We start from the raw sequence: 917054 nt of genomic DNA, 5'->3' as shown, positions 1-917054 counted from the left end.
GCCGCGACCGCTGAGGACCAGCCCACCAGTGCCGACAACGATGTTGCTGACGGCATCAGGCGGAGTAATGTCCGGTGCGTCGAATTGCAGTGGGGTCGAGCTGTTGCCAGCGGCATCCACCAGACGGATGTCCAGTGCTTCGCCGTTCGCTTGAGCGGGTGAAAGGGTCAGGCTGAAGCTGCCATCTGCGCCCACCAGCCCGGTGCCAATCACGTTGCCGGCAGCATCGCGAACTTGAACGGTGGCGCCAGGCTCGCCGCGACCGGTGAGGGTCACGCCATCAGCCAGGGCCAGGTCAGTTGGCTGCGCAGGTGGCAGCAGGTCTTGGGAGGTGACCGAACCTGGCTGCGAAACATTGCCCGCGGCATCGGTCAGGGTGACTTGCAGGGTGCTGCCATCGATCACGGCAGGATCCAGGGTCAGCAGGAAGGTGCCATCTGCACCCACAGTGCCAGTCGCCAGCACATTGCCGTCGGCATCACGCACCTGAACCGTAGTCCCCGCTTCGCCTCGGCCAGTCAGTTGGTGGCCAGCGAGGCCGATCACCAAATCAACAGGCGCGTCAGGCGGTGTGATATCGCCGCCGTCGATATCCGGTGCGGTAACGGAGCTGGCGGTGGAGGTATTGCCAGCGCTATCGGTAGCCGTGGCTTGTAGAACCTCTCCATCAACCTGAGGCGGATCGAGATTAATGCTGAACACGCCAGTCGGGCCGACCAGAGCGCTGCCAAGTTCAGTGCCGTCGGCGGCGAGAATACGAACGGTGCTACCCGGTTCGGCGCGGCCGGTAACGACGGTGCCGTTGGCGCTGACGGCCAGTTCACTCGGTGCGGCTGGTGCAGTGATGTCTGGTGCCGTGATTTGTACAGGCAGGGATGACAGACCCGTGTCATCGATGGCGACGACATCCAACAACTCGCCGTTGGCTTGTGGTGGATTGAGTTCAATCGTGAAGGTGCCATCGGCACCGGCAATAGCGCTGCCGACCAGCGTCCCGTTGGCATCGTGCACTTCTACGCGGCTGCCCGCTGGTGCGGTACCGGTGAGGGTGGTGCCATCGGCATCGATGGCGAGATCGCTCGGGCTTGCAGGGGCTGTGGTCGTTGGTACGTCGTACTCAAGGGCAACCGAAGCGTTGCCGCTCGGGTCGGTCTGCACCAGGCTCAGGTGTTCGCCGGGTTGCGCTGCCGGGTCGAGATCGATCAGGAAGGTGCCATTGGCCAGGACGGTACCGGTACCGATCACATTGCCGTTGGCATCTCGCACTTCCACAGTGGCCCCGGCTTCGCCGCGACCACTGAGGACCAGCCCACCAGCGCCGACCACGATGTTGCTGACGGCATCAGGCGGAGTAATGTCCGGCGCGTCGAATTGCAGTGGTGCAGAGCTGTTGCCAGCGGCGTCCACCAGACGAATATCCAGCGCTTCGCCGTTCGCTTGAGCCGGGGAGAGCGTCAGGCTGAAGCTGCCATCTGCGCCCACCAGCCCGGTGCCAATCACGTTGCCCGCAGCGTCCCGCACTTGCACGGTGGCGCCAGGCTCGCCGCGACCGGTGAGGGTCACGCCATCGGCCAGGGCCAGGTCAGTCGGCTGCGCAGGTGGCACTAGGTCTTGCGAGGTGACCGAGCCCGGTTGCGAAACATTGCCCGCCGCATCGGTCAGGGTCACCTGCAGGGTGCTGCCATCAATCACGGCAGGGTCCAGCGTCAGCAGGAAGGTGCCATCTGCACCCACAGTGCCAGTGGCCAACACATTGCCGGCGGCATCACGCACCTGAACCGTAGTGCCCGCTTCGCCGCGGCCAGTCAGTTGGTGGCCAGCGAGACCGATCACCAAATCAACAGGCGCGTCAGGCGGTGTGGTATCGCCGCCGTCGATATCCGGTGCGGTGACGGAGCTGGCAACCGAAGTATTACCGGCAGCGTCAGTTGCGGTGGCCTGCAGTACTTCGCCATCAATCTGGGGCGGATCGAGGGTGATGCTGAATACGCCAGTCGGCCCGACCAGGGCGCTGCCCAGTTCAGTGCCATCGGCGGCGAGAATACGGACGGTGCTACCCGGTTCGGCACGGCCGGTGACAACGGTGCCGTTGGCGCTGACCGCCAGTTCACTCGGCGCGGCTGGTGCAGTGATGTCCGGCGCGTTGATTTGTGCGGGCAGAGAAGACAGGCCGGTGTCATCGATGGCGACGACATCCAACAACTCGCCGTTGGCTTGTGGTGGATTGAGTTCAATGGTGAAGGTGCCGTCGGCACCGGCAATGGCGCTGCCGACCAGTGTGCCGTTGGCATCATGGACCTCTACGCGGCTGCCCGCTGGCGCGGAACCGGTCAGGGTGGTGCCATCGGCATCGATGGCCAGGTCGCTTGGGCTGGCAGGGGCGGTGGTCGTTGGTACGTCGTACTCAAGGGCAACCGAAGCGTTGCCGCTCGGGTCGGTCTGCACCAGGCTCAGGTGTTCGCCCGGTTGCACAGCTGGATTGAGGTCGATCAGGAAGGTGCCGTTGGCCAAGACTGTGCCGGTACCAATCACATTGCCGTTGGCATCGCGGACTTCCACGGTGGCCCCGGCTTCGCCGCGCCCGCTGAGGGCCAGGCCACCAGCGCCGACCACGATATTGCTGACGGCATCAGGCGGAGTGATGTCCGGTGCATCGAATTGCAGTGGGGTCGAGCTGTTGCCTGCGGCATCCACCAGACGGATGTCCAGTGCTTCGCCATTCGCTTGGGCCGGGCTGAGCGTCAGGCTGAAAGTGCCATCTGCGTTGACCAGTCCGGTACCTATCACAGTGCCTGCGGCGTCGCGCACTTGAACCGTGGCGCCTGGTTCACCGCGACCAGTAAGGGTCACGCCTTCAACCAGGGCCAAATCAGTCGGTTGTGCTGGTGGCAGCAGGTCTTGGGAGGTGACCGAGCCAGGCTGCGAAACGTTACCCGCCGCATCGGTCAGGGTCACCTGCAGGGTGCTGCCATCAATCACAGCCGGGTCCAGCGTCAGCACAAAGGTGCCATCTGCACCCACAGTGCCAGTCGCCAGCACATTGCCGGCGGCATCACGCACCTGCACGGTGGTACCCGCTTCGCCACGGCCTGTCAGCTGGTGGCCAGCAAGGCCGACTACCAGATCCACAGGTGCATCCGGCGCCGTGGTATCCGGAGGCGTTTCAACATCCGGGGCCGTAATGCCAGCAGCCGGCGATGTATTGCCGGCTGCGTCCTGTGCGGTCACTTCCAATGCCTGGCCATCGGTCTGCGGTGGCTGCAAATTGATGCTGAACTGCCCGTCAGCACCCGCCACCGCGCTGCCCAGCAATACGCCACCCGCACCTCGCACCGCCACCGTCGAGCCGGGTTCGGCGCGGCCGGTGAGGGTGGTGCCCTGTTCGTTGATGGCAAGATCGGTCGGTGCCAGCGGTGCCGTTGCATCCGGGGCGGTGACGCTGCCGGGGGCCGAGACATTGCCCGCACCATCGGTCAGGGTGACTTCAAGGTTTTCGCTGTTGATCTGCGGGGGATTCAACGCAACGTTGAAGCTGCCATCGGCACCGACCGTGCCGCTGCCGATCAGGTTGCCCGCGCCGTCGCGAATATTCACCGTGCTGCCGGCTTCGCCGCGGCCCGTCAGGCGCAGGCCATCAGGGGACACCAGCAGGTCGATCGGCGTGGCCGGCGCCGTGGTGTCGCCTGGGTCCGAGCCACCACTGCTGCCACCGCTGCTGTTGTCGGCCGCCGCCGCCGCGCCGCCAATACCCAGCAGGCTGAGCCCGGCAATGGCCCAGGTCGGCATCGCGCTGCCCGCCACACCGATACCCGCGACCAGTTCATCCAGCGAGGCCACTTCGTCGAAAGTAAAGCCCGTAAAAGCCACCGCATCGTAGTTCGCATGCCACAGGGTGCCGTCCTCACCGACGAAGACGATGTCGCTGCCGACGCCGGCCTGATCCACGGCGAAGAAGTTGCCGATAGTGACCTTCTCGCCCGACTTCAGGGTGACGATCAGGTCTTGTCCGCGCTGGGTGACGGTTGCCACTTTATCGGGGGAAACCGGCATCTGCACGACGCCTGGCCCGTTGAGACTGACATTGCCCCAGGCACTCTGGGTGGCGACTGCGGATTGCTTATCGGCGACGACGATGTTGTCCATGGATGCTCCCTGCTGGTGTGCGGCTACACTGGCTCGGCTTCAGCGAACCAGGGCCGGCGCAACGTCAATGCAACGTGTTGCGCGCAGCCTCGACCATGACGGCCGTGATACCGGTGGTTAGGGAGATATAGCAGCCCAGCGAGAAGCAACCAGATGGCTTTCTGGGTTAATCCTTTTGTAGGTAAGCCTCAGCGAAGCCCCAGCCGACGCGCCAGCCGACTGAGGTTGGCGCGGTCCAGGCCGAGTTCGCGCGCGGCGGCGGCCCAGTTTTCCGCGTGCCTTTGCAGGCAGTTTTCGATCACTTGGCGTTGATAAAGGTCGACGGCTTCACGCAATCCGCCATCGGGCAGAGGCGCCTCCAGCAGGGGCGAGGGGGAGGGCAGCTGGCCCGATGGGGGAGCGGCGCGCAGGTCCAGGTCGATGGCCTCAAGGGTGAGGATGCGCGGCCGTTCCGGGTGCTGGCCGAGCGCCTTGAGCGCCGAGCGGCCGATCAGGTGTTCGAGCTCGCGCACGTTGCCCGGCCAGTCATAGGCGAGCAGTGCAGCTTGAGCGTCGCTGCTCAGGCGCAGGCTGTTCAGGCCCAGGCGCGAACGGTTCTGTTCGAGGAAGTACCCCGCCAATAGCAGCACATCGCGCCCACGTTCACGCAGCGGCGGAACGTGCAACGGGTACACGCTCAGGCGATGGTAGAAGTCGGCGCGGAAGTTGCCGTTGCGCACTTCTGCAGCCAGGTCGCGGTTGGTGGCTGCGATCAGGCGGACGTCGACCCGGTGTTCGCGGTCCGACCCCAGGCGTTGCAGCTGGCCACTTTGCAGCACACGCAGCAGCTTGGCCTGCACGGTCAATGGCAACTCGCCGACCTCATCAAGAAACAGCGTGCCACCATTGGCCAGCTCGAACTTGCCGAGGCGTTCGCCGTGGGCGCCGGTAAAGGCGCCGCGCACGTGGCCAAACAGCTCGCTTTCCACCAGGGTATCGGGCAAGGCCGCGCAGTTGAGGCTGACCAGCGGTTTGTCGGCACGGTTGCTGGCCTGGTGCAGGGCTTGGGCGACCAGCTCTTTGCCAACGCCGGTCTCGCCGGTGATCAGCACCGTCAACTCGCTGCCGCCGACCAGGCGTATCTCTTCCACCAGGCGCTTGTGTGCCGCACTCTGGCCAATCAGCTCCTTGTCCTGGGCACTGGCCTGGCGGTAGAGCTCGGCGCGATGGTGTTCGTCCTCTGCGCGCAGGGCCAGGTGCTCGATACGCTCGGCCACGGTCACCGTGGCGGCAGCCAGGCTGGCGAAAGCCTGTAGCGCATCCAGCTCAAGGCTCTGGAACTGCCCGGGGGTCAGCGCGTCCAGGGTCAGCAGGCCCCAAGGGCGCTCATCGACCATCAACGGGCAGCCCATGCAGTCATGCACTTCAAGCGTGGCATCCGGGGCGTTGACCAGGCCGTCATAGGGGTCAGGCAGGTCCGAGTCGCTGGCAAAGCGGGTGGGTTGTGGGCGGCTGAGGAGGATCTGGAAGCGCGGGTGCTCGCTGACCCGAAAGCGTCGGCCCAAGGTATCGGCACTCAGGCCGTCCACTGCCAGCGGCACCAGCCACTCACCGTCCAGGCGCAGCAGTGCGGCGGCGTCGCACGGCAACAGCCCGCGCATGGCCTGAAGCAAGCGGCGGTAGCGTTCCTGGTCGCTCAGGTCGCGGGACAAGTCGCTGACCAGGGGGAGGAGGGCGGTGAGCAGTGGCTTTGCAGTCATAGGGACTCCTTTTGGTCATTATGACTATACGCCCGAGCGAGTCGTTTTGACATGACACGCGTCAACGCCCTGATTTTGCTGGGTATAAAAGTTGGCACGAATGGTGAAATACCCAAGGCAATCATTCGAAGCCATAGGCTCAGGAGTCGTTGCAATGCTCACTGCCGAACAACGTGCAATCGTCAAAGCCACTGTCCCCCTGCTGGAAAGCGGCGGCGAAGCGCTGACCACTCACTTCTACAAGATGATGCTCAACGAGTACCCGCAAGTGCGTCCGCTGTTCAACCAGGCCCACCAGGCCAGCGGCGACCAGCCACGTGCGTTGGCCAACGGCGTGCTGATGTATGCCCGCCATATCGACCAGCTCGAACAACTCGGCGGCCTGGTCGGCCAGATCATCAACAAGCACGTGGCCTTGCAGATTCTGCCGGAGCACTACCCGATCGTGGGCAGCTGCCTGCTGCGCGCCATTGAAGAAGTGCTCGGCAAGGACATCGCCACCCCAGAGGTGATCGCGGCCTGGGGCGCCGCGTATGGCCAGCTGGCCGACATCCTCATCGGCGCTGAAGAAAGCCTCTATAAAGAGAAGGAGCAAGCCGCCGGCGGATGGCGTGGCACCCGCGAGTTCCGCCTGGTACGCCGCGAGCAGGAAAGCAGCGAGATCGTCTCGTTCTACTTCGCTCCGGTGGACGGCAAGCCAGTGCTCAAGGCCGAGCCAGGGCAGTACATCGGCCTGCAGTTGTTCATCGACGGCGCCGAGCAGCGTCGCAATTACTCGCTGTCGGCCCTGTGCGACGGCAATGAATACCGTATCAGCGTCAAGCGCGAAGCCGGTGGCAAGGTGTCCAACTACCTGCACGATGAACTGGTAGTGGGCCAGACCCTGCAGCTGTTCCCACCTGCAGGCGACTTTACCCTGGCCGCCAGCGACAAGCCGCTGGTGCTGATCAGTGGTGGTGTGGGGATCACCCCGACCCTGGCGATGTTGCAGGCGGCACTGCAGACCCCGCGTGAAGTGCATTTCATCCACTGTGCGCGTAACGGCGCTGTGCATGCCTTCCGTGATTGGGTCGACGGCCTGGCTGAGCGTCATCCACAGCTCAAGCGCTTCTACTGCTATGCCGAGCCGCAAGGCGGCGCTGCGGCCGATGCCGTGGGCCTGCTGAGCGAAGACCTGCTGGCCGAGTGGCTGCCACGTGAGCGTGACGTCGATGCCTACTTCCTGGGGCCCAAGGCCTTCATGGCGGCGGTCAAGCGCCAGCTGAAGGGCCTGGGTGTGCCGGAGCAGCAGAGCCGCTACGAGTTCTTCGGGCCAGCGGCAGCGCTGGAGTAAAATACCCAGCAGTCCTAGCTGTTGTAGGAGCAGCCTTGTGCTGCGAAGAGGCCGGTGATCTCAGAAGATGATCTGAGCCATCACCGGCCTCTTCGCAGCACAAGGCTGCTCCTACCTGCTTATATATCGGCCTCTTCGCATCACCAGGCTGCGCCACCTGCTTATATAAAGGAGAGATGAAACAGCCCGCCAAGCTTTCATCTTTAATCCTCCTTTAATCACGGTATCCTTCACTCCCAGGTGTCGAGGGGCTTGCCCCTGCGCGGCACCCGGGTAGCCGCTTTTTTGCCGTGTGACGTTGAACCGACGTCACAATGGCCGGTCTCAGCCATCTCGGATAGCCCTGCGCAGTGCTATCACGTTGCCCCCTCGGCACGCTAAAGGCCCTGCCCAGCGTGTAGAATCGCGCACAGGCAGGCGGACCACGCGGCCACTCTCCATCCAAGGAACCGGCAATGAACGAACAAACATCGCGCCTGAATCGGGAACGGCGCTTTCTGGTGCTGCTGGGGCTGATCTGCCTGTCGCTGATCGGTGGCGCCCTTTATATGCAGGTGGTATTGGGCGAGGCGCCTTGCCCGCTGTGCATCCTGCAGCGCTATGCCTTGCTGTTTATCGCCGTGTTCGCCTTCATCGCCGCCGCGATGCCGGGGCGGCGCAGCCTGACGGCCTTCGAAGGCCTGGTGGTACTCAGCGCCATCGGGGGAATCGTTGCGGCCGGCAACCATGTGTATATACTCGCCAACCCCATGGTCAGTTGCGGCATCGATACCCTGCAGCCGATCGTCGACGACCTGCCCCTGGCCAAGCTATGGCCGCTGGCATTCCAGGTCGACGGCTTCTGCAGCACGCCGTACCCACCGATCCTCGGTCTGTCGCTGGCGCAGTGGGCGCTGGTCGCATTTGTCCTGACGGCCATTCTGGTTCCGCTGGGCATCTACCGCAACCGACGTCAGGCTTAGACAAAAGTCCCGAATTGCATGAGGTCTTTTGCACGGCGTGAGATGCGCAGAAAGTTGCTCCCCGCTTGATCCAGATCAATCACAAAGCCTTGTAGAATGCGGCTTTGAGGGCTACCCGGCGGGGTGCGACAAACTGTCGCGAAGTTGATTCTTCGGGTCGCATTGTTACGTATTCTGTAAAAGACTGTTGCTCAATAAGTCATAGTCAAGGGTTGGCGACCTATCTACAATCGCCCCCAATTTCCGTTCGGCACTGCTTGCGAGTCGCAGGATTGAAGGAAGCCCCAGCGCTCCCTTTTGCTGACTTCGTCAAGTTTCGCCCAGCGGCGATACCGAGCGGACACCCCTCCGCGTTTTCCCGCACCAAATGGACTTGGTCTGAAGTACAGGCCTGTTGCCTACGAAACCATAAGCACCGCTAACACGCTTGAGCCAAGGTCCTGCAGTCGGACCCCAGGCAGGAGCGAGTACGGGCGCGAAATGCCGCACTTGGCAGGACGAAGTGTTGGCTACCAAAACACAAATTGCATTGAAGCAAGCTGATCTAGAGGTCGTGAGATGAGTAAAAAGCGTTACCCCAGACTGTTTGGCATATTGCCCTTTTTAGGCATGCTTTTACTCAGTGGGTGCAACTGGACCCTGCTCGACCCGAAAGGTCAGGTCGGCATTGAGCAAAAGAACCTCATCCTCATCGCTACCGGCCTGATGCTGCTGGTGGTGATCCCGGTCATCATCATGACCGTGGCGTTCGCCTGGAAGTACCGTGCTTCCAACAAGGCGGCCACCTACACCCCCGACTGGTCGCACTCGACCAAGATCGAGGCCGCGGTGTGGATCATCCCGATCATCATCATCATCGCCCTGGGTTATGTCACCTACAAGTCCACCCACAAGCTGGACCCGTATCGTCCGCTGGATTCCGACGTCAAGCCGATCCAGATCGACGTGGTCGCACTGGACTGGAAGTGGCTGTTCATCTACCCGGAGCAGGGCATCGCGACGGTTAACAAGATCAACTTCCCGGCTAACACCCCGGTCAACTTCCGCGTCACCTCCGACGCCGTGATGAACTCGTTCTTCATCCCGGGCCTGGGCGGCCAGATCTACGCCATGGCCGGCATGACCACCAAGCTGCACCTGATCGCCAACGAAAACGGCGAATTCGACGGTATCAGCGCCAACTACAGCGGCGCTGGCTTCACCGGCATGAAATTCAAGGCTACTGCAACTTCCCAGGAAGACTTCGACAAGTGGGTCGCCGAAGTGAAGCAGTCGCCGCTGAAACTGGGCAAAGCCGAGTACGAAGCTCTGGCCAAACCTAGCGAATACAACCCAGTCGCGCTGTACAGCGAGGCCCCGGCAGAGCTGTTCCAGTCCATCGTCGACAAGTACGAAGGCATGAACCGCGGCAAGCCGGTCCACGAAGAAGCAGGCAGCAAAGATCTGGCCACTACCAAGGGTGTGGAATCGAGTATGCAACCAGCTGCCGGTGCAGAGGAGTAAGAGATGTTCGGTAAACTAAGCCTGGAGGCGATACCCTATCACGAGCCGATAGTCATGGTGACGCTTGCCATGATCGCGCTCGGCGGTATCGCTGTCGTCGGTCTTATCACCTATTTCCGCAAGTGGACCTACTTGTGGAGCGAGTGGTTGACGACTGTCGACCACAAGAAAATCGGGGTGATGTACATCATCGTCGCGATGATCATGCTGCTGCGCGGCTTTGCCGACGCCATCATGATGCGTACCCAGCTGGCTGCGGCCACTGGCGGATCCGAAGGCTACCTGCCGCCTGAACACTATGACCAGATCTTCACCGCTCACGGTGTGATCATGATCATCTTCATGGCGATGCCGTTCTTCACCGGCCTGATGAACCTGGCCCTGCCTCTGCAGATCGGTGCACGTGACGTTGCCTTCCCGTTCCTGAACTCCCTGAGCTTCTACCTGCTGCTGGCAGGCGTGCTGCTGGTCAACATCTCCCTGGGCGTCGGCGAATTCGCCAAGACCGGTTGGGTTGCCTATCCGCCGCTCGCGGGTATTCAGTACAGCCCTGGCGTGGGTGTCGACTACTACATCTGGGCGCTACAGCTATCGGGCCTAGGTACGACGCTTACCGGTGTGAACTTCCTCGTCACCGTGATGAAGATGCGCGCACCTGGCATGAAACTGATGGACATGCCGATCTTCACCTGGACCTGCACCTGGGCCAACGTGCTGATCGTCGCTTCGTTCCCGATCCTGACTGCCGCACTCGCACTGCTGACTGTTGACCGTTATCTGGACTTCCACATTTTCACCAACGAGCTTGGTGGGAACCCGATGATGTACGTCAACCTGTTCTGGGCGTGGGGTCACCCTGAGGTTTACATCCTGATCCTGCCGGCCTTCGGCGTGTTCTCGGAAGTGACTTCGACGTTCTCTGGCAAGCGTCTGTTTGGCCACCACTCGATGATCTACGCATCGGGCGCAATCGCCATCCTGGGCTTTGCCGTATGGCTGCACCACTTCTTCACCATGGGTGCCGGCGCGAGCGTCAACACCTTCTTCGGCCTGGCGACGATGCTGATCTCCATTCCGACCGGTGTGAAACTGTTCAACTGGCTGTTCACCATGTACCAGGGCCGTGTGCGTTTCACCGCACCGATGCTGTGGACCCTGGGCTTCATGATCACCTTCTCCATCGGTGGCATGACTGGCGTACTGCTGGCCGTTCCAGGTGCTGACTTCGTTCTGCACAACAGCCTGTTCGTAATTGCTCACTTCCACAACGTGATCATCGGTGGCGCGGTATTCGGCTACATCGCCGGTTTCGCCTTCTGGTTCCCGAAAGCCTTTGGTTTCACCCTGAACGAGAAGTGGGGCAAAGCTGCCTTCTGGTTCTGGATCTCGGGCTTCTACGTTGCGTTCATGCCGCTGTACGCTCTGGGCTTCATGGGCATGACCCGTCGTCTGAACCACTCCGACAACCCGCTGTGGGAACCCTACCTGTACGTTGCCGTAGTCGGCGCCGTGCTGATCCTGTTCGGTATCGCTTGCCAGCTGATCCAGCTCTACGTTTCGGTCCGCGACCGCAACCAGAACCTGGACGTGACCGGCGACCCATGGGGCGGTCGTACTCTGGAATGGTCGACTTCGTCGCCACCTCCGTTCTACAACTTCGCCCACATGCCTGAGCAGGTTGGCCTGGATGCATGGCACGAAACCAAGGAAATCGGCGCTGCTTACAAGCCGGCAACCAAGTTCGACGCCATCCACATGCCGAGCAACACCGCTACCGGTTTGTTCATGGGCCTGTTCCTGACCGTCTTCGGCTTTGCCTTCATCTGGCACATCTGGTGGCTGGTAGGCGCGAGCCTGGTTGCAACCATCGCTGTCTTCGTTCGCCACGCTGCGCGTGACGACCAGGGCTACATGGTTCCGGCCGAAGAAGTGGCGCGCATCGAAGGCGAGCGTATGAAAGCGCTGGCCAAAGCAGGTGCTCTGCCTGCCGGCGCACGTGTCGAATCGTTTGAGCGGGTGTAATCAATGTCCAGTCAAGTAATCCACGGCGCTGCTCATGGTCACGACCATGGGCACGACGATCACCACCACGACTCGGGCCAGATGACCGTACTCGGTTTCTGGCTGTACCTGATGACCGACTGCATCCTGTTTGCGTCGCTCTTCGCTACCTACGCGGTGCTGTCCGGCAGTTTTGCCGGCGGCCCGTCGGGTCATGACATTTTCCAGCTCGACTTCGTAGCTGTTGAAACTGCCTTCCTGCTGCTGTCCTCGATCACCTTCGGCTTCGCCATGCTGAAGCTGTTCGATGGCAAGAAAGCAGGTGTACTGGGCTGGTTGGCTGTGACCTTCCTGTTCGGTGCCGGCTTCATCGCGATGGAAATCTACGAGTTCCATCACCTGATCGCTGAGGGCTTCGGCCCGCAGCGCAGTGGCTTCCTGTCGGCGTTCTTCGCGCTGGTCGGTACCCACGGTCTGCACGTGACTGCAGGTCTGATCTGGATGGCAATCCTGATGTATCAGATCAGCACCAAGGGCATTACCCCGACTGCCAAGACCCGCATGAGCTGCCTGAGCCTGTTCTGGCACTTCCTGGACGTGGTCTGGATCTGCGTATTCACCGTCGTCTACCTGCTGGGGGTTCTGTAATGGCTAACGCACACGACACTCATCACGAAGGTAATCACGGCAGCGTGAAGTCCTACATGATCGGCTTTGTACTGTCGATCATCCTGACCGCTATCCCGTTCGGCCTGGTGATGTACCCAAGCCTGCCGAAGAACCTGACCGTTCTGATCGTGGTCGCCATGGCTGTCATTCAGGTTGTAGTGCACCTCGTGTACTTCCTGCACATGGACCGCTCGAAAGAGCAGCGTTCCAACGTGTCGACGTTCCTGTTTACCACCATGGTAATTGCACTGCTGGTCGGCCTGTCGCTGTGGATCATGTTCAACATCCACATCGAAATGATGGCCAAGTGAGGTAAGACTGCATGTCCGTTAAGCACTTTATCCAAATCACCAAACCGGGGATCATTTTCGGTAACGTGCTTTCCGTGGCAGGCGGATTCTTCCTTGCCGCGAAGGGCCATGTAGACTTCGCCCTGTTCCTGGCGGTGGTGGTAGGTACTTCCCTGGTGGTGGCGTCCGGTTGCGTGTTCAACAACTGCATCGACCGCGACATCGACATCAAGATGGAACGTACCAAGAACCGCGTCATGGTCCAGGGCGGCATGTCGCTGCCCCTCGCGCTGATTTACGCCACCCTGCTTGGGGTGGCGGGTTTCAGCCTGCTGTATGTCCAGGCCAACCCACTGTCGGCGTTCTGTGCGCTGATCGGCTTCGTCGTCTACGTCGGTTTCTACAGCCTCTGGCTGAAGCGTAAATCGGTGCACGGCACCTTGGTCGGCAGCCTCTCGGGTGCCATGCCTCCGGTGATCGGCTACTGCGCCGTCAGCAACAGCTTCGACCTGGCTGCAGTGACCCTGCTGGTGATGTTCAGCCTGTGGCAGATGCCGCACAGCTTCGCGATCGCCATCTTCCGCTTCAAGGACTACAGCGCTGCCAACATTCCGGTTCTGCCGGTGGCTCGCGGTATTCTTGCTGCCAAGAAGCAGATCGTGCTGTACGTGCTGGCCTTCGTGCTCGCCACCCTGATGCTCACCCTCGGCGGTTACGCCGGCCTCAGCTACCTGGCCGTGGCAGCTGCCATGGGCCTGTACTGGCTGTACATGGCCTGGGGTGGCTACAAAGCCGAGGACGACAGCAAGTGGGCCCGCAAGGTGTTTGGCTTCTCTATCCTCACTGTCACTGCCCTGAGCGTGATGATGTCGGTGGACAGCCAGACTGCTGCGGACGTGCTGATGACCTACGCACGCTGATACCGCTGCCTGTTACACGAAAACCCCGGCCATGTGCCGGGGTTTTTTTTGGGTGTTCTCCTGTGCCGGCCTCTTCGCGGGTAAACCCGCTCCCACAGGTAATGTACAGATTTCGCATGTGGGTGCGATCCATGTGGGAGCGGGTTTACCCGCGAAGAGGCCAGCCCTGAAAACACAAAATTCTAATTTTCAAAAAATACATCTGAAAAATTCTAATAAAACAGGAAATTGACCTTTACAGATATCCTGTTTCGGCACTATCTTCTGATTCAGGCCGCCACATCGGCCAACGTCGCTCGGACGGTTCCGGGCGCTTACGTACTCAGAGGAAGCCATGGCCAACCCAGGTTCGCCGCGCCGCTTTGCGCGCATCGATCGTCTCCCCCCTTACGTCTTCAACATCACCGCCGAGCTCAAGATGGCTGCCCGCCGTCGTGGCGAAGACATCATCGACCTGAGCATGGGCAACCCCGATGGCGCGACCCCGCCGCACATCGTCGAGAAGCTGGTGCAGGTCGCCCAGCGTGAAGACACGCACGGCTACTCCACCTCCCGCGGCATCCCACGCCTGCGCCGGGCCATTTCCAACTGGTACAAGGAACGCTACGAGGTCGACATCGACCCGGAAAGCGAAGCCATCGTCACCATCGGTTCCAAGGAAGGCCTGGCTCACCTGATGCTCGCCACCCTCGACCAGGGGGACACAGTGCTGGTGCCCAACCCCAGCTACCCGATCCACATCTACGGTGCGGTGATCGCCGGCGCCCAGGTGCGTTCGGTGCCGCTGGTGCCGGGTGTGGACTTCTTCAATGAGCTTGAGCGGGCGATACGCGAATCGATCCCCAAGCCGAAGATGATGATTCTCGGCTTCCCGTCCAACCCGACCGCGCAGTGCGTGGAGCTGGACTTCTTCGAGCGCGTGGTCGCCCTGGCCAAGCAGTATGACGTGCTGGTGGTGCATGATCTGGCGTACGCCGACATCGTCTACGACGGCTGGAAAGCCCCGTCGATCATGCAGGTGCCGGGGGCCAAGGACATCGCGGTGGAGTTCTTCACGCTGTCCAAGAGCTACAACATGGCGGGCTGGCGTATCGGCTTCATGGTCGGCAACCCCGAGCTGGTCAACGCCCTGGCGCGCATCAAGAGCTACCACGACTACGGCACCTTCACGCCTTTGCAGGTGGCAGCCATTGCCGCGCTGGAAGGCGACCAACAGTGCGTGCGCGATATCGCCGAGCAGTACCGCCAGCGCCGCAACCTGTTGGTGAAGGGGTTGCACGAGCTGGGCTGGATGGTCGAGAACCCAAAGGCTTCGATGTACGTGTGGGCGAAGATTCCGCCAGAGTACGCGCACCTCGGGTCGCTGGAGTTTTCCAAGAAGCTGTTGGCTGAGGCCAAGGTGTGTGTGTCGCCGGGCATCGGCTTTGGTGACTACGGTGACGATCACGTGCGCTTTGCCCTGATCGAGAACCAGGACCGTATTCGCCAGGCGATTCGCGGCATCCGCCAGATGTTCAGGGCGGATGGTTTGACCCGCAAGTAAACAGCGAGGGGCCGCGTGGCGGCCCCTCGTTACATCAGCTGGGCTGGCCTTCCGACTGCCTGGCGATTATTCGCGCCACTACCTTCAGCACTCATTTTCCTGTTCGGGTATTCAAATGAGTGTATTCACAGCGTATTTCTGCGGCACTGGTTCCCATCGCTTCGATGCTGCCAACCCCAATTTCTGGAACGGCGAGCTGGTCTCGACATTGGCCGGCAACGATCAGGGGCGCGAGTTCGCCCACTGGATTGCGGTTGACGGGCCGGGCAGCGGCAACCTTCAGGATGACGAATTATTCGTTGAGCCAGGTGGCTACTTTAACTGGAGTGGTCAGTTGTTTGGCCGTGGTTGGGAAGAAAACGTGAGCCATGTGCTGAACGTGATCAAGGGTGAGAGCAGTTGGCAGCGCACCAAACTCACCGAGCAAGCGTACACAAGGCTGAAAGACGCAGGCGTGGAGATCCCGGATGCGTCCGCCACGGCTTCCTGGTTCTGGCGCACTTATGACTACGGCGATCGCCACCCGACCCCGCAGGCGCTGCAGGAACAGATCATCAAGATATTCCGCGAACCGTGCTTGCCCACCCAGGTCAACCTGGTGGGCTGGAGCCGCGGCGGTATCAGTTGCCATATGCTGGCCAATGCGATGGCTGAGGATCCGCTGCTGCGGGATATCCCAGTCAATATTTTTGCCATTGACCCGGTGCCGGGCACTGGCAACGTGCAGAGCAGGCGGGTCAAACTGGCCAGGAACGTCCATGAGTATGTGGGTTTCTATTCCCGGGATGAACGCTCCAATGGCTTTGCCTGTGTGATCCCGGCGGTCGAAAGCAACACGCGCATGTGCGTCTACCCAATGCCGGGCCGGCATGCCACTTTGGTGGGTAATGCATCGGCTGACGGGGCGAGCGACGGCAAGGTGCTGGTCGAGCCCGGGTTGATCGTGCGGCATTTCGCCGAAGTCTGCCTGACCCGTTGGGGTGTCGAACTGGACAAGTGCCTGGCGCTGGATGACAACCAACTGATGCAGCATCACTTGGCCATGGCGGCTGCCGATGAGCACTACCAGGCCATGCGCAGCCAGTCGTATACCGTCATCACCGAAGGCCAAAAAGACGACCGGCTGGTGCACTGCGGCGAAACCCGCACGCGCTTCAGCCAGGTGCGCAGCGACCGTTATGACCCTCGCGAAGGCCTTGGCCTGCAGCACTGGGATGCCAACACTTACAAGGCCCTGCGTTAGGCCGGGCAGGCGGGCAGCCGCTGTGCTGTTCGCCCATTTTTCGGGCCGTGGGGTTTGCCGGATCAGCGGCAATTTTTTTTGCATTCCCCCTCTATCCAGCCGGCCCCGGTTGGAATGAAAATGGCGCCGCGGGCCCAGCCCCGATAACAACAACCTTCCCTCCGTGGCCTCATGTCCGAATATAACCCTTGCCTTGACTGCGGCGCCTGCTGCGGGTACTTCCGTGTGTCCTTCTTCTGGGGCGAATGCCAGTCTGCCGGGGGCGTTGTGCCTGACGACCTGGTGGTGCAGATCAACCCTACACGGGTCGCGATGATCGGCACCGATGCCAAGCCTTGCCGCTGCGTCAGCCTTGCCGGCGAGATCGGCAAAGAGGTGGCGTGCACCATCTACGCCAACCGCTCGAGTCCTTGCCGGGAGTTCGATGCGTCGTGGGAGGGCGGGGTGCACAACCCGAGCTGTGACGATGCACGCGCGGCCTATGGCTTGCCGCCTTTGACCCCGCCTGGGGCCAACGAGCCGCATTGGCCGGATGATGATGGGGCTGAGGTGGCCTGACCTTTTTGGGTCGCCTGTGCCGGCCCTTTCGCGGGGCAAGCCCGCTCCCACAGGACCGTTGCAAGACCTGTGGGCGAAGCAAGTCACCGATCCTGTGGGAGCGGGCTTGCCCCGCGAAAGGGCCATCAGCTGTAAGAAGATTCTGAACTTGAAACCAAATGCTTCAGGTTGGCGGGTCTTGGGAATTATCCTACGACCTCTGTCGGATGCCGTCTGATATGCGGGGGAATACCACAGCGGTAACGTCACGGTTCGCCTGAAATGGCGAGCGGCCGTGAGAAGCTGCAGTTATCCCTCAGTAATGGCTTTCTGTCATGGCGGCCGTGCGCGTGCAGACTTAGGTCTGGCCGCGGGAGCCTGAGGACGCGGTCTTCTCACCTCGCGTACGGCTGCCACCCAATCTGTGAGAAGGACGAGGTGGTTGCTAATCCGATAGCTTCCTCAGGAATATCTTTATGAAGAAGATCGTCCCAGACCCACCCACTTTCCCAATCCCTTACATCTCGATAATCGCCGACCTCTCCCATGCAGAGGCAAGGTCCCAGGCAGCCAAGCTCATGGGCAGCCTTTCCCAAACCATCGAGCTTTACCTCAAAGCCGAAGACAGCCTGCAACGCAGCGCCCTCCTCGAAAACATGTCCGCCCTGACCGAATTGCTTCATGCGCTGTTCGCCCACATAAAGGCGCAGGAGGCAGTGGAATGAGCAATCACCTGAAAACCCACACCACCGCTGGCGTGGAGACGTTTCTCGAATTGTTCCGCATCGAACCGGGCATCCCCCTTGATCACGCGTTCGACGAATTGTCTGTGTTGCTGGGGTGCATACGCCACCTCAGCGAAGAGGCCGAGATGGAGGGCAACAAGGTTGCAGGCAGCGCTGCACGAATTCTCAGTGCCATGGCCAAAGCGCTGATCAATGACATGGAAATGGGGTTGAACCGGGGCGGTTGAGTGGTCGCGCAGATCGAGCGCCGCGCGGGCGGCGCTTCGCAGCACAAGGCTGCTCCTACACCTGTTGCGGGCCAATTATTCCTGAGCCATTTGCGCGCGCTCAATGTCGGGTCGAACTAACAAGGCGGTCCTGTACATATGGGACATGCCTCACTGGCCTGAAAAAATGTAGGAGCAGCCTTGTGCTGCGAAGCGCCGCGCGGGCGGCGCTCGATTTCCGCCCCAGCGCGAAACCCCTGCCAGACAACCGCTCACGCTCAAACACACGATAAAACCCAACGCATCCCCCAGCCGCCTCGCTTGACGTTAAACTGTCATCTCCCCAGCAATGGACAGGAGATCCGGCGTGACCCCACCCCGCAGTTTCCCCAGTGACCTCTGCCTCGACAGCCCCCGCCTGCAATTGCGCCCGATGCGCCATGGCGATGCCGCGCAATGGCTGGCGATCATGGCCGACCCCGAGGTCATGCGTTATTGGCACCATGCACCCTGGCAAGACCTCGCCGAGGCCGAAAGCGCCCTGGCCGCCGACCGTGAAGCCTATGCCAATGGCGACCAACTCAAGCTCGGCATGTACCGCCGTGACAACGGCGAACTCATCGGCATGGTCCAACTGTTCAACATCGATGACGTATCCCGCCGTGGCGAGATCGGCTATTGCCTGGCCAGCGCCGTACAGGGCAGGGGGTACATGGATGAGGCATTGACCTGCTTCATCGACTACCTCGCTCACACCCTGCACATGCGCCGCCTGGAGGGCGAGATCGACCCACGTAACCAAGGCTCGGCACGCACGCTCGAACGCCAGGGCTTCGTGCTCGAAGGCACCCTGCGGGCGCGCTGGTGCGTGGCCGGTGAGCTGTCCGACTCGGGCATCTATGGCCTGCTGCTGGAACCACCGGTTGCATAGTGTTATGGCGAACCTCGATTTTCATCGTCTGCTGGTCACCACGCTACCGGTGGTGAACCTGCGCGGCACTTACTAAACGCCTGGAAGCGGGGCAGGGCCTGGGTTATGGTCGCAGCCTGTCCCGTTTTCACCAGGTGTGCCCCTTTGCCCGTTTTCTACCTGAGCATCAGCCTGTTCCTGTACCTGCTCGCGCTGTTTTTCGATGGCGTGCTGATGAGTGGCGACCGCCACATGCCCGCCCTGCAGATGTTGCTGTACGGGCCATGGGGCATGCCCTTCGGGTTGTATCAATGGTTTGCCAATCCGCTGCTGGCCGTGGCGATTCTTGCCCATCGACGTTTCCGTCGGTTGGCCTTGGCGTGCGGTGTGGCGGCGTTGTATCTGGCGGCCAGCAGTTTCGGAATCGACCGCCTGCCAGACAGCCAAAGTTACGCGTTTCATGACCGCACCGGTTTTGGTGCAGGCTTTTATCTATGGCTCATTGCGATGGTGGTGTTTTGCGCGGGCCAGGCCTGGCATTGCTGGAAGGCCCGCAGCGCCGACGACATGCCCGGATGGCGCTGGCTCGATGTGGCCTTGATAGCGGCGTTGGGTGTCGCGTTGTATGCCGCGACGCAGATGCCGTCGTTGCGTTTCGAGCCGAACAAGGTGCTGATGCCGCCGGAACAGCCACAGACATTTTGATATCCACAGGGGGAATAGTCATGAACAGGTATCACCTGACGGGCCTGGCGCTGGCGTGTGTGCTGCCGCTGGCCATGGCCGAAGAAAATTCGCCGAGCTACGGCCAATGCATGGACAAGGCGTCCAGCACAGTGGCCATGAGCAGTTGCATCCAGGCCGAGACCCAGTTGCAGGACCAGCGCCTGAACCGGGTGTACAAACAGTTGATGGGCAAACTGGAGGCAGGGCAGCAGAAACGCCTGCGCGAAGTACAGCGCAAGTGGATCGCCTACCGTGATGACAACTGCACGTTCCACGTACAGGCCAGTGGCGGGACCCTGGCGCAGCTGGAAGGCGGCGTGTGCGTGATGGACATGACCCGGGACCGAGCGGCCGAGCTTGAGCGAGTACTCAGCCCGGGGCAGTGAGATGGGCGCACGTTTGTGTAGGAGCGGCCTTGCGTCGCGAAAGGGCCGCACAGCGGCCCCAGATTTCGGCGTCATAGGGCCGCTGTGCGGCCCTTTCGCGACGCAAGGCCGCTCCTACAGACGACGGTGGTGCAAGGTGTTTGGCAACTGGCTAAGCGGCCTCAGTGTTGCTGCCTTTGCGCGCGGGCCTTGAGGTATTCGCGCACCTCCACGGCATCCCCCGCAAACTCGATACGCTCAACCTTGGCATCTCGCTGATAGGCATACATCGGGTCGTAATACTCCTTCAGCAACCCTTCGATCCAGCCCCGGTGCAGCTCCACCGCGCCGCTGCGCTGTTGCTCATCCAGGGCTTGTTGCAGGATGGCGGACAAGCGTTGGCAGCGTTCACCACCCAGGCGCTTGTGGATATTGGCCATGCTCGACAGCATGCGTTCGGCAAACAGTCGGCGGCCCTCATCGTCGCCGTGCACATCGACGAACTCTGCGCTCAGGTTGACCACGTAATCGCGCAGGATACGTTCAACACGCTGCTCGAAACTGTCCTCCAGCCACACCAACGGGTACTGCTGCATGCCTTGGTACAACGCCAGCGGCACGGTACAGCTGCCGACGATACGGCCTTCATCTTCGAGCACGAACTGCTCGATGCCACGCGCGCGCTTTTTCAGCACATCGATGGCCAGCTTGTTTTCGAAGCCGATTTGCGCGGGCTGCGCGGTGGCACGCTTGCCGAAGCTGGAGCCACGGTGGTTGGCATGGCCTTCAAGGTCCAGCCCATTGCTCAACTGGTGCAGTACCTCTGTCTTGCCGGTGCCGGTGAGGCCGCCAATCAAAACGAAATCGCAGTGCGCCACGGCCTGCTCAGTGGTGTCCAGCAGGAAGGTGCGCATCGCTTTGTAGCCGCCCTTGACCCGCGGGTAGTCGATGCCCGCTTCCTCGCGCAGCCACTGTTGAACGATCAACGAACGCAGGCCACCGCGGAAACAGTACAGATAGCCCTCGGGATGCGCCTTGGCGAAGCTGGCCCAGGCGTGCAGGCGGTCGCGCTTGATCGCGCCGCTGACCAGTTGGTGGCCAAGCGTGATGGCGGCGGCCTGGCCTTGCTGTTTGTAGCAGGTGCCGACCTTCTGCCGCTCCTGGTCGTTCATCAGTGGCAGGTTGACGACGCCCGGGAAGGCACCCTTGGCGAATTCGATGGGCGCGCGCATGTCCATCATCGGCACGTCGTTCAAAAATAGCGGGCGAAAATCCGTGCAGTCGGGACGCATCAGATCACCTCGACCGCGTTGCTCTGTCGCTCACCCAGCGTGCCGATGGGCGACAGTTGCAGGCCCAGTTCGGCCGCCACGGCCAGAAACTGCGCGTCACCCTCAGGGCTGACCGCCACCAGCAGGCCACCGCTGGTCTGCGGATCGCACAGCAGGTGCTTCTGCTCATCGCTCAGGGCGCCGATCTTGTGGCCGTAGCTTTCGTAATTGCGCAAGGTGCCGCCCGGGATGCAGCCCTCGGCCAGGTAGTGATCGACACTTGGCAGGCGCGGTACTGCGGCGTAGTCCAGGTGCGCGGTGAGGCCGCTGCCGTCGGCCAGCTCCACCAGGTGGCCCAACAGGCCGAAGCCGGTGACGTCGGTCATCGCCCTCACACCTTCGAGCTTGCCGAAGCGGCTGCCGGGGGTGTTGAGGGTGCACATCCAGTCGCGCGCCAGGCCTTGGTCCTGCTCGCGCAGCTTGGCCTTTTTCTCGGCGGTGGTGAGGATGCCGATGCCCAGCGGTTTGGTCAGGTACAAGCGGCAACCGGCGGTGGCGGTGTCGTTGCGCTTGAGATGGCGCTTGCTGACCACGCCAGTGACGGCCAGGCCGAAGATCGGCTCCGGGGCGTCGATGGAGTGGCCGCCGGCCAGCGGGATGCCAGCTTCGGCGCAGACCGCACGCCCGCCGCGGATCACTTCGCGGGCGACTTCCGGCGGCAGCACGTTGACCGGCCAGCCGAGGATGGCGATGGCCATCAACGGGTCGCCGCCCATGGCGTAGATGTCACTGATGGCGTTGGTGGCGGCGATGCGGCCGAAGTCATACGGGTCATCGACGATCGGCATGAAGAAGTCGGTGGTCGAGACCACGCCGCGCTCTTCGTCCAGGGCGTACACGGCAGCGTCGTCGCGCGAAGCATTGCCGACCCAGAGGTTCGGGTCCAGGGCCTGGGCGCCGCTTTCGGCAAGGATTACGTCCAGTACCTTGGGGGAGATCTTGCAGCCACAACCGGCACCATGGCTGTACTGGGTCAGGCGGATTGGCTCGCTCATACGTACCTCAGCAGATCAAATTGTTGCGCGATTGTAGCAAAGCTGGCCATTGCGCCATGGGCACTTATACTTTTCACGGTCGGCACGGCTGCCGACCCTTTAGCTGCCAATGACCCGGAGATTGCCCATGCTCAAACGCCCTCTGGCGCTCGCCGCCGGCCTCGTGCTGTCCTGCTGTGCCGTTGTCGCCCAGGCTGCTGAAACCCTTCGGGTCAGTGCCATCCCCGACGAAGCGCCCACGGAGCTCCAGCGTAAATTCAAGCCGTTGGGGGAGTACCTGGCCAAGCAGCTGGGCATGGAGGTGAAGTTCGTGCCGGTCGCCGACTACCCGGCGGTGGTCGAGTCGCTGGCCTCCGACCGCCTCGACCTGGCGTGGCTGGGGGGGTTCACCTTTGTTCAGGTGCACTTGAAAGACCCGAACGCCACGCCGCTGGTGCAGCGTGAGCAGGACGCGCAATTCACGTCCAAGTTCATCACCGCCAACCCCAATGTGAAGAGCCTGGCCGACCTCAAGGGCAAGTCGTTCGCCTTCGGCTCCATCTCGTCCACCTCGGGCAGCCTGATGCCGCGTTACTTCATGCTCAAAGAGAACAACATCAAGCCTGAGGACTACTTCAGCCGTGTGGCCTACTCCGGCGCCCACGACGCCACCGCAGCCTGGGTGCAGGCCGGCAAGGTCGATGGCGGGGTGCTCAATGCCAGCGTCTGGCAAAAGCTGGTGGACGCCGGCAAGGTCGATACCAGCAAGGTGAAGGTGTTCGCCACTACCCCGACCTACTACGATTACAACTGGACCGTGCGCGGCAACATGGCGCCGGCACTCAAGGCGAAGATCAAACAGGCGTTCCTCGACCTGGACCCGGCCAACCCCGAGCACAAGGCGATCCTCGACCTGCAGGCTGCCAGCCGCTTTATCGAGACCAAGCCTGAGAACTACCAGGGCACCGAACAAGCCGCGCGTGAGGCCGGCCTGCTCAAGTGACGTCCGCTCCGGTGGCAATTCATCTGCACGATGCCAGCCTGCAGCATGGCCAGGTCCGCGCGCTCGACGCGATAAACCTGCGCGTGGAGCAGGGCGAGCGGGTCGCGATCATCGGCCCCTCTGGCGCTGGCAAGTCCAGCCTGCTACACCTGATGGCCACTGCTATCCAGCCCAGTGCCGGGCGCCTGGCGCTGTTCGGTGAACAGCCTTGGCAGTTGTCTGGCAGGGCGCGTCAGCGCTTGCGGGCACGGGTTGGCCTGGTGCATCAGGCACCGCCCTTGCCGCCGCGCCAGCGGGTTGTGACCGCAGTGCTGGCGGGGCGATTGGGGCAGTGGGGTATCGTGCGTGGCTTGTTCAACCTGCTGTACCCGACCGATGTGCCAGGCGTGCGCCAGGCATTGGCCGAGCTGGGGCTGGCTGACAAACTGTTCGTCCAGTGCGGGCAACTGTCTGGCGGCCAACTGCAACGGGTGGGCATTGCACGGGTGCTGTATCAACGCCCGGACTTGCTGCTGACCGATGAGCCCGTTTCGGCGATGGACCCGGTGCTGGCCGACCACAGCCTGGCATTGCTCAACCGCCACGCCCAGGCCAACGGTGTAACGCTGGTGGCCAGCCTGCATGCGGTCGAGCTGGCGCTGGCGCATTTTCCACGGGTGATCGGCATTCGTGAAGGGCAGGTGGTGTTCGACAGCCCGGCCGAGGCGGTCAGCCCGCAAATGCTCGATGCACTCTATGCCAACGAACACTTGGCTTCGCCTCCCTTGCAGGGCCCTGCAGCAGTGCTGACGGTACAGATCCCGCGATGCTGAAGGCCCATGCCCGCGACCCGGCTGCCCTGCCACGGTTGCTGCTGACCCTGCTTGCTGTGGCGGTGTTATGGCCGGGCCTGCAGTTGAGCGAGCTGAACCCCGGCGTGCTGTGGCAGGCCGAGAACCGTCAGCAGATCGCCAGCTTCACCCAGGCGTTCTGGCCGCCGGCGCACGATGCCGCCTTTTTGCAGTTGCTGTACGAAGCCACCTTGCAGACCCTCGCCGTGGCCACGGCCGGCATGACCCTGGCGCTGGTGCTGGCGGTACCTGCCAGCCTGCTGGCCAGCCGTGCCTTGTCGTTGCGCGCGGCCTCCCGAGGCGGGCGGGCTGGGTGGTGGTCGCGGGTGCTGCGGCTGCCGGTACGCGGGCTGCTGATCTTTCTGCGCAGCGTGCCAGAAATCGTCTGGGCCTTGCTGTTCGTGCGTGCCGTGGGGCTTGGGCCAACGGCGGGGGTGCTGGCCATCGCCATTACCTACAGCGGCATGCTTGGCAAGGTCTACGCCGAAATCTTCGAGTCGGTCGACCAACGCCCGGCCCATGCCCTATTGCAGGCCGGCAGTGGTCGGCTTATGGCCTTTTTCTACGGCATCCTGCCCAATGCGGTGTCGGAAGTGGTGTCGTACACGGTGTACCGCTGGGAATGCGCGGTGCGTGCCTCGGTGGTGATGGGGTTTGTCGGCGCTGGCGGGTTGGGGCAGCAGATCGACCTGTCGATGCGCATGTTTGCTGGCGCGGAGGTGGCAAGCATGCTGCTGACGTTTCTGTTGCTGGTATCGCTGGCTGACCTGCTCAGCCGCTTTCTGCGAGGAAGGCTGGCATGAACCGGGCGATCAACCTGCTGGTGCTCGGCGTGATCATCGCGGCGGTGGTGGCCTCGTTCGCCTACCTGGAGCTGGACCTGCACGCGCTGGTCGGTGATGGCGGGCTAGGGCAGATGGGCGAGTACGCGGGGCGCTTCCTGCACCCGGACGTGACCGTCGAGCATTTGCGCGCGGTCTGGCATGGCGCCTTGGAGACCTTGGCGATGTCGGGCCTGGGGACTTTGCTGGCGGTGGTGCTGGGGATGCTGCTGGCGTTACCTGCGGCGGGCCGCTTCGGCTGGCCGCTACAGGCTGCGGCGCGTGTACTGCTCAATGCCTTGCGGGCCATCCCGGAATTAGTCTGGGCGGCGCTCACCGTGCTGGCCGCAGGGCTTGGCCCGAATGCCGGGACCCTGGCCTTGGCGTTACATACCGCCGGCGTGCTCGGCCGCTTGTTTGCCGAGGCACTGGAAAACGCCCCGGCAGAGCCAGCGGCAGCCATTCGCTTGCAGGGTGGCAGCCAGGTGGCGGCATTCTGCTTTGGTACCTTGCCTAACCTGTGGCCGCAGTTGCTGGCTTACAGCCTGTACCGCTGGGAGAACAACATCCGCATGGCCAGCGTGTTGGGGTTTGTTGGGGCAGGTGGGTTGGGGCAGATGCTCTACACCACCTTGAGCCTGTTCCAGGAGGCGCAAGCCAGCACGGTGATCATCGCCATGCTGGTGCTGGTGTTGCTGGTGGATGCCTTGAGCGATCTGCTGCGCCAGCGCTATGTGCGCGCCTGACTGGGGCTGCAGGGCAGCCCGCGCACGCATCAGGTGGTCAGTTCGCCATGCTGCGCTTCCCGTTGCATCGACTCCAGGTTGCGCTCGATCGTCTCGCAGATGGTGTCCATCTGGATCTGGTGCTCGCTGAAGCGGAAGGGGCTTTGCAGGTCGGTGCCGATCCGCTCGATGGCCAGCAACATGAACCCCACCACCGTCGACGCCAGCGGTGTGAACCACTCCAGCGACTCGACCAGCCCCACCGGCACGATCAGGCAGAACAGCGTGATGAACAGCCGCGGAAAATACACATAAGGGTAGGGCAGCGGCGTATTGGCGATCCGCTCCATGCCGCCCTGGGCATTGGACAGGTCCACCAAGGTCGACTCCAGCCGCGCCAGGCGAATGCTGTCCAGGCGCCCGGCTTGGTATTCCCGCGCCAGCAGGGCTGCCGAGCCACTGAGGATGTCGTTGGCGAAGTTGTTCGAGCGGTTGCGCCGCTCGAACTCCGCCTGCGGGATGAACGCTATCAGTTCATCCGGGCAGCGGTCGCCCTTGAGGTGCGCAGCCAGGCAGTTCACATAGGCGATATGCCGGCGCAGCAAGGTGGCCTTGATCGGGTTCAGCCCGTCATCCGGGTCATCGATCAGCGTCAGCGTCTGCCGGGCAAAACTGCGCGAACTGTTGACCAGCGCACCCCACAACGTGCGCGCCTCCCACCAGCGGTTGTAGGCGCTGCTGTTGCGAAAGCTCACCAGCACCACCAGCGCCGAACCCAGTAAGGTCAACGGAATCAACGGCAGGGTGAACTTGCTGTTGAAGAACAGCATGAAATCGATGGTGACCAGCACATCCCAGATCAGCAGCCAGAACAGCGACCAGCCGATGTAACCGATGGTCTTCACCACCAAGCGGTACTTGCGGGCGATGATCTCTTTCACACGGGGTACCTCGAAACGCGGGGGATGCAGGATCGGACGTCGAGGGATGGGTATGGTTCGGGAGCTGATGTTGCAAGACATTTTTTTGGACGTGTTTGAAAGAAAAAACTGACTGAGGTATCAGACGCTCCTGAGTTCTCTTCGCAAAGGTGAAACGGCAAGGTAGACCGCTTCCATATCTCGCATGAATGTATCCAAAAGGATACAGAAAGTGGAAACCTTGGCGACTACAAAAGCGTTGGGGGCGGTGTAAGTGAGCTTCGCATCGACGTTTCTGCAGGTTATCGAGTCTATTTCACGCGTAAGGGAGCCAAAGTGATTTTTCTGCTGGTGGGCGGAGACAAATCTTCCCAGACCGCCGATATCCTCAAAGCGAGAAAGCTGGTGGAGGAGATGAAATGAGCGAAAAATTGATCCCTTTTGATATCGCCGACTTGCTTGACAGTGATGCAGCAATCAGCGAATACCTCAGCCAGGTGCTATCCGATGGCGATACAGATGAGATTATCCGGGCCATCGGTCATATCGCTCGGGCACGAGGAATGACACAAATCGCTGCACAGAGTGGGTTAGGTCGAGAAAGTCTCTATAAAGCACTTAGCCCAGGCGCTAAGCCCCGCTTTGATACAGTGCTTAAAGTCATACGTGCCCTAGGCGTGGAGCTTTTTGTTCAGCCCCATACGTCGTCGCATTAGATTTCGCAGGCTAGGCCAGTACCTGCCTCATCTGCACCAACGCCACTCGCTTCCCATCCGGCGCCTGGCGTTCTTCGATGCCGAACGGCACAAAACCGAGCTGTGGATAAAGCAGCAACCCCGCCGTGTTGTGATTGAAGCACGACACCCAAATCTCTCGCGCCGCAAACTGTTCGCGGGCTAGCTCGATCATGGCGGTTACCAGGTAGCTCGCCACCCCATGGCCGCGGGCAGCTGGCGCCACCACCACGTTGCCCAGGGCGCACACGCCGCTGTGCTCGGCTTTGTAGAAGTTGGCAAAGCCCAGCACCATGCCGCCGCCTTGCACTACCGTAGAGCCGCTGCGCTGGGCGATGGCGTCGGCCAATTGCACGGGGGTTAGGGGGTAGGTGGCTTTGGGGAACATGTAGAACAGTTCGTCCGGGCCCTGGGGGAAGCAGCAGATGGCGGGGATGTCGCTGGGTTGAACAGGGCGGTGGCTGAGGTGCATGGCAGGTCCTTTTGCAGTGCGTTGGCTGGCCGTTTGCGGCCAAGCCCCGCTCACAGGCTAGCACTGCCTCAGTAGGAGATCACCGCCGACTGCTCACGGCTTGGCCGCCACCGCCACAATCCCCTTGATCGCCGCAGGTGCATGAGGCTTGGCCTTGCGTGCCAGCAAGTACTGGAAGCGCCGCCATTCCTTGTCGATCTCGCTGTACGACATGAACACGCTGACACGCTCTTTATCAGCGAGGTCCGGGCGAGTGCGCGCATCGATTTCGTTCTTGGGGATGAACGCAATATTGATACCCACCACCTGGCCATCATCGGCGAACACTGGCCCGCCAGACATGCCCTTGACCATCGGGCCGTCGTGCAGCGAGTAGAAGACACTGCCCGGCGTACCTTCAAGGCGCACCAGCGACGGCAACGCATGGCCCTTGCCCTGTACAGGAATCATCAGGCTGTTGAAGCCGACCGCCGTCACCGACTCACCCGGTACGTATTGCCGCCAATGCGGCACCTCGCTGGCCTTATGCTTGAAGAACACCACATCGCCGAGGCCCTCATGGACCACGTTACGCAGGAAGGGGGTGTGTTTGGCGGTCACTGCGTAGTCTTCGTTCCACTGGATGGCGCTGGCCATCAGCAACAGCGGCAGCGGCGCACCTGAGGTGACCACGAAAGCCTGGCTGTAGACGGGATCGGAGACGTAGGACGTTGGCACTCCATTGCACCCACTCAGCAGCATCATTGCTGCCAGACAGGGCACGGTTGTTTTCATGTGTCACACAGTCGTGGAGAAATGGGGGCGCAAATATGGCTAAGAGCCATCATGCTGGCAATACTTTGTGCATATATCCGACGAGTGACATCTTAAGTAGGGGGGGATGGTAATGGCCAATAGATTCCCGGCATGGCTGCAGGGCTGACAGTCAGGCGTGCGGCGTCAATTTGGTGGGTGGGTTGGAGGCCGTGGTTTTGGTGCTTTTTTCAGTTGAGGTGAGCTGCGATGAGCTCAATTGAGCTGTATTTGAGCTGCATTGAGCTATATTGAGCTCTATTGAGCTGTATTCGGAGTTCCGATGACTTTGCCAAACAAAATTCTGAGTGCGCTGGAAGGCGAGCAAGCCCTGAGTTCTCGTAAGATTGCTGAGCTTCTGGGGCTCAGTTGGTCAACCGTCAAACGCCACCTTGATGTATTGATGGAGGCGGGGAAGATTCAGCGTGAGAGAGAAGGACGTACCGCCCGCTATCGGCTCGTACGCGCATCTGTGACCCGTCTCCAAAGCATTCCCGCACAAGTTATCGCTTCAGATCTGCCGTGGTCTTCCGAAAGTATTAACCTACGCAAATCCTTGCTGCTTCCACTGGCTATGGGTGACGTCGTCACGTATCAGCGAGATCTGGTCGATAGCTATCAGCCTAATCAAACCACGTGGCTATCTCCTGATCTAGCGGAAACTCTGGAGGTTGAAGGCAGAATGAAGGGGCAGCAGCCTGCCGGCACCTATGCCCGGAAAGTGCTGGAGCCCCTGCTGATCGATCTCTCCTGGTCTTCATCGCGTCTTGAAGGCAACCGCTACTCGCTGCTCGACACTGAGCGGTTGTTCAAAAGCGGTATAACCGATGGCGATCTGGATGCGGTGATGCTGCTCAATCATAAGGCAGCCATCGAGTTCATGATCGATGCGGTACCGGAGTATGGCCTCAACTCAGCGGTGATTCGCAACTTGCATGCCTTACTGATGCAGGATCTGCTAGCAGATAGCACTGCGTTGGGCAGTATTCGCCAGACCGTGGTGAACATCAGCGGCACCACCTATTTCCCCACCCAGGTTCCCACATTGCTGGAGGAGATGTTCGAGCAGATTCTCGACAAGGCCAGGCAAATCAAGAGCCCTATTGAGGCGGCGTTTTTCTTGTGGGTGAACCTGGCTTATCTGCAGCCGTTCGAGGATGGCAACAAACGCACCAGTCGACTGGCGGCGAATATCCCGTTGATGCTCTACAACTGCTCGCCATTATCGTTCCTGGATGTGACACCCCAGGACTATGCACTCGCCATGATGGGGGTTTACGAACAGCGCGACATGGCTATGGCAGTTGATCTGTTCGTCTGGGTTTATCGTAGATCCATCAAAAAGTATGGCGTCATGCTTGAAGCCATGGGTGTACCCGACCCCGTGCGTCTGCACTTTCGAGAGGTGCTGAACGAGGCAATCAATGCTGTGGTGCGCGACAGGCAGGCAGTAGGCGCAGTGGTTGCCGGGCTGTTGTTGTCGGAAAGCGAGAAGTTGCAGTTCGAACCGCTGTTGCAGGCAGAGCTGGATAGTCTGGCGCTGCATAACTGCGCCCGGTATCGGCTGGGCATGAGGCAGGTGCAAGCTTGGATCGAGGCGGGGCGGCCACGTTGAGTGGGCATTGCCCAAAAACCTTGCCTTTTTTGTCCTTCGGCGGCAGTTAGCTGACTCCACAGAAAATTACACAAACAGTAACTTTCTGTGGAGTGTGTTTCCTCTGACTTCAAGTCCGAGGCATAGCGCCATCCGCGGCAATCAATCCTTGCTGGCGTTGAGCTTGCGCAGTTCTTCATAGGTAGCCGACTGCACGAACCAGAAGCCGGATACGATGCACCAGCTCAGGCTGCCAACGACGAAAATGCCCAGGCCAGCGAGGAAGCCGCTGGTGAACATGGCGACCAGCGCAAAAAGCCAGATCACGGCGAGGGAGATGTAGAGGACCAGGTTGTTGACGCTGATGACGAAATCTTTCACTTGCAAATTCCTTGTTGAAATCTGGAGAACGGCGCCCATCCAAGGGCTAGCGAATGATATCACAATGCCTTCATTGGGCTGCCCGTGGAGGCCGTTCCGGGTGCTGTGGGGTTAAGGGGGGAACTGGGCGGGGGGGCTAAGATGTGTTTGCCGCGGCTTTAGTCGTGGATTTGAGATCGCGCGCCGCCCGCGCGGCGCTTCGCAGCACAAGGCTGCTCCTACATTTGTTTCGGGCCAGTCAAGTCTGTGCGGCCGGCGCGCGATTGCCTTGTTCGTGCAACTCGATATTGAGGGGGTCGCCAAGAGGGTCGCGCGACCATGCCCCAGGAATAATTGGCCCGAAACAGATGTAGGAGCAGCCTTGTGCTGCGAAGCGCCGCGCGGGCGGCGCTCGATCTTGAGAGCGCTGCAGATCGGAAGGCATGCGCCCGCTAGCCATAATTCAATGCCATGGCTCGAACCTGACGACGACCCCAAACAAAATCAAATACCGCGCTGCCAGCCAAAATCCAGGCGAAAAAAAACCGACCATAAGGTCGGTTTTTTCCGGATTTTGGTGCCCCGAGGGAGACTCGAACTCCCACTCCTTTCGAAAACGGATTTTGAATCCGCCGCGTCTACCAATTCCGCCATCAGGGCAGTGGCGCGCAGTATAGAGAGGTGCTTCTGGTCGGTCAATCGGGTTTCATGGTCAATTTTCACACATTGGGCTAAACTTCCCGGCCCTGCCGAACCGAACATCATCATGCGCGTCGCCGATTTTTCCTTCGAACTCCCCGATTCCCTGATCGCCCGCCACCCTTTGGCCGAGCGCCATGGCAGCCGTCTGCTGGTCCTCGATGGGCCGAGCGGCGCCTTGGTACATCAGCAATTCACCGACCTGCTCGACTATCTGCGCCCCGGCGACCTGATGGTGTTCAACAACACCCGGGTGATCCCGGCGCGGTTGTTCGGGCAGAAAGCCTCCGGCGGCAAGCTGGAAGTGCTGGTCGAACGTGTGCTCGACAGCCATCGGGTGCTGGCGCACGTACGCTCCAGCAAGGCACCCAAGGTCGGTGCGCAGATTCTCATCGATGGCGGTGGCGAGGCCGAAATGGCCGCGCGCCACGACACGCTATTCGAGCTGCGCTTCACCGAAGAGGTGCTGCCACTGCTTGAACGCGTCGGGCACATGCCGCTGCCACCCTACATCGACCGCCCCGACGAAGGCGCCGACCGTGAGCGTTACCAGACCGTCTACGCCGAGCGTGCCGGTGCTGTAGCCGCACCCACGGCCGGCCTGCACTTCGACGAAGCGCTGCTGGAAAAGATCGCCGCCAAGGGCGTGGAGCGGGCCTTCGTGACCCTGCACGTCGGCGCGGGCACCTTCCAGCCGGTGCGGGTTGACAAGATCGAAGACCACCACATGCATAAAGAGTGGCTCGAAGTGAGCCAGGATGTGGTGGATGCTGTCCAAGCCTGCCGTGCCCGTGGCGGGCGCGTGGTTGCCGTGGGCACCACCAGCGTGCGCTCGCTGGAAAGCGCTGCGCGCGATGGCGTGCTCAAGGCCTTCAGCGGCGATACCGATATTTTCATCTACCCAGGCCGCCCGTTCCATGTGGTCGACGCCCTGGTCACCAATTTCCACCTGCCGGAGTCCACGCTGCTGATGCTGGTCTCGGCCTTCGCCGGCTACCCCGAAACCATGGCTGCCTATGCGGCGGCGGTTCAAGAAGGGTACCGCTTCTTCAGTTACGGTGATGCCATGTTCATCACCCGCAATCCGGCGCCACGCGGGCCCGAGGATCAAGCATGAGTCGCACCTGTCGAATGTCCTTCGAACTGCTGGCCACCGACGGCAAGGCCCGTCGTGGTCGCATCACCTTCCCCCGTGGCACCGTGGAAACCCCGGCGTTCATGCCGGTCGGCACCTATGGCACGGTCAAAGGCATGCTGCCGCGCGACATCGAGGCCATCGGCGCCGAGATGATCCTTGGCAACACCTTCCACCTGTGGCTGCGCCCGGGTACCGAGGTGATCAAGAAGCACAACGGCCTGCACGACTTCATGCAATGGAAAGGCCCGATCCTCACTGACTCCGGTGGCTTCCAGGTATTCAGCCTGGGCGCGATGCGCAAGATCAAAGAGGAAGGCGTGACCTTCGCCTCGCCTGTCGATGGCTCCAAGGTGTTCATGGGCCCTGAAGAGTCCATGCAGGTTCAGCGTGACCTGGGCTCGGACGTGGTGATGATCTTCGACGAGTGCACGCCATACCCGGCCGAGCACGATGTGGCGCGCACCTCCATGGAGCTGTCGCTGCGTTGGGCCCAACGTTCGAAAAACGCCCACGCCGACAACACCGCGGCGCTGTTCGGCATCGTCCAGGGCGGCATGTACCAGGACCTGCGCATGCGCTCGCTGGAAGGCCTGGAAAACATCGGTTTCGACGGCCTGGCCATCGGCGGCCTGTCGGTGGGTGAGCCCAAGCACGAAATGATCAAGGTGCTGGATTACCTGCCAGATCAGATGCCCGCTGACAAACCTCGTTACCTTATGGGGGTAGGCAAACCGGAAGATCTCGTTGAGGGTGTGCGCCGCGGCGTCGACATGTTCGACTGCGTGATGCCGACGCGTAACGCGCGCAACGGCCATCTGTTCGTCGATACAGGGGTGATCAAGATCCGCAACGCGTTCCATCGCCACGATGAATCGCCGCTGGATCCGACCTGTGATTGCTACACCTGCATCAACTTCTCCCGCGCGTATCTCCACCACTTGGACAAATGCGGCGAAATGTTGAGCAGCATGCTGAATACCATCCACAACTTGCGCCATTACCAGCGCTTGATGGCCGGTTTACGCGAGGCTATTCAACAGGGTAAATTGGCCGCCTTTGTCGACGCCTTCTACGCCAAACGCGGGCTGCCTGTGCCGCCTTTGGGCTGACTGTCAGCACTAAAATATTAAAACTCAGTAATGGAGTGCCTCATGAGCTTTCTGATTCCCGCCGCTTACGCGGACGCAGCTGCACCAGCCGCCGGCCCAGCCGGTACCGGTTTTGAATGGATCTTCCTGGTCGGCTTCCTGGTCATCTTCTACCTGATGATCTGGCGTCCACAGGCCAAGCGCGCCAAAGAGCAGAAGAACCTGCTGGGCAACTTGCAGAAAGGTGACGAAGTTGTCACCAACGGCGGCATCGCCGGCAAAATCGTCAAAGTTACCGATGACTTCGTGGTGCTGGAAGTGTCCGACACCGTCGAGCTGAAGTTCCAGAAGGGCGCCATCGCCGCGACCCTGCCAAAAGGTACGCTCAAGGCTATCTGAGTTACCGGTTTTATTTTTCCAGTCGGGGCGCGCAACGCGCCCCGCGTCTTGAACGGGCGGCGTGATGCTGAACAAATACCCTCTGTGGAAATACGCACTGATCTTGCTGGTACTGGCGATCGGTTTTATTTATTCCGCTCCCAACCTCTACCCGGATGACCCGGCGGTGCAAGTCAGTGGTGCCAGTTCGGCGCTGCAGGTAAGCCAGGCCGACCTCGATCGCGTCACCAAGGCGCTGACCGATGCCGGTATTACCGTCAAGGGCGGCAGCCTGGGTGAGAAGGGCAGTGCGCTGATTCGCCTGACCAACCAGGAAGACCAGCTTCCAGCCAAGGATGTAGTGCGCAAGGCACTGGGCGATGATTACGTCGTGGCCCTGAACCTGGCACAGACCACTCCGCAATGGCTGCGCAACCTGGGTGCAAGCCCGATGAAACTGGGCCTGGACCTGTCCGGTGGTGTGCACTTCCTGTTGGAAGTGGACATGGACAAGGCCATGAGCGCCCGCATGAAGGTCTATGAAGGCGAGGTCAAAACCCTCCTGCGCAAAGAGCGCATCCGCTACCGCAGCCTGCCTCAGCAGGATGGCGGCATCATGCTGGGCTTCTCTGACGATGCAACCCGCGAGCAGGCACGTGCCCTGATCCGCAAGAATTTCAGTGATTTCGACCTGACCGCCACCGAGCGTAATGACCTCGCTGTGCTGCGTCTGGCGCTGACTCAGGCGAAAGTCGCCGAGATCCGCGAATACTCGATCAAGCAGAACCTGACCACCGTCCGCAACCGTGTCAACGAGCTGGGCGTGGCCGAGCCGCTGGTTCAGCGCCAAGGCGCCAACCGTATCGTGGTCGAGCTGCCAGGCGTGCAGGACACTGCCGAAGCCAAGCGTATCCTCGGCAAGACGGCCAACCTGGAGTTCCGCTTCGGTGCCGAGCCGGGTGCGTCCAAGGCGACCACCGAGGTCTTCGAGTTCCGTGAGGGCGGCCGTTCCGCCCCGGTCGAGCGTGGCCTGATCATCACCGGTGACCAGGTCACCGACGCCCAGGCCAGCTTCGACGAGCATGGCCGCCCGCAAGTGAACATCCGCCTGGATGGCCACGGCGGCGAGCTGATGAGCCGCGCCACGCGCAGCAACGTCGGCCGCAGCATGGCGGTGATCTTCATCGAGCAGAAGCCCGTCACTCGCTACGTCAAGCAGACGGTCGACGGCGTCGAGAAGGAAGTGCCGGTACAGAGCTTCCAGGAAGAGAAAAAGATCATCAGCCTGGCGACCATCCAGTCGCCACTGGGCAGCCAGTTCCGTATCACCGGCCTCAACGGCCAGGGCGAATCGTCCGAGCTGGCGCTGCTGCTGCGTGCCGGTGGTCTGGCCGCGCCGATGTACTTCGCTGAAGAACGTACCATTGGCCCAAGCCTGGGTGCGGACAACATCACCAAGGGTATCGATGCGTCGTTGTGGGGCATGCTGTTCGTCTCGCTGTTCATCATCGCCATCTACCGCGGCTTCGGCGTGATCGCCACGGTCGCCCTGGCGGGCAACATGGTGCTGCTGCTGGCGCTGATGTCGCTGCTGGGTGCAACCCTGACCCTGCCGGGTATTGCCGGTATCGTGTTGACCATGGGTATGGCGGTAGACGCCAACGTGCTGATCTTCTCGCGTATCCGTGAGGAGCTCAAAGCCGGCATGTCGGTGCAGCGCGCCATTCACGAAGGTTTCAACCGCGCCTATACCGCGATCATCGACGCCAACCTGACCAGCCTGCTGGTCGGCGGCATCCTGTTCGCCATGGGTACCGGCCCGGTCAAGGGCTTTGCGGTCACCATGTCCCTCGGGATTTTCACCTCGATGTTCACCGCCGTCATGGTGACCCGCGCTATGGTCAACCTGACCTGTGGCGGGCGTGACATCAAGAAGCTGTGGGTTTGAGGGAGCTGCGATGAAAACCATCAACTTCATGGGCGTGCGCAATGTCGCGTTCGCCATCACTGTGCTCCTCACCGTCCTGGCGTTGTTCAGCTGGTGGCAGAAGGGCCTGAACTTCGGCTTGGACTTCACCGGCGGTACGCTGATCGAGCTGACCTACGAGCGCCCGGCCGACCTCAAGGCGGTACGTGCCGAGCTGGTCGAGTCCGGTTTCCACGAGGCTGTGGTGCAGAGCTTCGGCGCTACCACCGACCTGCTGGTGCGTATGCCGGGCGATGACCCGCAGCTGGGCAGCAAGGTTGCCGAGGCGCTGCAGAAGGCCGGCGGCGACAACCCGGCTACGCTCAAGCGCGTCGAGTTCGTTGGCCCGCAGGTGGGTGAAGAGCTGCGTGACCAGGGTGGCATGGGCATGCTCCTGGCCCTGGGCGGCATCCTTATCTACCTGGCCTTCCGCTTCCAGTGGAAGTTCGCCGTGGGCGCGATCATCTCGCTGATCCACGACGTGGTGGTGACGCTGGGTATTCTGTCGTTCTTCCAGATCACCTTCGACCTGACGGTATTGGCGGCGGTGCTGGCGATCATCGGTTACTCGCTCAACGACACCATCGTCGTATTCGACCGGGTGCGTGAGAACTTCCGCGTGATGCGCAAGGCGTCGCTGATCGAGAACATCAACGTCTCGACCACCCAGACCCTGCTGCGTACCATCGCCACCTCGGTGTCGACCTTGCTGGCCATCGCTGCGCTGCTGTTCTTCGGTGGTGACAACCTGTTCGGCTTCTCGCTGGCACTGTTCATCGGCGTCATGGCCGGTACCTACTCGTCGATCTACATCGCCAACGTGGTACTGATCTGGCTGAACCTGAACAGCGAAGACCTGATTCCGCCAGCCAAGGCTGAGGGTGTGGACGAGCGTCCGTAAGGGCTTTTCCTACGCCGTTTGGCGAATCAAGAGGCGCGAGTATTGAACTCGCGCCTTTTTTTTTGCTCCAAGGCAGGGAGAAGGCGGGCCAAGTCCCGCGGGTATGATCAGGAGGTTCACGTGAATAAATCAATGCTGGTGGGTGCGGTGCTGGGTGCTGTCGGTGTAACTGCCGGAGGTGCTGTGGCGACCTACAGCTTGGTGAACAAAGGGCCTGAGTACGCCCAGGTCACCGACGTGCAGCCAATCAAGCAGCAAGTGAAGACGCCGCGTGAAGTCTGCAAGGACGTCACAGTGACGCGTCAGGCGCCGGTCAAGGACCAGCACCAGATCGCAGGTACGGTGGTGGGTGCGCTGGCCGGCGGCCTGCTGGGTAACCAGATCGGCGGCGGTACCGGCAAGAAGATCGCCACCGTGGCCGGTGCGGTCGGTGGTGGTTATGCCGGTAACAAGGTGCAGGAAGGCATGCAAGAGCGTGATACCTACACCACGACGCAAACCCGCTGCAACACAGTCCACGACATCAGCGACAAGGTCGTTGGGTATAACGTGAAGTACACCATTGGTGATCAGGTGGGGCAGGTGAAGATGGACCACGAGCCTGGCTCGACCATTCCCGTGGACAAGAATGGCAAGCTGATCCTCAGCGAGAATCAGGCCGGGCAGTGATCGCCATCTGCTGAAATCCGTTGTATCTGAAATCCCTTGTAGGAGCAGCCTTGTGCTGCGAAGAGGCCGGTGAAAACACCCTAGATCTACTGTGTTTTCACCGGCCTCTTCGCAGCACAAGGCTGCTCCTACAGTTGGCGCAGCTATATCACTGGGTGAGCCGCTAGCAGCTTGCGAAGCCTGACGCGGTCCGGCTTGCCGGTGGGGGTCAAGGGTATTCGCTCGAGTACTGTGACGTTGGCATTGATCCCCAGTCGGTCCAGCCCCCCGCTCAGCTCATTCAACCGCTCCTGGGCGTCAGCGATGTTGGCTTGCACCACCACCTGGGCGCGTCGACGATCGTGCTCGTCGACCAGTATCACCACCCGTTCGAATTTCATGGCCTGTGCAATCTGCGCTTCGAGGGCCGGTGCGAACTGGGTGCCTTGTTTCGTCAGCAGGGCATCGGTCGCACGCCCCATGGGCATCAGGCTGCCGTCGGCCAGGCGCCGGGCGATATCGCCGGTGGCGTAGGCTTGGTCCTCGCAGGGAATGGGGGGAGGTGGGAAGTACCCCGAGCCGCGGTGTGCGGAGCGCGCGATGATTTCGCCGACCTCCGGTTGCGCAGGGTCCAACGCTTTCAATGTGACCTCGACATCACCCACCGGGCGCATGCCGCAACCCACTTGCAACCCAGGCGCGAAGTTGGCCAGGACCATGCCAAATTCCGTCGAACCATAGATCCGCTTCAGGTGCACACCTAAGTGGCGTTCGCACTCCAGCACCACATGGTCATCCAGGTAGGCCCCACCACAGAACGGTTTGCTCAGTGCTGGCAGGCGAATGCCGCGGCTTTGCGCGGCCTGGGCCAGCGCCAGGTACTGTGACGGCAACGCGCTCATCACGCTGATGCGTTGTTCGTGCAGGGTTTGCAGGGTGTTCTCGACCTGGGTGGCATCGCCCAGGTACAGCGTGGCGCCCGTCAGCAAGGCCGGGAACACATGCAGGTCCACCGCATGCCCGCCATCGAGGGTGTGGATGCTCAAGTAGCGGGCGCTGGCATCGAGGCCGGCGCTATCGACCCAGTGCATGATTTCCCGGTACAGCCTGTCCTGGCGCCACAGTGCAAGTTTGGGAGCCCCGGTGCTGCCGGATGTTTCCTGCATACGCATCAAGCCGGCGCAGTCACGCCAGGCGGGTGTCTTGAGGTTGACGGGTGTCGGCGAGTGCAGGGTAAAGCCAGGGATGCCCAGGCCCGCCGGCACGATGCCGGCTTCGGTCACCAGCAGGGCGGCACCGACCTGGCCCAGGCGCATGGCGCGCTGGTGGATGCTGCTGGCCACGCTTACAGGGCAATGAATCAGCCCCAGGCTGGCCATGGCGAACAACAGTGCTACATAACCGCTACTGTTGCCCAGTTGGGTGGCAACCACGTCGCCTTCGCGCAGGCCTGCGGCGTGCAGCCTGGCGCGCAATTGATCGATATCATGCAGCAGTTCGCCGTAGCTGCGGGTCTTGCCATGGCTGTCGACGATCGCCGGGTGGTCGCGATGGCGTGCAACCATGCTGAAGAACTGTTGCTGGAACATGCAGGGGTCTCCTTGAGGGGCAGCCGAACTACAGCTTCAGGTGTCTTCCCTTGCCGTCCATGTGCAAAGCGGTGCAGCCTGCCGGATGCAGGCTGGTGCCACGCTAGTTAATAGGCTGCGCGCGGCGCCTGGTACCTCCCAGAACAGGGAGGTTGTGGTGCGCCTGGCAGTTTTATTACTGTCTTCGACCGCCTGCGTCGGGTGGGTAACTCGTCGGCAGGCACAATTCGCACGTTGATTTCAAAGTGCCACGTAACTATCTTATCGACCCACCTGAATGAGGGAGTCGATATTCCCTCGCGTGTCGTCTCGCCATGAGACCACCGTCAAACGGTGCCTACGAGGAAGGGAATGGCCCTACTGGTAATGGATGAGCTGCTGAAACTCGGCGAAATGGAGCGCTTTGAGGACTGGCTGGCTCACCTGAAAATCCTGACCCGCAAGCTGGGTTACTCGAACTTTTTGATCGGCCTCAAACCTGCCCCCACGGACGCTTGTCAGCAGGTGCTGATCTACAGTGATTACCCCGATGCCTGGCGTACGCGTTACGACGCCGAGTCTTACGCGGCAGTCGACCCGGTCGTTCAGCATTGCCTGAACGCCAACCGGCCACTGCTGTGGAACCGCGACAACTATCGGGGGCCCTCAGAGTCGGAGTTCTTCGAAGAAGCCGCAGCGCACGGGTTGCAGCAAGGGCTGGCGCTGCCCCTGCATGGCCCGCGGGGCGAGGCGGGCATGCTGTGCCTCAAGCCGGATGAGAGCGGCGAGCAGGCGACTGCTGCAATGATCCAGTCCTTGCCCATGGCAACCTTGCTGCGCGATTACGCGATGGAAGGGATGCTCAGGGCACGCATTGAATGCTCCGAACCCGTGCACCTGACCACCCGGGAGAAAGAGGTGCTGCAGTGGAGCGCGGCGGGCAAGACTACCTGGGAAATCTCGATGATCTTGTCGTGCACGACCTCGGCCATCGACTTCCACTTCAAGAACATCCGCCGCAAGTTCCAGGTCAGCTCACGCCAGATGGCGGTGCTCAAGGCCATCCAGCAGAAGTCGATCACGCCCTGAGTATCACTGTGGGCGTTGGGCCAGGTCGCTCTCCTCGAGCCGGCCGCTAAGGTACAGGCGCAGCAGAATGTACACCGGCGCAGGCACTTGGCTGGTGCATTCGATGCGGCTGGCACAGGCCTGGCTGATGCCAAAGCGCGACCAGAACTCGGTCTGGCTCTGCTTGAGGCCCAGGCGCAGGCTGATGGCTTGATGGGCGACCTCGCGTACGGCGGAGGTATTGAGTAGCTTCATCCGGAATCCATCCTGCAAAAGCCGAAAAATTAACAAGCCCGAGTAACTTCGGCCACCTCCCAAATTAGGTAGGATTTTATTTATTCAGCGTGAATATACCGTGGGCGGCAACTCCAACCCCTGCCGGTATTTGCCCCTATGCTTATCTCCATTGATCGCCGCACTAACATCGACCCACAAGCGCTGAATGCGATGCACAAACTTCGGGCGCGTATTTTCAAGGTTAAAAAGATGTGGGACATCCCACTGATCAACGACATGGAAATCGACGGGTATGATGCGCTCGACCCCTATTACATGATCATCAACCGCGATGACGAGGCGGGTTATGTGTGTGGCTGCTGGCGCATACTGCCGACGACCGGCCCTAACATGCTGGCGCACACCTTCCCAGAGCTGCTGCATGGGCACCCAGCGCCGTGCTCCGACGCGATCTGGGAGCTGAGCCGCTTCGCCATCGAGCTGCCAGACGGCAACCGGTTCGGCTTCTCCCAAGGCACCACGCAAGCGATTCACGCCATCGTCAACTACGCCATCAGTTGTGAGGTGAAACAGTTCGTCACCGTGACCACGGTGGGTGTGGAGAAGATGTTGATTCGCCTGGGCCTGGATATCAGTCGTTTCGGTCCGGCATTGCAAATTGGCGTTGAACGCGCGGTGGCACTGCGCATTGAATTGAATGATAAAACCACGGCGGCCTTGGAAGCGGCAATCAATAGCAACTGCCATTGAATAGACGCCGGGTGTATTCACGCTGACTTGCCATCAAGTTGTATGTCCCTTGCCATGCACAGCACACTTATAGCGCCCATAAAAAAAGCACCCCGAGGGGTGCTTTTCTAATACAGCCAGCGCTTAGCGCTTCATGCTCTCTGGCAGGTGCGGCTGAATAGCCGTCAATACTGCTTTGAAGCACTTGATGTTACCGGCGACGATGTGGCCTTTGTCGAGGAAGTCGTGGCCACCGTTGAAGTCGCTTACCAGGCCGCCTGCTTCTTGAATCAGCAGTACGCCTGCAGCCATGTCCCACTCGGCCAGGCCCGACTCCCAGAAGGCATCGAAGCGGCCGGCGGCGACGTAGGCGAGGTCCAGGCTGGCGGAACCTGCGCGGCGGATGCCGGCGGTCTGGCCAGTCAGGGCGCGGAACATGCCCAGGTAGTTGTCCAGGTCGGCCATTTGGTTGTCACGGAACGGGAAGCCGGTACCCAGCAGGGCGCCTTCCAGGCTGGTGCGCGAGCTGACGCGCAGGCGACGGCCATTGAGCTGGGCGCCGCGGCCACGGCTGGCGGTGAATTCTTCCTGGCGAACCGGGTCGAGTACCACGGCGTGCTCGAGGCGACCACGGTATTTGCAGGCGATGCTGACGGCGAAGTGAGGGATGCCGCGCAGGAAGTTGGTGGTGCCGTCCAGCGGATCGATGATCCACAGGTAGTCCTTGCCTTCTTCGCCGGTGCCCGCGTGCATGCCGGTCTCTTCACCCTGGATGGAGTGGTTCGGGTAGGCTTTGCGCAGGGCGTCGACGATTTTCTGCTCGGCGGCGCGATCGACTTCGGAAACGTAATCCTTGGCCTCTTTCTCATCGACCTTGATGCTATCCAGGCGTTCGATGGAGCGGAAAATCAGTTCACTGGCGCTGCGAGCGGCGCGCAGGGCGATATTCAGCATAGGCTGCATGGGCGGGTCACCTGGAGATGTTAAAGAAGAAAGCCGATCATTCTAGCAGAAATCTTTGACGGCAGAAGTGTCACATTTGCTTTCATGGCGTTACGTCCGTCGGTTCTGTAAGATCGAAGGCCCTGATATCAGCCTCTGAGAGCACAACACCGTGCTGCAAAATATTCGTGTTGTTCTGGTCAATACCAGCCACCCCGGCAACATCGGCGGCGCTGCACGTGCCATGAAAAACATGGGCTTGTCGCGCCTGGTGCTGGTGCAGCCGAAAGAGTTCCCTGCGGCCGAAGCCAGTGCACGTGCCTCCGGTGCCGACGATGTGCTGAGCAATGCCCAGGTCGTCGACAGCCTTGAGCAGGCGTTGGTCGGCTGTAACCTGGTCATGGGCACCAGTGCCCGCGAGCGCAGTATCCCTTGGCCGCTGATCGGCCCTCGCGAATGCGGGGCCAAGGCCGTGGAGCATGCGCTGGGCGGCGAGGAAATCGCCTTGGTGTTCGGGCGTGAACACGCCGGCCTGACCAACGAAGAACTGCAGCGATGTCACTTCCACGTGCACATTCCCTCGAACCCCGACTTCAGTTCGCTGAATCTGGCCGCCGCTGTCCAGGTGCTCTCTTATGAGGTGCGCATGGCTTGGCTGGCGGCCGAGGATGCACCGGCCAAAGTCGAGAAGGTCGACGCCAGCGAGCTGGCGACCATGGACGAAATGGAGCTGTTCTATGACCACCTGGAAAAGACCCTGGTGGACATCGGCTTCCTCGACCCCGAGAAGCCCAAGCACCTGATGGCGCGCCTGCGCCGGTTGTATGGGCGAAGCTCGGTCGAGCGTCCGGAAATGAGCATTTTGCGCGGCATCCTCACCGAGACCCAGAAAGTGGCTCGGGGCGAACCGCATAAAAGGAAGGGCTGACAGATGTTCGAACGTCTGCGTGAAGATATTCAAAGCGTATTCCACCGTGACCCCGCCGCGCGCAATGCCTTCGAGGTACTGACCTGCTACCCGGGCATGCACGCCATCTGGCTGCACCGGTTGGGTAATGCCTTGTGGAAACGTGATTTCAAATGGCTGGCCCGGCTGGTGTCGAACTTCGGCCGCTGGATGACCGGGATCGAGATCCACCCCGGCGCCACCATCGGCCGCCGCTTCTTCATTGACCACGGCATGGGCATTGTCATCGGCGAGACCGCTGAGATTGGCGACGATGTCACCCTTTACCAGGGCGTCACCCTGGGCGGCACCAGCTGGAACAAAGGCAAGCGCCACCCAACCCTGGAAAACGGCGTGGTGGTAGGGGCGGGGGCCAAGGTACTGGGGCCGTTCACTGTCGGCGCCGGGGCCAAGATCGGCTCCAATGCGGTGGTGACCAAGGCTGTGCCGGCAGGGGCGACTGCCGTCGGTATCCCGGGGCGTATTATCGTCAAGAGCGAAGAGACCGAAGTTGAAGCCCGGCGCAAAGCCATGGCCGAGAAGATCGGCTTCGATGCCTACGGCGTCAGTGGCGACATGCCTGACCCGGTCGCGCGTGCCATCGGCCAGATGCTCGACCACCTGCAGGCGGTCGATGAGCGCCTGGAGGGCATGTGCGGTGCGCTGACCAAGATGGGTAGCGACTACTGCGCCAAGGAGTTGCCGGCGCTGCCGGAAGATGACTTCACCGAAGTTGCCCAGGTCGCCCAGCGCGACACTCAGTCGCATTGATCGCGCCGCGCTGAAATCATAGTGACATACGGGGCGTGTACGCACGCCCCTCGTCTGCTACAATCGCGGCCGCCTCCCGATGCAAAACCCGACTAAAGCAGTAGGTCTTATAGTTGACTTAAATGCTCGGGAATCGCATACTCGCTCACATCCTGTAACTCCCGTGGTACCCAATAGCCATGCGACTGACTACCAAAGGCCGATACGCCGTGACAGCCATGCTTGACCTGGCGTTGCACGCGCAGCATGGGCCGGTGTCTTTGGCCGACATTTCCGAGCGCCAGGGCATTTCCCTCTCTTATCTGGAGCAGCTGTTCGCCAAGCTGCGCCGCAGCAGCCTGGTATCCAGTGTGCGCGGTCCAGGCGGTGGCTATCAGCTGTCGCGGGGCATGGAAACCATCCAGGTGGCCCAGGTCATCGACGCGGTCAACGAATCGGTCGATGCCACTCGTTGCCAAGGCCTTGGGGATTGCCATGCCGGTGACACCTGCCTGACCCACCACTTGTGGTGCGATCTCAGCCAGCAGATCCATGAATTCCTCAGCGGCATCAGCCTGGCCGACCTCGTCAAGCGCCGTGAGGTGCAGGAAGTCGCCCAGCGCCAGGACCTGCGTCGTGTCGCAGGCCGATCCGCCCAGTTGGACAAGATTGAGACGTCCGCCGTCGACTGACCGTTATGACAGCGACGAGCGACGCCACCGCCTGATAGGAGATATCCATGAAGTTGCCGATCTACCTCGATTACTCCGCGACCACCCCGGTCGATCCCCGTGTCGCCCAGAAGATGGCTGACTGCCTGCTGGTCGACGGGAACTTCGGTAACCCGGCTTCGCGCTCCCACGTATTTGGCTGGAAAGCCGAAGAAGCGGTCGAGAACGGTCGTCGCCAGGTCGCCGAGCTGATCAACGCCGATCCGCGCGAAATCGTCTGGACCAGCGGTGCCACCGAGTCCGACAACCTCGCACTCAAAGGTGTCGCGCACTTCTATCAGACCAAGGGCAAGCACATCATCACCTCCAAGATCGAGCACAAGGCGGTCCTGGATACCGCTCGCCAGCTCGAGCGTGAAGGTTTCGAAGTCACCTACCTTGAGCCAGGCGAAGACGGCATCGTCACCCCGGCCATGGTCGAAGCCGTGCTGCGCGACGACACCATTCTGGTCTCGCTGATGCACGTCAACAACGAAGTCGGCTCGATCAATGACATCGCCGCCATTGGTGAGCTGACCCGCGCCCGCGGCGTGCTGTTCCACGTCGATGCCGCCCAGTCGGCCGGCAAGGTCGAAATCGACCTGCAAAAACTGAAAGTCGACCTGATGTCGTTCTCGGCGCACAAGGTCTACGGCCCTAAAGGTATCGGCGCGCTGTACGTCAGCCGCAAGCCGCGTGTGCGTCTGGAAGCGATCATCCACGGTGGTGGCCATGAGCGCGGTATGCGTTCGGGCACCTTGCCGACTCACCAGATCGTCGGCATGGGCGAAGCCTTCGCCATTGCCAAGCAGGAAATGGCCAGCGAGAACGCTCGCATCAAGGCCCTGAGCGACCGCTTCTTCAAGCAGGTCTCGGACCTTGAAGAGCTGTACGTCAACGGCAGCCAGACTGCCCGCGTACCGCACAACCTGAACCTGAGCTTCAACTACGTCGAAGGCGAGTCGCTGCTGATGTCCCTGAAAGACATCGCCGTATCGTCGGGTTCGGCCTGTACCTCCGCTTCGCTCGAGCCGTCGTATGTACTGCGCGCTCTGGGCCGTAACGACGAGCTGGCGCACAGCTCGATCCGCTTCTCCTTCGGCCGCTTCACCACCGAAGAAGAAGTCGACTACGCCGCGCAGAAAGTCTGCGAGGCCGTTAACAAACTGCGTGAGCTGTCGCCGCTGTGGGACATGTACAAAGACGGCGTTGACATCTCCAAGATCGAGTGGGCCGCCCACTAAGCAGTCGCCGGCAAGAGCGGCTCCCTGATGAGGAAGGAATTGCACCATGGCATACAGTGAAAAGGTCATCGACCACTACGAAAACCCGCGCAACGTCGGCAAGATGAATGCCGAAGACCCGGACGTCGGTACCGGCATGGTCGGCGCGCCGGCCTGCGGTGACGTGATGCGCCTGCAGATCAAGGTCAACGAGCAGGGCGTCATCGAAGACGCCAAGTTCAAGACCTACGGCTGCGGTTCGGCTATCGCTTCCAGCTCCCTCGCCACCGAGTGGATGAAGGGTAAGACCCTGGACGAAGCCGAAACCATCAAGAACACCCAGCTGGCTGAAGAACTGGCGTTGCCGCCGGTCAAGATCCACTGCTCGGTACTCGCCGAGGATGCCATCAAGGCAGCCGTTCGCGATTACAAGCAGAAGAAAGGCTTGATCTAAGTCGCCTGTTGCGAGGTAAGGAGTTCTGATGGCTATCAGCATGACAGAAGCCGCCGCCAACCACGTGCGGCGTTCCCTGGAAGGGCGCGGCAAGGGTGAAGGCATTCGCCTGGCCGTACGCACCACCGGCTGCTCGGGCCTGGCCTATGTGCTGGAGTTCGTCGACGAAGTGGCGGGCGAAGACCAGGTATTCGAGAACCATGGCGTGAAGGTCATCATCGACCCGAAAAGCCTGGTGTACCTCGATGGCACCGAGCTCGACTTCGTCAAGGAAGGGTTGAACGAAGGCTTCAAGTTCAACAACCCCAACGTGCGCGGTGAGTGTGGCTGCGGCGAAAGCTTCAACGTCTGAGGCTGGCTGTGGGTACTCCTTGTCATTACGCTCTGTTTGATCTCCAGCCGTGCTTCCGGTTGGACCTCGACAAGCTGGCCACTCGCTACCGCGAGCTGGCCCGCGAGGTCCATCCTGACCGTTTTGCCGACGCTTCCGAGCGCGAGCAGCGGGTAGCCCTGGAGAAGTCCGCGGCCCTCAACGACGCCTACCAGACGCTGCGCAGTGCGCCGCGCCGAGCCCGCTACTTGCTGGCAATCGGTGGCCACGAAGTGCCCCAGGAAGTCACGGTCCATGACCCCGACTTCCTGCTGCAGCAGATGCAGTGGCGCGAAGAGCTCGAAGAGCTGCAGGACGAAGCCGACCTCGATGGTGTTGCCGTGTTCAAGAAGCGCCTCAAGGGTGCGCAGGACACGCTGAACGAGGATTTCGCCGCCTGCTGGGATGTGCCTGCCGAGCGCGAGAAGGCCGAACGCCTGATGCGCCGCATGCAGTTCCTCGACAAGCTCGCCCAAGAAGTGCGCCAACTGGAAGAGCGCCTCGACGATTAACCCGGCGTTGCCCGTGATGACGCCTAAGGTATTCAGATAAGCATGGCCCTACTGCAGATCGCCGAACCCGGTCAAAGCCCTCAGCCGCACCAGCGCCGCCTGGCGGTGGGTATCGACCTGGGTACCACCAATTCTCTGGTCGCTGCCGTTCGCAGCGGTCGCAGCGAGCCCCTGCCTGATGTGCAGGGTAATGTCATTTTGCCGTCTGCGGTGCGCTACCTCGAAGGGCGCAGCGAAGTCGGGCAGGCTGCGCGCGATGCCGCTTCCAGCGACCCTTTGAACACCGTGCTGTCGGTAAAGCGCCTGATGGGGCGCGGCCTGGCCGACGTCAAGCAGTTGGGCGAGCAGCTGCCGTACCGCTTCATTGGCGGTGAGTCGCACATGCCGTTCATCGATACCGTCCAAGGGCCGAAAAGCCCGGTGGAGGTGTCGGCCGACATCCTCAAGGTGCTGCGCGAACGCGCCGAGCAAACCCTCGGTGGCGACTTGGTGGGGGCGGTGATCACCGTGCCAGCCTATTTCGACGACGCCCAGCGCCAAGCGACCAAGGATGCCGCGCGCCTGGCTGGCCTCAATGTGTTGCGCCTGCTCAACGAGCCGACCGCAGCGGCCGTGGCCTATGGCCTGGACCAGAACGCCGAAGGCGTGGTGGCCATCTATGACCTGGGTGGCGGCACGTTCGATATCTCCATCCTGCGCCTGACGGCCGGCGTCTTCGAGGTCCTGGCCACCGGTGGCGACACCGCCCTGGGCGGCGATGATTTCGACCACGCGATTGCCGGTTGGATCATTGAACAGGCTGGGCTGTCTTCCGACCTCGACCCGGGTACCCAGCGCCAGTTGCTGCAGGCCGCCTGCGCCGCCAAGGAAGCCCTGACCGACGCCGACGTGGTCAGCGTCAGCCACGGTGCCTGGCAGGGTGAGCTCAGCCGGGCCGCCTTCGATGCCATGATCGAGCCGCTGATCGCTCGCAGCCTCAAAGCCTGCCGCCGCGCCGTGCGCGACAGCGGTGTCGAGCTGGAAGAAGTGGGTGCAGTGGTCATGGTCGGTGGTTCGACCCGCGTTCCACGTGTGCGTGACGCTGTTGGCACACTGTTCGGCCGTACCCCGTTGACCTCGATCGACCCTGATCAGGTGGTGGCCATCGGTGCTGCCATTCAGGCCGACACCCTGGCTGGCAACCGCCGCGAAGGTGGCGAGTTGCTGCTGCTCGACGTCATCCCGCTGTCCCTGGGCCTTGAGACCATGGGCGGGTTGATGGAGAAGGTGATCCCGCGCAACACCACCATTCCGGTGGCGCGTGCGCAAGAGTTCACCACCTATAAAGATGGCCAGTCGGCCATGATGATTCACGTCCTGCAAGGCGAGCGCGAGCTGATCAGCGACTGCCGCTCGCTGGCGCGCTTCGAGCTGCGCGGCATCCCGGCCATGGTCGCCGGTGCGGCGAAAATCCGCGTGACCTTCCAGGTCGATGCCGATGGCCTGCTCAGCGTCGCTGCTCGCGAACTGGGCTCGGGCGTCGAAGCCAGCATTCAGGTCAAGCCGTCCTACGGCCTGACCGACGGCGAGATCGCCCGCATGCTCAAAGATTCGTTCGAGCACGCAGGCAGCGACAAGCAGGCCCGTCAGCTGCGTGAACACCAGGTTGACGGTGAGCGCCTGCTCGAAGCGGTACAGGGCGCCCTGGACGCCGATGGCGAGCGCCTGCTCAGCAGCGAAGAGCGCGAAGCCATCGAATTCCAGATGCAAGAACTACGTGATTTGCTGACCGGCACCGATGGCCCCGCCATCGAGCAACAGACCAAGCGTCTGTCGCAGGTGACCGATGCATTTGCCGCCCGTCGCCTTGATTCGACGGTCAAAGCCGCACTGGCCGGGCGCAACCTGAATGAGATCGAGGAGTAACCGATGCCGCTGGTGACATTCCTGCCGCACGAGAAGTTTTGCCCGGAAGGGCTGACCGTGGAGGTCGAGCCTGGGACCAACATCCTGGAGCTGGCCCACGAGCATCACATCGAAATGGAAAGCGCTTGCGGTGGGGTCAAGGCCTGCACCACCTGTCACTGTATTGTTCGCAAAGGTTTCGACTCGCTGGAAGAAGCGGACGAGCTGGAAGAGGACATGCTGGACAAGGCCTGGGGCCTGGAAGCCCAGTCGCGCCTCGGCTGCCAGGTGGTCGTCGCCGACCAGGACCTGACCATCGAGATCCCCAAGTATTCGCTCAACCACGCTGCCGAAGCGCCCCACTGAGGATTTTTGCATGAGTCTGAAATGGGTTGATGTACTTGAGATCGCCATCCAGCTTGCAGAAAGCAAGCCGGACGTCGATCCTCGTTATGTGAATTTCGTCGATCTGCACCGCTGGGTGCTGGCATTGCCAGAGTTCAGCGACGATCCGTCACGCGGCGGTGAGAAAGTGCTCGAGGCCATCCAGGCGGCCTGGATTGATGAAGCCGACTAAGCGCGTCGCTGCAGGTTAGGCAATCCCCTGAAACCCGCGTATAATTCGCGGGTTTAATTTTTCGCAACACTCATATTTCTGGAGTTTTCCATGGCTGTTCAACGTACTTTCTCGATCATCAAGCCTGACGCAGTTGCCAAAAACGTCATCGGCAAGATCACCACTCGCTTCGAAGAAGCTGGCCTGAAAATCGTTGCCTCGAAAATCAAGCAACTGTCCAAAGCCGAAGCCGAAGGCTTCTACGCTGAGCACAGCGAGCGCGGCTTCTTCGGCGACCTGGTTGCCTTCATGACTTCCGGCCCGGTTGTTGTTCAGGTTCTGGAAGGCGAAAACGCCATCGCTCTGAACCGTGAGCTGATGGGCGCTACCAACCCTAAAGAAGCTGCTGCCGGCACCATCCGTGCTGACTTCGCCGAGTCGATCGACGCCAACGCCGTTCACGGTTCGGACTCCGAAGCTGCTGCTGCTCGCGAAATCGCTTACTTCTTCGCTGCTACCGAGGTAACCACTCGCTAAGCGAAAGCTTACGGGTGAGGGTGAATCCATGACGACATCTACTGGCAAAATCAACCTGTTGGGCCTGACCCAGCCGGAAATGGAACAATTCTTCGACTCTATAGGGGAGAAGCGCTTCCGTGCCGGCCAGGTGATGAAATGGATTCACCATTTTGGCGTCGATGATTTCGCCGCCATGACGAACGTCGGCAAGGCCTTGCGCGAAAAGCTCGAGGCTGTAGCCGAAATTCGCCCACCGGAAGTGGTCAGTGAAGACATTTCCGCCGACGGCACCCGTAAATGGGTGATCCGCGTTGCCTCTGGCAGCTGCGTCGAGACCGTCTACATTCCTACCGACGACCGCGGCACGCTGTGCGTATCGTCGCAAGCCGGCTGCGCCCTGGACTGCAGTTTCTGCTCCACCGGCAAGCAAGGCTTCAACAGCAACCTCACCGCCGCCGAAGTGATTGGCCAGGTGTGGCTTGCCAACAAATCTTTCGGGACCGTCCCGGCCAAAGTCGACCGCGCGATTACCAACGTGGTCATGATGGGCATGGGCGAGCCTTTGCTGAACTTCGACAATGTCATCGCCGCCATGAAGATCATGATGGATGATCTGGGCTATGGCATTTCCAAGCGTCGCGTCACCTTGTCCACCTCGGGCGTGGTGCCGATGATTGACGAACTGGCCAAGCACATCGACGTGTCGCTGGCCCTGTCGCTGCACGCGCCGAACGATGAGCTGCGTAACCAGCTGGTGCCGATCAACAAGAAGTACCCGCTGAAGGTATTGCTGGAGTCGTGCATGGGCTACATGGCCACCCTGGGTGGCAAGCGCGTGTTGACGGTCGAGTACACCCTGCTCAAGGACGTCAACGACCAGCCTGAACATGCCGCGCAGATGATCGAGCTGCTGCGCGACGTGCCCTGCAAGATCAACCTGATCCCGTTCAACCCGTTCCCGCATTCCGGTTACGAGCGGCCGAGCAACAACGCCATCCGCCGCTTCCAGGACCTGCTCCACCACGGTGGTTTCAACGTCACCACCCGTACCACCCGTGGCGAAGACATCGACGCCGCCTGTGGTCAGCTGGTCGGCCAGGTCAACGACCGTACCCGCCGCAGTGAGCGCTACATCGCCGTGCGCCAGCTCTCTGCCGACGCCGAGCTGCAAGACAGCGCCGCGCGCCACTGACCGAGAACTCGCCATGACCCTGCGCGCCGCGCTGTCGATCCTTGCGCTTTTGCTGCTGGCCGGCTGCGTGTCGGGCGGCGCGGGTGACCCGCTGGCCAGCCGCCAAGGGCGGCAAGAGGCGGGCAGGGCGTATGTGCAGTTGGGGCTTGGCTATTTGCAACAAGGCTTGACCGAACAGGCCAAGGCCCCGCTGGGCAAGGCGCTTGCCCTGGACGCCAGCGATGCCGGCGCGCATGCGGCGCTGGCGCTGGTGTTTCAGGCTGAAGGTGAGCCGGCCCTGGCCGAGCAGCACTTTCAAAAAGCCCTGCAGGCACGCCCTGGCGATACGCGAATTCGCAACAACTACGGCAGTTTCCTTTATGCTCAGGGGCGATTTGCCGAGGCCAAGCAGATGTTTCGCCTGGCCAGTGCCGATACCCTGTATCCTGAGCGCTCACGCGTGTACGAGAACCTTGGCTTGACCGCCCTGAAGCTCGAGCGTCGAGACCAGGCGCACGCCTATCTGCTCAAAGCGTTGCAACTCAACCCACGGCAACCCAAGGCGTTGCTGGAAATGGCTGAGTTGTCCTACGAAAACAGGCATTATGTGCCGTCCCTGGACTACTACGATCGTTTCAGCCAGTTGAGCGACCACGACGCCCGTAGCCTCCTGCTGGGCAGCCGCCTTGCCCGGGTGTTCGACGAGCAGGGCACATTGGCCAATTTGGGCCAGCAATTACAACGACTTTATCCCGGTACGCCGGAATATCAGCAATACCTGTCGGAGCAACGATGAACGCCGCGCATCCCGAAGTAGCCGTAGCGCCTGGCCAGAACCCCGGTGAGCTTTTGCGTCAGGCCCGTGAGAAGCGGGACTGGTCACAAGCCGAGGTGGCCCGCAAGCTCAACCTCACTGTCAGTTCGTTGAACCACGTTGAAACCGGCGCCTTCGACAAGTTGCCCGGGCACACGTTCGCCCGTGGCTATATCCGCGCCTACGCCAAACTGATGGACCTGGACCAAGCCACGCTGGTCGAGGCCTTCGACCGTTACACCGGCACCCACGCCAAAGGCAGCGAAGTGCATTCGCTGGGCCGCATCGAAGAGCCGGTACGCCTGTCGCACAACATCCTGCGCGGCGTCAGCCTGCTGCTGCTGGTGGCGGTAGTCGGTGGTGGCTTCGTGTGGTGGCAGGACCAAGGCAGCCTGCGTGGCAAGGACCTGGCCAAGATCGCCCTGGAGCACGTCGAAGTCGAGAGCGCCGACGGCACCACGCAGATTCACCCGCTGGACGAGCCTGAAGACCAGGCCGTGAGCGCCGGCCAGCAACCCGAGAGCGCCCCGTTGCCGCTGGAGCAGCCCGCAGGTGAACAGTCGGCCGCCGCTGCCGAGCAAGCACCCGCCAGCGCTGCGCAGCCCCCTGCGACAACCGTAACACCAGCCCCCGCTCAGCAGCCCCAAGCGGCCACCGCAGCCACTGCGCCAACGCCTGCGCCTGCTCCGGCAGCGCCGGCTGCCACCGCGCCCGTGGCTGCCGCGCCCGCTGCCACTGTGCCCGCCGCGCCCGTCGCAGTGCCGGCCGGTAGCGCCAGTGTCTCGATTCAGTTCAGCGCCAATTGCTGGACCCAAGTCAACGACGGCAATGGCAAGGTGCTGTTCAGCGGCGTCAAGCGCAAGGGCGACAACCTCGAGCTGACCGGCAAGCCGCCGTTCGCGGTACGCCTGGGCTTTGCCCGTGGCGCGCAGGTCAGCTACAACGGCCAGGCCGTCGATGTTGCTCCGTTTACAAGCGGCGAGACTGCTCGCCTGAAGTTGGGACAGTAAGTCATGCACGGCGAATCTCCGATCAAACGTCGCGAATCCCGCAAAATCTGGGTCGGCAATGTGCCGGTGGGTGGTGATGCGCCCATCGCGGTACAAAGCATGACCAACACCGACACCAACGATGTCGATGCCACCGTCGGGCAGATCCAGCGCCTGGTGGATGCCGGTGTCGACATCGTGCGTGTCTCGGTGCCAGACATGGACGCCGCCGAGGCCTTCGGCCGCATCAAGCAACGGGTCAGCGTGCCGCTGGTTGCCGACATTCACTTCGACTACAAGATCGCCTTGCGTGTGGCCGAACTGGGCGTCGACTGCCTGCGCATCAACCCGGGCAACATCGGCCGTGAAGACCGTGTGCGTGCCGTGGTCGATGCGGCCCGCGACCGCGGTATCCCGATCCGTATCGGCGTCAACGCAGGCTCCCTGGAAAAGGACCTGCAGAAGAAGTACGGCGAACCGACCCCAGCCGCGCTGGTCGAGTCGGCGCTGCGCCATGTCGAGCACCTGGACCGCCTGGACTTCCAAGACTTCAAAGTCAGCGTCAAGGCCTCCGACGTGTTCATGGCCGTCGAAGCCTACCGCCTGTTGGCCAAGCAGATCATCCAGCCCCTGCACCTGGGCATCACCGAAGCCGGTGGCCTGCGCTCGGGGACAGTGAAATCCGCCGTCGGCCTCGGTATGCTGCTGGCCGAAGGCATCGGCGATACCATTCGTATCTCGCTGGCTGCTGACCCGGTCGAGGAAGTGAAAGTCGGTTACGACATCCTCAAGTCGCTGCACCTGCGTTCGCGTGGCATCAACTTCATCGCCTGCCCAAGCTGCTCGCGGCAGAACTTCGATGTGGTCAAGACCATGAACGAGCTGGAAGGGCGCCTGGAAGACCTGTTGGTGCCGCTGGACGTCGCGGTGATCGGTTGCGTGGTCAACGGCCCCGGCGAAGCCAAGGAAGCCCACGTAGGGCTGACCGGCGGCACGCCGAACCTGATCTACATCGACGGCAAGCCGGCGCAGAAGCTGACCAATGACAACCTGGTCGATGAGCTCGAAAAACTCATCCGCCAGAAAGCGGCCGAAAAGGTCGAAGCCGACGCGGCGCTGATCGCCCGTGGCTGACACACAGAATTCGTAAGGACTTTTCGTGAGCAAATCGCTGCAAGCCATCCGTGGCATGAACGACATCCTGCCTGAACAGTCGCCACTGTGGCGCTACTTCGAGGGCACCGTGGCCGGCCTGCTGGACACCTACGGGTACAGCCAGATCCGCACGCCGATCGTCGAGTTCACCGAGCTGTTCAAGCGCTCCATCGGTGAAGTGACCGACATCGTCGAAAAAGAGATGTACACCTTCGAGGACCGCAACGGCGATTCGCTCACCCTGCGCCCCGAAGGCACTGCCGCCTGTGTGCGTGCCGTGCTGGAACATGGCATCACCGGCAACGGCCAGGTGCAGAAACTCTGGTACATCGGCCAGATGTTCCGCCACGAGCGCCCACAAAAGGGCCGCTACCGCCAGTTCCACCAGATCGGCGTAGAAGTGTTCAACCTTGACGGGCCGGACATCGACGCCGAGCTGATCATGCTGACCTGGCGCCTGTGGGGCCTGCTGGGCATCCAGGACGCGGTCAAGCTCGAGCTCAACAGCCTGGGTACCAGCGAAGCCCGTGCCCGCTACCGTGATGCGCTGGTCGAGTTCCTCTCGGCACGCCTCGAGCAGCTGGACGAAGACAGCCAGCGTCGCCTGAAGAGCAACCCGCTGCGCATCCTCGACAGCAAGGACCAGAACACCCAGGCGGTGCTGGTTGGCGCGCCGAAGCTCGAAGATTACCTGGACGAAGAATCCCGCGTGCACTTCGAGGGCCTCAAGGCCCGTCTGGAGGCTGCCGGTATCCCGTTCGTGATCAACACCAAGCTGGTGCGTGGCCTGGACTACTACAGCAAGACCGTGTTCGAGTGGGTCACCGACAAGCTCGGCGCCCAGGGCACTGTCTGCGCCGGTGGCCGCTACGACGGCCTGGTCGAGCAGATGGGCGGCAAGCCGACCACCGGCGTTGGTTTCGCCATGGGTATCGAGCGCCTGATTCTGCTGCTGGAGACCCTGGGCAAGGTGCCCGAGTCGATCAGCCGTCAGGTCGACGTCTACCTCTGCGCCTTCGGCGAACAGGCCGAGCTGGCTGGCCTGCGCCTGTCCGAACGCCTGCGTGATCGTCTGCCGGGCCTGCGCCTGGTGGTCAACGCCGGCGGTGGCAGCTTCAAGAGCCAGTTCAAGAAAGCCGACAAGAGCGGCGCGCTGTTCGCCCTGATTCTTGGCGACGACGAGCTGGCCCAGCAAGCGATCGGCTTCAAGCCCCTGCGTGGTCAGGGCGAACAACAGAACATTGCCTGGGATGCTCTGGCTGAGCACCTGGAAACCGCGGTCGCACAGGCGTAACGCGGTCCAACTAGCGAATAGGCGAAAAGGAGTATTGGGGTGTCGAGTACCGATGATGATGACCTGGCAGGGGTCAAGGACTGGTGGAACCGCAACGGCAAGCCGCTGCTGACGGGCGCGTTGCTGGCCGGTGTGGTGGTACTGGGCTGGAATACCTGGCACAAGTACCAGAACAACCAGTCGCAAGGTGCCTCGCAGCTGTACCAGGCTTTGCTTGAAACCAGCCTGACGCCGAGTGGCCAGCCTGACGCAACCAAGGTCGCGGAACTGGCCGGCAAGCTCAAGAGCGAGTTCGGTGGTACCGCCTACGCCCAGTACGGCAGCCTGTTCGTGGCCAAGGTCGCGGTCGAGAGCGGCAAGCTCGACGACGCCGCTGCCGAGCTCAAAGCTGTGTTGGACAAGCCAGCCGATGCCACCCTGGGCGAGATCTCGCGCCAGCGCCTGGCCCGGGTACTGGCTGCCCAGGACAAGGCCGAAGAGGCACTCAAGCTGCTCGACGGCGACGCCGACAAGGCGTTCCTGGCCAGCCGCGAAGAATTGAAGGGTGACCTGCTGGTGCAGCTGGGTCGCGCCGACGATGCTCACAGCGCTTATGAGAAAGCCAAGGCCTCGCTGTCGGATGAAGCAGCGGTCGGTGGCCTGCAACTGAAGCTGGATGACTTGGCCAAAGGGGACGCGTGACGTGATCGGTTGGAAACAAGCAGCAGTGCTGACCCTGGCCGTACTGGCCGCGGGTTGCAGCAGCAACAGCAAGAAGGAACTGCCCCCGGCCGAGCTGACCAAGTTCACCGAGGAAGTGGTACTGAAGAAGCAGTGGAGCCGCTCGATCGGTGACGGCCAGGGCGAGACGTACAACACCCTGGTACCGGCCATCGAAAACGACCGTATCTACGCCTCCGACGTCAACGGCGAAGTCTTCGCCCTCGACCGTATCACCGGCGACGTGGTGTGGAAAAAAGACCTGGACCTGCAAGTGTCGGGCGCTGTCGGCGTGGGTTACGGGCTGGTCATGCTCGGCACCCTCAAAGGCGAAGTCATCGCGCTGGACTCCAGCACCGGTGAAGAGCGCTGGCGTTCGCGCGTGACCAGTGAAGTGCTGGCACCGCCCGCCAACAACGGCGACGTGGTGGTAGTGCAGACCCAGGACGACCGCCTGATCGGCCTCGATGCCGCGACCGGCGACCGCCGCTGGATCTACGAAAACACCCCGGCCGTACTGACCCTGCGCGGCACCGGTGCACCGATCGCGACCAACCGCCTGGCGGTTGCCGGTCTGTCCACCGGTAAAGTGATCGCGGTGGATATCAACAACGGCGTGCCAGTGTGGGAGAGCCGTGTGGCCATCCCGCAGGGGCGTTCCGAGTTGGACCGCGTGGTAGATATCGACGGCGGCCTGCTGCTGTCCGGTGGTACCCTGTACGTCAGCACCTACCAGGGCCGCGTAGCGGGCCTGGACCTGGAAAGCGGCCGCGTGCTGTGGCAGCGTGATGCGTCCAGCTACGTGGGTGTCGCCCAGGGTTACGGTAACGTCTATGTCAGCGAAGCCTCGGGTACCGTTGAAAGCGTCGACGAGCGCTCTTCCAGCGCCCTGTGGACCAACGATTCCATGGCTCGCCGTCAGCTGTCGGCACCGGAAGTGTTCTCCAGCTACGTGGCTGTCGGGGACTTCGAGGGTTACCTGCACCTGCTCAGCCAGGTCGATGGTCGCTTCGTCGGCCGTGAACGAATCGACAGCGATGGCCTGCGCGCCCGGCCCCTGGTGGTCGGCGACACCATCTACGTCTTCGGCAACAGCGGCAAGCTCGAGGCACTGACCGTCCGCTGAAGCTAAGCTCAAGACCGCCAACGGTCTTGAGCCGCGGTGTAGGAAACGCCGCACAAACTCCGGCCGCTGCCTTGCAGCGGCCTTTGCATTTTCAAGAATTCAAGAGTGGAGAGCCGCATGGTTCCCGTAATCGCCCTGGTGGGACGGCCGAACGTCGGCAAATCCACCATGTTCAACCGCCTGACCAAGACCCGCGATGCCATCGTCGGTGACCTGTCGGGCCTGACCCGTGACCGCCAGTATGGTGATGCCTCCTGGCAGGGTCGTTCTTTCATCCTGATCGACACCGGCGGTATCACCGGTGACGAAGTGGGCATGGACGAGAAAATGGCCGAGCAGTCGCTCATGGCCATCGAAGAAGCCGACTATGTGCTGTTCCTGGTCGATGCCCGTGCGGGCATGACCGCAGCCGACCAGATGATTGCCGAGCACCTGCGCAAGCGGAACAAGTCGGCGATTCTGGTTGCCAACAAGATCGACAACATCGACCCCGACGTTGCGCGCGCCGAGTTCTCGCCGATGGGCATGGGCAACGCCATTCCGGTAGCGGGCTCCCAGGGCCGTGGTATCAACGCCCTGCTGGAAGCCGTGCTCGGCCACCTGCCGCGTGATGCCGAGGACGAAGCCCTCGACCAAGACGTTGCCGAAGGCGAGGAAGCCGCGCGCATTCCTGGCCCAAGCGAAAAAGATGGCATCAAGATCGCCATCATCGGCCGCCCGAACGTCGGCAAGTCGACCCTGGTCAACCGCATGCTCGGCGAAGAGCGCGTGGTGGTCTACGACGAGCCGGGCACCACCCGAGACAGTATCTACATCCCGTTCGAGCGCGATGGCGACAAGTACACCTTCATCGACACCGCCGGGGTGCGCAAGCGCGGCAAGATCCACGAGGAAGTCGAGAAGTTCTCGGTGGTCAAGACGCTGCAGGCGATCAAAGACGCCAACGTGGTCATCTTCGTCATGGATGCCCGCGAAGGTGTGGTCGACCACGACCTGAACCTGCTGGGCTTTGCCCTCGAGGCCGGCCGCGCCATCGTCATCGCCCTGAACAAGTGGGATGGCATGGAGCCGGGTGAGCGCGCCTACGTGAAGACCGAGCTGGAACGCCGGCTGTTCTTCGTCGATTTCGCCGACATCCACTTCATTTCCGCGCTTCACGGCACGGGCGTGGGCAACCTGTACAAGTCGGTACAGGCCGCGTTCACGTCGGCGGTCACCCGTTGGCCAACCAGCCGCCTGACGCAAATCCTCGAAGATGCGGTCAGCGAGCACCAGCCGCCGTTGGTCAATGGCCGCCGCATCAAGCTGCGTTATGCCCACCTGGGCGGTGCCAACCCGCCGCTGATCGTGATCCACGGCAACCAGACCGAGAGCATTCCCAAGTCGTACTCGCGTTACCTGGAAAACACCTACCGCCGCGTGCTGAAACTGGTCGGTACGCCGATCCGCATCGAGTACAAAGGTGGTGAGAACCCGTACGAGGGCAAGAAAAACACCCTCACCGATCGCCAGGTCAACAAGAAGCGCCGCTTGATGTCGCACCACAAGAAGGCCGAGAAGAAGCGCCGCGACAAGCGCTAAGCAACTCGAGATAACCGCACGGGCCGTCATACGGCCCGATTGCTCTCCTCCCTCCCAGACCTATCATTTCTGCCAGTTTCTGTTTTTAGGTGTTTAAGTACACTCCACTCATTGATGACATTGGGTTGTCTCAGTGTGGGAGAGCGCTATGAGAAGCACAGGGCATGAGCTTTTTTTCTACAAAGCTGGGAAACCTGCGAGCGTGCTAGGCGAGCAGCAGGCAACCACTTACTTGAGAGTGGATACAACGCTGCTGTCAGATTTGACTGGAGGTTCAGCCGCTTCACTATTGGCGGTTGAAAGTAGCGGCAGTGTCCTGCAGGACGGCCAATTAGATAATGCACAGGGTTTCAAATACACGCCTTATGGTCTAAGGTCTGCGGGTGATTCACGAGTGACTCGGGTGGGGTTTAATGGCGAGTACCTAATGCCTTCCCTTTCGGCGTACATGTTAGGTAATGGTTATCGCGCTTTTAACCCTGTGCTTATGCGCTTTCATTCACCCGATAGCTTTTCTCCGTTTCGAATTGTTAATGCCTATGCTTATTGTGGTGGTGATCCGATTAATAACTCGGATCCTGATGGGCATATGCTAAAAAAGCATCTCCTTAAGTATAAGGCGAATATTAAAGTTGTTAAGAACAACACAAGAGCATTTGATGTGGCTTTTAAAAGCGTAGCCGATTTGCCCACTAATATGCTTCTGTCGGATGCAGAGGCAGTAATAAAGCAGGCTCATAACCGAATTCAAAAGATCCATGCACAAGCCGAACAGTCCGTGGCGTGGATACTAAAGAAAACTGAGCCGCCTAATCCTAAGTATAGTGATAAGGTGAATCAAATGGTCGAAGTCTTGAGTGGGTTTGAGGACCGCTATACATCAGTTTTGAAACAAATGAACGATCTCGTTATACAGCGTTATGATGTATGGGCTGCCAGTGCAGCCAATCAAGTGGTGAAAAGAAAAATCCATGAGTTAACGGTTGATAGAATTACACTCATGCGAGGAGGAGAAGAAACTAGTAGAGGCGGCAGAACACTCGCCATGATTGAAAATGAACTCATTCGCCTTGAGAAACAGAAGGTTAACCCTGGCTCTTAATCCAAACTTGCCCACGCGCCCCATCAGGTGAATAAGGTGGGGCACGCAGCCTGTGGGCGCAGCTCATAGAAGACGTCTCTCCTACAGGCGCCTTGATCCAAAGCAATCCCCCTATTGTTTCAACCTTTTTCCTGACCGCTCGATCCGCTATGCTCGGACTCCACCCCGTGCCGGATAAACCCCAGGAAAGAGGGCTCCATGATCCGCAGCAAACTGCCGAATGTCGGCACGACCATCTTCACCACCATGTCCCAGCTCGCCGTGCAGACCGGTGCGCTCAACCTTTCCCAAGGCTTCCCCGACTTCAACGGCCCGCAGGCGTTGCTCGATGCAGTGGGCCGGCATGTGGCCGCCGGGCATAACCAGTACGCGCCAATGACTGGCCTGCCGGCCCTGCGCCAGCAGGTAGCGGCCAAGGTCGCACGGTTGTATGGCGCGCAGGTGGATGCCGATCACGAAGTGACCATCACCCCAGGTGCCACCGAGGCAATCTTTTGCGCCATTCAGGCGGTGATCCAGGCCGGTGACGAAGTCATCGTCTTCGACCCGTGCTATGACAGCTACGAGCCGTCGGTGGAGCTGGCCGGTGGCCGTTGTGTGCATGTGCAACTGAGCGACGGCGACTTCCGTATCGACTGGCAGCGGTTCAGCGATGCCCTCAGCCCGCGTACACGCATGGTCATCCTCAACTCGCCGCACAACCCCAGCGGCGCGCTGATCACCCGTGAAGACCTGGACCAGCTGGCGCAGCTGATCGCTGATCGCGATATCTACCTGGTCAGCGACGAAGTCTACGAGCACCTGGTGTATGACGGCGTACGCCACGCCAGCGTGCTGGCCCATGCCGAGCTCTATAGCCGTGCCTTCGTGGTCAGTTCGTTCGGCAAGACCTACCATGTGACCGGTTGGAAAACCGGCTACGTGATCGCCCCACCGGCCCTGAGCGCCGAGCTGCGCAAGGTGCACCAGTACGTCAATTTCTGCGGCGTCACGCCGTTGCAGTGCGCGCTGGCCGACTTCATGGCCGAGCACCCCGAGCACCTCGATGAACTGCCAGGCTTCTACCAGGCCAAGCGCGACCTGTTCTGCGATTTGCTCGAAGGTTCGCGCTTCAGTTTCCGCCGCACGGCCGGCACCTATTTCCAGCTGGTGGACTATTCGCAGATCCGCCCGGACCTGAACGATGTCGAGATGTCGTTGTGGCTGACCCGTGAGCACGGCGTGGCGACCATTCCGGTGTCGGTGTTCTACCAGCAACCCATCCCCGAGCAACGCCTGGTGCGCCTGTGCTTTGCCAAACGTGAGGAGACGCTGCGTCAGGCGGCGGAAAAACTATGCGCGATCTGAGTACACTGCCCGACCTGAAAATCGCCTTGGTGCAGACCACCCTGGCCTGGCACGACCGCGAGACCAATTATGCGCACTTCGAGGAACTGCTGAAACAAGTGGGTGAGGTGGACCTGGTGATCCTGCCAGAGATGTTCACCACCGGCTTCTCGATGGAGTCCGAAAGCCTGGCCGAGCCCGAGAACGGCCCGACCTACAAATGGCTCAAGGCCCAGGCGAAGAAGTACAACGCGGTGATCACCGGCAGCGTGATCATCCAGGCCGCCGATGGTAGCCACCGCAATCGCCTGCTGTGGGCGCGCCCGGACGGTGAGATCCTGCACTACGACAAGCGCCACCTGTTCCGCATGGCGGGCGAGCACAAGCATTACACCCCCGGTGAGCGTCAGGTGCAGTTCGAGATCAAGGGCTGGCGGGTGCGCCCGTTGATCTGCTACGACCTGCGCTTCCCGGTGTGGAGCCGTGATGCCCAGGACACCGACCTGTTGCTGTACACCGCCAACTGGCCGGCGGCGCGCCGCCAGCACTGGAACCGACTGCTGCCGGCGCGGGGCATCGAGAACCTGTGCTTTGTCGCGGCGGTGAACCGCGTGGGCACCGATGGCAAAGGCTTCGCCTATTCCGGTGACAGCCAGGTACTGGACTTCCAGGGCGAGAGCCTGCTCAGTGCTGGCGAAGCGGACGGGGTGTTCACGGTGGTGTTGAGAGCGGCGGAGCTGGCGGCATACCGGGCCAAGTTCCCGGCGAACCTGGATGCCGATACCTTCGAGCTGCACTAACAGCCTGCACTGGCCCTTTCGCAGCACAAGGCTGCTCCTACACGTTATGCGCTACACCTGTAGGAGCAGCCTTGTGCTGCGAAAGGGCCAGATGCCTTTACATCAATATCTGATCAGTACACATCCCGCCGATACCGCCCATCCTCGATCAGTTGCTGTACAACGGCTTCTCCAAGCATGCCCTTGAGCGCCGCATCAACGCCGGCCGCCATGCCCTGCAAGCTGCCGCAGACATACACACAGGCGCCATCCGCCACCCAGCGTTTGAACGCATCAGCCTGCTGCAGCAACACATCCTGCACATACACCTTCTCGGCCTGATCCCGCGAAAACGCCAGGTCCAGGCGTGCCAGGTCGCCGCTGTCGAGCCAGCCCTGCAGTTCATTGCCGCACAGCAGGTCATGCGCGCGGTTACGTTCACCGAACAGCAGCCAATTGCGTTGTTCGCCCGCGTTGACCCGCGCGCGCAGCAGGCTGCGCAGGCCAGCCAGGCCAGTACCGTTGCCGATCAGAATCATCGGCACCGGTGACTCGGGCAGGTGGAAGCCACTGTTGCGGCGCAGGCGCACGCTCAGCAGGCCATTCACCGGCAGGTACTCGGTCAGCCAACCAGACCCCAGCCCGAAATTGCCATCCGGGTGACGTTCCTGGCGCACGATCAATTCCAATACACCATCACTGGCGATCGAAGCGATGGAGTATTCACGCGTGCCGATCGGTACCAGCGCATCGACCAGCGCCTGTGCGTGCAAGCCCACTAGCTGATCGCGCCGGCTGGGCAACTGACGGCTGGCCAGCGCCTGGCCCAAGGTCTCGCTCAGGCCGTCGAGCTGCACGGGGGCGTTGGCATCCAGGCCCAGGCCGTCGAGGAAGGCGTCGACCCGCAGCTGAGCATTGCGCGGCAGGATTTCCACCAGGTCGCCGGCTTGCCAGCTGGCAGGCTCCTCGGGGCGCAGGCCGATCAGGTAGACCGGCAAGCCCTGGCTGCCCGGGTTCATCAACTCACGTTGCACCAGCGTCCAGTTGCCGAAACTCGGCGGCTGCCAGGCCGTAACCGGCTGGGCCCCCGTCAGCTGCGCCAGTGCCTGTTGCCATTGCTGCAGCGCCGCCTGGTCGGCGTTGTCCACCTCCACCGGGCTGAACGCTGTGCTGGCGCCGCGTTCACCCAACCAGGCCTGCAGGCGACGGGCAAAGCCGCAGAAGTGTGGGTATTGGCGGTCGCCCAGGGCGAGCACGGCATAGTGCAGGTTGTTCAACGCCCAGGGTTGGCCAAGCACCTTGCGCTCGAACGCGCGGGCGCTATCTGGCGCTTCGCCGTCGCCGAAGGTACTGACCACGAACAAGGCGCGGCGGGCCTGGCGCAGGTCATCCTCGCCCAGCTCGGCCAAGGCGCGGACTTGCACCGGCAGGCCAGCCGCCTGCAATTGCCCGGCACTTTGCCAAGCCAGCTGTTCGGCGAAGCCGCTCTGGCTGGCAAAGCCGATCAGCCAGCTGTCGCTGCCAGCCTGGGTGCTGTCGACGCCGCCTCGGGCAGCGCGAACCTGGCGTTTCTTGCGGCGGCGGTCAAGGTACAGCAGCCAGCCGGTGACGAAGAACAGCGGCATGGTCAGGCTGGCGAGGGTGACGATGATCCGGCCCGGCAAGCCGAAGTATTCGCCCACGTGCAGGGCGTAAACGCTCTGCAGCAACTGCGCCTTGAAGGATTTATCGGTGTAGCGGTCGTGGCTTTTCACCTGGCCGGTGGCCGGGTCGAGGACCAGCGTGTTGAACGCGCGCGGGTGCGCGGCATCGTCCAGCAGGTAGAACAGGTTGGCCGGCTGGCCACCCGCCGGTGGCAGGCGAAGGTTGTACATGGCCAGGCCCGGGCCTGCGGCCTCCTTGAGGTTGGCCCAGATGGCGTCGTAGTCGACCACCAGCGGCGGTGCGTTCTTGTCGACCTTCTGTGGCCCGTGGCGGCCACGGCCTTCGCCGCGTTTTTGCTGCTGGCCCGCTGCCGGCGCATCGGCCAGCAGCTTGTTCAGACCCTCGCGATACCATTCATAGGACCAGAACAGGCCGGTGAGGGCGAACAGCAGATAGAACAGCAGGCACCAGGTACCGGCCACGGCATGCAGGTCCCAGTTGAAGGCGCGGCCTTTCTTGGCCCACTCGAAGGTCAGCCAGACCCGCCAGTTGAGCGCCTTGCGCGGCCAGCGCAGGTACAGGCCGGAGAGGCAGAAGAAGATCAGCATCAGGGTGCAGGCACCGGTGATCTGCCGGCCGCTGTCGCCCATGGCCAGGAACCGGTGCAGGTTGAGCATCAGGTTGAAGAAGTCCTGCCCGGCCACTTCACCCTTGAGCTCGCCCGTGTACGGGTCGGCATAACGCAGCTCGCCACGGCGCTGGCCCGGCGGCGGGGTGAAGAAGATCCGCGCAGCATTGCCTTCGTGCAGGTCCACCCACAGCATCGCGACCTTGTCGCCTCGCGCGGCCTCGGCCCGCTGCACCAGTTCGGCGGGCGGCAACATGCCCTCGGGGCGTACTTCGACCTTCAGCACATCGGCATTGAAGGCCCGCAGCAGTTCTTCCTGAAACGACCAGATCGCCCCGGTGATGCCCATCAAGGCCAGCACCAGGCCAGCGGTGATGCCAAAGAACCAGTGCAATTGGAACAGCGTCTTCTTCACCACATCGATCACCTTGTGTAGCTGCCGCAAACTGCGCGGCGTGCATTATGCCTTGATACGCAAAAGCCCCGCTCAATGAACGGGGCAGGGGTGGGTGTTGTTTACCGGTTGTATGTAGCCTGTGCCGGCCTCTTCGCGGCTAAAGCCGCTCCCACAGGGACACCACGAAACTCGAGGTCAGTGGAATACCTGTGGGAGCGGCTTTAGCCGCGAAAGGGCCGGCACAGGCACAGCCCATTCAACAGATCAACCCAATCCCGACATCAGAAGTGAACGCTGGTGGTCAACAGAGCAGTCCGCCCAGCCGCCTGGTTGGCGAAGTGGGTGGAGAACGCCTTGTCGTAGTACACCTCGTTGGTCAGGTTCTGCACGTTCAGCTGCAGGTCGACGTTCTTGGTCAGCTTGTAGGCGGCCATGGCGTCGTAGCGCACGTAGCTGTCGACCATGGTGGTGTTGGCCACACTGCCGTACACGTCATCCACATAGAACGCGCCACCCCCGACGGTCAGCTTCGGCGTGATCGAGTACGTGGTCCACAGGCTGGCGCTGTTGTTTGGCGTGTTCGGCAGTTGGTTGCCATCGTTGGCCTTGCCCAGCGGGCCGCCATCGATCTGGCGCGCCTGCATGTAGGTGTAGCCGGCAAAGACCTGCCACTTGTCAGTGAGCTTGCCGCTGGCCGACAGCTCGATACCCTGCACGCGGGTTTCGCCGACGTTTTCGTAGGTGGTGGTGTCCACCTGAACGCGGGCGTTTTCCTTCTCGGTGCGGAACAGCGCGGCGGCCAGGGACAGGCGCTGGTCGAGCAGGTCCCACTTGGTGCCGATCTCGTAGTTGGTGGTTTCTTCCGGCTCCATGTCGCTGCTCAGCAGGTTGCCGGCGCGGTCGCTGGTGTTGCCCAGTGGGTTGCCTTCGGTGCCCTCGCCGAGCATCGCGCCGGGTGGCGTCGCGGAGGTGGCGTAGGAGACATAGATGCTGCCGTTTTCGGCCGGTTTCCAGACCAGGCCCAGTTGGCCGGTGATGAACTCGCTGGTATCACGGCCCTTGGAGGCCACGCCCTTGGCGTTGACCACGGTGGCGCCAGCGGCATCGTAGGTGCGATACTGGGTATCGAAGTGGTCGTAGCGCAGGCCCATGTTCAGCAGCCAGTCAGGCGTCAGCTCCAAGGTGTCGAAGACGTACAGAGCACGGGTGTTGCTCTTGGTGTCGGTGCCAGCGTAGTTGCGCGAGATCGCGCCATTCCACGGATCATCCGGGTTCGGATTGCTCAACGAAGTGCAGTTGTAGCCGCTGTTGGCGCCGATCAGGCTCGGGTTGCACGTCGAGGCAGTGGAGCCCCCCGTGTTGGTATCAACGGTGTACGACGAACGCTTGCTCTCTTCCCGGCTCAGTTCGATGCCGGTGGAGAAGCTGTTCTTCATCCCACCCAAATAGAACTCACCAAACAGGTCGGTCTGGTTGGTGGTGGTGGCGGTGTTGCCAACGCGGCTGTTGGCGCGGCGCCAGAGGCTGCCGTTGTTGACGTTGCCCTTGCTGTCGTCAGGCTGGGTCAGGATGTAGTCCTGCATGCTGTTGCCGTGACGCAGGGTGTTCTTGATGGTCAGCGCGTCGGTCAGGTCGTGCTCGATCGCGAAGGTGGCGATGTCGACGCGGCTCTTGCGGAAGTCGCGGCCGGTGAGGCCATAGAAGTTGTCGCTGTCACCACCATCGTACGGTTTGCTCGGGTGCGCCGAGGTACGGGCGCCGCTACCACCGGTAGGAATGGTGTACGGGATGCCGGAATCCGGCAGGTCGTCGCTTTCCAGGTGGTAGTAGTCGAGGTTGACGCGGGTCGGGGTGCCCAGGCCGAAAGCCAGGGACGGAGCGATGCCCCAGCGGTCGTAGTTGACCTTGTCGCGGCCGGCGACGTTGCTCTCGTGGGTCATCAAGTTGAGACGACCGGCCACTGTGTCGCTGAACTGGTAGTTGCCATCGAAGGTGTAGCGTTGGGTCTGGTCACTGCCCCAGGTCCAGGCGCCATCCAGCGAGTTGCCCAGGTGCGCGCGCTTGCTCACCAGGTTGATGGTGCCGCCCGCGGCGCCACGGCCGCCGATGGCCGAGTTAGGGCCCTTGGCCACTTCCACCGACTCGATGGCGAAGATCTCGCGGGTTTGCGCGCCGGTATCGCGTACGCCGTCCAGGTAGGTGTCGCCCTGGGCGTCGAAGCCGCGGATGAATGGCCGGTCACCTTGCGGGTTGCCGCCTTCACCGGCACCAAAGGTGATGCCAGGTACCGTGCGCAGGGCGTCCTGCAGGCTGAGGGCGTTGGTGTCCTTGATGACCTGTTGCGGGATCACCGTGACCGAGCGTGGGGTGTCTACCAGCGGCGCGGTGTACTTCTGCGATGAGGCCTTCTCGACCTTGTAGTCGGTGCTGGCTTGTTCGGCCTTGCCGTTGACGCTGGTGGCGTCAAGGGTGACAGCGTTGTTGGCGGCAGGCTCGGCAGCGTAGGCGGTCGAAGCAGTGATGGCGACGCCGATGGCGGTCACGATCAGGCGTGGTGAACTCACAGCAGATGGCACGTAGTGACGCATTGGTAAGGACCTTCCCCAAGGTGATAAGGCGGCGGATCTTAATGTAAGCAATTGTGACTAACAATTGAGAGTCGTTACCATTCGTGAAGAATTTACAATCTTTACAGTTTGCCCTTACGGTTTTCAGTGGCTGAAACGTCTTAAGCGGCGAATGGGGCTTGTAGTATGTAAAAGGGAATCAATATCATTGACGCCTTTACATTTGCCCAGGTGCCGCCGCCATGCTGCTTCACATACCCGGCCTGTTCGATGCCGACGAACTCACGCGTATCCGCGAGGCGCTGGAGCAGGCTGATTGGGCCGATGGCAAGGTCACTGCCGGGTATCAATCGGCCAAGGCCAAGCACAACCTGCAGTTGCCTGAAGGCCACCCGCTGGCGAAGGAGCTGGGCAGCGCGCTGATCGACCGCCTGTGGAACACGCCGCGCTTCATGTCAGCAGCGCTGCCGCACAAGGTGTTTCCACCGCTGATCAACTGCTACCGCGAAGGCGGCAACTTCGGCTTCCACATCGACAATGCGCTGCGCCAGCCCAAGGGCAGCCCGGAGCGCGTGCGTACCGACCTGTCCTCGACGCTGTTCCTCAGCGACCCGGACAGCTACGACGGCGGCGAACTGGTGATTCAGGACACTTACGGCGTGCAGCAGGTCAAGTTGGCAGCTGGCGACCTGGTGCTGTACCCCGGCACCAGCCTGCACAAGGTCAACCCGGTGACCCGCGGCCAGCGTTATGCGGCGTTTTTCTGGACGCAGAGCCTGGTGCGCGAGGACAGCCAGCGTGCGCTGCTGTTCGAGATGGACAATGCCATCCAGCAACTCACCGCCGATGTGCCCGATCACCCATCGCTGCTGCAGTTGACGGGGACTTACCACAACCTGCTGCGCCGCTGGGCTGAGGTCTGAACCGTGTCATACCCGTTGCGTCGTGAAGAAGTGGTGGATGTTGCAGGGCTCAAGGCCATGCTCGAAGACAGCCCCGGCAAGGCGGCCCAGGCGATCCTGGCAGCAGCGGGGGAGGGGGTGGTTGAGGCGCAGTTGCTGCTGGGGCAGATTCTGCTCGATGGGCGCGGTATCGAGCAGGATGTAGACCTGGCCCGGCGCTGGTTCGCCATTGCCACGGAGGGAGGCAGTGTCATGGCCTGCAACATGCTGGGGCGTTGCCTGGAGCATGGCTGGGGCGGTGAAGCCAGCCTGACGCAGGCGGCCATTCACTATGCCCGGGCGGCAGACGCCGGGCTGGACTGGGGCCTTTACAATTTGGGCAACCTGCTGGCCACCGGGCGCGGGGTGCCGGCCAATCAGGCTCAGGCCTTGGTCTGTTACGAGAAGGCCGCGCAGTTGGGGCATGCCAAGTCGATGAACCTGTACGGGCGTTACCTGGAGCAGGGCATTGCCACGGCGCCAAGCCCGGCGCGGGCGGTGCGCTGGTATCGGCGTTCGGCCGAGGCGGGGGACTTTCGCGGGATGTTCAGTTTGGCGATGGTGCTGGTCGAGCGGGGGCAACTGACTGAAGCCGGGCCTTGGCTGGAGCGGGCGCGGGTTGAGGGGAATGTGAATTTCTTGCGCAGTGCGGTGGCTACATTGCACGGGGCTGGGCCGTTGCTGGCGGGGTATGCAGCAGGGTATGCCGAGGAACTCGAACAGCGCGGGGAATGATGTCTAGACTGCTGGCCTCTTCGCGGGGCAAGCCCGCTCCCACAAGTTATCTATTGCCTGTGGCACATCAGGGTCCTGTGGGAGCGGGCTTGCCCCGCGAAGAGGCCAGCACTGACGCACACATGAAAACGGGGCCTTGCGGCCCCGTTGTTCATTACAGGTAGTAGGCCTTCAGCGGCGGGAAGCCGTTGAATTCCACCGCGCTGTAGCTGGTGGTGTAGGCACCGGTCGACAGCCAGTACAGGCGGTCACCGATCGCCAGGTTCAGCGGCAGGCCGTACTTGTAGTGCTCGTACATGATGTCGGCGCTGTCGCACGTCGGGCCGGCGATGACCACTTCTTCCATCTCGCCTTTCTTCTCGGTCCAGATCGGGAACTTGATGGACTCGTCCATGGTTTCGATCAGGCCGGAGAACTTGCCCACGTCGGTGTACACCCAGCGCTCGACCGCGGTGCGCGACTTGCGCGCCACCAGCACCACTTCGCTGACCAGGATGCCGGCGTTGGCGATCAGCGAACGGCCTGGCTCGAGGATGATTTCCGGCAGGTCGTCACCGAAGTCTTCCTTCAGGAAGCGGATGATTTCTTCGGCGTAGGTTTCGAGGCTGTTGGTACGGGTGATGTAGTTGGCCGGGAAGCCGCCACCCATGTTGATCAGCTTCAGTTCGATGCCGTCTTCTTCTTTCAGGCGTTCGAAGATCACCTTGACCTTGGCGATGGCAGCGTCCCAGACGCTGATGTCGCGCTGCTGCGATCCCACGTGGAAGGAAATGCCGTAGGGCACCAGGCCCAGGTCGCGGGCGAGGATCAGCAGGTCCATGGCCATGTCGGTCTGGCAGCCGAATTTGCGCGACAGCGGCCAGTCGGCAGTGGTCGAGCCTTCGGTGAGGATACGCACGTAAACCTTGGAGCCCGGTGCGGCCTTGGCGATGTTGCGCAGGTCGGCTTCCGAGTCGGTGGCATACAGGCGCACGCCCTTCTCGTAGAAGTAGCGGATGTCCTTGGACTTCTTGATGGTGTTGCCGTAGCTGATGCGGTCGGCGCTGACGCCACGGTCCATCACTTTGTCCAGCTCGTAGATCGAGGCGATGTCGAAGCTCGAACCTTTTTCTTTGAGCAGGTCGATGATCTCGACCGCCGGGTTGGCCTTGACCGCGTAGTAGACCTTGGCGAATTCGAAACCGGCGCGCAGGTCGTCATAGGCCTGGCTGATCATCTGGGTATCGATGAGTACGAACGGGGTTTCCTGCTTGTCGGCGAACGCCTTCATTTTCTGGAAGGTGTCACGCGCGAAATAGTCTTCGACCTGGATCGACATGCTCAGGGACTCCATGGGCAAACTGAAAAGATAAGTGGCTGCAAACTGAACGTCCTCCGTATCCCCACTTTGGTTCGCCTACTCAGTACTTGAGCCGGATGGATCGTTTCCAGCATGGACGTTCGGCGCGCACTTTAGGACGTGAAGAATGCAAGATCAACAGGCAATCCGGGCGTGTTCGTCGCGGATCGACGACCTGCCATTTGAATAACCGACTCATGTGACCGGCAGATGTTCCCCTGGGGTTCGCAAGCGTAAAAAATTGTGGAATAGACCGTGTTGTCCCTTTCGCGGGTAAACCCGCTCCCACAGGGATTACGCTATTCCTGTGGGAGCGGGTTTACCCGCGAAGGGGCCGGTGGTGTTCATATTTATGGCCACGATTTGCTGGCACTTCCGTCCATGAAATCCGCAAAAATTTTTTGTTACCGACTGGCGGATTTGCCGGTTTTGATGAGAAACATTACTATTCGCACCCTTGTCTGCCTCCCTGACGACCCCCACCGTGTCCGCACACAAAGGCTTCCTCGACCACTACCATGAGCTGATCGGCACCTGGACGCGCAAGCTGCGCAGTCGCCAGCAGGCCGAGGACCTCACGCACGATGCCTTCGTCAGGGTTCTGGAGAACCCCCGCGAGCAGGTCGAGCAGCCGCGCGCTTACCTGCACCAGACGGCGCGCAACATTGCGGTGGATGGTTTTCGCCGCGAGGATCGGCGCCAGGCGCTGGAAGTGTTCGATGAAAGCAGCACAAGCAGCAGCGGCGACCCCGAAGCCTATGTGCACGCCCTGGAGCTGGCCGACAGCGTCGAACGGGCGCTGGCCGAATTGCCCCTCAACTGCCGCCGGGTGTTCATCTGGCAGAAGCTCGAAGGCCTGACCCAGGCCGAGATCGCTCAGCGCATGGGCTTGAGCAAGAACATGGTCGAAAAGTATATGATCCGCACGCTCCGACACCTGCGTGAACACCTGGATGTGTCGGGATGATGAGTCAGGAGACCTCGATGAAACAGCACGGCACCGACACCGTCCGCGAGCAGGCGGCCGAATGGTTCGCCCGCGTGCAGGACGCGCCGCGGGATGCCGAGCTGCAGGCGCGCTTGCACACCTGGTTGGCAGTGGACCCGCGCCATCGCGATGAATTCGAGCAGCTTGCCAGCCTGTGGCGTGCCGCCGACTTCATTCCACGCCAGCGCCTCGAGGCGCTGTGCCAACCAGAGCCCGTGCATCAACTGCCACGGCGGCGCCTGGTACGCCAGGCACTGGCGGCCGGGGTGGCGGTGGTTGCCCTGGGGGTGGCCTGGAGTGGCTGGCAGTACCAGCGCCTCAACCACCAGGGCCAGCTGCAGACCGCCTTTGCCGAACGTCGGCAGGTCGAGTTGCCGGATGGGTCGCAGCTGACGCTGAACGGCGGCACGCAACTGCAGGTCGATTTCAGCGCCGGGCGTCGGCGCATCCAGCTGAATGCCGGCGAGGCCATGTTCATCGTGGCCCACGACAGCAGCCGGCCGTTTGTGGTCGACACCGCCCAAGGCAGCGTGACCGTCACCGGCACCCGCTTCGATGTGCGCCTGGACCCGGCCGCCACCCGTGTGGCGGTGGAGCAGGGTTCGGTGCGTGTGCAGGGCAAAGATGCCTCACAGGCGCAACTGACGGCCGGCCTGGGCGCGCATATAGATGCACAAGGCAAGGTGACGCCTCCCTTCGCGGTCAATACCGCTGCGCTCACCGCCTGGCGCCAGGGCAAGCTGGTGTTCGACAACGCCACCCTGGCCGAGGTGGTGGCCGAAGTGTCGCGCTACCGCACCGAGCCGCTGCGCGTTGCCCCCGGCAAGGTGGCGCAGTTGCGCCTGTCCAGCACCTTCAGCAGCGACGACACCGATGCCTTGTTGCGCGCCTTGCCGAGCATTCTGCCGGTGGCTATCAAAGCCCATGAAGACGGTTCTCGCGAAATAATCGCGAAATAGATTCAGGTTTTTTTCAGCCCGTTCGTCTTCCTCGCCAGCTGCAACTGCCAAGCATTTCCATTTGCATGCGGTTGGCGTTTATCCCGAACTTCAGGATGTCTTGACGACGTGAACAACAACAAGCCTTTCCCACGCGTGCGCGCCCTGGCGCTGGCCCTTGCGGTCAGTGCCGTGGCCGTCAACAGCCAGGCCGAGCAGGCCGGCACTGCCATTCAGATCCAGGCGCAACCGCTGGCTTCGGCGCTGAGCCAGCTGGGCCAACAAACCAACCTGCAGCTGTTCTACAGCCCGGAACTCGTGGCCGGTAAACAGGCCCCGGCAGTGTCCGGCAACCTGGCGCCGGTGCAGGCGCTGCAACAGTTGCTGCAAGGCAGCGGGCTGACGTTCGAGGTGTCGCAGGACACCGTGGTGGTCAAGCCACTGCCCACCACGCTCGACCTGGGCAGCGGTAGCCTGGAGCTGGCGCCCACCGACATCAAGGTTGTCGGCGACTGGTTGGGCGATGCTGACCAGGCCGTGGTCCAGAACCACCCAGGCGCGCGCACCGTGGTGCGGCGTGAGGCCATGGTGGAGAAGGGCGCGATGAACGTGCGCGACGTGCTGCGCGGTATCCCCGGCGTACAGGTGCAGGATTCCAACGGCACCGGTGGCAGCGACCTTTCACTGAACGTTGGCGTGCGCGGCCTGACCTCGCGTTTGTCACCACGCTCGACCGTGTTGATCGATGGCATCCCGGCTGCCTTCGCCCCCTATGGCCAGCCGCAGTTGTCGATGGCGCCGATCTCTTCGGGCAACCTCGACAGCATCGACGTGGTGCGCGGTGCCGGCTCTGTGCGCTATGGCCCGCAGAACGTCGGTGGGGTGATCAACTTCGTCACCCGGGCAATCCCGGAGCAGGCCTCGGCACAACTTTCCACCACCCTGGAAACCTCGCAGCACGGCGGCTGGAAGCACACCGAATCGGCCTTCGTCGGCGGCACCGCCGACAACGGCATGGGCGTTGCGCTGTTGTACACCGGGGTGAACGGCAACGGCTACCGCGAGAGCAACAACGGCAACGACATCGACGACGTCATCCTCAAGACCCACTGGGCGCCGACCGACGTCGACGAGTTCTGGCTCAACTTCCACTACTACGATGGCCGTGCCGACATGCCCGGTGGCCTGACCCAGGCTCAGTACGACAGCAACCCGTACCAGTCGCTGCGTGACTACGACTACTTTGCCGGCCGGCGCAAGGACGTGTCGTTCAAGTGGCAGCGCCAGCTCGACGACGCCACCCAGTTCGAAGTGCTGACCTACTACACCGACAGTTTTCGCGGCAGTGCCATCGCCTCGCGTGACATGAAGACCCTGTCCTCGTACCCGCGCAACTACCATACCTTCGCCATCGAGCCGCGGGTGTCGCGGATCTTCTTCGCCGGCCCGACCACCCAGGAAGTCAGTGTTGGCTATCGCTACCTGAAAGAAGCCATGCGCGAGCAGTCGACCCGCCTGGCGCTGATCGACAACGTACCGACGTCGACCCCGACCTCCGATGGCCACGTGTTCCAAGACCGCAGCGGCGGCACCGAAGCCAGCGCCTACTACATCGATGACAAGATCGACGTCGGCAACTGGACTATCACCCCGGGCGTGCGTTTCGAGCACATCAACACCGACTGGCGCGACCGCCCGGTGCTGGACGCCAACAACCGCCCGGTGGCGGAGAAAAAGCGCAGCATCACCAGCAACGAGCCGCTGCCGGCGCTGAGTGTGATGTACCACCTCTCCGATGCCTGGAAGGTGTTCGCCAACTACGAGACCTCGTTCGGCAGCTTGCAGTACTTCCAGCTGGGCCAAGGCGGCACCGGCAACAGCACGGCCAATGGCCTGGAGCCGGAAAAGGCCAAGACCTACGAGGTGGGTACGCGTTATGACAATGGCGGCTTCGCCGGTGAGCTGACAGCGTTCTACATCGACTTCGATGACGAGCTGCAGTACATCAGCAACGATGTCGGCTGGACCAACCTGGGCGCCACCAAGCACCAAGGGATCGAGGCGTCGGTGCGCTATGACCTGGCCGGGCTGGATGCACGGCTGGAGGGGCTGTCGGTCAATGGCGGCTATACCTATACCCGCGCGACCTACGAGGGGGAGATTCCTGGCTTCAAGGGCCGTGATCTGCCGTTCTATTCACGCCAGGTGGCCACTGCCGGCGTGCGTTACGCGGTCAACCACTGGACCTGGAACCTGGACGCCTACGCCCAATCCAAACAGCGCGCGCCGGGTACCGGTATCAATGCCGATGGCAGCTTCAATGGCGACTACATCACCGAGCCGAGCGCCGATGGGCAGTATGGCGACATTCCGGGCTACGTGACCTGGCATGCCCGCGGTGGGTACGACTTCGGGCCGAAGCTGTCCAACCTGACGCTGGCGGCGGGGGTGAAGAACCTGTTCGACAAGCAGTACTTCACCCGCTCCAGCGATAACAATGCGGGGATTTATGTGGGTGAGCCGCGGACGTTCTATGTGCAGGCCAGTGTAGGGTTCTGATGTAGCGTCGCCTGCTTCGCGGGTAAACCCGCTCCCACAGGAATTACGCAGGACCTGTGGGAGCGGGTTTACCCGCGAAGAGGCCAACTCATTTCTTCAGGAGACCACCGCCTCAGCCGGCGACACGATCGAAGTCTTCGCCCCCCGCGAGCGCCCCGAGCTCAGGTAAGCCGCAATCGACTCCTGCGTCACCTCGCCCAAAAACACCTGCTCGGCATCCAGCACCGGCAGCCACGCCCGATTGAACTCGTACATCCGTGACAGCAGGATGCGCAAGTGCTCATCGTGCGACGCCGTGGCGTTGAATTGGCGCAGGAAGTCGCCACAGGTCCCTTGCTGGCGGTGCATGTCGCGCCGGCGCACATAGCCCATCGCCTTGTTCTGCGCATCGGTCACTACCACATAGCGGCGGTCGTGCTCGTCCAGCAGCTCCAGCGCATCGCTCACCGGCGTCTCCGGGCTTACCGACGGTGCGTTGTCTGCCGCATCCTCGGCGCGCACCAGCAACAGGCGTTTCAATGTGCTGTCCTGGCCGACGAAGTTGCTGACAAAATCATCCACCGGGTGCGCCAGCAGGGTGTCCGGGTGGTCCAGCTGCAACAGCTTGCCGGCACGGAAGATGGCAATCTTGTCGCCCAGCTTGATCGCTTCGTCGATGTCATGGCTGACCATGATCACGGTCTTGTTCAGCGCCCGCTGCATCTCAAAGAACTCGTTCTGGATCATCTCGCGGTTGATCGGGTCGACCGCGCCGAACGGCTCGTCCATCAACAGCACCGGGGCCTCGGCCGCCAGGGCGCGGATCACGCCAATACGCTGCTGCTGGCCGCCGGACAGCTCGCGTGGGTAGCGCTGCAGGTACTGCTTGGGTTCGAGCTTGATCATGTGCATCAGCTCGCGGGCGCGGTCGTGGCACTTCTGCTTGTCCCAACCCAGCAGGCGCGGGACCACGGTGATGTTCTCTTCGATGGTCATGTTGGGGAACAGGCCGATCTGCTGGATCACGTAGCCGATGCGCCGGCGCAGGGTCACTTCGTCCAGCGCGCTGGTGTCTTCGCCATTGATGAACACTTGGCCCGAGGTGGGGGTGATCAGGCGGTTGATCATCTTCAGCGTGGTGCTCTTGCCGCAGCCCGAGGGGCCGAGGAACACGCAGATTTCGCCCTCGTTGACGGTGAGGTTGACCGCGTCGACGGCTTTGACGTCCTTGCCGTTGACGTTGAAGGTTTTGCTGAGGTTCTTGAGTTCGATCATGAGCGCAGTCCTTCTGGAGTCAGGGCACGTTGCAGGGTTTGCAGCAGCAGGTCGGCGATGATCGCCAGCAGGCTGACCAATACGGCGCCCACCAGCAGCATCGACATGTCGCTGCGGCTGATGGAGGTGAGGATGAGGACGCCCAGGCCGCCGGCACCGATGGTCGCGGCAATGGTCATCACGCCGATGTTCATCACCACGGCGGTGCGCACGCCGGCCAGGATCACCGGCACCGCGATGGGCAGCTCGACCATGCGCAAGCGCTGGCCGAAGGTCATGCCTATGCCGCGCGCGGCTTCACGGATGCCGGGCTCGACGTTGGTCAGCGCCAGGTAGGTGTTGCGCAGAATCGGCAGCAGTGAATAAAGGAACACGGCGGTGATCGCCGGCAGCGGGCCGAGGCCCTGGCCGAACTTGGAGTAGAACGGCAGCAGCAGGCCGAACAGGGCGATCGAGGGGATGGTCAGCAGCACCGTGGCACTGGCTTGCAGGGGGCCGGCGACGGCCGGGAAGCGAGTCATCAGGATGCCCAGTGGCACGCCGACGAGGATGGCCAGGCTGACGGCAATGCCGACCAACATGATGTGCTGCCAGGTCAATTGCAGGACCTGGGCCCAATCGAGGTGGGCGAAGGTGTCGAGCAGGCTCATGGCTGTACCTCCTTCAAGGGGTGTTCACGCAGGAAGGCTGCGGCCACGGCGGTCGGGTTCTGGTGTTCGACGTCGACCTTGGCGTTGAGCTGACGCATGGTGTCGTCGTCGAGCTGCTCGGCCAGCGGTTTGAGCAAGGCGGCCAGTTGCGGGTTGGCGTCGAGCACGGCTTTGCGTACGACAGGCGCAGCGGTGTAGTCAGGGAAATAGTGCTTGTCGTCTTCGAGCAACTTGAGGTCGAACGCGTTCAGGCGCCCGTCGGTGGTGTAGACCAGCCCGGCGAACACCTGGTTGTTGTGCATGGCGGTGTAAACCAGCCCCGCGTCCATCTGGCGGATGTTGGCCCTGCCGACTTGCAGGTCGTACATGGCTTTGAGGCCGACCAGGCCGTCCGGGCGATTGGCGAACTCGGTGTCCAGGGCTACCAGGTGGTTGCGTTTGCTTTCGTCACGTAGCACCTGGTTGAGGTCGCTGATCGTATTTACCTGCGGGTAGGCCTCGGCGACCTCTTTAGGCAGGCCAAGGGCATAGGTGTTGCTGAATTTCGACGGGGTCAGCCAGATCAGGTCTTTTTTTGCATCAAGCGCTTTGACCTTGGCGTAAGTGGCTTCGGCGTTTGGCATGCGTTCATCGATGTGGTTGTACGACACCAACGACACACCGGTGTACTCCCACATCAGGTCGAGCTGGCCGGTTTCCTGCGCCTGGCGTGCAATGCTGCTGCCAAGGCCGGTGGTCACGCGCACATCGAAGCCGTTGGCGCGCAGGTATTGGGCGGTGATTTCGGCAAGCACGGTCTGTTCGGTGAACACCCGCGCACCGATACGCACCAGCGGTTTGTCCGCTGCCTGGGCAACACCTGTAAACAGCAGGGCTGCGCCGAGCAGCAAGGCGATTCTCTTCTTCATACGTTCCCTCGTCTTATTGGGCCAGGCCACGTTCCAGCCAGCGCTTGCTGGAGAAGCTCACCAGGGCGTCGAGCAGCAATGCCAGCAGCGCCGTACACGCGGCGCCCAGCAGCAGCTGCGGCTGGTTGTTCAGGGCAATGCCAGGGAAAATCAGGCTGCCCAGGCTGTTGGCGCCAATCAGGAATGCCAGGGGTGCGGTGCCCACGTTCAGCGCCAGGGCTACACGCACACCGCCGACGATGATTGGCACGGCATTGGGCAGTTCCACCTGCCACAGTTGCTGGCGCGGGGTCATGCCGATGCCGGTGGCGGCTTCCTTGAGCGAGGCGGGGACGTTTTTCAGGCCTTCGTAAGTGTTGCGCACGATGGGCAGGAGGGAGGCGAGGAACAGCGCGAAGATCGCGGGCCCGGCGCCGATGCCCAGGATACTGAGCGCGATGGCCAGAACGGCCAGGGGGGGGATGGTGTTGCCAACGTTGAAGAACTGCATGAAGCGCTCGGCTTTGTCGACCCGGTGCGGTCGACTTAGCGCAATGCCAGCGGGGATGCCCACGGCCAACGCCGCCGCCATCGAAGCCAGCACCAGTATCAGGTGCGCTTGCAGGTAGAACCCAAGATCGTCGCGGTAACGCGCGATCGTGTCGATGCCGATCCAGTGGATCAGCAGGGCCAGGATGACGAGCACGGTGGCGCATCCCAACAGCCCTTTTCCGTAGCGTGTAGCCACAGGCGGACTCCTTGTGTTGTCGGCGAGCACACTCTTTTTTTGGCCGGCCATACCTGGCAGCGAGTGGTGTGTTCGCGAGTAGCAGCGTGAAGCAACCGAAGGCTGCGATCAGGCCATGAGCCGAACCCCGTCGGGCCCGAAAAAGCTGATGAAACCAGTCCCCAACCGAAGCGGGTTGCAGGGGAGTGGACGTCTCCGAGGGCGTAAAGGTTCCCATCTGAGGCGGCATTTGGCCAGTGTTAATCACTGGGAGAGGTGTTTTTTCATACGAGAAAACAACGTTATTCCTACGTAAAGGCGTTGGTTTACCTGCTATCAATCCAATTGTGCTGATGGACAAAATTCCCCTCTCGTTTCTTTCAATATTTACTTGAGGGAATATTCCTCTGGAGGTATTTTGTTGGCGTGGACGATCAGATTTTGTGAGGAGTTCATCAGCGATTTCGATGCGTTGGATGACAGCGTTCAGGAGCGAATGCTGGGTCACCTGCGGTTGCTGCAATCATCAGGGCCAGCGCTTGGGCGACCTCATGTCGATACATTGAATGGATCCCGATATCCGAACATGAAGGAGTTGAGATTCACTGGGCGCAATGCGGTCTGGCGGGTCGCATTTGCTTTTGATCCTGACCGTCAGGCAGTCATCCTGGTGGCAGGTGACAAGTGCGGTGTCGGGGAGCACAGGTTTTATCAGGGGTTGATCAAGCAAGCAGACGCTCGCTTTGAGAATCACCTGTCGAGAGGAGAGAAAGATGTCCAAGACACTTGATGAGGTCATCAACGGATTGTCCCCTGAACGCAGGGAGCGGGTGGAGCAGCTGGGGCGTCAATTGATTCGCGAAGAAATGACGCTTCAGGCATTGCGTAAACAGCTCGAATTCACTCAAGAAGGTTTGGCAGAGCGTCTGGACATTCGTCAGGGCAACATATCCAAGGTGGAGAAGCGCAGTGACATGTTGATTTCGACCCTGCGCAGTTATGTGGAAGCATTGGGTGGCACCCTGGAGCTCGTCGTTCATATGCCTGGCCGTCCACCTGTAACGCTTGACGGCTTTTGTGAGGATCAGGCAAAGCGCGCCTGATTGACCGTCATTGACCAACGGCGGGGATCAAATTTTGGTCCCCGCCCAACTTCAGGTATGATATCGCCCCTTTTTGAATCCCCCAGTCAGGCGATTTCCCATGACCAACCAGGCCGCCGAAGTCGCGAAGCGCCGCACTTTCGCCATTATTTCCCACCCCGACCTTACCCTTTAAGTCAGGCTGCGACAGGCCCTGCCATATTCTCAAATAATCTACTGATTTTATTTAAGAATCGTTGAGCACCCGCGACAATCAAAGACATCCGAAGACAGGCTGAGTCACGTGTTTTATGTACACAGCAGCGTACATAATCAGCCCTTCGGAACCCTTGAAAAATTATGTACGCGAAATCCGGGGAGGGCTCATGGCAATCTCGGATACCTGGCTCAAAGCCAACAGCGGCAAACCTCGTGCGATCCGGGAAGAGAAGGCCGACCGCGACGGTTTAAGCGTGCGCATCACGCCGAAGGGCAAAATCACCTTCCAGCTGCGTTTCCGCTACGACGCGCGTCCCTGCCGTCTTGATCTTGGCACCTATCCCCTGATGACACTCAAAGACGCACGCGCGGAATCACAGCGCCTGCGTGCCCAACTGGAGCAGGGACATGACCCCAGGGTGGTCAGGCAGCTGGAAAAGCAGGCCATCCTCCAGGCTGACTCCATTGAGTCCCTGTTCCGCCAGTGGTATGCGGCCTACTGCAAGGGCAACAAGAAGGGCCATTACGAAATCCTGCGCTCTTTCGAAATCCATGTGTTCCCCAAGATCGGCCATCTTCCGGCAGGCAAAGTTACCCTGCACGAATGGCTGGCTCTGCTGGAGCATCAGGCGAAGGTGAGACCCGGAATCGCCGACCGCATCCTGGTCAATGCCAAGCAGATGCTCAAATGGGGTGTGAAGCGCCAGCTCATCCCCAGCCATCCGCTCTCCGACATCAACGCCAAGGAAGACCTCCAAATCAGAAAGGTCGCAGGCTCTCGTTCCCTGTCCCCGGAAGAAATCAGACTCGTGTGGCAGGCCATCGAGCAATCACGCATGGCGACGAAGAACAAGATTTTCTTAAAGCTCTGCCTGATCTATGGCTGCCGCAACGGCGAGCTGCGCGTGAGTGAGAAGGGGCATTTTGATTTTAAGGCGATGGTCTGGACGGTGCCTCCTGCCAACCACAAATTGGGCAAGAACTCCGGGAAGGCGCTGCTGCGTCCCATCACTCCGGAGACCGAAATTCTGATCCAGCAGGCTATCGACTTGAGCAAGGGCAGTTCCTACCTGTTTACCAACAGTGGGACAGACGAACCGATGGGGACGGGGGCACCCCTGCAACTGCCATACAACATCATGCAGTGGCTGCGCCGACACGAGAAATACGAGATGGCGCACTGGTCAGTTCACGACCTGCGCAAGACCGCGCGGACGAATTTCTCGACGCTGACCGAGCCACACATCGCCGAAATCATGCTCGGGCACAAGCTGCCGGGCAGTTGGCAGGTCTACGACCAGTACGACTATCTGGCTGAACAGAAAGAGGCTTACAGCGCCTGGTGCAAGCGCCTGAGCAGCCTTATTTAACCATCTCTGGATAGCTATCCTTCTGGCATAGCGAGGCTACAGCTGGCAGTGAAGCGGTAAAATCGCGTGAAGCAAAAGAAGGATTCGAAAACGTCAGGACGACTACCAGATCCTGGCGTTTCGTATGTGCTGTTGAGCGCCATTCTTTCCTGCGAGAGGTGAAGATCATGGCGCGCATAGACCTTCTGAAAGTCGTTGCCTTTGGCAGTCTGCTGGGCTTTAGTGCCGTGACAGGTGCTGCCACGGACAATTCCAATTCCTATGCAGCAGAACGCGATCCGGAGGGCTTTTTGAAGGAGCCCAGCTGCGGCTTTCACACCAGCGTGAAAAAGTCTCTGGTGGTGTTCCTGGCCGAGGCTCCCACTGGCATCACAGCGGTCAATGATGCGTGGGATATGGAGATCTTTTCTGATCCGGCAGACGGTAGTTGGACGCTAGTCGGCAAGAGCAGAAATCCTGAAGAGCAATCCTCTCAATTATGTCGTCTCGCCAGAGGCCAGGCCAACACCCCATACGCACAGGAAGTCTGGTACAGAAAATACTTTGATAACACCCCCTGAGAGCAATAGTTACTGATAAATGTGTAATCAGGAGTTATATACATAAGGCTGCATAAGGCTGCATAAGGCTGCAATAAGGTTGTATGTTGAATTATGGATATGGCTTTTGGTTGCATTAAACCGTGATTGAATTGGCGCACCTTTCCCGCTCGCGTCGTTCCCAGCACGCCACTTCTTCGGCGTCCCAGAGATTGAAACTCCCGAAATGCTTCATGCAGGGTGCAGGGAATGGGTTCACGGCACGTCTCATGCGCCTAAACAGCGTCCGGCTTGAACAACGGAAGCGCTCGCAGAGAACCTGTGTGGAGTAGTAGGCAACCATGGGGCACCTCCATAGGGGGCATGGTTACAGCTTAAGAGGAGCCTATTCGTTGGCTTCCTCTCGGCTTCCTCTTGATCTCGAAGGGGCTTAAACGGACAGAGGCGGATCATGGTGTTGCCTGCTTAAAAATACACAACCATAGAATGTAAAAAATTAAGTAAAAATAAACCTCTTCGGTCTCATTATAAAATTATTGAGACCAATTTCATTTGTCGCCCATAAGAGATTTATAGGATGCAGATCATAATCAGAGGAGAGATGACCATCGCGCAATTGCGCCAAGCATTCTATGAAAAGCTCAAAGAGCTGGAGGAAGACTACAACGTAAAGCACTTTAAAAACGCCACCTTGTACGTAAATCCTGTCAATGAGTTTGGTGAAGAAGTCGTGCCGCGTAACAGGTGCGGCCAGTCGGTGAACAAGCTGCACAGCAACGGCCCGTATAAGAGCGCTGCCGACGACTACAAAATTTGACCATGCGTTTACTTCTCGCAAACACTGTGAAGGGGGATGAATGCGATCATGGTATTTCCTCGTTATGTGAATCTTGAGCAGGCCAGAAACGTACTTGCTGAAAATGGTATTGAGCTCAGCCACCGACAGCTCAAGCGGGCCGCCGATCCAGACGCTCACGGCAAACGCAAATTGCCGTTCTTTGTCGATCCTATCGACGGACGCCTGAAGATCGACAAAAATCTACTGGTCGAGATTTACAATACCTGCCAAGTTGAGGCTCAAAATGCTGCGCATATAACCCCTAAAAGAATAAAAGGAATATTTGACCGGAACAGCTAAGTACGCTAACCAGAATCATGTCCGACATTCGAAAAAGAACAGGTGCAAAAGGAACGACCTATCAGGTTCGTTATCTTCAGAAGAACGGTAAGTCCGGTTATAAGACTTTTCCCCGGCGAAAGGATGCGCAGCTATTCATCGAATCTCTGTCAACCCGCAAGCCGGAAGACTCCGAATTCAAGACCATGAATGCAGCCGTTCGGCTGTGGCTCGACGTCTGCCGCAATGAAGGCCGCGGCGGGCGTCCTCCGGTCAGTGCGTTCACCTATCAGCTCTACGAAGTCCGTGGCGACCTGATGTGTGAATATGATTGGGGGAAGGGGCCTCACGAGCTTAACAAGGCTGACGTGGTGAAATTCCGTTCGTGGCTGTTGCGCCGCACGAGCCGTTATATGGCCTCAAAAACATTGTTAAGTCTTCATTCTGTGGTCAAGGAACTGATCGACCGTGACATCCTGCTGCAAGACCCGGTGTCGGGCGTAACGATTCAGTTGGAGAATGAAGAGGTCGATATTCCGACGACGGGTGAAGTGAAGGCGATGCTTAAAGCGACCGATGACCTGGCCGCAGCCTCGGACAAGCGAACCGCCAAGGTATGGGAGATCTACAGACCGATGATCTGGCTAGCAGTCGGTTCTGGTATGCGTCCGCAAGAATACCTTGCGCTCCCACATCGTGATGTAATGAACAACGCTATCCGAGTCAGTCAAGCACTGAAAAAAACCGGTTATATCGGCAAGCCGAAGACGAAGTCTGGAATGCGCATTATCCCAATAGAGCCGCAAACCATGGATATCCTGCATTCGTTTATCGCCAAACGCGAAAAATGGAATCCAGATGATTTGATATTTGGCACACGTTCCAATACTCCGATTTCAACTCGCAATTACCGTCACGCCGCCTGGTTTTCGATGATGGAAAAAGCTGGATTGTTGCAGGAGGTCGAAGAAAATGGAAAGACATTTATCCGGCCCAAATATCACCCGTATGCCCTGCGGCACTATTATGCGTCGATGCTGATTGCCAACAATATTGCTATCACCAGAATCCAGAAGCTTATGGGTCATAAAGACCCTTCTATCACGCTCAATACCTATGCCCATCTCATGAAAAATACCGACGAAAGCGACGCTGATTTGGTTGGCGCAGCGGTCAGCCGGATGTATGTAAGCTGATTTTTGTGGCGAGTTTGTGGCGAGCGCATTACAAGTATCTGATATAGATAAATGTTTTGCCGCCTTCTAAGCAGGGGGTTGCAGGTTCGAGTCCTGCCGGGATCGCCATAGAAACCGTAAATAATATCTAGGGGTTAGTCTTCACAGGCTGACCCTTTTTTCTTTGAAAGTTCAATCCTTGCCACAAAATGCCACATGCTGAAACCCGCAGAAATCCGCCATTGTCCGCGACGGTCGTTTTGAATTTGTGGCGAGCTTGTGGCGAATGCACATCAACCGACCTCCACCGGGAGAGCCCAGAGGCCCCTTGCCGTGAGGGGCATGAAGCCCTGATTTCTCATTGGCCATTCCCCGATTTTCCTCTATTCTCTCAGTCGTCAAGACAGAGGCGGATGTGATGCCTGAAGAAATTATGACCCTGAAGGAAGTCGCGGAGTACCTCAAGCTCGCGGAGAAGACGGCCTATAGGCTGGCCGCCGATGGGAAGATTCCCGGCTTCAAGGTTGGGGGTAGCTGGCGGTTCAGAAAAGACGCTATAGAAAACTGGATCGATCAGCAGACTGAAAGCAGGCGGACGTGACCCAGGCTCTCATCGGATGGCTCCGGCGAAGCAGGCGTAGAGGCCAGACGGCACAAGCCAGTGATCGGATCAATTTAAAGATTTATATGGAACAAGTGTGACCAAGACTTCTTACCCAATAGTAGATCTCTTTGCAGGCCCTGGAGGGTTGGGAGAAGGCTTCTCCGCTCTTCACAACGGCAAAGGAGCATCATCCTTTCACAGCATTGTGTCCATAGAGCACAACGAGTTTGCTCATAAGACGCTTACGCTCCGACATTTCTTCCGCTCATTCGGGCGGGGTAAAGCTCCGCAGGAATATTATCAATACATCAGTGGCGAAATTCCAAAAGAGGAGCTCATAAAGAAGTATCCTGAGCAGTGGGGGAAAGCGGAAAAGTCAGCACTCTGTATTTCTCTGGGCGAAGAAAATCATGACATTGTTCAGAGTATTATTAACTCTCGACTGGGCAGCACGAAAAAGTGGGCGCTGATTGGAGGGCCGCCCTGCCAGGCATACTCTCTCGTCGGGCGTTCAAGAATGAGCGGTTCGCCTGACTTTGAAGACGATAAAAGACACTTCCTGTACCGGGAGTACCTGAAAATTATCGTCGATCACAAGCCGCCTGTATTTGTGATGGAAAATGTTAAGGGCCTGCTTTCCGCCAGCGTGAAAGGCGAGCCCGTAATTCAGAGAATCTTGCGCGATCTGACGCATCCAAAATCCGCCGTTGGCAAAAGCGACAATGGTCTTGCATATCGCCTTTACTCCTTGAGTGAAAAGGGTGAGTTCAGTATGGACGCTGATCCCGCTTCATTTCTCGTCAAGGCAGAAGAGTACGGCATCCCTCAGGCCAGGCACCGAGTTTTTATCATCGGCATTAGAAGCGATATAAAAGTTATACCCGGCATTCTGAGGCGGCGAGAGTCTCCAGGTGTCCGGGATATTATTGGTGGTCTGCCCCGTCTGAGAAGCGGCGTAACGAAGGACGTCGACAGCTCAGAACGCTGGCAGCAGATCATCAGGTCTGCAAGCGCTACGCCGTGGTACAGGATGTCCACCGGCTCAGACTACGCCCTTTCCGATATTATGGAAAAGTACATCTCTCCTGACTATCGTCTTCCATCTCAGAAGTTTTCGACACGATATTCACTGCCAGAGACATTGACCAACTGGTATGGCGATGAGCGACTGATAAGTCTGACGCACCATGACGCGCGTGCTCATATGAAAGATGACCTTTACCGGTATCTCTTTGCTGCCTCTTACGCCAAGAAATTCAAAGTTTCACCAGTTCTTGCCGACTTCCCAACTCTGCTTTTGCCTAAACACAAAAATGTAGCGGTAGGCGTCAGCGGGAAGATGTTTAATGACCGCTTCAGGGTTCAGCTGGCTGAAAAACCTTCGACAACCGTAACCTCCCATATATCGAAAGACGGGCATTATTTTATACATTATGACCCTGCCCAGTGCCGCAGCCTGACAGTGCGTGAAGCAGCCAGGTTGCAGACATTCCCGGACAACTACTTCTTTGAAGGTCCCAGAACTGAGCAGTACCATCAGGTTGGAAACGCCGTTCCGGCATACCTGGCTTTAAAAATTGCAATCATAGTAAGAGATGTTCTAGAAAGTATTAAGGACTGACAATGGCGGACCGGCTGAGCAGTCAGAGGCGGAGCTGGAACATGTCCCGTATCAAGTCCCGGGATACCACTCCGGAGCTGGCGGTGCGGAAAGTGCTGTATGGGATGGGGTATCGATACAGACTCCACAGCGCTGCCGTACCCGGAAAGCCCGACATTGTGCTGAAGCGATTCAGGGCTGCCATTTTCGTTCATGGCTGTTTCTGGCACAGGCATCCGGGCTGTAAATTTGCTTATGTTCCAAAATCCAGAGTGGAATTCTGGACGAAAAAATTTGAAGCAAATGTTCGCCGTGACGAAACAGTTAAGAAGCAGCTTTCAGATCTGGGATGGAAATCTCTCACCATCTGGGAGTGCGAAACAAAAAGCAGTGAAACAGTTGAGCACCTGCTGAGAGGATTTCTGGGTGAAAAAGGAACAAGCTCCGATAACTGAGCTGTCACCGGATGATTACGATGTTGCAGAGCCTGAGCCGTCAGCTCTCGTCGAGTCACTGAGGGCCTTCGGGTACAGCCTGCGTACTGCCGTCGCTGACCTTGTTGATAACTGCATTTCTGCATCAGCCAGGAACGTCTGGATCAGGTTCGAATGGGACGGTGCTCATTCCTTCATATCCATCCGGGACGATGGCAGTGGAATGACCGAGACCGAGCTGGTGGCGGCAATGAGGCCGGGCTCAAGAAGTCCTCTGGAGGACCGCGCGCCAGGCGATCTGGGCAGATTCGGTCTGGGACTCAAGACAGCGTCCTTCTCTCAGTGCAGGCGTCTGTCGGTTATCAGCAGGACGAAAGATGCTGCCCTGGTGGCCCGCTGCTGGGATCTTGATTACATCAACACTGCCGGAGAGTGGCGTCTCCTCAAAAAGGTCAATCAGCATCGGCTCACAGAGGCAGGGGAAGAGACAGGCCAGCAGGGGACAATTGTCCTGTGGGAAGAAATGGACCGGGTTACCGGGTCCGCACGTACTGACGACAAGAACGCCTATAACCGATTTCTGGAAGCCATTGAGGAGGTCAAAGAGCACCTTGCAATGGTATTTCACCGCTACCTGGAGAAGCGGGGCGGTATCAATATCTTCATCAATGGCCGCCAGATAGAGGCCTGGGACCCGTTCCTGCGGGGGGAGAGGGCAACGCAGGAGCTCCCTTCAGAAAAGCTTTTCTGCAAAGGTGCCCATCTCACCGTCACGCCTTACGTGCTTCCACATCAGTCAAAGCTGGCTCAGGAGAAGCACCGGGCTGCAGCAGGTCCGCAGGGATGGAATGCACAGCAGGGCTTCTACATCTATCGGAATGAACGTCTGCTCGTTCCTGGCGACTGGCTCGGCCTTGGTTTTCAGAAAGAAGAGCACAACAAGCTCGCAAGAATCCAGATCGACCTGCCCAACAACATGGACGATGAGTGGCAGATCGACGTAAAGAAATCTCGGGCCAGGCCACCGGGCTACCTTCGCGCTGATCTGAAAAGAATCGCAAAGCTGACGCGAGAGCAGGCCGTCCAGATCTATCGCCATCGAGGAAAGGTCATTGCCAGAAGGTCTTCCCAGGACCATGTATTCCTATGGCAGCAAAAGACCAGGCACGGAAAATATTTCTACGAGATAAACCGTGAGCATCCTCTTATTCAGTCTTCCCTCCGCGAAATCGGGACTGACAGGATCGAGCCCATTCTGCGCCTGCTGGAGGAGACCATCCCTGCGTCTCACATCATCATCACCAGTTCTGAAGAGCCAGACAAAATGAGCAGCCCGCTTGAGGGCGCAAAATACGCAGAAGTCAGACCTCTTCTGCAGAAGATTTACAGTTCATTTCAGAAGAATGGCTTCAGCCGGGACGAAATATTTGACCGTCTCGCAACGATGGAGCCATTCAGCCAGAACCCTGAGTTTATAGAAGCCTTTAGAGAAGAGCCCGAAGGAGGTATTTAGATGGATCAGTATGGATACGATGACGTCAAGTCAATGGTCATGAAAAGGCTTCGAAAAGAAGAAACCGTTACCTCTGAAAAAATTTCAAAAGAAATCAATGCACTCCTCGACGCTTTCGAAGCGGCGGGACTGGCTGAGGAAATCGACCGCAATCTGCTGTTCCGGGAGATTTCCAGCCAGGTCAGCGTATGGCAGCCTGATCCCTCTGTATTGCGTGACAAAAAACACAAGAACTGGCTTCCTGAACGCAAAACCGAGATCAGCTGGGGGTTCTGGAAGCGTTATCGCCAGTACCTGGAAGAAGAAAAAAACTGGTCTTCTGTTGTTACCGGGAAACTGGATCAGGTCACAGATGCGACCCTGGGTGACATTGGAAACCCGGCGCAGCCAGGTGCATGGGACCGACGCGGTATGGTTGTCGGGGATGTGCAGTCAGGCAAAACCGCAAACTATACAGGACTTATCTGTAAGGCCGTCGACGCCGGGTACAAGCTCATCATTGTGCTGGCTGGCATGACAAACGACCTGCGCAGCCAGACGCAGTCCCGCCTTGACGCTGAGTTCCTCGGTTTTGAGAGTGAACTTGGAAAGTTTCATGAGAATGGAAGCCGCATCGGCGTAGGAAAAATTGAAGATCACGGTCAACTGATTGTTCAGCCTCTTACATATAGTGCTCACGATGGTGACTTCAGGGCCAGGAAGGGGTCAAACTCCCAATTAGGAGGGAATCCTCTCCTTCTGGTCGTCAAGAAAAACACATCCGTTCTCAACCGCATACTGACATGGGTCGAGGGGCAGGGGCAGACTAATCCTGAAACGGGTGAGAAAATTGTTAACGGTATCCCTCTGCTGCTGCTTGATGATGAAGCCGATAACGCCTCCGTAAATACCAAAGATCCAGAAGAAAATCCTACGGCCATCAACCGGGCTATCAGGAAAATACTCAAGACGGTTTCTCAGAGTTCATACATTGGGTATACAGCTACACCTTTTGCTAATATTTTTATTCTGCCTCCCGATGAAGATAGTGATAAGTCAAAATATGGCGAGGATCTGTTCCCGCGAAACTTTATCTATTATATAAATCCACCAGATAACTATATCGGGGCGACAAAAGTTTTCGGGCTTTCAGAAAGCATCGACGGTCTCGCTCCCGTAGACAAAAGCCTTCCTCTTGTGATTCACGCCGAAGATGCGGAGCAGTATTTCCCTGCCAAACACAAAAAGCATCTTCCGGTAGGTGGCCTTCCTGCTTCAATGATTGAGGCAATCCGAACGTTCGTTCTGTCCTGTGCGGCCCGCCGTGTCAGGGAACAGAAGAATGTTCACAATACAATGCTGATTCATGTGACCAGATTCAACGACGTTCAGGAACAGGTTATCGGTCTGGTCAAAGATGAGCTTGTCAGTATCCAAAGAACCCTCGAATTCAACACAGGGCCGCAATGGAAGGAGCTTCTGACAGAGCTGGAGCAGCTCTGGGATAAAGATTTTGTTGTAAAAACTGCCTCTATCATAGAACTGACAGGTGATCCGCTGATAACGCCTATCCAGTGGAGCGAGGTAGCAAAGGAGCTCACAGAGGCTGCACTGAAAATCCAGGTCAGGGGGATCAATGGCCTGGCTGAAGGTGTTCTTGATTATGCGGAACATCCGAAGGGATTGAATGTTATCGCGGTCGGAGGAGACAAGCTGTCCCGAGGTCTTACTCTCGATGGGTTGAGTGTCAGCTACTATACCCGACCTTCAAAAAACTATGACACCCTGCTTCAGATGGGGCGCTGGTTTGGATACAGACCGGGGTATCTCGATTTGTGCCGTCTTTATACTACCGAGGAAATTGAAGGCTGGTATCAGCATATCGCGGTGGCGACAGAAGAACTTAAGCGCGAATTCAAGCTTATGGAACTCAGTAATCTTGATCCTGAGGCTTACGGTCTAAAGGTCAGAACACATGCCAACGGCCTGAGTATCACTGCCGCCAACAAAATCAGAAGCGGCAAAAAAATGCGGGTCACATTCGCCGACAGCCTGGCTCAGACGACTGTTTTTGATAAAAATCAAAATACACAGGAAAATAATTTCAAACACGTCGATGAATGGATTGGCGGGCTTGGGTCAGCCAGCGAGCAGAAGAATAACTACCTGTGGGATGACGTCAAACCAGATCAAATTCACAAATTCCTGGCTGGATTCAAGATTCACCCGTTCTCGCGGGGAGCTGACCCGGAACTCATCAGCAAGTACATTGAGAAGGTCAATGACTTTGGCGAACTGACAGACTGGACAGTTGTCCTGATATCCAGCGGCACCGCCAAAAACAGGCTTCCAATCGGCGGCCACCAGTCCGGGCTGATTGAACGTAAAGACGTTCAGCCAGATAAAGACCTTTACTGGCTGCAAAAAGCCAACATCATCAGCCCTCAGGATCAATACATAGATCTTACCAGCGATCAATTTGCCTCCGCTCTGGCGGCGACGGTTGATGCCAAAGCAAAAGGTGAAACAAGGCATAAGGGCGATTCTGGCGCACCCACTTCTCCTAGCGGCCCCTTCATTCGCCGGGCAAGAAGTCCTCAGCGTGGTCTCCTGCTGATTTATCCGCTGGACTCCAGCAAAGTGTTGCTGGAGGGGAAGAGGTTCACAGACATGCCCATCATTGGCATGGCCATGAGTTTTCCCGCCAGTAATAATAGAACTACCGTTGAGTATCAGGTCAATACCAAGTACTGGCTTGATCGCTATGGGGATGACGAAGACGATGTTTAAGGATCTATGGACTGACCTTGAAGCATCTGCGAGCCACAAGGCCGGACCAGGCACTGCTAAACGCCTGGTCGGTCTGGATGCCATATGCCCCATGTTTATCGGGGTTAAGGCTCCCGCAATGCTGCGTACCTTCATACTTGAGGTCCCAAGAGACAGCGCGCCACTGCCCGATATCATCCCCGTATCGCGGGGACTGCATTTCACGGTTCTGATCACGGGAGATGAAATACTCCCGGACCACGCGAGCCTGATACTTTCCTCTTCGGCTGTCGGGTACAACGAGATATTTGCCTCTATCGCGGAAGACCTTTACAGCAAGCTTCATTCTCTTGCCAGGAGGAAAGAGGTTATTGCAGGTTTTCTCACCCGTGTCCGACTCTGGCAGGTGTTCTTTGAAAAACAGGGCGATGACGGTCTCTCAGAGGAAGCGCAGCGCGGTCTGTACGGCGAGCTCCGATTCCTAAAAGACCATGTTTTCCCTTCTGCTGCCAGTCTGGAAAAGGCGGTGCTTGCGTGGACCGGTCCCAGAAGCAGGCAGCACGACTTTCAGTTTGGGTCTGCAGCTGTAGAAGTGAAAACCAGTGCTTCAAAACAGCATCAGAAACTTCAGATCGCAAGCGAGCAGCAGCTTGACGAGACAACTGTAGGGAAACTCTACCTGTATTACCTTTCGGTTGCTCTCATTGAGGGCGGGGCTGAGACGTTACCGGCTCTTGTTGATGGCATCAGAGCCAGCCTCTCACTCCAGTCGGGAGCTCTTTCAGAGTTTGATAATCTTCTGATCGAAGCAGGATATGTGGACTCGCACAGAGCGAAATACGATCCCACCGGTTATGCGGTAAGGGAATCTGCAGTTTTTCTGGTAGAGAACGATTTCCCAAGAATCCGTGAGAGTGATATTCGCCTGGGCGTCGGCGATGTGAAGTACTCGATCTCAGTTGCACAATGCAGAAGCCATGAAGTTCCCTTTTCAGAGCTTTCTGTAAAAATCGGGGAGGCCTGCTGATGGATGACAAGGACGGACTTAATTCATTCTGCGAGGGCCTGTTGCAGGAGGTTCTTGCAGGGGCCGGTGATGCGGAAGACGGTGGATTCAAGGTCGACCAGTTCACGCGCATGGTCGCGGATTATCTTATCGAAGCCGGTGAGGTCGAAGACGTAAACGTCTGCTTCTATAAGTCCCGGGGGATGCAGCTCAACGGCTACAACGTAAATCAGGACGAAGATTGTTTAGACATCTTTGTATCTGTGCTTAACCAGCAGACGCCCCCTGTTACGGTCACAAAGGCCCAGTGCGAAGCGGCTTTCAGGCAGGCGGAAACCTGCCTGCGCAAGGGGCTTACAGGGTTTCACAGCACCCTTGAAGAGTCGTCGGAAAGCTACGATGCCTTTCAGAGAATTCATGAGCTCAAGGACAGCCTTGTCAGCTGCAGAATTTTCCTGCTGACGGACGGGATCGTTAATCAGGACGCCTTCCATCCGGAAGAGGGCGGAGATATCTCGGTCACGCTGCATGTCTGGGACGCTGCACGCCTTTATCGCCTTGCGAGTTCCGGGAGGAGATACGAGCCGATTGAAATAAACTTCCCTGAAGAATTTGGCCAGAACATCCCCTGTCTTTCGCTGGCTGATCCCAAATCAGATTACAAAGGCTATCTCGCCGTCATCCCCGGAGAAATACTTGCAGGAATCTACGAAAAATATGGACCACGTCTGCTGGAGCGAAACGTCAGATCGTTCCTGCAGGCCAGGGGCAACGTCAATAAAGGGATCAGGAAAACTATCCTTGAGGAGCCTCATCGCTTCTTTGCCTACAATAACGGTGTTTCGGCAACCGCTGATGATATCGAGTTCGACGAAGAGAACGGGTACTCCATTTCAAAGATCCGCAATCTGCAGATCGTGAACGGCGGTCAGACCACTGCCTCTCTTTACTATACTGCCCGGAAAGACAAAGCTGATCTGCAGGGGATTTTTGTTCAGGCAAAAATATCTGTGATCCCTGAAGAACATCTTGAGCATATCGTTCCTCTAATCTCACGATTTGCCAACAGCCAGAACAAGGTTAACGATGCCGATTTCTACGCCAATGACCCATTCCATGTAGAAATCGAAGGTCTCTCCCGTACAGTCTGGGCTCCAGCCGTTGATGGCTCCAGCAGGCAGTCGAAATGGTTTTACGAGCGGGCAAGAGGGCAGTATCTCGACGCTAAGGCCAGAGAAGGCACGCCTGCCAGGAAACGCCAGTTCGATGCGATGTTCCCCACGCGTCAGAAATTTACAAAGACCGACCTGGCGAAATACGAAAACACCTGGATGCAGCTCCCCCACATTGTCAGTCTGGGAGCACAAAAGAACTTCAATGACTTCGCTATCAGACTGAAGGAACGTGGGCGCGTTGATGTTGATGCCCGATATTTCGAGCATCTGATTGCCAAGGCCATTATTTTCAGCAGGGCTGACCGCATCGTCCGTGATCAGAATTTTGGTGGGTATAAGGCAAACATTGTCACATATACAATCGCCTGGATATCCAACAATACATCCCAGCGAATTGACCTAGACAGCATCTGGAAAAATCAGGACATCTCAGTTGCGCTCCGTAATACAATTCGTGATGTATCCATGGCCATTCATCGTGTCATTGTCAGCCCTCCAAACGGCAAGAACGTGACAGAGTGGTGTAAACGCAAAGAGTGCTGGGAAAAAATTAAAGACCTGAAAATCAGTCCTGATCCTGCGCTGGTGCATGAGCTCATCGATGTATCCAGGAAGGTAAGCCAGGCGAATGGTAATCAGGGTGTAAGTGCTCCCAATCAGCACGAACAAAGCCTGATTGACCAGGTTGCAGCCGTACCGGCTGATATATGGTTCCAGATCTCCAAATGGTCAAAAGAAACTGACAACCTTCAGCCATGGCAGCGAAGTCTCGCTTTTTCGCTTGGTAAGCTGGTGAGCCGATCCGGTAACGTAAGTATCAAGCAGGCAAAGCATGGTGCGGTCATTCTGGAGGAAGTGCAGCGCCTTGGTTTCAGAGAACACAAAAACACTGGTACTGACGGAACGCAGTAATGAGTGCCACATGGCTTCAGGCCTAAACTGCAACAATAGAAGCGGCCCTTTCGGGGCCGCTTCCCGCTTCGAGGCATCAGGGGCGCATTCCTCTCGCGTTCATCACGCGCCGGATATTCGCCAGCGAGGCTACGGCATTGCGCTGTTCCTCGCCGGTCCGGTCGGTACGCGCCGCCGCATTGAACGCCTCGCGGTACAACGCGCGCAGTTCGCTCTCAGGTCTGGCGGCCAGTTCAAAAATCGTCAGCAGTTTCATCTTCTTTGCTCCTCTGCTTTTTTCGGCCACCCATCGCGGCCTCATGGCGCTTGCCCACGCATCAGGCAATGACCACGGCTGCATCCGTTCGGATCGCAACGGCAGAGAAGGAGTCATTCATGACTTGCAGCACCGACGTGACGATGCCTATGCGAAAGCCCATAGATCAGGACGCATGGAAGTGTGATGAAAGAAGACGAGGGGAGGAGAAGAGGAACAGTAAAGAACGCATCGAAATGGTGACGAGACTTAAGGCGAACCTGCTGTGCTTCGCGCTGCAGGCCGGGCTCTATCGCGCGTGCCCGCGCGACCAGGCCAATGAAGGGCAATTGTCCCGGCCATCCGGTGACGATCCCTTTCGCGAAAGAGAGCGCTAAGGGGCATCCGCCCCTGGCGCAACGCAAGGGTAAAGCTTCGCCCCGTTAAAGGGTTTCCCCGACCTTCCGCACCCATGAACAGCCATGGGTTTGTGCAGGCCGGGTGATTCCCCTCCCTTTACCGGCCCCGTTGCGTTTTGCCTCCCCGGTCTCGCCGACGGGCAGGGGTCATGTGCGGACCACACAGCACATGTACCCCAAGCCCTAAAGGAGAGCCCAAGCCATGACGACCACGCCCCGCATCTATGTTGCCGATCTCGCTGCCTATAACAGCGGCTACCTCCACGGCGTCTGGATTGACGCGAGCGAGGAGGTTGAGGACATACAGGAGCAGATCAACGCCATGCTGGCAGCTTCCCCCGTGCCGGATGCCGAGGAATACGCCATCCATGATTACGAAGGTTTCGGCGGCTACCAGCTTGGCGAATACGAAGGCATTGAAGCCGCCCACGACATCGCCTGTTTCATCGAGGAATTCCCAGCGTTCGGTGGCGCGCTGCTCGGACATTTCTCCAGCATCGAAGAAGCCCGCCGCGCTGCAGAAGAAGATTATTGCGGCAGCTATGAATCTCTCGCCGACTACGCGCAGCAGCTCACCGAAGAAGCCACCCAGATTCCAGAGTCACTGGCGTACTACATCAACTATGAAGCCATGGCCCGTGACATGGAGCTGGGCGGCGACGTGTTCACCCTTGAGACCGGCTACCGCGAAATCCATGTGTTCTGGAATCACTGATCGCAAGAAAAGAGCGCGCGGCCCTTCGGGCCGCGTCGCCTTGACTATGTTCGATGGCACCTTCATAAAGGTTGCTTTCTTTTGAGCCTGCTGCAGGAAGCAGGACCAATAAATTTTAAGGGCTAAAAATGAAAGTCGGCATCGACTTAAATGATCCAGGAGTTCAATTCGCCCTGGCGCTGGTGGGGCGGCAAGCGGCAATGGCTCTGGATCTGCCTCAGAGGGTAGAGTCAGCGGTACTGCCGATATACCACACTCTGAAAGGCAACAGACTGGATCAGACAGGTTCTGGGGTCGCCTTTCAGATTGGTGGTGAATACTTCGTGATGAGTGCGTCACATGTGTTCGATGATATTGGTACTCATCGTCTGTGTATGGCTGTTGCCAAAGGCGAGTTGCTTAGTCATTTTGCAGGCGATAGATTCAGCACGCCCAGGGGGAGTTCAGGGAACCACTCTGATGATCCTATCGATGCATCTGTGTTTCACATACAGTCTGAAGTGCCAGATGAGTTCAAGCGAATTGCGTTGACACTTGAAGATTTGGATTTAGAACAGCCTGATGACGTTGGGTGTGTCCATATGATCGCAGGTTTTCGCTCGAAGAAGTCTAATACGGCAGGAAATCAAGCTAATGCAAAAAGGGAATGCTTTCCGTCACGCGAGCTTGGTCAGGAAGATTATTTGAAGCTGGGCCTTGATCGTAAAACTCATATTGCTCTCGCATATGAAAACCAGATACTTATGGACGGCAGGTGGCAAACCTCTCCAAGCCCAAAGGGCATGAGTGGAGGGGCCCTGATCAAGGCCAAAGGAATACCGATGATCCTGCGGCCCGGTCTTTCCTTTAATGAAGAAAATGCGCGGCAGTTACTTAGCGGAATCACTATTGCTCAACGTCGTGAGCGTCGCGGGAAACCCGGAGCACTCATAGCCACAAGGATTGGTGCCCACCTTGGTTTGATACAGAACTATTTACCTGAAGTCTTCAAGGATACTGAGCTGGAATTTGCATTCCAAGGACCATAGGTGCGATTTACTGCGGCAAACACCGATCAACGGTCACGCTCGGGCTCGCGCCCATCGCGTGTCCGGGGAAGGCCGTTGAAGATAGATTTGATTTCATGCGGACTGCGTGTCCGCTCACGGCCAGGCGCGCTGTACTCCGCCTGCCGGAAGGAGGCTTTAAAAGCTATCACTCTTTCGCTATACGCATTATTGATGGCATTCAGCTCCCTCAGGTTCTGCGCCTCCACCACAAGGCGGGCGCGCTCCTCCAGCTGCTCTGATGTCAGCGCCTTGTGCCTCGCATAATCTGGCCTCAAATTCAGGCGGTTATGCTCCCGCAACACCCGTCTGCGGGCTTTTTCCATATCATCTTCGTATCTGTGCCGTTGTTCTTCCTTGCATGCTTGCAACTGGCGATCACGCTCTCTTTCCCATTCCGCGATCTGCTGTTTTCGGGCTTCCTCCTTGCCCTGTGCGGCATCGTTAAACGGCTCTTTTCTGCTCACGAGAACCACCTGCTGATTTTTCTGGACGGCGTTCAAAGCAATGTGGAATGGTCAATCAAGGGTGTTTTTTGCCAAGGAGGGTGCCATGGATGAAAACCTGCCTGTATCGCTGCGCCAGCTCGTTTCCGAACCGGATACCGCATGGATAGAACAGCAACTCCTCGCGCATGTGCGCGGCCTGGAGCGTCAGGGCCTGCCGCCCCGCACCATTGCACGGGCAATGGCGCGGGTATTGTTCGGATATTGCTCGGACCTGTACGACCGTTCCATCGGCAGCCGCCTGTGGATCAAGAAGTTCCTGCAGGAAACCGGACGCGACTTCATCCGGGAGGAAGAATTTACCAGCGACTGCGAAGAGCTCTTCGACCTGCAGGACAAATTCCTCAAAGACTCCGAGCCACACGGTACGGCCTGACCAGCGGATTACCTCCATTTCTTTGCCCGCTTGATGCAGTCTACGGCATCGTTGATCTGCTGCATGAACACATGATTGGGGAAGCCCTTATCCGGGTGCAGGATCGCTGCCAGCTCACGATATCGGGCTTTCAGCTGCGCCTTATCAAATGCCTGGTCTTCTGTGAAACCCAGTGCCGCCAGCGCCTGCTCATAGACGCTTTTCTCAGGCCCGGCTGGCCTGTCGTTTCTTTCTTTCGCGGGCTCCATATTCATGTACTGGCGCACAGCGGCATAGAACCTCTGAAGCGCCAGAAGACATGGCCGATACACGCGTAAGCACGTACCCCGGATCACGCCAAACACGACAAACGCACCAGCACAGATCAGGGACTTCACGAACAGCCCAAGTTGCGTTGTGCCTCGCATCATCTGCCGTAACGACCATCCGATGAAGATCAGCACCTGACGGATCAGCGCTTCCAGCAGCCAGAACATGAAGTTGATGATGATCCAGGCCAGGATCAGGAAGACGATGTCACTCGCCACAATTTTTGCGTAGTGCAGGACTGTCTCAATCATGGCTAAAGCCCTCCAGGGGAGTGATGCCAGTCGGCATCGACGTGCGGGTTGTCGCCCGCACCAAGACGTTTTGCTTCCTGCTCCAGCAGCCGGTCGCAGTACTGCAATCGTGCCACTACAGCTGCCGCCTGTTGCCTGCCGAATACAGTGAGCAGATCCACACGGTGCCCGCCATAAACCAGCACTACGTGGAAGGACTCTCCGTAATAAACAGGCATCTGCACGACCTGGCCACGCGCGGCAGCTTCGTGGGTATCCAGTTCGTTACTGCGCCGTTCACGCTCTGTGTGATCGTGCGGCAGCAGCGCGAAACGATGTTCCAGGCGGCGGTCGAAGCGTTCCCAGCCCAGTACGCGCCGCACCCTGATGGAATCCAGATTCAGTTCAATACGCGTGGTGGCCCGGAAGGATCTCCGAGCCACCAAGTGCAGCGCCCAGCCTCCAATGCATGCGCTGGCGAAAGCAGTCACCAGCACAGATAAATCCGGGTGCCGCCAGTCGGGCAGGCTCACCACGCTGGCTGCCAGTAGCCCAAGTCCCAGGGCGCTGCTGATCCCATCCGCGAGCTTTGCCCGAAACGGGGTGAGCTCACGCGGGATCACGCGGAACATCAGCCGACCGTCTTCATCGGTCGACTGAAGCGTGGAGGGGCGTCCCTCCAGGGGACTTTTCATCGGAGAGCGCATGGCGGCAGTCTCAGCTGATGGCGTTAGGCGCTACGCTGACATAGCGGCATCTGCTGCTTTCCTCGCGACTTCCTCGCGCCCCAGAGGGAAAGGGATATGGATGTTGATGTTGATGTTGATGAGGTCGCCTTCAACGATTGGCAGATAACAAAGCTGCGTTCGGCCTTACGCCGCTATCGCACGCTCAACAAACATGGCGGACGATTGCCGTCCTGGCGTCAGGTGCGCGATGACATCGCCAATTCAGATTCCAATCTTGAGAAATACGACGCTGACGACGCCGAACTGGCTTTTAAGGAAGAAGCCCTGCGCCGCTTCGCCGAAAATATCAGTAATGTCCTGAGCGTTGAGCGCCTGCGCGATGTTGCACGATTCCTTTTAGATGAAAAGCTGCTCACCCCCCAAGACTTGCAGGAAGAGCGGCAGGACCTGGCCGTCTTCCTCGCCATGCATGAATACTTCGCCAACGACTATGAAGGCGTATCTGATCTCGTATCGGCATTCTCCGGCTTGTTCACCTACCGCGTTACCAGTACGCCCGACGCCCCCGAAATCACCACCATCAGGCTGCACCTGATCCCCGATGCTTCCGGCAAATATGTGCGGGTCGAAGAGCTCGTGCAGACCGAGCAGGTCACCGAGCGCAACAACGCGCAAAGGCGTTACCCCCGCCGCCAGATCAAGGACAGCGAATTCATCAAAACAACCTCCCGGAAGGGCTTCGGGTTTCCGATCACGCGGCTCAACCTTCTTCATGTGTTTCTGGATGGCGTCACACCCGGTGACCGCATGACATACATTCAGGCGGGCGAACTGCATAACGGTTCCACGGCGAAGGGCTTCTTTCTCATGCGCAACGGGGTGGCGACAGGCCGGGATCAATGGGCACGGGATATCTATTACGAAGAACCCGTCATCCTGCCCCATATCTGCCGCTTCGATCCCGACCAGGGGCAGGAGGCATAGACATGGCCGAAGACAAGAAGAAACAGGACCAGCTGGTGCAGCTGCCCACCGCTGAAGCCCTGCGGGAGCTGTATGGATTCAAGCCAGCAGATTTCGTGAGGGCGATGTCACCGGAGGATTTGCGCTCCGTACCGCCGCCTGAACGCGATCCTGAGTTTGAGGCGGAGATTGAGAAAGTCAGGGAGCAGGAATTTATCCGCGAGGTGAAGGCCGGGAAGGTCAGCAGCGTGGAGCGCAGCATTCAGCTCGGCATCAACGTCAACGCCCAGGACAAATTCGGGATGACCGCGCTCCACTACGCAGCAGCGACTGGTTTTAGACCCTGTATCCGCCTGCTGGTGAACAGTGGCCAGTGCAATTACCTGCTTCAGGACAATAAGGGCCGTCTGGCATCTGAGCTCGCTTACGAATGGGGCAGGGATTACGCCGTGGGCCTGCTTCTGCAGAAGAAAGAGGCAAGGCAGGCGTATGAGGAGGGACGCCCATGAGGCGGCTATACTTAATGCATCGAGCCCGCTGGGCGCATAAATTCCTTGAGATTATTTTATGTTGATTAAAATGTTCGCCCCTTTAAAGTGCAGAGGTAATCATGAAGCGGACGGTATAGTTATGGATAATATTCTGCACAAAGAGATATTAACAAAGGCATTTTTTGTGGCCGGGGCGAATTCCCGGTTCAGAGACCAGAATGACCCCGTTGCTTTGAGTGCGGTCAAAGATGCTGAGGAATTCCTCGCTACATTACCAGCAGGTACTCCAAAACCGGATATTCACGCGGGAGCAACTTCCGACCCTGATAAGATCGTATCTTTCAGTTGGCTGGATTTTGGAACCGGCAGGATAAAGGGCGTCTACGTATCCTGCAAAGGTAATGGTCTCTATGATGCGGCCTGGGACAGTCAAGATGCCAGCGGAGGCTCTCAGTCATCCATAACACTCATTGATCTCGTGAAGCTGGATATCGCTCACAAGATTAAATCTATGAAAGCACAGGGCCCTATGCCCACGCCGACTATTCCTTAATCACAGTTATATGACTCCCACCAATTATTAAATGGGCCCTCCTTGGGGAGACTCATCCCATTGTGCTTTTTAATTGATCGCAAAACACTGCACATACAGCCAGAGCCACGAACATCGGCAACCTCCTTTGAGGTAAAATCTTTTGCTGCTCGCCTTGCCTTGATATGTTCTCTCTCACACTCTTTAGCCTCGCTTGAAAGCTGCTCTAACAGTTCTTTTGAAATCACCAGGAGTTCAATGACGGATTCTTTGATCCCCGGCTGACTCAACAGGTCCTTGTCTGATTGAGAGGCCGTGCCAAGAAAACGCTTGAGAGCCTCCTTCGGATTCAACTTGAATTTAAGCTCCAGAGCTCTGACTGACGCTGCAATGCTTAAGATCGACGACAGTACAGACATAGCATTGGGTAAGTGTTCGATCACCATGGTGACTCCCTCATTGTTCTTGTCCCCTCGGATCACAGCACACCCCAAGGCACTGCAATTAACCATAGCAGCGCGTGACAGATCCCGCGCCTCAAAGGTAAGGAGCCAACACGCCATCCTTCTGGTACCAGATCACCCGCTGCAACATCATCGGGTGACGCCCAGCCCACAGAATGAGCTGGCGCTTGAGCTGATCGTGGCGCGCGAAATGACGCCTGATTTCATCAGGGGTCAGCAGGTCGTGAAGTTCTATCGCTTCTGACCGTCCGGATATTCCCTTGCTCTGCTGATCCTGCGCGACCTCGCCCACGCGGGCGACTTCAACCTGTGTTCTGCCCAGCAGCTTGGAGATGTATTCCGTTGTCGCCAGATCGTTGTTGCCGAAGAACTGCATGATTCCGGCGTTGCCTGCGAAGGTTTCCCAGCGCTCACCATAGAGCGCCTTCCCCTGGCTCCAGTCCTGCAGGATGACCCAGAGCTTTACGCCAAATGAGGCAATGAGGCCCGAGGCGGTTTCCAGTTGCTTCATGTAACCCAGCACCGGAAATTCATCGAGGCAGGCCAGCACAGGGGCGGGCGGCACTGTCTTTTCCCTCTCCATAGCATCGAGCAACTGGTTCACGAATATCCGCATCCAGCGCCGGGCAATCTCGATGCGCGTCGCCGGGAAACAGAGATAGATGCTGACACCACCAGGCTTGTTCTTCAGTTCCGCCAGATCAAAATCATGTTCTTTCAAGACTTGGCGGAAGGCCGAGTAATCGAGAAACTTCGTATGCCGGTTGACCGTGGAGTGGACGCTGCTGAGCTCATTGCCGCGCTTGCCATAGAAGTCGAGCGCCGCCGCCATGAGAGAACTGCCAATATCCTCGGTTACTGGGTCGTCCATCAGCTCGTAGGCGTTGGCCATCATCTCCTCATAGAGAAGCGGCATAGATGGCCCTGACTCTTTATCCTCGTCATCGGCTGTTTCTTTCCACAATGCACGCTTAATCAGCTCCCGCACCGCGATCAGATGCCGTTTTTGATCGTGCTGAGGGTAGGTCGCCACATGGATAATCACGCCCTCGATAAAGTTCTTGGCGGATTCGTCCCAGTGAGGATCTTTCTGGTCTGCCGACTGCACGACAATTGACTCCGCAATCAGCGCCGCATCTTCCAGAAAGTTCGAGCTGCTGACGTCGAGAACACTCATCGGATTGAACGATGCTCTGTAGGGGAGAGTGTCTTTGCTGGAGACCCCGAAGGGGTCGACCACGTAGATTTTTTGTCCCAGGGTTGCCCGTCTGCTGGCGGTGATACTGGCAAGCTCCCCCTTGGGATCGGTCGCCAGGATGCTGCCGGGATAGAAGAAGAGGTTGCTGATAAGGCCGACCGATTTACCGGAGCGTGATCCTGCCACGGTCAGAATGTGGCGGTCATCTTCGATGCCAATCAGTTGCTCGCCCAGCGCGCCTATCAGCACTTTCTTTCCCGGCTGGCGCGGGTCATACGAGAGTATGCGGCTCTCGGCTATGTCTTCGAGCTTCATCCAGCGCGCCTGCGGTACTTTCTGCTCCCGCAAAGGGCGGGTGGAGTCGCCGCGCGGAACATCCCGCATGAATTCCTTGAAGAACTCGCTCATGGCATGGGCCTCGCCACAGATGTCCTAAAGAGCATGGCATACGTCTCTAATGCAGGCTTCCCCCCGGAGGCCTCGTGAGGGTCTCTTCAGGATGGATGGTGTGTGTTCAGGAGCGCTCTCTCGTTCTGGCGGCTGCCCTTATCCCAGCTCATAAGCCGATCCCTTAGCCACCGTGCGCCGATGCCTTGTCAGCATGTCAATGGGCGGCCCGCGCCAGGACTGCCCCTTGATCGGGCGTTGCCCTGGTGCAGGCCCCGTGTTGCCCATGACATGTCGGCGTCCGGATGGCTGTCAGGGGGCTTGTCGCTGGAATAAACCAGCCTCAAAGCAAAATCGAGGAGCATCATCATGAACACCAAATCCACCAATTCCGAATCCCGCAAACCCGGCTTCGTGGCCAAGACCCGCAAAGGTACAGGCGAGCAGGCAGTCTATGAACGCATCGGCGTCGCCTGGAAAAATGCCGATGGCTCGTTCTACATCAAGCTTGCGGGTACGCAGATCGTCTCCGACTTCATGCTCTATGAGATCGAAAGTACTGAAGCGCCTGCTGAATAAAAAGCTGCTTCATTACTACGCAGACGGGCCGAACAGGCCCGCCTTTCTTTTTTAATCGCTTGAAGTCCGTATCAGTCCGCCAGAGTCTTTATTGATCCTGCACACGAAAGCCCGTGCAGGTACATCGCTGTCTGCCGTGATCTGTTGCGGTCTGCTTTGATCTCAGGAGACTTATTTGTACCCATACGCACCATGCCGTGCTATGGAGCACCAGCACGTACATCCATTGAAAAGGAGAGGCCGCATCAGCGGCTCGCTCTTTTAGGAATTATTCATACCCCCAGCCATACACTGGTCTCATGGGCCAGCTTGCGAACGAAGTGAGCACAAGGTGTGCGTGGTAGTACCACGCCCACCTTGCGTGGGGACTTCCAGTCCCCCGCGATCCCCCCTGGGAATCCCTAGGCTTCAAAGTTCTTGTGGAACTTTGTCACCAAGGGATTAAGGCGCAACGTGTCGTCGTTGCATCGCGATCAGAGGAGACTTCGGCTCTCCCCTGAACCCCATCGAGCAAAGGGCACTTCGTAGCCCCTTGCGACCCTCGATTAAGGACTTTCGTGTCCTTAAAACCACGACCGGGTTTCGGCCCGGTGCAGACCAAAAGGAGAAGTCAGCTCTCCCTTTGGAATCCCATCGATCATCTGCGCTGGCGCTGACAGCGCGTGGAAACCGAGAGGAAAGAGGAACTGCCCTGGGCATATGTTGATGGCATGACCAGACGAACGAAAAAACGCCCTGCGCCGATCTCCTACCGCCCGCCCGAGCAGCTGCGCGAGGAGTTTCATTTGCGCGTGACGCACTCTGGCCAGTCGATCAACGCTTTCATCACCGAAGCCGTGTTCGGGCAGGCCATGCCCCGCGCCAGGCCCATTTCCTCGCTGGAGCGTAAGCTTGCCGCGATGCTGCTTTCGCAGGCTGCCCGGATCAATGACCGGCTGCAGGAGGCCTGCGGTGAACCTGATGAAGCTCACCTGGAGCAGTTGCTGCAGGAATGCCGCGATGAGCTCACGGAAATCCGCAGCTATCTCATGCTCGCGCTGGGGAGGGATGCATGATCCCTTTTGCCTCGCAGCGCGGCAGCGGTCAGGATCTTGCCACACACCTGCTGAACGCCTACGACAACGAGCTGGCGGAAGTGGCGCATCTGCGTGGTGCGATAGCCCATGATCTGCACGGTGCCTTCAAGGAATGGCAGGTGCAGGCCCAAACCCTGACCCGTTGTGAAAAGTATCTCTACAGCCTCTCGATCAACCCCGATCCCGCGCAGGGGCCGCTCACCCGCGATCAGTACATGGATTACATCCGCCGTGCAGAAGACACGCTGGGGCTGGGCGACCAGCCGCGCGCCATTGTCTTCCACATCAAGGATGGCCGTGAGCATTGCCATGTCGTCTGGTCGCGGATCGACGCTGACCATGAAAAGGCCGTCCACCTGGCCTTCGACCGTGACAAGCTGATGCGGGTGACCAGGGGCTTCGCCCGCGATCACGGGCTGAGCCTGCCTCCCGGCTACGAGAAGTCCCGCAATGTGGGGCAGCTCTCGCTTTACGAGCGGGCGCAGTTGCAGCGCACAGGGCTCTCGCTGGATGACCACAAACGGCAGGTCACCGAGGCTTGGCAGCAGAGCGATAATGCTCGCACGTTTGTTCACGCCTTGAGCGAACGCGGCTACATGCTTGCCACGGGCAACCGGCCCTATGTGCTGGTCGATCTCTACGGCAACGTGAACGCGCTGCCCCGGCTGATCGACGACAAATCCGTCCGCACCAAAGATATCCGCGCCTTCCTGGAAAAGGAGTTCCCACCTGATGCGCTGCCATCGGTGGAGGAGGCGCAGAAACTTGTGGCCGATCACCGCAAAGAGATCGAGCGCTCAGTGCGGGAGGAGAATTACGCCGACAAGCTTGCCGAGCTCAAGCACGCTCAAGCAGAGCGGCGGCACGTATTGGAGCAGCAGCGCGAGACCTTGAAATACCGGCAACATGCCTTGCGTCTGGCACAGCAGGCAAAGCATAGAGCCGAGCGGGATCGACTACGCGGGTGTCATCTTGCCCTGATGAGAAAAGTGCGCCAGGAGCGCTATGAGCACCGCCTCACCGGCCTCGCTGAATTCTTAGGCCGGGTCAGCGGCATGAATTTCCTGCGGCACAAGCTCCAGCATTATCAGGACACCAAACGCCTGCGCGCGTATCTCGATGACCGTGCCCAACTGAAAATCCGGCAATCCCAGGAGGCTGCCACGCTGGCGCTCCGGCTCAGGCTTCAGGGCGCGCATATCGAGCGTCAGTACCGGTCGCTCGAAAAGGTCGATAAGCGGGAGATCGCAGCCTTCATGCGCGACCAGCAATGCGCCCTGCGTATCCGCGCACGCGGGAAAGACGGTGTCATGCCGTCGCTGGCTCAGATTCTCCCAGGGCGCAGGCGCGCACCGGGCCGGGGGACAGTGCCCGATGTCATGGCTGCCTTCGAGCAGGCGCGCCATGCGCCGCGCAGCCCGTTCCCGGACGTGATGGCAGCGTTTGAGCGCGCCACTGTTGTATTCCGCCGGGAGAGACAGGGGCAGCGTGAAGGCGAGGGGCCGGAGAAACCCCGACCGCTAACACCTCCGCGCCACCGAAAGGGCCATGAGCCGGATCGGGAGCGGTAATAGCCCTCACATATTCTGGCTATCGCGAGATTGCTTCTACCCAGTGGTACTGGGTGCTATGAAGCAGCCGCCTGGTTGGCTTGTTCATCAGGGTATTGCGCCAGCGCAGAATGAGATATTCCTCAATTTCTGCCCGGCCCAGCTCAACCTGAATGTGGGAGAGGTGATAGTTCGCCGAAATCGTCCTCGCCAACTCAGCATAATCGGTCTCAGGGATTTCGTATTTCTGGGCAATTTTTCTGGTGAATGTGTGATTTATCGGCCTGGCAAGATCAGCCATGCGAAGGCGCAGGCTTGATGACTCACCAACATAAACAGGCGTTTGCGCCTGCCAGATCACATAAACACCAGCCTCTCTGGGCACCTGGGTGGCCCAGTTATTGGAAGACAGCGGTGCAACACGTAGTGCACTCTGGAGAGCTGCTTCGTATTCCTTCAGTGCATCCTTTACCACAACTGCCATTTCCATTCTAAAAGTTAAAAAACGCCAGTTTGATCGAACAACTATTACGCTTTATCCTGACGCGCTGCAATGTACTCATCGACGGGTTGAGGCAGTATCGCATCGTTAAGCCTTAGCACGGCTCTTAACAAATACTCTCGTATCCCTGAGCGTGATTTACTGTCTCTGGACTTATCAGCTGCTTCAGATAAATCCTCAAGGATTAGGGCGATTTTTTGACAGTCCTCTAGTAATCCGGTCTTCTCGTAAATAATATCGTCTATCACATGGTTTTTGTGAGGTTTGTTTTTTGGTGAGCAGGGGCATGTAGAGGTTCTTTCACCCTGAAAAAGCTGCTCGCTGCCCCATACAAAACGCTCATCCTGATAAGGGATCGAAATGCCATAGCGGTTTGTTGTCGGATACCATTCATGTTTTGGGTTTGTGCATGTCGCATATCTGGTGACGACATAGAGCCCAAATTCCTTCGCCAGAAGAACGTATTTATCAAGCAATGTTTCCAGGCGATTCTTTGTAACCCAGTTTGGCGTGGTGTCATCCCATCCCCAATATCCATTGGCATTTTCAACGCCGGAGATCACCTTCAGGATATCTTCTCTCAAGTTTACATAAAATTCGAACGCATCCATTCAATATCTCCCTTGAAATTGTAAGTAAGCTGTCAGTTCAGGTTATAACCAAAAGACCCTGAGAGCAGTGCGCGCTTCCAGTATTGCTCACGTTCGATGATGATCTTGTCATCCGTTTTCATGGAGCGGTATTCAAGTAGGGAGAACTGGAAGTTTCTGCGCGCGTAGTCCTTGCCCTCCAGCTTGATGATCTTGGTCAGCTCATCATTCCAGCCATGACCTGTACCGATATAGCAGGACCACCGGGACCAGATGCCAGAGTCGCCATAGGCTGAACCTACGTATTTTTTACCGTTACTTTTATCGGCAATCAGATAGACGCCCTTTACATTTTCGAGGGCAGATTTCCAGTCCGGCTTCTTTTGTACAAATATCGACTCCAGTACAGGGAAACTGTGCTCGATATTTTCATACCCGCAGAATGCTTCGCCGGTGTAGGGCTTCTCAAATATCTGCGAGAGCACCAGGCTGTCGAAATGCTTTTCGAGATAGAAAGCTCTGCCGCGCGAGCCGGGTCCGTGATACTCAATCAACAGCCTGCCGATATAGCTACTGTATTTATCCGTAAGCAAGACGATATTTTTGTTGGGCAGGCGTTCCACCACCTCAAAGATCCCGCCAAACAGCCATGTGCCAGGCCGATGGCGATATCTGATCAGGCTGAAGATGTAGCGCCTGCTGAAATCATCGCGGGCACCTTTCCATCCGTTCCAGCCTTTCCACTCGTCCCGATCCCGGACAAAGACGTCGAGCGGGTCCTCGTGCCCATTCCAGACTGCGAAATGAATTTTGTAATCCTTGATCGACTCAATGTCGATCAGACTTCCGATCTTAATTTCCATGCATCCCTCTGACGTCTCTCTCGCTCCGTTGACCCTTCCTACAGCCTTCCCCATGGCCCAGCAAGCTTGCGTTGAAGCACCTTCAGGTCAATGCCACAGGTGGCGATGTGGAGAAGGCGGTACTGCACTCTGGCACGCCGGAGATTCAGCTAAATGGCCTCTCGTGCATACGTCGCGCAAAGGCTCATGTCGTGGGCGTTTGGAGGTGCTTTTTGTTACAATGCGCGATTTCCTGCGCTGGCCTGTAGCAATTGGCCAAGGGCACCTTTTCAGCTGTGTACATAACAGCGTACACAATCGAGATCCAGAACGATGTCCGACAGCAAAATTGTCAACGAAGTCAACAGCCGACGCACGTTTGCCATCATCTCCCACCCCGACGCCGGTAAGACCACCATCACCGAGAAGCTCCTGCTGATGGGCAAGGCCATTGCCGTCGCCGGTACCGTGAAGTCGCGCAAGTCCGACCGCCACGCCACCTCCGACTGGATGGAAATGGAGAAGCAGCGCGGCATCTCGATCACCACCTCGGTGATGCAGTTCCCGTACCGCGAGCACATGATCAACCTGCTCGACACCCCCGGCCACGAAGACTTCTCGGAAGACACCTACCGCACCCTGACCGCAGTGGACTCGGCGCTGATGGTGCTCGACGGCGGTAAAGGTGTAGAGCCGCGCACCATCGCCCTGATGGACGTCTGCCGCCTGCGCGACACGCCCATCGTCAGCTTCATCAACAAACTCGACCGTGACATCCGCGACCCGATCGAACTGCTCGACGAGATCGAAGCCGTTCTGAAGATCAAGGCCGCGCCGATCACCTGGCCGATCGGTTGCTACCGCGATTTCAAGGGCGTGTACCACCTGGCCGGCGACTACATCATCGTCTACACCCCGGGCCACGGCCATGAGCGTACCGAGGTCAAGATCATCGAGAAGCTCGATTCCGATGAAGCCCGTGCGCACCTGGGTGACGAATATGATCGCTTCCTCGAGCAGCTTGAGCTGGTTCAGGGCGCTTGCCATGAATTCGATCAGGACGAGTTCATCAATGGCCAGCTGACGCCGGTGTTCTTCGGTACCGCACTGGGCAACTTCGGTGTCGACCATGTGCTCGACGCCGTTGTCGACTGGGCGCCGCGCCCGCTGGCCCGTGTGGCCCACGAGCGTACCGTGGAGCCGGTGGAAGAGAAGTTCACAGGCTTCGTGTTCAAGATCCAGGCGAACATGGACCCGAAACACCGCGACCGTATCGCCTTCATGCGCATCTGCTCGGGCAAGTACGAGAAGGGCATGAAAATGCGCCACGTGCGTACCGGCAAGGACCTGCGCATCGGTGACGCGTTGACCTTCTTCTCTTCCGAGCGCGAGCAGCTGGAAGAAGCCTTTGCTGGCGACATCATCGGCCTGCACAACCACGGCACCATCCAGATCGGCGACACCTTCACCGAAGGCGAGGCGCTGGGCTTCACCGGTATTCCGCACTTCGCTCCAGAGCTTTTCCGCCGTGTGCGCCTGAAAGACCCGCTCAAGTCCAAGCAGTTGCGTCAGGGCCTGCAGCAACTGGCCGAAGAGGGCGCGACCCAGGTGTTCTTCCCAGAACGCAGCAACGACATCATCCTCGGTGCGGTCGGTGTGCTGCAGTTCGACGTGGTCGCCAGCCGCCTGAAGGAAGAGTACAAGGTCGAGTGCGCCTACGAGCCGATCACTGTGTGGTCCGCGCGCTGGATCAGCTGTGACGACAAGAAGAAGCTCGAGGAATTCCAGACCAAGGCCATGGAGAACCTGGCCATCGACGGTGGCGGTCACCTGACCTACCTGGCGCCGACCCGGGTCAACCTGTCGCTGATGGAAGAGCGCTGGCCGGACGTCAAGTTCCGCGCTACCCGCGAACACCACTGACCCCAGGGCTGATCTAGCCCCCTGTAGGCGCAGCCTTGTGCTGCGAAGAGGCCGGTAATAACACCCACATAGGTGGTGGTTTCACCGGCCTCTTCGCAGCACAAGGCTGCTCCTACAAAAGCCATGCTAATTGCACCTGAGCTTTATCACTGCATGAAGCCTTCCATGAAGTCTGCGAGCGAGCTGGCCAGGCGCCGCCTCCAAGGCGCGCTGGCGGGGTTGGCGAGGGTTCGGTCCTCGTGCACGAAGCTTTGTATGATCGCGTTGTAGCCCAGCCAGCGGCAGGGCTCGGCCGGCCAGGTGGCCAGGCTCGACAGCGGACGGTTGTCGAGCACCCAGGGTTGTGCGGTCAGTGCGTTGTGCTGGTTGAGAATCAGCGCAGCCAGGGTGCGCCCGCCGAGGTTGGTGGCACCGACGCCTTCGCCGCCGTAGCCGCCGGCCAGGGCAATACCGCGTTGGCGGTCGCACAGCATGTGCGGGCGGAAGCGCCGGGCCATGCCCAGGTTGCCGCCCCAGGAATGGGTGATGCGCACATGCTTGAGCTGGGGGAACAGCTCGCTGAATAGGTAACGGCGCAGGTCAACTTCGGCATCGGTCAGGGTGAAGTCTTCGCGTAGCCGGCCACCGAAGCGGTAGCCGCCGCGGGCGCCGAACACCAGGCGATTGTCGGCCGTGCGCTGGCCATAGGTAACCTGGCGGCTGCTTTCGCTGAGCGCCTGGCCCTGGCTCAGGCCGATCTGCTCCCAGGTCGATTCCGGCAGTGGCTCGGTGGCCACCAGCAGGCTCTGCACTGGCAGTTGATGCTTGCCCAGCGGTGGCAGGCTGGCGGCGTAACCTTCCACAGCGGGCACCGTCCACTGGCAGCGGATGCGTGCCAGCGGGGTACGCACTTCACCCGGCTGCCAGTCGATGGCAGGGGTGTTCTCGTAAATCGGCACGCCGAGGTTTTCTACCGCCCGGGCCAGGCCGCGCGCCAGCTTGGCCGGCTGGATCGTTGCAGTGTGCGGGCTGTAGATCGCACCGTAGGCGTTGCTGACCCGCAACTGGGCGTCCAGCTGCTCGGGGCGCAGCCAGCGGTAGTCATCCTCGGTCATGCCCTGGCGATAGAGGTCGTCCAGGTAGGCGCGCAGGCTGCGCTCCTGCTCGGGGTAGCGGGCAGCGCAATATAGCACGCCACCTTTGCGGTAGTCGCAGTCGATGGCTTCGCGTTGCAGCACGGCGTGCACTTCATCGGGAATGCCGTGCAGCAGGTCGATGCTGGCACGGCGTTGTTGCGGCGACAGGCTGGCCAGCAGGCGGTCCTCGCCGAGCAGGTTGCCCATCAGCCAGCCGCCATTGCGCCCGGAGGCGCCGAAGCCGGCGATGTTGGCCTCGATCACCGCGATGTTCAGCTGTGGCGCCTGGCGCTTGAGGTAGTACGCGGTCCACAGGCCGGTATAACCGGCGCCGATGATGCACACGTCAACGTCGAGGTCATCGCGCAGTGCCGGGCGCGCGTGCAGCGGCTCGTCGAGCTGGTCCATCCACAGGCTGAGCGTGCGCAGGGGTTGCATCGGGTTCGGCTCCACATCGGTCAAGGTCTGTGGGCGATCCTAGTGCTGTCAGCCAGCGGCTGTCTTACGTGCGTGCACGCAGAGAAATTTGCTTGAGGTAGGCCTTGGGCGTGAGTCCGGTGTTTTCGCGGAAGCACTTGTAGAACGCCGACAGCGAATTGAAGCCCGCGCTGAATGCCAGATCGTCGATCGGAGCCTGGGCAGTGTCGTCGTCCAGGCTGGCCATCAGGTGCTGCAGGCGCGCCTGGTTGACGTAGCGGTAGAAGCTTTGGCCCAGCACCTGGTTGAGCAGGTAGGAGATCTGGTTGCGGCTGTAGCCGCTGGCATCGGCGACCTGTTGCAGGTCCAGTTCCGGGTCGAGGTAGGGGCGTTGACGCTGAAAGTAGTGCTCAAGGTCCTGGGCCATGGTCGACAGCTGGCGCGGCGAAAGCCCGAGGCGGCTGGTGGCCGGTCGCGGGCCGGCGTTGGTCAGGCCCTTACCCTGTTGTCGCACCAGCGTGGCGTATTCGTTGACCCGCCAGATCAGGCCATCCTTGACGGTGATGGCCTCGCTGGACTGGAACGCGACCAGGCCTTCGCCGCCTTGCACGGTGACTTGGTACTGGATGAAAGCTGTGCAGCCATCGACGCGAATACGGTCGCTGTGGACGATATCTTCACCCGCCTCACGTGGCAGGCTGGCGCGCACATAGTCGCGCAGGCCGTTGAAGCCGAGCACGCGGTTCTGGAAGAAGTCGTGGTACCGCACGTCTGGGTGATACAGCGCAATGACGCCGTCGAGGTCGCGGTGCTTCCAGCACAGGTGATAGCGCATCACGGTTTCGGCGGTGATGGGCGTCTGTTCGGGGCCGTCGGCAGGGGGGATAGAACGCATTGGCAAATAGTGCCGGGGGCAGTGGCGGTAGGCAAGCCAGTGGGCGCGGCCAGAAGACATTGCATAAACCCTGAGCCTGTACGAGCAAACCGGGTGTTTTGCACGACTCCAGGAAACGTGTTTGAGCTAACCCGTTGATTCGCTTGAAAGTCATTTTTTGACACATGTGGCACGGCCTCTGCACCGATCATCACGCGACTGGTCCCGATGCTCACAATAAAGGCGAAAAACCATGATCCCCTCTGCCGAATATCCGTATGTCGATTCCCAGAATCGTTCAGGCGTGTCCTGGGCGGCCATCTTCGCGGGTGCCGCTGCTGCTGCCGCGCTGTCTTTGATCCTTGTGGTGCTCGGTGCGGGGCTTGGCTTTGCCGCCACTTCGCCCTGGGCAGATGAAGGCGCCAGCGCCCAGACCTTGGGCGTGTCGGCGATCATCTGGTTGTTGTTGACGCAGATTCTCGCTTCAGGCCTGGGCGGCTATATCGCCGGCCGGCTGCGGGTGAAGTGGGCCAATCTGCATGGCGATGAAGTGTATTTCCGCGACACGGCCCATGGCTTCCTCGCCTGGGCAGTGGCCACGCTGGTTGCAGCCATGCTGATCGTTGGCACCGTCGGTGGTTTGGCCGGTGCGGGCGTGCAGGCCGGGGCGACGGCGGTTGGTGCGGCTGCGAGCATGGCGCCCAAGCCTGATGCCAATGGTTACTTCGTCGACAGCCTGTTCCGTAGCGACGGCCCGGCAGCGGTCAGCGACGATGCTGCCAACGGCGTAGCGGCGCGCATCCTGGCCAAGTCCATCGCGCAGGGTGGCACGCTGGCTGAAGGTGACCGCGCCTATCTCGCGCAATTGGTGGCCCAGCGTACCCGCTTGAGCCAGGCGGAAGCCGAAGCACGGGTAGATGAAGTGTACGCCCAAGTGCAGCAGGCCAAGGTGCAGGCAAAACAGGCGGCTGATACGGCGGCCAAAGTGGCGGCCTGGACGGCGCTGTGGACCTTCGTTGCGCTGCTCTGCGGTGCGTTCTTTGCCAGCCTGGCTGCGTTGTTCGGTGGCCGTCAGCGTGATCGCGTGCTGTGGCTGGAAGGGGAAGGCGTGGGCTACACGACCCATCGAAGCATTCAACGTTAAGGAAGGAGAAACAACATGCGCTCATTACTGCTGTGGATGCTTGGGGTACCGATTCCGGTGATCATCCTGATCGCGATATTCATGCATTGAGACAATGGGGCCGCTTTGCGGCCCTTCGCGGGGCAAGCCCGCTCCCACAGATCTCACACTGTTCTTGAGGGCAGTGTGATACCTGTGGGAGCGGGCTTGCCCCGCGAAGAATGTCACACCGACCTAGAGAAATTGCTCTGCATAATGGCAGGCGACTTGCCGGGTTCCCACTTGCCTGAAGGCCGGCACTTCAACAGCACACCGCTCCGTCGCATACGGGCAACGCTTGTGAAACGCGCAGCCATCCGGCGGGTTCAACGGGTTGGGTAATTCCCCCGCAATGCGAATCTTAGGCTTCAACGGGTCTGGATGAATCGCCGGCGTTGCCGACAGCAATGCCTGGGTATAAGGGTGCAGCGGCTTCTCGTAGATATCCGCCTTCGGCCCCATCTCCGCCGGCCGCCCCAGGTACATCACCAACACCTGATCCGCCACATGCCGCACCACCGCCAGGTTGTGCGAGATGAACACGTAAGCGGTGTTGAACTCCTTCTGCAGGTCCATGAACAGGTTCAGCACCTGTGCCTGGATCGACACGTCGAGTGCAGAGGTCGGCTCGTCCGCCACCAACACCTTGGGCTGCAGCATCATGGCCCGGGCCAGGGCGATACGTTGGCGCTGCCCCCCCGAAAACATGTGCGGGTAGCGCTGGTAGTGCTCGGGTCGCAGGCCGACCTGCTCCATCATCTTCTGCACTTTCTCGCGCCGCTCGGCCTTGCTCAGCGAGGTGTTGATCAGCAAAGGCTCGGCCAGTTGGTCGCCGATCTTCTGGCGCGGGTTCAGCGAGGCATACGGGCTTTGGAAGACCATCTGCACATCGCGGCGCAGTTGCTTGCGCTCGGCCTTGCTGGCGCCTGTGACCTCGGTGCCGGCGATCTGCAGCGAGCCGGAGGAGGGCTCTTCGATCAGGGTCAGGGCACGGGCCAGGGTCGATTTGCCACAGCCGGATTCACCGACCACAGCCAGGGTCTTGCCGGCCTCCAGCTCGAACGATACGCCATTGAGCGCACGCACCAGGGCATGGCCCTTGAACAGGCCGCGGGATACTTCGTAATGGCGAGTCAGCTCGCGGGCAGTAAGTACGACGGCCATCACGCCACCTCCTGGTTCAGCGGGTAGAAGCAACGCACCAGGCTGTGTGCCTGGGGGGCGAGGGGCGGGCGTTGTTGCCGGCAGTTGTCCTGCACATACGGGCAGCGCGGCGACAGCAGGCAACCTTGCGGCCGGTCGTAACGGCCAGGGACGATGCCGGGCAGGGTGGCCAGGCGCTCGGCGCCCAGGCTGTGCTCGGGGATCGCTGCCAGCAGGGCTTCGCTGTAGGGGTGGGCGGGGACGTCGAACAGCTCGGGCACCTGGCCCACTTCTACCGCTTGCCCGGCGTACATCACACACACGCGGCGGGCGGTTTCAGCCACTACGGCCAGGTCATGGGTAATGAGAATGAGCGCCATGTTGCGCTCTTTCTGCAGGTTGACCAGCAGCTCCATGATCTGCGCCTGGATGGTCACGTCGAGGGCGGTGGTAGGTTCGTCGGCGATCAGCAGCTTGGGTTCGCCGGCAATCGCCATGGCGATCGCCACGCGCTGGCTCATGCCGCCAGACAGCTGGTGCGGATACGCGTCCAGGCGGCTTTCCGCGGCGGGGATCTCGACCTTTTTCAACAGTTCCAGGGCCCGCTGGCGCGCAGCCTTGCCCTTCAGGCCCAGGTGCTGGCGCAGCACTTCTTCGATCTGGTAGCCCACGGTGAAACTCGGGTTGAGCGCGGTCATCGGGTCCTGGAAGACCATGGCGATGTCCTTGCCGACCACCTTGCGGCGCTGGCGGCCGCTGAGCTTGAGCATGTCGGTGCCGTTGAACGTCATGGTATCGGCGGTGATGCGCCCGGGGGCGTCGATCAGGCCCATCAGGGCCATCATGGTCACGGATTTGCCCGAGCCGGACTCGCCGACGATGGCCAGGATCTCACCGGCATCCACGGCCAGGTCCAGGCCGTCCACCACCGGTACTGCATGGGCGTCGCCGAAGCGCACATTGAGGTTGTTGATCTGCAACAGTGACATGGCGTTCTCCTCAGGCGGCGTTCTTGAGTTTCGGGTCCAGCGCATCGCGCAGTCCGTCGCCCATCAGGTTGATTGCCAGCACGCTGAGCAGAATGGTCACCCCCGGCAGGCTCACCACCCACCAGGCCCGCTCGATGTAGTCGCGGGCCGAGGCCAGCATGGTGCCCCACTCGGGGGTGGGCGGTTGCACGCCCAGGCCGAGGAAGCCCAGGGCCGCGGCGTCGAGGATCGCCGAGGAGAAACTCAAGGTGGCCTGCACGATCAGCGGCGCCATGCAGTTGGGCAGCACGGTGACGAACATCAGCCGCGGCAAGCTGGCACCGGCCAGGCGGGCGGCGGTGACGTAGTCGCGGTTGAGTTCGCCCATTACTGCGGCGCGGGTCAGGCGCACATAGGCAGGCAGCGAGACGATGGCGATGGCGATCACGGTGTTGATCAGGCCAGGGCCGAGGATGGCGACGATGGCCACGGCCAGCAGCAGCGAGGGCAGGGCCAGCATCACGTCCATCAGGCGCATGATCGAGGGGCCGAGGAAGTGCGGAAAGAAGCCGGCCAGCAGGCCCAGCAGAATCCCCGGGATCAGCGACATCACCACCGACGACAGGCCGATCAGCAATGAAAGCCGGGCGCCCTGGATCAAGCGCGACAGCAGGTCGCGGCCCAGTTCGTCGGTGCCGAGGATGAACTGCCAGGTACCGCCTTCGAGCCACACCGGCGGGGTCAGCAGGAAGTCGCGGTACTGCTCGCTCGGGTCATGCGGTGCGACCCAAGGGGCGAACAGGGCGCAGAACACCACCAGGCACATGAAGGCCAGGCCCATCACCGCGCCTTTGTTGCGCGAGAAGGCGTGCCAGAATTCCTTGTACGGCGAGGGGTAGAGCAGGCTTTGGTCCACCGGGCTGGCCGGTGCGACGGATTTTGCAATCGGGCTAGTCATGGCGAAGGCCTCAGCGCTGATGACGGATGCGTGGGTTGGCCAGGCCGTAGAGGATATCCACGACGAAGTTGACCAGAATCACCAGGCAGGCGATCAACAGGATGCCGTTCTGGACCACGGGGTAGTCACGGGCACCGATGGCTTCGATCAGCCATTTGCCGATGCCCGGCCAGGAAAAGATGGTTTCGGTGAGCACTGCGCCGGCCAGCAGTGTGCCGACTTGCAGGCCGAACACCGTGAGCACCGGGATCAGCGCGTTACGCAGGCCGTGCACGAACACCACGCGGGCAGGCGACAGGCCCTTGGCGCGGGCGGTGCGAATGTAGTCTTCGCGCAGTACTTCGAGCATTGACGAGCGGGTCATACGGGCAATCACCGCCAGCGGAATGGTGCCCAGCACGATGGCCGGCAGGATCAGGTGCATCACCGCATCCTTGAACGCGCCTTCTTCGTCGCTGAGCAGGGTGTCGATCAGCATGAAACCGGTTTTCGGCTCGATGTCGTAGAGCAGGTCGATGCGCCCGGACACCGGCGTCCAGCCCAGGCTGACCGAGAAGAACATGATCAGGATCAGGCCCCACCAGAAAATCGGCATGGAGTAGCCAGCGAGCGAGATGCCCATCACCCCATGATCGAACAGCGAGCCCCGCTTCAGTGCCGCGATCACCCCGGCCAGCAGGCCGACGATGCCGGCGAACAGCAGGGCGGCGAAGGCCAGCTCCAAGGTGGCGGGGAACAGGGTGAGGAATTCGGTCCACACGCTCTCGCGGGTACGCAGCGATTCGCCCAGGTCACCCTGGGCGAGCTTGCCCACATAGTCCAGGTACTGGACCGGCAGTGGCTTGTTCAGGCCCAGGCGCTCCATGGCCTGGGCGTGCATTTCGGGGTCGACCCTGCGCTCGCCCATCATCACTTCCACCGGGTCGCCGGGGATCAGGCGTATGAGCGCGAAGGTGAGCAAGGTGATACCGAAGAAGGTCGGGATCAGCAGGCCCAGGCGCCGGGCAATAAAACTCAACATTGTCGGGGTTACCTCTTCAGGCCAGGCGGCAGTCAGCACGCCACGGCAGTGCCGCCGGTCCCCATGTGGGCTGCCGGCGGTCGTTGTTTTTCTACTTCACCCGGGTGGTGGCGAAGTTGTTGTTGGTCAGAGGGTTGATCACGTAACCCTCCACGTTGTCACGCATGGCGGTAAACACCTTCGGGTGGGCCATGCTGATCCAGGGCTGGTCGTCATCGTACACCTTCAATGCCTCGCTATAGAGCCTTGCACGCGCGTCGTTATCGATCACCTCGCGGGCTTGGGTGATCAACGCCTGGAATTTCGAGTTGCACCAGCGCGCGTAGTTCTCGCCATTTTTCGCCGCCTCGCAGCTGAGCAGCGGGGTGAGGAAATTGTCTGGGTCGCCGTTGTCGCTGGCCCAGCCGGTGGACACCAGGTCGGCTTCGCCTTTTTTGGCCCGGCGCAGCATCTCGGCCCACTCCATGACGCGGATGTCGAGCTTGATGCCGACCTTGGCCAGGTCTGATTGCAACATCTCGGCCGACAGCCGCGGGTTGGGGTTGGTCGGGCCGCCGCCGTTGCGGGTGAACAGGGTGATGACCGTACCCTCCGGCACACCGGCCTCCTTGAGCAGCGCACGTGCCTTGTCCAGGTCGCGGGGTGGGTTTTTGTTGTCGCGGTTGAAGCCGATCATTGACGGCGGGTAGGGGTTGATAGCGACCAGGGCGTTGCCTTTGCCGAATAGCTGATCGACGTGGGACTGGCGGTCGAAGGCCATGTCGATGGCTTTGCGCACCCGCACATCACTGAGGTATTTGTGCTCGGTGTTCATGGCGATGTAGCCGGTAACCAGTGCTTCGGTGTTGGCGATCTTGAGCTTAGGGTCTGCCTTGATCGACGGCACGTCCTCGGGCTTGGGGTACAGCGCTACCTGGCATTCGTTGGCGCGCAGCTTCTGCAGGCGGACGTTGCTGTCGCTGGCGATGGCAAAGATCAGGGCATCGGCCGGTGGCTTGCCACGGAAGTAGTCTGGGTTGGCCTTGTAGCGGACCTGTGCGTCCTTGCTGTAGCGCTGGAAGATGAACGGGCCGGTGCCGATCGGCTTGCTGTTGAGGTCACCTGTCTTACCGGCCTTCAGCAACTGGTCGCCGTATTCGGCGGAGTAGATCGAGGTGAACCCCATGGCCATGTCACGCAGAAACGGTGCTTCCGGGCGGGTGAGGGTGATCACCACGGTGTGATCGTCAGTCTTGTCTACCGACTTGAGCAATTTGCCAAAGGCCATGCTTTCGAAATACGGGTAGCCGACGCTGGTCTTGTCGTGCCAGGGGTGTTGTGGGTCCAGTTGGCGGCGCAGGCTCCACAGCACGTCGTCGGCATTGAAGTCGCGGGTGGGCGTGAAGTAGTCGGTGGTGTGGAACTTCACCCCCTGGCGCAGGTGGAAGGTGTACGTCAGGCCATCAGCGGAGATGTCCCAGCGTTCCGCCAGTGCCGGCTGGATGTCGGTCGTCCCGGGGGTGAAATCGACCAGGCGGTTGAACAGGGTTTCGGACGAGGCATCGAACGTCACGGCCGTGGTGTACTGGACGACATCGAAGCCCTCGGGGCTGGCTTCGGTACACACCACCAGCGGCTTGGCCGCAAGCGGCGCGGCGCTGCCCAGGATGAGCGCTGCCAGGGCAGCGCGGAGCGGTAGCGATTTCATGAATACTCCCTGCAAGCTTTGATTCCAGCGTAGCCGCCACGGCCTGTTTTTTTCAGTGGGCGAAGCAGGCCGTGGCGTCATGGGTCAGAGGATGTTGAACGGAATGGTGGTCACCACGCGGAACTCGTCCAGGCTGCCATCGGCCTGGGCCTTGCTGGCGCGGTGTGCGGTATAGGTGGCGCGGATGCTGGTGTCTTTCAGCGGGCCGCTCTGCACCGCGTAGCTGGTGCCGATGCCCCACTCGTAGTGGGTCTCGCCGTCCATCCCCTTCACGTCATAGGCGGTGCCGCGGTAGTGCGTGCCGTCGATGCCCCAGCCGCGGGCGTTGTACAGGTTGAACTTCAGGCCCGGCACGCCGTAGGGCGCCATGTTCAGCACATAGGAAATCTGCAGGGATTTCTCGTTGGGGCCGTTGAAGTCCGAGAGCAGCGAGTTGGCCAGGTAGATGCCGTTGGTTTCGTGCAGGTAGTCGAAGTACTCGTTGCCGTTGACCTGCTGCCAGGCTGCCGAAAGGGTGTGGGCCTGGTGGGTCAGGCCAAGCGACAGGCTGTAGGTGTCGTTGTCGATCTCACCCATCTTCTTGCTGCCTTCGTCCACGGTCTTGTAGTAGTTCAGACCGGTGCTCAGGCTGAGTACGGCGCTGTCACCCAGCACGTGGTTGGCGCCGAAGTAGTACTGGTTCCAGAAGTCGTCGACCTTGGTGGCGTACAGGCTGGTGGTCAGGCTCTTGAACGGCTGGTAGTTGACCCCGGTGGTGCTGGCGCGGTCGGTCTCGACGCCAGCGGCGCCGTACTCGCTGCGGAACTTGCTGAGGCTTTGCTCGGTGCGCGGCGAGACGCGGTCGAAGGTGCCCAGGTCGAACGAGAGGTTGTCGAATTCGGCACTGTGCAGAAAGGCACCCTGGAAGCTCGATGGCAGGGCGCGGTTGCCGATGTAGGCGATCATCGGCGTGTCCACTGACTGGCGGCCGACGGTGAGTGTGGTGTTGGACACACGGGCTTTGATGTTGCCCAGGCCCAGTTTGCTCCACTGGCCAATGGGGTCGCCGTCGCTGTGGGTCAGCGTCCGGTTGTTGGGGCCGGCGATGGCCTCGCGGTCCTGTAGCAGGGCAACGGCGTTGTAGCCGGCCGCTTCAACGGCAAAGCCCACGGTACCTTGGGTAAAGCCCGAGCTGTAGTTGAGGATGGTGCCTTGCAGCCAGTTCTCGCGGCTGTGGGTGTCGTGGCGGGTGCCGTCGCTTTTGTAGTACTTCCACAACGGCCCGCGGGCGGCGCGCTCGCGGGCATACCAGTTGCGGGTAGAGCCAGACAGGCTCTGGCCGTCGACGAAGCCGGTCGCCTGGTCTTGCTCACTGCCTGTCTTGAGGGTGAGCGGGACGTAGTCCTGGCGCTGAGGGTCGGCTCCGACCACGGAGCAAAAGCTGCCGATGGTTAAGGCCAGTGCGGTTGAGGTGAATATTCTCAAGGTGAAAGCTCCCTTTCCTTTTTCTAGTTATTACCGGCCTTGTGAGCCGGGTTTTTTGCTGCGGTGTTGCCAGGTTTGCCTGGGGTTGCCGGGCTAATCAGGGGGAGAGGTGTTGCCTGCACTGACCTCTTCGTGGGGAACCTGTGGGAGCGGGTTTACCCGCGAAGAGGCCGGTGCAGGTTGAAAAATCAATCAACACTCACACCGGAAAAATCATTGCGGCCAAAGGGGCTGACCTTGAAGTCGGAAACCTTGACACTGATCGGCTGGTTCACCGTGGAATGCGCCACCGGGGTAATCGGCACCTGTTGCTTGAGCCGCTGCTGGGCCTGGCGGTAGAGGGCGGTGCGCTGGTCGCGGTCGGTCACCTGCTTGGCCTGCTTGACCAGGCTGTCGTACTGCGGGTCGCACCACAGGGAGTAGTTGTTGCTGCCGATGGCGTCGCAGTTGTAGAGGGTGCCGAGCCAGTTGTCGGGGTCGCCGTTGTCGCCGGTCCAGCCAATCAGGGCGATGTCGTGCTCGCCGCTTTTCATGCGCTTGAGGTACTCGCCCCATTCGTAGCTGACGATGCGCACCTTGAAGCCCAGCTTGTTCCAGTCGGCCTGGAGCATCTCGGCCATCAGCTTGGCGTTGGGGTTGTACGGGCGCTGTACCGGCATGGCCCATAGGGTGACTTCGGTGCCGTCCTTGACCCCGGCCTGCTTGAGCAGTTGCTTGGCTTTTTCCGGGTCGAAGGGGGCGTCCTTGAGGCTGTCGTCGTAAGACCATTGGGTGGGCGGCATGGCGTTCACCGCCCGTTGCCCGGAGTCCTGATACACCGCCTGCAGGATCGCCTGCTTGTTGACCGCCATGTCCATGGCCTGGCGCACTTCCAGGCGGTCGAAGGGCGGGTGCTGGGTGTTGTAGGCGATGTAGCCGAGGTTGAAGCCGGGCCGTTGCAGCACCTCGAGTGTCTTGTCGGCCTTGAGCGCCGGCAGGTCGGCCGGCCGAGGGTGCAAGGTGACCTGGCATTCGTTGCGGCGCAGCTTCTGGATGCGCACAGAAGGGTCGGTGTTGATCGAGAACACCAGGTTGTCGATCTTCACTTCGTCCGGTGCCCAATAGTCCTTGTTGCCCTTGAAGCGGATCTGCGCGTCCTTCTGGTAGCGCTGGAACACGAACGGCCCGGTGCCGATGGGTTGCTGGTTGATGTCGCTGGGGCGCCCGCGGGTCATCAACTGCTCGGCGTATTCGGCAGACAGGATGGACGCGAAGCTCATGGCAAGGTTCTGGATGAACGCGGCGTCGACCTTGTTCAGGGTGAACACCACGGTCAGCGGGCCGGCCTTCTCGATGCGGGCGATGTTCTTGTCCAGGCCCATGCTGACGAAGTAGGGGAACTCGGTGGGGTAGGCCAGCCGGAACGGGTGGCCCTTGTCGAGCATGCGGTTGAAGGTGAACAGCACGTCGTCGGCATTGAAGTCGCGGCCTGGGGTGAACGCCTTGTTGGCGTGGAACTTCACGCCCTCGCGCAGGTGGAAGGTGTAGCGCAGGCCATCCTCGGAGATGTCCCATTTGGTCGCCAGGGCCGGGTGCACGGCAGTGCCGCCGCGTTCGAATTCGACCAGGCGGTTGTAGATCGGCTCGGCGGCGTCGTTGTCGGTGGCGCTGGTGTACTGGGCGGTGTCGAAACCAGCCGGGCTGCCTTCAGAGCAGAACACCAGGTTTTTCGCGAGCAGGGCCGGGGATTGGCTCATCAGGCCCAGCGCGAGCAGGGTCGAAAGGGCGGTGGCATGGCGCATGGCAAGTCCTTGTTCGTCTGTTTCGCCGCCTCGGGGTACGAATGGCGGCAACAGGTTGCCTATCCCGCTGCGGGTAGCAGCAGGCAGGCGTGAGGGAGGTTGGCTGTGGTGGGGCAGGCACCCGCCGCGCGGCGGGTGCCGGGGGCTACCCTATTATTCGTCCACGCTGACGCCGTAGAAGGCATTCAGCGAGAACGGGCTGATCTTGAAGTCCTTCACCTTGACACTCATGGGCTGGTACACGGTGGAGTGGGCGATCGGGGTGATCGGCACCTGCTGCTTGAGGATGTGCTGCGCCTGTTGGTACAGCTCAGTGCGTTTGGCGGGGTCCGAGGTGGCTTTGGCCTGTTTGATCAGGTCGTCGTAGGGTTTGTAGCACCACTTGGAGAAGTTGTTGCCGTCGATCGCATCGCAGCCGTACAGGGTACCTAGCCAGTTGTCCGGGTCGCCGTTGTCGCCGCTCCAGCCGATCAGCATGGCGCCCTGTTCGCCGCCTTTGGAGCGCTTGATGTATTCGCCCCATTCATAGCTGACGATCTTCGCCTTGATGCCGATCTTGGCCCAGTCCGATTGCAGCATTTCGGCCATCAGCTTGGCATTGGGGTTGTACGGGCGTTGCACGGGCATGGCCCACAGGGTGATCTCGGTGCCCTCCGGGATGCCGGCTTGCTTGAGCAGCTGCTTGGCCTTTTCCGGGTCGTAGGGGGCGTCCTTGATGCTGTCGTCATAGGACCACTGGGTGGGTGGCATGCCGTTTACCGCCAGTTGGCCGGCACCCTGGTAAACCGATTCGATGATCTTTTTCTTGTCCACCGCCATGTCCAGTGCCTGACGCACTTCGAGCTTGGCCATGGGGTTGGGCACGCTGCTGCCTTTGATTTTGTCCATCACGTTGTAGGCGATGTAGCCGACGTTGAAGCCGGCCTGTTGCGGCATCTGCAGGTTCTTGTCGGCCTTGAGCGGCTGGATGTCGGCAGGACGCGGGAACAGCGTGACCTGGCACTCGCCTTTCTTGAGCTTCTGCATGCGCACCGAGGCATCGGTGGTGATGGCGAAGATCAGGTTGTCGAGCTTCACGTCCTCGGGTTTCCAGTAGTCCTTGTTGCCCTTGAAGCGGATTTGCGCGTCTTTCTGGTACTTGCTGAACACAAATGGGCCGGTGCCGATCGGTTTCTGGTTGAGGTCGGCAGCCTTGCCGCCTTTCAGCAACTGGTCGGCATACTCGGCCGACTGGATGGACGCGAAGCTCATCGCCAGGTTCTGGATGAACGCGGCGTCCACCTCGTTGAGGGTGAAGCGCACGGTGTGCTCGTCGACCTTCTCGAGCTTGGCGATGTTCTTGTCCATGCCCATGTCGGTGAAGTACGGGAATTCGGTGGGGTAGGCCTTACGGAACGGGTGGTTCTTGTCGAGCATGCGGTTGAACGTGAACAGCACGTCATCGGCATTGAATGTGCGGGTAGGCTTGAAGTAGTCGGTGGTGTGGAACTTGACCCCTTCGCGCAGGTGGAAGGTGTAGGTCTTGCCGTCGTCGGACACTTCCCATTTAGTCGCCAGGCCCGGGATCACAGCGGTACCGCCGCGTTCGAACTGGGTCAGGCGGTTGAACACGGTCTCGGCCGAGGCGTCGAAGTCGGTTCCCGTCGTGTATTGCCCTGGGTCGAAGCCAGCCGGGCTGCCTTCGGAGCAGAACACCAGGTTGGACGCTGCGTGGGCGAGCGGGGCGCCGGCCAGCAAACCTGCGCCTAGCAGGAACGGAATGACTGCGTGTTTGAGCATGGTGGCCTCATTGTTGTCATTTTTGATTGAGGTGGCCTCGTGAGCCGACCTGAGGATACTTATGCAGGGGCTGTTCCCAATGCAACACTCAGAAGGATAGTTGGCGCCAGAAAGGTGGTACGAGCGTACATGGATGTCGCATCAGTATAACTTTCGACGAAGTTGAACGTTTGCGCGGGCAAAATGATGGCAATTGCAGGATGTTTCGAGGGGGAGGGATATGTAAGCTGCACCTTAAAAGTGCGTAGGAAATGTCTTAAATTGCAGAATTGGGGCTGCGTTGCAGCCCATCGCGACGCAAGGCCGCTCCTACAGGTGCAGCACAAGCCTTAGGCTCTGCGCTGCCCCTGTGGGAGTCGGCTTGCCGGCGATTGGGCCGCAAGGCGGCCCCATTCAGATCAGGGCATCTGAACTTCGATCAAACCATCGGCATTCATGCTCACTTCGCTGGTACCCGCTTCGATATCCGGCGCCGGCGCCGCTTCGTCAGCGCCCATGGCTTTCATGGCCATCGGTGCGCTGCGCAGGTACGGGCGTGGGTAGCCGCTGCTGTTGAGGTTCAGGTTGACCACTTTGTAGCCCTTGCCACCCAGCGCCTCGGTGGCCAGCTGTGCGCGTGCCTTAAAGGCATTGACCGCGTCTTTGAGCAAATCATCTTCGCTGGCCTTGCGCGTGGCCGGGGCGATGGAGAAGTCCATGCCGCCCATTTTCAGGTCTTGCAGCAGGTCGGCGGTCAATTGCGACAGGGCTGGGAAGTTGGCACTTTCCAGGCGCAGCTCGGCGCGTTCACGCCAGCCGGTGATTTTCTGCCCTTTGCTGTCATAGACCGGGTAGCTGTTGCGGCTGCCCTGGCTGATCTTCACATCCTTGACCTGGCGAGACTGCTGCACAGCCTTGTTCATGGTCTCGGTGATCTCTTTGGCAAGTTTGCCCGGGTCGGTGTTCTGCGCTTCGCTGTAGAGGGTCACGACCATCAGGTCGCGTGGCACTTCCTTGCTGACTTCGGCACGCAGCGACACCTGGTTGAAGCGCGGCTCATCGGCCGCCAGCGCAGACAGGCTGGCGAGCAGGCCGCAAGACAGGATCAAGGCAGTGCCGCGACGAGGGATTTGCATGTAAGACTCCTTGGCAATAAAAGGGCGTGGGTGCTGGCTCTCCATTCCACGCATGGCCCATCAGACCGGGAACAGTGTAGTGGGTTCAAAAGTGCCATCATGAACCTGTGACAAAGTGTGGCGCTTTGCCGCATCGCTGCAGCGAGGCGCCCGGCTTCGGTATACTCCAGCCGATTTTCTGGAGCACTCATCAGGAGAGCTCATGCTCGCCGACGTACAACCGTTGTCCGCTACACGTCAGAACCTCTGGCGCCTGACTGTTATTCGCGTGCTGGTCCTGGCTGCCCAGGCAGGCTCCGTGGGCGTCGCCTACTGGACCGACCTGCTGCCCTTGCCGTGGTTTTCGCTGGCGGCGACGCTGGCCCTGTCGTCCATCCTGTGCGCCTTCACTGCGTTGCGCCTGCGCCTGTCGCTGCCGGTCACCGAAATGGAATATGCACTGCAGCTTGCCTGTGACCTGCTGATCCACAGTGCCTTGCTGTATTACTCCGGCGGTTCGACCAACCCGTTCGTTTCGTATTACCTGGTGCCGCTGGCCATTGCTGCGGTGACCTTGCCCTGGCTCTATTCGCTGATTCTTTCGGGCATTGCCCTGACGGCCTACAGCCTGCTGCTGGTGCAGTTCTACCCGCTGGAAGGGTTGCCGCTGGCGCGGGACAAGATGCAGGTCTACGGTATGTGGCTGAGCATTGCCCTGGCGGCAGCGGTCATCACCTTCTTTGCCGCGCGCATGGCCGAAGAACTCCGCCGCCAGGAACAACTGCGTTCCGAGCGCCGTGAGGAGAGCCTGCGCGATGAGCAGTTGCTGGCCGTGGCCACCCAGGCCGCTGGCGCTGCCCACGAACTGGGCACCCCGCTGGCGACGATGAGCGTGCTGCTCAACGAAATGCGCCAGGACCACCCCGACCCGCTGTTGCAGGAAGACCTGCAGATCCTTCAGGACCAGGTCAAACTGTGCAAGGAGACCTTGCAGCAACTGGTGCGTGCCGCCGAGGCCAACCGCCGCCTGGCGATGGTCGAGCAGGACGTTACCGCCTGGCTCGACGAAGCGCTCAACCGTTGGCACCTGATGCGGCCCGAGGCCAGCTACCGCTTCCAGCGCCTCAGGGATGGCCAGGTACCGCGCCTGACCCCACCACCGGACCTGACCCAGGCGCTGCTGAACCTGCTGAACAATGCAGCCGACGCGTGCCCGGACGATCTCGAGGTGCGCCTTGACTGGGACGCCCAGGACATTGTCATCAGTATCCGTGACCATGGCCCCGGTGTGCCCCCAGCGATCGCCGAGGCGATTGGCAAACCCTTTATTACCACCAAGGGCAAAGGCTTCGGCCTGGGCCTGTTCTTGAGCAAGGCCAGCGTGACGCGTGCGGGCGGTTCGGTGAAACTCTATAGTCATGAGCAGGGTGGCACCCTGACCGAATTGCGCCTGCCCCATGGCAAGCGAGGAGATGAATGATGAGTGACGAAACCCAGCTTGAAAGCGAAGAGCTGCCGCACCTGCTGCTGGTGGATGACGATGCCACCTTCACCCGGGTCATGGCGCGCGCCATGAGCCGTCGCGGGTTCCGCGTGAGCACTGCAGGCTCCGCCGAAGAAGGGCTGATCCTGGCCCAGCAGGACCTGCCAGACTACGCCACGCTGGACCTGAAGATGGAAGGCGACTCGGGGCTTGTGCTGCTGCCCAAGCTGCTGGAGCTGGACCCGGAAATGCGCGTGGTGATCCTGACGGGTTATTCCAGCATCGCCACCGCGGTGGAGGCGGTCAAGCGCGGCGCCTGCAACTACCTGTGCAAGCCGGCCGATGCCGACGATGTACTGGCTGCGTTGCTTTCCGAGCATGCCGACCTGGATGCCCTGGTGCCGGAAAACCCGATGTCGGTCGACCGCCTGCAGTGGGAGCACATCCAGCGTGTGCTGAACGAGCACGAGGGCAATATCTCGGCCACGGCGCGGGCGCTGGGCATGCACCGGCGGACCTTGCAGCGCAAACTGCAGAAGCGGCCGGTTCGGCGCTGAATCGGCGTTGACCCTTCGCGGGGCAAGCCCGCTCCCACAGGGACACCACTGAGCCCGAGAAGGGTGGGCACCTGTGGGAGCGGGCTTGCCCCGCGAAGGGGTCGCCACTGACAGAAATTGCCCTGTATCGCATCCCGATCCCCGCAACTCGCAGCCGTTGACGTATCATTAGCCCCCTAACGGCAACCCCTGCAGGATCGCTTGCGCATGCTCGCCCTTCTTATCCAGACGCTGAACATCACGGCACCGGTCTTCGCCATGCTGTTCATGGGCGTGCTGCTCAAACGCATCCACCTGATCGACGACAACTTCAACCGCGTCGCCTCACAGCTGGTGTTCAACGTCTGCATGCCGGCGCTGCTGTTCCTCGGCATCTACCACGCCGACCTGGCAACGGCGGTCAAACCGGGCGTGCTGCTGTATTTCGTCGCGGCCACCCTGGTTGGCTTTGGCGTGGCCTGGGGGCTGGCCATCTGGCGTTGCCCGCCAGCGGACCGCGGCATCTACACCCAAGGCGCGTTTCGCGGCAACAACGGCGTAATCGGCCTGGCCCTGGCCGCCAGCCTGTATGGCGACTACGGCATCTCGCTGGGCGCGGTGCTGGCAGGCCTGGTGATCCTCCTGTACAACTCGCTGTCGGCGGTGGTGCTGGCGGTGTACAGCCCGGACCTCAAGTCCGACCCGTGGAGCATCTGCAAGAACATCTTCAGCAACCCATTGATCATCAGTGTGCTGGTGGCAACGCCCATGGCCTATGGCCAGGTGCCGTTGCCCAACTGGTTGCTCACTTCAGGCGACTACCTGGCGCGGATGACCTTGCCGCTGGCATTGATGTGCATCGGTGGCACCCTGTCGCTGGCGGCGCTGCGTGACAGTGGCAGGCTGGCCATTGATGCCAGCCTGGTGAAGATGGTCTGGTTACCGCTGATCGGCACACTGGGTGCGTGGCTGTGCGGGTTCCGCGGTGCCGAGCTGGGCATCCTGTTCCTGTACATCGGCAGCCCGACGGCGGCAGCCAGCTATGTGATGGCGCGGGCGGCCAACGGCAACCATGAGTTGGCGGCTTCGATCATCGTGATCACTACGCTAATGGCGGCGATCACCACCAATATCGGTATTTTCATCTTGCAGTGGGGCGGATGGATCTAGATCCTTGACTGCAAATAACAGCAATAACACTGCCTCACTGAGCTAAAGGACACTTCATGCAAGACCAGAGCACGCCCGAGCGCTTGCAGCGCGGGCTGAAGAATCGCCATATCCAGCTGATCGCGCTGGGTGGGGCCATCGGCACCGGGCTGTTCCTGGGGATCGCCCAGACCATTCAACTGGCCGGCCCTTCCGTATTGCTGGGCTACGCCATCGCCGGCCTGATGGCTTTCTTCATCATGCGCCAGTTGGGCGAAATGGTGGTCGAAGAGCCGGTAGCCGGCAGCTTCAGCCACTTCGCCCACCAGTACTGGAGCGAGTTCGCAGGCTTCGTCTCGGGCTGGAACTACTGGGTGGTGTACGTGCTGGTGGGCATGGCCGAACTGACCGCCGTGGGCATCTATGTGCAGTACTGGTGGCCAGATTTCCCCACCTGGGCGACGGCGGCGATCTTCTTCGTGGCGATCAACCTCATCAACCTGACCCAAGTGAAGGTCTACGGCGAGATGGAGTTCTGGTTCGCCTTGGTCAAGGTAGTGGCCATCGTCAGCATGATTGGCTTTGGTGCCTGGCTGCTGAGCAGCGGCCACGGCGGCCCGGACGCCAGCGTGGCCAACCTGTGGCAATACGGCGGGTTCTTCCCGAATGGCGTTACTGGCCTGATCATGGCCTTGGCTGTGATCATGTTCTCTTTCGGTGGGCTGGAGCTGGTGGGTATCACCGCCGCCGAGGCAGATAACCCGCGCCAGAGCATCCCCAAGGCCACCAACCAGGTGGTCTACCGCATCCTGATTTTCTACATCGGCGCCCTGGCGGTGCTGTTGTCGCTGTACCCGTGGCAGAAGGTGGTGCAGGGGGGTAGCCCGTTCGTGATGATTTTCCATGAACTGGACAGCGACCTGGTGGCGACCATCCTCAATGTCGTGGTGCTGACGGCGGCGCTGTCGGTCTACAACAGCTGCGTCTACGCCAACAGCCGCATGCTGTTCGGCCTGGCCAGCCAGGGGGATGCGCCACGCCAGTTGCTCAAAGTCAGCCGCAGCGGTGTACCGCTGACAGCGCTGGGTGTTTCGGCGTTTGCCACGGGCATGTGCGTACTGATCAACTACCTGATGCCCGGTGAAGCCTTTGGCTTGCTGATGGCCCTGGCGGTGTCGGCGCTGGTGATCAACTGGGCGAGCATCAGCATCACCCACCTCAAATTCCGCAAAGCCAAGCTGGCGTCGGGTATTACTCCGTTCTACCAGAGCTGGGGGCACCCGGTTACCAATTACCTGTGCCTGGCGTTCATCGTGCTGATTCTGGTCGTGATGTACCTGACGCCGCCGATTCGCATCTCGGTGATGCTGATTCCCGGTTGGATTGCGGTGCTTTGGGTCGCGTTCCGGTTGAAGAAGGCCCGGCAGGGCTGAGGGCTTTCGGCGCCCTCCGCTGGCCTCAGTGCTGCCGCCGCCACGCACGTACGGTGGTGTACAGCAGCACCAAGGCCAGCACTGGCAAGACATAGAACAGCATGAGCCGCTCCAGGCGGCCGGCCAATGGCATGCCGGTGGTAAAGGCCACCACATGCAGCCCATAGGCCAGGTACAGGCAGAGAAACACCAGGCCTTCAGCGCGAGTGATCCGGTAGCCCGAATAGAATACCGGCAGGCTCAAGACGGCGACGCCCAGCATCACGGGCAGGTCGAAGGCCAGCGCGTTGGGTGAGATCGACAGCGGTTCAGGGGTGATCAGCGCGGTCAGGCCCAGCACTCCCAGCAGGTTGAACAGGTTGCTGCCGATCACCGTGCCAACGGCGATTTCCCGTTCGCCGCGAAGGGCGGCAATCATCGCGGCGGCCAGCTCTGGCAATGACGTGCAGACCGCGACCACGGTGAGGCCGATGATGCGTTCGGAAAGGCCCAGGTCAGTCGCCACCTCAACGGCGGCTTCCAGTAGCAAGTGGCCGGCCAGGCTCAGCAGGCCAAGGCCAAGCGCAATCTGCAGCAGCGTGCTTGACCAAAAGCGTGCACCACTGACCTTGATGTTGCTGGGCGCGGGGTAGGTGCGAGCGTAATGGCGTGATTGATGCCAGAGCATGACCAAGTAGCCCACCAGCGCCAGCAACAGCAGCAGGCCCTCCCCGCGGCCTAGGTAGCCATTGGCGGCCAGCGCATACACCAGCGCGCTGGCGACGATCATCAAGGGGATGTCCAGACGAACCAGTTGGCGTGAAACACGCAGCGGGATGATCAGCGCGGCCAGGCCAAGAATCACCAGTACGTTGAAGATGTTGCTGCCAATCACGCTGCCGACGGCGACATCCGGTGCGCCCTGGAAGGCGGCCTGTAGGCTTACCGTGAGCTGCGGTGCGGTGCTGCCGAAGGCCACCAGGCTCAGCCCGATGATCAGTGGGCGCACGTGCAGGCGCAGGGCCAGGCGCAGGGCCATGCGTACCAGCAGCTCGGCACCGCAGGCCAGCAGCAACAAGGCGACGCCCAGTTGCAGGAGGCTGAAGGTGGGAAGGGTGGCCAGGTCGAAAATGGTCAGGGCTCCAGTAGGGTCAGTTGCTCAGACCTTGTACCCGCACGCGCGCCGTTCCGCTACGGAGCATGCCGATTTTTTCTGCTGCAGCGCGTGACAGGTCGATCAGCCGGCCGCGTGTATGCGGGCCGCGGTCATTGATGCGCACCACCACGCTGCGTTGGTTGGCGAGGTTGGTGACCAGCACGCGGCTGCCGAACGGCAGGCTGCGGTGAGCGGCGGTAAGGCCGTGCTGGTTGAACGGTTCGCCACTGGCCGTGCGTTTGCCGTGGTGGCGCGAACCGTAATAGGAGGCGGTGCCGGTCTTGTCGTAGCCGCGGGGGTCGATATCGTGGCTGGCACAGCCGGCCAGCAGGGAGAACAAGGCGAGGGTGCCGAGGGATCGTTTTAGCAAGTCTGATGCTCCGGTGCTGCCATTGGGGCCGCTGTGCGGCCTTCGCGGGGCAAGCCCGCTCCCACAGGTATTTCAGTGGCTTCGAAACTGTGGAATACCTGTGGGAGCGGGCTTGCCCCGCGAACGAGGGCGTAGCCCTCGCCGCATTTTTCAGCTCACCCTTCGAGCTTGGCTTTGAGCAATTGGTTCACTTGCCCCGGGTTGGCCTTGCCCTTCGACGCCTTCATCGCCTGGCCGACGAAGAAGCCGAACATCTTGCCGCGCTTGGCCTCGTCGGCGGCGCGGTACTGTTCGACCTGTTCGGCATTGGCAGCCAGCATTTCGTCGAGCATCTTGTCGATCGCACCGGTGTCGGTGACCTGCTTCAGGCCCCGGCTCTCGATGATGCTGTCTGCATCGCCTTCACCGGCGGCCATGGCCTCGAACACGGTTTTGGCGATCTTGCCGCTGATGGTGTTGTCGCTGATACGCAGCAGCATGCCACCCAACTGCTCGGCGCTGACCGGCGCCTGGTCAATCTCGACGCCCAGCTTGTTCAGCAGGCTGCCCAGCTCGACCATGACCCAGTTGGCTGCCAGCTTGGCGTCGCCACCAATCTTCACCACTTGCTCGAAGTAGTCTGCCTGTTCGCGGCTCGATGCCAGCACGTTCGCGTCGTAGGCCGACAGGCCGTACTGGCTCTGGAAGCGCTCGACCTTCTGCGGCGGCAGCTCTGGCAGGCCGGCGCGGATGGTGTCGAGGAAGCTGTCCTCGATGACCACCGGCAGCAGGTCTGGGTCGGGGAAGTAACGGTAGTCGTTGGCTTCCTCCTTGCTGCGCATGGAGCGGGTCTCGTCCTTGTTCGGGTCGTACAGGCGGGTTTCCTGGATGACCTTGCCACCGTCTTCGATCAGGTCGATCTGGCGCTGGATCTCGCTGTTGATCGCACGTTCGATGAAGCGGAACGAGTTGACGTTCTTGATCTCGCAGCGGGTACCGAACTCGGCCTGGCCTTTTGGCCGGATCGACACGTTGCAGTCGCAGCGCAGCGAGCCTTCGGCCATGTTGCCGTCGCAGATGCCCAGGTAGCGCACCAGGGCGTGGATCGCCTTGACGTAGGCCACGGCTTCTTTGGCGCTACGCATGTCCGGCTCGGAAACGATTTCCAGCAGCGGCGTGCCGGCGCGGTTCAGGTCGATGCCGGTGGAGCCGCTGAAGTCTTCGTGCAGGCTCTTGCCGGCGTCTTCCTCCAGGTGCGCACGGGTCACGCCGATGCGCTTGATGGTGCCGTCTTCCAGGGCGATGTCCAGGTGGCCCTTGCCGACGATCGGCAGGTCCATCTGGCTGATCTGGTAGCCCTTGGGCAGGTCGGGGTAGAAGTAGTTCTTGCGCGCGAACACGTTGCGCTTGCCGATCTCGGCATCGATCGCCAGGCCGAACATGCACGCCATGCGCACGGCTTCCTGGTTCAGCACCGGCAGTACACCGGGCATGCCCAAGTCAACCAGGCTGGCCTGGGTGTTCGGCTCGGAGCCGAAGGTGGTGGCGCTGCCGGAGAAGATCTTCGACTGGGTGGCGAGCTGAGTATGAATTTCCAGCCCGATCACAACTTCCCATTGCATGTGTGAACTCCTCAGAAGCCGTTGGGGGCGCGGGTGTGCCAGTCGGTCACTTGCTGGTAGCGGTGCGCGACGTTGAGCAGGCGGCCTTCCTGGAAGTAGGGCGCCAGCAGTTGCACGCCGACCGGCAGGCCATCGACGAAGCCAGCCGGCATCGACAGGCCCGGCAGGCCCGCCAGGTTGGCGGTGATGGTGTAGACGTCTTCCAGGTAGGCGGCGACGGGGTCGCTGCTCTTGGCGCCGAGCTTCCAGGCCGGGTTCGGCGTGGTCGGGCCGAGGATCAGGTCAACACCTTCGAACGCGGCCATGAAGTCGTTCTTGATCAGGCGACGAATCTGCTGGGCTTTGACGTAGTAGGCGTCGTAGTAGCCGGCCGACAGGGCGTAGGTGCCCACCATGATGCGGCGCTGCACTTCGGCACCGAAGCCTTCGCCACGGGAACGCTTGTACAGGTCGGTCAGGTCTTTTGGCGCTTCGCAGCGGTAGCCGAAGCGCACGCCGTCGAAACGCGACAGGTTGGAGGATGCCTCAGCAGGCGCGATCACGTAGTACGCCGGGATGGCGTGCTGCATGTTTGGCAGGCTGATTTCCTTGACCACGGCGCCGAGCTTTTCCAGCTCCTTGACGCTGGCTTGCACCAGGTCAGCGATGCGCGGGTCCAGGCCTGCGCCGAAGTATTCCTTCGGCAGGCCGATGCGCAGGCCTTGCAGCGAAGCATTAAGGTTGGCGCTGTAGTCCGGCACCGGCTCTTCGATGCTGGTGGAATCCTTGGTATCGAAACCGGCCATGCCTTGCAGCAGCAGCGCGCAGTCTTCGGCCGTGCGGGCCAGCGGGCCGCCTTGGTCGAGGCTGGAGGCGTAAGCGATCATGCCCCAGCGCGAAACACGACCGTACGTCGGTTTCAGGCCAGTCAGGTTAGTCAGCGCTGCCGGCTGTCGGATCGAGCCGCCAGTGTCGGTGCCGGTGGTGGCCGGCAGCAGGCGCGCGGCGACTGCCGCAGCCGAGCCGCCCGACGAACCGCCCGGGACGTGCTCCAGGTTCCACGGGTTTTTCACCGGGCCGTAGTGGCTGGATTCGTTGGCCGAACCCATGGCGAATTCGTCCATGTTGGTCTTGCCCAGGGTGACCATGCCGGCTTCAGCCAGCTTGGCGACCACGGTGGCGTCGTACGGCGCCTTGAAGTTGTCGAGCATCTTCGAGCCGCAGCTGGTGCGTACGCCGTTGGTGCAGAACAGGTCCTTGTGGGCAATGGGCGCACCCAGCAGGGCGCCAGCCTCGCCAGCGGCGCGACGGGCGTCAGCGGCACGGGCCTGGCCCAGGGCCAGTTCCTCGGTGACGCTGATGAAGCTGTTGATTTGCGGGTCGAGCTGTTTGATGCGCGCCAGCAGGGCGCCCGTCAGCTCTTCGGAAGAAAACGACTTGTCGGCGAGTCCGCGGGCGATCTCGGCCAGGGTCAATTGGTGCATGGCAGGCTCTATCCCTTACTCGATGACTTTGGGAACCAGGTACAGACCGCTTTCGGTCGACGGTGCGATGGCCTGGTAGGCCTCGCGCTGGTTGCTTTCGGTGACCTGGTCGGGACGCAGTCGCTGGCTGGCCTCCAGGGGGTGGGCGAGGGGCTCGATGCCAGTGGTGTCGACCGCTTGCATCTGGTCGACCAGCCCGAGAATGCTGTTCAGTGCATCGGTAATGCGTGGCAGTTCGCCATCATTCAGCCCCAGACGGGCCAGATGGGCGATCTTTTCCACGTCGCAGCGTTCAAGCGCCATGGGGATCTCCAGGGGAAACAAAGAACGGAATTAGGGTCCGTGATGAGGAACATGTCGGCATTCTGGCGGTCATACGGCCGCGATCATCTGCTGGCGTGCTCGGAAAAACGACCAATTTAACATATTGGCTCCTTGCCCAAAATCCCTGCCATTGTTAGAGTTTGCCGCACTTTTTTACCCACGCTTTCCCCAGGGTCACTTTCCCATGTTCAAGAAACTGCGTGGCATGTTTTCCAGCGATCTTTCCATCGACCTGGGTACTGCCAACACCCTTATTTACGTGCGTGAGCGCGGTATCGTCCTGAATGAGCCCTCGGTTGTTGCCATCCGTACCCATGGCAATCAGAAAAGCGTCGTCGCCGTCGGTACCGAAGCCAAACGCATGCTGGGCCGTACGCCCGGCAACATTGCTGCCATTCGTCCGATGAAGGACGGCGTCATTGCCGACTTCAGCGTTTGTGAAAAAATGTTGCAGTATTTCATCAACAAGGTTCACGAGAACAGCTTCCTGCAGCCCAGCCCTCGCGTGCTGATCTGCGTGCCGTGCAAGTCGACCCAGGTAGAGCGCCGCGCGATTCGCGAGTCGGCCCTGGGTGCCGGTGCCCGTGAAGTGTTCCTGATCGAAGAGCCAATGGCCGCCGCCATCGGTGCCGGCCTTCCAGTCGAAGAAGCCCGTGGTTCGATGGTCGTCGATATCGGTGGTGGTACCACTGAAATCGCCCTGATCTCGTTGAACGGCGTGGTTTACGCCGAATCCGTCCGCGTCGGCGGCGACCGCTTCGACGAAGCCATCGTGACCTACGTGCGCCGCAACTACGGCAGCCTGATCGGCGAGTCCACCGCCGAGCGCATCAAGCAGGAAATCGGCACCGCCTACCCAGGTGGCGAAGTGCGCGAAGTCGATGTCCGCGGCCGTAACCTGGCCGAAGGCGTACCGCGTGCCTTCACCCTGAATTCCAACGAAGTGCTGGAAGCCCTGCAAGAATCCCTGGCGACCATCGTCCAGGCGGTCAAAAGCGCCCTGGAGCAATCGCCGCCGGAGCTGGCCTCCGACATCGCCGAGCGTGGCCTGGTGCTGACCGGTGGTGGCGCACTGCTGCGCGACCTCGACAAACTGCTGGCCCAGGAAACTGGCCTGCCGGTGATCGTCGCCGAGGACCCGCTGACCTGTGTCGCCCGTGGCGGCGGTCGCGCCCTGGAGATGATGGACAAGCACGCGATGGACCTGCTCTCCAGCGAGTGATGCTGCTCGCTGTTCCTGAGCGCCCGGTTTACAGGTAGCACGCACAGTGCTACCTGTATGCGCTGGGCTGGCGTCCGTCCGGGCGTCGTTTCCGTCAACCCGCAACCAGGCTGGTGCGTTGTCCCATGTCCAATGACCTCCTGAGTCGTCCACGAGGAACGGCCCATTAAACCGCTTTTCTCCAAGGGCCCTTCGCTGGGCGTTCGTCTGCTCGTATTGGTGGTGCTGTCGGTCGCGCTGATGGTGGTCGATGCGCGCTTTGCCGTGCTCAAACCCGTGCGCAGCCAGATGGGCCTGGTATTGATGGAGTCGTACTGGATCACCGATTTGCCGCAGCGTTTGTGGCAAGGCGTGGCAGGCCAGTTCGGCAGCCGTACCGAACTCATCGCGGAAAACGAAAAACTCAAGACCGAGGCCCTGCTGTTGCAGGGGCGCCTGCAGAAGCTGGCGGCCCTGACCGAGCAGAACGTGCGCTTGCGTGAACTGCTCAACTCATCCGCCCTGGTCAACGAAAAGGTTGAAGTGGCCGAGTTGATCGGCGTCGACCCCAACCCGTTCACGCACCGCATCCTGATCAACAAGGGCGAGCGCGATGGCGTGTTCCTCGGCCAGCCGGTGCTCGATGCCCGCGGCCTGATGGGCCAAGTGGTCGAGTTGATGCCCTACACCTCGCGGGTACTGTTGCTGACCGATACCACCCACAGCATTCCGGTGCAGGTCAACCGCAACGGCCTGCGCGCCATCGCCAGTGGCACCGGCAACCCGGAGCGCCTGGAGCTACGCCATGTGGCCGATACCGCCGACATCAAGGAAGGCGACCTGCTGGTCAGTTCCGGCATGGGCCAGCGCTTCCCGGCCGGTTACCCGGTGGCCACGGTCAACGAAGTGATTCACGACTCCGGCCAGCCGTTCGCCATCGTTCGCGCCATCCCTACCGCCGCACTCAACCGCAGCCGCTACATGCTGCTGGTGTTCAGCGACCGACGCAGCCCGGAGCAACGCGCCACTGACGCTGCGATCGCGCAGGAAGAGGCCGATCGCAAAGGCACGTCGGTCGGCGTCCAGCCTGGCGCCAATGGCGAGCAGGGCGCACCTGTTACTCCGGCGGCGACGCCTGCAGCACCTGCAGCCGCTACCCCGCAGCCCACCGCGGCCCCTGCAGCGCCCGCCACGCCTGCGGCAGCGCCCGCCCAACCTCGGAGGCAATGATGGCTGCATCACGCCGTAATAATGGCTGGGTCATCTGGTTGACGTTCGCCATCGGCCTGCTGCTCAGCGTTTCGCCGATGCCGCAGTTCATGGAAGTGTTCCGGCCTATGTGGCTGGCGCTGCTGGTGTCGTTCTGGACACTCGCGGTACCGAGCAAGGTCGGCATGACCACGGCCTTTGTGCTAGGGCTGGCCGAGGATGTGCTGTATGGCACCTTGCTGGGGCAGAACGCGCTGATCCTGACCTTGATCACCTTCCTGGTGCTGTCATTGCAACAGCGCCTGCGCATGTTCCCGATGTGGCAGCAGAGCCTGGTGATTCTGGTGATTTTCGGTATTGCCCAGTTGATCCAGCTGTGGCTCAGTGCCTTGACCGGTAACCGCCTGCCGACCTTGGCGCTGGTGTGGTCAGCGGTCATCAGTGCCTTGCTCTGGCCATGGATCAGCTTTGCCCTGCGCGACCTGCGCCGACGCTTGCGTATAAATTGACGGCGTTGCCGCGACTGACAGGGAGATGTCTACATGAACCCGCTTTACCTGGCCTCTGGCTCGCCACGTCGTCGTGAATTGCTGACCCAGATCGGCGTACCGTTCACCACGGTCAGCGCCCCCATCGATGAAACCCCGCTCGCCGACGAAGGCGCCGCAGCCTATGTCGAGCGCCTTGCCCGGGCCAAGGCTGAGGCTGGCCTGGCCTGCCTCCAGGGCCCTGCTGTCGTCCTGGGCGCAGATACGGCGGTGGTCCTCGAAGGCCGTATTCTCGGTAAACCCGAAAACCGTGAACATGCCCTGGCCATGCTGGCCGACCTGTCTGGCCGCGAGCATCAGGTGCTGACGGCTGTCGCCCTGAGCGATGGCCAGCGCAGGCAAAGCCTGTGCGTCACCAGCAACGTCCGTTTTCGTACCATCAGCGCTGATGAAGCCGCCCGTTATTGGGCCAGCGGCGAGCCTGCCGACAAAGCCGGTGGCTATGCCATCCAGGGGCTGGCGGCGGTATTCGTCACCGCCCTGACGGGCAGCTACTCCGCCGTGGTCGGCTTGCCGTTGAGCGAGACTGCCGATTTGCTGGCCCAGTTCGGCATTGCCTGCTGGCAAGTGCCCGCGCTTTCTTCAGAGGTAACAAACCCGCGGTAGCCAGTACCGCGTACGCGATCCATCATTATCCAAGACCTTTGACGAGAGCCTGCCATGAGTGAAGAGATCCTGATCAACATCACCCCGATGGAGTCACGTGTGGCGGTGGTGGAAAACGGGGTGCTGCAGGAAGTGCACGTCGAGCGCACCCTGCGCCGCGGCATCGTCGGCAATATCTACAAGGGCAAGGTGGTGCGCGTGCTGCCCGGCATGCAGGCGGCCTTCGTCGACATCGGCCTGGAGCGTGCGGCGTTCATCCACGCCTCGGAGATCTCCCAGCGCGAAGGCTCGGCGGTAGAGAACATTACCGCGCTGGTGCATGAAGGCCAGGCCCTGGTGGTACAGGTGACCAAAGACCCGATCGGCACCAAGGGCGCACGCCTGACCACGCAGTTGTCGATCCCTTCGCGTTACCTGGTGTACATGCCGCGCAGCAGCCATGTCGGTATTTCCCTGAAGATCGAAGACGAAGCTGAGCGTGATCGCCTCAAGCAGGTAGTCAGCGGCTGCATGGACAGCGAAAATATCAAGGATGCCGGGGGTTTCATCCTGCGTACTGCCGCCGAAGGCGCGCGCGCGGAAGAAATCCTGCAGGACATTCGCTACCTGCGCCGCCTGTGGGAACAGATCGGCAGCCAGATCCAGAGCTGCGGCGCACCCACGGTAATCTACGAAGACCTCGGCCTGGCACTGCGTACCCTGCGCGACCTGGTCAACCCGAAGATCGAGAAAATCCGCATCGATTCGCGCGAAACGTTCCAGAAAACCACGCAGTTCGTCGGTGAACTGATGCCGGAAATCGCCGATCGCCTCGAGCATTATCCTGGCGAACGGCCGATCTTTGACCTGTACGGCGTCGAAGACGAGATCCAGCGCGCCCTGGAGCGCAAGGTGCCGCTCAAATCCGGTGGCTACCTGGTGGTCGACCCGGCTGAAGCGATGACCACCATCGACGTCAACACCGGCGCCTTTGTCGGCCATCGCAACCTCGAAGAGACCATCTTCAAGACCAACCTAGAAGCTGCCACCGCCATTGCCCGGCAGCTGCGCCTGCGCAACATCGGCGGCATCATCATCATCGACTTCATCGACATGGAAGATGAAGAGCATCAGCGCCAGGTGCTGCGCACCCTGGAAAAACAGCTCGAGCGTGATCACGCCAAGACCAACATCATTGGCATTACCGAGCTGGGCCTGGTGCAGATGACCCGTAAGCGCACCCGCGAGAGCCTCGAGCAGGTGCTGTGCGAGCCGTGCCTGGCGTGCCAGGGGCGCGGCAAGCTGAAAACCCCCGAGACCATCTGCTACGAGATCTTCCGTGAAATCCTCCGCGAAGCCCGTGCCTATCAGGCCGAGGGCTACCGCGTGCTGGCCAATCAGAAGGTGGTCGACCGGCTGCTGGACGAGGAATCCGGCAACGTTGCGGAGCTTGAAACCTTCATCGGCCGAACTATCCGCTTCCAGGTCGAGTCGATGTACTCGCAGGAACAATACGATGTGGTGCTGCTCTGAGGTTTCGCGAAACGCGCCACAGGATGGCCGGGCTGGCAAAACCGGCACTTAGGGCCATCATGGATAAACGACCTGGAGGGCCATGGCCATGGGACGTCTGAACCGCGTTCTTGTCGCCTCGACCCGCTGGGGGCTGGGCATTTGCGCGCTGCTGGCGGTGTTGGTGGCGCTGTACGTTAGCGTTGGCCGGCAACTGGTGCCGCTGGTGGCCGAATACCGGGCCGATGTCGAGCACAAGGCCGAGCAAGCGTTGGGCTTGCCGGTGCACGTTGGTGCCCTGGAAGGCCGCTGGAGCGGGCTTGCGCCTGTACTGCGCGTTCGCGACCTGCAATTGGGCGAAGGTGCTGGCGCGTTGCGCCTGGACGAGGTCAAGCTGGTGCCAGACCTCTGGGCCAGCCTGACCTCCCGTGAGGTACGCCTGGCACGTATCCAGCTGGGTGGCTTGCAATTGATCCTGCGCGAAGACGCCCAAGGCGCCTGGAACCTCGAAGGGCTGCCGAAGAAGGATGATGCCCCGCTCGACCCCGCCGAGTTGCTGCAGCGCCTGCGCCAACTGGGGCGCATCGATGTGTTCGACAGCCAGGTAACCTTGCAACCCTGGCAGCGCGACCCCCTGACCTTGACCTACGTAAGCGTGGGCTTGCAGGCCGGTGCCTCGCGCCAGGCCCTCGACTTGCGCGCCACGCTGCCTGACGGCCAGCCCCTGGCGCTGAACCTGCGCAGCCGCGCGTCGCCCGAGGCCTGGCGCGATGGCCAGGTTGCCGCCTACCTGAGCCTGCCGCAAAGCGACTGGGCACGCTGGTTGCCGCCGAGCCTGCTGGGCAAGTGGCACGCCAGCGCATTGCGCGCGGGTGGTGAGTTCTGGGTCGACTGGGGCAAAGGCCAGTTGCAGCAAGCCGTGGTCCGGCTCAATGCGCCCCAGCTAAAAGGCGCTTATGCCGAGCGCAAAGCAGCGACCTTGGAGAACCTGGCGTTGTCTGCGTGGTTCCAGCGCAACGAGCAAGGTTTTGATGTGATGGTCGATTCCTTGGCCATGAATATCGGCAAGAACCGTTGGGAATCTCACCTTCAATTACGTCAGCGCCCAGGGCAGGCCCCCGCTGATGAGCGCTGGCAAGTGCAGGCCGACCGCCTCGACCTCACCCCCTTGACCCCGTTGATCGATGCCTTGGCACCGCTGCCGGACAACCTCATGGCCGTGGTCGATGGCCTGAACGTCACCGGCGCGCTGCGCAACGTGCGGCTGGAGGCGCGGCCCAAAGCCGAAGGCGACCAGCGCCTGCAGTTTGCCGCCAACCTGGAGAAGGTTGGTTTCAACGCTTACCACGGTGCCCCCGCGGCCGGCAATGTCAGCGGCAGCGTCAGTGGTGACCTGGGGCACGGCGAGCTGCGCCTGGATACCGACGCTTTCATGCTGCACCTGTACCCGATCTTCGCCAAACCCTGGCATTACCAGCAGGCCAATGCGCGCCTGACCTGGGCCCTCGACAAAGAAGGCTTCACCCTCGTCGCGCCATACCTGAAGGTACTGGGCGAGGAGGGCAAGATCGCCGGTGACTTCCTCATTCGCCTGCTGTTCGAAGAGGGCCGCGAAGACTACATGGACCTGCGCGTCGGCTTGACCGAGGGCGATGGCCGCTACACGGCCAAGTACCTGCCCGAAGTGCTGAGCCCGGCCCTCGACGAATGGCTGCGCAGTGCGATCGTCAAAGGCACCGTGGACGAGGGCTACTTCCAGTACCAGGGCTCGCTGAACCATGGCGCCGCGCCAGAGGCGCGCAGTATCAGCCTGTTCTTCAAGGTGCGCGACGTGGTGTTGGACTTCCAGCCCGGCTGGCCACAGGTGCAACAGGTGGACGGTGATGTGCTGATCGAGGACAGCGGTGTGCGCATCAAGGCTCACCATGGCCTGTTGCTCGACACCAAGGTCAGTGACGTCAGTGTCGACATCCCCCACGTCGAGGGTGACCAGCACAGCCATCTTTACCTTGATGGTGATTTCGACGGCGGCCTGGACGACGGCCTGAAAATTCTCAAAGAGGCGCCGATCGGCACGGGCGAGATCTTCGCCGGCTGGGAAGGCGAGGGCCCGCTCAAGGGCAAGGTCAAGCTCGATATCCCTCTGGCCCATGGGGAACGGCCCAAGGTTCAGGTGGACTTCGCCACCGCTGATGCCCGCCTCAAGGTGGCCCCGCCTACCCTGGAGTTGAACCGCCTGAAGGGCGATTTCAGCTTCGATTTGGACAAAGGGCTCAGTGGCAAGAACATCAGCTTGCAGGCGTTCGGCAAGCCGGTCACCGCGCAGATCGTTGCCGAGGGCGCGCCAGGGCAGATGCAGACTCGCATCAACGCCAATGGCCAGGTCGCGCTGAAGGCGCTGACCGAGTGGCTGCAATTCAACCAGGCCTTGCCGGCCTCGGGCGACTTGCCGTACCAGTTGCAGCTCAACCTGGGCAGCCGGGACAACAGCCTTAGCGTCAATTCCTCACTCAAGGGCCTTGCCATCGACTTGCCTGCGCCCTTCGGCAAGGCCGCTGCGGACACCCGCGACAGCCGTTTCAGCATGAACCTGCAAGGGTCGGAGCGGCGCATTGACGCCGGTTATGCCGACCTCGCGCGCTTCGCCTATGCCGCGCCTTCCGACAAACTGGCCCAGGGCCGCGGCGAATTGCTGCTGGGCACGGGGCAGGCGCAAGTACCGGCCGGCCAAGGCTTGCGCGTACGTGGGCGCCTGGAAACACTCGACCTGGCCCCGTGGCAGGCCAAGGTGGCCAGCCTGGGCGGTGATGACCCAGGTGGCAGTGCGCGGCAGATCCTGCAAAGCGTCGACCTGAGCATTGGCCAACTGAAGGCCTTCGGCATGGACCTCAACCAGGCGGTGGTACGCCTGGCCCGAGGTGGCCCGGCGTGGGACCTGCGACTGGACAGCAAGGAAGTCATCGGCAACGCACGCGTGCCGGATGCCAAGGGCGCGCCCATGTCGATTCGCTTGCAGACCTTGCGCCTGCCGGCGGCCGACCCGGCCCAGGCCCAGGCCGAGGAAGGGCCTGACCCGTTGGCCTCGTTCGACCCGCGCAAGGTACCTGCGCTGGACCTGAGCATCGACAAGCTCTACCGCGGCGACGACCTGTTCGGCAGCGCCTCGATCAAGCTGCGCCCAACCGCGCGCGGCGTGTCGGCAGACGATATCGACCTGGACTTTAAAGGCCTGCGCATCGACGGCGGCGGTGGCTGGGAAGGCCAGCCGGGCAGCACCAGCAGCTGGTACAAAGGGCGCCTGGATGGCAAGAACCTGGCTGATGTGCTCAAGGCGTGGGGGTTCGCGCCTACCGTGACCAGCCGCGATTTCCGCCTGGATGTCGATGGCCGTTGGCCCGGTTCGCCTGCTTGGGTGGGCCTGAACCGCTTCTCCGGGAGCATGGACGCGGCGTTGCGTACCGGCCAGTTTGTCGAAGTCGAAGGCAGTGCCCAGGCCTTGCGCGTGTTCGGCCTGCTCAATTTCAACTCCATCGGCCGTCGCCTGCGCCTGGACTTCTCCGACCTGTTCGAAAAAGGCCTGGCCTATGACCGGGTCAAAGGCCTGCTGGTGGCCAGTAATGGCGTGTACGTGACCCGTGAACCGATTACGGTGACCGGCCCTTCGAGCAATTTCGAGCTCGAGGGCACCCTGGACATGGTCCGTGACCGGGTGGATGCCAACCTGCAAGTGACCCTGCCGGTCACCAACAACCTGCCGCTGGCTGCCTTGATCGTCGGTGCTCCAGCGGTCGGGGGCGCGCTGTTCCTTGTGGATCGGTTGATCGGCGACCGGGTCTCACGCTTTGCCAGCGTGCATTACCGCGTCGAGGGGCCGTGGAAAGAGCCTAGAATCACATTTGTGAAACCTTTCGAGAAATAGCGCCAGGAGTAGTCATGAAGGCAGCGGTGATTCAGATGGTCAGCCAGGACGACGTGCTGGCCAACCTGCAGCGGGCCGGCGCCCTGCTTGAGCAGGCCGCGCTCGGTGGCGCACGCCTGGCCGTGCTGCCAGAGAACTTCGCTGCAATGGGGCGCAAGGATGCTGCGGCGATCGGGCGTGCCGAAGCCTTGGGGGAAGGGCCGATCCTGCCCTGGTTGAAACGCACGGCGCGCGACCTCAAGTTATGGATTGTCGCCGGCACGTTGCCATTGCCACCGGTCGGCCAACCTGATGCCAAGGCCCATGCATGCTCGTTGCTGATCGATGAACACGGTGAAGTGGCCGCGCGCTATGACAAGTTGCACCTGTTCGACGTGGACGTCGCCGACAACCGCGGCCGTTATCGCGAGTCTGACGACTATGCCCATGGCGCACAGGTGGTGGTGGCCGATACCCCGGTGGGGCGCCTGGGCTTGAGCGTATGCTATGACCTGCGCTTCCCCGAGTTGTACAGCGCACTGCGCGCAGCCGGGGCAGAACTGATCACCGCACCTGCCGCCTTCACGGCGGTGACGGGGGCGGCGCACTGGGATGTGCTGATTCGCGCGCGTGCCATCGAGACCCAGTGCTACCTGTTGGCCGCAGCGCAGGGCGGCACCCATCCAGGGCCACGAGAAACCCATGGCCATGCAGCGATCATCGACCCTTGGGGGCGGATCGTTGCGCAGCAGGCGCAGGGCGAAGCGGTATTGCTCGCCGAGCGCGACATTGACGAACAAGCGTCCATTCGGGCGCGCATGCCGGTGGTATCGCACCGGCGCTTTTTCTCGCAGGACGCCTTGCGGCCTGCGCACACCTCGGAGTGACTATGAGCCAGATGTTATCCACCGTCAGCGAGCAGCTCCTGGCCCCAGGCGGATTGACCCTGGACAGCCTGCAGGCTGTGCTGGGTGAGTTGGCCGGCCCGGGCATCGATGCCGCCGACTTGTATTTCCAGGGCCAGATCTCGGAAACCTGGGCGCTCGAGGACGGCATCGTCAAAGAGGGCAGCTTCAACCTGGATCAGGGCGTAGGCGTACGTGCCCAATCCGGTGAAAAGACCGGCTTCGCCTACAGCAATGCCATCAACCTGGAAGCCTTGACCTCGGCGGCCCGCGCCGCGCGTTCGATTTCCCGCGCTGGGCAGAATGGCACGGTGCAGGCGTTCCGTAGCCAGGATGTGACTGCCCTGTATGCTCCGGACAACCCGCTGGATGTGCTGACGCGCGCCGAAAAGGTCGACCTGCTCAAGCGTGTCGACGCGGCGACCCGTGCGCTGGACCCGCGTATCCAGCAGGTCAGCGTGAGCATGGCCGGGGTTTGGGAGCGCATTCTCATCGCCGCGGCTGATGGCAGCCTGGCCGCCGACGTGCGCCCGCTGGTGCGTTTCAACGTCAGTGTCATCGTCGAACAGAATGGCCGCCGCGAACGCGGTGGCCAGGGCGGTGGCGGGCGTACCGACTACCGGTTCTTCACCGAAGACAAGGTCATGGGCTATGCCCGTGAGGCCTTGCGCCAAGCGCTGGTGAACCTGGAAGCGATTCCTGCGCCGGCGGGTACCTTGCCGGTGGTGCTGGGCTCGGGTTGGTCGGGCGTGTTGTTGCATGAGGCGGTGGGCCATGGCCTGGAAGGCGACTTCAACCGCAAGGGCAGCTCGGCGTTCAGTGGCCGCATCGGTGAGCAGGTGGCGTCGAAACTGTGCACCATCGTCGACGACGGCACCCTTGAAGGCCGCCGTGGCTCACTGAGCGTGGATGACGAAGGCACCCCGACCGAGTGCACCACGCTGATCGAAAACGGTGTGCTCAAAGGCTACATGCAGGACAAGCTGAACGCCCGCCTGATGGGCATGGCGGTGACCGGCAACGGCCGTCGCGAGTCCTACGCGCATCTGCCGATGCCACGCATGACCAACACCTACATGCGTGCCGGCGAGAGCGACCCGCAAGAAATCATCGCCTCGGTGAAAAAAGGCATCTACTGCGCCAACCTTGGTGGTGGCCAGGTGGATATCACCAGCGGCAAGTTCGTGTTCTCAACCAGTGAGGCGTACCTGATCGAGGACGGCAAGATTACTGCGCCGGTCAAAGGGGCAACGCTGATTGGTAACGGACCGGAGGCGATGAGCCGCGTGTCGATGGTCGGCAATGACCTGGCCCTGGACAGTGGTGTCGGGACCTGCGGCAAGGATGGGCAATCGGTGCCGGTAGGGGTAGGGCAGCCGACGCTGAAGCTGGATGCGATCACAGTTGGCGGTACTGGTGCGTGATGGCGTTGGGGACCGCTTTGCGGTCCTTTCGCAGCGCAAGGCTGCTCCTACAGGTATCGCATGCCTCTGTAGGAGCAGCCTTGCGCTGCGAATGGGCCGCAAAGCGGCCCTACGGCATCAACGCAAGCCGCGCTGCAGCTCGTCGAGGTCGCGGATGTACTTGAACACCTTGCGCGCAGCAGCAGGCGGTTTGTTCCGCGCTTTTTCGTGCTGGGCATGGCGGATCAGCGAGCGCAGTTGCTGGCGATCGGTGTCCGGGTATTCGTTGACGAAGCGCTCGAGGTCTTCGTCATTACCGTCGATGAGCCGGTCGCGCCAGCGCTCCAAGCCGTGGAAGCGCTCGTTGTACTGGCGGGTCGAGCTGTCCATCTGTTCGAGCAAGGCATGGATGGCATCCAGGTCCTGGACGCGCATCAGCTTGCCGACGAACGACATGTGCCGTTTGCGGGCTCCGTGAGCTGTGTGCTTGCTGGCCTCGGCCAACGCTTTGCGTAGCTCGTCGGTCAACGGCAGGCGTGCCAGGGTGTCGGCCTTGAGCGTAGTGAGGCGCTCGCCGAGTTCAACCAGTTCATGCAGTTCGCGCTTGATCTGGGTTTTGCTTTTTTCGCCGTCGTAGGCGTCGTTTGAATCAACCATGGTGGCAGTCCGCTAGAAATCGCCGCCATGATAACCAGTCGGGGGCCGCTTGTCCGGCCCGGTCGTAGAATGACCCTCGCCGAACGCAGAATTTGAGTGGAGAGAACCATGAGTGCAGTCCAGAGCGTAGGTCCCAAAGACCTGCCAGCGTTGCAGGAACAGGTCGAAGCGATCATCGCCGAAGCGCGTCGCCAGGGTGCCAGTGCCTGCGAAGTAGCGGTGTCGCTGGAGCAGGGCCTGTCCACCACGGTGCGCCAGCGTGAGGTCGAAACGGTCGAGTTCAACCGTGACCAGGGCTTTGGCATCACCCTCTATGTCGGCCAGCGCAAAGGCTCGGCCAGCACCTCCGCGAGTGGCCCAGACGCGATCCGCGAGACCGTTGCCGCAGCCTTGGCCATCGCCAAGCACACCTCTGAAGACGAATGCTCGGGGCTGGCCGATGCCGCGTTGATGGCGCGCGAAATCCCGGACCTGGACCTTTATCACGACTGGGATATCGAACCCGAGAAGGCGATCGAGATGGCCTTGGCCTGCGAGGCCGCGGCGTTCGACGCCGATGCCCGCATTCTCAACGCCGATGGAACCACCCTCAATACCCATCAAGGGTGCCGGGTCTATGGCAACAGCCATGGATTCATCGGTGGTTATGCGTCGACCCGGCACAGCCTGAGCTGTGTGATGATCGCCGAGGGCGACGGGCAGATGCAGCGCGACTACTGGTATGACGTGAACCGCCAAGGCACCTTGCTGGCTGACCCGCGCAGCATCGGCCAGCGCGCGGCCCAGCGTGCGGCCAGCCGCCTCGGCGCACGCCCGGTACCAACGTGCGAAGTGCCGGTGCTGTTCTCGGCGGAGCTGGCCGGCGGCCTGTTCGGCAGCTTCCTCTCGGCGATTTCCGGCGGCAACCTGTACCGCAAGTCGTCGTTCCTTGAAGGCACCCTTGGCCAGCGCCTGTTCCCTAGCTGGTTGACCCTCGATGAGCGCCCGCATATTCCTCGGGCCTTGGGCAGTGCCGCGTTCGATGGCGATGGCTTGGCGACCTACGCCAAACCGTTCGTCGACAAAGGTGAGTTGGTGTCGTACCTGCTGGGCACCTATTCCGGTCGCAAGCTCGGGCTGCCGAGCACGGCCAACTCCGGTGGTGTTCACAACTTGTACGTAACCCATGGCGTCGAAGACCAGGCTGCCCTGATCCGCCGCATGGGGCGTGGCTTGCTGGTGACCGAGCTGATGGGGCATGGCCTGAACATGGTGACCGGCGATTATTCGCGTGGGGCTGCGGGTTTCTGGGTCGAGAACGGCGAGATTCAGCATGCGGTGCAGGAAGTGACCATCGCCGGGAACATGAAGGATATGTTCCAGCAAATTGTCGCGATCGGTAACGATCTAGAGACACGCAGCAATATCCATACGGGCTCGGTGCTGATCGAGCGAATGACGGTTGCAGGGAGCTGATAGGTAACCTGCTCTGGCCGCTTCGCGGGTAAACCCGCTCCCACAGGATCACCGACTGGCTTCAGGGTACTGTGGGAGCGGGTTTACCCGCGAAGAGGCCGGTACAGCCCAACCTGTTTCAGACTGATTTAGAGAACCCGGCCCTGGCGCCGGGTTTTTTATGCGTCCTACCTCACGGCTTTAGTCGATCCGCACTTGAAGTGATTCTATTTATCACTTAATAATGAATATCATTACCCAGTTGCTTGGCGATGGTGTTCATGAAATCCGTCCTCCACGAATTGCCCTATTTGGAAAACTGGCGCTGGCTCAGCCGGCGCATTCGCTGCGCGCTCGAGCCCGATGAGCCGCGCCTTATCGAGCACTACCTGGCCGAAGGCCGTTACCTGGTGTGCTGCACCGAAACCTCGTCCTGGACGGTGGCGTTGACCTCCTTCCGCCTGCTGCTGGATACCGCCTGCGACCGCATGCTGCCGTGGCATTGGCGCTGCCTGTGCCTGGACCAGGCCTGGCGCCCGTTGCTGGACCTGCGCAACCTCGACCGCCGCGAACAAAACCAGCGCTGGCAGCCCTACGCCCTGCAGTTGGCCAACTGCGTGCTGCTGCCTTCGATTTCTCCCGATGAACTGATGCAAGGATTAGACGATGAGTAATACCCGTATCGAGCGTGACAGCATGGGTGAGCTTCAGGTGCCTGCCGAGGCCCTGTATGGCGCCCAGACACAGCGCGCGGTCGACAACTTCCCGATCAGCGGCCAGCGCATGCCGGCCCAGTTCATTCGCGCATTGCTGCTGGCCAAGGCGGCAGCGGCCAAGGCCAACATCGAGCTGGAGCAAGTGACCGCCGACCAAGGCCAGGCCATCGTCAAGGCGGTCGAGCAACTGCTCGCGGAAGATTTTATCCAGCATTTCCCGGTGGACGTGTTCCAGACAGGTTCCGGCACCAGTTCGAACATGAACGCCAACGAAGTGATCGCCACCCTGGCCAGCCGGGTGCTCGGTGATGCGGTCAATGCCAACGACCATGTTAACTGCGGCCAGAGCAGCAACGACATCATCCCGACCACCATCCATGTCAGTGCCGCCTTGGCGCTGCACGAGCAGCTGCTGCCGGCATTGCGGCACCTGGTGCAGGTGATCGAGGCCAAGTCGGTGCAGGTGCACGCCTTTGTAAAAACCGGCCGCACTCACCTGATGGACGCCATGCCCGTGCGCATGAGCCAGGTGCTCGACGGCTGGGCGGCGCAAATCAACGGCGCGCTGGCGCACATTGAGGCGACCCTGCCGAGCTTGCAGGCGCTGGCCCAGGGCGGTACCGCCGTCGGGACCGGCATCAACGCCCATCCACAGTTCGCTGCCGGTTTCGCGCGTCAGCTGAGTGCCCTGACCCAGGTCGAGTTCACTCCCGGGCAAAACCTGTTTGCGCTGATCGGCTCGCAAGACACGGCGGTGGCCCTTTCCGGCCAGCTCAAGACCACCGCCGTGGCACTGATGAAAATCGCCAACGACCTGCGCTGGATGAACTCCGGCCCCTTGGCCGGCCTCGGCGAGATCGAGCTGCAAGGCTTGCAGCCGGGCTCGTCGATCATGCCGGGCAAGGTCAACCCAGTGATCCCGGAAGCCACCGCCATGGTCGCCGCGCAGGTGATCGGCAATGACGCGACCATCGCCATCGCCGGGCAGTCGGGCAACTTTGAGCTGAACGTCATGTTGCCGGTGATCGCCCGCAACCTGCTGGAAAGCATCGAGCTGATGGCCAACGTCAGCCGCCTGCTGGCCGACAAGGCCATCGCCACCTTCAAGGTCAATGAAAGCAAGCTCAAGGAGGCGCTGGCGCGCAACCCGATCCTGGTCACTGCGCTGAACCCGATCATCGGCTACCTCAAGGCTGCCGAAATCGCCAAGACCGCCTACAAGCAGGGCCGCCCGATCATCGACGTGGCGCTGGAACACACCGACTTGTCGCGTGACCAGCTCGAGGCCCTGCTGGACCCGGAAAAACTCACGGCCGGCGGTATCTGACTCAGCGTCACCGCCGAGCGTACGAGCCATCGCGCTCAGGAGAAACGTCATGCAGCACTGGAAACGCACCACTGAAACCGCCAACCGCCTGTTCGAGCAAGGTGAATGGGTCGATGCCCGGGAACACTACCTGCAAGCCTTGGCCTTGGCCCAGGTGCTGTTCGAGCGCTGGCATGACGTCGACGAAGCGGTGGCGGTGTTCGTCATCGCTCACCACAACCTGGCCGACCTGCACCTGCGCCTGAACCAGCCGCACGAGAGCGCCGACTACCTGTGCTCTGCACACCAGCGCCTGCTCCAGGCCAGCCAGGAAGCGCGCTTGCCCCAGGCGCTGCGGGATGCAGCGCTGCGCCACAGTTCACGCACCTACACCGAATTGCTGAGTTTCATTGCCGAGTACGGACAGTACCCGCGCACCGAGCGCCTGCTCAACCGTCACGCCCCCGCCGCCAGCGAGCTGGCCGCGCAAACAGGCGTGACACCCAGAACCCACGCTTACGGAATCCATTGATATGCCACATACCTTGCCTGCGTTGCCTTATGCCTACGATGCGCTGGAGCCGCACATCGATGCCCAGACCATGGAAATTCACCACAGCAAGCACCACCAGACCTACATCAACAACCTCAACGCTGCCATCGAAGGCACCGAGTGGGCCGAATGGCCGGTGGAGCAGTTGGTAAGCGCGGTCAAGCAGCTGCCAGAAAAGCTGCAGGGCGCCGTGATCAACCAAGGCGGCGGCCACGCCAACCACACGCTGTTCTGGACGGTGATGGCGCCACACGGCGGCGGCCAGCCACACGGTCAGGTGGCCAAGGCCATCGAGGCCGAGCTGGGTGGGTTCGACGCGTTCAAGGACGCCTTCACCAAAGCAGCGCTGACCCGCTTTGGCAGTGGCTGGGCGTGGCTCAGCGTCACCCCGGGCAACACGCTGGTGGTCGAAAGCAGCGGTAACCAGGACAGCCCGCTGATGCACGGCAACACGCCGATTCTCGGGTTGGACGTGTGGGAGCACGCCTACTACCTGAAATACCAGAACCGTCGCCCTGAATACATCGGTGCCTTCTACAACGTCGTCGACTGGGCGGAAGTGGAACGTCGTTATCTCGAAGCCTTGAAGTGAGTCGATCCGGTATGCGTTCACAGGTGTTGTCCGTCAGCAGCGTGCGTCTGTTTCGTCTGGCGATAGGAACCTTGCTGTTGCTGGCGGGCACAGCATTGCTGCTGGCGCAGGGCATTGCCTGGCTGGGCCTGGAGCCGCGCATGCTGCGTGCCCTCGAAGGGGGCGCATTGTGTGCGTTGGGGACAGCGCTGGGCGCGGTACCGGTGTTGGTGATTCGTAACATGCCGGTAGCCCTGGCCGACACACTGCTGGGCTTCGGCGCGGGTGTGATGCTGGCGGCCACCGCGTTTTCCCTGATCATCCCGGGGCTGGAGGCGGCGCAAGGCATCGGCTTCAGCCCATGGGGCGCGGGCGGCTTGATCAGCTTTGGCCTGATGTTTGGCGCCTTGTGCCTGTTCCTGGTCGACCTCAAGGTCTCCGGTGCCTCGCCAGAAGCCTTGGTCGGCACAGACAACCAGCCGGTGATTGCCGCGCGAATCTGGTTGTTCGTGATCGCCATCATCGCCCACAACATTCCTGAAGGCATGGCCATTGGCGTGTCTGCGGGCGGTGGCATGGCCGATGCCGACAGCCTGGCAATGGGCATCGCTTTGCAGGATGTGCCGGAAGGGCTGGTGATTGCGCTGGTGCTGGCGGGGGCGGGCATGCCGCGTTTCAAGGCATTCTTGATTGGTGCCGCTTCAGGCCTGGTCGAACCGGTGGCAGCGGTTATCTGTGCCTGGCTGGTAAATGTGGCAGAGCTGCTGTTGCCGTTGGGCTTGGCGTGTGCCGCCGGGGCGATGCTGCTGGTAGTGACCCAGGAGATCATCCCCGAGTCGCGTAGTAATGGGCATCACCGCCTGGCCAGTTTGGGGTTGTGTATTGGTTTTTGCCTGATGATGGTGATGGACACGGCGATGTCTTGAATGTGGTGAAGGCAGGCTGCCCTTCGCCAACGTTGTCAGGCGAAGATAACTTCTACCCGGCCCTCGCGTCGTGAGCGAGGCGCCGCCTTGACCACAATCTGAATGTCGCGGCCAAGGCGTGCCAGGCAATCAATCATTTTTGTTTCGCTGATACCGCGAAACTTCCCTCGCATCATTTCGGAGACCTTGGGTTGCGGAAGCCCCAGTACTGCCGCTGCCTGCACTTGAGTCAGGTGGCGTGCCTTGATGATGCTGCAGATCTTGCTGGCCAGGTGTGCCTTTATCAGCATTTCGCCAGCGTCTGCGCTGTTGAGGTCGGCATAGACGTTTCCGCTGCTTTCTTCGATCTCAATCATGTGTTGTTCCTTTTGCGTGAGCCACTGCCTGCTTCAGCCTTGACTTGATCAAGTCCAATTCGTGCTTGGGTGTCTTGATGCCTGAATTGGATTTTTTCTGGAAACAATGCAGGACGTACACCGCAGCCCCCAGGCTTACGGTATAGATGGCGCGATAGGTGTCGCTGGTGTGGTTTTCCACCACCTCCAGAACGCCAGCACCGGTGAAGCCCTTCAGGCATTTCGCCTGAGGGTGTTTGCCCCCTTCTTGTGCCAAATGCAGGGCAAAGCCGAAAATATCCTGTACATCGCTTGGCGCTTCCTGCAGATCCTTCTTGCTACTTCCTACCCAGTACAGCGGTTTGACACGTTTGAATGCATCCATGACATCGTCCTAATCTATACCTATATAGGTATAAATACAAACGCGCTCTTGGTCATGCTGAAAATTGGCAGGGGATGTTGCCGGGCTTTACTCGCCTTCGTCGAAGTAGTTGTTGATCAACTCGACCAGTGCGTCCAGCGCGTCGTTGTCCTGTTCGCCTTCGGTCAGCAAGTGCACCTGGGTGCCTTTGCCTGCCGCGAGCATCATCACCGCCATGATGCTCTTGCCGTCCACCAGCTTGTCTGGCGCGCGGCCTACCTTGACCTGGCAGGGAAAGCGCCCGGCCACGCCGACGAACTTGGCCGCCGCCCGGGCATGCAGGCCCAGCTTGTTGATGATGGTGATTTCGCGGGCGGGCATCGTGGGGTGGATCCTGTGGGCTAGAGGTCGCGGTGGCGGACCTGGACGTTTTTCAGGGATTGCTGCAGCAACGTGCCGAGGCGTTCGGTCAGGTACACCGACCGGTGATGGCCACCGGTGCAGCCAATGGCGATGGTGACATAGGCGCGGTTGCTGGCGGCGAAGCGGGGCAGCCATTTAAGCAGGTAGCTGGAAATGTCGTTGAACATCTCTTCGACGTCCGGCTGGGCGGCGAGGTAGTCGATTACCGGTTGTTCGAGACCAGAATGCTCACGCAGTTCGGGCTTCCAGTAGGGGTTGGGCAGGCAGCGCACGTCGAACACCAGGTCGGCATCGACCGGCATGCCACGCTTGAAGCCAAAGGATTCGACCAGGAACGCGGTGCCAGGCTCTGGCTGGTTGAGCAGGCGCAGCTTGATCGAGTCGCGCAACTGGTAAAGGTTGAGGCTGGTGGTGTCGATCTTGAGGTCGGCAAGGTCGGCGATCGGCCCCAGCATGTCGCTTTCCACGCGTATCGCTTCTGCCAGGGAACGGTCGGCATTGGTCAGCGGGTGACGCCGACGGGTCTCCGAAAAGCGCTTGAGCAGGGTGTCTTCGTCGGCATCCAGGTACAGCACATCACACTTGATATGCCGGGCTCGGGCCTCTTCGAGCAGCTCGGGGAAACGCGTCAGGTGGCTGGGCAGGTTGCGCGCGTCAATCGACACGGCGACCTTGGGCTGCAGCAACTCGGTATTGATCAAGGCATCTTCCGCAAGCTGCGGCAGCAGCCCGGCGGGAAGGTTGTCGATGCAATAGAAACCGTTGTCTTCCAGGACATCGAGGGCGGTGCTCTTGCCGGAGCCGGACCGGCCGCTGACGATGATCAGGTGCATGTTCAGTGCTCGTTCTGTACGTCCAGGACAACCTGGTACAGGGCCTCGTTACTGCTGGCGGCACGCAGACGATCACGGACCTCTTTGCGATCGAGCATGCTGGCGATCTGGCGCAGCAGTTCCAGGTGCGCATCGGTGGCAGCTTCGGGCACCAGCAGGACGAACAGCAGGTCCACAGGTGCGCCATCGATGGCGTCGTAGTCGATCGGCGCCTCCAGGTGCAGCAGTGCGCTGACCGGGGCGGTGCATCCTTCGAGTCGGCAGTGGGGGATGGCGATGCCGTTGCCGAACCCGGTCGAACCGAGTTTTTCACGGGCGACCAGTTTTTCGAAGACGTCTTGCATCTCCAGCTCTGGCACTTGTTCGGCGATGACGGTGGCGACCTTTTCGAGGGCGCGCTTCTTACTGCCGCCCGGCACGTTCACGAGGGAACGGCCGGGGGTCAGGATGGTTTCAAGTCGGATCATGGATGAGGGGGATCAGCGGGCAGCTGCACCTTGCAGCAGGCTTTGCTGTTTTTCCTTGTGTTTTTTCAGTTGGCGGTCGAGCTTGTCGGCCAAGGCGTCGATCGCTGCATACATGTCTTCGTGTTCCGCGTTGGCTACCACTTCACCGCCCGGAATCTGCAGGGTCGCTTCGACCTTCTGCTGCAGCTTCTCGACCTTCATGATGACCTGCACGTTAGTGATCTTGTCGAAGTGACTTTCCACGCGGGCGAGCTTTTCAAGCACATAATCGCGCAGCGGCTGGGTGACTTCTACATGCTGTCCACTGATATTGACTTGCATACAGCTTCTCCTTTATTGCCCGTGCATAAAGAGGCAAGTCTTGCACCTGCCCCAAAAACGCTGTGGCACATACCAGGTGCTACATCAGTCGCTTGCGCTCGCTCGACGGTGCGATGCCGAGAGACTCGCGGTACTTGGCGACGGTGCGACGGGCTACCTGGATGCCTTGTGCCTCCAGTAAACCAGCGATCTTGCTGTCACTCAATGGCTTTTTCTGATTTTCCGCCGCAACCAGTTTCTTGATGATCGCGCGGATCGCTGTGGACGAGCATTCTCCGCCTTCAGCGGTGCTGACGTGGCTTGAGAAAAAGTATTTCAGTTCGTAGATGCCGCGGGGCGTGTGCATGTATTTTTGCGTGGTAACCCGCGAAATGGTCGACTCGTGCATGCCGACAGCTTCGGCGATGTCATGCAGGACCAACGGCTTCATCGCTTCGTCGCCATGGTCGAGGAAGCCGCGCTGATGCTCGACGATCTGCGTGGCCACTTTCATCAGGGTTTCGTTGCGGCTTTGCAGGCTCTTGATGAACCAGCGCGCTTCTTGCAGCTGATTGCGCATGAAGGTGTTGTCGGCGCTGGTGTCGGCGCGGCGGACAAAGCCTGCGTACTGCGGGTTGACGCGCAGGCGCGGGATGGCTTCCTGGTTCAGCTCCACCAGCCAGCGGTCGCTGTCCTTGCGCACGATGACGTCGGGCACGACGTACTCGGGCTCGCTCGACTCGATCTGCGAGCCAGGGCGCGGGTTGAGGCTTTGCACCAGCTCGATGACCTGGCGCAGCTCGTCTTCCTTGATCTTCATGCGCCGCATCAGCTGGCTGTAGTCGCGGCTGCCCAGCAGGTCGATGAAGTCGGTGACCAGGCGTTTGGCCTCGGCCATCCACGGCGTGCTGGCCGGTAGCTGGCGCAGTTGCAGCAGCAGGCATTCGCCCAGGTTGCGTGCGGCGATGCCGGCAGGCTCGAACTGCTGAATGCGGTGCAGGACCGCTTCGACCTCGTCCAGCTCGATATCCAGTTCGGGGTCGAAACCGGCGCAGATCTCTTCGAGGGTGTCTTCGAGGTAGCCCTGGCCATTGATGCTGTCGATCAGGGTGACGGCGATCAGGCGATCGGTGTCGGACATCGGCGCCAGGTTCAACTGCCACAGCAGGTGGCTTTGCAGGCTTTCGCCGGCCGATGTGCGGGTGGTGAAGTCCCACTCGTCGTCATCGTTGCTCGGCAGGCTGCTGGCGCTGGTCTGGTAGATGTCTTCCCAGGCGGTATCGACGGGCAGCTCGTTGGGGATTCGCTCGCTCCACTCGCCGTCTTCCAGGTTTTCGGCACTGTTGGTGCTTTCCTGGAAGCTGTTGTCCTGGACTTCGGCGGCCGGTTTGTTCTCGGCGTTATCGGCCATCGGGTCGCTGTTGTCGAAGTCCTCGCCGTCTTCCTGACGTTCGAGCATCGGGTTCGATTCCAGCGCTTCCTGGATTTCCTGTTGGAGGTCCAGGGTAGAGAGCTGGAGGAGGCGGATGGCCTGTTGCAACTGAGGAGTCATCGTCAGTTGCTGGCCCATTTTTAGGACGAGCGATGGTTTCATGGCAGGGGCTTAATACCTTGTTCGCCGGCGCGCATGCGCCATCCACTACACGAGGGCGCCGGAGCGCCAAATTCAAGCAAGTTTTATGCCTTAAATTGTAGCGTTTGCCTAGAGCACCGTAACAACTTAAACCCCGACAGGGTCGATTTGCCAGTGCTCCAGGTGCGTCCCGGGGTCAGAGCCGGAACTCGTGACCCAGGTAAACCTCTTTGACCAGTTCGTTGGCCAGGATGGTCTCGGCGTCGCCTTCGGCGATCAGTCGGCCATCATTGACGATATAGGCGGTTTCGCAGATATCCAAGGTCTCACGCACGTTGTGGTCGGTAATCAGTACGCCGATCCCCTTGGCCTTGAGGTGGTGGATGATCTGCTTGATGTCACCGACGGAAATCGGGTCGACGCCCGCGAAGGGTTCGTCGAGCAGGATGAACTTCGGTGCGGTCGCCAGGGCGCGTGCGATCTCGACACGGCGGCGCTCGCCACCCGAGAGGCTCATGCCGAGGTTGTCGCGGATGTGGCTGATGTGGAACTCCTGCAGCAGGCTTTCCAGCTCCTTGCGGCGGCCGTCGCGGTCGAGCTCCTTGCGGGTCTCGAGGATCGCCATGATGTTGTCGGCCACCGACAGCTTGCGGAAGATCGAAGCTTCCTGCGGCAGGTAGCCGATGCCGGCACGCGCGCGACCGTGCATGGGCTGGTGGCTGACATCGAGGTTGTCGATCAGCACGCGCCCTTGCTCAGCCTGGACCAGGCCGACGATCATGTAGAAGCAGGTGGTCTTGCCGGCGCCGTTGGGGCCAAGCAGGCCGACGATCTGGCCGCTGTCGATCGACAGGCTGACGTCGCGCACGACTTGCCGACCCTTGTAGCTCTTGGCCAGGTGCTGGGCTTTGAGGGTTGCCATTTACTCGGCCTTCTTCTTCGGCTGGATCACCATGTCGATGCGCTGACGTGGTTGAGTCACGTTGCCACCACGACCGGCGGTCGCAACCTGGGTCTTGGTGTTGTAGACGATCTTCTCGCCTTCAGTGGTGTTGCCTTCATTCTCGACCTTGGCGCGGTCGGTGAGGATCACCGTGTCTTTCTGCGCCTGGTACTGAATGGTCACGGCCCAGCCTTTCATCTTGTCCGGCTTGGCGGTGCTCTGCTGCTGTTCGAAGTAGGCCAGGTTGCCCACCGAGGTGACCACGTCGATGTCGCCATTGGCGGCGCGGGTCATGGTCACGGTGTTGCCTTTGATCATCATCGAACCTTGGGTGATGATGACGTCACCGGTGTAGGTGGCCACGCCTTGCTTGTCGTCCAGGTGCGCGTTGTCGGCCTGGATGCGGATAGGCTGGTCACGGTCGGTCGGCAGTGCGAAGGCGCTCGCGCTTCCCAGTGCTGCGCTCAGGCTGAGCAAAAGGGGGAGGGTTTTAACGAGCCTCATACTGTCCTCTTACGTTAGAGAGCAGGTCCATCCTGCCTTCTTTCAAATACGCTTTCATTCCTTTGCCCGTGGTCGTGCCACCGGCGCCGTCGATTCTAACGGCTTGCTCGGTCTGCGCATATTGCTTCTGCGGGAATACGGTCATGCGTGAGCTGGTGATAATCGTTTCACGCTTCTTTTCGTCGGTGCGGGCAATGCGCACCTGGTCGATCAGCTCGACCTCGGTGCCGTCCGGGTTGACCTCGGCACGGACGCTTTGCACGTGCCACGGGTACTCGGTGCCGCGGTACATGTGCAGGTCTGGCGTGGTCACCAGTGTGACCTCGGTGGCTGTCAGGTGTTCGACCTTGTCGGCGGTCATTTCGTACTGCAACTTGCCGTCGGGCAGGAACTGCACGCTGTGGGCATTGATCGCGTAGTAGTCGATGGCGCTCTCGTCGACCTGGGCCGTGGGCTGGTCGAGGAAGCTCTCGGGGCTGACATTCCAGTAGCCGATCGCCGCCAGCAGGGCGCCGATGGCCACGAGCAGCACAATATTGCGGGCTTTCTTGCTGAACATGAGCAGCCTTAAAGGTAATGTGCGTTGGCAGCGTCCAGGGTGCCCTGGGCCTGCATGATCAGTTCACAAAATTCACGCGCCGCGCCTTCACCGCCGCGGGCCTGGGTCACCCCGTGCGCATGTTGGCGAACGAAGGGGGCGGCGTTGGCCACCGCCATGCCCAGGCCGACCCGGCGGATCACCGGCAGGTCGGGCAGGTCGTCGCCCAGGTAGGCGACTTGTTCATAGCTTAGGCCGAGTTCGGCGAGCAAGCCGTCGAGTACCACCAATTTGTCCTCGCGGCCCTGGTACAGGTGCGGGATGCCGAGGTTTTTCGCACGTCGCTCGACCACCGGGGTTTTGCGCCCGCTGATGATTGCCGTGGTCACGCCAGATGCCATGAGCATCTTGATGCCCTGGCCGTCGAGGGTGTTGAAGGTCTTGAACTCGCTGCCGTCTTCGAGGAAGTACAGGCGGCCGTCGGTGAGCACGCCGTCAACGTCGAACACGGCAAGCTTGATGGCCTGGCCACGTTGAATCAAATCCTGGGTCATTTACATTACTCCGGCGCGCAACAGGTCGTGCATGTTCAGGGCGCCGGTCGGGCGGTCGTCCTGGTCGACCACCACCAGCGCGTTGATCTTGTGGTCTTCCATGATTTTCAGCGCCTCGGCGGCCAGCATTTCGGCGCGGGCGGTCTTGCCATGCACGGTCATCACCTGGTCGATCAAGGTGGTGTGCATGTCGATATTGCGGTCCAGGCTGCGGCGTAGGTCGCCGTCGGTGAAGATCCCGGCCAGTTTGCCGTCCGGTTCGAGGATCACGGTCATGCCCAGGCCTTTGCGTGACATTTCCAGCAACGCGTCCTTGAGCAGGGTGCCGCGTGCCACCTGGGGCAGTTCGGCGCCTGCGTGCATCACGTTCTCGACCTTGAGCAGCAGGCGGCGGCCAAGGGCGCCACCGGGGTGCGAAAAGGCGAAGTCTTCGGCAGTGAAGCCACGGGCTTCGAGCAGGGCGATGGCCAGGGCGTCGCCCAACACCAGCGCTGCGGTGGTCGAAGAAGTGGGGGCCAGGTTCAGCGGGCAGGCCTCCTGGGTGACGCGGGCGTCGAGGTTGACCTCGGCAGCCTGGGCCAGGGGCGAATCGGCATTGCCGGTCAGGCTGATCAGCTGGATGCCGAGGCGCTTGATCAGCGGCAGCAAGGTGATGATTTCTGCAGTGCTGCCAGAATTGGACAGGGCCAGGATGACATCGTCCCGGGTGATCATGCCCATGTCGCCATGGCTGGCTTCGGCCGGGTGCACGAAGAACGCAGGCGTACCGGTGCTGGCCAGGGTGGCGGCGATCTTGTTGCCGATATGCCCCGACTTGCCCATGCCGACCACCACGACCCGGCCTTTGCTGGCCAGAATCAGCTCGCAGGCCTTGACGAAGTTGGCGTCGATACGCGGCGCCAGGCTTTCCACGGCCTCGACTTCGAGGCGCAAGGTGCGCAGGGCGGACTGGATCAGCTCACTGGATTGGCTCATGTCGTCAAACAATGCCTGATGAAAAGGCGGCGATTATAGCCGCAATGGAAGAAAGCCTCATCCTTTCGATTGCCCGGCAAATGCCATGGAAGTCTGTCGTTGTGCTGAACGACACGTTCCATGGCCTTGGGGCCGCCCTGTCAGCGGTGCTATAGTTCGCCGCTATTCGGCCTGTCAGGGGCACGTGTGCCTTCACGATGAGGGCAAGCGTCCACTAGGACGAGGCTGCACTAGCAAGGAGTCTAGATGAGTGTGGATAGCGCCTACGCGGTCGAGTTGAAGGGAGTGACCTTCAAGCGCGGTTCGCGCAGCATTTTCAGCAATGTCGACATACGCATCCCGCGCGGCAAGGTCACCGGTATCATGGGGCCATCGGGTTGCGGCAAGACCACATTGCTACGCCTGATGGGTGCGCAACTGCGTCCGTCTAGCGGCGAGGTATGGGTAGCCGGGCAGAACCTGCCGACGCTGTCGCGCAGCGACCTGTTCGACGCGCGCAAGCAGATGGGCGTGCTGTTCCAGAGTGGCGCGCTGTTCACTGACCTCGATGTATTCGAGAACGTGGCCTTCCCGCTGCGCGTGCACACCCAGCTGTCGGAAGAGATGATTCGCGACATCGTGTTGATGAAACTGCAGGCTGTCGGCCTGCGCGGTGCCATCGACCTGATGCCTGACGAACTGTCCGGTGGCATGAAGCGCCGGGTGGCGTTGGCGCGTGCGATCGCCCTGGACCCGCAGATCCTCATGTACGACGAACCGTTCGTCGGCCAGGACCCGATCGCCATGGGGGTACTGGTGCGCCTGATCCGCCTGCTCAACGATGCCTTGGGCATCACCAGCATCGTGGTTTCCCACGACCTGGCCGAAACCGCCAGTATTGCCGACTACATCTACGTGGTAGGGGATGGCCAGGTGCTGGGGCAGGGCACGCCCGACGAGCTGATGGGCTCGGACAACCCGCGTATTCGCCAGTTCATGAAAGGCGATCCGGATGGCCCGGTACCCTTCCACTTTCCCGCGCCTGATTACCGCGCCGACCTGCTGGGGGCGCGTTGATGCGCAGAAAATCCTTACTCGAACGTGTTCGCCTGTTCGGTCGCTCGGCGATCGACGTGCTGGCCGTGCTCGGGCGTTCCTGTCTGTTTCTGTTCCATGCGCTGATCGGGCGTGGCGGTATTGGCGGTGGCTTCCAGCTGCTGACCAAGCAGCTGTACTCGGTGGGCGTGCTGTCGCTGGCGATCATCGTCGTGTCCGGTGTGTTCATCGGCATGGTGCTGGCGCTGCAGGGGTACAGCATCCTGACCAAGTACGGCTCTGAACAGGCGGTCGGGCAGATGGTGGCCCTGACCCTGCTGCGTGAGCTCGGGCCGGTGGTGACCGCACTGTTGTTCGCCGGCCGCGCAGGTTCTGCGCTGACCGCCGAAATTGGCAACATGAAGTCCACCGAGCAGCTGTCGAGCCTGGAAATGATCGGCGTCGACCCGCTCAAGTACATCGTTGCGCCACGCCTATGGGCCGGTTTCATCTCGCTGCCGCTGCTGGCGCTGATCTTCAGCGTGGTCGGCATCTGGGGTGGGTCGTGGGTCGCCGTGGATTGGCTGGGCGTCTACGAGGGCTCGTTCTGGGCCAACATGCAGAACAGTGTTTCCTTCACCGACGACGTGCTGAACGGCTTGATCAAGAGCCTGGTGTTCGCCTTCGTCACCACCTGGATCGCCGTATTCCAGGGGTACGACTGTGAGCCCACCTCAGAAGGGATCAGCCGTGCCACCACCAAGACCGTGGTCTATGCCTCGTTGGCTGTCCTGGGTCTGGACTTTATTCTGACCGCCTTGATGTTTGGAGATTTCTGATGCAAAACCGCACCCTGGAAATCGGTGTCGGCCTGTTCCTCCTGGCCGGGATCCTGGCGCTGCTGCTGCTGGCCCTGCGAGTCAGCGGGCTGTCGGCCAGCCCGAGCAGCGATACCTATAAAGTTTATGCGTACTTCGACAATATCGCCGGTTTGACGGTCAGAGCTAAAGTGACCATGGCCGGTGTGACGATCGGCAAGGTCACCGCCATCGATCTGGACCGTGATTCCTACACCGGTCGGGTGACGTTGCAGCTGGACAAGACCGTCGACAACCTGCCGACCGACTCCACTGCTTCGATCCTGACCGCCGGGTTGCTGGGCGAGAAGTACATCGGCATCAGCGTGGGCGGCGAAGACGACGTGCTCAAGGATGGCGCGACCATCCACGACACCCAGTCGGCACTGGTGCTGGAAGATCTGATTGGCAAGTTCCTGCTCAACTCCGTTGGCAAGGAACCGAAAGAAGCGCAACCGGCTAATTAAGGAGTTTCCATGATTTCGATCCTGCGACGTGGCCTGCTGGTCCTGCTGGCGGCCTTCCCTTTGCTGACCGTGGCGGCGCAGACGCCTCACGATGTGGTGCAAGGCACGACCAACGAATTGCTTGGCGACCTCAAGGCCAACAAGGATCAGTACAAGTCCAACCCCAACGCCTTCTACGATGCGCTCAACCGCATCCTTGGCCCGGTGGTGGACGCTGACGGCATTTCCCGCAGCATCATGACCGTGAAGTATTCGCGCAAGGCCACGCCTGAGCAGATGCAGCGCTTCCAGGAGAACTTCAAGCGCAGCCTGATGCAGTTCTATGGCAACGCCCTGCTGGAATACAACAACCAGGGCATCGTCGTTGACCCGGCCAAGGCTGATGACGGCAAGCGTGCCAGCGTCGGCATGAAGGTGACCGGCAACAACGGCGCCGTGTACCCGGTGCAGTACACCCTGGAAAACATTGCCGGCGAGTGGAAGGTGCGTAACGTCATCGTCAACGGCATCAACATCGGCAAACTGTTCCGCGACCAGTTCGCCGATGCCATGCAGCGCAACGGCAACAACCTGGACAAGACCATCGACGGTTGGGCCGGTGAAGTGGCCAAGGCCAAGGAAACCGCCGATAAGTCGCCCGAGAAGGCAGTGCAATGAGTGAGGCTGGCGTAAGCATGGCCGAGCCGGGCGTACTGCGTTTGACCGGCGTGCTGGACTATCGCAGCGGCCCGGCCTTGCGCAAGCAAGGCAAGGCATTGATCGACGCCTCGCGCGAGCCGCACATGGTGCTGGATTGCTCGGCCGTGGCGAAATCGTCCAGCGTCGGCCTGTCGCTGCTGCTGGCGTTTATCCGCGATGCCCAGGCGGCCGGCAAGGCCTTCGAAGTACGCGGTATGCCCGACGACATGCGGGAAATTGCCGGGGTCTATGACCTCGATGAAGTGCTGGCTACTTGATGGCAATACACTGAAGAATGGCCCCTCGGTCAGCGCACGCCCTCAGTGGGCTTCGCAGGCGAGGGGCTTTTTTGTATGATGGCCGACCCGTGCGCATCGGGCGCCGATTGAGGTTGAGCATGCAGGCCGTAGAAGTTAAAAGCTTCCTTGAAGAAAAATTGCCGGGATCCCGGGTCGAAGTTGAAGGCGAAGGCTGCAACTTCCAATTGAACGTGATCAGCGACGAGTTGGCTGGCCTGAGCCCGGTCAAGCGTCAGCAGGCGATCTATGCTCACCTTAATCCCTGGATCGCCAATGGCAGCATCCATGCGGTAACCATGAAATTTTTCAGCAGCGCAGCCTGGGCTGAGCGCACCTGAGCCAACTTGGCGGCGAGACTCCAATGGACAAACTGATTATTACTGGCGGCGCTCGCCTTGACGGCGAGATCCGCATTTCGGGCGCGAAGAACGCGGCATTGCCGATTCTGGCGGCGACCCTGCTGGCTGACGGCCCGGTCACTGTGGCCAACCTGCCGCACCTGCATGACATCACCACCATGATCGAGCTGTTCGGGCGCATGGGCATCGAGCCTGTGATCGACGAGAAGCTGTCTGTGGAAATCGACCCACGCACCATCAAGACGCTGGTCGCGCCGTACGAGCTGGTCAAGACCATGCGCGCCTCGATCCTGGTGCTGGGCCCGATGGTTGCACGTTTCGGCGAGGCTGAAGTAGCCCTGCCTGGCGGTTGCGCCATCGGTTCGCGCCCTGTCGACCTGCACATCCGTGGCCTTGAAGCCATGGGTGCGAAGATCGAAGTCGAAGCTGGCTACATCAAGGCCAAGGCGCCTGAAGGTGGCCTGCGCGGTGCGCACTTCTTCTTCGACACCGTCAGCGTGACCGGTACCGAGAACATCATGATGGCCGCTGCCCTGGCCAAAGGCCGCAGCGTGCTGCAAAACGCTGCCCGTGAACCTGAAGTGGTCGACTTGGCCAACTTCATCAACGCCATGGGCGGCAATGTTCAGGGCGCTGGCACCGACACCATCACCATCGAAGGCGTCGAGCGTCTGCACTCGGCCACTTACCGCGTCATGCCCGACCGTATCGAAACCGGTACCTACCTGGTCGCCGCAGCCGTCACCGGCGGCCGCGTCAAGGTCAAGGACACCGACCCGACCATCCTTGAAGCGGTACTGGAAAAACTCAAGGAAGCGGGCGCCGACATTACCACCGGTGAAGACTGGATCGAGCTGGACATGCACGGCAAGCGGCCCAAGGCTGTCAACCTGCGTACCGCGCCGTACCCAGCGTTCCCGACAGACATGCAGGCGCAGTTCATCTCGCTCAACGCCATCGCCGAAGGCACTGGCGCGGTGATCGAGACGATCTTCGAAAACCGCTTCATGCACGTCTACGAAATGCACCGCATGGGCGCGCAGATCCAGGTCGAAGGCAACACCGCCATCGTCACCGGCGTCAAGACGCTGAAGGGCGCGCCAGTCATGGCCACCGACCTGCGTGCTTCCGCCAGCCTGGTACTGTCGGCGCTGGTGGCTGAAGGCGATACGCTGATCGATCGCATCTACCACATCGACCGTGGTTACGAGTGCATCGAGGAAAAACTGCAGATGCTGGGCGCCAAGATCCGCCGAGTACCGGGTTAATAGCCCGCAGGCGCACGATGTGGGGGCGGGCTTGTCCCGCGAAGGAGGCACTGCGGTGTATGGCACCGGCGTTGCCGGTGTTCGCGGGGCTAGCCCGCTCCCACACACGAATTGAATAAGGTCGGGCCTAGGCCCGGCCGGCAGTAGCCGCTTAAGGACCGACGTTTCCCATGTTGACCATCGCGCTATCCAAAGGCCGAATTCTCGACGATACCCTGCCATTGCTGGCCGAGGCCGGTATCGTGCCGACCGAGAACCCGGACAAGAGCCGTAAACTGATCATCCCCACCACGCAGGACGACGTGCGCCTGCTGATCGTGCGTGCCACTGACGTGCCGACCTACGTCGAGCATGGCGCCGCCGACCTCGGTGTGGCTGGCAAGGACGTGCTGATGGAGTACGGCGGCCAGGGCCTGTACGAGCCGCTGGACCTGCAGATTGCCTGCTGCAAGCTGATGACCGCTGGCGTGGTCGGCGCACCTGAGCCCAAGGGCCGTCTGCGCGTGGCCACCAAGTTCGTCAACGTCGCCAAGCGTTATTACGCCGAGCAAGGCCGTCAGGTCGACATCATCAAGCTGTACGGCTCGATGGAACTGGCACCCCTGATCAACCTCGCCGACAAGATCATCGACGTGGTCGACACTGGCAACACCCTGCGCGCCAATGGCCTGGAACCCCAGGAAATGATCGCCACGATCAGCTCTCGCCTGGTGGTCAACAAAGCATCGATGAAGATGCAGCACGCCCGTATCCAGAGCTTGATCGACACCCTGCGCAAGGCCGTCGAATCGCGACACCGCGGCTGACTCCTGCGCGCGACCTCCGCTGTCGCGCCCGTCTATCCGCGTCATAGCCACTTTTCTCGGGTGCCCGCGCGGATGGACTGGTAGCCTAGGGCGCCTGAGCATTCGCTAATAATCGAGGCCCTCGCCATGACCGTGTCCACTGCAATTGCCCGTCTCAACGCCGCTGATCCGGATTTCGCCCGACATCTGGATCATCTGCTGAGCTGGGAAAGTGTGTCCGATGACGCGGTCAACCAGCGCGTGCTCGACATCATCAAGGCCGTGCGTGAGCGCGGCGACGCGGCGCTGGTGGAGTTCACCCAGCGCTTCGATGGTGTCGATGCTAAGTCCATTGATGACCTGATTCTCGGCCGTGAACGCCTTGAGCTTGCCCTCACGCGCATTACCGACACCCAGCGTGCAGCCCTGGAAAAAGCCGCCGAGCGCGTGCGCATCTACCACGAGCGGCAAAAGCAGGATTCCTGGCAGTACACCGAAGCTGACGGCACCGTGCTGGGCCAGAAGGTCACGCCGCTGGACCGCGCAGGCCTGTACGTACCAGGTGGCAAGGCGTCGTACCCGTCCTCGGTACTGATGAACGCCATTCCGGCCAAGGTTGCAGGCGTGACCGAAGTGGTCATGGTGGTGCCGACCCCGCGTGGCGAGGTCAACGAACTGGTGCTGGCCGCTGCCTGCATCGCCGGTGTCGACCGTGTGTTCACCGTGGGTGGCGCACAGGCCGTCGCCGCGCTGGCTTATGGCACCGAGAGCGTGCCGCAGGTGGACAAGATCGTCGGCCCGGGCAACATCTATGTCGCTACCGCCAAGCGCCACGTGTTCGGCCAGGTCGGCATCGACATGATCGCCGGCCCGTCGGAAATTCTCGTGGTGTGTGACGGCCAGACCGACCCGGACTGGATCGCCATGGACCTGTTCTCCCAGGCCGAGCACGACGAAGACGCCCAGGCCATCCTGGTCAGCCCGGACGCTGAGTTCCTCGACCGCGTTGCCGCCAGCATCGACAAGCTGCTGCCGACCATGGAACGCGCCGAGATCATCGAGAAATCGGTCAATGGCCGCGGCGCGCTGATCCAGGTGCGTGACATGCAGCAGGCCATCGACGTGGCCAACCGCATCGCTCCTGAGCACTTGGAGCTGTCAGTCGCCGACCCGCAGGCCTGGTTGCCGCAGATTCGCCACGCCGGTGCGATCTTCATGGGCCGCCACACCAGTGAAGCACTGGGTGACTACTGCGCAGGCCCCAACCACGTGTTGCCAACTTCCGGCACCGCGCGCTTTTCGTCGCCACTGGGGGTGTATGACTTCCAGAAGCGTTCGTCGATCATCTTCTGCTCCGAGCAAGGCGCGTCCGAGCTGGGGCACACCGCTTCGGTCCTGGCCCGTGGCGAGTCGCTGACCGCCCACGCCCGCAGTGCTGAATACCGTATCCTGACCCAAGAGAAGGGGAACTGAGCATGAGTCGATTCTGGAGCCCCTTCGTCAAGGACCTGGTGCCTTACGTGCCGGGCGAGCAACCCAAGCTGGCCCGCCTGGTCAAGCTCAACACCAACGAGAACCCCTATGGCCCGTCGCCCAAGGCGCTGGAAGCCATGCGCGGCGAGCTGAACGACAACCTGCGCCTGTACCCGGACCCGAACGGTGACCGGCTCAAGCAGGCGGTGGCCGAGTACTACGGCGTCACCCCGGGGCAGGTGTTTGTCGGCAACGGTTCGGACGAGGTGCTGGCGCACATCTTCCACGGCCTGTTCCAGCACGATGCACCGCTGCTGTTCCCGGACATCAGCTACAGCTTCTATCCGGTGTACTGCGGCCTGTACGGCATTGCCTACGAGCAAGTGGCGCTGGACGAGCAGTTCCAGATCCGCGTCGAGGACTACAAAAAGCCGAATGCCGGAATCATCTTCCCCAACCCGAATGCGCCGACCGGCTGCCTGATGCCGCTGCAAGCGGTCGAGCAGCTGCTGCAGGGCAACCCGGATTCGGTGGTGGTGGTGGATGAGGCCTACATCGACTTTGGTGGCGAGACGGCCATCAGCCTGGTAGACCGCTACGACAACCTGCTGGTGACCCAGACCCTGTCCAAGTCCCGTTCGCTGGCTGGCCTGCGCGTTGGCTTGGCAGTGGGCCACCCGGACCTGATCGAAGCGCTGGAGCGGATCAAGAACAGCTTCAACTCCTACCCGCTGGACCGTGCGGCGATCGTCGGTGCAGCCGTGGCGTTCGAAGACCGTGCCTACTTCGAAGAAACCTGCCGCAAGGTGATCGACAGCCGTGAAGTGCTGGTCGAGCAACTGACGGCCAAGGGCTTCGAGGTGCTGCCGTCGGCGGCCAACTTCATCTTCGCCCGTCACCCGCAGCAGGATGCGGCCGAGTTGGCGGCTCGCTTGCGTGAGCAAGGCGTGATCGTGCGGCACTTCAAGCAGGCGCGGATTGCCCAGTTCCTGCGGATTACCATCGGTACGCCGGAAATGAACCAGGCGTTGCTCGATGCGCTGAACTGATCAAGGTAGGCTCAAGCAGCCGCCTGCTTCGATCTGACCCCGCCTGGCATCGGCTGCCAGGCGGGGTTTTTGCTTCAAGGGCTGAACCTGGCTCTCAATAGGCTATTTCCTCGATGCTGTACGGCATGCCGGCAGGCCTGTTGCGTATGGCTGCCGGGGTGCCATCGAGTAGCAGCACATAGTCGTTGACGTCATCCATACCGTCCGGGTCGGTCCACTGCTCGGCCCCAGCCGGTACTTGTGCAACCACATGCCCGTTCTTGAGGATGGTCACGTAGCCCTTGGCGGTACTGTGCCAGCGCAGGCGGGCAGTGGCTTCATCGGCCCTTGCTTTGCGAGCGCCCGTGTTACCGAGCAGGGGTGTGCCGTCGAGTAGCCATTTCGGCTCTAGTGCCACGCCCATGTGGCGCAGGACGGTGGGTGCAACTGAGGTCTGCGCAGGCAGACGGTACAGGTTGTTTGGCCCTGGGTTTTCTTTCGGAATGCTGGGCTGGGTCAGTTCTTTGTTCAGCGGTTTATTGCTGGCGATGAAGATGGTCTTTTCCTGTTCTGTGACGCCGCCATGGCCTTTGCCCCAATAGTCGCGGCCATGGTCCGTGCTGACAATCACCAGCCAGTCTTCACGCAGATGGCGGCGGCTGCGTAGGTCGACCGCGTCCAGCAGTTCCCCCACTTGGTTGTCGGCCTTTCGCAGTGCCAGCTGGTAGCGGTTGTCGAAGCCACCGTTGTGGCCGGCTTCATCAGGTTCGCCCAGCTGAATGAAGGTGAAGTCGGCGGGCGTGGTCTCTAGTATCTGCAGCGCCCGCGCGATGACGTTATCGTCGGATAGGCCACTCTCGCGTACGTCGTTGCCGTGGGCGTCCTCGAGCAGGAACGCGGTGTTGATCGGCGACCAGTTCACCACACTGGACAGGTAGGCGGTGGGCAGCGCCTGGCGCAGGCGTTTGAACAGGCTAGGGAAGGCCGGGGAGACCCGCAGCGACTCGGCATTCGAGCCAACGCCATGCTTGTTGCTCCAGACCCCGGTGAGCAGGGTGACCCAGCCAGGGCCGCTGAGCGTTGGTTGTTCGCTGGCCTTGCCGGTGATGCCGCCGGTGTAGGCGCTGCCGTAATACAGGCGTTGCTGCAGATTGCTGGCGTCGCCCAATGCTTCGTAACGGTCGAGTTGCACGCCTTCGATACCGATGATCAGGGTTTTCGGTTGGCGCGCAGGCTGCGCCGGGTCGCAAGCTGCCAGTAGCGTCAGTGTCATCAGAAGCAGGGCTGATAATCGCATGAAGGGGCATCCCGGAACGGTAGAGCGAGCGTTGCAATAAAGCGTGCTGCTCACAACTGGCAGAAATACCAGGTGGTTTGCTGTTCAGAGGGCTTTCCATTAGGCTGCAGCAATTCATCGGATGATTGGTTGAATGTAATGAGCGTAGAGCTGACCAAGCGTTCCCTGGTCGAACTTGCCGTGGAGCGCATGCGCGAGCGCATCCTCAACGGCGACTGGCAAGTAGGGCAGCGCCTGCCGACTGAGCCGGAGCTGGCCCAGGAACTGGGCATCAGCCGCAATACCGTGCGTGAGGCCATGCGCGTGCTGGCGTTCAGTGGCCTGGTGGAAATACGGCAGGGCGATGGCAGTTACCTGCGCACCGCCCAGGACCCGTTGATGGCGGTGCAGGCGATGTCCCGCTGCACCCCCGAGCAGGCGCGGGAGACTCGCCATATCCTCGAAGCCGAGGCCATCGGCCTAGCAGCGCTGCGCCGCACCGACGCCGACCTGCACGGGTTGCGTGAAGCCCTTGCGGGCAGCGCCGGGCATTTTCACGGTGACATCGATGCGTATGTGAGCTGCGACCTGGTGTTTCACCAGCGCTTGGTGGATGCCGCCCACAACCCGGCATTGAGTGAGTTGTACCGGTACTTTTCCGGCGTGGTGGCCGCTGCGCTGCAGCACAACATGACCACTGTTCCGCGCTGCCAGTCCACGTTCGATCTGCACGGGGAAATCCTCGACGCCATCGAGCAACGTGATTCGGAGCGGGCCAAGCGCCTGAGCCGGACCCTCATCGAATCCTGACCACGAGAAGCCCATGGCTGAATCAATGACCCGTAGCAACCCGCCCGGCGAGCGGGAACTCGACGAACTGCTGATCGACGCCGAAGCCGATGACGAGCAGGTGCAGCAACAGCCTGTGCTGCTGCGCCGGCCCTGGCTGTTGCTGCTGGGCCTGGTATTGGTGGCGCTGAACCTGCGGCCGGCCTTGTCGAGCATGGCGCCGGTGCTGGGCCTGGTGTCCGATGGCCTGGGTTTGAGCGCCTCGCAGGCTGGCTTGCTGACCACCTTGCCGGTGCTGTGCCTGGGCCTGTTTGCGCCACTGGCGCCGGTGCTGGCGCGGCGTTTTGGCAGTGAGCGGGTGATCCTCGGCATTCTCCTGGCCTTGGCCTTGGGCATTGTGGTGCGCAGTGCCTTTGGGGTGGCGGGGGTGTTCTTGGGCAGCCTCATGGCCGGCGCCAGCATTGGCATTATCGGCGTGCTGTTGCCGGGCATCGTCAAGCGCGACTTCCCACAGCATGCCGGCACCTTGACCGGGGTCTACACCATGGCGCTGTGCCTGGGGGCGGCCATGGCGGCCGGCGCCACGGTGCCTCTGGCCCAGCACTATGAAGGCAACTGGGCGCTGGGGCTGGGCTTCTGGGCCGTGCCGGCACTGTTGGCCATGTTGGTCTGGCTGCCGCAGGCGCGCCAGGGGCACGGCCTGCACAAGGTTGCCTATCGAGTGCGTGGCCTGTGGCGTGACCCACTGGCCTGGCAGGTGACCTTGTACATGGGCCTGCAATCGTCGCTGGCCTATATCGTTTTCGGTTGGTTGCCTTCGATTCTGATGGGTCGTGGGCTGAGCCCAACCGAGGCGGGGCTGGTGCTGTCGGGCTCGGTGATCGTGCAATTGATCAGCTCGCTCAGTGCGCCCTGGCTGGCCACGCGCGGCAAGGACCAGCGCTTGGCCATCGTGATTGTCATGCTGGTGACCCTGGCCGGGCTGTTTGGCTGCCTGTACGCGCCTATTTCCGGGCTGTGGGGGTGGGCGGTGCTGCTGGGCCTGGGGCAGGGCGGGACGTTTGCCCTGGCATTGACGTTGATCGTGCTGCGCTCCAAAGACGCCCATGTGGCGGCGAACTTGTCGAGCATGGCGCAAGGGGTGGGTTACACACTGGCGTCGATGGGGCCGTTTGCGGTGGGGGTGGTGCATGACCTGACCGGTGGCTGGGCGGCACTGGGGTGGATCTTTGCCGTGCTAGGCCTGGGTGCCATTGTTTTCGGGCTTGGGGCTGGGCGGGCGTTGCATGTGCAGGTGACCAGCGAAAAAGTCTGAGACTGATTGTGCCAGTGCCGGCCCATTCGCGGGACAAGCCCGCTCCCACAGGGGCCCGCAGTGCCTGAAAGCCCTGCCATCCTGTGGGAGCGGGCTTATCCCGCGAATGGGCCGGCACTGGCGTAAGCGCATCGAGCAGATTATCGTGCACCTTTCGATCCCAGGATGGACCTGCCCCATGAGCGACGCCAACCGCGACCTGATCACCCGCTTCTACCAGGCCTTCCAGCGGCTGGATGCCGAGGCCATGGTGGCCTGTTACAGCGACGATATCGTCTTCAGCGACCCGGTCTTCGGTACCCTGCGCGGCAAGGATGCAGGCGACATGTGGCGGATGCTCACCACCCGCGCCAAGGACTTCACCCTGACCTTCGACAACGTCCGTGCGGACGAGCGCGGTGGCAGTGCGCACTGGGTCGCGACCTACCTGTTCAGCCAGACCGGCCGTACCGTGGTCAACGCTATCCAGGCACGTTTTGTCATTCGCGATGGCTTGATCTGCCAGCATGACGACAGCTTCGACCTTTGGCGCTGGTCGCGCCAGGCATTGGGGGCGCCCGGGGTGCTGCTCGGCTGGTCGCCGCTGATTCAGAACAAGGTACGCCAGCAGGCGTTCAAAGGGCTGCGGGCGTTTCAGCACAGCCAAGGCAACTAACGGAAAGAGCAGGCGTCGTGAGTGAAGCAGTGCCGGATCAGGCGGTAAAACCCTGGTATGTCTACTTGGTGCGGGCGGCCAACGGGTCACTGTATTGCGGGATCAGTGATGACCCGCAGCGGCGCTTTCTGGCGCATCAGAAAGGGCAGGGGGCGCGATACTTCAAGACCAGCCCGGCGCAGGCGCTGGTGTATGTCGAGCAGTGGCCCGACAAAGGCGAAGCGCTGCGCCAGGAGCGGCTGGTGAAGCGGCTGCGTAAATCGGCCAAGGAGGCGCTGGTGGCCTCGTTCAGCAACCCCTAGGGCGCGCTACGCGCCCCGGGCGGTATCAGTCTTTGCGCCGCTTCAGCTGATCGATCAGCTGCGTCGGCAGCCCCTTGATGATCAAGGTCCCCGCCACCTCGTCATACTCCACCTTGTCGCCCAGCAGGTGCGCCTCGAAGCTGATCGACAGCCCCTCTGCACGCCCAGTGAAGCGGCGGAACTGGTTGAGGGTGCGTTTGTCGGCAGGGATCTCCGGCGACAGGCCGTAGTCTTTGTTGCGGATGTGGTCGTAGAACGCCTTCGGGCGGTCTTCGTCGATCAGGCTGGACAGTTCTTCAAGGGTCACCGGCTCGCCCAGCTTGGTTTGGGTGGTGGCGTAGTCGACCAGGGTCTGGGTCTTCTCGCGGGCCGACGCCTCGGGCAAGTCTTCGCTTTCGACGAAGTCGCTGAAGGCCTTGAGCAGGGTACGGGTTTCACCTGGGCCGTCGACGCCCTCCTGGCAGCCGATGAAGTCACGGAAGTAGTCGGAGACTTTCTTGCCGTTCTTGCCTTTGATGAACGAGATGTACTGCTTGGAATTCTGGTTGTTCTTCCACTCGGACAGGTTGATGCGCGCCGCCAGGTGCAGTTGGCCGAGGTCCAGGTGGCGCGATGGCGTCACGTCGAGGTCCGCGTTCACCGCCACGCCTTCGCTGTGGTGCAGCAGGGCGATCGCCAGGTAATCGGTCATGCCTTGCTGGTAGTGGGCGAACAGGATGTGCCCGCCGGTGGACAGGTTGGACTCTTCCATCAGCTTTTGCAGGTGTTCGACGGCGATGCGGCTGAACGCGGCGAAGTCCTTTTCTGCTTCCAGGTACTGTTTCAACCAGCCACTGAGCGGGTAGGCACCCGATTCACCGTGGAAGAAGCCCCACGCCTTGCCTTGCTTGGCGTTGTAGCTGTCGTTGAGGTCGGCCAGCAGGTTTTCGATGGCATCGGAGGCGCCCAGTTCGGTATCGCGTGCGTGCAGCACGGCGGGGCTGCCATCGGGCTTCTTGTCGATCAGGTGAACGATACAATGACGGATTGGCATGAAGTCCTCGGCGAGTCTGGGGGGCGGTGCACGGCCGCGCTGCAAAAGTCGTCCAGTTTACCCCAGAGACAAGGTGATGCAGTGGCCGGATGTTGGCAGAAATGCCGGTTGTTCGTTTTTTGTTCAGTTTTGTGCGTTTTAAGCTAAAACCCCCGAAAAACCTGCATTAAATCGAAGTGCGCAGCGGATATTTATCCATTCCTGTGGTAGCTTTGCGCGGTCTTGCGCCCCTCGCGTGGCGCATTGCTGGCAGCACGCTAGCGTCGTGTCGAACCAAACGCCGATTTACGTATCTACATACGCGATTGGCGCGGCCCTCCAGAATTCAGGGGCTGGCCCGATAACGTCGTAGCTCGCTGCTTAACTACTGAATTTGATAGGGAAGGAACATCACCATGGCATTGACCAAAGACCAACTGATTGCCGACATCGCCGAATCGATCGCCGCGCCAAAAGCCACCGCCAAAAACGCACTGGAGCAACTGGGCCAAATCGTTGCTGACCAACTGGAAAACGGCGCTGAAATCACCCTGCCAGGCATCGGCAAGCTGAAAGTCTCCGAGCGTCCTGCCCGTACCGGCCGCAACCCTTCGACTGGCGCTGCCATCGAAATCGCTGCCAAGAAAGTCGTCAAGTTCGTGCCAGCCAAAGTGCTGACCGACGCTATCAACAAGTAATTGTTGACGCTGTGACGAAACCGCGCCCGGGCTTGCCCGGGCGCGGTTTTTTTCAGCCTTGTGTTTTACGCCGTGCGTGCCAGGCCAGGCGCGCGTTGTCGTCCTGGAAGCTCCAGGCGACCATGCGGCTCTGCTTCTGCCCTTGGCCCATCTCGATGATGCGCACGGCCTTGGCGCCTGCTTTTTTCAGCGCAGCCTCGATGCCTGGCAGGTTGCTGGCCTTGGACACCAGGCTGGTGAACCACAGCACGCTTTCGGCGTACTGCGCGCTTTCCCCGACCAGTTGCGTCACGAAGCGGATCTCGCCGCCCTCACACCACAGTTCGTTGTTCTGGCCGCCGAAATTGAGCAAGGGCAGTTTGCGCTTGGGGTCCTGCTTGCCCAGGTTTTTCCACTTGCGCTGGCTGCCGCGGGTGGCTTCCTCGCGTGAGGCATGGAAGGGCGGGTTGCACAGGGTCAGGTCGAAGCGCTCGTCCGCCTGCAGCAGGCCACTGAGAATGTGCGTGCGGTTGGCCTGCTGGCGCAGAGTGATGGCCTTGCTCAGGCCATTGGCCTGGACGATGGCCTTGGCCGACGCCAGTGCCACAGGGTCGATATCCGAGCCGAGGAAGCGCCAGCGGTAGTCGCTGTGGCCGATCAGCGGGTAGATGCAGTTGGCACCCACGCCGATGTCCAGCGCGCGCACTTGGGCGCCTTTGGGGATCTCGCCGGCATTGTCTTCGCCCAGCAGGTCGGCGAGCACATGGATGTAGTCGGCGCGACCGGGGATGGGCGGACACAGGTAGTCGGCGGGGATGTCCCAGTGCTGGATGCCGTACTGGGCCTTGAGCAAGGCGCGGTTGAACACCCGTACCGCCTCGGGGTTGGCGAAGTCGATGCTGGGTTTGCCGTGCGGGTTGGTGATGGTGAAGCGGGCCAGGTCAGGGTGGGCCTTGATCAGGCTGGGGAAGTCGTAGCGACCCTGGTGGCGGTTGCGCGGGTGCAGGGTGGGTTTCTGGGTCATGGTCAGGTCCGGTGCTGCAGGCCTTGGGGCTGCTGTGCAGCCCTTTCGCGACACAAGGCCGCTCCTACAGGATAGCGGCGCCTTTCAAACCGGCGCCGTCCCTGTAGGAGCGGCCTTGTGTCGCGAAAGGGCCGCACAGCGGCCCCATCGGTCTATCAGATTGTTACAGCGCTGCAATCCGCGCATGCTGCTCGGTGAAGTTGGCCAGGGCCTGTTCGGACTCGGCCAGCTTGGCGCGTTCCTTCTCGATCACCGCAGGCGGTGCCTTGTCGACGAAGGCAGCGTTGGACAGCTTGCCGCCCACGCGCTGGACTTCACCCTGCAGACGCTGGATCTCCTTGTTCAAGCGAGCCAGTTCGGCGTCCTTGTCGATCAGGCCGGCCATCGGCACCAGTACCTGCAGATCGCCCACCAGAGCGGTGGCCGACAGTGGCGCTTCGTCGGCGTCGCCGAGCACGGTGAACGACTCGACCTTGGCCAGTTTCTTCAGCAGGGCTTCGTTTTCCTGCAGGCGGCGTTGGTCGTCGGCATTGGCGTTTTTCAGGAACAGTGGCAGCGGCTTGCCCGGGCCGATGTTCATTTCGGCGCGGATGTTGCGCAGGCCGACCATCAGCTCCTTGAGCCACTCGATGTCACCTTCGGCAGCGGCATCGATGCGGCTTTCATTGGCCACCGGCCACGGCTGCAGCATGATGGTCTTGCCCTGAATGCCAGCCAGCGGCGCGATGCGCTGCCAGATTTCTTCAGTGATGAACGGCATGAACGGGTGCGCCAGGCGCAGGGCCACTTCCAGCACGCGCACCAGGGTGCGACGGGTGCCACGGGCGCGCTCGACCGGGGCGTTCTCGTCCCACAGCACAGGCTTGGAGAGTTCCAGGTACCAGTCGCAATACTGGTTCCAGATGAACTCGTACAGGGCCTGGCTGGCCAGGTCGAAGCGGAACTGCTCCAGCTGGCGGGTCACTTCGGCTTCGGTACGTTGCAGTTGCGAGATGATCCAGCGGTCGGCCAGCGACAGCTCGTAGGCTTCGCCGTTCTGGCCGCAGTCCTCGCCCTTGTCCAGCACGTAGCGGGCGGCGTTCCAGATCTTGTTGCAGAAGTTGCGGTAGCCTTCGACGCGGCCCATGTCGAACTTGATGTCGCGGCCGGTCGAGGCCAGCGAGCAGAACGTGAAGCGCAGGGCGTCGGTGCCGTAGCTGGCGATGCCGTCCGGGAACTCGGCCTTGGTCTGCTTGGCGATCTTCTCGGCAAGCTTGGGCTGCATCATGCCGCTGGTGCGTTTTTCCAGCAGGGCGTCGAGGGTGATGCCGTCGACGATGTCCAGCGGGTCCAGGACGTTGCCCTTGGACTTGGACATCTTCTGGCCCTGGCCATCGCGCACCAGGCCGTGCACGTACACGGTCTTGAACGGAACCTGAGGGGTGCCGTCCTCGTTCTTGATCAGGTGCATGGTCAGCATGATCATGCGCGCAACCCAGAAGAAGATGATGTCGAAGCCGGTGACCAGCACATCGGTGGAGTGGAACTTCTTGAGGAACTCGGTCTGTTCTGGCCAGCCCAGCGTCGAGAAGGTCCACAGGCCCGAGCTGAACCAGGTGTCGAGTACGTCGTCGTCCTGGCGCAGGGCAACATCGGCGCCCAGGTTGTGCTTGGCGCGGACTTCAGCCTCGTCACGGCCGACATAGACCTGGCCGGCCTCGTCGTACCATGCCGGGATGCGGTGGCCCCACCACAGCTGGCGGCTGATGCACCAGTCCTGGATGTCGCGCATCCAGGAGAAATACATGTTCTCGTACTGCTTGGGCACGAACTGGATGCGGCCATCTTCCACAGCGGCGATGGCAGGCTCTGCCAGCGGCTTGGTGGAGACGTACCACTGGTCGGTCAGCCACGGTTCGATGACGGTGCCCGAGCGGTCGCCTTTCGGCACTTTCAAGGCGTGGTCGTCGATGCTGACCAGCAGGCCCTGGGCGTCCAGGTCGGCGACGATCTGCTTACGCGCGACAAAGCGGTCGAGGGTGGCGTACTGGGCGGGCAGGGTGGTGTCGACCTGCTCGTTGACGCTGCCGTCGAGGTTGAAGGCCTGGGCATTGGCCAGGACCATCGCGTTCTTGTCGAAGATGTTCAACAGCGGCAGGTTGTGGCGCTTGCCGACTTCGTAGTCGTTGAAGTCGTGTGCCGGGGTGATCTTCACGCAGCCGGTGCCGAATTCCGGGTCGCAGTAGTCGTCGGCGATGATCGGGATGCGGCGGCCGACCAGTGGCAGCTCGACGAACTTGCCGATCAGGGCCTGGTAGCGCTCGTCGTTCGGGTTGACCGCGACGGCAGCGTCACCCAGCAGGGTTTCCGGACGCGTGGTGGCAACCACCAGGTAATCCTTGCCTTCGGCGGTCTTGGCGCCGTCGGCCAGCGGGTAGCGCAGGTTCCACAGGTGGCCCTTCTCGTCGTGGTTTTCCACTTCGAGGTCGGAGATGGCCGTGTGCAGCTTGGTGTCCCAGTTGACCAGGCGCTTGCCGCGGTAGATCAGGCCGTCTTCGTGCAGGCGCACGAAGGCTTCCTTGACGGCTTCGGACAGGCCGTCGTCCATGGTGAAGCGCTCACGGCTCCAGTCGACCGACGAGCCCAGGCGGCGGATCTGACGGCTGATGTTGCCGCCGGACTGGTCCTTCCACTCCCAGACTTTTTCCAGGAACTGTTCGCGACCCAGGTCATGACGGTTCTGGCCTTTGGCTTCGAGCTGGCGCTCGACCAGCATCTGCGTGGCGATACCGGCGTGGTCGGTGCCCGGCTGCCACAGGGTGTCGCGACCCTGCATGCGGCGGAAACGGATCAGGGCGTCCATGATCGCGTTGTTGAACCCATGGCCCATGTGCAGGCTGCCGGTGACGTTCGGCGGCGGGATCATGATGGTGTAGGACTCACCTGCACCTTGTGGAGCGAAATAGTTCTCGGTCTCCCAGGTGTTGTACCAGGAAGTTTCGATGGCGTGCGGCTGGTAGGTCTTATCCATGCGCGGCGGGACCCTGTGCATTTATTCGGGAAAGCCGAAAAGTATAACGAAGGCACGGGGTTTAGGCGACAGGCCGGGGGCCGCTTTGCAGCCCTTTCGCGACACAAGGCCGCTCCTACAGGCACCGCGATCCCTGTAGGAGCGGCCTTGTGCCGCGAATGGGCCGCAAAGCGGCCCCGGAATATCACTCAGAACGCTTGATCAAGCGCTCGATACGCGCATCCAGCCGGCGCTTGATTTCGTTCTCGATATGCGGGGTAAAGTCATTGATCACGTCTTGCATGATCGCCTGCGCTGCGGCGCGCAGCTCGCTTTCCAGGTGCAGCAAGGTGTCCTGGCGGCGGGTTTGCGAGTCTTCCTCGGGGGCTGTGGCGATCGGCTCGACGGCCGACACGGGGTTGCCGGCGGGTTCGTCCAGCAACAGTGGAATCTGCTCCACCGTCTCGGTCAGCAGCGGCGGTTGCAGGTCGGCGTCGCCAAGTAACTGGCGGATCGACTCGAGGTCATCGAGCAGATGGGCGGAGTCGGGCAAAGGGGAGGGCTTGTCCATCGTCGTCAAAGTCGCTGTAAGCGGTGGTCTTGCAGAGCATAGCCCTGTTCGCGGTAGAAACGGAACCGCTCACGGGCCGATTGGCGGATGCCTGGCTCCTCGACGACGATCTCGGCCACCCGTTCGAACTGGCCGACGAACGCAGGCACGCCAGCGCCCAGGTTGATCAGCAGGTCGCTGTGTTGCCCGGCATCCTCGGCAATCCCTAAGGCTACCGTGGCATCCGCGTGCAATTCCGCGAGGTCGTGGGGCACGAAGGCTTCGCCCTTGAAGTGCCAGAGGCGTTGGTCCAGTTCGCTGCGCTGTTCGGCATCCTGGCAATGCAGGTAGACCCGGTGGCCGAGGCGCCAGGCTTTTTCGCACAGCTTGCAGGCGAAATCGAGCCGCGCCGACAAGGCGTCGGTGGGCAGGATGTAGAAATCGACTTTGCTCATGGTGGTCTCTGCCGGCCGGTGGCGCGCAAGGCGCCACCGGCCTCACGGCATCAGGCGCCAGCGCGCTCCAGCAGGTACTGGGTCAGCAGCGGGACCGGGCGGCCAGTGGCGCCCTTGTCCTTGCCACCGCTGATCCAGGCCGTGCCGGCGATGTCCATGTGCGCCCAGTTGTAGGCCTTGGCGAAGCGCGACAGGAAGCAGCCTGCGGTGATGGTGCCGGCCTTTGGCCCACCGATGTTGCCCATGTCGGCGAACGGGCTGTCCAGTTGTTCCTGGTACTCGTCGAACAGCGGCAGCTGCCAGGCACGGTCGTCGGCGCGCTTGCCGGCATCCAGCAGTTGGCCGACCAGGTCGTCGTTGTTGCCCATCAGGCCCGAGGTGTGGCTACCCAGTGCGACGATGCAGGCGCCGGTCAGGGTGGCGATGTCGATCACCGCCTGGGGCTTGAAGCGTTCGGCGTAGGTCAGGGCGTCGCACAGCACCAGGCGGCCTTCGGCGTCGGTGTTGAGGATTTCGACGGTCTGGCCGCTCATGGTGGTGACGATGTCGCCCGGGCGGGTAGCGCCGCCGCTCGGCATGTTTTCAGCGCAGGCCAGCAGGCACACCAGGTTGATCGGCAGCTGCAGTTCGAGCACCGCACGCAGGGTGCCGAACACGCTGGCGGCGCCACACATGTCGTACTTCATCTCGTCCATGCCGGCGCCTGGCTTGAGGCTGATGCCACCGGTGTCGAAGGTGATGCCCTTGCCCACCAGCACGAACGGCTTGTCTGCCTTCTTGCCGCCCTGGTAATTGAGGACGATCAGGCGTGGCGGCTGGTCGCTGCCCTGGCCCACGGCGTAGAACGCGCCCATGCCCAGGTCCTTGATCTTCTTCTCGTCGAGCACTTCGACCTTGAGCCCTTTGTGCGCCTTGCCCAGCTCCTTGGCCTGTTCGGCGAGGAAGCTTGGGTGGCACAGGTTGGGCGGCAGGTTGCCCAGGTCGCGGGTGAAGGCCATGCCGGTGGCAATCGCCGTGGCGTGCTTGACGGCACGCTCAACCTCGGCCAGGCCGGCCTTGTCGGCCAGCAGGGTGACCTTTTTCAGGGCGCGCGGCTCGGCTTTCTGGCTTTTGAAACGGTCGAACACGTATTCGCCGTCTTGCAGGGTCTCGGCCAGCAGGCGGTACTTGCCGTAGTGGGCGTCGCGGTTGCTGACGGCGATATCATCCAGGGCGAGCACGGCGTCGCCACCGTTAAGGCCTTTCAGGACGCCGGCGACGCTGGCCACCAGTTTGCGCCAGGCGCGGTCGCCCAGGGCTTCGTCCTTGCCGCTGCCAACCAGCAGCACGCGTTCGGCCTTCAGGCCTGGCAGGCTGTGCAGCAGCAGGGTCTGCCCCGGTTTACCGGCCAGGTCGCCACGTTTGAGCACGGCGCTGATGGCACCTTCGCAGGCTTGGTCGACGGCCTTGGCAACAGCGCCGAGCTTGCGGCCTTCACCTACCGGTACAACCAGCGTGGCGGTTTTTACGGATGCAGCAGCTACGCTTTTTACAACCAGTTCCATGTCAGGGTCCCCGAATGATCGATACAGTTGGCGCTTTGCATTCAAGCGCTCTGGGCGGGCCAGGCCGCGTGGTCGCGTACCCGTGGAAAAGCTGCCAGTTTGAGCCTGCGGCCAGCGTGCTGACAACCCTGTTTTGCGGCTTCATGCGCGGCCAAGTGACAGGGGCGGTCAATCACAGGATAATGCGCGCACTTTACATGGAGGTTCGCCTGTGGCGAACCGACATTGGTCTTGGCTGTACTAAGTCATTGTTTGGCGCCAATGTTTGGCAGTCCGCCCTGACAACCCAGGAGTGTCTGGTTTGATCGTCTTTCGTTATCTGTCCCGCGAGGTCCTGGTGACCTTGAGCGCCGTCAGCGCCGTGCTGCTGGTGATCATCATGAGTGGGCGTTTCATCAAGTACCTGGCCCAGGCGGCGCAGGGCGTGCTCGACCCGAGCGTGCTGTTCCTGATCATGGGCTTCCGTCTGCCGGGTTTCTTGCAACTGATCCTGCCTTTGGGGCTGTTCCTCGGCATTTTGCTGGCTTACGGCCGTTTGTACCTGGAAAGCGAAATGACCGTGCTCTCGGCCACGGGCATGAGCCAGCAGCGCCTGCTGGGCCTGACCATGGCGCCCGCCGCCCTGGTGGCCTTGCTGGTTGCCTGGCTGAGCCTGAGCCTGGCGCCCCTGGGCGTGGCCCAGGTGCAGCAGATCATCAGCCAGCAGGATGCCCTGACCGAGTTCGACACCCTGGTGCCTGGGCGTTTCCAGACCCTGCGTGATGGCTCGCGGGTGACCTACACCGAGCAGCTGTCGGACGACCGCATCAACCTTGGTGGCGTGTTCATCTCCGAAAAACGCTTCAACCAGGACAAGACCAAGGACCGCGCCCCGTCGGTACTGGTCGCCGAAAAAGGCCACCAGGAAGTGCAGGCCGATGGCAACCGCTACCTGGTGCTGGAAAACGGCTACCGCTACGACGGCAACCCTGGCCAGGCCGATTACCGCGCCATCAAGTACGACACCTATGGCGTACTGCTGCCCAAGCCTGAAGTCAGCGAGGAAGTGACCGAGCGCGAAGCTATTCCGACTTCGCAATTGTTCGGCCAGGAGGGCTTGCGCGAACGCGCCGAGCTGCAATGGCGGTTGTCGTTGCCGATCCTGGTCTTCGTCGTGACCCTGTTGGCAGTGCCGCTGTCGCGGGTCAACCCACGCCAGGGTCGCTTCCTCAAGTTGTTGCCGGCGATTCTTCTGTACATGGCCTACCTGACAATGCTGATTTCCGTACGCGGCGCCCTCGAGAAGGGCAAATTGCCGATCGCCCTGGGCATGTGGTGGGTGCACGGCCTGTTCCTGCTGATCGGGCTTGGGCTGATGTACTGGGAACCGCTGAGCCTCAAACGCGCTGCCCGTCGTGCGGAGGTGGCCCGTGGTTAAACTGGATCGCTACATCGGCATGAGCGTGCTCATGGCCATTTTGGCCGTGCTGGGGATCATCCTCGGCCTGGCTTCGCTGTTCGCGTTTATCGATGAGATGAGCGACCTGAGCGACACCTACACGGTGATGGATGCCGGCTGGTTCACGCTGCTGACCGCACCGCGCCGTTTGTATGACATGTTGCCGATGGCGGCACTGATTGGCTGCCTGATCGGCCTGGGCAGCCTGGCCAGCAGCAGCGAACTGACCATCATGCGCGCTGCCGGTGTTTCCATCGGCCGCATCGTCTGGGCGGTCATGAAGCCGATGCTGGTGCTGATGCTGGTGGGCGTGTTGATTGGCGAGTACGTGGCGCCGGTCACCGAAAACAAGGCCCAGGCCGACCGTTCCCTGGCCCAGGGTGGCGGTGAGGCGCAGAGCTCCAAGCGGGGTATGTGGCACCGTCAGGGCGAAGAGTTCGTGCACATCAACGCCGTGCAGCCCAATGGTTTGCTGCTGGGCGTGACCCGCTACCGTTTCGACAGTGAGCGCAAGATCGTCACCTCCAGCTTCGCCCGCCGGGCGCAGTACAACGACGACCACTGGCAGCTCAGCGATGTCAGCACCACGTATTTCCGTGGTGACCACACCGAAGTGGTGAAGACGCCGGAAGAGCGCTGGGACGTTTCGGTTACGCCGCAACTGCTCAATACCGTGATCCTGGCGCCGGAATCGCTGTCCATCAGCGGCTTGTGGGATTACATCCACTACCTGTCCGACCAAGGCTTGAACAATGCCCGCTATTGGCTGGCGTTCTGGACCAAGGTGTTGCAGCCGGCCGTGACCGCGGCACTGGTGCTGATGGCGATTTCCTTCATCTTCGGCCCTCTGCGCTCGGTGACCCTCGGCCAGCGGGTATTCACCGGTGTGCTGGTGGGCTTCGTGTTCCGCATCGCCCAGGACCTGCTAGGCCCTTCGAGCCAGGTGTTCGGCTTCCCGCCGTTGCTGGCGGTCGTGATACCGGCCGGGATCTGCGCGCTGGCAGGGTTGTGGTTACTCCGCCGAGCGGGTTGAGGGTTTGATCGATGTGCAAAAGCCGACCTAAGGGTCGGCTTTTTTGAGGGTTCAATTCTGGCTTTAGGCGTGTGCTTAACCTTGGCCTGTAGGAGCAGCCTTGTGCTGCGAAGAGGCCGGTGACAGCGCAATCAATCTTTGCTGCTGTCACGGGCCTCTTCGCAGCACAAGGCTGCTCCTACAGGGACGGTGGCGGCATTGAAGAGTGTGCGTAACTGAGCGTCATTTCTTCTGCTTCGGCACCCGCACCAGCTGTGTCTCCGAATAGATGTCATGCCACCCGCGTTTGCGCTTGTCGATCAACGCCCAGAAAAACCCCAGCCCCAGGCACAGCCACGACGCGATCGAGACCACGAAGCGCAACAGTGCCTGCCACAGGCTGATGGCACTGCCATCGGCATTCTGCACCCGCACGCCCCACACCTGCATGCCCAGGGTCTGCCCGCCGTGGGTCCAGAACTTGGCAAAGAAACCAAACAGCGCGAACACCAGGATCGTCGACAACAACGGGTCGCCATCCAGCGCCCCGGCATCGGTCAGCTCACGCATGCGGGCCTCGCCGATAATTGCCATCTGGATCATCTTGTAAGCGCCCGCCGTCACGATCAGCAGGGCAGTGCACAGCAAAAAGTCATAGAACATCGCCGCCAGCCGGCGGCCTAGCCCAGCGGGCGGGAAGTCACCCTGGGGCAAGAGGGGAGGCTTGGACATTACGCTGCAGCTCCAGATGGCAAAGGCCCATTTTAGGGAACTGCGGGCAAAAAAAAGCCCCTGCGCGTCAACGCAGGGGCTCTTTTTTAGGGATTATCAGGCTTCTGGCTGGACTTCGTCAGCCTGCATGCCTTTTTGGCCTTGAACGGCTACGAAGGTAACCTTCTGGCCTTCTTTCAGGCTTTTGAAGCCGTTGCCTTGAATGGCACGGAAGTGTACGAACAGATCCGGACCGCTCTCTGGAGTGATGAAACCGTAACCTTTCTCGTCATTGAACCACTTGACGGTACCGTTCTGACGCGTTGCCATTTTCTTATTTCCTATAAATCTATTAATTGATAACAGTTACTTTCACATCGTTATTGAATGAAAGCTTACTGGGCTGGGTTGCTGGAAAGTAAGAGACGTCGAACGGGTTGTAGCAGATTGCGGCTACTGGCCCAGGTCACGAACTGTTGCGACCCATGCAAACACAGTGCAGTGACTCTACGCCAACTCCTGCGCGAAAAACAAGCCCTTGCTCGTCAGGAAAACAGGGCTTTTGCCGATAGCCGAACAATTTGTCGCAAACGGCATGGCGCCTGGGCTGGCGCCATGTTCGTTCGTTATTGAACAGGTTCGAAATCGAATAGGGCGAGCCTGTTCACCGACCTCATGTTCTGCATTCAGCCACGGTAGTAACGTTGCGGCACGAAAGGCATTTTGCTGACTTTCAAGGCAACCTTCTTGCCCCGTACCAATGCAAACAATGGGGTGTCTAGCGCGCCATGTTCGATATCGACATAACCCATTGCAACCGGTGCGCCAAGTGTTGGGCCAAAGCCACCACTGCAGACTTTGCCCACTGGGTTATCGGATGCATCGACAATCTCTGCGCCTTCTCGTACCGGTGTACGTTCTTGCGGCAGCAAGCCGACACGCTTTTGTTTTACACCGTGCTGCTGCTGGCCAAAGATGATGTCAGCACCGGGGAAGCCGCCAGCGCGTTCACCGTCGGCGCGGCGCACTTTCGAGATGGCCCACAGCAGGCTGGCCTGAATCGGCGTGGTCTCGGTGTTCATGTCGTGGCCATACAGGCACAGGCCGGCCTCCAGGCGCAGCGAGTCGCGCGCACCCAGGCCGATGGGTTGCACTTCGGGCTCGGCCAGCAGGCGGCGGGCCAGGGCGTCGGCGGCGTTGGCCGGCACCGAAATTTCGTAGCCGTCTTCACCGGTATAACCTGAGCGGCTGACGTAGCAGTCTTCGCCGAGCAGGGTGACCGGGCGGAACTGCATGAAGGTCATGCCAGCCACTTCCGGGGCCAGGCGTTGCAGCACCTTTACCGCCGCCGGGCCTTGCAGGGCCAGCAGGGCGCGGGCCTCGAACAGTGGCTGAATCTCGCAGCGGCTGCCGATGTGTTTTTGCAGGTGGGCCAAGTCCTGGTCTTTGCAGGCGGCGTTCACCACCAGGAACAGCACGTCATCGCCCAGGTTGGCAACCATCAGGTCGTCGAGGATGCCGCCTTGCTCGTTGGTGAACATGGCATAGCGCTGCATGCCCACTGGCAGGTCGATGATGTCCACGGGCACCAGGCTTTCCAGCGCCTTGGCAGCGTCGCTGCCGCGCAGGGTGATCTGGCCCATGTGCGAGACGTCGAACAGGCCTGCCTGGTCGCGGGTGTGCAGGTGCTCCTTGAGCACGCCCAGCGGGTACTGCACCGGCATGTCATAGCCGGCAAACGGCACCATGCGCGCGCCCAGTTCGAGGTGCAGGGCGTGCAGCGGGGTCTTGAGCAGTGTTTCGGACATCAGTGACTCCTTGGTGTTGTTATCGGGTCAACACTCGATGATGTTGACGGCCAGACCGCCGCGGGCGGTCTCCTTGTATTTGCTTTTCATGTCGGCGCCGGTCTGGCGCATGGTGCGGATGACCTTGTCGAGCGAGACGAAGTGCTGCCCGTCACCGCGCAAGGCCATGCGCACGGCGTTGATCGCCTTCACCGAGCCCATGGCGTTGCGCTCGATGCAGGGCACCTGAACCAGCCCACCAATCGGGTCGCAGGTCAGGCCCAGGTTGTGTTCCATGCCGATCTCGGCGGCGTTCTCGACCTGTTGCACGCTACCGCCCATGACTTCGCACAGGGCACCAGCGGCCATCGAGCAGGCCACGCCCACTTCGCCCTGGCAGCCAACCTCGGCGCCGGAGATGGAGGCATTTTCTTTGTAGAGAATGCCGATGGCCGCCGCCGTGAGCAGAAAGCGCACCACGCCGTCTTCGCTGGCACCCGGTACAAAGCGCATGTAGTAGTGCAATACCGCAGGGACGATGCCCGCGGCGCCATTGGTGGGTGCGGTGACCACGCGGCCGCCGTAGGCGTTCTCTTCGTTTACCGCCAGCGCGTAGAGGTTGACCCAGTCGAGCACCGACAGCGCATCGCGCAGGCTGGCTTCCGGGTGTTGGCTGAGCTGTCGGTACAACGCCGGTGCCCGGCGCTTGACCTTGAGCCCACCCGGCAGAATGCCTTCATGGCGGTAACCGGCCTCGACGCAATCCTGCATCACCTGCCAGATACGCAGCAGGCCGGCACGGGTCTCGGCCTCCGGGCGCCAGGCCGCCTCGTTGGCCAGCATCACCTGGCTGATCGACAGGTGTTGCGCGGTGCAGTGCCCGAGCAGCGCCTTGGCGGACTTGAATGGGTAGGGCAGCGGCGTGCTGTCCTCGACGATACGGTCGTGGCCGGCAGCGTCCTCGTCGACCACGAAACCGCCGCCTACCGAGTAGTACTCGCGGCTGCGGATCTGCAGGCCGGCGTGGTCGAAGGCGCGGAAGATCATGCCGTTGGGGTGGTAGGCCAGTGGCTTGCGGATCATTGCCAGGTGCTGCTTTTCGACGAACGCGATGTCGTGTTCGCCGAGCAGGCGCAGGTGGCCGCTGTCGCGGATGGCCTGCAGGCGGGCGGGGATGGCTTCAGTATCGACGGTATCGGGGTGCTCGCCTTCCAGGCCGAGTAACACCGCCTTGTCGCTGCCGTGGCCTTTACCCGTGGCGCCGAGCGAGCCATACAGCTCGGCCTTGACGCTGACCGTGCTGGCCAGTAGGCCGTCGCGGCGCAGGCCTTCGGCAAAACGTGCGGCGGCGCGCATCGGGCCGACCGTGTGGGAGCTGGAGGGGCCGATGCCGATCTTGAACAGGTCGAAGACGCTCAGTGACATACTGCTTCCTCCAGGTAAGGCTTGAAGGCGACACTGGACCCTGTGGGAGCGGGTTTACCCGCGAATGCGTCAGTGAGTCCACAATTGCATTCGCGGGTGAACCCGCTCCCACAAGTCAGGCGGTGGGCCGATGAGCTATCAGGCGTCCTGGTAGCTCTCGATCGACGGGCAGGCGCAGACCAGGTTACGGTCGCCGAACACGTTGTCGACCCGGCCGACAGGTGGCCAGTACTTGCTTTCCACCAGGCTCGGCAGCGGGTAAACCGCCTGTTCACGGCTGTAGCCGTGGGCCCATTCGCCAACCAGCTCCGCTGCGGTGTGCGGGGCGTTTTTCAGTGGGTTGTCGTCCTTGTCCAGGCTGCCGTTCTCGACGGCGCGAATTTCTTCGCGGATCTGGATCATCGCGTCGCAGAAGCGGTCCAGCTCTTCCTTGGACTCGCTTTCAGTCGGCTCGATCATCAGCGTGCCGGCCACCGGGAAAGACATGGTCGGGGCGTGGAAACCGAAGTCGATCAGGCGCTTGGCCACGTCGTCGACGCTGATACCGCTGGTGTCCTTCAGCGGGCGCAGGTCGAGGATGCACTCGTGGGCAACCAGGCCATTACCACCGGTGTACAGAACAGGATAGTGCTCTTCCAGGCGGCGGGCGATGTAATTGGCGTTGAGGATGGCCATTTGCGACGCGCGCTTGAGGCCGGCACCGCCCATCATGCGGATGTACATCCAGGTGATCGGCAGGATGCTGGCGCTGCCGAACGGTGCGGCGCACACCGCGCCCTGCGGGTTCTCCAGCTGCGCGTGGCCGGGCAGGAACGGCGCCAGGTGCGACTTGACGCCGATCGGGCCGACGCCCGGGCCGCCACCACCGTGCGGAATGCAGAAGGTCTTGTGCAGGTTCAGGTGCGAAACGTCGCCGCCGAACTTGCCAGGGGCACACAGGCCGACCATGGCGTTCATGTTGGCGCCGTCGATGTAAACCTGGCCGCCGTTGTCGTGGATGATCGCGCAGATTTCGCCGATCGCTTCTTCGAACACGCCGTGGGTCGACGGGTAGGTGATCATGATGGCGGCCAGGCGCTCGCGGTGTTCGATGGCCTTGGCGCGCAGGTCCTCGACATCGACGTTGCCACGGGCGTCACAGGCGGTGACCACCACACGCATGCCCGCCATGTTCGCGGTCGCAGGGTTGGTGCCATGGGCCGAAGACGGGATCAGGCAGATGTCGCGGTGGCCTTCGCCGCGGCTGCGGTGGTAGGCACGGATGGCCAGCAGGCCGGCGTACTCGCCCTGAGAACCGGCGTTGGGTTGCAGCGACACCGCGTCGTAACCGGTGGCGGCGCACAGCATGGCTTCCAGCTCGGTGGTCATCTGCAGGTAACCCTGGCTTTGTTCAGCCGGGGCGAACGGGTGCAGGTTGCCGAATTCGGCCCAGGTGACCGGGATCATTTCACTGGCAGCGTTGAGCTTCATGGTGCACGAACCCAGCGGGATCATGCTGCGGTCCAGCGCCAGGTCCTTGTCGGCCAGGCGACGCAGGTAACGCATCAGCTCGGTTTCGCTGTGGTAGCGGTTGAACACCGGGTGTTCGAGGATCGCCGACTGGCGCAGCAGGTTGGCCGGCAGCAGCGAGCCCGTGCTGGCCGCGAGGGCGGCGAAGTCCGGTTGCGGTTGGTCGCCGGCCAGCAGTTGCCAGAGCGCTTCGACATCCGCCTGGGCGGTGGTCTCGTCGAGCGACAGGCCGACGTGGCCAGCGTCGACCTGGCGCAGGTTGATGCGCTGGTCACGGGCTTTGGCATGCAGGCTGGCGGTGGCTTCGCCGGTGGCCAGGGTCAGGGTATCGAAGGCGCTGTCGCCGACGACCTGGACGCCCATGGCCTTGAGGCCGGCGGCGAGGATGGCGGTCAGTGCATGGGTGCGTTGGGCGATGCGCTTGAGGCCGGCCGGGCCGTGGTACACGGCGAACATGCTGGCGATGTTGGCCAGCAGCACCTGGGCGGTGCAGATGTTGCTGGTGGCCTTCTCACGGCGGATGTGCTGTTCGCGGGTTTGCATGGCCAGGCGCAGGGCGGTCTTGCCGAAGCGGTCGATCGACACGCCGACCAGGCGGCCCGGCATGTCGCGCTTGAATGCATCGCGGGTGGCGAAGTAAGCCGCGTGCGGGCCGCCAAAGCCCAGTGGCACGCCAAAGCGTTGGGCGCTGCCGATGGCCACGTCAGCGTCGAACTCGCCTGGCGGGGTCAGCAGGGTCAGGGCCAGCAGGTCGGCAGCCACGGCCACCAGGGCGTTGGCCGCGTGGAAGCGCTGAACCAGGTCGCGGTAGTCGAACACCTCACCGTTGCTGGCCGGGTACTGCAGCAATGCGCCGAAGAAAGCGCTGACATCGGTCAGTTCACGTTCGTCGCCAACCACCACGTCGATGCCCAGCGGCTCGGCACGGGTGCGCAGCACGTCGAGGGTTTGCGGGTGGCAGTGGCTGGAAGCGAAGAAGGCATGGCTGGCCTTGTTCTTCGACAGGCGCTTGCAGAAGGTCATGGCTTCGGCGGCAGCGGTGGCTTCGTCGAGCAACGAGGCGTTGGCGATCGGCAGGCCGGTCAGGTCGCTGATCAGGGTCTGGAAGTTCAACAGCGCTTCCAGGCGCCCCTGGGAAATTTCCGGCTGGTAAGGGGTGTAGGCGGTGTACCAGGCCGGGTTTTCCAGCAGGTTGCGCAGGATCGGTGCCGGGGTGTGGGTGTTGTAGTAACCCTGGCCGATGTAGCTTTTGAACAGCTGGTTGTTGCCGGCGATGGCTTTCAGCGAGGCGAGTGCGTCGGCTTCGCTCTGGCCGTCTTCAGCGCCGAGCACGCTGGTGCCCTTGATGCTGTCGGGGATGACCGCGGCGGTCATGGCGTCCAGGGAATCGAACCCCAGGGTGGCGAGCATGGCCTGTTCGTCAGCGGCGCGTGGGCCGATGTGGCGGGCGATGAATTCGTTGGCGGTGCCGAGGTTGATGGTCATGGTGCGGTTCCTCAGGCGTCGTCGTTGGCTTTGATCAGGCGGTCGTAGGCGTCCTGGTCGAGCAGGGCGGTCACTTCGCTCATGTCGGCCGGGTTGAAGCGGAAGAACCAGCCTTCACCCATCGGGTCTTCGTTGACCAGTTCCGGGCTGCTTTCGAGCTGGCCGTTGACCTCGACCACTTCGCCGGTCAGCGGCATGTACACGCCGCTGGCGGCCTTGACCGATTCGACGGTGGACGCTTCGCTGCCTTTCTCATATTGCTGCAACTCTGGCAGTTGCACGAAGACCACATCGCCGAGGGCGTTCTGGGCGTAGGCGGTGATGCCCACGGTGACGCTGCCGTCAGCTTCGACGCGCAGCCATTCGTGATCTTCAGTAAAACGCAACTCGCTCATGGGAAATCCTCGAAAAGCAGGGCGGTAGGCGTGGTCAGCCACGCACTTGTTGGATTTCCTGTAGCAAAAATGTGGCCAATAAAATAAAACGCTTATAAATCAATGGCTTGATCGATTATCGAAATGCTCGTGAATACGAGGCCGGAATGAAATCGATACAGAAGGTCCACGGCCCAAATCGCCAGTCGTGGCAAACCCTTATAGATACAGATCGGTGTGGGTGTGTATTGATTCCATTACGATGTATTGAAATCAATACACACACGTCATCTAAGCCTAGCGGTCGGCACCTGGCTCAGGCTGGCGACGCTTGGCGCTGTTGCAGGCGCACCGTCAGCATCCCCGACAGCGAGATCAGCCAGAGCACCAGGAACACGCCCGCGATCGCCAGGTTGGACGCCAACGGCAGCGCACTGACGATGCCCGACGCCAGCGACCCGAACACCAGCATCAGGCAGCCTTGCAGGCTTGCCGCTACGCCTGCGCGGTCGGGGAACAGGGACATGGAGCGGGCCATGGCGTTGGAAAAGATAAAGCCCTGGCCAAACGCGACAAGCATGATGCCACCCAGGATGCTGACCAGGTTCAGCCCAGCCGGCATGGCGGCGATGCTCAACACGCCGAGCAGGAACAGCAGCATGCCCGTCCACATCAACGTGGCCGCCTGGACCCTGCGGATCAACGCGCGATTGACCAGCGTCCCGACCAGATAGCAACTGCCCACCGCCAGTGCCGTGGTGCCGAAGTACTGTGCGTCATGGCCCAGCCGTTCCTGGACGATGTGCGGGCCAATCACGTTCCACAGCAGAAACGCCGAGAAACTTGCCCCCAGCACGATGACCGAAGAGCGAAAGCGCCCGTCAGCCAGGATGCACCGGTAGCCCACCAACGTTTGCATGGCACTGCGGCGGGCAGTGGCGGGCAGCGATTCCTTGAGGCCAGCCAGGACGAACGCCATCACGATCACGGCGTAGACCGCATACAGGACGAAATTGTAGCGCCACCCCAGGTAGACCTCGATCATGCCGCCCACATAGGGTGCGATGACGGGCCCGAGGCCGAACGCCAGGCTCAGGTAAATGATCGCCACATAGAAGCGCGGGCCCTTGACGATATCGACCAGCAAGGCACGGGCAACCACTTGGCAGGCACCGATTGCAAAACCTTGCAGTGCGCGGGCCACCAACAGCATTTCGATGGAGGTCGAGAAGGTGGCCAGCAGGCTACCGCTGAGGAACAGCGCCAGGCCCAGGATTACCGCCGGCCTGCGCCCGCGCGCATCGGTCATGATGCCGAAAAATAGCTGGCCGATGGCATAGAACAGCAAGGTGATGGTGATGGTGTTTTGCATGAGCGACGGGCTGGCGCCCAGCTCATGCCCAATTGACGGCATGCTCGGCGCATACAGGTCGATGGCGATACCCCCGACGCTATTGATCAGGGGCGCAAGGAACACGATGAAATTCTCGTAACGCTTGTTTGCGTTCATGGTTACCTCCAGTGCTCCGGGCACGGCCATGCCCGGAGCCAGATGTGGTCAGGCGGATGCCTGGCAGGTGAAATGCGGCTGGCTCAGCGCCAGGGCGGGGGCATTGCCCCAGGTACTCGGTGCAGACAGGCGCGAAGCCACCACCCGTGGTCCGTGTTCGTAGTAGTTGCCCCAGTTGACGCCAGGGTCCTTGAGCCTGCTGCGGTCGGCACCGCCCAGGTCCTCAAGGGTGTCCACCAGGGGGATCAGCAGCTGCCGCACCTGCTCGGTCGCGGTCAGCACCACCAAGCCGAAATTTCGCAGGGCCAGTGTCTTGATCACGTTGTTGAGCAAGTACTTCCCGGCCCCACTGCCGCTATGGAACGAGGCGAATGCGCCCACTTCGGCAATGCGTGCCCGATCGATGTGGTAGCGCTCATCCAGGCTTTGATCCAGGTAGTACTCGCTGAACAGCTTGCCGGAATCGCCGTAGCTGATCCCCGCACAGGCGTAACCTGGGGCCCCACCGTTGGCACCGGTCAGGCAGACGAACAGATCGGGCTGTGGCTCTGGCGTCGCGCCATAGTGCTTGAGGTAGTGGGCACGTACCGCTTCCTGCAGGCATCGGTAGCCAGGTCGGCCTTTGTAGAAATTACGCACGATGTACATGGTGGCTTCCTCAGGCGTACATCTGGTCGATGAACCGCGCTTCGATCTCGGCCCTGCGTGGCCGCCCCGTGACGGTGTAGAACTGATCACGGAAGGTGGCGATGTCAGCGATGACGCGAATCTGCCTGACCCTGGCAAAGTCGGCGAGCCGGTGCTCCAGGCGCGCCATTTCCTGGCGGACCGAGTCAGCGCAGGCGCTGCTCAAGACGATGGCGCAGGGCTCGTCCTTGCCTTCGCCCATGACGATCATGTCGTCTACCAGGGCGCTCTCTTTGTAGACGTTCTCGACCCATTCAGGCGAAATGTTGCGTGCGGTAGACAGGATGATCACGTGCTTCTTGCGGCCGGTGATGTACAGATAACCGTCGCGAAATTCGGCGATATCGCCGGTATGCAGATACCCATCGGACAGGTCGCAGGCAGTATCGTCGGCGTTGTAGTAACCGGCGCAGAGGGTCGGCGTGCGGACCAGCAATTCACCGTCGACCAGCTTGGGTTCGATACCATCGAGCAGTGTGCCTGCCGAGCCGATACGCCGTTGCGCCGGTGAGTTGAGCGAAATGATCGAAGAGTTCTCGCTCAGGCCATAGGCTTCGAACACCTGCACGCCGTGCGCTTCCAAGGCTTGCAAAACCGTTACCGGAATCTTCGCGCCGCCGGTGATGATGTGCGGGCATTGTGGCCCGAACAGTTCCTCGACCGAGCAGTGCTCGAGCAGCAGGTTGGCCTCTTCCAGCAGCTTGGGCGGCAGGTACAGGAAGTTCGGCTGGTTGGGGGCTATCAGCTGCAGGTACTGCCGTGCGTTGCCGCTGGCTGCGCCGTATTCGGTCATGCCTTCGGGCATGAGGGTCAAGGTGCCGCCGGACAGAATCGGGATGAATACCCCCAGCACCTGCTCGATCAGCAAACTCATCGGGACAATCGAGAAGTAGTGCAGCGGCTGTTGTGGCAGGCGCTTCATCACGTTATCGACCAGCAACCCGACGGCCTCGTCGCGGATCATCACTCCTTTGGGTTTGGAGGTGGTGCCGGACGTGTGGATGATCGAAACAATGCCGTCCGGGATGAGCTCGTCCTCCTGGCGCCATTCATCACCAATGGTCTCGTGCATGAGTTGCGCGGGAATGAAGCACGCCTTGTCCGGCAAAATAGCGTGCAGGCGGCCGGCGGTTTGCTCATCGCTGACGAACACTGCCGCCGCCTTGCCGAGCAGGCTGCCGATCTGGTCGTCGGAGAACTCGATGGGCACCGGTAGCAACACACCGCCTACTTTCTGGATCGCCAACAAGGTGTACACCCACTCGTAGCAAGAGCGCATGGCGATGCCGAACACTTTGCGTTCGCAGCGGCCAACCCGCCCCTCGAGGGCACTGGCCAGTCGCATCACGTCACGGCGCAATTCGTGCAACGTGTAGGCGCGACCGTTCATTTCCTTGATCACTACGCGGTCGGGGGTGGCGGCCAGGTAGTCCTGCATTTTTTGGCTGATCATTGGCCGATACCTCCAATGCGGTAGCTTTGCGCGCCGAATATGCGCCGTGAGGGGTCATCCAGGCGTCGGCGACCGTGCATCACCCGGGTGTTGTCGATTACCACCAGGTCGCCCTTCTGCCAGAAGTGGCTATAGGTATTGCGGGCGGTGACTTCTTTGATTTCGTCCCAGATATCCAGGGCGATATCTTCACCATCGGCCCACGTGATAAGCGGCGGTTCATAATTGACGCTGGGGCCGAGCATTGAATTGCAGAACGCTTGCTTGCCGCTGAAGCAACTGGTTTCAACCGCCGAGATAATCAGTTCTGACGCAATCAGGTTCTGATCGATGCGACGGTAAGTTTGGCCACTGACACGTTGATTGACCTGGTGCAAATGCTCGTCGGTAATGTCATCGATGGGCAGTTGCAGTTCAATGCTCAGAAAACGTTTTACATTGTTCCAAGGGATGCGCCGGCTGTAACGAATCTCACGGTTCTCAAAACACTTTCGGGTTTTCGAAGACAAGTCGAACAGTACGCGTTGGCCGTCGCACAAGGTCGTCTCAGAGCCGACGGCTGCTGGCTCCAGGCAGTAGAACCACTGCAGGTCGGGGTTGAATGGCAAGTTACCGTTCTCACGGTGCAGCCCCATTTCATTCACCCCGGCCTCGATTTCTGCCGTGTTGGACGTGGCGGCTTTGCGGGCCGGGTCGAATGTCACGCGGGCGGAATGCGCACTGACGAAGTCGTTGAAGTCCGGCAGTGTATCGGCAAAGTCGCGGTAGATAATTGCGCCACTGTGGGCGAGGTCTTCATACAGTGTTGCACTGTTGATTGAATCGCCTACCCGCAGGTCGCGGTCGACGGCATAGATACATTCGAAACCGTAGCACGGTGTCGGTTGTCGATAGAACGGAAACACCGTGGGTTGTACGTGCGCCAGCATGACTTATTCCTCCGTGAACTGTGGGTCAGGTAGAACACCGCTACCCGATGACCTCACAGTAAGTGAAAAGAACAAGCTGCTGGTTTTAAGAAATTTAAATGCGATGGGAAAATTTAATAAAGCGGGTCATCGTTCCGTCAACAGCGTTTGCGCCACCGCTTCGACCAGTGCACGCAGGCTGGAAATATCCTTGCTGTCGCTGCGGTCGCGCGACCAGATCATGTCGAGGGTGAAACTGGGGAACCCCAGTGGCGGTTTGCACACCTTCAGCCCAGGCGCGATGCGCAGGTGCGGCAACAGGCGTGCGGGCAGTGCCACCGTGGCGGGCACGGCAGCCACGATATTCACGCAGGCCTGATAGCCGTTGGCGCGCACCAGCACGTTGCGTGATCGGCCAACCTTGTCCAGCCAGCTGTCGACCATGTTCTTTTCCGATATCCACGGTGTGGGGAACACATGGGGCGACGCACAGAACTCGTCCAGGCTCATGGCCTCTTCACTGGCGAGCATGCCTTGGCTGGTTACGCACACGAAATCATCGCTGAGCACGGGTTGCCACTGCAGCTCGGGGTGCATCTGGTGATAGCCGGGGCCAAAGCCGATGGCAATGTCGATGTCGCCTGAAATCAGCCGGTCCACCGGCAGGTCACGGCTCAAGCGTTCGAGGTGCAGCGAGGTATTGCCGTGGGTTCGGGACAGTACCGCCAGCGCCTGCGGCAAGAAGGACAGTTCGAAATACTCGGGCGCGCAGATGCGCCAGATCTTGCGCTGTGCTTGTGGCGAGACGCTGCTGTCGTCCTCGGCACAGCGGTTGACGGACTCGACCACCACGCGCAGGTACGGCGCAATCTTTTCCGCTTTGGTGGTGGGTTTCAGCACCCCTTGCGACGACGAGAACAAGGTGTCGTCGAAGCACCCGCGCAGGCGCTTCAGGCAATAACTGACGGTGGGCTGGCTGACATTCATCAATTCGGCAGTCCGCTTGGCGCTGCGCAGTTCGAGCAGGTTGATGAACACCACGATGTCCTGCAGATCCAATTGCTTCAGGTAATTGCTGTGAAGCATGAAAATTCCTCCTGAATTTTCCAGTTCATTGCCTGGGCGCACCCTCACCTGGCAGATGAGCGAGCATTTGCTTCAACAGCTGAGCGAAGTGTGCTCGCTGCTCGGCGCTCAGGGGGGCCAGTACCAGCTCCTGGATCTCAGTATGGGTAAGGACGGCCTTATCAATCAATGCCTTGCCCTGTGCTGTGAGGGCCACCTGGGAGCTGCGCTTGTCGTTATTGTCGGCAATGCGCTCGACCATGCCGGCGCTTTCCAGTCTCGCCAAGCGGTTGGTCATCGCGCCGGACGTTATCAGCAGCGAGCGATACAGCTCGGTTGGCGTCAGGCGGTAGGGCGCCCCCGCACGGCGCAAGGTTGCCAGGACGTCGAATTCGCCCTCCTTGAAACCATACTGCGCCAGGGCTTCTGCACGCATGCGCTCCAGGTGCTTGCTGATACGCGCCATTCGGCCAAAGATCTCCATGGAGGAAACATCCACGGAAGGCATCGCCTGCGCCCACTGCGCGACGACGAAATCGACATGATCGTTCATTGCTGCACTCATCGTTCAACCTGGAAATGTGTAACCAGCGCACCTTCTGAACCCCCGCACCTTTTAACAATCTTAACGTTAAGCTATCTTGGCGCGGTGAAGCTCAAGGATCAGGAGGCAGCATGGCTTTTTTCATACATGGACAGCATCGTCACTATTATCATGACACCGGCTCCGGTAGCCCTGTACTCCTGCTGCACGGGTTGGGCAACAGCGGCAGGGCGTGGATGCCGCAGCTCAGCGCGCTGCTCGGCCTCGGGCACCGTGTCATCGTACCCGACCTGCTAGGGCACGGTGCATCCAGTGATGCACCCGAAGGCATCACCGCGCACGCCCAAGCCTTGGAGATGCTGGCGCTGCTGGACCACCTTGGGCTCGACAGCATCCAGCTCATCGGCTTGTCCCTGGGGGGCATGGTGGCCCTTGAGATGGCCTGCCATGCACCTCACGCTGTAGAGAAACTGATCGTTGCCGGCACCTTCGCCAGCATGAGCACGGCGCATCGCCGAGGGCTGCTCAGCGAGTGGGCGGCCGCCTTGGGCAAGCAGGATGGTTGCCTCAAGCGCTTCAAATCGAGCTGGCCTGCATTGGTGGGTGCGGACTTCGCCGCCTCGCCCGATGGTCAGCGGCTTTACCAGGCGTGGCACGCCCAGGCGGCGCAGTTACGGGCGCACAACCAGGTCCGCTGGTGCGAGGGCATGAAGCAGTACGACCTGACTGGCGATTTGCAACGCATTCAGGCTGCCACACTGGTGCTCGCCGCAGAGTTTGACCCGATCAGCCCCAGCGCCGAGGCCGAAACCATCTGCAGCAACATCGGTCACGCTCGCCTGGCCACCCTCGCTGGCGAGGGGCACGTATTCAACGTACCGCTGGCACAGGCATTCAACCAGGTAACCGGTGCGTTTCTGCAGGAGCCCCTCCATCATGTCTGATACCCCCAACAAAGCCTGCGTCGGGTTGCTGGCGATATTGATCGGCTTGAACTTGCGGCCGGTCATGGCTGCCATCGGCCCGCTGCTGCAGTTGCTGCAGCACGACCTGGGGCTGAGCAATACCCAAGCCGGCCTGCTGACAACCTTGCCGGTGATGATGATGGGCCTGTTCGCGTTGTCCGGCCCCTGGCTGCTGCGTCTGGTCGGTGAGACCACGGGCGTGGCGACAGGCATCGTGCTGATTGCGCTGAGCTGCGCTGCACGCGCCTACGTCAGCACTGCCGAAGCGCTCATCGCCACGGCGGCACTGGGCGGTATCGGCATTGCGATCATTCAGGCGCTGATGCCAGCGTTCCTCAAAGGCAGCCATCCGCAAAGTGCCGGCATGCTGATGGGGTTGTTCACCACCGGCATCATGGCGGGCGCCGCGTTGGCCGCCGCCACGGCAGCACCCGGCGCGAGCCTGTTCGGCTGGCAACTGTCGTTGGGCTACGCTGCCGTCCCGGCATTGGTCGCCCTGATCGTCTGGCTGTTGCTAGCGCGTGGTACCCCTGGCGGACAGGTGGCGGCCACATTGCCCTACCGCAGCGCGCGGGCCTGGCTGCTGTTGCTGTTCTTCGGCATTGGCACAGGTGCCTACACCTTGGTGCTGGCCTGGTTGCCGCCGTTCTACATCGAGTTGGGGTGGACAGCGGCCGAGGCGGGTTACCTGTTGGGGGCACTGACCGTTACCGAAGTGCTCGCCGGGTTGCTCGTGTCATCCTTGATCCAGCGCTTTCCTGACCGCAGGCACCCTTTGGTGTTGGTCATTCTGTTGTTGATAGCAGGGTTGGCGTGCCTGATGGTCGCGCCGGTAGCGTTGGCGGCCGTGGCGACGGTATGCCTGGGCCTGGGCATTGGGGCGCTTTTCCCTCTCTCGTTGATCGTTGCCATGGACCACGCGGATTCACCGTCCAAGGCCGGTGCGCTGTTGGCGTTCGTGCAAGGTGGTGGGTACCTGATCGCCGCCAGCATGCCACTGCTCGCCGGTATCGTGCGTGACCAGCTCAGCTCATTGCACTGGGCTTGGGCGGTGATGATGATCGGTGCCTTCGTGCTGTTGGGGTTGAGCACCCTGTTGCGTCCGGTCAATAACCTTCGGGCTGTTCAACAGGCCTCATGACTTTCCGGGTATACCGTACTTGCGCAGCCGCTGCGCAATGGCGGTATGCGACGTTTGCAGCCTGCCGGCCAATTGCCGTGTTGAGGGGTAACTTGCATATAAGCGCTGCAAGAGTTCCCGCTCGAAGTCGCCCACAGCCTGCTCCAGGCTCGCCACTTCGCCGTCCTGGCCGCGGGCCACCGAAGTGCCGGCGATGTCCAGGTCGCCAATGTCCACCAGGTTGCCTTCGCAGATGGCCGCAGCGCGGAAAATCACGTTCTGCAACTGCCGCACGTTGCCTGGCCATGGGTTGGCAAGCAGCGCCGAGTGGGTGGCTGGCGTAAGCCGGCAGGGTGGGCGCTGGATCTGCGTGCAGGCCTGCTGCATGAAGAAGTGCGCCAGCATCAGGATGTCCTGGCCACGGTCGCGCAGCGGTGGCACCTGCAGGTTAAGCACGTTGAGGCGGTAGAACAGGTCTTCACGGAAGGTGCCTTCGGCCACCATGCGCTCCAGGTCGCGGTGGGTGGCGCTGATGATGCGTACATCCACCTTCACCTCACGGTCGCCACCCACGCGACGGAAGCTGCCGTCGCTGAGAAAACGCAGCAGCTTGGCCTGCAGGTAGGGCGACATTTCGCCGATCTCGTCGAGAAACACCGTGCCTTGGTTGGCCAGTTCCATCAGCCCCGGTTTGCCACCGCGTTGCGCACCGGTAAAGGCGCCTGGGGCATAGCCGAACAGCTCGCTCTCGGCCAGGCTCTCGGGCAGCGCGGCGCAGTTCAGGGCAAGAAACGGCGCGGCATGGCGGCTGCTGATGGCATGGCAGGCGCGGGCCACGAGCTCTTTGCCAGTGCCGGTCTCGCCATGTACCAGCAAGGGTGCGTCGAGGGCCGCCACGCGCAGGGCGCGGGCTTTGAGGGTACGGATGGCCGGTGACTCACCGAGCAAGGCATCGAAGCCTTCGGCGTGGTCATGGTGCAAGGCCGACAGGCGCTCGCCCATGCGCGTCGGCGGGTACAGGGTCAGCAGGCCGCCGGCGTTGGTGATGGGGGTGGCGTCGAGCAGCAGGCTCTGGCCATTGAGCTGCATCTCGCGCATTGGCAGGTGGAAGTTGTTGTCTTGCAGGGCCTGAAGCAGGCCGTTGTCGCCGAACAGTTCACCCACCGAGCGCCCGGCCGACTCGCGCCCGCACAGGGCAATCAACGCCGGGTTGGCCAGCAGCACCAGGCCTGCGCTGTCCACCGCCAGCACCGGGTCGCTCATGGCCGCGAGCAGGGCGTCGAGCTGCAGGTGGCGGCGTTGGCCCGGGAGGATGTCGACCACATCCACCGACTGCACGCCCTGCACTTCGAACAAGGCGTCGTGCAACTCTTCGAGCACGGCGGGGCTGAGGGTCGGGGCGTCGATGTAGACGTTCGGCGGGACCATCTCCACGGCGTCCAGATTGAGGTTGCGGGCACCGAGCAGGGCGAGGACTTCCTGGGTGATGCCGACGCGGTCGATGAAGCTGACGTGGATGCGCATGGGGAGGGTTGCGGTGATGGCCGGGGAGGGCGCTAGTATGCCTTAACATTGCCGGGGCTGCTTTGCGGCCCATTCGCGACGCAAGGCCGCTCCTACAAAGGTAGCGCGTGTTCTGTAGGAGCGGCCTTGCGTCGCGAAAGGGCTGCAAAGCAGCCCCAAAATTCTGAAATCACTCCAGATGTTCAGGCTTGATCGCGTCGCCCGACTTCACGTCCAGCTTTTCGCGAATGTCCGCGAACATGTAATCGTAGAGTTTGTGCGGTGAACTGAGGTTCTCGAACTTCTTCGGCGGGGCCAGGTAAGACTGAGCCTTGCGGGTCAGCAGCATGAGGAAGCTGGGCAGCACCTGGTCCTTGGGCAGGAAGAACTTCTCCTCCACCGTCTTGCCTTCGATGCTGCCATGCATGCGGAACTGAATGCCTCTGCCTTCCTTGGGGTCCGTCGCGGCCTCGTATTCGATGTTCAGGTCATAGCTGTGGTCATTGGTGTTCAGCGCGCTGCGCTCGATGTGTACATGACCAGGGTGGTACTGGGCCATGGCAAGCTCCTTTGGAAGGTCGAAAATGGCGGGCGCCAGACGCCCGCCCACTGCATTCAACGGTAGCTGATCCCAGGCTTGGCTGTGGAAACCCGGGTGCCGGCGGTGCCTTTGACGATGTCTTCGATGTTCTCCAGCGAGCTGATCACCGCCACTTTGCCGGTGTTGCGGGCAAAGTCACTGGCCGCCTGCACCTTCGGCCCCATGGAGCCAGCGGCGAAGCCCAGGCGTTCGAGTTCGTCGGGGTGGGCCTGGGCAATGGCTTTTTGCGTAGGCTTGCCCCAGTCAATGTAGGCCGCATCGACGTCGGTGGCGATTATCAGAAGGTCGGCTTCCAATTGCTCGGCCAGCAGTGCCGAGCACAGGTCCTTGTCGATGACCGCTTCGATACCTTTGAGCTTGCGGTTTTCGTCGTACATGGTGGGGATGCCACCGCCACCGGCGCAGATCACGATGCTGCTTTTTTCCAGCAGCCACTTGATCGGGCGGATCTCGAAGATGCGCTTGGGTTTGGGGCTGGCCACCACACGGCGGTACTTGTCGCCGTCGGCCTTGACCACCCAGCCTTTTTCCTTGGCCAGGCGTTCGGCTTCTTCCTTGCTATAGACCGGGCCGATGAATTTGGTCGGGTCTTTGAAGGCCGGGTCGTTGGCGTCCACTTCGACCTGGGTGAGCAGGGTGGCGAACGGCACTTCGAACGCCAGCAGGTTGCCCAGCTCTTGTTCGATCATGTAGCCGATCATGCCTTCGGTTTCGGCGCCGAGCACGTCCAGCGGGTAGGCTTCGTCCGGCTTGTAGGACAGCGCCTGCAGCGACAGCAAGCCCACCTGTGGGCCGTTGCCGTGGGCGATGACCAGTTCGTTGCCGGGGTGAATCTTGGCGATCTGCTCGGTGGCGGTGCGGATATTGGCGCGCTGGTTGTCAGCGGTCATGGGCTCGCCGCGACGCAGCAGGGCGTTGCCGCCCAATGCAACAACGATACGCATGGGGAATGTCCTTTATCGGAAAAGTGGGTGCTGCTCCCAAGACGGGCACCGACCCTGTGGGAGCGGGTTTACCCGCGAATGCGTCGGCAAGGCCAGTGATGTCTTCTGGGCTGACGCTTTCGCGGGTAAACCCGCTCCCACAGGGTTCAGGGTTGTTCCTCCCGTCGAGTCAGCCCTTACAGGTCAGCCAGGGTCGACACCAGGATCGCCTTGATCGTGTGCATGCGGTTTTCCGCCTGCTCGAAGGCGATGCAGGCCGGCGACTCGAACACGTCATCGGTCACTTCGATACCGTTGGCCAGGTCTGGGTACTGTTCGGCGATCTGCTTGCCCACCTTGGTGTCCGAGTTGTGGAAGGCCGGCAGGCAGTGCATGAACTTGGTCCGTGGGTTGCCGGTGGCCTTCATCAGCTCGGCATTCACCTGGTACGGCTTGAGCTGCTTGATGCGCTCGCCCCAGGCTTCGATTGGCTCGCCCATCGATACCCAGACGTCGGTGTGCACGAAGTCCACGCCCTTGACCGCCGCTTTCGGGTCTTCGGTGAGGGTGATGCGTGCGCCGCTTTCTTCCGCGTATTTCTTGCAGCGATCGACCAGGTCGTCGTGTGGCCACAGCGCCTTGGGCGCGGCGATGCGTACGTCCATGCCGAGCTTGGCGCCGATCAGCAGCAGCGAGTTGCCCATGTTGTTGCGGGCATCGCCCAGGTAGGCGTAGCTGATGTCGTGCAGCGGCTTGTCGCTGTGCTCACGCATGGTCAGTACGTCGGCAATCATCTGGGTCGGGTGGTATTCATCGGTGAGGCCGTTGAACACGGGCACGCCAGCGAACTTGGCCAGTTCTTCGACGATCTCCTGCTTGAAGCCGCGGTACTCGATGGCATCGTACATGCGCCCGAGCACGCGGGCGGTGTCCTTCATGCTTTCTTTGTGGCCGATTTGCGAGGAGTTGGGGTCGATGTAGGTGACGTTGGCGCCCTGGTCATAGGCGGCGACTTCGAAGGCGCAGCGGGTGCGGGTCGAGGTCTTCTCGAAGATCAGGGCGATGTTGTTGCCCTTCAGGTGCTGCTGCTCGGTACCGGTGTACTTGGCGCGCTTGAGGTCGCGGGACAGGTCCAGCAGGTAGCGCAGCTCGCGCGTGGTGTGATGTTCGAGGCTGAGCAGGTTGCGGTTGTGAATATTGAACGCCATGACAGTTTCTCCTTGAGTTTGGCAAACATCCCGGCCGCCGCTTCGTGGGCGCGGCCGGGCGTATGGTCGTTAGTAGTCGATTGGGTCGCGCACGATTGGGCAGGTCATGCAGTGGCCGCCGCCACGGCCCCGGCCCAGTTCGCCGGCGCTGATGGTGATGACCTCGATACCGGCCTTGCGCAGCAGGGTGTTGGTGTAGGTGTTGCGGTCGTAGCCGATGACCACGCCCGGCTCGATGGCCACCACGTTGTTGCCGTCATCCCACTGTTCGCGCTCGGCGGCAAAGCTGTTGCCGCCGGTTTCGACCACGCGCAGCTTGTCTTTCTTACCCAGCAATTGCTCGGATACCACCTCGAGGAACGAGGCATCCTGCGGCGCGATGTTCATGCCATAGGGCTTGCTGGAGTCCGGGGTGATGATGAAGGGTTTGATCTCCTTCACCACCTCGGGGAATACCGTTACCAGGTCGCGGTCGCAGAAGCTGAACACGGTGTCCAGGTGCATCGCTGCGCGGGACTTCGGCAGGCCAGCGACGATGACTTTTTCGGCAGCGCCTTTCTCGAACAGGTTCTGAGCCAGTTGGCCGATGGCATGGCGCGAGGTGCGCTCACCCATGCCGATCAGCACGATACCCTTGCCGACTGGCATCACGTCGCCGCCCTCGAGGGTGGCATTGCCGTGATCCTTGTCCGGGTCGCCATACCAGACCTGGAAGTCAGCACCGGTGAACTCCTTGTGGAACTTGTAAATGGCGGTGGTCAGCAGCGTTTCCTGGCGCCGCGCAGGCCAGTACATCGGGTTGAGCGTTACACCACCGTAGATCCAGCAGGTGGTGTCACGGGTGAATTGGGTGTTGGGCAGCGGCGGCAGAATGAAGCTGGAGTGACCCAGGTACTTGTTGTACATCTTGATCACTTCGGCGCCTTCGCTTACTGGAAGGTCCTGGCCGGCCACGCCGCCAATCAGGAACTCCGCCAGATGGCGTGGTTCCAGCCCTTCGAGCCAGCTACGCACCTCGTTGGTCAGGCCGACACCCACGGTGTCAGAGGTAATCTTGCGGTCCAGGATCCACTTGAGGGCTTCCGGTTGCTGCACGATGTCGGTCAGCAGGTTGTGCATTTCCAGCACATCGACGCCGCGCTCGCGCATCTTGGTGACGAAGTCGAAATGGTCGCGCTTGGCCTGGTCGACCCAGATCACATCGTCGAACAGCAGTTCATCGCAGTTGCTCGGGGTCAGGCGCTTGTGGGCCAGCCCAGGGGAGCAGACCATCACTTTGCGCAGTTTGCCGGCTTCGGAGTGGACACCGTACTTCTGTTTTTCAGCGGACATTGTTCATTCCTCCATGTGTGCGAAGACGTGGGTCAAAGGGTCAGGAAGCCGTCGTACAGGCCATAGGCAGCCACCAGGGCGCCGACGACCACGGCCGCGAAGATCAGTTTTTCCACGTTGGTAAAGATGGGTTGGCCAACCTCGCGCTTGGCCTTGGCGAACAGGATGGCCCCAGGGGCGTACAGCAGGGCCGAGAGCAGCAGGTACTTCACGCCGCCGGCGTACAGCAGCCAGATGGCGTACAGCAAGGCGACGGCGCCGATGAACAGGTCCTTCTTGCGTTCGGCCAGGGCTTGCTCGTAGGTTTCGCTGCGCAGTGCCAGCAGGAAGGCATACGCCGCCGACCACAGGTAAGGCACCAGGATCATCGAGGTGGCGAGGTAGATCAGCGACAGGTAGGTACTGCTGGAGAACAGCGTGATGACCAGGAAGATCTGCACCATGGCGTTGGTCAGCCACAGGGCGTTGGCCGGTACCTGGTTGGCGTTTTCGCGGCGCAGGAACTCCGGCATGGTGTGGTCTTTGGCGGCCGCGAACATGATCTCGGCGCACAGCAGCACCCACGACAGCAGCGCCCCCAGCAGCGAGATGATCAGGCCGACGCTGATCAGCACCGCCCCCCAGTGGCCGACCACATGTTCGAGCACGGCGGCCATCGACGGGTTCTGCAGCTTGGCCAGTTCTGGTTGGGTCATGATGCCCAGCGACAGCACGTTGACCAGCACCAGGAACAACAGCACGGTGACAAAGCCGATGACGGTGGCCTTGCCCACGTCAGCGCGTTTTTCCGCCCGTGACGAGAAGATGCTCGCGCCCTCGATGCCGATGAACACCCAGACGGTGACCAGCATCATGTTGCGCACCTGGTTCATCACGCTGCCCAGCTCCGGAGTGCCCAGGCCCCAGATATCGGCGGTGAACACATCGAGTTTGAAGGCGAACAGGCAGATGAGGGCGAACAGCACCAGCGGCACGATCTTGGCGACCGTGGTGACCAGGTTGATGAACGCCGCTTCCTTGATCCCCCGCAGCACCAGGAAGTGCACGGCCCACAGCAGGATCGAGGCGCCAATGATCGCGGCGGGGGTGTTGCCCTCACCGAAGATCGGGAAGAAGTAACCGAGGGTGCTGAACAGCAGCACGAAGTAACCGACGTTGCCGAGCCAGGCACTGATCCAGTAACCCCAGGCCGACGAGAAGCCCATGTAGTCACCGAAACCGGCTTTGGCGTAGGCGTACACACCGCCGTCCAGGTCAGGTTTGCGGTTGGCCAGGGTCTGGAACACGAACGCCAGGGTCAGCATGCCGACCGCAGTGATTGCCCAGCCGATCAGCACCGCACCAACGCCTGCGCTGGCCGCCATGTTTTGTGGCAACGAGAAGATCCCGCCGCCAATCATTGAACCCACTACCAGTGCAACTAACGCACCGAGTTTTAGTTTTCCGGATGAATCAGACATTTAACAACTCCTGCCAGGAGAAAGTTGACGACAGAGTAAATCCGACGCCTGCGCCATTCGCTGACTTGGGTCAGTTCATGGGCACGTAAAGTAGGAAAAATCCTTTACGTGGCTCCTGGAGAGTGCCGACAGCTTTGCTGCAGGCCTTGCACGCTGGCACCTCCATGTCCTTCTAGAGCAAACGCTCTGTTCGGCCTGCGATGCTTGAAGCTAGCTGTTTTTGAGGCTTTCGCAAATTTTTCACAAGAATTTCGAGTTTTAACAGTTTCTTCCCTAGTTGCTGGGTAGCTGCTAGTTTTTACTGAGGTATCGCATAGACAAAGCAGTTATGACTGCTATAGCTTTTATGGCCTTATTTAATATAAATCATGCCTTTTATATGGCCGCCACGGCTGTTGCAAACGCATGACAGCGGGTGAAAAAGGGAGGCACATGAGCGAACCGGGACAGAAACTGCGCTTGGGCGCGTTGATCGCACTGGTGGTTGGCTCGATGATCGGTGGCGGGATTTTCTCGCTGCCGCAGAACATGGCGGCGCGTGCCGATGTGGGGGCGGTGCTGATCGGCTGGGGCATCACCGCGGTTGGCATGCTGGCCCTGGCATTCGTGTTCCAGACACTGGCCAACCGCAAGCCCGAACTCGACTCAGGTGTGTATGCCTACGCCAAGGCCGGCTTTGGCGACTACATGGGCTTCTCGTCGGCCTGGGGTTACTGGATCAGCGCCTGGCTCGGCAACGTCGGCTATTTCGTGCTGCTGTTCAGTACGCTGGGGTTTTATTTTCCGGTGTTTGGCGAGGGCAACACGCCCATCGCCATCGGCTGCGCTTCGCTGCTGCTGTGGGCGGTGCACTTTCTGGTGTTGCGCGGGATCAAGGAGGCGGCGTTCATCAACCAGGTGACCACCGTGGCCAAGGTGGTGCCGTTGCTGATTTTCATCGTTATCGCGGCCTTTGCGTTCCGGGCCGACATCTTCACCCGTGATATCTGGGGCTTGAGCAACCCGCAGTTCGGCAATGTGCTGGACCAGGTGCGCAACATGATGCTGGTGACCGTGTTCGTGTTCATCGGTATCGAAGGCGCCAGCGTGTATTCCGGGCGTGCGCAGCGCCGCTCGGACGTGGGCAAGGCCACGGTGATCGGTTTTCTGGGGGTGCTGGCGCTGCTGGTGCTGGTCAACGTGCTGTCGCTGGGGGTGATGACCCAACCGGAACTGGCCGGGTTGCAGAACCCGTCGTTGGCCTCGGTGCTGGAGCACATCGTCGGCCCGTGGGGCGCGTTGCTGATCAGTATCGGCCTGGCCATTTCGCTGCTCGGCGCGTTGCTTTCCTGGGCGTTGCTGTGTGCGGAAATCCTGTTTGCCACCGCGCGTGACAAGACCATGCCGCGCTTTCTGGCCAAGGAAAACGCCAACCATGTACCGGCCAACGCCCTGTGGCTGACCAACTGCATGATCCAAGGGTTTCTACTGATTACGCTGTTTTCGGCTGGGACCTACACCAGCCTGATCTACCTGGCGTCGTCGATGATCCTGGTGCCTTACCTGTGGTCAGCGGCGTATGCGGTGTTGTTGGCGGTGCGTGCAGACACCTACGCCGGGCAAGCGGCGTTGCGGCGCAAAGACCTGCTGGTGGCGTCGGTTGCCTTGCTGTATGCGGTGTGGCTGCTGTATGCCGGTGGGCTCAAGTACCTGCTGCTGTCGGCACTGTTGTATGCCCCCGGGGTGATTCTGTTCGCCAGGGCCAAGCACGAGCAGGGGCAGACCCTGTTCACGACGTGGGAGAAGCTCATTTTTGCCGCGGTGCTGGCGGGCGCTGCGCTGGCCGCGTATGCCCTGTATTCAGGGTTGCTGAGCTTGTGACCCGGCAGGGCAGGCCTGTTCTGGGCGTGACCAGATCCACAGGTTGCCCAGGGTCATGCCGCCAATCGCCAGAAACACGGGCCAGTGATGGTCTAAGAAGGTCAGCATCAGCCCCGCGCACAGCAGCATGCTGAGGGTTGCACTGACCTTGGCCCGGCGCTGGATCACCTTGCCATTGCGCCAGTTGAACAGAATTGGCCCGAACAACCGGTGGTTCTCCAGCCAGGCAGAAAGGCGCGGTGAACTGCGGGTGGCGGCCCAGGCGGCCAGCAAGATGAACTCGGTGGTCGGCAGGCCAGGAATGACGATCGCGACCAGGCCTATCCCCAAGCTGACGTAAGCCAGGATTCCATACAGCAGGCGGGCGATTTTCGAGCGGGCAGGTCGGGTCATGGTCTCACTGCAAAAAACGGTTCGGCCACCGGTGGGGTGGCCGGGCATAGCGTGTCAGACCAGCGCGGCATCCGCGGCATAGGCGTGTTTGAGCAGCTCGGTGAAGCGCTCGAAGGCTGCGACTGCGCCGCGTTCGGCGGCGGCCTCTTCGTCGGCCGACAGCGCCAGGCCATCGAGGATACGGGTGAACTGTTTCCAGCCTTCGGCACGGCCGCCGGCCGGTTCGCCCAGGTGGCGAGCGCCAAAGCTGTCGGACAGCTCCAGGGCCACGGCCCGCTTGATCAGAAACGCAGCGCCCAGTTTGGAGCCTTCGGAGACGAAGATCCAGCCCATGGCTTCGCCCAGGCTCGGATTTTGTACCGCGCCGGGCACTGGGCCAGGCACTTCGGTGTCGAGGTCGGCGAGGTCCAGGCGGGCCTGCTCGGCGCGGCAGCGCTCGGCCAGATCGGGGACGATGGCGATCAGTTGCGGGTCGGTGTACAAGGCCTTGAGTTCGGACTGGAACAGGTACTGGGCGACCACGAAGCGGGCGAAGCTTTCACGGCTGTCGAAGGGCGCGTGGGACTTGACCAGGGCATCCAGCTCGGCGTGCGGGGCGTGGGTGATCTGGTTGAGGCGCTGGGAGCGCAGGGCTGGGCGTTCGGTCATGGGGGCAGTCCTTGGAAAAAGGGGGCGTCTAGAGACAAGACGAAATAGCGGGGGCGGGACAGTAAAAAAACTGGGGTTTTCGGGTGTGGGCCTTGAGAGTTGTAGCGCCTTTGGGATCGAGCGCCGCTCGCGCGGCGTTTCGCAGCACAAGGCTGCTCCTACACCTGTTTGCGCGCGCCCTTACCTCAGGAGTAATTGGCCCGAAAAAATGTAGGAGCAGCCTTGTGCTGCGAAACGCCGCGCAAGCGGCGCTCGATCTCAAGCACTGCAACAATCAAGGCCTACCCAAGCGATCAGATATCCCACACCACATTGATGCCAAAGTTACGCCCCGGCATGGTCAGGCGGTCCATGTTGGCCGGCTGGGTCACAGCCGCTTCACCCTGGCCGTCGTAGCTGCGCACCGAATCCCACTGCCAGTACTTCTTGTCGGCAAGGTTGTACAGGCCGGCGTTGATGGTGACGTCGTCGGTCACCTTGTAGAAGCCGGTCAGGTCCAGCACGCCATAGCCCGGGGTGCGGAACTTGCTGCTCGAACCGTCGGGCGCGTAGAAGTGGGTGTCGTCCACGCGGGTCTTGCGCTTGACCAGCGTCCAGCTCAACAGGCCGCCGTAGTTCTGCTGCTCGTAACCCAGGCCGAACACGCCCTTCAGCGGGTTGACGGTGTTCAATGGCTGGCCGGTGTCATCGTTGCGGCCGTAGGTGTAGGCAATCGAGCCCTGGGTGTACAGGCCTTGCGGCGCACCGAAGTGATCCAGGTTCAGGCGGCCCTTGACCTCGGCGCCCTTGATGGTGGCGTGCTTGATGTTGTTGGCCTGGAAGGTTTGCTCCAGGTTGGCGCTTTGCACGGCGTCTTCGTCGATGAAGTCGCGGTACTTGTTGTAGTACACCGCCACATCGAAGTTGCCGGCGTCGAAGTTGCCGCGCAGGCCGGTTTCGTAGCTTTTGCTCTTCTCAGGCTCAAGCCCCGGGTTGCCCTCTACGCGATAGCCTTGCTCCAGGTTCTGGAAGCGGCCGTACATGGACTTGGCGGTCGGGGTGCGGAAGCCTTCGGCGTACTGGCCGTACCAGGTGTAGTTGTCGTTGAAGGCGTAGGTCAGGCCGAATTTGGGCGAGACGCGGTGCCACTTCTTGTCCGAGTCGTCCTGGGAGGTAGGCGCCGTGCCGGTAGACTCCAGGCCACGCAGGAAGGCGTCGGTGAACTTGGGCTCCATGTGCGTGTAGTCGTAGCGGGCGCCGGGCAGGAAGGTCCAGTTGTTCCAGCGGATCTCGTCCTGGACGAACAGGCTGTAGGTGTTCACGGTCGGGTCCGGGAAGTCGCTGACCAGGGCCTGGCCGTCTGCCGGGCGGTCTGCACCGGCGGCGGAGCAACCCACGCCAACGGCCAGGCAGGTGCCGGTGCCGCTGCGCGAGCCGGTAACCTTTTCATGCTTGAGGGTGGTGCCGTAGGTCAGCAGGTGGTCAGTAGCGCCAATGCTGAAGGCCTTGTCCAGCTGGGCATCGAACACCCACTGGCGGTCTTTGTAGGTGGTGTCCCGGGTACGCAGCACCTGGCGGGTGATAGGCGCGTAGACTTCCTCAGTGTGCTGGTCAGTCTTGGCGATCTGGTAGTTCAGGCTCCACTTCACGTGGTCGGCAACCAGCGAGTCCAGGCCAAACTCGTGGTTGATGCCGAAGCGCTCGCGGGTAATGGTGTCGTTGCCGTTACGCGCCTTGTAGAAGCCCATCGCGGTGGTACCACCGATGAACGGCCCACCCACCGCACTGAGAATATTCTGGTCGCGGTCATCCTTGTAACGCTCGTAGGTGAACCCCAGGCGTGCGTCGTCGGCGTAGTTCCAGCCCAGTTTGGCCAGCACGTTGGTGGTGCGCGCGTCCTGCGGGTTGGCTTCGGTGCGGGCCAGGCCGTCACCGCTGTGGCCACCGTACGATTCGGTCTCGTGGCCGTTGCGCTGGCTCAGGTGCAGCAAGCCATCGACGTCGCCCTGGCGGCCGGCAACGGTGGCGGAGGTCAGCCAGCTTTCGTCGGCCGAGCTGTAACCGGTCTTCAAGCGGGCGCCGACGTCCTTGCCGGGTTTGATGATGTCGTCTGGGTCGAGGGTGAAATAGCTCACCGCACCGCCGATGGCGTTGCTGCCGTACAGCACCGACGCCGGGCCGCGCAGGATCTCCACGCGCTTGACGATTTCGGGGTCGACATAGTTGCGCTGGGTCTGGGCGTAAGGGCCGTAGAAGAAGCTGTCGGGGATCGACACACCGTCGATCTGGGTGAGGATCCGCTCACCGTCGATGCCGCGGATGTTGTAACCGTTCAGGCCGCTGCGTTGGCCGGTACCCGCCACCGAAACCCCCGGCTCGTAACGCACCAGGTCCTGAATGTTGTTGACGTTCTGCCGGTCCAGTTGCTCGCGGGTCTGCACGCTGACGGTGCTCGGCACCTGGCTGACGTCCTGGGCGCTGCGGGTGGCGCTGACAGTCACCTGCTGCAGGGCGATGACATTGCCCGTGGTCTGGCGTTCGAGCACCACATTGCCGTTACTGATCTTGCGATAGCCTAGGCCCGTGCCCTTGAGCAGGCGCTTGAGCGCAGCTTCCGGTGGCAGTGCACCTTGCACCCCTGGCGAGGCCACGTTATCGGCCAACTCGGCACTGAAACCGACTTGCCAGCCGGTCACTTGGCTGAAGGCATTGATGGCCGAGACCAGCGGCTGCTGGCCGATGCTGAAGCGATAGTCGCCCATACGCGGGCTGCTGGCCTGGGCTGGTTCGGCGGCCAGGGCCGGCAGGCTGCAGGCGCCGCAGGCGAGCAGGGCCAGGCTCAGCAGGGACAATTGCCCTGTACGGCGGGAAAGTGTGGACGGGCGAGTTGGACCTGTGGACATCGAAAGCGCTCCCAGACGCGCGAACTGTTATAGGTGATGACCGTTCTTGTTTTCAAACAAGAATCAGTTGCATTGGCTATAACGAGACGGGCGGGGCAGCGCGATCGCGTAAAAATAATTTATCGCGCAGGCAAGGGATGCAGCGGTCACTCAGTTGAGGATGACCACCGCGGGGTATTCATGCAGCCGGGCAGAGGTGATGTGGGCTAAGGCACGCAGGGTTTCCAACGGTTGGTCGAGGCGATAGTTGCCGGTCACCGCGACGTCTTCGAGGCCGGCGTTACGGTTGATGATCCAGCCGGGGTAGTAGCGCCTGACCTCGGCCAGCACCTGGCTCAACGGGCAGTTCTCGAACACCAGGCGGCCATCGACCCAGGCCAGGTCCTTTTGCATGTCTGCGCGCTGTCGCTGGCCAAAGCCCTGAGGGCCGACGCTGATGCTGTCGCCGGCACTGAGGCGGATGCGCTGGTCACTGGCGGCCTGCAGGTCAACGTCACCGCGCTGTACCCGCACCTGGGCTTCGCCGTCCAGGTACCGCACGGCAAAGTCGGTATCACGCACCTGGGCGCGCAAAGGGCCGGCCTGGACTTCGAGCGGCACTTGCCCGCCCTCAGGGACCTGGAAGTAGGCCTCGCCCTGGAGCAGACGGGCCACCTGACGCCCTTCGCGCAGGTCGCTGGCAAACGCCGAATTGGTGTTGAGCAGTACTTTTGCGCCATCGTCCAGCTGCAGGCGCTGGCGCTCACCGACCACGGTCAGGTGGTCGGCCTGCAGGCGCATGGGCAGGTTGCCGAGGGTGAACAGGCCGACCAGCAGCACTGCCGCGGTGGCCAAGGGCTTCCAGTGGCTGCGCAGGCGCCCGCGCAACGACCGACGCTGGCCCTGATGCAGTTGCACGGCAGCCTGGTGCAGCGGCATGCCGTTCCACAGCGCTTCTGCTTCAACGTAGGCTTCGGCGTTTTCCGGTGCGGCGCTGAGCCAGGCTTCGAAGGCCTGGGTGTCCTGTGCATCGGCGCATTGCAGGCGTACCAGCCAGTCCAGCGCCTCGTCCCTGGCACGGGCACGGGCATTGAGCCCGGCGGGTGTCGGGCGAGGGGCGGGGTGGTCGGTCACGGTGAATCCTTGAAAGGGTTATTCACGAATGATCAAGGCTAAGGCGGGGTGTGGCAAGCGCTTTGCGTTGCCTGGCGGGCCGGTGGTCGTTTCACTTGAGACGGTCGGCGACGCCCATGCAGATCGCCATGATCAGTTTCAGTTCCTTCTGAACCGTGCTGGCGGAGACGTTCAATTGCTCGGCGATTTCCAGGTAGGTGGCGCCATGCAGGCGGCTGAGGATGAAGATGCGCTGCTGGCGCTCGCTGAGTTGGTTGAGGCTGACGCTGAGGTGCTCGAGCAACTGCTCGGCGTGGGCGGCGTCTTCGCTGCTGCTGGCAGGGGCGGCAATGCTGTGCAGCACATCGTCGGGCACGTCGTCGACCAGCATGCGTGCTTGCACCCGGCGTGCGCGCAGGTGGTCGAGGGCCAGGTTGCGCGCAGTCTGGAACACGAAGGGTTCGATATGCTCGATGGGCCGCTCACTCAAGGCACGGGACACCCGCAGGTAGGTTTCCTGCAGCAGGTCCTCGGCCGTGCTGGGGTTGCCCACCATGCGTTGCAGGGTGCGCAGCAGGGTGAGGCGCTGGACGAGGAAGACGGAGTTGAACCGGGACTGACTCACGGGGGGACCTGGCCGACGAAAGGTTAATGATAATGCTTATCATCTGTACCAAAGGTCAAGTCTGGAAGTGTTTAGAAATGGTAAAGATTGTGGTTACCCCAACCTAGCGCATCCCCGTGTAGGAGCAGCCTTGTGCTGCGAAGAGGCCGGTAGACGCACCGAAAATGCTGGGCTGTACCGGCCTCTTCGCAGCACAAGGCTGCTCCTACAGGGAAACGTATGCCGCTGGGTTACTGGGCGCTGCACAACGCCAGGCAGTTATCCAGCATCCGGTTAGAGAAGCCCCATTCATTGTCATACCAGGCCAGCACCTTGAGCATCCGCCCATTGGCCCGGGTATGGTTGGCATCGAAGATCGACGATAACGGGTTGTGGTTGAAATCGCAGGAAACCAAAGGCAATGCGTTGTAGCCCAATACTCTGGAATGTCGGCTGGCTTCGAGGAACAGTTGGTTGACTTCGTCGGCGCTGGCTTCGCGCTTGAGGTTGACGGTGAGGTCCACCAGCGACACGTTGATCACCGGTACCCGCACCGCCATGCCGGTCAGCTTGCCGGCCAGCTCCGGCAGCACCAGGCCCACGGCTTCGGCGGCGCCGGTCTTGCTGGGGATCATCGACTGGGTGGCCGAGCGCGCCCGGTACGGGTCGCTGTGGTAGACGTCGGTGAGTACCTGGTCGTTGGTGTAGGCATGGATGGTGGTCATCAGGCCCTGCTCGATGCCGAACTCGCGGTGCAGCACCTGGGCGATGGGCGCCAGGCAGTTGGTGGTGCAGGAGGCGTTGGAAATGATCTGGTGCGAAGCGCGCAGCACGTCGTGGTTGACCCCGTACACCACGGTGGCATCGGCGCCCTTGGCTGGCGCCGAGACGATCACTTTGCCAGCCCCGGCGGCGAGGTGCGCGGCGGCCTTGGCGCGTTCGGTGAACAGCCCGGTGCATTCGAACACCACGTCGATCGCTTCGGCCTTCCAGGGCAGTTCGGCCGGGTTGCGGATGGCACTGACTGCGATGCGGTCACCATTGACCGTCAGGCTTTCATGATCGGCTTCGACGCTGGCGTCGAAGGTGCCGTGCACGCTGTCGTACTTGAGCAGATGGGCGTTCATGGCGCTGTCGCCCAGGTCGTTGATGGCGACGACCTGCAGGTCCTGGCGGTAGCCTTGGGTATACAGTGCGCGGAGGACATTACGCCCAATGCGGCCGAATCCATTGATGGCGATGCGAAGGGTCATGGCATTACCTCTGGCGGTTCGAGTGAGGCCTGTGGCACAAAGGGGCTTCACTGAAACGGTTTTGTTGTTGGAATTACAAGATTATTCACTATCAGATAGAAAACAAGCCTTTTTAGTGGCAGTATTTTGTTTAAACATACAACGAGTGGTCGGGCAGGCCACCCCAGCGAGACCTCCAGGCCCTTTCTTAGAGCCTAGGTCGCAATCGTTTGGAGGGGAAATGCCCGGTAAGCCGCCCCTACAGTTAGCCTGGAGTCCAGTACATGCACCCGCGCATCCTTGAGGTCACCCAACGGCTGGTCGAACGCAGCCGTGCCACCCGTGAACGCTACCTGCAGCTGATTCGCGGCGCGGCCAGTGACGGACCCATGCGTGCCAGCTTGCAGTGCGCCAACTTCGCCCACGGCGTCGCCGGTTGCGGCGCGCAGGACAAGCAGAGCCTGCGCCTGATGAACGCGGCCAACGTCGCCATCGTCTCCGCCTACAACGACATGCTCTCGGCCCACCAGCCGTACCAGCACTTCCCCGAACAGATCAAACAAGCCCTGCGCGAAGTCGGCTCGGTTGGCCAGTTCGCCGGCGGGGTGCCGGCCATGTGCGATGGCGTGACCCAGGGCGAGCCGGGCATGGAGCTGGCCATTGCCAGCCGTGAAGTGATCGCCATGTCCACCGCTGTTGCCCTGTCGCACAACATGTTCGACGCCGCGCTGATGCTCGGCATCTGCGACAAGATCGTCCCCGGCCTGATGATGGGTGCGCTGCGCTTCGGGCACTTGCCGACCATTTTCGTGCCAGGTGGCCCGATGCTGTCGGGCATCTCCAACAAGCAGAAGGCCGACGTGCGCCAGCGCTACGCCGAAGGCAAGGCCAGCCGCGAAGAACTGCTGGAATCGGAGATGAACTCCTACCACAGCCCAGGCACCTGCACCTTCTACGGCACCGCCAACACCAACCAGCTGGTGATGGAAGTGATGGGGCTGCACCTGCCGGGCGCCTCGTTCGTCAACCCTTACACGCCATTGCGTGACGCGCTCACCGCCGAGGCAGCGCAGCAGGTCACGCGTATGACCAAGGCCAGCGGCAGCTTCATGCCGCTGGGCGAGATCGTCGACGAGAAGGCGCTGGTCAACTCGATCGTCGCCTTGCACGCCACCGGCGGCTCCACCAACCACACCTTGCACATGCCGGCGATCGCCCAGGCGGCAGGCATCCAGTTGACCTGGCAAGACATGGCCGACCTGTCCGAAGTGGTGCCGACGTTGTCTCACGTCTACCCCAACGGCAAGGCCGACATCAACCACTTCCAGGCCGCCGGCGGTATGGCTTTCCTGATTCGCGAGCTGCTCGATGCCGGCTTGCTGCACGAAGACGTCAACACCGTGGCAGGCCATGGCTTGCGCCGTTATACCCAAGAGCCGTTCCTCGACAACGGCAAGCTGGTCTGGCGCGAAGGGCCGACGCAGAGCCTGGACGAAAGCATTCTGCGCCCAGTGGCGCGGCCGTTCTCAGCCGAAGGCGGCCTGCGGGTGATGGAAGGCAACCTGGGGCGTGGTGTGATGAAAGTCTCCGCCGTTGCCCCCGAACACCAGGTGGTGGAGGCCCCGGCGCGGATCTTCCACGACCAGCAGTCGCTGGCCGATGCCTTCAAGGCCGGTGAGCTGGAGCGCGACTTCGTCGCCGTGGTGCGCTTCCAGGGGCCGCGTTGCAACGGCATGCCCGAGCTGCACAAGCTGACGCCGTTCCTGGGTGTGCTGCAGGACCGCGGCTACAAAGTGGCGCTGGTGACTGACGGGCGCATGTCGGGCGCGTCGGGCAAGATCCCGGCCGCCATCCACGTGTGCCCCGAAGCTTACGATGGCGGCCCGCTGGCGCGCGTGCGCGAGGGTGATATCGTGCGGGTCGATGGCGTCGCCGGCACGCTGCAGGTGAAGGTATCGGCCGAAGAACTGGCCAGCCGTGACCTGCCACCCGCCCCCCAAGGCAATGACCTGGGTTGCGGGCGCGAGCTGTTCGGCTTCATGCGCATGGCGTTCAGCCCGGCCGAGCAGGGCGCCAGCGCCTTTACCTCGGCTTTGGAGAACCTCAAATGAAGGACTTGCTGGTTGGCGACATCGGTGGCACCAATGCCCGTTTTGCGTTGTGGCGTGACAACCAGCTGTACCAGGTGAAGGTATTCGCCACCGCGGACTACACAAGCCCTGAGCAGGCCATCGAGGCCTACCTGAAGGATCAGGGCATTGCCCGGGGTGGCCTGTCGGCGGTGTGCCTGGCGGTGGCCGGGCCGGTCGATGGCGATGAGTTTCGCTTCACCAACAACCATTGGCGCCTGAGCCGCCGTGCGTTCTGCAACACGCTGCAGGTCGAGCGGCTGATGCTGATCAACGACTTCTCGGCCATGGCGTTGGGCATGACCCGCCTGCAAGCGGGCGAGTTTCACGAGGTGTGCCCTGGCCATGCCGACCCGCTGCGGCCTGCGCTGGTAATCGGGCCCGGTACCGGGCTGGGTGTCGGCAGCCTGCTGCGCCTTGGCGAGCAGCACTGGCAGGCGCTACCCGGTGAAGGTGGGCATGTCGACCTGCCGGTGGGCAATGCCCGCGAGGCCGCGATCCACCAACAGATTCACAGCCAGATTGGCCATGTCAGTGCCGAGACCGTGCTCAGTGGCGGAGGCCTTGTGCGCTTGTATCAAGCACTGTGCGCGCTGGATGGCGACACACCGCGGCACAAGACCCCGGCGCAGATTACCGATGCCGCCCTGGGCGGTGAGCCGCGGGCGTTGGCGGTGGTCGAGCAGTTCTGCCGCTTCCTGGGCCGCGTGGCGGGTAACAATGTGCTGACCTTGGGCGCGCGCGGTGGGGTTTATATTGTCGGGGGCGTGATCCCTCGGTTTGCCGAGCTGTTCCTGCGCAGTGGGTTTGCCACGAGCTTTGCCGACAAGGGCTGCATGAGTGGGTATTTTGCCGGGGTGCCGGTGTGGTTGGTGACGGCGGAGTTTTCGGGGCTGCTGGGGGCCGGGGTGGCGTTGCAGCAGGCGCTGGATCGCTGATGGGGCCGCTTTGCGGCCCTTCGCAGCACAAGGCTGCTCCTACAGGATGGCGCTGGATCATTGATGGGGGCACTTTGCTGCCTTTCGTACAGGATGGCGCTGGATCATTGATGGCGCGATTCCTGTAGGAGCAGCCTTGTGCTGCGAAGGGCTGCAAAGCAGCCCCAATGGCAATACCCGACAGCAGGCAAAAAGACCTGCACACAACAAGAGGACGGACCATCTTGAGCACTGCCGGAAAATCGATCCTGATGGTCGACGACGACCAGGAAATCCGCGAACTGCTGCAAACCTACCTGAGCCGCTCCGGCTTCCAGGTACACGCCGAGGCCGACGGGCGAGGCTTTCGTCAGGCCCTGGAAAACACGCCCTGCGACCTGGTCATTCTCGATGTGATGCTGCCCGATGAAGATGGCTTCAGCCTGTGCCGCTGGGTGCGTCAACACCCGCGTCAAGCGCGGGTGCCGATCATCATGCTCACCGCCAGCTCTGACGAAGCCGACCGGGTCATCGGCCTGGAGTTGGGCGCCGACGACTACCTCGGCAAACCGTTCAGCCCGCGTGAGCTGCAGGCGCGGATCAAGGCCTTATTGCGCCGTGCCGAGTTCGGCCAGGCGGCGCCGAGCAGCGCCGTGCTGGCCTTCGATGACTGGCGCCTGGACACGGTCAGCCACCGCCTGTTTCACCGCGATGGCGAAGAGGTGATCCTGTCGGGTGCCGATTTCGCCCTGCTGAAACTGTTTCTCGATCACCCCCAGCAAATCCTCGACCGCGACACCATCGGCAATGCCACCCGGGGGCGTGAACCGATGCCGCTGGACCGTATCGTCGACATGGCGGTCAGCCGCCTGCGCCAGCGTCTGCGCGACACCGAAAAGCCACCACGGCTGATCCGCACCGTGCGTGGCAGTGGCTACCTGCTGGCTGCCCATGTCTGCTGCGCTTCCTGAGCGGCGCTGGCGCCTGCTGCCGCGCTCGCTGCTGGGGCGCATGCTGCTGCTCACCTTGCTGGTGGTGCTGCTGGCCCAAGGCTTGTCCAGCGTCATCTGGGTCGCTCAATTGCGTGCCAGCCAGTTACAAGGCCTGCGCGCCAGTGCCAGCAGCCTGGCCCATTCGATGAGTGCCAGCGTCAGCTACTTCCGCTCGCTGCCCGTGGCCTACCGGCCGATGGTGCTCGACCAGCTGCGCAGCATGGGTGGCACGCGCTTTTTCGTGTCGCTCAACGACAAGCCGCTGGACATGCCGGTGCTGCCCGTCACCCCACGCAAGCAGGCGGTGATCGAGGTGTTCCAGCAGGTGCTGCACGAACGCTTGGGGCCGCAGATGGAAGTCAGCGTGGCGTTCGTCGCCCCTGATGACCTGCGCATTTTCAACAGCGGCCTGAAACTCGATGAGCTGCCACGTTCCTGGGCGCATTATTCGCTGACCCTAGAGCCGCTCAACCCACCCGTACTGGTGACACAGATCCGCCTGGGCGAGGGTGAGTGGCTGTACATCGCCTCGCTGCTGCCCGAGCCCTACACCGGCCTTGAGGCCGAGCGCCTGCCCCGCCAGCAGATCGGTTTCATCGTGCTCACCACCGCCTTGCTGTTGCTGTTCATCGGCCTGTTGGTGCACTGGCAAAGCTGGCCACTCAAGCGCCTGGCGCGCGCTGCGCGGGAGTTGTCGCTGGGCGCCGATGTGGCCCCCGTGGCCGAAGGCGGGGGCAGCGAGGTGGTTGAAGTCGGCCGGGCCTTCAACAGCATGCGCGAGCGTATCAGCCGCTACCTGACCGAACGCAGCCAGCTGTTCAGCGCTATTTCCCATGACCTGCGCACGCCCATCACGCGCTTGCGCCTGCGCGTCGAACTGCTGGAAGACGAGCGCCTGCAGGCCAAGTTCAGCCAGGACCTGGATGAGCTGGAGTTGTTGGTCAAAGGCGCGTTGCAGTGTGTGAAAGACACCGATATCCACGAGAACATCGAGCCGGTCGACCTTAACCAGGTGCTGGACATCCTGGCTGAGCCTTACCTTGGCGATGGCCGCATCACGGTGGAGGGCCAAGCGCTGGCGCCCTACCCGGGCAAGCCGCTGGCGTTGCGCCGCTGCATCGGCAACTTGATCGACAACGCCATCAAGTACGGCGAGCGCGCGCGGTTGCGGGTCATCGACAGCGCCGAGGGCTTTGTCCTGCAGGTCGATGACCACGGGCCGGGGGTGCCGCAGCAGCAGATGGAGCAGGTGTTCGAGCCGCACTTCAGGCTGGCCGGGCAGCAGCAGGGGTACGGGTTGGGCTTGGGGATTGCGCGCAACATCGCCCATAGCCATGGCGGTGAAGTGAGCTTGCTCAACCTGCGCGAGGGTGGTTTGCGGGTCACGTTGTATCTGCCGCGAGGGCTGGAGTGAGCGTGTGTGCGGGTATCCCCGCGAATGTCACCAAACGATGACATTCGCGCATCGCTTCGTTACCTGGCGCGTCGGCCACGCCGCTTAGACTGCATGCAACGCAAGCGACCGACTTGCACGGCATAACAACAAGAAAGGTGCTTCGATGAATTCCACGCTCCGTCTCGCTGCCGCGATTTCCCTCGCTTCTCTGTTCCCCCTCAGCGCCCTCGCTGCCGATGCCAAAGGCAATGTCGAGGTCGTGCACTGGTGGACCTCCGGTGGTGAAAAGGCCGCTGTCGATGTGCTCAAGGCGCAAGTCGAGAAAGATGGTTTTACCTGGAAGGACGGCGCAGTTGCCGGCGGTGGTGGGGCCACGGCCATGACCGTGCTGAAAAGCCGCGCGGTGGCCGGCAACCCGCCAGGCGTCGCGCAGATCAAAGGCCCCGATATCCAGGACTGGGCCGCGACCGGCCTGCTCGACAGCGACGTGCTGAAGGACGTGGCCAAGGACGAAAAATGGGACAGCCTGCTCGACCAGAAAGTCGCTAACGTCGTCAAGTACGAGGGCGACTACGTCGCCGTGCCGGTCAACATCCACCGCACGAACTGGCTGTGGATCAACCCTGAGGTCTTCAAAAAGGCCGGCATCGAAAAAGCGCCCGCGACCCTCGACGAATTCTATGCCGCCGCCGACAAGCTCAAGGCGGCCGGCTTCATCCCGCTCGCCCACGGTGGCCAGCCGTGGCAGGACAGCACTGTCTTCGAAAGCGTGGCGCTCTCGGTGATGGGCGTGGAAGGCTACAAGAAGGCCATGGTCGACTTGGACAACGCCACATTGACCGGCCCGGACATGATCAAGGCGTTGACCGAGCTGAAGAAGATCGCCACCTACATGGACCCTGACGGCAAAGGCCAGGACTGGAACCTGGAGGCGAACAAGGTCATCAACGGCAAGGCCGGCATGCAGATCATGGGTGACTGGGCCAAGAGCGAGTGGACCTTGGCCAACAAGGTCGCGGGCAAAGACTATCAGTGCGTGCCGTTCCCCGGCACGAGCAATGGCTTCCTGTACAACATCGACTCGCTGGTGGTGTTCAAGCAGAAGGACCCCGGCACGGCGGCCGGCCAGCAGGACATCGCCAGGAAGGTGCTGGGTACGGACTTCCAGAAGGTGTTCAGCACCAACAAAGGCTCGATCCCGGTGCGTAACGACATGCTCGCCGACATGGGCGCGTACGGCTTCGACGCCTGCGCCCAGACCTCGGCCAAGGACTTCCTGGCTGACGCCAAGACCGGCGGCTTGCAGCCGAGCATGGCGCACAACATGGCCACCACGCTGGCCGTGCAGGGCGCCTTCTTCGATGTGGTGACCAACTACATCAACGACCCCAAGGCCGATCCGGCCGACGCGGCGAAGAAGCTGGCAGCGGCGATCAAGGCCGCCCAATAGCCAATTCCAAATCAGGCGCATTGCTCTTGTAGGAGCGGCCTTGCGTCGCGAAGGGCTGCGTAGCAGCCCCAGGCCCTCAAGAAAAAGACAACCCGACAGAGCGTGCAGGCTGCCCGTGGGGCTGCTGCGCAGCCCTTTCGCGACGCAAGGCCGCTCCTACACAAGTGAGCAACGCCTTTAAGGTGATCTATGACCACAACCACCGCCCAACTGCGGGCCTCACCCCTGGACGCTCTCCAGCGCTGGCTACCCAAACTGGTACTGGCACCGAGCATGTTCATCGTCCTGGTCGGCTTCTACGGCTACATCCTGTGGACCTTCGTGCTGTCGTTCACCACCTCGACGTTCTTGCCCACCTACAAGTGGGCGGGTTTAGCGCAGTACGCGCGGCTGTTCGACAACGACCGCTGGTGGGTGGCGAGCAAGAACCTGCTGCTGTTCGGCGGCCTGTTCATCGCCATCAGCCTGGCCATCGGCGTGTTGCTGGCGGTGCTGCTGGACCAGCGCATCCGCCGCGAAGGCTTCATCCGCACTATCTACCTGTACCCCATGGCCCTGTCGATGATCGTCACCGGCACCGCCTGGAAGTGGCTGCTCAATCCCGGCATGGGCTTGGACAAACTGCTGCGCGACTGGGGCTGGGAAGGTTTTCGCCTGGACTGGCTGATCGACCCTGACCGGGTGGTGTACTGCCTGGTGATCGCCGCGGTATGGCAGGCCTCGGGCTTCATCATGGCGATGTTCCTGGCCGGCCTGCGTGGCGTCGATCAGTCGATCATCCGCGCCGCCCAGATGGACGGCGCCAGCCTGCCGCGCATCTACTGGACCGTGGTCCTGCCAAGCCTGCGCCCGGTGTTTTTCAGTGCGCTGATGATCCTCTCGCACATCGCCATCAAGAGCTTCGACCTGGTGGCGGCGATGACCGCCGGTGGCCCGGGGTACTCCTCCGACCTGCCGGCGATGTTCATGTATTCGTTCACCTTCAGCCGCGGCCAGATGGGCATGGGCTCGGCCAGCGCCATCCTCATGCTCGGGGCGATCCTGGCGATCCTCGTGCCTTACCTGTACTCGGAGCTGCGGAGCAAACGCCATGCATAGCCCTGCCGACAAACCGGCGCTGAGCCTCGGCCGCCTGGCCATCCACGCGGTACTGCTGCTTGCCGTGGTGCTGTACCTGGTACCGCTGGTGGTGATGCTGCTGACCAGCTTCAAAACCCCGGAAGACATCAGCACCGGCAACCTGCTGAGCTGGCCGACGGTGGTCAGCGGCATTGGCTGGGTCAAGGCCTGGGGTACCGTCAGTGGTTACTTCTGGAACTCGATCTTGATCACCGTACCGGCGGTGCTGATCTCCACGGCCATTGGCGCGCTGAATGGCTATGTGTTGTCGATGTGGCGCTTCCGCGGTTCGCAGCTGTTCTTCGGTTTGCTGTTGTTCGGCTGCTTCCTGCCGTTCCAGACCGTGCTGCTGCCAGCCTCGTTCACCCTCGGCAAGCTCGGCCTGGCCAGCACCACCGGTGGCCTGGTGCTGGTGCACGTGGTCTACGGCCTGGCCTTCACCACGCTGTTCTTCCGCAACTTCTACGTGAGCATCCCCGATGCGCTGGTCAAGGCCGCGCGCCTGGACGGTGCCGGGTTCTTCACCATTTTCCGCCGCATCATCCTGCCGATGTCGACACCGATCATCATGGTCTGCCTGATCTGGCAGTTCACCCAGATCTGGAACGACTTCCTGTTCGGCGTGGTGTTCTCCAGCGGCGACTCGCAACCGATCACCGTGGCCCTCAACAACCTGGTCAATACCAGCACCGGGGCCAAGGAATACAACGTCGACATGGCGGCGGCGATGATCGCCGGCCTGCCAACCCTGCTGGTCTACGTGGTGGCAGGCAAGTATTTCGTCCGCGGCCTCACCGCCGGCGCCGTCAAGGGGTAAGTCATGGCAACGCTAGAACTTCGCAATGTGAACAAGACCTACGGCAGCGGCCTGCCGGACACCCTCATGGACATCCAGCTATCGATCAAGGACGGCGAGTTTCTGATCCTGGTCGGCCCTTCGGGCTGTGGCAAGTCGACCTTGATGAACTGCATCGCCGGCCTCGAGCACATCAGCGGCGGCGCGATCCTCATCGATGACCAGGACGTCAGCGGCATGAGCCCCAAGGACCGGGACATCGCCATGGTGTTCCAGTCCTACGCGCTGTACCCGACCATGAGCGTGCGCGAGAACATCGAGTTTGGCCTGAAGATTCGCAAGATGCCCCAGGCCGCCATCGACGAAGAGGTGGCGCGGGTGGCCAAGCTGCTGCAGATCGAGCACCTGTTGGCGCGCAAGCCGGCGCAGTTGTCCGGTGGCCAGCAGCAGCGTGTGGCCATGGGCCGGGCGCTGGCGCGGCGGCCGAAGATCTACCTGTTTGACGAACCGCTTTCCAACCTCGACGCCAAGCTGCGGGTCGAGATGCGCACCGAAATGAAACTGATGCACCAGCGCCTGAAGACCACCACGGTGTATGTCACCCACGACCAGATCGAAGCCATGACCCTGGGCGACAAAGTGGCAGTGATGAAGGACGGCATCATCCAGCAGTTCGGCACCCCGCAGCAGATCTACAACGACCCGGCCAACCAGTTCGTCGCCAGCTTCATCGGCTCGCCGCCGATGAACTTCATCCCAGCTCGTCTGGCCCGGCAAGAGGGGCGCCTGCTGGCGCTGCTCGACAGCGGCCAAGCGCGCTGTGAGCTGCCCTTGGGCCTGGCCAGTGATGAATTGGACGGGCGCGAGATCATCCTCGGCATCCGCCCCGAGCAGATCGCCCTGGGCGCGGGGGAGGGCAACGGCCTGCCCGGCATTCGCGCCGAAGTGCAGGTGACCGAGCCTACCGGGCCTGACCTGCTGGTGTTCGTCACCCTCAACCAGACCAAGGTCTGCTGCCGCCTGGCCCCAGATGTGGCGTGCCGGGTTGGCGACAGCCTCAACCTGCAGTTCGACCCGGCGCGGGTGCTGCTGTTCGACGCTGCCAGCGGTGAGCGCCTGGACGTGAACACCGCCAACGCTTCAGTGAAGGACAACGTGACTCACTTCAAGAGCCGTTGAATCGTCTACACCATCAATAAGAAAAAAGAGGACGCAAAGGGATGGAACAGCGCAATCGCATCAAGACCTTGGGCTCATTGGCCTTGCTTGCCGTGGTGGGCAGCAGTGGGGCGCAGGCCGCCGAGGCTTTCTCCAGTGAGTCAAAATGGATGACCGGCGACTGGGGCGGCACCCGCACCGAACTGCTGGATAAAGGCTACGACTTCACCCTCGACTACGTCGGCGAAGTGGCTGGTAACCTCAACGGCGGCTACAACGACGACAAGACGGCGCGCTACAGCGACCAGTTTGCCCTTGGCGCGCACTTGGACTTGCAGAAGATCCTGGGTTGGCACGATGCCGAATTCAAATTGGCGATCACCGAGCGCAGCGGCCGCAACCTGTCCAACGACCGCATCAGCGACCCGCGTGCCGGGCAGTTCAGCTCGGTGCAGGAAGTGTGGGGGCGCGGCCAGACCTGGCGGCTGACGCAGATGTGGGTCAAGCAGAAGTACTTCGACGGGGCGCTGGACGTCAAGTTCGGCCGCTTCGGCGAAGGCGAGGACTTCAACAGCTTCCCCTGCGACTTCCAGAACCTGGCGTTCTGCGGCTCGCAGGTGGGCAACTGGGTGGGGGGCATCTGGTACAACTGGCCGGTCAGCCAGTGGGCGCTGCGGGTCAAGTACAACATCACGCCGGAATTCTTCGTCCAGGTCGGCGCCTTCGAGCAAAACCCCTCGAACCTTGAAACCGGCAACGGCTTCAAACTCAGCGGCAGCGGCACCAAGGGTGCGATCCTGCCGGTGGAGGCGGTGTGGTCGCCCAAGGTCAATGGCCTACCGGGTGAATACCGCCTGGGTTACTACTACAGCACGGCCAAGGCCGACGACGTGTATGACGACGTCAATGGCAACCCCCAGGCCCTGACGGGCGCCGCTTTCAAGTCGCACTCGAGCAAGCACGGTTGGTGGGTGGTGGCGCAGCAGCAGGTCACGGCCCACGCCGGTGACGTCAACCGTGGCCTCAGCCTGTTTGCCAACTTTACCGTGCACGACAAGGCCACCAACGTGGTCGACAACTACCAGCAGGTCGGCCTGGTGTACAAGGGCGCCTTCGATGCTCGGCCCAAGGATGACATCGGCTTTGGCGTGGCGCGGATCCACGTCAACGACGACGTGAAGAAGCGCGCCGAGCTGCTCAATGGCCAGAGCGGCATCAACGACTACGACAACCCAGGCTTCGTGCCGCTGCAGCGCACCGAGTACAACGCCGAGCTCTATTACGGCTTCCACGTCACCAACTGGCTGACCGTGCGCCCGAACCTTCAGTACATCAAGAGCCCCGGTGGGGTGGATGAGGTGGATAACGCGCTGGTCGCGGGCTTGAAGATTCAGTCGTCATTCTGAGGGCATTTGTTGTAAATTTACGCCAATCCATTTTCGGCTCCCGGCATCCACTGGCTTGCAGTGGTTGTCGGGGATAGGCCGAGACAGCGCTATCTCAAACAACAAGAGCTCTGAACCATGCCCGAACATCCGCTACATCGCTTCTTTTCCTCGCAACGGCCCCGGCCGACGTTCGAGTGGGAGCGTTACCAGCAGCGCGATGTGCTGATCATCGACCACCCCCGTTGCCAGGCGGTATTCAGCCGGCAGGGTGCGCAGTTGCTGCACTTTCAACCGGCCGGCGAACGGCCTTGGCTGTGGTGCGCCGAACAGTGGCCGCAAGTGGGCGCCATTCGTGGCGGGGTGCCGGTGTGCTGGCCCTGGTATGGCCGCCACCCCAGCGAAGACTTGTGGCCGGCCCATGGCTGGGCGCGCCTGCTCGACTGGAAGCTGGTGGACAGCCGCGAGGATGAAGAGGGTGTGACGCTGAAGTGGCGGTTGGACCTGTGCGACTGGCAGGTCGACCTGCATGCGCGGCTGGGCAGCCGTATGGAGCTGAGCCTGAGCACCGAGCACCAGGACAGCGAACCCTGCCAGCTGAGCCATGCGCTGCTGGCGTACTGGCGTATCAGTGACGTGTCCGAGATAGCGCTGTCTGGGCTCGAGGACATCGAAGGTTACGACCGCCTGAACCGCCAGGCCTGCCGCGAAGATGGCGCGCTGAAGCTCAAGGGCGGCTGCCAGAAAGTGTGCCCGGGCACCCCGCGGGTGCAGCTACAGGACCCGGCCTGGCAGCGGGAGCTGTGCATCGATACCGGTGACAGCGACGATACCGTGGTCTGGCACCCGGGCAATCGCCCGCTGATGGGCGTGAGCGGTCGCGAGTGCCTGGGCTTTGTCTGTGTCGAAGCCGCCAGCGGCAGTGGCGAGGGCCTCAGCCTGGCCCCGGGGCAGCGTGCCCACTTGCGTTTGCAGGCGCACCGGCTCAGTTGAGCTCGTCGTCCTCGATCGGGTAGCGGCTGGCGTTGAGGCTTTCCTTGATCTTGCGCAGGTGCGGCTGGAAGTCCACGCCGCGGCGCAGGGTCATGCCGGTGGCCAGCACGTCGAGCACGGTCAGCTGGATGATCCGCGAGGTCATCGGCATGTAGATGTCGGTGTCTTCTGGCAACGGAATGTGCAGGCTCAGGCTGCAGGCCTGGGCCAGCGGCGAGCCGGCAGCGGTCAGGCCCAGTACCGAGGCGCCGTTTTCGCGGGCCACGCGCGCCACCTCGACCAGCTCACGGGTGCGGCCGGTGTAGGAGATGATCACGAACAGGTCGCCGGTGTGGGCCACCGAGGCCAACATGCGTTGCATCAACACGTCGGCGTGGGCCGACACCGCCAGGTTGAAGCGGAAGAACTTGTGCTGGGCGTCCAGCGCCACGGGGGCCGAGGCACCCAGGCCGAAGAAGTGGATCTGCCGGGCCTGGATCATCATGTCCACGGCGCGGCTGACCTGCTGCGGGTCAAGTTGCTGGCAGGCACTGTCGAGCGAGGCGATGGCGCTGCCGAAAATCTTCTGGGTGTAGGCGGCAGGGTCATCGTCGGCCTCGACCGCGCGGCTGACATAGGCAGCGCCACTGGCCAGGCTCTGCGCCAGTTGCAGCTTGAGCTCGGGGTAGCCGCTGACGCCGAACGAACGGCAGAAGCGGTTGACGGTCGGTTCGCTGACCTTGGCCGCCTGGGCCAGCGCAGCAATGCTGAACCGGGTGGCTTGTTGTGGGTTGAGCAGGATGACTTCGGCGACTTTGCGTTCGGCCTTGTTCAGCTCGTCGAGGCGTCCCTGGATCTGTTCCAGGAGGTTTCGCACGCGGTCCATGGGTGTGTCCTTGGGTCGGGAAGACAGCCGGCTGACGGAGCAGCAGGCCTTTTGCACGGTCGTCTATCGTACTGTCGGTGCGTGTGGCGCACCACTTGTCTGTAATACTCGTCGGTAATGTTGTTAGTTTTACTACATTACCCCTTGAAAACCGTATGTGAAAGCGGTATTCCTAGACCAACTTTAGGAAAGAACCAACATCATGGCTGCGATCAGTGTCGAACCTTGCACCTTTGCCCTGTTTGGCGCCCTGGGCGACCTGGCATTGCGCAAGCTGTTTCCTGCGCTCTACCAGCTCGACCGCGCCGACTTGCTGCACCCGGACACGCGTCTGTTGGCGCTGGCCCGCGAGAGCGGCAGTGCGCAGGAACACCTGAACACCATCGAAGCGCATTTGCGCCGACATGTCCCCGACGCCGACCTCGAGCCCGCGACACTGGGCCGCTTCCTCGGCCGGCTGAGCTACCAGCACCTGGATTTTCTCCAGCCCGAGGGCTACCAGGCGCTGGCTGAGCAATTGCCAGGCGAGCTGCCCTTGATTGCCTATTTCGCCACGGCGGCAGCCGTTTATGGCGCCATCTGCGAGAACCTCGACAGAGCCGGCCTGGCCTCCCGTACCCGGGTGGTGCTGGAAAAGCCGATCGGCCACGACCTGGAGTCGTCGCGCCGGGTCAACGATGCCGTGGCACGGTTCTTCCCCGAGAACCGGGTGTACCGCATCGACCACTACCTGGGCAAGGAGACGGTGCAGAACCTGATCGCGCTGCGCTTTGCCAACAGCCTGTTCGAAACCCAGTGGAACCAGAATTCGATCTCCCATGTGGAGATCACCGTGGCCGAAAAGGTCGGCATCGAAGGCCGCTGGGGCTATTTCGACAAGGCCGGCCAGCTGCGTGACATGATCCAGAACCACCTGCTGCAGCTGTTGTGCCTGATCGCCATGGACCCGCCCAGCGAACTTTCAGCCGACAGCATTCGCGACGAGAAGGTCAAGGTGCTCAAGGCCCTGGCACCGATCACCGGCGAAGGGCTGAGCACCCGTGTGGTGCGTGGCCAATACATTGCCGGTTACAGCGACGGCAAACCGGTGCCCGGTTACCTGGAAGAAGACAACGCCAACGCGCAGAGCGACACCGAGACGTTCGTTGCCCTGCGCGCCGACATCCGCAACTGGCGCTGGTCGGGCGTGCCGTTCTACCTGCGCACCGGCAAGCGCATGCCGCAGAAGCTGTCGCAGATCGTCATCCACTTCAAGGAAACACCGCACTACATCTTCGCCCCGGAACAACGTTTGCAGGTGGGTAACAAGCTGATCATCCGCCTGCAACCGGACGAAGGTATTTCTTTAAGGGTGATGACCAAGGAGCAAGGCCTGGACAAGGGCATGCAACTGCGCAGCGGCCCGTTGCAGCTGAATTTTTCCGATGCCTGGCGCAGCGCGCGGATTCCGGATGCCTACGAACGCCTGTTGCTCGAGGTGATGCGCGGCAACCAGAACCTGTTCGTGCGCAAGGATGAAATCGAATATGCCTGGAAATGGTGCGACCAGTTGATCGCCGGCTGGCAAAGCGCAGGTGATGCGCCCAAGCCTTACGCCGCGGGCTCCTGGGGGCCGATGAGCTCGATTGCACTGATTACACGAGATGGGAGGGCGTGGTATGGCGATATCTGAACTGCAACTGCCGGCGGTGGTGAAGGCGCACGAACTGGCGGATGCCAAGACCCTGGCCGCAACGCTGGCCCGGGATGTGGCCGAGCGCCTGCGGGCAGCAATTGCCGCCAAAGGCCAGGCCTGCGTGGTGTTGTCCGGTGGTCGCAGCCCGGTGCCGTTTCTCGAGCGCTTGGCCGCCGAGGCGCTGGACTGGTCGAAGGTCACCGTAAGCCTCGCGGATGAGCGCTGGGTGCCGGTGGAGCATGCCGACAGCAATGCCGGCCTGCTGGCCCGCCACCTGCTCAAGGGCGCGGCCGCCAAAGCACGCTTCATGGGCCTGTATCAGCAGGCCGAAAATCTTGAACGCGCCGCCGCCAACGCCGACCAGGCGCTGGCAGACCTGCCCGCCATCGACGTGTTGGTGCTGGGCATGGGTGACGATGGCCATACCGCCTCGCTGTTCCCGAACAGCCCCAACCTGGACGAAGGCCTGGCCCCAAACAGCTCCCGTCGCTGCCTGCCGATGCTGGCGCCCAGCGTGCCACACCAGCGCCTGTCGATGACCCGCGCCTTGCTGGCCAGTGCCGCGTTTACCGCACTGTCTGTGCAAGGCCAGGGCAAACTCGCTACCCTGCGCGCCGCGCTGGCTGGCGAAGACCTTACCGAAATGCCGATACGCGCCTTTCTTCACGACCCCCTGGACATCTACTGGTGCCCATGAGCCAAGGATCCACTGTCATGACCACCCTTGAACGCCCACAGACTCTGCTCTCGATGGCCGACAAAGCCGCCCGGATCGACGCGATCTGCGACAAGGCGCGCATCCTGCCGGTGATCACCATCGCCCGTGAGGAAGACATCCTGCCGCTGGCCGACGCCTTGGCTGCGGGCGGCATTCGTACCCTTGAGGTGACCCTGCGTTCCCAGCACGGCCTGAAGGCCATTCAGGTGCTGCGCGAGCAGCGCCCAGAGCTGTGCATTGGTGCCGGTACTGTGCTCGATCGCAGCATGTTCGCGGCAGTCGAAGCGGCTGGCGCGCAGTTCGTCGTCACCCCGGGCATCACCCAGGACATTCTCGAAGCCGGTGTGCAAAGCGATATCCCGCTGCTGCCGGGTATCAGTACGCCGTCCGAGATCATGATGGGCTACGCCTTGGGCTATCGCCGGTTCAAGTTGTTCCCGGCGGAAATCAGCGGTGGCGTGGCGGCGATCAAGGCGTTTGGCGGCCCGTTTGGCGACATTCGTTTCTGCCCGACCGGCGGGGTAAACCCGGCCAATGTGCGCAACTACATGGCGCTGCCCAACGTGATGTGCGTGGGTGGCACCTGGATGCTCGACAGCAGCTGGATCAAGAACGGCGACTGGGCACGGATCGAGGCGTGCAGTGCCGAGGCGATGGCGTTGTTGGACGCTAACTGAGTTTGTTGTGTGCTTTACGGCTTATGGGGCGCTTGGTCGGCGCCCCCTTTTTTTACCTTGATCCGGTTGTTAATCCCTTGTAGCTGTCCAGTGTGCATGGGCAAACGCACCCTGCTCAGGATGCCGCGCCAGTAGCCCCTCCGACGTTTAGCAAACTGCTTCAGTGCCGGTAACGCACTTCCATCAGCAAGCCATGCCACTGCGCTTGCTTGATGAGCTTACGTGGAAGTTTGTCATGCCGCAGGCGGTTGGCCTCGTCCACTCGAACCCAGTTAATCATCATCTATCAAGCCGCCGTTCTTGTTTCTGTCTTTCCCGGGATTCCGTGAAGAACCTTTTTTAAGTGTTAAGAAGCATCTTGGCTGAAGATGCTGTGACAGCGACTTAGTGGTCTACACCTATTTCCCTGCGAGAAATCAATCGCAGCCACACTTTTCCAGTATTCAGTGAAGAACTCTTTAATGTCTGCTGTTGTGCAGTGCATTGATGCTTTCAATCTTAATGCAGTCAGCCCTCTGCTCATGGAGCTTATTTAAACGGGGTGAGAACTCTTTCCCGATTACTTATGCCATAAAGTGATGGCTATGATGATGCGCCAATTTTGATCGCGGAGCGTCAGTAATGAGTGATTACGCATCAGTAAGAGTTAAAGGGTCGTATGAAATAGAGCGAAGTCTTTACTCCTTGAGTGTAGGCGAGTCTGGAGTTTTGGTAGGTGGTGATACGGTTCTAGGCGCTATACATGTTCACGGAGAGTCACTGGAGTGTTTCACTCGGCCGGTCTATGCGTATCTGGCGCATTGTGAGATGGTGCAAAGCACCGTCTCGGGGGGCTTTGTTCATCGTCAATCCTATCAATGCGGTTTCAGTAGCTGGTTTTATTCCGAAGTGGTGGGGGGCTTCAAAGTCAGTCCGGGCATCGATCGAGTCAATGCCCTGTCGGGCATTGTGAGTGGTGTATCTCCGCACAAACTGTGGGCGAAGCCAAGTGCTTGTTTCAAGGACATTTCCCTGGGTGGAGGGGGGCACTTCTCTGTCTATCAAATGCACATGGTGTATGCCCATTGTGCAGTGGATAAGTCATTAAAAAAAATTCAGGGCAGTCACACGCTATCTGAGGCATTTCATAGTGTTGATAGCCAACGGATCATGCTGTCGTCCCTTGGCTTCGACCGGATCTTGGCAGTCAAGCTTGAAGATAGCGTCGAGCCTGAGTCGTGGAGTGCAGTAAAGCAGAAACTACTGCAGGAATCAGCTGGCGATATGACGTCGTTCGCTGATGTCGGACAGATTGAGAAATTCAATCGTTACATTTGAGTAAGAATACTGGAGATGTTGCATGAGCTTTATTGATAAAGAAATGATCAGGCAGATTGATAATTTCCCTCACAAGCGTGGGCTTTACGACATTGAGAAGCATTTATATGGGGGGGATGGAAAAGTCAATGCTGGCTGCTGGATTTTTGGCGATACTGTCTATGGGGATATGTATCTCGGGAGTCAGAACTGGGGTACCTACAGTACGCCGATCTTGGCCTATCTTGAGTACCTGGGGATAGCTCGCGTACCCAGTAAAGTCACGCATGCTGAGGAAGTTTCCACTGTAGAGGGATACAGTTACGCATTCACTTCTTCCATGGAAGCTGAAGTCAATCTAGGTGCTGGTTTTTTGGGCAGTTCAGTGGGGGTGAAGTTAACGTCTAGTGCGACTGAGGGAATCAGCAAATCAAGTGCCCGCTCCCGAAAAATTGAAATTGAAGGACCTGGAGTTTATGGTTTTTATCAGATGCATTTGGTATATGCCCATTGTGTCACGGGGGCTGGGAGTCTTGCAGATTACTTCAAGTATGCAAAGACAAAACAAATAGGCGGTGAGGCATTCAGGGAAGACCTCTGTATTCTGACCTCGATGGCAACCAGTTCCATTATCACTGTGGCCAGCGCGAACTCTGTGAAGCCATTAGGGTGGAGTGAGATACAAGAAGCCGCCTTGATGAAGGGGCACAACTTCCCTGGAAATAGTGGCCGATGGATATTTAATTACGGCGCTTACCATACGCCTGGCAGCCGATACTGAGTGAGGGTGATGCTGTAAAAGAAACCGCACGCTGGGTGCGGTTTCTTTACAACGCGCATCAGGCCGCTTTGGCTTCCTGCTGGCTCAGCGAGCGGTTAAGCGCGCTGAACAATGCCTTGAAGCTGGCTGTGGTGATGTTTTCATCGATGCCCACACCATGAACCGGGCGGCCGCCGGCTACGCGCAGCTCGATGTACGCTGCCGCCTTGGCATTGGTGCCGGCGCCAATGGCGTGCTCGTTGTAATCCATGATTTCTACGGCGATCGGCAGGCCGGCCACCAGGGCTTCCAGGGCGCCATTGCCCTTGCCGCGCCAGTGCAGGGTGGTTTCGCCTTCGCCGGCGACTTCCACTTCCACGGCGCTGTGGCCGTTTTCTTCCTGCAGGCGGTGGCTGACCAGCGCATACGGGGCGTTGGCCTGGAGGTATTCCTTCTGCAGCAGGCTGTAGATCTGCTTGGCGGTCATTTCCAGGCCGAGGCGGTCGGTTTCACCCTGTACCACTTGGCTGAATTCGATCTGCATGCGGCGCGGCAGGCTGATGCCGTATTCCTGCTCGAGCAGGTAGGTGATGCCGCCTTTGCCCGACTGGCTGTTGACGCGGATGACCGCCTCGTAGCTGCGGCCGATGTCGGCCGGGTCGATCGGCAGGTAGGGCACTTCCCACAGCTCGCCTTCCTGTTGCTTGGCGAAGCCCTTGCGGATGGCGTCCTGGTGCGAGCCGGAGAACGCGGTGTGGACCAGGTCGCCCACGTACGGGTGACGTGGGTGCACCGGCAGTTGGTTGCACTCTTCGACGACTTTGCGCACGCCGTCGATGTCGGAGAAGTCCAGCTGCGGGTCGATGCCTTGGGTGTAGAGGTTCAGTGCCAAGGTCACCAGGTCGACGTTGCCGGTACGCTCGCCGTTGCCGAACAGGCAGCCTTCGGCGCGATCGGCGCCGGCCATCAGGCCCAGTTCGGTGGCGGCGATGCCGGTGCCGCGGTCGTTGTGGCAGTGCAGGCTGATGATCACGCTGTCACGGCGGCTGATGTTGCGGCAGAACCACTCGATCTGGTCGGCGTAGATGTTCGGCGTGGCGACTTCTACGGTGGCCGGCAGGTTGAGGATCAGCTTGTGCTCAGGGGTCGGGTTCCACACCTCGATGACCGCGTCGCAGACTTCCTTGGCGAACTCCAGCTCGGTGGCGCTGAAGGTTTCAGGCGAGTACTGGAAGGTCCACTGGGTTTCCGGCTGCTGGGCGGCATACTTGACGAACAGTTTGGCCGCGTTCACCGCGATGTCTTTCACGCCTTGCTTGTCCTGGTTGAAGACAATGCGGCGGAACGACGGGCTGGTGGCGTTGTACAGGTGGACGATGGCCTTCTTGGCACCGCGCAGCGATTCGAACGTACGGGCGATGAGGTCTTCACGGGCCTGGGTCAGCACCTGGATGGTGGTGTCGTCCGGGATGTGGCCGTCTTCGATCAGGGTACGTACGAAGTCGAAATCGGTTTGCGAAGCGGACGGGAACGAGGCTTCGATTTCCTTCACGCCAACCTGCACCAGGGTCTTCCAGAAACGCAGCTTCTTCTCCGAATCCATCGGCTCAATCAGCGACTGGTTGCCATCACGCAGGTCGGAGCTGCACCAGATCGGCGCTGCAGTGATGGTTTTCGACGGCCAGGTGCGGTCAGGCAGGTCGATGGTCGGGAACGCGCGGTATTTCTTCGAAGGGTCTTTGAGCATGGTCATGGAAGCAATCCTTTTGTATGCGGCCGAGATCGGGCCTGCCGAGCAATAACGAGATGAAAAGGCGAGGCGACGCGATTCACCCTGGTAGTCGGGCACTGACCAGGCAGAGGCTGCGATGTTGTCGGAGCAGAATGAGGGTGCTGAAGGTTTTCATGCCTCAACCCTAACCAGTGGGGTGAGGGATGGCAAGTGTTCGTAAAAAATTGAGAGAAATGCTCAAAAAAAGCTGAGTGGCGAGATTTTATCGCTGAAAATTAATTCAGGTCTTTGAATTGTTGCGCGGTATATTTCGATGGCGCAACAGAGGGGAAGTGATGTCGACTGTGACGGCCTCTTCGCGGGTAAACCCGCTCCCACAGGGTTTCGCGATCCCTGTAGGAGCGGGTTTACCCGCGAAGCAGGCGCTGCCGATCTCAGGGCTGGAATGCGCCGATGAAGATAGCGGGATCGACCCGAGCATCATTCAGGCTGACATTCCAGTGCATGTGCGGCCCGGTCGCCCGCCCGGTCGACCCCACGCGCCCGACCACATCGCCTCGGCGCAGCTGTTGGCCAACCTTCACATCGATCTTCGACATGTGGCAGAACATGCTGATGAAGCCCTGGCCGTGGTCGACGAACACCGTGCGGCCGTTGAAGAAGTAATCACCCACCAGGATTACCTTGCCGTTGGCCGGGGTCTTGATTGGCGTGCCGGCCGGCACGGCGAAGTCCAGCCCGGCATGCGGGTTGCGCTCTTCGCCGTTGAAGAAGCGGCGCACGCCGAACTTGCTCGACAGCGGGCCGCTGACCGGTTTGTCGAGGATCAGGTTGCTCGGCAGGGTCGGGCTGAAGCTGCGGTAGGCCTTGATCTGCTCGGCCAGCTCGCGGTCGATGCGCTTGAGGTCGGCCGGGTTTGGGTTGACCTGGCGTGTGTTCTTCAGGGTGATGCGCTGCTCGGGGTAGTTCTTGCTGCCGACCGTGAAGGGCAGGTTGCGGCCACCTTGGCTCAACACCGCGGTGCCGGGCTTCTGGGTCAGCGGAATGCCGACGATCGCCAGCCAGTTGTCCTGCTCCTTGACCACCAGCACCGGCTTACCGTCAAAGCGCGCGCTCGGCGCTGCGCTGCCGGGGCCTAGATCGACCACCGCCACGCCGCCGGGCACCGGTTTGTTCAAGGTACGGGTGATATAGCTGGCCTGGGCGCCGCTGGCCAGCAACAGCAGGGAAAGGGCGAGCAGGGGCGCGAGCAAGCGGGGCATGAGTCAGTCCAGTAGTGAGAGGGTGACGGGCGTCAGGTGGTTGTCTTCGACGCGCACCTGCAGTTCGCCTTCATTGAGGCGGGCGGTAAGACGCTGGCCGTTGTGGGTTTGCTCGGCGCTGCGGATGGCCTGGCCACGCTCATCGAGCAGGATGCTGTAGCCGCGGGCGAGGGTGGCCAGCGGGCTGACCACTTGCAGCGTCTGCAGTTGTGCCTGGAAGCGCTGGCGACGGTCCTTGAGCACCTCGCGCATGGCCCGGGGCAGGCGTTCGGCGAGGCTGTCCAGGCGCTGGTTGAGCAGCTTCAGGGTGCGACCTGGGTGTTGCGCGGCCAGGCGCGTGTCGAGGCGCCCCAGGCGCTCGCGGCGCTGGTTGAGGTTGTTCATGAAGGCGCGACGCAGGCGCATGTCCAGGTCGTCCAGGCGCTGGGCTTGCTGGCGCAGGCGCTCACCCGGATGGCGCAGGCGTCGGGCCAGCGATTCCACGCGCAGGCGGTCGTGGCTCAGGCGGTTTTGCATGCGCAGCAGCAGGCGCCGTTGCAGGCCGTCGAGGCGTTGCTGCAGGCCGCTGTTGTCGGGGGCCAACAGTTCGGCGGCGGCCGATGGCGTGGGGGCGCGTACGTCGGCGACGAAATCGCAGATCGACACGTCGGTCTCATGGCCGACGGCGCTGACGATGGGCGTGACACAGGCGGCCACGGCACGTGCCACGGCTTCCTCGTTGAAGCTCCACAGGTCTTCCAGTGAGCCGCCGCCACGGGCCAGGATCAGCGCATCAAAACCGAGGCTGTCGGCCAGTTGTACGGCGCGCACGATCTGGGCGATGGATTCGCGGCCCTGTACGGCCGTAGGGATCAGGTTCAGTTCGACCTGCGGGGCGCGGCGGCCGAATACGCTGATGATGTCGCGGATCACCGCGCCGGTGGGCGAGGTGATGATGCCGATGCGCTGCGGGTGGGCCGGCAGCGGCTTTTTGCGCTCGGCGCTGAACAGGCCCTCGGTGCCGAGTTTTTCTTTCAAGGCCTCGAATGCCAGGCGCAGGGCGCCATCCCCGGCCGGTTCGACGGTGTCGAGAATCAGCTGATAGTCGCCACGTCCCTCGAACAGCGAGACCTTGCCCCGCACCCGCACCGCGAGGCCATCACGCAGGGCCTGACGGACCCGCGTGGCGTTCTGGCGGAACAGCGCGCAGCGCACCTGGGCGCCGCTGTCCTTGAGGGTGAAGTACATGTGGCCGGAGGCCGGGCGGGCGAGGTTGGAAATCTCGCCTTCCACCCAGACGCTGCGGAATACGTCTTCCAGCAGCACCCGGGCGCGGCCGTTGAGCTGGCTGACGGTGAGGACCTCGCGGTCCAGGCCGAGTCGTTCGAAAGGGTCTCTGATCATGGTGGGCATCATAAAGGACATCGGGGGGTGGCGGGAATTGGGTTGGGGCGTGCGGGTGTAGGGCGGTGGATTTTTAGCGCCTGGGAGATCGAGCGCCGCCCGCGCGGCGCATCGCGAGCAACGCTCGCTCCTACGTCTGTTTCGGGCCAGTAACGCCTGTGACAGGCGCGCGCGACCGCCTTGTTGGTCCGACGCGATATCGCGCCAAGCGCCAAGGCGGCCGCGCGCGTTTTCCCCAGGAATAACTGGCCCGAAACAGACGTAGGAGCGAGCGTTGCTCGCGATGCGCCGCGCGGGCGGCGCTCGATCTCAACACCGCCGAAAATCCCCCGTCATGCACCAAGGCCCCCATCACACCCCTATCACGCCCCCTGCATCGCCGCCAAAAACTGGCGCACCATCAGCCCAGCATCCCGCCGACACGCCAGTGCCACCGTACTCTCACACACCTCACCCAACGCCACGAACCTGACCGATGCCGGCGCAATATCGCGCATGCATGCCGGCAACAGCGCCACCCCGAACCCCGCCTGAATCAGCTGCAACTGCGTGGTCTTGCGTGAAACCACCTGGGCCGCCTGCGGAAAGAACCCTGCATTCATGCACAGCGAGGCCGACAAATAGCTCAACCCGCCGCGGTCCCGGTGAGGAATAGAAATGAAGCGCTCGCCACGTAGCTGCTCCAGTTGCACGACCGGCGCTTCAGCCAAGGGGTGCCCGGCGGCGACAGCCAGCAACAAAGGCTCGCTGAACAGCTCATGCAACACCACGCCTTCATGCTGGCGCAGCACCGGCAGCCGCAACAGGCCGATATCCAGCCGCCCAGCGGCGATATCCTCCAATTGCGCCTCCGAGGACTGCTGCGCAATCTCCAATGCAATCCCGGGGTTGCCTTGCAAGTACGTGCCCAAGCGAGCCAGCAGTGGCCCGGTCAGAGGCACGGTGCTGGAGTGGTTCAGGCGCAGGCTGCCTTGCAGGCCGTCGCCCATGTCGCGGGTGATGCGCTCGGCCTGTGCCAGGTCAGCCAGCAAGCGGCGGGCACGCTGCAAAAAGGCGTCCCCGGCAAGCGTCAAGCGTGGCAGGCGTGCAGTGCGTTCGAACAACGGCGTGCCCAGGTGCTGCTCCAGCTCCTTGATCTGCCGGCTCAGCGCCGACTGGGCGATGTACAACCGCTCGGCGGCGGCGCTGAAACTGCCGCTCTCGGCAATTTCCACGAAGTAACGCAACTGGCGGATCGACGTCATGTCATGCCTTTTCGAGATGGGTAATGGCGCAAAGGCATATTAGTCGGCATGGCTCATGGCTGGCTAACCTTTGCGTGACTTCTCAGGAATACACGCCATGCTCACCCAATTGTCCTTTTCCGGCCTCGATTGGCTGCCCATCCTGCTCGGTGTCGGCCTGGCCTACATCGTTTTCGGCATTGCCGGTTTCGGCACTGCGCTGGTCGCAGCGCCGGTGCTGATCCACTTCATGCCGCTGTCACGGATCATCCCGCTGTTGGTGCTGCTGGACTTCGTGGCGGCCTTCGGCAACTTGCTGCCGTCGCGCCGGGATGTGGTACGCGGCGAGCTGCTGCGTCTGCTGCCCTTCATGGCGATAGGGTGCACCTTGGGGGTGGTGTTTCTGTTGCGGCTCAAGTCCGACCTGCTGCTGTTGCTGATGGGCCTGTTCGTCAGTGCCTATGCGTTCTATAGCCTGGCGGTGAAGGTGCGCCCCGCGACCTTGTCCGGCTTCTGGGCGGTGCCCATGGGCACGGTAGGGGGCTTGTTCGGTGCGTTGTTCGGCAGCGGTGGTTTTCTCTATGCGCTGTACCTGAGTGCTCGCCTGGAGGCGAAAGAGCAGGTGAGGGCTACCCAAAGTGCGTTGATCAGTTGCAGCACGGTGGTGCGCCTGTCGCTGTTCCTGATCGCCGGGGTCTACGCCGACAGCAGCCTGTTGTTGCTCGCTGCCTGCCTGTTGCCGGTGATGTTCGTCGGCTTGTGGGTAGGGCGCCGGCTGACCCTGAAACTGTCCCGCGAGGCCTTTGTGCGCCTGGTCACGTGGCTGGTGCTGGCCAGTGGCTTGGCCATGATCGGTCGCTACCTGAGCCTGTGAGCGGTAGAATTGCGGCATTACCGCAGTTCGCAGGTTTGCTTCCTTAATGAACACCCAGAGCATCATCGTCCCCAAGCTTTCCACCGTTCCGGCCAACGAGGCCCGCGCCCGGGCGATCGTACGCTGGCTGGTGCGCGAGAAAATCGTCGAAGAGCAACTCACCACCTGTGGCCGCACCGGAAACCGCATGGGCCATGCCTTGGCCGAAGGTGCGCGCAAGGTAGCCCTGCACCCCGAGAAACTGCCCTTCGGTGAGCAGGCCAGCGGCCTCGAGATCATGCTCAAGCGCTGCATCTATACCCCGACCGACGGTTTTCTCGAAGAAGCCGGCTGCCCGGAGTGCCGCCGTGAAGTCGGCGAGCCGCTGTTCGAGAGCCTTGAAGAGTGGATGCCAGGGGTCAGTGACAACTTCACCTGCCCGCTGTGCGGCTTCGAAGACGACATCAATGGCTTTCTTTACCTGCAGCCATGTGCCTTTTCCAACCTGGGGTTCATCTTCAACAACTGGGGCGAGGCCGGGTTCACCCAGGCCTTTCTCGACAGCTTCGCCGACTGGCTCGACCAGCCAGTGGCGGTCGTGCAGGTAAAACTGCCAGAACGCTGACCGAAGGCCCTTATTTTGCATTGAGCGGCGCGCCGTGGATGAGTATAATGGCGCGCTTCCATTTTTCCCGCCCGGGAGCCCCCGCGATGCTGCGTATCAGCCAAGAAGCCCTGACTTTCGACGATATCCTCCTTGTACCTGGCTATTCCGAGGTACTGCCCAATGAAGTCAGTCTCAAGACCCGTTTGACTCGTGGCATCGAGCTGAACATCCCTCTGGTTTCCGCCGCCATGGATACCGTGACCGAAGCGCGTCTGGCCATTGCCATGGCTCAGGAAGGCGGCATCGGCATCATCCACAAGAACATGACCATCGAACAGCAGGCCGGCGAAGTGCGCAAGGTCAAGAAGTTCGAGGCTGGCGTGGTCAAGGACCCGATCACCATCGAAGCAGACGCCACCGTGCGCGACCTGTTCGACCTGACCCGCCTGAACAACATTTCGGGTGTTCCGGTGCTGGAGAACGGTGACCTGGTCGGTATCGTCACCTCCCGTGACGTGCGCTTCGAAACCCGTCTGGATGCCAAGGTCCGCGATGTGATGACGCCCAAAGAGCGTCTGGTCACCGTGCGCGAAGGCGCCAACAAGAACGAAGTCCGCGAGCTGCTGCACAAGCACCGCCTGGAAAAAGTCCTGATCGTCGACGACAAGTTCAGCCTCAAGGGCATGATGACCGTCAAAGACATCGAAAAAGCCAAGGCCTACCCGTTGGCCAGCAAGGACGACCAAGGTCGCCTGCGCGTCGGCGCTGCCGTCGGTACCGGCAAGGACACCGGCGAGCGCGTTGCTGCCCTGGTTGCTGCTGGCGTTGACGTGGTGGTGGTGGACACCGCCCACGGTCACTCCAAAGGCGTGATCGACCGCGTACGCTGGGTCAAGGAAACCTACCCGCAAGTGCAGGTGATCGGCGGCAACATCGCCACCGGCGCTGCGGCCAAGGCCCTGGCTGAAGCTGGCGCAGACGCCGTCAAGGTCGGTATCGGCCCAGGCTCGATCTGCACCACCCGCATCGTCGCCGGTGTCGGCGTGCCGCAAATCAGCGCCATCGCCAACGTCGCCGCTGCGCTGGAAGGCACGGGCGTCCCGCTGATCGCCGACGGTGGCATCCGCTTCTCCGGTGACCTGTCCAAGGCCATCGTTGCCGGTGCTTCCTGCGTGATGATGGGTTCGATGTTCGCCGGTACCGAAGAGGCCCCGGGTGAAGTCGAGCTGTTCCAGGGCCGCTCCTACAAGGCCTACCGCGGCATGGGCTCGCTGGGTGCCATGGCACAGGCGCAGGGCTCGTCCGACCGTTACTTCCAGGACTCCTCGGCCGGCGCCGAGAAGCTGGTGCCGGAAGGCATCGAAGGCCGCGTACCGTACAAGGGTGCCTTGGCAGCCATCATCCACCAGCTGATGGGCGGCCTGCGTTCGTCCATGGGCTACACCGGCAGCGCAACCATCGAAGAGATGCGCACCAAGCCGGAATTCGTGCGCATCACCGGTGCCGGCATGGCCGAGTCCCACGTGCATGACGTGCAGATCACCAAAGAAGCCCCTAACTACCGCGTAGGCTGAGGCTTCCAGCACTATCAGCATGCGGGGCTGTCACGACAGCCCCGCGTCGTTTCCGATTTCCACTGACGAGATTGAGTCATGGCCCTCGACATTCACGCTCACCGCATCCTGATCCTCGATTTCGGTTCCCAGTACACCCAGCTGATCGCCCGCCGCGTGCGCGAGATCGGTGTCTACTGCGAACTGCATCCGTTCGACATGGACGATGAAGCGATCCGCGAATTCAACCCGCGCGGCATCATCCTCGCCGGCGGCCCCGAGTCGGTACACGAAGCCAACAGCCCGCGCGCGCCGCAGGCTGTGTTCGACCTGAACGTACCGCTGCTGGGCATCTGCTACGGCATGCAGACCATGGCCGAGCAACTGGGCGGCAAGGTGACCGGTTCCGACCTGCGCGAATTCGGCTACGCCCGCGTTGATGTAGTCGGCAAGAGCCGCCTGCTCGACGGCATCGAAGACCACGTAGACGCCGACGGCGTGCTGGGCCTGGACGTGTGGATGAGCCACGGTGACAAGGTCACCCAGATGCCTGGCGACTTCCACGTGCTGGCCAGCACCCCGAGCTGCCCGATTGCCGGCATGTTCGACGACGCGCGCGGCTACTACGGCGTGCAGTTCCACCCGGAAGTGACCCACACCAAGCAGGGCGGTCGCATCCTCTCGCGCTTCGTCCAGGACATCTGCGGCTGCGAAGCCCTGTGGACCCCGTCCAACATCGTCGAAGACGCCATCGCCCAAGTGCGTGAGCAAGTTGGTTCGGCCAACGTCCTGCTGGGCTTGTCCGGCGGCGTGGACTCCTCCGTGGTTGCCGCGCTGCTGCACCGCGCCATCGGTGACCAGCTGACCTGCGTCTTCGTCGACAACGGCCTGCTGCGCCTGCACGAAGGCGACCAAGTGATGGCCATGTTCAAAGAGAACATGGGCGTCAAGGTGATCCGTGCCGACGCCGAGGCACAATTCCTGGGCAACCTGGAAGGCGAAGCGGACCCTGAGAAGAAGCGCAAGATCATCGGTCGCACCTTCATCGACATCTTCGATGCTGAAGCCAGCAAGCTGGACAACATCCAGTTCCTGGCCCAGGGCACCATCTACCCGGACGTGATCGAGTCGGCTGGCGCCAAGAGCGGCAAGGCCCACGTGATCAAGTCGCACCACAACGTCGGTGGCCTGCCAGAGGAAATGAACCTCAAGCTGGTCGAGCCGCTGCGCGAGCTGTTCAAGGACGAAGTCCGCAAGATCGGCCTGGAGCTGGGCCTGCCGTACGACATGGTCTACCGCCACCCGTTCCCAGGCCCGGGCCTGGGCGTGCGTATCCTTGGTGAAGTGAAGAAGGAATACGCCGACATTCTGCGTCGCGCTGACCACATCTTCATCGAAGAACTGCGCAAAGCCGACTGGTACCACAAGACCAGCCAGGCCTTCGTGGTGTTCCAGCCGGTCAAGTCGGTTGGCGTCGTTGGCGACGGCCGTCGTTACGCCTGGGTCGTGGCCCTGCGTGCCGTCGAGACCGTGGACTTCATGACCGCGCGTTGGGCACACCTGCCGTACGAGCTGCTGGAGACCGTCAGCGGCCGTATCATCAACGAAATCGAAGGCATCTCGCGCGTCACTTACGACGTGTCGAGCAAGCCGCCGGCCACTATCGAGTGGGAATGATTTCGCGCCCGGCCACGGCCGGCGTCCGATAGCAGGAAGCTACCAAAAGCCCGCATGATTGCGTAATGATGTTCACTTAAGAATGCCGGGGCCGCTCTGCGGCCCATCGCGGCACAAGGCCGCTCCCACACCGACCGCGTTATGCCCCTATTTACAGGGCATGCGCGAACATTGTGGGAGCGGCCTTGTGCCGCGATGGGCCGCAAAGCGGCCCCAATACAGGCGATGGATAACTTAAGTGAACAGCATTACGCATGATTGCGGGCTTTTGCGTTTTACCGAGCGCGTGAATCGACCCTGAGCTGCAAGATCTCATCTCCCGCTTCGTCCTGCTCGCCTGTCGACGTCCAGCCTAGGTGCCGATAGAACCCATACGAGCGCACGTCAGGGTCGCTGGAGCACGCCAGGAACAGCCGCTCGAACCCCAGCGCCCGCAGGTGGTCGACGACCTTCTGCAGCAAGCGCTTGCCGATCCCTTGGCCCTCAAAGGCAGGCAGCAGGGCAAGCACGGTCACCTCGCCACTGTCCTTGTCGGCGAAGCAGTAGCCCACTATCTGGTTGCCCTTGCAGGCCACGAAGCCTGGGCCGCTTCCATCGCGAATGCCGCTGCTCCAGGAATCGACGGTGATGCCTAGCGCGCGCAGGTCTTCTTCTGTGAACGCGTTTTCCCGGGTCAATGCCCGGAGGGTCATGCACGCTGCGGCATCTTCAGGTACTGCAGGGCGACAGGTTATGGCTGTCATACGTTCGGCCTCACGTTGAAAGCGCCATTGTGCGTATACGACGGTCTGCGAGTCTGTGAGCAAACGTAAGCTGCCGGACGCCATTGAACGTGAATACGATTGTTCACAGACGTTAAGGCTGCCTTTGCGCACACTACGCTTCCTCGGTTTTGCGCAAGGACAAACGCAATGGCACGCAAAGTTCCTCATGTAGTGGTGGTGGGCGGCGGTATCCTCGGCGCCTCCATCGCCTGGCACCTGGCCCGGCGGGGTGCTCCGGTCACCGTGCTTGAACGCGAGCGTGCCATTGCCCGGGGTGTCACCGGGCACTCGTATGGTTGGGTGGGCAACGGCAGCCGCCTCCCTTCCGAGCACCCGGCAAGCTTTGCCTTGGAGCAGCTTGCCCTGGCTCAATTTGCGCAGCTGACGCAAGCGCTCGGGCCGCTGCCGGTGGCAGCGCAAGGTGGCTTGATCTGGCTCGACAGCGAGCAGGAGACCTTGGCCATGCTTGCCGAGCAGCAGGCGGCAGGTGTGTCGATGATGGCGGTGGGGCGCGAGCGCATCCGCGAGCTGGAGCCCGGCCTGGTGCGGGCACCGGACATGGCAATCTGGGCGCCGGACGATTTTGCGGTCGAGCCTGATGCACTGGCTGAGCGCTTGTTGGCGGCAGCCCAGGGCGAAGGCGCTAAGGTGCTTGAGGCGTGCGAGGTACTGGCGCTGGAGGTGCAGGGCACGCGCATTACCGGTGTGCGTACCCACGCGGGCATCGTGCAGGCGGATGTCGTTGTACTGGCCAATGCCATGGGCGCCCAGAGCCTGACCCGGCAACTGGGGCAGGATCTGCCCATCCACGAAGCGCCTGCGGTGCTGCTGCGGTTCGATGCCGCACAGGTGCCGCTGCGCCATCTGCTGTACGGGCAGTCGCTGGAAGTGCGGCCCGCTCGAGGTGGTGGACTGCTGTCGGCAGCTGACTTCCCAGGTGAAGCGGGGATGGCCGAGCTCGGTCGTAGCAGTCTAGAAGCGGTTGCCAGTCTGTTTCAGCCCAGTTGCGAAATGTCGCTGCGATCAATCCGGGCAGTGTACCGGCCAAAAACCGACAGTGGCCTGCCACTGCGTACGTTCCTTGAGGGGTTCGAAGGGCTGTACGTCACGGTCGCTCACCCAGGCGTTATTCTGGCGCCGCTCATGGGCAGCGAGGCCTGCGAAGACATCCTCAAAGGGCAGATGCCATGACGAGGCGCACACCTGCCGAGCAGCTCCTGCCAGCAGGCTGGCGAGAGGCCCATGGCGTTGTGGCGATGGAGGTTCAGGCGCTTGGCGAGTCTGGGGCCAGTGTCTGGCGCCTGCGCCGCGAATGCGCCGAGGATCTGTTCCTCAAGTCCGAGCCCGTGGCGGCGCTGGCGGAGCTCCCGGGCGAGGTCAGCCGCCTGCGCTGGATGGCGGGGCAGGGCATGTCAGCGCCTCGGGTCATCGACGCCGCTACTGAACAGGGACGGCACTGGTTGTTGATGACTGCAGTGTCAGGTCAGAGCTTGGCTGAATCGACTAAGCGTGCGCCAGCGGCCACGGTTGCCCTGATGGCCGAGGCACTGCGCCAGCTGCACCAGCGACCGGTCGGGGAGTGCCCGTTCGATCATGCGCTGGCGGCGCGGGTGAGGTTGGCGCAAGCGCGCATTACGGCTGGCCTGGTCGATGAGGCAGACTTCGATGAAGAGCAGCTTGGGCGCACGGCCAGTGATGTGTTCGCCGACCTGTTGGCGGCGCGCCCGACGAAGGAGGACCGGGTGGTGACCCATGGCGATGCCTGTCTACCGAACGTGATGGCTGAGGGTACACGCTTCAGCGGTTTCATCGACTGTGGCCGCCTGGGTGTGGCCGACCGTTGGCAGGACTTGGCGTTGGCAACCCGGGATATCGCCGCTGACCTGGGGGATGAGTGGGTGGCGCCCTTTCTGGCAAGCTATGGGATCGAAGCGGATTCTGCCCGGATCCGCTTTTATCGATTGCTGGACGAATTCTTTTGACGCTGCGCTCAGCTACCAGGCCCAGACCTCCCTGCGACAAGACTTCACTTAATCTTTCCCATTTGCAGGTGTATCGTATTCGCCCTTCATCGCCAGCCCTGCTGGCAGCTTGATTGCGCCGAACATGAGGTACCCGCACCGATGTCCTTCACCCGTCGACAAATGCTCAAGGGCCTCACCGGCCTGGTTGTGGTAGGCCTGGGCGCCGGAGGCGCAGCGCGGTACTGGCTGGGCAAGGTCGAGGACGAGAATGCCGGGCACGACTACGAGCTGATCGCCGCGCCCCTGGACGTGGAACTGGTGCCGGGCTTCAAGACCGAGGCTTGGGCCTTTGGCCCTTCGGCGCCAGGTACCGAGCTGCGGGTACGCCAGGGCACCTGGTTGCGGGTGCGGTTCATCAACCACTTGCCGGTCGAAACCACCATTCACTGGCATGGCATCCGCTTGCCGCTGGAAATGGACGGCGTGCCGTACGTGTCGCAGCTGCCGGTCAAGCCGGGCGAATACTTCGACTACAAGTTCCGCGTGCCGGATGCGGGCAGCTACTGGTATCACCCACATGTCAGCAGCTCGGAAGAGCTTGGTCGCGGACTGGTCGGCCCGCTGATCGTCGAGGAGCGCGAGCCTACCGGGTTCCTGCACGAGCGCACGCTGAGCCTGAAAAACTGGCACGTAGACGAGCAGGGCGCCTGGCTGCCGTTCAGCATCCCGCGTGAGGCCGCGCGTAACGGCACTGCCGGGCGGCTGATCACCATCAACGGCCAGCCCGACGCGGTCACCGAGCTGCCGGCCGGCCAGGTGGTGCGGGTGCGCCTGCTGAACCTGGACAACACCTGGACCTACCGCCTTAACCTCAAGGGCAACTGCGAGGCGAAGATCTACGCCCTCGACGGCAACCCGGTGACCCCGCGCCCGTTGGAAGACGAGTACTGGCTTGGCCCTGGCATGCGCATCTGCCTGGCCATCCGGATTCCCGAAGCGGGTGAGGAAATTTCCCTGCGCGACGGTTTCGTGCGCCTGGGTACCCTGCGTTCGGTGCCGAGCAACGACGCGCCGAGTGACTGGCCGCCAGCGCTGCCGGCCAACCCGATCGCCGAGCCGGACCTGGAGAATGCTGAAAAGCTCAACTTCAATTTCGAGTGGGCGGCCAAAGTTTCTGTCACCCCTGACCCGAACAAACCATCGAGCCTGTGGCAGATCAACGGCCAGGCCTGGGACATCACCGACAAGACATGCGCCGACCGGCCCATCGCCACGCTGCAGAAGGGCAAGAGCTACATCTTCGAGCTGAAGAACATGACCCAGTACCAGCACCCGATCCACCTGCATGGCATGAGTTTCAAGGTGATTGCCTCCAACCGCCACGACATCAAGGAACCGTGGTTCACCGATACCTACCTGCTGGGCAAGAACGAGCGGGCCCAGGTGGCACTTGTGGCCGATAACCCGGGCACCTGGATGTTCCACTGCCACGTCATCGACCACATGGAAACCGGCCTGATGGCCGCGATAGCGGTGGTCTGATGCGCCCACACATCATTGATCGCAGCCGCGATCAGGAATTCATGCGCATTGCTCTGGCCCTGGCGGCCGAGGGCGCGGCCATGGGCGAGGTGCCGGTAGGGGCGGTGCTGGTACAGCATGGCCAGGTAATCGGCCAGGGCTTCAACCGGCCCATTATCGACAGCGACCCGAGTGCGCATGCCGAGATGGTTGCCATTCGGGCTGCGGCCAAGTCGGCGAGCAACTATCGGCTGCCGGGCAGCACGCTGTATGTGACCCTGGAGCCTTGCAGCATGTGCGCGGGGTTGATCGTGCATTCGCGGGTGGCGCGGGTGGTGTACGGGGCGCTGGAGCCCAAGGCGGGTATCGTGCAGAGCCAGGGGCAGTTCTTCGGCCAGGGCTTCCTCAACCATCGGGTAATGGTAGAGGGCGGGGTGCTGGCGGAGGAGTGTGGGCAGATCCTCAGTGACTTTTTCAAGGCGCGAAGGGTAAAGAGGGGGGGATAGCAGGTGGCTAACGATACATAGGTTGTTATAGGTTGTTGGTATCTACACAAGTTAGCTTTCCAGCGATGTTTCCGCTCCTGTAGGCGTTCTTCTGCATTTTTAATCCACTGACGATCAGTTCCCCGTTTTCAATATTTCTAAGTTCTGAGAGAGGGATCTTGCTTGTATTAACTGCATCGTCAGTTACCTCGAGTATGAAGCGCCAGTCATTTTCTGGGCAATAGCTGTAGTCAGATTCTTTTACAGGTCTGTCGCTCCCCAGTTTGATGGTGTTCCCCTTTGATGCATTGCTTACCTTAAAAAAATAAACCTGATCATTGCCGCAGTTGTAACTGCCCCTGTAGGCAGCGTTTCTTCGATATTCTATGTTCAAAGATGTGCAGGCACTGTCGGTTGCGTTCTTGTAAAGATGAAGTTTGCCTACGGGCACGGTTGGGTGGCTGGCGTGTGACTCCGCCCTTTTCACTTCTGCTGCCTTGTAATCATCTTTGAGGGGTGATTGTGCCTGTGCGAACGCAGTCAGGCTGAGCAGCCCAAGAATAATAAGGGGCCTGGTCATGCTTGTCTCCAACACCGTGGTTGTGGAGAAGCATCTATAGAAGGGTGGCTGCTAGGCGGCAACTGGCATTTTTACCAGTTGCGTAATCGTTAGGTTTTTGCTGTTACATCAGGCGATGTCTAACGTTCCCAGAGACTTGAAACGTAAATCGCTTAGGGTGAGGTGTGTAAACTTACGGATGAAGCCGGGAAGGGATTGCATGCCGCTCATTCCTGCGAACAGGCCAGTACAGGTTTACATCGGCGGCGACTGCTCTGCCGGTTTGTCCTTATTTACCCCAGGCACATGCAAATTGCCCTCGGCCATCTGGCCTTCGAGCTGCGGCTGGGTCACCCAGGTCAGGATGTCGTAGTAACGGCGGATGTTGGCCACGAAGTGCACCGGCTCGCCCCCGCGGGCATAGCCGTACTTGGTCTTGCTGTACCACTGCTTCTGCGCCAGGCGCGGCAGCATTTTCTTCACGTCCAGCCACTTGTTCGGGTTGAGCTTCTCGCGCTTGGCCAGGGTGCGGGCGTCTTCCAGGTGGCCGCTGCCAACGTTATAGGCCGCCAGGGCGAACCAGGTGCGGTCGGGTTCCTGGATGCTGTCGTCGAGTTGCTCTTTGATCAGCATGAAGTACTTGGCACCACCTTGGATGCTCTGTTTCGGGTCCAGGCGATTGGACACGCCCATGGCCTGCGCCGTGCGCTGGGTGAGCATCATCAGGCCGCGCACGCCCGTCTTGGAGGTGACTTCCGGCTGCCACATCGATTCCTGGTAGCCGATGGCCGCCAGCAGGCGCCAGTCCACCTGTTCGACCTTGGCGTAGCTCTTGAAGTGCTTCTCGTACTTGGGCAGCCGCTGCTGCAAATGCTGGGCGAAGGTATAGGCGCCGACGTAGCCGAGTACGTCGACATGGCCGTAATAGCGGTCTTTCAGGCGCTGCAGGGTGCCGTTTTTCTGGGCCTTGTCGAGAAACTCGTTGACCTCGTTGAGCAGGCTGTTGTCCTCGCCGGCCGCCACCGCCCAGCGCTGGTCGCGGGTGTCGCCCAGGTCGAAGGCGACCCGAACGTTGGGGAAGTACACCTGGTTCATCGCCAGTTCGTTGGAGTCGACCAGGGTCAGGTCGATCTGGCCTTCATCGACCATGCGCAGCAAGTCGACCACCTCGACGGCGTCGGATTCTTCGTATTCCAGGCCCGGATACTGCTTTTTCAGCTCAGCCAGCTGGTCGGCATGGCTGCTGCCCTTGAGCACCATGATCTTCTTGCCGACCAGGCCCTTGGCTTCGGTCGGGCGCGAGCGGCCGTTGCGGTAGATGACTTGAGGGGTGACTTCCAGGTACGGGTGGGAGAATTTCGCCTGGGTCTTGCGCCGTTCGCTGCTTACCAGGCCGGCGGCTGCCAGCACCGGGCCGGAGGGCTTGCCCAGCTCGTCGAACAGTTGATCGAGGTTATCGGCGGTCTCGATCTCCAGCTTTACGCCGAGATCATCGGCGAAATGCTTGACCAATTCGTATTCGAAGCCGGTTTCGCCGTTACGGTCCTGGAAATACGTCGCCGGGCTGTTGCGGGTGATTACGCGCAGCACACCATCCTCCTTCACGCGCTCGAGGGTGCTGGGTTTTTCAACACAGGCACCGAGCATCAGAAAGAGTCCGGTTGCGATGAGCCATCTGGCGCAGCGCTGGCGCAAAGCAGTGTGGGCGAACATAGCTTGCAGTATACGCAAAGGACAGGCGGCGCCATATCTCGACAACAGATAGCTTGTCTGGTAGCGGGTTCTGTGTTCAGGGTGTTTGCCGTTAGGGGTGTTTGCCGTTAGAGGTGTGCCGCCTGGCAGATCGAGCGCCGCCCGCGCGGCGCTTCGCGGGGCAAGTCGGACCGCCGCACCGCCGCTCCCACATTTGTTTCGGGCCAATCAATCCTGAACTATTAGCGCGCGGCCCCTTGTTTGTCCCTTTCAATATCGTGTCGTACACCAAGGGGTACGCGCGCCAATGGCACAGGCATGATTGGCCCGAAACAAATGTGGGAGCGGGCTTGCCCCGCGAAGCGCCGCGCGGGCGGCGCTCGATCTCACTGGCCATAAACCTCTTGAGGCGAGCACCCGAAATATTGACCCGCAAGTCCGGTTCCACCGCCCGACAGGCGCGGCGTAGAGCAGGTGCCGAAAGCCGCGGAATTAGGCTAGAATGCACGGCCTCTAAGCACACCCCTTCCTGAGGCTGTCCCGACGATGTTGATCCTGCGCGGCGCTCCTGCCCTTTCTGCCTTTCGCCACGGTAAATTACTCGAGCAACTGAGCCAGAAAGTCCCCGCTGTTACTGGTTTGTATGCCGAATTCGCCCACTTCGCCGATGTCGACGGCGAGCTGACCGCCGACCAGCAGCAGGTGCTGGGCCGTCTGCTCAAGTACGGCCCGAGCGTGCCGGTACAGGAGCCGACCGGCCGCCTGTTCCTGGTCGTGCCGCGCCTGGGCACCATCTCGCCCTGGGCCAGCAAGGCCAGCGACATCGCCCACAACTGCGGCCTGCAGTCGATCCAGCGCCTTGAGCGCGGCATCGCCTACTACGTCGCCGGCAACCTGAGCGAAGCCGATGCACAGGCCGTCGCCGCCGAACTGCACGACCGCATGACCCAGCGCGTGCTGGCCCAGCTGGAGCAGGCATCCGACCTGTTCAGCCACGCCCAGCCCAAGCCGATGACCTCGGTCGACATCCTCGCCGGTGGCCGCGACGCCCTGGCCAAGGCCAACGTCGACCTGGGCCTGGCCCTGGCTGAAGACGAGATCGACTACCTGGTCGCCGCTTTCCAGAACCTTGCGCGCAACCCGAACGACATCGAACTGATGATGTTCGCCCAGGCCAACTCCGAGCACTGCCGTCACAAGATCTTCAACGCCAGTTGGGACATCGACGGCCAGGCTCAGGAAAAGAGCCTGTTCGGCATGATCAAGAACACCTACCAGATGCACAGCGAAGGCGTGCTGTCTGCTTACAAGGACAACGCCTCGGTGATCGTCGGCAACGTTGCCGGCCGTTTCTTCCCGAACCCTGAAACCCGCCAGTACGGCGCGGTGCAGGAGCCGGTGCACATCCTGATGAAGGTCGAGACGCACAACCACCCGACCGCCATCGCGCCGTTCTCCGGTGCTTCCACCGGCTCCGGCGGCGAAATCCGCGACGAAGGCGCCACCGGCCGTGGCGCCAAGCCCAAGGCTGGCCTGACCGGCTTTACCGTGTCCAACCTGCGCATTCCAGGCTTCGAACAGCCATGGGAGCAGGCGTACGGCAAGCCTGAGCGCATCGTCGACGCCCTCGACATCATGGTCGAAGGCCCGCTGGGTGGCGCCGCATTCAACAACGAATTCGGTCGCCCGGCCCTGACCGGCTACTTCCGTACCTTCGAGCAGGCGATCAACACCCCGCACGGCGAAGAAGTGCGCGGCTACCACAAGCCGATCATGCTCGCCGGCGGCATGGGCAACATCCGTGAAGACCACGTGCAGAAGGGCGAGATCACCGTCGGCGCCAAGCTGATCGTGCTCGGCGGCCCGGCCATGCTGATCGGCCTGGGTGGCGGTGCGGCTTCGTCGGTCGCCACCGGTGCCAGCTCTGCCGACCTGGACTTCGCTTCGGTACAGCGCGAAAACCCGGAAATGGAGCGCCGTTGCCAAGAGGTCATCGACCGCTGCTGGCAGCTGGGCGACAAAAACCCGATCGCCTTCATTCACGACGTTGGCGCCGGCGGTATCTCCAACGCCTTCCCTGAGCTGGTCAACGACGGTGGCCGCGGTGGCCGCTTCGAACTGCGCAACGTGCCCAACGACGAGCCGGGCATGGCCCCGCACGAAATCTGGAGCAACGAATCGCAGGAACGTTACGTGCTGGCCGTCAGCGCTGTCGACTTCGACCGCTTCCAGGCCATCTGTGAACGTGAGCGCTGCCCGTTCGCCGTTGTGGGTGAGGCGACTGAAGAGCCGCACCTGACCGTGACCGACAGCCACTTCGCCAACACCCCGGTGGACATGCCGCTGGACGTGCTGCTGGGCAAGCCGCCGCGCATGCACCGTTCGGTCACCCGTGAAGCCGAACTTGGCGATGAATTCGACCCAAGCACCCTGTCGCTGGCCGATTCGGTCGAGCGCGTGCTGCACCACCCTGCGGTGGCCAGCAAGAGCTTCCTGATCACCATCGGCGACCGCACCATCACTGGCCTGGTGGCCCGTGACCAAATGGTCGGCCCATGGCAGGTGCCGGTGGCCGACTGCGCCGTTACCGCCACCAGCTTCGACGTCTACACCGGTGAAGCCATGGCCATGGGTGAGCGCACCCCGCTGGCCCTGCTCGACGCCCCGGCGTCTGGCCGCATGGCCATCGGCGAAACCCTGACCAACCTCGCCGCCTCGCGGATCGAGAAGCTGTCCGACATCAAACTGTCGGCCAACTGGATGTCCGCCGCCGGCCACCCGGGTGAAGACGCGCGCCTGTACGACACCGTCAAGGCTGTCGGCATGGAGCTGTGCCCTGAGCTGGGTATCACCATTCCGGTCGGCAAAGACTCGATGTCGATGAAGACCAAGTGGAGCGAAGAGGGCGTCGAGAAGAGCGTGACCTCGCCGATGTCGCTGATCATCACCGGCTTCGCCCCGGTCACCGACATCCGCAAGACCCTGACCCCGCAACTGCGCATGGACAAGGGCGAAACCGACCTGATCCTGATCGACCTGGGCCGCGGCAAGAACCGCATGGGCGCCTCGATCCTGGCGCAGACCCACGGCAAGTTGGCCAATGCCGCACCGGACGTCGACGATGCCGAAGACCTCAAGGCCTTCTTCGCCGTGATCCAGGGCCTCAACGCCGACGGCCACCTGCTGGCCTACCACGACCGTTCCGATGGTGGCCTGATGACCACCGTGCTGGAAATGGCCTTCGCCGGCCACTGCGGCTTCGACCTAGAGCTGGACACCCTGACCAGCAAAGCGGAAAAAGTCGCCGCCATCCTCTTCAACGAAGAGCTGGGTGCGGTCATCCAGGTTCGCCAGGATGCCACCCCAGACGTACTGGCCCAGTTCAGCGCAGCTGGCTTGGGTGAAGACTGCGTCGCGGTGATCGGCCGGCCGACCAACAACAGCGAAGTGGTCGTGCGCCTGAACAGTGAAGAACTGTTCAAGGGCGACCGTCGCCTGCTGCAACGCCAGTGGGCCGAGACCAGCTACCAGGTTCAGCGCCTGCGTGACAACGCCGAATGCGCCGACCAGGAATTCGACGCGCTGCTCGAAGAAGACAACCCGGGCCTGTCGGTCAAGCTGGGCTACGACGTCAACGACGACATCGCTGCCCCGTACATCAAGAAAGGCGTGCGCCCGCAAGTGGCGATCTTGCGTGAGCAGGGCGTCAACGGCCAGGTCGAGATGGCTGCTGCCTTCGACCGCGCCGGCTTCGCCGCCATTGACGTGCACATGAGCGACATCCTCGCTGGCCGTGTCGACTTCGAAGCCTTCAAAGGCCTCGTTGCATGCGGCGGCTTCTCGTACGGTGACGTGCTGGGTGCCGGTGAGGGCTGGGCCAAGTCGGCGCTGTTCAACGCCCGTGCCCGCGATGCCTTCCAGGCCTTCTTCGAGCGCACCGACAGCTTCGCCCTGGGCGTGTGCAACGGTTGCCAGATGATGTCCAACCTGCACGAGCTGATCCCGGGCACCGAGTTCTGGCCGCACTTCGTGCGTAACCGTTCCGAGCAGTTCGAAGCCCGTGTGGCCATGGTCGAGGTGCAGAAGTCCAACTCGATCTTCCTGCAGGGCATGGCCGGTTCGCGCATGCCGATCGCCATCGCCCACGGCGAAGGCCATGCCGAGTTCGCCAACGAAGCGGCACTGCTGGAAGCCGACGTGTCCGGTTGCGTGGCCCTGCGCTACGTCGACAACCACGGCAAGGTCACCGAAACCTACCCGGCCAACCCGAACGGCTCGCCGCGTGGTATCACCGGCCTCACCAGCCGTGACGGCCGCGTGACCATCATGATGCCGCACCCGGAGCGTATGTTCCGCGCTGTGCAGAACTCCTGGCGCCCGGATGAGTGGCAGGAAGATGCTGCGCTGATGCGTATGTTCCGCAACGCGCGCGTCTGGGTGAACTAAGGCGTGTACAAGCTCGCCTTCTTCGTCCCGGCCAGCCATGTCGAGGTGGTCAAGGCTGCCGTATTCGCCGCCGGTGGCGGGCGAATCGGTGACTATGACCACTGCGCCTGGCAAACCCTGGGCCAAGGCCAGTTTCGCCCGTTGGACGGCAGCCAGCCGTTTCTCGGGCAAACCGGCCAGGTCGAGGTGGTCGAGGAATGGAAGGTAGAGCTGGTGGTGGCTGACGACCTGATCGCTCAGGTCGTTGCCGCGCTCAAGCAGAGCCACCCGTACGAGACGCCTGCCTATGAAGTCTGGCCACTGGCCGACTTCTAGAGCGCATCAAGGCTTTTCGCGGGCAAGCCCGCTCCCACAGGGATATCACCGGTACTGAAGCTTGTGATATCCCTGTGGGAGCGGGCTTGCCCGCGAAGAGGCCCTACAATCCCGCCACAACTTCATTGCCAGGCTCAGGCCGTTTCAACCCGCTACACGCCAACAACCCCACCTCGAACAGCACCCACATCGGCACCGCCAGCATCGTCTGCGAAAACACGTCCGGCGGCGTCAGAATCATCCCCACCACAAAGCACCCGACGATCACGTAGGGCCGGCTACGGCGCAGTGTCGCCACATCCGCCAACCCCACCCAGACCACGATGAACGTCGCCACCGGGATCTCGAACGCCAGCCCGAATGCCAGGAACAGCGCCATGATGAAGTCCAGGTACTGGCTGATGTCGGTCATCATCGCCACCCCATCGGGCGTGACGCTGGCGAAAAAGCCGAACATCATCGGGAACACCAGAAAGAACGCGAACGCCATGCCGGCATAGAACAGCAGAATGCTCGACACCAGCAGCGGCAGGGCAATGCGCCGTTCCCGGCGGTACAGCCCCGGCGCCAGAAACCCCCAGGCCTGGTGCAACAACAGCGGCATGGCGACGAACAGCGCGCACATCGCGGTCAGCTTGAAGGGGGTCAGAAACGGTGAGGTGACACTGGTCGCGATCATGCTGGCGCCCTCTGGCAGGAAGCGGCGCAGTGGCTCCGAGATCAGTGTGTAGAGGGTCTGGGCGAAGGGGAACAGGCCGGCGAACACCAACGCGACCAGCCCCAGGCAACGCACCAGGCGCTTGCGCAGTTCGCGCAGGTGCTCGGTCAGCGGCATGCCTGGCGCAGGGTCCATGGCAAGGCTCATGAGGCATTCTCCCTGGGTGCAGCGACGGTTGCAGGGTCATTGGCCGGTGGTGCGGCAAGGCTGATGCCCTGGCGCATTTCCTGTTCCAGGCGCTGCAGGGGCGCGCTGTCGAAGTTGGGCAACTCGATCTCGCGCTCCATCTGTGCGCGCAGGCCCTGCATGGCCCTGCGCGCCTGGCCCAGGCCACGCCCAAGCGTGCGTGCCGCAACCGGCAGCCGCTCGGGGCCCAGCACCAGCAGTGCGACGATGCCGACCAGCAGCAACTCGCTGAAGCCTACCTCGAACATCAGGCCTGACGGTCCGCTTGCGGCTGGGGCGTTGCCTGGCCGGTCAACGGCGCCTGTTGCTGCACCTGGGCGGTGCCGGGCGGGGTGACGTCGTTGTCACCGCCCATGGACTTGCGAAACCCCTGGATCGCCTCGCCTACATCGCTGCCCAGGCCCTTGAGGCGCTTGGTGCCAAACAGCAGGAATACGATCATCAGTACGATCACCAGTTGCCAGATTCCAATGCCACCCATTGCGACTACTCCTGTAAGGCCATGAAAAGGAAGGGCAATCCTGCCTCGTGCAGATGACGTGAACATGACGGAACGCACCCTTGCCATCTACCTGCAACAACCGGCGTGTTGACTGGCGCTTTTACTGGCCATGAGAGGCGGGTGCAGATGGGTGGTAAACGACAGCACGGCGCGGCCCTGCTGATGGTGATGCTGGTGTTGGCGATGCTCGCCGCCGGTATGGCCTGGCTGGTGGAAGATGGCCGGCGCCAGGTTGATGAAGTGCGCTTGTTGCACCAGCGGGTGCAGGTCAGGGCCATGGAACAGGCCGGCTTGGCCTATGCTGAGCAGGCGCTGCGCGACCCGGCCTGGCGGCTGACCCCGTTGTTCTGGCAGGCCTTGCGCGGGCAACCGCTGAACTACGATTTTGGCGCAGGCCAGGCGCAACTGCGGGTGCGCGACCAGCACACGTGCTTCAACGTCAACGCATTGCTCGGTGCCGACGGTGAGCGCGCCGAGCGCCAGTTGCGCCGCTTGCTGGGCGACGACATGGCGGCAGAACGCCTGGTCGATGCCCTGGCCGATTGGCTGGACAATGACAGCGATACTCGCCTGCAAGGGGCTGAAAGTGCCCAATACCTGCGCCAGCAACCAGCGCGCCTGGCGGCCAACCAACCGATGCTCGACACCAGCGAGCTGAACTTGCTGCTGGAGCCAGATGCCACGCGCCAGGGCCGCTACCCAATGCTGTGCGCTTTGCCGCAAACCACTGGCTGGCGTTTGAACGCCAATGCCTTGGGCCTGGAGCATCTGCCCATGCTCGAAGCGTTGTACGAGGGGCGCTACCCACGCGCGCTGCTCAGCCGCATCATCAGTGGCCGGCCGGCGTCGGGGTATGTGGATGCCGCTGCGCTGCGCAAGGCGTTGGGGGCGGTGGATGACGAGACGTTCGAACGGTTGAGCGAAGGGTTGCTGCTCAACAGTGGGCATTTTCTGTTGCAGCTGTCGTTCGAGGAAGAGGGGCGGGTGATGCGCAGCGCGTTTCAGGTCGAGGCGCTAGGGGTGGTGCAGTGGCATGCGCGGGTGCCGGCGCAGCAGGTGCGGGTGCGTAGTCGGGAGCCGATGATTTGGTAAGCGGAACATCCTTGAGAAGACGGTTTAAAATCTTATAACTCACCTCTGGCAATCCTCATTGCAATCCTCGAAGCTCCCAGGGGGTCAGGCGTGCTGGCTAAGTCAATTGTCACCACAGAGCGTGGGCCCGCCCCTATAGCAAAAGTTTGACTTCCCGCAAAAGCATGGAGGCCGATACCAGCGAGCACTGTTAGGCTCGCAACAGTTACTGGGGGCCACTCGGCGATAACGTTAATGCCCCAATGATAAGTGGCGTGCACATTTATAATTTTGCGGTCAACAGTCTCTGTCATATGTCTGAAACCAGAGATGCGGTTTGCTAAGGTTTCATATAAGTTCGGGTGCACCCTATTTATTACCGTTTCAGAGATTGGAGGCGTGGGGCCGGCACCATCGATATCGTCTAGTAAAGGCCTTACAGTTGGTGATGCTCCAGACGCGGGGTAAATATTTTGCAGAAACCAGTTCCCTGCACGACGCATCAAGTGCCAGAATCGTCCGTTGGGATCCAGCCTATTGACAGGGTCATTTTGGCAGTATGCATAGCTATTAACGCCGCCTTTACCGAAAGGTGATAACGAGTCAGATTGGCCGAACCGCATCACCCTTGGATTGAACCAACGATGACCATGGCCCAGTGGGTAACATCCCGAGATTGCATTAAATCGTTGCCCGGTAAAGCCTAGTGGTGTGTTGAAACTGGCTAGGGCAGGAAAACCGTAAACAGTGAAGCGCTGTTGATGAGGCCCGTCGGTGGTCCCCAGCACAGTCATGAGTTGATCAACCCTGTAAAGCGAGGTGCTAGCGCCTGGCGTGCACTGCGCCACGACGCCTGCCTCACTGGCAAAGTAGCGCGTTGTGCAGGGGCCTGTCTCGGTCGAGAGTGCGCCGTTCTGATAAAACAGTTTATGAGTACGTGACAGAGGGCCATGAGACTGCATGATGAACCTGCCATGAAGTATGGGATGTCCGAAGATTCGGGCATTTCCCTCTCTCGGTCTACTGACAGAATTACCAGGTATTGGGTCCAGACGCTTTTTGGCCTACGCAGGTAACTCGAAACGGAATAAGCATCCACCGAGTTACCTGCCTGGCTCAACTGAGTCTAGGAAAAGCCTTTCGATCAGACCGTCCCGATCTCCCCGCCATCATCACGCTGAATCACCACCGTCGAAGCCCGCGGCCTTACCGTGGCCCCAGCCGGGGTAGCATCGGTCGCCTTGTCGGTATACGGCCAGTTCTCCGGGTGCTGGATGTTGACGAACATCGACTTGTTGTCCGGGCTGAAGGCAATGCCCGTCACCTCGCAACCGTTCGGCCCGACAAAGAAGCGCCGCAAGTCCACCTGGTTCTGCGCGTTGACCGGCACCTGCTTGCCCGTGGCATCTACCAGGTCAGTGGGGATTACCGCCAGCAGCTGGTCATTGGTGTAGTCGGTCAGCGTTGTTTCACCGTTGTCGGTCTCGAACCACAACACGCCACGGCTATCGAAGCTCATGCCGTCAGGGCTGGCGAACTGGTTCAGTTCGGTCAGGCCAGAGCGGTTGATGTCGGCGGTCCCGGCGGCATTGGCGCCAAACACGAAGATGTCCCAGCTGAAGCTCAACTGGTCGTCGCTGTCGTGCCAGCGAATGATGTGGCCGTGGCGGTTTGGGCCACGCGGGTTGGCCGCGTCGACTTTCTCTGGCGTACGCGCGCTGTTGTTGGTCAGGGTCAGGTAGACATCGCCATTGAGCGGGTTGACCGTGGTCCATTCTGGGCGGTCCATCGGGGTCGCGCCCACGGCATCGCCAGCACCCCGGGTGTTGAGGATGATGCCCGGCAGGTCACCGTACAGCGCGCCAAGGGTGCTGCCGGCGGTGGTGGGGGTGGCGACGTCGAGCAACAGCCACACGCCGGTGCCGTCGGCATTGAAGCGGGCCACATAGAGCTTGCCTTGGTCCATGTACTTGGCACCGGTGGCCAGGCGGTCGGCCGGGCTGGCGTCAGCGGCGTCCCACACGGCCGTGGAGACGAACTTGTACAGGTACTCGTTGTTCGAGTCGTCGCCCATGTACCAGACCAACGGCTTGCCGGCCACCGGCAGGCCTGGGCAGCACCCTTCGTGGCGGAAGCGGCCCAGCGCGGTGCGCTTGGTGGCTAGGGTGGCGTTGTTGTACGGGTCGATCTCGACGATGTAGCCATAGGTGCTGGCTTCGTTGCGGTAGTCGTCGCTGGCGCTGGCGCCTTTGACCGTTACGTCGAAACGGGCGAATTCGTCATTCACCTCGGTGCTGTCACCGGCGGCGCTTTCCCATTTGTACTGGCCGCTGGAGGTGCCTACGCCGATACGGCGCTGGTCTTCAGGGCGTGTGCCTTTGTTGACGAAGATGCCCGGCCAGTTCTCTTCGCAAGTCAGGTAGGTGCCCCACGGGGTGTAGCCGTTGCCGCAGTTGTTGTTGGTGCCGCGGCAGTGGGTGCCGCCCGTGGAGTACTTGGTCTTGACGTGGTCGGTGCCGCGCAGCGGGCCGGTGATCTCCATGCGCGAGGCGGTGGTGAAGCGGCGGTTCAGCGGGTCGTTGTCGACCACCTGCCAGCGCCCGCTGACTTTCTGCAGGCGTACCACGCCGGCGCCGTGGGCGTTGATCTCTTTGCGGATTTCTTCGGCCGGGCGCTTGCCGTTGACGTCAGTGGTCGGGCCGGCGGGGTGCAGGGCTGCCGCGTCGATGTATTCGAAGTTGATGGCCAGCAAGCCGTCTTCGGAGCTGCCATTGATCGGGAAGAAGTGCATGCCGTCATGGTGCATGCCCATGGCATTGGCCTGGTCGGTCGAGGTGTTGCTGCCATCGGACTTCCAGGGGTTGCCATTGCTGTTCAGCGGTGTGCCCCACGGCGCCAGCACATAGGCGCTGTAGCCTGCCGCGACGACACAGGCATCGGTGCGCGAGCCTGGGATGGACTGGAAGCCCAGTGCCAGTTTCGGGACTTCCGGTTCGGTTACCGGTGGCTCGGTCACCGGTGGTTCGGTGACAGGATCATCGTGATCGGAACCGCCATCACCGTCGAAGCAGCCTGTCAGGCCGGTCCCGGCGATCATGGCGATGGCGGCGCCCAGGCTGCCGCGCATGATGCTGCGGCGGCTCAGGTAGGCGTCCATGACGCTGGCCATCGGCAGATTGCCGCTGTGGTTCCGGTCCAGGTTGTCGCCGGTATCTCGACTCATCAGGGTGTCCTTATGTTGGCTGAGTTAGAGGAAACCGCGACTTTAGAGCGCAAGTATGATGATTCCTTGGCAGAAATATGAACGCGCGCTTAAAACTACTCGTTCTTACGTTTGGCCCTGACAGATCAATTCGGAATTGCTGTCTGATTTCTGCCATCAAACTGTCATGCGAACGCCGCAACATCCGGAGCCCAACGTGAACTTGGTTAAGGATGGCGGGCTCGATGGTAAGCAGTGTGAACAGGCGCGAAGTGATCAGCTGGATGGGCGTCGGTGCCTTGGCACCCTTGCTCGGCGCCTGTTCCGCCTTGCCAGGCCAACGTGGTGGCAATGCCAACCTGGATTTGCTGTATGTCGCCGACACCCTCGATGCCCGCCAGCCTGGCTTGGCCGTTGTCCCGGCAACGCGCCTGGGGCCGGTCAGCCACCTGGGGCGTGCGCCGTGGATGACCGGTGCCAGTGCCAGCATCGCCTTCCCGCACTTGGCCGCCTTGCTGGATGCCAGCCAGGCCGCGCACGCCAACCTCGGTGGCTACGCCGTGCTGGCCGCATTGCTGGAGCAGTTGCGTGGCGAGGCCGGGGCCGGCAACAGCCTGACCCTGGAAAACGGCCAAGGCTGGAACGGCAGCGGCCTGGCCTACCTGACCCAAGGTGAAAGCGGCGTGCAGGGCAGCCAATTGCTGGGCAGCGACGCACGCGTCAGCAGTGACGAGCGTGTGCTCTGGCCGCAGCGCAGCACGGCGCTTTACCGGCAGGCTGCTGCCATTACGCTGGGCGCGGGGCTGGCCGACGAACAACGCGAAACCCTGGGGCTTGAAGCACTGCACCTGTTCGAACGGGGCGGTGCGCGCATTGCCGTGGTCGGCGTGACCGACCCTTACGCCCAAGACCAGAAAGCCTCCCTCAAACAGTGGTACCAGTCTTTGCTGCCGGTATTCGAGCAGGCCCGGCGCGAAGCCGACCTGGTCGTGGCCATGGCCGATGTCGGCACCGGGCCTGGGCTGTGGCTGGCTGAACGGCTGCCGGCAATCGACGTGTTGCTCTGTGCGCGTGGCCAGGACCTGTGGCCGACGCCCGTGCAGGCCACCCAGGCCAACGGCCGCCGCGTACCTGTGCTGTTTGCCGGGTGCCGGGGCAGCGGGGCGTTTCGCCTGCGTTGCCAACAGGTGGCCGGGCAATGGCAGTTCGAGGGGCGTTTCTTCCCAGCGTTCGAACAGCAGCTTTCCCCGGCTGCGCAGGTACGCGCCGGGCAATTTCAGGCACAACTGAACCAACAGCGCGCCGGCCACGCGGCGTGGCTCGATCAACCGCTGGCCAAGGCACCCCAGGCCTTGTGGCGGCGTGACACCCGCGGCGGCAGCTGGGACCGCCTGCTGCACCAGGCCCTGGCCGATGACAACAATTTGCCTGTGCTGCTGCCGGGCCTGCGTTATGACTGCCCATTGGCCTCAGGTGCAGCGATCACCCGCGAGCACCTGATCAGCCTGACCGGCGGCTACCCGGCCCCGGTGGTCGAGGCCCCGGCCAGGCAGGTGGAGCAAGTGCTGGAAAATGCCGCGGAACAGTTGTTCGGCGACCCGCTGCTGCTGGACAACAGCCAAGACCTGCCGCGCTGGCAAGGCCAGGCCTGGGGTGTCAGCTACAGCCCGCAAGGCAAGCGCATCACCGGCCTGGAACCGGTCCAGGGGCTGTGCCGCACCTTTGGGCTGCAGTTCGCGTCGCAGGCCGGCGAGCCACTTTGGCAGCGGGTAGAAGCCTGGCTGACGCGGCAAGGCGCCGACTGGCAACTGGCGCCGCTGCAGGTGCCCGAGGTGCGCTATGTGCAGGGGCACCCGGGCTGGCATCCACGGCAGTTGGCTTCGTGAGCCTTGGCGCGCGGCTGCTCACCGGTGGCTGCCTGACGTTGGCCGGTTGGCTGGCGGCGCAGTGCGTGCTGCAACTGGGCCGCCAGCCACAACCGGCCAGCCCCGCCCAGGCAGCTGCAGCCCAGTTGCCTGGGTTGATGGTCGGCCATTGGCAGGCGCCGGTCGATGACGGCGCGATCGTCATCACCCGTTTGCCACTGCACTACCTGGGTGGCCTCAAGGCCCAGCCGTTGTCGGCCAGCGTGGTGGTGCTGCGCTACGGCCAGCAGGTGCGCACACTGGCCCGCGGCCAGCGCCTGGCGCCAGGGATCGTGCTGCAGGACATCGACACCGATGGCCTGATTTTCAACAACCAGGGGCGGCGCGAACGCCTGCCCTGGCCGCCACGCCCCGCCGTGACCGGCTTCAAGCGGCAAGGATGAACGATGCCTGTTAAATACTGCGTGGCGGCTGCGCTGAGCCTGGCCCTGGCCGTGGCCTTACCCCAGGTCAGTGCCGAGGAGCCGGTGTTCGATGACAACGGCACGCCGATGTACGAAGTGAACTTCGTCGACACCGAACTGGGCGAGTTCATCGACAGCGTGTCGCGCATCACCGGCACCACGTTCATCGTCGACCCCCGGGTAAAGGGCAAGGTCACCGTGCGCACCGTTGACCTGCACGACGCCGATGCCATCTATGACATCTTCCTGGCGCAGCTGCGCGCCCAGGGTTACGCCACCGTCGACCTGCCCAATGGCAGCGTGAAGATCGTCCCCGACCAGGCGGCGCGCCTGGAGCCGGTGCCGGTGGAGCCTGCCGGGCAGCAGGGCGCGGGCAGCGACAGCGTGGCCACGCGGGTATTCGATTTACGCAACGCTGCCACCGAGCAAGTGGTTGGCATCCTCAAACCCCTGGTCGACCCACGGGTAGGGGTGATCACCCCTTACCCGGCCGCGCACCAGTTGGTGGTTACCGACTGGCGCAGCAACCTCGAACGCATCGCCAGCCTGCTGCGCCAGCTCGACCGCCCCAGCGAAGCAGTGGGCAGCGCCAGCACCCAAGTCATGTACCTGCGCCACGCCAATGCCAGTGAAGTGGTGAAGGTATTGCGCGGGCTCAGCCAGGAAGGCATGGCACCGGCGCAAAGCACAGGCGAAGGGGATAGCAAAGAGCCGCCGGTGACGGCCGCTGCCAGTAGCTCGGGCATCCGCCTGGAGTACGAAGAGGGCACCAATGCCGTGGTCATGGTCGGCCCCGACAGCGAACTGGCCGCCTACCGCGCCATCGTCGAGCAACTGGACATCCGCCGCGCCCAGGTGGTGGTCGAGGCGATCATCGCCGAGGTCTCCGACAGCAGTGCGCAAGAGCTGGGCGTGCAGTGGTTGTTCGCTGACGAGAAGTTCGGTGCCGGTATCGTCAACTTCGGCAGCAACGGGGTGAACATCGCCAACATTGCGGGGGCTGCGGCCAGCGAAGACAGTGAGGCACTGGGCAAACTGCTGTCGGCCACCACGGGTGCCACGGCGGGCATCGGCCATTTTGGGGGCGGTTTCAACTTTGCCATGCTGGTCAATGCGCTCAAGGGCAAGAGCGGTTTCAACCTGCTCTCCACCCCGACCCTGCTGACCCTGGACAATGCCGAGGCGTCGATCCTGGTCGGCCAGGAAGTGCCCTTCGTCACCGGCTCCGTGACACAGAACAACGCCAACCCTTACCAGACCATCGAGCGCAAGGAAGTCGGGGTCAAGCTGCGGATCAAGCCGCAGATCAACGTCGACAACAGCGTGCGCCTGGACATCGTCCAGGAGGTCTCGTCGATTGCCGATTCCAGCGCCGCCAGCGATGTGATCACCAACAAGCGCGAGATCAAGACCAAGGTCATGGTCGAAGACAACGGCCTGGTGATTCTGGGCGGGCTGATCAGCGACGAGTTGAGCACCAGCAATCAGCGGGTGCCGCTGCTCGGGGACATTCCTTACCTGGGTCGGCTGTTCCGCTCCGACGCCAGCAAGAACACCAAGCAGAACCTGATGGTCTTCATCCGCCCGCGCATCCTGCGCGACGGGCCGAGCCTGGCCGGGCTCAGCGAGAACAAGTACCGCACCTTGCAGCAGACCACCCCGCTTCAGCTGCCAAACCTTGCGGGCGCAGAAGGTGGTACGCCACTGCTGCAGGTGTTCCCCGCCAGCCGAGCGCGCCTGGAAGGGGGTGACTGGTGATGCTGCCCTATCGCCTGGCACGCCAGGCCGGCCTGGCCATGACCCCGACCGACAGCGGCTGGCAATTGTGGCTGCGCCGCGACGCCGACAGTGACCAGTTGCAGGAGCTGCTGCGCGTGCATGGCCAGCCCAGCGCGCTGGCCTACCTGGAGCCTGCGGCATTCGACGAGCAATTGGGCCAGCTTTATCAGGGCGGCGATGCGGCCACCGAAGCGCTGATCGAAGGCATTGGCGACCAGGTAGACCTCGACAGCCTGATGAGCGAGATGCCGCGCATCGAAGACTTGCTCGAAAGCGATGACGAGGCGCCGGTCATCCGCCTGATCAATGGCCTGTTCGGCCAGGCCTTGCGCCTGCGTGCCTCGGACATTCATATCGAGACCTTCGAGCAGAGCCTGGTGGTGCGCCTGCGGGTCGACGGCCACCTGCGCGAGGTGCTGCGCCCGCCGCGGGCGCTGTCGGCGATGCTGGTGTCGCGGATCAAAGTCATGGCGCGGCTGGACATCGCCGAGAAACGCCAGCCCCAGGACGGCCGCATCACCTTGCGTGCAGCGGGGCGCGAGGTCGATGTGCGGGTGTCGACCTTGCCCGGCATCCATGGCGAGCGCGTGGTGATGCGTGTGCTCGACAAGCAGGCCAGCCTGCTGGCGCTGGACAACCTGGGCATGCCGGCAGCGGTGCTCGATGGCCTGCGCAGTTGCCTGGCGCGGCCCAATGGCATCGTGCTGTCCACCGGCCCGACCGGCTCGGGCAAGACCACCACGCTGTACGCCAGCCTCAACAGCCTCAACGATGGCAGCCGCAACATCCTCACCGTCGAAGACCCGGTGGAGTACGCCATCGCCGGCATCGGCCAGACCGCGATCAACCCCCGCGCCGGGCTGACATTCGCCACGGGCCTGCGGGCCATCCTGCGCCAGGACCCGGATGTGATCATGCTGGGTGAGATCCGCGACCAGGAAACCGCGCAGATAGCCGTGCAGGCCAGCCTCACCGGCCACTTGGTGCTGTCGACCCTGCACACCAACAGTGCGGTGGGCGCGGTGACCCGTTTGCGTGACATGGGCATCGAACCGTTCCTGATCGCCTCGTGCCTGCGCGGTGTGTTGGCACAGCGCCTGGTGCGGCGGCTGTGCCAGTGCGCGGTGGCGCAGCCGCTGCAAGCGGCCGAGCGTGACCTGTGGCCTGAACTGTGTGCATTGGGCAGCAGTTACCACGCAGTGGGGTGTGAGCTGTGCCAGGGCAGCGGTTATGTCGGGCGCCTGGGCCTGTACGAATTCATCGAACTGGACGCCGGCCTGATCGCGCTGCTGTACGACGGCGCCAGTGAGCAAGCCATGCAGGACTACTTGGCCGATCGTCGACGCAGCCTGGTGGCCATGGCCAGTGATTGCCTGGCGCGGGGCGAAACCAGCCTGGCCGAAGTGCTGCGCGCGGTGCAGGGCTGAGCCATGCCGACTTATCGCTATCAAGCCGTCGACCTGGCCGGCAAAGCCCACAAGGCCAGCCTGCAGGCCGACAGCGAGCGCCATGCACGGCAACTGTTGCGTGAGCAGGGCCTGTTCGCCCGCCAATTGCAACGCCATGAGGCAGGTACCCGGCAACCCCGCCGCCAGCGCTTGAGCCGTGCACAGCTGTGCGAATTGACCCGCCAGTTAGCGACGTTGACTGGCGCGGGCATACCCTTGGTCGATGCCTTGGCCACACTCGAACGGCAATTACGCCAGCCGGCCTTGCACAGCGTGTTGGTCGCCTTGCGCGGCTCGCTCGCCGAGGGCCTGGGGCTGGCGCGTAGCCTGGCCCGCCAGGGGGCGCCGTTCAGTGGCCTGTACTGTGCGCTGGTCGAGGCCGGTGAGCGCTCCGGGCGGCTGGCCCAGGTGCTCACGCGCCTGGCCGATCACCTGGAGCAGGTGCAACGGCAACAGCACAAAGCGCGTACTGCCTTGATCTACCCCTGTGTGCTGATGGGCGTGTCGCTGGCGGTGGTGGTCGGCCTGATGACTTTCGTAGTGCCCAAGCTCACCGAACAGTTCGCCCACGCCGGGCAGAGCCTGCCGTTGATTACCGCCGTGCTGATCGGCCTGAGCCAAGGGCTGGTGCACGCCGGGCCGTGGCTGCTGGGGTTGGCGCTGGCAGGGGCGCTGCTCGCCAACTGGCTGCTGCGCAAGCCGCATTGGTGCCTGCGCCGAGACGCATGGCTGTTGCGCCTGCCACGTATCGGCAGCCTGCTGCAGGTGCTGGAAAGCGCACGCCTGGCGCGCAGCCTGGCGATTCTCAGCGGCAGTGGCGTAGCCCTGCTCGAAGCGTTGCAGGTGGCCACCGAGACGGTCGCCAACCGGCGCATTCGCCAGGCCATGGAACAGGTGCGCCAGCAGGTGCAGGGCGGCACCAGCCTGCACCGTGCGCTGGATGCCTGCCAACAGTTTCCGCCGTTGCTGGTGAACATGGTCGGCAGCGGCGAGGCCAGCGGCACGTTGGCTGACATGCTCGAACGCGTCGCCGACGACCAGGAACGCGGCTTCGCCCGCCAGGTGGACACCGCCATGGCGCTTTTCGAACCCCTGATGATCCTGGTGATGGGCGCCGTGGTGCTGTTCATCGTGCTGGCGGTGCTGCTGCCGATCATGCAACTCAACCAGGGCCTGCAACTGTGAACACAAGGAGTACTTCCATGCAGCATCGTCGTAACCGTCAGCGTGGTTTCACCCTCATGGAGATCATGGTGGTGATCTTCATCATCGGCCTGCTGATCGCCGTGGTCGCTCCCAGCGTGCTGGGCAACCAAGACAAAGCCATGCGGCAGAAGGTGATGGCCGACCTTGCCACCCTCGAACAGGCACTGGACATGTATCGGCTGGATAACCTGCGGTTCCCGAGCAATGAACAAGGCCTGGCTGCGCTGGTGAAAAAACCGGCCCAGGAGCCGCTGCCGCGTTCGTGGCGCAGCGATGGTTATGTGCGCCGCTTGCCGGAAGATCCGTGGGGTACTCCTTACCAGTACCGCATGCCGGGTGAGCATGGCCGGGTGGATGTTTACTCGCTGGGCGCCGATGGTGTGCCGGGCGGTGAGGGTCAGGATGCCGACTTGGGTAACTGGGCGCTGTAACCGATGCGCGATGAATCCAATGCCGCATGGGGCTGCTTTGCAGCCCTCTCGCGACACAAGGCCGCTCCTACAGGCCGGCGCTGTGCGTGTAGGAGCGGCCTTGTGTCGCGAAAGGGGCGCAAAGCGCCCCCAAAAGCCCATCAACACGGCTTCAGCCTGATCGAACTGCTGGTGGTACTGGCCATCGCCGGCCTGATGACCGGGCTCGCCGTGGCGTCGCTCGACAGCGGCAAGGCCAGCGTCGATCAGGCCTTGCAGCGGCTGGCTGCACAGGTTCACGTGCAGGCCGCCGAGGCACGGCATGCCGGCCAGTTACGCGGGCTGCGCTGGACCGGCCAGCGCCCGGAGTTCGTGCGGCGTGAACGCGATGGCTGGGTCGTCGAACCGGTCAGCCTGGGCGAGTGGCCCAAGGGCTTGCAGCCCGACTGGCCAGCCAGCCCGCAGCCGCGCCTGCTGTTCACCCCGCAAGGTTGGGCGCAACCGGGTTCGGTGCGCTGGCGCTGGGCCGAGGGCAGCCAGCAATGGGCCTGGAGCCGAGACGGCCGCCTGCAGACGGCGGCGCTGCCATGAAGCGCCAACAGCGTGGTTTTACCCTGCTGGAAGTGACCGTGGCCCTGGCGATTGCCGCCGTGTTGGCGGTCATCACCAGCCAGGTCCTGCGCCAGCGCCTGGCGGTGCAGGACAACTTGCAACAGCACCGCCTTGGCCTGCTCTGCGCCCGCGAACTGCAAGCCCGTTTCACCGTCGAGCAGTACTGGCCGGCCCACAATCAGGTGGATGGGCAGCTGAGCCAAGGCGGCCAGGTGTGCCATTGGCAGCTGAAACTGCGCCGCACCGGCGTGCGTGACCTGCGCAGGGGTGAACTGCTGCTGTTCGGCGACCGCGATCAGCGGCTGCCGCTTGGCCAATACAGTGTGTTTCTGGAGCGCCCATGAAGCGGCAGCAGGCAGGCCTGACCCTGATCGAACTGATGGTGGCCCTGGCCCTCACCGCGCTGCTCGGCGTCATGCTGGCAGCGTTGGTCAATGGCTGGCTGAAGGTGCGTGAGCGGTTGCAGGTGAGCAGCCAGGAGGCGTCGGTGCTGGATTTCTGCCTGGCCCTGGAGCGGCGCTTCGACAGCCCGGCCCTGCGCCGGGTGTATGACCAGCGATTGCCCTTGCCCAGCCGTTGGTTCGACTGGCAAGCGGCGAGCGGCCAACTGCTGTGGGTGGCGGCGACAGGCCTGCCCGAAGCCGAAGGCGGGTCGCGTCTGCAGCGCCAGCGTCTGCGCTTCGAGGCGCGTGAGCAACGCCTGCTGCTGGAAACCTCGGCGGACCTGTATGCCGCCTCGGCGCCGCGCTGGGTGCTGCGTGAACAGCTAGGGCGGGTGAGCGCGATGAACATCCTTTACCACCAGGGTGGCCGCTGGCTGCCCTGGCCTTCCGACCAACCCGCGCACCCCGGCCGTGGCGTGCGCCTGGAATTGCAACGTGATGGAGCACCGTATGCCTGCACCTTCGTCCTTCCCTGGGGGCGCTCATGAACCTTGACTGGCGTCGACGCTCACCGGCTCGACCTTGGCTGTTGGTGCGTCCTGGCAACCCTTGGGACTGGTTACTGGTCGAGAGCGGTGTCGCGCTACGCCAGGGGCAGGGCGAACCGCCGGCGAACCTGCAGGCACGGGTGGCGTTGATCGTGCCGGCCGAGCACTGCAGCCATTTCCAGTTGCCCGCACCGCCAGGGCTCAAACGGGAAGAATGGCCATTGCTGCTTGAAGATCGCTTGCTGCAAGGCGCGGATGAGGTGGTGTGCGGGTATTTGGGGCGCGAGGCCGGGCAAGTTCGGTTACTGGCGGTGGCGCGCGAGCGCCTGGACGATTGGCGCGGGCAATGCGCTGAGTGGGGGCTGATGGCCGAGCGTTGCTGGGCCGAATTCCAGTTGCTGCCGGCACCCGAGGCGGGGGCCGCCTGGTGGTGGCGCAAGCAAGACGGGGTCAGCCTGCTCAAGGGGCTGAGCGAAGACGCTGGCGAGCATTGGCTGGCCTGGCCTGAAGCCATGGGCGAGGTGCTGGTCGAACCCTGGCCGCAGTTACGCAGGCTACTTCTAGAAGGCCAGTGGCCTACAGCATTGGCAGCGCTCGACAGCTTGCCTGGCCTGTTCGAGCAGCGGCGGCGTCGCACGTTGGCGGGGCCGACGCGGCAGCAGTGCCAGCTCATGGCTGCCTGCCTGCTGTTGGCGTGCACCTGGGGCGGCGTGTGGGCGGCCCAGCAATGGCGCCAGGCCCAGCTCTGGCAAGCCCAGGTGATTGCCGTGACGGGTGAGCAGGCGGGCCCCAGGCAGGCGGCGCAGGCGCTCAAGCGCCTGCGTGAGGCCGGCTTGCAGCAGCAAGTGCGCCTGCGTCAGCTCGACGATTTACAAGGGCGCTTGCACGCCTGGCTGAGTGAGCATCCCGGCTGGCGCCTGCAAGCGGTGCGCTTTGATGGGCAGCGCTGGCATGTGCGGCTGGAGGGCGAGGGCGCCACACCTCCTTGGCGCGAGATGGCCAGTGCGGTGGGCGCTCAGGTGCAGGTCAGTGGCGGCGAGTCATCGCCAACCGTGGTGTTCGACTTGGAGGTGGCGGCATGAGCACGGCGTGGATGCAGCGTCACCGTTTGCCGCTGGCCGTGTGCCTCATCGCGCTGCTGTCGAGCGTGCTGCTGCTACGTGAAGGCGTGGCGCAATGGCGCGCGCTGAGCCAATGGCAGGCGCTGGCGCAAATGGCAGTAGGTTTGCAGGGCGGTGCGACGCTGAACCTGGAGCGTCTGCGCCAGTCGGCTCAGGCGCGGCAGATCGAATTACTGGAGGTGGTCACGCAGGGCGAGGCCTGGCACCTGCGCGGTCAGGTGGGCGATGAGCAGGCCTTGCTGGGTTGGGTACGTGCGCTGCAGGCCGAAGGCGCACAGCCCTTGCAGTGGGGGCTGGAGCAAGACACCCAGGGCATGCGCTTCGACCTGGTACTTCGGCCATGAGCCGGGGCGCAGTGGCGTGGTTGCTGCTGGTGGTCAGTGTGACCTTACTGGTGCAGTTGCCCGCCAGCTGGCTGGTGCGTGGTTTCGGGGTACCGGCCGCAGGTGTGAGCGGCAGCCTGTGGCAGGGGCAGGCGCGGCAGATCGGCCCGTTCGGGCCGTTGCAATGGGCCTTACAGCCTTGGCGTTTGCAAGGGCAGGGCGCGCTGGGGTTTCAAGGGCAGGCGTGGCACGTGCAGGTCCACGGTTGGCCCTGGCGCTGGGAGGGGGACGTACGCCCGGCAGCGGCACAGGTGACGGTACCGGCGGCGTATCGCCTGGCCGGGCAGTGGCAGGGTTCGGTGCGTGTACAGGGGGCGTGGCGGCAATGCCTGGCCAGCGATGGGCGCCTCACGGTTACGGACTTGGCGCTGAGTGAGCCCTGGTCGCTGGGGTTGGGGCAGGGCCGGGTCGAGGTGCAGTGCCGCGGGGGTTGGCACCTGTTGGGGCAGTTGCTGCAGCCAGGGCAGCATCAGCTCGACGTGGACGCCGATGTGCGGGGGCGACAGGCCCAGATCGCCATCGCGCTGCAACCCGATGCTGCCCTGACCCCGCTGCTGCGCGGCGCGCAGTGGCTGGGGCCGGAGGCAACGACAGGGCAGCGGCGCGTCCGTTGGTAACCACCCCGAATCTGCGGCCAAGCGCACCCCCTGTAGGAGCAGCCTCGTGCTGCGAAGAGGCCGGTGACAACACACTAAATCTTCGCTGCTGCCACGGGCCTCTTCGCAGCACAAGGCTGCTCCTACCGGTGCGCGCAGTGGCTGGGCCTGGAGGAAACGACAGGGCAGCGGCGGGGCCGTTGGTAACCACCCGAATCTGCGGTGAAACGCACCCCCCTGTAGGAGCACCTCGTGCTGCGAAGAGGCCGGTGACAACACACTAAATCTTCGCTGCTGCCACGGGCCTCTTCGCAGCACAAGGCTGCTCCTACCGGTGGGCGCAGTGGCTGGGCCTGGAGGAAACGGCAGGGCAGCGGCGGGTCCGTTGGTAACCACCCGAATCTGCGGTGGAACGCACCCCCCTGTAGGAGCAGCCTTGTGCTGCGAAGAGGCCGGTGACAACACACTAAATCTTCGCTGCTGCTAAGGGCCTCTTCGCAGCACAAGGCTGCTCCTACCGGTGGGCGCAGTGGCTGGGGCCGGAGGCAACGGCAGGGCAGCGGCGGGGCCGTTGGTAACCACCCCGAATCTGCGGTGAAACGCCGCCCCTGTAGGAGCAGCCTCGTGCTGCGAAGAGGCCGGTGACAACACACTAAATCTTCGCTGCTGCCACGGGCCTCTTCGCAGCACAAGGCTGCTCCTACCGGGGTGTGCAGTAGCTGGGGCCGGAGGCAACGGCAGGGCAGCGGCAGGTCCGTTGGTAACCACCCGGACCTGCGGTGGGCGAGGGGTCAGTCCGCCTTGCCCTGGGTACTCGATACCCATTGCTCGCTGCGGTTATGCCCGCTGGTACGCAATACCCCAAGATCAAGCGCATTCTCGCCGTCAGCCGCGCCCTTGCCCTTGGTGAACTCAGCCACTGCTGTGCCCAGGTCCACCGGCGAGTTGGACACGTCAATCGACACATCGCGGCGATAGTCGCTGCCACTCAGGGTCTCTTGGCTAATCGCATTGGCGCTCAGCTCGACATCACCCTTGGCCGACTGCAACCGCGCGCCGACCAAGTGAGCGTCGCCCGCAACCTTCAGCGCGATGCCTTCGCTGCCCTTGAGCGTGGTCTGCCTGGCCACGGTGTCGCGCTGTTGATGGGACAGGTCCAGGCGCAAGGTCGGTGAGAAACCAGGTTCGGCCTTGCTCAAGGCTGGGCCGGCCTTTTCGCCGACCTTGCTACCCAGCGGCCCTGCCAGCGCGGTGGCAGCGTTGGTGTAGCCTTGCGGGTTCTTTTCCTGGCTCAGGCGTGCGTCAGCTTTCACAGTCAGGCTATCGACGCTGTCCTTGCGGCTGGCAATGCGCAGATCGCCGCCAACCTCACCGGTAATACGCCCTGCTTCCAGGCTGGCACCTTCGATGCGTGTGTCGCCAAGGCTGTGCAACTGGATACCCTCAGCGCGCAGCTGGCTGGCGTTCCAGGTCTGGTTGTCACGTTTGTCCAGGGCGACCTGTGCGCGGCCATGCAGGCCACGGGTATCGGTATCCCCCTTGGCCATGTTGAAACCGGCCCCCGCGGTGATGTCGAGGTTGTCGCGTTGCTCCCGGTTGCTGGATGCTTCCACCCGCATGCCGCCCCCGGCGGCGTTGAGCACGATCTGTTCGGCTGAGGCGTGCAGCCCTTGCAGGTGCAAGGCGATGTCCTCGCGGGCACGGCTGCTCAGCGTCAGTGTGCCGGCGCTGTCGAAGCGGGCATCGACAGCCTGGCTGGCATCTTCGTTCTGCTTGCCGTGGTTGAAGTGCCCGCCGATGCCGCCCCCTTTCGTTGCGCCGGTCTTGACCGCAAGCTCCAGGCCGCCGCCCAGGTTGCTGCCCTTGGCCTGCTGGGTATCGCTGCCTGCGGTGACCTGCAAGCGGCCACCACTTTCCAGCAGGGTATCCCCGACCTTGGCGTCACGGCTGCCGATACGCGTCCCCTCCAGCTTCAGGTCGCCATCACTGCTCAGATGAACATTTCCCTTGGCATCGATCTGCGCAACCTGGGCCTTGGTCTGCGCGCTGTCTTGCTGGTGGTGATCAAGGTAGCCGCGGGCGTCGACGCCAGTGCTGCCGGGGCGATTGCCGACCTTGGCCCAGGCATTGCCGTCAAGCTGGCCTGCTGCCTGGGTATTACGGTCATTGGCTTGGGACAACGACAAGGTGCCCCCACTGCGCATGGCCACGTTGCCTTCGCCACCGTCGATGCGCGTGCCTTCGTACAGGCCGTCGCTGCCCAGCTGTACCTGGATGCCCTGTTGCCCATAGAGGCTTCCGGGCACGGCGGTACTGGCGGTGTCCTGTTTGCCCAGCGAGCCGCCCTTGCCGGCGGCGCGAACATTGAGGTCGTTGCCGCTGCTGGTGTCCACGCGGGCATCGCCGCCATAGGCCATGCGCTGCACGGTATCTACCTGAGTGCTCTCGGCTGCCCGCAGGGTGTGCTGCGAGGCGTCGATCAACAGTCTCCCGGCGTTGGCCTTCCACGCGGTGCCCTGGTCATCAATGACACCGGCCTTGACCTCGACCGTTGCACCGGTCAGCTCACTCACCTGGGCCAAGCTGCGGCGTTGGTTCTCCAGGCGTTTGAGATGGTCCACGGTCATGTCGGCGCCGACGCTCGGGGCCACCATCGCGTCTTCGGGCGAGGCTTGCTGAAAGCGCGCGGCCTCCTCACCGAGCACCAGGCGTTCGATGGGGCGGGTGAGGTCACGGTATTCCACGCTGGCACCCAGGCTACCGGCCCAGTTGTCTGTGACGCTTTCACGCTCATGGGTTTCTTGCGCTGCACGGTTCTCGATGTGCTTGGCAGTGACCTTCAGTTGCTGGCCGGCATCGACGCGTGCGGCTTCGGTGAGCAAATGCTCGGCCTCCAGCTTCACCCCGGCGCTGGCTTTCAATTCGCTGCCTTGTACCGTGCTGTCGCGTTCGAGCTGAGTCTGGGTGTTGTGATGGCCTGCGAAGGCGCTGCCCAACCGGTCGATACCCCCCGTCACTTTAACGCTGCCTCCGCTCTGGCTGTTTTTGCTGATGGACTCGCGCTCATTGCGGGTTGCACCCAGGGCGATGTGCTTGGCGGTCACGTTCAGGTCACCGGCGCTGGCCTGGACCTTGGAGCCATTGACCTGCAAGTGGGCGTCGCTTTGCAGGCCTACCGAGGCGCCCTTGAGTTCGCTGGAGACCTGTGATGTTTCCTGCGTCGTGCCGGTCGTGGTAGCGACCTGATAGCCCAGGCTGGCCTCGTACTGACGCGAGTCCGGCTTGCCATCCTGCGCCTCTTCAGTCTGCTTGGCGCCGACACTTAGGCCACGCTGCTGGTGCCGGGTGTCGGTTTCGTTGCGCGACTGCGCGCTGTCGATCACCAGGTCGCCTTTGGCTTCTACCTGCAAGTGTTTGCCTGCTTCGACCTTTGCCCCGTGGATACGCAGTTCGTCGGCGCTGGCCAGGCGCAGGTTGCTGCTGGACGAGACGTCGCTGACCAGTACCTGGTCCTTGCGTGTGGTGTGCTTGCGGTCGCTGCCGATCAGGCCGAACAGTTTGCTGTCGCTCTGGTGATCGGTAGAGGTGCTGCTGCCGCGGTCGGCTTCGATCGCCAGTAGGCCGTTTTCGCTGTAGAGCACCGAGTCTTCCTTGCCATGCACCTTACTGCCTTTGATGGTGACCTGGTCGGCCGTCATGTTCAGCTTGCCGTCCGTCGTCACACTGCTGCCAGCCACGACCTGCGCTTGGGTGTCATTGCCTTTGCGGTCACCAAAGAAGGTGCCGGAGACCAGGTCGCCGCGGTAATTGCGTTGGGTGCCGCTTTCCTGCAAGGCCGTGGTCCCGACCTCGATGTGCCGGGCCTTGAGTTGCATGTCGCTGTTCGCATGCAGCGTGCTGCCTTCAACCTTGAGGGCGTCGGCTGCCGTGAGGGTCAGGCGCCCGGCATTCAACGTGCTGCCCCGGGCTGTTTCGCGGGTTTGCTCGGTATCGCTGTCGCCGCGCCACAGGTCCTTGCGGTGGCGCACCTGTTCGGTGATGTGTTTGCTGTCGATGCCCGCCACGATGTCCAGGTTGCCGGCACTGTTGACGTTCAACTCACCCCCTGTACTCACGTCGGCGGCCAACAGGCGCATATCGGCACCCGATTGCAGCCGAACGTTGTCATGGCCGCGCAACTGCGTGCCCTGCTGTTGACGGTCGCGGGTGGTGCGCTCGCGGTTGTAGGTTTCGCGGGTGATGAAGAGGAACTTCTTGTTCCAGTTTTCGCGATCGTGCTGGGTGTTTTCCAGGCTGTCAGCGTCCAGGGTGAGCTTCTGCCCGGCCGTGACTACCACCTGTTGTGCCTGGCCATCGACGGCGCGCAGGGTCAGGTCGTCGGCGGCGCTGAGGGCCAGGGCGCCCCGTTCGCTGTGCAGTTCGGCGCGGGTGTCGGCCTTGCCGCTGATGTGCAGGCCACCGGCTGACTGGATGTCGATACCGTCGGTGGCATGTGCCTGAACGGGCCCCATGCGCACGCCCGCGCCTTCGGCGGTGCTCACCACGCGGATGCGCCCGGCGCGCATGGCCCCGAACAGGCTGGCGTCGATACTGGCCGCTGTGCCGGGCAAGTGCTCGACCACCTGGCCGCTGGCCTGGTCGATGCGGTTGCGGCCCACCGTGACGTTCAGTTCACTGCCGGCCATGAGCAGCCCTTTGCTGTCTACCTGCGGCGCGATCAGGTCAAGCGCGCCGGTGCTGTTGCTCTGGCCACCGGGCAGTACCTGCAGGGCGCCGCTGGCATTGAGGGTGTCGAGGTACTTGAGTTGCTGGTCTTCGAATTCTGGGGTGCCGACCACGAAGCCCGCGCGCGTGGTGTTGATGAAGCTGCCCCCGTTGAGGGTGATGCCATTGGGGTTGGCCAGGATGTAATCGGCGGGGCGGCCGAAGATTTCCTGCGGCCCCTCGATCAGCGAGGCGTTGCGGCTGATCACTTCATTGAGAATGGTCGAAGCCGCCTGGCCCTGGAACTGCGGGTTGGCGGCCAGGGCACCGGCCAGTTGCGATTGGCCGGCCTGGGTGGCGTTGTTCAGCACCACGCCGGGGTTGCCGACGTTGTAGTCGAGGAACTGGTTGTGTGACAGGCCGCCGGCGTTGGGGGCGACAATGTCGATGACTGGCACACCATGGCCATTGTTGATGACCGGGGTGCCACCTGGGCCGGTAGCGGCTTCAAGGCCGCCTTGGGCCAGCACGCTGCTGGAGCCGAGCAGGGCGAGGAAGATGGCCCAACGCAAGGTATCCGGGCGGGTAGACGTCAACTGCGAGCGCGTTTGCATGGTCTCGTTCTCTTTTTTTGTGGGGTGAATCAGATGCTCAGGTTCCACTCCAGCACCCAGAAGCCCGGCTCCAGAAGCGCGCGGGGCAGGTCACTGGTGTACAAGGCGCGCTGGTAGTCGAGGCGCACGCGGCTGTCGGGCAAGCTCAATTCGATGCCGGCTGCCGCGCCTGCCAGGCGTTGAACGGGGCTGTCGCGAGCCAGCCGGGTCCAGCCCTGATCGAGGCCGGCATAGGGCCGCAGCTGCGCCGGTCCGGCCCAGGCCGGCGTCAGCGGATAACTGAAGGTGTTACGCCAGACGGCACTGCTGGCGCCGGAGTAAGTGCGCAGGCGGAACCCGCGCACAGCGGAATCATCGCTGGCCAGCAGTTGCTCGACGGCCGGCAGCCGGTCGCGGCTGTACTGCAGGCCCAGTTCGCTCTGCCAGCGCCAGGGCCGCTGCGCCGGGCCTTGGCGCAGGTGCAGCAGCGTGCCGCGGTACTTGCGAAAGTCTGGGCGTGGGCCCAGCGCACTGGGCGCTGAAGCGTCCGCGCCAAACCAGCCCACCCCTTGGGCGAACCCGAGGTAGCCGTGCCACAGGCCGCCTTCGAGCCACAGCAGGTTGATGCCGGCTTCCACCGTGGTCAGGGTGGGGCTCTGCAGGCTCACGGCCTTGCCGCCGGTGCGGTTGGTGAGCTGCTTGCGGTCCAGCCGGGCGCTGGCGCTGAGCATGCCCTGCTGGTTGCGCCATAGCACCCGCTCGGCGCTGAGCCCCAGAAAGCGGCTGTTGCCACTGCTGGTCTGGCGCCCTTGGGGTATGGGCGCGCGGTAGCTCAATTGGCTGGCGCTGGCGGCGAAGGTCCACGGGCCGTACGGAATGCTGTAGTACGCCGTGACACCGTTGCTTCGCCCCGGCGCATCGATGACGGTCCTGGCCAACGACAGGCGCAGGTCGTCGTTCAGGCCAAGCGGGCTGTCCAGGCCAATGCCGAGGTTCAGGCGATGGCGGCCGGTCAGTTCGCTGCCACGGTTGTCCAGGCGGCTGTCCAGGTGCCAGCGCGAGGCGGTCTTGTGGGGCTGAACCACTACTCGGGTGCCGCCCTGCAGGGCGCCGGGCAGCAAGTCGACACTCAGTTCATAGGCACGCAGGCGGTTGAGTTGGTCGAGCCCTTGCTCCAGCGCCGGTAGGTACAGCGGCTGCCCCAGCACGTCAGGAAAAGCGCCACGCAAGGAAAGCGGCAGGTCGGCACCAAGTTCGATCGACTCGACGAAGCCTTCGCTGATGAGGATGTCCAGCGGCGCGCCATCCTCGGGTGGCTGGCTCAGGTAAGGGCGGCTGGTGGGGTAGCCCGCCTGCACATAGCGCTGGGTGATGGCCTTGAGCAGCAGGTTGATGTCGACGATGCCCATGCAAGGCTGCATGAAGGGCCGCACGGTCGCTTCCAGTGCCGTGCCCGGCACCTGCCGATGGCCTGCCAGACGAACGCCTGTCACGGCCCAGCAGTGGCTGTCGGCCGCCTGTATGGCCTGGTTTTCGTCATCGCCTGGCGGGGCGGGGGCACGCTGCCAGCGCTTGAGCCGTTGTTGCTGTTCCAGCTGGCGCAACGTTTGCTGCTGGTCGCGCAACTGCTGGCTGGCCAGGTCGTCGGCCGATGACACAGGGCTGGCCAGCCAGCAGGCAAGCAGGCTGCTGGCAATGATGCGTATTCGGTACGGCATTGAAGCACCCCGCAGATGACGTACGGATTTCGTATTCGTCTGCGTGGATGCTAAGAATTAAGTGATTCGCTTGGATGCAGTACGCCGCCTAAGCGGATGTCAGGCGGGTTCGCGGTCGAAGGTGCGAAAGCTCCTACACGATGAGGGGTATGTAGGAAGCATGGAAGTGCAGCCATTGAGCCAGTCCCGTGCAGCGAGCGTTAGTTTTTAAGCTGCTCTTGGGGTCGCAGGCCTTGAATGATTGTCGCAGTCGACAGCAGCAGGCGGAGTGGGTTGTGTTTCGAGGGGATGAACATCAGCTCCCGATAGTACTTGGCTGCCTGCTCATCTTTTGCGTCCACAACGATGAAGGCCACCCCCGAGTGCTTTGAAACCGTGTAGATACGACGGAAAAAGTCGGCCATCAGCCGCTGTCCAAGCCCCTTTCGCTGCATGCGCTGATCAACAGCCAGGCGACTCAGCATGGCTGCCGGCATGGGGTACCGAGGCATCTTCCTCGCCTGTTCTTCGCTCAGCTCATCGAGCACTACTGAAGTATTCGCAAGGGTGTAGTAGCCAAGCAGCATCCCGTCCTCCAGGTACATGAAGGTGCGCGAGACATTGCGCTTTTCGTCCTGGCCGGCTTGCTGGGCTATGTAGGTATTCAGAGCGGGGTGGGTAGAGCAGTCGAACGAAGTTCGATCAATCGTCTTATCGAACGCTATGGTGATGAATTCCATCGCAAGGCCTTAGCGCAAGGCAAGTAAGTTGCGAAGCGCTTCATTGGGCTCTGGAGGGTTATCGAGCAACTGATCGGCGATGTCGGCGTCCAGAACAGTCATGCCTTCCTGATCGAAGTTCAAAACCTCATCTTCGATTACAGAGCGAACAGCCAGGGCAGCAACCACCTTTTTGAGTTCGGCCAGTTCTTTTTCCATGTCGGACAAGTGTGGTGCACGGCTGGTACGCCCGCGAGATGTGCCTGAGCTCAATACGCGGACGCTCAGGCTTTTTGTCGCATGCTCCTCAACTACTGCACCCGCATTGCGATAAGCTGTGACCATGCCACTCTTGCTGTGCAAGGCGATGACGCCTTTCCTGCCGGCAATTGGGAGGCGTGCTTTTGATTGCAATTGCTTGTTCACAGTGAGTCCCTCTGGGTATGCCGATCGTAGCACATACAGCTTGACACCAAGTTCCAAGCATTGATTACAAGTCGCTACAAGCGCCCTGTCAGGGGCGGATCTCGATCAATGTCCCGTCCTTGACCAGTTCCCAGACTTCCTGCATGTCGCGGTTACGCATGGCAATGCAACCGTCCGTCCAGTCCAGGGTATGGAAGTACCACTCCGGGTATTCGTCGTTGATCGGCGTGCCATGGATCATGATCATGCTGCCGGCGCTTACGCCTTCACGGGTGGCGCGGGCGGCGTCGCTGATGTTCGGGTAGTTGATGTGCATGGCCAGGTTGAAACGGTCGCTCTGTTTGCGCCAGTCCAACCAGTAGAGGCCCTCGGGGGTCTTCTTGTCGCCTTCGCGTTCCTTGGCGCCCTTGGGCTGCTTGCCCAGGGAAATCCGGTAGGTCTTCAGTGGCTCACCACGGCTGATCAGTTGCAGGCGGCGCTCGGACTTGATCACCAGCACCTTGTCGATGAGCGGCTGCATGGCGGCCTGCGATTGCGACTGCGCAGGCGCCGGTGGCTGCGGCTTGCGAATGATGGTCTCGGTGAAGGCAGCCTGGGACACCGAGGTAACGCAAAGGCAGAAAAGGGCAAACAACCAGCGCATGAAGCAGCACCTGCAGGCTTAAGTAGTGGGCGAGACGTTCATCGGCGGCAGGTACTCATGGCCTATGGGGTAGTGCTGCCCGATGCGGTCGCGATAGTAGCATTCTAGTGTGCGTGTGACGGTGCGGAAAGCCAGCTCGTCCCACGGTATCTCATGTTGTTCGAACAATCGCACCTCCAGGCTCTCGATGCCCACATCAAAGCTTAGGTCGGCCAGTTCCGCGCGGAAGAACACGTGTACCTGGTTGATGTGCGGCAGGTCGAACAACTGGTACAGGGCCATGGGCCCTACCTGGGCGCAGGCCTCCTCGACGGTTTCGCGACGGGCGGCCTGGTCGAGGGTTTCGCCGTTTTCCATGAACCCGGCGGGCAGGGTCCAGTAGCCGCGGCGTGGCTCGATGGCGCGCCGGCACAGCAGCACCTGGCTACCCCAGGTGGGCAGCACACCCGCGACGATGTTGGGGTTCTGGTAGTGAACGGTCTGGCAATACTCGCAGACGTACCGCAGGCGGCTGTCGCCCTCGGGGATCCGCTGAACGACCGGTTGGCCGCATGCGCTGCAGAATTTCATGCTGTTCTTCCCTTTTGACTGGGCTATCTTGGCGCGCCGACGGGGCCGCCGCAAGCGCACGGGGCTTGGGTGCTTCGCGGCTTTGGTGCATCATGCAAGACAGGCCTTGGATACGAGAGTGCGCAATGCTGGACGAGCTTCTTCGCCGAATGAGCAACCATGAACCTGCATCACTGGAAACTGACCGAAGGTTTCCCGAAGCGGCGGTACTCTTGCCCATTACCCGCAGCGAAGCGCCCGAACTGGTTTTGACCCTGCGCGCCAAGGGGCTGTCGACCCATGGTGGCGAAGTCGCCTTCCCCGGTGGCCGCCGCGACCCCGAAGACCCGGACCTGGTGTTTACCGCCCTGCGCGAGGCCGAAGAAGAAATCGGCCTGCCCCCTGGGCTGGTGGAAGTGATCGGCCCGCTGAGCCCACTGATCTCGCTGCATGGCCTGAAAGTGACGCCATTCGTCGGGCTTATCCCCGATTACGTCGAATACCGCGCCAATGATGCGGAGATCGCGGCAGTATTCACCGTGCCGCTGGAGTTCTTCCGCCAGGACCCGCGGGACCACACCCACCGTATCGATTACCAGGGCCGCAGTTGGTATGTGCCCAGCTACCGTTACGGCGAATACAAGATCTGGGGGTTGTCGGCGATCATGATCGTCGAGCTGGTCAACCTGCTGTATGACGCGGGTATCAGCTTGCATCAACCCCCGGAACGTTACATCGAGATCTGAGCGGGGCCCACCCTGCCGTTTGCCGCAAACCGCCGCCGTTTATCCTGAGGAGCGAGCATGAAATATCGCCTGGGCGACCTGCGGGTCGACAGCCATCCGACCAGTTGGATCGCGCCCAACGCCACCGTGATCGGCAACGTGCGCCTGCAGGCCCGTGCCAGTGTTTGGTTTGGCGCTGTATTGCGGGGTGACAATGAGCTGATCGATATCGGCGAAGACAGCAATGTCCAGGACGGCACGGTGATGCACACCGACATGGGTTCGCCCCTGACCCTGGGCAAGGGGGTGACGGTCGGCCATAACGCCATGCTGCATGGGTGCACGGTTGGCGATTACAGCCTGATCGGCATCAACGCGGTGATCCTCAATGGGGCGCGGATTGGCAAGCACTGCATCATCGGCGCCAATGCGCTTATCCCCGAGGGCAAGGAAATCCCCGACGGGTCGCTGGTAATGGGCTCGCCGGGCAAGGTGGTGCGCGAGCTCAGCGAGCAGCAGATGCGCTTGATCGAGGCCGGCGCCGCGCACTATGTGCACAATGCCCAGCGCTATGCGCGTGACTTGGTGGTGGATGATGAGTGAAGCGGTCAAGGCAGAGCGCCCGGTGGCGTCGCCGTGCGTGAGCATCTGCGCGCTGGACGAGCAGGACATCTGCACGGGGTGCCAACGTACGGTGGCCGAGATCGGGCGCTGGGGGCGCATGGATAACACTGAGCGCCGCGCCGTATTGAAGCTTTGCCATGAGCGGGCAGTGGCTGCCGGGTTGATTTTGTAGGAGCGGCTGCCGCTGACCCCAAAATCAAGTAACCTGTGCGGCTTGTCTGACGGTTACTGCTCATGTTCTATCTCATTGCCTATATCAGCAGCGTAGTGCTGATCAACTACGCCTTTTCCAGTGCCCCGCACCTGGACATCATCTGGTCTGCCTGGGGCGGCCTGGTGTTCATCCTGCGCGACATGGTCCAGACCCGTTTCGGGCATGGCGCCTTGGTCGCCATGTTGGTGGCCCTGGTTCTGTCGTACGTTACCTCGGAACCGGCCATTGCGCTGGCCAGCGCCACCGCCTTCTTCATCTCAGAGCTGATCGACTGGCTGGTATTCAGCATCACCCGTCGGCCGCTGCGTGACCGCCTGTGGCTGAGCTCGGCGCTGAGCATCCCGGTCGATACCTTCATTTTCTTCGGCATGATCGGCGCCCTGACGCCGGCCGTGATCGGCACGGCAATGGCCTCGAAGTTCGCCGGTGTCACTGCCGTGTGGCTGGCCATGGCATTTCGCGCCCGGCGGGCTGCCGCGGTCGGTTGATGGTGTAGAATACGGGTCCTTTTTCAGCGGGCGGCGCTCAGCCTGGCGCAGCCCCGGACGCCTTCGAGGACCTGAAATGACCCGTATCGGAACCCCATTGTCGCCCACCGCGACCCGAGTACTGCTCTGCGGCTGCGGTGAGCTGGGCAAGGAAGTGGTGATCGAGCTGCAGCGCCTGGGCGTCGAAGTGATTGCCGTAGACCGCTACGCCAATGCACCCGCCATGCAGGTGGCGCACCGCAGCCATGTGGTCAACATGCTCGATGGCGTCGCCCTGCGCGCAGTGATCGAAGCCGAGAAGCCGCATTACATCGTCCCCGAAATCGAAGCCATTGCCACCGCGACCCTGGTCGAGCTGGAAAACGAAGGCTTCACCGTGGTGCCCACCGCCCGCGCCACCCAGTTGACCATGAACCGCGAAGGCATCCGTCGCCTGGCCGCCGAAGAGCTGGACCTGCCAACCTCGCCGTACCACTTCGCCGACACCTACGAAGACTATGCCAAAGCCGTGGCCGATGTCGGCTACCCGTGCGTGGTCAAGCCGGTGATGAGTTCGTCGGGCAAAGGCCAGAGCCTGCTGCGCAGCGATGCCGACCTGCAGAAGTCCTGGGACTACGCCCAGGAAGGCGGCCGCGCCGGCAAGGGCCGGGTGATCATCGAAGGCTTCATCGATTTCGATTACGAAATCACCTTGCTGACCGTGCGCCACGTCGGCGGCACCACGTTCCTGGAGCCTGTCGGCCACCGTCAGGAGAAAGGCGATTATCAGGAGTCGTGGCAGCCCCAGGCCATGAGCCCGAAAGCCCTGGCAGAATCGCAGCGTGTGGCTCAGGCAGTCACCGATGCCTTGGGCGGCCGTGGCCTGTTCGGCGTAGAGTTGTTCGTCAAGGGCGACCAGGTGTGGTTCAGCGAAGTGTCGCCGCGCCCGCACGACACGGGCCTGGTGACGTTGATCTCCCAAGACCTGTCGCAGTTCGCCCTGCATGCACGCGCCATTCTGGGCCTGCCGATTCCGGTGGTGCGTCAGTTTGGTCCATCGGCGTCGGCGGTGATCTTGCCAGAAGGCCAATCGCAACAGACCAGCTTCGCCAACCTTGGCGCTGCGCTGAGCGAGCCGGACACGGCCATTCGCCTGTTCGGCAAGCCGGAAATCAACGGTACCCGCCGCATGGGCGTATGCCTGGCGCGTGATGAGTCGATCGAAGCGGCGCGAGCCAAGGCGACTCGCGCTTCGCAGGCAGTCAAGGTCGAGTTCTGATTCAGCAGGGGCCGCGCCGCGGCCCATTCGCGGGGCTAGCCCGCTCCCACAGGATTATCGTTGGCCTCAGGCATTGCGATATTTCTGTGGGAGCGGGCTTGCCCCGCGAATGGGCTGCAAAGCAGCCCCGATCACTCACAGTTCGGTATGACGGGTCTCTTTCAGGCACAGCACTGCAATCAAGCTGATCACCGCCGCCACCGACACATACCCGCCGACCCAGCTCCCACGGGATTATCGTTGGCCTCAGGCATTGCGATATTTCTGTGGGAGCGGGCTTGCCTCGCGAATGGGCTGCAAAGCAGCCCCGATCACTTACAGTTCGGTATGACGGGTCTCTTTCAGGCACAGCACTGCAATCAAGCTGATCACCGCCGCCACCGACACATACCCGCCGACCCAGCTCCCACGGGATTATCGTTGGCCTCAGGCATTGCGATATTTCTGTGGGAGCGGGCTTGCCCCGCGAATGGGCTGCAAAGCAGCCCCGATCACTCACAGTTCGGTATGACGGGTCTCTTTCAGGCACAGCACCGCAATCAAGCTGATCACCGCCGCCACCGACACATACCCGCCGACCCAGCTCCCACGGGATTATCGTTGGCCTCAGGCATTGCGATATTTCTGTGGGAGCGGGCTTGCCTCGCGAATGGGCTGCAAAGCAGCCCCGATCACTTACAGTTCGGTATGACGGGTCTCTTTCAGGCACAGCACTGCAATCAAGCTGATCACCGCCGCCACCGACACATACCCGCCCACCCAGCTCAACCCGCCCATGCTCACCAGTTTCTGAGCAAAGAACGGCGCCGCCGAAGCCCCCACGATGCCACCCAGGTTATACGCCGCCGACGCGCCGGTGTAGCGCACATGGGTAGGGAACAGCTCGGGCAGCAACGCCCCCATCGGCGCAAAGGTCACGCCCATCAGGAACAGCTCGATGGCCAGGAACAGCGCCACGCCCGTGGTCGAGCCCGAAGTCAGCAGCGGCTCCATGGTAAAGCCCGATGCCACGGCCAGCAGGCCGCCGACGATCAGCACCGGTTTGCGCCCGTAGCGGTCGCTGAGCCAAGCCGACAGGGGCGTGGCCAAGGCCATGAACACCACCGCGAAGCACAGCAGGCCGAGGAACGTCTCACGGCTGTAGCCCAGGGTAGTCACGCCGTAGCTGAGCGAGAACACCGTCGAGATATAGAACAGCGCATAGCACACCACCATCGCCGCAGCGCCCAGCAGGGTCGGTACCCAGTATTTGGAGAACAGGTCGACCACCGGCATCTTCACGCGCTCATGGCGGGCAATGGCCTTGGCAAACACCGGGCTCTCTTCGAGCTTGAGGCGCACATAAAGGCCGACCAGTACCAGTGCGGCGCTGAGCAGGAACGGAATGCGCCAGCCCCATTCACGGAACTGCTCGTCGCTGAGCACCAGAGCCAGGGTCAGGAACAGGCCGTTGGCAGCCAGAAAGCCGATCGAAGGCCCCAATTGCGGGAACATGCCGAACCAGGCGCGCTTGCCCGGTGGCGCGTTCTCGGTGGCCAGCAGCGCTGCGCCGCCCCATTCGCCACCCAGGCCCAGGCCTTGGCCGAAGCGCAGCAGGCAAAGAATGATCGGCGCCCAGACGCCAATGCTGTCGTAGCCTGGCAGCACGCCGATGGCGGTGGTGGAAACGCCCATCAGCAGCAGCGACGCCACCAGGGTCGATTTACGGCCGATGCGGTCGCCAAAATGGCCGAACAGCGCCGAGCCCAGCGGGCGAGCGAGGAAGGCGATGCCGAAGGTGAGGAAGGCCGCGAGCATCTGCGCGGTGCCCGACCCGGACGGGAAGAACACCGGTCCGATCACTAACGCGGCGGCCGTGGCGTATACATAGAAGTCGTAGAATTCGATGGCCGTGCCGATGAAGCTGGCAGTGGCCACCCGTGCGGGGGAGTTGACCGGCGCGGCAGGCGCTTCGGCATAGGTGCTGCTCGTGGTCATTAAGTAGGTCCCTAACAGTCTAGTCGTGCTCCAAGGGCTTGATCCGCCAGGGCGCGTACCTTCGAAGGGCAGGCACGCCTACGCGGACGCCGGAGCGTATTGTTCTTTTGCTCGCCCGACTGACGATAGCCCAAGGGGGATAGGGGCGGGAGCGGGCACTGTTCGGGGTGTTGAAGCAGGACCGCGGGGCGTGTCAGTGGAGCGGACTGGCCGTGTGGCGCCGGGTGCGGGTAGCAGGCGGGACGGCGGGGCTGGGTAAGCGTGACCCGAGTATAGCTATCGGGTCACGGTCCACACCAGTACCTTGCTGGCGCAATTGTCCTCTGTTTCGAGGATTTCCAGGCGATATCGGCCGATCTTCAGGCAAACGGCGCTTTCCGGGATGCTTTCCAGTGCTTCGGTGACCAGGCCGTTGAGGGTCTTTGGCCCGCCATCGCAGGGCAGGTGCCAGCCCAGGGTGCGGTTGATCTCGCGCAGCGAGGCGGTGCCTTCGATGACGAAGGTGCCATCGGGCTGGGGGTGTACGTGCGGGTTGTCCAGCCCCTGTTCGTCTTCGAACTCGCCGACGATCTCCTCGAGGATGTCTTCCAAGGTGACGATGCCCAGCACCTCGCCGTATTCGTCCACCACCACACCCAGGCGGCGTTGCTGTTTGTGGAAGTTCAGCAACTGCAGCTGCAGAGGGGTGCTTTCGGGTACGAAATAGGGCTCGTAACAGGCGCCGTGGAGTTTCTCCAGGGTCAGCTCCGCCTTGGGCAGCAGGTGGCTGATCAGCTTGGTGTTGAGGATCGCCTCAACCTGGTTGATGTCGTTGTGATAGACTGGCAAGCGGGTGTGACGGCTGACGATCAGCTGCTCGATGATGCGTTCGATCGGGTCGTCCAGGTTGATGCCATCGACTTCGTTGCGCGGCACCAGGATGTCGTTGACGGTGACTTTGTCCAGCGATTGCAAACCGTCGAGCAGGCCGTGGCGTGCAGGCTCGTGCTCCTCGTCTTCGTCGAAGTCGTCGTCTTGCTCCGGGTGCAAGGCGACCGCCGTAGGCTGCACACGGAATGGGCGCAGCAGCAGCTTGGCGCAGCCATCGAGCACGCAGGCCAAGGGTTGCAGAAGCGCCAGGGGTACTTTCAGCAGGCTTGCACCCAGGCTTGCAAACGCCTGCGGGTTACGCCGCGCCAGGCGCCGGGGCAGGAATTCGGCAAACACCAGCAAGGCCAGCGTCGCGCCCAGGCCTGCCAGCCAGAAGCCGTGTTCGCCGCTGTAGCGCTGGCCAATCAGGCACGCCAGGCCCAGCACCAGCAACTTGCCGAGGCTGGCGCACAGCACCAGCGCCTGGGCGGGCAGGGGGGCTTGACCATCGTCGCCATTGCGCAGCGAACCATTGAGCTGCAGGCGGGCGGCATCCACGGCGCTGAAAAGCGCCGACCAGAGCAGCGCCAGTGCCAGAGTGCCGAGGAGCGGTGCGTACGGCAGGGTGTCCATGGGCGGCCGTCAGATATGCAGGATGAATTCGCGAACCAGCTTGCTGCCGAAATAGGCCAGCATCAGCAGGCAGAAACCGGCCAGCGTCCAGCGGATCGCTTTGTGGCCACGCCAGCCCAGGCGGGTGCGGCCCCACAGCAGCACGCTGAACACCACCCAGGCGACGCAGGCCAGCAAGGTCTTGTGCACCAGGTGCTGAGCGAACAGGTTGTCGAGGAACAGCCAGCCAGAAATCAGCGACAGCGACAGCAGGCACCAGCCGGCCCAGAGAAAGCCGAACAGCAGGCTTTCCATGGTTTGCAGCGGCGGGAAGTTGCGGATCAGGCCTGACGGGTGCTTGTTTTTCAGCTGGTGGTCCTGCAGCAACAGCAGCAACGACTGGAACACCGCGATGGTGAACAGGCCGTAGGCGAGGATCGACAGCAGGATGTGCGCAAGGATGCCGGGCTCTTCGTTGATCAGCGGCACGGTACCGGGGGGCGCGAACTGAGCCAGCAGCGCAGTGACCGCGCCCAGCGGGAACAGCAGCACCAGCAGGTTTTCTACCGGGATGCGCAGGCACGCCAGCAAGGTCAGGGTAATGACTGCAACGGCGATCAGGCTGGCGGCGCTGAAAAAATCCAGGCTCAGGCCCAGCGGGGTGATCAGCTGGAAGAACAGGGCGCCGCCCTGGGCGATGACAGCCAGGGCGCCGAGCAGGCCCAGCAGCCGTTTGTCAGCTTTGCGGCCCTGGGCCAGGTGCGTGCCCTGGTAGAGGGTCGCAGCTATATAAAGGCCGGCGGCGATCAGGTTGGGGATGAGGCTGGGTGAGGAGAACATAAGTCCTGGTTGGCGAGCCTTAAAGAGACGGAGTTTGGCATAGAGAGCTGCAAGCTGGAAGCCGCAAGGTACAAGCAAAGGCGGATCCGCGAGGTGGCTGCATTTTCTTGCCGCTTGACGTTCGTAGCTTGCCGCTGGGAAGGCAAGGTGTGCGCCGCCGCCGCACTTCGCTATAATCGCCGCCTTGCTGTGCCCCGGGTGTGTGCATTTCCCCCCTGGGCGCCTGACAAACCTCGGCTTTTACTGGGCCTGAAAGGATCACCATGTTCGAAAACCTGACCGACCGCCTGTCACAGACGCTGCGCCATGTCACCGGCAAGGCCAAGCTGACTGAAGACAATATCAAGGACACGCTGCGCGAAGTGCGCATGGCGTTGCTCGAGGCCGACGTTGCCTTGCCGGTGGTCAAGGATTTCGTCAACAGCGTCAAGGAACGTGCGGTCGGTACCGAGGTGTCGCGCAGCCTGACCCCAGGCCAGGCCTTCGTGAAGATCGTCCAGGCCGAGCTCGAAAGCCTGATGGGCGCGGCCAACGAAGACCTCGCGCTGAACGCCGCGCCACCTGCCGTGGTGCTGATGGCTGGCTTGCAGGGTGCAGGTAAGACCACCACCGCCGGCAAGCTCGCGCGCTTCCTCAAGGAGCGCAAGAAGAAGAGCGTGATGGTGGTCTCGGCCGACGTCTACCGCCCGGCCGCGATCAAGCAGCTGGAAACCCTGGCCAACGACATCGGCGTAACCTTCTTCCCGTCCGACATCAGCCAGAAGCCGGTCGCCATCGCTGAAGCGGCGATTCGCGAAGCCAAGCTCAAATTCATCGACGTGGTCATCGTCGACACCGCCGGCCGTCTGCACATCGACGCCGACATGATGGACGAGATCAAGGCGCTGCATGCTGCGGTCAAGCCGGTCGAGACCCTGTTCGTGGTCGACGCCATGACCGGCCAGGACGCCGCCAACACCGCCAAGGCCTTTGGTGAAGCCCTGCCGCTGACCGGCGTGGTGCTGACCAAGGTCGACGGTGACGCCCGTGGCGGTGCCGCGTTGTCGGTACGTGCCATCACCGGCAAGCCGATCAAGTTCATCGGTATGGGTGAGAAGACCGAGGCCCTTGAGCCGTTCCACCCGGACCGCGTCGCCTCGCGCATCCTCGGCATGGGCGACGTGCTCAGCCTGATCGAGCAGGCCGAGCAGACCATCGACAAGGCCAAGGCCGACAAGCTGGCCAAGAAGCTGAAGAAGGGCAAGGGCTTCGACCTCGAAGACTTCCGCGACCAGCTGCAGCAAATGAAGAACATGGGCGGCTTGGGCGGCCTGATGGACAAGCTGCCGAGCATCGGTGGGGTCAACCTGTCGCAGATGGGCAATGCCCAGGGCGCGGCCGAGAAGCAGTTCAAGCAGATGGAGGCGATCATCAACTCCATGACCCCGGCCGAGCGCCGCGATCCTGACCTGCTCAGCGGCTCGCGCAAGCGCCGCATCGCCATCGGCTCCGGCACCCAGGTGCAGGACGTCGGCCGCCTGATCAAGCAGCACAAGCAGATGCAGAAGATGATGAAGAAATTCTCTGCCAAGGGCGGCATGGCCAAGATGATGCGCGGCCTTGGCGGCATGATGCCAGGCGGCGGCATGCCGAAGCTGTAACCCCTATTCCGGGCGCTTGTCTTTTACCGGACGAGCGCTCAGAACCCCCGCCGTGGCGGGGCAATGGCCGCGATAAGCGTGGCTTAACCGGCGAATCTGGACGGCATGGCGAGGCCTTGCCGAAAAAGTCATTTGCAAATGTCCGTGTATTCCCCGAGAATATGCGGCCTTTTGGGCACGCATGTGCCTATTTGGCTTTCAGATTTGCAGCACCGACTGCAGTACCAACTGCAGCACCGACTATAGGAACGATGTTCACATGGTAACCATTCGTCTGGCCCGTGGCGGCTCGAAAAAGCGCCCTTTCTACCACCTGACCGTGACCAACTCGCGTAACGCCCGTGACGGCCGTTTCGTTGAGCGCGTTGGCTTCTTCAACCCGATCGCATCGGGCGCCGAAGTCAAGCTGTCGGTCAACCAGGAACGCGTCACCTACTGGCTGAGCCAGGGCGCACAGCCGTCTGAGCGTGTTGCTCAGCTGCTGAAGGAAGCTGCCAAGGCCGCTGCCTAAGATATATGAACGCGACGCCAGAAAAGGCTGACGACCTCATCGTCGTTGGCAAGATTTTTTCGGTTCACGGCGTTCGCGGCGAGGTGAAGGTGTATTCCTTTACCGATCCGATTGAAAACCTGTTGGATTATCCACGCTGGACGCTCAAGCACGAAGGCAAGGTAAAACAGGTAGAGCTGGTCAGCGGTCGTGGCTCCCAAAAGGGCCTGGTCGTAAAACTGAAAGGCCTCGATGATCGCGATGAAGCCCGTCTTCTGAGTGGTTACGAGATCTGCATACCGCGGAGCCTTTTGCCCAACCTGCCCGTCGACGAGTACTACTGGTACCAGTTGCAGGGCTTGAAGGTCATCAACCAGGACGAACACCTGTTCGGCAAGGTCGATCACCTGTTGGAGACCGGTGCGAACGATGTAATGGTGGTCAAGCCGTGCGCAGGCAGCCTGGATGATCGCGAGCGTTTGTTGCCCTATACGGAGCAATGCGTGCTGGCAATCGACCTGGAAGCAGGCGTGATGCGGGTTGAATGGGACGCGGACTTCTAAACGATGGGTAACCTTCGCGTAGACGTCATCACGTTGTTCCCCGAGATGTTCTCGGCCATCACGGAGTACGGCATTACCAGCCGCGCGGTAAAACAGGGGTTGCTTCAGGTAACGTGCTGGAACCCGCGGGACTACACCACAGATCGCCACCATACCGTGGATGATCGGCCGTTTGGCGGTGGTCCGGGCATGGTGATGAAAATCAAGCCTCTGGAAGACGCCCTGGTTAGCGCCAGGCAAGCGACCGGAGCATCGGCAAAGGTGATCTACCTTTCGCCGCAAGGCCGCAAGCTGACTCAGCAAGCGGTCAAAGGCCTGGCCGAACAGGAATCGTTGATCCTGATCGCCGGTCGTTATGAAGGCATCGACGAGCGCTTTATTGAGGCTCATGTCGATGAGGAGTGGTCGATTGGCGACTATGTGCTTTCCGGTGGCGAGCTGCCGGCCATGGTACTGATCGATGCGGTTACGCGGCTGCTGCCCGGAGCTTTAGGGCATGTGGACTCGGCGGAGGAAGACTCTTTCACCGACGGTCTGCTCGATTGCCCGCACTACACCCGACCTGAGGTGTATGCGGATCAGCGTGTTCCCGACGTGTTGCTAAGTGGCAACCATGCACATATCCGGCGTTGGAGGATGAAGCAGTCCCTTGGTAGGACCTTCGAACGACGCGCCGATCTTCTGGAAAGTCGCTCGCTTTCTGGAGAAGAGAAGAAGCTGCTCGAGGAATACCTCCGCGAGCGGGACGATAGTTAAACGTATCGATGGTGGATCACGTATCCATCTTAGGAGCACAGCATGACCAACAAGATCATCCAGCAGCTCGAAGCCGAGCAGATGAGCAAGGAAATCCCAACCTTCGCACCGGGCGACACCATTATCGTCCAGGTTAAAGTGAAGGAAGGTGAGCGTTCCCGTCTGCAGGCGTTCGAAGGCGTCGTTATCGCCAAGCGTAACCGCGGTCTGAACAGCGCCTTCACCGTGCGCAAAATCTCCAGCGGCGTTGGCGTAGAGCGTACCTTCCAGACCTACAGCCCGCAGATCGACAGCCTGGCCGTGAAACGTCGTGGTGACGTGCGTAAAGCCAAGCTGTACTACCTGCGCGACCTGTCCGGCAAAGCCGCTCGCATCAAGGAAAAACTGTCCTGAGTGCAGTTTGACCGGTGGCCCAGGCCGCCTTGCGAGAAAAAAAGCAGCCTTCGGGCTGCTTTTTTGCGTTTTGAACCCCAAGCGATGTGACCCGACATGACAACCCGAGACCAGGAAATCCAACGCCGCACCGAACTGTCGGTGACCCGCGTGACCAAGGCGGTGTTCCCCAACACCACCAACCACCACAACACCCTGTTCGGCGGTACTGCGCTGGCGTGGATGGATGAAGTGTCGTTCATCGCGGCCACGCGCTTTTGCCGTTTGCCGCTGGTAACGGTGTCGACCGACCGTATCGACTTCAAGCACCCGATCCCGGCGGGCTCGATCGTCGAGCTGGTCGGCACGGTGATCAAAGTGGGCAACACCAGCCTGCAGGTGCAGGTGGATGTGTTCGTCGAGAACATGTACCTGGATGGCCGTGAACGGGCAATCCATGGCGTGTTCAGCTTTGTCGCCATCGACGAAGACAAGCGCCCGGTGCCGGTGCTGCCAGCAGCCTGAGGTTCACCCTGGTGTGGTGGCCGTGCCCGCGACCGGCGCCGGTTCTACCAGCGCCACCAGGGTCCAGCCAGGTTGCGGGGTGAGCGGGTTGTCAGGGCTCGACACATGCACCCAGCCGTGGCTGTCACGGGCGAACAGCAGGTGCGCACGCTCGCCATGCAGTGCCTGGTAGTTGTCCCAGTCGAAACCCTCGGTCAGGGTGGTGCTGTACAGCTCGGCGCCGTGGTGCAAGCGATTGGCCAGTTGCTGGTAGGTCATCGGGCTTGAACCGAGCAAATGGCCGCGGTGTTCCTCACTGGCGCGGTGCTTGTCGCTGCGCTGTTTTTCCAGGCCGCTGGCCAGCACGAACAGGCGGCCATGGCCGAAATCGTGGCGAAAACGTGCGCAGGCCAAGGCGTTGATCTCACCTGCAGGGGACAGCCCCAGCAGATGGCCGAGGCCGACCAGGTCCAGGTGTGCATCGGCATGCTGCGAGGCCGGGTTGCCAAAGTAGGTCGGCAGCCCGTCCATGCGCGCGGCGCGGATGTTTTCCCAGCTCGAGTCCGTCAGCAGTACCCGGCAGCCCAATTGCTGAAGGGCTTTGCCGAGGGTGCGCGCGGGCCCGTTGGCGCCGACGATGAGAAAGCCGCTGGGGGCAGGCTCGGCCACCTTGAGCAGGCGCGCCAGGGGCCTGGCCGTGGCACTCTGCAGCACCACCGTGCCGATGATCACGGCAAAGGTCAGCGGCACCAGCAGCAGTGCACCCTGATGGCCGGCTTCATGCAGGCGGATGGCGAAGATCGCCGAGACTGCCGCGGCAACGATACCGCGCGGTGCGATCCAGGCCAACAAAGCCCGTTCGCGCCAGTTCAGCCCCGAGCCAAAGGTGGACAGAAAGACGTTCAGCGGCCGCGCCAGCAGCTGGATCACCAGCAACAGCGCCAGCACCGCCGGGCCCAGGCCGATCAGGGCATGCAGGTCGAGGCGTGCGGCCAGCAGGATGAACAAGCCGGAGATCAGCAGCACGCTGAGGTTTTCCTTGAAGTGCAGGATTTGCCGCACATCCACCCCGCGCATGTTGGCCAGCCACATGCCCATCACCGTCACGGCCAGCAGCCCGGATTCGTGAACGATCTGGTTAGCAGCAATGAAAATGCCCAGCACTGCCGCCAGTGCAGCCAGGTTGTGCAGGTACTCTGGCAGCCACTGCTCACGCATGACCTGCCCCAACAGCCAGCCGCCGGCCGCGCCCAGTACGCTGCCACAGAAGATCACCCCGGCAAAGGTGGCCAGGCTCTGGCTCAGGCCATTGCCATCGGCACTCGCGATGATGAAGCTGTACACCACCACGGCGAGCAGGGCGCCAATCGGGTCGATGACGATGCCTTCCCAGCGCAGGATGTTGGCGATCGCCGCCTTCGGCCGCACCACGCGCAGCATGGGCACGATCACCGTCGGCCCTGTGACCAGGGTCAAGGTGCCGAACAGGATCGCCAGCGGCCAGTCGAACCCTAGCAGCCAGTGGGTCGCCAGGGCGATCACCAGCCAGGTCGACAGGGCGCCGATTGTGACCAGGCGGTGGACCACGCTGCCGATGTCGCGCCACTGCGACAAGTGCAACGTCAGGCTGCCCTCGAACAGGATCAGTGCCACGGCCAGCGACACCAAGGGCATCAGCAGTGGGCCGAACAGCGCCTGGGGGTCGAGCCAGCCGAGCAGCGGGCCGGCGGTAATGCCGGCCAGCAGCAGGAAGAGGATTGCCGGCAATTTCAGGCGCCACGCCAGCCACTGGCAGGCCAGGGCGGCGCCGCCGATGCCCGCGACGCTGAGCAGGATCTGCTGTTCGTTCATGCGGGCTCCCTATGCCGGCGTTGTTATGAAAGACTAAGCGTCATTTCGTCGTTTGCCACCGAGTTTTCATGCCCGCCCTCGACCACCCCCTGATTGACCAGTTTCTCGATGCCCTGTGGCTGGAAAAAGGCCTGTCCGACAACACCCGGGTTTCGTACCGCAGCGACCTGGCGCTGTTCAATGGCTGGCTGCAGGAGCAGGGCGTGGCCTTGCCCGACGCGGGGCGTGAGCTGATCCTCGATCACCTGGCCTGGCGCCTCGACCAAGCCTACAAGCCACGTTCTACAGCACGCTTTCTCTCTGGGCTGCGTGGCTTCTTTCGCTACCTGCTGCGGGAAAAGCTGATCGCTGTCGACCCCACATTGCAGGTCGAGATGCCCCAGCTGGGCCGGCCGTTGCCCAAATCCTTGTCAGAAGCCGACGTCGAGGCACTGCTGCAGGCGCCGGACCTCGGCGAAGCCATCGGCCAGCGCGACCGCGCCATGCTCGAAGTCCTTTATGCCTGTGGCCTGCGCGTGACCGAACTGGTCAGCCTGACGCTCGATCAGGTCAACCTGCGCCAGGGCGTGTTGCGGGTGATGGGCAAGGGCAGCAAGGAGCGCCTGGTGCCGATGGGGGAAGAGGCGGTGGTATGGCTGGAACGCTACCTGCGCAATGGCCGCCCCGAGCTGCTGAACGGGCGCCCGAGCGATGTGCTGTTCCCCAGCCTGCGCGGCGAGCAGATGACCCGTCAGACCTTCTGGCACCGTATCAAGCACCAGGCACAGGTCGCCGGGATCGACAAATCACTGTCGCCGCATACCCTGCGCCATGCCTTCGCGACCCACCTGCTCAACCACGGCGCCGACCTGCGCGTGGTACAAATGCTGCTGGGCCACAGCGACCTGTCGACCACGCAGATCTACACCCACGTGGCCAAAGCCCGTCTGCAGCAACTGCACGCCCAGCATCACCCGCGTGGATGAATGATTTTCATGTTCCGCCGACCGGTACTCGCAGACCCCTTCACGGCTAGCGTGTTGTGGTAGGCTTGGGCGGTTTGCACCAAGGGCCGCACGGTCGCCGCGTTTTTTCCGCAGGCGACGCCCTCCGGCCCCTGTCCGCCTTCAGGAGTTCCCATGCGCGTGACCCAAATTTTCGCCGCCGCCGCGTTGGCGCTGGCCAGTACCTTTGCCGTTGCCGCGGCAACCGACAGCAATGCCGGTGCCGAGCAGGCCATTCGCAAGTCGTTGCAGAACCTCGAACTGGAAGTGCCGGTAGAAAGCGTCGCCAGCAGCCCGCTCAATGGCCTGTATGAAGTCAAGCTGCAGGGCGGCCGCGTGCTGTACGCCAGTGCTGACGGCCAGTTCGTCATGCAGGGCTACCTGTACCAGATCCAGGACGGCAAGCCGGTCAACCTGACTGAGAAGACCGAGCGCCAAGGCGTTGCCAAGCTCATCAACGGCATTCCAGCCGCCGAGATGGTGGTTTATCCTGCCAAGGGCGAGACCAAGTCGCACATCACCGTGTTCACCGACACCACCTGCCCGTACTGCCACAAGCTGCACGCCGAAGTGCCGGAGCTCAACCGCCGCGGTATCGAAGTGCGCTATGTCGCCTTCCCGCGCCAGGGCCTCGGTTCGCCAGGTGATCAGCAGTTGCAGGCAGTCTGGTGCTCCAGCGACCGCCGTGCGGCGCTGGACAAGATGGTCGAGGGTAAGGAAATCAAGGCCGCCAAGTGCGCCAACCCGGTCAGCAAGCAGTTCCAGCTGGGCCAGTCGATCGGCGTCAACGGCACGCCGGCGATCGTCCTTGAAAGTGGCCAGGTGATCCCGGGCTACCAGCCGGCACCGCAAGTGGCCAAGTTGGCCCTGGCCGGCCAGCAGCAAGCAGCCAAGTAATCAATACAGTACGCCGTCGTCATGGGGTGACGGCATGTTTCACGGTCGGCGCAGGTGCCGGCCGTTCAATGGGGAGTTCACAGTGAAACCGGTCAAAGTAGGCATCTGTGGGTTGGGGACCGTCGGTGGCGGAACCTTCAATGTACTTCAGCGCAACGCCGAGGAGATTGCCCGCCGTGCCGGGCGCGGTATTGAAGTGGCACAGATTGCCATGCGCTCGCAGAACCCGAACTGCCAGATTACCGGTACCCCCATTACCGCTGATGTGTTCGACGTTGCGACCAACCCGGAAATCGACATCGTCATCGAGCTGATCGGTGGTTACACCATCGCCCGCGACCTGGTGCTCAAGGCCATCGAAAACGGCAAGCACGTGGTCACCGCGAACAAGGCGCTGATCGCCGTGCATGGCAACGAAATCTTTGCCAAGGCCCGCGAGAAGGGCGTTATCGTCGCCTTCGAAGCGGCGGTTGCCGGTGGCATCCCGGTGATCAAGGCGATCCGTGAAGGCCTGTCGGCCAACCGTATCAACTGGCTGGCCGGCATCATCAACGGCACCGGTAACTTCATCCTCACCGAAATGCGCGAAAAAGGCCGTGCCTTCCCGGACGTGCTGGCCGAAGCCCAGGCCCTGGGTTATGCCGAAGCGGACCCGACCTTCGACGTCGAGGGCATTGATGCGGCCCACAAGCTGACCATCCTGGCGTCCATCGCCTTTGGCATCCCGCTGCAGTTCGACAAGGCCTACACCGAAGGCATCACCCAGCTGACCACCGCTGACGTGAACTACGCCGAGGCCCTGGGCTACCGCATCAAGCACCTGGGCGTCGCGCGTCGCACGGCTGAAGGCATCGAGCTGCGCGTGCACCCGACATTGATCCCGAGCGATCGCCTGATCGCCAACGTCAACGGCGTGATGAACGCGGTCATGGTCAATGGCGACGCCGCCGGTTCGACCCTGTATTACGGCGCAGGTGCCGGTATGGAGCCGACCGCTTCGTCGGTCGTCGCCGACCTGGTCGACGTGGTTCGCGCAATGACCTCCGACCCGGAAAACCGCGTGCCGCACCTGGCCTTCCAGCCAGACTCGCTGTCGGCGCACCCGATTCTGCCGATCGAAGCCTGTGAAAGCGCCTACTACCTGCGCATCCAGGCCAAGGATCACCCCGGTGTGCTGGCCCAGGTGGCCAGCATCCTCTCGGAGCGTGGCATCAACATCGAGTCGATCATGCAGAAGGAAGCCGAGGAACAGGACGGCCTGGTGCCGATGATCCTGCTGACCCATCGCGTGGTCGAGCAGGGCATCAACGACGCCATTGTCGCCCTGGAAGCCCTGCAGGATGTGGTCGGCAAGGTCGTGCGCATCCGCGTCGAACAGCTCAATTAACGAATCATGCCGTTGGGCTGCGCACGCGGCCCCGGCCTCAGTATCGAAGGTTTGCACCATGCGCTATATCAGCACCCGTGGCCAGGCACCGGCCCTGAATTTCGAAGATGTCCTGCTGGCTGGCCTGGCCAGCGACGGCGGCCTGTACGTCCCTGAAAACCTGCCGCGCTTCACCCAGGAAGAGATCGCTTCCTGGGCTGGCCTGCCGTATCACGAACTGGCCTTCCGCGTGATGCGCCCGTTCGTCGCCGGTAGCATCGCCGACGCCGACTTCAAGAAGATCCTCGAGGAAACCTACGGCGCGTTCGCACACGCCGTCGTGGCACCGCTGCGCCAGTTGAACAGCAACGAGTGGGTGATGGAGCTGTTCCACGGCCCGACCCTGGCCTTCAAGGACTTTGCCCTGCAGCTGCTCGGCCGCCTGCTCGACCACGTGCTGGTCAAGCGCGGCGAGCGCGTGGTGATCGTCGGTGCCACCAGCGGTGACACCGGCTCCGCGGCCATCGAAGGTTGCCGCCGCTGCGACAACGTCGACATCTTCATCCTGCACCCGCACCAGCGCGTGTCGGAAGTACAGCGTCGGCAGATGACCACCATCTTCGGCGACAACATCCACAACATCGCCATCGAAGGCAACTTCGACGACTGCCAGGAGATGGTCAAGGCCAGCTTCGCCGACCAGTCGTTCCTCAAGGGCACCCGCCTGGTGGCCGTCAACTCGATCAACTGGGCGCGGATCATGGCCCAGATCGTCTACTACTTCCACGCAGCCCTGCAGTTGGGCGGCCCAGCCCGCTCGGTGGCGTTCTCGGTGCCCACCGGCAACTTCGGCGACATCTTCGCCGGTTACCTGGCACGCAACATGGGCCTGCCGATCAGCCAGCTGGTGGTCGCCACCAACCGTAACGACATCCTGCACCGCTTCATGAGCGGCAACCAGTACGTCAAGGACACCCTGCACGCGACCCTGTCGCCGTCGATGGACATCATGGTGTCGTCCAACTTCGAGCGCCTGCTGTTCGACCTGCACGGCCGTAACGGTGCAGCCATTGCCGCGTTGATGGACAACTTCAAGCAGGGTGGCGGTTTCAGCGTTGACGAAGACCGCTGGACCGAAGCGCGCAAACTGTTCGACTCGCTGGCCGTCAGTGACGAGCAGACCTGCGAGACCATCGCCGAAGTGTTCGCCAGCACCGGCGAAGTGCTCGACCCGCATACCGCGATCGGCGTCAAGGCTGCCCGCGAGTGCCGTCGCAGCCTGGACACGCCGATGGTGGTGCTGGGTACCGCGCATCCGGTCAAGTTCCCGGAAGCCGTGGAGAAGGCAGGTGTTGGCAAGGCGCTGGAATTGCCTGCACACCTGGCCGACCTGTTCAGCCGCGAAGAGCGCTGCACGGTGCTGGCCAATGACCTGAAGGCCGTTCAAGGCTTTGTCAGCCAGCATGGTAACCGCGGTAAGCCGCTTTAATTGCGGTGATATCAAGGGCCGCTTAGCGGCCCTTGATTGTCGAGTTTTCCACCTGATCTTTCGGATGTTTCCTATTTAACCCTCTTGGGATGTTGCCTAGATTTGCCAGTCCTTTCTCCAGGAGTGGCTCATGTCCAGGCCTTATGTGCTGATTCACCAGGCACGCCCTTCCCATCAAATCCTCCTGCACCAGGCATTCAATGCCCAAGGCATCTTCAATGTGCGCATCACTGAAGAAGCCGCCGACCTGCACGCGTGCCTGAGCGCTGAGCGTTGCCCTGACTTGCTGATCCTCGATCACGCCATGCCCAAAAGGGCAGGGCTTGCGCTATTGAAAAAACTGGCGGGTAGCCACGCCTTGCGCGCTTTGTTGTTCGTCGGTCAAGCCACACACGAACAGCAGAACCTGGCCCTGGAGGCGAAGCGACGGGGGCTATGGGTCGTCGCCGAGCTGCCGTGGCCACTGTCCATGGCCAATCTGCAACGCGCACTTCAGCGCCTGGGCGGGCGTATTCAAACTGTCACCTACGCCCCGCATGCTCACTGAAACAGCCGCGGCGTTTCGAACTTTGTGCTGCGCTTGTTGGTCAGTTTCTCCATAGCCCACCACGCAGCGAGTGATCCGGATGGAAAGAATCTGCAGACTGCTGAACGAAGCCCTGACCCCCTACCAGACGCACCTGGGCGTTGCCGATGCCAGTGGCAACCGTCAATTGACCGTCTTTGACAGCCTTGAAGGCATTACCCTGCAGCGCACGGTGAGCCTGCGCCAGTTGCAGGAACAGCGCCTGCTCATTGACCTGGTGGATGGTTTGCACCGTGACCTGCAGATTGCCGAAGGCCGCTTGCAGCCCTGTGTGATTGCTGCCTTGCAACAGCGACAGCAAATGCCGGGAACCTTTGCCTGAATTGCTTATCAGACACAGTAAGGGCAGCTAGCCAGCGCATTGCTCCGGTGCTGGCAGGCTGTCACGGGAAGTCCCAAGGGACTTTCAATTAGCCCCGGGCGTCCTCCCCAGCGTTCCGGGGTTTCTTTTGTCTGCAGTACTAGGGTTGTTTGAAAAACTGCTTGCTCTGTTCCAGGTAGGTTGCCTGCAACTCAGGGTCCAGCCACCGGGCATATAGCCCTGGCAAGGTCTCTTGGCGTAGCGTGGGCAATAGCTGGTCGATATGCGCAACGGCCTCGCGACCCAGTGCCGAGTCTGAGCAACCCACATGCAGAAACTGATAGCGGTTCACGCCCCGAACCGGATGAAACTGGTAGTCACCCAGTGACCCGCCTTGCTGCTGGATCAGGTAACGCACTTCTGGCCAATACCCCATCACCATGTGCAGGCGCCCCAGTTGTTGCATCTGCAACTGGTTGGCGGTGGCATCGTTGCCGTAGTGGCGGCTGAGTGCCGAGTCTGGCAATTGGCGCAGGATCTCGTCGATCTGCGTGCCATAGCTGCGTTCGGCGACGATGCCGAGCTTCAACGGGGTGTGGCTCATCAGCCCGGGCAGGTCGACCTCGTTGTCGGTGAGAAACGGCGCCAGCAGTGCCTCACCTGCCTTGCGCACCACCAGCCCCCCGCTCAACACCCCCAGCGACGGTATGGAAAAGCGCACGTACTCGGCACGCTCCGGCGTCCATAGCAAGGTTGGGTCGCAGGTAAAAGTGTTCGGGTCCTGAAGCATCTGGATACCGCGGGCACGGTTTACCCGGACGATACTGTGATCGTATTCGGGCATCTGCTCGATCAGCAGTGGCAGCAGGCGGTCAATGACCCCTTGGCCTTTCTCTGTCCCTTCAAAAATGGTGAAGGGCGGCAGGTCGCGAACCAGCCACAACAAGCGCTCCTTGGCCGCCGCGTGCGGCACGGCCAGTGCAGGCAGCAGCGCGCACAGCAAAAGCAGGGTGCGTAACCAGTGGGCAGCTCGCATCGGCGGCGGCAGGCGTCAGACCGCGCCTGCTTCGCGCAGGCCGGCGATGGCGGCCGCGTCGTAGCCCAGGGCGGTGAGCAGTACTTCGGTGTGTTCGCCCAGCGCAGGGCCGACCCACTCGGTGGAGCCGGGGGTTTCCGAAAGCTTCGGTACGATGCCTGGCATCTTGAAGGGTTTGCCGTCTGGCAGGCGCGCCTGCAGGAACATTTCCCGCGCCAGGTATTGCGGGTCGTTGAACATGTCCTCGGCAGAATAGATGCGGCTTGCAGGTACTTCGGCGGTGGTGAGCACCTGCATGAGCTGCTCCAGCGGCTGGCTGTTGGCCCAGCGGTCGATCACCCCATAGAGCTCGTCACGGCGCAGGTCGCGGCCATCGTTGGTGGCCAGTGAAGGGTCTTCGGCCAGGTCGGCGCGGCCTATGGCCTGCATGAAACGCTTGAAGATCGCATCGCCATTGGCGCCGATCTGCACATGCTTGCCATCGGCACTGGTGTGGATGGAGGAGGGCGTGATGCCGGGCATGATATTGCCGGTGCGTTCGCGGATGAAACCGAAGACGTCGAATTCCGGAACCATGCTTTCCATCATGGCGAAGATCGCCTCGTACAGCGCCACGTCCACCACTTGGCCCTGGCCGCCGTTGACCTCGCGGTGCCGCAACGCCATCAAGGCCCCGATCACCCCCCACAGCGCGGCAATCGAATCACCGATGGAGATGCCGGTGCGCACGGGCGGGCGGTCGTCGAAGCCGGTGATGTAGCGCAGGCCGCCCATGGACTCGCCCACCGCGCCAAAACCTGGCTGGTCTTTCATCGGCCCGGTCTGGCCGAAACCCGACAGGCGTACCATGACCAAGCGCGGGTTGAGCGCGTGCAGCACATCCCAGCCCAGGCCGAGCTTTTCCAGCACGCCGGGGCGGAAGTTCTCGATCAGGATATCGGCCTCGGCCAGCAGGCGCTTGAGGATCTCGCGGCCGTCCGGGTGCTTGAGGTTGAGGGTCAGTGACTGTTTGTTGCGTGCCTGCACGAACCACCACAGCGACGTGCCTTCGTACATCTTGCGCCATTTGCGCAGCGGGTCGCCGCCATCGGGGGATTCGACCTTGATCACCTCGGCACCGAACTCGGCACAGATGCGCGACGCGAACGGGCCAGCGATCAGGGTCCCGAGTTCGATGACTTTCAGGCCGGCGAGGGGTTTGCTGGGCGTAGACATGGGGCATCCGTGGCAACTGGGCAGAGCCGTGGTTTTATCATAGCTCTGAAGCGGCAGATACTGCCGCGGCGCAACGAGGGGCAGGATCGGTTAGACTGTGTGACTTTTCTTTGCGCAAGAAGCCCGTCGACCATGGCCCAGCCGTCCACTACCTACAAATTCGAACTGAATCTGACTGACCTTGATCGCAACGTCTACCAAAGCGTCAAGCAGACCATTGCCCGTCACCCTTCGGAAACCGAAGAGCGTATGGCCGTTCGTCTGTTGGCCTACGCACTCTGGTACAACGAGCAATTGTCGTTTGGTCGTGGTCTGTCGGATGTCGACGAACCGGCGTTGTGGGAAAAGAGCCTGGACGATCGCGTCCTGCACTGGATCGAAGTCGGCCAACCGGATGCCGACCGCTTGACCTGGTGCTCCCGTCGCACCGAGCGCACCAGCCTGCTGGCCTACGGTAGCCTGCGCGTGTGGGAGACCAAGGTGGTGCCTGCGGTCAAGGGCCTGAAGAACCTGAACATCGCTGCAGTGCCGCAGGAGGTGCTGGAAACCCTGGCCACCGACATGCCGCGCAGCATCAAGTGGGACGTGATGATCAGCGAAGGCACGGTGTTCGTCACCGATGACCGTGGCCAGCACGAAGTGCAGCTGGAGTGGCTGCTCGGTGAGCGTGGCTGACCTGACCCTTTCCTGATTGCCGAAGACCCCATGCGTATCGAACCTCGCCCCCTGCCGTCGACCTTGCCCTTGCTGGGTAACCTGCCACCCTTGTTGACCCGTCTGTATGCCGCCCGCGGCGTGCAGACCGAGGCCGAACTGGACAAAAGCCTGGCGCGGCTGTTGCCGTACCAGCAACTCAAAGGCATCGAGGCGGGGGTAGACCTGCTGGTCGAAGCCCTCGACCAGCGCCAGCGCATTCTCATCGTTGGCGACTTCGACGCCGACGGTGCCACTGCCAGCACCGTTGGCGTGCTGGGCCTGCGTTTGCTGGGTGCGGCGCACGTCGATTACCTGGTGCCCAACCGCTTCGAATTCGGCTATGGCCTGACGCCGGAGATCGTCGACGTCGCACTGCAGCGCCAGCCGCAGTTGCTGATCACCGTCGACAACGGCATCTCCAGTGTCGATGGCGTGGCGGCAGCCAAGGCGGCGGGGCTCAAAGTGCTGGTCACCGACCACCACTTGCCGGGTGAACAATTGCCCGACGCCGATGCGATCATCAACCCGAACCAGCCGGGCTGTGACTTCCCGAGCAAGTCGCTGGCCGGGGTCGGGGTGATCTTCTATGTGCTCATGGCCTTGCGCGCACGCCTGCGCAGCCTGGGGCGCTACGACACGCAAGCACAGCCAAACATCGGCGAGCTGCTCGACCTGGTGGCGCTGGGCAGCGTCGCCGACGTGGTGCCGCTGGACGCCAACAACCGCATCCTGGTGCACCAGGGCCTTGAACGCATTCGTGCTGGCCGCGCTCGGCCGGGCCTCAAGGCGATTCTTGAGGTGGCCCGCCGTGATCACCGGCGCATCACCTCCACCGACCTGGGCTTCATTCTGGGCCCGCGCTTGAACGCGGCTGGGCGCTTGGACGACATGAGCCTGGGCATCGAATGCCTGCTGTGCGAAGACGCCGCCCTGGCCCAGGAAATGGCCCAGCAGCTGGACGACCTCAACCAGGACCGCAAGTCTATCGAGCAGGGCATGCAGCGCGAGGCGCTGGCCCAGCTCAAGGACCTGCCCGTCGAATCGATGCCGTACGGTTTGTGCCTGTTCGACGCCGACTGGCACCAGGGCGTGATCGGGATTCTTGCCTCACGCTTGAAGGAACGTTATCACCGGCCGACCATCGCCTTTGCCGATGCCGGCGACGGCATGCTCAAGGGCTCGGCACGTTCGGTGCCGGGTTTTCACATCCGCGATGCGCTGGATGCGGTGGCGGCGCGCCATCCGCAGCTGATCAGCAAATTCGGCGGGCACGCCATGGCCGCCGGGTTGTCGTTGCCTGAAGGCAACTTCCCGGCGTTCGCCGAGGCGTTTGACCAGGAAGTGCGGCGCCAGCTGCGCGAAGAAGACCTCACCGGCCGGCTTCTGTCGGATGGCAGCCTGGCCGTGGAAGAGTTTCACCTCGACCTGGCCAAGGCCCTGCGCCACGCCGGGCCATGGGGGCAGCACTTCCCAGAGCCGTTGTTCCATGGTGTGTTCCAGCTTGTCGAGCAGCGAGTGGTCGGCGAGCGGCACCTGAAAGTGGTGCTCAAGAGCGAATGTGGGTCGGTGAGGCTTGATGGCATTGCCTTCGGCGTCGACCGCGAGGTGTGGCCGAACCCTACCGTGCGTTGGGTGGAGCTGGCGTACAAGCTGGATGTGAACGAGTTTCGGGGTAATGAGAGCGTGCAGTTGATGATTGCCCACATGGAGCCGCGCTGACGGTTTCAAGGTGATTGGCTTGGGTGTTGTGGTGCGGCGGATATCGAGCGCCGCCCGCGCGGCGCTTCGCAGCACAAGGCTGCTCCTACATTTGTTTCGGGCCAGTCACTTCTGTGAGGTCACCTCTATTCGCCTTGTCTGCCCCGTCGATATCGAAGGGGCATCGCTGTTTTTAATCAATCTCCAGCCATGCACCTAGGGTGCGCGCGCCTATGGCACAGGAATAATTGGCCCGAAACAGATGTGGGAGCAGCCTTGTGCTGCGAAGCGCCGCGCGGGCGGCGCTCGATCTCATAGGCGCTGCAAACCTGTCGGCGTACACCTGGAGGCCTTGCCTCATCAAACCAAACACCCAGCATCCCACCCCAAATCCCATGGAACCTCCCCCCCACCCATTCTGGTCTAGTCTGAAGTTATGACCGGACCTGGGCCAGGGACGTGCAATTGAGTGTCCGGGCCGGATCACCATTGGAGTCCTTGGGAGGTGCCCTCATGAGCCTGCTGCTCGAGCCTTACACCCTGCGTCAGCTGACGTTGCCCAACCGCATCGCGGTCTCGCCGATGTGCCAGTATTCCGCTGTCGATGGCTTGGCCAACGACTGGCATCTTGTCCATTTGGGTAGCCGCGCCGTCGGGGGTGCGGGCCTGGTCATTACCGAAGCGACCGCCGTCACCCCTGATGGCCGTATCACCGCCGAAGACCTCGGCCTGTGGCATGACGAACAGATTGCCCCGCTGCAGCGCATCACCCGTTTTATTACCGCCCAAGGCGCCGTGCCTGGGGTGCAACTTGCCCACGCTGGGCGCAAGGCCAGCACGCACCGGCCTTGGTTAGGCAAGCATGGCAGCCTGAAAGCCGAGGATGGTGGCTGGCAGCCGGTCGGGCCGTCGAAGATCGCTTTCGACCCTGAACATGCAGTGCCTCACGAGCTGTCGGAAGGGGAGATCGCCGGTATCGTCCAGGCTTTCGCCGATGCCGCTCGACGCGCGCTGACGGCGGGCTTCAAAGTGGTCGAGGTGCATGCCGCCCATGGCTATTTGCTGCATCAGTTTCTCTCGCCACTGAGTAACCAGCGGCGTGACAAGTACGGCAGCTGCTTTGAAAACCGCATCCGCCTGACACTCGACGTCACCCAGGCGGTGCGTGATGTCTGGCCGGACGATTTGCCAGTGTTCGTACGGGTATCGGCGACCGACTGGGTAGAGGACGGCTGGAACCCTGACGAAACCGTCGAGCTGGCACGGCGCCTGCGCTCGCTAGGCGTCGACCTTATAGATGTTTCATCCGGCGGCACGTCGGTCAACGCCGAGATCCCGACCGGCCCCGGTTACCAGACCCGCTTCGCCGAGCGCGTGCGCAAAGAGTCGGAAATCGCCACCGGCACCGTGGGCATGATCACCGAGCCGGCCCAGGCCGAGCACATCCTGCGTACCGGCCAGGCCGACGTCATCTTCCTGGCCCGCGAACTGCTGCGCGACCCTTACTGGCCGCTGCATGCCGACGATGACCTGGGCGGCAACAAGGCCACCTGGCCGGCGCAGTATCAACGGGCTACTAGCCGGGCTAACCCGATTCATGAGTCGGATTTGCGGGATTGACGTGCAGCTTCAGCTGTAAGCGGCATTGCTGAGGATGTCGCTTACCCATTGATTGATGCTTTTCTCTGCAAGCTCGGCTTTGGCTGCCACGCTGGCATGAAGAGAGGGCTCCAGGCGCAAACTGAGCTTACCGGAGTAGGTTTTCTGTGGTTCGCGGCCGAGGCGTTCGCACGTTTCAAGATAGTCATCAACGGCTTCTTCGAATGCCTGGCGCAACTCGTGGATCGATTCGCCATGAAAACCGATTACGTCGCGTATGCCTGCAACGTGGCCGATCAGCAACTGGTCTTCGTCGCTGTATTCGATGCGAGCGGCATAGCCGCGGTAGGTCATGACATTCATGGTATTACTCCTGCCTGCTCAAGGAACTGGCGGGCGCCTCTTAATTGATAGGGCTTGGCGAGCTTGTCCGGGTGAGGGCGGTGGAAGGTGGCTACCGCTCCATTGAGTTCAAAACGAACGCGTGAGCCGCTTCCCTCAATCACTCGAGCGCCAAGCGAGATCAACAGTGATTCCAGGCGGGCCCACTCCAGTGTCTTGGAGACCGGTTTTTTGAGAACCGTCTCGAACGTGCTTTTTTGATGGTTATTCATGGTATCAGATTATGATACCAATCAGCCAGGCTCAACGGATGGAGTGTAGGAGCGGGGAGATCGTCATTGAAGGAAAATTCTGTATTTGACCATTGGCATTGATCGAGGGGGCGATGAGGCCACCCCGATCAATGCATTAGTTCAATGCTTGATCATCACATGCCGCACACAGGTGTAGTCCTCCAGCCCATACACCGACATATCCTTCCCATACCCCGAATGCTTCTGCCCGCCATGGGGCATTTCGCTGACCAGCATGAAGTGGGTGTTCACCCAGGTGCAGCCGTACTGCAAGCGCGCCGCCAGGCGATGGGCGCGGCCGGTGTCGCGGGTCCACACCGATGACGCCAGGCCGTAGTTGGAATCGTTGGCCCATGCCAGCGCCTGCGCCTCGTCGGTGAAGCGGGTCACCGAGACCACCGGGCCAAATACCTCGTTGCGCACGATCTCGTCATCCTGCAGAGCATCGGCCAGTACGGTTGGCTCGAAGAAGAAGCCGTCGCCCTCAATCGCCTTGCCACCTGTCACCAGGCGAATGTGCGGTTGGGCGATAGCCCGCTCCACAAGGCCTGCGACCTTGTCGCGGTGCTGGGCACTGATCAGTGGCCCCAGTTCCGTGTCCTCGGCGTCCTGCAGGCCGGGCTTGAGGCTGGCCACCGCTTCGCCCAGGCGTTGCACGAATGGCTCGTAGATGCCGTCCTGCACATACAGGCGGCAAGCCGCGGTGCAGTCCTGGCCGGCGTTGTAGAAGCCGAACGTGCGGATACCCTCGATGGCGGCGTCGATGTCGGCATCGTCGAACACCAGCACCGGCGCCTTGCCGCCCAGCTCCATGTGCATGCGCTTCACACTGTCGGCGGTGGCGCTGATGATGTGCGCGCCGGTGGGGATCGAACCGGTCAGCGACACCATGCGCACGTTCGGGTGGGTGACCAGCGGCGTGCCGACGGTTTGGCCACGGCCGAAGAGAATATTGAGCACGCCAGGTGGCAGCAGCCCTTGCGCCAGCTCGCCCAGGCGCAGTGCGGTGAGCGGCGTCAGTTCGGACGGTTTGATCACTACGGTGTTGCCGGCTGCCAGGGCCGGCGCGACTTTCCAGGCCAGCATCATCAGCGGGTAGTTCCACGGCGCGATCGAGGCGACCACGCCCAGTGGGTCGCGGCGGATCATCGAGGTGTGCCCTGGCAAGTATTCGCCGGCCGCCGAGCCGCCCAGGCAACGCGCCGCCCCGGCGAAAAAGCGGAACACGTCGGCAATCGCCGGGATTTCGTCATTCAGCGCAGCACTGAAGGGCTTGCCGCAGTTCTGCGATTCGAGCCGGGCCAGTTCCTCGCCATGCTGCTCGATGGTGTCGGCCAGCGCCAGCAATGCCAGGGAGCGGTCCTTGGGGCTGGCTTGTGACCAGCCCTCGAAGGCCTGGTCGGCGGCACGCACGGCGCTGTCGACCTGCGCTTCGCTGGCTTCGTTGATTTGCGCCAGGGCGCTGCCCGAGGCGGGGTTGAGCACGGTCCAGGCCGGCCCCTCGCCGGCGACCAGGTGACCGTTGATCAGCATCTGCGTTTGCATGGAAGACTCCTCCAGGGTCATTTGCCACTGCCCGCGACGCTTTCGCCGCCGCGGGTCAGGTAATAGGCGCCGAGGATCGGCAGCATGGTCACCAGCATCACCAGCATGGCGACCACATTGGTCACGGGCACGTCGCGCGGGCGGCTGAGCTGGTTGAGCAACCAGATCGGCAGCGTGCGTTCGTGCCCTGCGGTAAAGGTGGTCACGATGATTTCGTCGAACGACAAAGCGAAGGCCAGCATGCCACCTGCCAGCAGTGCCGAGCCGAGATTGGGCAGGATGATGTAGCGGAAGGTCTGCCAGCCATCCGCGCCCAGGTCCATCGAGGCTTCGATCAGGCTTTGCGAGGTCCGCCGCAGGCGGGCGATGACGTTGTTGTAGACGATCACCACGCAGAAGGTCGCGTGGCCGACCACGATGGTGAACAGGCCAGGTTCGATGCCCAGGCTCTTGAATGCGGAGAGCAGGGCGATACCGGTGATGATGCCGGGCAGGGCAATCGGCAAAATCAGCATCAGCGAGATGCCCTCCTTGCCAAAAAAGCTGCGCCGGTACAGCGCCGCCGAGGCCAGGGTGCCGAGCACCAGGGCAATCAGTGTGGCTAGGCAGGCAACCTGCAGCGACAGCTTGATGGCTTCGAGCACATCCGGGCGAGCGAAGGCCACGCTGAACCACTTCAGGGTAAAGCCCTGGGGCGGGAAGCTGAAGGCCGCGTCTTCGGTGTTGAAGGCGTAGAGGACGATGATCAGGATCGGGAAGTGCAGGAACAGCAACCCGCCCCAGGCCGCCAGGCGCAAGCCGGTTGATGCGTTTTCAGAGTGCATCGAATGCCCCCAGGCGCTTGACGATGGACAAGTAGACCGCGATCAGCACGATAGGCACCAAGGTAAACGCGGCGGCCATTGGCATGTTGCCGATCGCCCCTTGTTGGGCATAGACCATGCTGCCGATGAAGTAACCGGGCGGGCCGATCAGCTGCGGTACGATGAAGTCGCCCAGGGTCAGGGAGAAGGTGAAGATCGACCCCGCGGCAATGCCCGGGATCGACAGCGGCAAAATCACCTGCCAGAAAGTTTGCCTGGGCCTGGCCCCGAGGTCCGCCGAAGCTTGCAGCAAGGACGGCGGCAAGCGCTCCAGCGAGGCTTGAATCGGCAGGATCATGAACGGCAGCCAGATGTACACGAACACCATGAAGCGCCCCAGGTGCGAGGTCGACAGGGTACTGCCGCCAACGCCAGGCACTGTCAGCACCGCCTGCAGCAGGCCGTCCAGGTGCAGCACCTGGACGAACCACTGGGCCACGCCGCCCTTGGCCAGCAGCAAGGTCCAGGCGTAAGTCTTGACGATGTAGCTGGCCCACATCGGCATCATCACCGCGATGTAGAAAAATGCCTTGGTCTTGCCGCTGGTGTAGCGCGCCATGTAGTAGGCGATCGGGAAGGCCAGCACCGCGCTGGCCAGCGAGACTGCCACTGCCATGCCCAAGGTGCGCAGGATGATGTCGAAGTTCGACGGGTTGAACAGCGCCGCGAAATTGCCCAGGGTCAGGTCCGGGGTCACCGCCATGGTGAAGTCGTCGAAGGTATAGAACCCCTGCCACAGCAGGTTCAGCAACGAGCCCAGGTAGATCGCCCCGAACCAGGTCAGTGGCGGGATCAACAGCAGCATCAGGTAGAGATTGGGGCGCCGGTACAACAGGTTGGAGAACCTGCGCAGCGGGCTTGGGTTGGCGCGCGGGGCGTTCATCTCAGCGGCCCTCGTCGAGCACGGTTTCCTGCAGCGCCGTCATCGCTTCACGGGGCCAGCGCGCCAGTACCCGCTGGCCGGCCTGCCAGGTTGGCGGCTGTGCCTGCCAGCGGTCGTTGGCCTGGCTTACGGTCAGCAGCTGGCCGCTGTCCAACTGCAGCTCGAAGCGGGTCGCGCTGCCTTGATACTGCACGTCGTGCAACAGGCCACTGACTTGCACTTCATGGCTGGCAGCGGCCTGTTCGCCCAGGCGGATATGCTCGGGGCGGATGGAAAACGGCGCGGGGCTGCCATTGAGCTGCTCGGCCAACGCGCCGCGCACCACGTTCGAGGTGCCGACGAACTCGGCGACGAAGGTAGTGGCCGGCTTCATGTACAGGTTGCGCGGGGTGTCGACCTGTTCGATGCGCCCGCGGTTGAACACCGCGACCCGATCGGACATCGACAGCGCTTCGGTCTGGTCGTGGGTGACGAAGATGAAGGTGATCCCCAGCTGGCGCTGGAGTTTTTTCAGTTCGCCCTGCATCTGCTCGCGCAGCTTCAGGTCCAGTGCACCCAGCGGTTCGTCGAGCAACAGCACCCGTGGGCGGTTGACCAGGGCACGGGCGAGGGCGACGCGCTGGCGCTGGCCGCCGGACAGCTGCGCCGGTTTGCGCGCACCGTAACCGGCCAGCGCCACCATCGCCAAGGCCTCTTCAGCGCGGGCGTGGCGCTCGGCCTTGGCCACGCCTTTGACCTTGAGGCCGTAGGCGATGTTGTCGCGCACGTTCATGTGCGGGAACAGTGCGTAGTCCTGGAACACGGTGTTGACGTCGCGTTGGTAGGGCGGCACGCCTGCAGCTTCGACGCCATGGATGCGGATCGAGCCAGTGTTGGGTTGTTCGAAGCCTGCGATCAGGCGCAGGCAGGTGGTCTTGCCCGAGCCGGAAGGGCCGAGCATGGAAAAGAACTCGCCATCTTCGATGTCGATGCTGACCTGGTCGACGGCCTTGACCTCGCCGAAGGTGCGTGAAACGTGGGTGAACTGGACGGCTAGGGGCATGGGCGGTACTCAGCTGTGCTTGTAGTGCCTGCACCGGCCCTTTCGCGGGGCAAGCCCGCTCCCACAGGGGCCATAGCGACGCTGCCCTTGTGGGAGCGGGCTCGTCCCGCGAAGGGGCCGGTGCAGGCTCATTCGACCTTAGCGTCCACCCATGATCGCAATATAATCCTGCGTCCACCGGCTGTACGGCACGAACTTGCCCCCCTGTGCCTGCGGGGTCTTCCAGAAGGCAATCTTGTCGAAGTTGTCGAAGCCATTGGTCTTGCACCCTTCGGCGCCCAGCAGTTCGCTGCCGGTGCAGGCCGCAGGCACCGCGGGCAACGAACCGAACCAGGCCGCCACATCACCTTGCACCTTCGGTTGCAGTGACCAGTCCATCCATTTGTAGGCACAGTTGGGGTGTTTGGCCTCGCTGTGCAGCATGGTGGTGTCGGCCCAGCCCGTGGCGCCTTCTTTCGGAATGGTCGAGGCCACCGGCTGGTTCTCGGCTTTCAGGCCGTTGACCATGTAGCCCCAGGAGCTGGACGCGGCCACGCCTTCGTTCTTCACATCGCTCATCTGCACCGTGGCGTCATGCCAGTAGCGGTGAATCAACGGCTGCTGCTGGCGCAACAGTTCGAGCACCGCCTTGTACTGGGTCTCGTTCAGTTCGTAGGGGTCCTGGATGCCCAGTTCCGGCTTGGCCGACTTCAGGTACAGCGCCGCATCGGCGATGTAGATCGGCCCGTCGTAGGCTTGCACGCGGCCTTTGTTCGGCTTGCCGTCGGGCAGGTTTTGCGGTTCGAAGACCACGCCCCAGCTGGTCGGCGGCTGCTTGAATACCGTGGTGCTGTACAGCAGCACGTTCGGCCCCCATTGGTACGGGGTGCCGTAGGCTTGCTTGTCGACCACGTACCAGCCGCCGTTTTGCAGGCGCGGGTCGATGTTTTTCCAGTTGGGGATCAGCGCGGTGTTGATCGGCTGTACCCGCTTGCCGGCGATCAGCCGCAGCGACGCGTCGCCCGAGGCGGTGACCAGGTCGTAGCCGCCCTTGGTCATCAGGCTGACCATTTCGTCCGAGGTGGCGGCGGTCTTGACGCTGACCTTGCAGCCGGTTTCCTTTTCAAAGCCGGTGACCCAATCGTAGGCCTTGTCGCTTTCACCGCGCTCGATGTAGCCGGGCCAGGCGACGATATCCAGGCGCCCTTCGCCGGCTCCCAGGGCTTTGAGCGGTTCGGCGGCCTGCAGGCTGGCGCTGGCGAGCAACGCGCCAGTCATGGCGCCGAGCAATGCGGTCTTGTGCGCTGACATGGTGTTCCCTCTTCTTGGAGATCTGGGTCGGGGCAGTCATCAAGCAAGCAGTGGAGCGATTGTTATAAGCGTAGTGCGATTGCGCGAGGTATTGGCGATATCGAGTCTAGTTGGCTTTTTGCTGGCCAATGCAACATCCGGAAGCAAATCCCCCCGTGGCGATCGCGTGGGCAAGGCTTAATCTGGCCATTCTTTTGCGACGTCTGGAGGCACCTGAATGAACACCCGCGGACTGCTCGACCAACTGCTCAAGTCCGGCCAGCAACTGCTCGAAAAACAGGCCGGCAAAGGCGGCTCAGGCAAGCCCGGCACCAGCGCCGGCGGCCTTGGCGGCCTGCTCTCCGGCGTGGGTGGCGGCGCGTTGGGGGCAGGGGCGCTGGGCCTGTTGCTGGGTAGCAAGAAGGCCCGCAAATATGGCGGCAAAGCCCTGACCTACGGTGGCCTGGCTGCGCTCGGGGTGCTGGCCTACAAGGCCTACGGCAATTGGCAGGCGCGCCAGCCGGGGGCAGGGCAGGCGCCCGAGCCGCAAACCCTCGACCGCCTGCCACCGGCCCAGGCCGAGCAGCACAGCCAGGCGGTGCTGCGCGCCCTGGTGGCAGCGGCCAAGTCCGATGGCCATATCGATGAGCGCGAGCGCGCCTTGATCGAAGGCGAGTTCACCCGCCTGGACACGGACCGCGAACTGCAACACTGGCTGCACGATGAGCTGAACAAACCGCTGGACCCGGCCGAAGTGGCGCGTGCTGCGCAAACACCGGAAATGGCCGCCGAGATGTACCTGGCCAGTGTGATGATGGTCGATCAGGAAAACTTCATGGAGCGCGCCTACCTGGACGAACTCGCCCGGCAGCTGCGCCTGGACCCGGCATTGCGCCAGGAACTGGAGAGCCAGGTGCGGCTCGCCGCAGGCCAATAGCAGGCGACTTGGCTTGTCCATCAGGCAAGGATGCCTGAATACCCCGCATTTCAGCCGCAAAAGCGTAGGATGCCTGGGCTATACTTCGGCGATTTTTCCCGCTCGTTGTGAATTCCTGAGGGCTGAATGTGAAGAACTGGACCTTGCGCCAACGGATCCTGGCAAGTTTCGCCGTGATCATCGCCATCATGCTGCTGATGATCGTAGCCGCCTACTCGCGGCTGGTGGCGATCGAAAGTGCCGAGGAGGCAGTGGGGACCGACAGCATCCCCGGGGTCTATTACAGCTCGATGATTCGCAGTGCCTGGGTCGACAGCTACGTCACCAGCCAGCAATTGGTGGGCTTGTCCAACCGCCGCGAAATCACCTCGGCGGACCTGGAACTGTTCAAGAGCTTCGAGGACCGCCTCAAGCAGCACATGGCCAGTTACCAGAACACCATCAAGGACAGCGACGACCAGGCCCGCTTCGACAGCTTCGTGCAGCTGGAACAGAACTACATCAAGATCGTCGGCCAGGTGCTGGACACCTACCGCCAGCGCAACTATGACGAAGCCGAACGGCTGATCATCGAAGTGCTCACCCCGGCGTGGGTCGATGGCCGCAAGCACCTCAACGACGTGATCGAGAACAACCGTGCCTCGGCCGACGCCGCCACCCACGATATCGTCAGCGCCGTCAGCACAGCCAAGGGCAGCATGATGGTTTCGCTGCTGCTGGCAATCGTTGCCGCCGGGATCTGCGGGTTGCTGCTGATGCGCGCCATCAGCGCCCCCATGCAGCGCATCGTCCACGCCCTCGACAGGCTGCGTTCGGGTGACCTGAGCATGCGCCTGAGCCTGGACCGCAAGGACGAGTTCGGCGCCATCGAAAGCGGCTTCAACGAAATGGCCGAGGCGCTGGCCAACCTGGTGTCCCAGGCCCAGCGGTCATCGGTGCAGGTGACCACCTCGGTGACCGAGATCGCCGCCACGTCCAAGCAGCAGCAGGCCACCGCCACCGAGACCGCCGCGACCACCACCGAAATCGGCGCCACCTCGCGGGAAATCGCCGCCACCTCGCGTGACCTGGTACGCACCATGACCGAGGTCACCTCTGCCGCCGATCAGGCCTCCAGCCTGGCCGGCTCCGGCCAGCAAGGTCTGGCCCGCATGGAAGAAACCATGCACCAGGTGATGGGCGCCGCCGACCTGGTCAATGCCAAGCTCGGCATCCTCAACGAAAAGGCCAGCAACATCACCCAGATGGTAGTGACCATCGTCAAGGTGGCCGACCAGACCAACCTGTTGTCGCTCAATGCCGCCATCGAAGCGGAAAAAGCCGGCGAGTATGGCCGTGGCTTCGCCGTGGTGGCGACCGAGGTACGCCGCCTGGCTGACCAGACAGCGGTGGCCACTTACGACATCGAGCAGATGGTGCGCGAAATCCAGTCGGCGGTGTCGGCCGGGGTCATGGGCATGGACAAGTTCTCTGAAGAAGTGCGCCGCGGCATGTTCGAGGTGCAGCAAGTGGGCGAGCAGCTCAGCCAGATCATCCATCAGGTGCAGGCCCTGGCGCCGCGTGTGCTGATGGTCAACGAGGGCATGCAGGCCCAGGCCACCGGCGCCGAGCAGATCAACCAGGCGTTGGCCCAGCTGAGCGATGCCAGCACCCAGACGGTCGAGTCGCTGCGCCAGGCCAGTTTTGCCATTGACGAGCTCAGCCAGGTGGCAGCAGGCCTGCGTGGCGGCGTGTCGCGATTCAAAGTCTGACGACCATGAACGACCTGCAACCCCGCGCAGCGCAGGCAAGCGACGCCAAGGGCGCGTTGTACCTGCAGTTTCGCATCGCTGACCAGCGTTTTGCCCTGGACGTGCACGAGGTGATCGAGGTGCTGCCGCGTCGGCCGCTCAAGCCGATTGCCCAGGCGCCGTCGTGGGTCGCGGGCATCCTTGCGCACCGCGGCGCACTGGTGCCGGTGGTCGACCTGTCGGCACTTAGCTTTGGCCAGGCGGCGGCGCAACGCACCAGCACGCGGCTGGTGCTGGTGCGTTACCGGGGCGACTTGCAGCTTGGGCTGATCCTTGAACAGGCCACCGAGACCTTGCGTTGCCGCCCCGAAGAATTCCAGCCGTATGGCCTGGACAACGGCGACGCACCGTACCTGGGGCCCGTGCGCCAGGATGCCCAGGGCCTGGTGCAGCGCATCGCCGTTGATGACCTGCTGACTGATGCCGTGCGTGAGCTGTTGTTTGCCGATGAACGCGGGGCCTCTGCGCCAGGAATGCCGACATGATTGAACAGCGTTTCTTCCGCTATCTGCACGAGCGCATCGGCCTGGACGTGGAGTCGGTGGGCGCGCCGATGGTCGAGCGTGCCTTGCGCCAGCGCTGCAGTGCCGTGAGCGCCGTGGACCTGGACGACTACTGGCTGCGCCTGCAGCAGTCGGCGGACGAGCAACAGGCCCTGATCGAGGCGGTCATCGTCCCTGAGACCTGGTTTTTCCGTTACCCGGAATCTTTCACGGCGCTGGTGGGGCTGGCCCACAAGCGCCTGGCAGAACTGGCCGGCGCCCGCCCGGTGCGGCTGCTCAGCCTGCCGTGCTCGACCGGCGAGGAACCTTATTCCCTGGCCATGGCGCTGCTCGATGGCGGCATGAGCCCTGGCGCGTTCGTGATCGATGGCATCGACATCAGCCCCCTTTCGGTGGCCAAGGGTGAGCAGGCGGTTTACGGGCGCAATGCGTTTCGCGGCAGCGACCTGGGCTTTCGCGAGCGCTTTTTCGATGCGCTCGGTGACGGCCACCGCTTGCATGATCGCGTGCGTCAGCAAGTCAGCCTGCAAGTGGGCAATGTGCTGGACCCGGCCCTGGCCAGCCGCGATGGCCTGTACGACTTCGTGTTCTGTCGCAATCTGTTGATTTATTTCGACGTGGCCACCCAGCAGCGCGTGTTCGAGGTGCTCAAACGCCTGGCTCATCCGCAGGGTGTGCTGTTTATCGGGCCTGCTGAAGGCAGCTTGCTGGCGCGGCTGGGCATGCGCCCGCTGGGTATCGCTCAATCGTTCGCCTACGTGCGTCAGGAGGGCGCTGTGGCACCGGCCCGCGCACTGCCCGCGCCGCCAGCCAAGCGCGCGCTGCCGCCTTTGCCCCTGCCCGTGTACCCGCCGCCGACGCCGTCATTGGCGCGGCCGTTGCGAGCGCTTCCGTTCACTGCCAAGGCGCCACTGCCGGCAGAACGCAAAGGCGAGAACGAAGCCGAACTGCTGGCCAGCATTGCCCGGCATGCCAACGCGGGCGCCAGTGCGCAGGCGCGTGCCGCCTGCCAGCGCTACTTGAGCCAGTTCGCGCCGACGGCGCAGGTTTACTACTGGCTGGGCTTGCTCAGTGATACCGAAGGCGACGCTGGCCAGGCGCTTACCCACTATCGCAAGGCCCTGTACCTGGAGCCGCAGCACCCCGAAGCCTTGGTGCACCTGGCGGCCTTGCTCGCGGCCCAGGGCGACCTGGCAGGCGCCCAGCGTTTGCAGGCGCGTGCTGCACGGGCGGGACGGGAGCCTGAACGATGAGGGGTGAATCCGCGATGCAACTGCTTGCGCAGGCCGACGAGCGCATCGACGACTGCTGGAACCGCATCGGCGTGCACGGTGACAAACAGTGCCCGCTGCTGGAGCGGCATATTCATTGCCGCAACTGTGACGTGTATGCCGCTGCCGCCACGCGCCTGCTCGACCGTTATGCCCTGCTGCAGGATGACCACGCCGCAGTTGCGCCAGCGGCCGAGGAATCGGTTGGCCGCTCCATGCTGCTGTTCAGGCTCGGCGAAGAATGGCTGGCCTTGGCGACCGCCTGCCTGGCTGAAATCGCCCCCTTGCAGGCGGTGCATTCGCTGCCGCACCAGCGTTCCCGAATGCTGCAGGGCGTTGCCAATGTGCGCGGTGCATTGGTGCCGTGCCTGTCGCTGGCGGACTTGCTGGGTGTGCAGCCGGCTGCAGGGCAGCAACGCAGCGGCCGCGAGATGCCGCGCATGCTGATCCTGGCTGCCGAAGGGGGGCCGGTGGTGATGGCGGTCGAGGAAATCGACGGCATTCACCGGCTTGACCCAACGCTGCTGGGCAGTGGCCAGGACGCTACCCACTTCACCGCGGCGGTGCTGCAGTGGCGCGGCCGCAGTGTGCGGGTGCTGGACGATCAACACTTACTGTCTGCGGTGCAGCGGAGCCTGTCATGACCCCAGAGCAAATGCGCGACGCATCGTTGCTCGAGCTGTTCAGCCTGGAAGCCGAGGCGCAGACCCAGGTGCTCAGCGCCGGCCTGATGGCGCTGGAGCGCAACCCCACCCAGGCCGACCAGTTGGAAGCCTGCATGCGCGCGGCCCACTCCCTGAAAGGGGCCGCACGTATTGTCGGGGTCGATGCTGGCGTGAGCGTGGCCCACGTGATGGAAGACTGCCTGGTGGCGGCGCAGGAAGGCCGCTTGCGGCTGAGCGCCGAGCATATCGATGCGCTGTTGCAGGGGACCGACCTGTTGATGCGCATCGCCACGCCGGGCGACGCGGGCGCCCAAGCGACACTGCCGGTGTTCCTCGCGCAGATGGCCAGCTTGCTGGACCCGGGTGCGGCACCAGCGTCGCTGCCAATGGCGATGGCCATGCCGTCGCCGACAGCGCCCGCGCCAACCCTGCCTGTCGAGCCCTTGGCGATGGCCCCCGAGCCCATGGACGTGGACGTCGAGCTTGAGCCCGCGCCGCGGCGCAAGGCCGGTAAACGCGCCGGCGAAGGCGCTGAGCGGGTGCTGCGGGTCACGGCCGACCGCCTCAACAGCTTGCTCGACCTGTCCAGCAAGTCGCTGGTCGAGACCCAGCGGCTCAAGCCTTACCTGGCCACCCTGCAGCGCCTCAAGCGCATGCATGGCCAAGGCATGCAGGCACTCGATGGTTTGCGCATGCAACTGGAGGACAGTGGCCAGAGCAGCGAGGTGCTCGAAGCCCTGGCACAGACCCAGCGCTTGTTGGTCGAGACCCAGCAGATTCTGCAGCAGCAGGCCGCCGACCTCGACGAGTTCGGCTGGCAGGCCAGCCAGCGTGCGCAATTGCTCTATGACACGGCGCTGGCCTGCCGGATGCGGCCCTTTGCCGACGTTCTGGCCGGGCAGAGCCGCATGGTCCGTGACCTTGGCCGGTCTCTGGGCAAGCCGGTGCGATTGGTCATCGAAGGCGAAAAGACCCAGGTCGACCGCGATGTGCTGGAAAAGCTAGAAGCGCCGCTGACCCACCTGCTGCGTAATGCGGTCGACCATGGCATCGAACTGCCAGAGCGGCGCCTGCTGGCAGGCAAGGCGCAGGAGGGCGTGATTCGCCTGCGTGCCTCGCACCAGGCCGGCATGCTCAGCCTCGAGCTGATTGACGATGGCGCCGGCATCGACCTGGAGCGCCTGCGCAGCGCCATCGTCGAACGGGCCATGTCGCCGGCCGACACCGTGGCGCGGATGAGTGAGGCGGAGCTGATCACGTTCCTGTTCCTGCCCGGCTTCAGCCTGCGCGACAAGGTGACTGAGGTGTCAGGGCGCGGGGTTGGCTTGGACGCCGTGCAACACATGATCCGCGAGCTGCGCGGGTCGATCGAATTGACCCAGCTGGCCGGGCAGGGCTGCCGCTTCCACCTGCAGGTGCCGCTGACGTTGTCGGTGGTGCGCAGCCTGGTGGTGGAAGTGGGCGGCGAAGCCTATGCCTTCCCGCTCGCACACATCGAACGCACGCTGGAGGTGACGGCCGAGCAGATCGTGCAGATCGAAGGGCGTCAGCATTTTTGGCATGAGGGGCGGCACATCGGCCTGGTGGCGGCCAGCCAGTTGCTCAATCGCCCGGCAGGGCAGGCCGATGAAAGCAGCCTGCGGGTGGTGGTGATTCGAGAGCGCGAGCAACTCTACGGGGTAGCCGTGGAACGCTTGATCGGTGAACGGGTGCTGGTGGTGATGCCCCTTGATCCGCGCCTGGGCAAGGTCCAGGACATCTCCTCCGGGGCGTTGCTCGACGATGGCTCGGTAGTGCTGATCGTCGACGTCGAAGACCTGCTGCGTTCGGTGGAAAAACTGCTCAGTACCGGCAGCCTGGAGCGCATCGAGCGGGGCAACAGTGGCACTCGCGGCCTGGCGCGCAAGCGCATCCTGGTGGTCGACGACTCGCTCACCGTGCGCGAACTGCAGCGCAAACTGTTGGGTAACCGCGGTTACGAAGTGGCCGTGGCGGTGGATGGCATGGACGGCTGGAATGCCCTGCGCGGCGAAGACTTCGACTTGCTGATCACCGACATCGACATGCCGCGCATGGATGGCATCGAACTGGTCACCCTGGTGCGCCGGGACCAGCGCCTGCAATCGCTGCCAGTGATGGTGGTGTCGTACAAGGACCGTGAGGAAGACCGGCGGCGTGGCCTGGACGCTGGCGCCGACTACTATTTGGCAAAGGCCAGTTTCCACGACGATGCGTTGCTGGATGCTGTGGTGGAGCTGATTGGAGGTGCTCAGGGATGAAGATCGCCATCGTCAACGATATGCCCATGGCGGTGGAGGCGTTGCGCCGGGCGCTGGCCTTCGAGCCCGCGCACCAGGTGATCTGGGTGGCGGGCAACGGCGCCGAGGCGGTGCAGCGGTGCGCCGAGCAGCAGCCAGACCTGATCCTCATGGACTTGATCATGCCGGTGATGGATGGGGTAGAGGCGACGCGGCGGATCATGGCCGAAACCCCCTGCGCCATCGTCATCGTCACGGTCGACCGCAAGCAGAACGTGCACCGGGTGTTCGAGGCCATGGGCCATGGCGCGCTGGATGTGGTCGATACCCCGGCCTTGGGCGCGGGCGATGCCCGTGAGGCGGCGGCGCCACTGCTGCGCAAGATCCTCAACATCGGCTGGCTGATAGGCCAGCAGCGCACGCCGGCCGCGCGCCCGGTTGCCACGCCATTGCGCGAGGCATCCCAGCGTCGTGGCTTGGTGGCAATCGGTTCGTCGGCCGGCGGCCCGGCCGCCCTTGAGGTGCTGCTCAAGGGCTTGCCGCCGGCATTTCCGGCGGCCATCGTGCTGGTCCAGCACGTCGACCAGGTATTCGCCGCAGGCATGGCCGAATGGCTCAGCAGCGCTGCCGGCCTGCCGGTGCGCCTGGCCCGTGAGGGCGAACCGCCGCAGCCGGGGCAAGTCTTGCTGGCGGGCACCAACCACCATATCCGCCTGCTGCAAAATGGTCAGCTGGCCTACACTGCCGAACCCGTCAACGAAATCTACCGGCCTTCGATCGATGTGTTCTTCGAGAGCGTGGCACGCTACTGGAGCGGCGATGCGGTGGGTGTGCTGCTCACCGGCATGGGCCGCGACGGTGCCCAGGGCCTCAAACAGATGCGCCAGCAGGGCTTCCTGACCATCGCCCAGGACCAGGCCAGCAGTGCCGTATACGGCATGCCCAAGGCCGCCGCGGCGATTGACGCGGCGGTGGAAATCCGCCCGCTGGAGCGAATCGCCGGGCGATTGATGGAATTCTTTGCAAAATGACGATATGTATTGAATCACGCCGCCTGGTCGGCGGTGATCAGGTGAATAGGCATGAATGATCTACCGATCGAAGGTTTCGCGACCACCAACGAGAACTCGGCGATGGTGCTGTTGGTCGACGATCAGGCAATGATCGGCGAGGCGGTGCGTCGTGGCCTGGCCCATGAAGACAACATCGACTTCCATTTCTGCGCCGACCCGCACCAGGCCGTGGCCCAGGCCATGCGCATCAAGCCGACGGTGATCCTGCAGGACCTGATCATGCCGGGCCTGGATGGGCTGACGCTGGTGCGTGAGTACCGCAACAACCCGGCTACCCAGGATATCCCGATCATCGTCCTGTCGACCAAGGAAGACCCGTTGGTGAAGAGCGCGGCGTTTGCTGCGGGGGCCAACGACTACCTGGTCAAGTTGCCGGACAACATCGAACTGGTGGCGCGCATTCGCTACCACTCGCGTTCCTACCTGACGTTGCTCCAGCGTGACGAGGCGTACCGCGCCCTGCGGGTCAGCCAGCAGCAGTTGCTCGATTCCAACCTGATGCTGCAGCGGTTGATGAACTCCGATGGCCTGACCGGGCTGTCCAACCGGCGGCACTTCGACGAATACCTGGAGCTGGAATGGCGCCGGGCCATGCGTGAGCAGCAGCAGTTGTCGTTGTTGATGATCGATGTCGACTACTTCAAGGCCTACAACGACAGTTTCGGGCATTTGGCGGGTGATGAGGCGTTGCGCCAAGTGGCTGAAGCGATCCGCGGCTCGTGCTCGCGGCCGACGGATCTGCCGGCGCGTTATGGCGGCGAGGAGTTTGCCCTGGTGTTGCCCAATACGTCCCCAGGCGGGGCGCGGCTGATTGCCGAGAAACTGCGCCAGACGGTGTTGGCGCTGGGCATTCCGCACACGGCGCCAGCGGCGGATTCGCGGTTGACGGTGAGCATTGGCCTGGCGACCCAGACACCGGCGGTGGGCGGGCATTGCCGGCAGTTGATTTCGGCGGCGGACAAGGGGCTGTACCTGGCGAAGAATGGGGGGCGTAACCAGGTGGGTATTGCTTGAGGTTGTGGGGATTCGGGGTGTAAGGCGGGAGGTTTTTTGCGCCTGTAAGATCGAGCGCCGCCCGCGCGGCGCTTCGCAGCACAAGGCTGCTCCTACATCTGTTTCGGGCCAGTGAGGCCTGTAATATCTGCGCGCGACCGCCTTAGGAATAATTGGCCCGAAAAATGTAGGAGCAGCCTTGTGCTGCGAAGCGCCGCGCAGGCGGCGCTCCATCTCGCATACGGTGTACCGCCCGGCGGGTCTGCCGCCATGCGTTGGACTCGGTTATACTCGCAGGCTTTTCACCGAATTCGCACGAGAGCCGTCGCCCATGGAAATCCAACCGATCCTGAACACCATCAAGGACCTCACCGAGCGTTCCCAGTCAATTCGGGGGTATCTTTGACTACGATCAAAAGCATGACCGCCTGATCGAAGTCAACCGCGAGCTGGAAGACCCGGCCGTCTGGAACAAGCCTGAGTATGCCCAGGCCCTGGGCCGCGAACGTGCCATGCTGGTACAGGTCGTCGAGACGTTGGACAAGATGGCCAACGGCCTGGCCGACTGCAAGGACCTGCTCGACATGGCCGTCGAGGAAGAGGACGAAAGCGCCGTCGGCGACGTCGTGACCGAGCTGGAAGGCCTGGAAGAAAAACTGGCCCAGCTTGAGTTCCGTCGCATGTTCAGCGGCGAGATGGACATGAACAACGCCTACCTGGACATCCAGGCCGGCTCCGGTGGTACCGAAGCGCAGGACTGGGCCAACATCCTGCTGCGCATGTACCTGCGCTGGGCCGACAAGCGCGGTTTCGACGCCACCATCATCGAGCTCTCCGAAGGTGAAGTCGCCGGCATCAAGGGCGCCACCGTGCACATCAAGGGCGAATATGCCTTCGGCTGGTTGCGCACCGAAATCGGCGTGCACCGCCTGGTTCGCAAGAGCCCGTTCGACTCCGGCGCCCGTCGCCACACCTCGTTCTCGGCGGTGTTCGTGTCGCCCGAGATCGACGACAAGGTCGAAATCGACATCAACCCGTCTGACCTGCGCGTCGACACCTACCGCTCTTCGGGCGCTGGTGGTCAGCACGTAAACACCACCGACTCCGCGGTGCGTATTACCCACGTGCCGACCAACACCGTGGTGGCCTGCCAGAACGAACGCTCCCAGCACGCCAACAAAGACACCGCCATGAAAATGCTGCGGGCCAAGTTGTACGAGCTGGAGATGCAGAAGCGCAACGCCGCTTCCCAGGCGCTGGAAGACAGCAAGTCGGACATCGGTTGGGGCCACCAGATCCGCTCCTACGTACTGGATGACTCGCGCATCAAGGACTTGCGGACCGGCGTTGAGCGCAGCGACTGCCAGAAGGTGCTGGACGGCGACCTCGACCAGTACCTGGAAGCGAGCCTCAAGCAAGGGCTGTAAGCCGCACACCACTGCCGCGATGCCTGGCTACCCGCCGGCATCGCGTGCCCTGCCCGAAAAGGGCAACGAATACCTGATGGAAAGAATGACGACATGAGCGACCTCAATAGCGCACCGCAAGACCTGCAACAGGAAGAAAACGCCCTGATCGCCCTGCGCAAGGAAAAACTTGCCGCAGAGCGCGCCAAGGGCAATGCCTTCCCCAATGACTTCCGTCGCGACAGCTACTGCAACGACCTGCAGAAACAGTACGCCGACAAGACCAAGGAAGAACTGGAAGCTGCAGCGATTCCGGTCAAGGTTGCCGGGCGCATCATGCTCAACCGTGGCTCGTTCATGGTCATCCAGGACATGACTGGCCGCATACAGGTCTACGTCAACCGCAAGACCCTGCCGGAAGAAACCCTGGCCGCCGTCAAGACCTGGGACCTGGGCGACATCATCAGCGCCGAGGGCACCCTGGCCCGCTCCGGCAAAGGTGACCTGTACGTCGAGATGACCAACGTGCGCCTGCTGACCAAGTCGCTGCGCCCGCTGCCCGACAAGCACCATGGCCTGACCGACACCGAGCAGCGCTACCGTCAGCGTTACGTCGACCTGATGGTCAACGAAGAAACCCGCCACACCTTCCGTGTTCGCTCGCAGGTGATTTCGCACATCCGCAAATTCCTGATCGAGCGCGACTTCCTCGAAGTCGAGACGCCGATGCTGCAGACCATCCCTGGCGGCGCCGCGGCCAAGCCGTTCGAAACCCACCACAACGCCTTGGATATGGCCATGTTCCTGCGCATTGCGCCGGAGCTGTACCTCAAGCGTCTGGTAGTCGGTGGTTTCGAGAAAGTTTTCGAGATCAACCGCAACTTCCGTAACGAAGGCGTTTCGACCCGGCACAACCCCGAGTTCACCATGCTCGAGTTCTACCAGGCCTACGCTGACTACACCGATAACATGGACCTCACCGAAGAGCTGTTCCGCGAGTTGGCGCAGCTGGTGCTGGGCAGCACCGACGTGCCGTACGGCGACAAGGTGTTCCACTTCGGCGAGCCGTTCGTGCGCCTGTCGGTGTTCGACTCGATCCTCAAGTACAACCCTGAGCTGACCGCTGCCGACCTGCAAGACGTCGACCGTGCCCGTGACATCGCCAAAAAGGCCGGTGCCAAGGTGCTGGGCCACGAAGGCCTGGGCAAGCTGCAAGTGATGATTTTCGAAGAGCTGGTCGAGCACAAGCTGGAGCAGCCGCACTTCATCACCGAGTACCCGTTCGAAGTGTCGCCGCTGGCCCGTCGCAACGACGACAACCCGGCCGTGACCGACCGCTTCGAGCTGTTCATCGGTGGCCGCGAAATCGCCAACGCCTACTCCGAGCTGAACGATGCCGAAGACCAGGCTGAGCGCTTCCTGGCCCAGGTGGCCGAGAAGGATGCTGGTGACGACGAAGCCATGCACTACGATGCCGACTTCGTCCGCGCCCTGGAATACGGCATGCCGCCAACCGCCGGTGAAGGCATCGGCATCGACCGCCTGGTGATGCTGCTGACCAACTCGCCGTCGATTCGCGATGTGATCCTGTTCCCACATATGCGTCCGCAGGCCTGAGTGATCTGAGAAAGCCGCCTCTAGGGGCGGCTTTTTCTTGCCTGAAGCCTTATGTTGTCTGCACCGGCCCCTTCGCGGGCAAGCCCGCTCCCACAGGAATTGCGCGCGGTACGATCCCTGTGGGAGCGGGCTTGCCCGCGAAAGGGCCGGTACTGACAACCCCTGTTCATGAGGTACCCCCGTGACCCCCGCAATCGCTGAGCAAGGCGCCGCCGGCATCGCCACCGCCGTCGCCGAAAGTGTGCAGTACCAGGGCCGCAAGACCGCCCGCCAAGGCAGCGAGCAGCGCCGCCAGCTGATCCTTGACGCCGCCATGCGCATCGTCGTGCGCGATGGTGTGCGCGGTGTGCGCCACCGTGCCGTGGCCGCCGAGGCGGGTGTGCCGTTGTCGGCCACCACCTATTACTTCAAGGACATCGAGGACCTGCTCACCGATACCTTCGCCCAGTATGTCGAGCGCAGCGCCGCCTACATGGCCAAGCTCTGGGCCAACACCGAGGTGGTGCTGCGCCAGATGCTCGCCCAGGGCGATGGCAGCCCGCAGGCGCGAGCGCGGCTGGCCGACGAAGTGGCAAGCATGACCGCTGACTATGTGTCGCGTCAGTTGCTCAACCGGCGCGACTTTCTGATGGCCGAACAGGCCTTCCGCCAGGAGGCACTGCTGTGCCCGCGTTTGGCCGAGCTGGTGTGCGCCCACGACCAGATTCTGCTGCACGGCACCCGGCAATTGCTGCAGGTGGTCGGCTCACGGCAACCGGAACAAGACGCCCAAATGTTGACGGCGATTATCGAGCAGATGGAATATCAGGGCCTGCTCAAGGATGCGAACGCGCAAGCCGATGGGCAGATGCTCGCTATGCTTACCCGTTACCTGCACCTGGTGTTGGCATCGGCCTGAGCTGAGACCTTATTTTCAAGGAGAACCTGATGAAAGCCTGGCGTGTGGTGCTGTTGACGCTGTCATTCCTGCTGCTGGGCGGTTGTCTGGTGACCTTCCATGAGCCCTTGCCGAGCAACCAGGCCGCGCCCAAGGCCCTGCTCGGCAAGTGGAGCAGCAAGGACGCCTGGGGCGAACCGCTGAAGCTGTCGATCAGCCGCAGTGGCGGCGATGCCTACAAGGCGGTGGCCACGGCCAAGGGCAAAGCCCCCGAAGAGTACGTCTTCACCGTCTCGCGCCACGGCAACCGCTGGTACCTCTCGGCCGGCGTGCCCAAGCGCCTGGGTGGCAATTTCCTGATTGGCGGTTTTGAAGTCGTCGATGGCAAGGAACTGGTGGTGTACAACCTGGATGTCGAGCAGGTGCAGCAGGCCGTGAAAAACAAAGAGCTGACCGGGCGCAACACCGAAGTGCCGGAAGACAACGGCGAGGGCGTGCTCATCGACAGCCCCTCGGCGCGGGTGCTGGCCTACCTGGACGACCCGGCCAACTCCGACCTGTTCGTCGAGGTGGCACGCTTCCAGCGCTCCGGCAAGTAATGACCTCTGCCGTGCTTTTCAGGGTTTGAAACTGCAATGCGATCCCGGTAGGAGCAGCCTTGTGCTGCGAAAGGGCCGGTAAGACAACAGATATTTGTTGCCGATAAAGGCCTCTTCGCAGCACAAGGCTGCTCCTACAGGGACCGAGGCCGAGGCAGATAAGGAGTCCCCGGTGGACGAGTACCAGCAGACCATACGCGCGCTGTCAGACCGCATCGTTGCGGCGCAGACCCCCATCCGCGTACTCGATGCGGTGAAATGGGACGACAACATCCGCCACGGCTTCCTCAAGGCCAAGGGCAAAGAGCCACCCGCGGTAGACCGCGCCTATTACCAGTCGCGGCCGCTGTCGTTCGACTCCAGCGCGGTCAAGGCCGAATTCCAGAACATCGAACGTGACATCACTCGCCGGCTCGGGCAGTTCAACCCGGTCGGGCAGATCATGCGGCGCATGTGCAAGGAATACCGCATGGTGGTGCGTATGCTCGAGGCACGCGGCACCGAGGACTTCGGGCTGATCTCGCAGGAGCTGTACGGCGCGGCGTCCGACGCCTTCCACGCCGGTGACCCAACCCTGGCCGACCTGGGGCTGATGCTGTCGGATTACCTGAACAACATCGATGGCCGCGGCGACCTCAAGGACGAGCCAAAGAACCTCACCGCCAAAGAGGCCGTGGACATCCTCCAGCGCCGCCTGAACAAGGTGTTCGGCGAGGCCGAAGAAACCATCCGCGTGTTCGAATCCGACGGTATCGTCGCCGATGCGGCGGCCGGTGCCGACTACATCAAGGTACGTGCCGATGCCATGTTCAACAGCCGCGACGTGCGTGCGCTGGAGGTGCATGAAGGCCTGGTGCATGTGGGGACCACGCTGAACGGCCTCAACCAGCCGATCTGCACCTTCCTGGCCAAGGGCCCACCCTCATCGACGGTGACCCAGGAGGGGCTGGCGATCCTCATGGAGGTGATTGCCTTCGCCTCTTACCCCAGCCGGCTGCGCAAGCTCACCAACCGTACACGCGCCATCCACATGGTCGAGGAGGGCGCGGACTTCCTCCAGGTGTTCGAGTTCTTCCGTGCCCAGGGCTTTGAAATGGCGCAGAGCTACAGCAATGCCAGCCGAGTGTTCCGCGGCTCGGTGCCCAATGGTTTGCCATTCACCAAGGACTTGTCCTACCTCAAAGGCTTCATCATGGTTTACAACTACATTCAGTTGGCCGTGAAGAAGGGCAAGCTCGAGCAGATCCCGCTGCTGTTCTGCGGCAAGACCACGCTGGAAGACATGCGCACCTTGCGCCAACTGGTCGAGGAGGGGCTGGTTGAACCGCCCAAGTATTTGCCCGAACAGTTCCGTGACCTCAACGCACTGTCGGCCTGGATGTGCTTCTCCAACTTCCTCAACCACCTGAGCCTGGATCGCATTGAAGCCGACTACGCGAACATTCTCTGAACGCTGCCGCCTGCTGGCCCTTGGCATGCTCCTGCTGGGCCTGAGCGGTTGCAGCAGCCTGCTGTTCTACCCCGAGCACGGCCAACCGTTCACCCCGGAGCGGGCCAAGCTCGACTACCGTGACGTCAGCCTGACCACTTCGGATGGCGTACGCCTGCATGGCTGGTGGCTACCGGCCAAGGCCGGGGTCGAAGTCAAGGGCACCGTGTTGCACCTGCACGGCAACGGCGGCAACCTGGCCGGCCATCTGGGCGGCAGCTACTGGCTGCCGGAGCAGGGCTACCAGGTGCTGATGGTCGATTACCGGGGCTATGGGTTGTCCCAGGGCAAACCGAGTTTGCCCGAGGTCTATGAAGACCTCGCGGCGGCCATGGCCTGGCTGGACAAGGCGCCCGAGGTCAAGGGCAAGCCGGTGGTGCTGCTGGGGCAGAGCCTGGGCGGCGCCATGGCCATTCATTACCTGGCGGCCCACCCCGAGCAGCGCCAGCGCTTCAGCGCGCTGGTGTTCGATGGCGTGCCAGCCAGCTACCGTGCGGTCGGGCGGTTTGCCTTGAGCACTTCATGGATGACCTGGCCGCTGCAGGTGCCGCTGTCGTGGCTGGTGCCGGACGGCGACAGCGCGATCCGTTCGATCGAGCGCCTGGACAGCCCGCCGAAGCTGTTCTTCCACAGCATCGACGACCACCTGGTGCCGCTGGATAACGGCATCCGCCTGTACCAGCACGCGCCGCCGCCGCGGGTACTGCAGCTGACCCGAGGGGGCCATGTACAAACGTTCGCCGACCCAGTGTGGCGCCAGGTGATGCTGCGCTTCCTCGACGACCCGAGTCATTTCAACGGCCTGCGGCGGCTTGCCGAAGTGCCCAATTACCCTGACGAGAAGAACAAGCAATGAGTGAAGAACGCAACGCCATCCCGCTGATCCTGACCGGCGTCGGCAGCATCATCGTGACGGTGGGGGCTTTGTGGTACTACGGTTACCTGCATTTCGCCAAGCCTGAAGATGCCCTGTTGCTGCAGGATTTCACCATGCTCAAGACCCTGCCGGGCGAAGACTACAAAGCCTCCCTCGACCCTGCACCCCAGGTGGCCCAGTGCGTGGACGGTGTGCTGGTGTTGTTCGATACCCAACAGAAAGGCCTGACCGGCGTGTTGGTCGATAACCGCAAACGTGCGGTGCGCTGCATGGGGGAGGAGACGCCGCAGCAGGTGCAGTGACCTGAAATCTGCATTGCCCTTCCGGCCCTTTCGCCGTCAAGCCCGCCCACAGCCTGTGGGAGCGGGCTTGCCCGCGAAAGGGCCGACACAGTTAACACATCACATCAAGCGAGACTTCGCAGCATCGTACACATCGCTTCTTTCTCGCTTGCCTACAGCGATGACGATGACCACCACTCGCTCATCGATAACTTGATAAACCAGGCGATAGCCCGATGACCTCAGCTTGATCTTGTAGCAGTCGGGCATGCTAGACAGTTTGTCCTTGTCCACCCTCGGCTGCGCCAAGCGCTCCCTGAGTTTTCTCGCAAACTGGACCTGCAATTGGCTATCCAGTTTCCTAAATTCCCTCTGTGCCCGAATATTGAATTCAAGGCTGTGGCTTTTTGCTGCCTTCGGCTTCGGCGATGAGCTCATCGATATCCACTTTCACTGTGGGCTCGCCACGTCGCTGGCGTACCAGCTCAGCCAACTGCATGTCGTCGATCAACTCCATCATCGCTTCGTAACGTTCCGGCGGTACCGCATAGAACGCTGGCTCGTTGCGATTGAGGATGACCACCGTTTCACCAGCCGCTTCACGGATCGTGCCCATGGGGTCTTTTTTCAGGTCAGTGATGGATGCTGCCAGATCGGCTAGAACCGGGTAGGTCATAGTTGTATCAACCCGTGAATGCAGTTATTGGTGACACGACTATAGATCTTTAAGGAGTGCTTTTAAAGGTGCTTTTAATTTTGCTGACAGATGAAAAACCCCGCCATCAGGGCGGGGTTCTTCGTTGCAGCGAGTCAGCTTACTGCGCCTGGCTTACCGACCGCGGTGCCACCGGCTGGTTGTCATTGGAGATGGTCACCTCCACGCGACGGTTCTGCGCACGGCCCGAGTTGCTGCCGTTGTCAGCCACCGGGTACTCCTTGCCGTAACCCTGGGCGACGATTCGCGCTGGGTCTACGCCAGCACGGATCAGCGCCATGCGCACGGCGCCGGCGCGACGCTCGGAGAGGCTCTGGTTGTAGTTGGCCGAGCCGACGCTGTCGGTGTAGCCCTCTACGATGACCTTGCGCTCCGGGTTTTCCTGGAGGAACTGGGCCAGCTTGGTCACGTTGGGGTAGGCGTTGCTCTTGAGTACGGCCTTGTTGAAGTCGAACAGCACGTCGCCGAAGGTGACCAGCGTACCGCGGTCGGTCTGCTTGGCATTGAGGCTGTCCTGCAGCTTGGCGATCTGCGCGTCGCGGGCATCCAGCTTGGCCTGGGCGCGCTGAGCGGAGGCGTTTTTCAGTTCGCCTTCAGCCGTACGCAGGGCAATGGTCTGCTTGGCGACTTCGACACGCTGGTTGGTCAGGTAGGCGAGCTGGTCGACCTTTTTCTGGTCCTCGCGGTCCATGTAGGCCTTGTCAGCTTTGTTCAGCCAATCCTGAGCATCTTTGGTTTCCAGCGCCGCGACTTTGCTCGACTGCGGGTCGCTCTGCAGCGCAGAGAAGTTGGTGCGGGCCGATTCAAGGTTGGCGTTCGGGTCGTGCGAGCAGGCTGCAAGACCGACGCTCAGGGCCAGCAGGGCGGGAATCATGACGTGTTTGCGCATAGTGTTCATCCTTTGATCGAGTGCGAAGGCTAAGGGGGGCGGGGCAGGGCTCACTGAGCGCTGCGCAGGCCTTCCTCACGTACGTCCTGAACGCCCTGGCGGGCATCCTGCACGGCCTTCTGGGCCTTGGCCGCCTGAGCCTTGCGTTCGGCGAGGCGGGCGTCCCATTCGGCTTGTTCGGCCAGACGCTTGGCGTCGTCGTACTTCTTGTCGTGCATGGCGATTTCGGCTTGCTTGAACTTGTCCTGCGCCGCTTTCATTTCCACGGCGGCGAACTCGGTGCCGCCGGCACTGACCGCAGAGTTCACGGCAGACTGGGTAACGGCATACTGCTCGGTGGGCGGGTTGCCCGCACAGCCGGCCAGGACCAGGCTACTGCCCAGGGCCAGCGCGGCCAGCTTGAACCCGCGCACATGAGTGGATGACGGTTTGAAAGTGCGGGTCTTCATGGTGGTCAGCTCCATTGGATCACTCCTGATAACGACGATGTCCGTAGCAGTCCATCGCTGAATCCCTGACAGTTACCGTGCGCTTCAGCTGAACGGTGCACGAGGGCAGTGTGCAGGGTTTTAGCGTGATGGCTATTTGCTCGGACTCGGCCGTTTTTCGATTAGTTCAGAAAAAAATCCCGTAATCGGGCAAAGTTTTCTGACTGATTGGTCAGTGAGTTTTGTGCGGAACTTTCACACTCAGGCGGGGTATTCCGGGCCTTGCAGGCCCGGAACAGTGTGCATCGTGGCTATTTTTCGCTGTCGTCAGCGGTGCTGCTCAGCTCATGCAAGTGGTGCCGGGACAACGACAGAAAACGCGGGGTAGGGCCGACATCTTCGAACAAAGGGTCGCCTTCTTCATCGGTGGCGATCACTTGGCTCCCCTTTACATAGGGGAAGCTGGCCTCGATTTCCTCAAGGGCCGCCGCCACCAGTTCGCCGAGCAGTTCTTCGGCGGTGCGCTTGGGGTACATGTCGATCAGCGCGGCCAGGCGCGCCTCGGACTCCAAGTCCAGATGCAGCACATGGCCGGTACGGCTGAGGGTGCCTGCGGCATTCTGTTCCCAGTGCTGGGCGAGTTCACGGATTTTCATGATGACCTCTGTCAACGCCTCGAAAGGCTGCATTGCATCGGAGTGCTCTGCTTGCACTTTAGTTTGCTTTGCCGATCACGGCTTGCCCTTAGGCTTGCTATCGGCGCGCGGCTGGGGGCACTCTTGGCCCAGTGCTGTTTCCTGAACGAGTGCGCCAAGGCTGCGCTACAGAGAGGGCCAATGACCGATATCGATGTGCGTTTGCGTGAAGATGTCCATGTGTTGGGGGAGTTGCTTGGCGACACCATTCGTCAGCAGCACGGCGAGGCGTTCCTGCAGAAGATCGAGGGCATCCGCCACAGCGCCAAGGCCGACCGCCGGGTGGCTGGCGAGCAACTGAGCTCGACCCTTGGGGACCTGGCTGACGACGATTTGCTGCCGGTAGCAAGGGCGTTCAACCAGTTTCTCAACCTGGCCAACATGGCCGAGCAGTATCAGTTGATCCGCCGTCGCGACGCCGACCAGCCAGAGCCTTTCGAGGCACGCGTGCTGCCTGAGCTGCTGGCCCGCCTGAAGCAGGCCGGGCATGGCAACGACGCCCTGGCCCGGCAACTGGCCAAGCTAGACATTCAGCTGGTACTGACCGCGCACCCCACCGAAGTGGCGCGGCGCACGTTGATCCAGAAGTACGACGCAATCGCTGGCCAGTTGGCCGCCCAGGACCATCGCGACCTGACCCCTGCCGAACGCCAGCAGGTGCGTGAGCGCCTGCGCCGGCTGATCGCCGAAGCCTGGCACACCGAAGAAATCCGCCGCACCCGGCCGACCCCCGTGGACGAGGCCAAGTGGGGCTTCGCGGTGATCGAGCATTCGCTGTGGCAGGCCATTCCCAACCACCTGCGCAAGGTCGACAAGGCGCTGCACGACGCCACGGGGCTGCGCCTGCCGCTGGAGGCCGCACCTATCCGTTTCGCCTCGTGGATGGGCGGCGACCGTGACGGCAACCCCAATGTCACGGCGGCGGTAACCCGTGAAGTGCTGTTGCTGGCACGTTGGATGGCCGCTGATCTGTTCCTGCGTGATATCGATGCCTTGGCCGCCGAACTGTCCATGCAACACGCCAGCAGCGCGCTGCGGGAGCATGTCGGCGACAGTGCCGAGCCCTACCGCGCAATCCTCAAGCAATTGCGCGACCGCCTGCGTGCGACCCGCGCCTGGGCGCATGCCGCCTTGGGCAGCAGCACGCCCGCCGGTGCCGATGTACTGGTCGACAACCGCGACCTGATCGCGCCGCTAGAGCTGTGCTACCAGTCGCTGCACGAATGCGGCATGGGTGTGATTGCCGAAGGGCCACTGCTCGACTGCCTGCGCCGTGCCGTGACCTTTGGCCTGTACCTGGGGCGCCTGGACGTGCGCCAGGATGCCGCCCGCCACCGTGACGCGCTGACCGAAATCACCGATTACCTGGGCTTGGGGCGCTATGCCGACTGGGATGAAGAGCAGCGTATCGCCTTCCTCCTGGCCGAACTGAAAAATCGCCGGCCTTTACTGCCTGCGCATTTCCAGCCCCAGGCGGAAACCGCCGAGGTGCTGGCCACCTGCCGGGAAATTGCCGCTGCCCCGGCCGCCTCGCTGGGCTCCTATGTCATTTCCATGGCCGGCGCCGCTTCAGATGTGCTGGCCGTGCAGTTGCTGCTCAAGGAAGCTGGGCTGACCCGCCCGATGCGTGTTGTGCCACTGTTCGAAACCCTGGCCGACCTGGACAACGCCGGCCCGGTGATGCAGCGCCTGCTGGGCCTGCCTGGCTATCGCGCCGGCCTGCGCGGGCCGCAGGAAGTGATGATCGGCTATTCCGATTCGGCCAAGGACGCCGGCACCACGGCGGCCGCCTGGGCGCAGTACCGGGCGCAGGAAAACCTGGTGCGCATCTGCCGCGAGCATCAAGTGGAACTGCTGTTGTTCCACGGCCGTGGCGGCACCGTTGGCCGTGGCGGCGGCCCGGCGCATGCTGCGATTCTGTCGCAGCCGCCGGGCTCGGTTGCCGGGCGATTCCGCACCACCGAGCAGGGCGAGATGATCCGCTTCAAGTTCGGTTTACCCGGTATCGCCGAACAGAACCTCAACCTGTACCTGGCGGCCGTGCTCGAGGCCACTTTGTTGCCGCCACCCCCACCGCAGCCGGCCTGGCGTGAGGTCATGGACCAATTGGCCGCCGATGGCGTGCAGGCCTACCGCAGCGTGGTGCGCGACAACCCCGATTTCGTCGAGTACTTCCGCCAGTCGACGCCCGAGCAGGAGTTGGGCCGCCTGCCGTTAGGCAGCCGGCCGGCCAAGCGACGCGCGGGCGGCATCGAGAGCCTGCGGGCTATCCCGTGGATCTTCGGCTGGACCCAGACGCGCCTGATGCTGCCTGCCTGGCTGGGCTGGGAAACGGCCTTGAGCAATGCCTTGCAACGCGGCCAGGGCGAACTGCTGGCGCAAATGCGTGAGCAATGGCCGTTCTTCCGTACCCGTATCGACATGCTGGAAATGGTGCTGGCCAAGGCCGATGCGCAAATCGCCGAGGCCTACGACGAACGTCTAGTGCAACCGGAGTTGCTTCCTTTAGGTGTGCACCTGCGCGACCTATTGTCGCAGTCCTGCCAGGTGGTGCTGGGCCTGACCGGGCAGCCGGTGCTACTGGCGCACAGCCCAGAGACCCTGGAATTCATCAGCTTGCGCAACACCTACCTGGACCCGCTGCACCGCCTTCAGGCCGAGTTGCTGGCGCGCTCGCGCGGCCGCGAAGCCGCTCTGGACAGCCCGTTGGAGCAGGCCTTGCTGGTCACCGTGGCGGGCATTGCAGCAGGCCTGCGCAATACCGGCTGAGGTTACGCGCGGGCCGCCAGGCAAGGGTGCACCTTTAGCCGTAATAAAGGGCGAGGAGGGCGGTTGCGCCGAGCGCAACCGCCTACCAGGCAGTGCGCAAGTGGCGCATTCCTGCAACTTTGGGACGCTTGTCTGGCTGCCGGGCGCTGTGTATCTTGAGCAGCCTTCTGACCGATTTATGGTCATACCCGATTTTCCGGACTTGGCCCTGGTTGCCGAATCCATTGAATTTCATAAAAAAATTTGAGGAGCACGAGATGCGCGTAATTCTGCTGGGAGCTCCCGGGGCCGGTAAAGGTACTCAGGCAAAATTCATCACCGAGAAGTTCGGTATCCCCCAGATCTCCACCGGTGACATGCTGCGTGCCGCGGTCAAGGCCGGCACCCCGCTGGGCCTGGAACTGAAAAAAGTCATGGATGCCGGCCAACTGGTTTCCGACGAGCTGATCATCGGCCTGGTCAAGGAGCGCATCGCCCAGCCGGATTGCGCCAACGGCTGCCTGTTCGACGGTTTTCCACGCACTATTCCACAGGCTGAAGCCATGGTCGCTGCCGGTGTCGACATCGATGCCGTGGTCGAAATCGCCGTTGACGATGAAGAAATCGTTGGCCGCATGGCGGGCCGTCGCGTGCACTTGGCTTCGGGCCGCACCTACCACATTCAGTACAACCCGCCGAAAGTGGAAGGCAAGGACGACGTGACGGGCGAAGACCTGATCCAGCGCGACGACGACAAGGAAGAAACCGTGCGTCATCGCCTGTCGGTCTACCACACCCAGACCAAGCCGCTGGTCGAGTTCTACCAGAAGCTGTCGGCCGCCAATGCCGGCAAGCCGAAGTACAGCCACATCGAAGGTGTCGGTTCGGTCGACGCCATCACTGCCAAGGTACTGGCAGCCCTCAGCTGATCAAGAGCCTTGCATGACAACGGCCCGCTTGCGGGCCGTTGTCGTTTATACTGACGCTCTTTTCCCTGCCCCTGGAAACCCGTTCGATGACCACCCTGCTGGCCCTGGATACCGCCACCGAAGCCTGTTCCGTTGCCCTGTTGCATGACGGCAAGGTAACCAGCCATTACGAGGTGATCCCACGTCAGCACGCGCAGAAGCTGCTGCCGATGATCAAACAATTGCTGGGTGACTCCGGTGTAGCGCTGAACGCGCTGGATGCCATCGCCTTCGGCCGTGGCCCGGGCGCCTTCACCGGCGTACGGATTGCCATCGGTGTGGTTCAGGGCCTGGCGTTCGCGCTCGAACGCCCGGTGCTGCCGGTGTCCAACCTGGCCGCGTTGGCGCAAGGCGCGATGCGTGAGCAGGGTGTGCAGCAGGTGGCTGCCGCCATCGATGCACGCATGGACGAGGTGTACTGGGGCTGCTACCAGGCATACGAAGGCGAAATGCGCCTGATCGGCCAGGAAGCGGTGCTGCCGCCCGAGCGCGTGGCGCTGCCCGACGCCAGCACGGGCGAGTGGTTCGGTGCCGGCACCGGCTGGGGGTATGCCGAGCGCCTGGCAGTGCAGGTCGCTGCCAGCAATGCCGCAGCGTTGCCCAATGCCCTCGACATCCTCAGCCTGGCCCGCTTCGCCTGGGCGCGCGGCGAGGCCATCGCTGCCGAGCAGGCGCAACCGGTGTACTTGCGCGATAATGTAGCCACACCCAAGAAACGCTGACGGCTACTCGTCGGTTATCGCCGATGACGATAAAACCTTTCGCGCGAACTGTGGTCTAGTTATCACTCGAGCATTAGCGACGGAACACTGATGCTGCTAAATTGCCATCATTGGTCCTGAGTGCTCACACCATGCGTATCGACGGTTTCTCCTCGCAGTCCTACCCGATCAAGCGCGCTCCGCGCAAAGCGTCGGTGCGCGACGAGGCAATCGACGATGCCGAAGTGATCGAGAATGACGCGCAAAGCGACGCCTCCCAAGAAGCCACCACTCGCCGTCGCAGCGGTGGCCTGCCAGCCCGCCAGCAAGACATGGTCTTCCCCCGCGCCCGTGATCGGCGCACAGCAACGGCGCTGGCCAGTTACCTGAGCACAGCCGGTTTTACCGATTGGGACATGGAAGTACTGGGGCTCGACCTGTACATTTGAGGGATGACTCCCTCTCTTCTGCCTTATTTTCTGGGTTGTCCGTCGTGGAGCGAAAGCGCCTGGCGCGATTACCTGTACCCCGCCGACGCCCGAGCCACTGAGTACCTGGGCCTGTACAGCCAGGTGTTCAATGCGGTCGAGGGCAACACCACCTTCTATGCCAGCCCCGCGCCCGCGACCGTGGCCCGCTGGGCGCAGGTGATGCCGGCGCACTTTCGTTTCACGGCCAAGTTCCCCCGCGAGGTCAGCCATGCCGCGGACCTTCGCGAGCAACTGGACGCGGCGATCACCTTCACCCGGTTGATGGCGCCGCTGGGTGAGCGAGTATCGCCTTATTGGTTGCAACTGCCTGCCATGTTCGGGCCTGCGCGCTTGGCAGAGTTGAGCCACTTTCTGGATGAAGTGGCGGTGCCGGTGGCCGTCGAGGTGCGTAACGACGCCTTTTTTGCGCGGGGTGAGGAGGAGCGGCAGCTAAACCGGCTGCTGCTCGAACGTGGCGTCGAGCGCATCTGCCTCGACCCACGGGCCTTGTTCAGCTGCACATCGCGCGACCCCGCCGTATTGCATGCTCAAGCCAAGAAACCCAAAGTGCCACCGCGCCCCGCAGCCTTCAGCCAGCACCCGCAGGTGCGTTTCATTGGCCACCCGCAACTGGACGCCAACGAAACCTTCCTGACGCCTTGGGTGGACAAGATAGCCAGCTGGATCGAGGAAGGCCGCAGCCCCTACATCTTCTTGCACACCTCGGATAACCGCCTGGCTGCGGCATTGGCCCAGCGCTTTCACCAGCGCCTGATGCAGCGCCTGCCCGGCCTTGCATCATTGCCGGAATTGCCACGCGCCCCTGAGGTCGAACAACTGGGACTACTCTGACCACTCCTTAATGCCTGAGGTTGAGACCATGGATGTGCAAACCCTGCGAGCCGAAGCCTTCAAGGCCCTGCATGAGCGCGACAGCGCGTTCGTCATCCCCAACCCGTGGGATGCCGGCTCTGCCAAGCTGCTGGCCAGCCTTGGCTTCGAGGCACTGGCCACGACCAGCGCGGGCCTGGCCTTCAGCCTGGGCCGGCCAGACGCCGAAGGCGCGTTGAGCCTGGACGAAACCCTGGCTAATGCCGGCGTGATCGTCGATGCCACGGCGTTGCCGGTTGCCGCCGACCTTGAAAACGGCTTTGGCGACCTGCCTGAGGAGTGTGCACAGACCATTCTGCGTGCCGCCGAGGCGGGCCTTGTGGGGGGCTCTATCGAGGACGCCAGCGGGCGCAAGGACGCCCCCATCTATGACCACGGTCTGGCCGTGGAGCGCGTGCGCGCGGCGGTTCAGGCGGCGCGCAGCCTGCCCTTCCCATTCACCCTCTGCGCCCGCGCAGAAAACCTGCTGCACGGGCGAATGGACCTGGACGACACCATTCTGCGCCTGCAAGCCTTTGCCGAAGCGGGTGCTGATGTGCTCTATGCGCCTGGGTTGCGCACTGTCGAAGAAATTCGCGCAGTGGTACAGGCGGTGGCGCCAAAGCCGGTCAACGTGCTGATGGGGTTGGCAGGCGTGACGCTGAGCGTCAATCAACTTCAAGACCTGGGCGTGCGCCGAATCAGCGTGGGGTCGTCGCTGGCCCGCGCAGCGTTAGGGGCTTTCCACCGGGCGGCCCTGGAAATTCGCGATGAAGGCACGTTCGGCTACGGCGAACAGGCGTTGCCGTTCGCGCAGCTCAACGATCTGTTCCGTCGCTGATTGGCCATGCGTGCGTTGCTGGCGCTGCTGGTGGGCCTGTCCTTGATGGCAGGCCTGGCCTGGCACCTTGGCTGGCGCCTGCCCGATGCATGGAACCCCTGGGCGGCGCTGGACGTGCGCCAGCCACCCAACCTGCTTACTGCCTACAAACTGTCGCGCCTGCGCAATGACCCGGCGCTGTGCCGCGAAGCGCTGGCAACCAGTGGCCTGCGTTACCGGGCCCAGGCCGACAGCCCAGCCTCGGCCAACTGCCCGCTGAACAACGTGTGGCGCATCGAAGGCGGTCAGGCGCGGCTCAGCAGCAGTTTTCTCGCCAGTTGCCCGCTGGCAGTGGCCTATGCGCTGTTCGAGCAGCATGGCCTGCAGCCCGTGGCGCAGCGGGTATTGGGGCAGCCGGTGACCCAGGTCGATCACCTGGGCAGTTTCGCCTGCCGCAATGTCTACCACCGCAAACAAGGCCGACTCAGCCAGCATGCCACCGCCAACGCTCTGGATATCAGTGGTTTTCGCTTGCAGGACGGCCAGCGCATCGTGCTGGCGCAGGATTGGCAGGCGGGTGGGCAGAAAGCTGAGTTTTTACGCGAGGTGCAGCAGGTGGCCTGCGAGCGCTTCAGTACCGTGCTGGGGCCCGACTACAATGCCGCGCACCACAACCACTTCCACGTTGACATGGGCCTTTGGCAGATCTGTCGCTGAGCCGCTGTAAATTTAGGCGTACGCGCGAACGTTGTTCAGCACCACCGGGCGCGCCCAATGGATGTCGAATTCCAGGTCGTTCTGCTGTTTGGCCAGGGTGGTTTCGTCGTAGGGCTCGGGCGCCGGGTCCAGCAGGTTGGTCTCGAACTCGGCGATAGGCAGGAACAGTGGGCGTGGGGAGGGGCCTGGGCCCGGCTCGGCAAGCGGCTGGCCCTGGCTCATGACCACCGGGCGCAACCAGCTGTTGCTCAGGTCCAGCTCGCGCTGTTGTTCGATCAGCTCGATGGCACTGAACGGTTCAGGCGCAGGTTCCAGCAGGTTGGCCTCAAGCTCTGCCTTGGGCAGGAACAGCGGCTCGGGGGGCGCGACTTCGGTGTCGTGTACGGCGCAGGCGCGCTGGGCATCGATCAGCGCCAGTGCCCTGGCCCCGCCAATCGGCTCGCCGCTGTGCTGATCGTATTGCACGAACGACTCGCTGATACTGTCCGCGGGTACTTCCTGTTGCTCGGCGATGGCACGGGCAAAGAAATCCTGCCACAGGTGGCTCACGCCCCCGAGTGTCTGGGTATTCTGCTGACCGTAGTGGCCGACAGGCGACAGGTAGGTCAAACCGATGGGAAGAGTATCTGTCATGGCAGTCGCGCGCGTTGTGCTCTGGCAGAATAGCGGGATATTGCCTGTATCGGCCGTGGTTGCCGATTCATTAAGGGCTGGGTTTGATTTTTTAGGTGTGGACGATGGAAGAGCAAGGCACGGGGATCAGGGTCGAAGCGATGTCGGCTGAGTATGCGCAACAGGCTGCGGCGTGGGCCGAGCGTCTGGGCCTGCCGCTGCAGGACGATGCCGCCGGCTTCGCTGTGCAGGTGGGCGCTGAAGGCTTGCAGATCCAGCAATTGGGCCTACAGGCCCCTGGGCCCGTGCGGGTGGACTTCGTCGAAGGCCAGGCTGCGCACCGGCGCCAGTTTGGCGGTGGCAATGGGCAGATGATCGCCAAGGCGGTCGGCATTGCTCAAGGTGTTCGCCCGCAAGTGCTCGACGCGACCGCAGGGCTGGGCAAGGATGCCTTCGTGCTGGCCAGCCTGGGTTGCCAGATGACCCTGATCGAGCGCCAGCCGCTGATTGCCGCGTTGTTGGAAGACGGCCTGGCACGGGCCCGTGCCGATGAAGAGGTGGGCCCGATCGTCGGGCGTATGCGCCTGCTGACCGGCAATGCCATCGAGCGCATGCGCGCGTGGGAGGGCGAGCCGCCGCAGGTGATCTACCTCGACCCGATGTTCCCGCACCGGGACAAAAGCGCACTGGTGAAGAAGGAAATGCGCGTGTTCCGGCCGTTGGTGGGGGATGATATGGATGCCCCGGCCTTGCTCGAAGCCGCCCTGGCGTTGGCCAGCCATCGGGTGGTGGTGAAGCGCCCGCGCAAGGCACCGATCATCGACGGGCCGAAGCCTAGCCATTGCCTGGAGGGCAAGTCGAGCCGGTATGACATCTACCCGAAGAAAGCGCTGAAGGCCTGATTACGAAGACGCTTGTAGGAGCAGCCTTGTGCTGCGAAGAGGCCGGTGAATTCACCTTGAATCTTCACGGCTTTCACCGGCCTCTTCGCAGCACAAGGCTGCTCCTACCGTACCGGGTTCGTGCCGGTAGGTTGAATGGATCCCGCTATGGCCGGAACGCCCGCATGAACACCCCCACCACCTCACGCACATGCGCTTCGGCCTCGTCGCCTTCCAACGGCCCGGCGCACCCCAGCAGCAACCGGTAGTCCGGCGCGCCCTTGACCATGCAGAAGAAGTGCTCTGCCGCGCGCAACGGGTTATCGATGCGCAGCAACCCGCGCTCATGCGCTCCGCGCAGAAGTGCTTCCATACCCGCCAACACCCGTTTGGGCCCGGCTTCGTAGAAGTACTCGCCAAAACTTGGGTCCGAGCTGCCCTGGGCCATGATCAGGCGGCTGAGCTTGACCGCTTCGTCGCTGCTGATCAGGGCCTGGAAGTTACGCGCAATGGTCAGCAGCACCTCTTCCATCGGTGCCCCCTCGGGGTACTCGAACAGCAGGTCCGGCAGCTGGATCTGGCAGGTTGCCATGACCGCCGAGCAGAACAGCGTCTGCTTGTCGGTGAAGTGGCTGTACACGGTGAGTTTTGAAACACCTGCCGCCGCAGCGACCGCATCCATGCTGGTGTTGGCATAGCCAAGGCTGAGGAACAGTGTCTTGGCCGCTTCGAGGATCGCCTCGCGCTTGGCCAGGTCCTTGGGGCGACCGGGCCCGATGGGTGCGTCGTTGGGCATTGGAGTCTGCATCTGGTTGAAGAGTCGCCCATCTTAACGGGTCGCACGCCATCCAGCCTCAAGGAATGGCCAAACGTTGATGTTGATTTTCTTTCCGGCGCTGGCTTCCCGGCTTCGGTTTGCTGATTTAATATACCCGTCAGTATAAATATTCGATGTGCTCTTCGCGAAAGGATTCATCATGTTGCGCCATGCCTTGTCCATCGCTTTGCCCGCTGCCGTCGCCCTGTTGCTGACGGCGTGTGGCCAGGAAACCGCACCGCCCGCTGCGCCGCGCCCGGCACTGGTGATCCAGCCGCAGCCGGCCGAAGCGGCAGCCGACAGCTACCCCGGCGAAGTGCGTGCGCGCTTGGAGCCGGAACTGGCCTTCCGCATCGCTGGCAAGGTCAGCAAGCGCCTGGTCGAGGAAGGGCAGCGGGTCAAGGCCGAGCAGCCGCTGGCCGAGCTGGACCCCCAGGATGTGCGCCTGCAACTGGAGGCCAATCGCGCCCAACTGGCGGCCGCCGAAGCCAACCTGGCGCTGGTGCGCGCCGAGCGTGATCGCTACCAGAAGCTGCTGGACCGGCAGATGGTCAGCCATTCGCAATACGACAATGCCGAAAACCTCTACCGCGCCGGCATGGCCCGCCTTAAACAAGCCAAGGCCGAGTTCGACGTTGCCGGCAACCAGGCCGATTACGCGGTGCTGCGTGCGCCGCAGGCTGGGGTGATCGCCAAGCGCCAGGTCGAGGTCGGCCAGGTGGTCGCTGCCGGGCAGACCGTGTTCACCCTGGCTGCGGATGGCGAGCGTGAGGTAGCCATCGGCCTACCGGAGCAGCAATTCGCCCGTTTTGCGGTGGGGCAGGCGGTCAGTGTGGAACTGTGGTCGCACCCTGGTGAGCGTTTCGAAGGGCGCATCCGTGAACTTTCGCCGGCAGCCGACCCACGCTCGCGCACCTTTGCCGCGCGCATCGCCTTCACTTCAGCCAAGGCACCGGCCGAGCTGGGCCAGAGCGCGCGCGTGTTCATTGCCCATGAGGGCCTCATCCCACTGGCGGTGCCGCTTTCTGCGGTGACCGCAGAAAACGGCCAGGCCTATGTCTGGCGGGTCAACCCGGACCACCGCCTGGCGCGCACGGTGGTGCGCCTCGGGCCATACGGCACCGACAGCGTCCCGGTACTCGAAGGCTTGAAGCCGGGCGACTGGGTGGTCGCCGCGGGTGGCCATGTGCTGCGCGAGGGGCAGGAGGTGCGCCCCGTGGACCGCACCAACCGTGTAGTGAACCTGACGGCCAAGGAGTAAGTCCCGATGGGTTTCAACCTTTCCGCCTGGGCGCTGCGCAATCGCCAGATCGTACTGTTCCTGATGATCCTGCTGGCTGCCATTGGCGCCATGTCCTACACCAAGCTGGGCCAGAGCGAGGACCCGCCGTTCACCTTCAAGGCCATGGTCGTGCGCACCCTGTGGCCCGGCGCCACCGCCGAAGAAGTGTCGCGCCAGGTCACCGAGCGCATCGAAAAGAAACTGATGGAGACCGGCGAGTACGAGAAGATCGTCTCGTTCTCCCGCCCGGGCGAGTCGCAGGTGACGTTCATGGCCCGCGATTCGCTGCACTCCAAGGACATCCCCGAGCTGTGGTACCAGATCCGCAAGAAGGTCGCGGACATCCGCCACACCCTGCCACCGGAGGTGCAGGGCCCGTTTTTCAATGACGAGTTCGGCACCACGTTCGGCAACATCTATGCGCTGACCGGCGCGGGCTTTGACTACGCGGTGCTCAAGGATTACGCCGACCGTATCCAGGTCCAGCTGCAGCGGGTCAAGGACGTCGGCAAGGTCGAGCTGGTCGGGCTACAGGACGAGAAAATCTGGATCGAGCTGTCCAACCTCAAGCTGGCAACCCTTGGGGTACCGCTGGAGGCTGTCCAACAGGCCCTGCAGGCGCAGAACGCGGTGAGCACCGCCGGCTTCTTCGAAACCCCCAGCGAGCGCCTGCAATTGAGGGTGAGCGGGCGCTTCGACAGCGTCGAGCAGATCCGCCAGTTCCCGATTCGCGTGGGCGATCGCACCTTCCGCATCGGCGACGTTGCCGAGGTGCACCGCGGCTTTAACGACCCGCCCGCACCGCGCATGCGCTTCATGGGTGAGGACGCCATCGGCCTGGCCGTCTCGATGAAGGACGGCGGCGACATCCTGGTACTGGGCAAGGCCTTGGAGGGCGAGTTCGAACGCCTGGCGCGCAACCTGCCGGCGGGCATGGAGCTGCGCAAGGTCTCGGACCAGCCGGCGGCGGTCAAGGCGGGCGTCGGTGAGTTCGTCCAAGTACTGGCCGAGGCGTTGATCATCGTGCTTTTGGTGAGCTTCTTCTCCCTCGGCCTGCGCACCGGGCTGGTGGTGGCGTTGGCCATCCCGTTGGTACTGGCCATGACCTTTGCCGCCATGCATTACTTTGGCATCGGCTTGCACAAGATCTCGCTCGGCGCCCTGGTGCTGGCGCTGGGCTTGCTGGTGGACGATGCGATCATTGCCGTGGAGATGATGGCGATCAAGATGGAGCAGGGCTACGACCGGCTCAAGGCGGCGAGCTATGCCTGGAGCAGCACGGCCTTCCCGATGCTCACCGGCACCCTGATCACCGCGGCGGGCTTCCTGCCTATCGCCACGGCGGCCTCCAGTACCGGCGAATACACCCGCTCGATCTTCCAGGTGGTGACCATTGCGCTGCTGACCTCCTGGGTCGCAGCGGTGGTGTTCGTGCCGTACCTGGGCGAGCGGCTGCTGCCAGACCTGGCCAAACTGCATGCGGCGCGGCACGGCAGTGATGGGCACGCGCCCGACCCGTATGCCACGCCGTTCTACCAGCGCGTGCGGCGTGTGGTGGAGTGGTGCGTGCGGCGGCGCAAGACGGTCATCCTGCTGACCCTCGCGGCGTTTGTCGGCAGCATCCTGTTGTTCCGTTTCGTGCCGCAGCAGTTCTTCCCGGCCTCCGGGCGCCCGGAGCTGATGGTCGACCTGAAACTGGCCGAAGGTGCGTCGCTGGCCAACACCGCCGAGCGGGTCAAGCAACTGGAAGCACTGCTCAAGCTGCAGGACGGCATCGACAATTACGTGGCCTATGTCGGCACCGGTTCACCGCGCTTCTACCTGCCGCTGGACCAGCAACTGCCGGCCGCCAGCTTTGCCCAGTTCGTGGTGCTGGCCAAGTCGATGGATGACCGTGAGCGCCTGCGCAGCTGGCTGATCACCACCATGGACCAGCAGTTCCCAGAGCTGCGCGGCCGCGTCACCCGCCTGGAGAACGGCCCACCCGTGGGCTACCCGGTGCAGTTCCGGGTGACCGGCGAGCACATCGAGAAGGCCCGTGCGCTGGCCCGCGAGGTGGCCGACAAGGTGCGTGAGAACCCGCATGTGGTGAACGTGCACCTGGACTGGGAAGAGCCGAGCAAAGCGGTGTTCCTGGAGATCGACCAGGACCGCGCGCGCGCCCTCGGCGTCAGCACCGCGCAGTTGTCCAGCTTCTTGCAGAGCTCGCTGACCGGGACCACGGTCAGCCAGTACCGCGAAGACAACGAATTGATCGAAATCCTGCTGCGCGGCACGCACAAGGAACGCAGCGAACTGGCCAACCTCGGCAGCCTGGCGTTGCCCACCGACAATGGCCAGAGCGTGGCGCTGTCGCAGGTGGCGACCCTGGAGTATGGCTTCGAGGAGGGCATCATCTGGCACCGTAACCGTTTGCCGACGGTGACGGTGCGCGCCGACATCTATGACAAGGAACAGCCCGCGACGCTGGTGCGGCAGATCGAGCCGACACTGCAGGCGATCAAAGCCAAGCTGCCGGATGGCTACCTGCTCGAGGTAGGCGGTACGGTAGAGGATTCGGAGCGCGGGCAGAAATCGGTGAATGCCGGCATGCCGCTGTTCATCGTGGTGGTGTTGAGTTTGCTGATGATCCAGCTGCGCAGCTTCTCGCGCACGGTGATGGTGTTCCTGACCGCGCCCTTGGGGCTGATTGGGGTGACGCTGTTCCTGCTGGTGTTCCGCCAGCCGTTCGGCTTCGTCGCCATGCTCGGCACCATTGCCCTGGCCGGGATGATCATGCGCAACTCGGTGATTCTGGTGGACCAGATCGAACAGGACATTGCGGCGGGCATGGAGCGTTGGCAGGCAATCATTGAGGCCACGGTACGGCGCTTCCGCCCGATAGTGCTGACCGCGCTGGCGGCGGTATTGGCGATGATCCCGTTGTCGCGCAGTGTGTTCTATGGGCCGATGGCGGTGGCGATCATGGGCGGGTTGATTGTTGCGACCGCGTTGACCCTGCTGTTCTTGCCGGCGCTGTATGCGGCGTGGTTCAGGGTGAAGAAGGATTCAGCCGACTGAGCAGCCACTGCCCTGTGTAGGAGCAGCCTTGTGCTGCGAAGAGGCCGGTGCAGGCACCCTTGATGTCAGGTGCTTGCACCGGCCTCTTCGCAGCACAAGGCTGCTCCTACAAAGGGGCTGAGCTGCGCCCCAGATGTTGGACACCCGTCCATTATCTGGGGCGCAGTGCAGGCCAGGTGCGCTTAAAGCACGCCGAAGACCTTCTTGGCCAGGCTCGTAGCAGCCTCGGCCGGGTTCTGGCGAATGCTTTGTTCTTGCTTGCCGATCATCTCGAACAGGCCATCCAGCGCCTTTTCGGTCACGTAGTTCTCGATGCTGGCGCTCTTGGCGTCGACCACGCCCAATGCCACCGCTTGCCCGGCAAAGTTGTTGTACTGCTGGGCCAGGCCCACCTTGTCGGTGGCTTGCTTGACGATCGGCAGGAACTTGGCGCGGATCTGTTCGCGGCTGCTCTTGTTCAGGTACTGGGTGGCCGAGTCGTCGCCACCGCTGAGGATGCCCTTGGCATCGGTCACGCTCATGTTCTTGACAGCATCGACCAGGATCGCCTGGGCCTGTGGCACGGCAGCCTCGGCGGCCTTGTTCATGCTGGTTTCCAAGGCGTCGACCTGGTCACCCTTGCCGAACATTTTCATGGCTTTGGCGGCCTTGCCGAGGTTGCCCGGCAGTTCGATGCGCACGTCCGGGTTGTTGTTGAAACCGCCCGGGGTGCTCAGTTGCTTGACGGCAATCTGCGCGCCTTGGGTCAGCGCGTCTTTCAGGCCACCGGTGGCGTCCTTCTGGGACAGGTCGCCCAGCGACAGGGCCAGGGCACTGGCAGACAGCAGCAAGCCGGCGCACAGGGTGGTGAAGCGCAGGGAAGAGCGAATCATGAAGCTTTCCTTCTGAACAGAAATGTACGGGTGTCAGCGAACCTGATCGACCTTGATCCGCACGGGCTGGGTGTCGCTGCCGTCGAGTTTGACGCCGTGGTGTTCGGTGTTGATGAACAGCAGCTTGCCGTCGAGCTCGATACGCGCGCTGATCGCATAGCGGTGGCCGGGCTTGACCTGGGCCGGGTCATAGGTGAGGTGGAACGGCAGCGGCACGTTGCCTTTAACCGGGCCGGCCTGGCTGGCCAGGGTCACTGCGGGTGCGTCCATCAGCGACACGTCTTGCAAGCTCACGCTGAGGGTGGCGGTTGGGGGCAGGGCGATGCGCTGCAGGTAGAAGACTTCGCCGTCCAGGCTGGCCTGGGTCGATGGGGTGTGGCTGGAGCAGGCTGCAAGCAGGGATGCGCAACACAGCATAAAGAGCTTTTTCATGGAATCTCCGTAGTCCTTGGCGCTGGCTTTTGGCCAACCCCAGGGACTTTAGCGGATTTGCGCGTCAGATGAAGCCTCAGAGGGCCGAAGTTTCCAGGGAGTCGTCACGGTGCAAGGCGACCTGGCGGATCGACAAGCGTAACTCCGCCGACAACACGCGCTTGGCGACCGCTTCGGCCACCTCGGCGAGCTTGTCGTGGTAGCCCAGCTTGCCTTGCGCGTCTGCTTGCAGCACGCCTTGCTCTATCAACGTCTGGATGAAGTGGCGGAACAGGGTCTTGTCGAAGAATTCCGGGGCGTTGAGGCCATGCAGAATCGACAGGCGCTGGGCCATCATCACGCAGAGGTCTTCCAGCGCTTCTGCGCTCAAGGTGTGCTGGCCGCTGTTGAGCAACAGCGAAGTGGCCATGTAGAAGCGCTGCAAGGTCTGGGTGATATTGCGGGCCAGCAACGTCAACAATACGAACGGCCGAGAGCTCGGTGCCGGGCGCAGGTAGACATCGTTTTCCTGGCGCAACAGCCCTTGTTCGACCAGTGCAGCCAACCACTGGTCGATCACCTCGTCCAGTTGCTCCGGCGCCCAGCGCAGGAACAGTTCGGTTTGCAGGTACGGGTACAGCGCCCGGACATACTGGCCAAGCAGTTCGCGGCTCATGCGTGAGCTGCTGAGGAAGAAGCTGGCCAACAAAGCCGGCAGGGCGAAGATGTGCAGGACGTTGTTGCGGTAGTAGGTCATCAACACCGCATCGGCTTCATCCAGGTACAAGATGCGGCCCAAGGCGTCCTTCTGCTCGGACAGCAGCTTCATACCCTTCACATGCTCGATCAAGGCCAGGCCATCCCCCTCCGGCAAGGTGGTGTGGGGCGAATACGGCACCTTGCGCAACAGCGACAGATACAGGTCCAGTACGCGGCTCAGGGCACGTTCGTCGAGGGCGTGGCGGCTGGTGGACAGCAGCGCCAGGGCCACTAGGTTGACCGGGTTGATCGCCGCGGCCTCGTTGAGGTGGCGCGCCACGGTGTCGCCCAGGCGTGAAGTGGCCTGGTTGAGCCAGGCCGGGCGGAACTGTGGGCCGTGGTCCTGTTCACGCCAGCCGGGTTGCTGCTCGTCGAGGAAGCCCGCCAGGCGGATCGGCTCGCCGAAGTTGACGTAGACCTGGCCAAAGCGCTGCTTCAGGGCACTGAAGACCTTGAAGATGTCGAAGATCGACTCCTTCTTCTTGCTCGCGCCGCGCAGTTCGCCCAAGTAGGTGCGGCCTTCGAGCACGCGCTCATAGCCGATGTACACCGGCACGAAGACGATGGGCGTGCGCGACGAGCGCAGGAAGCTGCGCAGGGTGATTGCCAGCATGCCGGTACGCGGTTGCAGCATCCGCCCGGTGCGCGAACGGCCGCCTTCGACGAAGTACTCCACCGGGAACCCTTTGCTGAACAACGTGTGCAGGTACTCGTTGAACACGGCGGTATAGAGCGGGTTGCCCTTGAAGGTGCGGCGCATGAAGAACGCCCCGCCACGGCGCAGCAGGCTACCGACGACCGGCATGTTGAGGTTGATGCCGGCCGCCACGTGCGGCGGGGTGAGGCCGTTGCGGAACAACAGGTACGACAGCAGCAGGTAGTCGATGTGGCTGCGGTGGCAGGGCACGTAGATCACTTCGTGGCCCGGGGCGATGCCTTGCACCTGCTCGATGTGGTTGACCTTGATGCCGTCGTAGATCTTGTTCCAGAACCAGCTGAGCACCACTTCAAGGAAGCGGATCGCGGTGTAGGTGTAGTCCGAGGCGATCTCGTTGCCATAGCGCAGCGCCTGGGCTTCGGCCTTGGCCAGGGGGATGCCCTCGCGCTCGGCTTCGTCGCTGATGGCCTGGCGTACCTGTGGCGCATGCACCAGGCCCTTGACCAGGTTGCGTCGGTGCGAGATGTCCGGGCCGATCACGGCTGTCTTGAGGTTACGGAAGTGCACGCGCATCAGGCGCTGGGCCATGCGCACGGTGCGCTCGTGGCCCTTGTTGTGCTGTACCAGTTCACGCAGGTGGATCGGTGCAGAGAACTGCACACGCGTCTTGCGCCCCAGGATCAGCACGGTCAGCAGCCGGCGCAGGCGCCCGGTGACCGCCCAGCTGTCGGCGAACAGCAACTTCCAGGGGCTGGACTCACTGGCGGGGCTTTGGCCCCAGAACACACTCACCGGAATGATCTGCGCGTCTTCCTCGGCGTGCTGGGTCACGGCCGCGACCAGGCGTTCGAGGGTGGGTGGGGCGCCGCTTTTGTCCTGGCGGCCCAGCCAGTCGGGGTCGGGCGTCAGGTAAAAGAACGCGGCCGGCTCGTGCAGGGTGCCCACGGCCACCGGCAGCACCGGGCGTGGCAGCCCTGCCTTGGTGCACTCGCGGTCGAGTACTGCCAGGTCGGTCAGCGAGGGCGACGGCAGGGCATAGAACACCGGGCGGCTGCGATCAAGCTTGAGCGTCAGCGACGACTGATTGATGGTCTCGGAGCGCACCCACAGGTACAACAGGCGACGCAGGGCGCCGAAGATCAGGCGGCGCAGGGGGGAACGGGTCATGAGGAGTGGGCCCTGGGAGTGATTTTCAGGTGAGTATCCAGCCAATTAGTCTGCCGTATGTGCGTAAGTTCAGCAAAAACCGGCAAAAATCCGGACCGTCATCAATTTTTTTTAATCTGTGTCATATACTCGGCCTGCCACTTGCAGGATATTTCGGCAAGCGGCGTCGGCACGCGGTGATGACTGCGGGCCTACAAGGCGATCTTCACAATAAAAATCCGGAGTAGTTCAGATGTCGTCTCGTGAGACTGGGAATGTAAAGTGGTTCAACGATGCCAAGGGCTATGGCTTCATTCAGCGCGAAGGTGGTGCGGATGTGTTCGTCCATTATCGGGCGATCCGCGGTGAGGGGCATCGTACCCTGGTCGAAGGGCAACAGGTCGAGTACGCCTGCGTGCAGGGCCAGAAAGGCCTGCAAGCCGAGGACGTAGTAGGGCTCTGAGCCTCATGTGGTAAGCCTCAAGCTGCAAGTCCGTGTCACTTGCAGCCTGATGCGATCAGTTTCCAGCGTGTTCAGCTGGTGCGCCAGGTGATTTCCTCTTCACCGTCGGCGCTGATGCGGATCCAGCGATCGGCATCTTCTTCACCGTCTTCCTCGACCCAGCCACCCGGTGCACAGCGTACTTCGACGCCGAGCGCGGCATGCGCGGCGCGTGCACAGGCGACGTCATCAGCCCACGGCGTCTGGTCGCTTTCCAGGTAAAGGCTGTTCCATTTCCCTACAGCCTTGGGTAACCAAGTGACTGGAATGTTACCGGCCTTGCATTTGAAGGTCTGGCCTTTTTGCTGCCATTCGCTGCACGGGCCGACGGCCTCGGCGAGCCAGGCGGCAATCTGCTTGTGGTCGACGTCGGCGTCCTTCAGGTAAATCTCGATATCAGGTTGGCGCATAAGGGCTCCGGGTGTGCTCAGTCTTGGCGCACGAAATAGTCATAACGCATGGAAACCGTGACCTCGAACGGCTCGGCCTGGTCGATCACCAGTGCCCGTTTTTCGGCGCTGGCGCGCCAGCCGTGCGGGGTCATGGCCAGCAGGTCGGCACGTGCCTTGGGCGCAGCCAGGCTCAGGCGGAACTCAAGGGTTTCGCTGTGCGCATGGGCCATGCCGTCCGGCACCAGGGCCAGGTGCTTGTCGTCGGCGTACGGGCGCACTTCATCGTAGAGCACTTCACGCAGCTCCATCAGGTGGCCGCTGGTCGGGCCGACCCGCATCAGGCCACCGCCAGGGCTGAGCAGGCGCTTGGCTTCGGCCCAGTCCAGCGGGCTGAACACGCTGGCGATGAACTGGCAGCTGGCGTCGGCCAGGGGCACGCGGGCCATGCTGGCGACCATCCAGGTGACCGACGGATCACGCCGGCAGGCGCGCTTGACCGCTTCGCGAGAAATGTCCAGGGCGTAGCCGTCGGCATCGGGCAGGGCTTGGGCCAGCTGGGCGGTGTAGTAGCCTTCACCGCAGCCGATGTCCAACCAGGCAGCAGGCTGGCGCTCGGCGGCGAGCTCGGCCAGGCGACCGGCCACCGGGGCGTAGTGTCCGGCGTCGAGGAAGTCGCGACGGGCTTCGACCATGGCTTGGTTGTCACCCGGGTCGCGGCTGTTCTTGTGCTGCACCGGCAGCAGGTTCAGGTAACCCTGGCGGGCGCGGTCGAAGCGGTGGCCGGCAGGGCACACCACGCCATTGTCGAGCCGCGACAGGGCTGCCTGGCAGAGGGGGCAGGCCAGCATCAGGCGAGCAACCGGACCAGGGTCTGGTAGTAGATCTCGGTCAGCAGGTCGAGGTCGCTGGCCAGGATGCGCTCATCGACCTGGTGAATGGTGGCGTTGACCGGGCCGAGTTCTACCACCTGGGTGCCCATGGTGGCGATGAACCGGCCATCGGAGGTACCGCCGCTGGTGGACGGGCGGGTATCCCGGTCGGTGACGGCCTTGATGCTGGCCGACACCGCATCGAGCAATTCGCCCGGCTCGGTAAGGAAAGGCAGGCCGGACAGTGCCCAGTCGACGCTCCAGTCAAGCTGATGCTTGTCGAGGATTGCCGCCACCCGCTGCTGCAGGCCTTCGACGGTCGACTCGGTAGAGAAGCGGAAGTTGAACAGCGCAGTCAGCTCACCGGGTACCACGTTGGTGGCGCCAGTGCCGGAATTGAGGTTGGAGATCTGGAAGCTGGTTGGCGGGAAGAACGCGTTGCCTTCGTCCCAATGCTCGGCCGCCAGTTCTGCCAGGGCGGGGGCAGCGAGGTGGATCGGGTTGCGCGCCAGGTGCGGGTAGGCCACATGGCCTTGCTTGCCACGCACAGTCAGTTTGGCGCCCAGCGAGCCGCGGCGGCCGTTCTTGACCACGTCGCCGAGCAGGGTGGTGCTTGAAGGCTCCCCGACGATGCACCAGTCCAGGCGCTCGTTGCGTGCTTTCAGGCGCTCGACCACGGCCTTGGTGCCGTGGTGGGCCGGGCCTTCTTCGTCGCTGGTGATCAGGAAAGCGACCTTGCCACGGTGGTCGGGGTAGTCGCGCACGAAGCGCTCGCTGGCCACCACCATCGACGCCAGGCTGCCTTTCATGTCGGCGGCGCCACGGCCGCAGAGCATGCCATCGGCATCGATCAGCGCTTCGAACGGCTCGTGCTGCCACTGCTGCACCGGGCCGGTCGGCACCACGTCGGTATGGCCGGCGAAGCACAGCACCGGGCCGTCCTGGTTGCCATGGCTGGCCCAGAAGTTGTCGACGTCTTCGATGCGCATGGGTTCGAGCTGGAAGCCCACGGCGCCCAGGCGATTCATCATCTGCGCCTGGCAGTCGGCATCGACGGGGGTGACCGAGGGGCGACGGATCAGGTCGCAGGCCAGTTGAAGGGTAGGCGAGAGCTCGGCAGGGGCCGTCATGGGGAACTCCGGGGCAAGGCAAGGCGGAAAAACGAGGGGCGTTATCTTATATCAAACGAGGGTTGTCGGCACGGGGCAATGGGGCCGCTGGGCGGCCCCGGCCTGTTTCAGGTGGCTTGTGCTTCGACGTTCTTTTCGGCAGGTTTTGGCAACGACGACAGCAACGCCATCACCAATGCCGCCAGGTACGGCAACGACTGCACCAGCAGCATCGCCACCCAGAAGCGCATGTCCGAACTTGGCAGCCCTTGCACCAGATAGATGCCCAGCGCCGCGCCCCACAACAGCAGCATGATGAACAGTTCTTCGCGCGCTTCGGAGAGGGCCACCAGCACACCATGGCTGTCGGCATTCTTGGGCGTGCGGAAGAACGGCATGCTGCTGGTGAAGAACCCGTACAGCACCGCCTTGGCGATGGTGTGCGACAACGCCAGCCCCGCCAGCGCGGCGGCGAAGGCATCCTTGAGGTTGACCCCGACCGCCCGGCGGTACAGGAAGATGATCTTGCCCACCTTGAAGAAGAACAGCGCCAGCGGGGGGATGGCGAAGATCATCAGCGGCGGGTCGACCCGGTGCGGCACGATGATCATCGCCGCCGACCACAGCAGTGCGCCGACGGTGAAGAAGATGTTCATGCCGTCGGCGATCCACGGCAGCCAGCCGGCCAGGAAGTGATAGCGCTGGCCGCGGGTCAGCTCGCTGCCCTTGCCGCGCAGCAGGGCGCCGGCATGGTGCTTGATGATCTGGATGGCGCCGTAGGCCCAGCGGAAGCGCTGCTTCTTGAAGTCGATGAAGGTGTCGGGCATCAGGCCCTTGCCGTAGCTGTTGTGGGCGTAGGCGGCCGACAGACCTTTTTCGAACACCCGCAGGCCCAGCTCGGCGTCCTCGCAGATGCACCATTCGGCCCAGCCCAGTTCTTCCAGGACTGAACGGCGGGTCATGGTCATGGTGCCGTGCTGGATGATCGCGTCACGGTCGTTGCGGGTGACCATGCCGATGTGGAAGAAGCCCTTGTACTCGCTGTAGCACAGCTTCTTGAAGGCGCTTTCGTGCTGGTCGCGGTAGTCCTGGGGCGACTGCACCACGGCGATTTTCGGGTCGGCGAAATGCGGCACCATGTGCTTGAGCCAGTTGCGGTCGACGCAGTAGTCGGAGTCGATTACTGCGATCACTTCGGCATCTTTAGCGGTGTGCGGGAGCAGGTAATTGAGCGCGCCGCCTTTGAAACCGGCCAGGGGCGCGACATGGAAGAACTTGAAGCGCTCGCCAAGCTTCTCGCAGTGGGCCTTCAGGGGTTCCCACACGGCCGGGTCCTTGGTGTTGTTGTCGATCACCAGCACTTCGTAGTCGGGGTAGTCCAGCGCGGCCAGGGCATCGAGGGTCTGTTTGACCATCTCGGGAGGCTCGTTGTAGCAGGGGACGTGCACCGACACCTTGGGCCGGTAGGCGCTGTCGGCCTGCACCGGCAGGAATTCGCGACGGCGCTTGTGTATCCATACCGCCTCGGCCAGTTCGTGGGCTTCTGTCAGCAACACGATGAACACGCCCAGCGCACCCAGCGCCAACAGCACGCCCACGGTGAGGCTGAACCAGGTGCTGTATTGCTGGCTGTAGTCGTAGGCAATCCACACCAGCACCGACCCGCACAGGAAGGTGATGAAGGTCAGGAAGGTGCGGCCACGCTGGCGCAGGGCAGAGCCGTCGATGAACAGCACCATCAGGGCAATCATCGCCAGCACCACCGAGGCGACCGCCAGGGCACGCCACTGCGGGATGGCGACTACCGGGCCATCGAAGTTGAACTTCTGCTGGCGCTCGGCGTTGAACACGCCCCAGTAAGCCCCCACCGAACCTTCGTCACTGGCTTTCCAAGGCTGGTCGTAGGCCTCGATCACAAAGTAGTTGTAACCGCGGCGGTTGAGCGTGTTCACCAGGGTGCGCAGGTAGATGGCCTGGTCAGCTTGGGTCGCATCGGCACCGCCGCGCATGCGGCCATTGCTCGGCCAGCCGACTTCCGATAGCAGCAGCGGCTTGCGCGGGAACTGCTGCTTGAGATCGCGGGCGCGGTCGAGCACGAACTCCACCGAGTCCTGCATCGGCACGAATTCCCAGTAAGGCAGGATGTGCGCGGCGATCAGGTCGACGTGCTTGGCCAGCTCCGGGTGTTCTTTCCAGATGTGCCACTGCTCACTGGTGGTGACCGGCACCTTGACGGCGGCGCGTACCCGGTCCAGGTACTGGATCAGTGCCTCGGGCGTGACTTCTTCGCGGAACAGCGCCTCGTTGCCGACCACCACCCGCACCACGCTGCGCGAGGTGTTGGCCAGTTCGATGGCGGTGGCGATTTCGCGCTCGTTGCGCTCAAGGTCCGGGCTGATCCAGATACCCAAGGTCACCCGCAGGCCGAATTCCTCGGCCAGGCGCGGGATATCTGCCTGGGTGCCCTCTACGGTATAGATGCGGATGCTGTCGGTCAGCTTGCTCATCTGCTCCAGGTCTTGGCGCATCTCGTCGTCGCTGGGGTACTGGCCCTTTTGCGGGCTCTCGCCGAGGCGGAAGGGCGAGTACGAGAAACCAGAGATCTGCTCCGGCCAGGCAGGCGCGGAGACGGGGCGGTTGATCAGCGCCCAGAACCCGGTGAACAGCGCCGCGATGGCCAGGACCACGACCAGGTTGAGGCCGAATTTGCGTGATGACATTGTCGTCCAAGTCTGTCGAATTGAGTGAATATTAAAGCAGGATTGGCCGGCACTTTCCTAACCATGGAGGCCAACGGCGCCATTGGCATATAATGCGCGCCGTTTTTAGCGGTATGCGCTTCGGGGTAGCAAGATGAGCACAGAAGATCCACGCTTTGCCGGCGTCGCCCGGTTGTATGGCGATGATGGCCTGCAGCGGTTGAAACAGGCCCATGTGGCGATCGTCGGTATCGGCGGGGTCGGCTCGTGGGCGGCCGAGGCGTTGGCGCGCAGTGGCGTGGGCGAGATTACCCTGTTCGACCTCGACGATGTCTGTGTCAGCAATACCAACCGTCAGGCCCATGCCCTCGAAGGGCAAGTGGGGCGGCCCAAGGTCGAGGTCATGGCCGAGCGCCTGCGGGCGATCAACCCGGCTTGCACGGTGCACGCGGTAGCTGACTTCGTCACCCGCGAGACCATGGCCGAGTACATTACCGAAGGCCTCGACTTCGTTATCGACTGCATCGACAGCGTCATGGCCAAGGCCGCGCTGATTGCCTGGTGCAAGCGGCGCAAGATCGGCGTTGTGACCACCGGTGGCGCGGGGGGGCAGATCGACCCAACGCAAATCCAGGTCGGTGACCTCAACAAGACCTTCAACGACCCGCTGGCTTCGCGGGTACGGTCCACCTTGCGCCGCGACTACAACTTCTCGCGCAATGTCAGCCGTAACTACGCCGTGCCGTGTGTGTTTTCCAGCGAGCAGCTGCGCTACCCCAAGGGTGATGGCAGCGTTTGCCTGCAGAAGAGTTTTGTCGGTGAAGGCGTGCGCCTGGACTGCTCGGGTGGTTTTGGCGCGGTGATGATGGTGACCGCGACCTTTGGCATGGTCGCGGCCAGCAAGGCCGTGGAAAAACTGGTGGCGGGTGCCAGGCGGCCGTCAGAGCGGGTCAAAGCCGAGTAAGGCGCTGATTCAACTGACTGCACCCAGCTCTGCCATCCGCAGCAACACTGCATGCAGGCCATTGCTGCGCGAGGGGGACAGTTGCCGCTCCAGGCCTAACTGGCTGAACCAGCCCGGTAAATCCACGTTGGCCAGCTCGCTGCTGGCCAGGCCCTGCACCCGCACCAACAGCAAGGCCAGCAACCCGCGCAACAACCGTGCATCGCTGCTGGCCTTGAATCGCCACTGGCCATCCCGCTGTTCAGCCACCAGCCACACCAGGCTTTCACAGCCATGCACACGGTTGTGCTCGCATTTGTCGGCCTCACTCAGCGGCTCAAGACGATCACCCCACTGCATCAGCAGCCGCGCACGTTGCTCCCAGCCGCGGGCCTGCTCGAACTGTTCCTGCGCCTCGCGGGCAGCTGTCGATAAACTCATCGCAACATCTCCAGCCCTTGATCCAGCGCCTCGAAAAAGCGCTGCAGGTCATCGCTGTCGTTATACAGCCCCAGCGACACCCGAATCGCCCCCTCAAGCTCCAGCCCTTTGAGCAGCGGCATGGCGCAATGATGGCCGGCACGCACGGCGATGCCTTGCTCGGTCAGCAGATGGGCGATGTCGGCATTGTGCACCCCTTCGATCACGAAGCTGGCCAAGGCCGTCTGTGGCGAGCCGAGCACGCGGATGCCATCGCGGTCGGCCAGGCCGCGCAGCAAGTGCTGGTGCAAGCTGGCCTCATGCCGTTCGACTGCCTGAGCATCAAGGCTGGCCAAGTAATCGAGCGTGGCGCCCAGGCCGATGACGCCCGCGATCGGTGGGGTACCGGCTTCGAAGCCCAGCGGGGCGGGGCGGAAGCTGGCGCTCTGGTACTCGGCCAGTTGCACCATTTCACCGCCAAATTGCCAGTGGCGCAGCAGCGCCAGCGCCTGGCTGCGACCGTACAGCACGCCAACCCCTTCCGGCCCATACAGCTTGTGGCTGGAAAAGACATAGAAGTCGCACGCCAACTGCTGCACATCATGGCGGCCATGCACCACGCCCTGGGCCCCGTCGACCACAGTCAATGCGCCTTGGGCCCGGGCATGGGCCAGCAAGGCCGACAGCGGCTGCCAGGTGCCCAGCACGTTGGACAGCTGGCTGACCGCCAGTACCCGGGTGCGTGGCCCGATCAGTTGCAGGGCCTGATCGAGGTCGATGCAGCCGTGAATGTCGAGCGGCAAGATGACCAGGCGAAGGTTGCGCCGCCGGGCCAGCTGTTGCCAGGGCAGCAGGTTGGCATGGTGTTCCAGGGCACTGACGGCGATTTCGTCACCGGCTTCGAAGCGGTGCTCCAGGCCATAGGCCAGCAGGTTGAGGGCCGAGGTGGCGCCATGGGTGAAAACGATCTGCCGCGAATCGGCGGCATTGAGCCAGGCGGCAACCTTGTCGCGGCTGGTTTCGAACGCCTGGGTCGCCAGCGCGCCGGGCAGGTGTTGGGCACGGTGCACGTTCGCCGCGCCATGGCCATAGTAATTGCTCAGGGCATCGATCAGGGCTTGCGGTTTCTGGCTGGTGGCGGCGCTGTCCAGGTAAGTCTGGTGCTGCCGTTGCAGGGCGGCGATGGCGGGGAAATCGGCACGCCAGGGGGAGGGCTGGAACATGGTCGCGGGGCCTGGAATGAAAAACGGGTCTGGCATTACGCCAGACCCGATCTTATCACTTCAAACCGAGGAAGGTTCTCAGTTGTGGGCGTGCAGCGCCTCGTTCAGCTCGATGGCCGACTTGTGGGTCTTGCATTCCACCGCGCCGTTCAGCGAGTTGCGACGGAACAGCAGGTCGGTCTGGCCGGCCAGGTCGCGGGCCTTGACCACTTTGACCAGCTCGTTGTTCTCGTCGAGCAGGTTCACCTTGGTGCCAGCGGTGATGTACAGGCCGGCTTCAACGGTATTGCGGTCGCCCAGCGGGATACCGATACCGGCGTTGGCGCCGATCAGGCAGCCTTCGCCGACCTTGATGACGATGTTGCCGCCACCGGACAGGGTGCCCATGGTCGAGCAGCCGCCGCCCAGGTCCGAACCCTTGCCGACGAAGACGCCCGCCGAAACGCGGCCTTCGATCATGCCTGGGCCTTCGGTGCCCGCGTTAAAGTTGACGAAGCCTTCGTGCATGATGGTGGTGCCTTCGCCGATGTAGGCGCCCAGGCGCACACGGGCGGTGTCGGCGATACGCACGCCGGCCGGGACCACGTAATCGGTCATTTTCGGGAACTTGTCCACCGAGAACACTTCCAGCAGCTCGCCCTTCAGGCGTGCTTCCAGTTGCAGTTCGGCCAGCTCGCCCAGGTCGACGGCGCCTTGGTTGGTCCAGGCGACGTTTGGCAGCAGCGGGAAGATGCCGGCCAGGCTCACGCCGTGCGGCTTGACCAGGCGGTGCGACAGCAGGTGCAGCTTGAGGTAGGCCTCTGGGGTCGAGGTCAGCGCAGCGTCTTCGGCCAGCAGGGTGGCGACCAGCGGCTTGTGGCTTTCGGCCAGGCGGGTCAGCAGGGCAGCTTGGGCGGCATCGACGCCTTTCACGGCTTCAGCCAGCTGCGCCGCTTGCGCATTGCTGAACGCAATGGCCTGGTTGCCGCCTTCGTAGCCGAGGATCGGGGTAACGGCAGCGATCAGCTCGGCGCTTGGGTTGACCAGTGGTTGTGCGTAGAAGACTTCAAGCCAGGTGCCCTGGCGGTTCTGGGAGCCGACACCGAAGGCCAGGCTGAACAGGGTATTGGACATGGGATTACCTCGTGCGAAATGGGGTGGAAGCGCAGGCGGGCTCAGGCCAGCGCTGCGGCATACGAATCAGGTTTGAAACCAACCAGGGTGCGCTCGCCCAGATCGAGCACCGGGCGCTTGATCATCGAAGGTTGGGCAAGCATCAGCTCGACGGCCTTGGCCTGGTCGATATCGGCCTTGCTGGCGTCGTCGAGCTTGCGGAAGGTGGTGCCGGCACGGTTGAGGATGACTTCCCAGCCGTGCTCGTCGCACCAGCGGTTCAGGCTGTCACGGTCGATGCCTTGGGTTTTGTAGTCATGGAATTCGTAGGCGATGGCTTTGTCTTCGAGCCAGGTACGCGCCTTTTTCATGGTGTCACAGGCTTTGATGCCGTAGAGCGTGTAAGTCATTGTGTACATTGGGGCAAAGGTTCCCCAATTTCTCCATTTTTCGAAAGTCAGTCGCGGGATTATGCGGGAACGATTCGGTGAGCGCCACGGGGTGTGGGCGAATGGGGAGGGGTTGAGCGTTGTAGCGCCTATGAGACCGAGCGCCGCCCGCGCGGCGCTTCGCAGCACAAGGCTGCTCCTACATCTGTTTCTGGCCAGTCACGCCTGTGGAATCTGCGCGCGACCGCCTTGTTTGTCCGACTCGATATCAAAGTGGGCACCAAGGGGCCGCGCGCCCATGCCACAGGAATAATTGGCCCGAAACAGATGTAGGAGCAGCCTTGTGCTGCGAAGCGCCGCGCGGGCGGCGCTCGTTCTCATAGGCGCCAACGCACTTCAGCCTTGCCCCCCGTCACCCAAAAACATGCATCATCGTGTTACATATTCCCGCCGCACCTGCGACTATCGTGCAGCGGCCCCGCATTGCCATACGCCGCTAACATATTGTTTCAATGGCGATGTTTCGCCCCGCTACGGTTATTGATTCATAAAGGAAGCTTTCACGGATGCAGTCAGCCTATACCGTCCTCATTCTGCTCACGCTGGTCAGCGTGTCGAAGCTGGTCGGCCGGATGATTCCGCTGCCCCTGCCATTGGTGCAGATTGCCGCTGGCGCGCTGCTGGCCTGGCCCACCCTGGGGCTGCACGTGGCCCTGGACCCCGAGCTGTTCCTCTTCCTGTTCCTGCCGCCGCTGTTGTTCGCCGATGGCTGGCGCATTCCCAAGCGCGAGTTGTGGCGCATTCGCGGGCCGGTGGTGGCGCTGGCCGTGGGGTTGGTGCTGTTTACCGTGGTCGGCGCCGGATACTTCATTCACTGGCTGTTGCCGAGCATCCCGCTGCCGGTCGCCTTTGCCCTGGCCGCGGTACTTTCGCCTACCGATGCCGTGGCCGTTTCGGCCATTGCACAGGACCGTCTGCCAACCCCGCTGATGCATATGCTGCAGGGTGAGGCGCTGATGAACGATGCCTCGGGCCTGGTGACATTCAAGTTCGCCTTGGCCGCAGCGATCACCGGGGTGTTCTCGTTGGCCGATGCAAGCTTCAGCTTCGTCCTGGTCGCCCTTGGCGGCCTGGCGGTCGGCGTTGCCCTGAGCTGGCTGATCGGCCGTCTGCGCGCCTGGATGATCGCCCGCGGTTGGGACGACCCCGCCACGCACGTGGTGTTCATGCTGTTGCTGCCCTTTGCGGCGTATGTATTGGCCGAGCGCCTGGGGGTATCCGGCATTCTGTCGGCGGTGGCGGCCGGCATGATGCAGAGCTGGCTTGACCTGCTGCCCCGCCAGACCAGTACCCGCTTGCTCAATCGCAGTGTGTGGTCGTTGCTGGAGTTTGCCTTCAATGGCCTGATCTTCCTGCTGCTTGGCCTGCAATTGCCGGACATCATCAAGGCCGTCGTGAGCCACGAGGCCACCGTGTGGCCGACCTTGGCCTGGCGCTGCCTGGATGTGCTGGCGATCTTCGCAACGTTGATCCTGCTGCGGTTTATCTGGGTGCAGAGCATCTGGCGGGCCATTGGTGTGGTACGCCGCTGGCGGGGCAAGCCGGCGCTGGTGCTGATGCCCACGGCGCGTTCCTGCTGGCTGCTGACCCTCGGGGGCGTACGTGGCGCCGTGACCCTGGCGGGTGTGATGTCGGTGCCGCTGTTGATCAGTGCGGGCCAGGCGTTCCCCGAGCGTGATTTGCTCATCTTCATCGCCGCAGGGGTCATTCTGCTGTCGTTGATCAGTGCCTGCATTGCCTTGCCGATCCTGCTGCGTGGCGTCACCCAAAGCCCGGACGAGCGGCTGCATCAAGAAGTGCTGGAAGCTTGGCGACGCACGGCCGAGGCCGCGATTCATGCCCTGGAGGCGGAAGAGGTGATCGATGCCAACGCGCCGCAGGATGCCGCGCAGGCGACACTGGCGACCGAGCTCAAGGCACGGTTGATGGCCGAGTACCGGGACGAGCTGGACAGTTACAACGACACGGCGGAGGCACGGGCCATGGCTGAGCAGATGGACCTGCTTGAGCGGCGTTTGCGCTTGCGTGCGCTGCGGGCGCAGCGGCTGGAGTTGTACAACCTGCATCGCCAGCACCTGGTGGGCGATGAGGTGGTGCGGCAGGTACTGGGTGAGCTGGATATGAGCGAGGCGAACCTGGGCGCTGTCCGGTAGGTCGCAGGGGCTGCTCTGCAGCCCGTGAGAATCCCTGTGGGGGCAACTGTCTTGCGCAATTTCTAAAAATTGACGCATTACGTGGGAGCGGGCTTGCCCCGCGAACACCGGCGAAGCCGGTGCCATGCACCGCGTAGCCCCATTCGCGGGGCAAGCCCGCTCCCACAGGGTCCTCACATGGTCTGAACCTGCGCAGTTCCCTGTGGCTTGTCGGGGCGCCGAGCCGCTGCGATGGGGCGCAAAGCGCCCCCTGCCTAATCAGCGGTTCTGCAGGAACGCGCGAATCCGCTCGGCGGCCTCGATGCACTCGGCCAGCGGCGCAACCAACGCCATGCGCACTCGGCCAGCGCCAGGGTTCACGCCATCCACGTCACGCGACAGGTACGACCCCGGTACCACGGTCACATGCTGGGCTTCGAACAGGTCGCGGGTGAACGCGGCGTCGCAGCCCGGCACCTTGGCCCACAGGTAGAAGCTGCCATCCGGGCGTTGCACATCCATCACCGGCTGCAGGATATCCAGCACGGCATCGTACTTGGCGCGGTACTGGTCACGGTTTTCGCGCACGTGCGCCTCGTCCTGCCAGGCAGCGATGCTGGCCAGCTGGGTCTGCACGGGCATGGCGCAGCCGTGGTAGGTGCGGTACAGCAAAAATGGCTTGATGATCTCGGCATCGCCCGCGACAAAGCCCGAACGCAGGCCAGGCAGGTTGGAACGCTTGGACAGGCTGTGGAACACCACGCAGCGTTTGAAATCGCTGCGGCCCAGTTCGGCGCAGGCGCTGAGCAGGCCCGGTGGCGGGGCGTCTTCGTCGAAGTACAGCTCGCTGTAGCATTCGTCGGCGGCGATCACGAAATCATGCTCGTCGGCCAGGGCAATCAGCTTCTTCAGGGTGTCCATCGGCACCAGTGCGCCGGTAGGGTTGCCTGGCGAGCACAGGAAGAGGATTTGGCAACGCTGCCAGACATCAGCCGGCACGGCGTCGAAGTCAGGGTTGAAGCCGTTGTTTTCAAGGCACGGCAGGTAGTGCGGGGTGGCGCCTGCCAGCAGCGCCGCACCTTCGTAGATCTGGTAGAACGGATTAGGGCTGACCACCAGGCCATCATCGGCCCGGTTGACCACGGCCTGGGTGAAGGCGAACAGTGCTTCGCGGGTGCCGTTGACCGGCAGGATGTGACGGTCGGCATCCAGCCATCCGGTTGGTACGCCGAAACGGCGCTCGCACCACTGGCCGATGGCCTGGCGCAGCCCTGGCAGGCCGAGGGTGCTGGGGTACACCGCCAGCTTGTCGAGGTTGTCGGCCATGGCCTGGGCGACGAACGCCGGCGATGTGTGCTTCGGCTCACCGATCGACAGCGCGATGGCGCGCTTGTCTGCCGCTGGTTTCACACTGCCCAGCAGGGCGCGCAGTTTCTCGAACGGGTAGGGCTGAAGCTGGGTCAGGGCATGGTTCATCGGCGCAAGGTCTCGTCAATCGTCTAATCGTTAAAAGGTCACGCGGGTCGGGCTGGCGTCGCTTGCCTGGCCAGCCTGCAGCTGCTGGACGATAGCCTCCTGCAGGCGGCTGCACAGCTGCGGGTCGGACAGCGGCTGGTTGTCGGCATCGGTGATGAAGAACACGTCTTCCACGCGCTCGCCGAGGGTGGCGATTTTGGCATTCTGCAACGACAGGTCGAACTCCAGGAAGATGCGGCCGATCCGGGCCAGCAGGCCCGGCCGGTCGGGCGCGGTGATCTCAAGGATGGTCACCGGCCGCTGGGCATCGTTGAGGATGGTCACCTGCGGCGGGAAATTGAAGTGCTTGAGCTGGCGTGGCACCCGGCGCTGAATGATCGTCGGGTAGTCCTCGGGGTTGCGCAGCGCTTCGGTGAGGCCATCGCGAATCTGCTTGACCCGCTGCGGGTTGTCGCCGATCGAGCCGCCGTCATTGTCGAGCACGATATAGGTGTCGAGGGTGAACTGGCTGCTCGAGGTGATGATGCGCGCGTCATGGATGTTCAGGTTCAGCTGCGACATGGCCGCCACGGTCACGGCGAAGAAGTCGTGCTGGTCGGGGGCGTAGATGAAGATCTGCGTACCGCCCTCGAACTCGCGCTGGGTGGTTTCCTTGATCAGCACCAGCGGCCCGCCGTCGGCCGGCTGCTGGAGGATGGCGTCGGTGTGCCAGGCCACATCGGCCGCGTTGTGCTTGAGGAAGTAGTCGTCACCCAGCTGCGACCAGAGTTGCTCGACGTCGTCCGGGTCGACGCCTTCGCGCACGAGGATGTCCAGCGCGGCGCTTTGGGTCTGGCGGATCTGCTCTTCGCGGTCCAGTGGGTTTTCCAGGCCACGGCGCAGGGCGCGCTTGGTCTCGGTGTACAGCTGGCGCAGCAGGCTGGCGCGCCAGGAGTTCCACAGGCTGGGGTTGGTAGCGTTGATGTCGGCCACGGTCAGCACATAGAGGTAATCCAGGCGGGTCTCGTCCCCCACATGCAAGGCAAAGTCGTTGATCACCTGTGGGTCGGACAGGTCTTTGCGCTGTGCGGTGGTGGACATCACCAGGTGGTTCAGCACCAGCCAGACGATCAGGCGGCTGTCCCAGGCCGGCAGTTGGTGGCGCTCGCAGAACGTCTGTGCGTCCACCGCGCCCAGCTCCGAGTGGTCACCCTGGCGGCCCTTGCCGATGTCGTGGTAAAGCCCGGCCAGGTAGATCAGCTCGGGTTTGGGCAGGCGGCCCATGAGCTTGCTGGCCAGCGGGAATTTCTCGGAAACCGGCGTGTACTGCAGTTTGCGCAGGTGCTTGATCAGGTTGAGCGTGTGCGCATCGACCGTATAGATGTGGAACAGGTCATGCTGCATCTGCCCGACGATCAGGCCGAATTCCGGCAGGTAGCGGCCGAGGATGCCGTAGCGGTTCATGCGGCGCAGGTTGCGGTGGATGCCGATCTCGCACTTGAACAGCTCGATGAACAGGCTGGTGTTGCGGATATCGTGACGGAAGGTTTCGTCGATCAGGTGCCGGTGCTCGCGCAGCAGGCGCACGGTATCGGCGCGTACCCCTTTGATCTCCGGGTGCTGGGCCATCAGCACGAAGATCTCCAGCATGGCGAACGGCGTGCGTTTGAATACGTTCGGCTTGGCGGCTTCTATATAGCCGTCATGCAGGCGGAAGCGCGCATTCAAAGGTTGGGTGGTGCCACTGTCATCGTCGGCGAGGATGACTTCCTCGAAGTGCTGGATGATCAGGTCGCACAACTGGCTGATGCTCATCACCACCCGGTAGTACTGCTGCATGAACTGCTCGATCGCGCGCTTGGGGTTCTCGTCGCTGTAGCCCAGCAGGGCGGCGATGCTGCGCTGGTGGTCGAACAGCAAGCGGTCTTCCGAGCGCCCGGCCAGCATGTGCAGGGCATAGCGCACCTTCCACAGGAAGTCCTGGGAGGAGGCCAGCAGTTCGTTCTCGCTTTCCAGCAAAAAACCTTCGCCGGCCAGGGCGTGCAGGTTCAGCGTGCCGTATTGGCGGCGCGCCACCCACAACACGGTCTGGATGTCGCGTAGGCCACCAGGTGAGCCCTTGACGTTGGGCTCAAGGTTGTACTCGGTGTCGTTGTACTTGTGGTGGCGGGCCTTGAGCTCGGCGCGCTTGGCCAGGAAGAACTCCTTGCTCGGCCACATGTGCTCGGTGCTGGTGACGTCCAGCATGCGCTGGCGCAAGGCTTCGGGGCCGGCGATGGTGCGGCTTTCCATCATGTTGGTGATGACCGTCAGGTCGGCACGCGCCTGCTCGGCACATTCGTCGACGGTGCGCACACTCTGGCCCACTTCCAGGCCGATGTCCCAGAGCAGGGTGAGGAAGCGCTCGATGGCCTCGCGGTACTGCTCGTGTTCGGCAGCACCCAGCAAAATCAGCAGGTCGATGTCGGAATGCGGGTGCAGTTCACCGCGCCCGTAACCGCCCACCGCGACCAGGGCGATGCCGCTATGGTCGCCCCAGTCGAACTGGTTCCAGGCCTGCTGCAGGATGTTGTCGACGAGCCAGGCGCGGTCCTCGATCAAACGGCGGATTTCGCGGCCTTCGCGAAAACGCCGGTCGAGCACCTCGCCCGCCTGGCGGATGGCTTTCTTGAAGGCGGCGATAGGGCTCGCCTTGAGGGCCAGTTCCGCCTGGAACTGGCCGCGGTCGAACAGCTCGGGATCCACCTGGGGCATTGCGTCGCGTTCCTGTCGTGGGGTGCCTGGCGCGGACTCAGGCCGAGGTGCGCGCGATGGTGTCGTCCTTGCGCAGGGTGAAGATCTCGTAACCGGTCGCCGTCACCACCAAGGTGTGTTCCCACTGGGCCGAGAGCTTGCGGTCCTTGGTAATGGCGGTCCAGCCATCGCCCAGGACCTTGGTGTCGGCCTTGCCCTGGTTGATCATCGGCTCGATGGTGAAGGTCATGCCTTCTTTGAGTTCCATGCCAGTGCCGGCGCGGCCGTAGTGGAGGATCTGCGGTTCTTCGTGGAACACTTTGCCGATGCCGTGGCCGCAGAACTCGCGCACCACCGAGAAGCCGTTCTTTTCAGCGTGCTTCTGGATCACTTCGCCGATGTCGCCCAGGCGGCAGCCCGGCTTGACCAGCTCGATGGCCTTGTACATGCATTCCTGGGTGACCTTGGACAGGCGCTCGGCCCAGACCGGCACGTTGCCGACGTGGAACATGCGGCTGGTGTCGCCGTGGTAGCCGTCCTTGATCACGGTGACATCGATGTTGAGCGTGTCACCGTCCTTGAGCGGCTTGTCGTTGGGGATGCCGTGGCAGACCACATGGTTGATCGAGGTGCAGATCGACTTGGGGTAACCCTTGTAGTTGAGCGGCGCCGGGATGGCCTGCTGGACGTTGACGATGTAGTCGTGGCACAGGCGGTCCAGTTCTTCGGTGGTGACACCGGGCTTGACGTGCTCTTCGATCATTTCCAGCACCTCGGCGGCCAGGCGGCCGGCGATGCGCATCTTCTCGATGTCTTCTGCGGTCTTGATGGTGACGGTCATTACAGGCTCTCTACGGCGCCGTGCACGGCGCGAACAAACGGGAAAGGCCGGATTCTAGCAGAGCAGGGCGGCAATCGGTCGGGATAAAGCCGGCCATCCTGCTGTCTATAGAGGGCATTTTGGCCTGAAAGCCTGGGTGCTGCAAAAACCGCTGACGGACGCGACAGTATTCGGGTTCCGTTCGCTCGCGGTCTGTGGTATAAAATGCGCCGCTTTCGGGGTCGACCCCGTAAGCCCTAAACCCACACACGTGTCGACACGATGACCTGGGTGCCCCGGATTCTAGAATCTGTGGGTTGGTCATTGGGATGCGTGGAGGCCCAACCCGACTTATCAAGGAACTATCATGTCCCAAGTCAACATGCGCGATATGCTGAAGGCCGGTGTGCACTTCGGCCACCAGACCCGTTACTGGAACCCGAAAATGGGCAAGTACATTTTCGGCGCGCGTAACAAGATCCACATCATCAACCTGGAAAAAACCCTGCCAATGTTCAACGAAGCTCTGGCTTTCGTAGAGCGTCTGGCCCAGGGCAAGAACAAGATCATGTTCGTCGGCACCAAGCGTTCCGCCGGCAAGATCGTCGCCGAGCAAGCTGCTCGTGCCGGTTCGCCATACGTTGACCACCGCTGGTTGGGCGGCATGCTGACCAACTACAAAACCATCCGTGCTTCGATCAAGCGTCTGCGCGACCTGGAAACTCAGGCCGAAGATGGCACCTTTGCCAAGCTGACCAAGAAAGAAGCCCTGATGCGTTCGCGCGATCTGGAAAAGCTGGACCGCAGCCTGGGTGGTATCAAGGACATGGGCGGCCTGCCTGATGCCCTGTTCGTGATCGACGTTGACCACGAGCGCATTGCTATCACCGAAGCCAACAAGCTGGGCATCCCGGTTATCGGCGTTGTCGATACCAACAGCAGCCCGGAAGGTGTTGACTACATCATCCCAGGTAACGATGACGCCATTCGCGCTATCGAGCTGTACATGACTTCGATGGCTGACGCCATCATCCGCGGCCGCAACAACGTTGCTGGCGGCACCGAAGTCTACGCTGAAGAAGCGGCTGCACCTGCTGCTGAGTAATTGACGCCTGGCGTCTACTTGGCACGCAAAAAGGGGGCTTTGCCCCCTTTTTGCCACCTTGAAATCCTGCTGTCAGCAACCGCCCCGCACTATGGGCCTGCTGAGATAAACACAGCGGATTTGCAGAATTGAACGCCCGTGATGAGCGGGTGGAATGGTTGAAAAACTTTCCAAGAGGATTTTGAAATGGCAGCAATTACTGCAGCGCTGGTCAAAGAACTGCGCGAGCGTACCGGCGAAGGCATGATGGATTGCAAAAAGGCCCTGGAAAAGGCCGGCGGCGACATCGAAAAAGCCATTGACGACATGCGTGCCTCGGGCGCCATCAAGGCCGCCAAAAAGGCTGGCAACGTCGCTGCTGAAGGCGCTATCGCCGTCAAGACCGACGGCAAAGCCGCCGTTCTGCTGGAAGTCAACTCGCAGACCGACTTCCTGGCCCTGCAAGACGACTTCAAAAACTTCGTAGCCGAAAGCCTCGAAGAAGCCTTCGCCCAGAAGCTGACCGACGCTGCACCGCTGATCGCCTCGCGCGAAGCAGCCCGTGAAGCCCTGGTCGCCAAGTGCGGCGAAAACGTCAACATCCGCCGCCTGGCGCGCGTTGAGGGTGACGTTGTTGGTGCTTACCTGCACGGCAACAAGATCGGTGCCGTTGTTGTCCTGAAAGGCGGCGACGTCGAGCTGGCCAAGAACATCGCCATGCACGTTGCTGCTTCGAACCCGGAGTTCCTGGATGCATCGGAAATCTCCGCCGAGGCCATCGAGCGCGAGAAGAATGTCTTCCTGCAGCTGAACGCCGACAAGATCGCCGGCAAGCCGGAAAACATCGTTGAGAACATGATCAACGGCCGTATCACCAAGTTCAAGGCTGAAGCTTCGCTGAAAGAGCAAGCCTTCGTCATGAACCCGGAAGTCAAGGTTGGCGAGCTGGCCAAGAAAGCCGGTGCTGAAATCGTTTCCTTCACCTACTTCAAGGTCGGCGAAGGCATCGAGAAGCCAGTCGACAACTTCGCTGAAGAAGTTGCCGCTCAGGTAGCTGCTGCCAAGCAGTAAGACAGACACGTCTGTCGCCCCAAAGAGGCTGCCCGCTCACGCGCGCAGCCTCTTTGTCAAAGCGGGAGTGGTTTTCCAAACCGCTGTTCGCTGACGCAGTCGCTGCGTCACGTTAGAGTTACACGCAGGCTCAAGCAGCCCGCCAGAATTTTTTTACAAACGCCGCAGGAGAGATTCGCAATGGCTCAGCAGGGCAGTGGTCATCAGGCTCGCTATAAACGCATTCTACTCAAACTTAGCGGCGAGGCCCTGATGGGCTCGGAAGAGTTCGGGATCGACCCCAAGGTCCTGGATCGCATGGCGCTGGAAGTCGGCCAGCTGGTCGGCATCGGTGTGCAAGTCGGTCTGGTGATCGGCGGTGGCAACCTGTTCCGTGGTGCGGCGCTCAGTGCAGCCGGCATGGACCGCGTCACCGGTGACCACATGGGCATGCTGGCGACCGTCATGAATGCCCTGGCCATGCGCGACGCGCTGGAGCGGGCAAACATTACCGCCATCGTCATGTCGGCGATTTCCATGGTAGGCGTAACCGATCACTATGATCGCCGCAAAGCCATGCGCCACCTGAACGCCAAAGAAGTCGTAATCTTCGCTGCCGGTACCGGCAACCCGTTCTTCACCACCGACTCCGCCGCTTGCCTGCGCGCCATCGAAATCGATGCCGACGTGGTATTGAAGGCAACCAAGGTCGATGGTGTATACACTGCAGATCCATTCAAAGACCCGCATGCCGAGAAGTTCGATCATCTGACCTACGATGAAGTGCTGGATCGCAAGCTGGGTGTGATGGATCTGACGGCAATTTGCCTTTGCCGCGACCACAAGATGCCGCTGCGCGTCTTCAACATGAACAAGCCGGGCGCCCTGCTGAACATCGTGCATGGCGGCGCGGAAGGAACCCTGATCGAGGAAGTTCAAAAATGATCAACGCTATCAAGAAAGACGCCCAGGACCGCATGGGCAAGTCCATCGAGGCGCTGGGTCGCCACCTGGCTGCCATCCGCACCGGCCGTGCCCACCCAAGCATTCTGGACAGCGTCAGGGTCACTGCCTGGGGTAGCGAAATGCCGCTGAACCAGGTGGCCGCGATTACCGTCGAGGACGCGCGCACCCTAAAGATCGTCGCGCACGACAAGAACCTCAGCGCTGCCATCGAAAAAGCCATCCTGACCTCCGACCTGGGCCTGAACCCGTCCAGCGCCGGTACCACCATCCGCGTCCCGATGCCGGCCCTGACCGAGGAAACCCGCAAGGGTTACACCAAGCAGGCCAGCGGCGTTGCCGAAGATGCCAAGGTAGCCGTGCGTAACGTGCGCCGTGACGCACTCGCCGACCTGAAGAAGCTGACCAAGGACAAGGAAATCAGCGAAGACGAAGAACGTCGCGCCGCTGACGAGATCCAGAAGCTGACCGACAAGTTCGTCGCCGAAATCGACGCTGCGTTCAAGGCCAAGGAAAAGGACCTGTTGGCCGTCTAAGGCCGAGGTTTTTTAATGGAAAAGACCAAGCCAGCGGCGCCGTCCTCGGTGCCGCGACACGTCGCGATCATCATGGATGGCAACAACCGCTGGGCGAAGAAGCGCTTGCTGCCCGGCGTTGCCGGGCACAAGGCTGGCGTCGATGCCGTGCGTGCGGTCATCGAAGTCTGCGCCGAATCGGGGGTCGAGGTACTGACCCTGTTCGCCTTCTCCAGCGAAAACTGGCAGCGCCCCGCCGAAGAGGTCGGTGCGCTGATGGAGTTGTTCTTCTCGGCCCTGCGCCGTGAGGCGCGTCGCCTCAACGAGAACAACATCAGCTTGCGCATCATTGGTGATCGCTCGCGCTTTCACCCTGAGCTGCAGGCTGCCATGCGTGAGGCCGAGGCACTGACCGCCGGCAACAACCGCTTCATCCTGCAGATCGCGGCCAATTACGGTGGCCAGTGGGATATCGCCCAGGCCGCCCAGCGCCTGGCGCGGGAAGTACAGGCGGGCCATCTGCGTCCGGACGATATCACGCCGGGTCTGCTGCAGACGTGCCTGTCCACCGGTGAGTTGCCGTTGCCGGACCTGTGTATCCGCACCGGGGGCGAACGCCGCATCAGCAATTTCCTGCTGTGGCAGCTGGCCTATGCCGAGCTGTATTTCTCCGACCTGTACTGGCCGGACTTCAAACACGAGGCCATGCGCAATGCCCTGGCCGATTTCGCTTCGCGCCAGCGCCGCTTCGGTAAGACCAGCGAGCAGGTCGAGGCTGGAGCTCGTGCTTAATGCTTAAACAACGCATCATTACCGCGCTGATCCTGCTGCCGGTCGCGCTGGGTGGCTTCTTCCTGCTCAACGGTGGGGATTTCGCCCTGTTCATCGGCTTCGTGGTCACCCTCGGCGCCTGGGAGTGGGCGCGCCTGGCGGGGTTGATGACCCAGCCACTGCGCATTGCCTACGCCGCGGTCGTCGCCGGAGCGCTGATGCTGCTGCACCTGATGCCCGACCTGGCACCGTGGGTGCTGGGTGCGTCAGTGATCTGGTGGGGGCTGGCCACCTGGCTGGTGCTGACCTATCCGCGCAGCAGCGAGCTATGGGCCAGTGCGGCCTGCCGCTTGCTGATTGGCCTGCTGGTGTTGCTGCCGGCGTGGCAAGGCCTGGTGCTGCTCAAGCACTGGCCGCTCGGCAACTGGCTGATTCTGTCGGTCATGGTGCTGGTGTGGGCCGCCGACATCGGTGCCTACTTCTCTGGTCGAGCCTTCGGCAAGCGCAAGCTGGCGCCGCAGGTCAGCCCGGGCAAGAGCTGGGAAGGCGTCTATGGTGGCCTGGCTGTCAGCCTGGTCATTACGCTGGTGGTCGGTATCAGCCGCGACTGGGGCGTTGGCCAGATTCTGCTGGGCCTGATGGGCGCGGCACTGGTGGTCATGGCCTCGGTGATCGGTGACCTGACCGAAAGCATGTTCAAGCGCCGCTCGGGCATCAAGGACAGCAGTAACCTGCTGCCCGGCCATGGTGGCGTGCTCGACCGCATCGACAGCCTGACGGCGGCCATCCCGCTCTTTGCCGTGCTGCTGTGGGCTGCCGAATGGGGTGTGATGTGAGTACGTTGCAGCGCATTACCGTGCTGGGTGCCACGGGCTCCATTGGCCTGAGCACGCTGGATGTGATTGCACGTCACCCTGAGCGTTATTCGGTATTTGCCCTGAGCGGTTACTCGCGCATCGACGAGCTGCTGGCGCTGTGCGTCCAGCATCGCCCGGAGTACGCGGTGGTGCCTAGTGCCGAAGGTGCTGCGCGCTTGCGCGACGGCCTGGCGGCCGTCGGTTGCGCTACCCAGGTGCTGGAAGGCGAGGCGGGGCTTTGCCAGGTTGCCGCAGCGCCTGAGGTGGATGCGGTGATGGCCGCCATCGTGGGTGCAGCAGGGCTGCGACCGACCTTGGCTGCCGTCGAGGCGGGCAAGAAAGTGTTGCTGGCCAATAAAGAGGCCCTGGTGATGTCTGGCGCGCTGTTCATGGAGGCGGTGCGGCGCAGTGGTGCCGTGCTGCTGCCGATCGACAGCGAGCACAATGCAATCTTCCAGTGCCTGCCCGGCGACTATGCCCGCGGCCTGAGCCAGGTGGGGGTGCGCCGCATCCTGCTGACGGCATCGGGTGGCCCGTTCCGCGAAACACCGTCCGCCGCATTGGCCGATGTCACGCCGGAGCAGGCGTGCGCGCACCCTAACTGGTCCATGGGGCGCAAGATTTCCGTGGATTCGGCCAGCATGATGAACAAAGGGCTCGAGTTGATCGAGGCCTGCTGGCTGTTCGATGCCTCGCCCGCCAAGGTCGAGGTGGTGGTGCACCCGCAGAGCGTGATCCACTCGCTGGTGGATTACGTGGACGGATCTGTGCTCGCCCAGCTGGGCAACCCGGACATGCGCACGCCGATCGCCAATGCGCTGGCCTGGCCAGAGCGCATTGATTCTGGCGTCGCACCGCTGGACCTGTTTGCCATCGCACGCCTGGATTTCCAGGCACCCGACGAACAGCGCTTCCCGTGCCTGCGCCTGGCGCGGCAGGCTGCCGAGGCCGGCAACAGTGCACCTGCCGTGCTCAATGCGGCCAACGAAGTGGCTGTCGAGGCATTTCTCCAGCGGCGTATCCGCTTCCCGGAGATCGCGGGTATGATCGAACAAGTGCTCGATCAGGAGCCTGTAGTGCCACTGGCTTCGTTGGACGCGGTATTTGCCGCCGACCAGCGTGCCCGGGAGCTGTCCCGTGAGTGGTTGCGGCGTCACGGTCGATGATGCAGGCCTGCCAGGGCTTGTGCGAAAAGTCGTTCTGCTGAACGTCATCTGGAGAAAGATATGACTGCGCTCTACATGATTGTCGGCACCCTGGTGGCCTTGGGTGTTCTGGTCACGTTCCACGAATTTGGCCACTTCTGGGTGGCCCGACGCTGCGGCGTCAAGGTGCTGCGTTTTTCGGTGGGCTTCGGTACGCCGTTGTTGCGCTGGCATGACCGCCAGGGCACCGAATTCGTGGTGGCGGCGATTCCGCTGGGCGGCTACGTCAAGATGCTCGATGAGCGTGAAGGCGATGTGCCGCCTGCGTTGGCCGACCAATCGTTCAACCGAAAAAGCGTGCGTCAGCGTATCGCCATCGTCGCCGCCGGCCCGATTGCCAACTTCTTGCTGGCCATCGTGTTCTTCTGGCTGTTGGCCATGCTCGGCACCCAGCAGATTCGCCCGGTCATCGGTGCAGTCGAAGCGGGCAGCCTGGCAGCGTCGGCAGGCCTGACCGCAGGTCAGGAAATTGTATCCATCGATGGCAAGGCGACCAGCGGTTGGTCTGCGGTCAACCTGCAACTGGTTCGCCGTCTGGGCGAGAGCGGCACCCTGCAGGTAGGCGTGCGCGACGAAGGCGCCAGCGCCGAGCAGCACTTGCAGATCAAGCTGGACCACTGGCTGAAGGGCGCCGACGAGCCAGACCCTATCCAGTCCCTGGGCTTGCGCCCATGGCGCCCGGTGATCGTGCCGGTGCTGGCCGAGATTGATTCGAAAGGGCCGGCCGCTGCCGCCGGCTTGAAGACAGGTGACAAGCTGCTGGCCCTCGATGGCGTGGCAGTGAACGACTGGCAGCAGGTGGTCGACACCGTGCGCGCCCACCCGCAAGCCAAGGTCGTGGTGCGTGTCGAACGCGATGGTGCTGCGCTGGATGTACCGGTAACCCTGGCCCGCAAGGGTGAGGGCAAGGCCGCGGGCGGTTACCTGGGCGCGGGGGTAAAAGGTGGCGAATGGCCTGCCAACATGCTTCGCGAAGTCAGCTATGGCCCGTTGGACGCGGTAGGTGAGGGCTTGTCGCGCACCTGGAACATGAGCGTCCTGACGCTCGAGTCGCTGAAGAAAATGCTGTTCGGAGAGCTCTCGGTAAAAAACTTGAGCGGACCGATAACCATTGCTAAAGTGGCGGGCGCTTCAGCCCAGTCCGGCGTGGGGGATTTCCTGAATTTCCTGGCCTACCTGAGCATAAGCCTGGGGGTTCTTAACCTGCTGCCCATTCCAGTACTGGATGGGGGGCATTTGCTGTTTTACCTGGTCGAGTGGGCGCGCGGTCGTCCGCTGTCAGATCGGGTGCAAGGTTGGGGGGTCCAGATCGGTATCAGTTTGGTCGTAGGGGTGATGTTGCTCGCCCTGATCAACGATCTGGGTCGACTATAAAGCTTCGCATTGCGAACCTGCCGCCACTTCGCGGCGGGTTGTTTATTGCCAGTTGGAATAAAAGGACTTCATGAAACGTCTGCTGCTAACTGCGGTCCTCTCCGCACTGATGATCGCTGAAGTTCACGCCGAGTCCTTCACCATCTCCGATATTCGTGTCAACGGCCTGCAGCGGGTTTCCGCCGGCAGCGTCTTCGGTGCCTTGCCGCTCAACGTCGGCGATCAGGCCGATGATCGGCGCCTGGTGGATTCGACCCGTTCCCTGTTCAAGACTGGCTTCTTCCAAGACATCCAGCTGAGCCGCGATGGCAATGTCCTGATCATCAACGTGGTCGAGCGCCCGTCGGTTTCCAGCATCGAGATCGAAGGCAACAAAGCGATCAGCACCGAAGACCTGATGAAGGGTCTGAAGCAGTCTGGCCTGGCCGAAGGTGAAATCTTCCAGCGCGCCACCCTTGAAGGTGTGCGTAACGAGCTGCAGCGCCAGTACGTGGCCCAGGGCCGCTACTCTGCCGAGGTCGACGCCGAAGTCGTGCCGCAGCCGCGCAACCGCGTCGCGCTGAAAATCAAGATCAACGAGGGCACCGTCGCTGCCATTCAGCACATCAACGTGGTGGGCAACAACGTCTTCGACGACGAAGAGCTGTCGCAGCTGTTCGAGCTGAAAACCACCAACTGGCTGTCGTTCTTCAAGAACGACGACAAGTACGCCCGTGAAAAACTCTCCGGTGACCTGGAGCGTCTGCGTTCCTACTACCTGGACCGTGGCTACATCAACATGGATATCGCCTCTACCCAGGTATCCATCACGCCAGACAAGAAACACGTCTACATCACCGTCAACATCAACGAAGGCGAGAAGTACACCGTCCGTGACGTGAAGCTCTCCGGTGACCTCAAGGTGCCGGAAGACCAGGTCAAGTCGCTGCTGCTGGTGCAGCCGGGCCAGGTATTCTCGCGCAAGGTGATGACCACCACGTCCGAGCTGATCACCCGTCGTCTGGGTAACGAAGGCTACACCTTCGCCAACGTCAACGGCGTGCCACAGCCGAACGACCAGGACCACACCGTCGATATCATGTTCGTGGTCGACCCGGGCAAGCGTGCCTACGTCAACCGCATCAACTACCGCGGCAACACCAAGACCGAAGACGAAGTGCTGCGTCGCGAAATGCGCCAGATGGAAGGCGGCTGGGCGTCGACCTACCTGATCGACCAGTCCAAGACCCGTCTGGAGCGCCTGGGCTTCTTCAAGGAAGTCAACGTCGAGACCCCGCCGGTGCCTGGCACCGATGACCAGGTCGACGTCAACTACAGCGTCGAGGAACAAGCGTCCGGCTCCATCACGGCGTCGGTCGGTTTCGCTCAGAGCGCCGGTCTGATCCTGGGTGGTTCGATCAGCCAGAGCAACTTCCTGGGTACCGGTAACAAGGTCTCCATCGGCCTGACTCGTTCCGAATACCAGACCCGCTACAACTTCGGCTTCGTGGACCCCTACTTCACGGCTGACGGTGTCAGCCTGGGTTACAACGCCTTCTACCGCAGCACCGACTACGACGACCTCGATGTCGACGTTGCCAGCTATGCGGTCGACAGCCTGGGCGCCGGTGTCAGCCTGGGTTACCCGATCAGCGAAACCTCGCGCCTGACCTATGGCCTGAGCGTTCAGCAGGACAAGATCAAAACCGGTAAATACACCGTTGACGAGATCTTCGATTTCCTCGATCAAGAGGGTGACAACTTCCTGAACTTCAAGGCGTCGATCGGCTGGTCCGAGTCGACCCTGAACAAAGGCGTGCTGGCGACTCGCGGTCATTCGCAAAGCCTGACCCTGGAATCGACCATTCCGGGCAGCGACCTGTCGTTCTTCAAGCTCGACTACCGTGGTCAGCTGTTCAAGCCGATCACCAACGACTACACCCTGCGCCTGCACACTGAACTGGGCTATGGTGATGGCTACGGCAGCACCTCGGGCCTGCCGTTCTACGAGAACTACTACGCGGGCGGCTTCAACTCTGTCCGTGGCTTCAAGGACAGCAGCCTGGGCCCGCGCAGTACGCCTAGCCGTGGTGAAGGTAACGAAGGCGGCAAGCCGGGTACCATCCGCGACCCGGATCAGGATCCGCTGCCGTTCGGTGGCAACGTGTTGGTCCAGGGTGGTGTCGAACTGCTGTTCCCACTGCCGTTCGTCAAGGACCAGCGTTCGCTGCGCACGTCGGTATTCTGGGACGTGGGTAACGTGTTCGATACCAACTGCGGCAGCAAGCCAGATTGCGAGAAGGTCGGTTTCTCGGGTATGGCCAGTTCGGTGGGTTTGGGTGTGACCTGGATCACTGCACTGGGCCCGTTGAGCTTCAGCCTGGCGATGCCGGTCAAGAAGCCGGACGATGCCGATACCCAGGTGTTCCAATTCTCTCTGGGCCAGACCTTCTAAGGTCGGCCCTTGCATAACGACAACGGTTTATCCAGGAGTGCATCGTGCGTAAGTTGACTCAACTGGCCATTTTGGCCGCGGCGCTGGTCGCCACCCCGGCTTTCGCCGAAATGAAGGTTGCCGTCCTGAACTATCAGATGGCCCTGCTGGAATCGGATGCCGCCAAGAAGTATGCGGTCGATGCAGAGAAAAAATTCGGCCCGCAACTGACCAAGCTGAAAAGCTTGGAAAGCAGCGCCAAGGGCATCCAGGACCGCCTGATCAAAGGTGGCGACAAGATGCAGCAGCAGGAGCGTGAGCGCCTGGAGCTCGAGTTCAAGCAAAAGGCCCGTGACTTCCAGTTCCAGTCCAAGGAACTGAACGAAGCCAAGGCCGTTGCTGACCGTGACATGCTCAAGCAACTCAAGCCGAAGCTGGACGGTGCTGTCGAGGAAGTGATCAAGAAGGGCGGTTTCGACCTGGTTCTCGAGCGTGGCGCGGTCATCGATGTCAAACCTCAGTACGACATCACCCGCCAAGTCATCGAGCGCATGAACCAAGCCCGTTGATATGACCTTGAACATGACGCTTGGCCAGTTGGCCGAAGCCCTCGGCGCCACCCTCAAGGGGCCCGAGGCGCTGCAGATTACCGGGCTGGCCACCTTGCAGGAGGCCGGCCCCGGTCAATTGAGCTTCCTCGCCAACCCGCAGTACCGCAAATTCCTGGATAACAGCCAGGCGGCAGCGGTGCTGCTCAAGGCTGCGGATGCTGAAGGCTTTGCTGGCAATGCACTGATCGTCGCTGATCCGTACTTGGCCTATGCGCGCATTTCCCACCTGTTCGATCCCAAGCCCAAGGCTGTGGCGGGAATTCATCCCAGCGCCGTAGTGGCTGAAGATGCCCAGGTGGATGCCAGTGCGAGCATCGGCCCGTTCGTCGTCATCGAAAGTGGTGCGCAGGTTGCTGCCAATGTCAGCATCGGTGCCCACTGCGTGGTCGGTGCCCGTTGCGTCATCGGTGAGGGCGGCTGGCTGGCGCCACGGGTCACCCTGTACCATGACGTGACCATCGGCAAGCGTGTGGTGATCCAGTCTGGCGCAGTGATCGGTGGCGAGGGCTTCGGCTTCGCCAACGAGAAGGGCGTATGGCGCAAGATTGCCCAGATCGGCGGCGTGACCATCGGCGATGATGTAGAAATCGGCGTCAACACGGCAATCGACCGTGGTGCGCTGTCGGACACGCGCATTGCCGACGGGGTCAAGCTCGACAACCAGATCCAGATCGCCCATAACGTTCAGATCGGTGAGCACACGGCCATGGCCGCCTGTGTCGGGATTTCCGGCAGCACGCGCATTGGCAAGCACTGCACCATTGCTGGCGGTGTCGGCATGGTGGGTCATATTGATGTCTGTGATAACGTTTTCGTGTCCGGGATGACCATGGTGACCCGATCGATCACCGAACCGGGTGCCTATTCTTCCGGCACAGCCATGCAGCCATTGGCTGACTGGCGCAAGAGCGCCGCGCGTATCCGCCACCTGGACGACATGGCCAAGCGTCTCCAGCAGGTGGAAAAGCGCATCGATACCGTGACCTCAGGTGGCCAGCCGGCATCAGAAGGCTGATACCATTCCCTGAGCAAGAGTGAACAGACGCTAGCTGGCTCCTCTTTGGACTGCAAAAGGAGCGCGTGGTCAGCACCTGCGCTCCCTATTCTTATTACAGGCTTCCCCCCGAAATGATGGACATCAACGAGATTCGCGAATACCTGCCTCACCGTTACCCGTTCCTGCTGGTGGATCGCGTGACGGATCTGGACTTCGAGGCCCAGAGCATTCGTGCCTACAAGAATGTCAGCATCAACGAGCCGTTCTTCAATGGCCACTTCCCGGCCCACCCGATCATGCCGGGCGTTCTGATCATCGAGGCCATGGCCCAGGCGGCCGGCATCCTCGGTTTCAAGATGCTCGATGCCAAGCCGGCGGATGGCACCCTGTACTACTTTGTCGGGTCCGACAAATTGCGTTTCCGTCAGCCGGTATTGCCGGGTGACCAGCTTGTGCTGGAAGCCAAGTTCCTCAGCCGCAAGAGCATGATCTGGAAATTCGAGTGCCGCGCCCTGGTCGACGGCAAGCCTGTCTGCTCGGCAGAAATCACCTGCGCGGAACGCTCCCTATGAATTTGATTGATCCTCGGGCCATCATCGACCCGTCGGCCAAGCTGGCCGACGGTGTCGAGGTGGGCCCCTGGTCGATCGTTGGCCCTGATGTCGAAATCGGGGAGGGCACCGTCATTGGCCCGCATGTGGTGCTCAAGGGGCCGACCCGTATCGGCAAGCACAACCGCATCTACCAGTTTTCCTCGATCGGCGAAGACACCCCTGACCTCAAGTACAAGGGTGAGCCGACGCGCCTGGTGATCGGTGATCACAATGTGTTCCGCGAAGGTGTGACCATTCACCGCGGTACCGTTCAGGACCGTGCAGAAACCACCGTCGGCGATCACAACCTGATCATGGCCTACGCCCACATCGGTCACGATAGTGTCATCGGCAATCATTGCATTCTGGTGAACAACACCGCGTTGGCGGGGCATGTTCATGTGGGTGACTGGGCAATTCTGTCCGGGTACACCCTGGTGCACCAGTACTGCCATATCGGTGCACATGCGTTTTCCGGCATGGGCACGGCGATCGGCAAAGACGTACCGGCCTTCGTCACGGTGTTCGGCAGCCCGGCCGAAGCACGCAGCATGAACTTCGAAGGCATGCGCCGTCGGGGTTTCAGCGACGAGGTCATTCATATCCTGCGTCGTTGCTACAAGATCGTCTACCGTCAGGGCCTGACCGTCGAAGATGCGATCAAGGCGCTGGACGAACTGGCAGCCCAGCACCCTGAGGTCGATCTGTTCCGTCAGTCGATCCTGAATTCTGCCCGCGGCATCACCCGCTGACATGGCCCAGCTTTGCGTAGCCCTGGTCGCGGGTGAGGCCAGCGGCGATATTCTCGGGTCTGGCTTGATGCGCGCCCTCAAGGCGCGCCATCCCGACGTCCGCTTTATCGGCGTTGGCGGCCCCTTGATGGAAGCCGAAGGCCTGCAATCCTACTTCCCCATGGAACGTCTGGCGGTCATGGGCCTGGTCGAGGTACTGGGACGGCTGCGTGAGCTGCTCAAGCGCCGCAAGTTGTTGATCCAGACCCTCATCGCCGAAAAGCCCGATGTGTTCATCGGCATCGACGCCCCGGATTTCACCCTCAACATCGAATTGAAACTGCGTCAAGCCGGTATCAAGACCGTGCACTACGTCAGCCCATCCGTATGGGCGTGGCGGCAGAAGCGCGTGCTGAAGATCCGCGAAGGCTGCGACCTGATGCTGACGCTGTTGCCGTTCGAAGCCCGGTTCTACGAGGAGCAGGGGGTGCCGGTGCGTTTCGTCGGCCACCCACTGGCCGATACCATTCCGCTCGAGGCCGACCGACAGGCGGCGCGCGCTGCGCTTGGCCTAGGCCCAGGCCCGGTGGTGGCCTTGATGCCTGGCAGCCGCGGCGGCGAGGTCGGGCGCCTGGGGGCGCTGTTCCTCGATGCCGCCGAGCGCTTGCGCGAACGAGTACCGGGTGTGCGCTTCGTGCTGCCCTGCGCCAACGCCGCACGGCGTGCCCAGGTCGAGCAGATGCTCGAAGGGCGCGCGCTGCCGCTGACCCTGCTCGACGGCCAGTCGCACCAGGCCCTGGCGGCCTGCGATGCGGTGCTTATCGCATCGGGTACCGCCACCCTGGAGGCACTGCTGTACAAGCGGCCCATGGTGGTGGCTTATCGCCTGGCGCCGTTGACCTACTGGATTCTCAAGCGCCTGGTCAAAAGCCCTTACGTGTCGTTGCCCAACCTGCTGGCCCAGCGCGAACTGGTGCCTGAACTGCTGCAGGATGACGCCACCAGCGAAGCCCTGGCGCAAACCTTGGCCCCCTTGGTGGCCGATGGCAGCCAGCAGACCGAACGTTTCGACGAGATTCACCGCACCCTGCGCCGGGATGCTTCCAACCAGGCCGCCGAGGCGGTACTGGCCTTGCTCAAGGACCGCTGAGATGCAAATAGGACTGGATTTCAACCTGGTCGAAGACCTGGTCGCCGGGGTCGATGAAGTCGGCCGTGGCCCGTTGTGTGGCGCGGTGGTGACGGCTGCAGTGATCCTCGACCCGGCACGGCCGATCCTCGGCCTCAACGATTCGAAGAAACTCACCGAAGCCAAGCGCGAGGCGTTGTTCGACGAAATCTGCGAGAAGGCGCTGAGCTTTTGCATTGCCCGCGCCGAGGTCGAAGAAATCGACCGCCTGAACATTCTTCAGGCCACCATGCTGGCCATGCAGCGTGCGGTCGAGGGGCTGCATGTCACGCCCAAGCTGGCACTGATCGACGGCAACCGCTGCCCCAAGCTGGCGGTGCCCGCGGCACCAGTCGTAAAAGGTGACAGCCAGGTACCGGCCATCGCGGCTGCGTCGATCCTGGCCAAGGTGACGCGTGATCGGGAGATGAGTGCGTTCGAGCTGATCTACCCCGGTTACGGCATCGGTGGGCACAAGGGTTATCCGACGCCGGTGCACCTTGAAGCCCTGGCACGGCTTGGGCCTACGCCCATTCATCGACGCTCCTTTGCGCCGGTGCGGGCGGCCTGGGAGGCCCGTGAGGGCATTACCGATTCTTTGATCTAGTGCATGGGGCCGCTTTGCGGCCCTTTCGCGACGCAAGGCCGCTCCTACAGAAATCATGCGTTCCTCTGTAGGAGCGGCCTTGTGTCGCGACGGGCTGCGAAGCAGCCCCAAATCCTGCCCTCATTTACGCTACAATCCCGCCCTTGTCGTTCTGCTACAGGATCACCCATGTCGGTTCCCTTCGTTCACCTTCGCGTGCACTCCGAATTCTCGCTGGTCGACGGCCTGGTGCGGATCAAACCGCTGGCCAAGGCACTGGCGGGGATGAACATGCCGGCGGTGGCGATCACCGACCAGAGCAACATGTGCTCGCTGGTGAAGTTCTACAAGACCGCCATGGGCGCCGGGATCAAGCCGATCTGTGGTGCCGACCTGTGGCTGGCCGGGCCCGACCCGGAAGCCCCGTTGTCGCGTATCTGCTTCCTGGCGATGAACCCCCAGGGCTATCGCAACCTCACCGAGCTGATTTCGCGCGGTTGGGTCGAAGGCCAGCGCAATGGCCTGGTGATTTTGCAGCGCGAGTGGATCGCCCCCGCCAGCGAAGGCCTGATCGCCTTGTCAGCTGGCAAGGAAGGCGACATTGGCGCCGCGCTGCTCTCTGGCCGGGTTGAAGAAGCCGAAGCGCTGTTGCGCGACTGGATGGGCATGTTCCCCGAGCGCTTCTACGTTGAAGTGCAGCGCACCAACCGCGCCCGCGACGAAGAATACGTGCACGCTGCTGTGGCCCTGGCCGACAAGGTCGGCGCGCCGCTGGTGGCGACCAACGATGTGCGCTTCATCAAGCAGGCCGACTACGATGCCCACGAAACCCGTGTCTGCATCGGCGAGGGCTGGACCCTGGACGACCCGCGTCGCCCGCGCAACTACAGCGACCAGCAGTACCTCAAGAGCGCGGACGAAATGGCCGAGCTGTTCAGCGACTTGCCCGACGCCATCGCCAACACTGTCGAGATCGCCAAGCGCTGCAACATCCAGGTTCAATTGGGCAAGCACTTCCTGCCCGATTTCCCGACGCCCAATGGCATGGGCATCGACGATTACCTGCGCCATGTCTCCCATGAAGGCCTGGAGGAGCGCCTGGCGGTGCTCTGGCCCAAAGAGACCACGCCAGACTATGAGGAAAAGCGCCAGGTCTACCTGGACCGCCTGAAGTTCGAGCTGGATATCATCATCCAGATGGGCTTCCCCGGCTACTTCCTGATCGTTATGGACTTCATCAAGTGGGCCAAGAACAACGGCGTGCCGGTCGGCCCAGGCCGAGGCTCGGGTGCCGGTTCGCTGGTCGCCTACGTGTTGAAGATCACCGACCTCGACCCGCTGGCCTATGACCTGCTGTTCGAGCGCTTCCTCAACCCTGAACGGGTATCCATGCCCGACTTCGACGTCGACTTCTGCATGGATGGCCGTGACCGGGTCATCGAGTACGTGGCTGATGCCTACGGGCGCAACGCGGTCAGCCAGATCATCACCTTCGGTACCATGGCCGCCAAGGCGGTGGTGCGCGACGTGGCGCGGGTGCAGGGCAAGTCCTACGGCCTGGCCGATCGCCTGTCGAAGATGATCCCCTTCGAAGTCGGCATGACCCTGGAAAAAGCCTATGAGCAGGAAGAGATCCTGCGCGACTTCCTCAAGGGCGACGAAGATGCCCGCGAGATCTGGGAGATGGCCCTCAAGCTCGAGGGTGTCACCCGGGGTACCGGCAAGCACGCCGGTGGTGTGGTCATCGCCCCGACCAAGCTCACCGACTTCTCGCCGATCGCCTGTGACGAAGAGGGCGGCGGCCTGGTAACCCAGTTCGACAAGGACGATGTCGAGGCCGCCGGGCTGGTCAAGTTCGACTTCCTTGGCCTGCGTACGCTCACCATCATCAAGTGGGCGATGGAGACGATCAACCGCGAGCAGGCCAAGCAGAACCTGCCGGACCTGAACATCGACTTCATTCCCCTGGATGACCGCAAGACCTACGAGTTGCTGCAAAAAGCCGAGACCACGGCGGTGTTCCAGCTCGAATCGCGCGGCATGAAGGAGCTGATCAAGAAGCTCAAACCAGACTGCCTGGAAGACCTCATCGCACTGGTGGCGCTGTTCCGCCCAGGCCCGCTGCAGTCGGGCATGGTGGACGACTTCATCAACCGCAAGCACGGCCGCGCCGAGCTGGCCTACCCGCACCCGGACTACCAGTATGACGGCCTGCAGCCGGTACTGGCGCCGACCTACGGCATCATCCTGTACCAAGAGCAGGTGATGCAGATTGCCCAGGTCATGGCCGGCTATACCCTGGGCGGTGCCGACATGCTGCGGCGGGCCATGGGTAAGAAAAAGCCCGAAGAGATGGCCAAGCAGCGCGGCGGCTTCATCGAAGGCTGCGCGAACAACGGCATCGATGGCGATCTGGCAGGTAACATCTTTGACCTGGTAGAGAAATTCGCCGGTTACGGCTTCAACAAATCTCACTCTGCCGCCTATGGCCTGGTGTCCTACCAGACCGCCTGGCTGAAAACCCACTACCCGGCGCCGTTCATGGCCGCGGTACTGTCGGCGGACATGCACAACACCGACAAGGTGGTGGTGCTGATCGAGGAAGTGCGCAGCATGAAGCTGCGCCTCGATGCGCCCGATGTGAACACCTCCGATTTCAAGTTCACCGTCAATGACGATGGCCGTATCGTCTATGGCCTGGGTGCGATCAAGGGCGTGGGCGAGGGGCCGGTGGAAGCCATCGTCGAAGTGCGTGCGCAGGGCGGCCCGTTCAAGGACCTGTTCGATTTCTGCGAGCGCGTCGACCTCAAGCGCGTCAACAAGCGCACCCTCGATGCGTTGATCCGCAGTGGTGCACTGGACCGTCTGGGCCCGTACTTCCATGACGAGATCAAGGCCTACCAGGCCAACATCGACCGTAACCGTGCAACCTTGCTGGCGGCACTGGAAGAGGCGATCAAGTCGGCCGAGCAGACCGCACGTACAGCCGACAGCGGCCACGTCGACCTGTTTGGCGGATTGTTCGTCGAAGCAGACTCGGACGTCTATGCCAACCACCGCAAGGTCCGCGAGCTGACCCTCAAAGAGCGTCTCAAAGGCGAGAAGGACACACTGGGCCTGTACCTGACCGGTCACCCGATCGACGAGTACGAAAGCGAGATTCGCCGTTTTGCCCGGCAGCGCATCATCGACCTGAAGCCGTCCCGTGAGTCCCAGACGATCGCCGGCATGATCATTGCGTTGCGGGTCATGAAGAACAAGAAGGGTGACAAGATGGGCTTCGTCACCCTCGATGACCGCTCGGGGCGCATCGAGGCGTCGCTGTTTGCCGACTCCTTCATGGCGGCCCAGTCATTGCTGCAGAACGACGCCATGGTCGTGGTCGAAGGGGAGGTCAGTAACGATGACTTCTCGGGCGGCCTGCGCCTGCGGGTGAAGCAGGTAATGACCATGGAAGACGCGCGCACGCGCCTGGCCGAAAGCCTGCGCTTGAAAGTCGCCCATGACGCGCTCAAGGGCGACCGCCTGAACTGGCTGGGTGAGCTGATCACCCGTCACCGCGGCGGCTGCCCGATTACCCTGGAATACACCGGCAGTGACGCCAAGGCCATGCTGCAGTTTGCCGATGAGTGGTCAATCGACCCGGCTGACGGCCTGATTCAGGCACTGCGTGACCAGTTCGGACGTGAGAACGTCTTCCTGCAATATCGTTGAATCGACGAATTTTAATCTCGACCTGAATGCGCCCGATCCCTTAAGGTAGGGCGCCAAACGGATCAACCGGCCGGCCGCCTGGCCGTAGACCCAAGACGGATGCCTATGAACCCGAATTTCCTCGATTTCGAACAGCCGATTGCCGACCTGCAAGCCAAGATCGAAGGCCTGCGCCTGGTGGGTAACGACAACTCGCTGAACATCAGCGATGAAATTGCCCGTCTGCAAGACAAGAGCAATACCCTGACCGAAAGCATCTTCGGCAACCTGACCAGCTGGCAGATCGCCCGCCTGGCGCGTCACCCGCGTCGTCCTTACACCTTGGACTACCTGCAGCACATCTTCACTGAATTCGAAGAGCTGCACGGTGACCGCCATTTCTCCGATGATGCCGCGATCGTGGGCGGTACCGCCCGCCTGGATGGCAAGGCAGTGATGGTCATCGGCCACCAGAAGGGCCGCGAAGTACGTGAGAAGGTACGCCGCAACTTCGGCATGCCGCGCCCTGAAGGCTACCGTAAGGCGTGCCGCCTGATGGAAATGGCCGAGCGCTTCAAGATGCCGATCCTGACGTTCATCGACACCCCAGGTGCCTACCCAGGTATCGACGCCGAAGAGCGCAACCAGAGCGAGGCGATTGCCTGGAACCTGCGTGTCATGGCGCGCCTGAAGACGCCAATCATCGCCACCGTGATCGGTGAGGGTGGTTCTGGCGGTGCACTGGCCATTGGTGTGTGCGACCAGCTGAACATGCTGCAGTACTCCACCTACTCGGTGATTTCGCCGGAAGGCTGCGCCTCGATCCTGTGGAAGACCGCCGACAAGGCTGCCGATGCCGCCGAGGCCATGGGTATCACGGCCGAACGCCTGAAAAGCCTGAACATCGTCGACAAGGTCATCTCGGAGCCGCTGGGCGGCGCCCACCGTGACCCGGCCGCCATGGCTGAAAGCATCCGTGCCGACCTGGTGCAGCAGCTGGACATGCTGGGCAAGCTCGACAATGACGCGCTGCTGGCACGCCGTTACGAGCGCCTGATGAGCTACGGCCTCTGATACACCCCGGGGCCGCTTTGCGGCCCCTGTGGGAGCGGGCTCGACCCGCGAAGAGGCCGGCTCTGGCAACGGAGTCGTATGGCAAGGGCTTCGCCCTTGTTCGCGGGGCAAGCCCGCTCCCACAGTGCCCCGGCGATTGCGAATCATGTGAGGCGCCCTTGATCAACCTCACCCCCTGGCTCCAAGCCCCCGCCTGGCACATCGCCTTCTCTGGCGGCCTGGACTCCACCGTCCTGCTGCACCTGCTGGCCGATTACGCCCGCACCCATCCCGCGCCCCCGTTGCGCGCCATCCATATCCATCACGGCCTGCAGCCCGCCGCTGACGCGTGGCCAGCCCACTGCGAGCACGTCTGCGCCAACCTCGGCGTCGAACTTCGTGTGGTCCACGTCCAGGTTGCCCCCGGCGCCAGTCTCGAACAGGCGGCCCGCGATGCCCGTTACGCGGCATTCACGAAGGTAGTCGGCCCCGGTGAGGTGCTGTTCACCGGCCAGCACCGCGATGACCAAGCCGAAACCCTGCTGTTTCGTTTGCTGCGCGGTGCCGGGCTACGTGGCCTGACCGCGATGCCGGCGCAGCGTCCGCTGGGGCAGGGCAGCCTGGCCAGGCCGTTGCTGGCGATAGCCCGCCAGCAGCTGCACGCGTATGCCCACGCCCAAGGCTTGACCTGGATCGAAGACCCCTCGAACAGCGACACCGCCTTTGCCCGCAACTATTTGCGCGGCGAAGTGTTCCCGGTGTTGCAGCAGCGTTGGCCCGAAGCCAGCCAGAACCTTGCCCGTTGCGCAGAGCACCTGGGCGAAGCGCAGTGTTTGCTGGACGAGGTGGCTCAGGCTGATCTGGCCAAGGCCGAGGAGGTGGCTGCCGCTGCATGGGTGGGGCTGGACTCCCTGGCGCTTGCGGTGCTCGCGGCGTTGTCACCCGCTCGTCAGCGCAATGCCCTGCAATACTGGCTCAGCCATCGCACCCGGCTGCCGGATGCGCGCCATTGGGCTGGCTGGGCCGACCTGCGCGATGCCGCAGCCGACGCCCAGCCGACCTGGCGCTTAGCCGACGGCCGGTTGCTGCGCAGCAACGGCCGTATCTGGTGGCTGAGCGGTGACTGGCTGCAGGCGCCGCAAGGCGAATTCGCCTGGGCAGACTCGGCTTGCGAGCTGGCCTTGCCGGGCAACGGCAGCGTTCGGCTGACTGCGCCCAAGCCCCTGGCGGGCCTGACTGTCCGCTATCGCCAGGGCGGTGAAGTGCTTGAGCTTGCCGGGCGCGGTCGACGCGACCTCAAACGCCTGCTCAACGAGCTGCAGGTGCCGCCTTTCGTGCGTTCGCGCCTGCCCTTGCTGTATCAGGGCGAGCGCTTGCTGGCCGTGGCCAACCTGCCGGCACTGGCGCAGGCAGATTGCCAACTGCACTGGCAGTTACCGACGAACGCGCAAGGTTTGAGCTGAAGGGTACATTCCGGTAGACTACCCTCCCTTCTTGATACAACTTCTGTGGGTTCCTCGAAAACACAGCAGTTGCCGATTACCACGCAGTTTTTTGCTGGGCTGATTCTGGAAATGACGAGCGAGCTCCATGCCGGGGATACCCTGGTTTGTACAGACGCGGCAGTTTTTCGAGATGCACTGTGATTGACGCAGGTGATCGGGGGCTTCGGCCTTCCTTCGCTTTCTCCGGCGGCGCTGGCCGCCTTAACGCAGACTTCTAGGGTTTTTCATGACGCGCTACATATTCGTCACGGGCGGTGTTGTTTCTTCATTGGGGAAAGGCATTGCCTCGGCTTCCCTGGCGGCCATCCTGGAAGCGCGGGGACTCAAGGTCACCATGCTCAAGCTGGATCCGTACATCAACGTCGATCCTGGCACCATGAGTCCGTTCCAGCACGGTGAAGTCTTCGTCACCCAGGACGGCGCCGAGACTGACCTTGACCTGGGCCACTACGAGCGGTTCATCCGCACGACCATGACCCAGAACAACAACTTCACCACCGGCCGTATCTACGAGCACGTGCTGCGCAAGGAGCGCCGTGGTGACTACCTGGGCGCGACCATCCAGGTCATCCCGCACATCACCGACGAGATCAAGCGTCGCATCATCAAGGGCGCCGGCGATGCCGACGTGGCCCTGGTTGAAATCGGCGGTACGGTCGGCGACATCGAGTCGCAGCCGTTCCTCGAGGCCATCCGCCAGTTGCGTTTCGAAGTCGGCGCCAAGCGCGCGATGCTGATGCACCTGACCCTGGTCCCGTACATCGCTACCGCAGGTGAAACCAAGACCAAGCCAACCCAGCACTCGGTCAAGGAGCTGCGCTCCATCGGCCTGCAGCCTGACGTGCTAGTGTGCCGCTCCGATCACCCGATCGATAGCTCGTCACGCCGCAAGATCGCCCAGTTCACCAACGTCGAAGAGCGTGCGGTGATCGCACTGGAAGACGCAGATACCATCTACAAGATTCCGGGCATCCTGCATGCCCAGGGCCTGGATGACTTCGTCACCGAGCGTTTCGGCCTGCAGTGCGACAGCGCCGACCTGTCCGAGTGGGACAAGGTCGTCGATGCCAAGCTCAACCCAGAGCACGAAGTGACCATCGCCATGGTCGGCAAGTACATGGAGCTGCTGGATGCGTACAAGTCGCTGATCGAAGCGATGAGCCACGCCGGCATCACCAACCGTACCAAGGTCAACCTGCGCTACATCGATTCCGAAGACATCGAGAACCAAGGCACCAGCCTGCTCGAAGGCGCCGACGCCATTCTGGTACCGGGCGGTTTCGGCCTGCGCGGTGTCGAAGGCAAGATCACTGCGGTGCAATACGCCCGTGAGAACAAAGTGCCTTACCTGGGTATCTGCCTGGGCATGCAAGTTGCCGTGATCGAGTTCGCCCGTAACGTGATGGGCTGGAAAGACGCCAACTCCACCGAGTTCGACCGCAACAGCGGCCACCCGGTTGTCGGCCTGATCACCGAGTGGGCCGATTCTACCGGCGCCGTCGAGACCCGTACCGAAGCTTCCGACCTGGGCGGCACCATGCGCCTGGGCGCGCAGGACTGCCAGATCGTCTCGGGCTCCAAGGTTCACGATTGCTACGGCAAGGACGTGATCACCGAGCGTCACCGCCACCGCTACGAAGTGAACAACAACCTGCTGCCACAACTGGTCGACGCTGGCCTGGTGGTTTCCGGTCGTTCCGAAGACGGCGCGCTGGTTGAAGTGGTCGAGTCCAAGGACCACCCATGGTTCGTCGCTTGCCAGTTCCACCCAGAGTTCACCTCGACCCCGCGTGACGGCCACCCGCTGTTCAGCGGTTTCGTTAAGGCAGCCCTGGCTCAGAAGAACAAGGCCTGATCAATGACCCAGAAGATCATTCGCGTCGGTAACATCGAGATCGCCAACGACAAGCCGTTCGTCCTGTTCGGCGGCATGAACGTCCTGGAATCCCGTGACCTGGCAATGAAGGTCTGCGAAGAGTACGTGCGGGTCACCGAGAAGCTCGGTATCCCGTATGTGTTCAAGGCCAGCTTCGACAAGGCTAACCGTTCGTCGGTGACGTCCTACCGTGGCCCAGGCATGGAAGAGGGGCTGAAGATCTTCGAGGAGATCAAGCGCACCTTCAACGTGCCGGTGATCACCGACGTGCACGAGCCTTACCAGGCCGAGCCGGTGGCCAAGGTCTGCGACATTATCCAGTTGCCGGCCTTCCTGTCGCGCCAGACTGACCTGGTGGTGGCCATGGCCAAGACCGGCGTGGTGATCAACATCAAGAAGGCCCAATTCCTCGCGCCCCAGGAGATGCAACACATCCTGGCCAAGTGCGAAGAGGCGGGTAACGACCAGTTGATCCTCTGCGAGCGTGGTTCGAGCTTCGGCTACAACAACCTGGTGGTGGACATGCTCGGCTTCGGCATCATGAAGCAGTTCGAGTACCCGGTCTTCTTCGACGTGACCCATGCCCTGCAGATGCCGGGCGGTCGCTCGGACTCTGCCGGTGGCCGTCGCGCCCAGGTCACCGACCTGGCCAAGGCTGGCATGAGCCAAGGCCTGGCCGGCCTGTTCCTCGAGGCTCACCCTGATCCGGACAATGCCAAGTGCGATGGCCCTTGCGCCTTGCGCCTGGACAAGCTGGAGCCGTTCCTGACCCAGCTCAAGCAACTGGACGAGCTGGTGAAAAGTTTTCCGACGGTAGAAACCGCGTAAAGCTCATTTCTCGGGTAAAGTACCGCCCGTTCTCTCCCTGACCAAACGGTCAGGGAGCGCTTTCATCAGGCCTGCCTGCTGCATACCCCGCCTGATGAAGTGCAAGGATTTCCTAAGCTGCGTTGTTTTCGTCAATTCTGGAGTGCTTACAACAATGGCAAAAATCGTCGACATCAAAGGTCGTGAAGTTCTCGATTCGCGTGGCAACCCCACCGTGGAAGCCGATGTACTGCTCGACAACGGCATCATCGGCAGTGCTTGCGCGCCGTCCGGTGCTTCCACCGGCTCGCGCGAAGCGCTGGAGCTGCGTGATGGCGACAAGAGCCGTTACCTGGGCAAGGGCGTGCTGAAAGCCGTCGCCAACATCAACGGCCCGATTCGCGACCTGCTGCTGGGCAAGGACCCTTCCGACCAGAAGGCTCTGGACCGCGCCATGATCGACCTGGACGGTACCGAGAACAAAGCCAAGCTGGGCGCCAACGCCATCCTGGCTGTTTCCCTGGCTGCCGCCAAGGCCGCTGCCCAGGACCAGGACCTGCCGCTGTACGCGCACATCGCCAACCTGAACGGCACCCCGGGCCAGTACTCGATGCCGGTTCCGATGATGAACATCATCAACGGTGGCGAGCACGCCGACAATAACGTCGACATCCAGGAGTTCATGGTGCAGCCGGTTGGCGCCAAGACCTTCTCCGATGGCCTGCGCATGGGCACCGAAATCTTCCATCACCTGAAGGCTGTACTGAAGGCTCGCGGCCTGAACACTGCCGTCGGTGACGAAGGTGGCTTTGCGCCGAACCTGGCGTCTAACGAAGACGCGCTGGCCGCCATCGCCGAAGCCGTTGAAAAAGCCGGCTACAAGCTGGGCACCGACGTGACCCTGGCCCTGGACTGCGCAGCGTCCGAGTTCTATGAAGACGGCAAGTACAACCTGTCTGGCGAAGGCAAGTCGTTCGACGCCGAAGGCTTTGCCGAGTACCTGAAAGGCCTGACCGAGCGCTTCCCGATCATCTCGATCGAAGACGGCTTGGACGAGTCCGACTGGGCTGGCTGGAAGATCCTCACCGACAAGATCGGCGAGAAGGTGCAACTGGTCGGTGACGACCTGTTCGTGACCAACACCAAGATCCTCAAGGAAGGCATCGAGAAGGGCATCGGTAACTCGATCCTGATCAAGTTCAACCAGATCGGCTCGCTGACCGAGACCCTGGAAGCCATCCAGATGGCCAAGGCTGCAGGCTACACCGCGGTGATTTCGCACCGTTCCGGTGAAACCGAAGACTCGACCATTGCCGACCTGGCTGTAGGCACCGCTGCTGGCCAGATCAAGACCGGCTCGCTGTGCCGTTCCGACCGCGTCTCCAAGTACAACCAACTGCTGCGCATCGAAGAGCAACTGGGTGCCAAGGCGGTTTACCGTGGTCGTACCGAGTTTCGCGGTTAAGCAAGAGATGGTAAAAAGACAGCAGCCGGAGCTGTAGGAGCTTTCGTACTGAATTTTCCTACACTTGCAAAGGGTTTCTGTCGACGAAGCCTGGCCTCGGCCAGGCTTCGTGCTATTCGAGGCCCCGAAGTGAACAGTAAGCGGCGGTCTTTTTAACCTGGATACCTTGATGCGCAGTCCCTATTGGTTGTTCCTCGTTCTGCTTCTGCTGTTGGGTGGCCTGCAGTACCGCCTGTGGGTGGGCAATGGCAGCCTGGCGCAAGTGACCGAGCTCAAGCAGCAGATCGCCGAGCAGCACGCCGAAAACGAGCGTCTGCTTGAGCGTAACCGCGTGCTTGACGCAGAAGTCCTGGAGTTGAAGAAAGGTATGGAGACCGTGGAAGAACGGGCTCGTCATGAATTGGGGATGGTCAAAGAGGGTGAAACCCTCTTCCAGTTGCCGCAAAAATGACTGACACATTACCGGCCTTCTGGGCCGTGATTCCTGCTGCGGGCGTGGGTGCCCGCATGGCTGCCGACCGCCCCAAGCAGTACTTGCAACTGGGTGGGCAGACCCTTCTCGAGCATAGCCTCGACTGTTTTCTTGGCCATCCAACGCTCAAGGGCGTGGTGGTCAGCATTGCCGCAGACGACCCTTACTGGCCCAGCCTGCGCTGTGCCAGCGACCCGCGCATCCAGCGCGCGGCGGGCGGTCGCGAGCGTGCCGACTCGGTACTCAACGCGTTGCTGTTGCTGCATGCCCAAGGGGCTTCGGACAGCGACTGGGTGCTGGTGCACGATGCCGCGCGGCCGAACCTGGCGCGCAGTGACCTGGACAAGCTGCTGTCGGAGCTGGCAGATGACCCGGTGGGTGGCCTGTTGGCGGTACCGGCGCGCGATACGTTGAAGCGTGCCGACAGCCATGGCCGGGTGAGCGCTACCGTAGACCGCAGCACCATCTGGCAGGCGTATACGCCGCAGATGTTCCGCCTGGGGGCCTTGCACCGCGCGTTGGCCGAGTGCCTGGTGTCGGATGTGGTGGTCACCGACGAGGCTTCGGCCATCGAGTGGTCCGGCCAGGCGCCGCGGCTGATCGAAGGGCGCAGCGATAACATCAAGGTGACCCGGCCGGAAGACCTTGAGTGGTTGCGCCAGCGCTGGGCGGGGCGCCGCTGACACTGTAATCCTGTGCTGGCCTCTTCGCGGGCAAGCCCGCTCCTACAGGGAGTTGCGATCTCTTGTAGGAGCGGCCTTGTGTCGCGAAAGGGCCGCAAAGCGGCCCAAGCGCACTATCAAGCCACACGATATTCTGGCAACCCCGCCAACCCTTCCTTCAGATAATCCACCAGCCGCCTTACCTTCGGCGACAGATGCCGCTGCTGCGGGTACAACGCCCACACCGCCGTATTCGGCGGCTGATGCCCCTCCAGCAGCGATACCAGTGCCCCCGTGTTCAGGTGCTCCAGCACGTAATAGTCCGGCAACTGGCACAAGCCCATCCCCAGCAACGCGGCGTCGAGCACAGCCTGCCCGCTGTTGCAGCGCCAGTTTCCCTGCACCCGCTGGCTGATCTCGCGGCCATCCTGCTGCAGCGCCCACAAGTCCGAACTGCCAATCAGGCAGTTGTGCCGCGCCAGTTCCGACAGGCTGTGCGGCCGGCCGTAACGCTCCAGATACGCCGGTGAGGCGCACAGGTACATGCGCCGCGGCGCCAGGCGGGCGGCAACCAGCCTGGAGTCGGCAAGCCGGCCGAGGCGAATAGCCAGGTCCATGCCTTCATGCAGCAGGTCCAGCGTGCGGTTGCTCAGTTCCACTTCCACCCTCAACTGCGGGTACAGCGCCATGAAGCGCGTCACCAGCGGCACGATGAAACGCTCGCCATAGGCCACCGCACAGGTCATGCGCAGCAGCCCCTTGGGCTCGCTGGCCAGGTCGCCCATTGCCCGCAGGGCTTCTTCACGGCCATCTTGCAGGCGTTGGCAATGCTGCAGAAAGGTCTGCCCGGCCTCACTCAGGGTGACGCGCCGGGTGCTGCGGTACAGCAGCCGCGTCTGCAGGCGCTCTTCCAGGCGGGCGATCTGCCGGCTGATGTGCGAAGACGATACGCCCAGGCGCTCCGCCGCCGCGGTGAACTGGCCAGACTCGGCCACCGCCACAAATTCGTCGATGCCTTCCCAGCGGCTACTCATTGATTGTCCCTGTGCAGCAATAATGTTTTGTCTTTGCCTGGATTATTCATCAAAACACCCTGAATTACACTGCAAGACTGAATTGACCCCTTGTCTGGAGACCGTTGATGATCAAGTCCCGTGCTGCCGTAGCCTTCGAAGCCAAGAAACCCCTGGAAATCGTCGAAGTGGACGTGGCCATGCCCAAGGCCGGCGAAGTGCTGCTGCGCGTGGTTGCCAGCGGTGTCTGCCATACCGACGCCTACACCCTGTCCGGCGCCGACCCGGAGGGTATCTTCCCGTCGATCCTTGGCCACGAAGGCGGCGCGATCGTCGAGGCAGTGGGCGAGGGCGTGACCTCGGTGGCCGTGGGTGACCATGTGATCCCGCTGTACACCCCTGAGTGCGGCCAGTGCAAATTCTGCCGTTCGGGCAAGACCAACCTGTGCCAGGCCATCCGCGCCACCCAGGGCAAGGGCCTGATGCCAGACGGCACCACGCGCTTCTCGTATAAAGGCCAGCAGCTGTTCCACTACATGGGCACCTCGACCTTCTCCGAGTACACCGTGCTGCCAGAAATCTCCGTGGCCAAGATCCAGAAGGAAGCCCCGCTGGAGAAGGTCTGCCTGCTCGGCTGTGGCGTCACCACCGGTATCGGCGCGGTCATCAACACCGCCAAGGTCCAGCCGGGTGACACCGTGGCCATCTTCGGCCTCGGCGGCATCGGCCTGTCGGCGATCATTGGCGCCGTCAAGGCCAAGGCCTCGCGCATCATCGCCATCGACATCAACCCAGCCAAGTTCGAGATCGCTCGTCAGCTGGGTGCCACCGATTGCATCAACCCGAAAGAATACGACCGCCCGATCCAGGAAGTGATCGTCGACCTCACCGACGGCGGCGTGGACTTCTCCTTCGAGTGCATCGGCAACGTCCAGCTGATGCGTGCGGCCCTGGAATGCTGCCACAAGGGGTGGGGCGAGTCGGTCATCATCGGCGTTGCCGGTGCCGGCCAGGAAATCGCCACCCGTCCGTTCCAGCTGGTCACCGGTCGCGTCTGGCGCGGCTCGGCGTTCGGTGGCGTACGCGGCCGCAGCGAGCTGCCAAGCTATGTCGAAATGGCCGAGAAGGGCGAGATCCCGCTGGACACCTTCATCACCCACACCATGGGCCTGGAAGACATCAACAAGGCCTTCGACCTGATGCATGAAGGCAAGAGCATCCGCAGCGTGATCCACTTCTGAGGTCTGCCATGAGCCTGGACAACATTTCTTGCCAGAAAAGCTTCGGCGGCTGGCACAAGCGGTACCGGCACCCGTCCAAGGTGCTTGGCTGCGACATGGTGTTCGCGGTGTATCTGCCTCCTCAGGCCGAACAGGGGGCCAAGCTGCCGGTGCTGTACTGGCTAAGCGGCCTGACCTGCACCGACGAGAACTTCATGCAGAAGGCCGGCGCCCAGCGCCTGGCCGCCGAGCTTGGGTTGATCATCGTTGCGCCCGACACCAGCCCGCGTGGCGAGCAGGTGCCGGGCGACCCGGATGGCGCCTGGGACTTTGGCCTGGGGGCCGGCTTCTACCTCAATGCCACCCAGCAACCGTGGGCGCAGCACTACCGCATGCATGACTACGTGGTAGAGGAGTTGCCCGCGCTGATCGAGGCGCACTTCCCGGCCTCGGACCAGCGCAGCATCAGTGGCCACTCGATGGGCGGGCATGGCGCATTGGTGTGCGCCTTGCGTAACCCGGGGCGCTACCGTTCGATCTCGGCGTTCTCGCCGATCAGCAACCCGATGGACTGCCCGTGGGGTGAAAAGGCCTTCAGCCGCTACCTGGGCGAGGACCGTGCGCGTTGGCGCGAGTGGGATGCCAGCGTGCTGCTGGCCGAGACAGCCGCGGGCAGCTGCCCGCCGTTGCTGGTGGACCAGGGCGACCGTGATGACTTCCTCGAGAAGCAGCTCAAGCCTGAGGCACTGGAGCAGGCCGCGCGCAAAGGGGGGCATGCACTGACCCTGCGCCTGCAGCCTGGCTATGACCATAGCTACTACTTCATCGCCAGCTTCATCGAAGACCACGTGCGCCATCATGCGAAGGCGCTGGGCCGGGTGTAAGGCGCAGCCCCAATACCGCACAAAGCAGGTAGAATCACGCCCTGACTCAATCAGGGCGTTTTTCTATGCGTATTGGCCACGGCTACGATGTGCACCGTTTCTGCGACGGTGATTTCATTACCCTGGGCGGGGTCCGTATCCCCCACAAACACGGCCTCCTGGCCCACTCCGACGGTGACGTGCTGCTGCACGCCCTGAGCGATGCCTTGCTGGGCGCTGCGGCGCTGGGTGATATCGGCAAGCACTTCCCCGACACCGACCCGCAGTTCAAGGGTGCCGATAGCCGTGCCTTGCTGCGTCATGTGGTCGCTATCGTCCAGGCCAAGGGCTGGAAGGTGGGCAATGTCGACGCCACCATCGTTGCCCAGGCGCCGAAAATGGCGCCGCACATCGAGACCATGCGCCAACTGATCGCCGAAGACCTGCAAGCCGAGCTCGACCAGGTCAACGTCAAAGCGACCACCACTGAAAAGCTGGGCTTCACCGGCCGTGAGGAGGGGATTGCCGTGCATGCGGTCGCCCTGTTGCTGCCAGCATGACCGAACTGGAACTGCTGGGCCCGCGTGCATCGGGTGAAGCGCTGGGCACTGCGGTGCTCAAGGCTGTGGCTGAAGACTTCCAGGTCGACGAGGTGCTGGATATCCCGCTGTCGGGCCAGGGTGAGCACCTGTGGTTGTGGGTCGAAAAGCGCGACCTCAACACCGAAGAAGCGGCCCGCCGATTGGCCCGCGCCGCAGGCGTGCCGGCCCGTTCGATCAGCTATGCCGGGCTCAAGGACCGCCAGGCCCTGACCCGTCAGTGGTTCAGCCTGCACCTGCCCGGCAAGGCCGACCCGGACCTGTCGCGTGCCGAGGATGCCAGCCTGCGCGTGCTCAAGCAGGTGCGTCACCAGCGCAAGCTGCAGCGTGGCGCGCATTCGGCCAACGGCTTCACCCTGCGCCTGACGGCCCTGGCGGCCGATCACGCTGCGCTGGACGCGCGCCTGGAGGCGCTCAAGCAGCACGGCGTGCCGAACTACTTCGGCAGCCAGCGGTTTGGCCATGGCGGCGGTAATGTCCATGACGCGCTCGACTGGGCGGCCCGCAAGGCGCTGCCAGAGCAACGCAATGTGCGTTCGCGTTTGCTTTCGGCAGGGCGCAGCTACCTGTTCAACCAGATTCTCGCCGCCCGTGTTGCCGACGGCAGCTGGGCCCGTGCGCAAGTCGGGGACCTGCTGGCCTTCACCGATAGCCGTAGTTTCTTTCCCGCGACCGAGCAGGAATGTACCGATCCGCGCTTGGCGATTCTCGACCTGCATCCCACCGGTGCGCTGTGGGGCGAGGGCGAAACCCCCGCCGCAGGTGCCACTGCCGCGTTGGAAAGCGCAGTCGCCGCGCGGCAGCCGGCACTGTGCCATTGGCTGGCCCAGGCGGGCATGGATCACGAACGGCGCATTCTGCGGCTCCCTATTGGCGGCCTGACGTGGCATTATCCCGAGCCTGATATCCTGCAACTGGAATTCGTCCTTCCGGCCGGATGCTTCGCCACCGTGGTGGTGCGCGAAGTCGTGGATCTGGTGTCGGCAGGGCAGACGGACAGCCCATGCGTATTCTGATTTCGAACGACGACGGTGTTACCGCACCTGGCCTCGCCGCGCTGCACGCTGCGCTGGTGGATTATGCCGAGTGCGTGGTAATCGCCCCGGAGCAAGACAAGAGCGGCGCCAGCAGTTCGCTGACGCTGGACCGGCCGCTGCATCCGCAGACCCTGGCCAACGGTTTCATCAGCCTGAATGGCACGCCCACCGATTGCGTGCACCTGGGGCTCAATGGCCTGTTGCCGCAGGCCCCAGACATGGTGGTGTCGGGGATCAACCTGGGCGCGAACCTGGGCGACGACGTGCTGTATTCGGGCACCGTCGCCGCTGCGTTGGAAGGCCGCTTTTTGGGCAACACGTCGCTGGCGTTTTCGTTGCTCTCGCGCCAGCCGGACAACCTGCCCACGGCGGCCTACATCGCCCGCCGGCTGGTGGAGGCGCAGTCGCGTCTCACACTGCCGCCGCGCACCGTGCTCAACGTCAATATCCCCAACCTGCCGTTGGAGCACATCCGCGGCATCCAGCTCACCCGCCTCGGTCACCGGGCGCGGGCGGCGGCGCCGACCAAGGTGGTCAACCCGCGCGGCAAGGAGGGGTACTGGATTGCCGTGGCCGGCGATGCCGAAGACGGTGGCCCGGGCACGGACTTCCACGCGGTGATGCAAGGCTATGTATCGATCACACCGCTGCAGCTTGACCGCACCTTCAACGATGCTTTCGAACAGCTCGACGGTTGGCTGGAGGGCCTGCTCTGATGCGTGAGGACGATATGTTGCGCCGGGGTATCGGCATGACCTCCCAACGGACCCGGGAGCGGCTGATCCAGCGCCTGTGCGAAGAAGGCGTGGCGAACCCCAAGGTGCTCGACGCGATCCGCCGCACCCCGCGCCACCTGTTCGTCGACGAGGCCCTGGCGCATCGCGCCTACGAAGACACGGCGCTGCCGATCGGCCACAACCAGACCATCTCGCAGCCGTTCATGGTTGCGCACATGAGCGAGCTGCTGCTTGAGGCCGGGCCGCTCGACAAGGTGCTGGAGATCGGCACAGGCTCCGGCTACCAGACGGCGATACTTGCCCAGCTGGTGGAGCGGGTGTTCTCGGTGGAGCGCATCAAGGTGCTGCAGGATCGCGCCAAGGAGCGCCTGGTAGAGCTGAACCTGCGTAACGTGGTGTTTCGCTGGGGCGATGGTTGCGAGGGCTGGCAGGCGCTGGCGCCCTACAACGGCATCATCGTCACTGCCGTGGCGCCCGAGGTGCCACAGGCACTGCTCGATCAACTGGCGCCGGGGGGGCGCATGGTGATTCCGGTGGGCCCGGCAGGCGAGACACAGCAGTTGATGCTGATCGTGCGTGAGGAGCATGGGTTCTCCCGGCGTGTGCTAGGCGCCGTGCGCTTCGTGCCATTGCTCAATGGCCCGCTGGCCTGAACCACGGAATATTTACGGCAGCGACGAATTCTTGCGCCATTGCCCTGTCTATCTGGCGGGGTGATCTGCTATAGCTCTAGTGGCCTTTGCAGCCGTCCACCCAATACAGGTGGGCTCGGTTATAATTGCAACAATATTGCATTTCTTATCGTTATTTCGGTATTCGGCACCATGAGGGGAGCGCGGGTGGGTCACACAGTCATTCGGCAGCGCAAGGATTGGGCGGGTTTCAAGCTTCTGGTGATTGCACTGGCCATGGGCACCTTGCTGGCGGGTTGTTCCAGCACCAGCTCGACAAGCGCGCGGGTGGTCGACCGTAACAATGCAGCGCCCAAGCGGCCGACGGTGACTTCCGGTCAGTACATCGTCAAGCCGGGCGATACGTTGTTCTCCATCGCCTTCCGTTACGGCTGGGACTACAAGGAGCTGGCCGCCCGCAACGGCATCCCGGCGCCTTACACCATTCGCCCTGGCCAGCCGATTCGCTTCAGCAGCGGCGCCACGGGTAGCACCACGGTGGTGTCCAACCCTTCGTCCTCGAGCAAAACCACGGTCATTCGTCGCCCCGTTGGTAGCACCAGCACCGCCCCCAGCGGTAGCACCAAGCCGGCTACGACGGCCCCGACAACCAGTGCGCCGGTGGTCGCCACCGTGCCGGCCGCAGAGCGCGCGGTAGGCGGTTGGACCTGGCCGGCCAATGGCGTGCTAATTGGAAAATTTGCTTCAAACGGTAGTTTGAATAAAGGCATTGATATCGCCGGTGATTTGGGACAGCCTGTTTTTGCTGCGTCTGATGGTGCAGTGGTTTACGCCGGGAGTGGCTTGCGGGGCTACGGCGAGCTGATCATCATCAAGCACAGCGATACCTACGTCAGTGCCTACGGTCACAACCGCAGGCTGTTGGTTCGGGAGGGGCAGCAGGTCAAGGCTGGGCAGTCGATTGCTGAAATGGGGTCCACGGGCACTGATCGGGTGAAGCTGCATTTCGAGATTCGCCGCCAGGGCAAACCCGTCGATCCGCTCCAGTTCCTGCCACGTCGTTGATTGTTGTACCTGGCCTGTTCCTCTGATGTAGAGGGGACAGGCTCCAGCGCTGCCAGGGATACAGGTGCCGCTCGAGTCTGAGTTCGAACTCAGCAAAGGACTATAACAATGGCTCTCAATAAAGAAGCGCCGGAGTTTGACATCGACGATGACGTCCTCCTGATGGAGACGGGCATCGTTTTGGAAACGGATGTGGTGTCAGACGAACCTGCTGTATCTTCGGTTCGGACAAGGGCCAAGACCGGCTCTTCGCTCAAGCAGCACAAGTACATCGATTACACTCGGGCACTTGATGCTACTCAGTTGTACCTCAATGAGATTGGATTCTCGCCTCTGCTGTCGCCAGAAGAGGAAGTGCATTTTGCGCGCCTGTCGCAAAAAGGCGACCCCGCCGGCCGCAAGCGCATGATCGAAAGCAACCTGCGCCTGGTTGTAAAAATTGCCCGTCGTTATGTGAATCGTGGCCTGTCGTTGCTCGACCTGATCGAGGAGGGCAACCTGGGGTTGATTCGTGCGGTCGAGAAATTCGACCCGGAACGTGGTTTCCGTTTCTCGACCTATGCGACCTGGTGGATTCGCCAGACCATCGAACGGGCGATCATGAACCAGACCCGTACCATTCGCCTACCGATCCATGTGGTCAAGGAGCTCAACGTCTACCTGCGCGCTGCGCGGGAGCTGACCCAGAAGCTCGATCACGAGCCCTCGCCAGAAGAAATCGCCACCTTGCTGGAGAAGCCTGTCGCTGAGGTCAAGCGGATGCTGGGGCTGAACGAGCGGGTGTCTTCGGTGGATGTTTCGCTCGGGCCGGACTCGGACAAGACCCTGCTCGATACCCTTACCGATGACCGCCCAACCGACCCGTGTGAGCTGCTGCAGGACGACGACCTGTCGCAGAGCATCGATCAGTGGCTGGGTGAGCTGACCGACAAGCAGCGTGAAGTGGTGGTGCGCCGCTTTGGCCTGCGTGGGCATGAGAGCAGCACCCTGGAAGATGTTGGCCTGGAGATCGGCCTGACGCGTGAGCGTGTACGGCAGATCCAGGTAGAGGGGCTCAAGCGCTTGCGCGAGATCCTCGAGAAGAATGGCCTGTCTAGCGAGTCGTTGTTCCAGTAACAAGCTGTTCGCCAGCATAAGACGCCCCGATAGCCTCGGGGCGTTTTTGTGTGCGCGGTGCAGCGCAGAATAACGCGCCTCCCTGTAAACGCGCCCCCCCTGTAGGAGCAGCCTTGTGCTGCGAAGAGGCCGGTGGCAACAGTGCAAATTCGCGCTGGGATCACTGGCCTCTTCGCAGCACAAGGCTGCTCCTACAGGGGTGATGCAAGGGTCAGAAACGCAGATTCGCCATCCAGCATTTGTGTACCGCGCCACCCCAGTAACATCGCGTGTAAGAGATCGCTTACTTGTTTTGTAAGCTATCTATGCAACCAACAGTAAATCATTGTCGTTTTCAGCTCCGCCGTAATCCCAACTCATTGAAAATCATGGATTATTTGGATGTGAGGAAAAGTGTCCGCGGTAATATCTTGAGAGGTGCCTCGGTTGTCTCGCCCGCTGAAGTCGCTAGTATTCGAACTGTGCACACGGACATGCACAGGCTTTCAGGGAGAAGGCCAAGGACATCGCAAGAAGCGATTTCATCAGGATGATGTTTGGGACAATCAGGGACTACGGAAAAAAATGTGGGCGGGTCATACCGCCCCTTTTTTTGCCTGCTGAAAATGAAAAAAAGGCCCGAATGGGCCTTTTTCGTATCCGCGCGCTATCAGCGCTCCAGATCTGCAATCTTGCCAGTCTTGCCATCCCACTCTTCAGCGTCCGGCAGGGCGTCCTTACGCTCGGTGATGTTTGGCCAGATTTCCGCCAGTTCGGCGTTCAGCTCGATGAAGTTTTCCATGCCCGATGGCACTTCGTCTTCCGAGAAGATGGCTTGCGCTGGGCATTCCGGCTCACACAGTGCGCAGTCGATGCACTCGTCCGGGTGGATGACCAGGAAGTTCGGGCCTTCGTAGAAGCAGTCCACCGGACAGACTTCCACGCAGTCGGTGTATTTGCATTTGATGCAGTTGTCGGTGACGACGAAGGTCATTTCTAGTTCTCTCCTCAGGCGACGGCGGCGGCCCTTCCTCTCGGGGCCGCGCGGTTTACGGGTATGTGGCTGCAGGCCAGGCTAATAACCTGCAGCACCAGCAAACCGCGGCGGATTCTACCAGCTTGTAGTGGGCGCCGTTATAACAGGTTCTTTAGTTGATATAGCATTTCGATAGCTTGGCGCGGGGTCATGTCGTCCAGGTCCAGCTTGCCCAGCTTCTCGATGGCCGGGTGTGGCAGGCTGGCGAACAGATCGCTCTGGTGCGGGACGTGTGGCTCATCCTTGGCCTGCTTGCCCAGCGGCTGCTCGTGCGGCAGGCTCGCGGTTTCCAGGCGGCCCAGGTGCTCGCGGGCGCGCTGAATGACCGGTGTGGGCACGCCGGCCAGTTGTGCCACGGCCAGGCCGTAGCTTTGGCTGGCAGGGCCTGGCAGCACATGGTGCAGGAAGACGATGCGCTCGTTGTGCTCGGTGGCGTTCAGGTGCACGTTGGCCACCAACGGCTCGTTTTCCGGCAGTACAGTGAGCTCGAAGTAGTGCGTGGCGAACAGCGTGTAAGCACGCAACTGGGCCAGGCGCTCGGCGGCGGCCCAGGCCAGCGACAGGCCATCGAAGGTGCTGGTGCCGCGGCCGACTTCGTCCATCAGCACCAGGCTGCGGTCGGTGGCGTTGTGCAGAATGTTGGCGGTTTCACTCATCTCGACCATGAAGGTCGAGCGCCCGCCGGCCAGGTCGTCGCTGGAGCCGATGCGGGTGAAGATGCGGTCGACCAACGACAGCTCGCACTGGGCTGCCGGCACGAAACTGCCGATGTGCGCCATCAACACGATCAAGGCGGTCTGGCGCATGTAGGTAGATTTACCGCCCATGTTCGGGCCGGTAATGATCAGCATGCGGGTGCTGTTGTCCAGGTTCAGGTCGTTGGCCACGAACGGCGTGGTCAGTACCTGCTCGACCACCGGGTGACGGCCCTGGTCGATGCGCAAGCACGGCTCGTCGACGAAGCGAGGGCAGTTCAGGTCGAGGTTCAGGGCACGCTCGGCGAGGTTGCTCAGCACATCCAGTTCGGCCAAGGCGGCAGCGCTGTCTTGCAGCGGTGCCAGGTGGCTGATCAGGGTTTCGAGCAGGGCATCGTAAAGCATCTTCTCGCGGGCCAGGGCGCGGCTCTTGGCCGACAGTGCCTTGTCCTCGAACGCCTTGAGCTCTGGGGTGATGAAGCGCTCCGCACCCTTGAGGGTCTGGCGGCGAATGTAGTCGCCCGGGGCTTGTTCGGCCTGCTTGGTCGGCAGCTCGATGAAGTAGCCATGCACGCGGTTGTAGCCGACCTTGAGATTGGCCAGGCCTGTACGGGCTTTTTCACGGGCTTCCAGGTCGATCAGGAACTGGCCAGCGTTCTCGCTGATCGCGAGCAACTCGTCCAGCTCATTGTCGTAGCCGGCCTTGAGCACGCCGCCATCACGGATTACCGCGGGCGGATTGTCGATGATCGCCCGCTCCAGCAGGCTGGCCAGCTCTGGGTAGGTGCCGGTAATGGCGGCCAGGCGCGCCAGGTGCGGGGCTTCCAGCTCGGCCATGGCGTTTTGCAGCTCGGGCAGGGCGCCGAGGGCATCACGCAGGCGTGCGAGGTCGCGTGGGCGGGCATTGCGCAGGCCGATACGGGCGAGGATCCGCTCGATATCGCCAATTTCCTTGAGCTGCGGCTGCAGTTTTTCGAAACGGTAGCCGTCGAGCAGGCAACGGATCGAATCCTGGCGCGCCTGCAGGACCTTGAGGTCACGCAGTGGGCGGTTCAGCCAGCGGGTCAGCAAGCGGCTGGCCATGGCGGTCTGGCAGCGGTCGATCACCGACTGCAGGGTATTGTCGCGCCCGCCCGCCAGGTTGACGTCCAGCTCCAGGTTGCGGCGGCTGGCGCCATCCAGGATGACCGTGTCGTCCAGGCGCTCGTGGCGCAGGCTGCGCAGGTGTGGCAGGGCGGTGCGCTGGGTTTCCTTGGCGTAGGTCAGCAGGCAGCCGGCGGCGCCGATGGCCAGGGTTAGCTTGTCGCAGCCAAAGCCTTTGAGGTCCTTGGTCGCGAATTGCTGGCACAGGGCCTTGCGCGCCGAATCGCGGTCGAAGTCCCATGGGGCGCGGCGGCGCGCGCCAGGGCGTTTTTCGGCCGGCAGGTCGCGTGGCCAGTCGTCGGGGATCAGCAGTTCGACCGGGTTGAGGCGGTCGAGCTCGGCCAGCAGGTTTTCCCAGCCTTTGATCTCTTGCACGCCGAAGTTGCCACTGGTGATGTCCAGCACCGCCAGGCCAAACAGGCGTTCATCGCCCAGCAGCGCGGCAATCAGGTTGTCGCGGCGCTCGTCGAGCAGTGCTTCGTCGCTGACCGTGCCGGGGGTGATGATGCGCACCACCTGGCGCTCTACCGGGCCCTTGCTGGTTGCCGGGTCGCCAATCTGTTCGCAGATCACCACCGATTCGCCGAGCTTGACCAGTTTGGCCAGGTAGCCTTCCAGCGAATGGAACGGAATGCCGCACATGGGAATGGACTGGCCGGCCGACTGGCCGCGCGCGGTCAGGGTGATATCCAGCAGTTTTGCGGCTTTCTTCGCATCTTCGTAGAAGATCTCGTAGAAATCGCCCATGCGGTAGAACATCAGCTGGTCCGGGTGCTGGTTTTTCAGCTTCCAGTACTGCTGCATCATCGGGGTGTGTGCGGAGAGATCTGACATTCAGGGCCTTACAGCGGGTGATCTGGTTGGCGATGGTAAAACCGGCAATGGTACAGGCTTTTTCATCCAGATGCAGGCGGCCGCAATGGGGCATGTGCGCGCAGTTCGGCGGGCCATCATGGAGCTTCGTCCTTGACTGCACTAGAATGCGCGGCCTTTTGGAATGCCCCTAGCCGTGACGTAGTGATGAACCTGTCCAGCCGTATCCCTTATGTAAAGCAGCAACTGATCTACCTCCTGTACGGTGATCGGCGGATTTACCAGCTGGAAGCCAAGCTCAGCATCCTCACCGCCCTGGCGCGCTGCAAGCCGGCGGAGCTGCCGGTGATTCGTGTGTTGACCGACCAGCCGCAAGCATTCGCCGGTTGGCCGGTAGAGGTGATCGCGCTGGATGACGCGACCCTGCAGGCCTGGACCGGGGAGGGCGGCTACACCCATCGGCGCAAGGCCTGCGCCATTGCGCAGGCTGCGCAGTGGGCGGACAAGACTGTGTTCATCGACACCGACACGGTGTTCCTGCAGTCACCGCTGAAGCTGTTTGGCCAGGTGGATGCTGGGCAGTACCTGGTGGACGAGGTCGAGATGCGCTGGGCCGAGGCGTCGCACCGTGAGGACTACCTCGGCTTCAGCGCAGGGCTTGCGCGTGCGGGCGCTGTGCCGAGCGACGACCTGCGGCTGTGCAACAGCGGTGTCCTGGGCTTCACCCGTGAGAATGCCGGCATTGCCGAACGGGCCATCCAGCGCATCGATGCATGGACGCCTTACGCCCGTGAGTTGCACACCATCGAGCAGATCGCCTTTTCGTTCGAGTTGCAGGGCGTGCAGATCAACCAGGCGCGTGGCGTGATCAGCCACTACTTTGCGATGAAGCAGTACATCCACGCCATTCTGGAGATTTTCTTCGCCCGCCACGGCGAGCGCTTTACGCCGAAGATGCCTGGCCTGGCCTTGAAGGTGCCTGCGCATCGCCCGGTGCCATCCTGGCTCAACCGCCTTTCGGTCAAGTGGAGCCTTACGCGCGTGCCCCCAGAGCTCCGGGGTGTCGGCCGCAAGCTTTTATATGGCAGTGTTATCGGCAGCGATGATTACCAGCGCGCCTGCAAGGTGGTCTGGTGGCGTTCGGCGATTGAGGACATGCGCCATTTGCGTGGCCTGGACTGGACCCAGGGCTGGCCAGCCGGCCTACCGCGTCTTGGGCGGCGCGACGAGCGTGCGTTTAGCGCCATTGCCCGCGATAGCCTGAAGGTTTCCTGAAGCCGCGCCGCGCATGGGGTGGTAGGGTAGTGCGCAGTCTTCAAGGAGCCTGACATGGACCCGATCACCGCACTTTCCGCCCGCCTGGGCGAGCACCTGCGCCGCTTCAATGCCCAGGTGACCACCGCCGAATCCTGCACGGGCGGTGGCATCGCCGAGGCCATTACCCGCATCCCCGGGAGTTCGGCCTGGTTCGAGGCCGGGTACGTGACCTACTCCAATGCCCAGAAGACCCGCCAGCTGGGGGTGCCCGCGGCACTGTTCGGCCAGGTGGGGGCGGTCAGCCAGGAGGTGGTCGAAGCCATGGCCCGCGGGGCGCAGGCGGCCAGCGGCGCGCGCTTTGCGGTGGCGGTGAGCGGTGTGGCCGGGCCGGACGGTGGCTCGCCGGCAAAACCGGTGGGTACCGTATGGCTGGCCTGGGCCGATGGCAGCCGTGTCTTCAGCGAGCGCCGCCAGTTCGACGGCGACCGTGATGCGGTGCGCCGACAAACGGTGATCGCCGCGTTAGACGGCTTGTTACAGCTTGGTGCCGAGTAAATCGACGACAGGGGTTTGCGCGCGCGCTTCGCTGTGGAATAATACTGGCTACTTATACAGGTATTCCGGCCATCAGGGCCAAGTCGAACACGTGAGGGTTTCAATGGACGACAACAAGAAACGCGCCTTGGCTGCGGCCCTGGGTCAGATCGAACGCCAATTCGGCAAAGGCGCAGTCATGCGCATGGGCGACCACGAGCGCACCGGCATCCCGGCTATCTCCACCGGTTCCCTGGGCCTGGACATCGCCCTCGGCATTGGCGGCCTGCCAAAAGGCCGTATCGTCGAAATCTACGGCCCGGAGTCCTCGGGTAAAACCACGCTGACCCTGTCGGTCATCGCCGAAGCCCAGAAGAACGGCGCTACCTGCGCCTTCGTCGACGCCGAGCACGCCCTCGACCCGGAATACGCCGGCAAGCTGGGCGTCAATGTCGACGACCTGCTGGTGTCGCAGCCAGACACCGGTGAGCAGGCGCTGGAAATTACCGACATGCTGGTGCGCTCCAACGCGGTCGACGTGATCATCGTCGACTCCGTGGCAGCCTTGGTGCCCAAGGCCGAGATCGAAGGCGAGATGGGTGACATGCACGTGGGCCTGCAGGCTCGTCTGATGTCCCAAGCGCTGCGCAAGATCACCGGTAACATCAAGAACGCCAACTGCCTGGTCATCTTCATCAACCAGATCCGTATGAAGATCGGCGTGATGTTCGGCAGCCCGGAAACCACCACCGGTGGTAACGCCCTGAAGTTCTACGCCTCTGTGCGCCTGGACATCCGCCGTACCGGCGCGGTCAAGGAAGGCGACGAAGTGGTCGGCAGCGAAACCCGCGTCAAGATCGTCAAGAACAAGGTCTCGCCGCCGTTCCGTCAGGCTGAGTTCCAGATCCTCTACGGCAAGGGTATCTACCGCAACGGCGAAATCATCGACCTGGGTGTTTCTCAGGGGCTGGTGGAGAAATCCGGTGCCTGGTACGCCTACCAGGGCAACAAGATCGGCCAAGGCAAAGCCAACGCCGCCAAGTACCTGGCTGAGAACCCGGCCATTGGTGCCGAGATCGAGAAGCAGATCCGCGAGAAGCTGCTCAAAGCCGGTGCTGCCGCCGAAGCGGGCAAAGCTGCCGCTGCCGAAGCCAGTGCCGACGACGTGGCTGATGCCGACGCCGGTTATTGATCACTGTTGTAGATAGCGACTATGTCCGCCGTACTCGACACCCCCGTCGCCATTCGGCGGACAGCCATGGACCTGCTCGCGCGACGTGAGCATGGTCGCGTCGAGCTGACGCGCAAACTGCGTCAGCGAGGCGCTCTGGATGAGATGATCGAGCCTGAGCTCGATCGGCTCGCCGAAGAAGGGTTGCTCAGCGAAGCCCGCTACCTCGAAAGCTTCATCAGGTACCGCTCCAATTCCGGCTATGGCCCTGCGCGTATACGCGAAGAGCTGGGCCAGCGTGGCCTGGACCGTGGCGATATCGATCAGGCGTTACGGGAAAGCGGTGTGGATTGGGCGCAGCGTTTGATGGATGTCTGGCAACGCAAGTTTGCTGGGCAACGCCCGCATGACCCCCGCAGCCGTGCCCAGCAAACTCGATTCCTTGCCTACCGTGGGTTCTCCCTGGAAATGATCGGCCGCCTGCTCAGCGGTCGGGATCTCGACGACTACTAAAACGGTGTGAGAGCCGGCTTCGCCGGTGATCGCTGGAAAGCTAGCTCCCACAAGGTTGCTCCGACGCTCAACTAACCTTCAATGCCTCCCTGGCCCGCTGAGTCGTGTGCATAGGCTGAGGCTTGGCCCAGTTCTCCGGTAGGTTGATAAAGTCCACCAGTTCGCGCAGGCGGCCCTGGTCGCGGCCGTTGAAGGCGAACGACAACCGGGTCAGATGGCTGAAATTACCCACCTCGTGTTCCGCGCCGCTGTCGGCGTGCTGGTGGTATTTGCCGCTCAGGCGCAGATCGGCGAAGCCCTCCTGGATGTCGTACAGCGCCGCCTCGCTGAGCGGGTGATGCATGCGGATCACGAACTGGTTTTTCAGCCAGCGGCTGGAGTGGTAGTTGCTGTAGAACTGGTTGATTTCCTCCACTGCCTCATCGGCGCTGTGCACCAGGCGCACCAGCTTGAGGTCGCTGGGCAGGATGTAGCGGTTTTCTTCGAGCTGACGGCTGATGAAGTCGAGGCAGTCGCGCCAGAAGGTGCCCCCGGGTGAGTCAAGCAACACCACCGGCACCAGCGGGCTCTTGCCGGTCTGGATCAGCGTGAGCACTTCGAGTGCTTCATCCAGCGTGCCGAAGCCGCCAGGGCAGAGCACCAGCCCATCAGCCTCCTTGACGAAGAACAACTTGCGAATGAAGAAGAAGTGGAACGGCAGCAGTTTGTCGGTGCCGTCCACCGTGGGGTTGGCATGCTGTTCGAACGGCAGGGTGATGTTGAAGCCCAGGCTGTGATCGCTGCCGGCCCCTTCATGCGCTGCCGCCATGATGCCGCCGCCAGCGCCGGTGATGACCATCAGGTCGGAGCGTGCCAGGGTGGCGCCCAGTTCCCGGGCCAAGGCGTACATCGGGTGTTCCAGCGGGGTTCGGGCCGAGCCGAACACCGTGACCTTGCGACGGCCCTTGTAGCGCTCCAGGGCGCGGAATGAATGATCAAGCTCGCGCAGCGCCTGCAGGGTGATCTTGGCGCTCCAGCGATCCGTGTCGTCGTGGGCCATGCGCAGGATGGTCAGCATCATGTCCCGGTACAGCGGCAAGTTGGGGCTGTTCGGTGCAACCAGTTGCAGCTGTTCGTCAATCTTGCTTAGGTCGATGTTGTTGTCCCTGAAGTGATTGAACAACAGCTCGTTGGGTTGGTAAGGCATTCAACGTCTCCTTCTGCAGCAAAACCTCTGACCGGGTCGATGGTGTGTCCCGGCCGCGACACTGCGTGCGTCGCTGGCTGCTCAGGCTCGAGTGTGTACCCCGAGCGTTGCAGTAGGCCTTCAAGGCCATGGTGCAGTGGCGAAAATCCATCTGGGCGTTTTTTGGCGCTCTCGCTATCAATCTAGACCGTTGCGCCTGATCGTGCCGAAGTGATGGCGAACGCCGCTCGTCGGCGCGCAGCCTATGGGGGTGAGGGTTTGATTAACTGGGAAAGCGAATCGTATCGATGCAGGAGGTGGCGGTATGCATCGCTTGACCATCGAAGTGGACCGGCAGCTGTATCAGCAGCTGGAACATGCAGCTCAGGCGCATCACCTGAGCCTTGAGGCAGAGTGCCGTCGCAGGCTTTCGGGGCTGGAGTGCCAGTCACGCTACCTGCAAGCGCTTCTGGCAGAGTTGCGCGCCGATGCCGAGGAGGAGCAGTGGCGCGCCCCTGATGACCACCCCGTGGTCTAGGTTTACTTCTTCTTGCTGCCCGCGACGCAGCTGGCGGCGTCAAATGCCTGGTCCATCACTGGCTGGTTGGTCTTGTAGACCGTGAAGCGATAGACCATGACGGCGCCCTTGGACATCAGGTTGCGGAAGCCGCTGTTACGGCAGACGCTGTCGCCCAACTGGCTGCGCACTTGCTCGGGGTTGGCCTGCATGCGCTCGGCATGGCTCTGGCGCACGCTCAGGTGGTTGACCAGCGCCTTGCCTTCGACGGTATAACCCTGGTCGAGGATGTCTTCGTTGATGGCGCGCGGCGTGCCGACGCTGCTTTCCGTAGCGACCTTCTGCAGCATCTTGTTCAGGTCGTAGTCCTGTTTGGACGCCGCCTGGGCCGCCAGGGGCAGGGTGAGCAGAAGGCTCAGGGTCGGGACGATAAGACGCAGCATGTATCTCTCCTGGTTCAATGACTGGCGGTTTGACATGCGCCGGCAGGTGGCGTTCCCTGATGCGCGCTTTTGCGCGCGTCAGGCTCGCCAAAGTGTCGATTATAAGGGGCCAGCCCGTCCCGCTGCACGGCAAATGACGCCTGCTCTGGTAGACTTGCGTTTTGTGTATCCGAGCCGTCGCAGTGTGCATTTTCAACCTGTTCAAAGGCCTGCCAGCATGAGCCACGCGGTAGCGCGCTTGCGCGCCGAACGCCTGGCCCGCAGCAACAAGCCGTTCATTGCCCGTGGTTCACGGGCCGTCCGTTGCCCGCATTGCCGGGTCATTGCCAGCCATTGCCTGTGCGCCTGGAAGCCCCGGGTGCCGGCGGAGTCGGGCGTGTGCCTGCTGATGCACGACACCGAGCCACTGAAGCCGACCAACACCGGTTGGCTGATCGCCGACCTGGTCGAGGACACCTCGGCCTTCGGCTGGCAGCGTACTGCGGTGGACGACAACCTGCTGGCGCTGCTCGAACAGCCCCAGTGGCAGCCCTATATCGTTTTCCCCGGCGAGTTCGTTGCTCAGGAACGGGTGGTCAACGAGGTGGTGCGCGAACCCGGCAAGCGGCCGTTGTTCATCCTGCTCGACGCCACCTGGACCGAGGCGCGCAAGATGTTCCGCAAGAGCCCCTACCTGGACCGCTTCCCGGTGTTGAGCCTTGAGGCCGAGCAGATGTCGCGCTACCGCCTGCGCCGTTCCAAACGTGACGATCACTTCTGCACGGCGGAAGTGGCGGCCATGTGCCTGGAACTGGCCGGCGACCAGCGTGCCTCCCAGGCTCTGGACGCTTACCTGGACGTGTTCAGCCTGCACTACCTGAGCGCCAAGCGGCATTTGCCGCTGGATGAACAGGACGACGCGCATCAGCGTTTGCATACCTTCCTATAGTCCAAGGGGCAGTCGGGCCGGTTTGGTTCATAATGTCGGGGCTGGCAGCCAGGGTGGGCGAGTGCGGCAGGGCAATTGGCTTGACCACCCCGACCGTGCTCGGCATCCTTGGCGCCGATTCGGGCACGCCGAAGGTGCCGTTACCCCGGACTTCGCCGTGCCTTTCCGCCAAGCGCCCTTACTACCCCGCAGCGCCTGGCACAGAACAGGATCCTTAGATCGATGGCCACTTACGAAATCCTGATTGCCGATGACCACCCACTGTTTCGTGGCGCCCTGCGCCAGGCTGTTACCCTCGGCCTTGGCGCCGATGTACGCCTGGTTGAAGTGGCGAGCATTGCCGAACTGGAAACCCGACTGAGCGAAAAAGCCGACTGGGATCTGGTCCTGCTGGACCTGAACATGCCGGGCGCCTACGGGTTCTCCGGGCTGGTCCTGCTGCGTGGGCAATACCCGCAGATCCCCGTGGTCATGGTGTCGGCGCAGGAAGAGGCAGCCGTCGTGGTCAAGTCCCGCGAGTTTGGTGCCAGTGGTTTCATTCCCAAATCCAGCCCGCTGGAAGTGATTCAGGACGCCGTGCGCAAGGTGTTGGACGGTGAGGTCTGGTGGCCGCCGCAAGCCTTCGAGAAAGTCGACGTTTCGGCTGAAGCCAAAGCGGCCAGCGAAGGGCTGGCCAGCCTCACGCCCCAGCAGTTCCGCGTGCTGACCATGGTCTGCGAAGGCTTGCTGAACAAGCAGATCGCCTATGAGCTGAGTGTCTCGGAGGCCACCATCAAGGCCCACGTGACGGCGATCTTCCGCAAGCTGGGCGTGCGCACGCGCACCCAGGCGGCCTTGCTGCTGCAACAACTTGAATCGGTTGCCAGCCACTAACTGGCTGCTTCTTCACGCTTTTTTGACCCCAGCTGGACTAGTCTGCCGGCCTTTCATCGGTGAAGTGACGCACATGTCGCCATTCAAAGGCCAGACCGGCCTCAAACGTATCTTCAACGCCGCCGGCTATTCGCTGGACGGCTTGCGCGCCGCCTTCAAGGGCGAGGCCGCGTTCCGTCAACTGGTACTGCTCAATGTGCTGCTGATCCCGACCGCCTTCTGGCTGCCGGTCAGCCGCGCGGAGCGGGCGATCATGATCGCGGTGTGCCTGCTGGGCTTGATCGTCGAGCTGTTCAACTCGGCGGTAGAGGCTGCCATCGACCGCATTTCGCTTGAGCGTCACCCCTTGTCGAAAAACGCCAAGGACATGGGCAGCGCCGCGCAGTTGGTGGCACTCACCATGGTTGCGCTGGTCTGGGGCGTTATTCTGCTCTAGGCAATAGGCGGTAGCACGATCTCATCACTGCGGGTGAAGCCCGCGGTGAAGTTGCGGCATAGCTCCAGAAACTCGCGCATGGCCGAGGTCTGATACTTCTGCTTGTGCCAGATGAAATAGAACTGACGCATCAGGTCCAGCTCCGGGGTTTCGACCGGTACCAGGCTGCCGCGGCGGAAGGCATCGCGCAGGGCCAGGCGCGAAATGCAGCCGATGCCCAGGCCAGATTCCACTGCACGCTTGATGGCCTCGGTGTGTTCGAGCTCCAGGCGAATGTTCAAGTTGGCGCGGTGGTGGCGCATGGCTTGGTCAAAGGTCAGGCGCGTGCCGGAGCCTTGCTCGCGAAGGATCCAGGCCTCCTGCGACAATGTCTGAATGTTCGCGCTGCCCAGCGTTGCCAGTGGGTGCTGGGGCGCGCAGAACACGACCAGCTCGTCTTCGACCCAAGGCTGAACCTCCAGGTCCGGGTGGTTGCAATCACCTTCGATCAGACCCAGATCAATTTCGTAATGGGCGACCTGTTGCACAATATGCGCAGTGTTCTGCACATGCAGCTTGACCTGGCTTTCCGGGTGCACCTGCATGAAGCTGCCGATCAGCAGGGTCGCCAGGTAGTTGCCGATGGTCAGCGTGGCGCCCACCGCCAGCGAGCCGAAGGCGGACTTGCCGTTGAGCAGGTCTTCGATTTCCTTGGCCTGGTCGAGCAGGGCGACAGCCTGTGGCAGCAGCTGATGGCCCAGGGCGTTGAGGCTCAGGCGTTTACCGGCGCGGTCGAACAGCTGGCAGCTGGATTGGCGCTCGAGTTCGGTGATGGACGTGCTGGCGGCCGACTGCGAGAGCGCAAGCAGGCCAGCGGCCCGCGAGACGCTTTGATGCTGGGCTACGGCGACGAACACCTGAAGCTGACGGAGAGTGAATCGCATATCTATATAACCGATAACACATATCTTGATAATTCAGTTAACAGATATTGTCGCTGCCCCTAAACTATCGCGCAACTGCGCGTCTTGCGCGCGCTGCGTCTTTCTTCAGGAGCCCCATCGATGAGCAACATGAACCACGAACGTGTCCTCAGTGTGCACCACTGGAACGACACCCTGTTCAGCTTCAAGTGCACCCGTGATCCGGGCCTGCGCTTCGAGAACGGTCAGTTCGTGATGATCGGCCTGCAGCAGGAAAGCGGCCGCCCGCTCATGCGCGCCTATTCCATCGCCTCGCCGAACTGGGAAGAGCACCTGGAATTCTTCAGCATCAAGGTGCCGGACGGCCCGCTGACTTCCCAGTTGCAGCACCTGAAGGAAGGCGACGAGATCATCATCAGCAAGAAGCCTACCGGCACCCTGGTCCTCGACGACCTGAACCCGGGCAAGCACCTGTACCTGCTGAGCACCGGTACTGGCCTGGCGCCGTTCATGAGCGTCATCCAGGACCCAGAAACCTACGAGCGCTTCGAAAAAGTGATCCTGGTTCACGGCGTGCGTTACGTGAACGAAGTGGCCTATCGCGAGTTCATCACCGAGCACCTGCCGCAGAACGAGTTCTTCGGTGAGTCGGTGCGTGACAAGCTGATCTACTACCCGACCGTGACCCGCGAGCCGTTCGAGAACCAGGGCCGCCTGACCGACCTGATGCGCAGCGGCAAGCTGTTCAGCGACATCGGCCTGCCGCCGATCAACCCGCAGGACGACCGTGCGATGATCTGCGGTAGCCCAAGCATGCTGGACGAAACCAGCGAAGTGCTCGACAGCTTCGGCCTGAAAGTCTCTGCCCGCATGCGCGAGCCGGGTGACTACCTGATCGAGCGCGCCTTCGTCGAGAAGTAACCCGCCGTCGGGTACGAAAAGGCGACCCTCGGGTCGCCTTTCTTATGCCTGGGATCACTGCATTGTCTGTACTGGCCTATTCGCGGGTAAACCCGCTCCCACAGGTGGTGCGTAGGCCTCAGGCAATGCATGGCCCTGTGGGAGCCGGGTGACTACCTGATCGAGCGCGCCTTCGTCGAGAAGTAACCCGCCGTCGGGTACGAAAAGGCGACCCTCGGGTCGCCTTTCTTATGCCTGGGATCACTGCATTGTCTGTACTGGCCTATTCGCGGGTAAACCCGCTCCCACAGGTGGTGCGTAGGCCTCAGGCAATGCATGGCCCTGTGGGAGCCGGGTGACTACCTGATCGAGCGCGCCTTCGTCGAGAAGTAACCCGCAGACGGGTACGAAAAGGCGACCCTCGGGTCGCCTTTCTTATGCCTGGGATCAATGCATTGTCTGTACTGGCCTATTCGCGGGTAAACCCGCTCCCACAGGTGGTGCGTAGGCCTCAGGCAATGCATGGCCCTGTGGGAGCCGGGTGACTACCTGATCGAGCGCGCCTTCGTCGAGAAGTAACCCGCCGTCGGGTACGAAAAGGCGACCCTCGGGTCGCCTTTCTTATGCCTGGGATCAATGCATTGTCTGTACTGGCCTATTCGCGGGTAAACCTGCTCCCACAGGTGGTGCGTAGGCCTCAGGCAATGCATGGCCCTGTGGGAGCGGGTTTACCCGCGAATAGGCCCGGTCATTCGACACGCGTCTCGCCGCTGTATTCCAATATCGCCCGACACCGCCTGCACAGGTAGCGCCGCCCCTGGCGCACCAGCTTGTGCCGCTGCGCAGTAAACGGAAAGTCGCTCTGTGGGCAGGGGCAGCGGTAGATGTAGCGCGTGACCACCCGCCGTTGCACTGCGTAGTTATGGCAGCGGTTGGGCGGCAATTCATACACCCCGCGCATGATCAATTGCCATTCCTCGCCATGGGCCTGGATGCGCTCGCCAAACAGCTGGTGAGCCACCAGGTGCGCCACCTCGTGGGCCACGGTCTGGCGCAGGAAGTCCTCCTGGTTTTCGCGGTACAACTGCAGGTTGAAGCGCAGCAGGTTCTCGTGCAGGTGAGCGACGCCGGCCTTCTGGCCGCGCAGCTTGAAGCTGATTTCCGGGCGCGGGAAGGGGCGTTTGAAGAAGGTTTCGGCTTGCTGGTAACAGGTTTCGACGCGTTGTTTGAGCAGCTCGGGCATGGCGGGGTAATTCTCCTGACCAGGCATTATGCCGCAAGCCCTGGCGGCTTGCCGAGCCACCGGTCAGCACACAGCCAGAAGCCGCCTTGCGGCGGCCTCTGACTTGATGCCCCAGTGTTGGTTCTGTGTAGTTATCGCGCTAGTTGGTATAGACGGGCCCCACGCCCAGTCCCCAGATGATCACGGTAGCGGCCATGATCGCTACCAGCACCACAAGGCCCACCGCCAGCACCGAGCTGGAAAACAGGAAGCCTTCATCGGACGGAATGTTCATGAACGTCGGCAAGCCGACATACAGCAGGTACACGGTATAACAAATGGCCGCAGTGCCGATCAGCATGCCCAGCCACAGGTGCGGGTAAAGGGCTGCCAGGCCGCCAAGGAACAACGGGGTGGCGGTGTAGGTGGCAAAGGCAATGCACTGCGCCATGGAGGGGTTGGCATCGTAGGTGCGGGCCATCCAGTGGATGAACGCGCCCATCACCGCCACCCCGGCGAGCATCGCCAGGTAGGACATGATGCTCATCCAGATTGCGCTTTCCATGGTCAGCATCACTGCCGGCCGGTCGCCAATCACCCAGCCCACCTGGGTAGTACCGATAAATGCGGAAACGGCAGGGATCGCCGCCAGGATCAAGGTGTGCGTCAGGTACATGTGGCTGATGGTTTCTTCTTCGCCACGAATCTCCCGCCACTCCTGATCGGGATGGGTAAACAGCCCCACAACGTGATGAATCATGCCGATCACTCCTCTCAATGTTGCCAAACGCCCCCCAGATGGAGCGCAAGCGGCCCGAGGCCCGAACACCGATGCAAGCGGTAATGTGGCCTTATGTCGCAGTATAGGAAGCGGTTACCGGCACAAACCGTGCTTTTTAGAGCAAATTGCGCTGTAAGGCGTGCTGTTGATTACAACGAAGTCTTTATCGGAATGCCTACAGCGCCGCGTAGTTTGTGCGTAAAATAGCCGGCTTTTGTCACACCTCGCGGATCCAAGCGCTATGGGCACCCTCTCGGTCAACCAGAACAAACTGCAAAAACGCCTGCGTCGTCTCGCCGGCGAAGCCATCACCGACTTCAACATGATCGAGGATGGCGACAAGGTCATGGTCTGCCTGTCCGGCGGCAAGGACAGCTACACCATGCTCGACGTTCTGTTGCACCTGCAGAAGGTGGCACCGATCAAGTTCGAGATCGTGGCGGTGAACATGGACCAGAAGCAGCCGGGTTTCCCCGAGCACGTGCTGCCGGCCTACCTCAAAGAGTTGGGCGTCGAGTACCACATCGTCGAGAAAGACACCTACTCGGTGGTCAAGGAACTGGTGCCCGAGGGCAAGACCACCTGCTCGCTGTGCTCGCGCCTGCGCCGTGGCACCCTGTACACCTTCGCCGACGAAATCGGCGCGACCAAGATGGCCCTGGGGCACCACCGCGACGACATCGTCGAGACGTTCTTCCTCAACATGTTCTTCAACGGCTCGCTCAAGGGCATGCCGCCCAAGCTGCGTGCCGACGATGGCCGTAACGTGGTGATTCGCCCGTTGGCCTACTGCAGCGAGAAGGACATCCAGGCCTACTCGGACATGCGTGAATTCCCGATCATCCCGTGCAACCTGTGCGGCTCGCAAGAGAACCTGCAGCGCCAGGTGGTCAAGGACATGCTGGTGGAGTGGGAGCGCAAGCACCCGGGCCGCACCGAAAGCATCTTCCGCGCGCTGCAGAACGTCGCGCCGTCGCAGTTGGCAGACCGCAACCTGTTCGACTTCACCAGCCTGAAGATCGACGAAAACGCCACGCCGCGTTTCCTCGATGTGCTGAACATCTGACCCCATGCGCGATTATCAGTGGCTGTATGAGTACTGCCTGAACCGCTTCGGCTCGGCCCAGGCCCTCGAGGCCTTTCTGCCGCAGCCACGCACGCCTGCGCAACTGCGCGACATCAGCGACGACCGCTACCTGTCGACCCTGGCCCTGCGCGTGTTCCGCGCCGGGCTCAAGCACAGCCTGGTGGATGCCAAATGGCCGGCGTTCGAGCAGGTGTTCTTCGGTTTCGACCCGGAGAAGGTGGTGCTGATGAGCGCCGAGCACTTGGAGCGGTTGATGCAGGACGAGCGCATCATCCGCCACTTGGGCAAGCTCAAGAGTGTGCCGCGCAATGCGCAGATGGTGCTGGATGTGGCGAAGGAGAAGGGCAGTTTCGGTGCGTTCATCGCCGACTGGCCGGTGACCGATATCGTCGGCCTTTGGAAGTACCTGGCCAAGCATGGCAACCAGCTGGGTGGCCTATCGGCGCCGCGGTTCTTGCGCATGGTCGGCAAGGACACGTTTATCCCGACCGAGGATATGGCGGCCGCGTTGATTGCGCAAAAAGTGATCGACAAGCAGCCGACCAGCCAGCGTGACCTGGCGTTGGTGCAGCAGGCGTTCAACCAGTGGCATGCCGAGAGTGGGCGACCCCTGTGCCAGCTGTCGGTGATGCTGGCGCATACCGTCAACCACTGAGATTGCTGCGGCCGCGTTGCGGCCTCTGTGGGAGCGGGCTTGTCCCGCGAAGGGGCTGCAAAGCAGCCCCTGAATCAACTCCCTTCGCCCGCCATGCGCCGCTCATACTGGAACTTCCAGCGCACAAACAGCAGCCCGCTGACGAACAAACCCAGGCTTACCACCACCTCGACCCAGCCAAACAGCGCCCGGGCCGGGTCGAACGCCGCCAACACGCCCTTGATGAAATAGATATTCACCACAAAGCAGGTCCAGGCATGCGCCCGGGCGCTGCCCTTCAGCATGCCCGGCAGCAGCAACAGCAGCGGCACCAGTTCGATCGCCAGAATCACTTCGACGCGCGCCCCGTGCAGGTTGGCGAACCACAGGTTGTTCACCACCAGCAGCGCGATCAGGCCAAAGAAAAACGCCAGGCTCAGCGCCCGCGTCAGGCGCAGGCGCGGTGCCAGCCATTGCAGTGGCGGCAACACCTTGGGCTTTTTAGCCACGCGCGGCCTCCAGGGCCTTGGCGGTGCTCGCCAGGCGTTGGCCGAGGGCACGGCACAAGGTGATTTCGTGAGGGTCGAGCTCGCGCTTGCCATCGGCGCCGGCGTGGTGGCTGGCGCCATACGGTGTGCCGCCGCCGCGGGTTTCGAGCAAGGCCGATTCGCTGTAGGGCAGGCCCATCACCAGCATGCCGTGGTGCATCAGCGGCAGCATCATCGACAGCAGGGTGGTTTCCTGGCCACCATGCAGGCTGGCGGTGGAGGTGAATACCCCGGCGGGCTTGCCCACCAGTTCGCCACCCAGCCACAGGCTGCTGGTGCCGTCGAGGAAGTACTTAAGCGGCGCGGCCATGTTGCCGAAGCGGGTCGGGCTGCCCAGCACCAGGCCGGCGCAATGGCGCAGGTCGTCGAGGGTGGCGTACAGCGCGCCGCTGGCCGGGATGTCCGGGGCCACAGCTTCGCACTCAGTGGAAATCGCCGGCACGGTGCGCAGGCGCGCCTCCATACCGGCCATCTCGACACCGCGGGCAATGTGCCGGGCCATTTCGCTGGTGGCGCCATGGCGGCTGTAATACAAAACCAGGATGAAGGGCTGGCTCACGGCAGGATCTCCAGCACCTTCTCTGGCGGGCGGCCAATCACGGCTTTATCGCCGGCCACCAGAATCGGCCGCTCGATCAGCTTGGGGTGTTGGGCCATGGCGTCGATCAATTGCGCGTCGGTCAGGGCCGGGTTGGCCAGGTTCAGGTCTTTGTATTCGTCTTCGCCGGTGCGCAGCAATTGGCGCGGGGCGATGCCCAGCTTGCCGAGCAGGGCCGTCAGGGTGGCGGTGTCTGGCGGGGTTTCGAGGTAGCGCACGATGGTCGGCGCCAGGCCGCGTGCTTCGAGCAGTTCCAGCGCGCCGCGGGATTTCGAGCAGCGCGGGTTATGATAGAGCGTCAGGTCAGTCATGTCGGGTCGCATCCAGCTGGGTGTGGCGGCTATTCTAACCGCAGCGACTGAACCATTTGCTTGAAACTTCGAGAAGGATTGACCCATGGCAAGGCGTTTGGCAGCAGTACTGGCCATCACCGCGGGCCTGTTGCTCGGTGGTTGCGGTGCCGACTACGGCGTGGACCAACACGGCAATACGGTAAAGGCCGAGCAGATCGAGGGGCACTGGGTAGTGCTCAACTATTGGGCCGAATGGTGCGGACCGTGCCGTACCGAAATCCCTGAGTTGAATGCGGCGGCCAAGCAATGGGCGGCCGAGGGGATCAAGGTGGTCGGGGTGAACTTCGATGGCTTGCAGGGCCAGGACCTGAAGCAGGCGGCGGACACCCTGGGCATCGGCTTTACCGTGCTGGCGCAGGACCCGGCCGAGCGTTACGAGCTGCCCCGCAGCGAGGCGTTGCCGGTGACCTACATCATCGATGACAAGGGCAAGGTGCGTGAACAACTGATGGGTGAGCAGACCCTGGAAGGGCTGCAGGCCAAGATCAAGGCCCTGAAGGGCGCATGATGCCTGTTGGGGCTGCTTTGCGGCCCTTCGCGGCACAAGGCCGCTCCCACAGGTGGCCGCGTCATCCCAGCGTACGCGGTTACTTGTAGGAGCGGCCTTGTGCCGCGAAGGGCCGCAGAGCGGCCCCGGCAGTCCTCAACCTTCTTCAGGCCAGAACCGCAGCGGCTTGCCCTCGGCCGGCCAGAAGCGCATCTGCTCCACAGGCGAGACATCCCAGCGTTGTACCGTCTCCAGCGCCTGCAGGAAGCGTTTTTCCTGTTCCATCAATGCCGGCGCGCACAGCTTGCGGGTCTTGCCGACCTTGCCGAAGCTCAGGTGCTTGCCTTCCAGCGTATACGGGGCAAACCAATGGTTGCAGCCGCCATTACCGTAGGCGCGGCCATCGCTGGCCAGGGTCAGGGTAAGGTGGCTGTAATCGATCAGCGGGCGTTCGCCAATCCACTCCAGTACATAGCTGCGCTCCTGCTGCAGCTTTGACGGTTGCGCGGCGCAGCCGAGCAGGCCGGTGGCAATCAGCACGCCGGTCAGCAGCTTTTTCACTCAGCGCTCTCCTGGCAACGCGGGCACAGGTGCTTCTCGCCACGGCTGGCCCAGCCCAGCTCCGCGATACGGGCGCTGGCCGCCGGCTGGCGGGCTTTTTTGCCCAGCTTGGCATCGACTGCGAACTCGAAGTCCAGCACGGCGTCGCACTGGTCGCACTCGACCTGCCAGGTGAGGATTTCCAGTTCGCTGAACACCGGGCCGCTGGCCACGGCAACCCACTGGCCGCGCGGGTTGATCAGGTGACGCACGCTTTCCACGGTCAGTCGCATGGACAAGTCCTTGCTGCCCTTGAGGGTCACCAGCAGCGTGTCGCCCTTGTGCATCGAACCGCCGTTGCCGGTCACCTGATAGCGGCCGGGTACCAGGGCGCGGCACTCGATCAGGGTGTGTTGCGGGTTGAAAAGGGTGTAGCGGAAATCGTGCTCGACCATGGGTCCTCCAGAAATGCCGCGTATCCTAGCATTAACCCGATACCAGATTCTGGGGTTTGCCTGCCATCCAGCGGTTGATGTTGTCCAGCGTGGTGGCGGCGATGGCGTCCAGCGCCTCGCGGGTGAGAAAGGCCTGGTGGGCGGTGATGATCACGTTGGGGAAGGTCAGCAGGCGGGCCAGCACATCGTCTTGCAAGGGCTGGTCGGAGCGGTCCTCGAAAAACAGTTGGGCCTCTTCTTCGTAGACGTCCAGGCCTAGGTAGCCCAGCTGGCCGCACTTGAGTGCGTCGATCAATGCCGGGGTGTCGACCAGCGCGCCGCGGCCGGTGTTGATCAGCATGGCGCCAGGTTGCAGTTGAGCCAGGCTTTGCGCATTGATCAGGTGGCGGGTGTGTTCGGTCAGCGGGCAATGCAGGCTGATGATGCGCGCCTCGCGCAGCAACTCGGGCAGGGGCAGGTAGCGGGCGCCAAGGGCCAGCAGGTCCGGGTTGGGGTAGGGGTCGTAGGCCAGCAACTGGCAGCCGAAGCCGGCCATGATGCGGGCGAACGCAGCGCCGATCTGGCCGGTGCCGACCACACCGACGGTCTTGCCGTGCAGGTCGAAGCCGGTCAGGCCATGCAGGGTGAAATCACCTTCGCGGGTGCGGTTGTAAGCCCGGTGCAGGCGCCGGTTGAGGGCGAGGATCAGCGCCACGGCGTGCTCGGCCACCGCGTGTGGCGAATAGGCCGGCACCCGCACCACGGCCAGGCCCAAGCGCTGGGCGGCCGCCAGGTCGACGTGGTTATAGCCCGCCGAACGCAGGGCGATCAGGCGCGTGCCGCCAGCGGCCAGGCGCGCCAGCACTTGGGCGTCCAGCTCATCGTTGATGAAGGCGCAGACAACCTCGTAACCGCTGGCGAGGGGCGCGGTGTCCAGGGTCAGGCGGGCGGGCTGGAAGTGCAGCTCCAGGGCAGTGCCGGCAGCGGCCTGGGTGAAGCTTTCCTGGTCGTAGTGCTGGCTGCTGAACAACAGGGCGCGCATGGTCGGGCTTCCTTTGCGAATGTCTGGGGATTGTAGCTGGCCGTCCTGTGTGGCCGTTGTAGGAGCAGCCTTGTGCTGTGAAGAGGCCGGTGACAGCACAGTAAATCTTCGCTGCTGTCACCGGCCTCTTCGCAGCACAAGGCTGCTCCTACAGTAGGGGCAAGGCAGCGCTGTCAGGCATTGATGTGTGCCTGTGTCGCCAGCCGGCTGATCGCGCTGTCGAGTTCATCCAATGCCTGTTGCGCGTGGGGGTGCTCTTGTTTGAGCAAGGTCTCGCTGCGCTGGCATGCCGCCCGCAGCTGCGGCACACCGCAATAGCGCGAGGCACCGTTGAGGCGGTGTACCTGCTCGATCAAGGTGGTGTGATCCTGCGCTTCGCGGGCGGCGCGTATCGCCTGGCGGTCGGACTCCAGTGACGCCAGCAGCATGGCCAGCATGTCGGCCGCCAAGTCGGATTTTCCGGCAGCCAGGCGCAAACCTTCGTCGGGGTCGAGCACCTTCAGTTCGTCGCTGTTGAGCCGCTGTTCGGCCAAGCGCTCTTGCTGCGGCACGCCCAGGCTCAGGCCGGTCCACTTCATCACCACCTGGGCCAACTGCCTCTCACTGATCGGTTTGGTCAGGTAGTCGTCCATGCCGGCATGCAGCAGCGCGCGTTTCTCGTTGGCCATGGCATGCGCGGTGAGGGCGACAATCGGCAGCGGGCTGCCGCTTTGGGCGTTTTCCCAGAGGCGGATCTGCTCGGTGCAGGCGCGGCCGTCCATGCCGGGCATTTGCACGTCCATCAGCACCAGGTCGAAGGGCTCATCCTGCACCGCTTGCACTGCCGCATAGCCGTTGTCGACGGCCAACACCTGGGCACCCAGGTCTTCGAGCAGGGTCTGTACCAGCAGCAGGTTGGCTGGGTTGTCGTCGACGCACAGAATCTTCGGCTGGCGCTGGCCGCTGAGGATGTTCGGCTCGCCCAGCGGGCGACGCGGTTGGATCAGCTCCAGCAGCAGCCGACGCAACTTGCGCGTGCACGTTGGCTTGGACAGGAGTTGGCCATGGCCATTGGGCAGGTAGGGGTGGTACAGCGCCTGTTCGGTGGTCGGGCACAGCACCACGCACTGGCACTGGTAGCGGTCCAGTTGCAGGTGGTACTCACCGAGCTGCTCGGGCGTCAGGTTGCCCAGGTTGGCGCCGAGCACCGCGAAGTCGAACGGGTGACCCGCCTGGCTTGCGGCCTGCACCGCATGCAGAAGCTGGTCGTACGAGGCAAACAGGCTGACGCTCAGGCCGCAGTCTTCAAGCTGGTGCTCCAGCGCCTGGCGCGCGAGCTCATGGCTGTCGACGATGGCGGCGCGGCGGCCCAGCAGGGGCTGCAGCGGCAGCTCTTCGGCATCGTCGTGAGCCTTGGGCAGGTTGAGGCTGATCCAGAACTGCGAGCCTTCGCCCGGCGTGCTGTCGACGCCGATCTCGCCGCCCATCTGCTCGATCAGGCGCTTGGAAATCACCAGGCCCAGGCCGGTACCCCCAGGCTGGCGCGCCAGCGAGTTGTCGGCCTGGCTGAAGGCCTGGAACAGCGTGCGCACATCCTGCGGCGACAGGCCGATGCCGGTGTCTTGCACGCTGATGCGAAGCTGCGCGCTGTCTTCGTGTTCGTCTTCAAGCATGGCGCGCACGACGATGGTGCCTTCGCGGGTGAACTTGATCGCGTTGCTCACCAGGTTGGTGAGGATCTGCTTGAGCCGCAGCGGGTCGCCGATCAGCGATGATGGGGTGTCGCGGTAGATCAGGCTGAGCAGTTCGAGCTGCTTGGCGTGCGCGGCCGGGGCGAGGATGGTCAGGGTGTCCTGGACCAGGTCGCGCAGGTTGAACGGAATGCTGTCGAGCACCAGCTTGCCGGCCTCGATCTTGGAGAAGTCGAGGATCTCGTTGATGATCCCCAGCAGGTTGTCGGCGGACTTCTCGATGGTGCTCAGGTAATCCAGCTGGCGCGGCGTCAGCTCGCTTTTCTGCAGCAAATGGGTGAAGCCGAGGATGCCGTTGAGCGGGGTGCGGATCTCGTGGCTCATGTTGGCCAGGAACTCCGACTTGATGCGGCTGGCCTCCAGGGCTTCCTTGCGGGCCATGTCCAGCTCGATGTTCTGGATCTCGATGGTCTCCAGGTTCTGGCGCACGTCTTCGGTGGCCTGGTCGATGCTGTGCTGCAGCTCTTCGTGGGCGCTGTGCAGGGTTTCGGCCATGCGGTTGATGCCGCGGCCCAGCTCGTCCAACTCGTGGCTGCCCATGGCCGGCAGGCGCTCGTCCAGGTGGCCGTCCTTGAGCTGATTGACCGCATGCTTGATGCGTTTTATCGGGTCGTTGATGGTGCGGCTCATGCGCAGTGCCAGCAGGCCACTGAGGGCCAGGCAGGCGAGGATCAGCAACAGGCTGGTGAACAGGTTGCGGTAGCCACGCAGCAAGGTGCCGTCGTGCGACAGTTCGATTTCGACCCAACCCAGCAGGCGCTCGGCTTCGGCCGGCACGGCATCGGTGGCCAGGTCGCGGTGGTGGCCGAAGACCGGCATCAGGTAGCGGGTGGCGTCATTGCCGGTGCGTTGCAACAGTTGCGTGCCGGTACCGCCGGTGGGCGGCTGGTTGAGCATGCTCGGGCCTGCATGCGCCAGGCGCGTGCGGTCTGGGGCAAGAAAGGCGACCGCGCGCACGTCGGTTTGCTCCAGGGTCTGCGCGGCAATCCGTTCCAGCTGCGCGGGAGCCCGCTTGGCCATGGCAGGTGCAGCCAGCGGCGCCAGTTGCTCGGCGATCATCTTGCCGCGTTGCAGCAGCTGGGTGCGCAAATCGCTTTGCTGCAGCCAGGTGAAATAACTGCCCAATACCAGCGCCATCAAGCCGGCAGGCAGCAGGGCCAACAGCAGGACCCGGCTTCTGATTCCCAAACGATCGAGCACACTTGCCTCCTGTCATGTGCCTGGACGCCGTCAACTGCGTGACGGACCAAGCCGGGAAGTTACTCCGCCTGCTCGGCTATTGCACCCATTTGTCTGTCTTTTCGTGGCCATGTCGAGGCATTGGTCGCAGGGCGGTTGCCTAGAGCAGAGCGGATGCTCAATAATCGCGCAATTGAGAATGCATGGCAGTTGCCAATGAATCCCGTAGCTATTCATACCTCCACTATCCTCGCCATCGAGGACGACCCGGTGCTGGGTGCCTACCTGCACGAGGAGCTGCAGCGTGGCGGCTTCCAGGTTACCTGGTGCCGCAATGGGCTCGAAGGCCTTGAAACCGCAGGCCGGCAGGCATTCGACGTGGTGTTGATGGACATCCTGCTGCCAGGGCTCAACGGCCTGGATGCACTGGCCCAGTTGCGTACCCGCAGCGCCACGCCGGTGATCCTGATGTCGGCGCTGGGCGCCGAAGCCGACCGTATCAGCGGTTTTCAGCGCGGCGCCGATGACTACCTGCCCAAGCCCTTCAGCATGGCCGAGCTGCAGGTACGCATCGAGGCGATCCTGCGGCGCGTGGCCTTGGAGCGGCGCCATCAGCCGCAGCAAGAGGCCGCCGGAGGTGGGTTGCAGTTCGACGAAGGCCTCAGTGACGTCAGGCTCGAAGGGCGCCTGGCAGGCCTGACCCCCAGCGAATACCGCCTGCTCGAGATCCTCAACCGCAACCTGGACGAGGTGCTGAGCAAACCCTTCCTTTATCAGCAGGTCTTGCAGCGCGGTTACTCGCGGCATGATCGCAGCCTGGACATGCATGTCAGCCAGATCCGCCGCAAGCTCAAAGGCATCGGCTACCACGAACGGCAGATCCGCACTGTCTGGGGCAAAGGTTACGTGCTTAGCGCCAGCGAGATGGAGTGAGCCATGCTCGACCGCCATTCGCTGTTCTGGAAGCTGGCCATCCTGCTGGTGGGCTTCTGCCTGCTGATGATCGGCCTGAGCTACACCTGGGGCCGGCACATGGAAACCCAGAACGCCTTCCTGTCCGAACCGGCCCGCCAACTGCTGCGCGGTTATGCGGCTGAGGCCGAGCAGGCCTGGCGCAGCGATGGGCGCGCGGGGCTGGACCGTTGGGTGCAGGCCATGCACCAGCGCGAGCGTGGCTGGGTCGGCGTGCTCGACATCAGCCTGCGGCCGCTCGACAGCGCCACCCTGAACCCCCAGATCATGCAACGGCTAACGCGCCTGCGCGGCGTCGATTGGCCGATGAGCCTGCGCAGTGTCGACCAGCCGTGGCTGCGCATTCCGTTCCCGGGGGCGCCGGAGCAGGGCATGCTGGTGATCGAACTGCCAGAGCGCCTCAACCCCGGCCAGTACCGCATGCTGTGGAGGGTGCTGACCAACGGCATTATTCCCGCTCTGTTCACCTTGCTGCTGTGCGTTGGGCTGTACCGCATGCTGATCGTGCCGCTCAACCAACTGCGTGAGCAGGCCAATGCCTGGCGCGCCGACCAGCTGTCGGCCCGCCTCGATTCGCGCACCATCGCCCGGCATGACGAACTCGGCGAGCTGGCTCGCGCGTTCGACCAGATGGCCGAACGGCTGCAGGGTACGGTGGCCATGCAGCAACAGATGCTGCGCGACCTGTCGCACGAAATGCGCACGCCGCTCAGCCGGCTACGCGTGGCCTGCGATGGCGAAACCGACCTGCAGCGCCTGCGCGAACGCCTGGCGCGTGAAGTGGACTGCATGCAGCAATTGGTCGAGGGCACCCTGCAATTGGCCTGGCAGGATGCCGAGCGTGCGCCGATGAACCTTGAGCCCATCCAGGTTCAGGCGTTGTGGGACCTGCTCGCCGAGGATGCCAGCTACGAAAGCGGCTGGTTGCCCGAGCGGCTGCGCTGCGAACTGCCCGCCAGTTGCTGGGTGCAGGGTAACCTCAACCACCTGGCCCAGGCGCTGGAGAACATGCTGCGCAATGCCATCCGCCACTCGCCGACTAACGGCGTGGTGCGCTTGGGTGGGCAGCGCGACGGTAACCACTGGCGGCTGTGGCTGGTAGACGAGGGCGGTGGGGTTGCAGAAGAGGACCTGGAACGGATCTTCGCGCCATTCTCGCGCCTGGACGGTTCGCGGCCTGGGGACGGCGGTTTCGGGCTGGGTTTGAGCATTGCGCGCAGTGCCATCCAGCGCCAGGGCGGGACCTTGTGGGCAGAGAATGGCAAGCACGGGCTGCGCCTGTGCATGCGCTTGCCGGTCCATGTGCCGGCCCCCGCCAAGGACAACCCACGGCCGCAGGTCGCCTCGTTATAGCTTGTAGCTATATGCATCACAGATTGCGTGATATGGCCCGGAAAGGATTGCCGGTATGATAGGCGCCCCTGCCGTCCGGATTGTGAAATACGCCATGACCTTGCAGTACCCAACCATCGCCGATTGCGTCGGCAATACGCCCCTGGTTCGCCTGCAGCGCATTGCCGGAGAGACCAGCAACACGCTCCTGCTCAAGCTCGAAGGTAACAATCCCGCCGGTTCGGTCAAGGACCGCCCGGCGCTGTCGATGATCGCCCGCGCCGAACTGCGCGGCCAGATCAAACCGGGTGACACGCTGATCGAGGCGACCTCGGGCAACACTGGTATCGCCCTGGCGATGGCGGCAGCGATCAAGGGTTACAAGATGATCCTGATCATGCCAGACAACTCCACCGCCGAGCGCAAGGCCGCCATGACGGCCTATGGCGCCGAGCTGATCCTGGTGACCAAGGAAGAGGGCATGGAAGGTGCCCGCGACCTCGCCGAGAAGCTGCAGGCCGAGGGCCGCGGCCTGGTGCTCGACCAGTTCGCCAATGGCGACAATCCGATCGCCCACTACAACAGCACCGGCCCGGAAATCTGGCAGCAGACCCAGGGCACCATCACCCATTTCGTCAGTTCGATGGGCACCACCGGCACCATCATGGGCTGCTCGCAGTATCTTAAAGAGCAGAACCCAGCCGTGCAGATCATCGGCCTGCAGCCGATGGAAGGCTCGGCCATTCCGGGCATCCGTCGCTGGCCCGAGGAATACCTGCCGAAGATCTTCGACGCCACCCGCGTCGATCGCGTGGTCGACATGTCCCAGCAGGAAGCCGAAGACACCACCCGCCGCCTTGCCCGTGAAGAGGGCATTTTCTGCGGCGTGTCTTCCGGTGGTGCGGTCGCGGCGATGCTGCGCCTGTCCCGCGAGGTGGAAAACGCGGTAATGGTCGCAATCATCTGCGACCGTGGTGACCGATACCTGTCCACTGGCCTGTTTGATCCGAGCTAAATGTCCAAGAAGAAAAGCAACAGCGGCCTGCGCTTCCAGCCAGCCGGTGGCAACCGTAGCCCCCAGGTTCCCGTGGGCAAGAAACAGCGCCTGGACATCGAGCGCCTGGCCGGTGACGGCCGTGGCATCGCCTTCCATGAAGGGCGTACCTGGTTTGTCAGTGGCGCGTTGGCCGGTGAAGCCGTCGAGGCCCGCGTGCTCAATGCCCGCGGCAAAGTCGTGGAGGCGCGCCTGGAGCGCGTGCTGCAGGCCAGCCCCGAGCGGCGCGAAGCCCCTTGCCGGCACTATGCCCGCTGTGGCGGCTGCAACCTGCAGCATCTGCCCCATGAAGCGCAGCTGGCGCTCAAGCAGCGCACCCTGGCCGAACAGCTGCAGCGGGTTGCTGGCGTGCAACCCGAGGCTTGGGCCGCCCCCTTGAGCGGGCCGGAGTTCGGCTACCGGCGCCGGGCGCGGGTGGCTGTGCGCTGGGACATCAAGGCGCGTCAGTTGGAGGTCGGGTTCCGTGCCGAAGCCAGCCAGGACATCATTTCCATCGACGACTGTGCAGTGCTGGTACAGCCCTTGCAGTCGATTCTGCGCCACTTGCCGACGGCGCTGCGTTCGCTGAGCAAACCGCAGGTCATCGGCCATGTGGAACTGTTCAGCGGTACCGCTGAGGCGCTGCTGGTGCGCCATGTCGCGCCGCTGCCGGCGGATGACCTGGCCCGCCTGCAGGCATTTTGCGACGAGGCCAAGGCGCAGCTCTGGCTGCAGGGCGAGGGTGAACCGGCGCCGGTAGACGCGGCCACGACCCTGGGCTTTACCCTCGAACCCTGGCAGCTGGAGTTGGCCTGGCGCCCCGGTGATTTCGTGCAGGTTAACGCCCAAGTCAATACGGCGATGATCGAGCAGGCGTTAGCCTGGCTCGCACCGCAAGCCGACGAACGTGTGCTTGACCTGTTCTGCGGCCTGGGTAATTTTGCCCTGCCGTTGGCGCGGCAGGCGCGTGAAGTGGTGGCGGTGGAAGGTGTACAGGCCATGGTCGATCGGGCCGCGGCCAATGCCGGAAACAACAATGTGCATAACGCACGGTTTTTTCAGGCCGATTTATCGCAGCCTTTGGCAGGTGCCGAGTGGGCCGCCGAAGGCTTTTCTGCGGTACTCTTGGACCCACCGCGCGACGGTGCTTTCGAGGTGGTGCAAGACATCGCACGCCTCAAGGCCAAGCGGCTGGTCTACGTATCGTGCAACCCGGCCACGCTGGCGCGAGACGCCCAGGTGCTGGTCGGACAGGGGTACCGGTTAAAAAGGGCCGGGATTCTCGACATGTTTCCTCAGACGGCGCATGTCGAGGCCATGGCGTTATTCGAAGCGGGCTAGCAGACTGGCCCGTTGGTGCGGTTGCCAGGGAATGGCGGCCACACGGTGGAAGCCTGCGCACCCGCGTGGTGCGCTGTATGGAAAGGTAAAACAAAGATGGTACAGGTGAGAGTGCACCAGCCGGTCAACACTGACGGCAGTATCAATCTCGAAGCATGGCTGGATCATGTGGTAAGCGTCGATTCAGCCCTGGATCGCGCAGCGCTGAAAGAGGCCTGCGAATTCGCTCACGAAGTCGAGAAGAAGGGTAACCCTGCCAAGCATTCCTGGGCCGACGGTACGTCCAGCTTCCAGGCGGGCCTGGAGATCGCCGAGATTCTCGCCGACCTCAAGCTCGACCAGGATTCGCTGGTAGCCGCCGTCATTTACCGTTCGGTGCGTGAAGGCAAGGTGACCCTGGCTGAAGTCAGCCAGCGTTTTGGCCCGGTGGTGTCCAAGCTGATCGACGGCGTGCTGCGCATGGCGGCCATCAGTGCCAGCCTCAGCCCGCGCCAGTCGCTGGTGCTGGGCTCCCAGGCGCAGGTCGAGAACCTGCGCAAGATGCTCGTGGCCATGGTCGACGACGTGCGCGTTGCACTGATCAAGCTGGCCGAGCGCACCTGCGCAATCCGTGCGGTCAAGGCCGCCGACGACGAAAAACGCCTGCGCGTCGCGCGCGAGGTGTTCGATATCTATGCCCCCCTGGCGCATCGCCTGGGCATCGGTCACATCAAGTGGGAGCTGGAAGACCTGTCCTTCCGCTACCTTGAACCCGACCAGTACAAACAGATCGCCAAGCTCCTGCACGAGCGCCGGCTGGACCGCGAGCGCTTCATCAGCGACGTGATGAACCAGCTACAGAACGAACTGCTGGCCACCGGCGTGAATGCCGACATCAGTGGCCGGGCGAAACACATCTATTCGATCTGGCGCAAGATGCAGCGCAAAGGCCTGGAATTCAGCCAGATCTACGATGTGCGTGCGGTGCGTGTGCTGGTCCCGGAGATCCGCGATTGCTACACCGCGCTGGGTATCGTGCATACCCTGTGGCGGCACATCCCCAAGGAATTCGACGACTACATCGCCAACCCGAAGGAAAACGGCTACCGCTCGCTGCACACGGCGGTAATCGGCCCCGAGGGCAAGGTGCTGGAGGTGCAGATCCGCACCCACGGCATGCACGAGGAAGCGGAGCTGGGGGTTTGCGCCCACTGGCGCTACAAGGGCACCGACGTCAAGCCGAGCTCCAATCACTACGAAGAGAAGATTTCCTGGCTGCGCCAGGTGCTCGAGTGGCATGAAGAGCTGGGTGACATCGGCGGCCTGGCCGAGCAGCTGCGCGTCGACATCGAGCCGGACCGGGTCTACGTGTTCACCCCGGACGGCCATGCCATCGACCTGCCCAAGGGCGCCACGCCCCTGGACTTCGCCTACCGCGTGCACACCGAAATCGGCCACAACTGCCGCGGCGCCAAGATCAACGGGCGTATCGTGCCGCTGAACTACAGCCTGCAGACCGGCGAGCAGGTCGAGATCATCACCAGCAAACACGGCAACCCCAGCCGTGACTGGTTGAACTCCAACCTGGGTTACGTCACCACCTCGCGGGCACGGGCCAAGATCGTTCACTGGTTCAAGCTGCAGGCACGCGACCAGAACGTCGCCGCCGGCAAGACCTTGCTCGAGCGCGAACTCAGCCGCCTGGGCCTGCCGCAGGTGGACTTCGAGCGCCTGGCCGAGAAGACCAACGTCAAGACCGCCGAAGACATGTTCGCCTCGCTCGGCGCGGGTGATCTACGCCTGGCTCACCTGGTCAACGCTGCCCAGCAGTTGCTGGAGCCTGAGCGTATCGAGCAGATCGAGCTGGTGCAGCGCAAGCCCACGGGCCCGCGTACCGGCAAGCGCGGCGATATCCAGATCCAGGGTGTCGGCAACCTGCTGACGCAGATGGCCGGTTGCTGCCAGCCGCTGCCGGGCGATGCCATCGTCGGCTACATCACCCAGGGCCGCGGCGTGAGCATCCACCGTCAGGACTGTGCCTCGGTGCTGCAACTGGCAGGCAAGGAGCCAGAGCGGATGATCCAGGTGAGTTGGGGGCCGATCCCGGTGCAGACCTACCCGGTCGACATCGTCATCCGTGCCTACGACCGCCCAGGCTTGTTGCGTGACGTGTCGCAGGTGCTGCTTAACGAGAAGATCAACGTGCTGGCGGTCAACACCCGCTCGAACAAGGAAGACAACACGGCGTTGATGTCGCTGACCATCGAGATTCCGGGCCTGGATGCGCTCGGGCGCTTGCTGGGGCGGATCTCGCAGTTGCCGAACATCATCGAGACGCGGCGTAACCGTACCCCTTGAGACCGAGGTGGCTGCTTCGCGGGTAAACCCGCTCCCACAGGTTGAGTGCAAACCTTAAGCTATGCACGGTACCTGTGGGAGCGGGTTTACCCGCGAAGGGCGCACCACCGAAGGACCTGCTTAATGACCTACACCCTCGAAGACCTGCTGCACCTCATGGCCCGCCTGCGCGATCCGCAATATGGCTGCCCGTGGGACTTGAAGCAGGACTACGCCAGCATCGTCCCGCACACTATCGAAGAAGCCTACGAGGTTGCCGACACCATCGAGCGCGGCGATTTCGAGCACTTGCAGGGTGAGCTGGGCGATCTGTTGTTCCAGGTGGTCTATTACAGCCAGCTGGCCCGGGAAGAGGGGCGTTTCGAGTTTGACGGGGTGGTCGACAGCATCACCCGCAAGCTGATCCGCCGCCACCCGCACGTATTCCCCACCGGCGAGCTGTATGCACCGGTAGACACGCCCAGCTTGAGCGAGACCCAGGTCAAGTCGCGCTGGGAAGAGATCAAAGCCGAGGAGCGCGCCGAAAAAAGCGAACCCGAACAGCTGTCGCTGCTCGATGACGTGCCAACGGCATTGCCTGCATTGTCGCGGGCAGCCAAACTGCAAAAGCGTGCGGCCACGGTCGGTTTCGACTGGCCCGACGCATTGCCGGTGCTGGACAAGGTCCGCGAGGAGCTGGACGAAGTCCTGCAGGCCATGGCCGACGGTGATGCCGATGCGCTGGAAGATGAGGTCGGCGACCTGTTGTTCGCCACCGTCAACCTGGCCCGCCACCTCAAGCAAGACCCGGAACATGCCCTGCGCCGTGCCAATCGCAAGTTCGAGCGACGTTTCCGTTTTATCGAACAGGCATTGCGCGACAGCGGTCGGCCCATCGAAGACTGTAACCTTGACGAGCTGGATGCCCTTTGGGGTGAAGCCAAACGTCAGGAAAAGAACCTGCCCAGCTGCGGCTGAGCTGTTAAGTGAGTGAACATTCATGAGCCTTTCCCTTCGCGACCAATTGCTCAAAGCCGGTCTGGTCAACCAGAAACAGGTCTCGCAGACCAACAAAGCCCAGAAGAAACAAAAGCGCCTGGAGCACAAGGGCCAGGTCGAGGTGGACGACACCCAGCAGCGCTTGGCCAAGGAAGCCATGGCCGAAAAGGCCAAGCGTGACCAGGAGTTGAACCGCCAGCAGCAGGAAAAGGCCGAGCAAAAGGCCCGCGCCGCGCAGATCAAGCAATTGATCGAAGCGACCCGCCTGCCCAAGCTCAACAGTGAGGACTACTACAACTTCGTCGACGACAAGAAGGTCAAGCGCATTGCCGTCAATGCCCTGATGCGCAGCAAGCTGAGCAATGGCTCGCTGGCGGTCGTGTCGTTTGCCGGCGGCTACGAAGTGATTCCGCGTGAGGCGGCGGTGAAGATTCAGGAACGCGACCCGCATCGCGTACTGCTGCTCAACACCCATGTCGAGGAAGCCGACGACGATGACCCGTACGCGGCTTACAAGATCCCTGACGATTTGATGTGGTAAGCATGAAAAACCCCGCCTAGGCGGGGTTTTTTGTTCAAAGACTGTGGCATTGCAGGGTCATTGTGTAGTGCGCTGACTTTCCAGGTCCTCAAGCTCTACACGGTACTGATGGGCTTCGTGCTCATTGTGGAACATCCCGACCAATTGGCCTTGCTGGTGCACATCCCAGATCCGCACGCCAGCGGCCAGGCCTTCGTGGGACATTTTCGATTCGTCGCGTTCGGTTACTTGGACTGTCATCGGTAAACTCCACTGCTAGGTTGGTTGCGACACTGTGTCGCACACCTCCTTTATAGGGTTTGTTAGCAGGCTAAGTAAATAAAACAGGGATGAAACAAGTTTCATGAAGCTCAGGGGCTGCGATTTGCTTGGCTTGGGGTTTGAGTGGGGGGGGGGCGCAAATCGAGCGCCGCCCGCGCGGCGCTTCGCAGCACAAGGCTGCTCCTACATTTGTTTCGGGCCAATGAATCCTGAGACACAGGCGCGCGCCCCTCATGCAGAACAAACAAGCGGTCGCGCGCGTTGGTATAGGCGTGACTGGCCCGAAACAGATGTAGGAGCAGCCTTGTGCTGCGAAGCGCCGCGCGGGCGGCGCTCGATCTCATAGGCGCTGAAGATGCTGTGGCGAGCACCTCAAAAAACGAAGCCCCGCACAAGGCGGGGCTCCGGGTGCTTCAGGCTGCGGATCAGTTACCCTTCACCGGCTTGCCATCGACCGTGCCATCCTGCAGCACGATCACGTACTCCTTGCCATCGGTTTCGACCTGGCGCAGTTGTACCAGCAGGTAGTCCCAGCTCTTGGCGAACCACAGCTCGGTGATGCGCTTGCTCTGGCTAGGGTCGCGAACGCGCTCGACCTTGACCGCATCGACCTGGCCGGTCTTGGTGGTGACCTTCTCGGTGCCCAGAACGCGGAAGTCGTAGGTGTCGATCTCGTCACCGTCGACCACCTGGTAGGTCATGCTCTTCTTGCCGGCCGCCACATCATGCTGCAGCGCCAGCTGGTAGGACGACTTGTCCAGCACGCCGCGGTTGAGCGGCAGGTTGATCGCATCGCCACGGTCGCTACCGGTGACTTTCTTGCTGGTCCAGTCGAAGTTCAGGTCGACCTTCTTCGCCTTGCCCAGGCCGCCACGCTCGAAGTGGTACTTCTGCGGCAGCAGGGTGTCGTTTTCCAGGCGCAGGGTGCTTTGCTCGGTCAGGCTGGCGATCATCATGGAAGCCTTGAAATTAAGGTCCCAGGTACCGTTGGCATTCTTCACCAGGCTGCGCTCGGCGGTGCCGCTCATGGGCAGCTGCTTCCAGTCGGCGGTGTAGCTGGCCGAAAAAGGCTTCAGATCAGCTGCCTGGAGGGGCAGGGCGAGCACGGCGAGAGCCAAGAGCAGGGCGCGACGCATAAAGTCTCCTAGGATCGAATCAAATGACCGCTGGCCGCCAGGGGCTGGCCATCCAGTAAGGCACCGTGCTCGTCCAGACGCAAGCGCCCCTCGGCGAACCAGTGCACGGCCAACGGGTAGATCAGGTGTTCCTGATGGTGAACCCGCTGGGCCAGGCTTTCAGCGGTGTCTTCCGACGTCACCGGTACCACAGCCTGTACGACCAGTGGGCCGCCATCGAGTTCCTCGGTGACGAAGTGTACGCTGCAGCCGTGCTCGGCGTCGCCTGCCTCCAGGGCCCGTCGGTGGGTGTGCAGGCCCTTGTACTTGGGCAGCAGCGACGGGTGGATATTGAGCAGGCGGCCCTGATAGTGGCGGACGAAGCCGCCACTGAGGATACGCATGAAACCGGCCAGCACCACCAGGTCTGGCGCAAAGCCGTCGATGCGCGCCATCAGCGCGGCATCGAAAGCTTCACGACCGTCAAAGGCGGTGTGGTCCAGTACGGCGGTGTCGATGCCAGCGGCTGCGGCGCGTTGCAGGCCGTAGGCATCGGCGCGGTTGGACACCACCGCACGGATGCGCACCGGGCTGTCTTCACCGCGGCAGCTGTCGATCAGGGCTTGCAGGTTGCTGCCGGAACCCGACAGCAATACCACTACATTGCAGGTCTTGCTCGGCATCAGTGTGCCTTGAGGTTCTGCAGCTCGACCTGGGCGGCGCCTTCGGCGGCCTCTTCGATGCGGCCGATGACCCAAGGCTGCTCGCCTTCAGCGCGCAGAACGTTCAGGGCGTTTTCGACCTGGTCCTGAGCTACGCAGATGACCATGCCGACGCCGCAGTTCAGCACGCGGTGCATTTCATGCTCGTCAACGTTGCCTTGCGCCTGCAGGAAGTCGAATACCGCTGGACGCTGCCAGCTGGCCACGTCGACCACGGCCTGGGCGTTTTTCGGCAGTACGCGCGGGATGTTGTCCAGCAGGCCGCCACCGGTGATGTGGGCCATGGCCTTGACTGCGCCCGTCTGCTTGATCAGTTGCAGCAGCGGCTTGACGTAGATGCGGGTCGGCGCCATCAGCAGGTCGGTCAGTGGCTTGCCGTCGAGTTGGGTGTTCTCGATGTCGGTGCCGGACACTTCGAGGATCTTGCGGATCAGCGAGTAGCCGTTGGAGTGCGGGCCGGAAGACGGCAGGGCGATCAGCGCGTCGCCGGTGGCAACCTTGGAACCGTCGATGATCTCGGCTTTTTCTACCACGCCAACGCAGAAGCCGGCCAGGTCGTAGTCTTCGCCTTCGTACATGCCAGGCATTTCGGCGGTTTCACCACCGACCAGCGAGCAGCCCGCCAGTTCGCAGCCTGCACCGATACCGGTGACCACGGTGGCGGCGACGTCGACGTTCAGTTTGCCGGTGGCGTAGTAGTCGAGGAAGAACAGCGGCTCTGCGCCGCACACCACCAGGTCGTTGACGCACATGGCGACCAGGTCCTGGCCGATGCTGTCGTGCTTGTTCAGGTTCAGGGCCAGGCGCAGCTTGGTGCCGACGCCATCGGTGCCGGAGACCAGAACCGGCTGCTTGTAGCCGGCCGGGATCTCGCAGAGGGCGCCGAAGCCACCCAGGCCACCCATGACTTCAGGGCGTGCGGTGCGTTTTGCCACGCCCTTGATGCGTTCGACCAGTGCTTCGCCGGCGTCGATGTCTACACCGGCGTCCTTGTAGCTCAGGGAGGGTTGCTTGCTCATTGATCCAGGCCTTTAGGAGGGAGGGATTCTTAAAAACGACCGTGACGGCCAAGGCCGGCTTTGCTGCGGCGGCTGCCTGAAACGTCAGAGGTCTGTGAAGGCGCGCGATTTTATCAGGGTTGCCGTGCAGCGGCCATCCTCAGGCCGACGGGCAGGGCTTGAAAGCGTTAAAAAGGTGAGTGGGGAGGGTGTGGGTTGAGGGTTGTGTCGCCTGGGAGATCGAGCGCCGCCCGTGCGGCGCTTCGCAGCACAAGGCTGCTCCTACAGTTATTAGGGCCAATTATTCCTGCAAACGTCACTGGCCCGAAGCAAATTGTAGGAGCAGCCTTGTGCTGCGAAGCGCCGCGCGGGCGGCGCTCGATCGTGAAAACACCCTAAATCCCGAGGCCTGCGCCTGGCAGTCATGCGCGCCCCTGTATAAGGTGTAAGCCATATAGGAGCATTTTTCGTTCCACCGCGGTCACAGCCTGCATGACAACGGCCGTTCCACCTTGTTTCTGGACAGGAATCCTCCATGCGTCTTTTCAACACTCTTGCAGCAGGTTGTCTTGCCCTGATCTCGCTAGCCGCGCAAGCCGAGAACGTCTCCGGGCTTTATCAGGTGCGCGAGCCGCTTCAGGGGCAGGGCGCTGAAGCCCGTACCCAGGCCACCGGCAAGGCCCTCGAGACCTTGGTCCTGCGCCTGACCGGTGACCCGAAGGCGGCGCAAAGCCCGGCATTGGCCGAGCTGCGCAAAGACCCGCAGCAAATCATCAACCAGGTCGGTACCGAAGCCGGCCCGCCCGAGTCCGTGCTGGTCGAGTTCGACCCCGGCAGCACCGAACGCGCCTTGCGCAAGGCCGGCCTGGCCCTGTGGGGCAGCAACCGGCCATCGATCCTCGGCTGGTGGCTCAACGAAAACGCCGAGGGCAGCAACCTGGTGGGTGACGGCCAATCCGCCGCCCAGCCCTTGCGCCGTGCAGCCCAGCACCGGGGCCTGCCATTGCGGCTGCCGCTGGCTGACCTGCAAGAGCAGTTGGTGGCCAATGCCAAGCAGGTCGAAGGCAATGACCCAAAACCGCTGCGCGAAGCTTCCGAGCGTTACGCGGCCGATGCCCTGCTGGCGGTACACGCTCAAGAGGCGGATGGCAAATGGCAAGGCAAATGGCAGCTGTGGGTAGGCGACCAGCACGAGCAGGGCAGTGCCGAGGGCGCCGACCAGGCGGCGTTGGCCGACGCAGTGATGCTGGCCGTGAGCAGCCGCCTGGCGCCGCGCTATGTGACCCGCCCAGGCGCCAGCAGCCAGCAGCAGATCCAGGTGCAGGGGATGAACCTGCAACGCTACGCCGAACTGAGCCGCGTACTCGAACCCTATGGGCCGCGGCTTAAAATGGTTGAAGGCAGCACGCTGACTTACGGTGTCACGGCCAACCGCGACCAATTACGTGCCCAACTCGGCCTGGCCAAGTTGCAGGAGGTACCGGCTGAGCAGGCGCCCGTTGCCCCCGCCGTGCCTGCCCCTTCAACGGACGTGAGCCCCGAGCAACCTGATGTGCCCAAGCCGTTCGACGGCCTGCGTTTTCGCTGGTAAGGAGTACCCATAGTGACCGATATGCGCCGCTGGATCTGGCTGGGCGCAGCACTGCTGATGGCCGTGCTGTTATATAGCCTGCACAATATTCTGACCCCCTTTCTGATCGGTATCCTGCTGGCGTACCTGGCAGACCCGCTGGTAGACCGCCTGGAGCGCCTGGGGCTGTCCCGCACCTGGGGCGTGGTGGTGGTGTTCAGCCTGTTCACCCTGATATTCATGGCCTTGCTGCTGGTGCTGGTGCCGATGCTGGCCAAACAGCTGGTGCGCCTGTACGAACTGGCGCCGCAGATGCTCGACTGGCTGCAGCACGTGGCGCTGCCCTGGGTGCAACACCGCCTTGGCCTGGCCGACGGCTTCTGGAAGTTCGACAAGATCAAGGCCGCCATTGGCGAGCACATGGGCCAGACCACCGACATCGTCGGTATCGTGCTGTCCCAGGCCACGGCGTCAAGCCTGGCCTTGATCGCCTGGCTGGCCAACCTGGTGTTGATCCCGGTGGTGGGCTTCTACCTGCTGCGTGACTGGGACCTGATGATGGCCAAGCTGCGCAGCCTGCTGCCGCGCCACCGCGAACCGCAGATCGTGGAATTGGCGGGAGAGTGCCATGAGGTGCTGGGCGCGTTCGTCCGCGGCCAACTGATGGTCATGCTCGCACTGGGCGTCATCTACTCGGCTGGGCTGATGCTGGTGGGGCTCGAGCTTGGCTTGCTGATTGGCATGCTGGCGGGGTTGGCAGCGATCGTGCCGTACATGGGCTTTATCATTGGTATCGGTGCGGCGCTGGTGGCCGGCTTGTTCCAGTTTGGCGGTGACTTGTATCCGATGCTGGGCATCGTTGCGGTGTTCATGGTCGGCCAGGCGCTTGAAGGCATGGTGCTGACGCCCTTGCTGGTGGGCGACCGCATCGGCTTGCACCCGGTGGCGGTGATCTTCGCCATTCTTGCCGGTGGTGAGCTGTTCGGTTTCACCGGGGTGCTGCTGGCGCTGCCGGTGGCGGCGGTGATCATGGTGCTGCTGCGGCATGCGCACGATTTGTACAAAGAGTCGGACATGTATGGCGCAGATGTCGATCCAGAATTGTGAGGTGGGGCCGAAAGCCCCCCATAAAGAGCCGCAACTTGTTGATTTTGTTTGCGCTCTTCTGCTCACTGATTGTGCCGCCCGCGCTCCGGGTATAGACTTTGCACACTGTTCACCAAAGGCCCCCCGTGGTCCTAGCGACCGCCCGCGAGCATGAAACCACCGATCCAGTTGCCCCTGGGTGTGCGCCTGCGCGATGACGCCACCTTCATCAACTACTATCCGGGCGCCAATGCTGCGGCATTGGGCTATGTCGAGCGCCTATGCGAAGCTGACGCCGGCTGGACCGAGAGCCTCATCTACCTGTGGGGCAAGCAAGGTGTCGGCCGCACTCACCTGTTGCAGGCCGCCACCCACCGTTTCCAGCAATTGGGCGAGCCCGCCGTCTACCTGCCGTTAGCGCAATTGCTCGAGCGCGGTGTCGAACTGCTCGACCACCTCGAGCAATACGAGCTGGTGTGCATCGATGACTTGCATGTAATTGCCGGCAAGGCCGATTGGGAAGAGGCCATGTTCCACCTCTTCAACCGCCTGCGCGACAGTGGCCGCCGCTTGCTGCTGGCGGCCTCCAGCTCGCCGCGTGAACTGCCCATCAAACTGGCCGACCTCAAGTCGCGGCTGACCCTGGCGTTGATCTTCCAGATGCGCGGCATGTCTGATGAAGACAAGCTGCGTGCCCTGCAGTTGCGCGCGTCGCGCCGTGGCCTGCACCTCACCGATGAGGTTGGCCATTTCATCCTCACCCGCGGTACCCGCAGCATGAGCGCGTTGTTCGACCTGCTTGAGCGCCTCGATCAGGCATCGCTGCAAGCGCAACGCAAGCTGACCATTCCTTTTCTGAAGGAAACCCTGGGCTGGTAAGCCCCTGAAATCCTTGGGCCAGAGCGGAAAAACGAAAAAGTCACATCTTTTTCGATAAAATTTGCAAATGGCCATGATAGAGGGCATAGTTTCCCCCTTCTAAAGGATTACTGACACGGTCGTGCCCATGCTAAAGCGCTTCGCACCCCTCGTGCCCCTCGCACTCGTGACCCTGCTTTTTGGCTGCGCGGCACAAGCCCCGGTATCTCAGCCCCAGGATCACACCCCGATCGCCGCACAGTCGGCGTTCAAGGCCAAAGCCTCGCCTTCGTCGGTATTCGGCGAACCCGAAGAGCTGGCCACTGAAGATGACCTGGAGGCCTTCTCCAGCAGCAGCAAGCCTTACCAGTTGCCAGTTCTGGCTGACAGCATTCTCGAGCGCGGCATGTCGTTGATCGGCACCCGCTACCGCTTCGGTGGTACCTCGGAGAAGTCCGGCTTCGACTGCAGCGGCTTCATCGGTTACTTGTTCCGCGAAGAAGCCGGCATGACCTTGCCGCGTTCGACGCGTGAAATGATCAACGTCGATGCCCCGAAAGTGGCGCGCAACAAGCTCAAGCCAGGCGACCTGCTGTTCTTCAGCACCAATGGTCGTGGCCGTGTGAGCCATGCGGGCATCTACCTGGGTGACAACCAGTTCATCCACTCCAGCAGCCGCCGCAGCGGTGGTGTGCGCATCGACAGCCTCGGTGATCGCTACTGGAGCAAGACCTTCATCGAAGCCAAGCGTGCCTTGGCGATGGCGCCGACCAACATCGCGCGCAACTGATAGCAAAATGATTTACCCTGCCACGGCGGCGATGCTTTGAAAAAAAGCTCGCCGCCGTGCGCATTTACAGAAAGCGTCTAATCTAAATTCTCAACACTTTTCGGCTGCGGTCCAGCGGTCTCAGACAGGATGTTCTGGCCATGGTAATGATGGCGCGCTTCGCATTCCTTTCCCTGGTGGCATTGCTTGCTGCCTGCTCCAGCCGCGCGCCTGCGCCGGCCCCTGTGGTTCAGCCGCAGGTTACCTACAGCCAGCCGGATGGTTCGCCGATTGCCGACGACGTGTTGATCCGGGCGATCGGGCTGGTGGGTACGCCTTATCGCTGGGGCGGCAATACGCCCGACTCCGGGTTCGATTGCAGCGGCCTGATCAAGTATGTCTACCGCGATGCCGCCGGCATCAGCTTGCCGCGTTCGACGCGCGAGATGATCGTCATGCGCGCGCCTACCGTGGATGCCAAGGCGCTGCAGTCGGGTGACCTGGTGTTCTTTGCCACCAGTGGCGGCTCGCAAGTCAGCCATGCCGGTATCTACGTCGGGGAAGGGCGCTTTGTGCATGCGCCGTCCACCGGCGGTACGGTGCGCCTGGACTACCTGTCGAACAGCTACTGGGCCAAGGCTTACCTGCAGGCCAAGCGCGTGATTCCGCAAGGGCACCTGGCGCAGAATCCCTGAGGCACTGCGCAGTCAGCAGTTGATCGCTGACTGTGTAGGAGCAGCCTTGCGCTGCGAAGAGGCCGGTGCATATGGCTTAGAGGTAAGGGGCCTTCACCGGCCTCTTCGCAGCACAAGGCTGCTCCTACAAGGCCTTGCTCACCCGCCAGATCACGTTCCCCACGTCATCCGCCACCAGCAAACCGCCGCGCTGATCATTGATCACCCCCACCGGTCGCCCCATGGCCTTGCCTTCGTCATTCAGAAACCCCGTCAGCAGGTCGATCGGTTTGCCGGCAGGTTTGCCTGTCGCATCGAACGGCACGAAGATCACCTTGTAGCCACTGTGCGGCTTGCGGTTCCACGAGCCGTGCTGGCCCACGAATGCCCCCTGCCCGAACGGCGGCGGCAACACGCCAGGCTCGGCGAACGTCAGCCCCAGCGATGCCGTGTGCGGGCCCACCGCGTAGTCCGGCATCAGTGCCTGGGCAACCTTCTGCGGGGCCTGCGGCTCGACCCGCTGGTCGACGTGTTGCCCGTAATAGCTGTAGGGCCAACCATAGAAGCCGCCATCCTTGACTGACGTGATGTAGTCCGGCACCAGATCGCTACCGATCTCGTCACGTTCGTTGACTGCCGTCCACAGTGCGCCGCTGTGGGGCTCCCAGGCCAGGCCGTTGGGGTTGCGCAGGCCGCTGGCAAACACGCGTTGCTGGCCGCTGGCAGGGTCCACTTCCCAGATCGCCGCACGGCCTTGTTCCTTGTCCAGGCCGTTTTCCCCCACGTTGCTGTTGGAGCCCACCGTCACGTAGAGCTTCTTGCCGTCAGGGCTGGCGATCACGTTCTTGGTCCAATGATGGTTAAGCGGCCCGCCTGGCAGTTCGACCACCTGCTGGCCCTCGCCGCGAATGTGCATGGCCCCGGGCTCGTAGTGAAAGCGCAGCAGTTTGTCGGTGTCGGCCACGTAGAAGTCCTTGCCCACCAGCGCCATGCCGAAGGGCGAATTGAGCCCTTCGATGAAGGTGGTGCGCACTTCCGCGACCCCATCATGGTCGGCATCGCGCAGCAAGGTGATGCGGTTGGCGCTAGGCACGCCGGCGCCGGCGCGCTGCATCGCCTTGCCCATCACCCAGCCACGCAGGCCTTTGCCATCTTCAGGCTTGGGCGGGGCGTTGGTTTCGGCCACCAGCACATCGCCGTTGGGCAACACATAGAGCCAGCGCGGGTGGTCGAGCTTGTCGGCGAAGGCCGTTACCTGCGTGCCGGCTGCAGCCTGGGGCTTGGCGCCCTGGGGCCAGCCAATGGCCGGCGCGATGTTCACCGTGGGGACCAGCGTCTTGTTGGGCGGGGGCAGTTGCGGCGAAGGGCCGCTGCCGTCCATCACGTCCAGGTGGGCTGTGTCGCTGCATCCCGCCAGGCCGGCAGCCAACACCCAGGGTAAGACGATGCCGATGCGCTTCATGGTCGCTGCTCTCCGAAAAGGAACACTCAATATTCAGAGCAGGGTTGTGCGCACGGGGTTCAGCGGCGGGAGGCATACATCTACCACACGGTATTGACGCAGGCCGCCAGGATGAACGCCCGATTTCTAGTGCCTGGAGTGGGCCATGACGGATGTAAAAGCAAGGGTGATTCGCAGTCTCGAGGCATTCGATGCTGCGCGGCCGCTGGTCCGGCTGGTGGATGACGTGGTGCGGGATTACCCCGACCCTTACGCGCTGGCGAGCCAGCAGGCTGCGCGCATTCTGCAAAAACACACGGGCAGGCGAATTGACCCTCGCTTCGTCTGGTGGCACCAATTCAATAACGAGAACTCCAGCAGCCTCAGTAAAACCGGCTGGCAACACAGCCATCCGCCGCAGAAGTCGATGTTGATGCACGAACTGGTAATCGACCGCTTCGACCTGTACTTCCAAGATGCCAGTGACGAGCTCGACATGCGTGGCGGGTTTTATCGGCAGGGGCCCCATGCGCCGTTTTACGACGAGCGCAACGAAGTGCCGATGCTGGGCAGTGACGTGCAAAAAGACCTGTGGGCGCTGGACTTCGCGGTTGACTACCGTGCGCAGGTCGAGCGCTTCTGGTTGCAGTATGGTGCTCATTTTCACGTACTGGCCAAGACCAATCTGCTAGGGCAGGGCGCTGAGGCATTGGCGGAGGGTACGATTACGCCAGGGGATTGGGATCACGTGCGGGGGATGGTGACCGATGCCTTGCCTACCGGTGAATTGCCCACCCTGGAGGTTCTTGAGCAGAGCGCCACGCGCAGCGAGATTGCGGTCCACCGCTATGTGTTTGGTGAAACGGATCGCTGGTGTTTGTTCAGCCTGAGTGCGCCCGATGGGCGGGTCATGGCCTATATGCCGTGGGCAGAGAAGCCGCTCAAGGGCTTCGATTCCGAATTCGCGATGGTGAGTTGGATACGCACGCAGTTGCAGTCGAAGGACACCCTCGATGCCTTCGTGGCGGGTGCTCATAGCAATCCGCGTGATACCACCGCCAGGCGGTTGATCAAGGTGCACCTGCAAGGTATTGCCGACAGCCGTTCGAACGAAGCCGCATTGATCGCTCTGACGTTGTTCAAGCGGCCGCTTGGCACGACCCTTTTTGCTTACCTGGTCGAACAGGCCAGGCTCGAAATGCAGGGCAATGCGCAACTGATGCAAACCAATGCCGGGCTGCGCAAGGCCATGTGCAGTGGGTATCTGGCGGCGTTTTTGGGTGTGTTTGGTGGTTTTGCGCCGTTGGGCTGGCCGGTCACGCTGATGCTGCTGGGGGCCAGTGTGGGCAAGGTGGCGCTGGACGTGGACGCTGCTTTGCACGCGGGTGATGAACAGAGCCGCAAGGATGCCCTGCGCTCGGCCATGCTCGAAAGCGTATTCGCCAGCATGAACCTGGTCGATATCAGCTTCCAGGCGAGCTTTGCCTCGCTGGCGTATCAAGCACCGCCCCATGAAACGAACCTTTCATTGGGGCGCTGGCAACCGACGACTGCTTCGGCCTTGCCGGAGGAGTTGCAGGGCGCCAATACCGTGCTGACCGGGGAGCCGGGCGAGGAGGGCCGCTTGCGCGGCATCCACGTCAACGACGACGGCAGTTGCTGGATCAATGTGCAAGGTTTGCCCTATCGCGTGCGTTACAGCCATGAGCTGGCCGTGTGGCTGGTGGTTTCGGCGGACAACCCGTTTGCCTTCAGCCCGCTGCACCCGGTGCGTCTGAACCAGGCCGGGGAGTGGGAAGTGCTGGCGCCGCCCCGATTGCTGGGGGGGACACCTTTGGCCGTTGAAGGTATGCCGAGCACAAATTCACCGTTCTGGGATACCTATACGTTAGCGAACGGCCCGCAGAGCAAAAAGCTGGGTGAATTCGCGCTTGAGCGGCAGAAGGCGTTATTGGCGTCCTGGCCGGTCGTCGAACTGCCCCGCGGGCGCGCGCCCGACCTCGATGAGCGCAACCTGGACTGCGTCAAGGTCGCGGGCCGCACGCACTACTCGTATCACTACGGCCCGGAGTACTTCAACGCACTGGTCGACTACTACACCAGCGATGAGTCGAAAGTGAACGATGTGTTCCGCTCGGGGAGCTACCGGTATGGCGATGAGGATGACTATATTGCCGACCTTGCCGATAGCCTCGAACAGTTGCCCAAAAACAATCAGGTGAGGTTGTACCGAGGGGGGCATCGCTCGCGCCGTACCGGTGGTGAGCGTTACCGAAACGGTGAGCTGCGGGTTGGCGATGTGCTGGTCAATACCGACTTCACCTCGTTCACCGAAAACCCCTACATGGCCGCGGAGTTTGCCTGCTTGCGTTACCCGAACGTGCCGGGCGGCGTGCCAGGCTTGTTCGATGACAGTTCGGTGGTGTTCGAGCTGCCTGCCGGGGACTACCACAGCGCAACGCCGATCAGCGCCTTTTCGTCATATTCCGAAGAGGCCGAAACGCTGTTCCAGCCTGGCAACTACTTCCGCATCGATGCCTTGCAGCAGGTCTATGGCGAGTACTATCGCTTCATCAAGGTCACCCTGAGGCAGACCCTCAAGCCTGCCTTGGGGCCGGTTTACGACCTGCGCACAGGGCTGGCCTTCGACCTGGCGGCCTACACGGCGCACATCAGGACGCCGGCACTGGTGACGCGGTTCTTTCCTGAATAATGTCGTTAGTTGAGCACCACCGCTGCGCCAAAGGCGGGCGCGTTCGATTGACGCTCCCGCCCCAACCCTCTAACCTTCGCGCGTGTTTCAGGTGCCCTGCCAGCCCCGTCTGGGCAGGGTGAAACTGGGAAGCCGGTGGGCGCCAGCAAAGGCGCGAGCCCGGCGCTGCCCCCGCAACGGTAAGTGAGTCAAATGCCGCGCACAGCCACTGGATGCCAGCATCCGGGAAGGCGCGCAGGCGTGGGCCAAGGCCCGCTCACAAGCCCGGAGACCGGCCTGATTCAGCCAACGGCATCACGGAGGGTGATGCGCGGTGCACCGTGGCGTCCAGCCACGGCTCCTGCGCGTTCTCCGTCTGCCTGCCTATCGACCTGTCGCCGCTTCTCGCGTGGCGTCAGCCTGCGGAGAACCCTGATGAGCGAACCCACCGAACGCGACGAACGCCACCTGGCGCGCATGCAGCGCAAAAAGGCGGTCATCGACGAGCGCATCGCCAATTCCCCTAATGAATGCGGCCTGTTGCTGGTGCTGACCGGCAACGGCAAGGGCAAGAGCAGCTCGGCCTTCGGCATGCTCGCCCGCGCCCTGGGCCACGGCATGCAGTGCGGCGTGGTGCAGTTCATCAAAGGCCGCAACAGCACCGGCGAAGAGCTGTTTTTCCGGCGCTTCCCGGAGCAGGTGCGCTACCACGTGATGGGCGAGGGCTTCACCTGGGAGACCCAGGACCGCCAGCGCGACATCGCCGCCGCCGAAGCCGCCTGGGCCGTGTCGCGCCAGCTGCTGCAAGACCCGACCGTTCAGTTCGTGGTGCTCGATGAACTGAACATCGCGCTCAAGCATGGCTACCTCGACCTCGATCAGGTGCTGTCCGACATCCAGGCTCGCCCGCCGATGCAGCACGTGATTGTCACCGGCCGCGCGGCCAAGCCTGAAATGATCGAACTGGCCGATACCGTCACCGAGATGGGCATGCTCAAGCACGCCTTCCAGGCGGGTATCCGTGCGCAGAAGGGCGTTGAACTGTGAGTGAACTGCGACATTGCCCGGCCGTGTTGATCGCGGCGCCGGCTTCTGGCCAGGGCAAGACCACTGTGACCGCAGCCTTGGCCCGGCTGCACCGTAACCTCGGGCGTAAGGTCCGGGTGTTCAAGTGTGGGCCTGATTTTCTCGACCCGATGATCCTGGAGCGTGCCAGCGGCGCACCGGTCTACCAGCTCGACCTGTGGATGATCGGCGCGCAGGAAAGCCGTCGCCTGCTATGGGAAGCAGCCGCTGAGGCCGACCTGATCTTGATCGAAGGGGTCATGGGCCTGTTCGACGGTACCCCGTCGAGCGCCGACCTGGCGCGCCATTTCGGCGTGCCGGTGCTGGCGGTGATCGACGGCACGGCCATGGCCCAGACCTTTGGCGCCCTGGCCCTGGGGCTGGCGCGTTACCAGGCCGACCTGCCATTCGCCGGCGTGCTGGCCAACCGGGTCGGCAGCTTGCGCCATGCGCAGCTGCTAGAAGGCAGCCTGACCGAAGGGCTGCGCTGGTACGGCGGCCTGTCGCGTGAGCGCGGTATCGAACTGCCCAGCCGCCACCTGGGCTTGGTCCAGGCCAGCGAGCTGAACGACCTGGATGCCCGCCTGGATGCTGCGGCCGAAGCGCTGGGCGCCAGTTGCGATGCCGCTTTACCACCGCCCGTGGCGTTTGCCGAGCCGGAACCGCAGCCGGCCGCCGCTTCATTGGCCGGTGTGCGCATTGGCGTGGCGCGGGACGAGGCGTTCGCCTTCCTTTATGGTGCCAATATCGACCTGCTGCGCAACCTCGGCGCGCAGCTGGTGTTCTTCTCGCCGCTGCACGACCGCGAACTGCCCGATGTGGACAGCCTGTACTTGCCGGGCGGCTACCCGGAACTGCACCACCACGCACTGGCGGCCAATGCGCCGATGTGCGCGGCGATCCGTGACCATCATGCCCAGGGCAAGCCGTTGCTGGCCGAGTGTGGCGGCATGCTCTACCTGCTCGACGCACTGACCGACGTAGCGGGCGAGCGTGCCGAACTGCTCGGCTTGCTGACCGGCGAGGCGACCATGCAGAAGCGCCTGGCCGCACTGGCCTTGCAGGCAGTGGACCTGCCCGAAGGCACCCTGCGTGGCCACACCTACCATCACTCGCTCACCAGCACCGAGCTGGCGCCGATCGCCCGGGGGCTGAGCCCCAACGGCGGGCGTGGCAACGAGGCGGTGTATCGCTTGGGCCGCCTGACGGCTTCCTACGTGCACTTCTACTTCCCCTCCAACCCGGACGCGGCGGCGGCGCTGTTGCGACCATGAGCGAACACGCTTTCAGCGACGCCGAACGCGCCGCGCTGTACCGGGCCATCGGCGAACGCCGCGACATGCGCCATTTTGCCGGTGGCGAGGTGGCCCCGGCGTTGCTCGCCCGCCTGTTGGCTGCGGCGCATCAGGCACCGAGCGTCGGGCTGATGCAGCCCTGGCGCTTCATTCGCATCACCCAGCGCGACCTGCGCACGCGCATCCAGGCGTTGGTCGAAGAAGAGCGGCTACGCACTGCCGATGCACTGGGCGAACGCGCCGATGCGTTCATGACGCTCAAGGTCGAAGGCATCAACGATTGCGCCGAATTGCTGGTGGCCGCGTTGATGGACCAGCGCGAACCGCACATCTTTGGCCGCCGCACCTTGCCGGAGATGGACCTCGCCTCGCTGGCCTGCGCCATCCAGAACCTGTGGCTGGCGGCGCGTGCCGAGGGCCTGGGGATGGGCTGGGTATCGCTGTTCGACCCCGTGGCATTGGCCGAACTGCTGGGCATGCCGGCGGGGGCCAAGCCGGTGGCGGTACTGTGCCTGGGGCCTGTGACCGAATTTTACCCAGCCCCGATGCTGGTGCTGGAAAACTGGGCAGAAGAACGCCCTTTGAGTGACCTGCTGTATCACAACCAATGGGGAGAGCAGCCATGAGCGTTGCCTTGCTGACCGTGGCCGGGGTGGCCCTGGATGCCTTGCTGGGCGAGCCGCAGCGGCGTCATCCACTGGTGGCGTTCGGCAACATGGCCGCCAACCTGGAGCATCGCCTGAATGCCGGCGGGCGCGGTTGGCGCAGCCATGGCGTGAGCGCCTGGTTCCTCGCGGTGGTGCCGCTGACCCTGGTTGCACTGGTCCTGTCCTGGCTGCCGTACATCGGCTGGCTAGTCGACGTGCTGGCGCTGTACTGCGCGTTGGGGCTGCGTAGCCTTGGCGAGCACGTGCTGCCGGTGGCGAACGCATTGCGCCAGGGTGACCTGGAAGAGGCGCGGCGGCGGGTCGGCTATCTGGTCAGCCGCGAAACCCGCGAGCTGGACGAGCCCGCCGTGGCAAGGGCAGCGACCGAATCGGTGCTGGAAAACGGCAGCGATGCGGTGTTCGCCGCACTGTTCTGGTTCGTGGTGGCGGGCGCGCCTGGCGTGGTGTTGTACCGCTTGAGCAATACCCTGGATGCCATGTGGGGCTATCGCAACGAACGCTTCGAGCGGTTTGGCTGGTGCGCGGCACGCATCGACGATGTGCTCAACTATATTCCCGCAAGGCTGGTGGCGCTGACCTACGCGCTGCTCGGCAAAACCCGCCTGGCCCTGGCCTGCTGGCGCAACCAAGGGCCCCTGTGGGACAGCCCCAACGCCGGCCCCGTGATGGCGGCAGGTGCTGGCGCGCTGGGGGTCGAGCTGGGCGGCCCGGCGGTGTATCACGGTGAGCTGCACGAGCGGCCGCGCCTGGGCGAAGGGCCCATGGCCGATGCCGATGCTATCGAGCGTGGCTGGAGCCTGGTGCAGCGGGGTGTGTGGCTGTGGGTACTGCTGATTTGCCTGGGAGCTTACTGGAATGCTTGAACACGGTGGTCGTCTGCTGCGTGCGGTGCGTCACTACGGGATCGCGCGCGAACATTGGCTCGACCTGTCCAGCGGCATTGCCCCTTGGCCTTACTCGATCCCGCCGATTCCACTCGACGCCTGGGCGCGTCTGCCAGAGACCGAAGACGGCCTGGAAGAAGCCGCTCGGCAGTATTACGGCACCCGCCAGCTGTTGGCGGTGGCTGGCTCGCAGGCCGCGATCCAGGCCTTGCCATTGCTGCGCCCGGCGGGCTGGGTCGGTGTGTTGACCCCATGCTATGCCGAGCACCCGTATGCCTGGCAGCGGGCAGGGCACACATTGCTCGAACTGGATGAAGCCCAGGTGGAAGGCGCGCTCGACAGCCTCGATGTGCTGGTGCTGGTTAACCCCAACAACCCGACCGGCCGCCAAGTCAGCCGGGAGCGCCTGCTCGACTGGCATGGGCGACTGGCGGCGCGTGGGGGCTGGCTGGTGGTCGACGAGGCGTTCATGGACAACACCCCCGCTCACAGCGTGGTCGACTGCGCCGAACGGCCTGGCCTGATCGTGCTGCGCTCGTTCGGCAAGTTCTTTGGCCTGGCCGGTGTGCGTTTGGGGGTTGTTGCGGCTGAGCCCGGCGTGCTGCAGCGGCTGGCTGAGTTGCTCGGCCCTTGGACTGTCAGCGGCCCCACGCGGGTGCTGGCCCAAGCCTGCTTTGCCGACCACATTGCCCACCAGGTGCAGATCGAGCGTTGCGCCGCCAGCAGCCAGCGCCTCGCTGCGCTGTTGCACAGCACCGAGCTGGCGCCGAGCGGCGGCTGCGACCTGTTCCAGTACGTGCGCAGCGAGCGTGCCGCGCACTTGCATGACTTTCTTGCCCGGCGCGGCATCCTGGTGCGCCTGTTCGAGCAGCCCGCCGCCGTGCGCCTGGGCTTGCCTGCCAGTGCGGCGGACGAGCAGCGCCTTGCCCAGGCCCTGACCGACTATCAAAAGGAAACGGCATGACCACGCTCATGGTGCAAGGCACCACCTCCGATGCCGGCAAAAGCACGCTGGTGACAGCGCTGTGCCGCTGGCTGTTGCGCCAGGGTGTCGGCGTGGTGCCGTTCAAGCCGCAGAACATGGCGCTGAACAGCGCAGTGACCGCCGACGGTGGCGAAATCGGCCGGGCCCAGGCCGTGCAGGCCCAGGCTTGCCGGCTGGCGCCGCACACCGACATGAACCCGGTGCTGCTCAAGCCCAACAGCGACACTGGCGCCCAGGTGATCATCCACGGTCGCGCGGTCACCAGCATGAATGCAGTGGCTTATCACGACTACAAGGCCATCGCCATGCAAGCGGTGCTGGCGTCGCACCAGCGCCTGAGCGCCGCGTACCCGGTGGTGATGGTCGAAGGTGCGGGCTCGCCGGCAGAGATCAACCTGCGTGCCGGCGACATCGCCAACATGGGCTTTGCCGAAGCGGTCGACTGCCCGGTGATCCTGGTGGCCGACATCAACCGCGGTGGGGTATTCGCTCATCTGGTGGGCACGCTGGAGCTGCTGTCGCCGAGTGAGCAGGCGCGGGTCAAAGGCTTCGTCATCAACCGCTTCCGCGGTGACATCGCCTTGCTGCAGCCTGGGCTGGACTGGCTTGAAGCGCGTACCGGCAAGCCGGTGCTGGGCGTGTTGCCGTATGTCACCGACCTGCACCTGGAGGCCGAGGACGGCATCGATGTGCGCCAGGTGGCCAAGGGGGAGCGCGTGCTGAAGGTGATCGTGCCGGTGCTGCCGCGCATCAGCAACCACACCGACTTCGACCCGCTGCGCCTGCATCCGCAAGTGGATTTGCAGTTCATCGGGCCCGGCCAGCCGATACCGCCTGCCGACCTGATCATCCTGCCTGGCTCGAAAAGCGTGCGGGGCGACCTGGCGCAACTGCGCGAGCGGGGCTGGGATACCGCCATTGCCCGCCACTTGCGCTATGGCGGCAAGCTCATCGGCATCTGCGGCGGCCTGCAGATGCTCGGGGCTCAGGTTCACGATCCGCTGGGCCTGGAAGGGCCGGCGGGCTCCAGCCCTGGGCTGGGCCTGCTGGACTACACCACGGTACTGGAGGCCGACAAGCAACTGCGCAACGTTGCCGGTACCTTGACCCTGGAAAACGCGCCGGTTTCTGGCTACGAGATCCATGCCGGCGTCACCCAGGGCCCGGCCCTGGAACGCCCCGCCGTGCAGCTGGACGACGGCCGCTGCGACGGCGCCATCAGCGCCGATGGGCAGATCCTCGCCACCTACCTGCATGGCCTGTTCGAAGGCAGCCAGTCGTGCGCCGCGTTGCTGCGCTGGGCGGGGCTGGCCGATGCAGAGACTATCGACTACCAGGCCCTGCGCGAGCGTGATATCGAACGCCTGGCGGACCTGGTGGAAAAACACCTGGACACCGCGCACCTGCGCACGCTGTGTGGAGTCGCCTGAAATGCTCAACCTGATCCTCGGCGGCGCCCGTTCCGGCAAGAGCCGCCTGGCCGAACAGCTGGCCAGCGACAGCGGCCTGCCGGTCACCTACATCGCCACCAGCGAGCCGCTGGACGGTGAAATGAACGAACGCGTGCGCTTGCATCGCCAACGCCGGCCCGCTGACTGGGGGTTGATCGAAGAACCCCTGGCACTGGCGGCGGTGCTGCGCCGCGAAGCGGCCGAAGGGCGCTGCCTGTTGGTGGATTGCCTGACCCTGTGGCTGACCAACCTGCTGATGCTCGACAACGACCAGCGCCTGGCCGAGGAGCGCGATGCGCTGCTCGACTGCCTGGCGCAGTTGCCCGGCACGGTTATCTTGGTCAGCAACGAAACCGGCCTGGGCGTGGTGCCCATGGGTGAACTGACCCGGCGTTATGTCGACCAGGCCGGCTGGCTACACCAGGCCGTTGCTGAACGCTGTCAGCGCGTGGTGCTGACCGTGGCTGGCCTGCCCCTTATGCTCAAAGGACCTGCACTATGACTCAAGCCTGGTGGCGTGATGCCTGCCAACCCCTCGACAACGCCGCCATGGACCAGGCCCGCGCCCGTCAGCAACAGCTGACCAAACCTGCCGGTTCGCTCGGCCAGCTGGAAGGCCTGGCCGTGCACCTGGCGGGCCTGCAAGGCCGCGAGCGGCCCGTGGTGGACCAACTGGCGATCACGATCTTCGCCGGTGACCACGGTGTGGTAGAGGAGGGCATTTCGGCCTACCCGCAAGCCGTGACCGGGCAAATGCTGCGCAACTTCGTTGGCGGCGGCGCGGCGATCAGCGTGTTGGCGCGCCAGCTGCAAGCCAGCCTGGAAGTGGTCGACCTCGGCACCATCGACCCCAGCCTGGCGCTGCCCGGTGTGCGGCATCTGCACCTGGGCGCCGGCACCGCCAACTTCGCCCGCCAGCCAGCGATGACCGAGGCCCAGTTGCAGTCCGCCTTGCAGGCCGGCCGCGACAGCGCGTTGCGGGCCGCCGAACAGGGCGCGCAGTTGTTCATCGGTGGCGAAATGGGCATCGGCAACACGACCGCTGCCGCCGCCCTGGCCAGTAACTTGCTGGGCTGCCCAGCGCGTGAATTGAGCGGCCCAGGCACTGGCCTGGACAACGCCGGTGTGCGGCACAAAGCCGAAGTCATCGAGCGTGCGCTGATCCTGCATGGCCTGCGTGCTGACGACCCGCTGCAGGCGCTGGCCTGTGTCGGCGGTTTCGAGATCGCCGCCTTGGCGGGCGCTTACATCGCCTGCGCGCAAGAGGGTGTCGCGGTGCTGGTGGACGGCTTTATCTGCAGCGTTGCTGCGCTGGTGGCGGTACGCCTCAACCCGCAATGCCGGGCATGGCTGCTGTTTGCCCACCAGGGCGCGGAGCCAGGGCACAAGGCCTTGCTCGAAGCGTTGCAGGCCGAGCCGTTGCTGGCGCTGGGCCTGCGCCTGGGCGAGGGCAGCGGCGCCGCCCTGGCGGTCCCCTTGTTGCGCCTGGCCTGCGCGCTGCACGGCCAGATGGCGACGTTTGCCGAAGCGGCCGTGGCGGACCGCCCGGCATGATCCTCGACCTGTTGCGCCACGGCGAAACGGAGCAGGGCGGCCTGCGTGGCAGCCTTGATGATGCCCTGACTGAAAAAGGCTGGGCGCAGATGCGCAGCGCGGTGGCCGAAGCGGGCCCGTGGCAGGTGCTGGTCAGCTCGCCGCTGCAGCGCTGTGCGCGTTTTGCCGATGAGCTGGGAGCACGCCTGCACCTGCCAGTACAGCGTGAGGCCGCTTTGCAGGAGCTGCATTTCGGTGACTGGGAAGGCCGCAGCGCGGCGCAGATCATGGAAGACCAGGCCGATGCGCTGGGTCGCTTCTGGGCCGACCCTTATGGCTATACCCCGCCCAATGGCGAACCGGTCAGTGCGTTTGCCGAACGGGTACTGGCGGGCGTCGAGCGCTTGAGCCAGCAGCATGCCGGCAAGCGCGTGCTGCTGGTCACCCACGGCGGGGTGATGCGCCTGTTGCTGGCCCGTGCACGTGGCCTGCCCCGGGAGCAGTTGCTGCAGGTGGAAGTTGCCCACGGCGCATTGGTGCGTCTGGTGCTGCGTGACGACGGTCAATTGGGCGAGGCGCACTGACATGCTGCCGTTCTGGATTGCCCTGCAGTTTCTCAGCAGCCTGCCGGTGCGTTTGCCGGGCATGCCGGCGCCGCAGCAAGTAGGCCGCTCGCTGTTGTGCTACCCACTGGTCGGGCTGCTGTTCGGCCTGCTGTTGTGGCTGGCCAATCACCTGCTGCACGGCACGCCCGCGCCTTTGCACGCGGCGTTGCTGCTGTCGCTGTGGGTGTTGCTCAGCGGCGCCCTGCACCTGGACGGGTTGGCCGACAGCGCCGATGCCTGGCTGGGTGGCTTCGGCGACCGAGAGCGCACGCTGCGGATCATGAAAGATCCGCGCAGCGGGCCGATCGCCGTGGTGACCTTGGTGCTGGTGCTGTTGCTGAAATTCTGTGCGTTGTGGGTACTGGTCGAGCGTGGGGCAGGGCTCGAGCTGCTGCTGGCACCGGTGGTGGGGCGTGCGGCGATGCTGGGCCTGTTCCTCTGTACGCCTTACGTACGCCCCGGTGGCCTGGGGCAGGCGCTGGCCGAACATCTGCCGCGCGCTGCTGCCGGGTGGGTATTGCTCGCCAGTGCAGCCCTGTGCCTTGCCGTGGGCGGTTGGGGCGCGATCTGGGTGCTGGTTGCAGCCGTGGCTGTGTTCGCCTGGTTGCGGCGCCTCATGTGTCGGCGCCTGGGCGGCACGACCGGTGACACCGCCGGGGCGATGCTCGAGTTGCTGGAGCTGACCGTGGTGCTGGGGTTGGCGCTGGGCCTCTGAATCACCTGCACGCGATCTCCCACGCCGCAGTCCATCCTGATGAAACTTCTTGCAACACCCATGACGCGGGTATATACACGTATCCATGCTGACCAGTGAATGCATCTGTACCCATCTGCGTCGTGCCGCCCGCGGGGTGAGCCGGCATTATGACGAGGCCCTTGCCGGCTTCGGCATCAATGTCGCCCAGTTTTCCCTGTTGCGGCACTTGCAGCGGCTCGACCGCCCTAGCATCACCACCTTGGCCGAGGCCATGGGCCTCGAACGCAGCACTTTGGGGCGCAACCTGCGGGTGCTCGAAGCCGATGGCCTGGTGGCCTTGGCTGACGGCGACGACCAACGCAACCGCGTGGTGCTGCTGACCGAAGCCGGTAAGGCGCTGCTGAAAGCGGCTTACCCGGCCTGGGAGCAGGCCCAGGGGTTGCTGGTGGAGCGCTTGGGCATAGGGCAGCGTGATGAATTGGTGCGCTTGCTGGAACAACTGGCTTGAGCTGATGCGACTATAAGCGGGTATATACCCGCAAAACCTTGCGATGTGCTGGAGATAACGACAATGACTTCGGTGTGGCGAACCAGCGGGTGGGTGCTTGTGGGGGCAGCGTTGATACTGGCGCTGTCCTTGGGTGTGCGACACGGCTTTGGCCTGTTCCTGGCGCCGATGAGCGCCGACTTTGGCTGGGGGCGTGGTGTGTTTGCCTTCGCCATCGCTTTGCAGAACCTCATCTGGGGGCTGGCACAACCGTTCGCCGGCGCCTTGGCTGACCGCGTGGGCGCGGCGCGCGTGGTGATCATCGGTGGCATCCTCTACGCCGCCGGGTTGATGTTCATGGGGATGGCTGACTCCGCCTGGTCGCTGTCGTTGAGCGCTGGCCTGTTGATCGGCATCGGCCTTTCCGGCACCTCGTTCTCGGTCATCCTGGGTGTGGTTGGGCGCGCCGTGCCGGCCGACAAACGCAGCATGGCGATGGGCATTGCGAGTGCGGCCGGTTCGTTCGGCCAGTTCGCCATGCTGCCCGGCACCCTTGGCTTGATCGAGTGGCTGGGCTGGTCCGCCGCGTTGCTGGTCCTGGGCCTGATGGTGGCACTCATCGTGCCCCTCGTCGGCCTGTTGCGTGACCGCCCGATGCCCAGCCATGGCGCCGAACAGACCTTGGGCCAGGCCCTGCGTGAAGCCTGCTCGCATACCGGGTTCTGGCTGCTGGCGCTGGGCTTTTTCGTCTGCGGGTTCCAGGTGGTGTTCATCGGCGTGCACCTGCCGGCCTACCTGGTCGACCAACACCTGGCTGCGACCACGGGCACCACGGTGTTGGCACTGGTGGGCCTGTTCAACATCGTCGGCACCTTCACCGCCGGCTGGCTGGGCGGGCGCATGTCCAAGCCGCGCCTGCTCACAGGGCTTTATCTGCTCCGCGCAGTCGTGATCGTGTTGTTCCTCTGGGCGCCTGTGACCCAATTCAGCGCCTACCTGTTCGGCATCGCCATGGGCCTGCTGTGGCTCTCTACCGTCCCGTTGACCAACGGCACAGTGGCGACACTGTTTGGTGTGCGCAACCTGTCGATGCTGGGCGGCATCGTGTTCCTCTTCCACCAGTTGGGCGCCTTCCTGGGCGGCTGGTTGGGCGGGGTGGTCTACGACCGCACGGGCAACTACGACTTGGTCTGGCAGATTTCGATCCTGCTCAGCCTGCTGGCCGCTGCCCTCAACTGGCCGGTGCGTGAACGCCCGGTCGCCCGCCTGCAGGCCCAGGCCGCATGAAGCGCTACCTGGCCCAAGGGTTGCTCGCCGTTGCCGCGATCGTGCTACTGGCGCTGGTGTGGTGGGGGTGGCACCAGGGTGGGTTGGCGTTGATGCAACTGGGCATGGGGGTTTGTTAAGCGCTACCCTGCAAGTTCAAGGATTGTCTTGCGGGAGAACGAACGATGCGTGCACATTGGTTGACGGTGCCTGTGCTGGCCCTGCTTGCCGCCACGTCGAGCTGGGCTGCGGATTGCCCGGTCGTGTTGCAGGGCAGCCTGCCCGAACTGCGTGGCAAAGGGCAGGTTGATCTGTGCCAGCGCTTTGCCGGCAAGCCGCTGGTGGTGGTCAACACCGCCAGCTATTGCGGGTTTGCGCCGCAGTTCGAGGGGCTTGAGGCGACGTACAAGGAGTACCACGAGCAGGGCTTGGAGATGCTCGGTGTGCCTTCTAATGACTTCAAGCAGGAAGACGCCGACAGCGAGAAGATTGCCAAGGTCTGCTACGCCAATTACGGGGTGACCTTCACCATGACCAAGGCCCAGCCGGTGCGTGGCAAGGATGCGATCCCGCTGTTCAGCGAGCTGGCGAGCCAGAGCAATGCACCGAAGTGGAATTTCTACAAATACGTAGTGGATCGCAAGGGCAAGGTGATTGGCAGCTTCTCTAGCCTGACCAAGCCGGACGACCCGGCCTTCAGGGCAGCGATCGAGAAGGCCATCGCATCGCAGCCATAGCCCTTTTTTTGTAGGAGCAGCCTTGTGCTGCGAAGAGGCCGGTGCAGGTATCTGCTATGTCTGTTGCCTGTGCCGGCCTCTTCGCAGCACAAGGCTGCTCCTACAAAGGGTGTGGTGATCAATGAGGGGGGCTTTTAATGGGGGTGAACGGTAATCGCCACCAGCCGTAGCACCACCGGCCTGACCATCAGCACGCAGAGGAACGCCACCGGCATGGCCAGTTGGTAGGCCTTCAATACGTTGCTCAGATACTGCGGGTTCACCCCGGCGTTGGCCGCAGTGATCACGAAGCACATCAATAACGCCATGATCGACGACATGTAGAAGGCGAACACGTACGGTGTGGCACTGGGGCGCAGTTTGCGCCGGCTGCGCGTAGGGGACAGGTTGCTCATGCGAACTCCAGAAAGTTGAGTGGAGGCGCAGGTTAGCAATCGTCGGTGGCAGGGCTGTAGACCATCGTCATTGAGTTCTTTATAAAGAGATTCTTACGAATCCCAAGGGCTCGACATGGACTTGCTCAATGCCATCCGCAGCTTCATCAAGGTGGTAGAGGCCGGCAGCATCGCTGCCGGGGCGCGCAGCCTGGGGCTCAGCCCGGCGGCGGTGAGCCAGAACCTCGCACGCCTTGAAGCGCATCTGCAGGTGCGCTTGCTCACCCGCACCACGCGCAGCATGGCTTTGACCCCCGCCGGCACGCTCTACTACGAGCGGGTCAGGCAGGTGGACCGAGACCTTGCCCTGGCCGAACTGGCCGTCACCACCCCCGACAGTGAGCCCCAGGGCCGCCTGTGCATTGCCTCGACCTCGGCCTTCGGTCGCCATGTGCTGGCGCCCTTGATCCCGGCATTCAGTGCCCGTTACCCCCAGCTTTCGATAGAGTTGGTAACGACTGATCGACGGGTCAACCATGCACGCGAGGACGTCGATGTCAGCCTGCGCATCGCCCCGCAGCTGGAGGAGCACCTGCTGGCGAGGCACATTGCCCGTATTCCATTCATCTGCTGCGCCTCTCCCGGTTACCTGGCAAGCGCCGGCGTGCCTGCCACGCCCGAGGCGTTGCGCGAGCACCGCTGCCTGGTGTTCCGCTACCCGGTCGACGGCCGCTTCCTGCGGTGGGGCTTCATGCGCGACGGGCTGCGTTTTGAAGCGGATTTCGGCACTGTGCTGATCAGTGACGATATCGACGCCCTGACGCAGATGGCCCTGCACGATGGCGGCATCACGCGGCTGGCTGAGTTCATCGTGCGGCCTTACCTGGCGTCCGGCGCGCTGGTGCCTGTGTTCGAATACAGCGACAACGGCCAGGCCTATGCCCAGACCGAGCCGATGGATATCTACCTGTGCCTGGCCGATCGTTTTGCCATGACCGCGAAGGTGCGCGCATTCATGGACTACCTGCATGAATGCCTGGGTGACAACTGGAAAATCCAGGCATGAAAAAACCGCCACGAGGGCGGTTTTCCATACGGCGGGGGCGACTCAGAAGCGGTAGGTGAGGGATGCACCGACGCCGTGAGCGCTGTTTTCGTACTTGGCCTGGTAGCTGCCTTTGGTCGCGCTGACCTGGTTGACCTTGGTGTCCTCTTCCCACAGGTAGGAATACGCCACGTCGATGGTCATGTCTTCGCTTGGGCTCCAACCGGCACCCAGGCTGAACACCTTGCGATCGCCAGTCGGGATGCGCGGTGAACGGTCGTGGTTGTTGGTTGGCGACTGGTCGACTGTGAAGCCGGTACGCAGTACCCACTCCTTGTTGACCTTGTACGACGCGCCAATGGCGTGTGCCCAGGTGTCGTGCCAGTTCTGCTCTTCGGTGATGGTCTGGAACGCCGAACCTGCCAGCGGTGCCGGCACATCGTTCTGCACGGTGATGTCTTCCAGGCGGCTCCAACGGGTCCAGGTGCTGCCTGCGTACAGGGTCCACTGGTCGTCGAGTTCGTGGGTGACCGAAAGATCGACAGACTCAGGCGTCTTGATCTTCAGGGTGGCATCGAACTTGTTGCCGTTGAACGGCCCGATCAGCGGGGTGCTGACGCGGGTCTTGCCTTCGAGCTTGTAGTCGACCATCGAGTGGTAGGTCAGGCCGACGCGGGTGCTGTCGGTGGCCTGGACCAGGATACCGATGTTGTAGCCCACGGCGGTGTCATCGCCCTTGATCTTCACTTCGCCGTCGTTGCGGCCAGGGCTGAACGGGTTGATCAGGCTCGAGCCCAGCTCACCCTTGATGCGGTTGATGGTTGGACCGAAACCGATCGAAACCTTGTCGTTGAAGGCGTAGCTGACGGTTGGCTGGAAGGTCACCACCTCGACGTGGCTCTTTTTGCCCCAGTAGCGAGCAGCATCGTCGCTGCCGTAGTCGGTCACCAGGCCGAAGGGCACGTAGACGCCGAAACCGACGCTCCAGTGATCGTCGATCGGCTTGACGTAATAGCCCATCGGTACACCAACCAGAGGCACCATGTCACCATCGGTTTCCCCCCCGAGGTTGCTGCCAGGGCCCGAGATATCGGACTTGGCGATGACGGCGGCGCCGCCCACGGTGATCTGTTCGCGCTTGAGGCGGGACATGCCGGCTGGGTTGCCAAACACGGTGCTGGCATCTTCGGCAGAAGAAGAACGTCCCGCGAAACCTGTCCCCATGCTGCTGATGCTCTGTTCGTTCAGGGCAAAGCCGCTGGCGAGCAGTTGGCTGGAAGCAAGCGCAACGGCTACGCCGAGGGAGGTTTTGAGCATTACTTTTTTCATTATTAGAAACTCCTTGGGATCTCCGGGGCGAAAAGCTACCAACAAATTGCCCGCCGCGCTATAGCCTCAATCACAGGAGATAGAGCGGTTTTGTAGGACAATCCGACCAAAATTCCATTTTTTCCGGTAAAGCTGTAGGGCGTTTCCTAAGATGCCTGTGGCAATCTCTGATCTATGCAGGTATGCCAGGCGTGGGTGAAGTCGCGCAGGCGACCCTGAGGGTGGAAAACCTGGCGCCAGATTCGCGCCAGGCCCAGCAAGTCGTCAGCAGCAGGCAGGGGCGTGGCTTGCGCCTCGACCAGCATCCAGGCGATGGCGGTGGAATAGCGAAGGTTTACCGTGAGTTCCAGGTGGGGGCCGCCAAGAAAGGCGTGTTGGCTGGCGAGGCCGCGGACCAGGCTGGCGAGGTCAGGGTCGCGGGCGAGATACTCGTCCCAGAGCGCCTGGTGACGGGTTTCGCCGATGCGGTAGAGGCCGTGGCCACGCCGGTCGTGCAAGGCTGAGCCGAGGGCTGACTGGCTGGCGGCGATGCCCAGTAGCAATGCTTCAGCGCTAGGGCAGTGGCGGTCCAGGTAGACCAGGGTGGGTCGGATCACATACAGACACAATTCATTCGCCGCGATACCCATGATGCCCTCGAGCAAGTAAGGGCCGGACGGGCGCTGGAGCTTGGCAGCTGGTGAATGATCAGGCCCGCCGGAAGCGGTTAGCACCGCTCGAGTTGAAGTGTAGTGTGATAATCGTGGTGTAAAGAGCTGTTTTTAAATCGATTGCTGCCTGACGTTCGAGGCTATATGCCATGGGGCAATTACGCCAAGAACGATCAGGCAGGCTACCTGGGCAATGATTCAGCGCCTGAATGCCGCCGTATTCGCCGCTCACGCGGTGAGCGACTGACGGGTCCGGGCGATCACTGCCTGCAGGGGTTCCTTGCGGCTGTACTGTTCAGGGTACAGGCGTTCGGTGTGGCAGGCGACGCCGTGTTCGTCCACCAGGGTAAAGCTGAAGCTGCCCTTGCGAGGGGCAACGATAAGGCACTTCAACGGCGAGAAGGCCTGGGAAAGGGTGCCAATGGCAGCCTGAATGTGTGGATGAGTTTGCATATTATTGGAGGTTCCTGCTTTAAACACGGAGGGTATGATCCGTGCATGATAGAAACGTTCCAGTGACGCCTTTATTAAGGGACGAAACGAACCTGACTGGAACAAAGCAGCCAGAGAGAGCGCAATCAAATGTGGGCGCTTGGGCTGACTGGTAGGTACTTAAGAGGGCAGGCAGCACGCCGGGGCCAAGGTTCTAGGCCGTCGGGGTGGAATCCTGATCAATCTGCAAGGTGATTCTTGCTGGGCAGCGTTTGGCTGGCGAGGGAATCATCGAGTGTGGCCGGTCCTGGTTTCAGCAATGCCTGCTTTTGGGAGAGCAGCGTTGCAAGGACGCTTCTGGCCAGAATTGACTTTCAGCTTGGTACTAACGAGGCGCACCTTACCGCAGATAAAATGCTTTGGCAAGTGTTTGTGCACCTGCCCAGGCTAGCCGAGCAGTATGGCGCTTCTTTCGCGGGCTGGGAAGGGGGGCAAAGGGCTGTCATTACCGAGGATGTGCTGTTTTTGTGCACCCAAATGAAGGCGTGAGGGGCAGTTGTTCACATTTGGCGCGCACGCTGTAACACACCCGCAACAGCCCTCTACAGCGTCGCCAATGCCTTGACTGGTGAGTTAAGTCAATGAAAAAAAACACTAATTTTAGCTGGTGAAAAAATCGTCAGTTTGACTGGAGGCCCCATTTCACGGGGGTTTAAGGGCCACCGAAGGGGGTTGTCCACCGAGTTATCCACAGGAACTGTGGATTGTCCAAAGCGCTTGCTCTAGGACGGGTGTGCCAGCAACCCAAGGAACTGTCGGACAATCTTCGGGCGCCGCTAGACCGGTTGGTCATCCACTCGAAAACGTCAAGAAAAGATCATCGAAATTTTTTTTCAATCCTCCAGAAATCGACAGGCCATGCCAGGAAAAATGGAGTAGAGTGGCGCGCCTTTCGAGTCACCTTGCCTGTTGCTCATGAAGTTTCGCGGTAAACACCTCGCCAACCCTGCTGACGCTTCGTCAGTGCCTCCACCCAAACGCTTCTCCCTGAAAGTGGCCCTGTGGTTGCTCGACAGCCCGCGCCTGGGTGACAAGCCTCAGGTCAAGCACTTGGCAGGCCGCTTGCTGAAACAGCCAGCGCGCCAGGGCGTGGTGGTGGCCCAGAGCCGGCTGGGGCAGATGCTGTGCCGTGATTGCGGCAATGCCCGGGACCGGCGTATCGGCCACGAGCTGCTGCGCCAGGCTGCCCGCGCCGGTGATCGCCGCGCACAGCTGGAATATGCCCGGCTGTGCCAGGCCAGCGAGCCGGACCAGGCCCGCTACTGGCTGGAGCTGGCCGCTGCGCAGGGCTCGCAGGAAGCGCGGCGGCTGCTGGGGCAGTGGTTTTCCGGTTGATGGTGACGCGTGAAAAGGCGCTAGGCCAGTTCCCAGGCTGATAAGCTGCGCAGCATTCATCATGTTCGATCGGGGTAACCATGACAGTGGATCTGGCCAGCATTCTGCTGGGCTTGGTGGCAGGTGCGTTGCCCTGCCTGGTGTGGGTCATGCAGGTGCAGCGTCGCCAGGGTGCCCGACAGGGTGAACAGGCCCTGCTCGAAGAGCGCCTTAACGCTGCCCAGTTGTCCCTGGCCGGGTTGCAGGCGCAACTGGACGCCAGCCGCGACGAAGTCAGCGACCTCAGCGAAGCCAACACCGTCAAGCAAGCCCAGCTGGCAGCCCAGGGCCGTGAGCTGGAGTTGCTGCAGATCGACCGCGACAATGCCCGCGATGCCGCCCACGCCTGGAGCCTCGAACGCGCCAACCGTGAAGCCGAGTTGCGCCGTCTGGAAGCCCAAGGCGCACGCCTGGAGGCCGAGCTGCGCGAGCAGCAGGAAAACCACCAACAACGCCTGGAAGACCTGCAAGAGGCCCGCGACACCCTGCGCGCCCAGTTCTCCGACCTGGCCACGAAAATCTTCGACGAGCGCGAGCAACGCTTTGCCCAGACCAGCCAGCAGCACCTGGGCCAACTGCTCGACCCGCTCAAGGACCGCATCCAGGCCTTTGAGAAGCGCGTCGAGGAAAGCTACCAGCAGGAGTCACGCGAGCGTTTCTCCCTGGGCAAGGAACTGGAGCGCTTGCAGCAGCTCAACCAGCGCCTGTCCGACGAAGCCACCAACCTCACCCAGGCCCTCAAGGGCCAGAAAACCCAAGGCAACTGGGGCGAGATGATCCTGGAGCGGGTACTGGAGCACGCGGGCCTGGAGAAGGGCCGCGAATACCAGACCCAGGTCAGCCTGAAGAGCGCCGATGGCGAGCGTTTCCAGCCCGATGTACTGATCATGTTGCCCGGCGACAAGCAGGTCGTGGTCGACGCCAAGGTCAGCCTCACGGCTTACCAGCAGTTTGTTGGCAGCAATGACGAGGCTGCGCTCAAGCAGCATGTGCAGTCGTTGCGCAGCCACGTCAAAGGCCTGTCGAGCAAGGACTACAACCGCTTAGAAGGCCTGCACAGCCTGGATTTCGTCCTGCTGTTCGTGCCCATCGAGGCCGCTTTTTCGGCGGCCTTGCAGGCCGAGCCCAACCTGTTCCAGGAAGCCTTCGACCGGCACATCGTGATTGTCAGCCCGACCACGCTGCTGGCCACACTGCGGGTGATCGACAGTTTGTGGAAGCAGGAACGCCAAGGCCAGAACGCCCGCGAGATCGCCGAGCGCGCCGGCTGGCTTTACGACAAGTTCGTGCTGTTCATCCAGGACCTGGACGAGCTAGGCAACCGCTTGCAGCAGGTGGATAAGGCCTACGCAGCAGCGCGCAACAAACTGTGCGAAGGGCGCGGCAACCTGGTCAGCCGCAGCGAGCAGCTCAAGCTCTTGGGTGCCCGTGCCAGCAAGAGCCTGCCGGCAGACTTGCTGGAGCGGGCGCTGTCCGATGAAGCCCTGCCGGACGAAGCGGTTACTGAACCAGGCTCAGATGCCGATTGAGCAGGGCGCGCAAGGCTGCCGGCTTGACCGGCTTGGCCAGGTAGTCCAGGCCTGAGGCATGCACCAGGGCGATGGTCTCTTTGCTGCCGTCGGCGCTGATCACCACCCCAGGCACCGGCTCGCCCAGCCGGGCGCGTAGCCAGCCCATCAGCTCGGTGCCGGTTTCGCCGTCGTCCAGGTGGTAGTCCACCAGCGCCAAGTGTGGGCGCATACCGTTGGCCAGCAAAGCCTCGCATTCGGCGCGGTTGCGGGCGGTCCAGACCTGGCAGCCCCAACGGCTGAGCAGGCTGTTCATGCCGATCAGGATGCTGTCTTCATTGTCGATGCACAGCACCTGCAGCCCGGCCAGCGGTTGGCCCGTCTGCTCCACCGGCGCGCTGGGCGCGGGCGCCGCCTGGCGGGCGATCGGGACGCTGACGCGGAACACCGTGCCCTTGCCGGGCCATGAGCGCACTTCCAGGCTATGGCCCAGTACCCGGCACAGCCCGTCAGCAATGGCCAGGCCCAGGCCCAGGCCTTTTTCGGCACGGGTCTGGTGGCTGTCCAGGCGTTTGAACTCCTGGAAAATCTCTTGCAGCTTGTTGTCGGCGATCCCCGGGCCGCGGTCCCACACTTCCAGCCACAGGCGTTCGCCCTGCCGGCGGGCACCCAGCAGAATCGGGCTTTTGCCATAGCGCAGGGCGTTGGTCAGGAAGTTCTGCAGCACGCGGCGCAGCAACTTCATGTCGCTGTCGACCCGCAGGCGGCTGCCGCGCAGGCGGAACTCCAGCCCTTTCTCGGCGGCCAGTACCTTGAACTCGGCGCCCAGGGTGTCGAACAGCTCGTTGAGGGCGAATGGCTTGGCGTCCGGGGTGATCTTGTTGTTCTCCAGGCGCGAGATGTCCAGCAGGTCGCTGATCAGCTCTTCGGCCGAGCGCAGCGAGCTGTCCATGTGCTGCACCAGTTGCTGGGCCTCCTCGTTCATGCCCTCGGCCTGTTGTGACAGGGCGGCGGAGAACAGCCGCGCGGCGTTCAGTGGTTGCATCAGGTCGTGGCTGACCGCGGCCAGGAAGCGGGTTTTGGACTTGCTCACCGCCTCGGCCTGGCTCTTGGCTTCGGACAATGCCTGGTTGAGCTGCGACAGCTCATGGGTACGCTCCGCCACCCGCTGCTCCAGGCCCTCGTTGGCATCGCGCAGCGCCTGTTCGGCTTCGCGGAACGGGGTGATGTCGGTGAAGCTCATGACAAAGCCGCCACCGGGCATCGGGTTGCCGATCAGCTCGATGACCCGGCCGTTGGGGAACAGCCGCTCGGAGGAATGCGCGCGGCCTTGGCGCATCCAGTGCAGGCGCCGCGCCACGTGAACCTGCGCCTCGCCCGGGCCGCACAGGCCGCGCTCGGCGTTGTAGCGGATGATGTCGGCAATCGGCCGGCCAACGCTGATCAGCCCGTCGGGGTAGTTGAACAGCTCCAGGTAGCGGCGGTTCCAGGCCACCAGGTGCAGGTTCTGGTCGACCACGCTGATGCCCTGGTTGATGTTCTCGATAGCCCCTTGCAGCAGCGCGCGGTTGAACTGCAGCACTTCGCTGGCTTCGTCGGCGATGCGCACCACGTCTTCAAGCTGCATGTCGCGGCCTTCGATGGCGGCCTTGACCACGGCTCGGGTCGACGAGGTGCCGAGCACCCCGGCGAGCAAGCGCTCGGTGTGCTCGATCCAGTCACCGTCGGCGTTCTGGTTGGGGTTGAAGCCTTTGCCCTGGCGGTAGGCGAAGCGGATGAAGCTCTGCCGCGCACGTTCTTCGCCGACGAAGCGCGAGGCCAGGGTCAGCAGGTCATCGATCTGCACCGCCAGCAGCGGTTTGCTGCTAGGGCGGGCGCTGGTCTGCTGGCCGATGAAGCGGCCAGCCTGCCAGTGCTCTGACACCCGCGTGCGCGACAGCACCGACACCCAGGCAAACAAGGTGAAGTTACCCGCCAGCGACAGCACCACGCCTTGGGTCAGTGGGCTGATCGGCAGGTTCAGCGGGTTGCCATGCAGCCACGCCAGGCCCGGGAACAGCTCAAGCGACCAACCCACGCTATGGGCGGCAATCGGCAGCACCAGGGTGTAGAACCACAGGAAGATGCCGGCGGCGAGGCCGGCGAACACGCCGCGCCGGTTGGCTTGCTTCCAGTACAACGCGCCGAGCATGGCCGGGGTGAGCTGGGTCACGGCGGCGAAGGCGATCTGGCCGATGGTCGCCAGGCTCGCGGTCGAACCGAGCAGGCGATAGCTGACATAGGCCAGCAGCAGGATCACCACGATGGTCACCCGGCGTACCGAGAGCATCCAGTGGCGGAACGCTTCGAACGGGCGCTCGGCATTGTTGCGGCGCAGCAGCCAGGGCAGCAGCATGTCGTTGGAGACCATGGTCGACAGCGCCACGGCTTCGACGATGACCATGCCAGTGGCCGCCGAGGCGCCACCGATGAAGGCCAGCAGGGCCAGGCTCGGGTGGGCTTCGGCCAGGGGCAGGCTGATGACGAACGAGTCGGACATCACCGTGCCCGGCAGCAGCATCTGCCCGGCCAGGGCGATTGGCACCACGAACAGCGCAGCCAGCACCAGGTACATCGGGAACACCCAGCGGGCCAGGCGCATGTCCTGCGGTTCGATGTTCTCCACCACGGTGACATGGAACTGCCGTGGCAGGCAGATGATTGCCATCATGGCCACCGCGGTTTGCACCACCATCGACGGCCAGTTGATGGTCTCCTGCCAGTAGCGTTCCAGCTGGATCGATTGGCGCGCCTGGCTGAACAAGTCGTCAAAGCCGTCGTACAGGTTGAACACCACGAAGATGCCCACGGCCAGGAACGCCAACAGCTTGATCAACGACTCGAAGGCAATCGCCAGGACCATGCCGCGGTGGTGCTCGGTCACGTCCAGGCTACGCGTGCCGAAGACGATGGCGAACAGTGCCAGCACCAGCGATACCACCAGCGCGGTGTCCTGCACGCGGGTGCCGGTGGCGTCGGCGTTGGCGCCGATCAGTAGGTTGACGCCCAGCACGATGCCTTTGAGCTGCAAGGCGATGTAGGGCAGCACGCCGACCAGGCAGATCAGCGCCACTACCACGGCCAGGGTCTGCGATTTGCCGTAGCGCGCGGCGATGAAGTCGGCGATCGAGGTGATGTTCTGCTGCTTGCTGATCAGCACCATCTTCTGCAGCACCCAAGGTGCGAAAATCAGCAGCAGTACCGGGCCCAGGTAAATCGGCAGGAACGCCCAGAGCTGTTCGGCAGCCTGGCCGACGGCACCGAAGAAGGTCCAGCTGGTGCAGTACACGGCCAGCGACAGGCTGTACACCCAGGCACGCAGCTTCGGCGGCAACGGTGTGCTGCGTCGGTCGCCGTAAAAGGCGATGGCGAACATGATGGCCATATAGGCCAGGGCGACCACGGCGATCAGCCCACTGGACAACGACATGAAAACTCCGGAGCAAAAAAGGTAACGCGGTCCCGATCAATCAGTCTGGCACGCAGGCGCAGGTTCGTCAGCGCCGACGATGGTCGCAGTGGCGAGTCGTCGCAGGGATCGGCCTACACCTGTACCGGCCTCTTCGCGGGTAAACCCGCTCCCACAGGAACACCACCGGCTTGAGCGCTGCGCAGTACCTGTGGGAGCGGGTTTACCCGCGAAGAGGCCGGTACCGGCAACATCAATACCTGCGGGTACCCCGCCAGTAAAACACCCCCGCCAGTATCACCGACAACACCAGCAGGTAGAAGATCGCCCCCGGCCACCAGTGCCCGAGGGCAAACCCGACCATCACCGGCCCCAGCGCCGCGCCCAGGTTGGACAGGTTCTGTGCACCGTAATACACCCCGCGCAGGTGCTCTGGGGCGATCAGGTCAATGAACATGTACTCGGCGGGTATCACGATGATTTCCCCCAGGGTGAACACCAGCATCGCCAGGCACCACATCGGCACCGTGCTTGCCCATGAAAACCCCAGCAGCCCGGCGATGAACAAGCCCATCCCGGCCAGTAGCCAAGGCATCAGGCGCTGGCGGCTGATACGCCGGCCGATCAGGTATTGCAGGGCAATCACCGTGATGGCGTTGGTGGTCACCAGGTAGCCGACCAGCCGCGCCGCCTCGCTTGGGGTGGTGGTTACCACCAGGTACTGCGACAAATAGGCAGTGAACTGGCCGAACACTACCGCGCTGAGCACCCCGCCCAAGGTGAAGCACACCAGCCGCCGGTCACGCGCCAAGCCCAGCGCCACTTGCGCGAACCCTGCAGCCGATTGCGCCGGGGCATCGCCCTGCAGGCTGCGGTCCCCCAGGCGCTGGTAGGCCAGGCCCATCCCCAGGCCAAGCAAGGCGGAGGCGATGAAGGGCAGGTGGTCATCCAGCTCCAGCATCGCGACGCCCAGCAAGGGGCCTGCGGCATAGCCGACGTTGCTCAAGGTGTACTTGATGGCGAACACCTCGGCCCGTTCGTCCACTGGCAGCAGCGCACAAAAGCCGGCCTTGGCCGCGATGTCGACCACCGCCAGGGCGAGGTTGATCAGTACCAGGCACAGGAAGAACAGCGCGGCCGAGCGGCTGGCGATGGCGCCGATGAAGGCCAGCGCAAACACCAAGGTGCTGGCGATCACCACGGTATGGTTGCGCACGGTGTCCACCAGGTGGCCGCCGTACAGGCTGAGCAGCGAGGCGATGATCAGCGCGCCGCCGATCAGCAGGCCGATCTGGCTGACCGGCAGTTGGAAGTTATCGGCCAGGTACACCACCAGGTATGGCAGCGTCAGGGCGCGCGCCAGGGTCAGGGTGAAGGTGGTGGTGAGCAGCAGGCGTACGGCGGGTGGGTAGCGCTTGAGGGCGGCGAGCATTGCCACGTCCTTGTCACTGGGCAAGAGGCCAAGGATAGGTGGGCAGTGAGGGTTTGTCTCGCGCGTTTCCAGTCGGCAGGTCGTTCAGCGGCGCGAAGAGCCGCTGCAGTGAGGATCAGGGTGGGGTGCCATCGAGTTCGAAGGCGGCCTTCTGTAAATCTTGCGAGTCCAGCCCGATCATCACATCGAATGTACCTGGCTCTGTCACCCGCTGCAGGTGCTGGTTGTAGAAGGCGAGCATCGAGGTATCGATGTCGAAGACAAGCTGGCGTGACTCCCCGGGCTCCAACAGCACCTTCTGGAAGCCCTTGAGCTCTTTGAGCGGACGGCTCACGGAGGCGACGCGATCGCGAAGGTACAGTTGCACGGTCGTTTCGCCCGTGCGTTGCCCTTCGTTCTTGAGTGTCACGCTTACCTGTATAAAGCGCCCAGGTCGCAGGCGATGGGTGGACAGGGTCAGCGGTGAGAGGCTGAAGTGGGTATAGCTCAGGCCGTATCCAAAAGGATAGAGCGGTGTGTTATCGGTATCGAAGTAATGTGATCGATAGGTAGAAGGCTGCTGCGGGTCGAAGGGGCGCCCGGTATTCAACTGTGCGTAGTACAGCGGGATCTGGCCGACGCTGCGCGGGAAGGTGACAGGCAGCTTCCCGGAAGGGTTGTAGTCACCGAACAGCACATCGGCAATGGCATTGCCGCCTTCCGTACCGCTGAACCACGTCTCCAGCACGGCGTCTGCCCATTGGCTCTCCTCGACGATCGTCAGCGGTCGGCCATTCATCAATACCAGCACCAAAGGTTTGCCCGTACGTTTCAGCGCTCGCAGCAATTCACGTTGTTGAGTGGGCAGGTTCAGGTCGGTTTTGCTGGCGCCCTCATGGGACATGCCCCGCGCTTCGCCCAACGCCACCACGATGACGTCGGCCTGCTGGGCGATGGCTACCGCTTCGGCAAGCAAGGCCAGGGGTGGACGCGGGTCGAAGTTCGCCGTTTTGTCGGCGAGCAGTAGAAAGTCATCGCGCTTATCGCTGATGTTGGCTCCCACTGCGTACAGCAGCTTGGCATCGTCACCGACCGCCGCCTTGAGCCCTTGGTAAAGGCTGATAGCCTGGCCAGGTTGGCCGCTGGCGTGCCAACTGCCAAGGATATCGACCGGGTTGTCGGCCAGGGGCCCTATCACCGCGACGGTACCCCGTTTGACGAGCGGCAACAGCCCATTCTGATTTTTCAACAGGACCAGAGAGCGTCGGGCCACCTCCCTGGCTTGAGCGCGATGAAGCGGCTTTGGGTCGTGTGAAGGCTGCGTGCCGTGCTGGGCGTGGCCCAACCTGCGATAGGGGTCGTGGAATAGCCCCAGGTCATATTTGGTGGCCAGGACTTGGTGTACGGCCTCGTCGAGCAGGCTGACAGGAACTGCGCCCTGTTCGATAAGCTGCGCCAGCGCTTGCTCGAAATAACGATCATTCATGCTCATCTGAGTGCCCGCGACCAAAGCGGCCTGGGCGGCATCTTCGGCACCGGCGGCAGTCCCGTGCGCGACCAGATCTTGCACGGCGCTGTGATCACTGATCACCAGCCCCCGATAGCGCCATTGCTGGCGCAGGATGTCTCGCAGCAGCCATCGATTGGCTGTGGCGGGCACACCATTGAGTGTGGTCAACGCCGTCATTACTGCGCCCGCACCCGCCTCCAGGGCTGCCTGATAAGGGGGCAGGTAATCCTGAAACAGCTGATGTGTGCTGACGTTGGTTGTATTGTAGTCGCGTCCACCTTCGACTGCGCCGTAGGCAGCGAAATGCTTTACGCAGGCCATGATGCTGTCAGCCGCGCCAAGCGTCGGGCCTTGCAACTGCTGTGTCACCCGCTCGGCGATACGCGAGACCAGGTACGGATCTTCACCGAAACCTTCAGACATCCTGCCCCAGCGAGGGTCGCGGCTTAAATCGACCATGGGTGCAAATGTCATGTCCAGGCCATCGGCGCTGGCTTCAATGGCCGCGATCCGAGCGGCGCTGCCGATCGCTTGCAAGTCCCAGCTCGACGCTTGGCCCAGGCCGATCGGAAATACCGTGCGGTGGCCGTGTACCACATCGCCTGCGAAGAACACCGGTATGCCCAGGCGGCCACGCTGCACGGCCGCATCTTGATAAGCACGCAGCTGCTCGCGGGTAACCCCCGGCTCGGTAAACAGTGCGCCTACCGCGCCCTTGGCCACGGTATCGAGCGCATCCTGGGAGGGTGGGGTGCCTGGGGCATACTTCATGCGCAGCTGGCCGACCTTTTCGGGCAGGCTCATCTGCTCCAGCAGGGCCGCAAGGAACTGTTCCTTCCCCATGAGGGGCGAGCCGCCCGTAGCAGAGACATTGGCTGCATGAAGCAGCAAGGTCAGCCCCAAGGTAAGCAGCGACGTGCTGCGCCGGGCGGGTTGCTTGAATGCACCGCACTCCATCCTTGGCGTTCTCTTAGCTCAGACGGCCTCAGGGTGGCAGGCGCGTGGTTGAGCGGCTACTGACAGAACTGTCAGTTGACAGTGGTAATGTGGCTTCCAATGCTTTGCACGCATCCCAGGTTCTGTACGATAACTGTCCGCAGTCGCCCATACTGCGCTGGAATGGAGCTCGTCTGGCCTTGACGCCAACGCCTTTCATTCGGGCTCTAGATAGAACAACAGCCGTCGGTGGCCCAATTCAGGAACAAGGACGATGAGTCACACCTCGCAATTCACCTTGCTCGGCAAGCGGCGCTTCCTGCCGTTCTTCATCACCCAGTCGCTGGGTGCGTTCAACGACAACCTGTTCAAGCAATCGCTGATCCTGGCGATCCTGTTCAAGCTCAGCCTGGGGGACGGTGACCGTTCGATCTGGGTCAACCTCTGCGCATTGCTGTTCATCCTGCCGTTCTTCCTGTTTTCGGCGCTGGGTGGGCAGTTTGGCGAGAAGTTCGCCAAGGATGCGCTGATCCGTGCGATCAAGCTGGCCGAGATCGGCATCATGGCTATCGGTGCCTTGGGCTTTATCACCAATCACCTTGCGTTGATGCTGGTGGCGTTGTTCGGCATGGGTACCCATTCGGCGCTGTTCGGGCCGGTGAAGTATTCGATTTTGCCCCAGGCCCTGCGTGAAGAAGAGCTGGTGGGTGGTAACGGCCTGGTCGAAATGGGCACCTTTTTGGCGATCCTCGCCGGCACCATCGGCGCCGGGGTGATGATGTCGTCGGCCAGCTATGCCACGGTGGTGGCCGGGGGCGTGGTGGGCACTGCGGTGCTGGGCTATTTGGCCAGCCGCTGGATCCCGCGCGCCGCGGCGGTGTCGCCGCAGATGCGCCTGGACTGGAACATCTTCACGCAGTCCTGGGCGATCCTGCGCATGGGCCTGGGGCAGACGCCCGCGGTGTCGCGCTCGATCGTGGGCAACTCGTGGTTCTGGTTCGTCGGCGCCATCTACCTGACCCAGATCCCGGCGTACGCCAAGGACTGGCTGCATGGCGACGGCACTGTAGTGACCCTGGTGCTGACCCTGTTCTCGGTGGGCATCGCCCTCGGCTCGCTGCTGTGCGAGCGGCTGAGCGGGCGCAAGGTGGAAATCGGCCTGGTGCCGTTCGGCTCGTTCGGCCTGACCCTGTTCGGCCTGCTCTGGTGGTGGCATTCCGGCGATGTGCCGGCGGCGGCGCTGCCGCACGACTGGCTGGCGCTGCTGGGCATGAGCCAGGCCTGGTGGATCCTGGTGTCGATCGTCGGGCTCGGGGTGTTCGGCGGCTTTTATATCGTGCCGTTGTATGCCTTGATCCAGGCGCGCACGGCCGAAGATCAGCGGGCCCGGGTGATCGCCGCCAACAACATCCTCAATGCGTTGTTCATGGTGGTTTCGGCAATCCTCACCATCGTCCTGCTGGGGCTGGCCGAACTGACCATCCCGCAGTTGTTCCTGGTGGTGTCGTTGCTCAACATCGCGGTCAACGCCTACATCTTCAGGATCGTGCCCGAGTTCACCATGCGCTTCCTGATCTGGCTGCTCAGCCACTCGATGTACCGCGTGGAGCACCGCGACTTGGAGCGCATCCCTGATGAAGGGGCGGCACTGCTGGTGTGCAATCACGTTTCGTTCGTTGACGCGCTGCTGCTCGGCGGTGCGATCCGCCGGCCGATCCGCTTTGTCATGTACTACAAGATCTACAACCTGCCGGTGCTCAACTTCGTGTTCCGCACCGCAGGTGCCATCCCGATTGCCGGGCGCGGTGAGGACGAGGCCATTTACGAACGTGCCTTCGCGCGTATCGCCGAGTACCTGGCGGCGGGTGAGTTGGTGTGTATCTTCCCAGAGGGCAAGTTGACCGGTGATGGCGAGATCGATGTGTTCAAAGGCGGGGTCAACCGCATTCTCAGCGAAACCCCGGTGCCGGTGATTCCCTTGGCGTTGCAGGGGCTGTGGGGCAGCTTCTTCAGCCGAGACCCGGGCAAGGGGTTTTTCAAGCGCTTGTGGTCGCGGGTGACCATCGTGGCTGGTACCGCCATCCCGGTGGAGGCGGCGCAGCCGGATGCGTTGCGTGAGCAGGTCAGCCGCTTGCGCGGCGACCTGCGTTAGCGCGGGCGGGTCAGCTGGCGCTGACTTTCAGGCCGATCAGGCCACAGACGATCAGCGCCACACTGACCAGCCGCACCAAGGCCATGGATTCGCCAAACAGGATGATCCCGGCGATTACCGTGCCCACAGCGCCGACGCCGGTCCAGATGGCATAGGCGGTGCCCAGCGGCAACTCCTTCATGGCCAGGCCCAGCAGGCCGAGGCTGATGACCATGGCGCCGACGGTGAGTACGGTGGGGATTGGCTTGCTGAAACCGTCGGTGTATTTCAGGCCGACGGCCCAGCCGACCTCGAACAGGCCGGCGAAGAAAAGAATGATCCAGGACATGCTGTGTCTCCATCGTTGTGAAGGATGGGGCCGTCCCCGGAATGGTCACGCGGTGCGTCGTGAGGTCGTCCTCACAGTGGGCAATAGGGTGCACATTTTCTGAATGCCGGGCAAGCCTGTGCCGGCCTCTTCAGGTCCCACAAGTACTCCACAGCTCTCAGGGAATGTGGGGTACCTGTGGGAGCGGGCTTGCCCGCGAAGAGGCCAGGCCAGGCAGCATCAATCCCGGGCTGGCTCGCCATTCTCAACGGCTGACGAAGGCGCTTCCAGGCGCCGGAACCAGGTCGACAGCAACGCCCCGGAAATATTGTGCCAAACGCTGAACAACGCACTCGGCACCGCGGCCAATGGCGAGAAGTGCGCCGCCGCCAGTGCCGCCCCCAGCCCGGAGTTCTGCATGCCCACCTCCAGCGCCAGCGATTTGCGTTGGGCCAGCGGCAACTTGCACAGCTTGCCGGTCAGGTACCCCAGCAAATAGCCAAAGCTGTTGTGCAGCATCACCACCGCCATGATCAGCAGCCCCGACTCGGCGATCTTGGCCTGGCTGGCCGCCACCACCGCGCAGACGATCATGACGATGCTCACCACCGACACCAGCGGCAAGACCTGCACGGCGGCCTGCACCCGAGCGCCCAACAGGCGCTGGGCCAGCACGCCGAGCACGATCGGCAGCATGACCAGCTGCAGGATCGACCAGAACATGTCCATGAACGAGACCGGCAGCCAGGCCGAGGCCAGGAACCAGATCAGCGCTGGGGTCAGCAGCGGGGCGAGCAAGGTCGTGACCGCGGCGATCGCCACCGCCAGCGCCAGGTCGCCCTTGGACAGCCAGACCATCACGTTCGAGGCGGTGCCGCTTGGGCAGCAGCCGACCAGAATCACCCCGACGGCGATCTCGGCGGGCAAGTGGAACAGCTGGCAGAGCAGCCAGGCCATACCCGGCATGATCACGAAATGCGCCACCACCCCCAGCATCACGCGCCAGGGTTGGCGGGCGAGGGCAGCGAAGTCGTCGAGCTTGAGGGTCAGGCCCATGCCGAACATCACCAGCCCCAGCAGCGGCACGATGGCCACTTTCAAGGCGATGAACCACTGCGGTTGCAGGAAGGCCAGCACGGCGAACACCAACACCCAGAGGGCGAAGGTGTTGCCGACGAAGCGGCTGAGGGCGGCGAGGGCGCGCATGGGAAAGTCCTTGTACTTATATAAAGAGGTGAGTTTCCAGGGCCCTTACGCGGGCAAGCCCGCTGCCACTGGGTGAGCAAGCACCTGTGGCAGCGGGCTCGCCCGCGAAAGGGCCGGTACTGGTCAATGATTAACGATCAGGCCAGCACCGGCAAAGCATGAAGGTTAGACCCCTTGCGGAATCTCCTCCCCACCCAAGGCCTCGAACAGCACCGGGAGGAATTCGGTAAAGGTCATCATCATCAGCAGGAAGCTGGCATCGAACTGCTGCTGGGCCTCATCACCGCCATCCTGTTCGGCCTGCTCTTGCAGCAGCTCCTCGAACTTCAGGCGCTTGATGACCATCTTGTCGTCGAGCACGAACGACAGTTTGTCCTGCCAGGCCAGGGCCAGCTGGGTGACCACCTTGCCGGTGCTCAGGTGCAGCTGGATTTCTTCGCTGGTCAGGTCCTGGCGCTTGCAGCGCACGATGCCACCGTCTTCGGCGGTGTCGCGCAGCTCGCACTCGTCCAGTACATAGAAGCCTTCGGCCGCTTGCTGCGACTTGACCCAGTCGGTCATGGTGGCCGCTGGCGCGATCTTCACGGTAGCGGGGCGTACCGGCAGCGAGCCCATGACTTCACGCAGGGTCGACAGCAGGTCTTCGGCACGCTTGGCGCTGGCCGAGTTGACCAGGATCACGCCCAGGCGCGGGGCGATGGCGGCGAAGATCATCGAGCGACGAATGAAGGCGCGCGGCAGGAAGGCCTGGATGATCTCGTCCTTGATCTGGTCGCGTTCCTTTTTATAGACCTTGCGCATCTGCTCGGTCTCGATCTCTTCGACCTTCTCCTTGACGGCGTCATTCACCACGCTGCTTGGGAGGATACGTTCTTCCTTGCGCGCGGCGATCAGCAGGAACTCACCGCTGACGTGCACCAGGGGAGCGTCTTCGCCCTTGCCGAATGGCGCGACGAAGCCATAGGTGGTCAGCTCCTGGCTGGCGCAGGGACGGGCCGGCTTGCTGGCCAGGGCGGTTTCCAGTGCTTCGGCTTCGAATGGAACATCCTGGGTCAGGCGGTAGGTCAGCAGGTTCTTGAACCACATGAGGGGCAATCTCTCCTTAATGCATAAGGCGGGCATTATTCTCCGAGCGGTGGTTCCCGTCCAACCCTGTCAGAGGGCCAGCACCCTTATATAAAGGAAGAAAAGCCCAGCGTTGCTAGGTCTTTGAAAGGCTTCGAAAAAATTTTTAAAAAAGTCGAAAAAAGTGCTTGCCAGGGTGGGGGCTCATCCGTAGAATGCGCGCCACACCGAGACGAAAGGGTGATTAGCTCAGCCGGGAGAGCATCTGCCTTACAAGCAGAGGGTCGGCGGTTCGATCCCGTCATCACCCACCACTCGATGTATAGCGCAGCGGTAGTTCAGTCGGTTAGAATACCGGCCTGTCACGCCGGGGGTCGCGGGTTCGAGTCCCGTCCGCTGCGCCATATTCAACTTCCAGGGCCCACTGAACACCCGGAAGTTACAGGAAAAGCGACCTTAGGGTCGCTTTTTTTGTTTGTGCTGAATTTTGCTGCGCCAAGCCTATCGTATTCAGTTAGCAGGGGCCTGTGGGAGCGGGTTTACCCGCGAACAAGGCGACGCGGTGTATGGCACCGGCTTCGCCGGTGTTCGCGGGTGAACCCGCTCCCACAGGGTCTGTGCCGCGCTGCGGTATCAACGCTTGCGTTCTTCCTCCCGCAACGTCAGCACCTCAACCCCCGCCTCAGTCACCGCCACGGTATGTTCCCACTGCGCAGAAAGCGTATGGTCGCGGGTGATCACCGTCCACCCGTCCTTCAACGTCCGTGTCCCACGCCCGCCCTGGTTGATCATCGGTTCGATGGTAAACACCATGCCAGGCTTGAGCGCCATGCCCATGCCGCGCTGCCCGTAATGCAGCACCTCCGGCTTTTCATGCATCTGCTGGCCAATGCCATGCCCACAATATTCGCGCACCACACTGTAGCCCGCTGCTTCGGCATGGGCCTGGATAGCATGGCCAATGTCACCCAGCGTCGCCCCCGGGCGCACTTGCTCGATGCCTTTCCATAGCGCGTCATAGGTGGTGTCGACCAACCGCCGGGCCTCATCGCTGATCACGCCAAGGCAATACATCTTCGACGAATCGGCGATATAGCCGCCTTGTTCGAGGGTGATGTCGACATTGATGATCGACCCTTCCTTCAGCACTTCATCAGCCTTCGGCATGCCGTGGCAGACCACATGGTCCACTGACGTATTGAGCGCGTAGGGGAACCCATACTGGCCCTTGCTCGCCGGGCGTGCCTTCAGGCTGTCGACGATGAACGCCTCGGCAAGGTCGTTGATCTGCATCGTGGTTACGCCAGGGCGTATGAAACGGTCGAGCTCTGCAAATACCTGGGCCAGTAGCTGGCCGGCGTTGCGCATCACGTCGAGTTGGGCGGGGGTTTTGAGGATCACCTGGGACATGGGGGGAGGGCAGTAACTCTGGCTGAAATGTGCCCCAGCATAGCGCTGCGAGCCTGCGAGATGCCACCGCATGGTGCGCCAAACCTTCCCTGATAGCGCAGGCCCGGTAGGAGCGGGCTTGCCCGCGATGAGCCCAGTACAGCTGGCCCGGTAATTGCTGGCTTGCCTCTACCCAGGGCAATCAATGCCGATTGCCCGCACATTTTCACGACAAAGGCGCCGTGTTGCCCCGCTTGCCATGCAAGCCGGAGCAGCCGGCGCCTTTTGTGTTTTTACCAGGAGACCGGCCCATGAGCAGCAGCGAAGTACGCAGTGTCTGCCCGTATTGCGGCGTCGGCTGCGGCATTGTCATGAGCGTGGCCGACGGCAAAGTCAGCAAGATCAGCGGCGACAAGCAGCACCCCAGCAATTTTGGCCGCCTGTGCACCAAAGGCCTGACCGCGCACATACCGCTGAGCGCGGCCGGGCGCATGGAAGACGCCTACCTGCGCCAGCAGCGCAGCCAGCAACCGGCGCGCACAGGCCTGGACCAGGCCATCGCCCAGGCCGCCGAGCGCCTGCGCGGCATCATCGACCAGCACGGCCCCGATGCCGTGGCCTTGTATGTGTCGGGGCAGATGTCGCTGGAGGCGCAGTACCTGGCCAACAAACTGGCCAAGGGTTTTATCCGCACCCGCCATATCGAGTCCAACTCACGGCTGTGCATGGCCAGCGCTGGCAGCGGCTACAAGCTGTCATTGGGCGCCGATGGCCCGCCCGGCAGCTACCAGGACTTCGAGCACGCGGAGGTGTTTCTGGTGATCGGCGCCAACATGGCCGACTGTCACCCAATCCTGTTCCTGCGCCTGCTCGACCGGCTGAAAGCCGGCGCCAGGCTGATCGTCGTCGACCCCCGGCGCACGGCCACCGCAGACAAGGCCGACCTGTTCTTGCAGGTACGCCCGGGCACCGACATGGCCCTGCTCAATGGCTTGCTGCACCTGCTGCACCAGAACGGCCATACAAACGCTGACTTCATCGCCCGTCACACCGAGGGCTGGGAAGACCTGCCTGCATTCCTGGAGGACTACAGCCCCGCCCGCGTCGCCGCCATCACCGGCCTGAGCGAAGCCGACATCCGCACCGCCGCCGAATGGCTCGGCGGTGCCAAGGACTGGATGAGCTGCTGGACCATGGGCCTTAACCAGAGCATCCATGGCACCTGGCACAGCAACGCGATCTGCAACCTGCACCTGGCCACCGGCGCCATTTGCCGCCCTGGCAGCGGGCCGTTCTCCCTCACCGGGCAACCGAATGCCATGGGCGGCCGCGAGATGGGCTACATGGGGCCGGGCCTGCCGGGGCAGCGATCGGCGTTGGTGGCGGCCGACCGCGCCTTTGTCGAAAACCAGTGGCAGCTGGCCCCAGGCAGCCTGCGCAGCGAAGGCGGCGAGGGCACCGTGGCGCTGTTCGAGCAGATGAAGCGCGGCGAGGTAAAGGCGTGCTGGATCATCTGCAGCAACCCGGTGGCCAGCGTCGCCAACCGTCAGCAGGTGATCGACGGCCTGCGCCAGGCTGAACTGGTGATCACCCAGGATGCGTTTCTCGACACCGAGACCAACCGCTACGCCGACATCCTGTTGCCGGCCGCGCTGTGGGCCGAAGGCGAGGGCGTGATGATCAACAGTGAACGCAACCTGACCTTGATGCCCCGCGCCGTGGCACCCCCAGGCCAAAGCCTGCCGGACTGGCAGATCATCGCCCGCATCGCCTGCGCCATGGGCTATGCCGATGCCTTCGACTACCCCAATGCCGAAGCGGTGTACGAAGAAATTCGCCGTTTCCACAACCCGGCAACCGGCTACGACCTGCGCGGTATCGGTTACACCGACCTGCGCGCGCAGCCGCGCCAGTGGCCCTGCGCGCCAGGGCATGTGGCCCCGCGCAGCCCGCTGCGTTACCAGAACGACGGCAGCAGCCAGCCGCTGTTGCTCGACGCCCAGGGCAAGCGCCCGGCGCTGGCGTTTCCGACGGCCAGTGGCAAAGCGCGCTTCTTCGCCCGCCCTTGGCTGCCTGCGCCCGAGCTGCCCGACACGGACTACCCAATGGTGCTCAACACCGGCCGCGTGCAGCACCAATGGCACACCTTGACCAAGACCGGCAAGGTGCCTGCGCTGAACAAACTCGAGCCCGGCCCCTTTGTCGAGCTGCACCCTGACGATGCCGCGCGCCTGGGTATTCGCGACAAGGACCAGGTGGCCGTCCGCTCGCGGCGGGGGCAGGCGCTGTTGCCGGCACGGGTCAGTGATCGGGTCATGCCGGGCAACTGTTTCGCCCCCTTCCACTGGAACGATGTGATGGGCGAGCAGCTGGCGATCAATGCCGTGACCTGCGATGCCGTCGACCCGCTGTCGCTGCAGCCGGCCTTCAAACACTGCGCCGTGGCCCTGCAGCGGGTTGCCGGCGAACGTATCGACGCCGTTGACCTGAGCGCCGCCACTGCCATCCCGGAGCCTGCCCGCATGCCGACCGCCACCCTGTCCCGTCTGCTTGGCCTGGACACCTTGCCAGCCCCGGTGCTGGCCGAGGAGGAGCGTCATTACTTGCAGGGCTTTTTGCTCGGCCTGGACCAGGCCCGCGCTGAAGGTGTGCCCAGCCTGCCGACCAGTGCGCCGCTGGCCGCAAGCCGGCGGCTGTTCGTCGATGGGCTATTGGCGGGGTTGTTCGCCCAGCCTTCGATACTGCCCAGCTCGGCGCTTGCGGCGCCCCTGCATCAGGTGCTGTGGGCCTCGCAAACCGGTAACGGTGAGGCACTGGCCGAACGCTGTGCCGAACGCCTGCGTGGCGCCGGCCTCGCTGTGCAGCTCAGTTGCATGGCAGCGGTCAGCCCGCAGCAGTTGCACGGCGCGGCCAGTGTCGTACTGATCGCCAGTACCTTCGGCGATGGCGATGCGCCCGACAGTGCGACGGCGTTCTGGCAAGCCCTGCAAGGCGAGGAGGGCGCCCATTGTGCCGACGTGCCTTACGCCGTGTTGGCCTTGGGTGACTCCAGTTACGACCAGTTTTGTGGGTTTGGCCGCAAGCTCGATCAGCGCCTGGCCGAGCTGGGCGGGCGAAGGTTGTTGCCACGGGTAGACTGCGAGCCGGACTTCGATGAGGCATTCGCCACCTGGCTCGACGCCTTGTCATCACAGTTGGGCAGCGCCGCCGCGCCCCAGGCAAGCAGCGCACCCGCGCCCGTGGAGGCCTACAGCAAGCAGCAACCCTGGTCGGCCACCTTGCTGGAAAACCGCGTGCTCAACGCCCCAGGTGCCAGCAAGGAGACGCGCCAACTGGTGTTCGACCTGTCGGGCAGCACGTTTACCTACCAGCCGGGCGATGCCTTGGGCGTATGGCCGCGCAATTGCCCGGCGTTGGTCGAGGAGTTGCTGGCACTGATGCGCCTCGATGGCCAGGCCCTGGTTGAGATCAAAGGCCAGCCTGCGCTGCCGCTGGCCGTTGCCATGCAAGCCCACCTGGAAATCGCCAAGGTCACCCCTGCGCAGTTACAGGTGTTCAGCCAGACGGCGGCGGACCTGCGCCGGCTGCTTCAGCCTGAGCACAAGGCCGAGCTGCAGAGCTGGTTGTGGGGGCGGCAGTTGGCAGACGTACTGCGCGAGTTCCCGCAAGACCTGCCATTGGCCACCTGGCTTGACCTGCTCAAGCCGTTGCAGCCGCGCTTGTACTCGATCAGTTCCAGCCCGTTGGCGCACCCCGGCCAGGTTCACCTGACGGTCTCGACGGTGCGTTACGGGCAGCGCAAAGGGGCCTGCTCGACCTTTCTGGCCGACCGTGCGCAAGGCATCAAGGTGGCGATCTTCCCGCAGGCATCGAAGCATTTTCGCCTGCCAGAGGACGACAGTGTGCCGGTGATCATGGTCGGCCCAGGCACGGGTATCGCGCCGTTTCGGGCGTTTCTGGAAGAACGCGAAGCGCGTGGGGCCAGTGGGCAGAACTGGCTGTTCTTCGGTGAGCAGTCTGCCGCCAGTGACTTCTATTACCAAGCGCAGTTGCAAGCTTGGCAGGCGACCGGCCATGTGCGCCTGGATACCGCTTTCTCGCGCGACCAGCCCGAGAAAATCTATGTGCAGCAGCGCATGCACGAGCAGGGCGCTGACCTCTGGCGGTGGCTGGAGGCGGGCGCGTGCTTCTATGTGTGCGGCGATGCCCAGCGCATGGCCAAGGATGTGGACAGCGCCTTGCGCGCGATCGTCGCGCAGCATGGCGGTATGAGCGAGGCTGCGGCGGATGCGTATGTAGAGGCATTGAGCAAGGCCAAGCGCTATCGGCGCGATGTGTATTGAGTGCACCGGGATGGGGAGGGGTGCACCTTGGCTGTGCGGTTTGGGGTGCCTGTACCGGCCTCTTCGCAGCACAAGGCTGCTCCTACCGGTTCTGCACACTCCCTGTAGGAGCAGCCTTGTGCTGCGAAGAGGCCCACAGGGCAGTATTTGGCACACTCCCTGCTTTATCAGCTTCACAACACGCCCCACTGATCAACGGCGATCAACCAGGGGCACACCCTGATGAGTACAGGCAAAGGCGCCTGGAGCTTCGGCTCCAGGCGTTTTTTTTTGATCGAGGATCGGCTATGAAGGCAACAGCGAACGGCGGACAACGCGAGAAACTGGTCATTGTCGGCAACGGCATGGTCGGCCACCACTGCGTCGAGCAACTGATCGAGCGGGGCGCCTTGGAGCGGTTCGAGGTGCGGGTGTTCGGCGAAGAACGCCAACGTGCCTACGACCGTGTGCACCTGTCCGAGTACTTCGGCGGCAGCTGTGCCGAAACCCTGGCCCTGTGCGAGCAAGGCTTCTATACCCGCCAAGGCGTGCACCTGCACCTGGGCGAGCCTGTGCTGGAGATCGACCGCGCGCGCTGCGAAGTGGTCACCGGCGAAGGCCGCTATGGCTACGACCAGTTGATCCTGGCCACCGGCTCATACCCCTTCGTACCCCCGATCGAAGGCTCCAGCGGCAATGCCCGCCTGGTCTACCGTACCCTCGACGACCTCGACGCCATCCGCGCCGCCGCCCAGGGTGCCCGCCGAGGGGTGGTGGTCGGCGGGGGCTTGTTGGGCCTTGAAGCAGCCAATGCGCTGAAGTCGCTCGGCCTGGAAGCCCATGTGGTGGAGTTCGCCCCTCGGCTGATGCCGGTGCAGTTGGACGGCGAGGGCGGCGCGGCGCTCAAGGCGCAGATCGAGGCCTTGGGCGTGGGCGTGCACCTGTCCCGCGCCACCCAGTCGATCAGCGCCGGTGAGGCGTATCGCTACCGCATGAACTTCGACGGCGGCGACCACCTGGAAACCGACCTGATCGTGTTCTCTGCCGGTATCCGCCCGCAGGATGCCCTAGGGCGCGCGTGCGGGCTGGAGATTGCCGCCCGTGGCGGGGTGGTGATCGACAATCACTGCCGCACCCATGACGCCCGCATCTTCGCCATCGGCGAGTGCGCTTCATGGAATGGCAGCGTGTTCGGCTTGGTCGCGCCGGGCTACAGCATGGCGCGCAACCTGGCGGCGCTGCTGGTGGGCGATGACGCGGTGCCGTTCACCGGCGCCGACATGTCGACCAAGCTCAAGCTGCTGGGCGTGGATGTCGGCTCGATCGGCGATGCCCATGGCGCTACGCCGGGCTCACGCAGCTACCGCTTCATCGACGAAGCCAATGCGGCCTATCGCCGGCTGGTGGTGGATGCCAGTGGCAAGCATGTGCTCGGCGCGGTGCTGGTCGGTGACAACAGCTACTACGACACTCTGCTGCAGTACGCGCAAAACGGCATCGCCCTGCCTGCCGACCCGGCCGCCCTGATTTTGCCGCAAACAGGCGGCGCGCCGGCCTTGGGCGCCGATGCGCTGCCCGACAGCGCGACCATCTGCTCGTGCCACAACGTCAGCAAGGGCGCAGTCTGCGCCGCTATCGACAGCGGCTGCAGCGACCTCGCTGCGGTCAAGGGCTGCACCAAAGCGGCCAGCGGTTGCGGCGGCTGCGCGGCCCTGCTCAAGCAGGTGTTCGAGCACGAACTGACCGCTCGCGGCGTGACCGTCGACAAAAGCCTGTGCGAACACTTTGCCTACACCCGTCAGGAGCTTTACGGGCTGGTGCGGGTTGGCGGCATCCGCACCTTCAATGACCTGCTCGCGCGCCATGGCAAAGGCCATGTCGGTTGCGATATCTGCAAGCCGGCGGTGGGCAATATCCTCGCCTCGTGCTGGAACCAGCCGATCATGGACCCGGCGCTGGTACCGCTGCAGGACACCAACGACACCTTCATGGCCAACATGCAGAAAAACGGTACCTACTCGGTGGTGCCGCGCATCCCTGGGGGCGAAATCACCCCCGACAAGCTGATCGTGATCGGCCAAGTGGCAAAAAAGTACGACCTTTACACCAAGATCACCGGTGGCCAACGCATCGACCTGTTCGGCGCCCAGCTGCACGAGTTGCCGCTGATCTGGGGCGAGTTGATCGAAGCCGGTTTCGAGACGGGCCATGCCTACGGCAAGTCGACCCGCACGGTGAAGTCGTGCGTGGGCAGCACCTGGTGCCGTTACGGTGTGCAGGACAGCGTCGCCATGGCCCTGCGCCTGGAAGACCGCTACAAGGGCCTGCGCAGCCCGCACAAGCTCAAGTTCGCGGTGTCTGGCTGCACCCGCGAGTGCGCCGAGGCGCAGAGCAAGGACATCGGCGTGATCGCCACCGACAAGGGCTGGAACCTGTACGTGTGCGGCAACGGCGGCATGCGCCCGCGCCACGCCGAGCTGTTTGCCACCGACCTGGACGACGAGACCCTGGTACGCCTGATCGACCGTGTGCTGATGTTCTACATCCGCACTGCCGACAAACTGCAGCGCACCTCGGTCTGGCGCGAAAGCCTGGAGGGCGGGCTGGACTACCTCAAGCAGGTGATCCTCGACGACAGCCTGGGCCTGGCCGCCGAGCTTGAGGCGCAGATGCAGCATGTGGTCGACCACTATGAATGCGAATGGGCCAATGCCCTCAACGACCCGGAGAAGCTCAAGCGCTTCCGCACCTTCGTCAACGACCACCGCGCCGACCCGGACGTGCACTTCGTCCGCGAGCGCGATCAGCGCCGCCCAGCGGCGCCGCTGCACTTGATCCCCACTGCCGAGGAGGCTGTCTGATGAACCTGTCCAATACTGCTGTAGCCCACCAGACGAACTGGCAGACAGTCTGCCAAGCGCGCGACCTGGTAGCCGATTCCGGCGTGGTGGTGTGGCACGAGGGGGCCCAGGTGGCGCTGTTTTACTTGCCGGGTCAGGAACAGCCACTGTACGCGCTGGACAACCGCGACCCGCGCTCGGGTGCCAACATCATTGGCCGTGGGTTGGTGGGGAGCTTGCAGGGTGAGTTGGTGGTGGCGGCGCCGCTGTACAAACAGCATTTCAGCCTGCACAGCGGGGAATGCCTGGAAGATGCCGGGCAGCGGCTGCGGGTGTGGCCGGTGCGGCTGAACGGGGAGGCTGTGGAAGTGGCGGTGGGCTGATCTGCATCGTGCAACTGTACCGGCCCTCGCGGGCAAGTCGGACCGCGAAGGGGCCGGTACAGGCCGCTTAGATAACCAACCCCTGTGGGGTACGCCCGGCAAACACATCCACCAGGCTTGCCACCACCATTTCGCCCATGCGCGTGCGGGTCTGCACGGTGGCGCTGGCTCGGTGCGGCTGCAGCACCACATCCTCGCGCTCGAACAACGCCTCGGGCACCCGAGGTTCATCGGCAAACACATCCAGCGCCGCCCCGGCGATCTCACCCGCTTCAAGTGCCGCGATCAACGCGGGCTCGTCCACCAACTTGCCACGGGCGATATTGATCAGGTAGCCGTCTGGGCCAAGCGCCTGCAGCACCTTGCGCCCCACCAACGCCTCGCCCTGGTCGGCGGCCGCCGCCAGAATCAGCGCATCGCTGTCTTTGGCCAATTGCTGCAAGTTCGACTCGAAGCCATAAGGCACGTCCTGTGGCTGCAGGTCGGTGTAGCGAATCGGGCAGCCAAACGCCGCCGCCCGCTGGGCCACCGCGCGGCCGACGCGGCCCATGCCGACGATACCCACACGCATGCCCGACACCTGCCGCGCCAACGGCAATGGCGCCAGCGGTGTGGCGCTGGTGGCCCAGTGGCCGGCGCGGACGAACCGGTCACCGCTGCACAGCCCTCGGCACACGCCAATCAGCAAGCCGATCGCGAGGTCGGCGACATCCTCGGTCAGCGCGCCGAGGGTTGCAGTCACCTGGATACCCCGATCACGCGCATAGGCCAGGTCGATGGCATCGGTGCCAACGCCATTCACCGCGATCACTTCCAGCTTGGGCAGGCGCGCCATCAGCGCTTGGCTGATACCGGTATGGCCGCCGGTGACCACGGCGCGGATGTTGTTGCCATGCGCGCTGACATAGGCGTCCTTGTCGGCTTGCTCGTAGTACCGGTGCACGGTGAACAGCGCTTCCAGGCGCTCGCGGACTTCTGGGATGAGGATCGGGCTCAGTTGCAGGACTTCAGGTTTCATCGGTCACTCCTTAAAGGCAAGGTGTCAGCCACGGCCGACGAAGGGCATGTTGCTGGCCATCACGGTCATGTTGAGCACGTTGGCGTCCAACGGCAGGGCGGCGATGTAGCGCACGGCATCGGCCACATGGCGCACGTCGAGCATCGGCTCGGCGGCAATCTCGCCATTGGCCTGGCGCACACCGCGGGTCATGCGTTCGGACAGTTCGGTCAGGGCGTTGCCGATGTCCACCTGGCTGCACACGATGTTGTAGGGGCGGCCGTCCAGGGCCAGGGCTTTGGTCAGGCCCAGCACCGCGTGCTTGCTGGCGGTGTAGGGCGCAGTGAAGGGGCGTGGGGTATGCGCCGAAATCGAACCGTTGTTGACGATTCGCCCGCCCTGCGGCTGCTGCCTGCGCATCAGGCCAAAGGCCGCACGGGCGCAGAGGAACACGCCGTCGACATTGGTGGCGATGACATTGCGCCAGTTCTCCAGCGGCAGTTCGTCGATGGGCACGGCAGGCGCGTTGACCCCGGCATTATTGAAGATCAGGTCGAGGCGGCCATGCACCTCCTCGATGGTGGCGAACAGCTGGGCGACGCTCTGTTCGTCGCGCACATCGGTGGGCACCGCAAGGGCCTCGCCACCGGCTGCACGGGCCTGTTCTGCCAACGCCTGCAAGGGTTCGGCACGCCGACCGGCGAGGACCAGGCTGAAGCCATCAGCCAGCAGCCCCAGGGCGACGGCGCGGCCAATGCCGCTGCCGGCACCGGTGACCAAGGCGATTTTCTTGTTGTGAGTTTGGCTCATCTGTTTGCTCCAGAAATTCAGGCGGCGTGGGCGGTGTGGCGTGCGGGACGAGGGCCAACGCGCAGTTGCAACTCGCCGATGCCGTCGATGCCGGCATGGATCACATCGCCAGGGTTGAGCGGGGCCACGCCAGGCGGGCTGCCGGTCATGATCAGGTCACCGGGGCGCAGCGGCAGTTGCCGGGACAGGCGGCTGATGACCTCGGCCAATGGCCAGGTCTGCTGGCTCAGCCGGGCGCGCTGGCGCTCCTCGCCGTTGACTTTCAGCCACAGCGCAGCGTCCAGTGGCCAGCCCAGTTCGCTGGCCGGCACCAGGGCAGTCATCGGCGCCGAGGCTTCGAATACCTTGGCGCCCTCCCAGGGCAGCCCTTCGCTTTTGGCCTGGCGCTGGCGATCGCGCAGGGTCAGGTCCAGGCCAGCGGCAAAGCCATAGACGTGCTCCAGAGCGTGCTCCGGGCTGATGTCGGCACCGCCTTTGCTGATTGCCACCACCCACTCGATTTCATGGCAAAACTCTTCAGTCTGCGGCGGGAAGGGCAGTTCGCCCTGTGCCTCGACCACGTTGCTGGCCGGCTTCATGAAAAAGACCGGCTCACGGGGCGCTGGGTCGGTGGCCTGCGGCCAGGGGTAGTTGCGGCCCAGGCAGAACACGCGGCCAACCGGGAAGCGCGCGTCGCTGCCTTGGATGGGCAGGCTGACGATGGCTGGCGGGTCGAACAGGTAAGTCATGGGTCAATCCTCTGTGCTGGAGTGGCCAGCCTAGCCAGCGGCTGGCGGGCAAAGTTGGACGATAAAAGGCACGGTTTGGATAAAAACGGGGATCTGCGGTGGTGCTTCCGGCACTCACCGTGCCTGCTTATGCCGCGGTTTTGAGCTCGATCCGGTACAGCTTGCCGAGCAACAGCGAGTAGGACAGGGTGCCCATCAACGCCACCCCGCCGATAAACCAGAACGCCAAGGCGAACGAGCCACTGGCCTGCACGATCGCGCCAATCACGATCGGGGTGACGATGCCGCCAATGTTCGCGGCCAGGCTGGTGACCCCACCGGTCAGCCCGATCAGTTGCTTGGGTGCCACTTCCGAAACCGCTGCCCACGACGAAGAGGCGATGCCCTGGGCAAAGAACGCCAGCGTCAGCACGGCGATACACAGCACGTTGGAGTCGGTGAAGTTGACCAGCACGATCGACATGCCCAGCATCGACCCCACCACCAGCGGCAGCTTGCGTGCAAAGGACAGCGAGTAGCCCCGGCGGATCAGCAGGTCGGAAACGATCCCTGCCAGCAAGATGCCGACTGTGGCGCCAATGAACGGCATCACCGCGAAGATGCCGACTTTGATCAGCGTCAGCTGGCGCTCTTCGATCAGGTAGGTGGGGAACCAGGTGAGGAAGAAGTACAGCGCTGAGGTGCTGGCGAACTTGCCCAGGCAGATGGCCCACACCTGGCGGTAGCGGAACAGTTCGGCGACCTGGCGCCAGTCGAAACGGGTGCGTTCCTGGCTGCTTCTGACCAGCCCGCCGCCGTCCTCGATGTAGGCCAGTTCTTCCTTGCTGACCTTCTTGCAGTTGAGCGGGTCGCGGTACAGGAACAACCACACCACGCCAAAGACGATACCAATCAGGCCGGTGCTGTAGAACACATGGCGCCAGTCATAGGTGGTCGCCAGCCACAGCAATGCCCCGGTGAACAAGGCTGTGCCCAGGTACTGGCCGCACACGTAGATGCTGCTGGCCATGCCCCGTTCGCGGGCAGGGAACCACACGGTGACGGCGCGGCTGTTGGCGGGGAAGGCCGGTGCCTCCATGGCACCAACGGCCAGGCGCAGGCCGAACAGCGAGGTGAAGCCGCTGGCCAGGCCCTGGGCGACAGTGACAGCCGACCAACTGATCAGCGAGACGCCGTAGGTCAGGCGCGAGCCGAAGCGGTCGGCAATGAAGCCGGCTGGCACCAACGCCAGGGCGTAGGTCCAGGCGAACGCGGAGAAGATCAAGCCCATCTCGACTTTGTCCAGGCCCAGGTCCTTGGCCATGAAGGGCGCCGCGATGGAGATGTTGACCCGGTCGACGTAGTTGATGATGGTCGCCAGCAGCAGCAGCGAGAGCATGAACCAGCGACGGCGGGTGGGTAGGCGTTGCGATGCGACCGCGTCCACTGCGAACGCAGGTGCCGCAGTGCGGGAAGTAGGCGTGCTCGACATGAGTCGACCTCGTTTGTTGTTGTTGGTAGAGGTTGGGCTGCAGTCCCTTTTTTAAGGTGGTCGTACAACATCGGAAAATCAACGGCGGTTTTAGACCGTTTTTTTCACTCGGAACGGGGTAGGGCTGCGCTGTCCAAAAAACTCAGCGGGCGGGGTTTTGGCTGCTTTTTTTGCTTTGGGTGGCGGTTTTAAAGGGCTGCGTCGATTTTTGCCGGATACGTTTTTTGCAGTGGGCTTCAAAATTATGAGTTTCGACGTCGTACAACTAATTGCCAGGCAAGCCGCTTGCCGTTCAGAATTCCCGCATGGCAGGCAACGTCAGCGCCAAGCCCCCGACCGGAGACCCCCATGCCCCCCAAGCGCGAAGTCCCGACCTACGTCATGCAACAGCGCAGCGAGCTGATGGATTTCTACATCCGCGACCAGCGCGGCCGGCCGGCCGAAACCGCGCCACACCGACACGAGTATTTTCAGATCCAGGTCAATTTTGGCGGCGATACGGTGCAGCACATCGGCAGCGTGCAGCGCCCGTTCAAACGCAACACCCTGGCCTTCATCCTGCCGCACCGGGTGCATGTCATCCCGCACCCCGACGACAGCGATTTCGTGGTCATCAACTTTTCCCAGACATTCCTGCTGCCGCACCTGCCTTGCGACCCCATGGACCTGGAAGAAGTGTCGATACTGCAGGCCCCTGAACTGTCACCGTTCCGCTTCCAGGAGCACCTGGATTTCCACCTCGCCGACGCCGATTTCAGCGAGGTGCGGCGTATTCTCGGGCAGATGCGTGAACTCGATGCCAACCGCCGCTTCGGCAGCCGTGAAATCCTCAAGGGCCTGTTGCTGCAACTGATCGGCCAGGTGTGTGGCTTGTACGCCGACCCCCTGCGCGAGCTGGCCGAGAGCAATGCCGCGCAACTCAGCCGGCGCGCCGCGTTGGGGCGCATGAGCGAGTACCTGCGCAGGCACATCGACGACCCCGACCTCAACCTGCAGAAGGTCGCCGCCGCCACGTACCTGTCGCCCACCTACCTGACCCATTGGCTGCGCAAGGAAATCGGCAAGACCTTCAGCGAATTGGTGCTGGAGCGGCGCATGCACGCCGCGCGCAATTACCTGCTAAACGGCAGCCGCCCGGTCGGCGAGGTGGCTCGGCTGTGCGGCTTTGCTGATGAAGCGTATTTTTCGCGGCGTTTTCGGCAGATCCATGGCTTGCCGCCGGGGCAGTTCCGCCGCCAGCAGCGCGACCCGGATACACCGCAGGTAGCCATGCGGTAAGCTTGAGGCCATGAACCTCGACACCCGCATCAAGTACCGCCACCTGCTGTGCTTCCTGGAGATTGCCCGGCAGGGCAGCCTGGCCAGGGCCGCAGACATCCTCGCCATCAGCCAGCCCGCGATTTCCAAGACGCTCAAGGAACTCGAAGCGCTGCTGGAAACACGCCTGTTCGAACGCAGCCGGCAGGGCGTCGAGCTGACCCCGGCCGGCACCCGCTTCATGCGGTATGCCGGGCCCAGCGTGCAGGCGCTGCGCGATGGCGTCAGCAGCCTGCGCGGCGAGGCGCGGGCACCGTCGCAGGTGCGCATTGGCGTGCTGTCCACGGTCGAGGGCTTGTTGATGCCCGAGGTGCTGTGCCGCCTGCATCAACGCCATGAGGCGTTGCTGATCAGCGTGGTGACCGGTGCCAGCGCGCAGTTGCTGGGCCAGCTACGCCTGGGTGAGCTGGAGCTGGTGGTGGGGCGCATGACCGACAGCCCACAAATTCAGGGCCTGTCGTTCGAGCACCTGTACAGCGAATCGATGAGCCTGGTCGTGCGGCCGGGGCACCCGTTGCTGGCCAACACGCCTGTCGAGCGGGCACAGGTGGGGCGTTACCCCTTGGTGTTGCCGCCCCCCGGTACCACCATTCGCCAGCACGCCGACAGCCTGTTCGTCCAATGCGGTATCCAGATGCCCGCGCAACGCCTGGAAACCCTCTCGCTGGCCCTGAGCCGCCGCTACCTGCTGGGCAGTGATGCGGTGTGGGTGGCGCCACGGGATGCGGTGCTGATCGACCTGGGCCGTGGTGAGCTGGTCGAGCTCGACTTGGGCGTGCGCGAGCCGGGCGGGTCGGTGGGCCTGTGCCGCAACGCGGCGCTGGAGCAGAGCGTGCCAGGGCAGTGGGTGTGCGAGGTGCTGCGTGAGGTGGCGGGGCAGTACCGTGAGGGGCAATACCCCTGACAACTCAGAACGAAGTGAAATTTTTGGCGCGTAAACCCAGGCGAATTCGGCATAAAGGGTCAATACTGGCCAGTGGCTCTAATGTGTCAGATGAATAACCCTTTAAGTACTGAACTTCCTTAGCAAAACCCGCTCCTATGCCGGTAGCCATTGGTCATGGCCGCCTGCTAAGCTCGCGGCTTTACCCTGATTGCCCTTATGGCGCATGAACAAGGAAATAGCATGAAACAGCATCGTTTGGCGGCTGCGGTTGCCCTGGTAGGCCTGGTATTGGCTGGCTGCGACCAACAGGCCAGCAGCCCCGAGCTGAAGACTCCGGCACAGAAAGCCTCCTACGGTATCGGCCTGAACATGGGCAAGAGCCTGGCTCAGGAAGGCATGGAAGACCTTGATTCGAAAGCGGTCGCCCTCGGCATCGAAGACGCCGTCAGCAAGAAAGAGCAGCGCATCAAGGACGAAGAGCTGGTAGAAGCCTTCACCTCGCTGCAGAAGCGCGCCGAAGAGCGTCTGGCCAAGGCCAGCGAAGAAGCCGCCTCCGCCGGCAAGAAGTTCCTCGAAGAAAACGCCAAGAAGCCGGGTGTTGTCACCACCGCTTCGGGCCTGCAATACGAAGTGATCAAGAAGGCCGACGGCCCGCAGCCTAAGCCGACCGACGTGGTGACTGTTCACTACGAAGGCAAGCTGACCGATGGCAAGGTGTTCGACAGCTCCGTCGAGCGCGGCAGCCCGATCGACCTGCCTGTCAGCGGCGTGATCCCAGGTTGGGTCGAAGGCCTGCAACTGATGCACGTCGGCGAGAAGTACAAGCTGTTCATCCCGGCCGAACTGGCCTACGGTGCCCAGAGCCCGAGCCCGCTGATCCCTGCCAACTCGGTACTGGTGTTCGACCTTGAGCTGATCGCCATCAAAGACCCGGCCCAGCTGCAGGGTGCCGAGCCAGAAGCGCCAGCAGAAGAGCCTGCCAAGTAACACTGGCTGGTTTGCGTAAAACGCCCCGTCTTGACGGGGCGTTTTCGTTTGGGGCAATCGGCTGAGAAGAACCTCTGGCGGCTGATACTGTCCGAGCAATAGCAGCGTGATGAAGTAGGATGCTTCTGACGCAAATCGTTTGCGAATCTGAAACGACTGTGTAAAAAACGCCCGATCTGACCGGGACCCTTGCCTAGTGGGCACCTGACGTCAGAAACTTCGCCCTGTTCACAAGGTTATCCACAATAAATGTGGATAACCTGTCCCTCTCGGAGGCTCCATGAGCGCACCCTGGAATTTCGCCCGTTTTCTGCCGTTGGCCGAGCGCCTGCTCAGCCGCGGGCGGTTGCCGGCCCTGCTGTTCGCCGTGGCCCGCAAAGGCCCACGGATCGGCCAGCTGCGCGAGGATGTAAAGCTGCTGCAGTCGCTGTGCCTGGCCTGGTGGCGCGGCGAGTACCGTGCCATCAGCCCCAAGGCGCTGGTTACCATCGTTGCCGGCCTGCTGTACTTCGTCAGCCCTATCGACGCCATCCCCGACTGGCTGCTGGGCGTGGGTTTTCTTGACGACATCGCCGTGCTGGGTTGGGTGTTGAAGACCGTGGCCGATGAGCTGGCGCGTTTCAAAGCCTGGCGCGACAGCCAGGCCCCAGAGCGCTTGCGCGTGGTGGAACGCTTGCCGGATACCCCCGAAGCCTTGCGCCTGGAACGCAATACGCAGTGAAATCAGCCTGAACTCCACAGACTCCCGTACTTGGTAATATAATTGGCATAAGGATTATGCCTACGGATTACATGCCGTAATCCTAAGTAAGGGGGTTGTAATGGGTATTCAGGTTATTAGCCGGGACGGTCAGCCCGAGTACGCCGTCGTTCCCTGGGAGCAATACCAGGCACTGCTGAAGGCAGCGGGGCAGCCGCCCGTCGAGGCGGGTGTCAGTGAAGTGCAAAGCGATGCTGCCAGTGCGGCACCTTTACCGGCATTCAGCGAGGTGGCACAAATTCGTGAGGCGAAGGGCATCGCCCCTGAGCTCCTGGCGCGCAATGTGGGTGTGAGCCCCGCGTACCTGGCCATGATCGAGTCAGGCGAGCGACAGCCGGACGCTGCCATCCGCCGCGCCCTGGCCTGGCACCTGGGTGTGGCGGGTTGGAGCGAACCCTCATGAGCCAGGTCAGGATCAGCCGCCAGCACTGGCAGAGCCTGCTGGACGAGCTTGACCTGGCCCGTCGTCAACGTCATCTGCTGACGTACCGTGCGCTTATCGAGCGCTTGCAATTGCCCAGCCCGGCCATGCAGACGCTGACCGCCGCGCTGGAGTACCTGGCGGTGCTGGACGCCCGCGCCGAACAGCCTTTGCGCAGTTCGCTGGTGATCAGCCAGGGTGCCAGCCGCCTGCCGCGCACCGGTTTTTTCGAGTGTGTAGAGCGGCTGGGGCGTTTTGCCGGGCCGGTCGACGGCATGGAGGCGGCGTCCTGGCATGCCTCGGAAGTGGTGCGGGTGTTCGAGTACCGTTACCCCGAAGAAGCCTGATTCAGCCGAGCGCAGTACTTTGTAGGAGCAGCCTAGTGCTGCGAAGAGGCCAGTAAAAACACCAAAGATCTGCGGTGTTTTCACTGGCTTCTTCGCAGCACAAGGCTGCTCCTACATAAATAGAAAAGGGCCGGGTGCTTTCACACCCGGCCCTTTTGGTTAACGCATGCCTAGCCTCAGTGCTTGGCCACCTGCGAGCTTGCGCTCAGGTAGTCGAGCAGAATGCGCCCTGTCTCGGACAGGTAGGCGTCGTCTTCCGGCTTGGTGTTTTCATCTTCAGCCGGCAATGCGTCTTCATCTTCCTTCTTCAGCTCTTTGAGCGGCTCTTCACCTTTGGCCTTGCGGCGGATGTTTTCCAGGGCTAACTGCTTGCCCTCGATCTCATCGTGGCGGGCACGGCGTTCTTGCTCGTTGAGGCTGACGGTCTTCTCGTTCATCAGCTTCTGGGCCAGGGCCAGGCGGTCGCGGATGTAGGTGAACTCGGCATCCTTGGCGCTGCGCGCTTCATGCTGTGCCTTGAGCTGGGTCAGGTACGGCTTGAACGGGTCGGCCGCTGGCTTGACCACCGGGCGGATGGTGTCCCACGGCATCGCCTCGGGCAGGGCGCTCTCGCCGATTTCCTTGGTGTCGATGATCGATGGGTAGTCGATGTCCGGCAGCACGCCCTGGTGCTGGGTGCTCTGCCCAGACACCCGGTAGAACTTGGCCAAGGTCAGTTTCAGCTCACCATGGTTGAGCGGCTGGATGGTCTGCACGGTGCCTTTGCCGAAGGTCTGGCCACCGACGATCAGTGCGCGGTGGTAGTCCTGCATGGCACCGGCGAAGATCTCCGAGGCCGAGGCCGACAGGCGGTTGACCAGCAGTGCCAGCGGGCCTTTGTAGAAGGCGCCCGGGTTTTCGTCCTCGAGCACGTCGACGCGGCCGTCGCTGTTGCGTACCAGCACCGTCGGGCCCTTGTCGATGAACAGGCTGGTCAGCTCGGTGGCTTCCTGCAGCGAACCGCCGCCGTTGTTGCGCAGGTCGATGACTACGCCATCGACTTTCTCTTTTTGCAGTTCGGTGAGCAGCTTTTTCACGTCACGCGTGGTGCTCTTGTACTCCGGATCACCGGCACGGTAGGCCTTGAAGTCCAGGTAGAAGGCCGGGATCTCGATGATGCCCAGCTTGTAGTCACGGCCGTCCTGCTTGAGCTTGAGCACCGACTTTTTCGCCGCCTGCTCTTCAAGCTTGACGGCTTCGCGGGTGATCGAAACGATCTTGCTGGTCTGGTCGCTCGGGGCATTGCTGGCCGGGATGACCTCCAGGCGCACCACCGAGCCTTTCGGGCCACGGATCAGCTTGACCACTTCGTCCAGGCGCCAGCCGACCACGTCGACCATTTCCTTGTTGCCCTGTGCCACGCCGATGATCTTGTCGGCCGGAGCGACCTGCTTGGTCTTGGCGGCAGGGCCTGCCGGCACCAGGCGGACGATCTTGACCTGGTCGTTGTCGCTTTGCAGCACCGCGCCGATGCCTTCGAGCGACAAGCTCATGTTGATGTCGAAGTTTTCTGCGTTGTCCGGCGACAGGTAGTTGGTGTGCGGGTCGTAGGACTGGGCGAAGGTATTGATGTAGGCCTGGAAGATATCCTCGGCACGGGTCTGGTCCAGGCGCGCCAGCTGGTTCTTGTAGCGTTTGGTCAGGGTTTCCTGGATCTGCTTGGGCTCTTTGCCAGCGATCTTCTGGCGCAGCACTTCGTCTTTGACACGCTTGCGCCACAGGTCGTCGAGCTCGGCCTGGTTTTTCATCCACGGGGCGTCCTTGCGGTCGATCAGCAAGGTTTCCTTGGTGGTGAAGTCGATCTTGTCGACGCCTTTGTTCAGCTCGGCCAGGGCAAAGTCCAGGCGCTGCTTGACGCGGTCAAGGTAGCGTTTGTAGATGGTGAAGCCCGGGTCGAGGTTGCCGCTTTTGAGGAAGTCGTCGAACTGCGTCTTCCACTTGTCGAACTCGGCGATGTCGGCCGCGGTGAAGTAGCTGCGCGCAGGGTCCAGCAGCTTGATGTAGCTGTCGTAGATGATCACCGAGCGGGCGTCATCGAGCGGTGGCTTGCTGTAGTGGTGGCGCTTGAGCAGTTCCACCACATTAAGGCTGGCGACGATTTCGTCGCGGTCCGGCTGCAGGCTGTCCCACTTGTTGGCGGCCGCCGCATTGCCGCCGAGCGTAAGGCTGCCGAGGCCAATCATCAGGGCCAGGGCGGTGCTTGGGAGGAAATGCTTCATGCTGATTCGACGTGGAGGCAATTGATCACGCATAGTAGGCCGTCTTTTCCGTTGCCGGTTCCATGGAGCCGGACAAATACTGCAAAAAGCCCGGGGCGAGGGTTCCCCAGGCTCAGTCATGATTCAACTATGGAGGCACTGTGAAGGCATTGCAAGGCGAAGACGGACATGTGGAGTGGGTCGAGGCCGAGCGCCCGGCCCTTGACGCGGGCCAAGTACGCATTCGCGTGGCTGCTGCGGGGCTGAACCGCGCCGACCTGTTGCAAATGAAGGGGCTGTACCCGCCACCGCCTGGCGCCAGCCCTTATATGGGCCTGGAGTGCGCCGGTATTATCGAAGAAGTTGGGCCGGGCGCCGATTGGCGTGTGGGCGAGCGGGTGTGTGCTTTGCTTGCCAGCGGTGCGATGGCTGAAGAAGTGGTGGTCGATGCCCGCCATGTGCTGCCGGTGCCTGAAGGCCTGAGCCTGCACGAAGCGGCGGCGCTGCCTGAGGTGTATGCCACGGCGTGGTTGAACATCTTCCAGTTGGGTGCCGTCAAAGCCGGCGAGAAAGTGCTGGTGCACGCAGGGGCCAGCGGCGTGGGTTCGGCGGCGATCCAGTTGTGCAAGGCGTTTGGCAACCCGGTGTATGTGAGTGTTGGCTCGCAGGATCGCCTGGCCTACTGCGAAGCGCTGGGCGCTGCCGGCGGCGTGGTGCGTAACGAGAACCTCGATGCGCTGGAAGGCGTTGGGCCGTTCGACGTGATTCTCGACCCGGTGGGTGCCAGTTATGGGGAACTCAACCTCAAGCTGCTGGCGCGTGACGGGCGTTGGGTGATCATCGGCCTGATGGGCGGACGCAAGTTCGAGCTGGACCTGGCACAGGTGCTGGGTAAGCGCCTGGAAATCACCGGCTCAACGCTGCGCAACCGTGACGACGGGTTTAAGGCCGAGCTGTTGCGTGAGTTGCTGCAGCAGGTGTGGCCGCTGTTCGCCGAAGGGCGGTTGTCGGCGCAGTTGGTGGATACCTACCCGGTGGAATTTGCCCAGGCGGCATATGCCGAGCTTGAGACTAACCAAGTGTCGGGCAAGCTGGTGATGGTGATCGATCCGAGCCTGGTGTAAGCAGGCCCGGCCTCTTCGCGGGCAAGCCCGCTCCCACAGGAATATCACAGGCTCAGGATCAGTGATTTACCTGTAGGAGCGGGCTTGCCCGCGAAGAGGCCAGTAGGTTCAGCGCCAATATCAGCTCCAGCTCAAGATCGGCCACCCATTGACCTCGGCATGCTCGCGCAACACCGCATCTGGGTTCACCACAAACGGATGGTCCACCTTCAACAACAACGGCAGATCGTTCCGCGAATCGGAATAGAAACTCGCCCCTTCCAGGTTCTCCTGCTCCTGATCCAGCCACTCCAACAACCGGGTGATCTTGCCTTCACGGTAGGTCAGTACCCCATGGGTCTTGCCGGTGTACACCCCATTCACCGCCTCCAGCTCGATCGCCAGGTACTCGTCCACGCCCAACCGCGCCGCAATCGGCCCGACCAAGTGCGTACCCGAGGCGGAAATGATCAGGATACGGTCGCCACGCTTGCGATGCTCAGCGATGCAGCGGCAGGCGTCGCCGAAAATGATCGGCTCGATAACGTCCTCCACCCACGGCTCCACCAGGTGCTCGACCTCTTCCAGGGTGCGCCCGGCAATCGGCTCCAGGCTGAAGGCCATGTAGTTCTCCATCTGCAGGTGGCCCTTGCCATAGGCCTCCATCAATTCATGGTCGCGACGCAGGAAATCCTTGCCGTCGACCCAGCCCAGCCGGGCCATCTGCTCGCTCCACAGTGACGCGCAGTCGCCGTGAATCAGGGTTTCGTCCAGATCGAAAATTGCCAGTGCCATTGTGTTGAATCTCCTTAAGCCACTTCCCGCAGCGCCGTGGGGTCGATCGACAAGGATACCCGCTGGCCGTCTGGATGCAGGTCGGCAGACGAGCGGTTGAGCACATCGACCACCAGTTCCACCTCACGTACCCGCACCCGGTAACGGATGACATTGCCCAGCAGGCTGTGGCTGCGCACCTCACCGTCCAGCTCGCCATTCAGGCCCAGGGTGATGGATTCGGGGCGAATGGCCAGGCGGCTGGCCACCGGGCGTTGCAGCAGGCGGCTGGCGCTTTCCGGGTCGAGCAGGTTGTAGTTGCCGATAAAGCCCGCAGCAAACAGGTCCACGGGCGCGGTGTAAAGGGTTTCGGCATCGCCGCTCTGAACGATGCGGCCCTGGTTCATCAGGAAGATGCGGTCTGACATCGTCAGGGCCTCTTCCTGGTCGTGGGTGACGAAGATGGTGGTCAGCCCCAGTTCACGCTGGATCGCGCGAATCTGCTCGCGCAGGTGCTTGCGAATGCGCGCATCCAGAGCCGACAGCGGCTCGTCGAGCAGCAGCAGGCGCGGGCGGGTCACCAGTGAACGGGCCAGGGCCACGCGTTGGCATTGGCCACCCGACAGTTGGTGCGGGTAGCGCCCGGCGAAGCTGCCCAGCTCCACCAGGGCGAGCACCTCACGCACCCGCGCCTGGCTCTCGTCGGCCTTGACCTTTTGCATGCGCAGGCCAAAGGCAACGTTCTGTTCCACGGTCATGTTGGGGAACAGCGCGTAGCTCTGGAACACCATGCCGATGCCGCGCTTCTGCGGGCTCAGTGGCACGATGTCCTGGCCATCGAGCAGGATGCGCCCCCCGTCCACCGGGGTCAGCCCGGCGATGCAGCGCAGCAGGGTGGACTTGCCGCAGCCGGAAGGGCCGAGCAGGGTGACGAACTCGCCGCGTTCGATCTGGCAGTCGATGTTTTCGAACACCGGTGTGCCGGCATAGCGTTTGTGCAGTTGCTGTACGCTGACGAAGCTCATGTCAGGTCTTGTCCTTGTTCAGGCGGTTGGCGACCCAGGTGAGTACCAGCACGAAGGCGAAGTAGGAGATCACCAGCGCGCTGTTGAAGTGGCCGCTGCTGTTACGCATGTTGTTCAGGTACACCTGCAGCGTCTCGTAGCGGGTGCCGACCAGCAGGTTGGCGAACACGAACTCGCCGAACAGGAACGAGAACGACAGCAGCAGGGCCACCATCAGGCCTTTGCGCAGGTTCGGCAGCACCACCAGGAACGCCGCTTGCCAGGTGCTGGCCCCGAGCAGTTGGGCGGCGTCCATCAGGTCGCGCAGGTTGATCGCCTGCAGGTTGTTGGTGATTGCCCGGTACATGAACGGCAGGGCGATGGTGAAATAGCAGCCGATCAGAATCCACGGGGTGCCGACCATGGCCATGGGCCCGCTGCCATACAGCTGCAGCAACCCTACTGCGGACACCACCGGCGGCACCGCGAACGGCAGCAGGATGAGGATGTTCATCAGCGCGTCGAGCTTGGGGAAGTGGTAGTGCACCACGAACAGCAGCGGCAGGATCAGCACCACCGACAGTATCAGTGCGCCCACGCACACCAGCAGCGACTGGCCGAACGCCGCCAGAAAGCGCGGCTCGCTCCACAGCGCCACGTACCACTTCAGGGTCAGGCCGCTGGGCAGCAGGCTGGCCGACCAGCTGGTGGCCACGGAGTAGAGCAGGGTGCCGGCCAGCGGCAACAGCAAAATCAGGAACAGCAGGTACACCACCAGGCGGTGGTAGAGGCTGCTGGCGTTGGTTTCAGCGCGCATGGTAGCTCCTTTTCAGCAGCCATTGATGGACCACCGTGACCAGCGTCATCAGCCCCACCAGCACCATGGCCAGGGCACTCGCAAGGTTAGGGTCTAGGCTGATGTCACCGGCCACCAGGCCAGCGATGCGGATCGGCAGCACGTTGAAGTTGCCGGTGGTTAACGCATACACCGTGGCGTACGCACCCAGGGCATTGGCCAAGAGGATGACGAAGGTGCCAAGCAACGCCGGGGTCAGCACCGGCAGGCCGATAAGGCGCCAGAACTGCCAGTGGTTGGCCCCGAGCAGGGCGGCCGACTCACGCCAGTCTTCACGCAAGGCATCGAACGCCGGGTACAGCAACAGCACGCCCAAGGGGATCTGGAAGTAGGTGTACACCAGGATCAGCCCGCTTTTGGAGTAGATGCTGAAGTCTTCCAGCAGGCCGATCTGTTTAAGCAGCAGGGTCAGTGCGCCATTGAAACCCAGCAGGATGATGAAGGCGAAGGCCAGTGGCACGCCGGTGAAGTTGCTGGTCATGTTGGCGAAGGCACTGACAAAGTCGCGCAGCCGCGAATCCACCTGGCGCAGCGAGTAGGCCCCGAGGGTAGCGATGACGATACCGAACAGGCTCGACCAGAAGCTGATCTCCAGGCTGCGTTGCAAGGCCTGCAGGTAGAACTTCGAGGCGAACACCTTGCTGAAGTTTTCCAACCCCCAGCCCGCCTCGGATTGCACGCTGTTGATCGCCACCCAGGCCAGCGGGGCGATCTGGAAGATGATGAAGAACACAGCGAATGGCAGCAGACAGAGCAGGGCAAGGTAACGGCCGCGATGGCTGGCATTCACTTGAGCAGCTCCCGGCACACGGTCTTGTCGTGGGCCACGCCAAGCAGCTCGCAGATGGTGCCGCACAGCTCGGTTTGCAGCGGCTTGGCAGCAGGGTCGAGGCTGAAGCCATCGCCAAAGACGAACAAGGGGACCTCGCGTTCCTCGGCCAGCAAACCATTGTGCGAGCGGTCGTTGTTCATGCCGTGGTCGGCGGTGACCAGCACCTGATAACCCTCTTCGAGCCAGCGCGGCAGGTAGTCGGCCAAGAGGATGTCAGCGCTGCGTGCCGCGTTGCGGTACTGGCTGCTGTCCAGGCCGTGGCGGTGGCCGACGTCGTCGATGCTCATCGGGTGCACCAGTAGGAAGTTCGGTGCATGCCGGCGGCGCAGGTATTCGGCGTCGGCCAGCAGGTGTGAGTCGGGGTAGCGGTCGTCCCAGTAGAACAGGCCGTGCTGGATCGGCAGCTTCGGCGCATGGGTGTGGCGGTCGCGCTGCGCATCGAACGGCGAGCGGTTGTACAGCTCGCTCATCCAGTGATAGGCCGCCGCCGCAGTACCCAGCCCCGCTTCGCGGGCGTAGTGGAACACGCTGCGCTGGTTGGACAGGCGGTTGACGTTGTTGTGCACGATGCCGCTGTCGATCGGCGTGACGCCGGTGAGGATGCATTCGTACAACGGGCGCGACAGCGACGGTAGCTCGCATTCCACGCGGTACAGCGCGGCGCGATCGGCCTCGACGTAGGCGTGCAGGTGGCCCATGGCATGGTGGGCGACCTGGTGATTGAGGCCGTCGAGCAGGACCAGGATGACGTTGTGTTGCATGGTGGCTCCAGTCAATAACCGCGTTGTCCTCTTCGCGGGTAAACCCGCTCCCACAAAGTTATCGCTATCCCCGAGGGCTGCGCTGTATCTGTGGGAGCGGGTTCACCCGCGAAGAGGCCGGTTCAGGCGCTAGAGATCTAGCCCCTTACTCCATCTCGATGATCACTTGCTCCTGCCACTTCTGCGGCAGTGCCTTCGAAGTCGTTTCCCAAACAGCGGCATCCTTGATCGGCTGGGCAGCACCATACTGCTCGTTAGGCAGCAGCTTGGCCTGCACATCGGCCGGCAGCTTCAGGTGCTCGGCGCGGATCGGCCGGGCGTGGCCGATGGCAAGGTTAGTCTGCCCGGCATCGCTGAAGATGTACTCACGCGCCAGCTTGGCTGCGTTCGGGTGCTTGGCGTACTTGTTGATGATGGTGGTATAGCCCGAGGTGATCGAGCCGTCCGATGGGATCAGCACTTCGAAGCGCTTGGGGTCGATCTGATCACGGTAGCTCAGGCCATTGAAGTCCCACACCACACCCACTTCCACTTCACCTTTTTCCAGGGTCTGGATGGTGGGGTTGGCCAGCGACAGGCGCTTCTGCTGGGCCAGCTTGGTGAACAGTTGCAGGCCTGGCTCGATGTTGCTTTCGCTGCCTTTGTAGGCGATGGCTGCGGCCAGTACACCATTGGCGGCCTGGGCGGCGGTGCCGACATCGCCAATGGCAACCTTGTACTTGCCTTTCTCCAGGTCATGCCAGGTTTTCGGGCGTTCTTCTTCTTTCACCAGGTCCTTGTTGATGATGAAGGCGATGGTGCCGGTATAGGCCAGCGCCCAGTGCCCGTCCTTGTCCTTGGCCCATTCGGGTACCTGGTCCCAGGTGCTCGGCTTGTATGGTTGGCTCACACCCTTGGTTACGGCAATCGGGCCAAAGGCGGCACCGACGTCGCCGATGTCGGCACTGGCGTTGTCTTTTTCGGCCTCGAACTTGGCGATTTCCTGGGCCGAGCTCATGTCGGTGTCGCTGTGCTTGAGGCCATATTTATTGGCCAGGTCTTCCCAGGTGCCTTTCCAGTTGGCCCAGGCATCGGGCATGCCCACGCTGTTGACGGTGCCTTCCTTGCGGGCGGCGTCTTCCAGGGCCTTGAGGTCGGTGCCGGCGGCCATGGCCGTGGTACACAGGGCGATGGCCGAACCGAGCAGTGACGCCATGAAGAACTTTTTCATCCGAAGCTCCTAGGGTGGGTGCCTGTTGCGATCGTTGTCGTGAATGAGGCAGTTGTCAGCGACCTTTGGTCTAGGTCAGCAAACCTTGAGCCAAGGTAGGCCGCTTGCGTGACAGTTTGATGTAGGGGGAGGCTTCAACCGGGGGTTCCGGCTGCCTGAAAATACAGCGTAGACCAGATCGCAGGCCCTGATTTAGCGGGCTTGGCCCGAAACTGGCAAAGCCCGTGTGGTGCCTTTGTCACAGGATGTTCATCAGCCCTGCCTAGGCTTGCACTACTCTCCAATTGCCCCGTCATGGGGCTGGCCTAGTCCAGATAGGTAACCTTTGATGCAACCGATGCCCCCGCGTGCGGTAACAGCCATCTGCCACGCCCTGCAGGAGCAGATCGAACACGGCCTGCTGGCGCCGGGTGGCAAGCTGCCGGCCGAGCGCAAACTCAGCGAGGTGTTCGATACCACGCGCATTACCCTGCGCGAGGCCTTGGCACAGCTGGAGGCCCAGGGGCTGATCTACCGGGAAGAGCGGCGCGGCTGGTTCGTCGCCCCACAGCGGCTGACCTATGACCTGATCGAGCGTAGCCACTTTCATGCAATGGTGCGTGACCAGGGGCGGGTGCCGAGTACCGAGCTGTTGTCGGCGCGGCTGCAGCCGGCGTCTGCCGTTGTCTGCGCGCGGCTGCAACTGCCGGCGTTGTCCAGTGTGGTGCGGATCTGCCGGCTGCGGCGTATCGATGGGAGGGCGGTGCTGTATGCCGAGCACTACCTGAACCCACGGTATTTCCCGGGCATTCTCGAACAGGACCTGGCGCAGTCGCTGACCGAGATTTATGGGCGGGTATACGGCATCGGCTATGGGCAGGTGTGCTTCGAGATTCTGCCGACGGCGTTGCCGATCGAGGCAGCGGCCGCGTTGAAGGTGTCGGTCGGCAGCCCGGGGCTACACATCACCCGGGTCAACAGTGACCAGCAGGGGCACCTGATCGACTGTGATCTGGAATATTGGCGGCATGATGCAATCCGCATCCGCGCTCAGGCGGGGTAATGGGGTGGCTTCTTCGCGGGCAAGCCCGCTCCCACAGGATCACCACGGCTGCGAACACTGTGAGGTCCCTGTGGGAGCGGGCTTGCCCGCGAAAAGGCCCTAACTGGAGGAACTGGTTTCGCTCATACCGCCACCGCCCGCCGTCACCACCTGCACCGACAACCGCGGCGTCGCCAGGTCCAGCCCCGCTTCATCCAGCTGGCGCTTCAACGCCAGGTTGAACGCCCGCGACACTTCCCATTGCTTGATCGGCGCGGTCTTGAAGCGCGCTCGCAAAATCGCCGAGCCCGACTCGAAGCTCTCTACGCCCTGCAGCTCCAGCGGCGACCAGATATTGCGGCGCATCAACGGGTCGTTACGCAGTTTCTGCCCCACCTCGCGGATCAGCGTGATGGCCTGGTCGATGTTCATGCTGTGCGGGATCGCCACGCGGAAAATCGCGTAACCGAACTCCCGCGAGTAGTTCTTGATGCTCTTGATTTCGCTGAACGGGATGGTGTGCACGATGCCGTCGATGTCGCGCAGGCGCACGGTGCGGATGGTCAGGCCCTCGACCGTCCCCAGGTGCCCACCGACATCCACGTAGTCGTCGATGGCCAGCGAATCCTCGATGATGATGAACAACCCGGTGATCAGGTCGGCCACCAAGGACTGGGCGCCAAAACCGATGGCCAGGCCGATCACACCGGCACCGGCCAGCAGCGGGGTGACGTTCATGCCCATGTTGGCCAGGGCAACGATCACCGCGATGATGAAGATGGCCACGAACATGACGTTGCGGATCAGCGGCATCATGGTTTGCGCGCGGGCGTTGGCCAGCCCGCGGCGCGAACGCACCAAGGCGTGGTGCACGGCCGTGTCGGCCAGGATCCACACCAGCCAGGCGGCGATCAGCGTGCCGGCCAGGCCCAGCAGGCGCAGGCTCACCTCGTGGCCGTCGCCTTCGGCGAAGGTGATCATCGACAAGCCCCACACGCGCAGCCCCAGCTCGATGAACAGCAGCCAGATGAAAAGGTGCACCAGGGCATAGGCGAAGTTGCGCAAGCGCTCGGTGTACACCGCTTGGCGCTTGTTGGCGCGTTTGGGGTTGGCCGCGTGGCGGCGCACCAGGCCGTTGAGCACCATGCACACCACCACCAGCACCGTGCACATCAACGACTGGCGCAGGGCGGTACTGGTGTCGCCGGCCGAGACGAAGGTCGCGAACAGCGAAATACCCACCAGAATCAACGCGGGCGCGAACCAGAAGCTGCCAAGGATCTCGATGGTGTCGCTCAGGGTGCGCCGGGTCAGGCGCCGGTCCAAGGGTTGGTTGCGGATCAGGTGGGCGATCGGGCGGCGGAACCGCAGGATGAACAGCCCGGTGCAGATCGCCGCGATGACGTTGGCCAAGGTAGCCAGGGCATGGGCCAGGTGGGTGCCGAGGGCGACGGTCAGCCTAGGGTCGCTCATGGCCTCACCGAAGGCAGCAAAGCTGCCGATCAGCCACAGTGGGCGGAAGGCCTGGTGCCGCAGGATATGCAGGGCGCGGTGGCGGTGCGGGCCGTCGAGCAGCGAGAAGGCGATCACGCAGATGGCCGAGAAGCAGGTGCCGACCACCAACGCATACGCCAGCACCATGGCCATCGACTTGCCCAGCGACGAGGGCAGGGCGAAGCTCAGGTACACGGTGAACACCAAGGCCACCAGCCAGGGCCCGAGCTTGCGCAGGGCAAAGCGCACCAGGTCCCAGGTGCGCGGGTGCTGGGGCAGCTCTTCGGTGAGGCCGAAGCGTAGCCGTACCCGGTGGCCAATCCAGTTGAAGGCGTATGCCAGCAGGCTCCAGACCGCGATGATCGCGGCAAAGCCGAACAGGATCGCCGGCCACTGGTGCACCGGGACCACCAGTTCGGTCAGTTCTGCCTGGGCTTGCTCGATCTCCGCCGCCCAGCGGTGGAAGGGGCTGGCATCGCCGCTGAACTGCTGTTCGAAGTCATGCAAAGCACCACCGATCAGGCCCAGCACGCCCTGTTCGACGGTGGGTTGTGATTGCTTGGTGGCGTCGCGCAGTTTTTTCAGGTCGGCCAGCAACTTGGCGCGTTGCTGGTCGTTTTCGAGGTTTTTGATCACCTCGTCCAGCGACTTGCCCAACGGCTCGGTGGCCTCAGGCTGCGCAGGCGCGCTGGCGCCGAGCAGGCTCGGCAGGCCCGCGGCCTGAACCGGGGTGATGAACAATAACAGCAGCAGGGACAGGCAACGCAGAAGGGCAGGCACCGGGAAATCTACCTCAGGTCAAACGATGGACCGAGTGTAGAGGTTTATGTGGGCAGTTTCTCCAGGATCTTCCAGCAGGTGAGGCCGAAGATGCCCAGTGTGCCGATCCACATCATCAGCACACCGATATTGCGCTCGCGCAGGCTGAAGCCGATGGTCAGCAGCAGCAGGAACAGAAACACCGGCACGAACAGGGACAGAAAGGGGGACATGGACAGCAATCCTTTTGCAGTGGGGCCATGTAATAAGCATAGCGGGTAGCAGGCGAAGCGGGTTGACCTTGAGCAAGGTGGCCGGACGCGCTGCCTTTTTTGCCTTGTGTAGGAGCAGCCTTGTGCTGCGAAGAGGCCGGTACATAATGCCCCGTTTTATGGGGCTGTACCGGCCTCTTCGCAGCACAAGGCTGCTCCTACACGATGGCGTTATGGCAGGTCGCGGCTGCGGTAGAACGCCGTCAGCACTTTCACCAGGTGCGCCAGGTCATGGCTGCCGCACAACTCGCGGATCGAGTGCATGGCAAAGGTTGGCAAGCCGATATCGACCGTGCGCACACCCAGGTTGCTGGCGGTGATTGGGCCGATGGTCGAGCCGCAACCCATGTCGCTGCGCACCACGAAGCTCTGCACCGGTACTTCTTCGGCCATGCACAGGTGGCGGAAGAACCCGGCGGTTTCGCTGTTGGTGGCGTAGCGCTGGTTGTTGTTGACCTTGATCACCGGCCCGGCGTTGAGCTTGGGCCCGTGGTTGCCGTCGTGCTTGTCGGCATAGTTGGGGTGCACGCCATGGGCGTTGTCAGCCGACACCATCAGCGAGCGCTGAATGGTCCGCACATAGCTGTCACCCTCGGGCAGCAGGCGTTGCAAGGTCTGCTCGAGCATGGGGCCGTCGGCGCCACAGGCCGAGCACGAGCCAACTTCTTCGTGGTCGTTGCACACCAGCACGCAGGTTTCGTCGCTGTCGGCAGCCAGCAGCGCTTGCAGGCCGGCATAGCACGACAGCAGGTTGTCCAGGCGGGCACCGGCGATGAAGTCGCGGTTGATGCCGATCAGCGCGGCATCTTGGGTGTCGTAGAAGCTCAGCTCGTAATCCAGCACCACGTCGGCGTTGAGCTCGTGCTCACGGGCCAACTGTTCGGTGAGCAGCGCGCGGAAGTCGATGCGCTCGTCGCCGGCGACCTGGGCCAGGATGGGCGGCAGTTCGTTCTGCGGGTTGATCTGCCAGCCTTCGTTGGCGGTGCGGTTGAGGTGGATCGCCAGGTTGGGGATCACCGCGATGGGCAGCTTGAAGTCGATCAGCTGGCTTTCGACCTTGCCGTCACGGCGGAAGGTGACCCGGCCGGCCAGGGACAGGTCGCGGTCGAACCAGGGTGCCAGCAGCGCACCGCCGTAAACCTCGACGCCCAACTGCAGGAAGCCTTGGCGCTGCAGTTCGGGTTGCGGCTTGACGCGCAGGCACGGGCTGTCGGTGTGGGCACCGACCATGCGGATACCGCCAAGCAGGGGCGCTTGCTTGCCCAGTTTGATAGCGATGATCGAGGAGTCGTTGCGGGTGACGTAATACCGACCACCCGGCACCGTTGACCAGCTGTCGCGCTCGTCCAGGCGCTGGTAGCCGGCGGCCTCGAGGCGCTGGGCCAGGCTGGCGGTGGCATGGAAGGGCGTGGGGGAGGCCTTGAGGAAATCGATCAGGCCAGTGTTCAGTGCTTCGCGCATAACTCACTCCAGACAGCAGTGGCGCGAGTTTAACGCAGATAGATCACAAATTGTGTCGGCCTCTTCGCGGGGCAAGCCCGCTCCCACAAAGACCCCGCAAACCCTGTGGGAGCGGGCTTGCCCGCGAAGAGGCCGGAACTGCCACCCATCAATCAGAACGGTGCCGGGCACTCGAACTTCAACCGCTCCCCGCTGACCGGGTGAGTGAAGCTCAGCATTGCCGCATGCAGGCACAACCGGTCATAGGCCGCCAAGGCTTCAGGGTTGGCATACAAGCGGTCACCCAGCAGCGGGTGGCCGATCGACAGCATGTGCACGCGCAGCTGGTGCGAGCGCCCGGTAATCGGCGTCAGCTCGACCCGGCAGTGGTCGCCGCAACGCTCCAGGACGCGCCAGAAGGTCAGGGCATGCTTGCCTTGCTCATGGTCCACCACATGCCGTGGCTTGGTCGGCGGGTCGTAGCGCAGGGGCAGGTCGATGCTGCCGCTGTCCAGCGCCGGCTGGCCCCAGCACAGGGCGGTATAGGCCTTTTCGGTCTCGCGGTCGTGGAACTGGCGCGACAGCTCGCGGTGGCTGTCGGCATCGCGGGCCAGCAGGATGATGCCGGAGGTTTCCCAGTCCAGACGGTGCACGATCAGCGCATCGGGGTAGCCGTTTTCCTGCAGGCGGGTGATCAAGCAGTCCTTGTTGTCATCGGCACGGCCGGGCACCGACAGCAGCAGGGTTGGCTTGTTGACCACCAGGATGGCGGCGTCTTCGTGGAGGATCTGGACGTTTGACAGCGGCATTGCGTGGTCTCGGTTAAATCGGGGAAAACCATTGGGGCCGCGTTGCGGCCCTTTCGCGGCACAAGGCCGCTCCTACAGAGATCACGCAGTCCCCTGTAGGAGCGGCCTTGTGCCGCGAAAGGGCTGCTACGCAGCCCCAACTTTCAGCCGGATCAGCGATCAGGCAAGGTAATGTTCAGCTCCAAAATCGAGCAGCTGCCCTGGTTTTCCAGCTCGATGTGCACATCATCGTTGCCGATGTTCACATACTTGCGGATCACTTCGAGCAGTTCTTTCTGCAGTGCCGGCAGGTAGTCCGGTTCGCTGCGCTGGCCGCGCTCATGCGCCACGATGATCTGTAGACGCTCTTTCGCCACCGACGCGCTGGTCTGTTTCTGTCTGCCACGAAAGAAGTCAAAAAGGTTCATGGTTTACTTGCCTCCAAACAGGCGCGCGAAGAATCCTTGCTTCGGCACTTCGATGAACCGCAGGGGCTTTTCTTTGCCCAGCAGACGGTCGACGGTGTCGCTATAGGCCTGGCCGGCATCGCTCTGGTCGTCGAGGATGACCGGGATGCCCTGGTTGGAAGCCTTGAGCACTGCCTGGGACTCGGGGATCACGCCCTTGAGCTTGATCGCGAGGATGTCGGTAACGTCGTCGATGCTCAGCATCTCGCCTTTCTCGACGCGCTCAGGGTGGTAGCGGGTGATCAGCAGGTGTTCCTTGATCGGCTCTTCGCCGTTCTCGGAGCGGCGCGACTTGCTCGACAGGATGCCCAGCATGCGGTCCGAGTCACGTACCGAGGAAACCTCAGGGTTGGTCACGACGATGGCTTCGTCGGCGAAGTACATCGCCAGGTGCGCGCCTTTTTCGATACCGGCCGGGGAGTCGCAGATGACGTACTCGAAGTCATTCTTGAGTTCCATCAGCACTTTCTCGACGCCTTCCTGGGTCAGCGCGTCCTTGTCACGGGTCTGGCTGGCGGCCAGGACGTACAGATTCTCGAGGCGCTTGTCCTTGATCAGGGCTTGCTGCAGGTTGGCTTCGCCGTTGACCACGTTGACGAAGTCGTACACCACGCGGCGCTCGCAGCCCATGATCAGGTCGAGGTTACGCAGGCCCACGTCGAAGTCGACGATGACTGTCTTGTGGCCGCGCAGTGCGAGGCCGGTGCCGATGGCGGCGCTGGTGGTGGTCTTGCCCACACCCCCCTTGCCGGAAGTAACGACGAGAATCTTGGCCAAGGTGTTTCACCCCTAAATAAGTCGGGACAGGTGTCCCAGCAATATGCAAAAAACGGCAACAGGTAAAAAAGTTGCTCTAAAAATGACGGCAAGTATCCGTTAAAGACGGGTGATGTTCAACACGTCACCAGACAGGCTGACTTGCACGCCGAAGCCCCACAGCGGGTCGCGGCGCAGGTCTTCGCAGACCTTGTACTGGCCCGCGATCGAGACCATTTCCGCCGTCATCTGCTGGCAGAAAATGCGTGCTTTGGTGTTGCCTTTGATGCCCGCCAGGGCGCGGCCGCGCATGGCGCCGTACACATGGATGTTGCCATCGGCCAGAAGTTCCGCACCCGGGCTGACCGACGCAGTCACCACCAGGTCGCCGCCTTGGGCGTAGATCTGCTGGCCGCCACGCACCGGCGAGGTAATGATGCGGGTCGGGCGGATTTCCGGTTCGGCTGCCGGCGCCGGCGCCGGCTCGGGCTTTTTCACCTCAGGCTCGGGCTCCAGCGGCCGTTCGCGCGCGCCGGACGGCGGCAGCACCGGCAGGTCGATGGCGATCGCCGCGGCGATGTCCTCGATGCGGTTGGCGCGGATCGCCAGGGTACGCAGGCCATGGTGGCGGCAGATACGCATCAAGCCGGGCAGGTCGATGGCGCCTTCGCTGGCCGGCAGCTTGTCCAGCGCCAGCACCAGCGGCGTGTTGCTGAAAAAGTTGGGTGCCTGCGCGACTTTGGCCGCCAATTGGCGGTCGAGGGCTTCAAGGTCATTGCGCGCCAGTTCCAGCACAGTGATGGCGAGCATGCTGCCCTTGAGCTGGAACACGGAGGCGGTGTCGGGGGTCTGGTTTAGGCTCATGGTCTGCATAGACGGCTTGTTGCGAAAAAAGTGCCCTGACTTATAACGAGAACACCCGTTGCCCGCAACATGCGCTGATCCGTTGTAGAATGCGCGGCCTTTGTCTTTCCGGAAGCTTCAATGGAACGCCCGCGTTTTCGCCCCTATTTCCTTCACCCCAGATTCTGGGGCCTGTGGCTGGGCCTGGGCCTGCTGTGGCTGATCGTCCAGCTGCCTTACCGGGCCCTGCTGTGGGTCGGCACTGCCCTGGGCGCAGTGATGTACCGGGTTGCCGGCGAGCGTCGACGCATCGCCGCGCGCAACCTTGAACTGTGTTTCCCTGAAATGTCCGACGACGAACGGCAGCGTTTGTTGAAGGCCAACTTCGCCTCCACCGGCATCGCCTTCTTCGAAATGGCCATGAGCTGGTGGTGGCCCAAGGCCAGGTTGGCACGCCTGGCACATATCGAAGGCCTCGAGCACCTGCAGGCTGCCCAGCAGGCAGGGCAGGGCGCGATCCTGATGGCCGTGCACTTCACCACCCTGGAAATCGGCGCCGCGCTGCTGGGCCAGCAGCACACCATCGATGGCATGTACCGCGAGCACGGCAACCCGCTGTTCGACTTCATCCAGCGCAGCGGCCGTGAGCGGCACAACCTCGACTCGTTGGCGGTGGAGCGTGAAGACGTACGCGGCATGCTCAAGCTGCTGCGCTCGGGCCGGGCAATCTGGTATGCGCCCGACCAGGATTACGGCGCCAAGCAGAGCCTGTTCGTGCCGTTGTTCGGCATCCCGGCGGCGACCGTGACCGCCACCACCAAGTTCGCCCGCCTGGGCAAGGCGCAGGTCATCCCCTTTACCCAGAAGCGCCTGGAAGATGGCAGCGGCTATCGTTTGGTGATCCATCCGCCGCTGGCGGACTTCCCCGGGGAGAGTGAAGAAGCGGACTGCCTGCGCATCAACCAGTGGATCGAGGGTGTGTTGCGTGAGTGCCCCGAGCAGTACCTGTGGGCGCACCGGCGCTTCAAGTCGCGGCCCGAGGGTGCGCCTAGGCTGTATGACAAGAAGAAACGCTGATGCCAGGCCCGGCCTCTCCTTGTAGGAGCAGCCTTGTGCTGCGAAGAGGCCGGGGAATGCTGCCATTATCTTTAAGGCTGCACCGGCCTCTTCGCAGCACAAGGCTGCTCCTACAGGAAGGATGCCATGGCCCCACCTCCGGTAACCGGTCTGATCCTCTCTGGCGGCGGCGCCCGTGCCGCTTATCAGGTCGGCGTATTGGCCGGCATCGCTGAACTGCTACCCCCGGCCGCGCCCAACCCCTTCCCGGTCATCGTCGGCACGTCGGCTGGCGCCATCAATGCGGTCACCCTCGCCAGCGGCGCTACCCGCTTCACCGAAACCGTGCGCAACCTCACCGCCTTCTGGCAAAACTTTCGCAGCCACCTGGTGTTGCGCAGCGACTGGCCGGGGGTAATCCGCCAGGCCAGCCGCTTCGTCAGCCATAGCCTGCTGGGCCTGGGTGGCCATGCGCCGGTGGCGCTGCTCGACAGCAGCCCCTTGCGCGGCCTGCTGCAAGCGCACCTGGACCTGGACGGCATCGGCCACGCCCTGGCCACCGAACAACTGCGCGCCGTGGCGGTGACTGCATTCGGCTACGAGTCGGGGCAGGCGGTGACCTTCTACCAGGGCCGCGGCACCATCGAGGCGTGGTTGCGCCACCGCCGCATCGGCGTACCCACGCCGTTGACCATCGACCACTTGCTGGCCAGTGCGGCGATCCCGCTGTTGTTCGCGCCGGTCAGGCTGGGCGACGAGTACTACGGTGACGGCGCGGTGCGCCAGTCGGCACCGATCAGCCCGGCGTTGCACCTGGGGGCCAGCCGGGTGCTGGTGGTCGGGGTTAGCGGCAACCCTCAGCGGCCATCGCCGCCGCGGCCCACCCAGCGAGTGTTCAGTGGCCAGCAGCCGAGCCTGGCGCAGATTGGCGGTCACATGCTCAACAGCACCTTTATCGACAGCCTGGAAGACGACATCGAACTGCTGCAGCGGCTCAACCACCTTAGCCACTTGCTGCCTGCCCACCTGGATGCACGGCGCCTGGGGCTGGCGCCGGTGGAAGTATTGGTGGTGGCGCCCAGCCAGCCGCTGGACGAAATCGCTGCGCGGCACCGGCGTGAATTGCCGGCGGCGTTGCGGCTGTTCTTGCGTGGGCCGGGGGCGACGCGGACCAGTGGGGCGGGGGTGCTGAGTTATTTGCTGTTCGAGGCGAGTTATTGCAGTGAGCTGATCGAGCTGGGGCGCAGGGATGCGTTGGTCAAGCGGCGCGAGCTGGAGCAGTTTCTGGGAATTTGATGCAAGCAGTGCTGGCCTCTTCGCGGGCAAGCCCACAGGGGTATCACTGGCCTGAGCGCAGTGGGGTACCTGTAGGAGCGGGCTTGCCCGCGAAGAGGCCAGTAGCTATTTACTCAGCAATCTGCAGCTTGCGCGCCTGGGTATACACATACCGGACCTTCTCATACTCGAACGGCGAGTTGAGCTGGCCATAGCGGAATTTGGTGGTATAGCGCTTGTCCACCACCTGCAGGGCAAAGATTTCCGGGTGATCGGTACTGGTTTCCGGCACATTGAGGAAGTTGACCGCCTGTTCGCCCGCATAGTCCACCACCAGCCCGGTGGTATCGCGCAGGTTCGAGGGGCCCAGCACCGGCAGCATCAGGTACGGCCCGTCCGGCACACCATAAAAGCCCAGGGTCTGGCCAAAGTCTTCACTCTGGCGCGGCAGGCCCATCTTGGTCGCTGGGTCCCACAGCCCACCGACCCCGATCAGCGTGTTGAACATCAACCGTGCGGTGATTTCCGCCGAGCGCTTGGCTTTCAGTTGCAACACACTGTTGAACAGGTTCGGCACATCGCCGAGGTTGTTGAAGAAGTTGCTCACCCCGGTGCGCACGAAACGCGGTGTTACATACTGATAGCCGCTCACCACCGGCAGCAGCACCCATTGGTCGAGGCGGTAGTTGAAGTGGTAGATGCGCCGGTTGATTGATTCCAGTGGGTCGTAGACGTTCAGCGCCTCCAGGGTGGAGCGTTCGAACTCGCGCTGGTCCAGGCCTGGGTTGAATTTCAATGCGCGCAACGGGTCGATGAAACCATCGGCCTCCGGTGGCAGTGGCGCGGCGGTAACCTGCGGGTCGGCCTCGACCACGCTGGCGCGCGGTGCGACCTCCGCGGCCAGGGCGTTGCCAGCGACGAGCAGGGCAGTGGCGAAGAGGAGTTTGTTAACCACGGAAGAACTCCAGCATGGCGTCGCTGTTGACGCGGTAGTTGAGGTTGCCGCAATGGCCGCCATGGGGGTAAAGGGTCAGGCGGTCGCCGAACACCTTGCGCAAGAAGCCGATATCGCCTGGGCCGAGGATGACGTCGTCGGCGTTGTGCATCACGGCAATTTTCGGGCTGTCGCGCAGGTAGTCTTCCAGCGCATACAGGCTGACCTGGTTAACCAACTGCAGGATGCTGTTGCCATCGGTGCGGGCGCGCCACATCGGGATCACCTGCTCGGTCATGTAGCAGTCGAAGTCGCACTGCAGGGCACGCTTGAAGAACGGCGTGAGGCTGCTGCCCTCGGTGATCGGGAACTTCGGCGGAATGATCAGGCCGCGGCGGTTGATCAGGTCGGAGGTAAAGGCGATATCGGCTGCCGAGAAGCGGAACGAGGTGCCGATCAGCATGGCCATCTGCTCGTTGGACAAGTGCTGGCGCGACTGCTGGAAGTCGTACAGCAGGGCTTCGTTGAGGTCGATATAGCCCTTGTCCTGGAAGTAACGGGTCAGCTTGGTGAGCATCAGCTCGTAGAACGTGGTGCTGCGGTCGATGCCTTTGACCTGGGTTTGCACCAGTTTGTCGAGGTTGTTGATCGAGGTGTACAGGTTGACCGGCGGGTTGAGCAGCAGCACACGCTTGAAGTTGAAGCTGCGCCGGGTCTCGTCCAGGTGGCTGACGAACGCCGCGTCCAGCGCGCCGAGGCTGTAGCCGGTGAGGTAGAACTCGCTGATCGGCAAACGCGGGTGCTGGGCGCGCACGGCCTGCATCACCCGGTACATGTCTTCAGCGTCATCCTGGCTGATACCCGGGGTGGCGAAGCGCGACGCCGCACTCATGAAGTCGTAGCTGGTGGGCGAGGACAGTTGCACCACGTGGTAGCCGGCTTGGTAGTACAGCTTTTTCAGGTATTCGTTGATGCTGCTGGAATAAGGGGCACCGGTGCCAGCGATCAGGAAAATCAGCGGCGCCTTGTGGTCCTGACGGGCCAGGCGGTACTTGAGCTTTTTTACCGACCAGAAGTTGTCGGGCAGGGTGAACTCACGCTCGGGTCGCAGGTTGAGGCTGTAGTCGTCCTGGTCGATGTCCTCATCGCTGGGCAAGGTCGGGCGTTGCTCCGGCGGCGTGGTGGCGATGGTCGCCTCGAACGGGTTGGTCAAGGGGTAGCCATAGCTCGCGGCGTCGATATCCCGCGCCGAAGCGGCCACAGCCATGAGCAGGCCGCCGAGCAGGGCAGCGAGGCGCAAAGATCGATGCATGTAACCCCCAAAAAGAAATACAAGGTGTTGCGGTGTGCAGGCTAGGACCACGGCAGTATGGGCAAAGTTGCCAAGTGCGGTGGTCTTTGGTGTGCTTGTTATCTGCAACATAGCTGCAGGAAGGTGATTTTGCCTTACAACCGGCCTTGGGCGATCATGCACGATTTCGATTTCCGCTATTGGAGAACTGGATGTCTCGTTCGCTGCCGGTCATTGCCTTGCTGTTATTTCTGCCTGCGTGGCTGGCCGCCAGCTATGGCGTGCGTTATGGGTTGATGGAAGACGCGCAGTGGGTGGGGCTGTGTGCGGCGCCCGAGGCGTTCTGGCAGTGCCAGGTGCGCTCGCTGCTGGGGCTGGGTATTCATTTTCAGGTCATCGCCTGGAGTGGGCTTGGCCTGGCGCTGGTGGCGCAGGTGGTTGCGGGTCGGGTTGGGTGGTGGCTGGCAGGTTTGGCGTTGGTGTTCGCGATACCGGCGTTGGTGCTGTATACGGCCAGTATTGCGGTCTTTGCCGTGGTGCTGGCCGGGTTGCGGCTGGTGCGGCAACCGCGTCGCGGCTGATAGGGTCCGCTGTGCGGCCCATCGCAGGCAAGCCAGCTCCTACAGGTACAGCGCAGACCTGTAGGAGCTGGCTTGCCTGCGATGGGCTGCAAAGCAGCCCCTGTCAGCCTGCACGCAATCTTAGGCTCCGCCACAACGCCAAGGCCATCAAAACGCTCACCACCGCCCAGCCCCAGGCCTGCTGATTCTCCAGCCCTTCCAGAAACAACTGCGGCGCCACCCCCGCCCCCACGATAAACGCCAGCAATGCCACCTCGGCCCGCCGCGCCAGCACCGGCCGCACCAGGTAAACCACTGCCGGCAACGCCAGTGCAGCTGTAGGGAAACTGCGGTAACGCGGGTCGAATACCAGCGCCAGCATGCTCACCGCCGCCGCAAAGCCCGCTGCAAGCAACAGCCAGCCAGCACGGGCCTCAAGCCAGGCAAAAACACGCTCACGCCAGCCCTCGCGGCGGGCCAAGGCCAGGGCGGCGTGGGCCAGCACCAGCAGGTTGAGCGCCGCCAGCAGCCCGGCCCACAGCCACTCCCCAGCAAAGCGTGCGTGGCTGCGCATCAGCTCGCCCCACAGCCCCAGGCAACCCGCGCCAAACGCGGCCAGCAACGGCAACAGCAGGGCCGCCATGGGGGTAGCGGGCTGCCCGGCCACCCACAGCATGACCAGCATCAACACCGCGCTGGCCAGCAGCCACTGCGGCCAGTAGTGCAGGTTGCTGACGGGCCCTTCGAGCACGCCTTTGTCCTGCCGGTCGGCATCGTAAAGCCCCCAGTAGCCGCCCACGGCGCCTTCGCTGGCGCGCTTCCACGGCTGGTCGAAGGCCTCGATCAGGTTGTACCGCCAGCCATTGCTTTCGGCCATCGCCACAAAGCCACGGATAAAGCGCGCCTCGTTGGCCCGGCTGGGCACGGCGGTTTCCCGTTGGCGGCCTTCGCTGGGCCAGCCGGTCTCGCCAATCAGAATGTCCTTGGGCGCAAAGCGCGTACCGAACTCACGGCGCACATCGGCGACATGGGCCAAGGCATCGTCGATGCCGCGCGGGTCATCCTCCCAGTAAGGCAGCAAGTGGATGGTCAAAAAGTCCACCTCCGGGGCCACCTGGGGGTGTTGCAGCCAGAATTCCCAGACGTCGGCGTAGGTCACCGGCACCTTGACCTGGCGCTTGACCTTGGCGATCAGTTCGGCAAGGCGCGTGCCGGTGACTTCCTTGCGCAGCAGCGCCTCGTTGCCGACGATCACCGCGCTGACGACATCGGGGTTGGCGTTGGCGGCGGCGATCAGCAGGTCCACTTCCTTCTCGGTGTCCACCGGGTTGGCGTTGACCCAGGCACCGAGCATCACCTTCAAGCCATGTTTGCGCGCAAGCTGCGGTATCGCCTCAAGGCCGGTCATCGAATAGGTACGGATGCACTGAAAACGCTCGGCCAGCAAGGCCAGGTCGGCATCCATGCGCGCCGGGCGCAGGCGAAACGGCTGGTCGAACGGCGACTGGTCCTTGTCGAACGGGGTGTACGAGGCGCACTGCAGTTTGTGCGTGGGGCTGGCCGCATCGGGCAGGTGCACCGGCTTGCCGAGCCCGTACCAGAGCGTTGCCAGCCCGATCAGGGCAAGCAGGCAGGCTAGCAGGTACAACGGCAGGTGCAGGCGGGTGGGGCTGGGCATCGGGCGGTCCATCGTCAGGCGCAAAAGGGTAGATAGTAGCCCGGCGCCAATCCTTTGGCATGCAAGGATCGCGCAGACTGGCGTGAGCCCATGGCGCTAATGGCACAGTGCTGTCGCCTATGGTTGGTTACATGTCGTACAGGGAGCAGGTCACAAGTTGTTGCAGGAAGATGATGCAATCTCCGAGACCTGACGAGGGGATGCTTTGATGGCAACTTTGAACAAGATGCGACGTTTCCTGGGTGTGGGCACCGCCCTGGTAATGGCCATGAGCGCTGCACAGGCAATGGCCAAAGAAGTAAGCATTGGTTACGTGGATGGTTGGGCCGACAGCGTGGCGACCACCAACGTGGCCGCCGAAGTGATCAAGCAGAAGCTCGGCTACGACGTGAAGTTGCAGGCCGTGGCCACGGGCATCATGTGGCAGGGCGTGGCGACCGGCAAGCTCGATGCGATGTTGTCGGCCTGGTTACCCGTGACCCACGGTGAGTACTGGACCAAGAACAAAGACAACGTGGTCGACTACGGTGCCAACTTCAAGGATGCCAAGATCGGCCTGATCGTCCCTGAATACGTGAAGGCGGTGAGCATCGCCGACCTCAAGACCGACAGCAGCTTCAAGCAGAAGATCGTCGGTATCGACGCCGGTTCCGGGGTAATGCTCAAGACTGACCAGGCCATCAAAGACTACGACCTGACAGGTTACAAACTGCAGGCCAGTTCCGGCGCTGCGATGACCGCCGAACTGGGCCGTGCCTATGCCAAGCAGCAGTCGATTGCCGTGACCGGTTGGGTGCCGCACTGGATGTTCGCCAAGTGGAAGCTCAAGTTCCTCGAAGACCCGAAAGGCGTGTATGGCGCTGCCGAAACAGTCAACAGCATTGGCAGCAAGGAACTGGCGACCAAGGCGCCGGAAGTGGCGGAGTTCCTCAAGAAGTTCAGCTGGCAGTCCAAGGACGAGATCGGCGAAGTGATGCTGGCGATCCAGGAAGGCGCCAAGCCTGAAGCGGCGGCCAAGGACTGGGTGGCCAAACACCCGGACCGGGTCAAAGAGTGGACCGGTAAGTAACCGGCAACACGCTCACCTGTAGGAGCAGCCTTGTGCTGCGAAGAGGCCGGTACAGCCCCAGAAAAACGGGGCAATCTGTACCGGCCTCTTCGCAGCACAAGGCTGCTCCTACAGGCGTTTTGTTACTTAATCGGTAAAACACTGTTGCATCTAAGACTAAGGTCGTCTGGTTGGCGTCCAACGGCAGCATAAAGTGAGGGTGTGGGTTTCATCCCCTATCTGTGCTGCTAGGACAAAAACAATGAACGACAGCATTTACCTCTCGATACAAAACAGCCCGCGCTTCAAGGAGCTGGTTACAAAACGCGAACGGTTCGCCTGGATTCTCTCGGCGATCATGCTCGGTCTCTACTGCGCCTTCATCCTCCTGATCGCCTACGGTCCTCATGTACTGGGCGCCAAGCTCAGCCCAGAGTCGTCGATTACCTGGGGCATCCCCCTGGGCGTCGGCCTGATCGTTTCGGCATTTGTCCTGACCGCCATCTACGTGCGCCGTGCCAACGGTGAGTTCGATGAGCTGAACAAGGCCATCCTGAAGGAGGCGCAACAATGATTCGCCACGCCAAAGCCCTGGCCGTTCTGGCCTGCGGCGTTTTCGCACCCGCCGTGTGGGCCGCCGATGCCCTGACCGGCGAGGTGCAGAAACAGCCGCTGAACGTGTCGGCGATCGCCATGTTCGTGGCCTTCGTCGCCTTCACCCTCGGGATCACCTACTGGGCCTCCAAACGCAACAAATCGGCCGCAGACTACTACGCAGCCGGCGGCAAGATCACGGGCTTCCAGAACGGCCTGGCAATTGCCGGTGACTACATGTCGGCGGCCTCGTTCCTGGGGATTTCCGCCCTGGTGTTCACCTCGGGGTACGACGGCCTGATCTACTCCATCGGCTTTTTGGTCGGCTGGCCGATCATCCTCTTCCTGATCGCCGAACGCCTGCGCAACCTGGGCAAGTACACCTTCGCCGACGTGGCCTCGTACCGCCTCGGGCAGAAAGAAATCCGTACCCTGTCGGCCTCCGGTTCGCTGGTGGTGGTGGCGTTCTACCTGATCGCGCAGATGGTCGGCGCCGGTAAGTTGATCGAGCTGCTGTTTGGCCTCGACTACCACGTGGCGGTGATTCTGGTCGGTATCCTGATGTGCCTGTACGTACTGTTCGGCGGCATGTTGGCCACCACCTGGGTACAGATCATCAAGGCCGTGCTGCTGCTGTCCGGTGCCAGCTTCATGGCACTGATGGTGATGAAACACGTCAACTTCGACTTCAACACCCTGTTCTCCGAAGCCATCAAGGTGCACGCCAAAGGCGAGGCGATCATGAGCCCTGGCGGCCTGGTCAAGGACCCGATCTCGGCGTTCTCCCTGGGCCTGGCGCTGATGTTCGGTACCGCTGGCCTGCCGCACATCCTGATGCGCTTCTTCACCGTCAGTGACGCCAAGGAAGCGCGCAAGAGCGTGCTCTACGCCACCGGCTTCATCGGCTACTTCTACATCCTCACCTTCATCATCGGCTTTGGCGCGATCCTGCTGGTCAGCACCAACCCGGACTTCAAGGACGCCGCAGGCGCCTTGCTGGGCGGTAACAACATGGCCGCGGTGCACCTGGCCAATGCCGTGGGTGGCAGCGTGTTCCTGGGCTTCATCTCGGCGGTGGCCTTCGCCACCATCCTGGCGGTGGTTGCTGGCCTGACCCTGGCCGGTGCCTCGGCGGTGTCCCACGACCTGTACGCCAGCGTATGGCGCAAGGGCAAGGCCAACGACAAGGACGAGATCCGCGTGTCGAAGATCACCACCATCGCCCTCGGCGTGCTGGCGATCGGCCTGGGCATCCTGTTCGAGAAGCAGAACATCGCCTTCATGGTGGGCCTGGCGTTCTCGATTGCTGCCAGCTGCAACTTCCCGGTACTGCTGCTTTCGATGTACTGGAAGAAACTGACCACCCGCGGCGCCATGATCGGCGGCTGGCTGGGCCTGGTGAGTGCAGTGGGCCTGATGATCCTTGGCCCAACCATCTGGGTACAGATCCTCGGCCACGAGAAGGCGATCTACCCGTACGAGTACCCGGCGCTGTTCTCGATGCTGATTGCCTTCGTCGGTATCTGGTTCTTCTCGGTCACCGACAAGTCCAAGGCGGCTGAGAACGAACGTGCACTGTTCTTCCCGCAGTTTGTACGTTCGCAAACCGGCCTGGGCGCTTCCGGTGCGGTTTCGCACTGACCGCTGAGGCCTAAAAAAACCGCGATACGGGTGATGCCCGTATCGCGGTTTTTTCATGCTTGGCCGGCTAGATCATGCCTAGCAGCAACAGCACCAGCAGAATCACCAACACCACGCCGATAATGCCGGAAGGGCCATAGCCCCAGCTGCGCGAGTGTGGGAAGACGGGTAAGCCACCAATCAGCAGCAGGATCAGGATGATGATGAGGATCGTGGTCATGGCGGAGTCCTTGCGTGGTTAGGGGTCAAGGGCCTCGGACTGCTGGCCTCTTGTTAAATCGGACCGGTGCGCTTGGCTAAAGATTCCATTTGTTCGGTACTGACCGCTTGGTCATGCCCTTTCATTCACTACCCTGATGGACCCTCCCTCTCGGCAATGCCTTGATTAGACTCGCCTGACAACCCATCAGCACAAGGCCTGCCACCATGCAAAACCGCATCATGATCACCGGCGCCGGGTCCGGCCTCGGCCGCGAGATCGCCCTGCGCTGGGCACGCGAGGGCTGGCGCCTGGCGTTGGCCGATGTCAACGAGGCCGGCCTGCGCGAAACGCTGGAACTGGCCCGGGAAGCCGGTGGCGACGGGTTTATCCAGCGCTGTGATGTGCGCGACTACAGCCAGCTCACGGCGCTGGCCCAGGCCTGCGAAGAGCGCTTTGGCGGCATCGATGTGATCGTCAACAACGCCGGCGTCGCCTCGGGCGGCTTCTTCGCCGAGTTGTCGCTTGAGGACTGGGACTGGCAAATCGCGGTCAACCTCATGGGCGTGGTCAAGGGCTGCAAGGCCTTCCTCCCGCTGCTGGAGCGCAGCCAAGGGCGGATCATCAACATCGCCTCGATGGCCGCGCTGATGCAGGGCCCGGGCATGAGCAACTACAACGTCGCCAAGGCCGGTGTGCTGGCCCTGTCGGAAAGCCTGCTGGTGGAATTGCGCCAAGTGCAGGTGGCGGTGCACGTGGTGTGCCCGTCGTTCTTCCAGACCAACCTGCTGGATTCGTTCCGTGGCCCGAACCCGGCCATGAAGGCCCAGGTCGGCAAGCTGCTGGAGGGCTCGCCGATCAGCGCGGTCGATATCGCCGAGTACATCCACCGGCAAGTGGCTGCCGGCGAGTTTCTGATCTTGCCCCACGAGGCCGGGCGCCAGGCGTGGCAGCTCAAGCGCGAGGCACCTGAGCGGCTGTATGACGAGATGGCCGACATGGCGGTGAAAATGCGTGCCAAGGCGCCTGCGCGATGATCTGTCTGTAGGGGAAATTACCCATGGATGTAGGTTGCTTCTGAATTGCCCTGGAACTATTGAGTAGCCTTAAGTACCCGAGGCACGCTCCGGTTTTCCCTTACGCTGGAGGATCGGATCATGCTGGTAATAGGGCGCGAAGTAGGCGAAGTCATCACCATTGGCGATGACATCCGCATCATGGTGGTCGAGACGCGGGACGGGATGGTGCGTTTTGGGGTGAGTGCGCCCCGCGAGGTGCCGGTGCACCGCGCCGAGGTGTACAAGCGCATCAAGGAGGGGGAGGTGCGCAAGGGGCGTGGCGCGTGAGGGCGTCAGTCGAGCAGCTCGCGTGGCACATCATGTTTGGCCAGGAGCTGGCATTGCTGGCTTTCCGGGTCGAACAGGATGAACGCCTGGCCCTTGGCCAATGCCTGGCGCACCCGCAACACGCGGGTTTCGAGGGGGGTGTCGTCGCCGTTGTCGGTGCCGTCGCGGGTGACGAAATCCTCGATCAGCAGGGTCAGGGTGTCGGCTTGCAGTTGGTCGTAGGGGATTAGCATGGCGGGCGATTCTGGGGGTTGAGTGTGGGCATGCTACGCGAAACGTTCGTGCATTTGGGGCCGCTGTGCGGGCCATCGCGACGCAAGGCTGCTCCCACAGGTACCGTGTAGGAGCGGCCTTGCGTCGCGATGGGCTGCGCAGCAGCCCCAAACTATCAGCCCTTATTCCCAACCAAGCTATCCACCGCAGGCACCCGCGTATCGCTCTCCATCTGTGCATCGTGCTCCAACTGATGGCTGAAGCGCTCGAGCGAGGCATTGGCCGGCTGCGAATCACTGGCAAACACCGGTGGGCTCAACAAATACGCTGACAGCAACCGGCTCAGCGCCGCCAGGCTGTCGATATGCGTGCGCTCGTAACCGTGCGTGGCATCGCAGCCAAACGCCACCAGCGCGGTCCGGATGTCATGCCCCGCCGTCACCGCCGAGTGGGCATCGCTGAAGTAGTAACGGAACAGGTCGCGCCTGACCGGCAAATCGTGGTCGCCGGCCAGCTTCAGCAGGTGACGCGACAGGTGGTAATCGTAAGGCCCCGAAGAGTCCTGCATGGCCACACTCACCGCATGCTCGCTGGAGGCCTGGCCTGGCGCTACCGGGGCAATGTCGATGCCGACGAATTCGCTGACGTCCCAGGGCAGGGCACCTGCCGCGCCGGAGCCGGTTTCTTCGGTGATGGTGAACAGCGGGTGGCAGTCGATCAGCGGCTGTCGGCCACTTTCCACCACCGCCTTGAGCGCCGCCAGCAATGCAGCTACGCCCGCTTTGTCGTCCAGGTGGCGGCCGCTGATGTGGCCGCTTTCAGTGAACTCTGGCAACGGGTCGAAGGCGACGAAATCGCCGATCGAGACCCCCAGGGCTTCGCAATCGGCGCGGGTCGCGCAGTAGGCATCCAGGCGCACTTCGACGTGGTCCCAACTGATAGGCATCTGGTCGATGGCGGTGTTGAACGCATGCCCGCTGGCCATCAGCGGCAACACGCTGCCGCGGAACACGCCGGTGTCGGTGAACACACTGACCCGGCTGCCCTCGGCAAAGCGGCTCGACCAGCAGCCCACCGGCGCCAGCGCCAGGCGGCCGTTGTCCTGCAACTGACGCACGCTGGCGCCGATGGTGTCCAAGTGCGCGGAAACAGCGCGGTCGGGTGAGCTTTGCCGGCCTTTGAGGGTGGCGCGGATGGTGCCACGGCGGGTGAGCTCGAAGGGGATGCCCAACTCATCCAGGCGTTCGGCCACGTAGCGCACGATGGTGTCGGTGAAGCCGGTGGGGCTGGGGATGGCGAGCATCTCCAGCAGGACGCGTTTGAGGTAGTCGAGATCGGGTTCGGGGTGGTGTTCGGACATGGGTACTCCTTACTGGCCTCTTCGCGGGGCAAGCCCGCTCCCACACGTAAACCTGAAACCTGTGGGAGCGGGCTTGCCCCGCGAAAGGGCCATCATTGATTTACGCCAATCCCCGGCTATGCGGGAACAACAAGTCGATGAACCGCTCAGCCGTCGGCTGCGGTTCATGATTGGCCAGGCCGGCACGTTCGTTGGCCTCGATGATCACGTACTCCGCCTGCTCGGCATCACGCACCATGAAGTCCAACCCCACCACCGGAATTTCCAGCGCCCGTGCCGCGCGCACCGCCGCATCGGCCAGCACGGGGTGCAGGCGCTCGGTCACGTCCTCAAGGGTGCCACCGGTGTGCAGGTTGGCAGTACGCCGCACCGCCAGGCGTTGGCCGGCAGGTAGCACGTCGTCATACCCCAGCCCCGCCGCGCGCAGGGTGCGCTCGGTTTCATCGTCAAGCGGGATGCGGCTTTCACCGCCGGTCGCGGCCTGGCGCCTGCGGCTCTGGGCTTCAATCAGCGCGCGGATGTCGTGCTTGCCATCACCCACTACCTGGGCCGGGTGGCGTATGGCAGCTGCCACCACTTCAAAGCCGATCACCACGATGCGCAGGTCAAGGCCGGCATGGAAGCTCTCCAGCAGCACACGGCTGTCGAACTGCTTGGCGTGGGCCACTGCGTGGGTGAGCTCTTCGAGGGTGGTGAGGTTCACCGCCACCCCTTGGCCTTGTTCGCCATCCACCGGCTTGACCACCACCGCGCCATGCTCGTCGAGAAACGCCAGGTTGTCGTCGGCGTTGCCCGCCAGTTGCTGCGCCGGTACACGCAGCCCGGCGTTGCTCAGTGCTCGCTGGGTCAGGCACTTGTCTTGGCACAGGGTCATGGTCACAGCGCTGGTCAGGTCGCTTAGCGACTCACGGCAGCGAATGCGACGCCCGCCCAGGCTCAAGGTGAACAGCCCGCCTGCGGCGTCTTCGACCTGCACTTCGATACCGCGGCGCAGCGCCTCGTCGACAATGATCCGTGCATAAGGGTTAAGCCCTGCTTCTGGGCCGGGGCCGAGGAACAGGCGTTCGTTGATGCCGTTCTTGCGCTTGACGGCGAAGGTCGGCAGGTTGCGAAACCCGAGTTTCTCGTACAGGCGCTTGGCCTGGCGGTTGTCATGCAGCACCGACAGGTCCAGGTAGGCCAGGCCGCGGCTCATGAAGTGCTCGATCAGGTGGCGCACCAGCACTTCACCCACGCCAGGGCGGGTGCAGTGCGGGTCTACGGCCAGGCACCACAGGCTGCTGCCGTGCTCGGGGTCATCAAACGCCTTGGCATGGTTAAGGCCCATGACGCTACCGATCACCGCGCCGCTGTCTTCATCCTCGGCCAGCCAGTAAACCGGGCCGCCGAGGTGACGTGGCGTGAGCCGGTCAGGGTCGACCGGCAACATGCCGCGCGCTTGGTAAAGGGTATTGATCGCCTGCCAGTCCCCCAGGTTTTGCGCCCGCCGCACGCGAAAACCGCGAAACACCCGCTGCGCCGGGCGGTAGTCGGTGAACCACAGGCGCAGGGTGTCGGAGGGGTCGAGAAACAACTGCTGTGGCGCCTGCGCCAGTACCTGCTGCGGCGCCGCCACGTACAGGGCAATGTCGCGCTCGCCGGGGCGCTCGTCCAGCAGTTGCTCGGCGAGTGAGACAGGGTCTGGGTAGGTATGGCCGATCAGCAGCCGGCCCCAACCGCAGTGCACGGCACGTGGCTGGTCGTGGGGCTCGCTGCCATCGCCAGCCAGGCGCGCCTGCAAACGCTCGTAGGACGGTGCCTGGCCGCGCAGCAGGCGCTGGCCGTAGGCGATTTCGTGGGCTTTCATCGGTCAGATTCCTTGTTCGCTCAGCCACAGGTTGAGCGCCGCCAGCTGCCACAGCTTGGAGCCTCGCAGCGGCGTCAACTGGCCGTGCGGGTTGCTCAGCAAGCGGTCGAGCATGGCCGGGTTGAACAGCCCTCGGTCTTGGCTGGGGTCGGTCAGCAGTTCGCGCACCCAGCCCAGCGTCGCGCCTTCCAGGTGCTTCAGGCCTGGGACCGGGAAGTAGCCCTTCTTGCGGTCGATCACCTCATGCGGGATGACCCGTCGGGCGGCCTGCTTGAGCACCTGTTTGCCGCCATCGGGCAGCTTGAAGCGTGCTGGGATGCGTGCCGACAGTTCCACCAGGCGGTAATCGAGGAACGGCGTACGCGCTTCCAGGCCCCAGGCCATGGTCATGTTGTCGACCCGCTTGACCGGGTCGTCGACCAGCATCACCGTGCTGTCCAGGCGCAAGGCCTTGTCGACCGGGTCGCTGGCGCCAGGGCGGGCGAAGTGTTCGCGGACAAAGTCGCCGGCGGCATCGCTTTCCAGCAGCCAAGGGGCTTGCACGGTGTCACGGTACTCGGCGTGGCTGCGGTCGAAGAACGCGTCGCGGTAGGCGCCAAAGGCATCCTCGGCGCCATCCACCTGTGGGTACCAGTGGTAGCCAGCGAACAGTTCGTCGGCACCTTGGCCGCTTTGCACGCCTTTGCAGTGCTTGGCCACTTCCCGCGACAGCAGGTAGAAGGCAATGCAGTCATGGCTGACCATCGGTTCGCTCATGGCGCGGAAGGCGGCCGGCAGCTGGTCGATGATTTCATGTTCGGCGATGCGCAACTGGTGGTGGCGGGTGCCGTAGTGGCGGGCGATCAGGTCGGAGTACTCGAACTCGTTGCCGCGTTCGCCGCCGGCATCTTCGAAGCCGATGGAGAAGGTCGACAGGTCGTCCACACCGGCTTCACGCAGCAGGCCGACCAGCAAGCTGGAATCGACCCCGCCAGACAACAGCACGCCAACGTCCACCGCAGCACGCTGGCGGATCGCCACGGCATCACGGGTGGCGTCGAGCACGCGGGTGGTCCAGCCTTCGAGGTCCAGTTCACGCTCGTCGGGGTGGGCGCCGTACTGCAGCTGCCACCAGGTTTGGCGTTCGATTTCGCCGTGGCGGTCGACGCGCATCCAGGTACCCGGCTCAAGCTTTTGCACATTGGCCAGCAGCGTGCGCGGCGCGGGTACCACGGCGTGGAAGTTCAGGTAGTGGTTGAGCGCTACCGGGTCGATCATCGGGTCGATGTCGCCGCCCTTGAGCAGGGCAGGCAGGGTCGAGGCAAAGCGCAGGCGCTCGCCGTTGCGCGACAGGTACAGCGGTTTGACGCCAAGGCGGTCGCGGGCCAGGAACAGGCGCTGGTTGTCGCGCTCCCAGATGGCCAGGGCGAACATGCCATTGAGCTTGGGCAGCAAGGCCGCGCCCCAGGCGTGGTAGCCCTTGAGCAGCACTTCGGTGTCGCCATCCGACCAGAACGTGTAGCCCAGGTCTTGCAGCTCCTGGCGCAGTTCGGGGAAGTTGTAGATGGCGCCGTTGAAGGCCAGCGACAGGCCGAGGGTGTTGTCGACCATCGGCTGAGCCGAACCGTCGGACAAGTCCATGATTTTCAGCCGGCGGTGGCCGAGGGCGATCGGGCCCTGGCTATGGAAGCCCCAAGCGTCCGGGCCGCGAGGCGCCAGATGGTGGGTGATGCGCTCCACCGCGGCCAGGTCGGCCGGGCGAGGGGCTTGGTCGAGGGGGGTGAAACGTAACTCTCCTGCTAATCCGCACATAAGTCCTTACCGGTTTTTCCGTTGGGGAGGCGGTGCCCAGAATCAGGGCGCCGTAAGGAACTGACCGGTGAGGTTTGCAGGAGTTTTAGAACGATCTGTTATATGGGGGAGGGTGCTGGGTGTTTGGTTTGGCATTTGTTGCGCCGGTGAGATCGAGCGCCGCACGCGCGGCGCTTCGCAGCACAAGGCTGCTCCTACAGGTGTATGGCGCGATATCGAGCCGGACAAACAAGGCGGTCGCGCGCCGCCTTCACAGGCGTGACTGGCCCGAAAAAGAGGTAGGAGCAGCCTTGTGCTGCGAAGCGTCGCGCAAGCGGCGCTCGATCTCAAAGGCGCAACCTATCCCCAGCCATGCATCCCAGGCCTATCACTTACCCCGAACCAACCTGCGCAAGGCAAACCGGTTCGGATGGCACGCCTCAGCCACCGCCCGTGGCACCGGCAGCGGCTCCCCGCACACCCAGGCCGCAATCAATTCGCCCGACAGCGGGGCCGTGATCAACCCCCGTGACCCATGCCCGCTGTTCACATACAGCCCATCGAGCCAAGGGCACTCCACCTCTGGCACCTGCCGCGCGTCCTTGCCCAGCACGGCGAAGGCTTCGGCAAACGCCTGCGGGTCAGCCATGGGCCCGACGATTGGCAGGTAATCCGGGCTGGTGCAGCGAAACGCCGCCCGGCCCTGCAACTGCTCAGGGTCGAGCGCAGCGGTGTCCAGGCGCTGGGCCAGGTCCACAGAAATATCGTCCAGCAGCGCCAGGTTGCCCTTGTGCTCGGCAACCGTCGGCGCCAGGTCGTCACTGTGGAAGTCGAAGCTGGCGCCCAGGGTGTGTTCGCCCTCGCGCGGCGGCGCCACATAGCCGTCCGCACACACCACCGTACGCAGGGCGCGGCTGCTGTCGGTGGCCGGCAGGCGGGTGATCTGCCCGCGGATGCGCTTGAGCGGCAGCTGTGCGCAGGGTGCGAAATGCCGCACATCTGCAGCACCGGCCAACACCACCAGCGGCGCGCAGGCCAGCAAGCGTTCGCCGTCCCAGGCCTGCCACAGGTGATCGACCTTGCGCAGTTCGATCACCTCATGGTGCACCCGAACCTGGATCCTGGGGTGTTGCAACTGCGCTTGGCACAAGGCCGGCGGGTGTACCCAGCCGCCTTCCGGATAGAACAGGCCACCTGCAGGCAATGCCACCCCGGCGATGGCTTCGGCCTGGTCACGGTCAAGTGCGTGCAGCAGGTCGTGGTCGAACGCCTCGGCCAGTTTGCCCTGGCGTTCGGCCTCCTTGCTGTCGAACGCCAACTGCAGCACCCCGCAAGCATCCCAGTCGCGGCCGCGCTGCAAGTGCGCTAGCTGGCGCCGGGTGTAGCCGAAGCCGGCCAGGATCATCTGTGAAAGGGCCGTACCATGGGCAGACAGCTTGAGGTAAAGCACCCCTTGTGGGTTGCCGGAGGCTTCCTGAGCAGGCGCCGCATGGCGCTCCAGTACCGTGACCTGCCAGCCACGCCTGGCCAGGCTCGCGGCACTGGCACTGCCCGCCAGCCCGGCACCGATCACCAGCGCCTCGCGTGGCCCCGCAGCACGGCGCGGGCGGCCATACCAGGGCAGCTGTTTACGCAGGGCGGTCGGCCCGGTGTAGGCACCGCTCATCACCTCCCACTTTTTGCCAATGCCCGGCACCTTCTTCATGGCGAAGCCTGCCTCGACCAGGCTGCGCCGCACCCAGCCGGTGGTGGTGAACGTGCCCAGTACGGTGCCTGGGTGTGACAGCTGCGCCAGTTGCGCGAACAGCTCTGGGGTCCACATGTCGGGGTTCTTGGCCGGGGCGAAGCCGTCGAGGAACCACACGTCGATGCGTGCATCAAGCTGCGGCAACTGCTCGAGCACATCGCCAATCAGCAGGGTCAGGGTCACCCGGCCGTTGGCGAAGGTGAACTGCTGAAACCCTGGGTGCACAGCCACGTACTGCTCAAGCAGTGGCTCGGTATAGGCCGCCAGCTCTGGCCACAGGCGCACTGCCCGGGCCATGTCGTCGTGGCCGAGCGGGTATTTTTCGACACTGACGAAATGCAGGCGGGCGTCGGCGTGGGCGTGCTGGTCGAATAACTGCCAGGCGCAGAAAAAATTCATGCCGGTGCCGAAACCGGTTTCGCCGATCACCAGGCAGGTGTGTGGCGTTAGGTCGGCGAAACGCTCGGCCAGGCGCGTCTGGCCGAGGAAGACGTGTTTTGTTTCTTCGATGCCTTCGTTGACGGCGAAGTACACGTCGTCGTACTGCCGCGAATGGGGGCGGCCCTGGTCGTCCCAGTCGATCTGGGCATGTTGGAGGAGGGTGGACATGGTGGGCTCGGTTGCAGCGGATGCGGGATTTTATGCCATCTGCGGTTTTTACGCTGGTTGCACGAACACAGCCCCAGCACAAATCCGCTAGTCTTGGTTATCCAATGAAGGAGCCACTGCATGTTCGAATCCGCTGAAATCGGTCACAGCATCGACAAGGAGACCTACGACGCCGAAGTGCCCGCCCTGCGCGAGGCGCTGCTCGAAGCCCAGTACGAGCTCAAGCAGCAGGCGCGCTTCCCGGTGATCGTGCTGATCAATGGCATCGAAGGCGCCGGCAAGGGCGAGACGGTCAAGCTGCTCAATGAGTGGATGGACCCGCGCATGATCGATGTGCTCACCTTCGACCAGCAGACCGACGAAGAACTCGCCCGGCCACCGGCCTGGCGCTATTGGCGGGCCTTGCCGCCGAAAGGGCGGATGGGCGTGTTTTTTGGCAACTGGTACAGCCAGATGCTGCAGGGCCGTGTGCATGGGGTGTTCAAGGACGCCGTGCTCGACCAGGCCATCACCGGTGCCGAACGCCTGGAGCAGATGCTGTGCGACGAAGGCGCGCTGATCATCAAGTTCTGGTTCCACCTGTCCAAGAAACAGATGAAAGCCCGCCTCAAGGCGCTCAAGGACGACCCGCTGCACAGTTGGCGCATCAGCCCGCTGGACTGGCAGCAGTCCGAGACCTACGACCGTTTCGTGCGCTTTGGCGAGCGGGTGCTGCGCCGCACCAGCCGTGACTACGCGCCCTGGCACGTGGTCGAGGGGGTCGACCCTTACTACCGCAGCCTGGCGGTGGGGCGCATTCTGCTGGACGGCCTGCAAGCCGCCCTCGCCAACAACCCCAAGGGCAAGCACCAGGGCAACGTGGCGCCGTTGGGTCGCAGCATTGACCAGCGCAGCTTGATCGGTGCCCTGGACATGACCCTGCGCCTGGACAAGCAGGATTACCAGGAACAACTGGTTACCGAGCAGGCACGCCTGGCCGGCCTGCTGCGCCACAAGCACATGCGCCGGCATGCCCTGGTGGCGGTGTTCGAAGGCAATGACGCGGCCGGCAAGGGCGGCGCGATCCGCCGCGTGGCGGCGGCGCTGGACCCACGCCAGTACCGCATCGTGCCGATTGCCGCGCCCAGCGAAGACGAACGCGCGCAACCGTACCTGTGGCGTTTCTGGCGGCATATTCCGGCGCGGGGCAAGTTCACTATCTTCGACCGCTCCTGGTATGGGCGGGTGCTGGTGGAGCGGGTCGAGGGGTTCTGCAGCCCGGCCGACTGGATGCGTGCCTACAGCGAGATCAACGATTTTGAAGAGCAGTTGGTGAATGCCGGTGTGGTGGTGGTCAAGTTCTGGTTGGCGATCGACCAGCAGACCCAGCTGGAGCGTTTCGAAGAGCGTGAGCAGATCCCCTTCAAACGCTACAAAATCACCGAGGACGACTGGCGCAACCGCGAAAAGTGGGACCTGTATACCGAGGCCGTGGGCGACATGGTCGACCGCACCAGCAGCGAGATCGCGCCCTGGACACTGGTCGAGGCCAATGACAAGCGCTGGGCCCGGGTGAAGGTGTTGCGCACCATCAACGAGGCGCTGGAAGCGGCGTTTGCCAAGGACAAGAAATAGCCACCTGTGCCCGTTGGTCATTGGGGCTGCTGTGCAGCCCATCGCCGGCAAGCCGGCTCCCACAGGTGGGGCGTGAATCTCAGCAGGCGGTGTATCTGTGGGAGCCGGCTTGCCGGCGATGGGGCGCGCAGCGGCCCTTTCGGCCCGTCCAGCCATGCCGCGGTGGAATGACCTGATGAATTCTTTTCCCGGCACTTAGCCCCGCGCCAGCCGCCAAGTCCGTAGAATCCAAGCACCCCCACCACGGGCTTGATCGAGGGCTTTATGCACACCACTTCCGGACGCTGGGTCTATGGCCTGTTGTTGGCACTTCTGACCGCGCTGCTGTGGGGCATCCTGCCGATCAAGCTCAAGCAGGTGCTGCAGGTGATGGACCCGATCACCGTCACCTGGTACCGCCTGTTGGTGTCTGGCGGGCTGTTGTTCGCCTGGCTGGGGGCCAAGCGTCAGTTGCCCTCGTTCGGCAAGCTCGGGCCCAAGGGCAAGGGGTTGGTCGCCGTGGCCGTGCTTGGCCTGATGGGCAACTACGTGCTCTACCTGATCGGCCTCAAGCTGCTTAGCCCTGGTACCGCGCAACTGGTGGTGCAGGTAGGCCCGGTGCTGTTGCTGGTGGCCAGTGTGTTCGTGTTCAAGGAGCGCTTCAGCCTGGGGCAGGGGCTGGGCCTGGTGGTGTTGATCGGCGGTTTCGGGCTGTTCTTCAACCAGCGCCTGGAAGAGCTGCTGACCTCACTCGGCACCTACACCACTGGCGTGCTGACCATTTTGCTGGCGACCAGCATCTGGGTGTTCTACGCCTTGAGCCAGAAGCAGTTGCTGACGGCATGGCATTCGCAGCAGGTGATGATGGTGATCTACCTGAGCTGCGCCGCGCTGCTCACGCCTTGGGTGCATCCACTGGAAGCGTTGCAACTGACGCCGCTGCAAGGCTGGCTGCTGTTGGCCTGCTGCCTGAATACCCTGGTGGCGTATGGCGCCTTTGCCGAGGCACTGGCGCACTGGGAGGCCTCAAGGGTGAGCGCGACGCTGGCGTTGACGCCGTTGGTGACCTTTGTGGCGGTGGCGCTGGCGGCCTGGGTGTGGCCCGACTATGTGCATGCCGAGGACATCAATGCCCTGGGGTATCTGGGGGCGGTGACGGTGGTGCTGGGGTCGGCGCTGGTGGCGCTGGGGCCTTCGTTGGTTGCCGGTTGGCGCGCCAGAAAGGCACGGTTGGCGCAGGTCCATCAATAGCATGCGCTAACCACCGTCCTTGTAGGAGCAGCCTTGTGCTGGTGTAGGAGCAGCCTTGTGCTGCGAAGAGGCCAGTGAAAATAGCGAAAATCACTGTGTTTGCACCGGCCTCTTCGCAGCACAAGGCTGCTCCTACAGGGGAAGGGGGATCGGGTCAGCCTTTACCGCCCGGCGCCAGCATGTTCTCCGGCCTGACCCACTGATCGAACTGTTCATTGGTCAGGTACTTCAACGCCAACGCCGCCTCGCGCAGGGTCGTGCCTTCGGCATACGCCTTCTTGGCAATCTCCGCCGCCTTGTCATAGCCAATATGCGGGTTCAAAGCCGTCACCAGCATCAACCCCTGCTCCAAGTGCGCCGCCATCTGCTCGGCATCCGGCTCGATCCCGGCCACGCAGTGCTGCTGGAAGTTGCGGCAGCCATCAGCCAGCAGTTCGACCGACTGCAGCAGGTTGTGGATGATCACCGGTTTGAACACGTTCAACTGCAAGTGGCCTTGGCTGGCGGCAAAACCGATCGCCGCGTCGTTGCCCAGCACCTGGCAGGCCAGCATGGACAGTGCCTCGCATTGGGTCGGGTTGACCTTGCCGGGCATGATCGAGCTGCCCGGCTCGTTGGCCGGCAGGCGCACTTCCGCCAGCCCTGTGCGGGGGCCGGAGCCAAGCAGGCGCAGGTCGTTGGCGATTTTCATCAAGGCCACGGCCAGGGTCTTCAGCGCCCCCGCCAGGCTGGTCAGCGGTTCATGGCCGGCAAGGGCGGCGAACTTGTTGGGCGCGGTGACGAATGGCAAGCCGGAAAGGGCCGCCAGCTCGGCCGCGATGGCTTCGGCAAAGCCGTGTGGCGCGTTCAGGCCGGTACCGACGGCCGTGCCGCCCTGGGCCAGCTCGCAGACTGGGGGCAGGGTGGCGCGAATGGCGCGCTGGGCGTAATCGAGCTGGGCGACGAAGGCCGAGACCTCCTGGCCGAAGGTGATCGGCGTGGCGTCCATCATGTGCGTGCGGCCGGTCTTGACCAGTTTGAGGTGGCGCGCCGACAGTTCGGCCAGCCCCGAGGACAACTCGGCGATCGCCGGCAGCAGTTTTTCATGCACAGCCTGGGCCGCGGCAATGTGCATGGCGGTGGGGAAGCAGTCGTTGGAGCTCTGCGAGCGATTGACGTGGTCGTTGGGGTGCACGGGCGTCTTGCCGCCACGGCCCTTGCCGGCCAGTTCGTTGGCGCGCCCGGCGATGACTTCGTTGACGTTCATGTTGCTCTGGGTGCCGCTGCCGGTTTGCCAGACCACCAGCGGGAACTGATCGTCATGCTGGCCGTCGAGCACTTCGTCGGCGGCCTGCTCGATCAGCCGGGCAATATCGGCCGGCAGGTCGCCGTTGCGGTTGTTGACCCGTGCCGCGGCTTTCTTGATCAGCGCCAGGGCGTGCAGCACCGCGAGCGGCATGCGTTCCTTGCCAATGGCGAAGTTGATCAGCGACCGCTGGGTCTGCGCACCCCAGTAGGCACCCTCAGGAACTTCGACCGGGCCCAGGCTGTCTGTCTCGATACGGCTCATTCTGCGCTCACTCCTTTGTGGTTCGAAATCGCAGTTTAGGCCCTGATTCGACAGAGCGGTTCCATCGCTCGTCGTGCCCACTTGAGCACATCGCCACCACAGCGCAGAATGCTCTACTCTGAGGTACCCGCCTCCCTCTCTTGAAGGAAATGCAATGACCCGTCTCCGTGTCCTTTGTGCCGCCGTCGCCCTGGCCTGTGCCAGCGGCCAGGTACTCGCTGCCACCGCCAGTCACAACGCTGCCGCCGAGAAATTCCTGACCCTGGCCAACGCCGACAAGCTGGGCACCCCGGTCTATATGCAGGTCCAACAAATGTTCGCCCAGCGCTTCGCCCAAACCAAGGCGCCTGCGTCCAAGCAGCCAGTGCTGCAAAGCTACCAGGCCAAGGCCAACGCCGCCTTGGACAGCGCCATCGGCTGGAACAAGCTGAAGCCGAAAATGGTCGACCTGTACACCGCCACCTTCACCGAGGCCGAGCTCAAGGACCTGGTCAAGTTCTACGAGTCGCCGCTGGGCAAGAAAGTCCTGCGCGAAATGCCTAAGGTTACCCAGCAGTCGGCCCAGCTGACCCAGCAGAGCCTGGAGCCTGCGGTACCGGTGGTCAACAAGCTGCTCGAAGACATGACCAAAGAGCTCGACCCGAACGCTGGCAAGGCCGCCGCCCCCGCCAAGAAGTGAGTAACGCGTGATGAGCATGCAGCACCGCATCGAGCAACAATTGACCGCGCTGGCGCCGCAACACCTGGAAGTGCTCAATGAAAGTCACATGCACAGTCGTGGTCAGGAGACCCACTACAAGGCAGTGATCGTCAGCGAGCAGTTTGCCGGGCTGAACAGCGTCAAGCGTCACCAGAAGGTCTACGCCACCATGGGCGAGCTGATGGGCCAGATCCACGCCCTCGCGATCCACACCTACACCGCTGAAGAGTGGGCCAAGGTCGGGGTCGCACCGGCCTCGCCGGTGTGTGCGGGCGGCGGGCACTGAATCCTTTTTGCTGTTCTGGTAGAATCTGCAACATCCGGGGGGCCGCTTTGCGGCCCTTTCGCGACACAAGGCCGCTCCTACAGGGGTTATGCGTTCCCGCTGTAGGAGCGGCCTTGTGTCGCGAAAGGGGCGCAAAGCGCCCCCCTGCTTTTTTAACAACCCGGTCCGCCCCTTACGAGGGCAACCACCTGGAGATTCACGTTCATGTCACAACCGATCGTCGTCGCGGCGCTGTACAAATTCGTCACCCTGCAAGACTACATCGAGCTGCGCGAGCCGCTGCTCAAAGCCATGCTCGACAATGACGTGAAAGGCACCCTGCTGCTGGCCAACGAAGGCATCAACGGCACCGTGTCGGCCACCCGCGAAGGCATCGACGGCCTGCTGGCCTGGCTGCGCACCGACCCGCGCCTGGTGGATGTCGACCACAAGGAATCCTACTGCGACGAACAGCCGTTCTACCGCACCAAGGTCAAGCTGAAGAAAGAGATCGTCACCCTCGGTGTGCCGGGCGTGGACCCCAACCAGCAGGTGGGCACCTACGTCGAGCCCAAGGACTGGAACGCCCTGATCAGCGACCCTGAAGTGCTGCTGATCGATACCCGCAACGACTACGAAGTGGCCATCGGCACGTTCAAGGGCGCCGTCGACCCTAAGACGGAGACCTTCCGCGAGTTCCCCGAGTACATCAAGGCCAACTTCGACCCGAGCAAGCACAAGAAAGTGGCGATGTTCTGCACCGGCGGTATCCGTTGCGAAAAAGCCTCCAGCTACATGCTCGGTGAAGGCTTCGAGGCGGTCTATCATCTTAAAGGTGGCGTCCTGAAGTACTTCGAAGAAGTGCCTCAGGAAGAAAGCCTGTGGGATGGCGACTGCTTCGTCTTCGACAACCGCGTCACGGTGCGCCATGACCTGAGCGAAGGCGAGTACGACCAGTGCCATGCCTGCCGCCACCCGATCAACGCAGAGGAGCGTGCGTCCGAGCACTATTCGCCAGGTGTCAGCTGCCCGCACTGCTGGGACAGCCTGAGCGAAAAAACTCGCCGCAGCGCCATCGACCGGCAGAAGCAGATCGAGCTGGCCAAGGCCCGCAACCTGCCGCACCCGATCGGTTACAACTACAAAGCCGAGGCCTGATGCATGTCTGCACGCCTGCTGTATGTGATGGACCCTATGTGTTCCTGGTGCTGGGGTTTTGCGCCGGTGGCCGCGGCCCTGATCGCCCAGGCGCGTGAAGCCGGCGTGCCGACCCACCTGGTGCCAGGCGGCCTGCGCACCGGCGGCAGCGCCTTGGATGCGTCGACCCGCAAGTACATCCTCGAGCATTGGCAGGCGGTGGCCGACGCCACCGGCCAGCCGTTTCGTTTCGAGGGCGCCATGCCTGACGGTTTCGTCTACGACACCGAACCTGCCTGCCGCGCCCTGGTCACCGCCCGTGAGCTGGACGCCGAGCGCGTCTGGCCACTGCTGGCGTTGATCCAGCGCGCGTTCTACGAGGCCGGTGTCGACGTTACTACCGCGCCGCACCTGGTTGAGCTGGCCGAACAGGCAGGCTTCGACCGTGCGGTGTTTGCCGAGGCCTTTGCCCGCGCCGACACGCGCGTGGCCACCGCAGCCGATATTGCGTGGGCGCAAGACTTGGGCATCGCCGGTTTCCCCACCCTGCTGGCCGAGCGCAACGGCCAACTGGCGCTGCTGACCAACGGCTACCAGCCGCTGGAGCGTCTGCAACCCTTGCTCGGCCGCTGGCTGCAGCAGGCTGCCTGTGCTTGATGTGCCCGGGTCGCCCGACCCTGTGCCAGGGAAACCCCACAGTGCGGCCGATCGACTGAGCTGGGCGGAAATCCGCCGCCTGGCCCTGCACCACAAGAAAAACCTCTGGTCCGCCAACCTGATTGCCGTGCTCGCGGCGTGCTGCAGCGTGCCGATCCCCTTGCTGCTGCCGCTGCTGGTGGATGAAGTGCTGCTGGGCCACGGCGACGCCGCGCTGAAGTGGATGAACCAGCTGCTGCCGACCAACTGGCAGGTCGCGGCCGGCTATATCGGCCTGATGCTGGCGCTGACGTTGTGCCTGCGCCTGGCTGCCCTGGCCTTCAACGTGGTGCAGGCCAAGCTGTTTGCCGGGCTGGCCAAGGACATCGTCTACCGCCTGCGTATTCGGCTGATCGAACGGCTCAAGCGGATTTCCCTCAAGGAATACGAAAGCCTGGGCAGCGGCACGGTGACCACTCACCTGGTCACCGACCTGGACACCCTCGACAAATTCGTCGGCGAGACCCTCAGCCGTTTCCTGGTCGCCATGCTGACCCTGACCGGCACGGCGGCCATCCTGATCTGGATGCACTGGCAACTGGCGTTGCTGATTTTGCTGTTCAACCCGCTGGTGATCTACTTCACCGTGCAGTTGGGCAAGCGCGTCAAACACCTGAAAAAGCTCGAAAACGACAGCACCGCGCGCTTTACCCAGGCGCTGTCGGAAACCCTCGACGCCATCCAGGAGATCCGCGCCGGCAACCGCCAGGGCTATTTCCTGGGGCGCCTGGGCGTGCGCGCCCGGGAAGTGCGTGACTACGCCGTGGACTCGCAATGGAAGAGCGATGCCAGCGGCCGCGCCAGTGGTTTGTTGTTCCAGTTCGGCATCGACATCTTCCGCGCCGCGGCGATGCTCACTGTGCTGTTTTCCGACCTGTCGATCGGCCAGATGCTGGCGGTGTTCAGCTACCTGTGGTTCATGATCGGCCCGGTGGAGCAACTGCTCAACCTGCAGTACGCCTACTACGCTGCCGGTGGCGCCCTGAGCCGGCTCAACGAGCTGCTGGCGCGTGCCGACGAGCCGCAGTACCCCGCGGCCAGTGACCCGTTCGTGGGCCGCGAAACAGTGGGCATCGAGGTGCGCGACCTGCGCTTCGCCTATGCCGACGAGCCGGTGCTTGAGCACCTCGACCTGTCCATCGCCCCGGGCGAGAAGGTGGCTATCGTGGGGGCCAGCGGTGGCGGCAAGAGCACCTTGGTGCAGCTGCTGCTTGGCCTGTACAGCGCCCAGGCGGGGACCATCCGCTTTGGCGGTGCCAGCCTGCAGGAAATCGGCCTGGAAACCCTTCGTGAAAACGTCGCGGTGGTGCTGCAGCACCCTTCGTTGTTCAACGACAGCGTGCGCGCCAACCTGACCATGGGCCGCGAGTGCAGCGACGAAGCCTGCTGGCAGGCGCTGCGCATTGCCCAGCTGGACGCCACCATCGCCGCCTTGCCGCAAGGCCTGGACAGCGTGGTGGGGCGATCCGGCGTGCGCCTGTCCGGGGGGCAGCGGCAACGGCTGGCAATTGCCCGGATGGTCTTGGCCGAACCCAAGGTGGTGATTCTCGATGAAGCCACGTCGGCGCTGGATGCCGCCACCGAGTACAACCTGCACCAGGCCCTGGCACGCTTCCTCAGTGGCCGTACCACGCTGATCATCGCCCACCGCCTGTCGGCCGTGAAACAAGCGGACCGGGTGTTGGTGTTCGATGGCGGGCATGTGGCCGAAGATGGCGACCATCAGCAGCTGATTGCCGAGGGTGGTTTGTACGCCAAGCTGTACGGGCATCTGCAGCAGACCTGAGCCTCTAGTTAAGGGCGGTGCGAATCGCCCCATTCCTTGTCATAAAAAACCCCTCCACGCAGATGGCAAATGGCCTACGCTGTGCTTGTCTGGGTTGATTCGAGCCTTATCTGCTCTGTGACAGGGACTCCATGAAGGGACATCGCACTCTAGAAGCGCCGAAGCTGCTGGGTATCATCTGGCCCTTCATTGCCGTCGTGATCTTCCAGGCGGCATTGGCCGGTCTCAGCCTCTATACGCTATCGGCGGTACGCGCCTATGTCGCGGGCGAGAGCTTGTGGTCCAAGGCTCAGAAAGACGCCATCTACTACCTCAACCTGTACGCCGATAACCGCGACGAAGGCACTTACCAGCGCTACCGCCAGGCCATCACCGTGCCCCACGGCGATCACCAGTTGCGTGAAGTGCTCGACCAGCCCAATCCGGACTTGAACGCCGCGCGCGATGCCGTGTTGCAGGGTGGCAACCACCCCAACGACGTCGAACGCATCATCTGGTTCTATCGCAACTTCCGCAGCATCAGCTACATGCAGACGGCCATCGACTACTGGGACATCGGCGACCGCTACCTGGGCCAGCTGGATGTGCTGGCGGGCGAGATGCGCACAGGCTTTGCCGGTGGCCAGGTCGATGCCGGCACGATCAGCGACTGGAAGGCCCGCATCGTCGCCATCAACGAAGGTGTGACGCCGGCCGCCAGGGCCTTCAGCGATGCGCTGGGCGAGGGCTCGCGCATGTTGCTGCAGGTGCTGCTGATCACCAACCTGCTGACTGCCTTGTTCCTCATTACCATTGCCTGGCGCCGCTCCAGCAAGTTGCTGGCCCAGCGCCAGGCGTTTGCCAGTGCCCTGCAGGCCGAAAAGGAGCGGGCGCAGATCACCCTGCAGGCGATTGGCGATGCGGTCATCACCACCGACGTCGATGGCTATATCGGCTACATGAACCCGGCGGCCGAGCAACTCACCCACTGGCAGGCCGGCCAAGCCCAGGGGCTGCCACTTTCGGCGCTGTTCAGCCTGGTGGACGAGCAGGCCGAAGAGGACGGCCGCAGCCTGGTAGAGCAGGTGCTCAGTGGCAGCCTGAAGGGCGGCGCCGAGCATGCCCGGCTGATCCAGCGCCTGGACGGCAGCACCGTGTCGATCAACCTGGTGGGCTCGCCCATCGTCAATGATGGGCAGGTCAGCGGCATCGTGCTGGTGCTGCACGACATGACCCAGGAGCGCCAGTACATCGCCAACCTGTCCTGGCAGGCAACCCATGACGCCTTGACCGGCCTGGCCAACCGCCGCGAGTTCGAATACCGCCTGGAGCAAGCGCTCAACGGCCTGGCACGCCAGGCTGGGCGGCATTCACTGATGTTCCTTGACCTCGACCAGTTCAAGCTGGTCAACGACACCTGTGGCCACGCGGCGGGCGACGAGTTGCTGCGCCATATCTGCGCCGTGTTGCAGTCGGGGCTGCGCGAAGGTGACACGCTAGCCAGGCTGGGTGGCGATGAGTTTGGCGTGCTGCTGGAAAACTGCCCGCCGGACCAGGCCGAGCGTATTGCCGAGCAACTGCGCCAGATGGTCCAGAGCCTGCACTTTGTGTGGAAGGGGCGCCCGTTCGTCACCACTGTGAGCATTGGCCTGGTGAACATGGCGCAGGCCCCTGGAACCCTGGAGGCCTCGCTGCGTGCCGCCGACATGGCCTGCTACATGGCCAAGGAAAAGGGCCGCAACCGGGTGCAGGTGTACCACGCCGACGACAGCGAGCTGTCCATGCGCTTTGGCGAGATGGCCTGGATCCAGCGTTTGCACGTGGCCCTGGAAGAAAACCGCTTCTGCCTGTACGCCCAGGAAATCGCCGCGCTGAAGACCATCGAAGGCCCTGGCCATATCGAGATTCTGCTGCGCCTGCACGACGAGAGCGGCCGCACCATCTTGCCCAGCAGCTTCATCCCCGCCGCCGAGCGCTATGGCCTGATGACCGCCCTTGACCGCTGGGTGGTGCGCAATGTGTTCCAGGTGATTCGCCAGTGCCTGGACGAAGGGCGCGAAGGGCCGCTGTCCATGTGCGCGATCAACCTGTCGGGGTCGAGCATCGGCGACGACAACTTCCTCGAGTACTTGCAGCGCTTGTTCGTCGAGTACGCCATCCCGCCACGCATGATCTGCTTCGAGATCACCGAAACCAGCGCCATTGCCAACCTCGGCAGTGCCATTCGTTTCATCAACGAACTCAAAGGGCTGGGGTGCAGGTTCTCGCTCGACGACTTCTGTGCCGGCATGTCGTCGTTCGCCTATTTGAAGCATTTGCCTGTGGATTTCCTCAAGATCGACGGCAGTTTTGTCAAGGACATGCTCGACGACCCGGTCAACCGGGCCATGGTCGAGGTCATCAACCACATCGGCCATGTCATGGGTAAGCGGACCATCGCCGAGTTTGTCGAAACCCCCTTGATCGAACAGGCCCTGCAGGAAATTGGCGTGGATTACGCCCAGGGCTACCTGATCGAACGGCCCCAGGTGTTCACCTGTGACAGCCTGCAGCGCCAACGGATCGCCGCACGGCCTCTGTTGCAGCGGGCACCTGGCACGTTTCGTTAGCTAGACAGCGGCTTTCGCTGACACAACACGTCCGAAAAATCACAAGGAACAAGGAGCTGAAAGTGATTGATGCATTCGTTCGTATCGGGCCATTGATGGACCCCGCCAGTTACCCTCAATGGGCCCAGCAACTGATTGAAGAGTGCCGCGAAAGCAAGCGCCGGGTGGTCGAGCATGAGTTTTACCAGCGCCTGCGTGATGGCCAGTTGAAGCCTTCGACCATCCGCCAGTACCTGATCGGCGGCTGGCCGGTGGTCGAGCAGTTCTCCCTGTACATGGCCCATAACCTGACCAAGACCCGCTACGGCCGCCACCCCGGCGAAGACATGGCGCGGCGCTGGTTGATGCGCAACATCCGCGTCGAGCTCAACCATGCCGACTACTGGGTGCACTGGTGCCATGCCCATGGCGTTCACCTGCATGACCTGCAGGCACAAGAGGTGCCGCCCGAGTTGAATGGGCTCAATGACTGGTGCTGGCGGGTGTGTGCTACCGAAAACCTGGCGATTTCCATGGCGGCGACCAACTACGCCATCGAAGGCGCGACGGGGGAATGGTCGGCGGTGGTGTGTGCCAATGACACCTACGCCCAAGGCTTCCCGGAGGAGCAGCGCAAGCGCGCCATGAAGTGGCTGAAGATGCATGCGCAGTACGACGATGCGCACCCGTGGGAGGCGCTGGAAATCATCTGTACCTTGGCGGGGGAGAACCCGACGCTGGGGTTGCGTACCGAATTGCGCCGGGCGATCTGCAAGAGTTACGACTGCATGTACCTGTTCCTGGAGCGCTGCATGCAGCTGGAAGGGCGTCAGCAGGGGCGGGTGCGGCCGGCGTTGGCGGCGGGTTGATGGTCTACTGTGCTGGCCTCTTCGCGGGCAAGCCCGCTCCCACAGGGTAGTCACTGCCTTCTGGCATAGTATAAATCCTGTGGGAGCCGGCTTGCCGGCGATAGGGCCAGTACAGGCCACCCAAAATCACTGGGCGTTGAACGCCTGACCATTCACCCCAGTGCTGTCTGGCCCCATCAGGTACAGGTACACCGGCATGATCTCTTCAGGCAGCGGGTTGTTCTGCGGGTTTTCGCTCGGGTAAGCCTGGGCCCGCATCGCCGTGCGCGTGGCGCCTGGGTTGATGCTGTTGGAGCGCACCGGCGCAACCCCTTCCAGTTCGTCGGCCAAGGTCTGCATCAGGCCTTCGGTGGCGAACTTCGACACCCCGTAGGCGCCCCAGTAGGCCCGGCCTTTGCGCCCGACACTGCTGGAGGTGAACACCACCGAGGCGTCCTCCGACAGCTTGAGCAGCGGCAGCAGGGTGCTGGTGAGCATGAAGGTGGCATCGACGTTGATGTGCATTACGCGCATGAAGTTGTCACCCGACAACTGCTCCAGTGGCGTGCGCGGGCCGATGATCGAGGCGTTGTTGAGCAGGCCATCCAGGCGCCCGAACTGGTCTTCGATCATGACCGCCAGCTCGTCGTACTGGTGGGGCAGGGCGGTTTCCAGGTTGAACGGGATCACCACCGGTTGTGGGTGCCCGGCGGCCTCGATCTGGTCGTAGACCTCGTTGAGGTTGGCCTCGGTCTTGCCCAGCAGCAGCACGGTGGCACCGAGCGCGGCGTAGGCCTTGGCGGCGGCGGCACCGATGCCGCGGCCGGCTCCGGTGACCAGGATGACCCGGCCTTGCAGCAGGTCGGGGCGGGCGGTGTAGTCGAACATTGTGTGGTCCTTCGAGTTCGTTGGCGCGGCACCTTACCCTGTGGGAGCGGGTTTACCCGCGAATGCGTCAGGTCAGGCAATCAAGCTGCCTGGTCCGGCCCTTTCGCGGGTAAACCCGCTCCCACAGGGACAAGGTAGGGGCTTGGAGTGAGGCTCAGCAGCCGCACAGCGCGCTGTCGATCACCTTGCGCAGTTCCAGCGGGTGGTCCACCACCACGTCGGCACCCCAGTTGTTCGGGTTGTCCTCTGGATGAATATAGCCGTAGCGCACCGCCGCGGTGCGGGTGCCGGCGTCGCGGCCAGACTCGATGTCGCGCAGGTCGTCGCCGACGAACAGCACGCTGGCCGGGTCCAGGTTCAAGGTTTTGCAGGCCAGGATCAGCGGCTCGGGGTCGGGCTTGCTGTTTTTCACGTGGTCCGGGCAGATCAGCAGCGCCGAGCGCTCGGCCAGGCCCAGGCGCTGCATGATCGGCTCGGCAAAACGTACCGGCTTGTTGGTGACCACGCCCCACAGCAGGTTGCCTTTCTCGATGTCGGCCAGCAGCTCGGCCATGCCGTCGAACAGCTTGCTGTGCACCGCACAGTCGCGCTGGTAGCGCTCGAGAAACTCCAGGCGCAGGGCCTCGAAGCCTTCAGCTTCCGGGTCCATGGCGAAGGTGGTGGCGACCATGGCACGGGCACCGCCGGAAATCACCCCGCGAATCAGGTTGTCGTCCACGGCCGGCAAGCCGCGCTCGGCGAGCATGGCCTGGCAGATGGCGATGAAGTCCGGCGCCGTGTCGAGCAGGGTGCCGTCCATGTCGAAGAGTACTGCTCGCAAACGCATGCTCATTCCTCGCGCAGGGTCTGGATCATGTAGTTGACGTCCACGTCGTTGCAAAGCTTGTAGTGCTTGGTCAACGGGTTGTAGGTCAGGCCGATGATGTCCTTGACTTCAAGGCCGGCAACACGGCTCCAGGCGCCCAGCTCGGACGGGCGGATGAACTTCTTGAAGTCGTGGGTGCCGCGCGGCAGCATCTTAAGGATGTACTCGGCGCCGACGATGGCCAGCAGGTAGGCCTTGGGGTTGCGGTTGATGGTGGAGAAGAACACCTGGCCGCCAGGCTTGACCATGCGGTAGCAGGCGCGAATCACCGACGACGGGTCGGGGACGTGCTCGAGCATTTCCAGGCAGGTGACCACGTCGAACTGCCCAGGCATCTCTTCGGCCAGTGCTTCGGCGGTGATCTGCCGGTATTCAACTTCGACGCCGGACTCCAGTTGGTGCAACTGGGCCACCGCCAGCGGGGCCTCGCCCATGTCGATGCCGGTTACCGAGGCGCCACGCAGGGCCATGGATTCGCTGAGAATGCCGCCGCCGCAGCCCACGTCCAGCACTTTCTTGCCAGCCAGGCCGACCCGCTCGTCGATCCAGTTGACGCGCAACGGGTTGATTTCATGCAGCGGCTTGAACTCGCTTTCACGGTCCCACCAGCGGTGGGCCAAGGCTTCGAACTTGGCAATTTCGGCGTGGTCGACGTTGCTCATTTAAGAGTCCTCTGAAACTTTGCTAAATTGGGCCGGAGTATACCCGAGCGCTCAAGGCCGAGGGTCGCTATAATCGCCGGCTTTTGACATCCGAACGACGGGGAGAGGCGATGCGCGAGCGACTTTTGGCGGCGGAGAAGGTGACCGCGATCCGCTGGGAAGGCGGCGTTCTGCATCTGCTCGACCAGCGCCAGCTGCCCGCGCAGGAGGTCTGGCTGGCCTGCGACAATGTCGCGCAGGTGGTGAACGCGATCCGTGACATGGCGGTGCGCGGTGCGTCGGCCATCGGCATTGCCGCGGCCTACGGCCTGGTCCTCGCCCTGGAAGAGCGCCTGGCCGAGGGCGGCGACTGGGAGCAGGACCTGGAAGAAGACTTCCTCAGCCTGGCCGAGGCGCGCCCCACCGCCGCTAACCTGTTCTGGGCGCTGAACCGCATGCGCGAGCGCCTGCAGCGCTTGCGCCCGGAAGAAGACGTGCTGGCCGCGCTGCAAGCTGAGGCGGTAGCGATTCATGAAAGCGACCGTGAAGCCAACCTGACCATGGCCCAGTACGGCATTGAACTGATTCGCCGCCATCAGGGCAACGCCCAGACCCTGCTCACCTACGGCAATGCCGGCGCCCTGGCCAGCGGCGGTTTTGGCACCGCGCTGGGGGTGATCCGCGCGGGTTACCTGGAGGGCATGGTTGAGCGGGTGTATGCCGGCGAAACCCGCCCCTGGCTGCAAGGCTCGCGCCTGACCGCCTGGGAGTTGGCCAACGAGGGCATTCCGGTGACGTTGTGCGCCGATTCGGCCCTGGCCCACCTGATGAAGAGCAAGGGCATCACCTGGGTTGTGGTCGGTGCCGACTGCATCGCGGCCAATGGTGATGTGGCGAGCAAGATCGGCACCTACCAGCTCGCGGTCAGTGCCATGCACCACGGCGTGCGCTTCATGGTCGTGGCGCCGAGCACCAGCATCGACCTGAACCTGGCCACTGGCGAGGACATCCCGCTTGAAGAGCGCGATGCAGACGAGCTGCTGGATTACGCCGGCACCCGCGTGGCGCCGCAGGTGGAGGTGTTCAACCCGGTGTTCGACGTGACCCCGGCCGACCTGATCGACGTGATCGTGACCGAGAAGGGCATCGTCGAACGCCCGGATACCGCCAAGCTGGCTCAGTTGATGTGCCGCAAGCGTTTGCACTGAGGGGTGTGGCTGCACATTTCTCTGTAGGAGCAGCCTTGTGCTGCGAAGAGGCCAGTACCGGCGCCGGGTATTGCTGCTGCTTGCATCGGCCTCTTCGCAGCGCAAGGCTGCTCCCACATGGACCTTGCACAACCTGTAGTGTCAGGGCCTGCCACATCTCCCCACCCGCACTGCCTTTGTGATAACATCCGGCAGTTTCCAAGACCGCCCATCACGGCGGCCAAATTTGCGCAGATCCATGGCACAACTCATTGATTTGTCGTAAGTCGTCGCAGCACTGCGCGTCGCGACGGCGAGCTTCGTTCGGCCCTTGATGGCGCTGCGAAGTTTCACCAGAAAAAGGAATCAGGCTTCTCATGGGCGAACTGGCCAAAGAAATCCTCCCGGTCAATATCGAAGACGAACTGAGACAGTCTTACCTCGACTACGCGATGAGCGTGATTGTCGGGCGAGCGCTGCCCGATGCGCGTGACGGCTTGAAGCCCGTGCATCGTCGCGTTCTCTTTGCGATGAGCGAACTGGGCAACGACTGGAACAAACCGTACAAGAAGTCCGCCCGTGTGGTCGGTGACGTGATCGGTAAGTACCACCCGCACGGCGACACTGCGGTCTACGACACCATCGTGCGTATGGCCCAGCCGTTCTCGCTGCGTTACCTGCTGGTCGACGGCCAGGGCAACTTCGGTTCGGTCGACGGCGACAACGCCGCGGCCATGCGATACACCGAAGTGCGCATGGCCAAGCTGGCGCACGAGCTGCTGGCCGACCTGCACAAAGAAACCGTCGACTGGGTGCCCAACTACGACGGCACCGAGCAGATCCCGGCAGTCATGCCGACCCGTATTCCCAACCTGCTGGTCAACGGTTCCAGCGGTATCGCCGTGGGCATGGCGACCAACATCCCGCCGCACAACCTCGGCGAGGTCATCGACGGCTGCCTGGCGCTGATCGACAACCCGGATGTCACCATCGATGAGCTGATGCAGTTCATCCCTGGCCCAGACTTCCCGACTGCCGGCATCATCAATGGCCGCCAGGGCATCATCGAGGCCTACCGCACCGGCCGTGGCCGCATCTACATGCGTGCCCGTTCCGAAGTCGAAGACATCGACAAGGTCGGTGGCCGCCAGCAGATCGTCGTCACCGAGCTGCCGTACCAGCTGAACAAGGCGCGTCTGATCGAGAAGATCGCCGAGCTGGTCAAAGAGAAGAAGATCGAAGGCATTACCGAGCTGCGTGACGAGTCCGACAAGGACGGCATGCGCATCGTCATCGAGCTGCGTCGCGGCGAGGTGCCGGAGGTGGTGCTCAACAACCTCTACCAGCAGACCCAGCTGCAGAGCGTGTTCGGCATCAACGTCGTGGCCCTTATCGACGGCCGCCCGCGTCTGCTCAACCTCAAGGACCTGCTCGAAGCGTTCGTCCGCCACCGCCGTGAAGTGGTGACGCGCCGTACCGTGTTCGAGCTGCGCAAGGCCCGTGAGCGTGGCCACATCCTTGAAGGCCAAGCGGTCGCGCTGTCCAACATCGACCCGGTCATCGCCCTGATCAAGGCCTCGCCGACGCCGTCGGAAGCCAAGGAAGCGTTGATTTCCACTGCCTGGGAATCCAGCGCCGTGCAGGTCATGGTCGAGCGCGCCGGCGCCGATTCCTGCCGCCCTGAAGACCTCCCAGAACAGTTCGGCCTGCGCGAGGGCAAGTACTACCTGTCGCCGGAACAGGCCCAGGCGATTCTTGACCTGCGTCTGCACCGCCTGACCGGCCTGGAGCACGAGAAGCTGCTGGCCGAGTATCAGGAAATCCTCGAGCAGATCGGCGAACTGATCCGCATCCTCAGCAGCGCCGAGCGCCTGATGGAAGTGATCCGCGAAGAGCTCGAAGCCATCCGCGCCGAATACGGCGATGCGCGCCGCACCGAGATCCTTAACGCCAGCCACGACCTCAACTACGGCGACATGATCCCGGAAGAAGAGCGCGTGGTGACCATCTCCCACGGTGGCTATGCCAAGACCCAGCCACTGTCCGCCTACCAGGCCCAGCGCCGTGGCGGCAAGGGCAAGTCGGCGACCGGCGTGAAGGACGAGGACTACATCGAGCACCTGTTGGTCGCCAACAGCCACGCCACCCTGTTGCTGTTCTCCAGCAAGGGCAAGGTGTACTGGAAGAAGACCTACGAAATCCCCGAAGCGTCCCGTGCTGCCCGTGGCCGTCCGCTGGTCAACCTGCTGCCGCTGGAAGAGGGTGAGCGCATCACTGCGATGCTGCAGATCGACCTCGAGGCCCTGCAGCAAAGCGCCGACCTGGACGAAGAGCTGGACGAGGCCGATGACACCGTGCTCGAAGGTGAGCTGGTAGAAGCCGAGGAAGTCGACGAAGAAGACGGCGACACCCCGGAATGGTCTGCTGAGCCGACCGGTGCCTATATCTTCATGGCCACCGCTTCCGGTACCGTCAAGAAGACCCCGCTGGCCCAGTTTGCCCGCCCACGCACCAGCGGCCTGATCGCCCTGAAGCTGAAAGAAGGCGACACCTTGATTGCCGCGGCCATCACCGACGGTGCCAAGGAAGTCATGATGTTCTCCGACGCCGGCAAGGTGATCCGCTTCGCTGAGAGCGTGGTGCGCGAAATGGGCCGTACCGCCCGTGGTGTGCGCGGCATGAAGCTGGGCAAAGGGCAGCAGATCATTTCGATGCTGATCCCTGAGTCCGGTGCGCAGATCCTCACCGCGTCCGAGCGTGGCTACGGCAAGCGTACGCCGCTGTCCAAGTTCCCGCGTCGCGGCCGTGGTGGCCAGGGCGTGATCGCCATGGGTACCAAGGGGCGCAACGGTCTGTTGATCGGCGCTATCCAGGTTCAGGAAGGCGAAGAGATCATGCTCATCTCCGACCAGGGCACCTTGGTGCGCACACGGGTTGGTGAAGTGTCCAGCCTGAGCCGTAACACCCAAGGTGTGACGCTGATCAAGCTGGCGGCTGACGAAACGCTGGTGGGCCTGGAGCGGATCCAGGAGCCTTCCGAAGAAGAACTCGACGAACTGGTCGAGGCGGATGCGCAAGGCGAAGCGCCGGAGGCTGTCGATGACGACAGCGCGGGCGCCGAAGAGGCACCGCAAGAGTAAGCAAGCGCAACAACCCGAGCGGGGCGACCAAGGTCGCCCCGTTTGACTGATTACAGCAGGCAACGCTGGATCCTCCCATTGGTGGGGGCGTTTTTTGGAGGAGCGGCCTTGTGTCGCGAAAGGGCTGCGAGGCAGCCCCCAGGATTTCAGCGACGCTGCAAAAAGCTGGGGGCCGCTTTGCGGCCCTTTCGCGACGCAAGGCCGCTCCTACAAAGAGCGGTGCGCGGCGTGCGAGAAACGATTTTGTTCTATTTGGCAGAGCGAGAGTGGATGTGAGCAAACGAGCCTTTAACTTCTGCGCAGGCCCTGCTGCGCTTCCTGACGCTGTCCTGCAGCGCGCCCAGGCCGAAATGCTGGACTGGCGCGGCAAGGGCTTGTCGGTGATGGAAATGAGCCATCGCAGCGACGATTACGTCGCCATCGCCGAGAAGGCCGAGCAGGACCTGCGTGACCTGCTGTCCGTCCCCTCGAACTACAAGGTCCTGTTCCTGCAGGGCGGTGCCAGCCAGCAGTTCGCCGAGATCCCGCTGAACCTGCTGCCGGAAAACGGTACTGCCGACTACGTCGAAACCGGTATCTGGTCGAAGAAGGCCATCGAGGAAGGGCGCCGTTTCGGCAACATCAATGTCGCCGCCAGCGCCAAGCCTTACGACTACCTCGCCATCCCAGGCCAGAACGACTGGAACCTGACCAAGAACGCTGCCTATGTCCACTATGCGTCCAACGAGACCATCGGTGGCCTGCAGTTCGACTGGGTGCCAGAGACCGGTGACGTTCCGCTGGTGGTCGACATGTCGTCCGATATCCTCTCTCGCCCGATCGACGTCTCGCAATACGGCCTGATCTACGCCGGCGCGCAGAAAAACATCGGCCCGAGCGGCCTGGTGGTGGTGATCGTGCGCGAAGACCTGCTGGGCCACGCCCGCAGCAGCTGCCCGACCATGCTCGACTACAAGGTGTCGGCCGACAACGGCTCGATGTACAACACCCCGGCCACCTATTCCTGGTACCTCTCGGGCCTGGTGTTCGAGTGGCTCAAGGAGCAGGGTGGCGTCGAGGCCATGGAGCAGCGCAACCGCGCCAAGAAAGACCGCTTGTACGGCTTCATCGACGCCAGCGACTTCTACACCAACCCGATCAGCGTCAACGCCCGTTCGTGGATGAACGTGCCGTTCCGCCTGGCCGACGAGCGCCTGGACAAGGCCTTCCTGGCCGGCGCCGACGCCCGTGGCCTGCTCAACCTCAAGGGCCATCGCTCGGTCGGCGGCATGCGTGCCTCGATCTACAACGCCCTGGGCCTGGAAGCGGTTGAAGCGCTGGTTGGCTACATGGCTGAATTCGAGAAGGAGCACGGCTGATGTCCGAACACGAGCTCAAGGCGCTGCGCGTGCGCATCGACAGCCTCGACGAGAAGATCCTCGAGCTGATCAGCGAGCGCGCCCGTTGCGCCCAGGAAGTGGCGCGGGTCAAGACCGCCTCGCTCGCCGAAGGTGAAAAGCCGGTGTTCTACCGCCCCGAGCGTGAGGCTGCGGTACTCAAGCGGGTCATGGAGCGCAACAAGGGGCCGCTGGGCAACGAAGAGATGGCGCGGCTGTTCCGCGAAATCATGTCGTCCTGCCTGGCCCTGGAAGAGCCGCTGAAAATCGCCTACCTGGGCCCTGAAGGTACCTTCACCCAGGCAGCGGCGATGAAGCACTTCGGCCATGCCGTGATCAGCCGCCCAATGGCGGCCATTGACGAAGTGTTCCGCGAAGTGGCGGCCGGTGCCGTCAACTTCGGCGTGGTGCCGGTGGAAAACTCCACCGAGGGCGCGGTCAGCCACACCCTGGACAGCTTCCTTGAGCACGACATGGTGATCTGCGGTGAAGTCGAGCTGCGCATCCACCACCACCTGCTGGTGGGCGAGAGCACCAAGACCGACAGCATCACCCGCATCTACTCCCACGCCCAGTCGCTGGCCCAGTGCCGCAAGTGGCTGGATGCGCACTACCCGAACGTAGAGCGCGTGGCGGTTTCGAGCAACGCCGAAGCGGCCAAGCGGGTCAAGGGTGAGTGGAATTCGGCAGCGATCGCCGGTGATATGGCGGCGAACCTGTATGGCCTGACCCGTCTGGCCGAGAAGATCGAAGACCGTCCGGACAACTCGACGCGCTTCCTGATGATCGGTAACCAGGAAGTACCGCCGACCGGCGACGACAAGACCTCGATCATCGTCTCGATGAGCAACAAGCCGGGGGCCTTGCACGAGCTGCTGGTGCCGTTCCACGAGAACGGTATCGACCTGACCCGCATCGAGACGCGCCCGTCGCGCAGCGGCAAGTGGACGTACGTGTTCTTCATCGACTTCGTCGGCCACCACCGCGACCCGTTGATCAAGGCAGTGCTGGAGGCGATCAGCCAAGAGGCTGTGGGGCTGAAGGTGCTGGGGTCTTATCCGAAGGCGGTGCTGTAAATGAGCTTGCCGGGGCCGCTTTGCGCCCCATCGCGACGCAAGGCCGCTCCTACAGGGCCTGCGTGATACCTGCGGGCGCGGCCTTGTGTCGCGATGGGCTGCGAAGCGGCCCCCTGCGGTCTCACAGACTGTCTTGATTTCTGAACAGGGTTCGCACTCGTGGTAAATGCAGTAACAACCAAACCCGCACCGCTCATCGGTCGCCTCGTCGTCGTAGGCCTGGGCCTGATCGGCGGCTCCTTCGCCAAGGGCTTGCGCGAAAGCGGCCTGTGCCGCGAAGTGGTCGGCGTCGACCTGGATGCCCCCTCGCGCAAGCAGGCCGTGGCCCTGGGTGTGGTCGACCGCTGTGAAGAAGACCTCGCCGCCGCCTGTGTCGGTGCCGATGTCATCCAGCTGGCCGTGCCGATCCTGGCCATGGAAAAGCTGCTGGCGCGCCTGGCACAGCTCGACCTGGGCGATGCCGTCATCACCGATGTCGGCAGCGCCAAGGGCAATGTGGTGCGCGCCGCCCGTGAAGTCCTGGGTGAGCGCCTGTCGCGCTTCGTCCCCGGCCACCCGATTGCCGGTTCCGAGCAGAGCGGGGTAGAGGCCTCCAACGCCGCCCTGTTCCGTCGCCACAAGGTCATCCTCACGCCGCTGCCGGACACCGACCCCGCCGCCCTGGCCACGGTAGACCGCCTGTGGCGCGCATTGGATGCCGATGTCGAGCACATGCCGGTCGAGCGCCATGACGAAGTCCTGGCCGCCACCAGCCATCTGCCGCACTTGCTGGCCTTCGGCCTGGTCGATTCGCTGGCCAAGCGCAATGAAAACCTCGAGATCTTCCGGTACGCTGCGGGAGGCTTCCGCGATTTCACGAGAATCGCCGGCAGCGACCCGACCATGTGGCACGACATCTTTCTCGCCAACCGCGAAGCCGTCCTGCGCACGCTTGATACATATCGCAGCGATCTCGACGCCTTGCGCGACGCGATCGATGCAGGGGACGGGCACCAGTTGCTGGGTGTATTCACCCGCGCACGCGTTGCCCGCGAGCATTTCAGTAAAATCCTGGCCCGCCGGGCCTATGTGGACGCTATGAACGCCAACGATCTGATTTTCCTGGCCCAACCGGGTGGCCGCCTGACCGGGCGAATCCGCGTACCGGGCGACAAGTCGATTTCTCACCGCTCGATCATGCTCGGCTCGCTGGCCGAAGGCACGACCGAGGTCGAAGGGTTCCTCGAAGGTGAGGATGCGCTGGCGACCTTGCAAGCCTTCCGTGACATGGGGGTGGTCATCGAAGGCCCGAACCAGGGTCGCGTAACCATCCATGGGGTCGGCCTGCACGGCCTCAAGCCGCCACCTGGGCCAATCTACGTGGGCAACTCCGGCACCTCGATGCGCCTGCTCTCTGGCTTGTTGGCCGGTCAGCCGTTCGACGTGACCATGACCGGTGATGCCTCGCTGTCCAAGCGCCCGATGAACCGCGTGGCCAACCCGCTGCGCGAAATGGGCGCAGTGGTCGAGACTGGCCCTGAAGGCCGTCCGCCACTCACCATCCGTGGTGGTAACAAGCTCAAGGCGCTGACCTACACGCTGCCGATGGCCAGTGCCCAGGTCAAGTCGTGCCTGCTGCTGGCCGGTCTGTATGCCGAAGGCAAGACCACGGTCACCGAACCTGCACCGACCCGTGACCACACCGAGCGCATGCTGCGCGGCTTTGGTTACGCGGTTGAGTCCAATGGCCCGGTGGCTTCGCTGCAGTCTGGCGGCAAGCTGACGGCTACCCGCATCGAAGTGCCTGCCGATATTTCGTCGGCGGCGTTCTTCCTGGTGGCAGCCTCGATCGCTCAAGGCTCGGAGCTGGTGCTCGAGCATGTCGGCATCAACCCGACCCGTACCGGCGTGATCGACATTTTGCGCCTGATGGGCGGCGACATCACCCTGGAAAACCAGCGTGAAGTGGGTGGCGAGCCGGTGGCTGACCTGCGTGTGCGCGGTGCTCAACTCAAGGGTATCGACATCCCCGAAAACCTGGTGCCGCTGGCCATCGACGAGTTCCCGGTGCTGTTCGTTGCCGCGGCCTGTGCCGAAGGGCGCACCGTGCTGCGTGGCGCCGAAGAGCTGCGGGTCAAGGAATCCGACCGCATCCAGGTCATGGCCGATGGCCTGATCAGCCTGGGCGTGAAGTGCGAGCCGACCCCGGACGGCATCATCATCGACGGCGGCCCGATCGGCGGCGGCGAAGTGCACGGCCACGGTGACCACCGTATCGCCATGGCCTTCAGCGTTGCCTCGCTGCGTGCCACTGCGCCGATTCGCATCCATGATTGCGCTAACGTCGCCACCTCGTTCCCCAACTTCCTGGCGCTGTGTGCCGAAGTCGGTATCCGCGTGGCTGAAGAGGGCAAGTCGTGAATTCGCAAGCAACAGTCATCACCATCGACGGGCCAAGCGGCTCGGGCAAGGGCACGGTCGCCGGTCTGCTGGCTCGCGAGCTGGGCTGGCGCTTGCTGGACTCCGGCGCGCTGTACCGTTTGCTGGCGTTCAATGCCAACAATCACGGCGTCGACCTGACCAACGAAGAGCTGCTCAAGCAACTTGCCGCCCATCTGGATGTGCAGTTCATCGCGGCCGAGCCCGGTAAGCTGCAACAGATCATCCTTGAGGGTGAGGACGTCAGCAGTGTCATCCGCACCGAAACTGTCGGCGCAGGTGCCTCGATGGTAGCCTCGCTGCCTGCCGTGCGGGACGCGTTGCTGTTGCGTCAGCGTGCATTCCGCGAGGCTCCGGGCCTGATCGCCGATGGTCGCGACATGGGTACCGTGGTGTTCCCGGACGCGCCCTTGAAGATTTTCCTGACCGCCAGCGCGGAGGAACGGGCACGTCGTCGTTACCTGCAGTTGAAGGGCAAAGGCGAAGATGTTAGTCTGTCGAGTCTGCTGGATGAGATTCGTGCACGTGATGAGCGTGACACCCAACGTGCAGTGGCCCCGCTGAAACCAGCGGCCGATGCCATTCAGTTGGACTCTACCGAGTTGTCCATCGAGCAGGTGTTGCAACGTATCAGGAGTGAGATCGCGCTTCGCGACCTTCACTGATAGCCAGGAGAGCAGGCAGGTGCACCAGTCAACGTCCTGTCGGCTTTCCTTTAAATAACGAAACCCACATTGTCTGGAATGTGGCGATGGGCGTCTGTTTCGCCCGAATCTACAGGAATTAAAATGAGCGAAAGCTTTGCAGAACTCTTTGAAGAAAGCCTGAAAACCCTCAATCTTCAGCCGGGTGCGATCATCACCGGTATCGTTGTCGACATCGACGGCGACTGGGTTACCGTACACGCTGGCCTGAAGTCCGAGGGCGTCATCCCGCTCGAGCAGTTCTACAACGAAGCTGGCGAGCTGACCATCAAGGTCGGTGACGAAGTTCACGTTGCGCTGGACGCGGTCGAAGACGGCTTTGGCGAAACCAAACTGTCCCGTGAAAAAGCCAAGCGCGCCGAGTGCTGGATTGTTCTGGAAGCAGCTTTCGCCGCCGAAGAAGTGGTCAAGGGCGTTATCAACGGTAAGGTTAAGGGCGGCTTCACTGTCGACGTTAACGGCATCCGTGCGTTCCTGCCGGGCTCCCTGGTTGATGTCCGCCCAGTGCGCGACACCACCCACCTGGAAGGCAAAGAGCTGGAATTCAAGGTCATCAAGCTCGACCAGAAGCGCAACAACGTTGTCGTTTCCCGTCGCAGCGTGCTGGAAGCCGAGAACTCCGCCGAGCGCGAAGCCCTGCTGGAAACCCTGCAGGAAGGCCAGCAAGTCAAAGGTATCGTCAAGAACCTCACCGACTACGGCGCATTCGTGGACCTGGGCGGTATCGACGGCCTGCTGCACATCACCGACATGGCCTGGAAGCGCATCAAGCATCCTTCCGAAATCGTTAACGTTGGCGACGAAGTCGACGTTCGCGTTCTGAAGTTCGACCGTGAGCGCAACCGCGTTTCGCTGGGTCTGAAGCAGATGGGCGAAGATCCGTGGGTTGCTATCACTGCCCGCTACCCAGAAGGTACTCGCGTACAAGCTCGCGTTACCAACCTGACCGACTACGGCTGCTTCGCTGAGCTGGAAGAAGGCGTTGAAGGTCTGGTACACGTTTCCGAAATGGACTGGACCAACAAGAACATCCACCCGTCGAAAGTCGTTCAGGTTGGCGACGAAGTGGAAGTTATGGTTCTGGACATCGACGAAGAGCGTCGTCGTATCTCCCTGGGCATCAAGCAGTGCAAGTCCAACCCATGGGAAGACTTCTCCGGCCAGTTCAACAAGGGTGACAAGATCACCGGTACCATCAAGTCGATCACCGACTTCGGTATCTTCATTGGTCTGGACGGCGGCATCGACGGCCTGGTTCACCTGTCCGACATCTCCTGGAACGAAACCGGCGAAGAAGCCGTACGTCGTTTCAAGAAGGGCGACGAGCTGGAAACCGTCATCCTGTCGGTCGACCCAGAGCGCGAGCGCATCTCCCTGGGCATCAAGCAGCTGGAAGACGATCCGTTCTCCAACTTCGTTGCTGTCAATGACAAGGGCGCTATCGTCAAGGGCATCGTGAAAGAAGTTGACGCCAAAGGCGCCATCGTCACCCTGGCCGACGACATCGAAGCCACTCTGAAAGCTTCCGAAATCAGCCGTGACCGCGTTGAAGACGCGCGTAACGTTCTGAAGGAAGGCGAAGAGATCGAAGCTAAGATCATCAGCGTTGACCGTAAGTCCCGCGTTATCAGCCTGTCGATCAAATCGAAAGACGACGCTGAAGAGCGCGAAGCTATCCAGAGCCTGAAAAACGCTCCGGAAGCTGCTGCCGACACCACCATGGCTGCGCTGCTGCGCGAAGCAATGGCCAAACAGAACTAAGTTCTGTTGGATCGGTAAGAAAAAGGGCGACCCTCGGGTCGCCCTTTTTTTATGCCTGTTTGGCAGGGGCCCTTTAGGGGCTGGCTTGCAGGCCTGGCGGTCCTCGCGCTAGACCATTCTTGTACAACTTCAATCTTGAATTTTTTTATTAAGTCAAGAACCGCCCTGTTCAAATCCCTCCCAGCGTGCTACAAACTGGTTAAGCAATGATCTAGCTGCTTGATAACGAAGGGAAAAATATGACGAAGTCGGAGCTGATCGAACGTATTGTCACCCATCAGGGGCTGCTCTCCTCGAAAGATGTGGAGTTGGCCATCAAGACCATGCTTGAGCAGATGTCGCAGTGCCTGGCGACGGGCGATCGCATCGAGATTCGCGGTTTTGGCAGCTTCTCGCTGCACTATCGCGCACCCCGCGTCGGTCGCAACCCCAAGACTGGCCAGTCGGTCAGCTTGGAAGGCAAGTTCGTGCCGCACTTCAAACCGGGCAAGGAATTGCGTGACCGGGTCAATGAAGAAGATGAGGCCGAGGCCTGATAAAAAAGGAGCAGTCTGATGCGTAACCTCAAGCGCGCCCTGGCGGCGTTGTTCGTGCTGCTGTTGGCGGCTGTGGTGCTGTTCTTCGTACTCGAGAACCAGCAGGCGGTCTCGCTGGTCCTGTTTGGTTGGTCTGCCCCTGAAGTGCCGGTTGCGGTACTGGTACTGGCCGCGCTGGTCATCGGGTTGGCTATCGGCCCACTGCTCGGCGCCTACGGCGTGCAGCGCAGCAAGCGCAAGATTCGCGCTTCTGCCCGCCAAGCGGCATTAAGCGGTAATTGAGGCGGTTTCCTACTTCTATTGAGGAAAGTCTCACCTATGCCCGCATCGGCTGTCATGAAGTAATAGCACACTTCATTTTCGGCCCAGGCGAGTGTGCAGCAGCATGGATTTCCCCGTTCTTTCTCATCACGGCGCCACCCGAGGCGTAACTGGCTCTTGCCACCAGCTTCACCTTGACCCCGCTACCAGCCTGCTGGTCGATTGCGGCCTGGAGCAAGGTGATGATGCATCGCCTGGCGCGGAACCCGCGTCCCTGGGTTTTGGTGCGAGCTTCGAGGTGAGCAGTGTTCAGGCGCTGATCGTCACGCACGTGCATCTCGACCATGTCGGCCGCATCCCCGCGCTGCTGGCGGCGGGGTACCGAGGCCCCATCCTGTGCAGCGAACCCTCTGCCAAGCTGCTTCCACTGGTGCTGGAGGATGCCTACAGGCTGAGCATCAGCCGTGAACCGCAGCACGTGAAGCGCTATCTCGCGATGCTCGATGAACTGATCGTCCCGCTGCCTTTCGAGCAATGGCATGCTCCCATCGATCGTCCTGGTCTTGGCTGCCGCATTCGCTTGCAGCGCGCCGGGCACCTATTGGGTTCAGCCTATGTCGAGTGTGACGTGGCGCGCGGGGAGGTCAACACCCGCTACGTGTTCTCCGGCGACCTAGGGCCCTCCACCAATCCCTTGCTGCGGCCCGTGCAGCCCCCAGAGCGCGCTGACGTGCTGGTGCTCGAAAGCACCTATGGTGATCGCCTGCACCCCAGTACCGACGACCGTCGAGAAAAACTGGAAGCACTCATCGATCGGGCATTGGCCGATAACGGCACGATCCTCATCCCAGCCTTCAGCCTGGGGCGTACCCAGGAATTGTTGTACGAGCTCGAAGACATCCTTCATCGCAAGGTCCTGCTGAACGCGGGGCAAGCGCCGGGTGATAGTCCTCTTGATTGGTCACAATTACCCATCATTCTTGATTCACCCTTGGCTCAACGCATCACCAGCGTTTACCGCGACCTGCATGAATACTGGAATGAAGAAGCCCGCGCGCGGTTTGCTGAGGGGCGTGACCCGCTGGGCTTTGGTCAGCTGATCAGTGTGGATACCCATGCCAGGCATCAGCAGGTGGTGAATTACCTCAAAAGCACCGGGCGCCCGGCGATTGTCATTGCAGGCAACGGCATGTGCTCGGGTGGGCGGATCGTCAACTACCTCAAGGCCATGCTTGGGGATCCGAGGCATGAAGTGCTGTTCGTCGGGTATCAAGCCAAGGGCACGCCGGGGGCAGTGATTCAGGCCAGTGAAGGCGCGGAAGGGTTTGTGCAGATTGATCTGGATGGAGAGGCTTATGAGATTCGGGCGAAGGTGATGACGTTGAGTGGGTATTCGGGGCATGCGGATCAGCATGGCCTGCTCGAATTTGCCATGAGCGGCGCCACGCCGCCAGCCAAGGTGGTTTTGGTGCATGGGGAGCCAGCTGCAAAGGCGGCCTTAAGCCGAGCACTGCTCAGTCGCCCACAGGGAGCCAAGCATGAAGTGGAGGTGAGTATTCCCTGAAAGCGGCAAGATGATCTGCGTGTTATCCGCTGTGCCAAGAAACTGATAGATTGTGCTTTCCTCGGTCGAATTAGAGCGAATGCTGTACTCTGATTCATAGTGGGGCAGGCTCGAATGCGGGCGGCTGGGTGACACATCGCCGCTGAGCTATGTCTTGATCCACCGATAGGGGTGGGTTGCTGAAAGTGGCTTTCCCTGGTTTGCCAGGGAATCGTGCAGATCGTCGGATTCAAGGATAACTAAAAGAAATGCGCAATGATCGTGAGCGCCTCGGTGAAGCGCGTGAGTATGATATTTTCGATTTGACCGAGGGGCTTTGGCGGCAACGCTTGCTGGTGCTGGTGGTCACTGTGTTGGTTGCGGCACTGGCAGTTGTCTACGCAATGCTGGCGACGCCGGTGTATGAGGCCAAGGTTCTTCTGCAGCCGCCACTGAGCAGTGATATCAGTCAGTTGAATGTCGGACGTGTGGGGGGGGATGATTTGCTCGCTCCCATTCGTGAGCGGGAGGTTGGCCAGATCTACCGGCGCAATCTGCAGTCAGATTCGTTGCGGCAAGCGTTTTTCGAGCAAGTTTACCTACCCAGTCTTGGTGAGGGCCTTGGTGCAGGTTCGGCTGGTCTTTACGCCAAATTCTATGGGCAGCTACAGGTGCTCAATGCTAATGAGGAGGAGGGCCGTTCTTCTGTTTCTGCACGTGCCGAGGATCCCCATCAGGCGGCTGATTGGGTTGTGAAGTATGCGGAGATGGCGGGTGAGCGAACCAAAAGTGAACTGATAAAAAAGGTCACTGCCGAGTTCAAGGTAGAAGCCGACAACCTACAGCGAGCTATCGATGCCGCGCGTGCCAATGCCTCGCGTGAGCGTGAGGACCGGATTATCCAGTTGACGGAGGCGTTGCACACTGCGCGCTCCATCGGTCTTGAAAAGCCGCCGATCATTACCACCGGGTTGTCAGCGGAAGTCTCTGCGGGGATGAATGGCTCGCTGATGTACATGCGCGGAAGCAAAGCGCTGGAGTCGGAAATCAAGAATTTGCAGGCGCGCGTGTCTGATGACCCGTTCGTGAGTAACTTGCGTGAGCGAGAACAAAAGGTGTCGTTCTATCGTTCGGTAACGCTGACGCCTGATCAGTTTGAAGTGTATCGGCAGGATGGCGTAGTGGAGCCACCCGAAGCTCCAGTCAAGCCTCGCAAGGCTTTGATTGTGGGGCTCGGCGTGTTGGTTGGCTTGTTCATCGGCACATTCATCGCGCTCATTCGTGAGGCGTGGCGGTTCAGGCAAGCGCGCCAGAATTAGTGGTCAGCAGAGGTGCTGGTGGTGTGCGGCAATGAATAAACTGCCGAACACTGCTGGCCTGTGAAGCGTCGGCTAATAGTGCCGAAAACTCAAAAGACATAAGGCAGTGGTTGAGGATGAGTGAGCAATATCTAGTTTCCATTGTAGTGCCAACTCATAACCGTTCGAAGTACGCGATTCCCTGTGTGAAGAGCTTGCTCGAAATAAAGTCCGAGCGGCTTCAGGTCGTGGTGCACGATACCAGTAACGATGATTGCCAGTTGGCTGCCTGGGCGGCTGATCAGGCGGACTCGAGATTGGTTTACGTCCATTGGAAAAGCCGTCTTTCCATGACCGAGAACCATGAGCGGGCCATGCAGTTGGCAGAGGGCGAGTACGTCTGCCTGATTGGTGATGATGATACTGTTTCGCAACGGATTCTCGAGGCGGCCGAATACGCAAAAGCTGAAAACGTCGACATGCTGACGCCGCGGGTTAAAGCCTTCTATTACTGGCCAGACTTTCGCACCAAGTTTTACGGTGCTGCGCATGCAGGGCGCATTTACCTGGAAACGTTTGGGCGGGGTGCCGAGACGTTGCAGGCTAGTAAGCAGTTAGACAAAGCACTCCATGAGGCATGCCAGGGCACCGATGCGCTGCCGAAGCTTTACCATGGCCTGGTAAGGCGTAGCTTGCTGGACGAACTGCGTCGCCGCAGTGGAAAGATTTTCTTCGGGACTAGCCCCGACATGTCAGCGTCCGTGTCGCTTGCGATGATCGGCAAAACTTATTGCTTGCTCGATTTCCCCTTCACCATGCCAGGCGGTGGTGGTGGAAGTAACAGCGGGCGTAGCGCCATGGGCAAGCACAAGGGCAACTTGAAAGATGACCCTCATATGAAGCCCTTCACAGACTTGCAGTGGCCTGCTGAGTTGCCCATGTTCTTCAGTGTTGAAACTGTTTGGGCCCACGCTGCCTGGGCAACGCTGGAAGGTATGAAAGATGAGAAGCGGCAGTCGCAGTTCAACTTGGCGCGCCTTTATGCCTTGTGCCTTTTTTATCACCGAGACTACGCAAAAGAAATTTTTGCAGCGCGTCGGGCGGCTCAGGCAGGTGGCAATGGCCAGGTGGGCATGGTCCGGCTGGTTTCTGAGTTTGTATCCGTGCTCACAAAATATACCTTCTCCCGCCTGAAAAGGGTGATGAAGCCTAATGCCAGTAACGGGCGCGAAGTGGTTGGCGTGGTAGAAGATGTGTACCTCGCACGGCAGGCCCTGGACAGTAAGCTGGAAGCAAGGTTGGCGGGGGCGGGCATCTGCACTTCATCGACGAGAACGCGCAGCGTGACAGAGTGATTGGTGGGAGGCAATGAAGATAGCTAATCTCTCGTCACTGCTGCTGGCCAGTTTTTCCGGAAAGCTCATCTATGCATTGGCAAGTGTCATTTCATTGCCGCTGGCCGCTTATGTGCTCGGCGCAGAAGCGGTAGGCCTGGTCGGGTTTTTTACTACACTGCTGATGGTGCTGATGGTGCTGGAGGGCGGGCTGACCAGTAACGTCATCCAGCGTTTGGCCAGGATCAGAGGCGTTGCGAGCGCTGACCGTTCAATGCGCTCTGTCAGGGCGCTGGTGAATACCTACCTGTTGGTCTTTTCTGCAGTGGGCTTGATTGCGGCGTGCGCGATATCGCTGGCGTCGCCGGCACTCGTGAGCCATTGGCTGAAGCTCACTGATATCAGCCAGGATCAAGCACTGTACGCCCTTTACTGCATGGCAATATTCATTGGCCTTAATTTGCCAGTGATGTTGCTACAGGGCGTATTTGTAGGCAATGAACTGCAATACCCGCTGAACAAAGTGTACATCGTCTACTCGTTGATGCGTACCCTCGGCGTATTAGGGTTGGTTCATAGTGTTCCCGCATTCGGTGGTGTGACGGGTTATTTTACACTCCAGGTTTTCATTCAGTTGATGTATGTCGCGACATTGATGTATGTGCTGTACCGTCGTGACTTGCTGGGGGCGGGTAGGGTTCACAAAAAATACGTTCTTAGCGGCTTGGCATTTAGTCGAGGGGTGTTTCTGATCTCCTTGACTTCGGTGATAACCGTGCAATATGACAAGTTGTTCATGAGCGGTGCGCTCGGCCTGCAAGACTATGCGTACTACAGCCTTGCCAGCACGATTGCAGGTTTTCCTTATATTTTTTCGACAGCTTTTAATACGGTGTTGTTCCCACGGTTCTCGCGGGACCTGCGTGTTGGTGAACTGGCGCGTATCGAAAAAGTATTTCGAGCTGCACTGGTACTGTTTGCGCTGATCATGACCATTATGTGCAGTGCGGTATTCTGGTATGCCGGCGCGGCCTTGCACATGATGTTCGAGCCGTTTTTGGCAGAGGGTATCGACACGGTAGTGCCTTGGCTGCTGGTGGGCACAGCACTGCAGTCCTTGTTGATCGTTCCTTTCTCGCTGCAGATGGCTGCGGGGTGGACGTCGCTTGCGTTCCGCTTGAACCTGGTTGCGGTGCCGATTATCTTGTTCGCCCTGCCAGCGCTGGTGGCAAGCTTTGGGGCTGTTGGCGGTGCTTACAATTGGCTGCTTTACAACGCCTTTTCGTTTGGCTGTACGGTATATTTTACGTGTCGCCGATTTCCTTGGTTGCTGCCTGCTTATCGCGCGTGTCTATACGCTGCGTTGGTGACTGCCGTGATGGCGAATGGCTTATTCTTCCTTTGTTTCCAATGGTTGTCTGGCGCGGTGGCGGGCGTGGTGGGTGCATGCCTGGCTTCGGCGTTGCTGGCTGCATTGGGGGCATTTATCTTTCGCAAGCAGTTGGCTGGACTCAGGTGACATGAGCGTATAGTCTGTCTTGATTACGGAGAATTATAATGAAGATAGTTGTGCTGGGTGCTTCCGGGATGCTGGGTAATGCGGTGTTCAGGTACTTGGTGTCTGATCAGCGCTACACAGTATGGGGCACGGTACGTAGTTCCGCGTCGCTCAAGTATTTTTCTGCCAGTGAACGTGAACGTTTGGTGGTAGGGCTTGATGTGCTTAGCCAAGACGACCTGCTTGAATTCTTTATGCAGTATCGGCCGGATGTCGTTATCAATTGCACTGGGCTGATAAAGCAACTTTCAACTGCAAATGACCCGCTCGCGGTATTGCCGATCAATGCGCTGCTGCCTCACCGTCTGCAGAAGCTCGCGCAACTGATTGGTGCGCGGCTGGTTCATATTAGTACCGATTGTGTTTATGCCGGCACCCAGGGGCAGTACGTAGAGGCTGATGTTTCTGATGCTGAAGACCTGTACGGCAAGTCGAAGTACATCGGTGAAGTACATGATTCAGCGAACGCGATCACGTTGCGAACCTCGATCATTGGTCACGAGCTGTCAGGGAGCAAGTCACTGGTTGACTGGTTCCTTTCTCAGTCCGGCAGTGTCAAGGGTTACCAGAAGGCAATATTCTCAGGCCTGCCAACGGTTGAAATGGCGCGGGTCATTGCGGACTACGTGCTGCCCAATGCAGCGCTGAATGGCCTCTACCATGTTTCGGCGGAGGCGATTGATAAATACTCATTGTTGAAGTTGGTCGCTGAGAAATACGGTAAGACGATCGATATCGTGGCGGATGACGCGGTTGCTATTGATCGCTCGCTTGACTCGAGCCGGTTTCGTCAGGCGACAGGTTACCTGCCCCCGAGCTGGGCTGATCTGATCGTTAAGATGCGCGACTTTAAATAAGATATTTCAGGGTTTGGAAATGTTTAAAAATAAAGTATTGATGATTACGGGTGGTACTGGGTCGTTCGGCAATACAGTGCTTAAGCGGTTTCTCGATACCGATGTGAAAGAAATTCGAATCTTCAGTCGGGACGAGAAAAAGCAGGAAGACATGCGCATTGCCTTGGGTAATGACAAGGTCAAGTTCTACATTGGCGATGTGCGTGATTATTCCAGCCTGTTGCAAGCGATGGTCGGCGTGGATTACATCTTCCATGCTGCAGCGCTCAAGCAGGTGCCGTCTTGCGAGTTCTTCCCCATGGAAGCGGTGAAGACCAACGTGATGGGTACTGAGAATGTGCTCAACGCGGCAGTCGAGTGCAAGGTCAAGCGCGTGGTGGTATTGAGCACCGACAAAGCGGTGTACCCGATCAACGCGATGGGTATCTCCAAGGCGTTGGCGGAAAAACTGGTCATTGCCAAGTCCCGTATGATTCCTGCGAGTTCACAAACTGTCATTTGCGCTACCCGCTATGGCAACGTGATGGCGTCCAGGGGCTCGGTCATCCCCTTGTTTGTCAACCAGCTGAAAAGTGGCCAGCCGCTTACTATTACCGACCCCAACATGACGCGTTTCCTCATGTCGCTTGAGGACTCCGTCGATTTGGTGCTGCACGCATTCGAGCATTCCCAGCAAGGGGATATTTTTGTGCAGAAGGCGCCTGCTTCAACGGTGGGTGACCTGGCGACTGCCTTGCAACAATTGTTCAAGCTTAAGAATGAGATCAAGGTCATCGGCACGCGGCATGGCGAGAAGCTCTACGAGTCGCTGATATCGCGTGAAGAAATGGCCAAGGCCGAAGACATGGGTCGTTATTATCGGGTGCCTGCTGATAACCGAGATCTCAACTACGAAAAATATTCCTCCAATGGCGAGGAAGAAGTTTCCCATCTCGATGACTACACCTCACACAATACCGTGTTGTTGTCGATCGAAGAGATCAAGGAGACCTTGCTCAAGCTGGACTATATACAGCAAGAGCTGAAAGCCTGATCAACGTCGTGTGCCCGGTTGTTGGTGCTTTATTATTTGTCGGTGTGTTGGAGAAGTCGTTTGGCCGAGCTCAGTGCTGTCGTCAGTGTCAGTGTTGTTATCCCTTGTTATCGCTGCAAGGGTTCGATAGCGCGCGCGGTTGAGTCTGTGTTTGCTCAAACACTGAGGCCTGCTGAGGTTATCCTGGTTGACGACTGCAGCCCAGATGACACGCTTGAACAGCTGCACGCCGAAGCGAAGAGGTACCCGCCGGGCTGGGTAAAGGTCATTGCGCTGAAGAAAAATGGCGGCCCAGGCAATGCGCGGAATGCTGGCTGGGCAGAAGCCACTGGGAAGTACGTGGCGTTTCTTGATTCTGATGACAGCTGGCATATCAAGAAAACCGAGCTGCAATACCAGTGGCTTGAGCAGCATCCCGAGGTCGACTTGCTTGGCCAGCACTTTGCGGCAGGTCAGCGCAGCGAGCCGTCGATTGACGATGTACGTTTCATCCCCGTGACGGGGCGTCAGCTGCTGCTGTCCAATCGCTTTTCCACCTCTTCTGTCATGATTCGGCAAGACGTGAAGTATAGATTCAAGCAGGGCATGCGTTACTGCGAAGATTACCAGTTGTGGTGTGATATCTGTTTCGGCGGTGGGGCATGCTTTAACGTGGATTACCCACTCGTCAACACCTTCAAGCCCGTGTACGGCGACTCAGGCCTGAGTGGTCAACTCTGGCGTATGGAGAGAGGCGAGTTGGCGGTGCACCTGTCGCTGCTCAAGCGCAGGTACATAGGCCTTCCTGCGTGCTTGCTCGCCGTTTCATGGTCACTCGGGAAGTTTGTTCGTCGCGTCATCAACTCATCGGTTCGAAGGACTCTATGATTTATATCGTCGGCTGGGGGATCATGCTGCTCGGGCTTATGGTTTCGGAGGTGGTCAGAAACCGAAGCCGTATCCCTGCTGCGGTGGTGATCGCTTTCGTGGCGATATTGGCTATTTTCCGAGGTGCGGTGGGTACGGACACAAACACCTACGAATTCTTGCTGGAGTCCGTGGACCCTGCGGCGTTCAGCGGCGGTGTAGAGCCTCTGTTCATGGTGTCCGGCTGGCTTTTCAAGACGGTCACGGGTTCTGCAGTAGGGGCGGTCAGGCTGTTCGCGCTTGTGTTATTTGGCGTGCTTTTCTATTTTCTGTTGCACTCGAATAGAAATGAACGCTTCTTCCTGTTGTCGTTTTTCCTGCCGTCATTTATCTATCAGTACAGCATGAATACCTTGCGCTTAGGCTTGGCCAGCGCCGTACTTCTGTTGGTGTTTCAGTACATTCGTCGGTACCGTTATTCACAACGCGCAGCGTTATCGATAGTTGCCTTGGCGTTTCATTACTCGTCCCTTTTCAATCTGGGTTTTTTGTTGGCACTGCGTATGCGCTGGACACGCTGGGCCAGCATGCTGGGGTTCGCCGTTTTCGTCGTCTGTGCGTTGTTGGTCGTGCTCTTGAATAACGACTACTTCTTGATGAAGCTGAACGCTTATCAGCAGGTCGCGTCGCCCGGGAGGTTTTCTGGGTTGAGCAAGGTCGTGCTGATTGCGGTGATGCTGTTGGCGGTAATCGCCTCACGTATGCCGCGACCGGACAAGTTTAAATTGTTGGTTCTGGCGGTCCTGTTGACGGCGGCTTCGTTTGGCTTGGCGACCGTAAGCTACGCGGGTTTGCGCTTCCTTGATTTGCTGTCGTTTTCACTGCCATTGGCGGTCATGGTTATTTATAACGACAACGAGCTTGATTTCGACTGGGCGATAAAGTTGGGGCTTTCGCTGGTTGGGCTTATCTCGGTAGTGGCCAGTTACAGGAACTATTTGCAAGAGTCGGGGCAGGGGCCTAGCCCATTCCTGCCTTATCATTTTTTGGACTTGCTTGGTGGTGTCTAGGCTGCGGGCGCACAGGTGGAAAACGGGGGGGGCGTAATTGAAGATTTTAGTGTTGGGCGCAAACGGCTTTATTGGGTCGCGGTTGGTACGTCTTCTTAAGGAGCAGGCGCTCTCGATTCGTGTTCTGACCCGCAAGCCAGCGCTTTTTGATGCCACGCAGCTAGAGGTATTCGCCGGGGACCTGACTGACCCGCAGTTGAATGTGGATGACGTGCTCAGCGGCTGCGATGTCGTCATCAACTGCGCGGGCGAGATCAGAAATGAACAACTGATGCCTGCGCTGCATGTTGACGCGGTCGAGCGTTTACTCAGTGCCGTGGGCCGTGCACGCAGCCGCACAGGACGCTTGCGCTGGGTGCAGTTGAGTAGCGTCGGGGCATATGGCCCGGCGGCTGGCCGTGAACGTATCGTCACCGAGCAGACGCCAGCCAACCCGCAGGGGACCTATGAAGTCACCAAGACCCAGGCTGATGAATTGATCATGTCTCACCCTGCGCTGCAGGGCGATTTCGCTGATTGGGCTATTCTTCGGCCCTCCAACGTTTTTGCAGACGATATGCCGAACGCTTCGATCCGGCAGCTGGGTGCGATGATTCGCAAGAAATTGTTTTTTTACGTCGGCTACAAAGAGGCGATTGCCACGTACATTCATGCCGACGATGTTGCTGCGGCCCTCGTGCGCTGCGCCGTAGATCCGCGTGCCTCACGGCAACTCTACAACCTGTCGAATGATTGCCCGTTCAGCGAGGTGGTCAACGCCCTGGCCGCTGCCCAAGGGGTGTCATCGCCGCGTTTGAGGGTGCCGGAGGGGGTGGTGAGGCTTGCCGTGTGGGTGGCTGGCAACGTCACGCGTTTGCCTCTGACACAGGGGCGAGTTGATGCGTTGGTCAATAAAACCGCTTACCCGATAGGCAAAATACGCGACGAACTGAATTTTGTACCGCGTTACAGCGTCCCAGCGCATATCAGCGAAGTGTTGAAATAAAATAGCGGTGCGCCAGTGGCCAGCCCAGATGGCCCATCAGGCGATAGAAAATAATGAACATGCAAATTGGAACCTCAAGCGATGTCGATCAAAGGCCTAAGGGTGGCGCGAATCTCAACGGTTCCGTTTTTTGTAGTGACCCAGCTCAGTGCGCAACTGCAAGCCCTGGGTGAAGCGGGCGCGCAAGTGCACGTGATTGCCAGCAACGACGAGCTGGTAGGGGCGCTTCAAGCCCGTGAGGACATACGTTTCATTCCGGTCGAGATCGCTCGTGAAATCAGCCCTTTCAAAGACTTGGTCAGCCTGATACGGCTGGTCGTCTTGTTCCGCAAACAGCGTTATGACATCGTGCATTCCACCACGCCCAAAGCTGGGTTGCTTACGGCAATTGCCGCGAAGATTGCCGGGGTCAAGGTGCGCCTGCACACCTTTACCGGGCAGCCTTGGGTGACCATGAGCGGGGCCAAGAAGAAGCTGCTCAAGCTCTGCGATATGCTCATCGCCAGGCTCAATTCACATACCTTCACCGACAGCGTCAGCCAGCGCGACTTCCTGGTAAGGGAAGGGGTGGTCGCTGCTTCGAGAATTTCAGTGATCGGTTCCGGGTCACTCGCCGGCGTTGATATTCGTCGTTTTGACGCCGCACGGTTTTCGACGTCTGCCAACGACGCAATGCGTCAACAGTTGGGTATTCCAGCGGACGCTAAAGTCTTGCTGTTCGTTGGCAGGGTGACGCCGGAGAAAGGCGTCGGTGAATTGATGCAGGCTTTTTTGAAGCTGCAAGCGCACTACCCGGAGCTTTATCTGGTGCTGGTTGGGCCCTATGAAGCGGACGGCCGCGCCGTGGTCGAGTCTCATTTGACGCCTGCATGTGTTGAGCGGGTGAAAGTGCTGGGCTTGCAAGCTGCGCCTGAGCAGTACATGGCGATCGCCGATCTGTTGTGCTTGCCGAGTTATCGAGAAGGTTTTGGCACCGTGGTGATAGAGGCGGCGGCGATGGGCGTGCCGACGGTAGGCACCGCCATCTACGGTTTGACCGATGCCATTGTGGACGGTGAGACAGGGTTATTGGTCCCCGTGCAGAATGCCGACGCCTTGGCCGAGGCGATTCGATCGCTTTTGGCTGAGCCTGAGCGTCTGAAGGAAATGGCCATGCACGCCAGGGAGCGGGCTATAAGGGATTTTGATTCAGCACGGTGCTCAGCCTTGTTGATTGAAAAGTACGAAGGATTCAGCTCATGAGTGGCAGTCAGCCGTTATCTTCTTCTCAGCGCGTCCTCGTTACGGGCGCTAGCGGTTTTGTTGGGCGTGCGCTGGTGACGCGATTGCTGGCAAGCAATGACTTTGAGGTCGTCGCGCAGTTTCGCTCCAGCGCCTCTGCGCAGAAGAGCCAGGGAAATACCGTTGTTACCCCAGCTATCAACAGTGAGACCGACTGGTCGTCGGCGTTGGCTGGGGTGAATGCGGTCGTGCATTGCGCGGCGCGCGTTCATGTCATGAACGAAACCACCGCAGATCCGCTGGCTGCATTCCGCGAGGTCAACGTGGAAGGCACGTTGAAGCTGGCGCGTGAGGCCGCTCGCTCAGGCGTTCGACGCTTCATTTATCTCAGCTCGATCAAGGTCAACGGCGAGGGTACGGACGGAAAAGCCTTCACTGCCGAAGACGACTGCGGCCCAACCGACCCCTACGGCCTTTCGAAATGGGAGGCTGAAAAAGGGCTCATGGAGCTGGCTCAACGTTCGGCGATGGACGTCGTCATCGTCCGGCCACCGCTGATTTATGGGCCGGGTGTAAAGGCCAACTTCCTGAAGATGATCCAGTGGGTCGATCGGGGCGTGCCGCTTCCGTTGGCCTTGGTTGATAACCGCAGGAGTTTGGTCGGCCTGGAAAACCTGACCAACTTCCTGATCCATTGCATCGACCATCCGGGTGCAGCGAACCAGGTGTTCCTGATTTCAGATGGAGAGGATCTTTCTACCCCCAAGTTGTTGCGCAACGTTGCGCAGGCACTTGGGAAACCCTCTCGTCTGCTGCCGTTCCCCGTCACGTTACTCCGCGGCTTCGCTGAACTGCTGGGTAAGCGGGCCGTTGTGGACCGGCTGTGCGGCTCGTTGAGAGTCGACATTGAAAAAAACAGCCGCGTGCTGGGCTGGACGCCTCGATCATCGGTTGCCGAAGAGTTGAAGCGCACTGTTAAAGCTTACCGTGAGCAGGAACCTAGATGAGCCTTTGGTTACTTTTACCCCTGACTGTGATTGTGTCGCTTGTATTGACTGCAGCACTGCGTCGTTACGCACTGGCGACGAGCATGATCGATGTGCCCAATGCCCGTAGTTCGCACACGATACCCACGCCCCGCGGCGGCGGTGTGGCGATCGTAGTCAGTTTTCTCATTGCGCTGGCATGGCTGGGCTATGTGGATGCGATCGACTGGGCTGTTGCTGTGGGCCTGTTCGGTGCCGGCCTGATTGCCGCCCTTGTCGGGTTTCTGGATGACCACGGGCACGTCCCTGCCGGATGGCGGTTGCTCGGGCATTTTGCGGCCGCTGCCTGGGGGCTTTTCTGGCTCAACGGTGCGCCACCGCTCGAGTTTTTCGGCGTGGTTGTTGATTTAGGGGTGATAGGCCACTTGCTAGCGGCCGTTTACCTTGTGTGGTTGTTGAACCTGTACAACTTCATGGATGGGATCGACGGGCTGGCGAGTGTGCAGGCGGTTACCGCATGCCTGGGGGGAGGCCTGCTTTGTTTGCTGGGGGGGCACATATCGCAACTGTGGCTGTCAGGGTTGATGCTGATGGCAGTGGCGGGCTTTCTGGTCTGGAACTTCCCGCCTGCGAAGATTTTCATGGGGGATGCCGGTAGTGGCTTCCTGGGGATCATGCTGGGCCTGTTCGCGCTCCAGGCAGCGTGGATTTCACCGGCGTTTTTCTGGAGCTGGATGATACTGCTAGGGGTATTCATCGTTGATGCCACGTGGACGTTGATCCGCCGGCTGTTGCGCGGTGACAAAGTCCATGAAGCCCATCGCAGCCATGCTTACCAGTATGCTTCAAGGCATTATGGGAGCCACCGTACCGTGACCCTCGCTGTGCTGCTGATCAATATAGGGTGGCTGTTGCCCATCGCGTTGTTGGTGGGCTCAGCCCACCTCGACGGTATAGCCGGTCTTGTGCTGGCCTATATTCCCTTGGTGTGTTTGGCGTTAAGGTTCAATGCCGGATTGAAAGAGGCCTGACTAGCTATGGTTCAAGGATACGATAAGATGCGCAGCTGGCTTTTACAGCTAACGCGGCGCCAGAAGCGGCTGCTGCAGCTCTCTACCGACGTAGTGATGATCTGGCTCGCCTTGTGGCTTGCCTTTGTCGTTCGTCTTGGCATCGACGACCTGGCCAATCCGATCGTCGACCACATGTGGCTGTTCCTGTGTGCGCCGGTAGTGTCGATCCCGCTTTTCATTCGCTTCGGGCTGTATCGCGCGGTGATGCGTTATTTTGGTAACGACGCACTGATCGCGATCATCAAGGCGGTCACGCTGTCTGCGCTGATCCTCGGCTTCATCATCTATTGGTCCAGCAACCATCAGAACGTAGTGCCGCGTTCCATCACCTTCAACTACTGGTGGTTGAGCCTGATCATGGTCGGTGGGCTGCGGCTCGCCATGCGCCAGTACTTCCTGGGTGACTGGTTTGCTGCCGCCGTCCAGCACGTACCGTTCGCTCAACGAGACGATGGCCTGCCACGGGTGGCAATCTACGGGGCCGGCGCCGCCGGTAACCAATTGGCAACGGCGCTGCGCATGGACAAAGCCATGCGGCCGGTGGCATTCATCGACGATGACCCGAGCATTACCGACCGTGTGATCGCTGGTTTGCAAGTGTATCGCCCAGAGCAACTGCAGCAGTTGATCGACGATACCGGCGCCCAGGAAATCCTGCTGGCACTGCCGTCATCGACCCGCACCCGCCGTCGGGAGATCCTTAACTTCCTCGAAGACTTCCCGCTGCATGTGCGCAGTGTGCCCAGCTTCATCGACCTGGCGAGCGGCAAGGTCAAGGTGGATGATATTCAGGAAGTGGACATTGCCGACCTGTTGGGCCGTGACCCGGTGCCCGCACAAAGCGACCTGCTTGAACGTTGCATCGCTGAACAAACCGTGTTGGTCACCGGTGCCGGTGGCTCGATCGGCTCCGAGCTGTGCAGGCAAATTCTTTCCCAGTCCCCGAAAACGCTGCTGCTGTTCGATCACAGCGAGTTCAACCTCTACAGCATTCTTTCTGAACTGGAACAGCGCATTGCCCGTGAGTCGCTGTCTGTTTGCCTGCTGCCGATCCTGGGTTCGGTACGTAACCAGGCGCAGATGCTCGACATCATGAAAACCTGGCGGGTCGATACGGTTTACCATGCTGCGGCCTACAAGCATGTACCGATGGTTGAGCACAATATCAGCGAAGGCCTGCTTAACAACGTCATTGGTACCTTGCACACCGCGCAAGCAGCATTGCAGGCAGGGGTCGCCAACTTTGTGCTGATTTCGACCGACAAGGCGGTACGCCCGACCAACGTGATGGGCAGTACCAAGCGCCTTGCCGAGATGACCCTGCAGGCCCTGAGCCGCGAGTTGGCGCCCGTACTGTTTGGCGATGGCGGCAATGTTTCGCAGGTCAACAAAACCCGCTTTACCATGGTCCGTTTCGGCAACGTGCTGGGCTCATCGGGCTCGGTAATTCCGCTGTTCCATAAGCAGATCAAGGCCGGCGGCCCGCTGACCGTTACCCATCCGAAAATCACCCGCTACTTCATGACCATTCCCGAAGCCGCGCAGTTGGTGATCCAGGCGGGCTCGATGGGCAAGGGCGGGGATGTGTTCGTGCTCGACATGGGCGAGCCGGTGCGGATTGTCGAGTTGGCCGAGAAGATGATCCACCTGTCCGGTTTCAGCGTCCGCTCCGAACGCAACCCCATGGGTGACATCGCTATCGAGTTCACCGGGTTGCGGCCGGGCGAGAAGCTTTACGAAGAGCTGTTGATCGGTGACAACGTGATAGCGACCCGCCATCCAATGATCATGAGTGCCAGTGAAGATTTCCTGACTTGGGAAGAGCTCAAGGACGCGCTGAACCAGTTGCTGGGCGCAGCAGCTGCAGATGATTTTGTTCGCGTGCGTCAGTTGCTGCGTGAGACCGTTATCGGCTATGCCCCGGAAGGGGAAATCGTTGACTGGATTTATCAGCAGCGGCGCTTGGATCGGTAAGCATCCTCTGTGACACAAGGCCGCTCCTTATAGCAGCGGCCTGTTCTACACGTTAAGCAGTGCCAGCCATGAGGGCCGCAATGGCCCTCATTAGAGCGGGGCAGCACAACCGCCCAGCGTTAATGTGAACCCCGCAGCACCCCAGGGTTTTCCCCACCCCCCCAACCCGCGTATCATCCCCACACACAAATCTGAATATCCCCACGCCTGCTTCAGACCAAAAGTCTTGCGTTCCCAGCGTGCATAGCAGCTTCAGATAACCAGACGATCATCAGTGTCATAAAACGACCTGCCAGATTCATGGCCAGGCCAGGCATGCCGGCTGTCCGACGGATGGGACGGTGCCCGATGAGATTTGAAGGAATAGGTTTTGATTAAGCGTAGAAAGGTTGCAATCGTTGGCTGTTCGTACCGCTTCCCTGGATCTTCCAATGCCAGCTTTTGGCAAAACCTGATGGAGGGGCGCGACCTGGTCACCCAGGTCGACCCTTCTCGGTGGGAGAAATCTGAGTTTCTGCACCCGGACAAGGCCAACCCTGCGACCAGCTACACCTTCGCCGCGGGCACTTTGGGCGACATCAGCGCGTTCGACGCGGGGTTCTTCAATATTTCGCCGCGTGAAGCGGGGATGATGGACCCACAGCAGCGCATGCTGCTGGAAATGTGCTGGGAAACCTTCGAAAACGCCGGGGTCAAGCCGTCGAGCCTGCGCGGCAGCAACTGTGGCGTGTACCTGGGCATCGCCGGTGTCGAGCAGTCCTACCGGCTGGTCGAAGACCTGGCGTCGATTGATGGTGCAACCGCCACCGGCAACACCATGAGCATTGCCGCCAACCGCCTGTCGTTCTTCTACGACCTGCGTGGGCCGAGCATGGCCATCGACACCGCCTGTTCCTCTTCGCTGGTGGCCTTCCACCAGGCGTGCCAGGCCATCCTCAGCGGTGATGTCGACCAGGCGCTGACCGGCGGCATCAGCCTGCACATGCACCCGTTCGGCTTCATGATCTTTGCCAAGGCGACCATGCTGTCGCGCACCGGGCGCTGCCAGTCGTTCGATGAGAATGGCGATGGCTATGCGCGTTCGGAAGGCGGTGGGTTGTTCCTGCTCAAGGACTACGACCAGGCCGTGGCCGATGGCAATACGATTTTGGCCGTGGTCGCGGCCAGTGCGGTGAACACCGACGGGCGCAAGTCCAGCCTGACCCTGCCCAACGCCGAAGCCCAGGCTGCGCTGCTCAAGCAGACCTACGCCAAGGCGGGCATCAGCCCCGACCAGCTCGATTACCTGGAAGCCCATGGTACCGGTACCTCGGTCGGTGACCCGATCGAAACCCGTGCCATCGGCGAAGCACTGGCCCAGGCGCGTGGCAATGGCAACCCGTTGCCGATTGGCTCGGTCAAAAGCAACCTTGGCCACCTGGAGGCCGCGTCCGGTGTGGCGGGCCTGATGAAGGCGCTCAACTGCCTGACCGAACGCACCGTGCCGGCCACCATCGGGGTCAAGGCGCTTAACCCGAATATCGCGTTTGGCGACCTGAACCTGCAGGTGGTCACCGAGCCGCTGCCGCTCAAGCCTGAAGGCCAACTGACGGTCGGCGTCAACTCGTTCGGCTTTGGCGGCGCCAACGCGCATGTCATCCTGCAGAGCCCCGAGCCGCAGGCTGCGCCGGCTAAAGCTGCCGAGGCGCGACGCGTACCGTTGCTGCTCAGCGGCAAGACCGAACAAGGCCTGCGCGCCACCGCCGAGCGCTTTGCCGCGTACTTGGCCGCCCACCCAGAGCTGGATTATTACGACGTGGCCTATCAGGCCATGTACCGCCGGGACGCGCACAGCCATCGCCTGCTGCTGGTCAGCGACAATGCCGCCGAAGCCGCCCAGGCCCTGGACGACTATGCCCAGGACCCAACCCTCAGTGAACTGAGCGCGGTGCTCGAAGCCGGCCAGGCACTGGAAGCCGCCTCGGCGCCGGTGTTCGTCTACTCCGGTAACGGCTCGCAGTGGCAAGGCATGGGCCGGGCGATGCTCGGTCAACCGCTGTTTGCTGCTGCGGTGGATGAAGTGGATGCGTTGTTCCAGCCACTGGCGGGCTATTCGTTGCGCGCCGAGCTGCTGGGTGACAACGGCGAAGGCCGTTATGCCCGCACCGAAATCGCCCAGCCGGCGCTGTTTGCCTTGCAAGTGGCGGTGACCCGTGTGCTGGCCGCCGAAGGCATCCACCCTGTCGCGGTGATCGGCCATAGCGTCGGCGAAGTGGCCGCGGCCTGGGCCAGTGGTGCCCTGAGCCTGGAAGACGCCACCCAAGTGATCTACCACCGCAGCCGCCTGCAAGGGCTGACCCGCGGTACCGGGCAGATGACCGCCGTGGGGCTGTCGGGTGAAGCCGCTGGCGAGCTGATCACTGAACTGAAGCTGGACGGCCGCCTGGTCGTCGCCGGTGAAAACAGTGCCCGTGGCGCCACCCTGGCAGGAGAGGTCGACGCCCTGACGCTGCTGGAAGAGACCCTTGCCGAGCGCCAGGTGTTCGCCCGCCGCCTGGACCTGGACTACGCCTTCCACTCGCCAGCAATGAACCCGATTGAACAGGCCGTCATCGACGACCTGGCGCACATCCGCCCGCGCGCCACGCAGATCCCGTTCTACTCCACGGTGGTCGGCGGCGAGCTGGATGGCGAGCGCCTGGGCAACCACTACTGGTGGCAGAACATCCGCTTCCCGGTGCTGTTCCAGGGCGCCTTGGACGCGCTGGTGCGCAACGGCCACAACCTGTTCGTCGAGATCGGCCCGCACGCGATTCTGCGCAGCTACGTCACCGATGTGCTGAACCAGTGCGAGCAGCCTGGCCAGGTGGTCGGCACGCTCAAGCGCAACGACCACAGCCCGCTGCTGCTGGAACGCACTGTGGCGCGCCTGCTGATTGCCGGCGTCGAGCCGCAGTGGGCAACGCGCTTCCCGGTTACCGGGCGCCAGGTACGCCTGCCGAACTATGCCTGGCAGCGTGATCACTTCAGCTTGCCGGTGAGTGCCGAGTCGCACAGCCCCTTGAACCGCAAGCGCGTGCACCCGTTGCTGGGTTACCCCGTCGTCGACCAGCCGCTGACCTGGGAAAACCGCCTGGACACGCAACTGTTCCCGACCCTGGCCGACCACAAAGTGGGCGAGTCGGTGCTGTTCCCCGGTGCCGGTTTCACCGAGTTGGCCCTGGCGGCGGCGCAGTTGCACCAGCCAGGTGAGTTCGTTGACATCGAAGAACTGGAAATCCACAACCCGCTGCTGCTGAGCAGCGAGGGCAGCAAAAAAGTCCGCGTGCACATCGAAGAGGCCGACGGCACGCTGCGCATCATTTCGCGCAACCTGGCGCAGCATGAAGACTGGGTGCAGCACGTGGTCGCGCGCCTTCCGGGCGAAGCCCGTGGCGTCATGCTGGACACCCGTGCGCCGGCGCTGCCACAGCGCCCGGCGGACTTCAGCGGCGAGCAGCACCTGGCACTGACCTGTGCGGTTGGCCTGAACTACGGCCCGGCCTACCAGACCGTCGCCGCGGCTTGGGTAGAAGAAGAGCGGGTGCTGGCGCAACTGGCCGTCCCTGCCGCCATCGAGCACGAACTGGACACGCTGCACCTGCACCCGGCGCTGCTGGACGGTGCCTTCCAGCTGATTACCGAACTGCTGGCCAGCCGCCCGGGCCGCAACAACGGGCTGGCCTTCATCCCCGTCAAGCTGGGGCGTATCGCCTTCAGCACGGCAGGTGCTGTGCCGGTGCTGGCTGAGGTACGCCAGCGCAAGCGCACCGCGCATTCGCTGTTGGTTGATTTCACCCTGTTCGATGCCAGCGGCGCTGCCGTGCTGGCGATCAAGGATGCGCGCATGCGCGCCGTGCGCCTGCAGTACGACCGCAGTGGCGATATCAAGCGCCTCGGCCACGTCGGCCTGGCCGCACCGGGCAATGCCGTTGCCGTGCAACGCCACGCCGTGGCCGGTACGCCGGTGGCTGACTCGCTGCACAGCCTGGCCGACGAGCCGGCGCAGTTGCGTTACCTCAATGAAGTCGAACCGCTGCTGGATGTGCTGTGTGCCAGCTTTGTGCTCGACCTGGTCGAGCAGGCCGGTGGCCAGCTTAGCGCCGAACAGGTCGCGCTGTGGTCCCAGGGCCAGGGCGATTACCTGGCGACCCTGCTGCGCCACGCCGAGCAGGACGGCAATGTGCTGCGCAACGCCGATGGCAGCTGGCAGTTGGTCGACAGCGACGAGCGCCCGTCGTCGGAGGCCATCTGGCAGGAACTGTTCCAGAGCTACCCCGAGTACTTCCAGATCATTCATTCGGTGGGGCGTATTGGCCGTCACCTGCCGACCTTGCTGACGGGCGAGCAAACGCTCGAAAGCCTGTTGCCGCGCGAAACCAGCGGCAGCAGCCTGGCGCGCCTGGTGCTCGGTGCGGCCGGCCAGCAGCGCCTGCTCACCGGTATCAGCCAAACCTTGGCCTTGCGCCTTGAGCAATTGCCGGCCGGGCAGCGCCTGCGTGTGCTGGAAATCGGCTTTGGCGGCGCATCGTTTGCCGAGCTGCTGTACGCAGGGCTCGACTTCGACCGCATCGATTATGTCTACGCTGTGGCCGAGCCCGAGCTGCAGCAACGCCTGCATGACGATTGCCCTGCGCTGAGCGTGCTGAGCCTGGAGCAACTGGCCGACGCCGGCCGCTTTGACTGGGCACTGGTGCCGACCGACCTCGCCGCACTTGGCGCAGTGGGCGATGCCTTGCGACAGGCCAGCGCGCAGCTTAACCCCCATGGCCAACTGGCGCTGCTGGGGCAATACCCGGCGCGTTGGGCTGACTTTGTCTTCGGTGGCGAGCCTGACTGGTGGCTGGCTGGCCCGCAGCACGCGCTTTCGCGTCAGCAGGCCCCGGCCTTCTGGAGCCATGAACTGCAACGCCACGGCCTTGGCCCGCTGCACACCGTCGATGCCTTGCCTGGCAGCGCGTGCGGTAGCTACGTGCTGCTGGCCGACAAGCCTGCGGGCGCTGTGCACGCCTCGGCAGAGGTGCCTGTGCAACACTGGGCGTTGCTTGCCGAAGCCGGGCAGGGCGCTGCCGAGTGCTTGGCCGCACAACTGCGTGCCAAAGGCCAGCTCGTCAGCCTGCTGCTGCCTGGCGATGCGCAGGCGCTGGCTGCCCAGCTCAGCGCGTTGGACCAGGCGCCAGCGCATGTGCTGCACCTGGCAGGCTTCGACAGCGCCGCCGGCCTAGACAGCCAGGCTGAGCGCTGCCTGCAGGCAGCCGCACTGGTGCAGGCCTGCGAGGCTCTGGCGCTGGCGCCGCAATGCTGGCTGCTGACCCGTGGCGCTGCCGAACACCTGTACGGCACCGACACCGCCGCCGACGTCGCCGCCATCGCTGACGCGGCGTTCTGGGGCTTTGGCCGCACCCTGGCCAACGAATCGGTCAACTGCCGCATTCGCCTGCTGGACCTGGCCCACGCGGCACCGATCGACCACGTGCTGCCCTCGTTGCTGCACGCCGACAGCGAAACCGAGTTGGCGCTGGACGCCGAAGGCCGCCGCTATGTGCCGCGCCTGCGTGTATTGGCAGACCAGCCCGCCAGCGCCGACAGCGCAGCGCAGTGGGTGTGCCTGGGCTTCGACCTGCCTGGCCAGCTTCGTAACCTGCGTTGGGAGCTGCGCGAGCCGCGCCAACCGGCGGCGGACGAGCTGGACATCGCCGTACGGGCCACCGGCCTGAACTTCCGCGACGTGATGTTCGCCCTCGGCCTGCTGTCTGATGAGGCGATCGAGAACGGCTTCTCTGGCCCAACCCTGGGCTTCGAGTTTGCCGGTGTGGTGCAAGGCAAGGGCGCTGACGTGCTCGGCGATTTCGCCCCGGGCGACCGCGTGGTGGGCTTTGGCCCGTGCAGCTTCGCCAACCGCCTGGTGACCAACGCCAACGCCGTGGCACGCATCCCAGAGGGCATGTCGTTCGAAGCCGCAGCGACCATTCCGAGCACCTTCTTCACCGTGTACTACGCGCTGCACCACCTGGCACGCGTAGAGCCGGGCGAGAAAGTGCTGATCCACGGCGCGGCTGGCGGCGTGGGCATCGCCGCGATCCAGATCGCCAAGTGGCTGGGTGCCGAGATCCACGCCACCGCCGGCAGCGACGAGAAGCGCGACTTCCTGCGCCTGCTGGGCGTGGACAACGTCTACGACTCGCGTTCGCTGGCCTATGCCGACCAGGTACTGGCCGCAACCGGCGGGCGTGGCGTCGATGTGGTGCTCAACTCGCTGGCGGGCGAGGCGATCAACCGCAACCTGCGTGTGCTGAAGCCGTTTGGCCGTTTCCTCGAACTGGGCAAGCGCGACTTCTACCAGAACACCCGTATCGGCTTGCGCCCGTTCCGCAACAACATCAGCTACTTCGGCATCGACGCCGACCAGCTGATGAGCGAACGCCCGCAACTGACCCGTCGCCTGTTCGCCGAAATGATGGCGCTGTTTGCCCAAGGCATCCTGCACCCGCTGCCATTCCGCGAGTTCGACGCCAACCAGGTGGTCGAAGCCTACCGCTACATGCAGCAGGCGCGGCAGATCGGCAAGGTCGTGATCACCTACGCCAACCCGATCGAACGCACGGTCGACACCCGCGAACAACCGCTGCGTAACGTGCAATTGGCAGCCGATGCCAGTTACCTGGTCACCGGTGGCCTGGGTGGCTTCGGCCTGCGCACGGCGCAATGGTTGATCGACAAGGGCGCCCGCCACCTGGTGTTGCTGGGCCGCCGTGGCCCGGCCAGCGCCGAGGCCCAGCCGCAGCTGGCGCTGTGGCAGGCTCAAGGTATCGATGTGCAGGCAGTGGCTTGCGATATCACGGATGCCGGCCAGCTGCGCGCGGTGTTCGAGCGCATCGCAGCCAGCCCATGGCCGCTGCGAGGCCTGGTGCATGCGGCGACAGTGATCGACGACAGCCTGATCCGCAACCTCGATGGCGACCAGCTGCGTCGCGTGCTTGAGCCCAAGGCCAAGGGCGCGCAGTACCTGCATGAACTGACCCAAGCGTTGCCGCTGGACTTCTTCGTGATGTTCTCGTCGGCCACCACCCTGTTCGGCAACCCCGGCCAGGCTAACTACGTCGCCGCCAACCACTGGCTCGAAGCCTTGGCGCGCCACCGTCGTGCCCAAGGGCTGGCGGCCACTGCAGTGCTGTGGGGCGCGATTGACGACGTCGGCTTCCTGGCCCGCAACAGCCAGATCAAGGATGCCCTGCAAAGCCGCATGGGCGGTGCTGCCCTGCGCGCCGAGGCGGCCCTGGCGCAGCTCGAAGCCATGCTGCTGAGCGGTGACAACGGCCAAGGCGTGCTCGAACTGGACTTCAAAGCCCTGTCGCGCTTCCTGCCGACCGCCACCTCGCCACGCTTCAGCGAACTGGCCCGTGCCCACGGCGGTGACCAGGAAGACGACAACGGCGGTGAAGACATCCAGCGCATGCTGGCCGAGCTTGACGATGCCGAATTGCTCGAGCGCTTTGCCGAGATGCTCAAGCACGAGGTGTGCGAGATTCTGCGCCTGCCGCCCGCGCGCCTGGATGCACAGCGCCCGCTGCAGGAACTGGGGCTGGACTCGCTGATGAGTGTCGAGCTGGTGGTGGCCTTGGAAGAGCGCTTCGGCATTCGCCTGCCGGTCATGGAACTCAGTGACAGTTCCAGCATCGATAAGCTCAGCGTGCGCTTGCTTGAGCTGTTGCGCGGTGAAGCCGGCACTGGCGAAGACCAGCTGGCGCAAAACGTGCTCGCCCGTCATGGCAGCGAACTCAGCGCCGAACAAGTGGCTGAACTGAATGCAGAACTGGCCGAGACCAGTGTGGCACCTAACCGATTGATTGACTAAGAGCTCAGATGACAGCCAAAACCCCGACCGGCCTTGGTGGCGACGCCAAGCAACGCCTGATCCAGCAAGCCCTTGCGCGGCGCCGTAACACAGGCGCCGAAGGCGCGGAAGGTGCCACCCTGGAGCAGGTGCAGCAGGCTGCATTGAAGGTGCCTGAAGCGTTTTACCGTTTCGACCAGCACCCGGGTTACCAGCACCTGCGGGTGATGCAACAAACCGCGCAGCGGCTGGGGCTGAGCAACCCGTTTTTCCGCTTGCACCAAGGCACCGCCGGCGCGCAGACCCAGATTGGCGAGCGTGAGTACCTGAACTTCGCCAGTTACAACTACCTGGGGTATTCCGGCCACCCCAACGTTGCCGAGGCGGCCAAGGCGGCGATCGACCGCTACGGCACCTCGGTGTCTGCCAGCCGCCCGGTCTCGGGTGATCGCCCGCTGCACCGTGAGCTGGAGCAGGGGTTGGCCAGGCTGTACGAGGTGGACGACGCCGTGGTGATGGTCAGCGGCCATGCCACCAACGTCACCACCATCGGCTACCTGTTCGGGCCGCGCGACCTGGTGGTGCATGACGAGCTGATTCACAACAGCGTCCTGCAGGGCATTCAGTTGTCCGGTGCACGGCGTTTGAGCTTTGCGCATAACGACTGGCAGGCGCTGGACCGCCTGTTGAGCGAGCAGCGCCAGCACTTCGAGCGGGTGCTGGTGGTGGTCGAAGGCATCTACAGCATGGACGGCGACTACCCTGAGTTGCCCCGGTTCGTCGACATCAAGCGCAAGCACAAAGCGTTTCTGATGGTGGATGAAGCGCATTCGCTGGGCGTGATGGGGGCCACGGGTAAAGGTATCCGTGAGCACTTTGGCCTGGCGGGTGATGACGTCGACATCTGGATGGGCACCTTGAGCAAGACCTTGGCCAGTTGCGGCGGGTATATCGCTGGCAGCACGGCGCTGATCGAGCACCTCAAGTTTCTGGCCCCGGGCTTTTTGTACAGCGTCGGCATGCCGCCGGCGGTCGCAGCGTCGGCCTTGGCGGCGTTGCAGCTGCTGGCGGCGGATAACGGGCGGGTTGCCCAGGTGCAGGCGCGGGGCGAGTTGTTCTTGCGCCTGGCGCGTGAAGCGGGCCTAGACACCGCCACCAGCACGGGGCTTGCGGTGATCCCGGTGATTACCGGCAGTTCGTTCAAGGCGGGGCGGTTGTCTAGTGCCTTGTTTGAGCGGGGCATCAATGCCCAGCCGATCGTCTACCCGGCCGTGCCGGAGCAGGCAGCGCGGGTGCGCTTTTTTGTCTCGTGCGAGCATACGCCCGAGCAGATCCAGCACACCGTGGCGGTGGTCGCTGAAGAGATGGCGCGGCTGGGGTGATGGGGTGAGGTCTGAGGGGCTGCTTGGCAGCCCTTGTGGCGTGCCATCAATGAGCCATCAATGATAGCTGGAATCTGGCCACTGCAAAGCGGCTAATCATATTAAATCGAAGCAAGAAAAGCCGAACTTACTTCGAGCGCTCTAGTGTTAAACATCTAAATAATTCCTTTTTAAAACGACGCGAAAAAGTGTCTGTGTAAAGTTTGCGTAACGCCTGCAACTTTAAAAAATACGACTATCGTGATCATTAACCGGGCCACCCCCTGGGCCCGTCGTGTATCCGATGGAGTACTTATGAGCAGAGTGACTCTTGCTGCTGTTGTATCGGTGTGCGTCTGCGCCGTGCCAACCGTTTGCGATGCGACTTCTCACACTGCACCGGCTTTTGCGTTTGGCTTACAGGGAAGCTACACCGAACAGGAATTCACCGGGCACGGTAAAACCGACACGGAACATATGCCAGAAGGCGGCGCATTCATTAACTTCGGCAATAAAATGACGTCAACCGACGGGTTCATTTATCAGGCAGAACTCAGCGGCCTCTATAGCAAGCACCAGAACCAGAAGGTCAAGGACGCGCAGGCCGACCTCGACTTGGGCTGGCGTATTGCGCTGGCTGAGCGCCATTCCGTCGACCTGCTGCTGGGCGGCGGTTACAAATGGAACCGCCTGCAGCCGAACAACCGCAAGTACGACATCGACCTCACCAACCGCACGCCTTTTGCCAAGGTGGCGTTGGGTTACAACTACCGGTTCAATACCGCGACCCTACGTTTCGAAGCCGGCGTGCGTAAGCTGATCAATGGTGATTCGCAATTGGAGATCCATGGCATCAGCAACGAGAAAGTGGATTTGAAAGACGGCACTCACCCATTTGCCGAAATGAGCCTGCTGTTTAATCAGGATGGCGTGGTGCCGGTGATTGCCTCGTTGTATTACAGCCGCTTTGAATATGAGTTGGACGGGCAGTTTGTAATGACCCCAACGGATACGCAGGTGCAGGATGAATACGGTATAAAACTTGGCGTCAGCTTTTAATCCTGCACACGCAAGGGCTTGGCAATAATTAATGAAGTCACGCTGAGCCAACCGCCAGGCGCAATCCTTTGTAGGAGCAGCCTTGTGCTGCGAAGAGGCCGGTGCTAGCGCAATCAATCTTTGCTGCTGCCACTGGCGTCTTCGCAGCACAAGGCTGCTCCTACAGGTTCGTGCTGAACGAAGGAATAACTGAGCGCACGCAAAGGCTTTCATCAGGCGCAGTCCCTTGTAGGAGCAGCCTTGTGCTGCGAAGAGGCCGGTGCTAGCACAATCAATCTTTGCTGCTGCCACTGGCGTCTTCGCAGCACAAGGCTGCTCCTACAGGTCGGTGCTGAACGAAGGAATAACTGAGCACATGCAAAGGCTTTCGTCAGGCCCAGTCCCTTGTAGGAGCAGCCTTGTGCTGCGAAGAGGCCGGTGCCAGCACAATCAATCTTCGTTGCTGCCACTGGCGTCTTCGCAGCACAAGGCTGCTCCTACAGGTCGGTGCTGAACGAAGGAATAATTGAGCGCACGCAAGGGCTTTCGCCAGGCGCAGTCCCTTGTAGGAGCAGCCTTGTGCTGCGAAGAGGCCGGTGCTAGCGCAATCAATCTCCGCTGCTGCCACTGGCGTCTTCGCAGCACAAGGCTGCTCCTACAGGTCCGTGTTGACCGACGGGATAACTGCCTCAAATATGCGGCGGCTCATAGGCATTCAGCTGCTCCACAAACCGCCAATGGCTCTTCTTGTCAAAACCCATCCAGCGCTTCAGGCGGATGTCCCAGCGCATGTGATGGTTGGCAATCCACGGCAGGGCAAACAGGTGCGCGCCGCGCCAAGGGATGAACGGGTTGCGCCGCAAGCTGGCGTAAATTTCTACCCGGTGGCTGGCCTGGTGGCTGGCGCAGCGGGCGTGGAAGCCGGATGTATCGGCCACCACCAGGGTATTGGCGGGCACCGCAAAGCGGCGCGGCTGCGGCAGGCCAAGGGCGGCGAGGCCGGGGGTGTCGATACGGAATGAGCCCTCGCGGTGCATCTGTTCGGTCGAGCGGGCAGCGCCCAGGCTTTGCTGATACTCCCAGGCCAGGCGCTCGGGCGTCAGGCGGTGCGACCCCGGCACATAACTGAACGGCCCTTGGTCGTCGGCCACGTCATCCAGGAATAACCACGCCTTGGCGGTGGGGTGGAAGGTGTCTGCGTGCAGGCGGGTTTGCGGGTCCTGGTCGGCATTGGCAGCATCGATGATGATCGACTGCAGCTGATAGGTAATGCCGCCCGTGTTGGACGATGCATAGGCAATCAGGTCCCGTACCCCACGGTCCGCCACAAACGCCGCACTGGCCGGGTTGCTGGCCAGCACATCCTGGTCAAGGCTGACCCGGCGGGTAACCGCACGCCCTTGGCGCATCTCCCAACCCGTGCTGCGCAAGGCACCCAACTCGGCGCGCAACGCCGCGAACTGGTCAGCGGGCAGGGCGTTTTCGCGGATGAAAAACCCGTTTTCCTCAAAATGCGCACGCTCGCCGGCATCCAGGCGCGAGGCCAGGGCCTGGCGACGGTAGCTGGCCATGGCCATCGCCAATTGGCGACGCTGCACATGCAGGCCAAGCGCATTGAGCCGCGCACTGCCGAGCACCGGGTTGTTCTCGAACGATTTCGCGTGGGTGGCCAGTTGCATGCAATGCCAGGGGAGCGCCGCATAGCGGCCGATGTCCTTGATCGATACGGGCATGTTCTAGTCCTTTGATGGGGCCAGTGGCCGGCCGCAGCCGAGCATGGTCCGGGAGTAATTGAGCAGCGGGCGCCACGCGCCGGTGTTCGGCCAACCGCGCAGGGCGCGGCATCGACAGGCAAGCGAGGGCGTGCCAGGCATCGCAGGGCAAGTCTTGCTGAACGTCGGCATAGCTCGCATAGCGCATCAAGGCGCCGGCTACCAACTGGTCCAGGGTCAGGCGCCGGGTGCGGCGCGGCAGCGGCTGGTGGTCGTGGGTCAACCCCCAGCCGGCGTAGAACGGTGTGCCGTAGGTCACCACCGGCACGCCGCGCAGCAGCGCTTCGAAGCCAGCGGTGGAGCTCAAGGTGTGCAGCGCATCGACCTGGCCGTAGAGGCTGGCGATATCGACACCGCCGAACACCTGGTCAGCCAGGCCCGCCAGTAGCGCCGGGGCAACTTGACCTTGGCGCTTGCCGGCCTCGACGTCCGGGTGGGGTTTGTAGATGATCCAGGCGTCCGGCAACTGCGCGCGCACCCGTTGCAGCAGGCGCAGGTTGCAGCCTGCGCCGCCGCCGCTGCACAGCGCCGAAGCGTCATCTTCGACCTGGCCGACCACCAGCACCCGTGTTTGGCCCGGCTGGCCCAGCAACGGCGGAATCGGCCCGCTGCGCAGGTTGAACTTGCTGGTGCCGCTGGCGACGATCTGCGCCCTTAACTGCGCGGCTTCGGCCAGGCTGGCGTCATCGAAGTCGGTATTGAGCAGCAGCCACTCCAGGTCACTGTCCGACGCGGCGTCATAGTGAATGCCGCCACGGTCCAGCACCAACGACAGGGCCGGGCTGTTACTCACCCCCAACCCCGTGGACCGCATGAAGCCGTCCTCGACCCGCCAGATCGGCACCCCCTGCTGGCGCGCGCGTTCAGCCAGGCTGGCGGGCTCCCGCGCGGCCCACACCAGCAGCCGGCCGTTTTCTGCCGCCACCTGCTGCACCAGTTGCGGGCTATCCACGGTAAAACGCAGCTGGCCCCAGCGGCTGGCAAAGAAGCGGCGAATGTTGTGCTGCTTGTGGCGCTTGACCCCCAGCACTGTGGTAGGCCCGGCAAATTCAGTGTCGCGTGCCTTTTTGCGCGCCAGCTGGCGAGCGACGGTCAGCGCATCGGTCAGCTGGCCGGTGAGCGGGTCGACATAGCGGCAATAACGGATGTACGCCGCCGCCACCAGTTGCTCCAGGCTCGGCCGCGCCTGGCGGCGGGGGATGGGCATGCGGTCGTCGGTCAGGCCCCAGCCAGCGTAAAACGGCAGCCCGAAGCAGGTCACCGCCACGCCCTGAATCAACGCCTCGAGCCCAGCCTGGCTGGTGCCCACATACACCCGCTGAGCCCGCTTGGCCAACGACGCCCACGCCACTGGTCGTGCCTCCAGCGGCACGCCCCGGGCTTGCGCGGCGGCCAGCAGGCAGCTGGGTTTCTGCCCGCCCAGGCAGTCTGGGTGAATACGCACCCGCACATCGGCATCAGGGTGCTCGGCCAAGGCGACATCGAGCATGCGCACGTAGTCCGCTTCGCACAAACCGCCACCGGGGATCGAATAGTCGCCCGCCGTCTGGTCAACCACCAGCACCAATGGCCGCTCACGGCCCAGCGGGTCGTCTGCGGGCAGGTCCTGGGCATTGTTGTACTTGCCGATGCCCGTGCTGCGCATCAGCGAGATCAGCGCGTGCGCGCACTCCAGCTCATGCTCGGTTAGCGCCTCGGGCTGTTGCAGGATGTTCTCGAGCAGCGAAGGCCGGTCTGCCAGGTAGTGAATACCTATCGGGTCAACCACCATCGACATCGGCGTGTCGCCTTCGATGCCCAGCGACGAAGACCGTAAAAAACCGTCCTCCAGCGCGATATAAGGCAGCCCCCAGCGCTGGCACAACACGCGCGCCTGCGCAGAAGACTGCTTGTAGCCGATACCGGCAATCGCCTTGAGCCCCTTCGGCGCCTTGCTACCCCGGCGCCACAGCCAGAAGGGCGGGCCCTCGGGCCCAAGAAACTGCGGCAGGTGCAGCACCTTCCAGGCAACCCACTGCGACATGATGCCGACCCAACCCGGGCCGTCCACCAGTGCTTGCAAGGCCACTGCTGCCGGCGCTTCAATACGGTTCATGGCACCCCCCGCCACATGCCACGCACCGGCGGGAACGGCACCCAACGCTTGCGGCGCAGGGCAAAGCCATTGTGCAGGTACAGCCGTTTGGCCCGCGGGTTGTTCAGCGGCACTTCCAGTTCGACCTGGGTAAAGCCCAGCTTGGCCGCATGCGCACAACACGCCTGCACCAACGCCGCCCCCATGCCTTGCTGGCGAGCCGCCTTGCTCACGCGCAGCCCATACAACAAGAACGGGTAACGCCATTCGCGCAGCTCGCTCAGGCAAAACCCGGCAAAGCGCACCCAGCCACTGATTAGCCCGAACTCGCGAATGAACGGCCGCCAGTGCAACGCAAATGGCCCACGCCCGTCATGCTTCAAGGCGGCAAAGCCCAGCGCCTGCTCGCCTTCGAAGGCCAGCAGCACGCGGTCCCAGTGGATGGCCCCGCCCAGCAGGCGATAGCGGCAAGCAGGGTTGCCAATCAGAAACGCTAGCGAACCGCGCCCCTGGGTCAGCAACTGGGCCAAGGCAGGGTCTGCGGCACGCTCCGGCGCCAGGTCCGATCCCAGAACAATGCGCACCACGTCTTCAGGCTACCCCAGCCACGGCACTGTGCGCCGCCTGGCCCTGTGCGGGCGCCTGGGCGTGTGCCAGTAGTGCGCTGGACAGCTTGTGCACAGCGATGGGGCACGCTTGGCTGCCAGGCTGGCGCCGGTTGGACCAGATCAGGTAGTCAGTGTCGCCGGCCGGCGCGCCGACCGCCTGGTAAACCTCGGGCAGGATCGGTACATGGTCACCAAAGAAGCACAGCAGCGCCTCGTTGGGCTGGCTCAGTAACGTTTCGCGCAGCATGCCAAGCATGCGATCAGCATTGCCGATATGCCGCAGGTAAGGCGCCAGGTCTTGCATGCCCGGTTGCAACGGGCGGTCGAACCAGGCCGGCAGCTCGTGCTCGGCCACGCTTTCCAGGTGCAGCGGCCCGTGGTTTTCCATGGTGACCGCGTGGATGAACAACGGCTGAGTACGCCCAGGCGCCTCCAGCAGTTCACGAATTTTCTGCGCCACCGCACAATCGCCAATGAACGGCCCAGCCTTTTGCGACGGGTTGAACGCACGCACATCGATGAACTCATCGAAGCCCAACGCCGGCAGCACTTTATTGCGGCCGTAGAACCCACCGTCATACGGGTGAATGCACACCGTGCGGTAGCCCAGCGCCTTCAGCCGCGAAGCGATGCTCGGCAAGCCCCGGCGCGCCAGTACGCGATAAGGGTTGAAACGGTGCACGCCAAGCCGCTCGGACGGGATGCCCGTGAGGTAGGCAAACTCGGTACGTACCGTGTTGGCCCCCCACGCCGCCACCTGCAGCTTGCCGCGCGCGAGCGCCTGGCTGGCCAGCACGTCATACTCGCCCAGCACCTCAGCCCGCACGCCAGGCCACAAGCCACGCACATCAAAGAACGACTCGCTCTGCACCGACACCAAGTCCGCCAGCCCATTCCCCGTGGGAGCGGCTTTACCCGCGAATGCACCAGCCGCCCCGACACTACCCTCACAGGCAACCGGCGACCCCACCCCACCCCCATTCCCTGTGGGAGCGGGTTTACCCGCGAATGCGCCAGCCGCCCTGACACTGCCCTCACAGTCAACCGGCGACCCCACCCCACCCCCATTCCCTGTGGGAGCGGGTTTACCCGCGAATGCACCAGCCGCCCTGACACTACCCTCACAGTCAACCGGCGACCCCACTCCACCCCCATTCCCTGTGGGAGCGGGTTTACCCGCGAATGCGCCAGCCGCCCTGACACTACCCTCACAAGCAAACGGCGACCCCAACCCAGCCTGATCAACCGGTGCCCGCGCTGCCCAAAAATACCGCCACAAACTAGCCGCCAACCCCCAGCCCCGCACATCACGCTCAGCATCAAAGCTCGGCACCACCCGACGATGCCCCAACCGCAGCAACCCCAGGCCAATCACCACCGGCAGCAACGCCTCAACCCGCGCCCCCGGCACCTCGAAGCGCAAGCCCGCCCACAGGTAAACCAGAAACCCGACCGCCAGCACTGCCGCTTTACCAAACCCAAAGAACGGCAAATACAACCGCGGAAACTTCACCGCATCGCTGAAGTACTCGAAATCCGCACACACAAACGGTTCGCGCAGCGAGTGGTACTTCGAGTTGCTCACCAGCACGATCAGCACCCACAGCAACAGCAGGTTCACACCACTGAACAGCGGCCGTGCGGTCAGCGCATACAGCAACCCAAACCCCACGCACCACAACCCCACATGCAGCATCCAGCAATCAGCCGGGCGGCGCAGGGCAGGGCGGGGTATCAACAGGCGTTCGACCAGCACGGTCAGCATCAGGCCGATCAACGCAACCGGCAGCAGAGAAACATCAATCACTGTACTTCAGCCCACGCAGGATCATCGAAGAAAGCCACTGCGGGATCAGCCCCAGCAGCCAGGTGCCCAGGTTGAGCGGGAACGGAAAACTGATACGCGCCTGGTTAGCAGCCAGCCCACGCTTGATGCGCTTGGCCGCTTTTTCGGCGGTCCACAAAAACGGCTTGGGCCCCGGCATTTCGAAGCACATCTTCGATTCCACGTAGCCCGGCACGATCACATTCACCTTCACCCCTTCCGGCGCCAGCCAATCACGGATCGCTTCGCCATACACCCGAATCGCCGCCTTGCTGGCACTGTAGGTAGGCGTCACCGGCAACCCACGCCAGCCCGCCAGCGAGCTGAACAGCGCAATCTGCCCATGGCCCCGGCTGCGCATGGCCGGCAGCGCCGCTTCCACGGTGGCCAGCGCCGCCATCACATTCACCTCGAGCAACGCCCGGCTGTCGTCCCAGCACTCGGCCTCGCCATTGGCGCCCACTGCCGTGTTGAGCCCGGCACCGACCAGCACCAAGTCTGGCTGATGCGCCTCGCTGACCCGCCGCACCATCGCCCGCAGGCCATCCAGGTCGCGCACGTCGATGGCTTCCAGCAGTACCTCGGCGCCCAAGGCGCGGCACTGCTCGGCCATCTCATCCAGGCGGTCCAGGCGCCGGCCTTGCAGAATCAGCGTCACGCCCGGCGCAGCATAGGCAGGCGCCAGCGCGCCGCCGATGCCGCCGGTGGCGCCGGTGATGAGGATGCAGCGGGGTGAAGCGGTGTGGTTCATAGGTATTTTTCGATTCTTGAAGTTTTCGCCATCAGCACTTCGAGGCAATTGGTGACCGCCATGTCGATGCCGCAGCCGGTGTAGAAACCGCCGTTGACCTGGGTGGTGTGGATGACTGTGTTGCGAAAACGATGAAAGAGCTTGATGTCTGGCATGTCCGGGGATTGCCAGAAATCGGCCAGCGCGCCTTGGTGGGTCAGACCGGGCATGGCGTAGATTGGGTCGGCCAGCGTGATGGTTGGGCGGCCGTGGAGGATGGCTGATGCGCCGGCGGTGCTATTGATGGTAATCATGCCGGTGATGTGAGAGAGCAATGTCGGCATGTGCCCGCTCTCCATGAATACGACGCGGTCTGCCACATCGTACTCGCGCGCCAGCGCTTCGGTGACCTTGCGGTAGTTGACTAGCCCCGGTGTCAACGGGTGGTTTTTGATCAGCAGGCGTGCGTTGAACGGCGCGTTCAGCGAAAACGAGTCGATCACATGCCTGATGACCTGGGTCATGTTGGAGAATGGCGAGTGATCGCGAATCTGCGCATCACTGTCCAGTTGCAGCGGTAGTAAGAACGTTGGTTGGCGCTCACGGGCAACATCGGCCACGAGTGCGTCGTCGCGGCTGCGAGCGAGCAAAAGACGCAAGCCCTGGCGAATGAACCCCGCGTATTCCACTGCCGCGTTAAACGGCGCGTGGGTCTGGTATTTCGGGTAGAACAGCGGGTTCAACGCTCCGCTGGCGTGATACAGCACGTCGTGTGCCGCGCGGGCGGTAAAAGACAGCTTGAACGCGTTGCCGTTCTGGTAGCGGGGGATGTACTTGCCCACTTCGCGGTACCAGTCGGGGTCCCGTGGCAAGCGCGAGTTGTTATTGACGCCATCGCGCTCCAGGGTGATCCAGTACGGGCGGAAGTAGCCTTCCTCGAACACGTGCACACGAATGCCCTGCAACCGGGCCAGCTTCACTGCGGTGCGGTGCACGGGGCGGCAATCGCCGAACAGCACCAGGTCGGTGATGTCGAGTTGGCGAAAGACATGGGAATACCAAGCATCCAGGTCTTCAGCCTTCTGCGGGCAACTCATGTTTGGGCCATCAGCACCGTAAAGTTCGTCACCGACATTGAAACGTACACTGTGCACAGTTTGGCCAATGTCACGCAGCCCTTTGGCCAGGCGGCTGAAAAAGGGCGAACTGACACCCTGCAGGAACAGAAAATTGTGCGTAGGGATGCGCAGCAGTGGACCACGCGTCGCCCTCGTATTCAGCCGGTCGGGCGCTTCATGCCCAACAAACTGCTCAAGCGTCGTTTCAAGTCCTGCCATCTGGAGATTGCTCCGAGCTGCGGTAGCCCATGCCAATGTTGTAATTCGTAGAGAGTCTGTTCAGCAGTGGTAAAACGATTGGTGATGCGACTGACGTAGGTGGGGTAGAGCAAAAGTGTTCCCGCTACCAGTTGATCGAGTGTCAATTTTCGCGACCTTCGCGCTTGAACCTGCGGTTCCAGTTCACGATCGTCGGTTAGCCCCCAGCCGGCATAGAACGGCTGCCCGTAGGTCGTTACAGGTACGCCGCGCAACAGCGCTTCGAAACCCGACTGCGACGTCAGTACATGCAATTCGTCAACCACTTCCAGCAACTGCTGCAGCGGCGTGTTGCCAATCACCTCATTGCACCAGTGAACTGTTTGCGCTTCGTCATCGCCCTCGGGTCGTGTGCCGGCGAGTACCTCTGGGTGCGGCTTGTACAGCACCCAGGCCAAGGGATTGGCCTCACGCACTGCACGTAGCAGTTGGAGGTTGCTGCGAATGCGCGCGCTGCCGTAGCGAATGGAGGCATCCCCCTCGACCTGGCCGGTGACGAGAATGACGCGTTGCGCCGCTGGAGGACGCTGCCAGGCAGTACCGGGTAGATTGTATTTGGTCAGGCCAGCACTACAGATGGCCATGCGCAGGTCTGCGGCGCGACTCAGGAGGGCGTGATCAAAGCTGCCGCTGGCGAGAATCTGCTCCAAGCGAGAGGGGCGAGTAGCGTCGTAGTAGATGCCCAGGTCATCAACCACCCATGACAATGGTCGTGCTTTACCTGCGCCCAAGCCGACAGAGCGCAGAAAACCGTCTTCAACACGGTTGACCTGTTGTGGGTGGGCATGGAGTTCGGCGTCGTGTTTACAGCCCCAAGAGACGACGGGTAGCGACGGCGAAAGAGGCTTTTTTGGTTTGATGAAGCGAATCGCGCTGCCGTCGAAAAACAGTTTAGCCAGTGGCATTTTCCAGCGACTGAAACCACAGATTTGTACTTGTGGGGGCATCAAGCTGCGGTGATGTCGCTGTAGGCCTAGCCAGTTAATGAGTGCTTCTGGCGTGCAAGAGTCGCCGCGCTCCGGACAGACATATCGCGGATAGCGCACCAAACTGGCATGGATCAACTGTGCCAGACACACGGGTGTGCGTCGATGAGGGGCAGGGAGGCGATCATCTGTCAGCCCCCAGCCGGCATAGAAGGGCATGCCCCACGTATGTACCTGCACGTTCCAGAGCAGGGCGTCGAAGCCCAGTTGCGAGGTCATTACGTAAACTGCTCGTACGCGCGGCATCAACTCAGCGGGATGAATGTTCTGAGCAAGGATCCGAACCCGCGGGTGCTTGGCCACTTCGGTCAAGTCAAAGTGTCCTGTTTTTCGGCGTGCGACGACGTCGGGATGCACTTTGAGCAAGATGGTGTGTTGGGGGTAGCGGGCTAACGCCGCATCGAGCATCGCCGTGAAGTCGGCGGGCCCAGCACCTTGAAGTGAGGCATCGCCCCGGGTTTGGTCGGCGACCAGTACACAGTCGTTCGGAAGTGTCGGTGTCTCGATTCTGGCGTCGTTGTATTTTGATACCCGATTTCGCTGCCATAGTGCCTGAAGAGAAAGTGCACGCGCATGTTCTTCGGGCGAGAGTGGCTCGAAGATGAGTTGCTCCAGACGAGAAGGGTGCCCGGAATCGTAATAAACACCGACGTCATCGACGATCAATGAGAGTGGTGGGTCGTCCGCACCCAAACCGACCGAGCGAAGGAAGCCATCCTCCAGAGTCAAGACAGGTTTGCCCGCTTTCTTAGCCTCAGCAATGGCCTGAAGTGCGCTAGGTTTACGGCCCCATGCCATTACCCAGTCCGTTTTCAGGACATCACCCACGACACCGCTCTGCAGCGAAAAATCAGGCAGCAACGAGGGCAAAGTAGTGATCTGCTGAGCTCCCTTTGAGAGGATCAGCAGGCGTGGGCGAGGCAGAGCATCATCCATAAACGTGGAGCGGCGTTCCATGCGTCGGACAGCTGAGGGCTAAAAGCCCTTAGGGTCCAGTGAATTTTGAGGTCGCGAATCTTAATACAAATTCACGTTCATAGGATGACCCAAGCCGAAAATTTCCGATGAAACCCGAAGATTCCTACTGTTCCCCACGGATGACATCAAAATGATATCTGTTCACAGCAGAGTCAGCAGGTACTCGTATTTTTCTAGCAGCAGCGGCATGCGATTCTGCTCTTGGTATTCCTTGATGGTTTCTGGGCGCAGGCAGTGGTAAAGCGCTGTCTGCAAGAAGACATAGCGCTGGTTGCGTAATGCGTCTTCCTGGTCGAAGTGGGGAGCCAGCGCTTCGCGGTAGGCTTTTTCGAATTGGGCTTGAGCTAAAAGGAACTCTGACATCTCCTTACGTCGGAATAGGCTACCTAGATAGGCGCCGCCGTCGAACCCGATCCTTCCAATTTTGGCCTCACTCCAATCGATGAGATAAAGGCGACGCTTGCGTATGAACAGGTTTTTGCGCAAATAGTCCATGTGGCTTATGCATCGGGGGCTGCGCCTTGCCTGAGATGCCAGCGTGCGAATTACGGGGGCAAATGCTCTGAGGCGCTGCGCCAGCCCGGTAAATCGGGAGTCTTCGCGAGCCAAACGCTCTAGCTCAGGCAGGCAACGTGCGAAGTTGAAACGTGGGCGCAAGAGGAACCAAGGACGGAAAAAGTCCATGCTCCATAAGAGCAGGGTCTGATTTCGTGGCATTGCCTCGATGTAGGCGCTACTTCGTTCCTCTTGCTCGGCGATGCCTCGCCCCAAATGGCGGCCGATGGATTGCATACGGGGAGGGCGCCCTCGAATGTAGCGAGTGAAGATCAGGCTTTCCCATGGTGTCTCGATCACGCCTAGGCAGGGCGGATAGCGGAAATAGACGCTGCCTTGGAGCATCCCCTCAGCGCGGTGGAATCGTGCTTCCTGACTGCCAATGAATGCCACCTTGCGTATCGATTTCTCCACTACATCCATCGGTTTGCCGGTGATGGGGTCAATCAGGCGATGGAACCGAACATAGTTGACGAATGAGGCATTCGACTCCAGGTCGCGGCTGTGAATTGTCAGGGGGAGCCCGCCCCACTGGGGCATCAAGGTGTGGATATGGTGCTCGAGTGAAGCTCGCTGCCAGCGGAAGAAGGTCTTATGTTGGGCAGAGGGCTGGGTAGGGGCAGTCATTAGCTGTAGTCAGGTATAGCCGGCGGTCCGACCTGTATTTTTGAGGGGGCGGTATGCTGCGTCATAAGAGAACCACGCACAACGAAAAGTTTCGCAGCGCAGTCAATCGCTTGATGGCACAAGGCTAGTCTGAATGCCTGATTTTTGGGCGAAGAGGGCGTAGGATGAAGCCTGAAGCCCAGTAGTCTGATTCCGGATCGTTCAGGAGAGCTTATCTTTGCTTAATGTTGCAAACCCCTTAATATTCGTGCCCTTGCAAACCTGCAGCATTCAGGGACGGACATGAATCATCTCACCATTGCCAAAGAAGCCCTCATCGCTCAAGCCCAGGCTGTCAGTCAGCTGGCTGACCGAATCGACGGGGAGTTTCAGAGTGCTGTCGACCTCATTCTTGCCTGTAAAGGGCGTACGGTCGTCTGCGGTATGGGCAAGTCCGGGCTTATCGGTCAGAAGATGGTAGCCACCTTCGCGTCTACCGGGACGCCCAGTTTCTTCCTTCATCCGGCTGAGGCCTTCCATGGCGATTTGGGAATGCTCAAGCCAGTCGATGTGCTTATCCTGATTAGCTACAGCGGCGAGACCGAAGAATTAATTAAGCTGATTCCTAGTCTGAAGTCTTTTGGTAACAAATTTATTGCAATGACTGGCAATGGGCAGTCAACACTAGCTCGGCATGCTGACATCTGGCTGGATATCTCTGTCGAGCGAGAAGTATGTCCGAACAACCTTGCACCCACCACTTCCACCATCGCCACCATGGCCATGGGGGATGCATTGGCAGTTGCATTGATCGAGGCCATCCAGTTCAAACCGATGGACTTTGCTCGTTATCACCCTGGCGGTAGCTTGGGCAGAAAGCTCTTGACTCGTGTGTCAGATGTTATGCACAGCCCGGCGCCCTTCGTCAGTCCGTCCACCAGCTTCCATGACTGTCTGCTGATGATGACGCAGGGCCGCCTTGGCCTCACGTTGGTGAGTGACGAAGGGCGTCTGGTAGGGATCGTCACTGACGGAGACCTGCGCCGCGCTTTGCTAGATAACCCGGGGGTGGTAGGGGAGAAGGTTTCGGCGTTCATGACGGCTACTCCACACGAGATTGCCTCTGATGCGTTGATATCTGAGGCTGAAGGATACATGCATGAAAACAAGATCCGCGCGTTGGCGGTGAGAGATGCTTTGACGGGCGAAGTGAGCGGGATTGTGGAGATTTTTGACTGATCCCGAGGCATCAAAGGGCGTGTTTCAGCGTGTTCGAGCGCGCCTTTCGTCAATGGTTGTGAGCTGTAACATTGCGGTTGACCCTGATTTTTTGGAAACAGTGCTTGCCTGATACATAAACTGAAATATTCGGTGCTCTATGATCAATTCAGCTCAGTGATGACTATAGATCTTACAGTGTCGATATTCGGAGGGTCAGGATAATGTTTCTTGTTGCCTTATTCGCGATCGCAATGGTTTTTCTCTGCTCCAGCCTTGGGTGGTTATTGCATTTGGATGACTGTGAGGACTTTTAATGTCCAGTCGAGGGGGTACCCTTGACTTGAGCTAGGTACGCCCTGATACTCGTAGCTTTGCGGGCTTCGAGGTTTGGGTTTGGTATGGCGGTGAAATCAAAAAAAGTTGTACTAGGCTGTAATGTGAGTGATGCATTGTCGGATATTGGTGCATACAACTACTTTATGGTTGATCATTCGGCCTATCCTTCCTGTGATAACCTACTACATGTAAGTCGAAAAGACCCTGGCGCTAAAGAGTTGGTAGTTGCACTCGCCAATGCGGGTTTTAGTCTTTATAAATCGGAAGAGCATGTTTCCAGATTTGTTAGGAATAGCGAAATCGCTAATTTCTGGCATCGAGTAAAGGAAGGTGACTTTCTAACCTCAGACGGTCTGGTTTATCAGGTCGATCTTCCGGCAAATCCAGCGGTTTCTAAGCTTTTGGTTGTTTTTTCCTCCATTGGTGAGGACATATTTATGTCTAGCCTGATGAGGATGTTTACCTTTAATTTTAAATCTATTGCTAAGTATATTCCAGCTGATGCCGCTGTTTTGCGAATTGCTGATGTTGGATCTGTGGTGGGAAGCTTCTATCTGAATAATAATTCGGATCGGACGTTCGGTGATCGTGTGACGGCCTTGATTCACAAGGTGAGTGATGATCTGAGGGTCTCTGCGGAAAACGTGACGTTGTACGGAGCGTCCAAGGGCGGAACCGCTGCGCTATATCATGGCGTCACAGGCGGGTTTAATGCGGTCGTTGTAGATCCAATAGTCTCAGATGAGTATTATGAGAGAGTTTTTGCTGACTCACATTTTACGCAGGGCACTTTTCCAGAAACTAAACAACAAACGTTCTCAAGGATTCTTGAGTCGGACAGGCTGTTGAAGCAGAAGATTTCGATTATCTATTCAGCTCGTTCGCCGCAGTACAGTTACATTGGTAGTATTGTTCGTGAGTCAAAGCTGGGAAGGCAGTTCAATTATTTGAACTCGTTGAACCCTTTGATTAATGACCATCCTGATGTGGGCGTGCAGACTGTGAATATTGCTGTAATGCTAATCAATATGTCCATGTATCATCTTAAGCCAGACACTTATAATATCGAGGTTGTTTAACGCCTATTGGCGACTGCGTTCATTGCATGGGGTGGGGCCATCGGTGATGGCCCTGTTCTATTTAGTAGGCCTTGCCTGCTTTGTAGTAGTTCTCGAAGCAGAAGTTTGTTGCGTCAATGTACCCCTCTGCGCCCCCGCAGTCGAAGCGTTTGCCCTTGAACTTGTAAGCGATTACGCAACCGTTTCGTGCCTGTTTCATCAGGGCGTCAGTAATCTGAATTTCGCCCCCTTTTCCAGGTTCAGTATCTGCGATGATGTCGAAGATGTCTGGAGTGAGTATGTAGCGTCCGATAATCGCTAGGTTGGACGGTGCGTCCTCCGGTTTCGGTTTTTCGACCATATTGGTGACGCGGAAGATATCGTCACGGATCATGTCGCCAGCAATAACTCCGTATTTATGGGTCTCTTGCGGGTCGACTTCCTGAATCGCAACGATTGAGCAGCGGAACTGTTTGTACAGTTTAACCATTTGCGTTAAAACACCATCACCTTCAGGGTTGACGCACAGGTCATCTGCCAGCACGACGGCGAATGGCTCATCACCGATCAGGGGGCGGCCTGTCAAGATTGCATGGCCTAAGCCCTTCATCTCAGTCTGGCGAGTGTACGAGAAGCTGCACTCCGAAAGCAGCCGACGGATACCTACCAGGTATTTTTCCTTATCGGTACCCTTGATTTGATTTTCCAGCTCATAGCTGATGTCGAAATGGTCCTCAAGGGCACGCTTGCCGCGGCCAGTGACAATGGAAATTTCGCTTAAGCCAGCGTCCAGTGCTTCTTCCACGCCGTACTGGATGAGAGGTTTGTTTACAACCGGCAGCATTTCCTTAGGCATTGCTTTGGTGGCTGGCAAAAAACGAGTGCCGTAACCAGCGGCCGGAAATAAGCATTTCTTGATCATGAGTAACCTTAAATTGAGTGGCGCGAAATCTCAATGACTAGAGTTTTCGGTAGAGTGAATCATTTGAAAATATCATTCAGTACGTTGCCGAGCCGCAGGCCAGCGGCCAATAGTCGCTCGTCAACGATTTCCATATTTTCCTTGTAGTAATCCTTATCCAAGGAAATGGGGCGTCTAGATTTAGCTAAAGCATAGTTATCTCCATATATTATGCGTTTGGCAATGTCATGGCTCTCCATTGCCCATTGTTCTGGAGTGCCTTGTTGCACGGTTTTGTGTTTGGCAAGTAGTCGTTTAGCTATGGACTCGGGGCTCTGCTTAGAGCTTCGTATGATGATGGTATCCCAAACTTTGTGGAGTTCCCATTTCTGTCGGCTGGGCTGGGTGCGCATCGCGCCGGTTTCTTGTATCCCATGCAAAGGTTGGTGAACGTCTCCAATGTAGTGGACGAGAAACTTCAGAGCGCGCTGTTGCTCTATGGGGTCGGAGTCTTCGTGTCTGCCATCCTTTAATTCGCTCTCGGCTTTCAGGATGCCATAGACAACACATTTGTACTTCCCAGAACAGTCGCGTTTAGCCGAGTAACTTGTAGCTTTGAATGGGATTTTAACAACGTGGCTGATCTGAGGGCCAGGCTCTTTACCGCGAATTTTGTCGGCCCATGATGCAATGTCGGATATTTTGCCATTGGCATCTCGATGCATGATGATATCAATGCCGGCCCTGGCTTCCGGGGTGAGTTGTTGCTCGGCGATTAGGGCCACGACTTTGTGTCCTTCGACACCCCAACCGAACGAATGCTGGCAATAGGCCATGGAGAGGAGTGCGATAAGGGCTATTTTAAATCGATTGAGCATTTGGCCTCCTTTGGGCTGCCCAGAAAAGTCAATAAGCAGGCGCCATTAAATTGACGCACATTATCCTTTCCTGTTTAATTCATTGCGTGGCTAGGGTATCATTCATCGAAGATGAAGCAAGTCCGAATGAGAAGGACATCACGTTTTGAAAATTTCAGGGCTTTTAGTTTTCGCCGTTTCATCGGGTTGGAGCGTTTAGTAGAAATGGATAGCAGGCGATAATTAGATTCTTCTGATATTGGATTCATGGATTTAAGCATTTTAAAAGGGTTTGGGATGACTGAAGTTGTGAGTGTCGACGATTCGTTGCGGCTGTCTGAAGTTCTTCGTGTGAGCGGGAAGAGAAAGGTTCAACTGCTGGGGCATGATTCGGATAATCTGAAGCTTCTCCGTACGCAAATTTTTTCCCAGATCAAGTCGACAGGCGGCCGTCAGGTCGAATGGTTCGAGGCTCTACCAGAAGCTCTAGAAGGGGTTCTACAAGAGGCCTTGCCAGACGGTTTGCAGGCTGAGGATGGCGCGTGCCTGACCGTTTCGTTGTTTGCAGGCATTCCTGCTGACGTTTTCCTGATGTTCGATCTGGCGGACCGACAGCACCTCAATCAAATCCAAGCTGATGGTAAGTCAGCCCTTAGCAACTTTAAGAAAATTCTTGTTCCAGGGCAGTGGATGGCGCGCAGTCTGCTGGGCGACAAAAGGCTCGGCTTAAAGGCCACAGATGTTTTGGTTGTGGGGTCTCCTAGGATTGACTATCTAAGATCGCTGGCTGAGCAAGCCGGCGAGACGGGTGAGAGAACGACTCCCCGTGTTCTTTTTGCCCCGATTCACAGTAACTGGTTTGACGCGGCCGGAAACCCTATGAGCTCTAGCTCGGGTCTCCAGCAATACCTAGAGGAGCTTGGGCATCACTGCGAGCTAACCGTTTCCGAGGACCAGCGAAATAAGATCAATAAACGGCCAGTAACGCGTGAGCTGATAGACGCTGATATTGTTATAACTGACTACACGTCCGTCGCATATGAGGCGTGGGCTCTAGGTAAGCCGGTGATTTTTCCACGGTGGATCCTCGGGGATGCCATCTTGGAAAAGGCGCCAAACTCTGCAGAGGCGGAAATCTATCGGCGAAAACTGGGCTACCATCCTGAGAGTTTTGATGCGTTGCTCGAACTGATAGTTGCTGGCAGCAAGCTTGAAGTGAGCGCCGAGGTCAAAGATTTTTGCCGCGATTATTTGAGCAATTTTGAAGAGTCAAATAGCGCCAGTAAGATCTGTGTTCATCTGGAATACCTAAGTGATCCGCAATGGGAAGAGCGTGAAGAGAAAACGCTTGCGGATATTGAGCGATATTTGAAAGAGCATCAGTGGGCACAGGCCGAGTCTGCGCTCATGAGCTTGGTTTCGGTTTATCCTGAGGATGCCAGTCTCAATAATAAATTGGCACTTGCTTACCAAGGGCAGCACAAGTGGTGGCAAGTAGTTGCCACACTGCAAGCTGTTGTTCGCGTAGTGCGCAATAGCGCAGACATTTATCATCGATTGGGTGTTGCTGAGAAAAAAATGGGGCATTTCCGCTCCGCGGCGAACGCCTATGAGCATGCTATTTTGCTGAGTAAGGCAGTGCCTGCGGAGTGGTACTACCGACTTGGCTACTGCTATGAAACACCATGTCATGAGGGGCCGGCTGACTTGCCTGCTGCTATCAATGCCTATCAAAAAGCCTGTGAGCTGGACAAAAAGCACAATGCGGGTAAGTTTGGTATAGGCGTGTTTCATGCCGCCGCTGGTCGTTGGTCCAGAGCAAATGCTTCGTTTACCGAGCAATTGAACTTGGTGAAATTTGACTTCGATCTGCATTTCCGCCTTGGTCGTGCCCAGGAACGATGCTATCTATGGGCTGACGCTGAAGTCTCGTTCCGGAATGCCGTTGGATTGCGGATGAAATCGGCTGAATCGCATTTCCGACTTGGCTTTACTCTGGAGCGTCAGAATAAGTTCGAAGCAGCCCTTTCTTCGTATAAGTACGCGATTACGCTCGGCGGAAAAAATATTGCCGAGTGGCGTTATCGGGCTGGTATTCTGCTCATGGAGTTGGGTAGGTTAGACGAGGCCTGTAATCTGTTTATGTCGATGCAGGGTAGCGGGGCTCACCAAGACTTTGACAGAAAGCGATATGAAGCATCGCTAATGTCAAATCGTATCGATACCATCAAAGCCGAGTTGGCCGACAACGCGGAGAAGAGTAGTGTTTGGTATGAGTTTTATGAGGCTAATCTACAGCTTGGGATGGCCGGCGCGGCAAGAGATAGCTTGGCAAATGCAGTGCGTTTCGCCCAAGAAGAACAAGTTCAGAAGCTTGTCTCTCTTTCAGGTTCGTTAAACACGAAGCTCGCCGAAGTTCAGTTTATTGAAAGCCGTTTGGAGAGAGATTGCACCCAGCCGGCCACTTGGATCTCCTACAGCAAGGCCCTTGTAGTCGTCGGGCAACTGGCAGCCGCGGCTGAAGCGATCCAGCAGGCTATCTGGCGTACGAATCAGCATGAAGCTGGTCTGTATTATGAGCTCGGAAGATTGTTGGCTCTCTCTGGTGCGATTGACAAAGCTTGTGAAGCGTTCCGTTCGTACAAAATTATCCAGCGTCCGACCAGTGCTTATGAAGACAAGTTCCTCACCGACAGCACGCTCAACTTCCATGCTACGTATAAAGAGTATATCGAGCTACTGCCGGTAATGGATGATTGCATCCTCTATGAGGTGCATAATGGGTCATCAATGGCGTGTAACCCGCTTGCAATTTTTGAGCATGTTCTCGCGAGTGAGGAATATGCCAATCATAAGCATTTCTGGGTGATTAACGATCTTACTAAAGTTGAGCAAAGATTTAGAAATTTAAAGAATGTATTCTTTGTCAAGCGGGGCAGTGCACTCTACCTTCGTTTGATTGCTTCGTGTAAGTATCTGATTTGTAACGGTACCTTTGCAGAGTACTTTGTCCGGAAGCCAGGTCAGCAGTACCTGAATACCTGGCATGGAACTCCGCTGAAGACGCTTGGCCGCGCAATGAATACGCCGCCGTACACGCGTGCCAATACGGCGCGTAACTTCCTGCACGCGACTCATTTGATTTTCCCTAATGAGCACACTCGCCTAACTCAGATTGAAGGTCATAGCATTGATCGGATTGTGAGCGGCGCTCAGTTGATTAGTGGTTATCCACGAAATGATCAGCTTTACAAGATTGACCAAGAAAAGCTTTACGAAGTTCGTCGGACTTTGGGTATTTCAAGTCGCAAACCAGTTGTCCTGTTTGCGCCTACGTATCGCGGTAGCTGGAATACGCCTGAGCTAGAAGCTGAGGTGCTGATTGAGCAGTTGAAGAGCATTATTTCGGATGATTACACTTTGCTTTTCCGAGGCCATCATTTGGTCGAAAAGCAGCTCGTTGAGATGAAGTTGCCAGTAAAGCTGGCTCCTCAGTCGATTGATACTAATGCCTTGTTGCCCGTCGCAGATGTTCTGATTTCCGATTATTCGTCGATCATTATTGACTACATGACGCTTCAGCGTCCTGTCCTCCACTTTATTCCTGACTGGGATGAGTATAAGTCCGAGCGCGGGCTGTACTTCGAGCGCAGTGACTTGCCGTGGCCACAATGCCAGACGACAGATGAGCTCCGCGGCTTGATTCATAGTGCGTTGAATGATCCAGGCTTGTATGTCAATGCAACCTATCGAGAGTTCCATGAGCGCTTCTGTGGTGTTGAAGATGGTCGTTCGACTCAGCGAGTGGTCGAGTTTTTCTTCCAAGAAGGGGGAGTAGCGTCTCCGCGTAACGATAAAAAGCCGATTGTTGTACGATCCGCGCTTGGTACTATCAATGGTGTGGCGACTTCTGCAATTTCGTTAGTGCAGAATCTTGCTGCACAAGGCAAAGATGTAGTGCTCCTTCTCGATACAGTAGAGTTGCGTAAGGAGGAGGCTGGGTTTGACGCGATACGCAAGCTCGAGGAAGTGGCGAATGTCATCTTCCGAAGTGGTCGGACTTCCATGAGTCTCGAGCAGCAATGGGTCTCTGATAAGTTCAACGCTGAAGGTATCTTCTATTCGCAAACAATGCGCGATGTGTACGAATCTGCGATGCAGCAAGAAGTCTATCGTGTGGTCGCGGGCCTAGAGGCTGAGATCAGTGTTGATCACCAGGGCTATCACCCATTCTGGGCGGGTTTCATGGCGGCTATTCCAGCTAATCGTCATTTGATTTACCTCCATAATGATATGCTGGAGGAGTCAGAGAAGCGTCTTCCTAATTTGCGAAAAGTTTTTGAGTTTTATAGAGACTATGATGCTTTCCTTAATGTGTCTGAAAGCTCAATGCAAACCAATCGTGATAGTTTCAAGGGTATAAATCCTGGGATCGTTGATCAGTTCCATCTCGTTAGAAACGGCTTGGATGTAAATCGAATTATCACTGATGCAGAATTGGAGCCTGATGACGCTGGTTATCATTTGCTTAAATCTGATCCGAGATTCAAGATTGTCAACGTGGCGCGCATGTGGCCCGAAAAAAACCAAGTAAGACTTATCGAGATGGTCAAGTTGCTCGTAGAAGAAGGGCATGATGTTGCTCTTTATATACTTGGTACTGGCCCGCTTCACGCGGAGTTGGAAAATCTGATTAAAGAGCTTGAGCTGAAGGATCGAGTGGTACTGCTTGGCGTTCAGCGCAATCCTTTCCCGTTCGTGAAGGCTTCGCAGTGTCACGTGCTGTCTTCAGACTACGAGGGGCAGGGTATAGTTTTGCTTGAGGCGATGACGTTGGGTGTTCCCTGTGTCTCCACTGATATCCCTGGCCCTGACAGTGTATTGGAGAACGGTTTGGGTATACTCACCCCGTTGACTCCTGAGGGCTTGGCTGAAGGTGTTAAACAAGTTATCAAAGGGGAGTTTATTCCGCGACCGTTTGATGCTCGCGAATATAACGCGGTCGCTTATGGGGACTTTGCACTCGCTGCCCAGTAACGAAAAAACGCCGGGTTTTGTCCCGGCGTTTTTTTTGGGGGGGGAGGGGCGCCGAGCTTATTCTAAGTGCCCCTTCTAATGCTGGCTTATTTTACTTTTTGATCGCAGCGTTTGGGTTGGGTTGCAGTGTGAATGTCTTCGGTTTGAAAACTTCGATCTCTGCCGCGTCAATTGAGTGCTGTAACTCGGTGCAAAACCTCCCCGCATCTTTAAAGCCTATTTGGCATATCTTGCTGGGGTCGTAATTCCACCACTGCAGTCGGAGCAGTTCGGCAATTATTTCCTCCGAGAACCGATACTTCAGAACTTTTGCAGGATTACCACCCACAACCGCGTAGGGGGGGACGTCCTTTGTAACCAGTGCACCTGCGGCTATCACGGCCCCGTCGCCGATGGTTATACCCATCCTCAATGTTACATCGCGACCAATCCACACATCATTTCCAATTTGCGGATAGGCCTTTCTGTCATATTTGTGCCAGTTGTACTGCTTTGTCTGCTCTTCGTTAGTGAAGTCGCGGACGAGATCGTTACCAGGCCTAAACGTGATGATAGAAGTAGTCACGAGGTCCATGGGGTGGTGAGAGTCAAGTATGACGAGGCCAGTCGAGATTGAGCAGTATCGCCCTACCGTCATTGATTCAGCCAGGGCTGAATATGAGTATGAGAGTGAGCCGATGGAGCACAGGCCGGAGTACTTGCCTCCTCCTATGCTGCCTCTGTATGAGCCTTTGTAAAGAGCTGAGTGGCTCTCTATTGTCACTGCCCGCCAAGAAGGAATCGGTTGGTCAAGGGTCAGCCAGCCGTACTTTTTCTGCGACGGTTTCGGAGAGTTGAGTTTGAAAAGAATACGGTTATTCCAAAACTCTTGTGCCAGGGCTTGAGTTATTATCATTTTACTTCCTACTCATGCTGCGCGCCGGCAAGTGGCAACGTGGCGCGGTGTGGGGCCCGGCCAGCGTAGCCGAGCGTAGAGGTCGCCCGATGATCGAGTGCCTTTATAACTATGTCAATTATTCTTCTTAGAGCTAGAGAAGCCTCCGCACGGAGTTCTCAAAGTCCCAAGCCTATAAGGAGCAAATTCAAAGCGCTTAAAGAGTGCAGCATGGTCACCCAGTGGGCAACACAAACTTAATGCCCCGCCTGTTCACAGGTGGGGCATTAAGTACTTTAAACAGCGACCAAGGGAGGCGTTCCGCGGCTCGGTGCAAGAACTTTTTTTGCGATCCTGAGATTGCCGGATTCCCAGACCTCGTCTACCGCTTCCGCAATTAGCTTGTAGGATGAGCCGAGTGTGCGCCGGGGTAAGTAAGACTCCATAAACTGTAGAGTGCGTGCATCTGGGCAGGTGACCTGGCGGATCATGTCCACCATCTCATCAAAGCTGTTGGCATGCAGTCCTAGACGTTCATGGAATATATGGCTTTCCGCCGAGCCGAGATCGTCATACAGGTTGCCTTCACCAATAAGCCAAGACGGGAAGATTACAGGTTTACCCAGCGCCCACGCTTCATAAACAAGTGTGCCACGATCGGCGATAACAACATCCGCTTCGATGAGCTTTTCAAAAGTCGGTTTTTTGGACTCTCGTAGGTTTGGATGGAGCGAGACATCGTAATCGAAGAGCGTACGCAATCTATCTTCGTAGTGAAGAATGCCCGGATAGCTGGAAATCACGCCAGCTTTGCTTTCAGCGTTATGCGTCGGCGCCCACAAGACCTTAATCTTGCGGAAGGGGGAGAGTTTTCCGAGCTTCTCCGCCAGCGTTCGTTCTGACAAGTACTTACGCTGGGCAGCCAGCAGCGTATCGATTCGTGGCCAACCTACGACCTTAATCTGATTAGCCGACAATTCCACGCCACGGGTTGTGAGCAACTTACGCTTGAGCCAATCACCCGGCACGCAGACCGTTCGATACTTGTTGATCTCAAAGCCCCGTTGAGGGTCGCGTCGGGTCAGGTAATTCTTATCCGCAAGGCCATGAGACATCATGACGTGTGCACGTCGATAAATGAAAAACGTTACGTTCACCGCGCCTGCCCGTGTGACCACGGGCGCTTGCGTTGATTCCCAGTCGGGCAGCTGTGCGTCGATGCCCGCAGCAAATTCCTGCTCCAGCAAGCGGAGATTTTCGCTGGCAACGTAGGTGTAATGAACCTGTTTGCGGTCACTCATCGCATCCGACCTCAGGCGACCGCAGGGGTCGCTGGGTTTTTCAGGTGAGATTTGATCAAGCTGCTGGAGATCTCTGGAGTGCGAGACAGATATACGACTTCGCAAATGTCGTTAAGGAAGTCGAACTTGCCCTGCCAATCATCCCCCATCACAAAAATGTCAACATTATGCGCGATGATGTCTTCTCGCTTCTGCTCCCAAGTGAGTTCGGGGATGACGAGGTCTACGTGACGGCAGGCTGCTACGAGTTGGCTTCTGTCGGCGTAACTAGAGTACGATTTTTTGCCCTTGCCTTCGTTGAAGCTGTCCTCGGAGACGGCCACAATCAAGCGGTCGCCCAGGGAGCGTGCGCGCTCGAGCAAGCGAACGTGGCCGACATGGAACAAGTCAAAGGTGCCGTAGGTGATTACGGTTTTAGCACGAGTGCTCATGTGATCTTCCTGATTATGAGTCGATAAAATGTTATCGAATGGTTAATGGACGAAGTGCTTCAAAGACTGTTGATAAAGTCTTTACATTCCTCATCGACTTTGTAACGTGATCGAGACCACGTTACCCCGTGCTTGATGACTTTTGCCGGGATGCCGACCGCGAGTGTGCACGCGGGTACATCTTTCGTGACCACGGATGCCGCGCCTATTATCGCACCTTGGCAGATTCTATTGCCCGGCAGAACGATGACGCGCTTGCCAAGCCAGACGCGTGGTTCAATGATGGTCTGAGCGTCTTCAGAGTTGATCAGCTCAAGCGTGTCGATATCGACGATGCCATGGGCATCATGACCTTGTATCACGACATCTTCACCAATCAGGCATTGCTTGCCAATACTGATACCGGTGCCATGCACAGCGATGTGCATACCCCGTGAGGTAACAGCATCGCCCACGCAAATTGTCGGCTTGAGGTTGTTAAGGCGAATGTCAAACTTTCCTTCGCATTTCGCCCCAATGAATACCTTTGCGTGGCTCTGACGGAACATCACCCGGATCTGGGCGGTGTCACTGAGGATGACGAGTGTGCAGTTGACAACTTTCTTCTTTCCCAAGAACTTGATTTCGACATTCTTCTTTCGCTGGAGAATATCGTTGTAGATCTTGGCTGTGGTGAATAGCTTGCAGCTCGGCTCGAAGAAGTCCGGCAGTATCTGCTTGGCCGCCAACTCGCTCAGGGCATACTCCTTGATCGGGAGTGTGCGTGTCTCTACGTCCAGCATCGTATCGATGCTGGTTTCGGGAAACATTGATTTAAATAGCTTCTCAATCACTGGATTTTTCCTTGATCCTGGTCGTCTAGGCACGCTTACGCACTAGGTGCGGGGCTATGACGCTCCCACGGGGCGCTTTGGAATAGACGCTGATCGAAGAAAATCTGAGTCTGATTCTTATAGGTGGTGTCTTCTGCGCTGCCATTGCCATCGTTAAAGCAAATGAGCTTGTACTTGAAGCGCTCTTTGTTGACCACTCGGGAGATATTGGTGGGGCGAATGATGATACCTGGAGCATCTGCCTTGACCGCCAGGCCCGATGCGTAGGCAAAGTGGTGATAGAGGAATGACGTTAGGTTGATATCATCCGGACTACGGCGTTTGGCCGACCGTGTCAAGGTGAAGACTTCTGGGAATAGCCCTTCGATCTTTTCCAATACCGACTTTTTCAAGCAGTAGGGTACATGCCGATGGAGGTTTTTGGCTTCGTAACTCGGGAAAACAGTCCGTAGCAACTTGCGTGAGTTGCTAGCAGCGACCAAATAGTCTGGTGTCTCTTCGTTGATTGCGTCACCGGCCATTCCGTAAGGTTCGAAGTAGGCAAGTGAGCGCCCGATCTCATCGAAGAAATCAGTCGGCAGGCACGGCTGGCCTAGGACAAAATCATCGTTTAGGTAGATGAAGTTTTCGCTAAGTCCTGGTATCCGATGCAGGCAGGCTTCGATGGCGTGCGAGTTGAAGTTCGGAAGCACATCGGTATCTGGGAAGATCTCGTTGTGATCAACCCATACTACCTTTTTGTCATCGCGCAGCCATTCTGGTTTCTGGCAGTTAGAGACAACATAGATCTTGTTCAACCAAGGTGCGTACTTATTCAGCGAGCGTAGCGAATAGCGGAGCTCGTCGTTATTGGTATAGCGGTCTGGATCGAAGCCTTCTTCCGGGAAGGACTCTGTCCATAAGGTTTGCCAGTTTTCGTCTGTGTGGTTTACCCAGGTGTAAACCGCGTCGATGGTCTGATAATCCACGCGCTTGGCTTTGGGGGCGTAGATTTCTTCAAACATATCTATTGGGAAGCGGCGCTGCCATGCCCGGCCCGAGCGCATGGTGGCTTCACCCGTAGCGGCGAGGTCGTAGAGGTAGAAGTGCAGAACATGGGTCTCGCCAAGGATATTGCACAGTTCGACGACAAAATCTGGACGTTGCGCTAGCGCTGAACAGACTGCTTTCACATCAAAGCGGTCATCTGCACGCGAGGCTAGATTGAATCCACCGCCTAGGGTGTAGATTGTTACATTGGTCGGTGTGGATTCTTTTAGTCCGGCGATGAAGCTGATCAGGCCGTTGAGATACCCGCTCCACAGTACCAAGCTGTTAGGGTTGACGCCGTCCTCGGCGCCTATTCCAGCATTGAGATACTTGCGAATGTACTCCGGCAGCCCCAGGCGATTCACCTCTAAAAGGTCGACACTGCGTGTCACCGTCTGAGGTTTTGCTTCGGTCTTGGTGATAGCTGCAGGTGGAGCATCCTTGAAGACACGTTTACGAAACATGTCATAGAAAAACATGTTTGGGTCACGAAGAAATTTCCGTATTTTTTTGTACTTCACTGGCTTTTTATTCATTTAATAAAAATCTCAAACGTCGCTTGAAAGTATCGAATCTGTCTATGTGGCCTGGTTTGTTCTCGAAAAGCGCTGAGTAGTCGTCGACGCTTCGATCAGACAGGCGACAGGCTTCGATAAATTCTTCCAATAGGCTTTTGGAAATGTCGTCGCCCCAGTTCCTGTTGTGAGTTTCCACGAATCTTGAGTAATTAGATTCCCGTCTCTCTTTGTGCGCGATTACATTGGGTCGTTCATGATAAAGATGGAAAACAAAATCTTTGTTTAATAGAGCATCAAGAGAAAGGCGGCCTAGCGCGCGCCTGAACCCCGAGGTGAACAATGGCGAGCGCGCACTCCTGTTAGACATCATTTCTCTGCAGGGCTGCAATGATCCATAATGCTGCGCCAAACGCATCATGAAGTCGAAGTCTTCGTAACCATGCCCGCTGTAGGATTCGTTGAACTGGCCGATGGCAGCGTAGTCATCACTTTTCATCAAAGTGACGGACGAGGGGTTCGCCAGGTGCAGGAATTCTTTTCGAGAAAACGAGAAGTATTTTTCTTTCAGTAAAGCTGGGGTTGTTTTCCCCTTGCAAAGGTCTTTCGACCCTTTGGCCGTGAGATACATGCAGGGGAGGAAATAGAACGGGGAATGCCTAGCGGCTATAAGGTCCCTGTATTTTTCCAAGAGGGAAAAGTCGGGCCAAATGTCGACGTCTAGTAAGGCAATCAGCTCCGTGTTCACTACTTCGAATGCTCTGTTTCGGAGCAAAGATGGGTTCACTGAACCTGTATAGTGCTTTTTGGCCAGCAGCGTAGTATAGCGGTTGTTCTCTAGGCTTTTTTTGAGGCGCCGGTCATTGAGGCTGTTCTGATCGTTGAGCGAGAAAATCAGAGGTATGCGCGCGCTCTCGGCAGCGTCCGACATCCGGACTGCTTTTCGCAGAATATCCAGCGGACGTTGTGATAAGTCGAGAGGTACGATAATCGAGATGTCATTCATCGTTCAGGTTGCTGTTTACTCAGGACTGACGGTTATGCCGGTGTATTCAAGAGTCGGTGACGATGAGGTGGTCCATCTGACTCGCTGCGCGTAAACATGCCCGGCTGCCCGGGCATGTTTACGCCAGCTATCAATTCACACCAGTCGCGCGTCCCAGAACCATGGTTTGCACGATCGGGGAGATGACTTTTTGCCACTCATACACGGCTGCGTTTGTTACGTAGATCGTATCGTCTGGTTTAACCATCACCTGGCGGGCATAGAAAATGGCCGCAGGGTCTCGCATGTTCAGGCGCAGGACGACAGGTTTCGGTTTGCCAGCCTCCATGCGGAAGACGAAGACGCCTTCTGCGTTGGCGCTGCCTTCTCGCAGGCCACCTACGCTGCCCAATGCATCGAGGAGGCTAGTATTGCGGTCGGGCAAGTCTTTCAGCCCTGGCGATGTTACAGCGCCCATGGCGACGAAGCGCTGTCGTGCCCTGTCAAGCACTACTTCAGAGTTCGGGCGCAAAACCATGTTGTTGCCTGCCAAAACTTCTTCATAGTTGAACTGTTGGACTTGGCTGCCGTTGCGCACAGTCACGTTAACCAAGTGAGGCTCGAGTACCGGGCCTCCCGCCTGGTTGACAGCGTCGAGCAGGGTCAGCGGACCCTGGAGGGTGCTGAAACGTCCTGGGGTTTTAACCGCGCCAGCAACCAGTACCGAGCCCGACAGGTCACCTACCAGCTCGACGTGAGTCTGCACGTCTGTAGTAATGCCTTTCAATTGACGATGGATCATGTTTTCAACTTGATTCAATGTCATGCCGGCGACGAATTGGCGGCCCACATAAGGGAGAGATAGCTTCCCTTCAGAGTCAATACGAGACTTGAGCTGTGTGCCACCCGTAGCCAGCGGGGCGAACAGAGACGAGCCTTCCGGTGCGGTGTCAGCGATCAATACATTGAGTGTGTCACCTGCCATTAGCCGTACTTCCGGCGGCACGGGCTTGGTGACCGTTGCCAGCACCGGTGGAACAGCACCTCGCATGTAGGGCGCGATGGTCTTCGCGTCAATGTCGACGAGGGTGTAGGCCTCGGTTTTACTTTCGATCGCGCCTTTGTAAGGGCCTGCGCCGGAAATCGTACCGCCGCAACCGGCCAGGCTCAGGCTTGCCAGGGCCAGTGCTGCCAGCTTCAGGTTGAAGGTGCGAGAGACAGCCAGGGATTTAATCACGATGATCCTCGATCGAAGCCAGAATGAAGCGGGTGATGCCGTAGAGCATCAACAGGCCAAGCAAAATGGTCGCCAGGTTGTACCAACGTTCTGGGTACAGGGCGAGTTGTGGGGTATTTGGGCTAACAACTGTTACTAGCGTCCGAATTTTCTTACTAGCTTCGATGCGGGCGTTGTCAACAGCGGCAACAGCAGTCTTGTAGCTTTCTTCAGCGATCCCGGCATCCAGCGTCAGTTGTTGGAAGCGCGAGGCCACTACGTTCAACTGTGTACCTTGTGGGGAGGAGACCAAAAGGCGTTTTTCTTTACTCAGCTGTTGAGTAATCGATTCAACCTTCTGACGCTGCTGCCTGACCTGAGGGGCATCATTGCGCAGTTTGAAGGTCATCTCGGTAAGGAGGGCCTGCTCCTTCGTGTATTGGCTCTCGAGGTCGGCAATGATAGTTGCCCGACTTTGGGCTGTGGTGCCGCCGTCAAGAACCTTGTTCTCGTTCTGGAACGTCAGCAGTTGAGTTTTGCGTTTGGCGTAGTTCAGCCGTGCGGTTTCCAGTTCGCCTTGGGCGAACTTCATTTGTTCGCGTGCAATCTTATGGCTGACTTCGTTGACGAAGTGTTCGCTGGCTTGCAGGATGGTGCGAAGCATCTTCTCGGAAAGCTCAGGCGTGAAGGCCTGGACTTCTACGCGCAGCAGGCCAGTCGTTTCGTCGTAGTGGGCTGAAACCATGCGCTGGTAGTACTTGAGCAGGTCTTCACGTTCGGCATTTTCATCCAGCCAGAAGAAAATGTCGCTGCGCTGGGCGGCATACTGCTCAATCCAGTGCACGCGCTCTTCCAGTAGCAACATCATGTCTGTCGACGTTATGTACTCACGAAGGTAAAGCGTTTCCTCTCGCGACGCCGGGTTGGTCCCGGTCAAAAGAGTCGCGAGACCTGGGACCTGGGCTGCCTGGTTATTGCCGTCTTGACGCACCACCACTTGGGAAGAGCTGACAAAGCGGTCAACGGCGAACGCACCGTAGTAGACGACCGCCAGGACCATTGGTAGGGCGACCATTGCGATTGCTAGGCCCCAGCCCTTGAATTTACCCGTGCTGCTCATAATGTGATGCATCCTTGAATGGAACAGTCTTGCAAAAAAATATTATTAGGCGCTATAAGCTTTGATGCCTTCGATCACGTCTTCGTAAATCTCTATTTCGCCATCTTTCACGAGCAAAACGATATCGCAGAGTTTGCTGATTTCTGACATCGAGTGTGACACGAGTACAACATTGGAGGTCTTTAGCTTCTCGCGAAAAATCTTCCTGCACTTACGTTTGAACTGAGCGTCACCCACCGACATGACTTCGTCGATTAAGTAGTAATCGAAGTCAAACGCCATGCTTAGGCCAAAGGCAACGCGAGAGCGCATACCGGACGAGTATGTTTTAATCGGTTCGTCTATCCAGGTGCCAATTTCGGCGAACTCTTGGACAAAGCGAATCTTCTCGCGCATTGCTTCGCCTTCTGCGCCATAGACTCGGCAGACGAATTTGATGTTGTCCCTACCGGACATACTGCCTTGGAACCCACCCGTCAAACCAACCGGCCAGGAGATACTTCTGTCGGTGACAATCGTGCCCGAGTCAGGCACGTCGGCCCCACCCAGGAGCCGCATGAGTGTTGACTTGCCAGCGCCGTTACGGCCGATAAGGCCGATGTTCTTCCCAGGTGGAATAGCTAGCGACAGATTCCGAAAGACATATCGGCGCCCCTTGGGCGTCAGATATGACTTGGTGACGTTTCTCAATTCGAACACGGTAGCCGGGCCTTATCCATTCTTGGTGGAAATCAAATGCAGCCTGCGTGCCCTGTAGCTGCCCAGCGAAATGAACAACAGCACCAGGGTGAAGCCAGTCACGTAACCGATTGAGATGCCGTCGACCATTGCGTAATGCGGCAGTACCTCGCCGCGAATCAGTTCGGTCAAGTGAAGAAACGGGTTGAGCAGCAGGATCGGCATCAATGCGTGTGGCAGGTACGCCGCAGGGATGAGTACCCCTGATATGAAATAGAGGGGGAAGAAAACCATGCGTATGACTAGCTTCAGGCTAGGTAAGGCATGCGTGATCAGCGCCAATACCATGCCGAGACTGAACGCAAAAAGCAGGCCAAGCGCCAGTGTCATGAACCACATCAGTGGGTTGTTGATAGACATATCGAACCCCCACCAGGCAAAGCCGAACACGATAAGGGCGTAGACAAGCCCGCTGATGCAGGCTTCGACGATTACGCGTGCTATGTAGGTGTCGAGGGGTTTGATCTGCTTGTAGCCGAACAGGGATCGGTTCTCCCGTAGGCTGTCCATCAACCTGAGTGCCGTGTTGCGGTAGAGCAAAAACGGAGCCATGCCCACCAGCACGAAAACGGGATATTCGACCCCGGAGATCGTCCGGCCACGAATCATGGTGTACAGCAGTGAGAAAATCAGCAGATGGCAAATTGGCTCGATCAGGATCCAGACCGCGCCCATGCGTCGATCCCCGATGCGGGCTCGTGCCTCGCGCAGGACTAGGGCAAAGATGACTGATTTCTGAATCTGCAGCGACGAACGAGGCTTCAAGATGGTTACCGCAAAGCAAAGCAGCGCGCCTAAGCACGCCGGAATTCATCTTCACGAAAGGCCCGATTCCCTTGGCGGGTAGGCTGGGGATTTCCCGGATACTTCCATGTTCTAAGGTGCGCGAGGGTAATTCGATGAGACGCAAGCGTCAAGAAAATTGAGCGAATTTGCAATCTTAAGCCTGCTCGATTCACTCGATCTGTGGTGATAGCGACACAGTCACCTCTCTGCACATCTCAATAGTTGGCTGCAAGATCCGTATGTCGGCAGGGCTAGATGATTAGGGGCTGTAGCCCAAGAGCTGCATAGTTATGGATGATGTCAAAAAGATATCACCTCGGGATGTGCCAGTTTACACGGTAGGTCCGTCTTGGCCCTTATAACGTCGATATCCACTGATTGCGCTGGCAATGCGACCTGCTCAATCGACTGTTATCTCAGCACAATTGCTGCAAAATAGGACTCAATGCTGGCAAAAATTTATCCATTATGGCTATAGAATTCAGATGCTTACGGGCTCAGATGGTTCTTTGAGGCCTGTATGATTTGTTCGAAAGGCATCAATTGCGTCAGGTTTGAATAGGGCGCGCGATGTCCCAGCTGTCTCTCCACAGGCAGATCGGCATTTTTTGGGGGCGATTGAGATCTGAAGGGAGGCTGACTAATAGAGTCAATGTCACGATGGCGGCCAAGCTTACAATTTATCCCGCCAGCCATTCCCCTAGCGAGCACAGTGCCTATAATGCCCGCCGAAATTGGCAGCAGCTGGCTGTTGTTCATGGACAGATTATGCATCAAGGAAATCATTCGCAATGCCGTACTACCGTAACCCCCGTGATGTGACGGCCCTCCCTGCCTGGCAGGCGCTTCAGCACCACCGTGAGGCCATGCAGAACTTCAGCATGCGCGAAGCCTTCGCCGCTGATGCCAAGCGCTTTGATCAATTCTCCCTGAGCAGCTGCGGCCTGTTCCTCGACTACTCGAAAAACCTGATCACCGAGCAAAGCCGCGACCTGCTGGTGAACCTGGCCAACGAAGTCGGCCTGCAGGATGCGATCAAGTCGATGTTCAGCGGCCAGATCATCAACGCCTCCGAAGGCCGTCCGGTGCTGCACACCGCCCTGCGCCGCCCGGTGGGCGACAAGCTCAGCGTCAACGGCGTCAACGTGATGCCAGAAGTGCACAAGGTGCTCAACCAGATCACCGAACTGGTCGGACGCATTCATAACGGTCTGTGGCGCGGTTACAGCGAAAAGCCGATCACCGACGTGGTCAACATCGGCATCGGCGGCTCGTTCCTCGGCCCTGAACTGGTCTCCGAAGCGCTGCTGCCCTACGCACAACGCGGCGTACGCTGCCATTACCTGGCGAACATCGACGGCAGTGAGTTCCACGAACTGTCGGCCAACCTGCGCGCCGAAACCACCCTGTTCATTGTCTCGTCGAAGTCGTTCAACACGTTAGAGACGTTGAAGAACGCCATGGCTGCGCGCACCTGGTACTTGGCCCATGGCGGGGCGGAATCCGAGTTGTACCGGCACTTCATTGCCGTCTCCAGCAATAAGGCTGCCGCCGTCGCCTTCGGTATCCGTGAAGAGAACATCTTCCCGATGTGGGACTGGGTCGGTGGGCGCTATTCGCTGTGGTCGGCCATCGGCCTGCCGATAGCCTTGGCCATCGGTACCGCCAACTTCAAGGAGCTGCTGTCGGGTGCCTACACCATGGACCAGCACTTCCAGACCGCGCCGTTCGATCAGAACATGCCGGTGCTGCTGGCCCTGCTGGGGGTCTGGTATGGCAACTTCTGGGGCGCCCGCAGCCATGCGATCCTGCCGTATGACCATTACCTGCGCAACATCACCAAGCATTTACAACAGCTGGACATGGAGTCCAATGGCAAGAGCGTCCTGCAGGATGGAACGCCGGTGAAGACCGAAACCGGCCCTGTGATTTGGGGCGGCGTTGGCTGCAACGGGCAACATGCTTATCACCAGCTGTTGCACCAGGGCACCCACCTTATCCCTGCTGACTTCATCGTACCGGTAGTGAGTTTCAACCCAGTGGTTGACCATCATCAATGGCTGTACGCCAACTGCCTTTCGCAGAGTCAGGCGTTGATGCTGGGCAAGACCCGCGATGAGGCAGAAAGCGAGCTGCGGGAAAAAGGCCTGAATGAAGCAGATATCGAGAAGCTGGCCCCGCATAAAGTGATCCCGGGTAACCGCCCAAGTAATACCTTGGTTGTCGAACGCATTAACCCGCGCCGTCTTGGTGCACTGGTTGCAATGTACGAGCATAAAGTCTTCGTGCAGAGCGTGATCTGGGGTGTGAATGCCTTCGATCAGTGGGGGGTCGAGCTGGGTAAGGAGCTGGGCAACGGCGTATACGGGCGTTTAGTCGGAAGTAACGATGACGCTGCTGAAGATGGCTCAACGCAAGGTCTGATCAATTACTTCCGTGGTCGCCACCGCGGCTGATTGTTTTTGCCGAGAAGTCATAAGCGAATCGCTCCTGCTCATTGCTGAGAAGCAATGGGCACGAGCGGTTTACGAATGTGGCCCCGCAAGTGCGCGCCCTATATCTACGCTAGTTAGGTGTCGATTCTCGTTTTAAGGAGCGAACCACTTTGCTTGCGTTTTTGTAGGACTTTTCACAGTCAGAAGTCCGAATTTAAGTATCACGCTGAGGTGCTTTTCGTGCAGGTTATAAAATATTTGGATTAAGGCTAGTCATCATGTGAAGTGTGGGGCCTGAGCGCTTATATGGGTATACGGAGCTCCGCTATTTACTGTCCCATTTGGTAACGATTCATCGAGCCGCGTGTCTAGTTAGAACAATGGAATACCGCTAGGGTTGATTGCGCAGCCAAAGGAAAGCTGCTGCTAGATAAGACCAACCCAAGGAGTGATCCCTAATGCGCAATACCGTTCTGTCCTACCTGCTTCTGCCCCTGTTCGCCAGCCTGTCCTTCTCGGTCAGCGCCGCCCCCGCCAGCACCACCGCCATGCAGGAACCAGTACCAATCGTCACCCACATGGAAGCTCAGACCACCCGACTAGACCTGAACAAGGCCGATGCCCCAACCCTGCAAAAAGAACTGAACGGCATCGGCAAGGCCAAGGCTGAAGCGATCGTCGCCTACCGGGAAGCCAACGGCCCATTCGCGTCGGTGGATGAGCTGCTGGAGATCAAAGGAATCGGCAATGCGTTGCTGGAGCGTAATCGGGACAAGGTAATGGTGGAGTAATCAGCAGTCGGGCTGGGCAGGCGATGCTTGGCTCAGCCCATTTATGGACGTATGCATCAATTGGCCATGGAGAGGTGTAGATAAAGTCAGCGGGAACTCGAGCGGAGAGTGTGTTGGATTCTTCGCGGGCAAGCCCGCTCCCACAGGTTAGAGAAGGGGCGGACTAAGGCCTTTTCATTTGGCATGACAGCGACGTCGAATGGACGTTGCTGTCTTCTACAGGGAATGGGGCAGGGGATTTAGCGGTCCTGCGCGTCCTTTGCATCAGCCTCAGCATTGCGCTCATGCACCTTGCGCAGTTGCTCATCCGTCAACGGCAGTTTTTTCGCCGTATCTCGCAGCATCATCAAGCCGCCGACAATCGAGCCGAGGGCTATGATGAGTATCAGCCAGGCATACCAGGGCATTGTCGTTCTCCTTTGATGATCATGGGGCGGCGCTTGTATGAAATTTGAGCAATTGCCGGTTCCTTTGGTTCAATTATAGAAGTCAGGCCTTGCAGGGCCAATTCCATGACCCGCGGCCCCCAAAGCCTGCGTCACTTCGTTTACAATGCGCGCCGTTTTCGACTTGCCAAGAGACCCTGACCATGTCCGCCTGCCAGACGCCCCTGATCGTCGCCCTCGACTTCCCTACCCGTGAGGCCGCTCTGAAGCTGGCTGACCAGCTTGACCCTGCACTGTGCCGGGTAAAGGTTGGCAAGGAGCTGTTCACCAGCAGTGCCTCGGGCATCGTCGAGACCCTGTGTGCCAAGGGCTTCGAAGTATTCCTCGACCTCAAGTTCCACGATATCCCCAACACCACGGCCATGGCCGTCAAGGCTGCCGCCGAGATGGGCGTGTGGATGGTCAATGTGCATTGCTCCGGTGGCCTGCGCATGATGTCGGCCTGCCGGGAAGTGCTGGCCAAGCGCAGCGGCCAGCAGCCGTTGCTGATTGGCGTGACCGTGCTGACCAGCATGGAACGTGAAGACTTGGCGGGTATCGGCCTGGATGTTGACCCGCAAGAACAAGTGCTGCGCCTGGCGGCCTTGGCCGAGAAGGCGGGCATGGACGGGCTGGTGTGCTCGGCGCTGGAGGCAACGGCACTGAAGGCTGCGCACCCTTCGCTGCAACTGGTGACCCCGGGTATTCGCCCGGCGGGTAGCGCTCAGGATGACCAACGCCGCATTTTGACCCCGCGTCAGGCGCTGGATGCTGGCTCGGATTACTTGGTGATCGGGCGGCCGATCAGCCAGGCGGCGGACCCGGCACAGGCTTTGGCTGCGGTTGTAGCTGAAATTCGCGGGTAAGGGGTTGGGTTGCGTTTGCGTTTGCGTTTGCGTCGGTAGGGGTTCGCCACAGCAGTTTTGGTGCCTGTGAGATCGAGCGCCGCCCGCGCGGCGCATCGCGAGCAACGCTCGCTCCTACGTTTGTTTCGGGCCAGTTATTCCTGGGGCAAACGCGCGCGACCGCCTTGTTTGTACGACGCGATATCGCGCCATGCGCCAAGGCGGTCGCGCGCGCCTGCTACAGGCGTTATTGGCCAAAAACAAACGTAGGAGCGAGCGTTGCTCGCGATGCGCCGCGCGGGCGGCGCTCGATTTACGCCCCGACACAACAATCGAGACAGGCACTGAAATCCAGGGCCTACGCAGTCAGACCTTCAACACCAACTTGCCAAAATTCTCGCCGCTGAACAGCTTGAGCAGCGTCTCTGGGAAGGTCTCCAACCCTTCCACCACATCTTCCTTGCTCTTCACTTTGCCAGCGGCCAGCCAGCCGGCGATTTCCTGCGCGGCTTTGCCGTAATCCTTGGCATGGTCAAACACCACAAAGCCTTCCATGCGCGCGCGGTTCACCAGCAGCGACAGGTAGTTGGCCGGGCCTTTGACGGCTTCTTTGTTGTTGTACTGGCTGATGGCGCCGCAGATGACGATGCGGGCCTTGAGGTTGATGCGGGTGAGCACGGCATCGAGGATCTCGCCGCCGACGTTGTCAAAGTACACGTCTACCCCTTTCGGGCATTCGCGCTTGAGGCCGGCCAGCACGTCTTCGGCCTTGTAGTCGATGACGCCGTCGAAGCCGAGTTCGTCCTTGAGGTATTGGCATTTTTCGGCGCCGCCGGCGATGCCGACCACGTGGCAGCCTTTGAGCTTGGCGATCTGCCCGACGATGCTGCCGACTGCGCCGGCGGCGCCGGAGATGACCACGGTGTCACCGGTTTTGGGTTGGCCGACTTCGAGCAGGGCGAAGTAGGCGGTCATGCCGGTCATGCCCAGGGCCGAGAGGTAGCGGGGCAGGGGGGCGAGGCTGGGGTCGATCTTGTGCAGGCCTTGGGGCTCGCCGGTGAAGTAGTCCTGCACGCCGAGCGGGCCGCTGACGTGATCGCCGGGTTTGTAGTCGGGGTGGTTGGAGGCCACCACTTCGCCGACGCCGAGGGCGCGCATCACTTGGCCGAGGGCCACTGGGGGGATATAGGACTTGCCTTCGTTCATCCAGCCGCGCATGGCGGGGTCGAGGGACAGGTACAGGTTGCGCACCAGAATCTGGCCTTCGCCGGGCTGTTCGGCGGGTACTGCCTCGAAGCTGAAGTCGTCACGGCGCACGGCGCCGACCGGGCGTTTGGCGAGCAGGAAGCGGCGGTTGGTCTGGGTCATGGCGGGTCCTTGTGGGCAGTTGATCGGTGTAGGGGCAATTTACCTTGCTGATGCAGGTTGTAGCGCAAAATCACTGGTAGGCATGGTAGCTCAACCGTGGGTGTGATGATGCTGCACTGGGGGGAAGGGCGTGACTATGCTCTGGGGCAGAGGGTGGGTGATGGTGGGTGGGTGTTTGGCGCGGCATTGGGTAATGGCCGGCAGGTGTTCGGCGGAAGATGTTTGGTGGCCGGGAGATCGAGCGCCGCCCGCGCGGCGCATCGCGAGCAACGCTCGCTCCTACGTTTGTTTCGGGCCAATTATTCCTGGGGCAAACGCGCGCGACCGCCTTTGGCGCATGGCGCGATATCGCGTCGAACAAACAAGGCGGTCGCGCGCGCCTGTCACAGGCGTTACTGGCCAAAAACAAACGTAGCGAGCGTTGCTCGCGATGCGCCGCGCGGGCGGCGCTCGATCTCACAGGCGCCACCCTCTCCAGCCCTGCACCTAGCGGCCCTGATGCAACCCCAACAACAACCAGGAGCAAACGATGAGCATGACCTTTTCCGGCCAGGTAGCCCTGGTCACCGGTGGCGCCGCAGGTATCGGCCGGGCAACGGCGCTGGCCTTCGCCCGTGAAGGCTTGAAGGTGGTGGTGGCCGACCTCGACCCGGTCGGCGGTGAGGCCACGGTGGCGTTGATTCACGAGGCGGGCGGTGATGCGATGTTCATCGCCTGCGACGTCACCCGGGAGGCGGATGTGCGCCAGCTGCATGAGCAGCTCATCGCCGCCTATGGCCGCTTGGACTATGCCTACAACAATGCCGGTATCGAGATCGAGCAGGGCCGCTTGGCCGAGGGCAGCGAGGCGCAGTTCGACGCCATCATGGGCGTCAACGTCAAAGGGGTGTGGCTGTGCATGAAGTATCAGTTGCCATTGCTGCTGGCCCAGGGCGGTGGGGCGATCGTCAATACTGCGTCGGTGGCGGGGCTGGGGGCGGCACCGAAGATGAGCATCTACAGTGCCTCCAAGCACGCGGTCATCGGCCTGACCAAGTCGGCGGCCATCGAGTATGCGAAGAAGGGCATCCGGGTTAACGCGGTGTGCCCGGCGGTGATCGATACCGACATGTTCCGCCGTGCCTATGAAGCGGACCCGCGCAAGGCGGAATTCGCGGCGGCGATGCACCCGGTGGGGCGCATCGGCAAGGTGGAGGAGATTGCCAGTGCGGTGCTGTACCTGTGCAGCGATGGGGCAGCCTTCACCACAGGGCACAGCCTGACAGTGGATGGTGGGGCTACGGCGATCTGACAAGTCCGGGGCGTGTGATCTTTTTTTGTAGGAGCGGCCTTGCGTCGCGAAAGGGCCGCAGAGCGGCCCCAGCATCCTTTGCCAAAACGCTGAAATCGTGGGGCCGCTCCGCGGCCCTTTCGCGACGCAAGGCCGCTCCTACAAGGGTCAGCTGCGTACTTGGGGCTGCGGGCTTTGCGCTGCAGCAGTCCGCGCAGACAACCACAACGCCAACCCAACCAGCACGCACCCCAGCAGCAGCACCCCACCAAACACCAGCAAGGCCGTCCGTGACCCCAAGCGGTCGCTCAGCAACCCGGTAAAGATCACTGGCAAGCTGAAGCCCAGGTACGCCAGCAAGAAGAACCCGGCACTGGCCCGGGTTTTTTCTGTGCCGGCCAGTTGGTTCACCGCCGCCAACCCGCCCAGGTAGATAAACCCGTAACACGCACTGCTGGCCGCCACCGCGCCCAGCAACACGGCCCCCAGTTGCCCAGCATCGGCCCCCCAGGCCAGCACCGCGTAACTGCACGGCAGAATCAGCAGCCCCAGCAGCGTGGCCTTGAGGCTCGACAGGCGACGTGCCATCGGCTGAAACAACAAGCCGCAGCTGATCACGCAGAAGGTCGAGAACCCCGACCAGGCACTCAAGCCATGCTGGCGCAAAATCCCCGGCAGCAGGGCGATGACCAAGCCAACGCAGGCCCAGGCCAGCAAGATGGCCAGGCCGTAGGCAACGCTGCCGCGGGGGTAGCACGGCGGCCGTAGCATGGCGCTGCGCTGTGTCGGGCGCGGGTCGGGCAGGCGCCAGACCAGCACCAGGGCAACGGCGGCGAGCAGCAGCTGCAGGTGGAAGCTGCCTGGGGTCAGGCTCGGGCCGCGCAGCAGGAACAGGCTGGTAAGCGCGGCGCCCAGGCCGAAGCCCAGTGAGGTGCTGGCGGTGACCCAGTTGGCGGCACGGGGGCTGCCGTCACTGCCCATCAGCTCGCCCATGTAGGCGGTTGCCGTGGCCGAGGCAAGGCCGGTGCCCAGGCCCAGGAACAGCCGCGCCAGGCCAAGGGTTTGCAGGCTGGGGGCGAGTAGCATGAGCACGGTGGCGATCATCGACAGGATCAGCGCGGCGATGATCAATGGGCGGCGGCCAACCCTGTCGGCCAGCCCGCCGAGGGCCAGGAGTACAGGGAGTACGCCCAGCACGTAGCCGGAGAAGGCCACGGCGGTGGCGGCGGCCCCCTGGCCGGAGAGGTCGGCGTAGGTGATGTAGAGCGGGGCCTGGAGGTTGACGGCGAGGGTGATCAGGCACAGGGCGAAGGCCAGTCTGGCGGGGGCGCGGGGCATAGGTAAGATCCTGGTTTTTTAAAGGGCAGTGCCGGCCTCTTCGCGGGCAAGCCCGCTCCCACAAGTACAGCGCGCGGTTCAATGGGCTGTGAAAAATCCGGGTAGGAGCAGCCTTGTGCTGCGAAGAGGCCAGTGCAAGCAGTCAAGATTTCCGGTGTTTTCACCGGCCTCTTCGCGGGGCAAGCCCGCTCCCACAGGTACAGCGCGCGGTTCAATGGGCTGTGAAAAATCCGGGTAGGAGCAGCCTTGTGCTGCGAAGAGGCCAGTGGCAGCAGTCAAGATTTCCGGTGTTGTCACCGGCCTCTTCGCGGGCAAGCCCGCTCCCACAGGTACAGCGCGCGGTTCAATGGGCTGTGAAAAATCCCGGTAGGAGCAGCCTTGTGCTGCGAAGAGGCCAGTGGCAGCAGCCAAGATTTCCGGTGTGGTCACCGGCCTCTTCGCAGCACAAGGCTGCTCCTACCCGAATCGCGTGCGATGTAAGGGCCGTGCCGGCGTGGCAACAATGATTCCAATCAGCCCCCGCAACCAGACACACCGCCACCCCATTTATGCTTAACTGTTCGCTCAAAACCTGCGAACACTTGCCATGCACTTCCCTCTAGACCGCACCAGCACCACGCCCTTGGTGCAGCAGCTCACCAACCACCTGCAAACCTGGATCGGCCACCAACGCCTGCGCCCCGGCGCCCGTCTGCCGTCGATCCGTGCGTTGGCGCGCAGCCAGGCGGTCAGCGCGTCTTGTGTGATCGAGGCCTATGATCGCCTGGTCGCCAGCGGCTGGCTGGAGGCGCGGCATGGCACCGGTTTTTTCGTCGCCGAGCGCAAACCGGTGGGCGAGGCGGACGATGGCTTGCCCTGGGGCGAGGCTGGCGATGGCCACTGGCGGCAGTTTCGCGAGGGCCATGACGAGCTGCTCAAACTCGGCTGTGGCTGGTTGCCCAACAGCTGGCGTGCGGCCACCGAGCTGGCCCAGGCGGTGCGCCAGGTCAGCCGCGGCAACCCGCAGGACCTGTTCGACTACTGCCCACCGCTGGGCCTGGCCAGCCTGCGTCAGCAACTGCACAAGCGCCTGGCGCGCCAGGGCATCGCCGCCGGCCCCGAACGCATCCTCACCACTCAAGGCGCCAGCCATGGCCTCGACCTGCTGGTGCGCACCTTGCTGCGCCCTGGCGATACGGTGCTGGTGGAAAACCCCGGTTACTACAACCTGTACAACCTGCTGCGCCAGCACCAGGTGCGCATGTTGCCCGTGCCCCGCCTGGCCGAAGGCCCAGACCTGGCGGCGCTGGAGCGCTTGCTGGCCGAACACCGCCCGCGTTGCCTGTTCATCAACAGCCTGTACCACAACCCGACCGGCACCAGCCTGACCCCCAAGGTTGCCTACCGCCTGCTGGAGCTGGCCCGCGAGCACGACCTGCGCATCATCGAAGACGATATCTACGCCGACTTCCAGGAAGGCCCGGCCACGCGCCTGGCTACGCTGGACAGCGAACAGCGGGTCATCTACATGGCCAGCTTTTCCAAAACCCTCAGCAGCTCGCTGCGGGTCGGCTACCTGGTCGCCGACCCGGCCCTGCTGGCGCGGCTGGCCGAGCTGAAGATGGTCAGTGGCATCGGCACGTCGCGCTTCGCCGAGCAGGTGGTGGGGCAGATGCTTGCCAACGGCAGCTACCGCAAAAGCGTGCAACGCCTGCGGGTGCGCCTGGGCCAGCACATGGCCAAATTGCTCGGGCAGTTGGAGCAGGCAGGGTGGGAGGTGTTCTGTGAGCCTTACGGCGGTATGTTCGTGTGGGCGCGGGTACCCGGGCGTGACGTTGCCAGCCTGGAGCGGCTGGCCCTGGAGCATGCGGTGCTGCTCACCCCTGGCAGCGCCTTCGATTACCAGGGCGCGACCAGCGATTGGCTGCGCATCAATGTCGCTTACGGGCAGGATTCCCGCGCCCAGGCCTTCTTCAAACACGCAGGGCGACCTCCAGCACACTGAAAGCGACACGCTCATAGCTATTTGACACTATTCTGGCGTCAGGCCCTTGTGAGTGCACGGGTATCGTTGCCACGCTTGGCCTTCGGCAAAACCTGACAAGGTGAAGGGGAATCGGCGATGGGCGCGACCAAGCACGGTGTTCTGGCCAACCTGGGCATGGCCCGCAAGCTCGGCCTGGGCTTTACCTTGGTGCTGTTGTTGACGCTGGCGGTGGCGGCCATCGGCATCGCCGCGTTGCACAGCGTGGGCCAGCGCTTCGACGGCTTGCGCCAGCTGGCCCAGGTCAATACCGACCTGCTCAGGTTGCGCCAGCACGAACAAACCTTTGCCATGAGTTCTGACATCAAGCAGGCCGAGGCCTTGCGCGCGGGCCTGCAGGGCTTGGCCGAGCGCGCCCGTGGCTTGCCGGCGCTGGCGGCGGCCGAGGCTGAGCTAAGCGCCTATGGCCAGGCGTTCGAGGCCTTTGTCGAAGCGGTGCAGGCCAAGGAGCTGGCGCTGGACATGGCCAGTTGGTCGGTGTCCAGCGTGGCCAACAACCTGGATGTGCTGCAGGCCGGGCTGGCCGACGACGGCACCTACACCCTCAAACAATCCCAGGGCCAGCAGGGCGGCGAGTTTCTGGAGCAGGCCGCGCAGGTGGCGCAGGTGTCGCGGCTGATGCTGCAAGCAATGGACGAAGCCCGCGTGCGCCTGGACAAGAGCCGCAAGGGTGAAGAAGGCGCGGGCCAGACGCGCATCGCCCAGACCCTCGAAGCCGCAAGCCTGGTCGAGCAGCTCAAGGCCGCCGTCAGTGATGCCGGGTACCAGAGTGTGCTGGGCGAAGTGGCTGGGCACATCGGCAGTTTCTCCGACAAACTCAACGAATACACCGACCTGTTGGCCAAGGAGCAGGGCTTGAAGGCGCAGCTGCAGGCGCGGGCCGAGCAGGTCACCGGCCGGGTCGACCAAGCCTACCTGGCGCAGGAGCAGGCCCTGCAAGGTGAGCTGTCGCGCAATGCCCTGGCCATCGCCCTGGCCACGGGGCTGGCGCTGTTGGTGGGTGTGCTGGCGGCCTGGCTGATCACCCGTGCGGTGGTCGGCCCGCTCAAGCGCGTCATCGCCCGAGCCCGGCGCATTGCCGCGGGCGAGTTGAGCCTGGAAGCAGAAGCGCCGCGCCGCGACGAGGTGGGGCAGTTGATGCAGGCCATGCAGCAGATGGCGGCCGGGCTGTCGGGCATTGTCAGCGGGCTGCAGCAGGGTATCGAGCAACTGGCCGGCAGTGCGCAGGCGCTGTCGGCGGTGACCGAGCAGACCAACCGCGAGGTGGGCAGCCAGAAGGAGGAGACCGAACAGGTGGCCACCGCCATGCAGCAGATGACGGCCACCGTGCACGATGTGGCGCGCAATGCCGAGGAAGCGGCGCAGGCGGCCCAGTCTGCCGATGACAAGGTCGAGTCTGGGCAAGTGGTGGTGCGTCAAAGCATGCAGCGTATCGAGCAGTTGGCGTCGGCTGCCGAGACGGCCAGTGCCGGCATCGACAGCCTCAGTGCCGAGATCCACACCATTGGCGATGTACTGGAAGTGATCAAGAGCGTCGCCGAGCAGACCAACCTGCTGGCGCTCAATGCCGCGATCGAAGCGGCGCGTGCGGGCGAGCAGGGGCGTGGTTTTGCGGTGGTGGCCGATGAGGTGCGGGCCTTGGCCCGGCGTACCCGGCAATCGACCGAGCAGATCGAGACCCTGGTGGGGAGCTTGCGCGGCAACGCCCAGCAGTCGGTGGCGCAGATCCGCGGCAGTACCGAGCTGGTGCGTTTGGCGGTGGCGGATGTGTTGCAGACTGAAAGTGCGCTGGGCAGCATTGCCTCGGCGGTTTCAATGATCCAGCAGATGAACCAGCAGATTGCCGCCGCGGCCGAGCAGCAGAGCTCGGTGGCCGAAGAGATCAGCCGCAGCGTTACGCAGATCCGCGGCAGTGCCGATCAGGCGGCGTTGGCGATGCAGGACAATGCCAGGTCGAGTGTCGAACTGGCGCAGTTGGGTACGGACTTGAAGGGGATGGTGGGGCATTTCAGGTTGTAGGTGCTTGGCGGGGCAGGTGTGTCGGTATTGAGATCGAGCGCCGCGCGGGCGGCGCTCGATCTCAACCCCGACGCCGATCTCCCGTCATACCCTACGCGGATTCAAAATCATCAACGTCAAAACCCCCGCCACAATCCCCCAGAACGCCGACCCGATCGAGAACAGCGTCAACCCCGACGCCGTCACCATAAAGGTAATCAACGCCGCCTCACGCTCGCGCGCCTCGCCCATGGCCACGGTCAGCCCGTTCATGATCGAGCCAAACAACGCCAAGGCCGCAATCGACAGCACCAGCTCTTTCGGCAATGCCGCAAACAGCGCCGCCAACGTTGCCCCGAACACCCCGGCAATGCCATAGAAAATCCCGCACCACACCGCCGCGGTGTAGCGCTTGCTCGGGTCTTCATGGGCATGTGGCCCGGTGCAGATCGCTGCGCTGATCGCTGCCAGGTTCACCCCGTGCGAGCCAAACGGTGCCAGCAGCAACGAGGCAAACCCGGTCGCCGAAATCAACGGTGAAGCCGGCACCTGGTAGCCATCGGCCCGCAGCACGGCCACGCCGGGCATGTTCTGCGAGGTCATCGCCACCACGAACAGCGGAATCCCAATGCTGATGGTCGCCCCCAGCGAGAAGCTCGGCGTGGTCCACACCGGCGTGGCCACTTCCAGGCGGAAGCCGCTGAAGTCCAGCAGGCCAAGGGCGCCAGACAGCGCCGTACCGACCAGCAACGCGGCCAGCACGCAGTAACGCGGCGACAGGCGCTTGACCAGCAGGTAGCTGAAGAACATGCCCAGCACCAGCAAGGTGCGGTGCTGCGCGGCGACGAAGATCTCGCTGCCGATCTTGAACAAGATACCCGCCAGCAGCGCCGAGGCCAGCGAGGCCGGAATACGTTTGACCAGGCGCTCGAAACTGCCGGTCAGGCCGCAGATCAGGACCAGCACGGCGCAGGTGATGTACGCCCCAATGGCCTCGCCATAGCTGACGCCGCCCAGGCTGGTGATCAGCAGCGCAGCGCCTGGGGTCGACCAGGCCACGGTGATCGGCGTGCGGTAGCGCAGCGACAGGCCAATGCTGCACACCGCCATGCCGATCGACAGCGCCCAGATCCAGGACGAAATCTGCGCAGTGGTCAGCCCGGCCGCCTGGCCGGCCTGAAACATCAGCACCAGTGAGCTGGTATAGCCGGTGAGCATGGCAATGAAGCCGGCGACCACCGCCGACGGGGAGCTGTCTGCCAGGGGCCGCAGGCGTGCGGAAGTGGCATCGGTCATGAACAAAATCCTTGTAAAGGTGTAAGCAGTTTTTTCAGACTAACGCGAGCAAGGTTGATCCTTGCCATACAGCGGCCATTGCTTTTAGCCGTACAGTCGCCAACTATTGGGCACGAATGCGCAACTGCATGGGAGGGGAGGGGTGATGTACAAGGTCTATGGCGATTACCAGTCGGGCAACTGCTACAAGGTCAAGCTGATGCTGAGCCTGCTGGGCCGGCCGTATGAGTGGCACCCGGTGGATATTCTAAAAGGCGAAACCGAGACGCCTGAATTTCTGGCGATGAACCCCAATGGCAAGGTGCCGGTGCTGGAGCTGGAAGACGGCACGTACCTGTGGGAATCCAATGCCATTCTCAACTTCCTCGCCGACGGCAGCGAGTTCCTGCCCACTGAGCCGCGGTTGCGCACGCAGGTCTTGCAGTGGCAGTTTTTCGAGCAGTACAGCCATGAGCCGTATATTGCCGTGGCGCGGTTCATCCAGTTTTACCTGGGGTTGCCGGATGATCGGCTGGAGGAGTACCGCAAGCTGCACAAGGGCGGGTACAAGGCGCTGAAGGTGATGGAGCGGCAGTTGCAGATGACGCCGTATCTGGTGGGGCAGCAGTATTCGATTGCCGACGTGGCGTTGTATGCCTACACCCATGTGGCGCAGCAGGGTGGGTTCGACCTGACGGATTACCCGGCGGTCAGGGCCTGGCTGGAGCGCGTGGCCAGCCATCCGCGGCATGTGCCGATGGTGGGCTGAGCCTATTCGACTAGCCCGGGCGCGATTCCCGCCTGGGCGCGATTCCTTGCCTGGCGCAATTCCCCGCCTGGGCGCGATTCCTTGCCCGGGCGCGATTCCCCGCCTGGGCGCGATTCCTTGCCCGGGCGCGATTCCCCGCCTGGGCGCAATTCCTTGCCCAGGCGCAATTTCTTGCCCAGGCGCAATTTCTTGCCTTGGCACAATTCATTGTAGGAGCAGCCTTGTGCTGCGAAGAGGCCGGTGCAAGCCACAGAGATATCCTCAGCCTGCACCGGCCTCTTCGCAGCACAAGGCTGCTCCTACAAGTACAAGGTCAGCCAGAGAAGTACAACGTCAGCCGAAGAAGAAGGTCAGCCGAAGAAGTACAAGGTCGGCCGAAGAAGTACAAGGTCGGCCGAAGAAGTACAAGGTCAGCCGAAGAAGTACAAGGTCAGCCGAAGAAGTACAAGGTCGGCCGAAGAAGTACAAGGTCAGCCGAAGAAGTACAAGGTCAGCCGAAGAAGTACGAGGTCAGCCGAAGAAGTACAAGGTCAGCCGAAGAGGTACAAGGTCAGCCCAAGCGGTGCCAGGTCAGGCGAAGCGCTTGTCCAGGTAGGCAATGATGGCCTTGGACTCATACATCCAGCTCACCTTGCCTTCTTCCTCGATGCGCAGGCACGGCACTTTCACGCGGCCACCGCCTTCCAGCAGCGCCTGGCGATGCTCCGGGTCGTTCTTGGCGTCACGCAGCGCCACTGGCACGTTCAAGCGGTGCAGGGTGCGGCGGGTTTTGACGCAGAACGGGCAGGCATGGAACTGGTACAGCGCAAGGCCATTGGCCGCTTGCTCGACACGCGCCTGGGCGGCGGCATCGCGCTTGCGCTTGGCCGGGCGGCTGATCCAGTCGCCGAACACGATGAGCTGGCCGAGGCCAACCCGCAGGGCTTTGACGATCATGGGCAACTCCTGAAAAGAAAAAGCCGACCCAGCAGGGTCGGCTCAGGGTAACCAGCCAATCACTTGATCAGGCTGAGGAACTCACTGCGGGTGGCGGCGTTGGCGCGGAATTCGCCCAGCATCACCGAGGTGATCATGCTCGAATTCTGCTTCTCGACACCGCGCATCATCATGCACATGTGCTTGGCTTCGATGACCACGGCCACGCCAGCAGCGCCCGTTACCTTCTCGACCGCTTCGGCGATCTGGCGGCTGAGGTTTTCCTGAATCTGCAGGCGGCGTGCGTACATGTCGACGATGCGTGCCACCTTCGACAGGCCCAGCACCTTGCCCTTGGGCAGGTAGGCCACGTGCGCCTTGCCGATGAAGGGCAGCATGTGGTGCTCGCACATCGAGTACAGCTCGATGTCCCGGACCAGTACCATCTCGCTGTTGTCGGAGGTGAACAGCGCGCCGTTGGTGACTTCTTCCAGCGTCTGCTCATAACCGCGGCAAAGGTACTTCATGGCCTTTGCAGCCCGCTTGGGCGTGTCGAGCAGGCCCTCACGGGAGACGTCCTCGCCGATCTGGCTGAGAATCTCGGTGTAGTTCTGTTCCAGGGACATGTATCTACCTGTGGGAAAAATCGCAAAAACGAAGGGTACGGCGGCAAGGGCGGCGCTGCAAGCGCGGCGTTACTCGTCGCGTCCTTCGAGCATGGTTCGTTTAAGCATCACATACACCGCGCCGGTGCCGCCATGGCGCGGGTTGCACGAGGCAAAACCGAGCACTTGCGGGTGCTGGCGCAGCCAGGTGTTGACGTGACTCTTGATCATCGGGCGCTTGCCGTCGAGGCGCGCGGCCTTGCCGTGGGTGACGCGGACACAGCGCACTTCCAGCTTGGTGGCCTCGGCGATGAAGTCCCAGAGTGTTTCACGGGCTTTCTCGACGGTCATGCCGTGCAGGTCGAGGCTGCCCTCGAAAGCGATCTGGCCGAGTTTGAGTTTGCGCAGCTGGGTTTCCTGCACGCCGTCACGGCGCCACATCAGTTCGTCTTCGGCGCCAACGTCGATGACGAACTGGTCGGACATGCCGTCGATCACCAGTGCCTTGTCGCTGCGCACGGTAGCCGCCTGCCGCAGGCCGGCCAGCTGCTTTCGGTCGGCCTTGGGTTTGCCGACCTCGGCACGGTCGTGCTTGATCGGCTTGACGCCGCGCACTTCGGCATGGAACAGGGAAAAGTCGTCGTCTTGCATGATGCCTCCACGTGGGCGGCGTAGTTTACGCGACTGTGGGGCTGTGTGCAGCCTGTGCGGGCCTCTTCGCGGGTAAACCCGCTCCCACAGGTTTCGCGCGGACACTGAACCTTGTGGGAGCGGGTTTACCCGCGAAGAGGCCCGCACAGGCGATACAAGAGAGTCAGTCGTGTTTTTTCATCAAGTGCGGCGACAGGTTCAATTCCCGCCCGCGACGCAGGCGAATACGGCTGCGCCGCCAGAAGCGCACGCCCAGCCACAGCAACAGCAAGCCAGCCCCGGTGAGGATGCTGGCCAGCGGTTTGTTGGCATTGAGTTCTTGCAGGGCCGGGTAATTGCCCAGCAGGCCGGCGATGCCGGCCATGGCCAGCAGCACACCCAGTGTTGCCAGCAAGGCGGACAGGCCGGCAGCCAGGCGTGCGCCCCAATTGCGCGGTTCGCGCGTGCGCAGGCGTTTGGCGTCGAAACTGCCTTTGAGCTTCATTCCGATTTCCTCTGTGGATATCCGGAATTCGACCTGCGCTCGCCCTTTGGGTTCCGCCCGGCTGCCGGGCGGTCGTTACCCGCCCTGGATCAGATCAGGCTGGCGGTAGGGGCGACACAGGCGAAGTTGTCGGCCATCACGGCCATTTCACACTGGTGAATCTGTGCGGCCGGGATGACCCCGTCCTTGAACGCCAGGTCGCGGGTCGCCGAGGCGTCTTCCACCAGGGTGCACCGATAACCATAGTCCTTGGCGCGGCGCACGGTGGTGCTGACGCTGGAGTGGCTCATGAAACCGCAGACGATCAGGTCCAGGTGGCCCAGCGCCTGCAGGGTGTCGTGCAGCTTGGTGTTCTTGAACGCGTTAGGCATGCGCTTTTCGATGACGATTTCGCCTTCGTGTGGCTCCAGCCCAGGGATGAACTGGCCACCGCTGCCTTGTGGGTCGAAACGGCCACCGACAGTGCCCAGGTGACGGACGTGGATGATCGGACGGCCGCTCTTGCGCGCGGCATCGAGCAACCGGGCGATGTTGGCCACGGCCTCGTCCATGCCCGACAGTGCCAGGGGACCACTGAGGTACTCCTTTTGCGCATCGATGATGATCAGGCTGGCGTGGCTCAGCTTGGCCGGCGGGTAGTCGCGGCCAGTGAGGCGGAACATCGTGGTTGGAACGGACATCAAGGGCTCCTTGGAAGGGCTTTTGTATACCTATTGTCCCTTGCCTTGGCGTCAATGGGAATGGTTGACATCGCAAACAGCGTGGTTACTGGCCTGTGGCTACCCTTTGGGGAACGCCAAGGAACAATTGTGCGGGTTGGGCTGTTAGACTTTTGTACGGTCTGAATTAGGAGTACCCCCGTGATCACATCCCGTCTGCGCACGCTGCGCGACTACATTCGCTGGGCGGTCAGCCGCTTCCACGAGCGCGAGCTGTTCTTCGGCCACGGTGCCGACAACGCCTGGGACGAAGCCCGCCTGCTGGTGCTGGGCGCCGTGCACTTGCCATGGGAGGTGGCCGACAGCTACCTGGACTGCATGCTCGAGGACGACGAACGCGTGCGCCTGCAGCACCTGCTCAAGCGGCGTATCGAAGAACGCGTGCCCACCGCCTACCTGCTGGGCGAGGCGTGGTTCTGTGGCATGTCGTTCATTGTCGACGAGCGCGTGCTGGTGCCCCGTTCGCCGATTGGCGAGCTGATCGAAAAACGTTTCGAGCCGTGGCTGGCGTCAGAGCCTGCGCGCATTCTGGACCTGTGCACCGGGTCTGGTTGCATCGGCATCGTCGCGGCCGAAGTGTTCCCCGAGGCCGAAGTGGTGCTGGGCGACCTGTCGTTCGATGCCCTTGAAGTGGCGAACCAGAACATCGAGCGTCACGGCCTGGACATGCGCGTCTACACCGTGCAGGGCGATGGTTTCGATGGCCTGCCAGGGCAGCGCTTTGACCTGATCCTGTCCAACCCGCCGTATGTCGATGCCGAAGATTTTGGTGACATGCCGGCCGAGTATCACCACGAGCCTGAGCTGGGCCTGGCCTGCGGTAACGATGGCCTGGACCTGGTGCGGCGGATGTTGGCCGAGGCGGCTGACCACCTGACCGACAAAGGGTTGCTGATTGTCGAAGTGGGCAACAGCCAGGTGCATGTCGAGTCGCTGTACCCCGAGGTGGATTTCGCCTGGCTGGAATTCGAGCGGGGCGGGCATGGGGTGTTCATGCTGACAGCCGAGCAGTGCCGGCAGCATCAAGAGCTGTTCAAAGCTCGGGTTTGAGTGGGGGCTGCTTTGCAGCCCATCGCCGGCAAGCCGGCTCCCACAGGTTCAGCGCCGTTCTCAAGGCCAGTGCTGCACCTGTGTGGCTTGCCGGCGATGTGGCCGGAACAAGCAACACAAGCAGTTGTTCCCACAGGTACAGTGCCGTTCTCAAGGCCAGTGCTGCACCTGTGGGAGCGGGTTTACCCGCGAAGCAGGCGCCACGGTCTCAGCGAGTAGCAATCCAGATCAGCAGCCCCGCCTGAAACATCGCAAATGCCACCAGGCAGGTGATGGTAAAGCGCAACCCGCCATCTTCACGCCGGTACTTGGCCACCCGCTCATCCCGTTCGCGCAGTTGGCCTTCCATTTCCTGCAGCTGTTGATCGGCCTGCTGCAGCAAGTTGGCCGCATCGAGAATCTCCACCCGCTGCAGACGCTCGCTGCTCCAGGCGCCTTTCAGCTGGCCCACCGTGGCTTCAACGGTACGGCCTTTGAGGTGCTGAGGGTCTTCGTACTCCACTTCGATACCCACCCCGCGCAAGAACTGGTCCCGGCGCAGGCGTGAATCCTCGCTCAGGGCATCCTTGCTCGGCAGTGCCATGCCTTCGACCCGGTAATGCGACCACCTGCGCTGCAACCATTGCACGGCCTGGGCCAGCATGAAGCGGCCGATACCGCGGTTCAGGGGTTCCAGCTGCAGGCCCTGGTCGCTGCCAATGCGCACCAGGCGTTCGGCGTGGTCGACGCGGATATCCAAATGGTTCTGCTCTTTGCGCACTTTTTGCCCCGGCAGCTGGATTTCCATGCGCAGCAGGCTGTGGGCTTTGTCGTGGCGCTCGGCGTAGCCGAACTGCACAAAGCGCAGGGGGCGGGCGCCGGTGGCGCGGTCGGTGGGCAAGGGGGCCAGGCGCAACAACTGGAAGTGTTCGGCGGCAAGGTCGGCCCAAGGCAGCGCGGCGCCGTCCTGGGGTTGTGGCTCGTCGGCCGGCTCTAGGGCGGCGGGGGCAATTGTCATGGGGGCTGTCCTTATGTGCGTACTGGCAGCCAGAGGGGGCACTGCGTGCCCCTTTCGCGACACAAGGCCGCTCCTACAAAAGCGTACGCGATCGCCAGTGTAGGAGCGGCCTTGTGTCGCGAAAGGGCCGCGCAGCGGCCCCAATTCTTGCCGCCATCTACTCTATCGGCAGCCCCGGCCAAGACCTGAGGGTCAGGCCGATGGCAAATGCTGGATGAACGTAACGATCCGCTCCCCCAGCTCACGGGCCAGTGGCAGCTCGGGGTTGAGGTAGCTGTCACGCTGTTCGCTCATGGCCTTGGGGCTGATGCGCAGCATGTGGTTCATGCCATCGATCAGCACCAGTTGCGCATCCGGTTTCGCAGCCTTGAGGCGCTCGGCATCCGTTACGTCGACCTGCACGTCGTTGCGGCCCTGGACGATCAGCGCCGGCATCGGCAATTGCGCGAACGCCGCCGCCGGGTTCTGCCGGAACAGCGAAATCAGGTACGGCTGCACGCTGGGGCGGAACACCTGGCGCAGCGGCGCTGGCACATCCAGGCTGGTCTGCCCAGCCTGCAGGCGGTCGAGCAAGTCACTGCCACGGGCCAATTGGGCGGGCGGCAGGCGCTGGGCCAGCTGCTCGCGCAGTACGTCGGCCAACGGGCGGCCGACGCCGGCCAAGGTGATCACCGCGCTGGCACCTGCCTGTTCGGCGGCGAGGCTGGCGATCAGCGCGCCTTCGCTGTGGCCCACCAGAATCAGCGGGCCGAACCGCGGGTCGGCCTTGAGCTTGTGGCTCCAGGCAACCACATCGGCGACATAGCGCTCGACGCTGAGGTCACGCTCATCGGGCGTGGCCGGCTGGCTCGCGGCCACGCCGCGCTTGTCATAACGCACGCTGGCAATGTGGTCGTTGGCCAGCACCAGAGCCAGCCGCTTGAGGTTGTCGATACGCCCCGTGGCCGGGTTGTTGCCGTCTCTGTCGGTGGGGCCGGAGCCCGCGATGATCAACACCACCGGGGGCGGCGTGGCCTGTTGTGGCAGCAGCAGGCTGCCGTGCAGTACGCCCTGGCCGGTGTCGAGGTCGATGGGGCGCTGCAAGACAGTGGGGGAGGCGGCCTGGGCGAGGCCAGCACAGAGCATGAACAACAAGGCGACGAGGCGCGGCATCATGGGGTACTACGGTGGGGAGATGTCGGTTTGACCCAATGTTTGTGGGAAGGTTCGGTGGGTAGTTGCCTGTGCTGGCCTCTTCGCGGGTAAACCCGCTCCCACAGGATTACCCCTAGCCTGAAAGCAGTGATATTCCTGTGGGAGCGGGTTTACCCGCGAAGAGGCCCGCACAGACAACCAATCCCTCGGTATTTTTCCGTATACTGCCGCTTTCGTTCACCTCAGGCAGACTCGCGGAGCGTCCATGTCCGGCAATACCTACGGCAAGCTGTTCACTGTCACCACCGCAGGCGAAAGCCATGGCCCGGCGTTGGTCGCCATTGTCGATGGATGCCCGCCGGGCCTGGAGATCTCCCTGGCCGACCTGCAGCATGACCTCGATCGGCGCAAGCCTGGCACCAGCCGGCACACCACCCAGCGCCAGGAGCCGGACGAGGTCGAGATCCTCTCCGGTGTGTTCGAAGGCCGCACCACCGGCTGCTCGATCGGCCTGCTGATCCGCAACACCGACCAGAAGTCCAAGGACTACTCGGCGATCAAGGACCTGTTCCGCCCGGCGCACGCCGACTACACCTACCACCACAAGTACGGTGAGCGTGACTACCGCGGCGGCGGCCGCAGCTCGGCCCGCGAAACGGCCATGCGTGTCGCGGCAGGTGCCATCGCCAAGAAGTACCTGGCCACTCAGGGCATCACCGTGCGTGGCTACATGAGCCAGCTGGGCCCAATCGAGATTCCGTTCAAGACGTGGGAGTCGGTCGAGCACAACGCCTTCTTCAGCCCCGACCCGGACAAGGTGCCGGAACTCGAGGCCTACATGGACCAACTGCGCCGCGACCAGGATTCGGTCGGGGCGAAAATCACCGTCGTGGCCGAAGGCGTGATGCCAGGCCTGGGCGAGCCGATCTTCGACCGCCTCGACGCGGAACTGGCCCATGCGCTGATGAGCATCAACGCAGTCAAGGGCGTCGAGATTGGCGCTGGCTTTGCCAGTGTCGCCCAGCGCGGTACCGAGCACCGTGACGAGCTGACCCCGGAAGGGTTCCTCAGCAACAACGCCGGCGGCATCCTGGGGGGGATTTCCTCGGGCCAGCCGATCGTTGCGCACCTGGCGCTGAAGCCGACCTCCAGCATCACCACGCCGGGGCGTTCCATCGATGTGGAGGGCAACCCGGTGGACGTGATCACCAAAGGCCGTCATGACCCCTGTGTCGGCATCCGCGCCACGCCGATCGCCGAAGCGATGATGGCCATCGCCCTGATGGACCACCTGCTGCGCCACCGCGCACAGAATGCCGACGTGAAGGTCAGTACTCCGGTGCTGGGCCAGCTTTGATTCGTCAGTGCCGGCCTCTTCGCGGGTAAACCCGCTCCCACAGGTACTGCGCTGCCCTCAGGGCCTGCACCTAACCTGTGGGAGCGGTTTTACCCGCGAAGAGGCCGGCACAGGCAACAACCAATCTGGCTGAGCCCCCATGCCCCCAATCCCCTACTGGCGCCTGTCCAGCTTCTACCTCTTCTACTTCGCCCTGCTGGGCTCCACAGCCCCCTTCCTGGCGCTGTACTTCGACCACTTGGGTTTCTCCCCGGCGCGCATCGGCGAGCTGGTGGCCATCCCCATGCTGATGCGCTGCGTCGCCCCCAACCTGTGGGGTTGGTTGGGCGATCGCACCGGCCAACGCCTGCTGATCGTGCGCCTGGGCGCCTTGTGCACGCTGGCCAGCTTCGCCCTGATCTTCTTCGGCAAGAGCTACGCCTGGCTGGCGCTGGTCATGGCCCTGCACGCGTTCTTCTGGCACGCGGTGCTGCCGCAATTCGAAGTCATCACCCTGGCGCACCTGCACGGGCAAACCGCCCGCTACAGCCAGGTCCGCCTGTGGGGTTCGATCGGTTTCATCCTCACGGTGGTGGGCTTGGGGCGCTTGTTTGAGTGGCTCAGCCTGGACATCTACCCGGTCGCCCTGGTGACGATCATGGCGGGCATCGTCCTCGCCAGCTTGTGGGTGCCCAATGCCCAGCCGCTGGAGCAGGGCGAGCGCAGCGGGGCGGGCGGCTTTTTACAGCAACTGCGGGCACCTGGGGTAATCGCGTTCTATGCGTGCGTGGCGCTGATGCAGCTCAGCCATGGGCCGTACTACACCTTCCTTACCCTGCACCTGGAACACCTGGGCTACAGCCGCAGCGCCATCGGCCTTTTATGGGCACTGGGGGTGGTGGCCGAGGTGCTGGTGTTCATGGCCATGAGCCGCATTTTTGCGCGGTTTTCCGTGCAGCGGGTGTTGTTGGCCAGTTTTCTGCTGGCGTCTTTGCGCTGGCTGCTGCTCGGCAACCTGGCCGATGACCCGGCGGTGCTGGTGCTGGCCCAGGTGATGCACGCGGCCACCTTTGGCTGCTTCCATGCCGCCTGCATCGCTTTCGTACAGGCCAGCTTCGGCGCTCGCCAGCAAGGCCAGGGCCAGGCGTTGTACGCGGCGTTGTCTGGCACCGGCGGTGCGCTGGGTGCCTTGTACTCGGGCTACAGCTGGAAACTGCTGGGGCCGACCTTCACCTTTGGTATGGCCAGCGCCGCAGCCTTGGCCGCAGCCGTTATCATTGCCCTTTGTTCGCAATCGACCAGGACCCGCCACTGATGAGTACCCTCAGCGTTTTCCACCCGTCCAGCCCAGGCCTGCCGAACAAGCTGCTGACCCACCACGACGACATTGCCGCGACACTGGCCGAGCAGGGCGTGCGTTTTGCCCATCACCCGCTTGCGCTGCGGGTTCGCCCTGGCAGTTCAGAGGACGAGGTGATGGCAGCTTGCAGGGAGCACCTCGACCAGTTGATGACCGGCCACGGCAGTGCGGCCTTCACACTGCTCAACCGTGACGGGGTGGACCCGGCACAGGCGGATGTACGTGACGAGCATGTGCATGACGCCGAAGAGGTGTTCGCGGTCGTTAGCGGGCGGGCGCAAGTGGGTTTGCGGTTGGGCGAGTTCGTGTATTCGGTGCTGTGCGAGAAGGGCGATCAGCTGGTGGTGCCGGCAGGGACGCGGCGCTGGGTAGAGCTGGGCGAGACGCCGTTCTGCCTGGCGTTGCGGTTATTTGGCAGTGAGCAGGGGATGCAGGCGCGGTTGACCGGGGATGAGACTGCCCGGGCGTTTTTAGGGATCGACGAGTTGTAATGCTTGGGCGGGCCTCTTCGCGGGGCAAGTCGGACCGCCGCACCGCCGCTCCTACAGGTCAGTGGTATTCCTGTGGGAGCGGCGGTGCGGCGGTCCGACTTGCCCGCGAAAAGGCCGGTGCTGGCAATCAACGATAGGTCGGCAAGGCAAACCGCTGCTGGCTCTGCAGCATCGAAATCACCGGCAGCTCGCTTGCCTGTTCAGCCAGGTCGCGACGGATGGCGCTGATCGCCCAGGACAGCTGCTCGGCGCTGTGCAGTTGGCCGTAGGTCAACACGCGGCGGGTAACCTTGCCATCAGCGGCGCGCAGGGTGAGCAAGACACCACCATCGGGGCGGGGCTGGGTTGCGACCTGGTAGGCCGAAAACACCGAGACGAACTTTTCCTGGATGAGGTCCATATCAACTCCTGACTGTTGTGTGGCAGACGTGAGTTGATGGTTGCAGTGACCGTGCCAGAAATTGATTAAGTTAAAAATCCTTTAAATTCAATGGCTTACGATGCTGTTGTAAGGATCTCTTCGTGCAACCTGCAAGGTCGTGCATTTTGCACAGTGCATTTTGCACGGCCTGCCGGCCAGCTATCGGCCCGATAGAATCTGAACCTTTGACCGCATGGCCTTGCCTGACAAAGACTTGGGCAACCATTTTTGCCAGGAGGTTCAACATGTCCACCGTCCAACCCTCGCCTGCCGCCATGACCGATGACGAAACCGCGGCCTTCGCCGAGCAGGTGTTCGAACGCGCCCGCCAAGGTGACGCCCCGATGCTTGAGCGGTTGCTTGCCAGTGGCCTGCCTGCCAACCTGCGCAACCACAAGGGCGACACCTTGTTGATGCTGGCCTGCTACCACGGCCACCATGACGCGGTGCGCGTGCTGCTGGAGCACGGCGCCGACCCATTGATGGCCAATGACAATGGACAACTGCCAATCGCTGGCGCCGCGTTCAAAGGCGATCTGGGCATGATCCGCTTGCTGCTGGAGCATGGGGTGCCGGTCGATGCCGCCGCGCAGGACGGGCGCACCGCGCTGATGCTGGCGGCCATGTTCAACCGCAGCGAGATCCTCGACTACTTGCTGGCCCAAGGTGCCGACCCGGCACACCAGGATGCCCGCGGCGCCAACGCGCTGATGGCCGCGCAAACCATGGGCGCGGCAGACGCCGTGGCGCGCCTGGAGGCGCTGGCCGGCTAACTGTTCGGGGGCGTTTGCGGCTATCCTTGGCGACTTTTCACCGGTCGCAGGCCCCCCTTCATGAAAAACCAATTGCTCGAACTCATCACCCTCATCGGCGCCGGTTGCATGCGCGATGAAGACATCGAGCGCATCGCCGACGAGGCCGCCCAGGCCTACGCCGACCCCGTCGCCTTCCTGGCGGCCAACCCGGACATCAACTACGACGACACTTTCCCCATCCCGTTGGGGGAGTGGATCGTGCTGGGCAGCCTGCCGGACACCGTGCTGTTCCAGGCTGACAGCTATCAGGACCTGTTCCAGAACATCGCCGACTCGTTCGACAAGAGCGTGCCGTTCACCCTCAAACCCAAGCAGCTGGCGCGCACCGAGCCACTGACCGCGCTCAATCGCATCCAGGTGCAGATGGGGGCGTTGAACAAGGAGGCGGGGGGTTATGTGCTGCTGAACTTCAGCCAGTTGCTGGATGATGAATTGCAGATGGTGATGGTCGGCCAGCATGACCTGGCACGGGTGCTGGAGCTGGGGGCTGAGGTGGGGATCAAGACCGAGCCGGCTTTGGAGGCTTTGAAGGTCGCGGTTCACGTCTGATTTTTCGGTTGGCTGTACCGGCCTCTTCGCGGTCCGACTTACCCCGCGAAGAGGCCGCTACAGGCAGTCGAAGAACTCAGCCCAGCGCCGTATCCAGAAACATCATCACCCCAAACCCACCCATCAACCCCAGGGTCGCCGCCGTCTGGTGGCCATTGCGATGGGTCTCGGGAATCACCTCGTGGGACACCACAAAAATCATCGCCCCCGCCGCCAACCCCATGCTTATCGGGTAAGCCAAGGCAAAACCGGTGGAAATCCCCAGGCCGATCACCGCACCCAGCGGCTCCATCAGCCCTGAACCCACCGCCACCAACGCCGCCTTCATGTTCGACAGCCCCGTGGCGCGCAACGCCAAGGCCACGGCCAGGCCTTCAGGGATGTCCTGGATGGCGATCGCGCTGGTCAGCGGCAGGCCGATGTTCATGTCGCCATTGGCGAAACTCACCCCAATCGCCATGCCTTCGGGCAGGTTGTGCAGGGTAATCGCCAACACGAACAGCCACACCCGGTTGATGCGCTCTGCCTCTGGGCCGCAAGGGCCAGTGCTCTCGTGCTCGTGTGGGGTGAAGCGGTCCAGGCCCAGCATCAGCAGTACCCCAAGGCCCATGCCCAGCACCACGGTAAACGCCGCCGCCGGGCCGTTGCCGGTGATCTCGCGGGCGGCATCCAGGCCCGGCAGAATCAACGAAAACGAACTGGCGGCCAGCATCATGCCGGCGGCAAAGCCGAGCATCACATCCTGGGTGCGCGCACTCACATCACGCAGCACCACCGCCAGTACCGCGCCCAGGGCGGTGGCGCCAAAGCCGGACAAACCGCCCAGCAGCGCCAGGTGCAGGTTGTCGGCATGGTCGCCATTGACCGCGTTCCACAGGCTTGCCGATAGCAGCACGATCACCGCCAGCAGGCTCAACCCCAGGCCGGCGCTGAGCCAGGGGGTAGTCAGCACCTGTTGCCGCCAGGCGCTCAGCAGCGAGGGTGGGGTGGCGGTTTCGGAATGGGCTGGGGGCATGCGAACCTCGAATCAATGAATACAGGCAGTCTAAGCAAGGACCTGCACGATCGGCCAAGGATTCCCTTCTATCGACGTGATAGCTGGCTATGCTGTGCTGCAACGTCTTTGCAAGGGAGTAGCGGCATGGGGTCTACATTCAATAGCCTGGTTGGCCTGATCATTCTGGCCCTGGATATCTGGGCGATCCTCAATGTGATCAAAAGTGGCAGCGAAGTGGGCATCAAGGTGCTGTGGATTCTGCTGATCGCGCTGCTGCCGGTGATAGGGCTGGTGATCTGGGCAATTGCCGGGCCCAGGGGCAATGTGCGGATCTGATAGCGGACATAAGCAGAAATGCGGCCGTGACAAAATTTTCACATTGGTTTAAACAGAATCCGCACCCGCACAATGCTGCGTTGGTATTAACCTTCGCCATCTCCGCAAACCCGCAATCCTAGGACTTTCCCATTCATGGCTAACACGGATGCCTTGAAACAGGGCGCGCGAGCGTCGTTCGCGCCGACCCTGAAATCCCACCTGGCCTACACGCTGCTCAGCGGCCTGGTCATCCTGCTGATGCTCAGCCTCGTGCGCCTGGCGCTGTTGGTCTACAACAGCGACATGATCGGCGATACCCCCTATGCGACTGTCGCCGAAGGCTTCCTGAACGGGTTGCGCTTCGACCTGCGGGTGGTGGTGTACATCAGCATTCCGCTGCTGTTGGCCATTCTCAGCCCTTGGGCCATGGCCCGGCGTGGCGTGTTCCGGCTGTGGCTGACCCTCGCCTCCAGCGTGGTGATGTTCCTCGGCCTGATGGAGATGGACTTCTACCGCGAGTTCCACCAGCGCCTCAACGGCCTGGTGTTCCAGTACATCAAGGAAGACCCCAAGACCGTCATGAGCATGCTCTGGTACGGCTTCCCGGTGGTCCGTTACCTGTTGGCCTGGGTCATTGGCACCTGGCTGCTGAGCCTGCTGTTCAAGGGCGTCGACCGCATGACGCGCGGCGGCCAGCCGACCGGCGCCACCCCGCAGCGCAGCGTAGCGCCGTGGTACAACCGCCTGGCGGTGTTCATGGTGATCCTGCTGGTGGCCGTGGTCGCCGCCCGTGGCACCCTGCGCCAGGGCCCGCCGATGCGTTGGGGTGATGCCTTCACCACTGACTCCAACTTCGTCAACCAGCTGGGCCTGAACGGCACCCTGACGTTGATCGATGCTGCCAAGAGCCGCTTCGGCGAAGACCGCGCCAACATCTGGAAGCCGGTGCTGGACCAGCCGCTGGCTACGCAGACCGTGCGTGAGCAACTGCTGACCGCCCACGACACCCTGGTCGACGCCGACGAAGCTGCGATCCGCCGTGACTTCGTGCCACCGGCCGACCGTACGCTGCCGATCAAGAACGTCGTGGTGATCCTCATGGAGAGCTTCGCCGGCCACTCGGTGGGCGCCCTGGGCAGCCCTAACAACATCACCCCGTACTTCGACAAACTGGCCAAGGAAGGGTTGCTGTTCGACCGCTTCTTCTCCAACGGCACCCATACCCACCAGGGCATGTTCGCCACCATGGCCTGCTTCCCCAACCTGCCAGGCTTCGAGTACCTGATGCAGACCCCGGAAGGCGGGCACAAGCTGTCGGGCTTGCCAGCATTGCTCAGCGCCCGCGATTACGACGACGTGTACGTCTACAACGGTGACTTCGCCTGGGACAACCAGTCCGGTTTCTTCGGCAACCAAGGCATGACCACGTTCATTGGCCGCAATGACTTCGTCAACCCGGTGTTCTCCGACCCGACCTGGGGTGTGTCCGACCAGGACATGTTCGACCGTGGCGCTGAGGAGCTGGCCAAGCACGACGGCAAGAAGCCGATCTATGCGCTGCTGCAGACCTTGTCCAACCACACGCCGTACGCGTTGCCCAAGGACCTGCCAGTGGCGCCTGTGACCGGCCAGGGCCGCCTGGACGAGCACCTGACGGCCATGCGTTATTCCGACTGGGCGTTGGGCCAGTTCTTCGAGAAGGCGCGCAAAGAGCCGTACTTCAAGGAGACCCTGTTCGTCATCGTCGGCGACCACGGCTTCGGCAACCACCAGCAGGTCACCGAGCTGGACCTGGGCCGCTTCAACGTACCGCTGCTGCTGATTGCCCCGGGCATCCAGGAGAAGTTCGGTGCGGTCGACCACACCGTCGGTACCCAGGTCGACATCGTGCCGACCATCATGGGCCGTCTGGGTGGCCAGACCCGTCATCAGTGCTGGGGCCGCGACCTGCTCAACCTGCCTGAGGGCGACCAGGGCGTGGGCATGATCAAGCCGTCGGGCAGCGAGCAGATCGTGGGTTTGGTGCAGGGTGACCGCATCCTCATCGAGTCCAAGGACATGAGCCCGCGCATGTACCGCTACCAGTTGGGCAGCGAGTTCAAGGCCGAGCTGATCGAAAGCCCGGACCAGCCGGAAATGCTGAAAAAGCTTGAAGCGTACATCCAGACGGCGACCAAGAGCCTCTTGGACAACACCGCTGGCGTCGTGCACGGCACGCCGAAGTAACCCCCAGCAGGCGCGCCTAGTGTCCCCGTCAGGCGCGTCCGCTGTCCCCGGCACGCGCGCCTGTCATCACCGGCTGCCGCGTCTATCATCGCCGGCTGCCGCGTCCGTTGTAGGAGCAGCCTTGTGCTGCGAAGAGGCCAGTGAAAGCACCGTAGATCTTTGGTGTTTACACTGGCCTCTTCGCAGCACAAGGCTGCTCCTACAAGGGCCACCGCAAAACCCTGCCAATTGAAGGGCCACTGCAAAACCCTACCAATTCAAGGGCCACCGCAAAGCCCTGCCAACTGAACAAATCCCCCCGCCCAAGGTCAAGCTATACAGGCGCCACACACCCGGCGTTCTTCAGATCGAGGGCTCGTTCCATGAAAGAGTGGGAAGTCATCTTTGCCGACCAGAAAGGCGAACCGACGTCATTGCGGCTGCGGGCTGAACATTGCCCCAGCGAAGAAGACGCGGCCCGTGCCATTCGCTCGCACTTGTTTCCGGTCATGGATGAATTGGACCTCAACGACTTCCAGGACCGTGCACCATCCCCCACGGCGCGCTGGCTCAAAGAGCAAAATGGCGTAACCATCACCCGTATCCAGGAAGCGTCCTGAAGCTTGCGTTGACGTGGTGCCCACGCAGGCACTACGCTGGACCCAGGTGCCGGCCTATTCTGCGGGTCGGCACCCATAACATTCGCGTCTTGCATCAGCTCTATACAACTCGATCTGCCCGGCACCGCCGGCAGGTACGTAGTGCCCGGAAAGTCTATCCATTGCATTGCAGGAGGACGATTCATGAGCAGCCAGAACGACGATATCAGCAGCAATGTCCTGCGCCAGATGAAAGCTGGCGGTTTTGACTTCACCCGCATCCACCCCATCGAGTTCTACGCAGTATTCCCTGATGAAGCCGGCGCGCGACGGGCAGCCGGGCAATTCCGTGGCGAGTCCCTCAACGCCCAGGTACGCGAACGCAAAGACGGCGCCTGGCACCTTGAACTGAGCAAGGTCATGTATGCCACTTATGGAGGGATTGGCGACTTCGAAGAAACGTTCGAGCAACTCGTTTCACCGTACGGTGGCGAGGTCGAAGGATGGGGCGTCAAGCAAGAGCGACTGTGCGCCTGACCCTGACTCACCCACTGCCGCTCCACAGGCTTATGCACCTCCCTGTAGGAGCGGCCTTGTGCCGCGAAGGGCCGCCAAGCGGCCCCAACCTCTCAGGGCTTACGCCCCGCCATATGCCCCAGATAAGCCAGTAGCGCATCCAGCTCCTGCTCGCTCAACACAGCCTCTGTAAACCCCGGCATCTTCGCCTGCGGCCACGTTCGAAGGCTTTGCGGGTCACGGATCAGCTTGCGCAAAAATGCCGGCTGGAAGTACTCGGTAGGGTTATGCGGCAGGTTCAAGTCCGGCCCAAACTGGGCATCACCCGCGCCATTGAGGCGGTGGCAGGCCAGGCAGTTCTGCTGGAACAACGCAAACCCCTGGCGCACCGGGTCATTGGCCGAGAGCTTCGGGTCTGGCAGCAGTGCCGGAAAACGCTGCTCCACCGAGGCCAGGCGGCGGATGCTGGCGATCTGGAACGGCCACTGCTCCGGGCGGATGCCGCTGGCCTGCGGTGCTGTCCAGACCAGGTAGAACGGCCCGGCGCTCGGCTTGCCTTTGCCCAACGCGGGCCACGGTTTGGCCGGGTCTTCGACGGCCAGCCAGGCACGCGCCGGCCCTTGCTGCAGCAGCGGCGCGGCAGGCATTTCGGCAGCAAAACCATCCAGCGCGACGGCTTGCAGGTGGTCGTTCGCACCCACGCCCTTCAGCAGCACAGCCAAGGGGACGGCGCGATACTGCATGGGGCGCTTATAGGAAACGTCCTGCTCGATGCTGATGTCGCGCGCCTGCGGGTGGGCTAGCAGCTCGGCGCTGCTCCACTGGCGCGACGTGTCGCCCAGCTCAAGGTGCAGCTGCGCAGCCGACACTGGCAGGCTCAAAAGCAGGGCGAGTAGGGCAAGGCAGTGGCGCATGGGGAATCTCCGACCTTCAAGGCCGGCAGGTTACATGCGCGCTGCCTGTTGACGCCACAGCCACCGTCAGCCGAACAAACGTGTCAGGTTCGGCAGTATCAGCAATAGAGTCGTGGCGAAGAGAATGAGCCCTGCTTGGCGTATTTTCGATTGTCTGAACATGGCGGACCGCCTTCTTGTTGTTATTCCTGAATACCCGTTGGCTTCCCTGTCGCGTTTCGGGTCGATCGCAGTGGCGTAAGTTGACGCCTGTTCTGCTTGCCTCTTGAAAGTCGATATACAACCAACAGTAGGGTGCGCGTCATCCATGTTTGAGAACCCTTTGTTCTAATTGTAAGGTTGGTTAATTTCATTGGGTTATGAGGCCAATGGCCAGCGGGCTGGCATGCTCTCGCTAGACAGTGGCGTTACTGCAAACGACACGCCGGCAAAATATGACCGTTCGTCAGTGCGGCCTACTTGCTTGTACGTGCCTTTCGCGGCAGTCTCTACAGCAGATTCCCACCCATGTCGTTCAGGACTATTTCTATGTCGTTACGCATCTGCATCCTGGAAACCGATGTCCTGCGACCGGAGTTGACGGCGCAGTACCACGGCTATGGCAGGATGTTCGAGCAGCTGTTCTCGCGTCAGCCGATCGCCGCCGAGTTTCGCGTGTACAACGTGATGAACGGCGACTATCCCGCCGACGATGAAATGTTCGATGCCTACCTTGTGACGGGCAGCAAGGCCGATTCGTTCGGTTCCGATCCCTGGATCCAGACGCTCAAGGCTTACTTGTTGAAACTCTACGCACGGGGCGAGAAGCTGCTGGGCGTGTGTTTTGGCCATCAACTGCTGGCCTTGACCCTGGGTGGTAAGGCCGAGCGCGCCGAGAAGGGCTGGGGTGTGGGCATCCACCGTTATTCACTGGCGGCGCATGCGCCTTGGATGGACCCGGAGGTTTCCGAGCTGACCCTGCTGATCAGCCACCAGGACCAGGTCACCGAGCTGCCGGAAGGCGCGACCGTAATTGCCTCCAGCGACTTCTGCCCCAACGCGGCCTACCACATTCGTGACCAGGTGCTGTGCTTCCAAGGGCACCCGGAGTTCGTGCATGACTACTCCCGGGCGTTGCTGGATGCGCGGCAGACGTCGTTGGGGGATGAGGTGTACCACAAGGCCATTGCCAGCCTGGCCACCGAGCACCAGGGCGACCTGGTGGGCGAGTGGATGTTGCGGTTCATTGGGCAGTCGGTGAGTAAAGACAGCGTGGCGTGATGGCCGGGGGCCGCACAGCGGCCCCAACATCAGCGCTGTACCTGTAGGAGCTGGCTTGCCTGCGATGGGCCGCACAGCGGCCCCAACATCTCAAAGCCAACCCGACTTCTTGAAGCTGGCATACAACCCCGCACACCCCAACCCAATCACCCCTAGCACACCAAAGTACCCGTACTGCCACGCCAGCTCCGGCATGTTCTGAAAGTTCATCCCATAAATCCCGGCAATCGCCGTAGGGAAGGCCAGAATCGCCGCCCAGGCCGCGAACTTGCGTTGCACGATGCTCTGGCGCGACGACTCCAGCAACATGCCGATCTCGATGGTCTGGCTGGCGATATCGCGAATGCCGACCAGGTCTTCCATCTGCCGCGTGACATGAATCTGCACATCGCGAAAATACGGTCGCATGTTCTTGTCGATGAACGGAAAGCTCAGGCGCTGCAGTTCTTCGCTCACCTCCAGCATCGGCGCCACGTACCGGCGCAGGCGCAAGATGTCGCGCCGCAGGCTGTGCAGGCGGCGGATGTCATCCTCTTGCAGCGAACCGCCCAGCACGCTCTGCTCCAACTCTTCGATTTCGCCATGGATCGCTTCGCTGACCGGCTGGTAGTTCTCGGTCACGAAGTCGAGCAGCGCATACAGCACGAAATCCTCGCCATGCTCCAGCAGCAGCGGCCGTGCCTCGCAGCGTTGGCGCACCAGGGCGTAGGATTTCGAGTGCCCGTTGCGGCAGGTAATGATGTAGCCATTGCCAGCAAAGATATGGGTTTCGATGAACTCCAGCTTGCCTTCATGACGCACCGGCGAATAGGTGACGATGAACAGCGCATCACCGAAGGTTTCAAGCTTGGGCCGGCTGTGCTTTTCCAGCGCGTCTTCAATGGCCAGCTCGTGCAGGTTGAACTGCCGCTGCAGGTTGGCCAACTCCTCGGCGTTGGGTTCTTCGAGGCCGATCCAGACGAAGTGGCCGGGCTTGCGCGCCCATTCGCTGCCTTCGTCGATGCTGATGTTAGTGACCTTTCTGCCGGCGCTGTACACCGCCGACGCCACGACTCGACCCATGGTTGTCCACTTATTCGATTGAACACCCTTACAGCTTGGGCTGTAAGGGCCCAGAGGGCAACCTAGCGGCGTGCGAGTTCATCTTCCATGCGGTCGATGCACTGCTGCATCTGGCTGCGGCACTGTTCGACCAGGGCGGGGATGTCGCGCTGGCTCAAGCCCGCCGTGGCAATCGGCGGCAGCGAGCGCACGATCACTGTCCGTTGCCGCCAGCTGTTCAGGTTCAAACGCCGGGCATAGCGGCTGACGCACACCGGCACGATCGGCACACCGGCTTCGATGGCCATGTGAAAGGCGCCTTTCTTGAACGCCAACAGGTGGTCTGCCGGGTTGCGGGTGCCCTCGGGGAAAATCCAGATCGATGTATCGTCCTGCAGCACCCGCGTGGTCTTTTGCAGCGCCTTGCGCGCCTGGTAGGCATTCTTGCGGTCGATCAGCACGTTGCCGCCCAGCCAGAACAGCTGGCCGAACAACGGGATCCAACCCAGGCTTTTCTTGCCAATGGCCACGGTGCGCGGCGGCACTGCCTGGCCAATGAGGAACAGGTCGAAGTTGGACTGATGGTTGGCGATGATGACGCAACCGGGCGGGTGATCGAACAATGGGCCGACTTCGGCCTTGACCTTGACGCGCATCAGCCAAGCGGCCGGCACGCTATAAAGCCGGGCAAATACCCGGCTGTTGTCGGGGTTGAAGGGGCGGCACAGGCCGATAATCAGGCCTACAGCGCCAACCACCAGAAAATGCAGGGCCAGCAGGAGCATGCGCAACGAATAAAGCATGGGATGACTCACACCAGATAGTCGCATTCCAGTGTACGACTGTGCACTCAAAGAGGCAAACCTGGGGTGAGTCTGTCGACCTGCAGGGTTAGCCCATGTGGCTCTGATCCAGCTCGATAGCCTTGTCCAGAGCCTCCAGCAGGCCCTTGCGCACCTTCAGCTTGGTGTTTTTGTGCGCCAGCATGTTCAGCTTCTTCAGTTCACGGGCCGCAGCCAGGGCCGCCTCGTGCAGTTGCTCGGCCGGCACCACCTTGTCGAGGAAGCCGGCGTCCAGTGCGCCTTGCGGGTCGAAGATCTCGGCGTTGATCACCGAGCGGTGGAAGGCCGAGCGGCGCAGGCGGTCGCGGGCCAGTTCGATGCCGGCATGGTGCATGGTCATGCCGATCTGTACTTCGTTCAGGCAGACCTTGTAGGGCCCGTCGACACCAATGCGGTAGTCGGCCGACAGCAGCAGGAAGGCCCCTTTGGCCACGGCATTACCGGGGCAGGCGACGATCACCGGGAACGGGTGCGACAGCAGGCGGCGGGCGAGGGTGGAGCCGGCGGTAACCAGGCCTATTGCCTCCTTGGGGCCACTGGTCATGACCTTGAGGTCGTAGCCGCCAGACAGAATGCCCGGCTGCCCGGTGATGATCACCACGGCACGTTCCTGCTCGGCGCGGTCGAGGGCTGCGTTGAAGGCAGTGATGACATCCGGCGAGATGGCGTTGACCTTGCCGTTGTTCAGGGTCAGGGTGGCGATGCCGTCTTCGGCGTGGTAGGTAATCAGCTCGCTCATGGCAGAGTCCTTTTGTTGGCGTGGCGACGACGTTACCCAGCGCCGTGGGCCAGGTAAAGCAGCAAGGCTGACTGGCCGGTCAGTGTTTACCGGGCCTCAAATGCAAATGCATGAAAAATTTGAAAAAAATGCTTGCCAAAGGAAAGGCCTTCCACTAAATTAGCGCGCCTCGACAGGCTGAAAGGCTTGAAGAGAAAACGGTGAAGTGTCCGAGTGGTCGAAGGAGCACGCCTGGAAAGTGTGTATACGAGAAATCGTATCAAGGGTTCAAATCCCTTCTTCACCGCCACATTCTACAAAAAGCCCCCGCGCTGAAAAGCTCGGGGGCTTTTTGTTTTTGGCTGCCCACCTGTCAGGTGATGGCGGTCCCTGTAGGAGCGGCCTTGCGTCGCGAAAGGGCTGCAAAGCAGCCCCAGGTTTCAGCGTCGCCGCACTTATGCTGGGGCTGCTTTGCAGCCCTTTCGCGACGCAAGGCCGCTCCTACACAAAGGCAGTGCACTGGGTTTCAGAAACTCACAGACGCCGACAACCGTGCCGTACGCGGCGCACCCTGGAACAGGTAGTTGTCCCCCAGGTAATCCCCCACATCGCGCCAGTAGCGCTTGTCGAACACGTTGTCCACGGTCAACCGCAGCACCGTGTCATACCCCCCAATGCGGGTGCGGTAGCGGCTGCCGACGTCGAACACGGTATAACCGCCCACCTCGACATTACCCGCCTGGCTGGCATATTTGCTGGCGCTGTAGCGCGCACCGCCCAGCAGCGCCAGGCCAGGTACCGGCAGGCTGTATTCGGCCTGCAGCGCCGCACGCAGTTTGGGCACATTGATCGCCTGATGCCCTTCGTAGTCCTCGGTCCCGCTGTTTTTTACCCGCGCGCGAATGGCTGCGGCACTCGCCTGCACTTGCAGGTTCGAGGTCACCCAGCCACTGGCGCCCAGCTCCAGGCCGGTGTTTTTCTGTTGGCCTTGCTGGACATAGGTGAAGGTGCCTTGGCCATCGGGCCGTGCGTATTGATACGCCTGGCGGATCTGAAACAGTGCGGCACTGAAGCTGATGCCTTGCCAGTCACGCTTGATGCCCAACTCCAGCTGGCGTGACAGGGTGGGGGCGAGGATTTCAGCCGCGTTGCTGGTAAACCACGGTGCGGTACCGCCAGCCGACAGGCCTTTGGCATAGCTGGCGTACAGCGTGGTGTCTGGGCGTGGCTTGTAGATGAGCGCAGCATTGGGCAGCAGTTGATACTGGCGAGTGTGGCGCCCGGCAACACCGGTCTCGTCCCAGGTCTGCTCGTCCAGGCGCACTTCGCGAGCGCCGATCACGGTTTGCCACTGCTCGTTGAAGCTGATGTGATCACTCACGAACACGCCGTACTGGCGGCTGTCGAGGCGACGCTCGCTGGCGCCGATCGGCTTGTCAGACGGGTCGAGTACTGGCGCACCGGTGTAGATATTGCCGGTACCCAGCCACTCGTTGTAATAGGGGCGTTGATCCACCGTGCGGCGTTGCGCGCTGCTGCCGATTGTCAGGTCGTGCCCTACGCCCAAGGCATCGAAGCGGCCGTTGAGCGTGGCCTGTGCTTCATCGGTGCGGCGGGTGTCATCCGGGCTGCGGTAGTCATAAATGTCGTAGTCGCCATTGCTGCCGAAAAACGCCCCCTCGCTCGAGCCCCAGGCAAACGCACTGTAATCGTCGATCACCACCTTGCTGCGCGACGCACTCAACGTGCCGGTCCAAGCCTCGTTGAAGCGATACTCGAAACGCCCACCCAGGTTCAGCGAATCGTTCTGCACCGGCTTGGCCCACTGCTGGTAGGCCAGGCGATCATGCGGGTCGATACCGTGTGGCACCTCGGTGCCGCCGAGCAACTGGTAACCGGGCACCGAGCGTTGTTCGCGGTGCTGGTACTCGGCGTCCAGCTGCAGCGTGGCATCCGGGTTGATCTGCCAGTCGAAGGCCAGCGAGGCGAAGTCGCGCTTGCCATCGGCATGGTCGACATAGCTGCGGATGTCTTCGTGGGCCAGGTTGGCGCGCAGGCCGAACTGCCGCTCGCTGCCGAACCAGCCGCCCAGGTCGGTGGCCAGGTAACGTTCGCCTTGTTCGTTGGTCGATACCGTCACGCTGCGCACGTCTTCGGCGCGCTTGGTCACGTAATTGATTAGGCCGCCCGGTTCCGAAACGCCGCTTTGCAGCCCGGACAAGCCCTTGAGCAACTCCACTTGCTGTTTGTTTTCCAGGGCAACGTTCTGCTCGCCGGCGATAGTCTGGCCATTGATCCGGTAGCTGCTGGCGGCATTCAGCTCGAAGCCGCGCACGTTGAAGTTTTCGTAATAGCCGATGGGTGCATAGCTTTCCCCCACCGAGGCGTCGCTTTGCAGCGCTTCGCTGAGCTTGCGCACCTGGCGGTCCTCCAGCAATTGTTGGCTGAACACGCTGACCGAGGCTGGGGTGTCGAGCAGCGGCGCGGGCTGGAAACCACCCACCGAGGCTTCGCGCACCTGATAGCCGTCGTTGCCATAGCTGTCGGAGACCCGCAGCGGGTCTAGCACGATGCTGTCTTCGGCAAGCAAATGAGGGCAATGCAGGGCCAGGCCCAGGCTGAGCAAGCTCAGGGGCAGGCGGGGGCGAAGCGGGGGCATGCGGAGGCTCCTGGATACGCGATACCAGTGCCGGCCTCTTCGCGGGGCAAGCCCGCTCCCACAAGGGTTGCGCAGAATCCTGTAGGAGCGGGCTTGCCCCGCGAAGAGGCCGGCACAGGCCATGAAAAAGGCGGCATCTTAACAGCCGCCTTCAACATTGGACGATCAAGCCCGCGCGATATTCAGTCGTTGCTGGCCGGGCGCTTGTGCTGGCGCCAGCTGTCGTCGATCTTCGACCAGGTCTTGCCATCGGTCACGGCTAGCAGTTTGCGTCCGTCCTTGAAGGTGGCGAGGAAGGTGGCTTCTTCTTCCTTGCCACCGAGCCAGAGCCCGGCCAGCAGCCCCACCGGCCCGGCCACCAAGGCCCCAGCTACACCCCAGCCAAGGGCGGTACCCAGGCTGCGGCTGGACTCCAAACTGGACAGCTTGAGGTCACTGATGCGTGCAAGTGAGATCCGCTCGCCAGGAGAGGGGCTGCGCGGGGTCTTGAGTGTGAGCGATCCATTGCGATACTCGCCTTCACCTTGCAAGAAATCGCCGGATCGAACCGTGAGTCTTGTCATAAAGTCGTCCTTCAGGGAGGGGGCATTGTCCAGCGCCTACTTGAGCCCTCCCGAGGCAGGCAGTCAACGCTCAGGCGACGGAGGGTAGTGCGTTGCAATGTCGCGGCTGATGCGCTTGCGCTCGGCCAGCGCCCAGGCCAGCAGCGCCAGTGTACCGATCACCAAGCCGGCCACGACAATGCCCATCCAGCCCTGACGCTGGAACAACTGCGTCCCCAGCAACGACCCCAGCGCACCGCCGATGAAGTAGCAGGTGATATAGCCTGCATTCAGCCGTGTGCGCGCCTCTGGCCGCAGCGCGATCACCGCGTTCTGGTTACTCACGTGTACCAGCTGCACGGCCAGGTCGAGCATCAATACCCCCAGCAGCAACGCCAGCAGCGAGTACTCGGCAAAGCCCAGCGGCACCCACGACAGCAGCAGTACTATCAGCCCGACCGTGGTACCCAACGCCCCCTTGCCGCGGTCGGCCAAGCGCCCGGCCCAGTTGGCCGACAGCGCCCCCGCCGCGCCTGCCAGGCCGAACAGGCCAATCACCGCGTCCGAGTAGTGGTAGGGCTCTTGCGCCAGCAGGAAGGCCAGCGGTGTCCAGAACAGCGCGAACAGGCTGAACGCCAGCAAGCCCAGCAGTGAGCGCAAGCGCAGCACGGGCTCTTCGATGAACAGGCGGAACACCGAGCCGATCAAGGCCGGGTACTTCAAGCCGGCATGGCTGTGGTGCTGCGGCAAGCTGCGGTACAGGGCCAGGGCGGTGATGGCCATCAGTACCGCGGCCAGCACATAGATGCTGCGCCAGCCACCCAGCTCCGCCATGAAACCGGCCGCCGTACGGGCCAGCAGAATGCCCAGCAACAGGCCGCTCATCAGTGTGCCCACTGCACGCCCGCGCTGATGCGGCTCACTCAGGTTCGCCGCCATCGGCACCAGGATCTGCGCCACCACCGAGAACAGGCCGGTCAGTGCGGTGCCGAGCAGCAACCACGGCAGGCTCGGTGCGCAGGCGCTGATGACCAGGCCGAGGGTCGAAATGGCGGTCATCACCGTGATCAGGCGGCGTTGCTCGAACAGGTCGCCCAGGGGCGCCAGCAGCAACAGGCCGGCGCCATAGCTGAGCTGGGCGGCGATGACGATGCTGCCGGCGCCGGCGGTGCTCAGGCCGAACTGCAGGGCGATGCTGTGCAGCAACGGTTGCGCGTAGTAGTTGCTGGCCACGGCCAGGCCGGTGGCGGTGGCCATCAGCAGGATCAGGGCGCGACTGAGGGTGGGGGCGTTCATGGGGATCTCGGGGGGCATTGGCAGGGGGCTGTATTCTAGGGCGTTGAGGGTATGGCGGGGGATGTTTAGCGCCTGGGAGATCGAGCGCCGCCCGCGCGGCGCATCGCGAGCAACGCTCGCTCCTACGTTTGTTTCGGGCCAATATTCCTGGGGCATTCGCGCGCGACCGCCCTGGCGCATGACGCGATATCGCGTCGAACAAACAAGGCGGTCGCGCGCGCCTGTCACAGGCGTTACTGGCCAAAAACAAACGTAGGAGCGAGCGTTGCTCGCGATGCGCCGCGCGGGCGGCGCTCGATCTCCCAGGCGCTAAAAAAACCACGGCCTACCCCCAGAACCGCCCCCACCTCAAGCCGCAAACCCACCATCCGCCGTCAAACTGGCCCCAGTGATGTACCCCGCCTCTGGCCCCGCCAGGTAGGCCACGAAGCTGGCAATCTCATCCACCTGCCCATAGCGCCCAATGGCCATCAGCGGTATCAGGTTGTCGGCAAACTCACCGCTGGCCGGGTTCATGTCGGTGTCTACCGGGCCGGGCTGCACGTTGTTGACGGTGATGCCCTGGGGGCCGAGGTCGCGTGCCATGCCGCGGGTCAGGCCCACCAGCGCCGACTTGCTCATGGCGTAGGGGGCGCCACCGGCAAAGGGCATGCGCTCGGCGTTGGTGCTGCCGATGTTGATGATGCGCCCGCCCTGGCCCATGTAGCGCACGGCCGCTTGGCTGGCGACGAACACACTGCGCACATTCACCGCCAGCATGCGGTCGAAGTCCCCCAGGTCGAACTCGGCGATCGGCGCCACCGTCAGCACGCCGGCGTTGTTCACCAGAATGTCCAGCCCACCAAAGGCCTTCGCGGTGTCATCCACCGCCAATTGCACGGCGGCGGCGTCGGCGCTGTCGGCGCGCAGGGCGAGGGCTTGGCCGCCGTTGCCGATGATTTCCTGGGCCAGCTGTTCTGCCGGGCCGGCGGAGCTGACGTAGGTGAAGGCAACCCGAGCACCGTCGCGGGCCAGGCGGCGCACGATGGCCGCACCAATGCCGCGGGAGCCGCCCTGGACCAGGGCTACCTTACCGTCGAGTGGAAGTTGTTTGGACATGCTGATCTCCTGCTGGGAAGCAAGGCCGAATGCCTTGGATGGGCGCAGTATCGGTGGCTAATTACCTGCTGATAAGATGGCAATCACTATTAGCAGAGTAAACCTTTGGTTGTTAATCATGGCCGTGGAGTCGTTCAACGCCCTCGAATGCTTTATCCGCAGCGCCGAGGTCGGCAGCTTCGCCGAGGCCGCTCGCCGCTTGAGCCTAACCCCCGCCGCAGTGGGCAAGCATGTGGCTCAACTGGAAGCCCGGTTGGGCGTGCGACTGTTCCAGCGTAGTACCCGCAAGCTGACCTTGACCGAAGCAGGCCAGCGTTTTCTGGGTGAAGTGAGTGACAGCTTTCGTACCATCCAGTACGCCGTGGCTAACCTGGCCAGTGCCGAAGGCCAGCCGGCCGGGCTGCTGCGGGTCAGCATGGGCACGGTGTTCGGGCGGTTGTACGTGTTACCCCTGTTGGGAGAATTCTTACGCCGTTACCCGGCGATTACCCCGGATTGGCATTTTGACAATCGCCAGGTCGACCTGATCGGCCAGGGCTTCGATGCTGCTATCGGTGGCGGTTTTGATTTACCGCCGGGGGTGGTGGCGCGCAAGCTGACCCCGGCGCACCGAGTGCTGGTGGCAGCGCCTGCCTACCTGGACCAACAGGCACCGATCGAGGACCCGCAGGCGCTGCAGTGCCACGCCGGCATTCTGATTCGCTCACCGCAGACCGGCCGGGTGCGCTCCTGGCCGCTGACCAGTCGCTGGCAGGAGCAGCAGCCGTTGGTGCTGCGCCAAGCAATGACCATGAGTGATTCGGATGCGGCCTGCGCGGTGGCGCAGCAGGGGTTGGGGGTTGCCTTGGTCAGTCTGCCGTTTGCCGTGCCTTACCTGCAGGCCGGGCGGCTGCGGCGGGTGTTGCCGGATTGGTATGTGGACGATGGGCATATCAGCGTGTATTACGCCCAGCACAAATTGTTGCCCGGGAAGACGCGGGCGTTTATCGATTTTGTCGTGGAGCAATTCGCGCAGCAGGGGTTGGCGGGGCAGTTCGATGCGCTGCAGGGCCTCTAGATTGATGCTGCCTGATGCGGCCTCTTCGCGGGTAAACCCGCTCCCACAGGGATGGCGCAATACCTGGGCACATATTTCAGGCCTGCAGTGATCCTGTGGGAGCGGGTTTACCCGCGAAGAGGCCGGGTCAGGCAACATCAACAATGAAGAACACCTGCGCCCCCAAGCTCACCTCGTCATCCACCCGCTTGCCCACCAGCTGCTGCCCCAGCGGCGAGCGCGGTGTGATCACGGTCACCAGTTCATCCCCTTCACCCACTTTCAACCCCGCCGCCTCAGGCCCGAGGAACAGCCTACGTTGCTGGCCATCCTCGTCCTCAAGGGTCACCAGGTTGCTCACCTGCACGCCACGCGCAGGGTCGTAGTCACGCAACAGCAGTTGCTGGTAAATCTGCAACGCCTGGCGAATCTCGGCAGTACGCCGCGCCTGGCCGGTGGCCAGGTACGAAGCCTCAAGGCCCAAGGTGTCATACTTGTTTTCGGCGATGTTCTCTTCCGCGGTGGCGGCTTCGTACGCGGTCTGGGCGGCGCGGCTCAGCACGTCTACGTCATGTTCGAGGGTCGCGACGATGCGCGTGAGTAGCAGGGGCTTGTCCATCTTCAGTAACAGAACTCCAGCACATGGGCCTGGCTTTTTTCGGTGGGCGCGGTGCGGTTCTGTTGCAGCCAGAACTGGCACTTGGGGCTGTTGAGGTTGCGAGGGTTGCCTTGGGCAGCCTCGGCGGCCTGTTGCAGTTGCTGCTGGTGCAGGATGTCCTTGTAGCGCTCGAACATTTCGCCCTGGGCATCTACCGGTGGCGGCGCGGCGGGTTGGCTGCGGGCAGGGGCCACGGCCTGGGCGACCGGCTGCACCTGCTCTGGCCACAGATGCAACGCCAACCACAGGCTCATGGCAATGGCCACGGCGCCCAGCCACAGGCCAAAGGCCACGCAGAGGATCAGTTGCAACGGCTTGAGGGTGATTTTCAGTTCGCGGTGGCGGGGCATGGCAGCCTCCTGGCAGGGCAGTTCGAGGTGCATTGTCGCACGCTGTCGGCGAATTTTACCTGTGGGTGCTTTTGTCCACGGCAATTAATCCGCAGAATTCGCGGTTTTGGGCACCATGAGGGGGAGGGCACATGAAGGCCACCTGGGACATCTTTTGCACCGTCGTCGACAATTATGGCGACATCGGCGTCACCTGGCGCCTGGCGCGGCAACTGGTGGACGAGCACGATCTGGCGGTGCGCTTGTGGGTGGACGACCTGAACGCCTTCGTGCCGATGTGCCCCGGCGCCGATGCCACGGCGCTGCAACAATGGCAGCACGGTGTCGATGTGCGCCAGTGGCCTGCCGAGTGGCTGCCGGTGGAGCCTGCCGAGGTGGTGATCGGCGCGTTCGCCTGCCAGCTGCCGGCGCACTATGTCGAGGCCATGCGTGCGCGGCCCAAGCCGCCGCTGTGGCTGAACCTCGACTACCTCAGCGCCGAGGACTGGGTTGAGGGTTGCCACGGTTTGCCGTCGCCCCAGCCCAACGGCTTGCGCAAAGTGTTCTTCTTCCCAGGCTTTACCGAAAAAACCGGTGGCCTGTTGCGTGAGGGTGATTTGCTGGCGCGGCGCGAAGCCTTCGCGCAGTCTGCCGAAGCCCGGCAGGCGTTCTTGCAGCGCCTGGGTGTACACCCCGAGGCGCAAGCGCGGCTGATCTCGCTGTTCGCCTATGAGAACACCCAGCTGGGCAACTGGCTGGATGCGTTGGCAGCCGATACCCAGCCGACCCACCTGCTGGTCCCGCAAGGGCGCATCCTGGCTGACGTCGCCCAGTGGCTGGGCGAGCCGGGGCTGGCGGTGGGCGATGTGCGCCTGCGCGGGTCGCTGACGGTGCAAATTTTGCCGTTCGTCAGCCAGGACGATTATGATCGCCTGCTGTGGGCCTGCGACTTCAATGCCGTGCGCGGCGAAGACTCGTTCGTGCGTGCGCAGTGGGCCGGGCGGCCGATGCTGTGGCACATCTACGTGCAGGACGAGAACGCCCACTGGGAAAAACTCGAAGCGTTCCTTGCGCATTATCGACAAGGCCTGTCAGACGATGCCGCTGACGCACTGGTTGCGTTGTGGCGTGCCTGGAACATGGACAACGACGTCGGCCAGGCGTGGCAAGCGGCCCAGCGGCACTGGCCAGAACTGCAGCAGCATGCCCGAGATTGGGCGGCCCGGCAGGCCACTCGGCCGGACCTTGCCATGACGCTGGTACAGTTTTACCGAAATTGGCTATGATATGCGGCCTCGATTTTTATAAATCCATCCAGATTCGGATACTTCGTAATGAAAACTGGTAAAGAACTGAAACCCGGTACCGTACTGCGGATCGACAACGACCCGTGGCTGGTTCAAAAAGCTGAGTTCACCAAATCGGGCCGTAACAGCGCGATCATGAAAACCAAGCTGAAGAACCTGCTGACCGGCTACAAGACCGAAACCGTCTACGGTGCGGACGACAAGCTGGACGACGTGATCCTGGATCGCAAAGAAGCGACCCTGTCGTTCATCAGCGGTGACTCGTACACCTTCATGGACACCACCGACTACACCATGTACGAACTGAACGCCGAAGATATCGAGGCTGTTCTGCCGTACGTCGAAGAAGGCATGACCGACATCTGCGAAGCCGTCTTCTTCGAAGACCGCCTGGTATCGGTAGAGCTGCCGACCACCATCAGCCGTAAAGTTACCTACACCGAAAACGCTGCTCGCGGCGACACTTCGGGCAAGGTCATGAAGCCAGCCAAGCTGAGCAACGGCACTGAAATACAGGTTGCTGACTTCATCGAAATCGACGAGATGATCGACATCGACACTCGCGATGGCACCTTCAAGGGCCGTTCCAAGAAGTAATTCTTCTTGTGATGCGCACAAAAAACCCGGCCTCGGCCGGGTTTTTTTATGCCTGCATTCAGACCGTCACGTGCAGCCTTACATCCACATTGCCGCGGGTGGCGTTGGAGTAAGGGCAGACCTTGTGCGCCTTCTCCACCAAACCTTCGGCATCGGCCTGGGCCAGGCCCGGCAGGTTGATGTGCAGGTCGATGTCCAGGCCGAAACCACCCGGGATCTGGCCAATGCCCACGTTTGCAGTGATCGAGGCATCGGCCGGCAGGGCTTTTTTCTCTTGCCCGGCGACAAATTTCAGCGCGCCGATGAAGCAGGCCGAGTAGCCGGCCGCGAACATCTGTTCAGGGTTGGTGCCGTCACCGCCCGCGCCGCCCAGTTCCTTGGGGGTGCTCAGCTTGACTTCCAGCTTGCCGTCGCTGGAGCGGGATTTACCGTCGCGCCCGCCAGTGGAGGTGGCTTCTGCGATGTACAGCGGAGTGACCTTTTGCATCTTGAGCCTCGCTAATGTGCTGTGCGCAACCGGGTGGCGGCGGCGCTGGGTAGGTGTGGGATTTAAATTAGCGCGCAATTAGTTTGCGCGCAAGATAAATCATCACCGTTCATCCGAACGGCCATCACACAGCATAGCGCTCAGAGGTTTTTCTGCAGGTTGTCGCGCAGTTCGAGCAGGTCGGCTTGCAGCTGTTTCAGGCGTTCCAGGCTGCGCCCGCTGGCCTTGAGGATGCACGGGGGCACCTGTTTGGCCTGTTGTTGCAAATCACGGCCCTTGTCTGTCAGTTGCACCAGTACCACCCGTTCGTCTTCGCGGCTGCGGGTGCGCTTGAGCAGGCCTTCGCTTTCAAGGCGCTTGAGCAGCGGGGTCAGCGAGCCAGGGTCGGTGAGCAGGTGCTGGCTGATCTCGCCCACGGTCAGGCCATCCCGCTCCCACAGCACCAGCATGGCCAGGTACTGCGGGTAGGTCAGGCCCAGCGCTTGCAGCAGCGGCTTGTAGACCTTGGTCATCAGCAACGAGGTCGAATGCAGGGCGAAGCAGACCTGGTTGTCCAGCAGCAGCTCGTCACAGGAGGCTTGGGTGTCGGCGTTCATGCAGGTCCTTGGAATAATCAATGGGGAAATCTAGCACGCTGATCATTAGTGCGTTCATTGCCAGCGCAGTTCACTGCGCAGGGCCAGGTCCCAGGGTGGAATGGGGCTGAAACGGCTCTTGAGAAATTCGAGCAGTAAACGGCTGCGAGAGTTCGTTTCATGTGCCAGGCGTAACGCATAAATGCCACTGGACTCGGCGGCTGGCAGGCCACCTTCGCAAAACAGCGGGACCAGTTCGCCGCGCAGCAGGTAGTCGCTGATCAGCCAGGTGGGCAGGTGGGCAATGCCCAAACCCGCCAGGGCGCCGAACAGCAGGGTTTCGGCGTTATTGGCGGCCATGCGCATGCGCGATGGCCGGTACAGTCGGGCCTGGCCGGCCACGCTGAAGCGCCAGGCAAACGGCGGCGCCAGACCGTCCCAGTCGAGGCCGTCGTGCGCAGGCAACTCGCTGGGGCACGCCGGTACGCCTCGGCTGGCCAGGTAGGCCGGGCTGGCGCAGGCGATGCGGACCATGTTGGCCAGCGGCGTGGCGACCAGGCGCGTGTCGGCCAGGGGGCCGGCACGCAACACCAAGTCGACTTCGCCGAGGTGGCTGCCCTGCAGGTCGACGAAGCTGTCGATCAGGCGCAGGTGCACGTCCAGCCCGGGGTAGGCCACCAGGAAGTCGGCGATGGCCGGGGCGAGGTGGCGACGGCCAAACGCGGCGGGGGCGTCGATGCGGATGAGGCCTTCCGGGGCGCTGCTCAACGAGACGGCTTCGGCGCGGGCCAGGCGCAGCTCCTCGATGATGCGTCGTGCGCGTTCGGCAAAGGCGTTGCCGGCCGGGGTGGCACGCACAGCGTGGGTGCTGCGGGTGAACAGCCGGCTGCCCACGGCGCTTTCGAGGTTGTCGATGCGCCGGGCCACGGCCGAGGGCGTCAACGGGTGGCGCCGCGCGGCGGCAGAGAAGCTGCCGGTTTCCAGCACGTCGAGAAACAGGCTGAGTTGGTCGGTGAGGATATCGGGGTTCATGGTGGCTCGGCTTTGCATAAAACGCACAGCCATTGTGCGCTGCTGTGCGTTTCCCCACCAGCCCCGACTCGGTAGCATGCCCACCATTGCAAGCGAGAGGCGCAGAGGCCCCTGATGATTGAGTGGTTGTTGTATATCGCGTTGGGCGCTGCCCTGGGCACCATGGGTGGTTTGTTCGGCATTGGCGGCGGGTTGATTGCAATCCCGGCGCTGGGGGTGTTGTTCGGCTTGGACCAACAGCTGGCGCAGGGCACTGCGTTGGTGATGGTGGTGCCGAATGTGTTGCTGGCGCTGTGGCGCTACCACCAGCGCAACCGCATCGAGCTGCGCCATGCGCTGCCGTTGGCACTGTGCAGTTTCCTGTTCGCCTGGCTGGGGTCGATTTGGGCGGTGGGCATCGATGCCCAGTCCATGCGGCTGGGCTTTGTCGGCTTTCTGGTGGCGCTGGCGGTGTGGAACGTGGCGCGGATGTTCCTCAAGGTTGCGCCGCCCAGCCCTGAACTGCGTTACGCCTGGCCGTGGCTGGGGGTGCTGGGCAGTTTTGCCGGGACCATGGGTGGGTTGTTCGGGGTGGGGGGCGCGGTGGTTGCCACGCCTATTCTGACCAGTGTGTTCGGGACCACCCAGGTGGTGGCGCAGGGGTTGTCGCTGGCGTTGGCGGCGCCCAGTACGACGGTGACCTTGTTGACCTATGGCGTGCACCAGAGTGTTGACTGGGGGGTAGGGATCCCCTTGGCGGTGGGTGGGCTGCTCAGCATCAGCTGGGGGGTGAGGTTGGCGCATGCCCTGCCAGAGAAGGTGTTGCGGGCGATGTTTTGTGCGTTCCTGGTGGTGTGTGCGGTGATGTTGGGGTTTGAGCTTTAAGCGCACATGCAGCAGCCATCTCCCTGTAGGAGCAGCCTTGCGCTGCGAAGAGGCCCGTCCAAGCAGCGCAAAATGTCGCTGAAATCACCGGCCTTTTCGCAGCACAAGGCTGCTCCTACACAAAGCTATGGCTGCCACTGATCTATTTGAACCCTTCGACGATGTAATCGGCCATGCAATCGGTGATCGGGGACGGGTGCTGCGTGCTGCGCACCAGCATCACATTGGCCACCGGTAACTGCGGCAGCCCGTCGCTCTCGCCCAAAATCCGTATGTTGCCGCCGATCAGGCTCTGCAACTGTGCCGTCACCGCCAACCCGGCAGTGACGATGGCAAAGATCGCCGCCAGGCTTGGGCTGGTGTAGGCAATGCGGTAGTCGATGCCTTGCGCTTCTAGCGCATTGCAGGTCCAGGCGCGGCAAAAGCAGTCGGTGTTGAACAGCGCCACCGGCATGGGCCGTTGCTCCTGCGGGCAAAACCCTTCGGCGGCAGCCCACACCAGCCGTTCCTGGCGCAACAGCTGGCCGACTTCGTTGCCCGGTTCGCGGGTGACGATGGTCAGGTCCAGGTCCTGGCGCAACATCAATTGCTTTGACGAATCGCAATGCACCTCCACCTGCACCAGCGGGTAAGCCTGGGCAAAACTCGACAGGATGGTCGGCAGAAAGCGCATGGCGTAATCGTCGGGTGTGCCGATGCGTACAACCCCGACCATGTGCGGCATGCGCAAGGTATTGAACACTTCGCCGTGCAGCTTGAGGATGCGCCGGGCATAGCCAAGCAGTACCTGCCCTTCAGCGGTGAGGCGTACCTGGCGGCCCTCGCGCTCGAACAGCTGGCGCTGCAGGATGTCTTCCTCCAGGCGTTTCATTTGCATGCTGACCGCCGACTGGGTGCGGTTGACCACCTCGCCGGCGCGGGTGAAACCGCCTTGCTCAGCAATGGCGACGAAGGTGCGCAACACGTCGGCATCAAGGCTTTGATACTGGGACATTGCATCAATCTCCGAGATGCATGGCATCAGAAACATTCGTTGGATTGATCTTAAGCCTGGCGCGAGACTGGAGCCATCAACACGGAGGGCTTCACGATGAAAGGTCATGTCAGCAGCATCCAGCAACCTGCCTTTTCCCTGAACCACCTGTGGCACGCAGCCCTGCAGCGCCCGGCGCGTTGGTGGGAGCTGTACCGTCAGCGCCAGGAGCTGGCCAGCCTCAGCGATGCCACACTGCATGACCTGGGCTTGAGCCGGGCGGATATCCAGCAAGAGGCCGAGCGGCACTTCTGGGATGATCCGCTGCGCAAATAGGCCGTTTTTTGTAGGTGCGGCGGTTTAGCGGCGCACCTGCTTGAGGGTTTCGGCAATCAGAAACGCCAGTTCCAGCGACTGATCGGCATTCATGCGCGGGTCGCAGTGGGTGTGGTAACGGTCCGACAGGCCGTCTTCGGTGATCGGGCGGGCGCCGCCGATGCATTCGGTGACGTTCTGCCCGGTCATCTCGATGTGAATCCCGCCTGCATGGCTGCCTTCGGCCTGGTGCACCTGGAAGAACTGCTTCACCTCGTCGAGGATCTGCGCAAAGTCACGGGTCTTGTAGCCACTGCTGGCCTTGATGGTGTTGCCGTGCATGGGGTCGGAGCTCCACAGCACCTTGCGCCCCTCGCGCTCGACAGTGCGGATCAACCCTGGCAGGTGGTCGCCGACCTTGTTGGCGCCCATGCGCACGATCAGGTTGAGCCGGCCGGGGTCGTTGCTCGGGTTGAGGGTGTCGATCAGGCGGATCAGTTCTTCGGGGTTCATGCTGGGGCCGACCTTGACCCCGATGGGGTTGTGCACGCCGCGCAGGAACTCGACATGGGCGCCGTCGAGCTGGCGCGTGCGGTCGCCGATCCACAGCATGTGCGCCGAGCAATCGTAGTAGTCGCCGGTCAGGCTGTCCTGGCGCACGAAGGCTTCTTCATAGTTGAGCAGCAACGCTTCGTGGGCGGTGAAGAAGCTGGTCTCGCGCAGTTGCGGCGCGCTGTCCAGCCCGCAGGCGCGCATGAAGGCCAGGGTCTCGTCGATACGGTTGGCCAGTTGATGGTACTTGTCGGCCAACGCCGAGTTGGCGATGAAGTCCAGGTTCCACTTGTGCACCTGGTGCAGGTCGGCAAAGCCACCTTGAGCAAAGGCGCGCAGCAGGTTGAGGCTGGCGGTGGCCTGGTGGTAGGCCTGCAGCAGGCGGTCCGGGTCGGGGATGCGGCTTTTTTCGTCAAAGCCGATGCCGTTGACGATATCGCCACGGTAGGCGGGCAGGGTGACGTTGCCGATGGTCTCGTCGCCCGCGGAGCGCGGCTTGGCAAATTGCCCGGCCATGCGCCCGACCTTGACCACCGGGCAGCCGGCAGCAAAGGTCATGACGATGGCCATCTGCAGCAGCACCTTGAACGTGTCGCGGATCTTCGCGGCGGAAAACTCGGCAAAGCTCTCGGCGCAGTCGCCGCCCTGCAACAGGAACGCGCGGCCTTCGGTGACTTCGGCGAACTGCCGGCGCAGCTCGCGGGCCTCACCCGCGAACACCAGCGGCGGGTAGCTGGCCAAGGTCTGTTCGACCTTGAGCAGGTGCGCGGCGTCGGGGTAGGTCGGTTGCTGCTGGATAGGCAGGGCACGCCAGCTGTCAGGGCTCCACGGTGCGTTCATTTCGGGCTCGATCTTGTGGGTTGTAGGCTTTGGCTCATGGTAACAGTTGCCGCCGCGCTTGTTGCATCGGGGGTGTTGGCGGACAATGCGCGTTTTTGCACGGGCGAGTGGCGAACATGACGGCGGAACGGGAAGAGCGGCTACTGGCACGGGTCGAAGATGCCTTTGGCGTCATCAGCGTGTACGAGGTGGACGACTACCGTTTTCTCGAATTCGGCGACGCGATCGAGCAGAGCTGCGTATTCACCGCCGACCCCAGCTGGCTGGAATATGACTACACCCGCGCCATGCTGGTCGGCGCCTTGTGCCACGCGCAGCCCGAGAGTGCGCTGTTTCTGGGCCTGGGCGCCGGCACGCTGACCCAGGCCTGCATGAAATTTCTGCCGCTGGACGATATCGAAGCCATCGAGCTGCGCCCCGACGTGCCGCGCCTGGCCATGGAATACCTGGGCCTGGACGATGACCCGCGCCTGTATGTGCGGGTGGGCGATGCCATCGAGCTGCTGCCCAGCGCAGAAAAGGCCGACCTGGTCTTCGTCGACCTGTACACCGACTTTGGCCCGGGTGTCGGGCATTTGGCCTGGGGGTTTCTGGACAACTGCCAGAAGCAGCTAAACCCTGGGGGGTGGCTGGTGATCAACCAGTGGGCCAGTGATGACGGCAGGCCGCTGGGCGCGGCGCTGCTGCGCGGTTTGTACCACCGGCATTATTGGGAGTTGCCGGTGAAGGAGGGCAACGTGATCCTCTTGGTGCCGGCGGACCTTGAGCAAACGCTGGACATGCAAGGGCTGCGAGCGCGGGCTGAGGCGCTGGCGCCGCAGTTGGGGTATAGCCTTGACGGGCTGATCAAAGAAATTCGGCCTGCTACCTGAGCAGATGACATCCCTTGTAGGAGCAGCCTTGCGCTGCGAAGAGGCCATTGCAGGCAGCGTAGATGCTTGCTGCTTTAACCGGCCTCTTCGCAGCGCAAGGCTGCTCCTACAAGGGGATGTGAATTAACGATTCAGCCCGTCGTCGCTAGTGGCTACGTGGTGGCTCCGGTCTACCGAAAATTTTCCTCACGTAACCCGTTAATTCGGGTATAGTACGCGCCGGTCTTTTAGCGGACCTCAAAATCAGGTGGTGCAAATCCTCCGAGTCCAGCTTCGGCTGCACGTCCGCTAGGCGGACCTTCCCAAGTTTTTCTTTTTCAATCGTTTTCGCAAATCCCCGCCGCCAAAGCTGCCTGGGTGACCTTCTGGTCTTTCAAGGCATGTGCAGCTTTGGAGCATGGGTCTTTGCGGATGCACCTAGAGGCAGACCCATGACCCAGGAAACCGGCGGATTCGCCGCTCTCGATCTCAATCCGAATATTGTTGCTGCTGTACTGGCTACCGGCTATGAAGAGCCGTCCGCCATTCAGCATCAGTCGATCCCGATCATCCTCGCCGGTCACGACATGATCGGCCAGGCGCAGACTGGCACCGGCAAGACCGCTGCCTTCGCCCTGCCGATCCTCAACAAGATCGACGTGAGCAAGCGCGAACCGCAAGCCCTGATCCTGGCGCCAACCCGTGAGTTGGCGCTGCAAGTTGCTACCGCTTTCGAAACCTACGCCAAGCAGATGCCGGGCGTTAACGTGGTCGCTGTTTACGGTGGTGCCCCGATGGGCCCACAGCTGCGTGCCATCCGTAACGGCGCGCAAATCGTCGTCGCTACCCCAGGCCGTCTGTGCGACCACCTGCGTCGTGACGAAAAAGTCCTGTCGACCGTACAGTACCTGGTACTGGACGAAGCCGACGAGATGCTCAAGCTGGGCTTCATGGATGACCTCGAAGTAATCTTCGACGCAATCCCAGCTAGCCGTCAGACCGTTCTGTTCTCCGCAACCCTGCCGTCGTCGATCCGCTCGATCGCTGAACGTCACCTGCGTGAACCCAAGCACGTCAAGATCCAGAGCAAGACCCAGACCGTTACCGCGATCGACCAGGCTCACCTGATGGTCCATGCCGACCAGAAGATCCCGGCTGTTCTGCGTCTGCTGGAAGTTGAAGAGTTCGACGCGCTGATCGCCTTCGTGCGTACCAAGCAAGCCACCCTGGACCTGGCCGCCGCGCTGGAAGCCAAGGGCTACAAGGCTGCTGCGCTGAACGGCGACATCGCCCAGAACCAGCGTGAGCGCGTTATCGACTCGCTCAAGGATGGCCGCCTGGACATCGTCGTCGCCACCGACGTCGCTGCCCGTGGTCTGGACGTACCGCGCATCACGCACGTGTTCAACGTTGACATGCCGTACGACCCAGAGTCCTACGTTCACCGTATCGGCCGTACCGGCCGTGCCGGTCGCGAAGGCCGTGCACTGCTGCTGGTCACCCCGCGTGAGCGCCGCATGCTGCAAGTGATCGAGCGTGTTACCGGGCAGAAAGTTGCCGAAGCACGCCTGCCGAATGCCCAGGCCGTTCTGGATGCTCGCATCAAGAAACTGACCTCGAGCCTGGCGCCGCTGGTGGCCGAATCGGAAGCCAGCCATGGCGACCTGCTCGACCGTCTGACCACCGACCTGGGTTGCAGCCCGCGTGCCCTGGCTTCGGCCTTGCTGCGCAAAGCCACCAATGGTCAGGCGCTGGACCTGGCTGCCGTAGAGCGCGAGCAGCCGCTGGTACCGGGCGTTGGTGCACCGCGTGAGCGTACTGGTGAGCGTGCAGAGCGTGGCGAGCGCAGTGACCGTGGTGACCGTGAGCGTCGTGCGCCAATGCCGCTGGCTGAAGGCCGCGTGCGTTGCCGTACTGCCCTGGGTGCCCGTGACGGCATCGCTGCCAAGAACCTGTTGGGTGCGATCCTCAACGAAGGCGGCCTGGCCCGTGACGCTATCGGCCGTATCCAGGTACGCGACAGCTTCAGCCTGGTCGAGCTGCCGGAAGATGGCCTGGAGCGTCTGCTGTCCAAGCTCAAGGACACCCGCGTGGCTGGCAAGCAGCTGAAGCTGCGTCGCTACCGCGAAGATTGATCCTGGCGTAATAAAAAAATCCCCGGCCTGAGCTGGGGATTTTTTTTGCCTGGGTGAAGCGCACACGGCCCGTGAGCAGCCTTGTGCTGCGAAGAGGCCAGTGCAAGCAGCGAGCATTCACTGTGCTTGCACCGGCCTCTTCGCAGCGCAAGGCTGCTCCTACAGGGGATCTGTGTTTCAGTCGAACCTGTAGATATCCATCCCCAGTGCGCCCAAGGTGAACCCCTGGTGGACGATGCCGAACGTGCCCCCAGCCCCAAGGGCAAAAAACAGCGGCAGCAAATGCTCATCACTGGGATGGTTACGCACCGCAAACGGTGCCGCTTGCCGGTAACCCACCAGCGCCTCCCGGTCATCCTCCTGCAGCCGCGCCACCACCCAATCCCGAAACGCCAGCGACCAAGGCTCGATCACGTCCGGCCCGGCGTGCCAGTCCAGTTCGCCCAGGTTATGGGTAATGCTCCCCGAGCCCACCAGCAGCACCCCCTGCGCGCGCAACCCAGCCAGTGCCTGGCCAACCTTGAGCTGCAAGGCAGGCCCCAGCTGACTGGGCAGCGACACCTGGAGCACCGGGATATTGGCGCCCGGGTACATCAGCGATAACGGCACCCAGGCGCCATGGTCGAACGGCCGGTGCGCATCGGTGCGCGCCGGCAAGCCGGCAGCGCCCAGCAACGCGCACACCTGCTCGGCCAGCGCAGGGGCACCCGGTGCCGGGTACTGCACGGCATACAGCGCCTGGGGGAAGCCGTGGAAGTCGTGCCAGGTCTCGGGCTGCTGGCTGCCGGTCACCAGCAGCTCACGGCTTTCCCAGTGCGCCGACACCACCACGATCGCCATGGGTTGCGGCAGGGCGTTCGCCAACCCGGCCAGGGCCGGCCCGCTGGCGCCTGGCTGCAGGGCAAGCATGGGGGAACCATGGGAAATGAACAGGCTGGGCAGCATGGTGATGTCCTGAGGGTTAAGATGCAGTCATCTTCGATCAGTTACCGATCGAAATCCAAACCAAGTTTTCTGCGCTATGTATCGAAGCGCTTGATAAGTACAGGAGCAACCATGGAGCCAGCGTTCTGGCACAAACGATGGGCCGACAACCAGATCGGCTTCCATCAAGCGCAGGTCAACCCCTACCTGCAAGCGCACTGGCCAGCGCTGGCGCTGCCGGCTGGCAGCCGTGTGCTGGTGCCGTTGTGTGGCAAGAGCCTGGACCTGGCCTGGCTGGCAGGGCAGGGGCATCGGGTGCTGGGGGTGGAGCTGTCGCGGCGGGCAGTGGAGGGCTTTTTCCAGGAGCACGGTCTTGAGGCAGACGTTACGCAGAAGGGCGCGTTCGAGGTTTCGCGCAGCGCCGAAGTAGAGCTGTGGTGCGGCGACTTCTTTGCCTTGCAGGCCCAGGATGTAGCCGATTGCGCGGGGTTCTATGACCGTGCGGCGTTGATTGCTTTACCGCCCGAGATGCGCCTGAGCTACATGCGGCTGTTGGCTGACGTGCTGCCAGCGGGGTGCCAAGGGCTGTTGGTAACGCTGGATTATGACCAGGCGCTGTTGGCTGGCCCGCCGTTTTCGGTGGCCGATGATGAGGTGCGGCACGGGTTTGCCGGTCGGCAGGTGGAGCCGCTGGAGGTGCTGGAAATCATCGAGCAGAGCCCGAAGTTTGTTCAGGCCGGTGCTACCAGCCTGCTCGAGCGGGTGTATCGCATAGGCCTCTGAAGGGGGCCACCCACAAAAAAGGGCGACCGAAGTCGCCCTTTCTTGTTTTTGCCGGGTGGATCAACCGCGACGGCGCAGCGCCTCGATACGGTCTTCCAGCGGCGGGTGGCTCATCAGCAGCCCGGCCAGGCCGTGCTTGAGGCCGCCATTGATGCCAAAGGCCTTCATGGTGTCCGGCATATGGACTGGCAGCCCTTGCTCCACACGCAGGCGCTGCAGGGCGCCGATCATCGCGGCTGTGCCGGCCAGTTGTGCGCCGGCTTCGTCAGCACGGTACTCGCGGCGGCGCGAGAACCACATGACGATCATGCTGGCCAGGATGCCCAGGATCAGCTCGGCAACGATGGTCGCGACGTAGTAGGCAATACCCTGGCCTTCTTCGTTCTTGAAGATGACCTTGTCGACGAAGTTGCCGATGATGCGGGCAAAGAACATCACGAAGGTGTTCACCACGCCCTGCACCAGCGCCAGGGTGACCATGTCACCGTTGGCCACGTGGCCGATCTCGTGGGCCAGCACCGCACGCACTTCATCGGGCGAGAAACGCTCCAGCAGGCCCTGGGATACCGCTACCAGGGCGTCGTTGCGGTTCCAGCCGGTGGCGAAGGCGTTGGCCTCGTAGGCCGGGAAGATACCCACTTCGGGCATCTTGATGCCGGCCTCGCGCGACAGCTCCTCGACCGTTTGCAGCAGCCACTGTTCGTGGCGGGTGCGCGGCTGCGAGATGATCTGGGTGCCGGTGGTCATCTTCGCCATCCACTTGGAGATGAATAGCGAGACAAGGGAGCCGGCAAAGCCGAACACGGCGCAGAACACCAGCAGGCTGCTGAGGTTGAGGTCGACCCCGTTGGCGGCCATGAACCCGTTGAAACCGAACAGGCTCAGGGTAATGCTTGCAACCAGCACCACCGCGAGGTTGGTGGCTACAAACAACAGAATGCGCATCATGGTTGTTACGTTCTCCTGACGGATGAGTGTGTTGCTTACTGCGGGGTATATAAGGTGCAAGCCGTGCCGATTCAATCGGGCGACTATTTCAAACTGTGTACGGCGGAGTATGGCAGAGGATGCGGTGGGGGCTGTGAGGTAGAGCGTTGCAGGATGTAAGAAACATTTGGGGCTGCTTTGCAGCCCATTCGCAGCACAAGGCTGCTCCTACAGGAGAACGCGTACACCTGTAGGAGCAGCCTTGTGCTGCGAAGAGGCCTTCAGTTACTGCGAATAAGTCCGCAGGAAATTCCCGATCCGCCCGATCGCCGCTTCCAGGTCGTCCACCCGCGGCAAGGTCACCACGCGGAAGTGGTCCGGCCATGGCCAGTTGAACGCTGTACCTTGCACGATCAGCAGTTTTTCCGACAGCAGCAGGTCTAGCGCGAACTTCTCGTCATTGAGGATCGGGCAGACCTTCGGGTCGATCCGCGGGAACGCATACAGCGCGCCCATCGGCTTCACGCAGCTCACGCCCGGGATGTCGTTGAGCAGCTCGTAGGTGCGGTTGCGCTGCTCCAGCAGGCGGCCTTGTGGCAGCACCAGGTCGTTGATGCTCTGGTAGCCGCCCAGGGCGGTCTGGATGGCATGCTGGGCCGGCACGTTGGCGCACAGGCGCATGTTGGCCAGCATGTCGATGCCTTCGATGTAGCTCTGGGCGTGGTGCTTGGGCCCCGAGATGATCAGCCAGCCGGAACGGAAGCCCGCCACCCGGTACGACTTGGACAGGCCGTTGAAGGTCAGGCACAGCAGGTCGGGGGCCAGCGAGGCGGTGCTGATGTGCACGGCTTCGTCGTAGAGGATCTTGTCGTAGATCTCGTCGGAGAACACCACCAGGTTGTGCTGGCGCGCCAGCTCCAGCATGCCCAGCAGCAGCTCCTTGGAGTACACCGCGCCGGTCGGGTTGTTCGGGTTGATGATCACCAGGGCCTTGGTGTTCGGGGTGATCTTGGCCTTGATGTCTTCAAGGTCAGGGAACCAGTCGGCCTGTTCGTCGCACAGGTAATGCACCGGCTTGCCGCCAGCCAGGCTCACTGCGGCGGTCCACAGCGGGTAGTCGGGGGCCGGGATCAGCACTTCGTCGCCGTTGTTGAGCAGTGCCTGCATCGACATGACGATCAGCTCGGACACGCCGTTACCGAGGTAGATGTCCTCGATGGTGACGCCTTCGATTTCCTTCTGCTGGCAGTACTGCATCACCGCCTTGCGCGCGCTGAACAGCCCTTTGGAGTCGCTGTAGCCCTGCGCGGTGGGCAGGTTGCGGATCACATCCTGGAGGATTTCGTCCGGCGCCTCGAAGCCAAACGGCGCCGGGTTGCCGATGTTCAGCTTGAGGATGCGGTGGCCTTCCTCCTCCAGGCGTTTGGCGTGCTTGAGCACTGGGCCGCGAATGTCGTAGCAGACATTGGCGAGCTTGTTCGATTTGCTGAACTGCATGATGGGGTCCCGGTTGAGAATACGCACCGCGCCCTTTCGAAAGGTTTGAAAGGGCAGGAAGCGGGTGCCAGACTGAACGCCTGGCACACGAAGCCAACTAATATACGTGCCACCCGCGTTACGGAAAAGACGGCGCGGGGTGAAATTAAGCCTGTCGAGGTCCCTACATGCAAAAGATCGAGAAGACACTTGAACAATGGCGGTCGATGCTCGACCCCGAGCAGTACCAGGTGTGCCGCCTCAAAGGCACCGAGCGGCCGTTCAGCGGCAAGTACAACAGCGAGCGTCGTGATGGTATCTACCATTGCATCTGCTGCAGCCTGCCGCTGTTCGATGCGCAAACCAAGTTCGATTCTGGCTGCGGCTGGCCGAGCTTCTACGCGCCGATCGAAGACAGCGCGATGATCGAGATTCGCGACACCACCCACGGCATGATCCGCACCGAAGTCACCTGCGCCCGCTGCGATGCGCACCTGGGCCACGTGTTCCCCGACGGGCCACCCCCGACCGGCCTGCGCTATTGCATCAACTCGGTGTGCATCGACCTTCGACCACGTGACTGACCGGAGCCTGAACATGGCTGGATCGATGCTGGACATCCCTTGCGTGACCCTGGGTGGCGAGCACAAGAAGCTCGGTGACTTCCCAGGCAAAGTCCTGTTGGTGGTCAACACCGCCAGCCAGTGCGGCTTTACCCCGCAATACAAAGGCCTGGAGCAGCTGTGGCAAGCCTACCGCGAGCGCGGCCTGGTGGTGCTGGGCTTCCCTTGCAACCAGTTTGGCAAGCAAGAGCCGGGCGAAGCGCGGGACATCGCGCAGTTTTGCGAGCGCAATTTCGGCGTGAGCTTCCCGCTGTTTCGCAAGGTCGAGGTCAACGGGCCGGGTGCTCACCCGCTGTTCGTCGAGCTCAAGCAGCGCGCCCCCGGCCTGCTGGGCAGCCAGAAGATCAAGTGGAACTTCACCAAGTTCCTGGTCGACCCTGCCAGTGGCCAGGTCACGCGCTATGCGCCGACCACCAAGCCGCAGGCACTGGAAGCAGACATCGAGCGCCTGCTCAGCCGCTGATCGGCACCCAGTGTTCGACCAGCGCCAGCAGCTCTTCGCGGCGGAACGGCTTGGCCAGGTAGTCGTTCATGCCCGCCGCCCGGCAGCGTTCGCGCTCTTCGGGCATGGCATTGGCGGTGAGCGCGACGATTGGCAAGTCTGGCCAGCGGCCGCTCTGGCGGATACGCCGGCTGGCTTCGTAGCCGTCCATCACCGGCATGTTGCAGTCCATCAGCACCAGGTCGAAATCCTCTTGTTCTAGCCACGCCAGGGCCTCGGCGCCCTGGGTGGCCAGCTGTACCTGGCAGCCGAGCTTGGCCAGCATGCCCTTGGCCACCAGTTGGTTCACCGGGTTGTCCTCCACCAGCAGAATCCGTGCACGGCCTTGTTCCGGGGAGGTGTGCGGGTTGGCCAGCGGGTGCTCGGGCTCGTGGCCTTGCAGGATGCGCCGTAGCGTCTGGTACAGCGCGTTGCGCGCCAGTGGCCGGGCCAGTTGGTGCAGTGGCGCAAGGTTGATGGATTGCTCATTGGGCAGGAAATTGCCGTAGGCCGTCACCAGCAGGATGGGCGTTTTCAGTGCAGGGCGCAGCGCCAGCAGGTGCTCCAGGTCGTCGGTGATCAGCAGGTCGAACGTCGCAGTGTGCAGGCCTGCGCTGCTGTCGTGGCGTTGGTACGCCAGGCCCCAGGCGGGCAGCAGGTCTTGCAGCAGCTCATGCAGCCCGCTGCTGGCATCGCTCAGGGCCACCACGCGGCCCTGCAGCGGCGCCGGCGGGATGGCTTCAGTGTGCAGGGCCAGTGGCAGCTCTGCGCTGAAGCGGCTGCCAAAGCCTGGTTCGGACTGGATATGCAGGTGCCCCTGCATCGCCTTGCACAGGTTGCGCGTCAGTGCCAGGCCCAGGCCGGTGCCGCCGTACTGGCGGGTGATGCCAGCGCCAGCCTGGGTGAAGGGCTGGAAAATCCGCGCCTGCGCCTCCTCGGGGATGCCGATGCCGGTATCGCGCACTTCCAGGCGCACACCGCCGACAATCGTCACCAAGCGGATGTCGACGCGGCCGAAGCGGGTGAACTTGAGCGCGTTGGACAGCAGGTTGCTGACGATCTGGCGCACCCGTGTCGGGTCGCCGAGCACGCTGCTGGGGAAGTCGCGGGCGATAAGGCAGGTCAGCTCGACGCTTTGCGCGGTGTTCTGCGACAGCAGGTTGGCGGTGTCCTCGACCATCGAGCCCATGTCGAAGGCAATGCGTTCGAGCTCCAGCTGGCCGGCATCGAACTTGGACAGGTCGAGAATATCGTTCAGCAGCTCCACCAGCACCTTGCCCGAGTCGTGGGCGATGGTCATCTGTTGGCGCTGCTCGCTGGGCAGCGGGCTGTCCAGGGCCAGGGCGATCATGCCGAGCATGCCGTTGAGCGGGGTGCGGATCTCGTGGCTCATGTTGGCCAGGAAGGCCGCGCGCGCCTGGGCCATGTCCAGGGCCCGGCGCCGGGCTTCTTCGAGCTCTTGGTTGGACAGGCTCAAGCTGCTGTTGCTGGCCTTGAGCTGGTCGGTGCGCGCCGACACGATGTCTTCCAGCTCGTTCAGGTACTGGGTCAGGCGGTTTTCGGCGTTACGCCGCTGCTCGATCTCGGTGGCCATGCTGATGAACTGCTGGTTGGCGACTTTGACCAGCACGCCGATCTCGTCGTGTTCGTGGCCGTGGGGGCATTCCAGCCGGGTTTGCCGCGGCTTGCGTGGGTCGCTGCCGCTGAGCGCGCCAATCACGGTCACCAGCGGTTTGGTCAGCATCATGTAGAACAGCGCCAGCAGGATCCCGGTCAGCACCAGGCTGCGGGCAAAGCCGTTGAACAGGGTGATGCCGGCGCGGTCGAGGAAGCGGCTGCCGAAGGCGTAGGTGTCGACGTCCAGGTACAGGGTGCCCAGGTATTCATTGGGCATATGGGCGAGAAACAGGCGGTCTTGAAGCTGGCGCTGCTCGCCGAACAGGAAGTCGCTGAGCGGGCGGTAGCGGTCTTCAAGGCGTGGGCGCTCGACGTCGGCCAGCACGGTATCGTTGTTGTCGATCAGCCGGGCGCGGATCACCGCTGGCGATTGCAGCAGGCCGCGGGTCAGCTCCAGGGCCAGTTCGGCATCGATGTTGTAGGCGATGCGCGAAGCCGGGTTGTGGCTGATTTGCAGCAGTGCACGCACTTCACGGTTGATGGATGCGTCTTCGCTGGCATAATCGATGCCGATCTGGATGAGACTGAGCAATGTTCCCAGGATGAAGCCGACCAGGACTGTCAGCCGGGCTTGCTTGTATGACAGGCGATTGGTGAACTTGATATCCATGAGTCCCGAGCCGGTTTCACGTCCCTTGCGCTGCGCAAGCATAGCCGAATAGCCCCGGCTGCTGGCGGGTCTGTCACACATTCAACCTTGATTGCTTGTATGCAGTGCCGGCCTCTTCGCGGGTAAACCCGCTCCCACAGGTTATTTCGCAGCCTTCAGCGCTGTGCAGTACCTGTGGGAGCGGGTTTACCCGCGAAGAGGCCGGCACTGCATCCCAGAATCTGAATTTGTAGGAGTCGTCATGGACGCTCGCTTGATTGCTTTCCTGGACCGCGCCGAATCGGTACTGGCGCGCCTTGAGCCGCTGTTGCCCGCACCACGCCCGGACATCGACTGGCACACCACCTTGGCCGCCCGCTGGCAGCGCGATGGCCGCACCGGTTACCTGATGCCCCTTGAAGTCAGCCTGGACATCCGCCTGAGCGACCTGATCGGGGTCGACCAGCAACGTGACCAGCTGGGCCGCAACACCCACCAGTTCATCAATGGCCTGCCCGCCAACCACGCCTTGCTGTGGGGCTCGCGTGGCACCGGCAAGTCGTCGCTGGTGCGCGCCTTGCTGGCCGAGCACGAAGGTGCCGGCCTGCGCCTGATCGAAATCGAGCGCGACCACCTGGCCGACCTGCCGCGGGTGGTCGAGCAACTGCAAAAACTGCCGCAGCGCTTCATCCTGTTCTGCGACGACCTGTCGTTCGAAGCCGGGGAGGGCGACTACCGGGTGCTCAAGAGTGTGCTCGACGGCTCGCTGGAGCAGGCCCCCGACAATGTCTTGCTGTACGCCACCTCCAACCGTCGCCACCTGGTGCCGGAAAAAGAAAGCGACAACGAGAACTGGAAGCGCGTCGACGGCGAGCTGCACCCCAGCGAAGCCGTGGAAGACAAGATCGCCCTGTCTGACCGCTTTGGCCTGTGGCTGTCGTTCTACCCCTTCACCCAGGACCACTTCCTTAATGTGGTCGAACACTGGATCGGCCAGTTGGCGCGCCCTGCCGGGTTGAACTGGCAGCGGGACGAAGCCCTGGACATCCTCGCCGTGCGCTGGGCCACTGGCCGCGGCAACCGTAATGGCCGTTGTGCCTATCAGTTCGCCCGCTACTGGGTCGGGCTGCAATTGCTGGAGCAAAAGTAAATGATCGACCTCAATGCCAGTGGCGCTGGCCTCGATGGCTATAACCTGCTGGCCGCGCAAGTGCAGGCGCTGTTTGCCGACGAGCGTGACTTCATCGCCAACGCCGCGCAGTTTTCGGCGTTTCTCTATAACCAGGTGGACGACCTGAACTGGGCGGGGTTTTACCTGAACCGCAATGAAGAGCTGGTGCTCGGGCCGTTCCAGGGGCAGGTGGCGTGTGTGCGCATTCCGTTCAGCAAGGGTGTGTGTGGCGCGGCCGCGGCCACGCGGCAAACCCAGCGTGTGGAAGACGTGCATGCGTTCCCGGGGCATATCGCTTGTGACAGCGCATCCAACAGCGAGCTGGTGATTCCGTTGGTGAAGGCGGGCAGGTTGATTGGGGTGCTGGACCTGGACAGCCCGAAGGTGGGGCGGTTCAGTGAGGCGGACCAGGTGGGGTTGGAGCGGTTGGCGGCGATCTTTCTGGAATTGACCGACTGCTGATTGCTGTATTGCCTGTACTGGCCCTTGTGGGAGCGGGCTTGCCCCGCGAATGGGGCGCGCGATGCATGGCACCGGCTGCGCCGGTGTTCGCGGGGCAAGCCCGCTCCCACAGGGCCAGCACAGGTTAACGTATCAGTCGTACATCGCCTTCTTCTTCCAGGTCTCTTCCTCGTCGGTCTTCAGGCCGTCGGTCAGTTCGTTGTGCTCGTCCTCCGCCGGTGCCATGCGGTCCATCACCTGGGCGTTGGCCCGTGCCAGCAGTTTCTCCAAGTAGGTCAGCTGCTCTTCATACACCTTCGGCTCTGGCTGCTTGCGCAAATACTGCACACCCCGCTCGAAGGCGAGGCGTGCCTGGCCCGGCTGAGCTTTCTGCAAGGCCAGCTGGCCAAGGTTGTTGAAGAACTCGATGTGCAGCAGCACCAGGATATGACGGATCTCCTTGACCCACTGCTTGGCCTCGTTGGCAGGCAGGAAGCCCTCCTGTGCGGCGCGGGCGACCTGCGTGTGCAGCGCTTCGAGCAGAAAACGCACGTCCTTGGCCTTGGCCTCGGTCTGGATCGGGTTAGGCGGGTTGTTCACCGGGATCTTTTCGCCCAGGGCGATCTGGCCTTCCAGCTCGGCGATGCGCGCTTTGAGTTCAGCATTATGTTTGTCCACCGTCAGCTGGCGCTGGTTGAGGTTCAGCTCCAGGCGGGCCAGCAGCAGCTTAAGGGCCGGTGTCATGAACTGGCCAGGGAAGGTCTCGGTGATTTCGCCGCAGCGGCGCAAGCGGTCGGCCAGCTCGATCTTCAACCGTGCGCGTTCCAGCTTGCTGTTCTCGACCACATTGTTGAGGTAGCCGATCACGATCAGCAACGCGATACCCGCCACGATGAGCAGAGTGATCAGAAGTGGTGTCACCGTTAATGCCTCATGAATAGGTTTGCATTATTGAGTGTAGGCGCGAGCTTGCTCGCGAGAGGCCCTGACAGGCATTCTCTTTCTATCGGCAAACTGTGCCATGGCTGGATGCTGGCACATTAATGCTGACTTGACGCCAGAAAATCAACGCCAACCCCCTGCGGGCTGCCTGAAACAGCGCTCGGCACACCCGGAAGTCATTGATTTAAATAAATTTCTACAAAGGGGTTGACGCATCTTCGAAGCATCCATAGAATGCGCGCCACTTGCAGCGTAAAGCACACAGCGAAACGCGGCAGGGAGTGAAAGCAGCATGTAAGTGCTTGCAGCGTGTCCCCTTCGTCTAGTGGCCTAGGACACCGCCCTTTCACGGCGGTAACAGGGGTTCGAGTCCCCTAGGGGACGCCATATTGCGGGAATAGCTCAGTTGGTAGAGCACGACCTTGCCAAGGTCGGGGTCGCGAGTTCGAGTCTCGTTTCCCGCTCCAGTTTCTCCGGCAACGCTTAACAGCGGGGCAGGAAAAGAAAGCCCAGGTTGAATCGTGAGGTTCAATATCTGGCGCACTGAAAAGTGTTGTGTGTCCCCTTCGTCTAGTGGCCTAGGACACCGCCCTTTCACGGCGGTAACAGGGGTTCGAGTCCCCTAGGGGACGCCATTTGCGGGAATAGCTCAGTTGGTAGAGCACGACCTTGCCAAGGTCGGGGTCGCGAGTTCGAGTCTCGTTTCCCGCTCCAGTTTAAATACTGTGGCGTCTATGCGGTACAGTGGTGGTGAAGGTCGTCAAGGCGCTTCACGCCGGTTAGCGGTAATGCTTCACAATGCGGGAATAGCTCAGTTGGTAGAGCACGACCTTGCCAAGGTCGGGGTCGCGAGTTCGAGTCTCGTTTCCCGCTCCAAACATGAAAAACGCCACTCTTTCGAGTGGCGTTTTTTTTTAACCTTTTAAAAGGTCTACTAAAAAATCGGCCGGTCCTCAAGCGTAGCCGCCGCATAGGGGAATTTCAGCCAGCTCACTTTATCGTCGAACGAGACCTCTACCGATACGTGGAACTGATAGTTCAGCGCCAGTTTCATCAGGTCGGTCTTGCTCACCGCGCCCAGTGTCAGGATGCCGGCCTCGGTGGATACCGGGAGTTCATTGGCGATGGCAAGCCTGATGACCTTGGATACGTCACCGCGCTCCACCCCTTCAATCCATGCGTTGACGTATTGCGACGTGTGCCGGAGTTGCCAGTCTCCCAATGTGAACGTAGCGCTTTCCCCCATTGAGCGCAGGTTAATCGCGCCATTCTGGATTTTGCTGCACTGCACGATCGGTAGGCCTTCGATCGCCCGTACCGTAACATGATGTGAGGGAGAGACCGGCACATCGGGTTTATTGATTTGGTAACGCAACTCGGCCCGATTGTTCATGTGCGGCGGGATATGCACACGTGGGATACGGACCTCACGCACGCCTGGTGGCATGCTGGCGGAGGTCCCCCCCAGTGTTCCTGGTTCGCCCCAGAATGCGGTGACGGTTTCATTCGGCCTGATGTCCGCATCGTCCGGGATGACGAATGTCACGCCATTGACTGCGTCTCTCGGGACCAGCGTGCTGAAGTATTCGTTGCCTGTGGCTTCTTTGATGCGTGGTGGCGGTAGCTCGCGTGGCGGGGGAGAAGGGTCTGAGCTGAGCGAGCGTGCCAGCGCACGCTGGGGCGCCGTACCGGCCCGGTCCTGCACTTCATAGCGGGCGAAGCGGATACCGTTCCTGGACTGGCGAATGAAATCACCGGGATAGATAAGCGTGACCGGTTTGCTGATACTTTGCGCGCCCAGGGTTTCAATGTGGTCGCTGGCAAGTGTCATCATGCCGACCATGTGCTGGCCCACGGGGTCGTCGCTCCAGTACCACTTCACGGTGTCGCCCACCTCCGCACCCAGGATGGGAGGGACAGTGGCTTCTACCTTGTCACCATTGGCCGCGAGGTAATCTTCAGTGACCCCCTGGCGGATGACGTAATCGGAAAACTCAAGCCTGTCGTCATCCGGGTTCAGCAGGGGTGGGGTCTTGTCGATGTAGATATCTAGCGGCCGCGAAGCCGCTTGGGTGTCATTGAAAATGGTGACCTCGTAGTGCAACTGGTGCGGCCCTTCGACCATATTGCGAACGGGTACAAGAATAAAGAGCTCTTCAGGCTTGATGGGCTGGTTGAAGGTCTTCTTTGCAACCTCTACGCCGTTCCAGTACAGGCATAGATATTCTTCGTCCGTCACGCTGGGGTTCGAGTGAGCCCACATGGGGAATTCTACCCGCAAGGGCAGATAGGTTGCCCGGAACGACACTGTGTTCGGTATTCCTCCTTCTATATCGGGCACCAGTTCTGGCACGTTTGGAGGTACGAGGAGGGCTGTGTCTTTGGCGGTCGCTTTCTTGGCAGGTGCCTTCCTGGTAGACGATTTCGCTTCTACGGAGCGTTTTTTCTGTGTCATCGACCTTCCCTTCCTCTGATGCATAAATGAAAAAGGGAAGGCGCTTGGGCCTTCCCTTCGTTGTCACCAGTTGTAACGCACGCCGAAATTAACGCCCCACGGCTGTTCTATCTTGCTGCCGTTGCTGTAGTCGAAGTCGGCGTGTGCTTGCCATTTATCGTCCCAGGCGACTGCCATCCCGACACCCACTTCGCCGCGCGAGCCTGACAGGTCGGTGCCGAAGCGGTTGTCGTTCACTTTCACCTGGTTGTCATTGACGAATTCGTGAACGGCGGCAACCCGCAGGTAAGGTTGCACGCTGCGCCCTTCGCCGGCTGTGAAGGTGCGCCCGACGGTGCTGCCCACTTTGCCCAGCACCGAACGGGTGCGTTCGCTTTCGGCACGCATGCCGTTATCCAGGGTGTAGTCCTTGCCTTGCACCACAAGCCCGGACAATTGCGCGAAGGGTTCGACGAACCAGCCATCTGCCAGGGCCAGTTGGCGCCCCACTTCCAGCGATACGCCGGCACCCAGGGCGGCATAATCGCCCTTGGCCTTGCTGTCGTCGCTCATGCGCACGTCAGCCTGGTTCTTGAACCGGTTGAGCCGAGCCACGGCGTCGAAGTAGTAGCCGCTGTCGGGATCGAGCCAGGTGGCATAAGCGCCGGCATGGTAGCTGTCGACGCTGGCCGACGAGCCCCGGGTGAGGTTGAGGTCGGAGTTGCTGTAGCCAGCCGTGACCCCGACCAGCCAGTTACCGTCGCCGGCAGCCACGGGTGTGTCGGTACCGATCGACAGCCCTTGCTGCTGTTGCTGGTAAGCGGCGCCAGAGGTGCCCGAAACGTTGTACTGGTTGGCGTAGGTGCGTACCCAGCCACCGGCCTTGCGCGGGTCACGGCGCACCTCGCCCATGCGGCTGCGCAAGGTGCCCAGCTCGCCATACCAGATGGTGGGTGCCACATTGGCCAGTGCCATGACCGACTGTGTGCCTGGGCTGACCGTGCGGGTAGTTACGTCCAGGTACCAATCGTTGCTGTCTCGTTGCACCAGGTCGTAGGAATACGCACCCAGGTCCACAGCGCCCCCCGCCAGTGAGAACTGCGCATCGCCCGCGGCGGTGTGCACCACATGCAGGCTGTTGTCGGCAAGCGGGTCATTGCCGCTGGGGCTGATCAGCAGCTGATGAGTGCCGCTGGCGGTGCCGGTCACCTCGAGGAAGTCCGACTGAGCGGTGCTGAAGTCTGCCTCCATGATAAAGGTGCCGTTGCCTGCCAGCTTGTCCACCGACAGGGTGAAGAAGTCCCCTGGCCCGCCGAAGCGCACTGCACCTTCATTGAGGGTGAGGTCGCTGGTGTGGCTGTTCTCGATCAGGACCCACTCGGCGCCGCTGTTGATCCCCAGGCTGGCGACATTATCCAGGCGGCCCGTGAGGGTGGCGCGGTTCTCCAGCAACACGTTCGCGGTGCCGCCGGCGGCCGCGACGATATCGCCGTGCAAGTGGCTGTCATTGACCCGCAGGTTGGCGGAAGCGTCGTCCGCCACCTCTAGCAATACGCCATTGCCACCGCTCAAGGTAGCGCCGTTGAGCACGTCGATCTGCGCGGAAGCTGCGAAGCCCGCACCGCGTCCTACCATGATTGCTGGGCCGTTGCGCCCTTCGACCAGGCTGTTGTCCACGACCAGCGTGGAGCCGCCGCGGCCATTGTCCTCAAGGATGCGCGCACCATAGCTGCCACCACTGAGGGTGCTGCCCTCTTTGGCAGTCAGGGTGCCCGCCACCATGCGCACCCCCTCGCTGGCATCATCAGTACCCCTCAGCGCGCTGCGTTGCAGTTCGGCAGTGCTGGCGTTGATGGTTGCGCCCTGGACGCCGCCCTCGACCACGCTGTCGCTGATCACGGCGGTCGAACCGTTGCTCAAGCCAAGGCCGCGGGTGTTGCTGCTGATGGTGGTACGTTGCACGGTGGCGCTGGCGCTTCTGAGCGACAGGCCATTGGCGTTGGTTTCGGCGGTGACCTGGCTGTCGGACAGGTTCACGGTGGAGCCTGCCTCGGCGGCGATCTGCAGGGTCGTCGCACCCTCGGCGGTAAGTGTGGCTGGGCCGATTACCCGGTAGCTGTCCAGCGTGCTGCCTGCACCGAGCTGGGTATCGTCGCTGATCAGGGTTTCGCCCCAGGCAGAGGTGGCGAACAGCAGGGGGCCGAACAGCATGAACCCGGCCGCTGGTGAACGGCGGCGGGCAGGGAAGGGAGGGCGACTTGGCATGGGGGCACCATCAAAGTGAATATTTTCCTGTAAGACCCTTCTCTTATTTGTGAGGGACGGATCTGTTAAGCCGCGAGGTTAGTCACGGTTGGTCGCGAAAAATGTAGGAAAACTCCTACTCAATGGATGGAAAATTCGTCACCAGGTAACGGCCCTGGAGGCAGGCCGTTGCTGGTGCAGGATCACGGCCTGGTCAAGTCGCAAGAACCGTTGGTGCCCTGATCGGACATGCTGATCTTGTTCTCGGTTGGTCTGGATACACGGGGGGGGGTGGTGTTGATGACGTAACTCACCTGCGCGAGCCCACCTCGGGGGTTGGCCGTGTAAACGGGCTGGATATGCTGGAGGTAGGGCTCGACCCTCCAGATGAAGCCGTTTTTGATCTGGTCTTCGGTCAATGTCAGGGTTTCCTGCTTCTCCACCCCAGCGATCAGGTCACCGCCCACAGTTTCGTTATACATCAACCAAGACAGCGTTATGGTGGTCTTCTCTTCTATGAATAAGCCGCTGCAGGGGGGTACCCAAACCCTGATTGCCGGGTCTGCGGCGGGGGCGACGGGGTCCCAGATCGACGGGCAGCTCAGCCAGCCTCGGTCGGTAAGGCCATGGAACGCAAGATCGTCCGGCGTCATGTCGATAGCCGTTACATGCACGTACCGAGGGGACGATTCCTGCTCGTTGATTGCTGTGAGGCTGGCACGTACGGTGTAGTGCACGGGCAGTGCCGGGTCGTTGCCTGCACGCTCGATATAGCTCCAGGGAATCGTGACGCTCTTTTCGGTGCCGGTGGCTTGATCTACCACCCAGCGAGCCTCGGTCACCAGGGTGCCGTTCCAGTAGAAGTCCACTACCTGGCCGTTTGCGGCGTCGGGGTATACGTCGAACGTCAGGGTGGCATCTTGGCCACGGTCTGGTAGTGCAATCTCGTTTTCGAGTCCTGTGAAGCTGGTAATCGTTGGCGCAAGCAGGGCGGGGTTGACTGGCCAGGTCGGGTCTGGGTCTGGGCGTTCGGGGCCGGCGACGGAGAAGTCAACATTGAAGTCATCGTCTGCCGGCCCATAAGGGGCGTGATGGCGCAGCACTTTGTAGCTGACGTTGGTGGGCACTACCCCGGTGGCTTTACCGTACTCGTCACGCAATACACGGTGGGGAACGAAAATCTTGATCGGGAATGGACCTGAGCCTACCTGCTCTGTGGGAAGGACCGTCGAGCCCCAGGTCACCAAGATTTTGTCATCGTCTTTGCGGTTGGTGTACAGCTCTATTTCGACGGCCACACCTGCGTGAGCATCATCCAAGCTCAGCACGCCATCATCCGTAGCCAAAGGCACTTTCGGTCGCTGTAGGTTGGCAGGCTCCGGCGTGAGTACCACGTCGATCGTGGCCGGCAAACGGATGCGACTGCGGTTGCGTGCTTTGTCGAAGAGGTAGTACACGATATAGAACCTGCCATCGCCCAATAGGCGGATTGAGTCTGCCGGTAAGATGACTTTGAGGTCGTCGGTAACGGCGCCTGCAGCGGCTGGGTTGTCATAATCGGTATCTTCTTCGGACCATTCTTTCAGGTAGAAGACCTGATAAGTGTCACCTGGTGCCCGGTCTTGGTAGTCAGGCAAGTCCAACTCGATGCCTTCTGGGTGGTTGACCAAATAGTGTTCGTTGATGATTTCGTTGGGCGGCAGGAGTGGGGGCGCTGGGTCGTCCCTCCATGGGGCGACGCTGTCACAGATCAACTCGATAGGGAGAGAAACGTATTTATCGCCTAAATGGTCTATGAGTTCATAGCGCAGCCAGAGTTTGCCATTGCGTGGAATGGAGTCTTGGGGGAACTCGAGAATAAGTGGGAAGTCGCCAGGGACAATCGGTGGTTCGAATCTTCTTACCGGGCCAATAGCCACAAAGGTATGCTCGGCGCCGGTCAAGGTAAATTGCAACTGCAGCGTTACGTAGTCTGAAGGATCACTGCCGGGGGGCAGAAAAGGCCATTGAGGGATCTCTACGATCAGGTTCTGCTTCAAACTGTCCTTGTGCAGCGTGCCGTCATTGACGTCGACGATGCCGCGGACGTTGGGTTTGGTGAGTTCAGCCAATGCGGGTGTTGGTGGTGCATCTTGTAGGTTCAGAAAGTTGCGCCGGGCTTTTTCGGCGCGGAAGCGTTTGAGAGAAGTTGATTTTGAATTGTTCATAGTCACTCTCCGGAGATACACGTACTTGCTTTGCTGTTAGTGGCTTGTGCAACATCGCCGGGAAATTCAGGGTGATGTTGGCGGTGAATTATTTGCTAGCGGCTTCAATTTACCTAATTCCGAGGTCAGCGAGTTCGTGTCAAATAAAATCTCGTCGTAAATACGGAGTTTGCAACACGCTCCGGGTCGTTACGGCGGATGCTGATGCCTGGGCAGCACTCGACACTTCCATCGGCGGTAATGACAATTTTCTAGATGCGTGCGCGATAAATGTTAAAACCCCTGGCCCGCAACACCACGGCATTTGCGCTGATCTTTGGAACTGCGCTGGGGACCCCGTGTGTGCTGATTGCGCCGAATGCAGCGGGTGTGGCAGATGCGGCAGATGCGGCAGATGCGGCAGATGCGGCAGGCGCTGATGCCTGGCCAGCACTCGAAGCTGCCCGAACGGCCGCAGCTGCCGTTTTGACAAGCTGGGCAGTACCGGCGACCAACAGCGGCAACCCCACGATTGACGCCGCGATGCCGAGAGCCGTTCCGATTCCTTGTCTGGCTTCGCTGCCAGACAATGTTGCTTCGGTACTGACAATGAAGGACGCTGCCCCTAACGCTGCAGCTGTAGCCCCCACAGTTGCGCCTACGACCATTGCAGTCGCCGTGGTACCAATCGCTGCTGCGGTTGTCGTCATGGCAGCACCCAATCCCATTGTTGGTGCGGCTACGGCTAAGCCGACTGCCGCGATTGGGGGAGCCAACAAGGCGGCAGCTACGACGATGCCTAGCGCGAGCGCGGCAACCGATATCCCTAAATTGACCCAGAACATGGTGCCTGGCTTGAAACCGCCTGAGCTCCGGTTTCTACTCAGGTCCTCCAGCGACCGGCTCTGCCCCGAGTGGCCGATGCTGTAATGCCCGGTCGGGTCGCGGAACGTCACCGGGTTGCCCTGGCAATACCCGTAGTAATTCAATCCCCCTTCACCGAACGGGCTGAGCGCATCTGGGCTGTTGAAGCGCATGAGCGCAGGGTTGTAGGCGCGGTAGCCGTTGCCCAGCAGGTACCAGCCACTGTCCGGGTCGAGTGCTTCGCCGTTGTAGCCCAGCGCGCTGTGCGCAGGGCCGTCGGTGTGGCGCTCGCCGTACGCCGAGTAGCGGATGGCGCCCAGGCTGCCTGCCTGGCTTTCAGCAACCACGCTGTGGCTGGCGCTGGTATGCAGCAGCACGGGTGGTTGCGCGCCAACGCCAGTGTGCTGTTGGCCCAGCGGCTGCTCGCCCTGGTGCAGGAACAGTGTTTCCAGGCCATCACGCACAGCCATGCGCAACTGCAGGCCGTCATGCAGCAGCAGGGTCGGCTTGCCCGCTTGCACGGCGGTGATCAACAGGCCGTTGGCGTCGTGGCCGTAGCTGTCGGGGTCACCCGCCTGGTTGAGGCCAAGCAGCCGGTTCTGGCTGTCGTAGCGGGCCGGGCGGCTGCGCTCGTCGCGGGTCAGGTTGCCATTTTTGTCGTAGGTCAAGCGTGGGTTGGGCTCCGCACGCGGTGGGTTGTACTCGATGCGTTGCAGCTGGCAAGGGTCGCTTTCGGCATGGATGAACCTTGCCTGCTCAGGGCGCAGCCCTCCGGCGAAAAATGTGGTGGTTTGGCTGATGTTGTCGTAGGCATCAAACGTGAAAGTCTGCCGGGAGATGCTGCGGCCTTGCGGGTCTTGAGGCAGTTCAAGGCCAGCACAGGTGTGGGTGACAAGGCGCGAGCGCTTGTCGTACCCGAAGCCCTCTTGCAACAACGACACCGCGGCGGCTTTCAAATGCCGGCTCTGCAGCAGGTCATCATCGCCCCAGACCTGCTCCTGGGTGCGTTCGGCATGCCCGGCCTGGCGCCAGGTACGCTTGTCCTCGCGGTCCTGATCGTCGTACGTGATTGCGGTTTCCACCACGTTACCGGTGCTCAGGTCATGGCTGCTGATATGCGATACAAGGCCCAGATCATCGTAGGTAAAGCTAGCCTGCATTAGCCCCTGGCGGGTAGACGCAAGGCGGCCAGTGGCGTCGTCATAGCTGTGCTCGGTCTTCACGCCATTGGCTTCAGTGGTTGTCATGAGCCGGTCGTGAAGCGTGCTGAGGTGCGTTCTGCTCCAGGTCTTACCGCTGCCGTTGTCATCCCAGTGCTCTGCGACCAACTGGTTGGCGATGTTGTAGTCGAAGCGCCGTTTGCCTTGTCTGTTGTTGCAGCTCAGCAGCCGCGCGCTGGAGTCGTGATAGTTGAAGCTGGCGCGATCGTCCGGCGCATCACTGCTGATGGGTTCGTTGGTCAGTTGCAAGTTGTAGTCCAGTTCGAGGGTTTCACCGGCAGGGCTGATGCGCTGACGGGGCATCGGTTCGCCATCACGGAACAGGAAATACTCGGTACGGTTACCGGTGGTGGCACCCATCAGCCGGTTGAGCCCGTCATGGTATTGCGCGCCAATTTGCCGAGCGGGCTGCAGGACGTTGGCCGGTTTCACCACAAGGCTAGCCGGTAGGTCGTCGGAAGCATGTTCGGCATAGGTGCGTGTGAGCTGGGTGTCGTCGGGCAAGTGAGTGCCGAGCATGCGGCCCCAGGCGTCGTAACTGAACGTGGTGGAATGGCCGCGCTCGTCCTTTTCTTCGAGCGTTCGCCCCAGGCCGTCGTAGCGGTAACTGCGCTCGGCGAGCAGCTCGCCCAGCGCGTTCAGGCGCTTGCGCAGCACCGGCTTGTCGAACAGGTTCAGCCAGGTTTCGGTCCGGGCGCTGACCGCGCGCGCTTTTTGGGTGAACTTGGCTTTTTTGCCGTGCCGTGAAACCACTACAGTACGTGTTTTCAGCTCGCCACCTTCGCGCCAGGTGCGACGGATGGGGCCTTTGTGGGTGGGCGTGCCGATGGGGCAAAGTACGTTGTGCTCTTCAACACCATCCGGGCCTATGGTGCAGCTCTGCTCGCCCCAGTCATCGTATTGGAAGCGGGTCGTCAGGGTCAGCGACTTGCTGCCTTGCAGCCAATCCGTGCTGGTTGTTTCAACACTGTTGCCTAAGGCGTCATACTTGAAGGCTGATATTTCGACGAACATACCTGGCCGTGCCTCAAGCACATTGTCCCGTTTCTCGGTAACAGGCCTGCCCAGGCCGTCCAGTTCGGTCAGCGTGCTGACCCCTCGCGCGTTTTTCACCTGCTGGCTGGCAATGTCGCCGTCGGCCGCGCAGAGGGAGTAAGCGTAGTGCCTGCTGGCTTCGTAGCGTGTTCCGGGCGATACCTGCTCACGGGTGGTACGGCGCAGCACATCGAAGTCCCGCTGGGTTTCAACGCCGCTTTGATCACGCTCGAACAGTGTTTCGCCAAGCAGTAACGAGCGTCGCTGCACGGTTGATTGCGCTGTGCCGTCATAACCGATCAGGGTTTCGATGGTTTGCAGGGCCGGGTGCAGGCTGAGGGGGGCGACCACCACTGTGAACTGATACTGGGTTGTGGTCTCGAGCTTGTTGCGCTTGACGACCTGCTGATAGCGCCGGCCATGCAGCACGCTGGCACTGGGTGCGTCTATGTGACTGTACGTGGTGTGCTCCAGCGGTTCCGTTTCTTTACCCTGTTGCACCAGCGTTTCGCGATGCTCGACCACCATGGGATTGAGCTTTGTGGCATTACCTGCCAGGGGTGGCAGAGCGCTGTATCGGTAGTGGTGAGTAAGGGTAGGGGCCGCCACCTTGCCAGTGCTGGCAGGGGTGATCGTTTTACTTTTGAGGTGGCGAACAAAACCATTGGCGTCGCCTGGGTAGCCGTCCTGCTCCTCGGTGCTATACCAGGTACTGGTTTCGGTCACACCGTTGGCGAGCTTGCGCAGGGTCACGTTGCCGTGGGTGTCGTAGGTTGTCTCGACGGTTTCCAGGCGGCTGCGTGTCGCGTCATTGGTCTTCGACCAGCGTGTCTGCTCTTCGATGGGCAGTTGCAGGGTGGGCGGTTGCTGGTCGAACGGCACATCCCGGAGGTTGTAGGTGGTGCTGACCTCGTGAACGCTCTCGTTCTGGACGGTCCTGGTCGAGGTCAGCAGGTGAAAACGGTTGAAGGTGCGGGTGATGCTGCGCAGGGGCTTTTCATGGGCGTCACACTGCGTCTCCACAGACTTATATTCATATTCACCCGTGTGCTTGTAGAGGTTATCTCTGCCATCGTCGGCCCAGGGTACCTGAATGCCGTGGCCCAGGAAGTTGGCTGAGTTTGGGTAGGTGTAGTCACTCATAAACGAGGGTTGCCCCAGGCCGGGTTCGACGATGTGACGGGTGACACGGGGCAAGGGATCTCGACGGCTGCCGACCGGGAACAGGTGGCCGCCGTCGCGGTATTGCAAGTACTCGCGCGCACCGGTCGGCGTCTCTATTTTCTCAAGGCACAGATGGCCCAATACTTCCCGGTATTCCAGGCGCCAGCTGGCCTGTTCCGGGGTTGGCAGCACAATAGACTTCACCCAGTCGGCGTTGATCAGGTTCATCACATAACGGGCAACAGGCTGGCCATCACCGCCCTCATACGGCCGCTCGCGAAGTTCGATGCGGCCATTGGCACGTTCAACCTCCAACAAGATCTGCCCACGCCCGTCGGTGATCGTGCTGAGCATCATGTAGGCAGCGTTGAACGGTTTGTATGCGAAGTTGAGCCTGTGCCCGGTAGGGGAATACACCTCGACGGGCAGGGCAATGCGCCCGAGCAGGCTGCCCATCACTTCGAGGATTTCCACCATGCCCGAGCGGTGGACAACGCGGTAACGTGCGTTGCCGCCAGGCCCTGCGGGTTCGCGATAGAAATGGAAGTGAGGCAGTTTTTGTTCGGGCATGTGCAGGCGATCGCTCGAAGTACCCGTAACTTTGAATGTTTCACCGGTATGGGTGGTGATGACCTGGTTGTGTTCAGTGAACTGCGTCAGTAACAGGTTCCAACCTTTGCCCCACCCCGAGTCGATTATGTTGAGCGGGTTGAAGGTTAACGTGAGGGGTACATCCGGGCCTTGGAAGTAATTGGCGCCAAGTTCCGGCAGCTTGATGGACAAGGTGTATTGCCCGGTGCGGGTGTCTACCCCACTTTCCATAAAGCTCATGAAGTTCAGGGCGTTGGAGTGTAATGAAGATTCCGTGCTCATGGTGGAAGTGCTCGCTTTACACGTGGCGAAAGAGGGTGGGTGCACGACCGTAGTGCCCGGGCATATGAGCAGACACTAGTCGAAGTATGCCTCGCTGGCACCTAGCATTTTTGCCAGGTGTGGGGGCTTGAGTGGGGTGATATACCTGTCGCCAATTCCCATGATTGGTTATTGGTCACAGAGGACACTTTCATGAATACGCCAGACAGGCCGGAGGTCGCGCACCTCGACGTGAGGACAAATTCGGTTGATCTGGATGCGCTGGCATCAGGCCCACTAGATACCTGGATAACCTACAGCGGTATCACACCGGGAGATTACGTGAAGATCAACTGGCGGGGCCTGATGGAAGATGGCTCCGTTGATGATATTTTCGTTGAGGTTGAGGTGGATGTACTTGACGCTCAGCAGCGCTGGCGGTTCAGGATCGAGTTCGATCGTGTTTTGAAGTTGCGAGGCGGTACGGTGTTCTATTCGTTCCAACTTCTGGATAGCACCGGCGGTTTTTTGGAGGAGTCGAAGCGCAGGCACTTTTACATCAACCGAATGGCCGACGGCCTGTGGGCCTTGCCGGTCGCGCACCTGCAGGGTGCCCATGACTTGATCATTGATGTTACTCAACTCAAAGATGAGGGCCTGCAACTGGCGACTTCGCCGTATGTCTCCATGGCTGAAGGGGACAAGGTATTCCTGGTGTGGCAGCCTCATTACAACGAGTTCGCGCCTGGCGAGCCGATCGAATTGCTGCATGAAGTCAGCAACGCTGACATCGGCCAGCCGTTGCTTTGGCACTTGGAACGTGGTGATGTCGAAAACTACATGTTCGGCTTCGGGGTTTTGCGCTACCGCATCGAATATACCGATGGCTCGGTAAGCCGTTCGCCTGAGCAACGTTTCGCCATTGTCTGGCCCGATCCAAGTGACCCTCCTGCCACGCCTCTGCTGGCGGCGCCCAGTATTCCGGGGCATGTAGGAGACACGCTCGACCCCGATGGCGATGTTTATAAGGACGGTATCTGGCTGCTGGCCGAGCCTTACCCAGACCTACGCCTGGGCGATTCCCTGATGCTCTATGTAGACGGCCCGGAGGTGAGCCTGCGCAGCGTGCGAGCAGATGTCAGTTCGCTCGACAGCCAACACCTGGCGTTTCATCTGGACCGTGCGTGGCTGCAGAGCGAGGTCAACCGTGGCAAGCAAATTACCTTCAGCTATGAGTACGGACGCCCTGGGGCACAAAAGCGCTCGGAGGGGCTGACCGTGGCCTTGCAGCGCCCCTTGAACCTGCCACTGCCCGTCATCAAACATGCCGTGCCGGAATGGAACGATGAGCCGTATCAGGGCACTGTCCACCCGCGTAACCTCAATGGCGGTGCCGAAGTGCGTATTCCGGCGGATGCAGAGTTGGGTGAGGGGGAGCTGCCGGCACCGCAGGTCAGTATGCACTGGGAGGGGCATGGCAGCACGGGCTCGGTCATCGTGCCACAGCCCGTCTCTGGTGACCTGCGCCTGTTCAGGGTGCCGCGAACGGCCATCGCCGCCAACATGGGCAGGCGCCTTGAGGTCTATTACACCGTTACCAAAACTGGCGAATTGCCCCGCAGCTCACAGAAATTCGACCTGAAGGTGGCCGATTACGGCCAGCAGAGCTACCCGCTCATACAGGTGGAGGGGGTTGAGAACGAGCAACTGTCGTTGGGTGACGTGCCGCCTGGCGGCGCGCTGTGCTCTTTGGGGGCATGGGCATTCATGGCACAAGGGCACCTGCTGGGGATCGAAGCCGAAGGTGTGCCGAAAAGCCGTAAAAGTGCCAAGCATACCCTGCGCCCGCGCTCAACCGAGGTGAGTGATGACGAGTATTACGATGGCCTTGTTATAGCGCACTTGCCCACAGCATTCCTTGAAGGGTTGCTACTGAACAGAAAGTTCAGGTTGACGGTGTCTGCCAGTTTTGATGATGGCGAAACCTGGCGGGACTTTCGTTCCGTCGATATCGAATTGATTGATTGAAATCCAATTCTTGCGCGAGGTGAATCATGTCGACTAATTCCAAGGCGAGCTTGCTGAAGTGGTTGGAGACGGGTGATCGACTGCTGGGCAATGACTCTGTTTTTGCAATTGATAAAGCCAAGGCAGACAGGCTGCTGACTCAAGAGTATATCAGGCGCTTCAAGACCAGTTCGTACCTGCCGCCGGTGAATGGTGAGACCAAGGCAGAAAATGGTTATAAGGTGTTCATGCAGAATTTTATTCTGGATCACCCTAGGCTGTCTTTTGATAACACCGATATTACCAGCTCCCGCGCCAGCCTGCGCATGAAGATGGTGGGCGGCAATCAGGTAGGGTTGAAGCAGGCTGGCGCCAACTGGTACCCCCAGCGTATTGATCGGATCGAACCTTTGGTGGGCCCAGAGTTGCGTTTGAATCTGCAGTTGAGTGAGGTGCCGGGGCATGTCGATGACGGCGGCGCGTTGACCTTGGACCTGCGCAATAGTGACGATTTTGTCATGATGTTTTCCGATTCCAGGCGTATTCGAGAGTTGGGTGGCGACTTTTTTAAAGAGTTGTTCAGAGCGTTGCCGGATGAAAAACGCGTCTGGTCACTGGGGCATATCGAGCACGGTGATGATGACTTGCTGCGGCCGGAGTCGTTTCAATTGTATACCCAACGCAATCCTTCAATAGCGAGTTCGCCGATGGATATTGAGGGGGAAGCAGATACGGACGGGGCGTTGCTGGGGACGATTCACATGGTCGGTGGCAGTCTCGAACAAGCGTCTACACCTGGGAAAGACTATCGTTATTTGATACCTGGCGACAGCAGTGGATATTCCGCGACGGTGATGTTTGGAAAAAATAGGGTTGCGCTCGCAACTATTCTTCGGAATATACCGCGTACCCTTTTCGAGGCGGCAGAATTCAATGTTGAGTACGCGAATGATGGCGCGGCAACCGCAACGTTCACGGATGGACAACTAAATTTTTCAGGTGGGGCCGATAGCGCATTTTTTGAAGGTGACTACGCCGCTGGCGGTTATGGGTGGTTTTTCAGTGAGATGAATATGCGGGTGCCAGCGGGGACGATGCCGTTGGCGGGAAATCTGAAAATTCATATTGCTAATGGTCAGGCGGTCTTGGAGTTTGATAAAACGGCTTGGCTGGATGTTGAGGTAACCCGGTATTGGGATTCTTGGGGGTATGCGGACCCTTGGAACCCAGGAACGCACCCGAGTTTTATGCTGGGGGGGTGGTCGGCGGAGTCTCGATTAATTATAAAAATTACTTGGAACATTGATGATCAGCAAGGCGGTATGTTGAAGTTGGCAGGCATCAACATTGATTTTCCGAATACGTGGGATTTGTATAATCTTGAGAGAGGCTGGCCAGTGCCCCCGGCGGAGGGTAATCAATTTGGTACCAGTGTAGAACACGCTGTTTGGATGAGGAAAAGTGTGTACGCGGCAGTGGAAAATGTTGTACGTGGCACGTCTATCCCTCTGTTGCGGGCCGCACTCGCAAAAGACTTTGCCACCGATTTGTATATTAATGAGGTGGTAGAGAAAACGATCCAGCTTAACTTCGGCGGTGCCATCGCGGGGCGCGATCTTTACTTGCCTCGCGACGTGGTGAGCTTCGGTAGCGTCAACCCGAAATTGACGACGTTTACCGTCTCGCCACTCGAAAAAGTCATGCTCCAGGGGGACAAGCTACAGCTCTCTGTCGTGCCTGCGCAACAGAAGATCGAGTGGTCCGTCGAGTCAGTGGAAGGCTCTGCTGACGATGCGGGCAATTTCGACCGCGTTACTAATGGACTTTACCTGGCTCCCGGTGCCAGTGGTATCCGAGATGACTTTACCCGTGTGCGCATCACCGCCACCGCGCCAGCCACAGGTTTCTCCAGTTCCGCGTTGGTCACCGTGGTGAAAAACGCGCTCAGTGTGAGCCCACTGGTGGAGCTTTGCCAGGTTGGGGATGAAGGGGTGAGCCTCAAGGCTGGTCATGTGTCCGAGGGCGAATTGAACTGGAGAATTCTGGGCGCGCAACCTCATGGCTCTCTCGCTCATGCATCCGGTGCCACCAACACCTACATACCTGGCCCAGACCTGCAGGGCAAGGCATTTGTGCTTGAGGAGGTAGAGGTCAGCAACAGTACCGGTGAACGCCGTTCGGTGTGCCTGATCACAAATAGCAAACTTAAACCTCCCACCACAGTGATCATGTCAAAGCACGATGTGAAGTTGGGCAGGGCATGGCTGCAGTTATTTGGCGGCGGTGCTGCTATTCCGGGTGAACTGACAGTGGTCCATGGCCCAGGCCAGATCGGCAAAGACGAAGACGGCAATCCCTATTATCAAGCCGTTACGTCAGATGCTCCGTTCAGTGTGGTCCGGTGCAACTTGCAGACGCAGGCGGAGGTGGAGTTTCCGCCAGGCTCGGGGAACTTCATCCCCATTCCCCTCAATTATGACGGTTTCATTGTACTGCCGTTGCCCTTGGTTGAGCACCCGGGGGCCTATGGAACGCTCGAGCTGGCCGCAAGGCGTCTCACACGCAAGTAGCTGAACAACGTTCAATCACACGAATGCCTTACAGCATAAATTGAACAGGGCCATATCATGTCTAGTAACTATCTGTCAGTCATCCTGGCATGGATGAAGCAGCACCCCAGCCATATGAATTGGGACCTCACGTTCGCAATGCGTCCCGAGCAGGCCAACGACCTTGTGGAGCTGGCGCACTACAGTCGCGAGAGCAGCGCGCTGGGCGATATCGAAGGCGAGATCGCTGTGCCGGGTAGCGGTATTACCCACGTGCTGACTGGCTACCGCATGGGGCCGCCACGGTTAGGGGATATCGAGGCGGCGTATTCATCGCCCAACGTGCGGCAAACCATCGCACTGGAAGGCGGTATGCACTTTATCATGGACAAGGCCGACGGCCTTCTCGGTGTGGCGATGCACGACCTGCTGGATCCGTTGCAGGTCAAGCAAGAGCTGGCATTGACAGCCAACTCGCAAGGTGTGCAGGCCGACTTGAAAGAGGGTGTGGAGACTGAGCTTGACCTGGGCGGTGGATTGCCCCAGCGGCTGGCTGCCGGGCGCTTTTTCAAGGACTTCGTCAGTGGGCTGGATATCGCCCGTCGAGTCTATCCGTTGGTGGACTTTCAGGCGCTGGCTGGCAATCCGTACCTGCAGGTGCGTGACAGTGCGGTCCGTACACATGTCAGCAAATTAGACGGCAAAGCTGCGATGGTGGTGTTCGCAGGCCTGGAAAATGGCCCGTTGGGCAACTTCCCTACCGAGCAGAACAATTACCCTTTCCTGCTGCCGGATGATCTGTCGCAACCGGTCACCTCCACCCTGCTGCTGTCTTCGCGCTTGTTGCACAGGGCTGCTTACGCTACAGGGCTTGAAGAGATGCTTGAAGGCGGGGTGTTCGAGTCGCACCTGGACGCGGATAAAACGCTAGCGCGTATGGACGCCAAGGCCGGCCAGTTGCGTGTTCACCCCAGCACCTATGAGAGCAACGATTACCAGTTCGAGTGCGATGAGTTCGTTATTCCGGTGGGGGGGGCTGCGCCTTCAGACGCCGCAGGGGGCAACCGTTCCCTCAGCCAGCATGGGCAGGCATGCTGCTGCTGTTGCTGCACTCCCGCCACTGAGAGCGCCCGCGGACAGGCGCCCCAAGGCGCTTTCCAGTCGCCGCTTAGCATTGAGTTCGACCACGATGAAGTTCGCCAGCATTGGCAGTCGTTCTGTACCTTGACACTGCGTTACAGGACCAAACGCGAGAACTTTTGGCAAACCCATACAGCGACCTTCAAGTTCGATCTGCGCACGTTGTTCCACCTGGACAAACCTGCAACGCCAGAGGAAGAAGCTGGGTGCATGCTGCTGGGCCATGTGTTGTGGCCTTGGGAACAGGCAGCCGAGGTAACACCGGTCAATGGCCTACCCGTTGGCCTGTCAGCGCAGACGAAACGAGAGATCAATGCGTTCGTCGCCTTCGTCATCAAGCAAGCAGTGCTGGAAGGGTTGGCCAAAAAACTGACGGCGATGGTGCCGGAGCAGGTGAGCAACGGCGTGACGCTGGCCCCTGATCATCGGTTCGTCCCATTCCACTTTGAGTTTCCCGCGGGTATGGCGTTGTTCGCGAACCAGAACAGCGCTGCATTTTTCCGTGTTGTTGACCCACCCGTGGTGATTGCACCCGGCAAGCGCCATACCTTTACCGTCGAACCCGCGCGTGAGGGGCTGGTCTGGAGCCTTGAGGCGTTGCCCGGTGCCCAGGGTGATATTGGGCGGATCGATGCTCAGGGTGAATACCGCGCGCCGCCAGCACATGCAATGGGCGGGCAGGAGGTGCGCGCGCGGGTCATCGCCACGGACCCGTTCACCGGCCAGCGCAGCATGAGCAGGGTTACCGTGTTGCTCGCTGCTTTGACCGTCAACCCCTTGATTCGCGTGTGTTACATCGAGGATCAGTTGACCCTCACGGCTGGCACGCTGGGGGGGGATTTGAAGTGGTCGGTGCTCGACCCCGAGACAGAGGGGCGGGGTGCGGTCCAGCCCAGCGAAGATGGCAAGCGGTGCAGTTACTCCGCAGGTGGCCTGGTATCTGCCAACCAGACCTATGTGCTTGACCAGATCAAAGTAGAGGACGCTCAAGCGGGCGAGTCTGGCTTGATTCATGTGCTGGTGCGCCAGCGCAGTCCGGAGCTCATCATTGAGGTTGCCCGTACGTTGCCCAATGGCGCCTTGCAGTTGCAGGTGCGGTTGAGCGGGAATGTCATACCCGGTGTGGAACTGATCCTGCCGATTGCGGGTACCGGCGAGATCGATGCCAGTGGCGTCTTCACGCCTCCTGACCCTGACGCCGGTATGCCTTTCGCGCTGATCCTGGCCAAGTTAGCGATACCAGATTACAACCTCATTTTCGAAGGCCACCTGATCCTGACGCTGCCTTTGTCGCAGTATTTCGATGCCACGCGCCGCGCTGCCATTCCGGCAGGCCTGCGCGTGCGCTCGCAACAGTCTTTCGGAGGGTAATGCCATGTCTAATTCATTGGCGCAGTTGCTTGCACACATGAGTAAGGGGTCGGTGACGCTGGGTTGGGGGGCAGTTGCTGCCTACAGTCGCCAGCGGCTGAACCAATTGCTGGAGCGGCAATACTTCACGCGACTTAAGGAAAACACGTACCTGCCGCCCTTTAGTGACTCGCTGACAGGGAAGAACGTAGGCGACTCTCTGAAAATACAAGGTCTGGGGTTTGGTTCGCCGTTGTTGTCTTTCGACAGCGCATCGATGAGCGACTCCAAAGCCACGGTGACCATGAACATTATCAAAGGTACGGTCATTACGACTGGGGCTTTGATCAGCGATATCAAGATTACTGAGGCAGCGATGTATTGGCTGGAAATGGAGGTAGACCTCGAAACGGTAGTCGGTGAGGTCGACCCCTATGGCCGAGTTACGTTGAATCTGGCCAAAGGTGCGTCTTTCAAGACCAACCTGCTGGAGGAGGATGAAGACTTTAACCAGCTGCTTATCAAGGCACTGGAGAGCTGGATGCACGAAATGCCTGCCCGTTGCGCAATGTTCGATCTTGGGACGGTAGACTTCAAAGGGTACGAACCGCTGACACCCAAGCGTTTCATTCTGCGTACCCAGGCCGCCCCGGGTGCACGCGTGCGTGGTGCTAGCAATCAAGGGGATGGGGCGGTACTGATGTTCATTCGTCTGCGTGACAACACAGTTGACGGGCAGTCGCCTGATGACAGTTTTCCGTACCTGCTGCCTGATGGCGACTACTCGGCGACGCTGGTACTGAACAAAGACATGCTCAGCCATGCGTCCGACGAGGGCCTGGAGTTGCTCGCCAGCCTGTTGTTCCCCGAGCTCAATGCGTTTGTAAAAAAAGAAGATCATGTACCGCTGGACCTGGCCGTGTTTGGCAATATCGATCCGCTGCGCACGAGCTTGACGGTTGAACCGGCGCAGCGAGCAGTGATAGCTGCAGGCAAACAGCAGCCGTTCGTGCTGTACGACGGCGAGGGCAAGCCGCTCACCGCTTCGCGCTGGAGCGCAGTCAGCCCACAAAGCAATACCCCGGAAGGCCACGGCAAAATCGATAAGAATGGCCTGTACACCGCCCCCTCCCAGGAAGACATGGGGGAGGAGATCCAGACCATCATCGTTATCGCCGAGTACGACGAGGGCGACAACACTTACAGCGCAGCAGCCCGTCTCTTGGTTACATACGAGGGCTTATTGGTAACGCCCAGTGCCGTTGCTTTCCGCCCTGCGCGTCATGCAGCAGGGGTAGACGTATGGAATGCGGGTGAAGAGCCCGTCGGCTGGGAACTGCTTGAGCCACCTATGGGTGAGTTGGCGACCCTTGGCGAGAGGCATGCGCGGTTTTCCCCTCATCGTAGAGCATTGAAACGGACCCTGACTGTGCAGGAGGTACAGGCCGCGGCGAGTGAGCAGAGGAACGCTGCGCTGATCATGGTTAATGGCCAGCCACTGGTGACGCTCGAACCCCCTTTCGTGCCGAAACTCGCTTATGGTGGCAGTATCCAGCTGAACGACGTCCAACGCATTATGCCTAATGAACCCAGACGTTGGCGGGTGTTGGGCGGCGCTGGCAGCGTGACGCCATCGGGTCAGTTCACCGCATCGGCGCAGCACAAACCGCAAAGCAATGTGGTGGCCTGTGAAGTGGTGCGCAACGGTGTGGTATTCGCCGCGGGCTATAGCGTGCTGAAAACGTCCGCACTGCAGGCGCAGACCAGTTGGAAGTCGCTGCAACGGTTCACCATCACCGTCGGCAAGAGCAGCCAGGGCACACGCGGGACGATCGACTCCAACGGCTATCAGCAGCTGGAGGTGGAAGTTACCGTGGAAACCCAACAGGTGGATGGCAAGGATTACAAACTCAGCCCGGCAGAAATCGCGTCAATGACGCTGTACGATCGGGCGGGACAGAAAATCCCCGGCCTGTGTGACAACGAGGAAGGCATTGGTTCTGTTTACGGAAATGTCTGGCGCACCAGCTTGAAAAGAAACATATTTTTGCTGGGCAACGAATCCAGCCCCGTGGCTGTCGACCCAGCAACGCAGCCTGTTACCGAACGGGCGCCGGAAGACCGCACCATCAGGCAGATCTTCTACTTGCAGCGGCGTGGAACATCCAGTTCGCAGGTATTTTACGCGGGCTTTCAGGCCGCGAGTGGCGAGTGGTTCTACTCCAATGACACTTTACACAACAATGCCACCATTGAAGTTCAGGTCCGCACACCGGAGCCTTACAAATCCAGTGATTACACCTTCATTCGCAAACGCGTGGCGGGCGGGGGCGGGGACCTGGGTGGGGCGGACCCGGAACATTTAGATTTCGATGATCACCCGATCACCGACGATTACTGGATGCTGGATTACAAGGCGGGAACGTTCTATACCGCCGAGTTTGTAAAGACTCGGCAAAGTGACAATGAGAGAGACGTCAATACTTCGTTGGTTCGCTGGGAAAGCAGCGCGGGTAACGAAGTGTTCCACAGTTACACGGGGTATTTATTCCAGAACCAGGGGGAGGCGGAACCGGAGAAAGTGTCTTTCGACGGTGGCATGGCAGCGGTGTTGGGGCGAGTGGACTTCGAGCGGCCGGTGGCGACGGAATATGAGGCCAGCTTGCTGGTGATTGCAAACTTCCGCAATTGGAATCGCTCATTGAGCAATGCACGTGGTCTTGAAGCATTTACCAAGATGTCCAAAGCGTTACGTGTGCAGTTACGTGACGCACGGGGCAATTTGCACCTGGTTCAAATTGATTATCTGCCAGCCGACACCATCGGTGACCGGAATGTGCTGGTACACAGTGTCCCTTCGCGTCCAACTGCAGAAAACAGTATGACGATTCGTTTGACTGACCGAAATTCAGGAGGCGTGTGATGAATATTAACGCTAAAATCGTACAGATGCTATTTGCTGGCCTTCTTGTTGGCAGCAGTGCAGGGCAAACGGTGCAGGCAAGTGGAACGCAGGCCCAAGCAGTCATAAGGTTTTCGCAATTTGTGAATGACCAGGTACCGAGCGGCAAGCAGTGTTCTGTACCAGCGCCGGCTGTAGGGGCGAATGCCAAGCAGTTCAAGATGGACGGCTGTGGCAACGACGTGGCGACATACTTTAAATTCGAAAACGTCCTCTCCAGTACCGTTGTGACACTGATCTCTGAGAGGTCATGTTCTTACGACGGGGATTGGTGGTTCGATGTTCGCGCTATCAAGCATCCCACCACTTCGCTTTGGTATGATATTCGTAAACTCAAGCATAATTTCAATACGATTGTGACGCCGGGTGTCATGAGGCTGGGGGGTAAAGATCACGACTTTATTGAAGGAAAGTTGTCCTGTGTGGTTATTAGGTCTCCTTCAAAGTGAGTGAAGGAATTTGATTATGGTTTGGAGCTACTTAAATGAGTGCATCAACTTCCGTTCATTCCAATGCTTTTAATTTTTCCTCTTACATCGAGTCGGGTGTCGACTCGCGCACAGGCCAATACACGGTGTCCATCAAGCTGCCCGAGTTGAAAGGTAACGACCTGCAGGGTCCGGACTTCAACCTGGGTTTGTTCTACAGCCCCTTGAACGTTGAAGACTCGGGCTTTGGCAAGGGCTGGAACCTGCAACTTACCCAAGTGCGCAACAATATAGTGACGTTGCGCAGCGGCGAAACGTACAAGATTACCGGTGAGTCCACGGACGACGACCCTCTTGAAATGAGAGAGCAGAAACTCAGGCAGTTCGACCTCTACCATGAACCACCAGGCCAGAATGGGGCCAAGCGTTACCGCGTTGAACACCGTTCTGGCCTGGTCGAAGTGCTGGAGACCATGGGCCCTCAGCAGGCACAGGTCTCTCTGCCCATCGAGTTGCATTCGCCCCTTGGGCCTGTGCTCTACCTGAAATACGAGCCGACGCTGGCTAACCATATGCGCTTGCGCACTGTTACCGACGGCACTGAGGAAATCCTCAGCCTCGAGCGGCAAGGCAACAGCCGGGTCGATATTCTCTGTTACCCCTATGGTGGCGATGGTGGCGGCCCGCTTGCTCGTTACGTGATGACCCTGAGCCAAAGTGATAACCGAGTCAGTGAGATCATCCTGCCCACCCCCAACCAGGCTCGTTGGCGTTTTACCTATCGTGACGTGCGCGGTTTCTTGTGCTTGAACGAGGTCAAGACCCCGTACGGGGGGCGCGAGAGCATCTTTTACGAGGACTCGGGGCATGAATTTCCACCCAGCGCGCGGCGTGCCAATCTGCCCCGGGTAACCCGCCATGAAACCTCGCCGCGTTTCGAACAGCCGACGATGGTGGTGAAGTATGAATACCCTGGCGTGAACAATTTCGTCGGGGGCGGCAGTACGATTCCCTGGGATGACGAAGGGCTGGATAATCTCTACAAGGTGGGGAAGGAATATTCCTACCAGACGCGCGAGATACAAGGGTCGAATAACGATCGAACGATCACGCGCACGTTCAATCGTTTTCACTTGCTGGTGGCCCAACAGACCTCTCAAGGTGAGAATACCCTGGATGTCATCACTACCTACGGTGAAACTGACGGCTCTTTCGACCAGCAGCCGCCTGCCTTCCAGCTTCCGATCGAGGTAATCAGCCGTTGGACCGGGCCCTTCAAAGAGCCCGGCAAGGATCCAGTGGTAAGACAGCGGTTGGAAAAGCAGGTCACCAGCTACGATAATCAGGGAAATGTGCTGACCCGCCTGGAACCCAACCAGGTGCTTGAAACCAATGTCTGGTACAGCGCCGAGGAGGAAGGTAAGCCACACGGTTTCGTGCGCCATTTGAAATCCCGAACCGTACGGCCCGCCCCCAATGGGCAAGGGGCCGCGCCCACCCTGACCCAGCTCTATGCATATAAGCCGCTGGCGCCGCGGGGCAGCTATCTGACGCAACCCTGGTGGCTGGTGGAAAGTGAGAGCATTTTCGAGGCGGGCGGCAAGCCTGATGATTTCATCGAAAAAATCAGTTTCGAATACTATGACGCGTTAACCGCACCCACTTACCAGTACGGACGAGTCAGTACCAGAACCGTGAGTTACCACGGGTCCGAGGCTTACGATACGATCACCCGTTACGCCTACAGTACACCCGTAGCGAAGGCCGTGTTGCAGACCACCGAGACGCTCGAGGGTTTCGATGGGCAAACCAAGGTCATCACCCTGGAGCACGACCTCCAGACCGGTGAGACGGTGCTCAACCGTGACGACAACGACGTCGAGATTCGTTACGAATTTGACGCGCTGCGTAGAGTAACGCGTGAGATCGTTGCACCGGAGACGGGCTTCGAGGCGTACCGGCAGTACAAGTACCACCTGTGCGCTTACGACAATGAACAGGCTCAGCAATGGGCGTACGACGTCAAGGGGGTCGGGACCAGCACGTACTTCGACGGGCTCAGCCGGGCAATTCTAGAAACACGTGAAGACCATGACAGCAAGACGTTCGCGGGGGGCTCGAGGCCGATCTACCGTGCGAAGTACGATCATCTGGGCCAGTTGAGCGAGGAAACCGAAATCGACTGGTTGGGTGACCAACTGTTGGAGTTGGCCAGCACTTACGCCTACGACGACTGGGGCCAGCAGCGGTCCGTCACTGGCCCCGATGGGGTGACGGAGGTCGAGGAAGTCAGCCAGGTGCAGAGCCCTGATGGCCCGGTTCAGCACAACTGGCGTGAACGTGATGGAATACGGCTCAGCGGTATCACGCAGACATGGCACAACCTCTTTGAAAAGCCAGCGAAAATCGAGCGTTTTGCCCTTGATGGTACGACGAGCATCAGTCTGCAGGTCAATGGCTACGACGGGCTTGGACGGCTCAGCAAGGAGGCCAAGGGCAGCGGCACCGGCCAACGGATCGACGAGTATGTATATGACGCCTTTGACCGTTTGCTCGTCCACACATTGGCAGACCGTAATAATCGGGTTTATCGCACGTATGCCAAGCACAGCCGCAACGACCTGCCAGTCAGCATCAAGGTGGGCACTACTGAAGCGAACGCCAAGTTATTGGGCGAGCAGGCGTTCGATGGCCTGGAGCGGCGTATCAGCGCCACGACCGGTGGGCGCCTGCAAACCTTCGAGTACGACCCGGGTGAACGGCAGCCGCGCTGGGTGACGGCCCCAGATGGCAGGAAGATCGAATACACCTACGTCCCCGTACTGGGCGAGGAGCCCACAACGCGTGTGCTCAGCGGAAAGCCCGCTTCTTACGAATACGATCCCAAGAATGCCAAGCTGACCCATTGTGAAGAACCAGGGGACGCCAGAAACCCCGGGCACAGCATGGACCGCACTTATTTCCTCAGTAACGGCGAGGTCAAGACCGAAACGCGTATTCTGGAGGGTGAAACCTTCAGCATGACCTATGACTACAGCTACCGTCGGCGGATGCGCGCTTATCTGGACGTGCAGGGCCAGAACCAGGTCTATGAATACGACGATTTTGGGCGCCTGGAAAGCACCACGCTGAGTAAACCTGTGCCCACCCCTTCCCATTACCGAGTGCGCCGCAATCCGCTGGCTGATCAGATACTCTTGTCGGCATGGTTCACCTATGACGATCTTGGGCGTATGGAAAGTACCACCACCCAGGATGTCACTACCGGTCAGCAATTGACCACACGGCTTGAATACGACGAGTTCGACCGGGAAACGCTGCGCACCTTCGACTTTGGCGACATTCTGCAAACGCTGGAGCAGGGGTATGACGAGTTCGATTGCCTGACGCACCGGATACTCAAAGAGCGCCCCAAGGATGCAGACGAAGAGGATGCCAAGCTGTTGCGCCATGAAAAATACGCGTACGACCGGCGTGGTCGGCTGCAGCGTTATGACTGCACCGGCCCTGAGGCGCCGGTCGATCCTTCCGGCAATCGCATCGAATGGCAGACGTTCGGTTTCGATGGCTTGGACAACATCACCTCGGTCATTACCAAGAGCCCAGGGGGAACACCGCAGCGGACACTGTACGAGTTCAAGAATGTCGACCCGGCGCAATTGAGCAGGATCGTTCCGCCGGCCCCGCCCGCTATCGACTTGTATTATGACGCCAATGGCAACCTGATCAGCGATGAGCAGGCACGCGTGCTGGTGTACGACGAGCTCAACCGCCTGATCAGTGTCGAAACCCAGCAGGGCGAGGCCTGTCGTTACCACTACGACCCTGAAAACATCCTGTCGGGTACCACACAGGCTTAGCCGGATTAACCAGGTGAAACCAGGCCGGCCAGAGGGGCCGGCCTTTTTACCCGCTAGCGGTAGCGGATGGTGAAGTTCAATGCGCCCTTGGCCAAGCCAGCACGCAGGTTGCTGCTGGGTTCTGTTTGGTAGAAGCGCGCCTCGAAGTTCAAAGGCACGGTGCCATCTTGCACCGACCTCAGCCCAATCTCGGTATTCAATGGCATCGGCTGGCCGTTGTGAAGCATCTGGATTCCCATCCCTCGGGCGTCGGAATCGCTGGTCAGGCTGAACACATGCTCACCCACAGGCCCAATGGGTTGTGAGCCATCTCGCCCTTCAAGTTCGATGGTCGCAAGGGTTTCGTTGTTCGGGTCGGGGTCGACCTGGCAACTGCTCAGGCGGATCTGGAACGGCGTAGCGGTGGTGGTGAACCCGGGGCCGGTGAAGTCGCTGGTGCTCCATTTACCGAGCTTCACCGGGTTGGCGCTGACCGCGTCGCTGAGGACCTCGCATTGGCTCTGAATGATCGTTGCCCTGAGGGTGTACTCCATGACCTGGCCCATACCTTGGAAGTCGAGGTGGCCGGTAATCAGTTGGCCATCCAGCTGGTGGACGCCAGGGGCCAGGTCGCCGGTCTTCACCAAGGTAACCTCATGAGCAAAGCTGAGCAGCGCAGCGCCACCTAGCAGCGTTGTATCGTAATAGGCCGCGAAAGGGACCCGCGGTGGGTTGCTGCCAATCGGGATCCACTGATCGGTGCCTCCCTGAAAGGGGCGCCGTACCTTTACGATTGCACCCAAACCAGAAATGTTTGTCCTGAGAACGTGACCGTCCATAGTCTGGCCATCAATGGGAGCCATTGGAGGGTGGACGCCGCGGGCTGCTTTCATGTCGAAGTTCATTCGCACACCGTAGCTGAAACACCTCAAGCTCAAATTATTCTGGTCGCTTGTTTGCTCGTAGGAGTCAGCGGGGCCGATAAGCGTGCCGACCCGCGCGTCCCGTGGAACGTACAACGTACCCATGTCGCGGACGAATACCTTGAGCAAGTTGCTCTTGATCGGCCCGAATTCGCAGCGGGTGTCCAAGTTGGCCATGGCCTCGGCCGCCGGCCATGTCATTGCGGCCAGCAATGCCAGGCGCAAGGTTGTTTTGATGTTTTTCATAGATGTCCTGGAGCTCCCAGCGCGGCAGAATGCGAGGGCCGCGCTGCGAGCTTGGTCGCTAAATACAGGGCAGGGTTTGCAGGCGATAGCCGTCAACGGCCGGCGTGGCTTCTGAGTCGATGGCCAGCTGGCAGCTGTCGTCCGGCCGGTCGCCCCAGCTCACCTGCAACGGGCGATCGGAGGCCTGATGCGTGAGCATTACTTGGCCGGCTTGGCCTACCATGCCAAGCAGTTCGCCTTGCTGGTCTTTTACCTGGGCCCCGAAAGGCAGTGGCTGGCCACTGGCGTCGTGCAGGGTCAGGACCATCCGCGAGACATGGCGTGCTTCGAAGCGGCTTTTCACGATCGCGCCTCGGCGGGGGACCACCTGTGCTGCGCCGTTTTCGATCTCCACGTCAGGCCCCAGCCGGTCGATATCCAGTACAACCGCGTTGGTCCTGTAGGGTTGCAGGTAAGGCAGCAGTGCATACCCACGCGCGTTGGTGCGCGTGCCGGGTACGTTGTGCAGGCCCACATCGGCCACACCCGGCACTTCGATCAGGGCCGCGGTATCTCCCAGGTAGGGTCCGAACTCGACGCCGTCGGCGTGCAGCAGCACGGCCCCACTGGCGTTCAACGACAGATTGCGATAGTCCTCAGCTTCGGTAAAACCACCCGCCAACGTTGCATAGGGGGCCTGATAGCCAAGCGACAGTGCCGCAGTTCGGCGATTGCTTTCGTCCTCGCTCAGGCTGGCGCTGTAGCTCAGCGCTCGCTCGGCGATGCCGCCACCGAGGGAGGCGCGTTTGCTAAGGCCCCGGGCATTGTGTTGCATATCGAAGGTGGCATTGGCGCGGTGCCCGAACTGCAACGGCAACGATACGCTCAAGCCGAATTGACGATCGCTACCATATCGGTCGGTCAACGACTGAGAGGCAAACAGGTTGTAGTTTACGCCGCGGTGATGCGTGCTGAAGTTGAACTGGTATTGGCGCTGGGTATCGCTGCGCTGCCAGTAATCCTGCTGAGACAGGGTAAGGGTGAGCGAGCTGTTCTTGCCCATGCTCTGGTGGACCGATGCCTCCAGGCGGCTGCGGCTGCTGCCGGTATACCCTGATGCCTGGCTGCGCTGGCGCACGGCTTCATCGAAGTCGCGGTAACCCTCAGTCGAATAACGGTAGCCTGCAAATCGCAGATTGGTCTGGCTGGTGAAGGCTTTACCGTATTTCAGGGCATAACTCGTACCCTGTACGTCACGCTCATGTGGGGTGTCTACGTCGCTGAACGACTGCGTCAAATCGAAAGCCAAGGCACCCAGGCTACCCAGATCCTTACTGATGCCCAGGCTGCCCGCCCGGTAGTAGTCGCTGGCCATCAACCCGCCGTAGAGCGTCGTGTTCCAGTGGCTGCCCATGGCCAAGGTGCCTTGCCAGAGCAAAGGGGTGTCTACATCACTGGAAGGGTTATAGCGCCCAACCGTCGCACTGTAACGCCAGACACCCGGCCTCAGCAGGTTGCTGATGGTCGAAAAGGGCTGAATGAAGCGCCGGACCTGGCCATCTGACTCGGTCAGAACAATTTCCAGTTCGCCGCTGCCCGAAGTACTGAGGTCGTCAATGGCGTAAGGGCCAGCGCTGACATACGTGGAATAAATTGAATAGCCGTTCTGCCAGACCTCAAGCTTCGCTCGGCTCTGCGCGACACCACGGATGACAGGGGCATAGCCCCGTTGACTGTCGCCGAGCATGCTCATGTCCGATGCCACGCGTATGCCAGAGATGGGAATGCCGCGGAATATATCGCTGTCGGTGAATGTTTCCCCGACTGTTAGGTTGGCGCGGGTCCCAGGGATATCGCGTTGCGCGTAAGTCTGGGCCCTGGTCCATTCACGGTTACCCTGTTGGTCCTGACGCCAGGACTGAGTGCTGCGCAAGCGCCATTCGCCAAGGTTGACGCCGCTGTTCAAGTGCAGGTCGTCACTGCTGTAATTGCCCGTGTAACGGCTGCGGCCTTGTAGGGTGGAGGCTTGATAGCTGACGAAGGCAGCGTTGATACCGCTGTCCCAGCGCGTGGGGTCGACCTGGCCGCTGGCGTCTCGGCGCATGGCGATTTGCGGAATCGAAATGGCCACCCGCAATTCGCTGGCCCTGAAGTCGATTTGCGCGCCGGGGACAACAGCCTTCAGATCCAGGCAGGCGCGATGCTGATCCTCGATGTTGGCCAGTGCATCAAGTCGCAAACCCCATTCACCCAGCAACTTGGCGGGCAGGCAAGGTTGCAGCTCACCCTCGGCGGTAGGCTGGAAATCCAGTTCGTGCTCGCCCTGTGGTTCAAGGTTGACGTGCACGCTCACCCGGTAGAGGCCTGGTGCAAGGTCCTGGTCGCGGGTCAACATGCCCAATGACCAGGCGCCTACGTCTTCGGACTGGCCCGGCACCTGGCGAAGAAAGCCGCTCTGGAAGCCGGTCTCCGCTTTAACAGTGGGCACCAGTATCAATGCCGAGCTACCTAGCAGGCACAGCAATGCGCCGCGCTGATGGCGTGACGCACGCCAGCGTGATAAGGGGAGGAACATCATGACGATTCCTTGCGACTTGCGTGGTGGCTGGCTCTAGTTAGGCAGGTGGATCGGCAGCGTCAGAGGTTCGGTGTAACCGCCATAGTCATTGATGACGGAAAACTGTGCCTGCAAGCCTGGAGCTGGCTTGATTCCCGTGAGCGGGTAGGCATGCTCGGCGAAGGGTTCCAGCATGTCGGTGTTGTTCAAGGTGTGCTGCTGCCCCTGGCCGCTGACCTCGAGTCGAACGAAGGTGATGTGAAACGGCGATGGGTTGCGAACCAGCAAAGAGTGGGTGCCATTTTTCTCGCTCAGCGAGAACATCAGAGACTTCAACTGGCCCGCGGGCGTGCCCTTAAGCGCTGGCGGCCGATAGAACAGTTTGATTCGCGTGCGCAGGGCGATATTGAGTTGGTTGCCGGGCTCGGTGCTGGCTTGGGGGATTTCTTGCAAATTGAAAAAAAACAGTGACTCGCGGTCATTCGGTAATGTGTGGGGTAAACCACTTATTTGAATAAGTTGTTCGTTGGCCGCGTTGAGTTTGAATAAGATGGGGGAGATGGCAAACGGAACAGCCGTGGTGGTGTCGTCCGCGACGGTATTGATCCAGGTTTGTACCGCATACGTACTCTTGGACGGGTTTTTCACGATGACGGACGTGCTTCGCTTATCGCCATTGAAAACAATGCGGGTATTATTCAATGTCAAAGCGGCCTGGCTGATGGCAGGGGCGGCGAGCATGCTTATGGCCAGGGAAATACAAGCGGCAAAACGTAAGCCAGCCGTGAATCTGAGTGGATTGATCATAACGGTTACCCATTGCACCCAGGCGTATCATCAACGCCTGGATGGTTTAGCGAGGTGCGCAAGGCACCGGGTGACACGCGTTGCTTACTTATAAGCAACCGAATAGCGGACGTGAGCCGATGCTGGGCCTGCGGTTACCGTAGCGGCGGTGGAGCGGTAGTAGGCATCAAACTTCAGGTCGGTGGGCCCATTGGCGTTGAGTGCATAGTCAACCGACGTTCCGCCAGGCGCGACCGATGCCTTGCTGCTGTCGCGGATCACGATCGAGACACCCGTGGCGGCGCCGCTCACAGGGTTGACCTTGAAGTAGCTTCCGCTGCCGTCCGCGTCACCGTTGAAGGTGACATTCGCATTGTTTTCGGTAACGCCGCAGCTACCTTTATCCGGTACGCGGACGGCAAAAGTGGCACCACGTACTTCGGTGCCGGCGGCGCCACCGAACCTGCCCAGCGGGACGTCACCCATTGCAACCCGATTGTCCACGCTACCATCGCCTGGGTTAACAATTTCGATCGGGCATGTTTCAGCAGTGATGCTGCCTTCGAAGAAAACGGAAGTGGCGAAGGCGGAGCTGCCCATCAAGCTGGCAAAGAGGCCTAGGGGGAGTGCGATTAGTTTGCGTTTCATACTGTGGCTCATGGTTGAAGGGGTTAGTGAGGGTGAGGAAATTGCACGAAGCGTGCCTGTAACGCCTCGACGCAAATACTAACGGCCATGAGTTTTGCAGGATGTAGGAATAAGCTAATTGATTGTGGGATTTTTAAGGGAGCGCCTTGATGCAAAGCAAGGCGCTGGGGAGGGGGTATAGCTTAGTGCGTACTGCCTTTGTCAGTTTGACTCAGTAGTTGCTTTTCCAAGTGCCAGTCGAATGGCTCACCCTCTTGCTCAGCTTCATGGCGGCGCTCTTCCAGTTGCTGGTAGAGGTCGAGTTCATCATCGGGCATGAAGTGCAGGCAATCACCACCAAAGAACCACAACAAATCGCGTGGCACGAGGTGAGCAATTTGCGGATAACGCTGGATCACTTGGCAGAGCAGGTCCTGGCCGAGGTACTGGCTTTCCAGCGGGTTCTGGGGCAGCAGGGTGAGCAGTTCGTCGAAACGCTCGAGGAATAGGGCGTGGCTTTCTTCCGGCACCTGCTCGGCTTCACCGAGGGCAGCCAGGATGGTGCGCAGGTGTTGCAGCAGTTGCAGGTGATACTCCAGGTGCGGGTTGGCCATGGAAGGGTCCTCGGTGTGTCTGAAAAACGGGGCCGGAGTATACGCTGGCAGGGACCGCTGTGCGGCCCCTTTTGCGCGACCGTTCAACGTACCTTGCCAGGTGTAGGCCCCAGCTGCTCCTTATCGAAAGCATCGACATCGATCACTGCGCGCCGAGCCTGTTCGGCGGCATGAAGGCGCTGTGCCTCAGCAGGCTGCAGTGCGCCAGCCTCGACAGCAGCATCAATAGCCGATTGCCCTGCGGCCGGTTTTACCCTGCCTTCCTTCAGGGCCTGATGCAGTGCCTTGTGCAAAGGTGCGGCGTCATCCAGCAAGTCGCTCGCACGCTGCAGCGCAGCGACCGGATCACCCTCAGCCAGTGGTCGATAACACCCAGCCAGCAGTTCTTCCAGCGCCGGGTCACCCTGCTGCCGGCCAATCAGTTCCGCCACTTCGGCGTCCAGTTCATCGCTGGGGCCGGTGTGGCTGCGGCCGAAGGGGAAGACCAGCACGCGCAGGGCGCAGCCGACGAAGCGGTTGGGGAAGTTGTCGAGAAGCCGGTCGAGCGCCTGCTCGGCCTTGCCCAGGCTCTCTTCCATAGCCCAGCGCAGAAGAGGTTGCATGTGCTCCGGCGAGCCGAGGTCGTGATACCGCTTGAGTGCCGCGCTGGACAGATACAGGTAGCTCAGCACGTCACCCAGGCGAGCGCTCAGGCGCTCGCGGCGCTTGAGTGCACCGCCCAGCAGCATCATCGACAAATCTGCCAGCAGAGCAAAAGCTGCAGCCTGGCGATTCAAGGCACGGAAATAGCCCTGGCTCAAGGCATCGCCTGGCACCCGTTCGAGGCGCCCCAGCCCCAGGCCGAGCACGATGGTGCTGGCGGCGTTGCCGGCAGCGAACATGATGTGCTTCATTAGCAGCTCATCGAACTCGACCAGCGCCTGCTCACGGTCTTCGCGGCCGGCCAGCGCCATCTCCTTGAGCACGAACGGGTGACAGCGAATGGCGCCTTGGCCAAAGATCATCAGGTTGCGCGAGAGGATGTTGGCCCCCTCGACGGTGATGAAGATCGGCGCACCCTGCCAATTGCGCCCCAGGTAGTTGTTCGGGCCCATGATGATGCCCTTGCCGCCGTGCACGTCCATGGCGTGCTGGATGCATTCGCGGCCGCGCTCGGTCAGGTGATATTTGAGGATCGCCGACAGCACCGAAGGTTTTTCGCCCAGGTCGACTGCTTTGGCGGTCAGCAATCGGGCGCTGTCCATCAGCCAGGCATTGCCGCCAATGCGCGCCAAGGACTCCTGGATGCCTTCGAAGGCTGCCAGCGGTACGTTGAATTGCTCGCGGATATTGGCGTACTGGCCCGTCACCAGGCTGGTGTACTTGGCGGCACCAGTGCCCACTGCTGGCAGCGAGATGGAGCGGCCCACCGACAGGCAGTTCATCAGCATCATCCAGCCCTTGCCGAGCATGGCCTGGCCGCCGATCAGCATGTCTAGCGGGACGAACACGTCCTTGCCGCTGTTGGGGCCGTTCATGAAGGCGGCGCCGAGCGGCAGGTGGCGCTTGCCGATCTCCACGCCCGGGGTGTCGGTAGGAATCAGCGCCAGGCTGATGCCCAAGTCCTCTTCGTCGCCCAGCAAGTGCTCCGGGTCGTAGGCCTTGAACGCCAGGCCGAGCAGGGTGGCGACCGGGCCGAGGGTGATATAGCGTTTTTCCCAGTTCAGGCGCAGCCCGATGACTTCTTCGCCTTGCCAATGGCCTTTGCAGATGATGCCGGTATCCGGCATGGCGCCGGCATCTGAGCCCGCCAGTGGGCCGGTCAGGGCGAAGCAGGGGATCTCGTCGCCGCGTGCCAGGCGCGGCAGGTAGTGGCTGCGTTGTTCATCGGTGCCGTAGTGCAGCAGCAGTTCGGCCGGGCCGAGCGAGTTGGGCACCATCACTGTCGAGGCCAGGTCGCCGCTGCGGGTGGCCAGTTTCATTGCAACCTGCGAGTGGGCGTAGGCCGAGAAGCCCTTGCCGCCGTATTCCTTGGGGATGATCAGGGCGAAGAAGCCCTGCGCTTTGATGTGCGCCCAGGCTTCAGGGGGCAGGTCCATGTCCTGGCCGATCTGCCAGTCGCTGACCATGGCGCACAGTTCTTCAGTGGGGCCGTCGATGAAGGCCTGTTCTTCTTCAGTCAGTTTCGGTGCCGGGTAGGCCAGCAAGGTGCGCCAGTCGGGGCGGCCGCTGAACAGTTCGCCATCCCACCAGACGGTGCCGGCGTCGATGGCTTCGCGCTCGGTCTGCGACATGGGCGGCAGGGTACGCTGGAACCACTTGAACACTGGGCCGGTGAACACCTTGCGCCGCCATTCCGGCAGGGCCACCAAGGCGATTTTCACGGCCAGCACGACCCACAGCAGGGCCAGCAGCCAGCCGGGTGCGCTGCTGAAAATACCCATCAGCAGCACGTAGGCTGCCATGATGCCCAGTATCTGCAAGGGCGCCAGGCGCCGGTGCGTGAGGTATGCCGCGCCGATCACCAGTACCACCAACCACAACAGCAACATAATCGGTCCTCCTTGGAACCAAGGGCTTGAGCCGTCCCAGACAGCTTAGACGCAACGCTGTGAACGGCCTGTTCAGAACAGTGACAGGGTGTGGCGGTGGGAGTTTCAGATCATTGTTCGCCTGTGCCGGCCCTTTCGCGGGCAAGCCCGCTCCCACAGGATTACGGTGGCTTGAAGATTGGGGGGCCATCCTGTGGGAGCGGGCTTGCCCGCGAAGAGGCCAGTACAGGCAATAAGACTCTGGAGTAGACTGGACCACCTCTGCATTCCATAAGGACGTTGCCATGCTGAAGATCTGGGGCCGCAAGAATTCGAGCAATGTGCGCAAGGCGCTGTGGATCGCCCACGAGCTGGGCCTTGATTTCGAATCCATCGACGCCGGCGGCGCCTTCGGCGTGGTCAACGAGCCGCATTACCGCGCCCGCAACCCCAACGGCCTGGTGCCGATGCTCGAAGACGGCGACCTGACGCTGTGGGAGTCCAACACCATCGTTCGCTACCTGTGCGCCGAGTACGGCGCCGAGCAGGGCTGGTACCTGGAAGACCCGCGCCAGCGCGCCTTGGCCGACAAGTGGATGGACTGGACCACCTCGTCCTTCGCCACCCCCTTCCGCCCGCTGTTCTGGGGCCTGCTGCGCACGCCGGAAGACCAGCGCGACTGGGTCGCGATCAACGCCGCGCACAAGCAGTGCGCGCAATTGCTGGCCATCGCCGACGAAACCCTGGCCCAGCAGCCGTACCTGTCCGGTGACCAGATCGGCATGGGCGACATCCCACTGGGTAGCTTCATCTACGCCTGGTTCGAAATGCCCATCGAACGCCCGGCCATGTACCACCTGGAGGCCTGGTACGCGCGCCTGAAGCAGCGCCCGGCCTACCAGGCGGCGGTGATGACCGCGCTGACCTGAACCTGCCTCGATAGTCATTATCAATACATGTGACTGTACTTGTGTGGCCGGGCCTTGCACCATGGCCGCACTCACTGCGCCAGTGACTTTGCCTGGCGTGTCCTGAACCTTTTTTTTCGGTAAATGGCCCGCTATGAGTTCCGCCCTGTCCATTCGACAGCTGACCAAGACCTACGGTAATGGCTTCCAGGCCCTCAAGGGCATCGACCTGGACGTTGCCGAAGGCGACTTCTTCGCCTTGCTCGGCCCCAACGGCGCCGGCAAATCCACCACCATCGGTATTCTTTCGACCCTGGTCAACAAGACCAGCGGCACGGTGAACGTATTCGGCCACGACCTGGACCGCGAGCCTTCGGCGCTCAAGCGCTGCCTGGGCGTGGTGCCGCAAGAGTTCAACTTCAACCAGTTCGAGAAGGTCTTCGACATCGTCGTCACCCAGGCAGGCTACTACGGCATCCCGCCAAAGCTTGCCAAGGAGCGCGCCGAGCAGTACCTGACCCAGCTGGGGCTGTGGGACAAGCGTGACGTGCCTTCCCGCTCGTTGTCGGGTGGCATGAAGCGCCGCCTGATGATCGCCCGTGCCTTGATCCACGAACCGCGCCTGCTGATCCTCGACGAGCCCACCGCGGGTGTGGACATCGAGCTGCGCCGTTCGATGTGGAGCTTCCTCACCGAGCTCAACCAGAAGGGCATCACCATCATCCTGACCACGCACTACCTCGAAGAGGCCGAGCAGCTGTGCCGCAACATCGGCATCATCGACCACGGCACCATCGTCGAGAACACCAGCATGCGCCAGCTGCTGGGCAAGCTGCATGTCGAAACCTTCGTCCTCGACATCAAGCAGGACCTGGCCTCGGCGCCTGTGCTGCAAGGCTACCCGTGCCGGCTGCTGACCCCGCACACCCTGGAAGTGCAGGTGGACAAAGACATCGGCATCACCGCGCTGTTCGGCCAGCTGGCGCTGCAGAACATCGAGGTGCAAAGCCTGCGAAACAAGACCAATCGACTTGAGGAGCTGTTCGTGTCCCTGGTGGAAAAAAACCTGTCGAAGGTGGCCGTATGAGTGTGGAACTGCGCACCAACTGGGTGGCCCTCAACACCATCGTCTACCGCGAAGTACGGCGCTTTTTGCGCATCTGGCCGCAGACCCTGCTGCCGCCAGCGATCACCATGGTCCTGTACTTCGTCATTTTCGGTAACCTGATCGGCCGGCAGATCGGCGACATGGGCGGCTTCACCTACATGCAGTACATCGTGCCGGGGCTGATCATGATGTCGGTGATCACCAACTCCTACGGTAACGTGGTGTCGAGCTTCTTCGGCAGCAAGTTCCAGCGCTCCATCGAGGAGCTGATGGTGTCCCCGGTGTCACCGCACACCATTCTCGTGGGGTATGTGCTGGGTGGCGTGCTGCGTGGCTTGGCGGTCGGGGTGATCGTCACCATCCTGTCGATGTTCTTCACCGACCTGCAGGTGCATCACCTGGGTGTGACGGTGGTCGTGGTGCTGCTGACGGCCACCATTTTCTCGTTGCTGGGCTTCGTCAACGCCGTATTCGCACGCAACTTCGACGATATCTCGATCATCCCTACCTTCGTGCTGACGCCGCTGACTTACCTGGGCGGGGTGTTCTACTCGATCAACCTGCTGCCGCCGTTCTGGCAGACCGTGTCACTGGCCAACCCGGTGCTGCACATGGTCAACTCGTTCCGCTACGGCATCCTAGGGGTGTCGGATATCAGTATCGGGACCGCGATCACCTTTATGTTGGTGGCTACCGCAGTGCTGTACACCCTGTGCATCCGCCTGCTGGTCAGCGGCCGCGGCATGCGCGCCTGAGCCTTTGAGTTTGCGCCGGCGCCACTGCCGGCCCACCCACCAACGCCAGTACAGCAAGGTGGTGAAGTAGGCGAGGATGCCCAGCACCACGCCACACACCACCGAGCCGAGCAGGAAGGGTTGCCACAGGGTCGACAGCTGGTCGGTGATCCATTCGAAGGTCAGGTCGTCGGGCAGCGTGCGCGGCGGTATCTGCAGCAGCCAGGCGCCGGTCATGTAGGTGACGAAGAACACCGGTGGCATGGTCAGCGGGTTGGTCAGCCACACCAGGCTGACCGCGATCGGCAGGTTGCCACGCACCGGGATCGCCAGCGCAGCGGCCAGCAGCATCTGCATGGGGATGGGGATCAGCGCCGCGAACAGGCCCACGCCCATGGCCCGGGCCACCGAGTGCCGGTTCAGGTGCCAGAGGTTCGGGTCGTGCAGCAACGTGCCGAAAAAGCGTAAGGACTTGTGTTCCCGAATGCTGGTCGGATCCGGCATGTAGCGTTTGAAAAGTCGGCGCGGCATGTAGGCTCCCGGGGCGTTGATCGGGGCAGTATGCCTTGATTCCTTAACGGCCTCGTTTAGAGTTTGTGACAATTGTTGAGCAAGCTTTGCCGGCATTTGCGCTATGCCTGAGAAGGTCATTTCGCAGCGGAGCTCTACCTCATGCGCACAGGGATGTTTGCGCTCGCGCTCGGGCTGCTCTGCCTGGGCTTTCTCCCCGTATTGCCATCGGTCGGATGGCTACTTCTGCTGTTTGTCGGTGGTGTTGCCAGCCTGTTCACGCGGTTTTGGCCAGTGGGCTGTTTTCTGTTGGGCTTGTGCTGGGCGTGCGGGTCGGCCCAGCGAGCGCTGGATGATCGACTCGCGCCTGAACTGGATGGCCGCACGTTGTGGCTGGAGGGCAAGGTTGTCGGGCTGCCGAGCCGTACCGCGCATGGCGTGCGCTTCGAACTGGAGCAGCCCCACTCACGGCGTGGCGAACTGCCGCGGCGCTTGCAACTGAGCTGGTTCAACGGGCCGGCTGTGCGTGCGGGCGAACAGTGGCGCTTGGCAGTGACCCTGCAGCGGCCTGCCGGGCTGCTCAACCCCCATGGGCCTGATCGAGAGGCACAGTTGCTGGCTCGGCGGGTGGGGGCTACCGGCACGGTCAAGGCCGGGCAGGTATTGAGCGCTGTCGCGGGCAGCTGGCGAGACCAACTGCGGCAACGGTTGTTGGCGGTCGAGGCCAATGGCCGGCAAGCGGCGTTGGTGGCCTTGGTGCTGGGCGACGGTGCGGGCCTGCCCCGCGAGGACTGGCAGACGCTGCAGGCCACAGGCACGGTGCACCTGCTGGTGATTTCCGGGCAGCACATCGGCCTGGTGGCGGGGCTGCTCTATGGCCTGGTTGCCGGGCTGGCACGCTGGGGCCTGTGGCCCGCGCGGCTGCCCTGGCTGCCCTCGGCCTGCAGCCTGGCGATGACCGCAGCGCTGGCCTACGGCTGGCTTGCCGGTGGCGGTGTGCCGGTGCAGCGGGCCTGCCTGATGCTGGCGGTAGTGTTGCTTTGGCGTCTGCGCTTTCGTCACCTTGGCGCAATGCTGCCATTGTTGCTGGCGCTGGTCGCGGTGCTGTTGTTCGAACCCTTGGCGGCGCTGTTGCCGGGGTTCTGGCTGTCGTTTGCCGCTGTGGCGACCTTGATTTACTGCTTCAGTGCCCGCTTGGGCGGCTGGCGGCCCTGGCAGGCCTGGACGCGTGCGCAGTGGGTGATCGCCATCGGCTTGCTGCCGGTGCTGCTGGCCACTGGCTTGCCAGTGAGCCTGAGTGCGCCCCTGGCCAACTTGCTGGCGGTGCCGTGGGTCAGCCTTGCGGTGTTGCCGTTGGCTTTGCTGGGCACGCTGCTGTTGCCAGTGGTGGGTGTCGGCGAAGCGTTGCTGTGGCTGGCCGGGGGCTTGCTGGAGGTGCTGTTCAGGGTCCTGGCCCTGGCCGCGAGCTGGCGCCCAGCGTGGGTGCCGCCGGCCTTGCCGCTGTGGGCCTGGTCAGTGGTGTGCTTGGGTGCGTTGCTGGTGCTGCTACCCCGTGGCGTGCCCTTGCGGGGGTTGGGCGGGCTTATGCTGTTGGCGTTATGGGTGCCCCGCGAGTCGGTGCCCTTGGGGCAGGTAGAAGTCTGGCAGTTGGACGTCGGCCAGGGGCTCGCGGTGCTGCTGCGTACCCGCCATCACAGCTTGCTCTACGATGCGGGGCCAGCAAAAGGGGAGTACGACGCGGGGGAGCGGGTGGTGCTGCCGACCCTGCGCAAGCTGGGCGTAAGCCACTTGGATGCGATGCTGATCAGCCACGCCCATGCCGACCATGCCGGGGGCGCGCTGGCCATTGCGCAGGGCATCCCGGTCAAGCGGGTGCTCGGTGGCGAGGGGCTGGAGGGCCTTGGGCTGCAGCCGTGTGTCACGGGTGAGGAATGGGAGTGGGATGGCGTGCGTTTTTCCCTGTGGCATTGGGCTGAAGGGCAGAGCAGCAACGACCGCTCATGCGTGCTGCTGGTCGAGGCGCAAGGGGAGCGCTTGCTGTTGGCAGGCGATCTGGAAGCCGCTGCCGAACGGGCCTGGCTGGCGTCCACTGAAACACCCCGCATCGATTGGCTGCAGTCCCCGCACCATGGCAGTCGCAGCTCGTCCACCGAGGCATTCATCCGCGCCACGGCGCCACGTGGGGTGCTGATTTCGCGGGGGCGCAACAATGGTTTTGGGCATCCGCATGCCCAGGTGCTCGAGCGCTATCGGCGGCATGGGCTGGCGATTCATGATACAGCGGTGGAGGGCGCGTTGCGCTTGGTGCTGGGGGGGCAGGCTGACGTTGAGGGTGTGCGGGCGCAGCGGCGCTTCTGGCGTGAAGCCGGCAGTGGCTGATCGGGCCCTTTCGCGGGCAAGCCCGCTCCCACAGGTGCAGCACTCCTTTCAGGTTTGGTGCTGTATCTGGACTGCCCCCAAGGCGGTAAGTGGGTCCGGCCAATTCCCTGACCTTCGGCAGATGAGCCCCCGGCGGTCCTATGGTAGAGTGGCGGCCTTTTTCCGAAGGGGCGTTTACTGTGTGGGAATTGGTCAAGTCCGGTGGTTGGATGATGCTGCCGATCATTCTGAGTTCCATCGTTGCCATGGCTATCGTCGTCGAGCGCCTGTGGACCCTGCGCGCCAGTCGCGTTACCCCGCCACACCTGCTAGGCCAGGTCTGGATGTGGATCAAGGACAAGCAACTCACCAGTGACAAGCTCAAGGCCCTGCGCGCCGATTCGCCGCTGGGCGAAATCCTTGCCGCAGGCCTCGCCAACTCGCGCCATGGCCGCGAAATCATGAAAGAGTGCATCGAGGAGGCCGCATCGCGCGTCATCCACGAGCTGGAGCGCTACATCAGCACCCTCGGCACCATTGCCGCGATGGCCCCGTTGCTGGGCCTGCTGGGCACCGTGCTGGGCATGATCGACATTTTCAGCGCCTTCATGGGCTCGCAGATGACTGCCAACGCTGCCGTATTGGCCGGGGGTATTTCCAAGGCCCTGGTCACCACCGCAGCAGGCTTGATGATCGGTATCCCGGCGGTGTTCTTCCACCGTTTCCTGCTGCGCCGCATCGATGAACTGGTGGTTGGCATGGAACAAGAGGCGATCAAACTGGTGGAAGTGATCCAGGGCGACCGTGAAGTCGAAGTGGCCGGAGGCAAGGCGTGAAGTTTCGGCGCAACCGCCAGCGGGAAAACGTCGACATCAACCTGGCGTCGCTGATCGACGTGGTGTTCGTCCTGTTGCTGTTCTTCGTGGTCACCACCACCTTCACCCGCGAGACGCAACTGCGCGTCGAACTGCCCGAGGCCGCCAGCGCCGAGCAGCCGCCGGCCGATGAGCGCAAGCTGGTGGAAGTCACCATCAGCGCCGAGGGCGTGTATTCGGTCAACAACAACCTGCTGCCCAAAAGCGACCTGGCCACCTTGAGCGAGGCCATCGAGCGTGAGTCGGGCGGTGATCACACGTTACCGCTGGCGATCAGCGCCGACGGCAAGACACCGCACCAGGCCGTGGTGACCGCGATGGATGCGGCCGGCAAGCTCGGTTTCAGCCAGTTGCGCATGACCACCGTCGAGGCAGCCCAGGGGACGCCTTGATGGCCTTTGCCGACCGTTTGCTCGCCGCCTGGTACGCCGGGCACCCGGCCCTGGCGCTGCTGCGCCCGCTTGAAGCCCTGTACCGACGCGTGGTGACACGCAAGCGTGCGCGTTTTCTCAGCGGCGAAAGTGCCAGCTACCGCGCGCCGGTGCCGGTGATCGTGGTGGGCAACATTACCGTGGGTGGTACTGGCAAGACGCCGATGATCCTCTGGCTGATTGAGCATTGCCGCCGGCAGGGGCTCAAGGTCGGGGTGGTCAGCCGCGGTTATGGCGCCAAGCCAGCCCACCTGCCTTGGCGCGTTGAGGCCGACCAGGCTGCCGACCAGGCTGGTGACGAGCCACTGTTGATCGTCCAGCGCACGGGCGTACCGTTGATGATCGACCCCGATCGGTCGCGCGCGGTGCAGGCGCTGCTGGCCAGCGAGCCGCTTGACCTGGTCCTGTGCGATGACGGCATGCAGCACTACCGCCTGGCGCGAGACCTGGAGCTGGTGCTGATTGACGCCGCCCGTGGCCTGGGCAATGGCCGCTGCCTGCCCGCCGGGCCGCTGCGCGAGCCGGCCGAACGCCTGCAAGAAGCCGATGCGGTGCTGTTCAACGGTGCCCGCGCCGACTCACCCGCGGGCTTTGCCTTCAGCTTGCAGCCCTCGGCACTGGTCAATGTGCGCAGCGGTGAGCGGCGTGGCGTGAATCTGTTCCCGCCTGGCCAGCGCCTGCACGCGGTGGCGGGCATCGGTAACCCGCAACGTTTCTTCAATACCCTGCAAGGGCTAAACTGGCAGCCGGTGCCGCACCCGTTCGCCGACCACGCGCAGTTCAGTGCCGAGCGCCTGTCGTTCACGCCGCCGTTGCCGTTGGTGATGACCGAGAAAGATGCGGTCAAATGCCGTGCCTTCGCCGCTGACGACTGGTGGTACCTGGCCGTCGAGGCGCAGCCGTCGCCTGCCTTCAGCGCCTGGTTCGACAGCCAGTTGCAGCGCCTGCTGCCTGGGCGTCCAACGCCCTGAGCCCCTTTTCAATTTCCGGCCACCTGGCCTCAAGGAAGCTTCCATGGACACCAAACTGCTCGATATCCTGGCCTGCCCGATCACCAAGGGGCCGCTTAAGCTCAGCGCCGACAAGACCGAGCTGATCAGCAAGGGCGCGGGCCTGGCTTACCCGATTCGCGACGGCATCCCGGTGATGCTGGAAAGCGAAGCGCGTACCTTGACCGACGATGAGCGCCTGGACAAATGAGCCTGGACTACACGGTAGTGATCCCCGCCCGCCTGCGCTCTTCGCGCCTGCCGGGCAAGCCGCTGGCGCTGATCGCCGGTAAGCCGATGGTTCAGCACGTGTGGGAACAGGCGCGCAAGAGCGCGGCCAGCCGTGTGGTCATCGCCACGGATGACGCCAGCATCGTCGAGGCCTGCCAGGCATTTGGCGCCGAAGTGCTGCTGACTCGCGCCGACCACGAATCCGGTACCGACCGCCTGGCCGAAGTGGCAGCGCACCTCGGGCTGCCCGCCGACGCCATCGTGGTCAACGTGCAGGGCGACGAGCCGCTGATTCCGCCGGTGATCATCGACCAGGTGGCGGCCAACCTGGCGGCCCACCCGGAAGCCGGTATCGCCACCTTGGCCGAGCCGATCCACGAGCCACAGGTGGTGTTCAACCCTAATGCGGTCAAGGTGGTCTGCGACAAGAACGGCCTGGCCCTGAGCTTCAGCCGTGCGCCGCTGCCCTGGGCGCGTGATGCCTTCGCCGCCAACCGCGAGCAACTGCCGGAAGGTGTGCCTTATCGTCGCCACATCGGCATGTATGCCTACCGCGTGGGCTTCCTTCAGGACTTCGTCGGTTGGGGCCCGTGCTGGCTCGAGCAAACCGAAGCCTTGGAGCAATTGCGTGCCTTGTGGCATGGCGTGCGCATTCATGTCGAAGACGCCCTCGAGGCACCCGCGGTGGGTGTCGATACCCCTGAAGACCTGGAGCGCGTACGGCGCTTGCTGGAGGCCTGATGCGCGTCCTGTTCGTTTGCCTGGGCAACATCTGTCGCTCGCCTACCGCCGAAGGCGTACTGCGCCATCAGTTGCAGGCCGCGGGGCTTGCCGAGCAGGTGCACGTGGCGTCTGCCGGTACCGGTGACTGGCATGTCGGCAAGGCGCCCGACAGCCGCACCTGCAAGGCCGCCATGGCGCGGGGCTACGACCTTTCGCAGCAGCGCGCCCAGCAGGTCAATGTGGCCCACTTTGCCGAGTACGACCTGATCCTGGCCATGGACGAAAGCAACTTGAGCCATTTGCGTGCCATGCGCCCGCAGTCTACGCCCGCCGAGCTCGACCTGTTCCTGCGCCGCTATGGCGCGAAGCTGGATGAAGTGCCAGACCCGTACTACGGCGGCGCGGAGGGCTTCGAGCAGGTCCTGGACCTGATCGAGGACGCGTGCGAAGCGTTGGTCGTGGAAATCAAGGGGCGGTTATGACAGCGCTGTGGCAAGAGCACGTTTCGCTCAAGCCTTACAACACCTTTGGCATTGACGTCAGGGCCCGGCATTTCAGCCAGGTGCATGATGACGACGAGGTGCGTGAGGCGCTGGCCGAAGCGCACCGCCGAGGCGTGCCGGTGCTGGTCATTGGCGGTGGCAGCAACCTGCTGCTGACCGGTGATGTCGACGCGTTGGTGCTGCACATGGCCAGCCGTGGCCGCCGCGTGCTCAGCGATGACGGTGAGCACATTGTGGTCGAAGCCGAGGCGGGCGAGCCCTGGCACCCGTTCGTGCAGTGGACGCTGGCACAAGGTTTTTGCGGGCTGGAGAACCTCAGCCTGATCCCGGGCACGGTGGGCGCTGCGCCCATGCAGAACGTGGGCGCCTATGGCGTCGAGATCAAGAACGTGTTCGCCGGCTTGACCGCGCTGGACCGCCAGACCGGCGAGCTGCGTGACTTTGGGCTGGAAGAATGCGCCTTTGGCTACCGCGACAGCCTGTTCAAGCGTAACCCTGGGCGCTGGCTGATCTTGCGCGTGCGCTTCATGCTGACCCATACGCTGCAAGCCCACCTGGACTATGGCCCTGTGCGCCAGCGTTTGGTGGAGCAGGGCGTAGCGCAGCCGAGTGCGCAGGCGATCAGTGATGCCATCTGCAGCATTCGCCGCGAGAAGTTGCCGGACCCCGCCGAGTTGGGCAATGCCGGCAGCTTTTTCAAGAACCCAGTGGTGTCTGCCGCGCTTGTCGAGCGTATCCGGGGGCAGTTCCCGGGTGTCGTGGCTTATCTCCAGGCCGATGGCCAGGTGAAGCTGGCGGCAGGGTGGTTGATCGAACAGGCGGGGTGGAAGGGCTATCGCGATGGCGATGCCGGCGTGCATCGGTTGCAGTCGTTGGTGCTGGTCAATTATGGCCAGGCGAGCGGGGCACAGCTGCATGACCTGGCGCAGCGGATTCAGGCAGATATCCGTGAGCGATTCGGGGTTGAGCTGGAAATGGAGCCTAACCTGTACTGAGGCGTGCTGTAGGAGCAGCCTTGCGCTGCGAAGAGGCCGGTGAAATCACCGCAGATCTTTGGTGTTTACACTGGCCTCTTCGCAGCACAAGGCTGCTCCTACCTGTTTCGGGTTGAGGCCTGAATAGAGGCAAGCAAGAAAAAGCCCCGCCAGTTCGCACTGGCGGGGCTTTTTCATTCAGCCTTGGCTATCAGCCGTGATGAGGTTTGTGCTCATCAGCGGTTTCCAGGGCAGTTTCCTGCGTCGATGCAGCAGCTTCTTGCGCAGCTTTGGCAGCAGCCTCGGCTTCACGCTTGCGGCGACGCACTTCACGTGGGTCGTTAGGCGCGCGGCCGTTTGCCAGCATCACAGTGGCGGTTTCGACCGCCGCAGGTGGTTCGACCGGTGCAGGCTCTACCGCAACTGGAGCAGGCTCAACGACCACTTCAGGCTGGGCTTCGGCAAGCGGAGCAGGTGCTTCGATGACCGGTGCTTGCTCGATGAAGGCCGGGGCCTTTTCGATTTCACCGGCTTCGACCGCTGCAGCTTCCGCTGGGGCTTCGGCAACCACTGCAGGTTCGGCCGCAGGGGCTTCTTCCACGACCGGCTGTGGCGCAACTTCAACCACAGGTTCGGCAGTCGCTTCCACTACTACGGGTTCGCTGACAGGTTGTTCGACCACCGGAGCAATGGCGACTTCCTCGGCCTGTGCAACGGCTTCGACCTGCTCGGCGGGCTTGGCGACTTCGCGGGTGTCGGTTTCGGCGACTTCAGCGGTGGCGCGCTCGGCCTGCTGGTTGGCTTGGGCTTCGGCATCGGCACTGATGCTGCTGCTGGCAACAGCCGCGGTCACAGCCAGGCCGGCAGCCAGTTCGGCACCCAGCTCGCTGGCCTGGTGCTGTTGTGGCTGCTCTTCGCTGCCGTCGTCTTCGCTACCTTCGATCAGCTCACCGTTGGCATTGCGCTGACGCTCGCGACGGTTGCTGCGACGACGCTGGCCGCGGGAACGGCGGCGCGGACGCTCGCCATCGGCGCCTTCCTGCTCGTCTTGCAGCAGCTCTTCGTTCGGCAGTTGCTCTTCGGCAAGCTCTGCAGCCTGCTCGGTGGCTTCTTCGCTGGCACGTGGCTGGCGCTCTTCACGCGGTGGGCGTGGGGCGCGCTCTTCACGTGGGGCGCGTTCTTCGCGAGGTGCGCGTTCTTCACGCGGGGCACGCTCTTCACGCGGAGCACGTTCTTCACGTGGCGCGCGCTCTTCGCGAGGGGCACGTTCTTCACGCGGTGCACGCTCTTCGCGTGGGGCGCGCTCTTCACGGGCTACACGCTCTTCGCGTGGCTGGCGCTCTTCACGGGCAGCGGGTGCTGGCGTGGCTTCCAGCGGCTCGCGCAGTTCGCGTACCGGGCGTTCTTCGCGGTTGCCACGACGGTCTTCGCGAGGCTGACGTGGTTGGCGCTCTTCGCGCGGTGCACGCTCTTCACGCGGGGCACGTTCTTCACGTGGTGCGCGTTCTTCGCGAGGCTGACGCTCTTCGCGTGGTGCGCGCTCGGCACGCTCTTCGCGTGGCTTGCGCTCTTCGTCGCGACGGCCGTTACGGTTGCGGGTCTGCTGGCGGCCGTTGCGACGCTCTTCGTTGCGTGGGGTGCGTTCAGCAGCTGGTTTTTCGGCTGTGACGGCCGGTGCGGCGACCGGTTCGTCCTTGCCGGCGAACAGGCTGACCAGCGACTTGACCAGGCCTTTGAACAGGCTTGGCTCTGGGGCGCTTGGCGCTGGGGCTACCGGTGCGGCAGGCTGCTGCGGCTCTTCGACAGTGCTCGGCACCGGCGCGTTGGCGCGGGCTGGGGCAGTCTTCACCGCGGCTTCCTGGCGAACCAGGGTACGGGTGGCGGTCGGCTGCGGCGCTTCTTCGGTTTCGGTGGCAGCGATCTCGTAGCTGGACAGGTTGTTCAGCACTTCAGGGTTGTCGTCGCGCAGGCGCTGGACTTCGAAGTGCGGGGTTTCCAGGTGATCGTTCGGCAGGATGATGATGCGTGCACGGGTGCGCAGTTCGATCTTGGTGATCGAGTTGCGTTTCTCGTTCAGCAGGAAAGCAGCGACCGGGATCGGCACCTGGGCGCGCACTTCGGCAGTGCGGTCCTTCAGCGCTTCTTCCTCGATCAGGCGCAGGATGGCCAGCGACAGCGACTCGACGTCACGGATAATGCCGGTACCCGAGCAGCGTGGGCAGACGATGCCGCTGCTTTCGCCCAGCGATGGGCGCAGGCGCTGACGGGACATTTCCAGCAGGCCGAAGCGCGAGATGCGGCCAACCTGAACGCGGGCGCGGTCGGCCTCAAGGCACTCACGCACACGCTCTTCGACGGCGCGCTGGTTCTTGGCCGGGGTCATGTCGATGAAGTCGATGACGATCAGGCCGCCGATATCACGCAGACGCAGTTGGCGGGCGATTTCTTCGGCCGCTTCCAGGTTGGTCTGCAGGGCGGTTTCCTCGATGTCGCTGCCTTTGGTGGCGCGCGCCGAGTTGATGTCGATAGAGACCAGGGCCTCGGTCGGGTCGATCACGATCGAACCGCCGGACGGCAGGTCGACAACACGCTGGAAGGCGGTCTCGATCTGGCTTTCGATCTGGAAGCGGTTGAACAGCGGGACGCTGTCTTCGTACAGCTTGACCTTGCTGGCGTACTGCGGCATCACCTGGCGGATGAAGGTCAGGGCTTCTTCCTGAGCGTCCATGCTGTCGATCAGCACTTCGCCGATGTCCTGGCGCAGGTAGTCGCGGATGGCGCGGATGATGACGTTGCTTTCCTGGTAGATCAGGAATGGCGCGGCGCGGTCAAGGGAGGCTTCCTTGATGGCGGTCCACAGTTGCAGCAGGTAGTCGAGGTCCCATTGCATTTCTTCGCTGCTGCGGCCAAGGCCGGCAGTGCGCACGATCAGGCCCATGTCGCCCGGCACGGTCAGGCCGTTGAGGGCTTCGCGCAGCTCGTTGCGCTCTTCGCCTTCGATGCGGCGGGAGATGCCGCCAGCGCGTGGGTTGTTGGGCATCAGCACCAGGTAGCGGCCGGCCAGGCTGATGAAGGTGGTGAGGGCGGCGCCTTTGTTGCCGCGCTCTTCCTTCTCGACCTGGACGATGACTTCCTGGCCTTCGCTGAGGACGTCCTTGATGTTGACGCGGCCTTCGGGGGCCTTCTTGAAGTACTCGCGGGAGATTTCTTTCAGCGGCAGGAAGCCGTGACGTTCGGAGCCGAAGTCGACGAAGGCGGCTTCGAGGCTAGGTTCGATGCGGGTGATCTTGCCTTTGTAGATGTTGGCCTTTTTCTGCTCACGGGCGCCGGACTCGATGTCCAGGTCGTAGAGGCGTTGGCCGTCCACCAGGGCTACACGCAACTCTTCGGGTTGAGTTGCGTTAATCAGCATTCTTTTCATGTTGTACCGTCGGTTTCCGGGCTGCCGGAAACGGCGTTCGGCACACACGACGTCTCATGGTCGGTGCCAAGGTGCGCAAAGGGTGGCGGGCCACCCCCGTGTCGAGCGACGTTCGGCACCAGCCGGTTGCCCAGCCTGCCGTTGTCACGACGACGCGTCCTGTTTGCTGCGGTGCCTACCAGGCCCTTGTGGCTTTCGAATAGGTATCCGAATCAACCCAGCGGGCCAAGTGCACTCAGTCAGGAGGAGGAATCAACCTTCAGCCGTGGACGCCCGGAGGCATCTGTTTCAGGACCTTATCCGCTCGCCGCCCATGTCAGTGGGCCGGTGGCCGGACGCGGTGCTACACGGTCCGAGGGCTGTGCATCTCCACCCTGCACGTATCCCTGATAATTCGGGTGCTGCCGCGCGCTGAATCCGCAACGGGTTGCATTTTTCGCCAGCGCGGGTTCCGCGCTGGCGCCATTCATGTCCAAGGCAGGTATTTCCGAAGCATTCGCCGTGCGTTGCGTGGAAGCGACGAGGCGGGCAGAGGTGCAGCGAAAAGAATCGGGTAAGCAGGTGAAACACCGCACTTGTCGTTTTTTTTCGGTCTTCTCTACACAGCGCTGGTGGCGATTCCAGGCAATTCGGTAAACTGGCGAAAACCCCGTAGGACGGCCTCGCGTCCTGGAGAATTGCGAAGGTCAGGGACCGGCGAAGAGCCTGGTGCCGCTGGCCTGCCGCTTTTGGCGGCGTTCGCGACTATAGCAGCAATGATTAAGTGCTTCAATTCCATAAAAAATTGTTATGATCCCTTGATGACGACCAATACCCCTCCGACTTCCGGCGTTCAGCTGATCGAAGTCGCGCCGGAGCTTGCCGGCCAACGCATCGACAATTTCCTCATCACGGCCCTCAAGGGCGTGCCCAAGACGCTTGTCTACCGCATCCTGCGCAAGGGTGAAGTGCGGGTCAACAAGGGGCGGGTCAAGCCTGAGTACAAGATTCAGGCTGGCGATATCGTGCGGGTGCCGCCCGTCCGCTTGCCCGAGCGTGATGCGCCTGCGCCGGTGGCGCAAGGCCTGTTGCAGCGCCTGGAAGCGGCGATTGTCTATGAAGACAAAGCGCTGATCGTGATGAACAAGCCGGCCGGTATCGCCGTGCATGGCGGCAGTGGCCTGAGCTTCGGCGTGATCGAGGCGCTGCGCCAACTGCGCCCGGACGCCAAGGAGCTTGAACTGGTGCACCGCCTGGACCGCGACACGTCCGGCCTGCTGATGATCGCCAAGAAGCGCAGCATGCTGCGCCACCTGCATGCCGCGTTGCGTGGCGACGGTGTCGACAAGCGCTACATGGCCTTGGTGCGCGGCCATTGGCCGACCGCCAAGAAGCAGGTCAACGCACCGTTGCTCAAGAGCAACCTGCGTTCTGGCGAGCGTATGGTCGAGGTCAATGACGAGGGCAAGGAAGCGCTGACCCTGTTCCGCGTGCTGCGCCGTTTTGGCGAGTTCGCGACCATTGTCGAGGCGCGCCCGATCACCGGTCGTACTCACCAGATTCGTGTGCACACCTTGCATGCCGGGCACATGATCGCAGGCGACAGCAAGTACGGCGATGAAGACTTCAGCCGCGAAATCCGCGAGCTGGGCGGCAAGCGCTTGTTCCTGCATGCCTACGCCCTGACTGTGCCGCTGCCTGATGGCGGTGAGCTCAAGCTCGAGGCGCCGGTGGATGAGGTGTGGGCTAAGACGATTGAGCGTTTGAGTGCGTCCTGATCTATGAAAAAGCCGTATGAACTGCTGATTTTCGACTGGGATGGCACCCTGGCCGATTCCATTGGCCGCATCGTCGAGGCCATGAATGCCGCCGCTGAGCGTGCCGGTGAGGCGCCAAGCCACGAAGAGGCGGTCAAGGGCATCATCGGCCTGGCCCTGGGTGAGGCGATCCATACCCTGTACCCGCACCTGACGCCGGCAGCGCTCGAGCGCTTCCGGCAGCATTATGCCGACATCTACATGGCGCTCGATCAGCAGCCCTCGCCGTTGTTCGAGGGCGTGGTCGAATCGCTGGATGCCTTCCGTGCTGAGGGTTACCGCCTGGCGGTGGCGACCGGCAAGGCGCGTCGCGGACTGGATCGGGTGCTCAAGGCCAATGGCTGGGAGCAGTACTTCGACATCACCCGTGCTGCCGACGAGACCCGTGGCAAGCCGCACCCGCTGATGCTCGAGGAAATTCTCGGCCATTGTGGTGTCGAACCAGGACGTGCGCTGATGGTTGGCGATTCGGCGTTCGACCTGCAGATGGCCAGCAATGCTGGCATGCATTCGGTGGCTGTCGGGTATGGCGCAATGTCGTTGCAGGCATTGGCCGAATTCGGCCCGCAGCTGTGCATCGATCATTTTTCCCAGTTGCGTGAGTGGCTGGGCCGTTCCGCGTAATTTCACGCCCAAGGCAGGTAAGCATGGCAGACGAATGGAAAGCCCCTGAGTCCGAACCCGAGGAGCGCGAAGAGCGCAAGAGTTGGAAGCTGTTGGAGAAGACCCTGCTGGCGGGCGTCCAGGAGCAGCGTCGCGCGCGGCGCTGGGGGATCTTCTTCAAGCTGCTGACCTTCGTCTATCTGTTCGGCATGCTGGTGCTGTTCACGCCGCTGATGGACATGGACAAGGCGGCTTCGCGCAGTGCCAGCCATACAGCGCTGATCGAAGTGCGAGGCGTGATCGCCGACCAGGAGGCTGCCAGTGCCGATAACCTCGTCAAGAGCCTGCGTGAGGCGTTCAAGGACGCCAAGACCAAGGCGGTGGTGCTGCGCATCAACAGCCCAGGCGGCAGCCCGGTGCAGGCGGGTTATGTCTATGACGAGATTCGTCGCCTGCGTGCCGAGTACCCGGCCATCAAACTGTATGCGGTAATTACCGACCTGGGCGCTTCCGGTGCTTACTACATTGCCAGTGCGGCGGACGAGATCTATGCCGACAAGGCTAGCCTGGTCGGCTCCATCGGGGTGACGGCAGCGGGTTACGGGTTTGTCGGGTCGATGGAGAAGCTTGGGGTCGAACGACGCACGTACACTGCAGGCGAGCACAAGGCCTTCCTGGACCCGTTCTCGCCAGAAAAGCCGGAAGAGCGGGCGTTCTGGCAGGGTGTGCTGAACACCACGCACCAGCAGTTCATCGCCATGGTCAAGCAGGGGCGGGGTGACCGCCTGAAAGACAAAGAGCACCCGGAGCTGTTCAGTGGCCTGATCTGGACCGGCGAGCAGGCCAAGGCGCTGGGGCTGGTGGATGGCCTGGGCAGTGCCAGCTATGTCGCGCGGGAGATTGTCGGCGAAAAGGAGTTGGTGGATTTCACGGTCGAGGAATCGCCGTTTGATCGCTTCTCGAAGCGGCTGGGCGCCAGCGTGGCGGAGCATCTGGCGATGTACATGGGGTTCCAGGGGCCGTCGTTGCGCTGAGGGTTCGCCGTCGCAGTTTTGGTGCCTGTGAGATCGAGCGCCGCCCGCGCGGCGCTTCGCAGCACAAGGCTGCTCCTGCATGGCATGAATCGATATTGAGGTGGGTTCCAGAAGGGTCGCGCGCAAATGCCCCAGGAATAATTGGCCCGAAACAACTGTAGGAGCAGCCTTGTGCTGCGAAGCGCCGCGCGGGCGGCGCTCGATCTCATAGGCGCCACAAGTGTTGAGCCTAAGGTATCTCCACCCCTTCCTTCATCAGCATATCCACCAGCCGAATCAGCGGCAGCCCCACCAGGCTGGTCGCATCGCACCCGTGCGTGCTTTGGAACAGGCTCACCCCCAGTCCCTCCGCCTTGAAGCTCCCGGCGCAATCCAGTGGCTGCTCTGCCGTTACATAGCGCTCGACCCGTTTGCGGTCCAATTCACGCATGGTGACGGTAAAGGGCACGCAATCGACCTGGCAGTGCCCCGTGGCGCTGTTCAGCAGTGCCAGTCCGGTCAGAAAGGTCACCTGCTGCCCACTCGCCTCCAGCAGCTGCTCGCAGGCGCGGGCGAAGGTGTGTGGCTTGCCCAGGATCTGTTCACCCAGCACAGCGACCTGATCAGAGCCGATGATCAGGTGCCCAGGGTGGCTGCCCGCCAATGCTTCAGCCTTTTGCCTGGCCAGGCGCCGTACCAGCTCCACGGCAGGCTCGTCACCCAGCCGCTGCTCGTCTATATCGGGGCTTGCGCAGGTGAATGGCAGGCGCAGGCGGGCGAGCAGTTCGCGTCGATAAGGGGAGCTGGAAGCCAGTAATAAGGGAAGCATGGTAGACTCCTGGTCAGTTGAACCAAATTCTAACATGCAACATGCCGCCTAATTTCCTTTGACAGGTGCGGGGGGCATCCCTAGAATGCTGCGCCTATGTTGAATGACCCGATTCCACCTCACGTTGACCCGCGCAAATTAGCCGATCGTGGCGTAACCCTTAACGGTTCGCTGCAACTCGCTGATTTGGAAAGACTCTGCGACCCGCTTTCCGACAATGTCGGTACGGTGCAGGCGAAGTTAAATTTTGAACGAGATGAACAGCACGTGGTGGTTATCCACAGCGAGCTCGACGTCGAGGTCAAGATGGTTTGCCAGCGTTGTCTTGAGCTGGTCACCCTGCCGATCCACAGCGAATGTACTTACGCTGTGGTGAAGGAGGGTGCGAATACCCAGTCGTTGCCGAAAGGCTATGACGTGCTGGAACTGGGCGAAGATCCATTGGATCTGCAGGCGCTGGTCGAGGAGGAGCTTCTGCTCGCCTTGCCAATCGTGCCTGCTCATCATCCGGAAGAATGCCAGCAGCCGGCGGGCGCAGACGAGCCCGATTCGAGCAAGGACGAGGTATCGCGGTCCAACCCGTTCAGTGTTTTGGCGCAGTTAAAGCGTGACCCAAACGTTTAGGAGTTAATCAATTATGGCTGTTCAGCAGAACAAAAAATCCCGCTCTGCCCGTGACATGCGCCGTTCGCACGACGCTCTGTCGGAAAACGCGCTGTCGGTAGAGAAAACCACCGGTGAAGTTCACCTGCGCCACCACGTATCGCCAGAAGGCGTATACCGTGGTCGCAAAGTGGTCGACAAGGGCGCTGACGAGTAATCCTTGTCCGCTCAGATCATCGCGATCGACGCAATGGGCGGGGACTTCGGTCCCCGCAGCATTGTCCAGGCTAGCATTGCCTGCCTTTCGGCTACTCCCTCGCTGCACCTGACCCTCGTCGGTCAACCCTCCCTCCTTGAAGATCTTGTCAGCGGCCTTGCGGCGGCGGATCGCGCGCGCCTGCAGATTGTCGCGGCCAGCGAGGTGATTGGCATGGACGAGCGGCCATCCCAGGCGTTGCGTGGCAAACCGGATTCGTCGATGCGCATTGCGCTCGAACTGGTGCGTGACGGCAAGGCCCAGGCCTGCGTGAGTGCCGGCAACACCGGGGCGCTGATGGCGTTGTCGCGTTTCGTGCTCAAAACCCTGCCGGGTATCGATCGGCCAGCCATGGTGGCGGCGATCCCGACCCAGGCGGGGTACTGCCAGTTGCTCGACTTGGGCGCCAATGTCGATTGCAGTGCCGAGAACCTCTTCCAGTTCGCCGTGATGGGCTCGGTGGCCGCTCAGGCGCTGGGTGTGCATCGGCCGCGCGTGGCGCTGTTGAACATCGGCACCGAGGACATCAAAGGCAACCAGCAGGTCAAGCTGGCGGCCACCTTGCTGCAGAACGCCCGTGGGCTTAACTATGTGGGCTTCGTCGAAGGCGATGGCCTGTATCGCGGCGAGGCTGACGTGGTGGTGTGTGACGGTTTTGTCGGCAACATCCTGCTCAAATCCAGCGAGGGCCTGGCGACGATGATCGCTGCGCGCATCGAGAAGCTGTTCAAGGGTGGCGTGTTGTCGCGCGCTGCCGGCGCACTGGCCATGCCGTTGCTCAAGCGCCTGCAGGCCGACCTGGCGCCGGCGCGGCACAACGGTGCGAGTTTCCTGGGTTTGCAGGGGATCGTCATCAAGAGTCACGGTTCGGCAGGGGTGCAGGGCTTTCAGAGTGCGATTCAGCGGGCGCTGATCGAGATTCAGGAAAACCTGCCGCAGCGGCTGCATGGCCGCCTTGAAGACCTGTTGCCTTAGGCAATTCGCCGATGAAGTGCTTAAATGTGACCGCTTGGTCCGCGTCTCCATCCAAGTTTTCAGATTCCGCGTCAGGCTGATGCCCGGCGCACCCTATCCGACGACAAGATCATAAGGGCTTGTTCAATGTCTGCATCCCTCGCATTCGTCTTTCCCGGTCAAGGTTCCCAGTCGCTCGGCATGCTCAAGGAATTGGGCGCCGAAAAGCCGGTGATCGTTGAGACCTTCAAGGAGGCCTCCGAGGCTCTGGGCTATGACCTGTGGAAGCTGGTCCAGGAAGGCCCGGAAGAACAACTCAACCAAACCGACAAGACCCAGCCGGCCATCCTCACTGCCTCGATCGCCCTGTGGCGCCTGTGGCTGGAAGAGGGCGGCGCGCAGCCGGCGTTCGTTTCCGGCCACAGCTTGGGTGAATACAGCGCCCTGGTTGCCGCTGGCAGCCTGTCGCTCAAAGATGCAGTGAAGCTGGTCAAGCGCCGTGGCGAACTGATGCAGGAGGCCGTGCCTGCCGGTCATGGCGCCATGGCCGCGATTCTCGGCCTGGACGACGCCGTGGTGGTCGATATCTGTGCCAAGGCCGCCGAAGATGAAGTGGTCAGCGCGGTGAACTTCAACTCGCCAGGCCAGGTCGTGATCGCGGGCAACAAGGCTGCCGTGGACCGTGTCATGGCGCTGTGCAAAGAGGCCGGTGCCAAGCGCGCCCTGCCGCTGGCGGTCAGCGTGCCGTCGCACTGCGCCTTGATGAAGCCGGCTGCCGAGCGTTTTGCCGAATCGGTCAACGCCATCGAATGGAAGGCCCCGCAGATCCCGGTGGTGCAGAACGTCACCGCCGCTATCGCCGCCGACCTCGATGCACTCAAGCATGACCTGCTGGCACAGCTTTACCAGCCCGTGCGCTGGGTCGAGTGCGTGCAGACCCTGGCCGCCAATGGCGCGGTCAACCTGGTCGAGTGCGGCCCGGGCAAAGTCCTCGCCGGCCTCAACAAGCGTTGCGCCGACGGTGTCACCACCTACAACCTCAATACCCCTGACGCCGTCGCCGCCACCCATGCGGCGCTGGCCTGAATTGGAGAAGCTTGCATGAGCCTGCAAGGTAAAGTTGCACTGGTCACCGGCGCTAGCCGTGGCATCGGCCAGGCCATTGCCCTCGAACTGGGCCGCCAGGGCGCGACCGTGATCGGCACCGCCACGTCGGCTTCCGGCGCCGAGCGCATTGCCGCCACCCTCAAAGAGCACGGCATCGCCGGCACCGGCATGGAGCTGAACGTGACCAGCGCCGAGTCCGTGGAAGCGGTGCTGGGTGCCATCAGCGCAGAGTTTGGTGCGCCGACCATCCTGGTCAACAACGCCGGCATCACCCGCGACAACCTCATGCTGCGCATGAAGGACGATGAGTGGTTCGACGTGATCGACACCAACCTGAACAGCCTCTACCGTCTGTCCAAGGGCGTGCTGCGCGGCATGACCAAGGCGCGTTGGGGTCGTATCATCAGCATCGGCTCGGTTGTCGGTGCCATGGGCAACGCCGGTCAGGCCAACTACGCGGCGGCCAAGGCCGGCCTCGAAGGCTTCAGCCGCGCCCTGGCGCGTGAAGTGGGCTCGCGTGGTATCACCGTCAACTCGGTGACCCCGGGCTTCATCGACACCGACATGACTCGCGAGCTGCCAGAAGCGCAGCGCGAAGCCCTGCAGACCCAGATTCCGCTGGGCCGCCTGGGCCAGGCCGAGGAAATCGCCAAGGTGGTTTCCTTCCTGGCCTCCGACGGCGCAGCCTATGTAACCGGCGCTACTGTGCCGGTCAACGGCGGGATGTACATGTAACAACTGCAACTCAATGTGACGGATTTCGTAAAAAAAGAGTCATACTGCGAGCCTAAAATCCGTTATAAAGCTGCAACCAGATTCCAGGCAGCGGGTGCGGTGACTAATCCGAAGGTGCGTTTAGCTTGAAAAGCGAACGTCTTTCTATAAAATTGGTCACCGGCCAGCTGCCTGACATATGTCCATTAGGAGTGAAAACTAGGTATGAGCACCATCGAAGAACGCGTCAAGAAAATCGTCGCCGAGCAACTGGGCGTCAAGGAAGAGGAAGTGACCAACGAGAAGTCCTTCGTCGATGACCTGGGTGCCGATTCGCTTGACACCGTTGAGCTGGTGATGGCTCTGGAAGAGGAATTCGAGACCGAGATTCCTGACGAAGAAGCCGAGAAGATCACTACCGTTCAAGCCGCTATCGACTACGTCAACAGCCACAAGGCCTAAGACGCAGTAGTCGACGCTTCTTGTCGGGAAAAACCGCACTGCCTTTGCTGGCGTGCGGTTTTTTCTTTGCGAGCCCCCTGCCTTTAGCTCAAGGGTATCGTTCACCGCGCACCGAGAGCCTGTTGTCATTCCATTCCATCGCATGAATGCAATGCCAAGAGACTCTGTTATTAGAAAAGGAGAGTACTGTGTCGCGTAGACGCGTCGTGGTCACCGGTATGGGTATGCTGTCGCCACTGGGTACCGATGTACCGAGCACCTGGCAGGGCATTCTGGCTGGCCGCAGTGGCATCGGTCCGATCGAACATACGGATCTGTCTGCCTACTCCACCCGTTTCGGCGGCTCGGTGAAAGGCTTTGAGGTCGAACAGTACCTGTCGGCCAAAGAGGCCCGCAAACTTGACCTGTTCATCCAGTACGGCCTGGCGGCCGGGTTCCAGGCCGTGCGTAATGCGGGCCTGGAGGTCAACGACAGCAACCGTGAACGCATTGGCGTGGCCATGGGTTCGGGCATTGGTGGCCTGACCAACATCGAAGAAACCAGCCGGACCCTGCACGAGCAGGGCCCGCGGCGTATTTCGCCGTTCTTCGTGCCGGGTTCGATCATCAACATGATCTCCGGTTTCCTGTCGATCCACCTGGGGTTGCAGGGCCCGAACTACGCCATTGCCACTGCCTGCACCACGGGCACCCACTGCATCGGCATGGCCGCGCGCAACATCGCCTATGGCGAAGCCGACGTGATGATCGCCGGTGGTGCCGAAATGGCCGCCTGCGGCCTGGGCATGGGCGGCTTCGGCGCATCGCGTGCGCTGTCGACCCGCAACGATGAGCCTAGCCGTGCCAGCCGTCCTTGGGACAAAGGCCGTGATGGTTTCGTGCTGTCTGACGGTGCCGGTGCCCTGGTGCTCGAAGAACTCGAGCACGCCAAAGCCCGTGGCGCGACCATCTATGCCGAGCTGGTTGGTTTCGGCATGAGCGGCGACGCTTACCACATGACCTCGCCACCCGATACCGGCGAAGGCGCTGCCCGTTGCATGGCCAATGCCTTGCGCGATGCGGGTATCCAGCCTGAAGAGGTCAGCTACATCAACGCCCACGGCACTTCGACCCCGGCCGGCGATATCGCCGAAGTGGCGGCGATCAAGCGTGTGTTCGGTGAGCATGCCTACAAGCTCGCGGTCAGCTCGACCAAGTCGATGACTGGCCACCTGCTGGGTGCTGCTGGCGCGGTGGAGGCGATCTTCAGCGTGCTGGCGATCAACAGCCAGATGGCGCCGCCGACCATCAACCTGGACGAGCCGGACGAAGGGTGTGACCTGGACTTCGTGCCGCACCAGGCGCGCAGCATGCCGATCGATGTGGTGCTGTCCAACTCGTTCGGCTTTGGTGGCACCAACGGCTCGCTGGTGTTCCGCCGGTTCGCCGGTTGATGCACAGCTGGGTCGACGGCCAGCCGGCGGATGCAGTCAACCTGCAAAACCGCGGCCTGGCATACGGCGATGGTCTGTTCGAGACCGTCGCCGTGCACGGTGGCCGGCCCAGTTTGCTGGCGGGCCACCTCGCACGCTTGGCGCTGGGTTGCCAGCGCCTGGCAATCGACGTCGACCTGGCGTTGGTTGAAGACGAGCTCCTGCGTTACGCCAGCCAGCTCGGTGATGGCGTCGCCAAACTCATCCTGACCCGTGGCGACAGCCAGCGCGGCTATGCCCCGGTTGCCGGCGCCGCACCACGGCGCATCCTTCAGGGCAGCCCACTGCCCAGCTATCCTGTCGAGCATGCCGAGCGTGGCGTGCGTTTGTTCCCGTGCCAGACCCGGCTTGGGGAACAACCGCTGCTGGCCGGGCTCAAACACCTCAATCGCCTGGAGCAGGTGCTGGCGCGTGCCGAATGGCAGGACAGCGAGCATGCCGAAGGCCTCATGCGAGATGGGCAGGGCAGGGTGGTCGAAGGGGTGTACAGCAATCTTTTCCTGGTGCGTGACGGCGTGCTACTGACCGCAGACCTCAGCCGATGCGGCGTGGCTGGGGTGATGCGTGCCGCGTTGTTGCAGCAGGCCCAGGCGCTGGCCATTCCCGTCCAGGTTCGTGACCTGGCATTCGATGAACTGCAGCAGGCGGATGAAGTATTCGTTTGCAACAGTGTCTATGGGATCTGGCCCGTACGGGGAATTGCCGCGCTGAACTGGTCGCCAGGCCCACTCACCCGTAAACTGCAGGCCGTTGCCCGTACGTTACTGGATACCTGAATTCGTGAGACGCAAATTCCTGCTGCTGCTGGAAATGGGGTTGATCCTGGCTGGCCTGGCATTCGGCTGGTCGGCCTGGAAGGTCAACTCTGTACTGGAGCAGCCCTTGCACGTGACGCAGGAGCGCCTGCTCGATGTGCCCAATGGCACCAACCCCAACCGCATGTTCTACCGCATGCAGAACGAGGGGTTGCTCGATGACGCCTTCTGGCTGCGGCTTTACTGGCGCTTCAACATGGCCGGTACGCCCCTGCACACCGGTGAGTACCGCCTGACCCCGGGCATGACGGTCGAGCAGTTGTTCGATGCGTGGCGCCGCGGCGATGTCGTGCAGTACAACCTGACCCTGGTCGAAGGCTGGACCTTCCGCCAGGTACGCTCGGCGATCGCCAAGCACGAAAAGCTCAAGCACACGCTGGACGGCCTGACCGACGCCGAGGTCATGGACAAGCTTGGCCACACCGGGGTGTTCCCTGAAGGCCGCTTCTTCCCGGACACCTATCGCTTCGTGCGTGGCATGAGCGACATCGAATTGTTGCAGCAAGCCTACATGCGCCTGGACGAAGTGCTGGCCAAAGAGTGGTCGGAACGCACCACCGACCTGCCTTATCGCGACCCCTACCAGGCGCTGATCATGGCCTCGCTGGTGGAGAAGGAAACCGGCATCCCGCAAGAGCGTGGGCAGATTGCCGGCGTGTTCGTGCGGCGCTTGCGCCTGGGCATGATGCTGCAGACCGACCCGACAGTGATCTATGGCATGGGCGAGCGCTACAACGGCAGAATCACCCGTGCCGACCTGCGTGAGCCAACGCCCTATAACACCTACACCATTACCGGCCTGCCGCCGACGCCTATCGCCATGGTCGGCCGTGAGGCGATTCACGCTGCGCTCAATCCGTCCGATGGCACCAGCTTGTATTTCGTCGCTCGCGGCGATGGCAGCCACGTGTTCTCCGACGACCTGGACGATCACAACTCGGCGGTGCGCGAGTTCCAGCTCAAGCGGCGGGCGGATTACCGCTCCAGCCCGGCTCCGCAGGCCCAGCCGGGAGCGGGGGAGGCCGTGGAGCCCGAGACGCCCAAAGCGGACCAGCCGACTGCGCAGCCTGAGCCCGTTGAGGCGCCCGCGCAGGATGCCGCCCCGGCCAGCGACCCTGCCCCCGTCGATGCACCGGCCACTGCGCCGACGCCTGACGAACAACATTAAGGACTGCCTGTGAGCGGCTTGTTTATTACTCTGGAAGGCCCCGAAGGCGCGGGCAAAAGCACCAACCGTGAATACCTGGCGGCGCGCCTGCGCGAGCAAGGTCTGGATGTGTTGCTGACCCGCGAGCCGGGCGGTACGCCGCTGGCCGAGAAGGTGCGTGAACTGTTGCTGGCACCCAGCGATGAAACCATGGCGGCCGATACCGAGCTGTTGCTGGTGTTCGCCGCGCGCGCCCAGCACCTGGCGCAGGTGATCCGTCCTGCGCTGGCCCGCGGCGCCGTGGTGTTATGTGACCGGTTTACCGATGCCACCTACGCCTATCAGGGTGGTGGTCGCGGGTTATCCGTCGAGCGTATCGCCACCTTGGAGCAATTCGTCCAGGGCGACCTGCGCCCTGACCTGACACTCGTATTCGACCTGCCCGTAGAAGTCGGCCTCGCCCGCGCCGCTGCGCGTGGCCGCCTGGACCGTTTCGAGCAGGAAGGCCAGGCGTTCTTCGAGGCCGTGCGCCAGGCCTACCTGCAGCGTGCCCATCGTGAGCCGCAGCGCTACAGCCTGCTGGACGCCGCGCAACCGCTGGAGGCCGTGCAGCGCGCCATCGATGCGCTGCTGCCGGGTATTCTGGAGCGTTGCCGTGGCTGAAGCCTACCCCTGGCAGCAGGCCATCTGGCAGCAGCTGGCCGGTCGCAGCCAGCACGCCCACGCCTATTTGCTGCATGGGCCGCAAGGCATCGGCAAGCGGGCCCTGGCCGAGCGGCTGATGGCGCGCCTGCTGTGTCAGCAGCCGCAGGGCCTGGATGCCTGTGGTAGCTGCAAGTCATGCTTGCTGCTCAAGGCCGGTAGCCACCCGGACAACTACGTACTGGAGCCAGAAGAGGCTGACAAACCGATCAAGGTCGACCAGGTGCGCGAGTTGGTGGCTTTCGTGGTGCAGACTGCGCAGTTGGGTGGGCGCAAAGTCGTGTTGATCGAGCCGGTCGAGGCAATGAACATCAACGCTTCCAACGCCCTGCTCAAAAGCCTTGAAGAGCCCTCTGGCGACACCGTTCTGCTGTTGGTCACGCACCAGCCCAGCCGCCTGTTGCCGACCATCAAGAGCCGTTGCCAGCAGGTCGCTTGCCCGCAGCCCAGCCTGGCCCAGAGCCAAGCCTGGCTGGCCCATGCGCTGGCCGACAGCGATGAAGCCGAGCGCGATGAGTTGTTGACCCTGGCCGCTGGTTCGCCATTGATGGCGGTGAGCTTGCAGGCGCAGGGCGTGCGCGAGCAGCGTGCGCTGGTCACCGACGGGGTGAAGAAACTGCTCAAGCAGCAGCAATCGCCCAGTCAGTTGGCAGAGGCTTGGAATGGCGTGCCGTTGTTGCTGTTGTTCGACTGGTTCTGCGACTGGTCGCACCTGATCCTGCGCTATCAGTTGACCCAGGACGAAGAAGGGTTAGGCTTGGCCGATATGCGCAAGGTTGTGCAGTACCTGGCGCAAAAGAGCCGCCAGGCCAACGTGCTTCAGGTGCAGGCGTGGATCCTGGAACAGCGCCAGAAGGTGCTGGGCAAGGCTAACCTGAACCGCGCCCTGCTGCTCGAAGCGCTGCTGGCGCACTGGCAGCAGTTGCCAGGCGCCCGCTGACTTTCCCTTTTTTCATGTGTGCCGTTATCCCATGCTCGTAGATTCCCATTGCCACCTTGACCGTCTTGATCTGAGCGCCCACCAGGGCTCCCTCGATGCCGCCCTGCAAGCCGCGCGTGAGCGCGGGGTGGGGCACTTCCTGTGCATTGGCGTCAGCGCCGAGAACGCTGGTGCGGTCAAAGCGCTGAGTGAGCAGTACGCCGATGTCGATTGTTCGGTGGGGGTGCACCCGCTCGACCTGGCACCGGGCGAAACCCCGGCGTTGGAGTGGCTGTTGCGTGAGTTGGCGCATCCGCATGTGGTGGCGATCGGTGAAACCGGCCTGGACTACCACTACGAGCCGGAAGCCGCCGAGTTGCAGCAGGCATCGTTTCGCCTGCACCTGGAGGCCTCGCGCCAGACCGGCAAGCCGGTGATCGTGCATACCCGTGCTGCACGGGCCGACACCCTGGCGCTGCTGCGCGAGGCGAACCTGCCCCAGGCCGGTGTGCTGCACTGCTTCACCGAAGACTGGGACATGGCCAAGGCGGCGCTGGACCTGGGCTACTACATCTCGTTGTCGGGCATCGTCACCTTCCGCAATGCCGATGCCTTGCGTGAGGTGGCGCGCCAGGTGCCTGTCGACCGCCTGCTGGTGGAGACCGATTCGCCGTACCTGGCACCGATTCCGCACCGGGGCAAGCCTAACCTGCCGCAGTATGTGCGTGAGGTGGCCGAATACGTCGCCTCGTTGCGAGGGGCCAGTTATGAGCAGTTGGCGGAGCAGACCACCGCCAACTTCAAGCGGTTGTTCCCGCTGGCTCGCGTGGCCGGGTAGCGCGACAGGCAAAAAAAACCCGGGTTCTGGGGGAGGGAATCCGGGTTAAGACCATTAGGAGTAAAACAAAGGTACGCGGTCCCTGAGCACCTTTATCGGCGCGCCACTTGGGGGGGATGCGCCGCGCCAACACTTCAAGTATTGGTCAGGTTTGGCGCAGTGCCAGTGGCTGTTGGTCGTTTTTTAAACAGATTTGGAATACGCCCGCGTTCCGTTGCACTCTCAGTGCATGGCCAGGCGCCGCACCTGCTGAACAGTTTCGTCGATCAGCTGCTCACTGGTATAGAAATGCGGTGAAAATCGCACACCGCCGCCGCGCAAAGCGCAAATTGTGCGCTCGGCCATCAAGGCCTTGTGGATGTCCACGCTGGCCTGCCCTTTGATACTGAATGTGACGATGCCCGCTCGTCGGTCTGGGTCAGCCGGGGTGTGCAGCACAATACCGGGCACTGATGCCAAGCCTTCGTACAACTGGGCCACGCGCTGCTGCAATTGCTGCGCGACCGTGCCGATACCGACCTCCTCCAGCAGTGAAAGGCTTGCCTCCAGCGCATGGGCGCCGAGCATGTTCGGGCTGCCACACTCGAAACGCCGCGCGCTGTGTGCGGGCTGCCATTGGCGTCGGTCGAAGTCGCCCAGGTGTTCCAGCATGTGCCAGCCATAGGCATTGAGTTCAAGTTGCGGGCGTAGCGCGGCGCGGCAATAGAACATCCCCAGCCCCTCAGGGCCGAGCATCCACTTATGGCCATCGGCCACGGCAAAATCACACTGAAAGCGTTGTACGTCGAAGGGCAGGGCGCCGACCTGCTGAATGGCATCGATGCAGAACAGTACATTACGCGCCCGGCAACCTTCGCCCAGGCGCGCCAGGTCCAGGCGCAGGCCGCTGCCGAACTGCACCGCGCTGACCGCCAATAACCGGGTGCGCGGGCCGCAGGCCGTCAGCAAGGTGGCTTCGGGGTCTGGGCCGGCCAGGTTGGCCTCGATCACCTGCACGCCACGGTCGGCCAACGCCTCCCACACCACGCGGTTGGAAGGGAACTCCTCGTCGCTGATCACCACCTGTTCGCCCGCTGCCCAGTCCAGCCCAAAGGCGACCAGCGACAGCCCTTCGGAGGTGTTCTTCAGCAGGGCGATATCGCCAGGCGAGGGCGCATGAATAAGCCGCGCCAGCCGCGCGCGCAGGCGTCGCTCGGTGGCCAGCCAGGATGGGTACTCGCAGGCACCGAGGCAAACGTTGTCGCGGGCGAAGCGGGCCACTGCCTCGGCAGCCCGCCGTGGCCAGGGGGCGATGGCGGCGTGGTTCAGGTAGCGCAGCCCGGGGGCATGGTCGAACTCATCGTGAAACATAGACATGGTTGGATGATCCGTGCAATTTCCCGCAAGTTAGGCATAATAAACCGCTTCGATTGTCATCCAGTCCTTCCTATGCAGAAAGAACCTCGTAAGGTCCGTGAGTTTCGCCGTCGCGAACAGGAAATCCTCGATACCGCGCTCAAGCTGTTTCTCGAACAGGGTGAAGACAGTGTCACCGTCGAGATGATCGCTGACGCGGTAGGTATCGGCAAAGGCACGATCTACAAGCACTTCAAGTCCAAGGCGGAGATCTACCTGCGCCTGATGCTCGACTACGAGCGTGATTTGAACGAGCTGTTGCATTCGGCCGACGTCGACCGTGACAAGGAAGCCCTGTCGCGCGCCTACTTCGAGTTCCGCATGCGCGACCCGCAGCGCTATCGCCTGTTCGACCGCCTGGAAGAAAAGGTGGTCAAGGGTAATCAGGTGCCGGAGATGGTCGAGCAGTTGCATAGCATCCGCGCCTCCAACTTCGATCGCCTCACCCAGTTGATCAAGGGCCGTATCAGCGAAGGCAAGCTCGAAGACGTACCGCCGTACTTCCACTACTGCGCGGCCTGGGCGTTGGTGCATGGCGCCGTGGCGCTGTACCACTCGCCGTTCTGGAGCAATGTGCTTGAAGATCAGGAAGGTTTCTTCCAGTTCCTCATGGACATCGGCGTACGCATGGGCAACAAGCGCAAACGCGACCCGGAACCCACCCACTGACCGGTCCGGTGGCTCCAGCATGAACAAGGTGCTTGCAAAAACCTGATTTATGAGTCAGGTTTTGCCAGCCCCGCTTCATCCATGCTGGAGTCATCCATGATCGTCGATCGTCAAGGCAGGCGTTTTCGCAACCTGCGTGTCAGCCTGACGGCTGCCTGTAACTACGCGTGCACTTACTGCGTGCCCACTGGCAAACGCCTGGTGGCGGCGCAGGACGAGCTGTCGGCGCAAGCCCTGGCGCGGGGCGTTGCTTACCTCATCGAGGCCGCAGGTATCGAGCGTTTACGCATTACTGGTGGCGAGCCGCTGGTCAGCCCCCGGCTGGATGGCTTTCTGGCTGCCATTGCCAAACTCCCCCTCGACGATATCTCGCTGACCACCAATGGCCAGTTGCTCGCGCGCAAGCTGCCAGCGCTTCATGCCGCCGGCATCCGCCGCTTGAATGTTTCCCTCGATACCCTCGACCCGCTGGCGTTTCGCCGCATCGCCCGCGGTGGCGACCTGGCCAGTGTGCTGGCAGGCATGCAGCGCGCCAGCGAGCAGGGCATGCGCATCAAAGTGAACATGGTGCCGATGCGTGGGCAAAACCTCGACCAGGTGTTGCCGCTGCTGGATTACTGCCTCGAGCGGGGTTTTGAGCTGCGCTTCATCGAGCTCATGCGCATGGGCCACCTGGCCAGTGATCGCAACGCATTTTTGCAGCAGTTCGTGGGCCTCGACCAGCTGCTCGGGCTGATTGGTGCCAATCATGCCTTCGAGCAGGTCGATGTGCCGGTGGATGCTACGGCCCTGCGTTACCAGATCCCGGGTAAAGGCCATTTTGGCGTAATTGCCAACGAGAGCGTGCCGTTTTGCCGCGGTTGCTCACGGCTACGTTTGTCATCGACGGGTTGGCTGCATGGCTGCCTGTCGTCGAGCAACCGCCACTTTGTCGGCGATCTGCTGGAAAAGCCGCGTCATCAAGCGCTTCCTGCCTTGCAGCGGCTGCTGGTCAAAGCCCTGGCAGACAAGCAGGATGTGGCGTTTTCCGGGGGTGTTACGGTGATGAAGGTGATCGGCGGTTGAGTCTGGCGCAAAAGCTGCATCCGCCGGCTATTCGCCGGTTTTTCGTCGCCGGCCACTGGAGGAAAGATGCGTAGCCTGGTCTTGCTGCTGGCGCTGATGGCGTTGGGCGGCTGCATGAATGTCAGCGATATGGGCGAAGGCGTCCGTTACCACATGAGCGACGCCGGTCTGCTCGACCACAGCGATACCCGCAGGACCCTGTCGATCCGCCTGCAGCCCGACTCGTTCATCTTCATTGGCCAGGGTGCCTTTGTGCCGCCCGGTAAAGGGCCAGTACCGCACCAGAATGTGGTTGCCGATCAGGCCTTCAAGAGCTTCGTCGAGTATTTCCCCCTGGTACGCCGCGCCCAAGGCCCGCTCGGCTTGGAGGACGCGATCGCCCAGGCCCGCTCGGTGGGCGCGGACTACGTGCTGTACACCCGTTTCGCACGTACCGATGACCGCATCGGCAACGGCGACGAATGGTATGACGAGCAGGCTGTCGACCGCCTCGGCTGGGACACTGGGGTGGTGCAGATGATGCTGATCGAAACCAATACCCGCTACTTGATCGACACCGCACGCATCAAAAGCCGTGGCGGTTTGTTGACGTTCCACGACAATACGCCGGAAGATTTGCTTGCCGCGCCGATGCGCGAGTACGCTCGGAGCCTTCTGGGCATGAGCGAATGAGGCAAGCGTGATGAGCGATTCCGGCAAGGCCAATGACCTTCTGGCGCAAATCCCCAAGGCGAAGGGTTTGCCGCCCGTGCACCTGTGGAACCCGGACTTCTGCGGCGACATCGACATGCGCATCGCCCGTGACGGTACCTGGTATTACCTGGGCACGCCGATCGGGCGCAAGCCGATGGTGCGGTTGTTTTCCACGATCATCCGCCGCGACGGCGATGACTACTTTCTGATAACCCCGGTGGAGAAGGTCGGTATCCGTGTCGACGATGCGCCCTTTGTCGCGGTTACTCTGGAGGTGCAGGGCGAGGGCGAGCAACAAGTGTTGCGCTTCACCAGCAATGTCGACGACCAGGTCGAGGCGGGGCCGGATAACCCATTGCGGGTCGAGCTCGATCCTGTCACGCAAGAGCCATCTCCCTACGTACTGATGCGCAGCAACCTTGAGGCGCTGATTCATCGCAATGTGTTCTACCAACTGGTCGAGCTGGCGGTGCCGCGCATTATCGACGGTGAAGAGTGGCTTGGGGTATGGAGCCGAGGCGAGTTCTATCCGATCGGGCGTACCGGCTGAGACCTGTGTGGCTGGCATGCGCATGCCTTGAGTATGGCGGTGTCAATAAGACCGAGCGCCGCCCGCGCGACGCTTCGCAGCACAAGGCTGCTCCACATCCGTTTCGGGCCAGTCTCGCCTGTGGCATTTGCGCGCGACCGCATGCGCCAAGTCTCCAGGAATAACTGGCCCGTAGCCGATGTAGGAGCAGCCTTGTGCTGCGAAGCGTCGCGCGGGCGGCGCTCGGTCTGCCAGGCGCCGCAACATTCCAGCCATACAACGAAAAAGCCCCCGGTTGCTTGCGCACCCGGGGGCTTTTCAGTGTTTGGCTCCGCGACCTGGACTCGAACCAGGGACCCAATGATTAACAGTCATTTGCTCTACCGACTGAGCTATCGCGGAATCTGGGCATATCTTACTGATCACCAAAGGGAAGTCAAGCTTCCCCCTGGTAAATCAGAACCGAATCAAGCAGTTACAGCACTTCGACGATAGCCTTGGTGACCACGTGGATGTTGCTTTGATTCAGTGCGGCAACCGCGATGCGGCCAGTGTCCAGCGCGTAGATGCCGAACTCGTTCTTCAGGCGTGCTACTTGCTCCACGGTCAGGCCGGAGTAGGAGAACATGCCCACTTGGCGGCCAACGAAGCTGAAGTCGCGCTGAGCACCGTAGGTGGCCAGCAGCTCGACCATCTGTTTGCGCATGCCGTGGATGCGCTGGCGCATTTCGCCCAGCTCCGCTTCCCACATCTGACGCAGCTCATCGTTGTTGAGCACGGTGGCGACGATGGTCGCGCCATGGGTCGGCGGGTTGGAGTAGGTGGTGCGGATCACGCGCTTGACCTGGGACAGCACGCGGGTGCTTTCGTCCTTGGAACCGGTCACGATCGACAGGGCGCCGACGCGCTCGCCATACAGCGAGAACGACTTGGAGAACGAGCTGGAAACAAAGAAGTCCAGGCCCGACTCGGCGAACAGGCGCACGGCGAAGGCGTCTTCAGCGATGCCGTCACCGAAGCCCTGGTAGGCCATGTCGAGGAATGGCACATGGCCTTTGGCCTTGACCACTTCCAGGACGTTTTTCCAGTCGTCCAGGGTGAGGTCGACGCCGGTCGGGTTGTGGCAGCAGGCGTGCAGGACGACGATCGAGCCGGACGGCAGGCTGTTCAGGTCTTCGAGCATGCCGGCGCGGTTGACGTCGTTGCTCGGTGCGTCGTAATAGCGGTAGTTCTGTACCGGGAAGCCTGCGGTCTCGAACAGGGCGCGGTGGTTTTCCCAGCTTGGGTCGCTGATGGCAACCACGGCATTGGGCGACAGGCGCTTGAGGAAGTCGGCGCCAATCTTCAGCGCACCGGTGCCGCCAACGGCTTGCACGGTGACGACACGGCCAGCGGCCAGCAGCGGCGACTCGGCGCCGAACAGCAGTTTTTGCACGGCCTGGTCGTAAGTCGCGATACCGTCGATCGGCAAGTAGCCGCGCGAGGCATGCTGGGCAGCACGCTGGGTCTCGGCTTCGATCACGGCGCGCAGCAGCGGAATGCGGCCTTCCTCATTGCAGTAGACGCCCACGCCCAGGTTGACCTTGTCAGTACGTGGATCGGCGTTGAATGCTTCGTTGAGGCCCAGAATAGGGTCGCGGGGTGCCAGCTCGACAGCGGAAAACAGGCTCATTGTTACCTTGGCTCTGATTGGAGAGTGATAGGACGTACACGCTCCAGCCGAATGCACTGAAGCGGTGCACAAACGGGGAGTCAGTATAGTGATACCGACCGGTCACTGCGACACTCTGGCGCAGCTTTTCCAGCCATTTACGCAAATATTTTTTGACCATTGGTCTTATTGCCGTGTCCACAGCAATAAGCGTTCGCACCTGGGGCTTGAAACCGGCCCCGAGCGAGCGCATTTGGGTATAGACTACTGGCTAAATTTACAGTTGCTGCGACACCGCGAGGTCCCTCATGTCCGAGTTCCAGCTCGTCACCCGTTTCCAGCCGGCCGGCGATCAGCCCGAAGCCATTCGCCAGATGGTCGAAGGCATCGAGGCGGGGCTTTCGCACCAGACGCTGCTCGGCGTGACCGGCTCGGGCAAAACCTTCAGCATCGCCAACGTCATCCAGCAGGTGCAGCGCCCGACCCTGGTGCTGGCGCCGAACAAGACCCTGGCGGCGCAGCTGTATGGCGAGTTCAAGGCGTTCTTCCCGAACAACGCGGTCGAGTATTTCGTTTCCTACTACGACTACTACCAGCCCGAAGCCTATGTGCCGTCGTCCGATACCTTCATCGAGAAAGATGCGTCGATCAACGACCACATCGAGCAGATGCGCCTGTCGGCGACCAAGGCCTTGCTGGAGCGGCGAGACGCGATCATCGTCACCACCGTGTCGTGCATCTATGGCTTGGGCAGCCCCGAGACCTACCTGAAGATGGTCCTGCACGTGGACCGCGGCGACAAACTCGACCAGCGCGCCTTGCTGCGCCGCCTGGCTGACTTGCAGTACACCCGCAACGAGATGGATTTCGCCCGCGCCACCTTCCGCGTGCGCGGCGACGTGATCGACGTGTTCCCGGCCGAATCCGACCTTGAAGCCATCCGCATCGAGCTGTTCGATGATGAAGTGGAAAACATCGCTGCCTTCGACCCGCTCACGGGGGAGGTCTTCCGCAAGCTGCCGCGCTTCACGTTCTACCCCAAGAGCCACTACGTGACCCCGCGCGAGACGCTGCTCGACGCCGTCGAAGGCATCAAGGAAGAGCTCAAGGACCGGCTCGAATACCTGCATAAGGGCAACAAGCTGGTGGAGGCGCAGCGGCTGGAGCAGCGCACCCGTTTCGACCTGGAGATGATCCTGGAGCTGGGTTACTGCAACGGTATCGAAAACTACTCGCGCTATCTGTCCGGGCGCCCCTCCGGCGCGCCGCCACCCACCCTTTACGACTACCTGCCCGCGGATGCGCTGCTGGTGATCGACGAGTCGCACGTCAGCGTCCCCCAGGTTGGCGCCATGTACAAGGGCGACCGCTCGCGCAAGGAAACCTTGGTGGAATACGGCTTCCGCCTGCCTTCGGCGCTGGATAACCGGCCCATGCGCTTCGATGAATGGGAGTCGGTCAGCCCGCAGACCATTTTCGTTTCGGCAACCCCCGGTCCCTACGAGGCCGAACATGCTGGCCGCGTGGTCGAGCAGGTGGTGCGGCCTACCGGCCTGGTCGACCCGCAAGTGGAGATACGCCCGGCGTTGACCCAGGTCGACGACCTGCTGTCGGAGATCCGCAAGCGTGTCGATGCGGGTGAGCGGGTGCTGGCGACCACGCTGACCAAGCGCATGGCCGAGGACCTCAGTGATTACCTGGCCGACCACGACGTGCGGGTGCGTTACCTGCACTCGGACATCGACACGGTCGAACGGGTGGAAATCATCCGCGACCTGCGCTTGGGCACCTTCGATGTGCTGGTGGGCATCAACCTGCTGCGTGAGGGGTTGGACATGCCGGAGGTGTCGCTGGTGGCGATTCTCGATGCCGACAAGGAAGGCTTCCTGCGTTCCGAGCGGTCACTGATCCAGACCATTGGCCGGGCCGCGCGTAACCTCAATGGTCGCGCCATCCTGTACGCCGACCAGATGACCGGCTCCATGCAGCGGGCCATCGACGAGACCGAGCGGCGCCGGGAGAAGCAGATTGCCTTCAACCTGGCCAACGGTATCGTGCCCAAGGGCGTGGTCAAGGACATCACCGACATCATGGAAGGCGCTACCGTACCTGGCTCGCGCAGCAAGAAGCGCAAGGGTATGGCCAAGGCCGCGGAGGAGAGCGCCCGCTACGAAGCCGAGTTGCGCACGCCGGGCGAGATCACCAAGCGTATCAAGCAGCTGGAAGAGAAGATGATGCAGTTCGCCCGGGACCTGGAGTTCGAGGCGGCAGCGCAAATGCGCGACGAGATTACCCAGTTGCGGGAGCGGCTGATCACCAGCTGATCCTTTGCTCCCGGTTAGGCCTCTTCGCGGGGCAAGCCCGCTCCCACAGGTACCTCACTGCCCTTGTGAAAAGTGAGGTATCTGTGCGGGCTTGTCTCAGGATGAACGCAGCTCTCAAAGTCAGTGGGCATTTGTGGGAGCGGGCTTGCCCCGCGAAGAGGCCGGCACAGGCAACAAACAAATCAGCTCAATGAGCCTCCCCAGCTTTCAACCCCTCCGGCAGCTTGCGCGTCAACAGCACCGCCACCATGCTCCCACAGGTACCTCACTGCCCTTGTGAAAAGTGAGGTATCTGTGGGAGCGGGCTTGCCCCGCGAAGAGGCCGGCACAGGCAACAAACACATCAGCTCAATGAGCCTCCCCAGCCTTCAACCCCTCCGGCAGCTTGCGCGTCAACAGCACCGCCACCATGCTCACCGCCAAGCCGATGCCGACAAAGTGGAAGGCATCGTTGTACGCCATGATCTGCGCCTGCTGATGGGTGATCTCACTCAGCTTGCCAAGCGCCGCTGTCTCACTGCCCAGTCGCTCCGCCAGTTGCGCCAAGCGCTCTGCCACCTGTGGGTTGCTGGGCACCACCGATTCGCGCAGGTAGTCGAAGTACACCTTGGTCCGCGCATCCAGCAAGGTGGCCAGCAAGGCAATGCCAATCGCCCCACCCAGATTGCGCAGGATGTTGAACAGGCTTGATGCCGACCCGGCATCTTGTTGCTGGATATAGGCCGTGGCAATCAACGAAATGGTCACCATGATCATCGGTTGCCCCAGTGCCCGAATGATCTGGATGTGGTTGAACTGCGGCCCCGCAAAGTCCGGGTTAAGTACCCCCGAGCCAAAGCTGGCGGCCCCGAACAGGCAGAAGCCTAAAGCGCACAGTATTTTCGGCGAGACCACTTTCATCAGCTGCGGCACCAGCGGAATCAGAAACAGCTGCGGTACCCCCATCCACATGATTACCTCGCCGATCTGCAGGGCGTTGTAGCCCTGGATCTGCGCCAGGTAAAGCGGCAACAAATAGATTGAGCCATACAGCCCGACCCCCATGCCCAGGCTGGCAATACTCGACAGCCCAAAGTTGCGGTTGCCGAGGATGCGCAGGTTGATCAAAGGGTGCGGCTTGGAAAACTGCAGGATGACAAAGGTAATCAGGCTGATCAGGGCGACGGTGCCCAGGCTGACGATCAGGTTCGATTCCAGCCAATCCTTGCGATGGCCTTCCTCGAGAAAGACCTGCAGGCAGCCCAGCCCCAGGCCGAGCGTGACGATGCCGGCATAGTCGGTGCTCTTCAGCAGCTCCCAATGCGCCTCTTTTTTCTCCAGTCCGTACAGCAGCCCAGCGATCATCACCAAGCCTGGCGGGATGTTGATGTAGAAGATGTACTCCCAGCCCCAGTTCTCGGTCAGCCACCCACCCAGGGTCGGGCCGATCGAGGGCGCGAAGGTGGCCGTCATGGCGAACATAGCCATGCCCTTGGCGCGGTGGTGCTCGGGTAGCTTGATCAGGGTCAGGGTGAAGGCCAGGGGGATCAGCGCGCCACCGGTAAAGCCCTGCAGGGCACGGAAACATGATCATGCTCTCCAGGTTCCAGGCCATGGAGCAGAGCAGGGACGACAGCAAAAAGCCGGCCGAAACCCACACCGCCAGGCGCCGGGCGGACAGCAACTGCACCAGCCAGGCGGTCAGCGGGATCATGATGATTTCCGCCACCAGGTAGGAGGTGGAGATCCACGAGCCTTCTTCCAGGGTCGCGGAAAGCGCGCCCTGGATGTCCTTCAGCGACGAGTTGGTGATCTGGATGTCGAGCACGGCCATGAAGGCGCCGAGCATCACGCTCATCACCGCAATCCAGTCGCGCCGGGTGGGCTCGGCAGTGGGCCGGAGCAACTGATCACCGGCCATTGCGGCCTTCATCCTCGGTGCGGATATCGACAGTGGCGGTGACCGACATGCCGGGGCGGATGCGGCCATGCAGCGGGTTGTCGGCGCTGAAGGTCAGCTTCACCGGGATGCGCTGCACCACCTTGGTGAAGTTACCGGTGGCGTTGTCCGGTGGCAGCAGGCTGAACTGGGCGCCGGAAGCTGCGAACAGGCTGTTGACCCGGGCTTCGATGGGGGTGTCTGGGTAGCTGTCGAACAGCAATTCGGCGCGCTGCCCTGGTTGCATGTGGCCAATCTGGGTTTCCTTGAAGTTGGCCTGCACCCAGATGTCTTCGTCGGGCACGATTGACAGCAGATAGGCGCCAGCCTGTACCACCTGACCGTTGCGTGCGTTGCGTTGGCCGATGGTGCCGCTGATCGGGGCACGGATCTCGCAGCGGGTCAGGTTCAATTCGGCCTGGGCAAGGTCGGCACGGGCATTGGCGATCTGCGCATCGAGGCGTTTGAGCTCGGCAGTCAGGGCATTGACCTGCTGGCGCTGGCTTTGCAGGTCAGCGCGGGCCTTGTCGACTTGGGAGCTGGCGACATGGCTCTCCGCCGAAAGGGTAGTCACCCGCTCCTCGGACACGAAGCCAGGCTTACGCAGGGCTTCTGCGCGGTTGAGGTCCAGGCGTGAGCGGTTGAGCGTGGCCTGGTTGGCGGCGACCTGGGCCTGGCCCGCAGCGATCAAGCTGCCTTGTTGCGTCAGGCGGCTTTCAGCTTGCACGTGTTCCGCTTCACGGGTTGCCAGGGCGGCTCGGGCGCGCTCGACGGCGAGTTGGAAATCGGCGGCTTCCAGGCGTACCAGCAGTTCGCCTTTGACCACGTGCTGGTTGTCCTGCACCCGTACATCTTCGATACGGGCGCCAAGTTGGCTGGAAATACGGGTGATTTCGCCCTGGACGTAAGCGTTGTCGGTGCTTTCGTAAAAGCGCCCTTTGAAGTACCAGTGGGCCAGAAAGGCGAGGGCGATGGCCGCAACCACGACAAAGAAGATCAGCAGGCGGCGTTTGAGTTGAGCAGGCATGAGGACTATGGTTCCAGAAATGTAAACAAATTTAACAGCGACGGACGGCAATTCGACAAGTGTCGTTCGCGCCATTGCTGGAGCCGGGTGCCTGCTCCCTGCTAACATCCCGCCTTTGTTTCATCTTTCGTTCGAGACCTTCCATGACCACCGTACGCACGCGTATCGCGCCATCGCCCACGGGCGACCCCCATGTCGGCACCGCCTACATCGCCCTGTTCAACTACTGCTTTGCCAAGCAGCACGGCGGTGAGTTCATCCTGCGCATCGAAGATACCGACCAGCTGCGCTCCACCCGCGAGTCGGAACAGCAAATCTTCGACGCCTTGCGCTGGCTTGGCATCGAGTGGAACGAAGGCCCGGACGTCGGTGGCCCGCACGGCCCTTACCGGCAGAGCGAGCGTGGCGAGATCTACGCCAAATACGCCAAGCAACTCGTCGATGCCGGCCATGCGTTCTACTGCTTCTGCACCGCTGAAGAGCTGGAGCAGATGCGCGCCGAGCAAATGGCCCGTGGCGAGACCCCGCGTTACGACGGCCGTGCCCTGTTGCTGAGCGCTGAAGAAGTGCAGCGCCGCCTGGACGCCGGCGAGCCCCACGTGATCCGCATGAAGGTGCCGAGCGAAGGCATCTGCGTGGTGCCGGACATGCTGCGCGGCGACGTCGAAATCCCATGGGACCGCATGGACATGCAGGTGCTGATGAAGAACGACGGCCTGCCGACCTACTTCCTGGCCAACGTGGTCGACGACCACCTGATGGGCATCACTCACGTCCTGCGGGGTGAAGAGTGGCTGCCGTCGGCGCCCAAGCTGATCAAGCTTTACGAGTACTTCGGCTGGGAGCAGCCCAAGCTGTGCTACATGCCGCTGCTGCGTAACCCGGACAAGTCCAAGCTGTCCAAGCGCAAGAACCCGACCTCGGTCACCTTCTACGAGCGCATGGGCTTCATGCCCGAGGCGATGCTCAACTACCTCGGCCGCATGGGCTGGTCGATGCCGGACGAGCGCGAGAAGTTCTCCCTGGCCGAAATGGTCGAGCACTTCGACCTGTCGCGCATCTCCCTGGGCGGGCCGATTTTCGACATCGAAAAACTGTCCTGGCTCAATGGCCAGTGGCTGCGCGAGCTGCCGGTCGAACAGTTCGCCGCGCGCTTGCAGAAATGGGCGTTCAACAGCGACTACATGATGAAGATCGCCCCGCATGTTCAAGGCCGGGTCGAGACCTTCAGCCAGGTTGCGCCGCTGGGTGGCTTCTTCTTCGAGGGCGCGCTGAAGCTCGATGCCAAGCTGTTCGAGAGCAAGAAGCTGTCGGCTGATCAGGTGCGCCAGGTCATCCAGTTGATCCTGTGGAAGCTCGAAAGCCTGCGCCAGTGGGAAAAAGACCGCATCACCGGTTGCATCCAGGCCGTGGTCGAATCGCTGGAGCTGAAACTGCGTGACGCCATGCCGCTGATGTTCGCCGCCATTACTGGCCAGGCCAGCTCGGTGTCGGTGCTCGATGCCATGGAAATCCTCGGCCCGGACCTGACCCGCTACCGCTTGCGCCAGGCTCTGGACTTGCTGGGTGGTGTGTCGAAAAAAGAAAACAAAGAGTGGGAAAAGCTGCTGGCGAACATCGCCTGACACAGCAGCCCGTAGTGATGTAGGCGCAGCCTTGTGCTGCGAAGACGTCGGTACAGACGCCAGCAATGTAGCTAGTGTGCACCGGCCTCTTCGCAGCACAAGGCTGCTCCTGCAAGGGGCAGGGCGGTAAGTGATTGTTATCTGTGAAAAAACTTTTGAATATTTTCAAAAATTCGTTTGACAGCCGTGCAATCCGATCTTAATATGCGCCCCGTCCACAGCGATGAGCGAAACGAAACGCCAGGCACCCAGCCAGCGATTCTGCTCAGAGCGACATAGTGGGGCTATAGCTCAGCTGGGAGAGCGCCTGCATGGCATGCAGGAGGTCAGCGGTTCGATCCCGCTTAGCTCCACCAAATTCCGCTTAGCAGCCACGGCTGATAAGCAAGACCGGGTCCAGCAACCGGGTCTTGAAGGTAAGAAGGTTCGTCCCCTTCGTCTAGTGGCCTAGGACACCGCCCTTTCACGGCGGTAACAGGGGTTCGAGTCCCCTAGGGGACGCCAGTTTTACACAAGCGATGTTTCACGATGTCGCTGGGCCGCGAGGCTAAAAATCTGGGGCTATAGCTCAGCTGGGAGAGCGCCTGCATGGCATGCAGGAGGTCAGCGGTTCGATCCCGCTTAGCTCCACCAATTTGCCGCGGTACGTGAAAACGGACCGGCACGAAGGTTACGTCCCCTTCGTCTAGTGGCCTAGGACACCGCCCTTTCACGGCGGTAACAGGGGTTCGAGTCCCCTAGGGGACGCCACTTTTACCCGCGTTTTTCGGGGCTTAAAGAGGCTCATTCGTCTATTGGATGAGCCTTTTGTTTTCGGGGCTATAGCTCAGCTGGGAGAGCGCCTGCATGGCATGCAGGAGGTCAGCGGTTCGATCCCGCTTAGCTCCACCAATTTTGCCGCGGTTTGTGAAAACGAACCGGCACGAAGGTTACGTCCCCTTCGTCTAGTGGCCTAGGACACCGCCCTTTCACGGCGGTAACAGGGGTTCGAGTCCCCTAGGGGACGCCATGTTTACCCGCGTTTTGCGGGACTTTAAAGGCTCATTCGCTTATTGAATGGGCCTTTTGTTTTTCTCCCTTTCCCATTTTTTCGGGCACCGACAGGTGATCGCTAATTTCGCTTGCCAAAAAATATGATGCTTATAATATTACAAGCATCATATTCGAGGTGGCCATGAACGACAAAAAGAGCAAAACCCGCGAGCGGATTCTCGAAGCTGCGCGCAGCGCCTTGATCCAGCACGGGCCGGCTGAGCCGAGCGTCAGCCAGGTCATGGGGGCTGCAGGCCTGACGGTAGGGGGGTTCTATGCCCATTTCGAGAGCAAGGACGAACTCATGCTGGAGGCGTTTCGCCAGTTATTGGGCGAACGTCGGGACTTGCTGGCGCAGGTCGACCCCAGCTTGGATGGCGAGGCGCGCCGGGCGTTGGTGACGGCGTTCTACCTTTCGCGCAAGCACCGCGACGCGCAAGTGCATGCCTGCCCGCTGCCCAACGCCCTGGGCGAAATGCAGCGCCTGCCAGAGGTGTTCCGCGAGGTGCTGGCCGAGCACATCGAGCTGATGACCGCGAAAATGGTCGACCGCCCCGAAGACATCGACAAAGCACTGGCCGACCTGGCGCTGATGGTCGGTGGCCTGGCCCTGGCGCGCGCCTTGGGCACTGGCGAGCTTTCTGACCGTGTATTGCGTGCCGCCAAGTCGGCGGTGATCTGAATAACCACAATGCTGGAGCAAGGCGATGACTACCCTGAGCTGGATTCGTGGCGTCAATGGCACCCTGGGCCACCTGGCCCCTGAGCATGTGGCCGGCAAGATGCGCCGCGCATTCATGACCCCACGTACATTGCCCCCAAAAGCGTGGGAGTTGCCGCTGCTGGCCAAGGCCGAGCGTATCACCCTGCGCTTCGGGCTGTCGGCGTTGCGTTGGGGCAAGGGGCCGACCGTATTGCTGATGCACGGTTGGGAAGGGCGCCCCACCCAGTTTGCCGCGTTGATCGAGGCCCTGGTCCAGGCCGGGCATACAGTGGTGTCGTTGGAGGGGCCGGCACATGGTCGCTCTCCAGGCCATCAAGCTCACGTGGTGTTGTTCGCCCGCGCACTGCTGGAAGCGGCTGCCGAGCTGCCGCCGTTGCGCGCGGTGATAGGCCACTCCATGGGTGGGGCCAGTGTGTTGCTGGCGTTGCAGATGGGGCTGCGCGCGGAGGCGGCAGTGAGCATCGCTGCACCCGCCCGGTTGCTCGGCGTGTTGCGCGGCTTCGCGCATCGCCTGGGGTTGCCGGCGCGCGCACGGGCCGCATTCATACGCCAGGTGGAGCGGGATGTGGGGATGCAGATCACGCGCCTGGATGTCAGTGGTTACCAGCTGGAACTGCCAGGCTTGGTGGTACATGCGGCTGACGATGGCCTGGTGGCTGCCGATGAGGCCCATATCATTCACAAGGCCTGGTTCGACAGCCGCTTGCTGCTGCTGGAGGAGGGCGGGCACCAGCGGGTGCTGGCCGACCCGCGCCTGGGCGAGGCGGTGCTCGAATTGCTTGCACGGGCCAGCGCGCCGGCCCGGCAAACGGCCTGAGCATCCGTTACACTGGCTTTCAGTTGTGTTTTTGTTATTAGGAGCGTGCATGAGCTGGGACTTGGCAACACCCTTCATCATCGACCTGCGTGTCGGCAGCGAGGACATCGACGGCCTCGGCCACGCCAACAATGCCACCTATGTCACGTGGCTCGAACGCTGCGCCTGGCGCCACTCTCAGCGCCTTGGCCTGGACCTCGCCGAGTACCGCCGCCTGGACCGGGCCATGGCGGTGGTGCGCCACGAAATCGACTACCTGGCGGCCGGCTACGAAGACGACGAACTGCAACTGGCGACCTGGATCATCGACTGGGACCAGCGCCTGCGCATGACCCGCCGCTTCCAGCTCAAGCGCCCGCGTGATGGCGTGACCCTGTTGCGGGCGCAGACCACCTTCGCCTGTATCGAATTGTCCAGCGGCAAGCCCAAGCGCATGCCTGCAGCGTTCATCGAGGGGTACGGCCAAGCGCTGATCGGTGCCTGAAGGGCTGTGGTTTTTTGTTAGACTGCCGCCTTTTCCCGCCGAGACCCACACATGCAAATTGCCCTGGCCCCCATGGAGGGGCTGGTCGACAACATCCTGCGCGACGTCCTGACCCGAGTGGGTGGCATCGATTGGTGCGTCACCGAGTTCATCCGCGTGTGCGACCGCCTGCTGCCGCCATCCTCGTTCGACAAGCTGGCGCCTGAATTGCGCCAAGGCGCGCGGACCGCGGCCGGGGTGCCGATGCGTGTGCAACTGCTGGGCTCCGACCCGGTCTGCCTGGCCGAGAACGCAGCGCTGGCCTGTGAGCTGGGCGCACCGGTAATCGACCTGAACTTCGGTTGCCCAGCCAAGACCGTGAACAAGTCGCGCGGCGGCGCGGTGCTGCTCAAAGAGCCAGAACTGCTGCACGCCATCGTCCGCGAAGTGCGCCGTGCGGTGCCGGCGCATATCCCGGTGACGGCGAAGATGCGCCTGGGCTTCGACAGCCCCGATGGCGCGCTGGACTGCGCCACGGCCCTGGCCGAAGGCGGTTCGGCGCATCTGGTGGTGCACGCCCGCACCAAGGTCGAGGGCTACAAGCCGCCCGCTCACTGGGAGTGGGTGGCGCGGGTGCAGGATGTGGTCAAGGTGCCGGTGTTCGCCAATGGCGAAATCTGGACCGTGGACGACTGGCGCCGCTGCCGTGAGGTCAGTGGTGCCGAACACATCATGTTGGGGCGTGGGCTGGTGTCGCGGCCCGACCTGGGCGTACAGATTGCCGCTGCCCGCGAGGGGCGCGACTACCAGCCGATGAGCTGGGACGACCTGCTACCGCTGCTGCGCGAGTTCTGGCGCCAGGCCCAGGCCAAGCTGTCGCCGCGCTATGCGCCGGGGCGGATGAAGCAATGGCTGGCGATGCTGACCCGCAGCTACCCGGAGGCGGTCGTGCTGTTTGCCGAATTGCGTCGCGAAGATGATTGCGCGCGGATCAGCCGGTTGTTGGGGGTTGAGGTGCAGGCATTCGAGGCGTGTGTTGCCTGATCACGGGGAATTACCCAATTCACGGTAGGAGCAGCCTTGTGCTGCGAAGAGGCCCGTGACCCCAGTGATTTCTCGCTGTGGGCACTGGCCCCTTCGCAGCACAAGGCTGCTCCTACACCGGTTGTGTTGGAACGCAAACCCGCTCAAAAAAATTTTCGTGGTCCCTCTTGAAAGCCATTTCACCGACCTTATCTTTTGAGTACGCGATGCCGAACTCGGGTCGCGCAGTGACTTACTTGCTGAATCTCAGGAGTTTATGACCATGACCACCGCTTTCTCTCTCGCTCCACTGTTCCGTCATTCCGTTGGCTTCGACCGTTTCAACGACCTGTTCGAATCCGCGGCACGTAACGAGGCCGGTAGCAGCTACCCGCCCTACAACGTGGAAAAACATGGCGAAGACCACTACCGCATCGTGGTTGCCGCAGCCGGTTTCCAGGAGCAGGACCTCGACCTGCAAGTCGAAAAAGGTGTCCTGACCGTCTCCGGTGGCAAGCGCGACAACAGCGCCGCAGAAGTGACCTACCTGCATCAGGGCATCGCCCAGCGCGCCTTCAAGCTGTCGTTCCGCCTAGCCGACCACATCGAGGTCAAGGCTGCGGGCCTGGCCAATGGTTTGCTCAGCATCGATCTGCTGCGCATCGTGCCTGAAGAAGCCAAGGCCAAACGCATCCCGATCAATGGCGACAAGCCAGCGCTGAACTGAGTGTAAGGCTGTGACAAAAAGGGCACCTTCGGGTGCCCTTTTTTGCGTGCGGGCAGTCAGTAATCCGCAGGCGCTTCCAGCAGCATCTGCCGGAATTCCTGCAACGGCAGCGGCCGGCTGTGCAGATACCCTTGATACAAATGGCAGCCCAGTTTCTCCAGAAACTCCAGTTGCTCGGTCAGCTCCACCCCTTCGGCAATTACCGCCAGGTCCAGGCTGTGGGCCATGGCGACGATGGCGCGAACGATCTCCGCGTCGTTAGGGTCTATCGGTGCGTCGCGCACGAAGGTCTGGTCGATCTTCAGTGCATCCACCGGCAAGCGCTTGAGGTAGGTCAGTGACGAATAGCCCGTGCCGAAGTCGTCCATGGCAAAACTCACCCCGTAGCGCTTCAGTTCGCGCATCTTGCTGATGGTGTCTTCCAGGTTCTGGATGACGATGCCTTCGGTGATTTCCAGTTTCAGCATCCGCCGTGGCAAGCGGTAGTCGTCCAGGCTGCGCAGCACCCGCCCGACGAAATCGTTCTGACGGAACTGCCGCGGGCTGATGTTCACGCACAGGCTGAAATCATCGGCATCGATCAACCCGTCCGTGAGCATGCGCGCGCAGGCGTCGCAGGCTTCGTCGAGGATCCAGCTGCCTACTTCCAGAATCAGGCCGCTTTCTTCCAATACCTGAATGAACTGTGCCGGTGGCTGCTGGCCGAGCTGCGGGTGGTGCCAGCGCAGCAGCACTTCGGCACCGACGATACGGTTGTCGCGGGCATCCACCTGCGGCTGGAAGTGCAAGGCCAGCTCACCCCGTGCGAGCGCCAGGCGCAGGTCGTTTTCCATGCGCAGGCGCTCGCTGGCAGCCTTTTGCATGGTGGTGTGGAACAACTGGGTGGTATTGCGCCCGGAATCCTTGGCCCGGTACAGGGCGATATCGGCACGCTTGAGCAGGTCGGCGGGGGTGGTGCCGTGGTCGGGGATCAACGCCACGCCGATGCTGGGGGTTACCTGCAGGCGCTGGCCATCCAGCGACATCGGTTCGGCCAGCAGTTCGCGCAGGGTATCGGCCAGCTCGTGCACTTTGCTTTCGACCTGTTCGCGGCTGCCTTCCAGGCCGCTGAGCAGCACCACGAATTCATCGCCCCCCAGCCGCGCCACGGTGTCTTCCAGGCGCACGCTGGCCTCCAGGCGCGCGGTGATGATCTTCAGTACCGTATCGCCTACCGGGTGGCCCAAGGAATCGTTGATGTGCTTGAAGTGGTCGAGGTCAAGGAACAGCAGCGCGCCACGCAGGTTGTGGCGCTTGAGCAGGGCGATCTGCTGGCTCAGGCGGTCCATCAGCAGAGCGCGGTTGGGCAGGTTGGTCAGCGGGTCGTGGTACGCCAGGTGGCGGATCTGCGCCTGGGCATTTTTCAGTTGGCTGACATCGCGGGCGGTCAGCAGCAGGCAGTCGGTCTCGTTGAGGGTGATCGGTTCCACCGACACTTCGACGGTGAGGATATCGCCGCGCTTGTTGCGCCCGAGCATCTCCCGATGGTGCACCCGGCCACGCTCTTTGAGCTCGGCGAGCAGCGCGCTGCGCTGCTTGTCATCGGCCCAGATGCCCAGTTCATACACGCTGCGCCCGACCACTTCTGCCGCGCTGTAGCCGGTGAGCCGGCAGAAACCGTCGTTGATTTCCAGGTAGCGGCCGCTGTAGCGCTCGGTGATGGTGATGGCATCAGGGCTTGAGTGGAAGGCCTTGGCGAACTTCTCTTCGCTGGATTTCAGCGCCGCCTCGGCCCGTTGCTGCTGGGTAATGTCGCGCAGGGTGGTGACGCTGCAGGGTTGGTCATCGACGCTGATCAGGCAGCTGGATATCACGCAGGTCAAGGGCGCGCCGTTGCGGTGGTTGACCACCACCGCCACGTTGCTCAAGGCCTGTTCGCGGATCACCCGCTCGATGCGCTGCGCACGTTCGATGGACTCAGCCCACAGGCCGATTTCCTCGGCCGTGCGGCCGATCACCTGGTCGGCGCTCCAGCCGAACGTCTGGGTAAAGGCCGGGTTGATCTCGATGAACTGGCCGGTGTCCTGGCGGGTCACGCAGATGGGGTCAGGGCTGACCTGGAACAGGCTGGCGAATTTTTCTTCCGAGGCGCTGAGGCGTTGCTCGCGCTCGACCTGGTCGGTGATGTCCAGCAGGGTGCCGGCCATGCGCAAGGGGTTGCCTTGGTCGTCCCGGTACAGCCGTGCGCGGCTTTCGATATAGCGTGACGCGCCGTTGTCCAGCTGCACGCGGTAAGTGATCTGGTAATTGCCCGCAGGCCCTTCGCGCAGGCTGCGGTAGGCCTGGCGCATGACATTGCGCTCTTCCTCCGGTACGCCCTCGAAAAAGGCATCGAACGATTCGTGGAAGGGGATCGGGTCCAGCCCGTGCAGCTGCGCGGCACGGGCCGAGCCGTAGAGCATGCCGCTGGGGATGTGCCAGTCCCAGGTGCCCAGCTGGGCTGAGTCCAGGGCCAGGTCGAGGCGTTCCTGGCTGTCCTTGAGGGCCTGTTCGGCACGCTTGCGTTCGGTAGTGTCGACGAAGGTGCTGAGCAAAAACGTCACCCCCTCCAGTTCGATGGCCTGGGTGCAGAGGATGCCGTCGTGCACCTTGTCATTGCTGGCCCGGAACTGCACTTCCATGATCAGTGGGCCACCGCTGGCGCGGGTAGCGTCCAGCAGTTGCGGGCGCTGCTCGGGGTGCACCCATAGGCCCAGCTCCAGGCTGGTCTTGCCGATCACTTGGTTGCCTGGCCAGCCGAACATGTCTTCGAAATGCTGGTTGACCTCGAAGATCATGCCGTCGTGGCGGCGGGTCAGAAGGATGGCATTGGGGCTCAGGTGGAACAGCGTGGCAAAGCGTTTTTCCGAGTTGATCAGCGCCGTTTCGCGCTCGCGCTGGCGGGTTATCTCACGGATGACCCCGATCATCTGCGGTCGGCCGTGGCGGTCGTGGGTCAGGCTGCCGTTGATCTCCAGCCAGTGCAGGCTGCCATCCGGCCAGCGGATGCGGTGGCGCATGGCTTGCTCCACGGGTTCGCCGTTGACCACTGCCTGGAACAGCTGGCGGGTGCGTGCGCGGTCTTCTTCGGGCAGCAGGTCGAGGTAGTCGATGTCGTTGGGCAGCGGGCGTAGCGGGTCGAAACCGAACAGCGCCTGGGTACCGCGTGACCAGCTGACCCGGCCGGTTTCGATGTCCCACAGCCAGGCCCCCAGGCGGGCGCCGTTGAGCGCGGCGAGCAGTTGCGGGGCGTTTTGCCAGGCCTGTTCGGATTCCTGTGGGTCGGCCGCAGGAATGCGCGGCAGGCGCGGAAAGCGGTTTGCTGATTTGGGCATTGGTACCAGACCTTTGGCGTTTGACGCGTCCTTGAGTTGGAAATGCCGTACTGACGACCGGTCAGGCGGACCCTGCATGGCTGTCGAGCAGGGCCATGAAGGCCCTCGCCGCATTCGATAGCGTTCGCTCCGTGTGCAGAATGTAGCCTAGCTGGCGCGACAGCTGTATGCCGGGTAAAGCGATGGGTGCAACCTGATCATCGAGCATGGTGCGCGGCAGCACGCTCCAGGCCAGGCCGATGGAAACCATCATCTTGATGGTTTCCAGGTAGTTGGTGCTCATGGCGATGTTCGGCGTCAGGCCCTGGCTTTCGAACAGCCGCTGGACAATGTGGTGGGTAAAGGTATTACCACCGGGGAAGACCGCCGGGTGGCGCGCGACATCGGCCAGGCTGACCGCGTGGTTGTTGGCCAGCGGGTGTTCCGGGGCCGCCACGAAGTCCAGCGCGTCGTCCCACACCGGGATCGCCTTGATCAGGTTGTGGGGCTCTGGCGCCAGGGTGATAACGGCAATTTCAGCGCGGCCATGGAGTATCTCGTCGTAGGCAGCTTCTGAGTCCATGAACTGAATATCCAACGCCACCGAAGGGTACTGCCGGGTAAAGGCCCGTAAAAGCGGGGGCAAGCGGTGCAAGCCGATATGGTGGCTGGTGGCCAGGGTCAACCGACCACTCACTTCCCCGGTCAAATTGGTCAGCGCGCGTCGGGTATCATCAAGCACGTTGAGAATCTGATAGGCCCGTGGTAACAGCGCCCGCCCGGCCTCGGTCAGGGTCACTTCACGCCCTAGCCGGTCGAACAGGCGCACGTCCAGTTGTTGCTCAAGCCCGGCGATGCGTTTGCTGATGGCGGGCTGGGTCAGGTGCAGGCGCTCGCCAGCCCCCGAGAAGCTGCCGGTCTCGGCAATGGCGATAAAAGCGCTGAGGTTGGCCAGATCCATCTTTCAGATTCCTGGTGGTTATGCAAAGCATAAAAATTATGAATTTGAGTTATTCAATCTATCGCCATAGCATCGTCCGTACAAGCCAAGGGGTCTTTGGCATAGAAAGACGCTGATGAGGAACAGTCTGATGGCTGGCAAAACGCTCTACGACAAACTCTGGGAAGCCCATGAGGTCAAGCGCCGTGATGACGGCTCGTCCTTGATCTACATCGACCGCCACATCATCCACGAAGTGACGTCGCCCCAGGCCTTCGAAGGCCTGCGCCTGGCGAACCGCAAGCCATGGCGCATCGATACCAACATCGCCACCCCTGATCACAACGTGCCGACCACGCCAGAGCGCAAGGGCGGTATCGACGCCATCGTCGACCAGGTGTCGCGCCTCCAGGTGCAGACCCTCGATGAGAACTGTGACGAGTACGGCATCGTCGAATTCAAGATGAATGACGAGCGCCAGGGCATCGTCCACGTCATCAGCCCGGAGCAAGGTGCCACCTTGCCGGGCATGACCGTGGTCTGCGGCGACTCGCACACGTCCACCCACGGCGCTTTCGGTGCCTTGGCCCACGGCATTGGCACCTCCGAGGTCGAGCATGTGCTCGCCACCCAGTGCCTGGTCGCCAAGAAGATGAAGAACATGCTGGTGCGCGTCGAAGGCGAATTGCCTGCCGGCGTCACTGCCAAGGACATCGTCCTCGCCGTCATCGGCAAGATCGGCACCGCGGGTGGCAACGGCCACGCCATGGAATTCGCCGGCAGCGCTATCCGTGGCTTGTCCATGGAAGGCCGCATGACCATCTGCAACATGTCGATCGAAGCCGGTGCCCGCGTGGGCCTGGTGGCGACCGATGCTACCACCGTCGCCTATGTCGAAGGCCGCCCCTATGCACCGAAGGGCGAGCAATGGAAGCAAGCCGTCGAGTCGTGGAAAGACCTCGTCTCCGATGAAGACGCCGTGTTCGACACCGTGGTCGAACTGGATGCCGCGCAAATCAAGCCACAGGTCAGCTGGGGCACATCGCCCGAGATGGTGTTGGCCGTTGATCAGCGCGTACCGGACCCAGCTGCCGAAGCTGACCTGGTCAAGCGGGGCTCGATCGAGCGTGCCTTGAAATACATGGGCCTGACCGCCAACCAGGCGATCACCGATATTCAGCTGGACCGCGTGTTCATCGGCTCGTGCACCAACTCGCGGATCGAAGACTTGCGCGCCGCGGCCGAAATCGCCAAGGGCCGCAAAGTGGCCGCTACCGTCAAGCAGGCCATTGTCGTCCCGGGCTCGGGCCTGGTGAAGGCGCAAGCCGAGCGTGAAGGCCTGGACAAGATCTTCCTCGAAGCGGGCTTCGAGTGGCGCGAGCCGGGTTGCTCGATGTGCCTGGCGATGAACCCGGACCGCCTGGAAAGCGGCGAGCACTGTGCCTCGACGTCCAACCGCAACTTTGAAGGCCGCCAGGGTGCCGGTGGTCGTACCCACCTGGTCAGCCCGGCCATGGCCGCCGCCGCTGCGGTGACAGGCCACTTCATCGATGTCCGCGAGTTGATCCAAGGGAGCGCAGCATGAAAGCCTTTACCCAGCACACTGGCCTCGTCGCGCCGTTGGACCGTGCCAACGTCGACACCGACCAGATCATCCCCAAGCAGTTTCTCAAGTCGATCAAGCGCACCGGCTTCGGCCCCAACCTGTTCGACGAGTGGCGCTACCTGGACGTGGGCCAGCCCTACCAGGACAACAGCAAGCGCCCGTTGAACGAAGAGTTCGTGCTCAACCACGCGCGCTACCAGGGTGCCAGCGTGTTGCTGGCGCGCGAAAACTTCGGTTGCGGTTCGAGCCGCGAACACGCGCCATGGGCGTTGGACGAGTACGGCTTCCGCAGCGTCATCGCACCGAGCTTTGCCGACATCTTCTTCAACAACAGCTTCAAGAACGGCTTGCTGCCGATCATCCTCAGCGATGAGGAAGTCGACGAGCTGTTCAAGCAGGTCGAAGCCAACCCTGGCTATCAGCTGACCATCGACCTGCAAGCCCAGGCCGTGACCCGTCCTGATGGCAAGGTGCTGCACTTCGAGATCGACGCGTTCCGCAAGCACTGCTTGCTCAACGGCCTCGATGACATCGGCCTGACTTTGCAGGACGGCGATTCGATCAAGGCCTTCGAAGGCAAGCACCGCGCCAGCCAGCCTTGGCTGTTTCGGGATGCCTGATAGGCGTAGGTGACAGGGCTGGCCCCTTCGCGGGGCAAGCCCGCTCCCACAGGAACTCCTCTGCCCTAAAGTCTTGTGCAGTACCTGTGGGAGCGGGTTTACCCGCGAAAGGGCCGGTAAAGGCAACAAGAAACCAAAAGGATTTATACATGACCAGCACCACCCACACCGACGTGGTCCAACGCCAGTTCGGCGAGCAGGCCAACGCCTACCTCAGCAGCGCCGTACACGCCCAGGGCACCGAATTCGCCCTGCTGCAAGCCGCGCTGGCCGGCCAGGCCGAGGCCCGCGTGCTGGACCTGGGCTGCGGTGCCGGGCATGTCAGTTTCCACGTTGCGCCCCTGGTCGCCGAAGTGGTCGCTTACGACCTGTCGCAGTCCATGCTCGACGTGGTTGCCAGCGCCGCCGCCGACCGTGGCCTGGGCAATATCACCACGCAGCGCGGCGCCGCCGAACGCCTGCCGTTCGCCGACGCCTCGTTCGGCTTCGTCTTCAGCCGCTACTCGGCACACCACTGGAGCGACCTGGGCCTGGCCCTGCGCGAAGTGCGCCGCGTGCTGAAACCGGGCGGTGTGGCGGCCTTCATCGACGTCATGTCGCCGGGCAGCCCGTTGCTCGACACCTACCTGCAAACCGTCGAGGTGCTGCGCGACACCAGCCACGTGCGCGACTATTCCGTCGCCGAATGGCAGCGCCAAGTCAGCGAAGCCGGCCTGTATGTGCGCAGCCACACCCGGCAGCCGCTGCGCCTGGAGTTTGGCACCTGGGTCGAGCGTATGCGTACCCCCGAACCCATGCGTGTGGCCATACGCCAATTGCAGCAAGCCATGGGCGAGGAAGTGCGGCAGTATTACCAGATCGAAGCCGACGGCTCGTTCAGCACCGATGTGCTGGTACTGTGGGCTGAGCGCTGAGTTTTTTACGGTGTGGCCGAGCTGGCCGCACCGCTTGAATGGATAGAGGAAAGCATGAGCAAGCAGATTCTGATTCTCCCAGGTGATGGCATTGGTCCGGAAATCATGGCCGAGGCGGTCAAGGTGCTGGAGCTGGCCAACGACAAGTTCCAGCTCGGCTTCAGCCTGGCCCACGACGTGATTGGTGGCGCGGCCATCGACAAGCACGGCGTACCGCTGGCTGACGAGACCCTGGAACGTGCGCGCCAGGCCGATGCCGTGTTGCTGGGCGCTGTGGGTGGCCCGAAATGGGACAAGATCGAGCGTGACATCCGCCCTGAGCGCGGCCTGCTGAAAATCCGTTCGCAACTGGGCCTGTTCGCCAACCTGCGCCCGGCCATCCTCTATCCGCAACTGGCCGATGCCTCGTCGCTCAAGCCGGAAATCGTCTCGGGCCTGGATATCCTCATCGTTCGCGAACTGACCGGTGGCATTTATTTCGGCGCGCCACGTGGCCAGCGTGAACTCGAAGGCGGCGAGCGCCAGGCGTATGACACGCTGCCCTACAGCGAAAGCGAAGTGCGCCGTATTGCCCGCGTCGGCTTCGACATGGCCCGTGTGCGCGGCAAGAAGCTGTGTTCGGTGGACAAGGCCAACGTTCTGGCGTCCAGCCAGTTGTGGCGCGAAGTGGTCGAAGACGTGGCCAAGGATTACCCGGATGTCGAGCTGAGCCACATGTACGTGGACAACGCGGCCATGCAGCTGGTGCGCGCGCCCAAGCAGTTCGACGTGGTAGTGACCGACAACATGTTCGGTGACATCCTGTCGGATGAAGCTTCCATGCTGACCGGTTCCATCGGCATGCTGCCGTCGGCGTCGCTGGATGCCAACAACAAGGGCATGTACGAGCCGTGCCACGGCTCGGCGCCGGACATCGCCGGGCAGGGCATCGCCAACCCGCTGGCGACCATTTTGTCGGTGTCGATGATGCTGCGTTACAGCTTCAACCAGCACGCTGCCGCCGAGGCCATCGAGCAGGCGGTCAGCCTGGTGCTGGACCAAGGGCTGCGCACCGGTGACATCTGGTCGGCCGGCTGCGACAAAGTAGGCACGCAGGAAATGGGCGACGCAGTAGTCGCAGCGCTGCGGAATCTGTAATCTCTCTGGCCCGCCACCGTTTTTGGTCGGTGGCGGCCCACTTTTAGCAAAGGTGTAGTTGCGATGAAACGTGTAGGTCTGATCGGTTGGCGCGGTATGGTCGGTTCCGTGCTCATGCAGCGGATGCTGGAGGAGCAGGATTTCGACCTTATCGAGCCGGTGTTCTTCACCACCTCCAATGTCGGTGGCCAGGGCCCGAACGTGGGCAAGGATATTGCTCCGCTCAAGGACGCTTATTCGATTGAAGAACTCAAGACCCTCGACGTGATCCTGACCTGTCAGGGCGGCGACTACACCAACGAGGTCTTCCCCAAGCTGCGTGAAGCGGGCTGGCAGGGTTACTGGATCGATGCCGCCTCGTCGCTGCGTATGCAGGACGATGCAGTGATCGTGCTCGACCCGGTCAACCGCAAGGTGATCGACCAGCAGCTCGACGCCGGTACCAAGAACTACATCGGCGGCAACTGCACCGTTAGCCTGATGCTGATGGGCCTGGGTGGCCTGTTCGAAGCTGGCTTGGTCGAGTGGATGAGCGCCATGACCTATCAGGCGGCCTCCGGTGCCGGCGCGCAGAACATGCGTGAGCTGATCAAGCAGATGGGCGCTACCCACGCGGCTGTGGCCGATGACCTGGCCAACCCGGCCAGCGCCATTCTCGACATCGACCGCAAGGTCGCTGAGGCCATGCGCAGCGAAGCCTACCCGACCGAGAACTTCGGCGTGCCGCTGGCTGGCAGCCTGATCCCGTGGATCGACAAGGAGCTGCCGAACGGCCAGAGCCGCGAAGAGTGGAAGGCCCAGGCTGAAACCAACAAGATCCTCGGCCGCTTCAAGAGCCCGATCCCGGTCGATGGCATCTGCGTGCGCATCGGCGCCATGCGCTGCCACAGCCAGGCGCTGACCATCAAGCTGAACAAGGACGTGCCGCTGGCCGATATCGAAGGCATGATCAGCCAGCACAACCCGTGGGTGAAGCTGGTGCCGAACCAGCGCGAGATCAGCATGCAGGAGCTGAGCCCGACCAATGTCACCGGTACCCTGAACATTCCGGTAGGTCGCCTGCGCAAGCTGAACATGGGTTCCCAGTACCTGGGCGCATTCACCGTAGGCGACCAGCTGCTGTGGGGCGCTGCCGAGCCGCTGCGCCGCATGCTGCGGATCCTGCTGGAACGTTGAACCGGGTTTGATCGTTCGAAGCCCTGCAAGGCGCTGGCCTTGCAGGGCTTTTTTATTTCACACAGCGTAGGTCATGAGCGGCTCATGCGCGATCTGCAATCATTGCAGTTCAATTGTGTAGATAAAGACCTGGGAGTCACCCGCCAAAGGCTTAAGCGAAACCGAACCATCCTGCCCTACATCCACGAATTGACCAGTCTTCTTGTTCTGAAGGCGAATCCTGTGGAGCTGCCCTGCCAGGTCCTTTCGAGTTAACCAGGTGAGCCTGTCCGCACGCGGTTGCGCGCACCCCTGAAGCTTCAACTCGTCGTTCAGGCATTGGCCAGCGCCGTTCATGAGCGTGAGTTCGGTACTTCCATCTGGCAGCGGCAGGGTGGCCGTGTTGATCATGTACCAACTTTTCAGGTGATTGGGCTCGCAGGTCGACACTGCTACTGTTTCGCCCGAAGTTATCAGGCATCGACCTCTGTGCGTCACCATGAACTTCAGTAGCGCCTGTTTCTGGAACCGTTGGCCTGGGCTGTAGGTCAGCGGGGCAAGCACTGGGGTGTCGTTACCTTGCGTGGTGGTGATGAACGTTCCGGTAGTCAGTTCCTGTAGATAGATGTCAGACGAGGTCTGGGTCAGGTCTTGGCGTGTCCACCAAGCGGTATCTTTGCGCGGGAAATGGCATTCGCCGGTTGCTAAACGGGTGTTGATGCAACGGCCCGAGAGGTCGACTGGCTCGTAGGTGTCGAATAGCTGGGGGAACACATTCTTTTGGGGGAGGCGCCAAATTGCATCCGCATTGCAGGTCGCAAGTTTCAAACCTTGATCGGTGGCCGCTAGGCAGGCGTTTCGTTCTTTTGAATACAACCATTGCGGCTCCCAGACCTGGTTTATCTGCTCGCCGTGCTCAGCCCCCATGCTGATGACCAGGGGAAGGCGGTTATCTTCCAGTTGTCGCTCATAAACGACGGCGTTATCCACCTTGAGCACCGCTTTAACAGGTTTGCGCTGGGAGTTGACATTGAAAACGGCCGTTTTCAATGTGTCTTTCGCGATGGGGCCGGCGTAGAGTGGGTGTGTTTCGACGGCGCCGCTGGCGTAATGAATATCGACCCGATAACTGTGCGGGTTGTGATCGTCGCCTGGCATGAAATGTTGCAATTCGTTATCGCTGCTATTGGGGAGCAAGGCCAGGTCGCGGGGGCCAGTGGGGGTAATGAATTTTCCTGTGTTGCTCTCTTGCAGCTTCAGCAGGCGAGAATGATTCGTGAGGTCTATGCGGCCGCGCCAGCGAACTTGTCGTTCGGCGTTGACGCAACTGCGAAAGTGAAAATTGAATTCCAGGCATTTTCCCTCCCTGTTACGCACGATGACAATCGGCACGTAGGGCGCTTCCGCTGCGTTATTAGGGGGTACGGTTTCTATGGTTAATTGAGCCGATTCGTCATCGCAAGCTTTCAATACCAGCAGGTCGTTATCCGAGGCGAGGCATTGCGAGGTTGTCGTCATCAATACGGAATAGCTCGCGCTGCGCTGTGGGCGGGTCGCAGAACTGGCGGCTAACTGTGCAGGGCTGAAGACATTCCCATAGTTGCTCAAAATGGCCGGATAGATTTGGTTGATGCCGTCCCGGTTGTGAGACGGGTCTGAAAAGGTCGCCACCAAGGTATGTACCGGCACTGCAGTTTCAATAGGGACTTGATTTGATTCGGGCGAAAGCAACGACAGCAGGGGGGCAGGTTGCTGAATGCCTGAGTCAGGGAGACCGTGAGAGGGGGCAGTCACCGCAAGGCCTTTGCCTTCCTTGGCGGCAACGGCAGTGACGCCAATGGCCGGCGGGCGGTGGTCGTCAAACACATCAGCGTACTTTGCGCCGTCCGGCAGCCGTCCGAAGCGCTGTTGTACACGCAGCGTCTGCTGGTGGTTATAGGGAGAAATATAGCGTTTCCAACTGGCGCCTTCTGTCGATTTCAGGCCCAGCTTTTCGAACTCGTCAATCAAGGGCGCGGAAGCGGGACCGGAAGCCCAAGGAGGGGCGGAGAGTGATCCAACAACCTGGCCGAAGTAGTGCAAGCCCAGATAGTCTACCCGCAGATTGTAGCGGTGTGGGTCAGGATGTGTGTGTGGCAGAAAGACATTGTCATACGCCCTATACGACCAGTCTTCGTAGCGTGGGGGTGTATCGTGAGGAAGGCCAAAGGCGTGGCCTGTTTCATGCCAGAAGCCATCGGGGAAGTAAGGGTAATTACAGCTGTTACCTCCACAGCTGGCGGCTACGCCTGGCGGCAATGGAGGCATGCCGTTTGGCGTGTCAAGCAATTGCCCCGTAATGGCCACAGGGTATCCTGCTTTCTTGTCGCCCAGGTTCGAAGCCGCGCGCCAGTAATTGCCCATGCCCACTTTGGCCGGTAACGTTTTGTCGCCGAACACAGCCCACTCCATGCCATTCGTCTTGTCGTAAACATGCGGCTTTTGATCGGGCCCCATGGCAATGATGCGGGGCCAGTAGGCCTTGCCGGTGCCTAGGTGAAGGCGTTGAGTGGGCACTTCGGAAAGCATTTCCCGTGCTGCAATACGCGCGGCAGTGGGGTTGTACTCACCGTCGAACTGATCGAGGGTATCCCTGCACGTCGACTCATCCTTGAAGATGCAGCCCTTGATGTTCATCAGCGTCAGCCCCTCGCTTTCAGGGGTCATGAACACGAATTTGTCAGCGGGTAGCGAGCCTTGATTGCTCGGGTTGCCAGCTTGCTGAAAACTGATGCGTGCATCGGCGGTGAACAGGTTCCAGGGTATCTGATAGGTGAACGTGTTTTCCCTGAACTTCGGGTAGCTGCCTTCAATGATCTTTCCAGAGAAGGTGTCCTCCTGGTCATATACTGCGGTACCTGGAAGTGCTTCCGGGCGACCCATGCGTACGGTGGTGGTGCGGCCATCTAGCGTTATGGTCATTTCCACGTCAGTGACGGGCTTGTTGGGCCTGAACAGCACCAGGGCCGCTTTGTGCGGCACCAGAAACGGGTCGAAGATTCTGCGGGTCGCCGCTACAACATGCGTTTGGGCAAAATCGACCTGCCCCCCCAGAGCGCCCTGCAGATCATTTCTCGGCGCATCCGCGAAGTTAGTCGGGCCGTAATCCTGAGGTACGCAGGCGCTAGTGACCAAACATGACAGCAGCGTTGTTATCAGGAGTGGGCGCATAACGTGTGCCTCGATGAATAGACGTCATGCAAGATTGGGTGCGATCGAGAAATCCTGAAACTGGCAAAAATGTCAGGTAGCGCCTGTCATTCTGGCCGGCCTGATGTTCGACGGTCGGTCGCAGAGGGGCTGGCGAATTGAGGGTGTTCGTTGTTCCATAATCCGAGTAAAGTGCCGCCCCCCGCCGTTTCAGCAAAAGGATCCCCTCCATGACCCAACCCCTGGACATCGCCGTCGTCGGCGCCACCGGTAGCGTCGGTGAAACCCTCGTACAGATCCTCGAAGAGCTGGCATTTCCGGTCGCGACTCTGCACCTGCTGGCCAGCATGGAGTCGGCGGGCAGCAGCGTGATGTTCGCAGGCAAGAAGATCAAGGTGCGTGAAGTCGACAGTTTCGATTTCGCCCAGGTCAAACTGGCCTTCTTCGCTGCCAGCCCTGGCGTCAGCCGCAGTTTCGCCAACAAGGCCCAGCAGGCGGGCTGCACGGTCATCGACCTGTCCGGCGGCCTTGACGACGCCCTTGCCGTGGTGCCGGAAGCCAATGCCGACAGCATCGCCAACCTGAAGCTGCCTGCGCGCCTGGCCAGCCCAGGCTCTGCAGCCGTTGCCCTGGCTGTCGCGCTGGCGCCGCTGAAAGGTCTGCTGGACATCGAGCGGGTGCAGGTCATGGCCAACCTGGCGGTCTCTGCCCAAGGTCGCGAAGCGGTCAACGAATTGGCCCGTCAAACCGCCGAGCTGCTCAATGCCCGCCCGTTGGAGCCGCGCTTCTTCGACCGCCAGGTGGCGTTCAACCTGCTGGCTCAGGTGGGTGCGGTTGACGAACAAGGCCATGCTGGCCTTGAGCGGCGCCTGGTCAGCGAGCTGCGCGAGCTGTTGGGGCAGCCCGAATTGAAGATTTCCGTGACCTGCATTCAAGTCCCGGTGTTTTTCGGCGATAGCTTCAGTGTGGCGGTGCAAAGCCGTAAACCGGTAGACCTGGCGGCAGTCAATGCTGCGTTGGAGAGTGCCGGCAGCGTCGAACTGGTCGCACGCGACGATTATCCGACGCCGGTAGGTGACGCAGTGGGCCAAGACGTGGTCTATGTTGGACGTGTACGCCATGGTGTCGATGACGACCAGCAGCTCAACCTCTGGCTGACCACCGACAACCTGCGCAAAGGCGCCGCGCTCAACGCTGTGCAAGTGGCGCAATTGTTGATTAAACACAGGCTGTAAAAGATACTGCGAGCACTTTTGTCCTGCTCTGCATGCAGGTTTCGGGACGATTCATACAAGGGAAGAGGTCATGCTTCGAATTCGCAAACTGGTCCTGGCCATGGCTGCTGCCTCGGCGCTGTCGTCGGGCATGGCCAATGCGTTGGGCTTGGGGGAGCTGACCCTCAAGTCGGCACAGAATCAGCCGCTGGACGCCGAGATCGAATTGCTCGACGTGCGCGACCTCACTGCCGCCGAAGTGGCGCCCAGCCTGGCGCCGCCGGAAGAGTTCAGCAAGGCGGGGGTAACCTTTGCGACTTACCTCGAAGACCTGACATTCACGCCGGTGATCAACCCCAACGGCAAGAGCGTGCTGCGCGTCACCTCCAGCCAGCCGCTGCCGGGGTCTGTGGTCAAGTTTCTGGTGCAGGTGATGTGGCCGCAGGGGCGTCTGCTGCGTGACTACAGCGTCCTGCTCGACCAAGCCAAGGCCCAGGGCAAACAGCCTGCGCCAGGCAATGTCGCACCCGCAGTGACGGGCGCCAGCAACTACACCACCCAGCGCCGCGACACCTTGTGGCAGATTGCTGCGCGCAACAGCCAGGGCGGCTCGATTCAGCAGACCATGATCGCGATCCAGGCGCTGAACCCGGACGCCTTCATTGGCAACAATATCAACCAGTTGAAGGTGGGCCAGGTACTGCGCCTGCCCGACCAGCAACAAGTCCAGGCCATTGCTCAGGGTGAGGCGGTTCGCGACGTGGCCGAGCAGTATGCGGCCTGGCGTGAAGGCCGGCGCCTGGGGCCGCGTGCCCGTCAGCTCGACGCCACCCGCCGCGGTGCCGCCGAGGCCGCGCCAGAGCGCATTGCCCAGGGTGACAACCTGCGCCTGGTCAGCCCCGGCAACCAGGCAGGCGCTGCGCCGGCCAAAGGGCTGAACGACAAACTGGCCGTGGCCCAGGAAAGCCTCGATACCAGCCGTCGTGACAACGACGAGCTCAAGAGCCGCATGGCGGACCTGCAGAGCCAACTGGACAAGCTGCAGCGTCTGATCGCGCTGAAAAACGACCAGTTGGCCCGGCTTGAAGCCCAGGGCGCAGCAGGTGAGGCGCCAGTCGCCGCTGCTCTGCCAGGCGAGCCTGCGCCGGCCAATCCGGCAGCTAATGCCGAGCCGGACGTAAAACCTGCACCGGCGGCCGTCGATACCGCGCCGGCCAGTGTGCCTGACGCCCAGCCGCGCGCTGACGGCGTGCTCGGCAACCCGTTGCTGCTGTGGCTGATTGCAGGGTCTGCGTTCCTCGTGCTGTTGCTGCTGCTGGTGCTGTTGATGCGCAAGCGCAAGGCCCAGGAAGAAGCCGAGAAACACCTGCGCATGGCGCGGGCCTTGGCTGAGGAAGAGCAGGGTGCGGGCCTGGATATCGATGCCGACAGCTTTGAAGGCCTGGAGGTCTCGGCGCCGAGCGTAACGCTGTCGCCAGCGGTGGTCGCGGCGTCTGCCGCTGCCGCCACTGCTGCAGAAAAGCCCGCGGTCGCGCTCGCCGAGCCAGCGCCGCAGCCAGACACGACGGCCGCCCTGTTGGCGGAAGTCGAGCAAAGCCTGCAAAGCGGCCGCCTGAATCATGCCGCAGAGCTGCTTGAAACGGCCCTTGCCGCTGAGCCTGAGCGTGACGTACTGCGCCTGAAACTGATGGAAGTGTATGCCCGTCAGGGTGATCACAGTGCGTTCGTCGAGCAGGAGCGTGTGCTGCCAGCGACTGAGCAGAATGTTGCTCAGGTCGACGAACTCAAAGGCCGTTTCCCAGCCATGCTGGGGCTTGCCGCCGCCGGTTTGGGTGCGGCAGCGTTGGCTGCCGAGATGGATGAGCAGTACGTGCAGGGCCTGCTGCAAGATCAGCCTGAGGCGCCGGTGGTTGAAGACATCGTGCCCGAGGCCGAGCCAGAGGTGCTGGCGGAGCCCGATTTTGTCGCAGAGCAAGCGCTGGACGACATCGTCGAGCCTGAGGCCGAGGCCATCAGCGAGGTTCCGTCGCTTGATGAGTCGGACCTGGACAGCGACTTCGACCTGAGCCTGGGTGAAGACCTGCCCGAGGAAGACCCGTTGGCAGCGCCGGTGCTGGACGAGCCGGTGCTGGACGAAGTTGTGCTGGATGAACCTGTGCTGGACGAAGTGCAGGTAGAGGAACAGCCCGCTGCCGTGGAGGCTGAGCTGCAAGCTGACGCTGAAACAGACGCTGAAACAGACGCTGAAACAGACGTTGCCGCCGATGCCGATGCTGATTTCGAGGCCATGCTGGCGCAGGCCGAGCCGCAGCCCGTTGCCGATCTGGATGACTTCGACCTCGACGTTAGCGAGCCCGTGGCCCCGGCTGTCGCCGAAGAGGCGCCGGTAGACGTTGCCGCCGAGCTGGCAGCCTTCGACAGCGTGCCAGAGTTTGACCCGATCACCGAACTGGACCTGCCGTCGGACTTCGACCTTTCGCTGTCGCTGGAGGATGACTCGCCCGCTGCCAAGAGCTTTGCTTCGGAGCTGGATGACGTCAACGCGGAGCTGGACAAGCTGTCCCAGAACCTAGAGTCGCCTTCGCTGGAGCCGCACTTCACCGCTGAAGACGCCGTTGAGCAGCCCGAGCCCGAGCCGCTGGACGACTTGGACTTCGACTTCTTCTCTGGCAGTGATGAAGTCGCCACCAAACTCGACCTGGCGCGCGCCTACATCGACATGGGCGACCACCAGGGCGCCCGTGACATCCTCGATGAAGTCGTCAAGGACGGCGACGGGACGCAGCGTCAGGAAGCCGAGGACCTGTTGTCTCGGTTGGTCTGAGCCCGGTTCTGAGGCTTCGCGGCTAAACAGATGTAACCACCCCCAACGGCAGCCCAACAGGGCTGCCGTTGTCGTTATAATCCCGCCATTGCGTAATCACCACAGGTTTCATGCTTTTGGACATCATCGACACCGCCGCCGAATCCGCGGCTGAAGGCTACTCCCGCATCGCCCTGGGCGTGGAATACAAGGGCTCGCGCTACCGCGGCTGGCAGCGCCAGGCCAGCGGCGTGCCCAGCGTCCAGCAAGCCCTCGAGCAGGCGTTGTCGAAAGTGGCGAACGAGCCGATTTCCGTGATCTGCGCCGGGCGCACCGATGCCGGGGTTCACGGTTGCGGGCAAATCGTGCACTTCGACACGCGCGCCATCCGCGATGAACGCGCCTGGACCCTGGGCACCAATTTCAACCTGCCCCACGACATCAGCGTGGTCTGGTCGCGCCCGATGCCGGCGGACTTCCATGCTCGCTTCAAGGCCACCGCCCGGCGTTACCGCTACGTCATCTACAACGACCCGATCCGCCCCGCGCACCTGGCCGAGGAGGTGACCTGGAACCACCGCCCGCTGGACGTCGAACGCATGGCCGAAGCCGCCGAATTCCTGCTCGGTACCCACGACTTCAGCGCCTTCCGCGCCAGCCAGTGCCAGGCCAAGTCGCCGATCAAGCACATTCATCACCTGCGCGTCACCCGCCATGGCCAGATGATCGTGCTGGACGTGCGCGCCACGGCGTTCCTGCACCACATGGTGCGCAACATCGCCGGTGTGTTGATGACCATCGGCGCGGGTGAGCGGCCCGCCACCTGGGCGCGGGAAGTACTGGAAGGGCGCAACCGCCGCGAGGGTGGGGTGACGGCACACCCGTACGGTTTGTACCTGGTGCAAGTGGAATACCCCGAAGCCTTCCAATTGCCCCAGCGTTACATCGGCCCACACTTTTTGACCGGCTACGAGGCATTGGCAGACTGACGGGCCAAAAGCCTTTTGCTAACATCCGGCCTTCACCGAAACAGCAGGGTTCGCAGTCCATGAGCAACGTTCGCAGCAAGATCTGCGGGATTACCCGCATCGAAGACGCGCTGGCTGCCGCCGAGGCGGGGGCCGATGCCATCGGCTTCGTCTTCTACGCCAAGAGCCCGCGTGCCGTGGACGTGCGCCAGGCGCGCGCGATCATTGCCGAACTGCCGCCGTTCGTGACCACCGTCGGGTTGTTCGTCAACGCTTCGCGTTGCGAGCTGAACGAGATCCTCGAAGTGGTTCCCCTGGACCTGCTACAGTTCCACGGCGATGAAACCCCGCAAGACTGTGAAGGCTTCCATCGCCCCTGGATCAAGGCCCTGCGCGTGCGCCCGGGTGATGACCTGGAAGCGGCCTGCCGGCTTTATGCTGGCGCCCGCGGTATCTTGCTGGACACCTATGTGCCCGGCGTGCCCGGGGGCACGGGTGAAGCCTTTGACTGGTCGCTGGTACCGGCGCGCCTGAGCAAGCCGATCATCCTGGCCGGTGGCCTGGACGCGCAGAATGTCGGCCGGGCCATTGCCCAGGTCAGGCCTTATGCGGTGGATGTCAGCGGCGGTGTGGAGCAGGCCAAGGGCATCAAGGATGCGGCGAAGATCGAAGCCTTCATGCGTGCGGTGCAACAGGCGTGACGGTGGATGTGACGGTTGGCGGCGCACCATCGTCCATAGCTATCGCAGCCCCTGCGGGGCGCCCGCCGATGCGGTGGGCGAACAACACATTAACGGTGGCGCGCCGCGCCGGAAGCCCCGGCGGCCGTGCCATCATTGTTTCATAAAAGATTTTGAGCTCAAGGGCAGGGCAGGCCGGTTACGCCGGCCCCCGCCCGCCGATACTGGAGAAAGAAAGCATGAGCAACTGGTTAGTCGACAAACTGATCCCTTCGATCATGCGTTCCGAGGTGAAGAAGAGCTCGGTGCCTGAAGGCCTGTGGCACAAGTGCCCGGCTTGCGAGGCCGTGCTGTATCGTCCGGAGCTGGAAAAGACCCTCGATGTCTGCCCTAAGTGCAACCACCACATGCGCATCGGCGCACGTGCGCGTATCGACATCTTCCTCGACGCCGAAGGCCGTGCTGAGCTGGGCGCCGAGCTGGAGCCGGTCGACCGCCTGAAATTCCGCGATGGCAAGAAGTACAAGGACCGCCTCACCGGTGCGCAGAAGCAGACCGGCGAAAAAGACGCGCTGATCTCCATGAGCGGTACCCTGATGGGCATGCCGATCGTGGTCAGCGCGTTCGAATTTTCCTTCATGGGCGGCTCCATGGGTGCCATCGTCGGTGAGCGTTTCGTTCGCGCCGCCAACTACGCCCTGGAAAACCGCTGCCCGATGGTCTGTTTCTCGGCCTCCGGTGGCGCGCGCATGCAGGAAGCGCTGATCTCGCTGATGCAGATGGCCAAGACCTCGGCTGTGCTGGCGCGCCTGCGTGAAGAAGGCATTCCGTTCATCTCCGTGCTGACCGACCCGGTCTACGGCGGCGTTTCCGCCAGCCTGGCGATGCTGGGCGACGTCATCGTCGGCGAGCCCAAGGCACTGATCGGCTTTGCCGGCCCGCGCGTGATCGAGCAGACCGTACGCGAGAAGCTGCCAGAAGGCTTCCAGCGCAGCGAGTTCCTGCTGGAGCACGGCGCCATCGACCTGATCATCTCCCGTGGCGAACTGCGCCCGCGCCTGGCCCGTCTGCTGGCCCAGATGACCGGCCAGGAAACCCCGGAGCAGGCACGTGAGGCGGCTGCGGTCGCGTGATGACACAGCGAACCCTGGGCGAATGGCTCGCCTACCTCGAGCAGTTGCACCCTTCGGCCATCGACATGGGGCTGGAGCGTTCGCAGAACGTGCTTGCCCGCCTGGCGCTGGGCAAGCTGGCACCGCGCGTGGTGACCGTCACTGGCACCAATGGCAAGGGTTCCACCTGCGCCTTCGTCGCCGCGATGCTGCGTGCCCAGGGGCTCAAGGTGGGCGTGTACAGCTCGCCACACCTGTTGCGTTACAACGAGCGGGTGCTCATCAATGGCCAAGAGGCCAGTGATGAGCGCCTGTGCGAAGCCTTCGCCGCCGTCGAGGCGGCGCGAGGCGACATTTCCCTGACCTATTTCGAGATGGGCACCCTGGCGGCGTTCTGGTTGTTCTACCAGTCCAAGCTGGATGCTGTGGTGCTCGAAGTGGGGCTCGGTGGCCGTCTGGACACCGTGAACGTGGTGGATGCCGACCTGGCGCTGGTGACCAGCATCGGTGTCGACCATGTCGATTACCTGGGTGATACCCGTGAGCTTGTCGCCTTCGAGAAGGCCGGCATTTTCCGTGCTGGCAAGCCGGCGCTGTGTGGCGACCTTGACCCGCCGCAGCCCTTGCTGGACAAGGCCCATGAGCTGGCGGCGCCGTTGTTCTTGCGTGGGCGTGACTTCGACCTGGAAAGCACAGGCGACAGCTGGCACTGGCGTGGGAAAACGGCGGAGGGTGGCCTGGTAGCGTTGCGCGATCTGCCGCTGCTAGACCTGCCCATGGAAAACGCCACCCTGGCCCTGCAGGCCTACCTGTTGATGGGCCTGCCCTGGGATGCCGGTCAACTGCGCCAGGCGCTGCTCGATACCCGTATCACCGGTCGCCTCGATCGCCGTGAGGTGCGCTGGCAGGGCAAGCGTGTGGAGCTGTTGCTGGATGTCGGGCATAACCCGCATGCTGCGGCGTACCTGGCACGGCGCCTGGCGGCAAGTCCGGTCAAGGGGCGCCGCCTGGCAGTGTTCGGCCTGCTGGCCGACAAGGACCTGCCGGGCGTTGTCGAGCCTTTGCAGGCACTGGTCGACGACTGGGCGGTCGCACCGCTGGACACGCCGCGCAGCCGTCCGGCCGCAGAACTGGCTGACGCCTTGACGAACCTCGGCGCCGCGGTGAAGTCTTATGCCAGCGTCGACGCGGCCCTCGAAGGGCAATGCGCGCAGGCGACGGCGGATGATCAGGTCCTGCTGTTCGGTTCGTTTTTCTGTGTCGCCCAGGCCCTGGAGTGGTTGGCGCGGCAGGCCCCGGAGGGTTGAGTAGATGGCAGTGCTGGATAAAGGGATGAAACAGCGCATGGTGGGTGCGTTGGTGCTGGTGGCGCTGGCGGTGATCTTCCTGCCGATGCTGTTCACCCGCGAGGACGAGATGCGCCAGGTGCGTGTCGAGGCCCCGCAGGCGCCGGCCATGCCGAGCCTGCCAGAGGTGCAAGTGGAGCCGGTCGCCGTGCCGGAGCCGCAGGTGCTTGCAGAGGAGACGCAGCAGCCACCGGTGGTGGTTGACGAGTCTACCGCGCCAGCCAGCACGCCTAGCCAGCCGATTACGCCATCCCCGCAGACGCAAACGCAGGCCCAGGCTGCCAAGCCGCCAGCGCCCAAGGTTGAAGCCAAACCGGCCGCCACGCCTGCGCCTGCCGTTGCCGCCGCCAAGCCCGCAGCGCCGTCGAAGATCGACGTGAATGGGTTGCCGGTCAGTTGGTCTATCCAGCTGGCCAGCCTGTCCAATCGTGCCGGGGCAGAAAGCCTGCAGCAGACGTTGCGAAGCCAGGGCTACAACGCCTACATCCGCTCGGCGGGTGGTATGAACCGGGTGTACGTCGGGCCACTGATTGAGCGCGCCGAGGCCGAGCGCGTACGTGATGCAATCAACCGCAAGCACAGCCTCAAAGGCTTTGTGGTGCGCTTCCAGCCCGAGCGCGGCTGATAGCGCTGCCTCTTTGTAGGAGCGGCCTCGTGTCGCGAAAGGGCTGCGAAGCGGCCCCAGGTTCCTGGCTTAGATATAAGAATCGCAGGGGCCGCTTCGCAGCCCTTTCGCGACGCAAGGCCGCTCCTACAGGTATCGCGCAGTTGTTAATCGGCCCGACATTCCGCTTACCCCCAGCTCGCCGCTCTGGTAAAATGCGCCGCCTCAAACGTCTGCAGGCAGCACCGTGGCATTTACCTGGGTTGATTGGGCGATCATCGCGATCATCGCCGTCTCCACACTGATCAGTCTCAAGCGCGGCTTCGTCAAGGAAGCCTTGTCCTTGCTCATCTGGATCATTGCCGGTGCGGTTGCCTGGATGTTCGGTGGCTCGCTCTCGGTGTATCTTGAAAGCTACATCCAGACGCCATCGATGCGCATCATCGCAGGCTGCGCCATTCTTTTCGTCGCCACCCTGCTGGTGGGGGCCATGGTCAACTTCCTTGTCGGCGAGCTGATCCGCGTGACCGGGCTGTCGGGTACCGATCGTTTCCTCGGCATGGCCTTCGGCGCCGCGCGCGGGGCCTTGCTGGTGGTAGTGGCCATCGGGCTGCTTAGCCTGGGGCCGGTTCAACAAGACACCTGGTGGCAGGAATCACGCCTGATACCACAATTTCTCTTGGTCGCTGACTGGTCGAAAAACCTGATTCTGGGTTTCACCAGCCAGTGGATGTCCAGTGGGGTGATCAGCACACCGGCTGATCTCCCGTTCAAGGAACAGTTGCTCGGGCCGGCAAAGCCCTGAGCGCTATTCACTCAAGTTTCGTCAAAGTAGGGGTTGCGTCGCATGTGTGGCATCGTCGGTATCGTCGGTAAGTCGAACGTCAATCAGGCGCTGTATGACGCGCTTACGGTCCTCCAGCACCGCGGCCAGGACGCTGCCGGTATCGTGACCAGCCATGACGGCCGGTTATTCCTGCGCAAGGATAATGGCCTGGTGCGCGATGTCTTCCAGCAGCGCCACATGCAGCGCCTGGTCGGCCACATGGGTATCGGCCACGTGCGCTACCCAACGGCGGGCAGCTCGACCTCGGCCGAGGCCCAGCCGTTCTACGTCAACTCGCCGTACGGCATCACCCTGGCGCACAACGGCAACCTGACCAACGTCGAGCAGTTGGCCAAGGAGATCTACGAGTCCGACCTGCGCCACGTCAACACCAATTCCGACTCGGAAGTGCTGCTGAACGTGTTCGCCCACGAGCTGGCCGTACGCGGCAAGCTGCAGCCGACCGAAGAAGACGTGTTCGCTGCGGTTTCCCACGTGCACAGCCGCTGCGTGGGTGGTTATGCGGTGGTGGCCATGGTCACCGGTTATGGCATCGTCGGTTTCCGTGACCCGAACGGTATTCGCCCGGTGGTGTTCGGCCAGCGTCACACCGACGAAGGTGTGGAGTACATGATCGCCTCCGAAAGCGTCGCCCTGGACGTGCTCGGTTTCACCCTGATCCGCGACCTGGCGCCGGGCGAAGCGGTGTACATCACCGAAGAAGGCCAGCTGTACACCAAGCAGTGTGCGCAAAACCCGAAACTGCAGCCGTGCATCTTCGAACACGTCTACCTGGCCCGTCCGGACTCGATCATGGATGGCGTCTCGGTGTACAAGGCGCGCCTGCGCATGGGCGAAAAGCTGGCCGAGAAAATCCAGCGTGAACGCCCTGAGCACAACATCGACGTGGTCATCCCAATCCCGGACACCAGCCGCACTGCGGCGCTGGAGCTGGCCAACCACCTCGGCGTCAAGTTCCGCGAAGGTTTCGTCAAAAACCGCTACATCGGCCGTACCTTCATCATGCCCGGCCAGGCCGCGCGCAAGAAATCGGTACGCCAGAAGCTCAACGCCATCGAGCTGGAATTCCGCGGCAAGAACGTGATGCTGGTGGACGACTCGATCGTGCGCGGCACCACCTGCAAGCAGATCATCCAGATGGCCCGCGAAGCCGGCGCCAAGAACGTCTACTTCTGCTCCGCAGCCCCTGCGGTGCGCTACCCCAACGTCTACGGCATCGACATGCCGAGCGCTCACGAACTGATCGCCCACAACCGCACCACCGAACAGGTGGCCGAGTTGATCGGCGCCGACTGGCTGATTTACCAGGACCTGCCGGACCTGATCGAATCGGTCGGTGGCGGCAAGATCAAGATCGAGCACTTCGATTGCGCAGTGTTCAATGGTGAATACGTCACCGGCGACATCGACGCAGCCTACCTTGATCGTATCGAGCAGGCCCGTAACGACCTGGCGAAGGTGAAGACCCAGGCGGTCAGCGCGATCATCGACCTCTACAACAACTGATTAGGGAGCGACGGCATGACGGATCAATGGGATGCCGGACGACTGGACAGTGACCTCGAGGGTGTCGGTTTCGACACCCTGGCGGTGCGCGCCGGGCAAAACCGTACACCGGAGGCCGAGCACAGCGAAGCGCTGTTCCTGACCTCCAGCTATGTTTTCCGTACGGCCGCCGATGCGGCTGCACGCTTTGCTGGCGAAACGCCGGGTAACGTCTACTCGCGCTACACCAACCCGACTGTGCGTGCCTTCGAGGAACGCCTGGCGGCCATGGAGGGCGCCGAGCAGGCAGTGGCGACGTCCACCGGTATGGCGGCGATCCTCGCCGTGGTCATGTCGCTGTGCAGCGCCGGTGACCATGTGCTGGTGTCGCAGAGCGTATTTGGCTCGACCATCAGCCTGTTCGAGAAATACTTCAAGCGCTTCGGCGTCGAGGTGGACTATGTGCCGCTGGTCGACCTGTCGGGTTGGGAAAAGGCCATCAAGGCCAATACCAAGCTGCTGATCGTCGAGTCGCCGTCCAACCCGCTGGCCGAGCTGGTCGATATCACTGCCCTCAGCGAAGTCGCCCACGCGCGTGGCGCCATGCTGGTGGTGGACAACTGCTTCAGCACCCCGGCACTGCAGCAGCCGCTCAAGCTGGGTGCCGACATCGTGTTCCACTCGGCAACCAAGTTCATCGATGGCCAAGGCCGTTGCATGGGCGGTGTGGTGGCTGGGCGCAGTGAGCAGATGAAAGAAGTGGTGGGCTTCCTGCGTACCGCAGGCCCGACCCTCAGCCCGTTCAATGCGTGGATCTTCACCAAGGGCCTGGAAACGCTCAAGCTGCGCATGCGTGCGCACTGCGAGAGCGCTCAGCACCTGGCTGAGTGGCTGGAGCAGCAGGACGGCATCGAGAAGGTGCATTACGCCGGCTTGCCAAGCCACCCTCAGCACGAACTGGCCAAGCGCCAGATGAGCGGCTTTGGTGCGGTGGTCAGCTTCGAGGTCAAGGGCGGCAAAGAAGGCGCCTGGCGCTTCATCGATGCCACGCGGGTCATCTCGATCACCACCAACCTGGGTGACAGCAAGACCACCATCGCGCACCCTGCCACCACTTCCCACGGCCGCTTGTCGCCGCAGGAGCGTGAGGCAGCGGGTATCCGCGACAGCCTGGTCCGCGTTGCCGTGGGCCTTGAAGATGTGGCCGACCTGCAGGCAGACCTCGCGCGTGGGTTGGCGGCACTGTGATTGAAATCAGCGGCAGTAAGCCAGGCCATAACGGCCGGGTAGCCTTGGTGACCGGTGCCGCTCGCGGCATCGGCCTGGGGATTGCCGCCTGGTTGATCTGCGAAGGCTGGCAGGTGGTGCTCAGCGACCTTGACCGCCCACGCGGGGCCAAGGTGGCCAAGGCGTTGGGTGACAACGCCTGGTTCATCACCATGGACGTTGCCGACGAGGCGCAGGTCAGTGCCGGGGTGTCCGAGGTACTGGGGCAGTTCGGTCGGCTCGACGCGCTGGTGTGCAATGCGGCCATCGCCAACCCGCACAACCAGACGCTGGAAAGCCTTAGCCTGGCGCAATGGAACCGCGTACTGGCGGTCAACCTCAATGGCCCGATGCTGCTGGCCAAGCATTGCGCACCTTACCTGCGTGCGCATAACGGGGCGATCGTCAACCTGACCTCGACCCGGGCACGGCAGTCCGAACCGGACACCGAAGCCTATGCGGCAAGCAAGGGCGGCCTGGTTGCGTTGACCCATGCCCTGGCCATGAGCCTGGGCCCGGAGATCCGCGTCAATGCGGTGAGCCCGGGCTGGATCGATGCACGAGACCCTTCCCAGCGCCGTGCCGAACCGTTGACCGATGCCGACCATGCCCAGCACCCGACGGGCAGGGTAGGGACGGTGGAAGACGTGGCGGCCATGGTGGCCTGGCTGTTGTCGCGCCAAGCGGCTTTCGTCACCGGCCAGGAGTTCGTGGTCGATGGCGGCATGACCCGCAAGATGATCTACACCTGAGCTGTCAGATGTTAAGAAGGGGACCGAAAGGTCCCCTTCTTGTTTCCAGCGATTAATCATCGTGCGACCACTTGGTGTAGGGGCAGCCTTGTGCTGCGTTGAGGGCCGTGAGGTCATGCTGAATCATTGGTGCATTCACCGGCCTCTTCGCAGCACAAGGCTGCTCCTACAGTGAAGGCGGGATCGATCCATTGCCCTCGCACTGGCAAACCTCTTTTTTGCCCTTTTTGAAAAAAAATTCAATGGGGGTATTGACTTAGCATCGGTACCTGCGTAAATTTCGCGGCCTCAGCGAAGCAAACGCAACAAGCAACATCGCGGGGGTGATTAGCTCAGCCGGGAGAGCATCTGCCTTACAAGCAGAGGGTCGGCGGTTCGATCCCGTCATCACCCACCACTTCCTGAGCGTTCCTGGTGCAGGAAGCTTCGAAAGAAGCAGATAGCCAGAGAGGAACAAGGCCTGATAAGCCACGACGTAAGTCACTATGCGCAGCGGTAGTTCAGTCGGTTAGAATACCGGCCTGTCACGCCGGGGGTCGCGGGTTCGAGTCCCGTCCGCTGCGCCACTTTTTAGTAACAGATGGGTGCCTTGCACCGGTCTGAGACCGAAAGGCAAATATGCCTGAGGTCGATCCCAGTTTCAATCGGGCGCAAGCCTGAACGATACGCAGCGGTAGTTCAGTCGGTTAGAATACCGGCCTGTCACGCCGGGGGTCGCGGGTTCGAGTCCCGTCCGCTGCGCCATCTTCGCTTCGAAGCCCCTTGAACGCTTCGAAGCAACAAAAAGAGCGATCAACGTGTCGCTTTTTTTGTGCCTGACTTCACTGTGCCCTTGGCCAGTAAGCGGGCAACAGGTTTCAACTGGGCGCAAGCCCAAGCGATACGCAGCGGTAGTTCAGTCGGTTAGAATACCGGCCTGTCACGCCGGGGGTCGCGGGTTCGAGTCCCGTCCGCTGCGCCATCTTCGCCTCGAGGCCCCTTGAACGCCTCGAAGCAACGTGAAAAGCGACCTTAGGGTCGCTTTTTTCGTTTTAACGCCCCCGCCAGTCCACATTTACACGAAGCTGACAGACTCTTCACGGATGAACGGTTTCAGTGCCCGTGCGCAGTGATGCACAATAGGCACCTTCTCGACTTACCCGGAATTCGCAATGACCAGATCATCCGTCTTTGGTGCGCTCGGGCTGGCCCTGGTGCTGGCGGGCGTGACCGGTTGTTCCTCGAAAAAAGCCGCCATCTACGAGCACGAGAACTTCGATGACTCGGGCACCTTCTCGCGCAGCTTCCCGGTGACCGATGCCGGCTCCTGCGAGGCCGCTCGCCGCGCCTTGCTCAGCCAGGGTTACATCATTACCAGCAGCGGCGCCAACCAGGTGACCGGCAACAAGAGCTTTCAGCAGAACAGCGAAAACCACCTGCAGATCAGCTTCAACGTTACCTGCGCACCCGACGTGAGCGACGAGCAGCGCTCGACCATGTTCGCCAACGCCCTGCAGGACCGCTACAGCCTGAAGAAATCCAACACTTCCGCCAGCCTTGGCGTGGGCGTGCTGGGTTCGGTGTCCATGCCGATAGGCTCCAGTGATGACTCGATGGTCAAGGTCGCCAGTGAGACGGTGACGGCGGCGCAGTTCTACGACCGTTACTTCGCACTGGTAGAGAGCTATCTGCCGAAGCCGAAAAAGGCCAGCAAGGCTAAGTCCAAAGTCGAGCCTGAGGCGCCCGCACCCAAGGTTGAAAAGCCAGCCGTAGACCTGGGGCTGCCGGAGCAGGCGGCTGCAGCGCCTGTGGCCGCTCCGGTAACGCCTGCGGCTGAAGCCACACCAGCGGCTGAAAGCACGCCTGCACCTGCCGCCGTTGCCCCCGCCAGCGAAGTGCCAGCGGCGCCAGTGGCGAATGACAGCCAGGGGTCGCAGCCAGTAGCGCCGCCCGCCGAACCTGCGCCTATTCAGGTGCAACAAGAGGCACAGCCTGCAGAGCCCGCACCCGCGGCGCTTTGACACATTCCCTGTTACAGACAGGCGGCGATAACGCCGTCGATACCTGCTACGTTTACTTCTCATGAGCTTGTCATCATTCCTTCACCCAACCTGCTTAGGTTGAAGGCGACATCTACGAAGACAAATGAGAAAAGAGGACGCAGGGCAATGGATGAATATCAGGAAGAGCTGCTCGAGTTCCAGGCATACGAACTGGACCCCCCGGAACCCGCCGACGACGCCACCGAGCTTTAGCCGGCCTGCCGCTGACTGCGGCGAAACTCCCCCGGCGTGAGGCCGGTCCAGCGCTTGAATGCGCGCTGGAAAGCCTCTGCCGAAGCAAACCCCAACAGATAAGCGATTTCGCCGAAAGCCAGCTCCGTGTCACGGATGTAGGTTTCGGCCAGGTCGCGCCGTGTCTCGTTCAACACGTCGCGAAAACGCGTCCCTTCTTCGGCCAGCTTGCGCCGCAATGTCCAGGTCGGCAACTGCAGGCTCAGCGCCACTTCGTCCAGGTCCGGCTCGCGGCCGCCATTGAGCAGCGGGCCGAGCAGGTGCGTGATGCGTTCACCGAGGCTGCGCACCCGCGTGCGCTGCTGCAACTCCGCTTCGCAAAGCTGTAGCAGGTGCTGCCAGGTGCTCGGGCAATGCTGCGGGTTGGCCATCTGCAGGGTGGCGCGGCTAAGGCGCAGTTGATTACCGTCGGCGCCGAACTGCACTGGGGTGCTGCACAGCGCCTGGTATTGGGCGGCATAGGGCGGCGCGGCAAATTCAATTTCAAGCCGTTCGGCCTGCAGCACAGTCCCCGCCAGGTCGCCCAGTTGCGCCAGCCAGCCGGCGAGCAGGGAGTCGACCACGAAGCGGTTGTAGGTGTTGTAGGGGCTGATGGAGTAAAACCGCAGCCAGGCGCCTTGGGCATCTTCCTGAAAGCGCGAGTGGCCCCGGTAGTTGGCAGCGTACAGCGGCTCAAAGCGCAACAAGGTGCGCGCCGCTTCGCCCACGGTGGGCGCCTGGGCCGCGGTGATGCCCGCAAGGCCTGCATGCGCCAGGCGGCTGAGCCGGCCCATGTGCAGGCCCAGCGCCGGCTCGGCGCACAGCGCGATGGCGGCATGCCCAAGGTGCATGTAACGCGGGATCGACAGGCGGGCTCCGGCTTCGGCCAGGCGTGCCGCATCCAGGCCATAGCGTTGCAGCAGGGGCGCAGGGTCGTGGCCCAGCACGCGCAGGGCCTCGGCCAGTGGCTGGACAAACCCTACCGACAGATCACCCAGGCGCACGCGGGGGCGGGCCACGGGGTTACAACCAGAGGTTCAGCAGGCGGGCGCCATGGCTGGGGTTGCCCGCCAGCAGTTGACCCGACTGATGGGCGAAGCCCTGGCCATCGCTGGCCTGCTCCCAGAACTGCCCACGCATGAACACGCTCATGCTGCTGACGTCTTCGCCAGCGGCCTGGGTCAGGCGTTGCCAGGCGTTTTGTTCGCTGACTTCGCCACGCTTGAGGGCGAGTTCGGCCGCCGCGTCCTGATGGCGATTGCCACGCCATGGCGCCTCCCAGCTGCCTTTGCCACTGAGGAATACCGGGTTGGCGATCAATTGCACGGATTGTTGTGTCAGTTGCTGGTGGTTTTCCGGGTACCAGCTGTCACTGCCGACCAGCACGCCCAGGCGCCCGGCCGGGGTTTGCAGCACCTGCAGCGGTTGCTGGCGGCCATCATGAATGAAGCGGCGCGTTTCGCTGTCCGGGTACTGCTGACGCTGTGGCTGGCCCAGCAGCGAGCCGTCGCCGGCAAACACCACGCTGCTGTTGTACAGCGGGCCATTGCCGGCGTGCAGCACGCCTTGTTTGACATAGGGGGCCGGCAGCACGATGGAGCCGGCCACCAGGGTGACGCCAAACTCCTTGGCCAGGCCACCGAACAACTGCTGATAATCGGCGGCCATCTGCTCGGCCTTCATGCGCAGGTGGGCGTCGCTGCGCCAGTCGTCGGCGTTGGCGCGCAGCATGGCCAGGCCATAGCGCAGCGGGTTGCTCAGTTCCAGCCATTGCAAGGCCTCGCGGCTCTGCGTGACTTGGTACAGCTCGTTCTTTTCACCCCGTGCCCACAGCCAGGTACCGATGTGCTCAGGCAGCACCACTACCGTACGTGGGCCGACCAGCCCCTGTACGCGAGCCTGCTGCAAATAGGCCGAAAGCTTGCGGTGCAGGCGTTGCAGGTTCTGGTAGTCACTGGGGTAGAGCAGCGGTTCGACGCCAAGCAAATTGCCTCGCTCACCGGGCACGCCATGGTTGAGCGCCAGCTCGATGCGCAGGTCGGAAAGGTAGTGGCCTTCCGGGCGCTGCTGGGTCCAGAAGCCGTAGCCGCACAGGGCGGCAATCATCACCAGCGCCAGGGCGCTTGCCAAAAGTTTTCGCATGAAGCGGTACAGCGCCTTGGAAGTTGGAGTTGTCTAGGGTAGCCCTGCTGTACGGGAGGATCAATAAGTTGTCAGTTTCGATCATTGAGGCTGTTCAAACAGCTGTTTAATGTCAGTGGCAGATAAACGACGGGGCCCGCCAGCTGGCGAGGCACCCGCATTCCGTGATCACGCCACAGGGGGACATTCCATGGCTGCCGACCGTTATCCGCACCTGCTCGCACCGCTCGACCTGGGCTTCACCACCTTGCGCAACCGCACCCTGATGGGCTCGATGCACACGGGCCTTGAAGAACGCCCCGGCGGCTTCGAGCGCATGGCGGCCTATTTTGCCGAGCGCGCCCGTGGCGGCGTCGGCCTGATGGTCACCGGCGGTATCGCTCCGAATGACGAGGGCGGCGTCTATTCCGGCGCTGCCAAGCTCAGCACCGAGGAAGAGGCCGACAAGCACCGCATCGTGACCGAGGCGGTGCATGCCGCTGGCGGCAAGATCTGCCTGCAGATCCTCCATGCCGGGCGCTATGCCTACAGCCCGCGCCAGGTCGCGCCCAGCGCGATCCAGGCGCCGATCAACCCGTTCAAGCCCAAAGAACTGGACGAAGCAGGCATCGAGAAACAGATCGTCGACTTCGTCAATTGCGCCGCGCTGGCCCAGCGGGCCGGCTATGACGGCGTTGAGATCATGGGTTCGGAAGGCTACTTCATCAACCAGTTCCTGGCCGCCCACACCAACCACCGTACCGACAGGTGGGGGGGCAGCTATGAAAACCGCATGCGCCTGGCTGTCGAGATCGTCAGCCGTGTGCGCGGCGCGGTGGGCCCGAACTTCATCATCATCTTCCGCCTGTCGATGCTCGACCTGGTCGAAGGGGGCAGCACCTGGGACGAAATCGAGCTGCTGGCCAAGGCCATCGAGCAGGCGGGCGCGACCCTGATCAACACCGGTATCGGGTGGCACGAAGCACGTATCCCGACCATCGCCACCAAAGTGCCGCGGGCGGCGTTCAGCAAGGTCACCGCCAAGCTGCGTGGCACCGTGAGCATTCCGCTGATCACCACCAACCGCATCAACACCCCGGAAGTCGCCGAGGCGGTGCTCGCCGAAGGCGATGCCGACATGGTTTCGATGGCCCGGCCGTTCCTGGCCGACCCGGACTTCGTCAACAAGGCCGCTGCCGGGCGCGCTGACGAGATCAACACCTGCATCGGTTGCAACCAAGCCTGCCTGGACCACACCTTCGGCGGCAAGCTGACCAGTTGCCTGGTCAACCCGCGCGCCTGCCACGAGACCGAACTCAACTACCTGCCAGTGCGCACCGTGAAGCGTATTGCCGTTGTCGGTGCTGGCCCGGCCGGCCTGGCTGCCGCCACCGTGGCCGCCGAGCGGGGCCACCAGGTGACCTTGTTCGATGCCGCTGGCGAGATCGGCGGGCAGTTCAACGTGGCCAAGCGGGTGCCGGGCAAGGAAGAGTTCTTCGAGACCCTGCGCTATTTCCGTAACAAGCTGAGCAGCACTGGCGTAGACCTGCGCCTGAACACCCGCGTCGATGTACAGGCGCTGGTGGACGGCCGCTTCGACGAGGTTATCCTGGCCACCGGCATCGCGCCGCGTACGCCCGCGATCCCGGGGGTCGAGCATGCCAAGGTGCTCAGCTACCTGGACGTGCTGCTCCAGCGTAAGCCAGTCGGCCAGGCTGTCGCGGTGATTGGCGCGGGTGGCATCGGTTTCGATGTGTCCGAATACCTGGTACACCAGGGCGTGGCCAGCAGCCAGGACCGCGAGGCGTTCTGGAAAGAGTGGGGCATTGACACCCAGCTCGAGGCCCGCGGTGGTGTGGCCGGCATCAAGGCTGCGCCGCACGCGCCGGCACGCCAGGTGTATCTGCTGCAGCGCAAGCAGTCCAAGGTTGGCGACGGGTTGGGCAAGACCACCGGCTGGATCCACCGGACGGGGCTGAAGAACAAGCAGGTGCAGATGCTCAATGGCGTGGAGTACCTGGGTATCGATGATGCCGGCTTGCATATTCGGGTCGGCGGTGGTGAGCCGCAATTGCTGGCGGTGGACAACGTGGTGATCTGTGCCGGGCAGGAGCCGCTGCGAGAGCTGCAAGAAGGCTTGCTGGCCGCAGGCCAGTCGGTGCACTTGATTGGTGGCGCGGATGTGGCGGCCGAGCTGGATGCCAAGCGGGCGATCAACCAAGGCTCGCGGTTGGCTGCCGAGCTTTGAGATAGCCGGGGGCCGCGAAGCGGCCCCCGATGTTCGCTGATAAACTGAAGCCTTCGCTTCAGGCCCCGTTCCATGTCTATCGATTTTCTCGACCTGCCCCAGGCTCCTCTACACCCCTTGAACCTGCCCTGGCTACAGAGCGCCAAGGTCGAAGTCGCCATTCTGCGCCTGGACCTGATCGACCCCCTGATCAGCGGCAACAAGTGGTTCAAGCTGCGCCACCACCTCCAGCACGCTCATGAATCAGGTGCCCCTGGCCTGATCAGCCTCGGCGGCAGTCACTCCAACCACCTTCATGCCCTGGCCGCTGCCGGCAAACGCTTTGGCTTCGCCACGGCCGGCCTGCTGCGTGGCCACCCCCAGGACACGCCCACGGTGCGCGATCTGCAGGCGTTGGGCATGCACGTGCACTGGCTCGGCTATGGTGGCTACCGCGCCCGTCATGAGGCGGGTTTCTGGCAACCATGGCTGGCACGTTACCCTGGTTGGCACTGCATTCCCGAAGGCGGCGGCGGCTTGGCCGGCGCGCAGGGTTGCGGGTTGATCGTCGCGCAGGCGCGCGCGCAACTGGCCGAGATCGGTTGGGACGATTACAGCGCCTGGTGGCTGGCCGTGGGTACCGGTACAACGTTGGCCGGCCTGGTGCTGGAAGAGGCGGGCGCGCATGACGTGCACGGCGCGCTGGCAGTGCCCCGCGATCACGGCGTGCCGGACGTTGTGAGGGATCTGGCCGGCGGCAGTGGCTATCAACTGCATGATGCCTGCCGAGGCGGTTTCGCTCGGATCGACGACGAACTGCTGGCGTTCATCGACGCTTGCGAGCGGCACACAGGCGTGCCGCTGGAAGCGCTCTACACCGGCAAGGCCCTGCTGGCGCTACGCGAGCAGGTCGAGGCCGGCCTGTTCGCGCCCGGCACCCGCCTGATCGTGCTGCATACCGGCGGCCTGCAAGGCCGGCGCGGTTATTTGTAGGGCAGCATGCGCAGCAGCGTGTTGTCGCGCTGCACGTAGTGGTGATACAGCCCGGCCAATGCATGCAGGCCGATCAGCCAGTAACCCCAGCTGCCGATGCGTTCATGCCAGCCTTTGATGAATTTGGCCTGGTCTGGGTCCGCGCCGATGAGGTGCGGCAGTTCCAGCCCGTAGAAGGGGACTGGCTTGTCGGCGGCGCTCAAGATCAGCCAGCCGGCCAGGGGCAGGCCGATCATCAGCAGGTACAGCGCCAGGTGCATCAGGTGGGCAAGGCCGGTCTGCCAGGCCGGTGGCTTGGGCAGGATGGGCGGGGTGGGGCGGCTCAGGCGCACGGCCAGGCGCAGCCAGACCAGCAGGAACACGGTCAGGCCCAGCATGAAGTGCAGGTCCTTCATCAGGTTGCGCTCGGCGCTGTCCTTGGGGAACAGGCCGCGAAACTCGATGCAGGCGTATACGACGGCCAGTAGCACCAGCATCAGCCAATGCAGGGCGATGGACAGGCGCGCGTAATGTTGTGTGGGGGTGGATGAAACCATGGAGGATCCTCGTCATCAGGTCTTGAAGTGGCGCTCTTGGTGACGCTCAGCACTCACTGTATCCGCTTGAGGGAACCAATCTTTGCTCCAGGTCGGTGAAAATTGTGTTGCTTGTACCGGCCTCTTCGCGGGCGCAATCATCGCGTGGGCAAAAGTGGCCAGCTATCAGCCACCAAAAACACCCGCTCCACTTCATGCCAGGCACCCTCGGCTTCTTGCTCCAGCCTGACCAGCATCTGCGCCGGCGCATGCTCATCCAGCCCCTGCAGCCAGGCCCCGAACTGCAGTGCCGTCCAGCACTCATCCGCCTCGACCCGCGCCGGTGCCAACCAGGCATCGCGGGGCAAAGGCTGCCAGCGTTCGCCAGTGGCCATCGACCAATCCCGCCGCCGCAACCAGCGCCCGCGCAGGTGCAGTGGGTTGGCCCCCTCGGGCGCTTCTGCCTGCCCAGGCCAGGGGTAGAACAGGTAACCGGCCAGCCACAGATGCGCCTGCACCTGCTGCACGCCAAGCCCGGCCAAGGCCGCGCGGCTCTGTGCGCCACTGGACATCGGCAACTGATGCCCAGTCAGGTGCGCCAGTTTGATCCCCAGCCGGTCATGGCAACCTGGGCCAAGCCATTGCGTCGGGTCTCGGCCATCGCTGTGGGTAGGCCCCAGGTAAAACTTGATGGCCAACTCGAAATGCTGCACCCCCTCGTCATCCCGCAGCAGAATGTCCAGCTCACCCAACGTCTGCCCGCCTGCGCGAATCGCCAGGTTCGCTGCCAGCAACTCAAGGCCCGGCGCCTGGCCCAGGGCGAACTGCCAGAGGCATTCGTAGTACAGGCCCAGCCGCCGACTGGTCAGGCGCGCCAGCCTGTCGCGCAGCGCTTGCTCGTCGGCATCCAGGGCCAGCAGCCAGGCTTTCAGGCGTTGCGGATCATCGGCCCAGGCGCTGCCGGCCAACGGGTGGCGCTGGGGGCAGGGCGGGGCGCTCAGCAGCGGGGGCGACAGCAATGCCCAGGCCAGGTCGCGCACGGCAGGGCGGCGCAACTGGCGAGGCAAGTCGTGGAGTTCGGCGAAAGGCATCATCCAGCGAGCATAGCCGGTTTGCCGCTACCCGGTCGTTTCGCCCATAATCGGCGCATAGTCACCCGCCGCAGAGCCTCGCAGGAGCCCCATGGAGCAATTTCGCAATATCGGTATCATCGGACGCCTTGGCAGCTCGCAGGTGCTCGACACCATTCGCCGACTGAAAAAATTCCTCCTCGAGCGCCACCTGCACGTGATCCTCGAGGACACCATCGCTGAAGTCCTGCCCGGCCACGGCCTGCAGACGTCCACGCGCAAGCTGCTGGGCGAGGTCTGCGACCTGGTCATCGTCGTCGGCGGTGACGGCAGCCTGCTCGGCGCCGCCCGCGCGCTGGCCCGGCACAACATCCCGGTGCTCGGCATCAACCGCGGCAACTTGGGCTTTCTCACCGACATCCGCCCTGACGAGCTGGAAGAAAAGGTCGCCGAAGTGCTCGACGGCCACTACCTGGTGGAAAACCGCTTCCTGCTGCAGGCCGAAGTGCGCCGTCACCACGAGGCCATCGGCCAGGGCGATGCGCTTAACGACGTGGTCCTGCACCCCGGCAAGTCGACGCGGATGATCGAGTTCGAAATCTACATCGACGGCCAGTTCGTCTGCAGCCAGAAGGCCGACGGCCTGATCGTTGCCACCCCGACCGGCTCGACCGCCTACGCGTTGTCGGCCGGCGGCCCGATCATGCACCCCAAGCTCGACGCTATCGTCATCGTGCCGATGTACCCGCATACCCTGTCGGGCCGGCCGATCGTGGTGGACGGCAACAGCGAGCTGAAGATTGTCGTGGCCAAGGACCTGCAGATTTACCCGCAGGTGTCCTGTGACGGCCAGAACCACTTCACCTGCGCCCCTGGCGACACCATCACGGTGAGCAAGAAGCCGCAGAAACTGCGCCTGATCCACCCGCTGGACCATAACTACTACGAAGTGTGCCGTACCAAACTCGGCTGGGGCAGCCGCCTTGGAAGCAGGGACGACTGATGCTCGATCCGGCGCGAAGTTTTGACATCATCGGTGACGTGCATGGCTGTGCGCTGACCCTTGAACGCTTGCTCGACGCCCTCGGTTACAAGCGCGTGGCCGGCGTCTGGCGTCACCCGCGGCGCCAGGCATTGTTCCTGGGCGACATCGTCGACCGTGGGCCGCGCATCCGCGAGGCATTGCACATCGTGCACGACATGGTCGAAGCCGGCCAGGCGTTCTGCATCATGGGCAACCATGAGTACAACGCCCTGGGCTGGGTCACCCCGGCGCTGCCCGGCAGCGGCAAGGCCCATGTGCGCGAACACACGCCACGCCATGCCAGGCTGATCGACGAGACCCTCACGCAGTTCGCCCACCACCCGGGCGACTGGCATGACTTCGTCAACTGGTTCTACGAACTGCCGCTGTTCGTCGACGCCGGGCGTTTCCGCCTGGTGCATGCCTGCTGGGACCCACGGCTGATCGAGCCGCTGCGCCAGCAATACCCGGACGGGCGCATCGACGAACATTTCATCCAGGCCTCGGCCGTGCCCGGCAGCTTTGCCGCCACCGTGTGCAATCGCCTGCTGCGGGGCACCGACATGCGCCTGCCGGACGGCTTGACCCTGACCGGTGGCGATGGCCTGACCCGCGCCTTCTTCCGCACCAAGTTCTGGGAAGAAGACCCGCAAACCTATGGCGACATCGTGTTCCAGCCCGATGCGCTGCCTGAAGCCGTCGCCAGCACGCCACTGAGCCATACCCAGAAGAACGCCTTGCTGCGCTATGCCGAGGACGAGCCTTTGTTGTTCGTCGGCCACTACTGGCGCAGCGGCCGCCCGGCGCCGATCCGCGACAACCTGGCCTGCCTCGACTACAGCGCGGTGCTTTACGGCAAGCTGGTCGCCTATCGGCTGGATGATGAAACCCGTATCGACCCGCACAAGTTCGTCTGGGTCGACGTCGACCGCCCACAGGCCAATCAATGAACATAATCGAAGTGATGCGCCTGCCGCTGTCGGTCGACCTCAGCGGCTTCGTGCACCTGCTGCAACGCTTGCAGGTGCCACACCGGGTCAGTGAAGAAGGTGAAGTCCAGGTGCTGTGGGCCCCCGACACGCTGGCCCAGGATGTGCTGCAACTCTACCAGCGCTATCCCGACGGTAACGCCGACCTTGAGCTTGCGCAGGCCCCTGTGGAAGGGGATTCAGCCGCGAGTGCCCCCACACAACCCTCCCTCAAAGACCAGGTCAAAGCCTGCAAGGTTACCGCCGCTGTCCTGCTGCTGTGCTTCATCGTTGCCGGCATCACCGGCCTTGGCGACAACTTCTCGACCATTGGCTGGTTCACCTTCCTCGACTTCCGCGTGCAGGGCGACTACCTGTACTTCACTCCACTGGCCCAGGGCCTCGCCGAAGGCCAATGGTGGCGCCTGGTGTCGCCGATGCTGCTGCATTTCGGCGTGCTGCACCTGGCCATGAACAGCCTGTGGTACTGGGAACTGGGCAAGCGCATCGAGCTGCGCCAAGGGCCATGGCTGTTGCTGGGCCTGACCCTGTTGTTCAGCCTGGTTTCCAACCTGGCCCAGCACTACACCAGTGGCGCGAGCCTGTTCGGCGGCCTTTCTGGGGTGCTGTACGGCCTGCTCGGGCACATCTGGCTGTACCAGTGGCTGGCGCCCAACCCGCACTTCAACCTGCCCAAGGGCGTGCTGGTGATGATGCTCATCTGGCTGGTGGTGTGCCTGACTGGCGTGGTCGGCCAGCTCGGCTTCGGCCAAATCGCCAACGCCGCCCACGTCGGCGGCCTGCTCATCGGATGCCTGACAGGGCTCTTGGGTGGCGGCATGGCCCGGCGTAAACTGTCGGCTTGAATTAGGAGACGCTATGTCCACTTTCGCGCAAATGATCGAAAACATTACTCCCGAGATCTACGAGAGCCTGAAAACGGCCGTGGAAATCGGCAAATGGTCCGATGGCCGCAAGCTCACTGCCGAGCAGAAAGAGCTGTCGCTGCAGGCGGTGATCGCCTGGGAAATGAAAAACCTCCCCGAAGACCAGCGTACCGGCTACATGGGGCCGCAAGAGTGCGCCTCGAAGTCTGCGCCAATCGCTAACATTCTGTTCAAGTCGGACTCGGTACATTGATCGAACTCGCTCGTGGCTCTTTGAGCAAGATGGCGGTGCGCCTTGAAGCACCGGTCGTGCAATACAGCTTTCGCCTAGGTGAAGAGCAGGTGCCGGTCAACCCGTTGATCGGCCAGCGCTTGCGCCTCGAGTACCTCGGCGCCATTCACTGCAGCCATTGCGGCAAGCGCACCAAGACCAGCTTCAGCCAGGGTTACTGCTACCCGTGCATGACCAAGCTGGCCCAGTGCGACGTGTGCATCATGGCCCCGGAACGCTGCCACTATGATGCCGGCACCTGCCGCGAACCGTCCTGGGGCGAGCAGTTCTGCATGACCGACCACGTCGTCTACCTGGCCAACTCGTCAGGGGTCAAGGTCGGCATTACCCGCGCCACCCAGTTGCCCACCCGTTGGCTCGACCAGGGTGCCAGCCAGGCGCTGCCGATCATGCGCGTGGCCACCCGCCAGCAATCGGGCCTGGTCGAAGACGTGCTGCGTAGCCAGGTACCGGACCGCACCAACTGGCGCGCTCTGCTCAAGGGTGACGCCGAAGCGCTGGACCTGGTGGCCATTCGTGAACAGATCTTCGATGCCTGCGCCGACGGCCTGCGCGAGCTGCAAGCGCGCTTCGGCTTGCAGGCGATTCAGCCGCTGCCGGATGCCGAAGTGGTGCAAATGCGTTACCCGGTCGAGGCCTACCCGACGAAGATCGTCAGCTTCAACCTGGACAAGAACCCGGTAGTGGAAGGCACGCTGCTGGGCATCAAGGGCCAGTACCTGATCTTCGACACCGGCGTGATCAACATTCGCAAGTACACGGCCTACCAGTTGGCCGTGCTCCAGTAAAAAGGACCTGCACATGCGTACCGAACAACCGCAAGTGATCTACCTCAAGGACTACCAGGCGCCCGAGTACCTGATCGACGAGACGCACCTGACCTTCGAGCTGTTCGAGGACCACACCCTGGTCCATGCGCAACTGGTCATGCGCCGCAACCCGGCACGCGGTGCCGGCCTGCCGCCGTTGGTGCTCGACGGCCAGCAGCTTGAGCTGCTGCGCGCTTCGCTGGACGATGCCGAGCTGCAGGCGAGCGATTACCAGCTCGAAGCCGACAGCTTGACCGTGCAGCCCAAGGCCGAGCGTTTCACCCTCGACACCAGCGTGAAGATCCACCCCGAGAGCAACACCGCGCTGGAAGGCCTGTACAAGTCCGGCAAGATGTTCTGCACCCAGTGCGAGGCCGAGGGCTTCCGCAAGATCACCTACTACCTCGACCGCCCGGACGTGATGAGCACCTTCACCACCACGGTGATCGCCGAGCAGCATCGCTACCCGGTGCTGTTGTCCAACGGTAACCCCATCGGCAGCGGGCCGGCAGAAGACGGCCGCCATTGGGCAACGTGGGAAGACCCGTTCATGAAACCGGCCTACTTGTTCGCCCTGGTGGCCGGTGACCTCTGGTGCGTCGAGGACAATTTCGTGCGCCAGTCGGGCCGCGATGTGACCCTGCGCATCTACGTCGAACCCGAGAACATCGACAAGTGTCACCACGCCATGGTCAGCCTGAAGAAGTCCATGCGCTGGGACGAAGAAGTCTATGGCCGTGAGTACGACCTGGACATCTTCATGATTGTCGCGGTCAACGACTTCAACATGGGCGCCATGGAAAACAAGGGCCTGAACATCTTCAACTCCAGCTGCGTGCTGGCCCGGGCCGAAACCGCCACCGACGCCGCCCACCAGCGTGTCGAAGGCGTGGTGGCCCACGAGTACTTCCACAACTGGTCGGGCAACCGCGTCACCTGCCGTGACTGGTTCCAGCTGTCGCTCAAGGAAGGCTTCACGGTGTTCCGCGACGCCGAGTTCAGCGCCGACATGAACTCGCGCACGGTCAAGCGCATCGAAGACGTCGCTTACCTGCGGACCCACCAGTTCGCCGAAGATGCCGGCCCCATGGCCCACCCGGTACGCCCGGACAGCTTCATCGAAATCTCCAACTTCTACACCCTGACTGTGTACGAAAAGGGTGCCGAGGTTGTACGCATGGTCCGCACCCTGCTGGGGGCCGAGGGCTTCCGCAAGGGCAGCGACCTGTATTTCGAGCGCCACGATGGCCAGGCGGTGACCACCGACGACTTCATCAAGGCCATGGAAGATGCCAACGGCGTTGACCTGACCCAGTTCAAACGCTGGTACAACCAGGCGGGCACGCCGCGGCTGGAAGTCAGCGAGGCCTATGATGCAGGCGCCCAGACTTACAGCCTGACCTTCCGCCAGAGCTGCCCGCAGACCCCGGACAAGGCCGAGAAGCTGCCGTTCGTGATCCCGGTCGAGCTGGGCCTGCTGGATGCCGAAGGCAACGACCTGCCGCTGCGCCTGGCGGGTGAAGCCGCGGCTGGCGGCACCAGCCGCGTGCTGTCGGTGACCGAGGCGGAGCAAACCTTCACCTTCGAAGGCCTCACGGCCAAGCCGCTGCCCTCGCTGCTGCGAGGCTTCAGCGCGCCGGTGAAGTTGAGCTTCCCGTACGACCGCGACCAGCTGATGTTCCTGATGCAGCACGACAGCGATGGTTTCAACCGCTGGGAAGCGGGCCAACAGCTGTCGGTGCAGGTGCTGCAGGAGCTGATCGGCCAGCATCAACGTGGCGAAGCGTTGAAGCTCGACCCGCGCCTGATCACCGCCCTCGGTACCGTGCTGGGCAACGAATCGCTGGACGCCGCCATGGTCGCCGAGATGCTCTCGCTGCCAGGCGAAGCCTACCTCACCGAAATCAGCCAGGTAGCTGACGTCGATGCCATTCACGCCGCCCGCGAGTTCGCCCGCCAGCAGATCGCCGAGCAGCTGTTCGATGGCCTGTGGGCCCGCTACCAGGCGCACCGCGAGGTCTCGCGCAGCACGGCCTACGTCGCCGCGGCCGAGCACTTCGCCCGCCGCAGCCTGCAGAACATCGCCCTGTCGTACCTGATGCAGAGCGGCAAGCCGCAGGTGCTGGAGGCGACCCTGGAGCAGTTCGACCAGTGCGACAACATGACCGAGCGCCTGACCGCCCTGGCGGTGCTGGTCAACTCGCCGTTCGAAGCCGAGCGGGCCAAGGCGCTGGAAACCTTCGCCGAGCACTTCAAGGACAACCCGTTGGTCATGGACCAGTGGTTCAGCGTGCAGGCCGCCAGTTCGCTGCCAGGCGGGCTGGCGCGGGTCAAGGCGCTGATGCAGCACCCGGCGTTCACCCTGAAAAACCCGAACAAGGTGCGGGCGTTGGTGGGGGCGTTTGCCGGGCAGAACCTGGTCAACTTCCATGCGGCCGATGGTTCGGGTTATCGCTTCCTGGCGGACCTGGTGATCGAGCTGAATGCGCTGAACCCGCAGATTGCCTCGCGTCAATTGGCACCGCTGACCCGCTGGCGCAAGTACGACGACGCGCGTCAGGCGTTGATGAAGGGTGAGCTGGAGCGGATTCTGGCTTCTGGGGCGCTGTCCAGTGATGTGTATGAGGTGGTGAGCAAGAGCTTGGCGTGAGTTCTCGATAGCCTGAGCGGGCCCTTTCGCGGGACAAGCCCGCTCCCACAGGTACTGTGCAACTTTCTGGGGGCAGTCCAGGTATTGTGCAAAACCTGTGGGAGCGGGCTTGTCCCGCGAAGCTTTTGGGCGGTTAACAAAACATAACGTCCCGCTCGTTGTATTCCCGCAACCTTCCCCGCTACGATCCCCTCAAGCTATTGCAGGCCTCTACCACAGGCATTTCGCAGTACCTGCAAGGCATTGACCCACTAAGAACAACAAACAGGGGACGGTCATGAGGGAGCAGCTGATGGCGCAAACCAGGCGTGGAGCCTGGCCGCTGGCCGCCGGTGCGATGCTGGCGCTGGCATTGGGCATGTGGACGGGCAGTGTCGAAGCCGCTGCCGCCGACGAATACTCCACCGAATCGGCCAAGGCCAGTCAGAGCCTGCTGATCGACGCCGCCCAGGCCGGCAAGCGTCTGGTCGTGGTCGGTGATCGCGGTCATATCCTGTTCTCCGACGACCAGGGCAAGACCTGGACCCAGGCCCGGGTACCCACCCGGCAACTGCTCACCGCTGTGTTCTTCTTCGACGACAAGCGCGGCTGGGCTGTCGGCCACGATGCGCAGATCCTCGCCAGTACCGATGGCGGCGCGACCTGGAGCAAGCAATTCGAAGACCTGGCCCGCGAAGCCCCGCTGCTCGACGTCACATTCCTCGACGCCCAGCACGGTTTTGCCGTGGGTGCCTATGGCGCACTGCTGGAAACCACCGACGGCGGCCAGCACTGGCAGGACGTTGCCGAGCGCCTGGACAACGCCGACCAACTGCACCTTAACGGCATCGCCGTAATCAAGGACGCCGGCCTGTTCATCGTCGGCGAGCAGGGCAACATGTTCCGCTCAGGCGACAACGGCCAGACCTGGGCCAAGGTCGACGGCCCTTACGAGGGCTCGCTGTTCGGTGTGATGGGCACTGCCCAGCCTAATACGCTGTTGGCCTATGGCCTGCGCGGCAACTTGTTCCGTTCTACCGACTTCGGCGACAGCTGGCAGCCGATCGAACTCAAGGCCGCGCGCGGCGCCCTCGAATTCGGCCTGGCAAGCGCTACGCTTGTCGAGGATGGCAGCGTGGTGCTGGTCGGTAACGGCGGCAGCGTGTTGCGCAGCCATGACGACGGGCAAACCTTCAGCGTCTACAACCGTGCCGACCGCATCGCCCTGGCCGGCGTCACCGGCCTGACAACCGGCGGCTTGTTGCTGGTGGGGCAGGGGGGCGTGCACCTGGCCACCGCCGAAGGCGCCGACCAGGCTGCCAAGGAGGCGCGTCCATGACCAGCAGGGAGAGCATCACCATGCACCCGCATCACCAGGACAAGGCCACGCTGCTCGAACGCCTGATCTTCAACAACCGCCCCGTGGTCATCGCCCTGTGCGTGCTGGTCAGCATCTTCCTGTTCTGGCAGGCCACGCAGATCCGCCCCTCGACCAGTTTCGAGAAGATGATCCCGCTCGAGCACCCGTTCATCGAACAGATGATGGAGCACCGCAACGACCTGGCCAACCTCGGCAACACCGTGCGTATTTCGGTCGAGGCGGTCAACGGTGACATCTTCGACAAGGACTACATGGAGACCCTGCGCCAGATCCATGACGAGGTGTTCTACATCCCCGGCGTCGACCGCGCCGGGCTGAAGTCGCTGTGGAGCCCCAGCGTGCGCTGGACCGAGGTGACCGAAGAGGGCTTCTCCGGTGGCGAGGTGATCCCCAATACCTACAACGGCTCGGCCGAAAGCCTCGATGCCTTGCGCGACAACGTGCTCAAGTCCGGCCAGGTCGGGCGCCTGGTGGGCAACAACTTCAAGTCCAGCATCGTCGATGTGCCGCTGCTGGAGAGCTACCCCGACCCGCAGGACCAAGGCAAGCAGGTCAAGCTCGACTACCAGCAGTTCTCGCACCTGCTCGAAGAGAAGATCCGCGACAAGTTCCAGGCGCAGAACCCCAACGTGAAGATCCATATCGTCGGCTTCGCCAAGAAGGTCGGCGACCTGATCGACGGCCTGGTGATGGTGGCGATGTTCTTCGGCGTGGCCCTGGGCATCACCTGGGTGCTGCTGTACTGGTTTACCTGGTGCATCCGCAGCACTATCGCTGTGCTCATCACCACCCTGGTGGCGGTGGTCTGGCAGCTGGGCTTGATGCATGCGGTGGGCTTCGGCCTCGACCCGTATTCGATGCTGGTACCCTTCCTGATCTTCGCCATCGGCATTTCCCACGGGGTGCAGAAGATCAACGGCATCGCCTTGCAGTCGAGCGGCGCCGACAACGCACTGACCGCTGCCCGGCGCACGTTCCGCCAGCTGTTCCTGCCGGGGATGATCGCCATCCTTGCTGACGCAGTGGGCTTCATCACCCTGCTGATCATCGACATCGGGGTCATTCGCGAGCTGGCCATCGGCGCCTCGATCGGCGTCGCGGTGATCGTCTTTACCAACCTGATCCTGCTGCCGGTAGCGATTTCCTATGTCGGCATCAGCAAGAAGGCGGTCGAGCGCAGCAAGAAGGACGCGACCCGTGAGCACCCGTTCTGGCGCCTGCTGTCCAACTTCGCCAGTGCCAAGGTGGCGCGGGTGTCTGTTGCCGTGGCCCTGGTGATGTTCGCCGGTGGCCTCTGGTACAGCCAGAACCTGAAAATCGGTGACCTCGACCAGGGCGCGCCGGAGCTGCGCCCGGACTCGCGCTACAACCAGGACAACAACTTCATCATCAGCAACTATTCGACCAGCTCGGACGTGCTGGTGATCATGGTCAAGACGCCGTCGGAAAGCTGCTCGATCCACTCGACCATGGCGCCGATAGACGAGCTGATGTGGACCATGGAGAACACCCCGGGCGTGCAGTCGGCGATCTCGCTGGTGACCGTGTCCAAGCAGGTGATCAAGGGCATGAACGAGGGCAGCCTGAAATGGGAGACCCTGTCGCGCAACCCGGACATCCTCAACAACTCCATCGCCCGCGCCGACGGCCTGTACAACGCCGACTGCTCACTGGCACCGGTGCTGGTGTTCCTCAACGACCACAAGGCCGAGACCCTGGAGCGCGTCACCGCCGCCGCCAAGGCCTTTGCCGACAGCCACAACAAAGAGGGCCTGCAGTTCCTGCTGGCAGCCGGTAACGCCGGGATCGAGGCGGCCACCAACGAGGTGATCAAGTCGGCCGAACTGACCATTCTGGTGCTGGTGTACATCTGCGTCGCGGTGATGTGCCTGATCACCTTCCGCTCGTTTGCCGCAACCCTGTGTATCGTCCTGCCGCTGGTGCTGACCTCGGTGCTGGGCAATGCGCTGATGGCCTACATGGGCATTGGCGTGAAGGTTGCGACGTTGCCGGTGGTGGCCTTGGGTGTAGGCATCGGCGTGGACTATGGCATCTACATCTACAGCCGCCTGGAAAGCTTCCTGCGTGCAGGCCTGCCGTTGCAGGAAGCCTATTACGAAACCCTGCGCTCGACCGGCAAGGCGGTGTTGTTCACCGGGTTGTGCCTGGCCATTGGTGTGTGCACCTGGATCTTCTCGGCGATCAAGTTCCAGGCCGACATGGGCTTGATGCTGACCTTCATGCTGCTTTGGAACATGTTCGGTGCGCTGTGGCTGTTGCCGGCGCTGGCGCGGTTCCTGATCAAGCCTGAGAAGATGGTGGGCAAGGAGGGCGGGTCCATTTTTGCCCATTAAGTGAGGGGGCTGTAGAGGGCCTGTGGGAGCGGGTTCACCCGCGAATACGGTGGTGCATTCGCCGACGCATTCGCGGGTAAACCCGCTCCCACAGGTGCCATGTCGCTATACTGTCGCTCTTTTCCCAATTGGTACCCTCATGTCCCCCCTCGCCACCGCCCTCCAAACCTGCGACATGCTGCTGATCGACGGCCTGCACGCCTTCGATTTCACGTCCAACGAAACCGGCCTGACCGTCGAATGCATGGACGGCCGCCAGTTGCGTCGCTGGAACTTCACCCCCGAGCAGATCGCTGCCGCCACCGCCACGGGTGACGAGTGGACGCTCAACGGTGCCCAGGGCGAGCATCGTCTAGTCTGTATGAGTGCCTTTCGCGCCCCGGATGAAGACCACGATGAACCGGATCTGGACGAGCCTGCTGACCGCTAGCCTGATGAGCCTGACAATCAACGCCCACGCCGCCACGCTGCTGGTGGGCAGCTACACGGATGGCCAGAGCCAAGGCATCTACCGCTACCTGTTCGACAGCAAGACAGGCCAGATCGCGCCGACCCCGCAACAGGTGGTCAAGAGCGAGAACCCTTCCTGGCTGGTGCTCTCGGCCGACCAACGGCAACTGTTCGCAGTCAACGAAACCGCGCAAGGCCACGTCAGCAGTTTCAGCGTGAGCCGCAAAGGCGAGATCAAACCGCTCAACCAGGTGGCCACCCGAGGCGATGAGCCGACCCACGCCAGCCTCAGTCGCGACCAGCGCTTCCTGTTCGTTGCCAACTACGCCGTCAAGCCAGACCCCGGCGGCAGCCTGGTGGTGATCCCGGTGGCCAAGGACGGCAAGCTCAAGGACGTGGTGCAGCAAGCCCGCCATAAACCAAGCGGCGTAAACCCCGAACGCCAGGCCGGCGCCCATGTGCACTCGCTGGTGCTGTCGCCGGACGGCCAGCACCTGTATGCCTGCGACCTGGGCGCCGACAAGGTGTTCATCTACCGTTACGACGGTGCCAGCACAGACCACCCGCTCACGCCGGCGATACCGGCGTCGGTGGCCCTGCCGCCGGGCAGCGGCCCGCGTCACCTGCTGTTCGACGCCAAGGGGCGACACGCCTACCTGACACTGGAAATGAGCGCCGAGGTGGTGGTGTTCGACGTCCAGGAAGGCAACCTGGTCGAGCGCCAGCGTCTGCCCCTGACGGACCACCAGGACGCTGCGGCCAAAGCGGCTGGCGGCCTGCACCTGTCGGCGGATGGGCGCTTCTTGTACGTGAGCAATCGCGGCACGGCCAACGAGATCGTGGCCTTCAGCGTGGGCAAGGACGATGGCCAGTTGGCGTTCTTGCAACGCCGTTCGGTGGAGGGCGATCACCCTCGGGAATTTACCCTCGACCCTAGCGACAACTTCCTGTTGGTGGCCAACCAGAAGAGTGACCAGATCGTGGTCATGCGCCGTGACCCGCGTAGCGGCAAGCTCGGTGAGACAGTACAGACGCTGCCGCAGGCTGCGCCGTCGGACCTGAAGTTCATCGAGTGACGCCAGGTGTTCGGCGTTCGTTTTTGGGCGTTCTTGAGATCGAGCGCCGCCCGCGCGGCGCTTCGCAGCACAAGGCTGCTCCTACATTTGTTTCGGGCCAGTCACGCCTGTGAAGGCGGCGCGCGACCGCCCTGTAGGAGCAGCCTTGTGCTGCGAAGCGCCGCGCGGGCGGCGCTCGACCTCAAAACTACTCAAGCATGCCCGCCGGACACTGCCAGCTATCGCGCCATCACTGCCTTGAACAGATCCGACCCCAGCCAGCCCTCCAGCCAGCTCCGCACCCGCGGATAAGCCGCCTCGGCGAACCACTGCGGTTCGACCCCGGCAAACTGGCGCATCAGGGGCAGCAAGGCGGCATCGGCAAGGCTCGGGTGATCGGCCAGCAGGTACGCACGCCCTTCGAGCAAAGCCTCGAGCTCCACCAACCAGGCTTCGGCCTGCTGGCGGTAGTGCTCGCGGCTATGTTCGGGGTAGCGCTCGGCGTACTTGTACAGGTTCACCTGCGCCTTGAACGTGCTGTCGTTTCGGGCGATCAGCGCCTCAGCCTGTTGCGCCGCCGCAGGGTCGGCCAGTAGCTGCCAGTCCTGCGGGTCGTTGCGTTGCAGTGCCCAGCGCATGATGTCCAGGCTTTCTTCCAGCACACCTGCCCCGGTGTCCAGCACCGGCACCGTGCCCTTGGGCGACAAGGCCAGCAGCGCGGCGGGCTTGTGCTTCATCGCCACTTCTTCAATCTGCACCTCGCACCCGGCGTAGCGCAAGGCCAGGCGCGCGCGCATGGCCCAAGGGCAGCGGCGGAACGAGTAGAGGATCACCCGCACACCTCGACGTCACTCAGGCCGTTGCCCTGGCGGCGTACCTGGATCTGCACCGGGATCCGCTCATGCATCTCCTGCACGTGGGAGATCACCGCCACCTTGCGGCCTTGCGCCTGCAGGCCGTCGAGGGCATCCATGGCCAGTTGCAGCGACTCTGGGTCGAGGCTGCCGAAGCCTTCGTCGATGAACAATGATTCGATGCGCAAGGTGCTCGACGCCATCGACGCCAGGCCAAGGGCTAGGGCCAGCGAGACCAAGAAGGTTTCACCGCCCGACAGCGAATGCACCGAGCGCAGCTCGTCGCCCATCTCGGTGTCCAGCACCAGCAGGCCGAGGGCGCTGCCGCCACGTTTCAGGCGGTAACGACGCGCCAGCTGGCGCAATTGGCTGTTGGCATGGTGCAGCAGCAGGTCGAGGTTGTAACCCTGGGCGATCTTGCGGAACACATCGCCAGAGGCCGAGCCGATCAGCGCATTGAGCCGCGCCCAGCGCTGCCACTGCTGATGGGCGTGCTCGATTTCCGTGGCCAGGGCCTGGTACGCCTGTTGACGGCGCTGGTCTTCGGCCTGGGCGGCGCGCAGCTCGGCGCACTGCTGTTCATGGTTGGCCAGCACTTCGCGTAGCTCGAGCAACGACTGCTCCAGGTCTTCGGCCGTGGCTTCGACACTGGCTTGCGCGGCATGTTGCTGCAGCCGTTGTTCACGCTCCTGCAACAGTACGCGGCCTTGTTCGATAGCCTTTTCCGCCGCCTGCAGGTGCTGGCGCAGTTCAGCCATTTGCGCGTCGTCCATGGCCAGCAAGCGGTCCAGGCCACTGTCGTCCAGCTCGGGGTGTTCGGCGCGCCATTGGGCGATTTCCCCCTGCAACTGCTGGTGCTCCTGTTCGAGCGCCTGTTGGCGGGCGATGTTGGCCTTGAGTTCGCCGGCCAGTTGCAGGGCTTGGGTGCGGGCGTGTTGCAGGCGCTCGGCCGTTTCGGCCTCGCTTGTGCGGGCCTGCTCCACCTGCTGTTCCAGATGGCGCTGCCAGTCTTCGGCGCGCGGGTGATCACCGAGCAACTCGGCCAATGCGGCGCGGGCTTTTTCCATCTGCTCGGCCAGCCCGTTGATCTGCTGCTGCAGGTCTTGCTGGCGCTGCACGCGGGTGTGTTGCTGATCGAGCAGGCGCTCCAGCTGTTGCTGGCGTTGCTGTTGTTCCTGCAGTTCGTCCTTTTGCTGGTCCAGCTGTTGCTGGCGCTGGGCGATCTGCTGGTCAAGGCTGAGGAAGGCGTGCGCTGGCTCGTCGTGCAGTGCCTGCAACACAGGCGCTGGCAGCAGGGTGGCGAAATCAGCCAGGGCCTGTTCGAGGCGTTCCTGGTCGGCGGCCAGGGCTTGATGCTGTTGGTCCAGGCGGCGCTGGGCCTGCTGTTGGGCTTCGCTGGCAGCCTGCAACTGCTGGTTCAGGCGGGCGGCATCGCGTTGCAGGGTCAGCAGGGTGGCCTGGCGTTTTTCGTCGCGGGCGATCTCTTGGTCGAGGCGCTGCAACTGGCTGTCCAGCCAACCACTGCGGGCCTTGCCTTCATGGGCGCTGAGGGCGGGCCACAAGGCATGGGCGGCGAGTTGGCCGGCCAATGGCTGCAATTGCTCGTTCAGTTGCGCCTGTTGGTGCTGGTATTCCTTGATCTGGCCGTTGACCACACCCACCTGGGTACGCAGTTCGATCAGGCGGGAATTGAATTGCTCAACCTGAGCCAGGGCCGTGGCTTCTTCGGCCTGGTCATGCCGGCCAAGGCTCTGCAGCAGCGCTTCAGGCTGGTGGAAGGGGTGTTCGGCGCTGCCGCAAACCGGGCACGGTTCGCCATCGTGCAACTGCGCACGCAGTTCTTCGACGCTGGTGTTGCGTGCCAGGCGCTGGCGTTCCAGCAGTTGCCGGGTCAGTGCCAGCGCCTGCTCGGCGGCTTCCAGCTCGGCCTTGGCGGCAGTGCCTTCGCCAATCAGTTGCTGGCGTTGCTGCAGGGCCTGTTGCTGGCGTTCGCGCAGCGACTGAATACCCTGCTGCAGCTCCTGCTCGCGGGCGTGCAGGCGCGACAGTTCTTCCACGGCGCGTTGTTGCTTGCGGTTTTCTTGCAGCATGCCACCCAGCAGGTCGAGCTGCTCGGCCAGAGCCTGAGGCTCTGCTGCGGCTTCGCGGAACAACACGTCGAGGGCGTCGCGCTGTTCCTGCAGTTGCGCATTGGCCTGGCTGGCCTGGGCCTGCAGGCCGGGCAGCTCTTCGCGGCCCTGGTTCAGGCGGTTGCCGATTTGCAGCAACTGTTGCAGCTGCGGGCGATAGGCCTGCCAGGCGTTGGTCAGGGCGGCGAGGGGCGCACTGTCAGCCAGGGCTGCTTCAATGTGGGCCAGTTGCTGTTGGCCGCGCTGCTGGTGCTCGCCCAGCTGCTGCAATTGTTGCTGCAACTCGGCCGCGGCCAGGTCGGCCTGCTGGCCGGTTTCGCGCGCCTTGCCCAGTTCCTGTTCCAGGCGGGTGAGGGTGTCTTGCTCGGCGAACGCCTGGCGCAAGCGCGGGGCGTTTTCGCCTTGGCTGGCCTGGGCCTGGCTCAGCGCCTGGCGGGCTGATTCGAGGGCCTGCTCCAGTTCGCCGGTGCGGTTGTGCAGGTCGCTTTGCTGGCGCTGTTGTGCGTCGAGCTCGCTGGCCAGTGGCGCGCGTTGCGCGGCCAAGGCCTGCTGCCGGTGGAACTGGTGGCGCTGTGGCGCCAGGCGCTCCAGGCGTTGCAGGTCCAGGCGCTGTTCGGCCAGCTGCTGCCAGGCCTGTTCGGCGGCCTGCAGGGTTGCATGGGCTTCGGCCTGCTGGACCTGCAGCAGGCGCTGCTCATTGAGCCAGCCACGCTGTTGCTCCAACTGGCGCTCGCGCGCCTGGTCGGCCTTGAATTGCTGCTGCGCCTGCTCCAGGCGTTGGTCAAGCTCGGCGCGGGCTTCGGCCAGCAGCGGCAGCAGGTGGCTGGCACGGTCTTTCAGGGCGTTGTGCGTTTCACCGGCCTCGCGGGCCTTGCTGAAGGCGCGTTGGCCAAGGCGGGTGTAGATCGCCGTGTTGGTGAGCTTTTCCAGCAGCTCGCTGCGTTCCTTGTCGTCGGCCTTGAGGAACGCACCGAACTCGCTCTGGGCCAGCATCACTGCGCGGGTGAACTGCTCGAAGTTCAGGCCCAGGCGTGCTTCGACCAGTTGCTTGTATTCGTTCTTGCCGCTGGCCAGCACCTGCTCGCTGTCCAGGTCATAGAAGCTCTGGCGGCTGTGTTGCAGCTTGCCATTGGCCTTGTCGCGGGCGCGGTTGGCTTCCCAGCGGGCGCGGTAGCGACGGCCATCGATGCCGACGAAGTCGACTTCGGCAAAGCCGCTGCCCGTGCCGCGGCGCACCAGGTTGCGCGGGTCCGAGGTCGGGATCTCGCCGTCGGCGTCCGGTACCTTGGCTTCGCGGCCGATGTCGTTGAGCCGCGGCACGGTGCCGAACAGCGCCAGGCACAGGGCATCGAGCAGCGTGCTCTTGCCGGCGCCGGTTGGCCCGGTGATGGCGAACAGGCCGGCGCTGGCCAGGGGCTCGGCGGTGAAGTCGATGTCGATTGGGCCGGCCAGGGATGCCAGGTTCTTCAGGCGGATGGCGAGAATCTTCATGGCTGTTCCTCTTCCAACTGGACGTCCTGCAAGAGCAGGGCGAAATCGGCCAGGGCCTGCTCATCGGCGGGGTTGCCGTAAGCCTGTTCCCAGGCGCGGCTGAACAGGTCCTGCGGGGTCATCTGGGACAGTTCGACGAAGGCCAGGTCGTCGTCCTCGGCACTCGTGCGCCCGGCGTATTCGGCGCTGATGCGGATCAGCCGCACGGCCTTGCCTTGCAGCGCCCCCTCGACTTGCTGACGCAGGTCGGGTTGCGGTTCGTCCAGCACCACACGCACTTCGAGCCAGGGCTGACGATTGGGGTCTTCGAGCAAGTCGATCACCGGCAGCTCAGCCAGCTGTACCAGCAACTCGCCGAGCGGCGCCGGGCCAATGCGTTGCAGGGCCACGGCGCGGGGCACCAGGCGCGGCTCGACGCTGACCAGCTCGGCGCCGTCCAGCTCCACCTCCAGCACCTGGTGCGGGTAGTTGATTTCGGCAAACGACAGCGGGATCGGCGAGCCGCTGTAGCGAATGCGCGCTTCGCGGTTGACCTTCTGCGGCTTGTGCAGGTGGCCCAGGGCGACATAGCTGATGGCCTTGTCGAACAGCTTGGCCGGCAGGGCTTCGGCATTGCCGATGATCAGGCTGCGCTCAGAGTCCTCGGACACCGCACCCCCGGCCATGTGGGCATGGCTGATGGCGACCAGCGCCTGGTCCTTCTTGCGCTTTTGCTGGGCAGCGGCAATCAGTTGCTGGTGCACCTGGGTGATGCCGTGCAGGTAATCGTCACCCAACTGCGGGCCGGTCACTTCTGCCGGGCGCAGGAAGGGCAGGGCCAGGCACCAGGCGCTGACCTTGCCGCGGGCGTTGGTCAGCGGGATCAGCAGGCGCTCGGCATCCAGCTGGCCTTCATCGAGCCAGTGCACACGGCCCAAGGCGTGGGTGCGCAAGCGGCGCATGAGCGCAGCGGGCAGTTCGATGCGTGAGCCGGAGTCGTGGTTGCCGGCGATCATCACGATGTCCAGCTTGGGCTGTTGCTCATGGGCCTGGACGATGAAGTCGTAGAGGCGCTCCTGGGCTTTGACCGGTGGGTTGACCGTGTCGAAGATGTCGCCAGCGATCAGCAGCGCATCCGGCTGGCGCAGGTGCAGCTGGCCGAGCAGCCAGTCGAGGAAGCAGGCGTGTTCGAAGTCGCGTTCCTGGCCGTGCAGGCTTTGGCCCAGGTGCCAGTCGGAGGTATGAAACAGACGCATGGATGACCTGTTGGTGTCGAGTCGAGCAAGCGGGGGGCTTGGCTTGGATGATGGGCGTTGCGCAGGGGGGTATGGTAACTCAATGGTGGGGGGAGGGGGCATGGCTGGGGGGATGTTGGCGGATTGCGTGTGGGGGCGCATGTCTTGAGTTTTGCAGTGCCTATGAGATCGAGCGCCGCCCGCGCGGCGCTTCGCAGCACAAGGCTGCTCCCACATTTGTTTCGGGCCAGTGAGGCCTGGGAAATCTGCGCGCGACCGCCTTGTTTGTCCGTCTCGATATCAACGTGAGCACCACGGGGCCGCGCGCCCATGCCACAGGATTAATTGGCCCGAAACAGATGTGGGAGCAGCCTTGTGCTGCGAAGCGCCGCGCGGGCGGCGCTCGATCTGATAGGCGCTAAAAATACCCATGTCATGCACCCCAACCTCACCCCCACCCCTCATTTCGGATACAACGGCGGCAAGCTCCCGGTCTCCCCTGACGGCAGCAACACCTGCTCAGCCGGTGGAATCGTCCCGATCGCGCGCCACAAATCCTCACCCTGCCAATACTGCCCACTCTCGCTGTACAACGCCCCGTTCAACCCATCCAGCGCATCGGACAACGGCACGAACCGCGCAGCCATCTCCGCCAGGGTCTCCGGCTGCTGCCGCGCCCAGGCGTCCAGCGCTTGGCGTGTGGTCTGCGGGTCGTTGGCCTGGCAGGCGCGCTTGAGGTCGTCCAGCAGCGTGCGGGGGCTTGGGCCTTGTTGCGCGGCGCGCAGTACCGCGGGTTGTGAACGGGCACGCCACCACAAGGCGAAGCCCAGCAATGTGGTCAGGGCAAACACCAGCGTCGCCAGCTGCCACGGCCACAACAGGCTATTGCCCGCACGGGTGTCGCCGACCGGCGTGTCGGCGCTCAGGGCCGGGTTGTCCTGCACGCTCAGGGTGCGTGCCGGCAGGCTGGTGTGCTCCAGGTGGTCTTCGCGGGTGTTCCACCAGGCCACCTCCAGCGCTGGCAAGGCCAGTTCGCCGCTGTGGGTTGGCACCAGCGCTTCGCGCTCTTCGCGGTTGGCGGTCATGCCGCGCTCGTTGATTTCGTTGCGCAGCAGCGGCTGGTCGGGGTAGCGGCGCAGGCCGGTGATTTCGGTGGCCGGCAGCGGTGGCAGCTGGGTGCTGGACAAGCCGTCGGCGCGCAAGGTGATGTTGCGGGTGAGCGAATCACCGATCTGCGTCTGCTGGCTGCCCGGGTCGGGGTTCCAGTGTTCTTCAAGGGTCAGGCTGCGTGCCGGCAGCCAGGGCGCACCGGCTGGCCAGGCCGCTGGAATCGGGCTCACGTCCAAGCGCAGGGGCAGCGAGCTGACCTGGATCTGGCGGCCAGCACGCGGGGCGGCCGTGGCGGATTGTTCGTTGTCGGCGCTGGCAGCCGCGGTGGCGGTGAAGGTCAGCGCTGGCACTTCGAGGCTGCCACTTTGCTGGGGGTAGACGGCATAGCGGGTTTCGATCACCCCGTGGCGCACGCCGTTGATTTCTTTCTCGTAGGTGCGCGACTCGCCCAGTGGCTCGACCTTGGCGTTTTCCAGCTGCAGTGGGCTGAGGCTGCTGTCGTCATACAGCGCCACCGAATGGTAGATGCGCAAGGTCAGCACGGCCTGGGCCTGAACATAGACCTCGTTGCTGTCCAGGGTCGCTTCGATGAACACCTGGGAGGCGCTTTCCTGGCGGCTGGCATCGGCTTGCAGCACTTGCAGGTCGATGGCCTGGCTGCGCGACTGGCCCAGTTGCAGCTCCGGGATGCGCAGGCTGCCGCTGCGCCGTGGCAGCAGGGTGATGATCCAGCGGGTGCTGGCGCGGGTCTCGCCATCGAGGGTGTGCAGGCTGTTCAGCTGGCGTGTGCCACGCACTTCGAAGTCGCCTTCAAGGGCACGCAGGTCGGGTTTGCCGAACTGGGTCACGTCCTGGCTTTCGAGGGTCAGTTCCAGGCTTTCGCCGGCCTCCAGGCGGGTGCGGTCGACGCTGGCTTGCAGCATGGGCTCGGCCTGGGCCATGAAGGCCCATGAGACACCGAGCAGAAAGACGCCGAAGCGACTCATCGTGGATTGTCCTGATGCAATTGCTGTTCATACCAGAATTTGCGCCGCAGCAGCTCCGCCGGGTTGTCGGGGATCTCCCGCAGCCATTGTTCAAGGGCCTGACGCTGTTCGGCGTCGAGGTTGGTCGACACCGGGCGCTGGGGTGGCACGGTGACGCTGTCGTCGGCGCCCCCCTGGTTGCCGGGTGTGGCCTGGCTGTTGGTGCTGCCTTCGCCGGGTTCTTCGGCGTTGGCGGGTTCGTCATTGCCAGGGGTGCCCTGGGCCGGGCTGCTGGCCGAACTGCTGTTGCCTTCGGTTTCGCTGCCGGGTGTGCCTTGGGCCTCGTTGCTGGCGGGTTGTTCTTCGGCCTTGGCCTCGCGCTGTTGCAGCAGTTGCTGGACCAGTGCCTGGTTGTCCAGTGCTGGTTGCAGGTCGGGTTGGCGCTCCAGGGCCTGCTCGTAGGCGTCCAGGGCGGCTTCCAGCTCGCCACTGCGGGCCAGGGCATTGCCTCGATTGTAGTGGTCCGCTGCCGTGTTGCCTTGTGAGAATGCCTGGGCGGCTCCAGCGTAATCGCCAGCCTGGTACAACGCCATGCCGCGCCACTGTGGATTTTGGAAATGCCGTGCGGCGCTGGCCGGGCGGTTCTGTTCGAGCATGCGCTGGCCCTGCTGGTCGGGGCGCAGCCACAGGTCGTTGAACTCGAAGGCCTGGCTTGGCTGCGGCAAGGCCAGTAACAGGGGCAGGCAGAACAGCCAGCCGCGACGACCGGCGCAGGCCGCCAGCAGTAACAGCGGAATCAGCAGCCAGTAACCCTGGTCGGCCCAGCTGTCCAATTGCAGGGTCTGGCCGTCGCTGCGTGCGGTGCGCGGGGTGTCGAACAGGCCCAGGCCGCGCAGGTCGAGGTCGTCGACCCGGGCATTGCGGTAGCGCCCGCCGGTGCCGCTGACAAATGCCTTGAGGCTGGCGCTGTCCAGGCGCGGCAGCAGAATTGCGCCTTGGTCGTCTTTAAGGAATTCGCCATTGGCTTGTCGCACCGGTGCCCCATCTCGGCTGCCGATGCCCAGCATCAGCAGGCTCGGGCCCTGGCGGCCGAGGGCCTGCGTGATGCCCTCGCGCTCCGCTGCGCTGAGCGAGGAGCCGATCAGCAGCAGGCGCCCTTGCCCCAGGCCGCTCTGGGCCAGCAGGGCCAGGCCTTTTTGCACGGCCAGGTCGGCGCGCTGGCCGGGTTTGGGCATGATCGAAGGGTCGATCGCCTCCAGCAGGTTGCGGGTGGTGCCCAGGTCATCGGACAGCGGCACCAGGGTGTGGGCGGACCCTGCGTAGACGATCAGCGCGGTCTGGCTGTCGTGGCGGCGTTCGAGCAGGTCGAGGACCTTGCGCCGGGCCTGCTCCAGCCGGTTGGGCGGGCTGTCCTCGGCGAGCATCTGTGGGGTCAGTTCGAGCAGGATGACCAGCGGGTCGGCAGGGCGCTGCCGGCTCTCTTCCACGCGCTGCCAGCTGGGCCCGAGCAGGGCCAGCACCACCAGCGTCCACGCCAGGCCCAGCGCCACCCAAGGCAGTTTGCTGGTGCTGCCGCTGCCGCCCCCGAGCAGCACGGCGTGGAACGCGGGCGGCAGGATCATCTGCCAACGCCCGGCGCGTTTGCGTCGGTGCCACAGCTTGAACAGCAACCAGCCGAGCAGTGGCACTACCAACAGCCAGAGCGGGCGCAACCATTGTGGCCACAGGTCGATCATCGCCGTTTCCTCAGGCGCAGGCGTTTGAGGCGCTGGCGCCATTCCGGGTGCGGCTGCAGAAAGCGCGGTTTGCGCAGCAGGCGCTGCAAGCGGTTGTCTGGCCACTGCACGGCCACCACCAGCAGCACGCTGAGCAACAGTGCCAGGGCCAATGGCCAGGCGTACAAGGCCTTGGCGGTGCGCGCCTGGGTTGGCTGCTGAGCCACTGGCTCCAACTGGTCGAGGGCGTCGCCGATGGCGTTCAGTTCGGCGCCGTCGTGGGCGCGGAAGTAGGCGCCGTGGGTCAGCTCGGCAATTTCCTTGAGCGAGGCTTCGTCCAGGTCCAGGCTCGGGTTGAGGCCCAGCAGGCCGGGCGTGCCGCTGGCCTCGGGGTTGGCGCCGATGCCGATGGTATAGATGCGCACGCCTTCCTGGGCGGCCAGGCGGGCGGCGGTCAGTGGGTGGATCTGCCCGCCGTTGTTGGCGCCGTCGGTGACCAGCACCAGCACGCGGCTTTGTGCCGGGCGCTGGCGCAAGCGTTTGACCGCAAGGCCGATGGCATCGCCGATGGCGGTGTTCTTGCCGGCGATGCCGATCTGCGCTTCGTCAAGGAAGGTGCGCACGGTACGCCGGTCGAAGGTCAGCGGCGCCTGCAGGTAGGCCTGGCTGCCAAACAGGATCAGCCCAACCCGGTCGCCCTCGCGGTCCTGAAGAAAGTCGCCAAGCAGCGCCTTGACCAGGTCGAGGCGGCTGATTTCGTCGTTCTTCCACTGCATGTCGGGGAAGTCCATGGAGCCGGACACGTCCACCGCCACCAGCAGGTCGCGGCCGCTGGCGGCCACCGGTACCGGGTCGCCGAGCCATTGCGGGCGGGCCGCGGCCAACAGCAGCAACAGCCAGATGATGACAAAGGGCGCCTGCTGGCGCCAGGTGGGCAGGTTGAGCCTTGCCCTGCGTCCGGCCAGGCCTTCCAGCTCGTTCAGGAAGCCCACTTTGAGCACCGGCTCGCCACTGTCGGCGGCTGGCAACACCAGGCGAGCCAGCCACGGCAGCGGCAGCAGGGCGAACATCCACGGCCAGGCCAGTTCAAACATGCTTGCGGATCCAGGTTTCGACGGCCTGGCTAAGCCCGACGATGGCTTTGTCGTCGAGCTTACACTCAGGCTTGTAGGCGCCTTCGACCAGCACCATCCAACGCGTGAGGCCGGCGGCCGGGCAGCGGTTGTCGAGAAACGCCAGCCACTGGCGGCCGTTGAGTGTATGGCTGTTGGCGCCCGGGTAGTGGCTGCGGCACAGGCGCTTGAGCAGGGCATTGATCTGTTGCAGCCAGGCACCGGCCGGGGCGCCGTCATACGGGCGTGGCAGCTGGGCAAGTTCGGCCAGGGCGGCCACGCGTACCGGGTCGAGCGGTTGCTCGGCGCGCACGATGCGGCGTTTGCGCGGGCGCCAATGGCGTACGCGCCACAGGCCCCAGGCAAGCAGCGGCAGCAAGGCCAGCAATACCCACCAACCCGGTGCCGGTGGCCACAGGCCGACTGCCGGCGGGGCAATCAGCGGTTGCAACTGGTCCAGCGGGGTCATTTGCTGCTCCCCGGGCGCTGGGCGTTCAGGTATTCGCGCAGTTGCTCGATCATCTCGCTTTGCGTACTCAGCGGCATCAGCACCACGCGCAGCTTCTGTGCCATCAGTTCCCAGCGGGCGATACGTGACTCGGCCTGCTGGCGGTAAGCCTGGCGCAAGCTGGCGTCGAGGGTGTCGAGCTCCAGTTGCGCGCTGCGCTGGGCGAAGCGCAGCAGGCCGGCTGCGGGCAGGGCATGGTCTAGCGGGTCGGAGACCGGCAGCAGCAACAGGTCGCAGTGGCGCGAAAGCATGGCCAGGTGCTGTTCGACCTGGTCGGTCAGCGAGCGCTCGTCGCAGATGACGATCGCCAGGCTGCCAGGGCGCAGCACTTCACGCGCCCGGCGCAAGGCCAGGCCCAGGCTGTCGGCCTGGGGCGTGGCTTCGGTGTGCAGCGCCTGGTTGACCTTGGCCATGCGGTTAAGCAGCTGCAGCAGGCTTTGCTTGCTGCGCCGGGGTTTGATTTCGTGGTGCTCGTTGTCGCCAAACACCAGCCCGCCGATGCGGTCGTTGTGGCCCAGTGCCGCCCAGCCGAACAGGGCCGCAGCCTGGGCCGCCAGCACCGACTTGAACATCAGCCCCGAGCCGAAGAACAGCCGCTGGCTCTGTTCGACCAGGATAAAGATCGGCCGCTCGCGTTCTTCATGGAACAGCTTGGTGTGCGGCTCCTGGGTGCGGGCGGTGACCCGCCAGTCGATGTTGCGCACATCGTCGCCAGCCTGGTACACGCGCACTTGGTCGAAGTCCACGCCGCGCCCGCGTAGCTTGGAGTGGTGCAGGCCCACCAGCGGGCTGCGCTGGCCGGGCCGGGAGAACAGCTGGATTTCGCGCACGCGGTGGCGCATGTCGATCAGCTCGGCAAGGCCGATGCGGATGCCGGGTTCGGCCAGCTGCGCGGTGGGCATGGGGTCAGGCAACGGCGACGACGTCGAGGATGCGCTGGACCACGCGGTCCTGGTCGATCCCCGCAGCCTCGGCCTCGAACGACAGGATGATGCGGTGGCGCAGCACATCGAACAGCACTGCCTGGATGTCCTCGGGGCTGACGAAGTCGCGCCCGGCCAGCCAGGCGTGCGCACGCGCGCAGCGGTCCAGCGAGATCGAGCCACGCGGGCTGGCGCCGTAGGCGATCCAGTCGGCCAGTTCGGCGTCGAACTTGGCCGGCGTGCGCGTGGCCATGACCAGTTGCACCAGGTATTCCTCCACGGCATCGGCCATGTACAGGCCGAGGATTTCCTTGCGCGCGGCAAAAATGGCCTGCTGGCTGACCCGGCGCTCGGGCTTGGTCTCGCCGCCCAGTGCTTCGCCGCGGGCCTGCAGCAGGATGCGCCGTTCCACCGCAGCGTCGGGGAAGCCGATTTTTACGTGCATCAGGAAGCGGTCGAGCTGGGCTTCGGGCAGCGGGTAGGTACCCTCCTGCTCGATGGGGTTCTGCGTGGCCATGACCAGGAACAGCGGGGACAGGTCGTACGTGCTGCGGCCCACGCTGACCTGGCGCTCGGCCATGGCTTCGAGCAGCGCCGACTGGACTTTGGCCGGGGCGCGGTTGATTTCGTCGGCCAGCACCAGGTTATGGAAGATCGGCCCCTGCTGGAACACGAAGCTGCCGGTTTCCGGGCGGTAGATTTCGGTGCCGGTAATGTCGGCCGGCAGCAGGTCGGGGGTGAACTGGATGCGATGGAACTGCGCCTCGATGCCTTCGGCGAGTTCTTTGATGGCTTTGGTCTTTGCCAGCCCGGGGGCACCTTCGACCAGCATATGGCCGTCGGCCAGAAGCACGATCAACAGCCGCTCGACCAGCTTTTCCTGGCCTAGGATCTGGGTGGAAAGAAAGGTGCGCAGCGCGATCAGCGCTTCACGGTGTTCCATCGGCGACGGTTCCTGGTATTGGGCCGCAGGCGCGCTGGGAACAGCTGCCTCGGCAAGGGGTGATACTTTAATCTATCCGGGGGGGTGGCGACCAATGGCGGCTGGCAAATTTATCCAGGCCGTCGGGCGTGGGCTTGTCGACAAGTCCTGCGCAACCTTCGGCGTCGGCTGATAGTCGGCCGCTGTGCCCTGGCGCTTGCTGATGCTCTTTGAGCAAGCAGGACGCAGGATGATGCAAACCCACCGCAGTACCTTCGATACCCCTGCGCCAACGACTTTGCGCGTTGGCGTGTTCTTTGATGGCACCGGCAACAACCTGGGCAATGCCACGGCGGCGGGCCAGGCTGCTGGGCCGCTGGCAGGTACCAGCTATGGCAATGCCTGGAGCAATGTGGCCTTGCTGCATGCGCTGTACCCAGCCCCCGGCAGCCCTGCGCCGTGCGCGATGGCCTTTCTCAAGCTGTATGTCGAGGGCATCGGCACCACCGCGGGGGCGGCGGACTCCAGTTTTGCCTCGGCCACCGGGCGTGGGCGTACCGGCGTCGAGGCGCGCGTCGCCGACGCCGTGAAAATGATTGCCGACCAGTTGCGCGGCTGGTGCTCGGCGTATCCGCAGTCGCGGCTCGCGCGGGTCGAGCTCGACCTGTTCGGGTTCAGCCGTGGCGCCGCTGCCGCCAGGCACCTGGCCAATGTGCTGTGTGATGATGCGAGCAACCTGTTGGGCACCTCGTGTGCTGTGTGCATCAATTTCATTGGCCTGTTCGACACCGTGGCGGCCATCGTCGCGCCGTTGCAGGGGGACTTCGACCCCGCTGACGCTCGCCACGGCGGCTTGCGCCTGGGCCTGGGCAAGGGCATTGCGCGGCACGTGGTGCAATTGGTGGCCGGTGACGAGCGCCGGCATAACTTCCCGCTGGTGCGCAGCGAGGGAGACATTGTCGTGCCGGGCGTGCACTCGAACATTGGCGGGGGCTACCTGCCGTGCATGCAGGAGCAGGTGCTGCTGTGCAAACCGCAGTCGCAGCGGGTGCCTGTGCGCACAAAAGCCGAATGCACCCGTGCCTACTCGGCGGCCAGCGCCTTGCTGACATCGGCGTTTGCTGAGCTGGGGGAGCCGCGGCCGCGGGTGCTGACCTGGGAGCAGCCGATTGCCGGCGGCAAGCCGGACGAGGCGCAAAAGCAGGTGTATGCGGCGGTTTATCGGGAGAGGGGCGTGGCCGGCCATCTTTCCCGGGTGTACCTGAGCATCATGCGTGAGTTGGCAGTGCGTGGTGGGGTGCCGTTTGCCGAGTTGGGCGGCGATGAAGCCCATCGGCTGCCCGATGACTTGCTGGACATCAGCCGCAAGCTGCATGGCTTTGCCTTGGGTTCCCGCCCTGATGTTGGCCTGACCGAGGACGAGCAGCGCCTGCTGCGCGACAAGTACATCCACACCTCGGCGCACTGGAACCCCGTGAAGGGCCTGCGCAACAGCACGCTGGACGTGCTGTTCGTCAATCGGCCTGGCGAAGCGGGGCGGGTGGAGCATGCAGACCCGATGGGTGATTACGGCTGAGTACGCTTGAACCCAGGGGCGCGCCCGTTCAGCACTGCGTAGGCCAGCAGGCCGATGACCAAGCCCCAGAAGGCCCCGCCGATACCCAACAGGGTGATGTTGGCGGCGGCTGCAAGAAAGGTGATCAGCGCGGCTTCGCGTGACTTCGCGTCAGCCATTGCACTGGCCAGGCTGGTGCCAATGGTGCCCAGCAGCGCAAGGCCGGCGAGGGTGGTGATGAAGGTGGCAGGGAGTGCCATGAACACGCTGGCAAGCGTGACGCCGAATACCCCCACAAGGATGTAGCAGACCCCTGCGGCGATCCCCGCGATCCAGCGTTTGGCCGGGTCCTCATGGGCTTCCTTGCCGGTGCAGATGGCGGCGGTGATGGCCGCGAGGTTGAACGCGTGCGAGCCGAACGGCGCCATGAGCAAGGAGCCCAGGCCGGTGACTGCGACAATCGGGTTGGCGCTGGTCTTGAAGCCGTCGTTGCGCAGCACCAGCATGCCGGGCATGTATTGCCCGGTCAGGGTGATCAGGAACAACGGCAGCGCGACGCTGAGGGCCGCATTGAGGGTAAAGGCCGGGGCAGTGAACACCGGTGTCGCGATTTCCAGCGTGAGTTGCGAAAGGCCGGCCTGCCCCTGGATCAGCAGGTAAGCAAGGCCAAGGACGAGGATGCCTACGACTGCGTAACGGGCAGTAAAACGTTTGAACACCGCGTACGCCACGATGAGCAACCCGGCCAGCACCGGGTCGACCGACAGGCCGGCAAACGCGCCGATGCCGAACTGTAAAAGAATGCCGGCCAGCAGCCCTGCCGCGACCCCGCCAGGGATGATCCGGACCAGCCTTTCGAAGTACCCGGTCAGGCCCAGCACTACGAAGCCGGCAGCGGACAGCAGGTACGCGCCAATGGCCTCGGCATAGGGCACGCTGGCCAGTGCCGTGACCAGAAACGCAGCAGCCGGGGTGGACCAGGCCGTTATCAAGGGTTCACGGCTGTACCAGGACAAGACAAGCCCGGTGATACCAACCCCGATCGACACCGCCCAGACCCATGATGAGGTCAGCGCCGGGCTTAGCCCGGCGACCTTGGCTGCCTGGAACACCAGGATGAACGTGCCGCCGTAGTTGACGATGACCGAAACCAAACCGGCGATGGCGGGGTGCAGGATGTCGGTCAGCCCAAGCGATGCCGATGGGTGTTGAGCAGGCGTTGTCACAAGTGGCCTCCGTGCTTATGTGATTGAGGGGTCCCTCTGCGCGTGTTCGCGCAGAACGATGGTCGCCAGCGTGGCGCACGCCGTGTAGGAGCAGCCTTGTGCTGCGAAGAGGGCCTTAACAGCAGCGACGATTCACGGTGTTTTCACCGGCCTCTTCGCAGCGCAAGGCTGCTCCTACACGGTGCTGCTAGGTGCGGGCAGCTGAAGCGTCCAGCAAGCCTTTCAGGTAGGCACTGCCTTCAGCGTCCAGGGGTTGCAGCGGCAGGCGCGGCGCCCCCACGTCCAGGCCAAGCATTTTCAGCCCGGCCTTGATGGTGGTAGGCAGGCCGCGCTGGGTGATGTACGCCAGCAACGCGTACTGTTGGTAGAACAGTGCCCGTGCTTCAGCCAGCTCGCCCTTCTGCACGGCGTCCCACAACGCCAGGTTCAGTGCGGGGATCAGGTTCGGCGCTGCGGTGCACCAGCCGGCGGCGCCGGCAACCAGGGCTTCCAGGGTGAGCGGGTTGCAGCCGTTGTAGAAGGCCACCTTGCCATCGGTCGCGGTGTACAGGCGGTGCATGCGCTGAATGTCGCCGGTGCTTTCCTTGACCATGGTCACATTGGCCACCTCGCCGAGGATGCGCAGGATCAGCTCCACCGACAGGTCGGTGCCGCTGGTGCCCGGGTTGTTGTACAGCATGATCGGGATGTCGATTGCCGCGCCGACCGCCTTGTAGTGGTCGACTACCTCCGCCTCGGTCAGCTTCCAGTAGGAGATGGGCAGCACCATCACCGCCGTGGCCCCGCACGCCTGGGCCAGGCGGGCGCGCTGCACGGTACGTGCGGTAGTCAGGTCAGAGACGCTGACCACGCTGGGCACGCGGCCAGCGATTTTCTCGAGGCTGTAGCGCACCACCGCTTCCCACTCGGCCTCGGACAGGTAGGCACCTTCGCCCGTGCTGCCCAGCGGGGCGATGGCGTGCACGCCGGCCTGGATCAGGCTGTCGATGGATGTGCCCAGGGCGGCTAGATCGACCGAGCCGTCTGCCGCGAAGGGAGTGATGGTGTAGCCGATGACGCCGCGAATTACAGGTGTAGACATGACCAGGCACCTTTGCCGTTGTTCAGGAAGGGGGACAGCTGCAATCAGCCCAGGCATTCGCCATGGGCACGCAAGGCCCGGCGCGCGTAGTAGCTGAACGCGGCGCCATGGCGTTTTGGCGTGGAAATCCAGTCATGGGCTTCTTTGCCAAGTGCTTCGGGGATGGGGCGGATTTCACCGGCGCCCATGGCCAGCAACTGCATCCTCGCCGCACGTTCGAACAGCAGGGCGAGCACGCAGGCTTCTTCGATCGATCGACCGGCGATCAGCAGGCCATGGTGGGAAAGCAGAATCGCCCGCTTGTCGCCGATGGCACTGGCGATGATCTCGCCTTCTTCGTTGCCCACCGGCACGCCTGGCCATTCCTTGAGGAAGGCGCAATCGTCGAACAGCGGGCAGAGGTCCATGTGCGAGATGGCCAGCGGCACTTCGAGCATCGACAAGGCTGCGCTGTGCAGCGGGTGGGTATGGATGATGCAGTTGACGTCAGGGCGTGCGCGGTACAGCCAGCTGTGGAAGCGGTTGGCGGGGTTGGCCATGCCCTGGCCTTGCAGCACCGTCAGGTCTTCGTCCACGACCAGCAGGTTGGAGGCCGATATCTCGTCGAAGCCCAGGCCAAGCTGTTGCGTGTAATAGGTGCCAGGTTCTGCAGCGCGTGCGGTGATCTGCCCGGCCAGGCCCGAATCGTGGCCGCCGTCGAACAGAATCCGGCAGGTCAGTGCGAGCTTCTGGCGCGGGGTGTAGGTGTTGTCGGCCAGCGCAGTCAGCATTTGCTGTTGGGCACGTTTGACGAGCTGGTCCTTGGGGGTCTGCATGGTCGTAGTCACAGTGGGGTACCTGCACGGGATAAGGGCGATGACGTCCTGGTTGCCGTGGCTGGCTTGAGGACACACGCTGATCTTAATGACACTTTGTGTCATATGCAAGCGAAGTGTCATCGCGCCATGGCTCACCCCATGACGACCTGCGCAGGTATCCCTTACACGTGCTTGGCGGTGGCCTCTTTTTCCAGAATCCTCGCCCCTGCACCGTCCTTGCCCAGCACATCCTCGGGGTTGCGCAGCGGGCAGTCTTCCAGTGACAGGCAGCCGCAGCCAATGCAGTTGTCCAGGCTGTCGCGCAACGCTTCCAAGGTGCGGATGCGTGCGTTCAGGTCTTCTCGCCAGGCCGATGACATCTCGCCCCACTGCGCTGCCGTGAGTTTGCTGTTCGGCGGGTAGCGGCCCAGGGCACGCTTGATGACCTCGAGGGGGATACCCGTGCGCTGGGCCACCTTGATGATGGCAATGGTGCGCAACACCAGCGCGGGGTAACGCCGCTGGTTGCCGGCGGTGCGCGTGCCGGCGATCAGCCCCTTGGATTCGTAGAAGTGCAGGGCGGATACCGCAACGCCACTGCGCTTGGCGACTTCGCCGACAGTCAGCAGCCGCGTGCTGTTGGTGGATGATTTGGCTGTCACACCTGTTGACCTCAAGTTAAGTTGAGCTCTTATAGTCCTGCCCGATCTTTCCTGCAACCACCCCGCTGATCGGAGCAAGGCATGAACAAAAGGATGTTACTGGCCATGACTGTCGCCGCTGTCGGTGCCTTGGTCGGCGCCTACGCATTGACGGGCAGTAGGGTAGCGGCCCAACAGGCCGCGGCGTGGCCGGTCACCAAAGTTGCGCTGGCCACTGCCGAGCCGGTCGACCTGGCGCGGCAACGTTTTGCATCGGGGGAGCTGGAGGCGGTCAATCAGGTGCAGGTCGCGGCCGAGGTGGCAGGGCGCATCACCCACATCGCCTTCGCGTCGGGGCAGGCCGTGCGTGTCGGGCAGTTGCTGGTACAGCTCAACGATGCGCCCGAGCAGGCCCAGCGCGTGCAACTGCGGGCGAAGCTGCGCAATGCCCAGGTCGCGGCGCAGCGGGCCAGTAAGTTGCGCGCGCTGAATGCCGTTTCGCAAGAGCTGCTGGATAACGCGAGCACAGCGGTGGATGTGGCCGCGGGTGAGCTGCAGCATGTCGAAGCGCTGATCGCGCAAAAAGCCATACGCGCACCGTTTGCAGGCAATGTGGGTATCCGCCGTGTTCACCAGGGCCAGTACCTGGGCGCTGGCGAGGCGATTGCCAGCCTGACGGATACACGCCAGTTGCACGTCAATTTTTCCCTCAGCGAACAGGCGGCCCCCGATGTGACTGTCGGGCAGCTACTGGAACTGACCGTCGATGCTGTGCGCGGGCGGGCGTTTCAGGCACGGGTAGTGGCGGTCGACCCGCTGGTCAGCAAGTCACGCCTGGTCCAGGTGCAGGCTGCCCTGCCGAACCTGGATGGGCAGCTGCAGCCGGGCATGTATGCCGGGGTCCGTCTGCCTGCCGCGCAGCCGTCGAGGGTGCTGGCCGTGCCGGAAACGGCGATCACCTACACCGCCTACGGGCAGACGGTGTTCATTGCCAGGCAGGATCAGCAGGGCGTCATCAGCGTCAACCGGGTACCGGTAACGACCGGTGAGCGCTGGCAGGGGCGTGTGGAAGTCACCTCGGGCCTCGCGCCGGGCGACAGGGTGGTGGTTTCCGGCCAGCTGAAATTGAGTGATGGCATGCAGGTCGAGCAGGTCGCAGAAGACAGCCTGCTGGACGTGGCCGGGGGGCAGCAACCGTGAAATTCACCGATACCTTCGTGCGTCGCCCCGTGCTGGCGCTGGTGGTCAGCAGCCTGATCGTGCTGATGGGGCTGTTCGCCCTGGGCAAGTTGCCGGTGCGCCAGTACCCCTTGCTGGAGAGCGCGACGATCACCATCAGTACCGACTACCCCGGCGCCTCCGCCGAACTCATGCAAGGCTTTGTGACCCAGCCGATCAGCCAGGCGGTTTCTTCGGTTGAGGGCGTTGACTTCATGTCGTCATCATCGTTGCAGGGGCGTAGCTTGATTACTCTGCGCATGCTGCTCAACCGAGACTCGACCCAGGCGCTGGCCGAGACCATGGCCAAGGTCAACCAGGTGCGCTACCGCTTGCCCGAGAAAGCCTACGACCCGGTGGTGGAGCTGTCTGCGGGGGATTCCACGGCGGTGGCGTATGTCGGCTTCTCCAGCCAGACCCTGTCCATCCCAGAACTCAGTGACTACCTGTCGCGGGTGGTTGAGCCGCTGCTTTCGGGGATCGACGGCGTGGCCAAGGTGCAGACGTTCGGCGGGCAGAGCCTGGCCATGCGCCTGTGGCTCGACAGCGAGCAGATGGCCGGGCGCGGGGTGACGGCTGCCGACGTCGCACAAGCGGTGCGGGCCAATAATTACCAGGCCACCCCAGGGCAGGTGCGCGGGCAGTTCGTGCTGGCCGATATCCAGGTCGACACCGACATGACCCGCGTCGAGGACTTCCGTGACCTGATCATCCGCAACGACGGCATCGACCTTGTGCGCCTGCGTGATGTGGGCACTGTCGAACTGAGCGCGGCGGCCACCCGCACCAGTGCCACCCTGGATGGCAAACCCGCTGTGCACTTGGGGTTGTTCCCCACACCATCGGGTAACCCACTGGTCATCGTCGACGGCATTCGCGAATTGTTGCCGCAGATCCAGCAAACGCTCCCGCCCGGCGTGAAGGTGGCGCTGGCCTATGAGACTGCGCGTTTCATCGAGGCTTCGATCGAAGAAGTGTTGCGCACGCTGGTGGAAGCGATGCTGATCGTCGTGCTGGTGATCTGGCTGTGCCTGGGGTCACTGCGCAGCGTGGCGATCGCGGTGGTGGCCATTCCGTTGTCGATGCTGGGTGCAGCGGGGTTGATGCTGGCGTTCGGCTTCAGCCTCAACCTGTTGACCTTGCTGGCGATGGTGCTGGCCATCGGCCTGGTGGTGGACGATGCCATCGTGGTGGTGGAGAACGTGCAGCGTCACATCGAAGAAGGGCAAACACCGGTGGCGGCGGCGTTGGCCGGCGCACGCGAAATCGCCGGGCCGGTGATCGCCATGACCCTGACCCTGGCCGCCGTGTACGCGCCCATCGGCTTGATGGGTGGCCTGACCGGCACGTTGTTCCGTGAATTTGCCTTGACCTTGGCGGGGGCGGTGATCGTTTCGGGTGTCGTTGCACTGACCTTGTCGCCGGTGATGAGTTCGTTGCTGCTCAAACCCGGCCAGCAGGATGGGGCCATGGCCCATTTCGCCGAAAGGGTGTTCGCTGCGCTCACAGCGGCCTATGCCCAGGCCTTGGCGTTTACCTTGGCGCGGCGCTGGCTCAGTGCTGGTGTGGCCCTGCTGGTTTGCCTGAGCCTGCCTTGGCTGTACCTGTTGCCACAGCGCGAGCTCGCACCGCCGGAGGACCAGGCGGCCGTGCTGACGGCAATCAAGTCGCCGCAACAGGCGAGCCTGGACTACGTCGAGCGCTTTGCCAGCAAACTCGACCAGGTGATGAAATCGATTCCCGAAACCACCGACACCTGGATCATCAACGGCACCGACGGGACCGCGGCCAGCTTCGCTGGCATCAACCTCAGTGCATGGCAGCAGCGCGAGCGCTCTGCCGCGCAGGTCCAAGCGCAGCTGCAACAGGCGGTCGCGGACATCGAGGGCAGCAGCATTTTCGCCTTCCAGGTGGCGTCGTTGCCAGGTTCCAGTGGTGGCTTGCCGGTACAGATGGTGCTGCGCAGTGCCCAGGATTACCCGGTGCTGTACCAGACCATGGAAGTGCTCAAGCAGCGCGCCCGCGAGAGCGGTTTGTTCAGCGTGGTGGACAGCGACCTGGACTACAACAACCCGGTGGTCAAGGTCAGCATCGACCGCGCCAAGGCCGCCAGCCTGGGGATCAGCATGCAGGACATCGGCGAGTCGCTGGGCGTGCTGGTGGGCGAGCAGTACCTGAACCGCTTTGCCCTGTTCGGCCGCGCCTATGACGTGATCCCGCAAAGCATCCAGGACCAGCGCTTGACCCCGTCGGCCCTGAACCGCCAGTACGTGCGGGCCGAAGATGGCAGCCTGGTGCCGTTGTCCACGGTGGTGCGCCTGGACCTGCAGGTCGCGCCTAACCGCCTTTTGCAATTCGACCAGCAGAACGCAAGCACCCTGCAGGCCATCCCCGCGCCCGGTGTCTCGATGGGCAAGGCGGTGGCATTTCTGCAGCAGCTTGCCGCCGAGCTGCCGCCCGGTTTCAGCCATGATTGGCAATCGGAGTCGCGCCAGTATGTGCAGGAAGGCTTTGCCCTGATGTGGGCCTTTCTTGCTGCCTTGGTGGTGATCTACCTGGTGCTGGCCGCGCAGTATGAAAGCCTTGTGGACCCGCTGATCATCTTGGTGACCGTACCGTTGTCGATGTGCGGTGCGTTGCTGCCGCTGGCGCTGGGCTGGGCTACGTTGAACATCTACACGCAGATTGGCTTGGTCACGCTGATCGGGCTGATCAGCAAGCACGGCATCCTGATGGTGGAGTTCGCCAACGAGATTCAGGTGCGAGACAACCTTGACCGTGCGGCGGCCATTATGCGCGCCGCGCAAATTCGCCTGCGCCCGGTGTTGATGACCACGGCGGCGATGACCTTCGGTGTGATACCGCTGTTATTTGCCAGTGGCGCAGGGGCCAACAGCCGCTTTGGGTTGGGTGTGGTGATCGTCTGCGGCATGTTGATCGGCACGCTGTTCACCTTGTTCGTGCTGCCGGCGATCTACACCTGGCTGGCGCGTGATCACCGGCTGACCACCCTGCGTAAACAGCAACTGGCAGACGCCGAGCGGAGCGTTGGGGTGAGTGTGCCTTGAGTGTTCATGTGGCGCCCCGGTGCCATATACCGCGGCGCCTGCATCGCCGGCAAGCCGGCTCCCACAGGATTCGGGGCTCGCTTGCGATGTTTGTTCTCTGCGTGACAGCCCAGAGGAACAGGCGCGCAAATACCCGGTTAGGCGCGTTCTGGTTTAAGGTGCGCGTAGGCCAAAATGGACTCTCACTGGAAGGACACGACACTGATGGACACTGCTTTTTCACCCGTCGCCGAGCGCCTGCACAATCGCCGATTCGCGGTAGCGAACAATGCACAAGGGCTCTCCGGTGCTGGCACGGTCTTTCATTACGTTGTCGATGGAAACGCCATAACCAGCCACTATCAGGGCGGCAGGATCCGGATTGGCAATCAGGTAGGCCGTGTTACAGGCCCCGACACGATCGAGCTTCTTTTTCAGTGTTTGACCACCGAAGGTGAAATGCTGGCCGGCTGGTCGCGCGGTACGGTGGGGCTCGATCAAGCCGGTCGCACCACGCTGCACTTCGTTTGGGGCTGGTTGTCGGGGGCGACGGGGGGTGGCGAATCCCGCTACGTCGAGCTCGTCGAGTAGCAGCAGCCCCCCTCGCAGCGCTCACTTGCCGCTGATCACCCGGGTCCACAGCCGGGTGCTCAAGCGCATGCCTGCCGGTGACAGGGTCTGGATCGGGAACAGCGTATCCAGCACGGCCTGGGGTGGGTACACCGCCGGGTTGTCACGCAGCGTCGCGTCTACATAGGGTAATGACGCCGCATTGCCATTCGGGTACTTCACCGCGTTGCTGATATGCGCCATGACCTGGGGGTCGAGCAGGTAGTTCAGGTAGGCATAGGCCGCGTCCAAGTGTGGCGCAGCTTTGGGAATCACCACCATGTCCACCGCCACCGTCGAGCCTTCACGGGGAATGCTGTAGCCCAGGTGCACGCCGTTGTTCGCCTGTTGCGCGCTGTTCATCGCTTGCAGCACATCGCCGCTGAAACCGATCGCAACGCAGATGTTGCCGTTGGCCAGGTCGCTGACGTACTTGGATTGGTGGAAGTAGCTGATGGAAGGGCGGATAGCCATCAGCGCCGCCTCGGCTTTTTTCAGGTCTTCAGGGCGCTGGCTGTGGGGGTCGAGCCCCAGCACCTTGAGGGTGATCGGCAACACTTGCGTCGGGTTGTCGAGAAACGCCACGCCACAGGCGCTCAGCTTGCGGATGTTGTCCGGGTTGAACAGCATCTGCCAGGACTGAGTGACATCGGCAGTGCCGAAGATGGCCTTGATCTTGTCGACGTTGTAGCCGATACCCGTGGTCACCCACATGTAGGGGATGGCATGGCGGTTGCCGGGGTCGCTGGTTTCCAGCAACTGCATCAGCTTGGGGTCAAGGTTGTGCCAGTTGGGCAGCTTGCTGCGATCGAGTTCTTGGATGGCACCGGCCTTGATCAGCCTGGGCAGAAAATGGTTGGACGGGCTGACCAGGTCATAGCCGCTGCCGCCGGTCATCAGCTTGGCCTCGGTCGTCTCGTTGCTGTCGATAAGGTCGTAGGTGGGCTGGATGCCTGTGCGGCGGGCGAACTCTGCCAAGGTGTCATCGGCAATGTAGCCGCTCCAGTTGGCGATGTTCACCGATTCGGCGGCCTGGGCCGTCAGGCTGAACAGCGCCGCGGACAGCACGGCCATGCAGGTACGTTTCATCATCTTGCCCTCTGTTGTTGTAAGTGTGCGCAAGTGCTCATGGCGGTCAACGTTCTAGCCGCGCGCGGCGTACTTCCCAGGCCATGCGCAGGGACGCGCCGATATCGAAGAACGGGCGTGGCGGCAGGTAACCGGGTTGGGCCTGGCCAAGCACGTCGCTGAGCAGCGTTGACGACGATGCGCTGGCCATGTCGACCAGCAGCCTGCCCCACAAGGTGCCGCGGGCGACCCCCGAGCCGTTGCAGCCGGCCACGGCATGCAGCCCTTCGTCGATCCGCGCGAAGCACGGCTCGCCAGAACGGGTGCCGCTCAGGTGGCCGGTCCAGGTGTATTCGAGGTCCTTGGCGGACAGCCCGGGGAAGCGCTTTTCCAGGCCTTGCAGATGCTGCTGTCGGCGGGCCTGCAACTGCGCGCCATTGAGGTCGCGCTGGCGGTATTCCACGGTGTTGCGAATCAGCAGCCGTCGGCCTGGCAGCAGGCGCAGGGTAGCGCCGCCCGGCAAGGTCGACAGCACGCCCCAGGTGTGGTCGCCGAACTGGCTTTGCCAACGCGCCTCGGTCAGTGGGCGGGTGATGCTGGCGCTCAGTTCCAGCGGGAAGGTGCCGCTGTGGTGCACGCCCACTCTGGGCAAGAATGCGCCGACGCAGGCCAGCACCTGGGGGGCATTGATCACGCCGGCTTCGGTTTTGGCTTGCCAGCCACGCCCGGCACGGCGCAGGCTCAGTACCGCACTGTGCTCGTACACCTCCACCGCCCTGGGCAGGCTGTCTGCAAGGCCCCGTACATACTTCGCCGGTTGCAGCAAGGCGTTGCCCCCAGCGCAATGGATGGCGCGGGTATAGAAGCCGCTGCCAAGGCGCTGCTGCAGCGCTTGGCCTTCCAGATAGCGTGCTTGGGCGCCTACGGCCTCCAGTGTGTGCATCACGGCCTCGGCCTGCTGCAGGTGCGCGGGTCGATGCACGGCGAAGTGATAGCCACCGTCGTCGTACTCGCAGGCGATGCCCAGCTCGCCAATGCGCTGGCGCACTTCCCGAGCAGCGGCCACGCCAATGCGCGACGCCACTTCAAAACCTGCAAACCCAGGGTTGCCGAGCAGTTCGTTGGGCGAGGGCAGTTCATGGCTGACGGCAAAGCCCGAGTTGCGTGCCGAAGCCCCCTGGGCTACCCGCTGCCGGTCAAGCAGGACGATACGTTGCCCCGGGAAGCGTGCCGCCAGTGTGTGGGCCGCGGCGAGGCCGGTGATGCCACCGCCGATGATCAGCCAGTCGCAGGTGTGCTGGCCTTCGAGGCGCGGGTGCGGGGCAGACTCGCCCGCCAGCGCGATCCATCCACAGCGGTTGTCGATTGCCATCAGCTTCTCCACAATCAATGCGCACGGGTTATCGGTGTTCGTTGTCAGTGCGCGTTCAAGGCTTAATCTACGAGGGCTGTGGCCGTGTTTCTAACGCTAATATTTCATTCAGCTATTCTTGAAACGCATGGATAAAATCTTTCGTGTACCCTCGCTTCATGCCCTTCAGGCGCTCACTCACGTGGCGGACAGCAGCAGCTTCACCGAGGCTGCCCGGCAGTTGCACCTGACCCAGAGTGCGATCAGCCGCCAGATTCAGCAGTTGGAGGAGCATTACGGGGTGGCGCTGTTCGACCGCACCAGCCGCAAGGTGGCGCTGACGGAGCACGGCCGTGATGTCTATGCGGTGGCGTGTGAAACGCTGAACGATCTGCGCGCCCTGGCGCAGCGGCTTTCGCCAGCGCCCGTGGACCGGCCGTTTCGCATTCGCATCTTCGTGTCACTGGCGGTGCGCTGGTTGCTGCCGAGGTTGAGTAGCTTTTATGCGCTGAACCCGGCGTTGTGCCTGTCCATCGAAACGGTTAGCGGGGAGGTGGTGGAAACCAGCGGCGATTGCGATGCCTATGTACTGTATTTGCGAGATGGCCTTGATGATCGGCCGCTGACGGTGTTGTTCGATGAGTACCTGGTCCCGGTCTGCGCGCCGCGCCTGAGCGACGGACAGTTACCGCCACGCTCGCTGGAAACGCTGGGTGATCATGCCTTGATCCATGGCTCGACCGCGCGCCACGAGTGGAACCTGTGGTTGCAAGCGCATCAGGATCGCCCCGAGCGCAGTTACAAACACCTGATGTTCAACCTTGACGACCTGGCGCTGGATGCCGCTGCCCGCGGTTTGGGCGTGGCCATGACGGACCAGGTGCTGGCGCACGACGCCCTGGCCCGGGGGGATTTGATCGTGCCGTTTGGCGAGCCGCTGAAGACTGGCGGCGTGTATGCACTGTGGTTGCGCGATAGCGGGGCGGCGCACCCGGCTTGCACGGCGGTGTTGCAGTGGTTTGAGGCGCAGTTGGAGCGGACACGACAGGCTAACTACGGATTGCAGGGTCGTCAGGGGTGAAAGCTTATGGCTCTGCATGCACCCATAGTCAGGCTATGTAGGTCATTTCCGAAACACGCTCCGATTCCCTTTATCCCGTTGCACGCTGCACGTTGGGAATTTAGTCTCGCGCTTTCCGCGTCGCGTCGCACAGCACATACCACGCATCAGGATGGCGTTTGTGTGTGTTGATTTGCGTGTGATTTTACGCAATATTGTGTGTTGTCGATTCGGGGGAGCCGCTGCATCTCCTCCCGTCTCCCTTTACTCTCTGGAGGCAATGCAGCAAACCGATGGGAGCAAGCATGCGATGGCTGGACTAATGACCAGAGCTGAGCAGGCGGTGTCTGCTACGGCAATGGCTAGAACGTTTGGAGCGCGTTTAAAGGAAGTGACGAGCGGGGATGCAACCCACCTCGTCATTTTCAAGGACAATGAGCCGGCTGCTGTGCTGATAGGTGTTGAGGCCTACCAAGCCATGCAGGACGAGCTCGAAGATCTGCGCGCAGAACGGCTGGCTGCCGAGCGCCTACTCAGCCTGAAAGAGGAAAATAGCGTGAGCCTTGAAGACATGGAGGCTCGCTTCAGGTAGGAACGCGATGATCTGGACTGTCAGGTTTCACCCTGAAGTAGAAAATGACCTTCTGCAGCTTGGGCGCGCGGAGGCACAAAGAGTCCTCAGAGTGGTGCGTGAGCGTATCGCAGGAGGCGAGCCTGACAAGCTAGGCAAGCCCCTTAGGGGCGTGCTGGCGGGTTGCCGCAGAATTCGCACAGGCGATGTGCGCATTGTCTATCGAATTAACGGCACCGAGATCGTTTTGGTTCTCTGCATAGGTGCCAGGCGCGACGATGAAGTGTACGAAGCTGCCTACAAACGTGTGTAAACCCTAAGTCCCGCTTCGGCGGGGTTTAGGGTTTCCTGCTTGGGAAATGACAGCCCTCAAACCTCGCAGACAAACGTCCCCGTCCCCTCAAGAATGTTCTGCAGCGTCTCCTTCACCTCGTCCATGTCGCTCAGGTCGCTGGTCAGGATGATCTCCAGCACTTCATCCCCCCTCAGCGCATCGCGGTCCCCGGCCGCCACTTCGATCAGCAGGCGCTGCGCGCTCAGGGTCACTTTCAGCCCGTCCAGCGTCGACGGCTCGTCATCCAGGGTCAGGTCGACCGTGTCTTCATCCGGGTAACGGGTAAGCAGGAACATCTGACCCTTGTCGCTGTGGCAGCAGAGGGTCGCCATGTTGTCTTCCTCGTCATCGCAAGGGGTGGCGAAGAGCAGGGCGGTGTTGATTTGCATGGACAGGCTCGGGTCAAAGGAAACGGAAGGGAATTCTGACAGTCTTGCACGTATCCATAAACGTAAAGTTACCCCCCCTTGACCGAAATTGTCGCAGCGCTGCAAGCGTTGGTGACTACTCAGTCGTTAAGCTTCGGCGAGCCCTGGGCGTGCTGTGCACGTCCAACGCCTGGTTATAACCGTCCGCCATGCCACGGGTTGGCTATCGTTGATCCGTACACGGCGCACGCGAGCGACGCTTCAATTATTACAAAGCCCAAGCGGAGTACCACAGATGGCGTTTTTCACCGCAGCCAGCAAGGCCGACTTCCAGCATCAACTGCAAGCGGCTCTGGCGCAGCACATCAGCGAGCAGGCACTGCCACAAGTGGCGCTGTTCGCCGAACAGTTCTTCGGCATCATCTCTATGGACGAACTCACCCAGCGCAGGCTTTCCGACCTGGCTGGCTGTACCCTTTCTGCCTGGCGCATCATCGAGCGCTTCGACGCCGAACAACCTCAAGTGCGGGTGTACAACCCTGATTACGAACGCAACGGCTGGCAATCGACCCACACCGTGGTCGAGGTGCTGCACCACGACCTGCCCTTCCTGGTCGACTCGGTGCGCACCGAGCTCAACCGCCGGGGCTACAGCATCCACACCCTGCAAACCACGGTACTGAGCGTACGCCGCGGTGCCAAGGGCGAGCTGCTGGAGCTGCTGCCCAAGGGTACCCACGGCGAAGGCGTGCGCCATGAGTCGCTGATGTACCTGGAGATCGACCGCTGCGCCAACGCCGCTGAGCTGACGGTGCTGGCCCGTGAAATCGAACAAGTGCTGGCCGAAGTGCGGGTAGCGGTCGCCGATTTCGAACCGATGAAGGCCAAGCTGCGCGAAGTCGTGGCGCTGGTGGAACAGACCGCGTTTGGCCCGGCGCAGCATGACAAAGGCGAGGTGAAGGCGTTTCTCGAGTGGCTGCTGGACAACCATTTCACCTTCCTCGGCTACGAAGAATTCACCGTCCAGGGCGGCAGCGATGGCGGCCAGATGGTCTACGACGAACAGTCGTTCCTCGGCCTGCCACGGCGCCTGCGCGTGGGGCTGACGCCTGAAGAGCTGCGTATCGAAGACTACGCCGTGGCCTACCTCAACGAGCCGCTGCTGCTGTCCTTCGCCAAGGCCGCGCTGCCCAGCCGCGTGCACCGCCCGGCCTACCCGGACTACGTGTCGATCCGCCAGCTGGACGCGGATGGCAAGGTGGTCAAGGAACACCGCTTCATGGGCTTGTACACCTCCTCGGTGTATGGCGAGAGCGTGCATGCCATCCCGTACATTCGGGTCAAGGTGGCCGAAGTCGAGCGCCGTTCTGGCTTCGACCCCAAGGCCCACTTGGGCAAGGAACTGGCCCAGGTGCTCGAAGTGCTGCCGCGTGACGACCTGTTCCAGACCCCGATCGACGAGCTGTTCAGCACGGTCATGGCCATCGTGCAGATCCAGGAGCGCAACAAGATTCGCGTGTTCCTGCGCAAAGACCCTTACGGCCGCTTCTGCTACTGCTTGGCCTACGTGCCGCGCGAGGTCTACTCCACCGAAGTGCGGCAGAAGATCCAGCAGGTGCTGATGGAGCGCCTCAAAGCCAGCGACTGCGAGTTCTGGACCTTCTTCTCCGAATCGGTGCTGGCGCGCGTGCAGCTGATTTTGCGGGTCGACCCGAAGAACCGCATCGACATCGACCCGCAGCAGCTGGAAAACGAAGTGATCCAGGCTTGCCGCTCGTGGCAGGACGATTACTCGACCCTGGTGGTAGAGAACTTCGGCGAAGCCCAAGGCACCAACATCCTGGCCGACTTCCCCAAAGGCTTCCCGGCGGGCTACCGCGAGCGCTTTGCGGCGCACTCGGCCGTGGTCGACCTGCAGCATGTGCTGGGGCTGTCTGAAAGCAAGCCGCTGGCCATGAGCTTCTACCAGCCGCTGACCCAGGTCGGCGAGCGTACCCTGCATTGCAAGCTGTACCACGCCGACACCCCGCTGGCGCTGTCCGATGTCTTGCCGATTCTGGAAAACCTCGGTTTGCGCGTGCTTGGCGAGTTCCCGTATCGCCTGCGCCACGCCAATGGCCGTGAGTACTGGATCCATGACTTCGCCTTCACCTACAGCGAAGGCCTGAGCCTGGATATCCAACAGCTCAACGACACCCTGCAGGACGCCTTCATCCACATCGTCCGCGGCGATGCCGAGAACGACGCCTTCAACCGCCTGGTGCTGACCGCCGGCCTGCCGTGGCGCGATGTGGCGCTGCTGCGTGCGTATGCCCGTTACCTCAAGCAGATCCGCCTGGGCTTCGACCTGGGCTACATCGCCAGCACCTTGAACAACCACACCGGTATCGCTCGCGAACTGACCCGGTTGTTCAAGACCCGCTTCTACCTGGCGCGCAAACTGACTCAAGACGACCTGGACGACAAGCAGCAGCGTCTGGAGCAGGCGATCTTGACGGCGCTGGACGATGTTCAGGTGCTCAACGAAGACCGCATCCTGCGTCGCTACCTGGACCTGATCAAGGCCACCCTGCGCACCAACTTCTACCAGCCCGATGCCAACGGCCAGAACAAGTCGTACTTCAGCTTCAAGTTCAACCCCAAGCTGATCCCCGAGCTGCCAAAGCCGGTACCTAAGTTCGAGATCTTCGTTTATTCGCCACGGGTCGAAGGCGTGCATCTGCGCTTCGGCAACGTCGCCCGTGGCGGCCTGCGCTGGTCGGACCGCGAGGAAGACTTCCGCACCGAGGTGCTCGGCCTGGTCAAGGCCCAGCAGGTGAAGAACTCGGTCATCGTGCCAGTCGGCGCCAAAGGCGGCTTCCTGCCGCGCCGCCTGCCCCTGGGTGGCAGCCGTGACGAGATCGCTGCCGAAGGCATTGCCTGCTACCGCATCTTCATTTCTGGCCTGCTCGACATCACCGACAACCTCAAGGACGGGGGCGTGGTGCCGCCGGCCAACGTGGTGCGGCACGATGAAGACGATCCGTACCTGGTAGTGGCCGCCGACAAAGGCACCGCGACGTTCTCGGACATCGCCAACGGCATCGCCATCGACTACGGCTTCTGGCTGGGCGACGCCTTTGCCTCGGGCGGCTCGGCCGGCTATGACCACAAGAAGATGGGCATCACCGCCCGTGGCGCCTGGGTGGGTGTACAGCGCCACTTCCGCGAGCGCGGCATCAACGTGCAGGAAGACCCGATTACCGTGATCGGCGTCGGCGACATGGCCGGCGACGTGTTCGGCAATGGCTTGCTGATGTCCGACAAACTCAAGCTGGTGGCGGCGTTCAACCACCTGCACATCTTCATCGACCCGAACCCGGAGCCGGCCAACAGCTTCGCCGAGCGCAAGCGCCTGTTCGACCTGCCGCGTTCGGCCTGGAGCGACTACGACACCAGCATCATGTCCGAAGGCGGCGGGATCTTCCCGCGCAGTGCCAAGAGCATTGCCATCAGCCCGCAGATGAAAGAACGCTTTGCCATCGAAGCCGACCGCCTGACCCCGACCGAGCTGCTCAATGCACTGCTCAAGGCGCCAGTCGACCTGCTGTGGAACGGCGGCATCGGCACTTATGTCAAGGCCAGCAGCGAGAGCCACGCCGATGTCGGCGACAAGGCCAACGACGCCCTGCGCGTCAACGGCAACGAGCTGCGCTGCAAGGTGGTGGGCGAGGGCGGCAACCTGGGCATGACCCAGCTTGGCCGGGTCGAGTTCGGCCTCAATGGCGGCGCGACCAACACCGACTTCATCGACAACGCCGGCGGCGTGGACTGCTCGGACCACGAGGTCAATATCAAGATCCTGCTCAATGAAGTGGTGCAGGGTGGCGACATGACCGAGAAGCAGCGCAACCAGCTGCTCGGCAGCATGACCGAAGAAGTCGGCGCGCTGGTGCTGGGCAACAACTACAAGCAGACCCAGGCGTTGTCCCTGGCGGCCCGCCGCGCTCGCGAGCGGATTGCCGAATACAAGCGCCTGATGGCGGATCTGGAAGGGCGTGGCAAGCTCGACCGTGCCATCGAGTTCCTGCCGTCCGAAGAGCAACTGGCCGAGCGCCTGGCGGCTGGCCAGGGCCTGACCCGTGCCGAGCTGTCGGTGCTGATCTCGTACAGCAAGATCGACCTCAAGGAGCAACTGCTGAAGTCGCTGGTGCCGGACGACGATTACCTGACCCGCGACATGGAGACCGCGTTCCCGCCGTCACTGGTCAGCAAGTTTGCCGAGTCCATGCGCCGTCATCGCCTGAAACGCGAGATCGTCAGCACCCAGATCGCCAACGACCTGGTCAACAACATGGGCATCACCTTCGTCCAGCGCCTGAAGGAATCGACCGGCATGAGCCCGGCCAACGTGGCGGGCGCCTATGTGATCGTTCGCGACATCTTCCACCTGCCGCACTGGTTCCGTCAGATCGAAGCGCTGGACTATCAGGTGCCGGCCGAAATCCAGCTGACCCTGATGGACGAGTTGATGCGCCTGGGCCGCCGTGCCACGCGCTGGTTCCTGCGCAGCCGCCGCAACGAGCAGGATGCCGGGCGTGATACCGCGCATTTCGGGCCGAAGATCGCGCAACTGGGGCTCAAGCTCGACGAACTGCTGGAAGGCCCGACCCGCGAGCGCTGGATGGTGCGCTACCAGGGCTTCGTCGACGCCGGTGTGCCGGAGCTGCTGGCACGCATGGTGGCCGGTACCAGCCACCTGTACACCTTGTTGCCGATCATCGAGGCGGCGGATGTGACCGGCCATGACCCGGCGCAGGTGGCCAAGGCGTTCTTCGCCGTGGGCAGCTCGCTGGACCTGACCTGGTACCTGCAGGAGATCAGCAACCTGCCGGTGGAAAACAACTGGCAGGCCCTGGCCCGCGAGGCGTTCCGCGACGATATCGACCTGCAGCAGCGGGCGATCACCATTTCTGTGCTGCAAATGGTCGATGCACCGCAGGACATGGATGCCCGTGTGGCGCTGTGGGCCGAGCAGCACCGGGTGATGGTCGAGCGCTGGCGCGCGATGCTGGATGACCTGCGCAATGCCACCGGGACTGACTATGCGATGTACGCGGTGGCCAACCGCGAGCTGGTCGACCTGGCCATGAGCGGGCAGGCGGTGGTGGTGCCGTCCTGATCGGTGGTCTGAAATGAAAAAGCCCCGGCAGCGATGCCGGGGCTTTCTATTTGTAATTGTCCCACCTAGCAGGTGATCGGGTCTTTGTAGGAGCGGCCTTGTGTCGCGAAAGGGCCGCATAGCGGCCCCGGCAATATCAGCCTGATGCGCAAATCGTGGGGGCGCTTCGCACCCCTTTCGCGACACAAGGCCGCTCCTACAGGCTTACTTGAACCGCCGCTCCACGCCTTTCTCCACCAGAATCTTCGCCGAAATCTCTTCCACCGAAAAATGCGTGGAATTGATATTGGGAATGTTCTCCCGCCGGAACAGGCTCTCTACCTCGCGCACCTCGAACTCGCACTGGGCAAAGCTGGAATAGCGGCTGTTGGGCTTGCGCTCGTGGCGGATGGCCGTCAGGCGGTCCGGGTCGATGGTCAGGCCAAACAGCTTGCTGTGGTGCTTTTTCAGCACCGCCGGCAGTTGCAGGCGCTCCATGTCATCTTCGGTCAGCGGGTAGTTGGCCGCACGAATACCGAATTGCATGGCCATGTACAGGCAGGTTGGCGTCTTGCCGCAGCGTGAGACGCCGACCAGAATCAGGTCGGCCTTGTCGTAGTAGTGCGTGCGTGCGCCATCATCGTTGTCCAGGGCGAAGTTGACCGCCTCGATACGCTCCATGTAGTTGGAGTTGCCGCCAATCGAGTGGGATTTGCCGACGGAATACGACGAATGGGCGGTCAATTCTTGCTCGAGCGGGGATAAAAACGACGAAAAGATGTCGATCATGAAGCCATTCGAGGTCGCCAGGATCTCGCGGATGTCCTGATTGACGATGGTGTCGAAGATGATAGGGCGCACACCATCGCGCTCGGCGGCAGCGTTGATTTGCTGCACCATGGTGCGCGCTTTGTCCGGCGTATCGATGTAGGGACGGGTGAATTTGTTGAACGGAATGCTTTCGAATTGAGCGAGCAAGCTTTGCCCCAGGGTCTCGGCGGTGATGCCGGTGCCGTCGGAGATGAAGAACGCGGTTCTTTTCATTTGCACCCTGGGCCTTAAGCTGATGACGTTTCTTGGATATGATAAGTTCGGTTTGCCGAATGCGGCTGTCGGCATTCTCACTTATTTTCCAGGTACAGGCCACAAACGCCCGGCCAAGTCAAAGCAGACAGGCGGGCGCCTTTGAGCTTTTCCAACACAGTTAGTGGAGAGATCACCTTGGTAGAGTACGTAGTTTCCCTCGATAAGCTCGGCGTCCATGATGTGGAGCATGTGGGGGGCAAGAACGCATCCCTGGGCGAGATGATCAGCAACCTTGCGGGTGCTGGTGTATCGGTGCCGGGCGGCTTTGCCACTACGGCGCAGGCGTACCGCGATTTTCTCGAACAGAGTGGTCTCAACGACCGGATCCATGCCGCACTCGATGCGCTGGACGTGGATGACATCAACGCCCTGACCAAAACCGGCGCGCAGATTCGCCAGTGGGTCATGGAAGCTGAATTCCCGGCGCGTCTGGATGCGGAAATCCGTACGGCCTTCGCCGAAATGGCCGCTGGCAACGACAACATGGCCGTTGCCGTGCGCTCTTCGGCCACCGCCGAAGACCTGCCGGACGCCTCGTTTGCCGGTCAGCAAGAAACCTTCCTCAACATCCGCGGCGTCGACAACGTGATCCGCGCGGCCAAGGAAGTGTTCGCCTCGCTGTTCAACGACCGCGCCATTGCCTACCGCGTGCACCAGGGCTTCGACCACAAGCTGGTGGCCCTGTCGGCCGGCGTGCAGCGCATGGTCCGCTCCGAGACCGGCACCGCTGGCGTGATGTTCACCCTCGACACCGAGTCGGGCTTCCGCGACGTGGTGTTCATCACCGGCGCCTATGGCCTGGGTGAAACCGTCGTGCAGGGTGCGGTCAACCCTGATGAATTCTACGTGCACAAGCAAACCTTGCAGGCCGGCCGCCCGGCCATTCTGCGCCGCAACCTGGGCAGCAAGGCGATCAAGATGATCTACGGCGACGAGGCCAAGGCCGGTCGTTCGGTCAAGACCGTCGAAGTCGACCGCGCCGAACGCGCCCGCTTCTGCCTGAGCGACGCCGAAGTCAACGAACTGGCCAAGCAGGCCATGATCATCGAGCAGCACTATCAGCGCCCGATGGACATCGAGTGGGCCAAAGACGGTGACGACGGCAAGCTGTACATCGTTCAGGCCCGCCCTGAAACCGTAAAAAGCCGTTCCAGCGCCAATGTCATGGAACGCTACCTGCTCAAAGAGAAAGGCACCGTACTGGTCGAAGGCCGCGCCATCGGCCAGCGCATCGGCGCCGGCAAGGTTCGCGTGATCAACGACGTGTCGGAAATGGACAAGGTCCAGCCGGGCGACGTGCTGGTCTCCGACATGACCGACCCGGACTGGGAACCGGTCATGAAGCGCGCCAGCGCCATCGTCACCAACCGTGGCGGGCGTACCTGCCACGCGGCGATCATTGCCCGTGAGCTGGGTATTCCGGCCGTTGTCGGATGCGGCAACGCCACCCAGCTGCTCAAGGACGGCCAGGGCGTGACGGTCTCCTGCGCCGAAGGCGATACCGGCTTCATCTTCGAAGGCGAGCTGGGCTTCGACATCAAGCAGAACTCGGTCGACGCCATGCCGGACCTGCCGTTCAAGATCATGATGAACGTCGGCAACCCGGACCGTGCCTTCGACTTCGCCCAGCTGCCCAACGCCGGTGTCGGCCTGGCGCGCCTGGAGTTCATCATCAACCGCATGATCGGCGTGCACCCCAAGGCGCTGCTGAACTATGCCGGCCTGCCGGCAGAGCTCAAGGACAGCGTCGACAAGCGCATCGCCGGTTACGACGACCCGGTCGGCTTCTATGTCGAGAAGCTGGTCGAAGGCATCAGCACCCTGGCGGCAGCCTTCTACCCGAAAAAGGTCATCGTGCGCCTGTCGGACTTCAAGTCCAACGAATACGCCAACCTGATCGGCGGCAAGCTGTACGAGCCGGAAGAAGAAAACCCGATGCTGGGCTTCCGTGGCGCTTCGCGTTACATCAGCGAATCGTTCCGTGACTGCTTCGAGCTCGAATGCCGCGCGCTTAAGCGCGTGCGCAACGAAATGGGCCTGACCAACGTCGAAATCATGGTGCCGTTCGTGCGCACCTTGGGCGAAGCCAGTCAGGTCATCGACCTGTTGGCCGAAAACGGCCTGGCCCGCGGCGACAATGGCCTGCGCGTGATCATGATGTGCGAGCTGCCGTCCAACGCGATTCTGGCCGAAGAGTTCCTGGAATACTTCGACGGCTTCTCGATCGGCTCCAACGACCTGACCCAGCTGACCCTGGGCCTGGACCGTGACTCGGGGATCATTGCGCACCTGTTCGACGAGCGTAACCCTGCCGTCAAGAAGCTGCTGGCCAACGCCATCCAGGCGTGCAACAAGGCTGGCAAGTACATCGGCATCTGCGGCCAGGGCCCATCGGACCACCCAGACCTGGCCAAATGGCTGATGGAGCAGGGCATCGAAAGCGTGTCGCTGAACCCGGACTCGGTGCTCGAGACCTGGTTCTTCCTGGCCGAGGGCCAGGGCGCAGCCTGATGCAGTGAATTGCGGGGGCGCGTCTGGCGCGCTCCCGCCTGGTTTTATCCAGGGCGAGTTCCAGTAATGGTTCCCGCCCTTTTTTGTGCACCAAGCAACCTTATGCATAGCAGCAGCACTTTATTTCCCGTGGCCTTGCTCAGCGCAGAGCGCCGAGGCGACCTGAGCGAGGATGTGTACCGGATCAAGGCTGGCAACAGCCCCGACCCGAGCGTCGAGCTGGCCGTGACCCGCCTTGGGTTGGCCGACCAGCCAGGCGCCCAGGGCGTACCGGTCATTCTCTTGCACGGCAGCTTCTCCAACCGCCGTTTCTGGTATTCGCCCAAAGGCATCGGCCTGGGCGCGTTTCTCGCCCGCGCAGGTTTTGATGTGTGGATCCCAGAAATGCGTGGCCATGGCCTGTCGCCGCGCAATCGCCAGTGGCAGCACAACCGTGTCGCCGACTATGCCCGCGATGACTTGCCCTTGATTGCTGCATTCGTTCAGGAGCAGGCCGGCCAGGCGCCGCACTGGGTTGGCCATTCCCTGGGCGGTACCACCCTGGCCGCCGCACTGGGTGGCGGGTATTTGCCACCTGAGCAGGTTGCCAGCGCGGCGTTCTTCGGCACCCAGGTCAGCCGCGTGTACTGGCCCTTGAAAGTGCCGCCGGTAGTATGGGGGGCGAAGTTTTTGCTCAAGCGCTGGCGGCAGATTCCGGGGCAGCGCTTAAAGCGTGGCCCCGAGGACGAGCCGATCGGCCTGGCCCTCGAAAGCATGCGCTGGCATGGCCTGTTCGGGCGCTTTGGCGACAAGGACAATGATTGGTGGGCCGGGCTTGCACGGGTCGATGTGCCGGTGCTGGCCGTGGCCGGCGCGGGCGACTTCCAGGACCCTGTATGGGCTTGCCGCAAGCTGTTCGAACAGTTGGGCGGGTCGAGCAAGCAGTTTCTGCGGCTGGGGCGCGAGGAAGGCTTCGAGGCGTTCGGGCATGTCGACATGCTGGTCAGCAAGGCGGCCCAGGCTCAGGTCTGGCCGTTGGTGGAGCGCTGGGTGAGGGACCCCTTGGTGCCCGTGCATGCTTCGGTTGTGATGGCGGAGCCTGTGTTGGCCAGCTGATTCTGTGCGGCCTTTACTGGCCCTTTCGCGGGCAAGCCCGCTCCCACACGATCACTGCAGCGCCTAGGCCAGTGGTATTCCTGTAGGAGCGGGCTTGCCCGCGAAAGGGCCGGTACAGGCACAAGCTGACCACTCAGTCCTGGATGACTGCGACAGCCTCTCCGGTGTAGCCTTGGCCCACACCCGCTTTCGTTGTGACTGACAGGAGCTTCCCATGCAGCATTACGTAACGCCCGACCTCTGCGACGCCTACCCTGACCTGGTCCAGGTGCTCGAACCCATGTTCAGCAACTTCGGCGGCCGCGATTCGTTCGGCGGCCAAATCGTCACCCTCAAATGCTTCGAAGACAACTCGCTGGTCAAGGAGCAGGTCGAACTCGACGGCAAGGGCAAGGTGCTGGTGGTCGACGGCGGCGGTTCGCTGCGCTGTGCGCTGCTGGGCGACATGCTGGCCGAGAAGGCTGCCAAAAATGGCTGGGAAGGCTTGGTGATCTACGGCTGCGTACGCGACGTGGACATCCTGATCCAGACCGACGTCGGCGTGCAGGCCCTGGCCAGCCACCCGAAGAAGAGCAACAAGCGCGGCATCGGCGAGCTCGACGTGCCAGTGACCTTCGCCGGCGTGACCTTCCGCTCGGGTGAATACGTATATGCCGACAACAATGGCGTGCTGGTCTCGCCAAGCCCGCTGAAAATGCCGGAGTGATGCGCCGCACGCGCTGATGGAGCTTTGATGTTCGAGGAAGACAACGCGCAGTGGGGGCTGGTGCATGCCCTGGTGCTCGATGGCAAAGGCGGCGCGCGCTCGATTGCCCGTACCGAACTGGACGACCTGCAACTGCACCCCCAGGAAAGCCTCTGGCTGCACTGGGACCGCAGCCACCCGCAAACCCGTACCTGGCTGCTGCGCGACAGCGGCCTGAGCGAGTTTGCCTGCGATTTGCTGCTGGAAGAAAACACCCGGCCGCGCTTGCTGCCGCTGGTGGATGAACAGTTGTTGCTGTTTTTGCGCGGGGTCAACCTCAACCCGGGCGCCGAGCCTGAAGACATGGTTTCGGTACGCATTTTCGCCGAGGCGCAGCGGGTCATCTCGCTGCGCCTGCGGCCGCTGCGGGCCAGCGACGAGATTCTGCAGTTGCTCAGCGAGGGCAGGGGGCCTAAGTCGGCTTCCGAGTTGTTGCTGTTGATGGGAGAACTGCTGACCGAAAAGGTCCAGGGCCTGGTCAGCGACCTGTCCGAATTGGTTGATCTCGAAGAAGAAAAGGTCGAATCCGACGAACGGTACACTCCAGAGCAGGGCAGCCTGCAGCAGATCCGCCGTCGGGCCGCTGGCCTGCGGCGTTTTCTGGCGCCGCAGCGTGAAATCTACGCCCAGCTGTCACGCAGCAAGTGGAGCTGGTTTGCCGATGCCGATGCCGACTACTGGAACGAGTTGAACAACAGCCTGATCCGCTACCTCGAAGAGCTCGAGCTGACCCGCGAGCGGGCCGCGCTGGTGCTTGAGAGCGAGGACCGGCGCCGCAGCGAGCGGATGAACCGGACCATGTACCGCTTCGGCATCATCACCTGTATTTTCCTGCCCATGAGCTTCGTCACCGGGCTGCTCGGCATCAACGTCGGCGGTATTCCGGGGTCGAACAGCCCGTATGGCTTCCTGTTCGCCAGCCTGCTGGTGCTGGGCTTGGCAGTGGGGCAGTGGTGGCTGTTCCGGCGGTTGCGGTGGGTGTGAATGGCTATTGACCTGCACTGGCCTCTTCGCGGGCATTGCATTGATTTATCTTGCAGCGCGATCCCTGTGGGAGCGGGCTTGCCCGCGAAGAATCCAACGCGTGTTCATTTTGAAACATTCGTCCCAAGGCGATGTGTGACCCATCGCTGTGCCATCTCGTCTCTTGCTGATACTGCGCGAGGTGCCCATGCACGATCCGTTTGAAGAATCCCTGCGCGACCTGCTCAAGGCGTCACCGTCCGGCCAGGACCGAGATGACGCCGCCTGCTTGGGTCGTGTGCTGAAAACCGCCAACCGCCAGGTCGGTGCGGGTGATCTGTTCAGCCTGCTTGGCCGTTGGAGCCAGGCGCTGCTGATTGCCGTCAACAATGGCTCGGCGCATGTTGCGCCCGTGCGTAGAAACTCTACCCGCAACGCTGCCAGCGGCAGCAAAGCAGATAAGGCCGATTGAATATGGAACTGGATCTCTGGACCCAAAGCCTGGTCACTGCCATGACGGCCCTTTGGACCAAGGTGGCGAACTTCATCCCTAACCTGTTCGGCGCGCTGGTGGTGGTGCTGCTCGGTTTCGTGGTGGCCAAGCTGCTCGATGCGCTGCTCTCCAAATTACTCGCCAAGCTTGGCTTGGACCGCCTGATGGCCGGTACCGGGCTGACCAAGATGTTGAGCCGGGGTGGCATCCAGGTGCCGATATCGACCCTGATCGGCAAGATCGTCTACTGGTTCGTGTTGCTGATCTTCCTCGTTTCGGCCGCTGAATCGCTGGGCCTTGAGCGGGTGTCGGCGACCCTCGACATGCTCGCCCTGTACCTGCCTAAAGTGTTCGGCGCGGCGCTGGTGCTGCTGGCCGGCGTGCTGCTGGCGCAGGTGGCTAATGGCCTGGTGCGCGGTGCAGCCGAAGGCATTGGCCTTGAGTATTCCGCCGGTATTGGGCGTATCACCCAAGGCCTGGTGATCATCATCAGCATCTCGGTGGCCATCAGCCAGCTCGAGGTCAAGACCGACCTGCTGAACCACGTGATCGTCATCGGGCTGATTACCGTTGGTCTGGCCGTTGCCTTGGCCATGGGCCTCGGCAGCCGCGAAATCGCTGGGCAAATTCTGGCCGGCATCTACGTGCGCGAGCTGTACCAAGTCGGCCAGCAGGTGCGGATTGGAGAGGTCGAAGGGCATATCGAGGAAATCGGCACGGTGAAGACGACGCTGTTGACCGATGATGGCGAACTGGTGTCGCTGTCTAACCGCGTGTTGCTTGAGCAGCGTGTCAATAGCCGCTAACCGCACAAAAGCTGTTAATGTATGCCGCCGCGAAATCGACCCCACGGGGTCGAGCGGCGACATTGACCTGACTGTCGGCCAGATCCGTTTTGAATAAAGTTCATTCGCCGCCCATGCGTTATGACCCCCGCGAGCTCACCGACGAAGAGTTGGTGGCGCGTTCGCATGAGGAGCTGTACCACGTTACCCGCGCCTATGAGGAGCTCATGCGGCGCTACCAGCGGACCCTGTTCAACGTCTGTGCACGTTATTTGGGGAACGACCGGGATGCCGACGATGTCTGTCAGGAAGTGATGCTGAAAGTGCTGTACGGGCTGAAGAACTTCGAAGGTAAATCGAAGTTCAAAACCTGGCTCTACAGCATCACCTACAACGAGTGCATTACCCAGTACCGCAAGGAGCGACGCAAACGTCGGTTGATGGATGCCTTGAGTCTGGACCCTATTGAAGAGGCGTCCGAAGACAAGGCACCCAAACCCGAAGAAAAAGGCGGGCTGGACAAATGGCTCGTGCATGTGAACCCGATCGATCGGGAAATCCTGGTGCTGCGATTTGTCGCAGAGCTGGAATTTCAGGAAATCGCGGATATCATGCACATGGGCCTGAGCGCGACGAAAATGCGTTACAAGCGCGCGCTAGACAAGCTTCGAGAGAAATTTCACGGGCTGGATGAAACTTAAGCGCGTGCAATAATCTCTAACGAATCGGCGAGTTCTGCTAGACTAGCCGTCGAGTTGTCCCCCTTGTTGTTGGTGGGACTGCTTAACTATCACCAGATGGGGATTTAACGGATGAAATTGAAAAACACCTTGGGCTTGGCCATTGGCTCGCTCGTAGCCGCTACTTCGTTCGGCGTTCTGGCTCAAGGCCAAGGCGCAGTCGAAATCGAAGGTAACGTTACCAAGCAGTACTACGACAGCGAGCGTAACTTCAAGAACGACGGCACCAATCCTGGTGTTCGCCTCGGTTACTTCCTGACCGACGACGTCTCCCTGGACCTGGGCTACAACGAGACTCACAACGCTCGTGGTGAAGTCTTCAACAAAGACATCAAAGGTTCGAAAGCCAAGCTCGACGCTACCTACCACTTCGGTACCGTAGGCGATGCTCTGCGTCCGTACGTTTCCGCTGGTTTCGCTCACGAGAGCCTGGGCCAAGCTACCCGTAGCGGCCGCGACCACTCCACCTTCGCCAACGTTGGCGCTGGCGCCAAGTGGTACATCACCGACATGTTCTTCGCCCGTGCTGGCGTTGAAGCCATGTACAACATCGACAACGGCAACACCGAGTGGGGCCCATCCGTTGGTGTTGGTCTGAACTTCGGTGGCAGCGGTGGCAAAGTTGCTCCAGCTCCGGCTCCAGTAGCTGAAGTCTGCTCCGACAGCGACAACGACGGCGTGTGCGACAACGTCGACAAGTGCCCAGACACCCCGGCCAACGTTACCGTTGACGCCGACGGCTGCCCGGCTGTTGCCGAAGTCGTTCGTGTTGAGCTGGACGTCAAGTTCGACTTCGACAAGTCGGTCGTCAAGCCAAACAGCTACGGCGACATCAAGAACCTGGCTGACTTCATGAAGCAGTACCCACAAACCACCACCGTGGTTGAAGGTCACACTGACTCCGTAGGTCCAGACGCTTACAACCAGAAGCTGTCCGAGCGTCGTGCCAACGCTGTCAAGCAAGTCCTGACCCAGCAGTACGGCGTAGAATCGAGCCGTGTTGACTCGGTTGGCTACGGTGAGACCCGTCCGGTTGCTGACAACGCCACCGAAGAAGGTCGCGCTGTTAACCGTCGCGTTGAAGCGCAAGTAGAAGCCCAAGCCAAGTAATTGGTTCGATGCTTCATGAAAAACCCGGCCTCGGCCGGGTTTTTCTTTGCCTGCGATTTCATGGGTGCTGGCTTGCCAGCGAAGAGGCCAGCACAAGCAACACGCCGCTAGCCAGCGGCTGACCATTCCATCAGCTGTGCCTGAGCAACCCCAACCACCTCGCCAATCACCAGTATCGCCGGGCTGCAGAGCCCGAATGCCCGCGCATCGTCAACCATCCCCTGCACATCACTGCGGCACTCACGCTGCTGCGGCAATGACGCATTCTCGATCATCGCCACTGGCATATGGGGCGCCATGCCACCGTGCAGTAGCCCCAGGCGAATCTGCTTCAGCCGCGCAACACCCATGTACACCACCAGCGTCGTACCACCCTGCGCCAGCGCCGCCCAGTTCAGGTCGCTGTCATCCTGGGTATGTGCGGTTACCAGCGTCACACCGCGGCTCACCCCGCGTGACGTCAGTGATATGCCGCATTGCGTCGCCCCCGCCAGGCCTGCCGTGATGCCGTTGACCAGCTCGACCTCGATGCCATGGCCTTGCAACCAGGCGGCTTCTTCGCCACCCCGGCCGAAGATGCACGGGTCGCCGCCTTTGAGCCGTACCACACAGCGCCCCTGGCGCGCATGGCGCAACATCAGGCGCTGGATAAAGGCCTGCGGCGTGGAGCGGCAGCCACCGCGCTTGCCCACGGCAATCACCCGTGCCTGTGGGCAATGCTCCAGCACGGCGGGGTTCACCAGGTCGTCGATCATCACCACCTGGGCGTGCTGCAGTGCACGCACGGCCTTGAGGGTCAGCAGTTCGGGGTCGCCAGGGCCAGCACCGACCAGCCAGACTTTTGCATTCATCAACGTTTCCTCATCGGCAAGGCGGCTCAGCCCTTGAGCAGGGTGAGCAGCAGTATCAGGTTACACAGCAGGGACAGCAGGGCCAGGGTGCGCCAGACTTTCAGCGGTTCGCGCTCCAGCAACGGCCGGGGGCGATTGGGCGCATCCTGGCGGTCGCCGCGTTCGAGCAGCAGCAACCAGTGTTCAGCAGTTTCAAAGCGGTGCGCCGGGTCGGCCGCCACCGCTTGCAGCAGGTTGTGCTGCAACCATTCCGGCAGGTCAGGGCGATAGCGCGAGGCATTGACCGGCTGGCCGAAGCGTGGCCGCTGGAACGGCTCCACTTCGCCATAGGGGTAGTGCCCGGTCAGCAGGTGGTAGAGCGTCACGCCGGCGGCATAGAGGTCTTGCCGCGGGCCGGGGGGCTGGCCTTCGAAGGCTTCCGGGGCGATGAAGGAGGGCGTGCCGGGCAGCTCGTGCTGCGGGTCTTCGGACAGGCCAGGGCAGTAGGCCAAACCGAAGTCCAGCAGGCGCAGTTGGCCATCGGCGCCCAGGTGCAGGTTTTCTGGTTTGATGTCGCGGTGCAGCAAGTTGCGCCGATGCAGCACGCCGACGGCTTGCAGCAGTTGACGGGCCATTTCCAGCCACTGCGCCAGCGGCAGCGGCCCGTGCTCGTTGAGCAGCGCCGAAAGGCTTTGGCCGGGGTATTCGCGCATCACGTAGTACAGGTGCTGGCGCTGGCTGGCGACGTGCAGTTCAGGGAAGTGCCGCCCGGCCACCCGGCGCAGGAACCACTCTTCCATCAGCAGCCCTTGCGCCGCCCCGGGCTCCTGTTCGCGGGCAGCGGGCAGGGTCTTGAGCAGCCATGCGTGGCCGTGGCCGTCGCGTGCCCGGTACAGAAGGGATTGGCGGCTGTGCGAGAGCAGCGTCTCGATCTGCCAGCCATCGATCACCTGGCCTTCGCGAAGGGGGCCGGGCACAGGCCACTGCTGCAGCTGTGCCAAGGTATCGCCCAGGTTGGTCGGCCCCAGTTGTTCAACCTGCACCAATAAGGCGCTGGCGTTGTCCTGGCTGCCATTGAGGTGGGCGCTGGCAACCAGGGTGTCGGCCGCCTGTTGCAGGTCGGGCTGCTCGCGCAAGACCGACTGGATGTGCTGGTCACCCAGGCTGGCCCAGACCCCATCGCTCAAGAGCACGAAGCACTCGCCTGCCTGCAGTTCGCCTTCCAGGTAATCGACCAACAGTTGCTGGTCCAGCCCTAGTGCGCGTTTGAGCACATGCTGCATACCCGGTTGATCCCACACGTGGTCTTCGCTCAGGCACTGCAGGCGGCCGTGGTGCCAGCGGTAGACGCGGCAGTCGCCGACATGCGCCAGGGTAAAGCGCCGACCGCGCAGCACCAGTGCGCTGAGGGTGGTCAACAGTGGCTGGCCGCTGCCCTGGGCGCGCAGCCAGCGGTTCTGCGCCAGCAGCAGGCGGTCCAGCGCCTGTGCCACGCTCCAGGTGGCGGGGGTGGCGTAGTAGTCCAGGGCCAGCGCCTGCAGGCTGGCCCGTGCGGCCAGGCCGCCATCGGCGCATTGGCTGACACCGTCGGCGAGGGCGAACAGGTAGCCCTTGCTGGCGGCCAGCTCTGGCGCCGGGGTGACCAGGCGCAGGGCATCCTGGTTTTCCGCGCGGGGGCCGGTGGCGCTGGCGTGGGCAAAGCTCAGTTGCAGGCTCATGGGGGGGCCTCAGACCCGCGCCGCGGTCACGGCAGCCGAGCCCCAAGTGGTGCGCCAGCGCTGCTTGACGCCATGCAGGCCGAACCAGGCCAGCAAGCCCAGGCTGGCGAACAGCCACAGCCCCAATTGATAGTCGCCGGTATGTTGCTTGATGGTGCCAAGGCCCGCGGCCAGCAGGAAGCCGCCGATGCCACCGGCCATGCCGATCAGCCCAGTCATTACCCCGATTTCCTGGCGGAAACGTTGTGGCACCAACTGGAACACGGCGCCATTGCCAGCGCCCAGGCCGAGCATGGCGCTGACGAACAGCGCCAGCGCCGCCGCCGCGCTGGGCAAGTTGAAGCCTACGGCCGCGATGCAGATGGCGGCCACGCTGTACATGCCCAACAGGGTGCGAATGCCGCCAAAGCGATCGGCCAGAGCGCCGCCGAGCGGGCGCATCAGGCTACCGGCAAACACGCAGGCGGCTGTGTAGTAGCCGGCGGTAACCGGGCTTAGGCCATACTGGTCGCTGAAGTAGCCGGGCAGGGCACTGGCCAGGCCGATAAAGCCGCCGAAGGTAACGCTGTAGAAGAACATGAACCACCAGCTGTCGCGGTCACCGAGGGCCTTGAGGTAGTCGGCCATGGCTTTACGCTTGGGCCGCTCGGGCGCGTTGCGTGCCAGCAGCGCGAACACCACCAGGGTCAGCGACAGCGGGATCAGGGCGAAGCCGAACACGTTGTTCCAGCCAAAGCCTGCAGCCAAGGCGGGTGCCAACAAAGCGGCGAACACCGTGCCGGAGTTGCCGGCCCCGGCGATGCCCATGGCCTTGCCTTGGTGCTGCGGCGGGTACCACTGCGAGGCCAGCGGCAGCGAAACCGCGAACGAGGCGCCGGCAAAGCCCAGGAACACCCCTAGCAGCAAGGCCTGCTCATAACTGTGCACGCCCAGGTACCAAGCGCCAGCCAGGGCGACGATGACGATCACCTGGCCGATCAGTCCGGCGGTCTTGGGCGAAAGGCGGTCAACCAGCAGCCCCATGGCAAAGCGCAGTATTGCGCCGGCCAGGATCGGCGTGGCCACCATCAGGCCCCGTTGCTGTGCGCTCAACTGCAGGTCGGCTGCGATTTGCACCGCCAGCGGGCCGAGCAGGTACCAGACCATGAAGCTCAGGTCGAAATACAGGAACGCGGCGAACAGCGTGGGCACATGCCCGGATTTCCAGAAGCTGGTACTCATTGAACACCTCACTCGGCAAAGCAACGGAACGAAAAAGACGCCGCTACCCGGTCCACGGCTGTGGAAGGGTGAGCGACGTCTTTGTCGGGATTTAAGTGGGGCAACCGCCGTTGGCTACCGGTGATGTTTGTTCAGCAAGAGATGGGCCAAGAATTGGCTGGGACTGTCTTTAGATTTTTGGCGCCTGTCAGATCGAGCGCCGCCCGCGCGGCGCTCGATCTGACAGGCGCCAAAAATCTCATGGCGAGCACATCAACCCAGCATCTCGTGCATGGCGATGATCTGCTCGGCCACCTGGATCAGCTTCTGCTGGCGGCTCATGGCCTGGCGGCGCATCAGGGTGTAGGCCTGCTCTTCGTTGCAGTCTTTCATCTTCATCAGCAGGCCCTTGGCCTGTTCGATCCGCTTGCGTTCGGCCAGTTGCTGGTCACGCGCCAGCAACTGCGCCCTAAGGGCCTGGTCGCTCTCGAAGCGGGCCATGGCCACATCCAGAATCGGCTGCAAACGCGCAGCATGAATGCCCTCGACGATATAGGCGCTGACCCCCGCCTGGATTGCCTGGCGCATCACGCCGGGGTCATGCTCGTCGGTAAACAGCACGATGGGCCGCGGTCGGTCGCGGCTGACCAGTACCACGTGTTCCATCACGTCGCGGTCCGGTGAGTCGGTATCGATCAACACGACGTCCGGATGCACCGTTTCGACGCAGGCGGGCAAATCGATGGTCAGACCAGGGGCTTCGATCACGTCGAAACCGGCCTCGCTCAAGGCGGCCTTGAGCCGGCCCAGTTTGTTTTGAGTGTCGTCGATCAGCAGGATACGCAGCATGTTCATCCCCCTCACAGGCCAACGCGGGCTTCGGGTGTGTCGCCCAAGGCGTGCAGGCTGAAGCTGCGGGCATAGCCGTAGGGGTCACTGCCGTCCCAGCGGGTGCCGTCGATCAGCAGGCTGCTTCGCATCGGTTGCTCAAGGCACGCTATGCCCAGGGCGTCTGCCGCTTCGTGGTAAAGCGCCAGTTGCTGAACCTGGCTGGCCACGCCGAGGTAGTCGGGGTCGTCTCGCAGCAATCCCCAGCGGCGGAACTGGGTCATGAACCACATGCCGTCGGACAAATACGGCAGGTTGGCCCGGCCCTGGTCGAACAGGCGCAAAGCGTGGGGGTCTTGCCACTGGTTGCCCAGCCCGTCTTGGTAGTCACCCAGCAGGCGGGGCTCGACAGTGCTCGTCGGCGTGTCCAGGTAAGCACTGCCGCTGAGCAACTGCGCGGTGCTGCGGCGGTTCTCGGGGCTTTGCTCGATGAAGCGGCTGGCTGCGAGGATCGCCTTGATCAGGGCGCGGGCGCTGTTGGGGTACTGCTCGGCGAAGGCGCGGGCGCAAGCGAGCACCTTTTCCGGGTGGTCTGGCCAGATCGACTGGCTGGTTGCCAGGGTGAAGCCCTGGCCCTTGGCGACGGCATCCGCCGCCCAAGGTTCGCCTGCACAAAACCCGTCGATGCGGCCAGCCTGGATATGCGCGGCCATCTGCGCGGGCGGCACCACCACGCTGTCGACATCGCGCAGCGGGTGGATGCCCTGGCTCGCCAGCCAGTAGTACAACCACATGGCGTGGGTGCCGGTGGGGAAGGTCTGGGCAAAGGTCAGGCGTGCACCCTGCTGGTGCACCAGGCGCGCCAATGCCTCAGGGCTGGTCACGCCCTTGCGTTGCAGAGCCGGGGACAGGTTGATGGCCTGGGCATTCTGGTTCAGCCCCATGAGCACAGCCATGTCGCTGGCGGGCACACCGCCAATGCCCAGGTGCACGGCATAGGCCAGGCCATACAGGCAGTGCGCAGCATCCAGCTCGCCGCTGACCAGTTTGTCGCGCAGGCCCGCCCAAGAGCCCTGGCGCTTGAGGTTGAGGGTCAGGCCGTGTTGCTGGGCAAAGCCCTGGGTGGCGGCGACCACCACCGAGGCGCAGTCGGTCAGGGCCATGAAGCCAATGTTCAGGCTGGTTTTTTCCGGTGCGTCGCTGCCGTTGACCCAGGCCAGGGGCGTTGCTCGGGGTGCTGTGTTCACAAGGATCCTCGCCCGTACTGAAAAGGCAGTGTGTGGTAAGCGAAGCAACGCATGTGCCAAGCGGCCCGAGGATTTACTGTCATGCCAGCCGTGCGCTGGCTATAATCGCCCCCTCATTCACCCCGAGCCTTGCCCGCCCATGTATACCCTGGCCCGCCAGCTGCTGTTCAAGCTTTCCCCGGAAACCTCCCACGACCTGTCCCTGGACCTGATCGGTGCCGGTGGCCGTCTCGGCCTCAACGGCATGCTGTGCAAACAGCCGGCGGCGTTGCCGGTGTCGGTCATGGGCTTGAACTTTGCCAACCCGGTGGGCCTCGCCGCTGGCTTGGACAAGAACGGCGCGGCAATCGACGGCTTCGCCCAACTGGGCTTCGGCTTCGTCGAGATCGGTACCGTCACACCGCGCCCGCAACCCGGCAACCCGAAGCCGCGGATTTTCCGTCTGCCAGAGGCAACGGCGATCATCAACCGCATGGGCTTCAACAACCTGGGTGTCGATCACCTGCTCGAGCGCGTGCGGGCATCGCGCTACAACGGCGTACTGGGCATCAACATCGGCAAGAACTTCGACACCCCGGTCGAGCGGGCGGTCGATGACTACCTGATCTGCCTGGACAAGGTCTACACCGAAGCCACCTACATCACCGTCAACGTCAGCTCGCCGAACACACCGGGCCTGCGCAGCCTGCAGTTTGGCGACTCGCTGAAGCAGTTGCTCGATGCCTTGGCCGAGCGCCGTGAGCAGTTGGCAGTCACGCACGGCAAGCGCGTGCCTTTGGCGATCAAGATTGCCCCTGACATGAGCGACGAAGAAACCGCACTGGTGGCTGCTGCGCTGATGGAATCGGGCATGGATGCGGTGATCGCTACCAACACCACCCTGAGCCGCGAAGGCGTCGAGCACTTGCCTTATGGCGGCGAAGCCGGTGGCTTGTCGGGGGCGCCGGTGCTTGAGAAGAGCACCCACACGGTGAAGGTGTTGGCCGGTGAGCTGGGCGGCAAGCTGCCGATCATTGCGGCGGGTGGCATTACCGAGGGGCGCCACGCCGCCGAGAAAATCGCTGCGGGTGCCAGCCTGGTACAGATTTACTCGGGCTTCATTTATAAGGGGCCGGCGCTGATTCGCGAATCGGTCGATGCGATTGCCGCTCTGCCACGCGCATAAATCGCGGGCATAAAAAGGGCCCCATCAAGGGGCCCCTGGGCCTTCGCCCGCCGCCCGGATGGGGCGTGCTTGGTAAATCGAATTCAGTGTCCTCGATCAGCCAACGGCGTGATTTTCGTTGAGTCTATGGATGCCAGCGGTGCCAGTCATGCCGTCCCAGTTATCACCGCGACCTTCGCGCCAGCCGTTGATCCAGGCTTGGCGAACAGAAGGAAGATTGAAAGGGCAAAGTTCGCGGGATTTGCCGGTGACCCCGTATTGGTAGCCACGTGAATATGCTCTTTCCAACGGATCACGCTTAAGTCTTCTCATAGGGTGTTGCCCTCACTTGTTGACTGTAATGTCCCGTCGGCCTCTCCGAGGCCGGGCAGAGTCTTTCTGCCGGTTTGCGCTCGCTGCCGGCGTGGCGAGCTGAAGGTGCCGCCTCGTTGCGAAGCGGCCTGAGACCATTTCTAACGAATGCGCGTCACAGTGTGAATGATCAATTTGTCATAAGGACGTAACGTTTCTAAGGGTGAAGGGATAAGTAAATAAATGCGACTCAACCTTATTTGTCGCTGAGCCCGCAATGATTGGGGTTTGCCAATCATTGACGTCATTTCGCCAGCGTCGCTGCGCCATGACAGAATTATTTTGAAATGCGACGAAGGGTCACATCGGCCCCTGCATCGCTCGAATTTTTAATACTGCCTGATGATCTAAGCTGTCTTTGCCCCTGGTGAAGTGCTGGTCGGTCAGGCGGCCCGGTTGTTGCGCTGCACAATTGCGCGCAGGCAATGGCCACTCGGATGCCTGCTGGAAGGGTGTTCGGGCAAACATCGCGGGGCGATGCGTCGCCTCGTCAGTCAAATAGCCCAAGGCTCTGGAATACTCATGTCGGACCGTTTCGAAATTTACCTCACCTGCCCCAAAGGCCTGGAAGGCCTGCTCGCTGAAGAGGCCAAGGGCCTCGGCCTCGATGAAGTGCGTGAGCACACCTCGGCCATTCGCGGCGCCGCCGACATGGAAACCGCCTACCGCCTGTGCCTGTGGTCGCGCCTGGCGAACCGGGTGTTGCTGGTTCTCAAGCGTTTCAACATGAAGAACGCCGACGACCTCTACGACGGCGTCAACGCGGTTGACTGGGCAGACCACCTGGCGGCCGACGGCACCCTTGCGGTGGAATTCAGTGGCCATGGCTCGGGCATCGACAACACCCACTTCGGTGCGCTCAAGGTCAAGGACGCCATCGTCGACAAGCTGCGCAACCGCGAAGGCCTGCGCCCGTCGGTGGAAAAGATCGACCCCGATGTGCGCGTGCACCTGCGCCTGGACCGTGGCGAGGCGATTCTCTCGCTCGACCTGTCTGGCCACAGCCTGCACCAGCGCGGCTATCGCCTGCAGCAAGGCGCCGCGCCGCTCAAGGAAAACCTCGCGGCAGCCGTGCTGATCCGCGCTGGCTGGCCACGCATCGCTGCCGAAGGCGGCGCCCTGGCCGACCCGATGTGCGGTGTGGGTACCTTCCTGGTCGAAGCCGCCATGATCGCCGCCGACATCGCCCCTAACCTCAAGCGCGAACGCTGGGGCTTCAGCGCCTGGCTTGGCCATGTGCCAGCCCTGTGGCGCAAGGTTCACGACGAGGGGCAAGCGCGTGCGCAGGCCGGTTTGGCCAAGCCACCGCTGTGGATCCGTGGCTACGAGGCCGACCCGCGGCTGATCCAGCCGGGGCGCAACAACGTCGAGCGCGCGGGCCTGAGCGACTGGGTCAAGATCTACCAGGGCGAGGTCAGCACCTTCGAGCCGCGGCCTGACCAGAACCAGAAAGGCCTGGTGATCAGCAACCCGCCGTACGGCGAGCGTCTGGGTGACGAAGCCAGCCTGTTGTACCTCTACCAGAACCTTGGCGAGCGTCTGCGCCAGGCGTGCATGGGCTGGGAAGCCGCGGTGTTCACCGGGGCGCCGGAGCTGGGCAAGCGCATGGGCATTCGCAGCCACAAGCAATACGCCTTCTGGAACGGTGCATTGCCGTGCAAGCTGCTGTTGTTCAAGGTGCAGCCTGACCAGTTCGTGACTGGCGAGCGCCGTGACGCCCAGGCTGAACCCACCGATGCCCGTCGTCAGGAGCCGCAGGCCAGCGAACCGGCGCGTTTGTCGGAAGGCGCGCAGATGTTCGCCAACCGCCTGCAGAAGAACCTCAAGCAACTGGGCAAGTGGGCCCGTCGCGAGCAGGTCGACTGCTACCGCCTGTACGATGCCGACATGCCCGAGTACGCCCTGGCAGTCGACCTTTACCACGACTGGGTGCACGTGCAGGAGTACGCCGCGCCACGCTCGATCGACCCGGAAAAGGCCCAGGCGCGCCTGCTCGATGCACTGGCGGCGATCCCGCAGGCGTTGGGTATTTCCCCTCAGCGCGTGGTGCTCAAACGCCGTGAGCGGCAGAGCGGCACCCGCCAGTACGAGCGCCAAGCCACTGAGGGGCGCTTCCAGGAAGTCAACGAAGGCGGCGTCAAGCTGCTGGTCAACCTCACTGACTACCTCGACACCGGCTTGTTCCTCGACCATCGCCCGATGCGCATGCGCATCCAGCGCGAGGCCGCCGGCAAGCACTTCCTCAACCTGTTCTGCTACACCGCCACGGCCACCGTGCATGCGGCCAAGGGCGGTGCTCGCAGCACCACCAGCGTCGACCTGTCGAAAACCTACCTGGACTGGGCGCGGCGCAACCTTGCGCTCAATGGCTTCTCCGAGCGTAACCGCCTGGAGCAGGGCGATGTGATGGCCTGGCTGGAAGCCAACCGTGACAGCTATGACTTGATTTTCATCGACCCGCCGACCTTCTCCAACTCCAAGCGTATGGAAGGGGTGTTCGACGTTCAGCGTGACCATGTGCAGCTGCTCGACCTGGCGATGGCGCGTCTGGCGCCGGGTGGCGTGCTGTATTTCTCCAACAACTTCCGCAAGTTCCAGCTCGATGAGCACCTGATGGCACGTTATGCGGTGGAGGAAATCAGCGCCCAGACCCTGGACCCGGACTTCGCCCGCAACAACCGCATCCACCGGGCGTGGCGCCTGCAATTGCGTTGAGGCGACGAGGTACATTGCGCAGCTAGTGGCCAATAGCTATAACTGATGCCAGGGCAAGATAATCCGCAGGACGCTGACGTGACGAGATGGGTGTATGTCCAAGTTTGGCGTGCGTGCGAGGTTACTTGGCCTGTGCACGGAAGGCGTGTCCGCGTGGGCGGTGGCGCTGGTAGCGTTGGTGGCCGGCTGCCTGTTGTCGGCCGTCCTGGCCCTTGCCGCGCAGGCGTTCTACAAGCAGCAGTTGCGCCAGCGCTTCGAGCTGCTGGCCAGCGAGCGCTTCAGCCGCATCGCTGAGCGCTTTGACGATCAGCAGCAGCGCCTGGACGGGCTGCGGCGGTTCTTCAGCTTCTCCAACGAGGTTACCCCCCGCGAATTCGAGGGCTATGCACGGCCTTTGTTGCGCCGCACCCTGGCTTACGCTTGGGCGCCGCGGGTCGAGGCCGCGCAGCGCGCCGCATTCGAGCACAGCACCGCTACCTGGTTGGGCCAGGACTATGTGATCCGCGATCAGGATGCGCAGGGCGCTTGGCAACCGGCGCCCCTGCGTGATCACTACTTTCCTGTGCGCTTCACCCAGTCGACAGACGCGCCTGCGCTTCCTTACGGGCTTGACCTGGCTGGCAAAGGTGCGCGGCAAGCCACCCTGGCGCGTGCGTTGGAACCTGGCAGCATGGCGGTGTCGGAACCTCTGGCCATATTGGAGACTGGCGCTGTTCGGCCAGCAGCGGATGCACGCGGCCTGTTGATGGTGGCACCGGTGTTCTCCGACGCCGCCCCCCAAGGCGCGGCGGTGGGCTATGTGATGGCGTTGCTCAACCTGCGCGATCTCATCAGCGATGGCCTGCCGGCGGCGGCCGATGACAACCTGGTCGTGCGTATCGAAGACCCTTCCGGGCTGAAAGGACCTGAAGTGGTGTTCGACTCACGGAATGAGGCCGCGCCCCTGGCCCTGGCCAGCAGCCAGTTGTTGTACTTGGCTGATCACCCTTTCCAGTTGCTCATTCGGCCGAGCCAGGCTTTTCTGAAGGCCAATCACTCTTCGGCTGCACTGACCGTCGGCCTGTTGGGTGGGCTGTTGAGCGTGCTGCTCAGTGCCTTGCTCTACAACCTGTTCAGCCAGCGCCAGCGCGCCTTGACCCTGGTCGAGCAGCGCACGGCCGAGCTGCGGGTCAGCGAGCAGTCCTTGCGCGGCACCCATAACCAGCTGCGCAGCGTGCTGGATGCAGCGACCCAGGTGGCGATCATCGCCACCAACCTCAAGGGGGTGGTCAGCACCTTCAATGCCGGTGCCGAGCGCATGCTCGGCTATTCGGCCAACGAGGCGATCGGCCATTTGCGCCTCGAGGACCTGGTGTTGCCCGACGAGCTCAGCCAGCGCGCCCACGCCTTGAGCCTGCGCTACGGGCGCCACATCGCCGGCGGCCAGGCCATGTTTGCCGAAACGGTGCAGGAAAGGGGTGAAGAGCCTGGCGAGTGGACCTTGGTACGCACCGATGGCAGTCACCTTGTCGCCAACATGCTGGTTACCGCCATGCTCGATGAACAAGGGCTGTGGGTTGGCTACCTGGCCATCTGCATCGACGTCACCGAGCGGCGCCGGGTGCATGAGGCGCTGGCCGCGCGTGACCGGTTGCTGGAAAAACTCAGTGCCGAAGTGCCGGGCGGCATCTACCAGTACCGCTTGGATGCCAATGGCCATTCCTGTTTTCCGTATGCCAGCAAAGGCCTTTACGACATTTATGAGGTCGACCTGCAGCAATTGCGTGAGGATGCCACGGTGGTGTTCGAGCGCATTCATCCCGATGACTTGGAGCGCGTGCGCCGTTCGGTGGGCTATTCCGCCGACCACCTTACGCCGTGGCGCGAAGAATACCGGGTGTGCCTGCCGCGGGCGGGCTTGCGCTGGGTGCGTGGCGAGGCGACCCCGGAGGTGGGTGAGGCGGGATGTACCTTGTGGCATGGCTACCTGACCGACATCTCCGACCTCAAGGGGGTGGAGGAGGAGTTGCGTGCCCTGTCGGTGACCGATTCACTGACCGGTATCCATAACCGGCGCTATTTCCAGGAGCGGCTCAAGGCCGAGCTGGACCGCGCCCAGCGCGATGGCCTGGCGCTGGCGGTGATCATGCTCGATATCGATCACTTCAAGCGCATCAACGACCAGTTCGGCCATGCGGTGGGCGACCTGGTGCTGCGCAGCTTGTGCCAGCGCATCGGCCATCGCCTGCGGCGAACCGACGTGTTCTGCCGGTTGGGTGGGGAAGAGTTCATGGTGCTGTGCCCAGGCAGCGATGCCGAGCAGGCGCGGTTGCTGGCGCTTGAGCTGTGGCAAAGCGTGCGCAACGTCCCGATCGAGGGCGTGGGCGAGGTGACGGCGAGCTTTGGTGTGGCGGGCTGGCGGCCAGGGGAGGGGGCTGACGCGTTGTTGTTGCGGGCGGATGCCGGGGTGTATGCGGCCAAGCAGGCAGGACGGGACCGGGTCGAAGCGGAGTTGACCTGAGCCTCGTGTAGGAGCGGCCTTGCGTCGCGAACGGGCCGCAACGCGGCCCCGCACTTTATGCGTTAACACTGAAATCAGGGGGCCGCTGGGCAGCCCTTTCGCGACGCAAGGCCGCTCCTACCCTCAGTTGGCCGCAGCGCTCGCACCCAGCTTCGGCTGGCGATACAGGTCCAGTAGCACCTGGTCCAGCACCTGCGATGCGCCCCACGGTTTCGGGTCGTTCAAAATCGCCGCCACTGCCCAGGTATGCCCGTTGCTGTCACGGCTGAAGCCCGCGATGGCGCGCACGGTGTTCAACGTGCCGGTCTTGATATGGCCTTCACCGGTCATTGCCGTACGTTTCAGGCGCTTGCGCATGGTGCCGTCCATGCCCACCAGCGGCATGGAACTGATGAACTCGGCGGAGTAGGGGCTCTTCCAGGCAGCCTGGAGCAGCGCCGCCATCTCGCGGGTGCTGACGCGCTCGGCGCGCGACAGGCCGGAGCCGTTTTCCATCACCAGGTGTGGCGCGGTGATGCCCTTTTTCGCCAACCACTGGCGCACTACACGTTGCGCCGCGCGGGCGTCATCGCCATCGGCATCGGTACGGAACTGCGCGCCCAGGCTAAGGAACAGTTGCTGGGCCATGGTGTTGTTGCTGTATTTGTTGATGTCGCGGATCACTTCCACCAGGTCAGGCGAGAAGGCCCGTGCCAGCAGGCGTGCGCTCTTCGGGACGTTCTCGACGCGATCGCTGCCCTGAATGCTGCCACCCAGCTCGTTCCAGATCGCCCGCACGGCACCGGCGGCGTAGGCCGGGTGATCGAGCAGCGACAGGTAGGTCTGCGAGTTGCAGCCATCACCCAGCTGGCCGCTGACCACCACGCTGACACCATCGGCCTGTTGCACAGGGTTGTAGCGCACGTCACCGGTGCACTGCTTGGACGCCACGGCTTTGACCTGGTTGTCGATGCGGATGTTGGCAATCGGCGGTTCGACCGCGATCGTCACTTTGCCGCCATCGTTGCGGGCAACGAAGCGCAGCGCCTTGAGGTTGACAAGCAGCGAGTCGGGTTTGACCAGGAAGGGCTTGTTGACGTCACCGCCGTCATCGTTGAACTGCGGCAGGTTAGGCTGCACGAAGTGGCTACGGTCCAGCACCAGGTCACCGGTGATGGTGCGCACGCCGTTGGCGCGCAGGTCACGCATCAGCAGCCACAGTTTTTCCATGTTCAGTTTGGGGTCGCCGCCACCTTTGAGGTAGAGGTTGCCGTTGAGCACACCGTTGCTCAGGGTGCCATCGGTGTAGAACTCGGTTTTCCACTGGAAGGTCGGGCCGAGCAGTTCCAGGGCCGCGTAGGTGGTGACCAGTTTCATGGTCGAGGCCGGGTTTACCGACACATCGGCATTGAACACCGTCGCCGCGCCAGGCCCATCCAGCGGCAGCATCACCAGCGACAGCGCGGTGTCCTGCAATTTGTTGGCTTTCAGCGCCTGCTGCACCTTGGGCGGCAGGCTGGTATTGACGGCGGCGGCCTGGCTGGGCAAGGCGAAGGGCAGCAGCAGGCCGGCGAGAACGAGGGGACGGAGCGTTTTGATCATATTCAGTAAATACCCTGCGGCGAGGGAAAAGGACATTGGGGCTGTAAGAGATGATGGCCCCAGAACGTAATAGAACGCGCATTATGCCCCAAGCGTAGCCACGATGGGCCACGTTCGACGGAAAACGCCACCCACAAAAAAGGCCACCGCAAAGGGTGGCCTTTTCAGCGTTCAAGCCGCTGGGTACCGCGCAGGTATCACTCAGCCGCGTTGATCGGCTTGTCCGGATACCAGGCGTCGAGCAGTGGGCTGACTTCGATCTTGGTCAGTTCGCCACGGCCTTTGAGCCAGGCTTCGACGGCAGCGCGTTGTTCTTCGCTGACCGAACCGCGTTTGGCCGAGCACACCAGGCCGAAATCGTCACCGCCTACGTAGTCGAGGCCATTGGCGTCCATGGCTTCTGTCAGGAAGGCATCGAGGAATGCATCGATTGCCTGGTCATCCAGATCTTCCTTGAAGTCCAGGTTCAGCTCGAAGCCCAATTCCTGAAACTCGTCGACACACAGCTTTTTGCGCAGGCGACGGGAGCGGTTAGTGGCCATGAAACAATCCTCTTAGGTAATATCGCCGCGCAGTCTACCAGCTTCGGCGTTTGGCTGCCTTCCTGATTGACGTTCGTCGGTACCTGCAAGCACTCCAGCCAGGGCCATTTCCACGCGGCGCATGTGCCGTGCCAGCGCCTGACGCCTTAGCTGCCGTTGCGGGGTTGTTAAACCCATGTTTTCCAGCGCTTCGCACGCCGCCATCAGCTGCGTGGCTTCCAGCAGGCGTGCGGCACTGAGAATCTTGTGCGCCTGGTCGGCAACGGCGGCGGCGTCGTCGGGGGGCAGGTCCATCAAGATCATCAGGTCGGTGCGCAGGCTCTGGTGCAGCGCCGTGAGAAAACGTTCGCGGTCCTTTGGGTCCGGCCCGACGATCGCGCCCAGGCCATTCAGGTCAAAGGGCTTGCGTCGCCACGGCTGCCGGCTCTGCGGCTTGAGGCCGGCCAGGCGCTGGCTGAGGGTGCTCAGGCTGATGGGTTTGAGCAGGCAGTCATCCATGCCGGCATCCAGGCACTTGCGCATGACCTCGGGTTGCGCGTTGGCGGTATAGCCGAGGATGGTGCAGCGCGGTCGCCCGCGTTGCCGTTCTTCAGCACGTATCGCACTGGCCAGTTGATAGCCGTTCATGTGCGGCATGTTGCAGTCGAGCACCAGCACATCGAAGGTGCCGGCACGCCAGCTGCTCAGGCCTTCGCGGCCATCCCTGGCGCACGTATGGCCAAGGCCCAGGTAGCCCAGCTGCTGGGCCATCAACTGCAGGTTGGCGGGGTGGTCGTCGATCACCAGCACATTCAAGCGTGGATCGGGCACGTCGAGGTTCTCGATAACCGGCAGCCCGACCGACACGGCGCTGACGGTTTGCAAAGGCATCTTAAGGCGAACCTGGGTGCCAACATCCTCCAGGCTTTTGATCGTCAAGGTGCCGCCCATCATGTCGCAGAGGGTTCGGCAGATGGCCAGCCCAAGCCCGGTCCCCGCACGGGCGCCTGGGCTGTGCGGGTTGGCCTGAATGAACGGGTTGAACAGGCGCTGCAGGTCATCGGCGTGAATGCCGATGCCGCTGTCACGCACCTCCAGTTCGAGCATCGGGGAGGAGGGCGTGCCTTCGTCCTGCAAACAGACGCAGATGCGCACCTGGCCATGTTCAGTAAACTTGATGGCGTTGTTGACCAGGTTGGACAAGACCTGCTTGAAGCGCAGCGGGTCGAGCAGTGCATGGCAGCGAGCCGATGGCTCGATGATCACTTCCAGCGCCAGGCCTTTCTGCCGTGCCTGGCCATCGAAGATGCGCCCCACCGACTCGACCAGCGCCGCCAGGTCGACCGGTTCTGGCGCGAGTGACAGGTGCCCGGATTCGATGCGCACGATGTCGAGGATGTCGCCAATCAGCCCCAGCAGGTCCTTGGCCGAGTGATAGGCCAGCTCCAGGGCGGAGCGGTCCACCCGCCCTTGGTCGGCGCGTTTGACGGCCAGCTCCAGCATGCCGATGACCGCGTTCATCGGGGTGCGAATTTCATGGCTGATGGTGGCCAGGAACGTGCTCTTGGCACGGTTGGCATCCTCGGCTTGCTGCTTGGCCTGGCGCAGCTCCAGCACCAGCTGGCGGCGGTCACTGATATCGATCCAGCCGCCGATGATGCCTTGTACCTCGCCCAGCGAGTCACGGTACGGCAGTATCCAGTGGTAGATGGTCATTTCCCGGCCTTTGACCCGCAAGGGGCGATCGATGATCAGCGGAGTGCCTGCCGCCATGACCTTCAGGTAGTCAGCGTGGATCTGGCGGGTCTGCTCGCGGTCAGCGAACAGGCTTTCTTCCAGGTGCTTGCCCATGACTTCCTCGTTACAGGCCTGTACAGCCTCCAGGTAGCTGTCGTTGCAGCTTTGCAGGCAGCCCTCACGGTCACGCACATACATGGGGTGGGGGGTGCCGTTGAGCAGCGCACGCATGAACGCCAGTTGGTCGTTCAATGCCCGCTCGGCGCTTTGCCGCTGCCTGATCTGCAGGCGCAGGCGGGCATTCCAGATCAGTGCCAGCAGCAACAGAAGCGCGGTGCCCAGCAGCACTTGCCAGGCAAGCCGGCGAAATTTCTGCCAGGTGCTGTCGTCATGCAGGCTGTAGCCACGCCAGCGGTTATTGATCACCCCCAGTTCTTCCGGCGAAATGCTCAACAGCGCTTTGTCCAGAATCGAAACGAGTGTCGGCGACTGGTCGCTGGCTGCCATGGCGTAGCTGGCAGGCTCGCTGCCGACCGTGGTGCGTATGACCAGGTCAGGGTTGGCGGCCACAGCATGGTTGGCATCGATCAAGGTGGTGATCACGGCATCCACCGCGCCGCTTTTGAGCAAGGCCATGGAATAGAAGGTGCTCTCGGTTTCGATCCGGCCAATGCGCGGATAGCGCTTGGAGAGCATGACGTCCATCGCGCTGTATCGGGTAATCGCGACCCGTCGGTCCTTCAGCTGTTCCAGGGAGGCGAATTGCCCCTTGTCAGCGAGGCTGACCAGCACATAGACGCTGTCCAGGTAGGGTCGGCTGATTTGCAGGGTCTGCTTGGCCACGCCATCGGTGGTGAGCGCCGCAATTACATCCGCCCGGCCGTCCTTGAGCCGGGCGATCATGTCGGCGATACCGCTGGCACGCTGCACCTCGAAGCGCAGGCCGGTGCGCAGGCGGATGAGCTCCAGCAGGTCGGCAGTGATGCCCCTGAAATAGCCCGAACTGTCGAAGAAGGACACCGGGGCTGCCGTGTCGTCGATCGCCACGCGCATGACGGGGTGGCGTTGCAGCCAGAATTCCTCAGTCTTCGTCAGTTGCAGCTTGCGGTCGGTCAACAGCAGGTCGCTGCCTGCACTCCAGCGCTTGAAGATGCTGGTGCGCAAGGTGGCGGACTGGCTGTCGAGCGTGGCGTTCACCAGCTCCATCAGCAGCGTGTCCTGCTGGCGCACGGCAAAACTGAAGCCGATGGCTTCGTGCTTGCTGAAATTGGCAATGCGCAGGCCCGGCAGGTGGCCGCGGTTGAGTTGATAGTGGGTGGAGATGGTGTCGCCGATGAACACGTCGGCCTGGCCGAATGCCACGGCATTCAAGGCTTGGGAAGACGAGCCGAACGCCAGCAGATGGGCTTTCGGGTAGGCGCTGCCAACCTCCTGCCTTGGCAGGTAGTGGTAGAGCATGCCCAGGCGCATGTCTTCCAGGCCCATGTCCAGTGCGCGGCCTTCGTTTTCACGGGTGACCAGCACCGGTTGGTCAACCGCGTAAGGGTGCGAAAGTGCCAGGCCGTCCGTGGTTGCCTCATAGCCATTGGCGCTGCCAAGCAGGTCGATGTCACCGCGTTTCAGTGCATCGACGGCAGCCTGCCGGTTTGAAAAGCGCAGCACCCGTACCGGCAGCTGCAAGGCGAGGCCGATCAGGTTGGCATATTCGGCGGTGAGGCCTTGATAGTCACGCCCGCCACTGGTGATGTCGAAAGGCGGGTAGTCGGGTGCTGAAGTGCCCAGCACCAGCTCGTGACGGCTTTCGAGCCATTGGTGTTGTTGGGGCGTGAGCGAAAGCGGAGCTGGCTTTGCCGGTGAACGTGCCAGCAGTGCGTAGGCAGAAGCGCTGTGTTGGTGGGCCTGGGCCCCAGCGCTGAACAGCGCCAGGGCGAGTAACAGCCGGGCGAGAAGGCGCGCCATGAAACCCTCAGACCAGCGCGTTGCGTTTGGCCATTTCGATCAGGTCCACCAAGGTGTCGACCTGGAGTTTGTGCATCAGGCGCTTCTTGTAGGTGCTGACCGTCTTGTTGCTAAGGAACATGCCCTTGGCGATTTCCTTGTTGCTTCGGCCTTGAGCGAAAAGTTGCAACACCATCAATTCACGGTCATTGACCTGTCGGAAAAGTTGCAGGTCTGCATTGACCGTCTGATTGTGTTTGATGGCCTGGCTGGGGAAATAGTTATACCCGGCCAGCACGGCTTTGATTGCACTGAGCAGTTCGCTCAGGTCTTCTTGTTTGCACACATAGCCTGCAGCGCCCGAGTGCATGCAGCGCACGGCGAACAACGCCGGGGACTGGGCGGTCAATACCAGCACCTTCAGTGGCAGGGACATGGCCTGGAAGCGGGAAAGTACCTCCAGCCCGTCTAGCTTGGGGATGCTGATGTCGAGGATGACCAGGTCGGGCGTGGTCTCTCGAATCATCTGCATGGCATCTACGCCATTGTCCGATTCGCCGACGATCTTGTAGTTCTGATTCTCCAGCAACATACGGACGGCCAGACGGATAACGGGATGGTCGTCGACTATAAATACGGAATGCATGTTCAACTTCCCTGCGGGCGAGTGAGGGTGACGGCTGGCACCTTATCCCAGATGGAAGTCATCGGGCATGCGAGGAAGGGCTATTAGCCCTATATGGGAAATGGCTTACAGGATAAAACAAATCGGGCTACGCAATGAGCGTAGGAAACTCGATGTCAAACCTTGTTTGGTAACTTTTCATTGATTGTTAGTCGTGTTGTTTATCAGTGACGGGCATAGGTAGGAAGTTTCCTAGGTAGACAGGTGCAGCGAGCGCCTGAGCACAGGCTGCACCTGTCTGGCTCAGGTCGGGCTGGAGCGCCCGGTCATTTCGCGGGCCATTTCGCTGGCATAGCTGTCGGTCATCCCGGCGATGAAGTCGATCATGCGCAGGAACGCGCTGTGCAGTGAGGCGTGCGGGTCCGGTGCATTGTTGCCAATCAGGTCGAGTACACGGCGGCTCTTGAACGACGGTGTGCGGCCGCCGTGCTGTTCGAGGGCCGCGCCGCAGAAGGTGTTGAGGAGGATCTCGAGCGTGGTGTAGGCGCCGATCTCGTGCAGGGTCTTGCGTTTATCCTGGAAGATCTTGTTGCGCGCCATGTCTTTGGCTTGCAGTACGCAGTGCTTGGCCGGGCCGTGCATGTGCTCGACCAGGTCGCCGCTCAGGTGCCCGCCAAGCAGCGCCGTTTGCTGCTCGACGAAGGCGCGGGCGGCGGCGTTGGTCAGGTGTTCGATGGCCTTGCCGCGCAAGATCGCCAGCTTGCGCCGGCGCGAGTCGCGGGGGCCGAGTTGGCGATAGGTCTCCGGCAGGTCGTCACCTACCAGGTCGAGCAGCAGCGCCTCGACTTCCGCATACTGCAGCAATTCCATTTCCACGCCGTCTTCCAGGTCGATCAGCGCGTAGCAGATGTCATCTGCGGCCTCCATCAGGTAGACCAGAGGGTGGCGTGCCCAGCGCTGGTCCTCCAATTGTGGCAGGCCCAGTTTGCGGGCGATCTGTTCGAGCAGTGGCAGTTCGCTCTGGTAGCTGCCGAACTTGTGTTTCTTGTAGCCCAGGGCATCGGCATGACGGGCGCTCCAGGGGTACTTCAAGTAAGTACCGAGGGTGGCGTAGGTCAGCCGGGTGCCGCCGTCGAACTGGTGATACTCCAGTTGGGTGAGGACGCGAAAGCCTTGGGCGTTGCCTTCGAAGTTGAGGAAATCGGCACGCTCGTCGTCGCTCATGTCGTCCAGCCAGCCACGCCCTGCTGCCTGCTGGAACCAGTGGCGGATGGCGTCTTCGCCGGAATGGCCGAACGGTGGGTTGCCAATGTCGTGGGCCAGGCAGGCCGATTGCACGATCATCCCCAGGTCGCTGGGCTCGCACCAGTCCGGCAGGCTGTCACGCAAGGTTTCGCCCACCCGCATGCCGAGCGAGCGGCCGACGCAGCTGACTTCCAGTGAATGAGTCAGGCGCGTGTGGATATGGTCGTTGCTGGAGACGGGGTGTACCTGGGTTTTGCGCCCAAGCCGGCGGAAGGCGCCTGAGAAGATGATCCGGTCGTGGTCCTTGTGGAAGGGGCTGCGCCCGAGTTCTTCGGGGCTGTACAGGGCTTTGCCCAGGCGTTCGCGGGTCAGCAGGGTATGCCAGTCCAAGGCTCGATCTCCTGTCGGTCGATGGGCATAGCTTCCTGTGTCGAGAGGCACCATGCAAGCTGAAGGTTGACGCGGTTTTTTGTAGGGGCAGCCTCGTGCTGCGAAGAGGCCGGTGTGGGCTGCAGGTATCTGCTTTGCCTGCACCGGCCTCTTCGCAGCACAAGGCTGCTCCTACACGGGGCGTGTTGGGGCTAAATGTCAGGGTCGCCGGCCATTTTGCAGATACAGCCGGACCAGCGGCAGCAAGCTGCTGCCCAAGCGCACCAACCGTGTCAGGTTGCCGCTGCGCACGCCCTTGCCAGTCAAAAAGCCCAAGGCGACCACGGCGCCAATGCCCCACAGCGGGGCGTGCTTGATGCCAAGCCCCCCGTGCAGCGAACTGCCCATGCCGCGTATGCGCTGCAGGGGTTCGAGCAGTTGCCCCGACTCGTGGCGGATTTCCTGGCGGTGCATCTCCATGCGCAGGCGCAGCAGCGCTTTGCGCAGTTCGCGTGGGTTACGCGTGTTGGGGAGTTCAGGCAGGCTCATGGCAACAGGCGCTCCCGGTCCTTGGCGAGTTCTTCGAGGGTTGCGCCGAAAGGCGATGACTCGTCGAACACTGCCGCTTTCAAACGCAACCCGCAGTACAGCGCGGCTAATCCATAGAACACGCACAGGCCGATGATGCCCGCCAGGCGATAACTGTCCCACAGCAGCACCAACAGCAACCCTGACAGCGCTGTCAGCAAGAGCAGGGCGAACACCAGTGCCAAGCCTGCGAACAGCAACAAGCTCAAGGTGCGGCCTTTTTGTTCCTGCAGCTCGATCCCGAACAGTTCGATGTGGCTGTGCAGCAGCCCGAGCATGGCCGCGCCCAGGCGCTTGCCGGAAGCGCTGGTGCCGATGGTGTCATTCTCCATGGGTGACCTCTCAGCGCCTGGCCAGCAGGCCGATCAACAGACCGACGCCTGCGGCAATACCGATGGCCTGCCAGGGGTTCTCCTGTACGTACTGCTCGGCGCTGCCGAGGGCCGCCTGGCCACGGTCGCGCACCGATTCCTGGGTCAGCTGCAGGGTTTCGCGGGCCTGGGTCAGGCGGTCGTGGATCTGCTCGCGCAATTCATCCGCTTGGTCGCCGGCGAGGTTCGCCGTGTCGGCAAGCAGCTTCTCGGTATCGCGGACCAGGGCCTGGAAGTCAGCCATCAATATCTCTTGCGCAGTCTTTGCCGATTTGCTGGCCATGGGGTCTCTCCCTGTCGATGTGTGATGGTAGTTCGAGTGATAGCACGCGCGGAAGGTTCAAGTGCCTGTGCTGGTATGGGCTTTGCTAAGTCTTTGCCACGTTGCGGGGCGCCACTGGCGGGCATTGCGCCGATTCAGGGCACCGTGCGTGACGTGTACCGTTAAACCTTAACCCAATCCACGACAAACCCAAGAAAAAACCACGCAGGCCTCGCCCATGTCATCCGATAGGGCAGGGGGCTGGCACCGATTCGGTGCAGGGATGCAGGTTCTTGAACTGTCCTGGTGCCTTTTCAGCAGGTCTGCCTATTTCATGGAACACATGCACAGCGCGATGGACTCTCTGGTCCACGGTTCGAATACCCTGTTCATCCTCATGGGCGCCATTCTGGTGCTGGCCATGCATGCTGGCTTCGCTTTTCTCGAAGTGGGCACCGTGCGGCACAAGAACCAGGTCAATGCGTTGTCGAAGATTCTCAGCGACTTTGCCATCTCGGCGCTGGTGTACTTCTTCATCGGCTACTGGATCGCCTATGGCGTGAACTTCTTCCAGCCGGCGACGGCACTGGCAGCCGACCATGGCTATGCGCTGGTCAAATGCTTCTTTCTGTTGACGTTCGCGGCGGCCATCCCGGCGATCATCTCTGGAGGGATTGCCGAGCGGGCGCGTTTTGTCCCGCAGCTGTGTGCCACGGCGTTGATCGTGGCGTTTGTCTATCCGTTCTTTGAAGGCGTGGTGTGGAACGGCAACCTGGGCGTGCAGGCTTGGCTGCAAGCACGCTTTGGCGCGCCGTTCCATGACTTTGCCGGTTCCGTCGTGGTGCATGCCATGGGCGGCTGGCTGGCACTGGCCGCCGTCGTGCTACTGGGCGCCCGGCGCGGGCGGTACCGCGATGGGCGCTTGGTGGCCTTCGCACCGTCGAGCATTCCGTTCCTGGCGCTGGGGTCGTGGATCCTGATCATTGGCTGGTTCGGCTTCAATGTCATGAGCGCCCAGACCTTACAGGGGGTTAGCGGCCTGGTGGCGATCAACTCGTTACTGGCCATGGTCGGGGGCACCTTGGCGGCGCTGCTGGCCGGGCGTAACGACCCAGGGTTCTTGCATAACGGGCCGCTGGCTGGGCTGGTGGCGATTTGTGCTGGCTCCGACCTGATGCACCCGATTGGCGCGCTGGCCACCGGCCTGGTGGCCGGGGTGCTGTTCGTCTGGAGTTTTACCGCGGCACAGAACCGCTGGAAAATCGACGACGTGCTGGGTGTGTGGCCGTTGCACGGCCTGTGTGGCGTGTGGGGTGGCATTGCCTGCGGCGTGTTCGGCCAGGCGGCGCTGGGCGGCATGGGTGGTGTCAGCCTGGTCAGCCAATTGCTGGGCAGCTTGATGGGGGTACTGGTGGCATTGCTGGGGGGCTTTACCATCTATGGTGCAATCCGCGCAGTGCACGGCTTGCGCTTGAGCCACGAGCAGGAGTTCCAGGGCGCGGACCTGTCGCTGCACCGCATCGGTGCAACCAGTCAGGATTGAGCGAGGTCAGGTGCGCGCAGGGCGGTACGGACCTAGAATAGGCTTTTCCAAAGCCAAACCGAGACCCGCCCCATGCTGCCTGAATGCCAACTGTTCGGCACCCTCGGCTGCCACCTGTGCGAAGTGGCCGAGGCCGTGCTGATGCCTTTCGTCGATCATGGCCTGTTGGTGGAACTGGTCGACATTGCCGAAAACGAGGCCATGTTCGAGCGCTACGGCCTGATCATTCCCGTGCTGCGGCGGTGTGACACCGGCGCTGAGCTGCACTGGCCGTTCGATGCCGAGCAGGTGGTGACGTTTCTCGCGCCGTGAGCCCGAGGCTCTGGCCAATTTTTGCAGGTGCTGTGTGGCGCACTTGAAAGAATACGCGCGCTGTTCGGCGCACCGGTGGTCACGGGGTACCTGCCGGGGCTGCAGTGAGCCGAGGGTGAATTGACGACGGCGAGGGCAAGTCCGTATGCTGTATATAAATACAGTATACGAGGTAAAGCCATGCTCAACGTCGAGCAACTCAAGTACAGCGTCAACCGCATGCCTGTAGAGCGGGTGTGCGACGCCGTTCTGGAACTGCGCCTCGAGGGCCTGGTGACCGATGACCGCACACCGTTCGGCAAGGTCCACTTCAACACCTGTTTTGCCGAAATCGAGGCCTTGTTCCAGCGTGCCGGCTACCACCGTGGGCTGGATGTGGTGGGTTATCAGGGGTTGTTGTATGCCTTGTATGACCCCGGCCGCTGGGAGGCGGTGCAGGTACTGCGCTGGTTGAAGGAGCGCAGCGAGGCGCGGGATCAGGCTGGTTGAGGTGACGGGCTTGGGGGATAATGCGCGGCCTTGTACCTTTCGAGCACTGCCATGAACCCGCCTTTCGACCCCGCCCGCCAGCAAGCCAGCACGGTGTGCCTGCCACCCGGCAACTGGGCGACGGTGCTCGATTGCCTGTGTGACCATTTCAAGGCCATTGATCGCGCGCAGTGGCTTGACCGCTTTGCCCGAGGCCGGGTGCTGGATGCCCAGGGGCAGGCCATCCCTGCCGAGCTGGCTTACCGACGTGGCATGCGCTTGCATTATTTTCGCGAGGTGCCGAACGAGCGGCCTATCCCTGTGCAGGAAGCCGTGCTGCACGTGGATGAGCACTTGGTGGTCGCCGATAAACCGCATTTTCTGCCGGTTACACCCACCGGTGAATATGTCGAGCAGACCCTGTTGCGCCGGCTGATCCGGCGCCTGGACAATCCGCATCTGGTGCCATTGCACCGCATCGACCGGCATACCGCAGGGCTGGTCCTGTTCTCTGCCAACCCGCAGACCCGCAGTGCTTATCAGCGCTTGTTCCCCGAGCGACGGATCGACAAGCGCTACCAGGCCATCGCCGCTGCCATGCCGCAGCATGAGTTCCCGCTGGTGCATAAAAGCCGTCTGGTGCATGGCGAGCCGTTTTTTCGCATGCATGAGGTCGAGGGCGCGGACAACAGCGAAACCTTTGCCCAAGTGCTGGAAACGCAGGGCGATTTGTGGCGTTACGGTTTGTCGCCTGTGACCGGCAAGACCCATCAGTTGCGTGTGCACATGGCGGCGTTGGGCGCGGCGATCTGCAACGACCCGTTCTACCCTGAACTGCTCCAGGTCGAAGACGATTACCAAAAGCCGTTGAAGTTGTTGGCGCAGAGCTTGCGTTTTGATGACCCGTTGACGGGAGAAGAGCGCTACTTCGAGACCCGGTTGCGCCTGGACTGGTAACGCCCCAGCCCACACCGGCCTCTTCGCAGCACAAGGCTGCTCCTACAAAAGCGCAGCGTCTCAGGGTTGAAGCGTACAGACGGGTAGCGCACCCGTCTGCCATTCGCGGTCTCTGTAGGAGCAGCCTTGCGCTGCGAAAGGGCCGGTGCAAGCAAAGCAGATATCTGCAGCCCACCCCGGCCTCTTCGCAGCACAAGGCTGCTCCTACAAAAGCGCAGCGTCTCAGCGGTTGAAGCGCTCTACCAGCGAGTACTGGCTCCCCGCCGTGCTGGTCAGCTCTTCGCTGAGCTGTGCCGAATGTTGGGCCTGTTCGGCGGTCTGGTCGGCCAGTGTGGCGATGGTGCTGATGTTGCGGCTGATCTCGTCGGCCACAGCGGTCTGCTCTTCGGTAGCGGCCGCAATCTGGGTCGCCATGTCGGTGATGTTGGCCACCGCTTCGCTGATCCCGACCAAAGCCTCATCGGCCTGCATCACCCGGTCGACCCCTTCTTGCGCCTGGCGATGGCCGGTTTCCATGGTCAGCACCGCGTTGCTGGCGGTCTGCTGCAGCTTGGCGATCAGGTTGTGGATCTGCCCGGTGGACTCGGCGGTGCGCTGGGCCAACTGGCGTACTTCATCGGCCACGACGGCAAAGCCACGGCCCATCTCACCGGCGCGGGCCGCTTCGATGGCAGCGTTCAGCGCCAGCAGGTTGGTTTGGTCGGCGATGCCTTTGATCACATCGACCACACCGCCGATTTCGTCACTGTCCTTGGCCAACTGCGTCACCGTCTGGCCAGTTTCACCCACGGCTGCCGACAAACGCTCGATGGCCTCGCGGGTCTCACCGGCAATCTGCCGGCCCTGGCTGGTCAGGCGATTGGCTTCCTGGGTGGCGTCGGCGGTGCGTTGTACGTGGTTGGCCACTTCCTGGGTGGTGGCGGCCATTTGGTTGACGGCGGCTGCCACTTGTTCGGTTTCCACGCGCTGGCGCTCCAGCCCGGATGAGCTCTGGTGGGCCAGGGCGTCGGATTGCCGTGCCTGTTCGCTGAGGTGTTCGGCACTGTCCTGCAGCCGCGTCAGGCAGGTCTTCATGCGTGCATCCTGGCTGAGCATGGCCATTTCCAAGCGGGCCTGAACCCCACGGCTGTCGGTGTACATCTGCGCGATCAGCGGGTCGGAGGTGGTTTGCTCGGCCAAACGTAGCAGGCGCTTGAGGCCACGCTGTTGCCAGGTCAGCCCGAGCAGGCCGAGTGGTACCGACAGGGCGGCGGCCAGGCCGAAGCCCCAGGAGTGGCCCAGCCAGTTGCCGATCAGGAAGCCCACCTGGCTGACCAGGATGAACGGCAGCCAGTCCTGCAGAATCGGCAGCCACTGATCGCGACGTGGCACCGCCGACTTGCCCTGGTTGAGGCGCTGGTAGAGGGCTTCGGCACGGCGGATCTGTTCGGCGGTGGGCTTGACCCGCACCGACTCGAAGCCGACCACCTGATTGTTGTCGAAAACCGGCGTGACATAAGCGTTGACCCAGTAGTGGTCACCGTTCTTGCAGCGGTTCTTGACGATGCCCATCCACGGCTGGCCTTGCTTGAGGGTCTGCCACATGTGGGCAAACACCGCGGCCGGCACGTCAGGGTGACGCACCAGGTTGTGCGGCGCGCCGGTCAGCTCCTCGCGCGTGAACCCACTGATGTCGATAAACGCGTCATTGCAGTAGCTGATCACGCCCTTGGCGTTGGTGGTGGAGATCAACCGCTGCTGGGCAGGGAAAGTCCGTTCTCTCTGGGTAATCGGCTGGTTGTTACGCATGGGTCGGTAATCCGCAAGAATCCGCAAGGCTTTGGTGAGGTATCGGCAAGCCACTGGTTTTATTGAATGGATATTTAATGTGCTTGATTTGTGGCAATGAGCCATCTTCTGGTTTGAGCTAGGGAGCGGCTGATTTCGATGAAGATAGCGGCATTATTGCTAATTTATGACGGGCGGGTCGGATGATGACTTAGTGGGCGGCAAAGAGCCAGCATGCGTGAAGGGAGGAGGGGGGCGTCTCTAGGGCGTTGGCGTGTATGAGATCGAGCGCCGCCTGCGCGGCGATTCGCAGCACAAGGCTGCTCCTACAGATATTCCGGGCCAGTTACGCCTGTGCCGGCGCGCGACCGCTTCAGGAAAAATTGGCCCAAAAAATGTAGGAGCAGCCTTGTGCTGCGAATCGCCGCGCGGGCGGCGCTCGATCTCAAGAGCGCCGCAGAACCACCGTCAAACCTACCTCCCAGCAATCAGCTGACGTAACACGTAATGCAAGATCCCCCCGGCCTTGAAGTACTCGACCTCATTCAAGGTATCGATCCGGCACAGCACGTCGATCTGCTCCTGTTGCCCGTCCTCACGGGTGATGCGCAGTTTCAGGCTCATGCCCGGCCGAATGTGCGCATTGTTCAGGCCCAGCACATCGATCTTCTCTTTTCCGGTCAACGCCAGTTGCTTACGATCGTGCCCGGTGTTGAACTGCAACGGCAGCACGCCCATGCCCACCAGGTTTGAACGGTGGATGCGCTCGAAGCTTTCCGCCAGCACTGCCTTGACCCCCAGCAGGTTGGTGCCTTTGGCGGCCCAGTCGCGGCTGGAGCCGGTGCCGTATTCCTGGCCGGCGATCACCACCAGCGGCGTGCCGTCTGCCTGATAGCGCATGGCGGCATCGTAGATCGACAGTTTTTCACCCGTGGGCACGTACAAGGTGTTGCCACCTTCCTCGCCCGCGAGCATCTCGTTGCGGATACGGATGTTGGCGAACGTACCGCGCATCATCACCTCATGGTTGCCCCGCCGCGAACCGTAGGAGTTGAAGTCCCGCGGCTCCACACCCTTGTCGCGCAGGTAGCGCCCGGCAGGGCTGTCGGCCTTGATGTTGCCGGCCGGGGAGATGTGGTCGGTGGTGACCGAGTCGCCCAGCAGGGCCAGGATGCGTGCCCCTTGGATGTCCTTGATCGCTGGCGGTGGCCCGCCTATGCCGTCGAAGAACGGCGGGTGCTGGATGTAGGTAGACGCGTCCTGCCAGACATACGTGGCCGCTTGCGGCACCTCGATGGCCTGCCAGTGTGCATCGCCCTCGAAGACTTCGGCGTACTCCTTGTGGAACATCGCAGTGTCGACCTTGGCCACGGCGGCGGCGATTTCCTGCTGGCTGGGCCAGATATCGCGCAGGTACACCGGCTTGCCGTCCTTGCCGGTACCCAGTGAATCGCGGGTAAGGTCCACGCGCACGCTGCCGGCCAGGGCATAGGCCACCACCAGCGGCGGCGACGCCAACCAGTTGGTCTTGACCAGCGGGTGCACGCGGCCCTCGAAGTTACGGTTACCCGAGAGCACCGAGGCCACGGTCAGGTCGGCGCTGCCGATGGCTTTCTCGATCGCCTCATCCAATGGGCCGGAGTTGCCGATGCAAGTGGTGCAGCCATAGCCCACCAGGTCAAAACCCAGCTCATTCAGGTACGGCGTCAGCCCGGCGGCCTCGAAGTAGTCGGTGACCACCTTGGAGCCAGGGGCCAGCGAGCTCTTGACCCAAGGTTTGCGCTGCAGGCCTTTTTCCAGGGCCTTTTTCGCCACCAGCCCGGCGGCCATCATCACGCTCGGGTTGGAGGTGTTGGTGCACGAGGTGATCGCGGCGATCACCACCGCGCCATCACGCAGGGTGTGGGTCTGGCCTGCGTGGCTGTAGTCGATTTCGCCCGCCTGGTCGGCGTTGCCCACCGCCACACCGCCGCCGCCTTCACTTTCCAGGCGGCCGACTTCCTTGGCCAGCGGCTTGGGCTGCAGTTCGATGAAGTGGTTGAACGCTTGGCTGACCTGGCCCAGGGCGACGCGGTCCTGAGGGCGCTTGGGCCCGGCCAGGCTGGCCTCGACCTCGTCCATGTCCAGCGCCAATGTGTCGCTGAACTGCGGTTCCTGGCCTGGCAGGCGCCACAGGCCTTGTGCCTTGCAGTACTGCTCGACCAGTTGCACCGTTGCCTTCGGGCGGCCAGAAAGCCGCAGGTAGTCGAGGGTCACCTCGTCGACCGGGAAGAAGCCGCAGGTGGCGCCATACTCGGGGGCCATGTTGGCGATGGTGGCGCGGTCGGCCAGGGGCAGGTCGGCCAGGCCGTCGCCGTAGAATTCGACGAACTTGCCCACCACGCCCTTCTTGCGCAGCATCTGCGTCACGGTCAGCACCAGGTCGGTGGCGGTGATGCCTTCACGCAGCTTGCCGGTGAGTTTGAAGCCGATCACTTCCGGGATCAGCATCGACACCGGCTGGCCAAGCATGGCCGCCTCGGCCTCGATGCCGCCAACGCCCCAGCCCAGCACGCCCAGGCCGTTGATCATGGTGGTGTGCGAATCGGTGCCGACCAGGGTGTCGGGGAAGGCGTAGGTGCGGCCGTCTTCTTCGCGGGTCCAGACGGTGCGGCCCAGGTATTCCAGGTTGACCTGGTGGCAGATGCCGGTGCCCGGCGGCACGACGCGGAAGTTGTCGAAGGCGTTCTGGCCCCAGCGCAAAAAGGCGTAGCGTTCGCCATTGCGCTGCATCTCGATGTCGACGTTCTGGGTGAAGGCCTCCGGGGTGGCGTAGCGGTCGACCATCACCGAGTGGTCGATCACCAGGTCGACCGGCGACAGCGGGTTGATCCGCTGCGGGTCGCCACCGGCCTTGGCCATGGCGGCACGCATGGCGGCCAGGTCGACCACGGCGGGCACGCCGGTGAAGTCCTGCATCAGCACCCTGGCCGGCCGGTACTGGATTTCCCGGTCGGAGCGGCGCGCTTCCAGCCATTGGGCGATGGCGCGCAGGTCGTCGCCGGTGACGGTCTTGCCGTCCTCCCAGCGCAGCAGGTTTTCCAGCAACACTTTCAGCGACATGGGCAGGCGTTGCAGGTCGCCCAGCTGGCGGGCGGCCTCGGTAAGGCTGTAATAGTGATACGTAAGGTCATCGACCTTGAGGGTTTTGAGCGTGTTCAGGCTATCGAGCGAGGGCATTGCCAACTCCTTCTGCGCCGGTGCCCGGCAAATCGGGTGTTTGCCGGTGTCACCGCTCTGTTTCGATCCGCACGGTACGGACCTGGCTGAATGGTCAGGTTAGACCGGTTTGGCTTGGCTGACCCTTTTCTGGACCGGCGGGACGTGTCGCAGGTTCCGAACTTCCTTTATTATCGCCGCCCTGCCGGCGCCTGTTGCGCGCCCGCCGTAGTGGAGTGAGAGATGAGTACCCTGTTCATGCATTGCCGGCCCGGTTTCGAGGGCGAGGTCTGCGCCGAAATCAGCGAACACGCTGCCCGCCTGGGGGTTGCCGGCTATGCCAAAGGCAAACCGCAGAGCGCCAGCGCCGAGTTTGTCTGCACCGAGGCCAACGGCGCCGAGCGACTGATGGGGGAACTGCGCTTCGCTGAGCTGATTTTCCCGCGTCAGTGGGCCCGTGGCGGTTATGTCGAGTTGCCAGAGAGCGACCGCATCAGCGTGTTGCTGGAGCACCTGGCCGACCTGCCTGTGTTCGGCAGCCTGTGGCTGGAGGTGCTCGACAGCAACGACGGCAAGGAACTGTCGACGTTCTGCCGCAAGTTCGAAGTGCCCCTGCGCAAGGCCCTGGAAAAGGCTGGCCGCCTGGTTGAAGACGCCAGCCGCCCGCGGCTGTTGCTGACCTTCATCACCGGCCGGCGTGTGTTTGTTGGCCTGGCCGCAGGCAACAACAGCGCCCTCTGGCCGATGGGCATCCCGCGCCTGAAGTTTCCCCGTGAGGCGCCCAGCCGTTCAACCCTCAAGCTGGAAGAAGCCTGGCACCAGTTCATCCCCCGCGAGCAGTGGGAGCAGCGCCTGGGCGACGACATGACCGGGGTCGATCTCGGCGCCTCGCCGGGTGGCTGGACCTACCAGCTGGTGCGCCGCGGCATGCTGGTCACCGCCATCGACAACGGCCCGATGGCCGAAAGCCTGATGGACACCGGGCTGGTCCAGCACCTGATGGCAGATGGGTTTACCTGGCAGCCGAAACAGCCGGTGGACTGGATGGTTTGCGACATCGTCGAGAAGCCGGCGCGGACCACTTCGCTGATCGAGACCTGGCTGGGGGAAGGCCTGTGCCGCGAGGCGGTGGTCAACCTCAAACTGCCGATGAAGCAGCGTTACGCCGAAGTGCGGCGCCTGCTCGACCGCATGGAAGCCACGTTCAAGGCGCGCAAGATCCGGGTTTCGATCGCCTGCAAGCAGCTGTATCACGACCGTGAGGAAGTGACCTGCCATCTGCGCAGGCTGGACCTGAAGCCGCGTTGAGTGCAGGTGCGGCGCGTGGCCCTTGGTCCGTGCCGCACGATGCGCGACAATGACGATCATTTTTGGAGCCACCCATGACTGACTTCACCCCCGACGCCGTCCTCGATGCCACCGGCCTGAACTGCCCGGAGCCTGTGATGATGCTGCACCAGCACGTCCGGGACCTGGCTGCTGGTGGCCTGCTCAAGGTCATCGCCACCGACCCGTCGACCCGCCGCGATATCCCCAAGTTCTGCAACTTCCTCGGCCACGAGCTGCTGCAGCAGCAAGAGGATGCGGGCACCTTCCTGTACTGGATCCGCAAGAAAGCCGACTGAGCCGCTCTGGAACACGCCGCGCGTAGCGCCTACACTGCGTTCCCCTGACAGGAGAGCGCCATGCTGATAGTTGCCGACGAGAACATTCCGCTGCTCGATGCCTTCTTTGAAGGTTTCGGCGAGATCCGCCGCTATCCGGGCAGAAGCCTCGATGCCGCCAGCGTCAAGGACGCCGACGTACTGCTGGTGCGTTCGGTGACCAAGGTCGACCGCCAGCTGCTCGAAGGCAGCCGGGTGCGTTTTGTCGGCACTTGCACCATCGGCACCGACCACCTCGACCTGGACTACTTTGCCGAGGCGGGCATCCACTGGAGCAGCGCGCCGGGCTGTAATGCCCGCGGTGTGGTGGACTACGTGCTGGGCAGCCTGCTGACCCTGGCCGAGCTGGACGGTGTGGCGCTGCCCGCGCGCACGTATGGCGTGGTGGGCGCAGGGGAGGTCGGTGGCCGCCTGGTGCGTGTACTGCATGGCCTGGGCTGGAAGGTGTTGGTGTGTGACCCACTGCGTCAGGCCGCCGAAAGGGGCGATTACGTCAGCCTCGAGACGGTGCTGGAACAGTGCGATGTCATCAGCCTGCACACCCCCTTGCAGCGAGGCGGCGAGCACCCTACCTGGCACCTGCTGGGCCAGGCGCACCTGGCGCAGCTGCGCCCCGGTGCGTGGCTGATCAACGCCAGCCGTGGCCCGGTGGTGGACAACGCGGCCTTGCGTGAGCTGCTGTTGGACCGTGAAGACGTGCACGCCGTGCTCGATGTGTGGGAAGGCGAACCGCAGGTCGACTTGCAACTGGCCGACCTGTGCACGCTGGCGTCGCCGCACATCGCCGGCTACAGCCTTGATGGCCGGCAGCGTGGCACGGCGCAGATCTATCAGGCGCTGTGCCGTTTTCTCGGCCAAGCTGAGCGCGTGAACCTGGCCGACCTGCTGCCCAAGCCGCCGCTGGCGCAGATCGAGCTCGATGCCAGTACCGACCCGGCCTGGGCCTTGGCCACCCTGTGCCGCGCCGTGTACGACCCGCGCCGTGACGACGCGGACTTCCGCCGCAGCTTGAGCGACGACCCGGCCGAGCAGCGCGCGGCGTTCGATCAGTTGCGCAAGCAGTATCCGCCGCGGCGTGAGGTCGAAGGGCTGGCGGTGCGGATTCGTGGCGAGTCGCCGCAACTGGCGCAGTTGGTCAGTGCGTTGGGTGGGGTGTTGGTCTGAGTGACGGGCAATAAAAACCCGGCGCACGCGCCGGGTTGTAATGAATTCGCCGATCAGCCCTTCTGGGCTTTTCCGACCCGGCTTTGTTCCAGCTTCTCGCAGGCTTTCTGGATCATCTGCTCGGTGATCGGGACCTCGCGCCCCTGGGCGTCGATGATCGAACCGCACGCCTGAGGTTGCGGGGTGTTCTGCGGTTTTGCGGTGTCGCTGCCATGCTGCAAGCTCATATCGGTCTCCTCATCAGGTTCAAACTCAGGGTAACCCTGTGCGATGACTGGCCAGTGACAGCCCCTTGGGCGTCACGGCAGAAACAGTCCAACAGAAACGGCGCTAAAGCTCCAGAGGCTGTTTAGATCGAAAAGCTATAGCCACCCTCGGTCGCTCCTCGCGTGCCGATGAGTGGTAGTCTGCTGCATCCTCGCCGTTTTGGTTGCCGCCATGCCCGAATCCGTTTCTGCAGGTCAACGTCGCGCTTTGCGCCTGAGTTGGCAGTTCGTTCGCCCGTACCGCCGGCAGATGCTGCTGGCGTTGCTGGCCTTGGTGGTCACCGCTGCTATCACGCTGTCGATGGGGCAGGGCATTCGCCTGCTGGTGGACCAGGGTTTCATGACCCGTTCCGCGCACCAACTCAACCAGACCATAGGCCTGTTCCTGCTGCTGGTGTTGGCACTGGCGGTAGGGACGTTCAGCCGCTTCTACCTGGTCTCGTGGATCGGCGAGCGCTGTGTGGCTGATATTCGCCGCGCGGTGTTCGATCATCTGGTCGGCCTGCACCCAGGCTTTTTCGAGGACAACCGCAGCTCCGAGATCCAGTCGCGGCTGACGGCCGACACCACGTTGTTGCAGTCGGTGATCGGCTCTTCGCTGTCGATGTTCCTGCGCAATGCCTTGATGGTGATCGGGGGCGTGGTGCTGCTGTTTATCACCAACCCCAAGCTGACCAGCATCGTGGTCGTGGCCTTGCCACTGGTGCTAGCACCGATCCTGTTGTTTGGCCGTCGTGTGCGCAGCCTGTCGCGGCAGAGCCAGGATCGGGTGGCAGATGTCGGCAGCTACGTGGCCGAGACCCTCGGGCAGATCAAGACCGTCCAGGCCTACAACCACCAACCGCTCGATCGCGAGCTGTTCGCGGGTACTGTCGAGGCGGCCTTCAACGTGGCCAGGCAGCGTATTGCCCAGCGCGCCTGGCTGATCACCCTGGTCATCGTGCTGGTACTGGGCGCTGTGGGCGTCATGCTCTGGGTCGGTGGCATGGACGTGATCGCCGGGCGTATTTCGGCAGGCGAACTGGCCGCGTTCGTGTTCTACAGCCTGATCGTCGGCAGCGCGTTCGGCACCCTCAGCGAGGTGATTGGCGAGCTGCAGCGTGCCGCAGGCGCGGCCGAGCGCATTGCCGAGCTGTTGGCGGCGCGCAGTGCGATTCTGCCGCCCCACGTAGCGGCCTCGCTGCCGCACGGCCGTGTGACTGGGCATATCGAGTTACAGCAGGTGCACTTTGCCTACCCGTCACGGCCCACAGTCGCTGCCATCGACGGCCTGAGCCTGACAATCGAGCCGGGGCAGACCGTGGCGCTGGTCGGGCCTTCGGGCGCTGGCAAATCCACCCTGTTCGACCTGCTGCTGCGGTTTTACGACCCTCAGCAGGGGCGCATCCTGCTCGACGGGCAGGCAATTACTGAACTCGACCCCGCCGAGCTGCGCCGGCAGTTCGCCCTGGTGGCGCAGAACCCTTCGTTGTTTCGTGGCACGGTAGAGGCCAACATTCGCTATGGCCGGCCAGAAGCAACGCTGGCGGAAGTCGAAGCAGCGGCCCGTGGTGCGCATGCCGACGGGTTTATCCAGCAGTTGCCGCAGGGCTACCAGACGCAACTGGGGGAGGGCGGTATTGGCCTTTCTGGCGGGCAGCGGCAGCGCTTGGCAATTGCCCGTGCGTTGCTGGTAGATGCGCCGATCCTGTTGCTGGACGAGGCCACCAGCGCCCTCGACGCGCAAAGCGAACACCTGATCCAGCAAGCCCTGCCCAGCCTCATGGCCGGTCGCACGACGCTGGTGATCGCCCACCGCCTGGCCACGGTGCAGCACGCTGATCGCATCGCGGTGATCGACAAGGGGCGCGTGGTTGCAGTGGGCACACATCGCCAGCTGATTGAAGAAAGCCCGCTGTATGCCCGGCTGGCCTCGCTGCAGTTCACCACAGGCTAGCCTGTCTTGGTTTTGTAACATTTCTGTAGGAATTGCCTGACACTATTGGCTTCAACTGTTGCGCAAGTGCTCAAACTGGCTGCTATCGAACGATGGCAGCCTTTTTTTTGCGCGCCAGCCTACGAGGACATGGAGTGTCTTTCCCAGCGCTGCCGGTGTGCGCTGTTCCTTTCCTACTGGTCTTGAGATCCGCGATGTTGCGTAAATCCCTCAGAGTGCAAATTCTCTCCCTGCTTGGCGGCAGCCTGGCGGCCATGCTGCTGATCGCCCTGGTGTGTTTCCAGTTTTTGTCATCCAGCGTGCGTGGCTATGCCGAGTTGGTCGATGGCCCGCTGCGCGCTTCGCAATTGATCGATGAAGCCAACCTGCAGTTCAAGGTCCAGGTGCAGGAATGGAAGAACGTGCTGTTACGCGGTCGCCAGCCCGCCGAGCTGGACAAGTATTGGCAGCAGTTTCAGGCGCGCGAGCAGCAGGTTCAGCAGTTGCTGGGGCAATTGATCGACAGCAGTGACACTAGGCTCAAAGCACCCTTGCAGCAGCTGCGGGATAGCCATCGGCAGTTGGGCCAGGCCTATGCGCAGGGCCGCCAGGCGTTTATTGCTGCAGGGGGCGACCCGGTAGCAGGCGACCTGGCGGTCAAGGGCGTGGACCGTGCCGCCAGCGAGCAGATGAGCGAACTGGTCGAACAACTGCGCGGCGATGCCCGTGAACGGGCTGCGGCCATCAATGCCAGCGCCGAGCGCACCGTGTGGCTGGGCCTGCTGGTGATGCTGGCGTCGGCGGTACTGGTTGGCCTGCTCAGCCTGTGGCTGATCAACCGCAGCCTGATCGAACCGATCCGCCAGTTGATCGACTATGTCGCGCAACTGAGCCAGGGCCGCTTCGGCGCCCGCGTCGACAGCCGCCGCGAGGATGAGCTGGGGCGTTTGGCACGGGCGGCCAATACCCTGCGTGACTTTTTGGCCGAGACCGTCGGCCGGCTGCAGGACAACGCCCAAGAGCTGGAAGGCGCCAGTGGCCAGTTGCGCAGCATCGCCGCCGACATGGCGCGCGGCACGCATGACCAGTTCCAGCGCACCGACCAAGTGGCGACGGCCATGCATGAGATGTCCGCCACTGCCCAGGAAGTGGCTCGCCACGCCGTCGACGCCGCCCGCGCTGCCGATGATGCCGACCACAGTGCACAGGCTGGTGAGCAGGTGATGCAGCAGACCATCGACATCATTGGCGTGGTCAACCGCGAAATCGCCGGCACGGCGGCGGTGATTCGCGACCTGGAACATGACAGTACGCGGATCGGCAAGGTGCTCGAAGTCATCCGTGGCATTGCCGAGCAGACCAACCTGCTGGCGCTCAATGCCGCCATTGAAGCAGCCCGCGCGGGCGAGGCCGGACGAGGCTTTGCGGTGGTGGCGGACGAGGTGCGCAGTTTGGCCCAGCGCACGGCTGCGTCGATTGCCGAAATCAACCAGATCATCGAGGCGGTGCAGTCGGGCGCGGTGGAGGCGGTCAAAGCCATCGAAAGTGGCCAGCAGCGCAGCGAAGAGGGGGCCGAGCAGGTCCAGCAGGCCGGGCAGATGTTGCAGCGCATCACCTTGGCGGTGGAGGCCATCCGCGACATGAACCGGCAGATCGCCACGGCGGCGGAGGAGCAGACCAGTGTGGCCGAGGATATTTCGCGCAACCTGATCGAGATCACCCGCATCGCCACCACCAACCAGGAGGCGGTGCAGCAGACCGAACAGGCTGGGCAGCGTTTGCATGGGTTGTCGGGGCAGTTGGGCGAAGTGACGTCGCGGCTGACGGCCTGACCTGCTGTTCAGGGCCGCTGCGCGCCCCATCGCCGGCAAGCCGGCTCCCACAGGTATGGCGCAAGTCTCAAGCAATCCAGTGCCGGTGTGGGAGCCGGCTTGCCGGCGATGGGGCGCGCAGCGGCCCCGGGGAAATCCGCCATCAACGTAGCGAACCTGGCGTAAGTGTGGCGGATTGTCGCCATGCGACCCGCTGCCTCACCCCTTAGCCATTGGTCTAAGACAGGTTGGCACATTCCCTGCTTAAGCGCGCCCGGGCCACGGCCCGAGGCGATCGTGCCCCGATCCCGCGAAACACCCAACGAGAACACAACAACATCCGGGCGTGCATGCCGGGGCCAACGACTGCCAATCCTTCACATCAATTGGATTGAGCTAATGAAAAAAATACTGCTGACGCTCCTTTGCCTGAGCGTCATCGGCTGCTCCAAACCCGCGGAGCCGGAAAAGACCGTCGACGTCCTGCTGATTGGCGGCGGCATCATGAGTGCAAGCCTGGGCACTTACCTCACGGAGCTTGAGCCGAACTGGAAGGTCGACGTCTACGAGCGCCTGGACCAGGTCGCCGAAGAAAGCTCCAACGCCTGGAACAACGCCGGCACCGGCCACTCCGCGTTTTGCGAGCTGAACTACACCAGTGTCGGCAAGGATGGCAGCATCGACATCAGCAAGGCCGTGGGGGTCAACGAGCAGTTCGAGGTGTCCAAGCAGTTCTGGGCCTACCAGGTCGAGCAAGGCGTGCTGAGCAACCCGAAGTCGTTCATCAACAATGTGCCGCACATGAGCTTCGTCTGGGGTGACGACAACATTGCCTTCCTCCACAAACGCGTCGATGCCCTGCAGCACAGCTCGCTGTTCCGAGGCATGGAAATCAGCGAAGACCATGAGCAGATCCGCCACTGGGCACCGCTGGTGATGGAAGGCCGCGACCCTGCGCAGAAGGTCGCCGCCACGCGCATGGCGATCGGCACCGACGTGAATTTCGGCGAGATCACCCGTCAACTGTTCGCGTCGATGACCCGCAACCCCAACGTCACCCTGAACCTCAGCCACGAAGTGCGTGACATCGTGCGCAACGACGATGGCACCTGGCGTGTGGTGGTGGCCGACCTGGCCAAGGGCGGTCACGAGGTGGCGGTCAATGCCCGGTTCGTCTTCATCGGTGCCGGGGGCGGTGCGCTCAAGCTGCTGCAAAAATCGGGCATCCCCGAGGCCGAAGGCTATGCTGGCTTCCCAGTGGGCGGCCAATTCCTCATGACGGATAACCCGGACGTGGTTGCACGCCATCAGGCCAAGCTGTATGGCAAAGCCTCGGTCGGCGCACCGCCGATGTCGGTCCCGCACCTGGACACCCGGATGATCGACGGCAAGCAAGTGTTGCTGTTCGGGCCGTTCGCGACCTTCTCCACCAAGTACCTCAAGCAGGGCTCGTTGCTGGACATGTTCGCCTCGCTGAACAGCCACAACGTGCTGCCCATGGTGAACGCCGGCATCGACAACATCGACCTGAGCACGTACCTGATGGGGCAGTTGATGCTCAGCTTCGATGACCGCATGAATGCGTTGCGCGAGTACTTCCCCAATGCCAAGAACGCAGACTGGAAGCTGCTGCAGGCCGGTCAACGCGTGCAGGTGATCAAGAAGGACCCCGTGCTCGGTGGCGTGCTGCAGTTCGGTACTGAAGTGGTCGCCGCCCAGGATGGCAGCATTGCTGCACTGCTGGGGGCTTCCCCGGGTGCCTCGACCGCCGCGCCAATCATGCTGACCGTGCTGGAGAAGACCTTCAAGGACCGCCTCAAAACCCCTGAATGGCAGGCCAAGCTGAAGCAGATCGTGCCCAGCTATGGGCAAAAGCTGAACAACGACCTGACGCTGACCAACCAGACCCGGGCGTGGAGCAGCGAGCGCCTGCAACTGCTGTATGTGCCGGTACAAGCCGAGCAATAAGTAGCGTTGCGCGTCACTGACTGTAGGAGCAGCCTTGTGCTGCGAAGAGGCCGGTACAGGCACCACTGATGGGTAGGCCTGCGCCGGCCTCTTCGCAGCACAAGGCTGCTCCTACAGGTCGGCGGTATTTTGCAGGTCAGCGGTATTTCTTACGCACAACTAATGGCAGGCCAAGCTGAAGCAGATAGTGCCCAGCTATGGGCAAAAGCTGAGCCGAGCAATAACTAGCGTTGCGTCACTGACTGTAGGAGCAGCCTCGTGCTGCGAAGAGGCCGGTACAGGCACCCACTGATGGGTAGGCCTGCACCGGCCTCTTCGCAGCACAAGGCTGCTCCTACAGGTCGGCGGTATTTTGCAGGTCAGCGGTATTTCTTACGCACAACTAATGGCAGGCGAAGCTGAAGCAGATAGTGCCCAGCTATGGGCAAAAGCTGAGCCGAGCAATAACTAGCGTTGCGTCACTGACTGTAGGAGCAGCCTTGTGCTGCGAAGAGGCCGGTACAGGCACCCACTGATGGGTTGGCCTGCGCCGGCCTCTTCGCAGCACAAGGCTGCTCCTACAGGTCACGGGGATTTTTTCGCGCACAACAAAAAGCCCGCGCAAGGCGGGCTTTTTGAATAGGATTTGGTCGGAGAGACAGGATTCGAACCTGCGGCCTTCTCGTCCCGAACGAGACGCGCTACCTGGCTGCGCTACACTCCGATGAACGAAATCCTACTGCATCCCTTTTTTGCACGCAAGCCCTTGTTGTTAAAAGGGCGTTTGCCAAAAAGGGCGGCTGAATCACAGCTCTTTGACGGTACGAATCTGGTCTTTGTTCAGGCGCGTACGCTTGCCATCGAGTTGCTCGAATTCGTAGAAACCAGAGTCCTCGTCAAAGGACGGGGTGTCCACTGCCTGGATCTCGCGGCCATCGTTCAAGGTAATGACGGTCGGCGATGCGCAGCCGGCGAGGGCGCCCAGGCCCAAGGCAAGCAGGAAGGCGGGAAGGGTCCGTTGAATCATCGTGTTTCTCCAGTGCGACAGTGCTAGATGACTTTAAGACGCAGGGCGTCCACGCAAGTTCCTTTCCAGTGCAGCATAGCGGTAAAGCCAGGGTATTGACCAAGGGCAAGCCACAGGGGCACGAGGTTGTATCAGGGGGTGCTGTGTTATAAATGCGCCATCCCATCTTCTTATGACGGACCCCCATGAAAGCCAAGGCAGATACCCCCTTCGTGCCCCTGAACATCGCCGTGTTGACGGTCAGCGACACGCGCACCTTCGACAATGACACCTCCGGGCAGCTGTTCGTCGATCGCCTGACTGCGGCCGGCCACCAGCTGGCATCGCGGGTATTGCTCAAGGACGACCTGTACAAGATCCGCGCCCAGGTCGCGACCTGGATCGCCGATGACGCAGTGCAGGTGGTATTGATCACCGGCGGTACTGGGTTCACCGGCCGCGACAGCACCCCGGAGGCCGTGGCCTGCCTGCTCGACAAGCAGGTGGACGGTTTCGGTGAGCTGTTCCGGCAGATTTCCGTGGCCGACATCGGCACCTCCACCGTGCAATCGCGGGCCCTGGCTGGCCTGGCCAATGGCACGCTGGTGTGCTGCCTGCCAGGCTCGACCAATGCGGTACGCACCGGTTGGGACGGCATCCTGGCCGAGCAGCTCGATGCCCGCCACCGCCCGTGCAATTTCGTGCCCCACCTGAAGCAGGCAGCGGCCTGTGAAAGCCGTGGTTGAGTCTGCCCAAGCCCGGCCCCTGATGCCGGTGGAAGACGCACTGGCGCGGCTGCTGGCCTTGGCAGAAGCCGCACCCATCCAGGAAACCGAAAATGTGTCGCTGGCCGACGCCGAGGGGCGCGTGCTGGCGCGTGACCTGGTGGCTTCGCTCGACCTGCCGCCCTGGCCGAACAGCGCCATGGACGGTTATGCCCTGCGCCTGGCGGACTGGCAGGGTGAGCCCTTGCCGGTCAGCCAGCGCATCTTCGCCGGCCATGCGCCGCAGCCGCTGCAGCCGGGTACCTGTGCCCGCATCTTCACCGGCGCGCCGGTGCCGGCTGGCGCTGACTGCGTCGAAATGCAGGAAAACGCCGAAGTGGCTGACGACGGCCGAGTGCGCTTCCTCGAACCGCTGAAGGTCGACCAGAACATTCGTCCGCAAGGCCAGGAAACACGCCAGGGTGAGCAGGTGATGAGCGCCGGCACACGCTTGGGCCCGATCGAGCTGGGCTTGGCCGCGACCCTTGGCCAGGCCCGTCTGGATGTGGTGCGTAAAGTGCGCGTGGCGGTGCTGTCGACCGGTGACGAGCTGATCGAGCCTGGCCTGCCCCTGGGGCCAGGGCAAATCTACAACAGCAACCGCCGCTTGCTGGTCAGCTGGCTGCAACGCTTGGGTTGTGAGGTGCGGGATGCGGGGATTTTGCCCGATGACCTGGCGCGCACCCGTGAATGCCTGGCGGCATTGGGCGATGTCGACCTGATTCTGTCCACCGGTGGCGTTTCCGTGGGCGAGGCTGATTACCTGGGTGCCGCCCTGCGCGAGGCCGGCGAGTTGGCCTTGTGGAAGCTGGCGATCAAGCCGGGCAAGCCGCTGACCTTCGGGCACTTTCGTGGCGTCCCGGTGATCGGTTTGCCGGGCAACCCGGCGTCCACGCTGGTCACGTTCGGGTTGCTGACCCGGCCGTATCTGTTGCGCCGTCAGGGCGTGGCTGATGTCACGCCGCTGCGCTTCGACATGCCAGCGGGCTTCGACTGGCCCAAGCCAGGTACGCGCCGCGAGTACCTGCGCGCACGCATCGAGCAGGGCCAGGTGCGTATCTACAAAAACCAGAGCTCTGGCGTGCTGCGCAGCGCGGCCTGGGCCGAGGGCTTGGTCGAGGTGCGTGAAGGCAGTACGCCGAAGCAGGGCGACAGTGTGCCGTTCATCCCTTTCAGCGAGCTACTTGGTTGATCGCCCAAGCCAGCCGCCCGCCAGTGGTGTGTCGCTGGCGGGTTGCACCTGGTTGAGGCGCATGTGCACGTTTTCCAATTGCTGGGCGGCAATACTCCAATCGTGACGCTGGCGGGCGAATTGCCGACCGGCTTCGCTCAATTGGGCCATGCGCCAAGGCTGGTTGAGCAGTTGGGTGATCAGCAGGGCCAGTTGGTCACCATCGTCACTGCCCAGGTAGTGTTCGCCATTGTTCACGGCCAGCCCTGATACACCCTTGCTGGTGGTGATGACCGGCAGCCCCGCAGCCATCGCCTCGAGCAGCTTCACCTTGGACCCTCCGCCATACAGCAGCGGGGCGAAGAACAGTGCCGAGCGACGTTGCAGCTCGCGCAGGTCGGGGCGGTAGCCGACCCACTCGATGCGTGGGTCGTTCCAATGCAGCTTCCAGCTGGCCGGCAGGGCGTGGCCGGCTATGGCCAGGCGCACGGCCGGGTTACTCATCCACACCTGCGGCATGATCTCTTCCAGCGCCCATTCGATGGCTTCAAGGTTCGAGCCATATTCGAAGTTGCCGACAAACAGCAGGCGCTGGCTGTGCAGCGCCGGTTGCACGTGCTGGTAGAAGTCGCAGTCCACGCCACTGACCACAACGTTTACCGGGCGCCCACTGATCTGGGCGATCAGTTCGGCGTCGTGGCTGCTGACCGCCACCACTTCGCTGGGTTGACGCAGCACCCGTTGCTCCCAGCGCCGATAGCGCCAGCGGTCGAATGCATTGAGCGGGCGCAGCCACAGCGGCAGGCGGTCATGGCAGGCGCCGCCCATCACCGATTCCAGGGTGTGCTCGCTGAGCATGAAGGGCAGCCCGCGCGCCTGCAGGGCTTTTTCGAACGGCTGGAAACTGTAGCTGTGCTCGATCTGGATGACGTCCCAGGGTTCGTCCAGCAGTTGCTCGAAGCGGTGCCTCAGGCAGGGCGCCAAACCATTGATGATCGCCCGCATGGGATAGTCGATGATCGGTGAAGCCAGCAGGTTGAGTGGGCTGTGCAGGGCGCGCCTGGGCAACACGATCAGGCGCTCGACCCAGGGTTCAAGGGCTTCACGGGCCGCATCGTTCAGGGGGATCTTGGACTGCACCAACAGGGTGATCCGGTGCCCACGCTGGGCGAGTTCGCGCAGCAGGTGATATTGCCGAGTCTTGCCGCCGCTGGTGGTCGGCCAGGGTAAGTAGGGCAGTGTCCAGAGAATGCGCATGACCCGGAACCCTCGTAACAGATCGCGGATAAAAAGACGCGCCCGCCGGCAGTCAGCCGATCACTGCTGCCGGGGCGCGTCCATGGCTGTCGGTGGAGCAGACATCAGGTGATAAAAAGTCAATAGTTTGACTCTTTGGTAAATTTATTCACCTGGGTCAAATACTTGTCAAAGGTGGCTTTCCTGAGCATAGCCGTGCATTCGCGGGCGTGTAAAAAATGGGTGAAATCCAGTGTTATTGTGCTGGGCATGCAACGATCGGTGTGTGCCGGTGGTCGAGATCTGGGTTAGCTATTTTTTCATGGAGAAGCGCGATGCAAGGGCGCAAGGCAATGTTGATCCTGCACGGCAAGCAGGCGATGAACGAAGCGCTGCGCAGTGCCGTGCTGGCGATGCGCGAGAGCGGCTGGGTGCTGGATGTGCGGGTCACCTGGGAAGCCGGGGACGCTCAGCGCCTGGTGGGCGAGGCGCTGGCCGCTGGCTACACCCATATTGTCGCGGGCGGCGGCGATGGTACGTTGCGCGATGTCGCTGAAGCCATGGGCTTGGCAGCGGCCCAGGCCAGCCTGGCGCTGTTGCCTTTGGGCACCGCCAATGATTTCGCCAAGGCTGCGGGCGTGCCACTGGAGCCGGACGCCGCACTGGCACTGCTGAACACCCCGGCGCGGCCTATCGACCTGGGCCAGGTTGGTGATCAGCTGTTCCTCAACATGGCCACCGGCGGCTTCGGCAGCCAGGTCACGGCCAACACCTCGGAGGACCTGAAAAAGGTCCTGGGGGCTGCGGCCTACCTGTTCACGGGGCTGTCGCGCTTCAGCGAGTTGCAGGCGGCCTCAGTGGAGCTGCAGGGGCCCGACTTCCACTGGCAGGGTGATCTGCTGGCGCTGGGCATTGGCAATGGCCGGCAAGCCGGCGGCGGGCAGGCACTGTGCCCGGAGGCGCTGGCAGACGATGGCCTGCTGGATGTCGCCATACTGCCAGCGCCGCAGGAAGTGGTGGGGGCGTTGCGCGACCTGCTGGCCGGGGATGGGTTGTTTGTCCGGGCCAGGCTGCCCTGGGTTGAGATCAAGAGTTCGCAGGGGCTGGACATCAACCTCGACGGTGAGCCGCTGCAGGTCGACAGCCTGCGCTTCGAGGCAAAGCCCGCCGCGTTGCAGGTGCACATGCCGGTCGACTCGCCGTTGCTCAGTCGTCCAGGCTGATGATTTTTTCGCGCACCGCGTACAGCACCAGGCCCGCCACATCGTGAATTTGCAGGCGTTTCATGATTTGCGAACGGTGGGTTTCCACGGTCTTGATTGAGAGCCCCAAGCCACTGGCGATTTCCCGGGTGGATTTGCCGCGCACGATCAGGCGCAGGATTTCCAGCTGGCGTGCGGTCAGGTTGTGGCGGTCGCGGTTCGGTTGCTTGCGGTGCTGGGTATGCAGCAGCGCCTGGTTGATGACGGTGTGGGCGATCGCCGGGCTGAGGTAGCGCTCGCCGTTGCGCAGGGCACACAGGGCCTGCTCCAGCTCGGTCGCGCTGGTGTCTTTGAGCAGGTAGCCATGGGCGCCGCTTTCCAGGGCCCGCATGATCAAGTCCGGGTCGGTGTGCATCGACAGGATCAGCACCTTGCAGGTGCTGCCGCTGGCGCGCAGTTGCGTCAGGGCATCGAGGCCGCTGGTCGAGCGCATGGAAATGTCCAGCAGGACGATGTCGGGTGCCAGGTTGCGCACGTGCTCAAGCAGCAGGTTGCCGTCATCGGCTTCACCGGCCACGCAGTAGCCCGGGATGTCGGAGACCAGTGCGCGGACCCCGGCGCGGATCAGCGAGTGGTCGTCCACCAACAGCAGTCTACAGGTCATGGGCGGTAAAGCTCCTGGCGCGTTCCTGGGTGCGTGGCGGCCACGGGAACAGCGCTTCGATCTGTGTGCCCACGCCAAGCTGGCTGGTGATGTCGAGACGCCCCTGCAAGGCCGTCACCCGTTCCTGCATGCCGGCCAAACCGCGTTGCCCTGCTTCGGCCGGGTGCCTGGCGGGAACAAAGCCGCGGCCATCGTCCTGAATGGTCAAGGCAAGCCCTGCGGGGCTGCGTTGCAGGCGGATCGACAGATTGCGCGCCTGGGCATGGCGCAGCATGTTGGTCACGGCTTCCTGGGTGATGCGAAACACCGCCATGGCGACGGCTTCGTCAATGCCGCCCAGGCGTTGATTGCAGACCAGGCTCCAGTGCACATCGGTTTTTTCCAGGGTGCGCAGCAGGTGCGCGCGCAGGCTGGCCTCAAGGCCCAGGCTGGCCAGTTGCCGAGGGTTGAGCAGGGCACAGACATCGCGCACGTTGCTCAGCGCGTTGTCGAGCGTGGTGCGCAGGGTGTCGCAGTGGCTGTGCAATTCATCGGGCATACGCCGTTGCAGCCATTGCAACTGAAGCTTGGCTGCGGTGAGCAGTTGCCCGATGTCGTCATGCAGTTCGCGGCCCAGGTGCTGGCGCTCGCTTTCCTGCACCATCAGCATGCGCTTGGCCAGTTCCGCCGGGTGCAGGCGGATCGACCCGGCCCCCAGGCCCACGTGCAGGCCTACGCCAAGCATCGCCGCGACCTGCAGCAGCAACAGGCTGGCCGGTATCGCTTGGCCGGCCATGTACAGCAGCAGGTTGGCGACCACGGAGGCCACGCACAGCACGATCGTCATCCAGCGCAGCAGGGCAGTGCGGGAGCAGCAGCGCAGAAGAGTCTTCAAGCGTGGGAGCATAGATAGAAAAGCCACTGAAGTATTGCTGATGGAGGCCTTGCACAAGTCTTAGCAGAGGCTTTGGCGCAGTACTTTATATGTTTTGCGGGGCACGTCCTCAATCAGCCTTGATGCCGGCTGCAGGCGGTCGCTGGCGAGCATGGTAACACTTCACACGGCGTTGGTCGCTGTTGGGCAATGCTTTGAAACCTCATGTTTACGGGCTGTTTCGGCACGTTCGTCCGACTCAAGTCAATAGCAAAGTGCCAGCCGCTATTCGGCTGTCAATCATGCCGAGTGTAACTAGGGCAATAATCACGCGCGCAGTGCTGGCGACAGTTGGCGAAACTTCCAAGTTTGGCCAACAACGCCCTTAGTTGCTCTTTTGTTAGTTAATGTGAAACGAGGGGGTGCGTGCCTTGGGCGGCCGTCGTGGCGGTATGCGGGTGAGTGCAGTGGCTGCCGCGCTCATCGCAGGCGGCACAGGCTTGCGGTAATGGTTGATCGAGCACGCTGGCCAGCTCATTGAGCAATGTGATTTGTTCGCCGGTATCCAGGTTCAGCTGCCCGGTGCGCGGGTCGATCAGCTCCAGTTGCCAGGCCAGCAGGGTCAGGCAAGCGTCGGTTGCGGGCAGGGCTTCACGTTGCAGGCGCTGCTGCTGGCAGGCCGGTGCGAGCAATTGCTGCAGAACGGTGGCGTAGTGGGCAACTTCGAGCAGGTCCAGGCGGGTGGCGCGCCTCGCGAGCGTGTCGAGGGCGGTGTTCAGGCAACCGCAGGCGTCTGCGTCGTTGTCGATCAGTTCCAGGTGCTGCAGGCATTCCTGGGACTGGCTCAGCAAGACTTGCGCATCCAGCAGAAAGTCTTGCAACGCACCTTCAAACGATAAGGCACTGTCCATCAGGACGCTCGGGCGCGTTGGGCGCGGGCAAGGGGCGGGCACGGCGATACGGTAGCGAACAAAAGCCTGACTCCATTCATGCAATGAGAATGGCGTCACATTAATGGCTAATGGATATCGCGAACATCAGGTTGCACCCGATTGCATCTAAGGGTTTCCCTGATGAGAGGCCAGGGTGCAACAAGGTGCTAACGGGCACGGGCCTGCCTCGATGTGCCCGCAGTAAAGCATGATGGTAAAGTGATATCAATTACCTTCGCGGCATTTTCCCGCAAGGGTCAAGGTGCGCGTCAACCCGCCGATACAGGGTGGATGAATACACTTTTCCGACTCAAGCCTGGGGGTTTCCAATGGCTGGCATTCTCGACACAGTAGACCAACGCACGCAATTGGTGGGCGAGAACCGCCTGGAAATTCTGATGTTCCGCCTGGCAGGTCGGCAGCTGTTCGCGATCAACGTGTTCAAGGTGCAGGAAGTGCTCCAACTGCCCAAGCTGACCCTGATGCCGCAGCGCCATGCCTTTGTCTGCGGCGTGGTCAACCTGCGTGGGCAGACCCTGCCGGTGATCGACCTGTCCCAGGCGATCGGCATGCGGCCCCTGCAACCCGGGCCGGACAGCACCATCATCGTGACGGAGTACAACCGCTCGGTGCAGGCCTTCCTGGTGGGGGGCGTCGACCGCATCGTCAACATGAACTGGGAAGCGATCATGCCGCCGCCGACCAGTGCCGGGCGCCAGCACTACCTGACCGCCATCACCAAGGTCGACGAGAAACTGGTCGAAGTGATCGATGTGGAGAAGGTCCTGGCGGAAATCGTGCCGTACAACGCCAAGGTCTCCGGCGAACGGCTTGCCGACCCGGTGCTGGCCCGCGCCAGAGGCCGTGAAGTATTGCTGGTGGACGACTCCAGCGTTGCCTTGGCGCAGCTGCGTGACACCCTGTCGCAACTGGGCATGAAGCTGCACGTGGCCAGTGATGGCTTGAAGGCGCTGCGCCTGCTCAAAAGCTGGGCTGACGCCGGTGAGGATGTGTGCGAGAAGCTGCTGATGGTGTTCACCGACGCCGAAATGCCGGAGATGGACGGTTACCGGTTGACCACCGAGATCCGTAGCGATGCCCGCTTGCGTCAGCTCTACGTGGTGCTGCACACCTCGTTGTCGGGCAGTTTCAACGAATCCATGGTCAAGAAGGTGGGCTGCGATAACTTCCTGTCCAAGTTCCAGCCGGATCGCCTGGTCGAGGTGGTCAAGCAGCGCCTGCTGCTGGATACGGCTACTGCGTGATCCCTGGCCCTGCCGGGTATAAGCTTGGCGTTTCGAATGACGCGAGGCGGCAGGGATGTTTCTGAGTGAGTTGTATCGATACCCGGTGAAGTCGGGGCAGGCGCAAAGCCTGCAGGCTTCGCCGGTCGGCCAGTTGGGGTTGTTGGGTGACCGCCGCTGGATGGTGGTGGAGGCAGAAAACGGCCGCTTCCTCACCCAGCGTGCCTGGCCACAGCTCGGCCAGCTCAGGGCGAGCGATGACGATGCTGGGCAGTTGCTACTGGAGGCCCCAGGGCAGGTGCCGTTGCGGGTGCCTGTACCGCTTACCGACGATGGCTTGCGGGGCGTGACTATCTGGCGCGACACCCTGCGGGTGCCCGATGCTGGCGAGGCGGCGGCGAGCTGGCTGTCGGCGCTGCTGGGCAAGGACGTGCGGTTGGTGTATTGCCCGGAGCAACGGGCGCGTTACCTGCCCAATGGTTATGGCTTGAACAGTGACCGTGCGGCGTTTCCGGATGGTTTTCCGCTGCTGTTGATCGGCCAGGGGTCGTTGGACGAGCTCAGTCGGCGTGTTGGTCGGCCCATGGAAATGCTGCGGTTCAGGCCCAACCTGGTGGTACAGGGCGCAGAACCGTTCGCCGAGGACGGTTGGAAGCGGATTCGTATCGGCACCCTCGAGTTTCGCGTGCTCAAGCCCAGCGTGCGGTGCATTTTCACCACCATCGATCCACGGACCGGCGAACGCAGCCCGGACCGCGAGCCCATGACCACGCTCAAAACGTTCCGCGAGAAAGAAGGGGATGTGTTGTTCGGGCAGAACCTGGCGGTGGATGGCAGTGGCGTGCTGGAAGTGGGGATGAAGGTCGAAGTCCTGTAGGAGCAGCCTTGCGCTGCGAAGAGGCCGGTAAAAACACCCTGGATCCTCGGTGCTTTTACCGGCCTCTTCGCTGCGCAAGGCTGCTCCTACAAGGGGTAGCTTACATATCGTCGAAGTAGCGCTCGTGCCAATCCACCAGCGGCTGCGGCGAGTTGAGCTTCTGCCCGTAGATCACCGAATACGACAGCACGTTCTGTACGTACTGGCGGGTCTCGTCGAACGGGATCGATTCCACCCACACATCGAAGCTCAGGTGTTTAGCGCCCTTGAGCCACTGGCGTACCCGCCCGGGGCCGGCGTTATAGGCCGCCGAAGCGAGTACCCGGTTGCCATTGAACTGGCTGTGCACCTGGCTCAGGTACGCGGCCCCCAGCTGAATGTTCTTGTCGGGGTTGAACACCTGCGCCGGCGAGGCCAGCGGGATGCTGAACTTGCGCGCGGTTTCCTTGGCGGTGGCCGGCATCAGCTGCATCAAGCCGCTGGCACCCACGCTGGAGCGCGCATCTTCCATGAAGGCACTTTCCTGACGGGTAATGGCGAACACCCAGCTTGAATGCAGGCCGCGGACCTTGGCCTCGCGCACCAGGGTGTCGCGGTGGGCCATCGGGAAGCGGATGTCCAGGTCATCCCAGTACTGGGCCTGGCTGATGGTCCGAATGGCCGGGAAGTACCAGCGCAGTTCATAGGCCAGGCGTGCCTGGGCGACCATCTCGTCACGGGTGAAGTGGCGGCTGACGTGGTACCACTCGCGGCGCCCTTCGACGATCTGCCCGCGGGCATGGAATTCCAGTGCGCGCTGAATGCCCGGGGTATTGCGCACCTTAGTGACCAACTGCTGGCTCAGCACCAGGGGCTTGTTGTTCAGCTGGTAGGGGGTTTGGGCACGGTCGGCAGCGAGGAAACCATAGAAGTCACGCTCGCGCGCCACGGTCTTGTACAGCAGCGGAATTTGCGGGTTGTTCGGTTGGGCCAGTTCGAGGCTGCGTGCCTGCCAGTACTTCCAGCGGTTGCTGCTGGCCAGGTCCTGGGGCAGGCGCTTGGTCAGCTCGTAGGCATCTTCCCAGCGGCCCAGGCGCAGCAACAGGCGCAGGCGCCATTCGCTGACGGTGTTGTCGCGCAGCTCGGGGTCGTAGCGGGTCATCAGGTCGAGCGCGCGTGGGTCGTAGCGGCGCGCCAGGGTCAGGCCGATCTCGCGGGCGATGGCCACCTTCTCGTCGCGGGAGAAGTGCATGCGCTGGGCATAGTCGTCGAGCAGGGCCATGGCCCGCTCCGGGTCCTGCCGGGCCAGTCGGCGCAAGCCGAGGCTGACCACGTCGGACATGGCCTCGTTGACCGGGGTGAAGCGCGACGGCTGGTTGAGCAGCTCGGGCTTCTGTGCCACATCGATCAACAGGCGCCCTTGCGGACCGAGGGTGGTCAGGGTTTTGACCAGGTTGTTGGCCAGGCCGTAGTTGCGCGCCTGGGCCGCCAGCTTGGTGCGGTTCCAGCGTTTGGCCTCGGTCAACTGGCCCTCGGCGGCCCACATGCCGAACAGCGTGTCACAGGCCGCCGGTTGCGACTTGCCGACATTCCACAGTTTATCGGCCGTGGCATAGCCTTCGGCGCGCAGGCCGTGGCTGAGCTGGTACTGGCCGTTGAGGCAGTCCAGTTCGGTGAAATTGAGCTTGGGGTCGTAGTACTTGACGAAGGTGTTCCATTCGCCGCGCTCGGCCAGCCAGCGCAACCAGCGCAGTTTCATCCAGTTGGCCTGGGGCAGGTCGCCGTGTTTGGCCAGGAACCCTTCGATTTCCTCGTTGCTGGCGCTCTTCAGGCGTGCGGTCAGCTCGTCGTAGGTCAGGTAGGGCGTCAGCGGGTAATCACGCAATTGCTGGGCATAGCGCAGGTACGGGCCTTTGTCGCCCTTGGCCAGGGCGCGCTTGGCCTCGTCGTAGTACTGGCGCTGTTGAGTGAGGTCGAGGGCCTGCGCCGCGCTGGCGGTGGCGGCGGTAAGCAGCAAGCAGGATGCAATCTGTAACAGGCGGCTGCGCATGATACGTCCGGGCAGTTGAACCATGGGGAAGTGACGGCGAAGCCAGCACTGTTGGAAGCTATGCCTTAGCTTAGCCGTTTGCCGGCGGCAGATGAAAGCACAGCGCTTGTATCAAGACATTATGTTCGACCAGATGTCGTAAAGCCCTCACCGGGTGGTCAACTTAATGCCGTGGGGGCCCAAGTCAGGTAGAATGCGCGCCCGATTTATGGAGACCAACATGACCCTGCTCAAATTCAGCGATGTGTCCCTCGCATTCGGCGCCATGCCGCTGCTGGACAAAGTGTCCTGGCAGATCGCTCGTGGCGAGCGGGTGTGCATCATCGGCCGCAACGGCACCGGCAAGTCGAGCATGCTGCGCCTGGTCAAGGGCGAGCAGAAGGGCGACGACGGCGAGATCTGGCGCGCTCCGGGCCTGAAGATCGGCGAGCTGCCGCAGGAATTGCCGCTGGCCGACGAGCGCAGCGTGTTCGATGTGGTGGCCGAGGGCCTTGATGGCGTTGGCGCGTTGCTGGCCGAGTTCCATCACCTGAGCCAGAACATCCAGGGCGACGAAGACCTGGAAAAACTCATGCACGTTCAGCACGAGCTCGAAGCCCGTGACGGCTGGCGCCTGCAGCAGGTGGTGGAAAGCACCCTGAGCCGTCTGCAGCTGCCTGCCGACAAGACCCTGGCCGAGCTGTCCGGTGGCTGGCGCCGCCGCGTGCTGCTGGCCCAGGCGCTGGTGTCGGAGCCTGACCTGCTGCTGCTCGACGAGCCGACCAACCACTTGGACATCGGTGCGATCGCCTGGCTTGAAGAGGCGCTGCGCGGGTTCAATGGCGCGGTACTGTTCATCACCCACGACCGGTCCTTCCTGCAGAACCTGGCCACTCGCATCCTCGAACTGGACCGTGGCGGGCTGATCGACTGGAACGGCGATTACGCCAGCTTCCTGGTGCACAAAGAAGCCGCCCTGGCCGCCGAGGAAACCGCCAACGCGCTGTTCGACAAGCGCCTGGCCCAGGAAGAAGTGTGGATCCGCCAGGGCATCAAGGCCCGGCGTACCCGTAACGAAGGGCGCGTACGTGCCCTCAAGGCCTTGCGCGTCGAGCGCGGCGAGCGCCGTGAGCGTCAGGGCAAGGCGAACATCCAGATCGAGGCGGCGGACAAGTCCGGCAAGCAGGTCATGGTGCTGGAAAATATCAGCTTCGCCCATGCCGACGGCCCGATGCTGGTCAAGGACTTCTCCATGGTCCTGCAGCGTCAGGACCGTATCGGCCTGCTGGGTGCCAACGGTACCGGCAAGACCACCTTGCTCAAGATGATGCTCGGTGACCTGGAGCCTATCTCGGGCAAGGTCGAGCGTGGCACCAAGCTGGAAGTGGCCTACTTCGACCAGATGCGCCATCAGCTCGATCTGGAAAAGACCGTGATCGACAACCTGGCCGAAGGCCGCGATTTCATCGAGATCGATGGCCAGAACCGCCACGTGCTCAGCTACCTGGGCGACTTCCTGTTCAGCCCCCAGCGTGCCCGTACACCGGTCAAGGCGCTGTCGGGTGGCGAGCGTGCGCGCCTGCTGTTGGCCAAACTGTTCAGCAAACCGGCCAACCTGCTGGTGCTCGACGAACCGACCAACGACTTGGACGTGGAAACCCTCGAGCTGCTCGAAGAGGTGCTGTCCAACTACAAGGGCACCGTGCTGATGGTCAGCCACGACCGGGCCTTCCTCGATAACGTCGTCACCAGCACCCTGGTGTTCGAAGGCGAGGGCAAGGTACGCGAGTATGTCGGTGGCTATGAGGACTGGATCCGTCAGGGCGGTTCGCCGAAGTTGCTGGGCGTGACCGAAAGCAAGGGCGGCAAGTCCGAGCTCAATAGCGCGGTGGTGGAGAAGCAGGACGTGCAAGCCGCACCGGCGCCAGCGGCAGCCGTGGCCGACGCCTCGAAGAAGAAACTCAGCTACAAACTGCAGCGTGAGCTGGAGATGTTGCCTGGGCAGATCGACGCGATCGAACAGCGCATGGCTGAGGCGCAGGAAGAAGTGAATGCGGCGGGCTTCTATCAGCGGCCAATCGCCGAGACTTCGGCGGTGCTGGCACAGATCGAGAAGCTGCAAGGCGAGCTGGATGTGCTGGTAGAGCGCTGGGCTGAGCTGGAAGGCTGATCAGCGGTTAACCTGAGCCGGCCCCTTCGCGGGGCAAGCCCGCTCCCACAGGATCGCCACATACCTCAAGGCCTGTGGCGTACCTGTGGGAGCGGGCTTGCCCCGCGAAGAGGCCGGTACAGGTCAAATCATTCCTTCTTCTGTAGCCGCACCGCCAGCACGTCGCATGGCGCGCCATGCAGCACGTCGTTGGCAGTGGAGCCCAGCAGCAAAGCCAGGCCATGTCGGCCATGGCTGCCGACCACGATCAAGTCGCACTTCTGGTCCTTGGCCAGTTGGTGGATTTCCTGGCGTGGCTGGCCGTAGGTCAGGTGGGAATCGCCGCGGTTGATGTCCGGGTATTTGTTGAACAAGCGCTCCATGCGCTCCTTGGCCTGGTCGAACTGCTGCTGTTGCAGTTGCGACAGGTCCATGGGCACGTCGCCGCCAAATGCCATGGCCATGGGTTCGACGATGTGCACCAGCGAGACCTTGGCGCCTGAGGGTTCCGCGAGCTTCATAGCGCGCTTGATCACCGGGTCGCATTCTTCGGTCAGGTCGACGGCGACCAACAAATGTTCGTATTGCATGAGCGGTACTCCTGACAATCGCGATAGAAGAAGTATGGTCGCTTTCGGGCGGGTCTTCCGTGAAAAATGGCTAACCAGCTCATTTGCAACGCTTTATGGGGTCTACTGATATGACGGTATTGCTGGTGGTGTCAATCCTTGCGCTGATTCTCAGCCCGCTTTCCTGGTTGCGCACGTCGCGCAAGCAGGGCGAGCAGATGAACCTGCGCCTGGAAGCGCGTCGCATGGGCCTGGCCATGCAGCTGGCGCCTCAGCAATGGCCGCACTGGCTGGAAAAGGAGCCGCCAAGCCCCTGCCCGCAGTACCACCGTGGGCGGCGCAAGGGGCGCGAGGACAGCTTCTGCTTCTGGCAGGTCTCGCCAGGCGTGTGGTGGAACCAATGGCGCGAGCCGTGTGAGGACCCACGCCTTGCCGAGGCTTTTGCGCGCTTGCCGGCCAGTGTCTACAAGGTTGAAGCCGACCCCCGCATGATCGCTTTGTACTGGACCGAGCGGGGCGATAAATCTGTATTGCAGGATATTGCGCACGTCCTCGAAACGCTCGCCTGACCCCTCGCCAATTAAAAAGCGGCGTTAAACGACAAAGCGGCGGCTTGGCAGAGCCCCTGAAGGGGTGGGGTGCCAAGTCGCCGCTTTGCGTTCTGCTGCGCAGAAAAGGCCAGGCAGGCCGGGAATGCTTGAAGCCAATGGCAGTGTAGTCGGCTGCCAGCGATCTGCTGAAAAAATCTTCCCCTGGCAGGCACGGGCCTGTTTTCCCATGGTCAATTGCTGACATGAATGTGCAGCGATCACTGACGTCATGCTTTGTACCCAGACCCTACAAAATGACCGGAAAGTCGCGTTTTCACTCAGTGCGTGAGCATTTGACAACGCTGATCTTTTCGGAGAATGTGTGCACACCCAAATCAAACGGGCGTATGAATTGAGCGTTTGTATGTCACACGGCTCGTTCATAGTCCCGACTAGCGCGCTGACGGGTGTGCCTGGGGCAGGGCGGCATGGCCTGCCTGATGCAGCAGCGACCGGCGTGTACAGTTAGCTTCCATATCGTGGAGATCAGTTGATGATTTACGAAGGTAAAGCCATCACGGTTAAGGCTCTTGAAAGTGGCATCGTCGAACTCAAGTTCGATCTCAAGGGTGAGTCCGTCAACAAATTCAATCGCCTGACCCTGAACGAGCTTCGCGAAGCGGTCGATGCCATCAAGGCCGACGCTTCGGTCAAGGGCGTAATCGTCAGCAGCGGCAAGGACGTGTTCATCGTCGGCGCCGACATCACCGAGTTCGTCGACAACTTCAAGCTGCCCGAGGCCGAGCTGGTAGCCGGCAGCCTGGAAGCCAACCGCATCTTCAATGCCTTCGAAGACCTCGAAGTGCCGACCGTTGCCGCCATCAATGGCATCGCCCTGGGCGGTGGCCTGGAAATGTGCCTGGCGGCCGATTACCGGGTCATGGCCAGCACTGCCAAGATTGGCCTGCCTGAAGTCAAACTGGGCATCTACCCAGGCTTCGGCGGTACCGTGCGCCTGCCGCGACTGATCGGTTCGGACAACGCGGTCGAGTGGATTGCCGCCGGCAAGGAAAACCGTGCCGAAGACGCCCTCAAGGTCGGTGCCGTCGATGCCGTGGTCGCCCCTGAGCTGCTGCAAGCCGGTGCCCTGGACCTGATCAAGCGCGCCATCAGCAGCGAGCTGGACTACAAGGCCAAGCGCCAGCCGAAACTGGAAAAGCTCAAGCTCAATGCCATCGAGCAGATGATGGCGTTCGAGACGGCCAAAGGCTTTGTCGCAGGCCAGGCTGGGCCGAACTACCCAGCGCCGGTCGAAGCCATCAAGACCATTCAGAAGGCCGCCAACTTCGGCCGTGACAAAGCCCTGGAAATCGAAGCCGCAGGCTTTGCCAAGCTGGCCAAGACGTCGGTTGCCCAGAGCCTGATCGGCCTGTTCCTGAACGATCAGGAGCTCAAGCGCAAGGCCAAGGCCCATGACGAGATCGCCCGTGACGTGAAGCAGGCTGCCGTGCTTGGCGCTGGCATCATGGGTGGCGGCATCGCCTACCAGTCGGCGGTCAAGGGCACGCCGATCCTGATGAAGGACATCCGCGAAGACGCCATTCAGCTGGGCCTTAACGAAGCTTCCAAGCTGCTGGGCAATCGCGTCGAGAAAGGCCGCCTGACCCCCGCCAAGATGGCTGAAGCGCTCAACGCCATCCGCCCGACCCTGTCCTACGGCGATTTCGCCCACGTCGACATCGTCGTCGAGGCCGTGGTCGAGAACCCGAAGGTCAAGCAAGCCGTGTTGGCAGAAGTCGAAGCCCAGGTGAAAGAGGATGCCATCCTCGCCTCCAACACCTCGACCATCTCCATCAACCTGCTGGCCAAAGCGCTCAAACGCCCAGAAAACTTCGTCGGCATGCACTTCTTCAACCCGGTGCACATGATGCCGCTGGTCGAAGTCATTCGCGGCGAGAAGTCCAGTGAAGTGGCGGTTGCCACCACCGTGGCGTATGCCAAGAAAATGGGCAAGAACCCAATCGTGGTCAACGACTGCCCGGGCTTCCTGGTCAACCGCGTGCTGTTCCCGTACTTCGGCGGTTTCGCCAAGCTGGTCAGCGCTGGCGTCGACTTCGTGCGCATCGACAAGGTCATGGAGAAGTTCGGCTGGCCCATGGGCCCTGCCTACCTGATGGACGTGGTCGGCATCGACACCGGCCACCATGGCCGCGACGTCATGGCCGAAGGCTTCCCGGACCGCATGAAGGACGAGCGCCGCTCGGCGGTAGACGCCCTGTACGAGGCCAACCGCCTGGGCCAGAAGAACGGCAAGGGCTTCTACGCCTACGAGACCGACAAGCGTGGCAAGCCGAAGAAGGTGTTCGACGCCGCCGTGCTCGACGTGCTCAAGCCGATCGTGTTCGAGCAGCGTGAAGTCACTGACGAAGACATCATCAACTGGATGATGGTCCCGCTGTGCCTGGAGACCGTGCGTTGCCTGGAAGACGGCATCGTCGAAACCGCCGCCGAAGCCGACATGGGCCTGGTCTACGGCATTGGTTTCCCTCCCTTCCGTGGCGGTGCATTGCGCTACATCGACGCGATCGGTGTCGCCGAATTCGTCGCCCTGGCCGATCAGTACGCTGACCTGGGGCCGCTGTACCACCCGACCGCGAAGCTGCGCGAAATGGCCAAAAATGGCCAGCGCTTCTTCAACTGAGCGTAGAGCGAGAGATTTGATATGAGCCTGAATCCAAGAGACGTGGTGATTGTCGACTTCGGTCGCACGCCAATGGGCCGCTCCAAGGGTGGCATGCACCGCAACACCCGCGCCGAAGACATGTCTGCGCACCTGATCACCAAACTGCTGGAACGCAACGGCAAGGTCGACCCAAAAGAAGTCGAGGACGTGATCTGGGGCTGCGTCAACCAGACCCTGGAGCAGGGCTGGAACATTGCCCGCATGGCGTCGCTGATGACACCGATCCCGCACACCTCGGCGGCGCAGACCGTCAGCCGCCTGTGCGGCTCGTCGATGAGTGCGCTGCACACCGCCGCGCAGGCGATCATGACCGGCAACGGCGATGTATTCGTGGTTGGCGGCGTCGAGCACATGGGCCACGTCAGCATGATGCATGGCGTCGACCCTAACCCGCACCTGTCCTTGCATGCTGCCAAGGCTTCCGGGATGATGGGCCTGACTGCAGAGATGCTCGGCAAAATGCACGGCATCAGCCGTGAACAGCAGGATCTGTTCGGCCTGCGTTCGCACCAGCTCGCTCACAAGGCGACGGTCGAAGGCAAGTTCAAGGACGAGATCATCCCGATGCAGGGCTATGACGAGAATGGCTTCCTGAAGGTCTTCGATTTTGACGAGACCATTCGCCCGGAAACCACCCTCGAAGGGCTGGCGTCGCTGAAGCCTGCGTTCAACCCGAAAGGTGGCACCGTCACCGCGGGTACTTCGTCGCAGATCACCGACGGTGCTTCGTGCATGATCGTCATGTCTGGCCAGCGCGCCATGGACCTGGGCATCCAGCCATTGGCGGTGATTCGCGCCATGGCCGTGGCCGGTGTCGACCCGGCAATCATGGGCTACGGCCCGGTGCCATCGACCCAGAAAGCCCTCAAGCGTGCCGGCCTGAGCATGGCCGATATCGACTTCATCGAGCTCAACGAAGCCTTCGCCGCACAAGCCTTGCCTGTGTTGAAAGACTTGAAAGTGCTCGACAAGATGGATGAGAAGGTTAACCTGCACGGCGGCGCCATTGCTTTGGGCCACCCGTTCGGTTGCTCGGGTGCACGTATTTCCGGCACCCTGCTCAACGTCATGAAGCAGAATGGCGGTGCTCTGGGGGTGGCGACCATGTGCGTCGGCCTCGGCCAGGGCATCACCACTGTCTTCGAACGCGTCTGATCGCGTCGCGGGACAGCAGCCGGGGCCTTGTGCCCCGGTTTTGTTTTTTAAAGGTTTTATTAAAAAGGGTGAGCGACATGCAGATACAGCCAGGCGTATACCGGCACTACAAGGGGCCTGAGTACCGTGTCTTCAGTGTTGCGCAGCACTCCGAAACTGAAGAGTGGATGGTCTTCTACCAATGCCTGTATGGTGAATACGGGTTCTGGGTACGGCCTCTTTCGATGTTCCAGGAGTCCGTCGAGGTTGACGGCGAGCAGGTGCCACGCTTTGCTTTGGTCAAGGCCGAAGAAGGGTTGCCTGGGCTGCTGGCCAAGTCGCACGAGTGATCGACCGCGCTTGACCTCACTGTTTTGCCACTATATATAGCGGTGCCGCGTCTGGCACCTGACGCGTTTTTCATCTTCAGATTCAGGAATACTCCGATCCATGGGCAAATCGCTGGTCATTGTGGAATCCCCGGCCAAGGCCAAGACCATCAACAAGTACCTGGGCAACCAGTACGTGGTGAAGTCGAGTATCGGCCATATCCGAGACCTCCCCACCAGCGGTTCGGCCAGCGCTAGCAAAGAGCCGGCCGCCAAGCGTGGTAAGGCTGCGGGTGAGGCGCCGGCCCTTTCGCCGAAAGAAAAGGCACGCCGCCAGCTGGTGGCACGCATGGGTGTCGACCCCGACCACGGCTGGAAGGCCAAGTACGAGATCCTGCCTGGCAAGGAAAAGGTGATCGAAGAGCTGCGCCGCCTGGCCAAGGATGCTGACACCATCTACCTCGCAACCGACTTGGACCGCGAAGGGGAGGCCATTGCATGGCACCTGCGCGAAGCCATCGGTGGTGACGACACCCGCTACAAGCGCGTGGTGTTCAACGAAATTACCAAGAAGGCCATTCAAGAGGCCTTCTCGCAACCGGGCGAGCTGGACATCGACCGCGTCAACGCCCAGCAGGCGCGGCGCTTCCTCGATCGCGTGGTGGGTTACATGGTTTCGCCACTGCTGTGGGCCAAGATCGCCCGTGGCCTGTCTGCAGGCCGTGTACAGTCGGTCGCGGTGAAGCTGGTGGTCGAGCGCGAGCGCGAGATCCGTGCCTTCATCCCCGAAGAGTACTGGGAGATCCACGCCGACCTGGGCACCGCCAAGAACGCCAAGGTGCGTTTCGAAGTGGCGCGCGAGAAAGGCGAGGCCTTCAAGCCGCTCAACGAAGCACAGGCCATGGCAGCGCTGGAGAAGCTCAAGGCTTCCAGCTACAGCGTGGTCAAGCGTGAAGACCGCCCGACCAGCAGCAAGCCTTCGGCGCCGTTCATCACGTCCACCTTGCAGCAGGCCGCGAGCAACCGCCTGGGCTTTGGCGTGAAGAAAACCATGATGATGGCCCAGCGTCTGTACGAAGCGGGTTACATCACCTACATGCGTACCGACTCCACCAACCTGTCGGCCGATGCCCTGGACATGGCGCGCAGCTACATCGAGCGCGAGTTCGGCAAGCAGTACCTGCCGGAAAACCCGCTGGTGTATGGCAGCAAGGAAGGCGCCCAGGAGGCGCACGAAGCGATTCGTCCTTCTGACGTCAACACCCATCCGACCAAGCTCAGCGGCATGGAGCGCGATGCAGAGCGCCTGTACGAGCTGATCTGGCGCCAGTTCCTCGCCTGCCAGATGCCGCCGGCGCAGTACCTGTCCACCAGCGTCACGGTGGCGGCTGGCGACTTCGAGCTGCGTGCCAAGGGCCGTATCCTCAAGTTCGACGGTTACACCCGCGTGCTGCCGCAACAGAGCAAGCCTGGCGAAGACGATGTGCTGCCGGAAATGGTCCAGGGTGAAGCGCTCAAGCTGATCCAGATCGACCCGAGCCAGCACTTCACCAAGCCGCCAGCGCGCTTCACTGAAGCCAGCCTGGTCAAGGAAATGGAAAAGCGCGGCATCGGTCGCCCGTCGACCTACGCGGCGATCATCTCGACCATCCAGGACCGTGGCTATGTGACGTTGCACAACCGCCGCTTCTATTCCGAGAAGATGGGCGACATCGTCACCGAGCGCCTGTCCGAGAGCTTCTCCAACCTGATGGACTACGGCTTCACCGCCGGCATGGAAGAGAACCTCGACGACGTGGCCCAGGGCGAGCGTGACTGGAAGAACGTGCTCGACGAGTTCTACGGCGACTTCAGCAAAAAGCTGCAGACGGCCGAGTCGGCCGAAAACGGCATGCGTGCCAACCAGCCGACCATGACCAACATTCCGTGCAAGGAATGTGGCCGCCCGATGATGATTCGTACCGCCTCCACCGGCGTGTTCCTCGGTTGCTCGGGCTACAGCCTGCCGCCCAAGGAACGTTGCAAGGCAACCGTCAACCTGGTGCCAGGTGACGAGATTGCCGCAGATGACGAGGGTGAGTCGGAGTCCCGCGTGCTGTTGGGCAAGCACCGTTGCCCAATCTGCGCCACGGCGATGGACGCTTACCTGCTGGACGAGAAGCACAAGCTGCACATCTGTGGTAACAACCCGGATTGCGCGGGCTACGAGATCGAAGAGGGCAGCTACCGCATCAAGGGCTACGAAGGGCCGAGCCTGGAGTGCGACAAGTGTGGCAGCGAGATGCAGCTCAAGACTGGCCGTTTCGGCAAGTTCTTCGGTTGCACCAACCCTGCGTGCAAGAACACCCGCAAGCTGCTCAAAAGCGGTGAGGCAGCGCCACCGAAGATGGACAAGGTGGAAATGCCAGAGCTGAAGTGCGAGAAGGTCGATGACACCTATGTGTTGCGCGACGGTGCTTCGGGGTTGTTCCTGGCGGCCAGCCAGTTCCCGAAAAACCGCGAGACGCGTGCGCCGCTGGTGCTGGAGATCGTCCCGCACAAGCATGAGATCGATCCGAAGTACCACTTCCTCTGCGATGCCCCGCAGAAGGACCCGGAAGGCCGCCCAGCGGTGATTCGCTACAGCCGCAAGACCAAGGAGCAGTACGTGCAGTCCGAGGTCGATGGCAAGCCGACGGGGTGGAAGGCGTTCTACGACGGCAATGCGTGGAAGGTTGAAGACAAGCGCTGATTGGCATTGAACGGGGCCGCTTTGCGCCCCATCGCCGGCAAGCCGGCTCCCACAGGTGCAGCGCCATTTCAACGGTGGCGCTCCTCATGTAGGAGCCGGCTTGCCGGCGATGGGGCGCAAAGCGGCCCCAGTTGTTTATGCGACATTCAGCTTGCGGCCAGCCAGGCCATCCCTGAAACTGATCCTAATCGCTTACCAGCCTTTAGGGAGGTCACTCGAGATGGCCCAGGAACTCTACACCCGCACCAACCAGAAACTGTTCTTCGCCGGCCTCGCCCTCGAGTCCATGGCCAAAGCCGAACAGGGCCAAGCCATGAACGCTCAGGGCCTGGTCCAGGCCGAACGCGAATCGGCGCTGTTCCACTTGTACGGCGCGCTTCTGGGCCTGTGCCATGAAATTGGTGGCTACTACCGCCTGCCAACGGCGTCGAGTGTCGAGCAACTGCTTGAAGGCGATGCGCTGAATGGCATCGCTATCCCCGAGGTGGCCGAGCTGCTGGAATTGGCCCGTCAGCGCGAAACCTGGCTGGCGCAAATGCTGAGTGCTTATGCCGATTTGTTCCGACCACCGGTCGCGAAAAAAACGCCTAAAACCGATGTCACCCAGCCGCTGATTCAGGCCGTCAACCTCGATGAGCCCGAGCAGCCTGCGCTGTCGCGTGAAGAACTGGAAAGCTGGCGCAGCAACCTTAAAAGCTTGGTGAGACGTTTCCGTGACGCGTTGAGTGAGTGCTGATAGCCGCTGCGGCTGATACAATGCTGGCCTTTCGTGGAGAACAGCCTTTTATGTCTACGTCTTTTCTGGAAATTGTCGAGTTGCCTGATGGCCGGATCGAACTGCGTCGTGCGGAGGATGAGGGCTCTCTGGTAACCCTGGATTTCTCGGAAGACGCCAAGGCGTTCCTGCAGGGTCAGCATGTAGAAGTGGCCAAGGCCATGCTCAGTGTCGGCGTGCAGATGGCCGGTCGCCTGATGGACGGCGAGCTCGAACGCGACGAAGGCCCTCGCGTTCTGCATTGATCGCGTTGCGTGGTATCAGTGCTTTTGAAGTAACAGGCAAAGCCTGAACATCAGCCGAGGCGGATGTTCAGGCTTTGTGCGTTTCCGGTGCTGGCTGAGCGCAGCAGCAGTTGACGTGCACTGGCATTGACGCTGCCAAGCCAGCTGACCACGGTGTGGCTGCGGCCAAGGCGCAGCGCTTCGCAGGTCAGTTGCAGCGGGCTCTGATTGCCACGAGGGTGCAGCAGCAGGATGCGTTCGCGGTTGAGGCCGGCATCGCGCAACCAGGCCTGGGTCAGGCTCGAGGGTGGGGCGATCAGGGTCAGCCAGCGGGCGTCTTCCTCTTCGCTCAGTTCGCGCAGGACCGGGGCCAACAGGCTCTGGCAATGCTCGGCAGCGCCGCGCAGTGACAGCTCGCTGAACAGCTCGGGGTGGCTGCTCTTGCGCGTCTGCTCGCTGGCCTTCAGGCCCGGCAGAATGGGCTGGGCAAGGAATGCTTCGAACAATGGCAACTGGGCTTGCTCGGGTGCGTGAATGAACTGCTGCATGGCGCCTCCTGGATCAGCGGCGTATGACGCCGACGCTCAAGCCCTCAATCACCAGCTCCTGTTCTTTCAGGTCGACTTCGATGGGGGCGAATTCGGGGTTTTCGGCAACCAGCCAGACCTTGGTGCCTTCGCGCTTGAAGCGCTTGACGGTCACTTCGTCACCGATGCGGGCGACGACGATCTGGCCATTGCGGGCTTCGCGGCAGGTGTGCACTGCCAGCAGGTCACCGTCGAAGATGCCGACATCCTTCATGCTCATGCCGTGCACGCGGAGCAGATAGTCGGCGCGAGGGTGGAAGAAGGCAGGGTTGATGTTGCAGGATTGCTCGATGTGCTGCTCAGCGAGGATCGGTGCGCCCGCTGCGACCCGGCCGATGATCGGCAGGCCGCTTTCGTCGGCCTTGGCCTCGAACCCGGGGATACGGATGCCGCGGGATGCGCCGGGGGTCATCTCGATGGCGCCTTTGCGAGCAAGGGCCTTCAGGTGCTCTTCGGCGGCGTTGGGCGATTTGAAGCCCAGCTCCTGAGCGATTTCAGCGCGTGTCGGTGGAAAGCCGTTGTCTTCAAGGCAACGTTTGATGAACGCGAGAATTTCAGCTTGGCGTGGCGTCAGTTTCAACATGGTGAGCGCTCTGTCTTTTTATACAGTGACTGGGATTATATACAGTACTGGATGAGCTGCAAGCACCCTGTACGAAGAAACCGCGAGAATGGCGCTTGCAGCGCGGTCATTGGCGTTTTTAAATGGCGACCGCCCAGTCACCGAGCCTTGACAGACGCAGGCCTGAAACGTATGTTTCAAACACCTGTTTGTCTGGCGGAATAATCATGGCCCAATCGGAAACCGTTGAACGCATTCTCGATGCTGCCGAGCAGCTGTTCGCGGAAAGAGGCTTCGCTGAAACCTCGTTGCGGTTGATCACCAGCAAGGCCGGGGTGAACCTGGCGGCGGTCAACTACCACTTCGGTTCCAAAAAGGCCCTTATCCAGGCGGTCTTCTCGCGTTTCCTCGGCCCTTTCTGTGCCAGCCTCGAACGTGAACTCGAGCGTCGCCAGGCGCGCCCGGAGCAAAAGCCCAGCCTCGAAGAGCTGCTCGAAATGCTCGTCGAGCAGGCCCTGGCCGTGCAGCCGCGCAGCAACAATGACCTGTCTATCTTCATGCGCCTGCTGGGGCTGGCTTTCAGCCAGAGCCAGGGGCACCTGCGGCGTTACCTGGAAGACATGTACGGCAAGGTGTTCCGCCGCTACATGCTGCTGGTCAACGAAGCCGCGCCACGGGTTCCGCCACTGGAGCTGTTCTGGCGCGTGCACTTCATGCTCGGCGCCGCAGCGTTCAGCATGTCCGGCATCAAGGCGTTGCGCGCCATCGCCGAAACCGATTTTGGCATCAATACCTCGATCGAACAGGTCATGCGCCTGATGGTGCCGTTCCTGGCAGCAGGCATGCGCGCTGACAGCGGGGTCACCGACGAAGCCATGGCAGCCGCCCAACTGCGCCCGCGCAGCAAGACCAGCAGCACAGCCACCGCCAAGGCCTGAAGGCTGGGCGGGGCAGGGCGCTTCGGCTAAGCTAGCGCCCATGCCCGATCTCGATCTATTGCACATCTCCCTTGCCGACCAATGCCTCTATGGGTTCGCCCAGGGCCGCTTGTGCCTGCGCCTGGCGGTGTCCACGGCGCGTAACGGCGCCGGCGAGCGCAATGGATCGGGCTGCACGCCGCGTGGCCTGCATCAGGTACGGGCGAAAATTGGCGCGGGCCTGCCGCTGAACGCGGTGTTGCGTAGCCGGCGCTGGACCGGTGAGGTCTGGTCGCCTGAGCTGCAGGCGCGGTTTCCCGGGCGGGACTGGGTCCTCACCCGCATACTCTGGCTCAGCGGCTGCGAGCCGGGCGTCAACCGCCTCGGCGCCGTCGACACGTTCCGCCGCTATATCTACTTGCATGGCACACCTGAGACCGAACCTTTGGGCGTGCCGCTGTCCCATGGCTGCATACGCCTGCACAACACCGATTTGCTTGACCTGTTCGACCGCGTGCCGGCCCATTGCCGGGTGCGCATCGAAGAGGCGGCTTGCCCCCAGTGGGCTTCTTTAAGTCTTCAATGAAGGATTTCCCATGACCGTCAGCCTGCAAGGCTCCTTGATGGTGGACATCGCCGGTAAATGGCTGACCGCCGAAGACCGTCACCTGCTGCGCCAACCTGAAGTGGCCGGCCTGATCATCTTTGCCCGCAATATCGACAGCCCGCGCCAGGTGCGCGAACTGTGCGCGTCCATTCGCGCGATTCGCCCGGACTTGATCCTGGCCGTCGACCAAGAGGGCGGGCGTGTGCAGCGCCTGCGCCAAGGCTTTGTGCGCCTGCCGGCCATGCGTGCGCTGGCCGACAACGACAACGCCGATTACCTGGCGGAGCAGTGCGGATGGTTGATGGCCACCGAGGTGCTGGCGGTAGGCCTGGACCTGAGCTTCGCCCCGGTGCTCGACCTGGACCACCAGCGCAGTGCGGTGGTCGGCAGCCGCGCCTTTGAGGGTGACCCACAGCGCGCCACGCAGCTGGCGGCGGCTTTCATTCGTGGCATGAACGCTGCGGGCATGGCGGCCTGCGGCAAGCACTTCCCGGGGCACGGTTGGGCCGAGGCCGACTCGCACGTGGCCATCCCCACGGACGAGCGCAGCCTTGAACAGTTGCGTCAGGCGGACCTGGTGCCCTTCACCCGGCTCAGTGGCCAGCTGGCAGCGGTGATGCCGGCCCACGTGATCTACCCGCAGGTCGACAACCAGCCCGCCGGCTTCTCGCGGCGTTGGCTGCAGGACATCCTGCGCGGTGAGCTGGGCTTTGATGGGGTGATTTTCAGTGACGACCTGTCCATGGCCGGTGCGCACGTGGTCGGGGATGCCGCCAACCGCATCGAAGCAGCTTTGAGTGCTGGCTGCGACATGGGCCTGGTGTGCAACGACCGGGCGGCGGCAGAGCTGGCACTGAGTGCGGCGCAGCGGCTGAAGGTCAAGCCTTCGCCGCGCATTGCACGGATGCGCGGGCAGGGCTTTGCGCGCACCGATTATCGCCAGCAGCCGCGTTGGCTGGAGGCGTTGGGGGCGTTGCGCGAGGCGCAGCTGGTCGATTGACTGATCCGGCCGTATTCGACGGTAGGCCGGATTTACCCACTTCCCGGTAGGAGCAGCCTTGTGCTGCGAAGGCGGCGGTAACACCAGCGAAGATCAAGGGTGTTGTCACCGGCCTCTTCGCAGCGCAAGGCTGCTCCTACAGAGAGTGCTCACAAGCGCTTAGCGGCCGCGCTTCCCTGGCAAGGGGGCAAACAGCGCCTCGATCTCATCATCTCCCAGCCGCCACTGCCCGGCCTGCCCGCCATCGAGCAGGCTTGCCGCCAGGGCCGCCTTCTCTTGCTGCAACAGTTGAATCTTCTCTTCCACCGTGCCGCGGGTAATCAGCTTGAACACGAACACCGGTTTGTCCTGGCCGATGCGGTAGGCGCGGTCGGTGGCCTGGTTTTCGCTGGCCGGGTTCCACCAGGGGTCGAAGTGGATCACCGTGTCCGCAGCCGTCAGGTTCAACCCGGTGCCACCCGCCTTGAGGCTGATCAGGAACACCTCGCTGTCACCCTGCTGGAATGCTTGCACCGGCGTGCGGCGGTCGCGGGTGTCGCCGGTCAGCAGGCTGTAACGCACCTTGCGCTTTTGCAGTTCTTGCTCGATCAATGCCAGCATCGAGGTGAACTGGGAGAACAGCAGTACCCGCCGGCCTTCACTGAGCAGCTCTTCGAGCATCTCCAGCAGGGCGCCGAGCTTGCCTTTATCGGCCTGGTTGCCCTTGGTCTCGACGCCCTTCACCAGGCGCAGGTCGCAGCACACCTGGCGTAACTTGAGCAGGGCATCAAGGATGACAATCTGGCTGCGCGAGGCGCCGTTGCGGGCGATTTCGTCGCGGACTTTCTTGTCCATCGCCACCCGCACGGCCTCGTAGGTATCACGCTGGGCATCGCTGAGCTCGACCCAGTGCACCATCTCGGTCTTGGCGGGCAGTTCGGTGGCCACCTGTTCCTTGGTGCGGCGCAGCAGGAACGGGCGGATGCGGCTGACCAGGTGGGCCATGCGTTCGGCGTCGCCGCGGCGTTCGATCGGGGTGCGGTAATCCTGGTTGAAGCGCTTGAGGTCGCCCAGCCAGCCCGGCATCAGGAAGTGGAAGATCGACCACAGCTCGCCGAGGTTGTTTTCCATCGGCGTACCGGTCAGGCACAGGCGCTGCTCGGCCTGCAACTCGCAGACGGCGAGGGCGGCTTTGCTGGTGCTGCTTTTGATGTTCTGCGCCTCGTCGAGCACCAGCACGTGCCAGTGCTGCGTACGCAAGTGTTCGAGGTCGCGGGGCACGAGGGCATAGGTGGTGAGCACCAGGTCGTAGTCGTGCAGCGTGGCGAAATGCTTGCTGCGCCCTGGGCCCTGCAGTGCCACCACGCGCAGGTCGGGGGCAAAGCGTTTGGCCTCGTCGAGCCAGTTGGGTATCAGGCTGGTCGGCATCACCGCCAGGGCGGGAGTGGTCAGGCGGCCGGACTGTTTCTCCAGCAACAGGTGAGCCAGGGTTTGCAGCGTCTTGCCCAGGCCCATGTCGTCGCCGAGGATGCCGCCCGTGCCCATTTCGCGCAGGGCTTGTAACCAGTTCAGGCCTTGTTGCTGATAAGGGCGCAGGGCCGCGTTCAGTTGTGCGGGCGGTTCGACCTGCAGGTCGCGTGCGTCACGCAGGCGCTTGCCCAGGTCGCGCACGTGCGCGCCGCCTTCCCAGTGCAGCGGCAGGTGATCGAGCTCGTTCAGGCGCGCGGCATCGGCCCGGTCCAGGCGCAGTGAAGGGCCTGCGGCGTCTTCATGCAGGTAGAGCTCGCCAAGGGTGCCCATCACCGCCTTGATCCGGCCGTAGGGCAGGGCGACGCGCAGCGCGGGGCTGTCGAGGCGGCCGCGGTTAAGGTCGATCAGCAAGTGTTCGTCGTCACTGCGCCGGGCCAGTTCGCTGGCGCGCAGCAGCTCCGGGTTGCTGCGCAGCAACTGCAGCACGATCGGCAGCAGGCTGTGGCGCTGGCCATCGACCACGATGCCCAGTTCCAGGTCGAACCATTCATGCCCGGGGGCTTCGTCGATGCTGGCGTACCAGTCGTCCACCTCGTGCAGGTTGAAGGAAAAATCGCGGTGGATGTCGATCACCCAGCCGGCTTCACGCAGTTGTGCCAAGCCGTTGCGGGCGAAGTGCAGCCAGGCCTCGTCATCCGGCAGTTGGTGCATCTCGCCCGCACTGTCGGGCAGGGCCTTGCTCTGCCGGGTGGCGGCCTTGAAGCCGAGGTCGCGTAGCGTCTTGCGCAGCGCCTGTTCGGCCTTGGGCTGGCGGCGAATGCGCTGGCTGGTGGCATCTACCAGGCGGGTCAACGGCTTGTCGTCGTTGCCGCTGGCGCGCAGGCCGTCGTAGTCGAACGACAGCGCGGCGCGGTGCTGCATCTGGCGCTGCATGCGGCCGGTCTTGGGCATGTAGGCGCTGTACTCGAGGCTGCCCAGGGTCAGGTGAGGGCGAGGCTCGATCGTGTCGATCTGCTCGCTACGGACCTTGGTGGGGGTCGGAACCTGGCGGTTCAATGCGTTCAAGCGATGGCTCAGGGGGATGATCAGGTGCTCGGGAACCGTCGGGGCGCTGGCCAGTTGGCTGGCAATGAACGGGTCAAGGTCATGCAGCAGTTTGCCGGTCTGCCCGCTGTGTGGGTCGACGTAATAGAGGGGGTCGACCGGCAGTGCCAGCATGTGGGTATTTTCAGCATGGTGCCAGGCGCCGCGGTAGCTGCCGTTGTCCAGCCGAACCCAACGAAATTCGGCGTGCAGGTCGGGGCCTTGGGCCAGGGGTTTCTGCTGTTGGCCATACAGCAAGCGGCCGGTGGCGAGGGCATACTCGTAGAGTTCGGCGCCCTTTTTGCCTTCCAGGCGTGCGACGGGCAGGCTGTAATCCTTGCTGAGGGCATCGATCAGTCGCAGCGCACGCAAGTCTTCATCGGTCACGTACTTGGGTGTGTAGTAGATGAGCTCGGGCATCGAACTGGGCCGGCTCAGCTTCAAGCTGTCATCGGGCTGCCGGGTACCTTTGAACACGCTGAGCATGCACTGGCCATGGTTGTTGCTCACCACATAGTAGAGTGCAGGGCCTTTGCGCTTGGCGGGTTCTGTGGCAAGGGCTGCCGGTACTTCCAGGGCCTCGACCCAGTGTGCGAGTTCGGGGGGCAATTCAAGGGACTGCTGCGCTGCTGGCGTAACGGCAAGGGGTTCGTCAGGTGTGCCTTCGACCCAGTCCGGGCCACGTTCAAGCAGATAGAGCGCCGCTGCACAGTGCTTGCAATTGTTACCGACCGGGCACGAGCAGGTGCCCTCGCATTCAAGGCCGTCCTCGGTCATGTCCAGCGTGATGCGCTGGTAATAGGCGCGGCCGCCAGAGCCTGCGCACTGCGCGCGGATGGTCAGGTCCAGGATGGATACGATTTCGCTCCTGCCTTCCTCTGCATAGTCGAAGCCGCGTTGCAGCGTAGTGCGGTCAAACGCGAACTTCCAGGTGTCAAGCCCGCGGATAAAGAACTGCGCATCGGTCTCGCTCACATCACTGCTCCATCAACTCCGGGTCCATCACCGGCATCTTCGGTGTACCCGGTGGCGTGATCTTCAGCAGCACCGCGAGGTGCCCGCCATCAAGGAAGGTCAATTGGCCACCCTTGACGTTGCTGTTGCTTTGCTTGAATTGCTCGCTGCGCAGCACGCTGCCGTTGCCGTCGAGCTGGTTGACCCAGAAGTTGGCCTCCACCGCGATGAAGCGGCCTTCGGCGATGCTCAGGTTGCCTTCGATGGGGAAGTGGCCGAACTGCTCTTCGCCTTCGCCCAGGGCGATGCGGCTGGGTTCGCTGCCGACCTGCTGCTGCCAGGCCTTGTGCATCAGCACGGTGTAGTCGGCGGTGGCTTGCAGGCGGGTGGATTCATCGTCCAGCCCCAGTGGGCGTTCGGCGGCCTTGTCCAGGCGCGGGGCCCCAGCGCTCCAGTCTTCGGGGGCGAACGGGCTGGTGAAGGCGGGGACGCTGTTTTGCCGCACCAGGATCATTTCTACCTGATACAGGCCTTCGGCGAAGGCGGCTGGCGCGAACAGCGCCAGCAGCAGGGTCAGGCAACGGATGGCACGCATGGATCTTCCTTAAGCAGACTGTGGGGTCAGGCGCTCGAACAGCGCCTCAAGGGTGTTGAAACGTTCGTCGGGGCGTTCCATCGGTACCAGGAAACGGAACTGGGTGGCGCCTTCGAACTTGTAGCGTTTGGGCTGGCCCTGGATCAGCTTGATCAGAGTCAGCGGGTCGACCGGTGTCTCGGCCTCGAACTCAAGCTTGCCGCCGTTGGGGCCAGCATCGACTTTCTTGATGCCGAGCTTTTCCGCCTGCAGCTTGAGCGAGGTCAGGCGCATCAAGTTTTTGGTTGGCTCCGGCAGCAGGCCGAAGCGGTCGATCATCTCGACTTGCAAGTCCTTGAGGCCTTCTTCGTCGGCGGCCGAGGCGATGCGCTTGTAAAGGATCAGGCGTGCATGCACATCGGGCAGGTAGCCCTCGGGGATCAGGGCCGGCAGGCGCAGGTTGATCTCCGGGCCGCCACCCAGTGGCTGTTCGAGGTTTGGCTGGGCACCCTTGCGGATGGCCTTGACCGCCCGTTCGAGCATTTCCATGTAGAGGGTGAAACCGACCGCCTGGATCTGCCCGCTTTGGCCTTCGCCCAGCAGTTCACCAGCGCCGCGGATTTCCAGGTCGTTGGTGGCCAGCACGAAGCCTGCCCCCAAGTCCTGGGTGTTGGCGATGGCTTCCAGGCGCTTCTCGGCGTCGCTGCTGACCTTTTGTCGCGCTGGCGTCAGCAGGTAGGCGTAGGCCTGGTGGTGGCTGCGGCCGACCCGGCCACGCAACTGGTGCAACTG

At 62.2% G+C, this 917054-nt stretch carries 808 protein-coding genes, 21 tRNA genes, 7 pseudogenes and 1 riboswitch (2 of these 837 only partly in view); of the genes and pseudogenes, 506 read left to right on the top strand and 330 right to left on the bottom strand.

Annotated elements, in window-relative coordinates; genetic code table 11:
- Together AB7M33_RS04710 and norR are read right to left on the bottom strand one after the other, a co-directional pair.
- Window positions 1-4143, bottom strand: the 5' portion of a protein-coding gene (locus tag AB7M33_RS04710) for a BapA/Bap/LapF family large adhesin (protein ID WP_454242505.1). Its footprint begins 21480 nt before the window's first position; only the first 4143 of its 25623 coding nucleotides appear in the window; the start codon lies at window positions 4141-4143; its stop codon lies off the left edge, out of view.
- Window positions 4144-4331: 188 nt separating this feature from the next.
- Entirely contained in the window at window positions 4332-5882 is a 1551-nt protein-coding gene (gene norR, locus AB7M33_RS04705; protein WP_454242504.1) for a nitric oxide reductase transcriptional regulator NorR, read from the bottom strand.
- Between the two features lie 154 nt (window positions 5883-6036).
- On the opposite strand from norR, the gene hmpA reads away from it, so the two are divergent.
- The 15 genes from hmpA (at window position 6037) to AB7M33_RS04630 (ending at window position 19857) form a co-directional block, all read left to right on the top strand.
- Window positions 6037-7215 carry an NO-inducible flavohemoprotein gene (hmpA, locus tag AB7M33_RS04700; RefSeq protein ID WP_454242503.1) on the top strand — a complete coding sequence of 393 codons (1179 nt, stop codon included), beginning with the start codon at window positions 6037-6039 and terminating at the stop codon, window positions 7213-7215.
- Between the two features lie 455 nt (window positions 7216-7670).
- Window positions 7671-8177: a disulfide bond formation protein B gene (locus tag AB7M33_RS04695; RefSeq protein ID WP_099428354.1), complete on the top strand. Its 507-nt coding sequence runs from the start codon at window positions 7671-7673 to the stop codon at window positions 8175-8177.
- A 558-nt stretch (window positions 8178-8735) separates the two neighbouring features.
- Window positions 8736-9680, top strand: a complete 945-nt coding sequence (cyoA, locus tag AB7M33_RS04690) for a ubiquinol oxidase subunit II (RefSeq protein WP_027595504.1) — start codon at window positions 8736-8738, stop codon at window positions 9678-9680.
- Between the two features lie 3 nt (window positions 9681-9683).
- On the top strand, window positions 9684-11702 hold the full coding sequence (gene cyoB, locus AB7M33_RS04685; protein ID WP_027595505.1) for a cytochrome o ubiquinol oxidase subunit I: 2019 nt from the start codon (window positions 9684-9686) through the stop codon (window positions 11700-11702).
- Between the two features lie 3 nt (window positions 11703-11705).
- Window positions 11706-12329, top strand: coding sequence for a cytochrome o ubiquinol oxidase subunit III (gene cyoC / locus AB7M33_RS04680; protein WP_027595506.1), 624 nt, complete (start codon window positions 11706-11708; stop codon window positions 12327-12329).
- Entirely contained in the window at window positions 12329-12661 is a 333-nt protein-coding gene (cyoD, locus tag AB7M33_RS04675) for a cytochrome o ubiquinol oxidase subunit IV (protein ID WP_027595507.1), read from the top strand. The genes cyoC and cyoD overlap by 1 nt, the downstream gene beginning before the upstream one ends.
- Window positions 12662-12672: 11 nt before the next feature.
- A complete protein-coding gene (gene cyoE / locus AB7M33_RS04670; protein ID WP_027595508.1) occupies window positions 12673-13560 on the top strand; it encodes a heme o synthase in 888 nt (295 codons plus the stop codon).
- 334 nt (window positions 13561-13894) lie between these two features.
- The gene (alaC, locus tag AB7M33_RS04665; protein ID WP_027595509.1) at window positions 13895-15103 is read left to right on the top strand and encodes an alanine transaminase; all 1209 of its coding nucleotides are present in this window, start codon (window positions 13895-13897) and stop codon (window positions 15101-15103) included.
- Between the two features lie 115 nt (window positions 15104-15218).
- Window positions 15219-16346: a hypothetical protein gene (locus AB7M33_RS04660; RefSeq protein ID WP_454242502.1), complete on the top strand. Its 1128-nt coding sequence runs from the start codon at window positions 15219-15221 to the stop codon at window positions 16344-16346.
- Between the two features lie 171 nt (window positions 16347-16517).
- On the top strand, window positions 16518-16904 hold the full coding sequence (locus AB7M33_RS04655) for a YkgJ family cysteine cluster protein (protein ID WP_027595511.1): 387 nt from the start codon (window positions 16518-16520) through the stop codon (window positions 16902-16904).
- 455 nt (window positions 16905-17359) lie between these two features.
- Window positions 17360-17608, top strand: a complete 249-nt coding sequence (locus tag AB7M33_RS04650) for a hypothetical protein (RefSeq protein WP_238210494.1) — start codon at window positions 17360-17362, stop codon at window positions 17606-17608.
- Window positions 17605-17856, top strand: coding sequence for a DUF3077 domain-containing protein (locus AB7M33_RS04645; RefSeq protein ID WP_238210492.1), 252 nt, complete (start codon window positions 17605-17607; stop codon window positions 17854-17856). Before AB7M33_RS04650 ends, AB7M33_RS04645 begins: the two co-directional genes overlap by 4 nt.
- 346 nt (window positions 17857-18202) lie before the next feature.
- Window positions 18203-18766: a GNAT family N-acetyltransferase gene (locus AB7M33_RS04640; RefSeq protein ID WP_027595514.1), complete on the top strand. Its 564-nt coding sequence runs from the start codon at window positions 18203-18205 to the stop codon at window positions 18764-18766.
- A gap of 144 nt (window positions 18767-18910) precedes the next feature.
- Complete coding sequence (locus tag AB7M33_RS04635) at window positions 18911-19450, top strand: hypothetical protein (RefSeq protein ID WP_027595515.1); 540 nt, start codon at window positions 18911-18913, stop codon at window positions 19448-19450.
- Window positions 19451-19470: 20 nt separating this feature from the next.
- Complete coding sequence (locus tag AB7M33_RS04630; RefSeq protein ID WP_027595516.1) at window positions 19471-19857, top strand: lysozyme inhibitor LprI family protein; 387 nt, start codon at window positions 19471-19473, stop codon at window positions 19855-19857.
- A 161-nt stretch (window positions 19858-20018) separates the two neighbouring features.
- Here the strand turns inward: AB7M33_RS04630 and mnmH are convergent, their stop codons facing one another.
- Together mnmH and selD are read right to left on the bottom strand one after the other, a co-directional pair.
- Window positions 20019-21128, bottom strand: coding sequence for a tRNA 2-selenouridine(34) synthase MnmH (gene mnmH, locus AB7M33_RS04625; RefSeq protein WP_454242501.1), 1110 nt, complete (start codon window positions 21126-21128; stop codon window positions 20019-20021).
- A complete protein-coding gene (gene selD / locus AB7M33_RS04620) occupies window positions 21128-22162 on the bottom strand; it encodes a selenide, water dikinase SelD (protein WP_454242500.1) in 1035 nt (344 codons plus the stop codon). Before selD ends, mnmH begins: the two co-directional genes overlap by 1 nt.
- Window positions 22163-22289: 127 nt before the next feature.
- Between selD and AB7M33_RS04615 the strand changes: the two genes are divergently transcribed.
- Genes AB7M33_RS04615 through phnE form a run of 4 tightly spaced genes read left to right on the top strand, consistent with a single transcriptional unit; the run spans window position 22290 to window position 25541 of the window.
- Complete coding sequence (locus tag AB7M33_RS04615; protein WP_027595519.1) at window positions 22290-23144, top strand: putative selenate ABC transporter substrate-binding protein; 855 nt, start codon at window positions 22290-22292, stop codon at window positions 23142-23144.
- 11 nt (window positions 23145-23155) lie between these two features.
- Window positions 23156-23956, top strand: a complete 801-nt coding sequence (locus AB7M33_RS04610) for a phosphonate ABC transporter ATP-binding protein (protein ID WP_374707378.1) — start codon at window positions 23156-23158, stop codon at window positions 23954-23956.
- The gene (locus tag AB7M33_RS04605; protein ID WP_099428361.1) at window positions 23950-24777 is read left to right on the top strand and encodes a PhnE/PtxC family ABC transporter permease; all 828 of its coding nucleotides are present in this window, start codon (window positions 23950-23952) and stop codon (window positions 24775-24777) included. Before AB7M33_RS04610 ends, AB7M33_RS04605 begins: the two co-directional genes overlap by 7 nt.
- Window positions 24774-25541, top strand: coding sequence for a phosphonate ABC transporter, permease protein PhnE (gene phnE / locus AB7M33_RS04600; RefSeq protein WP_454242499.1), 768 nt, complete (start codon window positions 24774-24776; stop codon window positions 25539-25541). Before AB7M33_RS04605 ends, phnE begins: the two co-directional genes overlap by 4 nt.
- A 29-nt stretch (window positions 25542-25570) precedes the next feature.
- Here the strand turns inward: phnE and AB7M33_RS04595 are convergent, their stop codons facing one another.
- Window positions 25571-26461 carry a bestrophin family protein gene (locus tag AB7M33_RS04595; protein WP_027595523.1) on the bottom strand — a complete coding sequence of 297 codons (891 nt, stop codon included), beginning with the start codon at window positions 26459-26461 and terminating at the stop codon, window positions 25571-25573.
- A 210-nt stretch (window positions 26462-26671) separates the two neighbouring features.
- On the opposite strand from AB7M33_RS04595, the pseudogene AB7M33_RS04590 reads away from it, so the two are divergent.
- Both AB7M33_RS04590 and AB7M33_RS04585 read left to right on the top strand, forming a co-directional pair.
- Window positions 26672-26863 (top strand): annotated as a pseudogene (locus tag AB7M33_RS04590) (type II toxin-antitoxin system RelE/ParE family toxin); the annotation flags it as partial.
- Window positions 26860-27156, top strand: a complete 297-nt coding sequence (locus AB7M33_RS04585; RefSeq protein WP_027595525.1) for an addiction module antidote protein — start codon at window positions 26860-26862, stop codon at window positions 27154-27156. The pseudogene AB7M33_RS04590 and the gene AB7M33_RS04585, both read left to right, overlap by 4 nt.
- Window positions 27157-27166: 10 nt before the next feature.
- Here AB7M33_RS04585 and AB7M33_RS04580 read toward each other — a convergent pair whose 3' ends face one another.
- Together AB7M33_RS04580 and AB7M33_RS04575 are read right to left on the bottom strand one after the other, a co-directional pair.
- Window positions 27167-27646 (bottom strand): N-acetyltransferase family protein, encoded by a 480-nt coding sequence (locus AB7M33_RS04580; protein WP_454242498.1) that lies wholly within the window; start codon window positions 27644-27646, stop codon window positions 27167-27169.
- Window positions 27647-27739: 93 nt separating this feature from the next.
- Window positions 27740-28387 (bottom strand): serine protease family protein, encoded by a 648-nt coding sequence (locus AB7M33_RS04575; protein WP_027595527.1) that lies wholly within the window; start codon window positions 28385-28387, stop codon window positions 27740-27742.
- Window positions 28388-28721: 334 nt separating this feature from the next.
- Between AB7M33_RS04575 and AB7M33_RS04570 the strand changes: the two genes are divergently transcribed.
- Entirely contained in the window at window positions 28722-30053 is a 1332-nt protein-coding gene (locus AB7M33_RS04570; RefSeq protein ID WP_454242497.1) for a Fic family protein, read from the top strand.
- A 141-nt stretch (window positions 30054-30194) separates the two neighbouring features.
- Here the strand turns inward: AB7M33_RS04570 and AB7M33_RS04565 are convergent, their stop codons facing one another.
- Complete coding sequence (locus AB7M33_RS04565) at window positions 30195-30413, bottom strand: hypothetical protein (protein WP_085272636.1); 219 nt, start codon at window positions 30411-30413, stop codon at window positions 30195-30197.
- A 554-nt stretch (window positions 30414-30967) separates the two neighbouring features.
- A tRNA-Leu gene (locus tag AB7M33_RS04560) sits at window positions 30968-31052 on the bottom strand.
- Window positions 31053-31158: 106 nt separating this feature from the next.
- On the opposite strand from AB7M33_RS04560, the gene queA reads away from it, so the two are divergent.
- The 6 genes from queA to AB7M33_RS04530 all read left to right on the top strand — a co-directional run bounded on the left by queA (window position 31159) and on the right by AB7M33_RS04530 (window position 37231).
- On the top strand, window positions 31159-32208 hold the full coding sequence (gene queA, locus AB7M33_RS04555) for a tRNA preQ1(34) S-adenosylmethionine ribosyltransferase-isomerase QueA (protein ID WP_085272637.1): 1050 nt from the start codon (window positions 31159-31161) through the stop codon (window positions 32206-32208).
- A 14-nt stretch (window positions 32209-32222) separates the two neighbouring features.
- Window positions 32223-33338 (top strand): tRNA guanosine(34) transglycosylase Tgt, encoded by a 1116-nt coding sequence (gene tgt, locus AB7M33_RS04550; RefSeq protein WP_454244198.1) that lies wholly within the window; start codon window positions 32223-32225, stop codon window positions 33336-33338.
- 42 nt (window positions 33339-33380) lie between these two features.
- On the top strand, window positions 33381-33716 hold the full coding sequence (gene yajC / locus AB7M33_RS04545; RefSeq protein ID WP_027595530.1) for a preprotein translocase subunit YajC: 336 nt from the start codon (window positions 33381-33383) through the stop codon (window positions 33714-33716).
- A 64-nt stretch (window positions 33717-33780) separates the two neighbouring features.
- On the top strand, window positions 33781-35643 hold the full coding sequence (secD, locus tag AB7M33_RS04540; protein ID WP_027595531.1) for a protein translocase subunit SecD: 1863 nt from the start codon (window positions 33781-33783) through the stop codon (window positions 35641-35643).
- A 10-nt stretch (window positions 35644-35653) separates the two neighbouring features.
- Window positions 35654-36562, top strand: coding sequence for a protein translocase subunit SecF (gene secF, locus AB7M33_RS04535; protein WP_027595532.1), 909 nt, complete (start codon window positions 35654-35656; stop codon window positions 36560-36562).
- Between the two features lie 120 nt (window positions 36563-36682).
- Window positions 36683-37231 carry a glycine zipper 2TM domain-containing protein gene (locus AB7M33_RS04530; RefSeq protein ID WP_027595533.1) on the top strand — a complete coding sequence of 183 codons (549 nt, stop codon included), beginning with the start codon at window positions 36683-36685 and terminating at the stop codon, window positions 37229-37231.
- Window positions 37232-37374: 143 nt separating this feature from the next.
- On the opposite strand, the gene AB7M33_RS04525 is transcribed toward AB7M33_RS04530, so the two are convergent.
- Complete coding sequence (locus AB7M33_RS04525) at window positions 37375-38799, bottom strand: class I adenylate-forming enzyme family protein (protein WP_454242496.1); 1425 nt, start codon at window positions 38797-38799, stop codon at window positions 37375-37377.
- Between the two features lie 351 nt (window positions 38800-39150).
- Between AB7M33_RS04525 and AB7M33_RS04520 the strand changes: the two genes are divergently transcribed.
- Window positions 39151-39867, top strand: a complete 717-nt coding sequence (locus AB7M33_RS04520) for a LuxR family transcriptional regulator (protein ID WP_265969318.1) — start codon at window positions 39151-39153, stop codon at window positions 39865-39867.
- Between the two features lie 3 nt (window positions 39868-39870).
- On the opposite strand, the gene AB7M33_RS04515 is transcribed toward AB7M33_RS04520, so the two are convergent.
- Window positions 39871-40101, bottom strand: coding sequence for a hypothetical protein (locus AB7M33_RS04515; protein WP_027595536.1), 231 nt, complete (start codon window positions 40099-40101; stop codon window positions 39871-39873).
- A gap of 138 nt (window positions 40102-40239) precedes the next feature.
- On the opposite strand from AB7M33_RS04515, the gene AB7M33_RS04510 reads away from it, so the two are divergent.
- Window positions 40240-40833: an acyl-homoserine-lactone synthase gene (locus AB7M33_RS04510; RefSeq protein WP_099428370.1), complete on the top strand. Its 594-nt coding sequence runs from the start codon at window positions 40240-40242 to the stop codon at window positions 40831-40833.
- Window positions 40834-40956: 123 nt separating this feature from the next.
- On the opposite strand, the gene suhB is transcribed toward AB7M33_RS04510, so the two are convergent.
- Complete coding sequence (suhB, locus tag AB7M33_RS04505; protein ID WP_027595538.1) at window positions 40957-41775, bottom strand: type III secretion system regulator SuhB; 819 nt, start codon at window positions 41773-41775, stop codon at window positions 40957-40959.
- A gap of 151 nt (window positions 41776-41926) precedes the next feature.
- Between suhB and trmJ the strand changes: the two genes are divergently transcribed.
- The 22 genes from trmJ to AB7M33_RS04395 all read left to right on the top strand — a co-directional run bounded on the left by trmJ (window position 41927) and on the right by AB7M33_RS04395 (window position 61735).
- Window positions 41927-42682 carry a tRNA (cytosine(32)/uridine(32)-2'-O)-methyltransferase TrmJ gene (gene trmJ / locus AB7M33_RS04500; protein WP_027595539.1) on the top strand — a complete coding sequence of 252 codons (756 nt, stop codon included), beginning with the start codon at window positions 41927-41929 and terminating at the stop codon, window positions 42680-42682.
- Window positions 42683-42685: 3 nt separating this feature from the next.
- The gene (cysE, locus tag AB7M33_RS04495; RefSeq protein ID WP_027595540.1) at window positions 42686-43471 is read left to right on the top strand and encodes a serine O-acetyltransferase; all 786 of its coding nucleotides are present in this window, start codon (window positions 42686-42688) and stop codon (window positions 43469-43471) included.
- Between the two features lie 179 nt (window positions 43472-43650).
- Entirely contained in the window at window positions 43651-44142 is a 492-nt protein-coding gene (iscR, locus tag AB7M33_RS04490; protein WP_027595541.1) for a Fe-S cluster assembly transcriptional regulator IscR, read from the top strand.
- A gap of 47 nt (window positions 44143-44189) precedes the next feature.
- Window positions 44190-45404 carry an IscS subfamily cysteine desulfurase gene (locus tag AB7M33_RS04485; protein WP_027595542.1) on the top strand — a complete coding sequence of 405 codons (1215 nt, stop codon included), beginning with the start codon at window positions 44190-44192 and terminating at the stop codon, window positions 45402-45404.
- 46 nt (window positions 45405-45450) lie between these two features.
- On the top strand, window positions 45451-45837 hold the full coding sequence (gene iscU / locus AB7M33_RS04480; RefSeq protein ID WP_003248539.1) for a Fe-S cluster assembly scaffold IscU: 387 nt from the start codon (window positions 45451-45453) through the stop codon (window positions 45835-45837).
- A 28-nt stretch (window positions 45838-45865) separates the two neighbouring features.
- Window positions 45866-46189 carry an iron-sulfur cluster assembly protein IscA gene (gene iscA / locus AB7M33_RS04475; RefSeq protein ID WP_027595543.1) on the top strand — a complete coding sequence of 108 codons (324 nt, stop codon included), beginning with the start codon at window positions 45866-45868 and terminating at the stop codon, window positions 46187-46189.
- An 8-nt stretch (window positions 46190-46197) separates the two neighbouring features.
- On the top strand, window positions 46198-46719 hold the full coding sequence (hscB, locus tag AB7M33_RS04470; protein WP_027595544.1) for a co-chaperone HscB: 522 nt from the start codon (window positions 46198-46200) through the stop codon (window positions 46717-46719).
- Window positions 46720-46761: 42 nt separating this feature from the next.
- On the top strand, window positions 46762-48624 hold the full coding sequence (gene hscA / locus AB7M33_RS04465) for a Fe-S protein assembly chaperone HscA (protein ID WP_186675547.1): 1863 nt from the start codon (window positions 46762-46764) through the stop codon (window positions 48622-48624).
- 3 nt (window positions 48625-48627) lie between these two features.
- Window positions 48628-48969, top strand: a complete 342-nt coding sequence (gene fdx / locus AB7M33_RS04460) for an ISC system 2Fe-2S type ferredoxin (protein ID WP_027595546.1) — start codon at window positions 48628-48630, stop codon at window positions 48967-48969.
- Window positions 48970-48979: 10 nt separating this feature from the next.
- A complete protein-coding gene (iscX, locus tag AB7M33_RS04455; RefSeq protein ID WP_024762959.1) occupies window positions 48980-49180 on the top strand; it encodes a Fe-S cluster assembly protein IscX in 201 nt (66 codons plus the stop codon).
- Window positions 49181-49270: 90 nt separating this feature from the next.
- Entirely contained in the window at window positions 49271-49696 is a 426-nt protein-coding gene (gene ndk, locus AB7M33_RS04450; protein WP_012316140.1) for a nucleoside-diphosphate kinase, read from the top strand.
- A gap of 28 nt (window positions 49697-49724) precedes the next feature.
- Window positions 49725-50870: a 23S rRNA (adenine(2503)-C(2))-methyltransferase RlmN gene (rlmN, locus tag AB7M33_RS04445; RefSeq protein WP_027595547.1), complete on the top strand. Its 1146-nt coding sequence runs from the start codon at window positions 49725-49727 to the stop codon at window positions 50868-50870.
- Window positions 50871-50883: 13 nt separating this feature from the next.
- The gene (gene pilW / locus AB7M33_RS04440) at window positions 50884-51645 is read left to right on the top strand and encodes a type IV pilus biogenesis/stability protein PilW (RefSeq protein WP_186675549.1); all 762 of its coding nucleotides are present in this window, start codon (window positions 50884-50886) and stop codon (window positions 51643-51645) included.
- Window positions 51642-52673: a RodZ domain-containing protein gene (locus AB7M33_RS04435; RefSeq protein WP_412764118.1), complete on the top strand. Its 1032-nt coding sequence runs from the start codon at window positions 51642-51644 to the stop codon at window positions 52671-52673. The genes pilW and AB7M33_RS04435 overlap by 4 nt, the downstream gene beginning before the upstream one ends.
- Window positions 52674-52676: 3 nt before the next feature.
- Window positions 52677-53786: a flavodoxin-dependent (E)-4-hydroxy-3-methylbut-2-enyl-diphosphate synthase gene (gene ispG, locus AB7M33_RS04430; protein WP_027595550.1), complete on the top strand. Its 1110-nt coding sequence runs from the start codon at window positions 52677-52679 to the stop codon at window positions 53784-53786.
- A 25-nt stretch (window positions 53787-53811) separates the two neighbouring features.
- The gene (gene hisS / locus AB7M33_RS04425) at window positions 53812-55101 is read left to right on the top strand and encodes a histidine--tRNA ligase (RefSeq protein ID WP_027595551.1); all 1290 of its coding nucleotides are present in this window, start codon (window positions 53812-53814) and stop codon (window positions 55099-55101) included.
- A 39-nt stretch (window positions 55102-55140) separates the two neighbouring features.
- A complete protein-coding gene (locus AB7M33_RS04420; protein WP_027595552.1) occupies window positions 55141-55782 on the top strand; it encodes a tetratricopeptide repeat protein in 642 nt (213 codons plus the stop codon).
- Between the two features lies 1 nt (window position 55783).
- Complete coding sequence (gene bamB, locus AB7M33_RS04415; RefSeq protein WP_027595553.1) at window positions 55784-56926, top strand: outer membrane protein assembly factor BamB; 1143 nt, start codon at window positions 55784-55786, stop codon at window positions 56924-56926.
- A gap of 117 nt (window positions 56927-57043) precedes the next feature.
- Window positions 57044-58507 carry a ribosome biogenesis GTPase Der gene (der, locus tag AB7M33_RS04410; protein ID WP_454242495.1) on the top strand — a complete coding sequence of 488 codons (1464 nt, stop codon included), beginning with the start codon at window positions 57044-57046 and terminating at the stop codon, window positions 58505-58507.
- Window positions 58508-58655: 148 nt separating this feature from the next.
- Window positions 58656-59609 (top strand): RHS repeat-associated core domain-containing protein, encoded by a 954-nt coding sequence (locus AB7M33_RS04405; RefSeq protein ID WP_454242494.1) that lies wholly within the window; start codon window positions 58656-58658, stop codon window positions 59607-59609.
- Between the two features lie 198 nt (window positions 59610-59807).
- Window positions 59808-60956: a pyridoxal phosphate-dependent aminotransferase gene (locus AB7M33_RS04400; RefSeq protein ID WP_099452965.1), complete on the top strand. Its 1149-nt coding sequence runs from the start codon at window positions 59808-59810 to the stop codon at window positions 60954-60956.
- A complete protein-coding gene (locus tag AB7M33_RS04395; protein WP_454242493.1) occupies window positions 60944-61735 on the top strand; it encodes an amidohydrolase in 792 nt (263 codons plus the stop codon). The genes AB7M33_RS04400 and AB7M33_RS04395 overlap by 13 nt, the downstream gene beginning before the upstream one ends.
- A gap of 113 nt (window positions 61736-61848) precedes the next feature.
- On the opposite strand, the gene AB7M33_RS04390 is transcribed toward AB7M33_RS04395, so the two are convergent.
- Both AB7M33_RS04390 and AB7M33_RS04385 read right to left on the bottom strand, forming a co-directional pair.
- The gene (locus AB7M33_RS04390; protein WP_454242492.1) at window positions 61849-64404 is read right to left on the bottom strand and encodes a PepSY domain-containing protein; all 2556 of its coding nucleotides are present in this window, start codon (window positions 64402-64404) and stop codon (window positions 61849-61851) included.
- Between the two features lie 260 nt (window positions 64405-64664).
- Window positions 64665-66971 carry a TonB-dependent receptor gene (locus tag AB7M33_RS04385; protein ID WP_454242491.1) on the bottom strand — a complete coding sequence of 769 codons (2307 nt, stop codon included), beginning with the start codon at window positions 66969-66971 and terminating at the stop codon, window positions 64665-64667.
- Window positions 66972-67192: 221 nt separating this feature from the next.
- On the opposite strand from AB7M33_RS04385, the gene AB7M33_RS04380 reads away from it, so the two are divergent.
- Both AB7M33_RS04380 and AB7M33_RS04375 read left to right on the top strand, forming a co-directional pair.
- Window positions 67193-67873 (top strand): Fe2+-dependent dioxygenase, encoded by a 681-nt coding sequence (locus AB7M33_RS04380; protein ID WP_027595559.1) that lies wholly within the window; start codon window positions 67193-67195, stop codon window positions 67871-67873.
- Window positions 67874-67876: 3 nt separating this feature from the next.
- Window positions 67877-68626, top strand: coding sequence for a tetratricopeptide repeat protein (locus AB7M33_RS04375; RefSeq protein WP_454242490.1), 750 nt, complete (start codon window positions 67877-67879; stop codon window positions 68624-68626).
- 154 nt (window positions 68627-68780) lie between these two features.
- Here the strand turns inward: AB7M33_RS04375 and AB7M33_RS04370 are convergent, their stop codons facing one another.
- Entirely contained in the window at window positions 68781-69944 is a 1164-nt protein-coding gene (locus AB7M33_RS04370; RefSeq protein WP_027595561.1) for a type III PLP-dependent enzyme, read from the bottom strand.
- Window positions 69945-70449: 505 nt separating this feature from the next.
- Between AB7M33_RS04370 and AB7M33_RS04365 the strand changes: the two genes are divergently transcribed.
- The 3 genes from AB7M33_RS04365 (at window position 70450) to AB7M33_RS04355 (ending at window position 74450) form a co-directional block, all read left to right on the top strand.
- The gene (locus AB7M33_RS04365) at window positions 70450-70932 is read left to right on the top strand and encodes a sigma-70 family RNA polymerase sigma factor (RefSeq protein ID WP_027595562.1); all 483 of its coding nucleotides are present in this window, start codon (window positions 70450-70452) and stop codon (window positions 70930-70932) included.
- A 17-nt stretch (window positions 70933-70949) separates the two neighbouring features.
- The gene (locus tag AB7M33_RS04360) at window positions 70950-71912 is read left to right on the top strand and encodes a FecR family protein (RefSeq protein WP_454242489.1); all 963 of its coding nucleotides are present in this window, start codon (window positions 70950-70952) and stop codon (window positions 71910-71912) included.
- 108 nt (window positions 71913-72020) lie between these two features.
- Window positions 72021-74450: a TonB-dependent siderophore receptor gene (locus tag AB7M33_RS04355; RefSeq protein WP_099428378.1), complete on the top strand. Its 2430-nt coding sequence runs from the start codon at window positions 72021-72023 to the stop codon at window positions 74448-74450.
- Window positions 74451-74546: 96 nt separating this feature from the next.
- On the opposite strand, the gene AB7M33_RS04350 is transcribed toward AB7M33_RS04355, so the two are convergent.
- The 4 genes from AB7M33_RS04350 to AB7M33_RS04335 are packed head-to-tail and all read right to left on the bottom strand — an operon-like array spanning window position 74547 to window position 77989.
- On the bottom strand, window positions 74547-75704 hold the full coding sequence (locus AB7M33_RS04350; RefSeq protein WP_027595565.1) for an osmoprotectant ABC transporter ATP-binding protein OsmV: 1158 nt from the start codon (window positions 75702-75704) through the stop codon (window positions 74547-74549).
- Complete coding sequence (locus AB7M33_RS04345; RefSeq protein WP_008090677.1) at window positions 75701-76354, bottom strand: ABC transporter permease; 654 nt, start codon at window positions 76352-76354, stop codon at window positions 75701-75703. Before AB7M33_RS04345 ends, AB7M33_RS04350 begins: the two co-directional genes overlap by 4 nt.
- Window positions 76351-77262 carry a glycine betaine ABC transporter substrate-binding protein gene (locus AB7M33_RS04340; RefSeq protein ID WP_265970354.1) on the bottom strand — a complete coding sequence of 304 codons (912 nt, stop codon included), beginning with the start codon at window positions 77260-77262 and terminating at the stop codon, window positions 76351-76353. The genes AB7M33_RS04345 and AB7M33_RS04340 overlap by 4 nt, the downstream gene beginning before the upstream one ends.
- Window positions 77263-77275: 13 nt before the next feature.
- Complete coding sequence (locus tag AB7M33_RS04335) at window positions 77276-77989, bottom strand: ABC transporter permease (RefSeq protein ID WP_027595567.1); 714 nt, start codon at window positions 77987-77989, stop codon at window positions 77276-77278.
- A gap of 400 nt (window positions 77990-78389) precedes the next feature.
- On the opposite strand from AB7M33_RS04335, the gene AB7M33_RS04330 reads away from it, so the two are divergent.
- From AB7M33_RS04330 to AB7M33_RS04260, 15 genes and pseudogenes are all read left to right on the top strand, one after another.
- Complete coding sequence (locus AB7M33_RS04330; protein ID WP_186675578.1) at window positions 78390-78758, top strand: type II toxin-antitoxin system RelE/ParE family toxin; 369 nt, start codon at window positions 78390-78392, stop codon at window positions 78756-78758.
- Entirely contained in the window at window positions 78742-79071 is a 330-nt protein-coding gene (locus AB7M33_RS04325) for an XRE family transcriptional regulator (RefSeq protein ID WP_238210419.1), read from the top strand. The genes AB7M33_RS04330 and AB7M33_RS04325 overlap by 17 nt, the downstream gene beginning before the upstream one ends.
- Before the next feature lie 100 nt (window positions 79072-79171).
- Window positions 79172-79234, top strand: a pseudogene (locus AB7M33_RS04320) (hypothetical protein); the annotation flags it as partial.
- 202 nt (window positions 79235-79436) lie between these two features.
- Entirely contained in the window at window positions 79437-80639 is a 1203-nt protein-coding gene (locus tag AB7M33_RS04315) for a tyrosine-type recombinase/integrase (protein WP_454242488.1), read from the top strand.
- A 167-nt stretch (window positions 80640-80806) separates the two neighbouring features.
- Window positions 80807-81199 carry a hypothetical protein gene (locus AB7M33_RS04310; protein WP_454242487.1) on the top strand — a complete coding sequence of 131 codons (393 nt, stop codon included), beginning with the start codon at window positions 80807-80809 and terminating at the stop codon, window positions 81197-81199.
- A 580-nt stretch (window positions 81200-81779) separates the two neighbouring features.
- On the top strand, window positions 81780-81995 hold the full coding sequence (locus tag AB7M33_RS04305) for a hypothetical protein (protein WP_454242486.1): 216 nt from the start codon (window positions 81780-81782) through the stop codon (window positions 81993-81995).
- 36 nt (window positions 81996-82031) lie between these two features.
- Window positions 82032-82316 carry a hypothetical protein gene (locus AB7M33_RS04300; protein WP_454242485.1) on the top strand — a complete coding sequence of 95 codons (285 nt, stop codon included), beginning with the start codon at window positions 82032-82034 and terminating at the stop codon, window positions 82314-82316.
- Between the two features lie 17 nt (window positions 82317-82333).
- Complete coding sequence (locus AB7M33_RS04295; RefSeq protein ID WP_454242484.1) at window positions 82334-83491, top strand: tyrosine-type recombinase/integrase; 1158 nt, start codon at window positions 82334-82336, stop codon at window positions 83489-83491.
- A 397-nt stretch (window positions 83492-83888) separates the two neighbouring features.
- On the top strand, window positions 83889-84071 hold the full coding sequence (gene mads1 / locus AB7M33_RS04290; protein ID WP_454242483.1) for a methylation-associated defense system helix-turn-helix domain-containing protein MAD1: 183 nt from the start codon (window positions 83889-83891) through the stop codon (window positions 84069-84071).
- 97 nt (window positions 84072-84168) lie between these two features.
- The gene (locus AB7M33_RS04285; RefSeq protein ID WP_454242482.1) at window positions 84169-85695 is read left to right on the top strand and encodes a DNA cytosine methyltransferase; all 1527 of its coding nucleotides are present in this window, start codon (window positions 84169-84171) and stop codon (window positions 85693-85695) included.
- A 2-nt stretch (window positions 85696-85697) separates the two neighbouring features.
- Entirely contained in the window at window positions 85698-86129 is a 432-nt protein-coding gene (locus AB7M33_RS04280) for a very short patch repair endonuclease (protein WP_454242481.1), read from the top strand.
- Window positions 86101-87621: an ATP-binding protein gene (locus tag AB7M33_RS04275; RefSeq protein ID WP_454242480.1), complete on the top strand. Its 1521-nt coding sequence runs from the start codon at window positions 86101-86103 to the stop codon at window positions 87619-87621. The genes AB7M33_RS04280 and AB7M33_RS04275 overlap by 29 nt, the downstream gene beginning before the upstream one ends.
- On the top strand, window positions 87622-90390 hold the full coding sequence (locus AB7M33_RS04270) for a Z1 domain-containing protein (RefSeq protein ID WP_454242479.1): 2769 nt from the start codon (window positions 87622-87624) through the stop codon (window positions 90388-90390).
- Window positions 90371-91396 (top strand): PD-(D/E)XK motif protein, encoded by a 1026-nt coding sequence (locus AB7M33_RS04265; RefSeq protein ID WP_454242478.1) that lies wholly within the window; start codon window positions 90371-90373, stop codon window positions 91394-91396. Before AB7M33_RS04270 ends, AB7M33_RS04265 begins: the two co-directional genes overlap by 20 nt.
- Window positions 91396-93462, top strand: coding sequence for an AIPR family protein (locus AB7M33_RS04260; protein WP_454242477.1), 2067 nt, complete (start codon window positions 91396-91398; stop codon window positions 93460-93462). Before AB7M33_RS04265 ends, AB7M33_RS04260 begins: the two co-directional genes overlap by 1 nt.
- 76 nt (window positions 93463-93538) lie before the next feature.
- Here AB7M33_RS04260 and AB7M33_RS04255 read toward each other — a convergent pair whose 3' ends face one another.
- Window positions 93539-93718 carry a hypothetical protein gene (locus tag AB7M33_RS04255; protein WP_454242476.1) on the bottom strand — a complete coding sequence of 60 codons (180 nt, stop codon included), beginning with the start codon at window positions 93716-93718 and terminating at the stop codon, window positions 93539-93541.
- Between the two features lie 119 nt (window positions 93719-93837).
- Here AB7M33_RS04255 and AB7M33_RS04250 point away from each other — a divergent pair, with 119 nt between their 5' ends.
- The 3 genes from AB7M33_RS04250 to AB7M33_RS04240 all read left to right on the top strand — a co-directional run bounded on the left by AB7M33_RS04250 (window position 93838) and on the right by AB7M33_RS04240 (window position 95859).
- The gene (locus tag AB7M33_RS04250; RefSeq protein WP_454242475.1) at window positions 93838-94095 is read left to right on the top strand and encodes a hypothetical protein; all 258 of its coding nucleotides are present in this window, start codon (window positions 93838-93840) and stop codon (window positions 94093-94095) included.
- A gap of 223 nt (window positions 94096-94318) precedes the next feature.
- The gene (locus tag AB7M33_RS04245; RefSeq protein ID WP_454242474.1) at window positions 94319-94831 is read left to right on the top strand and encodes an antirestriction protein ArdA; all 513 of its coding nucleotides are present in this window, start codon (window positions 94319-94321) and stop codon (window positions 94829-94831) included.
- A gap of 128 nt (window positions 94832-94959) precedes the next feature.
- Window positions 94960-95859 (top strand): hypothetical protein, encoded by a 900-nt coding sequence (locus tag AB7M33_RS04240; protein ID WP_454242473.1) that lies wholly within the window; start codon window positions 94960-94962, stop codon window positions 95857-95859.
- 26 nt (window positions 95860-95885) lie between these two features.
- Here AB7M33_RS04240 and AB7M33_RS04235 read toward each other — a convergent pair whose 3' ends face one another.
- Complete coding sequence (locus AB7M33_RS04235; RefSeq protein ID WP_454242472.1) at window positions 95886-96344, bottom strand: hypothetical protein; 459 nt, start codon at window positions 96342-96344, stop codon at window positions 95886-95888.
- Window positions 96345-96429: 85 nt separating this feature from the next.
- Here AB7M33_RS04235 and AB7M33_RS04230 point away from each other — a divergent pair, with 85 nt between their 5' ends.
- Entirely contained in the window at window positions 96430-96759 is a 330-nt protein-coding gene (locus AB7M33_RS04230; protein WP_137137942.1) for a hypothetical protein, read from the top strand.
- Between the two features lie 8 nt (window positions 96760-96767).
- Here the strand turns inward: AB7M33_RS04230 and AB7M33_RS04225 are convergent, their stop codons facing one another.
- Window positions 96768-97319, bottom strand: coding sequence for a J domain-containing protein (locus AB7M33_RS04225; protein WP_454242471.1), 552 nt, complete (start codon window positions 97317-97319; stop codon window positions 96768-96770).
- A 2-nt stretch (window positions 97320-97321) separates the two neighbouring features.
- Window positions 97322-97993, bottom strand: coding sequence for a hypothetical protein (locus tag AB7M33_RS04220; RefSeq protein ID WP_454242470.1), 672 nt, complete (start codon window positions 97991-97993; stop codon window positions 97322-97324).
- A gap of 108 nt (window positions 97994-98101) precedes the next feature.
- Between AB7M33_RS04220 and AB7M33_RS04215 the strand changes: the two genes are divergently transcribed.
- From AB7M33_RS04215 to AB7M33_RS04205, 3 genes are all read left to right on the top strand, one after another.
- The gene (locus AB7M33_RS04215) at window positions 98102-98971 is read left to right on the top strand and encodes a hypothetical protein (protein ID WP_454242469.1); all 870 of its coding nucleotides are present in this window, start codon (window positions 98102-98104) and stop codon (window positions 98969-98971) included.
- A gap of 2 nt (window positions 98972-98973) precedes the next feature.
- Window positions 98974-99459 carry an ankyrin repeat domain-containing protein gene (locus AB7M33_RS04210; protein WP_454242468.1) on the top strand — a complete coding sequence of 162 codons (486 nt, stop codon included), beginning with the start codon at window positions 98974-98976 and terminating at the stop codon, window positions 99457-99459.
- Between the two features lie 121 nt (window positions 99460-99580).
- Window positions 99581-99994, top strand: coding sequence for a hypothetical protein (locus AB7M33_RS04205; RefSeq protein ID WP_454242467.1), 414 nt, complete (start codon window positions 99581-99583; stop codon window positions 99992-99994).
- Here the strand turns inward: AB7M33_RS04205 and AB7M33_RS04200 are convergent.
- Window positions 99991-100419, bottom strand: coding sequence for a hypothetical protein (locus AB7M33_RS04200; RefSeq protein WP_454242466.1), 429 nt, complete (start codon window positions 100417-100419; stop codon window positions 99991-99993). The two genes, AB7M33_RS04205 and AB7M33_RS04200, sit on opposite strands and share 4 nt — an antisense overlap.
- A gap of 91 nt (window positions 100420-100510) precedes the next feature.
- Window positions 100511-102043, bottom strand: a complete 1533-nt coding sequence (locus AB7M33_RS04195) for a type IV secretory system conjugative DNA transfer family protein (RefSeq protein ID WP_454242465.1) — start codon at window positions 102041-102043, stop codon at window positions 100511-100513.
- 348 nt (window positions 102044-102391) lie between these two features.
- Between AB7M33_RS04195 and AB7M33_RS04190 the strand changes: the two genes are divergently transcribed.
- From AB7M33_RS04190 to AB7M33_RS04180, 3 genes are all read left to right on the top strand, one after another.
- Window positions 102392-102601, top strand: coding sequence for a hypothetical protein (locus AB7M33_RS04190; RefSeq protein ID WP_454242464.1), 210 nt, complete (start codon window positions 102392-102394; stop codon window positions 102599-102601).
- A 662-nt stretch (window positions 102602-103263) separates the two neighbouring features.
- Window positions 103264-103656, top strand: a complete 393-nt coding sequence (locus AB7M33_RS04185) for a hypothetical protein (RefSeq protein ID WP_454242463.1) — start codon at window positions 103264-103266, stop codon at window positions 103654-103656.
- A complete protein-coding gene (locus tag AB7M33_RS04180; protein WP_454242462.1) occupies window positions 103653-105248 on the top strand; it encodes a relaxase/mobilization nuclease domain-containing protein in 1596 nt (531 codons plus the stop codon). The genes AB7M33_RS04185 and AB7M33_RS04180 overlap by 4 nt, the downstream gene beginning before the upstream one ends.
- Window positions 105249-105267: 19 nt before the next feature.
- Here the strand turns inward: AB7M33_RS04180 and AB7M33_RS04175 are convergent, their stop codons facing one another.
- Genes AB7M33_RS04175 through AB7M33_RS04165 form a run of 3 tightly spaced genes read right to left on the bottom strand, consistent with a single transcriptional unit; the run spans window position 105268 to window position 107182 of the window.
- A complete protein-coding gene (locus AB7M33_RS04175; RefSeq protein ID WP_454242461.1) occupies window positions 105268-105711 on the bottom strand; it encodes a hypothetical protein in 444 nt (147 codons plus the stop codon).
- A gap of 44 nt (window positions 105712-105755) precedes the next feature.
- Complete coding sequence (locus AB7M33_RS04170; RefSeq protein WP_454242460.1) at window positions 105756-106340, bottom strand: hypothetical protein; 585 nt, start codon at window positions 106338-106340, stop codon at window positions 105756-105758.
- Window positions 106341-106372: 32 nt separating this feature from the next.
- The gene (locus AB7M33_RS04165) at window positions 106373-107182 is read right to left on the bottom strand and encodes a GIY-YIG nuclease family protein (protein WP_454242459.1); all 810 of its coding nucleotides are present in this window, start codon (window positions 107180-107182) and stop codon (window positions 106373-106375) included.
- A 312-nt stretch (window positions 107183-107494) separates the two neighbouring features.
- On the opposite strand from AB7M33_RS04165, the gene AB7M33_RS04160 reads away from it, so the two are divergent.
- Entirely contained in the window at window positions 107495-109084 is a 1590-nt protein-coding gene (locus tag AB7M33_RS04160) for a peptide chain release factor 3 (RefSeq protein ID WP_454242458.1), read from the top strand.
- Between the two features lie 146 nt (window positions 109085-109230).
- Here AB7M33_RS04160 and AB7M33_RS04155 read toward each other — a convergent pair whose 3' ends face one another.
- Both AB7M33_RS04155 and AB7M33_RS04150 read right to left on the bottom strand, forming a co-directional pair.
- Window positions 109231-110637, bottom strand: coding sequence for an NAD(P)/FAD-dependent oxidoreductase (locus AB7M33_RS04155; protein ID WP_454242457.1), 1407 nt, complete (start codon window positions 110635-110637; stop codon window positions 109231-109233).
- 64 nt (window positions 110638-110701) lie between these two features.
- Window positions 110702-111511, bottom strand: a complete 810-nt coding sequence (locus AB7M33_RS04150) for a helix-turn-helix domain-containing protein (protein ID WP_454242456.1) — start codon at window positions 111509-111511, stop codon at window positions 110702-110704.
- Window positions 111512-111743: 232 nt separating this feature from the next.
- On the opposite strand from AB7M33_RS04150, the gene AB7M33_RS04145 reads away from it, so the two are divergent.
- Complete coding sequence (locus AB7M33_RS04145) at window positions 111744-112634, top strand: hypothetical protein (RefSeq protein WP_027595571.1); 891 nt, start codon at window positions 111744-111746, stop codon at window positions 112632-112634.
- Between the two features lie 213 nt (window positions 112635-112847).
- Here the strand turns inward: AB7M33_RS04145 and AB7M33_RS04140 are convergent, their stop codons facing one another.
- The 9 genes from AB7M33_RS04140 to AB7M33_RS04100 form a co-directional block, all read right to left on the bottom strand.
- A complete protein-coding gene (locus tag AB7M33_RS04140; RefSeq protein WP_186675598.1) occupies window positions 112848-113816 on the bottom strand; it encodes a peptide ABC transporter ATP-binding protein in 969 nt (322 codons plus the stop codon).
- Window positions 113816-114784 (bottom strand): ABC transporter ATP-binding protein, encoded by a 969-nt coding sequence (locus AB7M33_RS04135; RefSeq protein WP_027595573.1) that lies wholly within the window; start codon window positions 114782-114784, stop codon window positions 113816-113818. Before AB7M33_RS04135 ends, AB7M33_RS04140 begins: the two co-directional genes overlap by 1 nt.
- Before the next feature lie 10 nt (window positions 114785-114794).
- On the bottom strand, window positions 114795-115721 hold the full coding sequence (locus AB7M33_RS04130; RefSeq protein ID WP_027595574.1) for an ABC transporter permease subunit: 927 nt from the start codon (window positions 115719-115721) through the stop codon (window positions 114795-114797).
- A gap of 10 nt (window positions 115722-115731) precedes the next feature.
- Window positions 115732-116742, bottom strand: a complete 1011-nt coding sequence (locus AB7M33_RS04125) for an ABC transporter permease subunit (protein ID WP_016485006.1) — start codon at window positions 116740-116742, stop codon at window positions 115732-115734.
- Between the two features lie 91 nt (window positions 116743-116833).
- Window positions 116834-118429 carry an ABC transporter substrate-binding protein gene (locus AB7M33_RS04120; RefSeq protein ID WP_033694295.1) on the bottom strand — a complete coding sequence of 532 codons (1596 nt, stop codon included), beginning with the start codon at window positions 118427-118429 and terminating at the stop codon, window positions 116834-116836.
- A gap of 84 nt (window positions 118430-118513) precedes the next feature.
- Window positions 118514-119893: an OprD family porin gene (locus AB7M33_RS04115; protein WP_454242455.1), complete on the bottom strand. Its 1380-nt coding sequence runs from the start codon at window positions 119891-119893 to the stop codon at window positions 118514-118516.
- A 188-nt stretch (window positions 119894-120081) separates the two neighbouring features.
- A complete protein-coding gene (locus tag AB7M33_RS04110; protein WP_454242454.1) occupies window positions 120082-121674 on the bottom strand; it encodes an ABC transporter substrate-binding protein in 1593 nt (530 codons plus the stop codon).
- A 153-nt stretch (window positions 121675-121827) separates the two neighbouring features.
- On the bottom strand, window positions 121828-123453 hold the full coding sequence (locus AB7M33_RS04105; protein ID WP_454242453.1) for an ABC transporter substrate-binding protein: 1626 nt from the start codon (window positions 123451-123453) through the stop codon (window positions 121828-121830).
- A 398-nt stretch (window positions 123454-123851) separates the two neighbouring features.
- Window positions 123852-124568: an SIMPL domain-containing protein gene (locus AB7M33_RS04100; RefSeq protein ID WP_454242452.1), complete on the bottom strand. Its 717-nt coding sequence runs from the start codon at window positions 124566-124568 to the stop codon at window positions 123852-123854.
- A gap of 202 nt (window positions 124569-124770) precedes the next feature.
- On the opposite strand from AB7M33_RS04100, the gene AB7M33_RS04095 reads away from it, so the two are divergent.
- The 4 genes from AB7M33_RS04095 to AB7M33_RS04080 all read left to right on the top strand — a co-directional run bounded on the left by AB7M33_RS04095 (window position 124771) and on the right by AB7M33_RS04080 (window position 129148).
- Window positions 124771-126027, top strand: coding sequence for an ATP-binding protein (locus AB7M33_RS04095; RefSeq protein ID WP_027595580.1), 1257 nt, complete (start codon window positions 124771-124773; stop codon window positions 126025-126027).
- The gene (locus AB7M33_RS04090; protein ID WP_027595581.1) at window positions 126027-126587 is read left to right on the top strand and encodes a response regulator transcription factor; all 561 of its coding nucleotides are present in this window, start codon (window positions 126027-126029) and stop codon (window positions 126585-126587) included. Before AB7M33_RS04095 ends, AB7M33_RS04090 begins: the two co-directional genes overlap by 1 nt.
- A gap of 207 nt (window positions 126588-126794) precedes the next feature.
- Window positions 126795-127736 (top strand): AEC family transporter, encoded by a 942-nt coding sequence (locus AB7M33_RS04085; protein WP_454242451.1) that lies wholly within the window; start codon window positions 126795-126797, stop codon window positions 127734-127736.
- Between the two features lie 56 nt (window positions 127737-127792).
- The gene (locus AB7M33_RS04080; RefSeq protein WP_027595583.1) at window positions 127793-129148 is read left to right on the top strand and encodes an amino acid permease; all 1356 of its coding nucleotides are present in this window, start codon (window positions 127793-127795) and stop codon (window positions 129146-129148) included.
- A gap of 25 nt (window positions 129149-129173) precedes the next feature.
- Here AB7M33_RS04080 and AB7M33_RS04075 read toward each other — a convergent pair whose 3' ends face one another.
- The 5 genes from AB7M33_RS04075 to gatC all read right to left on the bottom strand — a co-directional run bounded on the left by AB7M33_RS04075 (window position 129174) and on the right by gatC (window position 134020).
- On the bottom strand, window positions 129174-130217 hold the full coding sequence (locus tag AB7M33_RS04075) for a calcium/sodium antiporter (RefSeq protein ID WP_027595584.1): 1044 nt from the start codon (window positions 130215-130217) through the stop codon (window positions 129174-129176).
- Window positions 130218-130278: 61 nt separating this feature from the next.
- Entirely contained in the window at window positions 130279-130653 is a 375-nt protein-coding gene (locus AB7M33_RS04070; RefSeq protein WP_454242450.1) for a septal ring lytic transglycosylase RlpA family protein, read from the bottom strand.
- 155 nt (window positions 130654-130808) lie between these two features.
- Complete coding sequence (gene gatB / locus AB7M33_RS04065) at window positions 130809-132254, bottom strand: Asp-tRNA(Asn)/Glu-tRNA(Gln) amidotransferase subunit GatB (protein ID WP_085272653.1); 1446 nt, start codon at window positions 132252-132254, stop codon at window positions 130809-130811.
- Window positions 132255-132265: 11 nt separating this feature from the next.
- Window positions 132266-133717: an Asp-tRNA(Asn)/Glu-tRNA(Gln) amidotransferase subunit GatA gene (gatA, locus tag AB7M33_RS04060; protein WP_085272654.1), complete on the bottom strand. Its 1452-nt coding sequence runs from the start codon at window positions 133715-133717 to the stop codon at window positions 132266-132268.
- Between the two features lie 15 nt (window positions 133718-133732).
- On the bottom strand, window positions 133733-134020 hold the full coding sequence (gene gatC / locus AB7M33_RS04055) for an Asp-tRNA(Asn)/Glu-tRNA(Gln) amidotransferase subunit GatC (protein WP_027595588.1): 288 nt from the start codon (window positions 134018-134020) through the stop codon (window positions 133733-133735).
- Between the two features lie 205 nt (window positions 134021-134225).
- Between gatC and mreB the strand changes: the two genes are divergently transcribed.
- The 8 genes from mreB (at window position 134226) to tldD (ending at window position 145323) form a co-directional block, all read left to right on the top strand.
- Window positions 134226-135263 carry a rod shape-determining protein MreB gene (gene mreB / locus AB7M33_RS04050; protein ID WP_003255163.1) on the top strand — a complete coding sequence of 346 codons (1038 nt, stop codon included), beginning with the start codon at window positions 134226-134228 and terminating at the stop codon, window positions 135261-135263.
- A gap of 195 nt (window positions 135264-135458) precedes the next feature.
- Window positions 135459-136472 carry a rod shape-determining protein MreC gene (mreC, locus tag AB7M33_RS04045; RefSeq protein ID WP_454244197.1) on the top strand — a complete coding sequence of 338 codons (1014 nt, stop codon included), beginning with the start codon at window positions 135459-135461 and terminating at the stop codon, window positions 136470-136472.
- The gene (gene mreD, locus AB7M33_RS04040) at window positions 136472-136960 is read left to right on the top strand and encodes a rod shape-determining protein MreD (RefSeq protein WP_027595590.1); all 489 of its coding nucleotides are present in this window, start codon (window positions 136472-136474) and stop codon (window positions 136958-136960) included. The genes mreC and mreD overlap by 1 nt, the downstream gene beginning before the upstream one ends.
- 33 nt (window positions 136961-136993) lie before the next feature.
- Window positions 136994-137605, top strand: a complete 612-nt coding sequence (locus tag AB7M33_RS04035; protein ID WP_099428390.1) for a Maf family protein — start codon at window positions 136994-136996, stop codon at window positions 137603-137605.
- Between the two features lie 54 nt (window positions 137606-137659).
- Window positions 137660-139117 carry a ribonuclease G gene (rng, locus tag AB7M33_RS04030; RefSeq protein WP_454242449.1) on the top strand — a complete coding sequence of 486 codons (1458 nt, stop codon included), beginning with the start codon at window positions 137660-137662 and terminating at the stop codon, window positions 139115-139117.
- Window positions 139118-139199: 82 nt separating this feature from the next.
- Entirely contained in the window at window positions 139200-143015 is a 3816-nt protein-coding gene (locus AB7M33_RS04025; RefSeq protein WP_454242448.1) for a YhdP family protein, read from the top strand.
- 14 nt (window positions 143016-143029) lie between these two features.
- Window positions 143030-143881, top strand: coding sequence for a carbon-nitrogen hydrolase family protein (locus AB7M33_RS04020; protein ID WP_099428392.1), 852 nt, complete (start codon window positions 143030-143032; stop codon window positions 143879-143881).
- A 2-nt stretch (window positions 143882-143883) separates the two neighbouring features.
- Window positions 143884-145323 carry a metalloprotease TldD gene (gene tldD / locus AB7M33_RS04015; protein WP_027595595.1) on the top strand — a complete coding sequence of 480 codons (1440 nt, stop codon included), beginning with the start codon at window positions 143884-143886 and terminating at the stop codon, window positions 145321-145323.
- Window positions 145324-145440: 117 nt separating this feature from the next.
- Here the strand turns inward: tldD and yjgA are convergent, their stop codons facing one another.
- Window positions 145441-145959 carry a ribosome biogenesis factor YjgA gene (yjgA, locus tag AB7M33_RS04010; protein WP_027595596.1) on the bottom strand — a complete coding sequence of 173 codons (519 nt, stop codon included), beginning with the start codon at window positions 145957-145959 and terminating at the stop codon, window positions 145441-145443.
- Window positions 145960-146067: 108 nt separating this feature from the next.
- Between yjgA and pmbA the strand changes: the two genes are divergently transcribed.
- The 6 genes from pmbA (at window position 146068) to AB7M33_RS03980 (ending at window position 151465) form a co-directional block, all read left to right on the top strand.
- Window positions 146068-147414 carry a metalloprotease PmbA gene (pmbA, locus tag AB7M33_RS04005; protein ID WP_027595597.1) on the top strand — a complete coding sequence of 449 codons (1347 nt, stop codon included), beginning with the start codon at window positions 146068-146070 and terminating at the stop codon, window positions 147412-147414.
- 251 nt (window positions 147415-147665) lie between these two features.
- On the top strand, window positions 147666-148067 hold the full coding sequence (locus AB7M33_RS04000; RefSeq protein ID WP_027595598.1) for a hypothetical protein: 402 nt from the start codon (window positions 147666-147668) through the stop codon (window positions 148065-148067).
- Window positions 148060-149436, top strand: a complete 1377-nt coding sequence (locus AB7M33_RS03995; RefSeq protein WP_099428394.1) for a class II fumarate hydratase — start codon at window positions 148060-148062, stop codon at window positions 149434-149436. Before AB7M33_RS04000 ends, AB7M33_RS03995 begins: the two co-directional genes overlap by 8 nt.
- Before the next feature lie 49 nt (window positions 149437-149485).
- The gene (locus tag AB7M33_RS03990) at window positions 149486-149947 is read left to right on the top strand and encodes a hypothetical protein (RefSeq protein WP_027595600.1); all 462 of its coding nucleotides are present in this window, start codon (window positions 149486-149488) and stop codon (window positions 149945-149947) included.
- 1 nt (window position 149948) lies between these two features.
- Window positions 149949-150560 (top strand): superoxide dismutase, encoded by a 612-nt coding sequence (locus tag AB7M33_RS03985; protein WP_027595601.1) that lies wholly within the window; start codon window positions 149949-149951, stop codon window positions 150558-150560.
- 11 nt (window positions 150561-150571) lie between these two features.
- On the top strand, window positions 150572-151465 hold the full coding sequence (locus tag AB7M33_RS03980) for a ZIP family metal transporter (protein ID WP_027595602.1): 894 nt from the start codon (window positions 150572-150574) through the stop codon (window positions 151463-151465).
- Window positions 151466-151500: 35 nt separating this feature from the next.
- On the opposite strand, the gene AB7M33_RS03975 is transcribed toward AB7M33_RS03980, so the two are convergent.
- From AB7M33_RS03975 to AB7M33_RS03920, 12 genes are all read right to left on the bottom strand, one after another.
- Window positions 151501-151821, bottom strand: coding sequence for a helix-turn-helix domain-containing protein (locus AB7M33_RS03975; protein ID WP_238210372.1), 321 nt, complete (start codon window positions 151819-151821; stop codon window positions 151501-151503).
- Window positions 151814-152185, bottom strand: a complete 372-nt coding sequence (locus AB7M33_RS03970; RefSeq protein WP_454242447.1) for a type II toxin-antitoxin system RelE/ParE family toxin — start codon at window positions 152183-152185, stop codon at window positions 151814-151816. Before AB7M33_RS03970 ends, AB7M33_RS03975 begins: the two co-directional genes overlap by 8 nt.
- Window positions 152186-152272: 87 nt before the next feature.
- A complete protein-coding gene (locus AB7M33_RS03965; RefSeq protein ID WP_027595603.1) occupies window positions 152273-152545 on the bottom strand; it encodes an HPr family phosphocarrier protein in 273 nt (90 codons plus the stop codon).
- Between the two features lie 20 nt (window positions 152546-152565).
- Complete coding sequence (gene rapZ, locus AB7M33_RS03960) at window positions 152566-153420, bottom strand: RNase adapter RapZ (RefSeq protein WP_027595604.1); 855 nt, start codon at window positions 153418-153420, stop codon at window positions 152566-152568.
- A 2-nt stretch (window positions 153421-153422) separates the two neighbouring features.
- Entirely contained in the window at window positions 153423-153887 is a 465-nt protein-coding gene (ptsN, locus tag AB7M33_RS03955; RefSeq protein WP_027595605.1) for a PTS IIA-like nitrogen regulatory protein PtsN, read from the bottom strand.
- Window positions 153888-153899: 12 nt separating this feature from the next.
- Window positions 153900-154208: a ribosome hibernation-promoting factor, HPF/YfiA family gene (hpf, locus tag AB7M33_RS03950; protein WP_003255135.1), complete on the bottom strand. Its 309-nt coding sequence runs from the start codon at window positions 154206-154208 to the stop codon at window positions 153900-153902.
- Between the two features lie 79 nt (window positions 154209-154287).
- Complete coding sequence (locus AB7M33_RS03945; RefSeq protein WP_027595606.1) at window positions 154288-155781, bottom strand: RNA polymerase factor sigma-54; 1494 nt, start codon at window positions 155779-155781, stop codon at window positions 154288-154290.
- A gap of 175 nt (window positions 155782-155956) precedes the next feature.
- Window positions 155957-156682, bottom strand: a complete 726-nt coding sequence (gene lptB / locus AB7M33_RS03940; protein ID WP_027595607.1) for an LPS export ABC transporter ATP-binding protein — start codon at window positions 156680-156682, stop codon at window positions 155957-155959.
- Complete coding sequence (gene lptA, locus AB7M33_RS03935; protein WP_027595608.1) at window positions 156683-157207, bottom strand: lipopolysaccharide transport periplasmic protein LptA; 525 nt, start codon at window positions 157205-157207, stop codon at window positions 156683-156685.
- Window positions 157194-157766: an LPS export ABC transporter periplasmic protein LptC gene (gene lptC, locus AB7M33_RS03930; protein WP_027595609.1), complete on the bottom strand. Its 573-nt coding sequence runs from the start codon at window positions 157764-157766 to the stop codon at window positions 157194-157196. Before lptC ends, lptA begins: the two co-directional genes overlap by 14 nt.
- Before the next feature lie 8 nt (window positions 157767-157774).
- On the bottom strand, window positions 157775-158299 hold the full coding sequence (locus AB7M33_RS03925; RefSeq protein WP_027595610.1) for a KdsC family phosphatase: 525 nt from the start codon (window positions 158297-158299) through the stop codon (window positions 157775-157777).
- The gene (locus AB7M33_RS03920) at window positions 158300-159274 is read right to left on the bottom strand and encodes a KpsF/GutQ family sugar-phosphate isomerase (RefSeq protein ID WP_027595611.1); all 975 of its coding nucleotides are present in this window, start codon (window positions 159272-159274) and stop codon (window positions 158300-158302) included.
- 246 nt (window positions 159275-159520) lie between these two features.
- Between AB7M33_RS03920 and AB7M33_RS03915 the strand changes: the two genes are divergently transcribed.
- The 10 genes from AB7M33_RS03915 (at window position 159521) to hisC (ending at window position 167523) form a co-directional block, all read left to right on the top strand.
- Window positions 159521-160330 carry an ATP-binding cassette domain-containing protein gene (locus AB7M33_RS03915; protein ID WP_016501329.1) on the top strand — a complete coding sequence of 270 codons (810 nt, stop codon included), beginning with the start codon at window positions 159521-159523 and terminating at the stop codon, window positions 160328-160330.
- Entirely contained in the window at window positions 160330-161127 is a 798-nt protein-coding gene (mlaE, locus tag AB7M33_RS03910) for a lipid asymmetry maintenance ABC transporter permease subunit MlaE (protein WP_027595612.1), read from the top strand. The genes AB7M33_RS03915 and mlaE overlap by 1 nt, the downstream gene beginning before the upstream one ends.
- Entirely contained in the window at window positions 161127-161612 is a 486-nt protein-coding gene (gene mlaD / locus AB7M33_RS03905) for an outer membrane lipid asymmetry maintenance protein MlaD (protein ID WP_027595613.1), read from the top strand. Before mlaE ends, mlaD begins: the two co-directional genes overlap by 1 nt.
- A 9-nt stretch (window positions 161613-161621) precedes the next feature.
- Entirely contained in the window at window positions 161622-162269 is a 648-nt protein-coding gene (locus tag AB7M33_RS03900) for an MlaC/ttg2D family ABC transporter substrate-binding protein (RefSeq protein WP_186675639.1), read from the top strand.
- Window positions 162266-162568 carry an STAS domain-containing protein gene (locus tag AB7M33_RS03895; RefSeq protein ID WP_027595615.1) on the top strand — a complete coding sequence of 101 codons (303 nt, stop codon included), beginning with the start codon at window positions 162266-162268 and terminating at the stop codon, window positions 162566-162568. Before AB7M33_RS03900 ends, AB7M33_RS03895 begins: the two co-directional genes overlap by 4 nt.
- Window positions 162569-162687: 119 nt before the next feature.
- A complete protein-coding gene (locus AB7M33_RS03890) occupies window positions 162688-162927 on the top strand; it encodes a BolA family protein (protein ID WP_003255121.1) in 240 nt (79 codons plus the stop codon).
- A gap of 23 nt (window positions 162928-162950) precedes the next feature.
- Window positions 162951-164216 (top strand): UDP-N-acetylglucosamine 1-carboxyvinyltransferase, encoded by a 1266-nt coding sequence (gene murA / locus AB7M33_RS03885; RefSeq protein WP_099428396.1) that lies wholly within the window; start codon window positions 162951-162953, stop codon window positions 164214-164216.
- Window positions 164217-164386: 170 nt separating this feature from the next.
- Complete coding sequence (gene hisG / locus AB7M33_RS03880; protein WP_033701084.1) at window positions 164387-165022, top strand: ATP phosphoribosyltransferase; 636 nt, start codon at window positions 164387-164389, stop codon at window positions 165020-165022.
- A 126-nt stretch (window positions 165023-165148) separates the two neighbouring features.
- Window positions 165149-166474, top strand: a complete 1326-nt coding sequence (gene hisD, locus AB7M33_RS03875) for a histidinol dehydrogenase (protein WP_027595618.1) — start codon at window positions 165149-165151, stop codon at window positions 166472-166474.
- A gap of 2 nt (window positions 166475-166476) precedes the next feature.
- Window positions 166477-167523: a histidinol-phosphate transaminase gene (gene hisC, locus AB7M33_RS03870; RefSeq protein ID WP_027595619.1), complete on the top strand. Its 1047-nt coding sequence runs from the start codon at window positions 166477-166479 to the stop codon at window positions 167521-167523.
- A gap of 94 nt (window positions 167524-167617) precedes the next feature.
- On the opposite strand, the gene AB7M33_RS03865 is transcribed toward hisC, so the two are convergent.
- The gene (locus AB7M33_RS03865) at window positions 167618-168799 is read right to left on the bottom strand and encodes an alkaline phosphatase family protein (RefSeq protein WP_454242446.1); all 1182 of its coding nucleotides are present in this window, start codon (window positions 168797-168799) and stop codon (window positions 167618-167620) included.
- 138 nt (window positions 168800-168937) lie between these two features.
- Between AB7M33_RS03865 and AB7M33_RS03860 the strand changes: the two genes are divergently transcribed.
- From AB7M33_RS03860 to AB7M33_RS03845, 4 genes are all read left to right on the top strand, one after another.
- Complete coding sequence (locus tag AB7M33_RS03860) at window positions 168938-169588, top strand: FadR/GntR family transcriptional regulator (RefSeq protein ID WP_099453009.1); 651 nt, start codon at window positions 168938-168940, stop codon at window positions 169586-169588.
- 13 nt (window positions 169589-169601) lie between these two features.
- Window positions 169602-170882 (top strand): CynX/NimT family MFS transporter, encoded by a 1281-nt coding sequence (locus AB7M33_RS03855; RefSeq protein ID WP_454242445.1) that lies wholly within the window; start codon window positions 169602-169604, stop codon window positions 170880-170882.
- A 178-nt stretch (window positions 170883-171060) separates the two neighbouring features.
- Complete coding sequence (locus tag AB7M33_RS03850; RefSeq protein WP_027595623.1) at window positions 171061-171537, top strand: nuclear transport factor 2 family protein; 477 nt, start codon at window positions 171061-171063, stop codon at window positions 171535-171537.
- A gap of 17 nt (window positions 171538-171554) precedes the next feature.
- Window positions 171555-171839 (top strand): GIY-YIG nuclease family protein, encoded by a 285-nt coding sequence (locus tag AB7M33_RS03845; RefSeq protein ID WP_085272663.1) that lies wholly within the window; start codon window positions 171555-171557, stop codon window positions 171837-171839.
- A gap of 25 nt (window positions 171840-171864) precedes the next feature.
- Here the strand turns inward: AB7M33_RS03845 and yejK are convergent, their stop codons facing one another.
- Window positions 171865-172872, bottom strand: coding sequence for a nucleoid-associated protein YejK (yejK, locus tag AB7M33_RS03840; protein ID WP_027595625.1), 1008 nt, complete (start codon window positions 172870-172872; stop codon window positions 171865-171867).
- A 395-nt stretch (window positions 172873-173267) separates the two neighbouring features.
- Here yejK and AB7M33_RS03835 point away from each other — a divergent pair, with 395 nt between their 5' ends.
- Complete coding sequence (locus AB7M33_RS03835) at window positions 173268-173549, top strand: HU family DNA-binding protein (protein ID WP_003255106.1); 282 nt, start codon at window positions 173268-173270, stop codon at window positions 173547-173549.
- Between the two features lie 52 nt (window positions 173550-173601).
- Here the strand turns inward: AB7M33_RS03835 and rlmF are convergent, their stop codons facing one another.
- From rlmF to AB7M33_RS03810, 5 genes are all read right to left on the bottom strand, one after another.
- Window positions 173602-174552, bottom strand: coding sequence for a 23S rRNA (adenine(1618)-N(6))-methyltransferase RlmF (gene rlmF / locus AB7M33_RS03830; RefSeq protein ID WP_454242444.1), 951 nt, complete (start codon window positions 174550-174552; stop codon window positions 173602-173604).
- A 163-nt stretch (window positions 174553-174715) separates the two neighbouring features.
- A complete protein-coding gene (locus tag AB7M33_RS03825; protein ID WP_454242443.1) occupies window positions 174716-177562 on the bottom strand; it encodes a valine--tRNA ligase in 2847 nt (948 codons plus the stop codon).
- Between the two features lie 184 nt (window positions 177563-177746).
- A complete protein-coding gene (locus AB7M33_RS03820; protein ID WP_265969910.1) occupies window positions 177747-178112 on the bottom strand; it encodes a DNA polymerase III subunit chi in 366 nt (121 codons plus the stop codon).
- 5 nt (window positions 178113-178117) lie between these two features.
- Window positions 178118-178546, bottom strand: a complete 429-nt coding sequence (locus AB7M33_RS03815) for a DNA polymerase III subunit chi (protein ID WP_099428403.1) — start codon at window positions 178544-178546, stop codon at window positions 178118-178120.
- Between the two features lie 50 nt (window positions 178547-178596).
- Window positions 178597-180090, bottom strand: coding sequence for a leucyl aminopeptidase (locus tag AB7M33_RS03810; RefSeq protein ID WP_454242442.1), 1494 nt, complete (start codon window positions 180088-180090; stop codon window positions 178597-178599).
- A gap of 301 nt (window positions 180091-180391) precedes the next feature.
- On the opposite strand from AB7M33_RS03810, the gene lptF reads away from it, so the two are divergent.
- Window positions 180392-181507, top strand: coding sequence for an LPS export ABC transporter permease LptF (lptF, locus tag AB7M33_RS03805; protein WP_027595632.1), 1116 nt, complete (start codon window positions 180392-180394; stop codon window positions 181505-181507).
- Window positions 181500-182561 carry an LPS export ABC transporter permease LptG gene (gene lptG, locus AB7M33_RS03800; RefSeq protein ID WP_085272666.1) on the top strand — a complete coding sequence of 354 codons (1062 nt, stop codon included), beginning with the start codon at window positions 181500-181502 and terminating at the stop codon, window positions 182559-182561. Before lptF ends, lptG begins: the two co-directional genes overlap by 8 nt.
- 222 nt (window positions 182562-182783) lie before the next feature.
- Here lptG and AB7M33_RS03795 read toward each other — a convergent pair whose 3' ends face one another.
- From AB7M33_RS03795 to AB7M33_RS03740, 12 genes are all read right to left on the bottom strand, one after another.
- Entirely contained in the window at window positions 182784-183272 is a 489-nt protein-coding gene (locus AB7M33_RS03795) for an RDD family protein (protein ID WP_027595634.1), read from the bottom strand.
- Between the two features lie 96 nt (window positions 183273-183368).
- Window positions 183369-183581, bottom strand: a complete 213-nt coding sequence (locus tag AB7M33_RS03790; protein WP_265969914.1) for a cold-shock protein — start codon at window positions 183579-183581, stop codon at window positions 183369-183371.
- 356 nt (window positions 183582-183937) lie between these two features.
- A complete protein-coding gene (gene gcvT, locus AB7M33_RS03785; protein ID WP_454244196.1) occupies window positions 183938-185062 on the bottom strand; it encodes a glycine cleavage system aminomethyltransferase GcvT in 1125 nt (374 codons plus the stop codon).
- A gap of 24 nt (window positions 185063-185086) precedes the next feature.
- The gene (locus AB7M33_RS03780; protein WP_238210336.1) at window positions 185087-186463 is read right to left on the bottom strand and encodes an L-serine ammonia-lyase; all 1377 of its coding nucleotides are present in this window, start codon (window positions 186461-186463) and stop codon (window positions 185087-185089) included.
- Window positions 186464-186601: 138 nt separating this feature from the next.
- Complete coding sequence (gene gcvP, locus AB7M33_RS03775; RefSeq protein WP_265969918.1) at window positions 186602-189457, bottom strand: aminomethyl-transferring glycine dehydrogenase; 2856 nt, start codon at window positions 189455-189457, stop codon at window positions 186602-186604.
- A gap of 11 nt (window positions 189458-189468) precedes the next feature.
- A complete protein-coding gene (gcvH, locus tag AB7M33_RS03770) occupies window positions 189469-189852 on the bottom strand; it encodes a glycine cleavage system protein GcvH (RefSeq protein WP_016501301.1) in 384 nt (127 codons plus the stop codon).
- A 295-nt stretch (window positions 189853-190147) separates the two neighbouring features.
- On the bottom strand, window positions 190148-191341 hold the full coding sequence (locus AB7M33_RS03765; protein WP_186675671.1) for a multidrug effflux MFS transporter: 1194 nt from the start codon (window positions 191339-191341) through the stop codon (window positions 190148-190150).
- Window positions 191342-191389: 48 nt separating this feature from the next.
- Window positions 191390-191989 carry a thermostable hemolysin gene (locus AB7M33_RS03760; protein ID WP_027595641.1) on the bottom strand — a complete coding sequence of 200 codons (600 nt, stop codon included), beginning with the start codon at window positions 191987-191989 and terminating at the stop codon, window positions 191390-191392.
- Between the two features lie 10 nt (window positions 191990-191999).
- Entirely contained in the window at window positions 192000-193481 is a 1482-nt protein-coding gene (locus AB7M33_RS03755) for an AMP-binding protein (RefSeq protein WP_454242441.1), read from the bottom strand.
- Window positions 193478-194410: a TauD/TfdA family dioxygenase gene (locus AB7M33_RS03750; RefSeq protein ID WP_454242440.1), complete on the bottom strand. Its 933-nt coding sequence runs from the start codon at window positions 194408-194410 to the stop codon at window positions 193478-193480. The genes AB7M33_RS03755 and AB7M33_RS03750 overlap by 4 nt, the downstream gene beginning before the upstream one ends.
- A gap of 126 nt (window positions 194411-194536) precedes the next feature.
- Window positions 194537-195475 (bottom strand): LysR family transcriptional regulator, encoded by a 939-nt coding sequence (locus AB7M33_RS03745; RefSeq protein WP_265969924.1) that lies wholly within the window; start codon window positions 195473-195475, stop codon window positions 194537-194539.
- Window positions 195476-195500: 25 nt separating this feature from the next.
- Window positions 195501-196007 carry a MarR family winged helix-turn-helix transcriptional regulator gene (locus AB7M33_RS03740; protein ID WP_099428413.1) on the bottom strand — a complete coding sequence of 169 codons (507 nt, stop codon included), beginning with the start codon at window positions 196005-196007 and terminating at the stop codon, window positions 195501-195503.
- A 122-nt stretch (window positions 196008-196129) separates the two neighbouring features.
- Between AB7M33_RS03740 and AB7M33_RS03735 the strand changes: the two genes are divergently transcribed.
- Together AB7M33_RS03735 and AB7M33_RS03730 are read left to right on the top strand one after the other, a co-directional pair.
- On the top strand, window positions 196130-196942 hold the full coding sequence (locus tag AB7M33_RS03735; RefSeq protein WP_186675678.1) for an alpha/beta fold hydrolase: 813 nt from the start codon (window positions 196130-196132) through the stop codon (window positions 196940-196942).
- Window positions 196935-198104 (top strand): MFS transporter, encoded by a 1170-nt coding sequence (locus AB7M33_RS03730; protein ID WP_085272673.1) that lies wholly within the window; start codon window positions 196935-196937, stop codon window positions 198102-198104. The genes AB7M33_RS03735 and AB7M33_RS03730 overlap by 8 nt, the downstream gene beginning before the upstream one ends.
- Here the strand turns inward: AB7M33_RS03730 and AB7M33_RS03725 are convergent.
- The 6 genes from AB7M33_RS03725 to arcD (AB7M33_RS03700) all read right to left on the bottom strand — a co-directional run bounded on the left by AB7M33_RS03725 (window position 198099) and on the right by arcD (AB7M33_RS03700) (window position 205110).
- Window positions 198099-199607, bottom strand: coding sequence for a sigma-54-dependent transcriptional regulator (locus AB7M33_RS03725; RefSeq protein ID WP_027595647.1), 1509 nt, complete (start codon window positions 199605-199607; stop codon window positions 198099-198101). The two genes, AB7M33_RS03730 and AB7M33_RS03725, sit on opposite strands and share 6 nt — an antisense overlap.
- A 169-nt stretch (window positions 199608-199776) precedes the next feature.
- Window positions 199777-200145: a DUF5064 family protein gene (locus tag AB7M33_RS03720; RefSeq protein ID WP_265969929.1), complete on the bottom strand. Its 369-nt coding sequence runs from the start codon at window positions 200143-200145 to the stop codon at window positions 199777-199779.
- 56 nt (window positions 200146-200201) lie between these two features.
- Entirely contained in the window at window positions 200202-201131 is a 930-nt protein-coding gene (gene arcC, locus AB7M33_RS03715; RefSeq protein WP_085272675.1) for a carbamate kinase, read from the bottom strand.
- Window positions 201132-201307: 176 nt separating this feature from the next.
- Complete coding sequence (locus AB7M33_RS03710; RefSeq protein WP_027595650.1) at window positions 201308-202318, bottom strand: ornithine carbamoyltransferase; 1011 nt, start codon at window positions 202316-202318, stop codon at window positions 201308-201310.
- Between the two features lie 69 nt (window positions 202319-202387).
- Window positions 202388-203650: an arginine deiminase gene (gene arcA, locus AB7M33_RS03705; RefSeq protein ID WP_019471749.1), complete on the bottom strand. Its 1263-nt coding sequence runs from the start codon at window positions 203648-203650 to the stop codon at window positions 202388-202390.
- A 32-nt stretch (window positions 203651-203682) separates the two neighbouring features.
- A complete protein-coding gene (arcD, locus tag AB7M33_RS03700) occupies window positions 203683-205110 on the bottom strand; it encodes an arginine-ornithine antiporter (protein WP_027595652.1) in 1428 nt (475 codons plus the stop codon).
- Between the two features lie 432 nt (window positions 205111-205542).
- Between arcD (AB7M33_RS03700) and arcD (AB7M33_RS03695) the strand changes: the two genes are divergently transcribed.
- On the top strand, window positions 205543-206970 hold the full coding sequence (arcD, locus tag AB7M33_RS03695) for an arginine-ornithine antiporter (RefSeq protein ID WP_099428416.1): 1428 nt from the start codon (window positions 205543-205545) through the stop codon (window positions 206968-206970).
- Here the strand turns inward: arcD (AB7M33_RS03695) and AB7M33_RS03690 are convergent.
- The 6 genes from AB7M33_RS03690 to gap form a co-directional block, all read right to left on the bottom strand.
- A complete protein-coding gene (locus AB7M33_RS03690) occupies window positions 206950-207363 on the bottom strand; it encodes a YbaN family protein (protein WP_027595654.1) in 414 nt (137 codons plus the stop codon). The genes arcD (AB7M33_RS03695) and AB7M33_RS03690 overlap by 21 nt on opposite strands.
- 54 nt (window positions 207364-207417) lie before the next feature.
- Complete coding sequence (locus AB7M33_RS03685; RefSeq protein ID WP_027595655.1) at window positions 207418-208011, bottom strand: biliverdin-producing heme oxygenase; 594 nt, start codon at window positions 208009-208011, stop codon at window positions 207418-207420.
- A gap of 293 nt (window positions 208012-208304) precedes the next feature.
- On the bottom strand, window positions 208305-210893 hold the full coding sequence (locus AB7M33_RS03680) for a TonB-dependent receptor (RefSeq protein ID WP_265969932.1): 2589 nt from the start codon (window positions 210891-210893) through the stop codon (window positions 208305-208307).
- 150 nt (window positions 210894-211043) lie between these two features.
- Complete coding sequence (locus AB7M33_RS03675; RefSeq protein WP_099453039.1) at window positions 211044-212006, bottom strand: FecR family protein; 963 nt, start codon at window positions 212004-212006, stop codon at window positions 211044-211046.
- Between the two features lie 91 nt (window positions 212007-212097).
- Window positions 212098-212610 carry an RNA polymerase sigma factor gene (locus AB7M33_RS03670; protein WP_454242439.1) on the bottom strand — a complete coding sequence of 171 codons (513 nt, stop codon included), beginning with the start codon at window positions 212608-212610 and terminating at the stop codon, window positions 212098-212100.
- 230 nt (window positions 212611-212840) lie between these two features.
- Window positions 212841-213842 (bottom strand): type I glyceraldehyde-3-phosphate dehydrogenase, encoded by a 1002-nt coding sequence (gene gap, locus AB7M33_RS03665; RefSeq protein WP_027595659.1) that lies wholly within the window; start codon window positions 213840-213842, stop codon window positions 212841-212843.
- Window positions 213843-214105: 263 nt separating this feature from the next.
- On the opposite strand from gap, the gene edd reads away from it, so the two are divergent.
- From edd to AB7M33_RS03615, 10 genes are all read left to right on the top strand, one after another.
- Window positions 214106-215932, top strand: coding sequence for a phosphogluconate dehydratase (edd, locus tag AB7M33_RS03660; RefSeq protein ID WP_454242438.1), 1827 nt, complete (start codon window positions 214106-214108; stop codon window positions 215930-215932).
- The gene (locus AB7M33_RS03655) at window positions 215929-216888 is read left to right on the top strand and encodes a glucokinase (RefSeq protein ID WP_412764150.1); all 960 of its coding nucleotides are present in this window, start codon (window positions 215929-215931) and stop codon (window positions 216886-216888) included. The genes edd and AB7M33_RS03655 overlap by 4 nt, the downstream gene beginning before the upstream one ends.
- A 224-nt stretch (window positions 216889-217112) precedes the next feature.
- Entirely contained in the window at window positions 217113-217838 is a 726-nt protein-coding gene (gltR, locus tag AB7M33_RS03650; RefSeq protein WP_186675702.1) for a two-component system response regulator GltR, read from the top strand.
- Window positions 217819-219273: an ATP-binding protein gene (locus tag AB7M33_RS03645; protein WP_027595663.1), complete on the top strand. Its 1455-nt coding sequence runs from the start codon at window positions 217819-217821 to the stop codon at window positions 219271-219273. The genes gltR and AB7M33_RS03645 overlap by 20 nt, the downstream gene beginning before the upstream one ends.
- Window positions 219274-219418: 145 nt before the next feature.
- Window positions 219419-220705 carry an ABC transporter substrate-binding protein gene (locus tag AB7M33_RS03640; protein ID WP_099428423.1) on the top strand — a complete coding sequence of 429 codons (1287 nt, stop codon included), beginning with the start codon at window positions 219419-219421 and terminating at the stop codon, window positions 220703-220705.
- A gap of 189 nt (window positions 220706-220894) precedes the next feature.
- Window positions 220895-221803 carry a carbohydrate ABC transporter permease gene (locus AB7M33_RS03635; protein ID WP_027595665.1) on the top strand — a complete coding sequence of 303 codons (909 nt, stop codon included), beginning with the start codon at window positions 220895-220897 and terminating at the stop codon, window positions 221801-221803.
- Window positions 221796-222641, top strand: coding sequence for a carbohydrate ABC transporter permease (locus tag AB7M33_RS03630; protein WP_099428424.1), 846 nt, complete (start codon window positions 221796-221798; stop codon window positions 222639-222641). Before AB7M33_RS03635 ends, AB7M33_RS03630 begins: the two co-directional genes overlap by 8 nt.
- Before the next feature lie 3 nt (window positions 222642-222644).
- Complete coding sequence (locus AB7M33_RS03625; RefSeq protein ID WP_454242437.1) at window positions 222645-223799, top strand: ABC transporter ATP-binding protein; 1155 nt, start codon at window positions 222645-222647, stop codon at window positions 223797-223799.
- Window positions 223800-223840: 41 nt separating this feature from the next.
- Window positions 223841-225184: a carbohydrate porin gene (locus AB7M33_RS03620; protein WP_238210281.1), complete on the top strand. Its 1344-nt coding sequence runs from the start codon at window positions 223841-223843 to the stop codon at window positions 225182-225184.
- 117 nt (window positions 225185-225301) lie between these two features.
- Entirely contained in the window at window positions 225302-226156 is an 855-nt protein-coding gene (locus AB7M33_RS03615) for a D-hexose-6-phosphate mutarotase (protein WP_454242436.1), read from the top strand.
- On the opposite strand, the gene hexR is transcribed toward AB7M33_RS03615, so the two are convergent.
- Window positions 226149-227012, bottom strand: a complete 864-nt coding sequence (hexR, locus tag AB7M33_RS03610; protein WP_172960401.1) for a DNA-binding transcriptional regulator HexR — start codon at window positions 227010-227012, stop codon at window positions 226149-226151. The two genes, AB7M33_RS03615 and hexR, sit on opposite strands and share 8 nt — an antisense overlap.
- A 211-nt stretch (window positions 227013-227223) precedes the next feature.
- On the opposite strand from hexR, the gene zwf reads away from it, so the two are divergent.
- Genes zwf through AB7M33_RS03595 form a run of 3 tightly spaced genes read left to right on the top strand, consistent with a single transcriptional unit; the run spans window position 227224 to window position 230091 of the window.
- Window positions 227224-228693, top strand: coding sequence for a glucose-6-phosphate dehydrogenase (gene zwf / locus AB7M33_RS03605; protein ID WP_027595671.1), 1470 nt, complete (start codon window positions 227224-227226; stop codon window positions 228691-228693).
- Window positions 228680-229393 carry a 6-phosphogluconolactonase gene (pgl, locus tag AB7M33_RS03600; protein WP_454242435.1) on the top strand — a complete coding sequence of 238 codons (714 nt, stop codon included), beginning with the start codon at window positions 228680-228682 and terminating at the stop codon, window positions 229391-229393. The genes zwf and pgl overlap by 14 nt, the downstream gene beginning before the upstream one ends.
- Window positions 229394-229410: 17 nt before the next feature.
- Complete coding sequence (locus tag AB7M33_RS03595) at window positions 229411-230091, top strand: bifunctional 4-hydroxy-2-oxoglutarate aldolase/2-dehydro-3-deoxy-phosphogluconate aldolase (RefSeq protein ID WP_027595673.1); 681 nt, start codon at window positions 229411-229413, stop codon at window positions 230089-230091.
- 47 nt (window positions 230092-230138) lie between these two features.
- On the opposite strand, the pseudogene AB7M33_RS03590 reads toward AB7M33_RS03595, so the two are convergent.
- Window positions 230139-230371 (bottom strand): annotated as a pseudogene (locus AB7M33_RS03590) (transposase); the annotation flags it as partial.
- Window positions 230372-230712: 341 nt separating this feature from the next.
- Here AB7M33_RS03590 and AB7M33_RS03585 point away from each other — a divergent pair.
- Both AB7M33_RS03585 and AB7M33_RS03580 read left to right on the top strand, forming a co-directional pair.
- The gene (locus tag AB7M33_RS03585; RefSeq protein ID WP_454242434.1) at window positions 230713-231408 is read left to right on the top strand and encodes a monalysin family beta-barrel pore-forming toxin; all 696 of its coding nucleotides are present in this window, start codon (window positions 230713-230715) and stop codon (window positions 231406-231408) included.
- Window positions 231409-231430: 22 nt separating this feature from the next.
- The gene (locus AB7M33_RS03580) at window positions 231431-232168 is read left to right on the top strand and encodes a monalysin family beta-barrel pore-forming toxin (protein ID WP_265970111.1); all 738 of its coding nucleotides are present in this window, start codon (window positions 231431-231433) and stop codon (window positions 232166-232168) included.
- A 58-nt stretch (window positions 232169-232226) separates the two neighbouring features.
- Here AB7M33_RS03580 and leuA read toward each other — a convergent pair whose 3' ends face one another.
- The 4 genes from leuA to AB7M33_RS03560 form a co-directional block, all read right to left on the bottom strand.
- On the bottom strand, window positions 232227-233900 hold the full coding sequence (leuA, locus tag AB7M33_RS03575) for a 2-isopropylmalate synthase (protein ID WP_085272692.1): 1674 nt from the start codon (window positions 233898-233900) through the stop codon (window positions 232227-232229).
- A 413-nt stretch (window positions 233901-234313) separates the two neighbouring features.
- On the bottom strand, window positions 234314-235141 hold the full coding sequence (locus AB7M33_RS03570; RefSeq protein WP_454242433.1) for a peptidoglycan DD-metalloendopeptidase family protein: 828 nt from the start codon (window positions 235139-235141) through the stop codon (window positions 234314-234316).
- A 3-nt stretch (window positions 235142-235144) separates the two neighbouring features.
- On the bottom strand, window positions 235145-236524 hold the full coding sequence (xseA, locus tag AB7M33_RS03565) for an exodeoxyribonuclease VII large subunit (RefSeq protein ID WP_454242432.1): 1380 nt from the start codon (window positions 236522-236524) through the stop codon (window positions 235145-235147).
- 362 nt (window positions 236525-236886) lie between these two features.
- A complete protein-coding gene (locus AB7M33_RS03560) occupies window positions 236887-237768 on the bottom strand; it encodes a LysR family transcriptional regulator (protein ID WP_454242431.1) in 882 nt (293 codons plus the stop codon).
- Between the two features lie 97 nt (window positions 237769-237865).
- Between AB7M33_RS03560 and AB7M33_RS03555 the strand changes: the two genes are divergently transcribed.
- The 4 genes from AB7M33_RS03555 to guaA all read left to right on the top strand — a co-directional run bounded on the left by AB7M33_RS03555 (window position 237866) and on the right by guaA (window position 242437).
- Window positions 237866-238621 (top strand): sulfite exporter TauE/SafE family protein, encoded by a 756-nt coding sequence (locus AB7M33_RS03555; RefSeq protein ID WP_454242430.1) that lies wholly within the window; start codon window positions 237866-237868, stop codon window positions 238619-238621.
- Between the two features lie 46 nt (window positions 238622-238667).
- Window positions 238668-239225 carry a hypothetical protein gene (locus tag AB7M33_RS03550; protein ID WP_027595679.1) on the top strand — a complete coding sequence of 186 codons (558 nt, stop codon included), beginning with the start codon at window positions 238668-238670 and terminating at the stop codon, window positions 239223-239225.
- Between the two features lie 86 nt (window positions 239226-239311).
- Window positions 239312-240781: an IMP dehydrogenase gene (guaB, locus tag AB7M33_RS03545; RefSeq protein WP_027595680.1), complete on the top strand. Its 1470-nt coding sequence runs from the start codon at window positions 239312-239314 to the stop codon at window positions 240779-240781.
- Window positions 240782-240859: 78 nt separating this feature from the next.
- The gene (gene guaA, locus AB7M33_RS03540; protein ID WP_027595681.1) at window positions 240860-242437 is read left to right on the top strand and encodes a glutamine-hydrolyzing GMP synthase; all 1578 of its coding nucleotides are present in this window, start codon (window positions 240860-240862) and stop codon (window positions 242435-242437) included.
- A 275-nt stretch (window positions 242438-242712) separates the two neighbouring features.
- Here the strand turns inward: guaA and AB7M33_RS03535 are convergent, their stop codons facing one another.
- Window positions 242713-243180 carry an N-acetyltransferase family protein gene (locus AB7M33_RS03535; protein WP_454242429.1) on the bottom strand — a complete coding sequence of 156 codons (468 nt, stop codon included), beginning with the start codon at window positions 243178-243180 and terminating at the stop codon, window positions 242713-242715.
- Between the two features lie 168 nt (window positions 243181-243348).
- Here AB7M33_RS03535 and AB7M33_RS03530 point away from each other — a divergent pair, with 168 nt between their 5' ends.
- The 4 genes from AB7M33_RS03530 (at window position 243349) to tadA (ending at window position 247192) form a co-directional block, all read left to right on the top strand.
- Complete coding sequence (locus AB7M33_RS03530) at window positions 243349-244392, top strand: NAD(P)/FAD-dependent oxidoreductase (RefSeq protein ID WP_265969759.1); 1044 nt, start codon at window positions 243349-243351, stop codon at window positions 244390-244392.
- The gene (locus AB7M33_RS03525) at window positions 244389-245183 is read left to right on the top strand and encodes an APH(3') family aminoglycoside O-phosphotransferase (RefSeq protein WP_454242428.1); all 795 of its coding nucleotides are present in this window, start codon (window positions 244389-244391) and stop codon (window positions 245181-245183) included. Before AB7M33_RS03530 ends, AB7M33_RS03525 begins: the two co-directional genes overlap by 4 nt.
- Before the next feature lie 141 nt (window positions 245184-245324).
- Window positions 245325-246707 (top strand): multicopper oxidase family protein, encoded by a 1383-nt coding sequence (locus AB7M33_RS03520; RefSeq protein WP_027595684.1) that lies wholly within the window; start codon window positions 245325-245327, stop codon window positions 246705-246707.
- Window positions 246707-247192 carry a tRNA adenosine(34) deaminase TadA gene (gene tadA, locus AB7M33_RS03515; RefSeq protein ID WP_027595685.1) on the top strand — a complete coding sequence of 162 codons (486 nt, stop codon included), beginning with the start codon at window positions 246707-246709 and terminating at the stop codon, window positions 247190-247192. Before AB7M33_RS03520 ends, tadA begins: the two co-directional genes overlap by 1 nt.
- Window positions 247193-247217: 25 nt before the next feature.
- On the opposite strand, the gene AB7M33_RS03510 is transcribed toward tadA, so the two are convergent.
- Both AB7M33_RS03510 and mltF read right to left on the bottom strand, forming a co-directional pair.
- Window positions 247218-247751, bottom strand: coding sequence for a hypothetical protein (locus AB7M33_RS03510; protein WP_027595686.1), 534 nt, complete (start codon window positions 247749-247751; stop codon window positions 247218-247220).
- A 234-nt stretch (window positions 247752-247985) separates the two neighbouring features.
- Window positions 247986-249443, bottom strand: coding sequence for a membrane-bound lytic murein transglycosylase MltF (gene mltF, locus AB7M33_RS03505; protein ID WP_027595687.1), 1458 nt, complete (start codon window positions 249441-249443; stop codon window positions 247986-247988).
- 525 nt (window positions 249444-249968) lie between these two features.
- Here mltF and purL point away from each other — a divergent pair.
- Window positions 249969-253868, top strand: a complete 3900-nt coding sequence (purL, locus tag AB7M33_RS03500) for a phosphoribosylformylglycinamidine synthase (protein WP_454242427.1) — start codon at window positions 249969-249971, stop codon at window positions 253866-253868.
- 3 nt (window positions 253869-253871) lie between these two features.
- Complete coding sequence (locus tag AB7M33_RS03495; protein ID WP_027595689.1) at window positions 253872-254183, top strand: NGG1p interacting factor 3 protein, NIF3; 312 nt, start codon at window positions 253872-253874, stop codon at window positions 254181-254183.
- A gap of 103 nt (window positions 254184-254286) precedes the next feature.
- On the opposite strand, the gene tatC is transcribed toward AB7M33_RS03495, so the two are convergent.
- From tatC to tatA, 3 genes are read right to left on the bottom strand one after another with little or no spacing between them, the layout of a single operon-like run.
- A complete protein-coding gene (gene tatC / locus AB7M33_RS03490; protein WP_454242426.1) occupies window positions 254287-255048 on the bottom strand; it encodes a twin-arginine translocase subunit TatC in 762 nt (253 codons plus the stop codon).
- Complete coding sequence (tatB, locus tag AB7M33_RS03485; RefSeq protein ID WP_186675777.1) at window positions 255045-255335, bottom strand: Sec-independent protein translocase protein TatB; 291 nt, start codon at window positions 255333-255335, stop codon at window positions 255045-255047. Before tatB ends, tatC begins: the two co-directional genes overlap by 4 nt.
- Window positions 255335-255568 (bottom strand): twin-arginine translocase TatA/TatE family subunit, encoded by a 234-nt coding sequence (gene tatA / locus AB7M33_RS03480; protein ID WP_099428441.1) that lies wholly within the window; start codon window positions 255566-255568, stop codon window positions 255335-255337. Before tatA ends, tatB begins: the two co-directional genes overlap by 1 nt.
- 147 nt (window positions 255569-255715) lie before the next feature.
- Here tatA and gspK point away from each other — a divergent pair, with 147 nt between their 5' ends.
- Complete coding sequence (gene gspK, locus AB7M33_RS03475; protein ID WP_454242425.1) at window positions 255716-256681, top strand: type II secretion system minor pseudopilin GspK; 966 nt, start codon at window positions 255716-255718, stop codon at window positions 256679-256681.
- 32 nt (window positions 256682-256713) lie between these two features.
- On the opposite strand, the gene AB7M33_RS03470 is transcribed toward gspK, so the two are convergent.
- Complete coding sequence (locus AB7M33_RS03470; RefSeq protein ID WP_265969754.1) at window positions 256714-257454, bottom strand: RHS repeat-associated core domain-containing protein; 741 nt, start codon at window positions 257452-257454, stop codon at window positions 256714-256716.
- A 350-nt stretch (window positions 257455-257804) separates the two neighbouring features.
- Window positions 257805-259883, bottom strand: coding sequence for a PhoX family protein (locus AB7M33_RS03465; protein WP_454242424.1), 2079 nt, complete (start codon window positions 259881-259883; stop codon window positions 257805-257807).
- A 224-nt stretch (window positions 259884-260107) separates the two neighbouring features.
- On the opposite strand from AB7M33_RS03465, the gene AB7M33_RS03460 reads away from it, so the two are divergent.
- The 12 genes from AB7M33_RS03460 to gspN all read left to right on the top strand — a co-directional run bounded on the left by AB7M33_RS03460 (window position 260108) and on the right by gspN (window position 270698).
- On the top strand, window positions 260108-261748 hold the full coding sequence (locus AB7M33_RS03460) for a lipoprotein UxpA (protein ID WP_454242423.1): 1641 nt from the start codon (window positions 260108-260110) through the stop codon (window positions 261746-261748).
- Window positions 261745-262170 (top strand): pilus assembly protein PilZ, encoded by a 426-nt coding sequence (locus tag AB7M33_RS03455; protein ID WP_186675786.1) that lies wholly within the window; start codon window positions 261745-261747, stop codon window positions 262168-262170. The genes AB7M33_RS03460 and AB7M33_RS03455 overlap by 4 nt, the downstream gene beginning before the upstream one ends.
- Window positions 262171-262173: 3 nt before the next feature.
- Window positions 262174-263949: a type II secretion system secretin GspD gene (gene gspD / locus AB7M33_RS03450; RefSeq protein ID WP_454242422.1), complete on the top strand. Its 1776-nt coding sequence runs from the start codon at window positions 262174-262176 to the stop codon at window positions 263947-263949.
- The gene (locus AB7M33_RS03445; protein WP_027595698.1) at window positions 263949-265397 is read left to right on the top strand and encodes a GspE/PulE family protein; all 1449 of its coding nucleotides are present in this window, start codon (window positions 263949-263951) and stop codon (window positions 265395-265397) included. The genes gspD and AB7M33_RS03445 overlap by 1 nt, the downstream gene beginning before the upstream one ends.
- 3 nt (window positions 265398-265400) lie before the next feature.
- Window positions 265401-266603, top strand: a complete 1203-nt coding sequence (gspF, locus tag AB7M33_RS03440) for a type II secretion system inner membrane protein GspF (RefSeq protein ID WP_274884242.1) — start codon at window positions 265401-265403, stop codon at window positions 266601-266603.
- Window positions 266604-266620: 17 nt separating this feature from the next.
- Window positions 266621-267055 carry a type II secretion system major pseudopilin GspG gene (gene gspG, locus AB7M33_RS03435; protein ID WP_027595700.1) on the top strand — a complete coding sequence of 145 codons (435 nt, stop codon included), beginning with the start codon at window positions 266621-266623 and terminating at the stop codon, window positions 267053-267055.
- A 102-nt stretch (window positions 267056-267157) separates the two neighbouring features.
- Entirely contained in the window at window positions 267158-267625 is a 468-nt protein-coding gene (gspH, locus tag AB7M33_RS03430) for a type II secretion system minor pseudopilin GspH (RefSeq protein ID WP_265969750.1), read from the top strand.
- Window positions 267622-267990, top strand: coding sequence for a type II secretion system protein GspI (locus AB7M33_RS03425; RefSeq protein WP_265969749.1), 369 nt, complete (start codon window positions 267622-267624; stop codon window positions 267988-267990). The genes gspH and AB7M33_RS03425 overlap by 4 nt, the downstream gene beginning before the upstream one ends.
- Window positions 267987-268577 (top strand): PulJ/GspJ family protein, encoded by a 591-nt coding sequence (locus AB7M33_RS03420; RefSeq protein ID WP_265969748.1) that lies wholly within the window; start codon window positions 267987-267989, stop codon window positions 268575-268577. Before AB7M33_RS03425 ends, AB7M33_RS03420 begins: the two co-directional genes overlap by 4 nt.
- Window positions 268574-269659 carry a type II secretion system protein GspL gene (gspL, locus tag AB7M33_RS03415; protein WP_454242421.1) on the top strand — a complete coding sequence of 362 codons (1086 nt, stop codon included), beginning with the start codon at window positions 268574-268576 and terminating at the stop codon, window positions 269657-269659. Before AB7M33_RS03420 ends, gspL begins: the two co-directional genes overlap by 4 nt.
- Entirely contained in the window at window positions 269656-270042 is a 387-nt protein-coding gene (gene gspM, locus AB7M33_RS03410) for a type II secretion system protein GspM (RefSeq protein WP_265969746.1), read from the top strand. Before gspL ends, gspM begins: the two co-directional genes overlap by 4 nt.
- Complete coding sequence (gspN, locus tag AB7M33_RS03405; RefSeq protein ID WP_454242420.1) at window positions 270039-270698, top strand: type II secretion system protein N; 660 nt, start codon at window positions 270039-270041, stop codon at window positions 270696-270698. The genes gspM and gspN overlap by 4 nt, the downstream gene beginning before the upstream one ends.
- 770 nt (window positions 270699-271468) lie before the next feature.
- Here the strand turns inward: gspN and AB7M33_RS03400 are convergent.
- The 6 genes from AB7M33_RS03400 to AB7M33_RS03375 all read right to left on the bottom strand — a co-directional run bounded on the left by AB7M33_RS03400 (window position 271469) and on the right by AB7M33_RS03375 (window position 280029).
- Window positions 271469-275995, bottom strand: a complete 4527-nt coding sequence (locus AB7M33_RS03400) for a hemagglutinin repeat-containing protein (RefSeq protein WP_454242419.1) — start codon at window positions 275993-275995, stop codon at window positions 271469-271471.
- Window positions 275996-276024: 29 nt separating this feature from the next.
- The gene (locus tag AB7M33_RS03395; RefSeq protein WP_454242418.1) at window positions 276025-277692 is read right to left on the bottom strand and encodes a ShlB/FhaC/HecB family hemolysin secretion/activation protein; all 1668 of its coding nucleotides are present in this window, start codon (window positions 277690-277692) and stop codon (window positions 276025-276027) included.
- Window positions 277693-277892: 200 nt separating this feature from the next.
- Window positions 277893-278411, bottom strand: coding sequence for a GNAT family N-acetyltransferase (locus tag AB7M33_RS03390; protein ID WP_454242417.1), 519 nt, complete (start codon window positions 278409-278411; stop codon window positions 277893-277895).
- Window positions 278412-278420: 9 nt separating this feature from the next.
- Window positions 278421-278816 (bottom strand): hypothetical protein, encoded by a 396-nt coding sequence (locus tag AB7M33_RS03385; protein ID WP_186675827.1) that lies wholly within the window; start codon window positions 278814-278816, stop codon window positions 278421-278423.
- Window positions 278817-278904: 88 nt separating this feature from the next.
- Entirely contained in the window at window positions 278905-279459 is a 555-nt protein-coding gene (locus AB7M33_RS03380) for a L,D-transpeptidase family protein (RefSeq protein ID WP_099428455.1), read from the bottom strand.
- Window positions 279460-279477: 18 nt separating this feature from the next.
- A complete protein-coding gene (locus AB7M33_RS03375; protein WP_027595711.1) occupies window positions 279478-280029 on the bottom strand; it encodes an NUDIX hydrolase in 552 nt (183 codons plus the stop codon).
- 125 nt (window positions 280030-280154) lie between these two features.
- Here AB7M33_RS03375 and AB7M33_RS03370 point away from each other — a divergent pair, with 125 nt between their 5' ends.
- From AB7M33_RS03370 to purT, 5 genes are all read left to right on the top strand, one after another.
- Window positions 280155-280754: a CoA pyrophosphatase gene (locus tag AB7M33_RS03370; RefSeq protein WP_027595712.1), complete on the top strand. Its 600-nt coding sequence runs from the start codon at window positions 280155-280157 to the stop codon at window positions 280752-280754.
- A 57-nt stretch (window positions 280755-280811) separates the two neighbouring features.
- Window positions 280812-281336 carry a gamma carbonic anhydrase family protein gene (locus AB7M33_RS03365; RefSeq protein WP_085272711.1) on the top strand — a complete coding sequence of 175 codons (525 nt, stop codon included), beginning with the start codon at window positions 280812-280814 and terminating at the stop codon, window positions 281334-281336.
- On the top strand, window positions 281326-281529 hold the full coding sequence (locus tag AB7M33_RS03360; protein WP_027595714.1) for a DUF1289 domain-containing protein: 204 nt from the start codon (window positions 281326-281328) through the stop codon (window positions 281527-281529). Before AB7M33_RS03365 ends, AB7M33_RS03360 begins: the two co-directional genes overlap by 11 nt.
- Before the next feature lie 62 nt (window positions 281530-281591).
- The gene (locus AB7M33_RS03355; protein ID WP_027595715.1) at window positions 281592-282059 is read left to right on the top strand and encodes a VUT family protein; all 468 of its coding nucleotides are present in this window, start codon (window positions 281592-281594) and stop codon (window positions 282057-282059) included.
- A 76-nt stretch (window positions 282060-282135) separates the two neighbouring features.
- Window positions 282136-283317: a formate-dependent phosphoribosylglycinamide formyltransferase gene (gene purT / locus AB7M33_RS03350; RefSeq protein WP_027595716.1), complete on the top strand. Its 1182-nt coding sequence runs from the start codon at window positions 282136-282138 to the stop codon at window positions 283315-283317.
- Between the two features lie 135 nt (window positions 283318-283452).
- On the opposite strand, the pseudogene AB7M33_RS03345 reads toward purT, so the two are convergent.
- From AB7M33_RS03345 to AB7M33_RS03330, 4 genes and pseudogenes are all read right to left on the bottom strand, one after another.
- Window positions 283453-283539: pseudogene (locus AB7M33_RS03345) on the bottom strand (hypothetical protein); the annotation flags it as partial.
- Between the two features lie 453 nt (window positions 283540-283992).
- Entirely contained in the window at window positions 283993-285294 is a 1302-nt protein-coding gene (locus AB7M33_RS03340; RefSeq protein ID WP_265969404.1) for an MFS transporter, read from the bottom strand.
- A 276-nt stretch (window positions 285295-285570) separates the two neighbouring features.
- Window positions 285571-286776 (bottom strand): transporter associated domain-containing protein, encoded by a 1206-nt coding sequence (locus AB7M33_RS03335; protein WP_454242416.1) that lies wholly within the window; start codon window positions 286774-286776, stop codon window positions 285571-285573.
- A gap of 9 nt (window positions 286777-286785) precedes the next feature.
- Entirely contained in the window at window positions 286786-287595 is an 810-nt protein-coding gene (locus tag AB7M33_RS03330; RefSeq protein WP_027595719.1) for a cytochrome C assembly family protein, read from the bottom strand.
- A gap of 263 nt (window positions 287596-287858) precedes the next feature.
- On the opposite strand from AB7M33_RS03330, the gene ffh reads away from it, so the two are divergent.
- From ffh to AB7M33_RS03300, 6 genes are all read left to right on the top strand, one after another.
- Window positions 287859-289235 (top strand): signal recognition particle protein, encoded by a 1377-nt coding sequence (ffh, locus tag AB7M33_RS03325; RefSeq protein WP_027595720.1) that lies wholly within the window; start codon window positions 287859-287861, stop codon window positions 289233-289235.
- Window positions 289236-289494: 259 nt separating this feature from the next.
- On the top strand, window positions 289495-289746 hold the full coding sequence (gene rpsP, locus AB7M33_RS03320; RefSeq protein ID WP_011535318.1) for a 30S ribosomal protein S16: 252 nt from the start codon (window positions 289495-289497) through the stop codon (window positions 289744-289746).
- Window positions 289747-289751: 5 nt separating this feature from the next.
- Entirely contained in the window at window positions 289752-290288 is a 537-nt protein-coding gene (rimM, locus tag AB7M33_RS03315; protein ID WP_027595721.1) for a ribosome maturation factor RimM, read from the top strand.
- A 3-nt stretch (window positions 290289-290291) separates the two neighbouring features.
- On the top strand, window positions 290292-291044 hold the full coding sequence (gene trmD, locus AB7M33_RS03310; protein WP_008094486.1) for a tRNA (guanosine(37)-N1)-methyltransferase TrmD: 753 nt from the start codon (window positions 290292-290294) through the stop codon (window positions 291042-291044).
- 42 nt (window positions 291045-291086) lie between these two features.
- Window positions 291087-291437, top strand: coding sequence for a 50S ribosomal protein L19 (gene rplS / locus AB7M33_RS03305; protein WP_027595722.1), 351 nt, complete (start codon window positions 291087-291089; stop codon window positions 291435-291437).
- A 96-nt stretch (window positions 291438-291533) separates the two neighbouring features.
- A complete protein-coding gene (locus AB7M33_RS03300; RefSeq protein WP_027595723.1) occupies window positions 291534-291941 on the top strand; it encodes an acyl-CoA thioesterase in 408 nt (135 codons plus the stop codon).
- 3 nt (window positions 291942-291944) lie between these two features.
- Here AB7M33_RS03300 and AB7M33_RS03295 read toward each other — a convergent pair whose 3' ends face one another.
- Window positions 291945-293771 carry a cation:proton antiporter gene (locus AB7M33_RS03295; RefSeq protein WP_454242415.1) on the bottom strand — a complete coding sequence of 609 codons (1827 nt, stop codon included), beginning with the start codon at window positions 293769-293771 and terminating at the stop codon, window positions 291945-291947.
- Window positions 293772-293839: 68 nt separating this feature from the next.
- Between AB7M33_RS03295 and xerD the strand changes: the two genes are divergently transcribed.
- From xerD to AB7M33_RS03265, 6 genes are all read left to right on the top strand, one after another.
- Window positions 293840-294736 carry a site-specific tyrosine recombinase XerD gene (gene xerD / locus AB7M33_RS03290; protein WP_085272717.1) on the top strand — a complete coding sequence of 299 codons (897 nt, stop codon included), beginning with the start codon at window positions 293840-293842 and terminating at the stop codon, window positions 294734-294736.
- A 153-nt stretch (window positions 294737-294889) separates the two neighbouring features.
- Window positions 294890-295651 carry a thioredoxin fold domain-containing protein gene (locus AB7M33_RS03285; protein ID WP_027595726.1) on the top strand — a complete coding sequence of 254 codons (762 nt, stop codon included), beginning with the start codon at window positions 294890-294892 and terminating at the stop codon, window positions 295649-295651.
- Between the two features lie 82 nt (window positions 295652-295733).
- Complete coding sequence (locus AB7M33_RS03280; RefSeq protein ID WP_085272718.1) at window positions 295734-297038, top strand: homoserine dehydrogenase; 1305 nt, start codon at window positions 295734-295736, stop codon at window positions 297036-297038.
- A gap of 58 nt (window positions 297039-297096) precedes the next feature.
- Window positions 297097-298506 (top strand): threonine synthase, encoded by a 1410-nt coding sequence (gene thrC, locus AB7M33_RS03275; RefSeq protein WP_454242414.1) that lies wholly within the window; start codon window positions 297097-297099, stop codon window positions 298504-298506.
- A gap of 130 nt (window positions 298507-298636) precedes the next feature.
- Window positions 298637-299053, top strand: a complete 417-nt coding sequence (locus AB7M33_RS03270; RefSeq protein WP_454242413.1) for a response regulator — start codon at window positions 298637-298639, stop codon at window positions 299051-299053.
- Between the two features lie 79 nt (window positions 299054-299132).
- Entirely contained in the window at window positions 299133-299414 is a 282-nt protein-coding gene (locus AB7M33_RS03265) for a DUF3509 domain-containing protein (RefSeq protein ID WP_027595730.1), read from the top strand.
- A 139-nt stretch (window positions 299415-299553) separates the two neighbouring features.
- On the opposite strand, the gene AB7M33_RS03260 is transcribed toward AB7M33_RS03265, so the two are convergent.
- Window positions 299554-300429, bottom strand: a complete 876-nt coding sequence (locus AB7M33_RS03260; RefSeq protein ID WP_454242412.1) for a TIGR02285 family protein — start codon at window positions 300427-300429, stop codon at window positions 299554-299556.
- Window positions 300430-300444: 15 nt separating this feature from the next.
- Window positions 300445-301644 (bottom strand): CaiB/BaiF CoA transferase family protein, encoded by a 1200-nt coding sequence (locus AB7M33_RS03255; protein WP_454242411.1) that lies wholly within the window; start codon window positions 301642-301644, stop codon window positions 300445-300447.
- Window positions 301645-301776: 132 nt separating this feature from the next.
- Here AB7M33_RS03255 and AB7M33_RS03250 point away from each other — a divergent pair, with 132 nt between their 5' ends.
- The 3 genes from AB7M33_RS03250 (at window position 301777) to AB7M33_RS03240 (ending at window position 305658) form a co-directional block, all read left to right on the top strand.
- Entirely contained in the window at window positions 301777-302319 is a 543-nt protein-coding gene (locus AB7M33_RS03250) for a YaeQ family protein (RefSeq protein WP_027595733.1), read from the top strand.
- A gap of 30 nt (window positions 302320-302349) precedes the next feature.
- Window positions 302350-304059, top strand: coding sequence for a single-stranded-DNA-specific exonuclease RecJ (recJ, locus tag AB7M33_RS03245; RefSeq protein ID WP_252826912.1), 1710 nt, complete (start codon window positions 302350-302352; stop codon window positions 304057-304059).
- A 492-nt stretch (window positions 304060-304551) separates the two neighbouring features.
- A complete protein-coding gene (locus AB7M33_RS03240) occupies window positions 304552-305658 on the top strand; it encodes an NADH:flavin oxidoreductase/NADH oxidase (RefSeq protein ID WP_454242410.1) in 1107 nt (368 codons plus the stop codon).
- A gap of 9 nt (window positions 305659-305667) precedes the next feature.
- On the opposite strand, the gene AB7M33_RS03235 is transcribed toward AB7M33_RS03240, so the two are convergent.
- From AB7M33_RS03235 to ydcS, 7 genes are all read right to left on the bottom strand, one after another.
- Window positions 305668-306000, bottom strand: a complete 333-nt coding sequence (locus AB7M33_RS03235) for a type II toxin-antitoxin system HicB family antitoxin (RefSeq protein ID WP_264310044.1) — start codon at window positions 305998-306000, stop codon at window positions 305668-305670.
- Entirely contained in the window at window positions 305997-306251 is a 255-nt protein-coding gene (locus tag AB7M33_RS03230) for a type II toxin-antitoxin system HicA family toxin (protein ID WP_454242409.1), read from the bottom strand. Before AB7M33_RS03230 ends, AB7M33_RS03235 begins: the two co-directional genes overlap by 4 nt.
- Window positions 306252-306392: 141 nt before the next feature.
- On the bottom strand, window positions 306393-307817 hold the full coding sequence (locus tag AB7M33_RS03225; protein WP_085272723.1) for a gamma-aminobutyraldehyde dehydrogenase: 1425 nt from the start codon (window positions 307815-307817) through the stop codon (window positions 306393-306395).
- Between the two features lie 17 nt (window positions 307818-307834).
- Window positions 307835-308641: an ABC transporter permease gene (locus AB7M33_RS03220; RefSeq protein WP_027595737.1), complete on the bottom strand. Its 807-nt coding sequence runs from the start codon at window positions 308639-308641 to the stop codon at window positions 307835-307837.
- Window positions 308631-309563, bottom strand: a complete 933-nt coding sequence (locus AB7M33_RS03215; RefSeq protein ID WP_099428464.1) for an ABC transporter permease — start codon at window positions 309561-309563, stop codon at window positions 308631-308633. Before AB7M33_RS03215 ends, AB7M33_RS03220 begins: the two co-directional genes overlap by 11 nt.
- 1 nt (window position 309564) lies before the next feature.
- Window positions 309565-310605 (bottom strand): ABC transporter ATP-binding protein, encoded by a 1041-nt coding sequence (locus AB7M33_RS03210; protein ID WP_027595739.1) that lies wholly within the window; start codon window positions 310603-310605, stop codon window positions 309565-309567.
- A gap of 138 nt (window positions 310606-310743) precedes the next feature.
- Entirely contained in the window at window positions 310744-311895 is a 1152-nt protein-coding gene (gene ydcS / locus AB7M33_RS03205; protein ID WP_027595740.1) for a putative ABC transporter substrate-binding protein YdcS, read from the bottom strand.
- A 217-nt stretch (window positions 311896-312112) separates the two neighbouring features.
- Between ydcS and AB7M33_RS03200 the strand changes: the two genes are divergently transcribed.
- The 15 genes from AB7M33_RS03200 to AB7M33_RS03130 all read left to right on the top strand — a co-directional run bounded on the left by AB7M33_RS03200 (window position 312113) and on the right by AB7M33_RS03130 (window position 328531).
- Window positions 312113-312811, top strand: a complete 699-nt coding sequence (locus AB7M33_RS03200) for a tellurite resistance TerB family protein (protein WP_085272725.1) — start codon at window positions 312113-312115, stop codon at window positions 312809-312811.
- Window positions 312812-312939: 128 nt separating this feature from the next.
- Window positions 312940-314562 (top strand): methyl-accepting chemotaxis protein, encoded by a 1623-nt coding sequence (locus AB7M33_RS03195; RefSeq protein ID WP_099428466.1) that lies wholly within the window; start codon window positions 312940-312942, stop codon window positions 314560-314562.
- Between the two features lie 5 nt (window positions 314563-314567).
- The gene (locus tag AB7M33_RS03190) at window positions 314568-315086 is read left to right on the top strand and encodes a chemotaxis protein CheW (protein ID WP_265969395.1); all 519 of its coding nucleotides are present in this window, start codon (window positions 314568-314570) and stop codon (window positions 315084-315086) included.
- The gene (locus tag AB7M33_RS03185) at window positions 315083-316357 is read left to right on the top strand and encodes a CheR family methyltransferase (protein WP_454242408.1); all 1275 of its coding nucleotides are present in this window, start codon (window positions 315083-315085) and stop codon (window positions 316355-316357) included. Before AB7M33_RS03190 ends, AB7M33_RS03185 begins: the two co-directional genes overlap by 4 nt.
- Window positions 316354-317019 carry a chemotaxis protein CheW gene (locus AB7M33_RS03180; protein WP_238216430.1) on the top strand — a complete coding sequence of 222 codons (666 nt, stop codon included), beginning with the start codon at window positions 316354-316356 and terminating at the stop codon, window positions 317017-317019. The genes AB7M33_RS03185 and AB7M33_RS03180 overlap by 4 nt, the downstream gene beginning before the upstream one ends.
- Window positions 317016-319319, top strand: coding sequence for a response regulator (locus tag AB7M33_RS03175; protein ID WP_454242407.1), 2304 nt, complete (start codon window positions 317016-317018; stop codon window positions 319317-319319). Before AB7M33_RS03180 ends, AB7M33_RS03175 begins: the two co-directional genes overlap by 4 nt.
- A complete protein-coding gene (gene wspF, locus AB7M33_RS03170) occupies window positions 319316-320329 on the top strand; it encodes a Wsp signal transduction system protein-glutamate methylesterase WspF (RefSeq protein ID WP_027595747.1) in 1014 nt (337 codons plus the stop codon). The genes AB7M33_RS03175 and wspF overlap by 4 nt, the downstream gene beginning before the upstream one ends.
- A gap of 51 nt (window positions 320330-320380) precedes the next feature.
- A complete protein-coding gene (gene wspR / locus AB7M33_RS03165; protein ID WP_027595748.1) occupies window positions 320381-321385 on the top strand; it encodes a Wsp signal transduction system regulator diguanylate cyclase WspR in 1005 nt (334 codons plus the stop codon).
- A gap of 310 nt (window positions 321386-321695) precedes the next feature.
- Window positions 321696-322791 (top strand): peptide chain release factor 2 gene (prfB, locus tag AB7M33_RS03160; protein ID WP_097151322.1). Its coding sequence is split into 2 segments (ribosomal slippage): window positions 321696-321767 and window positions 321769-322791, totalling 1095 coding nucleotides; the frame shifts between segments, so codons are not numbered across the junction.
- Between the two features lie 93 nt (window positions 322792-322884).
- Complete coding sequence (lysS, locus tag AB7M33_RS03155) at window positions 322885-324387, top strand: lysine--tRNA ligase (protein WP_027595750.1); 1503 nt, start codon at window positions 322885-322887, stop codon at window positions 324385-324387.
- Between the two features lie 193 nt (window positions 324388-324580).
- Complete coding sequence (locus tag AB7M33_RS03150) at window positions 324581-325285, top strand: TetR/AcrR family transcriptional regulator (protein ID WP_027595751.1); 705 nt, start codon at window positions 324581-324583, stop codon at window positions 325283-325285.
- 29 nt (window positions 325286-325314) lie between these two features.
- A complete protein-coding gene (locus tag AB7M33_RS03145; protein ID WP_027595752.1) occupies window positions 325315-325863 on the top strand; it encodes a hypothetical protein in 549 nt (182 codons plus the stop codon).
- Between the two features lie 172 nt (window positions 325864-326035).
- Complete coding sequence (locus AB7M33_RS03140) at window positions 326036-327313, top strand: flavohemoglobin expression-modulating QEGLA motif protein (RefSeq protein WP_027595753.1); 1278 nt, start codon at window positions 326036-326038, stop codon at window positions 327311-327313.
- Window positions 327285-328208, top strand: coding sequence for an alpha/beta hydrolase (locus tag AB7M33_RS03135; RefSeq protein ID WP_454242406.1), 924 nt, complete (start codon window positions 327285-327287; stop codon window positions 328206-328208). The genes AB7M33_RS03140 and AB7M33_RS03135 overlap by 29 nt, the downstream gene beginning before the upstream one ends.
- Window positions 328205-328531, top strand: a complete 327-nt coding sequence (locus AB7M33_RS03130; protein WP_027595755.1) for a hypothetical protein — start codon at window positions 328205-328207, stop codon at window positions 328529-328531. Before AB7M33_RS03135 ends, AB7M33_RS03130 begins: the two co-directional genes overlap by 4 nt.
- 99 nt (window positions 328532-328630) lie before the next feature.
- Here AB7M33_RS03130 and AB7M33_RS03125 read toward each other — a convergent pair whose 3' ends face one another.
- The 5 genes from AB7M33_RS03125 to AB7M33_RS03105 all read right to left on the bottom strand — a co-directional run bounded on the left by AB7M33_RS03125 (window position 328631) and on the right by AB7M33_RS03105 (window position 331198).
- Window positions 328631-328948: a type II toxin-antitoxin system RelE family toxin gene (locus AB7M33_RS03125; RefSeq protein ID WP_454242405.1), complete on the bottom strand. Its 318-nt coding sequence runs from the start codon at window positions 328946-328948 to the stop codon at window positions 328631-328633.
- Window positions 328902-329186, bottom strand: coding sequence for a type II toxin-antitoxin system Phd/YefM family antitoxin (locus tag AB7M33_RS03120; RefSeq protein ID WP_027595757.1), 285 nt, complete (start codon window positions 329184-329186; stop codon window positions 328902-328904). The genes AB7M33_RS03125 and AB7M33_RS03120 overlap by 47 nt, the downstream gene beginning before the upstream one ends.
- A gap of 139 nt (window positions 329187-329325) precedes the next feature.
- Window positions 329326-330114, bottom strand: a complete 789-nt coding sequence (locus AB7M33_RS03115) for an OmpA family protein (protein ID WP_099453108.1) — start codon at window positions 330112-330114, stop codon at window positions 329326-329328.
- Window positions 330115-330164: 50 nt separating this feature from the next.
- On the bottom strand, window positions 330165-330578 hold the full coding sequence (locus tag AB7M33_RS03110; RefSeq protein ID WP_027595759.1) for a DUF4398 domain-containing protein: 414 nt from the start codon (window positions 330576-330578) through the stop codon (window positions 330165-330167).
- A gap of 275 nt (window positions 330579-330853) precedes the next feature.
- Window positions 330854-331198 carry a pilin assembly protein gene (locus tag AB7M33_RS03105; RefSeq protein ID WP_099430867.1) on the bottom strand — a complete coding sequence of 115 codons (345 nt, stop codon included), beginning with the start codon at window positions 331196-331198 and terminating at the stop codon, window positions 330854-330856.
- A gap of 180 nt (window positions 331199-331378) precedes the next feature.
- On the opposite strand from AB7M33_RS03105, the gene ppc reads away from it, so the two are divergent.
- The 7 genes from ppc to AB7M33_RS03070 all read left to right on the top strand — a co-directional run bounded on the left by ppc (window position 331379) and on the right by AB7M33_RS03070 (window position 338531).
- Window positions 331379-334006: a phosphoenolpyruvate carboxylase gene (gene ppc, locus AB7M33_RS03100; RefSeq protein ID WP_454242404.1), complete on the top strand. Its 2628-nt coding sequence runs from the start codon at window positions 331379-331381 to the stop codon at window positions 334004-334006.
- Between the two features lie 257 nt (window positions 334007-334263).
- Window positions 334264-334914 (top strand): adenylate kinase, encoded by a 651-nt coding sequence (gene adk / locus AB7M33_RS03095; RefSeq protein ID WP_027595762.1) that lies wholly within the window; start codon window positions 334264-334266, stop codon window positions 334912-334914.
- An 86-nt stretch (window positions 334915-335000) separates the two neighbouring features.
- Window positions 335001-335675, top strand: a complete 675-nt coding sequence (gene tsaB, locus AB7M33_RS03090; RefSeq protein ID WP_454242403.1) for a tRNA (adenosine(37)-N6)-threonylcarbamoyltransferase complex dimerization subunit type 1 TsaB — start codon at window positions 335001-335003, stop codon at window positions 335673-335675.
- A gap of 131 nt (window positions 335676-335806) precedes the next feature.
- Window positions 335807-336103 (top strand): hypothetical protein, encoded by a 297-nt coding sequence (locus AB7M33_RS03085; protein WP_085272733.1) that lies wholly within the window; start codon window positions 335807-335809, stop codon window positions 336101-336103.
- 3 nt (window positions 336104-336106) lie between these two features.
- Window positions 336107-336976 carry a DUF72 domain-containing protein gene (locus tag AB7M33_RS03080; RefSeq protein WP_238216416.1) on the top strand — a complete coding sequence of 290 codons (870 nt, stop codon included), beginning with the start codon at window positions 336107-336109 and terminating at the stop codon, window positions 336974-336976.
- Window positions 336977-337004: 28 nt separating this feature from the next.
- Window positions 337005-337835 (top strand): isocitrate lyase/PEP mutase family protein, encoded by an 831-nt coding sequence (locus AB7M33_RS03075; RefSeq protein WP_454242402.1) that lies wholly within the window; start codon window positions 337005-337007, stop codon window positions 337833-337835.
- Between the two features lie 6 nt (window positions 337836-337841).
- Window positions 337842-338531 (top strand): extensin-like domain-containing protein, encoded by a 690-nt coding sequence (locus AB7M33_RS03070; RefSeq protein ID WP_099428473.1) that lies wholly within the window; start codon window positions 337842-337844, stop codon window positions 338529-338531.
- 12 nt (window positions 338532-338543) lie between these two features.
- Here AB7M33_RS03070 and AB7M33_RS03065 read toward each other — a convergent pair whose 3' ends face one another.
- On the bottom strand, window positions 338544-339164 hold the full coding sequence (locus AB7M33_RS03065; protein WP_454242401.1) for an energy transducer TonB: 621 nt from the start codon (window positions 339162-339164) through the stop codon (window positions 338544-338546).
- A 104-nt stretch (window positions 339165-339268) separates the two neighbouring features.
- On the opposite strand from AB7M33_RS03065, the gene AB7M33_RS03060 reads away from it, so the two are divergent.
- On the top strand, window positions 339269-340045 hold the full coding sequence (locus AB7M33_RS03060; RefSeq protein ID WP_454242400.1) for a class I SAM-dependent methyltransferase: 777 nt from the start codon (window positions 339269-339271) through the stop codon (window positions 340043-340045).
- Window positions 340046-340190: 145 nt separating this feature from the next.
- On the opposite strand, the gene AB7M33_RS03055 is transcribed toward AB7M33_RS03060, so the two are convergent.
- On the bottom strand, window positions 340191-340832 hold the full coding sequence (locus tag AB7M33_RS03055; protein ID WP_027595770.1) for a TetR/AcrR family transcriptional regulator: 642 nt from the start codon (window positions 340830-340832) through the stop codon (window positions 340191-340193).
- A 169-nt stretch (window positions 340833-341001) separates the two neighbouring features.
- Here AB7M33_RS03055 and AB7M33_RS03050 point away from each other — a divergent pair, with 169 nt between their 5' ends.
- On the top strand, window positions 341002-342102 hold the full coding sequence (locus AB7M33_RS03050; RefSeq protein ID WP_099428477.1) for an efflux RND transporter periplasmic adaptor subunit: 1101 nt from the start codon (window positions 341002-341004) through the stop codon (window positions 342100-342102).
- 6 nt (window positions 342103-342108) lie between these two features.
- The gene (locus AB7M33_RS03045; protein WP_454242399.1) at window positions 342109-345183 is read left to right on the top strand and encodes an efflux RND transporter permease subunit; all 3075 of its coding nucleotides are present in this window, start codon (window positions 342109-342111) and stop codon (window positions 345181-345183) included.
- A gap of 182 nt (window positions 345184-345365) precedes the next feature.
- Here the strand turns inward: AB7M33_RS03045 and AB7M33_RS03040 are convergent, their stop codons facing one another.
- The 3 genes from AB7M33_RS03040 to plsB form a co-directional block, all read right to left on the bottom strand.
- Window positions 345366-346055 (bottom strand): DUF4197 domain-containing protein, encoded by a 690-nt coding sequence (locus AB7M33_RS03040; protein ID WP_027595773.1) that lies wholly within the window; start codon window positions 346053-346055, stop codon window positions 345366-345368.
- Between the two features lie 33 nt (window positions 346056-346088).
- Window positions 346089-346487, bottom strand: coding sequence for a YbaY family lipoprotein (locus tag AB7M33_RS03035; RefSeq protein ID WP_027595774.1), 399 nt, complete (start codon window positions 346485-346487; stop codon window positions 346089-346091).
- 76 nt (window positions 346488-346563) lie between these two features.
- Entirely contained in the window at window positions 346564-349050 is a 2487-nt protein-coding gene (gene plsB, locus AB7M33_RS03030) for a glycerol-3-phosphate 1-O-acyltransferase PlsB (protein WP_265968637.1), read from the bottom strand.
- Window positions 349051-349282: 232 nt separating this feature from the next.
- Here plsB and AB7M33_RS03025 point away from each other — a divergent pair, with 232 nt between their 5' ends.
- Window positions 349283-349492 carry a cold-shock protein gene (locus AB7M33_RS03025; RefSeq protein WP_027595776.1) on the top strand — a complete coding sequence of 70 codons (210 nt, stop codon included), beginning with the start codon at window positions 349283-349285 and terminating at the stop codon, window positions 349490-349492.
- A 71-nt stretch (window positions 349493-349563) separates the two neighbouring features.
- On the opposite strand, the gene AB7M33_RS03020 is transcribed toward AB7M33_RS03025, so the two are convergent.
- From AB7M33_RS03020 to AB7M33_RS03005, 4 genes are all read right to left on the bottom strand, one after another.
- A complete protein-coding gene (locus AB7M33_RS03020; RefSeq protein ID WP_027595777.1) occupies window positions 349564-349941 on the bottom strand; it encodes a hypothetical protein in 378 nt (125 codons plus the stop codon).
- A gap of 17 nt (window positions 349942-349958) precedes the next feature.
- On the bottom strand, window positions 349959-350771 hold the full coding sequence (locus AB7M33_RS03015) for a putative RNA methyltransferase (RefSeq protein WP_027595778.1): 813 nt from the start codon (window positions 350769-350771) through the stop codon (window positions 349959-349961).
- The gene (gene dapE, locus AB7M33_RS03010; protein ID WP_027595779.1) at window positions 350771-351922 is read right to left on the bottom strand and encodes a succinyl-diaminopimelate desuccinylase; all 1152 of its coding nucleotides are present in this window, start codon (window positions 351920-351922) and stop codon (window positions 350771-350773) included. The genes AB7M33_RS03015 and dapE overlap by 1 nt, the downstream gene beginning before the upstream one ends.
- Before the next feature lie 107 nt (window positions 351923-352029).
- Window positions 352030-354621 carry a glycosyltransferase gene (locus AB7M33_RS03005; RefSeq protein WP_027595780.1) on the bottom strand — a complete coding sequence of 864 codons (2592 nt, stop codon included), beginning with the start codon at window positions 354619-354621 and terminating at the stop codon, window positions 352030-352032.
- Between the two features lie 133 nt (window positions 354622-354754).
- Between AB7M33_RS03005 and tcdA the strand changes: the two genes are divergently transcribed.
- The gene (gene tcdA, locus AB7M33_RS03000) at window positions 354755-355564 is read left to right on the top strand and encodes a tRNA cyclic N6-threonylcarbamoyladenosine(37) synthase TcdA (RefSeq protein ID WP_027595781.1); all 810 of its coding nucleotides are present in this window, start codon (window positions 354755-354757) and stop codon (window positions 355562-355564) included.
- Window positions 355565-355573: 9 nt separating this feature from the next.
- Here tcdA and AB7M33_RS02995 read toward each other — a convergent pair whose 3' ends face one another.
- From AB7M33_RS02995 to AB7M33_RS02980, 4 genes are all read right to left on the bottom strand, one after another.
- Entirely contained in the window at window positions 355574-355984 is a 411-nt protein-coding gene (locus tag AB7M33_RS02995) for a SufE family protein (RefSeq protein WP_454242398.1), read from the bottom strand.
- Window positions 355981-357186: a cysteine desulfurase gene (locus AB7M33_RS02990; protein WP_454242397.1), complete on the bottom strand. Its 1206-nt coding sequence runs from the start codon at window positions 357184-357186 to the stop codon at window positions 355981-355983. The genes AB7M33_RS02995 and AB7M33_RS02990 overlap by 4 nt, the downstream gene beginning before the upstream one ends.
- Window positions 357187-357264: 78 nt before the next feature.
- Complete coding sequence (gene dapD, locus AB7M33_RS02985) at window positions 357265-358299, bottom strand: 2,3,4,5-tetrahydropyridine-2,6-dicarboxylate N-succinyltransferase (protein ID WP_027595784.1); 1035 nt, start codon at window positions 358297-358299, stop codon at window positions 357265-357267.
- 41 nt (window positions 358300-358340) lie between these two features.
- Entirely contained in the window at window positions 358341-358688 is a 348-nt protein-coding gene (locus AB7M33_RS02980; protein ID WP_027595785.1) for an ArsC family reductase, read from the bottom strand.
- A gap of 545 nt (window positions 358689-359233) precedes the next feature.
- On the opposite strand from AB7M33_RS02980, the gene AB7M33_RS02975 reads away from it, so the two are divergent.
- Window positions 359234-360880: a Na+/H+ antiporter gene (locus AB7M33_RS02975; protein ID WP_265968627.1), complete on the top strand. Its 1647-nt coding sequence runs from the start codon at window positions 359234-359236 to the stop codon at window positions 360878-360880.
- Between the two features lie 258 nt (window positions 360881-361138).
- Here the strand turns inward: AB7M33_RS02975 and dapC are convergent, their stop codons facing one another.
- The 3 genes from dapC to map (AB7M33_RS02960) are packed head-to-tail and all read right to left on the bottom strand — an operon-like array spanning window position 361139 to window position 365888.
- Window positions 361139-362335 (bottom strand): succinyldiaminopimelate transaminase, encoded by a 1197-nt coding sequence (gene dapC / locus AB7M33_RS02970; protein WP_186675975.1) that lies wholly within the window; start codon window positions 362333-362335, stop codon window positions 361139-361141.
- Between the two features lie 30 nt (window positions 362336-362365).
- Complete coding sequence (locus AB7M33_RS02965) at window positions 362366-365068, bottom strand: [protein-PII] uridylyltransferase (RefSeq protein ID WP_274884140.1); 2703 nt, start codon at window positions 365066-365068, stop codon at window positions 362366-362368.
- Between the two features lie 37 nt (window positions 365069-365105).
- Window positions 365106-365888, bottom strand: a complete 783-nt coding sequence (map, locus tag AB7M33_RS02960) for a type I methionyl aminopeptidase (protein WP_027595791.1) — start codon at window positions 365886-365888, stop codon at window positions 365106-365108.
- Between the two features lie 346 nt (window positions 365889-366234).
- On the opposite strand from map (AB7M33_RS02960), the gene rpsB reads away from it, so the two are divergent.
- The 23 genes from rpsB (at window position 366235) to ispD (ending at window position 392339) form a co-directional block, all read left to right on the top strand.
- Complete coding sequence (gene rpsB / locus AB7M33_RS02955) at window positions 366235-366972, top strand: 30S ribosomal protein S2 (RefSeq protein WP_027595792.1); 738 nt, start codon at window positions 366235-366237, stop codon at window positions 366970-366972.
- A 186-nt stretch (window positions 366973-367158) separates the two neighbouring features.
- Window positions 367159-368022: a translation elongation factor Ts gene (gene tsf / locus AB7M33_RS02950; protein WP_027595793.1), complete on the top strand. Its 864-nt coding sequence runs from the start codon at window positions 367159-367161 to the stop codon at window positions 368020-368022.
- Window positions 368023-368202: 180 nt separating this feature from the next.
- Window positions 368203-368946 carry a UMP kinase gene (gene pyrH, locus AB7M33_RS02945; RefSeq protein ID WP_009686950.1) on the top strand — a complete coding sequence of 248 codons (744 nt, stop codon included), beginning with the start codon at window positions 368203-368205 and terminating at the stop codon, window positions 368944-368946.
- Window positions 368943-369500 (top strand): ribosome recycling factor, encoded by a 558-nt coding sequence (gene frr / locus AB7M33_RS02940; RefSeq protein ID WP_027595794.1) that lies wholly within the window; start codon window positions 368943-368945, stop codon window positions 369498-369500. The genes pyrH and frr overlap by 4 nt, the downstream gene beginning before the upstream one ends.
- 15 nt (window positions 369501-369515) lie before the next feature.
- Entirely contained in the window at window positions 369516-370271 is a 756-nt protein-coding gene (uppS, locus tag AB7M33_RS02935) for a polyprenyl diphosphate synthase (RefSeq protein ID WP_027595795.1), read from the top strand.
- On the top strand, window positions 370271-371086 hold the full coding sequence (locus tag AB7M33_RS02930; RefSeq protein WP_027595796.1) for a phosphatidate cytidylyltransferase: 816 nt from the start codon (window positions 370271-370273) through the stop codon (window positions 371084-371086). Before uppS ends, AB7M33_RS02930 begins: the two co-directional genes overlap by 1 nt.
- The gene (gene ispC / locus AB7M33_RS02925; RefSeq protein ID WP_454242396.1) at window positions 371083-372273 is read left to right on the top strand and encodes a 1-deoxy-D-xylulose-5-phosphate reductoisomerase; all 1191 of its coding nucleotides are present in this window, start codon (window positions 371083-371085) and stop codon (window positions 372271-372273) included. The genes AB7M33_RS02930 and ispC overlap by 4 nt, the downstream gene beginning before the upstream one ends.
- A 60-nt stretch (window positions 372274-372333) precedes the next feature.
- Window positions 372334-373686 (top strand): RIP metalloprotease RseP, encoded by a 1353-nt coding sequence (gene rseP, locus AB7M33_RS02920; RefSeq protein ID WP_252826947.1) that lies wholly within the window; start codon window positions 372334-372336, stop codon window positions 373684-373686.
- Window positions 373687-373756: 70 nt separating this feature from the next.
- Entirely contained in the window at window positions 373757-376120 is a 2364-nt protein-coding gene (bamA, locus tag AB7M33_RS02915) for an outer membrane protein assembly factor BamA (protein WP_265968616.1), read from the top strand.
- 44 nt (window positions 376121-376164) lie between these two features.
- Window positions 376165-376668: an OmpH family outer membrane protein gene (locus AB7M33_RS02910; protein ID WP_027595800.1), complete on the top strand. Its 504-nt coding sequence runs from the start codon at window positions 376165-376167 to the stop codon at window positions 376666-376668.
- Window position 376669: 1 nt separating this feature from the next.
- Complete coding sequence (lpxD, locus tag AB7M33_RS02905; protein WP_027595801.1) at window positions 376670-377725, top strand: UDP-3-O-(3-hydroxymyristoyl)glucosamine N-acyltransferase; 1056 nt, start codon at window positions 376670-376672, stop codon at window positions 377723-377725.
- Window positions 377726-377838: 113 nt separating this feature from the next.
- Window positions 377839-378279, top strand: a complete 441-nt coding sequence (gene fabZ / locus AB7M33_RS02900; protein ID WP_003252314.1) for a 3-hydroxyacyl-ACP dehydratase FabZ — start codon at window positions 377839-377841, stop codon at window positions 378277-378279.
- On the top strand, window positions 378276-379052 hold the full coding sequence (gene lpxA / locus AB7M33_RS02895; RefSeq protein WP_099428489.1) for an acyl-ACP--UDP-N-acetylglucosamine O-acyltransferase: 777 nt from the start codon (window positions 378276-378278) through the stop codon (window positions 379050-379052). The genes fabZ and lpxA overlap by 4 nt, the downstream gene beginning before the upstream one ends.
- A gap of 1 nt (window position 379053) precedes the next feature.
- Window positions 379054-380181 (top strand): lipid-A-disaccharide synthase, encoded by a 1128-nt coding sequence (gene lpxB / locus AB7M33_RS02890; protein WP_238216387.1) that lies wholly within the window; start codon window positions 379054-379056, stop codon window positions 380179-380181.
- A gap of 1 nt (window position 380182) precedes the next feature.
- Window positions 380183-380806: a ribonuclease HII gene (rnhB, locus tag AB7M33_RS02885; RefSeq protein ID WP_027595804.1), complete on the top strand. Its 624-nt coding sequence runs from the start codon at window positions 380183-380185 to the stop codon at window positions 380804-380806.
- Between the two features lie 168 nt (window positions 380807-380974).
- A complete protein-coding gene (gene dnaE / locus AB7M33_RS02880; RefSeq protein WP_099428490.1) occupies window positions 380975-384499 on the top strand; it encodes a DNA polymerase III subunit alpha in 3525 nt (1174 codons plus the stop codon).
- Between the two features lie 105 nt (window positions 384500-384604).
- Entirely contained in the window at window positions 384605-385552 is a 948-nt protein-coding gene (locus AB7M33_RS02875) for an acetyl-CoA carboxylase carboxyltransferase subunit alpha (protein WP_099428491.1), read from the top strand.
- A gap of 158 nt (window positions 385553-385710) precedes the next feature.
- The gene (tilS, locus tag AB7M33_RS02870; RefSeq protein WP_454242395.1) at window positions 385711-386994 is read left to right on the top strand and encodes a tRNA lysidine(34) synthetase TilS; all 1284 of its coding nucleotides are present in this window, start codon (window positions 385711-385713) and stop codon (window positions 386992-386994) included.
- A gap of 268 nt (window positions 386995-387262) precedes the next feature.
- Window positions 387263-388891, top strand: coding sequence for a CTP synthase (locus AB7M33_RS02865; protein WP_454242394.1), 1629 nt, complete (start codon window positions 387263-387265; stop codon window positions 388889-388891).
- 3 nt (window positions 388892-388894) lie between these two features.
- Window positions 388895-389740: a 3-deoxy-8-phosphooctulonate synthase gene (kdsA, locus tag AB7M33_RS02860; RefSeq protein ID WP_027595809.1), complete on the top strand. Its 846-nt coding sequence runs from the start codon at window positions 388895-388897 to the stop codon at window positions 389738-389740.
- A gap of 154 nt (window positions 389741-389894) precedes the next feature.
- Entirely contained in the window at window positions 389895-391184 is a 1290-nt protein-coding gene (gene eno, locus AB7M33_RS02855) for a phosphopyruvate hydratase (RefSeq protein ID WP_454242393.1), read from the top strand.
- A 169-nt stretch (window positions 391185-391353) separates the two neighbouring features.
- Window positions 391354-391635, top strand: a complete 282-nt coding sequence (gene ftsB, locus AB7M33_RS02850; protein ID WP_004375443.1) for a cell division protein FtsB — start codon at window positions 391354-391356, stop codon at window positions 391633-391635.
- Window positions 391632-392339 carry a 2-C-methyl-D-erythritol 4-phosphate cytidylyltransferase gene (gene ispD / locus AB7M33_RS02845; RefSeq protein ID WP_238216380.1) on the top strand — a complete coding sequence of 236 codons (708 nt, stop codon included), beginning with the start codon at window positions 391632-391634 and terminating at the stop codon, window positions 392337-392339. The genes ftsB and ispD overlap by 4 nt, the downstream gene beginning before the upstream one ends.
- A gap of 116 nt (window positions 392340-392455) precedes the next feature.
- Here the strand turns inward: ispD and AB7M33_RS02840 are convergent, their stop codons facing one another.
- A complete protein-coding gene (locus tag AB7M33_RS02840) occupies window positions 392456-393352 on the bottom strand; it encodes a LysR substrate-binding domain-containing protein (RefSeq protein ID WP_027595812.1) in 897 nt (298 codons plus the stop codon).
- Window positions 393353-393459: 107 nt separating this feature from the next.
- On the opposite strand from AB7M33_RS02840, the gene AB7M33_RS02835 reads away from it, so the two are divergent.
- The 8 genes from AB7M33_RS02835 (at window position 393460) to rpoS (ending at window position 400600) form a co-directional block, all read left to right on the top strand.
- On the top strand, window positions 393460-394572 hold the full coding sequence (locus AB7M33_RS02835) for an S-(hydroxymethyl)glutathione dehydrogenase/class III alcohol dehydrogenase (protein WP_027595813.1): 1113 nt from the start codon (window positions 393460-393462) through the stop codon (window positions 394570-394572).
- An 8-nt stretch (window positions 394573-394580) separates the two neighbouring features.
- Window positions 394581-395435: an S-formylglutathione hydrolase gene (gene fghA, locus AB7M33_RS02830; protein ID WP_454242392.1), complete on the top strand. Its 855-nt coding sequence runs from the start codon at window positions 394581-394583 to the stop codon at window positions 395433-395435.
- A 65-nt stretch (window positions 395436-395500) separates the two neighbouring features.
- Window positions 395501-395974 (top strand): 2-C-methyl-D-erythritol 2,4-cyclodiphosphate synthase, encoded by a 474-nt coding sequence (ispF, locus tag AB7M33_RS02825; RefSeq protein ID WP_027595815.1) that lies wholly within the window; start codon window positions 395501-395503, stop codon window positions 395972-395974.
- Entirely contained in the window at window positions 395971-397029 is a 1059-nt protein-coding gene (truD, locus tag AB7M33_RS02820; protein WP_265968613.1) for a tRNA pseudouridine(13) synthase TruD, read from the top strand. The genes ispF and truD overlap by 4 nt, the downstream gene beginning before the upstream one ends.
- Entirely contained in the window at window positions 397017-397766 is a 750-nt protein-coding gene (gene surE / locus AB7M33_RS02815) for a 5'/3'-nucleotidase SurE (protein WP_454242391.1), read from the top strand. Before truD ends, surE begins: the two co-directional genes overlap by 13 nt.
- A gap of 35 nt (window positions 397767-397801) precedes the next feature.
- Window positions 397802-398440 (top strand): protein-L-isoaspartate(D-aspartate) O-methyltransferase, encoded by a 639-nt coding sequence (locus AB7M33_RS02810; protein WP_172960402.1) that lies wholly within the window; start codon window positions 397802-397804, stop codon window positions 398438-398440.
- A 186-nt stretch (window positions 398441-398626) separates the two neighbouring features.
- The gene (locus tag AB7M33_RS02805) at window positions 398627-399484 is read left to right on the top strand and encodes a peptidoglycan DD-metalloendopeptidase family protein (RefSeq protein WP_027595819.1); all 858 of its coding nucleotides are present in this window, start codon (window positions 398627-398629) and stop codon (window positions 399482-399484) included.
- Between the two features lie 108 nt (window positions 399485-399592).
- Window positions 399593-400600: an RNA polymerase sigma factor RpoS gene (gene rpoS, locus AB7M33_RS02800; protein ID WP_027595820.1), complete on the top strand. Its 1008-nt coding sequence runs from the start codon at window positions 399593-399595 to the stop codon at window positions 400598-400600.
- Between the two features lie 649 nt (window positions 400601-401249).
- Here the strand turns inward: rpoS and fdxA are convergent.
- Window positions 401250-401573, bottom strand: a complete 324-nt coding sequence (gene fdxA / locus AB7M33_RS02795; RefSeq protein ID WP_027595821.1) for a ferredoxin FdxA — start codon at window positions 401571-401573, stop codon at window positions 401250-401252.
- Between the two features lie 140 nt (window positions 401574-401713).
- On the bottom strand, window positions 401714-404287 hold the full coding sequence (gene mutS, locus AB7M33_RS02790; RefSeq protein ID WP_027595822.1) for a DNA mismatch repair protein MutS: 2574 nt from the start codon (window positions 404285-404287) through the stop codon (window positions 401714-401716).
- A gap of 132 nt (window positions 404288-404419) precedes the next feature.
- On the opposite strand from mutS, the gene AB7M33_RS02785 reads away from it, so the two are divergent.
- From AB7M33_RS02785 to recX, 4 genes are all read left to right on the top strand, one after another.
- A complete protein-coding gene (locus tag AB7M33_RS02785) occupies window positions 404420-405541 on the top strand; it encodes a hypothetical protein (RefSeq protein WP_454242390.1) in 1122 nt (373 codons plus the stop codon).
- 54 nt (window positions 405542-405595) lie between these two features.
- On the top strand, window positions 405596-406078 hold the full coding sequence (locus tag AB7M33_RS02780) for a CinA family protein (RefSeq protein ID WP_085272752.1): 483 nt from the start codon (window positions 405596-405598) through the stop codon (window positions 406076-406078).
- A 103-nt stretch (window positions 406079-406181) separates the two neighbouring features.
- Window positions 406182-407249: a recombinase RecA gene (gene recA / locus AB7M33_RS02775; RefSeq protein WP_027595825.1), complete on the top strand. Its 1068-nt coding sequence runs from the start codon at window positions 406182-406184 to the stop codon at window positions 407247-407249.
- 21 nt (window positions 407250-407270) lie between these two features.
- Entirely contained in the window at window positions 407271-407741 is a 471-nt protein-coding gene (recX, locus tag AB7M33_RS02770; protein WP_027595826.1) for a recombination regulator RecX, read from the top strand.
- A gap of 67 nt (window positions 407742-407808) precedes the next feature.
- Here recX and AB7M33_RS02765 read toward each other — a convergent pair whose 3' ends face one another.
- Window positions 407809-408927 carry an LOG family protein gene (locus AB7M33_RS02765; RefSeq protein WP_085272753.1) on the bottom strand — a complete coding sequence of 373 codons (1119 nt, stop codon included), beginning with the start codon at window positions 408925-408927 and terminating at the stop codon, window positions 407809-407811.
- 304 nt (window positions 408928-409231) lie between these two features.
- Here AB7M33_RS02765 and AB7M33_RS02760 point away from each other — a divergent pair, with 304 nt between their 5' ends.
- The gene (locus AB7M33_RS02760) at window positions 409232-409444 is read left to right on the top strand and encodes a hypothetical protein (RefSeq protein ID WP_274884071.1); all 213 of its coding nucleotides are present in this window, start codon (window positions 409232-409234) and stop codon (window positions 409442-409444) included.
- 2 nt (window positions 409445-409446) lie between these two features.
- Here the strand turns inward: AB7M33_RS02760 and AB7M33_RS02755 are convergent, their stop codons facing one another.
- Window positions 409447-409866 carry a quorum-sensing-regulated virulence factor family protein gene (locus AB7M33_RS02755; RefSeq protein WP_027595829.1) on the bottom strand — a complete coding sequence of 140 codons (420 nt, stop codon included), beginning with the start codon at window positions 409864-409866 and terminating at the stop codon, window positions 409447-409449.
- A 217-nt stretch (window positions 409867-410083) separates the two neighbouring features.
- Between AB7M33_RS02755 and AB7M33_RS02750 the strand changes: the two genes are divergently transcribed.
- From AB7M33_RS02750 to AB7M33_RS02740, 3 genes are all read left to right on the top strand, one after another.
- Complete coding sequence (locus tag AB7M33_RS02750) at window positions 410084-410794, top strand: tRNA-uridine aminocarboxypropyltransferase (RefSeq protein WP_027595830.1); 711 nt, start codon at window positions 410084-410086, stop codon at window positions 410792-410794.
- A gap of 222 nt (window positions 410795-411016) precedes the next feature.
- Window positions 411017-411667, top strand: coding sequence for a response regulator transcription factor ErdR (gene erdR / locus AB7M33_RS02745; RefSeq protein ID WP_027595831.1), 651 nt, complete (start codon window positions 411017-411019; stop codon window positions 411665-411667).
- Window positions 411668-411740: 73 nt separating this feature from the next.
- Window positions 411741-412103 carry a diacylglycerol kinase gene (locus AB7M33_RS02740; RefSeq protein ID WP_027595832.1) on the top strand — a complete coding sequence of 121 codons (363 nt, stop codon included), beginning with the start codon at window positions 411741-411743 and terminating at the stop codon, window positions 412101-412103.
- On the opposite strand, the gene finR is transcribed toward AB7M33_RS02740, so the two are convergent.
- Window positions 412100-413026: a LysR family transcriptional regulator FinR gene (gene finR, locus AB7M33_RS02735; protein WP_027595833.1), complete on the bottom strand. Its 927-nt coding sequence runs from the start codon at window positions 413024-413026 to the stop codon at window positions 412100-412102. The genes AB7M33_RS02740 and finR overlap by 4 nt on opposite strands.
- Before the next feature lie 120 nt (window positions 413027-413146).
- On the opposite strand from finR, the gene fpr reads away from it, so the two are divergent.
- Window positions 413147-413926, top strand: coding sequence for a ferredoxin-NADP reductase (fpr, locus tag AB7M33_RS02730; protein ID WP_016501130.1), 780 nt, complete (start codon window positions 413147-413149; stop codon window positions 413924-413926).
- Between the two features lie 727 nt (window positions 413927-414653).
- Here fpr and AB7M33_RS02725 read toward each other — a convergent pair.
- Together AB7M33_RS02725 and AB7M33_RS02720 are read right to left on the bottom strand one after the other, a co-directional pair.
- Window positions 414654-415148: a SprT family zinc-dependent metalloprotease gene (locus tag AB7M33_RS02725; protein WP_027595834.1), complete on the bottom strand. Its 495-nt coding sequence runs from the start codon at window positions 415146-415148 to the stop codon at window positions 414654-414656.
- Between the two features lie 139 nt (window positions 415149-415287).
- On the bottom strand, window positions 415288-415887 hold the full coding sequence (locus AB7M33_RS02720; protein WP_027595835.1) for a Yip1 family protein: 600 nt from the start codon (window positions 415885-415887) through the stop codon (window positions 415288-415290).
- A gap of 262 nt (window positions 415888-416149) precedes the next feature.
- Here AB7M33_RS02720 and ttcA point away from each other — a divergent pair, with 262 nt between their 5' ends.
- Both ttcA and AB7M33_RS02710 read left to right on the top strand, forming a co-directional pair.
- Window positions 416150-416974 carry a tRNA 2-thiocytidine(32) synthetase TtcA gene (gene ttcA, locus AB7M33_RS02715; RefSeq protein ID WP_027595836.1) on the top strand — a complete coding sequence of 275 codons (825 nt, stop codon included), beginning with the start codon at window positions 416150-416152 and terminating at the stop codon, window positions 416972-416974.
- Window positions 416975-416978: 4 nt separating this feature from the next.
- Entirely contained in the window at window positions 416979-417650 is a 672-nt protein-coding gene (locus AB7M33_RS02710) for a DNA-3-methyladenine glycosylase I (RefSeq protein ID WP_265968601.1), read from the top strand.
- A 74-nt stretch (window positions 417651-417724) separates the two neighbouring features.
- Here AB7M33_RS02710 and AB7M33_RS02705 read toward each other — a convergent pair whose 3' ends face one another.
- Genes AB7M33_RS02705 through arsC form a run of 3 tightly spaced genes read right to left on the bottom strand, consistent with a single transcriptional unit; the run spans window position 417725 to window position 419086 of the window.
- Entirely contained in the window at window positions 417725-418138 is a 414-nt protein-coding gene (locus tag AB7M33_RS02705) for a DUF2069 domain-containing protein (protein ID WP_238215265.1), read from the bottom strand.
- Window positions 418131-418736, bottom strand: coding sequence for an NAD(P)H:quinone oxidoreductase (gene wrbA, locus AB7M33_RS02700; protein WP_027595839.1), 606 nt, complete (start codon window positions 418734-418736; stop codon window positions 418131-418133). The genes AB7M33_RS02705 and wrbA overlap by 8 nt, the downstream gene beginning before the upstream one ends.
- Window positions 418733-419086, bottom strand: a complete 354-nt coding sequence (arsC, locus tag AB7M33_RS02695) for an arsenate reductase (glutaredoxin) (RefSeq protein ID WP_027595840.1) — start codon at window positions 419084-419086, stop codon at window positions 418733-418735. Before arsC ends, wrbA begins: the two co-directional genes overlap by 4 nt.
- 85 nt (window positions 419087-419171) lie before the next feature.
- On the opposite strand from arsC, the gene AB7M33_RS02690 reads away from it, so the two are divergent.
- Window positions 419172-419636, top strand: a complete 465-nt coding sequence (locus AB7M33_RS02690; RefSeq protein ID WP_027595841.1) for a TlpA disulfide reductase family protein — start codon at window positions 419172-419174, stop codon at window positions 419634-419636.
- 135 nt (window positions 419637-419771) lie between these two features.
- Here AB7M33_RS02690 and AB7M33_RS02685 read toward each other — a convergent pair whose 3' ends face one another.
- The 4 genes from AB7M33_RS02685 to AB7M33_RS02670 form a co-directional block, all read right to left on the bottom strand.
- On the bottom strand, window positions 419772-420176 hold the full coding sequence (locus tag AB7M33_RS02685) for an META domain-containing protein (RefSeq protein WP_027595842.1): 405 nt from the start codon (window positions 420174-420176) through the stop codon (window positions 419772-419774).
- On the bottom strand, window positions 420173-420610 hold the full coding sequence (locus AB7M33_RS02680; protein WP_027595843.1) for a hypothetical protein: 438 nt from the start codon (window positions 420608-420610) through the stop codon (window positions 420173-420175). The genes AB7M33_RS02685 and AB7M33_RS02680 overlap by 4 nt, the downstream gene beginning before the upstream one ends.
- A 31-nt stretch (window positions 420611-420641) precedes the next feature.
- Window positions 420642-421631, bottom strand: coding sequence for a 2-hydroxyacid dehydrogenase (locus AB7M33_RS02675; protein ID WP_186702966.1), 990 nt, complete (start codon window positions 421629-421631; stop codon window positions 420642-420644).
- A 173-nt stretch (window positions 421632-421804) separates the two neighbouring features.
- On the bottom strand, window positions 421805-424561 hold the full coding sequence (locus AB7M33_RS02670; protein WP_099428502.1) for a response regulator: 2757 nt from the start codon (window positions 424559-424561) through the stop codon (window positions 421805-421807).
- Window positions 424562-424756: 195 nt separating this feature from the next.
- Here AB7M33_RS02670 and AB7M33_RS02665 point away from each other — a divergent pair, with 195 nt between their 5' ends.
- From AB7M33_RS02665 to AB7M33_RS02635, 7 genes are all read left to right on the top strand, one after another.
- Entirely contained in the window at window positions 424757-425473 is a 717-nt protein-coding gene (locus tag AB7M33_RS02665) for a response regulator transcription factor (protein ID WP_099428503.1), read from the top strand.
- Between the two features lie 3 nt (window positions 425474-425476).
- Complete coding sequence (locus AB7M33_RS02660) at window positions 425477-426865, top strand: histidine kinase sensor domain-containing protein (RefSeq protein WP_454242389.1); 1389 nt, start codon at window positions 425477-425479, stop codon at window positions 426863-426865.
- A gap of 94 nt (window positions 426866-426959) precedes the next feature.
- Window positions 426960-427859: a cysteine synthase CysM gene (gene cysM / locus AB7M33_RS02655; protein ID WP_027595848.1), complete on the top strand. Its 900-nt coding sequence runs from the start codon at window positions 426960-426962 to the stop codon at window positions 427857-427859.
- Window positions 427860-429218: a 23S rRNA (uracil(1939)-C(5))-methyltransferase RlmD gene (gene rlmD / locus AB7M33_RS02650; protein WP_454242388.1), complete on the top strand. Its 1359-nt coding sequence runs from the start codon at window positions 427860-427862 to the stop codon at window positions 429216-429218.
- A gap of 96 nt (window positions 429219-429314) precedes the next feature.
- On the top strand, window positions 429315-431555 hold the full coding sequence (gene relA / locus AB7M33_RS02645; protein WP_027595850.1) for a GTP diphosphokinase: 2241 nt from the start codon (window positions 429315-429317) through the stop codon (window positions 431553-431555).
- Window positions 431556-431678: 123 nt separating this feature from the next.
- The gene (gene mazG, locus AB7M33_RS02640; protein WP_027595851.1) at window positions 431679-432512 is read left to right on the top strand and encodes a nucleoside triphosphate pyrophosphohydrolase; all 834 of its coding nucleotides are present in this window, start codon (window positions 431679-431681) and stop codon (window positions 432510-432512) included.
- A gap of 22 nt (window positions 432513-432534) precedes the next feature.
- The gene (locus AB7M33_RS02635) at window positions 432535-433074 is read left to right on the top strand and encodes a DUF2058 domain-containing protein (RefSeq protein ID WP_027595852.1); all 540 of its coding nucleotides are present in this window, start codon (window positions 432535-432537) and stop codon (window positions 433072-433074) included.
- 57 nt (window positions 433075-433131) lie between these two features.
- On the opposite strand, the gene AB7M33_RS02630 is transcribed toward AB7M33_RS02635, so the two are convergent.
- The 4 genes from AB7M33_RS02630 to purM all read right to left on the bottom strand — a co-directional run bounded on the left by AB7M33_RS02630 (window position 433132) and on the right by purM (window position 436191).
- Entirely contained in the window at window positions 433132-433314 is a 183-nt protein-coding gene (locus AB7M33_RS02630; RefSeq protein ID WP_027595853.1) for a hypothetical protein, read from the bottom strand.
- A gap of 446 nt (window positions 433315-433760) precedes the next feature.
- A complete protein-coding gene (locus AB7M33_RS02625; RefSeq protein ID WP_027595854.1) occupies window positions 433761-434471 on the bottom strand; it encodes a DUF3108 domain-containing protein in 711 nt (236 codons plus the stop codon).
- Window positions 434472-434479: 8 nt separating this feature from the next.
- Window positions 434480-435133: a phosphoribosylglycinamide formyltransferase gene (gene purN / locus AB7M33_RS02620; protein WP_454242387.1), complete on the bottom strand. Its 654-nt coding sequence runs from the start codon at window positions 435131-435133 to the stop codon at window positions 434480-434482.
- Window positions 435133-436191, bottom strand: coding sequence for a phosphoribosylformylglycinamidine cyclo-ligase (purM, locus tag AB7M33_RS02615; protein WP_027595856.1), 1059 nt, complete (start codon window positions 436189-436191; stop codon window positions 435133-435135). The genes purN and purM overlap by 1 nt, the downstream gene beginning before the upstream one ends.
- Window positions 436192-436705: 514 nt before the next feature.
- Between purM and AB7M33_RS02610 the strand changes: the two genes are divergently transcribed.
- From AB7M33_RS02610 to AB7M33_RS02590, 5 genes are all read left to right on the top strand, one after another.
- Window positions 436706-437761 (top strand): DUF2066 domain-containing protein, encoded by a 1056-nt coding sequence (locus tag AB7M33_RS02610; RefSeq protein ID WP_454242386.1) that lies wholly within the window; start codon window positions 436706-436708, stop codon window positions 437759-437761.
- 12 nt (window positions 437762-437773) lie between these two features.
- The gene (locus AB7M33_RS02605; protein WP_099428509.1) at window positions 437774-438847 is read left to right on the top strand and encodes an AI-2E family transporter; all 1074 of its coding nucleotides are present in this window, start codon (window positions 437774-437776) and stop codon (window positions 438845-438847) included.
- Window positions 438848-438997: 150 nt separating this feature from the next.
- Window positions 438998-439705 carry a DnaA regulatory inactivator Hda gene (hda, locus tag AB7M33_RS02600; protein WP_027595859.1) on the top strand — a complete coding sequence of 236 codons (708 nt, stop codon included), beginning with the start codon at window positions 438998-439000 and terminating at the stop codon, window positions 439703-439705.
- A gap of 127 nt (window positions 439706-439832) precedes the next feature.
- Window positions 439833-440474, top strand: a complete 642-nt coding sequence (locus tag AB7M33_RS02595) for a C40 family peptidase (protein ID WP_027595860.1) — start codon at window positions 439833-439835, stop codon at window positions 440472-440474.
- A gap of 140 nt (window positions 440475-440614) precedes the next feature.
- Window positions 440615-441148, top strand: a complete 534-nt coding sequence (locus AB7M33_RS02590; protein ID WP_099453169.1) for a C40 family peptidase — start codon at window positions 440615-440617, stop codon at window positions 441146-441148.
- A 124-nt stretch (window positions 441149-441272) separates the two neighbouring features.
- Here AB7M33_RS02590 and AB7M33_RS02585 read toward each other — a convergent pair whose 3' ends face one another.
- A complete protein-coding gene (locus AB7M33_RS02585; protein WP_454242385.1) occupies window positions 441273-442589 on the bottom strand; it encodes a PQQ-dependent sugar dehydrogenase in 1317 nt (438 codons plus the stop codon).
- Window positions 442590-442734: 145 nt separating this feature from the next.
- Between AB7M33_RS02585 and AB7M33_RS02580 the strand changes: the two genes are divergently transcribed.
- The 15 genes from AB7M33_RS02580 (at window position 442735) to AB7M33_RS02510 (ending at window position 456933) form a co-directional block, all read left to right on the top strand.
- Complete coding sequence (locus AB7M33_RS02580) at window positions 442735-445281, top strand: dermonecrotic toxin domain-containing protein (protein WP_454242384.1); 2547 nt, start codon at window positions 442735-442737, stop codon at window positions 445279-445281.
- 72 nt (window positions 445282-445353) lie between these two features.
- Window positions 445354-445575, top strand: a riboswitch (cobalamin riboswitch).
- A gap of 120 nt (window positions 445576-445695) precedes the next feature.
- Window positions 445696-446307, top strand: a complete 612-nt coding sequence (cobO, locus tag AB7M33_RS02575) for a cob(I)yrinic acid a,c-diamide adenosyltransferase (RefSeq protein WP_027595864.1) — start codon at window positions 445696-445698, stop codon at window positions 446305-446307.
- A complete protein-coding gene (locus AB7M33_RS02570; RefSeq protein WP_454242383.1) occupies window positions 446304-447599 on the top strand; it encodes a cobyrinate a,c-diamide synthase in 1296 nt (431 codons plus the stop codon). The genes cobO and AB7M33_RS02570 overlap by 4 nt, the downstream gene beginning before the upstream one ends.
- On the top strand, window positions 447596-448246 hold the full coding sequence (gene bluB, locus AB7M33_RS02565) for a 5,6-dimethylbenzimidazole synthase (protein WP_027595866.1): 651 nt from the start codon (window positions 447596-447598) through the stop codon (window positions 448244-448246). Before AB7M33_RS02570 ends, bluB begins: the two co-directional genes overlap by 4 nt.
- A complete protein-coding gene (cbiB, locus tag AB7M33_RS02560; RefSeq protein ID WP_454242382.1) occupies window positions 448243-449151 on the top strand; it encodes an adenosylcobinamide-phosphate synthase CbiB in 909 nt (302 codons plus the stop codon). The genes bluB and cbiB overlap by 4 nt, the downstream gene beginning before the upstream one ends.
- Window positions 449144-450136, top strand: a complete 993-nt coding sequence (cobD, locus tag AB7M33_RS02555; RefSeq protein ID WP_454242381.1) for a threonine-phosphate decarboxylase CobD — start codon at window positions 449144-449146, stop codon at window positions 450134-450136. Before cbiB ends, cobD begins: the two co-directional genes overlap by 8 nt.
- The gene (locus AB7M33_RS02550; protein ID WP_454242380.1) at window positions 450133-451587 is read left to right on the top strand and encodes a cobyric acid synthase; all 1455 of its coding nucleotides are present in this window, start codon (window positions 450133-450135) and stop codon (window positions 451585-451587) included. Before cobD ends, AB7M33_RS02550 begins: the two co-directional genes overlap by 4 nt.
- A 1-nt stretch (window position 451588) precedes the next feature.
- Complete coding sequence (gene cobU / locus AB7M33_RS02545; protein WP_099428517.1) at window positions 451589-452110, top strand: bifunctional adenosylcobinamide kinase/adenosylcobinamide-phosphate guanylyltransferase; 522 nt, start codon at window positions 451589-451591, stop codon at window positions 452108-452110.
- Entirely contained in the window at window positions 452107-453162 is a 1056-nt protein-coding gene (cobT, locus tag AB7M33_RS02540) for a nicotinate-nucleotide--dimethylbenzimidazole phosphoribosyltransferase (RefSeq protein ID WP_099428518.1), read from the top strand. The genes cobU and cobT overlap by 4 nt, the downstream gene beginning before the upstream one ends.
- Window positions 453159-453725 carry an alpha-ribazole phosphatase family protein gene (gene cobC / locus AB7M33_RS02535; RefSeq protein ID WP_027595872.1) on the top strand — a complete coding sequence of 189 codons (567 nt, stop codon included), beginning with the start codon at window positions 453159-453161 and terminating at the stop codon, window positions 453723-453725. The genes cobT and cobC overlap by 4 nt, the downstream gene beginning before the upstream one ends.
- A gap of 1 nt (window position 453726) precedes the next feature.
- Window positions 453727-454461, top strand: a complete 735-nt coding sequence (locus AB7M33_RS02530) for an adenosylcobinamide-GDP ribazoletransferase (protein WP_454242379.1) — start codon at window positions 453727-453729, stop codon at window positions 454459-454461.
- Between the two features lie 85 nt (window positions 454462-454546).
- Window positions 454547-454951: a MarR family winged helix-turn-helix transcriptional regulator gene (locus tag AB7M33_RS02525; protein WP_454242378.1), complete on the top strand. Its 405-nt coding sequence runs from the start codon at window positions 454547-454549 to the stop codon at window positions 454949-454951.
- A gap of 63 nt (window positions 454952-455014) precedes the next feature.
- Window positions 455015-456217: an MFS transporter gene (locus AB7M33_RS02520; protein WP_420832935.1), complete on the top strand. Its 1203-nt coding sequence runs from the start codon at window positions 455015-455017 to the stop codon at window positions 456215-456217.
- On the top strand, window positions 456214-456336 hold the full coding sequence (locus AB7M33_RS02515; protein WP_258703717.1) for a hypothetical protein: 123 nt from the start codon (window positions 456214-456216) through the stop codon (window positions 456334-456336). The genes AB7M33_RS02520 and AB7M33_RS02515 overlap by 4 nt, the downstream gene beginning before the upstream one ends.
- Window positions 456337-456381: 45 nt before the next feature.
- Window positions 456382-456933 carry a glutathione peroxidase gene (locus AB7M33_RS02510; RefSeq protein ID WP_454242377.1) on the top strand — a complete coding sequence of 184 codons (552 nt, stop codon included), beginning with the start codon at window positions 456382-456384 and terminating at the stop codon, window positions 456931-456933.
- A 134-nt stretch (window positions 456934-457067) separates the two neighbouring features.
- On the opposite strand, the gene AB7M33_RS02505 is transcribed toward AB7M33_RS02510, so the two are convergent.
- Complete coding sequence (locus tag AB7M33_RS02505) at window positions 457068-457328, bottom strand: DUF2798 domain-containing protein (RefSeq protein ID WP_027595877.1); 261 nt, start codon at window positions 457326-457328, stop codon at window positions 457068-457070.
- Window positions 457329-457443: 115 nt separating this feature from the next.
- Here AB7M33_RS02505 and AB7M33_RS02500 point away from each other — a divergent pair, with 115 nt between their 5' ends.
- Window positions 457444-458373 carry a LysR family transcriptional regulator gene (locus AB7M33_RS02500; protein WP_454242376.1) on the top strand — a complete coding sequence of 310 codons (930 nt, stop codon included), beginning with the start codon at window positions 457444-457446 and terminating at the stop codon, window positions 458371-458373.
- 42 nt (window positions 458374-458415) lie between these two features.
- On the opposite strand, the gene AB7M33_RS02495 is transcribed toward AB7M33_RS02500, so the two are convergent.
- From AB7M33_RS02495 to AB7M33_RS02485, 3 genes are all read right to left on the bottom strand, one after another.
- Entirely contained in the window at window positions 458416-459681 is a 1266-nt protein-coding gene (locus AB7M33_RS02495; protein WP_265969882.1) for an OmpP1/FadL family transporter, read from the bottom strand.
- A gap of 146 nt (window positions 459682-459827) precedes the next feature.
- Window positions 459828-460310, bottom strand: coding sequence for a hypothetical protein (locus AB7M33_RS02490; RefSeq protein ID WP_027595880.1), 483 nt, complete (start codon window positions 460308-460310; stop codon window positions 459828-459830).
- Between the two features lie 249 nt (window positions 460311-460559).
- Window positions 460560-460784 (bottom strand): hypothetical protein, encoded by a 225-nt coding sequence (locus AB7M33_RS02485; RefSeq protein WP_027595881.1) that lies wholly within the window; start codon window positions 460782-460784, stop codon window positions 460560-460562.
- 954 nt (window positions 460785-461738) lie between these two features.
- Here AB7M33_RS02485 and AB7M33_RS02480 point away from each other — a divergent pair.
- Window positions 461739-462158, top strand: coding sequence for a tetratricopeptide repeat protein (locus tag AB7M33_RS02480; RefSeq protein WP_252826983.1), 420 nt, complete (start codon window positions 461739-461741; stop codon window positions 462156-462158).
- 194 nt (window positions 462159-462352) lie between these two features.
- Window positions 462353-463726 carry a DNA recombination protein RmuC gene (gene rmuC / locus AB7M33_RS02475; RefSeq protein WP_172960404.1) on the top strand — a complete coding sequence of 458 codons (1374 nt, stop codon included), beginning with the start codon at window positions 462353-462355 and terminating at the stop codon, window positions 463724-463726.
- Here rmuC and AB7M33_RS02470 read toward each other — a convergent pair.
- From AB7M33_RS02470 to bglX, 3 genes are all read right to left on the bottom strand, one after another.
- Complete coding sequence (locus AB7M33_RS02470) at window positions 463698-467174, bottom strand: hybrid sensor histidine kinase/response regulator (RefSeq protein WP_099428524.1); 3477 nt, start codon at window positions 467172-467174, stop codon at window positions 463698-463700. The genes rmuC and AB7M33_RS02470 overlap by 29 nt on opposite strands.
- A gap of 232 nt (window positions 467175-467406) precedes the next feature.
- Window positions 467407-468585, bottom strand: coding sequence for an MFS transporter (locus tag AB7M33_RS02465; RefSeq protein WP_454242375.1), 1179 nt, complete (start codon window positions 468583-468585; stop codon window positions 467407-467409).
- Between the two features lie 115 nt (window positions 468586-468700).
- A complete protein-coding gene (gene bglX, locus AB7M33_RS02460; RefSeq protein WP_454242374.1) occupies window positions 468701-471031 on the bottom strand; it encodes a beta-glucosidase BglX in 2331 nt (776 codons plus the stop codon).
- 253 nt (window positions 471032-471284) lie between these two features.
- On the opposite strand from bglX, the gene AB7M33_RS02455 reads away from it, so the two are divergent.
- Window positions 471285-473162, top strand: a complete 1878-nt coding sequence (locus tag AB7M33_RS02455; RefSeq protein WP_454242373.1) for a 1-acyl-sn-glycerol-3-phosphate acyltransferase — start codon at window positions 471285-471287, stop codon at window positions 473160-473162.
- Window positions 473163-473172: 10 nt separating this feature from the next.
- Here AB7M33_RS02455 and sugE read toward each other — a convergent pair whose 3' ends face one another.
- From sugE to rdgC, 3 genes are all read right to left on the bottom strand, one after another.
- A complete protein-coding gene (gene sugE / locus AB7M33_RS02450) occupies window positions 473173-473490 on the bottom strand; it encodes a quaternary ammonium compound efflux SMR transporter SugE (protein ID WP_019470182.1) in 318 nt (105 codons plus the stop codon).
- 219 nt (window positions 473491-473709) lie between these two features.
- A complete protein-coding gene (locus tag AB7M33_RS02445; protein WP_027595888.1) occupies window positions 473710-474675 on the bottom strand; it encodes a bile acid:sodium symporter family protein in 966 nt (321 codons plus the stop codon).
- 165 nt (window positions 474676-474840) lie between these two features.
- Window positions 474841-475761 carry a recombination-associated protein RdgC gene (rdgC, locus tag AB7M33_RS02440; protein WP_085272776.1) on the bottom strand — a complete coding sequence of 307 codons (921 nt, stop codon included), beginning with the start codon at window positions 475759-475761 and terminating at the stop codon, window positions 474841-474843.
- A gap of 217 nt (window positions 475762-475978) precedes the next feature.
- Here rdgC and AB7M33_RS02435 point away from each other — a divergent pair.
- Both AB7M33_RS02435 and AB7M33_RS02430 read left to right on the top strand, forming a co-directional pair.
- Window positions 475979-476054: transfer RNA gene (locus AB7M33_RS02435), tRNA-Val, on the top strand.
- 13 nt (window positions 476055-476067) lie between these two features.
- A tRNA-Asp gene (locus tag AB7M33_RS02430) sits at window positions 476068-476144 on the top strand.
- A 229-nt stretch (window positions 476145-476373) separates the two neighbouring features.
- Here AB7M33_RS02430 and map (AB7M33_RS02425) read toward each other — a convergent pair.
- Window positions 476374-477150: a type I methionyl aminopeptidase gene (gene map / locus AB7M33_RS02425; RefSeq protein ID WP_155951454.1), complete on the bottom strand. Its 777-nt coding sequence runs from the start codon at window positions 477148-477150 to the stop codon at window positions 476374-476376.
- Window positions 477151-477440: 290 nt separating this feature from the next.
- On the opposite strand from map (AB7M33_RS02425), the gene AB7M33_RS02420 reads away from it, so the two are divergent.
- The 3 genes from AB7M33_RS02420 to nirD all read left to right on the top strand — a co-directional run bounded on the left by AB7M33_RS02420 (window position 477441) and on the right by nirD (window position 484674).
- Window positions 477441-481472, top strand: a complete 4032-nt coding sequence (locus AB7M33_RS02420) for a molybdopterin-dependent oxidoreductase (protein WP_454242372.1) — start codon at window positions 477441-477443, stop codon at window positions 481470-481472.
- A 287-nt stretch (window positions 481473-481759) separates the two neighbouring features.
- Window positions 481760-484312, top strand: a complete 2553-nt coding sequence (gene nirB / locus AB7M33_RS02415; protein WP_454242371.1) for a nitrite reductase large subunit NirB — start codon at window positions 481760-481762, stop codon at window positions 484310-484312.
- Entirely contained in the window at window positions 484312-484674 is a 363-nt protein-coding gene (gene nirD / locus AB7M33_RS02410; protein WP_099428528.1) for a nitrite reductase small subunit NirD, read from the top strand. The genes nirB and nirD overlap by 1 nt, the downstream gene beginning before the upstream one ends.
- A 67-nt stretch (window positions 484675-484741) precedes the next feature.
- Here the strand turns inward: nirD and AB7M33_RS02405 are convergent, their stop codons facing one another.
- The 4 genes from AB7M33_RS02405 to AB7M33_RS02390 form a co-directional block, all read right to left on the bottom strand.
- A complete protein-coding gene (locus AB7M33_RS02405) occupies window positions 484742-485692 on the bottom strand; it encodes a 2-hydroxyacid dehydrogenase (protein ID WP_099428529.1) in 951 nt (316 codons plus the stop codon).
- A gap of 24 nt (window positions 485693-485716) precedes the next feature.
- Window positions 485717-486481, bottom strand: a complete 765-nt coding sequence (locus AB7M33_RS02400; RefSeq protein ID WP_085272779.1) for an SDR family oxidoreductase — start codon at window positions 486479-486481, stop codon at window positions 485717-485719.
- A gap of 17 nt (window positions 486482-486498) precedes the next feature.
- Window positions 486499-487209 carry a fumarylacetoacetate hydrolase family protein gene (locus AB7M33_RS02395; RefSeq protein ID WP_085272780.1) on the bottom strand — a complete coding sequence of 237 codons (711 nt, stop codon included), beginning with the start codon at window positions 487207-487209 and terminating at the stop codon, window positions 486499-486501.
- Between the two features lie 127 nt (window positions 487210-487336).
- Entirely contained in the window at window positions 487337-488680 is a 1344-nt protein-coding gene (locus tag AB7M33_RS02390; protein ID WP_027595897.1) for an MFS transporter, read from the bottom strand.
- A gap of 348 nt (window positions 488681-489028) precedes the next feature.
- Here AB7M33_RS02390 and AB7M33_RS02385 point away from each other — a divergent pair, with 348 nt between their 5' ends.
- From AB7M33_RS02385 to AB7M33_RS02360, 6 genes are all read left to right on the top strand, one after another.
- Entirely contained in the window at window positions 489029-489958 is a 930-nt protein-coding gene (locus AB7M33_RS02385) for a helix-turn-helix transcriptional regulator (RefSeq protein WP_454242370.1), read from the top strand.
- Between the two features lie 10 nt (window positions 489959-489968).
- Window positions 489969-490901: a pca operon transcription factor PcaQ gene (gene pcaQ / locus AB7M33_RS02380; protein ID WP_099428531.1), complete on the top strand. Its 933-nt coding sequence runs from the start codon at window positions 489969-489971 to the stop codon at window positions 490899-490901.
- Between the two features lie 222 nt (window positions 490902-491123).
- Window positions 491124-491870, top strand: a complete 747-nt coding sequence (locus tag AB7M33_RS02375) for an FKBP-type peptidyl-prolyl cis-trans isomerase (protein ID WP_027595900.1) — start codon at window positions 491124-491126, stop codon at window positions 491868-491870.
- Between the two features lie 280 nt (window positions 491871-492150).
- Complete coding sequence (locus tag AB7M33_RS02370) at window positions 492151-492591, top strand: YkvA family protein (RefSeq protein ID WP_027595901.1); 441 nt, start codon at window positions 492151-492153, stop codon at window positions 492589-492591.
- A 100-nt stretch (window positions 492592-492691) separates the two neighbouring features.
- Window positions 492692-493033, top strand: a complete 342-nt coding sequence (locus tag AB7M33_RS02365) for a helix-turn-helix domain-containing protein (RefSeq protein WP_085272782.1) — start codon at window positions 492692-492694, stop codon at window positions 493031-493033.
- Window positions 493030-493398, top strand: coding sequence for a hypothetical protein (locus AB7M33_RS02360; protein WP_027595903.1), 369 nt, complete (start codon window positions 493030-493032; stop codon window positions 493396-493398). Before AB7M33_RS02365 ends, AB7M33_RS02360 begins: the two co-directional genes overlap by 4 nt.
- 176 nt (window positions 493399-493574) lie before the next feature.
- On the opposite strand, the gene AB7M33_RS02355 is transcribed toward AB7M33_RS02360, so the two are convergent.
- Window positions 493575-495656, bottom strand: a complete 2082-nt coding sequence (locus tag AB7M33_RS02355) for a carboxy terminal-processing peptidase (protein WP_027595904.1) — start codon at window positions 495654-495656, stop codon at window positions 493575-493577.
- 140 nt (window positions 495657-495796) lie between these two features.
- Between AB7M33_RS02355 and AB7M33_RS02350 the strand changes: the two genes are divergently transcribed.
- Window positions 495797-496759, top strand: coding sequence for an NAD(P)H-quinone oxidoreductase (locus AB7M33_RS02350; protein WP_085272783.1), 963 nt, complete (start codon window positions 495797-495799; stop codon window positions 496757-496759).
- Between the two features lie 120 nt (window positions 496760-496879).
- Here the strand turns inward: AB7M33_RS02350 and AB7M33_RS02345 are convergent, their stop codons facing one another.
- The 6 genes from AB7M33_RS02345 to AB7M33_RS02320 all read right to left on the bottom strand — a co-directional run bounded on the left by AB7M33_RS02345 (window position 496880) and on the right by AB7M33_RS02320 (window position 502175).
- Window positions 496880-497533, bottom strand: a complete 654-nt coding sequence (locus tag AB7M33_RS02345) for an HAD family hydrolase (RefSeq protein WP_454242369.1) — start codon at window positions 497531-497533, stop codon at window positions 496880-496882.
- A 14-nt stretch (window positions 497534-497547) separates the two neighbouring features.
- Window positions 497548-498537, bottom strand: coding sequence for an ABC transporter ATP-binding protein (locus tag AB7M33_RS02340; protein ID WP_099428536.1), 990 nt, complete (start codon window positions 498535-498537; stop codon window positions 497548-497550).
- Between the two features lies 1 nt (window position 498538).
- Complete coding sequence (locus AB7M33_RS02335; RefSeq protein WP_027595908.1) at window positions 498539-499333, bottom strand: ABC transporter permease; 795 nt, start codon at window positions 499331-499333, stop codon at window positions 498539-498541.
- A complete protein-coding gene (locus tag AB7M33_RS02330) occupies window positions 499323-500162 on the bottom strand; it encodes an ABC transporter permease (protein ID WP_454242368.1) in 840 nt (279 codons plus the stop codon). The genes AB7M33_RS02335 and AB7M33_RS02330 overlap by 11 nt, the downstream gene beginning before the upstream one ends.
- The gene (locus tag AB7M33_RS02325) at window positions 500159-500965 is read right to left on the bottom strand and encodes an alkaline phosphatase family protein (RefSeq protein WP_027595910.1); all 807 of its coding nucleotides are present in this window, start codon (window positions 500963-500965) and stop codon (window positions 500159-500161) included. Before AB7M33_RS02325 ends, AB7M33_RS02330 begins: the two co-directional genes overlap by 4 nt.
- Before the next feature lie 145 nt (window positions 500966-501110).
- Window positions 501111-502175, bottom strand: coding sequence for an ABC transporter substrate-binding protein (locus AB7M33_RS02320; RefSeq protein ID WP_265970135.1), 1065 nt, complete (start codon window positions 502173-502175; stop codon window positions 501111-501113).
- A gap of 328 nt (window positions 502176-502503) precedes the next feature.
- On the opposite strand from AB7M33_RS02320, the gene AB7M33_RS02315 reads away from it, so the two are divergent.
- Entirely contained in the window at window positions 502504-503217 is a 714-nt protein-coding gene (locus tag AB7M33_RS02315; RefSeq protein ID WP_099428539.1) for a UTRA domain-containing protein, read from the top strand.
- A 99-nt stretch (window positions 503218-503316) separates the two neighbouring features.
- Here AB7M33_RS02315 and AB7M33_RS02310 read toward each other — a convergent pair whose 3' ends face one another.
- From AB7M33_RS02310 to minC, 7 genes are all read right to left on the bottom strand, one after another.
- Window positions 503317-505470 (bottom strand): mechanosensitive ion channel family protein, encoded by a 2154-nt coding sequence (locus AB7M33_RS02310; RefSeq protein WP_454242367.1) that lies wholly within the window; start codon window positions 505468-505470, stop codon window positions 503317-503319.
- A 44-nt stretch (window positions 505471-505514) separates the two neighbouring features.
- On the bottom strand, window positions 505515-505682 hold the full coding sequence (locus tag AB7M33_RS02305; RefSeq protein ID WP_167334464.1) for a hypothetical protein: 168 nt from the start codon (window positions 505680-505682) through the stop codon (window positions 505515-505517).
- A 210-nt stretch (window positions 505683-505892) separates the two neighbouring features.
- On the bottom strand, window positions 505893-507182 hold the full coding sequence (locus AB7M33_RS02300; protein ID WP_027595914.1) for a M18 family aminopeptidase: 1290 nt from the start codon (window positions 507180-507182) through the stop codon (window positions 505893-505895).
- Window positions 507183-507334: 152 nt separating this feature from the next.
- Window positions 507335-507970 carry an RluA family pseudouridine synthase gene (locus AB7M33_RS02295; RefSeq protein ID WP_027595915.1) on the bottom strand — a complete coding sequence of 212 codons (636 nt, stop codon included), beginning with the start codon at window positions 507968-507970 and terminating at the stop codon, window positions 507335-507337.
- Window positions 507971-508122: 152 nt separating this feature from the next.
- The gene (gene minE, locus AB7M33_RS02290; RefSeq protein WP_003252572.1) at window positions 508123-508377 is read right to left on the bottom strand and encodes a cell division topological specificity factor MinE; all 255 of its coding nucleotides are present in this window, start codon (window positions 508375-508377) and stop codon (window positions 508123-508125) included.
- Window positions 508378-508380: 3 nt separating this feature from the next.
- Window positions 508381-509193, bottom strand: a complete 813-nt coding sequence (gene minD / locus AB7M33_RS02285) for a septum site-determining protein MinD (RefSeq protein ID WP_027595916.1) — start codon at window positions 509191-509193, stop codon at window positions 508381-508383.
- 99 nt (window positions 509194-509292) lie between these two features.
- Window positions 509293-510045 (bottom strand): septum site-determining protein MinC, encoded by a 753-nt coding sequence (gene minC, locus AB7M33_RS02280; protein ID WP_027595917.1) that lies wholly within the window; start codon window positions 510043-510045, stop codon window positions 509293-509295.
- A 111-nt stretch (window positions 510046-510156) separates the two neighbouring features.
- Here minC and AB7M33_RS02275 point away from each other — a divergent pair, with 111 nt between their 5' ends.
- On the top strand, window positions 510157-511092 hold the full coding sequence (locus tag AB7M33_RS02275; RefSeq protein WP_027595918.1) for a lipid A biosynthesis lauroyl acyltransferase: 936 nt from the start codon (window positions 510157-510159) through the stop codon (window positions 511090-511092).
- Between the two features lie 126 nt (window positions 511093-511218).
- A complete protein-coding gene (locus AB7M33_RS02270) occupies window positions 511219-512367 on the top strand; it encodes a patatin-like phospholipase family protein (protein ID WP_099428540.1) in 1149 nt (382 codons plus the stop codon).
- 109 nt (window positions 512368-512476) lie between these two features.
- Here AB7M33_RS02270 and AB7M33_RS02265 read toward each other — a convergent pair whose 3' ends face one another.
- A complete protein-coding gene (locus tag AB7M33_RS02265; RefSeq protein ID WP_374707410.1) occupies window positions 512477-513220 on the bottom strand; it encodes an MlaA family lipoprotein in 744 nt (247 codons plus the stop codon).
- Window positions 513221-513293: 73 nt separating this feature from the next.
- Complete coding sequence (locus AB7M33_RS02260) at window positions 513294-514592, bottom strand: serine/threonine protein kinase (RefSeq protein WP_027595921.1); 1299 nt, start codon at window positions 514590-514592, stop codon at window positions 513294-513296.
- Between the two features lie 191 nt (window positions 514593-514783).
- On the opposite strand from AB7M33_RS02260, the gene AB7M33_RS02255 reads away from it, so the two are divergent.
- Window positions 514784-515152 (top strand): hypothetical protein, encoded by a 369-nt coding sequence (locus tag AB7M33_RS02255; protein WP_027595922.1) that lies wholly within the window; start codon window positions 514784-514786, stop codon window positions 515150-515152.
- A gap of 103 nt (window positions 515153-515255) precedes the next feature.
- Here AB7M33_RS02255 and AB7M33_RS02250 read toward each other — a convergent pair whose 3' ends face one another.
- A complete protein-coding gene (locus tag AB7M33_RS02250) occupies window positions 515256-516821 on the bottom strand; it encodes a glycoside hydrolase family 17 protein (RefSeq protein WP_454242366.1) in 1566 nt (521 codons plus the stop codon).
- A gap of 196 nt (window positions 516822-517017) precedes the next feature.
- Here AB7M33_RS02250 and AB7M33_RS02245 point away from each other — a divergent pair, with 196 nt between their 5' ends.
- The 3 genes from AB7M33_RS02245 (at window position 517018) to AB7M33_RS02235 (ending at window position 520092) form a co-directional block, all read left to right on the top strand.
- Window positions 517018-517878 carry a glycine betaine ABC transporter substrate-binding protein gene (locus AB7M33_RS02245; RefSeq protein WP_099428543.1) on the top strand — a complete coding sequence of 287 codons (861 nt, stop codon included), beginning with the start codon at window positions 517018-517020 and terminating at the stop codon, window positions 517876-517878.
- A gap of 241 nt (window positions 517879-518119) precedes the next feature.
- On the top strand, window positions 518120-518431 hold the full coding sequence (locus AB7M33_RS02240) for a DUF485 domain-containing protein (protein ID WP_027595925.1): 312 nt from the start codon (window positions 518120-518122) through the stop codon (window positions 518429-518431).
- A complete protein-coding gene (locus tag AB7M33_RS02235; protein WP_027595926.1) occupies window positions 518428-520092 on the top strand; it encodes a cation acetate symporter in 1665 nt (554 codons plus the stop codon). The genes AB7M33_RS02240 and AB7M33_RS02235 overlap by 4 nt, the downstream gene beginning before the upstream one ends.
- A 67-nt stretch (window positions 520093-520159) precedes the next feature.
- On the opposite strand, the gene AB7M33_RS02230 is transcribed toward AB7M33_RS02235, so the two are convergent.
- Complete coding sequence (locus AB7M33_RS02230; protein ID WP_003252624.1) at window positions 520160-520312, bottom strand: DUF3309 family protein; 153 nt, start codon at window positions 520310-520312, stop codon at window positions 520160-520162.
- A 206-nt stretch (window positions 520313-520518) separates the two neighbouring features.
- Here AB7M33_RS02230 and AB7M33_RS02225 point away from each other — a divergent pair, with 206 nt between their 5' ends.
- Window positions 520519-521328 (top strand): SDR family oxidoreductase, encoded by an 810-nt coding sequence (locus tag AB7M33_RS02225; RefSeq protein ID WP_265970339.1) that lies wholly within the window; start codon window positions 520519-520521, stop codon window positions 521326-521328.
- 120 nt (window positions 521329-521448) lie between these two features.
- Window positions 521449-521637 carry a carbon storage regulator CsrA gene (gene csrA, locus AB7M33_RS02220; RefSeq protein WP_027595928.1) on the top strand — a complete coding sequence of 63 codons (189 nt, stop codon included), beginning with the start codon at window positions 521449-521451 and terminating at the stop codon, window positions 521635-521637.
- Between the two features lie 5 nt (window positions 521638-521642).
- On the opposite strand, the gene AB7M33_RS02215 is transcribed toward csrA, so the two are convergent.
- The 5 genes from AB7M33_RS02215 to mnmC all read right to left on the bottom strand — a co-directional run bounded on the left by AB7M33_RS02215 (window position 521643) and on the right by mnmC (window position 529182).
- Complete coding sequence (locus AB7M33_RS02215) at window positions 521643-521870, bottom strand: YheU family protein (RefSeq protein WP_027595929.1); 228 nt, start codon at window positions 521868-521870, stop codon at window positions 521643-521645.
- A 155-nt stretch (window positions 521871-522025) separates the two neighbouring features.
- Window positions 522026-523210, bottom strand: coding sequence for an osmoprotectant NAGGN system M42 family peptidase (locus tag AB7M33_RS02210; protein ID WP_027595930.1), 1185 nt, complete (start codon window positions 523208-523210; stop codon window positions 522026-522028).
- Between the two features lie 100 nt (window positions 523211-523310).
- Window positions 523311-525056: an N-acetylglutaminylglutamine synthetase gene (gene ngg, locus AB7M33_RS02205; RefSeq protein ID WP_265970303.1), complete on the bottom strand. Its 1746-nt coding sequence runs from the start codon at window positions 525054-525056 to the stop codon at window positions 523311-523313.
- A 3-nt stretch (window positions 525057-525059) separates the two neighbouring features.
- Window positions 525060-526847: an N-acetylglutaminylglutamine amidotransferase gene (locus AB7M33_RS02200; protein ID WP_099453212.1), complete on the bottom strand. Its 1788-nt coding sequence runs from the start codon at window positions 526845-526847 to the stop codon at window positions 525060-525062.
- 367 nt (window positions 526848-527214) lie between these two features.
- Complete coding sequence (mnmC, locus tag AB7M33_RS02195) at window positions 527215-529182, bottom strand: bifunctional tRNA (5-methylaminomethyl-2-thiouridine)(34)-methyltransferase MnmD/FAD-dependent 5-carboxymethylaminomethyl-2-thiouridine(34) oxidoreductase MnmC (protein ID WP_454242365.1); 1968 nt, start codon at window positions 529180-529182, stop codon at window positions 527215-527217.
- A gap of 120 nt (window positions 529183-529302) precedes the next feature.
- Here mnmC and pap point away from each other — a divergent pair, with 120 nt between their 5' ends.
- Together pap and AB7M33_RS02185 are read left to right on the top strand one after the other, a co-directional pair.
- The gene (pap, locus tag AB7M33_RS02190) at window positions 529303-530796 is read left to right on the top strand and encodes a polyphosphate:AMP phosphotransferase (RefSeq protein ID WP_027595934.1); all 1494 of its coding nucleotides are present in this window, start codon (window positions 529303-529305) and stop codon (window positions 530794-530796) included.
- Between the two features lie 264 nt (window positions 530797-531060).
- Window positions 531061-532026: a DMT family transporter gene (locus AB7M33_RS02185; RefSeq protein ID WP_099428549.1), complete on the top strand. Its 966-nt coding sequence runs from the start codon at window positions 531061-531063 to the stop codon at window positions 532024-532026.
- A 154-nt stretch (window positions 532027-532180) separates the two neighbouring features.
- Here AB7M33_RS02185 and AB7M33_RS02180 read toward each other — a convergent pair whose 3' ends face one another.
- Window positions 532181-533575 (bottom strand): class II fumarate hydratase, encoded by a 1395-nt coding sequence (locus AB7M33_RS02180; RefSeq protein ID WP_027595936.1) that lies wholly within the window; start codon window positions 533573-533575, stop codon window positions 532181-532183.
- Between the two features lie 154 nt (window positions 533576-533729).
- Between AB7M33_RS02180 and AB7M33_RS02175 the strand changes: the two genes are divergently transcribed.
- The 7 genes from AB7M33_RS02175 (at window position 533730) to AB7M33_RS02145 (ending at window position 541595) form a co-directional block, all read left to right on the top strand.
- Window positions 533730-534254: a DUF2059 domain-containing protein gene (locus AB7M33_RS02175; protein WP_027595937.1), complete on the top strand. Its 525-nt coding sequence runs from the start codon at window positions 533730-533732 to the stop codon at window positions 534252-534254.
- 10 nt (window positions 534255-534264) lie between these two features.
- Window positions 534265-534561, top strand: coding sequence for a BolA family protein (locus AB7M33_RS02170; RefSeq protein WP_454242364.1), 297 nt, complete (start codon window positions 534265-534267; stop codon window positions 534559-534561).
- A 204-nt stretch (window positions 534562-534765) separates the two neighbouring features.
- Window positions 534766-535698 (top strand): oxygen-dependent tRNA uridine(34) hydroxylase TrhO, encoded by a 933-nt coding sequence (gene trhO, locus AB7M33_RS02165; RefSeq protein WP_454242363.1) that lies wholly within the window; start codon window positions 534766-534768, stop codon window positions 535696-535698.
- A 3-nt stretch (window positions 535699-535701) separates the two neighbouring features.
- The gene (locus AB7M33_RS02160) at window positions 535702-536334 is read left to right on the top strand and encodes a DsbA family protein (RefSeq protein WP_099428551.1); all 633 of its coding nucleotides are present in this window, start codon (window positions 535702-535704) and stop codon (window positions 536332-536334) included.
- Window positions 536327-538159 carry an ABC transporter ATP-binding protein gene (locus AB7M33_RS02155; protein ID WP_454242362.1) on the top strand — a complete coding sequence of 611 codons (1833 nt, stop codon included), beginning with the start codon at window positions 536327-536329 and terminating at the stop codon, window positions 538157-538159. The genes AB7M33_RS02160 and AB7M33_RS02155 overlap by 8 nt, the downstream gene beginning before the upstream one ends.
- A gap of 131 nt (window positions 538160-538290) precedes the next feature.
- Entirely contained in the window at window positions 538291-540747 is a 2457-nt protein-coding gene (locus AB7M33_RS02150) for an EAL domain-containing protein (RefSeq protein WP_252827011.1), read from the top strand.
- A 62-nt stretch (window positions 540748-540809) separates the two neighbouring features.
- The gene (locus AB7M33_RS02145; protein WP_027595943.1) at window positions 540810-541595 is read left to right on the top strand and encodes a TenA family transcriptional regulator; all 786 of its coding nucleotides are present in this window, start codon (window positions 540810-540812) and stop codon (window positions 541593-541595) included.
- A 126-nt stretch (window positions 541596-541721) separates the two neighbouring features.
- Here AB7M33_RS02145 and AB7M33_RS02140 read toward each other — a convergent pair whose 3' ends face one another.
- The 3 genes from AB7M33_RS02140 to ubiG form a co-directional block, all read right to left on the bottom strand.
- On the bottom strand, window positions 541722-542462 hold the full coding sequence (locus AB7M33_RS02140; RefSeq protein WP_027595944.1) for a YciK family oxidoreductase: 741 nt from the start codon (window positions 542460-542462) through the stop codon (window positions 541722-541724).
- Between the two features lie 154 nt (window positions 542463-542616).
- On the bottom strand, window positions 542617-543288 hold the full coding sequence (gene mupP, locus AB7M33_RS02135) for an N-acetylmuramic acid 6-phosphate phosphatase MupP (RefSeq protein WP_027595945.1): 672 nt from the start codon (window positions 543286-543288) through the stop codon (window positions 542617-542619).
- A gap of 2 nt (window positions 543289-543290) precedes the next feature.
- On the bottom strand, window positions 543291-543989 hold the full coding sequence (ubiG, locus tag AB7M33_RS02130; RefSeq protein ID WP_027595946.1) for a bifunctional 2-polyprenyl-6-hydroxyphenol methylase/3-demethylubiquinol 3-O-methyltransferase UbiG: 699 nt from the start codon (window positions 543987-543989) through the stop codon (window positions 543291-543293).
- Between the two features lie 110 nt (window positions 543990-544099).
- Between ubiG and mtnA the strand changes: the two genes are divergently transcribed.
- From mtnA to AB7M33_RS02005, 25 genes are all read left to right on the top strand, one after another.
- Entirely contained in the window at window positions 544100-545176 is a 1077-nt protein-coding gene (gene mtnA / locus AB7M33_RS02125; protein WP_454242361.1) for an S-methyl-5-thioribose-1-phosphate isomerase, read from the top strand.
- 356 nt (window positions 545177-545532) lie between these two features.
- Window positions 545533-548295: a DNA gyrase subunit A gene (gene gyrA / locus AB7M33_RS02120; RefSeq protein ID WP_027595948.1), complete on the top strand. Its 2763-nt coding sequence runs from the start codon at window positions 545533-545535 to the stop codon at window positions 548293-548295.
- A 272-nt stretch (window positions 548296-548567) separates the two neighbouring features.
- Entirely contained in the window at window positions 548568-549653 is a 1086-nt protein-coding gene (gene serC / locus AB7M33_RS02115; RefSeq protein WP_027595949.1) for a 3-phosphoserine/phosphohydroxythreonine transaminase, read from the top strand.
- A complete protein-coding gene (gene pheA / locus AB7M33_RS02110; RefSeq protein ID WP_027595950.1) occupies window positions 549653-550747 on the top strand; it encodes a prephenate dehydratase in 1095 nt (364 codons plus the stop codon). The genes serC and pheA overlap by 1 nt, the downstream gene beginning before the upstream one ends.
- Window positions 550748-550906: 159 nt before the next feature.
- On the top strand, window positions 550907-553147 hold the full coding sequence (locus AB7M33_RS02105; RefSeq protein WP_085272803.1) for a bifunctional prephenate dehydrogenase/3-phosphoshikimate 1-carboxyvinyltransferase: 2241 nt from the start codon (window positions 550907-550909) through the stop codon (window positions 553145-553147).
- A complete protein-coding gene (gene cmk, locus AB7M33_RS02100) occupies window positions 553144-553830 on the top strand; it encodes a (d)CMP kinase (RefSeq protein WP_027595952.1) in 687 nt (228 codons plus the stop codon). Before AB7M33_RS02105 ends, cmk begins: the two co-directional genes overlap by 4 nt.
- A gap of 123 nt (window positions 553831-553953) precedes the next feature.
- Entirely contained in the window at window positions 553954-555630 is a 1677-nt protein-coding gene (gene rpsA / locus AB7M33_RS02095) for a 30S ribosomal protein S1 (RefSeq protein ID WP_003252673.1), read from the top strand.
- Window positions 555631-555869: 239 nt separating this feature from the next.
- Window positions 555870-556166: an integration host factor subunit beta gene (ihfB, locus tag AB7M33_RS02090; RefSeq protein WP_003252675.1), complete on the top strand. Its 297-nt coding sequence runs from the start codon at window positions 555870-555872 to the stop codon at window positions 556164-556166.
- Between the two features lie 18 nt (window positions 556167-556184).
- Complete coding sequence (locus tag AB7M33_RS02085; RefSeq protein WP_027595953.1) at window positions 556185-556448, top strand: lipopolysaccharide assembly protein LapA domain-containing protein; 264 nt, start codon at window positions 556185-556187, stop codon at window positions 556446-556448.
- Between the two features lie 103 nt (window positions 556449-556551).
- Window positions 556552-557991 (top strand): MBL fold metallo-hydrolase RNA specificity domain-containing protein, encoded by a 1440-nt coding sequence (locus AB7M33_RS02080; protein ID WP_454242360.1) that lies wholly within the window; start codon window positions 556552-556554, stop codon window positions 557989-557991.
- Between the two features lie 248 nt (window positions 557992-558239).
- The gene (locus tag AB7M33_RS02075) at window positions 558240-559289 is read left to right on the top strand and encodes an LPS O-antigen chain length determinant protein WzzB (RefSeq protein WP_238215159.1); all 1050 of its coding nucleotides are present in this window, start codon (window positions 558240-558242) and stop codon (window positions 559287-559289) included.
- A 116-nt stretch (window positions 559290-559405) separates the two neighbouring features.
- On the top strand, window positions 559406-560623 hold the full coding sequence (locus AB7M33_RS02070) for a glycosyltransferase family 2 protein (protein ID WP_238215158.1): 1218 nt from the start codon (window positions 559406-559408) through the stop codon (window positions 560621-560623).
- 13 nt (window positions 560624-560636) lie between these two features.
- Window positions 560637-562121 (top strand): oligosaccharide flippase family protein, encoded by a 1485-nt coding sequence (locus AB7M33_RS02065; protein ID WP_454242359.1) that lies wholly within the window; start codon window positions 560637-560639, stop codon window positions 562119-562121.
- Window positions 562122-562159: 38 nt separating this feature from the next.
- Window positions 562160-563017, top strand: a complete 858-nt coding sequence (locus tag AB7M33_RS02060) for a dTDP-4-dehydrorhamnose reductase family protein (protein WP_238215156.1) — start codon at window positions 562160-562162, stop codon at window positions 563015-563017.
- Window positions 563018-563036: 19 nt separating this feature from the next.
- A complete protein-coding gene (locus AB7M33_RS02055; protein ID WP_186682309.1) occupies window positions 563037-564050 on the top strand; it encodes a polysaccharide biosynthesis protein in 1014 nt (337 codons plus the stop codon).
- 60 nt (window positions 564051-564110) lie between these two features.
- On the top strand, window positions 564111-564917 hold the full coding sequence (locus AB7M33_RS02050) for a glycosyltransferase family 2 protein (protein ID WP_265968861.1): 807 nt from the start codon (window positions 564111-564113) through the stop codon (window positions 564915-564917).
- A complete protein-coding gene (locus tag AB7M33_RS02045) occupies window positions 564914-565966 on the top strand; it encodes an EpsG family protein (protein WP_265968859.1) in 1053 nt (350 codons plus the stop codon). The genes AB7M33_RS02050 and AB7M33_RS02045 overlap by 4 nt, the downstream gene beginning before the upstream one ends.
- Window positions 565967-566003: 37 nt before the next feature.
- The gene (locus AB7M33_RS02040) at window positions 566004-566951 is read left to right on the top strand and encodes an NAD-dependent epimerase/dehydratase family protein (protein WP_454242358.1); all 948 of its coding nucleotides are present in this window, start codon (window positions 566004-566006) and stop codon (window positions 566949-566951) included.
- Between the two features lie 81 nt (window positions 566952-567032).
- A complete protein-coding gene (locus AB7M33_RS02035) occupies window positions 567033-568193 on the top strand; it encodes a glycosyltransferase family 4 protein (RefSeq protein ID WP_265968855.1) in 1161 nt (386 codons plus the stop codon).
- Window positions 568190-569179: a UDP-glucose 4-epimerase family protein gene (locus AB7M33_RS02030; RefSeq protein ID WP_454242357.1), complete on the top strand. Its 990-nt coding sequence runs from the start codon at window positions 568190-568192 to the stop codon at window positions 569177-569179. The genes AB7M33_RS02035 and AB7M33_RS02030 overlap by 4 nt, the downstream gene beginning before the upstream one ends.
- On the top strand, window positions 569176-570189 hold the full coding sequence (locus AB7M33_RS02025; protein ID WP_412764231.1) for an MraY family glycosyltransferase: 1014 nt from the start codon (window positions 569176-569178) through the stop codon (window positions 570187-570189). The genes AB7M33_RS02030 and AB7M33_RS02025 overlap by 4 nt, the downstream gene beginning before the upstream one ends.
- A 27-nt stretch (window positions 570190-570216) precedes the next feature.
- Window positions 570217-572205 carry a polysaccharide biosynthesis protein gene (locus AB7M33_RS02020; protein ID WP_454242356.1) on the top strand — a complete coding sequence of 663 codons (1989 nt, stop codon included), beginning with the start codon at window positions 570217-570219 and terminating at the stop codon, window positions 572203-572205.
- A 370-nt stretch (window positions 572206-572575) separates the two neighbouring features.
- Window positions 572576-580078, top strand: a complete 7503-nt coding sequence (locus AB7M33_RS02015; RefSeq protein ID WP_454242355.1) for an SDR family NAD(P)-dependent oxidoreductase — start codon at window positions 572576-572578, stop codon at window positions 580076-580078.
- 8 nt (window positions 580079-580086) lie between these two features.
- The gene (locus AB7M33_RS02010; protein ID WP_238215131.1) at window positions 580087-581439 is read left to right on the top strand and encodes an aminotransferase class I/II-fold pyridoxal phosphate-dependent enzyme; all 1353 of its coding nucleotides are present in this window, start codon (window positions 580087-580089) and stop codon (window positions 581437-581439) included.
- A gap of 294 nt (window positions 581440-581733) precedes the next feature.
- Window positions 581734-582477 (top strand): hypothetical protein, encoded by a 744-nt coding sequence (locus tag AB7M33_RS02005; RefSeq protein ID WP_454242354.1) that lies wholly within the window; start codon window positions 581734-581736, stop codon window positions 582475-582477.
- Window positions 582478-583145: 668 nt separating this feature from the next.
- Here the strand turns inward: AB7M33_RS02005 and AB7M33_RS02000 are convergent.
- The 8 genes from AB7M33_RS02000 to AB7M33_RS01965 all read right to left on the bottom strand — a co-directional run bounded on the left by AB7M33_RS02000 (window position 583146) and on the right by AB7M33_RS01965 (window position 593987).
- A complete protein-coding gene (locus tag AB7M33_RS02000; RefSeq protein WP_454242353.1) occupies window positions 583146-584027 on the bottom strand; it encodes a phytanoyl-CoA dioxygenase family protein in 882 nt (293 codons plus the stop codon).
- Window positions 583963-586323 carry a capsular polysaccharide biosynthesis protein gene (locus tag AB7M33_RS01995; protein ID WP_454242352.1) on the bottom strand — a complete coding sequence of 787 codons (2361 nt, stop codon included), beginning with the start codon at window positions 586321-586323 and terminating at the stop codon, window positions 583963-583965. The genes AB7M33_RS02000 and AB7M33_RS01995 overlap by 65 nt, the downstream gene beginning before the upstream one ends.
- Window positions 586320-586889 carry a GNAT family N-acetyltransferase gene (locus AB7M33_RS01990; protein ID WP_323055829.1) on the bottom strand — a complete coding sequence of 190 codons (570 nt, stop codon included), beginning with the start codon at window positions 586887-586889 and terminating at the stop codon, window positions 586320-586322. The genes AB7M33_RS01995 and AB7M33_RS01990 overlap by 4 nt, the downstream gene beginning before the upstream one ends.
- Window positions 586890-586893: 4 nt before the next feature.
- A complete protein-coding gene (locus AB7M33_RS01985; protein WP_454244195.1) occupies window positions 586894-588702 on the bottom strand; it encodes an LTA synthase family protein in 1809 nt (602 codons plus the stop codon).
- 7 nt (window positions 588703-588709) lie between these two features.
- Complete coding sequence (locus tag AB7M33_RS01980; RefSeq protein WP_027595982.1) at window positions 588710-589486, bottom strand: SDR family NAD(P)-dependent oxidoreductase; 777 nt, start codon at window positions 589484-589486, stop codon at window positions 588710-588712.
- The gene (locus tag AB7M33_RS01975; RefSeq protein WP_454242351.1) at window positions 589483-590802 is read right to left on the bottom strand and encodes a capsule biosynthesis protein; all 1320 of its coding nucleotides are present in this window, start codon (window positions 590800-590802) and stop codon (window positions 589483-589485) included. Before AB7M33_RS01975 ends, AB7M33_RS01980 begins: the two co-directional genes overlap by 4 nt.
- Window positions 590742-592763, bottom strand: a complete 2022-nt coding sequence (locus AB7M33_RS01970; protein ID WP_454244194.1) for a capsular polysaccharide biosynthesis protein — start codon at window positions 592761-592763, stop codon at window positions 590742-590744. Before AB7M33_RS01970 ends, AB7M33_RS01975 begins: the two co-directional genes overlap by 61 nt.
- Window positions 592764-592946: 183 nt before the next feature.
- Complete coding sequence (locus AB7M33_RS01965; RefSeq protein WP_454242350.1) at window positions 592947-593987, bottom strand: phosphotransferase; 1041 nt, start codon at window positions 593985-593987, stop codon at window positions 592947-592949.
- Window positions 593988-594269: 282 nt separating this feature from the next.
- Here AB7M33_RS01965 and AB7M33_RS01960 point away from each other — a divergent pair, with 282 nt between their 5' ends.
- A complete protein-coding gene (locus AB7M33_RS01960) occupies window positions 594270-595205 on the top strand; it encodes a KpsF/GutQ family sugar-phosphate isomerase (protein WP_085273747.1) in 936 nt (311 codons plus the stop codon).
- 380 nt (window positions 595206-595585) lie between these two features.
- On the top strand, window positions 595586-596602 hold the full coding sequence (locus AB7M33_RS01955; RefSeq protein WP_454242349.1) for an XcbB/CpsF family capsular polysaccharide biosynthesis protein: 1017 nt from the start codon (window positions 595586-595588) through the stop codon (window positions 596600-596602).
- A gap of 61 nt (window positions 596603-596663) precedes the next feature.
- Here the strand turns inward: AB7M33_RS01955 and galU are convergent, their stop codons facing one another.
- Window positions 596664-597503, bottom strand: a complete 840-nt coding sequence (gene galU / locus AB7M33_RS01950; RefSeq protein WP_085273745.1) for a UTP--glucose-1-phosphate uridylyltransferase GalU — start codon at window positions 597501-597503, stop codon at window positions 596664-596666.
- A 59-nt stretch (window positions 597504-597562) separates the two neighbouring features.
- Window positions 597563-598360 (bottom strand): S1/P1 nuclease, encoded by a 798-nt coding sequence (locus tag AB7M33_RS01945; protein WP_454242348.1) that lies wholly within the window; start codon window positions 598358-598360, stop codon window positions 597563-597565.
- A 276-nt stretch (window positions 598361-598636) separates the two neighbouring features.
- Here AB7M33_RS01945 and AB7M33_RS01940 point away from each other — a divergent pair, with 276 nt between their 5' ends.
- Window positions 598637-603376 carry a CDP-glycerol glycerophosphotransferase family protein gene (locus AB7M33_RS01940; protein WP_454242347.1) on the top strand — a complete coding sequence of 1580 codons (4740 nt, stop codon included), beginning with the start codon at window positions 598637-598639 and terminating at the stop codon, window positions 603374-603376.
- Between the two features lie 91 nt (window positions 603377-603467).
- On the opposite strand, the gene AB7M33_RS01935 is transcribed toward AB7M33_RS01940, so the two are convergent.
- From AB7M33_RS01935 to AB7M33_RS01890, 10 genes are all read right to left on the bottom strand, one after another.
- Window positions 603468-604271 carry a CatB-related O-acetyltransferase gene (locus AB7M33_RS01935; RefSeq protein ID WP_454242346.1) on the bottom strand — a complete coding sequence of 268 codons (804 nt, stop codon included), beginning with the start codon at window positions 604269-604271 and terminating at the stop codon, window positions 603468-603470.
- 275 nt (window positions 604272-604546) lie between these two features.
- Complete coding sequence (locus AB7M33_RS01930; RefSeq protein WP_186679446.1) at window positions 604547-605551, bottom strand: hypothetical protein; 1005 nt, start codon at window positions 605549-605551, stop codon at window positions 604547-604549.
- Window positions 605552-605562: 11 nt separating this feature from the next.
- Window positions 605563-605982 carry a glycerol-3-phosphate cytidylyltransferase gene (gene tagD / locus AB7M33_RS01925; RefSeq protein WP_085273740.1) on the bottom strand — a complete coding sequence of 140 codons (420 nt, stop codon included), beginning with the start codon at window positions 605980-605982 and terminating at the stop codon, window positions 605563-605565.
- A gap of 59 nt (window positions 605983-606041) precedes the next feature.
- Window positions 606042-606815, bottom strand: coding sequence for a hypothetical protein (locus AB7M33_RS01920; RefSeq protein WP_085273739.1), 774 nt, complete (start codon window positions 606813-606815; stop codon window positions 606042-606044).
- 35 nt (window positions 606816-606850) lie between these two features.
- Complete coding sequence (locus AB7M33_RS01915; RefSeq protein ID WP_454242345.1) at window positions 606851-608380, bottom strand: stealth conserved region 3 domain-containing protein; 1530 nt, start codon at window positions 608378-608380, stop codon at window positions 606851-606853.
- Window positions 608373-609365, bottom strand: a complete 993-nt coding sequence (locus AB7M33_RS01910; protein ID WP_454242344.1) for a galactosyltransferase-related protein — start codon at window positions 609363-609365, stop codon at window positions 608373-608375. Before AB7M33_RS01910 ends, AB7M33_RS01915 begins: the two co-directional genes overlap by 8 nt.
- A gap of 130 nt (window positions 609366-609495) precedes the next feature.
- Entirely contained in the window at window positions 609496-610581 is a 1086-nt protein-coding gene (locus AB7M33_RS01905) for a polysaccharide biosynthesis/export family protein (protein WP_085273736.1), read from the bottom strand.
- Complete coding sequence (locus tag AB7M33_RS01900; protein WP_085273735.1) at window positions 610574-611680, bottom strand: ABC transporter permease; 1107 nt, start codon at window positions 611678-611680, stop codon at window positions 610574-610576. The genes AB7M33_RS01905 and AB7M33_RS01900 overlap by 8 nt, the downstream gene beginning before the upstream one ends.
- 45 nt (window positions 611681-611725) lie before the next feature.
- Window positions 611726-612379, bottom strand: a complete 654-nt coding sequence (locus tag AB7M33_RS01895; protein ID WP_085273734.1) for an ABC transporter ATP-binding protein — start codon at window positions 612377-612379, stop codon at window positions 611726-611728.
- 12 nt (window positions 612380-612391) lie between these two features.
- Window positions 612392-613183, bottom strand: coding sequence for an ABC transporter permease (locus AB7M33_RS01890; RefSeq protein ID WP_085273733.1), 792 nt, complete (start codon window positions 613181-613183; stop codon window positions 612392-612394).
- Window positions 613184-613995: 812 nt separating this feature from the next.
- Between AB7M33_RS01890 and pgi the strand changes: the two genes are divergently transcribed.
- Both pgi and AB7M33_RS01880 read left to right on the top strand, forming a co-directional pair.
- Complete coding sequence (gene pgi / locus AB7M33_RS01885; RefSeq protein ID WP_454242343.1) at window positions 613996-615660, top strand: glucose-6-phosphate isomerase; 1665 nt, start codon at window positions 613996-613998, stop codon at window positions 615658-615660.
- Window positions 615661-616097: 437 nt separating this feature from the next.
- Window positions 616098-616430 carry a ComEA family DNA-binding protein gene (locus tag AB7M33_RS01880; RefSeq protein WP_085273731.1) on the top strand — a complete coding sequence of 111 codons (333 nt, stop codon included), beginning with the start codon at window positions 616098-616100 and terminating at the stop codon, window positions 616428-616430.
- A 239-nt stretch (window positions 616431-616669) separates the two neighbouring features.
- On the opposite strand, the gene AB7M33_RS01875 is transcribed toward AB7M33_RS01880, so the two are convergent.
- The gene (locus AB7M33_RS01875; RefSeq protein ID WP_016500979.1) at window positions 616670-616837 is read right to left on the bottom strand and encodes a DUF2897 family protein; all 168 of its coding nucleotides are present in this window, start codon (window positions 616835-616837) and stop codon (window positions 616670-616672) included.
- A gap of 182 nt (window positions 616838-617019) precedes the next feature.
- Here AB7M33_RS01875 and pyrF point away from each other — a divergent pair, with 182 nt between their 5' ends.
- Window positions 617020-617721: an orotidine-5'-phosphate decarboxylase gene (pyrF, locus tag AB7M33_RS01870; protein WP_454242342.1), complete on the top strand. Its 702-nt coding sequence runs from the start codon at window positions 617020-617022 to the stop codon at window positions 617719-617721.
- 345 nt (window positions 617722-618066) lie between these two features.
- Here the strand turns inward: pyrF and AB7M33_RS01865 are convergent, their stop codons facing one another.
- Entirely contained in the window at window positions 618067-619068 is a 1002-nt protein-coding gene (locus AB7M33_RS01865; RefSeq protein WP_186703946.1) for an NADP-dependent oxidoreductase, read from the bottom strand.
- 529 nt (window positions 619069-619597) lie between these two features.
- Between AB7M33_RS01865 and AB7M33_RS01860 the strand changes: the two genes are divergently transcribed.
- Entirely contained in the window at window positions 619598-620359 is a 762-nt protein-coding gene (locus AB7M33_RS01860; protein WP_186679476.1) for an SDR family oxidoreductase, read from the top strand.
- 147 nt (window positions 620360-620506) lie between these two features.
- On the opposite strand, the gene AB7M33_RS01855 is transcribed toward AB7M33_RS01860, so the two are convergent.
- Window positions 620507-621676, bottom strand: coding sequence for an MFS transporter (locus tag AB7M33_RS01855; protein ID WP_454242341.1), 1170 nt, complete (start codon window positions 621674-621676; stop codon window positions 620507-620509).
- Window positions 621677-622262: 586 nt separating this feature from the next.
- Here AB7M33_RS01855 and AB7M33_RS01850 point away from each other — a divergent pair.
- From AB7M33_RS01850 to AB7M33_RS01840, 3 genes and pseudogenes are all read left to right on the top strand, one after another.
- Window positions 622263-623660 carry an aminotransferase-like domain-containing protein gene (locus tag AB7M33_RS01850; protein ID WP_454242340.1) on the top strand — a complete coding sequence of 466 codons (1398 nt, stop codon included), beginning with the start codon at window positions 622263-622265 and terminating at the stop codon, window positions 623658-623660.
- Between the two features lie 117 nt (window positions 623661-623777).
- Window positions 623778-624857 (top strand): annotated as a pseudogene (locus tag AB7M33_RS01845) (HAMP domain-containing protein); the annotation flags it as partial.
- Window positions 624837-625718 carry a methyl-accepting chemotaxis protein gene (locus AB7M33_RS01840; RefSeq protein WP_454244193.1) on the top strand — a complete coding sequence of 294 codons (882 nt, stop codon included), beginning with the start codon at window positions 624837-624839 and terminating at the stop codon, window positions 625716-625718. The pseudogene AB7M33_RS01845 and the gene AB7M33_RS01840, both read left to right, overlap by 21 nt.
- A gap of 84 nt (window positions 625719-625802) precedes the next feature.
- On the opposite strand, the gene AB7M33_RS01835 is transcribed toward AB7M33_RS01840, so the two are convergent.
- Complete coding sequence (locus AB7M33_RS01835; RefSeq protein ID WP_252827054.1) at window positions 625803-626993, bottom strand: benzoate/H(+) symporter BenE family transporter; 1191 nt, start codon at window positions 626991-626993, stop codon at window positions 625803-625805.
- Between the two features lie 145 nt (window positions 626994-627138).
- Between AB7M33_RS01835 and AB7M33_RS01830 the strand changes: the two genes are divergently transcribed.
- Window positions 627139-627741 carry a glutathione S-transferase family protein gene (locus AB7M33_RS01830; RefSeq protein WP_085273724.1) on the top strand — a complete coding sequence of 201 codons (603 nt, stop codon included), beginning with the start codon at window positions 627139-627141 and terminating at the stop codon, window positions 627739-627741.
- A 570-nt stretch (window positions 627742-628311) separates the two neighbouring features.
- On the opposite strand, the gene AB7M33_RS01825 is transcribed toward AB7M33_RS01830, so the two are convergent.
- From AB7M33_RS01825 to AB7M33_RS01805, 5 genes are all read right to left on the bottom strand, one after another.
- Complete coding sequence (locus AB7M33_RS01825; RefSeq protein ID WP_099428579.1) at window positions 628312-628677, bottom strand: glutaredoxin family protein; 366 nt, start codon at window positions 628675-628677, stop codon at window positions 628312-628314.
- A gap of 59 nt (window positions 628678-628736) precedes the next feature.
- Window positions 628737-629282 carry a GTP cyclohydrolase I FolE gene (gene folE / locus AB7M33_RS01820; RefSeq protein ID WP_027596006.1) on the bottom strand — a complete coding sequence of 182 codons (546 nt, stop codon included), beginning with the start codon at window positions 629280-629282 and terminating at the stop codon, window positions 628737-628739.
- 69 nt (window positions 629283-629351) lie between these two features.
- The gene (locus tag AB7M33_RS01815) at window positions 629352-629912 is read right to left on the bottom strand and encodes a Smr/MutS family protein (RefSeq protein WP_027596007.1); all 561 of its coding nucleotides are present in this window, start codon (window positions 629910-629912) and stop codon (window positions 629352-629354) included.
- A gap of 163 nt (window positions 629913-630075) precedes the next feature.
- Window positions 630076-630396 (bottom strand): hypothetical protein, encoded by a 321-nt coding sequence (locus AB7M33_RS01810; RefSeq protein WP_027596008.1) that lies wholly within the window; start codon window positions 630394-630396, stop codon window positions 630076-630078.
- Window positions 630397-630485: 89 nt separating this feature from the next.
- Entirely contained in the window at window positions 630486-631076 is a 591-nt protein-coding gene (locus tag AB7M33_RS01805) for a cysteine hydrolase family protein (protein WP_027596009.1), read from the bottom strand.
- A gap of 180 nt (window positions 631077-631256) precedes the next feature.
- On the opposite strand from AB7M33_RS01805, the gene prmB reads away from it, so the two are divergent.
- Window positions 631257-632165, top strand: coding sequence for a 50S ribosomal protein L3 N(5)-glutamine methyltransferase (gene prmB, locus AB7M33_RS01800; RefSeq protein ID WP_027596010.1), 909 nt, complete (start codon window positions 631257-631259; stop codon window positions 632163-632165).
- A gap of 208 nt (window positions 632166-632373) precedes the next feature.
- Here the strand turns inward: prmB and AB7M33_RS01795 are convergent, their stop codons facing one another.
- Window positions 632374-633162, bottom strand: a complete 789-nt coding sequence (locus AB7M33_RS01795) for a hypothetical protein (RefSeq protein ID WP_238216110.1) — start codon at window positions 633160-633162, stop codon at window positions 632374-632376.
- A 192-nt stretch (window positions 633163-633354) separates the two neighbouring features.
- Window positions 633355-634317, bottom strand: a complete 963-nt coding sequence (locus tag AB7M33_RS01790) for an alpha/beta hydrolase (RefSeq protein ID WP_027596012.1) — start codon at window positions 634315-634317, stop codon at window positions 633355-633357.
- Window positions 634318-634561: 244 nt separating this feature from the next.
- Between AB7M33_RS01790 and aroC the strand changes: the two genes are divergently transcribed.
- The 3 genes from aroC to AB7M33_RS01775 all read left to right on the top strand — a co-directional run bounded on the left by aroC (window position 634562) and on the right by AB7M33_RS01775 (window position 637483).
- Window positions 634562-635653, top strand: a complete 1092-nt coding sequence (gene aroC / locus AB7M33_RS01785) for a chorismate synthase (protein ID WP_027596013.1) — start codon at window positions 634562-634564, stop codon at window positions 635651-635653.
- A 139-nt stretch (window positions 635654-635792) separates the two neighbouring features.
- Window positions 635793-636947 carry an MFS transporter gene (locus tag AB7M33_RS01780; protein WP_265970332.1) on the top strand — a complete coding sequence of 385 codons (1155 nt, stop codon included), beginning with the start codon at window positions 635793-635795 and terminating at the stop codon, window positions 636945-636947.
- Window positions 636947-637483 carry an oxidase gene (locus AB7M33_RS01775; RefSeq protein ID WP_265970331.1) on the top strand — a complete coding sequence of 179 codons (537 nt, stop codon included), beginning with the start codon at window positions 636947-636949 and terminating at the stop codon, window positions 637481-637483. The genes AB7M33_RS01780 and AB7M33_RS01775 overlap by 1 nt, the downstream gene beginning before the upstream one ends.
- 127 nt (window positions 637484-637610) lie before the next feature.
- Here the strand turns inward: AB7M33_RS01775 and AB7M33_RS01770 are convergent, their stop codons facing one another.
- A complete protein-coding gene (locus AB7M33_RS01770) occupies window positions 637611-637883 on the bottom strand; it encodes a DUF3509 domain-containing protein (RefSeq protein WP_027596016.1) in 273 nt (90 codons plus the stop codon).
- A 266-nt stretch (window positions 637884-638149) separates the two neighbouring features.
- On the opposite strand from AB7M33_RS01770, the gene AB7M33_RS01765 reads away from it, so the two are divergent.
- On the top strand, window positions 638150-638677 hold the full coding sequence (locus AB7M33_RS01765) for an ankyrin repeat domain-containing protein (RefSeq protein WP_454242339.1): 528 nt from the start codon (window positions 638150-638152) through the stop codon (window positions 638675-638677).
- Window positions 638678-638737: 60 nt separating this feature from the next.
- Entirely contained in the window at window positions 638738-639268 is a 531-nt protein-coding gene (locus AB7M33_RS01760; protein ID WP_027596018.1) for a hypothetical protein, read from the top strand.
- Between the two features lie 76 nt (window positions 639269-639344).
- Here the strand turns inward: AB7M33_RS01760 and AB7M33_RS01755 are convergent, their stop codons facing one another.
- Window positions 639345-640283, bottom strand: coding sequence for a ZIP family metal transporter (locus tag AB7M33_RS01755; protein WP_454242338.1), 939 nt, complete (start codon window positions 640281-640283; stop codon window positions 639345-639347).
- A 126-nt stretch (window positions 640284-640409) separates the two neighbouring features.
- Here AB7M33_RS01755 and AB7M33_RS01750 point away from each other — a divergent pair, with 126 nt between their 5' ends.
- The 4 genes from AB7M33_RS01750 (at window position 640410) to AB7M33_RS01735 (ending at window position 643924) form a co-directional block, all read left to right on the top strand.
- Window positions 640410-640601, top strand: a complete 192-nt coding sequence (locus AB7M33_RS01750) for a PLDc N-terminal domain-containing protein (RefSeq protein ID WP_027596020.1) — start codon at window positions 640410-640412, stop codon at window positions 640599-640601.
- Window positions 640602-640736: 135 nt separating this feature from the next.
- Window positions 640737-642809: an LTA synthase family protein gene (locus AB7M33_RS01745; RefSeq protein ID WP_265970299.1), complete on the top strand. Its 2073-nt coding sequence runs from the start codon at window positions 640737-640739 to the stop codon at window positions 642807-642809.
- Window positions 642810-643171: 362 nt separating this feature from the next.
- Window positions 643172-643408, top strand: a complete 237-nt coding sequence (locus tag AB7M33_RS01740; protein WP_099428586.1) for a hypothetical protein — start codon at window positions 643172-643174, stop codon at window positions 643406-643408.
- Between the two features lie 183 nt (window positions 643409-643591).
- On the top strand, window positions 643592-643924 hold the full coding sequence (locus tag AB7M33_RS01735) for a ribonuclease E inhibitor RraB (protein WP_027596023.1): 333 nt from the start codon (window positions 643592-643594) through the stop codon (window positions 643922-643924).
- A 92-nt stretch (window positions 643925-644016) separates the two neighbouring features.
- Here AB7M33_RS01735 and AB7M33_RS01730 read toward each other — a convergent pair whose 3' ends face one another.
- A complete protein-coding gene (locus AB7M33_RS01730; RefSeq protein WP_454242337.1) occupies window positions 644017-644817 on the bottom strand; it encodes a c-type cytochrome in 801 nt (266 codons plus the stop codon).
- A 528-nt stretch (window positions 644818-645345) separates the two neighbouring features.
- Between AB7M33_RS01730 and AB7M33_RS01725 the strand changes: the two genes are divergently transcribed.
- Complete coding sequence (locus AB7M33_RS01725; RefSeq protein WP_454242336.1) at window positions 645346-646077, top strand: amidotransferase; 732 nt, start codon at window positions 645346-645348, stop codon at window positions 646075-646077.
- Window positions 646078-646167: 90 nt separating this feature from the next.
- Here AB7M33_RS01725 and AB7M33_RS01720 read toward each other — a convergent pair whose 3' ends face one another.
- The 3 genes from AB7M33_RS01720 to AB7M33_RS01710 form a co-directional block, all read right to left on the bottom strand.
- The gene (locus tag AB7M33_RS01720) at window positions 646168-647139 is read right to left on the bottom strand and encodes a magnesium and cobalt transport protein CorA (RefSeq protein WP_027596026.1); all 972 of its coding nucleotides are present in this window, start codon (window positions 647137-647139) and stop codon (window positions 646168-646170) included.
- Between the two features lie 62 nt (window positions 647140-647201).
- Window positions 647202-647921: a lysophospholipid acyltransferase family protein gene (locus AB7M33_RS01715; protein WP_027596027.1), complete on the bottom strand. Its 720-nt coding sequence runs from the start codon at window positions 647919-647921 to the stop codon at window positions 647202-647204.
- An 88-nt stretch (window positions 647922-648009) separates the two neighbouring features.
- The gene (locus AB7M33_RS01710) at window positions 648010-648699 is read right to left on the bottom strand and encodes a crotonase/enoyl-CoA hydratase family protein (protein ID WP_027596028.1); all 690 of its coding nucleotides are present in this window, start codon (window positions 648697-648699) and stop codon (window positions 648010-648012) included.
- A 199-nt stretch (window positions 648700-648898) separates the two neighbouring features.
- Here AB7M33_RS01710 and AB7M33_RS01705 point away from each other — a divergent pair.
- Window positions 648899-648988 (top strand) — tRNA-Ser (locus AB7M33_RS01705).
- A 216-nt stretch (window positions 648989-649204) separates the two neighbouring features.
- On the opposite strand, the gene AB7M33_RS01700 is transcribed toward AB7M33_RS01705, so the two are convergent.
- The 4 genes from AB7M33_RS01700 to AB7M33_RS01685 all read right to left on the bottom strand — a co-directional run bounded on the left by AB7M33_RS01700 (window position 649205) and on the right by AB7M33_RS01685 (window position 654273).
- Window positions 649205-651337 carry a TonB-dependent siderophore receptor gene (locus tag AB7M33_RS01700; RefSeq protein ID WP_454242335.1) on the bottom strand — a complete coding sequence of 711 codons (2133 nt, stop codon included), beginning with the start codon at window positions 651335-651337 and terminating at the stop codon, window positions 649205-649207.
- Window positions 651338-651519: 182 nt separating this feature from the next.
- Window positions 651520-651900 carry a hypothetical protein gene (locus AB7M33_RS01695; protein ID WP_027596030.1) on the bottom strand — a complete coding sequence of 127 codons (381 nt, stop codon included), beginning with the start codon at window positions 651898-651900 and terminating at the stop codon, window positions 651520-651522.
- Between the two features lie 63 nt (window positions 651901-651963).
- Window positions 651964-653175, bottom strand: a complete 1212-nt coding sequence (locus AB7M33_RS01690) for an MFS transporter (RefSeq protein ID WP_099453274.1) — start codon at window positions 653173-653175, stop codon at window positions 651964-651966.
- A gap of 348 nt (window positions 653176-653523) precedes the next feature.
- The gene (locus AB7M33_RS01685; RefSeq protein WP_454242334.1) at window positions 653524-654273 is read right to left on the bottom strand and encodes a 3-oxoacyl-ACP reductase family protein; all 750 of its coding nucleotides are present in this window, start codon (window positions 654271-654273) and stop codon (window positions 653524-653526) included.
- 118 nt (window positions 654274-654391) lie between these two features.
- Between AB7M33_RS01685 and AB7M33_RS01680 the strand changes: the two genes are divergently transcribed.
- The gene (locus AB7M33_RS01680) at window positions 654392-655330 is read left to right on the top strand and encodes a LysR family transcriptional regulator (protein WP_454242333.1); all 939 of its coding nucleotides are present in this window, start codon (window positions 654392-654394) and stop codon (window positions 655328-655330) included.
- Between the two features lie 127 nt (window positions 655331-655457).
- On the opposite strand, the gene AB7M33_RS01675 is transcribed toward AB7M33_RS01680, so the two are convergent.
- Together AB7M33_RS01675 and AB7M33_RS01670 are read right to left on the bottom strand one after the other, a co-directional pair.
- Entirely contained in the window at window positions 655458-655928 is a 471-nt protein-coding gene (locus AB7M33_RS01675) for a GreA/GreB family elongation factor (protein WP_238216129.1), read from the bottom strand.
- 2 nt (window positions 655929-655930) lie between these two features.
- On the bottom strand, window positions 655931-656317 hold the full coding sequence (locus AB7M33_RS01670; RefSeq protein WP_454242332.1) for a hypothetical protein: 387 nt from the start codon (window positions 656315-656317) through the stop codon (window positions 655931-655933).
- 131 nt (window positions 656318-656448) lie between these two features.
- On the opposite strand from AB7M33_RS01670, the gene earP reads away from it, so the two are divergent.
- Both earP and efp read left to right on the top strand, forming a co-directional pair.
- Window positions 656449-657582 (top strand): elongation factor P maturation arginine rhamnosyltransferase EarP, encoded by a 1134-nt coding sequence (gene earP, locus AB7M33_RS01665; RefSeq protein WP_454242331.1) that lies wholly within the window; start codon window positions 656449-656451, stop codon window positions 657580-657582.
- A gap of 48 nt (window positions 657583-657630) precedes the next feature.
- Window positions 657631-658200 (top strand): elongation factor P, encoded by a 570-nt coding sequence (gene efp / locus AB7M33_RS01660; protein WP_265968164.1) that lies wholly within the window; start codon window positions 657631-657633, stop codon window positions 658198-658200.
- A 58-nt stretch (window positions 658201-658258) separates the two neighbouring features.
- Here the strand turns inward: efp and AB7M33_RS01655 are convergent, their stop codons facing one another.
- From AB7M33_RS01655 to AB7M33_RS01645, 3 genes are all read right to left on the bottom strand, one after another.
- Window positions 658259-658687, bottom strand: a complete 429-nt coding sequence (locus AB7M33_RS01655; RefSeq protein WP_027596038.1) for an organic hydroperoxide resistance protein — start codon at window positions 658685-658687, stop codon at window positions 658259-658261.
- A gap of 140 nt (window positions 658688-658827) precedes the next feature.
- Window positions 658828-659283, bottom strand: coding sequence for a MarR family winged helix-turn-helix transcriptional regulator (locus tag AB7M33_RS01650; RefSeq protein ID WP_027596039.1), 456 nt, complete (start codon window positions 659281-659283; stop codon window positions 658828-658830).
- Window positions 659284-659337: 54 nt separating this feature from the next.
- A complete protein-coding gene (locus AB7M33_RS01645) occupies window positions 659338-660294 on the bottom strand; it encodes a LysR family transcriptional regulator (RefSeq protein WP_454242330.1) in 957 nt (318 codons plus the stop codon).
- Window positions 660295-660408: 114 nt separating this feature from the next.
- On the opposite strand from AB7M33_RS01645, the gene AB7M33_RS01640 reads away from it, so the two are divergent.
- Window positions 660409-661158: a sulfite exporter TauE/SafE family protein gene (locus AB7M33_RS01640; protein ID WP_186679533.1), complete on the top strand. Its 750-nt coding sequence runs from the start codon at window positions 660409-660411 to the stop codon at window positions 661156-661158.
- Between the two features lie 142 nt (window positions 661159-661300).
- Here the strand turns inward: AB7M33_RS01640 and AB7M33_RS01635 are convergent, their stop codons facing one another.
- Window positions 661301-662152 carry a LysR substrate-binding domain-containing protein gene (locus AB7M33_RS01635; RefSeq protein WP_027596042.1) on the bottom strand — a complete coding sequence of 284 codons (852 nt, stop codon included), beginning with the start codon at window positions 662150-662152 and terminating at the stop codon, window positions 661301-661303.
- Between the two features lie 96 nt (window positions 662153-662248).
- Here AB7M33_RS01635 and AB7M33_RS01630 point away from each other — a divergent pair, with 96 nt between their 5' ends.
- A complete protein-coding gene (locus tag AB7M33_RS01630) occupies window positions 662249-662467 on the top strand; it encodes a DUF1127 domain-containing protein (protein ID WP_027596043.1) in 219 nt (72 codons plus the stop codon).
- Window positions 662468-662491: 24 nt separating this feature from the next.
- Here the strand turns inward: AB7M33_RS01630 and AB7M33_RS01625 are convergent, their stop codons facing one another.
- On the bottom strand, window positions 662492-663838 hold the full coding sequence (locus tag AB7M33_RS01625) for a class II 3-deoxy-7-phosphoheptulonate synthase (protein WP_027596044.1): 1347 nt from the start codon (window positions 663836-663838) through the stop codon (window positions 662492-662494).
- A 116-nt stretch (window positions 663839-663954) separates the two neighbouring features.
- On the opposite strand from AB7M33_RS01625, the gene AB7M33_RS01620 reads away from it, so the two are divergent.
- On the top strand, window positions 663955-664710 hold the full coding sequence (locus AB7M33_RS01620) for a spermidine synthase (protein ID WP_099453281.1): 756 nt from the start codon (window positions 663955-663957) through the stop codon (window positions 664708-664710).
- A gap of 431 nt (window positions 664711-665141) precedes the next feature.
- Window positions 665142-666824, top strand: coding sequence for a DEAD/DEAH box helicase (locus AB7M33_RS01615; protein WP_027596046.1), 1683 nt, complete (start codon window positions 665142-665144; stop codon window positions 666822-666824).
- 177 nt (window positions 666825-667001) lie between these two features.
- Here AB7M33_RS01615 and AB7M33_RS01610 read toward each other — a convergent pair whose 3' ends face one another.
- Window positions 667002-667769, bottom strand: a complete 768-nt coding sequence (locus AB7M33_RS01610; RefSeq protein ID WP_454242329.1) for a DODA-type extradiol aromatic ring-opening family dioxygenase — start codon at window positions 667767-667769, stop codon at window positions 667002-667004.
- A gap of 111 nt (window positions 667770-667880) precedes the next feature.
- On the opposite strand from AB7M33_RS01610, the gene AB7M33_RS01605 reads away from it, so the two are divergent.
- Window positions 667881-668531 carry a thiopurine S-methyltransferase gene (locus AB7M33_RS01605; protein WP_454242328.1) on the top strand — a complete coding sequence of 217 codons (651 nt, stop codon included), beginning with the start codon at window positions 667881-667883 and terminating at the stop codon, window positions 668529-668531.
- Window positions 668532-668591: 60 nt separating this feature from the next.
- Here AB7M33_RS01605 and htpX read toward each other — a convergent pair whose 3' ends face one another.
- On the bottom strand, window positions 668592-669479 hold the full coding sequence (htpX, locus tag AB7M33_RS01600) for a protease HtpX (RefSeq protein ID WP_003259721.1): 888 nt from the start codon (window positions 669477-669479) through the stop codon (window positions 668592-668594).
- A 264-nt stretch (window positions 669480-669743) separates the two neighbouring features.
- A complete protein-coding gene (locus tag AB7M33_RS01595) occupies window positions 669744-670955 on the bottom strand; it encodes a pyridoxal phosphate-dependent aminotransferase (protein WP_085273706.1) in 1212 nt (403 codons plus the stop codon).
- Between the two features lie 167 nt (window positions 670956-671122).
- Between AB7M33_RS01595 and msrB the strand changes: the two genes are divergently transcribed.
- Together msrB and AB7M33_RS01585 are read left to right on the top strand one after the other, a co-directional pair.
- Entirely contained in the window at window positions 671123-671518 is a 396-nt protein-coding gene (msrB, locus tag AB7M33_RS01590) for a peptide-methionine (R)-S-oxide reductase MsrB (RefSeq protein WP_027596050.1), read from the top strand.
- A gap of 13 nt (window positions 671519-671531) precedes the next feature.
- A complete protein-coding gene (locus tag AB7M33_RS01585) occupies window positions 671532-672020 on the top strand; it encodes a glutathione peroxidase (RefSeq protein ID WP_027596051.1) in 489 nt (162 codons plus the stop codon).
- Here the strand turns inward: AB7M33_RS01585 and AB7M33_RS01580 are convergent.
- The gene (locus tag AB7M33_RS01580) at window positions 672010-674367 is read right to left on the bottom strand and encodes a response regulator (protein ID WP_454242327.1); all 2358 of its coding nucleotides are present in this window, start codon (window positions 674365-674367) and stop codon (window positions 672010-672012) included. The genes AB7M33_RS01585 and AB7M33_RS01580 overlap by 11 nt on opposite strands.
- A 199-nt stretch (window positions 674368-674566) precedes the next feature.
- On the opposite strand from AB7M33_RS01580, the gene AB7M33_RS01575 reads away from it, so the two are divergent.
- Both AB7M33_RS01575 and AB7M33_RS01570 read left to right on the top strand, forming a co-directional pair.
- Window positions 674567-675454: an ATP-binding protein gene (locus AB7M33_RS01575; RefSeq protein WP_027596053.1), complete on the top strand. Its 888-nt coding sequence runs from the start codon at window positions 674567-674569 to the stop codon at window positions 675452-675454.
- Window positions 675455-675937 (top strand): GAF domain-containing protein, encoded by a 483-nt coding sequence (locus tag AB7M33_RS01570; RefSeq protein ID WP_027596054.1) that lies wholly within the window; start codon window positions 675455-675457, stop codon window positions 675935-675937. It abuts the gene before it with no gap.
- Between the two features lie 132 nt (window positions 675938-676069).
- On the opposite strand, the gene AB7M33_RS01565 is transcribed toward AB7M33_RS01570, so the two are convergent.
- Window positions 676070-676837, bottom strand: coding sequence for a hypothetical protein (locus AB7M33_RS01565; RefSeq protein ID WP_027596055.1), 768 nt, complete (start codon window positions 676835-676837; stop codon window positions 676070-676072).
- Between the two features lie 332 nt (window positions 676838-677169).
- Between AB7M33_RS01565 and AB7M33_RS01560 the strand changes: the two genes are divergently transcribed.
- The 5 genes from AB7M33_RS01560 (at window position 677170) to AB7M33_RS01540 (ending at window position 677734) form a co-directional block, all read left to right on the top strand.
- Window positions 677170-677245, top strand: a tRNA-Glu gene (locus tag AB7M33_RS01560).
- 4 nt (window positions 677246-677249) lie between these two features.
- A tRNA-Gly gene (locus AB7M33_RS01555) sits at window positions 677250-677325 on the top strand.
- A 92-nt stretch (window positions 677326-677417) separates the two neighbouring features.
- Window positions 677418-677493 (top strand) — tRNA-Glu (locus AB7M33_RS01550).
- Between the two features lie 3 nt (window positions 677494-677496).
- Window positions 677497-677572: transfer RNA gene (locus tag AB7M33_RS01545), tRNA-Gly, on the top strand.
- Window positions 677573-677658: 86 nt separating this feature from the next.
- Window positions 677659-677734, top strand: a tRNA-Gly gene (locus AB7M33_RS01540).
- Window positions 677735-677792: 58 nt separating this feature from the next.
- Here the strand turns inward: AB7M33_RS01540 and AB7M33_RS01535 are convergent.
- From AB7M33_RS01535 to AB7M33_RS01520, 4 genes are all read right to left on the bottom strand, one after another.
- Window positions 677793-679313: a hypothetical protein gene (locus tag AB7M33_RS01535; protein WP_454242326.1), complete on the bottom strand. Its 1521-nt coding sequence runs from the start codon at window positions 679311-679313 to the stop codon at window positions 677793-677795.
- Window positions 679314-679376: 63 nt separating this feature from the next.
- Complete coding sequence (locus AB7M33_RS01530) at window positions 679377-681557, bottom strand: autotransporter outer membrane beta-barrel domain-containing protein (RefSeq protein WP_225876687.1); 2181 nt, start codon at window positions 681555-681557, stop codon at window positions 679377-679379.
- Window positions 681558-681739: 182 nt separating this feature from the next.
- A complete protein-coding gene (locus AB7M33_RS01525; RefSeq protein ID WP_454242325.1) occupies window positions 681740-683743 on the bottom strand; it encodes a hypothetical protein in 2004 nt (667 codons plus the stop codon).
- Between the two features lie 251 nt (window positions 683744-683994).
- Window positions 683995-688878, bottom strand: a complete 4884-nt coding sequence (locus AB7M33_RS01520) for an RHS repeat-associated core domain-containing protein (RefSeq protein ID WP_454242324.1) — start codon at window positions 688876-688878, stop codon at window positions 683995-683997.
- A gap of 192 nt (window positions 688879-689070) precedes the next feature.
- Between AB7M33_RS01520 and AB7M33_RS01515 the strand changes: the two genes are divergently transcribed.
- Genes AB7M33_RS01515 through AB7M33_RS01490 form a run of 6 tightly spaced genes read left to right on the top strand, consistent with a single transcriptional unit; the run spans window position 689071 to window position 703153 of the window.
- Window positions 689071-690885: a hypothetical protein gene (locus tag AB7M33_RS01515; protein WP_454242323.1), complete on the top strand. Its 1815-nt coding sequence runs from the start codon at window positions 689071-689073 to the stop codon at window positions 690883-690885.
- Window positions 690886-690911: 26 nt separating this feature from the next.
- A complete protein-coding gene (locus AB7M33_RS01510) occupies window positions 690912-693434 on the top strand; it encodes a hypothetical protein (protein ID WP_454242322.1) in 2523 nt (840 codons plus the stop codon).
- A 57-nt stretch (window positions 693435-693491) separates the two neighbouring features.
- Entirely contained in the window at window positions 693492-695924 is a 2433-nt protein-coding gene (locus AB7M33_RS01505; RefSeq protein WP_454242321.1) for a hypothetical protein, read from the top strand.
- A 4-nt stretch (window positions 695925-695928) separates the two neighbouring features.
- Entirely contained in the window at window positions 695929-698826 is a 2898-nt protein-coding gene (locus AB7M33_RS01500) for a hypothetical protein (protein ID WP_454242320.1), read from the top strand.
- Window positions 698826-699314 carry a hypothetical protein gene (locus tag AB7M33_RS01495; protein ID WP_454242319.1) on the top strand — a complete coding sequence of 163 codons (489 nt, stop codon included), beginning with the start codon at window positions 698826-698828 and terminating at the stop codon, window positions 699312-699314. Before AB7M33_RS01500 ends, AB7M33_RS01495 begins: the two co-directional genes overlap by 1 nt.
- A gap of 35 nt (window positions 699315-699349) precedes the next feature.
- Window positions 699350-703153 (top strand): RHS repeat domain-containing protein, encoded by a 3804-nt coding sequence (locus tag AB7M33_RS01490; protein WP_454242318.1) that lies wholly within the window; start codon window positions 699350-699352, stop codon window positions 703151-703153.
- Between the two features lie 53 nt (window positions 703154-703206).
- Here AB7M33_RS01490 and AB7M33_RS01485 read toward each other — a convergent pair whose 3' ends face one another.
- From AB7M33_RS01485 to AB7M33_RS01460, 6 genes are all read right to left on the bottom strand, one after another.
- Complete coding sequence (locus AB7M33_RS01485; protein ID WP_265968182.1) at window positions 703207-703776, bottom strand: fimbrial protein; 570 nt, start codon at window positions 703774-703776, stop codon at window positions 703207-703209.
- Window positions 703777-704359: 583 nt separating this feature from the next.
- The gene (locus AB7M33_RS01480; protein WP_454244192.1) at window positions 704360-706855 is read right to left on the bottom strand and encodes a fimbria/pilus outer membrane usher protein; all 2496 of its coding nucleotides are present in this window, start codon (window positions 706853-706855) and stop codon (window positions 704360-704362) included.
- A 36-nt stretch (window positions 706856-706891) separates the two neighbouring features.
- A complete protein-coding gene (locus AB7M33_RS01475) occupies window positions 706892-707644 on the bottom strand; it encodes a fimbrial biogenesis chaperone (RefSeq protein WP_454242317.1) in 753 nt (250 codons plus the stop codon).
- Between the two features lie 84 nt (window positions 707645-707728).
- Window positions 707729-708271, bottom strand: a complete 543-nt coding sequence (locus AB7M33_RS01470; protein ID WP_454242316.1) for a fimbrial protein — start codon at window positions 708269-708271, stop codon at window positions 707729-707731.
- A 182-nt stretch (window positions 708272-708453) separates the two neighbouring features.
- On the bottom strand, window positions 708454-708864 hold the full coding sequence (locus AB7M33_RS01465) for a PA2817 family protein (RefSeq protein WP_027596061.1): 411 nt from the start codon (window positions 708862-708864) through the stop codon (window positions 708454-708456).
- 83 nt (window positions 708865-708947) lie between these two features.
- On the bottom strand, window positions 708948-711395 hold the full coding sequence (locus tag AB7M33_RS01460; protein ID WP_454242315.1) for an acyl-CoA dehydrogenase: 2448 nt from the start codon (window positions 711393-711395) through the stop codon (window positions 708948-708950).
- Window positions 711396-711679: 284 nt separating this feature from the next.
- Here AB7M33_RS01460 and AB7M33_RS01455 point away from each other — a divergent pair, with 284 nt between their 5' ends.
- The 3 genes from AB7M33_RS01455 (at window position 711680) to AB7M33_RS01445 (ending at window position 714145) form a co-directional block, all read left to right on the top strand.
- Window positions 711680-712303, top strand: a complete 624-nt coding sequence (locus AB7M33_RS01455) for a glutathione S-transferase (RefSeq protein ID WP_099453294.1) — start codon at window positions 711680-711682, stop codon at window positions 712301-712303.
- Window positions 712304-712436: 133 nt separating this feature from the next.
- On the top strand, window positions 712437-713369 hold the full coding sequence (locus AB7M33_RS01450; protein ID WP_099428619.1) for an ABC transporter ATP-binding protein: 933 nt from the start codon (window positions 712437-712439) through the stop codon (window positions 713367-713369).
- Window positions 713366-714145 (top strand): ABC transporter permease, encoded by a 780-nt coding sequence (locus AB7M33_RS01445; RefSeq protein ID WP_016500910.1) that lies wholly within the window; start codon window positions 713366-713368, stop codon window positions 714143-714145. Before AB7M33_RS01450 ends, AB7M33_RS01445 begins: the two co-directional genes overlap by 4 nt.
- On the opposite strand, the gene AB7M33_RS01440 is transcribed toward AB7M33_RS01445, so the two are convergent.
- Window positions 714029-714655, bottom strand: coding sequence for a DUF2062 domain-containing protein (locus tag AB7M33_RS01440; protein ID WP_454242314.1), 627 nt, complete (start codon window positions 714653-714655; stop codon window positions 714029-714031). The genes AB7M33_RS01445 and AB7M33_RS01440 overlap by 117 nt on opposite strands.
- 141 nt (window positions 714656-714796) lie before the next feature.
- Between AB7M33_RS01440 and AB7M33_RS01435 the strand changes: the two genes are divergently transcribed.
- The 8 genes from AB7M33_RS01435 to murB all read left to right on the top strand — a co-directional run bounded on the left by AB7M33_RS01435 (window position 714797) and on the right by murB (window position 721739).
- Entirely contained in the window at window positions 714797-717013 is a 2217-nt protein-coding gene (locus AB7M33_RS01435) for a DNA internalization-related competence protein ComEC/Rec2 (protein ID WP_454242313.1), read from the top strand.
- Between the two features lie 179 nt (window positions 717014-717192).
- Window positions 717193-717828, top strand: a complete 636-nt coding sequence (locus AB7M33_RS01430; RefSeq protein ID WP_027596066.1) for a MotA/TolQ/ExbB proton channel family protein — start codon at window positions 717193-717195, stop codon at window positions 717826-717828.
- The gene (locus AB7M33_RS01425) at window positions 717825-718259 is read left to right on the top strand and encodes an ExbD/TolR family protein (RefSeq protein ID WP_027596067.1); all 435 of its coding nucleotides are present in this window, start codon (window positions 717825-717827) and stop codon (window positions 718257-718259) included. Before AB7M33_RS01430 ends, AB7M33_RS01425 begins: the two co-directional genes overlap by 4 nt.
- Window positions 718259-719269 carry a tetraacyldisaccharide 4'-kinase gene (gene lpxK, locus AB7M33_RS01420; RefSeq protein WP_454242312.1) on the top strand — a complete coding sequence of 337 codons (1011 nt, stop codon included), beginning with the start codon at window positions 718259-718261 and terminating at the stop codon, window positions 719267-719269. Before AB7M33_RS01425 ends, lpxK begins: the two co-directional genes overlap by 1 nt.
- A 43-nt stretch (window positions 719270-719312) precedes the next feature.
- Window positions 719313-719498, top strand: coding sequence for a Trm112 family protein (locus tag AB7M33_RS01415; RefSeq protein ID WP_003247142.1), 186 nt, complete (start codon window positions 719313-719315; stop codon window positions 719496-719498).
- On the top strand, window positions 719495-720259 hold the full coding sequence (gene kdsB / locus AB7M33_RS01410) for a 3-deoxy-manno-octulosonate cytidylyltransferase (protein ID WP_099453299.1): 765 nt from the start codon (window positions 719495-719497) through the stop codon (window positions 720257-720259). Before AB7M33_RS01415 ends, kdsB begins: the two co-directional genes overlap by 4 nt.
- Window positions 720259-720723 carry a low molecular weight protein-tyrosine-phosphatase gene (locus tag AB7M33_RS01405; RefSeq protein WP_454242311.1) on the top strand — a complete coding sequence of 155 codons (465 nt, stop codon included), beginning with the start codon at window positions 720259-720261 and terminating at the stop codon, window positions 720721-720723. The genes kdsB and AB7M33_RS01405 overlap by 1 nt, the downstream gene beginning before the upstream one ends.
- Entirely contained in the window at window positions 720720-721739 is a 1020-nt protein-coding gene (murB, locus tag AB7M33_RS01400; protein WP_454242310.1) for a UDP-N-acetylmuramate dehydrogenase, read from the top strand. Before AB7M33_RS01405 ends, murB begins: the two co-directional genes overlap by 4 nt.
- Window positions 721740-721929: 190 nt before the next feature.
- Here the strand turns inward: murB and rne are convergent, their stop codons facing one another.
- Window positions 721930-725139, bottom strand: coding sequence for a ribonuclease E (gene rne, locus AB7M33_RS01395; protein WP_454242309.1), 3210 nt, complete (start codon window positions 725137-725139; stop codon window positions 721930-721932).
- Between the two features lie 800 nt (window positions 725140-725939).
- Between rne and rluC the strand changes: the two genes are divergently transcribed.
- From rluC to sppA, 3 genes are read left to right on the top strand one after another with little or no spacing between them, the layout of a single operon-like run.
- On the top strand, window positions 725940-726896 hold the full coding sequence (gene rluC, locus AB7M33_RS01390; RefSeq protein WP_454242308.1) for a 23S rRNA pseudouridine(955/2504/2580) synthase RluC: 957 nt from the start codon (window positions 725940-725942) through the stop codon (window positions 726894-726896).
- A 3-nt stretch (window positions 726897-726899) separates the two neighbouring features.
- Window positions 726900-727559, top strand: a complete 660-nt coding sequence (locus AB7M33_RS01385) for an HAD family hydrolase (protein ID WP_265968194.1) — start codon at window positions 726900-726902, stop codon at window positions 727557-727559.
- A 23-nt stretch (window positions 727560-727582) separates the two neighbouring features.
- Window positions 727583-728572, top strand: coding sequence for a signal peptide peptidase SppA (sppA, locus tag AB7M33_RS01380; protein ID WP_027596075.1), 990 nt, complete (start codon window positions 727583-727585; stop codon window positions 728570-728572).
- Window positions 728573-728801: 229 nt separating this feature from the next.
- On the opposite strand, the gene AB7M33_RS01375 is transcribed toward sppA, so the two are convergent.
- On the bottom strand, window positions 728802-729380 hold the full coding sequence (locus AB7M33_RS01375) for a Maf family protein (protein WP_265968195.1): 579 nt from the start codon (window positions 729378-729380) through the stop codon (window positions 728802-728804).
- 96 nt (window positions 729381-729476) lie between these two features.
- Between AB7M33_RS01375 and AB7M33_RS01370 the strand changes: the two genes are divergently transcribed.
- The 12 genes from AB7M33_RS01370 (at window position 729477) to AB7M33_RS01315 (ending at window position 739369) form a co-directional block, all read left to right on the top strand.
- Entirely contained in the window at window positions 729477-730004 is a 528-nt protein-coding gene (locus AB7M33_RS01370) for a YceD family protein (RefSeq protein ID WP_027596077.1), read from the top strand.
- 13 nt (window positions 730005-730017) lie between these two features.
- Window positions 730018-730200 (top strand): 50S ribosomal protein L32, encoded by a 183-nt coding sequence (gene rpmF / locus AB7M33_RS01365; RefSeq protein ID WP_003247154.1) that lies wholly within the window; start codon window positions 730018-730020, stop codon window positions 730198-730200.
- 3 nt (window positions 730201-730203) lie between these two features.
- Window positions 730204-731214 (top strand): phosphate acyltransferase PlsX, encoded by a 1011-nt coding sequence (gene plsX / locus AB7M33_RS01360; RefSeq protein WP_099430112.1) that lies wholly within the window; start codon window positions 730204-730206, stop codon window positions 731212-731214.
- Window positions 731215-731340: 126 nt separating this feature from the next.
- Complete coding sequence (gene fabD, locus AB7M33_RS01355) at window positions 731341-732279, top strand: ACP S-malonyltransferase (RefSeq protein ID WP_454242307.1); 939 nt, start codon at window positions 731341-731343, stop codon at window positions 732277-732279.
- A 15-nt stretch (window positions 732280-732294) separates the two neighbouring features.
- On the top strand, window positions 732295-733035 hold the full coding sequence (fabG, locus tag AB7M33_RS01350; RefSeq protein WP_265968197.1) for a 3-oxoacyl-ACP reductase FabG: 741 nt from the start codon (window positions 732295-732297) through the stop codon (window positions 733033-733035).
- A gap of 204 nt (window positions 733036-733239) precedes the next feature.
- Window positions 733240-733476 carry an acyl carrier protein gene (acpP, locus tag AB7M33_RS01345; RefSeq protein ID WP_008096410.1) on the top strand — a complete coding sequence of 79 codons (237 nt, stop codon included), beginning with the start codon at window positions 733240-733242 and terminating at the stop codon, window positions 733474-733476.
- A 188-nt stretch (window positions 733477-733664) separates the two neighbouring features.
- The gene (gene fabF, locus AB7M33_RS01340; RefSeq protein WP_027596081.1) at window positions 733665-734909 is read left to right on the top strand and encodes a beta-ketoacyl-ACP synthase II; all 1245 of its coding nucleotides are present in this window, start codon (window positions 733665-733667) and stop codon (window positions 734907-734909) included.
- Entirely contained in the window at window positions 734909-735724 is an 816-nt protein-coding gene (gene pabC / locus AB7M33_RS01335; protein ID WP_265968198.1) for an aminodeoxychorismate lyase, read from the top strand. Before fabF ends, pabC begins: the two co-directional genes overlap by 1 nt.
- Window positions 735725-735728: 4 nt before the next feature.
- Window positions 735729-736931, top strand: a complete 1203-nt coding sequence (gene mltG / locus AB7M33_RS01330; protein ID WP_265968199.1) for an endolytic transglycosylase MltG — start codon at window positions 735729-735731, stop codon at window positions 736929-736931.
- Window positions 736932-736940: 9 nt separating this feature from the next.
- On the top strand, window positions 736941-737573 hold the full coding sequence (tmk, locus tag AB7M33_RS01325) for a dTMP kinase (protein WP_099430108.1): 633 nt from the start codon (window positions 736941-736943) through the stop codon (window positions 737571-737573).
- The gene (locus AB7M33_RS01320; RefSeq protein ID WP_099453311.1) at window positions 737566-738552 is read left to right on the top strand and encodes a DNA polymerase III subunit delta'; all 987 of its coding nucleotides are present in this window, start codon (window positions 737566-737568) and stop codon (window positions 738550-738552) included. The genes tmk and AB7M33_RS01320 overlap by 8 nt, the downstream gene beginning before the upstream one ends.
- A gap of 31 nt (window positions 738553-738583) precedes the next feature.
- The gene (locus AB7M33_RS01315; protein WP_027596086.1) at window positions 738584-739369 is read left to right on the top strand and encodes a TatD family hydrolase; all 786 of its coding nucleotides are present in this window, start codon (window positions 738584-738586) and stop codon (window positions 739367-739369) included.
- Window positions 739370-739591: 222 nt separating this feature from the next.
- Here the strand turns inward: AB7M33_RS01315 and AB7M33_RS01310 are convergent, their stop codons facing one another.
- Window positions 739592-740725, bottom strand: coding sequence for an aminotransferase class V-fold PLP-dependent enzyme (locus AB7M33_RS01310; RefSeq protein ID WP_454242306.1), 1134 nt, complete (start codon window positions 740723-740725; stop codon window positions 739592-739594).
- Between the two features lie 72 nt (window positions 740726-740797).
- On the opposite strand from AB7M33_RS01310, the gene AB7M33_RS01305 reads away from it, so the two are divergent.
- From AB7M33_RS01305 to AB7M33_RS01290, 4 genes are all read left to right on the top strand, one after another.
- A complete protein-coding gene (locus AB7M33_RS01305; RefSeq protein WP_027596088.1) occupies window positions 740798-741433 on the top strand; it encodes a TetR/AcrR family transcriptional regulator in 636 nt (211 codons plus the stop codon).
- A gap of 96 nt (window positions 741434-741529) precedes the next feature.
- Complete coding sequence (locus tag AB7M33_RS01300; protein WP_454242305.1) at window positions 741530-742498, top strand: GTP 3',8-cyclase MoaA; 969 nt, start codon at window positions 741530-741532, stop codon at window positions 742496-742498.
- Between the two features lie 66 nt (window positions 742499-742564).
- On the top strand, window positions 742565-743170 hold the full coding sequence (locus AB7M33_RS01295; RefSeq protein ID WP_027596090.1) for a DUF4823 domain-containing protein: 606 nt from the start codon (window positions 742565-742567) through the stop codon (window positions 743168-743170).
- 10 nt (window positions 743171-743180) lie between these two features.
- Entirely contained in the window at window positions 743181-743741 is a 561-nt protein-coding gene (locus AB7M33_RS01290) for a DUF1285 domain-containing protein (protein ID WP_265968202.1), read from the top strand.
- Window positions 743742-744046: 305 nt separating this feature from the next.
- Here AB7M33_RS01290 and AB7M33_RS01285 read toward each other — a convergent pair.
- Window positions 744047-744122: transfer RNA gene (locus tag AB7M33_RS01285), tRNA-Asn, on the bottom strand.
- A gap of 73 nt (window positions 744123-744195) precedes the next feature.
- Window positions 744196-745392 (bottom strand): amino acid aminotransferase, encoded by a 1197-nt coding sequence (locus AB7M33_RS01280; protein WP_027596092.1) that lies wholly within the window; start codon window positions 745390-745392, stop codon window positions 744196-744198.
- 287 nt (window positions 745393-745679) lie between these two features.
- On the opposite strand from AB7M33_RS01280, the gene uvrB reads away from it, so the two are divergent.
- Complete coding sequence (uvrB, locus tag AB7M33_RS01275; RefSeq protein ID WP_027596093.1) at window positions 745680-747695, top strand: excinuclease ABC subunit UvrB; 2016 nt, start codon at window positions 745680-745682, stop codon at window positions 747693-747695.
- A gap of 348 nt (window positions 747696-748043) precedes the next feature.
- On the opposite strand, the pseudogene AB7M33_RS01270 reads toward uvrB, so the two are convergent.
- A pseudogene (locus tag AB7M33_RS01270) lies at window positions 748044-749508 on the bottom strand (MDR family MFS transporter).
- Here AB7M33_RS01270 and AB7M33_RS01265 point away from each other — a divergent pair.
- Window positions 749462-749584, top strand: a complete 123-nt coding sequence (locus AB7M33_RS01265; protein ID WP_454244265.1) for a hypothetical protein — start codon at window positions 749462-749464, stop codon at window positions 749582-749584. The pseudogene AB7M33_RS01270 and the gene AB7M33_RS01265 overlap by 47 nt on opposite strands.
- On the opposite strand, the gene AB7M33_RS01260 is transcribed toward AB7M33_RS01265, so the two are convergent.
- Entirely contained in the window at window positions 749585-750640 is a 1056-nt protein-coding gene (locus tag AB7M33_RS01260) for an HlyD family secretion protein (RefSeq protein WP_186682014.1), read from the bottom strand. It lies immediately after the preceding gene.
- Window positions 750641-750783: 143 nt separating this feature from the next.
- Here AB7M33_RS01260 and gltX point away from each other — a divergent pair, with 143 nt between their 5' ends.
- From gltX to AB7M33_RS01200, 12 genes are all read left to right on the top strand, one after another.
- Entirely contained in the window at window positions 750784-752265 is a 1482-nt protein-coding gene (gene gltX, locus AB7M33_RS01255; RefSeq protein WP_027596096.1) for a glutamate--tRNA ligase, read from the top strand.
- Window positions 752266-752545: 280 nt separating this feature from the next.
- Window positions 752546-752621: transfer RNA gene (locus tag AB7M33_RS01250), tRNA-Ala, on the top strand.
- Window positions 752622-752693: 72 nt separating this feature from the next.
- Window positions 752694-752769: transfer RNA gene (locus tag AB7M33_RS01245), tRNA-Glu, on the top strand.
- Window positions 752770-752822: 53 nt separating this feature from the next.
- Window positions 752823-752898: transfer RNA gene (locus AB7M33_RS01240), tRNA-Ala, on the top strand.
- A 41-nt stretch (window positions 752899-752939) separates the two neighbouring features.
- Window positions 752940-753015: transfer RNA gene (locus AB7M33_RS01235), tRNA-Glu, on the top strand.
- A 65-nt stretch (window positions 753016-753080) separates the two neighbouring features.
- Window positions 753081-753156, top strand: a tRNA-Ala gene (locus tag AB7M33_RS01230).
- Between the two features lie 42 nt (window positions 753157-753198).
- Window positions 753199-753274, top strand: a tRNA-Glu gene (locus AB7M33_RS01225).
- A 165-nt stretch (window positions 753275-753439) separates the two neighbouring features.
- Window positions 753440-753979, top strand: coding sequence for a TetR/AcrR family transcriptional regulator (locus AB7M33_RS01220; RefSeq protein WP_027596739.1), 540 nt, complete (start codon window positions 753440-753442; stop codon window positions 753977-753979).
- A gap of 25 nt (window positions 753980-754004) precedes the next feature.
- A complete protein-coding gene (locus AB7M33_RS01215) occupies window positions 754005-754838 on the top strand; it encodes an alpha/beta hydrolase (protein WP_274887375.1) in 834 nt (277 codons plus the stop codon).
- Between the two features lie 49 nt (window positions 754839-754887).
- Window positions 754888-755322, top strand: a complete 435-nt coding sequence (locus tag AB7M33_RS01210) for an acyl-CoA thioesterase (protein WP_027596737.1) — start codon at window positions 754888-754890, stop codon at window positions 755320-755322.
- A 51-nt stretch (window positions 755323-755373) separates the two neighbouring features.
- On the top strand, window positions 755374-756345 hold the full coding sequence (locus tag AB7M33_RS01205; protein ID WP_274887376.1) for a tRNA dihydrouridine synthase: 972 nt from the start codon (window positions 755374-755376) through the stop codon (window positions 756343-756345).
- Between the two features lie 262 nt (window positions 756346-756607).
- Window positions 756608-757051 carry an Hsp20 family protein gene (locus tag AB7M33_RS01200; protein ID WP_027596735.1) on the top strand — a complete coding sequence of 148 codons (444 nt, stop codon included), beginning with the start codon at window positions 756608-756610 and terminating at the stop codon, window positions 757049-757051.
- A gap of 56 nt (window positions 757052-757107) precedes the next feature.
- On the opposite strand, the gene AB7M33_RS01195 is transcribed toward AB7M33_RS01200, so the two are convergent.
- Both AB7M33_RS01195 and AB7M33_RS01190 read right to left on the bottom strand, forming a co-directional pair.
- Window positions 757108-760404, bottom strand: a complete 3297-nt coding sequence (locus tag AB7M33_RS01195) for a PAS domain S-box protein (RefSeq protein WP_454242304.1) — start codon at window positions 760402-760404, stop codon at window positions 757108-757110.
- 61 nt (window positions 760405-760465) lie between these two features.
- Window positions 760466-761344, bottom strand: a complete 879-nt coding sequence (locus AB7M33_RS01190) for a LysR family transcriptional regulator (RefSeq protein WP_454242303.1) — start codon at window positions 761342-761344, stop codon at window positions 760466-760468.
- A gap of 130 nt (window positions 761345-761474) precedes the next feature.
- On the opposite strand from AB7M33_RS01190, the gene leuC reads away from it, so the two are divergent.
- The 5 genes from leuC (at window position 761475) to asd (ending at window position 766776) form a co-directional block, all read left to right on the top strand.
- The gene (leuC, locus tag AB7M33_RS01185) at window positions 761475-762908 is read left to right on the top strand and encodes a 3-isopropylmalate dehydratase large subunit (RefSeq protein ID WP_027596732.1); all 1434 of its coding nucleotides are present in this window, start codon (window positions 761475-761477) and stop codon (window positions 762906-762908) included.
- Entirely contained in the window at window positions 762905-763549 is a 645-nt protein-coding gene (gene leuD, locus AB7M33_RS01180; RefSeq protein WP_238216361.1) for a 3-isopropylmalate dehydratase small subunit, read from the top strand. The genes leuC and leuD overlap by 4 nt, the downstream gene beginning before the upstream one ends.
- Before the next feature lie 149 nt (window positions 763550-763698).
- Window positions 763699-764463 (top strand): class I SAM-dependent methyltransferase, encoded by a 765-nt coding sequence (locus tag AB7M33_RS01175; protein WP_454242302.1) that lies wholly within the window; start codon window positions 763699-763701, stop codon window positions 764461-764463.
- Between the two features lie 54 nt (window positions 764464-764517).
- Window positions 764518-765600, top strand: coding sequence for a 3-isopropylmalate dehydrogenase (leuB, locus tag AB7M33_RS01170; protein WP_027596729.1), 1083 nt, complete (start codon window positions 764518-764520; stop codon window positions 765598-765600).
- Between the two features lie 63 nt (window positions 765601-765663).
- A complete protein-coding gene (gene asd / locus AB7M33_RS01165; RefSeq protein WP_027596728.1) occupies window positions 765664-766776 on the top strand; it encodes an aspartate-semialdehyde dehydrogenase in 1113 nt (370 codons plus the stop codon).
- A gap of 99 nt (window positions 766777-766875) precedes the next feature.
- Here asd and AB7M33_RS01160 read toward each other — a convergent pair whose 3' ends face one another.
- A complete protein-coding gene (locus AB7M33_RS01160; RefSeq protein WP_454242301.1) occupies window positions 766876-769965 on the bottom strand; it encodes a TagA domain-containing protein in 3090 nt (1029 codons plus the stop codon).
- A gap of 209 nt (window positions 769966-770174) precedes the next feature.
- Between AB7M33_RS01160 and AB7M33_RS01155 the strand changes: the two genes are divergently transcribed.
- The 16 genes from AB7M33_RS01155 to AB7M33_RS01080 all read left to right on the top strand — a co-directional run bounded on the left by AB7M33_RS01155 (window position 770175) and on the right by AB7M33_RS01080 (window position 785021).
- A complete protein-coding gene (locus tag AB7M33_RS01155) occupies window positions 770175-771179 on the top strand; it encodes an aspartate-semialdehyde dehydrogenase (RefSeq protein WP_099430091.1) in 1005 nt (334 codons plus the stop codon).
- A gap of 70 nt (window positions 771180-771249) precedes the next feature.
- The gene (locus AB7M33_RS01150; RefSeq protein ID WP_454242300.1) at window positions 771250-773982 is read left to right on the top strand and encodes a FimV/HubP family polar landmark protein; all 2733 of its coding nucleotides are present in this window, start codon (window positions 771250-771252) and stop codon (window positions 773980-773982) included.
- Window positions 773983-774092: 110 nt separating this feature from the next.
- Window positions 774093-774950: a tRNA pseudouridine(38-40) synthase TruA gene (truA, locus tag AB7M33_RS01145; RefSeq protein ID WP_027596725.1), complete on the top strand. Its 858-nt coding sequence runs from the start codon at window positions 774093-774095 to the stop codon at window positions 774948-774950.
- 59 nt (window positions 774951-775009) lie between these two features.
- On the top strand, window positions 775010-775630 hold the full coding sequence (locus tag AB7M33_RS01140; protein ID WP_099430089.1) for a phosphoribosylanthranilate isomerase: 621 nt from the start codon (window positions 775010-775012) through the stop codon (window positions 775628-775630).
- 218 nt (window positions 775631-775848) lie between these two features.
- Window positions 775849-776742 (top strand): acetyl-CoA carboxylase, carboxyltransferase subunit beta, encoded by an 894-nt coding sequence (gene accD, locus AB7M33_RS01135; protein ID WP_027596723.1) that lies wholly within the window; start codon window positions 775849-775851, stop codon window positions 776740-776742.
- Window positions 776742-778028 (top strand): bifunctional tetrahydrofolate synthase/dihydrofolate synthase, encoded by a 1287-nt coding sequence (folC, locus tag AB7M33_RS01130; protein ID WP_265968210.1) that lies wholly within the window; start codon window positions 776742-776744, stop codon window positions 778026-778028. The genes accD and folC overlap by 1 nt, the downstream gene beginning before the upstream one ends.
- 4 nt (window positions 778029-778032) lie before the next feature.
- A complete protein-coding gene (locus AB7M33_RS01125; RefSeq protein ID WP_454242299.1) occupies window positions 778033-778692 on the top strand; it encodes an SPOR domain-containing protein in 660 nt (219 codons plus the stop codon).
- Between the two features lie 226 nt (window positions 778693-778918).
- Window positions 778919-779476 (top strand): CvpA family protein, encoded by a 558-nt coding sequence (locus tag AB7M33_RS01120; RefSeq protein ID WP_012313468.1) that lies wholly within the window; start codon window positions 778919-778921, stop codon window positions 779474-779476.
- A 42-nt stretch (window positions 779477-779518) separates the two neighbouring features.
- Window positions 779519-781024: an amidophosphoribosyltransferase gene (purF, locus tag AB7M33_RS01115; protein ID WP_027596720.1), complete on the top strand. Its 1506-nt coding sequence runs from the start codon at window positions 779519-779521 to the stop codon at window positions 781022-781024.
- 15 nt (window positions 781025-781039) lie between these two features.
- Window positions 781040-782251, top strand: a complete 1212-nt coding sequence (locus AB7M33_RS01110; protein ID WP_099430085.1) for an O-succinylhomoserine sulfhydrylase — start codon at window positions 781040-781042, stop codon at window positions 782249-782251.
- Entirely contained in the window at window positions 782248-783021 is a 774-nt protein-coding gene (locus tag AB7M33_RS01105; RefSeq protein WP_027596718.1) for an SDR family oxidoreductase, read from the top strand. Before AB7M33_RS01110 ends, AB7M33_RS01105 begins: the two co-directional genes overlap by 4 nt.
- A 321-nt stretch (window positions 783022-783342) precedes the next feature.
- A tRNA-Val gene (locus AB7M33_RS01100) sits at window positions 783343-783418 on the top strand.
- A gap of 92 nt (window positions 783419-783510) precedes the next feature.
- A tRNA-Asp gene (locus AB7M33_RS01095) sits at window positions 783511-783587 on the top strand.
- 101 nt (window positions 783588-783688) lie between these two features.
- Window positions 783689-783765, top strand: a tRNA-Asp gene (locus tag AB7M33_RS01090).
- A gap of 140 nt (window positions 783766-783905) precedes the next feature.
- Window positions 783906-783982 (top strand) — tRNA-Asp (locus AB7M33_RS01085).
- 190 nt (window positions 783983-784172) lie between these two features.
- On the top strand, window positions 784173-785021 hold the full coding sequence (locus tag AB7M33_RS01080; RefSeq protein ID WP_454242298.1) for a DUF2242 domain-containing protein: 849 nt from the start codon (window positions 784173-784175) through the stop codon (window positions 785019-785021).
- A 230-nt stretch (window positions 785022-785251) separates the two neighbouring features.
- Here the strand turns inward: AB7M33_RS01080 and AB7M33_RS01075 are convergent, their stop codons facing one another.
- On the bottom strand, window positions 785252-786292 hold the full coding sequence (locus AB7M33_RS01075) for an AraC family transcriptional regulator (RefSeq protein ID WP_027596716.1): 1041 nt from the start codon (window positions 786290-786292) through the stop codon (window positions 785252-785254).
- A gap of 4 nt (window positions 786293-786296) precedes the next feature.
- Window positions 786297-787415, bottom strand: coding sequence for a nitrilase-related carbon-nitrogen hydrolase (locus tag AB7M33_RS01070; protein ID WP_027596715.1), 1119 nt, complete (start codon window positions 787413-787415; stop codon window positions 786297-786299).
- A gap of 190 nt (window positions 787416-787605) precedes the next feature.
- On the opposite strand from AB7M33_RS01070, the gene AB7M33_RS01065 reads away from it, so the two are divergent.
- Window positions 787606-789642 carry an oxidoreductase gene (locus AB7M33_RS01065; RefSeq protein ID WP_454242297.1) on the top strand — a complete coding sequence of 679 codons (2037 nt, stop codon included), beginning with the start codon at window positions 787606-787608 and terminating at the stop codon, window positions 789640-789642.
- A gap of 78 nt (window positions 789643-789720) precedes the next feature.
- Complete coding sequence (locus AB7M33_RS01060; protein WP_454244191.1) at window positions 789721-790614, top strand: 1-aminocyclopropane-1-carboxylate deaminase/D-cysteine desulfhydrase; 894 nt, start codon at window positions 789721-789723, stop codon at window positions 790612-790614.
- Here the strand turns inward: AB7M33_RS01060 and cybB are convergent.
- Window positions 790605-791150 (bottom strand): cytochrome b561, encoded by a 546-nt coding sequence (gene cybB / locus AB7M33_RS01055; RefSeq protein WP_454242296.1) that lies wholly within the window; start codon window positions 791148-791150, stop codon window positions 790605-790607. The genes AB7M33_RS01060 and cybB overlap by 10 nt on opposite strands.
- A 137-nt stretch (window positions 791151-791287) precedes the next feature.
- Entirely contained in the window at window positions 791288-792223 is a 936-nt protein-coding gene (locus AB7M33_RS01050; protein ID WP_454242295.1) for a DUF1853 family protein, read from the bottom strand.
- Window positions 792224-792311: 88 nt separating this feature from the next.
- On the opposite strand from AB7M33_RS01050, the gene AB7M33_RS01045 reads away from it, so the two are divergent.
- The 10 genes from AB7M33_RS01045 (at window position 792312) to AB7M33_RS01000 (ending at window position 804069) form a co-directional block, all read left to right on the top strand.
- Window positions 792312-793202, top strand: coding sequence for an NAD(+) kinase (locus AB7M33_RS01045; protein WP_027596710.1), 891 nt, complete (start codon window positions 792312-792314; stop codon window positions 793200-793202).
- Complete coding sequence (locus tag AB7M33_RS01040; RefSeq protein WP_027596709.1) at window positions 793202-794173, top strand: metallophosphoesterase; 972 nt, start codon at window positions 793202-793204, stop codon at window positions 794171-794173. Before AB7M33_RS01045 ends, AB7M33_RS01040 begins: the two co-directional genes overlap by 1 nt.
- Window positions 794170-795057 (top strand): rhomboid family intramembrane serine protease, encoded by an 888-nt coding sequence (locus AB7M33_RS01035; RefSeq protein ID WP_027596708.1) that lies wholly within the window; start codon window positions 794170-794172, stop codon window positions 795055-795057. Before AB7M33_RS01040 ends, AB7M33_RS01035 begins: the two co-directional genes overlap by 4 nt.
- Window positions 795058-795070: 13 nt before the next feature.
- Entirely contained in the window at window positions 795071-795331 is a 261-nt protein-coding gene (locus AB7M33_RS01030; protein WP_051099822.1) for a YeaC family protein, read from the top strand.
- Window positions 795328-796158, top strand: a complete 831-nt coding sequence (locus AB7M33_RS01025; RefSeq protein ID WP_454242294.1) for a DUF2797 domain-containing protein — start codon at window positions 795328-795330, stop codon at window positions 796156-796158. Before AB7M33_RS01030 ends, AB7M33_RS01025 begins: the two co-directional genes overlap by 4 nt.
- Before the next feature lie 13 nt (window positions 796159-796171).
- Window positions 796172-798829 (top strand): aminopeptidase N, encoded by a 2658-nt coding sequence (gene pepN / locus AB7M33_RS01020; RefSeq protein ID WP_454242293.1) that lies wholly within the window; start codon window positions 796172-796174, stop codon window positions 798827-798829.
- 277 nt (window positions 798830-799106) lie between these two features.
- Window positions 799107-800147: a WD40/YVTN/BNR-like repeat-containing protein gene (locus tag AB7M33_RS01015; protein ID WP_454242292.1), complete on the top strand. Its 1041-nt coding sequence runs from the start codon at window positions 799107-799109 to the stop codon at window positions 800145-800147.
- A 20-nt stretch (window positions 800148-800167) separates the two neighbouring features.
- Window positions 800168-802543 carry an efflux RND transporter permease subunit gene (locus AB7M33_RS01010; RefSeq protein ID WP_454244190.1) on the top strand — a complete coding sequence of 792 codons (2376 nt, stop codon included), beginning with the start codon at window positions 800168-800170 and terminating at the stop codon, window positions 802541-802543.
- 139 nt (window positions 802544-802682) lie between these two features.
- On the top strand, window positions 802683-802973 hold the full coding sequence (locus AB7M33_RS01005; protein ID WP_027596702.1) for a DUF5629 family protein: 291 nt from the start codon (window positions 802683-802685) through the stop codon (window positions 802971-802973).
- Window positions 802939-804069 (top strand): lactonase family protein, encoded by a 1131-nt coding sequence (locus AB7M33_RS01000; protein WP_225876659.1) that lies wholly within the window; start codon window positions 802939-802941, stop codon window positions 804067-804069. Before AB7M33_RS01005 ends, AB7M33_RS01000 begins: the two co-directional genes overlap by 35 nt.
- A 218-nt stretch (window positions 804070-804287) precedes the next feature.
- On the opposite strand, the gene AB7M33_RS00995 is transcribed toward AB7M33_RS01000, so the two are convergent.
- The 9 genes from AB7M33_RS00995 to AB7M33_RS00955 all read right to left on the bottom strand — a co-directional run bounded on the left by AB7M33_RS00995 (window position 804288) and on the right by AB7M33_RS00955 (window position 817012).
- Complete coding sequence (locus tag AB7M33_RS00995) at window positions 804288-804881, bottom strand: glutathione S-transferase (RefSeq protein ID WP_099430076.1); 594 nt, start codon at window positions 804879-804881, stop codon at window positions 804288-804290.
- Window positions 804878-808522: an AAA family ATPase gene (locus AB7M33_RS00990; RefSeq protein ID WP_454242291.1), complete on the bottom strand. Its 3645-nt coding sequence runs from the start codon at window positions 808520-808522 to the stop codon at window positions 804878-804880. The genes AB7M33_RS00995 and AB7M33_RS00990 overlap by 4 nt, the downstream gene beginning before the upstream one ends.
- Window positions 808519-809757 (bottom strand): exonuclease SbcCD subunit D C-terminal domain-containing protein, encoded by a 1239-nt coding sequence (locus AB7M33_RS00985; protein WP_027596698.1) that lies wholly within the window; start codon window positions 809755-809757, stop codon window positions 808519-808521. The genes AB7M33_RS00990 and AB7M33_RS00985 overlap by 4 nt, the downstream gene beginning before the upstream one ends.
- Before the next feature lie 440 nt (window positions 809758-810197).
- Entirely contained in the window at window positions 810198-811832 is a 1635-nt protein-coding gene (locus tag AB7M33_RS00980) for a BatD family protein (protein WP_454242290.1), read from the bottom strand.
- Window positions 811829-813547 (bottom strand): tetratricopeptide repeat protein, encoded by a 1719-nt coding sequence (locus AB7M33_RS00975; RefSeq protein WP_454242289.1) that lies wholly within the window; start codon window positions 813545-813547, stop codon window positions 811829-811831. Before AB7M33_RS00975 ends, AB7M33_RS00980 begins: the two co-directional genes overlap by 4 nt.
- Window positions 813544-814620, bottom strand: coding sequence for a vWA domain-containing protein (locus AB7M33_RS00970; RefSeq protein WP_027596695.1), 1077 nt, complete (start codon window positions 814618-814620; stop codon window positions 813544-813546). Before AB7M33_RS00970 ends, AB7M33_RS00975 begins: the two co-directional genes overlap by 4 nt.
- Window positions 814613-815107 (bottom strand): DUF4381 domain-containing protein, encoded by a 495-nt coding sequence (locus tag AB7M33_RS00965; protein WP_027596694.1) that lies wholly within the window; start codon window positions 815105-815107, stop codon window positions 814613-814615. The genes AB7M33_RS00970 and AB7M33_RS00965 overlap by 8 nt, the downstream gene beginning before the upstream one ends.
- On the bottom strand, window positions 815104-816048 hold the full coding sequence (locus AB7M33_RS00960; RefSeq protein ID WP_027596693.1) for a DUF58 domain-containing protein: 945 nt from the start codon (window positions 816046-816048) through the stop codon (window positions 815104-815106). The genes AB7M33_RS00965 and AB7M33_RS00960 overlap by 4 nt, the downstream gene beginning before the upstream one ends.
- Window positions 816049-816052: 4 nt before the next feature.
- Window positions 816053-817012, bottom strand: a complete 960-nt coding sequence (locus tag AB7M33_RS00955) for an AAA family ATPase (RefSeq protein WP_027596692.1) — start codon at window positions 817010-817012, stop codon at window positions 816053-816055.
- Between the two features lie 229 nt (window positions 817013-817241).
- Here AB7M33_RS00955 and AB7M33_RS00950 point away from each other — a divergent pair, with 229 nt between their 5' ends.
- The gene (locus tag AB7M33_RS00950; protein ID WP_454242288.1) at window positions 817242-818567 is read left to right on the top strand and encodes a T6SS phospholipase effector Tle1-like catalytic domain-containing protein; all 1326 of its coding nucleotides are present in this window, start codon (window positions 817242-817244) and stop codon (window positions 818565-818567) included.
- Here AB7M33_RS00950 and AB7M33_RS00945 read toward each other — a convergent pair.
- From AB7M33_RS00945 to soxR, 4 genes are all read right to left on the bottom strand, one after another.
- On the bottom strand, window positions 818558-819772 hold the full coding sequence (locus AB7M33_RS00945) for a benzoate/H(+) symporter BenE family transporter (RefSeq protein WP_454242287.1): 1215 nt from the start codon (window positions 819770-819772) through the stop codon (window positions 818558-818560). The two genes, AB7M33_RS00950 and AB7M33_RS00945, sit on opposite strands and share 10 nt — an antisense overlap.
- A gap of 187 nt (window positions 819773-819959) precedes the next feature.
- On the bottom strand, window positions 819960-820853 hold the full coding sequence (locus AB7M33_RS00940; protein WP_027596689.1) for a dihydrodipicolinate synthase family protein: 894 nt from the start codon (window positions 820851-820853) through the stop codon (window positions 819960-819962).
- A 44-nt stretch (window positions 820854-820897) separates the two neighbouring features.
- On the bottom strand, window positions 820898-821668 hold the full coding sequence (locus AB7M33_RS00935; protein WP_189662755.1) for an aldolase: 771 nt from the start codon (window positions 821666-821668) through the stop codon (window positions 820898-820900).
- Between the two features lie 164 nt (window positions 821669-821832).
- Window positions 821833-822279 (bottom strand): redox-sensitive transcriptional activator SoxR, encoded by a 447-nt coding sequence (soxR, locus tag AB7M33_RS00930; RefSeq protein WP_099430951.1) that lies wholly within the window; start codon window positions 822277-822279, stop codon window positions 821833-821835.
- A 114-nt stretch (window positions 822280-822393) separates the two neighbouring features.
- Here soxR and AB7M33_RS00925 point away from each other — a divergent pair, with 114 nt between their 5' ends.
- The 3 genes from AB7M33_RS00925 (at window position 822394) to AB7M33_RS00915 (ending at window position 827147) form a co-directional block, all read left to right on the top strand.
- Entirely contained in the window at window positions 822394-823491 is a 1098-nt protein-coding gene (locus tag AB7M33_RS00925) for an efflux RND transporter periplasmic adaptor subunit (RefSeq protein ID WP_454242286.1), read from the top strand.
- Window positions 823488-826577: a MexW/MexI family multidrug efflux RND transporter permease subunit gene (locus AB7M33_RS00920; protein ID WP_454242285.1), complete on the top strand. Its 3090-nt coding sequence runs from the start codon at window positions 823488-823490 to the stop codon at window positions 826575-826577. Before AB7M33_RS00925 ends, AB7M33_RS00920 begins: the two co-directional genes overlap by 4 nt.
- Window positions 826578-826781: 204 nt before the next feature.
- Entirely contained in the window at window positions 826782-827147 is a 366-nt protein-coding gene (locus tag AB7M33_RS00915) for a hypothetical protein (RefSeq protein ID WP_186682387.1), read from the top strand.
- 21 nt (window positions 827148-827168) lie between these two features.
- On the opposite strand, the gene AB7M33_RS00910 is transcribed toward AB7M33_RS00915, so the two are convergent.
- On the bottom strand, window positions 827169-828257 hold the full coding sequence (locus tag AB7M33_RS00910) for a polyamine ABC transporter substrate-binding protein (protein WP_454242284.1): 1089 nt from the start codon (window positions 828255-828257) through the stop codon (window positions 827169-827171).
- 43 nt (window positions 828258-828300) lie between these two features.
- On the bottom strand, window positions 828301-829599 hold the full coding sequence (locus AB7M33_RS00905; RefSeq protein ID WP_454244189.1) for an NAD(P)/FAD-dependent oxidoreductase: 1299 nt from the start codon (window positions 829597-829599) through the stop codon (window positions 828301-828303).
- Window positions 829600-829732: 133 nt separating this feature from the next.
- On the opposite strand from AB7M33_RS00905, the gene AB7M33_RS00900 reads away from it, so the two are divergent.
- The 3 genes from AB7M33_RS00900 (at window position 829733) to AB7M33_RS00890 (ending at window position 831528) form a co-directional block, all read left to right on the top strand.
- Window positions 829733-830665 carry a LysR substrate-binding domain-containing protein gene (locus AB7M33_RS00900; RefSeq protein WP_454242283.1) on the top strand — a complete coding sequence of 311 codons (933 nt, stop codon included), beginning with the start codon at window positions 829733-829735 and terminating at the stop codon, window positions 830663-830665.
- A 337-nt stretch (window positions 830666-831002) separates the two neighbouring features.
- The gene (locus tag AB7M33_RS00895) at window positions 831003-831236 is read left to right on the top strand and encodes a type II toxin-antitoxin system Phd/YefM family antitoxin (RefSeq protein WP_027596682.1); all 234 of its coding nucleotides are present in this window, start codon (window positions 831003-831005) and stop codon (window positions 831234-831236) included.
- Between the two features lie 7 nt (window positions 831237-831243).
- On the top strand, window positions 831244-831528 hold the full coding sequence (locus AB7M33_RS00890; protein WP_265969988.1) for a type II toxin-antitoxin system RelE family toxin: 285 nt from the start codon (window positions 831244-831246) through the stop codon (window positions 831526-831528).
- A 56-nt stretch (window positions 831529-831584) separates the two neighbouring features.
- Here the strand turns inward: AB7M33_RS00890 and AB7M33_RS00885 are convergent, their stop codons facing one another.
- Window positions 831585-831938, bottom strand: coding sequence for a hypothetical protein (locus AB7M33_RS00885; RefSeq protein WP_454242282.1), 354 nt, complete (start codon window positions 831936-831938; stop codon window positions 831585-831587).
- 274 nt (window positions 831939-832212) lie between these two features.
- Between AB7M33_RS00885 and AB7M33_RS00880 the strand changes: the two genes are divergently transcribed.
- On the top strand, window positions 832213-837078 hold the full coding sequence (locus AB7M33_RS00880; RefSeq protein WP_265969986.1) for an NAD-glutamate dehydrogenase: 4866 nt from the start codon (window positions 832213-832215) through the stop codon (window positions 837076-837078).
- Window positions 837079-837282: 204 nt separating this feature from the next.
- On the opposite strand, the gene ppsR is transcribed toward AB7M33_RS00880, so the two are convergent.
- Window positions 837283-838101 carry a posphoenolpyruvate synthetase regulatory kinase/phosphorylase PpsR gene (gene ppsR / locus AB7M33_RS00875; RefSeq protein ID WP_027596678.1) on the bottom strand — a complete coding sequence of 273 codons (819 nt, stop codon included), beginning with the start codon at window positions 838099-838101 and terminating at the stop codon, window positions 837283-837285.
- 177 nt (window positions 838102-838278) lie between these two features.
- Between ppsR and ppsA the strand changes: the two genes are divergently transcribed.
- From ppsA to AB7M33_RS00835, 8 genes are all read left to right on the top strand, one after another.
- On the top strand, window positions 838279-840654 hold the full coding sequence (gene ppsA / locus AB7M33_RS00870; protein WP_265969985.1) for a phosphoenolpyruvate synthase: 2376 nt from the start codon (window positions 838279-838281) through the stop codon (window positions 840652-840654).
- Window positions 840655-840756: 102 nt separating this feature from the next.
- Window positions 840757-841749: an alpha/beta fold hydrolase gene (locus tag AB7M33_RS00865; protein WP_454242281.1), complete on the top strand. Its 993-nt coding sequence runs from the start codon at window positions 840757-840759 to the stop codon at window positions 841747-841749.
- Window positions 841750-841963: 214 nt separating this feature from the next.
- Window positions 841964-842455: a ribonuclease E activity regulator RraA gene (gene rraA / locus AB7M33_RS00860; protein ID WP_027596675.1), complete on the top strand. Its 492-nt coding sequence runs from the start codon at window positions 841964-841966 to the stop codon at window positions 842453-842455.
- Between the two features lie 27 nt (window positions 842456-842482).
- Window positions 842483-843478 carry a zinc transporter ZntB gene (locus tag AB7M33_RS00855; RefSeq protein WP_027596674.1) on the top strand — a complete coding sequence of 332 codons (996 nt, stop codon included), beginning with the start codon at window positions 842483-842485 and terminating at the stop codon, window positions 843476-843478.
- A 187-nt stretch (window positions 843479-843665) separates the two neighbouring features.
- Window positions 843666-843929, top strand: coding sequence for a hypothetical protein (locus tag AB7M33_RS00850; protein ID WP_027596673.1), 264 nt, complete (start codon window positions 843666-843668; stop codon window positions 843927-843929).
- Between the two features lie 2 nt (window positions 843930-843931).
- On the top strand, window positions 843932-844756 hold the full coding sequence (locus tag AB7M33_RS00845; protein WP_027596672.1) for a mechanosensitive ion channel family protein: 825 nt from the start codon (window positions 843932-843934) through the stop codon (window positions 844754-844756).
- A 113-nt stretch (window positions 844757-844869) separates the two neighbouring features.
- Window positions 844870-845436 carry an RNA polymerase sigma factor SigX gene (gene sigX / locus AB7M33_RS00840; RefSeq protein ID WP_033694384.1) on the top strand — a complete coding sequence of 189 codons (567 nt, stop codon included), beginning with the start codon at window positions 844870-844872 and terminating at the stop codon, window positions 845434-845436.
- Window positions 845437-845547: 111 nt separating this feature from the next.
- Entirely contained in the window at window positions 845548-846585 is a 1038-nt protein-coding gene (locus AB7M33_RS00835; RefSeq protein WP_027596670.1) for an OmpA family protein, read from the top strand.
- A 107-nt stretch (window positions 846586-846692) separates the two neighbouring features.
- Here the strand turns inward: AB7M33_RS00835 and cobA are convergent, their stop codons facing one another.
- The 5 genes from cobA to AB7M33_RS00810 form a co-directional block, all read right to left on the bottom strand.
- On the bottom strand, window positions 846693-847436 hold the full coding sequence (gene cobA / locus AB7M33_RS00830) for a uroporphyrinogen-III C-methyltransferase (protein ID WP_454242280.1): 744 nt from the start codon (window positions 847434-847436) through the stop codon (window positions 846693-846695).
- Window positions 847437-847462: 26 nt separating this feature from the next.
- Complete coding sequence (locus AB7M33_RS00825; RefSeq protein ID WP_454242279.1) at window positions 847463-849133, bottom strand: protein kinase domain-containing protein; 1671 nt, start codon at window positions 849131-849133, stop codon at window positions 847463-847465.
- A 9-nt stretch (window positions 849134-849142) separates the two neighbouring features.
- Window positions 849143-850354, bottom strand: coding sequence for a nitrate/nitrite transporter (locus tag AB7M33_RS00820; protein ID WP_027596667.1), 1212 nt, complete (start codon window positions 850352-850354; stop codon window positions 849143-849145).
- A 252-nt stretch (window positions 850355-850606) separates the two neighbouring features.
- Window positions 850607-851182 carry an ANTAR domain-containing response regulator gene (locus AB7M33_RS00815; RefSeq protein ID WP_027596666.1) on the bottom strand — a complete coding sequence of 192 codons (576 nt, stop codon included), beginning with the start codon at window positions 851180-851182 and terminating at the stop codon, window positions 850607-850609.
- An 11-nt stretch (window positions 851183-851193) separates the two neighbouring features.
- Entirely contained in the window at window positions 851194-852408 is a 1215-nt protein-coding gene (locus AB7M33_RS00810) for a CmpA/NrtA family ABC transporter substrate-binding protein (protein ID WP_454242278.1), read from the bottom strand.
- 139 nt (window positions 852409-852547) lie between these two features.
- Here AB7M33_RS00810 and AB7M33_RS00805 point away from each other — a divergent pair, with 139 nt between their 5' ends.
- A complete protein-coding gene (locus AB7M33_RS00805) occupies window positions 852548-853573 on the top strand; it encodes a quinone-dependent dihydroorotate dehydrogenase (RefSeq protein WP_027596664.1) in 1026 nt (341 codons plus the stop codon).
- A gap of 96 nt (window positions 853574-853669) precedes the next feature.
- Here AB7M33_RS00805 and rmf read toward each other — a convergent pair whose 3' ends face one another.
- Complete coding sequence (rmf, locus tag AB7M33_RS00800; RefSeq protein ID WP_003248687.1) at window positions 853670-853885, bottom strand: ribosome modulation factor; 216 nt, start codon at window positions 853883-853885, stop codon at window positions 853670-853672.
- Window positions 853886-854446: 561 nt separating this feature from the next.
- Between rmf and rlmKL the strand changes: the two genes are divergently transcribed.
- Window positions 854447-856639, top strand: a complete 2193-nt coding sequence (rlmKL, locus tag AB7M33_RS00795) for a bifunctional 23S rRNA (guanine(2069)-N(7))-methyltransferase RlmK/23S rRNA (guanine(2445)-N(2))-methyltransferase RlmL (RefSeq protein ID WP_099430058.1) — start codon at window positions 854447-854449, stop codon at window positions 856637-856639.
- Window positions 856640-856733: 94 nt separating this feature from the next.
- A complete protein-coding gene (locus AB7M33_RS00790; protein ID WP_454242277.1) occupies window positions 856734-859139 on the top strand; it encodes a sensor domain-containing diguanylate cyclase in 2406 nt (801 codons plus the stop codon).
- A gap of 123 nt (window positions 859140-859262) precedes the next feature.
- Here the strand turns inward: AB7M33_RS00790 and dacB are convergent, their stop codons facing one another.
- The 8 genes from dacB to AB7M33_RS00750 form a co-directional block, all read right to left on the bottom strand.
- Entirely contained in the window at window positions 859263-860720 is a 1458-nt protein-coding gene (gene dacB, locus AB7M33_RS00785) for a D-alanyl-D-alanine carboxypeptidase/D-alanyl-D-alanine endopeptidase (protein WP_027596661.1), read from the bottom strand.
- 197 nt (window positions 860721-860917) lie between these two features.
- Window positions 860918-861262, bottom strand: a complete 345-nt coding sequence (locus AB7M33_RS00780; protein ID WP_265970236.1) for a YggL family protein — start codon at window positions 861260-861262, stop codon at window positions 860918-860920.
- A gap of 12 nt (window positions 861263-861274) precedes the next feature.
- Complete coding sequence (locus AB7M33_RS00775; protein ID WP_454242276.1) at window positions 861275-864937, bottom strand: ATP-binding protein; 3663 nt, start codon at window positions 864935-864937, stop codon at window positions 861275-861277.
- A 7-nt stretch (window positions 864938-864944) separates the two neighbouring features.
- Window positions 864945-865562, bottom strand: a complete 618-nt coding sequence (locus AB7M33_RS00770) for a response regulator transcription factor (RefSeq protein WP_027596659.1) — start codon at window positions 865560-865562, stop codon at window positions 864945-864947.
- A gap of 282 nt (window positions 865563-865844) precedes the next feature.
- Entirely contained in the window at window positions 865845-867176 is a 1332-nt protein-coding gene (locus AB7M33_RS00765; RefSeq protein WP_027596658.1) for a deoxyguanosinetriphosphate triphosphohydrolase, read from the bottom strand.
- Window positions 867177-867374: 198 nt separating this feature from the next.
- Window positions 867375-867704, bottom strand: coding sequence for a hypothetical protein (locus AB7M33_RS00760; protein WP_099453366.1), 330 nt, complete (start codon window positions 867702-867704; stop codon window positions 867375-867377).
- Window positions 867701-868075, bottom strand: a complete 375-nt coding sequence (locus tag AB7M33_RS00755; RefSeq protein ID WP_274887450.1) for a phage holin family protein — start codon at window positions 868073-868075, stop codon at window positions 867701-867703. The genes AB7M33_RS00760 and AB7M33_RS00755 overlap by 4 nt, the downstream gene beginning before the upstream one ends.
- A 10-nt stretch (window positions 868076-868085) precedes the next feature.
- Window positions 868086-868397, bottom strand: a complete 312-nt coding sequence (locus tag AB7M33_RS00750) for a DUF883 family protein (RefSeq protein WP_027596655.1) — start codon at window positions 868395-868397, stop codon at window positions 868086-868088.
- Window positions 868398-868710: 313 nt separating this feature from the next.
- Between AB7M33_RS00750 and AB7M33_RS00745 the strand changes: the two genes are divergently transcribed.
- The 4 genes from AB7M33_RS00745 (at window position 868711) to AB7M33_RS00730 (ending at window position 871656) form a co-directional block, all read left to right on the top strand.
- On the top strand, window positions 868711-869919 hold the full coding sequence (locus AB7M33_RS00745; RefSeq protein ID WP_027596654.1) for an ammonium transporter: 1209 nt from the start codon (window positions 868711-868713) through the stop codon (window positions 869917-869919).
- Between the two features lie 72 nt (window positions 869920-869991).
- A complete protein-coding gene (locus tag AB7M33_RS00740) occupies window positions 869992-870231 on the top strand; it encodes a glutaredoxin family protein (protein WP_454242275.1) in 240 nt (79 codons plus the stop codon).
- Between the two features lie 180 nt (window positions 870232-870411).
- Window positions 870412-870720, top strand: coding sequence for a hypothetical protein (locus AB7M33_RS00735; RefSeq protein ID WP_027596652.1), 309 nt, complete (start codon window positions 870412-870414; stop codon window positions 870718-870720).
- 51 nt (window positions 870721-870771) lie between these two features.
- Window positions 870772-871656 (top strand): pseudouridine synthase, encoded by an 885-nt coding sequence (locus AB7M33_RS00730; protein ID WP_099430054.1) that lies wholly within the window; start codon window positions 870772-870774, stop codon window positions 871654-871656.
- Between the two features lie 222 nt (window positions 871657-871878).
- Here AB7M33_RS00730 and AB7M33_RS00725 read toward each other — a convergent pair whose 3' ends face one another.
- A complete protein-coding gene (locus AB7M33_RS00725) occupies window positions 871879-873444 on the bottom strand; it encodes a methyl-accepting chemotaxis protein (protein WP_027596650.1) in 1566 nt (521 codons plus the stop codon).
- A gap of 453 nt (window positions 873445-873897) precedes the next feature.
- Window positions 873898-876642, bottom strand: a complete 2745-nt coding sequence (acnA, locus tag AB7M33_RS00720) for an aconitate hydratase AcnA (RefSeq protein ID WP_454242274.1) — start codon at window positions 876640-876642, stop codon at window positions 873898-873900.
- A gap of 222 nt (window positions 876643-876864) precedes the next feature.
- Between acnA and rlmM the strand changes: the two genes are divergently transcribed.
- From rlmM to pdxB, 3 genes are all read left to right on the top strand, one after another.
- Window positions 876865-877929: a 23S rRNA (cytidine(2498)-2'-O)-methyltransferase RlmM gene (rlmM, locus tag AB7M33_RS00715; RefSeq protein WP_027596648.1), complete on the top strand. Its 1065-nt coding sequence runs from the start codon at window positions 876865-876867 to the stop codon at window positions 877927-877929.
- 74 nt (window positions 877930-878003) lie between these two features.
- Window positions 878004-878246 (top strand): sulfurtransferase TusA, encoded by a 243-nt coding sequence (gene tusA / locus AB7M33_RS00710; protein WP_027596647.1) that lies wholly within the window; start codon window positions 878004-878006, stop codon window positions 878244-878246.
- A gap of 60 nt (window positions 878247-878306) precedes the next feature.
- Entirely contained in the window at window positions 878307-879449 is a 1143-nt protein-coding gene (gene pdxB / locus AB7M33_RS00705) for a 4-phosphoerythronate dehydrogenase PdxB (RefSeq protein WP_454242273.1), read from the top strand.
- Window positions 879450-879502: 53 nt separating this feature from the next.
- Here the strand turns inward: pdxB and AB7M33_RS00700 are convergent, their stop codons facing one another.
- Window positions 879503-879676, bottom strand: a complete 174-nt coding sequence (locus tag AB7M33_RS00700) for a PA1571 family protein (RefSeq protein WP_172960377.1) — start codon at window positions 879674-879676, stop codon at window positions 879503-879505.
- A 211-nt stretch (window positions 879677-879887) separates the two neighbouring features.
- Here AB7M33_RS00700 and AB7M33_RS00695 point away from each other — a divergent pair, with 211 nt between their 5' ends.
- From AB7M33_RS00695 to mqo, 4 genes and pseudogenes are all read left to right on the top strand, one after another.
- Entirely contained in the window at window positions 879888-881651 is a 1764-nt protein-coding gene (locus AB7M33_RS00695) for an ABC transporter transmembrane domain-containing protein (protein WP_099430051.1), read from the top strand.
- Window positions 881652-881743: 92 nt separating this feature from the next.
- Window positions 881744-882529 (top strand): annotated as a pseudogene (locus AB7M33_RS00690) (methyl-accepting chemotaxis protein); the annotation flags it as partial.
- A 165-nt stretch (window positions 882530-882694) separates the two neighbouring features.
- On the top strand, window positions 882695-883462 hold the full coding sequence (locus AB7M33_RS00685; protein ID WP_420876205.1) for a methyl-accepting chemotaxis protein: 768 nt from the start codon (window positions 882695-882697) through the stop codon (window positions 883460-883462).
- 378 nt (window positions 883463-883840) lie between these two features.
- Window positions 883841-885409, top strand: a complete 1569-nt coding sequence (gene mqo / locus AB7M33_RS00680) for a malate dehydrogenase (quinone) (protein ID WP_454242272.1) — start codon at window positions 883841-883843, stop codon at window positions 885407-885409.
- A 626-nt stretch (window positions 885410-886035) separates the two neighbouring features.
- Here the strand turns inward: mqo and AB7M33_RS00675 are convergent.
- Both AB7M33_RS00675 and AB7M33_RS00670 read right to left on the bottom strand, forming a co-directional pair.
- Window positions 886036-886112 (bottom strand) — tRNA-Pro (locus tag AB7M33_RS00675).
- Between the two features lie 81 nt (window positions 886113-886193).
- Window positions 886194-886415, bottom strand: coding sequence for a YgdI/YgdR family lipoprotein (locus AB7M33_RS00670; RefSeq protein ID WP_027596642.1), 222 nt, complete (start codon window positions 886413-886415; stop codon window positions 886194-886196).
- Between the two features lie 185 nt (window positions 886416-886600).
- Between AB7M33_RS00670 and moaB the strand changes: the two genes are divergently transcribed.
- The gene (gene moaB, locus AB7M33_RS00665; RefSeq protein ID WP_027596641.1) at window positions 886601-887140 is read left to right on the top strand and encodes a molybdenum cofactor biosynthesis protein B; all 540 of its coding nucleotides are present in this window, start codon (window positions 886601-886603) and stop codon (window positions 887138-887140) included.
- Between the two features lie 22 nt (window positions 887141-887162).
- The gene (locus AB7M33_RS00660; RefSeq protein ID WP_172960421.1) at window positions 887163-888350 is read left to right on the top strand and encodes a molybdopterin molybdotransferase MoeA; all 1188 of its coding nucleotides are present in this window, start codon (window positions 887163-887165) and stop codon (window positions 888348-888350) included.
- On the opposite strand, the gene AB7M33_RS00655 is transcribed toward AB7M33_RS00660, so the two are convergent.
- The gene (locus AB7M33_RS00655) at window positions 888339-889586 is read right to left on the bottom strand and encodes a glycosyltransferase family 4 protein (RefSeq protein WP_027596639.1); all 1248 of its coding nucleotides are present in this window, start codon (window positions 889584-889586) and stop codon (window positions 888339-888341) included. The genes AB7M33_RS00660 and AB7M33_RS00655 overlap by 12 nt on opposite strands.
- 314 nt (window positions 889587-889900) lie before the next feature.
- On the opposite strand from AB7M33_RS00655, the gene yegS reads away from it, so the two are divergent.
- Window positions 889901-890788, top strand: a complete 888-nt coding sequence (yegS, locus tag AB7M33_RS00650; protein WP_454242271.1) for a lipid kinase YegS — start codon at window positions 889901-889903, stop codon at window positions 890786-890788.
- Here the strand turns inward: yegS and AB7M33_RS00645 are convergent.
- The 3 genes from AB7M33_RS00645 to AB7M33_RS00635 form a co-directional block, all read right to left on the bottom strand.
- Window positions 890772-891431, bottom strand: a complete 660-nt coding sequence (locus AB7M33_RS00645) for a response regulator (RefSeq protein WP_085274205.1) — start codon at window positions 891429-891431, stop codon at window positions 890772-890774. The genes yegS and AB7M33_RS00645 overlap by 17 nt on opposite strands.
- Complete coding sequence (locus AB7M33_RS00640; RefSeq protein ID WP_454242270.1) at window positions 891421-892317, bottom strand: sensor histidine kinase; 897 nt, start codon at window positions 892315-892317, stop codon at window positions 891421-891423. The genes AB7M33_RS00645 and AB7M33_RS00640 overlap by 11 nt, the downstream gene beginning before the upstream one ends.
- Before the next feature lie 371 nt (window positions 892318-892688).
- Entirely contained in the window at window positions 892689-893195 is a 507-nt protein-coding gene (locus AB7M33_RS00635) for a histidine kinase (protein ID WP_454242269.1), read from the bottom strand.
- A 350-nt stretch (window positions 893196-893545) separates the two neighbouring features.
- Here AB7M33_RS00635 and AB7M33_RS00630 point away from each other — a divergent pair, with 350 nt between their 5' ends.
- Window positions 893546-894481, top strand: coding sequence for a chemotaxis protein CheV (locus tag AB7M33_RS00630; RefSeq protein ID WP_099453380.1), 936 nt, complete (start codon window positions 893546-893548; stop codon window positions 894479-894481).
- Window positions 894482-894536: 55 nt separating this feature from the next.
- Window positions 894537-895337, top strand: a complete 801-nt coding sequence (locus AB7M33_RS00625; protein ID WP_454242268.1) for an MOSC domain-containing protein — start codon at window positions 894537-894539, stop codon at window positions 895335-895337.
- 100 nt (window positions 895338-895437) lie between these two features.
- On the opposite strand, the gene AB7M33_RS00620 is transcribed toward AB7M33_RS00625, so the two are convergent.
- Window positions 895438-897366 (bottom strand): transglycosylase SLT domain-containing protein, encoded by a 1929-nt coding sequence (locus AB7M33_RS00620; RefSeq protein ID WP_027596633.1) that lies wholly within the window; start codon window positions 897364-897366, stop codon window positions 895438-895440.
- 220 nt (window positions 897367-897586) lie between these two features.
- Between AB7M33_RS00620 and AB7M33_RS00615 the strand changes: the two genes are divergently transcribed.
- Complete coding sequence (locus tag AB7M33_RS00615) at window positions 897587-899515, top strand: ATP-binding cassette domain-containing protein (RefSeq protein WP_027596632.1); 1929 nt, start codon at window positions 897587-897589, stop codon at window positions 899513-899515.
- 128 nt (window positions 899516-899643) lie between these two features.
- On the opposite strand, the gene AB7M33_RS00610 is transcribed toward AB7M33_RS00615, so the two are convergent.
- Entirely contained in the window at window positions 899644-900084 is a 441-nt protein-coding gene (locus AB7M33_RS00610) for a universal stress protein (protein ID WP_099453382.1), read from the bottom strand.
- 110 nt (window positions 900085-900194) lie between these two features.
- Between AB7M33_RS00610 and AB7M33_RS00605 the strand changes: the two genes are divergently transcribed.
- The 7 genes from AB7M33_RS00605 (at window position 900195) to AB7M33_RS00575 (ending at window position 908550) form a co-directional block, all read left to right on the top strand.
- The gene (locus tag AB7M33_RS00605; protein WP_454242267.1) at window positions 900195-900632 is read left to right on the top strand and encodes a hypothetical protein; all 438 of its coding nucleotides are present in this window, start codon (window positions 900195-900197) and stop codon (window positions 900630-900632) included.
- 514 nt (window positions 900633-901146) lie between these two features.
- Complete coding sequence (gene fadB, locus AB7M33_RS00600; RefSeq protein WP_454242266.1) at window positions 901147-903294, top strand: fatty acid oxidation complex subunit alpha FadB; 2148 nt, start codon at window positions 901147-901149, stop codon at window positions 903292-903294.
- 21 nt (window positions 903295-903315) lie between these two features.
- On the top strand, window positions 903316-904491 hold the full coding sequence (gene fadA, locus AB7M33_RS00595) for an acetyl-CoA C-acyltransferase FadA (RefSeq protein ID WP_454242265.1): 1176 nt from the start codon (window positions 903316-903318) through the stop codon (window positions 904489-904491).
- Between the two features lie 77 nt (window positions 904492-904568).
- A complete protein-coding gene (locus tag AB7M33_RS00590) occupies window positions 904569-904820 on the top strand; it encodes a DUF1653 domain-containing protein (RefSeq protein WP_027596627.1) in 252 nt (83 codons plus the stop codon).
- A gap of 100 nt (window positions 904821-904920) precedes the next feature.
- Window positions 904921-907530 carry a type I DNA topoisomerase gene (gene topA / locus AB7M33_RS00585; RefSeq protein ID WP_027596626.1) on the top strand — a complete coding sequence of 870 codons (2610 nt, stop codon included), beginning with the start codon at window positions 904921-904923 and terminating at the stop codon, window positions 907528-907530.
- Between the two features lie 220 nt (window positions 907531-907750).
- Entirely contained in the window at window positions 907751-908266 is a 516-nt protein-coding gene (locus AB7M33_RS00580) for a DUF6586 family protein (protein ID WP_027596625.1), read from the top strand.
- A gap of 50 nt (window positions 908267-908316) precedes the next feature.
- A complete protein-coding gene (locus AB7M33_RS00575) occupies window positions 908317-908550 on the top strand; it encodes a hypothetical protein (protein ID WP_004376430.1) in 234 nt (77 codons plus the stop codon).
- A gap of 50 nt (window positions 908551-908600) precedes the next feature.
- On the opposite strand, the gene sulA is transcribed toward AB7M33_RS00575, so the two are convergent.
- Entirely contained in the window at window positions 908601-909077 is a 477-nt protein-coding gene (sulA, locus tag AB7M33_RS00570) for an SOS-induced cell division inhibitor SulA (protein WP_027596624.1), read from the bottom strand.
- Window positions 909078-909090: 13 nt separating this feature from the next.
- Window positions 909091-909699 carry a transcriptional repressor LexA gene (lexA, locus tag AB7M33_RS00565; protein WP_027596623.1) on the bottom strand — a complete coding sequence of 203 codons (609 nt, stop codon included), beginning with the start codon at window positions 909697-909699 and terminating at the stop codon, window positions 909091-909093.
- A gap of 206 nt (window positions 909700-909905) precedes the next feature.
- Between lexA and AB7M33_RS00560 the strand changes: the two genes are divergently transcribed.
- From AB7M33_RS00560 to nagZ, 3 genes are read left to right on the top strand one after another with little or no spacing between them, the layout of a single operon-like run.
- The gene (locus AB7M33_RS00560; RefSeq protein ID WP_027596622.1) at window positions 909906-910616 is read left to right on the top strand and encodes a TetR/AcrR family transcriptional regulator; all 711 of its coding nucleotides are present in this window, start codon (window positions 909906-909908) and stop codon (window positions 910614-910616) included.
- Between the two features lie 40 nt (window positions 910617-910656).
- Complete coding sequence (locus tag AB7M33_RS00555) at window positions 910657-911181, top strand: L,D-transpeptidase family protein (RefSeq protein WP_454242264.1); 525 nt, start codon at window positions 910657-910659, stop codon at window positions 911179-911181.
- Between the two features lie 22 nt (window positions 911182-911203).
- Window positions 911204-912202, top strand: a complete 999-nt coding sequence (gene nagZ / locus AB7M33_RS00550) for a beta-N-acetylhexosaminidase (protein WP_172960420.1) — start codon at window positions 911204-911206, stop codon at window positions 912200-912202.
- Between the two features lie 159 nt (window positions 912203-912361).
- Here nagZ and AB7M33_RS00545 read toward each other — a convergent pair whose 3' ends face one another.
- The 3 genes in view from AB7M33_RS00545 to mfd are tightly spaced (at most 9 nt apart) and all read right to left on the bottom strand, a layout consistent with a single transcriptional unit that may run on beyond the window.
- Window positions 912362-915709 (bottom strand): DEAD/DEAH box helicase, encoded by a 3348-nt coding sequence (locus tag AB7M33_RS00545; RefSeq protein ID WP_454242263.1) that lies wholly within the window; start codon window positions 915707-915709, stop codon window positions 912362-912364.
- 1 nt (window position 915710) lies between these two features.
- A complete protein-coding gene (locus AB7M33_RS00540; protein WP_454242262.1) occupies window positions 915711-916283 on the bottom strand; it encodes a CsiV family protein in 573 nt (190 codons plus the stop codon).
- 9 nt (window positions 916284-916292) lie between these two features.
- Window positions 916293-917054, bottom strand: the final stretch of a protein-coding gene (mfd, locus tag AB7M33_RS00535) for a transcription-repair coupling factor (protein ID WP_454242261.1). It continues 2688 nt past the right edge of the window; 762 of the gene's 3450 nt are visible here — the last part of the coding sequence; the start codon falls outside the window, past its right edge — the gene reads right to left on this strand; the stop codon is at window positions 916293-916295.

The sequence above is a fragment of the Pseudomonas sp. Y3 TE3536 genome, assembly GCF_053629175.1.
Note: the sequence above shows the minus strand (reverse complement) of the source record. Positions and strands in the feature narration are given on the sequence as shown.

Excerpts from the sequence above, each read along its gene's own strand:
- norR (WP_454242504.1), bottom strand. The coding sequence starts at position 5,882 with ATGACTGCAAAGCCACTGCTCACCGCCCTCCTCCCCCTGGTCAGCGAC.
- hmpA (WP_454242503.1), top strand. The coding sequence starts at position 6,037 with ATGCTCACTGCCGAACAACGTGCAATCGTCAAAGCCACTGTCCCCCTG.
- AB7M33_RS04695 (WP_099428354.1), top strand. The coding sequence starts at position 7,671 with ATGAACGAACAAACATCGCGCCTGAATCGGGAACGGCGCTTTCTGGTG.
- cyoA (WP_027595504.1), top strand. The coding sequence starts at position 8,736 with ATGAGTAAAAAGCGTTACCCCAGACTGTTTGGCATATTGCCCTTTTTA.
- cyoB (WP_027595505.1), top strand. The coding sequence starts at position 9,684 with ATGTTCGGTAAACTAAGCCTGGAGGCGATACCCTATCACGAGCCGATA.
- cyoC (WP_027595506.1), top strand. The coding sequence starts at position 11,706 with ATGTCCAGTCAAGTAATCCACGGCGCTGCTCATGGTCACGACCATGGG.
- cyoD (WP_027595507.1), top strand. The coding sequence starts at position 12,329 with ATGGCTAACGCACACGACACTCATCACGAAGGTAATCACGGCAGCGTG.
- cyoE (WP_027595508.1), top strand. The coding sequence starts at position 12,673 with ATGTCCGTTAAGCACTTTATCCAAATCACCAAACCGGGGATCATTTTC.
- alaC (WP_027595509.1), top strand. The coding sequence starts at position 13,895 with ATGGCCAACCCAGGTTCGCCGCGCCGCTTTGCGCGCATCGATCGTCTC.
- AB7M33_RS04660 (WP_454242502.1), top strand. The coding sequence starts at position 15,219 with ATGAGTGTATTCACAGCGTATTTCTGCGGCACTGGTTCCCATCGCTTC.
- AB7M33_RS04655 (WP_027595511.1), top strand. The coding sequence starts at position 16,518 with ATGTCCGAATATAACCCTTGCCTTGACTGCGGCGCCTGCTGCGGGTAC.
- AB7M33_RS04650 (WP_238210494.1), top strand. The coding sequence starts at position 17,360 with ATGAAGAAGATCGTCCCAGACCCACCCACTTTCCCAATCCCTTACATC.
- AB7M33_RS04645 (WP_238210492.1), top strand. The coding sequence starts at position 17,605 with ATGAGCAATCACCTGAAAACCCACACCACCGCTGGCGTGGAGACGTTT.
- AB7M33_RS04630 (WP_027595516.1), top strand. The coding sequence starts at position 19,471 with ATGAACAGGTATCACCTGACGGGCCTGGCGCTGGCGTGTGTGCTGCCG.
- mnmH (WP_454242501.1), bottom strand. The coding sequence starts at position 21,128 with ATGCGTCCCGACTGCACGGATTTTCGCCCGCTATTTTTGAACGACGTG.
- selD (WP_454242500.1), bottom strand. The coding sequence starts at position 22,162 with ATGAGCGAGCCAATCCGCCTGACCCAGTACAGCCATGGTGCCGGTTGT.
- AB7M33_RS04615 (WP_027595519.1), top strand. The coding sequence starts at position 22,290 with ATGCTCAAACGCCCTCTGGCGCTCGCCGCCGGCCTCGTGCTGTCCTGC.
- AB7M33_RS04605 (WP_099428361.1), top strand. The coding sequence starts at position 23,950 with ATGCTGAAGGCCCATGCCCGCGACCCGGCTGCCCTGCCACGGTTGCTG.
- phnE (WP_454242499.1), top strand. The coding sequence starts at position 24,774 with ATGAACCGGGCGATCAACCTGCTGGTGCTCGGCGTGATCATCGCGGCG.
- AB7M33_RS04585 (WP_027595525.1), top strand. The coding sequence starts at position 26,860 with ATGAGCGAAAAATTGATCCCTTTTGATATCGCCGACTTGCTTGACAGT.
- AB7M33_RS04580 (WP_454242498.1), bottom strand. The coding sequence starts at position 27,646 with ATGCACCTCAGCCACCGCCCTGTTCAACCCAGCGACATCCCCGCCATC.
- AB7M33_RS04575 (WP_027595527.1), bottom strand. The coding sequence starts at position 28,387 with ATGCTGCTGAGTGGGTGCAATGGAGTGCCAACGTCCTACGTCTCCGAT.
- AB7M33_RS04570 (WP_454242497.1), top strand. The coding sequence starts at position 28,722 with ATGACTTTGCCAAACAAAATTCTGAGTGCGCTGGAAGGCGAGCAAGCC.
- queA (WP_085272637.1), top strand. The coding sequence starts at position 31,159 with ATGCGCGTCGCCGATTTTTCCTTCGAACTCCCCGATTCCCTGATCGCC.
- tgt (WP_454244198.1), top strand. The coding sequence starts at position 32,223 with ATGTCCTTCGAACTGCTGGCCACCGACGGCAAGGCCCGTCGTGGTCGC.
- yajC (WP_027595530.1), top strand. The coding sequence starts at position 33,381 with ATGAGCTTTCTGATTCCCGCCGCTTACGCGGACGCAGCTGCACCAGCC.
- secD (WP_027595531.1), top strand. The coding sequence starts at position 33,781 with ATGCTGAACAAATACCCTCTGTGGAAATACGCACTGATCTTGCTGGTA.
- secF (WP_027595532.1), top strand. The coding sequence starts at position 35,654 with ATGAAAACCATCAACTTCATGGGCGTGCGCAATGTCGCGTTCGCCATC.
- AB7M33_RS04525 (WP_454242496.1), bottom strand. The coding sequence starts at position 38,799 with ATGTTCCAGCAACAGTTCTTCAGCATGGTTGCACGCCATCGCGACCAC.
- AB7M33_RS04520 (WP_265969318.1), top strand. The coding sequence starts at position 39,151 with ATGGCCCTACTGGTAATGGATGAGCTGCTGAAACTCGGCGAAATGGAG.
- AB7M33_RS04515 (WP_027595536.1), bottom strand. The coding sequence starts at position 40,101 with ATGAAGCTACTCAATACCTCCGCCGTACGCGAGGTCGCCCATCAAGCC.
- AB7M33_RS04510 (WP_099428370.1), top strand. The coding sequence starts at position 40,240 with ATGCTTATCTCCATTGATCGCCGCACTAACATCGACCCACAAGCGCTG.
- suhB (WP_027595538.1), bottom strand. The coding sequence starts at position 41,775 with ATGCAGCCTATGCTGAATATCGCCCTGCGCGCCGCTCGCAGCGCCAGT.
- cysE (WP_027595540.1), top strand. The coding sequence starts at position 42,686 with ATGTTCGAACGTCTGCGTGAAGATATTCAAAGCGTATTCCACCGTGAC.
- iscR (WP_027595541.1), top strand. The coding sequence starts at position 43,651 with ATGCGACTGACTACCAAAGGCCGATACGCCGTGACAGCCATGCTTGAC.
- AB7M33_RS04485 (WP_027595542.1), top strand. The coding sequence starts at position 44,190 with ATGAAGTTGCCGATCTACCTCGATTACTCCGCGACCACCCCGGTCGAT.
- iscU (WP_003248539.1), top strand. The coding sequence starts at position 45,451 with ATGGCATACAGTGAAAAGGTCATCGACCACTACGAAAACCCGCGCAAC.
- iscA (WP_027595543.1), top strand. The coding sequence starts at position 45,866 with ATGGCTATCAGCATGACAGAAGCCGCCGCCAACCACGTGCGGCGTTCC.
- hscA (WP_186675547.1), top strand. The coding sequence starts at position 46,762 with ATGGCCCTACTGCAGATCGCCGAACCCGGTCAAAGCCCTCAGCCGCAC.
- fdx (WP_027595546.1), top strand. The coding sequence starts at position 48,628 with ATGCCGCTGGTGACATTCCTGCCGCACGAGAAGTTTTGCCCGGAAGGG.
- iscX (WP_024762959.1), top strand. The coding sequence starts at position 48,980 with ATGAGTCTGAAATGGGTTGATGTACTTGAGATCGCCATCCAGCTTGCA.
- ndk (WP_012316140.1), top strand. The coding sequence starts at position 49,271 with ATGGCTGTTCAACGTACTTTCTCGATCATCAAGCCTGACGCAGTTGCC.
- rlmN (WP_027595547.1), top strand. The coding sequence starts at position 49,725 with ATGACGACATCTACTGGCAAAATCAACCTGTTGGGCCTGACCCAGCCG.
- pilW (WP_186675549.1), top strand. The coding sequence starts at position 50,884 with ATGACCCTGCGCGCCGCGCTGTCGATCCTTGCGCTTTTGCTGCTGGCC.
- AB7M33_RS04435 (WP_412764118.1), top strand. The coding sequence starts at position 51,642 with ATGAACGCCGCGCATCCCGAAGTAGCCGTAGCGCCTGGCCAGAACCCC.
- ispG (WP_027595550.1), top strand. The coding sequence starts at position 52,677 with ATGCACGGCGAATCTCCGATCAAACGTCGCGAATCCCGCAAAATCTGG.
- der (WP_454242495.1), top strand. The coding sequence starts at position 57,044 with ATGGTTCCCGTAATCGCCCTGGTGGGACGGCCGAACGTCGGCAAATCC.
- AB7M33_RS04405 (WP_454242494.1), top strand. The coding sequence starts at position 58,656 with ATGAGAAGCACAGGGCATGAGCTTTTTTTCTACAAAGCTGGGAAACCT.
- AB7M33_RS04400 (WP_099452965.1), top strand. The coding sequence starts at position 59,808 with ATGATCCGCAGCAAACTGCCGAATGTCGGCACGACCATCTTCACCACC.
- AB7M33_RS04395 (WP_454242493.1), top strand. The coding sequence starts at position 60,944 with ATGCGCGATCTGAGTACACTGCCCGACCTGAAAATCGCCTTGGTGCAG.
- AB7M33_RS04385 (WP_454242491.1), bottom strand. The coding sequence starts at position 66,971 with ATGCGTCACTACGTGCCATCTGCTGTGAGTTCACCACGCCTGATCGTG.
- AB7M33_RS04380 (WP_027595559.1), top strand. The coding sequence starts at position 67,193 with ATGCTGCTTCACATACCCGGCCTGTTCGATGCCGACGAACTCACGCGT.
- AB7M33_RS04370 (WP_027595561.1), bottom strand. The coding sequence starts at position 69,944 with ATGTCGATCCAGGTCGAAGACTATTTCGCGCGTGACACCTTCCAGAAA.
- AB7M33_RS04360 (WP_454242489.1), top strand. The coding sequence starts at position 70,950 with ATGAAACAGCACGGCACCGACACCGTCCGCGAGCAGGCGGCCGAATGG.
- AB7M33_RS04350 (WP_027595565.1), bottom strand. The coding sequence starts at position 75,704 with ATGATCGAACTCAAGAACCTCAGCAAAACCTTCAACGTCAACGGCAAG.
- AB7M33_RS04345 (WP_008090677.1), bottom strand. The coding sequence starts at position 76,354 with ATGAGCCTGCTCGACACCTTCGCCCACCTCGATTGGGCCCAGGTCCTG.
- AB7M33_RS04340 (WP_265970354.1), bottom strand. The coding sequence starts at position 77,262 with ATGAAGAAGAGAATCGCCTTGCTGCTCGGCGCAGCCCTGCTGTTTACA.
- AB7M33_RS04325 (WP_238210419.1), top strand. The coding sequence starts at position 78,742 with ATGTCCAAGACACTTGATGAGGTCATCAACGGATTGTCCCCTGAACGC.
- AB7M33_RS04315 (WP_454242488.1), top strand. The coding sequence starts at position 79,437 with ATGGCAATCTCGGATACCTGGCTCAAAGCCAACAGCGGCAAACCTCGT.
- AB7M33_RS04310 (WP_454242487.1), top strand. The coding sequence starts at position 80,807 with ATGGCGCGCATAGACCTTCTGAAAGTCGTTGCCTTTGGCAGTCTGCTG.
- AB7M33_RS04305 (WP_454242486.1), top strand. The coding sequence starts at position 81,780 with ATGACCATCGCGCAATTGCGCCAAGCATTCTATGAAAAGCTCAAAGAG.
- AB7M33_RS04300 (WP_454242485.1), top strand. The coding sequence starts at position 82,032 with ATGAATGCGATCATGGTATTTCCTCGTTATGTGAATCTTGAGCAGGCC.
- AB7M33_RS04295 (WP_454242484.1), top strand. The coding sequence starts at position 82,334 with ATGTCCGACATTCGAAAAAGAACAGGTGCAAAAGGAACGACCTATCAG.
- mads1 (WP_454242483.1), top strand. The coding sequence starts at position 83,889 with ATGCCTGAAGAAATTATGACCCTGAAGGAAGTCGCGGAGTACCTCAAG.
- AB7M33_RS04280 (WP_454242481.1), top strand. The coding sequence starts at position 85,698 with ATGGCGGACCGGCTGAGCAGTCAGAGGCGGAGCTGGAACATGTCCCGT.
- AB7M33_RS04270 (WP_454242479.1), top strand. The coding sequence starts at position 87,622 with ATGGATCAGTATGGATACGATGACGTCAAGTCAATGGTCATGAAAAGG.
- AB7M33_RS04265 (WP_454242478.1), top strand. The coding sequence starts at position 90,371 with ATGACGAAGACGATGTTTAAGGATCTATGGACTGACCTTGAAGCATCT.
- AB7M33_RS04260 (WP_454242477.1), top strand. The coding sequence starts at position 91,396 with ATGGATGACAAGGACGGACTTAATTCATTCTGCGAGGGCCTGTTGCAG.
- AB7M33_RS04255 (WP_454242476.1), bottom strand. The coding sequence starts at position 93,718 with ATGAAACTGCTGACGATTTTTGAACTGGCCGCCAGACCTGAGAGCGAA.
- AB7M33_RS04250 (WP_454242475.1), top strand. The coding sequence starts at position 93,838 with ATGACTTGCAGCACCGACGTGACGATGCCTATGCGAAAGCCCATAGAT.
- AB7M33_RS04245 (WP_454242474.1), top strand. The coding sequence starts at position 94,319 with ATGACGACCACGCCCCGCATCTATGTTGCCGATCTCGCTGCCTATAAC.
- AB7M33_RS04240 (WP_454242473.1), top strand. The coding sequence starts at position 94,960 with ATGAAAGTCGGCATCGACTTAAATGATCCAGGAGTTCAATTCGCCCTG.
- AB7M33_RS04230 (WP_137137942.1), top strand. The coding sequence starts at position 96,430 with ATGGATGAAAACCTGCCTGTATCGCTGCGCCAGCTCGTTTCCGAACCG.
- AB7M33_RS04225 (WP_454242471.1), bottom strand. The coding sequence starts at position 97,319 with ATGATTGAGACAGTCCTGCACTACGCAAAAATTGTGGCGAGTGACATC.
- AB7M33_RS04220 (WP_454242470.1), bottom strand. The coding sequence starts at position 97,993 with ATGAAAAGTCCCCTGGAGGGACGCCCCTCCACGCTTCAGTCGACCGAT.
- AB7M33_RS04215 (WP_454242469.1), top strand. The coding sequence starts at position 98,102 with ATGGATGTTGATGTTGATGTTGATGAGGTCGCCTTCAACGATTGGCAG.
- AB7M33_RS04210 (WP_454242468.1), top strand. The coding sequence starts at position 98,974 with ATGGCCGAAGACAAGAAGAAACAGGACCAGCTGGTGCAGCTGCCCACC.
- AB7M33_RS04205 (WP_454242467.1), top strand. The coding sequence starts at position 99,581 with ATGGATAATATTCTGCACAAAGAGATATTAACAAAGGCATTTTTTGTG.
- AB7M33_RS04200 (WP_454242466.1), bottom strand. The coding sequence starts at position 100,419 with ATGGTGATCGAACACTTACCCAATGCTATGTCTGTACTGTCGTCGATC.
- AB7M33_RS04195 (WP_454242465.1), bottom strand. The coding sequence starts at position 102,043 with ATGAGCGAGTTCTTCAAGGAATTCATGCGGGATGTTCCGCGCGGCGAC.
- AB7M33_RS04190 (WP_454242464.1), top strand. The coding sequence starts at position 102,392 with ATGAACACCAAATCCACCAATTCCGAATCCCGCAAACCCGGCTTCGTG.
- AB7M33_RS04180 (WP_454242462.1), top strand. The coding sequence starts at position 103,653 with ATGATCCCTTTTGCCTCGCAGCGCGGCAGCGGTCAGGATCTTGCCACA.
- AB7M33_RS04175 (WP_454242461.1), bottom strand. The coding sequence starts at position 105,711 with ATGGCAGTTGTGGTAAAGGATGCACTGAAGGAATACGAAGCAGCTCTC.
- AB7M33_RS04170 (WP_454242460.1), bottom strand. The coding sequence starts at position 106,340 with ATGGATGCGTTCGAATTTTATGTAAACTTGAGAGAAGATATCCTGAAG.
- AB7M33_RS04165 (WP_454242459.1), bottom strand. The coding sequence starts at position 107,182 with ATGGAAATTAAGATCGGAAGTCTGATCGACATTGAGTCGATCAAGGAT.
- AB7M33_RS04160 (WP_454242458.1), top strand. The coding sequence starts at position 107,495 with ATGTCCGACAGCAAAATTGTCAACGAAGTCAACAGCCGACGCACGTTT.
- AB7M33_RS04155 (WP_454242457.1), bottom strand. The coding sequence starts at position 110,637 with ATGCAACCCCTGCGCACGCTCAGCCTGTGGATGGACCAGCTCGACGAG.
- AB7M33_RS04150 (WP_454242456.1), bottom strand. The coding sequence starts at position 111,511 with ATGCGTTCTATCCCCCCTGCCGACGGCCCCGAACAGACGCCCATCACC.
- AB7M33_RS04145 (WP_027595571.1), top strand. The coding sequence starts at position 111,744 with ATGATCCCCTCTGCCGAATATCCGTATGTCGATTCCCAGAATCGTTCA.
- AB7M33_RS04140 (WP_186675598.1), bottom strand. The coding sequence starts at position 113,816 with ATGGCCGTCGTACTTACTGCCCGCGAGCTGACTCGCCATTACGAAGTA.
- AB7M33_RS04135 (WP_027595573.1), bottom strand. The coding sequence starts at position 114,784 with ATGTCACTGTTGCAGATCAACAACCTCAATGTGCGCTTCGGCGACGCC.
- AB7M33_RS04130 (WP_027595574.1), bottom strand. The coding sequence starts at position 115,721 with ATGACTAGCCCGATTGCAAAATCCGTCGCACCGGCCAGCCCGGTGGAC.
- AB7M33_RS04125 (WP_016485006.1), bottom strand. The coding sequence starts at position 116,742 with ATGTTGAGTTTTATTGCCCGGCGCCTGGGCCTGCTGATCCCGACCTTC.
- AB7M33_RS04120 (WP_033694295.1), bottom strand. The coding sequence starts at position 118,429 with ATGAAATCGCTACCGCTCCGCGCTGCCCTGGCAGCGCTCATCCTGGGC.
- AB7M33_RS04110 (WP_454242454.1), bottom strand. The coding sequence starts at position 121,674 with ATGCGCCATGCCACCGCCCTTTCGACCCTGCTCGCGCTGGGCCTGATG.
- AB7M33_RS04105 (WP_454242453.1), bottom strand. The coding sequence starts at position 123,453 with ATGCTCAAACACGCAGTCATTCCGTTCCTGCTAGGCGCAGGTTTGCTG.
- AB7M33_RS04100 (WP_454242452.1), bottom strand. The coding sequence starts at position 124,568 with ATGCAAATCCCTCGTCGCGGCACTGCCTTGATCCTGTCTTGCGGCCTG.
- AB7M33_RS04095 (WP_027595580.1), top strand. The coding sequence starts at position 124,771 with ATGCTCGCCGACGTACAACCGTTGTCCGCTACACGTCAGAACCTCTGG.
- AB7M33_RS04090 (WP_027595581.1), top strand. The coding sequence starts at position 126,027 with ATGAGTGACGAAACCCAGCTTGAAAGCGAAGAGCTGCCGCACCTGCTG.
- AB7M33_RS04085 (WP_454242451.1), top strand. The coding sequence starts at position 126,795 with ATGCTCGCCCTTCTTATCCAGACGCTGAACATCACGGCACCGGTCTTC.
- AB7M33_RS04080 (WP_027595583.1), top strand. The coding sequence starts at position 127,793 with ATGCAAGACCAGAGCACGCCCGAGCGCTTGCAGCGCGGGCTGAAGAAT.
- gatB (WP_085272653.1), bottom strand. The coding sequence starts at position 132,254 with ATGCAATGGGAAGTTGTGATCGGGCTGGAAATTCATACTCAGCTCGCC.
- gatA (WP_085272654.1), bottom strand. The coding sequence starts at position 133,717 with ATGCACCAATTGACCCTGGCCGAGATCGCCCGCGGACTCGCCGACAAG.
- gatC (WP_027595588.1), bottom strand. The coding sequence starts at position 134,020 with ATGGCGCTTGAACGCTGCGACGTGGAAAAGATCGCCCATCTGGCCCGT.
- mreB (WP_003255163.1), top strand. The coding sequence starts at position 134,226 with ATGTTCAAGAAACTGCGTGGCATGTTTTCCAGCGATCTTTCCATCGAC.
- mreD (WP_027595590.1), top strand. The coding sequence starts at position 136,472 with ATGGCTGCATCACGCCGTAATAATGGCTGGGTCATCTGGTTGACGTTC.
- AB7M33_RS04035 (WP_099428390.1), top strand. The coding sequence starts at position 136,994 with ATGAACCCGCTTTACCTGGCCTCTGGCTCGCCACGTCGTCGTGAATTG.
- rng (WP_454242449.1), top strand. The coding sequence starts at position 137,660 with ATGAGTGAAGAGATCCTGATCAACATCACCCCGATGGAGTCACGTGTG.
- AB7M33_RS04025 (WP_454242448.1), top strand. The coding sequence starts at position 139,200 with ATGGCCATGGGACGTCTGAACCGCGTTCTTGTCGCCTCGACCCGCTGG.
- AB7M33_RS04020 (WP_099428392.1), top strand. The coding sequence starts at position 143,030 with ATGAAGGCAGCGGTGATTCAGATGGTCAGCCAGGACGACGTGCTGGCC.
- tldD (WP_027595595.1), top strand. The coding sequence starts at position 143,884 with ATGAGCCAGATGTTATCCACCGTCAGCGAGCAGCTCCTGGCCCCAGGC.
- yjgA (WP_027595596.1), bottom strand. The coding sequence starts at position 145,959 with ATGGTTGATTCAAACGACGCCTACGACGGCGAAAAAAGCAAAACCCAG.
- pmbA (WP_027595597.1), top strand. The coding sequence starts at position 146,068 with ATGAGTGCAGTCCAGAGCGTAGGTCCCAAAGACCTGCCAGCGTTGCAG.
- AB7M33_RS04000 (WP_027595598.1), top strand. The coding sequence starts at position 147,666 with ATGGTGTTCATGAAATCCGTCCTCCACGAATTGCCCTATTTGGAAAAC.
- AB7M33_RS03995 (WP_099428394.1), top strand. The coding sequence starts at position 148,060 with ATGAGTAATACCCGTATCGAGCGTGACAGCATGGGTGAGCTTCAGGTG.
- AB7M33_RS03990 (WP_027595600.1), top strand. The coding sequence starts at position 149,486 with ATGCAGCACTGGAAACGCACCACTGAAACCGCCAACCGCCTGTTCGAG.
- AB7M33_RS03985 (WP_027595601.1), top strand. The coding sequence starts at position 149,949 with ATGCCACATACCTTGCCTGCGTTGCCTTATGCCTACGATGCGCTGGAG.
- AB7M33_RS03980 (WP_027595602.1), top strand. The coding sequence starts at position 150,572 with ATGCGTTCACAGGTGTTGTCCGTCAGCAGCGTGCGTCTGTTTCGTCTG.
- AB7M33_RS03975 (WP_238210372.1), bottom strand. The coding sequence starts at position 151,821 with ATGATTGAGATCGAAGAAAGCAGCGGAAACGTCTATGCCGACCTCAAC.
- AB7M33_RS03970 (WP_454242447.1), bottom strand. The coding sequence starts at position 152,185 with ATGGATGCATTCAAACGTGTCAAACCGCTGTACTGGGTAGGAAGTAGC.
- AB7M33_RS03965 (WP_027595603.1), bottom strand. The coding sequence starts at position 152,545 with ATGCCCGCCCGCGAAATCACCATCATCAACAAGCTGGGCCTGCATGCC.
- rapZ (WP_027595604.1), bottom strand. The coding sequence starts at position 153,420 with ATGCACCTGATCATCGTCAGCGGCCGGTCCGGCTCCGGCAAGAGCACC.
- ptsN (WP_027595605.1), bottom strand. The coding sequence starts at position 153,887 with ATGATCCGACTTGAAACCATCCTGACCCCCGGCCGTTCCCTCGTGAAC.
- hpf (WP_003255135.1), bottom strand. The coding sequence starts at position 154,208 with ATGCAAGTCAATATCAGTGGACAGCATGTAGAAGTCACCCAGCCGCTG.
- AB7M33_RS03945 (WP_027595606.1), bottom strand. The coding sequence starts at position 155,781 with ATGAAACCATCGCTCGTCCTAAAAATGGGCCAGCAACTGACGATGACT.
- lptB (WP_027595607.1), bottom strand. The coding sequence starts at position 156,682 with ATGGCAACCCTCAAAGCCCAGCACCTGGCCAAGAGCTACAAGGGTCGG.
- lptA (WP_027595608.1), bottom strand. The coding sequence starts at position 157,207 with ATGAGGCTCGTTAAAACCCTCCCCCTTTTGCTCAGCCTGAGCGCAGCA.
- lptC (WP_027595609.1), bottom strand. The coding sequence starts at position 157,766 with ATGTTCAGCAAGAAAGCCCGCAATATTGTGCTGCTCGTGGCCATCGGC.
- AB7M33_RS03925 (WP_027595610.1), bottom strand. The coding sequence starts at position 158,299 with ATGACCCAGGATTTGATTCAACGTGGCCAGGCCATCAAGCTTGCCGTG.
- AB7M33_RS03920 (WP_027595611.1), bottom strand. The coding sequence starts at position 159,274 with ATGAGCCAATCCAGTGAGCTGATCCAGTCCGCCCTGCGCACCTTGCGC.
- AB7M33_RS03915 (WP_016501329.1), top strand. The coding sequence starts at position 159,521 with ATGAGTGTGGATAGCGCCTACGCGGTCGAGTTGAAGGGAGTGACCTTC.
- mlaE (WP_027595612.1), top strand. The coding sequence starts at position 160,330 with ATGCGCAGAAAATCCTTACTCGAACGTGTTCGCCTGTTCGGTCGCTCG.
- mlaD (WP_027595613.1), top strand. The coding sequence starts at position 161,127 with ATGCAAAACCGCACCCTGGAAATCGGTGTCGGCCTGTTCCTCCTGGCC.
- AB7M33_RS03900 (WP_186675639.1), top strand. The coding sequence starts at position 161,622 with ATGATTTCGATCCTGCGACGTGGCCTGCTGGTCCTGCTGGCGGCCTTC.
- AB7M33_RS03895 (WP_027595615.1), top strand. The coding sequence starts at position 162,266 with ATGAGTGAGGCTGGCGTAAGCATGGCCGAGCCGGGCGTACTGCGTTTG.
- AB7M33_RS03890 (WP_003255121.1), top strand. The coding sequence starts at position 162,688 with ATGCAGGCCGTAGAAGTTAAAAGCTTCCTTGAAGAAAAATTGCCGGGA.
- murA (WP_099428396.1), top strand. The coding sequence starts at position 162,951 with ATGGACAAACTGATTATTACTGGCGGCGCTCGCCTTGACGGCGAGATC.
- hisG (WP_033701084.1), top strand. The coding sequence starts at position 164,387 with ATGTTGACCATCGCGCTATCCAAAGGCCGAATTCTCGACGATACCCTG.
- hisD (WP_027595618.1), top strand. The coding sequence starts at position 165,149 with ATGACCGTGTCCACTGCAATTGCCCGTCTCAACGCCGCTGATCCGGAT.
- hisC (WP_027595619.1), top strand. The coding sequence starts at position 166,477 with ATGAGTCGATTCTGGAGCCCCTTCGTCAAGGACCTGGTGCCTTACGTG.
- AB7M33_RS03865 (WP_454242446.1), bottom strand. The coding sequence starts at position 168,799 with ATGCGATTATCAGCCCTGCTTCTGATGACACTGACGCTACTGGCAGCT.
- AB7M33_RS03860 (WP_099453009.1), top strand. The coding sequence starts at position 168,938 with ATGAGCGTAGAGCTGACCAAGCGTTCCCTGGTCGAACTTGCCGTGGAG.
- AB7M33_RS03855 (WP_454242445.1), top strand. The coding sequence starts at position 169,602 with ATGGCTGAATCAATGACCCGTAGCAACCCGCCCGGCGAGCGGGAACTC.
- AB7M33_RS03850 (WP_027595623.1), top strand. The coding sequence starts at position 171,061 with ATGAGCGACGCCAACCGCGACCTGATCACCCGCTTCTACCAGGCCTTC.
- yejK (WP_027595625.1), bottom strand. The coding sequence starts at position 172,872 with ATGCCAATCCGTCATTGTATCGTTCACCTGATCGACAAGAAGCCCGAT.
- AB7M33_RS03835 (WP_003255106.1), top strand. The coding sequence starts at position 173,268 with ATGGCATTGACCAAAGACCAACTGATTGCCGACATCGCCGAATCGATC.
- rlmF (WP_454242444.1), bottom strand. The coding sequence starts at position 174,552 with ATGACCCAGAAACCCACCCTGCACCCGCGCAACCGCCACCAGGGTCGC.
- AB7M33_RS03825 (WP_454242443.1), bottom strand. The coding sequence starts at position 177,562 with ATGGATAAGACCTACCAGCCGCACGCCATCGAAACTTCCTGGTACAAC.
- AB7M33_RS03820 (WP_265969910.1), bottom strand. The coding sequence starts at position 178,112 with ATGGACAAGCCCTCCCCTTTGCCCGACTCCGCCCATCTGCTCGATGAC.
- AB7M33_RS03815 (WP_099428403.1), bottom strand. The coding sequence starts at position 178,546 with ATGAGCAAAGTCGATTTCTACATCCTGCCCACCGACGCCTTGTCGGCG.
- AB7M33_RS03810 (WP_454242442.1), bottom strand. The coding sequence starts at position 180,090 with ATGGAACTGGTTGTAAAAAGCGTAGCTGCTGCATCCGTAAAAACCGCC.
- AB7M33_RS03795 (WP_027595634.1), bottom strand. The coding sequence starts at position 183,272 with ATGTCCAAGCCTCCCCTCTTGCCCCAGGGTGACTTCCCGCCCGCTGGG.
- AB7M33_RS03790 (WP_265969914.1), bottom strand. The coding sequence starts at position 183,581 with ATGGCAACGCGTCAGAACGGTACCGTCAAGTGGTTCAATGACGAGAAA.
- AB7M33_RS03780 (WP_238210336.1), bottom strand. The coding sequence starts at position 186,463 with ATGTCACTGAGCGTCTTCGACCTGTTCAAGATCGGCATCGGCCCCTCC.
- gcvP (WP_265969918.1), bottom strand. The coding sequence starts at position 189,457 with ATGACCATCAACCTCGGCACCGCCAACGAATTCATCGCCCGCCACATC.
- gcvH (WP_016501301.1), bottom strand. The coding sequence starts at position 189,852 with ATGAGCGAGTTGCGTTTTACTGAAGATCACGAATGGCTGCGCGTCGAA.
- AB7M33_RS03765 (WP_186675671.1), bottom strand. The coding sequence starts at position 191,341 with ATGAACGCAAACAAGCGTTACGAGAATTTCATCGTGTTCCTTGCGCCC.
- AB7M33_RS03760 (WP_027595641.1), bottom strand. The coding sequence starts at position 191,989 with ATGTACATCGTGCGTAATTTCTACAAAGGCCGACCTGGCTACCGATGC.
- AB7M33_RS03755 (WP_454242441.1), bottom strand. The coding sequence starts at position 193,481 with ATGATCAGCCAAAAAATGCAGGACTACCTGGCCGCCACCCCCGACCGC.
- AB7M33_RS03750 (WP_454242440.1), bottom strand. The coding sequence starts at position 194,410 with ATGCTGGCGCACGTACAACCCACGGTGTTTCCGTTCTATCGACAACCG.
- AB7M33_RS03745 (WP_265969924.1), bottom strand. The coding sequence starts at position 195,475 with ATGCTTCACAGCAATTACCTGAAGCAATTGGATCTGCAGGACATCGTG.
- AB7M33_RS03740 (WP_099428413.1), bottom strand. The coding sequence starts at position 196,007 with ATGAACGATCATGTCGATTTCGTCGTCGCGCAGTGGGCGCAGGCGATG.
- AB7M33_RS03735 (WP_186675678.1), top strand. The coding sequence starts at position 196,130 with ATGGCTTTTTTCATACATGGACAGCATCGTCACTATTATCATGACACC.
- AB7M33_RS03730 (WP_085272673.1), top strand. The coding sequence starts at position 196,935 with ATGTCTGATACCCCCAACAAAGCCTGCGTCGGGTTGCTGGCGATATTG.
- AB7M33_RS03725 (WP_027595647.1), bottom strand. The coding sequence starts at position 199,607 with ATGCGCATCCACGTCAGCTTCATCGACCGCGTCGGCATCACCCAGGAA.
- AB7M33_RS03720 (WP_265969929.1), bottom strand. The coding sequence starts at position 200,145 with ATGGCCCAGTACCACCCTGGTCATGTACACATCGAGCGCAGCGCGCTG.
- arcC (WP_085272675.1), bottom strand. The coding sequence starts at position 201,131 with ATGCGTATCGTTGTTGCATTGGGCGGCAACGCCCTGCTGCGTCGCGGC.
- AB7M33_RS03710 (WP_027595650.1), bottom strand. The coding sequence starts at position 202,318 with ATGGCGTTCAATATTCACAACCGCAACCTGCTCAGCCTCGAACATCAC.
- arcA (WP_019471749.1), bottom strand. The coding sequence starts at position 203,650 with ATGTCCGCTGAAAAACAGAAGTACGGTGTCCACTCCGAAGCCGGCAAA.
- arcD (WP_027595652.1), bottom strand. The coding sequence starts at position 205,110 with ATGTCTGATTCATCCGGAAAACTAAAACTCGGTGCGTTAGTTGCACTG.
- arcD (WP_099428416.1), top strand. The coding sequence starts at position 205,543 with ATGAGCGAACCGGGACAGAAACTGCGCTTGGGCGCGTTGATCGCACTG.
- AB7M33_RS03690 (WP_027595654.1), bottom strand. The coding sequence starts at position 207,363 with ATGACCCGACCTGCCCGCTCGAAAATCGCCCGCCTGCTGTATGGAATC.
- AB7M33_RS03685 (WP_027595655.1), bottom strand. The coding sequence starts at position 208,011 with ATGACCGAACGCCCAGCCCTGCGCTCCCAGCGCCTCAACCAGATCACC.
- AB7M33_RS03680 (WP_265969932.1), bottom strand. The coding sequence starts at position 210,893 with ATGTCCACAGGTCCAACTCGCCCGTCCACACTTTCCCGCCGTACAGGG.
- gap (WP_027595659.1), bottom strand. The coding sequence starts at position 213,842 with ATGACCCTTCGCATCGCCATCAATGGATTCGGCCGCATTGGGCGTAAT.
- edd (WP_454242438.1), top strand. The coding sequence starts at position 214,106 with ATGCACCCGCGCATCCTTGAGGTCACCCAACGGCTGGTCGAACGCAGC.
- AB7M33_RS03655 (WP_412764150.1), top strand. The coding sequence starts at position 215,929 with ATGAAGGACTTGCTGGTTGGCGACATCGGTGGCACCAATGCCCGTTTT.
- AB7M33_RS03645 (WP_027595663.1), top strand. The coding sequence starts at position 217,819 with ATGTCTGCTGCGCTTCCTGAGCGGCGCTGGCGCCTGCTGCCGCGCTCG.
- AB7M33_RS03640 (WP_099428423.1), top strand. The coding sequence starts at position 219,419 with ATGAATTCCACGCTCCGTCTCGCTGCCGCGATTTCCCTCGCTTCTCTG.
- AB7M33_RS03635 (WP_027595665.1), top strand. The coding sequence starts at position 220,895 with ATGACCACAACCACCGCCCAACTGCGGGCCTCACCCCTGGACGCTCTC.
- AB7M33_RS03630 (WP_099428424.1), top strand. The coding sequence starts at position 221,796 with ATGCATAGCCCTGCCGACAAACCGGCGCTGAGCCTCGGCCGCCTGGCC.
- AB7M33_RS03625 (WP_454242437.1), top strand. The coding sequence starts at position 222,645 with ATGGCAACGCTAGAACTTCGCAATGTGAACAAGACCTACGGCAGCGGC.
- AB7M33_RS03620 (WP_238210281.1), top strand. The coding sequence starts at position 223,841 with ATGGAACAGCGCAATCGCATCAAGACCTTGGGCTCATTGGCCTTGCTT.
- AB7M33_RS03615 (WP_454242436.1), top strand. The coding sequence starts at position 225,302 with ATGCCCGAACATCCGCTACATCGCTTCTTTTCCTCGCAACGGCCCCGG.
- zwf (WP_027595671.1), top strand. The coding sequence starts at position 227,224 with ATGGCTGCGATCAGTGTCGAACCTTGCACCTTTGCCCTGTTTGGCGCC.
- pgl (WP_454242435.1), top strand. The coding sequence starts at position 228,680 with ATGGCGATATCTGAACTGCAACTGCCGGCGGTGGTGAAGGCGCACGAA.
- AB7M33_RS03595 (WP_027595673.1), top strand. The coding sequence starts at position 229,411 with ATGACCACCCTTGAACGCCCACAGACTCTGCTCTCGATGGCCGACAAA.
- AB7M33_RS03585 (WP_454242434.1), top strand. The coding sequence starts at position 230,713 with ATGAGTGATTACGCATCAGTAAGAGTTAAAGGGTCGTATGAAATAGAG.
- AB7M33_RS03580 (WP_265970111.1), top strand. The coding sequence starts at position 231,431 with ATGAGCTTTATTGATAAAGAAATGATCAGGCAGATTGATAATTTCCCT.
- leuA (WP_085272692.1), bottom strand. The coding sequence starts at position 233,900 with ATGACCATGCTCAAAGACCCTTCGAAGAAATACCGCGCGTTCCCGACC.
- AB7M33_RS03570 (WP_454242433.1), bottom strand. The coding sequence starts at position 235,141 with ATGCCCCGCTTGCTCGCGCCCCTGCTCGCCCTTTCCCTGCTGTTGCTG.
- xseA (WP_454242432.1), bottom strand. The coding sequence starts at position 236,524 with ATGATCAGAGACCCTTTCGAACGACTCGGCCTGGACCGCGAGGTCCTC.
- AB7M33_RS03560 (WP_454242431.1), bottom strand. The coding sequence starts at position 237,768 with ATGACGTCGATCCGCCAGTTGCGTTACTTCGTGGAAATTGCCGAGAGC.
- AB7M33_RS03555 (WP_454242430.1), top strand. The coding sequence starts at position 237,866 with ATGCTCACCCAATTGTCCTTTTCCGGCCTCGATTGGCTGCCCATCCTG.
- AB7M33_RS03550 (WP_027595679.1), top strand. The coding sequence starts at position 238,668 with ATGAACACCCAGAGCATCATCGTCCCCAAGCTTTCCACCGTTCCGGCC.
- guaB (WP_027595680.1), top strand. The coding sequence starts at position 239,312 with ATGCTGCGTATCAGCCAAGAAGCCCTGACTTTCGACGATATCCTCCTT.
- guaA (WP_027595681.1), top strand. The coding sequence starts at position 240,860 with ATGGCCCTCGACATTCACGCTCACCGCATCCTGATCCTCGATTTCGGT.
- AB7M33_RS03535 (WP_454242429.1), bottom strand. The coding sequence starts at position 243,180 with ATGACAGCCATAACCTGTCGCCCTGCAGTACCTGAAGATGCCGCAGCG.
- AB7M33_RS03530 (WP_265969759.1), top strand. The coding sequence starts at position 243,349 with ATGGCACGCAAAGTTCCTCATGTAGTGGTGGTGGGCGGCGGTATCCTC.
- AB7M33_RS03525 (WP_454242428.1), top strand. The coding sequence starts at position 244,389 with ATGACGAGGCGCACACCTGCCGAGCAGCTCCTGCCAGCAGGCTGGCGA.
- AB7M33_RS03520 (WP_027595684.1), top strand. The coding sequence starts at position 245,325 with ATGTCCTTCACCCGTCGACAAATGCTCAAGGGCCTCACCGGCCTGGTT.
- tadA (WP_027595685.1), top strand. The coding sequence starts at position 246,707 with ATGCGCCCACACATCATTGATCGCAGCCGCGATCAGGAATTCATGCGC.
- AB7M33_RS03510 (WP_027595686.1), bottom strand. The coding sequence starts at position 247,751 with ATGACCAGGCCCCTTATTATTCTTGGGCTGCTCAGCCTGACTGCGTTC.
- mltF (WP_027595687.1), bottom strand. The coding sequence starts at position 249,443 with ATGTTCGCCCACACTGCTTTGCGCCAGCGCTGCGCCAGATGGCTCATC.
- purL (WP_454242427.1), top strand. The coding sequence starts at position 249,969 with ATGTTGATCCTGCGCGGCGCTCCTGCCCTTTCTGCCTTTCGCCACGGT.
- tatC (WP_454242426.1), bottom strand. The coding sequence starts at position 255,048 with ATGAGCCTTGCCATGGACCCTGCGCCAGGCATGCCGCTGACCGAGCAC.
- tatB (WP_186675777.1), bottom strand. The coding sequence starts at position 255,335 with ATGTTCGAGGTAGGCTTCAGCGAGTTGCTGCTGGTCGGCATCGTCGCA.
- tatA (WP_099428441.1), bottom strand. The coding sequence starts at position 255,568 with ATGGGTGGCATTGGAATCTGGCAACTGGTGATCGTACTGATGATCGTA.
- gspK (WP_454242425.1), top strand. The coding sequence starts at position 255,716 with ATGGGTGGTAAACGACAGCACGGCGCGGCCCTGCTGATGGTGATGCTG.
- AB7M33_RS03470 (WP_265969754.1), bottom strand. The coding sequence starts at position 257,454 with ATGACTGTGCTGGGGACCACCGACGGGCCTCATCAACAGCGCTTCACT.
- AB7M33_RS03465 (WP_454242424.1), bottom strand. The coding sequence starts at position 259,883 with ATGAGTCGAGATACCGGCGACAACCTGGACCGGAACCACAGCGGCAAT.
- AB7M33_RS03460 (WP_454242423.1), top strand. The coding sequence starts at position 260,108 with ATGGTAAGCAGTGTGAACAGGCGCGAAGTGATCAGCTGGATGGGCGTC.
- gspD (WP_454242422.1), top strand. The coding sequence starts at position 262,174 with ATGCCTGTTAAATACTGCGTGGCGGCTGCGCTGAGCCTGGCCCTGGCC.
- AB7M33_RS03445 (WP_027595698.1), top strand. The coding sequence starts at position 263,949 with ATGCTGCCCTATCGCCTGGCACGCCAGGCCGGCCTGGCCATGACCCCG.
- gspF (WP_274884242.1), top strand. The coding sequence starts at position 265,401 with ATGCCGACTTATCGCTATCAAGCCGTCGACCTGGCCGGCAAAGCCCAC.
- gspG (WP_027595700.1), top strand. The coding sequence starts at position 266,621 with ATGCAGCATCGTCGTAACCGTCAGCGTGGTTTCACCCTCATGGAGATC.
- AB7M33_RS03425 (WP_265969749.1), top strand. The coding sequence starts at position 267,622 with ATGAAGCGCCAACAGCGTGGTTTTACCCTGCTGGAAGTGACCGTGGCC.
- AB7M33_RS03420 (WP_265969748.1), top strand. The coding sequence starts at position 267,987 with ATGAAGCGGCAGCAGGCAGGCCTGACCCTGATCGAACTGATGGTGGCC.
- gspL (WP_454242421.1), top strand. The coding sequence starts at position 268,574 with ATGAACCTTGACTGGCGTCGACGCTCACCGGCTCGACCTTGGCTGTTG.
- gspM (WP_265969746.1), top strand. The coding sequence starts at position 269,656 with ATGAGCACGGCGTGGATGCAGCGTCACCGTTTGCCGCTGGCCGTGTGC.
- gspN (WP_454242420.1), top strand. The coding sequence starts at position 270,039 with ATGAGCCGGGGCGCAGTGGCGTGGTTGCTGCTGGTGGTCAGTGTGACC.
- AB7M33_RS03400 (WP_454242419.1), bottom strand. The coding sequence starts at position 275,995 with ATGCAAACGCGCTCGCAGTTGACGTCTACCCGCCCGGATACCTTGCGT.
- AB7M33_RS03395 (WP_454242418.1), bottom strand. The coding sequence starts at position 277,692 with ATGCCGTACCGAATACGCATCATTGCCAGCAGCCTGCTTGCCTGCTGG.
- AB7M33_RS03390 (WP_454242417.1), bottom strand. The coding sequence starts at position 278,411 with ATGGAATTCATCACCATAGCGTTCGATAAGACGATTGATCGAACTTCG.
- AB7M33_RS03380 (WP_099428455.1), bottom strand. The coding sequence starts at position 279,459 with ATGCGCTGGTTGTTTGCCCTTTTCTGCCTTTGCGTTACCTCGGTGTCC.
- AB7M33_RS03375 (WP_027595711.1), bottom strand. The coding sequence starts at position 280,029 with ATGAAATTCTGCAGCGCATGCGGCCAACCGGTCGTTCAGCGGATCCCC.
- AB7M33_RS03370 (WP_027595712.1), top strand. The coding sequence starts at position 280,155 with ATGCTGGACGAGCTTCTTCGCCGAATGAGCAACCATGAACCTGCATCA.
- AB7M33_RS03365 (WP_085272711.1), top strand. The coding sequence starts at position 280,812 with ATGAAATATCGCCTGGGCGACCTGCGGGTCGACAGCCATCCGACCAGT.
- AB7M33_RS03360 (WP_027595714.1), top strand. The coding sequence starts at position 281,326 with ATGATGAGTGAAGCGGTCAAGGCAGAGCGCCCGGTGGCGTCGCCGTGC.
- AB7M33_RS03355 (WP_027595715.1), top strand. The coding sequence starts at position 281,592 with ATGTTCTATCTCATTGCCTATATCAGCAGCGTAGTGCTGATCAACTAC.
- purT (WP_027595716.1), top strand. The coding sequence starts at position 282,136 with ATGACCCGTATCGGAACCCCATTGTCGCCCACCGCGACCCGAGTACTG.
- AB7M33_RS03340 (WP_265969404.1), bottom strand. The coding sequence starts at position 285,294 with ATGACCACGAGCAGCACCTATGCCGAAGCGCCTGCCGCGCCGGTCAAC.
- AB7M33_RS03335 (WP_454242416.1), bottom strand. The coding sequence starts at position 286,776 with ATGGACACCCTGCCGTACGCACCGCTCCTCGGCACTCTGGCACTGGCG.
- AB7M33_RS03330 (WP_027595719.1), bottom strand. The coding sequence starts at position 287,595 with ATGTTCTCCTCACCCAGCCTCATCCCCAACCTGATCGCCGCCGGCCTT.
- ffh (WP_027595720.1), top strand. The coding sequence starts at position 287,859 with ATGTTCGAAAACCTGACCGACCGCCTGTCACAGACGCTGCGCCATGTC.
- rpsP (WP_011535318.1), top strand. The coding sequence starts at position 289,495 with ATGGTAACCATTCGTCTGGCCCGTGGCGGCTCGAAAAAGCGCCCTTTC.
- rimM (WP_027595721.1), top strand. The coding sequence starts at position 289,752 with ATGAACGCGACGCCAGAAAAGGCTGACGACCTCATCGTCGTTGGCAAG.
- trmD (WP_008094486.1), top strand. The coding sequence starts at position 290,292 with ATGGGTAACCTTCGCGTAGACGTCATCACGTTGTTCCCCGAGATGTTC.
- rplS (WP_027595722.1), top strand. The coding sequence starts at position 291,087 with ATGACCAACAAGATCATCCAGCAGCTCGAAGCCGAGCAGATGAGCAAG.
- AB7M33_RS03300 (WP_027595723.1), top strand. The coding sequence starts at position 291,534 with ATGACAACCCGAGACCAGGAAATCCAACGCCGCACCGAACTGTCGGTG.
- AB7M33_RS03295 (WP_454242415.1), bottom strand. The coding sequence starts at position 293,771 with ATGAACGAACAGCAGATCCTGCTCAGCGTCGCGGGCATCGGCGGCGCC.
- xerD (WP_085272717.1), top strand. The coding sequence starts at position 293,840 with ATGCCCGCCCTCGACCACCCCCTGATTGACCAGTTTCTCGATGCCCTG.
- AB7M33_RS03285 (WP_027595726.1), top strand. The coding sequence starts at position 294,890 with ATGCGCGTGACCCAAATTTTCGCCGCCGCCGCGTTGGCGCTGGCCAGT.
- thrC (WP_454242414.1), top strand. The coding sequence starts at position 297,097 with ATGCGCTATATCAGCACCCGTGGCCAGGCACCGGCCCTGAATTTCGAA.
- AB7M33_RS03270 (WP_454242413.1), top strand. The coding sequence starts at position 298,637 with ATGTCCAGGCCTTATGTGCTGATTCACCAGGCACGCCCTTCCCATCAA.
- AB7M33_RS03265 (WP_027595730.1), top strand. The coding sequence starts at position 299,133 with ATGGAAAGAATCTGCAGACTGCTGAACGAAGCCCTGACCCCCTACCAG.
- AB7M33_RS03260 (WP_454242412.1), bottom strand. The coding sequence starts at position 300,429 with ATGCGAGCTGCCCACTGGTTACGCACCCTGCTTTTGCTGTGCGCGCTG.
- AB7M33_RS03255 (WP_454242411.1), bottom strand. The coding sequence starts at position 301,644 with ATGTCTACGCCCAGCAAACCCCTCGCCGGCCTGAAAGTCATCGAACTC.
- AB7M33_RS03250 (WP_027595733.1), top strand. The coding sequence starts at position 301,777 with ATGGCCCAGCCGTCCACTACCTACAAATTCGAACTGAATCTGACTGAC.
- recJ (WP_252826912.1), top strand. The coding sequence starts at position 302,350 with ATGCGTATCGAACCTCGCCCCCTGCCGTCGACCTTGCCCTTGCTGGGT.
- AB7M33_RS03240 (WP_454242410.1), top strand. The coding sequence starts at position 304,552 with ATGAGCCTGCTGCTCGAGCCTTACACCCTGCGTCAGCTGACGTTGCCC.
- AB7M33_RS03235 (WP_264310044.1), bottom strand. The coding sequence starts at position 306,000 with ATGAATGTCATGACCTACCGCGGCTATGCCGCTCGCATCGAATACAGC.
- AB7M33_RS03230 (WP_454242409.1), bottom strand. The coding sequence starts at position 306,251 with ATGAATAACCATCAAAAAAGCACGTTCGAGACGGTTCTCAAAAAACCG.
- AB7M33_RS03225 (WP_085272723.1), bottom strand. The coding sequence starts at position 307,817 with ATGCAAACGCAGATGCTGATCAACGGTCACCTGGTCGCCGGCGAGGGG.
- AB7M33_RS03220 (WP_027595737.1), bottom strand. The coding sequence starts at position 308,641 with ATGCACTCTGAAAACGCATCAACCGGCTTGCGCCTGGCGGCCTGGGGC.
- AB7M33_RS03215 (WP_099428464.1), bottom strand. The coding sequence starts at position 309,563 with ATGAACGCCCCGCGCGCCAACCCAAGCCCGCTGCGCAGGTTCTCCAAC.
- AB7M33_RS03210 (WP_027595739.1), bottom strand. The coding sequence starts at position 310,605 with ATGCCCCTAGCCGTCCAGTTCACCCACGTTTCACGCACCTTCGGCGAG.
- ydcS (WP_027595740.1), bottom strand. The coding sequence starts at position 311,895 with ATGTCAGCGCACAAGACCGCATTGCTCGGCGCCATGACTGGCGCGTTG.
- AB7M33_RS03200 (WP_085272725.1), top strand. The coding sequence starts at position 312,113 with ATGAACACCCGCGGACTGCTCGACCAACTGCTCAAGTCCGGCCAGCAA.
- AB7M33_RS03190 (WP_265969395.1), top strand. The coding sequence starts at position 314,568 with ATGAACGACCTGCAACCCCGCGCAGCGCAGGCAAGCGACGCCAAGGGC.
- AB7M33_RS03185 (WP_454242408.1), top strand. The coding sequence starts at position 315,083 with ATGATTGAACAGCGTTTCTTCCGCTATCTGCACGAGCGCATCGGCCTG.
- AB7M33_RS03180 (WP_238216430.1), top strand. The coding sequence starts at position 316,354 with ATGAGGGGTGAATCCGCGATGCAACTGCTTGCGCAGGCCGACGAGCGC.
- AB7M33_RS03175 (WP_454242407.1), top strand. The coding sequence starts at position 317,016 with ATGACCCCAGAGCAAATGCGCGACGCATCGTTGCTCGAGCTGTTCAGC.
- wspF (WP_027595747.1), top strand. The coding sequence starts at position 319,316 with ATGAAGATCGCCATCGTCAACGATATGCCCATGGCGGTGGAGGCGTTG.
- wspR (WP_027595748.1), top strand. The coding sequence starts at position 320,381 with ATGAATGATCTACCGATCGAAGGTTTCGCGACCACCAACGAGAACTCG.
- lysS (WP_027595750.1), top strand. The coding sequence starts at position 322,885 with ATGAGCGACCTCAATAGCGCACCGCAAGACCTGCAACAGGAAGAAAAC.
- AB7M33_RS03145 (WP_027595752.1), top strand. The coding sequence starts at position 325,315 with ATGAAAGCCTGGCGTGTGGTGCTGTTGACGCTGTCATTCCTGCTGCTG.
- AB7M33_RS03130 (WP_027595755.1), top strand. The coding sequence starts at position 328,205 with ATGAGTGAAGAACGCAACGCCATCCCGCTGATCCTGACCGGCGTCGGC.
- AB7M33_RS03125 (WP_454242405.1), bottom strand. The coding sequence starts at position 328,948 with ATGAGCTCATCGCCGAAGCCGAAGGCAGCAAAAAGCCACAGCCTTGAA.
- AB7M33_RS03120 (WP_027595757.1), bottom strand. The coding sequence starts at position 329,186 with ATGACCTACCCGGTTCTAGCCGATCTGGCAGCATCCATCACTGACCTG.
- AB7M33_RS03115 (WP_099453108.1), bottom strand. The coding sequence starts at position 330,114 with ATGCGCAAACACGTCATGATTCCCGCCCTGCTGGCCCTGAGCGTCGGT.
- AB7M33_RS03110 (WP_027595759.1), bottom strand. The coding sequence starts at position 330,578 with ATGGAGCTGACCACCATGAAGACCCGCACTTTCAAACCGTCATCCACT.
- AB7M33_RS03105 (WP_099430867.1), bottom strand. The coding sequence starts at position 331,198 with ATGAAAATCCGTGAACTCGCCCAGCACTGGGAACAGAATGCCGCAGGC.
- ppc (WP_454242404.1), top strand. The coding sequence starts at position 331,379 with ATGACCGATATCGATGTGCGTTTGCGTGAAGATGTCCATGTGTTGGGG.
- adk (WP_027595762.1), top strand. The coding sequence starts at position 334,264 with ATGCGCGTAATTCTGCTGGGAGCTCCCGGGGCCGGTAAAGGTACTCAG.
- tsaB (WP_454242403.1), top strand. The coding sequence starts at position 335,001 with ATGACCACCCTGCTGGCCCTGGATACCGCCACCGAAGCCTGTTCCGTT.
- AB7M33_RS03085 (WP_085272733.1), top strand. The coding sequence starts at position 335,807 with ATGCGTATCGACGGTTTCTCCTCGCAGTCCTACCCGATCAAGCGCGCT.
- AB7M33_RS03080 (WP_238216416.1), top strand. The coding sequence starts at position 336,107 with ATGACTCCCTCTCTTCTGCCTTATTTTCTGGGTTGTCCGTCGTGGAGC.
- AB7M33_RS03075 (WP_454242402.1), top strand. The coding sequence starts at position 337,005 with ATGGATGTGCAAACCCTGCGAGCCGAAGCCTTCAAGGCCCTGCATGAG.
- AB7M33_RS03070 (WP_099428473.1), top strand. The coding sequence starts at position 337,842 with ATGCGTGCGTTGCTGGCGCTGCTGGTGGGCCTGTCCTTGATGGCAGGC.
- AB7M33_RS03065 (WP_454242401.1), bottom strand. The coding sequence starts at position 339,164 with ATGACAGATACTCTTCCCATCGGTTTGACCTACCTGTCGCCTGTCGGC.
- AB7M33_RS03060 (WP_454242400.1), top strand. The coding sequence starts at position 339,269 with ATGGAAGAGCAAGGCACGGGGATCAGGGTCGAAGCGATGTCGGCTGAG.
- AB7M33_RS03055 (WP_027595770.1), bottom strand. The coding sequence starts at position 340,832 with ATGCAGACTCCAATGCCCAACGACGCACCCATCGGGCCCGGTCGCCCC.
- AB7M33_RS03050 (WP_099428477.1), top strand. The coding sequence starts at position 341,002 with ATGTTGCGCCATGCCTTGTCCATCGCTTTGCCCGCTGCCGTCGCCCTG.
- AB7M33_RS03045 (WP_454242399.1), top strand. The coding sequence starts at position 342,109 with ATGGGTTTCAACCTTTCCGCCTGGGCGCTGCGCAATCGCCAGATCGTA.
- AB7M33_RS03040 (WP_027595773.1), bottom strand. The coding sequence starts at position 346,055 with ATGATTCGCTCTTCCCTGCGCTTCACCACCCTGTGCGCCGGCTTGCTG.
- AB7M33_RS03035 (WP_027595774.1), bottom strand. The coding sequence starts at position 346,487 with ATGAAAAAGCTCTTTATGCTGTGTTGCGCATCCCTGCTTGCAGCCTGC.
- plsB (WP_265968637.1), bottom strand. The coding sequence starts at position 349,050 with ATGACCCGTTCCCCCCTGCGCCGCCTGATCTTCGGCGCCCTGCGTCGC.
- AB7M33_RS03025 (WP_027595776.1), top strand. The coding sequence starts at position 349,283 with ATGTCGTCTCGTGAGACTGGGAATGTAAAGTGGTTCAACGATGCCAAG.
- AB7M33_RS03020 (WP_027595777.1), bottom strand. The coding sequence starts at position 349,941 with ATGCGCCAACCTGATATCGAGATTTACCTGAAGGACGCCGACGTCGAC.
- AB7M33_RS03015 (WP_027595778.1), bottom strand. The coding sequence starts at position 350,771 with ATGCTGGCCTGCCCCCTCTGCCAGGCAGCCCTGTCGCGGCTCGACAAT.
- dapE (WP_027595779.1), bottom strand. The coding sequence starts at position 351,922 with ATGACGGCCCCTGCCGAGCTCTCGCCTACCCTTCAACTGGCCTGCGAC.
- AB7M33_RS03005 (WP_027595780.1), bottom strand. The coding sequence starts at position 354,621 with ATGTCATCACGCAAATTCGGCCTCAACCTGGTCGTGGTCCTGGCCATC.
- tcdA (WP_027595781.1), top strand. The coding sequence starts at position 354,755 with ATGAGCACAGAAGATCCACGCTTTGCCGGCGTCGCCCGGTTGTATGGC.
- AB7M33_RS02995 (WP_454242398.1), bottom strand. The coding sequence starts at position 355,984 with ATGAGTTTATCGACAGCTGCCCGCGAGGCGCAGGAACAGTTCGAGCAG.
- AB7M33_RS02990 (WP_454242397.1), bottom strand. The coding sequence starts at position 357,186 with ATGTTCCAGCCCTCCCCCTGGCGTGCCGATTTCCCCGCCATCGCCGCC.
- dapD (WP_027595784.1), bottom strand. The coding sequence starts at position 358,299 with ATGTCCAATACCCTGTTCAGCCTGGCCTTCGGTGTCGGCTCCCAGAAC.
- AB7M33_RS02980 (WP_027595785.1), bottom strand. The coding sequence starts at position 358,688 with ATGACTTACACGCTCTACGGCATCAAAGCCTGTGACACCATGAAAAAG.
- AB7M33_RS02975 (WP_265968627.1), top strand. The coding sequence starts at position 359,234 with ATGCAGTCAGCCTATACCGTCCTCATTCTGCTCACGCTGGTCAGCGTG.
- dapC (WP_186675975.1), bottom strand. The coding sequence starts at position 362,335 with ATGAACCATGCCCTGACCCAGCTTCAGCCCTACCCGTTCGAGAAACTG.
- AB7M33_RS02965 (WP_274884140.1), bottom strand. The coding sequence starts at position 365,068 with ATGCCCCAGGTGGATCCCGAGCTGTTCGACCGCGGCCAGTTCCAGGCG.
- map (WP_027595791.1), bottom strand. The coding sequence starts at position 365,888 with ATGACCGTCACCATCAAGACCGCAGAAGACATCGAGAAGATGCGCATC.
- rpsB (WP_027595792.1), top strand. The coding sequence starts at position 366,235 with ATGTCCCAAGTCAACATGCGCGATATGCTGAAGGCCGGTGTGCACTTC.
- tsf (WP_027595793.1), top strand. The coding sequence starts at position 367,159 with ATGGCAGCAATTACTGCAGCGCTGGTCAAAGAACTGCGCGAGCGTACC.
- pyrH (WP_009686950.1), top strand. The coding sequence starts at position 368,203 with ATGGCTCAGCAGGGCAGTGGTCATCAGGCTCGCTATAAACGCATTCTA.
- frr (WP_027595794.1), top strand. The coding sequence starts at position 368,943 with ATGATCAACGCTATCAAGAAAGACGCCCAGGACCGCATGGGCAAGTCC.
- uppS (WP_027595795.1), top strand. The coding sequence starts at position 369,516 with ATGGAAAAGACCAAGCCAGCGGCGCCGTCCTCGGTGCCGCGACACGTC.
- AB7M33_RS02930 (WP_027595796.1), top strand. The coding sequence starts at position 370,271 with ATGCTTAAACAACGCATCATTACCGCGCTGATCCTGCTGCCGGTCGCG.
- rseP (WP_252826947.1), top strand. The coding sequence starts at position 372,334 with ATGACTGCGCTCTACATGATTGTCGGCACCCTGGTGGCCTTGGGTGTT.
- bamA (WP_265968616.1), top strand. The coding sequence starts at position 373,757 with ATGAAACGTCTGCTGCTAACTGCGGTCCTCTCCGCACTGATGATCGCT.
- lpxD (WP_027595801.1), top strand. The coding sequence starts at position 376,670 with ATGACCTTGAACATGACGCTTGGCCAGTTGGCCGAAGCCCTCGGCGCC.
- fabZ (WP_003252314.1), top strand. The coding sequence starts at position 377,839 with ATGATGGACATCAACGAGATTCGCGAATACCTGCCTCACCGTTACCCG.
- lpxA (WP_099428489.1), top strand. The coding sequence starts at position 378,276 with ATGAATTTGATTGATCCTCGGGCCATCATCGACCCGTCGGCCAAGCTG.
- lpxB (WP_238216387.1), top strand. The coding sequence starts at position 379,054 with ATGGCCCAGCTTTGCGTAGCCCTGGTCGCGGGTGAGGCCAGCGGCGAT.
- rnhB (WP_027595804.1), top strand. The coding sequence starts at position 380,183 with ATGCAAATAGGACTGGATTTCAACCTGGTCGAAGACCTGGTCGCCGGG.
- dnaE (WP_099428490.1), top strand. The coding sequence starts at position 380,975 with ATGTCGGTTCCCTTCGTTCACCTTCGCGTGCACTCCGAATTCTCGCTG.
- AB7M33_RS02875 (WP_099428491.1), top strand. The coding sequence starts at position 384,605 with ATGAACCCGAATTTCCTCGATTTCGAACAGCCGATTGCCGACCTGCAA.
- AB7M33_RS02865 (WP_454242394.1), top strand. The coding sequence starts at position 387,263 with ATGACGCGCTACATATTCGTCACGGGCGGTGTTGTTTCTTCATTGGGG.
- kdsA (WP_027595809.1), top strand. The coding sequence starts at position 388,895 with ATGACCCAGAAGATCATTCGCGTCGGTAACATCGAGATCGCCAACGAC.
- eno (WP_454242393.1), top strand. The coding sequence starts at position 389,895 with ATGGCAAAAATCGTCGACATCAAAGGTCGTGAAGTTCTCGATTCGCGT.
- ftsB (WP_004375443.1), top strand. The coding sequence starts at position 391,354 with ATGCGCAGTCCCTATTGGTTGTTCCTCGTTCTGCTTCTGCTGTTGGGT.
- ispD (WP_238216380.1), top strand. The coding sequence starts at position 391,632 with ATGACTGACACATTACCGGCCTTCTGGGCCGTGATTCCTGCTGCGGGC.
- AB7M33_RS02840 (WP_027595812.1), bottom strand. The coding sequence starts at position 393,352 with ATGAGTAGCCGCTGGGAAGGCATCGACGAATTTGTGGCGGTGGCCGAG.
- AB7M33_RS02835 (WP_027595813.1), top strand. The coding sequence starts at position 393,460 with ATGATCAAGTCCCGTGCTGCCGTAGCCTTCGAAGCCAAGAAACCCCTG.
- fghA (WP_454242392.1), top strand. The coding sequence starts at position 394,581 with ATGAGCCTGGACAACATTTCTTGCCAGAAAAGCTTCGGCGGCTGGCAC.
- ispF (WP_027595815.1), top strand. The coding sequence starts at position 395,501 with ATGCGTATTGGCCACGGCTACGATGTGCACCGTTTCTGCGACGGTGAT.
- truD (WP_265968613.1), top strand. The coding sequence starts at position 395,971 with ATGACCGAACTGGAACTGCTGGGCCCGCGTGCATCGGGTGAAGCGCTG.
- surE (WP_454242391.1), top strand. The coding sequence starts at position 397,017 with ATGCGTATTCTGATTTCGAACGACGACGGTGTTACCGCACCTGGCCTC.
- AB7M33_RS02810 (WP_172960402.1), top strand. The coding sequence starts at position 397,802 with ATGACCTCCCAACGGACCCGGGAGCGGCTGATCCAGCGCCTGTGCGAA.
- rpoS (WP_027595820.1), top strand. The coding sequence starts at position 399,593 with ATGGCTCTCAATAAAGAAGCGCCGGAGTTTGACATCGACGATGACGTC.
- fdxA (WP_027595821.1), bottom strand. The coding sequence starts at position 401,573 with ATGACCTTCGTCGTCACCGACAACTGCATCAAATGCAAATACACCGAC.
- mutS (WP_027595822.1), bottom strand. The coding sequence starts at position 404,287 with ATGTCAGATCTCTCCGCACACACCCCGATGATGCAGCAGTACTGGAAG.
- AB7M33_RS02780 (WP_085272752.1), top strand. The coding sequence starts at position 405,596 with ATGGACCCGATCACCGCACTTTCCGCCCGCCTGGGCGAGCACCTGCGC.
- recA (WP_027595825.1), top strand. The coding sequence starts at position 406,182 with ATGGACGACAACAAGAAACGCGCCTTGGCTGCGGCCCTGGGTCAGATC.
- recX (WP_027595826.1), top strand. The coding sequence starts at position 407,271 with ATGTCCGCCGTACTCGACACCCCCGTCGCCATTCGGCGGACAGCCATG.
- AB7M33_RS02765 (WP_085272753.1), bottom strand. The coding sequence starts at position 408,927 with ATGCCTTACCAACCCAACGAGCTGTTGTTCAATCACTTCAGGGACAAC.
- AB7M33_RS02760 (WP_274884071.1), top strand. The coding sequence starts at position 409,232 with ATGCATCGCTTGACCATCGAAGTGGACCGGCAGCTGTATCAGCAGCTG.
- AB7M33_RS02755 (WP_027595829.1), bottom strand. The coding sequence starts at position 409,866 with ATGCTGCGTCTTATCGTCCCGACCCTGAGCCTTCTGCTCACCCTGCCC.
- AB7M33_RS02750 (WP_027595830.1), top strand. The coding sequence starts at position 410,084 with ATGAGCCACGCGGTAGCGCGCTTGCGCGCCGAACGCCTGGCCCGCAGC.
- erdR (WP_027595831.1), top strand. The coding sequence starts at position 411,017 with ATGGCCACTTACGAAATCCTGATTGCCGATGACCACCCACTGTTTCGT.
- AB7M33_RS02740 (WP_027595832.1), top strand. The coding sequence starts at position 411,741 with ATGTCGCCATTCAAAGGCCAGACCGGCCTCAAACGTATCTTCAACGCC.
- finR (WP_027595833.1), bottom strand. The coding sequence starts at position 413,026 with ATGCGATTCACTCTCCGTCAGCTTCAGGTGTTCGTCGCCGTAGCCCAG.
- fpr (WP_016501130.1), top strand. The coding sequence starts at position 413,147 with ATGAGCAACATGAACCACGAACGTGTCCTCAGTGTGCACCACTGGAAC.
- AB7M33_RS02725 (WP_027595834.1), bottom strand. The coding sequence starts at position 415,148 with ATGCCCGAGCTGCTCAAACAACGCGTCGAAACCTGTTACCAGCAAGCC.
- AB7M33_RS02720 (WP_027595835.1), bottom strand. The coding sequence starts at position 415,887 with ATGATTCATCACGTTGTGGGGCTGTTTACCCATCCCGATCAGGAGTGG.
- ttcA (WP_027595836.1), top strand. The coding sequence starts at position 416,150 with ATGGGCACCCTCTCGGTCAACCAGAACAAACTGCAAAAACGCCTGCGT.
- AB7M33_RS02710 (WP_265968601.1), top strand. The coding sequence starts at position 416,979 with ATGCGCGATTATCAGTGGCTGTATGAGTACTGCCTGAACCGCTTCGGC.
- arsC (WP_027595840.1), bottom strand. The coding sequence starts at position 419,086 with ATGACTGACCTGACGCTCTATCATAACCCGCGCTGCTCGAAATCCCGC.
- AB7M33_RS02690 (WP_027595841.1), top strand. The coding sequence starts at position 419,172 with ATGGCAAGGCGTTTGGCAGCAGTACTGGCCATCACCGCGGGCCTGTTG.
- AB7M33_RS02680 (WP_027595843.1), bottom strand. The coding sequence starts at position 420,610 with ATGGTCGAGCACGATTTCCGCTACACCCTTTTCAACCCGCAACACACC.
- AB7M33_RS02675 (WP_186702966.1), bottom strand. The coding sequence starts at position 421,631 with ATGCGCGCCCTGTTGTTCAGCAGCCAGCACTACGACCAGGAAAGCTTC.
- AB7M33_RS02665 (WP_099428503.1), top strand. The coding sequence starts at position 424,757 with ATGAATCCCGTAGCTATTCATACCTCCACTATCCTCGCCATCGAGGAC.
- AB7M33_RS02660 (WP_454242389.1), top strand. The coding sequence starts at position 425,477 with ATGCTCGACCGCCATTCGCTGTTCTGGAAGCTGGCCATCCTGCTGGTG.
- cysM (WP_027595848.1), top strand. The coding sequence starts at position 426,960 with ATGACCTTGCAGTACCCAACCATCGCCGATTGCGTCGGCAATACGCCC.
- rlmD (WP_454242388.1), top strand. The coding sequence starts at position 427,860 with ATGTCCAAGAAGAAAAGCAACAGCGGCCTGCGCTTCCAGCCAGCCGGT.
- relA (WP_027595850.1), top strand. The coding sequence starts at position 429,315 with ATGGTACAGGTGAGAGTGCACCAGCCGGTCAACACTGACGGCAGTATC.
- mazG (WP_027595851.1), top strand. The coding sequence starts at position 431,679 with ATGACCTACACCCTCGAAGACCTGCTGCACCTCATGGCCCGCCTGCGC.
- AB7M33_RS02635 (WP_027595852.1), top strand. The coding sequence starts at position 432,535 with ATGAGCCTTTCCCTTCGCGACCAATTGCTCAAAGCCGGTCTGGTCAAC.
- AB7M33_RS02630 (WP_027595853.1), bottom strand. The coding sequence starts at position 433,314 with ATGACAGTCCAAGTAACCGAACGCGACGAATCGAAAATGTCCCACGAA.
- AB7M33_RS02625 (WP_027595854.1), bottom strand. The coding sequence starts at position 434,471 with ATGCGTCGCGCCCTGCTCTTGGCTCTCGCCGTGCTCGCCCTGCCCCTC.
- purN (WP_454242387.1), bottom strand. The coding sequence starts at position 435,133 with ATGCCGAGCAAGACCTGCAATGTAGTGGTATTGCTGTCGGGTTCCGGC.
- purM (WP_027595856.1), bottom strand. The coding sequence starts at position 436,191 with ATGAGCAAGCAACCCTCCCTGAGCTACAAGGACGCCGGTGTAGACATC.
- AB7M33_RS02610 (WP_454242386.1), top strand. The coding sequence starts at position 436,706 with ATGCGTCTTTTCAACACTCTTGCAGCAGGTTGTCTTGCCCTGATCTCG.
- hda (WP_027595859.1), top strand. The coding sequence starts at position 438,998 with ATGAAACCACCGATCCAGTTGCCCCTGGGTGTGCGCCTGCGCGATGAC.
- AB7M33_RS02595 (WP_027595860.1), top strand. The coding sequence starts at position 439,833 with ATGCTAAAGCGCTTCGCACCCCTCGTGCCCCTCGCACTCGTGACCCTG.
- AB7M33_RS02590 (WP_099453169.1), top strand. The coding sequence starts at position 440,615 with ATGGTAATGATGGCGCGCTTCGCATTCCTTTCCCTGGTGGCATTGCTT.
- AB7M33_RS02585 (WP_454242385.1), bottom strand. The coding sequence starts at position 442,589 with ATGAAGCGCATCGGCATCGTCTTACCCTGGGTGTTGGCTGCCGGCCTG.
- AB7M33_RS02580 (WP_454242384.1), top strand. The coding sequence starts at position 442,735 with ATGACGGATGTAAAAGCAAGGGTGATTCGCAGTCTCGAGGCATTCGAT.
- cobO (WP_027595864.1), top strand. The coding sequence starts at position 445,696 with ATGAGCGAACCCACCGAACGCGACGAACGCCACCTGGCGCGCATGCAG.
- bluB (WP_027595866.1), top strand. The coding sequence starts at position 447,596 with ATGAGCGAACACGCTTTCAGCGACGCCGAACGCGCCGCGCTGTACCGG.
- cbiB (WP_454242382.1), top strand. The coding sequence starts at position 448,243 with ATGAGCGTTGCCTTGCTGACCGTGGCCGGGGTGGCCCTGGATGCCTTG.
- cobD (WP_454242381.1), top strand. The coding sequence starts at position 449,144 with ATGCTTGAACACGGTGGTCGTCTGCTGCGTGCGGTGCGTCACTACGGG.
- AB7M33_RS02550 (WP_454242380.1), top strand. The coding sequence starts at position 450,133 with ATGACCACGCTCATGGTGCAAGGCACCACCTCCGATGCCGGCAAAAGC.
- cobU (WP_099428517.1), top strand. The coding sequence starts at position 451,589 with ATGCTCAACCTGATCCTCGGCGGCGCCCGTTCCGGCAAGAGCCGCCTG.
- cobT (WP_099428518.1), top strand. The coding sequence starts at position 452,107 with ATGACTCAAGCCTGGTGGCGTGATGCCTGCCAACCCCTCGACAACGCC.
- cobC (WP_027595872.1), top strand. The coding sequence starts at position 453,159 with ATGATCCTCGACCTGTTGCGCCACGGCGAAACGGAGCAGGGCGGCCTG.
- AB7M33_RS02530 (WP_454242379.1), top strand. The coding sequence starts at position 453,727 with ATGCTGCCGTTCTGGATTGCCCTGCAGTTTCTCAGCAGCCTGCCGGTG.
- AB7M33_RS02525 (WP_454242378.1), top strand. The coding sequence starts at position 454,547 with ATGCTGACCAGTGAATGCATCTGTACCCATCTGCGTCGTGCCGCCCGC.
- AB7M33_RS02520 (WP_420832935.1), top strand. The coding sequence starts at position 455,015 with ATGACTTCGGTGTGGCGAACCAGCGGGTGGGTGCTTGTGGGGGCAGCG.
- AB7M33_RS02515 (WP_258703717.1), top strand. The coding sequence starts at position 456,214 with ATGAAGCGCTACCTGGCCCAAGGGTTGCTCGCCGTTGCCGCGATCGTG.
- AB7M33_RS02510 (WP_454242377.1), top strand. The coding sequence starts at position 456,382 with ATGCGTGCACATTGGTTGACGGTGCCTGTGCTGGCCCTGCTTGCCGCC.
- AB7M33_RS02505 (WP_027595877.1), bottom strand. The coding sequence starts at position 457,328 with ATGAGCAACCTGTCCCCTACGCGCAGCCGGCGCAAACTGCGCCCCAGT.
- AB7M33_RS02500 (WP_454242376.1), top strand. The coding sequence starts at position 457,444 with ATGGACTTGCTCAATGCCATCCGCAGCTTCATCAAGGTGGTAGAGGCC.
- AB7M33_RS02495 (WP_265969882.1), bottom strand. The coding sequence starts at position 459,681 with ATGAAAAAAGTAATGCTCAAAACCTCCCTCGGCGTAGCCGTTGCGCTT.
- AB7M33_RS02490 (WP_027595880.1), bottom strand. The coding sequence starts at position 460,310 with ATGGGTATCGCGGCGAATGAATTGTGTCTGTATGTGATCCGACCCACC.
- AB7M33_RS02485 (WP_027595881.1), bottom strand. The coding sequence starts at position 460,784 with ATGCAAACTCATCCACACATTCAGGCTGCCATTGGCACCCTTTCCCAG.
- AB7M33_RS02480 (WP_252826983.1), top strand. The coding sequence starts at position 461,739 with ATGAAGTTTCGCGGTAAACACCTCGCCAACCCTGCTGACGCTTCGTCA.
- AB7M33_RS02470 (WP_099428524.1), bottom strand. The coding sequence starts at position 467,174 with ATGTCGTTGTCCAGTGGGCTGATCGCCGTGGTCGCCCTGGCCTATATG.
- AB7M33_RS02465 (WP_454242375.1), bottom strand. The coding sequence starts at position 468,585 with ATGCTCGCCGCCCTCAAGCGCTACCCACCCGCCGTACGCCTGCTGCTC.
- bglX (WP_454242374.1), bottom strand. The coding sequence starts at position 471,031 with ATGGAGTGCGGTGCATTCAAGCAACCCGCCCGGCGCAGCACGTCGCTG.
- AB7M33_RS02455 (WP_454242373.1), top strand. The coding sequence starts at position 471,285 with ATGAGTCACACCTCGCAATTCACCTTGCTCGGCAAGCGGCGCTTCCTG.
- sugE (WP_019470182.1), bottom strand. The coding sequence starts at position 473,490 with ATGTCCTGGATCATTCTTTTCTTCGCCGGCCTGTTCGAGGTCGGCTGG.
- AB7M33_RS02445 (WP_027595888.1), bottom strand. The coding sequence starts at position 474,675 with ATGCGCGCCCTCGCCGCCCTCAGCCGCTTCGTCGGCAACACCTTCGCC.
- rdgC (WP_085272776.1), bottom strand. The coding sequence starts at position 475,761 with ATGTGGTTCAAGAACCTGCTGACCTACCGCCTGACCCAGGATGTTCCA.
- map (WP_155951454.1), bottom strand. The coding sequence starts at position 477,150 with ATGTCCCAGGTGATCCTCAAAACCCCCGCCCAACTCGACGTGATGCGC.
- AB7M33_RS02420 (WP_454242372.1), top strand. The coding sequence starts at position 477,441 with ATGAGCAGCAGCGAAGTACGCAGTGTCTGCCCGTATTGCGGCGTCGGC.
- nirB (WP_454242371.1), top strand. The coding sequence starts at position 481,760 with ATGAAGGCAACAGCGAACGGCGGACAACGCGAGAAACTGGTCATTGTC.
- nirD (WP_099428528.1), top strand. The coding sequence starts at position 484,312 with ATGAACCTGTCCAATACTGCTGTAGCCCACCAGACGAACTGGCAGACA.
- AB7M33_RS02405 (WP_099428529.1), bottom strand. The coding sequence starts at position 485,692 with ATGAAACCTGAAGTCCTGCAACTGAGCCCGATCCTCATCCCAGAAGTC.
- AB7M33_RS02400 (WP_085272779.1), bottom strand. The coding sequence starts at position 486,481 with ATGAGCCAAACTCACAACAAGAAAATCGCCTTGGTCACCGGTGCCGGC.
- AB7M33_RS02395 (WP_085272780.1), bottom strand. The coding sequence starts at position 487,209 with ATGACTTACCTGTTCGACCCGCCAGCCATCGTCAGCCTGCCCATCCAA.
- AB7M33_RS02390 (WP_027595897.1), bottom strand. The coding sequence starts at position 488,680 with ATGTCGAGCACGCCTACTTCCCGCACTGCGGCACCTGCGTTCGCAGTG.
- AB7M33_RS02385 (WP_454242370.1), top strand. The coding sequence starts at position 489,029 with ATGCCCCCCAAGCGCGAAGTCCCGACCTACGTCATGCAACAGCGCAGC.
- pcaQ (WP_099428531.1), top strand. The coding sequence starts at position 489,969 with ATGAACCTCGACACCCGCATCAAGTACCGCCACCTGCTGTGCTTCCTG.
- AB7M33_RS02375 (WP_027595900.1), top strand. The coding sequence starts at position 491,124 with ATGAAACAGCATCGTTTGGCGGCTGCGGTTGCCCTGGTAGGCCTGGTA.
- AB7M33_RS02370 (WP_027595901.1), top strand. The coding sequence starts at position 492,151 with ATGAGCGCACCCTGGAATTTCGCCCGTTTTCTGCCGTTGGCCGAGCGC.
- AB7M33_RS02365 (WP_085272782.1), top strand. The coding sequence starts at position 492,692 with ATGGGTATTCAGGTTATTAGCCGGGACGGTCAGCCCGAGTACGCCGTC.
- AB7M33_RS02360 (WP_027595903.1), top strand. The coding sequence starts at position 493,030 with ATGAGCCAGGTCAGGATCAGCCGCCAGCACTGGCAGAGCCTGCTGGAC.
- AB7M33_RS02355 (WP_027595904.1), bottom strand. The coding sequence starts at position 495,656 with ATGAAGCATTTCCTCCCAAGCACCGCCCTGGCCCTGATGATTGGCCTC.
- AB7M33_RS02345 (WP_454242369.1), bottom strand. The coding sequence starts at position 497,533 with ATGGCACTGGCAATTTTCGATCTGGACGAAACCCTGATTCACGGCGAC.
- AB7M33_RS02340 (WP_099428536.1), bottom strand. The coding sequence starts at position 498,537 with ATGAGCTTCGTCAGCGTACAGCAACTGCACAAACGCTATGCCGGCACA.
- AB7M33_RS02335 (WP_027595908.1), bottom strand. The coding sequence starts at position 499,333 with ATGCGCGCTGAAACCAACGCCAGCAGCCTCTACCACCGCCTGGTGGTG.
- AB7M33_RS02325 (WP_027595910.1), bottom strand. The coding sequence starts at position 500,965 with ATGCAACACAACGTCATCCTGGTCCTGCTCGACGGCCTCAATCACCAG.
- AB7M33_RS02320 (WP_265970135.1), bottom strand. The coding sequence starts at position 502,175 with ATGAAAAAGTTCTTCATGGCGTCACTGCTCGGTTCGGCCATCGCCCTG.
- AB7M33_RS02315 (WP_099428539.1), top strand. The coding sequence starts at position 502,504 with ATGCAACCGATGCCCCCGCGTGCGGTAACAGCCATCTGCCACGCCCTG.
- AB7M33_RS02305 (WP_167334464.1), bottom strand. The coding sequence starts at position 505,682 with ATGTCCCCCTTTCTGTCCCTGTTCGTGCCGGTGTTTCTGTTCCTGCTG.
- AB7M33_RS02300 (WP_027595914.1), bottom strand. The coding sequence starts at position 507,182 with ATGCGCGAAGCACTGAACACTGGCCTGATCGATTTCCTCAAGGCCTCC.
- AB7M33_RS02295 (WP_027595915.1), bottom strand. The coding sequence starts at position 507,970 with ATGCCGCTGTCAAACGTCCAGATCCTCCACGAAGACGCCGCCATCCTG.
- minE (WP_003252572.1), bottom strand. The coding sequence starts at position 508,377 with ATGAACCTTTTTGACTTCTTTCGTGGCAGACAGAAACAGACCAGCGCG.
- minC (WP_027595917.1), bottom strand. The coding sequence starts at position 510,045 with ATGCAGACCATGAGCCTAAACCAGACCCCCGACACCGCCTCCGTGTTC.
- AB7M33_RS02275 (WP_027595918.1), top strand. The coding sequence starts at position 510,157 with ATGGAACGCCCGCGTTTTCGCCCCTATTTCCTTCACCCCAGATTCTGG.
- AB7M33_RS02270 (WP_099428540.1), top strand. The coding sequence starts at position 511,219 with ATGGCCCCACCTCCGGTAACCGGTCTGATCCTCTCTGGCGGCGGCGCC.
- AB7M33_RS02260 (WP_027595921.1), bottom strand. The coding sequence starts at position 514,592 with ATGCATCGATCTTTGCGCCTCGCTGCCCTGCTCGGCGGCCTGCTCATG.
- AB7M33_RS02255 (WP_027595922.1), top strand. The coding sequence starts at position 514,784 with ATGTCTCGTTCGCTGCCGGTCATTGCCTTGCTGTTATTTCTGCCTGCG.
- AB7M33_RS02250 (WP_454242366.1), bottom strand. The coding sequence starts at position 516,821 with ATGGACCGCCCGATGCCCAGCCCCACCCGCCTGCACCTGCCGTTGTAC.
- AB7M33_RS02245 (WP_099428543.1), top strand. The coding sequence starts at position 517,018 with ATGGCAACTTTGAACAAGATGCGACGTTTCCTGGGTGTGGGCACCGCC.
- AB7M33_RS02240 (WP_027595925.1), top strand. The coding sequence starts at position 518,120 with ATGAACGACAGCATTTACCTCTCGATACAAAACAGCCCGCGCTTCAAG.
- AB7M33_RS02235 (WP_027595926.1), top strand. The coding sequence starts at position 518,428 with ATGATTCGCCACGCCAAAGCCCTGGCCGTTCTGGCCTGCGGCGTTTTC.
- AB7M33_RS02230 (WP_003252624.1), bottom strand. The coding sequence starts at position 520,312 with ATGACCACGATCCTCATCATCATCCTGATCCTGCTGCTGATTGGTGGC.
- AB7M33_RS02225 (WP_265970339.1), top strand. The coding sequence starts at position 520,519 with ATGCAAAACCGCATCATGATCACCGGCGCCGGGTCCGGCCTCGGCCGC.
- csrA (WP_027595928.1), top strand. The coding sequence starts at position 521,449 with ATGCTGGTAATAGGGCGCGAAGTAGGCGAAGTCATCACCATTGGCGAT.
- AB7M33_RS02215 (WP_027595929.1), bottom strand. The coding sequence starts at position 521,870 with ATGCTAATCCCCTACGACCAACTGCAAGCCGACACCCTGACCCTGCTG.
- AB7M33_RS02210 (WP_027595930.1), bottom strand. The coding sequence starts at position 523,210 with ATGTCCGAACACCACCCCGAACCCGATCTCGACTACCTCAAACGCGTC.
- ngg (WP_265970303.1), bottom strand. The coding sequence starts at position 525,056 with ATGAAAGCCCACGAAATCGCCTACGGCCAGCGCCTGCTGCGCGGCCAG.
- AB7M33_RS02200 (WP_099453212.1), bottom strand. The coding sequence starts at position 526,847 with ATGTGCGGATTAGCAGGAGAGTTACGTTTCACCCCCCTCGACCAAGCC.
- mnmC (WP_454242365.1), bottom strand. The coding sequence starts at position 529,182 with ATGTCCACCCTCCTCCAACATGCCCAGATCGACTGGGACGACCAGGGC.
- pap (WP_027595934.1), top strand. The coding sequence starts at position 529,303 with ATGTTCGAATCCGCTGAAATCGGTCACAGCATCGACAAGGAGACCTAC.
- AB7M33_RS02185 (WP_099428549.1), top strand. The coding sequence starts at position 531,061 with ATGCACACCACTTCCGGACGCTGGGTCTATGGCCTGTTGTTGGCACTT.
- AB7M33_RS02180 (WP_027595936.1), bottom strand. The coding sequence starts at position 533,575 with ATGAGCCGTATCGAGACAGACAGCCTGGGCCCGGTCGAAGTTCCTGAG.
- AB7M33_RS02175 (WP_027595937.1), top strand. The coding sequence starts at position 533,730 with ATGACCCGTCTCCGTGTCCTTTGTGCCGCCGTCGCCCTGGCCTGTGCC.
- AB7M33_RS02170 (WP_454242364.1), top strand. The coding sequence starts at position 534,265 with ATGAGCATGCAGCACCGCATCGAGCAACAATTGACCGCGCTGGCGCCG.
- trhO (WP_454242363.1), top strand. The coding sequence starts at position 534,766 with ATGTCACAACCGATCGTCGTCGCGGCGCTGTACAAATTCGTCACCCTG.
- AB7M33_RS02160 (WP_099428551.1), top strand. The coding sequence starts at position 535,702 with ATGTCTGCACGCCTGCTGTATGTGATGGACCCTATGTGTTCCTGGTGC.
- AB7M33_RS02150 (WP_252827011.1), top strand. The coding sequence starts at position 538,291 with ATGAAGGGACATCGCACTCTAGAAGCGCCGAAGCTGCTGGGTATCATC.
- AB7M33_RS02140 (WP_027595944.1), bottom strand. The coding sequence starts at position 542,462 with ATGTTCGACTACACCGCCCGCCCCGACCTGCTGCAAGGCCGGGTCATC.
- mupP (WP_027595945.1), bottom strand. The coding sequence starts at position 543,288 with ATGCGTTTGCGAGCAGTACTCTTCGACATGGACGGCACCCTGCTCGAC.
- ubiG (WP_027595946.1), bottom strand. The coding sequence starts at position 543,989 with ATGAGCAACGTCGACCACGCCGAAATTGCCAAGTTCGAAGCCTTGGCC.
- mtnA (WP_454242361.1), top strand. The coding sequence starts at position 544,100 with ATGCGCGAGCGACTTTTGGCGGCGGAGAAGGTGACCGCGATCCGCTGG.
- gyrA (WP_027595948.1), top strand. The coding sequence starts at position 545,533 with ATGGGCGAACTGGCCAAAGAAATCCTCCCGGTCAATATCGAAGACGAA.
- pheA (WP_027595950.1), top strand. The coding sequence starts at position 549,653 with ATGTCCGAACACGAGCTCAAGGCGCTGCGCGTGCGCATCGACAGCCTC.
- rpsA (WP_003252673.1), top strand. The coding sequence starts at position 553,954 with ATGAGCGAAAGCTTTGCAGAACTCTTTGAAGAAAGCCTGAAAACCCTC.
- ihfB (WP_003252675.1), top strand. The coding sequence starts at position 555,870 with ATGACGAAGTCGGAGCTGATCGAACGTATTGTCACCCATCAGGGGCTG.
- AB7M33_RS02085 (WP_027595953.1), top strand. The coding sequence starts at position 556,185 with ATGCGTAACCTCAAGCGCGCCCTGGCGGCGTTGTTCGTGCTGCTGTTG.
- AB7M33_RS02080 (WP_454242360.1), top strand. The coding sequence starts at position 556,552 with ATGGATTTCCCCGTTCTTTCTCATCACGGCGCCACCCGAGGCGTAACT.
- AB7M33_RS02075 (WP_238215159.1), top strand. The coding sequence starts at position 558,240 with ATGCGCAATGATCGTGAGCGCCTCGGTGAAGCGCGTGAGTATGATATT.
- AB7M33_RS02070 (WP_238215158.1), top strand. The coding sequence starts at position 559,406 with ATGAGTGAGCAATATCTAGTTTCCATTGTAGTGCCAACTCATAACCGT.
- AB7M33_RS02065 (WP_454242359.1), top strand. The coding sequence starts at position 560,637 with ATGAAGATAGCTAATCTCTCGTCACTGCTGCTGGCCAGTTTTTCCGGA.
- AB7M33_RS02060 (WP_238215156.1), top strand. The coding sequence starts at position 562,160 with ATGAAGATAGTTGTGCTGGGTGCTTCCGGGATGCTGGGTAATGCGGTG.
- AB7M33_RS02055 (WP_186682309.1), top strand. The coding sequence starts at position 563,037 with ATGTTTAAAAATAAAGTATTGATGATTACGGGTGGTACTGGGTCGTTC.
- AB7M33_RS02045 (WP_265968859.1), top strand. The coding sequence starts at position 564,914 with ATGATTTATATCGTCGGCTGGGGGATCATGCTGCTCGGGCTTATGGTT.
- AB7M33_RS02035 (WP_265968855.1), top strand. The coding sequence starts at position 567,033 with ATGTCGATCAAAGGCCTAAGGGTGGCGCGAATCTCAACGGTTCCGTTT.
- AB7M33_RS02030 (WP_454242357.1), top strand. The coding sequence starts at position 568,190 with ATGAGTGGCAGTCAGCCGTTATCTTCTTCTCAGCGCGTCCTCGTTACG.
- AB7M33_RS02025 (WP_412764231.1), top strand. The coding sequence starts at position 569,176 with ATGAGCCTTTGGTTACTTTTACCCCTGACTGTGATTGTGTCGCTTGTA.
- AB7M33_RS02020 (WP_454242356.1), top strand. The coding sequence starts at position 570,217 with ATGCGCAGCTGGCTTTTACAGCTAACGCGGCGCCAGAAGCGGCTGCTG.
- AB7M33_RS02010 (WP_238215131.1), top strand. The coding sequence starts at position 580,087 with ATGACAGCCAAAACCCCGACCGGCCTTGGTGGCGACGCCAAGCAACGC.
- AB7M33_RS02005 (WP_454242354.1), top strand. The coding sequence starts at position 581,734 with ATGAGCAGAGTGACTCTTGCTGCTGTTGTATCGGTGTGCGTCTGCGCC.
- AB7M33_RS02000 (WP_454242353.1), bottom strand. The coding sequence starts at position 584,027 with ATGGCCAGCTACCGTCGCCAGGCCCTGGCCTCGCGCCTGGATGCCGGC.
- AB7M33_RS01995 (WP_454242352.1), bottom strand. The coding sequence starts at position 586,323 with ATGAACCGTATTGAAGCGCCGGCAGCAGTGGCCTTGCAAGCACTGGTG.
- AB7M33_RS01980 (WP_027595982.1), bottom strand. The coding sequence starts at position 589,486 with ATGAACCACACCGCTTCACCCCGCTGCATCCTCATCACCGGCGCCACC.
- AB7M33_RS01975 (WP_454242351.1), bottom strand. The coding sequence starts at position 590,802 with ATGGCAGGACTTGAAACGACGCTTGAGCAGTTTGTTGGGCATGAAGCG.
- AB7M33_RS01970 (WP_454244194.1), bottom strand. The coding sequence starts at position 592,763 with ATGGATGATGCTCTGCCTCGCCCACGCCTGCTGATCCTCTCAAAGGGA.
- AB7M33_RS01965 (WP_454242350.1), bottom strand. The coding sequence starts at position 593,987 with ATGACTGCCCCTACCCAGCCCTCTGCCCAACATAAGACCTTCTTCCGC.
- AB7M33_RS01960 (WP_085273747.1), top strand. The coding sequence starts at position 594,270 with ATGAATCATCTCACCATTGCCAAAGAAGCCCTCATCGCTCAAGCCCAG.
- AB7M33_RS01955 (WP_454242349.1), top strand. The coding sequence starts at position 595,586 with ATGGCGGTGAAATCAAAAAAAGTTGTACTAGGCTGTAATGTGAGTGAT.
- galU (WP_085273745.1), bottom strand. The coding sequence starts at position 597,503 with ATGATCAAGAAATGCTTATTTCCGGCCGCTGGTTACGGCACTCGTTTT.
- AB7M33_RS01945 (WP_454242348.1), bottom strand. The coding sequence starts at position 598,360 with ATGCTCAATCGATTTAAAATAGCCCTTATCGCACTCCTCTCCATGGCC.
- AB7M33_RS01940 (WP_454242347.1), top strand. The coding sequence starts at position 598,637 with ATGACTGAAGTTGTGAGTGTCGACGATTCGTTGCGGCTGTCTGAAGTT.
- AB7M33_RS01935 (WP_454242346.1), bottom strand. The coding sequence starts at position 604,271 with ATGATAATAACTCAAGCCCTGGCACAAGAGTTTTGGAATAACCGTATT.
- AB7M33_RS01930 (WP_186679446.1), bottom strand. The coding sequence starts at position 605,551 with ATGAGTGACCGCAAACAGGTTCATTACACCTACGTTGCCAGCGAAAAT.
- tagD (WP_085273740.1), bottom strand. The coding sequence starts at position 605,982 with ATGAGCACTCGTGCTAAAACCGTAATCACCTACGGCACCTTTGACTTG.
- AB7M33_RS01915 (WP_454242345.1), bottom strand. The coding sequence starts at position 608,380 with ATGAATAAAAAGCCAGTGAAGTACAAAAAAATACGGAAATTTCTTCGT.
- AB7M33_RS01910 (WP_454242344.1), bottom strand. The coding sequence starts at position 609,365 with ATGAATGACATCTCGATTATCGTACCTCTCGACTTATCACAACGTCCG.
- AB7M33_RS01900 (WP_085273735.1), bottom strand. The coding sequence starts at position 611,680 with ATGAGCAGCACGGGTAAATTCAAGGGCTGGGGCCTAGCAATCGCAATG.
- pgi (WP_454242343.1), top strand. The coding sequence starts at position 613,996 with ATGCCGTACTACCGTAACCCCCGTGATGTGACGGCCCTCCCTGCCTGG.
- AB7M33_RS01880 (WP_085273731.1), top strand. The coding sequence starts at position 616,098 with ATGCGCAATACCGTTCTGTCCTACCTGCTTCTGCCCCTGTTCGCCAGC.
- AB7M33_RS01875 (WP_016500979.1), bottom strand. The coding sequence starts at position 616,837 with ATGCCCTGGTATGCCTGGCTGATACTCATCATAGCCCTCGGCTCGATT.
- pyrF (WP_454242342.1), top strand. The coding sequence starts at position 617,020 with ATGTCCGCCTGCCAGACGCCCCTGATCGTCGCCCTCGACTTCCCTACC.
- AB7M33_RS01865 (WP_186703946.1), bottom strand. The coding sequence starts at position 619,068 with ATGACCCAGACCAACCGCCGCTTCCTGCTCGCCAAACGCCCGGTCGGC.
- AB7M33_RS01860 (WP_186679476.1), top strand. The coding sequence starts at position 619,598 with ATGAGCATGACCTTTTCCGGCCAGGTAGCCCTGGTCACCGGTGGCGCC.
- AB7M33_RS01855 (WP_454242341.1), bottom strand. The coding sequence starts at position 621,676 with ATGCCCCGCGCCCCCGCCAGACTGGCCTTCGCCCTGTGCCTGATCACC.
- AB7M33_RS01850 (WP_454242340.1), top strand. The coding sequence starts at position 622,263 with ATGCACTTCCCTCTAGACCGCACCAGCACCACGCCCTTGGTGCAGCAG.
- AB7M33_RS01840 (WP_454244193.1), top strand. The coding sequence starts at position 624,837 with ATGCAGGCCATGCAGCAGATGGCGGCCGGGCTGTCGGGCATTGTCAGC.
- AB7M33_RS01835 (WP_252827054.1), bottom strand. The coding sequence starts at position 626,993 with ATGACCGATGCCACTTCCGCACGCCTGCGGCCCCTGGCAGACAGCTCC.
- AB7M33_RS01830 (WP_085273724.1), top strand. The coding sequence starts at position 627,139 with ATGTACAAGGTCTATGGCGATTACCAGTCGGGCAACTGCTACAAGGTC.
- AB7M33_RS01825 (WP_099428579.1), bottom strand. The coding sequence starts at position 628,677 with ATGATCGTCAAAGCCCTGCGGGTTGGCCTCGGCCAGCTCATCGTGTTC.
- folE (WP_027596006.1), bottom strand. The coding sequence starts at position 629,282 with ATGTCCCTGGAACAGAACTACACCGAGATTCTCAGCCAGATCGGCGAG.
- AB7M33_RS01815 (WP_027596007.1), bottom strand. The coding sequence starts at position 629,912 with ATGCAAGACGACGACTTTTCCCTGTTCCATGCCGAAGTGCGCGGCGTC.
- AB7M33_RS01810 (WP_027596008.1), bottom strand. The coding sequence starts at position 630,396 with ATGAAGCTCAAAGGCAGTTTCGACGCCAAACGCCTGCGCACGCGCGAA.
- AB7M33_RS01805 (WP_027596009.1), bottom strand. The coding sequence starts at position 631,076 with ATGTCCGTTCCAACCACGATGTTCCGCCTCACTGGCCGCGACTACCCG.
- AB7M33_RS01795 (WP_238216110.1), bottom strand. The coding sequence starts at position 633,162 with ATGACAATTGCCCCCGCCGCCCTAGAGCCGGCCGACGAGCCACAACCC.
- AB7M33_RS01790 (WP_027596012.1), bottom strand. The coding sequence starts at position 634,317 with ATGATGCCGCGCCTCGTCGCCTTGTTGTTCATGCTCTGTGCTGGCCTC.
- aroC (WP_027596013.1), top strand. The coding sequence starts at position 634,562 with ATGTCCGGCAATACCTACGGCAAGCTGTTCACTGTCACCACCGCAGGC.
- AB7M33_RS01780 (WP_265970332.1), top strand. The coding sequence starts at position 635,793 with ATGCCCCCAATCCCCTACTGGCGCCTGTCCAGCTTCTACCTCTTCTAC.
- AB7M33_RS01775 (WP_265970331.1), top strand. The coding sequence starts at position 636,947 with ATGAGTACCCTCAGCGTTTTCCACCCGTCCAGCCCAGGCCTGCCGAAC.
- AB7M33_RS01770 (WP_027596016.1), bottom strand. The coding sequence starts at position 637,883 with ATGGACCTCATCCAGGAAAAGTTCGTCTCGGTGTTTTCGGCCTACCAG.
- AB7M33_RS01765 (WP_454242339.1), top strand. The coding sequence starts at position 638,150 with ATGTCCACCGTCCAACCCTCGCCTGCCGCCATGACCGATGACGAAACC.
- AB7M33_RS01760 (WP_027596018.1), top strand. The coding sequence starts at position 638,738 with ATGAAAAACCAATTGCTCGAACTCATCACCCTCATCGGCGCCGGTTGC.
- AB7M33_RS01755 (WP_454242338.1), bottom strand. The coding sequence starts at position 640,283 with ATGCCCCCAGCCCATTCCGAAACCGCCACCCCACCCTCGCTGCTGAGC.
- AB7M33_RS01750 (WP_027596020.1), top strand. The coding sequence starts at position 640,410 with ATGGGGTCTACATTCAATAGCCTGGTTGGCCTGATCATTCTGGCCCTG.
- AB7M33_RS01745 (WP_265970299.1), top strand. The coding sequence starts at position 640,737 with ATGGCTAACACGGATGCCTTGAAACAGGGCGCGCGAGCGTCGTTCGCG.
- AB7M33_RS01740 (WP_099428586.1), top strand. The coding sequence starts at position 643,172 with ATGAAAGAGTGGGAAGTCATCTTTGCCGACCAGAAAGGCGAACCGACG.
- AB7M33_RS01735 (WP_027596023.1), top strand. The coding sequence starts at position 643,592 with ATGAGCAGCCAGAACGACGATATCAGCAGCAATGTCCTGCGCCAGATG.
- AB7M33_RS01730 (WP_454242337.1), bottom strand. The coding sequence starts at position 644,817 with ATGCGCCACTGCCTTGCCCTACTCGCCCTGCTTTTGAGCCTGCCAGTG.
- AB7M33_RS01725 (WP_454242336.1), top strand. The coding sequence starts at position 645,346 with ATGTCGTTACGCATCTGCATCCTGGAAACCGATGTCCTGCGACCGGAG.
- AB7M33_RS01720 (WP_027596026.1), bottom strand. The coding sequence starts at position 647,139 with ATGGGTCGAGTCGTGGCGTCGGCGGTGTACAGCGCCGGCAGAAAGGTC.
- AB7M33_RS01715 (WP_027596027.1), bottom strand. The coding sequence starts at position 647,921 with ATGCTTTATTCGTTGCGCATGCTCCTGCTGGCCCTGCATTTTCTGGTG.
- AB7M33_RS01710 (WP_027596028.1), bottom strand. The coding sequence starts at position 648,699 with ATGAGCGAGCTGATTACCTACCACGCCGAAGACGGCATCGCCACCCTG.
- AB7M33_RS01700 (WP_454242335.1), bottom strand. The coding sequence starts at position 651,337 with ATGCCCCCGCTTCGCCCCCGCCTGCCCCTGAGCTTGCTCAGCCTGGGC.
- AB7M33_RS01695 (WP_027596030.1), bottom strand. The coding sequence starts at position 651,900 with ATGACAAGACTCACGGTTCGATCCGGCGATTTCTTGCAAGGTGAAGGC.
- AB7M33_RS01690 (WP_099453274.1), bottom strand. The coding sequence starts at position 653,175 with ATGAACGCCCCCACCCTCAGTCGCGCCCTGATCCTGCTGATGGCCACC.
- AB7M33_RS01685 (WP_454242334.1), bottom strand. The coding sequence starts at position 654,273 with ATGTCCAAACAACTTCCACTCGACGGTAAGGTAGCCCTGGTCCAGGGC.
- AB7M33_RS01680 (WP_454242333.1), top strand. The coding sequence starts at position 654,392 with ATGGCCGTGGAGTCGTTCAACGCCCTCGAATGCTTTATCCGCAGCGCC.
- AB7M33_RS01675 (WP_238216129.1), bottom strand. The coding sequence starts at position 655,928 with ATGGACAAGCCCCTGCTACTCACGCGCATCGTCGCGACCCTCGAACAT.
- AB7M33_RS01670 (WP_454242332.1), bottom strand. The coding sequence starts at position 656,317 with ATGCCCCGCCACCGCGAACTGAAAATCACCCTCAAGCCGTTGCAACTG.
- earP (WP_454242331.1), top strand. The coding sequence starts at position 656,449 with ATGAAGGCCACCTGGGACATCTTTTGCACCGTCGTCGACAATTATGGC.
- efp (WP_265968164.1), top strand. The coding sequence starts at position 657,631 with ATGAAAACTGGTAAAGAACTGAAACCCGGTACCGTACTGCGGATCGAC.
- AB7M33_RS01655 (WP_027596038.1), bottom strand. The coding sequence starts at position 658,687 with ATGCAAAAGGTCACTCCGCTGTACATCGCAGAAGCCACCTCCACTGGC.
- AB7M33_RS01650 (WP_027596039.1), bottom strand. The coding sequence starts at position 659,283 with ATGAACGCCGACACCCAAGCCTCCTGTGACGAGCTGCTGCTGGACAAC.
- AB7M33_RS01645 (WP_454242330.1), bottom strand. The coding sequence starts at position 660,294 with ATGAACCCCGATATCCTCACCGACCAACTCAGCCTGTTTCTCGACGTG.
- AB7M33_RS01640 (WP_186679533.1), top strand. The coding sequence starts at position 660,409 with ATGATTGAGTGGTTGTTGTATATCGCGTTGGGCGCTGCCCTGGGCACC.
- AB7M33_RS01635 (WP_027596042.1), bottom strand. The coding sequence starts at position 662,152 with ATGTCCCAGTATCAAAGCCTTGATGCCGACGTGTTGCGCACCTTCGTC.
- AB7M33_RS01630 (WP_027596043.1), top strand. The coding sequence starts at position 662,249 with ATGAAAGGTCATGTCAGCAGCATCCAGCAACCTGCCTTTTCCCTGAAC.
- AB7M33_RS01625 (WP_027596044.1), bottom strand. The coding sequence starts at position 663,838 with ATGAACGCACCGTGGAGCCCTGACAGCTGGCGTGCCCTGCCTATCCAG.
- AB7M33_RS01620 (WP_099453281.1), top strand. The coding sequence starts at position 663,955 with ATGACGGCGGAACGGGAAGAGCGGCTACTGGCACGGGTCGAAGATGCC.
- AB7M33_RS01615 (WP_027596046.1), top strand. The coding sequence starts at position 665,142 with ATGACCCAGGAAACCGGCGGATTCGCCGCTCTCGATCTCAATCCGAAT.
- AB7M33_RS01610 (WP_454242329.1), bottom strand. The coding sequence starts at position 667,769 with ATGCTGCCCAGCCTGTTCATTTCCCATGGTTCCCCCATGCTTGCCCTG.
- AB7M33_RS01605 (WP_454242328.1), top strand. The coding sequence starts at position 667,881 with ATGGAGCCAGCGTTCTGGCACAAACGATGGGCCGACAACCAGATCGGC.
- htpX (WP_003259721.1), bottom strand. The coding sequence starts at position 669,479 with ATGATGCGCATTCTGTTGTTTGTAGCCACCAACCTCGCGGTGGTGCTG.
- AB7M33_RS01595 (WP_085273706.1), bottom strand. The coding sequence starts at position 670,955 with ATGCAGTTCAGCAAATCGAACAAGCTCGCCAATGTCTGCTACGACATT.
- msrB (WP_027596050.1), top strand. The coding sequence starts at position 671,123 with ATGCAAAAGATCGAGAAGACACTTGAACAATGGCGGTCGATGCTCGAC.
- AB7M33_RS01585 (WP_027596051.1), top strand. The coding sequence starts at position 671,532 with ATGGCTGGATCGATGCTGGACATCCCTTGCGTGACCCTGGGTGGCGAG.
- AB7M33_RS01580 (WP_454242327.1), bottom strand. The coding sequence starts at position 674,367 with ATGCTTGCGCAGCGCAAGGGACGTGAAACCGGCTCGGGACTCATGGAT.
- AB7M33_RS01575 (WP_027596053.1), top strand. The coding sequence starts at position 674,567 with ATGGACGCTCGCTTGATTGCTTTCCTGGACCGCGCCGAATCGGTACTG.
- AB7M33_RS01570 (WP_027596054.1), top strand. The coding sequence starts at position 675,455 with ATGATCGACCTCAATGCCAGTGGCGCTGGCCTCGATGGCTATAACCTG.
- AB7M33_RS01535 (WP_454242326.1), bottom strand. The coding sequence starts at position 679,313 with ATGACACAGAAAAAACGCTCCGTAGAAGCGAAATCGTCTACCAGGAAG.
- AB7M33_RS01530 (WP_225876687.1), bottom strand. The coding sequence starts at position 681,557 with ATGCCAAGTCGCCCTCCCTTCCCTGCCCGCCGCCGTTCACCAGCGGCC.
- AB7M33_RS01525 (WP_454242325.1), bottom strand. The coding sequence starts at position 683,743 with ATGAACAATTCAAAATCAACTTCTCTCAAACGCTTCCGCGCCGAAAAA.
- AB7M33_RS01520 (WP_454242324.1), bottom strand. The coding sequence starts at position 688,878 with ATGAGCACGGAATCTTCATTACACTCCAACGCCCTGAACTTCATGAGC.
- AB7M33_RS01515 (WP_454242323.1), top strand. The coding sequence starts at position 689,071 with ATGAATACGCCAGACAGGCCGGAGGTCGCGCACCTCGACGTGAGGACA.
- AB7M33_RS01510 (WP_454242322.1), top strand. The coding sequence starts at position 690,912 with ATGTCGACTAATTCCAAGGCGAGCTTGCTGAAGTGGTTGGAGACGGGT.
- AB7M33_RS01505 (WP_454242321.1), top strand. The coding sequence starts at position 693,492 with ATGTCTAGTAACTATCTGTCAGTCATCCTGGCATGGATGAAGCAGCAC.
- AB7M33_RS01500 (WP_454242320.1), top strand. The coding sequence starts at position 695,929 with ATGTCTAATTCATTGGCGCAGTTGCTTGCACACATGAGTAAGGGGTCG.
- AB7M33_RS01495 (WP_454242319.1), top strand. The coding sequence starts at position 698,826 with ATGAATATTAACGCTAAAATCGTACAGATGCTATTTGCTGGCCTTCTT.
- AB7M33_RS01490 (WP_454242318.1), top strand. The coding sequence starts at position 699,350 with ATGAGTGCATCAACTTCCGTTCATTCCAATGCTTTTAATTTTTCCTCT.
- AB7M33_RS01480 (WP_454244192.1), bottom strand. The coding sequence starts at position 706,855 with ATGTTCCTCCCCTTATCACGCTGGCGTGCGTCACGCCATCAGCGCGGC.
- AB7M33_RS01475 (WP_454242317.1), bottom strand. The coding sequence starts at position 707,644 with ATGATCAATCCACTCAGATTCACGGCTGGCTTACGTTTTGCCGCTTGT.
- AB7M33_RS01470 (WP_454242316.1), bottom strand. The coding sequence starts at position 708,271 with ATGAAACGCAAACTAATCGCACTCCCCCTAGGCCTCTTTGCCAGCTTG.
- AB7M33_RS01465 (WP_027596061.1), bottom strand. The coding sequence starts at position 708,864 with ATGGCCAACCCGCACCTGGAGTATCACCTGCAACTGCTGCAACACCTG.
- AB7M33_RS01460 (WP_454242315.1), bottom strand. The coding sequence starts at position 711,395 with ATGTTGCTGTTGTGGTTGGTGGTACTGGTGATCGGCGCGGCATACCTC.
- AB7M33_RS01455 (WP_099453294.1), top strand. The coding sequence starts at position 711,680 with ATGCTGAAGATCTGGGGCCGCAAGAATTCGAGCAATGTGCGCAAGGCG.
- AB7M33_RS01450 (WP_099428619.1), top strand. The coding sequence starts at position 712,437 with ATGAGTTCCGCCCTGTCCATTCGACAGCTGACCAAGACCTACGGTAAT.
- AB7M33_RS01445 (WP_016500910.1), top strand. The coding sequence starts at position 713,366 with ATGAGTGTGGAACTGCGCACCAACTGGGTGGCCCTCAACACCATCGTC.
- AB7M33_RS01440 (WP_454242314.1), bottom strand. The coding sequence starts at position 714,655 with ATGCCGCGCCGACTTTTCAAACGCTACATGCCGGATCCGACCAGCATT.
- AB7M33_RS01435 (WP_454242313.1), top strand. The coding sequence starts at position 714,797 with ATGCGCACAGGGATGTTTGCGCTCGCGCTCGGGCTGCTCTGCCTGGGC.
- lpxK (WP_454242312.1), top strand. The coding sequence starts at position 718,259 with ATGGCCTTTGCCGACCGTTTGCTCGCCGCCTGGTACGCCGGGCACCCG.
- AB7M33_RS01415 (WP_003247142.1), top strand. The coding sequence starts at position 719,313 with ATGGACACCAAACTGCTCGATATCCTGGCCTGCCCGATCACCAAGGGG.
- kdsB (WP_099453299.1), top strand. The coding sequence starts at position 719,495 with ATGAGCCTGGACTACACGGTAGTGATCCCCGCCCGCCTGCGCTCTTCG.
- AB7M33_RS01405 (WP_454242311.1), top strand. The coding sequence starts at position 720,259 with ATGCGCGTCCTGTTCGTTTGCCTGGGCAACATCTGTCGCTCGCCTACC.
- murB (WP_454242310.1), top strand. The coding sequence starts at position 720,720 with ATGACAGCGCTGTGGCAAGAGCACGTTTCGCTCAAGCCTTACAACACC.
- rne (WP_454242309.1), bottom strand. The coding sequence starts at position 725,139 with ATGAAAAGAATGCTGATTAACGCAACTCAACCCGAAGAGTTGCGTGTA.
- rluC (WP_454242308.1), top strand. The coding sequence starts at position 725,940 with ATGACGACCAATACCCCTCCGACTTCCGGCGTTCAGCTGATCGAAGTC.
- AB7M33_RS01385 (WP_265968194.1), top strand. The coding sequence starts at position 726,900 with ATGAAAAAGCCGTATGAACTGCTGATTTTCGACTGGGATGGCACCCTG.
- sppA (WP_027596075.1), top strand. The coding sequence starts at position 727,583 with ATGGCAGACGAATGGAAAGCCCCTGAGTCCGAACCCGAGGAGCGCGAA.
- AB7M33_RS01375 (WP_265968195.1), bottom strand. The coding sequence starts at position 729,380 with ATGCTTCCCTTATTACTGGCTTCCAGCTCCCCTTATCGACGCGAACTG.
- AB7M33_RS01370 (WP_027596077.1), top strand. The coding sequence starts at position 729,477 with ATGTTGAATGACCCGATTCCACCTCACGTTGACCCGCGCAAATTAGCC.
- rpmF (WP_003247154.1), top strand. The coding sequence starts at position 730,018 with ATGGCTGTTCAGCAGAACAAAAAATCCCGCTCTGCCCGTGACATGCGC.
- fabD (WP_454242307.1), top strand. The coding sequence starts at position 731,341 with ATGTCTGCATCCCTCGCATTCGTCTTTCCCGGTCAAGGTTCCCAGTCG.
- fabG (WP_265968197.1), top strand. The coding sequence starts at position 732,295 with ATGAGCCTGCAAGGTAAAGTTGCACTGGTCACCGGCGCTAGCCGTGGC.
- acpP (WP_008096410.1), top strand. The coding sequence starts at position 733,240 with ATGAGCACCATCGAAGAACGCGTCAAGAAAATCGTCGCCGAGCAACTG.
- pabC (WP_265968198.1), top strand. The coding sequence starts at position 734,909 with ATGCACAGCTGGGTCGACGGCCAGCCGGCGGATGCAGTCAACCTGCAA.
- AB7M33_RS01315 (WP_027596086.1), top strand. The coding sequence starts at position 738,584 with ATGCTCGTAGATTCCCATTGCCACCTTGACCGTCTTGATCTGAGCGCC.
- AB7M33_RS01310 (WP_454242306.1), bottom strand. The coding sequence starts at position 740,725 with ATGTCTATGTTTCACGATGAGTTCGACCATGCCCCCGGGCTGCGCTAC.
- AB7M33_RS01305 (WP_027596088.1), top strand. The coding sequence starts at position 740,798 with ATGCAGAAAGAACCTCGTAAGGTCCGTGAGTTTCGCCGTCGCGAACAG.
- AB7M33_RS01300 (WP_454242305.1), top strand. The coding sequence starts at position 741,530 with ATGATCGTCGATCGTCAAGGCAGGCGTTTTCGCAACCTGCGTGTCAGC.
- AB7M33_RS01295 (WP_027596090.1), top strand. The coding sequence starts at position 742,565 with ATGCGTAGCCTGGTCTTGCTGCTGGCGCTGATGGCGTTGGGCGGCTGC.
- AB7M33_RS01290 (WP_265968202.1), top strand. The coding sequence starts at position 743,181 with ATGAGCGATTCCGGCAAGGCCAATGACCTTCTGGCGCAAATCCCCAAG.
- AB7M33_RS01280 (WP_027596092.1), bottom strand. The coding sequence starts at position 745,392 with ATGAGCCTGTTTTCCGCTGTCGAGCTGGCACCCCGCGACCCTATTCTG.
- uvrB (WP_027596093.1), top strand. The coding sequence starts at position 745,680 with ATGTCCGAGTTCCAGCTCGTCACCCGTTTCCAGCCGGCCGGCGATCAG.
- AB7M33_RS01265 (WP_454244265.1), top strand. The coding sequence starts at position 749,462 with ATGTCCTTCAGCGACGAGTTGGTGATCTGGATGTCGAGCACGGCCATG.
- AB7M33_RS01260 (WP_186682014.1), bottom strand. The coding sequence starts at position 750,640 with ATGCCTGCTCAACTCAAACGCCGCCTGCTGATCTTCTTTGTCGTGGTT.
- gltX (WP_027596096.1), top strand. The coding sequence starts at position 750,784 with ATGACCACCGTACGCACGCGTATCGCGCCATCGCCCACGGGCGACCCC.
- AB7M33_RS01220 (WP_027596739.1), top strand. The coding sequence starts at position 753,440 with ATGAACGACAAAAAGAGCAAAACCCGCGAGCGGATTCTCGAAGCTGCG.
- AB7M33_RS01215 (WP_274887375.1), top strand. The coding sequence starts at position 754,005 with ATGACTACCCTGAGCTGGATTCGTGGCGTCAATGGCACCCTGGGCCAC.
- AB7M33_RS01210 (WP_027596737.1), top strand. The coding sequence starts at position 754,888 with ATGAGCTGGGACTTGGCAACACCCTTCATCATCGACCTGCGTGTCGGC.
- AB7M33_RS01205 (WP_274887376.1), top strand. The coding sequence starts at position 755,374 with ATGCAAATTGCCCTGGCCCCCATGGAGGGGCTGGTCGACAACATCCTG.
- AB7M33_RS01200 (WP_027596735.1), top strand. The coding sequence starts at position 756,608 with ATGACCACCGCTTTCTCTCTCGCTCCACTGTTCCGTCATTCCGTTGGC.
- AB7M33_RS01195 (WP_454242304.1), bottom strand. The coding sequence starts at position 760,404 with ATGCCCAAATCAGCAAACCGCTTTCCGCGCCTGCCGCGCATTCCTGCG.
- AB7M33_RS01190 (WP_454242303.1), bottom strand. The coding sequence starts at position 761,344 with ATGGATCTGGCCAACCTCAGCGCTTTTATCGCCATTGCCGAGACCGGC.
- leuC (WP_027596732.1), top strand. The coding sequence starts at position 761,475 with ATGGCTGGCAAAACGCTCTACGACAAACTCTGGGAAGCCCATGAGGTC.
- leuD (WP_238216361.1), top strand. The coding sequence starts at position 762,905 with ATGAAAGCCTTTACCCAGCACACTGGCCTCGTCGCGCCGTTGGACCGT.
- AB7M33_RS01175 (WP_454242302.1), top strand. The coding sequence starts at position 763,699 with ATGACCAGCACCACCCACACCGACGTGGTCCAACGCCAGTTCGGCGAG.
- leuB (WP_027596729.1), top strand. The coding sequence starts at position 764,518 with ATGAGCAAGCAGATTCTGATTCTCCCAGGTGATGGCATTGGTCCGGAA.
- asd (WP_027596728.1), top strand. The coding sequence starts at position 765,664 with ATGAAACGTGTAGGTCTGATCGGTTGGCGCGGTATGGTCGGTTCCGTG.
- AB7M33_RS01160 (WP_454242301.1), bottom strand. The coding sequence starts at position 769,965 with ATGCGCCCACTCCTGATAACAACGCTGCTGTCATGTTTGGTCACTAGC.
- AB7M33_RS01155 (WP_099430091.1), top strand. The coding sequence starts at position 770,175 with ATGACCCAACCCCTGGACATCGCCGTCGTCGGCGCCACCGGTAGCGTC.
- AB7M33_RS01150 (WP_454242300.1), top strand. The coding sequence starts at position 771,250 with ATGCTTCGAATTCGCAAACTGGTCCTGGCCATGGCTGCTGCCTCGGCG.
- truA (WP_027596725.1), top strand. The coding sequence starts at position 774,093 with ATGCTTTTGGACATCATCGACACCGCCGCCGAATCCGCGGCTGAAGGC.
- AB7M33_RS01140 (WP_099430089.1), top strand. The coding sequence starts at position 775,010 with ATGAGCAACGTTCGCAGCAAGATCTGCGGGATTACCCGCATCGAAGAC.
- accD (WP_027596723.1), top strand. The coding sequence starts at position 775,849 with ATGAGCAACTGGTTAGTCGACAAACTGATCCCTTCGATCATGCGTTCC.
- folC (WP_265968210.1), top strand. The coding sequence starts at position 776,742 with ATGACACAGCGAACCCTGGGCGAATGGCTCGCCTACCTCGAGCAGTTG.
- AB7M33_RS01125 (WP_454242299.1), top strand. The coding sequence starts at position 778,033 with ATGGCAGTGCTGGATAAAGGGATGAAACAGCGCATGGTGGGTGCGTTG.
- purF (WP_027596720.1), top strand. The coding sequence starts at position 779,519 with ATGTGTGGCATCGTCGGTATCGTCGGTAAGTCGAACGTCAATCAGGCG.
- AB7M33_RS01110 (WP_099430085.1), top strand. The coding sequence starts at position 781,040 with ATGACGGATCAATGGGATGCCGGACGACTGGACAGTGACCTCGAGGGT.
- AB7M33_RS01080 (WP_454242298.1), top strand. The coding sequence starts at position 784,173 with ATGACCAGATCATCCGTCTTTGGTGCGCTCGGGCTGGCCCTGGTGCTG.
- AB7M33_RS01070 (WP_027596715.1), bottom strand. The coding sequence starts at position 787,415 with ATGCGAAAACTTTTGGCAAGCGCCCTGGCGCTGGTGATGATTGCCGCC.
- AB7M33_RS01065 (WP_454242297.1), top strand. The coding sequence starts at position 787,606 with ATGGCTGCCGACCGTTATCCGCACCTGCTCGCACCGCTCGACCTGGGC.
- cybB (WP_454242296.1), bottom strand. The coding sequence starts at position 791,150 with ATGGTTTCATCCACCCCCACACAACATTACGCGCGCCTGTCCATCGCC.
- AB7M33_RS01050 (WP_454242295.1), bottom strand. The coding sequence starts at position 792,223 with ATGATGCCTTTCGCCGAACTCCACGACTTGCCTCGCCAGTTGCGCCGC.
- AB7M33_RS01045 (WP_027596710.1), top strand. The coding sequence starts at position 792,312 with ATGGAGCAATTTCGCAATATCGGTATCATCGGACGCCTTGGCAGCTCG.
- AB7M33_RS01040 (WP_027596709.1), top strand. The coding sequence starts at position 793,202 with ATGCTCGATCCGGCGCGAAGTTTTGACATCATCGGTGACGTGCATGGC.
- AB7M33_RS01035 (WP_027596708.1), top strand. The coding sequence starts at position 794,170 with ATGAACATAATCGAAGTGATGCGCCTGCCGCTGTCGGTCGACCTCAGC.
- AB7M33_RS01030 (WP_051099822.1), top strand. The coding sequence starts at position 795,071 with ATGTCCACTTTCGCGCAAATGATCGAAAACATTACTCCCGAGATCTAC.
- pepN (WP_454242293.1), top strand. The coding sequence starts at position 796,172 with ATGCGTACCGAACAACCGCAAGTGATCTACCTCAAGGACTACCAGGCG.
- AB7M33_RS01015 (WP_454242292.1), top strand. The coding sequence starts at position 799,107 with ATGAGGGAGCAGCTGATGGCGCAAACCAGGCGTGGAGCCTGGCCGCTG.
- AB7M33_RS01010 (WP_454244190.1), top strand. The coding sequence starts at position 800,168 with ATGCACCCGCATCACCAGGACAAGGCCACGCTGCTCGAACGCCTGATC.
- AB7M33_RS01005 (WP_027596702.1), top strand. The coding sequence starts at position 802,683 with ATGTCCCCCCTCGCCACCGCCCTCCAAACCTGCGACATGCTGCTGATC.
- AB7M33_RS01000 (WP_225876659.1), top strand. The coding sequence starts at position 802,939 with ATGAACCGGATCTGGACGAGCCTGCTGACCGCTAGCCTGATGAGCCTG.
- AB7M33_RS00990 (WP_454242291.1), bottom strand. The coding sequence starts at position 808,522 with ATGAAGATTCTCGCCATCCGCCTGAAGAACCTGGCATCCCTGGCCGGC.
- AB7M33_RS00985 (WP_027596698.1), bottom strand. The coding sequence starts at position 809,757 with ATGCGTCTGTTTCATACCTCCGACTGGCACCTGGGCCAAAGCCTGCAC.
- AB7M33_RS00980 (WP_454242290.1), bottom strand. The coding sequence starts at position 811,832 with ATGAGTCGCTTCGGCGTCTTTCTGCTCGGTGTCTCATGGGCCTTCATG.
- AB7M33_RS00975 (WP_454242289.1), bottom strand. The coding sequence starts at position 813,547 with ATGATCGACCTGTGGCCACAATGGTTGCGCCCGCTCTGGCTGTTGGTA.
- AB7M33_RS00970 (WP_027596695.1), bottom strand. The coding sequence starts at position 814,620 with ATGTTTGAACTGGCCTGGCCGTGGATGTTCGCCCTGCTGCCGCTGCCG.
- AB7M33_RS00965 (WP_027596694.1), bottom strand. The coding sequence starts at position 815,107 with ATGACCCCGCTGGACCAGTTGCAACCGCTGATTGCCCCGCCGGCAGTC.
- AB7M33_RS00960 (WP_027596693.1), bottom strand. The coding sequence starts at position 816,048 with ATGCCCACCGCGCAGCTGGCCGAACCCGGCATCCGCATCGGCCTTGCC.
- AB7M33_RS00955 (WP_027596692.1), bottom strand. The coding sequence starts at position 817,012 with ATGGAACACCGTGAAGCGCTGATCGCGCTGCGCACCTTTCTTTCCACC.
- AB7M33_RS00950 (WP_454242288.1), top strand. The coding sequence starts at position 817,242 with ATGATGCAAACCCACCGCAGTACCTTCGATACCCCTGCGCCAACGACT.
- AB7M33_RS00940 (WP_027596689.1), bottom strand. The coding sequence starts at position 820,853 with ATGTCTACACCTGTAATTCGCGGCGTCATCGGCTACACCATCACTCCC.
- AB7M33_RS00935 (WP_189662755.1), bottom strand. The coding sequence starts at position 821,668 with ATGCAGACCCCCAAGGACCAGCTCGTCAAACGTGCCCAACAGCAAATG.
- AB7M33_RS00925 (WP_454242286.1), top strand. The coding sequence starts at position 822,394 with ATGAACAAAAGGATGTTACTGGCCATGACTGTCGCCGCTGTCGGTGCC.
- AB7M33_RS00915 (WP_186682387.1), top strand. The coding sequence starts at position 826,782 with ATGGACACTGCTTTTTCACCCGTCGCCGAGCGCCTGCACAATCGCCGA.
- AB7M33_RS00910 (WP_454242284.1), bottom strand. The coding sequence starts at position 828,257 with ATGATGAAACGTACCTGCATGGCCGTGCTGTCCGCGGCGCTGTTCAGC.
- AB7M33_RS00900 (WP_454242283.1), top strand. The coding sequence starts at position 829,733 with ATGGATAAAATCTTTCGTGTACCCTCGCTTCATGCCCTTCAGGCGCTC.
- AB7M33_RS00895 (WP_027596682.1), top strand. The coding sequence starts at position 831,003 with ATGGCTAGAACGTTTGGAGCGCGTTTAAAGGAAGTGACGAGCGGGGAT.
- AB7M33_RS00890 (WP_265969988.1), top strand. The coding sequence starts at position 831,244 with ATGATCTGGACTGTCAGGTTTCACCCTGAAGTAGAAAATGACCTTCTG.
- AB7M33_RS00885 (WP_454242282.1), bottom strand. The coding sequence starts at position 831,938 with ATGCAAATCAACACCGCCCTGCTCTTCGCCACCCCTTGCGATGACGAG.
- AB7M33_RS00880 (WP_265969986.1), top strand. The coding sequence starts at position 832,213 with ATGGCGTTTTTCACCGCAGCCAGCAAGGCCGACTTCCAGCATCAACTG.
- ppsR (WP_027596678.1), bottom strand. The coding sequence starts at position 838,101 with ATGAAAAGAACCGCGTTCTTCATCTCCGACGGCACCGGCATCACCGCC.
- AB7M33_RS00865 (WP_454242281.1), top strand. The coding sequence starts at position 840,757 with ATGCATAGCAGCAGCACTTTATTTCCCGTGGCCTTGCTCAGCGCAGAG.
- rraA (WP_027596675.1), top strand. The coding sequence starts at position 841,964 with ATGCAGCATTACGTAACGCCCGACCTCTGCGACGCCTACCCTGACCTG.
- AB7M33_RS00855 (WP_027596674.1), top strand. The coding sequence starts at position 842,483 with ATGTTCGAGGAAGACAACGCGCAGTGGGGGCTGGTGCATGCCCTGGTG.
- AB7M33_RS00850 (WP_027596673.1), top strand. The coding sequence starts at position 843,666 with ATGCACGATCCGTTTGAAGAATCCCTGCGCGACCTGCTCAAGGCGTCA.
- AB7M33_RS00845 (WP_027596672.1), top strand. The coding sequence starts at position 843,932 with ATGGAACTGGATCTCTGGACCCAAAGCCTGGTCACTGCCATGACGGCC.
- sigX (WP_033694384.1), top strand. The coding sequence starts at position 844,870 with ATGCGTTATGACCCCCGCGAGCTCACCGACGAAGAGTTGGTGGCGCGT.
- AB7M33_RS00835 (WP_027596670.1), top strand. The coding sequence starts at position 845,548 with ATGAAATTGAAAAACACCTTGGGCTTGGCCATTGGCTCGCTCGTAGCC.
- cobA (WP_454242280.1), bottom strand. The coding sequence starts at position 847,436 with ATGAATGCAAAAGTCTGGCTGGTCGGTGCTGGCCCTGGCGACCCCGAA.
- AB7M33_RS00825 (WP_454242279.1), bottom strand. The coding sequence starts at position 849,133 with ATGAGCCTGCAACTGAGCTTTGCCCACGCCAGCGCCACCGGCCCCCGC.
- AB7M33_RS00820 (WP_027596667.1), bottom strand. The coding sequence starts at position 850,354 with ATGAGTACCAGCTTCTGGAAATCCGGGCATGTGCCCACGCTGTTCGCC.
- AB7M33_RS00815 (WP_027596666.1), bottom strand. The coding sequence starts at position 851,182 with ATGCTGCGTATCCTGCTGATCGACGACACTCAAAACAAACTGGGCCGG.
- AB7M33_RS00805 (WP_027596664.1), top strand. The coding sequence starts at position 852,548 with ATGTATACCCTGGCCCGCCAGCTGCTGTTCAAGCTTTCCCCGGAAACC.
- rmf (WP_003248687.1), bottom strand. The coding sequence starts at position 853,885 with ATGAGAAGACTTAAGCGTGATCCGTTGGAAAGAGCATATTCACGTGGC.
- rlmKL (WP_099430058.1), top strand. The coding sequence starts at position 854,447 with ATGTCGGACCGTTTCGAAATTTACCTCACCTGCCCCAAAGGCCTGGAA.
- AB7M33_RS00790 (WP_454242277.1), top strand. The coding sequence starts at position 856,734 with ATGTCCAAGTTTGGCGTGCGTGCGAGGTTACTTGGCCTGTGCACGGAA.
- dacB (WP_027596661.1), bottom strand. The coding sequence starts at position 860,720 with ATGATCAAAACGCTCCGTCCCCTCGTTCTCGCCGGCCTGCTGCTGCCC.
- AB7M33_RS00780 (WP_265970236.1), bottom strand. The coding sequence starts at position 861,262 with ATGGCCACTAACCGCTCCCGTCGCCTGCGCAAAAAGCTGTGTGTCGAC.
- AB7M33_RS00775 (WP_454242276.1), bottom strand. The coding sequence starts at position 864,937 with ATGGCGCGCCTTCTCGCCCGGCTGTTACTCGCCCTGGCGCTGTTCAGC.
- AB7M33_RS00770 (WP_027596659.1), bottom strand. The coding sequence starts at position 865,562 with ATGCATTCCGTATTTATAGTCGACGACCATCCCGTTATCCGTCTGGCC.
- AB7M33_RS00760 (WP_099453366.1), bottom strand. The coding sequence starts at position 867,704 with ATGAGCCTGCCTGAACTCCCCAACACGCGTAACCCACGCGAACTGCGC.
- AB7M33_RS00755 (WP_274887450.1), bottom strand. The coding sequence starts at position 868,075 with ATGGAGAATGACACCATCGGCACCAGCGCTTCCGGCAAGCGCCTGGGC.
- AB7M33_RS00750 (WP_027596655.1), bottom strand. The coding sequence starts at position 868,397 with ATGGCCAGCAAATCGGCAAAGACTGCGCAAGAGATATTGATGGCTGAC.
- AB7M33_RS00745 (WP_027596654.1), top strand. The coding sequence starts at position 868,711 with ATGGAACACATGCACAGCGCGATGGACTCTCTGGTCCACGGTTCGAAT.
- AB7M33_RS00740 (WP_454242275.1), top strand. The coding sequence starts at position 869,992 with ATGCTGCCTGAATGCCAACTGTTCGGCACCCTCGGCTGCCACCTGTGC.
- AB7M33_RS00735 (WP_027596652.1), top strand. The coding sequence starts at position 870,412 with ATGCTCAACGTCGAGCAACTCAAGTACAGCGTCAACCGCATGCCTGTA.
- AB7M33_RS00730 (WP_099430054.1), top strand. The coding sequence starts at position 870,772 with ATGAACCCGCCTTTCGACCCCGCCCGCCAGCAAGCCAGCACGGTGTGC.
- AB7M33_RS00725 (WP_027596650.1), bottom strand. The coding sequence starts at position 873,444 with ATGCGTAACAACCAGCCGATTACCCAGAGAGAACGGACTTTCCCTGCC.
- acnA (WP_454242274.1), bottom strand. The coding sequence starts at position 876,642 with ATGCCCTCGCTCGATAGCCTGAACACGCTCAAAACCCTCAAGGTCGAT.
- rlmM (WP_027596648.1), top strand. The coding sequence starts at position 876,865 with ATGAGTACCCTGTTCATGCATTGCCGGCCCGGTTTCGAGGGCGAGGTC.
- tusA (WP_027596647.1), top strand. The coding sequence starts at position 878,004 with ATGACTGACTTCACCCCCGACGCCGTCCTCGATGCCACCGGCCTGAAC.
- pdxB (WP_454242273.1), top strand. The coding sequence starts at position 878,307 with ATGCTGATAGTTGCCGACGAGAACATTCCGCTGCTCGATGCCTTCTTT.
- AB7M33_RS00700 (WP_172960377.1), bottom strand. The coding sequence starts at position 879,676 with ATGAGCTTGCAGCATGGCAGCGACACCGCAAAACCGCAGAACACCCCG.
- AB7M33_RS00695 (WP_099430051.1), top strand. The coding sequence starts at position 879,888 with ATGCCCGAATCCGTTTCTGCAGGTCAACGTCGCGCTTTGCGCCTGAGT.
- AB7M33_RS00685 (WP_420876205.1), top strand. The coding sequence starts at position 882,695 with ATGGCGCGCGGCACGCATGACCAGTTCCAGCGCACCGACCAAGTGGCG.
- mqo (WP_454242272.1), top strand. The coding sequence starts at position 883,841 with ATGAAAAAAATACTGCTGACGCTCCTTTGCCTGAGCGTCATCGGCTGC.
- AB7M33_RS00670 (WP_027596642.1), bottom strand. The coding sequence starts at position 886,415 with ATGATTCAACGGACCCTTCCCGCCTTCCTGCTTGCCTTGGGCCTGGGC.
- moaB (WP_027596641.1), top strand. The coding sequence starts at position 886,601 with ATGAAAGCCAAGGCAGATACCCCCTTCGTGCCCCTGAACATCGCCGTG.
- AB7M33_RS00660 (WP_172960421.1), top strand. The coding sequence starts at position 887,163 with ATGCCGGTGGAAGACGCACTGGCGCGGCTGCTGGCCTTGGCAGAAGCC.
- AB7M33_RS00655 (WP_027596639.1), bottom strand. The coding sequence starts at position 889,586 with ATGCGCATTCTCTGGACACTGCCCTACTTACCCTGGCCGACCACCAGC.
- yegS (WP_454242271.1), top strand. The coding sequence starts at position 889,901 with ATGCAAGGGCGCAAGGCAATGTTGATCCTGCACGGCAAGCAGGCGATG.
- AB7M33_RS00645 (WP_085274205.1), bottom strand. The coding sequence starts at position 891,431 with ATGACCTGTAGACTGCTGTTGGTGGACGACCACTCGCTGATCCGCGCC.
- AB7M33_RS00640 (WP_454242270.1), bottom strand. The coding sequence starts at position 892,317 with ATGCTCCCACGCTTGAAGACTCTTCTGCGCTGCTGCTCCCGCACTGCC.
- AB7M33_RS00635 (WP_454242269.1), bottom strand. The coding sequence starts at position 893,195 with ATGGACAGTGCCTTATCGTTTGAAGGTGCGTTGCAAGACTTTCTGCTG.
- AB7M33_RS00630 (WP_099453380.1), top strand. The coding sequence starts at position 893,546 with ATGGCTGGCATTCTCGACACAGTAGACCAACGCACGCAATTGGTGGGC.
- AB7M33_RS00625 (WP_454242268.1), top strand. The coding sequence starts at position 894,537 with ATGTTTCTGAGTGAGTTGTATCGATACCCGGTGAAGTCGGGGCAGGCG.
- AB7M33_RS00620 (WP_027596633.1), bottom strand. The coding sequence starts at position 897,366 with ATGCGCAGCCGCCTGTTACAGATTGCATCCTGCTTGCTGCTTACCGCC.
- AB7M33_RS00615 (WP_027596632.1), top strand. The coding sequence starts at position 897,587 with ATGACCCTGCTCAAATTCAGCGATGTGTCCCTCGCATTCGGCGCCATG.
- AB7M33_RS00610 (WP_099453382.1), bottom strand. The coding sequence starts at position 900,084 with ATGCAATACGAACATTTGTTGGTCGCCGTCGACCTGACCGAAGAATGC.
- AB7M33_RS00605 (WP_454242267.1), top strand. The coding sequence starts at position 900,195 with ATGACGGTATTGCTGGTGGTGTCAATCCTTGCGCTGATTCTCAGCCCG.
- fadB (WP_454242266.1), top strand. The coding sequence starts at position 901,147 with ATGATTTACGAAGGTAAAGCCATCACGGTTAAGGCTCTTGAAAGTGGC.
- fadA (WP_454242265.1), top strand. The coding sequence starts at position 903,316 with ATGAGCCTGAATCCAAGAGACGTGGTGATTGTCGACTTCGGTCGCACG.
- AB7M33_RS00590 (WP_027596627.1), top strand. The coding sequence starts at position 904,569 with ATGCAGATACAGCCAGGCGTATACCGGCACTACAAGGGGCCTGAGTAC.
- topA (WP_027596626.1), top strand. The coding sequence starts at position 904,921 with ATGGGCAAATCGCTGGTCATTGTGGAATCCCCGGCCAAGGCCAAGACC.
- AB7M33_RS00580 (WP_027596625.1), top strand. The coding sequence starts at position 907,751 with ATGGCCCAGGAACTCTACACCCGCACCAACCAGAAACTGTTCTTCGCC.
- AB7M33_RS00575 (WP_004376430.1), top strand. The coding sequence starts at position 908,317 with ATGTCTACGTCTTTTCTGGAAATTGTCGAGTTGCCTGATGGCCGGATC.
- sulA (WP_027596624.1), bottom strand. The coding sequence starts at position 909,077 with ATGCAGCAGTTCATTCACGCACCCGAGCAAGCCCAGTTGCCATTGTTC.
- lexA (WP_027596623.1), bottom strand. The coding sequence starts at position 909,699 with ATGTTGAAACTGACGCCACGCCAAGCTGAAATTCTCGCGTTCATCAAA.
- AB7M33_RS00560 (WP_027596622.1), top strand. The coding sequence starts at position 909,906 with ATGGCCCAATCGGAAACCGTTGAACGCATTCTCGATGCTGCCGAGCAG.
- AB7M33_RS00555 (WP_454242264.1), top strand. The coding sequence starts at position 910,657 with ATGCCCGATCTCGATCTATTGCACATCTCCCTTGCCGACCAATGCCTC.
- AB7M33_RS00540 (WP_454242262.1), bottom strand. The coding sequence starts at position 916,283 with ATGCGTGCCATCCGTTGCCTGACCCTGCTGCTGGCGCTGTTCGCGCCA.